The 922,746-nt window shown below is 44.5% G+C and carries 755 protein-coding genes, 17 tRNA genes, 6 rRNA genes, 15 pseudogenes and 1 riboswitch (2 of these 794 only partly in view); of the genes and pseudogenes, 425 read left to right on the top strand and 368 right to left on the bottom strand.

Going from position 1 to position 922,746, the window contains the following annotated elements; all coding sequences use genetic code 11:
* From DBK98_RS05640 to DBK98_RS05585, 12 genes are all read left to right on the top strand, one after another.
* Positions 1–199, top strand: the 3' portion of a protein-coding gene (locus DBK98_RS05640; RefSeq protein ID WP_005779267.1) for an FtsL-like putative cell division protein. It extends 143 nt beyond the left edge of the window; the window shows 199 of its 342 coding nt (coding positions 144–342); the start codon falls outside the window, past its left edge; the stop codon is at positions 197–199.
* A 27-nt stretch (positions 200–226) separates the two neighbouring features.
* The gene (locus DBK98_RS05635) at positions 227–2,326 is read left to right on the top strand and encodes a penicillin-binding protein (RefSeq protein WP_032531123.1); all 2,100 of its coding nucleotides are present in this window, start codon (positions 227–229) and stop codon (positions 2,324–2,326) included.
* A gap of 17 nt (positions 2,327–2,343) precedes the next feature.
* On the top strand, positions 2,344–3,801 hold the full coding sequence (locus DBK98_RS05630) for a UDP-N-acetylmuramoyl-L-alanyl-D-glutamate--2,6-diaminopimelate ligase (protein WP_005779273.1): 1,458 nt from the start codon (positions 2,344–2,346) through the stop codon (positions 3,799–3,801).
* Positions 3,802–3,885: 84 nt separating this feature from the next.
* Positions 3,886–5,154, top strand: a complete 1,269-nt coding sequence (gene mraY, locus DBK98_RS05625; protein WP_032536464.1) for a phospho-N-acetylmuramoyl-pentapeptide-transferase — start codon at positions 3,886–3,888, stop codon at positions 5,152–5,154.
* 140 nt (positions 5,155–5,294) lie between these two features.
* The gene (murD, locus tag DBK98_RS05620; RefSeq protein WP_032536465.1) at positions 5,295–6,629 is read left to right on the top strand and encodes a UDP-N-acetylmuramoyl-L-alanine--D-glutamate ligase; all 1,335 of its coding nucleotides are present in this window, start codon (positions 5,295–5,297) and stop codon (positions 6,627–6,629) included.
* A gap of 58 nt (positions 6,630–6,687) precedes the next feature.
* Complete coding sequence (locus DBK98_RS05615; RefSeq protein ID WP_005779278.1) at positions 6,688–7,983, top strand: FtsW/RodA/SpoVE family cell cycle protein; 1,296 nt, start codon at positions 6,688–6,690, stop codon at positions 7,981–7,983.
* Between the two features lies 1 nt (position 7,984).
* Positions 7,985–9,127 (top strand): undecaprenyldiphospho-muramoylpentapeptide beta-N-acetylglucosaminyltransferase, encoded by a 1,143-nt coding sequence (murG, locus tag DBK98_RS05610; RefSeq protein WP_032536502.1) that lies wholly within the window; start codon positions 7,985–7,987, stop codon positions 9,125–9,127.
* Positions 9,124–10,518 (top strand): UDP-N-acetylmuramate--L-alanine ligase, encoded by a 1,395-nt coding sequence (gene murC / locus DBK98_RS05605; protein ID WP_032536466.1) that lies wholly within the window; start codon positions 9,124–9,126, stop codon positions 10,516–10,518. Before murG ends, murC begins: the two co-directional genes overlap by 4 nt.
* Before the next feature lie 31 nt (positions 10,519–10,549).
* Positions 10,550–11,290 carry a cell division protein FtsQ/DivIB gene (locus DBK98_RS05600; protein ID WP_005779283.1) on the top strand — a complete coding sequence of 247 codons (741 nt, stop codon included), beginning with the start codon at positions 10,550–10,552 and terminating at the stop codon, positions 11,288–11,290.
* A gap of 76 nt (positions 11,291–11,366) precedes the next feature.
* Entirely contained in the window at positions 11,367–12,797 is a 1,431-nt protein-coding gene (ftsA, locus tag DBK98_RS05595) for a cell division protein FtsA (protein ID WP_005822778.1), read from the top strand.
* Positions 12,798–12,823: 26 nt separating this feature from the next.
* Entirely contained in the window at positions 12,824–14,134 is a 1,311-nt protein-coding gene (gene ftsZ / locus DBK98_RS05590; RefSeq protein WP_005779287.1) for a cell division protein FtsZ, read from the top strand.
* An 83-nt stretch (positions 14,135–14,217) separates the two neighbouring features.
* The gene (locus DBK98_RS05585; RefSeq protein WP_005779288.1) at positions 14,218–14,667 is read left to right on the top strand and encodes a GatB/YqeY domain-containing protein; all 450 of its coding nucleotides are present in this window, start codon (positions 14,218–14,220) and stop codon (positions 14,665–14,667) included.
* A gap of 165 nt (positions 14,668–14,832) precedes the next feature.
* On the opposite strand, the gene recO is transcribed toward DBK98_RS05585, so the two are convergent.
* Positions 14,833–15,561: a DNA repair protein RecO gene (recO, locus tag DBK98_RS05580; protein WP_005779289.1), complete on the bottom strand. Its 729-nt coding sequence runs from the start codon at positions 15,559–15,561 to the stop codon at positions 14,833–14,835.
* 298 nt (positions 15,562–15,859) lie between these two features.
* Here recO and DBK98_RS05575 point away from each other — a divergent pair.
* From DBK98_RS05575 to gyrB, 3 genes are all read left to right on the top strand, one after another.
* Positions 15,860–15,931 (top strand) — tRNA-Glu (locus DBK98_RS05575).
* A gap of 39 nt (positions 15,932–15,970) precedes the next feature.
* Positions 15,971–16,225, top strand: a complete 255-nt coding sequence (gene rpsT, locus DBK98_RS05570; protein WP_005779290.1) for a 30S ribosomal protein S20 — start codon at positions 15,971–15,973, stop codon at positions 16,223–16,225.
* Between the two features lie 180 nt (positions 16,226–16,405).
* Complete coding sequence (gene gyrB / locus DBK98_RS05565) at positions 16,406–18,364, top strand: DNA topoisomerase (ATP-hydrolyzing) subunit B (protein ID WP_005779291.1); 1,959 nt, start codon at positions 16,406–16,408, stop codon at positions 18,362–18,364.
* A gap of 95 nt (positions 18,365–18,459) precedes the next feature.
* Here the strand turns inward: gyrB and DBK98_RS05560 are convergent, their stop codons facing one another.
* From DBK98_RS05560 to gpmI, 3 genes are read right to left on the bottom strand one after another with little or no spacing between them, the layout of a single operon-like run.
* Positions 18,460–21,426: an AsmA family protein gene (locus tag DBK98_RS05560; RefSeq protein WP_033572514.1), complete on the bottom strand. Its 2,967-nt coding sequence runs from the start codon at positions 21,424–21,426 to the stop codon at positions 18,460–18,462.
* Positions 21,423–22,004, bottom strand: a complete 582-nt coding sequence (locus tag DBK98_RS05555; protein WP_005779295.1) for a DUF3109 family protein — start codon at positions 22,002–22,004, stop codon at positions 21,423–21,425. Before DBK98_RS05555 ends, DBK98_RS05560 begins: the two co-directional genes overlap by 4 nt.
* Positions 22,005–22,064: 60 nt before the next feature.
* Positions 22,065–23,579, bottom strand: coding sequence for a 2,3-bisphosphoglycerate-independent phosphoglycerate mutase (gene gpmI / locus DBK98_RS05550; RefSeq protein WP_005779296.1), 1,515 nt, complete (start codon positions 23,577–23,579; stop codon positions 22,065–22,067).
* A gap of 287 nt (positions 23,580–23,866) precedes the next feature.
* On the opposite strand from gpmI, the gene DBK98_RS05545 reads away from it, so the two are divergent.
* On the top strand, positions 23,867–24,793 hold the full coding sequence (locus DBK98_RS05545; protein WP_005779298.1) for a magnesium transporter CorA family protein: 927 nt from the start codon (positions 23,867–23,869) through the stop codon (positions 24,791–24,793).
* An 11-nt stretch (positions 24,794–24,804) separates the two neighbouring features.
* Here DBK98_RS05545 and DBK98_RS05540 read toward each other — a convergent pair whose 3' ends face one another.
* From DBK98_RS05540 to DBK98_RS05530, 3 genes are all read right to left on the bottom strand, one after another.
* Positions 24,805–25,410, bottom strand: a complete 606-nt coding sequence (locus DBK98_RS05540; RefSeq protein WP_005822775.1) for a ribonuclease HII — start codon at positions 25,408–25,410, stop codon at positions 24,805–24,807.
* A gap of 580 nt (positions 25,411–25,990) precedes the next feature.
* Positions 25,991–28,195, bottom strand: a complete 2,205-nt coding sequence (locus DBK98_RS05535) for a sodium-translocating pyrophosphatase (RefSeq protein WP_032536468.1) — start codon at positions 28,193–28,195, stop codon at positions 25,991–25,993.
* A 121-nt stretch (positions 28,196–28,316) separates the two neighbouring features.
* A complete protein-coding gene (locus tag DBK98_RS05530) occupies positions 28,317–28,871 on the bottom strand; it encodes a hypothetical protein (RefSeq protein ID WP_005779307.1) in 555 nt (184 codons plus the stop codon).
* Between the two features lie 241 nt (positions 28,872–29,112).
* Between DBK98_RS05530 and DBK98_RS05525 the strand changes: the two genes are divergently transcribed.
* The 8 genes and pseudogenes from DBK98_RS05525 (at position 29,113) to DBK98_RS05490 (ending at position 41,420) form a co-directional block, all read left to right on the top strand.
* Positions 29,113–31,272 carry an alpha-galactosidase gene (locus DBK98_RS05525; RefSeq protein ID WP_032536503.1) on the top strand — a complete coding sequence of 720 codons (2,160 nt, stop codon included), beginning with the start codon at positions 29,113–29,115 and terminating at the stop codon, positions 31,270–31,272.
* 234 nt (positions 31,273–31,506) lie between these two features.
* Entirely contained in the window at positions 31,507–32,049 is a 543-nt protein-coding gene (locus DBK98_RS05520) for an RNA polymerase sigma-70 factor (RefSeq protein ID WP_005779311.1), read from the top strand.
* A gap of 87 nt (positions 32,050–32,136) precedes the next feature.
* A complete protein-coding gene (locus tag DBK98_RS05515) occupies positions 32,137–33,285 on the top strand; it encodes a FecR family protein (RefSeq protein WP_022012914.1) in 1,149 nt (382 codons plus the stop codon).
* Positions 33,286–33,449: 164 nt separating this feature from the next.
* Positions 33,450–35,321, top strand: a pseudogene (locus DBK98_RS05510) (SusC/RagA family TonB-linked outer membrane protein); the annotation flags it as partial.
* Positions 35,322–35,353: 32 nt separating this feature from the next.
* Positions 35,354–36,334, top strand: coding sequence for an IS982-like element IS1187 family transposase (locus DBK98_RS05505; protein WP_032536584.1), 981 nt, complete (start codon positions 35,354–35,356; stop codon positions 36,332–36,334).
* Between the two features lie 14 nt (positions 36,335–36,348).
* Positions 36,349–37,884, top strand: a pseudogene (locus DBK98_RS05500) (SusC/RagA family TonB-linked outer membrane protein); the annotation flags it as partial.
* Between the two features lie 14 nt (positions 37,885–37,898).
* Positions 37,899–39,743 carry a RagB/SusD family nutrient uptake outer membrane protein gene (locus tag DBK98_RS05495; RefSeq protein WP_005779317.1) on the top strand — a complete coding sequence of 615 codons (1,845 nt, stop codon included), beginning with the start codon at positions 37,899–37,901 and terminating at the stop codon, positions 39,741–39,743.
* An 87-nt stretch (positions 39,744–39,830) separates the two neighbouring features.
* Positions 39,831–41,420: an alpha-galactosidase gene (locus DBK98_RS05490; RefSeq protein WP_032536469.1), complete on the top strand. Its 1,590-nt coding sequence runs from the start codon at positions 39,831–39,833 to the stop codon at positions 41,418–41,420.
* An 85-nt stretch (positions 41,421–41,505) separates the two neighbouring features.
* Here the strand turns inward: DBK98_RS05490 and DBK98_RS05485 are convergent, their stop codons facing one another.
* From DBK98_RS05485 to DBK98_RS05395, 19 genes are all read right to left on the bottom strand, one after another.
* Positions 41,506–41,826: a heavy metal-binding domain-containing protein gene (locus DBK98_RS05485; protein WP_005779329.1), complete on the bottom strand. Its 321-nt coding sequence runs from the start codon at positions 41,824–41,826 to the stop codon at positions 41,506–41,508.
* Positions 41,827–42,087: 261 nt separating this feature from the next.
* Entirely contained in the window at positions 42,088–43,299 is a 1,212-nt protein-coding gene (locus tag DBK98_RS05480; protein WP_022012912.1) for a cysteine desulfurase, read from the bottom strand.
* Positions 43,300–43,310: 11 nt separating this feature from the next.
* On the bottom strand, positions 43,311–44,654 hold the full coding sequence (gene sufD, locus DBK98_RS05475; RefSeq protein ID WP_032536504.1) for a Fe-S cluster assembly protein SufD: 1,344 nt from the start codon (positions 44,652–44,654) through the stop codon (positions 43,311–43,313).
* An 8-nt stretch (positions 44,655–44,662) separates the two neighbouring features.
* Positions 44,663–45,415 carry a Fe-S cluster assembly ATPase SufC gene (sufC, locus tag DBK98_RS05470; protein ID WP_005779335.1) on the bottom strand — a complete coding sequence of 251 codons (753 nt, stop codon included), beginning with the start codon at positions 45,413–45,415 and terminating at the stop codon, positions 44,663–44,665.
* Between the two features lie 23 nt (positions 45,416–45,438).
* The gene (locus DBK98_RS05465) at positions 45,439–46,185 is read right to left on the bottom strand and encodes a hypothetical protein (protein ID WP_005812177.1); all 747 of its coding nucleotides are present in this window, start codon (positions 46,183–46,185) and stop codon (positions 45,439–45,441) included.
* Positions 46,185–47,639: a Fe-S cluster assembly protein SufB gene (gene sufB, locus DBK98_RS05460; RefSeq protein WP_005779339.1), complete on the bottom strand. Its 1,455-nt coding sequence runs from the start codon at positions 47,637–47,639 to the stop codon at positions 46,185–46,187. Before sufB ends, DBK98_RS05465 begins: the two co-directional genes overlap by 1 nt.
* A gap of 5 nt (positions 47,640–47,644) precedes the next feature.
* The gene (locus tag DBK98_RS05455) at positions 47,645–48,148 is read right to left on the bottom strand and encodes a CvpA family protein (RefSeq protein ID WP_005812179.1); all 504 of its coding nucleotides are present in this window, start codon (positions 48,146–48,148) and stop codon (positions 47,645–47,647) included.
* 74 nt (positions 48,149–48,222) lie between these two features.
* Positions 48,223–51,273, bottom strand: a complete 3,051-nt coding sequence (gene infB, locus DBK98_RS05450) for a translation initiation factor IF-2 (protein WP_005779343.1) — start codon at positions 51,271–51,273, stop codon at positions 48,223–48,225.
* Positions 51,274–51,393: 120 nt separating this feature from the next.
* Complete coding sequence (gene nusA / locus DBK98_RS05445; RefSeq protein WP_005812181.1) at positions 51,394–52,656, bottom strand: transcription termination factor NusA; 1,263 nt, start codon at positions 52,654–52,656, stop codon at positions 51,394–51,396.
* A 2-nt stretch (positions 52,657–52,658) separates the two neighbouring features.
* A complete protein-coding gene (rimP, locus tag DBK98_RS05440; protein WP_005779347.1) occupies positions 52,659–53,126 on the bottom strand; it encodes a ribosome assembly cofactor RimP in 468 nt (155 codons plus the stop codon).
* A gap of 137 nt (positions 53,127–53,263) precedes the next feature.
* On the bottom strand, positions 53,264–54,478 hold the full coding sequence (locus tag DBK98_RS05435) for a 6-bladed beta-propeller (protein ID WP_032531119.1): 1,215 nt from the start codon (positions 54,476–54,478) through the stop codon (positions 53,264–53,266).
* Positions 54,478–55,629, bottom strand: coding sequence for a 6-bladed beta-propeller (locus tag DBK98_RS05430; protein ID WP_032536470.1), 1,152 nt, complete (start codon positions 55,627–55,629; stop codon positions 54,478–54,480). Before DBK98_RS05430 ends, DBK98_RS05435 begins: the two co-directional genes overlap by 1 nt.
* A gap of 170 nt (positions 55,630–55,799) precedes the next feature.
* Positions 55,800–56,903, bottom strand: coding sequence for a hypothetical protein (locus DBK98_RS05425; protein WP_005779353.1), 1,104 nt, complete (start codon positions 56,901–56,903; stop codon positions 55,800–55,802).
* 13 nt (positions 56,904–56,916) lie between these two features.
* Positions 56,917–58,248: an L-fucose:H+ symporter permease gene (gene fucP, locus DBK98_RS05420; protein ID WP_032536472.1), complete on the bottom strand. Its 1,332-nt coding sequence runs from the start codon at positions 58,246–58,248 to the stop codon at positions 56,917–56,919.
* A gap of 11 nt (positions 58,249–58,259) precedes the next feature.
* Positions 58,260–59,672: a rhamnulokinase family protein gene (locus tag DBK98_RS05415; protein WP_032536473.1), complete on the bottom strand. Its 1,413-nt coding sequence runs from the start codon at positions 59,670–59,672 to the stop codon at positions 58,260–58,262.
* Positions 59,673–59,691: 19 nt separating this feature from the next.
* Positions 59,692–60,330, bottom strand: a complete 639-nt coding sequence (locus DBK98_RS05410) for a class II aldolase/adducin family protein (protein ID WP_005812195.1) — start codon at positions 60,328–60,330, stop codon at positions 59,692–59,694.
* Positions 60,327–61,481, bottom strand: coding sequence for a lactaldehyde reductase (gene fucO, locus DBK98_RS05405; RefSeq protein ID WP_032536474.1), 1,155 nt, complete (start codon positions 61,479–61,481; stop codon positions 60,327–60,329). The genes DBK98_RS05410 and fucO overlap by 4 nt, the downstream gene beginning before the upstream one ends.
* Positions 61,482–61,499: 18 nt before the next feature.
* Positions 61,500–63,272 (bottom strand): L-fucose isomerase, encoded by a 1,773-nt coding sequence (fucI, locus tag DBK98_RS05400; RefSeq protein WP_032536475.1) that lies wholly within the window; start codon positions 63,270–63,272, stop codon positions 61,500–61,502.
* A 72-nt stretch (positions 63,273–63,344) separates the two neighbouring features.
* Positions 63,345–64,325 (bottom strand): GntR family transcriptional regulator, encoded by a 981-nt coding sequence (locus DBK98_RS05395; RefSeq protein ID WP_022011220.1) that lies wholly within the window; start codon positions 64,323–64,325, stop codon positions 63,345–63,347.
* A 227-nt stretch (positions 64,326–64,552) separates the two neighbouring features.
* On the opposite strand from DBK98_RS05395, the gene DBK98_RS05390 reads away from it, so the two are divergent.
* Positions 64,553–64,951, top strand: coding sequence for a hypothetical protein (locus DBK98_RS05390; protein ID WP_005779366.1), 399 nt, complete (start codon positions 64,553–64,555; stop codon positions 64,949–64,951).
* Positions 64,952–65,146: 195 nt separating this feature from the next.
* Here the strand turns inward: DBK98_RS05390 and DBK98_RS05385 are convergent, their stop codons facing one another.
* Complete coding sequence (locus DBK98_RS05385; protein ID WP_022011219.1) at positions 65,147–65,845, bottom strand: SprT family zinc-dependent metalloprotease; 699 nt, start codon at positions 65,843–65,845, stop codon at positions 65,147–65,149.
* 120 nt (positions 65,846–65,965) lie between these two features.
* On the opposite strand from DBK98_RS05385, the gene DBK98_RS05380 reads away from it, so the two are divergent.
* Positions 65,966–66,700, top strand: coding sequence for a head GIN domain-containing protein (locus DBK98_RS05380; protein ID WP_005812213.1), 735 nt, complete (start codon positions 65,966–65,968; stop codon positions 66,698–66,700).
* 18 nt (positions 66,701–66,718) lie between these two features.
* A complete protein-coding gene (locus DBK98_RS05375; protein WP_005812215.1) occupies positions 66,719–67,498 on the top strand; it encodes a head GIN domain-containing protein in 780 nt (259 codons plus the stop codon).
* 187 nt (positions 67,499–67,685) lie between these two features.
* On the opposite strand, the gene DBK98_RS05370 is transcribed toward DBK98_RS05375, so the two are convergent.
* From DBK98_RS05370 to DBK98_RS05325, 10 genes are all read right to left on the bottom strand, one after another.
* Positions 67,686–68,162, bottom strand: a complete 477-nt coding sequence (locus DBK98_RS05370; protein ID WP_005779373.1) for a DUF4252 domain-containing protein — start codon at positions 68,160–68,162, stop codon at positions 67,686–67,688.
* Positions 68,163–68,166: 4 nt separating this feature from the next.
* Positions 68,167–68,676: a hypothetical protein gene (locus tag DBK98_RS05365; protein WP_005779375.1), complete on the bottom strand. Its 510-nt coding sequence runs from the start codon at positions 68,674–68,676 to the stop codon at positions 68,167–68,169.
* A complete protein-coding gene (locus DBK98_RS05360; protein ID WP_005779377.1) occupies positions 68,666–69,175 on the bottom strand; it encodes an RNA polymerase sigma factor in 510 nt (169 codons plus the stop codon). The genes DBK98_RS05365 and DBK98_RS05360 overlap by 11 nt, the downstream gene beginning before the upstream one ends.
* 61 nt (positions 69,176–69,236) lie before the next feature.
* The gene (argB, locus tag DBK98_RS05355; RefSeq protein ID WP_032536476.1) at positions 69,237–70,010 is read right to left on the bottom strand and encodes an acetylglutamate kinase; all 774 of its coding nucleotides are present in this window, start codon (positions 70,008–70,010) and stop codon (positions 69,237–69,239) included.
* Positions 70,011–70,143: 133 nt separating this feature from the next.
* Positions 70,144–72,036, bottom strand: coding sequence for a biosynthetic arginine decarboxylase (gene speA / locus DBK98_RS05350; RefSeq protein ID WP_005779381.1), 1,893 nt, complete (start codon positions 72,034–72,036; stop codon positions 70,144–70,146).
* 57 nt (positions 72,037–72,093) lie between these two features.
* Complete coding sequence (locus DBK98_RS05345; protein WP_005812223.1) at positions 72,094–73,173, bottom strand: hypothetical protein; 1,080 nt, start codon at positions 73,171–73,173, stop codon at positions 72,094–72,096.
* Between the two features lie 8 nt (positions 73,174–73,181).
* The gene (locus tag DBK98_RS05340) at positions 73,182–74,948 is read right to left on the bottom strand and encodes an HSP90 family protein (RefSeq protein WP_032536477.1); all 1,767 of its coding nucleotides are present in this window, start codon (positions 74,946–74,948) and stop codon (positions 73,182–73,184) included.
* A gap of 6 nt (positions 74,949–74,954) precedes the next feature.
* Entirely contained in the window at positions 74,955–77,453 is a 2,499-nt protein-coding gene (locus DBK98_RS05335; protein ID WP_032536478.1) for a tetratricopeptide repeat protein, read from the bottom strand.
* Between the two features lie 147 nt (positions 77,454–77,600).
* Positions 77,601–78,140 (bottom strand): shikimate kinase, encoded by a 540-nt coding sequence (locus DBK98_RS05330; protein ID WP_005812227.1) that lies wholly within the window; start codon positions 78,138–78,140, stop codon positions 77,601–77,603.
* Between the two features lie 599 nt (positions 78,141–78,739).
* Positions 78,740–79,342 (bottom strand): nitroreductase family protein, encoded by a 603-nt coding sequence (locus DBK98_RS05325; RefSeq protein ID WP_005779392.1) that lies wholly within the window; start codon positions 79,340–79,342, stop codon positions 78,740–78,742.
* Positions 79,343–79,462: 120 nt separating this feature from the next.
* On the opposite strand from DBK98_RS05325, the gene DBK98_RS05320 reads away from it, so the two are divergent.
* Positions 79,463–80,098, top strand: coding sequence for a viroplasmin family protein (locus DBK98_RS05320; protein WP_032536479.1), 636 nt, complete (start codon positions 79,463–79,465; stop codon positions 80,096–80,098).
* A gap of 218 nt (positions 80,099–80,316) precedes the next feature.
* Here DBK98_RS05320 and DBK98_RS05315 read toward each other — a convergent pair whose 3' ends face one another.
* On the bottom strand, positions 80,317–82,152 hold the full coding sequence (locus DBK98_RS05315; protein WP_032536480.1) for an ABC transporter ATP-binding protein: 1,836 nt from the start codon (positions 82,150–82,152) through the stop codon (positions 80,317–80,319).
* Positions 82,153–82,378: 226 nt separating this feature from the next.
* On the opposite strand from DBK98_RS05315, the gene DBK98_RS05310 reads away from it, so the two are divergent.
* A complete protein-coding gene (locus tag DBK98_RS05310) occupies positions 82,379–83,377 on the top strand; it encodes a glycosyltransferase (protein ID WP_005779398.1) in 999 nt (332 codons plus the stop codon).
* 38 nt (positions 83,378–83,415) lie between these two features.
* Here the strand turns inward: DBK98_RS05310 and DBK98_RS05305 are convergent, their stop codons facing one another.
* On the bottom strand, positions 83,416–84,582 hold the full coding sequence (locus DBK98_RS05305; protein ID WP_032536481.1) for a glycosyltransferase: 1,167 nt from the start codon (positions 84,580–84,582) through the stop codon (positions 83,416–83,418).
* 143 nt (positions 84,583–84,725) lie between these two features.
* Between DBK98_RS05305 and DBK98_RS05300 the strand changes: the two genes are divergently transcribed.
* Positions 84,726–85,724 (top strand): glycosyltransferase, encoded by a 999-nt coding sequence (locus DBK98_RS05300; RefSeq protein ID WP_085960014.1) that lies wholly within the window; start codon positions 84,726–84,728, stop codon positions 85,722–85,724.
* 21 nt (positions 85,725–85,745) lie between these two features.
* On the opposite strand, the gene DBK98_RS05295 is transcribed toward DBK98_RS05300, so the two are convergent.
* On the bottom strand, positions 85,746–86,660 hold the full coding sequence (locus tag DBK98_RS05295) for a glycosyltransferase family 8 protein (protein WP_032536482.1): 915 nt from the start codon (positions 86,658–86,660) through the stop codon (positions 85,746–85,748).
* Between the two features lie 17 nt (positions 86,661–86,677).
* Complete coding sequence (locus DBK98_RS05290) at positions 86,678–87,697, bottom strand: glycosyl transferase family 90 (protein WP_005812245.1); 1,020 nt, start codon at positions 87,695–87,697, stop codon at positions 86,678–86,680.
* A gap of 226 nt (positions 87,698–87,923) precedes the next feature.
* Between DBK98_RS05290 and DBK98_RS05285 the strand changes: the two genes are divergently transcribed.
* Both DBK98_RS05285 and DBK98_RS05280 read left to right on the top strand, forming a co-directional pair.
* Entirely contained in the window at positions 87,924–88,823 is a 900-nt protein-coding gene (locus tag DBK98_RS05285; protein WP_080714554.1) for an alpha-1,2-fucosyltransferase, read from the top strand.
* A gap of 33 nt (positions 88,824–88,856) precedes the next feature.
* The gene (locus tag DBK98_RS05280) at positions 88,857–89,738 is read left to right on the top strand and encodes a glycosyltransferase family 2 protein (protein WP_032536483.1); all 882 of its coding nucleotides are present in this window, start codon (positions 88,857–88,859) and stop codon (positions 89,736–89,738) included.
* Here DBK98_RS05280 and DBK98_RS05275 read toward each other — a convergent pair.
* Together DBK98_RS05275 and DBK98_RS05270 are read right to left on the bottom strand one after the other, a co-directional pair.
* The gene (locus DBK98_RS05275) at positions 89,729–91,183 is read right to left on the bottom strand and encodes a glycosyltransferase (RefSeq protein ID WP_080714555.1); all 1,455 of its coding nucleotides are present in this window, start codon (positions 91,181–91,183) and stop codon (positions 89,729–89,731) included. The two genes, DBK98_RS05280 and DBK98_RS05275, sit on opposite strands and share 10 nt — an antisense overlap.
* A 4-nt stretch (positions 91,184–91,187) precedes the next feature.
* Positions 91,188–91,904, bottom strand: coding sequence for a glycosyltransferase family 2 protein (locus DBK98_RS05270; RefSeq protein ID WP_032536484.1), 717 nt, complete (start codon positions 91,902–91,904; stop codon positions 91,188–91,190).
* Positions 91,905–92,036: 132 nt separating this feature from the next.
* On the opposite strand from DBK98_RS05270, the gene pdxB reads away from it, so the two are divergent.
* Entirely contained in the window at positions 92,037–93,080 is a 1,044-nt protein-coding gene (pdxB, locus tag DBK98_RS05265; RefSeq protein WP_032536485.1) for a 4-phosphoerythronate dehydrogenase PdxB, read from the top strand.
* A gap of 128 nt (positions 93,081–93,208) precedes the next feature.
* Here pdxB and purN read toward each other — a convergent pair whose 3' ends face one another.
* Positions 93,209–93,835, bottom strand: a complete 627-nt coding sequence (gene purN / locus DBK98_RS05260) for a phosphoribosylglycinamide formyltransferase (RefSeq protein ID WP_032530640.1) — start codon at positions 93,833–93,835, stop codon at positions 93,209–93,211.
* A 98-nt stretch (positions 93,836–93,933) separates the two neighbouring features.
* On the opposite strand from purN, the gene DBK98_RS05255 reads away from it, so the two are divergent.
* Genes DBK98_RS05255 through rnc form a run of 3 tightly spaced genes read left to right on the top strand, consistent with a single transcriptional unit; the run spans position 93,934 to position 96,325 of the window.
* Positions 93,934–94,170 carry an acyl carrier protein gene (locus DBK98_RS05255; protein ID WP_005779510.1) on the top strand — a complete coding sequence of 79 codons (237 nt, stop codon included), beginning with the start codon at positions 93,934–93,936 and terminating at the stop codon, positions 94,168–94,170.
* 15 nt (positions 94,171–94,185) lie between these two features.
* The gene (gene fabF / locus DBK98_RS05250) at positions 94,186–95,448 is read left to right on the top strand and encodes a beta-ketoacyl-ACP synthase II (protein ID WP_005779512.1); all 1,263 of its coding nucleotides are present in this window, start codon (positions 94,186–94,188) and stop codon (positions 95,446–95,448) included.
* A 4-nt stretch (positions 95,449–95,452) separates the two neighbouring features.
* Positions 95,453–96,325 carry a ribonuclease III gene (gene rnc / locus DBK98_RS05245; RefSeq protein WP_005812257.1) on the top strand — a complete coding sequence of 291 codons (873 nt, stop codon included), beginning with the start codon at positions 95,453–95,455 and terminating at the stop codon, positions 96,323–96,325.
* Positions 96,326–96,343: 18 nt separating this feature from the next.
* Here rnc and DBK98_RS05240 read toward each other — a convergent pair whose 3' ends face one another.
* The gene (locus DBK98_RS05240; RefSeq protein WP_005779516.1) at positions 96,344–97,354 is read right to left on the bottom strand and encodes an ATP-dependent 6-phosphofructokinase; all 1,011 of its coding nucleotides are present in this window, start codon (positions 97,352–97,354) and stop codon (positions 96,344–96,346) included.
* Between the two features lie 169 nt (positions 97,355–97,523).
* On the opposite strand from DBK98_RS05240, the gene DBK98_RS05235 reads away from it, so the two are divergent.
* Positions 97,524–99,035, top strand: a complete 1,512-nt coding sequence (locus DBK98_RS05235; RefSeq protein ID WP_005779518.1) for a GH3 auxin-responsive promoter family protein — start codon at positions 97,524–97,526, stop codon at positions 99,033–99,035.
* Positions 99,036–99,090: 55 nt separating this feature from the next.
* Here DBK98_RS05235 and mnmA read toward each other — a convergent pair whose 3' ends face one another.
* On the bottom strand, positions 99,091–100,182 hold the full coding sequence (gene mnmA / locus DBK98_RS05230; RefSeq protein WP_032536507.1) for a tRNA 2-thiouridine(34) synthase MnmA: 1,092 nt from the start codon (positions 100,180–100,182) through the stop codon (positions 99,091–99,093).
* Positions 100,183–100,236: 54 nt separating this feature from the next.
* Between mnmA and DBK98_RS05225 the strand changes: the two genes are divergently transcribed.
* On the top strand, positions 100,237–103,278 hold the full coding sequence (locus DBK98_RS05225; protein WP_032536486.1) for a DEAD/DEAH box helicase: 3,042 nt from the start codon (positions 100,237–100,239) through the stop codon (positions 103,276–103,278).
* A 220-nt stretch (positions 103,279–103,498) separates the two neighbouring features.
* Here DBK98_RS05225 and DBK98_RS05220 read toward each other — a convergent pair whose 3' ends face one another.
* Positions 103,499–104,677: a 6-bladed beta-propeller gene (locus DBK98_RS05220; protein ID WP_032536487.1), complete on the bottom strand. Its 1,179-nt coding sequence runs from the start codon at positions 104,675–104,677 to the stop codon at positions 103,499–103,501.
* A 331-nt stretch (positions 104,678–105,008) separates the two neighbouring features.
* On the opposite strand from DBK98_RS05220, the gene DBK98_RS05215 reads away from it, so the two are divergent.
* On the top strand, positions 105,009–105,146 hold the full coding sequence (locus DBK98_RS05215) for a transposase (RefSeq protein WP_032542923.1): 138 nt from the start codon (positions 105,009–105,011) through the stop codon (positions 105,144–105,146).
* Between the two features lie 470 nt (positions 105,147–105,616).
* On the opposite strand, the gene DBK98_RS05210 is transcribed toward DBK98_RS05215, so the two are convergent.
* The 5 genes from DBK98_RS05210 to DBK98_RS05190 form a co-directional block, all read right to left on the bottom strand.
* The gene (locus DBK98_RS05210) at positions 105,617–106,897 is read right to left on the bottom strand and encodes a kelch repeat-containing protein (protein ID WP_005812272.1); all 1,281 of its coding nucleotides are present in this window, start codon (positions 106,895–106,897) and stop codon (positions 105,617–105,619) included.
* A 207-nt stretch (positions 106,898–107,104) separates the two neighbouring features.
* Entirely contained in the window at positions 107,105–107,404 is a 300-nt protein-coding gene (locus DBK98_RS23150) for a hypothetical protein (protein ID WP_005812274.1), read from the bottom strand.
* A 4-nt stretch (positions 107,405–107,408) separates the two neighbouring features.
* Entirely contained in the window at positions 107,409–108,080 is a 672-nt protein-coding gene (locus DBK98_RS05200; RefSeq protein WP_005812275.1) for a nucleotidyltransferase domain-containing protein, read from the bottom strand.
* Positions 108,077–108,421, bottom strand: a complete 345-nt coding sequence (locus DBK98_RS05195) for a hypothetical protein (RefSeq protein ID WP_005812276.1) — start codon at positions 108,419–108,421, stop codon at positions 108,077–108,079. The genes DBK98_RS05200 and DBK98_RS05195 overlap by 4 nt, the downstream gene beginning before the upstream one ends.
* Complete coding sequence (locus tag DBK98_RS05190) at positions 108,418–109,803, bottom strand: radical SAM/SPASM domain-containing protein (protein ID WP_005812277.1); 1,386 nt, start codon at positions 109,801–109,803, stop codon at positions 108,418–108,420. Before DBK98_RS05190 ends, DBK98_RS05195 begins: the two co-directional genes overlap by 4 nt.
* 358 nt (positions 109,804–110,161) lie before the next feature.
* Here DBK98_RS05190 and DBK98_RS05185 point away from each other — a divergent pair, with 358 nt between their 5' ends.
* The 5 genes from DBK98_RS05185 (at position 110,162) to DBK98_RS05165 (ending at position 115,646) form a co-directional block, all read left to right on the top strand.
* Complete coding sequence (locus DBK98_RS05185; RefSeq protein WP_005812280.1) at positions 110,162–111,514, top strand: sensor histidine kinase KdpD; 1,353 nt, start codon at positions 110,162–110,164, stop codon at positions 111,512–111,514.
* Between the two features lie 9 nt (positions 111,515–111,523).
* Positions 111,524–112,201 carry a response regulator transcription factor gene (locus DBK98_RS05180; RefSeq protein WP_005812282.1) on the top strand — a complete coding sequence of 226 codons (678 nt, stop codon included), beginning with the start codon at positions 111,524–111,526 and terminating at the stop codon, positions 112,199–112,201.
* A 63-nt stretch (positions 112,202–112,264) separates the two neighbouring features.
* Positions 112,265–113,101, top strand: coding sequence for a Cof-type HAD-IIB family hydrolase (locus DBK98_RS05175; protein ID WP_005812283.1), 837 nt, complete (start codon positions 112,265–112,267; stop codon positions 113,099–113,101).
* A gap of 554 nt (positions 113,102–113,655) precedes the next feature.
* Positions 113,656–115,131 (top strand): cysteine--tRNA ligase, encoded by a 1,476-nt coding sequence (cysS, locus tag DBK98_RS05170; RefSeq protein ID WP_005812284.1) that lies wholly within the window; start codon positions 113,656–113,658, stop codon positions 115,129–115,131.
* Between the two features lie 110 nt (positions 115,132–115,241).
* Positions 115,242–115,646: a PaaI family thioesterase gene (locus DBK98_RS05165; protein ID WP_005779558.1), complete on the top strand. Its 405-nt coding sequence runs from the start codon at positions 115,242–115,244 to the stop codon at positions 115,644–115,646.
* Here the strand turns inward: DBK98_RS05165 and DBK98_RS05160 are convergent.
* The gene (locus DBK98_RS05160) at positions 115,636–116,517 is read right to left on the bottom strand and encodes a DUF3108 domain-containing protein (protein WP_032530739.1); all 882 of its coding nucleotides are present in this window, start codon (positions 116,515–116,517) and stop codon (positions 115,636–115,638) included. The two genes, DBK98_RS05165 and DBK98_RS05160, sit on opposite strands and share 11 nt — an antisense overlap.
* Entirely contained in the window at positions 116,453–118,375 is a 1,923-nt protein-coding gene (locus DBK98_RS05155) for an Ig-like domain-containing protein (protein ID WP_050503204.1), read from the bottom strand. The genes DBK98_RS05160 and DBK98_RS05155 overlap by 65 nt, the downstream gene beginning before the upstream one ends.
* A 105-nt stretch (positions 118,376–118,480) precedes the next feature.
* Between DBK98_RS05155 and DBK98_RS05150 the strand changes: the two genes are divergently transcribed.
* The 5 genes from DBK98_RS05150 (at position 118,481) to lpxA (ending at position 128,512) form a co-directional block, all read left to right on the top strand.
* Positions 118,481–121,588: a glycoside hydrolase family 2 TIM barrel-domain containing protein gene (locus DBK98_RS05150; protein ID WP_005812290.1), complete on the top strand. Its 3,108-nt coding sequence runs from the start codon at positions 118,481–118,483 to the stop codon at positions 121,586–121,588.
* 340 nt (positions 121,589–121,928) lie between these two features.
* Positions 121,929–123,089 (top strand): efflux RND transporter periplasmic adaptor subunit, encoded by a 1,161-nt coding sequence (locus tag DBK98_RS05145; RefSeq protein ID WP_005812297.1) that lies wholly within the window; start codon positions 121,929–121,931, stop codon positions 123,087–123,089.
* A gap of 21 nt (positions 123,090–123,110) precedes the next feature.
* Entirely contained in the window at positions 123,111–126,314 is a 3,204-nt protein-coding gene (locus DBK98_RS05140) for an efflux RND transporter permease subunit (protein ID WP_005779563.1), read from the top strand.
* A 16-nt stretch (positions 126,315–126,330) separates the two neighbouring features.
* Positions 126,331–127,722 (top strand): efflux transporter outer membrane subunit, encoded by a 1,392-nt coding sequence (locus DBK98_RS05135; protein WP_005779564.1) that lies wholly within the window; start codon positions 126,331–126,333, stop codon positions 127,720–127,722.
* Between the two features lie 19 nt (positions 127,723–127,741).
* Positions 127,742–128,512 (top strand): acyl-ACP--UDP-N-acetylglucosamine O-acyltransferase, encoded by a 771-nt coding sequence (gene lpxA / locus DBK98_RS05130; RefSeq protein WP_032536488.1) that lies wholly within the window; start codon positions 127,742–127,744, stop codon positions 128,510–128,512.
* A 97-nt stretch (positions 128,513–128,609) separates the two neighbouring features.
* Here the strand turns inward: lpxA and DBK98_RS05125 are convergent, their stop codons facing one another.
* The gene (locus DBK98_RS05125; RefSeq protein ID WP_005779568.1) at positions 128,610–129,251 is read right to left on the bottom strand and encodes a carbohydrate-binding family 9-like protein; all 642 of its coding nucleotides are present in this window, start codon (positions 129,249–129,251) and stop codon (positions 128,610–128,612) included.
* 230 nt (positions 129,252–129,481) lie between these two features.
* Between DBK98_RS05125 and DBK98_RS05120 the strand changes: the two genes are divergently transcribed.
* Positions 129,482–130,702 (top strand): hypothetical protein, encoded by a 1,221-nt coding sequence (locus tag DBK98_RS05120; protein WP_005779570.1) that lies wholly within the window; start codon positions 129,482–129,484, stop codon positions 130,700–130,702.
* A gap of 6 nt (positions 130,703–130,708) precedes the next feature.
* Positions 130,709–131,644 (top strand): tRNA-dihydrouridine synthase family protein, encoded by a 936-nt coding sequence (locus DBK98_RS05115; protein ID WP_005812306.1) that lies wholly within the window; start codon positions 130,709–130,711, stop codon positions 131,642–131,644.
* A 299-nt stretch (positions 131,645–131,943) separates the two neighbouring features.
* On the opposite strand, the gene DBK98_RS05110 is transcribed toward DBK98_RS05115, so the two are convergent.
* Both DBK98_RS05110 and DBK98_RS05105 read right to left on the bottom strand, forming a co-directional pair.
* Positions 131,944–132,504, bottom strand: coding sequence for a DUF4348 domain-containing protein (locus DBK98_RS05110; protein ID WP_005812309.1), 561 nt, complete (start codon positions 132,502–132,504; stop codon positions 131,944–131,946).
* A 93-nt stretch (positions 132,505–132,597) separates the two neighbouring features.
* Positions 132,598–133,866 carry a DUF2851 family protein gene (locus DBK98_RS05105; protein ID WP_032536489.1) on the bottom strand — a complete coding sequence of 423 codons (1,269 nt, stop codon included), beginning with the start codon at positions 133,864–133,866 and terminating at the stop codon, positions 132,598–132,600.
* Between the two features lie 95 nt (positions 133,867–133,961).
* Between DBK98_RS05105 and dapB the strand changes: the two genes are divergently transcribed.
* The 6 genes from dapB to uxuA all read left to right on the top strand — a co-directional run bounded on the left by dapB (position 133,962) and on the right by uxuA (position 140,060).
* Positions 133,962–134,690, top strand: coding sequence for a 4-hydroxy-tetrahydrodipicolinate reductase (gene dapB, locus DBK98_RS05100; protein ID WP_032536490.1), 729 nt, complete (start codon positions 133,962–133,964; stop codon positions 134,688–134,690).
* A gap of 4 nt (positions 134,691–134,694) precedes the next feature.
* Positions 134,695–136,179 (top strand): S26 family signal peptidase, encoded by a 1,485-nt coding sequence (locus DBK98_RS05095; RefSeq protein WP_005779578.1) that lies wholly within the window; start codon positions 134,695–134,697, stop codon positions 136,177–136,179.
* A 6-nt stretch (positions 136,180–136,185) separates the two neighbouring features.
* On the top strand, positions 136,186–137,121 hold the full coding sequence (lepB, locus tag DBK98_RS05090) for a signal peptidase I (protein WP_005779579.1): 936 nt from the start codon (positions 136,186–136,188) through the stop codon (positions 137,119–137,121).
* Between the two features lie 62 nt (positions 137,122–137,183).
* The gene (locus DBK98_RS05085) at positions 137,184–137,828 is read left to right on the top strand and encodes a WbqC family protein (RefSeq protein ID WP_005779580.1); all 645 of its coding nucleotides are present in this window, start codon (positions 137,184–137,186) and stop codon (positions 137,826–137,828) included.
* 129 nt (positions 137,829–137,957) lie between these two features.
* Positions 137,958–138,770 (top strand): SDR family oxidoreductase, encoded by an 813-nt coding sequence (locus DBK98_RS05080; RefSeq protein ID WP_005779582.1) that lies wholly within the window; start codon positions 137,958–137,960, stop codon positions 138,768–138,770.
* An 84-nt stretch (positions 138,771–138,854) separates the two neighbouring features.
* Positions 138,855–140,060, top strand: coding sequence for a mannonate dehydratase (gene uxuA, locus DBK98_RS05075; RefSeq protein WP_005812313.1), 1,206 nt, complete (start codon positions 138,855–138,857; stop codon positions 140,058–140,060).
* A 134-nt stretch (positions 140,061–140,194) separates the two neighbouring features.
* On the opposite strand, the gene DBK98_RS05070 is transcribed toward uxuA, so the two are convergent.
* Entirely contained in the window at positions 140,195–140,725 is a 531-nt protein-coding gene (locus tag DBK98_RS05070; RefSeq protein WP_005779586.1) for a GNAT family N-acetyltransferase, read from the bottom strand.
* Between the two features lie 110 nt (positions 140,726–140,835).
* Here DBK98_RS05070 and DBK98_RS05065 point away from each other — a divergent pair, with 110 nt between their 5' ends.
* Entirely contained in the window at positions 140,836–141,993 is a 1,158-nt protein-coding gene (locus DBK98_RS05065) for a DUF5009 domain-containing protein (protein ID WP_022011656.1), read from the top strand.
* A 165-nt stretch (positions 141,994–142,158) separates the two neighbouring features.
* The gene (locus DBK98_RS05060; RefSeq protein ID WP_032536491.1) at positions 142,159–142,533 is read left to right on the top strand and encodes a hypothetical protein; all 375 of its coding nucleotides are present in this window, start codon (positions 142,159–142,161) and stop codon (positions 142,531–142,533) included.
* Positions 142,534–142,701: 168 nt separating this feature from the next.
* On the opposite strand, the gene DBK98_RS05055 is transcribed toward DBK98_RS05060, so the two are convergent.
* Complete coding sequence (locus DBK98_RS05055) at positions 142,702–143,922, bottom strand: pitrilysin family protein (protein WP_005779593.1); 1,221 nt, start codon at positions 143,920–143,922, stop codon at positions 142,702–142,704.
* Between the two features lie 128 nt (positions 143,923–144,050).
* Here DBK98_RS05055 and DBK98_RS05050 point away from each other — a divergent pair, with 128 nt between their 5' ends.
* The 6 genes from DBK98_RS05050 (at position 144,051) to DBK98_RS05025 (ending at position 150,841) form a co-directional block, all read left to right on the top strand.
* A complete protein-coding gene (locus DBK98_RS05050) occupies positions 144,051–144,581 on the top strand; it encodes a TIGR00730 family Rossman fold protein (RefSeq protein ID WP_005812321.1) in 531 nt (176 codons plus the stop codon).
* On the top strand, positions 144,581–145,186 hold the full coding sequence (locus DBK98_RS05045) for an SIS domain-containing protein (RefSeq protein WP_005779596.1): 606 nt from the start codon (positions 144,581–144,583) through the stop codon (positions 145,184–145,186). The genes DBK98_RS05050 and DBK98_RS05045 overlap by 1 nt, the downstream gene beginning before the upstream one ends.
* On the top strand, positions 145,174–146,094 hold the full coding sequence (locus DBK98_RS05040; protein ID WP_005779597.1) for a carbohydrate kinase: 921 nt from the start codon (positions 145,174–145,176) through the stop codon (positions 146,092–146,094). The genes DBK98_RS05045 and DBK98_RS05040 overlap by 13 nt, the downstream gene beginning before the upstream one ends.
* A 176-nt stretch (positions 146,095–146,270) precedes the next feature.
* On the top strand, positions 146,271–147,326 hold the full coding sequence (locus DBK98_RS05035) for a tyrosine-protein phosphatase (protein ID WP_005779599.1): 1,056 nt from the start codon (positions 146,271–146,273) through the stop codon (positions 147,324–147,326).
* Positions 147,327–147,420: 94 nt separating this feature from the next.
* A complete protein-coding gene (locus DBK98_RS05030; protein WP_032536492.1) occupies positions 147,421–149,331 on the top strand; it encodes a DEAD/DEAH box helicase in 1,911 nt (636 codons plus the stop codon).
* A gap of 646 nt (positions 149,332–149,977) precedes the next feature.
* Complete coding sequence (locus tag DBK98_RS05025; protein ID WP_005779605.1) at positions 149,978–150,841, top strand: DMT family transporter; 864 nt, start codon at positions 149,978–149,980, stop codon at positions 150,839–150,841.
* 9 nt (positions 150,842–150,850) lie between these two features.
* Here the strand turns inward: DBK98_RS05025 and DBK98_RS05020 are convergent, their stop codons facing one another.
* From DBK98_RS05020 to DBK98_RS05000, 5 genes are all read right to left on the bottom strand, one after another.
* Entirely contained in the window at positions 150,851–153,037 is a 2,187-nt protein-coding gene (locus tag DBK98_RS05020; RefSeq protein WP_005812328.1) for a S46 family peptidase, read from the bottom strand.
* 51 nt (positions 153,038–153,088) lie between these two features.
* Positions 153,089–154,456, bottom strand: a complete 1,368-nt coding sequence (locus tag DBK98_RS05015) for a TIGR00341 family protein (protein WP_005779608.1) — start codon at positions 154,454–154,456, stop codon at positions 153,089–153,091.
* A gap of 2 nt (positions 154,457–154,458) precedes the next feature.
* Positions 154,459–155,955: an oligosaccharide flippase family protein gene (locus tag DBK98_RS05010; RefSeq protein ID WP_005812331.1), complete on the bottom strand. Its 1,497-nt coding sequence runs from the start codon at positions 155,953–155,955 to the stop codon at positions 154,459–154,461.
* Between the two features lie 15 nt (positions 155,956–155,970).
* Positions 155,971–156,999 carry a Holliday junction branch migration DNA helicase RuvB gene (gene ruvB, locus DBK98_RS05005; protein WP_005779612.1) on the bottom strand — a complete coding sequence of 343 codons (1,029 nt, stop codon included), beginning with the start codon at positions 156,997–156,999 and terminating at the stop codon, positions 155,971–155,973.
* Positions 157,000–157,191: 192 nt separating this feature from the next.
* On the bottom strand, positions 157,192–157,890 hold the full coding sequence (locus tag DBK98_RS05000; protein ID WP_005812333.1) for a DNA alkylation repair protein: 699 nt from the start codon (positions 157,888–157,890) through the stop codon (positions 157,192–157,194).
* Positions 157,891–157,996: 106 nt separating this feature from the next.
* On the opposite strand from DBK98_RS05000, the gene DBK98_RS04995 reads away from it, so the two are divergent.
* Both DBK98_RS04995 and ybeY read left to right on the top strand, forming a co-directional pair.
* A complete protein-coding gene (locus DBK98_RS04995) occupies positions 157,997–159,229 on the top strand; it encodes a nucleoside recognition domain-containing protein (protein ID WP_005812336.1) in 1,233 nt (410 codons plus the stop codon).
* 13 nt (positions 159,230–159,242) lie between these two features.
* Positions 159,243–159,662 carry an rRNA maturation RNase YbeY gene (gene ybeY / locus DBK98_RS04990; protein ID WP_005779618.1) on the top strand — a complete coding sequence of 140 codons (420 nt, stop codon included), beginning with the start codon at positions 159,243–159,245 and terminating at the stop codon, positions 159,660–159,662.
* Between the two features lie 160 nt (positions 159,663–159,822).
* On the opposite strand, the gene DBK98_RS04985 is transcribed toward ybeY, so the two are convergent.
* The 4 genes from DBK98_RS04985 to DBK98_RS04970 all read right to left on the bottom strand — a co-directional run bounded on the left by DBK98_RS04985 (position 159,823) and on the right by DBK98_RS04970 (position 163,697).
* Complete coding sequence (locus DBK98_RS04985) at positions 159,823–160,203, bottom strand: hypothetical protein (protein WP_005779621.1); 381 nt, start codon at positions 160,201–160,203, stop codon at positions 159,823–159,825.
* Between the two features lie 17 nt (positions 160,204–160,220).
* Positions 160,221–161,444, bottom strand: a complete 1,224-nt coding sequence (locus DBK98_RS04980) for a C10 family peptidase (RefSeq protein ID WP_005779623.1) — start codon at positions 161,442–161,444, stop codon at positions 160,221–160,223.
* 29 nt (positions 161,445–161,473) lie between these two features.
* On the bottom strand, positions 161,474–161,836 hold the full coding sequence (locus tag DBK98_RS04975) for a hypothetical protein (protein WP_005779625.1): 363 nt from the start codon (positions 161,834–161,836) through the stop codon (positions 161,474–161,476).
* Between the two features lie 169 nt (positions 161,837–162,005).
* Positions 162,006–163,697, bottom strand: coding sequence for a hypothetical protein (locus tag DBK98_RS04970; RefSeq protein WP_005812341.1), 1,692 nt, complete (start codon positions 163,695–163,697; stop codon positions 162,006–162,008).
* 736 nt (positions 163,698–164,433) lie between these two features.
* Here DBK98_RS04970 and mnmG point away from each other — a divergent pair.
* From mnmG to DBK98_RS04935, 7 genes are all read left to right on the top strand, one after another.
* A complete protein-coding gene (gene mnmG, locus DBK98_RS04965; RefSeq protein WP_005812343.1) occupies positions 164,434–166,311 on the top strand; it encodes a tRNA uridine-5-carboxymethylaminomethyl(34) synthesis enzyme MnmG in 1,878 nt (625 codons plus the stop codon).
* Between the two features lie 51 nt (positions 166,312–166,362).
* Complete coding sequence (locus DBK98_RS04960) at positions 166,363–166,899, top strand: adenine phosphoribosyltransferase (RefSeq protein ID WP_022011645.1); 537 nt, start codon at positions 166,363–166,365, stop codon at positions 166,897–166,899.
* 51 nt (positions 166,900–166,950) lie between these two features.
* On the top strand, positions 166,951–168,777 hold the full coding sequence (gene uvrC / locus DBK98_RS04955; RefSeq protein ID WP_032536493.1) for an excinuclease ABC subunit UvrC: 1,827 nt from the start codon (positions 166,951–166,953) through the stop codon (positions 168,775–168,777).
* 45 nt (positions 168,778–168,822) lie between these two features.
* Positions 168,823–169,275: a D-aminoacyl-tRNA deacylase gene (gene dtd / locus DBK98_RS04950; protein ID WP_005779633.1), complete on the top strand. Its 453-nt coding sequence runs from the start codon at positions 168,823–168,825 to the stop codon at positions 169,273–169,275.
* The gene (locus DBK98_RS04945) at positions 169,275–169,613 is read left to right on the top strand and encodes a nucleotide pyrophosphohydrolase (protein ID WP_005779634.1); all 339 of its coding nucleotides are present in this window, start codon (positions 169,275–169,277) and stop codon (positions 169,611–169,613) included. The genes dtd and DBK98_RS04945 overlap by 1 nt, the downstream gene beginning before the upstream one ends.
* The gene (deoC, locus tag DBK98_RS04940; protein WP_005812349.1) at positions 169,600–170,502 is read left to right on the top strand and encodes a deoxyribose-phosphate aldolase; all 903 of its coding nucleotides are present in this window, start codon (positions 169,600–169,602) and stop codon (positions 170,500–170,502) included. The genes DBK98_RS04945 and deoC overlap by 14 nt, the downstream gene beginning before the upstream one ends.
* A 400-nt stretch (positions 170,503–170,902) precedes the next feature.
* Positions 170,903–171,610, top strand: a complete 708-nt coding sequence (locus DBK98_RS04935) for a DUF1266 domain-containing protein (RefSeq protein WP_005779637.1) — start codon at positions 170,903–170,905, stop codon at positions 171,608–171,610.
* A gap of 5 nt (positions 171,611–171,615) precedes the next feature.
* Here the strand turns inward: DBK98_RS04935 and DBK98_RS04930 are convergent, their stop codons facing one another.
* Positions 171,616–172,590: a polyprenyl synthetase family protein gene (locus DBK98_RS04930; RefSeq protein WP_022011643.1), complete on the bottom strand. Its 975-nt coding sequence runs from the start codon at positions 172,588–172,590 to the stop codon at positions 171,616–171,618.
* An 85-nt stretch (positions 172,591–172,675) separates the two neighbouring features.
* On the opposite strand from DBK98_RS04930, the gene polA reads away from it, so the two are divergent.
* Positions 172,676–175,483: a DNA polymerase I gene (polA, locus tag DBK98_RS04925; RefSeq protein WP_022011642.1), complete on the top strand. Its 2,808-nt coding sequence runs from the start codon at positions 172,676–172,678 to the stop codon at positions 175,481–175,483.
* A gap of 269 nt (positions 175,484–175,752) precedes the next feature.
* Positions 175,753–176,148: a DUF3836 domain-containing protein gene (locus tag DBK98_RS04920; RefSeq protein ID WP_005779642.1), complete on the top strand. Its 396-nt coding sequence runs from the start codon at positions 175,753–175,755 to the stop codon at positions 176,146–176,148.
* 373 nt (positions 176,149–176,521) lie between these two features.
* Here DBK98_RS04920 and DBK98_RS23145 read toward each other — a convergent pair.
* A pseudogene (locus tag DBK98_RS23145) lies at positions 176,522–176,641 on the bottom strand (DNA-binding response regulator); the annotation flags it as partial.
* Positions 176,642–176,859: 218 nt separating this feature from the next.
* Between DBK98_RS23145 and DBK98_RS04915 the strand changes: the two are divergent.
* The 30 genes and pseudogenes from DBK98_RS04915 to DBK98_RS23140 all read left to right on the top strand — a co-directional run.
* Positions 176,860–177,990: a site-specific integrase gene (locus DBK98_RS04915; protein WP_007569236.1), complete on the top strand. Its 1,131-nt coding sequence runs from the start codon at positions 176,860–176,862 to the stop codon at positions 177,988–177,990.
* A gap of 257 nt (positions 177,991–178,247) precedes the next feature.
* Positions 178,248–178,892 (top strand): hypothetical protein, encoded by a 645-nt coding sequence (locus DBK98_RS04910; protein ID WP_044301893.1) that lies wholly within the window; start codon positions 178,248–178,250, stop codon positions 178,890–178,892.
* 198 nt (positions 178,893–179,090) lie between these two features.
* Positions 179,091–179,465, top strand: a complete 375-nt coding sequence (locus tag DBK98_RS04905) for a helix-turn-helix domain-containing protein (protein WP_004294465.1) — start codon at positions 179,091–179,093, stop codon at positions 179,463–179,465.
* Positions 179,443–180,567: an AAA family ATPase gene (locus DBK98_RS04900; protein WP_007569240.1), complete on the top strand. Its 1,125-nt coding sequence runs from the start codon at positions 179,443–179,445 to the stop codon at positions 180,565–180,567. Before DBK98_RS04905 ends, DBK98_RS04900 begins: the two co-directional genes overlap by 23 nt.
* Before the next feature lie 81 nt (positions 180,568–180,648).
* Complete coding sequence (locus tag DBK98_RS04895) at positions 180,649–181,536, top strand: toprim domain-containing protein (RefSeq protein WP_007569241.1); 888 nt, start codon at positions 180,649–180,651, stop codon at positions 181,534–181,536.
* Positions 181,537–181,777: 241 nt separating this feature from the next.
* Entirely contained in the window at positions 181,778–182,227 is a 450-nt protein-coding gene (locus DBK98_RS04890; RefSeq protein WP_007569247.1) for a hypothetical protein, read from the top strand.
* 1 nt (position 182,228) lies between these two features.
* Complete coding sequence (locus DBK98_RS04885; protein ID WP_004289321.1) at positions 182,229–182,555, top strand: DUF4134 domain-containing protein; 327 nt, start codon at positions 182,229–182,231, stop codon at positions 182,553–182,555.
* Between the two features lie 74 nt (positions 182,556–182,629).
* Positions 182,630–182,995: a DUF4134 domain-containing protein gene (locus DBK98_RS04880; protein WP_007569248.1), complete on the top strand. Its 366-nt coding sequence runs from the start codon at positions 182,630–182,632 to the stop codon at positions 182,993–182,995.
* 12 nt (positions 182,996–183,007) lie between these two features.
* Positions 183,008–183,304: a DUF4133 domain-containing protein gene (locus tag DBK98_RS04875; protein WP_007569249.1), complete on the top strand. Its 297-nt coding sequence runs from the start codon at positions 183,008–183,010 to the stop codon at positions 183,302–183,304.
* A gap of 106 nt (positions 183,305–183,410) precedes the next feature.
* On the top strand, positions 183,411–186,116 hold the full coding sequence (locus DBK98_RS04870) for a helicase HerA domain-containing protein (RefSeq protein WP_080783882.1): 2,706 nt from the start codon (positions 183,411–183,413) through the stop codon (positions 186,114–186,116).
* A gap of 24 nt (positions 186,117–186,140) precedes the next feature.
* Positions 186,141–186,551 carry a DNA-directed RNA polymerase subunit alpha C-terminal domain-containing protein gene (locus DBK98_RS04865; RefSeq protein WP_007569251.1) on the top strand — a complete coding sequence of 137 codons (411 nt, stop codon included), beginning with the start codon at positions 186,141–186,143 and terminating at the stop codon, positions 186,549–186,551.
* Between the two features lie 33 nt (positions 186,552–186,584).
* Positions 186,585–189,140, top strand: a complete 2,556-nt coding sequence (locus DBK98_RS04860) for a hypothetical protein (RefSeq protein ID WP_032587840.1) — start codon at positions 186,585–186,587, stop codon at positions 189,138–189,140.
* Entirely contained in the window at positions 189,137–189,859 is a 723-nt protein-coding gene (locus tag DBK98_RS04855) for a hypothetical protein (protein WP_007569256.1), read from the top strand. The genes DBK98_RS04860 and DBK98_RS04855 overlap by 4 nt, the downstream gene beginning before the upstream one ends.
* Positions 189,860–190,014: 155 nt before the next feature.
* Entirely contained in the window at positions 190,015–190,773 is a 759-nt protein-coding gene (locus DBK98_RS04850; RefSeq protein ID WP_007569258.1) for a site-specific DNA-methyltransferase, read from the top strand.
* Positions 190,774–190,848: 75 nt separating this feature from the next.
* Positions 190,849–191,616, top strand: a complete 768-nt coding sequence (locus DBK98_RS04845) for a DUF5045 domain-containing protein (RefSeq protein WP_007569261.1) — start codon at positions 190,849–190,851, stop codon at positions 191,614–191,616.
* A gap of 13 nt (positions 191,617–191,629) precedes the next feature.
* Entirely contained in the window at positions 191,630–192,763 is a 1,134-nt protein-coding gene (locus tag DBK98_RS04840) for a membrane protein (protein ID WP_008655099.1), read from the top strand.
* A 27-nt stretch (positions 192,764–192,790) separates the two neighbouring features.
* A complete protein-coding gene (gene traK / locus DBK98_RS04835; RefSeq protein WP_007569263.1) occupies positions 192,791–193,405 on the top strand; it encodes a conjugative transposon protein TraK in 615 nt (204 codons plus the stop codon).
* Between the two features lie 13 nt (positions 193,406–193,418).
* Complete coding sequence (locus DBK98_RS04830) at positions 193,419–193,802, top strand: hypothetical protein (protein ID WP_007569264.1); 384 nt, start codon at positions 193,419–193,421, stop codon at positions 193,800–193,802.
* A 72-nt stretch (positions 193,803–193,874) separates the two neighbouring features.
* Entirely contained in the window at positions 193,875–195,026 is a 1,152-nt protein-coding gene (traM, locus tag DBK98_RS04825; RefSeq protein WP_007569265.1) for a conjugative transposon protein TraM, read from the top strand.
* Between the two features lie 13 nt (positions 195,027–195,039).
* Complete coding sequence (locus DBK98_RS04820; protein WP_007569266.1) at positions 195,040–195,393, top strand: hypothetical protein; 354 nt, start codon at positions 195,040–195,042, stop codon at positions 195,391–195,393.
* The gene (locus DBK98_RS04815) at positions 195,390–196,202 is read left to right on the top strand and encodes a site-specific DNA-methyltransferase (RefSeq protein ID WP_007569267.1); all 813 of its coding nucleotides are present in this window, start codon (positions 195,390–195,392) and stop codon (positions 196,200–196,202) included. The genes DBK98_RS04820 and DBK98_RS04815 overlap by 4 nt, the downstream gene beginning before the upstream one ends.
* Positions 196,203–196,211: 9 nt before the next feature.
* A complete protein-coding gene (traN, locus tag DBK98_RS04810) occupies positions 196,212–197,063 on the top strand; it encodes a conjugative transposon protein TraN (protein ID WP_007569269.1) in 852 nt (283 codons plus the stop codon).
* Positions 197,060–197,572: a hypothetical protein gene (locus DBK98_RS04805; protein ID WP_007569273.1), complete on the top strand. Its 513-nt coding sequence runs from the start codon at positions 197,060–197,062 to the stop codon at positions 197,570–197,572. Before traN ends, DBK98_RS04805 begins: the two co-directional genes overlap by 4 nt.
* A gap of 7 nt (positions 197,573–197,579) precedes the next feature.
* On the top strand, positions 197,580–198,251 hold the full coding sequence (locus DBK98_RS04800; protein ID WP_007569275.1) for a hypothetical protein: 672 nt from the start codon (positions 197,580–197,582) through the stop codon (positions 198,249–198,251).
* Between the two features lie 4 nt (positions 198,252–198,255).
* Entirely contained in the window at positions 198,256–198,738 is a 483-nt protein-coding gene (locus tag DBK98_RS04795; protein ID WP_007569279.1) for a hypothetical protein, read from the top strand.
* 7 nt (positions 198,739–198,745) lie between these two features.
* The gene (locus tag DBK98_RS04790; RefSeq protein ID WP_007569281.1) at positions 198,746–200,932 is read left to right on the top strand and encodes a type IV secretory system conjugative DNA transfer family protein; all 2,187 of its coding nucleotides are present in this window, start codon (positions 198,746–198,748) and stop codon (positions 200,930–200,932) included.
* Positions 200,933–201,160: 228 nt separating this feature from the next.
* Entirely contained in the window at positions 201,161–201,925 is a 765-nt protein-coding gene (locus DBK98_RS04785; protein ID WP_032571833.1) for a type IV toxin-antitoxin system AbiEi family antitoxin, read from the top strand.
* Positions 201,918–202,829, top strand: a complete 912-nt coding sequence (locus DBK98_RS04780) for a nucleotidyl transferase AbiEii/AbiGii toxin family protein (protein WP_007569286.1) — start codon at positions 201,918–201,920, stop codon at positions 202,827–202,829. The genes DBK98_RS04785 and DBK98_RS04780 overlap by 8 nt, the downstream gene beginning before the upstream one ends.
* A complete protein-coding gene (locus tag DBK98_RS04775; protein WP_225719309.1) occupies positions 202,727–203,338 on the top strand; it encodes a GNAT family N-acetyltransferase in 612 nt (203 codons plus the stop codon). The genes DBK98_RS04780 and DBK98_RS04775 overlap by 103 nt, the downstream gene beginning before the upstream one ends.
* Positions 203,335–204,129, top strand: a pseudogene (locus tag DBK98_RS23140) (AraC family transcriptional regulator); the annotation flags it as partial. The gene DBK98_RS04775 and the pseudogene DBK98_RS23140, both read left to right, overlap by 4 nt.
* Here the strand turns inward: DBK98_RS23140 and speD are convergent.
* The gene (speD, locus tag DBK98_RS04770; protein WP_007569294.1) at positions 204,057–205,724 is read right to left on the bottom strand and encodes an adenosylmethionine decarboxylase; all 1,668 of its coding nucleotides are present in this window, start codon (positions 205,722–205,724) and stop codon (positions 204,057–204,059) included. The pseudogene DBK98_RS23140 and the gene speD overlap by 73 nt on opposite strands.
* Positions 205,725–205,830: 106 nt before the next feature.
* Between speD and DBK98_RS04765 the strand changes: the two are divergent.
* A pseudogene (locus tag DBK98_RS04765) lies at positions 205,831–206,124 on the top strand (type IV secretory system conjugative DNA transfer family protein); the annotation flags it as partial.
* Positions 206,125–206,529: 405 nt separating this feature from the next.
* Positions 206,530–207,423 (top strand): DMT family transporter, encoded by an 894-nt coding sequence (locus DBK98_RS04760; RefSeq protein WP_007569300.1) that lies wholly within the window; start codon positions 206,530–206,532, stop codon positions 207,421–207,423.
* Positions 207,424–207,425: 2 nt separating this feature from the next.
* Here DBK98_RS04760 and DBK98_RS04755 read toward each other — a convergent pair whose 3' ends face one another.
* A complete protein-coding gene (locus tag DBK98_RS04755) occupies positions 207,426–208,325 on the bottom strand; it encodes an AraC family transcriptional regulator (protein ID WP_007569301.1) in 900 nt (299 codons plus the stop codon).
* Positions 208,326–208,590: 265 nt separating this feature from the next.
* On the opposite strand from DBK98_RS04755, the gene DBK98_RS04750 reads away from it, so the two are divergent.
* From DBK98_RS04750 to tatC, 5 genes are read left to right on the top strand one after another with little or no spacing between them, the layout of a single operon-like run.
* On the top strand, positions 208,591–209,778 hold the full coding sequence (locus DBK98_RS04750) for an aldo/keto reductase (RefSeq protein ID WP_007569302.1): 1,188 nt from the start codon (positions 208,591–208,593) through the stop codon (positions 209,776–209,778).
* A gap of 9 nt (positions 209,779–209,787) precedes the next feature.
* Complete coding sequence (locus tag DBK98_RS04745) at positions 209,788–210,816, top strand: alpha/beta fold hydrolase (RefSeq protein WP_007569304.1); 1,029 nt, start codon at positions 209,788–209,790, stop codon at positions 210,814–210,816.
* On the top strand, positions 210,813–210,896 hold the full coding sequence (locus tag DBK98_RS23555) for a twin-arginine translocation signal domain-containing protein (RefSeq protein ID WP_080783879.1): 84 nt from the start codon (positions 210,813–210,815) through the stop codon (positions 210,894–210,896). The genes DBK98_RS04745 and DBK98_RS23555 overlap by 4 nt, the downstream gene beginning before the upstream one ends.
* A gap of 30 nt (positions 210,897–210,926) precedes the next feature.
* Entirely contained in the window at positions 210,927–211,124 is a 198-nt protein-coding gene (tatA, locus tag DBK98_RS04735) for a twin-arginine translocase TatA/TatE family subunit (protein ID WP_007569305.1), read from the top strand.
* Between the two features lies 1 nt (position 211,125).
* Positions 211,126–211,929 carry a twin-arginine translocase subunit TatC gene (tatC, locus tag DBK98_RS04730; RefSeq protein WP_007569307.1) on the top strand — a complete coding sequence of 268 codons (804 nt, stop codon included), beginning with the start codon at positions 211,126–211,128 and terminating at the stop codon, positions 211,927–211,929.
* Positions 211,930–212,131: 202 nt separating this feature from the next.
* Here the strand turns inward: tatC and DBK98_RS04725 are convergent, their stop codons facing one another.
* From DBK98_RS04725 to DBK98_RS04710, 4 genes are read right to left on the bottom strand one after another with little or no spacing between them, the layout of a single operon-like run.
* The gene (locus DBK98_RS04725) at positions 212,132–212,509 is read right to left on the bottom strand and encodes a hypothetical protein (protein WP_007569310.1); all 378 of its coding nucleotides are present in this window, start codon (positions 212,507–212,509) and stop codon (positions 212,132–212,134) included.
* A gap of 32 nt (positions 212,510–212,541) precedes the next feature.
* Entirely contained in the window at positions 212,542–212,814 is a 273-nt protein-coding gene (locus DBK98_RS04720; RefSeq protein ID WP_007569311.1) for a hypothetical protein, read from the bottom strand.
* Positions 212,815–212,824: 10 nt separating this feature from the next.
* Positions 212,825–213,097, bottom strand: a complete 273-nt coding sequence (locus tag DBK98_RS04715; RefSeq protein WP_171059051.1) for a hypothetical protein — start codon at positions 213,095–213,097, stop codon at positions 212,825–212,827.
* 11 nt (positions 213,098–213,108) lie between these two features.
* Positions 213,109–213,306 (bottom strand): hypothetical protein, encoded by a 198-nt coding sequence (locus tag DBK98_RS04710; RefSeq protein ID WP_007569317.1) that lies wholly within the window; start codon positions 213,304–213,306, stop codon positions 213,109–213,111.
* A 369-nt stretch (positions 213,307–213,675) separates the two neighbouring features.
* On the opposite strand from DBK98_RS04710, the gene DBK98_RS04705 reads away from it, so the two are divergent.
* Together DBK98_RS04705 and DBK98_RS04700 are read left to right on the top strand one after the other, a co-directional pair.
* Entirely contained in the window at positions 213,676–213,990 is a 315-nt protein-coding gene (locus tag DBK98_RS04705) for a helix-turn-helix domain-containing protein (protein ID WP_007569322.1), read from the top strand.
* Positions 213,987–215,267: a type II toxin-antitoxin system HipA family toxin gene (locus DBK98_RS04700; protein WP_007569324.1), complete on the top strand. Its 1,281-nt coding sequence runs from the start codon at positions 213,987–213,989 to the stop codon at positions 215,265–215,267. Before DBK98_RS04705 ends, DBK98_RS04700 begins: the two co-directional genes overlap by 4 nt.
* Positions 215,268–215,336: 69 nt before the next feature.
* Here the strand turns inward: DBK98_RS04700 and DBK98_RS04695 are convergent, their stop codons facing one another.
* Positions 215,337–215,813, bottom strand: coding sequence for a hypothetical protein (locus DBK98_RS04695; RefSeq protein WP_007569325.1), 477 nt, complete (start codon positions 215,811–215,813; stop codon positions 215,337–215,339).
* Positions 215,814–215,950: 137 nt separating this feature from the next.
* Between DBK98_RS04695 and DBK98_RS04690 the strand changes: the two genes are divergently transcribed.
* On the top strand, positions 215,951–216,148 hold the full coding sequence (locus DBK98_RS04690) for a hypothetical protein (RefSeq protein WP_154396197.1): 198 nt from the start codon (positions 215,951–215,953) through the stop codon (positions 216,146–216,148).
* Between the two features lie 124 nt (positions 216,149–216,272).
* Here the strand turns inward: DBK98_RS04690 and DBK98_RS04685 are convergent, their stop codons facing one another.
* The 8 genes from DBK98_RS04685 to DBK98_RS04650 all read right to left on the bottom strand — a co-directional run bounded on the left by DBK98_RS04685 (position 216,273) and on the right by DBK98_RS04650 (position 222,547).
* A complete protein-coding gene (locus DBK98_RS04685) occupies positions 216,273–216,788 on the bottom strand; it encodes a DUF4313 domain-containing protein (protein WP_007569328.1) in 516 nt (171 codons plus the stop codon).
* 413 nt (positions 216,789–217,201) lie between these two features.
* The gene (locus tag DBK98_RS04680) at positions 217,202–217,369 is read right to left on the bottom strand and encodes a hypothetical protein (protein ID WP_007569330.1); all 168 of its coding nucleotides are present in this window, start codon (positions 217,367–217,369) and stop codon (positions 217,202–217,204) included.
* Between the two features lie 60 nt (positions 217,370–217,429).
* Positions 217,430–219,184, bottom strand: coding sequence for a ParB/RepB/Spo0J family partition protein (locus tag DBK98_RS04675; protein ID WP_007569332.1), 1,755 nt, complete (start codon positions 219,182–219,184; stop codon positions 217,430–217,432).
* Positions 219,185–219,237: 53 nt separating this feature from the next.
* Positions 219,238–219,489, bottom strand: coding sequence for a hypothetical protein (locus DBK98_RS04670; RefSeq protein ID WP_007569334.1), 252 nt, complete (start codon positions 219,487–219,489; stop codon positions 219,238–219,240).
* Positions 219,490–219,954: 465 nt separating this feature from the next.
* Positions 219,955–220,209: a plasmid partition protein ParG gene (locus DBK98_RS04665; protein ID WP_007569339.1), complete on the bottom strand. Its 255-nt coding sequence runs from the start codon at positions 220,207–220,209 to the stop codon at positions 219,955–219,957.
* A 7-nt stretch (positions 220,210–220,216) separates the two neighbouring features.
* On the bottom strand, positions 220,217–220,972 hold the full coding sequence (locus DBK98_RS04660) for a ParA family protein (RefSeq protein WP_007569340.1): 756 nt from the start codon (positions 220,970–220,972) through the stop codon (positions 220,217–220,219).
* A 246-nt stretch (positions 220,973–221,218) separates the two neighbouring features.
* Complete coding sequence (locus DBK98_RS04655; RefSeq protein WP_007569341.1) at positions 221,219–221,632, bottom strand: single-stranded DNA-binding protein; 414 nt, start codon at positions 221,630–221,632, stop codon at positions 221,219–221,221.
* A gap of 468 nt (positions 221,633–222,100) precedes the next feature.
* Positions 222,101–222,547 (bottom strand): hypothetical protein, encoded by a 447-nt coding sequence (locus tag DBK98_RS04650; protein WP_007569346.1) that lies wholly within the window; start codon positions 222,545–222,547, stop codon positions 222,101–222,103.
* 86 nt (positions 222,548–222,633) lie between these two features.
* On the opposite strand from DBK98_RS04650, the gene DBK98_RS04645 reads away from it, so the two are divergent.
* Positions 222,634–222,873: a hypothetical protein gene (locus DBK98_RS04645; protein ID WP_007569347.1), complete on the top strand. Its 240-nt coding sequence runs from the start codon at positions 222,634–222,636 to the stop codon at positions 222,871–222,873.
* Between the two features lie 491 nt (positions 222,874–223,364).
* Here the strand turns inward: DBK98_RS04645 and DBK98_RS04640 are convergent, their stop codons facing one another.
* The 3 genes from DBK98_RS04640 to DBK98_RS04630 form a co-directional block, all read right to left on the bottom strand.
* Complete coding sequence (locus DBK98_RS04640) at positions 223,365–223,775, bottom strand: hypothetical protein (protein ID WP_007569349.1); 411 nt, start codon at positions 223,773–223,775, stop codon at positions 223,365–223,367.
* A 29-nt stretch (positions 223,776–223,804) separates the two neighbouring features.
* Positions 223,805–224,329, bottom strand: a complete 525-nt coding sequence (locus DBK98_RS04635; RefSeq protein ID WP_007569350.1) for a hypothetical protein — start codon at positions 224,327–224,329, stop codon at positions 223,805–223,807.
* 452 nt (positions 224,330–224,781) lie between these two features.
* Positions 224,782–229,758 carry an N-6 DNA methylase gene (locus DBK98_RS04630; protein WP_007569351.1) on the bottom strand — a complete coding sequence of 1,659 codons (4,977 nt, stop codon included), beginning with the start codon at positions 229,756–229,758 and terminating at the stop codon, positions 224,782–224,784.
* Positions 229,759–230,194: 436 nt separating this feature from the next.
* On the opposite strand from DBK98_RS04630, the pseudogene DBK98_RS04625 reads away from it, so the two are divergent.
* Positions 230,195–230,833: pseudogene (locus DBK98_RS04625) on the top strand (DUF1016 N-terminal domain-containing protein); the annotation flags it as partial.
* A gap of 66 nt (positions 230,834–230,899) precedes the next feature.
* Here the strand turns inward: DBK98_RS04625 and DBK98_RS04620 are convergent.
* Both DBK98_RS04620 and DBK98_RS04615 read right to left on the bottom strand, forming a co-directional pair.
* Positions 230,900–231,655, bottom strand: a complete 756-nt coding sequence (locus DBK98_RS04620) for a LytTR family DNA-binding domain-containing protein (protein WP_007569354.1) — start codon at positions 231,653–231,655, stop codon at positions 230,900–230,902.
* The gene (locus DBK98_RS04615; RefSeq protein WP_226794729.1) at positions 231,652–232,701 is read right to left on the bottom strand and encodes a sensor histidine kinase; all 1,050 of its coding nucleotides are present in this window, start codon (positions 232,699–232,701) and stop codon (positions 231,652–231,654) included. The genes DBK98_RS04620 and DBK98_RS04615 overlap by 4 nt, the downstream gene beginning before the upstream one ends.
* 94 nt (positions 232,702–232,795) lie before the next feature.
* Here DBK98_RS04615 and DBK98_RS23135 point away from each other — a divergent pair, with 94 nt between their 5' ends.
* From DBK98_RS23135 to DBK98_RS04575, 9 genes and pseudogenes are all read left to right on the top strand, one after another.
* Positions 232,796–232,918, top strand: a complete 123-nt coding sequence (locus DBK98_RS23135) for a hypothetical protein (RefSeq protein ID WP_255504431.1) — start codon at positions 232,796–232,798, stop codon at positions 232,916–232,918.
* Between the two features lie 199 nt (positions 232,919–233,117).
* Positions 233,118–233,657 (top strand): GNAT family N-acetyltransferase, encoded by a 540-nt coding sequence (locus tag DBK98_RS04610; RefSeq protein ID WP_171059046.1) that lies wholly within the window; start codon positions 233,118–233,120, stop codon positions 233,655–233,657.
* On the top strand, positions 233,654–234,778 hold the full coding sequence (locus tag DBK98_RS04605) for an efflux RND transporter periplasmic adaptor subunit (RefSeq protein WP_007569358.1): 1,125 nt from the start codon (positions 233,654–233,656) through the stop codon (positions 234,776–234,778). The genes DBK98_RS04610 and DBK98_RS04605 overlap by 4 nt, the downstream gene beginning before the upstream one ends.
* Positions 234,775–237,888, top strand: coding sequence for an efflux RND transporter permease subunit (locus tag DBK98_RS04600; protein ID WP_007569360.1), 3,114 nt, complete (start codon positions 234,775–234,777; stop codon positions 237,886–237,888). Before DBK98_RS04605 ends, DBK98_RS04600 begins: the two co-directional genes overlap by 4 nt.
* Positions 237,889–239,244, top strand: a complete 1,356-nt coding sequence (locus tag DBK98_RS04595; RefSeq protein WP_007569361.1) for an efflux transporter outer membrane subunit — start codon at positions 237,889–237,891, stop codon at positions 239,242–239,244.
* Between the two features lie 56 nt (positions 239,245–239,300).
* Positions 239,301–239,612 (top strand): helix-turn-helix domain-containing protein, encoded by a 312-nt coding sequence (locus DBK98_RS04590; RefSeq protein WP_007569362.1) that lies wholly within the window; start codon positions 239,301–239,303, stop codon positions 239,610–239,612.
* Between the two features lie 165 nt (positions 239,613–239,777).
* A pseudogene (locus tag DBK98_RS04585) lies at positions 239,778–240,609 on the top strand (phosphoribosyltransferase family protein).
* A 131-nt stretch (positions 240,610–240,740) separates the two neighbouring features.
* On the top strand, positions 240,741–241,187 hold the full coding sequence (locus tag DBK98_RS04580) for an N-acetyltransferase (RefSeq protein ID WP_007569366.1): 447 nt from the start codon (positions 240,741–240,743) through the stop codon (positions 241,185–241,187).
* Between the two features lie 163 nt (positions 241,188–241,350).
* A complete protein-coding gene (locus tag DBK98_RS04575) occupies positions 241,351–241,635 on the top strand; it encodes a hypothetical protein (protein WP_164932424.1) in 285 nt (94 codons plus the stop codon).
* A gap of 286 nt (positions 241,636–241,921) precedes the next feature.
* Here the strand turns inward: DBK98_RS04575 and DBK98_RS04570 are convergent, their stop codons facing one another.
* The 13 genes from DBK98_RS04570 to DBK98_RS04510 form a co-directional block, all read right to left on the bottom strand.
* Complete coding sequence (locus DBK98_RS04570) at positions 241,922–243,400, bottom strand: PepSY domain-containing protein (protein ID WP_128900002.1); 1,479 nt, start codon at positions 243,398–243,400, stop codon at positions 241,922–241,924.
* A gap of 10 nt (positions 243,401–243,410) precedes the next feature.
* Positions 243,411–244,304 carry a hypothetical protein gene (locus DBK98_RS04565; protein WP_007569372.1) on the bottom strand — a complete coding sequence of 298 codons (894 nt, stop codon included), beginning with the start codon at positions 244,302–244,304 and terminating at the stop codon, positions 243,411–243,413.
* Positions 244,305–244,316: 12 nt separating this feature from the next.
* A complete protein-coding gene (locus DBK98_RS04560) occupies positions 244,317–245,246 on the bottom strand; it encodes a hypothetical protein (protein ID WP_007569373.1) in 930 nt (309 codons plus the stop codon).
* On the bottom strand, positions 245,233–245,487 hold the full coding sequence (locus DBK98_RS04555; RefSeq protein ID WP_225719307.1) for a hypothetical protein: 255 nt from the start codon (positions 245,485–245,487) through the stop codon (positions 245,233–245,235). Before DBK98_RS04555 ends, DBK98_RS04560 begins: the two co-directional genes overlap by 14 nt.
* 8 nt (positions 245,488–245,495) lie before the next feature.
* Positions 245,496–246,209 carry an HmuY family protein gene (locus DBK98_RS04550; RefSeq protein WP_008655044.1) on the bottom strand — a complete coding sequence of 238 codons (714 nt, stop codon included), beginning with the start codon at positions 246,207–246,209 and terminating at the stop codon, positions 245,496–245,498.
* Between the two features lie 14 nt (positions 246,210–246,223).
* Positions 246,224–248,581 (bottom strand): TonB-dependent receptor, encoded by a 2,358-nt coding sequence (locus tag DBK98_RS04545; protein ID WP_008655042.1) that lies wholly within the window; start codon positions 248,579–248,581, stop codon positions 246,224–246,226.
* Positions 248,582–248,670: 89 nt separating this feature from the next.
* Positions 248,671–249,303, bottom strand: coding sequence for a DUF4903 family protein (locus DBK98_RS04540; RefSeq protein ID WP_044301994.1), 633 nt, complete (start codon positions 249,301–249,303; stop codon positions 248,671–248,673).
* A gap of 412 nt (positions 249,304–249,715) precedes the next feature.
* Positions 249,716–250,207, bottom strand: a complete 492-nt coding sequence (locus DBK98_RS04535) for a hypothetical protein (protein WP_007569380.1) — start codon at positions 250,205–250,207, stop codon at positions 249,716–249,718.
* Positions 250,208–250,247: 40 nt separating this feature from the next.
* Positions 250,248–251,690 carry a hypothetical protein gene (locus DBK98_RS04530; protein ID WP_007569382.1) on the bottom strand — a complete coding sequence of 481 codons (1,443 nt, stop codon included), beginning with the start codon at positions 251,688–251,690 and terminating at the stop codon, positions 250,248–250,250.
* A gap of 147 nt (positions 251,691–251,837) precedes the next feature.
* On the bottom strand, positions 251,838–254,576 hold the full coding sequence (locus DBK98_RS04525) for an outer membrane beta-barrel protein (protein WP_007567535.1): 2,739 nt from the start codon (positions 254,574–254,576) through the stop codon (positions 251,838–251,840).
* A gap of 386 nt (positions 254,577–254,962) precedes the next feature.
* A complete protein-coding gene (locus DBK98_RS04520) occupies positions 254,963–255,502 on the bottom strand; it encodes a hypothetical protein (protein ID WP_007567538.1) in 540 nt (179 codons plus the stop codon).
* A gap of 120 nt (positions 255,503–255,622) precedes the next feature.
* Complete coding sequence (locus DBK98_RS04515; RefSeq protein ID WP_007567540.1) at positions 255,623–256,051, bottom strand: hypothetical protein; 429 nt, start codon at positions 256,049–256,051, stop codon at positions 255,623–255,625.
* Between the two features lie 81 nt (positions 256,052–256,132).
* Positions 256,133–256,927 (bottom strand): M23 family metallopeptidase, encoded by a 795-nt coding sequence (locus DBK98_RS04510; RefSeq protein ID WP_007567541.1) that lies wholly within the window; start codon positions 256,925–256,927, stop codon positions 256,133–256,135.
* Between the two features lie 140 nt (positions 256,928–257,067).
* Here DBK98_RS04510 and DBK98_RS04505 point away from each other — a divergent pair, with 140 nt between their 5' ends.
* The 17 genes from DBK98_RS04505 (at position 257,068) to DBK98_RS04425 (ending at position 274,599) form a co-directional block, all read left to right on the top strand.
* Entirely contained in the window at positions 257,068–257,826 is a 759-nt protein-coding gene (locus DBK98_RS04505) for a DUF4099 domain-containing protein (RefSeq protein WP_007567550.1), read from the top strand.
* A 20-nt stretch (positions 257,827–257,846) separates the two neighbouring features.
* Positions 257,847–258,071, top strand: a complete 225-nt coding sequence (locus DBK98_RS04500; protein WP_007567552.1) for a hypothetical protein — start codon at positions 257,847–257,849, stop codon at positions 258,069–258,071.
* 25 nt (positions 258,072–258,096) lie between these two features.
* On the top strand, positions 258,097–259,671 hold the full coding sequence (locus DBK98_RS04495; protein WP_007567553.1) for a hypothetical protein: 1,575 nt from the start codon (positions 258,097–258,099) through the stop codon (positions 259,669–259,671).
* Positions 259,672–259,679: 8 nt separating this feature from the next.
* Positions 259,680–261,128 carry a toprim domain-containing protein gene (locus tag DBK98_RS04490; protein WP_007567554.1) on the top strand — a complete coding sequence of 483 codons (1,449 nt, stop codon included), beginning with the start codon at positions 259,680–259,682 and terminating at the stop codon, positions 261,126–261,128.
* A 46-nt stretch (positions 261,129–261,174) separates the two neighbouring features.
* Complete coding sequence (locus DBK98_RS04485; RefSeq protein ID WP_007567560.1) at positions 261,175–262,566, top strand: toprim domain-containing protein; 1,392 nt, start codon at positions 261,175–261,177, stop codon at positions 262,564–262,566.
* Positions 262,563–263,060: a PH domain-containing protein gene (locus DBK98_RS04480; protein WP_007567564.1), complete on the top strand. Its 498-nt coding sequence runs from the start codon at positions 262,563–262,565 to the stop codon at positions 263,058–263,060. Before DBK98_RS04485 ends, DBK98_RS04480 begins: the two co-directional genes overlap by 4 nt.
* Positions 263,041–263,736, top strand: a complete 696-nt coding sequence (locus DBK98_RS04475; RefSeq protein WP_007567566.1) for a hypothetical protein — start codon at positions 263,041–263,043, stop codon at positions 263,734–263,736. Before DBK98_RS04480 ends, DBK98_RS04475 begins: the two co-directional genes overlap by 20 nt.
* A gap of 27 nt (positions 263,737–263,763) precedes the next feature.
* Positions 263,764–264,447, top strand: coding sequence for a hypothetical protein (locus tag DBK98_RS04470; RefSeq protein ID WP_008655035.1), 684 nt, complete (start codon positions 263,764–263,766; stop codon positions 264,445–264,447).
* A gap of 16 nt (positions 264,448–264,463) precedes the next feature.
* Positions 264,464–265,129 carry a hypothetical protein gene (locus tag DBK98_RS04465; protein ID WP_008655034.1) on the top strand — a complete coding sequence of 222 codons (666 nt, stop codon included), beginning with the start codon at positions 264,464–264,466 and terminating at the stop codon, positions 265,127–265,129.
* Positions 265,130–265,151: 22 nt separating this feature from the next.
* Entirely contained in the window at positions 265,152–265,982 is an 831-nt protein-coding gene (locus DBK98_RS04460) for a M23 family metallopeptidase (protein WP_008655033.1), read from the top strand.
* A gap of 23 nt (positions 265,983–266,005) precedes the next feature.
* Positions 266,006–266,290, top strand: a complete 285-nt coding sequence (locus DBK98_RS04455) for a hypothetical protein (protein ID WP_008655032.1) — start codon at positions 266,006–266,008, stop codon at positions 266,288–266,290.
* Between the two features lie 15 nt (positions 266,291–266,305).
* Complete coding sequence (locus tag DBK98_RS04450) at positions 266,306–268,114, top strand: hypothetical protein (RefSeq protein ID WP_008655031.1); 1,809 nt, start codon at positions 266,306–266,308, stop codon at positions 268,112–268,114.
* Between the two features lie 26 nt (positions 268,115–268,140).
* On the top strand, positions 268,141–270,480 hold the full coding sequence (locus DBK98_RS04445) for an ArdC-like ssDNA-binding domain-containing protein (protein WP_008655030.1): 2,340 nt from the start codon (positions 268,141–268,143) through the stop codon (positions 270,478–270,480).
* 4 nt (positions 270,481–270,484) lie between these two features.
* Positions 270,485–272,032 carry a glucosaminidase domain-containing protein gene (locus DBK98_RS04440; protein ID WP_008655029.1) on the top strand — a complete coding sequence of 516 codons (1,548 nt, stop codon included), beginning with the start codon at positions 270,485–270,487 and terminating at the stop codon, positions 272,030–272,032.
* Between the two features lie 12 nt (positions 272,033–272,044).
* Complete coding sequence (locus tag DBK98_RS04435; RefSeq protein ID WP_008655028.1) at positions 272,045–272,221, top strand: hypothetical protein; 177 nt, start codon at positions 272,045–272,047, stop codon at positions 272,219–272,221.
* 78 nt (positions 272,222–272,299) lie between these two features.
* A complete protein-coding gene (locus DBK98_RS04430) occupies positions 272,300–272,908 on the top strand; it encodes a hypothetical protein (RefSeq protein ID WP_008655026.1) in 609 nt (202 codons plus the stop codon).
* A 5-nt stretch (positions 272,909–272,913) separates the two neighbouring features.
* Positions 272,914–274,599, top strand: coding sequence for a zincin-like metallopeptidase domain-containing protein (locus DBK98_RS04425; protein ID WP_008655024.1), 1,686 nt, complete (start codon positions 272,914–272,916; stop codon positions 274,597–274,599).
* Positions 274,600–274,702: 103 nt separating this feature from the next.
* Here DBK98_RS04425 and DBK98_RS04420 read toward each other — a convergent pair whose 3' ends face one another.
* A complete protein-coding gene (locus DBK98_RS04420; RefSeq protein ID WP_008655022.1) occupies positions 274,703–275,071 on the bottom strand; it encodes a hypothetical protein in 369 nt (122 codons plus the stop codon).
* A 94-nt stretch (positions 275,072–275,165) separates the two neighbouring features.
* Between DBK98_RS04420 and DBK98_RS23550 the strand changes: the two are divergent.
* Positions 275,166–275,264 (top strand): annotated as a pseudogene (locus tag DBK98_RS23550) (IS982 family transposase); the annotation flags it as partial.
* Between the two features lie 147 nt (positions 275,265–275,411).
* On the opposite strand, the gene DBK98_RS04415 reads toward DBK98_RS23550, so the two are convergent.
* The 10 genes from DBK98_RS04415 to DBK98_RS04370 form a co-directional block, all read right to left on the bottom strand.
* Positions 275,412–275,696 carry a hypothetical protein gene (locus DBK98_RS04415; RefSeq protein WP_008655007.1) on the bottom strand — a complete coding sequence of 95 codons (285 nt, stop codon included), beginning with the start codon at positions 275,694–275,696 and terminating at the stop codon, positions 275,412–275,414.
* A 12-nt stretch (positions 275,697–275,708) separates the two neighbouring features.
* Positions 275,709–275,903, bottom strand: a complete 195-nt coding sequence (locus DBK98_RS04410) for a hypothetical protein (protein WP_008655004.1) — start codon at positions 275,901–275,903, stop codon at positions 275,709–275,711.
* Positions 275,900–276,253, bottom strand: a complete 354-nt coding sequence (locus DBK98_RS04405; protein ID WP_008655002.1) for a hypothetical protein — start codon at positions 276,251–276,253, stop codon at positions 275,900–275,902. The genes DBK98_RS04410 and DBK98_RS04405 overlap by 4 nt, the downstream gene beginning before the upstream one ends.
* A 516-nt stretch (positions 276,254–276,769) precedes the next feature.
* Positions 276,770–278,035, bottom strand: coding sequence for a PcfJ domain-containing protein (locus DBK98_RS04400; protein WP_008654999.1), 1,266 nt, complete (start codon positions 278,033–278,035; stop codon positions 276,770–276,772).
* 2 nt (positions 278,036–278,037) lie between these two features.
* On the bottom strand, positions 278,038–278,463 hold the full coding sequence (locus DBK98_RS04395; protein WP_008654998.1) for a PcfK-like family protein: 426 nt from the start codon (positions 278,461–278,463) through the stop codon (positions 278,038–278,040).
* Between the two features lie 17 nt (positions 278,464–278,480).
* A complete protein-coding gene (locus DBK98_RS04390) occupies positions 278,481–278,966 on the bottom strand; it encodes a hypothetical protein (RefSeq protein WP_008654997.1) in 486 nt (161 codons plus the stop codon).
* A 503-nt stretch (positions 278,967–279,469) separates the two neighbouring features.
* The gene (locus tag DBK98_RS04385; protein ID WP_008654991.1) at positions 279,470–279,958 is read right to left on the bottom strand and encodes a GNAT family N-acetyltransferase; all 489 of its coding nucleotides are present in this window, start codon (positions 279,956–279,958) and stop codon (positions 279,470–279,472) included.
* Between the two features lie 456 nt (positions 279,959–280,414).
* Complete coding sequence (locus tag DBK98_RS04380; protein WP_007572000.1) at positions 280,415–281,329, bottom strand: hypothetical protein; 915 nt, start codon at positions 281,327–281,329, stop codon at positions 280,415–280,417.
* Between the two features lie 765 nt (positions 281,330–282,094).
* A complete protein-coding gene (locus tag DBK98_RS04375) occupies positions 282,095–282,796 on the bottom strand; it encodes a hypothetical protein (RefSeq protein WP_225719306.1) in 702 nt (233 codons plus the stop codon).
* A gap of 15 nt (positions 282,797–282,811) precedes the next feature.
* Positions 282,812–283,393 carry a hypothetical protein gene (locus DBK98_RS04370; RefSeq protein ID WP_007571996.1) on the bottom strand — a complete coding sequence of 194 codons (582 nt, stop codon included), beginning with the start codon at positions 283,391–283,393 and terminating at the stop codon, positions 282,812–282,814.
* Positions 283,394–283,474: 81 nt separating this feature from the next.
* Here DBK98_RS04370 and DBK98_RS04365 point away from each other — a divergent pair, with 81 nt between their 5' ends.
* Complete coding sequence (locus tag DBK98_RS04365; RefSeq protein ID WP_007571995.1) at positions 283,475–283,723, top strand: hypothetical protein; 249 nt, start codon at positions 283,475–283,477, stop codon at positions 283,721–283,723.
* A 297-nt stretch (positions 283,724–284,020) separates the two neighbouring features.
* Here DBK98_RS04365 and DBK98_RS04360 read toward each other — a convergent pair whose 3' ends face one another.
* The 6 genes from DBK98_RS04360 to DBK98_RS04335 all read right to left on the bottom strand — a co-directional run bounded on the left by DBK98_RS04360 (position 284,021) and on the right by DBK98_RS04335 (position 290,521).
* On the bottom strand, positions 284,021–285,751 hold the full coding sequence (locus DBK98_RS04360) for an ABC transporter ATP-binding protein (protein ID WP_007571994.1): 1,731 nt from the start codon (positions 285,749–285,751) through the stop codon (positions 284,021–284,023).
* Between the two features lie 12 nt (positions 285,752–285,763).
* Complete coding sequence (locus tag DBK98_RS04355; RefSeq protein WP_007571993.1) at positions 285,764–286,384, bottom strand: class I SAM-dependent methyltransferase; 621 nt, start codon at positions 286,382–286,384, stop codon at positions 285,764–285,766.
* Positions 286,385–286,394: 10 nt separating this feature from the next.
* A complete protein-coding gene (locus DBK98_RS04350) occupies positions 286,395–288,200 on the bottom strand; it encodes an ABC transporter ATP-binding protein (protein ID WP_007571990.1) in 1,806 nt (601 codons plus the stop codon).
* Positions 288,201–288,224: 24 nt separating this feature from the next.
* Positions 288,225–288,926 (bottom strand): L-2-amino-thiazoline-4-carboxylic acid hydrolase, encoded by a 702-nt coding sequence (locus DBK98_RS04345; protein WP_007571988.1) that lies wholly within the window; start codon positions 288,924–288,926, stop codon positions 288,225–288,227.
* Positions 288,923–289,777, bottom strand: coding sequence for a class I SAM-dependent methyltransferase (locus DBK98_RS04340; RefSeq protein WP_007571986.1), 855 nt, complete (start codon positions 289,775–289,777; stop codon positions 288,923–288,925). Before DBK98_RS04340 ends, DBK98_RS04345 begins: the two co-directional genes overlap by 4 nt.
* Before the next feature lie 132 nt (positions 289,778–289,909).
* Positions 289,910–290,521: a TetR/AcrR family transcriptional regulator gene (locus tag DBK98_RS04335; RefSeq protein WP_007571984.1), complete on the bottom strand. Its 612-nt coding sequence runs from the start codon at positions 290,519–290,521 to the stop codon at positions 289,910–289,912.
* Between the two features lie 250 nt (positions 290,522–290,771).
* On the opposite strand from DBK98_RS04335, the gene DBK98_RS04330 reads away from it, so the two are divergent.
* The 3 genes from DBK98_RS04330 (at position 290,772) to DBK98_RS04320 (ending at position 292,691) form a co-directional block, all read left to right on the top strand.
* Entirely contained in the window at positions 290,772–291,581 is an 810-nt protein-coding gene (locus DBK98_RS04330; RefSeq protein WP_007571983.1) for a KilA-N domain-containing protein, read from the top strand.
* 56 nt (positions 291,582–291,637) lie between these two features.
* Positions 291,638–292,192, top strand: a complete 555-nt coding sequence (locus DBK98_RS04325; protein WP_007571982.1) for a Crp/Fnr family transcriptional regulator — start codon at positions 291,638–291,640, stop codon at positions 292,190–292,192.
* Between the two features lie 79 nt (positions 292,193–292,271).
* A complete protein-coding gene (locus tag DBK98_RS04320) occupies positions 292,272–292,691 on the top strand; it encodes a DUF4405 domain-containing protein (protein WP_007571980.1) in 420 nt (139 codons plus the stop codon).
* Between the two features lie 11 nt (positions 292,692–292,702).
* Here DBK98_RS04320 and DBK98_RS04315 read toward each other — a convergent pair whose 3' ends face one another.
* Complete coding sequence (locus tag DBK98_RS04315; protein WP_225719305.1) at positions 292,703–292,972, bottom strand: hypothetical protein; 270 nt, start codon at positions 292,970–292,972, stop codon at positions 292,703–292,705.
* Between the two features lie 189 nt (positions 292,973–293,161).
* Here DBK98_RS04315 and DBK98_RS04310 point away from each other — a divergent pair, with 189 nt between their 5' ends.
* The 7 genes from DBK98_RS04310 (at position 293,162) to DBK98_RS04280 (ending at position 302,189) form a co-directional block, all read left to right on the top strand.
* Positions 293,162–293,821, top strand: coding sequence for a recombinase family protein (locus tag DBK98_RS04310; protein ID WP_007571976.1), 660 nt, complete (start codon positions 293,162–293,164; stop codon positions 293,819–293,821).
* 322 nt (positions 293,822–294,143) lie between these two features.
* Complete coding sequence (locus DBK98_RS04305) at positions 294,144–295,394, top strand: DUF3575 domain-containing protein (RefSeq protein WP_007571972.1); 1,251 nt, start codon at positions 294,144–294,146, stop codon at positions 295,392–295,394.
* Positions 295,391–296,419 carry a DUF5119 domain-containing protein gene (locus DBK98_RS04300; protein ID WP_007571970.1) on the top strand — a complete coding sequence of 343 codons (1,029 nt, stop codon included), beginning with the start codon at positions 295,391–295,393 and terminating at the stop codon, positions 296,417–296,419. Before DBK98_RS04305 ends, DBK98_RS04300 begins: the two co-directional genes overlap by 4 nt.
* A gap of 58 nt (positions 296,420–296,477) precedes the next feature.
* Positions 296,478–297,506: a fimbrillin family protein gene (locus DBK98_RS04295; protein ID WP_007571968.1), complete on the top strand. Its 1,029-nt coding sequence runs from the start codon at positions 296,478–296,480 to the stop codon at positions 297,504–297,506.
* 145 nt (positions 297,507–297,651) lie between these two features.
* Positions 297,652–298,620: a fimbrillin family protein gene (locus DBK98_RS04290; RefSeq protein ID WP_225719302.1), complete on the top strand. Its 969-nt coding sequence runs from the start codon at positions 297,652–297,654 to the stop codon at positions 298,618–298,620.
* A 46-nt stretch (positions 298,621–298,666) separates the two neighbouring features.
* On the top strand, positions 298,667–299,809 hold the full coding sequence (locus tag DBK98_RS04285) for a fimbrillin family protein (RefSeq protein ID WP_225719301.1): 1,143 nt from the start codon (positions 298,667–298,669) through the stop codon (positions 299,807–299,809).
* A 25-nt stretch (positions 299,810–299,834) separates the two neighbouring features.
* A complete protein-coding gene (locus tag DBK98_RS04280; RefSeq protein WP_007571963.1) occupies positions 299,835–302,189 on the top strand; it encodes a DUF4906 domain-containing protein in 2,355 nt (784 codons plus the stop codon).
* 389 nt (positions 302,190–302,578) lie between these two features.
* Here DBK98_RS04280 and DBK98_RS04275 read toward each other — a convergent pair whose 3' ends face one another.
* The 8 genes from DBK98_RS04275 to DBK98_RS04240 form a co-directional block, all read right to left on the bottom strand.
* Positions 302,579–303,709 carry an acyltransferase gene (locus DBK98_RS04275; RefSeq protein ID WP_007571958.1) on the bottom strand — a complete coding sequence of 377 codons (1,131 nt, stop codon included), beginning with the start codon at positions 303,707–303,709 and terminating at the stop codon, positions 302,579–302,581.
* Positions 303,710–303,886: 177 nt separating this feature from the next.
* Complete coding sequence (locus tag DBK98_RS04270) at positions 303,887–305,293, bottom strand: OmpA family protein (RefSeq protein ID WP_007571956.1); 1,407 nt, start codon at positions 305,291–305,293, stop codon at positions 303,887–303,889.
* Between the two features lie 52 nt (positions 305,294–305,345).
* The gene (mobV, locus tag DBK98_RS04265; RefSeq protein WP_007571955.1) at positions 305,346–306,803 is read right to left on the bottom strand and encodes a MobV family relaxase; all 1,458 of its coding nucleotides are present in this window, start codon (positions 306,801–306,803) and stop codon (positions 305,346–305,348) included.
* Between the two features lie 222 nt (positions 306,804–307,025).
* Positions 307,026–307,868, bottom strand: a complete 843-nt coding sequence (locus DBK98_RS04260; protein ID WP_008654966.1) for a hypothetical protein — start codon at positions 307,866–307,868, stop codon at positions 307,026–307,028.
* Positions 307,858–308,448 (bottom strand): hypothetical protein, encoded by a 591-nt coding sequence (locus tag DBK98_RS04255; protein ID WP_007571950.1) that lies wholly within the window; start codon positions 308,446–308,448, stop codon positions 307,858–307,860. The genes DBK98_RS04260 and DBK98_RS04255 overlap by 11 nt, the downstream gene beginning before the upstream one ends.
* Positions 308,445–308,843: a hypothetical protein gene (locus tag DBK98_RS04250; RefSeq protein ID WP_171059043.1), complete on the bottom strand. Its 399-nt coding sequence runs from the start codon at positions 308,841–308,843 to the stop codon at positions 308,445–308,447. Before DBK98_RS04250 ends, DBK98_RS04255 begins: the two co-directional genes overlap by 4 nt.
* Before the next feature lie 10 nt (positions 308,844–308,853).
* Positions 308,854–309,306, bottom strand: a complete 453-nt coding sequence (locus DBK98_RS04245) for a hypothetical protein (RefSeq protein ID WP_007571948.1) — start codon at positions 309,304–309,306, stop codon at positions 308,854–308,856.
* 26 nt (positions 309,307–309,332) lie between these two features.
* A complete protein-coding gene (locus DBK98_RS04240) occupies positions 309,333–310,382 on the bottom strand; it encodes a hypothetical protein (protein WP_007571947.1) in 1,050 nt (349 codons plus the stop codon).
* Positions 310,383–310,616: 234 nt separating this feature from the next.
* Here DBK98_RS04240 and DBK98_RS04235 point away from each other — a divergent pair, with 234 nt between their 5' ends.
* Both DBK98_RS04235 and DBK98_RS04230 read left to right on the top strand, forming a co-directional pair.
* On the top strand, positions 310,617–311,264 hold the full coding sequence (locus tag DBK98_RS04235; RefSeq protein WP_007571946.1) for a recombinase family protein: 648 nt from the start codon (positions 310,617–310,619) through the stop codon (positions 311,262–311,264).
* Between the two features lie 335 nt (positions 311,265–311,599).
* Positions 311,600–311,932, top strand: coding sequence for a multidrug efflux SMR transporter (locus tag DBK98_RS04230; RefSeq protein WP_008654963.1), 333 nt, complete (start codon positions 311,600–311,602; stop codon positions 311,930–311,932).
* 100 nt (positions 311,933–312,032) lie between these two features.
* Here DBK98_RS04230 and DBK98_RS04225 read toward each other — a convergent pair whose 3' ends face one another.
* Positions 312,033–312,269 (bottom strand): winged helix-turn-helix domain-containing protein, encoded by a 237-nt coding sequence (locus DBK98_RS04225; RefSeq protein WP_007571944.1) that lies wholly within the window; start codon positions 312,267–312,269, stop codon positions 312,033–312,035.
* Between the two features lie 210 nt (positions 312,270–312,479).
* Positions 312,480–313,844 (bottom strand): MATE family efflux transporter, encoded by a 1,365-nt coding sequence (locus DBK98_RS04220; RefSeq protein ID WP_007571943.1) that lies wholly within the window; start codon positions 313,842–313,844, stop codon positions 312,480–312,482.
* Between the two features lie 217 nt (positions 313,845–314,061).
* Here DBK98_RS04220 and DBK98_RS04215 point away from each other — a divergent pair, with 217 nt between their 5' ends.
* Together DBK98_RS04215 and DBK98_RS04210 are read left to right on the top strand one after the other, a co-directional pair.
* Positions 314,062–314,343 (top strand): HU family DNA-binding protein, encoded by a 282-nt coding sequence (locus DBK98_RS04215; RefSeq protein WP_007571941.1) that lies wholly within the window; start codon positions 314,062–314,064, stop codon positions 314,341–314,343.
* A gap of 97 nt (positions 314,344–314,440) precedes the next feature.
* Positions 314,441–314,833, top strand: a complete 393-nt coding sequence (locus DBK98_RS04210) for a hypothetical protein (RefSeq protein ID WP_007571940.1) — start codon at positions 314,441–314,443, stop codon at positions 314,831–314,833.
* A 59-nt stretch (positions 314,834–314,892) separates the two neighbouring features.
* Here DBK98_RS04210 and DBK98_RS04205 read toward each other — a convergent pair whose 3' ends face one another.
* From DBK98_RS04205 to DBK98_RS04190, 4 genes are all read right to left on the bottom strand, one after another.
* Positions 314,893–315,207, bottom strand: coding sequence for a hypothetical protein (locus tag DBK98_RS04205; protein ID WP_007571936.1), 315 nt, complete (start codon positions 315,205–315,207; stop codon positions 314,893–314,895).
* A gap of 469 nt (positions 315,208–315,676) precedes the next feature.
* The gene (locus tag DBK98_RS04200; RefSeq protein ID WP_007571930.1) at positions 315,677–316,366 is read right to left on the bottom strand and encodes a hypothetical protein; all 690 of its coding nucleotides are present in this window, start codon (positions 316,364–316,366) and stop codon (positions 315,677–315,679) included.
* A gap of 426 nt (positions 316,367–316,792) precedes the next feature.
* Positions 316,793–317,320 carry a hypothetical protein gene (locus DBK98_RS04195; protein WP_007571928.1) on the bottom strand — a complete coding sequence of 176 codons (528 nt, stop codon included), beginning with the start codon at positions 317,318–317,320 and terminating at the stop codon, positions 316,793–316,795.
* Between the two features lie 380 nt (positions 317,321–317,700).
* The gene (locus DBK98_RS04190) at positions 317,701–318,084 is read right to left on the bottom strand and encodes a single-stranded DNA-binding protein (protein WP_007571923.1); all 384 of its coding nucleotides are present in this window, start codon (positions 318,082–318,084) and stop codon (positions 317,701–317,703) included.
* Positions 318,085–318,297: 213 nt separating this feature from the next.
* Here DBK98_RS04190 and DBK98_RS04185 point away from each other — a divergent pair, with 213 nt between their 5' ends.
* Positions 318,298–318,492 (top strand): hypothetical protein, encoded by a 195-nt coding sequence (locus DBK98_RS04185; RefSeq protein ID WP_080715528.1) that lies wholly within the window; start codon positions 318,298–318,300, stop codon positions 318,490–318,492.
* Between the two features lie 349 nt (positions 318,493–318,841).
* Here the strand turns inward: DBK98_RS04185 and DBK98_RS04180 are convergent, their stop codons facing one another.
* The 9 genes and pseudogenes from DBK98_RS04180 to DBK98_RS04140 all read right to left on the bottom strand — a co-directional run bounded on the left by DBK98_RS04180 (position 318,842) and on the right by DBK98_RS04140 (position 324,713).
* On the bottom strand, positions 318,842–319,057 hold the full coding sequence (locus DBK98_RS04180) for a hypothetical protein (RefSeq protein WP_007571920.1): 216 nt from the start codon (positions 319,055–319,057) through the stop codon (positions 318,842–318,844).
* Between the two features lie 36 nt (positions 319,058–319,093).
* On the bottom strand, positions 319,094–319,381 hold the full coding sequence (locus DBK98_RS04175) for an LPD11 domain-containing protein (RefSeq protein ID WP_007571918.1): 288 nt from the start codon (positions 319,379–319,381) through the stop codon (positions 319,094–319,096).
* Between the two features lie 472 nt (positions 319,382–319,853).
* A complete protein-coding gene (locus DBK98_RS04170) occupies positions 319,854–320,111 on the bottom strand; it encodes a hypothetical protein (RefSeq protein ID WP_007571911.1) in 258 nt (85 codons plus the stop codon).
* A 4-nt stretch (positions 320,112–320,115) separates the two neighbouring features.
* Positions 320,116–320,412, bottom strand: coding sequence for a hypothetical protein (locus DBK98_RS04165; RefSeq protein ID WP_007571910.1), 297 nt, complete (start codon positions 320,410–320,412; stop codon positions 320,116–320,118).
* Between the two features lie 12 nt (positions 320,413–320,424).
* Positions 320,425–320,757, bottom strand: a complete 333-nt coding sequence (locus DBK98_RS04160; RefSeq protein ID WP_007571909.1) for a hypothetical protein — start codon at positions 320,755–320,757, stop codon at positions 320,425–320,427.
* Positions 320,758–320,771: 14 nt separating this feature from the next.
* Complete coding sequence (locus DBK98_RS04155) at positions 320,772–320,948, bottom strand: hypothetical protein (protein WP_007571908.1); 177 nt, start codon at positions 320,946–320,948, stop codon at positions 320,772–320,774.
* Between the two features lie 18 nt (positions 320,949–320,966).
* A complete protein-coding gene (locus DBK98_RS04150) occupies positions 320,967–321,263 on the bottom strand; it encodes a hypothetical protein (RefSeq protein ID WP_007571905.1) in 297 nt (98 codons plus the stop codon).
* Positions 321,264–322,023: 760 nt separating this feature from the next.
* Positions 322,024–322,671 (bottom strand): annotated as a pseudogene (locus tag DBK98_RS04145) (LytR/AlgR family response regulator transcription factor); the annotation flags it as partial.
* An 11-nt stretch (positions 322,672–322,682) separates the two neighbouring features.
* Positions 322,683–324,713: a histidine kinase gene (locus tag DBK98_RS04140; protein ID WP_032536510.1), complete on the bottom strand. Its 2,031-nt coding sequence runs from the start codon at positions 324,711–324,713 to the stop codon at positions 322,683–322,685.
* A 126-nt stretch (positions 324,714–324,839) separates the two neighbouring features.
* On the opposite strand from DBK98_RS04140, the gene DBK98_RS04135 reads away from it, so the two are divergent.
* From DBK98_RS04135 to DBK98_RS04095, 9 genes are all read left to right on the top strand, one after another.
* Positions 324,840–325,739, top strand: a complete 900-nt coding sequence (locus DBK98_RS04135) for a serine O-acetyltransferase (RefSeq protein WP_005779645.1) — start codon at positions 324,840–324,842, stop codon at positions 325,737–325,739.
* Between the two features lie 76 nt (positions 325,740–325,815).
* On the top strand, positions 325,816–327,156 hold the full coding sequence (locus tag DBK98_RS04130; RefSeq protein WP_005779647.1) for a class I SAM-dependent RNA methyltransferase: 1,341 nt from the start codon (positions 325,816–325,818) through the stop codon (positions 327,154–327,156).
* Positions 327,157–327,318: 162 nt separating this feature from the next.
* The gene (locus DBK98_RS04125) at positions 327,319–329,463 is read left to right on the top strand and encodes a S9 family peptidase (RefSeq protein WP_032536511.1); all 2,145 of its coding nucleotides are present in this window, start codon (positions 327,319–327,321) and stop codon (positions 329,461–329,463) included.
* Positions 329,464–329,485: 22 nt separating this feature from the next.
* On the top strand, positions 329,486–330,760 hold the full coding sequence (purD, locus tag DBK98_RS04120) for a phosphoribosylamine--glycine ligase (protein WP_032536495.1): 1,275 nt from the start codon (positions 329,486–329,488) through the stop codon (positions 330,758–330,760).
* Positions 330,760–331,752: a hypothetical protein gene (locus DBK98_RS04115; protein ID WP_005822576.1), complete on the top strand. Its 993-nt coding sequence runs from the start codon at positions 330,760–330,762 to the stop codon at positions 331,750–331,752. The genes purD and DBK98_RS04115 overlap by 1 nt, the downstream gene beginning before the upstream one ends.
* A complete protein-coding gene (locus DBK98_RS04110) occupies positions 331,737–332,213 on the top strand; it encodes a YqaA family protein (protein ID WP_005779653.1) in 477 nt (158 codons plus the stop codon). The genes DBK98_RS04115 and DBK98_RS04110 overlap by 16 nt, the downstream gene beginning before the upstream one ends.
* 11 nt (positions 332,214–332,224) lie before the next feature.
* Positions 332,225–332,989: a tRNA (5-methylaminomethyl-2-thiouridine)(34)-methyltransferase MnmD gene (gene mnmD, locus DBK98_RS04105; RefSeq protein ID WP_032536496.1), complete on the top strand. Its 765-nt coding sequence runs from the start codon at positions 332,225–332,227 to the stop codon at positions 332,987–332,989.
* Between the two features lie 72 nt (positions 332,990–333,061).
* On the top strand, positions 333,062–333,997 hold the full coding sequence (locus tag DBK98_RS04100) for a metal ABC transporter solute-binding protein, Zn/Mn family (protein ID WP_005812367.1): 936 nt from the start codon (positions 333,062–333,064) through the stop codon (positions 333,995–333,997).
* A 134-nt stretch (positions 333,998–334,131) separates the two neighbouring features.
* Positions 334,132–334,944, top strand: a complete 813-nt coding sequence (locus DBK98_RS04095; RefSeq protein WP_032536497.1) for a metal ABC transporter ATP-binding protein — start codon at positions 334,132–334,134, stop codon at positions 334,942–334,944.
* 169 nt (positions 334,945–335,113) lie between these two features.
* On the opposite strand, the gene DBK98_RS04090 is transcribed toward DBK98_RS04095, so the two are convergent.
* The 3 genes from DBK98_RS04090 to DBK98_RS04080 form a co-directional block, all read right to left on the bottom strand.
* Positions 335,114–335,872: a DNA-binding domain-containing protein gene (locus tag DBK98_RS04090; protein ID WP_032530773.1), complete on the bottom strand. Its 759-nt coding sequence runs from the start codon at positions 335,870–335,872 to the stop codon at positions 335,114–335,116.
* 32 nt (positions 335,873–335,904) lie between these two features.
* Entirely contained in the window at positions 335,905–337,500 is a 1,596-nt protein-coding gene (locus DBK98_RS04085) for an FISUMP domain-containing protein (protein WP_032536498.1), read from the bottom strand.
* A gap of 634 nt (positions 337,501–338,134) precedes the next feature.
* Positions 338,135–339,742: a fimbrillin family protein gene (locus tag DBK98_RS04080; protein ID WP_032536499.1), complete on the bottom strand. Its 1,608-nt coding sequence runs from the start codon at positions 339,740–339,742 to the stop codon at positions 338,135–338,137.
* Between the two features lie 500 nt (positions 339,743–340,242).
* Here DBK98_RS04080 and DBK98_RS04075 point away from each other — a divergent pair, with 500 nt between their 5' ends.
* Genes DBK98_RS04075 through queG form a run of 3 tightly spaced genes read left to right on the top strand, consistent with a single transcriptional unit; the run spans position 340,243 to position 345,165 of the window.
* Positions 340,243–343,605 (top strand): protein O-mannosyl-transferase family, encoded by a 3,363-nt coding sequence (locus tag DBK98_RS04075; RefSeq protein ID WP_032535597.1) that lies wholly within the window; start codon positions 340,243–340,245, stop codon positions 343,603–343,605.
* A 16-nt stretch (positions 343,606–343,621) separates the two neighbouring features.
* Positions 343,622–344,236: a polysaccharide deacetylase family protein gene (locus tag DBK98_RS04070; RefSeq protein WP_032535596.1), complete on the top strand. Its 615-nt coding sequence runs from the start codon at positions 343,622–343,624 to the stop codon at positions 344,234–344,236.
* Entirely contained in the window at positions 344,236–345,165 is a 930-nt protein-coding gene (gene queG, locus DBK98_RS04065; RefSeq protein WP_032535593.1) for a tRNA epoxyqueuosine(34) reductase QueG, read from the top strand. The genes DBK98_RS04070 and queG overlap by 1 nt, the downstream gene beginning before the upstream one ends.
* Positions 345,166–345,353: 188 nt before the next feature.
* Here queG and DBK98_RS04060 read toward each other — a convergent pair whose 3' ends face one another.
* From DBK98_RS04060 to DBK98_RS04040, 5 genes are all read right to left on the bottom strand, one after another.
* Complete coding sequence (locus DBK98_RS04060; RefSeq protein ID WP_032535601.1) at positions 345,354–346,598, bottom strand: DUF4861 domain-containing protein; 1,245 nt, start codon at positions 346,596–346,598, stop codon at positions 345,354–345,356.
* Between the two features lie 23 nt (positions 346,599–346,621).
* On the bottom strand, positions 346,622–347,416 hold the full coding sequence (locus DBK98_RS04055) for a gluconate 5-dehydrogenase (RefSeq protein ID WP_005812384.1): 795 nt from the start codon (positions 347,414–347,416) through the stop codon (positions 346,622–346,624).
* A 68-nt stretch (positions 347,417–347,484) separates the two neighbouring features.
* On the bottom strand, positions 347,485–348,327 hold the full coding sequence (gene kduI / locus DBK98_RS04050) for a 5-dehydro-4-deoxy-D-glucuronate isomerase (RefSeq protein WP_005779680.1): 843 nt from the start codon (positions 348,325–348,327) through the stop codon (positions 347,485–347,487).
* A gap of 131 nt (positions 348,328–348,458) precedes the next feature.
* Complete coding sequence (locus tag DBK98_RS04045; protein WP_032531388.1) at positions 348,459–350,039, bottom strand: arylsulfatase; 1,581 nt, start codon at positions 350,037–350,039, stop codon at positions 348,459–348,461.
* A gap of 592 nt (positions 350,040–350,631) precedes the next feature.
* Positions 350,632–350,702: transfer RNA gene (locus DBK98_RS04040), tRNA-Gln, on the bottom strand.
* Positions 350,703–350,865: 163 nt separating this feature from the next.
* Between DBK98_RS04040 and DBK98_RS04035 the strand changes: the two genes are divergently transcribed.
* On the top strand, positions 350,866–354,138 hold the full coding sequence (locus DBK98_RS04035) for a S41 family peptidase (RefSeq protein WP_032535592.1): 3,273 nt from the start codon (positions 350,866–350,868) through the stop codon (positions 354,136–354,138).
* A 140-nt stretch (positions 354,139–354,278) separates the two neighbouring features.
* Here DBK98_RS04035 and tyrS read toward each other — a convergent pair whose 3' ends face one another.
* The 8 genes from tyrS to metK all read right to left on the bottom strand — a co-directional run bounded on the left by tyrS (position 354,279) and on the right by metK (position 360,571).
* Positions 354,279–355,571, bottom strand: coding sequence for a tyrosine--tRNA ligase (gene tyrS, locus DBK98_RS04030; RefSeq protein ID WP_005779687.1), 1,293 nt, complete (start codon positions 355,569–355,571; stop codon positions 354,279–354,281).
* A 67-nt stretch (positions 355,572–355,638) separates the two neighbouring features.
* Positions 355,639–356,274, bottom strand: a complete 636-nt coding sequence (locus DBK98_RS04025; RefSeq protein WP_022012692.1) for a TatD family hydrolase — start codon at positions 356,272–356,274, stop codon at positions 355,639–355,641.
* Positions 356,275–356,280: 6 nt separating this feature from the next.
* Positions 356,281–356,502, bottom strand: coding sequence for a membrane protein insertion efficiency factor YidD (gene yidD / locus DBK98_RS04020; RefSeq protein WP_005779696.1), 222 nt, complete (start codon positions 356,500–356,502; stop codon positions 356,281–356,283).
* Complete coding sequence (gene rnpA, locus DBK98_RS04015; RefSeq protein ID WP_005779698.1) at positions 356,499–356,879, bottom strand: ribonuclease P protein component; 381 nt, start codon at positions 356,877–356,879, stop codon at positions 356,499–356,501. Before rnpA ends, yidD begins: the two co-directional genes overlap by 4 nt.
* Positions 356,880–356,970: 91 nt before the next feature.
* Positions 356,971–357,723, bottom strand: a complete 753-nt coding sequence (locus DBK98_RS04010; RefSeq protein WP_005779700.1) for a uroporphyrinogen-III synthase — start codon at positions 357,721–357,723, stop codon at positions 356,971–356,973.
* A gap of 4 nt (positions 357,724–357,727) precedes the next feature.
* Positions 357,728–358,555: a DUF4271 domain-containing protein gene (locus tag DBK98_RS04005; RefSeq protein ID WP_032535591.1), complete on the bottom strand. Its 828-nt coding sequence runs from the start codon at positions 358,553–358,555 to the stop codon at positions 357,728–357,730.
* Positions 358,552–359,139 carry a TIGR00730 family Rossman fold protein gene (locus tag DBK98_RS04000; RefSeq protein ID WP_005812396.1) on the bottom strand — a complete coding sequence of 196 codons (588 nt, stop codon included), beginning with the start codon at positions 359,137–359,139 and terminating at the stop codon, positions 358,552–358,554. Before DBK98_RS04000 ends, DBK98_RS04005 begins: the two co-directional genes overlap by 4 nt.
* A 139-nt stretch (positions 359,140–359,278) precedes the next feature.
* Entirely contained in the window at positions 359,279–360,571 is a 1,293-nt protein-coding gene (metK, locus tag DBK98_RS03995) for a methionine adenosyltransferase (protein ID WP_005812398.1), read from the bottom strand.
* 206 nt (positions 360,572–360,777) lie between these two features.
* On the opposite strand from metK, the gene DBK98_RS03990 reads away from it, so the two are divergent.
* Positions 360,778–360,972, top strand: coding sequence for a hypothetical protein (locus DBK98_RS03990; RefSeq protein WP_032531385.1), 195 nt, complete (start codon positions 360,778–360,780; stop codon positions 360,970–360,972).
* Here DBK98_RS03990 and folK read toward each other — a convergent pair.
* The 20 genes from folK to DBK98_RS03890 all read right to left on the bottom strand — a co-directional run bounded on the left by folK (position 360,952) and on the right by DBK98_RS03890 (position 380,869).
* Positions 360,952–361,413 (bottom strand): 2-amino-4-hydroxy-6-hydroxymethyldihydropteridine diphosphokinase, encoded by a 462-nt coding sequence (gene folK / locus DBK98_RS03985; RefSeq protein ID WP_032535590.1) that lies wholly within the window; start codon positions 361,411–361,413, stop codon positions 360,952–360,954. The genes DBK98_RS03990 and folK overlap by 21 nt on opposite strands.
* Positions 361,413–362,471, bottom strand: coding sequence for a tRNA preQ1(34) S-adenosylmethionine ribosyltransferase-isomerase QueA (gene queA / locus DBK98_RS03980; protein ID WP_005779710.1), 1,059 nt, complete (start codon positions 362,469–362,471; stop codon positions 361,413–361,415). Before queA ends, folK begins: the two co-directional genes overlap by 1 nt.
* 47 nt (positions 362,472–362,518) lie before the next feature.
* Positions 362,519–363,220, bottom strand: coding sequence for a tRNA pseudouridine(55) synthase TruB (truB, locus tag DBK98_RS03975; protein ID WP_005812404.1), 702 nt, complete (start codon positions 363,218–363,220; stop codon positions 362,519–362,521).
* A gap of 7 nt (positions 363,221–363,227) precedes the next feature.
* Entirely contained in the window at positions 363,228–364,028 is an 801-nt protein-coding gene (locus DBK98_RS03970; RefSeq protein WP_005812416.1) for an undecaprenyl-diphosphate phosphatase, read from the bottom strand.
* A gap of 6 nt (positions 364,029–364,034) precedes the next feature.
* A complete protein-coding gene (locus DBK98_RS03965) occupies positions 364,035–364,268 on the bottom strand; it encodes a DUF3098 domain-containing protein (RefSeq protein WP_005812418.1) in 234 nt (77 codons plus the stop codon).
* A 41-nt stretch (positions 364,269–364,309) separates the two neighbouring features.
* Positions 364,310–365,191, bottom strand: a complete 882-nt coding sequence (locus DBK98_RS03960; RefSeq protein WP_005812419.1) for an ABC transporter permease — start codon at positions 365,189–365,191, stop codon at positions 364,310–364,312.
* On the bottom strand, positions 365,191–366,090 hold the full coding sequence (locus DBK98_RS03955) for a bifunctional 2-polyprenyl-6-hydroxyphenol methylase/3-demethylubiquinol 3-O-methyltransferase UbiG (RefSeq protein ID WP_032535589.1): 900 nt from the start codon (positions 366,088–366,090) through the stop codon (positions 365,191–365,193). Before DBK98_RS03955 ends, DBK98_RS03960 begins: the two co-directional genes overlap by 1 nt.
* Positions 366,091–366,239: 149 nt before the next feature.
* Entirely contained in the window at positions 366,240–368,222 is a 1,983-nt protein-coding gene (locus tag DBK98_RS03950; protein WP_032535588.1) for a hypothetical protein, read from the bottom strand.
* A gap of 164 nt (positions 368,223–368,386) precedes the next feature.
* The gene (locus DBK98_RS03945; protein WP_005779724.1) at positions 368,387–369,661 is read right to left on the bottom strand and encodes a 6-bladed beta-propeller; all 1,275 of its coding nucleotides are present in this window, start codon (positions 369,659–369,661) and stop codon (positions 368,387–368,389) included.
* A 274-nt stretch (positions 369,662–369,935) separates the two neighbouring features.
* Positions 369,936–370,790: a DUF1573 domain-containing protein gene (locus tag DBK98_RS03940; RefSeq protein WP_005779729.1), complete on the bottom strand. Its 855-nt coding sequence runs from the start codon at positions 370,788–370,790 to the stop codon at positions 369,936–369,938.
* A 5-nt stretch (positions 370,791–370,795) separates the two neighbouring features.
* Positions 370,796–371,839, bottom strand: a complete 1,044-nt coding sequence (locus DBK98_RS03935) for a BF3164 family lipoprotein (RefSeq protein WP_005779732.1) — start codon at positions 371,837–371,839, stop codon at positions 370,796–370,798.
* Between the two features lie 118 nt (positions 371,840–371,957).
* Positions 371,958–372,188, bottom strand: a complete 231-nt coding sequence (locus DBK98_RS03930; RefSeq protein WP_005779735.1) for an NVEALA domain-containing protein — start codon at positions 372,186–372,188, stop codon at positions 371,958–371,960.
* A gap of 273 nt (positions 372,189–372,461) precedes the next feature.
* Entirely contained in the window at positions 372,462–372,683 is a 222-nt protein-coding gene (locus DBK98_RS03925) for an NVEALA domain-containing protein (protein ID WP_005822536.1), read from the bottom strand.
* Positions 372,684–372,786: 103 nt separating this feature from the next.
* The gene (locus DBK98_RS03920; RefSeq protein WP_032535587.1) at positions 372,787–373,926 is read right to left on the bottom strand and encodes a membrane protein; all 1,140 of its coding nucleotides are present in this window, start codon (positions 373,924–373,926) and stop codon (positions 372,787–372,789) included.
* A gap of 330 nt (positions 373,927–374,256) precedes the next feature.
* A complete protein-coding gene (locus DBK98_RS03915; RefSeq protein WP_233481226.1) occupies positions 374,257–375,027 on the bottom strand; it encodes a BF3164 family lipoprotein in 771 nt (256 codons plus the stop codon).
* 241 nt (positions 375,028–375,268) lie between these two features.
* Complete coding sequence (locus tag DBK98_RS03910; protein WP_032535585.1) at positions 375,269–376,387, bottom strand: 6-bladed beta-propeller; 1,119 nt, start codon at positions 376,385–376,387, stop codon at positions 375,269–375,271.
* A gap of 130 nt (positions 376,388–376,517) precedes the next feature.
* Positions 376,518–377,486 carry a hypothetical protein gene (locus DBK98_RS03905; protein ID WP_233481225.1) on the bottom strand — a complete coding sequence of 323 codons (969 nt, stop codon included), beginning with the start codon at positions 377,484–377,486 and terminating at the stop codon, positions 376,518–376,520.
* Positions 377,487–378,064: 578 nt separating this feature from the next.
* Positions 378,065–379,132 carry a BF3164 family lipoprotein gene (locus tag DBK98_RS03900; RefSeq protein ID WP_032535600.1) on the bottom strand — a complete coding sequence of 356 codons (1,068 nt, stop codon included), beginning with the start codon at positions 379,130–379,132 and terminating at the stop codon, positions 378,065–378,067.
* A gap of 178 nt (positions 379,133–379,310) precedes the next feature.
* Positions 379,311–379,547 (bottom strand): NVEALA domain-containing protein, encoded by a 237-nt coding sequence (locus tag DBK98_RS03895; RefSeq protein ID WP_032530142.1) that lies wholly within the window; start codon positions 379,545–379,547, stop codon positions 379,311–379,313.
* A 104-nt stretch (positions 379,548–379,651) separates the two neighbouring features.
* Positions 379,652–380,869 carry a winged helix-turn-helix domain-containing protein gene (locus tag DBK98_RS03890; protein WP_032535584.1) on the bottom strand — a complete coding sequence of 406 codons (1,218 nt, stop codon included), beginning with the start codon at positions 380,867–380,869 and terminating at the stop codon, positions 379,652–379,654.
* Between the two features lie 962 nt (positions 380,870–381,831).
* Between DBK98_RS03890 and DBK98_RS03885 the strand changes: the two genes are divergently transcribed.
* Positions 381,832–383,556 carry a helix-turn-helix domain-containing protein gene (locus DBK98_RS03885; RefSeq protein WP_032535583.1) on the top strand — a complete coding sequence of 575 codons (1,725 nt, stop codon included), beginning with the start codon at positions 381,832–381,834 and terminating at the stop codon, positions 383,554–383,556.
* 84 nt (positions 383,557–383,640) lie between these two features.
* Here DBK98_RS03885 and DBK98_RS03880 read toward each other — a convergent pair whose 3' ends face one another.
* The 3 genes from DBK98_RS03880 to miaB form a co-directional block, all read right to left on the bottom strand.
* On the bottom strand, positions 383,641–385,755 hold the full coding sequence (locus DBK98_RS03880) for a glycoside hydrolase family 2 TIM barrel-domain containing protein (RefSeq protein ID WP_032535582.1): 2,115 nt from the start codon (positions 385,753–385,755) through the stop codon (positions 383,641–383,643).
* Positions 385,756–385,817: 62 nt separating this feature from the next.
* Complete coding sequence (locus DBK98_RS03875; RefSeq protein WP_032535581.1) at positions 385,818–387,236, bottom strand: alpha-L-fucosidase; 1,419 nt, start codon at positions 387,234–387,236, stop codon at positions 385,818–385,820.
* A gap of 116 nt (positions 387,237–387,352) precedes the next feature.
* Positions 387,353–388,726 carry a tRNA (N6-isopentenyl adenosine(37)-C2)-methylthiotransferase MiaB gene (gene miaB / locus DBK98_RS03870; protein WP_005812447.1) on the bottom strand — a complete coding sequence of 458 codons (1,374 nt, stop codon included), beginning with the start codon at positions 388,724–388,726 and terminating at the stop codon, positions 387,353–387,355.
* 330 nt (positions 388,727–389,056) lie between these two features.
* Between miaB and DBK98_RS03865 the strand changes: the two genes are divergently transcribed.
* Together DBK98_RS03865 and DBK98_RS03860 are read left to right on the top strand one after the other, a co-directional pair.
* A complete protein-coding gene (locus tag DBK98_RS03865) occupies positions 389,057–389,386 on the top strand; it encodes a hypothetical protein (RefSeq protein WP_032531548.1) in 330 nt (109 codons plus the stop codon).
* A 35-nt stretch (positions 389,387–389,421) separates the two neighbouring features.
* Positions 389,422–390,921 (top strand): acetyl-CoA hydrolase/transferase family protein, encoded by a 1,500-nt coding sequence (locus tag DBK98_RS03860; RefSeq protein WP_005782811.1) that lies wholly within the window; start codon positions 389,422–389,424, stop codon positions 390,919–390,921.
* Positions 390,922–390,977: 56 nt separating this feature from the next.
* Here the strand turns inward: DBK98_RS03860 and dacB are convergent, their stop codons facing one another.
* From dacB to DBK98_RS03845, 3 genes are all read right to left on the bottom strand, one after another.
* On the bottom strand, positions 390,978–392,387 hold the full coding sequence (gene dacB, locus DBK98_RS03855; protein ID WP_032535580.1) for a D-alanyl-D-alanine carboxypeptidase/D-alanyl-D-alanine-endopeptidase: 1,410 nt from the start codon (positions 392,385–392,387) through the stop codon (positions 390,978–390,980).
* Between the two features lie 103 nt (positions 392,388–392,490).
* A complete protein-coding gene (lpdA, locus tag DBK98_RS03850; RefSeq protein ID WP_032535579.1) occupies positions 392,491–393,834 on the bottom strand; it encodes a dihydrolipoyl dehydrogenase in 1,344 nt (447 codons plus the stop codon).
* Between the two features lie 6 nt (positions 393,835–393,840).
* Positions 393,841–394,239, bottom strand: coding sequence for a PH domain-containing protein (locus DBK98_RS03845; protein ID WP_032531545.1), 399 nt, complete (start codon positions 394,237–394,239; stop codon positions 393,841–393,843).
* A 107-nt stretch (positions 394,240–394,346) separates the two neighbouring features.
* On the opposite strand from DBK98_RS03845, the gene nadB reads away from it, so the two are divergent.
* Positions 394,347–395,918, top strand: a complete 1,572-nt coding sequence (gene nadB / locus DBK98_RS03840) for an L-aspartate oxidase (RefSeq protein WP_005782820.1) — start codon at positions 394,347–394,349, stop codon at positions 395,916–395,918.
* An 84-nt stretch (positions 395,919–396,002) separates the two neighbouring features.
* On the opposite strand, the gene rbr is transcribed toward nadB, so the two are convergent.
* A complete protein-coding gene (gene rbr, locus DBK98_RS03835; RefSeq protein ID WP_005782823.1) occupies positions 396,003–396,581 on the bottom strand; it encodes a rubrerythrin in 579 nt (192 codons plus the stop codon).
* 261 nt (positions 396,582–396,842) lie between these two features.
* On the opposite strand from rbr, the gene DBK98_RS03830 reads away from it, so the two are divergent.
* From DBK98_RS03830 to DBK98_RS03820, 3 genes are all read left to right on the top strand, one after another.
* The gene (locus DBK98_RS03830; RefSeq protein ID WP_005812459.1) at positions 396,843–398,525 is read left to right on the top strand and encodes a SulP family inorganic anion transporter; all 1,683 of its coding nucleotides are present in this window, start codon (positions 396,843–396,845) and stop codon (positions 398,523–398,525) included.
* Between the two features lie 197 nt (positions 398,526–398,722).
* Positions 398,723–401,137 carry a TonB-dependent receptor gene (locus DBK98_RS03825; RefSeq protein WP_032535578.1) on the top strand — a complete coding sequence of 805 codons (2,415 nt, stop codon included), beginning with the start codon at positions 398,723–398,725 and terminating at the stop codon, positions 401,135–401,137.
* Entirely contained in the window at positions 401,138–401,764 is a 627-nt protein-coding gene (locus DBK98_RS03820; RefSeq protein WP_005782830.1) for a PepSY domain-containing protein, read from the top strand.
* A 192-nt stretch (positions 401,765–401,956) separates the two neighbouring features.
* On the opposite strand, the gene DBK98_RS03815 is transcribed toward DBK98_RS03820, so the two are convergent.
* The 4 genes from DBK98_RS03815 to DBK98_RS03800 are packed head-to-tail and all read right to left on the bottom strand — an operon-like array spanning position 401,957 to position 406,995.
* Positions 401,957–403,567, bottom strand: a complete 1,611-nt coding sequence (locus tag DBK98_RS03815; protein ID WP_032535577.1) for an arylsulfatase — start codon at positions 403,565–403,567, stop codon at positions 401,957–401,959.
* 20 nt (positions 403,568–403,587) lie between these two features.
* Positions 403,588–404,094, bottom strand: coding sequence for a flavin reductase family protein (locus tag DBK98_RS03810; RefSeq protein WP_005782834.1), 507 nt, complete (start codon positions 404,092–404,094; stop codon positions 403,588–403,590).
* 42 nt (positions 404,095–404,136) lie between these two features.
* Positions 404,137–404,910, bottom strand: a complete 774-nt coding sequence (locus DBK98_RS03805) for a radical SAM protein (RefSeq protein WP_032535576.1) — start codon at positions 404,908–404,910, stop codon at positions 404,137–404,139.
* A gap of 57 nt (positions 404,911–404,967) precedes the next feature.
* Positions 404,968–406,995, bottom strand: a complete 2,028-nt coding sequence (locus DBK98_RS03800; protein WP_032535574.1) for a helix-hairpin-helix domain-containing protein — start codon at positions 406,993–406,995, stop codon at positions 404,968–404,970.
* A gap of 119 nt (positions 406,996–407,114) precedes the next feature.
* On the opposite strand from DBK98_RS03800, the gene DBK98_RS03795 reads away from it, so the two are divergent.
* On the top strand, positions 407,115–407,714 hold the full coding sequence (locus DBK98_RS03795) for a DUF4294 domain-containing protein (protein ID WP_022011333.1): 600 nt from the start codon (positions 407,115–407,117) through the stop codon (positions 407,712–407,714).
* A gap of 76 nt (positions 407,715–407,790) precedes the next feature.
* Here the strand turns inward: DBK98_RS03795 and DBK98_RS03790 are convergent, their stop codons facing one another.
* Entirely contained in the window at positions 407,791–408,318 is a 528-nt protein-coding gene (locus DBK98_RS03790) for an RNA methyltransferase (RefSeq protein ID WP_005782842.1), read from the bottom strand.
* Between the two features lie 456 nt (positions 408,319–408,774).
* Between DBK98_RS03790 and nadA the strand changes: the two genes are divergently transcribed.
* On the top strand, positions 408,775–409,767 hold the full coding sequence (gene nadA / locus DBK98_RS03785; RefSeq protein ID WP_022011334.1) for a quinolinate synthase NadA: 993 nt from the start codon (positions 408,775–408,777) through the stop codon (positions 409,765–409,767).
* A gap of 527 nt (positions 409,768–410,294) precedes the next feature.
* On the opposite strand, the gene DBK98_RS03780 is transcribed toward nadA, so the two are convergent.
* Entirely contained in the window at positions 410,295–410,879 is a 585-nt protein-coding gene (locus DBK98_RS03780; RefSeq protein WP_005782848.1) for a non-canonical purine NTP diphosphatase, read from the bottom strand.
* Positions 410,880–411,167: 288 nt separating this feature from the next.
* On the opposite strand from DBK98_RS03780, the gene DBK98_RS03775 reads away from it, so the two are divergent.
* Positions 411,168–411,635, top strand: a complete 468-nt coding sequence (locus DBK98_RS03775) for a GNAT family N-acetyltransferase (RefSeq protein WP_032531538.1) — start codon at positions 411,168–411,170, stop codon at positions 411,633–411,635.
* Positions 411,636–411,951: 316 nt separating this feature from the next.
* Here DBK98_RS03775 and DBK98_RS03770 read toward each other — a convergent pair whose 3' ends face one another.
* The 3 genes from DBK98_RS03770 to DBK98_RS23130 all read right to left on the bottom strand — a co-directional run bounded on the left by DBK98_RS03770 (position 411,952) and on the right by DBK98_RS23130 (position 416,264).
* Positions 411,952–412,851, bottom strand: coding sequence for a YitT family protein (locus tag DBK98_RS03770; RefSeq protein WP_005782852.1), 900 nt, complete (start codon positions 412,849–412,851; stop codon positions 411,952–411,954).
* 14 nt (positions 412,852–412,865) lie between these two features.
* A complete protein-coding gene (gene leuS, locus DBK98_RS03765) occupies positions 412,866–415,697 on the bottom strand; it encodes a leucine--tRNA ligase (RefSeq protein WP_032535570.1) in 2,832 nt (943 codons plus the stop codon).
* Positions 415,698–416,009: 312 nt separating this feature from the next.
* Positions 416,010–416,264, bottom strand: coding sequence for a hypothetical protein (locus DBK98_RS23130; RefSeq protein WP_234072666.1), 255 nt, complete (start codon positions 416,262–416,264; stop codon positions 416,010–416,012).
* A gap of 821 nt (positions 416,265–417,085) precedes the next feature.
* On the opposite strand from DBK98_RS23130, the gene mutS reads away from it, so the two are divergent.
* Positions 417,086–419,701 carry a DNA mismatch repair protein MutS gene (mutS, locus tag DBK98_RS03755; protein ID WP_204368786.1) on the top strand — a complete coding sequence of 872 codons (2,616 nt, stop codon included), beginning with the start codon at positions 417,086–417,088 and terminating at the stop codon, positions 419,699–419,701.
* Here the strand turns inward: mutS and DBK98_RS03750 are convergent, their stop codons facing one another.
* The 5 genes from DBK98_RS03750 to DBK98_RS03730 all read right to left on the bottom strand — a co-directional run bounded on the left by DBK98_RS03750 (position 419,702) and on the right by DBK98_RS03730 (position 424,991).
* A complete protein-coding gene (locus DBK98_RS03750) occupies positions 419,702–420,343 on the bottom strand; it encodes a chloramphenicol acetyltransferase (protein WP_032535566.1) in 642 nt (213 codons plus the stop codon). It lies immediately after the preceding gene.
* The gene (gene lgt / locus DBK98_RS03745) at positions 420,340–421,173 is read right to left on the bottom strand and encodes a prolipoprotein diacylglyceryl transferase (RefSeq protein WP_005782862.1); all 834 of its coding nucleotides are present in this window, start codon (positions 421,171–421,173) and stop codon (positions 420,340–420,342) included. Before lgt ends, DBK98_RS03750 begins: the two co-directional genes overlap by 4 nt.
* 10 nt (positions 421,174–421,183) lie before the next feature.
* Positions 421,184–422,113 (bottom strand): ketopantoate reductase family protein, encoded by a 930-nt coding sequence (locus DBK98_RS03740; RefSeq protein WP_032535599.1) that lies wholly within the window; start codon positions 422,111–422,113, stop codon positions 421,184–421,186.
* Between the two features lie 168 nt (positions 422,114–422,281).
* Entirely contained in the window at positions 422,282–423,385 is a 1,104-nt protein-coding gene (ychF, locus tag DBK98_RS03735; RefSeq protein ID WP_005782865.1) for a redox-regulated ATPase YchF, read from the bottom strand.
* Positions 423,386–423,605: 220 nt separating this feature from the next.
* On the bottom strand, positions 423,606–424,991 hold the full coding sequence (locus tag DBK98_RS03730) for a DUF4932 domain-containing protein (RefSeq protein WP_032535564.1): 1,386 nt from the start codon (positions 424,989–424,991) through the stop codon (positions 423,606–423,608).
* Between the two features lie 173 nt (positions 424,992–425,164).
* On the opposite strand from DBK98_RS03730, the gene DBK98_RS03725 reads away from it, so the two are divergent.
* Both DBK98_RS03725 and cysK read left to right on the top strand, forming a co-directional pair.
* On the top strand, positions 425,165–425,977 hold the full coding sequence (locus tag DBK98_RS03725; protein WP_005782868.1) for an alpha/beta hydrolase: 813 nt from the start codon (positions 425,165–425,167) through the stop codon (positions 425,975–425,977).
* A gap of 144 nt (positions 425,978–426,121) precedes the next feature.
* Positions 426,122–427,069, top strand: a complete 948-nt coding sequence (cysK, locus tag DBK98_RS03720; RefSeq protein ID WP_032535562.1) for a cysteine synthase A — start codon at positions 426,122–426,124, stop codon at positions 427,067–427,069.
* A gap of 103 nt (positions 427,070–427,172) precedes the next feature.
* Here the strand turns inward: cysK and DBK98_RS03715 are convergent, their stop codons facing one another.
* Positions 427,173–427,646, bottom strand: coding sequence for a pyridoxamine 5'-phosphate oxidase family protein (locus DBK98_RS03715; RefSeq protein WP_005782870.1), 474 nt, complete (start codon positions 427,644–427,646; stop codon positions 427,173–427,175).
* A 106-nt stretch (positions 427,647–427,752) separates the two neighbouring features.
* On the opposite strand from DBK98_RS03715, the gene DBK98_RS03710 reads away from it, so the two are divergent.
* Together DBK98_RS03710 and DBK98_RS23030 are read left to right on the top strand one after the other, a co-directional pair.
* On the top strand, positions 427,753–430,236 hold the full coding sequence (locus DBK98_RS03710) for a glycoside hydrolase N-terminal domain-containing protein (protein ID WP_032535561.1): 2,484 nt from the start codon (positions 427,753–427,755) through the stop codon (positions 430,234–430,236).
* Between the two features lie 60 nt (positions 430,237–430,296).
* Positions 430,297–430,479 carry a hypothetical protein gene (locus DBK98_RS23030; protein WP_032535560.1) on the top strand — a complete coding sequence of 61 codons (183 nt, stop codon included), beginning with the start codon at positions 430,297–430,299 and terminating at the stop codon, positions 430,477–430,479.
* 11 nt (positions 430,480–430,490) lie between these two features.
* Here DBK98_RS23030 and DBK98_RS03705 read toward each other — a convergent pair whose 3' ends face one another.
* From DBK98_RS03705 to rnr, 6 genes are all read right to left on the bottom strand, one after another.
* Complete coding sequence (locus DBK98_RS03705) at positions 430,491–431,087, bottom strand: hypothetical protein (protein WP_032535559.1); 597 nt, start codon at positions 431,085–431,087, stop codon at positions 430,491–430,493.
* Positions 431,088–431,093: 6 nt separating this feature from the next.
* Positions 431,094–431,579: an RNA polymerase sigma factor gene (locus tag DBK98_RS03700; RefSeq protein ID WP_005782877.1), complete on the bottom strand. Its 486-nt coding sequence runs from the start codon at positions 431,577–431,579 to the stop codon at positions 431,094–431,096.
* 188 nt (positions 431,580–431,767) lie between these two features.
* Entirely contained in the window at positions 431,768–432,913 is a 1,146-nt protein-coding gene (locus tag DBK98_RS03695; RefSeq protein ID WP_032535558.1) for a DUF5991 domain-containing protein, read from the bottom strand.
* A gap of 71 nt (positions 432,914–432,984) precedes the next feature.
* The gene (locus DBK98_RS03690; protein ID WP_032535556.1) at positions 432,985–433,947 is read right to left on the bottom strand and encodes a toxin-antitoxin system YwqK family antitoxin; all 963 of its coding nucleotides are present in this window, start codon (positions 433,945–433,947) and stop codon (positions 432,985–432,987) included.
* A 124-nt stretch (positions 433,948–434,071) separates the two neighbouring features.
* On the bottom strand, positions 434,072–434,584 hold the full coding sequence (locus DBK98_RS03685; RefSeq protein ID WP_234058948.1) for a hypothetical protein: 513 nt from the start codon (positions 434,582–434,584) through the stop codon (positions 434,072–434,074).
* Between the two features lie 797 nt (positions 434,585–435,381).
* The gene (gene rnr / locus DBK98_RS03680; protein WP_005812511.1) at positions 435,382–437,526 is read right to left on the bottom strand and encodes a ribonuclease R; all 2,145 of its coding nucleotides are present in this window, start codon (positions 437,524–437,526) and stop codon (positions 435,382–435,384) included.
* Positions 437,527–437,629: 103 nt separating this feature from the next.
* On the opposite strand from rnr, the gene DBK98_RS03675 reads away from it, so the two are divergent.
* Genes DBK98_RS03675 through DBK98_RS03665 form a run of 3 tightly spaced genes read left to right on the top strand, consistent with a single transcriptional unit; the run spans position 437,630 to position 440,514 of the window.
* Positions 437,630–438,529, top strand: a complete 900-nt coding sequence (locus DBK98_RS03675; protein ID WP_005782889.1) for a cation diffusion facilitator family transporter — start codon at positions 437,630–437,632, stop codon at positions 438,527–438,529.
* A gap of 21 nt (positions 438,530–438,550) precedes the next feature.
* A complete protein-coding gene (locus tag DBK98_RS03670; RefSeq protein WP_005812513.1) occupies positions 438,551–439,558 on the top strand; it encodes an NAD(P)-dependent oxidoreductase in 1,008 nt (335 codons plus the stop codon).
* The gene (locus tag DBK98_RS03665; RefSeq protein WP_005782893.1) at positions 439,549–440,514 is read left to right on the top strand and encodes a phosphatase PAP2 family protein; all 966 of its coding nucleotides are present in this window, start codon (positions 439,549–439,551) and stop codon (positions 440,512–440,514) included. Before DBK98_RS03670 ends, DBK98_RS03665 begins: the two co-directional genes overlap by 10 nt.
* Here DBK98_RS03665 and dusB read toward each other — a convergent pair.
* Positions 440,507–441,484 carry a tRNA dihydrouridine synthase DusB gene (dusB, locus tag DBK98_RS03660; RefSeq protein WP_005812515.1) on the bottom strand — a complete coding sequence of 326 codons (978 nt, stop codon included), beginning with the start codon at positions 441,482–441,484 and terminating at the stop codon, positions 440,507–440,509. The two genes, DBK98_RS03665 and dusB, sit on opposite strands and share 8 nt — an antisense overlap.
* Positions 441,485–441,578: 94 nt before the next feature.
* Between dusB and DBK98_RS03655 the strand changes: the two genes are divergently transcribed.
* From DBK98_RS03655 to DBK98_RS03620, 8 genes are all read left to right on the top strand, one after another.
* Positions 441,579–442,037, top strand: a complete 459-nt coding sequence (locus tag DBK98_RS03655; RefSeq protein ID WP_005822479.1) for a DUF2059 domain-containing protein — start codon at positions 441,579–441,581, stop codon at positions 442,035–442,037.
* 57 nt (positions 442,038–442,094) lie between these two features.
* Positions 442,095–443,336: a peptidase U32 family protein gene (locus DBK98_RS03650; protein ID WP_005812518.1), complete on the top strand. Its 1,242-nt coding sequence runs from the start codon at positions 442,095–442,097 to the stop codon at positions 443,334–443,336.
* A 2-nt stretch (positions 443,337–443,338) separates the two neighbouring features.
* The gene (locus DBK98_RS03645; protein ID WP_005782900.1) at positions 443,339–443,743 is read left to right on the top strand and encodes a thioesterase family protein; all 405 of its coding nucleotides are present in this window, start codon (positions 443,339–443,341) and stop codon (positions 443,741–443,743) included.
* A complete protein-coding gene (gene dprA, locus DBK98_RS03640) occupies positions 443,740–444,861 on the top strand; it encodes a DNA-processing protein DprA (protein WP_032535554.1) in 1,122 nt (373 codons plus the stop codon). Before DBK98_RS03645 ends, dprA begins: the two co-directional genes overlap by 4 nt.
* A 346-nt stretch (positions 444,862–445,207) precedes the next feature.
* Complete coding sequence (locus DBK98_RS03635; RefSeq protein ID WP_032535553.1) at positions 445,208–446,182, top strand: DUF3575 domain-containing protein; 975 nt, start codon at positions 445,208–445,210, stop codon at positions 446,180–446,182.
* A 6-nt stretch (positions 446,183–446,188) separates the two neighbouring features.
* On the top strand, positions 446,189–447,154 hold the full coding sequence (locus DBK98_RS03630) for a DUF5119 domain-containing protein (RefSeq protein WP_032535552.1): 966 nt from the start codon (positions 446,189–446,191) through the stop codon (positions 447,152–447,154).
* A gap of 55 nt (positions 447,155–447,209) precedes the next feature.
* The gene (locus DBK98_RS03625) at positions 447,210–448,217 is read left to right on the top strand and encodes a fimbrillin family protein (RefSeq protein WP_005782908.1); all 1,008 of its coding nucleotides are present in this window, start codon (positions 447,210–447,212) and stop codon (positions 448,215–448,217) included.
* 400 nt (positions 448,218–448,617) lie between these two features.
* Positions 448,618–449,463 carry an AraC family transcriptional regulator gene (locus DBK98_RS03620; RefSeq protein ID WP_005822475.1) on the top strand — a complete coding sequence of 282 codons (846 nt, stop codon included), beginning with the start codon at positions 448,618–448,620 and terminating at the stop codon, positions 449,461–449,463.
* Positions 449,464–449,613: 150 nt separating this feature from the next.
* On the opposite strand, the gene DBK98_RS03615 is transcribed toward DBK98_RS03620, so the two are convergent.
* From DBK98_RS03615 to DBK98_RS03605, 3 genes are read right to left on the bottom strand one after another with little or no spacing between them, the layout of a single operon-like run.
* The gene (locus DBK98_RS03615) at positions 449,614–450,369 is read right to left on the bottom strand and encodes a succinate dehydrogenase/fumarate reductase iron-sulfur subunit (RefSeq protein ID WP_005782917.1); all 756 of its coding nucleotides are present in this window, start codon (positions 450,367–450,369) and stop codon (positions 449,614–449,616) included.
* Between the two features lie 29 nt (positions 450,370–450,398).
* Positions 450,399–452,342 (bottom strand): fumarate reductase/succinate dehydrogenase flavoprotein subunit, encoded by a 1,944-nt coding sequence (locus tag DBK98_RS03610; RefSeq protein ID WP_005782919.1) that lies wholly within the window; start codon positions 452,340–452,342, stop codon positions 450,399–450,401.
* 37 nt (positions 452,343–452,379) lie between these two features.
* A complete protein-coding gene (locus DBK98_RS03605; protein ID WP_005782920.1) occupies positions 452,380–453,072 on the bottom strand; it encodes a succinate dehydrogenase/fumarate reductase cytochrome b subunit in 693 nt (230 codons plus the stop codon).
* 399 nt (positions 453,073–453,471) lie between these two features.
* Here DBK98_RS03605 and DBK98_RS03600 point away from each other — a divergent pair, with 399 nt between their 5' ends.
* A complete protein-coding gene (locus DBK98_RS03600) occupies positions 453,472–454,512 on the top strand; it encodes an acyltransferase (protein WP_032531523.1) in 1,041 nt (346 codons plus the stop codon).
* A gap of 338 nt (positions 454,513–454,850) precedes the next feature.
* Complete coding sequence (locus DBK98_RS03595; RefSeq protein ID WP_080714256.1) at positions 454,851–455,003, top strand: hypothetical protein; 153 nt, start codon at positions 454,851–454,853, stop codon at positions 455,001–455,003.
* 198 nt (positions 455,004–455,201) lie between these two features.
* On the opposite strand, the gene DBK98_RS03590 is transcribed toward DBK98_RS03595, so the two are convergent.
* Positions 455,202–456,077 (bottom strand): helix-turn-helix transcriptional regulator, encoded by an 876-nt coding sequence (locus tag DBK98_RS03590; protein ID WP_005782925.1) that lies wholly within the window; start codon positions 456,075–456,077, stop codon positions 455,202–455,204.
* A 115-nt stretch (positions 456,078–456,192) separates the two neighbouring features.
* On the opposite strand from DBK98_RS03590, the gene DBK98_RS03585 reads away from it, so the two are divergent.
* The gene (locus DBK98_RS03585) at positions 456,193–456,816 is read left to right on the top strand and encodes a phosphatase PAP2 family protein (protein ID WP_005782927.1); all 624 of its coding nucleotides are present in this window, start codon (positions 456,193–456,195) and stop codon (positions 456,814–456,816) included.
* A gap of 83 nt (positions 456,817–456,899) precedes the next feature.
* On the opposite strand, the gene DBK98_RS03580 is transcribed toward DBK98_RS03585, so the two are convergent.
* From DBK98_RS03580 to DBK98_RS03560, 5 genes are all read right to left on the bottom strand, one after another.
* A complete protein-coding gene (locus DBK98_RS03580; protein WP_005812541.1) occupies positions 456,900–458,522 on the bottom strand; it encodes a S41 family peptidase in 1,623 nt (540 codons plus the stop codon).
* A gap of 15 nt (positions 458,523–458,537) precedes the next feature.
* Positions 458,538–458,990, bottom strand: coding sequence for a pantetheine-phosphate adenylyltransferase (gene coaD, locus DBK98_RS03575; RefSeq protein ID WP_005812543.1), 453 nt, complete (start codon positions 458,988–458,990; stop codon positions 458,538–458,540).
* Between the two features lie 2 nt (positions 458,991–458,992).
* Positions 458,993–460,864, bottom strand: a complete 1,872-nt coding sequence (locus tag DBK98_RS03570; RefSeq protein WP_022012250.1) for a DNA topoisomerase IV subunit B — start codon at positions 460,862–460,864, stop codon at positions 458,993–458,995.
* A gap of 5 nt (positions 460,865–460,869) precedes the next feature.
* The gene (locus DBK98_RS03565; protein WP_005782935.1) at positions 460,870–462,006 is read right to left on the bottom strand and encodes a hypothetical protein; all 1,137 of its coding nucleotides are present in this window, start codon (positions 462,004–462,006) and stop codon (positions 460,870–460,872) included.
* 88 nt (positions 462,007–462,094) lie between these two features.
* A complete protein-coding gene (locus DBK98_RS03560) occupies positions 462,095–463,057 on the bottom strand; it encodes a calcium/sodium antiporter (RefSeq protein WP_005782936.1) in 963 nt (320 codons plus the stop codon).
* 125 nt (positions 463,058–463,182) lie between these two features.
* On the opposite strand from DBK98_RS03560, the gene DBK98_RS03555 reads away from it, so the two are divergent.
* Positions 463,183–464,994, top strand: coding sequence for a mechanosensitive ion channel family protein (locus DBK98_RS03555; protein ID WP_032536692.1), 1,812 nt, complete (start codon positions 463,183–463,185; stop codon positions 464,992–464,994).
* Between the two features lie 739 nt (positions 464,995–465,733).
* Here the strand turns inward: DBK98_RS03555 and DBK98_RS03550 are convergent.
* Positions 465,734–466,666 (bottom strand): metallophosphoesterase, encoded by a 933-nt coding sequence (locus DBK98_RS03550; protein WP_032531519.1) that lies wholly within the window; start codon positions 466,664–466,666, stop codon positions 465,734–465,736.
* A gap of 188 nt (positions 466,667–466,854) precedes the next feature.
* Positions 466,855–469,617: a TonB-dependent receptor gene (locus DBK98_RS03545; RefSeq protein ID WP_005812549.1), complete on the bottom strand. Its 2,763-nt coding sequence runs from the start codon at positions 469,615–469,617 to the stop codon at positions 466,855–466,857.
* 227 nt (positions 469,618–469,844) lie between these two features.
* Here DBK98_RS03545 and DBK98_RS03540 point away from each other — a divergent pair, with 227 nt between their 5' ends.
* Together DBK98_RS03540 and DBK98_RS03535 are read left to right on the top strand one after the other, a co-directional pair.
* Positions 469,845–471,491 carry a glycoside hydrolase family 32 protein gene (locus tag DBK98_RS03540; RefSeq protein WP_005782940.1) on the top strand — a complete coding sequence of 549 codons (1,647 nt, stop codon included), beginning with the start codon at positions 469,845–469,847 and terminating at the stop codon, positions 471,489–471,491.
* 79 nt (positions 471,492–471,570) lie between these two features.
* Positions 471,571–474,327, top strand: a complete 2,757-nt coding sequence (locus tag DBK98_RS03535; RefSeq protein WP_005812551.1) for a substrate-binding domain-containing protein — start codon at positions 471,571–471,573, stop codon at positions 474,325–474,327.
* A 169-nt stretch (positions 474,328–474,496) separates the two neighbouring features.
* On the opposite strand, the gene DBK98_RS03530 is transcribed toward DBK98_RS03535, so the two are convergent.
* Together DBK98_RS03530 and DBK98_RS03525 are read right to left on the bottom strand one after the other, a co-directional pair.
* Complete coding sequence (locus DBK98_RS03530) at positions 474,497–475,261, bottom strand: DNA-binding domain-containing protein (protein WP_032536693.1); 765 nt, start codon at positions 475,259–475,261, stop codon at positions 474,497–474,499.
* A 25-nt stretch (positions 475,262–475,286) separates the two neighbouring features.
* Positions 475,287–476,894, bottom strand: a complete 1,608-nt coding sequence (locus DBK98_RS03525; RefSeq protein WP_032536694.1) for an FISUMP domain-containing protein — start codon at positions 476,892–476,894, stop codon at positions 475,287–475,289.
* Positions 476,895–477,446: 552 nt separating this feature from the next.
* On the opposite strand from DBK98_RS03525, the gene DBK98_RS03520 reads away from it, so the two are divergent.
* Genes DBK98_RS03520 through DBK98_RS03500 form a run of 5 tightly spaced genes read left to right on the top strand, consistent with a single transcriptional unit; the run spans position 477,447 to position 485,920 of the window.
* Positions 477,447–478,820 (top strand): sugar porter family MFS transporter, encoded by a 1,374-nt coding sequence (locus DBK98_RS03520; protein WP_005812555.1) that lies wholly within the window; start codon positions 477,447–477,449, stop codon positions 478,818–478,820.
* Positions 478,821–478,843: 23 nt separating this feature from the next.
* The gene (locus DBK98_RS03515; RefSeq protein ID WP_032535377.1) at positions 478,844–480,496 is read left to right on the top strand and encodes a glycoside hydrolase family 172 protein; all 1,653 of its coding nucleotides are present in this window, start codon (positions 478,844–478,846) and stop codon (positions 480,494–480,496) included.
* Positions 480,497–480,547: 51 nt separating this feature from the next.
* Positions 480,548–483,739 carry a TonB-dependent receptor gene (locus DBK98_RS03510; protein ID WP_032535376.1) on the top strand — a complete coding sequence of 1,064 codons (3,192 nt, stop codon included), beginning with the start codon at positions 480,548–480,550 and terminating at the stop codon, positions 483,737–483,739.
* A gap of 11 nt (positions 483,740–483,750) precedes the next feature.
* On the top strand, positions 483,751–485,496 hold the full coding sequence (locus tag DBK98_RS03505; RefSeq protein ID WP_032535375.1) for a RagB/SusD family nutrient uptake outer membrane protein: 1,746 nt from the start codon (positions 483,751–483,753) through the stop codon (positions 485,494–485,496).
* Between the two features lie 16 nt (positions 485,497–485,512).
* On the top strand, positions 485,513–485,920 hold the full coding sequence (locus tag DBK98_RS03500) for a DUF4945 domain-containing protein (RefSeq protein WP_005783445.1): 408 nt from the start codon (positions 485,513–485,515) through the stop codon (positions 485,918–485,920).
* Positions 485,921–485,965: 45 nt separating this feature from the next.
* On the opposite strand, the gene DBK98_RS03495 is transcribed toward DBK98_RS03500, so the two are convergent.
* Both DBK98_RS03495 and DBK98_RS03490 read right to left on the bottom strand, forming a co-directional pair.
* Positions 485,966–487,165: a class I SAM-dependent methyltransferase gene (locus tag DBK98_RS03495; protein ID WP_032535374.1), complete on the bottom strand. Its 1,200-nt coding sequence runs from the start codon at positions 487,163–487,165 to the stop codon at positions 485,966–485,968.
* 8 nt (positions 487,166–487,173) lie between these two features.
* Positions 487,174–487,923, bottom strand: a complete 750-nt coding sequence (locus DBK98_RS03490) for a M15 family metallopeptidase (protein ID WP_005782985.1) — start codon at positions 487,921–487,923, stop codon at positions 487,174–487,176.
* Positions 487,924–488,314: 391 nt separating this feature from the next.
* Here DBK98_RS03490 and DBK98_RS03485 point away from each other — a divergent pair, with 391 nt between their 5' ends.
* From DBK98_RS03485 to DBK98_RS03435, 11 genes are all read left to right on the top strand, one after another.
* Positions 488,315–489,052 carry an acyltransferase gene (locus DBK98_RS03485; protein ID WP_032535372.1) on the top strand — a complete coding sequence of 246 codons (738 nt, stop codon included), beginning with the start codon at positions 488,315–488,317 and terminating at the stop codon, positions 489,050–489,052.
* A 1,555-nt stretch (positions 489,053–490,607) separates the two neighbouring features.
* Positions 490,608–492,138, top strand: a 16S ribosomal RNA gene (locus DBK98_RS03480).
* Positions 492,139–492,293: 155 nt separating this feature from the next.
* Positions 492,294–492,370 (top strand) — tRNA-Ile (locus DBK98_RS03475).
* A gap of 26 nt (positions 492,371–492,396) precedes the next feature.
* Positions 492,397–492,473: transfer RNA gene (locus tag DBK98_RS03470), tRNA-Ala, on the top strand.
* Positions 492,474–492,623: 150 nt separating this feature from the next.
* Positions 492,624–495,513 (top strand): 23S ribosomal RNA (locus DBK98_RS03465).
* A 90-nt stretch (positions 495,514–495,603) separates the two neighbouring features.
* Positions 495,604–495,714: ribosomal RNA gene (gene rrf / locus DBK98_RS03460) — 5S ribosomal RNA — on the top strand.
* The 16S, 23S and 5S rRNA genes sit together here with 2 tRNA genes alongside, the layout of an rRNA operon.
* 204 nt (positions 495,715–495,918) lie before the next feature.
* The gene (locus DBK98_RS03455) at positions 495,919–496,962 is read left to right on the top strand and encodes an efflux RND transporter periplasmic adaptor subunit (protein WP_005811836.1); all 1,044 of its coding nucleotides are present in this window, start codon (positions 495,919–495,921) and stop codon (positions 496,960–496,962) included.
* Positions 496,959–499,991 carry an efflux RND transporter permease subunit gene (locus tag DBK98_RS03450; protein ID WP_032536641.1) on the top strand — a complete coding sequence of 1,011 codons (3,033 nt, stop codon included), beginning with the start codon at positions 496,959–496,961 and terminating at the stop codon, positions 499,989–499,991. Before DBK98_RS03455 ends, DBK98_RS03450 begins: the two co-directional genes overlap by 4 nt.
* A 2-nt stretch (positions 499,992–499,993) precedes the next feature.
* On the top strand, positions 499,994–501,283 hold the full coding sequence (locus DBK98_RS03445; RefSeq protein WP_032536640.1) for a TolC family protein: 1,290 nt from the start codon (positions 499,994–499,996) through the stop codon (positions 501,281–501,283).
* Between the two features lie 42 nt (positions 501,284–501,325).
* Positions 501,326–502,351, top strand: a complete 1,026-nt coding sequence (locus DBK98_RS03440) for a sensor histidine kinase (protein WP_005781652.1) — start codon at positions 501,326–501,328, stop codon at positions 502,349–502,351.
* Positions 502,344–503,117, top strand: coding sequence for a LytTR family DNA-binding domain-containing protein (locus DBK98_RS03435; RefSeq protein WP_005822438.1), 774 nt, complete (start codon positions 502,344–502,346; stop codon positions 503,115–503,117). The genes DBK98_RS03440 and DBK98_RS03435 overlap by 8 nt, the downstream gene beginning before the upstream one ends.
* A gap of 69 nt (positions 503,118–503,186) precedes the next feature.
* Here DBK98_RS03435 and DBK98_RS03430 read toward each other — a convergent pair.
* The 6 genes from DBK98_RS03430 to DBK98_RS03405 all read right to left on the bottom strand — a co-directional run bounded on the left by DBK98_RS03430 (position 503,187) and on the right by DBK98_RS03405 (position 507,549).
* A tRNA-Ile gene (locus DBK98_RS03430) sits at positions 503,187–503,260 on the bottom strand.
* Positions 503,261–503,355: 95 nt separating this feature from the next.
* A complete protein-coding gene (locus tag DBK98_RS03425; protein ID WP_005791909.1) occupies positions 503,356–503,667 on the bottom strand; it encodes a DUF4491 family protein in 312 nt (103 codons plus the stop codon).
* Positions 503,668–503,670: 3 nt separating this feature from the next.
* Complete coding sequence (locus DBK98_RS03420; protein ID WP_032529828.1) at positions 503,671–504,135, bottom strand: Lrp/AsnC family transcriptional regulator; 465 nt, start codon at positions 504,133–504,135, stop codon at positions 503,671–503,673.
* 77 nt (positions 504,136–504,212) lie between these two features.
* Complete coding sequence (locus DBK98_RS03415) at positions 504,213–505,940, bottom strand: IS1182 family transposase (protein ID WP_033572508.1); 1,728 nt, start codon at positions 505,938–505,940, stop codon at positions 504,213–504,215.
* Positions 505,941–506,074: 134 nt separating this feature from the next.
* Positions 506,075–506,944 (bottom strand): FKBP-type peptidyl-prolyl cis-trans isomerase, encoded by an 870-nt coding sequence (locus DBK98_RS03410; RefSeq protein WP_005781660.1) that lies wholly within the window; start codon positions 506,942–506,944, stop codon positions 506,075–506,077.
* Between the two features lie 20 nt (positions 506,945–506,964).
* Positions 506,965–507,549 (bottom strand): FKBP-type peptidyl-prolyl cis-trans isomerase, encoded by a 585-nt coding sequence (locus tag DBK98_RS03405; protein WP_005781661.1) that lies wholly within the window; start codon positions 507,547–507,549, stop codon positions 506,965–506,967.
* Between the two features lie 344 nt (positions 507,550–507,893).
* Here DBK98_RS03405 and DBK98_RS03400 point away from each other — a divergent pair, with 344 nt between their 5' ends.
* Positions 507,894–508,604, top strand: coding sequence for an NAD-dependent deacylase (locus tag DBK98_RS03400; protein WP_032536911.1), 711 nt, complete (start codon positions 507,894–507,896; stop codon positions 508,602–508,604).
* On the opposite strand, the gene DBK98_RS03395 is transcribed toward DBK98_RS03400, so the two are convergent.
* Positions 508,538–509,311 carry a glycosyltransferase family 2 protein gene (locus DBK98_RS03395; protein ID WP_032536893.1) on the bottom strand — a complete coding sequence of 258 codons (774 nt, stop codon included), beginning with the start codon at positions 509,309–509,311 and terminating at the stop codon, positions 508,538–508,540. The genes DBK98_RS03400 and DBK98_RS03395 overlap by 67 nt on opposite strands.
* Complete coding sequence (locus DBK98_RS03390) at positions 509,304–510,569, bottom strand: glycosyltransferase family 4 protein (RefSeq protein WP_005781668.1); 1,266 nt, start codon at positions 510,567–510,569, stop codon at positions 509,304–509,306. Before DBK98_RS03390 ends, DBK98_RS03395 begins: the two co-directional genes overlap by 8 nt.
* Before the next feature lie 104 nt (positions 510,570–510,673).
* Here DBK98_RS03390 and wecC point away from each other — a divergent pair, with 104 nt between their 5' ends.
* Both wecC and wecB read left to right on the top strand, forming a co-directional pair.
* Positions 510,674–511,876: a UDP-N-acetyl-D-mannosamine dehydrogenase gene (gene wecC / locus DBK98_RS03385; protein ID WP_032536894.1), complete on the top strand. Its 1,203-nt coding sequence runs from the start codon at positions 510,674–510,676 to the stop codon at positions 511,874–511,876.
* A gap of 30 nt (positions 511,877–511,906) precedes the next feature.
* Positions 511,907–513,037, top strand: a complete 1,131-nt coding sequence (gene wecB, locus DBK98_RS03380) for a non-hydrolyzing UDP-N-acetylglucosamine 2-epimerase (RefSeq protein ID WP_005811822.1) — start codon at positions 511,907–511,909, stop codon at positions 513,035–513,037.
* A gap of 27 nt (positions 513,038–513,064) precedes the next feature.
* Here wecB and DBK98_RS03375 read toward each other — a convergent pair whose 3' ends face one another.
* The 10 genes from DBK98_RS03375 to DBK98_RS03330 form a co-directional block, all read right to left on the bottom strand.
* Complete coding sequence (locus DBK98_RS03375) at positions 513,065–513,712, bottom strand: hypothetical protein (RefSeq protein WP_005781676.1); 648 nt, start codon at positions 513,710–513,712, stop codon at positions 513,065–513,067.
* 68 nt (positions 513,713–513,780) lie between these two features.
* On the bottom strand, positions 513,781–514,980 hold the full coding sequence (locus tag DBK98_RS03370) for a glycosyltransferase family 4 protein (RefSeq protein ID WP_005811820.1): 1,200 nt from the start codon (positions 514,978–514,980) through the stop codon (positions 513,781–513,783).
* A gap of 2 nt (positions 514,981–514,982) precedes the next feature.
* Positions 514,983–515,990: a glycosyltransferase gene (locus DBK98_RS03365; RefSeq protein WP_005811818.1), complete on the bottom strand. Its 1,008-nt coding sequence runs from the start codon at positions 515,988–515,990 to the stop codon at positions 514,983–514,985.
* 12 nt (positions 515,991–516,002) lie between these two features.
* Positions 516,003–517,187 (bottom strand): glycosyltransferase, encoded by a 1,185-nt coding sequence (locus tag DBK98_RS03360; RefSeq protein WP_005811816.1) that lies wholly within the window; start codon positions 517,185–517,187, stop codon positions 516,003–516,005.
* A 3-nt stretch (positions 517,188–517,190) separates the two neighbouring features.
* Positions 517,191–518,636 (bottom strand): lipopolysaccharide biosynthesis protein, encoded by a 1,446-nt coding sequence (locus DBK98_RS03355; RefSeq protein ID WP_032536895.1) that lies wholly within the window; start codon positions 518,634–518,636, stop codon positions 517,191–517,193.
* A gap of 117 nt (positions 518,637–518,753) precedes the next feature.
* Positions 518,754–520,793, bottom strand: coding sequence for a methionine--tRNA ligase (gene metG, locus DBK98_RS03350; protein ID WP_032536896.1), 2,040 nt, complete (start codon positions 520,791–520,793; stop codon positions 518,754–518,756).
* Positions 520,794–520,956: 163 nt separating this feature from the next.
* Positions 520,957–522,039 (bottom strand): BF3164 family lipoprotein, encoded by a 1,083-nt coding sequence (locus DBK98_RS03345; protein ID WP_032536897.1) that lies wholly within the window; start codon positions 522,037–522,039, stop codon positions 520,957–520,959.
* A 12-nt stretch (positions 522,040–522,051) separates the two neighbouring features.
* Positions 522,052–522,366 (bottom strand): NVEALA domain-containing protein, encoded by a 315-nt coding sequence (locus DBK98_RS03340; RefSeq protein WP_005803867.1) that lies wholly within the window; start codon positions 522,364–522,366, stop codon positions 522,052–522,054.
* 683 nt (positions 522,367–523,049) lie between these two features.
* Positions 523,050–524,132 (bottom strand): hypothetical protein, encoded by a 1,083-nt coding sequence (locus DBK98_RS03335; RefSeq protein WP_032536898.1) that lies wholly within the window; start codon positions 524,130–524,132, stop codon positions 523,050–523,052.
* Between the two features lie 10 nt (positions 524,133–524,142).
* Positions 524,143–524,472: an NVEALA domain-containing protein gene (locus DBK98_RS03330; RefSeq protein ID WP_234072700.1), complete on the bottom strand. Its 330-nt coding sequence runs from the start codon at positions 524,470–524,472 to the stop codon at positions 524,143–524,145.
* A 104-nt stretch (positions 524,473–524,576) separates the two neighbouring features.
* Here DBK98_RS03330 and DBK98_RS03325 point away from each other — a divergent pair, with 104 nt between their 5' ends.
* The 10 genes from DBK98_RS03325 to DBK98_RS03280 all read left to right on the top strand — a co-directional run bounded on the left by DBK98_RS03325 (position 524,577) and on the right by DBK98_RS03280 (position 537,676).
* Positions 524,577–525,512 (top strand): DUF1573 domain-containing protein, encoded by a 936-nt coding sequence (locus tag DBK98_RS03325; RefSeq protein WP_032536900.1) that lies wholly within the window; start codon positions 524,577–524,579, stop codon positions 525,510–525,512.
* 562 nt (positions 525,513–526,074) lie between these two features.
* Positions 526,075–527,469, top strand: a complete 1,395-nt coding sequence (locus DBK98_RS03320; protein WP_005811802.1) for a hypothetical protein — start codon at positions 526,075–526,077, stop codon at positions 527,467–527,469.
* A 321-nt stretch (positions 527,470–527,790) separates the two neighbouring features.
* A complete protein-coding gene (locus DBK98_RS03315; protein ID WP_005822420.1) occupies positions 527,791–528,681 on the top strand; it encodes a formylglycine-generating enzyme family protein in 891 nt (296 codons plus the stop codon).
* Positions 528,682–528,697: 16 nt separating this feature from the next.
* Positions 528,698–529,861, top strand: coding sequence for a 6-bladed beta-propeller (locus tag DBK98_RS03310; RefSeq protein ID WP_005811797.1), 1,164 nt, complete (start codon positions 528,698–528,700; stop codon positions 529,859–529,861).
* 120 nt (positions 529,862–529,981) lie between these two features.
* Positions 529,982–531,217 carry a redoxin domain-containing protein gene (locus tag DBK98_RS03305; protein WP_032536902.1) on the top strand — a complete coding sequence of 412 codons (1,236 nt, stop codon included), beginning with the start codon at positions 529,982–529,984 and terminating at the stop codon, positions 531,215–531,217.
* Between the two features lie 271 nt (positions 531,218–531,488).
* Entirely contained in the window at positions 531,489–533,549 is a 2,061-nt protein-coding gene (locus DBK98_RS03300) for an acetate--CoA ligase family protein (RefSeq protein WP_005811793.1), read from the top strand.
* 98 nt (positions 533,550–533,647) lie between these two features.
* Positions 533,648–534,136 (top strand): radical SAM-associated putative lipoprotein, encoded by a 489-nt coding sequence (locus tag DBK98_RS03295; protein ID WP_032536903.1) that lies wholly within the window; start codon positions 533,648–533,650, stop codon positions 534,134–534,136.
* Positions 534,126–535,211 (top strand): TIGR04133 family radical SAM/SPASM protein, encoded by a 1,086-nt coding sequence (locus tag DBK98_RS03290; protein WP_005822416.1) that lies wholly within the window; start codon positions 534,126–534,128, stop codon positions 535,209–535,211. The genes DBK98_RS03295 and DBK98_RS03290 overlap by 11 nt, the downstream gene beginning before the upstream one ends.
* 173 nt (positions 535,212–535,384) lie before the next feature.
* Positions 535,385–537,052, top strand: coding sequence for a tetratricopeptide repeat protein (locus tag DBK98_RS03285; RefSeq protein ID WP_227560152.1), 1,668 nt, complete (start codon positions 535,385–535,387; stop codon positions 537,050–537,052).
* A gap of 240 nt (positions 537,053–537,292) precedes the next feature.
* Positions 537,293–537,676 carry a DUF3244 domain-containing protein gene (locus tag DBK98_RS03280; protein WP_234164947.1) on the top strand — a complete coding sequence of 128 codons (384 nt, stop codon included), beginning with the start codon at positions 537,293–537,295 and terminating at the stop codon, positions 537,674–537,676.
* 280 nt (positions 537,677–537,956) lie between these two features.
* Here the strand turns inward: DBK98_RS03280 and DBK98_RS03275 are convergent, their stop codons facing one another.
* From DBK98_RS03275 to xerD, 6 genes are all read right to left on the bottom strand, one after another.
* Positions 537,957–539,156, bottom strand: coding sequence for a 6-bladed beta-propeller (locus tag DBK98_RS03275; RefSeq protein WP_005811787.1), 1,200 nt, complete (start codon positions 539,154–539,156; stop codon positions 537,957–537,959).
* A gap of 176 nt (positions 539,157–539,332) precedes the next feature.
* The gene (locus tag DBK98_RS03270; protein ID WP_032536905.1) at positions 539,333–541,015 is read right to left on the bottom strand and encodes a hypothetical protein; all 1,683 of its coding nucleotides are present in this window, start codon (positions 541,013–541,015) and stop codon (positions 539,333–539,335) included.
* A gap of 22 nt (positions 541,016–541,037) precedes the next feature.
* Positions 541,038–542,576 carry a YifB family Mg chelatase-like AAA ATPase gene (locus tag DBK98_RS03265; protein ID WP_005811785.1) on the bottom strand — a complete coding sequence of 513 codons (1,539 nt, stop codon included), beginning with the start codon at positions 542,574–542,576 and terminating at the stop codon, positions 541,038–541,040.
* Between the two features lie 35 nt (positions 542,577–542,611).
* Positions 542,612–543,682 (bottom strand): TlpA disulfide reductase family protein, encoded by a 1,071-nt coding sequence (locus tag DBK98_RS03260; protein WP_032536906.1) that lies wholly within the window; start codon positions 543,680–543,682, stop codon positions 542,612–542,614.
* A gap of 110 nt (positions 543,683–543,792) precedes the next feature.
* Positions 543,793–545,484, bottom strand: a complete 1,692-nt coding sequence (locus DBK98_RS03255) for a tetratricopeptide repeat protein (protein WP_005811783.1) — start codon at positions 545,482–545,484, stop codon at positions 543,793–543,795.
* Between the two features lie 203 nt (positions 545,485–545,687).
* Positions 545,688–546,647, bottom strand: a complete 960-nt coding sequence (xerD, locus tag DBK98_RS03250; protein WP_005811782.1) for a site-specific tyrosine recombinase XerD — start codon at positions 546,645–546,647, stop codon at positions 545,688–545,690.
* Between the two features lie 73 nt (positions 546,648–546,720).
* Here xerD and aroQ point away from each other — a divergent pair, with 73 nt between their 5' ends.
* The 5 genes from aroQ (at position 546,721) to DBK98_RS03225 (ending at position 551,002) form a co-directional block, all read left to right on the top strand.
* Entirely contained in the window at positions 546,721–547,140 is a 420-nt protein-coding gene (gene aroQ / locus DBK98_RS03245) for a type II 3-dehydroquinate dehydratase (RefSeq protein WP_005781735.1), read from the top strand.
* A 27-nt stretch (positions 547,141–547,167) separates the two neighbouring features.
* Complete coding sequence (pyk, locus tag DBK98_RS03240; RefSeq protein ID WP_005781737.1) at positions 547,168–548,625, top strand: pyruvate kinase; 1,458 nt, start codon at positions 547,168–547,170, stop codon at positions 548,623–548,625.
* 6 nt (positions 548,626–548,631) lie between these two features.
* Entirely contained in the window at positions 548,632–549,270 is a 639-nt protein-coding gene (locus DBK98_RS03235; RefSeq protein WP_005811781.1) for an O-methyltransferase, read from the top strand.
* Positions 549,271–549,434: 164 nt separating this feature from the next.
* Positions 549,435–549,767, top strand: a complete 333-nt coding sequence (gene rbfA, locus DBK98_RS03230; protein WP_005781741.1) for a 30S ribosome-binding factor RbfA — start codon at positions 549,435–549,437, stop codon at positions 549,765–549,767.
* The gene (locus DBK98_RS03225; RefSeq protein WP_032536907.1) at positions 549,764–551,002 is read left to right on the top strand and encodes an FtsX-like permease family protein; all 1,239 of its coding nucleotides are present in this window, start codon (positions 549,764–549,766) and stop codon (positions 551,000–551,002) included. The genes rbfA and DBK98_RS03225 overlap by 4 nt, the downstream gene beginning before the upstream one ends.
* A gap of 242 nt (positions 551,003–551,244) precedes the next feature.
* Here DBK98_RS03225 and DBK98_RS03220 read toward each other — a convergent pair whose 3' ends face one another.
* Positions 551,245–551,796 carry an RNA polymerase sigma-70 factor gene (locus tag DBK98_RS03220; protein WP_005781745.1) on the bottom strand — a complete coding sequence of 184 codons (552 nt, stop codon included), beginning with the start codon at positions 551,794–551,796 and terminating at the stop codon, positions 551,245–551,247.
* Positions 551,797–551,925: 129 nt separating this feature from the next.
* On the opposite strand from DBK98_RS03220, the gene DBK98_RS03215 reads away from it, so the two are divergent.
* From DBK98_RS03215 to DBK98_RS03200, 4 genes are all read left to right on the top strand, one after another.
* Positions 551,926–552,906 carry a FecR family protein gene (locus DBK98_RS03215; protein WP_005811778.1) on the top strand — a complete coding sequence of 327 codons (981 nt, stop codon included), beginning with the start codon at positions 551,926–551,928 and terminating at the stop codon, positions 552,904–552,906.
* A 51-nt stretch (positions 552,907–552,957) separates the two neighbouring features.
* Positions 552,958–556,470, top strand: coding sequence for a TonB-dependent receptor (locus DBK98_RS03210; RefSeq protein ID WP_005811775.1), 3,513 nt, complete (start codon positions 552,958–552,960; stop codon positions 556,468–556,470).
* Between the two features lie 21 nt (positions 556,471–556,491).
* On the top strand, positions 556,492–558,441 hold the full coding sequence (locus DBK98_RS03205) for a RagB/SusD family nutrient uptake outer membrane protein (protein WP_005781752.1): 1,950 nt from the start codon (positions 556,492–556,494) through the stop codon (positions 558,439–558,441).
* 131 nt (positions 558,442–558,572) lie between these two features.
* Positions 558,573–560,114, top strand: coding sequence for an arylsulfatase (locus tag DBK98_RS03200; RefSeq protein WP_032536908.1), 1,542 nt, complete (start codon positions 558,573–558,575; stop codon positions 560,112–560,114).
* Positions 560,115–561,283: 1,169 nt separating this feature from the next.
* Here the strand turns inward: DBK98_RS03200 and DBK98_RS03195 are convergent.
* Together DBK98_RS03195 and ahcY are read right to left on the bottom strand one after the other, a co-directional pair.
* A complete protein-coding gene (locus tag DBK98_RS03195) occupies positions 561,284–563,785 on the bottom strand; it encodes a YfhO family protein (protein WP_032536909.1) in 2,502 nt (833 codons plus the stop codon).
* Positions 563,786–563,889: 104 nt separating this feature from the next.
* Positions 563,890–565,308: an adenosylhomocysteinase gene (gene ahcY, locus DBK98_RS03190; RefSeq protein ID WP_005781763.1), complete on the bottom strand. Its 1,419-nt coding sequence runs from the start codon at positions 565,306–565,308 to the stop codon at positions 563,890–563,892.
* A gap of 186 nt (positions 565,309–565,494) precedes the next feature.
* On the opposite strand from ahcY, the gene DBK98_RS03185 reads away from it, so the two are divergent.
* Positions 565,495–567,063 (top strand): PAS domain-containing protein, encoded by a 1,569-nt coding sequence (locus tag DBK98_RS03185; protein ID WP_033572482.1) that lies wholly within the window; start codon positions 565,495–565,497, stop codon positions 567,061–567,063.
* A 57-nt stretch (positions 567,064–567,120) separates the two neighbouring features.
* Here the strand turns inward: DBK98_RS03185 and DBK98_RS03180 are convergent, their stop codons facing one another.
* The 3 genes from DBK98_RS03180 to rpsO form a co-directional block, all read right to left on the bottom strand.
* Positions 567,121–568,770, bottom strand: coding sequence for an AMP-binding protein (locus tag DBK98_RS03180; RefSeq protein WP_032535413.1), 1,650 nt, complete (start codon positions 568,768–568,770; stop codon positions 567,121–567,123).
* A gap of 35 nt (positions 568,771–568,805) precedes the next feature.
* Positions 568,806–569,381, bottom strand: a complete 576-nt coding sequence (locus DBK98_RS03175) for a helix-turn-helix domain-containing protein (RefSeq protein WP_005781772.1) — start codon at positions 569,379–569,381, stop codon at positions 568,806–568,808.
* Positions 569,382–569,539: 158 nt separating this feature from the next.
* Entirely contained in the window at positions 569,540–569,809 is a 270-nt protein-coding gene (gene rpsO, locus DBK98_RS03170; protein WP_005781774.1) for a 30S ribosomal protein S15, read from the bottom strand.
* 155 nt (positions 569,810–569,964) lie between these two features.
* Between rpsO and typA the strand changes: the two genes are divergently transcribed.
* Positions 569,965–571,764, top strand: coding sequence for a translational GTPase TypA (gene typA / locus DBK98_RS03165; RefSeq protein WP_005811760.1), 1,800 nt, complete (start codon positions 569,965–569,967; stop codon positions 571,762–571,764).
* Positions 571,765–571,992: 228 nt separating this feature from the next.
* Here typA and DBK98_RS03160 read toward each other — a convergent pair whose 3' ends face one another.
* The 11 genes from DBK98_RS03160 to DBK98_RS03110 all read right to left on the bottom strand — a co-directional run bounded on the left by DBK98_RS03160 (position 571,993) and on the right by DBK98_RS03110 (position 599,090).
* The gene (locus DBK98_RS03160; RefSeq protein WP_032535414.1) at positions 571,993–574,020 is read right to left on the bottom strand and encodes a RagB/SusD family nutrient uptake outer membrane protein; all 2,028 of its coding nucleotides are present in this window, start codon (positions 574,018–574,020) and stop codon (positions 571,993–571,995) included.
* 14 nt (positions 574,021–574,034) lie between these two features.
* The gene (locus DBK98_RS03155; RefSeq protein ID WP_005811755.1) at positions 574,035–577,295 is read right to left on the bottom strand and encodes a TonB-dependent receptor; all 3,261 of its coding nucleotides are present in this window, start codon (positions 577,293–577,295) and stop codon (positions 574,035–574,037) included.
* Positions 577,296–578,331: 1,036 nt separating this feature from the next.
* Positions 578,332–580,821, bottom strand: a complete 2,490-nt coding sequence (locus tag DBK98_RS03150) for a glycoside hydrolase N-terminal domain-containing protein (protein ID WP_005811753.1) — start codon at positions 580,819–580,821, stop codon at positions 578,332–578,334.
* 94 nt (positions 580,822–580,915) lie between these two features.
* On the bottom strand, positions 580,916–583,963 hold the full coding sequence (locus DBK98_RS03145) for a glycoside hydrolase domain-containing protein (RefSeq protein WP_032535415.1): 3,048 nt from the start codon (positions 583,961–583,963) through the stop codon (positions 580,916–580,918).
* Between the two features lie 45 nt (positions 583,964–584,008).
* A complete protein-coding gene (locus DBK98_RS03140; protein ID WP_032535416.1) occupies positions 584,009–585,136 on the bottom strand; it encodes an acyltransferase family protein in 1,128 nt (375 codons plus the stop codon).
* Positions 585,137–585,148: 12 nt separating this feature from the next.
* The gene (locus tag DBK98_RS03135) at positions 585,149–586,966 is read right to left on the bottom strand and encodes a right-handed parallel beta-helix repeat-containing protein (protein ID WP_032535417.1); all 1,818 of its coding nucleotides are present in this window, start codon (positions 586,964–586,966) and stop codon (positions 585,149–585,151) included.
* A 223-nt stretch (positions 586,967–587,189) separates the two neighbouring features.
* A complete protein-coding gene (locus tag DBK98_RS03130; RefSeq protein WP_005781788.1) occupies positions 587,190–587,666 on the bottom strand; it encodes a hypothetical protein in 477 nt (158 codons plus the stop codon).
* A 36-nt stretch (positions 587,667–587,702) separates the two neighbouring features.
* Positions 587,703–589,556: a RagB/SusD family nutrient uptake outer membrane protein gene (locus DBK98_RS03125; protein WP_032535418.1), complete on the bottom strand. Its 1,854-nt coding sequence runs from the start codon at positions 589,554–589,556 to the stop codon at positions 587,703–587,705.
* Positions 589,557–589,584: 28 nt separating this feature from the next.
* Positions 589,585–592,740 carry a TonB-dependent receptor gene (locus DBK98_RS03120; protein WP_005811741.1) on the bottom strand — a complete coding sequence of 1,052 codons (3,156 nt, stop codon included), beginning with the start codon at positions 592,738–592,740 and terminating at the stop codon, positions 589,585–589,587.
* Between the two features lie 1,058 nt (positions 592,741–593,798).
* Positions 593,799–595,799 carry a RagB/SusD family nutrient uptake outer membrane protein gene (locus DBK98_RS03115; protein ID WP_005811739.1) on the bottom strand — a complete coding sequence of 667 codons (2,001 nt, stop codon included), beginning with the start codon at positions 595,797–595,799 and terminating at the stop codon, positions 593,799–593,801.
* Positions 595,800–595,811: 12 nt separating this feature from the next.
* Positions 595,812–599,090 carry a TonB-dependent receptor gene (locus tag DBK98_RS03110; RefSeq protein ID WP_032535419.1) on the bottom strand — a complete coding sequence of 1,093 codons (3,279 nt, stop codon included), beginning with the start codon at positions 599,088–599,090 and terminating at the stop codon, positions 595,812–595,814.
* 722 nt (positions 599,091–599,812) lie between these two features.
* On the opposite strand from DBK98_RS03110, the pseudogene DBK98_RS23545 reads away from it, so the two are divergent.
* Positions 599,813–601,537, top strand: a pseudogene (locus DBK98_RS23545) (IS1182 family transposase).
* A gap of 142 nt (positions 601,538–601,679) precedes the next feature.
* On the opposite strand, the gene pckA reads toward DBK98_RS23545, so the two are convergent.
* Positions 601,680–603,287, bottom strand: coding sequence for a phosphoenolpyruvate carboxykinase (ATP) (gene pckA / locus DBK98_RS03100; RefSeq protein WP_005811735.1), 1,608 nt, complete (start codon positions 603,285–603,287; stop codon positions 601,680–601,682).
* Positions 603,288–603,552: 265 nt separating this feature from the next.
* Here pckA and upp point away from each other — a divergent pair, with 265 nt between their 5' ends.
* The gene (upp, locus tag DBK98_RS03095) at positions 603,553–604,206 is read left to right on the top strand and encodes a uracil phosphoribosyltransferase (RefSeq protein WP_005811733.1); all 654 of its coding nucleotides are present in this window, start codon (positions 603,553–603,555) and stop codon (positions 604,204–604,206) included.
* A gap of 125 nt (positions 604,207–604,331) precedes the next feature.
* Complete coding sequence (locus DBK98_RS03090) at positions 604,332–605,201, top strand: glycerophosphodiester phosphodiesterase family protein (protein ID WP_005822372.1); 870 nt, start codon at positions 604,332–604,334, stop codon at positions 605,199–605,201.
* A gap of 93 nt (positions 605,202–605,294) precedes the next feature.
* Here DBK98_RS03090 and DBK98_RS03085 read toward each other — a convergent pair whose 3' ends face one another.
* On the bottom strand, positions 605,295–606,305 hold the full coding sequence (locus DBK98_RS03085) for a 2-oxoacid:ferredoxin oxidoreductase subunit beta (protein ID WP_005781799.1): 1,011 nt from the start codon (positions 606,303–606,305) through the stop codon (positions 605,295–605,297).
* A 3-nt stretch (positions 606,306–606,308) separates the two neighbouring features.
* A complete protein-coding gene (locus DBK98_RS03080) occupies positions 606,309–608,159 on the bottom strand; it encodes a 2-oxoacid:acceptor oxidoreductase subunit alpha (protein WP_005811730.1) in 1,851 nt (616 codons plus the stop codon).
* Between the two features lie 506 nt (positions 608,160–608,665).
* On the opposite strand from DBK98_RS03080, the gene DBK98_RS03075 reads away from it, so the two are divergent.
* A tRNA-Arg gene (locus DBK98_RS03075) sits at positions 608,666–608,740 on the top strand.
* Positions 608,741–608,808: 68 nt separating this feature from the next.
* Here DBK98_RS03075 and secDF read toward each other — a convergent pair.
* The 4 genes from secDF to DBK98_RS03055 form a co-directional block, all read right to left on the bottom strand.
* On the bottom strand, positions 608,809–611,832 hold the full coding sequence (gene secDF, locus DBK98_RS03070) for a protein translocase subunit SecDF (protein WP_005811728.1): 3,024 nt from the start codon (positions 611,830–611,832) through the stop codon (positions 608,809–608,811).
* Between the two features lie 813 nt (positions 611,833–612,645).
* The gene (locus DBK98_RS03065; RefSeq protein ID WP_005781809.1) at positions 612,646–613,743 is read right to left on the bottom strand and encodes an endonuclease/exonuclease/phosphatase family protein; all 1,098 of its coding nucleotides are present in this window, start codon (positions 613,741–613,743) and stop codon (positions 612,646–612,648) included.
* 3 nt (positions 613,744–613,746) lie between these two features.
* Positions 613,747–614,646 (bottom strand): rhomboid family intramembrane serine protease, encoded by a 900-nt coding sequence (locus tag DBK98_RS03060; RefSeq protein WP_005781812.1) that lies wholly within the window; start codon positions 614,644–614,646, stop codon positions 613,747–613,749.
* On the bottom strand, positions 614,627–615,301 hold the full coding sequence (locus DBK98_RS03055; RefSeq protein WP_005781814.1) for a rhomboid family intramembrane serine protease: 675 nt from the start codon (positions 615,299–615,301) through the stop codon (positions 614,627–614,629). Before DBK98_RS03055 ends, DBK98_RS03060 begins: the two co-directional genes overlap by 20 nt.
* 247 nt (positions 615,302–615,548) lie before the next feature.
* Here DBK98_RS03055 and DBK98_RS03050 point away from each other — a divergent pair, with 247 nt between their 5' ends.
* Positions 615,549–615,821 (top strand): HU family DNA-binding protein, encoded by a 273-nt coding sequence (locus tag DBK98_RS03050; RefSeq protein ID WP_005781816.1) that lies wholly within the window; start codon positions 615,549–615,551, stop codon positions 615,819–615,821.
* A gap of 87 nt (positions 615,822–615,908) precedes the next feature.
* A complete protein-coding gene (gene argS / locus DBK98_RS03045; protein WP_033572497.1) occupies positions 615,909–617,702 on the top strand; it encodes an arginine--tRNA ligase in 1,794 nt (597 codons plus the stop codon).
* Positions 617,703–617,802: 100 nt separating this feature from the next.
* Here the strand turns inward: argS and DBK98_RS03040 are convergent, their stop codons facing one another.
* From DBK98_RS03040 to DBK98_RS03020, 5 genes are all read right to left on the bottom strand, one after another.
* The gene (locus DBK98_RS03040; RefSeq protein ID WP_032536969.1) at positions 617,803–618,774 is read right to left on the bottom strand and encodes a DUF4842 domain-containing protein; all 972 of its coding nucleotides are present in this window, start codon (positions 618,772–618,774) and stop codon (positions 617,803–617,805) included.
* A 171-nt stretch (positions 618,775–618,945) separates the two neighbouring features.
* Entirely contained in the window at positions 618,946–621,291 is a 2,346-nt protein-coding gene (gene topA, locus DBK98_RS03035) for a type I DNA topoisomerase (protein ID WP_032536933.1), read from the bottom strand.
* A 120-nt stretch (positions 621,292–621,411) separates the two neighbouring features.
* Positions 621,412–623,115, bottom strand: coding sequence for a TonB-dependent receptor (locus DBK98_RS03030; RefSeq protein WP_032530942.1), 1,704 nt, complete (start codon positions 623,113–623,115; stop codon positions 621,412–621,414).
* Between the two features lie 6 nt (positions 623,116–623,121).
* Positions 623,122–626,130 carry a tetratricopeptide repeat protein gene (locus tag DBK98_RS03025; protein ID WP_032530941.1) on the bottom strand — a complete coding sequence of 1,003 codons (3,009 nt, stop codon included), beginning with the start codon at positions 626,128–626,130 and terminating at the stop codon, positions 623,122–623,124.
* A gap of 39 nt (positions 626,131–626,169) precedes the next feature.
* Complete coding sequence (locus DBK98_RS03020; protein ID WP_005822363.1) at positions 626,170–626,691, bottom strand: NUDIX domain-containing protein; 522 nt, start codon at positions 626,689–626,691, stop codon at positions 626,170–626,172.
* Positions 626,692–627,026: 335 nt separating this feature from the next.
* Between DBK98_RS03020 and DBK98_RS03015 the strand changes: the two genes are divergently transcribed.
* From DBK98_RS03015 to DBK98_RS02950, 15 genes and pseudogenes are all read left to right on the top strand, one after another.
* Positions 627,027–628,154: a 6-bladed beta-propeller gene (locus tag DBK98_RS03015; protein ID WP_032536934.1), complete on the top strand. Its 1,128-nt coding sequence runs from the start codon at positions 627,027–627,029 to the stop codon at positions 628,152–628,154.
* Between the two features lie 20 nt (positions 628,155–628,174).
* Positions 628,175–629,311 carry a DUF4221 family protein gene (locus DBK98_RS03010; RefSeq protein WP_032536935.1) on the top strand — a complete coding sequence of 379 codons (1,137 nt, stop codon included), beginning with the start codon at positions 628,175–628,177 and terminating at the stop codon, positions 629,309–629,311.
* 916 nt (positions 629,312–630,227) lie between these two features.
* The gene (locus DBK98_RS03005; RefSeq protein WP_032536937.1) at positions 630,228–631,475 is read left to right on the top strand and encodes a TIGR04157 family glycosyltransferase; all 1,248 of its coding nucleotides are present in this window, start codon (positions 630,228–630,230) and stop codon (positions 631,473–631,475) included.
* A 34-nt stretch (positions 631,476–631,509) separates the two neighbouring features.
* On the top strand, positions 631,510–631,761 hold the full coding sequence (locus DBK98_RS03000) for a TIGR04149 family rSAM-modified RiPP (RefSeq protein ID WP_032536938.1): 252 nt from the start codon (positions 631,510–631,512) through the stop codon (positions 631,759–631,761).
* A gap of 70 nt (positions 631,762–631,831) precedes the next feature.
* Positions 631,832–633,034, top strand: a complete 1,203-nt coding sequence (locus DBK98_RS02995; protein ID WP_122330442.1) for a 6-bladed beta-propeller — start codon at positions 631,832–631,834, stop codon at positions 633,032–633,034.
* A gap of 494 nt (positions 633,035–633,528) precedes the next feature.
* Positions 633,529–633,780 (top strand): TIGR04149 family rSAM-modified RiPP, encoded by a 252-nt coding sequence (locus tag DBK98_RS02990; RefSeq protein ID WP_032543073.1) that lies wholly within the window; start codon positions 633,529–633,531, stop codon positions 633,778–633,780.
* A gap of 70 nt (positions 633,781–633,850) precedes the next feature.
* Positions 633,851–635,047 carry a 6-bladed beta-propeller gene (locus DBK98_RS02985; protein ID WP_122200441.1) on the top strand — a complete coding sequence of 399 codons (1,197 nt, stop codon included), beginning with the start codon at positions 633,851–633,853 and terminating at the stop codon, positions 635,045–635,047.
* Complete coding sequence (locus tag DBK98_RS02980; protein ID WP_005811704.1) at positions 635,044–636,528, top strand: radical SAM peptide maturase; 1,485 nt, start codon at positions 635,044–635,046, stop codon at positions 636,526–636,528. The genes DBK98_RS02985 and DBK98_RS02980 overlap by 4 nt, the downstream gene beginning before the upstream one ends.
* An 11-nt stretch (positions 636,529–636,539) precedes the next feature.
* The gene (locus DBK98_RS02975; protein WP_032536942.1) at positions 636,540–637,760 is read left to right on the top strand and encodes a TIGR04150 pseudo-rSAM protein; all 1,221 of its coding nucleotides are present in this window, start codon (positions 636,540–636,542) and stop codon (positions 637,758–637,760) included.
* A gap of 400 nt (positions 637,761–638,160) precedes the next feature.
* Positions 638,161–638,526 (top strand): LytTR family DNA-binding domain-containing protein, encoded by a 366-nt coding sequence (locus tag DBK98_RS02970; RefSeq protein ID WP_005811700.1) that lies wholly within the window; start codon positions 638,161–638,163, stop codon positions 638,524–638,526.
* Positions 638,527–638,689: 163 nt separating this feature from the next.
* Positions 638,690–639,997, top strand: a complete 1,308-nt coding sequence (locus tag DBK98_RS02965; RefSeq protein ID WP_032536943.1) for a 6-bladed beta-propeller — start codon at positions 638,690–638,692, stop codon at positions 639,995–639,997.
* Positions 639,998–640,022: 25 nt separating this feature from the next.
* Positions 640,023–640,202 (top strand): annotated as a pseudogene (locus tag DBK98_RS23540) (hypothetical protein); the annotation flags it as partial.
* A complete protein-coding gene (locus tag DBK98_RS02960) occupies positions 640,181–641,431 on the top strand; it encodes a 6-bladed beta-propeller (protein WP_032536945.1) in 1,251 nt (416 codons plus the stop codon). The pseudogene DBK98_RS23540 and the gene DBK98_RS02960, both read left to right, overlap by 22 nt.
* Positions 641,432–641,488: 57 nt before the next feature.
* Positions 641,489–642,706, top strand: coding sequence for a hypothetical protein (locus tag DBK98_RS02955; RefSeq protein WP_008661573.1), 1,218 nt, complete (start codon positions 641,489–641,491; stop codon positions 642,704–642,706).
* 21 nt (positions 642,707–642,727) lie between these two features.
* Positions 642,728–643,843 (top strand): 6-bladed beta-propeller, encoded by a 1,116-nt coding sequence (locus DBK98_RS02950; protein ID WP_032536946.1) that lies wholly within the window; start codon positions 642,728–642,730, stop codon positions 643,841–643,843.
* Between the two features lie 60 nt (positions 643,844–643,903).
* On the opposite strand, the gene DBK98_RS02945 is transcribed toward DBK98_RS02950, so the two are convergent.
* A complete protein-coding gene (locus DBK98_RS02945) occupies positions 643,904–645,253 on the bottom strand; it encodes a glycosyltransferase family 8 protein (RefSeq protein ID WP_032536947.1) in 1,350 nt (449 codons plus the stop codon).
* Positions 645,254–645,486: 233 nt separating this feature from the next.
* Here DBK98_RS02945 and DBK98_RS02940 point away from each other — a divergent pair, with 233 nt between their 5' ends.
* From DBK98_RS02940 to DBK98_RS02885, 13 genes are all read left to right on the top strand, one after another.
* Entirely contained in the window at positions 645,487–646,719 is a 1,233-nt protein-coding gene (locus tag DBK98_RS02940; protein WP_025814616.1) for a TIGR04157 family glycosyltransferase, read from the top strand.
* Between the two features lie 48 nt (positions 646,720–646,767).
* Positions 646,768–647,010, top strand: coding sequence for a TIGR04149 family rSAM-modified RiPP (locus DBK98_RS02935; RefSeq protein ID WP_005811687.1), 243 nt, complete (start codon positions 646,768–646,770; stop codon positions 647,008–647,010).
* 131 nt (positions 647,011–647,141) lie between these two features.
* On the top strand, positions 647,142–648,422 hold the full coding sequence (locus DBK98_RS02930) for a 6-bladed beta-propeller (protein WP_032536948.1): 1,281 nt from the start codon (positions 647,142–647,144) through the stop codon (positions 648,420–648,422).
* Positions 648,423–648,428: 6 nt separating this feature from the next.
* Complete coding sequence (locus DBK98_RS23105; protein WP_032536949.1) at positions 648,429–648,674, top strand: hypothetical protein; 246 nt, start codon at positions 648,429–648,431, stop codon at positions 648,672–648,674.
* Positions 648,675–648,687: 13 nt separating this feature from the next.
* Positions 648,688–649,914, top strand: coding sequence for a radical SAM peptide maturase (locus tag DBK98_RS02925; protein WP_234072687.1), 1,227 nt, complete (start codon positions 648,688–648,690; stop codon positions 649,912–649,914).
* Positions 649,914–651,161: a TIGR04150 pseudo-rSAM protein gene (locus tag DBK98_RS02920; protein ID WP_005811682.1), complete on the top strand. Its 1,248-nt coding sequence runs from the start codon at positions 649,914–649,916 to the stop codon at positions 651,159–651,161. The genes DBK98_RS02925 and DBK98_RS02920 overlap by 1 nt, the downstream gene beginning before the upstream one ends.
* Positions 651,162–651,274: 113 nt before the next feature.
* Positions 651,275–653,080, top strand: a complete 1,806-nt coding sequence (locus DBK98_RS02915) for an aminotransferase class I/II-fold pyridoxal phosphate-dependent enzyme (protein ID WP_005811678.1) — start codon at positions 651,275–651,277, stop codon at positions 653,078–653,080.
* Positions 653,077–653,703: a phosphorylcholine transferase LicD gene (locus tag DBK98_RS02910; RefSeq protein ID WP_005811675.1), complete on the top strand. Its 627-nt coding sequence runs from the start codon at positions 653,077–653,079 to the stop codon at positions 653,701–653,703. The genes DBK98_RS02915 and DBK98_RS02910 overlap by 4 nt, the downstream gene beginning before the upstream one ends.
* Before the next feature lie 31 nt (positions 653,704–653,734).
* Positions 653,735–654,337, top strand: a complete 603-nt coding sequence (locus DBK98_RS02905; RefSeq protein WP_005811673.1) for a hypothetical protein — start codon at positions 653,735–653,737, stop codon at positions 654,335–654,337.
* The gene (locus tag DBK98_RS02900) at positions 654,328–655,089 is read left to right on the top strand and encodes a galactosyltransferase-related protein (protein WP_005811670.1); all 762 of its coding nucleotides are present in this window, start codon (positions 654,328–654,330) and stop codon (positions 655,087–655,089) included. Before DBK98_RS02905 ends, DBK98_RS02900 begins: the two co-directional genes overlap by 10 nt.
* A gap of 140 nt (positions 655,090–655,229) precedes the next feature.
* Positions 655,230–656,423: a 6-bladed beta-propeller gene (locus DBK98_RS02895; protein WP_005811668.1), complete on the top strand. Its 1,194-nt coding sequence runs from the start codon at positions 655,230–655,232 to the stop codon at positions 656,421–656,423.
* Positions 656,424–656,431: 8 nt separating this feature from the next.
* Positions 656,432–657,562, top strand: coding sequence for a 6-bladed beta-propeller (locus DBK98_RS02890; protein WP_005811666.1), 1,131 nt, complete (start codon positions 656,432–656,434; stop codon positions 657,560–657,562).
* A gap of 26 nt (positions 657,563–657,588) precedes the next feature.
* On the top strand, positions 657,589–659,079 hold the full coding sequence (locus tag DBK98_RS02885; RefSeq protein ID WP_005811664.1) for a putative Ig domain-containing protein: 1,491 nt from the start codon (positions 657,589–657,591) through the stop codon (positions 659,077–659,079).
* Between the two features lie 77 nt (positions 659,080–659,156).
* Here the strand turns inward: DBK98_RS02885 and DBK98_RS02880 are convergent, their stop codons facing one another.
* The gene (locus tag DBK98_RS02880) at positions 659,157–659,882 is read right to left on the bottom strand and encodes a hypothetical protein (protein ID WP_005811662.1); all 726 of its coding nucleotides are present in this window, start codon (positions 659,880–659,882) and stop codon (positions 659,157–659,159) included.
* Between the two features lie 102 nt (positions 659,883–659,984).
* Between DBK98_RS02880 and DBK98_RS02875 the strand changes: the two genes are divergently transcribed.
* Positions 659,985–660,791, top strand: a complete 807-nt coding sequence (locus tag DBK98_RS02875; protein ID WP_005811660.1) for an inositol monophosphatase family protein — start codon at positions 659,985–659,987, stop codon at positions 660,789–660,791.
* Between the two features lie 32 nt (positions 660,792–660,823).
* The gene (locus tag DBK98_RS02870) at positions 660,824–661,516 is read left to right on the top strand and encodes a ComF family protein (protein WP_005811659.1); all 693 of its coding nucleotides are present in this window, start codon (positions 660,824–660,826) and stop codon (positions 661,514–661,516) included.
* A gap of 49 nt (positions 661,517–661,565) precedes the next feature.
* Here the strand turns inward: DBK98_RS02870 and DBK98_RS02865 are convergent, their stop codons facing one another.
* The 7 genes and pseudogenes from DBK98_RS02865 to DBK98_RS02835 all read right to left on the bottom strand — a co-directional run bounded on the left by DBK98_RS02865 (position 661,566) and on the right by DBK98_RS02835 (position 673,579).
* On the bottom strand, positions 661,566–661,847 hold the full coding sequence (locus DBK98_RS02865; RefSeq protein WP_005781928.1) for a putative quinol monooxygenase: 282 nt from the start codon (positions 661,845–661,847) through the stop codon (positions 661,566–661,568).
* Positions 661,848–661,950: 103 nt separating this feature from the next.
* Complete coding sequence (locus DBK98_RS02860) at positions 661,951–664,026, bottom strand: glycoside hydrolase family 127 protein (protein ID WP_032536950.1); 2,076 nt, start codon at positions 664,024–664,026, stop codon at positions 661,951–661,953.
* Complete coding sequence (locus DBK98_RS02855; RefSeq protein WP_005811653.1) at positions 664,023–665,153, bottom strand: aldose epimerase family protein; 1,131 nt, start codon at positions 665,151–665,153, stop codon at positions 664,023–664,025. The genes DBK98_RS02860 and DBK98_RS02855 overlap by 4 nt, the downstream gene beginning before the upstream one ends.
* 35 nt (positions 665,154–665,188) lie before the next feature.
* The gene (locus DBK98_RS02850; protein ID WP_005811651.1) at positions 665,189–666,508 is read right to left on the bottom strand and encodes a sugar porter family MFS transporter; all 1,320 of its coding nucleotides are present in this window, start codon (positions 666,506–666,508) and stop codon (positions 665,189–665,191) included.
* Positions 666,509–666,520: 12 nt separating this feature from the next.
* Positions 666,521–668,570 (bottom strand): annotated as a pseudogene (locus DBK98_RS02845) (pyruvate formate lyase family protein).
* On the bottom strand, positions 668,567–669,352 hold the full coding sequence (locus DBK98_RS02840; protein ID WP_032530302.1) for a glycyl-radical enzyme activating protein: 786 nt from the start codon (positions 669,350–669,352) through the stop codon (positions 668,567–668,569). The pseudogene DBK98_RS02845 and the gene DBK98_RS02840 overlap by 4 nt, the downstream one beginning before the upstream one ends.
* Before the next feature lie 198 nt (positions 669,353–669,550).
* Positions 669,551–673,579, bottom strand: coding sequence for a two-component regulator propeller domain-containing protein (locus DBK98_RS02835; protein WP_005811645.1), 4,029 nt, complete (start codon positions 673,577–673,579; stop codon positions 669,551–669,553).
* 320 nt (positions 673,580–673,899) lie between these two features.
* On the opposite strand from DBK98_RS02835, the gene DBK98_RS02830 reads away from it, so the two are divergent.
* From DBK98_RS02830 to DBK98_RS02805, 6 genes are all read left to right on the top strand, one after another.
* Positions 673,900–677,070, top strand: coding sequence for a TonB-dependent receptor (locus DBK98_RS02830; RefSeq protein ID WP_005811643.1), 3,171 nt, complete (start codon positions 673,900–673,902; stop codon positions 677,068–677,070).
* An 11-nt stretch (positions 677,071–677,081) separates the two neighbouring features.
* A complete protein-coding gene (locus DBK98_RS02825; protein ID WP_005811641.1) occupies positions 677,082–679,061 on the top strand; it encodes a RagB/SusD family nutrient uptake outer membrane protein in 1,980 nt (659 codons plus the stop codon).
* Positions 679,062–679,079: 18 nt separating this feature from the next.
* A complete protein-coding gene (locus DBK98_RS02820; RefSeq protein ID WP_005811639.1) occupies positions 679,080–680,387 on the top strand; it encodes a hypothetical protein in 1,308 nt (435 codons plus the stop codon).
* Positions 680,362–680,592: a hypothetical protein gene (locus DBK98_RS02815; protein WP_128900021.1), complete on the top strand. Its 231-nt coding sequence runs from the start codon at positions 680,362–680,364 to the stop codon at positions 680,590–680,592. The genes DBK98_RS02820 and DBK98_RS02815 overlap by 26 nt, the downstream gene beginning before the upstream one ends.
* A gap of 62 nt (positions 680,593–680,654) precedes the next feature.
* Entirely contained in the window at positions 680,655–683,405 is a 2,751-nt protein-coding gene (locus tag DBK98_RS02810) for a DUF5695 domain-containing protein (protein ID WP_032536954.1), read from the top strand.
* A 1-nt stretch (position 683,406) separates the two neighbouring features.
* On the top strand, positions 683,407–685,869 hold the full coding sequence (locus DBK98_RS02805; RefSeq protein ID WP_032536955.1) for a beta-L-arabinofuranosidase domain-containing protein: 2,463 nt from the start codon (positions 683,407–683,409) through the stop codon (positions 685,867–685,869).
* A gap of 129 nt (positions 685,870–685,998) precedes the next feature.
* Here the strand turns inward: DBK98_RS02805 and DBK98_RS02800 are convergent.
* Together DBK98_RS02800 and DBK98_RS02795 are read right to left on the bottom strand one after the other, a co-directional pair.
* Positions 685,999–686,072, bottom strand: a tRNA-Asn gene (locus DBK98_RS02800).
* Positions 686,073–686,099: 27 nt separating this feature from the next.
* Positions 686,100–686,173 (bottom strand) — tRNA-Asn (locus tag DBK98_RS02795).
* Between the two features lie 82 nt (positions 686,174–686,255).
* Here DBK98_RS02795 and DBK98_RS02790 point away from each other — a divergent pair.
* From DBK98_RS02790 to DBK98_RS02775, 4 genes are read left to right on the top strand one after another with little or no spacing between them, the layout of a single operon-like run.
* Entirely contained in the window at positions 686,256–687,245 is a 990-nt protein-coding gene (locus tag DBK98_RS02790) for an adenosine kinase (protein WP_005781950.1), read from the top strand.
* Between the two features lie 44 nt (positions 687,246–687,289).
* Positions 687,290–688,975, top strand: coding sequence for a S41 family peptidase (locus DBK98_RS02785; RefSeq protein ID WP_005781951.1), 1,686 nt, complete (start codon positions 687,290–687,292; stop codon positions 688,973–688,975).
* A 3-nt stretch (positions 688,976–688,978) separates the two neighbouring features.
* Positions 688,979–689,164, top strand: coding sequence for a fibronectin type III domain-containing protein (locus tag DBK98_RS02780; RefSeq protein ID WP_005811633.1), 186 nt, complete (start codon positions 688,979–688,981; stop codon positions 689,162–689,164).
* A gap of 12 nt (positions 689,165–689,176) precedes the next feature.
* Positions 689,177–689,950: a prolyl oligopeptidase family serine peptidase gene (locus DBK98_RS02775; protein WP_005811631.1), complete on the top strand. Its 774-nt coding sequence runs from the start codon at positions 689,177–689,179 to the stop codon at positions 689,948–689,950.
* 100 nt (positions 689,951–690,050) lie between these two features.
* Here the strand turns inward: DBK98_RS02775 and DBK98_RS02770 are convergent, their stop codons facing one another.
* The 5 genes from DBK98_RS02770 to rpoN form a co-directional block, all read right to left on the bottom strand.
* Entirely contained in the window at positions 690,051–691,895 is a 1,845-nt protein-coding gene (locus tag DBK98_RS02770; RefSeq protein WP_032530788.1) for a 4-hydroxy-3-methylbut-2-en-1-yl diphosphate synthase, read from the bottom strand.
* Between the two features lie 217 nt (positions 691,896–692,112).
* A complete protein-coding gene (gene purE / locus DBK98_RS02765) occupies positions 692,113–692,619 on the bottom strand; it encodes a 5-(carboxyamino)imidazole ribonucleotide mutase (RefSeq protein WP_005781966.1) in 507 nt (168 codons plus the stop codon).
* A gap of 165 nt (positions 692,620–692,784) precedes the next feature.
* Positions 692,785–693,165 carry a glycine cleavage system protein GcvH gene (gene gcvH, locus DBK98_RS02760; RefSeq protein ID WP_005781967.1) on the bottom strand — a complete coding sequence of 127 codons (381 nt, stop codon included), beginning with the start codon at positions 693,163–693,165 and terminating at the stop codon, positions 692,785–692,787.
* Positions 693,166–693,195: 30 nt separating this feature from the next.
* Positions 693,196–693,876, bottom strand: a complete 681-nt coding sequence (locus tag DBK98_RS02755; protein WP_005781968.1) for a hypothetical protein — start codon at positions 693,874–693,876, stop codon at positions 693,196–693,198.
* A gap of 29 nt (positions 693,877–693,905) precedes the next feature.
* The gene (gene rpoN / locus DBK98_RS02750) at positions 693,906–695,384 is read right to left on the bottom strand and encodes an RNA polymerase factor sigma-54 (RefSeq protein WP_005781969.1); all 1,479 of its coding nucleotides are present in this window, start codon (positions 695,382–695,384) and stop codon (positions 693,906–693,908) included.
* A 197-nt stretch (positions 695,385–695,581) separates the two neighbouring features.
* On the opposite strand from rpoN, the gene DBK98_RS02745 reads away from it, so the two are divergent.
* The 5 genes from DBK98_RS02745 (at position 695,582) to DBK98_RS02725 (ending at position 704,014) form a co-directional block, all read left to right on the top strand.
* On the top strand, positions 695,582–696,955 hold the full coding sequence (locus tag DBK98_RS02745; protein ID WP_005811625.1) for an aminopeptidase P family protein: 1,374 nt from the start codon (positions 695,582–695,584) through the stop codon (positions 696,953–696,955).
* 807 nt (positions 696,956–697,762) lie between these two features.
* Entirely contained in the window at positions 697,763–698,224 is a 462-nt protein-coding gene (locus DBK98_RS02740; protein ID WP_005811623.1) for a hypothetical protein, read from the top strand.
* Positions 698,225–698,627: 403 nt separating this feature from the next.
* Entirely contained in the window at positions 698,628–700,565 is a 1,938-nt protein-coding gene (locus DBK98_RS02735; protein WP_032536956.1) for a DUF3857 and transglutaminase domain-containing protein, read from the top strand.
* Positions 700,566–700,580: 15 nt separating this feature from the next.
* On the top strand, positions 700,581–702,161 hold the full coding sequence (locus DBK98_RS02730) for a DUF3857 domain-containing protein (protein WP_032536957.1): 1,581 nt from the start codon (positions 700,581–700,583) through the stop codon (positions 702,159–702,161).
* A gap of 26 nt (positions 702,162–702,187) precedes the next feature.
* Entirely contained in the window at positions 702,188–704,014 is a 1,827-nt protein-coding gene (locus DBK98_RS02725; RefSeq protein WP_032536958.1) for an endonuclease/exonuclease/phosphatase family protein, read from the top strand.
* Between the two features lie 70 nt (positions 704,015–704,084).
* On the opposite strand, the gene DBK98_RS02720 is transcribed toward DBK98_RS02725, so the two are convergent.
* Together DBK98_RS02720 and DBK98_RS02715 are read right to left on the bottom strand one after the other, a co-directional pair.
* Positions 704,085–705,638, bottom strand: coding sequence for a HAMP domain-containing sensor histidine kinase (locus DBK98_RS02720; protein WP_032536959.1), 1,554 nt, complete (start codon positions 705,636–705,638; stop codon positions 704,085–704,087).
* A gap of 234 nt (positions 705,639–705,872) precedes the next feature.
* The gene (locus DBK98_RS02715) at positions 705,873–707,546 is read right to left on the bottom strand and encodes a nucleoside kinase (RefSeq protein ID WP_005822293.1); all 1,674 of its coding nucleotides are present in this window, start codon (positions 707,544–707,546) and stop codon (positions 705,873–705,875) included.
* An 83-nt stretch (positions 707,547–707,629) separates the two neighbouring features.
* Here DBK98_RS02715 and DBK98_RS02710 point away from each other — a divergent pair, with 83 nt between their 5' ends.
* On the top strand, positions 707,630–709,327 hold the full coding sequence (locus DBK98_RS02710) for a Na/Pi cotransporter family protein (protein WP_005822290.1): 1,698 nt from the start codon (positions 707,630–707,632) through the stop codon (positions 709,325–709,327).
* 111 nt (positions 709,328–709,438) lie between these two features.
* On the opposite strand, the gene rd is transcribed toward DBK98_RS02710, so the two are convergent.
* Positions 709,439–709,600 (bottom strand): rubredoxin, encoded by a 162-nt coding sequence (gene rd / locus DBK98_RS02705; RefSeq protein ID WP_005781988.1) that lies wholly within the window; start codon positions 709,598–709,600, stop codon positions 709,439–709,441.
* A gap of 133 nt (positions 709,601–709,733) precedes the next feature.
* Here rd and DBK98_RS02700 point away from each other — a divergent pair, with 133 nt between their 5' ends.
* The 8 genes from DBK98_RS02700 to DBK98_RS02670 all read left to right on the top strand — a co-directional run bounded on the left by DBK98_RS02700 (position 709,734) and on the right by DBK98_RS02670 (position 717,882).
* A complete protein-coding gene (locus DBK98_RS02700; protein ID WP_032530778.1) occupies positions 709,734–711,407 on the top strand; it encodes an ATP-binding protein in 1,674 nt (557 codons plus the stop codon).
* A 63-nt stretch (positions 711,408–711,470) separates the two neighbouring features.
* Entirely contained in the window at positions 711,471–714,155 is a 2,685-nt protein-coding gene (locus DBK98_RS02695) for a calcium-translocating P-type ATPase, PMCA-type (protein ID WP_032536960.1), read from the top strand.
* A 72-nt stretch (positions 714,156–714,227) separates the two neighbouring features.
* Entirely contained in the window at positions 714,228–714,854 is a 627-nt protein-coding gene (locus tag DBK98_RS02690) for an HAD family phosphatase (RefSeq protein WP_032536961.1), read from the top strand.
* Between the two features lie 15 nt (positions 714,855–714,869).
* Positions 714,870–715,799, top strand: coding sequence for a bifunctional riboflavin kinase/FAD synthetase (locus DBK98_RS02685; RefSeq protein ID WP_005811611.1), 930 nt, complete (start codon positions 714,870–714,872; stop codon positions 715,797–715,799).
* A gap of 206 nt (positions 715,800–716,005) precedes the next feature.
* Positions 716,006–716,134, top strand: coding sequence for a hypothetical protein (locus tag DBK98_RS23100; protein ID WP_255504414.1), 129 nt, complete (start codon positions 716,006–716,008; stop codon positions 716,132–716,134).
* Between the two features lie 38 nt (positions 716,135–716,172).
* On the top strand, positions 716,173–716,961 hold the full coding sequence (locus DBK98_RS02680; protein ID WP_032536962.1) for a CPBP family intramembrane glutamic endopeptidase: 789 nt from the start codon (positions 716,173–716,175) through the stop codon (positions 716,959–716,961).
* Positions 716,962–716,996: 35 nt separating this feature from the next.
* Entirely contained in the window at positions 716,997–717,635 is a 639-nt protein-coding gene (locus DBK98_RS02675) for a DUF2975 domain-containing protein (protein ID WP_005781999.1), read from the top strand.
* 28 nt (positions 717,636–717,663) lie between these two features.
* Positions 717,664–717,882 (top strand): helix-turn-helix transcriptional regulator, encoded by a 219-nt coding sequence (locus tag DBK98_RS02670; protein ID WP_005782001.1) that lies wholly within the window; start codon positions 717,664–717,666, stop codon positions 717,880–717,882.
* A 53-nt stretch (positions 717,883–717,935) separates the two neighbouring features.
* On the opposite strand, the gene DBK98_RS02665 is transcribed toward DBK98_RS02670, so the two are convergent.
* The 4 genes from DBK98_RS02665 to DBK98_RS02650 are packed head-to-tail and all read right to left on the bottom strand — an operon-like array spanning position 717,936 to position 721,159.
* Positions 717,936–718,364 carry a SufE family protein gene (locus DBK98_RS02665; RefSeq protein ID WP_005811607.1) on the bottom strand — a complete coding sequence of 143 codons (429 nt, stop codon included), beginning with the start codon at positions 718,362–718,364 and terminating at the stop codon, positions 717,936–717,938.
* A 9-nt stretch (positions 718,365–718,373) separates the two neighbouring features.
* A complete protein-coding gene (locus DBK98_RS02660; protein WP_032530776.1) occupies positions 718,374–719,378 on the bottom strand; it encodes a M28 family peptidase in 1,005 nt (334 codons plus the stop codon).
* A 55-nt stretch (positions 719,379–719,433) separates the two neighbouring features.
* The gene (locus DBK98_RS02655) at positions 719,434–720,348 is read right to left on the bottom strand and encodes an LD-carboxypeptidase (protein WP_032536964.1); all 915 of its coding nucleotides are present in this window, start codon (positions 720,346–720,348) and stop codon (positions 719,434–719,436) included.
* 19 nt (positions 720,349–720,367) lie between these two features.
* Positions 720,368–721,159: a glycoside hydrolase family 16 protein gene (locus DBK98_RS02650; protein ID WP_032536965.1), complete on the bottom strand. Its 792-nt coding sequence runs from the start codon at positions 721,157–721,159 to the stop codon at positions 720,368–720,370.
* A gap of 182 nt (positions 721,160–721,341) precedes the next feature.
* Here DBK98_RS02650 and DBK98_RS02645 point away from each other — a divergent pair, with 182 nt between their 5' ends.
* Together DBK98_RS02645 and buk are read left to right on the top strand one after the other, a co-directional pair.
* Positions 721,342–722,283 carry a phosphate acyltransferase gene (locus tag DBK98_RS02645; RefSeq protein WP_032536966.1) on the top strand — a complete coding sequence of 314 codons (942 nt, stop codon included), beginning with the start codon at positions 721,342–721,344 and terminating at the stop codon, positions 722,281–722,283.
* A 22-nt stretch (positions 722,284–722,305) separates the two neighbouring features.
* Positions 722,306–723,421, top strand: coding sequence for a butyrate kinase (buk, locus tag DBK98_RS02640; protein ID WP_032536967.1), 1,116 nt, complete (start codon positions 722,306–722,308; stop codon positions 723,419–723,421).
* A gap of 100 nt (positions 723,422–723,521) precedes the next feature.
* Here buk and DBK98_RS02635 read toward each other — a convergent pair whose 3' ends face one another.
* The 9 genes from DBK98_RS02635 to pnp form a co-directional block, all read right to left on the bottom strand.
* Positions 723,522–725,159, bottom strand: a complete 1,638-nt coding sequence (locus tag DBK98_RS02635) for a DUF1566 domain-containing protein (protein WP_032536968.1) — start codon at positions 725,157–725,159, stop codon at positions 723,522–723,524.
* 792 nt (positions 725,160–725,951) lie between these two features.
* Positions 725,952–726,104: a hypothetical protein gene (locus DBK98_RS02630; protein WP_080714256.1), complete on the bottom strand. Its 153-nt coding sequence runs from the start codon at positions 726,102–726,104 to the stop codon at positions 725,952–725,954.
* Between the two features lie 361 nt (positions 726,105–726,465).
* A complete protein-coding gene (locus DBK98_RS02625) occupies positions 726,466–728,085 on the bottom strand; it encodes a DUF1566 domain-containing protein (protein ID WP_033572520.1) in 1,620 nt (539 codons plus the stop codon).
* 787 nt (positions 728,086–728,872) lie between these two features.
* Positions 728,873–730,492 (bottom strand): hypothetical protein, encoded by a 1,620-nt coding sequence (locus DBK98_RS02620; protein ID WP_033572567.1) that lies wholly within the window; start codon positions 730,490–730,492, stop codon positions 728,873–728,875.
* 500 nt (positions 730,493–730,992) lie between these two features.
* Positions 730,993–732,609, bottom strand: a complete 1,617-nt coding sequence (locus tag DBK98_RS02615; RefSeq protein WP_005811586.1) for a SusD/RagB family nutrient-binding outer membrane lipoprotein — start codon at positions 732,607–732,609, stop codon at positions 730,993–730,995.
* 12 nt (positions 732,610–732,621) lie between these two features.
* A complete protein-coding gene (locus DBK98_RS02610) occupies positions 732,622–735,942 on the bottom strand; it encodes a TonB-dependent receptor (RefSeq protein ID WP_080714569.1) in 3,321 nt (1,106 codons plus the stop codon).
* A gap of 259 nt (positions 735,943–736,201) precedes the next feature.
* A complete protein-coding gene (locus tag DBK98_RS02605) occupies positions 736,202–737,134 on the bottom strand; it encodes a FecR family protein (protein WP_005811580.1) in 933 nt (310 codons plus the stop codon).
* A gap of 100 nt (positions 737,135–737,234) precedes the next feature.
* Positions 737,235–737,795 carry an RNA polymerase sigma-70 factor gene (locus DBK98_RS02600; protein WP_032530804.1) on the bottom strand — a complete coding sequence of 187 codons (561 nt, stop codon included), beginning with the start codon at positions 737,793–737,795 and terminating at the stop codon, positions 737,235–737,237.
* A 163-nt stretch (positions 737,796–737,958) separates the two neighbouring features.
* Entirely contained in the window at positions 737,959–740,085 is a 2,127-nt protein-coding gene (pnp, locus tag DBK98_RS02595; RefSeq protein WP_005811578.1) for a polyribonucleotide nucleotidyltransferase, read from the bottom strand.
* A 196-nt stretch (positions 740,086–740,281) separates the two neighbouring features.
* Between pnp and DBK98_RS02590 the strand changes: the two genes are divergently transcribed.
* The 3 genes from DBK98_RS02590 (at position 740,282) to DBK98_RS02580 (ending at position 742,535) form a co-directional block, all read left to right on the top strand.
* Entirely contained in the window at positions 740,282–741,433 is a 1,152-nt protein-coding gene (locus DBK98_RS02590; RefSeq protein ID WP_005782037.1) for a thioredoxin-like domain-containing protein, read from the top strand.
* Positions 741,434–741,614: 181 nt separating this feature from the next.
* Positions 741,615–742,079 (top strand): transcription elongation factor GreA, encoded by a 465-nt coding sequence (greA, locus tag DBK98_RS02585; protein WP_005782039.1) that lies wholly within the window; start codon positions 741,615–741,617, stop codon positions 742,077–742,079.
* A gap of 51 nt (positions 742,080–742,130) precedes the next feature.
* A complete protein-coding gene (locus DBK98_RS02580) occupies positions 742,131–742,535 on the top strand; it encodes an HIT family protein (protein ID WP_032530810.1) in 405 nt (134 codons plus the stop codon).
* Between the two features lie 72 nt (positions 742,536–742,607).
* Here the strand turns inward: DBK98_RS02580 and DBK98_RS02575 are convergent, their stop codons facing one another.
* Entirely contained in the window at positions 742,608–743,690 is a 1,083-nt protein-coding gene (locus tag DBK98_RS02575) for a mannose-1-phosphate guanylyltransferase (protein WP_005811573.1), read from the bottom strand.
* A gap of 156 nt (positions 743,691–743,846) precedes the next feature.
* Here DBK98_RS02575 and DBK98_RS02570 point away from each other — a divergent pair.
* Positions 743,847–743,930 (top strand) — tRNA-Leu (locus DBK98_RS02570).
* 106 nt (positions 743,931–744,036) lie between these two features.
* On the opposite strand, the gene DBK98_RS02565 is transcribed toward DBK98_RS02570, so the two are convergent.
* The 3 genes from DBK98_RS02565 to DBK98_RS02555 are packed head-to-tail and all read right to left on the bottom strand — an operon-like array spanning position 744,037 to position 745,885.
* Positions 744,037–744,990 carry a transposase gene (locus tag DBK98_RS02565; protein ID WP_005811090.1) on the bottom strand — a complete coding sequence of 318 codons (954 nt, stop codon included), beginning with the start codon at positions 744,988–744,990 and terminating at the stop codon, positions 744,037–744,039.
* Between the two features lie 25 nt (positions 744,991–745,015).
* Positions 745,016–745,357 carry a transposase family protein gene (locus DBK98_RS02560; protein ID WP_033572485.1) on the bottom strand — a complete coding sequence of 114 codons (342 nt, stop codon included), beginning with the start codon at positions 745,355–745,357 and terminating at the stop codon, positions 745,016–745,018.
* A gap of 39 nt (positions 745,358–745,396) precedes the next feature.
* Positions 745,397–745,885, bottom strand: coding sequence for a hypothetical protein (locus tag DBK98_RS02555; protein ID WP_032536163.1), 489 nt, complete (start codon positions 745,883–745,885; stop codon positions 745,397–745,399).
* A gap of 367 nt (positions 745,886–746,252) precedes the next feature.
* Between DBK98_RS02555 and DBK98_RS02550 the strand changes: the two genes are divergently transcribed.
* Entirely contained in the window at positions 746,253–746,774 is a 522-nt protein-coding gene (locus tag DBK98_RS02550; protein WP_032536164.1) for a methylated-DNA--[protein]-cysteine S-methyltransferase, read from the top strand.
* 6 nt (positions 746,775–746,780) lie between these two features.
* Positions 746,781–747,635, top strand: coding sequence for a methylated-DNA--[protein]-cysteine S-methyltransferase (locus DBK98_RS02545; protein WP_005811566.1), 855 nt, complete (start codon positions 746,781–746,783; stop codon positions 747,633–747,635).
* A gap of 24 nt (positions 747,636–747,659) precedes the next feature.
* Here DBK98_RS02545 and DBK98_RS02540 read toward each other — a convergent pair whose 3' ends face one another.
* The gene (locus DBK98_RS02540) at positions 747,660–748,496 is read right to left on the bottom strand and encodes a response regulator transcription factor (protein ID WP_005811564.1); all 837 of its coding nucleotides are present in this window, start codon (positions 748,494–748,496) and stop codon (positions 747,660–747,662) included.
* An 8-nt stretch (positions 748,497–748,504) separates the two neighbouring features.
* Between DBK98_RS02540 and DBK98_RS02535 the strand changes: the two genes are divergently transcribed.
* Together DBK98_RS02535 and DBK98_RS02530 are read left to right on the top strand one after the other, a co-directional pair.
* Entirely contained in the window at positions 748,505–749,092 is a 588-nt protein-coding gene (locus DBK98_RS02535) for a sugar O-acetyltransferase (protein WP_005811562.1), read from the top strand.
* Between the two features lie 23 nt (positions 749,093–749,115).
* The gene (locus DBK98_RS02530) at positions 749,116–749,766 is read left to right on the top strand and encodes a DUF1349 domain-containing protein (RefSeq protein WP_005811559.1); all 651 of its coding nucleotides are present in this window, start codon (positions 749,116–749,118) and stop codon (positions 749,764–749,766) included.
* An 87-nt stretch (positions 749,767–749,853) separates the two neighbouring features.
* Here DBK98_RS02530 and DBK98_RS02525 read toward each other — a convergent pair whose 3' ends face one another.
* The 7 genes from DBK98_RS02525 to DBK98_RS02495 all read right to left on the bottom strand — a co-directional run bounded on the left by DBK98_RS02525 (position 749,854) and on the right by DBK98_RS02495 (position 758,226).
* On the bottom strand, positions 749,854–750,366 hold the full coding sequence (locus DBK98_RS02525; protein WP_005811556.1) for an ECF transporter S component: 513 nt from the start codon (positions 750,364–750,366) through the stop codon (positions 749,854–749,856).
* Between the two features lie 15 nt (positions 750,367–750,381).
* Positions 750,382–752,679: a TonB-dependent receptor domain-containing protein gene (locus tag DBK98_RS02520; protein WP_080714532.1), complete on the bottom strand. Its 2,298-nt coding sequence runs from the start codon at positions 752,677–752,679 to the stop codon at positions 750,382–750,384.
* Positions 752,679–754,061, bottom strand: a complete 1,383-nt coding sequence (locus DBK98_RS02515; protein WP_032536165.1) for an aldo/keto reductase — start codon at positions 754,059–754,061, stop codon at positions 752,679–752,681. Before DBK98_RS02515 ends, DBK98_RS02520 begins: the two co-directional genes overlap by 1 nt.
* Positions 754,062–754,083: 22 nt before the next feature.
* Positions 754,084–755,589, bottom strand: a complete 1,506-nt coding sequence (locus DBK98_RS02510; RefSeq protein WP_032536166.1) for a 4Fe-4S binding protein — start codon at positions 755,587–755,589, stop codon at positions 754,084–754,086.
* A gap of 23 nt (positions 755,590–755,612) precedes the next feature.
* Entirely contained in the window at positions 755,613–756,368 is a 756-nt protein-coding gene (locus tag DBK98_RS02505) for a LytTR family DNA-binding domain-containing protein (protein WP_032536167.1), read from the bottom strand.
* Between the two features lie 8 nt (positions 756,369–756,376).
* A complete protein-coding gene (locus DBK98_RS02500; protein ID WP_032536168.1) occupies positions 756,377–757,399 on the bottom strand; it encodes a sensor histidine kinase in 1,023 nt (340 codons plus the stop codon).
* Positions 757,400–757,665: 266 nt separating this feature from the next.
* Complete coding sequence (locus tag DBK98_RS02495; RefSeq protein WP_005811532.1) at positions 757,666–758,226, bottom strand: NUDIX hydrolase; 561 nt, start codon at positions 758,224–758,226, stop codon at positions 757,666–757,668.
* A 126-nt stretch (positions 758,227–758,352) separates the two neighbouring features.
* On the opposite strand from DBK98_RS02495, the gene DBK98_RS02490 reads away from it, so the two are divergent.
* Both DBK98_RS02490 and DBK98_RS02485 read left to right on the top strand, forming a co-directional pair.
* Positions 758,353–760,878, top strand: a complete 2,526-nt coding sequence (locus DBK98_RS02490; protein ID WP_032536169.1) for an alpha/beta fold hydrolase — start codon at positions 758,353–758,355, stop codon at positions 760,876–760,878.
* A 398-nt stretch (positions 760,879–761,276) separates the two neighbouring features.
* Positions 761,277–761,768 (top strand): hypothetical protein, encoded by a 492-nt coding sequence (locus DBK98_RS02485; RefSeq protein WP_005811525.1) that lies wholly within the window; start codon positions 761,277–761,279, stop codon positions 761,766–761,768.
* Positions 761,769–761,854: 86 nt separating this feature from the next.
* Here DBK98_RS02485 and DBK98_RS02480 read toward each other — a convergent pair whose 3' ends face one another.
* Positions 761,855–762,475: an HU family DNA-binding protein gene (locus DBK98_RS02480; RefSeq protein ID WP_005811523.1), complete on the bottom strand. Its 621-nt coding sequence runs from the start codon at positions 762,473–762,475 to the stop codon at positions 761,855–761,857.
* Between the two features lie 329 nt (positions 762,476–762,804).
* Between DBK98_RS02480 and DBK98_RS02475 the strand changes: the two genes are divergently transcribed.
* Positions 762,805–764,886 carry a VapE domain-containing protein gene (locus DBK98_RS02475; RefSeq protein WP_005811521.1) on the top strand — a complete coding sequence of 694 codons (2,082 nt, stop codon included), beginning with the start codon at positions 762,805–762,807 and terminating at the stop codon, positions 764,884–764,886.
* A gap of 7 nt (positions 764,887–764,893) precedes the next feature.
* Here DBK98_RS02475 and DBK98_RS02470 read toward each other — a convergent pair whose 3' ends face one another.
* A complete protein-coding gene (locus DBK98_RS02470; RefSeq protein WP_050503194.1) occupies positions 764,894–767,032 on the bottom strand; it encodes a glycoside hydrolase family 172 protein in 2,139 nt (712 codons plus the stop codon).
* 151 nt (positions 767,033–767,183) lie between these two features.
* Complete coding sequence (locus tag DBK98_RS02465) at positions 767,184–768,143, bottom strand: FimB/Mfa2 family fimbrial subunit (RefSeq protein WP_032536171.1); 960 nt, start codon at positions 768,141–768,143, stop codon at positions 767,184–767,186.
* A 790-nt stretch (positions 768,144–768,933) separates the two neighbouring features.
* Here DBK98_RS02465 and DBK98_RS02460 point away from each other — a divergent pair.
* From DBK98_RS02460 to DBK98_RS02450, 3 genes are all read left to right on the top strand, one after another.
* A complete protein-coding gene (locus tag DBK98_RS02460) occupies positions 768,934–769,563 on the top strand; it encodes a hypothetical protein (RefSeq protein WP_032536190.1) in 630 nt (209 codons plus the stop codon).
* 48 nt (positions 769,564–769,611) lie between these two features.
* Positions 769,612–770,175 (top strand): cob(I)yrinic acid a,c-diamide adenosyltransferase, encoded by a 564-nt coding sequence (locus DBK98_RS02455; RefSeq protein ID WP_005782133.1) that lies wholly within the window; start codon positions 769,612–769,614, stop codon positions 770,173–770,175.
* 71 nt (positions 770,176–770,246) lie between these two features.
* A complete protein-coding gene (locus DBK98_RS02450) occupies positions 770,247–770,468 on the top strand; it encodes a DUF2795 domain-containing protein (RefSeq protein WP_002558131.1) in 222 nt (73 codons plus the stop codon).
* A gap of 73 nt (positions 770,469–770,541) precedes the next feature.
* On the opposite strand, the gene DBK98_RS02445 is transcribed toward DBK98_RS02450, so the two are convergent.
* From DBK98_RS02445 to DBK98_RS02435, 3 genes are read right to left on the bottom strand one after another with little or no spacing between them, the layout of a single operon-like run.
* Positions 770,542–771,729, bottom strand: coding sequence for a porin (locus DBK98_RS02445; RefSeq protein WP_022012297.1), 1,188 nt, complete (start codon positions 771,727–771,729; stop codon positions 770,542–770,544).
* 32 nt (positions 771,730–771,761) lie between these two features.
* Complete coding sequence (ansB, locus tag DBK98_RS02440; protein WP_032536172.1) at positions 771,762–772,820, bottom strand: L-asparaginase 2; 1,059 nt, start codon at positions 772,818–772,820, stop codon at positions 771,762–771,764.
* A gap of 43 nt (positions 772,821–772,863) precedes the next feature.
* Positions 772,864–774,174, bottom strand: coding sequence for an anaerobic C4-dicarboxylate transporter family protein (locus DBK98_RS02435; RefSeq protein WP_032536173.1), 1,311 nt, complete (start codon positions 774,172–774,174; stop codon positions 772,864–772,866).
* Between the two features lie 321 nt (positions 774,175–774,495).
* Here DBK98_RS02435 and aspA point away from each other — a divergent pair, with 321 nt between their 5' ends.
* Together aspA and DBK98_RS02425 are read left to right on the top strand one after the other, a co-directional pair.
* Complete coding sequence (gene aspA, locus DBK98_RS02430; RefSeq protein ID WP_032536174.1) at positions 774,496–775,929, top strand: aspartate ammonia-lyase; 1,434 nt, start codon at positions 774,496–774,498, stop codon at positions 775,927–775,929.
* Positions 775,930–776,115: 186 nt separating this feature from the next.
* The gene (locus tag DBK98_RS02425) at positions 776,116–777,276 is read left to right on the top strand and encodes a 6-bladed beta-propeller (RefSeq protein ID WP_032536175.1); all 1,161 of its coding nucleotides are present in this window, start codon (positions 776,116–776,118) and stop codon (positions 777,274–777,276) included.
* 97 nt (positions 777,277–777,373) lie between these two features.
* Here the strand turns inward: DBK98_RS02425 and DBK98_RS02420 are convergent.
* Positions 777,374–777,461: transfer RNA gene (locus tag DBK98_RS02420), tRNA-Ser, on the bottom strand.
* 340 nt (positions 777,462–777,801) lie between these two features.
* Between DBK98_RS02420 and DBK98_RS02415 the strand changes: the two genes are divergently transcribed.
* The 4 genes from DBK98_RS02415 (at position 777,802) to DBK98_RS02400 (ending at position 783,341) form a co-directional block, all read left to right on the top strand.
* Positions 777,802–778,380 carry a porin family protein gene (locus tag DBK98_RS02415; protein WP_005782143.1) on the top strand — a complete coding sequence of 193 codons (579 nt, stop codon included), beginning with the start codon at positions 777,802–777,804 and terminating at the stop codon, positions 778,378–778,380.
* 75 nt (positions 778,381–778,455) lie between these two features.
* Entirely contained in the window at positions 778,456–780,915 is a 2,460-nt protein-coding gene (priA, locus tag DBK98_RS02410; RefSeq protein ID WP_032536191.1) for a primosomal protein N', read from the top strand.
* Between the two features lie 40 nt (positions 780,916–780,955).
* Positions 780,956–782,755: a DUF4091 domain-containing protein gene (locus DBK98_RS02405; protein WP_032536176.1), complete on the top strand. Its 1,800-nt coding sequence runs from the start codon at positions 780,956–780,958 to the stop codon at positions 782,753–782,755.
* Positions 782,756–782,867: 112 nt separating this feature from the next.
* Positions 782,868–783,341 (top strand): low molecular weight protein-tyrosine-phosphatase, encoded by a 474-nt coding sequence (locus tag DBK98_RS02400; RefSeq protein ID WP_005782146.1) that lies wholly within the window; start codon positions 782,868–782,870, stop codon positions 783,339–783,341.
* On the opposite strand, the gene DBK98_RS02395 is transcribed toward DBK98_RS02400, so the two are convergent.
* Positions 783,316–785,373 (bottom strand): HD family phosphohydrolase, encoded by a 2,058-nt coding sequence (locus DBK98_RS02395; protein ID WP_005822149.1) that lies wholly within the window; start codon positions 785,371–785,373, stop codon positions 783,316–783,318. The two genes, DBK98_RS02400 and DBK98_RS02395, sit on opposite strands and share 26 nt — an antisense overlap.
* Positions 785,374–785,467: 94 nt before the next feature.
* On the opposite strand from DBK98_RS02395, the gene gltX reads away from it, so the two are divergent.
* Both gltX and DBK98_RS02385 read left to right on the top strand, forming a co-directional pair.
* Positions 785,468–786,985: a glutamate--tRNA ligase gene (gene gltX, locus DBK98_RS02390; RefSeq protein WP_005782148.1), complete on the top strand. Its 1,518-nt coding sequence runs from the start codon at positions 785,468–785,470 to the stop codon at positions 786,983–786,985.
* 12 nt (positions 786,986–786,997) lie between these two features.
* Positions 786,998–788,218 (top strand): 3-deoxy-D-manno-octulosonic acid transferase, encoded by a 1,221-nt coding sequence (locus DBK98_RS02385; RefSeq protein WP_005782149.1) that lies wholly within the window; start codon positions 786,998–787,000, stop codon positions 788,216–788,218.
* 80 nt (positions 788,219–788,298) lie between these two features.
* Here DBK98_RS02385 and DBK98_RS02380 read toward each other — a convergent pair whose 3' ends face one another.
* Complete coding sequence (locus tag DBK98_RS02380; RefSeq protein WP_032536177.1) at positions 788,299–788,811, bottom strand: gamma carbonic anhydrase family protein; 513 nt, start codon at positions 788,809–788,811, stop codon at positions 788,299–788,301.
* A gap of 114 nt (positions 788,812–788,925) precedes the next feature.
* Positions 788,926–790,704 (bottom strand): aminopeptidase P family protein, encoded by a 1,779-nt coding sequence (locus tag DBK98_RS02375; RefSeq protein ID WP_032536178.1) that lies wholly within the window; start codon positions 790,702–790,704, stop codon positions 788,926–788,928.
* A gap of 172 nt (positions 790,705–790,876) precedes the next feature.
* Here DBK98_RS02375 and rpsU point away from each other — a divergent pair, with 172 nt between their 5' ends.
* The 17 genes from rpsU (at position 790,877) to rpoC (ending at position 805,493) form a co-directional block, all read left to right on the top strand.
* Positions 790,877–791,068: a 30S ribosomal protein S21 gene (rpsU, locus tag DBK98_RS02370; protein ID WP_005782152.1), complete on the top strand. Its 192-nt coding sequence runs from the start codon at positions 790,877–790,879 to the stop codon at positions 791,066–791,068.
* 73 nt (positions 791,069–791,141) lie between these two features.
* Positions 791,142–792,023 carry a tyrosine recombinase XerC gene (gene xerC, locus DBK98_RS02365; protein WP_032536179.1) on the top strand — a complete coding sequence of 294 codons (882 nt, stop codon included), beginning with the start codon at positions 791,142–791,144 and terminating at the stop codon, positions 792,021–792,023.
* Positions 792,024–792,037: 14 nt separating this feature from the next.
* Positions 792,038–792,337, top strand: a complete 300-nt coding sequence (gene hpf / locus DBK98_RS02360; RefSeq protein ID WP_005782154.1) for a ribosome hibernation-promoting factor, HPF/YfiA family — start codon at positions 792,038–792,040, stop codon at positions 792,335–792,337.
* Positions 792,338–792,435: 98 nt separating this feature from the next.
* Positions 792,436–792,509: transfer RNA gene (locus DBK98_RS02355), tRNA-Thr, on the top strand.
* A gap of 71 nt (positions 792,510–792,580) precedes the next feature.
* Positions 792,581–792,663: transfer RNA gene (locus DBK98_RS02350), tRNA-Tyr, on the top strand.
* Positions 792,664–792,695: 32 nt separating this feature from the next.
* Positions 792,696–792,768, top strand: a tRNA-Gly gene (locus tag DBK98_RS02345).
* A gap of 11 nt (positions 792,769–792,779) precedes the next feature.
* Positions 792,780–792,851, top strand: a tRNA-Thr gene (locus DBK98_RS02340).
* Positions 792,852–792,901: 50 nt separating this feature from the next.
* A complete protein-coding gene (gene tuf / locus DBK98_RS02335; RefSeq protein WP_005782155.1) occupies positions 792,902–794,086 on the top strand; it encodes an elongation factor Tu in 1,185 nt (394 codons plus the stop codon).
* 53 nt (positions 794,087–794,139) lie between these two features.
* Positions 794,140–794,212 (top strand) — tRNA-Trp (locus DBK98_RS02330).
* Between the two features lie 14 nt (positions 794,213–794,226).
* The gene (gene secE / locus DBK98_RS02325) at positions 794,227–794,418 is read left to right on the top strand and encodes a preprotein translocase subunit SecE (protein WP_005782157.1); all 192 of its coding nucleotides are present in this window, start codon (positions 794,227–794,229) and stop codon (positions 794,416–794,418) included.
* 16 nt (positions 794,419–794,434) lie between these two features.
* A complete protein-coding gene (nusG, locus tag DBK98_RS02320) occupies positions 794,435–794,977 on the top strand; it encodes a transcription termination/antitermination protein NusG (RefSeq protein ID WP_005782159.1) in 543 nt (180 codons plus the stop codon).
* A 60-nt stretch (positions 794,978–795,037) separates the two neighbouring features.
* Positions 795,038–795,481: a 50S ribosomal protein L11 gene (rplK, locus tag DBK98_RS02315; RefSeq protein ID WP_004291286.1), complete on the top strand. Its 444-nt coding sequence runs from the start codon at positions 795,038–795,040 to the stop codon at positions 795,479–795,481.
* 15 nt (positions 795,482–795,496) lie between these two features.
* Complete coding sequence (rplA, locus tag DBK98_RS02310) at positions 795,497–796,195, top strand: 50S ribosomal protein L1 (RefSeq protein WP_005782161.1); 699 nt, start codon at positions 795,497–795,499, stop codon at positions 796,193–796,195.
* A 15-nt stretch (positions 796,196–796,210) separates the two neighbouring features.
* A complete protein-coding gene (rplJ, locus tag DBK98_RS02305; RefSeq protein WP_005782163.1) occupies positions 796,211–796,723 on the top strand; it encodes a 50S ribosomal protein L10 in 513 nt (170 codons plus the stop codon).
* 48 nt (positions 796,724–796,771) lie between these two features.
* Positions 796,772–797,146 carry a 50S ribosomal protein L7/L12 gene (gene rplL / locus DBK98_RS02300; protein WP_005782165.1) on the top strand — a complete coding sequence of 125 codons (375 nt, stop codon included), beginning with the start codon at positions 796,772–796,774 and terminating at the stop codon, positions 797,144–797,146.
* Positions 797,147–797,250: 104 nt separating this feature from the next.
* Positions 797,251–801,063, top strand: a complete 3,813-nt coding sequence (gene rpoB / locus DBK98_RS02295) for a DNA-directed RNA polymerase subunit beta (RefSeq protein WP_005811391.1) — start codon at positions 797,251–797,253, stop codon at positions 801,061–801,063.
* A 146-nt stretch (positions 801,064–801,209) separates the two neighbouring features.
* The gene (gene rpoC / locus DBK98_RS02290) at positions 801,210–805,493 is read left to right on the top strand and encodes a DNA-directed RNA polymerase subunit beta' (RefSeq protein WP_005811389.1); all 4,284 of its coding nucleotides are present in this window, start codon (positions 801,210–801,212) and stop codon (positions 805,491–805,493) included.
* A gap of 69 nt (positions 805,494–805,562) precedes the next feature.
* Here rpoC and DBK98_RS02285 read toward each other — a convergent pair whose 3' ends face one another.
* Positions 805,563–806,699 (bottom strand): acyltransferase, encoded by a 1,137-nt coding sequence (locus tag DBK98_RS02285; RefSeq protein ID WP_005782172.1) that lies wholly within the window; start codon positions 806,697–806,699, stop codon positions 805,563–805,565.
* 76 nt (positions 806,700–806,775) lie between these two features.
* Complete coding sequence (locus DBK98_RS02280) at positions 806,776–807,339, bottom strand: Crp/Fnr family transcriptional regulator (RefSeq protein ID WP_005782174.1); 564 nt, start codon at positions 807,337–807,339, stop codon at positions 806,776–806,778.
* Between the two features lie 191 nt (positions 807,340–807,530).
* On the opposite strand from DBK98_RS02280, the gene DBK98_RS02275 reads away from it, so the two are divergent.
* From DBK98_RS02275 to DBK98_RS02090, 38 genes are all read left to right on the top strand, one after another.
* Entirely contained in the window at positions 807,531–807,776 is a 246-nt protein-coding gene (locus tag DBK98_RS02275; protein WP_005791529.1) for a GlsB/YeaQ/YmgE family stress response membrane protein, read from the top strand.
* Between the two features lie 62 nt (positions 807,777–807,838).
* On the top strand, positions 807,839–808,099 hold the full coding sequence (locus DBK98_RS02270) for a YtxH domain-containing protein (RefSeq protein WP_005782178.1): 261 nt from the start codon (positions 807,839–807,841) through the stop codon (positions 808,097–808,099).
* Between the two features lie 338 nt (positions 808,100–808,437).
* Positions 808,438–808,743 (top strand): DUF3467 domain-containing protein, encoded by a 306-nt coding sequence (locus DBK98_RS02265; protein ID WP_005782180.1) that lies wholly within the window; start codon positions 808,438–808,440, stop codon positions 808,741–808,743.
* Between the two features lie 250 nt (positions 808,744–808,993).
* Positions 808,994–809,395 carry a 30S ribosomal protein S12 gene (gene rpsL / locus DBK98_RS02260; protein WP_005675419.1) on the top strand — a complete coding sequence of 134 codons (402 nt, stop codon included), beginning with the start codon at positions 808,994–808,996 and terminating at the stop codon, positions 809,393–809,395.
* 160 nt (positions 809,396–809,555) lie between these two features.
* A complete protein-coding gene (gene rpsG / locus DBK98_RS02255; RefSeq protein WP_005782183.1) occupies positions 809,556–810,032 on the top strand; it encodes a 30S ribosomal protein S7 in 477 nt (158 codons plus the stop codon).
* A gap of 54 nt (positions 810,033–810,086) precedes the next feature.
* Complete coding sequence (gene fusA, locus DBK98_RS02250; protein ID WP_032536180.1) at positions 810,087–812,204, top strand: elongation factor G; 2,118 nt, start codon at positions 810,087–810,089, stop codon at positions 812,202–812,204.
* A gap of 82 nt (positions 812,205–812,286) precedes the next feature.
* On the top strand, positions 812,287–812,592 hold the full coding sequence (gene rpsJ / locus DBK98_RS02245) for a 30S ribosomal protein S10 (protein WP_005782187.1): 306 nt from the start codon (positions 812,287–812,289) through the stop codon (positions 812,590–812,592).
* 18 nt (positions 812,593–812,610) lie between these two features.
* A complete protein-coding gene (gene rplC, locus DBK98_RS02240) occupies positions 812,611–813,228 on the top strand; it encodes a 50S ribosomal protein L3 (protein WP_005782189.1) in 618 nt (205 codons plus the stop codon).
* Positions 813,228–813,854 carry a 50S ribosomal protein L4 gene (gene rplD / locus DBK98_RS02235; protein WP_005782191.1) on the top strand — a complete coding sequence of 209 codons (627 nt, stop codon included), beginning with the start codon at positions 813,228–813,230 and terminating at the stop codon, positions 813,852–813,854. Before rplC ends, rplD begins: the two co-directional genes overlap by 1 nt.
* Before the next feature lie 16 nt (positions 813,855–813,870).
* Positions 813,871–814,161: a 50S ribosomal protein L23 gene (gene rplW / locus DBK98_RS02230; RefSeq protein ID WP_005782193.1), complete on the top strand. Its 291-nt coding sequence runs from the start codon at positions 813,871–813,873 to the stop codon at positions 814,159–814,161.
* A gap of 5 nt (positions 814,162–814,166) precedes the next feature.
* A complete protein-coding gene (gene rplB / locus DBK98_RS02225; protein ID WP_005782195.1) occupies positions 814,167–814,991 on the top strand; it encodes a 50S ribosomal protein L2 in 825 nt (274 codons plus the stop codon).
* A gap of 20 nt (positions 814,992–815,011) precedes the next feature.
* Positions 815,012–815,281 carry a 30S ribosomal protein S19 gene (rpsS, locus tag DBK98_RS02220; RefSeq protein WP_005782197.1) on the top strand — a complete coding sequence of 90 codons (270 nt, stop codon included), beginning with the start codon at positions 815,012–815,014 and terminating at the stop codon, positions 815,279–815,281.
* Positions 815,282–815,316: 35 nt separating this feature from the next.
* Entirely contained in the window at positions 815,317–815,727 is a 411-nt protein-coding gene (rplV, locus tag DBK98_RS02215; RefSeq protein WP_004291236.1) for a 50S ribosomal protein L22, read from the top strand.
* 5 nt (positions 815,728–815,732) lie between these two features.
* Positions 815,733–816,467: a 30S ribosomal protein S3 gene (gene rpsC, locus DBK98_RS02210; protein ID WP_005782201.1), complete on the top strand. Its 735-nt coding sequence runs from the start codon at positions 815,733–815,735 to the stop codon at positions 816,465–816,467.
* 23 nt (positions 816,468–816,490) lie between these two features.
* On the top strand, positions 816,491–816,925 hold the full coding sequence (gene rplP, locus DBK98_RS02205; protein WP_005791549.1) for a 50S ribosomal protein L16: 435 nt from the start codon (positions 816,491–816,493) through the stop codon (positions 816,923–816,925).
* A gap of 5 nt (positions 816,926–816,930) precedes the next feature.
* On the top strand, positions 816,931–817,128 hold the full coding sequence (gene rpmC / locus DBK98_RS02200) for a 50S ribosomal protein L29 (protein ID WP_005782204.1): 198 nt from the start codon (positions 816,931–816,933) through the stop codon (positions 817,126–817,128).
* A complete protein-coding gene (gene rpsQ / locus DBK98_RS02195) occupies positions 817,125–817,394 on the top strand; it encodes a 30S ribosomal protein S17 (protein WP_005782206.1) in 270 nt (89 codons plus the stop codon). Before rpmC ends, rpsQ begins: the two co-directional genes overlap by 4 nt.
* Positions 817,395–817,396: 2 nt before the next feature.
* Positions 817,397–817,762, top strand: a complete 366-nt coding sequence (gene rplN / locus DBK98_RS02190) for a 50S ribosomal protein L14 (protein WP_004296340.1) — start codon at positions 817,397–817,399, stop codon at positions 817,760–817,762.
* A 20-nt stretch (positions 817,763–817,782) separates the two neighbouring features.
* Positions 817,783–818,103: a 50S ribosomal protein L24 gene (gene rplX, locus DBK98_RS02185; protein WP_005782208.1), complete on the top strand. Its 321-nt coding sequence runs from the start codon at positions 817,783–817,785 to the stop codon at positions 818,101–818,103.
* Positions 818,103–818,660, top strand: a complete 558-nt coding sequence (rplE, locus tag DBK98_RS02180; RefSeq protein ID WP_005782210.1) for a 50S ribosomal protein L5 — start codon at positions 818,103–818,105, stop codon at positions 818,658–818,660. Before rplX ends, rplE begins: the two co-directional genes overlap by 1 nt.
* A gap of 6 nt (positions 818,661–818,666) precedes the next feature.
* Positions 818,667–818,966, top strand: coding sequence for a 30S ribosomal protein S14 (gene rpsN / locus DBK98_RS02175; protein WP_005782211.1), 300 nt, complete (start codon positions 818,667–818,669; stop codon positions 818,964–818,966).
* A gap of 54 nt (positions 818,967–819,020) precedes the next feature.
* Positions 819,021–819,416 carry a 30S ribosomal protein S8 gene (gene rpsH, locus DBK98_RS02170; protein ID WP_005782213.1) on the top strand — a complete coding sequence of 132 codons (396 nt, stop codon included), beginning with the start codon at positions 819,021–819,023 and terminating at the stop codon, positions 819,414–819,416.
* A 15-nt stretch (positions 819,417–819,431) separates the two neighbouring features.
* Positions 819,432–820,001 (top strand): 50S ribosomal protein L6, encoded by a 570-nt coding sequence (gene rplF, locus DBK98_RS02165; RefSeq protein WP_005782214.1) that lies wholly within the window; start codon positions 819,432–819,434, stop codon positions 819,999–820,001.
* 21 nt (positions 820,002–820,022) lie between these two features.
* Positions 820,023–820,367, top strand: a complete 345-nt coding sequence (rplR, locus tag DBK98_RS02160; protein ID WP_005782216.1) for a 50S ribosomal protein L18 — start codon at positions 820,023–820,025, stop codon at positions 820,365–820,367.
* Positions 820,368–820,372: 5 nt separating this feature from the next.
* A complete protein-coding gene (gene rpsE / locus DBK98_RS02155) occupies positions 820,373–820,891 on the top strand; it encodes a 30S ribosomal protein S5 (protein ID WP_005782218.1) in 519 nt (172 codons plus the stop codon).
* Between the two features lie 10 nt (positions 820,892–820,901).
* Entirely contained in the window at positions 820,902–821,078 is a 177-nt protein-coding gene (rpmD, locus tag DBK98_RS02150) for a 50S ribosomal protein L30 (protein WP_005782220.1), read from the top strand.
* Positions 821,079–821,108: 30 nt separating this feature from the next.
* Positions 821,109–821,555: a 50S ribosomal protein L15 gene (rplO, locus tag DBK98_RS02145; RefSeq protein ID WP_005782221.1), complete on the top strand. Its 447-nt coding sequence runs from the start codon at positions 821,109–821,111 to the stop codon at positions 821,553–821,555.
* Positions 821,556–821,559: 4 nt separating this feature from the next.
* Positions 821,560–822,906, top strand: coding sequence for a preprotein translocase subunit SecY (secY, locus tag DBK98_RS02140; RefSeq protein WP_005782223.1), 1,347 nt, complete (start codon positions 821,560–821,562; stop codon positions 822,904–822,906).
* 14 nt (positions 822,907–822,920) lie between these two features.
* The gene (gene map / locus DBK98_RS02135) at positions 822,921–823,718 is read left to right on the top strand and encodes a type I methionyl aminopeptidase (protein WP_005782225.1); all 798 of its coding nucleotides are present in this window, start codon (positions 822,921–822,923) and stop codon (positions 823,716–823,718) included.
* 3 nt (positions 823,719–823,721) lie between these two features.
* Entirely contained in the window at positions 823,722–823,940 is a 219-nt protein-coding gene (infA, locus tag DBK98_RS02130; RefSeq protein ID WP_002558052.1) for a translation initiation factor IF-1, read from the top strand.
* 8 nt (positions 823,941–823,948) lie between these two features.
* Positions 823,949–824,065, top strand: coding sequence for a type B 50S ribosomal protein L36 (ykgO, locus tag DBK98_RS02125; protein ID WP_002558051.1), 117 nt, complete (start codon positions 823,949–823,951; stop codon positions 824,063–824,065).
* Between the two features lie 33 nt (positions 824,066–824,098).
* A complete protein-coding gene (rpsM, locus tag DBK98_RS02120) occupies positions 824,099–824,479 on the top strand; it encodes a 30S ribosomal protein S13 (RefSeq protein WP_002558050.1) in 381 nt (126 codons plus the stop codon).
* An 11-nt stretch (positions 824,480–824,490) separates the two neighbouring features.
* Positions 824,491–824,880: a 30S ribosomal protein S11 gene (gene rpsK / locus DBK98_RS02115; protein WP_004296327.1), complete on the top strand. Its 390-nt coding sequence runs from the start codon at positions 824,491–824,493 to the stop codon at positions 824,878–824,880.
* A gap of 119 nt (positions 824,881–824,999) precedes the next feature.
* Positions 825,000–825,605, top strand: a complete 606-nt coding sequence (gene rpsD / locus DBK98_RS02110; RefSeq protein WP_005782227.1) for a 30S ribosomal protein S4 — start codon at positions 825,000–825,002, stop codon at positions 825,603–825,605.
* Positions 825,606–825,616: 11 nt separating this feature from the next.
* Positions 825,617–826,609, top strand: coding sequence for a DNA-directed RNA polymerase subunit alpha (locus tag DBK98_RS02105; protein WP_005782229.1), 993 nt, complete (start codon positions 825,617–825,619; stop codon positions 826,607–826,609).
* Between the two features lie 3 nt (positions 826,610–826,612).
* Positions 826,613–827,098 carry a 50S ribosomal protein L17 gene (rplQ, locus tag DBK98_RS02100; RefSeq protein WP_005811343.1) on the top strand — a complete coding sequence of 162 codons (486 nt, stop codon included), beginning with the start codon at positions 826,613–826,615 and terminating at the stop codon, positions 827,096–827,098.
* Positions 827,099–827,234: 136 nt separating this feature from the next.
* A complete protein-coding gene (locus DBK98_RS02095; RefSeq protein WP_032531568.1) occupies positions 827,235–827,642 on the top strand; it encodes a hypothetical protein in 408 nt (135 codons plus the stop codon).
* Between the two features lie 107 nt (positions 827,643–827,749).
* Positions 827,750–828,289, top strand: a complete 540-nt coding sequence (locus DBK98_RS02090; RefSeq protein ID WP_005782234.1) for a hypothetical protein — start codon at positions 827,750–827,752, stop codon at positions 828,287–828,289.
* Between the two features lie 33 nt (positions 828,290–828,322).
* Here DBK98_RS02090 and DBK98_RS02085 read toward each other — a convergent pair whose 3' ends face one another.
* Both DBK98_RS02085 and DBK98_RS02080 read right to left on the bottom strand, forming a co-directional pair.
* Positions 828,323–830,137 (bottom strand): MutS family DNA mismatch repair protein, encoded by a 1,815-nt coding sequence (locus tag DBK98_RS02085; RefSeq protein WP_032536181.1) that lies wholly within the window; start codon positions 830,135–830,137, stop codon positions 828,323–828,325.
* 168 nt (positions 830,138–830,305) lie between these two features.
* Positions 830,306–830,470, bottom strand: coding sequence for a hypothetical protein (locus DBK98_RS02080; RefSeq protein WP_157173565.1), 165 nt, complete (start codon positions 830,468–830,470; stop codon positions 830,306–830,308).
* A gap of 226 nt (positions 830,471–830,696) precedes the next feature.
* Between DBK98_RS02080 and DBK98_RS02075 the strand changes: the two genes are divergently transcribed.
* The 14 genes from DBK98_RS02075 (at position 830,697) to DBK98_RS02010 (ending at position 848,807) form a co-directional block, all read left to right on the top strand.
* Positions 830,697–831,329 (top strand): DUF6563 family protein, encoded by a 633-nt coding sequence (locus tag DBK98_RS02075; RefSeq protein WP_005782237.1) that lies wholly within the window; start codon positions 830,697–830,699, stop codon positions 831,327–831,329.
* Positions 831,330–831,477: 148 nt separating this feature from the next.
* Positions 831,478–833,460, top strand: coding sequence for a urocanate hydratase (locus DBK98_RS02070; RefSeq protein WP_032536183.1), 1,983 nt, complete (start codon positions 831,478–831,480; stop codon positions 833,458–833,460).
* 137 nt (positions 833,461–833,597) lie between these two features.
* A complete protein-coding gene (gene ftcD, locus DBK98_RS02065) occupies positions 833,598–834,500 on the top strand; it encodes a glutamate formimidoyltransferase (protein WP_032536184.1) in 903 nt (300 codons plus the stop codon).
* Between the two features lie 6 nt (positions 834,501–834,506).
* Positions 834,507–835,760, top strand: coding sequence for an imidazolonepropionase (gene hutI, locus DBK98_RS02060; protein ID WP_032536185.1), 1,254 nt, complete (start codon positions 834,507–834,509; stop codon positions 835,758–835,760).
* Positions 835,761–835,789: 29 nt separating this feature from the next.
* Positions 835,790–836,419: a cyclodeaminase/cyclohydrolase family protein gene (locus DBK98_RS02055; RefSeq protein WP_005782244.1), complete on the top strand. Its 630-nt coding sequence runs from the start codon at positions 835,790–835,792 to the stop codon at positions 836,417–836,419.
* On the top strand, positions 836,416–837,912 hold the full coding sequence (gene hutH / locus DBK98_RS02050) for a histidine ammonia-lyase (protein WP_032536186.1): 1,497 nt from the start codon (positions 836,416–836,418) through the stop codon (positions 837,910–837,912). Before DBK98_RS02055 ends, hutH begins: the two co-directional genes overlap by 4 nt.
* A 392-nt stretch (positions 837,913–838,304) precedes the next feature.
* The gene (locus DBK98_RS02045; RefSeq protein WP_005782249.1) at positions 838,305–838,949 is read left to right on the top strand and encodes a TetR/AcrR family transcriptional regulator; all 645 of its coding nucleotides are present in this window, start codon (positions 838,305–838,307) and stop codon (positions 838,947–838,949) included.
* Between the two features lie 49 nt (positions 838,950–838,998).
* Entirely contained in the window at positions 838,999–840,351 is a 1,353-nt protein-coding gene (locus DBK98_RS02040; RefSeq protein WP_005811322.1) for a TolC family protein, read from the top strand.
* 28 nt (positions 840,352–840,379) lie between these two features.
* Positions 840,380–841,396 carry an efflux RND transporter periplasmic adaptor subunit gene (locus DBK98_RS02035; RefSeq protein ID WP_005811320.1) on the top strand — a complete coding sequence of 339 codons (1,017 nt, stop codon included), beginning with the start codon at positions 840,380–840,382 and terminating at the stop codon, positions 841,394–841,396.
* 97 nt (positions 841,397–841,493) lie between these two features.
* Positions 841,494–844,652, top strand: coding sequence for an efflux RND transporter permease subunit (locus tag DBK98_RS02030; protein ID WP_032536187.1), 3,159 nt, complete (start codon positions 841,494–841,496; stop codon positions 844,650–844,652).
* 18 nt (positions 844,653–844,670) lie between these two features.
* Positions 844,671–844,964, top strand: a complete 294-nt coding sequence (locus tag DBK98_RS02025; RefSeq protein ID WP_005782259.1) for a PG0541 family transporter-associated protein — start codon at positions 844,671–844,673, stop codon at positions 844,962–844,964.
* Between the two features lie 112 nt (positions 844,965–845,076).
* The gene (locus DBK98_RS02020) at positions 845,077–846,450 is read left to right on the top strand and encodes an SGNH/GDSL hydrolase family protein (protein WP_022011078.1); all 1,374 of its coding nucleotides are present in this window, start codon (positions 845,077–845,079) and stop codon (positions 846,448–846,450) included.
* Positions 846,437–847,333 carry an SGNH/GDSL hydrolase family protein gene (locus tag DBK98_RS02015; protein ID WP_175414020.1) on the top strand — a complete coding sequence of 299 codons (897 nt, stop codon included), beginning with the start codon at positions 846,437–846,439 and terminating at the stop codon, positions 847,331–847,333. The genes DBK98_RS02020 and DBK98_RS02015 overlap by 14 nt, the downstream gene beginning before the upstream one ends.
* Positions 847,320–848,807, top strand: coding sequence for an MBOAT family protein (locus DBK98_RS02010; protein ID WP_005822100.1), 1,488 nt, complete (start codon positions 847,320–847,322; stop codon positions 848,805–848,807). The genes DBK98_RS02015 and DBK98_RS02010 overlap by 14 nt, the downstream gene beginning before the upstream one ends.
* Positions 848,808–848,947: 140 nt before the next feature.
* Here the strand turns inward: DBK98_RS02010 and DBK98_RS02005 are convergent, their stop codons facing one another.
* The 4 genes and pseudogenes from DBK98_RS02005 to DBK98_RS23095 all read right to left on the bottom strand — a co-directional run.
* Positions 848,948–849,523, bottom strand: a complete 576-nt coding sequence (locus tag DBK98_RS02005; RefSeq protein ID WP_005822098.1) for a DUF4369 domain-containing protein — start codon at positions 849,521–849,523, stop codon at positions 848,948–848,950.
* A 92-nt stretch (positions 849,524–849,615) separates the two neighbouring features.
* Entirely contained in the window at positions 849,616–850,578 is a 963-nt protein-coding gene (locus DBK98_RS02000; protein WP_005811308.1) for a BT1926 family outer membrane beta-barrel protein, read from the bottom strand.
* Between the two features lie 23 nt (positions 850,579–850,601).
* Positions 850,602–853,082: a hypothetical protein gene (locus tag DBK98_RS01995; RefSeq protein ID WP_032536188.1), complete on the bottom strand. Its 2,481-nt coding sequence runs from the start codon at positions 853,080–853,082 to the stop codon at positions 850,602–850,604.
* Between the two features lie 439 nt (positions 853,083–853,521).
* A pseudogene (locus tag DBK98_RS23095) lies at positions 853,522–853,722 on the bottom strand (integrase); the annotation flags it as partial.
* A gap of 284 nt (positions 853,723–854,006) precedes the next feature.
* Between DBK98_RS23095 and DBK98_RS01985 the strand changes: the two are divergent.
* Together DBK98_RS01985 and DBK98_RS01980 are read left to right on the top strand one after the other, a co-directional pair.
* Positions 854,007–855,236, top strand: coding sequence for a site-specific integrase (locus tag DBK98_RS01985; protein ID WP_004311259.1), 1,230 nt, complete (start codon positions 854,007–854,009; stop codon positions 855,234–855,236).
* Positions 855,237–855,255: 19 nt separating this feature from the next.
* On the top strand, positions 855,256–856,467 hold the full coding sequence (locus DBK98_RS01980; RefSeq protein ID WP_008768946.1) for a site-specific integrase: 1,212 nt from the start codon (positions 855,256–855,258) through the stop codon (positions 856,465–856,467).
* 64 nt (positions 856,468–856,531) lie between these two features.
* Here DBK98_RS01980 and DBK98_RS01975 read toward each other — a convergent pair whose 3' ends face one another.
* Both DBK98_RS01975 and DBK98_RS01970 read right to left on the bottom strand, forming a co-directional pair.
* Entirely contained in the window at positions 856,532–856,825 is a 294-nt protein-coding gene (locus tag DBK98_RS01975) for a helix-turn-helix domain-containing protein (RefSeq protein ID WP_004311261.1), read from the bottom strand.
* Between the two features lie 12 nt (positions 856,826–856,837).
* The gene (locus DBK98_RS01970; protein ID WP_032849094.1) at positions 856,838–857,041 is read right to left on the bottom strand and encodes a helix-turn-helix domain-containing protein; all 204 of its coding nucleotides are present in this window, start codon (positions 857,039–857,041) and stop codon (positions 856,838–856,840) included.
* A gap of 661 nt (positions 857,042–857,702) precedes the next feature.
* Between DBK98_RS01970 and DBK98_RS01965 the strand changes: the two genes are divergently transcribed.
* Positions 857,703–861,251 carry an Eco57I restriction-modification methylase domain-containing protein gene (locus DBK98_RS01965; RefSeq protein ID WP_004311263.1) on the top strand — a complete coding sequence of 1,183 codons (3,549 nt, stop codon included), beginning with the start codon at positions 857,703–857,705 and terminating at the stop codon, positions 861,249–861,251.
* Here DBK98_RS01965 and DBK98_RS01960 read toward each other — a convergent pair.
* Positions 861,223–861,909: pseudogene (locus tag DBK98_RS01960) on the bottom strand (transposase); the annotation flags it as partial. The gene DBK98_RS01965 and the pseudogene DBK98_RS01960 overlap by 29 nt on opposite strands.
* A gap of 232 nt (positions 861,910–862,141) precedes the next feature.
* Between DBK98_RS01960 and DBK98_RS01955 the strand changes: the two are divergent.
* Positions 862,142–862,315: pseudogene (locus DBK98_RS01955) on the top strand (transposase); the annotation flags it as partial.
* Between the two features lie 3 nt (positions 862,316–862,318).
* On the opposite strand, the gene DBK98_RS01950 reads toward DBK98_RS01955, so the two are convergent.
* The 10 genes from DBK98_RS01950 to DBK98_RS01900 all read right to left on the bottom strand — a co-directional run bounded on the left by DBK98_RS01950 (position 862,319) and on the right by DBK98_RS01900 (position 880,431).
* Positions 862,319–864,511 carry a hypothetical protein gene (locus DBK98_RS01950; protein WP_004311265.1) on the bottom strand — a complete coding sequence of 731 codons (2,193 nt, stop codon included), beginning with the start codon at positions 864,509–864,511 and terminating at the stop codon, positions 862,319–862,321.
* Positions 864,512–864,513: 2 nt separating this feature from the next.
* Positions 864,514–866,715: a HEAT repeat domain-containing protein gene (locus tag DBK98_RS01945; protein ID WP_004311266.1), complete on the bottom strand. Its 2,202-nt coding sequence runs from the start codon at positions 866,713–866,715 to the stop codon at positions 864,514–864,516.
* A 6-nt stretch (positions 866,716–866,721) separates the two neighbouring features.
* Positions 866,722–868,896, bottom strand: a complete 2,175-nt coding sequence (locus DBK98_RS01940; RefSeq protein WP_005651733.1) for a HEAT repeat domain-containing protein — start codon at positions 868,894–868,896, stop codon at positions 866,722–866,724.
* A 30-nt stretch (positions 868,897–868,926) separates the two neighbouring features.
* Positions 868,927–870,489 (bottom strand): DUF6850 family outer membrane beta-barrel protein, encoded by a 1,563-nt coding sequence (locus DBK98_RS01935; protein ID WP_008768947.1) that lies wholly within the window; start codon positions 870,487–870,489, stop codon positions 868,927–868,929.
* Between the two features lie 23 nt (positions 870,490–870,512).
* Positions 870,513–871,784 (bottom strand): DUF4876 domain-containing protein, encoded by a 1,272-nt coding sequence (locus tag DBK98_RS01930; protein WP_004312956.1) that lies wholly within the window; start codon positions 871,782–871,784, stop codon positions 870,513–870,515.
* Positions 871,785–871,797: 13 nt separating this feature from the next.
* Positions 871,798–874,668, bottom strand: a complete 2,871-nt coding sequence (locus DBK98_RS01925) for a TonB-dependent receptor (RefSeq protein WP_004311273.1) — start codon at positions 874,666–874,668, stop codon at positions 871,798–871,800.
* A 910-nt stretch (positions 874,669–875,578) separates the two neighbouring features.
* Positions 875,579–877,459: a carboxypeptidase-like regulatory domain-containing protein gene (locus DBK98_RS01920; protein WP_004327093.1), complete on the bottom strand. Its 1,881-nt coding sequence runs from the start codon at positions 877,457–877,459 to the stop codon at positions 875,579–875,581.
* 1,257 nt (positions 877,460–878,716) lie between these two features.
* Positions 878,717–879,505 (bottom strand): ParA family protein, encoded by a 789-nt coding sequence (locus tag DBK98_RS01910; protein ID WP_128900010.1) that lies wholly within the window; start codon positions 879,503–879,505, stop codon positions 878,717–878,719.
* Between the two features lie 75 nt (positions 879,506–879,580).
* Positions 879,581–879,985 (bottom strand): DUF3408 domain-containing protein, encoded by a 405-nt coding sequence (locus DBK98_RS01905; protein WP_004315818.1) that lies wholly within the window; start codon positions 879,983–879,985, stop codon positions 879,581–879,583.
* Between the two features lie 29 nt (positions 879,986–880,014).
* A complete protein-coding gene (locus DBK98_RS01900) occupies positions 880,015–880,431 on the bottom strand; it encodes a DUF3408 domain-containing protein (RefSeq protein WP_004327094.1) in 417 nt (138 codons plus the stop codon).
* 121 nt (positions 880,432–880,552) lie between these two features.
* Between DBK98_RS01900 and DBK98_RS01895 the strand changes: the two genes are divergently transcribed.
* Positions 880,553–880,762 carry a hypothetical protein gene (locus tag DBK98_RS01895; RefSeq protein WP_005829337.1) on the top strand — a complete coding sequence of 70 codons (210 nt, stop codon included), beginning with the start codon at positions 880,553–880,555 and terminating at the stop codon, positions 880,760–880,762.
* Between the two features lie 583 nt (positions 880,763–881,345).
* On the opposite strand, the gene DBK98_RS01890 is transcribed toward DBK98_RS01895, so the two are convergent.
* From DBK98_RS01890 to DBK98_RS01835, 13 genes are all read right to left on the bottom strand, one after another.
* Complete coding sequence (locus DBK98_RS01890; RefSeq protein ID WP_004289236.1) at positions 881,346–881,912, bottom strand: DUF2284 domain-containing protein; 567 nt, start codon at positions 881,910–881,912, stop codon at positions 881,346–881,348.
* Entirely contained in the window at positions 881,909–882,667 is a 759-nt protein-coding gene (locus DBK98_RS01885) for an ABC transporter ATP-binding protein (protein ID WP_007748724.1), read from the bottom strand. The genes DBK98_RS01890 and DBK98_RS01885 overlap by 4 nt, the downstream gene beginning before the upstream one ends.
* Positions 882,664–883,644, bottom strand: a complete 981-nt coding sequence (locus DBK98_RS01880; protein WP_004311292.1) for an iron ABC transporter permease — start codon at positions 883,642–883,644, stop codon at positions 882,664–882,666. Before DBK98_RS01880 ends, DBK98_RS01885 begins: the two co-directional genes overlap by 4 nt.
* Complete coding sequence (locus DBK98_RS01875; protein WP_004289233.1) at positions 883,645–884,784, bottom strand: ABC transporter substrate-binding protein; 1,140 nt, start codon at positions 884,782–884,784, stop codon at positions 883,645–883,647.
* Between the two features lie 11 nt (positions 884,785–884,795).
* The gene (locus tag DBK98_RS01870; protein ID WP_004311295.1) at positions 884,796–886,874 is read right to left on the bottom strand and encodes a TonB-dependent siderophore receptor; all 2,079 of its coding nucleotides are present in this window, start codon (positions 886,872–886,874) and stop codon (positions 884,796–884,798) included.
* An 18-nt stretch (positions 886,875–886,892) separates the two neighbouring features.
* Entirely contained in the window at positions 886,893–887,993 is a 1,101-nt protein-coding gene (locus tag DBK98_RS01865) for a YncE family protein (RefSeq protein WP_004293828.1), read from the bottom strand.
* A gap of 28 nt (positions 887,994–888,021) precedes the next feature.
* A complete protein-coding gene (locus DBK98_RS01860) occupies positions 888,022–890,112 on the bottom strand; it encodes a lipoprotein (RefSeq protein ID WP_004311297.1) in 2,091 nt (696 codons plus the stop codon).
* 14 nt (positions 890,113–890,126) lie between these two features.
* Positions 890,127–891,908: a PKD-like domain-containing protein gene (locus DBK98_RS01855; protein ID WP_004293827.1), complete on the bottom strand. Its 1,782-nt coding sequence runs from the start codon at positions 891,906–891,908 to the stop codon at positions 890,127–890,129.
* A 64-nt stretch (positions 891,909–891,972) separates the two neighbouring features.
* Positions 891,973–892,890 carry a DUF4465 domain-containing protein gene (locus DBK98_RS01850; RefSeq protein ID WP_004289228.1) on the bottom strand — a complete coding sequence of 306 codons (918 nt, stop codon included), beginning with the start codon at positions 892,888–892,890 and terminating at the stop codon, positions 891,973–891,975.
* A gap of 154 nt (positions 892,891–893,044) precedes the next feature.
* Positions 893,045–893,237, bottom strand: a riboswitch (cobalamin riboswitch).
* 386 nt (positions 893,238–893,623) lie between these two features.
* On the bottom strand, positions 893,624–893,953 hold the full coding sequence (locus DBK98_RS23090; RefSeq protein WP_004289226.1) for a hypothetical protein: 330 nt from the start codon (positions 893,951–893,953) through the stop codon (positions 893,624–893,626).
* Between the two features lie 46 nt (positions 893,954–893,999).
* The gene (locus DBK98_RS01845) at positions 894,000–894,893 is read right to left on the bottom strand and encodes a phage integrase SAM-like domain-containing protein (protein ID WP_004289225.1); all 894 of its coding nucleotides are present in this window, start codon (positions 894,891–894,893) and stop codon (positions 894,000–894,002) included.
* A 429-nt stretch (positions 894,894–895,322) separates the two neighbouring features.
* Positions 895,323–896,099: a site-specific integrase gene (locus DBK98_RS01840; RefSeq protein ID WP_032536193.1), complete on the bottom strand. Its 777-nt coding sequence runs from the start codon at positions 896,097–896,099 to the stop codon at positions 895,323–895,325.
* A 406-nt stretch (positions 896,100–896,505) separates the two neighbouring features.
* The gene (locus DBK98_RS01835) at positions 896,506–896,658 is read right to left on the bottom strand and encodes a hypothetical protein (protein WP_164932429.1); all 153 of its coding nucleotides are present in this window, start codon (positions 896,656–896,658) and stop codon (positions 896,506–896,508) included.
* Between the two features lie 886 nt (positions 896,659–897,544).
* Between DBK98_RS01835 and DBK98_RS01830 the strand changes: the two genes are divergently transcribed.
* The 11 genes from DBK98_RS01830 to DBK98_RS01780 all read left to right on the top strand — a co-directional run bounded on the left by DBK98_RS01830 (position 897,545) and on the right by DBK98_RS01780 (position 907,970).
* Positions 897,545–899,073 (top strand): 16S ribosomal RNA (locus tag DBK98_RS01830).
* A 155-nt stretch (positions 899,074–899,228) separates the two neighbouring features.
* Positions 899,229–899,305, top strand: a tRNA-Ile gene (locus tag DBK98_RS01825).
* 26 nt (positions 899,306–899,331) lie between these two features.
* Positions 899,332–899,408 (top strand) — tRNA-Ala (locus tag DBK98_RS01820).
* Between the two features lie 150 nt (positions 899,409–899,558).
* A 23S ribosomal RNA gene (locus tag DBK98_RS01815) occupies positions 899,559–902,446 on the top strand.
* 89 nt (positions 902,447–902,535) lie between these two features.
* Positions 902,536–902,646: ribosomal RNA gene (rrf, locus tag DBK98_RS01810) — 5S ribosomal RNA — on the top strand.
* A 287-nt stretch (positions 902,647–902,933) separates the two neighbouring features.
* Positions 902,934–903,509: a DUF177 domain-containing protein gene (locus DBK98_RS01805; protein WP_005822044.1), complete on the top strand. Its 576-nt coding sequence runs from the start codon at positions 902,934–902,936 to the stop codon at positions 903,507–903,509.
* Between the two features lie 13 nt (positions 903,510–903,522).
* On the top strand, positions 903,523–903,708 hold the full coding sequence (gene rpmF, locus DBK98_RS01800) for a 50S ribosomal protein L32 (protein ID WP_002562387.1): 186 nt from the start codon (positions 903,523–903,525) through the stop codon (positions 903,706–903,708).
* Between the two features lie 98 nt (positions 903,709–903,806).
* Positions 903,807–904,811 (top strand): beta-ketoacyl-ACP synthase III, encoded by a 1,005-nt coding sequence (locus tag DBK98_RS01795; RefSeq protein ID WP_005811282.1) that lies wholly within the window; start codon positions 903,807–903,809, stop codon positions 904,809–904,811.
* An 87-nt stretch (positions 904,812–904,898) separates the two neighbouring features.
* A complete protein-coding gene (gene era, locus DBK98_RS01790) occupies positions 904,899–905,780 on the top strand; it encodes a GTPase Era (protein ID WP_005782288.1) in 882 nt (293 codons plus the stop codon).
* A 52-nt stretch (positions 905,781–905,832) separates the two neighbouring features.
* A complete protein-coding gene (der, locus tag DBK98_RS01785; protein WP_005782289.1) occupies positions 905,833–907,146 on the top strand; it encodes a ribosome biogenesis GTPase Der in 1,314 nt (437 codons plus the stop codon).
* Between the two features lie 176 nt (positions 907,147–907,322).
* Complete coding sequence (locus DBK98_RS01780) at positions 907,323–907,970, top strand: response regulator transcription factor (RefSeq protein ID WP_005782290.1); 648 nt, start codon at positions 907,323–907,325, stop codon at positions 907,968–907,970.
* A gap of 232 nt (positions 907,971–908,202) precedes the next feature.
* Here the strand turns inward: DBK98_RS01780 and DBK98_RS01775 are convergent, their stop codons facing one another.
* Both DBK98_RS01775 and DBK98_RS01770 read right to left on the bottom strand, forming a co-directional pair.
* On the bottom strand, positions 908,203–908,973 hold the full coding sequence (locus DBK98_RS01775) for an ABC transporter ATP-binding protein (RefSeq protein WP_005782291.1): 771 nt from the start codon (positions 908,971–908,973) through the stop codon (positions 908,203–908,205).
* Complete coding sequence (locus tag DBK98_RS01770) at positions 908,970–909,713, bottom strand: ABC transporter permease (protein WP_005782292.1); 744 nt, start codon at positions 909,711–909,713, stop codon at positions 908,970–908,972. Before DBK98_RS01770 ends, DBK98_RS01775 begins: the two co-directional genes overlap by 4 nt.
* 75 nt (positions 909,714–909,788) lie before the next feature.
* On the opposite strand from DBK98_RS01770, the gene lptB reads away from it, so the two are divergent.
* The gene (gene lptB, locus DBK98_RS01765; protein WP_005782293.1) at positions 909,789–910,550 is read left to right on the top strand and encodes an LPS export ABC transporter ATP-binding protein; all 762 of its coding nucleotides are present in this window, start codon (positions 909,789–909,791) and stop codon (positions 910,548–910,550) included.
* 115 nt (positions 910,551–910,665) lie between these two features.
* Here lptB and DBK98_RS01760 read toward each other — a convergent pair whose 3' ends face one another.
* Positions 910,666–910,911 carry an RNA-binding protein gene (locus DBK98_RS01760; RefSeq protein WP_005811280.1) on the bottom strand — a complete coding sequence of 82 codons (246 nt, stop codon included), beginning with the start codon at positions 910,909–910,911 and terminating at the stop codon, positions 910,666–910,668.
* 1,239 nt (positions 910,912–912,150) lie between these two features.
* On the opposite strand from DBK98_RS01760, the gene tig reads away from it, so the two are divergent.
* The 8 genes from tig to DBK98_RS01720 all read left to right on the top strand — a co-directional run.
* Entirely contained in the window at positions 912,151–913,506 is a 1,356-nt protein-coding gene (tig, locus tag DBK98_RS01755) for a trigger factor (RefSeq protein WP_032529761.1), read from the top strand.
* 139 nt (positions 913,507–913,645) lie between these two features.
* Entirely contained in the window at positions 913,646–914,308 is a 663-nt protein-coding gene (gene clpP, locus DBK98_RS01750) for an ATP-dependent Clp endopeptidase proteolytic subunit ClpP (RefSeq protein ID WP_005782306.1), read from the top strand.
* 2 nt (positions 914,309–914,310) lie between these two features.
* Positions 914,311–915,558: an ATP-dependent Clp protease ATP-binding subunit ClpX gene (gene clpX, locus DBK98_RS01745; protein WP_005782309.1), complete on the top strand. Its 1,248-nt coding sequence runs from the start codon at positions 914,311–914,313 to the stop codon at positions 915,556–915,558.
* A 171-nt stretch (positions 915,559–915,729) separates the two neighbouring features.
* Positions 915,730–917,910 (top strand): DNA helicase RecQ, encoded by a 2,181-nt coding sequence (gene recQ / locus DBK98_RS01740; protein ID WP_005811277.1) that lies wholly within the window; start codon positions 915,730–915,732, stop codon positions 917,908–917,910.
* Between the two features lie 86 nt (positions 917,911–917,996).
* Positions 917,997–919,472, top strand: a complete 1,476-nt coding sequence (gene guaB / locus DBK98_RS01735) for an IMP dehydrogenase (RefSeq protein WP_032536229.1) — start codon at positions 917,997–917,999, stop codon at positions 919,470–919,472.
* Between the two features lie 187 nt (positions 919,473–919,659).
* Positions 919,660–921,213, top strand: coding sequence for a peptidylprolyl isomerase (locus DBK98_RS01730; RefSeq protein ID WP_032536228.1), 1,554 nt, complete (start codon positions 919,660–919,662; stop codon positions 921,211–921,213).
* Positions 921,214–921,269: 56 nt separating this feature from the next.
* Complete coding sequence (locus DBK98_RS01725) at positions 921,270–922,112, top strand: peptidylprolyl isomerase (protein ID WP_005811274.1); 843 nt, start codon at positions 921,270–921,272, stop codon at positions 922,110–922,112.
* Between the two features lie 9 nt (positions 922,113–922,121).
* Positions 922,122–922,746 carry the 5' portion of a peptidylprolyl isomerase gene (locus DBK98_RS01720; RefSeq protein WP_005811273.1) on the top strand. The gene runs 746 nt beyond the window's last position, so only the first 625 of its 1,371 coding nucleotides appear in the window; the start codon lies at positions 922,122–922,124; the stop codon falls past the right edge of the window.

The raw sequence follows: 922,746 nt of genomic DNA, 5'->3' as shown, positions 1-922,746 counted from the left end.
TCGTTACGCAAGCCAGCAACAGCAAATCGAAATAGACAAGTTGAAAAAAGAGCTGATTGACATCAAATACGATGCACTGACCCGAAGTTCGGAACTGATGGAAAAAAGCCGCCAGTCACGAATAGAGGACTATATATCCACCAAAGAAAGTGATTTGCAGACATCGACCAATCCACCTTATTTAATCAGAACGAAATAAAAGATGGCTGTAAACAAGAAAAATATAATGACCCGTTACTTCTTCGTCATCCTGCTGATGGGATTGATTGGAGTAGCCATTGTTGTCAAAGCAGGCATCACGATGTTTGCCGAACGTCAATATTGGCAGGATGTAGCCGACCGTTTCGTCAAAGAAAATGTAACAGTAAAGCCCAACCGCGGAAACATCATCTCTTCCGACGGCAAACTAATGGCCAGTTCGCTGCCGGAATATCGCATTTATATGGATTTCAAAGCCGGTGGAGTAAAGAAGGACACCATGCTGATGAATCATCTGGACGAAATATGTGCAGGACTCCATAAGATATTCCCTGATAAAAGTGCTTCGGAATTTAAAGCGCACCTTAAAAAAGGACGGAAACAGGGAAGTCGCAACTATCTGATTTATCCAAAACGTATTTCATACATCCAATATAAAGAAGCCAAACGCCTGCCGGTATTCAACCTGAATAAATACAAAGGCGGTTTCCACGAGTTAGCTTATAACCAAAGAAAAAAACCTTTTGGTTCACTTGCAGCCCGCACACTGGGGGACTTATATGCTGACACCGCCCAAGGTGCCAAGAATGGCATAGAGTTAGCTTTTGACTCCATACTGAAGGGGCATGACGGGATTACCCACCGGCAAAAAGTGATGAATAAATACCTGAATATTGTAGATATTCCTCCGGTAGATGGTTGTGACCTTCTTTCTACGATTGATGTAGGCATGCAGGATATTTGTGAAAAGGCCCTGACCGATAAACTGAAAGAGCTGAATGCCAAAGTAGGAGTAGCCGTATTGATGGAAGTAGCGACCGGAGAGGTTAAAGCCATCGTAAACATGATGAAAGCCGGAGACGGCAACTATTATGAAATGAGAAACAATGCCATCAGTGATATGCTCGAGCCGGGTTCTACCTTTAAGACAGCTTCTATCATGGTGGCACTTGAAGACGGTAAAATCACACCGGAAGATGTAATAGACACAGGCAATGGTGTCAAGATGATGTACGGTCGTCCCATGAAAGATTGGAATTGGCGCAAAGGCGGATATGGTCCATTGACAGTTACACAAATACTGGAAGTATCTTCAAATGTGGGTACATCCAGCATTATTGATAAATATTATGGTAGTAACCCGCAAAAGTTTGTCGACGGACTGAAACGAATGAGTATCGATCAGCCTCTCCAATTGCAAATAGCCGGAGAAGGTAAGCCTAATATCAAAGGTCCGAAAGAGCGTTACTTTGCAAAAACTACTCTGCCGTGGATGAGCATCGGCTATGAGACCCAGGTACCACCGATGAATATCCTTACTTTCTACAATGCCATTGCCAATAACGGTGTTATGGTGCGTCCCAAATTTGTGAAAGCAGCCATAAAAAATGGTGAAATAGTGAAAGAATATCCGACAGAAATTATCAATCCGAGAATCTGTTCGGAACGGACCCTGAAACAAATACAGGAGATTCTTTATAAGGTTGTGCATGAAGGTCTGGCAGCCCCGGCAGGCTCCAAACAATTTGCCGTTTCGGGTAAGACGGGTACGGCGCAGATCTCACAAGGTGCTGCCGGATATACATCGGGAGGAGTGAACTATCTGGTCAGTTTCTGCGGATACTTTCCCTCAGAAGCTCCAAAGTATAGCTGTATCGTTTCCATACAAAAGCCAAATCCTCCTGCCTCCGGGGGCTTGATGGCCGGTAGCGTTTTCAGCAAAATTGCCGAAAGAGTGTATGCCAAAGACCTACGTTTGGACATTCGGAACGCAATCGATACCAATACGGTAGTGATTCCCGATGTTAAAGCAGGCGAAATGACAGAGGCCAGACAAGTATTGGAAGGATTGAATATTCAGACTCAGGCAGAGTTTAAAACTAAAAAGAATAAAGAAGTTTGGGGACATGCACAGGCAGCTCCCAAAGCAGTGATCCTGCAGGGAAAGGAACAATTACGGAACTTTGTACCCAGCGTTATCGGCATGGGAGCCAAAGATGCTGTTTACCTGCTGGAAAGCAAAGGATTGAAAGTGGCTCTGTCGGGAGTTGGCAAAGTGAGAAGCCAATCGTTGCCCCAGGGTACTACAATAAAGAAAGGACAAACCATCAGTATCCATCTGAATTGATTATTATAGATTAAGGTATGAAATTAAAAGAGATTCTAACATCTATCCATCCGGTAAAAATAACCGGAAATCAGGATATCGAAATAACCGGAGTTGACATCGACTCCAGACAGGTAGGGTCCGGCCATTTGTTTATGGCCATGCGCGGTACACAAACCGACGGACATGCCTATATCCCGGCAGCAATTGAGAAAGGAGCCATAGCCATTCTCTGCGAAGAGTTACCTGCAGAACTAAACGAAGAAATTACCTACATTCAGGTAACCGACAGTGAAGATGCCGTTGGTAAAGTAGCTACGGCTTTCTATGGAGACCCGACTTCGAAAATGGAACTGGTGGGTGTCACCGGTACAAATGGAAAGACGACGATTGCCACCTTATTATATAATACATTCCGGTATTTCGGTTACAAAGTGGGGCTTATCTCTACGGTATGCAATTATATAGACGATGAAGCCATCCCTACCGAACACACTACTCCTGACCCGATTACGCTGAACCGTCTTTTGGGACGTATGGCAGACGAAGGCTGCAAATATGCTTTCATGGAAGTAAGTTCGCACTCCATCGCGCAAAAAAGAATCAGCGGACTGAAGTTTGCCGGCGGCATCTTTACGAACCTGACACGCGATCATCTGGACTACCATAAAACAGTAGAGAATTATCTGAAAGCAAAAAAGAAATTCTTCGATGAACTGCCTAAAAGTTCTTTCAGCCTCACCAATCTGGACGACAAAAACGGACTCGTGATGACGCAGAATACGAAGTCGAAAGTATACACGTATTCTCTCCGCAGCCTGAGTGACTTCAAAGGGAAAGTACTGGAGTCACATTTTGAGGGAATGCTTCTTGACTTCAACAATCATGAGCTCGCAGTGCAGTTTATCGGAAGATTCAATGCTTCGAATTTATTGGCCGTATTCGGCGCCGCCGTTTTACTGGGTAAGAAGGAAGAGGAGGTATTGGTTGCACTTAGTACGTTGCATCCTGTTGCCGGACGTTTCGATGCCATACGCTCCCCGCAAGGATATACAGCAATCGTAGACTATGCACACACACCGGATGCTTTGGTCAACGTCTTGAACGCCATACATGGAGTGCTTGAAGGAAAGGGCAAAGTGATTACTGTAGTCGGTGCCGGTGGCAACCGGGATAAAGGCAAACGTCCCATCATGGCAAAAGAAGCAGCCAAGGCAAGCGACCGGGTTATCATCACCTCAGACAATCCACGCTTCGAAGAGCCACAGGACATCATCAACGACATGTTGGCCGGACTGGACAACGAAGACAAGAAAAAAACACTGAGCATTGCAGACCGTAAGGAAGCTATACGCACGGCTTGCATGCTTGCTGAAAAAGGAGATGTGATTCTGGTTGCCGGAAAAGGACACGAGAATTATCAGGAAATCAAAGGAGTGAAACATCACTTTGATGATAAAGAGGTTTTAAAAGAGATTTTTTCATTGACTATTTAACGGACAATGATTGAAGTAATTCCGATGCCAAATGCCTGATTCCTTCAATCGTAAACCATAAATCGTCTCATTGTAAATAAAGTTATGTTATACTACTTGTTTGAATGGCTACATAAACTCAACTTTCCGGGTGCCGGAATGTTTGGGTACACCTCGTTCCGGGCATTGATGGCTGTCATCCTGGCGCTACTCATTTCCAGTATATGGGGAGACAAATTCATCAATCTGCTGAAACGGAAACAAATTACCGAAACGCAGCGTGACGCTAAGATCGATCCGTTTGGGATTAATAAAGTAGGCGTACCCAGTATGGGAGGTGTGATCATTATTGTAGCAATTCTGATTCCCTGTTTATTACTGGGAAAACTGCATAACATCTATATGATATTGATGTTGATAACTACTGTATGGCTGGGATCTTTGGGGTTTGCGGACGACTATATCAAGATATTCAAGAAAGATAAAGAAGGCCTCCATGGCAAATTCAAAATCATCGGACAAGTGGGACTCGGGCTGATTGTCGGACTGACTCTATATCTGAGCCCTAATGTAGTAATCCGCGAGAATATAGAGATTCAGAAATCAGAAAACGAAATCGAAGTGATACATGGTACCCACGACCTGAAATCAACCCAGACCACGATTCCATTTTTCAAAAGCAACAACCTGGACTATGCAGACCTTGTGGGCTTCATGGGAGAACATGCCCAAACGGCCGGATGGATTTTGTTTGTCATTATCACTATCTTCGTCGTAACAGCCGTATCCAACGGTGCCAATCTGAATGATGGTATGGATGGTATGGCAGCAGGCAATTCAGCCATCATCGGACTGACACTGGGTATACTGGCCTATGTATCGAGCCATATTGAATTCGCCGGTTACCTGAATATCATGTATATTCCGGGAAGTGAAGAATTGGTAATTTTTATATGTGCCTTTATCGGCGCATTAATCGGTTTCTTATGGTACAATGCTTATCCGGCACAGGTATTCATGGGTGATACAGGCAGCCTGACCATTGGAGGAATCATCGCAGTATTTGCTATTATTATTCACAAAGAATTGCTGATTCCGATTCTCTGTGGTATATTCCTGGTTGAGAACCTGTCAGTACTCCTGCAACGCTTCTATTATAAAGCAGGCAAAAGAAAGGGGGTAAAACAACGTCTTTTCAAACGGGCACCGATACATGACCATTTCCGTACTTCGATGAGCCTGGTGGAACCGGGATGCAGTGTGAAATTCACAAAACCGGATCAACTGTTTCACGAATCCAAGATTACAGTCCGCTTCTGGATTGTAACCATCGTGTTGGCAGCCATTACGATTATAACACTAAAGATAAGATAACCCAAAGTGACAGGTAACAGGCTACAAGCTACAAGTGCCTGCTGCCGATCACTGAGTATGAACCTCAAACTTGTAGCATAGAGACAAAGGATTTACCGACCGTACACAAAACTCCGGTTGATAAACCATAACTAAAAATCATGAAAAGAATTGTAGTATTAGGAGCCGGTGAAAGCGGTGCGGGAGCAGCCGTTCTGGCAAAAGTAAAAGGATTCGATACTTTCGTATCGGATATGTCTGCCATCAAGGATAAGTATAAAACTCTCCTTGACAGCCATGGCATTGCCTGGGAGGAAGGCCGGCACACAGAAGAACGGATTCTGAATGCAGATGAAGTGGTGAAGAGCCCCGGAATTCCTAATGACGCCCCCCTAATTCTGAAATTGAAAGAGCAGGGTACCCCCATTATCTCTGAAATAGAATTTGCCGGCAGATACACTGATGCAAAGATGATCTGTATCACCGGTTCGAACGGAAAAACAACTACGACCTCACTTATCTATCACATCTTTAAAAGTGCCGGATTAAATGTGGGACTTGCCGGCAACATTGGTAAGAGCCTGGCATTACAAGTAGCGGAAGAGGAGCATGACTATTATGTAATTGAACTGAGTTCATTCCAGCTGGATAATATGTATAAGTTCCGTGCGGATATTGCCGTGCTGATGAATATCACACCAGACCATCTGGACCGATACGATCACTGCATGCAGAACTATATCAACGCAAAATTCCGTATTACACAGAACCAGACATCAGAAGACGCTTTTATCTTCTGGAATGATGACCCTATCATCAAACGTGAACTGGATAAACACGGCATCTGTGCCCATCTGTATCCATTCTCGGCAATTAAAGAAGAAGGGTCTATCGCTTATGTAGAAGACCATGAAGTAGTGATTACCGCACCAATTGCCTTCAACATGGAGCAGGAACAATTGGCTTTGACGGGACAACATAACCTTTATAACTCTTTAGCTGCCGGGATTTCTGCAAATCTGGCCGGCATTACCAAAGAGAATATACGAAGGGCGCTCAGCGATTTTCAAGGAGTAGAGCACCGTTTGGAAAAAGTAGCACGTGTACGGGGGATTGATTTTATCAACGACTCCAAAGCAACCAACGTCAACTCTTGCTGGTACGCTCTGCAAAGTATGACCACCAAAACAGTGTTGATCCTCGGGGGTAAAGATAAAGGGAATGATTATACGGAAATAGAGGAGCTGGTTCGGGAAAAATGCTCGGCATTGGTTTACCTTGGATTGCACAACGAAAAACTCCATGAGTTCTTTGATCGCCTGGGACTTCCCGTAGCAGAAATACAAACCGGCATGAAGGATGCTGTAGAAGCAGCCTACAAACTGGCAAAAAAAGGTGAAACGGTATTGTTAAGCCCGTGCTGTGCTTCATTCGACCTTTTTAAGAGTTATGAGGACCGGGGTGACCAATTTAAGAAGTATGTAAGAGAATTATGAAATAAGAGTCTCTGAGCTTTAAAAAGGCAGGACTCCTAAGAGCTAAAAACTAAAAGCCGTGGATTTATTAAAGAACATATTCAAAGGTGATAAGGTAATCTGGATCATTTTCCTTTGCCTCTGCCTCATCTCTATTATAGAGGTGTTTAGTGCTGCCAGTACACTGACTTATAAAAGTGGTGATCACTGGGGACCCATCACACAGCATTCCATCATCCTGATGATCGGTGCAATCGTGGTGGTTTTGATGCACAACATCCCTTATAAATGGTTTCAGGTGTTCCCGGTCTTCCTGTACCCCATTTCGGTAGTGTTGTTAGCTTTCGTCACATTGATGGGAGTCATCACAGGCGACCGTGTAAATGGGGCTGCCCGCTGGATGAGTTTTATGGGATTACAGTTTCAACCTTCGGAACTGGCCAAGATGGCAGTAATCATTGCGGTTTCCTTTATTCTTTCCAAAAAACAGGATGATGAAGGAGCCAATCCAAAAGCCTTTAAATATATAATGATACTGACCGGACTGGTGTGCATGCTCATTGCTCCGGAAAATCTTTCGACAGCTATGCTGCTGTTCGGAGTCGTAGTACTGATGATGTTCATCGGGCGTGTCGCCTTCAAAAAGTTAGCTATGTTATTAGGCGGACTGGCACTGGCTGGGTGTCTGGGAGTAATCTTCCTGCTGGCCATACCTAAAGACACCGACATTCCATTCCTCCACCGCTTTGATACCTGGAAAAGCCGTATCACCAACTTCACTGAGAAAGAGGAAGTACCGGCTGCAAAGTTCGATATTGACAAAGATGCCCAGATAGCCCATGCACGTATAGCCATTGCTACCAGTAACGTGATAGGTAAAGCTCCGGGAAACTCGATTCAACGCGATTTCCTGAGTCAGGCATTCTCCGATTTCATTTTTGCCATTATCATTGAAGAGTTGGGGCTGGTAGGAGGAGCCTTTGTGGTTATTCTCTACATCTGGCTGTTGGTTCGAACAGGCCGAATCGCCCAGAAATGTGAACGTACATTTCCGGCATTCCTTGTCATGGGAATCGCCTTGATGCTGGTATCACAAGCCATATTGAACATGATGGTAGCTGTCGGTTTGTTTCCTGTCACAGGACAGCCCTTACCACTAATCAGTAAAGGAGGGACAAGTACCCTGATCAACTGCGCCTATATCGGAATGATATTGAGTGTCAGCCGTTATACCGCTTATCTGGAAGAGAAAAAAGATAATCCCGCTCCCCTCCTTACCGGAGAAGAAGGGAGTGAAACCGTTGCAAGCGAAGCCCAAACAGCAGCTGAGCCTACAGCGGAAGTCTTAAACAGTGATGCTAAATTTGAAGAGTGATATGAATAAGGAAAATAATAAAGAGGGACGGGATGACACTTTAAGGATCATCATCAGTGGCGGTGGTACCGGAGGACATATTTTTCCGGCTGTATCCATTGCAAACGCCATAAAAGAATTACGTCCCGATGCACAAATCCTGTTTGTAGGAGCCGAAGGAAGAATGGAGATGCAACGAGTACCGGATGCAGGCTATCAGATCATCGGATTACCCGTAGCAGGATTCGATCGCAAACATTTGTGGAAAAATGTTGCCGTATTACTGAAATTGGCACGCAGCCAATGGAAAGCGCGCAGCATTATCCGTCAGTTCTGTCCACAGGTAGCAGTAGGAGTAGGCGGATATGCAAGCGGTCCGACATTAAAAATGGCCGGAATGATGGGTGTACCCACCTTAATACAGGAGCAAAACTCATATGCCGGAGTAACCAACAAACTATTGGCAAAGAAAGCACGGAAAATCTGTGTAGCATATGATGGGATGGAAAAATTCTTTCCGGGCAGCAAAATCATTATGACAGGCAACCCGGTACGTCAGAATCTGTTAACGGAGAAGCCGGAACAAAAACAAGCTATTCGCTCTTTCGGACTGGATCCGGAGAAGAAAACCATTCTGATTCTGGGGGGAAGCCTGGGCGCCCGCACAATCAATAATACATTGATTGCCGGATTGCAGCTGATTCGTCAGACTAAAAATGTACAATTCATCTGGCAAACAGGAAAAATCTATCACCAGCAAGTAACGGAAGCCGTAAAAGTTGCCGGAAACATTCCTAATCTGTATGTGACAGACTTCATTAAAGATATGGCTGCCGCTTATGCTGCTGCCGACTTGGTTATTTCGCGTGCAGGTGCCGGCTCCATTTCCGAATTCTGCCTGTTGAATAAAGCAGTTATCCTGGTTCCGTCTCCCAACGTAGCAGAAGATCACCAAACCAAAAATGCATTGGCATTGGTGAACAAACGAGCTGCCATCTACGTAAAGGACGCAGAAGCGGAAGAGAAATTATTATCCGTAGCATTAGAAACCATAGCAGATTTCGGAAAACTAAAAGAACTTAGTGAAAACATCGCTCACCTGGCCCTACCGGATTCTGCCATCGTGATAGCAAAAGAAGTTATAAAATTAGCACAACAGCCATGAACATAGAAACTATTCAATCTGTATATTTTGTCGGTGCAGGAGGTATCGGAATGAGTGCCCTCGTACGCTATTTCCTTTCTAAAGGGAAGGTAGTGGCAGGCTATGACCGTACCCCCAGTGAACTGACTCAACACCTTATAGAAGAAGGAGCACAGATTCATTACGAAGAAAATATCAATCTTATCCCGGATGCCTGTAAAGACCCGGCCACGACACTGGTCGTTTTGACTCCTGCCGTACCTCAGGAACATGCCGAATTGACTTACTTCCGTGACAACGGATTCGAAATACAAAAACGTGCACAAGTATTAGGCACCATCACTCATTCCAGTAAAGGGCTTTGTGTAGCCGGTACACATGGTAAAACCACTACATCAACGATGACGGCCCATCTGCTTCATCACTCGCATATAGGCTGCACTGCCTTTTTGGGAGGTATTTCCAAAAATTATGGAACGAATCTGTTACTCTCTCCAAGCAGTCCGTATACCGTAATCGAAGCTGACGAATTCGACCGTTCATTCCACTGGCTGTCTCCATATATGTCTGTCATTACCGCAACCGATCCGGATCATCTGGATATTTATGGAACCGAACAGGCTTATCTGGAAAGCTTTGAGCACTATACCACATTAATCCAGCCGGGAGGGGCACTGATCATCCGCGAAGGCATTTCTCTTCAGCCTAAAGTGCAAGAGGGTGTCAAGATTTACACCTATTCACGCGATAAAGGAGACTTCCATGCTGAAAACATTCGCATTGGAAACGGAGAAATCTTCATCGATTTTATAGGACCGGATATTCGCATCGACAACATTCAGCTGGGAGTGCCCGTAAGTATCAATATAGAGAATGGAGTCGCTGCCATGGCACTTGCCTATCTCAATGGAGTGACCGCCGAAGAAATCAAACAAGGAATGGCAAGTTTCCGAGGTGTGGACCGTCGATTCGACTTCAAGATCAAAAACGACCAGATCGTGTTCCTGAGTGACTACGCTCATCATCCCTCCGAAATCAAACAGAGTGTGATGTCCATGCGTGAACTCTACCGGGATAAAAAGATCACCGCTGTTTTTCAGCCACACCTCTATACCCGTACACAGGACTTCTATAAAGAATTTGCCGATAGCTTGTCGCTACTCGACGAAGTAATACTGGTAGATATCTATCCGGCGCGCGAACAGCCTATTCCAGGGGTAACCAGTCAACTGATATATGATAACCTACGTCCGGGTATTGAAAAAAGCATGTGTAAGAAAGAGGAAATACTCGATGTGCTGAAAACGAAGCATATCGAGGTGTTGATCACGTTGGGAGCAGGAGACATAGATAGCTATGTCCCGGATATTTGTGAACTATTGACCCGAAGGATAACTCCATCGGACAATTAATTTGTAAATCGTCAAAACAATAAATTTCCTCATGATAAAAAGAATCCTTCTGACCATCGTCATGTTACTTCTCATAGCCTATCTCGTAGCGGCTGTGACAGTATTCAACAGCAAACCTGCCCATCAGGTCTGCCGCGACATGGAATTAGTAATAAAGGATACGCTCAATGCCGGTTTCGTCACTAAAAACGAGGTAGCTGCCATCCTGCAAAAGAAAGGCATTTATCCCGTTGGAAAGAAAATGGACCGCATTCACACCAAAACGCTGGAAAAAGAGTTGAACAAGCATCCGCTGATCAATGAAGCACAATGCTATAAAACTCCAAGCGGCAAACTTTGCGTGGAAGTGACACAACGTGTACCGATTCTCCGCATCATGAGCAACAATGGTGAAAACTACTATCTGGATAACAAAGGTAAAGTGATGCCTCCCGATGCAAAATGCGTAGCACACCGGGCAATTGTCACCGGAAATGTAGAAAAGTCGTTTGCAATGAAGGATTTATATAAGTTTGGTGTATTTTTGCAAAACAATCCGTTCTGGGAAGCCCAGATTGTGCAAATAAACGTGCTCCCCGGGAAAGAGATCGAATTGATTCCCCGTGTAGGTAATCATATTATCTATCTGGGCAAGTTAGAACATTTTGAGGATAAACTGGGACGATTGAAGACCTTTTACGAAAAAGGGCTGAACCAGGTGGGATGGAACAAATATTCACGCATCAGCCTGGAATTCGGTAATCAGATTATCTGCACAAAAAAGAAACAATAATTCGTAAACAGCTAAACGTACCTTTGTGTTAAAGAGATGAGTCTATAATACAAAAGGGAATAAAATAGAATTTTATATGGCAACAACAGATTTTATCGCCGCTATTGAACTGGGTTCATCGAAAATAGCCGGTATAGCCGGAAAGAAGAATAGTGATGGAAGCATACAGGTATTAGCTTATGCCAGGGAGGATTCGTCTTCATTCATCCGGAAAGGAGTGATTTACAATCTGGATAAAACGGCACAGAGCCTGACCTCCATCATCAATAAGCTGGAGGGTGCTCTCAACAACTCAATTGCCAAGATCTATGTGGGTATCGGGGGGCAATCGCTCCGTACGGTACGCAATGTAGTTAGTCGCGATCTTGAGGAGGAGACCATTATCTCTCAGGAATTAGTCGACTCCATCTGTGATGAAAATCTTGAGATACCACTGATCGATATGGATATACTGGACGTTGCTCCGCAAGAATACAAAATTGGAAACAATCTCCAGGCAGATCCCGTCGGTGTGGCAGGAAGCCATATTGAAGGACGCTTTCTGAACATTGTGGCACGTGCTTCGCTCAAAAAAAACCTGGAACGCTGTTTCGAACAAGCCAAAATTGAAATAGCAGATTTATTGATCTCCCCGCTGGTTACTGCAGATGCAGTGCTGACGGAAAGTGAGAGACGCTCCGGCTGTGCACTGATTGATTTCGGAGCCGACACATCGACTATTTCCATCTATAAGAATAACATTCTCCGATTCCTTACCGTACTGCCATTAGGAGGAAACAGTATTACTCATGATCTCGTTTCCCTTCAGATAGAAGAGGAAGAAGGCGAACGCCTGAAAATCAGATATGGTAACGCCTTTTACGAAGAGGAAGAAGGCGAAGAACCTGCTACCTGCCAACTGGAAGAAGGAGGTAGAACCGTAGAACTCGGCAAACTGAACAATATCATCGAGGCGCGTACTGAAGAAATTATCGCAAACGTATGGAATCAGATTCAACTTTCAGGGTATGATGATAAACTGTTGGCCGGACTTATCATTACAGGAGGAGCCTCCAATCTGAAAAACCTGGACGAAGCTCTCCGTAAACGAAGTAAGATAGAAAAGGTGAGAAGCGCACGATTCGTACGCAACACCATTCATGCAGACGAAGATGTTGTGAAGAAAGACGGTACACAGAACACCTTATTCGGACTGCTTGCTGCCGGCAATGAAAACTGTTGCCTACAAGAGACACCTGCTCCCCAGCCGCATGTACAACCTCAGCCTCAACCCGAACCGGTGAATATGTTTGAAGAAGATGAGAGTCTGAAAGAACAGGAAGCCGCTGCACGTGCTGCCAAAAAGAAAAAAGAGGAAGAGGAAAAAAGACGGAAAGAAGAAGAAAAGCAACGTAAACTGGAGGAGAAAAAAAGAAGAGAAGAAGAAAGAAGAAACAAACCGAATTGGTTTAAATCGACTTTCGACAAACTTTCTAATGAGATTTTCTCCGATGAAGATATGAAATAAAGTGATAATTCATAATACAATATAATATGGACGAGATAGTACAATTCGATTTCCCTACAGATTCGCCGAAAATCATTAAAGTGATTGGTGTAGGAGGTGGTGGAGGTAACGCCGTCAACCACATGTACCGGGAAGGCATACACGACGTGACATTCGTTCTCTGCAATACCGACAACCAGGCATTGGCTGAGTCTCCTGTACCGGTCAAACTGCAACTGGGACGTTCCATCACGCAAGGACTCGGTGCCGGAAACCGTCCGGAGCGTGCACGTGATGCTGCCGAAGAGAGCATCGAAGACATAAAAAACCTGCTGAATGATGGTACCAAGATGGTATTTATCACTGCCGGAATGGGCGGAGGTACCGGAACCGGAGCAGCCCCCGTCATCGCCCGTATCGCTAAAGAGATGGATATCCTGACTGTCGGAATCGTTACCATCCCTTTTATCTTTGAAGGCGAAAAGAAAATTATCCAGGCTCTGGATGGAGTAGAACGCATTGCCCAACATGTAGACGCTTTGTTGGTGATCAATAACGAACGCCTGCGTGAAATTTATTCCGACCTGACCTTTATGAACGCATTCGGCAAGGCAGATGACACACTGTCAATCGCAGCCAAAAGTATTGCCGAAATCATCACCATGCGGGGTACGGTAAACCTGGACTTCGCTGATGTAAAAACAATCCTCAAAGACGGTGGTGTAGCCATCATGAGTACCGGATTCGGTGAAGGAGAAAACCGCGTAACCAAAGCAATCGACGACGCACTCCATTCACCGTTACTCAATAACAATGACATCTTCAATGCGAAGAAAGTCATGCTGAATGTTTCGTTCTGTCCTGCTTCCGAACTGATGATGGAGGAAATGAATGAAGTGCACGAGTTTATGAGCAAATTCCGCGAAGGTGTAGAAGTGATCTGGGGTGTGGCTATGGATACCTCACTGGATACGAAAGTGAAGATCACTGTGCTTGCTACCGGTTTCGGTGTGGAAGACGTACCAGGTATGGACGACCTACACGAGAAACGCAGCCAGGAAGAAGAAGAACGTCAGTTGCAGCTGGAAGAAGAGAAGGAAAAGAACAAAGAGCGCATTCGTAAAGCATATGGTGAAAGTGCCAGTGGCATCGGAACACGCAACCTGCGGAAACGCCGTCATATCTATCTCTTCAATCCGGAAGATCTGGACAATGATGATATCATCGCTATGGTAGAAGACTCTCCTACTTACCTTCGCGACAAAACGACTTTGGGTAAGATCAAAGCAAAAGCCGCATTGGAAGAAGAGATAGCTACTGAAGAAGCTATAGATGACAGTGGAGTTATCACATTTTAATAAATAGCTAAATATATCGATCATTAACCCGGATTTACCAATTATAAACCGTAAATCGTTAAATCATAATATAACATAACATCATGGATTTATTCGAAAGAGTCAGTGAAGACATTAAAAACGCAATGAAAGCGAAAGATAAAGTAGCCCTTGAAACCCTTAGAAATGTAAAGAAGTTCTTTCTGGAAGCTAAAACTGCTCCGGGAGCCAATGACATCCTTACAGACGCAGATGCACTGAAAATCGTGCAAAAACTGGTAAAACAAGGTAAAGATGCTGCAGAAATATATATAGGACAGGGTCGTCAGGACTTAGCCGATGCAGAATTGGCACAAGTACAAGTCATGGAAACCTATTTACCGAAACAAATGACTGCCGAAGAACTGGAAACTGCACTGAAAGAGATTATTGCTGAAGTAGGTGCTACCAGTGGTAAAGATATGGGAAAGGTAATGGGAGTAGCCTCCAAGAAACTTGCCGGATTGGCCGAAGGACGCGCTATTTCAACTAAAGTAAAAGAGTTGTTGGGATAATCTCAACGTATAAATCCTGCTTATAAGAGAAGCTACACAATAGCTATACTCTCTTTTAAAAGAAATCTACCCCCGGATGTACATCAGAATTACATCCGGGGGTATCTTGTTTACAGACACGGATTACCAAAGCCAAATGAAGTACACAGAAATAGGCAAGAGATACTAATCAAATAATTCCTTCAATACATCCAATGATTTCAGTACAGGAAAATCAGGAAGATGTAACCGGTAATACTCATTAATAATAGCCAGGCATCGGGCCCTTTCCGTACGGTTCATTCCGAAAAGGTGCATTGTTTCATAGTTCATACGCATCAATTGCAGTAATCTCCCAGCTTCATCAGGCTGGATATAGCAAGAATGAAGTTGAGGACGAACCGAAGTAAAGTTAGCATTCAACATATCAAAATAGTCACCCGTATGATAATCATCCAGATTGGGGTACAATCCCAGAAAGCGGGAAAGACGCATCAGAAACACCAGATGAAAGTTGGCAAAGCTAATCTTACAAGCATCCAACCACAAGATAGAATGCTGTAAATAGGCAAACAATGGACGGTTCTCCGCCTCTTCGCGAATGGCACGATAAAGAAATTCCGCAAGGAAAAGAGCTATAGCCGATTTAAAAGGATCATAAGGAATGGAGGCGAACGGACTAAAGGATTTAGCTTCCTTAATTCTGAAAAGCGAAGTATTCGGCCGATAATCTGCCTCAAACTCAATCAGCGCCAACGGCTGGAATAGTACTGATTTGACAGCAGCCTTCTTAGAGCGTGGCACAGCAACCAGAAAAGATGCACGTCCTGAAAGCTCAGTATACATCTCAACGATATTTGAAGTATCGTTATACTTTAGTATATGAAGAACGATTCCAACTGTTTTTTGCAGCATATCTCTAACTTTTCTTTCGGGTAACAAAGCTACGAAAAAAGTGTGAATAGACAATCAAAGACTCCTATCTCAAAAAAAAGTTCATATCCCAAACAAAACGTAAAAAGAACATATATCACTGATTATCAACAAATAAACAAAGAAAAATAATATATCCATCAAAAATAATTGGAATTTTTTTCTGCAAATAGTTTGGTAGTTTCAAAAAAAGGCCTACCTTTGCACTCGCAATCGGGAAACAACGATACAGAACGAAAGCAAAGCGAAACAAAAAGAGCAGAAATGCTCAATACAGGATGGCCCGTTCGTCTATCGGTTAGGACGCAAGATTTTCATTCTTGAAAGGGGGGTTCGATTCCCCCACGGGCTACAATTAAAAAAATAAACGAATTAAAACAGATTAGTCGAGATGGCAAATCATAAATCATCAATCAAGAGAATCAGACAAGAAGAAAGCAGAAGACTTCGCAACAGATATTATGGTAAAACCATGAGAAATGCTGTTAGAAAACTTCGTTCAACTACTGACAAAGCAGAAGCAACTGCTATGTACCCAAGCATCACTAAGATGGTAGACAAGTTAGCTAAAACAAATGTTATTCATAAGAATAAAGCTAACAACTTGAAATCTAAGTTGGCTATTTACATCAATAAGCTTGCTTAAGAAATAAGACTTATAACAGACTCTATACAATATTGAGAGCCGAACTTTTTAGTTCGGCTTTTCATGTTTAAAGCCATCCCATCCGGTTTACTTTAAATTCTTCTTTTTTCACTCTTCATTCTTCTCTAACTCAGATATTTTCACTATATTTGCTCTGTTATTATAATTAGGAATCAAATTATGAGCGAAGAACAGAATCCCACCAATAACGGGTCTTATTCAGCAGATAGTATCCAAGTATTGGAAGGACTTGAAGCAGTTAGAAAACGCCCTGCGATGTACATTGGTGACATCAGCGTAAAGGGACTTCATCACTTGGTATATGAAATTGTCGACAACTCTATCGACGAAGCATTGGCTGGTTATTGCGACCATATCGAAGTAACTATCAACGAAGATAACTCCATCACCGTACAGGACAATGGCCGTGGTATCCCCGTAGATTTCCACGAAAAAGAGCAGAAATCTGCCCTTGAAGTTGCCATGACTGTGCTACATGCCGGAGGTAAATTCGATAAAGGCTCGTATAAAGTATCCGGAGGTTTGCACGGTGTCGGTATGTCTTGTGTAAATGCATTGTCTACACACATGACCACCCAGGTATTCCGTAACGGTAAAATCTACCAGCAGGAATACGAAATCGGCAAGCCCCTTTATGCAGTCAAAGAAGTAGGAACAGCCGACCATACAGGAACCAAACAACAATTCTGGCCTGACGACAGTATCTTTACCGAAACAGTCTATGACTACAAGATTCTGGCCTCACGCTTACGTGAGCTGGCTTACTTGAATGCGGGATTACGCATCTCACTGACAGACCGACGTGTAATAAACGAAGACGGTAGCTTCAAACACGAAACTTTCTACTCGGAAGAAGGTTTAAGAGAGTTCGTACGCTTCATAGAATCGTCACGCGAACACTTGATTAACGATGTGATCTATTTGAACACGGAGAAGCAGAACATCCCCATCGAGGTAGCTATCATGTATAATACCGGATTCTCTGAGAATATCCACTCGTATGTCAATAATATCAATACAATAGAAGGCGGTACGCATCTGGCAGGTTTCCGCCGTGCCTTGACCCGTACACTGAAAAAGTATGCAGAAGACAGCAAAATGCTGGAAAAGGTCAAAATAGAAATCTCCGGTGATGACTTCCGTGAAGGACTTACAGCCGTGATCTCTGTAAAAGTTGCTGAACCTCAATTTGAAGGACAGACTAAAACCAAGTTGGGAAACAACGAAGTGATGGGTGCTGTCGACCAGGCTGTAGGTGAAGTACTGAACTATTATCTGGAAGAACACCCGAAAGAAGCAAAAGCCATTGTAGACAAGGTGATTCTGGCTGCCACTGCCCGCCACGCTGCACGTAAAGCACGTGAAATGGTTCAACGCAAATCCCCCATGTCAGGAGGCGGGCTACCGGGAAAACTGGCTGACTGTTCGGATAAAGACCCGCAAAAGTGCGAATTGTTCCTCGTCGAGGGAGATTCAGCAGGCGGTACAGCCAAACAAGGCCGTAACCGTGCATTCCAAGCCATCCTTCCACTACGCGGTAAGATTCTGAACGTAGAGAAAGCAATGTATCACAAAGCTCTTGAGAGTGAAGAAATACGCAATATCTACACCGCCTTAGGCGTTACCATCGGCACTGAAGAAGACAGTAAGGCTGCCAATATCGATAAGTTGCGCTATCACAAGATCATCATCATGACCGATGCCGACGTCGATGGTTCACACATCGACACACTGATCATGACCTTCTTCTTCCGGTATATGCCGCAAATCATACAGAATGGGTATCTCTATATCGCAACTCCCCCACTCTATCTCTGCAAAAAAGGTAAAGTAGAAGAGTATTGCTGGACAGATGCACAACGCCAGAAGTTTATCGACACTTACGGTGGCGGTTCGGAAAATGCAATTCATACACAACGTTACAAAGGTTTGGGTGAAATGAACGCCCAGCAGTTGTGGGAAACAACCATGGACCCTGAAAACCGTATGCTGAAACAAGTTAATATTGACAACGCAGCAGAAGCCGATTATATCTTTTCCATGTTAATGGGTGAAGATGTAGGACCACGCCGCGAATTCATAGAAGAGAATGCAACGTATGCAAATATCGATGCATAATTCGTAATATAAACACCAACCTCACATCTTACAACGAAGAAGCGCCGGTACTGAAGGAAAATCCTTCGGACCGGCGCTTTTCTTTGATTATCTTTTTATCTGGGCCTTCGTCCGGTAATTACTCTCCGGAAGCGGTTAACAATCTCGTTACCCATATTCACACGAGTACTGTCCACCCGATGCACGGCAGCGGGGGTAACCGCATCTTTATACTTAGCCTTGCCAATGCGGAATTTCATTTTATCCAGATTACCCGTAATATTTACTCCGGCTTTAAACGGCAATGGCGATTTAAGAATGGAAATATGATAATTAAAATTCATATCCAGTCCTTGTTCACCGCCGATAGCCGCTTTATAACGGTCTATCTCTACGAGGAACGGATAAACGGTCACATTACCGTCATGTACCGTCACATTGACAGAAATACTGTCGAATACATTTTCCTTCTTATTCTTAAACATCAACATCTTCGAAATCTCAGCAAAGGTTTCTCCATCCATCAGAACCAGACTGTCCCCTTTGATATGAATAGCCGAGCGCAAAGTCGGGATACGGATATTCATAGCCGAATCCAAGCGGGCATCGGCTGCCACATCAAACATAACACGCCCTTTAAAAGAACGGAGCATGGGCACTATCGTGTCGAGTGAAGGCACGAAATCAACCAGCTTTGCAATATTGATATTCCGGATTTTGAAATCGAAACCGGCATATCCACCACGCGGGCTACTGGCCTTATAAACCATTACCGTTTTCATATCCGCATCGAGAGCGCGCATCGAAAGGTCTTCCAGATGTATGGCCTGATTTTTAATATCCACCGCACCATGCACATTTTCAAAAAGCATTTTTTCAAAAACTACCTTTTTCAAATCTGTCTGCAGTTCAAAATCTATGTTTCGGGGAATCACGAATAACTTCATCTCCGAAGGCACACTGTCGGTAAGCACTTCCGTAGTGTCCTGAGGGAAAGACAATGAATTAATTAATTGATTGCAATCTATCAGATTGGAAGTAAGGGATAAATGCGCTGTCAGCTTCTCGCCTTTCGTCATAGCCCTGTAAACGCCCTCCATATCACCGGTAGCCGTCATGTCAGAACGTCCGATACGGACAGAAGCATTCTTCAGCCTGATTTTCGGCCCATCGACTGTTACCGCTGTCTTTGCCATACGGATGGGCAATCCGAACTCCGGTGTACGGAAACGCAAACGGTCGAAACCAACGATTCCCTTAGGCACCCACAAAGAGTCATTCAATTTCTCAGCTTTCATCTTGATGCCGGCCACATTCATAGCCATACGAGTCTCCGCCGCACTGAAGAAAAGCGAATCGGCACGAAGCGAGAAATCAACCGCCGGCTTTGTTACATCCGCTTCCTGAGGTTCCAAAGCCGCTTGGGCCTTAGCACGGGCACTGTATAACTTTATCGAATCTCCCATCGAAGCATGAAGTTTACTTACTTCCATATCGCACTGCAAAGAAACGATACGGGTAGTATCCTGCGGATTAGTAGAAGTTACGTTGGCAACCAACCGTTCAATATCAGAAGAAAGCAAACGGCTTCTCAACACCAGCTTCCGGATATCCACCTGAGCCTGCAGAGTCTCGTTATCACGGAAACGGAAAGTCGCATTACCCAGGAAGTTGAAATCTTTAGCGGTATCTTTCAATTCGAAATCATTCAGTTCGAGCTTGCCTCCCAACTTCATACGTCCGATGTCCTGCTTCTTCAAAGTAGAAAGACGACACTTCATTCCCATATCCGCATCCAGTTTACCCCGAATCGTCACACTTTCCTGTAACGGAAAGGTTTTGGCAAGTGCATCCAGGTCAACGGTCGACTTGGTATGAAAAGTGATCAACGGATCATTCAACAAGTCGTCTACTTTCGCATCGGCCAGTACTTCGGTATGCGCCCCCTTAAAGTGGAAGATTTTCAGATTCAGATAAGAAGGCTGATGACGCATCAGATCGACATACGCATCAAAATCCGCCGTCACCTCATCAATGCCATACGGCAAACCCTTGTATTGTGCCGAAGCCTCTTTAATACCGATCTTCAATGACACAGCCGGTAACTTTTTGTCACCATACACACCTCTCACCCTGCCACTGACAGTAACCTCCCCTTTGGCCGATACTTTACTGTCTTTCACATATGCTTTCGGAATCATTCGAAGTACTGTCTCCATAGATGGAGCATGCAAGCCATATTCCAGATCCATACCGATCGTTTTTGCCACAGTATCCCGACGGAATGCCCCGTTCACATCCAATTGAATCCCATTTACATTAAGCTCCGTATCTTTCAGTTTCCAGACAGCAGTCTGACGATCCACCGTAATATCCGTCCGAAGAGAAGTAGCTATCTTATTGACCAGCAATTCCCCCTGTTGCCAGAAAAGTATATTCTTATTGTCGAACTTCAGTCCCAGGGTAGAAACACCTTTTGTCAATGAAAGTCTCAGCTTCAGATTAGCATCATCTATCCGCGAATAGATATCCGTATTCCGGTCATCGAAAATGAGATTGGCATGTTTAAGTTCGATATTCCGGATATCAATTTCGCTATTAAAGTCAGCAGACACAGTATCCTCCGGAATCGTATCTGCCGAAGCACGGGTCACTTCCCAGTTTGCCTGTCCGGCCTTGTCCCGGTAGGCATACACTGATACTTCGTCCAAAGAGAGATTATGAACGATAATACGATTCTCCGTCAAATATGCCACCGGGTTTACAGTCAGCACACACTCTTTGAAAGAAAGCAATGAATCGGTTTTACACCAATTACTATCATTCAAAGTTCTGGACACCAGAGAGCCGTTCTTTACTTTCAGTCCAAATTGTGGGAAAGTCGAAAAGAAAGTCAATTCTACGCTTTCCATATCCAAGTGTGCATTCAGAGTCTGATTGGCAGCATCCAACACGACCGGAGTCAGTTTCTTCGGAGTTACGATAAAATTAATCACGAAAGCAATGGCTACAAGCAGCACCAAGAGTACAGAGCCCAATGTGATGCCACTGATCTTGAGTATCTTCTTTACTTGTCTGTTCATATCATCCCTCTATCCTGTAACTCTTTTACCACAATTTCCAGTTCATCATACCATTCCTGACCAAACTTGCGAATCAACGGTTCTTTCAGGAAACGGTAGACAGGCACATTCTCTTTCCGGCCCAACAATACAGCAGCCTTACACACATCCCACCGATGGTAGTTTACCGCCTTATAAGGTCCATAATTACCTACCCGTATGGGATACAGATGGCAAGAGACCGGTTTATAGAAATTTACTTTTCCCTCCCGGTATGCTTTCTCGATGGCACAATAACAATATCCTTTCTCGTCATAACAGGTAAACACACAGTCCTTTCCGTTCACAATGGAAGTCACCAGATCGCCATCCGGATCAGTATACACCACTCCCTGCTTGTCTATCACGGCACGCGCCTCGGGTGACAATTCGTCCCAAACGACCGGAAGCACTTCCTCCAGTTTCTCCACTTCCTCCAGTTCTACCGGAGCCCCGGCATCTCCTTCAATGCAACATTCACCTTTGCAGGCATCCAGGTTGCATATAAACTTTTCGCGAAGCACATCCAGGCTTACAACAACGTCATCTATCTGAATCATAATTCTATCCTATAAAAAAGGCGGAGTAGAACTCCGCCCTCCTATCTGTTTATCAGGCTTTTACTTAATTAAAACTTGACCGTTCATTTCAGCAGGAGCTTCCAATCCCATAATCTTCAGGATAGTAGGAGCCACATCTGCCAAACGTCCGTCTGCTACCTTTGCATCTTTGTTTTCTGTCACATATACACAGGGTACAGGATTCAAAGAGTGAGCCGTATTGGGAGTACCGTCTTCATTCAGAGCGTGGTCAGCATTACCGTGGTCAGCAATGATGATAGCCTCGTAACCCTGGGCTTTGGCAGCTTCAATGGTATCTTTCACGCAAGCATCTACCGCAACTACCGCTTTCTCAATGGCTTCGTAGATACCGGTATGGCCTACCATGTCACCATTTGCATAATTCACAACGATAAAATCGTATTTATTCTCGTTGATGGCAGCCACCAATTTATCTTTTACTTCATAGGCACTCATCTCCGGTTTCAAGTCGTAAGTGGCAACTTTCGGAGACGGAACCAAGATACGGTCCTCGTTATCGTACGGAGTTTCGCGACCGCCGTTAAAGAAGAATGTTACGTGAGCATATTTCTCTGTTTCGGCAATGTGAAGCTGTTTCATTCCTTTAGCAGCCAGGTATTCTCCAAGTGTGTTAGCAACATTTTCCTTGTCAAAGAGAATGTGTACACCTTTGAACGAAGCGTCGTACGGAGTCATACAGTAATACTGCAACCCGGGAATAGTGTGCATACCCGCCTCCGGCATATCCTGTTGCGTCAAAACGACTGTCAGTTCCTTAGCACGGTCATTACGGTAATTGAAGAAAATAACGACATCGCCTTCCTTAATGGTACCGTCTACATTGGCATTCACAATCGGTTTGATGAACTCATCCGTTACACCTTCATCGTAAGACTCCTGCATAGCTTGCACCATGTCAGCAGCTTTCTTACCGATACCGTTTACCAACAGATCATATGCCTCTTTCACACGTTCCCAACGTTTATCACGGTCCATGGCATAGTAACGTCCGATAATAGAAGCTACTTTACCGGTAGACTTGGCACAGTGTGCTTCCAACTGTTCGATAAAGCCTTTACCGCTTTTCGGGTCTGTATCACGTCCGTCCATAAAGCAATGAACGAAAGTATTTTCAATATTATATTCTTTAGCAATATCACAAAGTTTGAACAGGTGATCCAGAGAACTGTGCACACCGCCATCTGAAGTCAATCCCATGAAATGGATATTCTTTCCATTTTCTTTTGCATAAGAGAAAGCTGAAACGATTTCCGGATTCTTCAGGATGCTGTTATCACGGCAAGAGAGGTTGATCTTTACCAAATCCTGATAAACTACACGTCCTGCACCGATATTGAGGTGACCCACTTCTGAGTTACCCATCTGTCCATCGGGCAAACCTACGTTTTCACCGCTGGCCTGTAACTGAGAGTGAGGATAGGTCTCCATCAGATAATCCCAGTACGGAGTAGCAGTGTTGAAGATTACGTCATCTTTCCCGTGGTCGCCTAATCCCCAACCATCAAGAATCATTAAAAGGGCTTTCTTACTCATAATATTCTAAAATTTAATTGTCGTTCTGATTTTCGGGTGCAAAGGTACAAAAAAGTTAATTACGAACACGTTTAATCTATGTTAAGCTATCTCCCTATCAGACAAAAAGGAAGAAAAAATGCGGTAGATTTGAAATGATTTCCTTACTTTTGCGCCGCTTTAAAAATAAAAAACAGAATATGGACGATTCAAACCCGCGAACGTGCAACAGTATTAACTAACACGAACAGAGTCATTCTGCGGTAATGCCTCTGCTCGGACATCAACAAACGAAAGGAGGCAATAAGATGAGAACATATCTTTATTGTGAAGCCGGCTTTGTGGAAAAAGCACAATGGCTTCCGAACAGCTGGGTCAACGTAGTGTGCCCGGACAGCAGTGATTTTAAATTCCTGACCGAAACGCTGAAAGTCCCTGAATCTTTTTTAAACGATATAGCCGATACCGATGAACGCCCGCGAACGGAAACCGAAGGTAACTGGCTGCTGACCATTCTGCGCATACCGGTACAGAACACTCAAAGCAGCCTCCCCTACATCACCGTCCCCATCGGCATCATCACCAACAATGAAATCATTGTTTCGGTATGTTACCATCAGACGGATATGATTCCGGATTTCATCGAGCATACCCGCCGGAAAGGAATCGAAGTGCGCAACAAACTCGATCTGATTTTCCGCCTGATTTATTCCTCGGCAGTCTGGTTCCTGAAGTACCTGAAACAGATAAATATTGACATCACCGCTGCCGAAAAGGAATTGGAACGCAGCATCCGTAACGAAGATTTGCTACGCTTGATGAAGTTGCAGAAGACACTGGTCTACTTCAACACCTCCATCCGCGGCAACGAAGTGATGATCGGTAAACTGAAAACCATCTTTCAGGATACCGACTTTCTGGATGAAGAGTTGGTGGAAGACGTTATCATTGAACTGAAGCAGGCGTTCAATACGGTCAACATTTACAGCGATATTCTCACAGGGACGATGGATGCCTTTGCGTCTATCATTTCAAACAATGTGAACGCCATCATGAAACGCATGACAAGCCTTTCCATCACATTGATGATCCCCACGTTAATAGCCAGTTTTTATGGCATGAATGTGGATATACACCTGGAAGAGATGCCTCATGCCTTCATGCTGATTATTCTGATATCCGTACTCCTGTCGGCTCTTTCTTTTGTTATCTTCAGGAAAATAAAGTGGTTCTGATAAAGAATCGTCTATTTAGGAAACAACTCCAACTGTGCATCGCCTAACAGGTTGAAGGTCATACGATGATAAGGAGTAACACCGTTTTCGGCAATAGCCGCACGGTGTTTTTTCGTCGGATACCCCTTGTTATGGTCCCAGCCGTAACATGGAAATTCCTGATGCAGCCCATTCATATAGTCGTCACGATACGTTTTTGCAAGAATAGAGGCGGCAGCTATCGAAAGATACTTGCCGTCTCCCTTTACGACGGTGGTGTGGGGAATATCGGGATATTTCCTGAAACGGTTTCCATCGATCAGCAGATGCTGAGGACGGGTTTTTAGCCCATCTACTGCCCGGTGCATGGCAAGAAACGAAGCATTCAGGATGTTTATCTTATCAATCTCTTCGGGTGAAACAATGCCGACTGCCCAAGCGATGGCTTCCCGTTCAATCACTTCGCGCAAAGCATAACGTTGTTTCTCGGACAACTGCTTGGAGTCATTCAACAACTCGTTCTCAAAATCTTTGGGCAGGATCACAGCAGCGGCATAAACCGCACCCGCCAGACAACCACGTCCGGCTTCATCACAACCGGCTTCTATCAGTTCTTCGTTTAACCAGGGTAAGAGCATCGTTTCTTTTATTTAACATGGCAAATGTAATCAATTAAACGGAAATGAACAACAGAACAAACCGAATCTCATCTTACTATCCGGAATAGGAACATCTACCTTTTCTGCAAAAAGATTAAGAAGAAAGCAAGCATCCGTCATAGCATCTATAACACATTAAGAATAAGAGAACAAGCATCTGTTACCGTAACCTTATCCCGGCCCGCATACCCGGGCTCATAAGCCCGGGTATGCGGGCCCATGGGCACAGGTATGCGGGCTCATCAGCCCGGGTACAAGGGCCGGGATAAACTTCAAACCATAATCGCTAAAGGTATGAAGGAAAGCAAAATGCTATTACTGACATTTATCCATAGAAAAGCTGTTTCATCTATCTAACTACCAGATATTTAACATTAAACCAACCTCCCTGAAAGAGGGTGGAAGATGGAAGATAGAGGTGGAAGATAAACGGCCTTAAAAACGCATCTTCCACCTTGTTAACACACAATGATACAAGCAATTGGTCATTAAAAGGTGGAAGATGGAAGATCGAAACACATTTTCTGTAGGAGAAGGATAAAACGATCTTTTTTAGAACTCAGAACAGGCTCCAGGCAACAGTCAATCCCGCCATGACGATAGCAACCATGCTCATCAGTTTAATCAGGATATTCAGGCTCGGACCGGACGTATCTTTAAACGGATCACCGACAGTATCACCCACCACTGTAGCTTTGTGTACCTCGCTGCCTTTACCGCCAAAGTTCCCTTCTTCCACATATTTCTTCGCATTATCCCATGCTCCGCCGGCATTGGCCATGAAAATGGCAAGTACAAACCCACTGCTCAATCCGCCAATCAGCAAGCCTAATACACCGGGGACACCAAATATCAGCCCGGTAAGAATCGGCGCAACGATGGCAATCAGAGAAGGAACCACCATTTCACGTTGTGCTCCTTTCGTAGAGATAGCGACGCAACGCTCGTAATCCGGTTCGGTCTCTCCGGTCAGGATACCTTTCATCTCGCGAAACTGACGTCGTACTTCATCTACCATGTGTCCGGCCGCACGACCGACTGCATTCATAGTCAGTCCACAAAACAGGAATGCCATCATCGAACCGAGGAACATACCGGAAAGTACTTTCGGATTCATCAGGTTTACTTCATAGTAATTCATGAAGTCTACAAAGGTGGCATTAGCCGTAGTAATGGTATCTCCATTCGGGAAGGTAAGTTCCAGATTACCCAAACGGGTCAGTCCGATACGGATCTCCTCGATATAAGATGCCAGCAATGCCAATCCTGTCAGAGCTGCCGAACCAATGGCAAACCCTTTTCCGGTAGCCGCCGTTGTATTTCCCAGCGAATCGAGCGCATCGGTACGTTTACGGACCTCTTTACCCAAAGCGGACATTTCTGCATTGCCACCGGCATTATCTGCTATCGGGCCATAAGCATCCGTAGCAAGCGTGATACCCAATGTAGAAAGCATACCGACAGCAGCGATACCGATGCCATAAAGCCCCATTCCTACATTGTTGAAGTCGAAACCGGAAGCCAGCAAATAGGAGGCAATGATGCCGATCACCACCGCAACCACCGGAATAGCCGTAGATAACATACCAAGCCCGATACCTGAAATAATAACTGTGGCGGGACCGGTTTTACCGCTTTCACTCAACTTCTGAGTAGGACGATAGGATTGAGAAGTATAATATTCCGTCGAACGACCGATGACAATACCCACAACCAACCCTACAACTACCGCACACGAAATCCACATCCAGTTGTCCAGTCGCAAGAGCCATAGGATGAAAAAAGTAGCCACTACAATCAAAGCCGAGCTCAGATTTGTTCCCCAAGCCAACGAACCAAGCAGATCCTTCATGGTGGCATTCTCCTTGGTGCGGACAGAGAAAATACCGATAATGGAAAGAATGATACCGATAGCAGCAATCAGCATCGGGGCAATCACAGCTTTAAACTGCATCACCGTATCACCCGTATGAATAAAGGCGGCAGCACCCAAAGCAGCCGTTGCCAGAATAGAACCACAATAAGATTCATACAAGTCGGCACCCATACCTGCCACATCGCCTACATTATCACCTACATTATCGGCAATGGTAGCAGGATTACGCGGGTCGTCTTCCGGAATGCCGGCCTCAACTTTACCTACAAGATCGGCTCCCACATCAGCGGCCTTTGTATAAATTCCCCCGCCTACACGGGCAAAGAGCGCCTGTGTACTGGCACCCATACCGAAAGTGAGCATCGTAGTGGTAATGATACAGAGTTTATGGGTAGGTGTCAGTGCATCAGCGGGAATCGCCCAGTTAAGCAACAAATACCAGAAAGAGATGTCGAGCAACCCCAACCCTACTACCACCAGTCCCATCACAGCCCCACTTCGGAAGGCAATCCTAAGTCCGGCATTCAGTGACGTACGCGCAGCGTTAGCAGTACGTGCCGAAGCATAAGTGGCAGTTTTCATTCCCAGAAAACCCGAAAGTCCGGAGAAAAAGCCCCCGGTCAGAAAAGCTATCGGTACCCAGGCATTCTGTACCTGAAAACCATAAGCCATTACAGAGAACAGAATCACGAGTCCCAGAAAGACCCAGCCAACAATCTTATACTGTTGCTTCAGATAAGACATAGCGCCCCGACGTACAGCAGCGGCAATCTTAATCATTTGCGGAGTACCTTCGCTCTCTTTCATCATTTGCTTATGAAAATAGAGCGCAAAACAGAGAGCCAGAACAGAGGCAAGCGGAACAAGCCAGAAAAGGATGCTATCCATAGACGTACAATATTTAAAGGTTTAACGAAAGCCTAAAAGTATTGAATCTAAACGAGATAACCAAATATTTTTGCCTTTTGCTGCTGCCAGCCCCGAAAAATGGGAGCAGATACAAAACGCTTCATCTCTCCTGCTTCTTTAAATAAAACGCCGGACAACGACTGTTCAGAAAAACAATTTTCCCTTCGCGGAAAGTCAATTTGCCATACTGTTTGTAAAGCCACTTCCGGTGTTGCTCGTCGGAAACGCCTTGCCGCTCTATCAATGAATCAGACATTACAAATCCGCCACTGCTCAGCCGAATAGTATACCACGTACGAGGATTCTTATCTCGTGTTACCCGTCTTTTATTTACCCGATAAGTTTCCGTACCGCTCGTGACGCGTTTCGTGGAAATATGCACAGTATCCCGGTAATGGAAACGTAATCCATCATAATATATCTGCTCCGGCTTTCTTGAGGAGCTCTTCTTCTCCCACAACTTAATATCATATACCGAATCATTGACCGGATTAATCGCTAAACGATAGTCCTGGGTCATGAAGCCGTCAGCACGGTGAATCCTATGCTCTCCTATCATCTCATCGGGAATCGGTCGCCTGTAGAGATTGCAGGCGGTAATCAGAAAAAGAAGCACAAGCATAGCTCCCGGAATTAGTTTCAGACTTGTTTTCATCCTCCTTTATTTTTAGCTCTCCAAAATTACACAATTTTGTGTTATGCAAAAACAAAGTAGCGGAACGATAATTCCCGCAATAAAGGAATCTGCCCTGAAAGTTGCACTACTTGCCGGAGAACCACTTAACAAACAGAAGTATGGATTCCCGTTTGTTTCCTTTCGTTTCATTTGTGAATATAGCGAAGTTTCCTTTACTTTGCATGCACAATGCATATTTTATAACATCAATAATAATACCATGAAAAAATTACTTGCAACACTATTGGTTCTTACAGCCTGCCTCCATGTAAGTGCACAAGAATCGAAGCAGATTCGCATCTCGACAGAACGGACAGACCTTATTTTAGAAGTCGCTCCGAACGGACGCCTATATCAGGCTTATCTGGGTGACAAACTATTAAACGACCGGGACCTGAGCCACCTTTCAGGGCGATCCCGCGGATGGGAAGTATATCCGGGATCCGGTGGGGAAGACTATTTCGAACCGGCTGTAGCCATTACAAACAACGACGGTAACCCCAGTACCATCCTGCGTTATGTGTCCTCGGAACAGAAAACAGTAGAAGGCGGGACAGAGACCATCATCCGGATGAAAGACGACCAGTATCCGGTAGATGTGACGTTGCACTATGTATCTTATCCTAAACAAAATGTAATCAAAACATGGAGTGAGATCACGCATCAACAGAAGAAACCGGTCACTCTATGGCGTTATGCTTCAACGATGCTTTATTTCGCAAACCAAAAATATTATCTCACCGAATTCAGCAGTGACTGGGCCAAAGAGGTACAGATGAGTACACAACAATTGCAACCGGGCAAAAAAATTCTCGATACAAAATTAGGAAGCCGCGCAGCCATGCACATGCAACCTTTCTTCGAACTCGGACTGGAACAGCCTGCACAAGAACATCAGGGACAAGTAATGTTGGGTACCATTGGCTGGACAGGCAACTTCCAGTTTACTTTTGAGGTAGACAACGAGGGGAACTTGCGGGTAATCCCTGCCATCAACCCGTATGCTTCGGATTATCAATTAAAAGCAAACGAAATATTCACTACCCCGGAATTTATCTTTACCCTGAGTAACAACGGTACGGGAGAAGCCAGCCGCAATTTACACAACTGGGCACGCAACTACCAACTGAAAGATGGCCAGGGAGACCGGATGACTCTCCTCAATAATTGGGAGAACACTTATTTCACTTTCGATGAAGAGTTATTGGGTAAATTGATGAAAGAAGCCAAACATCTGGGTGTAGATATGTTTCTGCTCGACGATGGCTGGTTTGGGAATAAACATCCACGCAACGACGATCATGCCGGCCTGGGCGATTGGGAAGCAATGAAAAGCAAACTTCCCGGAGGTATCCCTGCATTAGTAGAGAAAGCGAAAGAAGCCGGTGTCAAATTCGGTATCTGGATAGAACCGGAGATGGTGAATCCTCAAAGTGATCTGTTCGAAGCACATCCCGACTGGGCAATCCATTATCCGAACCGTGAAACTTATTATTACCGCAATCAATTGGTACTCGACCTGAGCAATCCCAAAGTACAGGATTTCGTATTCGGCGTAGTCGATAAGATTATGACGGAAAACCCTGATGTAGCTTTCTTTAAGTGGGATTGCAACAGCCCCATCACCAATATCTATTCTCCCTATCTGAAAGACAAACAAGGACAACTCTATATCGATCATGTACGCGGTATATATAATGTATTGAAACGGGTCAAAGAAAAATACCCCAATGTCCCGATGATGCTATGTTCCGGCGGTGGTGCACGTTGCGACTACGAAGCACTGAAATACTTCACAGAGTTTTGGTGTTCGGACAATACCGATCCGATAGAGCGTTTGTTCATCCAGTGGGGTTTTTCACAATTCTTCCCTTCCAAAGCCATGTGTGCCCATGTTACAAGTTGGAACAGCAGGACGAGTGTAAAGTTCCGTACCGATGTTGCCAGCATGTGTAAATTGGGATTCGACATCGGCCTGAAAGATATGAAAGCGGACGAACTGACTTATTGCCAGGAAGCCGTGGCAAATTATAAGCGCCTGAAGCCTGTCATACTGGATGGTGATCAATACCGCCTCATCTCTCCATATGAAAGCAATCACATGGCGATTATGTATGCCGCACCGGATGCTTCGAAAGCTGTTCTCTTCGCATATGATATCCATCCCCGCTTTGGCGAGAAACTGCTCCCGATTAAGCTCCAGGGACTTGATGCCGGAAAAATGTACCGGGTGAAAGAAATTAATCTAATGCCGGGCCGGAAATCGAATCTACCGGGTAATGAAAAAATCTTCTCCGGTGACTATCTGATGAAAATAGGATTGAATGCATTTACTACTTCACAGACCCATAGCCGGGTAATAGAACTGGTGGCAGAATAAACTTATTACTATCAACCCACAAAACACAGATGCAAAAGGCGGGGCACTTTGACAGTATCCCGCCTTTCATTTATGGTTAACACAAAACATGCAAATAAAAGCAGGAAAAGTTAATCTAACCTTTAAATACCACATATTATTAAATTGAAGAACGAAAGAATGTAATAAATATTAAGAAAAGAAGTTTATATTTTATATTTTTGCAGCACACATATAGCAACCATTACTCTATATATGAACAACGACATCGAATATATCAGCAAGATAAAGAAAGGAGAAGAAGCTTCTTTCCGTCATTTTGTGAATAGCTACTCGAAAGACTTGTTCTACTATGCACAGTGTTTCGTACGAACCAAAGAAACTGCCGAAGAAGTAGTCAGCGATGTCTTTCTGGATGTATGGAGGCACCGGGAAGAAATAGAAGAAATCAAGAATATAAAAGCCTGGTTGCTTACTTTAACTCACAACAAAGCCATCTCGTATCTGCGAAAAGCGGAAAATTCAAATGAAATAACTTCCTGGGAAGAAATAGACAGCTTCCAGATAATCGGAAATCTGCAAACTCCCGACGAACAGATGATCAGCAAGGAAGAGATAGCCCAAATCAACAGCCTCATTCAAACACTTCCTCCCAAATGCAAGGTAGTCTTCGCTCTTGCCAAGATAGAACGCCTACCCTATAAAGAAATAGCCGATATGCTGAATATATCTGTAAAGACCATTAATGCACACGTTGCCAAAGCATTAGAGATCATCTCGAGCGGCCTGAAAAAATAAATCAGAAAATAATTTAAAAAAAAATAGAATTGGAATAGGAGATTCTTAAAGAAGTTGCGTCTTTATTTATGTAACCCTATTAAAGTAATGAGAAAGAATAAGTTTAAATTATTTGCTTCCTTCCTGAATAAGGATGGTGATCATCCGGAAAAGAAATCATTCGCATCTCCGGAGGAACAAGCCGAATATGATAAACTCGACTTTCTTTGGAACCAATGTTTTCCCCCAGAAACAGAGGAAACGGATATATGGGAAAAGGTACAAAACAAAATAAATGCCGACAGTACATCTGTCAGCCACATCAAGAAAAGCGGCAAGTCCATACAATGGTTCAGCATCATGAGGTATTCATTGGCAGCTGCATCTGTAGCTATGTTAATAGGGATTACTTGCTTTCTTTTGATGAATGATGAAGAAAGGCACGACTTAAATAAGATAGCGCAAAGCCTGCAAACAGAAATACCTCAAGATATAAAAGAGGTTACACTGGTTGTTTCGGACCAGAAGAAAATAGAATTGGATAATAATGCCCAAGTCACTTATTCTGCTACCGGACAAGTACAAGTCAACTCCAATAAACTTACAGAGGATGACAGCAAAGAGGCATACAACCAGATTATCGTCCCTAAGGGCAAACGTTCACAAATTGTTTTGGCCGATAACAGCAAGATATGGATTAACTCCGGGAGTAAAGTCATTTACCCTCGTACATTTGAAGGAAAGTACAGAGAAATTTATGTGGAAGGAGAAGTATATCTGAAAGTAGCCCATGATGCTTCGAAACCTTTTATTGTGAATACCTCCGGATTTGAGGTAAGCGTATTGGGCACATCTTTCAACATATCAGCCTATAAAGGTCAAGAAAAGGCTACTGTTGTACTGGTAGAAGGTTCGGTAAATGTGAAAGATCAGCAGAACCGCCATATCAAGATGGCGCCTAATGAAAAGGTAGAACTCAGCCAGGCAGGCATAACAGGTAAAGCGAAAGTAGATGCCCGTGATTATATCAGCTGGATTGCCGGAATATGGACTCTACAAGGAGAAAGTCTAAAGCAAGTTTTGCAACGGTTACAAGATTATTATGGTCAGAATATCCGATGCGATGCTGCTGTAGAAAACGAGCAAATGTTTGGTAAGCTCTATTTAAATGATGATTTAAATCAGGTAATGAAGTCGATTCTGTCTATTTTACCTGCTGAATATACAATGAAAAACAGTGTAATCTATATAGAATAATACAAGTTTTAAGTAACCAATGTTTAACCTTAAAAAAACACACCATTATGTAGAAAGAAAACAGATAAAAAAAGAAAATCGGATAATACGCCCATATTATCCGACTCTAATGACTTTTTATTAAATCACAAACTTTAATGATTAACTAAAATCAATGTAAATGTATGAAAAAGAAAGCAATTCCTTGTCATAAGGCAGGGAGGATTACGTCCTTTTTTTTATTAATTAGTATTTTTTTACTTATACCGAGTATCACTACTCCGGTTCATGCAGCAAAGACTTATGCTCAACAAACTGTTTTCACACTCCACGCAGCCGATAAAACTGTAAAAGAAGTGCTGGAATACGTCGAAAAGAACAGTGAATTTGTCGTTTTGTACTCCAAAGACCTATTACCGATACTACAAAAGAAAGTATCGGTTTCGATAGATAAGCAGAACGTAGAATCTATTTTGAATATCCTGTCAAAGGAGGTCGGATTGAAGTATACCATCAACGATCGGCAGATTACAATCACAAAGGCACCGACCGAAACACCGCAACAGGAAAAAAAAACAAAAATCACTGGCCAGGTTCTTGATGAAAACGGTGAAGGAGTTCCGGGAGCCAATGTTACAATAAAAGGCAATAACTCGCTGGGAGCTGTAACCAACATTGAAGGAAACTTTACACTGATGGCTCCCGAAAACAGCACTTTGATTGCCTCTTTTATCGGATATACTCCCGTTGAAATTCAGCTAAAAGGAAAAAAAATAGTTGTTTTCAAACTAACTCCCGATGCACAGGCATTAGAAGAAGTAGTAGTGGTGGGCTTCGGTACACAGAAGAAAGCCAGTGTAGTAGGTGCCGTACAATCCATCAAACCAGCAGAGCTTCGAGTACCCTCCAGTAACCTTAGTACATCATTCGCCGGACGTATCGCAGGTGTCATTTCCATGCAGCGCACGGGTGAACCGGGTGCAGACGGAGCAAACTTCTGGATACGTGGTGCCGCAACTTTCAGTGGAACAACTGATCCGTTGATTTTTATCGACGGTGTAGAAGTTTCAGCAGGCGACATGAATGCTATTCCTTCTGAAGCTATCGAAAACTTCTCGATACTAAAAGATGCTTCGGCTACAGCCCTTTACGGTGCCCGTGGTGCCAATGGCGTAATTCTGATCACTACCCGATCCGGTAAAGACCTCGAAAGAGCACGTATCAATGTACGCATCGATAATACATTCACTGCACCGACACGTACACTCAAGTTAGCCGATGCTGTGACAGCTATGCAACTGAGAAATGAGGCCATCCTGACACGTAACCCGGATGGGACACCTGCTTTCTCCGCTGATAAGATACAAGGAACACTTGAAAACAGAAATCAATATGTATATCCCAACGTTGACTGGTTCGACTATATGTTCAAAGATTATTCTATGAACCAATCGGCCAATCTGAATGTAATGGGTGGTACAAAGAAAGTAGATTATTTCATCAGCGCTTCTATCAATAACGATAACGGTATGCTGAAAAAAGACCCTAATAACACATTCGACAATAACATACAGAATCTTCGCTACTCATTCCAAAGCAATGTAGGAGCATGGCTAACTTCAAGCACTAAAGTAAATGTGAGAATAAACTCACAGATTGTCAACTATAATGGTCCGTCAACAAGTATGGACGACCTGTATAAGTATGTAATGGAAGCACCTTCCATGTATTTTGCACCTGTATATCCTAATATTAACAATGAAGACCATACCATATTTGGAAATAAATCAGGCGGTCCTATCGGAGCCGGAGGATTCAGTATTTATCGTAACCCTTATGCAAGTATGGTTCAAGGAAGTTCTAAACAAAGCGCATACAGCATTAATACCGCTTTCGAACTGGAGCAAAAGCTTGATTTCATAACTAAAGGATTGAATTTCAAAGCACTGGTATCTTTTAAGAACTGGTCAAAGACCACTGTAAATCGCTCCTTCTCACCCTACTTCTACGAATTGCAGAATCCTCAGCAGCAAGAAGACGGAAGTTATATCTATGAACCCGTTGGCGGAATTAATTTAAGTTGATAAATATGAGTAAAAAGTTGTACATGTCGCTGATTTTTAGTAACTTAGTGGTGATTAAAACATTAAGTTCAAACCATCGTATGTACAACCTTTATGCAAAATTCGTCAAAATACTTGAGATATGCAAGCAATTCTCTGAAAATCTCGTCAATGATTCGGGTAATGTTCCACGTCGTGGTCCTGTTCCCAAGTTTTCGGATTTGGAAGTGGTGGCGCTATCCCTGACGGCAGAGACCGAGAGCATTGATAGTGAGAAGTGGTTGTTCGACTATAAATTGCAAGAATACAAGGACAGCATTCCCAATCTCATATCAAGGAGACAGTTCAATGACCGCAGGAAGAAAACGTCAGGCCTGTGTGAGGAACTGCGCAAGCGGATTGCCATGGAAATGGATGGCGGAGAGGAACAATTCTTTGTTGACTCCAAGCCGATAGAGGTCTGTAGGGTTGCAAGAGGAAAACGTTGCAAGATGGGGCGTGCCGGCAATTTCTCGCAAGCTCCCGACTTCGGCTTCTGTGCTTCGCAGAACACGTATTATTTTGGTTATAAGTTACACGCTCTCTGTGGGTTAAGTGGAGTTATCCATTCCTATGATCTGTCAAAGGCAAGTGTGGCTGACCTCCATTATATGAAGGATGTAAAACATACTTATCACGACTGTAGCATCTATGGTGACAAAGGGTATATTGGAGCTGACGTACAGCTTGACTTGTTCGAAACCGCACACATAAGACTGGAGTGTCCGTATCGGCTCAACCAAAAGGATTGGAAACCGACATTCATTCCGTTTGCAAAGGCAAGAAAGAGGATTGAGACAATATTCTCACAACTTACAGACCAGTTCTTGGTCATCAGGAACTACGCGAAAATAACGAATGGTTTGTTTGCCAGAATCATTGGCAAAATTAGTGCACTTACCATTCTGCAATACGTAAACTTCATTAACGACAAGCCCATTGGCAGAATTAAGTATGCACTAAATTAATTCCGCCAACAGGTATCTATGATTATAATTCTATCAGTAAAGGGCGTACAGCACTTGAAACATCTACATCAACCACAGGAGATCGTTTAATGAACCTACAGGCTACATTAAATTATCAACATACATTTGATGATAAACATGACGTCGGAGCAATGTTAGTGTATCTTCAACGTGAATACAACCTAAACAATCCAGACAACAACTATTACAATACATTGCCAAAACGCAATCAAGGTTTAGCGGGTCGCTTAACCTACGCTTACGACGGACGTTACCTGGCTGAGTTCAATTTCGGATACAACGGTAGTGAAAACTTCGAAAAAGGGAGCCGTTACGGATTCTTCCCCTCACTTGCTGTCGGATATCTTATTTCTAACGAACAATTCTTTGAACCATTGACTAAAGTCATTTCCAACTTAAAAATTCGTGCTTCTTATGGATTGGTAGGTAATGCAGATATTGGTTCCAACCGTTTCCCATACCTCACGAAAGTAGACTTGAGTGGAGCCGGATTCGTATTTGGTGACCAATGGCAAACGTCTTCGAATGGAGCTACTATTACTACTTACGGAGCAGAAAAAGTGACATGGGAAATCGGAAAGAAATATAATGTTGGATTCGATCTGGGGTTATTCAACAAATTAAGCCTCAACGTAGATTTTTTTAGAGAAGACCGCAAAGATATCTTCCTTAGACGTAATACAATCCCTGCGGAAAGTGGTATAACCGGAGATCTCCGTCCTTATGGTAATTTAGGAAAAGTACGTAACCAAGGTGTTGATATGTCATTGGACTACAATCACGCTGTCAACAAAGATTTCATGATCTCAGCCAAAGGTACCTTCACTTACGCAAAAAACCAATATGTAGAAATTGATGAACCAGATTATGAATTCTCATATATGTCCCAAGTAGGGCGTCCACTGAACCAGTATAAAGGTTACATTGCATTAGGGCTTTTCAAAGATCAAGAAGAAATTGACAACAGTCCCAAACAAATATTGACGGGAGTGGTACAACCCGGAGATATCAAATATGCGGATCTCAATAATGACGGAAAAATCGATGGAAATGACCAAACCTATATCGGAAACCCAGAATTACCTCAGATCAGCTATGGTCTCGGAGTCAGTATCCAATATAAGAAATGGGATGCTTCTATCTTCTTCCAAGGTGTAGGCAAAAGAAGTATCATGTTAAGCGACATCCATCCTTTTGGAGGAGAATCTTACGGAGTTATGCAGTTTGTGGCCGACAATCGTTGGACAGAAGCAAATCCGAACTCCGAAGCGATGTATCCAAGACTGACAAACGGAAAGAACAACAATAACAATCCCAACTCTACTTACTGGTTGAGAGACGGTTCGTATATTCGACTTAAAAATGTAGAATTAGGATACTCTTACAAATTCTTACGTGCTTATATCAGTGGTCAGAATCTACTGACATTCTCTAAATTTAAATTATGGGATCCGGAACTCTACACCTCAAACGGATTAAAATATCCGACTCAAATCATGGGTTCCATCGGTTTACAGTTCACTTTTTAAAAATCTGAATAATTATGAAACTAAAAAATATAATCGTAGCTTTACTAATCGGAACTAGTTTGCACTCTTGTGATTATCTGGATATTGTACCAGATGACACTCCTATCTTAGCCGATGCGTTTAAGAACGAACAGACTGCTGAAAATTTTGTTTTCGCATGCTACTCTTTCATACCCAATTATCTGAACTTCCGCCAAAATTTCAGTTGGTGTACAACTCCTGAAACTGTCGGATCAGCACACTGGACTACCACATGGTTCACCTTTATGAAGATGCAGCAAGGATTGTATAATTCGGCCGACCCAGTCATCGACGTTTGGCAAAGCTCATATAACGGTATCCGCCAATGCTATACATTCCTGGATAATATTGATGCTGTAAAGCCATCTCAAATTTCAGAAGCTGACCTTGCAGCCAAGAAAGTACTTTGGAAAGGAGAAGTGAAATTTCTAATAGCTTATTATCACTACCTGTTATTACAGAACTACGGACCTATCGTCATACTTGACGAGGCAATCCCACTTAATGCTCCCAAAGAAGAGCTATTTAAGCCACGTGTGCCCTATGATGAATGTGTAAATCGGATTGCACAAATGTTTGACAATGCTTCTGTCGATTTGCCCATGACAGTAAAAGCCTCTAATTACGGCCGCGCTACAAAAGTGATTGCCCAAGCGCTAAAAGCAAGAATGTACTTGTATGCCGCCAGTCCACAATTCAATGGAAATGCAGAAATGTATGACAATTTCAAGAACAAGGACGGACAGTTACTTATGAACCTGGCCTATGACAAAAATAAATGGAAAATAGCTATGGACGAATGCAAAAAGGCCATCGACATGGCACATCAAGCCGGAGCGGAACTTTATAAATACACCAAAAAAGGTAATTTACCAGCATTCAATCAAGCCATCGCCAATGCACGCAATCTTGTAGTCGACGCCTGGAATAAAGAACTGATTTGGGGGTATAGTGGTTGGAAAGAGACATGGGCTGACGGAAACTCCATTCAGACACATGTGATCCCCAAAGGTATCAGCACCTCTTCGGGAGCTCCTTACGGGGCTTTAGGAGCAACAGCTTTCAGCGCTGATATGTATCTGACTAAGAACGGACTCCCGATGGATGAAGATCCTGAATTTGATTATACACACCGTTTCAATGTAGCCGAAGGCGATTCTGTTGCTCAGATTCATCGCAATCGTGAACCTCGTTTCTATGGGTCTATTGGCTTTAACCGTGGCGACTATTTAATCAACGGTGATACAATCAATCTCAAAATGCGCTTCAAAGAACAGAATGGAACACGCGATGCAGGAAGTGACCAGTTATACGGATCATATGCTATTGCAAAACTGGCTCATCCTGAAACATTCGTAAGTGGTACCAGTAACTCTTTAGTAGCTTTTCCCTTTCCTATTATCCGTTTAGGAGAATTGTATTTGGATTATGCAGAAGCTTACTTTGAATACAATGGTACACTGGAAGGAGATGCATTGACGTACTTCAATCTGATTCGCCAGAGAGGTGGTATTCCTAACATAGAAGTTTCATACAAAGGGCTTCCAATCGGTGACAAACTCCGCAAAGCAATACACCGTGAAAGAACAGTAGAACTAATGTTCGAAGGACATATGTCATATGATTATCGTCGCTGGCTAATCGCCCAGAAAGAATGGAGCGGTATGGAGAATGGCATGATCGGCTTGAACTCTTACGGTACAACTAATGAAGAATACTATAAGAATGCACGTTTGGATGCTCAACCTTTTATCTTCAGAGACGAACAATATCTGAGTCCGATCAAACAGGACTATCTAAATGTAAATTCGAATTTGGTTCAAAACCCTGGGTGGTAATTCATCCATCCGAATGACACAAATTAGCCTGTATATACCTAATTAACAGGAATATACAGGCTATTTATCTTATAATAACAACGCCTTATGAGAAAAAAAAAAGTTACTTACTGTTGCCTTCTGTTATGGGCAAGTTTTTTCACGACTGTCACGGCACAAAACACAAATACTCCCATGATGGGATGGAGCTCATGGAACACATTCCGAGTTCATATCAACGAGAAACTGATTCAAGAAACAGCTGATGCTATGGTTACCCGCGGTCTGAAGGATGCCGGATACAAATATGTGAACATTGATGACGGATATTTCGGAGGACGGGACTCAAATGGTTACCTGTTTACCAATAAAAAGAAATTCCCGAATGGAATGAAAGCACTAGCTGACTATATCCATTCTAAGGGATTAAAAGCAGGTATATATTCGGACGCAGGTAGTAATACTTGCGGCTCTATCTATGATGCAGATACACTTGGCGTTGGAGTAGGACTCTGGCAACATGATGATATAGACTGTAAGACCTTTTTCCAAGATTGGGGATATGATTTTATTAAGATTGACTGGTGTGGTGGTGAAGCCACCGGACAAAGTGAGCAGCAACGCTATACAGACATCTACAAAGCGATCAACCGGACAGGACGAACTGATGTCCGATATAATATATGCCGATGGCAATTCCCTGGTACCTGGGCTACCCGATTAGCAAGTTCCTGGCGTATCCACACTGACATTAATCCTCGATTTAAGACGATTGACCAAATCATTGAAAAGAATCTCTACCTGTCACCTTACGTAAGTCTGGGACATTATAATGACATGGATATGCTTGAAGTCGGACGAGGTCTCAGTGAAGACAAGGAAAAAACCCATTTCGGAATATGGGCTATCATGTCCTCTCCATTAATGATAGGATGCGATCTTCGGACAATTCCAGAGAAAACATTATCGATCATTACCAATCAAGAGGTAATCGCATTAAATCAAGACTCCTTGGGGATGCAAGCTGAAGTTATAGAACGGGGAAAAGACTATTTAATCCTATCAAAAACTATTCAAAAACGCGAAGGCAAGCTACGCGCTGTCGCTTTATATAATAGAAGTAATGTAATAAAAAAAATAAGAGTTGACTTCGACAAACTATATTTATCAGGCAAGGTACAAGTCAGAGACTTGTGGAATCATCAAGAAACAGGAACATTCACCGAATATTATGAAACCTTAGTTCCTGCACACGGAACGGCCTTAATAAGACTTGAAGGTAGTAAACGCCACGACCGAATATGTTATGAGGCTGAATATGCTTTCATGCAAGAGTATTTACCAGACAACAAACAAATGGCTCATTTTGCATATAAAGCAGGAGCATCTGGAGATTATATAATGAAAAGACTTGGGAACTCACCATCTAACTGGGCTGAATTCAGAAAGGTATATGTGAGTAAAGGAGGAGAGTACCAACTTAAGATAACTTATTTTTCAGGAGACAAACGTGATATACAAATTGCTGTCAATGAATCAGAATATAAGCAATCCGGCCTTTGCTCCGGAGCATGGGACCAAGCAGCAATAACAACTGTCAAAGTAAAACTTCATAAGGGTTATAATACAATACGCCTATATAACTCTAACGGATGGGCACCCGATATTGATAAAATGGAAATTAGTAAGAGTCGTTAACAATAGGTAAAAGACATAATCAATGCAGATGTTCTGAAAGTTCGGAACATCTGCATTTCTAAACGTAGCTTTTATGATTTTTCTATCATTCCAAAAATACGGCTGTTCCACTTGCAGTCACCATCAGCATACTACCACTTCCTCCAACGGTTTCATAATCCAAATCAACACCAATTACAGCGTTAGCACCCATTTGGCGAGCCTGCTCAGACATTTCTTTCAGAGCAGTATCCTTTGCCTCACGAAGCACTTCCTCATACGAACCGGAACGTCCGCCTACTATATCACGAATACTGGCAAAAAAGTCACGAAAGACATTGGCACCTATAATTGTTTCTCCAGACACAATGCCGTAATAAGTGGTTATTCGTTTTCCTTCGATAATTGGAGTGGTTGCTAATAACATAATTCTTTTCTGTTTATAAGGTTTATATTATTATTAGACGCAAAAAGAGGCGAAAAGTTACAAGGAACCGGCTATTTATTATTTGTATATTCTCAAAAGCTACATTCGGAAATGAAACTTTATCCACTTAACATCTAATGATATACTCGAAGACTCGCCTTTTATCAATATAATTTCAACACTCGGATATTATAAAAAAAGTGTCGTGAAAACCCATTACTTTCACGACACTTTAATATTTGTCAGAATACACACACTGGCTTAGAACATCTTACTAACCCGCTCGATGCCGGCTACAAGGTCATCAATTTCTTCTTTTGTATTGTACATAGCAAAAGATGCACGAACTGTACCTTCAATACCCAAACGGTGCATTAATGGTTCTGCACAATGATGACCGGTACGAACGGCAATACCCAGCCGATCGAGCAGAGTCCCCATATCCAGATGATGTATGTCACCTACCAAGAAAGAAACTACGCTACTTTTATGTGCAGCCTCACCAAAGATACGCATACCCGGGATCTCTTTCAATCGCTGCATAGCATAGATGGTAAGCTCATGTTCGTGGTCAGCTATATGATCTAAACCAATGCCTGTGACATAATCCAAAGCCTTGGCAAGTCCGGTAGTAGCAATATAATCGGGAGTTCCAGCCTCAAACTTAAAAGGCAATTCACCAAAAACGGTTTTTTCAAAAGAAACGGACTGAATCATCTCTCCCCCACCCTGATAAGGCGGAAGACGCTCAAGCCAATCTTCCTTTCCGTACAGGACACCGATTCCGGTCGGTCCATATACCTTATGACCCGAAAAAACAAAAAAATCAGCATCCAGTTCCTGTACATCCACCTTCATATGAGGAATGGACTGAGCACCGTCTATCATAACAGGTACTCCATGGGCATGTGCTGTGGCAATCATCTCTTTTACCGGATTGATTGTTCCCAATACATTGGATACTTGAGTTACACTGACGATCTTAGTACGCTCAGAAAAAAGCTTTTCATATTCATCAAGTAACAGCTCACCTTTATCATTCATCGGAATGACTTTAATCGCAATCCCTTTACGGGCTACCAACAACTGCCAAGGTACGATGTTACTATGGTGTTCCATCACTGAAATAATCACTTCATCCCCCTCTTGCATGAACTCTTCACCAAAACTGGAAACAATTAAATTAATGCTCTCTGTAGTGCCGCGAGTGAAAATGACTTCACGAGTACTACGTGCATTAATGAACTGACGCACAGTCTCACGTGAGGCCTCATGCAGTTCTGTTGCCTGTTGAGACAGGAAATGAACCCCACGGTGTACATTCGCATTGACCGAGTAATATTCATCTACAATCGAGTCAATCACCAAGCGCGGCTTCTGAGTAGTCGCTCCGTTATCTAAATAAACCAAAGGCTTGCCATATACCGTACGGCCGAGTATGGGAAAGTCTTCACGTATCTTCTGAATATTCATTTTATCACTGATTATTTGCAAATAGAACATCCCTGGCACTTATTCAGTTCACCACGGAAACGTTTTTCAACCAACAAATGCAGGCGATCTTTCAATGCCTCCAAACGAATGGTATCAATCACCTCGTTGACAAAAGCAAACATCAACAGCAAACGGGCTTCCTTCTCTGCAATACCACGAGCACGCATGTAGAAGAGAGCATTTTCGTCCAATTGACCTACTGTGGCTCCATGGGAGCATTTTACATCGTCGGCATATATCTCCAATTGTGGCTGAGTATACATACGGGCATCACGAGTGGCACAGAGGTTACGGTTTGTCTGCTGAGAACTGGTATGTTGTGCATCCGGACGTACAAGTACCAATCCGGCAAAGGCACCCACTGACTGATCATCAAGTACATACTTGAATAACTCATTACTGGTACAATTCGGCACAGCATGATCTATCGAAGTATTATTGTCCACATGTTGGTTCTTATCGGCAATGGCCATGCCACAAAGATTAATCTCGGCACCTTCACCGGCAAGGGTAACCTCTGTCGTATTACGGGTTGTCCCGTTATGAAGTGTCATCCCATTGAGCAGTACATTGCTATTCGCTCCCTGCTTCACATACAGATTGCTGAAACGCACTGTGCTGGTATGGGTCTCTTCCAGTTCGTAAAGATCGAAAACAGAATTTTCTTCCGCAAACACTTCAATGACTTGCGTTGCCAGAAAGTTCACATTATCCATGGCATGATCACAAACCAGCAAACGAGCCTGAGCTCCCTCTTCAAGGATAATCAGCACACGTCGGTTTACCATGAAATTGACATCTGCACGAAGTATATTAACCAACTGGATGGGTTTATCAACAACCACATTCTTCGGGACATACATCAGTACTCCGTCTTGAGTAAAAGCTGTATTAAAGGCCGTTACTGCATCCTTCGAAGTATCTGCCAACTTACCATAATACTTTTTTACAAGTTCCGGATATTGTTCAGCCATTTCTCTCAGACCGCCGAAAATAACTCCCTCAGGTAATCCGGACTTAGGAAGTGCCTGATTGTAGAATGCATCGTTCACCACAAAAAATAATGAGGTACTCATATTCGGAACATCGCATTTAAACACCTCATAAGGATTCACCGGAATGGGTAGACGATTCAGGTTCAAGCCGTAATCCGGCTCGAAGAATTTACTGACATCCGTGTATTTATACTTTTCCTGCTTCCGCGTAGGAAATCCCTGACGCTCGAAATCAGCAAAAGCTGCCGCCCGGGGAGCATTCATGGGCTCGGCACTATGACGACAGATCATCGCTTCACACTGAGCAAAAAGATCTATGTATTGCTGTTCTACATTCATAATCACACTCATTCTCCTAATTCCTTCTTAATCCAATCGTATCCTTTTTCTTCCAGCTCAAGAGCGAGCTCCGGACCTGCTGTCTTCACAATACGTCCCTTATAGAGCACATGTACGATATCCGGCTTTATGTAATCCAACAAACGCTGGTAGTGAGTGATGACAATACAACTGGTATCGGGTGTCTTCAATTTGTTTACTCCTTCGGCTACAATACGAAGCGCATCGATATCGAGTCCGGAGTCCGTCTCGTCCAGAATGCTAAGACGGGGTTCGAGCATAGCCATCTGGAAAATCTCGTTACGTTTTTTCTCTCCACCCGAGAAGCCTTCATTTACCGAGCGGTTTGCCAATTTGTTATCCAACTCAACTACTGCACGCTTTTCACGCATCAGCTTCAGGAACTCACTGGCTGTCAGAGCAGGCAAACCTTTGTATTTACGCTGTTCATTGACAGCAGCACGCATAAAGTTAACCATGCTCACACCCGGAATCTCTACCGGATACTGAAAACTAAGGAAGATACCTTCGTGGCTACGGTCTTCAGGACTTAATTCCAAAAGGTTCTTACCGTAGAATGTAATACTCCCTTTCGTCACTTCAAAAGCAGGATTACCTACCAGAACAGAAGAAAGCGTACTCTTACCTGAACCATTGGGTCCCATAATGGCATGTACTTCGCCCGGATTCACCGTCAAGTTGATGCCTTTCAATATCTCTTTGCCGTTAATGCTGGCATGCAGGTCTTTTATCTCTAACATGATCTTATCAATTATTTCATTATCTATTCTTCTCCAAAAATAACTTCGTCCAACAATTGCAGTATGGAATTGCCGTCTGTCTGCGTAATAGTAAAAGGAAAATTCACTTTCACTCCTACGCTTAATGTCTGACGCATCCCGCTACTACGCACTATCCCGGTCCCCCGGGAATTAGTCTTCTCTACTTCTCCATTCATTCTTCCGGCAATGCCCATCCGGAAATTATACTCCAGGGTGAAAGCAAGACACGAAAGAAAATATATATCGGCCCCTATCACCGGAGAGATAGTGAATAGCGGTTCTTTTACCTGATATCGGCAATCGTAGTCTTTACGAAATTCCTGCCTTGAAGGATCGTAGTAACTGCCACTGGTTATGCCGTATTGTCGACGTGGAGACAGATTCCATGCTGTGGAGAGTCCCCCGTAAGGCTGAATCACAAAACGTTGTGGCAGGAAATAGTATCGCCCTCCCACTTCCAAATTGCTCAGTGAGGCAGAAATACCGGGATTCAGTTTTATCTCTTCACCTGTATAACCGCCCTTCAAAGAGAAACGGGTATAAGGGATATAATACTCCAGCAATAAAGTATGTATATGGCCTGTAGAAACAGCTTTTCCCGAAAGTGTGTTCTTTGTTACTATCGGCCAGTCTCCTCCCCAAGAGCCACTGATTGCCCATCTTCTCTCCTGATCATCCAGATTCTGTGCAAACGCTATACCTACATAAAGCAGGAATATCAATAACCAACCAATTCGTTTGCACCCCATTATCCTACACTACCTTCAAGAGAGATCGTAAGCAACTTCTGAGCTTCTACAGCAAATTCCATCGGAAGTTTATTAAGTACCTCCTTTGCATAGCCGTTTACAATCAGCCCAATGGCATCTTCAGTGGAAATGCCACGCTGATTACAATAGAATATCTGATCTTCACTAATCTTACTGGTAGTTGCTTCATGTTCAACAACTGCTGTTTCGTTATGGATATCCATGTAGGGGAAAGTATGTGCGCCACACTTATCACCCAGCAACAATGAATCACACTGGCTATAATTACGGGCATTATCCGCCTTTTCGGCTACACGAACCAGCCCACGGTAAGAGTTCTCACTTTTTCCGGCAGATATACCTTTACTGACAATCGTACTACGGGTATTCTTACCTAAATGAATCATTTTAGTTCCTGTATCTGCCTGTTGGTAATTGTTTGTCACTGCTACCGAATAAAATTCAGCGGTAGAATTATCACCTGAGAGAATGCAAGAAGGGTATTTCCAGGTAATGGCTGATCCCGTCTCAACCTGAGTCCACGAGAGTTTGCTATCTACTCCTTTACAATTACCACGTTTCGTCACAAAATTGTATACTCCACCTTTACCTTCGGCATCACCCGGATACCAATTCTGAACGGTACTGTATTTTACTTCTGCACGATCGTGTACCACAATCTCGACAATAGCGGCATGTAATTGATTCTCGTCCCGCATTGGTGCGGTACAACCTTCCAGATAGGAAACATAGCTATCGTCATCTGCTACGATTAATGTACGTTCGAACTGCCCGGTATTGGCTGCGTTGATACGGAAGTATGTGGAAAGTTCCATCGGACAACGTACCCCTTTAGGAATATAAACGAAAGAACCGTCTGAAAATACCGCGGAATTTAATGCTGCAAAAAAGTTATCCCGATAACCTACTACAGATCCAAGATACTTCTTCACCAGGTCGGGATGTTCACGCACTGCTTCACTGAACGAGCAAAAGATAATACCTTTCTCCATCAGTGTTTCCTTAAAGGTCGTTTTCACAGATACTGAATCCATCACTGCATCCACAGCCATACCGCTCAGTGCCATTTGCTCTTCCAAAGGAATACCCAGTTTATTGAATGTCTTTATTAGTTCCGGATCAACTTCATCCATACTCTTCGGACCTTCTTTCTTCTTTGTAGGGTCGGCATAATACGAAATGGCCTGATAGTCAATCTCAGGTATACGCAAGTGTGCCCAGGTAGGCATCTCCAGTGTCAGCCAATGACGATAGGCTTTCAGACGGAATTCCAACAACCAGTCCGGCTCGTTCTTTTTAGACGAGATAAGCCGCACTACGTCTTCATTGAGTCCCTTCTCTATGATATCTGTATGTACCTCCGTAGTGAAGCCATATTTGTACTTCTCCTGCGTGAGTTCTTTTACATATTTATTGGGTTCTTCTTGTTGCATCATTTTTATTTGAGTATATATTGTTGTGTAACCTCTTTTGCTGCGGGAAAGAACATTCCCGCAAACCTTTCCATAGGATAATATAACAAGGATTCCTCCTTCTTTGTTTGACTAATCAACTGGCTATCTGTATCTATGAATTGAATGACACAGACAACCAGACTCACCAGTAAAAGATATTTCAAGGCTCCAAGTCCGGCTCCAAGCAAACGATTCAGCCAGCCAAGCGAAACTGCCTCCATCGCCTTTGTCAACACTGAAGCCACTAACGTAAAGATTAATGGTACAGCTATCCAAATAATGACAAATGCTAATATCTGTGCCACAGTCATGGAATCTGTCACTGTAGGACATAGCTTTACAGCCAGTGAAGTATACAAAGCTTTTGCTGCCAGCAACCCCACAATCAATCCAAGTATGGAGGCAAGCTGCCGGATAAAGCCTTTCATAAATCCGATAATAACACCGGCTCCAAGGGCAATCAGTATGATAATATCTATGGTAGTCATTCTATGTAAAACGAAAACGGAGACACGGAGTTGTAATCACTCTGTGCCTCCGTATATTTTCAGTTTCGTGAGAATTATAAAGTTTGCTTCACTTCTACTTCTTCGTAAGTTTCAATCATATCCCCTACCTTCAAATCGTTGTAGTTGACAAGGCTGATACCACATTCAAAGTTTGTACCTACTTCCTTCACATCATCTTTAAAGCGCTTCAAGGCATTAATAGAACCTGAGAAGATTACGATACCATCACGGATCAGACGAGCCTTATCCGAACGTTTCACCTTGCCTTCTTTCACAACGGCACCGGCCACAGTACCCACCTTAGTAATGTGGAATACCTCACGCACTTCGATAGTAGCAGTCACCACCTCTTTCACTTCCGGAGCAAGCATACCTTCCATAGCAGCCTTCACCTCTTCGATAGCAGCGTAAATTACAGAATACAAACGTATATCTACTCCTTCCTGCTCGGCAAACTTGCGCGCTGAAGCTGACGGACGCACCTGGAATCCAATGATAATAGCATCTGAAGCAGCTGCCAATGTCACATCCGATTCTGAAATCTGACCTACAGCCTTGTGGATCACATTAACCTGAATCTGTTCGGTAGACAACTTGATCAACGAATCACTCAATGCTTCGATAGAGCCGTCCACATCACCTTTCACAATTACGTTCAGTTCCTGGAAGTTACCCAAAGCAATACGACGTCCCACTTCATCGAGAGTCAACAGCTTCTGAGTACGCAATCCCTGTTCACGCTGCAATTGTTCACGCTTATTGGCAATTTCACGGGCCTCTTGATCAGTCTCAATCACATGGAATGTGTCACCTGCGGCAGGAGCCCCATTTAAACCGAGAATCAATACCGGTTCCGAAGGTCCAGCTTGTGTTACGCGTTGATTACGTTCATTGAACATCGCCTTTACACGGCCGTAACTTGTTCCGGCAAGCACAATATCACCTACCTTCAGCGTACCATTGGAAACCAATACAGTAGCAACATATCCACGTCCCTTGTCCAGAGTTGATTCAATAATTGAACCCGTAGCATTGCGGTTCGGATTTGCCTTCAAATCGAGCATTTCTGCCTCCAAAAGGACTTTCTCCATCAGTTCGGGTACTCCAAGACCTTTCTTGGCCGAAATATCCTGCGACTGGTATTTACCCCCCCACTCTTCTACGAGATAATTCATCTGAGCCAGTGTCTCTTTAATTTTCTCCGGATTAGCATGGGGTTTATCAATCTTATTAATAGCAAATACTATAGGAACACCCGCAGCCGCAGCATGATTGATAGCTTCCTTAGTTTGAGGCATTACATCATCATCGGCAGCTACGATAATAATCGCGATATCCGTTACCTTCGCACCACGGGCACGCATTGCAGTAAACGCTTCGTGACCCGGAGTATCAAGGAATGTAATCTTACGTCCGTCCTCCAATGTAACGTGATATGCACCGATATGCTGTGTGATACCTCCGGCTTCACCCGCAATTACATTTGCCTTACGGATATAGTCAAGCAATGAAGTTTTACCGTGGTCTACGTGACCCATTACTGTAACAATCGGAGCACGGTGTTCCAGATCTTCCGGAGCATCTTCCTCTTCAACAATGGCCTGAGCTACCTCCGCACTGACATATTCGGTCTTAAATCCGAATTCTTCAGCAACAAGATTGATTGTTTCCGCATCCAGACGCTGGTTGATAGAAACCATCATACCTATACTCATACAAGTTCCGATAACCTGATTAACAGATACATTCATCATACTGGCCAATTCATTGGCAGTCACGAATTCTGTCAATTTCAGTACCTTGCTTTCTGCCATCTCCTGATCTTCCAGTTCCTGCATACGGTTCGATACCAAATCACGTTTCTCCTTGCGATATTTGGCTCCTTTGTTCTTACCTTTACTTGTCAGACGAGCCAAAGTTTCTTTTACCTGCTTTGCTACATCTTCTTCGCTCACTTCCTGCTTCACTACAGGCTTCTTAAAGCGATCTTTATTATTGTTGTTACGGTTTCTGTTTTGTCCGCCGCCACCTTGCTGATTTCCTCCACGGTTATTATTGGTACGCTCACTGTTTGGAGTGGGGTGCGCAAAGTTAGAAGCAACGTTGTTCACATCTACTTTTTCTTTATTGTTGTTGATGCGGTTACGTTTCTTCTTACCGTTGGGATCAAGATTTTCTTTACCGGCTACTTTAGCTTGTTTATTATCTTCTTTACGGATTTCCTTGATGATGGCTTCCTTCATCTGTTTCTTCTGATCCTGACGAAGTTTTTCCTTTTCTTCACGCTCTTTCCGTTTTTCTTCTTTCGATTTTTTCTTCGGACGAGTCGACTGATTCAATGCAGCCAGGTCAATCTGTCCGATAACATTAATCTTAGATACAAACTCAGTCGGACGAATCTTAAATACGCCCTCCTCTTCCTTCTCTACTGGAGTAGCCGGTGCTTCTGCTACCGGTTTCTCTTCTTTCTTCTCTGTTTTTTCTGGAGATACCACGACTTTGGGTTCTTCTTTCTTGACTTCCTCAACCACTTTCTTCTCTGTTTCTGCAGGCTTTTCAACCACCACCGGTTTCGGTTCTTCTTTCACCGGTTTCGATTCCGAAGCAACAGGAGCCGTAGCGACTTCTTCTTTTTTCACTTCGTTGACAACAGGCTTAACCTCTTCCGCCACCTTCTTTTCTTCAGTAGCTACTACAGGTTGTGGTTTCGGTTCTTCTTTCACCGGCTCTTTTTCAGTTCTCCGGTTCAGTTTATCTAAATCTATTTTTCCGACAGGTTTAAACTTCGGACGTACATCCTCCGGAATGACCGTCTTAATCACATCATCAGCAACAGTTTTCTCCGGCTCTTTTTTATCATAACCATCGATAGAAACAGATGCCTTGTTGCGATCTTTGTTTTGACGTTCCTGAATGAAACGTTCCGATTCAAGTCTAAGGTTCTTATCTGTGCTGAACTCTTTCACGAGCATTGCATACTGCTCCTCGGTAATTTTCGTATTCGGGTTTGCCTCAACGGTATACCCCTTCTTTTGCAAGAACTCAACTACCGTCGCGATTCCTACATTTAAATCTCTTGTAACTTTGTTTAACCTTATCGTCATACTTTAATTTAAAGAATAATGGAGAAAGAATAATTTGATAATCGTTCAATATGCCAATGTGCCAATTCCTATACGCCCTTTCTGTTTATTGGCATATCGGCACATCATCGCATTGATCTATTATTCATTATCTTCAAACTCCGATTTCAAAATGCGTAATACCTCGTCCACCGTCTCTTCTTCCAGATCCGTTTTTTCAATCAGCATTTCGCGAGGTGCAGTCAATACGGACTTAGCCGTATCAATGCCAATTGCTTTAATAGCATCAATCACCCATCCGTCGATTTCATCTCTGAATTCATCCAGATAAATGTCTTCATCCTGCGCGTTTTCATCCAACTCACGGAACACGTCGATAGTGTACTCAGTCAACATACTGGCCAGTTTGATATTCAAACCGCCTTTACCAATAGCCAACGATACCTCTTCCGGTTTCAGGAATACCTCAGCTTTACGTTCTTCTTCATTCAACCGAATAGAAGAGATTTTGGCCGGGCTTAAAGCACGCTGGATAAACAATGAAATATTTGATGTATAATTAATCACATCAATGTTTTCATTGCGAAGTTCACGTACGATGCCATGAATACGACTTCCCTTTACACCTACACAGGCTCCTACAGGATCAATTCTGTCATCATAAGATTCTACCGCAATCTTAGCACGTTCACCGGGAATACGGGCAATCTTTTTGATGGTAATCAAGCCATCGTTTATTTCAGGTACTTCCATCTCGAACAAGCGCTGCAGGAAAACCGGAGAAGTACGCGAGAGGATAATCTTCGGATTGTTGTTTTTGTTGTCCACGCGTGCCACCACTGCACGGGCAGTTTCTCCTTTACGATAAAAATCGCTTGGTATCTGCTCTGTTTTCGGCAACAATAACTCGTTTCCTTCATCGTCAAGCAGCAACATCTCTTTTTTCCAGATCTGGTATACTTCTGCGTTGATGATAGTACCTACTTTATCAATGTATTTATTATAAATACTGTCCTTTTCAAGCTCAAGAATTTTAGAAGCCAGGGTCTGACGAAGATTCAAAATAGCACGGCGACCGAACTTAGCGAAAATCACTTCATCGGTTACTTCTTCACCCACTTCGTAAGAAGCATCGATTTTTTGTGCTTCAGTCAACGAAATTTGCATATTCGGGTTAGTCAAATCCTCGTCTGCCACTACCTCACGGTTACGCCATATTTCAAAGTCACCCTTATCCGGGTTCACAATTACGTCGTAATTTTCATCAGTGCCAAACATTTTCGCGATCACACTACGGAACGACTCTTCAAGCACGCTTACCATCGTGGTTCTATCAATATTCTTCAGTTCCTTAAATTCCGAAAATGTATCAATCAAGCTGATTGTTTCTTCTTTCTTGGCCATAATTATTTAAAACTAATTAAGTATTTAGTATATTTTATATCATCATAGGTGAAGGTTTCATCCTCTTCTACCAACTGAGGACGTTTGGCTCCTTCGGGTTTTACTTTCTTTTGTACGGTCACAACAAACTTTTCTTCATCGGCATCTTTCAAGACCCCGCTCAGTTTGCGTCCGCCTTTAGTCAGTACTTCCACCTCCAGGCCGATGTGGTTATAGTACTGTTGCAATACTTTAAATGGCTGTCCGATTCCGGCAGAACCTACTTCCAGCTCATAATCTTCCTCTTCACGATTCAGTTTCGACTCAATGAAGCGACTCAGCTCCACACAGTCTTCAATCCAAACCCCTTCTGCATGGTCAATTTCGACCACAATTTTGTCATCAGGGCTGACGGTCACTTCTACCAGAAAATAGTCTTTTCCCTCCAGCCACTCTTCAACAATCTGACAAACAGTTCTTTTTTCTATCATTGATTAACTATTAAGAACAAAAAAAGGAGCTTAATCGCCCCTCCACCTTTCATCCGTTTCGGGTGCAAAGATATAAATAATCTGTTCGACTACAAAATATTAGAGAAAAAAAAGAAATGATAAGAAAAAAACAGGAACTATCTACATTTCAATCGACCATAGAAAATATAATTGTTATCGTTTTCTTTAATACTCCCAAGCAGTTCGGTCAGCTTTCTTCGATCCGAATCCGAGATAATCTCACCTGAAGACAAACGCTCCTCAACCATTTGCTTCAATCGTGCAGGTTCAACATTCCAAACATAATATCCGTCATGAGATGAAAAGAACCAGTCAGCAGGAATGCCACCTAAGAAATCATTGTATATTTCAACAAAAGCGCCTCGTAAAGTATGTTTATCAACCATATAATATTCCGGAGGAGTGGTAGTTGACGAATGTGGACTTAGCCTTACAGGATATGATATTTCTCCCCAGAAGTGATTCGGCAACTCTCCGAAGCTGTGTGGGGTCAACTCATGTCCTCCATAATCAAGCGTAAAACGTGGAACGAGCCTAAACTCGTGGTTATTATAGTGATATAATGAATCGTTACGATATTGCCCTCCAAACCAGAAACCGATGTCCATCACCGTCCCATTATTCAGAGATTTGATTTCATTTCCATAATCATTCACGGCCAAATACCCTGCCGGAAGTTCTTTTATAATCTTGCCATCCAAACTTTGCGTCCAAATCATAGGCGAATGCCTATCACCTACAAAGTCACGATTAAAAGAAAGAGCACAAACATGCACTCGTCCTCGTTCCGTTTCTACATGAAATATCCCTTTAGGTGACCAATGCGCCAATCGAATCGGTTGAAGTATATTTCCCTGTAAATCGAATACCAAGATATGGTCGGCCTGCCAACATAACACATAAAGCCGGTTATTCTCCTCATCCATCTGTGCATCGTAAACTAAGCCATATTCACCCGCACCTTGACCAAAGGAACCGATATCCCTCAAATAGGTCCCGCTTTTAGTAAAAAGTTTGAAAGGGACATGCCCCATTTTATATACTAAAATATACTGTTTGCCAATAATTGTTTTGGAAGGAGAGACCAATGCAGCATCCCGATTATCAAGTATGACCATTTCCAGTTCCTCGACAAAATGACTAAGAGGTACAGTAACCGTATCCTTCAACATAGACAAGTGGCAGACCCAAACGCTATCAGAACCTGCCATTTCAACCGTAGCCACTTGCTTATGCCCCCAAACATCATTTATCTCCCCGGAAGCTAATGGCGAACAAGCCATTAACTTCCCAAGAAGACAAATAATCAATATCTTGCGGAACAGCTTCATCATTTATTGAAGTTCATAATTTGTAATACAGGGTTACCTTCTTCAGGTATAGAGTCCATTATTGCCCGGAAACGAGGGTCAAACTGCTCTTTTTCAGCTTGCATCGACTCTCCTTTCATAGTAGAAGGCCAATAATAGCCAATGCCGATACCTGGAGTATTCGTCGTACGGGTTCTCTGTACATTGCAGACATCTTTTAAAACAGCCCATCCGGTTTCATTTTTCAAAGTATACATTTTCTGCTCCCTCTTATCGAAATAGTAATAGTTCATTGGCATATCCGGAGTCAACCATTTCGTACCGAGCGTAGTATACAAAGTATAGTCTTTAGCATCAATCGCCGGATGTAGCTTAACAAACTCTGCATTTTCAAATTTATATTCTGTCACTTCATCAATAACTTGTTTTACTTCATATGTTTCAGCATCAATAAAATACACGCCTTTCAATGATAAATCTGAAAATAAAATCCCACCATAAGCTGGCTTCAATGGTTCATAGCCAATACGCCCCTCGCTATCCCACACAAAATTATCTATCGTAATAGGACACACATGCAACTTTTTGCCATCTTTTTTAGAAACGATGCAAACTGCCTCTCCGTTATTACGATTCGTAAAAGGACAATATATCAGTACGGCCTCATCATTCAAGTTAGCAAACTTCCAAGAGCAACCGGGCGTCGGGAAGCTTCGTTTAAATTTCCCATTCAAATCATAAACTATAAACTTTTTAGCCCAGTCCAACACTATAATTTCTTTATTAGGACTGTCCACATAGAAAGAGTTCAGAGACGCCCATTCCTGAGGGCCGCCCCCTTTATGACGCATTTGCAATAATGGATTTCCCTGACGGTCAAAAATAAATATAGCCTGCTGCTCTTCATCCTGAATATAAATCCGGTCTTCAGTGACCTGCATACAGGGATTTGTCGGTAACCTACCCAACAATGAATTTTCATCGTCTTTTAATAACACATAATCACTAACTGCCAGATCGGACAGTTTCAACTCTTTTATCGGATACTCTTTTAATCCATCGTAAACAAAAGGAGTATTTGCCACCTCTACCTGTTTCCCGGAATTAGACGAACATGCTACTAAAACAAGTAGCCCTGCCGACATAATGAAATAGTTCAGTCGATTCAACATATCATGTACATTTTTAAAGTTTTGATATTGCAAAATTAACCATCGGGTACAGGAAAAACAAAAAGGGATATAGACAAAGCACTTCAAAAAGCAGCACACTATCACACTATATACCAACGCATTAGACAGGTCCTTTCTTAAAATAGCATGGACAAACAAGTTTCCGAGAACTAAAAACCACGCAAAAAGTCATCTAAAGAGTCCGAATCCTCTGCTCCAAGCTTCTCTCGCTTGATGCGAAATTTCTTTTTACTAACCGAGGTACGACTAATACAATAAATATCGGAAAGGTCCTTTATACTGACATTGATCTTCACCAGACAGCAGAAATAAATATCTTTTAAGGTCAACAAAGGAAAGCGTGCAAGCAACCGTTGTGAAAACCCATCATAAGCATTATCCACCGTCTGACGAATTTCCTCCCACTCTCTTTCCGACAAAGCTATGCGATGTTCACCACTCTCCTGCTCTTCTTCATTGAGGGAGGGTATTTTACGCAAAACATCGACCTTACGGAACAAAGACTCTCGCAAAACCGCCTCTTTTTCTCTCAAAGCACTTAACTCTTCAGTTTGTTTCAGTATTTGGTTCTCTTGCTCCAACTTGGCTTTCTCTTCAAGAAGCAGACGCTCTTTTTCACGCTTTATCTTATTTTGCCGGTAGAAAATAAACAAAGCAATCAGTATAATCAGACAAAGGCTCAAAGTTAACATAGCAATTTCCCGATTCTGTTTGGCAATCTTCAATTGGTTTAACTCGTTTTTCAACCTCTCTTCCTGATATAGAGCTTCACTGTTATCACTTTGCACATGGCCTATCTCCACCCGGAAAAGCGCATCTGCCTTCTGCGTAGAATAGAACACTTGCTTCTCATTTCCTTCCATAAGTTCCAGTTCTGCAAGTTTCCTCCAAGCTTCGATAGCAATATGCGGATGAATGGAATGGGCTGCCATACTAAAATAACGACGGGCAGAATCATATTGATGGATGGAATAATATACGTCCCCGCGTGCCAATATATAATAAGGACGTCCGTAATGTTCCACTTGGATACGAGCGGAATCCAGCCAAGATAAAGCTCCCTGATAATTATTCTCTGTCAGGCAACTGTCAGCCCGTTTCTGACAATACCACTCCCATTGACGAAGCCTCATGAATGCCGTATCCACCGGTATAGAAAACACTGCTTCTTCCGCTAATGGCACTTTCCCGCAAGAGGCTAATGACACAAGCAGAAGAAAACAGTTGCTCAGAAGAATCGTCAAACGCCGCATCCGATTCTCAATATTACTTTCGTGCTGCTTTTATCTTCTTCACACGTGCACAAGTACGATGTCCATAAATGATAATCACTACGAAACAGATAAAAGGAAGTATGAAAGACAAGTTTACAGCAGGCATACCCAACAATGTATGTTGGTCAATAATACAAGCCTGTAACGGTGGCAACACAGAGCCTCCCAAAATAGCCATAATCAAACCGGCAGCCCCAAACTTGGCATCATCACCTAAACCACGAAGAGCAATGCCATAAATCGTGGGAAACATTAGTGACATACAAGCCGAAACAGCTACTAAACAATACAATCCCCATATGTTTTGCAAAAAAATCACACCCAACGTAAAAGCACCACCCGCAATCGCAAGAATCTTGAGAAGCATCCCCGGATTCAGGTAGCGAAGAATAAATGTACACACGAAACGGCTTATACAAAAAATAATCATAGCAATTATATTATATTCCTGGGAAAGCACTTCAGCAGCCTTCTCCTCCATTCCCTGCGACATAAACAAGCGTGTTCCATATTGGATAACAAAAGTCCAACACATAATCTGTGCACCCACATAAAAGAATTGCGCTATGACTCCTTCTCTATAATGATGAACTTTAAAAATACGCTTTAGCGTTGGTATAAAATCAATATTATGATTCTTATCACCATTCTTAGGCATTTTAACGGCACGTATCAGAAAAAGCATGGCAAGAATCACTAATCCTATAATCAGGTAAGGGGCAATCAGCACGGACAAATCCGACTCTTTCAATACCTCAAACTCAGACGGAGACAATTGGCTGCGTTCTACCGTATCCATGGGATTCAGACGCGCCTGAATGAAGTTCATGGCTACATACATACCCAATAATGATCCCATTGGATTAAACGACTGCGCCAGATTCAATCGTCGGGTCGCCGTCTCCTCCGTACCCATCGATAATATATAAGGGTTAGCACTTGTTTCCAGAAACGAGAGTCCACACGTCAAAATAAAATAAGCGAGCAGGAAAGGGTAATAATCGCCTGTCATCTTTGCCGGGAAAAACAGCAAGGCACCCAAAGCATATAACCCCAGTCCCAGCAGAATACCGGCTTTATAAGAGTATTTACGAATAAACATTGCAGCAGGGAAAGCCATCGCAAAGTAGCCTCCGTAAAAAGCGACCTGTACCAATGCCCCGTCGGTGACACTCATACGAAATATTTTCGAGAAGGCCTTTACCATTGGATTGGTAATATCATTAGCGAACCCCCATAAGGCAAAACAAGAAGTCACTAAAATAAATGGCAGGATATAACTAACTCCATCTTTATGAAGAATGGAACGGTTGGTGTTTTTCATGGGTTGTCGGGTTATTCAGGATAATATACCTGAGGTTTTACACTGTTTATGATAATTTCTTTTAGCTCTTCCCAAGTATCTATTTCACCTTGAGCTTTCGCTTGTACTAAGATATTGCCGATAGCAGTCGCTTCCACCGGACCTGCATATACCGGAATGCCTAAAGCATTTGCAGTAAGTTGGTTTAGCAAACGATTCTGGCAGCCTCCTCCGATAATATGGAGTTGTTTAACCGGTGCCGGCAGACAGCGATTCATCTGTTCAACTCCTAATTTATAACGGTGTGCCAATGATTCAATGACACAACGAACAAACTCTCCTTGAGAAACCGGCACTCTCAAATGATGCTTATGACAATACTCAGCAATCGACTCTTCCATACAGTCTGGATTGCAAAAAGAGGAATCATCTACATCGATTACCGAACGGATATCTGATAACGTTGCTTCGGCTATCACACGATCATAACTGGTTTCTTCGCCCCGTTCTTTCCACTCAGCCATCAAACGTTGTAAAATCCAAAGCCCGGTTATATTCTGCAAGAAGCGTATCTTGCCTTGTATGCCACCCTCATTCGTGAATCCTCCCAAACGTGCTTCCTCCGTCAAAATCGGTTGGTCAATCTCTGTTCCAAGCAAGGACCAGGTTCCCGAACTAAGATAAGCCCGATCCGGTTCATTGGAAGGAACAGCAAATACAGCACTGGCTGTGTCATGTGAACCGACAGCAACGACATCAATACAGCCTAAACCGGTTTCATCCGCAATTTCTTGTTTCAGTTTACCGCGAATAGTCCCGGGAAGCACAATGTCACCAAAAAGATGGCGGGGTAATCCTAATTCACTAATCAAGTTATCCGACCAGTTGCGCTGACAAGCATCAAGTAACTCAGAAGTAGAAGCAATACAATATTCATTATTCGCTGTTCCTGTAAGGAAATAGCTGAACAAATCAGGCATAAATAATAGTTTATCAGCTACCCGGAGTTGTACATCGTTGTTCTGCTTCATACTATATAGTTGAAACAGAGTATTGATAGGCATCACTTGGATGCCTGTTTCTGCATAATGGGCAGCTTGATCAATCTGCTTAAACACCCGCTCAGGCATACCATTAGTACGAGAATCACGGTAACAAACCGGATTCCCCAACAGATTACCATCTTTGTCAATCAGCCCAAAATCGACTCCCCAAGTATCTATAGCGATACTTTTCACCAGATAGCCTTTTCGGGCAGCGACACGAAGTCCGTTTTTCATTTCTTCGAAGAGAGAAAGAAAATCCCAATAGACATGGTTTCCGAGTCTAATTTGCCGATTACCAAAACGATATACCTCTTCCAGTTTTAGCTTACCTTCAGTGAGGGTACCGGCCATAATACGGCCGCTACCTCCACCAAAGTCAGCTGCTAAGTAAGTACTCATAAGCTGGTCGTCATTATTTCTATTTTGTTTTCTTTCCTAACACATATATTTCCAGATCATCAATCTCTTCCGGAGTCAGGACCGAATAATCTCCTCCGGATTGAACGATAATCCGGCAAGCCATTTCAAAGAAAGTGGCCCGTTCGTACACCTGATCAAAATCTTTACCACACACCACCTGTCCATGATTGGTCAGCAATACAGAGTTATGCTCTTTCATCGCTTCCACAACAGCTTCAGCCAGTTCAGGCGAACCCGGACGATAGTAAGGAATGATAGGAATCTCTTTACCGACATGGCAAGGTACCTCAGCAGTTACATTGAAATTTGACGGTTTGTTTCTCATACAGGAAACAGCTGTAGCATATTCCGATTGAAAATGCAGAACTACATTTACATCCGGACGTTCACGAAGGATTCCCAAATGAAAAGTACTTTCCATAGAAGGTTTTACTCCATTCTGGGGTATACCCGTAGAAATATTGCAAACAGATACTTTTTCTTTCTGCAGGTTCGGTACCCAAGAACCCGTTCCGGAAACAAGTGCTTCTTCACCGATTCTCCATGAAAGGTTACCGCTGCTGCACAACATTAATTTAGCATCGCCATAGCGATGTGCCTGAGCAAGATACTGCTCGATATGTTCATTAGTTATCATAATGCTTTCTTATATAAATCAAGAATAATTTCTTTTGTTACTTCCCGTGGATTACCCGGCGTACAGACATCAGCAAACGCAGCTGTAGCAAGACGGTCAAGATCCCTTTCCTGAATGCCCAAATCGGACAAGTGTTGTGGAATATTGACCTTCAAAGATAATGCTTTTACAGCATCTACGGCTGCTTTAGCTGCCTCTTCTTTAGCCATACCTGCAGAATACACGTTCATAGCCTTAGCTATCTCTACATATTTGTCAAGAGCAGCCGGAGCATTGAACTCCATAACAATAGGTAATAACAACGCATTGGCTACGCCATGAGGAATATCAAAAATAGCCCCCAACGGATGTGCCATACCATGAACGACTCCTAAACCGACATTCGAAAAAGCCATACCGGCAATATACTGGGCTACTGCCATACCATTACGTGCCTCCGCATTTGACGGTTCTTCAACGGCAGTCACCAGATAACGGTTGATCATTTCAATAGCTTTAATTTCGAACATATCGCTCATCTCCCATGCACCTTTGGTTATCAACCCTTCAATGGCGTGTGTCAGTGCATCAAGTCCCGTAGCTGCAGTCAGGCTTTTAGGAAGTGTATACATCAGCTCGGCATCTACTATCGCTATAGCCGGAATATCATTCGGATCCACACAAACCATCTTTTTTTGGTTCTGTTCGTCTGTAATCACATAGTTGATAGTCACTTCTGCTGCCGTTCCGGCAGTAGTAGGCAATGCAATAATAGGTACGGATTTCTTCTTGGTATCCGCCACGCCTTCCAATGAAACGACATCACTGAATTCCGGATTATTAGTAATAATCCCAATTGCCTTTGCCGTATCCATAGAAGAGCCACCGCCAATCGCCAGGATAAAGTCCGCACCGGATGCCGCAAATGCTTCCACACCGGCTTTTACATTCGATACTGTAGGATTCGGCTTAATTTCACTGAATATCACATAAGGAATCTTAGCAGCATCCAGCACCTTAAGCACTTTGTCCGCCACTCCGAATTTTATCAAATCTTTATCGGTTGCGACAAATGCTTTGTGTAGTCCCAAACGTGAGATTTCCTTAGGGAGCACTTCACGTGCTCCCGGACCGAAGTAAGAAACTTCGTTTAATATAAATCGATTGATCATATTGCGTTCTTCTAAAGGTTACTTATAAATAGGACCATAAGTAGTACAAGCTCTGTAGTCGGCTCCCTCTTTATCCATACCGAAGGCATTCCAGGCCGCCGGACGGAAAATCTGATCATCCTCCACATTGTGCATGCAAACCGGAATACGAAGCATGGAAGCCAGTGTAATCACATCCTGACCAATATGCCCGTAACTGATTGCACCATGGTTAGCTCCCCAGTTATTCATCACGGAGTATACATCTTTAAAGGCAGGTTTATCACATAAACGAGGAACAAACCAAGTAGTAGGCCATGTACGGTCCGTACGTTCATCAAGTAATTTATGAATCTCCGGATCAATCTCTACTGTCCAACCTTCGGCTATCTGCAGTACCGGTCCAAGACCTTTAATCAGGTTCAGTCGCATCATAGTTACGGGCATACCTCCTTTCGAAAGGAAATTAGAAGAGAAACCTCCTCCACGGAAATAATCACGATTGGCGGGATACCAAGTAGTAGCTTCCAGACATTTCTCAACTTCTCCTTCCGTAACCTCCCAACAAGGTTTCATGGTAGGTTCTCCATTGACATCCGTTTGCTGCCCTGTTCCGTCAAGAGTAGTTGCTCCCGAATTAATCAAATGAATAATACCATTAGCAGCCATACCTGACAGTTCCTTACCCGTAACACGTTTCACAGCCTCCGGACTCCAATAAGTACGTACATCCGAGAAAATCTGTGCACGATTCGTCAACAGATGACCGAACAGCATAGCTACACCATTACAAGCATCATTCTCAGTGGCCACTACATATGCTTCACGAATACCATTCCAGTCGAATGAAGTATTGAGCAATGCTTCCGAGAAATCACCATTCGGATAGAAATCCGTCCATTGACGCTGTCCTTGGAAACCCGCTGCAATGGCATTGTGTCCTAAAGCCTCTTCCTTAAATCCAAGTTCTTTTAGCTTCGGATTACCCTGCATCAAATCGCGCATGATGATAGTCATCTTGACAATGAACTCCCAGTCTTCATCTTTCTGCACACGTGTCTTTGTTTTTTCAGGCACATTGAAATCATGTCCTTCATTCTTTTTGCAATATTTCTCAGTCCAAGCCATCGCTTTGGCATATTCTTCCTTATCATAAATGCCTTCGGCCATGCGGCGAATTATCTCTGTCAAATCGACCGACTCATTACGCATACCCAAATATTCCTGGAAGAAGTCCGGATTTACAATAGAACCGGCAATACCCATAGAAACACTACCCATAGAAAGGTAAGACTTCCCACGCATCGTAGCTACAGCCTGAGCAGCACGGGCAAAACGCAGAATTTTTTCTGCCACATCCGCAGGAATAGAGTTATCATTCAAGTCTTGTACATCGCGACCGTAAATACCAAATGCAGGCAACCCCTTCTGTGCATGTCCTGCCAGCACAGCAGCCAGATACACCGCTCCCGGGCGCTCCGTCCCATTGAATCCCCAAACAGCTTTCGGATAATATGGATTCATATCCATTGTCTCAGCCCCATAACACCAGCATGAGGTGACAGTAATAGTAGCTCCTACCCCTTCACGTTCAAACTTTTCTGCACAAGCAGCACTTTCGGCAACACGTCCGATAGTTCCATCTGCAATCACACACTCCACAGGAGTTCCATCGCCATTTCTGAGATTAGAAGTAATCAACTCGGCAACAGCTTTTGCCAGATTCATTGTTTTTTCTTCAAGGCTTTCGCGAACACCACCCTGGCGTCCATCGATGGTGGGACGAATCCCGATTTTCGGATACTTTTTCATACTATATTATTAAATTCATTAGACAATTCTTCCATGCTGACCTGTGCTGACACACAATTCTGAAAAACTCTTTTATAAAGAAGCTCTCAGCCTGACTTCCGTAGGCAGGTAATCTTGTATGGCTTTTCCCTGCAGAACAAATTCGGCAGCCTTATCACCCATTTTCTCCCAATCTACACTTAATGCAGTTATTCCCTGATCTATCACTTCATAAGCAGGTGTGTCATTATACCCTATTAAGCCAAAATCAACTCCACATTGTAAACCCTCAATACGACTTTTCTTAATAATACTCACCACATCTATTTGACGAATCGCTATATATACTTCTCCTTTGCGAACCTGAAGTCCTTCAATATCACTCACTACCTCACAACCAAGATGTTGATCGGCACAGAATTTCTCAAAAAAGTCACGGCTACTCCGGGGATGCATGCTATCATTCACTAACACGAAAACGAGTTTTTGATATTTCTTCAATCGATCTGCCAGTTGAAGTAGCGCATTATAGAATCCTTGGTCAAAGTCCTGACAAACATAAGAGAACTCCTCTTTCTCAAATTTACCGAAATCAAGAAGAAGAAGTTTAGATGGATTTATCTTATAAAGATTAGGAGACAGTTTTTCGTTATCGAAGTTCATCACAATATATTTATTGTACCGCCCCAACGATTCACGGATGATGGTATTGAACAAACGTTCATTGTACTGATGAAACAACAAGTCGACTTTATAACGGATAGACAAACGCTTTACAAAACTATTATAAAGCGCATATTTAAAAGGTGAATATTCATCAAGCAAAAGAAGTACATTTTTCAATCTTCCAACCACATAATACCCTTTCCCGGGAGTAGAATCGATAATTCCTCTCTCTTTTAAATCAAGAAAAGCTTTAAATACAGTATCTCGGGATACCTCATACGCATGGCTAAGTTGATTGATCGAAGGCAGTGAATCTCCCGATTTATATACTCCCATCGAGATATCAAAGCTAATCTTGTCAGCCAATTGCTTTACTTTGGTCGTTTGTTGTCCAAAAGTTATTTTCATACGTATCAATAAAGGTTTTTAATTGCAGATAGCTATGCTGAACTATCACGATGCAAAGAAAGATAATTTATTCTGCACGAACAATGTAAACTGATATGTTATATAACACAAAAGGATTAGAATTCAGAGATCTCGTTATTTTTTTGTAACTTTTATACTTACACAAAAACAAATGAGATACAAAAAGATTTGCTATCTTTACCCCGAATATTAAAGAATATAGTATTATGGCACATCGTCTTAACACTAACAAGCAATTTATGGTAGGAAACGGCATTTTAGCATTTGCCGTCATATTTGTCGTAGTCATCTTTGTATATATGAGTCTGAGATTGCAACGGGAAAAAGAAGCTGTCCGTCACTTTAGTGAAACGTACTCCATTCAGCTGACAAAAGGCTTCGTGGGTGATTCGATCTCACTGTTTGTCAATGACAGCTTGATCATGAATAAACAGATTAAAGAAGAGCCTACTGCTATCGAAGTCGGACGCTTCGCAGAGCAAAGTGCACTGATGATTGTAAATAATCAGACTGAAACAGTAGCCGCATTTGATCTGAGTGAAAAAGGTGGTACTTACCGTTTTGAAAAGGATATTGACGGTATCAAACAGCTACCACAAAAATAGAAAGACGTTTTTTTCCTAACCGCATAGGGTATAAAAGACTGTAAAGGGAGATATCAAAAGACACTACAGAATTATTCCGATTCGCACAGATGAAAAAGCCCAAAACCGATTATCAATGCCGGCAATCAATCTGTAACAATCAGTGTAATCTTTGGTGGAAAGGATTCTTGCAACATCTGTTTTGTGATTGCAATGTCAAATCTCAGTCTTATATTTTTTCAACTCTTCGCGCAGCTCTAAAGCTTTACCTCCGGTGAAACCATTAAGCAAATCCCAAAAACGATCACCATGATTCATCTCACAAGTATGGCAAAGTTCGTGCAAAAGAACATAATCTATCAAATGCTTTGGCAATAATACAAGAAAATAAGAGAGATTTATCTTTTTGTGAGAAGAGCAGCTTCCCCATCGTCCACGACTTGAATTTATCTGAACACTTTTGTAAGGCAACCCATACCGCTCCGAAAGCATATACAACCGGGGAGGCAAGATAATCTTTGCATTCCGTCGCAAAGCTTCTTCAATTACTTTACGGAGCCAGTCCTGTAAATTAGAATCTGTAAAATCGGCCGTCGGGGGACAAATAATCCGCATTTCTCCCAATTCGGAATGAGCCAAGAATTTCTCCCTCTTACCACTAACCAATGATAACTTGAAGTATTCTGTCTCGATCCGATAGTTCAGGTCAATCAGAGGACGTATCAACTTCTGCCTGGAATCCAACAATCTGGAACGTAATTTCTCTATCGCCTCCTTTACCTCCTTCATCGTAACTCCCGGAGGTATACTAACATAGATCGCATCAGCTTTTGTACGAAAAACGAGTCTCTTGGCACGCACATTATCACGTACGATCAGACGTCCTAACTCCTTATCTTCAATAATCTTATCCAATGTTGTTCTTAATTATAAATACAAATAAACGGATTCTTTTGCAGAAAAAAGAAAGATAGATGCAACTTTTCCTACTCAACCTACGTCTAAACTAATAGAAACCTCTAAAAACGAAATAAAATGAAAACAATCTTTAAAATGTTGTCAACATTACTGTTAACAGCAGGGTTATTGAGCAGTTGCGTATATATGGGTGAAGGTATTCAACCCAGTAAAAAACTCATCACGAGAGATTATAAAGTGAAGGAGTTCAACAAAATTGACGCGGGGACCGTAGGTGACATCTATTACACACAATCCGCAGATGGAAAAACAGACGTACAAATCTATGGGCCGGATAACATTGTGGCGTTAATACAGGTAGCTGTAAAAGATAGTACCTTATTGTTAAGCATCGATAAATCGAAAAAGGTACGCAACTTCAAAAAGATGAAGATAACAATTACATCTCCAACTTTAAACAGTATTTCCTTCAAAGGAGTAGGTGATGTACATATTGATAACGGTTTGACTACCGACAACCTCTATGTGGAAAGCAAAGGAGTAGGTGATATAAAAATTAAATCACTAATCTGCAGTAGCTTAAATGTGCAATCAATGGGTGTAGGAAATGTAAAACTTGAAGGAACAGTTCAGGCAGCTACTCTTCACTCTAAAGGGGTAGGCAATATAGAAGCCGGAAACCTGCAGGCCAATATAGTAGAAGCCAGTTCACAGGGTGTAGGAGATATTACCTGCAACGCAGTAGAATCTATCAATGCAGCTGTACGAGGAGTGGGAAGCATTAAGTATAAAGGTAATCCTACCATAAAATCACTCAATAAAAAAGGAGTGGGAACTATTAAGAATATCTGATACAATAATCACAAGACCATGAAAAAACAATTATTATCATGCCTTACAATTTCCATGCTGTTATTAATCATTGGGGCCTGTTCACAGACAAAGCAGGTAAGTGGAAGTTCAAACTATATCACTAAAGACATAAGAGTCGGTTCTTTCAGCAAAATTAAATCAATGAGCAGTTCGGATATTGTTTATACACAAAAGCAAGGAACTCCCACTGTACAGATTTATGGTCCCGACAACATCGTCCAGTTATTGGAAACCACTGTTGAAGGAAAAACACTGGTGGTTAAATTTAAAAAGAATAGCTCCATCCGCAATAGCGGAAAACTGGAAATCAGAGTATCTTCTCCATCATTAAACCATTTATCCATATATGGCTCAGGAAACACGACCTTTACAAATGGAATGGAGAGCAACGACGATTTAGAAATATGCATTTACGGATCGGGGAACATCAATGGAACCAATTTCTCTTGTACAAAACTGTCAACGCATATTTACGGTTCAGGAAACATCAATTTGAAAAAAATCGATGTACCATGCACAGAAGCAAATATTTCAGGTTCGGGAAATGTATTGCTGAACGGCAAATCGGGCAAAGCCGAGTATCGTATTGCAGGTTCAGGAGATATTAATGCCATAGATTTAAAGACAGAAGATGTCAATGCACATATCAGTGGTTCGGGCAGCATAAAATGTCATGCTACTGAAAACCTGACAGGAGGTGTCAGTGGAAGTGGAAGTGTGGCATACAAAGGTAATCCGCAAATAAACTTTTCAAAAAGAGGATTAAGAAAACTTTAAATATAGAAACTCTCTCTTAGTTTAACTTCGCTCTATGAAGACGACGTAGCATAAACATAAAAGGGCTACTGCATCACGCGGTAGCCCATTTATTTAGTTAGTTTTTTATTGAAATTGAGAGAATTGAAACTTCACAGCCTCAAATCAAAAAGTTGTTTTAATTAAGCACACTAACTATATTATATGTTTAAAGCAAATGAAAATGTCTCTTTATCTGTGCAATAAACTCCGGACTCATATTTCCGGTAAAGTTTATTACAGCAAAATGATTCTTTTCGTGCATTAGCATCACCAGTTCAACAATTGTATCCTTCTTTTTACGAACCATAATCTGACAATTCTCAGATTTATCCTTAAAAGAAAGAAACGATTCAAACCTTCCGGTATTCTTCTCAACCACCTTCAAAGCTGCATCAAAATACTTTTTTCCTTCCACATCGGAAGTAAGCACCTGCATACTCTTGAGATTAGAGATCATATCCAGCACCTCTTTATCTTTCTCAGCATCGCTCTTCATTATCTCCTCCATCATTTTCGGACTGATCGTAACACAAGTCAGATTAGAATCCGCCTTATGTTCAGCCATAAAACGTGAAGCAAAGTCCTGGGCCGAAACAGCCACAGACAGCAATGCCATCCAGCACATTAAAAGAACGCTCTTCATTATTTTATTCCTTCATCACTCGAATCGATTCAACCTTCACACTATCTCCGGCGATTTGATCCTGTGATTTATTTATACCTTCAGACACCATCATCAAAGCAGAAGAAACTTGTTTGTAAGCCACTTCGGGATCATCGTATGTGTCCTTATAAGCATCATAATTATAATCCAAAGCCTCATCGGCAAAGAATGTATGTTGCGCTACATTGCCCAATGACAAAATCAACGCAATCACGGCGGCAGCCTTAAACAAAGGCATAAACCTTCCAACCATCGTCAGACGTTTTGCTTTTACTACAGGTGCCTCTACCTGAGCCAGAATACGTTCATCAAAGTCTTCTCCCAGCCCTGCTTCCTGTTGAACTGCCTGATAAACAAACAAGTCCTTGTAACGGAGCAAATGAGCGGGTACCTCTTCCTCCGAAAAGAAAGACCGCAATTCCGATTCCTCTTCCAAAGAAGTCTCACATTGCCAGTATCGCTCTAAAAGCTGTTCTATATACTTATAATCCATATTCATCAATCTCTAAATACCTTTGTTTTACCTTTTGTCTTGCTCTGAAAAGATTCACTTTTACCTGTTCCTCTGTCAGATTCAAGATTTTCGCTATTTCTTTATAGCTTTCCCCTTCTATATCTCTCAACTGCATAATAAGCCGTTGCTTCTCAGGAAGTTCGTTAATCAGACGATGGATGATTGACATTCGTTCCTTATTAATCAACTGATCATAAGGACCGGATGCTTCGGATTCTTCCTCCATTTCCGGTGTGAGTTCCACATTTTGAGCTTCTTTCTTTTGGCTTCGGTCTATGGCCAGATTCTTCGCCACAGTCAGGCAATAAGCCTCAATAGATCCGAACTGTGTCCACTCTTCACGTTTATTCCACACTCTAATCATCGTATCCTGAACAACATCCTCTGCTTCGGCCCTGTCGAAGGTGATTCGGAGTGCCAAACGAAAGAGTTTATCTTTCAATGGCAATATGTCGTCTCGGAAGCTGATTTCTTGCATCTCTATTAAGTTGACGGGTGAGTTGGTGAAAAGTTACAGATGTATTCCTCTTTTTTTTGAATTATTTTTTTATCCGGGTTCCTCCACCTTTGTGAATGGCTGACGCTAAGGTTATTATCACCTCAGACACACCTGCATTTATTGCTTCAAAAGAATTCTCAAGTTTCGGTATCATGCCTCCCTGAATAACGCCTTCGGCAATATATCGTTCAAACTCGGCACGATTGATCTGAGAAATGACACTCTCATCATCGTTTTCATCACGAAGAACCCCCTTCTTCTCAAAGCAGTAAACCAAGGTCACATCAAAAATGGCAGAAAGAGCTTTAGCTGTCTCTCCGGCAATGGTATCTGCATTCGTATTCAACATATTCCCTTGTCCGTCATGTGTCAACGGTGCCATCACCGGAACCACTCCTTTATGAATCAAATCAGAAAGCAATGTGGCATCTACCTGCTCTACATCCCCGACAAATCCATAATCGACCTCTTTTACGGGGCGCTTCATCGAACGGATTACATTCATATCCGCTCCGGTCAGCCCCAGGGCATTGACCCCACGGGCTTGCAATCCGGCTACAATATTCTTGTTTACCAACCCACCATAGACCATTGTCACAACCTTCAGTATCTCCGCATCGGTTATACGGCGTCCATTGACCATTTTACTGTCAATCCCCAGTAAAGCAGCTATCTTTGTAGCCGAACGTCCCCCTCCATGAACAAGTACCTTATGCCCTTCAATGGCAACAAAATCATCCAGTAACTGCTTCAATGTAGCTTCTTCTTCTACGATTTTGCCACCAACTTTAATGACTGTCAGTTTTTCCTTCATATTCTTTCTATTTACAAATTACGATTTATACTCCATCAGGTTACAAGCCACGAGCTACAAGAAACGAGACTGATATCATGTGCAGTATTCGTAACTTGTAGCTCGTCATTTATAAAATGATAGTTCTTTTTATTTATTCAAGGTATGTGTATCCGTACAAGCCCGAACGATAATTGGAAAGGAACTCTTTTCCTTCTTCTACAGAAATCTTCCCTTCTTTTACAGATTTTGTTACCCATGTTTCAAGAGTACGAACCAGCTTTTTCGGGTTATATTGCACGTAATCGAGCACTTCTGCGACCGTTTCCCCGTCAATAATCTGTTCGATATTATACCCCTTCTCATTGACAGAAACATGCACCGCATTCGTGTCTCCAAACAGATTATGCATATCTCCCAGAATTTCCTGATAAGCCCCTACCAAAAAGACCGCTACATAGTAAGGCTCTTTCTGCTTCAGGCTATGTACCGGCATATAATGTGCTACATTCCGGGTAGAGATAAAATTGGCTATCTTTCCATCGGAATCACAGGTAATGTCCTGCAAGGTAGCCGAGCGGTCCGGTTTTTCATCCAAACGCTGAATGGGCATAATCGGAAATATCTGGTCGATCGCCCAAGAATCCGGAAGCGACTGAAAAAGTGAGAAGTTACAGAAATATTTATCAGCCAACAATTTAGACAATCCGCGGAATTCATCGGGAGCATGTTTCAGTCCACCGGCAATTTGATTGATTTCACGAGTAATAGACCAGTAAAGACGTTCTATCTGAGCACGTGTCTTCAGGTCTACGATACCATGGCTGAACAGATCGAGTGCCTCTTCACGTATCTGCTGGGCATCATGCCATGCTTCAAGCATCTTGTTCTGATTCAATGTATCCCAAATGCCATAAAGTTCCTGTACCAGTTCATGCGCATCCGGAGCAATCTCCTCTTCATCATCCCATTCCGGCAAAGTAGCCGTCTCAAGTACCTCAAAAATCAAGACAGAGTGGTGTGCAGTCAGAGCCCTGCCACTCTCAGTGATAATATTGGGATGGGGAATACCGTTTTTGTCACTGGCATCCACTAACGTGGAAATAGAGTCGTTGACATACTCCTGAATAGAGTAATTGACACTACTCTCACTACTTGACGAACGGGTGCCGTCATAATCAACTCCAAGACCACCGCCAATATCAACAAATTCCACTTTGAAACCCATCGCATGGAGCTGCACATAGAACTGAGAAGCTTCACGCAATGCTGTCTTGATACGGCGTATCTTTGTCACCTGACTTCCGATATGGAAGTGTATCAGTTTCAGACAATCCTTCATGCCTTTACTTTCCAGAAAGTCAAGTGCCTCAAGCAACTCACTGGAAGTCAGTCCGAACTTACTGGCATCTCCTCCTGACTCTTCCCACTTTCCGCTTCCTGAAGAAGCCAATTTGATACGGATACCAATATTAGGCTGTACATTCAGCTGCTTTGCCATGCGGGCAATCAGCTTCAACTCATTCATCTTTTCAACTACCAGAAAGATACGTTTACCCATCTTCTGTGCCAGCAAAGCAAGCTCAATATAGCTTTCGTCTTTATAGCCGTTGCAGATAATAAGAGAGTCAGAATCCGTATTAACAGCAATCACTGCATGCAGTTCGGGCTTGGAACCGGCTTCAAGGCCCAAATTAAATTTCTTGCCATGGCTGATAATTTCTTCAACAACCGGGCGCATCTGATTCACTTTAATCGGATAGATGATAAAATTCTGGGCTTTGTATCCATACTCTTCGGATGCCTGTTTAAAACAATAGGCAGTCTTTTCAATACGGTTATCCAGAATATCCGGAAAACGCACCAGCATAGGAGCCGCCACATCACGCAACTGCAACTCGTCGACCAATTCTTTCAAATCGACGGCTACGCCATCTTTTCGCGGTGTAACAACAACATGACCTTTGTCATTAATACCAAAGTATGAAGTCCCCCAACCTGTGATGTTGTAAAGTTCTTCAGAATCTTCAATACGCCACTTTCTCATTTTTCTGTTATTCAGTTGTTTTTAATAAATAATTGGACGGCAAAAATACGTATTAATCTACAGGTTGCCAATTAAATTGATATTAAATAATCGTTCCTGATATCCGCTATTTCCGTTACGCGCATCATACAAGCCTGCCAATTCATCCGCTTGTCTATAAAAATAATTACGTAGCGCAGCCACAGAATATACTCCGTCAACCCGGTAAAGTGGAAAATCCTCCGGTAAAGCCAGACTGACCTCTTCACGCTGCTCGTAGTTTAGAGCCTCCACCATATCACACGAGAAACGGTATCTTTTCTGCATATTAGTATTCAGACTCCATGGGATACAACGTTCTACATACTCCCAGCCTCTGTCCGGATCAGTCATAAAATAATAGGCAATGAATAGCCCAAGATAAAGAAGCAGATATTCATCTTTTTCTCTTCCCGCCAAAGCTTCTTCGGCCCGTGCACGCATATCCGCCGCTATCTCCGGCTTCCCGGCTTTATAAGCATAATATGCCAATTTCAGATAAGCTCTCAGATTGGCTTCGTAACAAGAAATTTGCTTGGAAATTAAAGGTTGCGCACGATTATAGGCCTCTTCAAACTGTCCAGTTTCAAGATAATAATCCAACATGAAGTTCAGCTCACAAGCTTCACAAGTCAGGTCATCCATCTTTTCCGCCAGCATCTTATCTATGTAATCTTTGGCTTTCGTATATTCCCTCATTTTAGTGTATTCCACAGACAACCGGTGATAATATGTACGCAATGAATAACCATTGCGCAAAATACGGGTTTTATAATCTTCACCTACCGCTTCCACCTGCTCCATCGGTATACTGGGAAGATCAAAGGTACAAGACCATATCCATTTGTATTTCCATAAGATATCATCCTCATTAATCAAATCCTTATGGTTTTCATAGTTGTCCAGGATTTTAGAGAACACCGCGATCTCTTCAGCATCTGCCGAGAGGAGATTCAATTCATAGATAAGGTCCAGCCTCATCTCTACAGCCCATTGTATATCTTCATTCTCATCTGCAATGCGAACAGCCTCTTTCAGTAGATTGGCTTTCTCACGGGGATGCAGGTTATCATTTTGTGCCTGCAACAGTAGCTTTTGTATCTCAAGTGTGTATTTCATACTTTTGTTTAATTGAGGAAGTTTATAAAATCATTCATTTTAGTAGTCATCAGTTCAGAAAGAGAGTGATTGAAAAGTTCCATTTCCTCACTGTTTACAGGATATTTGCCTTGTAACAGCGATTGTACATAAAGAATGCACACTACATGCTGAAACAGTTTATTGTCTCCTTGAATTTGCAGTAATGTCTGTACCATCTCGTTATCGGCATTGAAAGTCAATGTAGGCGGTAAGCGTTTTTTAGCATTTACCGAACCCAGTACTGCTGCCAACGGATTATTGGCGACTTTGCTGTTCTCTTCTTTCTCTTCGGCCACAAATATAACCGGAGTATCCACCGGTGTAAAATGTTTCATGCGGCAGATACAGCCAAAACGTTTCAACAGCTCACTGGCTTTTGCCTCAAAGGCCCGGTGTTCTTTGTTACCTTCCACTTCAGCAAACTGCTCCAACAGACGAGCGGGTGAGATCTCCTCCAAAGTCAGTTCCTGATTAAGACGGGCATACTTCTTTAACAGCGTTTCATCAAATGTATAGGCAGCATTGATCACCAACCGGCCTTGTGCACCGACTATTCTCCGTACTTGCCTGAAGTCTTCCAGATTACGTGTATAGCCAATGGTATTCCCCGCCGAACGGATGCTCCCGAAACTTCGTATTCCCCTGTTCGTTTCAAAGGGCAGGTAATCCATAAACAAACGTAGCAGTTCATTATCTTCCGAAGCTATGGCTTTAATATGGAAATGATGGACATCCAGTATTTTGTCAAACACCGATCGATTGTTCTGCACCAATCCTCGAAGATACTCCTTAATAGCAACCCCGATCTCTTTGCGGGCATCTTTCAATAAATCATTGCTGACAAACGACTCGCGCGACGCAGTAGAAAGAAGCCCGTCGGCATTTACCAAACATCGAATGAAGAATGCCCATGAGGGCAAAAGGTTACAATCATCTTCACTCAACAACATCCGCTTCAAATACACCTTATGCGAGTTACGTACAGAAAATTGTGTACGATAAGGCAATACGTAGAGTACGCCTTCTACCCGCCCGCTCTCTGTACGGATACGAAAGACATCAAGAGCAGACGACTGAAAAACTTTCGTCCCATAGTCCAATAACTCTTTTCGGGTAGCTTTCGGACTCAGCCAGACCGGTGACGGGGTATTAACCAGTTCTTCTTCCTCTCCACGATGCAGATAAATCGGGTAAGGCAACACCTCTCCATAACTGATCAGTATTTTCTTGAACACTTCATACTCAAACAAATGAGTCCACTCACTTTTGGGGCACAACACGACCCTTGAACCTATCGCCCACTCTTCTTCGGGAAAAGTGGTCTGATAAGTGCCATCCACCTTTCCACACCAGCAGACGGGGCTTCCTCCCATTGCCGACCGGCTCTCTACCCTAATTTCATTGGTCACCACGAAACAAGACAGCAAGCCTATGCCGAACCGACCGATAAAATCGTCTGCATAGGGGGTATCTCTCTTCGAGCTTTCACCAATAACCGTAAGAAAACGATGGACTTCCTCTTCTTTCAAGCCGATCCCATTGTCCTGAAAGACCACCGAACCGTCCTCTTTCAGAAAAACATCAATACGCCCGACATAACTTTCGTCGATATTATGAAGTGCGGTAATAGCATCTACACAATTCTGCAACAGCTCCCTGACAAAGGTATTCGGGTTACTATAAATATGTTCTGATAACAGGGCAATCATCCCTTTTAGATTGACCTGAAACAGATTATTACCTTCTTTTTCCATTTTACTTTAGCGTTGTCTTCTTCCTGTAATCTTCAAGGCTTTCTCATTTCCATTCTCAGCAGCCTTCTCAAACCACTCCATGGCAATCTCATCATTTTCCTCTACTCCGTTTCCCATCAGATAAGCATTACCCAATTCGAACTGTGCTTTATCACTGTTATGCTCTGCAGCCTTCATCAGCCATTGAATACCTGTTTCCGCATCGGGCACACAACCTTCACCGTACATCAGCATTTTGCCTAAATAATAGTAAGAAGCCACATTCTCATTTCCGGCAGCATCATTAAACCAACGGTAGGCTTCTGCATAATTCTGTTTTACACCGACTCCATTGTAATAACACAATCCGGTGCGGTACATACTCATGACATTTCCACTGTCCGCAGCTAACGTGTAATATTTAAACGCCTCGGTTTCATTGTCCTCCACCCCGATTCCCATCTCGTAGCAGATTCCCAGCCCTTCGTTATAACATTCTGACTCAGCAGCTTTTTTAAAGTAGTTGAAAGCCTTCTCCGATTCATTCAGTTTGTCATAGTCATAGAGATAATACTCACCCATGCGCAGCATAGCTAAGGGAATATCATTGGCGACCGCCTTCTCATACCACTCCACAGCCTGTTTATTATCTTCCGGACAAGCGCCATAACCAAAGAAATAGTAATCTCCCATCTTAAACTGAGCGTAGCCATAATCTTGTTCGGCCGCTTTGGTCATATATTCAACTGCCTGATGCGGGTTCTCTTCTACCCCACTGCCATATTCATAAGCCAGTCCTAACTCCGTAAGGCAACGCGGTTCGTTGTTATCTGCCCCTTTAGCAAACCATTCGAGAGCCTTATCCGGATTCTCTTCCGTACCAATCCCATTCTTATAGCAACGTCCGAGAGCAAAGATTGCATCTCCGTCTCCCCTTCCGGCCGCCTTTTCATACCAAGCGAATGCCTCTACGGGTTGTGGTTCACCGATGATTCCTCTGTCCAAATAAAGACCTACACGATACATCGCATAAGGGTACTCCTCCTCAGCGGCTTTCTGAAACAATTCGAAAGCTTTCCCATAATTCTGTTCTACCACATCTCCATTTTCATATAAGAATCCTAACTCTACCAATGCAAAGCATGAACCTAACCCGGCAGCCTTTTCATAATAGGCTTTTGACTTTTCAGGATCCGTAACACCGGCGTATCCGTTAGCCAGATAAAGAGCCGCCCGGGAGTATCCGTCAGCATTATTCATAGATGCCGCCTTCTCATAATACTCCATGGCTTTCAGGTAATCCGGATCTTCGGAAAGTAATCCGCGTTCATACATCCAACCGATACGGTAGGCCGCATTACCGGACCCCAATTCAATAGCTTTCTCCAGCAACTGCCGTGCACGTTGGATATCTTCTTCCACCAATTCACCGTTAAAGTAAATATTAGCAAGAGTCTCAAAAGCCTCTACATAATTATCGTCAATGCAACGCTGCAGGCACATCAAACCACGTTCTACATTTTTATACTCATCATTATAAAGGTAAATCAAAGCTAATTCATAGGCGCAATACGATTCGCAGTAAAGCATTCCCTTCTCCAACCATTCAATGGCTTTAGGCATGTCAAGCCACTCTTCTTCCTGATAATTATACCCCAGGAAATTGGCTGCAGACCATACACCGGCATGCCAGGCTTTCTCCCATAACTCAAACGCCAACTCTTTCTTTTTACCAAGTTCCGGATAACGGAAATAGAGCGTAGCCAGATTCTTGAGAGAATATAAATTAGGAACAAGTTCAAGAGACTTCTCATAGCATGCTGCCTCTTCGGCCACACTTCCTTCTTCTACGTCCAGTGCATCGCCCATAGCGGCATAAACATGAGCACGCAGACGGTGTCCTTCAGGGAGTTCACCAAGCAGTTCTTTCCGCATAAGCAAAGCTTTCTCTTTACTACCGGTGTGTTGTTCGGCATAGGCCCGGTAGTATTTTCCCCATAACACAGCCTCGGGTGAAGACAGAGCCTCAAAGCGGCGCTCTCCTTCCGCTTTATCCTGTTCACAATAGAAGCCCATATAACGCCAATAGGCAACGGTTGCCTCAGCTTCCGGACTTCCCATAGCTGCCGCCTTCTCATAATAAGGAAATAAGAGACTGAGATCACGTGTCCCATAACGGGCTTCTGAATATTGCGCACCTTTCTGCGACCAACCGGCACCGTTAAATACAGCTACACGATCGCATATACTTATCACCTTCTCCCACCAATAAGCATACTCTTCTTCATTAAGATCCACCTCTACATTACAATCGTATGCACTGAATATCAGCTCAAAAAAGTCAGCTGTAAGCGTTTCATCTTCCTGTGTATCCAATGCGTACTCACATACAGCAAGTGCTTCCCACCAGTTTTCGGCATTCAGCAATGTAGCAGGTGTAAACTGAGGGAACCATGCGGCGGCAGGTTTCCCGGATGCCCGGACTTGACGGGATAAGGCTTCGAATTTCTCTTTTAAAGTTTCCATAATTGTCTGATCGTTTTATTTGGGTTGTAAGATACCGGAAGGCACAAAACCTCACAGCGACTGCAAGATAGTAATATTGGTCGACTGAACAAAAAATAGAGAAGAAAAAGAATGATTGCCGAATCAGAAAATAAGTTTTCTTAGAGTTTAGCTTACTATGTGCAAATCCAGAAGTTTGCGCAATTGTTCCACGGAAGTTTCAATCTGCTTGCGATCCTCCAATTCGTCAGCACAGAAAATATATTTAGCCTGACGATAAAAAGATGAACGTTTTTCAAGCGCCTGTATTATAAAATCAAACAGTTCGTCATCTTCCTTTCCTTGCAGTATGGGGCGCTGCTGCTTGGCAACCCGTAACCGACGAAACAGCACTTTGGGGTCTACATCCAAAAAAACAGTAGTACCAACCCGGTTCATATACTCCATGTTGTCGAAAAAGCAAGGCGCTCCTCCCCCTGTAGAGATTACCACATCTTCAAATTCACCAACCTCATGTAACATGCTCTTTTCAAGTTCCCTAAAGCCGGACTCTCCCCGCTCGGTAAATAATTCTCCGACCGCCTTGTGAAAACGTTCTTCAATATACCAATCCAGATCGATAAATGGGACATGTAGTTCTCGTGCGAGAGCTTTTCCTAACGTAGTTTTCCCGGCCCCCATATAGCCGGTCAGAAATATACGAATCATAAGCAAACGGCATTTTGGTGCAAAGATAGATATTTATTAATAGAACAACCAATAACCCGGATGGTAACTTTTCGCATGCAAGCATGAAAATAAAGACAATCCTATACGTACCCCTCATACAAGAAATGCATTTCGATCTTCCATCTTCCACCTTTCGGAACATTAGCAGATGGTTATCAATAAATTAAAGAGGTGGAAGATCGCATTTTCAAAGCATTTATCTTCCACCTCTATCTTCCATCTTCCACCCTCTTTTTTTAGGTAAAACTCGGAATACACCACTGATTCCCAATAGCATACCATTAGTTCCTTATCTATGTTCGCCTATTATACCATTTTATTTTCCTTAATACCTTTTCTGTTTATGCTTCTTTCTTTATCCCAGCCCGGGTGCGCAGGCCCATGAGCCCGCATACCTGTGCCCATGAGCCCGGGTATGCGGGCCCATGGGCACAGCTACCCGGGCCGGAATAAGGACACTGATCTTCTTCATAACAAACTTAATCATAACACATTGCAGACAAAGCCATGTAACGCTACTCAGTAAGTTCTTACCAAAGATAAAACGATATTAATCCTTCCGGTTAAATGAATATACCTTATTTAAAGACCTTCACTCTGGAATCCAGATCTTTAAAATCCTTATCACCCGGTCCTTGCACAGGAAGTCCAAACGGCATTTCGGCAATCAAGTGCCACTCTTCCGGTAGGTGCCAGGTATGACGCACTTCTTCGTCAATTAGTGGATTATAATGTTGCAGGGAAGCTCCGAAACCGGCATCTTCCAACATTGTCCAAACCGCCAACTGATGCATCGCAGATGTTTGCAACGACCACCCCGGAAAATTATCTTTATAACTACTGAAAGCATTCTGGAGCCCCTTCACAACCGACTGGTCTTCAAAGAATAAAACAGTTCCATAACCACTGGCAAAAGAATTATCAATTTTAGCTTCAGTCGTTTTAAAAACTTCCGGTGGAACAATCTTTCGCAATGTTTCTTTTACAATATGCCATAGTTTCTTGTGATTCTCACCCAACAACAGCACTACACGAGTGGACTGAGAGTTAAATGCAGAGGGCACATGTGTTACAGCAAGATTGACAATCCGCTCTATCTCCTCATCAGAAACCGGAGACTGATTTGTTATCGAATAATAGGTCCTTCTATGTTTGAGGGCCTCTTCGAAGGATTTTTTCATAAAAATACTCCTTTCTTTTTTACATTGGTTCTTTGAAATTAAAACAACCTATAAACGAAAGTTGTTCGGTAATAGAATATATTCGTACCTTTACTGCCCAATAAGCTGAAAACACCAAGTATGGCCAAACAAAAATATTACGTTGTATGGAATGGAGTAACTCCCGGCATTTATACATCCTGGACCGAATGTCAGCTGCAGGTGAAAGGATATGATAGTGCCAAATATAAATCTTTCGATAACCGGGAGGAAGCAGAACGTGCTTTTGCTTCATCACCTTATGCTTATATCGGCAAGAATGCTAAGAAGAAAACAGCTGATTCCCCTACCCCCCCAGACACACTCCCGGCAGCGGTCATTGAAAACAGCCTTGCAGTAGACGCAGCATGCAGTGGCAATCCTGGACCTATGGAGTACCGTGGCGTTCACGTCGCAAGCCGACAAGAGATTTTTCATTTCGGCCCGATGAAGGGGACTAACAATATTGGCGAATTTCTGGCATTGGTACATGGACTCGCTTTACTGAAACAGAAAGGATTCGACATGCCTATCTATAGCGATAGCGCAAATGCAATCAGCTGGGTAAAACAAAAAAAATGCAAGACAAAACTTCCCCGGACCGCTGAAACAGAAAAATTGTTCGGATTGATAGAACGTGCAGAAAAATGGCTTAAAGAAAATAAATATTCCACCCCAATATTGAAGTGGGAAACCAAGCAATGGGGAGAAATCCCGGCAGACTTCGGAAGGAAATAAGGATTGTATCGTATCACCCCCAATAACAAATAAATCCCGAAAAGAATATACCGAAAAAATTTCTTTCAAACATGATAACGTTCAACCGCCTCAAAGATTCTTTCTTCTGATATCGAATTAGCCTATAACCCCGGTAGGGCAAATCCACCTTGCCCTACCCGCCTTAGCAAAAAAGTTATTATTAAAAAGTGAGGGAGTTCACTATCTCTCTGCCATGCCTACAGCGACTGCATGTCATTCAGGCGTTTATAATAACCGTTCTTAGCCAATAATTCTTCGTGTTTTCCACGTTCTACTATTTCTCCTTCATATAATACACATATTTCATCTGCGTTCTTGATGGTAGAGAGACGGTGGGCAATAGCAATGGTAGTACGTGTTTTCATTAAACGCTCCAATGCCTCCTGCACCAACCGTTCCGACTCAGTGTCTAAAGCAGAAGTAGCCTCGTCAAGAATCAAAATCGGAGGATTCTTCAAGATAGCCCGTGCTATACTGATACGCTGACGCTGGCCTCCGGAAAGTTTACTGCCCCGGTCACCTATATTCGTATGATAGCCATCTTCTTTCTCCATGATAAAATCGTGAGCATTGGCAATCTTAGCAGCCTCAATCACTTGCTCCATTGTAGCATTTTCTACACCAAAAGCTATATTATTAAAGAAAGTATCGTTAAACAAGATGGCTTCCTGATTGACATTCCCGATCAGGCTGCGCAAGTCGGAGATGCGAACGTCTTTAATGCTGACTCCGTCAATAGTAATCGCTCCTTCCTGTACATCGTGATAACGGGGCAACAAATCTACCAATGTAGATTTCCCTGAACCGGACTGTCCAACCAAAGCAACGGTCTTACCTTTAGGTACAGTGAGGTTAATATGTTGAAGCACTTCTTTCTTTCCATCATAGCTGAAAGAAATATCCCTAAATTCTACTTTCTCTTTTAACCCATCCAGCGGCTTCGGATCAGGAATCTCCACAATCTTATTTTCCGCTTTCAGAATCTTATCCACACGCTCCATCGAAGCCAAACCTTTAGGAATATTATACCCGGCTTTTGAAAATTCCTTCAAAGGATTGATTACGCTATAAAGGATGGTCAGATATACCATAAAAGTAGAAGCATCAATAGAAGAATGACTGCTCAAAATCAGTGAACCGCCAAACCAAAGCACAATTACAATCATGGTCGTACCTAAAAACTCACTCATCGGATGGGCTAATGCCTGACGGGTCGCCACTTTATTGGTTGCCTCCCGAAACTCGTTACTGCATTTCAGGAAACGATTCATCATCTTATTTTCAGCAATGAAAGCCTTAATGATACGAAGTCCTCCTAATGTTTCTTCCAGTTGCGACATCGTATCGCTCCACTTTGCCTGAGCTTCAAGGGATTGACGTTTCAGTTTTTTGCCTACCGTACCCATCACCCACCCCATCAATGGTACAACCAATAAAGTGAAAAGGGTTAGTTGCCAACTGATTACAAGCAGCGTAGTAAAATAAGCGATTATCAAGATCGGATTCTTTACCAACATATCCAATGAACTGGTAACCGAGTTCTCTATTTCTCCCACGTCCCCGCTCATACGGGCTATGATATCTCCTTTTCGCTCCTCCGAGAAGAATCCAAGTGGCAAACGAATCACTTTATCATAGACCATCACTCGAATATCCCGTACCACACCGGTACGCAAAGGAATCATCACGGCTGACGAAGCGAAATAGCAGAATGTTTTAAAGAAAGTCATTACCACTAAAAAGAGTCCTAACAACATCAGAGTAAAAGAAGCGCCGTTGATCTGGATCATATCTGAAACATAATAATAGAAATTATTTATCAGAAGGTCCTTTGTACTAATTGAAGCAGTATCCCATGGGATAAACTCATATACATCTTTATCAACCTTAAATAATATCTGTAGAATGGGGGCTATCAAAGAAAAAGAAAATATATTCAGAATGGCCGAGAATAAATTCAGTATCAACGCCCATATTACATACTTCTTGTAAGGCGGTACAAAACGCCGCATAAGTTGAAAAAATTCCTTCATTACTTACTATTAAATGATTAAGTTGCAAAGATAACAGAAAATATTCAGCAAGTTACTATTCAGAGAGTAGAAAGTCAGTGGCGAATTAAGCAGATGCTCTCTTTTTATACTGCAAAAACAACCACGCATCCCATAAAGCTATCAAATATATATTCAGAAAAACAAAAACAATATGTTATCTTTGCAACGTACAAAGACAATAGCATATTACTAAACCTAAATAAAAATGGAAAAATCGGGAACACTCCCCCTTATCAGCATTATTGTGCCTGTATACAATGTAGAGGCATATCTACATCAATGCCTGCAATCAATTTTGGATCAGACATATACTAACCTGGAGATTATTGTTGTAGATGATGGTTCCACAGACCATTCACCTGCTATTTGTGACCATTTTGCAGCCTTAGACGCTCGTGTGAAAGTGATACACAAAAAAAATGGTGGGTTAAGTGACGCCCGAAATATCGGTTTAGACACAGCATCCGGAGAATATATCGGTTTTGTGGATAGTGATGATTGGATTGATAACGATATGTATGAGACACTTTATAATCTAATCAGTCAATACGGAGCAGATATATCTGCCTGCACACATTATCTGGAATATGAGGATGGCAGACCAACTGTCTACAGATCGCAAGAGGAAATAATGACTTTCAACCATGCAGATGTTATGAAAACATTGTTTGAAGATAAGATTATAAAAAATTATGTCGTAGAAAAATTATATAAACGTGACCTATTTACCGGATTATATTTCCCTATTGGACAAGTTTTTGAGGACATATCCCTAAGTTATAAGATATTTGATAGATCCAACAAAACTGTATTAAAATACAAACCTAAATATCACTACAGAATTCGTTGGGGAAGCACTACTAATTCTTCGTTCAGCCCTCTCAAAGGAATACAATATGTGCAAGCCATACACGAACAATATCAATTCATGAAAAAACGTCAACTAATCAATGACAAACCTGTAATGATTATAAAGAAAAGCATCCACTTAATCAATCACACGATTATACTACCCTCCTCAACACTCAACAATGAGGTCATTGACAAAACATTAGAGATTATGCACCAATATGATTATTTAAAACCACAAGATATCGGAGTGTCAAGAACCATCAAACGATATTTCATTTATCATCATTTCAGAATATATAAAATAGGAATGACACTTTATCGCAAACTGATTCCCAAGAAGAGAAAAGTTTAAACTTATATTCTCCTAAAAAGGTATTCATACAAAAGAGATTATAACAATGATTCGAACAAACCGAGCCATTTTTGTCCGACAATTTCAGGAGAGTACTCTTTTGACTTCAAAATCACGTTATTCCGCATCTTTTGTAACTTTTCCGAATCCATCAACAGAGACAATAACATCTCAGCATATTTATGTAAACTAAAAGAAGGTACAAGGCACCCATTAACGCCTGAAGGCGACAAAATCTGGCGTATCCCGGCTACACAATCAAAAGCTACAGGTACGACACCATTCGCCTGAGCCTCCGTCAAACATAGTGGCCATCCCTCAAAAGCTGAAGTCAAACATAATACAGAAGCATCACGATAGAAATCATCGACATGATCGCTATGTCCCGCAAAACGTATTCGTTGAAGTTTCATCTTTTGACTTTTAGCTTGAAGTAGAGGAAGTTCTTTTCCACCTCCTACTAAAATCAATTCCCAATCCGGTACTTTTTTATATATCATTCCCCAAATATCCAACAAACGGTCAACCCGCTTATCATAATAACTCATACGCCCAACAAAGAGAATCTGCTTTTTCTTATTCAAATTAACATTCGGACATTGTCTCTCAGAATTATATATAACATGTACTTTCTGCTCATCAAGTGATACTCCCATTTTATTAAGCAGTATTTGTTTATATTCCTCACACAAAACAGTAAAAGCATCAACTTGATCATAAACAAACTTATATTGATTAATAAAAAAAGAGTCATATTTCTTTAACCATACTATCTTTGGATAAGTTAATAACCCCCATTCCAACATTTTAAAGAAAGAACCACGCGCTCTACCCCTTCTCCTATGTAGACGGGCTGTTATTTCCCAGAAAGGAGTGCTGTGACAAGCAAAGATCAATTTACTATCAACTTTACTTTTAATAAAATCCAATCTGCTTAAAAGACAAATAGGCAGAATGAAGATATCAATTTTCAACGAGTTGAGAGTATGTATGATAAAGTCAGCATTCTCCTGACTGTCAACATCGCCTCCACCTTGAAACTCAATAACCTTAATATTGGAATAACTTCCACTGTTAATCTGATGTGTAATAACATATGTTTCATAGCCATATTGAGCTACAAAATCGGCAATATCCATTGTAACTCTTTCAGCTCCTCCAGCAGGAAACTCACCATGAAAAAATAAAATTCTTCTCTTTATCATATACAAAAGTATGTATAGCCAAGACAACAAACGGATTGTATTTACATTTTTTAGGTTAAAAGAGCACATATATACTACTATTATACTATATTTGCATCCATATATGTAAAAATGATCCTAGACTTAACTAAATAAACTACTTAATGATGAAAAAAATCGATGAGTCTCCATTAATAAGTATTATTATTCCGGTATATAATGTAGCCCCCTTTTTAAGCCAATGCATTCAATCGGTCTTAGACCAGACATATACCCACTTAGAAGTGATCATCGTTGATGACGGCTCGACAGATGAATCCCCTGCTATTTGTGATAAATTTGCTAAATTGGATACAAGAATCAAAGTCATACACAAAAAAAACGGAGGACAAAGCGATGCTCGTAATGCAGGCCTTGATATTGCATCCGGTGATTTAATAGGTTTCGTGGATAGTGATGATTGGATTGAAAATGATATGTACGAAACACTTTATAATCTTCTAAGTAAGTACCAAGCAGACATATCTGCCTGTGCGCACTATATAGAATATGGAACAAAGATCAAAGCTGCATTTGAGTCTAAAGAGATAATTACATTTAATCACAAAGATGCCATGATGGCTCTTATTAAGGATAAGATTATACGAAACTATGTTTGGGAAAAGTTATATAAACGGGAATTATTCAACAATCTCCGCTTTCCCATGGGAAAATTTTTCGAAGATGCAGCCCTCAGTTACAAGATATTTCATAGAGCTAACAAAACGGTATTGATACAAGCGCCTAAGTATCACTATAGAATTCGCACCGACAGCCTCACAAACACAACTTTCAATCCAATTGAAGAATTCCAGTTAGTTAAGATCCTGCATGATCAATACCAATTTGTCAAACAGGAACAAACTGTATCGGAAAAGCCATTAAAACTACTAAAAAAAGCATTCCACTTAATCAATCATATTGTCATCATGAGGCCTTCCCCCCTTAATGACCAAATAATTGCGGCTACAATGGAGATTTGTCACCATTATGACTATCTCAGTCTGAAAGACATCGGATTATCAAAAGCGATCAGACGATACTGCATATATAATCATTTCAAACTATATACAATTGGAATGATTATATACCGGAAAATTGTACAAAAAAGACGCAACAGATAGCAAATGCTTTGATCAATGTATTTACAGCTTCATATACTTGGGCTTACGGAACCGCATTGCATAAGGAAGCAACTTCAACCACCAGAATAAACGAGCTTTAAAAGTAGATAAAGGTCGTTTGCCTTTCCAGGGAGTCATATCCAGATACTTAAAGTATTCTCCTTTCAAAGGATGCATGCTATCATAATTCCAGGGTTTTTTATTAGTATAATGCAGGATAACAGGATGGAGCAATTGTTGATGCAATTGCTTCTTATCTTTCACTCCTTTATCCGCCCCATAACGGTAGAAACCATCCTGCATATTCCATTTTAAGGGAACAAAAAGTTTAGATTCATGCAGAACAGCATTCAAAAGATCCTGGTCATTAAAGCGGATACGCTCGGGATATCGTAAAAAATACTGTTCACATTGTTCATCTATTTTATGCTCACGCCAATAGCGCAAATTGATAAGTAGTACTCCCGCATTAAAATAAGAGAATGACTTATCATATTTCAAGATATCATAACGTTCATCTTCATTACTGCCGATATCTTCGACACAAGCAACCGAATAATTACTCATATCTGTATTCCAATACTCTGATATATCTCCAAGAATAACAATATCACAATCCAGATAAAGCACTTTATCCACCTCTTCCGGTAAAATGGCCGAGAACATACAACGGTAATAAGTAGCCATAGAAATGCGCTTACCAAACTTCTTGATAGAAAAATTATGCAACAAGTCTTCCGGAGGAAAGTAAAAGCGTACTTCATTACCATAACGACCTGCAATTGTTTTTAGTACTTCCTTATCTTTAGAAGGCAGTGTAGAGGCCACAATATGGATACAAAACTCAGATTCACGGTTATTTTCGAACAGTGAAACCAAAGTTACTGCACAGTGTACCGTAAAATTAGAGTCAATATTACATGCTATATGTATCATAGGAGAATAGAGTTTTATCAATCTTCAATATTTTGACCTGTCATCCGAAAATATTTATCCAGAACCAACAGCGATATTAACTTTTCACGACGAGGATTTCTGAACTGAGCCACATATTCATGAGCATGCTCTATGATTTGTTGAGCCTCTTCCGGATGTTCGATGTAATACTTCAACCGTTCCTCCAAATCCGTAAAATCGGGTTTAATCTCAATATAATGATAGTTAGGAATCAATTTCCCTTCCATAAACCAAGTTTCGCAAGTGGGACGCGGCATCACTGCTATCGAGTTAGAAGACATTACCCATTTCAGATTTGATGCAACATCATTCCCCTCCAATGCCATTATGAACTTATAATCCAAATGCTGACGAATCGTTTTTTTAGGAGTCATCCATGCGTCCGGTACTCCCTCATCCTTACCAACGACTCCACAGTCACACATCGGATGGTCCATATACATCTCTAAAAATAATTTACGGGTACGGCTTCGTCGTATTTTCCCTCTGAAGATAACCATATCCTTTTTAGAAGAAAAAGGCATTGTATCATTTACAAACATAAAATGCCTGAACTTATCCAGTTTCATAACAACAGAGTTATCATTGGAATCGGTCAGTAAACGGCTTTTCACAATAGACGGGAATTCCGGAGTGAAATATACATCGCCCGGGCAATATCCCCACCGAAGAGATTGTTTAAACCAACGGGTATATTCCCTGGTATCAAAAAAATATGCGGTATGAAAAAGAGATTTTTTATTGTCCGCAAGAGTTCCTAAAAAGATCAAATACCGAAATTCATTCTTTATAAAAGACTTTTCCGGCAAAGAAGAAGGAGAAGACAGCTTATTATAATAATTCACCCTCTCTTCGATATAGTCTTTATCCGAACGATACTGTAATTGAGCCAATGTACTTTTCAACTTATACCGATAAAAAGCATTCGGAATAAGCATCTTCAAAGTATTACTTATAAAATAAATAAACTTAGGAGGCTTGCCACTGGAAAGTTTATATAAAAGACTATCATTCATATCATTAAGCAGTTAAGCTAAACGTCTTTCAGCTTCATTTTTGTTTCATTAAACGTACGTTTAATGAAACAAAAATAAGACTTATTTTCTACTTGAAAAAACTAATTACAGTTTTTTATTAAGAAAACCAGAGATAAAGATTAAACAAACCTTTAATAAGCCTTTTACACCTCATACAATATAATCCATATTTCACAACATATAAAAATAAATGGCAGGTTAAAATATGATGTTTTTTAAACGTACGTTTAAAAAAACATATCAAAATCAAAGAATGATGAAATTAGTACGAATGACAGGCGGATTAGGGAATCAAATGTTCATTTACGCCTTCTATATACAAATGAAAACAATATTTCCGGAGCTTCGGATAGATATGTCTGAAATGAAGAAATATAAATTACATAACGGATATGAATTGGAAGATGTATTTTCGATCCGTCCCCAAACAATATCTGCCCACAAATGGCTTAAAAGAGTAATTGTGTATGCATTCTTTTCGATTATACGAGAAAAACCCGAAGAAGAATTATCCATTCATAAATACACACAACACAAGAGATGGCCATTAGTATATTACAAAGGATTCTTTCAATCTGAACTCTTCTTCAAAGAATCTTCAGATACCATAAGAGATATTTTTTCTTTCAACACAGAAAATGCCAATTTCAGAACAAAAGAATGGGTAAAGATAATTAAAGAACAACGTTCGAGCGTATCAATTCATATCCGAAGAGGAGATTATACATCAGCCAAAAACAAAATAAAATATGGAAATATATGCACAGAAGAATACTATCAAAAGGCAATCTCAATCATACTAAAAAAAGAACCGAAAGCATTCTTCCATATCTTTTCTGATGATGTGGAATGGACGAAAGCACATTTGAAGGTACATCATTTACCCCATCAATATATATCCTGGAATAAGGGCCCTGACAGTTGGCAGGACATGATGTTGATGAGCCTGTGTCATCATAATATAATAGCCAACAGCAGTTTCAGTTGGTGGGGAGCATGGCTAAATGCCTATAAGGATAAAACTGTTATCGCACCTTCACGCTGGTCAAACGTCAAGAAGACACCCCACATACTTCCGGAAAGCTGGATTTCGATAGATATATAACCCCAATAATAATTAAATAAACCCCATACCACTATGAAAGTATCAATTATCATCCTGAATTATAATACCTCCCGATTAACCCTAAACTGCATTAACAGTATACACAAATACCTGCCTAATGGCACTTACGAAATAATAGTTGTCGACAATGCCAGCCAGGAAACAGACTATCAACACCTTACTGAAAATCTTTCCGGTCAGGAAATTACTATTATACGCAACAAAATAAACAGTGGTTTCGGGGCAGGGAATATGGTTGGCGCAAACATAGCCCAAGGGAAATACCTCTGTTTTCTAAACAATGACACTGAGCTATTAGAGGACTGCATTAGCCCATTATGCAACTACCTGAAAGAAAATCCTCAAACAGGATGCATTACACCACAGCAATACAACAAACACCTGAAGGCAGTACCCTCATTCAATCATCCAATCGGTATTCTATATGAGATTTTAGGAAACGACATCCCGGAAAGATTATGTCCCGCCCGCTACCCCAAACGAAAAAAGAAAGTATACCAGTTTCCTATACATGCTTCATGGATCAACGGAGCATTTATGATGTTTCCTTCAGAAGTCTTCTTCAAAATCAAAGGCTTTGATACTAATATATTCCTCTATTATGAAGAGTATGATATCTGTACAAGATTATCTTATCACAACTATCAGTCAACGGTTCTGCCAACCTATAGATTTTTACACCTCCAAGGTGAATCTACAAAAGTTTATGCGTTGGCTTACAAAGAAAGGTTTATTTCAAAATTATATGTATATAAAAAGCATTCCAATTTTTTATTCTATATCATATATAAATGGATCATTATAATCAAATTATGTTTCCACTTCAGACGTTGGTATATACTGCCCACCATAATCTTAGGCAAAGGGTTGTCTCAATCAATGCGTCATAAATGACTCTTCTCAATCAGTTCCAGACATCTATCGGCATCGAATCCCCTCACTTTGGCATATTCATCTGCCAAGATAACAAACATCTCGTGTGTTCCGGGCAAGCGCTCAAAGTTCTTACAACCGGTTTCTATGTCGACTTTACCAAAACGCATGCGGTTTAAATCAATGATTTCCACTTCAATGCCTTTATCCGTTTCCCTAAAAAGAATATTCCCTCCCGAGTAATCTTTATGTAGAAAACCGTTTTCGTGTAAAGCTGCTGTGGTACGTGCTATAGCACGTAATACCTTTTCTTTGTCACCGGTAAAAGTCTCCTCTAACAGATTACGATACGTATAAGGACATTCGGACTTTAGGCTCACAAAGTAGCTACGGCCAAACAACAACCATGTTCCCGTAGAATAAAATCCAACAGGAGCAGGAGAACCAATACCTGCTTTACGCAGCATCTGTGCGTATTGATAAGAACGGCGGGCTTTAGAGGCACGAAAAGAATTATAAACAATTCGATTAATCAGGTGAGGAAGCTGATATGACTTCACTATCAACTTTCTACCATGTATTTCAAACTCTTTCAATTTATTTCTTCCTTCATATATCAACGTTCCTCCATTCTCAAAATGCACAGGTAATACACGTACAAAAGAAGATAAGTCCTGAAAATCATCTCCAACGAAGACTCTCCGAGGGTGGATTATTCGGGAAATCCGATTGATTAACCTTGACCAGGAACGCTGATAACGTAACGGCCCTCCCAATTCCCGCTCAAAGAAATCAGGATGTCGTCTATTTAGAACGTCAATCACATGCTTTTTTAGCAAACGGTCAGTAACACGTTTAGACTGTTCGCGCACCCGATAAAACAAACCTATTTCCGGCAACTTTACAACCTTTCCTCCATCCTTTAACATTGAGATCCAAAATTCCCAATCTTCACGAGCCACGATCTCCGCACAGTATCCTCCAATTCTTTCCCATTCGGACTTACGGTAAACAGCACAAGTATCCATCATATTTTTACGAGCAAGCAATGATAGCGAGAAAGGTGGTAATACCCATTCGCCCGAACGGTCTCCGAAAAACTCGGCACGTGGACAGACCACTTTTACTTCCGGATCCGACTCCAGTATATCTACAGCAGAATGAATCAATTCTTTACTAATACGATTATCAGCATCGACCGGCAAGATATATACTCCGCCTGCTTTAGAAATAGCATGATTACGAGCCGTAGCAACGCCACTATTTACTTGTGTGTAAACCCTTACATTTTCATACCGGGACTTATAGCTTTCGGCAATTTCAAAAGAACGGTCTTTCGAACCATCATCCATCACAATCACCTCAAAGTTCGGATAATCAGAAGACAGGACAGAATCCAGTGTCTCCTCCAGAAACTCCTCCATATTATATACAGGAATAACTACAGATACTAACGGCTTTGCCATACCATCAAATTTTATCCAATCCTTTAGTGAACTTCAACCAGTAATATTTAAGCGGATTCGTATATTTCAACTGTTTCCATGGACGACTACTATGCGGGCGATGCCATACAGTCAAAGTAGTAAACAGATAATTGACAAAACCTTTTTCAAGTGCCTGATGGGAAATAGTTACATCAAACCAATTCTTTTCCGGATTCAAAGAATGAAAATCAAAAGCACGCAGAAAGTCGGTTGTCAGCAAAGAACAGCAGAAACTAAGATGTTTCTTTTCCGGAAACACCTGATTTTCTTTGCCTTTCGCATATAAATAGGGATAATTAATTACCTCGTTCTCATCTACTGTCACAGCAGCAGCTATTCCACAGTTTTGTCTGGACCGCGCACCATCAAAAAGAGCCTGTAAAGTGTGTTTTTTCACAATCACATCAGATTCAACGATCAGCAAGCCTGCTTCAGCGGCAACAGCCTTTTCTTGTGCCATCTGAAGCACCAGCAAATAATTGGGAGAAGGATGAGAAGTGATCTCGGACAGATTAATTAACTCAAATCCCATCGCCAGGGATGCTTCCTTCAGTCGTTTCGTGTTTTCATCGGTGCTGAAATCATTATAAATAGTATAATGAAAAGGAACGGTGAAATCTGATTTTAAAATAGCCTCAGCTGTTTGCAACGTCAACTCAATAGAATCTTTTACCGGAGTAATAATGTGGATACACTTCATTATTGATATAAATTGTCTAAGTTCAAACTTATCGTAATGCGCATTACCGGGCAAATCTATGCAATATTTTCCATATAGCCAATCTTTCCTGCTTTTTATTTCCTACCTTTGCATGCAAACCCCTGATCAATCATGAAAGTTATTGTAGACAACAAAATACCTTACATCAAAGAGGCTATTGAGCAAATAGCCGATGAAGTAGTATATGCTCCGGGAAAAGATTTCACCCCGGAACTGATACATGATGCCGATGCATTAATTATCCGCACACGTACGCATTGTAACCGTTCACTGCTTGCCGGAAGCAAAGTAAAATTTATCGCAACCGCTACAATAGGATTCGATCATATCGACACAGCCTATTGCCGGGAAGCAGGTATCACATGGACCAATGCCCCGGGATGTAATTCGGCATCCGTTGCACAATATATCCAATCTGCCCTGTTCATTTTACAACAAACCCATGCAATGAAGTTGCATCAAATGACCATTGGCATCGTAGGCGTAGGAAATGTAGGAAGCAAAGTAGCTGATGTAGCCCGAAAATTAGGAATGCGAGTAATGCTGAACGATCTTCCCAGAGCAGAAAAAGAAGAAAGCACAATGTTCACTACTTTAGAGAATATAGCCAAAGAGTGTGACATAATCACATTTCATGTACCTTTATATAAGGAGGGAAAATATAAAACTTATCATTTGGCAGACAAACACTTCTTCCGTTCACTGAAAAAGGGGGCGATAGTCATGAACACCTCACGCGGTGAAGTTATCGAAACAGAGGCACTGCTCGATGCTCTTCAGTCAGGTACCTTGTCCGATGCTGTCATTGATGTATGGGAACATGAACCGGATATCAATCTTAAATTATTAGAGAAAGTAATTATAGGCACTCCTCACATCGCCGGATATTCCGCAGACGGAAAAGCAAACGCAACCCGAATGTCACTTGAAGCCTTATGCCGGTTCTTCCGGATTGGAGCCGGCTATCAGATTGTTCCTCCGGAACCGGAAAACAAAATAATTTCCGCAACAACTTATGAAGCGGCCTCCCTGCAAATTTACGATCCCCGACGGGACAGCGATGCACTAAAGACCCATCCGAAGCTATTTGAACAACTCCGGGGAGATTACCCATTAAGGAGAGAAGAAGGAGCATATAAGATTAATATCGGTTGATTTACTATTTAACCCTGATAATGCCGATCCTCAATAAGAGGATATTAAATATCGCATGAGGCTGTGGTGAAAAGAGTTTCGACACAACCTCATACGATACTATAAAACATTTCCTCAGAAAACCAGCTCTATAAGAAGGTATTTACGGTTTGTTCTATGATCCTGGGAAACCATTCATATTCCAATGCATGAACTTTTTTAGCCACTTCCGCAGGGGTATCTCCGGGAAGTACTGAACATTTAGCTTGAAAAATGATACTTCCCTCATCATAATGCTCGTCTATATAATGTATAGTAATACCACTTTCGGACTCTCCTGCCATTACCACCGCCTCATGCACCCGATCGCCATACATCCCCTTTCCCCCAAACTTAGGTAAAAGAGCCGGATGAATATTTATAATTTTATTAGGATAAGCATGCAAAAGTGCATCCGGTATACGCAACAAGAAGCCGGCTAACACTATCAGGTCAATCTGATGTTCACGCAGCAAATCCAAGATGGATTCCGCTATTTCCCAATCAGACTTCGGAAAAGCCCTACAGGGCACTCCTAAACGATGTGCACGCTCCAAAACATACGCGTCCTTCCTGTTAGAAAGAACTAATTTTACCCTGACTGAATCATTTCCCTCGAAATACCGGATAATGTTTTCAGCATTTGTACCAGAGCCGGAAGCAAAAATAGCGATGTTTTTCTCCATAATCAGACCTTTTAGTGCACAAAACAGTGAAAAATGTGCAAAAGATTGCATTTATTTAATCAAAAATTTGCGCAGGACGATAAATATTTATTCCTTTGCACCGCAAATTTAAAGAAATAAAACTAATTATTAATTAAAAACTTAAAGTTATGTCTGAAATTGCATCAAGAGTGAAAGCGATTATCGTCGATAAATTGGGCGTAGAAGAATCAGAAGTTACAGAAACAGCAAGCTTCACTAACGACCTGGGAGCTGATTCTCTTGACACTGTAGAACTTATCATGGAATTCGAAAAAGAATTCGGTATCTCTATTCCTGATGACCAAGCTGAAAAGATTGGCACAGTACAGGATGCTGTAGCTTACATCGAAGAACACGCTAAGTAATTCGATTTCATCAGTATGGAATTAAAGAGAGTTGTAGTAACAGGTCTGGGCGCCATTACTCCTGTTGGCAATACTGTCCCGGAATTTTGGGAAAACCTCGTGAACGGGGTTAGTGGAGCAGGACCTATTACTCATTTCGATGCATCGCAATTCAAGACTCAATTTGCATGTGAAGTGAAAGGCTTCGATGTAACTCAATATATCGACCGCAAAGAGGCACGTAAAATGGACTTGTACACACAGTATGCCGTTGCCGTTGCCAAAGAAGCGGTTGCAGACTCGGGTCTTGATATCGAAAATGAGGATTTAAACAGAATCGGCGTTATTTTTGGTGCCGGTATCGGTGGTATACGTACATTTGAGGAGGAAACAAGCAATTATGCCCTTCACAAAGAAAACGGTCCCAAGTATAATCCGTTCTTCATCCCTAAGATGATTTCAGATATTGCTGCCGGACAGATTTCTATTATGTATGGTTTCCACGGCCCGAACTACGCAACTTGTTCTGCATGTGCAACTTCTACTAACGCCATCGCCGATGCATTCAACCTGATCCGTCTGGGTAAGGCAAACGTGATTGTATCCGGTGGTTCGGAAGCCGCTATCGCAGCAGCCGGTGTAGGAGGTTTCAACGCTATGCATGCATTGTCAACTCGTAACGACGAACCACAATCAGCATCTCGTCCGTTCAGCGCGAGCCGCGACGGTTTTGTAATGGGTGAAGGTGGAGGATGTTTGATTCTTGAAGAACTTGAACATGCAAAAGCCCGTGGCGCAAAAATATATGCAGAAGTAGCCGGTGTAGGTATGTCTGCTGACGCTCACCACCTGACAGCATCTCATCCGGAAGGACTTGGTGCAAAACTGGTGATGATGAATGCCCTGGAAGATGCAGAAATGGATCCTAAAGAAGTGGATTACATCAACGTTCACGGTACATCCACTCCGGTGGGTGATATATCGGAAGCCAAAGCAATCAAGGAAGTATTTGGCGAACATGCTTTTGAGTTGAATATCAGTTCAACCAAATCAATGACAGGTCACTTGTTGGGTGCTGCCGGTGCGGTAGAGTCTATTGCAAGTATCCTTGCCATCAAGAACGGCATCGTTCCTCCGACTATCAATCATGCCGAAGGTGATAACGACGAGAACATCGACTATAACCTTAATTTCACGTTCAACAAAGCACAGAAACGTGAAGTTAACGTTGCCCTTTCGAATACATTCGGATTTGGTGGTCACAATGCTTGTGTAATCTTCAAGAAATACGCTGAATAAAGTCGTGTTACGTAATAAAATAGATAAGATAAGGCTCCTGTTCTGTAAGGATAGAGAGTCTTATTTTTGTTTTTATCGCATACTTGGATTCTATCCACGCAACATCCGGCTATACGAGCAGGCTCTCCTGCATAAATCGACAGCTGTACGTTCGGAGAAAGGACGTCCGTTGAACAACGAACGCCTGGAATTCCTTGGTGACGCCATTCTTGACGCCATCGTAGGGGATATTGTCTATCAACATTTTGAAGGTAAAAGAGAGGGATTCCTGACAAACACCCGTTCTAAAATAGTTCAGCGTGAAACATTAAATAAACTGGCTGTCGAAATAGGCCTGGACAAACTTATCAAATATTCTACACGTTCTTCTTCCCACAACAGCTATATGTATGGGAATGCGTTCGAAGCTTTTATTGGAGCCATTTATCTTGACCGGGGATATGAATGTTGCAAACAGTTTATGCAGAAGAAAATCATCGAGCCCTATATAGATCTGGACAAACTCTCACGCAAAGAGGTGAACTTCAAGTCTAAACTGATTGAATGGAGCCAGAAAAACAAGATGGAAGTTTCTTTCGAATTAATAGAACAGTTCCTTGACAAAGAGAATAATCCCGTGTTTCAGACAGAAGTCCGGATTGAAGGCATACTCGGAGGAGCCGGTACAGGATACTCCAAAAAGGAATCACAACAGAATGCCGCACAGATGGCCCTCAAAAAAATCAAAGGAGATCCTGAGTTCATGGCAGGTGTACAAGAAGCCAAAGTACAGAATAATATCTCCACAGAAGATACACCCGACGATCCTGAAATAAACCAGACAGAGGAATCTCCGCAAGTTGATAAAATAACATCAACTGAAAATATCAGTATATAATCTAAACACCTCCGATTATTATCCGAAGCATATTCCCATCCTGCGCCCTTGTACCACAAGGTCATGTTCTTCAGTCACTAATTTCAACTTTCCGGCTACTTCTTCTAATGCAACGGAAGATATTTCATCACCTTTCAATGCAATCATACGTCCAAACTGCCCATTAGCAATCAGCTCCGTTGCATGCCCTCCCATTCGGGTAGATAAGTTACGGTCGAAAGGTGTAGGTGAGCCACCGCGCTGAATATAGCCAAGCACCGTTTCACGCGTCTCAATACCTGTCTCATATTCAATTTCCTGGGCGATGTATTCGGCAGCACGCTTACGCCCATCAGTCTGGATACCTTCGGCAACGACCACAATCGAATAAGGTTTCCCCTTTTTTAAACGATTTAAAATTGTATCCCCTATATTTTTTATATTATAAGGTATCTCCGGAACCAGGATTACATCTCCTCCTCCTGCCATACCCGAGTATAGAGCAATCCATCCTGCTTTATGCCCCATCACTTCGATTACCATCACCCGCTTGTGAGAGCTTGCCGTAGAGTGAAGCCGGTCGATAGCATCTGTAGCAATGCTCACTGCCGAATCGAATCCGAAAGAGATATCCGTACCCCAGATATCATTATCGATCGTCTTAGGAACAGAAACGATATTAATTCCCATCGCTGCAAATTTTGCGGCAGTCTTTTGCGTACCATTTCCACCGATACACACCACGCAATCAAGTCCCAATTCAGCAATATTACGTTGTATCAGCGCCGGTTTATCCACATCCGAAATAATACCTTGCTTACGGAACGGCTTCTCGCGTGAAGTTCCCAACATAGTACCACCCAGGTTTAGCAATCCGGACAAGGATTTTTCAGTAAACGATTCTACCTCTTTCGTCAGCAATCCCTGAAAACCACTGTGAATCCCCACAACTTCCATTCCATAATGATTAATGGCCGTTTTACACACCCCGCGAATCGTAGCGTTTATGCCGGGGCAATCTCCTCCGGATGTAAGAATTCCGATCTTCATTGCTGCTCTTTTTTTATTGAATATTACGTATTTAAAAGAAAAAAGTTACCCATCTGTCTGCAAAAGCATGACATATCTTCACTTTTAACTATTATTTCCGTCGTAAAGATAGAAAAAAAAGATAATTAAGGCTATTTTTGCACGACTAAACATTATATGTTAAAGAGCAATGAATATTACAAAGATTATAAGCAAAGTATTTGATTCCCGTTTAAAAGCCATAGATCTTTATGATACACAAGCCGGAGATATACAGCACCGGGTATTGACCCGTCTCGTAAAACAGGCAGAAAATACTGAATGGGGAAAGAAGTATGATTATAAATCTATCCGCAATTACGAAGACTTTAAAAACCGACTCCCCATACAAACCTACGAAGAAGTAAAGCCCTATGTGGAACGTCTCCGTGCAGGCGAACAAAACCTATTGTGGCCTTCAGAAATACGCTGGTTTGCAAAATCCTCGGGCACCACAAACGATAAAAGCAAGTTTCTTCCGGTTAGCAAAGAGGCCTTGCAGGATATTCATTACCGGGGAGGAAAAGACGCGGCCGCAATCTACTTCCGCATGAATCCCGACAGCCGTTTTTTTTCCGGTAAAGGACTGATTCTGGGAGGCAGCCATAGTCCGAACCTGAACTCCAACCATAGTCTGGTAGGTGACCTTTCAGCCATATTGATCCAGAATGTAAGTCCGCTGATCAACCTGATACGTGTGCCAAGCAAGCAAATAGCATTAATGGACGAATGGGAAACCAAAATTGAAGCTATCGCCAACAGCACCATACCGGTAGATGTAACCAATCTTTCGGGTGTTCCTTCCTGGATGTTGGTCTTAATCAAACGTATTCTTGAAAAAACAGGCAAGCAGACCTTGGAAGAAGTATGGCCCAATCTGGAAGTATTCTTCCATGGAGGCGTCGCTTTTACCCCTTACCGTGAACAATATAAGCAAGTCATTCATTCTTCTAAAATGCATTATGTCGAAACCTACAATGCATCGGAAGGCTATTTCGGGACACAAAACGATTTCTCCGACCCATCTATGTTATTGATGATTGACTATGGTATTTTCTACGAATTTATTCCTTTGGAGGATGTGGAAAAAGAGAATCCCCGCACCTATTGCCTTGAAGAAGTAGAGCTAAATAAAAATTATGCTATGGTGATCTCCACTTCCTGCGGATTATGGCGGTACATGATCGGGGATACTGTGAAATTCACCAGAAAGAATCCGTATAAGTTCGTCATTACAGGACGTACCAAGCACTTCATCAATGCTTTTGGTGAAGAGCTGATCGTAGATAATGCAGAAAAAGGGCTTGCCAAAGCATGTGCTGAAACTGGTGCTCAAGTCAGCGAATATTCCGCTGCCCCCGTATTTATGGATGAAAATGCCAAATGCCGTCATCAATGGCTTATTGAGTTTGCCAAAATGCCCGATTCCATCGAAAGATTTGCGGCGGTACTGGACACTACACTGAAAGAAGTAAACTCCGACTACGAAGCAAAACGATGGAAAGATATCGCTCTCCAACCATTGGAAGTGATTGTCGCACGCAAAGGACTTTTCCATGACTGGTTAGCTCAAAAAGGGAAATTAGGTGGTCAGCATAAAGTACCGAGACTCAGCAATACAAGAGACTACATTGAAGAAATGATTGCTTTGAATAAACAATGAACGATAATCGATAAACGATGAACGATGAATGGGCTGTGTGCTATCCGCATACGATTCATCGTTCATCATCCATCGTTATAATCCCTCCTCCCAACAACAAACCATCCTTATAGAAAGCGGCTGCTTGTCCTTCTGCAATGGCGGACAAAGGTTCGTGTAGTTGTATATGTAATAATCCCTCCGGAGTGATTGTGACAGAACAATGGTTTTCCTGTTTCCTATAACGTATTCTCACAATAATATCATCATAGCCCAGCAGGTGGGATTCATTGACTATATTCCAGTCTTTCAACCACATCTCTGACTTTTCAAGGGACTTTAAAGGAGCCAATATCACTTCATTGGTTTCAGGATGGATCTCCTTTACAAAAACAGCACGGTTCAGTTGGATGCCTAACCCCCTGCGTTGCCCTATGGTATAAAAAGGATATCCCTCATGCCAGGCAATAAAATTGCCGCTTTCATCGAGGAATCTGCCTTTGCCCACTTCCCGGATTATTTTATTGCTCCTGTCGCCTCCCGCATCGCAAAGATGCTTTTTCAGAAAACTACGGTAATCAAGTGGACAGAAACAAACCCCAATGCTATCTTTCTTTTTTGAAACTTTCTCAAAACCTCTTCCGGCAGCATAAGCACGTGCTTCAGGTTTAGTCATCTCACCCATCGGAAGCAACATACGTTGCAAAATATCCTGTTTTAATCCCCACAGAAAAAATGACTGGTCTTTATCCGGATCTGCGGCAAGCGTAATATAATAGCTTCCGTCCATCCATTTCTTTCTCACATAATGACCGGTAGCTAAATAGAAAATACCCATTTCATCGGCAATCTTGGCCAACAAAGGCCATTTTAACCAGTTGTTGCAAAGAGTACAGGGGACCGGAGTATGTCCGGCCATATATTCATCGATAAAGTAATCAACAATTTTCTTCCGGAAAATCTCACGCGCATCATAAGTGATGTGTTCGATACCTAAGCGAGTTGCTAATGCACGGGCATCTTCCAAGTATTCCGTAGAATCATTAAACTCATAGAAACGAAAGGTAACTCCCGTTACTTCATAACCGGCTTCAAGTAATAGCATGGCAGCCACAGAGCTATCCGTACCACCGCTCATTCCCAATAAGACTCGTTTGTTTTCCTCCATCATACCGCAAAATTACATAAAATCCCGTATCTTTGACCTTCCAAACCGGACAGAATGAAAAAAGCACTTTCCACCAACCAAGTTGTCATTGTACTCGTAGAGCACCCTGTTCTGGGGATATTACTCATCCCCTACACTGTCAGCCGAACCCCTGACAACACGTTGGAAGTGATCGAACAAGCTTTCCATGCCTCTCCCGATGCGATCAAAAAAATGAATGAAGCAGAACAAAAAGCCATTGACATTGCTTCTCATTATACTGAAAAATATCTGATGGGAGTCTATTCCCGTGAAAAAACAGTCCCTAAATTCCTCCGCAAACTGGCCGAGGACAATAACAAACTTAAAGAACAAATCCGTCCTTTCATAGAGAAGAAACTGTTGGAGATGTTAGAACTGATACGCACCAGGCAACTTCCGTTTTATCAGAAACCAAGTGGAAGCAAGCAACTCTATGAACACCATGCATACCGTGTCCATCCCCACGATTTAGAAGCCCATTTCTCTTTTAAAGTAACCGAGGAATATTTCAGCTATCAACTGCAATGCTACTATGACGACCTGCCGGTTTCACTGATGGAACAAAAACCTGTCACTGTCCTCACCTCCAATCCTGCCACCTTATTGCTGGGTATGGATTTATTTACTGTCCCCCATATTGAAGCTTCACGCTTACTGCCTTTCACCAAGAAAGAACGTATCAGTGTGGACGCTTCATTGACTGAAAAATACATAGACAATATCATGATTCCCCTTGCATATTACCATGAAATCAATATTCAAGGAGTCAAAGTGATCAGAGAAAGACGTCCGTGTGATGCTTATCTCTACCTTGAAGATACAATCTATAATAATACTTTGTTACGGCTTGATTTTCGTTATGGAGACCGGACTTTTTCACCTCATGGTTCCGATGGAATCAAGAAAATCATCTTCCGGGAGCAAGAGAATGGACAAACTGTCATCCACTATTTCCAACGTAACTCAGCTGCCGAGAAGCAGGCAATCCGTCTGCTTCAAAAAGCCGGATTACAATGTGTCAGTGATTCTCATTTCAAACTATCGCCTATCGCTCCCGAAAAAAACATTACCGAGTGGGTCAGCCGTCACCGGGAAATGCTACTGGAAAAGTTTATCTTATCAAGTGATACGCACAAGAAGCCATACTATCTTCCGGATATCCGGATAGAACAGGATTACGAAGATGGCCCCGACTGGTTCGAATTACATATCAATGTCGTCATAGACAATCAGAAAATTCCCTTTAGCCGATTCCGCAAAAATATACTGGACAACAACAGGGAATATCCCCTCTCTGACGGACGCATTATCCTCCTCCCCGAAGAATGGTTCACCAAATACGCCAATCTGCTTGAGATAGGTAAAGAATCAGGTAAGAACATCCGACTGAAGCGTCCTTTTGTGGGTGTAATAAAATCGATCCTGGAAAAAGGTCCAGGTATAGCAATCGACCTCCGATTGGAGAAACTAATCCCTGTACCTGCAGGACTCAAGGCCAATCTTCGCCCCTATCAGCAGAAAGGTTTCTCATGGATGGCAAACCTATACCTCGAAAGATTCGGAGGATGTCTGGCCGATGATATGGGCCTTGGAAAGACCTTGCAAACCCTTACACTTTTACAATACATCTACAAACCGGGAACAGCCGCCTCAACAAATCAGGAAACAAACAGCCTGGAAGAGAAAGAAAACATTCAAGGCTCTCCTGTACAAAAGGAAGCTTTCTTCGATGAAAAGGGGCAGTTATCACTTTTTCCGGTAAAAACCGAAGCCCCCAACGCCTCCCGAAGCGGACAAAACGACTTGCAATGTGCTGTACTAAATCAAAAGAAAAGCCAGACACCACGTCTGCATGCCACCCTTATTGTTGTGCCTACCTCGCTTTTGCATAACTGGAAACGGGAAGCATCCCGTTTTACCAGCCTGTCAATGACGGAATATAACGGAAACTCCGCCAATGAAATCAATCGCTTGTCAAAGCACTTCGACCAATATCATCTGGTCTTTACCACTTATGGCACGATGCGCAATAATATTGCGACTTTATCCCAATATAAGTTTGAGTACATAGTTCTCGATGAAAGTCAAAACATAAAAAACAGCGAATCACTTACATTCCGTTCAGCGATACAATTACAAAGTAAACACAGGCTAATTCTGACAGGAACTCCTATTGAGAATTCCCTGAAGGATCTTTGGGCACAGTTTCATTTTCTACAGCCTGAACTTTTAGGAAACGAGACAGCGTTCAGCAAACAGTTCGTCAACGCCATCCGTCAAGGTGACGAACGGATGAAGTTTCGTTTACGACAACTCATTTCCCCATTTATACTACGCAGAAGCAAGCAGGAAGTAGCTCCGGAACTACCGTCATTAACCGAAGAAGTGATTTATTGCGACATGGCAAAGAAACAGAACGAGCTCTACCAACATGAAAAGAACAGTCTCCGGAACATTCTGCTGGAACAGACCGTAGAGAAGGGTCAGCAACCGCTCATAGTACTCAACGGGATTCTCCGTTTAAGGCAACTCGCCTGCCATCCGCAGATGATTTTACCCGGTTTCATCGGTGAATCCGGTAAACTAAACCTGATTATAGAGACCTTCGAAACACTCCGGAGCGAAGGCCATAAGGTCCTGATCTTTTCTTCTTTCGTTAAACATCTGGAATTGGTGGCCGATGAGTTTCGTAAACGTCAATGGGATTATGCTCTTCTAACAGGCTCTTCTACCAATCGCCCGGAAGAGATTGCACGCTTTAGCCGTGACCCCAGGATACAAGCTTTCCTTATCTCACTAAAAGCCGGAGGAGTGGGCCTCAACCTGACACAAGCAGACTATGTGTTCATCATCGATCCCTGGTGGAACCCGGCAGCCGAAGCACAGGCCATTGCCCGCGCGCACCGTATCGGACAAGACAAACAAGTAATTGCTTACCGTTTCATCACGCAAGGGAGCATAGAAGAGAAAATCATACAGCTACAAGAGGAAAAACGAAAACTGGCGGAAACTTTCATCACAGAAACAGATCAGCTCCCCACACTAACCAACCAGGAGTGGGCGGGACTTTTGTAAACTTCCCCCTCTATTAAATATTTAATAATGAGCATTATCGCTGAGTGCGCTACGAGAAAAGTCATTGTTTTGTAGTTTGAAGACTTGTTGGCAATTACTAAAATATTGTATTGATCTTGGTACGACATGTAATATCATCTCTTCATGTAGTCCAGGCTTATCTGTAACTCTTTTTACAAATCACTCAATATTGAAAACAACCCCAGAAGGTGTGTTTTTATCAATAAAAATCCGCAAACACAAAAACATTATTACTTTCCTCATCTTCAAGAAGTGAAGCAACCTGTTCTTTGAGTTTACCGCTGAGCTTGTTTTTGTAATATGCTTCTTCGAGTTCAGCAAAATCCAGTTCAAAGTGGTATGCATGTTCATAATAATTTAAAAGCCGGGGATTGATATACAACTCTTTTCCTTCAAAATCGGAAAGAGTTATTTTTGGGCGAAACAGTTCTCCTGTTGCTTTGTTGCGCATATAATACTTTGGTGTCGGAGATTTCGCTGTTTCCCGATAAGGGTAAACCGCTATAAACTGATATTTTCCCGCATCCATGCAGATATCCATAACCGTCATTGAGGTTTGACTGCTCAATATTGGTTTTTTATGCATATATGGAGTTAAACGCTTTTCTTTGCTGTAATGAAAAACGGTGTCGGATTCAGGATTGTATAAAAGTAATCCGTCAGCCGACTTTCTCACACGTCCGTAACTCACCTGACCAGTAAATACACTGTTCAAATCTTTATAACTCAGATCTATATTTTTGTTTGGTAGTGAGATATAATCCAGCACTGTACCATCCAATTTGGAAATAAGAAAGAAAGCTGAATCAATGGTTTGTACTATATCTGGGGCATTGCTTTGCATGATAGATTTCCACAATTTCGTGTTATCATACACCAATATGGACACATCGTCAAATAAGGCCATTTGTCCGTTAACATTCGTCTGAGGTAAATTTATTTTCCTTTTGAATTCACCCAATGATGAATAGACCATAATATGATCGCTAAAGTCGGGCGAAACAAACACTTCATCATTTGCTTCGTCATACATTACCGAATATGCATCTCTGTATTCTTCCGATCCCTGTCCCCTACGGTTAAAATGTGATTTGGGATTTCCCTCTTTTGAGAAAAACAGCACGCTGTTCTGAGAGCGGTCTATAACAATAATATTGTTTTCGGTTACATAATCAATGCTGCCTTTATAGAGATAATCATCATTTTTCGAATTGAGGTACAGATAAGAGACATCCGCAATATCGGTGAGCTCAATTTTCTTTTCGGGATATTCTTTGGTGACATCAATAAATGCCAGTTTCTCTTGCAGTTCCTTATTAGAGGTGCAACCTGCAATTACAAGTGATAAGACTAAATAAAATACTTTTCTCATATTCATGATCTTCAATTTTAATTAATTAACAGAGCCTTATCATCCGCCAAAATAGATGATAAGCATTTAATAAAGAGTAAGTTGTCTATTATGGACAACAAACAGACTCTGAATTAACTTTGCAACAATGTAGATTGCCATTAGAACACCTGAATACATACGGATAACCATCTGGGCACAACGAAGACCCGCTTCCCCCGAAAATCACCTTCATTTCCAGACCTTCCAATACTACTGCATTTTGCAGTTTGCTTAGAGGCGGTAAAAAAAATTTCTAACAAAGTTTCCATATCAGTCTGATAGTTGCTTTCTTTGAAGTGACCAAACTTAAAAAAAGATGTATCAAACTGATTTAACGGAAACAGAGTGGCAATATATAACAAAAGTGTTGAACCCGCAAGCAAGAAAGCGAAAATATGATTTACGAATGATTTGGAATGCAATCTTTTATTTAGTGAAGACCGGTTGTCAATGACGTATGCTCCCTCTTGACTTGTTGTTAGAGAAACTACGTGGATATGTACTTGTAAAACGGGGTCAAAATATGGAACCAAGTGTAGAACGATATTTCTTGATAAAAAGAAAACCAAATAAATATTCTACCATATTAATTTAAAATACTTCAAGCACCCCAAACAAGATTAACAAATTTTGGAAAAGAATATTTGCTATCATCTATAAGACTTACCATATTTGTAAACAACACCATAATATTATGAAAAGAACAAGCTTGATTTTAGTAATTCTGAGTCTATGTTTTTCATCATATGCTCAATATACTGATCATGAAGAATGCTAATCGCAAATACAATGGCTATTTAGGAGTTGACTGTTTCAAAAATTGCAAAGAGATACTTTTAGATTTTAAAAATATGATAATAATGGTAGAATAAGAAAAAACAATAAAGTTCAGTTTCTATACAATAGACAGGATTCACCGAATGCTTACCTTTTATTGTTATAATAATAATCGATTTCTGTTTTATCAAATTCTTTCAGATCAATACTATATACATTGCGCGAGGGATCTCCCATATAAAATCCTCCCAAAATATATAATTTCCCATCAAAGTAATACAAAGCTGGAGATTTCAATTTCAGATCTATCATATACGAACGAACTTGCCTGCTTTTTATATTGAACGTCTGCACAACACCTTGTTCAAAAATATAAATTATATCATTATGATAAGCTAAACTGGGCCAGCCAAGCCGATATAACAAATGTCCGGCATTGGTCCATGCGCCTGTCAATAAGTTATAACATTCAAGACTCCGTCCGCCACCGTTACTATTTCCGATTAAATAAATACAATGATCAACCAGAATTGCATCAGGAGCTTGCCTAATCGGCATTTTTCCCAACTCATACCAGTAGCCGGATTTTAAATTCCATAAATGCATTTCATCCGAATAGACTCCTTCATTATTTTGCAAAACCTTTTTAACACCGCCTAAAACAATCATATTATCTTTATACACAACGGATCCCAATAAAGTCGCTTGATGCGGATTAGTATAATCTGTCCAGACGGTATCACGCTTAATATCATATATTTCTATTGCATTATCCAGATAATCAACAATTCTGGTTTCAGACAATCTCTTTCCCCCTAAAATAAAAATTTTTCCATCATAATAACCCGCCGTATGATATGCCCTTTCTCTAAACTTATGCCTGATCGTCTCCCACTTATCTTGCTTGATATCATATCTATACATCATGTTACTATATTTTTCCCAAAATAGAGTAGAACGTATATAATTCTGAAAGGGACCGCACGACGTACTCCCTCCTACAATATAAATCTGCCCATCTACCAAGACCGAAGCAAACGAATAGACTCCTCTTTTCAATGGAGACAATATTTCATAATGCAAAAAGCGATTTAAATGCCTATTGCTAAAAATAGATACTTCTTCCAAAACCCGATTATTCTCTATCAAAAAAACGGTACATCTATTTTTAATTAAATCACCATAAGACAATTTCTTGTGCAAATAATTAATATGAGAAAAATATAAAGTATCATTCAATGACAACGAATCATATTTCTCTAATGAGAACACACCCTTTTCATCACTGATAGCTATGACTTTCCTATCTTTCAAACAGATATATACATTTGAAAGAGGAATGCTATCCTTTTCACTCACGACACACGCTCTGTCCTGGGCTTTCCCAGTTACATAGCAAAAAAGGAATATTAAAAACAGATTTCTCATATAACAAATATTAAATAAAAATCAACCTTGAACCATAACATTAATAGGTTCCAATGCAATGATCCAAGGTTGACTACCTATATTTAGCAACATATATCCGAACTAAGGGGACATACATATATAAATAATATAAATGCCTGTCAGCAAGGATTCACAAGAGTAATATAGCAATTATTTTTTATACCCTTTAATAATATAGATACCCGATTATGTCATTGCCATACAATGATCATCATCAAAATCATCTCTCCAACAGGAAGAATCCGAATTGCACCCTTGATGTTCATCAATGCCACAACCAACAAAATAAGGATCACAACTTTCCGTTGGACAAATTGTCATACCTTGTAAAGCACACTTGCAAGAGTCCATTAAAGTACAATCTCCTCCGCCTCTCATGTTTTGCAGATCTTGCATACTCAATAACTCAAGTCTTTCTTCAAGACCCATCTCATCATTAAACTCAACTATTTGAGTATTTAATGAAAACATTTTATCTTTTTTCATGATTTCAATAATTAATTAATATATAATTTTCAAAATAATTGCGCATCAAAAACAATGAATTACCATGATAAGGTAGACACACTTTCAACAAATTATATAAATATGCATCCTTTTTTTTAATCAAAGTAAAAGGATCTCGTCCTTCTATCTTAGATGTAACCTTGTTAGAATACTCTTTCAGGACAAAGAGAGTAACCACCTTATTTACAACCAAATACAGCACCTCCTTTCTATGAATAATATCTAAATTGTTTCTGTTCAATAGATGTAAAATATGATCTTTTATTTCTCTGGATAATATACTCTTGAACAATTGCCTTTTCAAACAAGCATCATCTATTTCACAACATATAGCATTCAACATATTTCCACTATCATATACACACTGCGAAGAATAGACATATCTTAGAGGCATATTATGATAACTATATAAATATTTATCCATATTCCGTCGAATACAAGCCTTAGAAAACACAAATATACTGATACTCTTTCCTTTATATAAAAAGCTCACCGCATATGAGCATTTCAGTCTTTCTGACAATAATAGTAAGTCAATATCACTATTCTTTTTGAAAGTTCCATCTGCAACAGAACCTGCTATGGCTATGGAATCATTCGGAAAAACTAAATGCAAATAATCAATAATTTCATGTGCAATTTCTATGTGCTTCATCTTATTTTCTTCACAATTATTGGTCTCTTCCTATTTTTATAGTTCATATCTTCAAGAATATCTAATAATAAAATAACAGATGCTTCAGAAAAATCTTCTTGCAATAATCCCCGAAGGCGAATAGCACTAGATTGATCTATCAAATCCGATTCAATACAATTTAATAATTTCACAGTTTGCTTTTCCAATTGAAATAAAAAAAAGTCAGGATTAAATAAATCTCTATTCTCTATATACCTCAATACATTCTCTATACAAAACTCGAAATTAGAAATAGCACATTTTTCTAATAGATCCTCTTCCGTCAGCAACATAACAATAGTAGAAATATCCACCTTCATAAAACATCATAATTATTCTCTAGAATCTCCTTACAAACTGTTTTCATCAAATATTTGAAACTTTGTGGATACTCATTACAATTTCCAAAACTTATTTCACCAGATTTTCTTAAAGATCTGACCAAACACCCACCACCACAAAAAAGTACAAATTTACATTGTATACATTTTGTATCGCTAACTCTATGGCCAAACCATTTAATCGATTTAGTATCATCAATACAAAAATCAGGTATATATCTTCCAACCCTATGTTCTGGCAAACCAACTACATCCCAACAAGAATATAAATCTCCAAAAGGATCAAAAATAATATTATTTGTCTGAGCTCCACAGAAACTCCCCTTATATGAATGTTTTCTATTCAATAATAAATTTTTCAACAGAGCCAAAGTCCCACAGTCTTGACAAAAGATCTTTCGTTCAGTTATCTCTTTGTTCTTTATTTTATCATTATAGTATTTCAATAAATCCAACTGCCCCATTTGAGAATGTTGAATTTGTTGTTTAACATCAACCTCCTGACGTAAAAGGGCACAATAAGCTCTGAAATTTTTATATTTATACCACCCTTTATCTTCAAAAAAACTGAGTAAGTTATGAATCTTATTGATTGTATACAAATCAGAATTTATCCGCACATTAACAGGAATACCGCACTTTAATAAAAAATCAATATTATTAGTTATTTTCATAAAAGAATCGCTATTCTTAAAATGAGGTTTTCTCTGATTTTGAATTTCTTCAACTCCATCAACAGTTATCTGAAACGAAAATAAATTACTATTTTTTTGTAACATAAAAGCATAAGCATCTATATCATATCCATTAGAAGTAACCCTAAAAGTATGATCAATCCGCTTTCCTTTTTCCACTATATATGATATGACATCATAGTTTTCTCTTAAAAGGGGCTCCCCTCCGTACAACGCTATTGTTTTAGAACTTTGATTTACCTTATCCTTTTCAGTAATTATTTCAAAGGCTTTATCAACCTGTTCCAAAGTCATCGTCCTCTTAGATAAAGAATTACACCCATTTAATATATTATCTTCATAACAATATATACACCTCAAATTACATGCATATGAAACTATAAAATGAAAATTATATTTTTGAAATAAATGATTCTCACGAGCTCTATCGGACAGACCTTGAACCAATTTTATTTCTTCACTTTTTGTTAATGGTGTCACATATCCTCTTTTCTTCAATTTACTTAGAATAACATCAGGCAAGTCTTCCAGTTTTTGTCCAGTTTTCAGAGCCCAATAAACATCTTCATTTACTATGTCAAAAGCTTGAGTATATCCGTTTAAAATAGCGAATAAGTTTAGCTTACTATCTACATTCACTAATATATTATAAGATGATGTTCTCATATTATTTTATTATAAGATTATAGTATTGGAATTTCATCACTCACAAATTTCTGGATCTCGGCACTACTATTTTAAATTGTTCCTTCAATCCAAACCCATCCCGTATCAATCAAAACCCAAGTTCCACCTTTTATAGAATCTAATTCTTCTGGTGACAATTTTTCTAATATTTTTTCCATCTTATTATAATTTTGGTATGTTGCAAACATAGTGCAATATCCTTTAATTCTTTATAACAAACACCTAATACCTATATACTCAAAACTATATTTTTTAATTATATAAATTATTAGAAACCATTTCTTTCATCAATTAAATATCTATTTATATCTTTGTCACACTTCAAACAAAAAAAATCATGAAAAAAGAACTACTGCTTACCATCTTAGCTTCTATAGCCTTAATCCTTCTTCAAGTTTTCTGGATAAACAGTATGTATCAGAAATATGAGAATCAATATACGGAAAAAATAAATAAAGCATTTCTTAACGCCATCGAAAAGGAAGTAGGCCTTCGTTCCATGCATATAGAACAATCAAAGCACTCTACAATCTTTATAAAATCTGTTGAATATATGTCCGAAGAAGAACGAGCCGGATATAAAGGAGACACCATTGATTTAGTGCATTTAGAACAAAATGGAGTAGCACGAAACGTCTCTGAACTCCTTACACAAATTAAGCAAGATGGATTACTAGCGATTCAAAAACCTCCGATTCTATCAATCATTGATAGTCTTTTTCAAGATGAACTCTACGACCTAAACATTAATCACTATATTACTCTACGTAATAAAGAAAAACAAATAATAGATTCTGTTGGAAACGCTCATCTACAATCCCATTTTCAAATCATTATAAACCAAAAGCCAATTGGCACCAAAGGACTCCTCTACATACAAATAGAATCAGGACTTCCCAATGACACGATCTTATCTCAAATGCTCTATTCTCTAATAGCATCCATATTGATTGTCGCTATAGTATTAGGATGCCTTATTTTTCAGCTAACCGTCATTCGCAAAAAGAACGAAATATTAAAAAATCGCGAAGTAAGTGTAAATGGAATAGTCCACGATCTAAAATCACCATTAAATGCACTTATAACTCTAACTTGTTGGCTCACAAAAAATGAATCAGACCACAAAAAGAAACAACTAATGAACGAAGTTATCAAACGAGCCAAACACTTAACAACACAAATTGAGTCCATATTAATCTGTGCCAGAGGTACAACACAGCACATCATTTTACAAAGGACAAAAATAAACATAGAAGAAGTAATTAAAACAGCCATCGGCAATATCTGTATAGACTTAAGTTCAAAACCACATAGTATTGAAATAGTGAACGAGTCATCAAACATAGAGTGTTTAGCTGATCAACTCTACATAGAGAATGCCATAAAGAACCTAATAGAAAATGCTCTGAAGTACTCTAATGATGGAGTGAAAATACAAATAAAAATAGTTGAAATTAGTCAAGGCATACAAATAGAAGTAAAAGACAATGGCTGGGGAATCGCTCCTAAATACCAAAAGAAGATATTTAGTCAGTACTATCAGGTTCCCCGAGAAACATCGCAAATCCAGAAAGGATATGGCATAGGATTATCATACGTTAAATATATAATTCAAGCACACGGTGGAAAAATACGGTTAAGAAGTCGAGAAAATGAAGGAAGTACGTTTACTTTTTATATTTCAAAATAAGATAAAAAGATGGAAGAAAAACTCAAAATTTTTTTTATTGATGACGATATCGCACTTGGACATATATATACCATGATTCTGCAGGAAGAAGGTTATGAAGTCCTTTATCAAACTTCACTAAACGGAGCAAAGGCTTGTATCGTTGAAACACATCCAGACATGATCGTACTCGACGTAGAAATCGGAAATAAAAATGGCATTGAGGCTGTACCGGAATTGAAGGCAATAGCCCCTAATACTCCTATATTATTTATATCTTCACACACAAATAGCCAATTGATAGTCCAAGCACTAAGTGCAGGTGCAGTAGCTTATCTGAAAAAACCTTTTGAAATTGATGAATTAATTGCATATATCAAGAGATATGCAATTTCACATCCATATCAAATAAAGATAGGTTCTCTTTTATTAGACACAGACACCCAATTGCTATGCACTAAAGAATTGAAAGTTATTAAACAACTGAGCGAAGCAGAATACAAACTACTTAAACTTTTGGTTGCTTATAAAGAACAACTTGTTGAACGTCGGCAAATAGAAGAAGAACTATGGGGGAAAGCAAATGGAAATGAACAAGGAATAAATAATTTAATATCAAAACTACGCAAATACCTGTCTATTGACCCTACCATAGAACTCGTAACTATACCCAGAAATGGTTATAAGCTCTCAGTAAATCTAAGTTAATTCAATATTCATCTCAGAAAAACCACTACCTTTGCACCCTCAAAACCCAAACAAAAGTGACTGATGAAATACAAACTCCTCGTACTCGACTTGGACGGAACACTGACCAACGCTAAAAAAGAGATAACTCCACGCAACCGAGAAACACTGATACGTGTACAGCAACAGGGTGTGAAACTGATACTTGCATCGGGACGTCCCACCTTTGGTATTGCACCCTTGGCCGACGAACTGCGCATGAAGGAGTTCGGCGGATTTATCCTCTCCTATAACGGCGGAGAAATTATCGACTGGAGTACCGGAGAGATCGTTTATGCCAATGTATTGCCGGACGAAGTGATACCTCGGCTATACAAATGCGCCACACGCAACCAACTCCCTATCCTGACTTACGACCGGCAATATATCATCACTGAATATCCCGATGACGTGTATGTCCGGAAAGAGGCTTTCCTCAATAAAATGCAGATATATCCTTCCAAGGATTTTCTGAAAGATATCCGTCTACCGCTTCCTAAGTGCTTGATTGTAGGCGATCCACATCGTCTGATTCCCATTGAAGCCGAACTTTCGGTAGAACTGCAAGGTCAACTGAGTGTTTACCGCTCGGAGCCCTTCTTCCTCGAACTGGTGCCACAGGGAATAGACAAGGCACAATCTTTATCTGTCTTACTTAACAAGCTGAACATGAACCGGGAAGAGATGGTGGCTGTAGGCGACGGCTACAACGATCTTTCAATGATTCAATTTGCCGGATTGGGTGTAGCCATGGGCAATGCACAGGAACCGGTAAAGAAAGCCGCCGACTACATTACCCTTAGCAACGAGGAGGACGGTGTAGCTGCGGTCGTAAACAAGTTCTTTACAAAAGCATCCGAGAAGGGGGAGACAACAGTTTAAACACAGAAATTAAGAAGAAAGCAAGTTGATTTCTCCATGATATTAACGCGTTATATATAAGTATATTATCATTCATCATACTAAACTTATCTCAGCCCGCATACCCGGGCCGGTGGGCCCGGGTATGCGGGCTCATGGGCACAGGTATGCGGGCTTATGGGCCCGGGCATGCGGGACGAGATAAAGTCCGGACCATTTTCACTAAAGATACTAAGGAAAAGGAAATGCTTTAAACGGCATAAACAGATAGATAATACGCTATATACAATTACAGATCAATACCTTATCCATCAAAAACAGTGGGTGGAAGATGGAAGATAAAGGTGGAAGATAAACGGCTTGAAAACGCTATCTTCCACCCATTCATTTCGTTGATAATTAGATAAGTAAACAGAAAAAGGTGGAAGATGGAAGATCGGAATGCATTTTTCGTATGAGTGGCCCGATCTTACATCAGACACATATACTTACAGAGAATAATCCGGCAGAACACGTCCCAATTCAAATTATTTATTCTAACTTTGTGGTTTAAAACAGAATAAATCTCAAACGTTATGGAACATCAACTGACGATTTACAACACTTTAGATAGAAAAAAAGAGCTGTTTGTGCCTTTGCACGCTCCACATGTGGGCATGTATGTCTGCGGACCGACGGTATATGGCGATGCACATCTGGGACATGCCCGTCCGGCCATCACGTTCGACGTACTCTTCCGTTATCTCACCCGGTTAGGTTATAAAGTGCGATACGTGCGTAATATCACCGACGTAGGCCACCTGGAACATGACGCAGACGAAGGGGAAGATAAAATTGCCAAGAAAGCCCGTTTGGAACAACTGGAACCCATGGAAGTAGTGCAATACTACCTGAACCGGTACCATAAAGCCATGGAGGCACTGAACGTACTTCCCCCCAGCATTGAACCACATGCCTCGGGACATATCATCGAGCAGATCGAATTGGTAAAAAAGATTCTGGATGCCGGCTATGCATACGAAAGCCAGGGTTCGGTATACTTCGATGTAGCCAAATACAATAAAGACTACCACTATGGTAAACTCTCGGGACGCAATCTGGACGATGTACTGAATACAACCCGCGAACTGGACGGACAGGAAGAAAAACATAATCCTGCCGACTTTGCCCTTTGGAAACGGGCACAACCGGAACACATCATGCGCTGGCCTTCGCCATGGGGTGACGGTTTCCCCGGCTGGCATGCCGAGTGTACAGCCATGGGACGTAAGTATCTGGGCGAACACTTCGACATTCACGGAGGAGGCATGGACCTTATCTTCCCGCACCACGAATGCGAAATCGCACAGTCGGTAGCTTCACAGGGTGACGATATGGTTCACTACTGGATGCACAACAACATGATCACCATCAACGGCACCAAGATGGGCAAGAGTCTCGGAAACTTCATCACGCTGGATGAATTCTTCAGCGGCTCACACAAATTGCTGACTCAGGCTTACAGCCCGATGACCATACGATTCTTTATCTTGCAGGCACACTACCGCAGTCCGGTGGATTTCAGCAACGAAGCATTACAGGCAGCAGAAAAAGGACTGAGCCGACTGATGGAAGCAGTGGATGGTTTGGAGAAAATCACTCCTGCAGCTACTTCGAACGTCGACGTAAAAAGCTTGCGCACGAAATGCTTTGAAGCGATGAATGATGACTTGAACACTCCGATTGTGATTTCACATCTCTTTGACGGAGCCAAGATGATCAATAATATCATTGCCGGAAACAATACCATCTCTGCCGATGACCTGAAAGAACTGAAAGAAGTATTCCATACATTCTGCTTCGATATCCTGGGCCTGAAAGAAGAAATCGGCTCGTCGGACGGACGTGAAGCCGCTTATGGGAAAGTGGTCGATATGCTGCTGGAACAGCGGGTGAAAGCAAAAGCTAACAAAGACTGGGCTACGAGTGACCTGATCCGCAACGAACTGACTGCACTGGGATTCGAAATTAAAGATACTAAGGACGGATTTGAGTGGAAACTGAATAAATAAAATCTCAGAAAATTATTTAAAAGCACCACAAAGGACGCGGAGGGAACAGGACTGATAACTTTTTCTGTATACTCCGCGTCCTTTTGTAATAAATCGGAACAGATATTAAAATGACAGCACAAGAATTCTTTAAAAATGACCTTTTTGCCACCAACGCAGGTGTAGAGTTGATTGAAATAAGGGAAGGATACAGTAAAGCAAAACTGGAAATCAAGCCCGAACATCTGAATGCAGGACAACGGACACAGGGAGGTGCCATCTTTACTTTGGCTGACCTGGCACTGGCAGCGGCAGCCAATTCACACGGCACACTGGCCTTCTCCCTTTCTTCCAACATCACCTTCTTACGGGCCAGCGGACCGGGCGACACGCTTTATGCCGAAGCACGAGAACGCTATACAGGACGCAGTACGGGTTACTATCAGATAGATGTAACCGATCAGGAAGGCAGGCTGATAGCCACCTTTGAGTCAAGCGTATTCCGAAAAAAAGACGAAGTTCCGTTTACTTTGTAATGATAGAGGTCTGGGGATGACGGTAACCGCTGACACTCCGCAGGAATGCTTTGGCCGAACCAAAGTTAAGGTGCATATCCAACCGTACCGGAAGATGATTCCGGTCGTCTGTTACATAAAACGTTATAACCTCTTTCTCCTTTCCCTTTTTATTGTACTCTACCAGTGAGAATATCAGACAGCGATAGGTCGTATCGTTTTCGGCAGTAATCTTCTTGATACCCCTGTAAATGAGGGTCTGCTCCTCTACCTTACGCCCTGTCGCCATCGGAAACTGAATACGTTGGCCGACGGTGTAATCTTTCGGATCGAACGAACGGGCCTGCGCCAGAATACTCAACATATCATAAATACACCGGGTATCGCTTTGCTCTGTCTCTGTGACACTCCCATCTTTACGCACCCGTTTCTGGTTGACGTAGCACATCCCGTTCCGGAAAGAAAAACGGGCTTCATCAACGGTATAACGTTTTCCTTCTTCGGCACCTTTCCTGAAATAACGTGGCTCGAGTTTCTCCGTCATGACACTCGTTAAGGTGTCCCGCATCTTAAAAAAGAAATCGGCTTCCTTACTGCTGATGGCCAGCAGATTGACCCGATAGGCAGGTTCGGAATGATACGTTGTGGAATTGGTGGTCAGACTGGCCAAGCCTACTTTCTTCCAGATGAATTTCCAGTTGAAATAGAGTTCGTACATGACGTGCTCACCGGATTTAAACGCATCGTTTTTCGCTTCACATTGTGCGTTACCCGACAATGGGAAAGCAAAAAGCAGAGCAATAATAAGACATACCAACTCTTTCCGCCTAATTGTTACGGCGGTTACGGTTAGCATTTTGACTATCTCGGGTCTTTTTCTTCTTGTCTTCATCTGGTTTCTGTTTTTTAAGTTCGTCCGGCTTTTGCTTATCCAGAGACACAGCCGTCACATTCCAGTCCTGAGTGGCATCCCAGTTCGCTTTAAATTCAATGATATGCGGATAGTAGTATACCATCTCCGGCTGTATACCCTTTTCGTAGTCACCGGGATCCCATACTCCGTTACCGTTGGTGTCATTAATCAACCGGGCTCCATATTTGCCGGGATTCAGATAATAGAACTCCGCCCTCCCGTCAACCACCGGACGCCGTCGAAGCACTTTATCCTGATTATCCAACAGTTCGACAAAAGCAATAGAATCTGCTCCGGTTATATTGAGGAACACGTTACCATATTCTTCGATCTGGCGAACCTTGAAAGCTTGTTTTATTTTATTGGTAAACAAACCATAAATACCATGAAAAGCTGTAGAGTCAACGGCAAACTCATACTCTCCCCCGGGTTCCCAGTCATAATAGAGATTATAGCGGCGCACATCCAGTGAATCATGTTCGAACTCAAAAGAAACATCCGTCCATATCGTATCTACCTTCTGTCGAAGATGGATAGCGGCACTGTCAAAGCGCGCGACCGGTTCTTCGAAAGTCAGGGTAATATAATCGAATACGTCCATAGATGAAGGCGCGTGAGTATTTACCGACAAAAACTTGGTAGGTTCGGGCTCATCGTCTTTCTTCTTTTTCTTTTTAGGTTCTTCTTTCTTCACTTTCTTCGCAGCCAACCTCAGCGTATCTGTACGTGGGACCAACTGATTTAACGTATCTGTGTACAAATAGTTCAAACTCAACGTAAGCGTATCCTGCTTATAGAGCAACGAGTCGCGTATCCAATAATGGATAGTATCGTTACGGAATGTTTTTTCTACAATAAAAGCGTCCTTTTCATCGAAGTTCAGTCCTTTCAGTACAGGTAAAGAGTCCGCCGGAGCCGAAAAATACAAAGAAAACTTTTGGGGAGTAAGGCGTTCACTCTTAACCAGATATTGTGAAACAGAAGGTGTTTTGAACGAACGGAGCACAATATTATCGGGCAGGTAATAAGTATACTTCTGTTCAACAATAGTATCGATAGTCAGTGAGTCGACCCATGTGGTATCCTGACGTATTCTCTCTTCAAAGCGGGGAATAATCAATGAATCATTGAAAGCTACAGCTTCGGCTTTCTGATTATAGAAAAAGTTCTGATCGGCATCCATCAAACCGAAAATACGATATTTACCCGGTGCAACTCCACGAATCGTAAAATGCCCACGACTATCGGTGCGAGCCACACGATCAAAAGGTAATTTGGTAAAAGCCGAGTCATTCAGGTTGGAATGAAGCCCCACTAACATACCTTTTATAGGCTCCAGATCGGAAGCCTCAAGTAATGTGCCCGACACCTCCATCGTATCAATGGAAGCTCCCGTAGAGAACGTAAACGCAAAGTTACCAAGCGGGTTACCTTCATTGTTATCAACAATGGCATCGGAGAAATCGATAGTATAAGTTGTATTGGGTTTTAAAGAGTCGAGAAGATTTACGGTGATCCGCTTTCCTCCGGGTTTTATTTCGGGTTGTTGCAACTGGGGGGGCGAAACCACTACCTTTTCATTAGCCTTCTCGAGCTTAATGAACTCATCGAAATCAAGAACAATCTTTGACTTTTTATTATTTACAGCTCCTGCTGCCGGCACACTGCCGATGAAGCGGGGTGGCGTTTCATCAAAAGGTCCTCCATCCGGACGCCCCATACTGGCACAGGAATAAAGAGTAGCCATCAAAATAGCGACGCCCAACAGACTACGGATGAATCGTTTTTTTCTATGTATACTGTCTTTTAACATGCTGCAAAAATAAACCTTATCCATTAATTAATGCTATACTTTACACTAATTTATTCAAAAAGAGTCTGCTTGACAAGACAAAAAACGTATCTTTGACCAACAATTTACAAACCTAATAAGATTAACCCCATGAAAAGACAACTGCTGACTTGCTGCCTGGCGATATGTAGCCTCGCAACCATGGCTCAACATGACGAATGGAAAAACCCCGAAATTAATGCGGTAAACCGTGCACCGATGCACACCAATTACTTTGCTTACTCTTCAAGTGAAGAAGCAGCGAAAGCTGACAAAGAAAACTCAAGTAACTTTTTAACCCTGAACGGAATCTGGAACTTCAACTGGGTGAAAGATGCCGATGCACGTCCGACCGACTTCTACCGGACTGACTATAACGACAAAGGATGGGGACAAATGAAAGTTCCCGGTGTATGGGAAATGAACGGTTACGGTGATCCTATTTATGTGAATGTAGGTTATGCCTGGAGAAACCAATACAAAAACAATCCGCCTTTTGTACCCATAGAAAACAATCATGTAGGTTCATACCGGAAAGAGATCATCATCCCTGCCGAATGGTCAGGAAAAGAGATATTCGCTCACTTCGGCTCGGTAACCTCAAATATGTATTTATGGGTCAACGGTAAATATGTAGGCTATAGCGAGGACAGTAAGCTGGAAGCCGAATTTAACCTGACCAATTACCTGAAACCCGGTAAAAACCTGATCGCTTTCCAAGTATTCCGCTGGTGTGATGGAACATATCTGGAGGATCAGGACTTTTTCCGCTACTCCGGAGTAGGACGTGACTGCTACCTATACAGCCGCAATAAGAAATATATTCAGGACATTCGTGTAACGCCTGATTTGGACGCCAATTATACAAACGGTACACTGGATATAGCACTCAACCTAAACGGAAGCGGAACGGTAGAACTGAATCTGGCAGACCCGACAGGGAAAAACGTAGCCACAGCCCAAGTTAGCGGAAACGGTAAAAAGTCTGTTGGCATGAACGTAGACAATCCCGCAAAATGGACCGCAGAAACACCCAATTTATACACATTGACTGCAACATTGAAAAGTGGTAACAATACCACCTTGGAAGTGATCCCGGTCAAAATAGGTTTCCGCAAAATAGAACTGAAAGGCGGACAAATCCTGGTAAACGGTCAGCCGGTGCTTTTCAAAGGCGCCGACCGTCATGAAATAGATCCGGACGGCGGATATGTTGTTTCACGTGAGCGCATGCTGCAAGACATCTTACGAATGAAACAGCTGAACATCAATGCCGTGCGTACCTGTCACTATCCGGACGACAATCTGTGGTACGACCTTTGTGACCAATACGGCATTTACGTAGTGGCGGAAGCCAATGTAGAATCACACGGAATGGGATATGGCAAAGAGACACTTGCCAAAAATCCATCTTATAAAAAAGCACATCTGGAACGTAACCAACGCAACGTACAAAGAGGGTATAACCATCCTTCCATCATCTTCTGGTCTTTAGGGAACGAAGCCGGATACGGTCCGAACTTCGAACAATGCTACACATGGATCAAGAATGAAGACAAAACGCGTGCCGTACAATACGAACAGGCAGGCACCAATCAGTTCACAGACATTTTCTGCCCGATGTATTACGATTATGATGCCTGCAAGAAATATTGTGAAGGCAACATAGACAAACCCCTGATTCAGTGCGAATATGCCCACGCCATGGGTAACTCACAGGGTGGTTTCAAAGAATATTGGGATCTGATACGTAAATATCCGAAATACCAGGGCGGATTCATCTGGGACTTTGTTGACCAAGCCAACCACTGGAAGAATAAAGACGGTGTAGATATTTACGGATACGGCGGCGATTTCAATAAATATGACGCTTCGGACAATAACTTTAATAATAACGGTTTGATCAGTCCCGACCGCCGTCCGAATCCGCATGCCCATGAAGTAGGATATTTCTATCAGTCCATCTGGACCACTCCCGCAGACCTTGCCAAAGGAGAAATAAAAGTATATAATGAAAACTTCTTCCGCGACTTGTCTGCATACTATATGGAGTGGCAATTACTGGCAGACGGCGAAGTAATGCAAGCCGGAGTGATTCAGGACCTGAACGTGGCTCCACAACAAACAGCTACCCTTAAACTGAATCTGAATACGGAAAATATCTGCCCATGCAAAGAACTGCTACTCAACGTAGCTTACAAACTGAAATCCGCCGAAACATTGATGCCGGCAGGAAGTACAGTGGCATATGACCAGTTGACCATCCGTCCGTACAAAGCCCAAACTCCGGAATTAAAGAACCGGAAGGCATCTAACATTGCCGTTCATGTACCGGTTATCAAAGATAACGATCATAACTACCTGATTGTAGAAGGTGAAAACTTCATTATTGAATTCAATAAACACAATGGCTATCTTTCTCGCTACGAAGCAGACGGCATACAGTTATTGAATCAGGGAGCCCAACTGACTCCCAACTTCTGGCGTGCTCCTACCGACAACGACTATGGGGCAGGATTGCAGCACCGGTATGCCGTATGGAAAAATCCGGGACTGAAGTTAACTTCTCTGAAACAGAATATTGAAAACGAGCAGGCGGTTATTCAGGCAGAATATGACATGAAAGCCGTAAAGGGTAAATTGTTCCTGACTTACGTCATCAACAATGAAGGCGCCATCAAAGTAACTCAAAAGATGGAAGCCGGCAAAGAAGAGAAAGTTTCTGATATGTTCCGCTTTGGCATGCAAATGCAAATGCCCGAGAACTTTAATGAAGTAGAATATTATGGCCGCGGTCCGATAGAAAATTACGCCGACCGTAATCACTCTACCATGCTTGGCAAATATCGCCAGACAGTTGCCGAACAATTCTATCCATATATCCGACCGCAGGAAACCGGAACCAAGACCGATTTACGTTGGTGGAGAGTATTGAACGTCAGCGGAAACGGCTTGCAGTTCGTAGGCGATACTCCTTTCTCTGCTTCTGCCCTGAACTACAGCATCGAATCTTTGGATGACGGAGCACAGAAAGACCAACGTCACTCTCCTGAAGTGCCGAAAGCTCCTTTCACCAATCTGTGCATTGACAAGGTGCAGATGGGATTAGGATGTGTCAACAGTTGGGGAACACTTCCGCTTGAAAAGTACCGCGTACCTTATCAGGATTATGAATTCAGTTTCATCCTGACACCTGTACGTCATAAAGTCAACATGTAAGGAATTAAAAAGAAGCTCCTCAAAGCAACAATCAAACAGTGATCCGGAGTGTTCCGGATCACTGTTTTTATATATACCTTCTCCCGCTCCACTTATGCAGTCTTTCCAACGAGAATGACAGATACCTTTTGACAGCTTTTTACGCAACACCTATATTAATTAGAGAAAAACATAGTTAAAAAACAGCTATTCAAAGAACATCAAGATGGAAAAAAGAGTACTTTTGCGCAGAAAACTGATTAAGTACATTCGGTTTTCTCTCCCTTATCATTGAAGAGTTAGCACGATAAATCACATTACCACAAAATGGACATCATTATAAATTGAATATAAAGAAGGTATGAAAAGTAAAATTGTTTTATTTGCATTTTGTTTAGCCCTCCTGTCGAGTTGCGGCAAAAAGGGATTTGACCTGAGCGGGGGAACCCCGGAATGCGCAGTGCAGGTGCTGCAACCCACTACAGTAAATCTGAAGAGTTCCTATCCGGCCACTATCAAAGGTAAACAAGACGTAGAAATCCGTCCGCAAGTATCGGGATTCATCACAAAAGTTTGCGTAGACGAAGGTTCTATGGTACGCAAAGGACAGATATTGTTCATCATCGACCCGGTACAATATGAAGCCGCTGTCCGTTCGGCCAAAGCAGCTGTAGCTACTGCAAAAGCCGGAGTGAACACACAAGAAATCACAGTGAACAACAAACGTGAATTGAATAAAAAGAATATTATCAGTGATTACGACCTGGCGATGGCAGAAAACTCTCTGGCATCTGCCAAAGCACAACTGGCTTCCGCACAGGCACAACTGATAAGTGCAGAACAAAATTTAACCTTCACCAATGTAAAAAGCCCTTCAGATGGTATTGTCAACACAATTCCTTATCGTCTGGGAAGCCTTGTCAGCCCTTCTATCCAAACTCCGCTGACCATCGTTTCGGACATTAACGAAATGTATGTCTACTCTTCACTGACTGAAAAAGATCTATTGGCACTGGTACGTAAAGACGGTTCTCAGATTTCAGCTGTAGAGTCTTATCCGGAGGTAGGGCTTGAACTATCGGACGGAACCACCTACGCCGATAAAGGTAAAATGTCCACCATTAGTGGTGTCATCAACCAAAATACCGGAGCAGTAAGTATTCGGGCCACTTTCCCTAACAAAGAACATTTGCTGAGAAGCGGTGGTATGGCCAACCTGATCGTACCCTATCATCTGGAAAATGCAATTGTTATTCCGCAAAAAGCTACAACGGAAATACAAGACAAGAAATTTGCTTTCGTATTGCAGCCGGACAATACTGTAAAGATGACTGAAATAAATGTTTTCAATGTGGATAACGGACACGATTACGTAGTGACTTCCGGCTTGAAAGCTGGTGAAAAAGTGGTCTTGGATAATGCCAGCACCCTGAAAGACGGACAGGCAATCAAACCAGTTACTCCGGAACAGGCTAAAGCCAACTTCCAACAAGCACTTGAAGAGAAAAAACAAGGAAAATAAAATCAGCATAGCAAGTTAAATATGAAACTAGATAGATTTATTAATCGTCCGGTACTATCTACGGTGATCTCCATCGTTATAGTAATCTTGGGTATTCTGGGCTTGATTTCGCTGCCTATTTCCCAATATCCGGATATTGCCCCACCTACGGTAAGCGTTTCGACCACTTATCAGGGTGCTAATGCACAAACGGTATTAAACAGTGTAGTCGCCCCGCTGGAGGAGCAAATCAACGGTGTGGAAAACATGATGTACATGAGTTCCACAGCAACCAATACCGGTGAAGCCCGTATTGACGTATACTTTAAACAAGGCACCGATCCGGATATGGCCGCGGTAAACGTTCAAAACCGCGTAGCCAAAGCACAAGGCCTGCTACCCGCCGAAGTAACCAAAGTAGGCGTCATCACTTCAAAACGACAGACCAGTATGTTGCTGGTATTCTCTTTATATAGTTCCGATGACAAATACGATAACGAATTTCTGGAAAATTATGCCAAGATCAATCTGGTGCCGGAAGTGCAGCGCGTACCGGGTGTAGGTGACGCCATGGTACTTGGTGCAGACTATTCAATGCGTATCTGGCTGAAACCGGATATCATGGCCCAATATCACCTGATGCCTACCGATGTTTCCGCAGCGTTGGCCGAACAAAACATTGAGGCTGCTCCGGGAGCATTCGGTGAAGAGGGTAACCAGACTTTTCAATATACTCTGAGATACAAGGGGCGCCTGCAAAGTCAAGAAGAATTTGAGAATATTGTAATCCGTGCTACTGAAGACGGACAGGTACTTCGACTGAAAGACATCGCCAGTGTAGAATTGGGACGTCTGACTTACGGATTTACCAATAAAGTGAACGGGCATCCGGCAGTAACCATCATCGTATTCCAGACAGCCGGTTCGAATGCGACAGCTATTATCAACGACATCCTCGCCTTACTGGATAAGTCAGCTTCTACCTTCCCACCGGGCGTCAAAGTAAATGTATCACAGAATGCCAATGACTTCTTGTTCGCCTCTATTCATGAGGTAGTCAAGACATTGATCGAGGCATTTATTCTTGTATTCATTGTGGTATACATTTTCCTGCAGGATCTACGCTCTACATTGATTCCTGCTATCGCCATCCCGGTTGCATTGATCGGTACGTTCTTTGTCTTATATCTGATTGGGTTCAGTATCAACCTTCTGACACTATGTGCCATGGTACTTGCCATAGCGATTGTGGTCGATGATGCGATCGTCGTCGTGGAAGGCGTCCATGCAAAACTTGACCAAGGCTATAAATCAGCCCGTCTGGCTTCCATCGACGCCATGAATGAATTGGGAGGTGCCATCGTTTCTATCACATTGGTAATGATGTCTGTATTTATTCCGGTAAGTTTCATGTCCGGTACTTCCGGTACATTCTATCGCCAGTTCGGTCTGACAATGGCTATCGCTATTGCACTTTCGGCCTTGAATGCTTTGACATTGAGTCCTGCACTGTGTGCCATCCTACTGAAACCACACGATCCGAACAAAAAAGAAAAAGTGACGCTTGCCAAACGTTTCCATGCTTCATTCAATGCGGCATACGATACGATTTTGAAAAAATATAAGAAAAGGGTACTATTCTTCATCCAGAAACCTTGGCTTACAATCAGTGCGGTAGTAGCCGGCTTTGCCCTGATGATTTTCCTGATGAATATCACCCCGACCGGTTTGGTTCCGAATGAAGATACAGGTACCATCATGGCTGTTGTCGACATGCCCCCGGGTAGTTCTAAAGAACGTACCGAAGCGGTGATGCAACAGGTAGACAGCCTGATAGCTTCAGAGTCGGCAATCGACAGCCGTACGATGATTGTAGGCTATAGCTTCATAGCAGGACAGGGACCCAGCTACGGTTCATTTATTTGTAAACTGAAAAACTGGGATGAGCGATCCATCAAAGAACGTTCAGACTTTGTTTCGGGCATGTTATACCTCAAAGCTCGTGAAGTGATTAAAGACGCCCGTGTACTGTTGTTCGCTCCACCGATGATTCCGGGTTATAGTGTGTCCAACGGTTTTGAGATGAACCTACAGGATAAAACGGGAGGTAGCCTTGACAAATTCTATGAGGTGGCTCAGGATTTCATCTCTAAATTGCAGGCCCGTCCCGAAATTCAATCAGCGCAAACATCGTTCAATCCGAACTTCCCGCAATACATGATAGACATCGACGCAGCTGCCTGTAAGAAAGCCGGACTATCACCTAACGATATTCTGACCACTTTGCAAGGCTACTACGGTGGTTTGTATTCTTCAAACTTCAACCGCTTCGGTAAAATGTATCGCGTAATGATTCAAGCGGAACCGAACAGTCGCACCAACCTCGAGTCGCTGAAGTCAATCAAGATACGCAATGGTAACGAAATGGCGCCTATCACTCAGTTTATGAATATTAAGCGCATCTACGGACCGGATAATATCAAGCGATTCAACATGTTTACCGCTATGACCATCAACGGTTCTCCCGCTGACGGCTATAGTTCCGGTCAAGCCATCCAGGCAATGCAGGAAGTAGCCGAACAGACTTTACCTACAGGATATGGCTATGAATTCTCGGGTATGACCCGCGAAGAACAAAGCTCCAGTGGCAGCTCCACAGCTATGATCTTCGTCCTTTGCTTCGTATTCGTTTATTTGTTGCTGAGTGCCCAGTACGAAAGTTATATTTTACCATTGGCTGTATTGCTTTCTATTCCTTTCGGTCTAGCAGGCAGCTTCATCTTTGCCCACCTGATGGGATTGGCCAATAATATCATCCCTATTTTGGGAGCAGCTACCAACAACATTTATATGCAGATTGCATTGATTATGTTGATAGGTTTGTTAGCAAAGAATGCGATCCTGATTGTCGAATTTGCCCTCGACCGTCGTAAGATGGGTATGAGCATCACCTGGGCTGCCGTATTGGGAGCAGGTGCACGTCTCCGTCCTATTCTGATGACCTCTTTAGCAATGGTAGTAGGTTTGATTCCGTTGATGCTTGCCATGGGAGTAGGTGCCAATGGTAACCGTGCTTTGGGTACAGCTGCGGTAGGCGGTATGTTTATCGGTATGATATGCCAGATATTTGTGGTTCCTGCTTTGTTCGTTCTCTTCCAGTATTTACAGGAGAAGGTGAAACCTATCGAATGGGAAGACATCGATAATACAGATGCAGAAACAGAAATTGAACAATACGCTAAATAGGAATAAAGAAAAGAATATGAAGAAACAAATTATAGGTATGTTGTGTGCAACTGCTCTCCTGAGCAGCTGCCACATCTATAAATCATATGACAGACCTAAGGATATAGAAGCTTCCGGGCTTTACCGGGATACAGTATCTGTTGCCGATACTTTGGTATCCGATACTGCCAACTTCGGAAATCTGCCTTGGAGAGAGGTCTTCACAGATCCTCAGTTACAAGCGTTAATCGAACAGGGACTGACTCACAATACTGACCTGCTGACTGCCGCACTGAAAGTGAAAGAGGCACAGGCATCGCTGATGTCAGCCCGCTTGGCTTATGCTCCTTCACTCGGATTGTCACCACAAGGAACCATCAGCAGTTTCGACAAACATGCGGCAACGAAAACTTATTCACTGCCTGCAACTGCCAGTTGGGAGATCGATTTGTTCGGCAAACTGCTGAATGCCAAACGGGGTGCACAAGTAGCATTGTTACAAACGAAAGCATATCGCCAAGCTGTACAGACCCAGATCATCTCGGGAATTGCCAATACATACTACACGTTATTAATGCTCGACCGTCAGCTCGACATCACCGAACAGACCGCCGACATCATGAAACGTAATGTTGAAACTATGCAAGCTATGAAGGATGCCGCTATGTTCAACACGACCTCTGCCGGAGTGGAACAAAGCAAAGCTGCCTATGCACAAGTATTGGCCTCTATCCCAGCCATTCAGCAGAGTATCCGCGAAACCGAAAATGCCATGTCTATGCTGCTGGCACAGGCGCCGCAGACTATTCAACGGGGAGTCCTTGAAGAACAGCAATTGCCGGAAGAGTTTTCAGTAGGTGTTCCTTTGCAGCTACTTTCTAACCGTCCGGACGTAAAAGCAGCCGAAATGGCTCTGGCCAGCACTTATTACAATGCAAACTCAGCCCGTGCCGCCTTCTATCCGCAGATCACAATCAGTGGGTCAGCCGGATGGACCAACAGTGCCGGTAGCGCCATTGTCAACCCGGGTAAACTGCTGGCATCCGTACTTGGTTCACTTACTCAGCCGCTGTTCTACCGGGGTGCAAACATCGCCCGTCTGAAGATAGCCAAGGCACAACAGGAAGAAGCTAAACTGGCCTTCCAACAGAGTATACTGAATGCAGGAAGTGAAGTAAGCAATGCACTGTACCAGTATCAGAGTGCTTCCGAAAAAACAGCTTCCCGCAAAATGCAAGTGGAATCATCAGAGAAAGCATCTGAATATACAAAAGAATTGTTTAAATTAGGGACGTCTACTTATCTGGAAGTATTGTCGGCCGAACAATCTTTGCTCAGTGCCCGTTTATCTCAGGTAAACGATACTTTCGACCGGATGCAGGCTGTAGTAAGCCTTTATCAGGCATTAGGCGGCGGAAGAGAAGATTAACTTTAAATACAATACAATTATGATTAGTCCATTAGCATCGATAGCCCCCGGGGCAAAAATCGGTAAAAATGTCACCATTCAACCGTTCGCTTACATTGAAGATAATGTCGAAATAGGGGACGACTGCATCATTATGTCTTATGCCAGCATACTGAATGGTACGCAGCTGGGAAAAGGTAACAAAGTGCATCAACACGCCGTACTCGGAGCGGAGCCACAGGATTTCCATTACAAAGGAGAAGAAAGTTCACTGATCATCGGTGATAACAATCATATCCGCGAGAATGTAGTCATCAGCCGGGCCACTTTCGGCGGAAACGCCACAAAGATCGGCAACGGCAACTTCCTGATGGACAAGATTCATGTCTGTCATGACGTACAAATCGGTGACAATTGCGTAGCCGGTATCGGTACTACAATTGCCGGAGAATGTACCTTGGACGATTGCGTGATCCTGAGTGGAAACGTCACACTCCATCAATATTGTCATGTAGGACAATGGACGTTGATTCAGAGCGGTTGCCGCATATCAAAAGACGTACCTCCTTATGTTATTATGGCCGGAAATCCGGTAGAATATCACGGAGTAAACGCTGTAGTATTGCAACAACATAAAAATACGAGCGAAAGGGTCTTGCGACATATTGCCAATGCTTACCGTTTGATCTATCAGGGCAATTTCAGCCTGCAGGATGCAGTACAAAAAATTGTAGACCAGGTTCCCATGAGCGAAGAGATAGAAAATATCGTTGCATTCGTCAAGGAGTCAAAACGTGGAATCGTAAAATAGGCACAATCATCTGCCGATAAAGAAAAGGTGTAGTCATCCTGGGATGGCTACACCTTTCTTTTATTATTTTCCATGCTTTTACACGGGCAGGTTCATTCTATTCAAACTCCAAGGTACCGAAGAAATCGGGACGATGGAAATCCGGTTTCTCTATTTTAATCGGATTCCATGAAAGGAAATGCGGGGTCTGCAATTCGTCTCCACATTTGTAGAAGTTCGCAGTAATCGTTTTTCCGTCCAGAGAAGTAATATTGTGTTTAAAGAATGCTGTATATGGAATGATCAGCGCCACTTCCCAGTTACACTCTTCAATGCGTTCATTGAACGGCTGGCGTCCCAGGCTGGCCCAACGCTTTACCTGATCCATCACTTCCTGAGAGGCACGCTCCCGGTCGTTACGTTCTGCTCCGGCACCTATAAGAATCGTCCCGATACAGTTGCATTCGATGTTATAATAAATACCGTCACCGGCAGGCACAGAAAAGAACTCCACGCAAGAGTCCGTCCACACAGACCCGTTGTCCTCTCCGTACTTAGCCCTCACACTGGCCTCTTTCACATTAAAGTGCAACAAAACAGCATCATCGCTATGGGCTATACGGAACTCCACTTTCGGACGATAAGGATAAGCTTCCCAATTCACATTATCAATAGTCTGGAAACCGATCTTTTCTTTATCCAGTAATTCGGGAAGTGCATCGACCTCCACATTAGCAATACTGATCTTTTTTACTTTCATGGTCTATTCTATTTTTATCTTGCAAAAATATATACTTTATTCCAGTATTTCATTCTCCATCCGGTGCTATTTTACAACCTTTTCCGAAAACGTTTACTTTCGGGTATCCTTTTTCATGGTCAGTCAGATGATTTCCTTACCTTTGCAGCGTGAAACAACCATCTTACGTTGATTTAAGATAATAACTTCAACGGGTAAATCCCCATTGTATCTAACAAATAACACAAAAAATGAAGAAGCATCTAATTTTATCTGCCTGCCTGATGATGGCAGTAAGCAGTTTTGCTCAAAAGAAAGACTTTAGTTATAAGTTTTACGGACAGATTCGCACAGACCTTTATTACAACAGCCGTGCTAACGAAGAGACAGTAGACGGATTGTTTTACATGTATCCCAAAGACGAAGTACTCGATGAAAACGGCAAGGACCTGAACGCAACTGCCAACGGTAGCTTTTATACCTTATATACCCGCCTGGGAATAGACGTAGCCGGCCCTAAATTGGGACGTGCCATGACTTCTGCCAAAGTAGAAGTGGACTTCCGCGGCTCAGGAACTTCCTACTCCACCATCCGCTTACGCCATGCCTACCTGAACCTGGATTGGGGACGTTCAGCTCTCTTACTCGGCCAAACCTGGCATCCGCTGTTCGGTGATGTATCACCACAAATACTGAATCTTTCGGTGGGTGCACCTTTCCAGCCATTCAGCCGTGCCCCTCAAATTCGCTATCGCTATACACATAAGGGATTCCAACTGACAGGAGCCGCAGTCTGGCAATCGCAGTATTTATCGCAAGGCATTGCGGGCAAGAGCCAGGCTTATATAAAGAACAGCTGTGTCCCCGAATTCTATCTGGGACTCGATTATAAAGCCAACGGATGGATAGCCGGAGCAGGCATAGAACTTCTCTCCCTAAAACCCCGTACAGAGTCAAAAATAGATGATAAAGTTTATAAAGTGAACGAACGCATCACCACTTTATCTTATGAAGGACATGTAAAATACAGCAATAAAGACTGGTTTGTAGGGGCCAAAACCGTATTGGGCTCTAATCTGACACAAACTTCGATGCTCGGTGGATTCGGAATCAAATCGATCGATAAGCAGACCGGAGAACAGAAATATACACCGATCCGGGTATCCAGTTCATGGCTGAACGTTGTATACGGACAAAAATGGAAACCGGGTATCTTCCTGGGATATGTCAAGAATCTGGGGACAAGTGATGCTTTAGCATCCGGTCAACTGTACGGAACAGGAACCAATGTAGACCAGGTAGTAACTGCCGGAGCCGAACTGACATACAACGTCAATCACTGGAAGTTTGGAGTGGAATATACCTATACTTCCGCTGCTTACGGTTCACTGAATCTTAAAAACGGCAAAATCATCGATACACATTCCATCGGTAACAACCGTATCGTAGGTGTAGCCATGTTTATGTTTTAAAAACAGATGAATAATACATTACCTATCCACTTCGCTCCGCTTCAGGGATATACCGAGGCAGCCTATCGTAATGCCCATGCCGCCGTTTTCGGCGGCATAGATGTCTATCATACTCCTTTTGTACGAGTAGACCGGGGAGAGTTCCGCCACAAAGACGTTCGGGACATTCTACCCGAAAACAACCGGGTGGCCCGCCTTATCCCGCAACTCATAGCCTCCGAAGCGGATAAAACAGAGCGTATGATCGCCCTCTTCATCGAACAGGGCTATCGGGAGATAGACATCAATCTCGGCTGTCCTTTCCCGATGTTGGCAAAACGACAATGCGGGTCCGGCATGCTGCCTTATCCCGACAAGGTGGAGGCATTGCTAAAACAAACGGAACAATTTCCCGACATACGCTTTTCGGTAAAGATGCGTCTGGGATGGGAAAAACCGGATGAATGCCTGTCACTGATACCGTTGCTTAACGCTGCTCCCCTGACCGAAATCACCCTCCATCCCCGGTTGGGCATCCAGCAATACAAAGGTGAGGTAGACATGGAGGGATTTACCTCTTTCTACGAAGCATGCAGACATCCCGTAGTCTATAATGGGGATATCCTGACCATAGCGGACATCCACCGCATTACCGACAAGTTCCCAAGCCTTGCCGGAGTGATGATCGGACGCGGATTACTGACAAACCCTGCATTAGGCTGGGAGTACAAAGAAGGCAGAAAGCTTTCTCCCGAAGAGTGGCATGAAAAGCTTAAGGCACTGCACACAGCCGTTTTCCTTCATTATGAAGAGCAGATACAAGGTGGCGAAGCGCAACTGGTAACCAAGATGAAAACATTCTGGGAATATCTGGCTCCACAGATCGACCGGAAAAGTTGGAAAGCTATCCATAAAAGCACTACGCTCACCAAATACAACATTGCCGTCCGTTCGGCATTCTGACAGAAAGTTCATCCGGACAATGCGTAGTTTGGCATCCGTTTCATTATCGCTGATAGTCAGCAAATTATATTTACCTGTATTTTCCTTTCGATGTAAAAGCATTTACCCCGGCATGTAAAGGCTTTTACGTCGGCATGTAAAGCCATTTACCTCGGTACGTAAAACGATTTACTCCGGTACGTAAAATCTTGACCAGTACACGGCGATGTTAGTCGACTTGCATATCTTGGAGCAGTAACCTATCTTTTCTTTAAAAGAGAGGGAGCCCTTGAGTGATCCTCCCCCTGATATCAGATTCTCTATGGATGCAATTCTTTAAAAGTCTGATTCTCTTCTTTCACCTGCTTCACAGTTTCATTCAGGTCGTCAATCGGCAGATCGTATCCATACCACCCGGTATAGCAATCGGTTACATACCATTTACCATCAATCAAGTCGAATATCACACGTAAGTCAACTTCCGACTCCTCATACCCGGCTTCAAACTCTTTATGGGTAGGTTCGTTCACCGTAAATTTAGAAACATAGATTCCTCCTTCCTCCTGGGTAATGCGTTCCTCTTTTAGAGTCTCGCCATCCAGCAACGGCCATTTCTCTTGTGTAAAGGGGAAGGTTTTCTCGCTATTTCCATCGTCCGTCATCAGAGTGATGGGAGTTTTTAACGGAAACTTCACACGGGTATACTGGAAAGAAGCACTTGAGGTGAACTTCTTCAGAAACGTCTGGAAAGGTTCATCAGCCGTTTCCGCAGTAGCGGCACTCTCTGCCTTCGCTTTCGAAGTATTTCCACAGGAAATAAAGCAAATGCCTCCCATCAGGGTAAGCATAAACAGACAAAGCACAAATCTTTTCACTTTCATAATGAATGGGTTATTAAGACGGGGAATCCCACCCCGCATTTTCAGCGGGCAAAGATAATATATCTTCCTAATATCCAATCGGGAAGGACAGAATTATTTATGTTTCAGGTATTCATATCCGAAGCGGCAATAAAGACATTTCTTCTTGTCGCAATATTCCTTCTGTAACTGTAACAACGCCTGACTGTCCGCTGCTGTCCGGACAGGAATTCCGGCTTCGCTCCACATGCGGGTGACGTAGTTGTTTTCAGCTTTCAACTCTTCAAGCAATGAAGCTGCGCGTTCACACAACCTTTCGTCTGCCTTATGCAAACCGTAAGCATACAGAAAAGGTATGACCGTATTGATAATGATCAGTTCCCTTGCACCGGAACCGATGCTTTTCTCCTTCCGGGGAGAGGTCCTGCCAAACATGAAGTGCTCCTCCCAATAAGCAGAAGTATGGCCGGAAAAGATCGACTTTAACTCTTTCAGGGTTTGCGCTTCCATGACACGTGAAAACAGGGAACGCTCTTTGTAATATAGGGAAGCCAGTTGTGCCAGCCTCACATGTGGAAAATTGCCGGGACGAAGACGGAGAAAACGCCACAAAGAAGCATTCATCACCGGTGGAAGTTCAAACTTATGTTGCAGATAACGGAATTCCTTCTGCATCCAACTGAAATAATCGTCAACAGGTTCTCCCTCCAGCAAACCGGCCTGTCCAAAGAAGAAAGCTTCCACTTGTGTCAGGTCGTCACGATGCTTATCAATGGAGCGGAACGGAAGCAGATTCGCCCAGGATTCAAAAGCATCTCCATTCAGTCCGAAACCAAAATTACGTGCCAGCGTGATGAAAAAGGCGTCCTCCCAATGTTGGTTGCAGCGCTGAAGCCGCCGGGATATGGTCTGGTTCTTCTGATCGAAACGCTCGGTCTGTAAAGCTGTCAGCCAGGAATGAACCGTTAGTTTGGAAAGAGTTTCCAAGATCGAATAGCAAGGTGGATGTACGTCTGCCCGGCAAAGCTCGTCATAATGTTCCTTCACCCGGCGGGGACAAGCCAACCGGAGTTGCGGGACAGGTTCACCATTGGTGCGGTATATCTCACAATCTATTTCCGTGGCAATGTGTAAAATCACTGAGTCATAGGCTATATCATGATCATGCCCGTGACGGAACCAATCGGAAGAGACTGCATGTATTTCGACATTACCTACCCAAAGCGTACCGTCAATCTTTAGTTTGGCATTAAAAAAATCGGGGCCTGCATTAGGATTCGGCAGTCCCGTATCAATCACTTCAACAGGCAGCCCGGTGGTTGTTTGCAGTTCATGAAGAGGAAAGATTTTGTGTTTCCACACATAGTGTAGGAGGTGTTCCATTGTTAACAAGACGTTAATGTGCTCGACAAATGTAATAAAAATCCTATCTTTGCGACTAATATTTTGGATATAAAGTCTATAAAGTCAGTAAAACAATGAAAATAGCATTAATAGGTTACGGAAAAATGGGCAGGGAAATCGAAAAAGTAGCCCTCAGTCGCGGACACGAAATTGTCAGCATTATCGACATCAATAATCAGGATGATTTCGAATCCGAAGCGTTTAAATCGGCAGATGTGGCTATTGAGTTCACTAATCCCATGGTAGCCTACAGCAATTATATGAGAGCTTTCAAAGTAGGTGTAAAGTTAGTTTCGGGCAGTACCGGATGGATGGCAGAGCACGGCGATGAAGTAAAGGAACTATGCAGCAAAGGTGGAAAAACCCTGTTCTGGTCATCCAATTTCAGCCTGGGCGTAGCCATCTTCTCGGCAGTCAATAAGTATCTGGCTAAAATAATGAACCAGTTCCCGGCATATGACGTGACCATGAGTGAAACCCACCACGTGCACAAGCTCGATGCACCAAGCGGAACGGCCATCACGCTGGCAGAAGGTATTCTTGAAAACATGGAACGTAAAAACGTTTGGGTAAAAGAGGAAGCACACTCAGCGAACGAGTTGCCGATTCACTCCATCCGTGAAGGCGAAGTATTCGGTATCCACACCATCCGTTACGATTCGGAGGCGGACAGTATCTCCATCACCCACGATGCCAAAAACCGGGGAGGTTTTGCTTTGGGTGCGGTACTTGCCGCAGAATACACAGCAACCCATGAAGGCTATCTGGGTATGAGCGATTTATTCCCATTCTTAAAAGACTAACATCATGAGAAAAGCAACACGTACTCAATGGATAAAGTGTTCCATTGCCATTCTTCTTTATCTGATCTTCCTGATCTGGGTGAAAAGCTGGTGGGGACTGATTGTGGTTCCTTTCATTTTCGATGTTTACATTACCAAGAAAATCCCCTGGTCATTCTGGAAGAAGTCAAAGAACCCGACTGTCCGAAGCGTAATGAGTTGGGTAGATGCCATCGTTTTCGCTTTGGTGGCAGTATATTTCGTGAACATCTATATCTTTCAGAATTATCAGATCCCATCCTCCTCGCTGGAAAAATCATTGCTGGTGGGAGACTTCCTGTATGTAAGCAAGATGAGCTATGGTCCCCGTGTACCGAATACTCCGCTATCGATGCCATTGGCACAGCATACACTGCCGATACTGAACACCAAGTCGTACATTGAGTGGCCTCAGTGGAAATACAAACGTGTGCCCGGGTTCGGTAAAGTAAAACTGAACGATATTGTAGTGTTTAACTTCCCTGCAGGAGACACTGTTGCGCTGAACTTTCCGGATGCCGACTTTTATACACTGGCATACAACATCGGGAAGCAGATTTATCCGAATCCGATCAATATGGACAGTCTGACCCGGGAACAACAGAAAACAGTATACGATTTATATTACAATGCCGGACGAAAAGAAATAATGTCCAATCCCCAACGGTACGGCAAGGTTGTCACCCGTCCGGTGGACCGCCGGGAGAATTACGTAAAACGTTGTGTAGGGCTGCCGGGCGATACACTCCAAATTATCAACGGTCAGGTGATGATTGACGGGAAGGCAATAGAAAACCCTGAGAACCTGCAATTCAACTACTTTGTGCAAACTACGGGTCCGTATATCACAGAAGAGATGTTCCGCGAACTGGGGATCAGTAAAGCCGACCAGGGATTAACTCCCGAAGGAGCAGGTTATGAAGAAGGGTTGGTTGAGTTAGGAATGGATGGACGAAACGCCCAAGGCAGGCTGAATCCTGTATATCACCTTCCGCTCACAAAAAAAATGTATGATACTCTGTCCGCCAACAAAAAGTTGATCAGCAAAATCGTGATAGAGCCGGAAGATTATGCCGGAGACATGTATCCTCTGAATTTATATACTCACTGGAACCGCAGCAATTACGGCCCTATCTGGATTCCGGCAAAGGGAGCCACTATCACGCTGACTCCGGATAATCTGCCTATCTACGAACGTTGCATCACTGCCTACGAAGGCAATAAACTGGAACAGAAAGAAGACGGAATCTACATTAACGGTGTGAAGACAGACCAGTATACTTTCCAGCTGGATTATTACTGGATGATGGGTGATAACCGGCATAATTCGGCTGATTCCCGTTATTGGGGATTCGTACCCGAAGACCACGTAGTAGGTAAACCGATCGTCGTATGGCTGTCATTGGATAAAGACCGTGGCTGGTTTGACGGTAAAATCCGCTGGAACCGCATCTTTAAGTGGGTAGACTAAGTAGTAATGAGAAAGGGATTTAAATGGATTATAGCATTTGCCGGAGCAATAGTTATCGTATTATTGCTCCGCGGCTTTGCTTTTACCTCATGCCTGATACCTTCATCGGGCATGGAGAACTCCCTTTTCCAAGGCGAACGTATTCTGGTCAATAAGTGGAGCTACGGACTTCGGGTACCTTATATGTCACTGTTCTCCTACCACCGCTGGAATCCAAGGCGCATTGATAAAGACGACATCGTCGTATTCAATAATCCCGCGGCTATCAAAGAACCGGTCATCGACCGGAGAGAAATCTATATCAGCCGGTGTATCGGTGTACCGGGAGATACTTTGCTTATCGATTCACTATTCAATGTAGTAGACCGCAACACACAACTCGGACCGGACCGGAAACAACTCTACACTTATCCACAGACCAAGGAACAGCAGTTAGACTCACTACTTTCTATTCTTTCCATCGGCTCCAACGAACTGATGGGGCAGCATGAAGGCAAGAATGTACGAAGCTTCAGCCGTTACGAATATTATCTGCTTGAACAGGCGATGAACGGAAAAAGCTGGATACAACCTCTGAGCCAAAGCCGGCAGGAAGAAACTAAACCGCTCATCATCCCGGGCAAAGGAAAGGCCGTCAGAGTTTATCCGTGGAACAGGACCCTGTTGCGGAATACGCTGGTGTTGCATGAAGGCAAACAAGCGGAAATCCGGAACGATACGCTCTACATCGAAGGTCGCCCTTCACAGCATTGCTATTTTACTAAAGATTATTACTGGATGGCTTCCAATAACTCGGTAAATCTCTCCGATTCCCGCTTGTTCGGCTTTGTGCCGCAAGATCATGTCATTGGGAAAGCTTCGCGAATCTGGTTCTCAAAGAAAGACCATACGGGAATCTTCAACGGATACCGCTGGAACCGATTCTTCCAACCGGTGAAGTAGTCAGTCCCACAAACCACAAATTATATATCAGCAACCAAGTAATCATAAAGTATCAACCACCCATGAAAGTCGCTTATCTCTCTTCTGCCTACCTGGCACCCATAGAATATTATAGTAAACTGTTGAATTACGATAAAATATTCATCGAGCAGCACGATCATTACATGAAACAGACTTACCGGAACCGCTGTACTATTGCAGGTCCGGAGGGAGAACTGGCACTTTCTGTTCCTACCGTAAAACCGGAAAACCCGAAATGTCCGATGAAGGATATCCGGATTTCCGACCATGGCAACTGGAGGCACCTGCACTGGAATGCAATGGAGTCGGCCTATAACAGCACCCCTTTTTTTGAATATTATAAAGACGATTTTCGCCCTTTCTATGAAAAGAAATATGAATTCCTCACAGATTTCAATGAAGAATTGTGCCGGCTTGTATGCAAGCTGATAGATATACAACCTGATACGGAACGAACCACCGAATATAAAACGGACTTCGCCCCGAACGAAATAGACTTCCGGGAAGCCATCCATCCCAAAAAGAATTTCCGCCAAGCCGATCCGGAGTTTATTCCCCAACCTTATTATCAGGTTTTCGAAACCCGTCACGGGTTCCTGCCCAACCTGAGTATCATCGACCTCTTATTCAATATGGGACCGGAAAGTTTGTTAATACTGCAACAAACAATAGCCAATCCCCGATAAAAGGAGTCGAGCAGAAATTAATTTCCTTCCTTTTTTGAACCGTTCCATCAACTTTATAACTATATTTGCATGCTGCGTGTGCGATAACGGAGCTATAGAACAAGAAGTTTAAACTTAAAATATAATAGTATGGCAAACTTATTTAGTGTAAAGGATAAGGTAGTGGTCATTACCGGTGGAACAGGAGTATTGGGAAAAACAATTGCAGTCCATCTGGCAGAAGAAGGTGCCAAGGTCGTTATCCTCGGACGTAAAGCCGAAGTGGGCAACGAGATAGTAAAAACAATATGCGCCAAAGGGGGCGAAGCTCTGTTCCTGGCAACCAATGTACTCGACCGGAACATCCTTGAACAGAACCTGGCAGATATATTGAAAGCTTATGGGCGGGTAGACGCATTGCTCAATGCGGCAGGCGGCAATATGCCGGGAGCTACGATTGCACCGGCAAGTGACATCTTCGATCTGAAAATAGATGAATTTCAGAAGGTAGTGGATCTTAATCTGACCGGTACCGTATTGCCGACACAAGTATTTCTAAAACCGATGACAGAGCAGAAAAGCGGAGCTATTGTCAATTTCTCCTCAATGGCAGCTTTCCGTCCTTTGACACGTGTGGCCGGTTATTCGGCTTCCAAAGCAGGCATTTCCAACTTTACCGCATTTATGGCCACAGAAATTGCCAAAAAGTTTGGTGAAGGAATCCGTATAAATGCCATTGCCCCCGGTTTCTTCCTGACAGAGCAGAACCGCACTTTACTAACCAATCCGGACGGAACATATACTCAACGGGGACAGGATGTCATCCGCCAAACCCCATTCGGACGTATGGGACGCGCTGAAGAGTTATGCGGCACAATACAATACCTGATCAGCGACGCAGCAAGCTTCGTAACGGGCACTGTGGCCATAGTGGACGGCGGATTCAATGCTTTTGCAATGTAAAGAGGCCTCTCCCATGCATCTTCCCTCCCCAGAGATAAAACGAACAGAATGATTAAACCTACTTTCAAAAGTAAAAAATGACTTATGAATCAACCTTATATCACTTCATCAAAGAGTAAACTCTTTCTTTCCGAACAAACCTGGCGCTGGTATGGACCGGATGATCCTGTCAGCCTTTGGGACATTAAACAAGCCGGAGCTACGGGAATTGTCAACGCTCTCCACCACATCCCTAATGGCGAAGTATGGACTGTAGAAGAAATTATGAAACGAAAGGAACTGATCGAATCCGTCGGTCTGCGATGGTCGGTAGTAGAAAGTGTCCCGGTACACGAGCACATCAAAACCCAGACAGGCGATTACAGAAAATACATCGAAAACTACAAAGAGAGCTTACGTAACCTCGGTAAATGTGGCATTCATATCGTTACCTACAATTTTATGCCCGTACTCGACTGGACTCGCACCGATCTTGCCTATACCCTACCCGATGGCTCCAAAGCACTTCGTTTTGAACGTGCCGCTTTTATCGCTTTCGATCTTTTCTTACTGAAACGACCGGGTGCAGAGAACGACTATACCGATGAAGAAAAAGCCAAAGCAAAAATTCGTTTCGAACAGATGGACGCAACGGAAAAACAACTCCTTGTCCGTAATATGATTGCCGGACTTCCCGGTTCGGAAGAGAGTTTCACACTGGAGCAGTTTCAACAGGAACTGAATCGTTACAAAGGTATCGACGCGGATAAGCTACGTGCCCACTTAATCTACTTCCTGAAAGAAGTGACTGCGGTAGCAGACGAGGCCGGTGTAAAGCTGGTGATTCATCCGGATGACCCACCCTGCCCCATTCTGGGTTTACCGCGTATCATGAGTTGTGCGGCCGATTTTCAGGCACTGATCGATGCTGTGCCTAATGAATCGAACGGGCTTTGTCTCTGTACCGGATCACTTGGAGTAAGCAGTGCCAACGACTTGGAAGGTATGATGAAACAATTCGGCGATCGTATCAATTTTGTCCACTTCCGAAGCACTCAGCGAGATTCCGAAGGAAATTTCTACGAAGCCAACCACCTGGAAGGAGACGTAGATATGTACCGGGTCATGAAAGCTTTCCTTGAATTACAACAGAGAAGAAAAGTATCTATCCCCATGCGTCCGGATCATGGACACCAAATGGTGGACGATTTAAAGAAGAAAACAAATCCGGGATACTCCTGCATTGGACGCCTGCGCGGACTTGCCGAGCTAAGAGGACTGGAAATGGGAATTGCAAAATCAATCTTTTAAAAACACGAAAAGGCAGTAAAAGACCTTTTCACCCACCGCTGCCTCCACAGATTAACACAGAAATTAAGACCGAGACCTACTCGATCTCTGTTTTTCTGTGGAGCCAGCGATAGTTTTGACACATTTATAAGGCCTCATCCTATCTGCTGCCTATACACTTCCTCTTTAATTCTTTCCACCTGTTCAGACAGTCGGGGAGAATCTTCATTTCCCATAATCCAAAGTGGACAGGCGTTCTCCATAGCATGATAAGAAGGCTGTACATAGGTTTTATCGAGCACCTTGTATCCGTTACGCCGATAATAGTTCACGCGCCGGGTAGTCATTTCATCTTCCGTAGGCTCTACTTCCAGCAGGCGCAGTCCTTTCAGGTGTCCGGCCACATAATCAAGCACCTGCTGCCCTATCTTTTTATTCCGCATTTCCGGGAATACAGCCAGGTGTTCCAAATAGTAGAAGTCACCCATATCCCAGTATACAAACATTCCACTCAACTCTCCATCACATTCAATAGCATTGAAATACATGGGGGTATGGTTCTCAATCATTCGTTTCAACTGCCCGATTTTTCTTCTCTCACTTTCGGGAAAAGACTCCTCGTACAAAGGAATCAAACGGTTCAGACGTGAATCGTCAGCACTCGTAATACGGCTTAATGTCATCATAATTTTTTAGGTTTTCAGGCAAAGATAAGCGGAATAAGCCGGAAGACAGCAGACTTTAAACATTTTTACGCTATCTTTGTGAGCATAACCCCTGATTAATTTAACACATTATGAAAACCTCCTCCCCCCAACGAGTCGCTGCGGTCGATGTATTCCGTGCACTCACCATGTTCCTTATGCTTTTTGTGAATGATATTCCCGGACTCAGAAACATCCCCCATTGGCTTGGACACGCAGCAATGACAGAAGACATGTTGGGCTTCTCCGATACTATTTTCCCAGCTTTCCTGTTCTGCATGGGCATGTCTATTTCGTTTGCGGTACAAAACCGATACCAAAAGGGCGATTCACCGCTCCAAGTGATTATGCATATTTTCTGGCGAACCGTGGCACTGGTTGTTATGGGACTTTTCTCTGTAAACAGCGGAGGAGTGGCAGGACTCTCCCATCCCTGGTTCTCTATCATTATGGTGATTGGCTTCTTCCTGATCTGGGGAGTATACCCTAAACCGATAACCACCCGAAAAAAATATCTCTATACGGGAATGAAGACAGCAGGTATTTTACTGTTGACTTTCCTGATCCTCTACAAAGGATTTCATGGAGCACCTTTCCAGCAGAAATGGTGGGGAATTCTGGGCCTTATTGGCTGGACCTATGTAATCTGTGCCTCTGTATATTTATTTACCCGGGAAAGCCTGGTACGCAACCTTTTCGTCTGGGTACTGTTTATCGCCCTGGCATTGCTGAATCATGCAGACGTCCTGCCGCTTCCATTCATACCAAGTGATATGACATTACACGCATTCGGAATATCGGGCATGCTAACTTCACTATTGATGCAGAAATATGCCAGCCCCGAACGCCCCGGAAAGTTTATAGGGATATTATGCGGTCTGGGCCTCCTTATGCTGGCAGCCGGCTTTGCCTCACATCCTTTCTGGATTATCTCAAAGATACAAGCCACTCCAAGCTGGTTCTTCTTCTGTACGGCAGCTTTCTTCCCGTCATTCGGCTTCTTCTATTGGCTGACTGACATAAAAGGCAAAACCGGCTGGTTCGATATTATCAAACCGGCAGGAACCGCAACCCTTACCTGCTATATCATTCCATATATCTGGTATGCAATGCAACAACTACTTGGATTACACTACCCCACCGCATTGGGCAGCGGCATACCGGGATTAATGAAATCGGCCATATTCTCACTGATTATTGTCGGTATCACAGGATTACTGGTCAAAGCTAAGATTAAACTAAAAGTATAAATCAAACTCCGCAGACTGAACCATCCAAGGTGACTAATGGCCCCACTGTCGGTCAGCTCCTTTGGACGGTTCAATCTTCTATTATTAAAAATGATTAATAACCCGAGAAAAAGCAAAGCCACCCGAAGTAAAGATCCGTATTAATCCATACATTTGCCGCCAATTATGGCAGCATACATCAAACTATTAATGCTATGCCTGTTATTTTTGGTATTCGGTATCCAGAAAAGCAGTGCTCTACAACCCGCCAATAACGGGGTGACAGTCACTACTGCCGTAAAAAGCCATACTCACAACATACCTTCTTTTGATAACTCAGGACATGACCTATTCGACTTTAATCAAGGGATACTGGTCAAAAAGGCTGTTTCGGATTCGGCCAACCCGTATAAACAAAGCAATAACCTCCATCCGGCTGCCAAGACGGACTCTCAGAAATTAATAACATTCAAAGAATACACTTCTTTTTATACTCTTCATAACAGAGTTAAGCCTGCACCAAAATACTATGTATTTGCGCTCAGGCATATTCTTATTTAGCACTTTCTGTACTACGGGTGTCTATGCGATTCGGCATAGCCCTGATTATGATGTTTTTTTAGTTTATATATTCCAAGGTCAGAGAGTGCATCGTAAAGATTTATATAAGTATTAATTGTGTGTCTAATAGTAATGTCAATCCTCAGATGCACCCTCTTCCTTTTCTTCTTATCTGTAGATCAGTGTAGAAAGATATTCCTCTGCGAACATCTCATTGGCTACCTCCAGCAACCCTTCTGCAGTTAATGCTTCGATTCGCCGGAAAACAGATTCGGATGATTCATACTTGTGGTAATGCAAGAAGGTCTTTGCCATCCCCAACGCATTATTTTCATTATTATCCGAAGCAACTCCAATCTGCCCGATCAGTTGTTTTTTAGCAGCCATCAGCTGCGAAGAGGTCATTTTCACATCCCGCATCCTTTTCAGTTCTTTGTAAGTCAACCGCAGACAAGTATCCACATCCGCAGGGTCGGTTCCAAAATAGATGCAGAAAGCTCCCGTATCCGTATACGATGTCAGATTGGACTCCACAGTGTAGACCAATCCTCTTCGCTCGCGGAGAGAAACATTCAGGCGACTGTTCATCCCCGGACCACCCAGAATATTATTCAGCAGATACAAGCCGGTACGTTTATCATCATAAGCATTGTATCCCCTACTGCCAATCATCACATGCGCCTGATGGGTCTCCTTATGGACAACCAGATGCTCCGGTACGTAAAGGGGAGGCGGAGTACGGTGATTATCGACTCCAATCAACGGAAGGTCTGCCAACAGTTTCTCCACCTGGCGGACTATTTTCTGAAAGTTGAAGTTGCCCAAAACAAAGAATACCATATTGGAAGGTTGATAGAACCGGGAAGTAAAAGCAACCGCATCCCCGCTTCGGAATTGCTTCAGCAATTCCGGCCTGCCCAGAATGTTGCGTCCCAACGGATGATTCCGGAAAATCATATCTTCAAAGTCATCGAAAATAAGCTCCGAAGGAGTATCTTCGTATGACTGTATTTCGTCGATAATCACTTCCGTCTCCTTTTCTATCTCGTTCTGCGGAAAAGTGGAGTGAAAAACAATATCTGCCAGCAATTCCAGTGCCCGCCCAAAATGTTCGGTCAGGAATGCCGAATAGATCACCGTCTCTTCCTTATTGGTATATGCATTCAGGTCGCCTCCTACATTCTCCATACGATTCAGGATATGCCATGCCTTCCGTTTCCGGGTACCTTTAAAAATCAGGTGCTCCACAAAGTGGGCCATTCCTTGTTCGTTTTCAGCCTCATCACGGGTGCCGGCATCTACGGCAAATCCACAATAAGCCACCTTTGAAAGCGAAGGCTCATGGATGATGCGAAGACCGTTGGACAGGGTATGTATATTATATTGCATTTCTGCACGGGTACTTAACTGCTTCATTCTTACTATTAAGTTAGGTTGAGGATACAAAAATACAATAAAACTTATTGTCGTTTATAGAAAATTGCAGATATTTGTAAGCTATAACATCAATAACCCTTATGGAAAAGATAGGAATTTTCTGTTCCGCGTCCGACAGCATCGACCCGACATTCTTCGATGCAGCCCATCAGATTGGCGAATGGATGGGAAGAAACGGCAAGACACTTATCTACGGTGGTGCCAACCTCGGACTCATGGAATGTGTGGCAAAGGCAGTCAAAGAAAGCGGGGGACGTGTCATCGGTGTAGTACCCTCCAAACTTGAAGAGAACGGCAAAGTGAGTACATATCTCGATGAAATGATCCGCACACACAATCTGAGTGACCGCAAGGATATCATCCTGCAACAGTCGGATGTATTGGTGGCTCTCCCCGGCGGTATCGGCACGCTGGATGAAGTATTTCATGTCATGGCAGCCGCTTCCATCGGTTATCACCAGAAGAAAGTGATCTTCTACAACGCAAATGGTTTTTATAGCCCGTTGCTTGCCGTACTCAGCGAATTACAGGCAAGAGGATTTGCCCGCCATCCGCTGTCCTCCTATTATGAAGTAGCAAACACATTTAATGAATTAACAACTAAGATATAATGATTGAATCGATTCAAGAACTCCTGCAAAAGGAAGCACAAGCCGTGCTGAATATTCCCGTGACCAATGCCTACGAAAAGGCGGTTGAGTTGATTGTGGAACAAATACACAGAAAAAAAGGCAAACTTGTAACTTCCGGCATGGGTAAAGCCGGACAAATAGCGATGAACATCGCCACTACGTTTTGTTCGACCGGTATTCCCTCTGTCTTCCTGCATCCCAGCGAAGCGCAACATGGCGATCTGGGCATCCTGCAAGAGAACGACCTGTTGCTGTTGATTTCAAACTCGGGCAAAACCCGTGAAATCGTAGAGTTAACGCAGTTGGCCCACAACCTGAATCCGGGCCTTAAATTCATCGTTATCACCGGAAACCCCGACAGTCCGCTTGCCAGCGAATCAGATGTATGCCTGAGTACAGGGCACCCTGCCGAGGTTTGTACACTGGGTATGACCCCTACTACCTCGACTACGGTAATGACCGTCATCGGCGATATCCTCGTGGTACAAACAATGAAAAGGACTGAATTCACTATCGAAGAATACTCCAAACGCCATCACGGTGGTTATCTGGGTGAAAAATCAAGAAAACTATGCGTAAAGTAATCGGCATCGGAGAGACTATACTCGATATCATCTTCCGGAACGACCAGCCTTCGGCAGCCGTTCCCGGAGGCTCTGTTTTCAACGGCATCGTTTCTTTAGGACGCATGGGAGTCAATGTATGTTTCATCAGCGAAACGGGCAACGACCATGTTGGAAACATCATCTTGCAATTCATGCGTGACAATCATATCCCGACGGATCACGTCAATGTGTTCCCGGATGGCAAATCGCCCGTATCCCTGGCTTTCCTGAACGAACACAGCGACGCGGAATACATCTTCTATAAAGACTATCCCAAACAGCGGCTGGACGTTTTGTTCCCTCCCATCAACGAAGATGATATCATTGTCATCGGTTCATATTATGCCCTGAATCCGGTTTTACGCGACAAGATTCTGGAACTGCTGGACATAGCAAGAGAGAAAAAAGCGATTGTATATTATGATCCCAATTTCCGTTCTTCACATAAGAACGAGGCTATGAAGTTAGCTCCAACCATTATCGAGAATCTGGAATATGCCGACATCGTAAGGGGATCTCTGGAAGACTTCTATTACATGTACGGAATCAAAGACGCAGAGAAGATCTACAAGGATAAAATCAAGTTTTATTGTCCGCTATTCCTTTGTACAGCCGGAGCAGAGAAAATCTCGCTGCGTACCAACACAATATCGAAAGAGTATCCTGTCACCCCGTTGCAAGCAGTCAGTACCATCGGTGCAGGAGACAACTTCAATGCCGGCCTGATCTACGGCATGTTAAAATATGACGTCCGTTACCGCGACTTGCAAAACCTGAGTGAGGAGACCTGGGATAAGGTGATACAATGCGGTCAGGATTTCTCCGCAGAAGTCTGCAAGAGTTTCAGCAACTCCGTATCGGAGGAGTTTGCGGCAAACTACCGTTAATGCTTGTCAGTTACGAGCTACAAGCAACAAGTAAATGTGCATCATCCAGCATAATTACCCGTAGCGTGTAGCCCGTAGCTAATTACTATTAACGTTGTCTAATTATAGCAAAGTAATTATACCATGTAACAAGAATCCATATCTTTGCAAATAGTGCTCTCAGACAAATACGAACTATGTACAAAAACCTGTTCAATTTACTAACTATTTTACTTATTCTGCCTTCGTGCACAGATATGTCTCCTAACATTTCGGTGGTTTGCGAAGAGAATAATATAGGAAACTGTATTCTTAAATGGGAAACAACCCCTCTCATCAAGGGGCAGGTGAAAGTATATGCATCCGACAATCCGGAGTTCATACCCGAAGACAATCCCGTCGCCATGGCTAACATCTCCGACGCACGGATAACGATTGTGACCAACGATCCTTCCAAACGCTCCTATTATACAATGGTATTCAATGACAAATACCGTGTAAAAGTGGCTCCCCGCAATGTAAATATGCCCGGCATACAGAACTTCCGCGACTTGGGAGGATATAAATCCGCTACAGGAAAGCACGTACGCTGGGGCAAGCTCTACCGTTCGGCACAGATAGACAGCCTGAATTGCTTTGCCTTCAGAAAACTACAGAATCTGGGCATCAAAACCATTCTGGACCTGCGCTCCGAAAGCGAACTCCATAATACGCCTCCTTTGCAAAAAGGATTCAATGTGGTGCATATCCCTATCAGTACGGGTGATATGGAACATATCCTGCACGGCATACAACAAGAGAAGATCAAGACGGATACCATTTACCACATGGTGGAAGGGATGAACCGCGAACTGGTGGTAAAATACCAGAAGGAATACAAGGAAATATTCGATATCCTGCTCGACAAAAACAGCTATCCGGTAGTGATTCACTGCTCGTCGGGAAAAGGACGGACCGGCATCGTATCTGCCCTGATACTGGCTGCTTTAGATGTTAATGCGGATATCATTATGGAAGATTACCGTCTGAGCAACGATTACTTTAATATCCCCAAAGCGTCCAAGTACGCTTATAACCTGCCCGCCAACTCGCAGGAGGCCATTACCACTCTTTTCTCGGCAAAAGAAGATTTCCTTAATGCAGCCAAAGACGAGATAGAGCGCAAATACGGTGATGTATCCACTTATCTGCAGAAAGCAATCGGTCTGCAGCCCGAGGACACACACAGACTACGCAACATCTTGCTGGAATAACGCATTTTTTGTCCATCATTATTTATTGTTATCATTCGTAATTCACAATTAATCCGTATCTTTGCACCCGAATATAAAGATATACAGAGATTTAATGAAGACATTTGAAGAGCTTGGCGTTTCTCCGGAGATACGTAAAGCTATTGAAGAGATGGGATACGAGAATCCCATGCCGGTACAGGAGGAAGTGATTCCATACCTTTTAGGAGAGAACAATGATGTAGTAGCTCTTGCACAGACAGGAACGGGTAAGACCGCAGCGTTTGGCTTGCCCCTCATCCAAAAAATTAACGTAAAAAACAGAATCCCCCAATCACTCGTTCTATGCCCTACACGTGAGCTTTGCCTCCAGATAGCGGGCGATCTGAACGATTACTCCAAATACATTGACGGGCTGAAAGTATTGCCCGTATACGGTGGTTCGTCCATCGACAGCCAAATACGCAGCCTGAAACGGGGTGTGCACATCATTGTTGCCACACCGGGACGTCTGCTCGACCTGATGGAACGCAAAACAGTATCGCTTGCCACTGTCACCAACGTGGTAATGGACGAAGCGGACGAAATGCTTAACATGGGCTTTACGGAGAGTATAAACGCTATTCTGGCCGATGTTCCGCAGGAACGCAACACACTGCTTTTCTCGGCTACGATGAGCCCCGAAATAGCCCGTATTTCGAAGAACTACCTTCACGATGCAAAAGAGATTACCATCGGACGCAAAAACGAAAGTACAAGCAATGTGAAGCATGTGGTATATACCGTACACGCAAAAGATAAATATGCTGCACTGAAACGCATCGTAGACTATTATCCGCAGATTTACGGTATCGTCTTCTGCCGTACCCGTAAAGAGACCCAGGAGATTGCCGATAAACTGATGCAGGAAGGCTATAACGCCGATTCACTGCACGGAGAACTTTCGCAGGCACAGCGTGACACGGTGATGCAGAAGTTCCGTATTCGCAACCTCCAGATACTGGTAGCCACAGACGTTGCCGCACGCGGACTGGACGTAGACGACCTGACACACGTCATCAACTACGGGTTGCCGGATGATACGGAAAGCTACACACACCGCAGCGGACGTACCGGACGTGCCGGTAAGACAGGTACATCGATTGCGATTATCAACCTGCGTGAAAAGGGAAAAATGCGCGAAATAGAGCGTATCATCGGCAAGAAGTTCATTGCCGGCGAAATGCCTACCGGCAAACAGATTTGCGAGAAACAGCTTCTTAAAGTGATCGATGACCTTGAAAAAGTAAAGGTAAACGAGGAAGACATTAACGACTTCATGCCCGAAATTTATCGTAAACTGGAATGGCTGAGCAAGGAGGACCTTATCAAGCGCATGGTATCGCACGAGTTCAACCGGTTCGTGGATTATTATCGCAATCGTGAAGAAATAGAGGTGCCGACAGACAGCCGCAGCGAACGTGCCGTAAAAAGCCGTGACAGCAAGAGTGGCCGCCAGGCTGAACCGGGCTTCACCCGACTTTTCATCAACCTGGGTAAGATGGATAACTTCTTCCCCCATGAACTGATTACCCTGCTCAACAATAACACCCGTGGAAGAGTGGAACTGGGACGTATCGACCTGATGAAGAACTTCTCGTTCTTCGAAGTAGAAGAGAAACAAGCGCAGAACGTAGTAAAAGCATTGAACCGGACAAACTGGAACGGACGCAAGGTTACGGTAGAGGTTGCCGGAGAAGAAGCACCTACGGAACGCAGAGGACGCGGAAAACGGAATGAAGGCAGTGACAAGGGCGGCAAAGGAAGAAATACAGCCGCATCGGCCGACCGCAAGGATAAAGGCAGAGCCGGTAAAGACGGAAAACAGGCGGACACCCGGAAAGCCCAAAAGCCCAGCCGCGAGGAACGCGGATATTCCGCAGCACGTGGTCCCAAAGGTAAAGATGAATGGAAGCAGTTCTTTAAAGATGCCGAACCCGACTTCAGCGAAGAGGGATGGGCAAGAAGAAAACCCAAGAAGAGCTAAGGACAAAAAGATAGGAAGAACGGTCTGTCAACTTTCAAAAAGACCAGATTAGCCGTTCCCTGCTTACTTCCCTTTCTTATAAAATTTCTCTTTCGGAGAGAAGCCGGATGAAAGCCCGGCTCTTCACTTCACTTAGCAACGGTCTGAGCGGGGTGAAGAGCCGGGCTTTCTCACTCCGAAGAGCAGGCTTCCGGACGAAATGCAACCTGCATTTCCCCCGAAAGGTTACTCCATCCGGAGCAAATGCTTACTCCATCGGAGGAAGAGGCCTTCTTTATTCCCACTTTTTCCGAAAAAGCTTCTGTTCACAAGCTGGTTCATTTCAATAGAGCAGCAACCGGAAACTACCCAAAAGAGCTCAAACAAAGAGATTAAGCAACTATTTGTTTGCAATCACCCGATATACTCTAAAAATAGAAAGCAGATCAAGCGAATCAAAGACAGCACATTGCGAACCTAATGCAAATTCCGGACGTTTTTTTCACACCAACCGGAGAGAGGCCCGAAATAAACGATTCTGGAAGGGTCAGAAAAGCAAAAAGTCAAAATGATAAGAAAAGATTAAGTCAGGGTTCTCTTATTTATATTGTCCCCAAAAACACTACCTTTGCGTGAATTAAAAAAAAACAGGTAATAGTTTTCGGGTATGAACAAATTTAATGGTTTCCTTTACGGTCTGCTTTCATCGGCCTCCTTCGGGCTGATTCCTCTTTTCACCATCCCTGCCATGCGTGAGGGAATGCACTTCGAATCCATCCTGTTTTATCGGTTCCTGTTCGCCTGCTTAGCTTTGGGATGTATCCTGTTGCTCGACAAACAGTCTTTCCGTATCAGCCGCAAAGAAATCCCTTCGCTGTCGCTACTTGCCTTCCTCTATCTGATGTCCGCAGTCTTCTTGTTCTGGGGGTATAAATTCATGGCAAGCGGGGTAGCCACTACCATCCATTTCATGTATCCGGTACTGACCACGCTGATTATGATGATCTTTTTCCGCGAAAAGAAGTCAGCCTGGCGCTTCTTCGCCATCGCTCTTGCCGTAGTCGGTGTCTCCTGCCTTTCTTACGGCGACAGTTCCGGTGGAATTACTGCCATCGGATTGTTCATCGTTCTCCTGTCGGCTTTGGGATATGCGCTTTACCTGGTTACGGTGAGTCAACTCAAGATCGGACAGATGAAAGGGCTAAGGCTTACTTTCTATGTTTTTCTGTTCGGTACGCTTTTCCTGCTGGTGGGGATAGGCGCGACCACGGGTATTCAAGCCATTCCCGACTGGCATACGGGAGGAAATCTGCTGCTGCTGGCATTGATTCCAACCGTAATCTCTAACCTGGCATTAGTACAGGCCGTAAAAAGCATCGGCTCCACGCTCACTTCCGTACTTGGAGCCATGGAGCCGGTAACAGCTGTTTGTGTAGGTATCTTTATGTTCGGCGAACCCTTTACCCGGAGCATCGGAATCGGCATTCTGCTCATAATCTCAGCAGTAATCGTAATCATACTGAGACGTTAGGGTAAGGGCTTACTTCTTTCGGTCTTCTATTTTCAGTTCTTGTATCAGCTGGCTTGCTTTTCCGAACTTTTCGATAATGAAGAGCATATATCGTACATCGACCCCGATACAGCGTTGTACTTCGGGTTCGAAAACGATATCGCTACTCATCGCTTCCCAATTCCCGTCGAATGCCAACCCCAGCAATTCACCGTTGCCGTTGAACATGGCACTGCCGGAATTGCCACCCGTAATGTCATTGTTTGAGATGAAACATACATTCATATCTCCCTTTTCGTCGGCATAACGTCCGAAATCACCTGATGCCAGCAGGGACAGGACCTCCGGCTGTACAGCAAAGTCGGGGTCACCACTGTGCTCCTTTACCTTCTCGAAAATTCCCTTTACCGTGGTATAATAGTCATAGTCGGCACCGTCGTAAGGTGAATAGCTGCCTATGGTACCGAAACTCAGCCGCATTGTCGAGTTGGCATCCGGATAGAAATTGCGGTCGGCATACATCCTTCTCATGGCGGCATTAAACTCGCGTTCGTCCTTTTCTATATTATCAGAAGCCTCAGCCATCTGACTACGCATATCGAAAAATTTCACAATCAGATCAATGCCGAGCGAAACTGCAGGGTCATCGACCATATGGAAAGTAGTATCGCGTTCCAGGAAACGCTTCAAGCCGCGTGGAGAAGTGATCTCAGAATGAGCATACAATGAATCAACATACATCTGCTCATTGCCTCCGTAAAGCGTATCTATGGTTTGGTAAAGATCGGGCAGATATGCCCGGTCCACTTTGCTCCGATACTCCTTCAACATGGCTACAAACACTTCTTTATCAATGGTCACATCATAGTTTGCATATTTATCGAGCAACTTCTGGAGCTGAGCCACCACCTGCTTCTGTTCCGCTTCGAAGTCGAAGTTCAGGATGGTCAGCGCAAATTGCACCAATTCGGGACCGTTAATAAACGACTCTCCGAAATAGGCCATCGCCCGGTTCACCTCTTTACGATCCTTGTAGTTCAGTTCGAGCGACGACATCAGGTGCAGCAACTTCTCCCGTTCTGACGGAGTCTTCTGAATCCACTTTCGGAGCGCGTCTTCCGCCTGGCGCTTCTTATCCAGCACCTTTAGTTTGCGTATGGCTTTATTGGTCCCGATACTGTTTTTCCAGTAATTGGAGCTTTCGTCATATTTCGACGCATATTTGATACGGATAGAATCTCTCCGGTCCATCTCACGTTTCCAAATGGCCTGTTTCACTCCGCGGACGTCGATCATAGCCTGATTCATCCCGTTCATCATTTCCTCGATACCAAACGAAGAAAGATAACGTTCTGTACTGCCGGGATAGCCCAACGTCATGCAAAACGAACCTTCTTTATATCCATCCAACGTAATCGGAGCTACATATTCGGGGTGATAGGGCACGTTATCGGGCGAATAGTCCGCAGGGCGGTTCTCCTTATCGGCATAAATGCGAAAGACACAGAAATCGCCTGTATGACGGGGCCACATCCAGTTGTCCGTGTCCCATCCAAACTTACCGATAGAGGACGGTGGCGCAAACACCAGACGCACATCGTTGAAATCGCGGTAAACGGAAAGCCAAAACTCATTGCCTCCGTAATAAGCATCTACAATGCCAACCAATGTGGAGTCCTTTTTCGAGACTTCATCCCCTATTAATATCATCATCGAATCGATGGCTAAACCTCGTTCAGCTTCGGTCATACCGGGTGTTGTAGCTTTCAGGACCCGGCGGGTAACGTCTTCTGTACGTAGCAGGAAGCGGACATACAACTCGGGATTGGGCAACTCTTCTTCCCGGCTATGCGCCACGAACCCGTCTTTCAGATAATCGTGGTCAACCGAACTATGTTGTTGTATGCTGCTGAACCCGCAGTGATGATTGGTAAATACCAGGCCATCCTCGGAAACGACTACTCCCGAGCAGAATCCTCCGAAACTGACCACAGCGTCTTTCAGCGACGGACGCTTCGTACTGTAAAGCCGGTCGGCAGGCATCTGCAATCCCAGTTCTTTCATCGCTTTACGGGTTTCTTTATTCAGATTGCCCAGCATCCACATACCTTCATCGGCATGCAATGAAGCCGGGTAGAGAAAAAGCAAAACCAGACACAGAACTTCCCCCCATCTCTTTCTGCTACAGAAAGAGTTAATTACTTTGTTTCTATTCATTTATATTAATCATGTTTATTCATCTTCTTTTCTCCGGCCATATGCTTCCCGTCATTCTTCAACAATCAACCGGAGTTTCTTGGCTCCTACCCGCGCCTGAAGCCACGCACTGATTTTCTCCTTTTCATCGTTCTTCGGATGGCGGGTAAACTTCAGCACGGCAAGTGCAATTGTATCTGTTTTCATCGAATCGACCGTCGTCTCAATCGTATGCGAAATAGATAAAGCCGTCACCGAAGGATAAAGTACTTTCAGTTCCGGAATGATTTTCCGGCTCATTTCATCGTAAGACTTATATCGTTCAAGGCTCTTCTGGAGTGTGGTTATCTTGACTTGTTGTTCCTGCAAACGTTGCTCGCTATTCTTATAGAAATCTTCCATTACCATGGCACGAATTGACGAGAGGTCCATCGCATCGTTATTGTTCATTCCCTGCAAAACAATCAGCTTCGTATTTTCCAGTTTATAGTCTTTCATCTTGCTGCGGGCAATGGCGATGGAAGCTTCCGGCACTTCCGGACCGATCAGCACGACACGGATCTCGCATGAATCTCCTTCGTAATGGATCTTCTTATTCAGAACCTGGGTATTATCAAAGTTGAGTTGTTCGGAGACAAAACGATTGGCCGCCGTCTCGAAAAAGGTACTCCGGATAATTCCCATCGTAAGATAAATAGCCGGACACATAGTCAGAATCACGATGAATACGATATATTGACGTACCTTCTTTTCACGGTTCTTGTCTACAAACTCTTTCCGCTGGAAGTGCATCAGCCGTACACCGATAAACGTGGCAAGACTGATAAATACGGAATTGATGAAATAGAGGTAGAATGCTCCCAGAAAATAGATCAGATTGCCGGAAGCCAACCCATAACCTGCCGTACAGAGAGGCGGCATCAATGCAGTAGCAATGGCAACACCCGGAATTACATTTCCTTTCTCTTTGGTAGAAAGGGCAACCACTCCGGCAAGTCCACCGAAAAGTGCGATGAAAACGTCATAAATTGTCGGTGACGTGCGTGCCAGCAACTCCGACTGCGCTTCGGCAATGGGAGTAAACAGGAAAAAAATAGTAGCCGTCGTCACGCTGAACGCCGTAGTAATCAGGAAGCTTTTCAGAGAGCGTTTCATCAACTCAAAGTCATTCAGCCCTACCGATAGCCCCACTCCCATGATTGGTCCCATCAACGGTGAAATCAACATGGCACCAATAATGACGGCCGTCGAATTGACATTCAGTCCGAGTGAGGCCATGAAGATAGCAAAAATCAGAATCCAGAGGTTAGCCCCTTTGAACTCCACACCTTTCCGGATGGAATCAACCGTTGCCAGTTCGTTGTCTTTGTCCTTTCTCAGGTCCAGATATTCTCTGAGAAATGCCTTAACGGCAAAAATGTTTCGATTGTCTGCCTTCATAACTATTTCTTCTTAATAAATCGGTTAATCACAGGAATCTGGCTCAATGGCAAATCCGTCCGGATAACATAAGCCACAAATATCAGTAACAAAACGGTACGGAAAGCCAGGCGAAGTACCACATTTTGAATAGGTACCAGCTCTCCTGCCGCATAGAGCACTGCTGTAAGCAACACATACATACCGAGGTGCTTCAAGTCATAATGGATGGGGTATTTTTTCTGTCCGATCCAATAAGACAGAACCGTAATTACCCCATATCCGGCTACCGAAGCCCATGCCGAGGCCACGAATCCGTAAGTGGGAACCAGCAGTACATTCATTCCCACGATAATAGCACATCCGACCATGGAGAAATAAGCTCCCCAACGAGTTTCATCGATCAGCTTATACCAGAACGAGAGGTTAAAATAGATGCCTTTGAATATTTCCGCGCCAATCACGATGGCTACCACACTAAGTCCAGCCCAATAATCGGGTGCCACCATATAACGCAAAATATCGAGATAGAACATAACTGTCAGAAAGGCAAGCAAGGCAAAAATAAGGAAATACTTCATCGCCTGGGCATACATCCGGCGATTGTCTCCTTCACGTTCCCTGCCAAATACAAACGGCTCATAGGCATAACGAAAAGCTTGAGTGAACATAGCCATCACCATGGCAATCTTGGTGGCAGCACCGTAAATGCCGAGTTGCACCAGCCCTTCCTGACGATCGGTAAAGAGGAAAGGATAGATAATCTTATCCACCGTCTGGTTCAAAATGCCTACCAGGCCAAAAATCAATATCGGAAAAGAATAGACAAGCATCCGCTTCAACAGTGCCTTGTCCACCCGATAGGCAAAGCCACGAAGCTCGGGAATCAGGCAAAAAAGTTGCAAACAGGTTGTTATCAGATTGGTGACAAAGATGTACCCTACCAGATAGGTCGGATTATAGAACCAATCCACCGATGCGGGAAAATGCACATGCAACCACGGGCAAAGCAACAGGAAGAACAGGTTCAGAACGATATTGGCAATGATGGAAACGAACTTAATGGCAACAAATTTAATGGGACGCTTTTTATAACGCAGATAAGCGAACGGGATGCACAGGAAAGAATCGAGAGCCATGACCACTATCATCATCCCGATGAAGTCAGGATGATCGCCATAGTCCAGAAAATTAGAGACAGGCTGAAGGAATGTCAGACAAAGGACGGCAAAGATAAGTGAAATACCTCCTACCGAGATCAGTGAATTGGCATATACTTTTGCCGGATCTTCTTCCGACTTATTGGCAAAACGGAAAAAACCGGTCTCCATCCCGAACGTCAACAGTACCATAATCAACCCCGCCCAGGCATATACGTTGGTGACAACCCCATATCCGCCGGATGCGGCAGGTAAGACCGCTGTATATAACGGCACCAACAGATAGTTCAGAAACCTACCAACCATACTACTCAGCCCATACAGGGCTGTATCTTTTACCAATGACTTTAATCCGGCCATGTTGTTTTTGTGTATCTAATCATTAAACAGTGTCTTCTGACTATCGTAAAGGCTGCGCCCAAGATGTTTGTAAGCCAGCTCCGTCACCTCACGTCCCCGGGGAGTACGCTTCAGGAACCCCTCCTTGATAAGGAATGGCTCGTATACTTCCTCAATCGTTCCGGCATCCTCACCCAGGGCAGTGGCAATCGTTGTCAATCCCACCGGACCACCCTTAAACTTGTCAATAATGGTGCAGAGAATCTTATTATCAATTTCATCCAGTCCGTATTTATCGATGTTCAGTGCTTCAAGCGCATAGTTGGCAATCTCCGTGTCGATAGATCCCGAACCTTTCACCTGTGCAAAGTCGCGCACCCTGCGCAGCAGCGCATTGGCTATACGAGGGGTTCCACGACTCCTTGAAGCTATTTCACCGGCTGCCTGAGACGAACAAGGCACGTCAAGTATACCTGCCGAACGGCGGATAATGCCACTTAATATATCGTCGTCATAATACTCCAAATGCAGGTTGATACCGAAACGGGCACGCAAAGGAGCCGTCAGCAAACCGCTGCGGGTTGTCGCCCCCACCAGTGTAAACGGGCTCAGATCAATCTGGATACTACGGGCCGAGGGCCCCTTATCGATCATGATATCGATACGATAGTCCTCCATGGCCGAATAGAGATATTCTTCCACTACCGGTGAAAGACGGTGAATCTCGTCGATAAACAACACGTCATTCGGTTCAAGACTGGTCAGCACCCCGGCCAGATCACCCGGTTTGTCGAGTACTGGTCCGGAAGTTATCTTAAATCCCACACCCAACTCGTTAGCGATAATATTCGATAAAGTAGTCTTTCCCAATCCGGGAGGTCCATGCAGCAATACATGATCCAGTGCTTCACCCCTCAGGCGAGCCGCCTTGACAAAAATGCGGAGATTATCGACCACCTTGTCCTGCCCGTTGAAGTCTTCAAAGCTCAATGGACGGAGGGCGTTCTCGAAATCCCGTTCTCTGCTGGTCAGTTGATGATCCCGTATATTAAAATCTTCTTCCATTTCTTTTTTATAAATAGGTAGCAAAGATATAGATTTCATCACAGAGTAGCACAGCGTTTCACAGAGTTTTTCCTTTGAAACGAGAAGTTCACCACAGAGGACACAGAGTTCACAGAGGATGACATCCCTATAAGCAAGAGATTAAATCTCTCGGTTCCCCGGATCCCTGTAGCCAATCCTGCAATGCCCCAATTAACGCTTCATGTAATATTTTCGTTCGGCTTCCGTCAGTTTTTCTATCGAATAACGCAACATAGTTCGTGGCATCACCATCCTGTATTTATCCAAGAATTGCAACAGCAAGTCCCGGTCCTTCTTTCCCATCTCACGGAGCATCCAGCCTATAGCCTTCTGCATCAGGTCGTGCTTATGCTGCAACAACAACTCTGCCAGACGAAGAATATCGGTGAAATCGTTATTTCTGATCAAAGTAACAGTAGCCACTACCGCGATGCGCTGCTCCCACAGCAGATTACTCTCAGCCAGCCGATAAAGATCGTCACGTGATTTATCTCTCAGATATTCGCCTACAATATAAGGAGCCGACAGGTCTACCAAATCCCAGTTGTTAATACGTTCCGTTTGAGACAGATAGAAACGATAGATAGCCTCCCGCTCTTTCTCGTCGGACTTTTTAAACCGTTCCACCATCATCAGCAATGCACACAACCGGCATTCGTGCCACTCCGACTGAAGCAATTCGGCCATTACCTCAAAAGGGATGTCCTTATGCCTTTTAGCCACAATACGAGTATTGGGCACTACTACCCCAAGAAACTTGTCACCTTCGCCATACTGCCCTTTTCCGGTTTTAAAGAATCCGGGAAGATATTCCCGCTTCACCGGATCAACATAAGTCTCCAGTTCTTTTTGAATTTCTATCGATTTCATCGAGACAATTGAGTTTATAAAGTTACATCCTGACAAAAATAGGCAAAAAAGCCACAATGAATAGAAACATATTCTTAATTTTGTAGGAAAATTAACGGGCATATTTATGGTTCTAAATTATATCTGGATTGCGTTCTTTGTGATTGCTTTCGTAGTTGCCGTCTGCAAACTCCTGTTCTTCGGCGATACCCAAATATTCACGGAGATTATCAATTCTACTTTCGACTCTTCTAAAACAGCATTCGAGATTTCCCTCGGACTCACCGGTGTCTTGTCCCTTTGGCTCGGAATAATGAAAATCGGTGAAAACAGCGGACTGATCAATGCCCTTTCACGCTGGCTGAGTCCGGTCTTCTGCCGCTTGTTTCCGGACATTCCGAAAGGACATCCGGTCATGGGTTCTATTTTTATGAATATGTCTGCCAATATGCTGGGACTCGACAATGCCGCTACCCCCATGGGACTGAAAGCCATGAAAGAGTTACAGGAACTGAACCCTAAGAAAGACACCGCCAGTAACCCCATGATTATGTTCCTGGTGATTAATACTTCCGGATTGATCATCATCCCTATCAGCATTATGGTCTACCGGGCACAGATGGGAGCTGCACAGCCAACGGATATTTTCATCCCCATCTTGCTAAGTACCTTTATCTCCACACTGGTAGGAGTCATCGCTGTCAGTATTTCCCAGCGCATCAATCTGATAAACAAAGCGATATTGACACTTATGGGTTGCCTGAGCCTTTTTTTTGGCGGAATCATTTACCTGACGGCTACGCTTTCACGCGAAGATATGGGAATTTATTCCACCTTGACAGCCAATGTGATCCTGTTTTCTGTCATCATATTATTTATCGGCACAGGCATTCGAAAAAAAATCAACGTATACGATTCTTTTGTAGAAGGTGCCAAAGAAGGCTTCACCACAGCAGTCCGCATCATTCCTTACCTGGTGGCATTCCTCGTTGGAATCGCGGTTTTCCGTACTTCGGGGGCTATGGATATACTCGTTGGAGGTATCGGCTCCATTGTGGCATTCTGTGGACTTGACACCGGTTTTGTAGGTGCACTGCCGACTGCCTTAATGAAATCACTCAGTGGAAGCGGTGCCAATGGCTTGATGATCGATACCATGAAGCAATTCGGACCCGATTCATTTGTCGGACGTGTGAGCTGTGTGGTTCGCGGAGCTTCCGATACCACTTTCTATATTCTGGCTGTTTACTTCGGCAGCGTAGGCATCACGAAAACACGTAATGCGGTGACGTGCGGACTGATTGCCGATTTTGCCGGAATCATTGCAGCAATTCTAATCAGTTATTTATTCTTCTTTTAAAATAAAAACAATTATGGCCGTAACTTATCAAACAGAGGGTGTCAAAATGCCCGATATCAAGAAACGCGAGACTACCGAATGGATCAAAGCCGTAGCTGCCACTTATGGGAAAAGAATCGGTGAAATCGCCTATATATTCTGTTCGGATGAAAAAATACTGGAAGTAAACCGCCAGTACTTGCAACATGATTACTATACAGACATCATCACCTTCGACTATTGTCAGGGTGACCGTCTTTCTGGAGATTTATTTATTAGCCTGGAAACGGTAAAGACTAACTCAGAGCAATTCAATACGACTTATGACGAGGAATTACACCGTACCATCATTCATGGAATCCTCCACCTTTGCGGCATTAATGACAAGGGACCCGGAGAGCGGGAAATCATGGAAGCGGCAGAAAACAGGGCATTGGCTATAAGGAAACAATAAAAGATAAAAGGAGATAGAATAAGTTTTTACACGCTGACTCTATCTCCTAAATTAAAATCCAGCTTTAGGTTAATCTTTTATTTTTCAATATATAACTGTAATCCCAAATATCTAAAATATCCGATTGTAACATACATTCAGCTATGATATATAAACCGAATCATTCTGATTGGGTCAGAGAAAACCAATCAAACGAATTACCTGATCCCTGGAAAAGTAAAGAAACTACTCTCTTATTCCCTGTCTCATTCTTATCACAATCTATAGTCATCCGTTTTTCATCGACTTTTACGTGATACCATCTTCCCTGATAATCAGTGCCATTTATTTCATCTACCGTATAAATCGTATCTTGATTTACTATTTCCTTTGCCTGCACCAGCTTAAACTTCTCCCATCCTTCTACCGTAATGGTCCCCCTCTCCGAACCAAGAGTCGCCTCTTTACTCTTCAAAAAATTAGAAAAATATTTATCAGAATCATCATTGCATCCGTAAATGCACACCAAAGATATACAACATAAAAAAAATAATTTTTTCATAATTATGAATTTATATTTTACCATAAGATTTCAGTCCCCATAGCTTCATGAAAATAAATATAATCATTATCTGTGTAATAATTACCATTCGGTGAATTTTTATCATTAGTCGGATTATTACCATCTTGAGAAGCATTATCAGCTGGTCTATTATAAGCTCCGTCTTTAATAGCATACCAACCATTATTAGACGTGTTCCATCCAAAATTACAATGAATCGCTTGTACCTGTATATTAGTACAACCAATCATGGCATTTCCTGAATATTCAAAAACTCCACCATCAACCAACCAAGCATGTCCCGTACCCTTTTTTTTCTTTCCTACAAAGACAACAACGTTTTTAGTTATAAGACATTGATACAATAAATTCTTATCAACATCATTCGTCTTATGTCTTTCGACATTATATCCCCATCCTTTCAAAAAATCATTAGTCGAGCCTAAGTTTTTGGTTCCTGTCCCATCACATCTATAGCTTACCTTAATTCCATCCGCTACCTTTCTCACAAATTGAGATACAGGAGCTATCAGATTAGTATCGTATACCCCAGTATTTACAGTAAATGCATCCCAATCATAAGCTATCGGACATTTTCTATAATAAGTAATTGCCTGAGCGACTGCAATAGGAATACAACCTGCATAATAATAGCTCATAGAGCACTTCCCATTCGTAGGCATCTGAGCATTATAAGGATAATGCTGGTTCCATTCGGTCTTTACCAATGGTATAGAGACATGTGTTGTTCTCTGTTCACCGCTTCTTGTCAGACTAGAATTCAGTTGATCCTGTTTTATAATATCCGGAATCTGACCAACAAGATAAGCCATACCTTCATTTTCTATAGTATCTGACAGCATTCCATTTTCCACATAAGCATAGACTCTTCCTACTTCAGCTTTTCCGGTGGCTATTGCAAACCCCAATTTCCCATCCTTTTCTGTATCAAATACGAACATATTCACACTATCTGTACTAACCTCCCCAGCTCTTGTAATCATTTTCGGAATGACAATAGCTTTCTTACCTGCTAAAGATAATGTAATTTGCAAGGTATTACTTCTCGTACCACCTTTCTCTTTATCTATCCTCTCACTGAATTGGCATATCAAGTCTTTAGCTCTTTTATACTCAGACATATCTTCTGTATTTGTGTTATCCACAATGGTTTCTTCATCATTCTTATTACATCCACAAAATATAGATAACAACAATATTAATTTGAATATTCTTTTCATTTCGTGTTATTTTAAGTTTTTAATTAAAATCAATTTTCACTTCCAATATAAACGTCAAAACTATTAGAATCTCTGTCCAAAAGAATTGAGACAGCAGTACCAGTCACCGTATCATCAAAAACTTGCTGTCCGGTTTCAGAGTCAACAACCCGTATCTTTCTATTCTCCAAAGAAAAACTAAAACTTAAGACAAATTGGTTCTCTTCGATATAGCCACAAGCTACAGGTAAAGTACTTCTTTGCAGATTTTCCTTCTTATGTGTTATCACATGCACGCTATGTCTACTTTTCATAATAGTTACAATCATAGAATTCTCTCCATAAACATTGTTAGACAGAAATACTATTTGCGCAGATAGTAATCCTCCCAATACAATCATCTTTGTTTTCATTGTTATATAAGTTTATTGTTCTGACGACAAAGTTACTCTATTCCCCTTTAGTAAAATGAGAAAAGAGATAACACTTATATTATTATAAACAGCTAATTTACAGAGATAAAGCGATCACATCTGATAACATTTTTCTCTTTTGATGTTCTATAAATCTCAAAAAAAGGATTTATTCATTTGATTCTTTCATTTTTTTCTTTAAACGTAAACGCCGCTGCACCACAATTTGCTTACTTGTATTGCCAAAACAATAGGCAATAGTCTGATCATCCATTTCACAAAGTTTCAGGCAGCAGTAGATACAATCGTCATCAGTTATTTTAGGATAAGTAGCACGAAGGTATTGAATATGATCGTCGTAAAGTTCAAACAACACTTCTTTCAATTGCACTTGTTCTTTCGCAAGAAGTACTTTGGGATTCTTTATCGTTTCATCACACTCTCGCTTCACTTGTTTGCTTAGTTCTTGAATACGCTTAAAAATAGATGTCTCCTTAAATAGACTATTACGTAAATGCGCTTTCTCGTCAACAATACGACGCAACTCTGATTGCTTCAATACAATTTCTTGCTCGCGTTCCACACCTATTTGTTTTAAAGAACTGATTTCAGCTTCCAAACGTTCTATGTGGAACTGTGACGAAGCAACGCGCTCTTTTAAATAAGCAACGCGCTGCTCATACAACACTTGAGCTATTTTTCGACATCGATGGATTCGTTGAAAAACGATAGCAATGATCAGCACGAACAAAATTACTCCATAACAGATTCGGTGAATTAAAACCTTCCGGCTTTCCTTCTCTTTTGTAATCTTCGCTTCCGAATCATATTTATAGGCCAACCGCTCGATATCAGATGCATGATTTAAAGAGAAAATAGAGTCTATATTATCGCCATAATAAGACTGATATTCAAAAGCACGTTGATAATTTCCTCTGATCTGTTCAACCTCTGCCAAAGAATATGAAGCTAATATCTTCCGTTCGAAATCAGAAGTATTTAGAATACGTTTTAAATAATATTCTGCGGAATCCAGCTTCTGTTTATCCAAATATAACTCACCAAATGTTAGCCACAAACTAATGGAGTCGTTCTTCTTAGTCAAATAGTTTTCTGCCAAACAGGCATATATAAAAGCAGAGTCCACATTCTCACAATTTAAACTCATGCGTTCATATAGATCACTTATAAAAATGGAATCATTCAAAGCCGAAGCCAACCGTAAAGCTTGATCCAAATAAAAAGAGGCTTCTTCTTCTTTTTTTTCAACTACACGCACCCAGCCCATATTCGACAGAGAATACATTAAGATCCTTTCATCATTCAGCAAAGAATCGCACTGATAAGAATGATAGAACTCTTCAAACGCTTTCTGATAAAGGAGCTGATCCAAATAGATCCCTCCCATATCTTCATAAATCATTCCTTTCAACTTCAATTCCTCTTTCGTATTCCCTTCTACCCCTTGCAAAGCGGTAAAACAACTCTTCAGGGCCTCTTCCGTCATTTTCATTTGTCGTTGAATCCTCCCCTTATAAAACCAAGCACGAGCCCAATGAATACCATCCTTTTTCACATAATAATCCAGTGCCGCATCAATCAGTGAATCACAGGGAAGAAGTGGCAAAAAGTTTTTATCAGTAGCCTGTGTCAAAAGTAAACCAAAATAGATCCGATCATCTTTTGAATATGCAGATACATTAAGCTCACCGAGATAATTCAAAATATGATCAGGAGAAATTTCCATTAGAGAATCGGCATACCTTAAAGAAGAGGGATACGCAGAAGAAGAATGTTGACAAGAGATCAATACTCCTACTAAAGACAATAGAAGAATGAGAGTAGGAAATGCCTTATTCATAATTATAATACTTTCTATCCAACAAACTTACGACTCTTTTCTGTAACTTCCTAATTTTTCAAAAGAAGACAATTGATAATCTATCATTCTGTATTTTCAGACTCCCCTACATCCCCATATTTCCGTCCAACCGGAAACAATACTCAAAAAAACGCTGGCATTTTGAATTAGATAAATTCAATAAGATAAGAATTTATACCCTTCCCAAGCAAAAAGACCAAACAGGAAACCAGAACATGGATATTAGAAAGCAAAAAATAGATGGATTCAACAAAAAGACATTTAATAGCATAAACACTTCTGATGAATTTCAGAAAAAGAAAAGGTGTTTTTTACACTATTAAATAGCTTATTGAGTGTAAAGTTCATCCTCTTTTAACAAAAACCTAACTTCATGTTAATACGATGTTAACTTCGTACTTGGAAAGAATTAGTATCTTATCAACAAAAAGTTAACTTCCCGAAGGTATGAAGTTAACTTCATTTGACCGCCTGCGCTCCAAAAGAACCCCAATTGCTCATATTTTTAGCTATCAAGAGTATTTCGTCCCAAATAGCGTTTTTTAAAACGTTCAAATCACAAACGTTTTGACAGTAAAAAGGCAAAATTAAGATCTTATCGATAAATTAAATCATTGGTTTGTGATACCTATAAACACTTAAAACTTATTGCATAAAACCCGCAACTGGCAACTTTTTCGTAACTTTGCGCGGTTAAGAAATAAACATTGATTCAATGGATTTTAAGTACGACGTTATTGTAATTGGTGCTGGACATGCAGGCTGTGAGGCTGCTGCAGCGGCAGCAAATTTAGGCTCAAAAACCTGTCTTATCACTATGGATATGAACAAGGTGGCGCAAATGAGCTGTAACCCTGCTGTAGGGGGGATTGCTAAAGGACAGATTGTACGTGAGATAGATGCTTTGGGTGGCTACATGGGATTGGTAACAGATCAGACAGCTATCCAGTTCCGTATACTAAATCGTTCGAAAGGACCGGCTATGTGGAGCCCGCGTGCACAGTGCGACCGGAATAAATTTATCTGGGCCTGGCGTGAAATATTAGAAAATATACCTAATTTACATATCTGGCAGGATACCGTAAAGGAAATTATCGTTGAAAACGGAGAGGTTGTGGGACTGAAGACTTTCTGGGATGTGACGTTTCACGCCAAATGTATCGTATTGACCGCAGGAACTTTCCTGAACGGACTGATGCATGTCGGAAAAACAAAACTTCCGGGTGGACGTATGGCAGAACCGGCCTCTTACGAATTAACCGAATCCATCGCGAAACATGGCGTTGAATACGGACGAATGAAGACCGGCACTCCTGTACGTATTGACGGAAGAAGCGTACATTACGAACTGATGGACACTCAGGATGGCGAATGCGACTTCCACAAATTCTCATTCATGAATACCAGTGTGCGACATCTTAAGCAATTGCAATGCTGGACATGCTTTACAAATGAAGAAGTACATGACATTCTGCGCAACGGCCTATCCGATTCTCCCCTTTTCAACGGGCAAATACAAAGTATCGGACCACGCTATTGCCCGAGTATCGAAACAAAGATCGTAACCTTTCCCGATAAAGAACAGCACCAGTTATTCCTTGAACCGGAAGGAGAAACTACGCAGGAATTATATCTGAATGGATTCTCTTCATCTTTGCCGATGGATATACAGATAAAAGCACTGAAGAAGGTTCCCGCTTTCAAAGACCTCGTTATTTATCGACCGGGATACGCAATCGAATACGACTACTTCGATCCGACACAACTAAAACACACGTTGGAATCGAAGAAAATCAGAAATCTCTTCTTCGCCGGACAAGTAAATGGTACTACCGGATATGAAGAAGCCGGCGGACAAGGTATCATTGCAGGTATTAATGCACACATCAATTGCCATGGCGGGGAGCCTTTCACCTTAGCAAGAGATGAAGCATATATTGGCGTATTAATCGATGACCTCGTGACTAAAGGAGTTGACGAACCTTATCGCATGTTTACTTCACGAGCCGAATATCGCATTCTTCTTCGCATGGACGATGCAGATATGCGACTCACAGAAAGAGCATACAAATTGGGGTTAGTAAAAGAGGACCGCTATGCTTTATTAAAGAGCAAGCGTGAAGCAATAGAAAGCATCGTAAACTTTGCCCGTAACTATTCAATTAAAGCTGCATTAATAAACGATGCACTTGAAAAATTAGGGACTACTCCCCTACGCCACGGATGCAAGTTGATTGATTTGATTAATCGTCCGCAGATTACAATAGAGAACATCTCCGAACACATACCGGCATTTAAACGCGAATTAGAAAAAATCACAGATGAAAGGAAAGACGAAATTCTGGAAGCTGCAGAAATTCTAATCAAATATGAAGGCTACATTGGACGGGAACGCATCATCGCTGACAAGTTGGCGAGACTTGAAAGTATTAAGATAAAAGGCAAGTTCGATTATGACAATCTTCAATCACTTTCGACTGAAGCCCGGCAGAAGCTTAAGAAAATCGATCCCGAAACAATAGCGCAAGCAAGCCGGATTCCCGGTGTTTCGCCAAGCGACATCAACGTATTACTGGTCCTTTCCGGACGATAGGGCACTTGCGTTTCACGTGAAACAAAACATTTAAAGAAACGATATAAAACAATGATTATGAGCAAAGAGAAGCTTAAAAAAAGCATCCGGGAAATACCGGATTTCCCAATACCCGGAATTTTATTCTATGATGTCACTACACTGTTCAAAGACCCGGAGCGCCTCCAGGAACTCTCGGATATTATGTACGAAATGTACAAAGATAAAGGGATCACCAAGGTAGTAGGTATCGAATCACGGGGCTTTATTATGGGCCCGATTCTCGCAACCCGCCTTGGAGCAGGATTCATACCCATCCGTAAACCCGGGAAACTCCCTGCCGAGACAATGGAAGAAAGCTATGACAAAGAATACGGCAAAGATACAGTGCAGATACATAAAGACGCCTTGAACGAAAATGATGTAGTATTATTGCACGATGACCTGCTGGCAACCGGAGGTACAATGAAAGCTGCCTGTAATCTCGTGAAGAAACTCCATCCGAAGAAAGTATATATCAACTTCATTATTGAATTAAAAGAGTTGAATGGGGAAAAAGTATTCGAAAACGACAAAGACGTAGAGGTACAATCCGTATTGTCGTTATAAATAAAATGAATATATTTGCAGGGCATAGTGATAATCACTATGCCCTTTTTTATGGATACAGATCAAGAACTTAAAACCAGCGAATACTTAAAAGGGATTGTTTCAAACCTTCCTGAAAAGCCCGGCATTTATCAATATCTGAATGCCGAAGGCACCATTATCTATGTAGGAAAAGCAAAAAACCTGAAACGAAGAGTTAATTCCTATTTCAGCAAAGAACATCAACCCGGAAAAACCCGTGTATTAGTAAGCAAGATCGCAGACATACGCTACATCGTGGTAAATTCAGAGGAAGACGCGTTACTGCTTGAAAATAACCTGATCAAGAAGTATAAGCCGCGTTACAATGTCCTGCTGAAAGACGATAAAACATATCCGTCCATCTGTGTACAGAACGAATACTTTCCAAGAGTATTCAAAACCAGGCGTATCATCCGAAACGGTTCATCCTATTACGGCCCATATAGTCACGCTCCGTCCATGCATGCCGTACTCGATTTGATAAAGCATTTATACCCTTTACGCACATGTAACCTAAACCTTTCACCTGAGAATATTCGCGCAGGGAAGTTCAATGTATGCCTTGAATATCACATCAAGAACTGTGCCGGACCATGCATCGGACTGCAATCACAAGAAGAATACCTGAAAAACATCTCTGAAATAAAAGAGATCCTTAAAGGGAATACTCAGGAAATAAGCAAAATGCTGTACCAACAGATGCAGGAATTAGCCGCTGAAATGAAATTCGAGGAAGCACAAAAGGTGAAAGAAAAATACGCATTAATAGAAAATTACCGTTCGAAATCCGAGGTTGTCAGTTCGGTACTGCATAACATAGATGTATTCTCGATCGAAGAAGACGGTGAGAAATCAGCTTTCATCAACTATCTCCATATCACCAACGGAGCTATCAATCAGGCTTTCACTTTTGAGTACAAGAAGAAACTGAATGAAACAAAAGAAGAACTGCTCACATTGGGCATTATCGAAATGAGAGAACGTTACAAAAGCGCTTCGCGTGAGATTATCGTTCCTTTCGATATAGAAATGGAGTTGAACAACGTCACATTCACCATACCTCAGCGAGGCGATAAAAAGAAGCTGCTGGAACTATCTCTACTCAACGTAAAACAATATAAGGCTGACAGGATGAAGCAAGCTGAAAAACTGAATCCCGAACAACGCAGTATGCGTCTGATGAAGGAGATTCAGCAGGAGCTACATCTGGACAGATTGCCGATGCAAATAGAATGTTTTGATAACTCAAATATCCAGGGGACAGATGCAGTGGCAGCCTGCGTAGTCTTTAAAAAAGCAAAGCCATCAAAGAACGATTACAGAAAATACAATATCAAAACAGTTGTAGGTGCCGATGATTATGCCTCAATGAAAGAGGTTGTCAGAAGACGATACCAACGCGTCTTAGAGGAAGAATCTCCCCTGCCCGACCTGATTATCACTGACGGTGGAAAGGGGCAAATGGAGGTAGTCAGACAAGTAATGGAAGAGTTGCAACTGGACATCCCTATTGCCGGGCTTGCCAAAGACCGCAAACACCGAACTTCTGAAGTGCTTTTCGGTTTCCCACCTCAAACAATCGGCATCAAACAGCATAGCCCTTTATTCCGGCTATTGGAACAGATCCAGGATGAAGTACACCGCTTCGCCATTACTTTCCATAGAGACAAACGTAGCAAACGACAGGTATCATCCGCTCTGGACAGCATCAAGGGAATCGGGGAGAAAACGAAAACCCTCCTGCTGAAAGAGTTCAAAAGCGTAAAACGTATCAAAGAAGCTTCTATGGAAGAAGTGGCCACGGTAATAGGTGAATCGAAGGCAAAAATCGTAAAAGAGGGTCTCAATAATCGCTAAAAATAGCTATCTTTGCAATAGTAAAGATTAAGCAATATAATTTGAATGAGAGTAGTTATACAACGCGTCAGCCACGCTTCAGTCACAATTGACGGACACTGTAAATCCGCAATTCGGGAAGGAATGATGATTCTGACAGGTATTGAAGATACGGACGGACAGGAGGATATTGACTGGCTGTGCAAGAAAATCGTAAATCTCCGCATCTTTGATGACGAAAACGGAGTTATGAATAAATCAATCTTAGATGCAGGAGGTGATATATTGGTAATCAGTCAGTTTACACTACACGCATCTACAAAAAAAGGAAATCGTCCATCCTATATTAAGGCCGCCAAACCGGAAATATCAATCCCGCTTTATGAACAATTCTGCAAAGATTTGAGTTGTGCATTAGGGAAGGAAGTGGGAACAGGAGAATTCGGAGCCGATATGAAAGTAGAATTATTGAACGATGGGCCTGTAACTATTTGTATTGATACCAAAAACAAGGAATAATGACATTAGAAGAAGCACAGAAAGCCGTCGATTCGTGGATACACGAATACGGTGTACGTTATTTCAGCGAACTGACCAATATGGCTGTTCTCACGGAAGAAGTAGGCGAATTGGCCCGCATTATGGCTCGCAAATATGGCGATCAATCTTTTAAGGAAGGCGAAAAAGACAACATCAGTGATGAAATAACAGACGTACTCTGGGTGCTCCTGTGTATCGCGAACCAAACCGGCGTAAACCTCACAGAGGCATTTGCACGAAATCTGGAAAAGAAAACTCAAAGAGATAATAAAAGACATATCAACAATCCAAAACTGAGAGAACATGGAAATGAATGATACTCCTCAAGACAAGTACCTGACCGCTTTGGCTAAGTACAACACGCAACTGAACGATGCTGACGTACAGGCTCAAGTTGCAGCATTAATTGATAAAAAAGTACCGGAGAACAATACGGAGGAGGTAAAAAAATTCCTTTTCAACTGTATTGATCTGACCACACTCAATACGACAGACAGCGATGAAAGTGTCATGAGATTCACTGAAAAAGTGAATCAGTTCGATAATGAATTTCCTGATCTGAAGAACGTTGCGGCAATCTGTGTATATCCTAATTTTGCACAGGTGGTAAAAGATACACTCGAGGTGGAAGGTGTAAATATCGCTTGCGTATCAGGAGGATTCCCCTCTTCGCAAACATTTACTGAAATAAAGATAGCAGAAACCGCAATGGCAGTAGCTGACGGAGCCGACGAAATAGATATCGTGATTCCTGTAGGGGCATTTCTAAACGGTGACTACGAAACGATGTGTGAAGAAATTATGGAGCTAAAGGAAACTTGCAAAGAACATCATCTGAAAGTAATCCTTGAAACAGGTGCTCTAAAGACTGCCTCTAACATTAAAAAAGCTTCTATCCTATCGATGTATTCCGGAGCCGATTTCATCAAAACATCCACCGGAAAACAGCAACCGGCAGCAACTCCGGAAGCAGCTTATGTAATGTGCCAGGCCATCAAAGAATACCACGAACAAACCGGAAATAAAATAGGTTTTAAGCCGGCCGGCGGCATTAACAGCGTAAATGATGCCTTGATTTATTATACCATTGTAAAAGAGATATTAGGTGAAGAATGGCTTAGTAACAAACTGTTCCGTTTGGGAACCAGTCGTTTGGCAAATCTGCTCCTGTCTGAAATCAAAGGCGAAGAACTAAAATTCTTCTAAAGGCTACATTAGCAATCAAATATGTCATGCCGTGTCGTCCCCTTTATTAATGTGGGGTGACACGGTATTTTTATTTAAGAAAAACTAAAGTTACCTATAGAGAAGTCAGAAGATTTTTCTATCTTTGCGTTGATATTAGCCCACAGAGAATAGGCTAAATCATTGTATTAGAGAACGTTTCAATTATTATCTTTTTCCTGGAATTCGGCAAAATTCATGTTATGAAAGGTAATAAGCAAACGGGTCTCACGCACCTTCACGTATATACTCTTGTTATATATCGAACGGAGCGTGAGACTGTTGCTTGTATCATCATAACGGCTTGCCGAAGCCCCAGGAAAGATACAGAGCAACAGTTCTCACGCTTTTCGGTTAACAAAGAATTAAAATAAACAAGAGTATGACAGAACAGGCATTATTTCAACAATTCAACCGGAACCAACAAAGGGAGAGTTTAGACAAGGCAAAGGAAACCGGATTATTTATCAGTCTGATTCCAAGTCTGCAAGAGCATTTCTATGTAGATAGTCTGACAACAGGAGCAAACCAAGAAACCCTCTCTAAACTTCTTCAGAGAAGTCCAAGAATCAAAAACGAAACGGCTGTTATTGAAATGATTCACTTCCTGCATGATGAAGGCGACCGTACTTCATTCAGTATTCTCCTACCCTTTCTACTGTCAGAATATGCTCCCAAAGAACTGGAGGAAAAACTACGGGAGCGTTTTTTCGGCATTGAACTTTTCATACGAAAATGCAACAACCTACACAATTTTATCACTTGTACAAAAGCTGGTCAGGCTGTTGAAATCAAAGAAGAAGACTTAAAAAAAGGGGTATTAGCATGGGATATGGGAAGAATGGTATGCCTGGTACGGATAGCCTACGATACCGGATATATTAATGAAGACCTTGCGTGGAATTATATTTGTTCGGCGGGCCAACAATGTATGCAAGCTTTTAGCAATTGGACTGAAGTAGGAAAAAGTTTCCTTTTGGGACAAGCAATGGAGGCTTCTGAAAAAGAAAAACAGGAAAGAAATATTAGCCTCTACCGAAAAGCGACAGAAGATGAAGAAAGCCCATGGAAAAAAAGAACACTGAAATAAAAAAGTTATTTATCTCGATCAACGACATAATCCACATATGTAATCAGGGCAGTCTTTACTGCCGAATCCGGGAGTATACGCAATAAATCAAGAGCGCGTTCTTTATATTCGTACATTACTTTTATGGCATACTCTATCCCTCCGTTTTGTTTGATAAACTCAATCAAACGGGCTATTTCGTCTACTGTAGCCGTACCATCCTTCACTTTGAGAGCCATTTCCTGCGCCCATGCATCATTAGTAGTATTAAGTACATACAATGCTGGTAAAGTCAACTTACCCTCCAGCATATCGTTTCCGGTAGGTTTACCAATCTCTTTACTCTCAAAATAATCGAAAATATCATCTTTTATCTGGAAGCAGATTCCAATATTTTCGCCAAAAAGACGCGCAAATTCAGCCTTTTCATCGGTTATTTCTACCGAAAGCGCTGCAGCCTTGGTACATGCTGCAAAAAGAGCAGCTGTCTTCTTGCGGATAACATCAAAATAAATCGTTTCGGAATATTCCCGGTTACTGACATTGGAAAGTTGCAGTATTTCTCCTTCTGCCAGATCTTGTCCTAAACATGCTACCACACCGATAATATCATGGTTGCGAGTGCGCTCGGCATGTACCAGACTCGTTGCCAAAAGAAAATCCCCCACCAATACCGCTACTTTATTATTAAAAATGGCATTTACTGACAGTTGACCACGACGTTCCGTGCTTTCGTCCACTACATCATCATGCACCAGACTTGCCGTATGAAGAAGTTCAAGGGATACAGCTGCATGTAAAGTAGCAGGCTTTATTTCTCCATAAAGCTTTGCTACAAGCAACACAAGAATAGGGCGCATCATCTTACCATTCCTCTGCCGGATGTGAGCAATCACATTATTAAGCAAAAGATTTGAACTGGACAGAGAACTATCAAACAGATTTTTGAAATCTTCCAGCTCCGTAGTAATCGGGGACTTTATTAAAGATAAGCTATCCATGCACACACTATTTGAGCACAAAAGTAATAATAAAACGGTTAATACGGTATTTTTTTGTACTTTTACCATGAAAAAACTGAAAAATATGAATCAAAACAGCAAACTGTTCCTCTTAGATGCTTATGCTCTTATATATCGGGCGTACTATGCGTTCATAAAAAATCCCCGCATTAATTCCAAGGGATTTAATACATCGGCCATACTGGGATTCGTTAACACTCTGGAAGAAGTATTGAAGAAAGAGAACCCCACTCACATCGGAGTTGCATTCGACCCATCAGGCCCCACGTTCCGCCACGAAGCTTTTGAGCAATACAAAGCCCAACGCGAAGAAACTCCGGAAGCAATCCGCCTTTCCGTACCTATTATAAAAGATATCATCAGAGCTTACCGAATTCCCATCCTCGAAGTGTCGGGATACGAAGCAGATGACGTAATCGGGACTTTGGCAACAGAAGCCGGGAAACAGGGTATCACCACTTACATGATGACTCCCGACAAAGATTATGGTCAACTGGTAACAGATCATGTATTCATGTATCGCCCCAAATATGGAGATAAGGAATTTGAGGTAATGGGGATAGAACAAGTAAAAGCTAAATTCGATATCCAATCTCCGGCACAGGTTATCGATATGCTCGGACTGATGGGTGACTCCTCCGATAATATTCCGGGATGCCCGGGAGTAGGAGAAAAAACAGCTCAGAAATTAATTGCTGAGTTTGGCAGCATTGAAAATCTCCTTGAACATACCGATCAGTTGAAGGGAGCATTGAAGACAAAAGTTGAAACGAACCGGGAAATGATCATTTTCTCAAAGTTCCTGGCAACAATTAAAATAGATGTACCGATCCAACTCGACATGAATTCACTTGTCCGCGAACAAGCAGACGAAGAAGCACTCCGCAAAATCTTTGAGGAGCTGGAATTTCGTACATTGATGGAACGGATATTCAAAAAAGAATCATCACCGTCCCCCTCTCCTGCCGGACCACTGTTTAGTCAAGAAAATAGTCCCATTCAAGGTAATCTATTCGAAGAATTTACGCCCGACACTCCAACTGAAGAGAAAAAATCAAATCTGGAAAGCTTAAATTCATTAACCTACGACTATCAACTCATTGATACTGAATCAAAAAGACAGGAAATAATTAAAAAATTGCTGACATCAGAAATTCTTGCGTTAGATACGGAAACAACCGGAACAGATCCGATGGATGCAGAGTTGGTCGGAATGAGCTTTAGTATCGCCGAAAATCAGGCATTTTATATTCCGGTACCAGCGGGACGAGAAGAAGCGACTAAAATCGTTCAGGAATTTGAATCTGTTTTCAAAAACGATAAGTCACTCAAGGTTGGACAAAACATAAAGTATGATATGCTCGTTCTTCAGAACTATGGCATTGAAATCCGAGGCAGACTCTTTGATACCATGGTGGCACATTATGTACTCCAACCGGAGCTTCGGCATAACATGGACTATCTGGCAGAAATTTACCTGCATTATCAGACGATCCATATTGAAGAGTTAATTGGGCCGAGAGGAAAAGGACAAAAAAACATGCGCGACCTCTCTCCCAAAGATGTTTATCTGTATGCCTGTGAAGATGCAGATGTCACGCTTAAGCTAAAAAATATCCTGGAACAGGAATTAAAGAAGAATGATGCTGAGAAATTATTTTATGAAATAGAAATGCCTCTTGTTCCCGTTCTTGTCAATATCGAAAGCAACGGAGTCCGTTTAGATACGGAAGCATTGAAACAATCGTCAGAGCACTTCACCACAAGATTACAGAGTATCGAAAAAGAGATCTATAACCTCGCCGGAGAAGAATTCAACATTGCATCCCCCAAACAGGTAGGAGAAATACTGTTCGATAAATTGAAAATAGTAGAAAAAGCTAAAAAAACAAAGACCGGACAGTACGTCACCTCAGAAGAGGTCTTAGAAAGCTTACGCAACAAACATGATGTTATCGGTAAAATACTGGAATACCGAGGGCTAAAGAAACTATTAAGCACTTACATCGATGCTCTTCCACAACTGATCAATCCAAGAACAGGCCGCATACATACCTCATTCAATCAAACTGTTACTGCAACAGGAAGACTAAGTTCCAGTAACCCTAATCTGCAAAACATTCCGATCCGGGACGAAGATGGCAAAGAAATCCGTAAAGCCTTTATTCCCGATGACGGTTGCAGCTTCTTTTCCGCCGACTATTCACAGATTGAATTACGTATAATGGCGCACTTGAGCGAAGATAAAAACATGATTGATGCTTTTCTCAGCGGCTATGATATTCATGCTGCTACAGCGGCTAAGATCTATAAAGTAGATATAAAGGAGGTAACTGCAGACATGCGGCGTAAAGCCAAGACTGCCAACTTCGGCATCATTTATGGTATTTCCGTTTTCGGTTTGGCCGAACGTATGAATGTAGACCGCAAAGAAGCCAAAGAACTGATAGACGGTTATTTTGAAACTTATCCGCAAGTAAAAGCCTACATGGACAAAAGTATTCAAGTGGCGCGTGAACACGGCTATGTTGAAACCATTTTCCATCGCAAACGCTTCCTGCCGGATATCAACTCACGCAATGCGGTAGTGCGGGGATATGCAGAACGCAATGCAATCAATGCTCCGATACAGGGAAGTGCAGCGGACATAATCAAAGTTGCTATGGCCCGTATTTATGAACGTTTTAAAGCTGAAGGCTTGAAAGCTAAAATGATTTTGCAAGTACACGATGAACTGAACTTCAGTGTACCGGTAAAAGAAAAAGAGATAGTAGAGCAAGTGGTTATTGAAGAAATGGAGAAAGCCTATCGTATGCATGTCCCTTTAAAAGCAGATTGCGGATGGGGTACAAACTGGCTGCAAGCACATTGATAACAATCATTAACCATTCATTCAGAAAGCTACTTAAAAAGCATCTAAAAATACTTACTGTTTATATAAATATCCGGCAAACTACCTGCCGGATATCTTTTTTCTATTAAATGAATCAAAAAGTAATCTCAACCGGAAGCCAACAATTGACAATATGATAAAAAACTTCGGGTTTTATGCATTTATATCCGTTTTATATGTAACTTTGTCGCCGTTAAAACCAACTAACATTGGAAATTTGACAATTCAAAGACTTAAAAACAGATATCATGAAAACAACAGGATTTTTAAAAACAGCAGTATTATCAGCAGTTCTTTTAGTAAGCAGCATTACAGTTTGTGCACGGAACTATGATAACAATCTTATTTATAACTCTGAAGAAGAAAACGGCATGCTTGTAGGACAAACCGTTTATAAAATGGAAGGTTCTTCTTTGGCCAATTACATGAAATACAACTATAAATACGATACCAATAAACGTATGATTGAAAGTCAGACCATGAAATGGAACAGCTATAAAAATAACTGGGAAAATGATCTGCTCGTTCGCTATACATACGAAGGCAAAACTGTTACTACAAACTATTATAAATGGAATAACCGGAAACAAGAATTTATACTGGCTCCGGAAATGACTGTTACAATGGATAACCCTAATCTATAATTCTCCAATACTTTACTCTCTTAAAGATCTAACACAATACATACTCTGAAAAGACCGTTGCAGTAGCTTCGGTCTTTTTTTTGTGTCACGTGAAACATAAAAGAGTAAATCAAAGAAATGACCTTTAAAAGTACCCCGACAAAATAGCCGGAGTTTTTTCACAAAAAGCTCCGGCTTTACCCAACCAGTTAACTATCAAGAGAATTGTTTAATTGTTTAATACTGTTCATCTCAGTATTTTTTAAGAGTAATCGTACCTCACAAAGATACAAGCAAAGAGAGAGTACAACAACTCCTCTTTATCTAAAAATAGGATATATGGTTGCAGACAAGGTATAAATGGCAAAATAAAAGCTTATCTGACAGAAAAACCTTAAATTATACAGAAGCGTTCTTGCAACTCCTTCAAAAATCCCCGTGAAATAACTAAGTCCTCTTTATCACCAAAAGGAGGATAAAGCAGGCACTGCTTACTTTTAATCATTGCCAATAAACAAACAGACATATTAAAGATGAAAATAAAATCCAAATAAGTACAAGTAAATAGGCTTTATATCAGACATTTATAAAGAAATCGTTTCTTTCAGTTGTTTTCGCTATTTTCTGTTAATTAGTTCTTTTTGGGTACATTTTTGTTCCTTGTTTGTTTCTTGATTTCGGTTTTAATTCGTACATTTGCATACGAAAAAGAACGAATGAAAGAATACGATTATGCCACGAATAAAGAAGCCTAAAAAAGTAAAAGAGCCCATCCGTCTTCGGATGAAGGATTTGTCCGATGGCAGCAAAAGTCTGTATCTGGATATATACCGCAATGGCAAGCGGACATATGAGTACCTGAAGCTGTATCTTATCCCGGGAACGGACAACAATACCCGTCGGCAGAATGAAATAACAATGGCCGCTGCGAATGCCATCAAGTCGAAACGCATTATCGAACTGACCAGCGGCGAAGCCGGTATCGTGAACCATACAGATAAGGTTTATCTGCTGGACTGGATGCAAACCTATTTGGAGTACCAAGAGAAACGCGACAAGAAAGGCATCGGTCAAATCAAGGCCGTTACCCATATCCTGAAAGAATATGCAGGGGAAAGGTTTTTGTTGGATCGGGTTGACCTCGCTTTTTGCCAAGGCTATATCGACTACATGCTGACGACCTTCCGCCCTAAAGGAAAGCCGATAGCAGCATCTACACGCAATACCTATTATCAGATATTCAACGGTGCCCTGAACGCTGCCGTCCGGGCTAAACGGTTGTTGAGAAATCCGTTTAATGAAATGGAAAAATCGGAGAAGCCCAAAATGCCGGAGAGCGTGCGGTCCTATATGACCATCGAAGAGGTACGGGCGTTGATTGCCACTCCGGTACAGGATGGGAGGGTTAAAAACGCCTATCTGTTTTCCTGCTTCTGCGGACTGCGTATCAGCGATATTGTCGGCCTGAAATGGAAGAATGTCTTTGTCGATAACGGCCAATACCGTCTGGCGGTGGCTATGCAGAAGACCAAAGAACCGATTTACCTGCCACTCTCCAACGAGGCGTTGAAGTGGATGCCGGAGCGTGAGGACAAGGCGGCGGATGACCATGTGTTCAGCTTGCCTTCAAACATCAACCAGTATCTCAAGCCGTGGGCCGAAGCGGCCGGAATCACCAAGCGTTTTACTTTTCACACGGCCCGGCACACATTCGCGACCATGATGCTGACGCTCGGTGCGGATCTCTATACCGTATCGAAGCTGCTTGGTCATACCTCCGTGAGAATGACACAGGTGTACGCCAAAATCATCAACCAGAAAAAAGACGAAGCAGTCAATTTGGTCAACGGGCTATTCGACTGATGTAGTTATACATGTCAAATTCAATTTACAGGTAAATATTTCCGGCTTTTCTCCGACTTTTCAAATAGTCGAAGTAATGCCACTATTATAATAAGTATAAACCCATAAAAACAATTCGACATGAAAGGACAAAACAACAGGTCCTCTCTTTTTTTGAAGGGAGACCACATCTGCACCACTTCGCTACGGAACAGGATGTAGCGGAAGAATTTTACGAATTGCTCTCCGAAGCGAGGGAGCTTTATCTTCAAGACGTCATGGCAGGCGGCAAACGGTATGGCCGCTATGTGGATGACTTTATAAACAGTCACCGGTACATCGACTGCAACAGTGCGGTTTGCAGGAATTGCCATGAAATGAACATCCATATCATCAGAGGGCTGTTGATCGATTGCACAAGTCTCGTCAAAAGCCTCTTTACCGCAGAAACATTTTCTTTCGAGGAGTGCATGGCCTTGAAACGAAAGTACGACATTGCCGGAGTATGGTTCGGCTCTTCACGTATAGAAGATTCCAGAAACGATCCACCTCTCTCCTTCGGTTGTAATTTTTCCCGTGAACAGATGACAGGTATTGTGGCTTGCGCCAACGCTTATCATCTGTTTTGCGTTTCCACACTCCGCATCGAGGACATGGAAGCGCTTTTTGCCTGCAAGAAGGGCTTCTGCATACGTGTGAACAATATCCGCCATGTGGCGGTCCTGTTCGACGCGTTGCTCGAAAACACCTTCATCCTGCCTCACTGGCAGTCGGTTCTCGACAAGGGGCGGTTCCTGTTGTCCAAAGACGGCACAAGATACGTTACCGCTTCAAGCCTCTCGTCCGCCCTGTCTGCGGCGAGGAACAACATTACATCGGCAAACCTCGGCATACGAAAAGCCGTCAGCCGACTGAAAATATAACACGAAGTGCCAAAAAGCCAAGTATGTGAAAGATAAAACAGTGACAATTGCCGTGATACGTGCATAGTATCACGCCGGTATTTCCGGCTGTCCGGTTCACATCACATAACTTTGACCTCCGTTAGCGCGCTGCATAACGGAGGTAACTCTCCATTGTCTAATTTTAACATGTATTTTATGCAAAACAGAACAACATTCATGGAGCGGTTGAGCGAACGGCTGACCGCCATAGAAGCGGTTCTCAAGAAGTTGGAACCGGTGGAAGGTCTGTTGGAGCGTGTGGCTTTGCTGGAAAATACCATTTACACGACCAAGAAGGTCTTCACTTTTCAAGAGGCGTGCATGTATATCGGCGTGTCCGAAAGTATGTTGTACAAACTCACATCGAACAAGGAAATCCCGCACTACAAGCCTCGCGGCAAGATGCTCTACTTTGCGAAGGAAGAGCTGGACGCGTGGCTCTTGCAAAACTACGAACCTACGGTGGACGATGCCATGCGTATGGCGACGGAAGTGTCCGCAACCCAACCGTTCTTTAACCAGAAGCGCTATGGAAAACGAAAAAAGAACTGACCGTAACTCGTGGGCGGAGCTGGACGAGAACCGCCTGTCGGATATCCTCACGGCATCGCAAATAAAGGCCACGGACACCTACGAGACTCCGCCCCAGATTATATGGATTGACAACTCCACCATAGCGACGCTCGGTAATTTCAGCGCTTCGACGGGTAAGGCGAAGGCGAAAAAGACGTTCAACGTCTCGGCCATCGTCGCCGCGTCGCTGGCGGGCCGGCAGGTCTTGAACTATCGGGCGCACCTGCCCGAAGGCAAACGCAGGATTCTGTACGTGGACACTGAACAGAGCCGTTTCCATTGCCACAACGTGTTGGAACGCATTCTCCGCCTGGCGGGGCTGCCCACCACGACGGACAACGAGAATCTCGATTTCATTTGCCTGCGGGAATACACTCCTGCCGTCCGTATCGGGGTTATCGACTATGCCCTGCGTCAGAACAAGGGGTATGGGCTGGTCATCATAGACGGCATCCGCGACCTGATGCTCGACATCAACAGCACCAGCGAATCGGTGGAGGTCATCAACAAGATGATGGAGTGGTCGTCGAAATACGACCTGCACATCCATTGTGTGCTACACCTGAACAAGGGCGACAACAATGTGCGCGGGCATATCGGTACGGAAATGAGCAATAAGGCGGAAACGGTGCTGGTCATCACCAAAAGTGCGGAGAATCCCGTTATCAGTGAAGTTCATGCGCTGCATATCCGCGAGAAGGAGTTCAAACCGTTCGCCTTTTCCGTTGATGACGAAGGGTTGCCGGTCATGGTGGATAACTATTCGTTTGACGGCAGTGTAAGACCGAAAGCCCGGAGCAGCTTCATGGATTTGTCCATCGAACAGCACCGGGAGGCACTTTCCGCCGCTTTCGGGGACAGGCCCATCAAAGGTTTCGAGAACGTGCTGCAGGCCCTCATGGCTTCCTATGAGGCTATCGGGTTCAAACGGGGACGCAGCGTCATGATAAAACTGCTGCAATACCTGACGGAAAACCTGAAGCTGATCGTCAAACGGGACAAGCTCTTTTATTACGATGTGACCCCGACCGAAGCCCTGCTTTTCGACGAAGAATGCGAGGAAGCGGAAGGTGAAAAATAATTTAGTTTACTTTGGTCCGGGTATATATAGGAGAAAAACCAAAGTAAACTGTTTTTTGAAAACAAGTGAAAAGAAAATGACATGACCATAGCGGAAGCAAAACAACTGCGTATCGTGGACTATCTCGCCAGTCTCGGCTACCATCCCCAGAGTGTGATATCAAAACAATACTGGTATCTGTCACCGCTGCGCGATGAACGCACTCCGTCGTTCAAGGTCAACGACCGGCTCAACGAATGGTATGACTTTGGCGCAGCGACGGGCGGCGACCTTGTGGAACTGGGCAAATACCTGTACCGGACGAACAGCGTGAGCGAAGTGCTTGCCTGTATCGGGAGACATGAAAATGCTGCCCCGATACAAAGAGTGCGGATTCCGGGGACAACACCCCGTCCCGTCGAAGCTGACATGAAGGACGTGCTCGTCGTGCCGTTGCAGCACCATGCGCTACTCTCGTACCTTCATTCCCGTGGAATCGACGGGGACATCGGCCGCATGTTCTGCCGGGAGGTCCATTATGAATTACGTAAACGGCGCTACTTCGCTCTTGCCTTCGGCAACGCGGCGGGCGGGTACGAGGTGCGCAATCCTTATTATAAGGGCTGTATCCGGTGTAAGGACATCTCTGTCATCAGGCAATCTCATGGTGAAACACAGAACCGTGTTTGCGTGTTCGAGGGCTTCATGGATTTTCTCTCTTACCTGACGCTGAAACAGGCGGGTGATGATACGGTCTGCATCGACGCACCTTGTGATTACCTCGTGATGAACTCGGTGAACAACCTGAAAAAAGCATTGGAACACTTGCAGGTGTACGAGGAAATCCACTGTTATCTCGACAATGATCTCGCAGGGCAGAAAACGGAAGAGACCATCGCCGGCATGTATGGCGGGCGTGTACGCAACGAAGCACCCCGTTATCGCGAATACAAGGACCTGAACGATTACCTACGCGGAAAGAAACGGTAAGGCATCATCGTTACCCTTTCCCTTGAAAGCTCTCCTCCCGGAGGGCTTTTTTTATGCCCGATTTTTCTGCTTCGATACCTCAAAGTATGAAATTAAAGTTCAATTTTAGTGTTTCAAACTTATTTCTATGTAATAAAATACTGTTTGATATAAAGAGTTTTTGTTACATCAAATATAATATTTTTCTTTGCAACCGTACTTTCAAAGTTCAATTAAAGTTTAATTTCATACTTAAAAACAGATGGGTTCATACTTTATATTCGCCCTTGTACTGACGGTGCTGTACATCGTCTATTTCGCGGTCAATATCATCCGTGACCTGTATGGAAAGAAGGGAACGGAGAAGACTGACGAGGAAGTTTTCGACCTCGGTCCGATGGATTCCACGGAAGAGAGTGTCGAGGTTTCGGAGAACGAGACCGGGTTCAAAATCGGAAATGAAACATACGGCACGGAGACTGTACCTGCCGCTTCGCCTGCCGCCCAAAACGGCGACACCGGGAAAAAAGATGGAACAGCCAAGGATCGGCTCGAACGGCTGAAAGCCAAGGCAGAGGCACAGATGGAAAAGGTCGCACCCTACCTGTCCGACGGCTTTACCGACGAAGAGATGTATAAGGCAATGATTTCCAAAGGACGCTTGGACAACCGTCCCAGCCTGAAATGGAGACCGGTCAAAGATAAGCTGTAAGATGTCGAAAACGAAGAAGATACTATGTGCGCTTTGTTCCATCATCCCCTGTTCGGCTCTGGCGAAAAGTGGCAGCGTGAATTACAGTTGGGGGGCGGATGCGCTGGCGACGATGCACGACTACGTGGTAACGATGATGTTCTACGTCCAAGCTCTCTGTTGTGCCATCGCCGGGATTTGTGTGATTGTGTCCGGATTCCAGATTTACGTAAAGATGAACACGGGCGAGGACGGTATTACCAAGTCCGTCGTAACGCTTGTGGGCGCGTGCCTGTTCCTGATCGGTGCCTTCCTTGTCTTTCCTGCCTTTTTCGGCTATCGCATATAGAAACGGGATGCAGGAATGAGGTGCCGCCATAACGATTCGAAAGAACTGCAATACTTACCCTAAAATAAATAATCATGTTTCAAAAAACAAAAAGACAAATGAAAAGAATGTTTTCTGCTAAAAAGGTACAGATGCTCACACTGATGTTGCTGTGTGGCACGACGGCCGTCATGGCCCAAAACTCCGCAGGCGATTACTCCGCCGGTACGACCGCACTGGCGACCGTGACGGAGGAAATCGCCAAGTACGTCCCCGTCATGGTCAAACTGTGTTACGCCATTGCCGGTGTAGTGGCTATCGTAGGCGCTATCTCGGTGTACATCGCCATGAACAACGAGGAACAGGACGTGAAGAAAAAGATTATGATGATCGTTGGCGCATGTATTTTCTTAATCGCTGCCGCACAAGCACTTCCGATGTTCTTCGGTATCGGCGCATAACCCTCCCGCACGATGAAAGGCAAGGACGAACGCTATCCCGACTACCCGCTGTTCAAGGGCCTGCAACGGCCTTTGGAGTTCATGGGTATTCAGGGACGCTACATCTACTGGGCGGCGGGCGTTGCCGGCGGAGCCATCGTCGGATTTATCATCGCCTACTGCCTCGTGGGTTTCGTGGCCGGACTGGTCGTGCTGGTTGCGGTCGTCTCGACGGGTATTGCGCTTATCATGCTCAAACAGCGGAAAGGGCTGCATACCAAGAAAGACGGTCGCGGAGTGTATATCTACGCCCACTCGAAGAAACTGTGAGAAGAAAAGAAAAACCATCACGGGCAACGTGTGGTCTTGTTGAATGTTGAACGCGGGCCGGCCGCCTGAAATCCGGGTGGACCGGCCTTTTTTATTGTATTTTGAAATGACCTTGTACATCATTCTACTTTTTATCGCCTTGTGTGCCGGCATGGCCCTGTCGGTCTATGCGTTCGGTACCGGAGGCAAGCGTAAGCGTATCTTTCAGGACATCTATTTTTCTGTGGAAGATACGAACGGCGTGGGCGTGCTGTACACCAAGACGGGCGAATATTCAGCCATCCTGAAAATAGAGAATCCCGTGCAGAAATACTGTGCGAACATCGACAGCTACTACGAGTTCACGCACCTTTTCACCGCCCTCGCGCAGACGCTCGGCGAAGGATATGCCCTGCACAAACAGGACATCTTCATCCGGAAACAGTTCGAGAACGAGACGGGGGACAAACACGAGTTCCTCTCATCGGCCTACTTCCGTTACTTCAAGGGGCGTAACTATACGGACAGCGTGTGTTACCTGACCATCACGCAGGAGGCGAAGAAGAGCCGCCTGTTCTCGTTCGACAACAAGAAGTGGCGCGACTTTCTGGTCAAGATACGCAAAGTGCATGACCAGCTGCACGATGCCGGGGTACAGGCCAGGTTCCTGAACAAAGCCGAAGCGAGCGAATACGTGGACCGCTATTTCGCCATGAACTTCAAGGAGCGGATCGTGTCGATGACCAACTTCAAGGCGGACGACGAAACGGTCTCGATGGGCGACAAACGCTGCAAGGTATATAGCCTTGTCGATGTGGACTGTGCCGCACTGCCCTCACTGATACGGCCTTACACCAATATAGAGGTCAATAACACGGATATGCCCGTGGACCTGCTGGCTGCCATCGACAACATTCCGAATGCGGAGACGGTCGTCTATAACCAGATTGTCTTCCTGCCCAACCAGAAAAGGGAACTGGCCCTGCTGGACAAAAAGAAGAACCGGCACGCCAGTATTCCCAATCCGAGCAACCAGATGGCCGTGGAGGACATCAAGCGGGTGCAGGAGGTCATCGCGCGGGAAAGCAAGCAGCTCGTGTACACCCATTTCAACCTGATCGTCGCCGTACCGGCCGATACGGACCTGCAAAAATGCACGAACCACTTGGAGAATGCTTTCGGACGTATGGGTATCCATATTTCCAAAAGGGCGTACAACCAACTGGAACTGTTCGTGAACTCGTTTCCGGGTAACTGTTACGGCATGAACGAGGACTATGACCGCTTCCTGACGCTGGGTGACGCGGCGATGTGTCTGATGTATAAGGAGCACATACAGCACAGCGAGGAGACACCGCTGAAAATCTACTACACAGACCGCCAAGGCGTGCCGGTGGCTATCGACATCACGGGAAAGGAGGGGAAAAACAAGCTGACGGACAACTCGAACTTTTTCTGTCTCGGTCCTTCGGGCAGCGGCAAGAGCTTCCACATGAACTCTGTCGTGCGCCAGTTGTACGAGCAAGGAACGGACGTGGTGATGGTCGATACGGGTAACAGCTACGAGGGACTTTGCGAATACCTCGGCGGCAAGTACATTTCCTATACCGAGGAAAGACCGATTACGATGAACCCATTCCGCATCAATCGGGCGGAAATGAATGTGGAGAAGACGGGCTTCCTGAAAAACCTCGTGCTGCTCATCTGGAAAGGCTCGCAGGGTACGGTCACAAAGACAGAGGACCGCCTGATAGAACAGGTCATCACGGAGTATTACGACACTTATTTCAATGGGTTCGACGGCTTCACACCCCTGCAACGGGAGGATTTGCGTAAGGGGCTGCTCATCGACGACCGTAACCATGCCGAGAAGCAGGACGAGGACGAAGGAGAGCGGACCGGGCGTATCGAGCGCATGATCGACGAGATGGAACGCCGCCGTAAGGAGTTGAAAGTGGAAGAGCTGTCGTTCAACTCGTTCTATGAATTTTCCGTGCAGCGCATCCCCGACATCTGTGCCGAAAACCATATTTCGGGCATCGACATATCGACGTACCGTTACATGATGAAGGACTTCTATCGGGGCGGCAATCATGAAAAGACGCTGAACGAGAACATGGACAGTTCATTGTTCGATGAGACGTTCATCGTCTTCGAAATTGACAGTATAAAGGATGATCCTCTCCTGTTCCCTCTTGTCACACTGATTATCATGGATGTATTCTTACAGAAGATGCGTATCAAGAAGAACCGCAAAGTCCTGGTCATAGAGGAAGCGTGGAAGGCCATTGCCAGCCCGCTCATGGCCGAATACATCAAGTTTATGTACAAGACGGCCCGTAAGTTCTGGGCCTCGGTCGGCGTGGTGACGCAGGAGATACAGGACATCATCGGCAGCCCTATCGTCAAGGAAGCCATCATCAACAACTCCGACGTGGTGATGCTGCTTGACCAGAGCAAGTTCCGCGAGCGGTTCGATGAAATCAAGGCTATTCTCGGACTTACCGACGTGGACTGCAAAAAGATATTCACCATCAACCGGCTGGAAAACAAGGAAGGGCGCAGCTTCTTCCGAGAGGTGTTCATCCGCCGGGGGACGACCAGCGGCGTGTACGGCGTGGAAGAACCAAGAGAGTGTTACATGACCTACACCACCGAGCGGGCGGAGAAAGAAGCCCTGAAACTCTACAAGCGGGAATTGCGGTGCAGCCATCAGGAAGCTATCGAGGCGTACTGTCGGGATTGGAACGCCAGCGGTATCGGAAAATCCCTGCCGTTCGCCCAAAAGGTCAACGAGGCCGGGCGGATATTGAACCTTCATGTAAAACAATAACAATCAAATCATCAATTACAGAAAATGGAAAAGATAGACATCAGCCAAAGTGTGAAGACACTTGAGTTCGGGAGCAAATATGAAGCCCGTATCCAACGGATATTCCGTGAGTTCGACATCAAAACCATCCGGGATTTGTGCCAATGGCCCGGAAAGGACTTGGTAAGGGTACGCGACATGGGAAGAAAAAGCATCGAGGAAATAGAGGATGTTCTGGAAAGGTACAATCTCCGGTTGGGAATGCCCGGTAAGGAACTGGACGAATACGCCGGTATCGGAAATTCCGTGCAGGACGAGGAAGAAGAGGCGAAGTGGGAACAACGCAGGTACGAGATAGCCAAGGAGGTATTCATACACCACCGTCTGGTGGCAAATTCCGCCGTATATGAGGCCGACGAACTGATACGTGCACTAAGAGGCATGACGCGCCGTTGACGGGGGCTGTTTTTAACCGGGGAGGAATCCATGATGAAACGGCTGTCACTTATCCTTATGCTCCTGTCGCTCGTTGTCGTACAGCACATCCACGCGCAGTATTACAGCGTGAACTACGATGCGCGTACCGTGGCGGCAATGGCTACCGCTTTCGGTACGGAAGCCGTGGCGGAAAGCTATTACCGGGAGCAGGTCGATGACATACTCAAGCACTACAATGCGGCGGAAGTGGCCACGGCGGGGATTTTTGCCTCCAAGTTCTTGGAGCATAAAGCCTTTTCCGACCTCGGTATCTGGAACAGCAGTACGGAGAACTACTACTACCGCCGCATTTACCGCATGGTCTCGGAGAAGATCATACCCAAGATATGGGTGGTGGCGAAACTGATGCTCCGCTCACCGCAAACGGCTATCTACTGGGGCAGCTACCTGATGAAAATCTGCGACGAAACGAAAAGCCTGTGTATGCAGTTCGAGAGTGTAGTGACGAACAGCACGTTGGGCTTTTCGGACATCGTGTTTCTGGAAATCAACCGGAACATCGCCCCTCTGTTGAAACTCTCGGAGATAGGCGACATCGACTGGCAGCACATGCTGGACGACATCGCCAGCGTGCCGGGCAATTTCACCAAGGAGAACCTGCAACACGACATCGACAACCTCTACAACATGGGTGTCGGTCTCGCCTCGGCAGGTATCGGGAACATTGGTGACGCCCTGTTGCAAACCAGTTCGTTCCATGAGCTGATGGGCGGCAGGGTCAGCAAGGTCATCGACCTGTATGACCATTACGGTGCGCTCTTCGAGCAGGCGGAGCATGACCTCGGCGGCCTGCTGATTGACATGGTGGGCGGTGAGGACAACGTGGCGGGACTGTTCGATTTCAGCAACTACGACCTTACCTCCTGGATGACGGACTATCTGGACGAGACGGCGGGAAACTACTACACGCAACGGTGGTATATCGCCCGGCGTGAGCAAGGGAGTATCGCCTTGTGCGACTACTACCCGCCGACGGACGATAACAGCATACTGAACGGCGGCGAATGGACGCGTTTCGAGACAACCGATCCCGACTTTTATCCCAATGCCTCGCAACGGGAGCAGGCGCTCGCCAATTCGGAACGGTACGCCGGTTGGTCGAGAAGCCGGGTACAGCAGCTCAACAACCAGAATGACGGCTATACCTATAGTATCAACTACTGGCAGAACGGCTATATCATCAGCCGGGGCGGCAAACAGACGAAGAAGGCATACGCCTACGAAATCCATGTGAAGAAAAGCTGGAACCGGGAAGAGGTCGTCTATGAAGAGGTGTTCGATTCCTACTCGATGGACCTGAACACGTTCAAAGCCGGGCTTAACGCCCGACTCTCGGAGTTCAACGACAACGAGGAAGGTTATACCTATTATATAGCTTCTGACGCGCGGAACTATTATCAGGCGACGGACGCCGCGAAATTGCAAGGCTGCGAGAGCGTGACCATCAGTGTAACCTGTTCGGACGGGGCTACGCTCGGTCAGGGCACGACGCAGTACAAGTGCCGAACGTGCGGCAAATCCCTGAACGCCCATTCAAAGGAGTGTGCCATGCAGACCACGGTTACGGAGAACGAACTGGACTTGTCCGAGCTGGACGCCATGCTGCAGGAGGCAGAGAATCAGGTAGCCGCCATCCAGTCGCAAATCAACGCGTTGGAGAGCGAGAATGCCGACCTGCTGAAAAAAATCGCCGAGGCAAGCGTGGAAGATGCGGCGGTGTACCGGCAGCAGTACAACGCGAACAAGACACAGATAGACCGCCTGAAAAGCGAGCTGTCCGAATGGCAGAAGAAACAACGGGAATACACCGACGCGAAAACCGAGGCGGCGGGCGATAACGATGTGGCAACAGACGACTATTACCGCATACCGGCCATCATGCAGGACTGCAAGACGGCTTACAGCCTGTCGTGGCAGGACGGCGGGGCGTGGAACGGCTACACCTATGTCCGTAAGGCGACCATGCCGAACATCAACGGGGTCATCACGTTCAAGGCGACGGTCTCGATAGCCCGCAAACCGAAATATTTCCTCGGTATCAAGATACACCGTGCCATCGTGCAGATCAGTTGGGAACTGACCACGGAATACACCGACACGTATGTGGCCGACGTGCTGACGCTCGACCCTAACCTGTCGGACGCGGAGAAAACGAAACTGGTGAACGACCGTATTGCGGAGATTGCACGAGAGCATCCTTCGTGCAAGATCACGACGGAATATGCCCGTACCCCACCATTGGAAGAGACTCCGACCGGGGAGGTGTACCATCTGCTGTGGTCAAGCGACCGGCTCGAAATCGCACGGGAAGTGGATTCCCGGATTACGATGATATATGCCGACCTCGTGTCACTGGAGAAGATGATGCACTACAAACGGAGCATCATCGACGTGCTGAAGGACGTGCTGCCCGAATTGGATATGGACGAGGGACGCAGGCTGACGCTCGTGGAGGAATGCCACGAACGCTGGGTGGAGAATGCGCGGAACCTGCGGAGCGGAAACGGCAGGAACGGCAAAGGCAGCGGAAAGGAGGTGCGGCCATGAAACGTGCCCTGCTGATGGCAGTCGTGCTGCTGGCTCTCCTGCCCGGCATTGCCAAGGCGCAATGGACGTTCGACATCGTGTCGGTAGAAGCCTACATCAACGACCACAAGAAGCAACGCAGCCTGCTGCTGGCCCGCAGTACGCTGGAATACAGCAACAAGCTGCTGCACGAGTACAGCCGCAAAGAGGTCGGCGAGTACAAGGAACTGAATGTGGACTTGGACCGCTACACCCGTGCCTTCGACGTCATCGACGTGATGTACCAGTCCTTGCGGACGGTGCTGAACGTGAAAAGCACCTATACGGCGGTCAGCGACCGTATCGGCGATTACAAGAGACTGCTGGAGGACTTCAACGATAGAATCGTGAAACGGGGGCGCATCGACCCCGGCGATGCCGTGATACTGGCCATCAACGAAAAGGCAATACGGGACATCGCCGATGACGGGAAACAGCTTTACAAATCGGTCAGTGACCTCGTGCTGTATGCCACAGGGGCGGCAGAATGTTCGACCTCCGACCTGCTGATGGTGCTGGAAGCGGTGAACACGTCGCTGGACGACATCGAGCGGCACCTGAACCGGGCGTATATCGAGACGTGGCGGTACATACAGGTGCGCATCGGTTACTGGAAAGCGAAGATTTACCGTCCCAAGGTCAAGGAGATTATCGACGGGGCTTTCGGACGATGGCGCAAAGCGGGACGGCTGGATTATTAACGAACGATAAAAGGGAAAGAAGGCAAACTATCTACAGGTTAGAGTTTGACTTCCATGCCATCGACATCGGGAAATAAAAACAGAGAAAGAATTTTTAGTACAAACAAGCCTATTGGGATTATACCAAGGGATAAAAAGACATTCAGATTGATGCAATGGAAAAGATTGTTTTTGCAAAAGACATTACGTTATATAAGGCCGATTGTCTTGAAGTGATGCCTTTTCTTCCGGAATCAAGCATTGATTTGGTTTTATGCGATCCCCCTTTTGGAATTACAGCTTCACAGTGGGATAAAATAATACCATTCCCGGAAATGTGGAAAGAGATCAGGAGAGTCAGGAAAGAAAATGCACCTACGGTCTTATTTGGCAGCGAACCGTTCAGCAGCTTTCTACGCTGCGGCAATTTAGATGAATTTAAATATGACTGGGTTTGGGAAAAGTCAAAAGCAAGCAATTTTCTTCTCGCTAAAAAACAACCTCTAAAAGCACATGAGCTAATAAGTGTCTTTGGCAAAGGCAGAACCCCTTATTATCCAATCATGGAGGAAGGCGAGCCTTACGGGAACCGCACGAAGAGAGGAAGCAATTGGACAGGGATAAACAATGTACCCAATCCTACATTCAGGCATGAAAACAAAGGGACAAGATATCCACGAAGTGTGATATACTTCAAAACAGCGGAATCGGAAGGCAAAACGATTCATGTCAACCAAAAGCCGATTGCATTATTGGAGTATCTGATAAAAACATACACAAAGGAAGGAGATACTGTCCTTGATTTTGCTTCGGGGAGCATGAGCACCGCAATTGCCTGTATCTATACGAATAGAAAATGTATTTGCATTGAAAAAGACGAGACATATTTCTCGCAAGGAGAGAAACGAGTCAGGAATGAATACCAATATTTATGACAGTAAAGGAAGCTCAAAAAAAGTATGACTATACGATATAAATAACTGTAAAATAATGAATAACCGGAAATTAATATGAACAGAACTCTCTTACTCATGGCGGTTGCAGCAGTTGCAACGAGCGGTGTCAAGGCGCAGTCGGTTACTTACAACCATGACTCGCCGAAACAGAACCAGATTACGGTTATGGAAACCGGTACGGGCGCTCTGTCGCCCGAACTTTATTACACGCTGCTGCACAACAAGTACAAGAAGTCGGCGGCAAGCAAGAACAAACTGTCGTTCCGCACGCTGGCGGGTGTGAACCTGTACAACCAGACAGACGAGGCGGAAGCCATCGACTCGGCACTGGTCAAGCGGGCCGAAATCGAGGCACTGAATGTAGCCGACCGGCAGATTGACCTCGCGTGGCTGGCCGAGGGCGATAAGATAAACGCTCAAATGGAACGGCTTCAGCGCAACATCGACCGCATCCCCCTTGCCGGGGGCACAACGGACGACAGGGAGCGGTGGACGGAATACTACCACGTCTACCAGTGCGCCATTGACGCTACGAAGGACGCCTACATGCCCAACGCACAACGGAAGAAAGAGTACCTGCGAATCTACGAGGACGTGGTACGGCAGAACGAGATTCTGGTCGGCTACCTTGCCCGAAGACAGAACGCCACGGTTGCGAACGGGCTGCTGAATGCAACCGCCGACCGGAGACTGGACAAGGGCGGTATCGTCCGCGAGGCGATGGGCCGGTGGAACGAATCGCGTTCCGCCGTGCGAGGGGCGCAATCGGGCGGCGAAACTGATACGGGAGACGGAGACGAGACGGTAAACAGAAAGAACTAAAAACACACAACGTATGGCAGACGGAAATATTCTTTCGGATTTCGGTATCGACCTCTTGGAAGAGGAAATCGACGACGTGATTTTTCAGACCAACGAGTTTCTGACCGATGCGACCTTTACCGGCTCGCAAGGTCCCTTCTGGTGGATTCTTCAAATGTGCATGGCACTGGCCGCCCTATTCGCCATCATCATGGCGGCAGGCATGGCGTACAAAATGATGGTCAAGCACGAGCCTTTGGACGTGATGAAGCTCTTCAGACCGCTGGCCGTGTCGCTTATCCTCTGCTGGTGGTATCCTCCGGCAGACACGGGCATGGCAAACAGCGGGAGCAACTGGTGCTTTTTAGATTTCCTCTCCTATATCCCGAACTGCGTCGGTTCGTACACACATGACCTGTACGAGGCCGAAGCCTCGCAAATCTCGGACAAGTTCGAGGAAGTGCAGGAGTTGATTTACGTGCGCGACACGATGTACACTGCCCTGCAGGCACAGGCCGATGTCGCCCATACGGGTACGTCGGACCCAAACCTTATCGAGGCAACGATGGAACAGACAGGTGTGGACGAGGTAACGAACATGGAGAAGGATGCGGCGAAGCTGTGGTTCACCTCGCTGACTTCGGGGGTAATCGTGGGGATTGACAAAATCATCATGCTGATAGCCCTTGTAGTATTCAGAATCGGTTGGTGGGCTACCATCTATTGTCAGCAAATTCTTTTGGGAATGCTCACCATCTTCGGCCCTATACAGTGGGCGTTCTCGCTCCTGCCCAAATGGGAAGGTGCGTGGGCGAAGTGGCTCACGAGGTATCTGACGGTGCATTTCTACGGGGCGATGCTCTACTTCGTGGGCTTCTACGTGCTGCTGCTGTTCGACATCGTGCTGTGCATACAGGTGGAGAACCTGACGGCAATCACGGCGAGCGAGCAGACGATGGCGGCTTACCTGCAAAACAGCTTCTTCTCCGCCGGCTACCTGATGGCGGCAAGCATCGTGGCCCTGAAATGCCTGAACCTCGTTCCCGACCTTGCGGCATGGATGATACCGGAGGGCGATACGGCGTTCTCGACCCGAAACTTCGGTGAGGGCGTGGCGCAGCAGGCCAAAATGACGGCGACGGGCGCAATGGGTACGGTAATGAGATAACAAAGTAACGATAAATATTCAAACAAAATGGTCATCAAGAATTTAGAGAACAAAATCAAACTGGTCGGAATTATCTGCACCGCCTTTCTCGTGGGGTGCGTCATCATCAGCATGTCGAGTATCTGGACGGCCCGCATGATGGTTACGGACGCTCAAAAGAAGGTGTATGTGCTGGACGGCAACGTGCCCATACTGGTACGCCGCACGACGATGGAGGAAACGCTCGACGTGGAAGCCAAGAGCCATGTAGAGATGTTCCACCACTACTTTTTCACGCTTGCCCCTGACGACAAGTACATCCGCTACACGATGGAGAAAGCGATGTACTTAGTGGACGAAACGGGCTTGGCACAGTACAACACGCTCAAGGAAAAAGGTTTCTACTCGAACATCTTGGGAACGAGCGCCGTCTTTTCGATTTTCTGCGACAGTATCGCCTTCAACAAGGAGAAGATGGAGTTTACCTACTACGGACGGCAGCGTATCGAACGGCGCAGCAATATCCTGATGCGCGAACTGGTTACGGCGGGACAGCTCAAGCGTGTACCCCGGACGGAGAACAACCCGCACGGGCTGCTCATCGTGAACTGGCGCACACTGCTGAACAAGGACATCGAGCAAAAGACGAAAAGCAACTATTAACACCATCAGCCCTATGAATATCAAAGGATTCAGACGTATGCTGTTCGGTGAAAAAATGCCGGACAGGAACGACCCGAAATACAAGGAACGCTACGAGCGTGACATAGATGCCGGACGGCGTTTCGCCAAGGCAACACGCATCGACAAGGCTGCGGCCAAGGTGCAGGGCTTCGCCAACATGCACCGGACGCTGTTTCTCGTCATCGTATTTGGCTTCGCCATCTGCGGGCTGACATGGAATATTTACCGCCTGACGGTGGTGTACCGCCATCATCCGACCCGCCGGACGGCCACGGAGATGCAGGATTCCGTGCTCCGGGAACGGCATAAGATGCTTTCCGTACCGCATGTACGAAGATTCGATACGAAGGAAAGTGGTACGGAAAGGCCGGAATAGAACGGCAGGCTTATGAATATGCCGTTTGAGAGAACTATAAGCAAGTATGTGCAACTCAATTAAAGGGAAACAATGAACAATATCTTCAAGAGAATTAATTTCAGGCAGCCAAAGTATATGCTTCCGGCTATCCTCTATATTCCCCTTCTCGGCACGTCGTACTTCTTTTTCGACCTGTTCCATACCGAGAAGGTCGAGGTACAGGATAAGACACTCCAGACGACCGAGTTCCTGAATCCCGAATTGCCGGACGCCCAAATCAAGGGTGGCGACGGTATCGGCAGCAAGTATGAGAACATGGCCAAATCATGGGGCAAGATACAAGATTATTCCGCTGTGGACAACATCGAGCGGGACGAACCGGACAATAACCAAGAGGAATATGAATCGCAGTACACCGAAGAGGACATCGCCCTGCTTGACCGGCAGGAAAAGGAAAATGATCTGGCAGCGGAAGCGGCCGATGCCAAGAGGCGGGAACAGGAGGCTCTCGCAGAACTGGAAAAAGCACTCGCCGAAGCGAGGTTGAGAGGACAACGGGAGGTCATGCCGTCCGAAACGGACAGCACCGCAACGGCGGCTCCGCCGGACACGATGACGCAGGCCAAGGGAACCATCGACGAGGAAAGCCGTTCGGTCAAAGCTCCTGCGGAGACGGACAAGGCAAGCGAGGTGGTGAAGAAGGTAAAGACGGCTTCGGACTACTTCAACACACTGGCGAAAGACGCTCGGGAACCGAAACTCATCAAGGCGATCATCGACGAGAACATCAAGGCCGTGGACGGCTCGCGTGTGCGGCTGCGCCTGCTGGACGACATCGAAATCAACGAGAGCGTGGTCAGGCGTGGTACTTACCTGTATGCCACAGTCAGCGGTTTCTCTTCCGGACGTGTAAAAGGAAGCATCAACAGCATATTGGTGGAGGACGAACTGGTCAAGGTCAGCTTGTCAATCTACGATACGGACGGGCTGGAAGGACTTTACGTACCCATCAGCCAGTTCCGCGAGACAAGCAAGGATGTGGCGAGCAGTGCCATGTCGGGCAGCATGAACATGAATACCAGCGGATACGGTAACAGCCTCGCCCAATGGGGTATGCAGGCGGTGAACAATGCCTACCAGAAAACGAGTAACGCCATCAGCAAGGCTATCAAGAAAAACAAGGTGAAGCTGAAATACGGGACGTTTGTGTATCTGGTGAACGGACGGGAAAACAGGAACTAAAAGGGCAGTGACAATGGAATCAGACATATCAAAACTTCATAAGGGAACGGACGGCTTCTATTACGAGGACTACATCGCTCCCGATAAGCCCGAAACATTCGTTGGGAAGCTCGTAAGTACCGAATGGTGGCACAAAGGGGTACGATTCGCCCTGATATGCAACTTTCAGGCAGAAGACGGGCGGAGGATTGCCTTATTCGCCTTCCAGAAGCATACCGGTTTTTACGGGCCGAGAGACGGTGCGGTCAATTTCAAACATGTGGAGAAGAATACCCTCTGGGAGTGTGAAATCCGGAAAACCCGGACGGAACGCTGTACCTGGATGAGCGCCCGACAAATTGTAGAACTGAAAACAGACGCAATATGATAGAGACGGATCGCATTTACCTTATGGACTGCATGGAGGGCATGAAACAGATAGCGGATAGTAGCGTGGACGCCATAATCGCCGACCTGCCTTACGGGGTGTTAAATCGCAGCAATCCGTCGGTGAACTGGGACCGCCAGATACCGTTCGCAGCCTTGTGGGAGCAATACCGGCGGATTACCAAGCCGGACAGCCCCATTATCCTGTTCGGACAGGGGCTTTTCTCCGCATGGCTCATGCTGTCGCAACCCCGGCTATGGCGGTACAACCTCGTGTGGCAGAAAGATCGGGTGACGGGACATCTCAATGCCAAACGTATGCCGCTCCGGCAGCACGAGGATATTCTGGTATTCTATAAAAAACAGCCGGTCTATCATCCGCAGATGACACCGTGTCCTCCGGAACGGAGAAATCACGGGAGGCGTAAAACGGAGGGATTTACCAACCGTTGTTACGGAACGATGAAACTCTCACCGGTACGCATAGCCGATGACAAATATCCGACCTCGGTCATCTTCATGCCGAAGGAACACAAGAAAGGCGCGTTCTACCACCCGACACAAAAGCCCGTGGCGTTGATGGAGTACCTGATACGGACCTACACCGACGAAGGCGATGTTGTACTGGACAACTGTATCGGGTCAGGCACAACCGCCGTGGCCGCTATCCGCACGGGACGACACTACATCGGATTTGAAATCGAACAGGTGTACTGCGAGATTGCCGAACGGCGGATTCAGGAGGAACTGGAATGCAGGAACAAAGCACAAGAGGAAAAAGAGATAAGGGAAGAAAAACAAAATCAATAAATCAATGACATGGACAAAAAAGGAATCGTAACGGCATTTCTTCTGGCGGCAGGACTGCTGGGAACGCCGAATGTACAGGCACAACGAACCTACGAGGAGATGGAACAACTTACGGTAAATGAACAGGTAACGACGGTCATCACGGCCTCGGAACCGGTACGCTTCGTGGACATCTCCACCGATAAGGTTGTCGGTGACCAGCCGATAGATAACATCGTCCGCCTGAAACCGAAAGAGGGCGGACACGAGGACGGCGAGGTGCTGGCCATAGTGACCATCGTAACGGAACGCTACCGCACGCAGTATGCACTGCTCTACACCACACGGGTGCGGGAGGCGGTAACTGACAAGGAAATCCAGTTGCAGGAACGAAACGCCTACCACAACCCGGCGGTCTCGATGTCCACCGTGGAGATGACACGCTTCGCCCGGCGTATCTGGAACTCGCCCGCGAAGATCCGCAACGTCGCCACCAAGGCACACCGCATGACCATGCGGTTGAACAACATCTACACCGTGGGAGAGTATTTCTTCATCGACTTCTCAATAGAGAACCGGACGAACATACGTTTCGACATTGACGAGATACGGGTGAAGCTGGCGGACAAGAAACTGACCAAAGCGACTAATGCGCAAGTCATCGAACTGGTCCCGGAACTGGTGCTGGAGACGGGCAAGACGTTCCGGCACGGCTACCGGAATGTGGTCGTGGTCAGGAAAATGACGTTCCCGAACGACAAGGTACTGACCATCGAGATGACGGAGAAACAAATCAGCGGGCGTGCTATCAGCCTGAATATCGACTATGAGGACGTGCTGTCGGCCGATTCGTTCAGCACGGCATTGCTGGAGGAGGAATGACAATGAGAAAGACGATTATCCTGACGATTGCCTGCATGTGCCTCGCCGTCGGCGCGAATGCACAACGGGGCAGCGGCCGCCTTTCGCTCGGAGCGGGGCTGCTGTACAAGAACGGGCTGGACGTGACGCTGGCCTACGAACACGAGATGAACTACCGCCATGCGTGGGAGTTCTTTGCCAACGGCTACCTGCAATGGGCAGAGTGCGAATCCTGCAAGCATGTATGCCCGAAATCTTTCTGGCAGAATTACCGTACCTACGGCTTCGGCGTGGCTTACAAACCCTGCGTCACGAGGGGACGCAACCATTACGGAAGCCTCCGTATCGGGGCTTCGGGCGGAAGCGATACGAGGAAGTTCCTTGTCGGGCTGCATTTCGGCTACGAGCACAACTATGTGTTGCGGGCGGGCTGGACGCTATACTGGCAAGTCAAGGGAGACGTGATGATAAAGGGGGCCGATGTGCTGCGTACAGGAGTTGCCCTCGGTATTAAACTACCTATAAAATAAGGGAAAGATGAAACAGAACACTATCAGAAAAACGTGCCAGGTAGTGCCGGTTCTCCTCATAACCGGGGCATTGGCTGCCTGCGACGCACATATAGAAGAACCCGACAAGACGGTACGTCCCGGACATGTCCTCTGCGTGGACGGCAAGGCCGTGCCGTACAGCGAGTATGAAAATTCCGGGAAACAGGCGATTGCCGTCGTCTTCCATACCTATTCGGACGGGGAAACGGAAGGAAACGGCTATGCCGTCTATCTGTGGGACATGACGCCGAAGGCTTTTGCCGACAGCCTCGGTGTCGAGCAGGGTACGTCGGCGGACATTGCTGCATACGACGGGAATGAGAACACGTTCGCCCTGTACGATACGGAAGAAACGGCCTCGCCGATGGCTGAAGCCGTTTTTGCCTTGTGGAAATACGGACAGAGCGCCTATATCCCCTCGGTGGCACAGATGCGTCTGCTGTATTCGGCACAGACCGTCATCAATCCGATTATCGAGAAATGCGGCGGCGACCCGCTGCCGACCGAGGCCGACGAGTGCTGGTATTGGACATCGACGGAGGTGGAAGGACAGCAGACAGTCAAAGCATGGCTCTACTCGACAGCCAGCGGAACCATGCAGGAAACGCCCAAGACACAGGCGCATAAAGTGCGTCCCATTATAACCATCAACAACTGAATTTATGATTATGAACGGAATTAAAGATTTTCAAGCACCACAGTATGTGGATATAGTACATCCGGACAAAGGATTCTTCGGGTATCTGTTAAGATGCAAATGTCCTAAACAAGAGGACGTTTCCGGTAATTTCATATTCCTCGACGATGGAATAGACTGCTACAAGAGGTTTCCCTCCGTAAAGAATCGCAGGGAAGAAATCCGGGCAGAATGGAACGGCCGTATCAGCCGTTACCATGATATTTTCCAAGGTCAGCTCTGCTATGTCAATGAAGAATTGATTGAAGATTTCATTGATTTCATGACTTATGGCTCTGACAATGCCGTCCGGATTTTCCTTGAGAAGTTTACAGCGGAAGTACGGGCTTCTGCAATATATGACGGGCTTAAACCTCTATATGCAGTTTCCCATGTCTGCCAGCTTTCCGCTGATAACCGTATGCAATGGCCTCACATCCACGTCCTCTGGGGTATTAAAAAGAATTGACATAGCAATGGAAGAGAGCAAGGAATTACAGGGATTTTACCGGATATTCCGTGCGGTGGTGTATGTCTCCGTACTGATGGAGTTTTTCGAGTATGCCATCGACCCGGCCATGCTGGACCACTGGGGCGGCATACTCTGCGACATTCACGGACGTATCAAACGGTGGGCCATCTATAACGACGGCAACCTCGTGTACAGCAAGGTCGCCACGGTGCTGCTGATCTGCATTACCTGTATCGGCACCAGAGCCAAGAAACATTTGGAATTCAACGCCCGGCGGCAGGTCTTGTACCCGCTCGTGAGCGGCTTTGCCCTGTTAGTGCTGTCCGTATGGCTGTTCGGTCATCCGATGGAGACGCGGTTCTACACGCTGCCGCTGAACATTATTCTCTATATGGCGGTATCGCTCACGGGGGTTATCCTCGTGCATGTCGCACTGGATAACATCTCCAAGTTCCTCAAAGAGGGACTGATGAAGGATCGTTTCAATTTCGAGAATGAAAGTTTCGAGCAATGCGAGGAACTGATAGAGACTCCGTACAGCGTGAATATCCCCATGCGATATTACTACAAGGGCAAGTTCCGTAAAGGCTGGACCAATATAACCAACTGTTTTCGTGGAACATGGGTAGTCGGAACACCGGGGTCGGGCAAGACATTCAGTATCATCGAGCCGTTTATCCGACAGCACTCGGCCAAGGGGTTCGCGATGGTGGTCTATGACTACAAGTTCCCGACGCTGGCCACGAAACTGTACTACCACTACAAGAAAAACCAGAAGCTCGGAAAGTTGCCCCAAGGCTGCCAATTCAATATGATTAACTTCGTGGACGTGGAGTACAGCCGCCGGGTAAATCCAATTCAGGCAAAATACATCAACAACCTCGCTGCGGCGAGCGAAACGGCGGAAACGCTGCTGGAATCCCTGCAAAAAGGCAAGAAAGAGGGAGGCGGCGGCAGCGACCAGTTTTTCCAGACTTCGGCTGTGAACTTCCTCGCCGCCTGCATCTACTTTTTCGTGAACTATGAACGCGAGCCTTACGATGCCAAAGGAAACAAATTGTACGCTGAAAAACGGCAGGACCCGGAGACGAAATTCTGGAAACCGACGGGTGTGGTACGCGCCAAAGAGGGCGGGGAAATCGTTGAACCTGCCTACTGGTTAGGCAAGTATTCGGATATGCCGCATATCCTGTCGTTCCTGAACGAGAGTTACCAGACCATCTTCGAGGTACTGGAGACCGACAACGAGGTTGCCCCGCTGCTCGGTCCGTTCCAGACCGCTTTGAAAAATCGCGCGATGGAACAGTTGGAAGGTATGATCGGTACATTGCGCGTCTATACCTCTCGTCTGGCGACCAAAGAGAGTTACTGGATATTCCACCGTGACGGTGATGACTTCGACCTGAAAGTGAGCGACCCGAAGAATCCGAGCTACCTGCTGATAGCGAACGATCCGGAAATGGAAAGCATTATCGGAGCGTTGAACGCCCTTATCCTGAACCGCCTCGTTACCCGTGTGAATACGGGACAGGGCAAAAATGTCCCCGTGAGCATTATCGTGGACGAGCTGCCGACGCTGTACTTCCACAAGATAGACCGCCTGATCGGCACGGCACGAAGCAACAAGGTGAGCGTGACGCTCGGCTTCCAAGAACTGCCGCAGCTCGAAGCGGATTACGGGAAAGTGGGTATGCAGAAAATCATCACGACGGTGGGTAACGTGGTGAGCGGTTCGGCCCGTGCCAAGGAAACGCTGGAATGGTTGTCGAGCGACATCTTCGGCAAGGTGGTGCAAATCAAGAAGGGTGTCACGATAGACCGGGACAAGACTTCCATCAATCTGAACGAAAATATGGACAGCCTCGTACCCGCCTCGAAAATCTCGGATATGCCGACGGGCTGGATCTGCGGCCAGACGGCACGGGACTTCATCCAAACAAAAACCGGCATAGGCGGCTCGATGAACGTGCAGGAAGCGGAGGAGTTCAAGACCTCGAAGTTCTTCTGCAAGACGGATTTCGACATGAAGGAAATCAAGAAGGAGGAAGCGGCGTATGTACCGCTGCCGAAGTTCTACACGTTCAAGTCGAGAGAGGAACGGGAACGCATTCTTTACCGGAATTTTGTGAATGTGGGAATGGAGGTGAAAGAAATGATAAAGGACGTGCAGAACAAACGAGGGGCGAAATAAGAAACCTGTTTCCGATATGAGGGAAAGTAAAAAAAATGCCTGCAATGATTCCGCGATTATTGCAGGCGTTTTGGCGTTTCCGGTATCTTGGAAAATCCTGTGGAGTTGGTTTTGGTATTCAATACTACACAAAAAGTATATTATACCGAAACAAAATCAACTTTCAAGACCTTTGGAACGGAAAATAATGCTACCTTTGCAGTTGAAAAAGAAAACAAATCATATACTGTGGATATAGAACAAAAAAGCAAAATAAACCAACTGCTGCTTTCCGCCACTCCCAAAGGATTGTTATTCTCCGAATGGCTGAAAAGGAACGGTTATTCCGACCAGTTGATAAAAAGATACCGGGAATCCGGCTGGCTTGAGATGCTGTCAAAGGGAGTCATGTACCGAACGGGAGACAGCCTGTCGGCATACGCCGCATTGTCCTGCTACAACAGGCAATTGGGCAAGACGTTCCGTGTCGCAGCTCATTCTGCATTGGAACTGTTCGGCTTCAACCACTATGTGCCTATGGGGAAACCGTTGCTGATGGTGGCACACGGCAAACAGCGTGTTCCGGAATGGATACGCCACGATGTTTTCGACAGGGTGATAAAACCGTTTTCCACCGATACCTTTTCAGAACCGCAGACCGCAACGATTGTGAAATACGAAGTGGATCTGCTGGTTTCTACACCTGAACAGGCATTCTTGGAATGTCTGTTGCTTGCACCGCAACAATATTCCTATATGGACTTGTTCTATATGATGGAACAACTGACAACGCTGCGTCCCGAAATGCTACAGCAACTGCTCGAAACGACCAAGAACCTTAAAGTAAAGCGTATGTTCCTTTATATGGCAGAAAAAGCGGGACACTATTGGTTCGAGGCACTTGATACATCCAAAATAGGACTGGGAACCTCCAAATTGCAACTGTCAAAAAACGGGATTTATATCTCCAAATACAAAATAACCGTACCTAAAGAACTGAACGAATATGAATGACATCTATAAAAAACAGGTGGCATTGTTGATACGCATTATGCCGTCCGTGTACCGCATCAAAGATTTTGCTGTGCATGGAGGTACGGCTATCAACCTGTTTCATAAAAACATGCCTCGCTATTCAGTCGATATAGACCTCACCTATATTCCCGTAAAGGAAAGGGCCGAGAGTCTGGACGCAATCAACAACCATCTGCGAACTTTGAAAAGCTACATAGAAAAATCCATACCGGGCATAAAAGTGATCCACAAGCATGATGTCTGGAAATTACAATGTACTTTGGACGGTGCGACCGTCAAAATCGAAGTGAACGGGACAAAGCGGGGTATCATCGGAGAGACAGAGGACAGGAAACTGTGCGAACGGGCTGAAACGGAGTTCAATATGACCTGTAAAGCACGTACAGTTTCTTATTCGCAGCTTTACGGGGGCAAAATTGCAGCGGCATTAAGCCGCCAACACCCACGGGACCTGTTCGATTGCAAGTATATGGAAATGGCGTCGTTTCATGATGTCAAGAACGGCTTCATGCTTTGCCTGTTGGGGAGCGACAAGCCTGTCATCGAATCTTTGCAGCCGAACGCCATCGACCAGACGGAAGCACTGGAAAAGCAGTTTGAGGGAATGTCCGATACTCCATTCACTTATTCGGATTATGAAGAGGCAAGGCATAACCTCATTCAGCAGGTAAACGACAGCCTGACCGAAACAGACCGGGAATTTCTTCTGTCATTTGAAAACGGCGAACCCGATTGGGAAAAATGCTGTGCCGGAGATTTAAGCCGCTATCCGTCCGTAAAATGGAAATTACAGAACATTGCCAAGCTGAAAAAGAGCAATCCTCAAAAGCACAAGGCGGGATTGGAAAAGCTACAGACCTTCTTATTTCCGAAGAAGGGATAAGTTTTTATGGGCATCATGCCGGACAGATTGGTGTTAACGGAAAAACAATATTTGGAATCATGTACAATATGCGAGAAATAAAAGAGGAAGACTTTGAAGCGGTGGCAAAATTTGAAATTGAAATTTCTGAAATCTCATTCGGAGAAAAGGCTATTACTGACCTCGAGTTCCACTGCAAGAAATTAGCCAAAGCAAAAGACCGACGCGGAATGATCGTGATAGAAGACACGGAATCCGGTAAAATTGTGGGCTGGGTATGGATGGAGAAAAAGCAGAACAGCCTGACCGGAGAGGTTTATGCCAACTTCAAGTCCATTTATGCGGATGAGTGCATTCGAGGAATGCAAATTGTAGACGACCTGTTTGAAAAAAGCATAGAATATGCGAGAGAGTGCAAGGCGGCTTATATTGTCGGCAAGGTTCATGCCGGGAACGTACCGATGCGCTCTTTGTATAAAAAGCATTGCTTCGAGCCAACCCATGTAACGATGGAAAGGAAATTGTTATGATAACGTCCGGCATACAAAGTTTTGCTCTCTCGCATGGCGAACAATACAAACACGGAAGAACAAGCCTGCGTGACTTGTCAGGTAAACTGCCTTTCGTGGCAAACGGGTGTACCATGCTGTTATGCGTTGAAGGCCGGGCTGTCGTAACCACCAATACACGAAAACGGACATTCCGCAAAGGTGATTTGCTTGTGTTGTTTTCGGACACCTTATTTGCACCGCTGTGTGTTTCTCCTTCATTCACGGCAGAATATATATCCTTGTCATTGGAACTGACAGGGGAGATTTTCTACAAAATGACTTCCCCCGCATTTTGGGACGGACTGTATGAATATCCGGTCTGCCGACTTTCGGAAGCACAATACTCATTGGCAGACGGAGTGTTCAAGCAGATGATATGGGCGATGGAGAACGGTGATGAAGAAAGCCGGAAAAACATCCTGCAAAATTGCATTTACAATGTTTTTCTGGCTTTAGATATTGTGTTCAAGCCGATGTTTCCCGACTTGGGCAAGTGTTATCAAAAGGATCAGTCAAGGGTGCTGTTCGGCAAGTTCATGTCACTGCTGGCTAAGAATTTCCATGTAAAAAGAGATGTACGATATTATGCGGACAGGCTTTGCATCACGACCGATTACCTTTATAAGATAACCTGCAAAATAGAACAGCGGACTCCGAAGGAAATCATTGACCTGTTTGTCGTAACGGAACTCAAACGCTATTTGGACAACACAGAACAGTCCGTCAAAGACCTGGCCCGTCTGTTCCATTTCGAAGACGCGTCGTACCTTTGCCGCTTTTTCCGCCGCACGGCAGGCTGTTCCGTTTCCGAATACCGCAACAGGCTTAGCCGCTCATAGGCTCCCCGTATCAAATCGCTGTATTCCACTTTCGCACATCCGAGCCGCTCCTGCAAATAGTCGAAAGCAGTCCACGGACGGACATTGGTGCCGCATGTGAACAAATCGACAGCGGCATAACCACACTCCGGCCACGTGTGTATGGTCAAGTGGGATTCTTGGATGACCACCACACCGCTCACACCCACTGGGGCGTATTTGTGAAAGTTTTCCTGTACTATGGTCGCTCCGGCACTTACTGCCGCTTCGTGCATGAATGTGCGAATCTGTTCCACATCGTCCAGTTTTTCCGGGTCGCAGTTGTAGAAGTCTGCAAGGATGTGATGCCCTAAGGGAAGGTATTGCTTTTTATCCGTATTCCCGTTTTTGTGCAGTCTGTCGAAAACCGTAGCTCCGCATACATTGCAGCCTTGTTTTTTCAACTCCCTGATGGTCTGATATTCCGCCTCTTTCCCCACGGCATAGACTTTGCCGCATTGCCGGCAGCGGTAACGGTTTTGCCGGAGATTGCGGTCTGCGGTGTAGATGTCATCGCGCCCTCGTTTTTCGAGAGGAAACAAGGCGCGTGTACGTTCTGTCGTTTCCAGGACAAAGAGCTGTCCTTTGTTGCCCAAAAGAGATGCGCCCATGTATTCATTGAACCGGGTGAACATCTCTTTGATGGCCAGTCCGTGCAGTTGGAAACATTTTTGCAGAAAGTAAACCTCCGTTGCCGACTTGTTCCCGAACGAGAAAAAGATTCTCAATCCGGACTCTTCTTTCAGTACGCTAATGGCACGTGACAGGAACAAGGAAGCTCCCTCTTGCGTATAAGGCGGATCGGTGAACAGGCAGTCGAAACGCCCGCACAAATGCGGAGGCAGAGGCATCCTCAAATCCACCCGTTCACAACTTATCGGCAGGGCGAACCGTCCGGCCAGCCGCTCCAGACACTCGATATAACGACCGTCCATCTCAAGTACATGGATGTGTGTCGGGCAGATGCTTGGACCGGGATAAAGTTCTTTCAGCAGAAACCCGATGGCAAGGCTGACAAAATCATCATCGCCCATGCATACGATTTGTCTGCCTGTCAATGTGCCGTTTGCCAAGCAGAGCAAAGCCCTGCGGAATGCTGTCTGTACGGTACATTGGGCTTGGTCCAGTGCTACATCCGCTACGGGGCGTTCGTCGAATGCCGCACGGTATTTTTTACTCAGCGCGTCAGCGTATGCGTCCCTTGCCTGTTCGCTTTCCGCCAGTCGGCGATACAGGCAGAGGTCAATCCCCTTGAATCCAAGAGCTTGTTCCACATACTCCTTTCCGTTATGAGTAAGCCCTACGCCTCCGCTGCATTGTTCCAATATGCCCAGCCTGATACCTTCGTTCTTTATGGCGGTCACGATAGGTACCGGCAAGAGTAATTTTTGAGAGAGGGCTTTGTTGGAAAGTGGCGCAAAACAATACAGCTCCTGAAAATAAAGTTCAATAATCCGTCGGCTATCCTTAATTGATACTGTCTTAAATATTTTGTCGATATAATCCATTTATTACATATCGTTGATTTACAGGCTGCAAAAATAGAACAACATCATTAAGTAATAGAGAGCAAAATCCTGCTGATATGGGTACTTTTCAATACAAAGGCAGATAGGTTGGATATATGGCCAGACGGCTCAGGACTTCATCCAAACAAAAACCGGTATAGGCGGCTCAATGAACGTACAGGAAGCGGAGGAGTTTAAGACCTCGAAGTTCTTCTGCAAAACGGATTTCGACATGAAGGAAATCAAGAAGGGGGAAGCGGCGTATGTACCGTTACTGAAGTTCCACACGTTCAAGTCGAGGGAGGAACAGGAACGCATTCTTTATCGGAATTTCGTGAATGTGGGAATGGAGGTAAAAGAAATGATAAAGGACGTGCTGAACAAACGGGAAACTAAATAGAAAGCCAGATTCCGATATGAGGGAACTAAAAAACGCCTGCAATGATTCCGTGATTATTGCGGACGTTTCGGCGTTTCCTATCTATTGTGAAAATCTTATAGTTCAAAATCAGCTTCTTGCGGCCCTACATAAAAGAAGGGAAATCAGGTGTTTTTTATATAACGGGTACATTTACCAGTCCCCCTTTTTTTGTATAATACCTGCATCTTCCGTTTTGGAGATAAACTCCCGAACCTGTTTTTCGGACAGTATATCTGCGAATATTTCCTTGAGGACAGCCCGGTTGATACAACCATTTTTACGGAAACAACAATAAAATCCTTTCAGTCTTTTACCGCAGTTTCGACGGGAGTTTATGAAAATAAAGTCGTATCTTTGCACTCTCTATCAAACAGATAAATCCATGTGAACAAAGGGTTGAACGGACATATCGCCATGCTTTCGACACAAATTATTTGTGGTTTGAATGTACCTGTCGGTAAATCGCTCCTGGCAGAGTGGATGACACCGATTGGGCTTGCCTCCTCTCGTGTTTTATTCGCCACGCTGATATTTTGGACGATCGGGCTTGTTTTCAGGAGAGAAAAGGTCAATGCCAAAGACTTGATGGTGATTGCTTTGGGCGGTATTTCCGGTGTTGCTTGTACTTATCTTTCCTTTGCGTGGGGACTTAATTATACGACACCAGTTCACTTCGCACTTATTGTCGCCTTAAATCCAATCGTAGTTATGCTCTTTTCCGTATTGTTTTTAAAAGAAGCTATCAACCGGCGGAAGTTGACAGGTGTTCTGTTGGGAATTGCAGGAGCATGGGTCTTGATTTCACAAATGGATATTGCCGCATCCGTTGAAAATCATATACTTGGCATTGTTTTCGCCATCGTCAATACAGTTATGCTCGGATTTTATCTGATTATCATCCGAAGAGTGGCGATAAAATACTCTCCTGTCACACTTCAAAAATGGATGTTCCTATTTGCAGCATTGTCCATGCTGCCGTTCAGTATAAATGAATTGTACGTGCAACCGCTTTATCAGTCCGCGTTCTGTTGGCAACCATTACTCCAGCTTGTATTCGTATTGTTGCTGGCAACTGTTCTCAACAATCTGCTATATCCCGTCGCTCTCAAGGGGATACAGCCCACCACTGCCAGCATTTACATCAACCTACAGCCTATTATAGCTTCTGTCGTTGCCATTTTAATCGGGCAGGACATTTTTAGCTGGGATGAACCGGTTTCGGCCATACTTGTCATATCCGGTGTTTTACTGGTCAGTCATTCACAAAATAAAAAATAAAGCTAATTTGCGGTTCTGTATTCATTGGGCGTACACCCGGCCATTTTCTTGAACCAACGGCTGAAGTGTTGCGGATATGGAAATCCAAGTTCATAGGATATTTCACTTATGGACTTCGCCGTATTGAATACCCGCTCTTTAGCGACATCGAGCATTTTCTGCTGGATGTGTTTCAGGGCAGGCATTCCCGTTTCTTTTTTCATCAGGTCACTGAAATAATTCGGGGAAAGACAAAGTTTGTATGCACAATATTGCACAGTCGGCATCCCTCCATGCCTTGCAGGGGCATCAGAGGCGAAATACTCATCCAGAAGGTCCTCGAAACGCGCTAACAGGTCGTGATTGGCATTGTCGCGGGTGATGAACTGACGGTCGTAGAAGCGGATGCAATAATCAAGCAGCAGCTTGATGTTATCCACGATGAGCGAACGGCTGTGCTTGTCGATAGGATACTGCAGCTCAATGCGAATTTTTTCCATACATTCTATAACCGTCCGTCTTTCTTGTTTGGAAAGGTGCAGGGCTTCGTTGGCATTGTAAGAAAAATATGAATAATCTTTCATTATATGCGCCAATGGTGTACCTCGCAGAAATTCGGGATGAAATGCAACAACCCATCCTTCGGGCTGGTGCAGCTGCCCGTCATCTTCAGATCCCATTACCTGACCGGGGGCGAGGAAAAGCATCGTCCCCTGCTGATAATCGTATATACTTTTTCCATATTTAAGATTTCCACAGTTCGCATCTTTCAATAGAATAGCATAGATGTTATACAGTTTTTTCCCGAACCGGAGAGGCTTCCCTTTACTGCCTTCAATAACGCTGACCAACGGGTGCAGGGTCTCCACGCCAAAATAGTCGTTGTACTGCTGGACTGTATCAACCTTCATTATTTCACTCATAATTTCCTCTTTTTTAAGTCATTGCAAATATAGCTATTTTTCTGTGATAGCTTTTCATTCTGCTTTTAATTAAAAGCAAAGATACGGATTCCCGATGGTACGGCATATACCGAAATCATCGTTTTGGATACCAATTTTACTGGTATACCGGCATCGTTCTTACCGGCCCGTTGAAATTGGTAATTCTATCCGTGAAATTGATACACAGGCTCTTAATTCCCCTATCTAATTTTGCAATCAGAAAGATAATCAAACAGATAACGACATGAAAAAAGAACAGATTCAAGAGAACGGCATCAGTCGTCGCGGGTTCCTGAAACGAACCGCATTGGCAGGCGCGGCCATCTGCATCGCGCCGGCATTGGAGAAAGTAACGGCCGCGGAAAAAGCCATTACAGGTAAATCGTCAGTATCGGCAGCAACCATTCCAGCAGGAATGGCAGCAGTCCGCGCACAGCGTACCTTGAGCAGCGGCAAGGCAGCCTTTACCATTTCGGCGATGGGCTTCGGCTGCATGGGGCTGAACCATCACCGCAGCCAGTCTCCCGATGAAAAGACCTGCATCCGGTTGATTCACGAAGCGATAGAACGGGGTGTAACCTTATTCGATACGGCTGAAAGCTATGGCTACCACAAGAATGAAAAACTGGTAGGCGAAGCCCTGAAAGGCTATACCGACCGCGTGTTCGTCTCTTCCAAATTCGGGCACAAGTTCGTGAACGGCGTGCAGGTGAAGACCGAAGAGGACAGCACCCCGACAAACATCCGGCGCGTATGCGAGAACTCCCTGCGCAATCTCGGCGTGGAGACGCTCGGCATATTCTACCAGCATCGCGTCGACCCTGCGACGCCCATCGAGGTCGTAGCCGAAACATGCGGCGAGCTTATCCGGGAGGGAAAGATACTGCACTGGGGCATGTGCGAGGTCAATGCTGAAACCATCCGCCGGGCGCACAAGGTATGTCCGGTTACGGCCATACAGAGCGAGTATCACTTCATGCACCGCGCGGTGGAAGAAAACGGCGTGCTGGCGCTTTGCGAGGAACTGGGTATCGGTTTCGTGCCGTACAGCCCGCTGAACCGTGGTTTCCTCGGCGGCATGATAAACGAGTACACCCGGTTCGACACCGCCAACGACAACCGCCAGACGCTTCCGCGTTTCCAGCCCGAAGCCATCCGTGCCAACACGCGTATCGTGGAGGTACTGAACGCTTTCGGACGGACGAGAGGCATTACCACGGCGCAGGTGGCATTGGCATGGCTGCTGAACAGGAGGCCTTTTATCGTTCCTATTCCCGGCACGACCAAGCTCTCGCACCTCGAAGAGAACCTGCGGGCCTGCGACATAGTGTTCACGTCGGAAGAAGTGACCGAGCTGGAAAAGGCCGTGGCCGCAATTCCGGTCGTGGGAAGCCGCTATGACGCTTTGCAGGAATCGAAAATCCAGAAATAGGAAGGGCGTATGAGAAAGGTTGTCTTTTATATGATGGCCGCCGCCTTGCTGTCGGGTTGCAACGCACGCAACGGGAATATCATGCAAATCGAGGAACAGGGCAGTTTCGCCGTGGGCGGCACGGTGCTCACCGATTCACTGGGGCGCACCTATCACGGCGACCACGCCTACGTGTTCTATCAGAAACCCGTCGATGCCCGGAAATACCCGCTTGTCTTCGCCCACGGCGTGGGGCAGTTTTCCAAGACATGGGAAACTACGCCGGACGGCCGCGAGGGGTTCCAGAATATTTTCCTGCGCCGCGGTTTCCAGACTTATCTCGTCGACCAGCCCCGCCGGGGAAACGCGGGGCGGAGCACGACACCCGCAACCGTTACCCCCGTCTTCGACGAGGAGACGTGGTTCAACCGTTTCCGCGTGGGCATCTGGCCCGATTATTTCGAGGGCGTGCAGTTCAGCCGCGACAAGGAGGCTCTGAACCAGTATTTCCGTCAGATGACGCCAACTCTCGGCCCTCCCGATCTGGATGTCTACGCCAAGGCGTATGCCGCACTGTTCGACAGGATAGGTCCGGCTGTCTTCGTCACCCATTCGCAGGGCGGAGGTGTCGGATGGCTTACACTGCCGCAGACAAGGAACATCCGTGCCATCGTCGCCTACGAGCCGGGAACAAACGTGCCTTTTCCCGAAGGGCAGATGCCGGAGGAAGGGAAAGTACTAACCCTGTCGAAGAAGACCGAAGGCGTGGAAGTGCCGATGGAAGAATTTCTGCAGTTCACGAAAATCCCTATCATCATCTACTATGGCGACAATCTGCCGGAAACCGACGAACGGCCGGAACTGTACGAATGGACACGACGCCTGCATCTGATGCGCAAATGGGCTGCCTTGCTCAACGAACACGGCGGCGATGTCACGGTCATTCATCTGCCGGAGATAGGTTTGAAGGGCAACACCCATTTTCCCTTCTCCGATTTGAACAACGTGGAGGTGGCCGATCACCTGTCGAGATGGTTACATGAGAAAGGACTGGATTGAGAAGGCGGAGTCATGGACGAAGGAACTTTCTGAAAATGGCGGGAATAGCCGGCGGAACGATGACTGAAAACGACTATTGAGTTAATCGAACAACCTTTAACAATTTTCATATGATACCATTATTTATCGGAGGCATCGGTATGCAGGAAGTGCTGCTGATTGCATTAGTCGTCCTGCTGTTCTTCGGAGGACGCAAAATTCCCGAACTGATGAAAGGCATCGGCAAAGGTGTCCGTTCATTCAAGGAAGGTATGAACGGCATGGAGAAAGAAATCAGTCCCGAAAATACCGACAAGAAAGAGGAGTGACATGGCAAAGGAAGACAAAACGGACGGCTTGAGCTTTTGGGAGCACTTGGACGTGCTGCGGACGGCGATTGTTAAAATCGTCGCCGTGGCCGTCGTGTTCGGTATCGCCGCCTTTTGTTTTAAGGAAAAACTTTTTGCCGTTATCCTTGCCCCGAAAAACGACGGCTTCATCACGTACCGTCTTTTCAACCGGATTGCAGCATGGGCCGGCGGCGAGACCGGGAGTTTTGCCGTGCAGCTCATCAACACGGGACTGGCCGGGCAGTTCGTCATCCACATGAAGACGGCATTATGCGCGGGTGTCCTGTGCGCGTCGCCCTATATCCTTTACCAGTTGTTCCGGTTCGTGTCGCCTGCCCTGTATGCCTGCGAGCGGAAATATGCCGTGCGGATAGTCGGAGGCGGCTATGCAATGTTCCTGATGGGTGTGGCGGTCAGCTACTTTCTTATTTTCCCGCTGACATTCCGTTTCCTTGGAACCTATCAGGTCAGCGGTGAAGTGGAGAACATGATCGTCTTGCAATCCTACATTTCGACCCTCGTGCTGATGTGCCTGACAATGGGTATCGTGTTCGAGATTCCGATTTTATCATGGCTGTTTGCCAAATTGGGGTTTCTCACCGCCGATTTCATGCGACGTTACCGGAAGCACGCTATAGTGATTATCCTTATCGTTGCGGCTGTCATCACGCCGACTTCGGACGTGTTCACGTTGTCATTGGTCACATTGCCGATGTGGGTTTTATATGAAGCGAGCATTCTGGTCGTAAATAGAGCTGCAAGTAAAAAGGCAGTAGACAGATAAAGAAACGACATCTTGAAGTGAAAAACAATCTGCCGGCCAAAAGATAAAACAAACCTTTTTACAATAAGAGGTAAGGTACTGTAACACGTAGGTAATCCGTTTTATAAACGGCAGGTTTTTATTCGTTTCTGCATTATACATAGAAAAGCCGTACCCTGCTCGTTTTCCGAAAGGCACGGCTTTCATCCCCTAAAAAGAGGAATCAGACAGTGACAACAGTTACATATAAATTCTGTCGCTCCTGTTCGCAGAATTTATCGTACTCGGCTTTGTCCGTGCCGCTCTCGATAGCCCGGTCGATAACGTCTCCCAACTCGTCGAAACAAACCTCTTCGTTCACACATTCCACCTCCATTCCTTTCACAAGATAGACCTCGTAATAATCCGATCCGTTGAGTGCGACGATGACGTACCCTGCGTGCAGCCGTCCGTTCACCTTAATGCGGAGTGCCGGCAAATCCCTGTATAGGGTGGCGGCAAACTCTTTGATACCCCACGACATGAGGACGGTCATGGGGGTTAACGCTACTAACTGTTCCTTAATGGTCTGTGCGACCTGCATTACATATTCTTTTTCCATAATTCTAAGTTTATAAATTATTATTCCATGATTTACTCGAACCAATCGGGGTTATCCTTTTTGAGTTCGGCTATCAACTCGTTTTCGGGAAGCTGAAGCGTTCTCTCGTCGGTAAAGAAGAAAATCTCGTCATAAATCCTTTCGGCTTCTTTACTGGCAAAACCTTCGTTCTCGTCATTGAAACTGCCGGGCTGCAAGGCATCGAGCAGGATTGTCGAACCGATAAGCAATTCTTCGCCATCGACAGATTCCACGATGCGGGAGTAATAAGACCTGCCGTTGAATTGAATCTTAGTTGTTTTCATATCGTCGTTTTTATATTAATGGTACATTTTTTCCGTGTTCATTGAGGTATTCCATGATATGCTTCGCTTCCTCGTGCGATGCCCGGTTCCGGTCATCGTAACGGCGTGTTTCGTCCGCCATGACCTTGATACACGCCTTAATCAGGCGGTACAGGCTTTGCTGAAGCGTCGGGTGCATGTCCGGGATTGCCGCCGCGAACCGTTCGGGGTTGAAACTGAAACTGTTTACCGCCATTTCCCAGTCTTTGGCGAGGCGGTATTCTTTGCTTTCTTTAATGTCCATATTCTTGAATTTTAATAGTTCTCGTTGCATATTCTGTCAAGTTCCTCAATTATGGGTGTCACCTTTTTGCCTGTAAGACTTTCTATGTCATACAGCAAGTGCTCCAAGCGTTCATACGCCTTTTCTCCCGCTTTTGTAAATTCTCCGGTACTGTCGAATGCGCTACCTTCGCAGCCCAGTTCTTGCAATAATTCTTCTAATGTCTTCATTTGTTAAATTTTAATAATTGTTTTTCTTTCCCTCTGTTCGGCTTCCTTGTTGCCGGAGCCGCTTCGGGTTTTATGGTGCTTTCCGGGGCTGGCGAAAAAGCCCTTTCCGACGTTTTTTCTTGCCAATTACGCTTCGCAGAAGGAAGAATTTGCAAGAAATGCACTTCAAAACGACGGAATCAGGCGCGACAGCCCATATTTGCACCGATAAAAACCGGTGCGGTGACGGACGGGAAAGCCAGACGGGAGAGAATACGGAGACCTGAAAGCGGTAGAAAAGGACGGCTGGAAGCTAAAAAAGAGAATTTATATATCTATATATGGATAATTGTTGTTATATTTGCATATAAATAGTGATATATTGACATTATGGAAACAACGAACTATACCACAAACAGCGATATGCTGACGCTTTTGGCGAAGCGGGTCAAGGAGTACCGTCTGGCCGCCCGCATGAGCCAGAAGGAGCTGGCCGAACAGTCGGGTGTAAGCCAGACGACTATCAGCCATTTCGAGCAGGGGGTCAGCCGTAACCTGACCTTGGCCAATTTCATCTCCCTGCTGCGTGCGCTCGGTCAGGCAGAGCGGCTCGCGGAGATTCTGCCGGAACTTCCCATGCCGCCGATGGCGCTTCGGGAAATCGAGAAACTGATACCTAAACGAGTTAGGAGGGGCAAGAAATGATAGAAAGTCTCGATGTAATCCTATGGGATAAAAAGGTCGGCACGCTTGTCGCCAATCGGGAAGGACACCGCAGCAAAGCCTGTTTCTACTTCGACAGCGATTATGTCCGCGACGGCTACGACATCGCCCCGCTCCGTGCGCCGGTAAAAGGGGTTGCCGCACAGCGCGGCCTGCCGGTCTATCCCGATGAAGAGCGGCTTTTCGGCGGCCTGCCCTCGTTCATAGCCGATTCGCTGCCCGACCATTGGGGAAACACCGTGTTCAACGAATGGGCCAAAGTGCATCATATCCGTATGAGGGACTTGTCCGCCCTCGACCGTCTCGCCTATATCGGACGGCGCGGCATGGGGGCATTGGAGTTCGTCCCGCCCACTGCCGAGGAACTGGAGACACCGTTCAAGGTGGAGATCGCTGACCTCTACCAACTGGCCCGGCAGGCTTTCGAGGAAGCCGGACGGTTCAACGTCCCGGTATCGGGCAACCTGATGGTCGAAAGCCTGTTCAAGGTAGGAACGTCCGCAGGAGGACGACGGCCCAAAGCGGTGGTCAACGTCAATTTCGGGGAAGGACAATGTTACTCCGGACAGGTGGCGACCCCTTATCCGGGCTACACGCCGATGATCGTCAAGTTCGACGAACACCAGAAGATGCCGACGACACGGATAGAATACAGTTATTACCTGATGGCCGTAGACGCCGGGCTTCAGATGATGCCGAGCCGCCTGTTGGAAGGTGAGCAGACAGCGCACTTCCTGACCGAGCGTTTCGACCGCCGGAACGGCAAGAAGGTGCATATCCAGACATTGGCTGCCATGAACCCCCCGGCAGATTCTTACGAAGCACTATTCGAGGCGGCCTGCCGTATCGGCGTGCCGCCGGGGGAACTCCGGCAACTGTTTCGCTTGATGGTGCTGAACGTGCTGGGCGGGAACGTCGATGACCATAACAAGAATTTCAGCTTCCTGATGGGCGATGACGGGCGTTGGCACGTTGCTCCGGCCTACGACTACACGTTCTCGGTCGATCCGGACGCACCGTATTACGTCAACCGCCACAGCATGACTATCAACAACCGGACAGAGGGTATTACTGCGGCAGACCTGCTGGAAGTAGCCCGCCGGTACGGTATAAAGGCCGCAGAGCCGTTCATAGAAAAGACCATAGGCATCGTTTCGCGTTACCCGGAATACGGCCGGGAGGCCGGTGTCGGAGAGGAATGGATAGGAACGATAGAAAAGGAAATCGCTGCACGAGTGGAGTGCGTGCGAGCCGATTAAAATAGAGCATGGGATTTCATGCAGGGGAAATGAACCCACCCGTTTTTGTGGCGGGTGGGTTTGTCGTTGTCATTCCGCCCCTTTCTTGCTTAGGAGGGTCAACTGGTCGGGACGGTCGGGAAACCAATAGGCGTCGCTGTCAAGATACACGCATCTGTCACCATTCCAAGGCTTCCTGAAAGCTAATACCTCTTGAGGGCCGAATACTACTCCATAATCGTTTGTAAATGCTACCATGTCGCCTACGGCCAAATCGTCCTCCGTTTCCATGACTTCGGAAAGGCGATTATAAAACTCCATGCCTTCGGCTTCACGTTCCGCTTTCCAGCGCAAAAAATCCTCTTTATGACTTCTGCCCGTGTTTATCGGCGATAATTCCGAAGGCAAAACCTCCGCTTCCGAAGTACCGGACGAAATCAGAATAATGCTGTCGTCTTCCATGTTTTCCGGTGCAGAAATCACTCGGTAAGCCCCATCGGACAAACCGTTGTCCGGGTCATGCCAATAAAGCAGATTCCCTGTCTTGATAAAATCGTATTTTCCCATTGTCTTGTGAATTATTGATTATTTATTTCCCTTTTTTCGATCCCTTTCCTTTGGAACCGCTTCGGGGTTTTACTGATGCAGTACACGGTCGTCGGCACAGCTTCATACGACGGCTCTTCTTGCCAATTACGCTTCGCTTGGGAAGGAAGAATTTGCAAGAAGTGCACTTCAAGCCGGAGAATCAAGCGCGACGACCGACTTTCGCATCGGATAAAACCCGTGCGGTGAGGGACGGGAAAGCCGGACGGGAGAAACAGGCGGCTCGTGCCGCTACAAAAGGGAAAGAATGCAATTATAAGAGGAAACGGGCGGTGGCGGGGTATCCGGGAGGCTGACTATAAAAGGACGAAGGCGGGCGATAAAGACAAAGGAGATAGCGCACTGACTGTGTTATCAGTACGCCATCTTGTACATTCAATCTTCGGAACCCGACACTTTCATTTTTGGGAACAATCCTTTTCAAAAGCATTCTTCTCCGAATGGCTCGATGTTCGCTTTTTGGAAAATTTGCGGGTTATGCTGATAAAGAAGCGGCAGGTTCAACATAGCCATAGGGTATTCCACGAAGCCGCTCCTGCGTTTGTAGCCGGAATCGGTCGCCAATCTGTTTTCTACCAAAAAGTCCAACGCATCCGGGTAATTGTTCACGTCGATAAAGGTACGGTCCGGCAAACCGAGCGCATCCATTTCCTCCAAATTGACGGAAAGTACGATATATTCGTCTTCATCTTCCACCATTACCAAGATAAGAGCCAACCAGCCATTGCGATAAAACCGTGGTACGAGGTAATACCGTTCGCCTCTGAACTCGTATTCTTTCTGTCTGAAAGAGCTGTCCGGCTCTACGATTTCAAATTCATCTTCACCTGCGGTAAAAGCAATCATAGGGTTGCTGGCATCTACATACGCTTCACCTGCTTTGTAGCACAAATACTCTCTGTTTTCGGAACGCACGATAGCAAATTGAATTTCCATAAAATCTTAACATTAATCAGTTGAACAATCTGTTTATTTTTTCCCTCCTTTCGGAAGCCTTCAGGCTTCTCCTGTCGGGATTTGATTTTTACGTGCATTAAAGATTGCCTTTCAGGGAGAAACAGGCAAGGAATTTGGGCAGAATTTTATAGTTGCGGTATTGAGCGTCCGCGAAATATGGACGATTGAAAATCGGGAAAGCTGCTGAAAAATTGTGTTCAAATAGCGTAGCGGTACTTGAATGTTCCTCCAAGGCAATACCTTTGCACCGGAAAAAGCATGTCCCGACGGGCAGAGCCGTTGGCGAAGGGATTTCCGTACAAAAGGAAAACGAAGGGATAAAAAGGGAGATCTGCCAACGGCAGTGCTAAAAAAGACAGCCGCTCCTGCGGCTCTCTCTCTGTAGCGTTGCGCTATTTCTTCCCGGTCTTGCTATCCGGTTCGTCTTGCCGTTTTTTCGGGGTGAACAGTCCATTGAAACAGACCGTCGTGGCAAAAGTACGTGCCTGCGTGGCATTGCACAATCCCGCTCCGGGCATTGTCGCACCGTTGTAATGTTTGCAGTCCTTACATTTCATCATTACCTCTTTTGATTGGTTAGACAGTAGGACGGATTTCTCCGTCCTACTATTGAATTATGGTCAAGCTGCGACCTCTTCGGGTTGCGTATGTTCTTCGGGTTGTACCTCTGCCGTGGGTTGTGTATTTTCTGCCTCGGCGGCTTCTTCGGGCTTTGTCTGCCGTTCCTTTGCCAACAAGGCGGCTTTGCGTTCCTCGATACGTTTATGGCGTTTCTCATACACCTCATTATATCCACTTTCAATTTCGGCGAGCGTGTCGGGCATGTGCTTACGGGCAAAATCGAGCAAGAGGGTCGCAGCAGCGTTATTGCCGTATGCGCCTTTGAAGTTGTCTATCAAGAAATCCCTGCGGATAACGGCTTTCTGCTTGGCCGTGAGGTTGGCGATGATGTTCATTTTTTCTTCGTCCTCAAGGTGTTGGTAGGCTTTTTTCTCCCCGATACCGAATACCCCGAAGTGTTCCCTGCGGAGAGACGACAGCAGGAAGAAATATATCATCTTTTCCTCGTCCTGCGTGAATTTGCTTTCAGACGTATCAACGTCCAAAATCTGTTTCTTAGCGTCTGCAACGGTTTTCTCGACGGCTATTTCCTTGTTACGTTTGTCCTGCTGTTCCAATTTTTCCACCGGGGAAAGTTGTTTTTCGGTAGCCATGTCCGCATTGGCGGCAGCACTTGCCATGTAACACAGCGTAATTTCTTTCTGCCCGATGCAGATATAAAACGTGAGTTCGCCCGTATCGATTCGTTCATGAATTGACTTGCATTTTTCCATATAGTTGCTGAAATCCTGCTCGTACTCCTTGTATGCCGCCTCGTATTCCTCGGTAGTGTCGTATTCTTCCTTTTCGGGTGCTACCGGCGTTTCGGGGTATGCCGTGGCATAGGTATTGAGGTGCTCGACCTCGTACCCCATAGCGGTAAGGCGTTCCACCGCAAGCATGTTATTGTTGAAATCTTGGTAGCCCAATGATACGGAGGGGTATTGTTCCACAAACTGCAAGGCTTTCTCCACGAGATAGGAAGCGTTCATTTCGGCCAGACAACTCCGATTGGCGCAATTTCCGCAACCACCCTCGCAGAACAACATCATGTTGTTGGTATTGTGGGGGCATGAGGCGCATAGGGTCTTGTCGAATGCGTAACGGCTAAGGTCTGTCGTGAAATCCCGTTCGATAAACTTTGCCACCTCGGCGGCTTTCAGTCCTCGCCAACAGTCGTACAACATGCTGTCGCTGTCTTTCAAGTGTTTATAGTACACCTCTTTCTGAATATCCGTACCGTATCGGCAAATCTCACTCGCTACACTGATTGTGATTTCGTCCTTTTCCAGAAGTTCGGCGATTTCGGGTATCAATGATACGAATTTCAGACGGGTACGGATATAGTTCTCGTTTTTGCCGAACTGCACGGCCAATGACTGCACATCGTAGCGACCGCTTTCCATGAGCTTTTGGTAGGCGTTGGCTTCCTCTATGGGGGTAACGTCCTTGCGCTGCAGGTTCTCCGTCACGGCCATTTCGGCGGCGGTCTCGTCCGAAACATGCAAGATGACAGCCGGAATTTCGGTCAGTTCTGCCATAAGGGCGGCACGATACCTGCGCTCTCCGAAAATAATCTCGAAGCGGTCGGTGTCCACAATGGGGCGCACGCCGATAGGTTGCAATACTCCCTGCTGACGAATACTCTCGGCCAGTTCGGCAAGGCTCGCCTCGTCAAAGTGCTTGCGTGGGTTATAGTTGCTCGGTTGAATATTCATCAATGCAACTGATACGATGTTGTTCTCTACTACTGATTGAATGTTCGCTGTTTCCATAATTCATAAATTTTAATTTGTTATTACATTAGATTGTTTGATTACTATTGTCTTTATTGTGCGGTGTCATACTCGTATATTTCCGGATTGTCGTACCCGTCGAACACTATCCGAAACGTGTCAAAGTCCTTTCTGCCCGCCAGTCTGACGGTATCTCTTTTCCCGATGAAATAGGGTTCATTCATTGTCCGAAACGGTGCGCCGAGCGTTATCCTATCCACCAACGTACAAACTTTGCCGGGTTGTTCGGGCATGATATAACCCAGTGCGTACTCGTTGTAAACTACCAATTTGATTTTATCCATATCGCTGTCAATTTTACGTTGTTTTTTTCTTTCCCTCCTTTCGGTTCCTTTCTCTGCCTGAACCGCTTTGAGGTTTTACGGATGCGGTACACGGCTGTCGGTACAGCTTCATACGACGGCTTTTCCTGCCAATTACTCTTTCGCAGAAAGGAAGAATTTGCAGGAAATACACTTCAAGCCGCCGTATCAAGCGCGACAGCGGACCTTTGCATCTGATAAAACACAACGGTGACGGCAGAGAATGAAGCCGGGAAAGCGGTAAGGGAATCGGTAGAAAAGGGATATGCCCGTCAGGGTTAGAATAGGGATAAAACGGGCCATGTGCCTGTACTTGCGGGCAGGTAAAAAAGAGAAAGATGGTAAGACTATAAAGGAGGAATGCGCCCTATGGAAACAGCGGGCGGATAAAAAAGGACGCATGGCTGCCGTCTCCGGGGTGGGCAGACGCGGTAGCCATGCCTGTGTTTATTGTTCGTTCTTCTCCAGATACTCTTTCATTGCCTCGTTCACGATGTCTTTCAGCGACATGTTCTTCTTGATGGCGAGGAATTTCATACGGGTATGAATGCTTTTGTTGATGACGAAGTTGCAATGAACCGCCGTTTCTTTTTCCGTGGGGGCTGCTACCGGCTGTTTTCCGCCGGTAGTCTTTTTCGTAGGTGACAGCAACCCGTCCAGTCCGCCTTTCATGCTGTCTTTCAGTAAATCGCTCTTGCTCATATCGGGATTATTTTAATTTCAGTACCTCTTGCGCCAGTGCCATGTAGTCCTTGGCTCCGTTGCTGTTCCTGCTATACTCGAAGATGTTCTTGCCCTTTATGGGAGCTTCGGCCAAAGATACGTTATCCCGTATAACGGTCTTGAACACCTTTTCGCAGAATGAATCCTTGACGAGTTCGGCCACACTTTTGTTCAGTGTCTTGCGTTTGTCGAACTGGGTAATTACAATGCCACCAATAGCGAGTTTCGGATTCAGGCGTTCCTGGACGGTGGCAATCACATTCATGATCTTGGCCATGCCGCGCATGGCGAGGAATTGTGCCTGTACCGGGATAATCAGGTAGTCTGCGGCGGTAAGGGCGTTCAGCGTCAGCAACCCCAACGAGGGCGGACAGTCGATAAGGATATAATCGAATTTCCGGTTTTCGAGCAACTTGCCAATCAGGCCGTTCAATATCAGTTCCCGTCCCGGCTCGTTGATGAGTTCTGCCTCGGCAGCCGAGAGGTCGAGGCAGGACGGTACGACGGTTACACCTCCTGCCGTTTCAACTAATGGCAAGGGGTATTTGCCTTTCATCGCCCCGTACACCGTCTGTTCTTCCTCAATGGAGAGGCCGAAGGATTCCGTAAGGTTCGCCTGACCGTCCATGTCGATAGCCAGCACGCGCTTTTTCTTTTGCTGCAGGGCCGCAGCCAGATTGATGGTGGTGGTCGTCTTTCCGACCCCTCCCTTATGGTTCAAGACCGCAATTATTTTTGTCATCGTTTCACTCTTTTATTCCACTTGCAAAGTTAATACTATTTTTCGTAAATACTAAAATTAGTATATACTAATTCACTAAAAACTATTGTTTTAGCAGTGTAGTATTTTAGTATTTACTACTATACTAAAATAAAGTTTGACTAAGAGTAGTATATCCTACATTCGCAGACGAGTGGCTTACTAATCTACTACATATAGGATATACTACATTTAGTATTCGCTTATTTTCAAAGGTTTACTCTCTTATCAGAAAGGCAAATCCTCCTTTTCGTCCTGCGGGAAATCTGCAGGAGGAACGGGTGCGCCGTCTGCTCCGCTTACTGCATTGTCCTCTCCGGCTGCCGCGCCTTCCCGCCTTCCGGTATTGATAAAGGCAATACTCTCTGCCGTGATGGAGAGCTGTATCTGGCTCTCGCCGTTCTTGTCTTTCCACAGGGAAGATGACAGCGTGCCGTCAACAAGTATGAGTCTCCCTTTCGTCAGATATTCGGACAAGCGGATATGGTTGTCCTTGTTGCTGCGTACCCTTATCCAAGTGGTGATGTTTTGCCCCTTTGAATAATCGTCAACGGCTATGTCCATAGCCATGAATGAGCCGTGTGCTCCTGAAATTACTTGGCAATCTTTGCCGATGCGTCCGATAGTGTGAACATGTAACATAATAGAAAATTGTTTGTGGCAAGGTGGTTGGTCCTGCCGTTACCTAACTGTTTATTTTTTCCCTCTTTTCGGTTCCTTTCTCTGCCTGAACCGTTCCGGGATTTTATAGATGCGGTACCCGGCTGCCGGTACAGCTTCATACGACGGCTTTTCTTGCCAATTACTCTTCGTAGAAGGAAGAATTTGCAAGAAATACACTTCAAGCCGCCGGATCAAGCGCGGCAGCCTACCTTTGCATCTGAAAAATCGGACGGTGACGGCAGAGAGGAGACCGTAGAGGTTATACATATAATTGATATAAAGGGAAGAGGGCTTCGCCCAAGTATAAGAGCAGAGGAAAAGAGAGAGGTATAAAAGGAAACCGCCAACGGAGTTGCGGTAATTTACAAACGGGTATCGTGCCCTTCACCGACGATGTTGTCATAGGCACGATACCTTATCATAGCTTATTTTGTCAGAACCGGTATCTCAAAGGGAGGAATGCAGCAAATCGCCCATCCTTTGTTCTGGCAAAGTACAAAACCCTCTGACGATAGTATCTCCGTTTACGCCTTCAAGTCCGGCGAACATTTGTAATGCGTCAAACCCTCTGTCGAACTGTTCCATGATGACGGCGGGGGCAAAATGGATAATCCCGTGAGGGTAGCTTTTCGATGTGCCAATCCACCCGCGCAAATAATCATCGAAACAGCCTTCTGCTCTTGACGCATGGAACTCTTGTGAATGGGAACTGCAAATGGTTTTACCGTAGATTTCGTCTCCTAAAATTAAAGTTCCCGTTTGCGGATTGTACATAAAACGCCGATTGGTTATTTGAAGAATATCTATGATTTCCCATTTGACATTGATAACCATCAGGATTTTTTCAACCTGCCTTTTCATGCGTTTGCCTGTTTTACAATTTTTCTTGTCCATCACTTGTCTTTTATGCCGTGAAACATCTGCTTTTTTACCCTTTTTTCGATTCTTCTCTCTGTCTGAACCGTTCCGGGATTTTACAGATGCGGAACACGGCTGCCGACAGGGCTTCATACGGTGGGTTTCCCGGCCAATTACGCTTTCATGGAAAGGAAGAATTTGCGGGGAATGCACTTCAAGCCGCCGGATCAAGCATGGCAGCCGACCTTTGCATCTGGCAAACCGGACGATACCGGCAGAGAGGAGACCGGAACAGACCGGTAAATATGATGGTAAAAAGGGAGTACGGCTTTGCCTGTATAAATGCAGGGGAAGCGAAGTAGAAAAGGGTCCGGCTTGGGCGGGTCAGGCAAGGGTCTGCCGGGGCAAACATGAAAGGGATTCTCCTTATCCGCTCCACGCCTGAATTTCGACCGGGCGGAATGAAAGCGCGGAGCGAATAAGAAGTATCACCGTTTGCCCTTGACGTGGCAGGTCACAAGGGAAAGATACGGAACAGAGGCGGAAAGTCCGAAACCAGCGGCATAAAGACCGGTCGGGCTGTGGAATACCGTGTTGTTTCGACAGGTCGAAGCTCCGGCATGGAACGGCACGATCCGGGCTGCCGCCGGTTTTGAACGGCCTCCCGTACCTTTCCCTGACGACTTGTTACGGCACAGACTTTCCACTGGTTCACGGGGTTGGGAAAGCCGGCGTATAATAGGGAAACAGCCTGAAGGTAAAAAAGGAGTAATCGTACTATAAAAGGTATCGGTTGCCCCGCAATCCGTCCGGAGGGCTTTCGCCCATCGGACAGACCACAGAGGTTATCGGCTTATAGTTTGGGCTTGTTCTTCGGGAGAATGGGGCAAGAAAGTATTATTCTGTAAAATGGCCCCAGCTCGGTCTTTACCGGGTCTTTCGATACCAAGAATGTTGCGCTCTCCTTGACCTTCGCTATATCCAAAATGGTCTTACAGATGTACTTATTCCTCAAACGTGTTCCTCCCCTGTTGAACTGCAGCGGAAAACCTCGCTTGTCAGTGGTTTTGTGCAGAAACCACTCTTTCGGGTTGTTTTCATCACAGCCAAACTCCAGTCGGTCGTTCATTGTGATATTCATTTCTTTTGCCAATTTGGTGGATAGATACATGTTGCCGGTAACGCTGTTGAACCTTATGCTTCTTTTACCTACACGGTTTTCTCTTGTCCGGCAATTCTCGACGTTGTAAATTACAAATTTCATTTTCTTGAATTATTTACGGGTTATACAAATTACATGCTTACGTGGGCGTACCTTTTGGAAAATCCTTCGTGATTGCGGATAGTGTCGGTTATATCGCTTATTCTCCGGTGTATCGCACTTGCGGAAATGCCTGCATAGGCGGAAAGGTGTCTGTATGAACATTTCGCCTCGTACTCTTTCAGTCTGAAAAGCTCGTAGTCCGTTTGGGGATATTTCTTCTTCACAAACAGCAGTATGTCATACACCAGCTTGTCGGAAGCTGCCAGCACCTCGACGGACGGTGTTTCTTCTTCCTGCATGAGCAAAAAGAAATGTTCGTTGTCGGGGAAACAGTAACAACTATCCTTGTGAATACATTTCAGTCTGCACTTTTTGTACACGCCGAAAAAATAAGGCTCGAAGCTCTCGACAGGTATTTCCGAAATCACGACTTCCCGTTTCATCGCCAAATAGGCGTCGTGAAAGGCGTCCTCGTGCAGGTAACGTCCGAATATGTTACGCAATCTCTGATAGTTGTAAACGAACCAGTTGTCAAAAAGCGAATTTTTTTTCATGTTTCAATTTGTTTTTAAGTTTTTTTTATTTCCCTCCGGTTCGAGCGATTACCGGAAAGTTCGATTCTTTTTTCTGCCTCGTCTTTGCATCACGGGGTTTGCAGCAAGGATTCCATGAAAAATACTCTTGGAATGGAATGAGAAGGAAGATTTTTCATCAGGAAAATCGAAGATGGGCCTTGAGGCAAAGTTTTGAGATGCAATCAACTTTGCGGAAAAAAGTGTCGGGCTTTACGGTCGTCGGTTCGTGATAGCATCTCAATCTACAAAGGGGGGGGAAGCGAAAGCCTGCCTATAAAAGACAAGGTGTGTGGTATAAAAGGAGTGGCTGGAGGTACAAGGGGAAGATTCCGTTACAACCGGGTATGGCCGTGGCAGACCGGAAGGTGAAAAAATCCCCTGTCCGGTGTTGTAACCGAACAGAGGGAAAAGGTTAAATCTATGAATTATGGTCATGCCGCTTTGTCGGTGGCCTCGTGTTCGGAAAGGGCGGACTGCGTGCGTTCCGCCTCTTTCATGCTTTCGTCGATCCGATGCTGTAAAGCGTTGCACTCCTGTTTGAGCCTTGCCAACTCGTCCGCCTTGCTCCACTTGCGGGCGATGATTCCCTGCAAAGCGGGTATCTCGCTCTCCAGCTTGGCTATCTTCTGCCGTTGTTCCTCAATCATGCCGGGCAGCTTGGCGAGGGCGGCTTGCGGGTATCGGGAGGATTCCACGAAGCCCAGAGGCAATGCTCCCGATATGCCACAACGGTATTTCAGTCCGCTTACGCCCTCGACGAGGAACGTGTTGCGGTAGAATGTACCGCCCATGTCATACTCGCTGTACACCGACAGGTTCAATCCGGCATACGTGCCTATCGTACCGATTGCCCCGTTGCGGTAGGTCTTGGAAATGCGGTGCAGCTCCCGTCCGGTCTCTTCCGCCGTGGCTTGTGCGAGGTTCAACAGCCGGGTCGTCCGGTCTCCGGTGTAAGAGGTGATATATTCCCAGTCCTGCGTCATGCGTGCCGCCGCACTCTCGGCCTTTGTCATGTCTTCCCGGTTGGCCGCAATCTTACGCTCGGCCCTGATACGGTCTTTCTTGAAAATGGCCTGTTCCTTTTCGAGCTGCATAATCTTGTTGTCGAGCTTCGTTTTCTCCAACAGGTCGGTATTTCCCGACAGGAGAGCCACGAACTCGGCGAAATTCATGCCGTTATCCTCGTCCATAGCGTCCTCGTCGATACGGCGCACAGCAATCGTACCGTTGTTAATTTGGTTGATGAACATTTGCTTGGTTTTCAACAGGTTAAATTTGTAAGCGTCGAGCGTCTTTTCCGTTCCGTAAATCACCACGTCCACGGTATTGTTTCCCCAGAGCTTAACGGTGTTGCCTTTGCGTACCGCACGACCGTTGCGCTGCTCCATGTCGGCGGGGCGCCAAGGTATCTCCAGATGATGCACCGCAACGGCCCTTTCTTGGGCGTTTACTCCCGTTCCCAACATCGAGGTAGAGCCGAACAACACCCGTACCCTGCCACTGTTCATGTCCGCAAAAAGTTTCTTTCTCGCCCGTTCGGTCTTGGCGTACTGGATAAACTGGATTTCATCGGCAGGAATCCCCATTGCCACCAGCTTGTCCTTGATGTCGCTATAGATGTTCCACTCGTTCGGCTTGTAAGTGGCAAGGTCGCTGAAGACGAACTGTGTACCACGATTGGCATTTGAACTTACATAATAATCATAAATAGTTCTTGCGCAAATCGAAGCCTTGTTGTTCGGGTCATCAGTAAACTTATCGCCCAACAGACGCATATCAAGAGACATCTTACGGGCCACGTTGGTAGCAACAAGCATTTTTGCCTTGTCGAGATTGTCCGGCTGCGGAATATCCAACCCCAAATCTTCCCATTGTCCGCTGTGCGCAAAGGCGACGAGCCGCCCGATCATTTCCTCCTGTTGGATAGTGGGTGCATGGGAAAGGAAACGCACGTTTTTGTCCGGCACATCGAGGTTTATCATATCGGCTGTACGATAGTCGGTAATCTCCCGCAGGAACATCGCCAGTTCCGGCACTTTGATGTAAGTGCGGAAACGCTCTTTGCGCTTTATCGTACCCGTTACGTTCAGCTCGTAGTCGGCGGCCTTTTTCGTGAAGATAGCCGCCCAAGCGTCGAAACAGCTTACTTGTTGCCGTTTGAGTTCCCTTGGACGCAGATATTTGAACATCACGTACAGTTCGGTCAGCGCATTGACGACCACCGTACCCGACAGGAACGTAGCCCCCAAGTCCTTTCCCGTGCGGCGTTGAATGTCCCGAATGGCAAACAAAAGGTTCATCGCCCTTTGCGAGCCTTGCGCATTGCCGATGCCCGCTACTCTCGTGTGGCGTGTCTGGAACATCAAATTTTTATAGCAGTGGCATTCGTCTACAAAAATGTGGTCTATGCCCATCGAACGGAAATCGATGGTATCGTCTTTCCGGAGGTCTATCTTCATCTGCAGTTCGGCGAGCTTGGCTTCAAGGTTCTGTTTCCGGGTTTCCAGTCCTTTCTGCATCCTGCCGCTCCGGTAACGCATAGTGGATTGCTCCAGCACTTCGAGGCTGCGCTCCACATCGGCCAGTTCTTCCGAGAATATGTCGTACATGGTTTCTTCGGATTGCGGAATCTTGCTAAACTGGTCGTGTGTCAGGATAATGCAATCCCAGTTGTTGTTCTTGATTTTTGAAAACACTTCCTTGCGGTTGGCGGGGGTGAAATCTTCCTTGCCCGGATAGAGCACCTTGGCCGTGGGGTATGCCTTTCGGAATGTATCGGCAATCTCGTGTACATTGGCTTTCAGCCCGATAATGAGGGGTTTCTGCACCAGTCCGAGACGTTTCATTTCGTATGCGGCCACGCACATAATCATCGTCTTGCCCGTGCCGACCTCGTGCCAGCAGATACCGCCGCCGTTCTGCTTAATCATCCAGATAGCGTCTTTCTGTGAGGGATAAAGTTCTTTGTACGGGAACAGCTCGAAAGAGAGGCCGGGGAACGTCTGCGCCGAGCCGTCGTAGTGCGGACGCACGTAACAATTGAAGCGCTCGTTGTATGTCCTTACCAGTTCGTCCCGGACTTCCAAAGGCTCATCGTCAAGCCACCGGTTGAAACGGTCTCTAATTTCCTGTATCTTGGCGGCGGCCTCCTGCATGGCTTCCTCGTCCGGCACACGTATTTTGCTGCCGTTCCGGTATTCCTCTTTCGTTATCTCAGGTACGGTATCGTGCAGGGCGTGTACAAACAAGTCCTCGCCGTTGTAATTGCGCACGGAATAGGTATTGTATGCCACGGGCGAATATCCCTGCAGCCGAATCAAGTAGGTATCGTTCACGTCGAAATACATCACGTCCGCACCCACTCCGAATAGGTCGGAGGCGAAATCGGCGTACAGCTTCGTATCTATCCACCGCTCGCCCATGTTGATGTCGAGTTCTTCATAGGGTATCGGTTCGGGTATGGTGTTCTCCAGTGCCTTTGCGGACGCTTCGGCCCATTCTTTCTCCTTGCCTGCGAGATTCGGGAGAAAGGAAAGCGTCTCTTCCTGCTTGGCGATGATGTTTCCGGAGAGGAACTTTCCTTTGTGCTCCCATTCCCCATTGGCCGGATTGTAGAAAATTTCCCCTTGCAGGGCTTCGATGATTTCTTCTTCCTCCTTGTTCGTGGCTTGTGCCATGTAGCCCATATCGACCTTGCCGTAAAAGTTCAGGCTGCTTGCCAAGGCTTCCACGGGGGACAGCGTTACGGCGGTGTCTATCTTCTTGAAAGCTACAGGTTCACGCATAACGTCGGCTTTGAAGATGTCCCTGCCGACCTGCATTTCTATCGTGAACACCTCCGTACCGAGGCTGTCGAGCAAGATAAACTCCTTGTTGTCGTTGTCGTGGAAAAATCCCCATTTGGCAATAAAAGCGTCGTATAGGGTGTTGAGTTGTTTACGCAGTTCCGAGCACTCCTTTTGTTCTTCCCGTTCCCTGCCGGACAGCTCGAAATACACCTTGCGTATGGGGAAATAGTCGGCGGCCCTGTCCGTATTTACCTTGCCCTCGTCCACGGGTACGAAATCAACGGCTGTCTCCGTGTAACGGCTCGACTTACGAAACCGAAGCGTACCTACCTGCCCCTCGAAAACGACCATTGCGCCGTTCTTCATCCATGTTTCCATGTCCTCCGTGTAGGCACGTATGCCTTTGACCGTCTGCGGCTCGCCGAAAAGAGACATCTGCACGGGGGTGTTGTCCTGGCCGTGATTGGCAAAAAGAGCCTTGCGAAAATAGCGGTCGAAATCGTATTTGAGCAGTGCGGAAAGGTATTGGGACATGGCGTTTCCATCGCCTAACCACTGGTATTTGCGGACGTACTTACCGAACTGGTTCAGCGCAATGCGACTGTCCGTGGCAAGGGCGGTCTTGGGGAGGGTAAAGATTTTGTTCGCATAGTCGGTCATCGTTCCTGCCGTGTCGACCTTTTCCTTGGAGACCTGCAAAAACATCTTCTCCCGTAACGAGAGCGTCGCCTTGCGGCTGTGCTTTTGGAATATCAAAAGGTCGCTCCCTACCTCTATGCCGCTCGTCTGCATGAAAAGGGTATCGGGTAGCCGTAAGGCCGTTATGAGGTCGGCATGATTGACGAGGTACTCGCGCACGAACTTGTTGCCCGGCGTGTCGGCAATTCCTCTCGGCGCAACGAACGCCAGCAGTCCGCCCTCGTTCAACAGTTCCATTGCCTTGACAAAAAAGTAGTTGTGTATGGTCTTGGCTGACTGTTCGTACATGCCGCCTTTCTTCCACATTTCCGCATCGAACACCCGGAAATTGCCGAACGGGATATTCGAGGCGATAACATCGAAGCTCTCATGCTCCAGATGCTGGTCGGCTATCGTCTCGAAGCCTGCCGTTACCGTGGTCGCCTCGTCATACAGAAGCGACAGGATAAGCCCCGTAAGACAATCTTTTTCAAAAGCGTAGCTGCGAGTGCCGGGCATGGAGACGGGCAGAAAGCCGCCAATTCCCGCACTGGGTTCAAGAAAGGTACTCATTTGCAGGCAGTTATCCTTGAATGTAGCGTGTATCTGCCGGGTTACTGCGTCCACGAGGAATTTCGGTGTGTAAAAAGCAGTCAGGACGGAGGATTTTATACTGTTGATGACGGCTTGCCGCATGGCGTCGTCATAATAGGGATATGCGCCTATCAAGTCCTGCAGCTTGCGGATAGGCTCGGCCACATCATCGCTGACGGTATGCTCCGTTCCTATATTCAATACATCTTTAATCCCCCCGAAACCGGAATATCGGGATAATACCTCTTTCTCTTCGTCAGTGGCTTGTCGGTCGTCGATACGGACTTTCATTGCCGTTGCAATGGCTTCCACGTTTGCCACCAGTGATTTTAATTTGCTGTAACTCATAATTTAACCTTGTTTGTTTCCCTTTATTCGGCCTGTTTGCGGCCTCCGGGATTATTTTTCTGCCTCTTGAAGGTGGCAGGGACAATCGGACAAGGCTGAAGCGAAAAAATACGCTCGACAACGGAGAGGAAGATTTTTGCGCCTCACTCGCGGCGCAGCCGGCATTGGCAAGATTGGAACGGCCCGTTACCTTCGCGGAAAAATAATACCCCGCAGGTCGCTGCAAGGCTGGGCACGGAAACCGACAGCTAAAAGAGGGAGGAAAATGCGTACAAGGGAGAAAGGACGGAACGGGTATAGAAAAGGGAGAAAGCGTCGTACAACGGGGAATGCTGCCGACAGACCGGAAATCCGGAGAAGATGGGATAAGACAAGGGAATCCTGTGCATAATCAAAAGAAAAACTTACCCCTGTAACCGATTATAATGAATAACCTATGACTGAAAAGAATACTCCCATCTTATCTCCCGAATATCTCGATTTCAGAAACGAGATAACCTCCCGCATCCGGTCGCCCCAATACGAGGCATTGAAGGCCGTAAACAAAGAGATGATCGCCCTGTATTGGGAAATCGGCAGGCGGATTACCGAACAACAAGCGGCCTTGGGCTGGGGAAAATCCGTCATGGAGAACCTTTCGCGGTACATACAAAAGGAGTTTCTGGGTATAAAGGGATTCGGTGTTTCCAACATGTGGGACATGGCCCGTTTTTATACCGAATACCGGTCGAATGAAATTCTCCAACCGTTAGTTGGAGAAATTAGCTGGTCGAAGCACATCGTCATTCTGACCAAGTGCAAAGAGATGCAACAACGGCAATTCTACATCTTGTCAACCAAGAAATACGGCTGGACGAAAGATGTACTTATCAACAAGATAGAAGCAAAGACCTACGAAAATTATCTGCTCGGTCAGAGCAACTTCGACATGACCTTGCCGGAGAAGATAAAGAACCAGGCCATACTTGCCCTGAAAGACGAATATACATTCGACCTTGTGGGCCTTTCGAAAGAACATTCCGAATACGAACTGGAACAAGCGATTATAAAGAATATCCGCGCGTTCCTCATGGAGTAGCGAGATATTCAGTTTTTTCTAACTGAAAGTGAGTACAGAAATGTTATCATAGCATGGCAGAGACTATTTGTCAATCCACTCTTTTAGCCGTTGAGCCTTCTCTTTACTAACGGTTATTTTTGTGTTCGGATACCCTTTTAAGCGGACAATAAGTTTCCCTCCGAAATAATTAGAAAGAAACAATACGTATTCTATGTTAATTATGTATTGGCGGTTGGCACGGAAGAAGCAATCAGGATTGAGTTGCTGTTCGAGTTCGTCCATTGACATATTGACAACTTCTGAAGTTCCATTATTAAGACGAAGGTATACCGTCTTGTTTTCGGTTTCGATATGGTTGATGTCCGAAACACGTACGGTCTTATACCCGTCACGATAGGGCAACAGGAAACGTTCCCGATAGCGGAACTGGTTCTTCTGCAACGAATCGAAAAGCTGCCGGAGATTTTCGTCAGCATAATTCTTGCCAGCTTTGGTAGCTTTATCTATGGCAGCTTCAAGTTCATCGGCATCCAAAGGCTTCAGAAGATAGTCAAAGCTATTGAACTTGAAAGCCTGTACCGCATATTCATCGTATGCGGTGGTGAATATGATTGGAACGGTTGCCGGAGCATATTTAAGCGCTTCAAAACTCAGGCCGTCAGTAAGGCGGATATCCGCAAGGATGAGGTCTGTTGTTTTGCCTGATTGGAAAAAATCGACCGCCTCTTTGATATTTGTAAGTGGTCCTTCAATTATAAACGTCGTATCAATGTCGTTCAGCAATCTAATGAGACGCATGGCATTGCGCTGTTCGTCTTCAAGAATCAGTATCTTCATAGGGACTGTTTTTTTATGATGGGCAAACTCACCGAATAGAAGTTCTCGGCATTTTCTATCTTGACTTTTTTATCGCAGAGCAACGAATAACGCTCTATTATGTTTTTATGACCCAAGCCGGTCGATTCCATTTTTGAGAGCAAGGAAGATTTAAGGTTGCGCACTGTGATATAGTCGTCAGACAACGTGATGTCAATAAACAACGGATTTTCCATCGAAAAACCGTTATGCTTTATTGCATTCTCCACAAGAAGTTGCAACACGGCCGGGGGAAGGTATCCTTTGCATTCTTTCAGTTCGAGGCTGATGTTCGTGACGACCCCTCCGACGTGGCGCACCTGCATCAGATACAAGTATGATTCAAGGAACTTTATCTCATCTCTGACGGGAATCAGATTCCGGTCCAGATTGGTGATGATGTACCGGTACACTTTCGACAGGTTACTCAGGAACTTGCCGGCAAGTTTGGTATCTTCCTCTATCAATTCCAGCAGGTTGTTGAAGTTGTTGAACATGAAGTGCGGATTAATTTGCAGCTTCAGCGAGTTGAGTTGCGACTGTAAGGCAATCTCCTTCTCCTTCATCAGTGCCATTTCAAGAGCCTGCTTCTCATCGCGCGCCCTGATGTATGACTGGAGGAAGAATGTGTTGGCATAAACGCTTGATATGAAAGTGGCTATCATGGCAAAAGTGTAAGCCCCCTTCATGTTGATCAGTTCGTCAAGAAGCCCGTTGCCGGTTTCATCCCACAAAAGATTGAACAGAGATGTCATGCCGAACGCAACGAGGTTATTCAGCGTCAAAAGACAGGAAGCATAGACAATCACCCACACATAAGATGTTCTGAACGGCAAAATCTTAAAAACAAGGTAAGAGAACCCCAAGGATATGTAGGTAAAGAGCATACACAACAAAAAATCGACGACATAATCGACTGTCGCCATTCCCGGTAATTGGTTGGCGGTTTCGTCATCAAGAATTAACCATATAATAAGGTAGAGGATATAGGAAACGAGCGATAGCAGGAAGCCGTTCCGCCAGTTCATTATTTTTACATTTTCTTTGATCATATTTGGTTGCAAAGTTACTTCATGTTGCAAAGGTACGACTTTGCTTTTTCATTTGATAGGTCGAAACCGGATGAAACAGACAAAACAGCAGTTGAAACAGATAAAAGGAGTGTCGGTCGAGACAGATGGTTCTATCATTTATACTGTATTCGATGCTTGCATAATGAACGTAGATTGCCAAAACAGGGTATGATTTTGGTAATCTGTAGGAAGGTGACGCATCAAGAAGCATGGCTTAACTGCCCAAAGATGTGCATCTTTGAAAAGAGCATTTACAATGACATTTCAGAAGCCATTTTAGCTGTTTTATAAATGTTTTTTTCCGTTTCGACTGCATGCCGGTTGTCGGCAAATTGGGTATGGAATATCTTTGCAGCCAAAATTGGCGACTTATGATTATTGAAACAGAACACCTTATCATCAGAGATTTTCAGGAGAAGGATGCCGTTGGTTTGCTGGAATACCTCTCCCATCCGCGTGTCAACTGCTTCGTGAGCGAACGCTTGTGCTCTGAAGAGTCTGCACTGGCTTATATATCCAATACTCCAAAGGAGTTGCTGCGCTATGCCGTGTGCCTGAAGGAAGACGATTTCATAATCGGTGATGTTTTTGCATTGCGTGAAGAAGCCGACACATTCAACGTGGGCTGGCATTTCAACCAACGCTTCGAGGGCAAGGGATTGGCGCATGAAGCGGCAACGGAATTTCTGGATTACCTTTTCCGTGAAGCAGGCGCACGTCGCATCTACGGCTTTGTGGAGGATGACAACCTGCGGTCGAAAAGATTGTGCGAACGTCTCGGAATGAGATATGAAGGATGCATGAAGGAATTCATATCGTTTGTGTGCCATCCCGATGGAACACCACGGTATGAGGACACCTGCATTTATGCGGTATTGAATAAGGAATGGAAAAACAATAAGAACAGATGATGAATAGAAGAACATGGATAGCCGGCATCACGGTAACAAGCCTGCTGGCTGCATTATTGACAGCCTGCAAACAAGAACAGAGGGAACAGGAAATGAGACAGACATTGCCCGTCATGGTGGTTTCTTCCCGGGCAGTTGAATTTCAAGAAAGTTATTCCGCCTCCATCCGTGGGCGGCAGGATGTGGACATAGTACCCCAAGTGTCGGGCCGTATCACCCGCCTGTGTGTGAAAGAAGGGGAGCAGGTTAAGACGGGACAAGTGCTTGCCGTCATCGACCAAGTGCCCTATCAGGCAGCCTTGCGCACCGCACAGGCAAACGTCAGCGCAGCACAGGCAAAAGTGGAAACGGCACGGATCGAGCTGCAAGGCAAGCAAGCCTTGTTTGATGAGAAAGTCATATCCGATTACGAACTCTCTCTTGCCCGCAACGGGCTGGCGGTAGCACTTGCCGAACTCGAACAGGCAAAGGCTCAGGAAACGGATGCCCGCAACAATCTCTCCTATACCGAGATAAAAAGTCCCAGCAACGGAGTGGTAGGCACGCTTCCTTTCCGCATCGGCGCACTTGTCAGTCCCGGCATGACGCAGCCCTTCACGGTAGTTTCCGACAATGCGGAAATGTACGCCTATTTCTCCGTCTCCGAAAACAAGCTGCGTCAGTTCAGGACACAATACGGTTCCATAGACAAGATGATTTCCCAAATGCCGGAAGTCGGCCTGCAACTGAATGACGGCACGTTCTACGGACGGAAGGGACGCATAGAGACTGTCAGTGGCGTGGTCAATGCCACCACCGGGGCGGTGCAAATCAAAGCCCGCTTCCCCAACCCCGACCGTGAGCTGCTGAGCGGCACCATCGGCAATATCGTCCTGCAAGGAGTGGATGCGGATGCCATCCTGCTGCCCAAGACCGCCACCGTGGAATTGCAGGACAAGATTATCGCCTACCGCCTCAGAAACGGAAAGGCCGAAGCAGCCTACCTGACCGTGGACCGTCTGAACGATGGTAACCACTTCGTGGTGAAGCAAGGTGTGTCCGTGGGCGACACCATCATCACCGAAGGGGTAGGACTTGTAAAGGAAGGAATGATTGTTACACCTAAAAACGTAACCCCATGAATCTACGATTTTTCATAGACCGCCCGGTATTCTCGGGCGTTATTTCCGTGGTGATTGTCTTGATGGGACTCATCGCCATCAAAGTGCTCCCGGTGGAGCAATATCCCGACATTGCACCGCCTACTGTCAACGTGTTCTGTACCTATCCCGGTGCGAATGCCGAAACCGTGCAGAAAGCGGTAATCGTCCCGCTTGAGGAAGCCATTAACGGAGTGGAGGACATGATCTACATGACCTCTACCGCATCCAACACGGGCGATGCTTCCATCAACATCTATTTCAAGCAGGGTGCCAACGCGGACATGGCGGCGGTGAACGTGCAGAACCGTGTGAATGGCGCGTTAAGCCAGCTTCCGGCGGAAGCCACCAAAAGCGGCGTCACGACAGAGAAACAGCAGAATGCCGAGCTGATGACTTTCGCGCTTTACTCACCCGACGACCGTTTCGACCAGACTTTCCTGAACAATTACATGAAAATCAATGTCGAGCCACGGGTGAAACGTATAGGCGGTGTCGGAAAGGCACAGCTGTTCGGCTCGAACTACAGTATGCGTTTGTGGCTCAAACCGGACAAGATGGCGGGGTACGGGCTTATCCCGGATGATATTTCGGCGGTATTGGCACGGCAGAACATTGAGGCCGCCACCGGTTCTTTCGGACAGAACTCCGACGGGGCAAACGAGTACACGATGAAATACCGGGGCAGGCTCTCGACTGCGGAAGAGTTCGGCGAACTGGTGGTCAAGTCCCTGCCCGGCGGCGATGTATTGCGATTGAAAGAGGTCGCGGATATAGAGCTGGGCGATGAGTATTACAATTATTCATCCGAAGTGAACGGACATCCGGCAGCCATGATGATGATAAACCAGAAATCCGGTTCGAACGCATCAAGCACCATCAATGAGATACACGAGGTACTCGATGACCTCAGCCGCGATTTGCCCGAAGGGGCAGAGTTTGTGGTGCTTACCGACACCAACAAGTTCCTGAATGCCTCCATCCATTCTGTCATCAGGACGCTTATCGAGGCGATACTTTTAGTCATCGTGGTGGTGTATGTGTTCTTACAGGACATCAAGTCCACGCTGATTCCCACGATTTCTATCTTCGTGTCCATCATCGGAACGTTTGCCGTAATGTCACTGATAGGCTTTTCCATCAACCTGCTTACGCTTTTCGCCCTTGTGCTTGCCATAGGCACGGTGGTGGACGATGCCATCGTGGTGGTGGAAGCCGTGCAGGCGAAGTTCGACGAGGGGTATCAGTCTCCGGTGCTTGCCGCCGATGATGCCATGAAGGGCGTGTCGTCGGCCATTCTGACCTCCACCCTTATTTTCATGGCGGTGTTCTTCCCTGTGGGCATGATGGGCGGTACTTCAGGGGCGTTCTATACGCAGTTCGGTATCACGATGGCGGTTGCCGTGGGCATTTCGGCCATCAATGCCTTCACCCTTTCTCCGGCATTGTGCGCCCTGCTGCTGAAGCCTTACATTGACGAGCACGGGAACACGAAGAACAACTTCGCGGCACGCTTCCGCAAGGCATTCAATGCGGTTTTTGACCGTTTGAGCCGTCGTTATGTGCGCGGTGTGCTATATGTCATTCATCGCAGGTGGCTGCTGTGGGGCACTATCGCGGTATCGTTCGGGCTGTTGGTGCTTTTTGTCAATACGACCAAGACCGGACTTATTCCTGAAGAAGATACAGGCACGGTCATGGTCAGCATGAACACGAAACCCGGTACATCCATGGCGCAGACCGGCAAAACCCTAAAACGTATAAACAGCCGTCTTGACAGTATCGCAGAGATTGAATACAACGGTACTGTGGCAGGCTTTTCTTTCAGTGGCTCGGGACCTTCGCAGGCCATGTCTTTTCTCACTCTCACGGATTGGGACGAGCGCAAAGGGGAAGGGCAGTCGGTGAACGATGTAATAGGCCGTATTTATGCCGCCACCGCCGATATTCCCGATGCCACCGTATTCGCCATGTCGCCCCCGATGATTGCCGGATATGGGATGGGCAACGGTTTTGAACTGTACTTGCAGGACAAAAACGCCGGAGACATAACCGCCTTCAGCCAAGTGACCGACCGGTTTGTGGAAGCGTTGTCGGGCAGACCGGAGATCGGTGAGGTCTATTCATCGTTCGCGGCTGATTATCCGCAATACTGGGTGGATATAGATGCTGCCAAATGCGAACAGTCCGGTGTGTCTCCTTCCGATGTCCTGTCAACACTCTCGGGATATTTTTCGGGAGAATATGTATCGAATTTCAACCGCTTCTCAAAACTGTACCATGTCACCATGCAGGCTCCTGCCGAATATCGCATGGACACCGAATCGTTGGACGGCATGTATGTCCGTACTTCCGACGGCTCCATGTCGCCGTTGAGCCATTTTGTCCGTCTTACCAAGACCAACGGTCCGTCGGACCTGACCCGCTTCAATATGTTCAATGCCATTTCCATCAGCGGGTCGCCGGCAACAGGATACAGTTCGGGACAGGTATTGAAGGCCATAAGGGAAACTGCCGACCACGTTCTCCCGTCAGGTTACACCTACGAGTTGGGAGGGTTGTCGCGCGAAGAAAGCAATACGACGAACAATGCCGTGTGGATATTCGTGCTGTGCATGGTCTTGATATACCTCATACTGTGTGCCCTCTATGAAAGCGTGTTCATCCCGTTTGCCGTGTTGCTGTCCGTGCCTTGCGGTTTGATGGGCAGCTTCCTGTTCGCGGGACTGTTCGGGCTGGAGAACAACATCTACATGCAGACCGGACTGATTATGATTATCGGGCTGCTTGCCAAGACAGCCATTCTGCTGACCGAATATGCCGGCAAGCGGCGGTCGGAAGGCATGACCCTCGCGCAGGCGGCATACAGTGCGGCAAAGGTTCGCCTGCGCCCCATCCTGATGACCGTATTGTCTATGGTGTTCGGACTCGTTCCGCTGATGATGGCTCATGGTGTGGGTGCCAACGGCAGCCGCTCGCTCGCCACGGGCGTAATCGGAGGTATGATAGTAGGTACGCTGGCACTGCTGTTCCTCGTACCGTCACTGTTCATCACATTTCAATATATTCAAGAACGGATTAAACGTAATTAAATGAAGAAGATCATCTTATTTACCATATCAACCTTGATGCTTACCGGCTGTGGCACATACAGCCGGTATCATCGGGCTGACATTCCGACAGAGAAGCTGTACCGGAATATCCCGGCTGGCATTGATACAACAACGCTTGCATCCATGTCATGGCGGGAGATGTTTACCGACCGTAAACTTCAGTTTTTGATTGAGACAGGACTCCGGCAGAATACCGACCTCAATGTGGCACGCCTGCGAGTGGAAGCGGCAGAAGCCGCCCTGATGACAGCCAGACTGTCGTACCTCCCTTCATTGGGAATCAGTGCGGAAGGCAGCGGAAACAAATATGACGGAGCTACGGCAAAGGCGTACAATGTGGGAGCGTCCGCAAGTTGGGAGCTTGAATTATTCGGCAAACTTACGGCAGCAAAGCGTGGTGCGGTTGCCGCATTGCAAGGAAGTCGTGACTACCGGCAGGCCGTACAGACACAGCTTGTCGCTACGATAGCGGACAGTTACTATACCCTCGCCCTGCTTGATGCGCAAAAGGTGATAAATCATCGGACTTTGGAAAACTGGCAGGCTACCGTGCGCACACTTGAAGCGTTGAAAAAGGTGGGCAAGGCGAATGATGCCGGTGTGTTGCAGGCAAGGGCAAACGTGATGCAGCTGGAATCATCGCAACTGGCTATATGCAAAAGTATCTCTGAGACAGAAAACGCCTTGTCGGCGATACTTGCCATGCCGTCGCACTCGATTGAGCGGAGCGATTTGGCAGAAGCGTCTTTCCCCGATACAATCTCTGTCGGAGTTCCTTTGCTGTTATTATCCAATCGTCCTGATGTTCGTCGGGCTGAAATGGAACTGGCTCAAGCGTTCTACGCCACCAATGTAGCCCGCTCGGCCTTCTACCCCAATATCACTCTTTCGGGTACATTGGGCTGGACCAACAATGGAGGCGGGGTAATCACCAATCCCGGACAGTGGCTGTTCAATGCAATCGCTTCGCTGACACAGCCGTTATTCAACCGTGGAACAAATATCGCTAATTTGAAAATTGCTCAAACCCGTCAGGAAGAAGCCAGATTGTTATACCAACAGTCATTACTGAACGCGGGGAAAGAGGTGAATGATGCCTTAACCGCATGGCAGACGGCAAAATCGCAATTTGAAATAAACACCCATCAGGTTGAAACCTTGCGTGAAGCTGTGCGAAAGACGGAACTGTTGATGCGCCATTCCGGTACCACCTATCTGGAAATATTAACTACCCAACAGTCACTCCTTGAAGCAGAGACAAACCGGTTGCAAACCAGCTTTGACCGCATACAGAGTATTATCAAACTTTATCATGCACTGGGAGGTGGAATATAAATTAGAATCGGGTATCGAAAATACCTTTTGACATTGATTACGGAATCAGAATTGCAATGGAAGTTATTAGTGGGACATGGAAAAGTTGTATCATTTTTGAGCTAAGCGATGGGGCTAAATGTCCGAGCAAATTACACAAATTGTTTCCTGAAGCCAATGCTCGTGTTATAAATCAGCAATTAAAGAAATTGGAAATGTATGGAATCATAGAGAAGAAAATATTTGCGGAACTTCCCCCACATTCCGAATACTCGATTACTCCGATAGGTGAAACCCTTTTGCCTATCATTGAGAAACTGGAAGAGTGGGGCAATTTCTTTCGTCCCAATATGGAAAAAATATTAGGAATGTCAGCAGACAAAATGTAATTCATTCCTTTGCTTATATATTACACAGTAATAAATTGCATAAATACATGAAAACAAGATATTTCGAGAAGACATTGAAACAGGTGAACGGCAGGTGCAAAGCTCCCGTGGCAGAGAAAACTGCCGGTTGTACAGGTATGTCGGAATAACCTTATCCCAATGAATATGGAAGCAAAGCTCTGGTTCATGGTTTTGTGCGGCCTTGCAGTCCTGCTGTCGTATCTTGCCGGTTTCTGGCGACGGAAGACTGCAGCTGCTGCGTTCGCAGCAGCACGCCGCTACCGCCAAAGAGCGCGACCGTTATTGCCGTCTGGCGGTACTGGCGGGCCATCGGGAAGCCTGCCTCATGTTCTGTTTCGCCCGTTCGGACTTTTTCGAGGACCATCAGCCGCTCAAGCCGTTCAAATCGCACGGAATAAAAGTCGCTTTCTATGGGTATTACTATCCTTCACGGTACGCCGACCTGATCGACGATGAACAGCGGGCGTTCTGCTGTTCCCTCTACCAGTTCAAAGAGGGCGAAAATCACGGTATCGAGTTTTTTAAGGCGTGCATGTCCGTCTTGAATTTGGCCGATGCCCCTTACCACATCCTGTTTATGCCGTGCAGCGACGAGTTCAAGTATGCCCGGCGATTCAAACGGCTCGACTGGTACATCACAACCCACCGGCCGGACCTAAGTTCGGGCTTATATGATGTCGATGTGTTCGAGTCACGCGACAGCTTGCACGAGGCGAAAGGCGGCGAAAACCGTATCCTCGAAAGGAACTACCGTATCACGGGGAATATCGAAGGGAAACAGATTATCATCGTGGACGACGTGCTGACAAGCGGACAGAGTATGGCCGACTACAAGGAGGAGATAGAAAGGTGCGGCGGCAAGGTGGTGGCGGCCATCTTCTATGGAAAAACCGTTACCCGGCCGCCTCTGCTTCTGATAAAGGCGCACGTGTGGGGTGGCTGCATCGTGAACAAAATCAAGGAACTGACGAAATGAAAGAATGACTATTGTTGAAATTCGTTTGAACATCATCGGGAAAAAGCCTTATCCTTTTTATCAAGGGGTGGTAGAAAGGGGACTTGAACACTTGGAAACGGTTTTGGAACATTGGAAAAAGAATATATGACATGGAAATAAAACTTATTACTTCTAACAAGAAACAATTCTTGGATTTGCTGTTGTTGGCAGATGAACAAGAAAGCATGATAGACAAATATCTGGAACGAGGTGAGATGTTTGCCCTCTATGATGACGGTCTGAAGGCTATCTCTGTAGTGACGTGTGAAGGAGAGGGTATTTACGAAATAAAAAACATAGCCGTTTGTCCCTCCTCCCAACGCAAAGGATACGGAAAACGGCTGGTTGATTATCTCTTTGGATACTATCAGGGCAGATGTTCCGTCATGCTTGTCGGTACGGGAGATACGCCATCTACACTCTCTTTCTACGAACATTGCGGCTTTCGTATCTCACACCGACTGAAAAATTTCTTCACGGATAATTACGATCATCCGATTTATGAGGATGGAAAGCTGCTTACCGACATGGTGTACTTGCGGAAAGATTTCTCTTAATTCATATTTTGAATGGAATCTCATTTTTCACATCATTTATTATAAGTGATTTGTGATTATTGAATTATATCTCTATTTTTGGAAACGTAATTTTAATTTTCCCGAAAAACCAAGAATAATAGGGACAAGTATTTTTAGTCATTACATTAAAACATTATAATTTATGAAGAAAATCGTATTGACTTGTGTCCTCGTTTTTTCAGCCTGCTGTGTGACCCTGTTTGCACAAAAGGACAAAAAAGAAAAGGAAACAGTGAAAATAGAATGTTGTTGCGAGGACTGTACCTGCCGCAAGTGTAAATGCGATACGGACTGCTCGGAATGCAGAGGTTGTCGCAAGAATGAAGAATGCAGAAGTTGCGTAGATTGTGATCATGAAGGTCGTTGCTGCGATTATCATCGTCATCACAAGAAACACAGAAGAGGCGGATGTTGCGGAGGATGTTAAACAATCGCTGCCCCAAATTATAAAAAGTGAGGTTGTTCACTTCAAACCGGCACAACCTCACTTTTTATGCGCAAAGAGGCGATGTCTCCGTATGCGGTCATTCCAACCAATGGAATCTTGAACAAAGCCTCCCAAATTTTCAACTGGCAATCCGTTTCTTTCAAATGCCGTTTTATCTCTCCGGTCCTGCATGAAAATAAACAGGGCGTTCTGCCGTATGCCATCGCATTTTGTGTAGAATCGGGTGTGCTCAATCTCCAAGAGACTTTCTTAAAAACAAGTTTTATTACTTGTTTCCTTTTCTCACCCTATATCCTGTCCACAGACACCATACGCATCCTCCTCCCACGAGGAAGACAAACACGTAAGTAGCCACGCTGCCTATGAACACCCGTCCGCTGTGTACTTCCAAAGCGAAGTTCCAAAGCGACATGGGTTGTGTGGAGAGTTCGCCGGGCTGGACAAGTGCATCCGTTCCCTCGTAATATTCCACCACGCATTCCTTTCCCTTGAAATCCGCACTGTAACCCGAAACGGCAAACTTGCCGAAAGGAGGACCGGCTGTATCTTCGGCTTCTTCTCCCGTGAAGTAGTCCGTTACCCAGCCCTGCTGTCTGTCCCAAACGAACAGGCCGCTGAACGAACCGGCCAGCCAGTTCCCCTGCTTATCCTTTTGCCAGACATTCAGCCCCATGACACTGACCGGGGGAGCTTCCTCCACCTTCACGGGAACGGCATCCGGTGAAGCCAGCGAATAAAAACCTTCGGAAGTGGAGAGCAGCCAGTCACCGCACATATCGTCATAGCGCACCATGCGCAGCTTGTCGTGCCAAGGATTAGGGCTGTCTAAGGAAGTGCCGGGCAGAGCGGGTGTCTTAGTCAGAGCCAACGGTATCATGACGGGTGGACGGAGACACCAGCCCGTAACGGCCACCAAGAGGGTCAGTATGATAGTGGTGCGTCCCAGCTTGTCGTGCCACAGCAGGGAGAGGCGTGTCCATCGGGCTTCGCCTTCCGTGTGCCGCCCGTGGCGGTGGCGGCGGCGCATGTCCTTGGGCAGCAGCCAGTAGGCAAGCCCCGTGAGGCACAGGAGAACCAGCACAACAGCCACCGCATCCACAACCAGCTTGCCTGCCGTGCCGAACAACTCCCCGCTATGCAACATCCACACCGTGCGGAAAAGCGTCACCTTCGGCTCGTAACCGTCGGGAACTTTCACCTGTATTTTCCGAAATCCGGCGTGAGAAGACGTGGAGAGATAGAGGTACGAACGTCCGGCAACTACCAGCGTGTCGCCCCGGACGGTGATGTCCGAAAGACGTTCTCCCTCGTCCAAAGGCAGGGGGATTTCTATCCAAGCCGTTCCGTCGTGGCGGTACAGGCCGAACTGGCCGGCGGCATACAGCGTACCGTCGGGTGTTTGCACTATGCCTTTCATGCTACGGTAGTCCGCCCCTTGGGAAAGTCCTTCGTTGAAGTCCGCAAAAGCCGAGGCGGCAGTGTCCGTGCGCCATACCCCGGCTGCACCATAGGCCAGTATATGAGCCACGGAATCCTTGTCCGTATAGCGCAGCGTTCCCCTCAGCAGCCCGCCGTTCCATGCTTCGAAACGATAACCCGCAGGCAGCCACTTCCGGCTGACGTTGATGTCGGCCACCGCTTCACGATGATTCAGCACAATACCGCTCCAACAGAACATGAGCATGAAGAAGCAGAACAGCACCCCGAACCATTTATGATGTTTCCTCCAAGTTATCCGTTTCATGATTTATCTTTTATTGTCGTTTTACATCCGCAGTTTTCTTTCGTCTGTCACAAGCGAGATAAAGCCCGGTTACTGCAAACGAAACCAGAATCAACGCGATTTCCTGCACATGTCCTTGTGGATTTGCCCATAGCCCGTTCAGCAGGTGAATCCGGTCGAAGACCTCTACCGCGATCCAGAAGATAATTACGGTGGCGAAACCGAAACGCAGGCTCATGCCCCACGAAGCATAACGCAACAGCTTGGCGAACATGAACAGCGAACCGATGAAGCCCAGCATCCCGACAAGCAATGTCACCGGATGATGGTCACCAAAAAAACGCTCATCGTAGCAGAACATCAGCACCAAGTAGCACGTCCACAGCATGGTAATGACTTCCATAAAAGCGACAATGCTGGTATGGCGTGTCATGGGGCGTGCGGCGATTTCCTTCTTGTGCTTGCCGAAGAACAAGCGCTGCCACCAGTTCAGGAAATTGCAGCCGTTGGCAGTGCAGAACAGGTACAGCATCATCGTCATGGCCCAGAACCCGAATGTGGACGGAAGTATCAGGTATTCCGGCCGGCTGACAATCTCGCCCGTTACCGGGTCGAGCTGCGCCTGCGTGCCGAAACGGTTGGCATAGTACATAAACAGGAAGTCGATGGCGCCCATCCAGTAAAACATACCGCCGAACAAACCCAACAGCGTTTGTTTGACGTCGCCTTTTATGAATACACCGATAATGACCATCAGCAAACCGAACAGCCCCATTCCCATACCGGCATAGAACTGTTCCACCCCCGCCGTACCGTCTTTCAGCGCACGTGCCAGGATGTGTGTCAGCGGCATGGCAACCAATGTCACAGCGATGGAGACAAACGCTTTAAGCCAGTGCCTTTTTCTCTCTTTTGTTGCTGCCATATCCGGTTTTCTTTATTGGGAAACGGCATTCTTTTTCTTCGCACCCATATACCACAGGTAAACAGCCAGTACAAGGAACGCTGCCAGTATGATAATCATTTCCGTCTTATGCCCCATAGGGTCTACCCATATCTCGCTCAACAAATCCATACGGCCAAGGATCTCAATCGGTGTCCAGAACACGATAACGGTAGCGATTGCCATACGGATGTTGGCCCCCCACGCAGAAAGGCGCAACTGTTTGGCGAAGATAAAGAACGAGCCGATAAAGCATCCGACCCCCACCAACAGTGTCACCGGATGATTCTCGCCCAGGAATACATCATCGTAGCAGAACATCAGCAACAGGTAGGAAGTCCACAGCAACATCATCAGTTCCATGAATGTGACGATACTCGTGTGGCGCGTCATGGGGCGGGCGGCGATGTCGTTCTTCTTACCACGGAAGAGCAACCGTTGCCACCAGTTGATGAAGTTGCATCCGTTCTTTGTACTGAACAGGTACATTACCATAATCATCATCCAAAAACCGAACGAGGCGGGCAGTATGAGATATTCGGGACGGGTTACGATTTCACCCGTCACAGGGTCGAGTTCCGGCTGCGTGCCGAAACGGTTGGCAAAATACATGAAGAGAAATTCCACCCAGCCTGTCCAGAAGAGCAGACCGCCGAAGAATCCCCAGAGTGTTTGGCGCGTATCTCCTTTGGCGAATACGCCGACAATCACCATCGCCATACCTACCGCGCCCATGACAAAGGCCGAATAGTGCAGAACGGTCTCGCTCATCAGATGCTCCATGATAATCATCAGCCCGTGCCCCAAAGGCATGGTAAACAATACCATGAGGAAAGAAGCGATGGCTTTCCACCAATAGCGCCGTTTGGCGGCAGGAGGTGTTACATTTGTTGTTTCAGTGGTCGTTACGTTAGTCTTTTCCATATTCCATTAATTTACGTTTGATACGTTTCTTGTAGAATACTATAATAATTGCCGCAGCAACCAGCATGGCGGCGTGCAGCGTAATTGTAAACTCCCAAGTGGGAGCATTGGGGCTGTCCCCGTACTTGTCTGCCATGACGAAGTGGGCGACCGTTATCGCCGTCAGGAAGACGATAACTGTCGGCCATTTCACCCACCGCCGGTTGCAGAAGCGCATAAAGCGCACGAATTGTCCCATCATACTTTCCGTCATTTCAATTCGTCGCAATAGTAACTGATTCTCCCGCCTTCATCACCGATTTCCACGTTGGCATCGTACCAACTGATAATCTGTATCTTGAAGTACCTCTCTCCGTCGGCGGTACGCACCACATACGTGTGGAACGAAGGGGTGTATGTGGGGGGAGGCCCGGAGAAGCTCATGGCCTGCGACAGCAGCGGGTTGGCATTGGTCTCGGTCGTGGCAGGACCGTTGTTGGGGTCGAACCACGGGTTGGCATCGAAGTCCAGATTGTTTTCCACAAGGTAATGGTTCCAGTCGTTCTGCGACATGGTGACGCGCACGTCGTCCGTGTCAACGACCCATTCCAAGTCGGAAGGCAGTTGTGAAACGCTCGTCCAGTCATCGTAACCGCCATAGCCCAAGTCGGCGGCACCGCCCTGACCGATGCCGCTCGTACCCGAATTGGTACGCATGGTATAGCCGCAGAAAGCCAGATCCCAGTCCGTGCGGTTGATTTGTTCGCCTTCCTTGATGTCCTTGTTCACGGTGTAAGTGTTGAATGACTCTCCCGTGCGGAGGTTGAAGTATATCCAGTCGTTCGTCACCCCTGTGGAATAGCCCGACTTGCGGGGCAGCGTCTTGCCCGTAAAGGGCTGTATGTCGTCATAGTCCACGCAGGAGAACATCGTGAGACAGCCCAGCAGGAGGCTTACCGTTTTGAATAATCCCATACGTTTCATTGTCGTATATTTAATCATTTCTTTTTCCTTAAAGAGTTAATCACATCGTCCAGCATAAATTCCAACTGCACCCATCCGCGTGTTCCCGGCGTGGCGGGCACGTTGAACATCGTGATGCCCGAACCGAGGGTTTTCGGCACGTAGTTGAAGATGTTGTCCACACCGAGCGTCAGTTTTACCTTATTGTAGAAGGTCTGCGACACCGACAGGTTGCACAGCACGTATTGCGGCAGGTCGCAACGGAAGTAGGCGTCATAGCTCTTGTTGTCCTCTTCCACGAACACGCGGTCCTGCACGTCGAACTTCTTGCGTCCCATGTACGAGGCGCTGAACACGGCGTTCAACCGGTAGTTCTTCTTCGTGAACTTGTAGTCCAGACTGGCCGTGGCGGCATGGGGAGAGGTGGTGTTCACCTGTATGCCCTCGTTCTTGCTCACGTTCACGAAGCTGTACGTCCCGTTCAGCGTCAGGCAGTCCAGCACGTGCCAGCGCAGCAAGGCTTCCAGCCCCAGAAGGCGTTGCTTGCTCAAATTGGTGTACTCGAAGTTGTACTGCATGTCGTAGATGCGCCATACGCCCTCGATTTTATCACGGAAATAGTTGCCGTAGGCCGTACCGGACAGGAACAGGCGGTCGTTGCTGTACTCGGCTCCCAGCGAGAAATAATTGTTCTTTTCCGGTTGCATGTTCTCGTTTCCGCGGATCATGAACATGCCCAAATGGTCCCAGTTGAAGAAGAGTTCCTTGATACTCGGAGAACGGTATCCCATCGAATAGTTGGCGCGGATGCTCCACCGTTCGTTGGGCGAATACTTGGCGGCAATCTTGGGCATCCCCATGAAACCGAACGCCTTCGAGAAGTTGGTACGCAGTCCGGCAGATACCATCCACTTGGGGTTGATGGTCCACTCGTCCTGCAAGAAATACTCCGTTTCTTTCAAGGCGCGGGTTTTCAGATCGTGGTTGGCATTGCCGGAGAAACGGTCGGAGGTCAGTTCGTCCGACGTATGTTCCACACCGAAGATCAGGCTGTGCCCGTCGAAGTAGTTGCTCGTGATGGTCAGGCGCGGCTGCCAGATGCTACTCTCGTAGTCCTTGTTGCGCGTGTCGATGCGCTCGTGCCGCTTGAAGCGGTCGTAAAAGTCGGCATGAAGGCTACCCGTAACGCTGAACCAGTCCTTCACGTGGTAGGTCAGCTTGGCTCCCGCCGTCCAGTCACGCGCCTGGCTGAAAGTCATGTCCTGTATCAGGTCATACGTGTTCATGAAGAAGGTGCTCCCGTAAACCAAGACCGAGAGGTCATCGGTCGGGTCGTAATACAGTTTTTGGGAAACCGTGATATGCTCCTTGCCCTCGATGCCCATCGGCGGACGTGAGGACGAGTTGACCACGGTGATGTCGTGCGGAAGGAAGGGATTGGCCTCCTGCGTGTAGACCTTCTTGTCATTCTCCGCCTGATACATGTAGAACGCATCCGAGGAACTGTACCATGCGTCGGTCTGCGAGGTTACTTTCCCCGCCTTGAATCCGGCAGATACCCAGCCTTGCAGGTTGGGGCGGTCGGCATTCTTCTCGAACATATACAAAAAATCCTTCGGTTGCGGATTCTTGTAATTGCGCTCGTTCATCTGTCCGTAGCGCACACCTGCGTCGATGGAAAGCGGTTTGGTCGTTTTCTTCGTGATAAGGTTGATTACCGCACCGGCGGCACGCGAGCCGTACAGCGTACTGCTGGCTCCTTTTACAATCTCGATACGGTCGATGGCGTGCAGGTTGAAACGCTCGTAGTCGAGATTCCCGGCCATGTCGCCCGTCATGCGCTCGCCGTCCATCAGGAACAGCACGTGGCGGGCGTCGAGCCCCTGCATGGAGATTTCGTTTCCGAAGCCCACCTTCTGGATATTCAGACCGGGAGTTTCCTGCTGCAATGCCTGTTGCAGGTTGCTGTATCCGGCTTCGACCAACTGCTTGCCGCCCAAGACTTGCGTCGTAACGGGCGACATCTTGATGGGTCGCGCTGTACGCGAACCGGTGACGACTACCTCGTTCAGTCCCAAATGATCCTCTTCCAGATAGACGGTCTTCTCGGTTTCGGTCGCTTCTATCTTTCCTGTTGCCGGAACAAAACCGACATAGGATATTTTGTAATAATACGTTTTCTTGGAGGGGATTTTCAGTTCCGCCAGCCCGTCCACATTCGTGACGCTCCCCTGCAGGTTTTGCAACGCTTCGTTATCGGCATAGACCACAGTGGCCGCGATGACCGGCTGTTCCGTCCCTTTCTCCAGAACTTTGAGCTTTACTTTACGTTGTGCCTGGGCATTCATACATGCCAGTAAGACACAAAATAAGATGGCTGTTATTCTTTTCATCTGTCTATCATCAAAACATGTTATTCTACACAAAAAAGAGGGAAAGCCGTGTGTCTTACGGTCTTTCCTTCTTTCCTGCAATCGAAAGGTCAAGCCTTGCCCTGTTCTTTCTTGGCTTCTTCCAAGTCTTTTTCGTACTGGGCAAATTCTTCTTCAAAGCGGTCGATACGGCTCTTGTCGATTTCTTGCAGGAAGGTTTCGGTGCGCACGTTCATCATGTTGTAGTCCACGATGAACTCCACTTGCTTGGTGTCCACGTTCAGGAAACCATCTACACGGGCGCCGCTCCCTTCCTGGTTGTCCGCAGCGTCATCGCCGCTCGTGGTGACATTTCCGTCCGTTCCCACGAACTTCACCCAACCGCTGCCGGGGTATTCATCCTTTTCCCAACTGTTGAGTTGCATAAACTTCGTTGCACAGCGGAAGGTGATGGCGAAGGGCATGGCGCCCACGGTGAAGTCGCTCAGGTCGAGCACCATCGTGCCGTCTTCCCGCCAAGAAAAGTTGAATTTGGTGGGGCAACCGCTTTCCAACAGCGTCTTGTCCACACCGCTCATTGTAGCACGGGTTGAGAGCACGAGGTCTCCTACAAGGATTTCCTTCGCCTTATCAATATATTCCTGTGCAGGTGGCTCATTGGTAAGTGAATCGTCACTTTCACACGAACTTAATCCGATTACTGTTGCCATAAGAAGGCTGAATAAAAAGTATAACTTTTTCATTTTGCTTATATAATTTACTTGTTTTGTAATCCATAATTGTTTCCTGTTCATTACCCTTGCCTGCGTGTATTCCGCAAAGGGTATGTAAAGTCATGGTTTTTACATGATTAAAGGCAGGCTTTTTCCGATGGCAAAGTCTGTCTTTGATGTGTACCGCATGTAGGCTTCAGAAGCGGTTCAGGCGGTTTGGATAATTTTGTTTCCTCGCCGTCGGTTGCATACCGGAAGTGTTTTTAGCGGCATAGCAGCCTTGCTGACAGGATAATGGTGTCTTCCCCATTGGGTGAGGTGAATATATTGTGATAATTTTTTCTTAGTAACACACAAAAAAAGAGCTAAGAGAAAGCCGTTTGACAGCTTTCTCCTTACTCTTTCTGAATTTAATTTCGTTGCTTGACAAAATAATGACGAATTATTTTGTTCCAACAAAGTGTACGGATGCAGGGAAATCTGCACCTAAGAACTTACCGGATACTGCCAGAGTAAACTCGATAGTGTTGCCTGTAACTTTGGCATCAGTCAAAGAATCTAACTTCAATGTTACTAAATCCATGCCTAAAATGGTCAAAGTTCCTGCTTTATCACCTTTGAAAGCTGTAATTTCACCGGTTTCTTCATCTACTTCTACTTCCAACTCGATAGTGATATTCCCCGGCATACTTCCGATCTGCGGAAAATCGCAACTCAAAATACCATTTTCAAGAGTATAAGATGCAGCACGTGGCTCATAATCTTCTCCTCTCATTTTGATTTGATCCATTGTACCGTTATAAGTACCTTCGTAATCGCTGATTGCCAATACGGTACTTACACCATCTACATCCATCACTGTGGCAGCGTCAGCAGACTGTGCCATTCCGAAACTTGCTGCAACAAGGGCAGCTCCTAAGAAAAATTTTCGCATCGTTTTTATAATTAAAGTTTAATAAAAAAATAATTACACTTTATTTTTGTTTGTTCAATAAAGTCCTCCAACGGCATCCTTTGTTTTTATCATACGATAAAGAAGAAGTATAACCTAACCTTCTGACCGTATCGTCTGGGTCAATGTCTGTATAATTTGCTTTCAGGAATGCTTGGGTTGATTCTCTATAGAAAGTGTTCTCTGAACAAGCGAAATAAGTACCGGCATATCCATCTTCACTATAGAAAATGGTCAGTTCCGGATAAACCAGATTAAAGTCTTTATTCAAATCACCTATACTGAGTTCTGCTACCATCTTGACATTCGACATGTCAAATGTTTCCAATGCGTCCAAGCATTCAATATCAATTCTGTAGGCTTTCAATTCATTTTTTTCGGGCAATTTGATTTCTTTCAGTATAGGACATCCCAGAACCATCAGACTACTGCCATACGTACCATTGCCTTCCGTTTCTTTATCTCCTTGACCCCAAATAGTGGAATAACTCAAATCTAACTTCTGCAATGCCGGGTTATTTTGGACCCAAGCACTTCGCAAATCTGTAGCATTGGATAAGTCGATATCTTCCACTTCTATATTTTGCAGGATGACTTGGGTTATGAATTTCCCTACTTTTATATTGGGCATAGAAGCTATACTTTCTTCTCCGGCAGAATAAAGGCTGATTTTAGCACCTTCCCAATAAGGATTCTCCACCAGAAACTGAATACCCTCAAAGTTGGTAACATTATCAGCAGGAGCAACAAGCAGTTCCTTTGTTTTCTGGTCGAGTCCCAAATGTTTGCTAAGGTCTATTTGGTCGCCGTTAAACAGATCGGCAAAATTTGTCTGCAAATAAGTGAGCAGGTTTGCGTCGGGCACGTCGCGCAGGGTGGTATAAGTTTGCAGATTGCCGTCGACATCAGTCATCTTCATATCAATGGTGCCGGCGGTGATGGCTTCCTTGTTTTGGCGGTAGAAACGCACGAGATCTTCGATATTCTCTTTAGCGGTTTCCGGAAGGTAAAGTTTGGTAATTTCGTGCAGGTTAGTCACAGTTTCATCACCGTTTTCTTCCACTACGACACTCACAAGATTATCATAGTCGTAGATTTCATTACCCGTCAGGTCTATTCCGGTGATTTGTTCCGGCAATTTGGCAAAGTCGAACGCCGGGCCGTAACCATTGTCCGACAGATCCACATCAGTCAAGTTAGGGAACATGGAAAGTTCTGCCAGTGCGTCTGTGGAAATCTGCGTTCCGGAGAGGTCAAGCGTCGTCGTATTGTTAGCCAAATCATCAAGCAACAGATTGCCGTCCTCGTTGAATGTGTAGCCTCTTTGAACAAGAATGGTTTTCAATTCGGTATTCTGCACGGCACCCGTGCTGTATGAGAGGGTGTTGTCGTCATCGCTGCACGATGCCCCTATCAGCAGCATTGCGAATGCCATCAAACCGACATGCAAATTGTTTCTTTTCATCTTTCTGTGATTTTATTATTTCGTTATTATTATTTCGGGGTGCAAAATTATAACGAGTTTACTCAGAGCACAATACCTAAAAATTGGTATATAATTAGAAGCAAATCACCACTCATTAACTAAAAAAATATAAACTTCGCTCCTGCTTTATAATTGTTTGTTAAAACGGTACTTGAAGGAGAGCATGAACCAACTACCTATCTGCTGCGTGTGTCTCTCCGACAATCCGGAGGAAGAGACGCTGCGGGTAAAGTTCTTTTTCTGGCTAAGGATGTCCGCCCAGTAGAATGACAGTTCCGCCTTCTTCTGTTTGAGGAAACGCCAAGAAAGGGAGGCGTTCCACACTACCTGGTCATCTTCGCCGGGGGTGATGTTCGTCCCGTTGCGGAAAGAATAATCGACATCGCTCCGCAACTGAATGCCGCCGGGCAGGTCGGCGTAGGCGTTCACCCCCAAGCGGTAGTCGCGGGTGTAATCGCCGGTTTCGCGCAAAAGGTTGGTGGAGTGGCGGAAACGCCAGTCACCCGTCAGGTCGAAACCTCCCCATTGGGGCTGGTAGCCAAAACGCAGGTTGGCATTCAGTGTCGTGTTGTGGGTCGTACTGCGCTCCGGCATCTCCTGCTGTCCCTCGTTGATAAGGCTTACGTTCTGGCTGAACGAAGCGCCGGTACGTGCGGTAACGGAAAATCGGCGTTTGATGCGCTTCTGGTATCGCACGGTGGCTCTTGCGTTCCAATTCCCGTTCACATTCACGGGATAGCTTTCTATACCGCCTGTTTGGGTATTGTACGTCACAGCCCGTGTCACACTGTTCACCGTGTTCGCCCAAGTCATGTCTCCGTTCAAACCTATCTTCGTGTCTCGTGCTTCTAAGCGCACCCTTTGGTTGTACGAAGGGCGCAGGCTGGGATTTCCCCGTGTAATGTTCAGCGGATCGCTGTTGTCGGTCAGTGTCAGCAGTTCGGTCAGTCCCGGCTGTTTCGTGTCTCCCTCGTAACTTAGTTGCACCCGTGTTTTCTTTTTGTGCCACAAGACGGTAACAGCCGGGTAGTAGTTCACGGAGGTTCTCAGCGTGTCGGCTTGCATCCGCCCGGTCTTCTGGTCGAGACTCTGCCGTTCGGGAACGACGGACAGGCCAGCGTTGATTTCCCAAGTTCTGTCCGTATAGTTAAGGTGGAGGGCCACTTCATGCGCTGTCGTGTGGCTTCGGCTTCTGTTGCTCAGGCTGTCGGTATAGGCTGCCTCGTAGCCTTCCGGCAGGGTGTACAAGGGTTCATCGTCCGTACCGTCGAAAAAGCGGGACAGGTCGTAGGTATTGCGGTCGTTGTTTTGGTTTTCCCGTCTGAATTTATACGAAAGTTGTGCCCGCAGGCTCTTGTGTAGTGGCTGTGTCAGTATCAGTCCCAAGCTGAATTTGCGGTTTCTGTTTGGGCTGTCATAATATTGATTACGGTAGAGGACGGAATCGTTACCCCACTCATCCTGCAATTGGTAATAGGTGGTGGAGGACACGGAAAACGCCTCGTTCTTTCCTCTCCCCTCCGAGTATTGCATGGTTAGCCCCAAACTGCTGCCTTTCTCGTTCAGCCGTCGGGTGAGGTCGGCGTTCAGGAAATACTGCCGGTTGGCGCTTGTTGAACGGGAGTTCATGCGGATGCCATTCACCCGGATATCGTTTTCCGTTTGGCCGTTTTCTTCCCCATTGAACGGTGCTGTGATATCCAATTCTGGATTTTCATTGTAGGTCGCCTGCCGGCTGTCACTCCCGTTTGTCCCTTTCATCGCACTAAAGCTGCCTGAAAGGTTCAGCAAGGTCATCTTATCGATATTCCATTTCATGCTTAGCATGGTGCTTGCCATGCGGTTGGTGTTGTGGCGGTCGCTGGTCGCATAGCGGTAGCGGTTCCCCGTTTTCAGGTATTGCTCGTAGTAAGATGTCCCCTCGTTCCCATTGATAGCATTGCTGTACATGACATTCCCGTTAAGGTGTATCTTCTTTCCGAACTTTTTCAGGAAGTTCACCGCTACATTGTCTTGGCGGTTGTCTTTGTTTGCGGATGTCATGTTGCGGTTGCCGCTTTTGGCGATTACCGACAGGTTTTCCCCGCCGGTTTTGAAGAAATTGCTGATTAGTTCCGCTTCTTTTTTCTTGTTGTTACCCTTGCCTGCGGCTACGGAAGTCATCAGTGTACCGTTGAACTCCTTCTTGGTTTGCAGGTCGAGCACATAGTTTTCTTCCCCTGTTTTTATCCCCATGAATTTCTCCATTTCGCTACGCTTGTCATACACTTTTATCCTGCTTACCAAATCGGCGGGCAGATTTTCCAAAGCCAGCGCATGGTTTCCTGCAAAGAACGCTTCCCCGTTAACATTGATTTCCGCAATGGGAAGCCCATTATAAACCAAGGTTTTGTTTTGCCTGTCATATTCCAAGCCCGGTATCTTTTTTACCAGCTCTTCCAAGTTCGAGCCTTCGGGAATCCGGTAGGCATCGGCATTGATGACGGTAGTGTCGCCCACCAGTTCCACCTCCTTTATGGGAGCCGTGACCACCACTTCGGACAGTTCAAGACCTTCTGTCAAGACAATGTTTCCGACATGGATTTTCGTCTTGCCTGTATTTAATGCACGAAACTCCGGCTTCATACCTATATAAGAAACTTTCAGCAGGTAAGGCGATTCTTTCTTTGCATGGAAGCTAAGACGGAAATTCCCGCCGGCATCACTCATCACCCCTTTTACAAGGGTGGAATCCCCGGCTTCGAGTACCAAGATATTGGTATAGGGCAACACCTCTTGTCCTTCTCCATTGTTGGAAACGACAAGGGTCTTTCCGGTCACATCCACCCTCTGTTGGGCAAATAGAGTTATCGGAAACAGGAACATAAGTATCAGTCCGAGAACAGATATACGCACAATTACCCGTTATTTTTTTATAGTTTTTAAAAGAAATGAAAAACGGGTACAAAATTACAAGCTTTTACCAGCCGTGCCAATACCAAACAATCGGTATATATAATAACTCATTACTTTAACCTTCAACATATAAAAAATGGTCGGAACGATACAGAGTACAAGAAAACCTGCCGTACAACCGGGTCTTTTCCAGAGCATGGCGTCATGTATGAACCGGACATTTGTCGTGCAAATGAAAGCCTTCCAAAGAAACAAACCCCAGTCCACAATAAAAACAAATCCGGCAACCGTTCTTTTATAGAACCGGCTGCCGGACGAGCCAAATTGCGGAAACTGTTACCGTTTCCCTTCCAGAATCAGAATCGGCCGACCCGCAAAGCATTCACGAAAGCGCTGGCCTCTTCTCCCGTATAATGGAGTACGGAAGATGCCGGTTCGTAAGCGTAAGGAACATACTTCAGCAACTGGACGGCAGCGAAGTTACCGTCCTGCGAAACCATGTAGTCCATCCGCACACCGCCGTCCTTCTTCGGCAGTACCTCTGCCTTGCCGTCAAAAGTCTTCTCCTCCAGCAACCGCCCCAATACAGAGAGGTCGCCCGCATCGAAGAAACAAGAACCTTTTTTCACCAAACTGCCGGTCGGAACGTATATCAGACTCCTTTTTCTTATCATCAGGCGAATACCTCCGGCCACCAGAAAGGCGATTCCGCCGACCAGCAGGACAGGACCTGACGCGGAAGAGGAATCTTCCACTTTCGACGAGAAAAACAGAAGGCACAGTCCCACCGCACAAAAAAGGAGGGAAAGAATAAGAGCCGAAATATTGGTAATCTTCTTTATATCGGGATGCGCTGCGGAAAACAGGGTTTCGGCAGCAGAAATGTTTTGATTCATACGGATTGAAAATTTTATTTTTGCTGATTGTTCAATAATAAGATATACTCACGACGAACAGCCACACCCCGCTTTTCAGCCAAGTGTAACCGTCAGTATAAACGATAAAAAAACAAACCGCTAAATCAGAATCCGTCTCATCCCGAAGATATAATGCTCGCAGGCATTATCCCAGTTCGGGCTACGGGAAGAGTCATGCACGAGGGTACAACAATAGGTCAGGTTGTTCATGCGGCAAATGAGATACCGCTGTAAAATTCGGAGAAAATGGGCCGTTTCCACAGATATGTACCGAAGATGCATCCCCTTTACCGATGCGCCGGCACGGCAAGCCACATCGGGGATTTCCCCGATTATGCCTGTTATGTCGCTGTCCTTTTTTTGCCGGATAGAGTCTCTGTCATGGAATTGCTGAAAAGAGGCGTTGTCCGTATTTCGGACACAACATTCCTGCGCAGCCGCCACACCGGCCGCCGGAACATGCAGCGCCCCGGAATTGCATACCAAGGCCAGCAGCACCAACGATAGAACAGCAACGAATCCTTTCATACCTTAATTTTGCCTTGCAAAGGTAAGCATAAAGGCATTTTTTTACCATTCCCGTGAAATGATTAACAAAAATAAACGGAATCATCTGTGTTTTCCACCCGCAGGACTTAATGCGGGGGCCTCTCTGGATTCGGCCAGTGCCGCCACGCACTCTTCGCGTATGGACTTGATGTAATCCAGTACCATTAACGGATCGACACTTTTTCCATCGAGCTTGCAGGAAATATGCAGGTGTTCGCTGGTGCTGCGTCCTGTAGAACCGGTAATACCGACGACATCCCTCGGCCCGATAGCAGCCCCTTTCCGGGTAAGGATACGCGACAGGTGGCAATAGCTGACCGTGTAGTCTCCATGCCGTAAGGTCACATACTTGCCGGAGGATTTGTCCTGCCCGACTTTCACTACCACTCCCGCCATCATGGCCATCACCTCGTCGCCCCGTGCGTGGAGGTCGATTCCGTTGTGAAACTTCTTTTTTCCGGTAAAAGGATCTTTCCGATACCCATAAAGCGAGTTGATTTTCATCCGGTGCAGCGGATAGCTTACGCTAAGGTAACGCTCTATCCATACGTGTTTGCAGGTGTCGGCGGGCAATGCCGGGGCGGCGTCTCCTGCCGACGGTAAGGAGTCTTGGACGGAAAGCATGTTTCCGGGCAAGGTCGCCACATTATCCCTACCGGCAGAAACGACTTCAACCCTGTATCGGGACGGCACGGTCGAGACCGTATTGAATTGTGCTTGAACGGGGCCTGCGATACTTGCAGCACCCGCCATCAAAACCAGTAGTTTCTTTCTCATGCGGCAAATATAACCAGCCCTGCCCAAGATGTCCCGTTTCCACGGCCTTTTTCGACCAAAGTACAACAAAAAAAGCATTCAGAGTATGAATTTATGCGCAAAATCATACTCTGAACATAAAAATAAACTCTCTTAATACACTAATATTATTCTATTATATACAAGGGAATGAAAAGAATCTATCTTTGCAAAGTGTAATTCAAAATACAAAATTAAATATGAATGTAGTACGATTTGAACTAATTGAATTGCCCTATCCGACACTGGCCCGATTCGGGCTTACACAGGAGATGATCGAGGACTTGCCGATGCGTGTCCTCGATGAGATTTGCGACGGCAGACACTCTCCCGTGCTTCCGGTCCGTGTCCGTGACGAGAAGGGAGAACTAATCGAAAGCCGCAGCCGCTTCGCCCTTGTCCGTAGAGATGACGGTCTGTCGGACGTGGTATTTTATCCCGTCCTGGAATCCTCGCCACTGGAACGCTACGACGAGGCGCAACAGAAACAACTGCTCGCAGGCAAGGCGATTCTTGCCGATGTGGAGACGGCAGACGGACGGCACAGCAAGGCATTCGTGCAGATAGACGAGGAAACGAAGCAGGTGATGTATATCCCCACGCCGATTATCGGGCGCAACCTGCAAGTGCTGGCCGACATAATGCACCTCGGTACAATGGAGGTAAACAGTATGCAGAACGGCGAACCGCTGACACTGGTCGTGGACGATGAACCCGTCACGGTGGGCATCGACCTGCATGACAAGACCGGCATCCGCTTCTGTTCGGGCGACAGCCAGAAATGGAAAGAACAGCCCAAACGCGAGTGGGACAAGTACACTTTCGGCGTGTACGGCTGCTGGGTGATGGACGATGACGGCAACCTCGACTATGTTCCCGAAGAGGAATATACCGAAGAACTGTGGAACGAACAGAAGAAAAGCGCCGAGCGTAACCGTGCGGCGGGAGTTCACAAATAATATCTTAACATCCAGCGAATATGGCAGAACACCAATATTATTCCGAAGAGGTACTTATCGAGAAGATGGAGCGCGGCGAATACGGCTGGCTCGACTATGTGAATCATTTCTCGCCCGAATGGCAGGAGGAATATGCCCGCTATTGCAAGGAGCACAGCCTTATGGCGGGCAACGAATCCGCCGCCGAGTTCGTCCACTACAAGGACGAGCAACTGGAGGCGGCGATGGAGAACGGAGATGCATAACGGAAACCCTTTTTAACAACGGATTATGGCGATACGAAAGAATACCAACCCCCGAATGATGGACCTGCAACCCGAAATGCAGGACATATTGAGGCGTAACGGTATGCAGGCCCACGTGGTCAGCGACGGCACGGGCTACCGGCTCGTGGTGCAGGGCCACGATTCGCCGCTGCTGACCTACGACCTTACCGAGCGTCAGATGTTGGCCCTGACGGACTGGGGAACAAACTCGGCCAACAAGAAAGCCTACAACGTGTTCACGAGCATTGTAGGGAAAGACTTTTATATGCCCAAGAACTTCGTCCATGCCCGCAATGCCAACGGTCGTGTCGCTATGGGGCTGCACGGCTACCGTATCGGTATCGGCGAATACGGGCATGTGGGACGGTTGGGTATGCCGCCCCCGTTTCTCGGCTGGACGCCACGCCACCAGTGGGGCTTCCATCTGCGGCGGGTCGGCGGCCAACTGTTCTATCCGGGACCGCCCGTTGTCCCTGAACGGTGGGACGGACGCATGAAGCCGGGCGAATTGCAGTCGGGCGGCTACGGCTTCTATTACAAATACAAGGCCGGACAACCGGTGCAACCGGCACAACAGGCCGACGTCCTGCAAAACCTGCAGACGGTCATCACGCCGCTGGTCAGCCGTCCGCGCAGCACGGAACCGGCCCGTACCTACAAGGAACTGATAAGCTCTCCTGTCTATTTTTCCAACGAGAAATGGCAGGAATGTCTTGCCTCCCACGGCCTTATCGTCGATAAGGAGGCACGGACACTGACCGTACAGTCCGAAAAGGTGACCGCCGATCTGGTCTATGACCTGACGGAAGAAGAAACGGCCGTCCTGACCTCCAACTCCATCGAGGAACAACCGGTCGAGAAGCGGCTGGAAGTCCTGAACGGGGTTATCGGGGCGGATTTTGCCGACAAGGTAACGATGGCGGACCTCGACAGCAAACAACGTATCGCCCTTGGTCTGCACCCCGAAGTACAGGAGGAACTGACGCAGCGTCAGCAACAGGAGCAGGAAATCCTCTCCCCACTGGAAAACCAGCTCCGGCAGGAGATGCCGTATGGTGCGGCTGCTTCCGTCGATGGACGGGATATTTCCGTCCTTGACGAGCGCAAGGGCTGGTACCGAGAAGAACGGCACGGCAGGGAGGTCGAGGTCGGCGAGATAGCCGTACACCCGTCCCCCATAGAGGGCAAGTACAAGATGACGGCCGTCATCGACGGGCAGGTCATCAGCCACGAGATCAGCCAGAAGGATTACGACAAATTCCTTGCGGTCGATGACTACCACCGCATGAAAATCTTTTCGAAAATATTCAGCGAGGTGGACATGAAGATGCGGCCGGAAGCACAGCGCGGTCTCGGCGTGAAGATTTTCGCCGCCCTTGCGGCAGGAACGGTCGTCACGGCGGGTGTCGTCCACGGCCTGCGGCATCATCATCACGGTCCGGAGTTCTACGGTGAGCGTTTCGGAGGCGAGCCGCGTCCGTATTTCAAGCCCGGTGTCGATACGCCGAGGGACGTGGCTATACGCAATTTCGAGGCACAGATGAATCAGGATATTAACGATATGAGAAGAGGGAGATAAAGACAATTATGAGAGAAGGAGACCTTACCTACGACGACTTCCTGCAAAGGCTGAACATTCAGGACGTGCTGATTGACGCGGGCTACCACCTGAACCGGCGCGACGGCCTGCGCTATCCCTCGTATGTCCGTCTGGACAGCGAGGGACGGCGTATCCGTGGCGACAAGTTCATCGTGACGCAACAGGGAAAGTGCTGCTTCCAAGCACAGCAGCAGAAAGTCTATAACATCATCTCGTTCATCAAGGCGCACCCGCAGTTTTTCGCTGAATACCGTGCGGGCATGTCTCCCGACCGACTGGTGAACCTCGTGTGCAACCGGCTGCTGAACCATCCCATCGAGGACCGGACAACGCGGATTATACAGCCCAAGCGGGACATCCGCCCGTTCGACATCGCGAACTACGACCTGTACAAGTTCAACCCGCAGGACCGGGAGACACAGAAGAAGTTCTATCCTTATTTCAAGAGCCGGGGTATCGACCTCTACACCCAGTACGCCTTCCACCGCCACTTCTGTCTGGCGACGAAACACCGTGAGGACGGTGCGGCATACACCAATCTCGCTTTTCCGCTGACCTTGCCCAAAGGCGACGGCACGGTCGTGGGCTTCGAGGAACGGGGACGTGCAAGAATGGACGGAAGCGGCAGCTACAAAGGCAAGGCCGAGGGCAGCAATTCGAGCGAGGGGCTGTGGATTGCCAGCCCTGCCCAAACCCCACTTGCGGAAGCTAAGCGTATCTATTGGTTCGAGAGTGCCTACGACGCGATGGCTTATTACCAGCTTAACCAGAAATGGGACAAGGAACTGCGAAAGGGAGTGTTCGTTTCTACCGGCGGGGCACCGAGCCAACAGCAGTTCAAAGCCATGATAAAGGCCACTCCACGCGCTTACCACCATCTCTGCTTCGACCAGGACCGTGCCGGACAGATCTTCGCCATCAACTTCGCGCTCACCCAGGCGGGCAAGACATTCACCAGCAACGTGACGAAAGACGACAAACTGCTGGTCCGTATCAGTGGCGAGGAGAACCAGAACTACGAAATAAAACTCGAACCCTTCGACTTTCACAGGATAATCGGCACGCTTTTACGTCCCAAAGAAATCTATCGGGAAGATGGTACGCTCGACTATCGGACAATCGGCGACGGATATTTGCAGGAGATGAGCATGGTGTGCCAAGACGAGTACGAGATAGCCCTTGCCGAGGGTTCGGCCAGTGAGGAAACACTGGAGGGCATGAGACAAAATATCATGGCCATAGAGGATGCGATCCGTAATCTTCCCGCTCCCGGCGAGGACAGCACCGACCTTATTGTGTACGAGCCCGCTGAAAAAGGCTATAAGGACTGGAACGAACAGCTCTTGGCAAAGATCAGGCTGCAAGAATCAGTTCACGAAGAGCCGGCCAGAAGAGAAGAACCCGAACAGGAACGGCAAGCACGTTTCCACCGATGACAACGCAGTACCCCCTACATGAAACAACAAAAGAAAAGAGAAGACAATGAATGACAAGAAATTGACACATAATGATTTTTTGCAAAGACTCGATATCCGGGATGTACTGCTTGATGCCGGGTATCGCCAGAACCGACGCTTCGGACTACGCCTCTCCTCGTTTATCCGCACGGACAGTGAGGAAAAGCGTATCCGGGGTGACAAGTTCGTCATAACGCAACAGGGAAAATGCTGTTGCCAACCACCCCGGCAGAAGGAATACAACGTCGTTTCGTTCATCAAGGAGCACCCGGCGTTATTCGCGGAATATTATGAGGGAATAGACCTGAACCGGCTGGTAAACCTCGTGTGCAGCCGCCTGCTGAACATCCCCTTCGAAGAATACGAGGTGCAAACCGTACCGGTCAAGCAAGACCTACGACCATTCGATATAACAGACTACGACCTGCACAGATTCAACCCTCAAGACCATGAGATGCAGGAGATATTCTATCCCTATTTCAAGAACCGGGGTATCGACCTCAGCACGCAGAATGCTTTCCACCGTCATTTCTGCCTGGCAACAAAACACGGCGCAGACGGTGCGGCATACACCTGTCTCGCTTTTCCACTGACCTTGCCCAAAGAGGGCGGTACGGTCGTGGGTTTCGAGGAACGGGAACGTATGAGAATGGACGGATGCGATAGCTATAAAGGCAAGAGCGAGGAAAGCAATGAGAGCGAAGGGTTGTGGATTGCAAGTCCTGCCGGAACACCTCTTGCCGAGGCCAAACATATCTACTGGTTCGGGAGTACCTATGACGCGATGGCCTATTACCAACTCCATCAGGCGAAGAACAAGGATTTGAGAAAGGCGGTCTTTATCTCAACGGGCGGCAAGCCTATCGGGAAACAGATGAGAGAGATACTTGATCTTACCATCCCTGCCCGGCAACATATCTGTTTCGATAATACCCGGAAAGGGTCGAATCTCACATGGGATTTGCAAAAGGAGATATGCCGCTCAGTACGTTTTGCCATAGAGGAAACGCCGGAGAGGAAACCCTATCTCGATTCCATACCGGACGGCGGGGATTTGACAGACGGAGAATTTTACCTATTGCCCAAGGGTGGTTTGCAAGAAATCTGCATACGGTTCGACGCCGAATCGGAAGAAGCGGAGTCGATGCGTTCGAGCGGGTTGTGTGCCCCGGAAGACGTGCAGGACCAGATAGATACCACGAACAAGTGCTACCGGGAATATCGAGAGAAACTACGGGAGTTCCTTGGTATTGACAGGGAGCATGATGTCTCCATTACCTGGGAAAGTCCGGATTATCGCCATACGAGCTGGAACGAACAGCTTTTGGCTGAACAGAAACGTGAAGAGACTGTCGGGCAGGAGTCGGAAAAAGAAGAAAACGCCGGGCAGGAACGACAGATACACTTTCGCCGATGACCATGCCATATACCATACAAGATGTCCGGAACATTATCCTGCGCCCGCACGCCGGGCAATTCGTCATCGACGAACTGCCATTGATATTCATGTGCATGGCGGGACTGGTGTACGGCGGCATGGAAGGTATGCCGCTTGGCGGTATGGCGACGGTCATTGCCTTGTTTCTGTTCCTCGTGCTGCTGTATCGTTTCATTTGCCTGCGCCGGATATGTTACCGGGTCGGCAACGAACAGCTTGTCTGCGAGCGGGGACTTTTCTGCCGCAGGGTGGACTACATGGAACTGTACCGTATCGTGGACTTTCAGGAACACCAGAGCCTCCTGCAACAGCTTTGCGGTCTGAAAACGGTCGTTATCCTTTCGACGGACCGGAACAGCCCGAAGCTCGACCTTATCGGTATCCGGCGCGGAAACGACATCGTGGCGATTATCCGTGAACGTGTGGAAATCAATAAACGAAAAAAGGGAATCTATGAGATTACGAATCATTAGCATATGGGTGGTCTTTGTGCTTGCCGGTCTGCTTCCGCAATTGGCCAAGGCGCAGGTTGCCGCTTCGAACCCGTTGGAATGGGCAGCCTTGGCCGAGGGAAACGAACTGATAAACGGCCAGATAGACAAACAAATCAAAGGGCAGACACAGACCGCCCTGATGCAGAACAGTATCGCAGCGGAGTTCAACCGCATACATGAGTGGGAAAAGCAGTACAACAGTTACCTCAAGACGGCGAACGGTTATGCTTCGTCGCTGAAAGCCTGTACCCACCTCTATAACGACGGCGTGCGGATTTTCCTCACGCTGGGAAAACTGGGCAAAGCCATCGGGGACAACCCGCAGGGCATCGTCGCCAGCATGAACATGAACAACCTCTATATCGAGACGGCGACGGAGCTGGTTTCCGTGTTCACGTTGCTGAACGACGCCGTGGCCAAAGGCGGCACGGAAAACATGCTCACGGGGGCGGAACGGAGCAAAACCCTGTGGGCTTTGAACGACCAGCTCGCGGCATTCAGCCGGAAACTGCATCTGCTCTATTTGAGCCTGCGCTATTATACCCTGAACGACGTGTGGAACAACATAACGGCGGGTATGATAGACCGCAGCAACGGCGAGGTGGCCCGTCTGGCCATGTCCCGCTGGCGCAGGGCGGCAGCCATCGCCCGTTGAAAAAAGGATAATAAAAAACGAAGAACGATGAAGCGGATAATCTCGATATGGATTCTGTTGCTGTGCGCCGGTATCTCGAAGGTACAGGCGCAGAACGATGCGACCCTTGCGGGAATGATTCTGGTTTATACCAACAAGGCCGAGAAGGAACTGAAAAACCAAGAGAAGGTCATGCTGATGCAAACTACAGGGCATGTGTGGACGAAGGAAGAAGTGGAAGGCACGACGGACTTGCAACGGGAGTTCAACAATTACCTGAACTCGTTCCGCTCGATTGTCTGCTATGCGGCTCAGATTTACGGTTTTTACCATGAAATATCGCAGCTTACAGACAACATGGGCGACTTCACCAAACAATTGAGCAGACATTCGACGGGTGCATTGGCCGTCGCCCTCTCCACGCGGCGCAACCAGATTTACCGGGAGATGATATTGAACAGCGTGGAAATCGTGAACGATATACGCACGGCCTGCCTCTCGGACAACAAGATGACGGAAAGGGAACGTATGGAGATCGTGTTCGGCATACGTCCGAAACTCCGGTCGATGAACCGGACGCTGCAGCGACTGACCAAGGCAGTGAAATACACCACGATGGGCGACATCTGGCGGGAAATCGACGAGGGCGCACGCCCTGTCGCGGACAAGTACGACATCGTGAAAGCCGCCCAAAGACGCTGGCGGCAAATTGGAAGAAATGTAAGACCCTAAAAAAAAGAATAAAAATATGGGAGCTTGGGATACGATATTGAAATACGGCGGAAAGGCCATGAAAGGCATGGGCAAGGCCGCCAATGCGACGGGGAAAAGTGCCGGTCATGCGGTACTGCATCCCTCGCAGACCCTTCGGGGAGCCGGGCAGGCGGTCAAAACGGCTACCGCCGGAGCTGCCGTCGGTTATGTGGGTTGGGAAAAACTGACCACCGACAAAAGTGTCGCACGGATCGTCAGTGAGGCCGTAGTCGGCAAATCCGCCACGGATGCCCTTGCAGGTACGACCGAAGACATGAAGGAACTGAAAGACAAAGCCGGAGAGACGGTCTCTGCCATAGGTGAGGCTGTGGGAGGCGCGGACTCGAAACTGAACGGGGTATCGAACTTCCTGCGGGAAGCCTCCGGCGGTGGGTTGTTCAACATGCTCAGCGGCTTTTTGCGAAACCTCGGAGGGGGCAATGTGTCGGGATTGAACATTGCAGGACTTATCGCAGCAGCGTACCTCGTGTTCGGACGTTTCGGCTGGCTGGGTAAAATCGCCGGTCTGTTTCTGGGCATGATGCTTATCGGCAACAATGCGGGCGTTGTCCGCACGGTTCCCTCGGAAACGGTATCGAGGACACAGACGCCGACACTCTCTCCGGAGGAACAAACGCAAAGCGGAGGAATGAGAAGATAGAAACACGAAAATATATATCACAATGAAATATACGGAAGAAATGATTCTGCACTCCGACAGCGGCTATTGTATGCCGTTCGAGGAGCCGCAGGGGAAAGATGTGGAGATGTCGCTCGGCTACGGCGAACAGGTACACCCGGCAACGGGAGAAAAGTTCTTTCATCACGGAATAGACTTCAACGTGAGGTGTTACATGCTGTCAGCCGTGGCCAGCGGCATCGTGTCAGGTGTGGGCAACGACCCGGTACATGGCATTTGCCAGACGGTCCGTTACGGCGGGTACGAGGTGACATACGGTCATCTGTCGAATGTATTCGCCCAATTCGGACAGCGGGTGAAAGCCGGACAAACGGTGGCTTTGAGCGGCGAACTGCTGCATATAGAAGTCAAATTCAAGGGCGAGGAACTGAACCCAATAGAGTTCCTGACCATGTTGTACGGCAACATCAAGGCTTTGCAGGAAGCCGACGGCAATGGTGCGGCGTCTTTTTACGATGCGGAAACAAGAGTAAAAAACGACTACGAGAAGGATCAAAGGGAAATAGAAGAGCTGATGCTCCGCTTTCTGCCACTTTACATGGAGGATTTACAGCGGGGAGCGTACACGGTGCCCGCACATACGGAGCAGTCGCTGCGCCACATCTTTACAATGGGAGCTGCGAAGGAGTATTTCTATGAGAAGATGCCGAGCATGTACAACCCGCTGGGACTGGGGCGCAAAGCCATGCCGCTGGCCTGCAAGGTACAGAACCTGCTGATAGCGGATTTCCTGAACTACCTTGCCCTGCGGCATGATGTGTACCTTTCCGCAACAGGCGGCGAGGTAAAAAAAAACTTCATGACGAAGCCGTAGCGGGCAGCGGACTCATTGATCTGTTGGCGGAACTGGACATCGACATCCAGAGCTTCGACATACCGAGAATCGTCTCCGTCTATCCCGACCGTGCCGGAGTCCGCTGGTGGACGAAGGCATGGTTCAACAACCGGGAGGAAGGGGAAGCCTCGGTAGAAATCGAGCGGGAACAGGCGATACGTTTCATTCACGACAATATCGAAAAGGACACGTGGCTCGAAGAGTTTTTCCCCAAGCAAATGGAGGTGTACCATAACGCTATCGAGCAGACGAAGGAACAACTGTTGAAACAAATAAACATGATATAGAAAGACATTGATTATATGGACGGAATCAAACATAGCAGAAGGTTTGCGGAGTTGGAGGCCCTGATGGGCAGTTATTTCCGCCATCATCTTGTCCCCGTCATGACGCAGACGCAATCCTACCTGACCGAAAAACAGGGCGAGGAAATGAAAGCGTATTCGACCTCCCTGGGCGGCATACTCGGCATGATGGCGTCAGCGGGGCAACCGCTCGCCGACCCGTACCAGACTCTCAAGGTTACGGGAGAGTGGAACTCCAAGACGACCGAGGACTACATCGGGATGTGCAAGGACAGGATTCTCTCGTCGGAGGAGATGCAGCACGACCTCGCCTACATGGCCGGACAGTGGCGCGATGTCGTTGTGAAGGAAGTCGGACGCGAGCGTTACGATAAACTGTCGCAGGAATTGGGCTGCGACCTCGCCTATGCCTTCGTGGACTATCGTGTAGAGCAACTGATGATAGACCAACTGGTCAAGGAACGTATGCCCAAATCCTCGGCGGACTACATCATCCGTAAGGCGGCAGAATCGAGCCTGCTGGGATTGCCACAGGCTTTGGGGCGCTCGCCGCTGGCCGAAGAGATAGAAAAACGCGGAGAGGTTGCCTACCGGCCGAGCAAGTTGGAGAAAGGTGCGGGCTGGGTGTTGGGGGCTTCGGCCGATACGGTCATGTTGGGCGGTACGGGTTCGTGGACGGCCGTTGCACGGTTCATCGGTGCGGATACGGCAATCTCAGCCGTTGCCGACCATTTCGGGAAGGAGGAAACGCAGCCGCTCTCTGCAGAGGAGTGTATCAGCAAGGGCGTGTTCGGCAGCGACAGCAACGTGTTCGACAGCTTCCGCAAAGAGGCGGCAAGCATACCGGGCAAAGAAAACACGGCTCTTGCCGCAGCCAACGGAAAGTTGCAAAAGAAGATACCGATTGTAACATTCGATTTTATGGACTGGTGGAAAACAGACAATAGAAATATGCCGTGGCGGGAAGAAACCGCCGAGGAGGAACGGAAACGGGTGGAACGGTATAAAGACGTGCCGATGGTTGTCGCTCCCGGACAAGAGGAAGCCTACCTGCAAGATATGGAAAGACGGAAAGCCGAAACGGAGGAACAGACGGAATCGAAACCCAAACAAAGGGAAAAAGAGGAAAAGGAAGTGTCGACTTCCGCCGTCTCTGCGGGGGAAGGGATGCGGCAGGAACAGGCAGGTCAGGGAACACAGACCATACAGACCAACGAGAACGGCTGGGACGAGCTGGTCCGCTCGCTCGGACTGGACGGCATAGGCGATGTCGCGGGTAATCTGGGCTATATACTGGCCATGCTGCCCGACATCCTGCTGGGCGTGTTTACAGGTAGGACACAATCGCTGGGCCTGAAAGACAACCTGCTGCCGATAGCGAGTATAGTGGCAGGTATGTTCGTCAAGAATCCGATGTTGAAGATGCTGCTTATCGGCTTGGGTGGCGCGAACCTGCTGAACAAGGCGGGACACGAGGTGCTGGGAAAAGAACGGACGGAGGGAAACAGAAATGCAGCCACGACCGGTAGAGAGGTACAGTACAGACGCTATCCCGACGAGCCGCTGAATCCGCGTATCGTGAACCCGGCACTACAAGGCTGCACGCTGGTTGCCACGATAGACCGTGTGCCCTGTACGGTGCAGCTCACCCCCGCTATGGCCGACGCTTACCGTGCAGGAGCCTTGCCGCTGAACACGCTGGCCAATGCCGTGCTCGCCCAAAGCGACAAGCTCCGCCAGATGGCTTCGCAGAACTATGACAACGGACAGCAGGAAACCATCGTGCGGACACGGGGCATTCAATAATCCTGTAACCGAAAAAATATGGGAATATGAAAGAAAAATCGCAAATAGAAAAGAATGCCGAGGAGCGTCAGATAGAGCTGCTCTCCACGGCTTTGAACGAAGCGTCGAATGCCGGGGGACACTGGCTCAACGCTACGGGCAAGGGCTTTCCGAAATTTTATCCGAAAGGTGTTGCCGTCAGCCCGTTCAACGGCCTGTTCATGGCCTTGCATTCGGACCGGAACGGGTGCAAGACCAACCTGTTCACCCTTTACAGCGATGCCAAGGCACGCGGCACATCGGTACGCGAGCACGAGCAAGGCGTTCCGTTCCTGTTCTACAACTGGAACAAGTACGTCCACCGCAACAATCCGGAGGACATCATCAGCCGGGACGCTTATCTGAAACTGGACGAGGAGGTGCAGAAACAGTACAAGGGCATACATAACAGGGAGATCCGCACACTTTTCAACATCGACCAGACGACACTGCCCTACGTGGATAAGGAGACTTACGATGCGGTATTGCAGAAAGACGGTAGTGCCGTGGAGCGTGGCTACTCCGAAACCGATGAACGGAGACTGCATATCCGCTTCAACGACTTCCTGCTGAAAATGCGGGACAATCTCGTGCCCGTGCGTTCGGACGGCAGCGGAATGCCCCATTACGAGACGGACCGCGATGCGGTCTATATGCCGCGCCAACGGAACTTCGAGCATTATAACGACTACGTTCAGGAAGCCTTGCGGCAAATCGTGAGCGCCACGGGGCACCAACAACGGCTGGCCCGTGAAGGCATGGTGATGAAAAACGGCATGGGTCCTTCGGAAGATGCCCTCAAACAGGAACGGCTGATCGTGGAGGTGGCTTCGGGCATCAAAATGCTGGAACTGGGACTGCCTGCCCGTCTGTCCGACAAAAGCCTTGAATTGGTAGACTACTGGAACCGGGAACTTAAAGAGAACCCCAACCTGATGGATGCCCTCGAAAGCGACGTGAACAACGCCCTCGAAGTAATCCACAAGGCGGAACGGGGCGAGAAAATCGAATATGCCACGATGCGTAACCGCCGGCAGACTTCGGATATGCAGGAGCAGTTACCCAAGCATTTCTACGTGGCCGATGAAATCCGGAAACACCCGAACAAGGAGGACAAGACCATTGTCATCGTCATCGATCCGTCCTCGAAATCGGCGGATGTGATACTCCCTGCCGGTGCGTCGCCGGAGGTGGACAACGAAGTGCCGGGCATGAACAAGGCCCGTATCGGCAGGGCTTTGCGAAGGGAAGGTATTGAAAACGTGCGTTTCTTCAATCCCGACGGCGCATGGGGGTACAGGCCCGATGATGCCTATTTCGCCAAGAAACAGGTATCACTGGCCCGACTGAAGAACTGGGCACTGGAGATGCTTTCCACACTGGACGTGACGCCTGCGGTCAAACGGGCGGACGAAATCGGTTTCGACCAGATACAGATGATCCAGGACGACAAGAACCGCTGGGCGCTGTATCTGAAGCCCGAACATCAGAACGGGTACAGTATCTATCCAGACAAGGAGGACGTGAACCGTTTTTTCTCCACGCTCAAACAGGCGATGGACAACATCGACAAGGTACGCATGGAACTGGCGCACAAGTATTATGTACTGGCGGAAACACAGCCAGACCTGAAAGTGGACCTGTTCAGCAGCGGGGCGCAGGACATCGACCTGAACCGGATTCAGCGTGTGTCCGTATTCAAGACCAAACAAGAAGGAACTCTGTGCGTGGCGACCATCGACGGGAAGAAACTGCAGCCCCGGAGCGTCACGCGGCAACAGTGGCAGCGCATGTGGCTGGCTGAGGACCGTGCAGAATATAAACGCCATCTGGCGGCCACGCTTTTTGCCGATGTGCTGCGTAAAGGACAGACGCAGGAAGAGACTGCCGGAAAGAAACAAGGAGAAGAGGATACCCTACAGCAGGATAAGGACAAGCACCCCAAGCAAGCCAATGAGGAATCCCCCAAAACTGCTTCATCCTTGAAAGAGTTGCCCATAAAAGATATACCGGAACAACTGTATGACAAATACAAGAAAATCAAAGAGGAACAACCGGAAGCGGTCGTCCTTTTCAAACATGAGAACAAGTATTACGCTTCCATGTATGATGCGGAGACCATAGCGAACGAGCTGGACATGCCTCCGGCCAAAGAACGCATTCCGTATGATGCGGACAAAATCATATTGGTATTTGAACACAGCAATGAGGAAACAAGGCAGCAAATCCATGCGCTGCGGGCATACGTGATGGATTGTGACGGTATGTCCAAGGCGCAGCAAAACGAGCCTGCAGAGGCAACTGACGAACAGAACGAGAACGAACAACGTCCAACCATGAGGAGGTAAAGATATGGCAAACAAGAATCAAGAATATACGGAACAATACGCAGATTATGCGATGGCACAGATGCGGAGGTACGGCATTCCGGCCTCCGTGACGCTGGCACAGGGCATACTGGAAAGTTCCAACGGGCAGAGCCGTTTGGCCGTGAATGAGAACAACCATTTCGGCATCAAGGCCACGCCCGAATGGATTGCCGAAGGTGGCCGGTACGGTCTGTATTCCGATGACAAGCCGAACGAGAAGTTTTGCAGCTACGACAGCGTGGGCGATTCGTATGAGCACCACTCACGCTTCCTGAAAGAGAACAGCCGCTATGCCCGCTGTTTCTCGCTCTCGCCCGATGACTACAAGGGCTGGACACAGGGCCTCGAAAAGGCGGGCTATGCCACGGGCGGGCATTATGCCGACAGCCTGCAACGTATCATCGAACAGAACGGGCTGCAAAAGTACGACCGGCAGGTCATGCAGGAAATGGAGACGCAGGGAAAGCGGTTCGGCGTGGAAGAGAACCCGCTCCGTGAGGTCGGAAATACAGTGGACTATTCGTTTCCGGTGGAGCGGAAAGAGTTTCTTTTCGTCACCTCGCCATTCGGTATGCGGCAAGATCCGGCAGACGGCAAGGAACGTATGCACACGGGTATCGACATCCGGTGCGACGGCGATACGGTCCTGGCCACGGAAAAAGACGGCAAGGTCGTCGCTGTCAAAGACAAAGGCCATGCACCCGGTAACAAATCGCTGACCGTGGAATACACCCGTCCGGACGGCAGCAAGGTACAGTGTACCTACATGCACCTCGGCGAAGTTTCCGTAAAGGCAGGCGATACGGTACAGGCAGGCCAGAAGCTCGGCCGTTCCGGTAACACGGGGACACGGACGACCGGGAAGCACCTGCACTTCGGTGTCCGGCAGATTTATGCGGACGGCACGCAGCGGGACGTCGATCCGGCAGCGTATCTGGCTGAAATCGCACAAAAGGGCCACATCAAACAGCAGGTACTACATAACGGCAACGACCTGCTCGCCCGATATAAGGGAACAGAAGAGAATGCCACCGGCAAAAGCCTTTCGCCCGATGCGTGGATGAAAAAACTGCTCTCCTCGGAGGATAGCGGCGTGGGATTGTCGGGGTGCAGTGATCCTGTCGTGGAAATGGCCATGACCGCCTTTACCTCCCTGATGTTACTGGCGACGCAAATCGACAGCAAGAACAAGGAGGAACAAAAGGCAGCCATTTCCGAGGCGATGGACAGCCGGCGTATCGACCTCAAAGCGTTGCTGCCGGGCATGAAAAACTGTGACCTCACAGTCGGGGAAAACGGGCGAGCTGTCCTGCAGGCGGACAACGGCAGCGTTCAGGTATCACGGGAACTGGCCTCTGCCGAGTTAAGCCGCCTGTCGGTGACGCTGAACGACAGTTCTCTTTCGGAGGAAGCCAAACGGCTGCGTGTGACCGGCGTGCTGAACACGGTCATCCTCTCGGAGGCGGCGTCGCAGAACTTTGAACGGGGAATGTCCGAACAACGGGCACAATCGGAAAACCTGAAAAGATAATCCCAAAAAGTCATGATAAAACGCGTGATGATACGACTTTGCGGGTACTTGTCCGGGGTGTCCGTCTGCGCCCTGCATATCCTGTTCTGTTCCCGGCTATTCGGTTGGGTAGCAACACTCGTTATCGTGGGCGTCCAACTGGGTATTGCCGGCTGGATTGTCTACATGAGAATACGTGCTCCCGATTAGGAAACGCTTTCAACCTGTTCAACTTCAAGACACCCCGCTTTGTCCGGTGGACTATGTATCACTAAAAGACAAAATAAAATGATTAAATGCAATATTACGGCGTGCGGCACCATCGGCCGCGACGCTTCGATGCGCACGACCAAAGAAGAGAAAACATTCCTGACCTTTCCGCTCCGCGTCGTGCTCCAAGGCAAGGACGGTCGGAACGAAACGGTCGAGATCAGTGTCAGCAAGGAGGGCGGTCAGAAGAAGGTATCCGGCTATCGAAACGGATTGCGTGTCGAGGTTGCGGGGACGCTGTTCCTGAAACGCCGGGGCGAAAAGCTCTATTTCAACCTCTTTGCCGACCGTATCGGCCCGGCGGCGGACATCGCGGATTCCATCAAGGGCGAACTGTCGTTCCGGGGCAAGGTGGGCAAGAACATCGAGGAACGGAAGGACAAAAAGGATAAGTCCTACACGATGTTCTCTGCATTCAGCACCGAAAAGGTCGATGAGAATTTCGAGTACCAGTGGGTGCGTTTCTTCTGCTTCGACAGGCAACGTGAAGAGTGGCTGCAACCGGGCGTCAAGGTAGAAGCCAAGGGCGAAATGACGGTCTCGGTACATAACGGGAAGCCGGACATCTCCTGCCGGGTGGAAGAACTGGCGCAATATATTCCCGAATCGGATAACTTCAATCAGTAGCAGTCATGGCCGGTTATAGAAAGCGAAATACGGAGGGGCCGAGCAGCGAGGACAAGGCGCTGGACCTCTTTGCCGAGATGATGATCGAGAAAATCGAAAGCATCCACAAGGACTGGCATAAGCCGTGGTTTACCGAGGGGGCACTGCAATGGCCGCGTAACCTTTCCGGGCGGGAGTACAACGGTATGAACGCCCTTATGTTACTGTTGCATTGTGAGAATGAGGGGTACAAGATTCCGCGCTTCTGCACCTTTGACTGCGTGCAGCGGCTCAACAAGCCCGGCAAGGACGGGCAGGAATTACCCCGTGTATCTGTACTGCGCGGCGAGAAATCGTTTCCCGTCATGCTGACCACATTCACCTGCATACATAAGGAAACAAAGGAGAAAATCAAGTACGACGACTACAAGAAACTCTCCGACGAAGAGAAGGCGCAATACAATGTCTATCCGAAAATGCAGGTGTTCCGGGTGTTCAATGTCGCCCAGACCAACCTGCAGGAGGCTCGACCGGAGTTATGGGAGCAGTTGGAAAGAGAGAACGGGAAAAGGGTCGAAAACGGCGAACATTTCAGTTTTGGGCCTGTCGATGCGATGATAAAGGACAACCTTTGGATTTGTCCCATCAAACCGACGCACCAAAACGAAGCATACTACTCAATCACAAAGAACGAGATTGTCGTACCCGAAAAGGAGCAGTTCAGAGACGGGGAATCTTTCTACGGAACGCTGTTCCATGAGATGGTCCATTCCACGGGTGCCGAAGGTGTGCTTGACCGACTCCAACCTACCTCTTTCGGTTCGAAAGAGTATGCCCGCGAGGAACTGGTGGCCGAACTGGGCAGCGCGTTGGTCGCACAACGCTACGGCATGACCAAGCATATAAAGGAAGACAGTTGCGCATACCTCAAAGGGTGGCTCGATGAGTTGAAAGAATCCCCACAGTTTATCAAGACAACGCTTCTGGACGTGAAAAGAGCTTCGTCAATCGTTACTCAAAAGGTGGATAAGATTGCGCAGGAGTTGGAACAAAATGTTACCGAAGAGCAAGAGGACAAACGCTCTGCCAAGGAACGTATTTTTTATGCTTCGGTGGCCTATCTCCAAACCGCTGACGACACGAAGCAACTGGACGAATTGAAGGACAAAGGCGACTACAAGGGTCTGCTTGCGCTCGCCAAGGAGTATTACGACGGCAACGGCATGGACGAGCAGCATACATACGCTTCTCCCCTCCAGAACCGGGGCGATGACCTGCTGATTGAAGATAAGGACTTTGCCGTGGTGTACAACGGAAGTGTCGGAGGCACATACGACATCATGCTGAAATACACGGAACAGGAGGTGCGGGACCATATCACACGTTACGGCACAGACCGTGCCAGCGATGATGTGAAAGAGGTGGCCAAAGATATGGCGGCGGAACAGTTTGCTGAACTGACACATCAGAGAATGCCGGTATTCGAAATGCCAAACGGAGATATTCTGTATGCAAGGTACAACAGGGACAAGGATACGCTGGACGTGGGTACGGCCACCAATGCAGGGATGGCCGTACAACATCATTACCCTTATGACCACAACATGACGCTGGAGGCCAACCTGCAAGCCGTGAACGAGAAGCTGAACGAGCTTGAAGAATACAGGGAGGAGCTACAAGAGGCGGAATATGGCGGCGGTCTGCGTCGGTAACGGCAGCGTAATATGAAGAATGTGGAGCGATTTCATACTGAAGGCGCTCCACATCCTTATAGTCCCTACCGGTTTTCATTCCGCTACAGACTATATGTTATCATTACGACAGCAGTTTGTCAATCATTGACTGTAACTGCAGCATATCGCAATATTGATTGTTTCCGCCGGTATAATCCTTTGCGTGCCGGGCAGTCCGTATCATGAACGAACCGAGTTCTATCTTTATCCCATCATCCATCCGCACATCCGCAGAATGGTTTATATATACAAACTTACCATTACGTTCAATAAAGCAACTTGTATAATAATGCCCCTTATTCTCGGATACGACCGCCGCATCCACGGCTTCTGCATATTTGGATATTTCACGTAGCAATGCCGTTTGGAAATTACTGTATTCCTTTGAAACATAAGTTTCTGCGTCTGCAAGGACAGAAGATTGCCATTGGGTATAAAAAGTCTGTGTCATATTCTTTCAATTCTAATTCTGTAAATAAATTAGGCACATAGCAATAAAAGTATTGAATTTATAGTATTCAATTAACATTTAAGCAATTACCATGATGTTTTCAGAGACCAAAATTACGGAGATTTATTGTATGACAGATGATTTTTGCAAAGAAATTGCTCAATTTCAGGAAAAATATATGGTTGAAGATAAAGATATTGAATATTCCATGCCCCACTTCCTTTAATATAACTTTATTTCCAACTCCCTTTCTACCATAACAGCATACTGTTTTTGAAAGAAGCCCGCCATTGATGTATGTTTTTCAAAGACGGGCAACTGGCTATATTTTGAATTATACTCACGTTAAATAGCTTTCCCAATTCTCTTTGTCGATAGTTAATTTGTTCATTTCCCAATCGTATTCCACTTCCGGTATATCGGAATAAGGGAAGTGCACGGTATAGCCTATCTGTCCGTAGGAGCAATGCAGCGGTACAACGCAAATTTCCTGACCGCAATAAGACTGTGGCGTACAGTATTTCTTCCAATCAAAACGGCCTGCAACTATATTGCAGCAGAGCAGTTTTAGAGCCATTATGCCTTTCCAACTCTGAAAATCTTTCTTGTAACTTGCTCTTTTCATAATGAATACCATTTAATGAGCCATGTTGTAGTAAATTTCGGGTTCGCTCGATACGTTGTAAATCTGACTCCCGCAACGTACCAATAGGGCGTTTTTTCCGTAGTAAAGCTGCTTCATGCCGGTTATGTTCCCCGTGCGGTGAAAGTTTGGGAAACGGCTTATTCCTGCCTTTTCGGCGTCTCGTGTGTAGAGGGTTTTCGTTCTCATTGCATGGTTGTTTTTAATGTTTCATAAAGTTTTTCTATCATGGCTTCCGCCTGCTCCATATCGCTCACGATGTCTTTGATTCGGTAAGGTGCGCCGTTCTTGCCATGCCCGTCCGTACCAATCCACAGGTAGGCTTCATAGTCGGGGTCGAAGTCTTCGTAATATGTTTCAACTTCCTGTAACAAGCTGTCGGTGTCATTGCCTTTCATCTCAACCGAGAAACTGAAATCCTGCCCGTGAGGTGTGTATTGCTGAAAATCGAACACCACGAGGTTCGGTTTGTCGGTATCGGTTTTAACTTGCCAGCCTAATTGTTCAGCTATGGCGATAATCTGTTCTATTGCTGTCATTGTTCTGTTTTTTTATTTCCCTTTTCTTGAAGCCTTCCGACTTCGCCCAAAGGGTTGATTTTTACGTGCAATTCCCAACGGCGAAAGCAAGAACAGCAGGCAAGGAACGGAGGTTAAAATTTTATGAAATGCCGCAATCTGCGATTGCGGAAAGTTTGCGTCAAATTTTATCCGGAGTAGCGAAGCGGTACTTGACACGCTGTTCGTTCGCCGTACCTTTGCTGCGTAAAAACAGGCCGTGGCGATAGTGGAGATTCCATGAAATGATACGCCCAAGCATACAAAGGGAATGGAGGCAAAGATCTCCGGCCGTTACAACAGGAAACGACGGCAGTATGTGTCTGGGGTATAAAGGGCAAAAAAAACGTCGAACGATTGTCCATCGGACAAAATGTAAGGGAATGGAAAAAGAATTGTCTGTATAACAGAATGTTCGACATGGCCTTTATCGGGAATATGAACAACCACCTGTCCCGATTGGCAGGTGGTTGCCCGATATAACTTCCGCAGCCGGTATCAGGCGGCCATGCGCTTTCGGATAAGGGCGATGTTCTTATGCACGAGGTTCATAATCCGCTTGTGATATTTCGTATTTTTATTACACAGTCCTCTCGACTGCAGCACCTTGAATGTTTCGAGGCTCAATTCTACGGTCTCGACCCTCTTGTCCTCTATCCGTGCGGAGAATACCAGCGTATCCGGTTTGAGGTAATATTCGCACTGTCCCACGCAGTGGTGCAACGCATTACCCTCGTCGTAGTAGGCTTCCACGCTATCCAGTACACGGACGACTATCGTTCCGTCCGTGAACTCCAGACCGAAGAACTTGCCTTTCAACTCCCTAAAACGTGCCTCGTTTTCCCTCGCCCGTTTCATCTGCTCCTTGCGTTTTTCCTGCTCTTGGAGAATACGCACCTTGTTCTGATACTTGTCATGCTCGGCTTTCAAATCGGCGGGGCAAACATAGTGGGCGTTGTGCAAGTCCTTGCCGCATCTGTCGAGCATACGGAGATAATCCACCCATATTCCAATGTCCGTTATCCGATACTTCTGGCGTAACACGATTTTGTAGGACGGCCAACAGAAATCCAAATCCTGCGGGTGGTCGATGAAGTGCTTGAGGTCTCGTTTGCGTCCACTTTTAAGTATTGTCTCCACTCGGCTGTCCGATAGCAGGGCTTTCATCAGCTTTTGCGGGGCGATGTCGGCAAACGACCCTTTCAGCCCGTTGCGCCGTAACTTCGGGATAACCGTGTAGCCCGGACAGACATAACAGTCGGCTATGCGTTGGTACACGTAATTGTCGTTCCGCAGTTCCAATCCCGACCCGTACAGAAAGCTGTCCAAATAACACCCCATTGTCCGTTGCAAGGCTGTCAAAGCGGTTTTCCCGTTCTCGTCCAACCAGTATCTCGCCACTTCGCACACGTCTGTCCATGCGTTCTTGCCTTTGCGGTAACAGACATTCATTCTGAAAATCCGCTGCACCTGAAATCCGTCCTGCGTGGTGATGACAGAAAAATAGCTTTTCTCATCTGTCTTGCGGCAAAGCGTGTCTTTGAGCGTCAGTTTGGCGTGGCAGTTCGGGCAATGGCAACGCTTCGCCTTTGTCTCGTTCCACCTATGACCGCAATCGAGGCAGGTCGTTTGTCCGCTCGGTGTACGAAAAGCGTAATGTCCGACGGTATGCCGGAACGCCCATTCTGCCTGTTTCTCCGTGATAGGCAGCAACCGCCCGTTGGCGGCTACTACCTGATGCTGAAATTTTGTCCGTGCTTTCATGGTCAGAAATCGAAGAGTGAGAGTTCCGTTTGGGTATTCTGTACAGCTTTGGCGGTCGGCTTCGGCCTGCTGTGGCGTTGCTGTATCTTGCGCATTTCTTCCTCCTGATAGGCTTTCAGCGCGTCTTTTCGGGCTTGCGCCTTTTCTTCTTCGGTCAGCTCCACCTTGTGATTGACCACGACGCCACAACTGATAGGTTTGCCCACGTCGATGTTGTCCTCATCATAGTAATGAATGGCGAGCGACCACACCTCGTCGTCGGTCATTCCGCAACAGCCGCTTGCCTTGACTTGATTGAGAATGAATGTGATACAATCGTCCAAGTTTTTGTTTTCTTTGGCATAGGAGACGGCGAAAAGTTCGTCCGTCCGTGCCTTGCCGTCCAAGTATTCCTTGATAGTCCGTTTGAAATGTTCCGTACCTTTCATCGTTCAGCGTTTTGAGGTTAAAAATGATAGTCGATGACACCGCCGATGTAAAGCAGCGTACCGGGTTTAAATTCACATGCCTGCCGCAGGAACTCGTAGGATTGCTCGGCGTTGGATTGCAGCCCCTCCTCGTCCATGTAGAACCAGTAAGCGGTATCGAGCGGGTTTTTCAGGAACTTTTCGAGTTGATAGACCGGGCCAATCCAGTCCTGCACGCTTTCGGGGGTAAGGGCTTCCGCCCTGCTTCGAATGTCTGCGATGAAATCTTCTCTCCATCGTTCCGCACCGCCTTTGTAGCGTATGGTATCGTCGGAAACAAGCTCGAACATGCCTTTGGGCAGAATGTTGTTTACCAAGTTGTCGATATGGAACTGGCGTTCCTCATCGTCAATCTCCGCACAATAGTCGAAGAAACTATCGTCGCCCTGCGTGAGGGTGTCCTCGTTCAGGTAGTTGTCCTTGCTCACCCGTGTTTCGGTAATTTGAAAAATCTTGCTGTGCATAACTTTAAATTTTTAATTTGTTGAACTTGCTTTTTTCTTCTCCCTGCTTTCGGAGCCTTTCGGCTTCCTTGGCGGGAGAGATTTTACATGCAAGCCAGACAGCGGGGAAAGGACGGAAAGGCAAGCAAACGGCCGGAGAATTTCACGGAATACCCAACCCGTCGAGGTACGAGGCGGGGGCTGAAAGGCCATCTTCGATTTGCGGAAGGCTGCCGGGCAAATCCGCGAGCCGTTAGCATAGTGGTGCTTGACGCCGGACGACCGCTGTACCTTTGCATGAGAAAATCCAACCGGCGAGGAGGCAACGGGGGCGAGATCAGGGAAAGAATGGGATAACCGGAATAAAAGAGGAAGAAGCCCGATTGTATATAGAAGTGGGAATAACGGCTAAAAAAGAAAATCTGCCTGTGAGGGCGATTGACAAAAAAAGCCCCCTGAACCTTTTGACCGTCCAAGGGACTTCACGTGCCCGGCAAAGCGGAATTTTCGGAACGCGAGCCGGATTATAAGGTGGCTTTTAATCGTAATGCATAATTCAACAGATATTTTCCTGAATCGGAAAACTCTTTTTTATTTCCTGTATAGACATACCCGTGGCTCTCATAAAATTTTCTTGCTGCAAAATTTTCTTCCAACACCCACAGGTAAACCTCTTTTACATCGTGACTTTTTGCTGTTGTAAGGAAATGGCGCATAAGTTTTGTCCCAACACCTTCTCCTTGAAAGAACGGATCTACATACAACTCTTTCAATTCCCATATACTGTTTTTACAATCCAGTTTCATCATCCCCTTTACAATCCCGTCATCAAAAACATATATATCGTCCAAAGCTCCTATAACATCCTGATAATATAATGCAAGACGCAATACCGACATTTCATTAAAGGAAACATCATCGTTTTGAAAAATAGGGCGAAAGGCTTTTCTTTTAGAGAAAATCTGTATTTCCGCAAGTCTTGAAGCATCCTTTATCGTGGCAACTCTAATCATTTTTTTGTTTTTATAATTTTGTATTTACATATTATTTTCCCAAAAGTTTCTGTTCTTCACATACTATCCGGCACTGTTTCCAGTATGTTTTTTTCAGAAGCAAATATATAAAAATCAATTCCACAAGGTGCCATGAACGACTTTTTTTATTAAGATTCACAGGAATGTGATATAAAAGAGTTTAACTCCTCCGACGTTCCTTTGCAGCTGCATAGGGTGTCGTGTGTCTTGCCTTGATTTGTCGGGTAACGTCAGGAGCAAAAACGGGAAACGCTATCGGGAGGTAGAAAGGAATGGAAATGGGGTATAAGGGTTATAACAGGTGGACGTCCGCTTAAAAAGGAATTTCTTGTGACATGCCGGGTATGGCATATAACTGGAGAGACGACCTTGCGGAATAAAGCCCCCGAAACCGGCTTTGCAGGTTCGGAGGCTTGTGCCGCATGAGGCTATTTATCAGCGTTTGCCGTGCGCCTGTCCCAGAAGATAGTCTTGCAGGGATTGGTAGCGGTTTTGAATATTAGCGTTTTCATTGAAACCGTTCAGGCAATGAAGCAATGCTTTTTCGAGCGTGATGTATCGGCGGCTGAAAGTCTGTACGTTATCCAAGCAACAGGCTTCCAAAGCGTATTTGAACGGTGCAAAATTTTCAGGTTCTTTCCGAATCCGCACATGCCACAGGAAGAACAACTGAATCGTGAAACTGTCGGATTCACCTGCTTTCATCAAATGTTCTTCATCGAGCAACCGTCGGACAAGCTCCGGGGTAAGCTGGCAATCATTTTTCCGGTAATACATGCGTTTTGCCGTATTATAGGCTGCAAACTGTTCGATGTCCTGTGCCGTCAGCCTGTATACTTCCGAGTAAAATGCACGTACTTCTTTACCTGTAACAACGATTTTCTCGTCTCCGAACTCGTATTCATACGCTTTTTCATCGGAGATTTCCTCTTCTGTTAAGGTCTTGAACCCGTAACATTCCGTTACGATGAACGGTTCTTTTCCGAACTCCGCCAGAGATTCGAGGGCATGGAGGCTGTTGCAGGAGAAGAACATGTCGTTTCCAATACTTTCACCGCTTTCCAGCAGCCGGATTTTTACGTCTTCGGAATCGTTGGTGTACTTCCATACTATCCGACAACTTGCATAATGGGGCTTCCTGCCGTTCGCCTCGACAAATCCGGCAAATCCGCTCTTGATGGCGGCCTTTGTCTTCTCTACATCCGTCAGGACGCTTCGTGCCTTACAGGTTTCGCACCGGCCGAATTGCAAAGAATCGTCGGAAATTTCCGTTATCACTTTGGTGTTGGGGTTTACTGTGGCTTCGCATACTACCTGCGTACCGCCACATCGTGTACATATTATACTCATATCTTGTCAAGATTAAAAATTAATATATCTTTCTATCCGCTATATTGAACTTGTCGATAAGGTTCAGCCAATGGCTGCAATTCCTTTTCAACAAAACAATTTATCCAGATTCTGCTTAAAGCGTAGCATTAGGCGACACTTCCCATCGCATTTACGAACCGACCCCATATAGGCGCATTGACCGCTTGTTTCATCAAACAAAAAACATGACTGCCGGAATGCCTCAAAAATTCTTATCTTAACCTGTTCGTCCAGAACTTTCCCTTCCATAATTTGATTACCATTTGCGTGCATAATACATAAAAGTTAAATTAAACTCCGAGTTATTTATTTCCCTCCTCTCGGAAGCTTTTCAGCTTTCCTTGCCGGGAGAGATTTTACATGCAGATCAGACAGCGGGGAAAGGACGGGAAGGCAAGCAAACAGCCGGGGATTTCACGGAATACCCAACCCGACAGGCGCAGCAAGGAGGGAACTGAAAGGACATCTTCGATTTGGGAAGGCTGCCGGGCAAATCCACGAGCGGTTAGCATGGCGGTACTTGACACCGGACGACCGCTGTACCTTTGCATGGGAAAATCCAACCGGCGAGAAAGTGGCGGAAACGAGATAAGGGAAAGAAGGAGATACGATAGTGGAGTAAAAGGGGAAGAAGCCGGACTGTATAAAAAAGCCGGAACATTGGCTAAAAAAGGAGGTCGTTCCGTGGAAACGGCGTACAGAGAAAGTCCTCTCGAACTTTTACTGTCCGAGAGGGCTTATCGTCTACTCTATAAAATGGTAATGGGCATTTTGGCATTCTCCGTTCGATTGTGTCTTTTGCAAAACGTCATCGACGCTGGAATATCGGCTAAAACAGCCGTTATATATCTGCTTGCCGTCGAGCGTTATCCGTTGCAGGTAACAGCCGCATACTCCGTCACGGCTACGGTCAGCGACAAAATAGAACACGATACCGTTGCTGTACGACAATCGCAATTCCGTATAGTTTATCTCGGTTTTGGGCTGTTCGGTCGGCAGACGGGTATTGAAATAACCCGTAGCCAGCATGACCTGTCCGGCGAAACGCATGGCTTCTGCCCGATATTTTTTCATGGCCGAAGCCACGGGGCTTTCGTCCCGACCGTTTCCGACAAACGATGCGGGCAGGCTTCTGTTCCTGTAAGACAGTTTGAACATGCCGACCTCTTCCTGCACCACGGGCAGGCCGACAGCTTCGTACTCCTCTTTCGTCATTTCGATGAAACGTGTGCGTTCCTCGTCCAGATAGAGGCGGTAAGCGGGTTTCACCCGCTCCCGCTTCTCTTCATATTCCGCCTGTTCCCGTGCGTTCATGCAGTTATAAACGTGTCGGGACACTCTCCGCACCGCATTGACGAAAGTCGGGCTTTTGCATATCCCGAAATGCCGGGCGAAGTCGGGTACAGTCCCGATAAAGCCGTACTCTTTCCAATGATAGGTTCTCATGGCTGTCTGTCCGATTTAATCCACGACCACATATTCATTGATACTGCAGCAAGAATCGGGGTTTTCCTGCGCCCATTCTTCAAACAGAGCCTTGGCATCCTGTTCCGAGCGGACGGTTTTTCCTGCGACCTCGCCAAGCCACGCAAACAGGCTCTCCCTGTCGGCAAAATATTCGCAGAAGTATTTGCCTTTGGCAGTACATAAATCGACTATGTATTTGTCGGTAAAATACTTGCCTTCGCTGTCGTTGGTCTCGTAGAAGCCCATTCCCGGCTCTTCGGTCTGGTAATAATAACGGAGCGATGGGAATTTCTCGCACACGAGGTCGAATGTCTCGTTGCATGGCCCCCATGCCGTCTCCGTCGTAAAGCGGAGGGTTTCGCCCACCATTTCGAGGTTTGCCCAATCTCCCCGACAACTCACCTTGTCCCAGTCCTTGCCCAAGGCATCCACAAGACACCCCAGCCATGATGTCCCGAAGCCGTTTTTCACGGCAGGCGTTTTTCTGTCCTGCAAATCTTTCATCAACTCATAGAGGCTTTTGATTTCCTGCGCGTCGCCCTCTATCACATACGCTGTTGAACACCAGTTTGGCATAATCGTTAATTTTTATTCGTTAAACTTTTTCTTCCCTTTTTTCGGAAGCTGTTCCGGCTTCCTTATCGGGATAGATTTTACATGCAGGCCAGACAGCGGGAAAATGAGGAAAAGGCAAGGAAACCGCCGGGGATTGAACGGAATACCCAACCCGACAGCGCAGCACGGCGGGGACCGAAAGGTCATCTTCGATTTGGGAAGGCTGCCGGGCAAATCCGCGAGCCGGTTAGCGGAGCGGTACTTGACGACCGAATGACGCTGTACCTTCGCATGGGAAAATCACACCGACAAGGGAGTGCGGCAGGGAGCGATAAGAACGAGAATAAATAAAAAGGAGAGGTGAACGGGATATAACGGGTATAGAATATGGACTTGAAAAGGAAATTTTTCGGTATAATTATAATAAGGTGTTTCCGGACACGAGGCCGGGTAGCCGTCTTGTCTCTGCCATAACCGAAAGGTCCAGCGAACAATGAATAACGCAGCATCGTTCAGCAGTCAGAAACAGTAACTATGCCGTCGTACTGATTTACGACAATGCCGATAAAATAAGGAAAAGCCGAAAAGAGGGGCTTGCCTTCTTTCCGGCTTTTCGTGAAAGTCCTATTATCCGGGCTTCCCGTTATTCTATACGGTCCAGCCTGCGGACTTCTCTTGAATCGTCCACAGACGGGCATAAAGCCCCTCGTGCCGCATCAGTTCGTCGTGCGTGCCTTGTTCTTTTACCCGTCCGTCTTCCAGAACGACGATCCGGTCCGCATTCATGATCGTCTTAAGCTTGTGGGCGATGACGATGACGGTGCGTCCCTTGATAAGCGTGTCGATGGCTTTCTGCACCTCCACCTCGTTTTCCGGGTCGAGCGATGCGGTCGCCTCGTCCAGCAGGATAATCGGCGCATCCTTCAAGATGGCGCGGGCGATGGATATGCGCTGTTTCTCGCCGCCGGACAGCGTGCAACCGCCCTCACCCACCATCGTGTCGTATCCCTGCGGCAGGCGCATGATGAAATCGTGGCAGCAGGCTTTCTCGGCTGCCGCGATGATCTCCTCGTCCGTCGCACCGGGCTTTCCGAAACGGATATTGTCGCGTATCGTGTCCTGAAACAGATAGACGTCCTGGAACACCATCGAGATGCGGCTCATCAGACTTTCAGGTTCTATATCTTTCATCGGAACGCCATCGAAAAGGACACGCCCCTGCTGCGGGTCGTAGAATCGGGCGCAAAGTTTCATCACCGTACTTTTCCCGCTCCCCGAAGGACCGACGAGAGCCGTCAGCGTGTTTCTCGGAAACGCGATGGAAACGTCCTGAAGCACCTTCTTGTCCTGATAGGCGAACGACACATGCTCGAACCGGATGTCGCCGGTGGCCGGCGCCTGCCGTTCGCCTTCCATCTCCGGCTCGTTCATCAGCGTGAGAATACGCCCTCCGGCAATGGAGAAGTAGCGGAACTCCGCAAAGTTGGTCAGCGCCGAAGTCAGCGGGTCGAACACGCGCGAGCCGACCACGAGGAACAGCACGAAGACGAGCAGCGAGAGTTCGCCTCCCAACAGCAGGTAGGTTCCGCACAGCACCATCAGGGTCAGTCCGGCCCGCACCAATGTAATGCTCAGCAGCACGAAAGGCCCCAGCATGGCTTCCTGACGGATACAGGCACGGCGCAGTTCCGCAAAAGCATCGCGCAGGCGGACAAAGCGGTCGCCCAGCAGGTTGTAGGCTTTCATCACGCGAATGCCCTGCAAGTATTCCTCCAAGCGGTTCCCGGCATTGATTTTGGCTTGTATCTGCCTGCCGCTCAACTTTTTCTGCACACTCGTGCTCATCCATAGGACAAGCAAGGCGACCGGCAGTGCGGCGAACATGGCAACGGCCATCCGCCAGTCGATCCATACCAGCGAGAGGAATGCCAGCACGGGCATGACGACGGCTCCCATCAGTTGGGGCAAATGGTGGGAAATGCCCGTCTCGGCCATCGTGAAATCGGTAACGAGCATGGACGAAAGATCGCCGGGGTCGCGCCGGGAAAGAAATCCGAGAGAGAGTTTCCGCAGATGTTCCGCCAGTGCAATGCGCCCCGACGCACTCATTTCGTAGGCTCCTCTGAAATTGGCCCGGTAGGAGGCCCGTTCGGCCAAAGCCATCACCAGCATATAGACAGCCAATATGCCGAAAATGCACCACAGTCTTGCCGTGTCGAGCGGTCGTCCGCTGCCGTCGAACGCGGCGAAGATGATGCGCACCGCCTCGATGGAGAGGCAGAAAGGTATGATGTTGACCAGATTGGCGAGCATGGTATAGCCCACGGGCTTGTAAAGACGTTCCGTATGGCCTATCGTAATGTTTTTAATCGCATTCATGTTCCACTCCTTTCATTTATGTGCGACGATATGCAGTTCTTCTTTTTTCTGAATTACCCGGATGTCGGAAAAGCCGGCTTGGGACAGCAACTGTTTCAGTTCTTCGGCTCCGTACACCGTCATTCCCTTTATCCGCTCCGTCCACGCCTTTCCGAGTTCGGGGTCGCTCGCTTCCAGACTGATGAGAAAGCAGCCCCCTTTCCGGATCACGCGGAAGACTTCGGCCAGCGCCTTGCTGACGGAAGACCAGAAATAGACGGTCTCGAAGGCCGTAACGGCATCGAAGGCCCCGTCCCCGTAAGGCAGGGAGCAGACATCGCCCTGCTGTATGAAACATCGGCGGTCCAGTTCTCCCGCATTGTGCCTGCGGGCGAAGGCGACGCTCTCCTCCGACAGGTCCATGCCGTAAACTTTTCCCTGCGGACACAGCTTCAGCAGACGCTTCACGTTGGCGCCGCCCCCGCATCCGATGTCCAGCACATTCCATTCCGGCCGCCAGTCCACCTGTTTCATGCCGCGATGGGCCAGCGAAGCGTGGAAACAGTTCATTCCCCGCAAAATCATCCGTCCCCAGAATCCCTGCGGACAACTCGTATTCTGTAAAATATCGTTCAAGAAACTATTCTTTTTCATATCTCCGTATTCAATTTTTGTTCAACTTCCAATGATAAGCGCTCGTATAGGCATCCCACATGTTCTTGTAGAGCCCCTCGGCGACGGATAAGTCGTCGTGCTGGCCCTGCTGTACGATCCGTCCCTGCTGCAAGACCACGATGTTGTCCGCCGAGACGATGGACGACAGCCGGTGGGCGATAATAATCACGGTCTTGCCTTTTATCAGGGATTGAAGGGCCTGCTGCATCTTGTATTCGTTCTCCGGATCGGCGAAGGCCGTGGCTTCGTCCAGTACCAGTATCGGCGCATTCTTCAGAATGGCGCGGGCCACGCATACCCGCTGCGCCTCGCCGCCCGACAGATACACGCCCTCGTCGCCTATTCTCGTCTCGTAGCCTTGCGGCAGCCGCTCGATGAACTCGTGGCACTGGGCGGCTTTGGCCGCCGCCACGACCGTTTCTTTCGTTGCGGCGGGGGAACCGACGGCGATGTTCTCGTACAGCGTGTCGTAGAACAGGAACGTATCCTGAAAGACGAATGAAACGGTATCCATCAACTGCGTCGTAGCGATGTTCTTGATGTTCACGCCACCGATGAGAATCTCGCCCTGCTCCACGTCCCAGAAACGGGGAATCAGGTTCGCGACGGTGGACTTGCCGCTTCCCGAAGGCCCCACGAGCGCCGTAATCCGGCCTTGCGGCGCCGTGAAGCAAACATCGCGCAGCGCCTCGGTACGTGTGCCCTGTTCCGTATTTTCGTAGGAGAATGACACGTGGCGGAACTCCACCTCATACGACTGCGGCACTTCGGGGTGTTCCGGTTCGGGAACGGGCTTTTTCTCCAGAATGCGGTCGATACGCGCCACGCCTTCGTCGATCTCCTTGGTGTTTCCGCCCAGGAACGTCAGTTTGTAGATGGGCGAAGCCACACCCGGTCCCATGATGATGAAAAACAGCCATACGGCGGCCAATGCGAGCGACTGCGGATTCCCTTGTATCAGCAGGATACCCACGGGAAGAATGAACGTCACCATCGAACCCAGCAGGACGGTGAACGCGATCATCCCGTTCTGGTAGGTGTCGCAGCATTTCAGGGCGAACGTCTTGTAAGCCTGTATCTCGGCGTTGAACTGCCGGAACGAGCGGACGCTCTGTCCGAATATCTTCACCACGGGCATTCCCCTGACGTACTGCACGGCGGAGGCGCTCATCTTTTCCTGCGCATCATAGTAAATACTCATGAACTCCCGTGCCTTCTTCCCCATGAAATTGGAGAATTGCAGGGCGAAGCTCAACAGCACCACGGCCAGACAGACCGCCGTCAGCCATGTATCCAGCGAGAAAAAGATGACGAGCATCACCACGACCGTCGCCACTACGTTCACCAAATCGGGAATCGTGTGGGCGATGAATCCCTCGATTTTCTCGATGTTCTGCTCCATCGTCTTCTTGATGGCTCCGGTAGAGGTGTTGTTGAGATAACCCAGCGACAGCTTGCCGATATGCTCGGACAGCCGGACACGCAATCCGTACAGAATGCGGAATGCAGCCACGTGCGAGGACATCAGGGCGGCGTACAGCAGCACCAGTCCGCCGATAAGCCCGCAGAAGGCGATCCAGCCCCAACGAATCATGCCGGCTTCGTCCACCGAAGCCGGGCTTGTACCGTGCGTCAGCAGCTCTTTCAACACCTCGTACACCGCCCAATAGGGTACGAGCATACACACGGCGCTGCCTGCCGACAGCAGACCCGCCAGAAAAAGCAGCCCTTTCTTCTGCCCCGCGATCTCGAACAGGCGGGACAGACCTTCTTTCTTCTTTTCTTTTGTTTCCATATATTGAATTTTATCCGATTCTCTCTATCCGTTGTTGGTAAATTCCTGTAAATCTTCCGGCCGGATTACAACAGCCCCGTCAGCCGCTCCCCGCTCTTTTGTCAGCCGGAAATCGCAGCACGAAGCACCGTGTGCCAATGTGCGGGTCCGTGTCAGCCGGATACCGAGTACATCGTGTGTGATATAATCATTCACGCAGAAATAGGGAAAAAAGCACTCGACGCCAATACGGGAACAGAGTTCGGCGACCGGGCACCGGGCAATGTCCATACCGACATCGAACGTATCGTCCGCATTCGGCAACACGCAATCGAACAGCCAATCGTCCTCTGTGGAAACATGCGAAGCGGAAGCGATGCGACGCACATAGTCGGGCGAACACAACATTTCGCGTATTTCCGAAATTTTTTCAGAAGGGATACTCGACAACGTGAGCTTTTTCAATGCTTTCTGCGTAACAATGGAAAGTTCTGCCGGACTCCATCCTCTGGCCGACAGTTCTTGCCACAGACCGATCTCATAGGCTATACCGATAATGTTTTTCACCCATGGTGATGTCGGCGGGACATCCGGAATGATTGCGGAGATACGATGAAAATTCTCGACAGCCGCTTCCATCACGGAATCAACGGATTCGACCGACAAACGGGATGCCAGTTCTTCCCTGAAAAATTCTTCGAACCGTTCCAACATTGGGAGATAAGGTTCAATCGTCGTCTCTTTCATCTTTCATGGAGAATTGCCGCCGTGTCACGGGAATTCGATACGATTTCATATCCCAACATCGAACTGAACTTGTAGCACAGCCGCGTCATCCGTCCCAATATTTGCCCGAAGAAGAAGCCCCAGCGCGGACGGAAAAACTTCATGTAATTGGCCTGTTCCAAAAGGCGTAGGCGGGGTTCCCATTGTTCTACCAGACGCCCGTCGCTCAGACCGGAGCGGATTTGCGCCTCGTGTTCACGGAGCGAATCGGGTTTCACTCCGTGACGGCTCATCATCGTACCGCAGACGTCGAACCACAGTTCGCCGCCCCCGAAACGCTCGGCCACATGGTGCAGAAATGTTTTTACCTGCTTTTCATAGAAATACATCAGCACGCCTTCGACCACGAAGATGAAATGCGCATCGGGATGCCGGCGACGCAGGTCGTCCAGCCAGCCGGCATCCAGCAGGGAGGCCGCAATGTAGGGGTTGCCCGGCTGCTCCGGAATCAGCTCGCGGCGCAGCGCGATGACTTCCGGCAGGTCCATGTCGTAGAATACGGCCTTCCCGTCGCCGATACGCTGGAAACGGGTGTCCAGACCACAGCCCACATTCACCACCACCGCATCGGCGTGCTTCCCTATGAAGCGGCGCACGGCACGGTCGAAAAACCACCCGCGCACGACGCAGCCGACCTCGCTCAACTTCGCCCCGTCGAAACGGGAGTAGTCGTATTCCAGACTGTCCACCAGCCCCTCCGCAACCTTGTCGTTCAGAATCGGGTTCTTTCGGCGGCTCTCTTTCGCCCTGTAATAGAGCGGAATGAGCAATGTCTCGGCGACAATGCTCTCGAATTTATGTCTCTGTTTCATTTGTTATGATATTTATTAATGAACGATATTCAGATTTGTTCACGAATAAAAAAAGAGGAAACCTTTGTGAAGATTTCCTCTTTTCCCGCTGCCCCGTTACGGCAGCTTGTCCGTATGTGTCTTTTCTATCTGTCATACCTTGATAATGGCCCTCCAACCTTGAATTTCAAACAGAATATAGTCATGCAGAATGGATTCCATTTCCTGTTTGGGCACCGCGTGCATCAACAGCTCCTCGAACAGCGTGAACATCCACACCGTATGCAGGTGAATGATAAAATCGGACACAGCCGTATTTATATTCGGGTACTTCTTCTTCATGGCGGCGAACCATGCCTTGACCAGCCCGGTCGAACGGTCGGTGTAGCTTTCGCGAAAATGTTCCAGCGAAGAGCCTTGGGCACGGAACAACAGGATCTCCAGCAGGCTGCGATGCGTTTCGATGAGCGAAACGTATTCGTCGATACAGGCTTTCAGGTATTTTTCGGAACGCATCGTCATCACGTCCTCGCCGCGTATGCCGTGATGCTCCTGCAACATGGCTTCCATAGCGTGCAGGACGGGACGGACCACTTCACAGAACAATTCGTCCTTGTTCCGGAAATAATTATATATGTTCCCCACACCGACACCGACGGCTCCGGCAATCTCGCGCATGGAGGTCTTGGAATACCCCTGCTGCCCGAATCGCTGTTCGGCGACTGCCAATATGCGGCCGCGTATGTCTTCTTTGAGTACCTGCATAAATAATGAACGATGTTTCCGTTTATATTTTTGCAAAAGTACGGGGTTTGAATTTACTGGACAATACCTATTTATGGTGATTTTACATGATTGAAATAAGGGAAAAGCAGGTATTACCGGAGGTAGCGAAATACCTTGTCTATATCCTTGTCTATATCCGAAAGGAAAAGTCATATTGTTCATTGAAAAGGAGAAAGTCTCATAGATTATAATTACTTTTGTACATAAAACCCAAAGAATCAAATATAAAATGGCAAAGATTACAGTAAAAGACACAAGTGTCACAATTATATCAGTCAACGAGAATGATTATATCAGCCTGACAGACATAGCAAGATACAAAAGCGATGACCCGACTGCGGTTATCGGGAACTGGCTGCGTAACCGGAATACAATAGAATATCTGGGTATTTGGGAGAGTTTGTACAACCCGAGTTTTAAACCCCTCGAATTCGAGGGGTTTAAAAAGGAAGCCGGGCTGAACGCCTTTACCTTATCACCGACAAAATGGATAAGTACGACAAACGCAATAGGCATACTCTCCAAATCGGGACGCTACGGCGGCACTTACGCTCACAAGGATATAGCATTTAAGTTTGCAAGCTGGATTTCCGTTGAATTTGAACTGTATATTATAAAGGAGTTCCAACGATTAAAGACCGAGGAACAACAGCAACTCGGTTGGTCAGCCAAACGGGAACTGTCGAAAATCAACTACCGCATACATACCGATGCCATAAAACAGAACCTTATCCCGGCAGAGGTAACCGCCAAACAAGCCAGTATTATCTATGCCGATGAAGCCGATATGCTGAATGTGGCGATGTTCGGTATGACCGCCAAGATGTGGCGTGAGCAACACCCCGAACTGAAAGGGAATATCCGGGACTATGCCACAATCAATGAGCTTATTTGCCTCTCAAATATGGAAAACCTCAATGCAGTATTTATAGACCAAGGTATTCCGCAGGGTGAGCGGTTGATTAAACTCAATCAGATAGCCATTCAACAGATGAGAATATTGGGAACTGGCGGCAGCGAACGCAAGTTATTAAAGTAGATGAGTCTCTATCAGAATTTGTGCCGAGTACGTGATGAACAATACACTATCAAACCATGACGAATAAAGATGAAATGACAATGAACTCTGATAAAAACGCCTATTTTCTATCGCTTCCGGAGATAACCGAATTATCCGTTCCTCCTAAAACGATATTGTTGGAAGAAGGCAAGGTAGCCGACAGAATGTACCTGATCCGGAAAGGTTGCCTGCGCCTGTTTTTCAACAACGAAGGACGGGACATCACTTTCCAGTTCTTTTTCGAAGGGGATTTCGTCGCGTCATTCGACAGCCTGTATCAACGGACACCGAGCCTTTTTTCCCTGGAAAGCATAGAGCCGGCAGAACTGTCGGTTATGAAGCGGGAAGATTTTTTCAGAAACCTCGGACAGAAGCCCGCGCTACGGCAGATATATGAGGAAAAAATCATCGAACGCTTCCATGTTTATCAGCGGCTCTTCCTTTCCCGCATAAAGAACACCCCCCAACAACGGTATGAAGAACTGCTGAAAGAACACCCCTCTATCATACAGCGGATTCCCCAGCATTATATTGCCTCCTATTTGGGGATTACTTCTGTTTCCCTGTCGAGGATCAGAAACAGGCGATAGTTCATTTCTTTACATTTGTTATCGTCCGGTTCCAGTCGAAGATGCGAACTTTGCCGCATCTATTAAAACCGAAAGACAGATGAAAAAGATTTTTATAATAGACTGGAGCCTGATTCCCGTGTTTGTCCTGTCCGCATACTCCGGAATCGAATTGCATGTGGCCGACTATGAAGGCAATCACGAGGTATGGCATAATTGGGCAGTTTTCCATGTCCTGACGAGCCTGCTGTTCCTCATGGCCTCCATATTTCATATAGCGACGCATTGGGGCTGGTACAAGGGAACTGCCAAGAACGGAATAGGCCGGAAAAGCAAGGTCACGGCGGTACTGTCGGTCCTGTTCCTGTCCGTGGTTCTGACCGGATTTGCCCTGTTAGGCATAGAAGGAGCAGGTTCCCCGGTCGGGCAATGTCATTTTTGGGCAGGAATCGTTACAACTGTCCTTTCTATCGGCCATATACTGAAACGCCTTCCGTTGCTACGCAAATCATTGAAATAAGCACAACCTATTCAACGGACAACTTCCGGACAAAGCGTTCTTACAGAAATCGGGGTACTTATTACAAATGCGGCTTCTTGCTTACTGTCGAGAAGACCGCATTTTTCTTTATTTTTCGGCATATCATTCGATTTCAGCATTGCTCGTCCAACCATTTGGGGCATCCGGTCCATTCGTTGCCCCTTCAAATCCGGCATCAGAGAATGGCTGTTGTCATAGGCACCGACTTCATGCAGTTCCACGAATGAGGCATTTCCTCCGTAACGGTTTATGTTTTTCACGAGCTTACGGCCTGTCCGGAGAAAACATACGTGCCAGTTTTTCCCGACGAGATTCCGAAAAGACATTAAAATAGTTGAAGAATAAAATGTTACGCATACAATTATGTACAGAATCCTTTCATTTCGAACCATCATGCCTTATTTATACCGGACGGGGGCAATGTCGCTCCCGTAAAATAATTAAGGATTATGATAATAGGTTATTTAAGGGTCAGCACGGGCAAACAGAACCCGGCTAACCAACAAGACGAGATCCGGCGTTTCGCCGACAGTAGAAATCTTTCCGTCAGCCAGTGGGTGACGGAGGTCGCCAGCGGCAAGAAGAAGGGGTGCGACCGCAAATTAGGGGGACTGATACGGCGCATGAAACGGGGCGACACGCTGATTGTCACGGAAGTTTCGCGGCTAAGCCGCACGCTGACGGACCTCATGGCCATCATGGGCAAGTGTCTGGAGAAGGGAATCAACCTTTACACAACCAAGGAGGGGTATTCGTTCGACAACTCCATCAACAGCAAGGTACTTTGTTTCGCGTTCGGTCTGGTAGCGGAAATTGAACGCAACCTGATTTCGATGCGCACGAAGGAGGCTCTCGCCCTCCGGAAAGCCGAGGGTGTCGTCCTTGGTCGGAAAAAAGGCAGCTACACGAAAATGAACGTGCTGATCGAAAACCGAAAGGTCATCGTTGGCATGTTGAAGCGGAACTGTACGATTGCCGATATATGCAGGCGTTTCGACATTTCGCGGGATACATTCATGAAATTCCGTAGCCGCTATAAGGAAATAGATAAGGCCATGAAAGAGAAAGAGATAAGACGGAAAGGGGAGTTGCAAAAACGGAGGGTATGATTTTACGTTGGTTTAATCGTTGGTTAAATCGTTCGTTTTCAGCCACAAAATTACAAAAACACGAATTATCCACAAAAAAAATCTGCAAAAAATTGCGTTTCAGTTCTTTGAGTAGGACAAATTTTCCCGGAGTGTCCGAATAATACGACCTTTTTTCCGATAGTCTTTTTAACGAACAAATAAATCGGCATAACTGACAGTTATCCGGCTGATTATTTGTTGGTTCGGTGCTTTTTTACCTCTAAAGAAAGAAGCACGGCACGGACAAACGTACAGAGATTGAATAAATAGCTGATATAAATAAATTGGCATAGACAGAATTATGACAATGAAACGAATACTGTTATTATTTCTTTTATTCTGCGGCGGGTATGTTCATGCGCAAGAGTTGGACTCGGCCCGTATCCATTACCGGCAGGGCCACAGGGAAGTGGACATGCTCTTCCGGGACAACCGCGCGGAACTGGAGCGTTTTATCCGCACCCTGCGTGAAGAACACGGTGCGGACCGCCTTGAAAGCGTCGTGATACGCTCGTGGGCATCGCCCGAAGGTGTGAACCGTCTCAACGGGGTGCTGTCAGAGCGCAGGGCCGACTCCCTGAAATCCTATCTCGTGCGCCACGCCGGAATCCCCGACAGTTTGATCTGCATACATGGAGAAGGTATTGCGTGGGACATGCTGCGCCAAATGGTCGCCGCCTCGGACATATTATACAAGGAAGAGGTGCTGCATATCCTTGACCATACGCCCGTATGGGTGTTCGACAAGGCAGGTCGCGTAGTGGACGGACGCAAGAAACAGCTCATGGACCTGCGGGGCGGTATGCCGTACACCTACATGCTGGAGAATTTCTTTCCCGAACTGCGCTCCAGCCTCTCGGTGGCCTGCTACCGGAAACCCGAACCGCCCGTAAAAGTCATTTCCCAAAAAGAGACGAAAGTGAAAGAGCCGGAACCGGCCCTGCAACCCGATAGCGTGGCGGAACCGGCCTCCGAGCCGGCAACGGTGCGGAAGGAAGCGACCGTGCAACCGCATAGACCGACAGTACAGCGGTTGGCCGTTAAGACCAACCTGCTCTACGATGCGATACTGATGCCTTCGCTCGAAGTGGAGTACCGTATCGCCGACCGTTGGACGGTGAACCTCGAAGGCGACATGGCATGGTGGAATAATGACGGCAAGCACAAATGTTACCAAGTAGCTACAATCAGCCCGGAGGGACGCTGGTGGTTCGGACAGAAGCAAGGCAGCCCGTGGCACGGCCACTACCTCGGCGTGTTCGGCGGCTTCACGTGGTACGACCTTGAAAACGGCAAAGAGGGCTATCAGGGCGAGGCCGAAATGGTGGGTGTCAGCTACGGCTACATGTTCCCCATCGGACGGCGGCTCTCGCTGGAAGCCGGTATCGGTCTGGGGTACATGCACAGCAAGTACGAAGAATATCTTCCCATCGACGGGCACTACGTGTACCAGCAGACAAACCGAATGAATTACTTCGGTCCGTTGAAACTGAAGTTTGCCCTTGTGTGGCGGTTGTGGGATACCGATAAAAAGAAAGGAGGCGCACGATGAAAGCAACGCTACGATATACCCTCATGGGGCTTACGTTTGCAGGATTGACATTCCTTTCCACGAGCTGCCGGAAAGACCTGTGTTACGACCACGACGAGCATGGTCTTTCCGTGAAGGTGAATCTCTCTTCCGACTGGGAACAGGAATGGGAACGTACTTACGCCTATGACTGGGAAAAATTGTGGGAAGAGGACTGGAAGTACGACTATGAAGATTTGTGTCCTGCTCCGGCCGACGGAATACGTGTCCAAGTCTATACCAGCGACGGACAGCGTATAGAGAGCAATCTGCCCGATGAAGGAGGACGGATCGCCATGCCGGAAGGCACGCACGAACTGTTGTTCTACAACAATGATACGGAATATATCGTGTTCGATGGCGTGGCCGCTTCGGAATCCGCCACAGCCACCACACGCGGCGTGACCCGGAGTTCTTTCCATGAATTGCACGCGGGGGAACGTACCGTGAACCAGCCCGACATGCTTTACGGGGCATACATGGAAGAATACACGGCAGAAAAAACACTTGCCCCGACGGAGCTGCCGGTTACCTTGCGTCCATTGGTTTACACCTATATGATACGTTACGAGTTCGAAAGCGGACAACAATACGTGGCCTTGGCACGCGGAGCCTTGGCAGGCATGGCCGAAACGGTCTATCTGAACGATGGGCATACCGGAGAAACCGCAGCCACGGTAATGTTCGACTGTACGCTGGAAGATTACGGAGCGGAAGCGCTGGTACAGTCGTTCGGCGTACCCGACTATCCGGGTGAACATTACGGACGAAACGGTACGGACGGGCGAAGGTACAGCCTGAACTTGGAGGTGAGAATGGTGAACGGCAAGTTCAAGACCTTCGAGTTCGATGTCACAGACCAAGTGAAAGGACAACCACGGGGTGGCGTTATCGTCGTGAGCGGGCTGTCGATTTCCAACGACGAGGGGCTGGAAGGCGGAGGCAGCTTTGACGTAGATGTGGACGGCTGGGGAGAATGGGTGGACATACCGCTGCCCATTGACTGAAACGAATAAAACAACAGGTACTAAATAACCAAATTTTTAATTTAATTTTTTACATCTTATGAAGAAAAGTTTTTTTGTGCTTGGAGTGGCTGTAGCAGCACTGGCAAGCTGTACGAACGAAGAAGTTGTGGATATGCCGCAGAGCCGGGCGATCCAGTTCGGAACTTTCGTGAACCATTCAACGAGAAGTAGTGTGACTGAAACAACGGAGCAGAATCTTCAGAAGTTCTTCGTATTCGGAAACTATGATGATTCATGGACTTCCGTATATACCAATGTTCAGGTAGACGGAGGCACTGTAGGAGCGGAGGGGACGGTTTGGAATCCCACACAGACTGCTTATTGGATAAATGGCAAGAAGTACCGTTTTGGCGCTTACTCCAATGGTGGTAATAAAATTGAGAATGCAGAGTTTAATGCAACCTCTCGAGTGTTGACATTCCCAAATTACTCGGTAGACAATACGAAAGATTTGATTGTGGCTATACCCCAAGAGGTGACTGCAAAAGAAGCTAATAATGGTCCGGTAAACTTATCTTTCTACCATATGTTGTCGCAGGTGAAGTTCACGTTCAAGAACACGGACGCTTATGACTACACCATGAAAATCTCCGACATCAAGGTGAATGCAGTAAAAACAACTAATGTTACAGCGACTTATGCCGAAAGCGGGAAACCAGATATCAATTGGACTACTCAAAGTGTTTCAACAGAGGACTATGATTTCGGAGCATTAGGGGATATTGCCGAAGAATTTAAGGACGCTACCCACACTACGACCTGCTTTGTCATTCCACAAAGCAACGAAAATCTGGAAGTAACCTTTACCGCAACTTTCTATGATGCAGCAAATAAACAATTAAGTGAAAATCAGTTCAAAGGAAAATTGGCATATAAAGGCGATGTTAGCGGCACAGTACAGAACCAATGGACTGAAGGTTTCAAATATAACTATACAGTAGAAATCAACGGTAGCACGATTGATCCGGAGTTGAAGGAGCAGGTAATTGAGTTCAAAGTTATTGATGTAGATGAATGGGCTGACGCATCAAATAGTGATGTAACCCCGGAAAACGCCGGAGAGTAATCGCTTGCATCAATAGCCGAAAAGACATCACATCAGGCTATGAGGGGTTGAATGTCCCCTCATAGCCACTAACGGGAGTGTTGCTCCTTATTTACGCTACCGGTAGCGTCAGAAATAACCGGATATAAAGAAACAATGTATGATTATGAATAACAACCTATTCAAAACCTTGTTCATACCGGCTGTCGCCTGCCTGCTGGGAGCCTGTACGGAAAGCACGGGCCCGGACATGGAAACAAGCGGCAACAGCGGGGCGATCCGTTTTGCCGGTCCCGCCGTGACACGGGCCGCCATCGACGACGCGGACGGAATGTTGACCGATGGAAACTCGTTCAGCGTATGGGGGAACTACACCGACGGAACGGGCGGTACGGCCACGAGCGTGTTTAACGCCGAAAAAGTGACATACGTTTCCGGCATGTGGGGTTACGAGGGCACGAGATACTGGCTCCCCGGTAATACCTACGACTTCTACGCCCTTTATCCGTCTGTGGAAACGCTGGGCGATGCCGTGTCCTCCGCCACCTGCACGGACGGCACATTTACCGTCAAGGGCTTCGACGCCACGAAAGGACACGACCTGATGACGGCGAAAAAGACGGGTATCTCCGTCATGGCAGGCCAGACAGAGCCTCCCGGTCCGGTAGCCCTCAAATTCCAACATTTGCTGGCACGCATCACCTTTGCGGCACGCAGTGAGGGTGGCAACGCCACGGTACATTCCATCTCCCTTGAGGGGCTGGATGTCAAGGGAGATTACGACAGCGGCAAGGAACCCCTGTGGAGCAACACGGCAGAGGGAACCGTCAGCGTGGAGAAAGAGACTTCCGTAACTCCAGCCGGAAATGCGGACGTGTCGGGCGACCTGCTACTCATTCCGCAATCGCTCACGGACGGGGTGAAACTGACTGTCACCTACGATACCGATGCCGAGAGGGGAAAGACCGCTTCCTACACCTTGCCTGCCACCACCGTGAGCATGTGGGAGGCGGCGAACCATTACCGTTACTCGTTCACCCTCACCGGCGGAGGCTATATCGTGTTCGACCCGCCCACGGTCAACGCATGGAGCGACGCCATAGGCGGGAACGTAACCATCGACGTGACCCAATAACCCAATTATAAGCTATCTGTAACTTGACGATAAAATGAACATCCAAATGAAGCAACGATACATACTTCCGGCTCTCCTGCTTCTCTGCTCCGCCTGCCAGCAGGAGGAATGGGCGCAGCCCGAAGCCGACAGTCCCGACGCCATCCACTTTGCCGCCCCGGTCATTACCGTGGAGAAACTCACCCGGAGCACGTTCCACGACGCATTCCCCACCGGCGGCACGTTCGGCGTACTGGGCTACTGCGTGCCTTATCAGCGTGGCAGTAACACCGAAAAGGACTGGGCATCGGGCAGCGCGAACTGGGGTAACAAGAGCGGCAACGCCTTCCCCGACGTGTTCTTCAATCAAGCCGTCACCTACAACGGCTCGGCCTGCACTTATGACTATAATAACAGTGGCGGCCCGCGAAAATGGTACAACACGACGGAAAATCCGGCGGCGACCTCCCCCGACAGCTATCGGTACACCTTTTTCGCCTATTACCCGAAGGACGGTTTTACAGTGGAAAGTCCCGCCAGCGCCACCACACGGGGCGTGCCGAAACTGACGTTCACCATGCCGTTCGGCGAGACGGGCGATGTAGCGACTACCACGTTGAACGACATGCAGACACCCGACGCGATGGTTTCCGTCGTCTATAACCACCTGCGTACCACGGGGAACGTGGGCTTCAATTTCAGCCACATCATGACGGGCTTGGGCTTCGCCGTGAACAACTACAATTACGGAGATGAAAAGAAGGAAACTGTTACCGTCAAGCGTGTTACCTTGTCGGGCCACTTCACCCGCTCGATTACCATCGATTTCAGCAAGAATACCAACGAAGAGGGATTCTACACCTACAGCGGCACCTATCCCGGCACATACGAGATATATAACAACGAGACAGGGCTTGCAGTAGCTCCCAACAGTTCCGTCAGCCCGATAGGCGACAAGCACCTGCTTCTGTTGAGCAACGCCACGGACGGCACTTATTTCGGCAAGGACGTGGAGGTTTCCGTCGAATATACCTACAAAGGGGCGGATAAGACCGCTACAGCCGAACGTCCGACACAGTTCCAGCCCCGTGCGGGTGTCCGCTATACGGCGCAGCTCAACTTCGTGGGCGAAACCTTCGCGCTGAACTTTATTGCCGCCGATAACGAGTTCTGGGAAGACGGGGGCGACAGCGACGTCTCTATCCAATAAAACAACAACCGAAAACAGCATAAAGATGAAAAAGATACTTTATTATTTCCTGCCGGTGGCCTCCATGCTCTTGCCGGCAGCCTGCACCACGGAGGAGGACTTTGGCGGCGGTACCGTTCCGCCCGGCGACGGATTCACCATCGAGGCCGTCTGCCAGAACATGCTGCCGCAGCAAGTCGTCACCCGCTCGGCCATCGCCAAGGACGACAAGGAGAAGCGCATCAACCAGCTCTACCTGTTCTTCTTCGACGAAAACGGCGACTATCTGGAATCGAGCAACACGAAAGTATTCTCGCCGTATATGGCTCCGTCGGCGAATACGACCAATGTCAGCATTCCTACGGACGTGTTTAAAGATCCGGCACTCGCAAAAAAAACTACCATCTACGCTTTGGCCAACGTGACTCCGGAGGTGGTAACTGATGCCAACGGCGACGGTTATCCCGATAATTTCCCCCAATATAGCAAAGACGGGAAAAAGCCCAAGGAGCTGCTCGAAGCGTTCGTGTACGATCCTGCCAATTATACTCCTAACACCCGCGATGACATCACGACCCTGCCCAGCACGGGAATGCCGATGGCGGGCAAGAGCGCGACCGTGAACCTCACCGAGAAGGGAAGCCTCACGATGCAGCTCAAGGCACTGATGGCCCGCATCGACATCAACATCAGTATCGATTCCGACCACTCGGACGAGAGCGGACAACTGCCCCGCCTTTCCATTGCGGAATGGGGCGTGTACAACATGCCTACCGCCGTACCCCTGACCGAGCCTGCCGATGGCCAGACCAGCCTGACTACCGATGAGCCATACCGCAATGTAGAAAACATACAGAGCGATGCCGTCGTTTACAACCACGGCGGGGCCGCCTCCCTGACCTTCTACATGTTCGAGAACATGATTGAACCGGACGAAGATCCGGAAAACTATCAGTATCCGGCTGGAGTAGAGGACGATGTTGACAAGCAGCGGTGGAAGCCGAGACTTGTAGGCGAAAACAGTAAGGCTACCTATTTCAAGATGAGAGCCTACTACACTACCTATAACGGCGACCCCTCCCTGCCCGCAAATCAGGATAACACCACCATCGAGGCCGAATATACCTTCTATCTCGGAGGCAACCCGGTGAATGACTTCAAGGTGATACGCAACAGGCACTACGCCAACAACATCGTCATCAGCGGACTGACCCATGTGGGCAACAACCCGGACCACATCACCTTCGATGCCCGCGTCAACATCACCGAGCAGAACAACCCGTTCTACCTGTCCATGCTGCGCGAGCGTGACCACGACGCCCACTTCTGTATCACACCTTTGGACGTGTACCTCTTCGAGGAAGATGAGAATCCAAAGATGAAAGTCAGCATAGCCGACCCGGAAAGTCACACTTGGATACGCATGGAACGTGTGCCAGCCGAAAATATGGAGAATGGAACACTCTCTGCCGACATGAGTACAGATACCCATTTGGCGACCGGACAGAAATGGACTGCGGGAAACGGCAAACGCAAATACTTCACCACGGACTTGGTGACCAACACCCTTGCCCAAAACACCGAATACACCATCAGCAGGAGCCGTGACCGCATCTATTTCTACTTGGACGAAAACCTAAGCACGAAAGACCGCACCGCCACCGTCAACATCTCGTACACCGACAACAACACGCAGACGCCACGTACCCGTACCATTGAAATCGTACAGCACGGTCTGTTGCCGGTACAGTGGTATTATGAAGGCAGACTTCAAGGCACTATCTACGTGGAAGCCTATGAGGAATATATATCCCATTACGACCCCCTGAACGAGTTTGAAGGGGATTATATCTATGACGGTTTGGAATGGGGTTGTAATGGTGAATACATCGGAGGTCCGCTAAATAACGAATGGACGGAAGGAAACAAACATGGGGCGGCAGCTACCCGGCGCATTATTACCCAAGCTGGACAATCAGAAATGAACCTGAACGAAAAACCCCGCTCAGCGGCGGAATATTGCTATAACAAGAACAAGCGCAATGCCAATGGAGCCGTACAGGGCATGAGCAATTCTTCCGGTTGGTTCCTGCCCGGTATCTCCCAACTGGAAAGTATTCTTACCTCTTATTACAATACATACACGGAGTTCCAGAACAATTTCTACTGGTCATCGGCGGCAGCAAAAGATAGAACAGGAATATGGCCTGCGTATATCTATCCAGAGAGCACCAGCTATGCCCGTGCCACCAAGGCCCTGCCAGACGGTGGTTATGCAGAAAGTGATTGGGACGATATATACACGAATGATAACGGCACTACCGGTAAAGCACCCCGCATCAATAGACCTCTCCGCATCCGTGCAGCCTACGTACCGCCCAGTGGCGTAACTATCCAGTGACAACCGCCAAACTTTAATTCCGTGTCTTACTCACTGCCCGTCTGTAGGAAACCCCTCTACAGGCGGGCAGTGCTGTTTTTATTCTCCCGGTATGTCTTTGGCCTGTACAACCGACATGCACACGCACGTTTTATACGTCGGTCGGGATAGAAAAAGGTGTGACAATATCAAAAGAACCTATTCAACAAAAAGAGGTTTGTAGCCTCCCCAAAAGCCCCTCAAACCTATGGCAAAGGCATCAAGGGGCTTTTCTTCTATCAGCGAAACAGTAATAGACATTTGGGTTCGCGTTATCTGATTGTGTCGTCCGCAAAACACCTTCGGCGTCGGAACTTTATCTGTCATCCGACAGAAATACGATAATAAATATAGGATTTCTTTACCGCTTTTTATTTCTTCTTCAAGAAACGTTCCGTGAGCCATTTGCGCACCGGGAGATCATAGCACTTCAGGCAGGCATAGGCAAGCGCGAACGCCCCGACGAACGTGAGCAGCATGTAAGGAAGGCCTTCGGCAAGTGTCGCCTGACGGTTGAACGCCCATGCCGTATAAATATAGACCAGCGGATAGTGGGTGATATAGACGGGATAGGATATGTCGCCCAGAAACTTGCATACGGCAGCGGAGCGTTTGCCCGTTATCCTGCCTCCCGCTCCCATCGAGACGATAACCGGGAAAATGCAGATGATGCAGAAAGCCTCGTAAAGCCCGTTCATCCAATACCCGTCCTCCCCACCGATACGGGGCGCGGAAAGCACGGCGATTATCATCAGGCTGCACCACCCAAAAGCATTCTTGCGGGTGCGTATCAGCCAGCCAAGCCGGGACAGGAGCAGTCCGCCAAAGAAGGGGTACATCAGCCGGACCAGTCCCACGTACTGCTGTTCCCAGTTCAAAGCCCATCCGCCCACGATGTCGCCGGCAGGTGCGGTAAGGCAGCGGTGTACCGTGAAGCACGCCGCTATCGCCACGAGGACAGTCAATGCCGTCTTGCTGAACTTGCGGATGAACAAGGCGTACAATATGTTGCCGATGTATTCGTAGTAAAGCGACCATGCCGGCCCGTTCAGCGGGTGCATTTCCATCCATCCCCGGACGTCCCACTTCAGCGGCAGAGGCAGTAACGTACAACCCAGCAGCATGACCAGCAGCACCGCACCGGCGGACACGCCCTCCATTGCCGGATAACAGGGGGCATCCTGAAACCAAAAGAGCGCGGCTCCCACGATACTCCCCATGATCACCATAGGCTGTAGCCGGATAAGACGACGCTTGAAGAAGGTTCCCGTGCTCATCCGGTTCCAACGGTCATCGTATGCGTAGCCGATGACGAAACCCGAAAGCATGAAGAAGAAATCGACTGCCAGATAGCCATGATTGATAATCTGGTTCAGATGGTTGCCGCCGGAATGCGCTTCCAGCAGATGAAAGGCCACTACCATAGCAGCCGCCACACCGCGCAGTCCGTCCAGAATCTCGTAGTGCGGCTTCGAGGTCAGATAAGAGTTTTGCATGTTCATGAATTATACCGGTAAAAGACTGAATGCAAAGATAGTATATAATAAATAATTACGATGTTCGTTACCGATTAGAAAATATCAAACAGTCAGATTTCCGTTTAAAAAGAGAGCCGATCTTCACAGACAGGCTCTCCATAAACGAAAAAAAATGTTTTTATATCGTATGAACAAAAAGTATTATTTGAGATGCAGCATAACCTTTGTATGGCGGTTGGCCTCATTGGGCGCATAATCGGAAATGCCGCCTTGGTGAGTTTTGGTTATCTTGTCGCCCGACACCCCACGTTTGATTAATTCTTCAGCGATATAATCGGCTCTTGATGCACTCAAGACATTGTTTACGGATGCTGTTCCGGTCATACTGTCAGCTGCACCAATGACGCTTACCGATAACCCGTACTTCTTCGCTACTCTTGCCAACTCGTCGAGATTAAGCGTCTGGGAGGTATCCGTGAGACGCGCCGTATTGAGTTGGAAGAAGAAATACACGGGTGAGCCGATACACTCTTTTCCGTTCTGCATACGAGCCAAATATTGCATACAGAGTGTGTCTTGACCCGCACAAAGGGGAATTGTGTCGGCAGATTGTGTACCCTTCCCATCCAAGGGAGATTTCCCGTCCCACTTCCGGTTCTTAAGTCTCGCTTGAAGCGAGTTCAGACCGCTGTAATTGTTTTTGGGATAACGGTTGCCGTCGAATGCATCGTCGTCATCAAAAAGATGGCTGTACTTGTCGAGCAATCCTTCGATTTCCAGAATCTTTTTCAGCTCAGCGAGTGTCCGTCGGTCTCTGTCATGCTGCCCTGCATAAAGACGGTTCTCTTCCGACAAAGCATTTACGCGCTCGACAAGCCACTGATCGCGGCGGATATAAGGACTTGGGTCTATGGCGCGTTTCCAACCGACCCTGCCGATATGAAAAGAAAATCCGGCGGTAAGCGATAACATGTGGTCACCAAAACGGTTCTCCTTACCATACCCGTCGAAATCTTGGAAAGTGGTTGCGCCGGAGAGTTCCACGAGGGCGCTTACCCTTTTGGAAATCCGGTACTGCCCCTGTATACCATAAGAGACTGCAAACGGGTTATGCCCGTTGGTCGCATGATGCAGCAGCCCGATACCGGCAAAGGGAGCCAGATGCCAGCGTACCTGTTCCTGACGGGAATAACTGCCGCCGAGCACATTCCATAGCAGATCCGCATGGAGGTGGTGGTATTCCTGCACGGCCAGCGTACCGTCCTTGAACTGCAAGCCGCTATAATTTATGCGTGCGCCTACCCACGGGGTGAACCACTTGCCAATGGCAAGGCTATACGAGGGTTTCAACCTCCCGAACAGGTCTTCGCAGCCAAGCGGGGTGCCGAGAAAGGCCGTCGTGCCTCCGGCGATACTGACGAACCAGTTGCCGTTTCCCCGTGCCGGGACGACCACTCCGTCAAGATATGAGGGCTGTAACGGCTGCAGCAGTTCAGTGTCATCGTAACGGAACATGCAGCGTACAGTATCCTTCTCCGTGGGTTGTACATCCGCACGGGCTTGCAGCGTACAGAACGCCGCAAAGATAAAGATGATATTCTTTGTCATAATTCCAATTTTTTAATTGTAATCTATTCAGTTTTCAGGCAATCTTTGCCATTTATCGTTTGGGCTTTTTGCCGATGGCCGGACGCATCATGCGGCTCGCCATTCTCATGCAGCGGAGCGCCCATGCCCGGTTGTCCTCGTCGTCATCGCGTCCCCATTTGAGGTCACTGCCGCCACCACCTCCGCCACGTGTTTCGGCAAATGTAGTGGCATCATCGACCATGCCGAGGAACAACAGTGTGGCGCAGTGCATGACTTCCGTGCCTTGTTCTGCCACGGAGCGCACGAGGGTGCCATCGAACAGTTGCCGTTCGGAGGGCTTCATACGTGCCGACAGTTCCCGCCACTCATCGACCATGTTTTCCAGCATGGCATCCTTGAGCAGGCTGTCCACTTTGGAATGTACATCACGGGTGTATTCGTAGGCTTCTTCCTTAAGCTGTTCCGTGCGTTCCTGAATGGCATCCATATTCTCTTTGAGGTCGGAAAGCTGTCGGTCGGCAGTCTGTAACTTCTCCTGTTTGTCTGCCAGTTTCCCTTGGATAGCGACCAGTTCTTTTTCGAGTTTCTCTTTCTCGGCGGATATGGCCAAGGCATCGTCTTTTCGGGAGTTCATGTCATTTTCGAGTGCTGCCAGTTGGGCCTCCTTTTCGGATTTCTCTCGTCGCAGGTTTTCCACCATTGAAGTGAGACCCTTTACCCTGCGCTCTGCCAGCCGTATATCCGAATGAAGATCGGAAAGCACTTTTTGGTGGCGGTCAATATTCTCCTCGATAGTTGTACACTCTTCCGAGAGCATACGGCGGTATTCTTCCGTCGTCCTGTGCCGTGCGCCGGTCTCGGCGACGCTCCGGCCTCTCGCCATTCCCCATTTCGTGTTGACCTCGGCGAAAAAGTCCGTATGGAGCTGTTTCATTCTCGCACTATATTCGAACTTGTCCTTTCCGGCGAATATCTCCTTGTACGCAAACTTCCCGTCTTTGATTGGCAGAAGCGTGCAATGCACGTGCGGATTCAACTCGTCGAGGTGTACAATGAAGGCGGCAACATTCTGCTCTCCGTATCTGCCACAAACGAATGAATAGACATCCTTTGCCCAACGTTCGATGTCGCTCTTCCTTTTGATGCTGGTATTGTCCGCACCTTTTTCAAAATCCACCTTCTGCGTACCGAATGCGAGTTCGTGCATCCGCTCCCGCGAACCTCCAAAGATGATGTTTACCACCGTGCGGTATTTCGGTTCGATCAGTCCCTCGTTGGGGTCCTTTATTCCGCGACGGCCCAATATGTCCGCCATCCGTTCCGGGATATTACGGCTCGTGTCAATAGGGCGTATCTTGCCTCCGGACGCAATCTCGAAGTTCAGATGTTTGCGAGTGGGATCGTAGTTGCCCTTACTCATGGCGTACTTCTCTGCCTCTTTGCTGCGATTGCGCAGATGTTCGTTGCCTTGGGCGGCGGTGATTCCTTTCGACACTTGAACGTCAAGAACCTGTTTTGCATTTGCCATACTGCTTCCGTGTTATTTCGGACAATCCCCCGTGTCCCCAGCTTGCTGCTTGTACGGACACCCTTCCCACCGACGAATGTCGGTCGGGGTATTAGGCTACCCCTTCCCTTTGTTCAGTGGCAGACGGGCAAGCCCGGATGCCTGCTATAACTGGAAGGATATTTGAACCTGAACCGGGGAGAATTGCCCGTGGTTATACAATCTTTGTCTGCGAATCCCTGTTCAACTTTCTTCCTGCGCCTTCGCTAAAAGCGATAGAAAGGGTTTACGAAGCGATTCGAGGCGTTCCGTCTCTTCGTCCATACCGAAATCCGTTCCATCCGGCTTTCCGTCGATAACAAGCTCTGCAAGCTCTTTCGAGGCTTCGATGAACGCCGCCCATTCCCCACCGAGATCGGACCGGAAGAACTGCACGAGCGGTGAGCCGTCGTCGAATCTCGACTTGCGCAGAACCCGCCATAGGGCGGCATGGGCGATACACTCCAAAACGGTCTCACGCAATTGTTCTTCTGATCGGAGGGTATGCACGGATGTCGTGCCGGAATGGTTGTCCGGATAGGCCCGGCTGTCCTGTCCGGTTATCTCCGCCAAGGTCTGACGCATGATTTGTCCGCATGATTTGCCGACATCGAAAGAAGTTGCTTTGCCAATCACCCAATCGTACAATATTCCTTGTATTCTTGTGGCAAAGTCCGTTTCTTTCTGCCCACTGTCCGGCATGTCAGGCGTGCCGATTCGCAGGTGCATGGTAATGATGACGCTTTTCGCCAGCCGGATACGTTCCAACTGCCCGAATGCTTCGAGCGTGTCCAGAAACGAGCGGACGGTGGCGCGGTGCCAATGCCACTCGGATGCAAGGTCGGAAACGGTCACATGGCACTGGCAGGGACCGAGGTCGTAGTCTTGTTTCCTTAAAAACGGGGAGACGAAACCTGCCAGCGATTTATCCAACAGGTCGCAGTAGGCTTCTGTTCTTGTTTTCCGCTCGCCGACTTTTTCTTTCAGATAGTCGAACACTTCCGTGTTGGCCAGTATGGTGGCGGGTGCTTCATTTCTATTTCTCATTTTCGTTCTGTTTTTGATGATTCATATCGTGCGGATTGTATGGACTGCCATTATCCGCATTATCATGGCAGTCTTGCGTGATGATACTATGATAACTGTCGGCTAATGCTCCGGGATATTCCAGCCATTCGAGGAATTTGCGCATGTCTGTCCTTTCGGACATGACCCTTGCCGACGGGTAGAACAGGGCAGCCAAAAGAATAAAGGCGATGGTTACGGACATCGTGTACAGATGCGGCACGAAGCCGATGACCAATGCCAAGAGCGCAAACCAGACGAAACGTTTCGGCCGGTCGAGCAAACAGCGCATCCATCGGTCCGCCCGCCGGAAAGAGGCCCATGCGGCACACACAATGGTGGATGGCACAACACCGAACTCGCCGGGGTGTCCGCTCGTATAGACATAATGGAAGAGGAGCAATACGATAAGCAGCACATGGGTGTACAACCTGCGGGCCTTTTCGCTCCATATCATTTTATCGTAGAATTTTGCCATGAAGTAACGTCTGCTCCTGTACAACAGTGCCGGAAGGACGACAGGCATTGCAAGAAACACAAACTGTAATATAATCCAAGTCATAACAGGTAATAGGGTTTTGAAGGTATGTGAACGGGCCGTACCACGAGTTCCAAGCGGACAATCCCGTGGGTGGCCAAGCGGATAATGTTCTCGGTGTCTTCAGCTGTCAGGGACGATGCGCCTTTCTTCATCCGGGACTTGAATATGCCGTTCTGCTTGCGGTATGTAGCCAGTGCCGCGTCCAGATCATGCTCCGGAATCGTCCACGTCATGCCCCGGTCGTATGTGCCATGCGGTTTGCAAGCACGCAGTACCAGCGTGCGGGAAACCAGGAAATCGGTCCGGTTGTTCCTCGGAATGACGTGCTCCTTGTAGAGGTTGTCATCGGCCACCTCTATCCATGTGCGGTATGTGTCGATGCAGAAAATCATCTGGCGATATATCGTGTTTCGCATAGGAACTGTTTTACATGAAATCCAACAGCACGTCTTCCAGCTCCTTCTTGTACTTGAAGCTGCCGTTTCCGGTGTGGAGTTTCAAGTCGAGAGACAGGTCGCCGTACATCAGTTCCAACGAATCGTAAACGGTCGCGATGACGCGGTTTACCTTACCGTCCGCGTCTGTCCGGGCGTTCATCTTGAACATTTGTCCGAAAGCGGGATTGGAGTAGGCACAGGTGCTATGACCGGATTTTTCCAATCCGACCGGCACATGGTGGTAGAGCGTGATCAGCTCCATGTCGTCCTCGAATATGTCCATGACCTCCTCCAAATCATAGGGGTCCCGCAACGGGAACGTGAGCAGAACGTAGTCGCCGTAAAACTGCGGCTCCTCCATTGTCGCCACATTGAGAAGCTGCGGCATTTGCAGGGGTACGAACGACATGAAGTCATCCAGAAAGTGTCGTAACATAATCATATATCGTTTATTTTATGAATAGGCTTTTACAAAGAGGCGATGAATATCTCCATGAGCATACCGGGCAGCTCGTCCAACCGGTTGTTCTCTGACGACAGGATTTTACGCAGTGTCTCGAAAGCGCCGGGTGTTTCGGTCGCAATCCGGTCGAGGGCTTTCTTATCCTCTGGGGAAAGAAGCGTCATACAGAGGCCGTCCAAGGAAGCGTAGGGCTGGAGTATCATCCAGATGTAGGCGTGCGCCTGTTCGGGTGTCGCGATTTCGCCCCGATGTATGTCGTCGAGACAGGTACGCACGTTCTGTATCAGTCGGCGGTCGGCACGCAGGGCCATGTATATCAGGGCCTCCTTGTAGGTAATCTCTTTGCGTCCGGCAGCGAGAAACACCTCGGAACAGCACTTCTCCGTGTCGCGGGTAATGTCGGCCATGTTTGCACTGCCGGAATCGTGCAGACCGGACAGAAAAGCGCGAAAAACGGCGTCTTCTTTCTCGATGAATCTCTTGAGGTCACGACTGTCGTGTATGCCGTTGTTCAGGGTTCCGGCAAGCAACTTACGATATGCCGACAGCGTTTGCTCCTTGTTGCCACGGTAGGCAGGCCGTTTATCCAGCGCTGCGAAAAACGGGCGGATCTCCTCGGCGGAACGGTGTAGTTCCACGTCTCCGGCATAGGGAGAGAACCGCTCTTTTAAGCTCAACACTTCCTTGTAGGTGCGCGGTTTCGACAGGGCCAACCGGGAAAGTTCCGAGCAAATGGAGTCGTGTAACAGACGACATTCTTCCCGTGTGCCGGAATGGGCCTGACGGGCCGTGTCCTGCCGAATGGCTGCAGCCACGGAATCTTTCAAGGTTTGCCATTCCCCGATACATACAGTCAGCTCTTCAAAGGAAAGTTCTTGGGACTTGCGTATCTCGGAGAGGTACTCTCTGTACAGACCGGCAGGCGTGTCTTGGGGTTCCGCCAGTGATTTGCCGTTCGGACTGTCGCATGACGGGAATGTGAAAACGGCAATCGAAGCGGCAGAAAGTCCAGCAATGGGAAGTATGATTTTTAAGTATGATTTTCTACTATTCATTGTTCAATTTTGAATTTTACAGCGCAAATCTAAGTATTATTTTCAAGATGGCAAGTGTTGAAATTTGTTTTATAAGCTATTTTTAACATTACACTTAATAGTTTGATTTTCAATGAAAACAAGTGAAAAAAACGGGAGATTTAAGTGCTTTATTCGATTTTCCGTTCAAAGTATGGTTTAGTTTAAAATAAAACTGTTATATTTGTACTTGTTATCATAGAAGTGTACAATGAGATGGCAAAAGTAGGTTACATATTTAAGGCGGATCGTTACGACGGGTTCGAGGCTGACAAAGAATGGATGCAGAAGTACGGCTGTGTACAAGTGATAGAGGAACCGGTCGAAAGCGAGGCGCTACGGCCTAAATGGAAACAGCTTGTGGCGAGCCTCGAAAGGGGTGACGAGGTAGTGGTGGCCAAATTCAGCAATGCCCTCCGAGGGTCGCGCGAACTGTCGGCTTTCATTGAGTTGTGCCGTATCAAGGTGGTACGCATCATATCCATCCATGACCGGATCGACTCACGGGGTAAACTGTTTCCCGAAACGACGGTTGCCGATGTGCTGGAGATGTTCGGGGCGCTTCCCGAAGAGGTGGCGATACTGCGATATTCGTCCGCACGTGTCTTGAACCTGCAACAGAACGCGAAGATTCCGAAGAAAACGATGAAGGCTATGGATAAGGCCGACAAGGAAAATACTATTGTTGACATGTATGTCAACGGCCATTCATTCGAGGACATCATGGCGGTAAGCGGGTACAGCAGTCGGAGTTCGGTATTCAGCGTGCTCCACAGGCATGGGGTAAAACTCAACAGGGGGAAATTCAGCGGCCCCTTGGGAACCCGGAAAAAGAAAAAGGACGACAGTCCGGCGGAAGAATAACCCGTAAAACGAAAAGGGCGGCGGCAACTACCGCTTATAAACGGTTTAACTGTCGGAAAACAAGATTGAAAGGGATTCGCACTCTTGGTAACAAACAGCAGATGTTTAATTTATTAATACAGGTTAAATAAAAACGTAGTATGGAAGTAATATTGATAATCGTTGTGTTCTGGGTAGTGGGTAAACTTCTGAAAGCGGTGTTCGGCGGTTTTAGCAAGAGCGACTACCGGCGTGACCAGTAACACGTATGAGGCAACGGCGGCATTGTCTTGCCGGTTCTTTCGTGTCAGGAGTCGGAATATGATTCGTATAAATCAAAAGATGAATGTAGATAAATGAAAACTTACCTTATCTTGTTTTTGGCTATCGTTTTTGAAACTGTAGCCACTTCTTTCTTGAAACAGAGCGAACAGTTTACCAAACTCGTTCCGTCCGTATTGACCGTTCTGGGGTACGCGGCGGCTTTCTATTGCTTGAGTGTCGTACTGAAGAGCATTCCGGTAGGCATAGCTTACGCCATTTGGTCGGGAGTGGGTATCATTCTTATCGCGCTTATCGGCTTTTTCGTTTTCAAACAGCACCTCGACCTGGCTGCCATCATCGGGCTGGTCCTGATTATTGCCGGAGTGGTCGTCATCAATGTCTTCTCCAACTCGGTCTCTCATTGATGGAAGTGTCCCGTCATTGTGTTCTATACCAAACGAAAAGAAAGAAATCATGTTTTTCATCAGCATGGTTTCTTTCTTTTTTCAGCATTATAGGAAGGAGTCAAATATATACATTCAACATAAGATACAAGTATGCCTTTTCGTCCTTACTGTTATGATGTTCAAGTTCGAATTGTACCTTATCTTCACGGGCCAACCAGCCAATAGCACTACCCAACTCGGCATCATCCATCCCTGTAATTTTCTTTATCTCTGAAAATTCCCATTTACGGAGATGGTCACTATTCAATAAACGCCAAACTTTACCAGCGTTCTCGCCAATGATGTATTTATCCATAAATTATAATATATTTATTGTTATATGTATATAATATGCTATGCAAATGTACAGTTTTGATAACGAATTATTGCTTACGACCCATTAATGTTTATTAATACATCATGCATTTGGCGGAATTTTTATTCCGGATAACTGCTCAGAATGCCGCTACCAATCTTTAAACTTTTTTGATAGCGGCATTTTACATGGAACCTAAATCCGAAAAAATTACCTGCAAATTATGGCACGTTGCCGGGAATATATCCAAAATGTAACGACAATCACTAAAGTCGTCAGAATTTCAGACAACGGTAAGGCGAGCCAAATTCCTTTTACTCCCATTATGGCAGGTAATGCCATGAAGCACGGAACCAGAAAAACAAGTCCGCGCAAGACAGCAAATGTGATGGCCGGCTTTACTTGTTCCATGCTCTGATAATATCCGATAATGGAGAGGTTCAAAATAAAGAAGATGAACCCCGTGCCATAATAAGGGAATCCTTCTATCGCTATGCGTGCGGCAGTATTGTCAATGCGCAAGAATAGTCCGACAAGCAATTCAGGAAACAGGATAAAGGCGGCAGTAGAAATGACTCCGCAAACTAATGCCGCAAACACGGAAACGCGTAAGGCGGAACGAACTCTTTCCGTGCTTCCTGTGCCGAAATTGTAACTGATAATAGGCTGGGCAGATTGGGCAATGGCGTTACCTATCATGAAGACGAACGGGAGATAATAACAGCTTACTCCGAAAGCACCTACTCCGTCATCTCCCAAATGGCGCATGAATACCTGGTTGCCGATGAACAGCAATATCGCCATTGTCAATTCGCCTAACAAGGCGGATGATCCTATCTTACACTGCATTCCTATATCATGGAAGAAGAATAAAATCTTTTTTCTACCCGGACGAAGAGAATGCAAACGAGTGTCACGGGCATAGAACAACAAGTAACCCATCGCCACCGCTGCCCCGGCCAAACAACTCAGGGAGGTAGCAAATGCCGCCCCCATCACTCCCCAGCCCAGCGGGAAGATGAACAGCCAGTCGAGAACGACATTCACCGCTGCGGCTATGATGCTGCACCACATGGCGAGTTTCGGAGCGCCGTCCAGGCGCATGGCAAACAAGGCGACGGCAATCCACAACTCGAACAGCAGAGACGGGGAAAACCAGACCAGATAATCGACAACCAGCGGCAGCAAATGCTCCGACGAGCCAAGCATACGGGCGGTTTCTTCGGGAAACGCCAGAATGAATCCTCCGACGGTTACGGATATGAGCGTCACGAAAAGCATGGCTTGGGTGATGGTCGCACGTGCCAAAACGGTTTTTCCTTTCGACAAGTAAATGGAAGCGATTACGGAACAACCTGCCCCCATCATCAGTCCAACACCCATGAGTGACATCAGTAGAGGGACGCAGATATTTACAGCTGCAATCCCGTCGCTGCCCACGCCGTGTCCCACGAAAATCCCGTCGATAGTCGTTACCGCCGACATACTCAACATTCCCAACAGAGTGGGGAAAAACAGTTTCTTAAACAGAACGGAAACTCTCTCATTCCCAAAATCAATCACTTTTTCTTTCATACGTCTTTGTATTTTATATTATATGGTTTACTTCCGGCAGAAAACGACGGAAGCCGGATAAGACGATGGTTTTACCCAGTCATCTTATCCGGCTTCCATAGCCCTCCGATGAGGATTATAAAATGTCCTTTGCGTTATTTCGCCGCAAAGGTGGGCCAAAGATTTGACTTATCCAAAAAAAGTTGCATTTTTGTACATTGCTATTTAATTCTTATATATGACAAAAGCAGAAATTGTTAGCCGGATTGCACAGCAGACCGGAATAGAGAAAGAGGTCGTAATGACCGTGGTCGAGGCATTCATGGAGAATGTAAAAGATGCGATGATTGCCGGGAACGAAGTGTTCCTGCGGGGTTTCGGTAGCTTCATTATCAAGCAAAGGGCAGAGAAGGTGGCCCGTAACATATCAAAGAACACAACTATTGTGATTCCGGCTCATTCCATCCCCGCCTTCAAACCGGCAAAAGTATTCCTGAATGCCGTAAAAGAGGGAAAATAAAGGACGTGTAAAAGTTTCATTTTATTTTGTAGATTTGTATCTATTAGCGATTTAAGAGGGATTAAGTTTTTAGTCTAAAAGATAATACAGAATTGTTATGATTAAAGAATTGAGAGTTGGCAATTACGTTGCTTATAAAGGTAAACCATCTTTGGTTTGTGCATTGGATTATGATCCTAAGTTGAGAAAAGAGAATATATCCGTTGTTTATAAATGGGGAGAACCTCCGTATAAAACAAATGGAGACATTCAGCCAATATTACTTACTGAAAAATTGGTTTTGCAATGCGGTTTTAATCAGCTTGACGATTATACATTTGACAATGATGAAATGGAGATTACACAAGACTGGGATGATCAAACTGTATATTACATTACCACTCATGCTAATGAATATACGGTAAGCGGACACCGCATAGAATACTTACACCAGCTCCAGAATGCGTATTTTTGTTTATCTGGTGGAAAAGAATTAGAAGTTAACCTATAAAGAAAAGAGGCTTTTAGAACTGCCTCTTTTTCTTTATATCATGCGAGGGTATTATATATTTAATCCGTCACCTCCCAGTAATAGCTTAACTCGTTCCCTTTCAGATTCTCTTTGGCGTATTGGTCGGCTTGTTCCCAAAGAGTATTGTAAAGTACCGCCATATCCGGTCTGTTTTCATAGTATTGCCATATCTTATGGTTAAGTACCAATGTCAGTTCCGTCAAGAACTTATAGTCCCCTTTCCACTCCCTGAAAGCCCGGTTGAAAGTGTCCAAAACAGCCGCCAACCCAAATCTGTCCGCTATTGAGAAGTCTTCCCAAAAGGTTGTTTGTAACTCATAACCGTTCTCTTGCATAAATTCTTTAAATGTCATACGCTCTAAATTTTAAGTTTGAACTATTTTTTGTTTTTCCCTTTGGTACAATCCTGTACCGAAAGGTTGATTATTTTTCTGCCTATAGGATTGACGGTCGGTCCAGGCAAGAAGGCTGCGAAAAATACACTCTCCAACAAAGTCGGGGAGGAAGATTTTTCGACAGCAAGCGTAAGCGGTTCTTGACAGGACAGACAAGCGGCAATCGAACTTTGCAGAAAAAATAAGCGGGCTTTCGGCATGGAGTGTTGGGAAACGGCTGTAAGGAGGATAAAACGGGGGAAGCTAAAATGTTATAAAAGGATTACTTTCCGGCTGGATAGTCACGGTACAAAGGGGAACGGACCGCGTTTCGATAAAAGGGAAAGAGCCATGAAGATATAAAGGGGGAATTCCGGCAAAAGGATTCAGGACACATCCATTGTCAATGTATCCCGAACCTGCACCGGTCATTATCTGTACCGAATGTTTAGGAAACCCATTTGTAACCTTCGTCCGTCAGTTCAAAATATTCGTCCATTCCCGGTTTCACAAAAAACATGATTTCAAAGGCTTCGTTGCTTCTACCTTCGGGTATCGTCATGTTGATTTCTCCATTGCGGGCTGTTCCTCTTCCCGTATTGAAACCTAAGTCTTCGTCCGCATAGGCGTAATGGAATTCCACATCCGGAAATATCTCGGAAAGTTTTTGGATAAGCAGTGGCACTCCATTCCATGCCGTATCGAACCAAAGTATGTTCGGCTCTTCAAAGTCTTGGTGATAGGCATTCCATTTTGTACCCCATGTGGCGGTAGACCACTCGTACCAAGTGGGATAACCGTACTTTTTCCGATTTTCCAAATACGATGCTCCAAGTTGCAGCGCTTCTTTTCTGTCCTTTTCCGCCAATCCTTCTATCCATTGAATGGTTCTCAAAGCATCATCGTCCAATAAAAAATAGAATGGCTTCAACTGCATTGCTTCAAGGTATTTCATACCCAAATCTCCACTGCTGCTTTTTTCTATCAACAGTTCTTCAGGCATAGGAATGATGTTGTTGAAGTCGATGTAACAAGGCGTATTGTCATCATCGGTTTTACCTTTTAAGAAATTCATTACTTTTTGTACTGTTTCCCGGTCTGCGTTTATTTCTAAACGGTTTGTCACATGATTAGGCATAATCTTAGTTTTTTGAAATTGTTAATACTTATTTTCCCTTTTGTCGGTTCTTTCTTCCTGAACCGCTTTGGGGTTTTACGGATGCGGTACACGGCTGTCGGGAAAACTTCATACGGTGGCTTTCCTTGGAAAATTACTCTTACCCCGGTAAGGAAGAATTTTGCAAGAAATGCACTTCAAGCCACCGGATCAAGTGCGACGGCCTACCTTTGCATCTGGTAAAACCAAACCGGTGATGGAAAGAAGAAAAGACGGGAGATATACGAAAGACCGGGGTCGGTATAAAAGGCGGATATTGCTCCGTGAGTAGTGATAAAAAGGAATGGAGCTGATTATAAAAGGAGACGGTTCTGTGTTTCGCCCATTCGATAAAGGATACCGCAACCATCTCTGGCGGATGCGTTGCGGTATTTTGTGGACAGCATTTTATGCGGCCTTGTCCGGCTTGCGCTGCCTTGTTTTCCAGCCGTACACGGCGGCTACATACGGATAGAGGGAACGTGTTCTCCGGCGGAAACCTTCTTCGTCGATTTCACGGTTGTAAATCTTATCGGCGATACGCTCCGCTTCATCACGGTCTTTGGCGATACGATACAAGGTGTAGTTCGTACCGTCATGATGGCCCATCCGTCCGCGAATGTTATAGCCGTCGCCGTACCATTCTGCATCGTCGCACTGGGATTTCAAAATATCGGCAATGGTGCTGCCCAATATTTGATAGCCTTGTCTCCGGCCGTTCCATAATCCCAAGTTGCCGAACACGACAATAATGCCGTCCACTTCTTTATTCAGGTTGCTCCGTTCGTCGTCCAGCCAGCGATATACTTCTTCTGCCCATTCTTCATCGCTGACCTCGTAACAGTCATCGTCCAATATTTCCCGTTGTGAATTTTGATAGTATTCTTTTGCCGTTTCGTCCAACAGGTCATAGCTTGACCAAATCATCTGTTTCATACGTCTTGAATTTTAAGTTTGACTTTTGTTTTTTTATCCCTGCCTTCGGAGGGTTTCCCTCGTCCGGCGGGATTTGATTTTACGTGCGGACCACAAGGCGGACAGAAGGGAAACAAGGCAAGGAGGAAGCGGATAGTCCTATGGACGATTTCATTTGTGTTGAACAAGTATTGACGAGCTTGCGAGTTGATGGTTGTTAACCTCAAATGAAGCCGCGCCTTGCCGGTTCCCGACCGCCTTAACTTTGCACGGGAAAATCAATGGACGACGGCGGACTCTTCGTGTGGAGTATGAAGGAGTATAAAAGTATAGACGTTCCGGAACGGTAACGAGCAAAACAAAAGCGGCCTTCGGGCCGCTTTGTCTCAAAAAGGCAGGAATTACTTCTTGCCCTTCTTCGGTTTCTTTGCCGGTTCCGCAGGAACTTCCTCCTCTTTATCGACAGCCGGATAAAATTTGACTGCAACCGTCACGATGCGGTTGTGCAGCACGCCGTCTTTGTCGGTCCATTCTTCGGGTTTAAAATAGCCCTCCACGGTAAGCAGCGTGCCCTTGGTGAGCTGGTCGAACGACCCGGTATTCTCGTTCTTGCGCCACGCTTCAATGTTCATGAAAGCGGATATACGCTTGGTATCTTCGCCGTTCTTCTCCTGACGGGCCACTGCCAGCGGGAAACGTGCGACACTTGTGGTGGTGAACTGACGGACTTCGGCATCTTTTGCCACGAATCCGGTTACTGCGAAATTGTTCTCGATCTTTTTCATTGCGATTGCTTTTTGAAGTTAATAAATCAGTTTTACGGTGCATAAAAGTAGGTGCAGTAAAGGGCTGCACCAAGGATAGCGCATAAATACTCTTTATTTTGGAGGCGAAGCCCCAAACCGCAAGCCCGATAAAGGAAGATTTGTGCGATACGCCATTGGTCAAGACCATCGGGTCGCGCCCGTCTGCATACTAACTTTGCAACGAAAAACGATATGGCGACTTCAAATAGAAAGCGGTCGCGAAAAAGTCGAGGCGAAACAATCCGCAGCGGACTCGGAAACATGAAAGACCTGTCCGTCCACCGACACAAGACCGCTCCCGTTCCGGCAGGTGGGCGGGAAGAACATCAGGCGAGAAAGTGTATCGGCTGTTTGGGGTTGAAGCGGCAAGAACGATATACCGTTTAACAACCATATACGCTGCATCGTGGAAAATACTATCGGACGAAGATCCGGCAAAAGGCGTGTGCGACGTATCGATATCGCTGTCTCTATCCGGCAAGAGAAATGAGGGAAAGAAGAGGTAAAGGAAAAATGGCCGAAGTCTGCCTTGAAACAAAGCGGAGAAGCCGCCTTTGCATGAGTGGCCGTTCGATATAAAAGGATATGGCGCAGCCGAAATGTATAAAGGGGTATTTCCGAAGGAAACGGTATGAGTGTCTGTTCGGAAATAAAAGAGGGTATCGCACCCGCGTATCTGTTTTAGATTTTAGCCGGTGTAACCGGGCTGAAACTGGTACTCCAGCCCGTACTACATTTACCTTTTTTCTGTTTTGGTCTGTAATTCTACCGGCTCGTCATCCCATGTCAGTTCTTTGCCGAGAAGTTTGTAAACAGTCCCTTTGGGGAGTTCTATCTCGATTGGTACATTGTACACTTCTTCCAAATACTCCCAATGCCCACACCGGCCCCGAACGGGCTTTTCGGGCATAATCCATTCTGTTCCGTCTTTATTTACTGCCAACCATGCCATAATATCACATTTTTAGTCTGTTCCTTAGTAGTAATTTTATTCTTCTTGAGCTATCATTCTCTTACTGTATTCCAAAATTTTATCCATCGTAAGCCACTCCGGTTTTTCTCCCTCCTTGAAGCTATCATGCAGTTTTATCATAAACTCAATTTGCAATTTTTCGTCGCCAGCCCATAAGGTTTTGGGGTGTCTGTTACCGTAATTGAGGTAATACTCGCAGTCTGACCGTAAGCGGTCTAACAGTTGGTATCTGAAAACCGAATCCCTGTGTATTACTTCGTCTACCGTTACTCTTCCATTTGAATTTGTTACATCGTTTGTCATAACCTATAAAATTTTGAGTTTTCTTTTTCCCTCTTGTAGCACCTGCTACTTTCGGGCCTGATTTAATTATGTCGCCTCGAAAGGTGTCATAGCTCTTTATGCAAGGTTTCACGATTAAATACTACCCGTGCGAAGCGGAGGGTGGAGATTTTGTCGTGAACCGTCAGGCTTTGACCTTGCATACAAGAACGGCATGACAAGTACCTTTGCGACACAATTTATATCAGGCAGCCCGAAAGCGATGTGCGAACACAGGGAAGAGAAGGTCTCGTGTAAAAGGTTGATGGGCGATAAAAAGGGTTTGCAGCGAAAAGAGAAATATAAACGGGTATTCCGGGGCAGTATAAAAATTGATCGTGAGGATAAAAGGGGGATTGTGCCAGCATGTCTATTGCGAGAAAGAGGAACGGGCTGAAGCTGGTAGTTCCGGTTCAGCCCGCAAAGCGCATTGGAGGTCTTTTGCCTGTTCCTGTCAGAAATGGGCTACCATAATCCGATGTTTGAAAATCCTGTTTTTATCGCTCGGTCGCCGTTGCTTTATCCAGATATGGTGTGCTCCGTATCCGAATATGAAATAGTCGTCGAGCGTGGTTTCGTTCTTCAAGCGTTCCATACTTGCCCGAAGTTCGGTTTCGTCAGTTGCAAAAAGAATCGTGTTCATGATTCGGAAATAGATTTCTTCCGCTTCATCGCTATAGCGGCAAAAGACGTGTTCGATTGTTACGTTCATGGTTCTATTGGTTTGATTGAGGTGTTTCGGGTACATTAGTCATTATTGATTCTCCGTCTTGATTGAAAATTTCTATTGTCGGGTTGCCGTCGTTTTCTTCGGGGAGCATAGATTCCGATGTATCGGTCAATGCTTGCCACTCTTCATAGCAAAGACGGTTGTCAATGATGTTCGACACGTCCTCACAGTTCCATGAGCGGACGATTGCCTCGGCTTCTTCATAACTGTCCGCTTTCACACTGAAATAATCCCGTTCCCAACTTGTAACCTTACGGTCTTGATAAAATTTGTATTCTCCCATATCCTTGTTGTTTTAACCGCTTACTTCTACAATATCCTCTATTCTGCCGTACAGTATCGAGCGTAACGCTGTTTTGTCAATCGCATAATACTCGTGAATACTTCCGTGCTGTTTGACGAAATACCGTTTGAGGATGTCGGAAAAGTCAAAGTGATAACCGCTCAAGGCAATTCCACGTTTGAAATAGATACTTTCCCATACGTTACGGGTAATCCAGTTCTTTTCTTCCCGGTTTAACTTGCCTCCGTTGTTCAGGTGTACCCGCAATTTGTAAACCTTGCTGTCCTGCAATGTCGCCAGTTCGGGAATGTCCCATTTGACGAATTTTGTTGCTATCTGTGTCATACGTTTGCTATCGTTTAATCATGGATAATCACTTCATCACGGTATTCTGAAATTTCCTTGCCGCTTTCAAGGCGGACAACTATGGTATTGCCATAGTCGCCCACGATTGTGCCTTCCATGTAACCTTTATATGGATTGAGCAACGTGCAGGACAAACCGATAATATCGCTATCTTCTTCGTATTCGTACATAGTGAATTGTGTTTAGGTTTAGGATAACTTAATGTTCCATTTACCTTGCGAGAATATCCGAAAGCTCACGTATTCGTCCTCTAACTCGTATGTCAGTATGCGGATATAGATTTTGTCTTTGGCTGCCAATAAGGCTATTAATTCGTTGATTGCTTTTTCCGGGTATTCCCAGCGGGAATCAAATTCGGCATCTACCGTGTCGCCATACCGGTTGACAAAGCCGTTGAAATTATCGTCCAGAAATGCCTCTATCTTATTGAGGTCTTGTTTGTTTTCCGTACTTGCGTGGAAAATGTTTGTTGCGTAGTTTGCCATAACTTTGAATTTTAAGTTTTCTTTTTTCCCTCTTGTAGCATCCAGCTACTTTCGGGCTTGATTTAATTATGTCGCTTCAAAAGGTGTCATGGCTCTTTATGCAAGGTTTCACGATTAAATACTACCCGTGCGGAACGGAGGGTGGAGATTTTGTCGTGAACCGTTAGGCTTTGACCTTGCATACAAGAAAGACATGACAAGTACCTTTGCGACACAATTCATATCAGGCAGCCCGAAAGCGGATGTGCGAACACAGGGAAGAGAAGATCTCGTGTAAAAGGTTGATGGTTTATAAAAAGGGGGTTGCAGCGAAAAGAAAAATATGACGTGGAATGTTTTTTTCTTTTGGCTGTACAATGGGACCGGAGTGTTTTACGAAGTTCGGGAAAAGGTTTAGTTTAGTCCATTAGCCTATATATATGCTAAATCAAAGTAAACTATATTTAGGCAGCCAAATTTGCCTGCCTATAAGTTTTTCCTTATCTTTGTATGAACTAAAGAATACTTGCTTTTTTCTTTTGGCTGCAGTGGTTCTTGGAAGCTCACATGCAACCATCGGACGAAAAAAATCTGGTGGGAAGCTGTTCAAGAAGTCCCGATTATAAGCAAGTGCAAAGAAAGAAACAGAGTGAAAACAAAAAATTGGGAAATACCTTTAATTAACGATTTTGTTTCTTGTTTGTTCCTTAATTAAAATCGTGAAATTTTCAACAATCTGATTTTCAAATCATTATATAAACTATTTTTGAGAGATTGAATTTATTGCCAAATAATTGATGTTGATTATAGCCGACTGGCTGATCTGTACGAATGCATCGGAGTAACCGGTTATATCCCCAGCCGTTGTATTTTTCTTCAAACAAAGCTTTGTTTGATTAAAAAGCTCCACTTGCCACAAGCGCTTATCTTTCAAATATTCAAAATATCCTATTTCTTCAAGACGGAGAAATCTGAAACCTGTCACTGTACTGATCATAAATAGATCCCTACCGGGAATTAAAGTGCCGACAGCAGAAGAGAAAGAGGGAATGGGTTGGGCAGCAGCCATTGTTTTACGGTAACGCTCAATAATCAAGTTCAGTTCTTCAGTATCATAAGGTTTCAGCAAATAATCGAAGGCTGACTCACGCAGAGCCTGCAGCAAATATTTATCATAAGCAGTATAGAAAACGACTTTCATGTCCCACAAGACCTGCTCACGAATCTCACTAAGCAAACGGATTCCTTGAATATCAGGCAATTCTATATCCAGGAACAAAAGGTCAGGATGTATATCCATGATAAGCTTCTTCCCTTTTGCCCCATTGCCGGCTGTCCCTTTTATCTCCAGATCAGCCTGCATTTCCAGATCCCGACGCAAAGCCTCAATAGCAGCCTTCTCATCATCTATAATAATCACCTTATACATATTTCCTATCTTTATAAATTGTAAGAATAGCCAAATGGTATATAGACTAAAACCTGTGTTCCGGTCTGCCCATTATTCGCCAGATTTTTTATCTCGAAACATATCTTCTCTCGATTTTTATCATTCAATAGCTGAATGGTCTGATAAAGTACCTTCAACCCTGTTCCTGTCCCACGCGCAGATGACATAGTTTGTGGTGAATATCCACGCCCATTATCACAAATATCAACCAATATACCATTGCCTCTCCGGCAGACTGATATGCGGAGCGACTTTAAACCTTCGATTCCGGCCAGCCCATGTTTTAACGCATTCTCTACCGGTATCTGTATAATCATTGAGGGGATGATCACTTGTTGAATATCCAAGCCCCCTTCGATCTTTATATCCATTGAAAAATCATCTCCGAGACGTCCCTGCTCCAGACGAATATAGGTTTTCACAAATTCCAGTTCATCATAAAGAGAAACGCTAAGTTTCTCCGTAAACTCCAAACTCTTACGAAGCAGCCTGACCAGCTCCGTAAGATCATCACACAAAGCCCCGTCACCCTTAAACTGACTAATCTCACGATTCAGCACATTAAATGTAAAATGGGGTGAAATCCGGTTCCGAATATTCTCCATGCGAAGACGCCCGATCTGATTGATATGCCGTTCCTGAAGAAACATACGCTTCTTCTTCATATACCAATAAATACATCCTGCCACGACAACAGATACAATACAAACCAAAGCCCATAGATATGCTGTCAGTTTCAGTTCCTTCATCTCCCCTCTTTGTTTCTCAATCACCAACTCTCTACGCATCACAATCGTATCCTGCCGATAACGCATATCCAATTCTGCAACGCGAGTACGAACCCGTTCATTGCGAATAGAATCATTAAGTTGAAGATCGTATTTCTGATATTCATAAGCCTTTTTATAATCCCCTACCCGTTCGTAATAATGCTGAAGGTAGTGATTACGTATGTTTATCATATTGGCATCTATATGTCCATAATTGGCCGAGCGTTTGATAATTTGTCCGGCAAGAGCCACATTCCCCTTTTTAAGTGCAAGCTCAATCATTTGTGTCTCTATGTAATAGAGTGCCGATTGATTCCCGATTTCGGAGAAGAACCTATAACTTTCGTCCAGATATAGTTGCGCTGAGTCCAGTTTATTGGTTATCACATAAAGCTCACCGAGATTTGCCTTACAAAGATTCTGCTCAAAAACCATTTGCGGATAAGACTCTACCACATCCAATGCACGACTGATGTAACAGACAGCCTGGGGGTAATCTTTCTTATAATAAAAATGATTTCCCCGGTTATTCAGATAAGTCCATTTCTCAGAAACGCTCATACGGTCAAAAAAAGCCCCGGCCAACTCATAATAATGATTGGAAAGTTCAAAGTCGCGCAATTCCATGTATGTCTGTCCGAGACCATAGTAAACCGGAAACTTATTACGATCCGGTAATCCGAGGGAATCGCAAAGAAACAAGGCCCGGCGATAGTAATACGCAGCATACGTATAATCTCCTTTATGAACATTGGCATCAGCCAGATTTATGCATAAGTCCGGCAGATAGTCCGGCTCCTTTCCCTGTAACCTTTCTTTGTATGCTTTTTCATAGGAGATGATTGCAGAGTCGGGCTGAGTACGCTGCATCAGAACGTTACCCTCTATATTATAAACGGTAGAAAGCAAATCATGTACCTCCGGTGAAGGTGTAACCCTGTCGCAAAAACGCTTAATAAACTGATTATAATACAGGATTGAATCAAAATCCGCCGTAACAAAATAAGATTTGGAATAGAATGATAAAAGCCGGTAATAGGATAGGCTGTCAGAGGTGCCCGACAAGGCTTGTCGCAACAGATGACGTGAATATTGAGTATTGGTAAACAATGAATCCTGGGCGCACCGTTCCACAGAGTCCGAACTCATGCCCGGAAAAGCTAAATCAGAATGGCTTGTGTTTTGTTTACAGCCCGTTAACAGTAATAACAAACAAAAAAATACAATTGCCCGGTTTGTTTTATGCCTCATTGTTTTGATTTCACGTGTAATACCCAACAAAAATACATCCTTTTTTTAAATTCGATAACAAACGAACTACTTTTTATGCGCAATTATTCATATCTTTGTAGCCAATATAATTAGAATAGCCTCATAATGAGTCCACTGAACTTCACTCACATCCTGACACAAACAGTCGATGAGCTATCGGAAAGCGAATCATACAAAGGACTGTTTCACCAACATAAAGACGGTGAGCCATTGCCCTCGCCACGGGTATTGTGCGATGTTATCGAATTAGCGCGCTCCATTCTCTTCCCGGGATATTACGGAAACTCAACAGTCAACAGCCGCACTATCAACTACCATATCGGTGTCAATGTAGAAAAACTGTTCAATCTGCTCACAGAGCAAATTCTTGCCGGATTGTGTTTTGGCAATGGTGACCAATGCAATGAATGCACCGAGTCGAAACGTGAAGAAGCGGCTCGTCTGGCGGCTAAGTTCATCAGTAAACTCCCCCATCTGCGTCGTGTTTTGGCCACAGATGTGGAAGCAGCCTACAATGGTGACCCTGCCGCACAAAGTTTCGGTGAAGTGATCTTCTGCTATCCCGCCATTAAAGCGATCAGCAACTATCGCATCGCACACGAACTCCTGGAATTAGGAGTACCGCTAATTCCGCGTATCATTACCGAAATGGCACACAGTGAAACCGGAATCGATATACATCCGGGTGCAAGAATCGGCACACATTTCACCATTGACCACGGTACCGGTGTGGTGATCGGAGCCACAAGTATCATTGGCAATAACGTGAAACTCTATCAGGGAGTGACACTGGGTGCAAGAAGTTTCCCCCTGGATGCTGACGGCAAACCGATTAAAGGTATTCCACGCCACCCCATTCTGGAAGACAATGTGATCGTCTACTCCAACGCTACCATTCTGGGGCGGATTACCATCGGACGTGACGCCACCGTAGGCGGTAATATTTGGGTAACCGAAAACATACCGGCAGGAGCCAGAATTGTACAGACAAAAGCAAAAAAATAATATAATTAACAACATTAAAACGCCGGTCGCACGGTCCATAACCGGAGCATTAACACACTGGCATGTTATCCATTTTATGAGCGAACAATTTGAAATGATTGCCAAAACCTTTCAGGGACTGGAAGAGATACTGGCAGGGGAATTGACAACACTTGGAGCAAACGACGTACAAATAGGACGCCGTATGGTTTCTTTTACCGGTGACAAAGAGATGATGTACAAAGCAAATTTCTGCCTGCGTACTGCAATCCGTATTCTAAAACCCATCAAGCACTTCACCGCAAAAGATGCTGACGCTGTTTACGAACAGATCAAAGCCATTCGCTGGGAAGAGATCTTGGATGTAGACAAGACTTTTGCCGTTGACGCAGTAGTATTCAGCGATGAATTCCGTCATTCCAAGTTCGTCTCTTACAAAGTAAAAGATGCCATTGTCGACTATTTCCGCGAATTGAACGGAAAGCGTCCTTCTGTACGCATCAGCAAGCCGGATGTACTACTGAACATCCACATTGCACAGACCACCTGTACCCTCTCACTCGACTCTTCGGGTGAATCACTTCACCGGAGAGGTTATCGCCAGGAAGCTGTAGAAGCTCCATTGAACGAGGTTCTGGCAGCCGGGATGGTTTTAATGACAGGATGGAAAGGCGAGTGCGACCTGATTGACCCAATGTGTGGTTCGGGTACTATTCCCATCGAGGCGGCTTTAATTGCGCGTAATATTGCCCCGGGAGTGTTCCGAAAAGAATTTGCTTTTGAAAAATGGGGAGACTTCAATCAGGATCTGTTCGACCGGATATACAACGATGACAGCCAGGAACGTGAGTTCACTCATAAGATATATGGTTACGACAATAACCCGAAAGCCAATGAGATAGCAACCCATAATGTAAAGGCAGCGGGAGTATCGAAAGACATTATCCTGAAATTGCAACCATTCCAGCAATTTGAACAACCGGCTGAAAAGTCGATTATCATAACCAATCCCCCTTACGGAGAACGTATCTCGACCAACGACCTTCTGGGACTGTATAATATGATCGGCGAACGCCTCAAACATGCTTTTGTCGGAAACGATGCATGGATACTGTCTTACCGTGAAGAATGCTTCGACCAGATCGGACTGAAACCGAGTATAAAAACCCCGTTATTCAATGGTCCCCTGGAGTGTGAGTTCCGCAAATACCAGATCTTCGACGGTAAATATAAGGAATTCAAGGGTCAGGAAGGCAGTGATGAAAACAGCGAACGTGCTCCAAGAGAAAGAAGAGAATTCAAGCCACGCCGGGAAGAAGGCGGATTCAGAGGGGAAAGAAGACCGCGTGAAGAACGTAGTTCGGGATACGGAGACAGAAAACCGAGAGAATTCAAAGGGAATCGTGAGCCAAGAATCGAGAAACCTCAGGAAGACTAAGCTATTTCCCGACAGAAGCCTGTAAATGGATGAATCGGCTGCCATCCGGCTCTTCGTACCTGAGCACATCGTTCTTGCCCGGATAAGCGCTGTCATCCAGTCAAGAACGACGAACTTGGGCAGAGTACAAATCAAAGGATCTAAATAATGATAAAGCAAATCATGAAAACCAACAGTAAACAAAAGAATGCTTTATTAGTAATGCTCTTATCTTTACTAATACCAAACGTTATGGCACAAGAACCCAAAACGCCGACCTTGGAAGACCTGATCCCAGGCGGAGCCACCTACCGTTCTGCTGAGAATCTGTTCGGCCTGCAATGGTGGGGCGATGAGTGTATCAAACCGGAAATAGAGGTAGTGTTCATGATAAATCCCAAAAACGGGAAGGAAACACCACTGACCACCCGTAATATAGTAAACAAGGCGTTAGAAGCCGGCAACCACGGTAAATTGCAACACTTCCACAATGTCAGCTTCCCATGGCCGAAGAAAAGCCTGATGCTGATCAGTCTGCCGGACAAATACATCGTTTACGATTTCGACTACCGCGAGATTATCAGTACGCGCCCAGTTCCCAAAGAAGGCGTCAACAGAGATTATCAGCCCGAAACGGGGCATGTGGCCTATACCATCGGCAATAATCTTTATGTAGACGACAAAGCCGTAACCAACGAACCGCAAGGCATCGTATGCGGCCAGGCTGTCCACCGCAGAGAATTCGGAATCAAAAAAGGGACCTTCTGGAGTCCTTCGGGCAACCTGCTCGCTTTCTACCGCATGGACGAAAGCATGGTGGCCCAATATCCTTTGGTTGACATCACCGCTCCCATTGCCGAAGTCAACAACATCCGTTACCCGATGGCGGGAATGACCAGCCACCAGGTGAAAGTGGGCATCTATAACCCTGCTACCGGAAAAAGCATCTATCTCAATGCCGGAGACCCGACCGACCGCTATTTTACCAATATCAGCTGGGCACCGGATGAAAAGAGCCTCTACCTGATAGAACTGAACCGCGACCAGAATCATGCCAAGCTCTGCCAGTATAACGCAGAGACAGGCGAGCTGATGGCTACTCTTTTTGAAGAGGAAAACGACAAGTATGTAGAACCTCAGGAACCGATTATTTTCCTGCCCTGGGACAGCAGCAAGTTTATCTACCAGAGCCAGAAAGACGGCTTCAGCCACCTCTACCTATACGACACAAGCGGCAAGCAACTCCGCCAGTTGACCGAAGGCGAATGGCTGGTTAAAGAGGTGCTGGGTTTCGATGCCAAGAAGAAGGAGATTATCATAGCAAGCACGGAGTTCTCGCCCTTGCAGAGCAACCTGTTCCGCGTGGATATCAAAACCGGGGTACGTACTCCTCTGGGCAGTGGCGAAGGCGTGCACAGCGGCAAACTAAACCCTTCGGGCCGCTACCTGATTGACCAGTACAGTTCTCCAAGCGTTCCGCGCAGCATCAATATCCTTGACGTACAGAGCGGTAAAAGTGTCAACCTGCTCACGGCAGCCGATCCCTTTGCAGGCTATAAGATGCCAAGCATCGAAACCGGTACCATCAAAGCGGCAGACGGCAAAACAGACCTGTATTACCGCCTGGTCAAGCCGGCAGACTTCGATCCGAACAAGAAATATCCCGCCATCATCTATGTATACGGCGGCCCCCATGCACAAATGGTCACCAACGGTTGGCAGAATGGGGCACGCGGCTGGGACATTTACATGGCGAACAAAGGTTACATCCTGTTTACCGTGGACGGACGCGGAAGCGACAACCGCGGACTCGACTTTGAGAACGTCACTTTCCGCCAGCTGGGCATTGAAGAGGGAAGAGACCAGGTGAAAGGAGCCGAATTCCTGAAAAGCCTCCCTTACGTCGACGGAAACCGCATCGGAGTACACGGCTGGAGTTTTGGCGGACACATGACCACTGCCCTCCTCCTCCGCTATCCCGAGATCTTTAAAGTAGGTGTAGCCGGCGGTCCGGTCATCGACTGGGGATATTACGAAGTGATGTACGGCGAACGCTACATGGACACTCCGCAAAGCAACCCGAAAGGGTACAAGGAGTGCAACCTGAAAAACCTGGCGGGTAACCTGAAGGGACATCTGATGATTATCCATGACGACCACGACGATACTTGCGTGCCGCAACACACCCTTTCGTTCATGAAAGCCTGCATCGACGCCCGCACGTATCCGGACCTATTCATCTATCCGTGCCACAAGCACAATGTGTCGGGACGCGACCGTGTGCATCTGCATGAAAAGATAACCCGTTATTTCGAAGACTATTTATAAAGATATAAATCCTCAAAAAGACATGAAGATATTACTGTTAGGTTCGGGCGGCCGTGAACACGCCCTGGCATGGAAGATCGCCCAAAGCCCGAAAGTAGAAAAGCTGTTCATCGCGCCCGGCAATGCCGGAACCGCTGAAGTAGGCGAAAACGTAAACATCAAAGCAACCGATTTCGACTCTTTAGGAGCATTCGCTCTTGAAGAGAACATCGACATGATTGTAGTAGGGCCGGAAGACCCATTGGTAGAAGGTATCTACGACCGTTTCCAGAACAATCCCTGCCTGAAAGAGATTGCCGTCATCGGCCCGTCGAAGGAAGGAGCCAAGCTGGAAGGCAGCAAAGAGTTCGCCAAGGAATTCATGCAGCGCCACCACATACCGACAGCCCGCTACCGGAGCGTAACGGCCGATACACTGGACGAGGGACTGGCATTCCTCGAAACGCTCGAAGCCCCCTACGTGCTGAAAGCAGACGGACTTTGCGCCGGTAAAGGTGTACTGATCCTGCCTACCTTGGAAGAGGCTCAAAAAGAGCTGAAAGAGATGCTCGGCGGTATGTTCGGCAATGCCTCGGCAACGGTGGTCATCGAAGAGTTCCTGAGCGGCATCGAGTGCTCCGTATTTGTGCTGACGGACGGCGACCATTATAAGGTGTTGCCTGTGGCCAAAGACTACAAACGCATCGGTGAAGGAGACAAAGGGCTCAATACCGGCGGCATGGGCAGCGTGACTCCCGTCCCGTTTGCCGACGAGGTGTTTATGGAGAAGGTGCGCACCCGCATCATCGAACCGACCGTCAACGGACTGAAAGCCGAAGGCATCGTCTACAAAGGCTTCATCTTCCTGGGACTGATCAACGTAAAAGGCGAACCGATGGTGATTGAATACAACGTCCGCATGGGTGATCCCGAAACGGAAAGCGTGATGCTGCGCATACAAAGCGACCTGGTAGAATTGCTGGAAGGCGTGGCCGAAGGCAACCTCGACACCCGGTCACTCGTCATCGACCCGCGCACGGCCACTTGCGTGATAATGGTCAGCGGAGGATACCCCGAAGCCTACCGGAAAGGGTACGCCATCAGCGGACTGGAAGCAGCCCGGGCAACGGACAGCATCCTGTTCCACGCCGGAACAGCCATGAAGGACGGCCAGGTGGTGACCAGTGGCGGACGCGTGCTCGCCATCTGCTCTTACGGCAACGACAAGGCCGGGGCACTGGCACAATGCTACAAGGTGGCCGACATGATTGACTTTAAGGACAAGAACTATCGCCGCGACATCGGCTTCGATTTATAATGAGAAACCAAAGACTACAAGGCCGGATAACGGCGGGCAGATTCACACTGCCTGTCGTTATCTTTACGTGTATCGCCTGTTGGGTGCTGACCTCCTTTCTACTGCCCGGACTGGAGACGAAAGAGTCGGCCTACTCTCTATGGGATATCGTAAACATACCCGCATGGGCCAACCGCATTGTCAGCTTCCTGCTCTTTGCCGCCATCGGTTATTTCCTGATAGAGCTGAATAATACGTTTGCCATCATCCGCATGAGGGCATCCGTGCAGACATCGCTTTACTTTCTGCTCATCACGGCCTGTCCCGGCATGCACCTGCTCTATGCGGGCGACATTGCCGCCGTAGCCTTTCTCATCTCGCTTTATTTCCTGTTCAAGAGCTATCAGGACCCCCGGCCCGCCGGATACCTGTTCCACTCGTTCGCCTTTCTGAGCGCGGGCAGCATCGTGTTTCCGCAACTGACGTACTTCATCCCCATCTGGCTGTTGGGGGCATCCAACTTCCAGGCGCTCACGTTCCGCAGCTTCTGTGGGGCAATGACCGGCTGGAGCGTCCCTTACTGGTTCTTACTGGGACATGCGTTCTTCCACAACGAAATGGCGCTTTTCTATCAGCCGTTCGTCAACCTGATCAGCTTCCGGCCCATCGACTTCGGGCACGATTTCCGTTTGTGGGAAGTCGTCACGTTAGGCTATCTGTTCATCCTGTATGTGGTCAGCTCGGTGCATTGCATCGTGGCAGGATACGAGGATAAGATACGGACGCGCGCTTATCTGCATTTCCTTATTTTCCTCAACTTCTGCATCTTCCTGTTCATCGTGCTGCAACCCACCCTGAGCATGAATCTGCTTTCGCTGCTGCTGATTGGCGTCAGTATCCTGGTGGGACACCTGTTCGTACTGACCAACAGCCGGACGTCCAACCTCTTTTTCATCGGTTCGATGGTTGCCCTCATCGCCTTATTCTGCTTTAACATATGGACGCTTTTATAGAAACCGTTTCACAGATACTCATTGACTGGGGTTATCCCGGCCTGTTCATTTCGGCGCTGCTGGCCGGAAGCATCGTCCCATTCAGTTCGGAGATCGTACTGTTAGGGCTGGTGAAATTAGGGCTCGACCCTGCTCTCTGCCTCATTTCCGCTTCGTTAGGGAACACAGCCGGAGGGATGACGTGCTATTACATGGGGCGCCTGGGCAGAGTAGACTGGATTGAGAAATACTTCAAGGTCAAGAAGGAGAAGATAGACAAGATGCAGCGTTTCCTCCGGGGGAAAGGCGCCCTGATGGCTTTCTTTGCCTTCCTGCCGGCCATCGGTGAGGTGATATCGATGGCCTTAGGATTCATGCGGAGCAACGTGTGGCTGACCACCGCTTCGATGTTTGCCGGGAAACTGATACGTTACATCATCCTGCTGAAAGCGATGCAGGAAGCCCTGAACCTGGTTATGTAAAGAACTGAAAGATGGAAAGAATCATTGAATATACTGCCGACGGAAGTGCCACTCTCTTCGTTCCCGAACTGGACGAGCACTATCATTCCGTCAAAGGGGCCCTGACGGAGTCCTCGCATATCTTCATCGACATGGGGCTGAAGACTTCCGCCGCCCCCTCGCCCCGCATCCTCGAGATAGGGTTCGGAACGGGGCTGAACGCACTGCTCACACTGATCGAAGCGGAAAAGTCGGGCAGGCAGGTACACTATACAGGTATCGAGCTCTATCCCCTGCCGTGGGAAACGGTGGAGAAGCTCGGGTATACTAACGAGGAACGGCAGGCGACCGGCGACGAACAGGCTGCGCAATGGATGAAAGCTCTCCATACATCGCCCTGGGGAGAAGACGTGCGGATCACTCCACATTTCACCCTGAGGAAGATACAGGGAGACTTCACAAGCATGGAGCGTCCGTCGCCGATCGCTGATCATTCACCGTCCATCGCTGATCATTCACCGCTATTCTCCCTTATCTACTTCGACGCTTTCGCACCGGAGAAGCAGCCGGAGATGTGGACGCAAGAACTATTCGACCGCCTGTACGTTATGATGGAAAAGGACGGAATACTGACTACGTATTGCGCCAAAGGAGTGGTACGGAGGATGCTGCAGGCGGCCGGATTCACCGTGGAACGGCTTCCGGGCCCTCCGGGTGGCAAAAGGGAAATATTGAGGGCGAAGAAGATACCTCTCACCACGGAGGACACAGAGAGCATTTTCTCTTCCATATCTTAAAAGCAAGAGATTAAAACTCTGTGCCCTCTGCGTCCTCTGTGGTGAACTAAAACGATAACAAGGATAACCATTATGAAAACCAACCGAATACAACAGCCGACAGTCGCCCCCGCCTTCCCCTTCCCGGGGAGAGGAACCGGAGGTGCGGCCGTCTTCGCTTTTCTTTTTCTGCTCCTCCTTTCCGCCTGTTCCGGGCGTGGAAAGGACAGTACCGGCGAACGGATCATCACCGTCACCATGGAGCCGCAACGGTATTTCACCGAAGCCATCGCCGGAGACAAGTTTACCGTACGCAGCATGGTGCCCAAAGGCAGCAGCCCCGAAACATACGACCCCACCCCGCAGCAACTGGTGTCGCTGGGCGAGAGCGAGGCGTACCTGCGCATCGGATACATCGGCTTCGAACGTTCGTGGATGGACCGGCTGATGAACAATACGCCCCACATCCAGGTGTTCGACACTTCGAAAGGGGTAGACCTGATCTTTGAATCCGCCTTCGATCACGGCGACCACCGCCACGAGGGAGGCGTGGAGCCGCACATCTGGAACTCGGCAGCGAACGCACTGATCATAGCCGGAAACACGTTCAAGGCGCTCACCGTGCTCGACAAGGAGAACGAGGCATACTACAAAGCCCGCTACGACTCGCTCTGCCAACGCATCGAGCAGACGGACAGCCTGATCCGCCGGACGTTGTCGGCACCCGGAGCCGACCGTGCCTTCATCATCTACCACCCGGCCCTCTCTTACTTTGCACGCGACTACGGGTTACACCAGATCAGCATCGAGGAAGGGGGCAAGGAACCCTCACCCGCCCACTTGAAAGGGCTGATGGATCTCTGCCGCAAAGAAGGGGTACGGATCATCTTCGTGCAGCCGGAATTCGACCGCCGCAACGCTGAAATCATTGCCCGGCAGACCGGAACACGGGTGGTACCCATCAATCCGCTTTCGTACGACTGGGAGGAGGAGATGCTGAACGTAGCGAAGAGCCTCAGCGCAGAATAGGATTCACCACAGAGAACACAGAGGGCACAGAGTTTTAATCTCTTGCTTCTAAGATATGAAAGAGAAAATATTCTCTGTGTCCTCTGCGTCCTCTGTGGTGAACCCAGACAATAATAACTAACCCCAACCAACCTATGGATAAAGAAAGAAACAGCCACAAGCATACGGAAGGAACAGCCTCTGCCTCCCTCCTCTCCATCCGGGGCCTTTCGGCCGCCTACGACGGACGCACTGTGCTCCACGATGTCAACCTGGAAGTCTACGAGCGTGACTTTCTCGGCATCATCGGTCCCAACGGAGGGGGGAAGACCACCCTCATCAAGTGCATCCTGGGACTGCTCCGCCCCACGGGAGGAGAGATCGTCAAGCATCACGAACCGCTCACGACAGGTTATCTGCCGCAGTACAGCTCGATCGACCGCTCCTTCCCCATCTCGGTTCTGGAAGTGATCCTGTCGGGACTGAGCTCAAAGAAATCGCTGATCAGCCGCTTCAACGACCCTCAACGTGAGAAAGCCCGCCAAGTCATCCTCCGCATGGGACTCGAGGGACTGGAACACCGTGCTATCGGGCAGCTGAGCGGCGGACAACTGCAACGCGCCCTGCTGGGACGCGCCATCATCAGCGACCCGCAACTGCTCATTCTCGACGAACCGAGCACCTATATCGACAAGCGCTTCGAAGCCCGCCTCTACCAGTTGCTGGCCGAGATCAACCGCGACTGCGCCATCATCCTTGTCAGCCACGACATCGGGACGGTGCTGCAACAGGTGAAGAACATCGCCTGTGTGAACGAAACACTGGACTACCATCCGGCCGCAAGCGTCAACACCGAATGGCTGGAACGGAATTTCAACTGCCCCATCGAGCTGTTAGGACACGGCACGCTCCCCCACCGGGTGCTGGGCCCGCATTGCCATTGCCACGAGAGCGGCGAGGAGCGGTGAACGCCGCCGCCCCCTATACAAAAACTCCGCTCTGCACTACCTCACATAAAATCTGAAGTAATGCAAAACGGAGCCCTTACACAATCCTCCTTCCCCAGCCGAAGAACGGCGCCCTCCCTACATTTGGAAGAAAGCCTTCCTTGAACTGGGAAATCCTCTTTCCCCGAAATCAGGCTGTAGGATCATCTACGATACCACCATCTCCTCCTGAAGGAAGACCGATAACCAGATTACGGATCACCGTACGAGGCACTTTCAGTAGCTTATTACCGGTTGAAAACTGTGTAGTCAATCTCAGTTCATAGGTTCCGTCTTTCAAGTCGGCAGGAAGTAGCACCAATACTTCCGAGGGGTTGTTTATGGCGATCATATCCATCGGTAACTTCGTTTCTGTGCCTTTTTCGTCAATCAATACGATACCTACGGCAGAGTCTGTGCCTGCTACTTTGATATTCTTGCCCTGCAGGCGATAGTTACGTCCGGCAGTTGCACTGCCATCTGTGGCACGGGTGGCAGCGTCTTCACCACCGATGAAGTAGGCCGGGTCACCTTTGGCTCCCAGAATTTTCACATTGGTCCGTGCGATAGCTTCACGTAAATCCTTATCCTGATTGAAGGAAACATAGATAGAATTTCTCTCGGGATTCCATATCCCACCGTCTATCACGCCGCGAAACTGTGGGACGGCACGAAAAAGCCCCGTATTGACAGAGTATCCGTTCAGTACCAATTCTGATACTGTGCGCTGAAAAAGATCGACGGCATGCTTTAAAGTCTCTGCCCGCAAGCCGGTATCTTCTTTCTTCATTTCATCCAGTACATCGGTTAGTGTCAGGTTTCCGGCGCTTTCCAATACCAGGATTTTGTCTTCTTTGTTGTCGGTGGTCACGGTATTGTCCGCAAGCCAGCCTTTGAGTTCGGTTTTCATGATCATTACGATTTTAATAATTTATAAATCTATTATTTTACACAGCGGACACTAAATCCGTCTCCTTTAGTACTTGAATTAACTTCCGCTTTATTATTCTCAAAATTAAGTGAATATGCAATACTACTACTATTGTTAGTACTGGTCCAATAACGTGCGTATCCACTTTCTGTAGCGGTAGTGCCACTTCCCCCACTCCAAGTTCGCGCACCTGCCAAGGGTAAAAATAAACCTTTGGAATTATTCATAAACCACATTCCCTTATTACCTCCGCTAGTTACAGCAGCTTTATCCGTACATCTGGATAGCGATAAGCATTCATTCCTTGATGGAGTACGCCAGCCCGTTCCGTAATCACTTTTAAGTCTTGTACATGGGTCTATATTATTTCCACTATAATCTTTATACCATGGATAATAATATCCGTATTCTGAATAAGTTCCCCACACATAATTAGCAGATCCTGTGCTTTTCAGATTCCCATCTGCCCAGGTCAGTTTGGCTAAATTTGTTTTATCAGTTGCAGAACAACCATTTGCAGTTAAATTGATACTTCCGGAAGGTACATTAATTCCGATGGCTTTCTTAAATTGTATTTTCATCGTATAGCTTTTTCCCTCTTTCAGTTGTACGCTCCCGGTGGAGGTGATTTCCGTATTGTTGGGCACGGTCCGTCCGCTTATTGTCAGCGTATTGAAATGCACTGTAATGGTCCTGGCCCCTGCAAACGGAACCATGCGTATGGTTGTACTCAGGGTCGTGTTCGGACTGAATGCCGCGGTATTATTCGTGTTGGCGGCTACCACATTGGTCGAAGGACCGATCTTCCACGATGTGGAATTTCCCCCTTGCTTTACGTATACACCCGTGCAATTGCTGATCGTATTGCTTGGAAACCCGGTAGGACTGATGGTAATCGTCAATTTACATAGCTTCTGGCCGAAGCTCACCGGAAGAAGATTGTGGCTGAGGCTGTTTACATTCGCTATATCTCCGGAATCGAAGGTCATGAAGTCCTTGCTCATGTTAGGGATAGACACTGTACTGCTGTTGTAGGCATACGTGGAAGGTATAGTTCCCAAGTCGGCAGCGGCAGTGGTATTAAAGGAGTAGCCCACCACGCGTATCGTTCCCGAGCGTGTCAGCAATTTCCCCTGTTTGAGTACAGGAGTGCCCGTACCATTTGAGGTGTAATCGGCGGCCGACTGGAAGACATAGTTATTTCCGGACTTCCGGAAAACAATCAGCCGGAAATAAACTCCCGCAGGCACTGTTGCACGGGTATTTGCACAGGGTAGAGTATCTTCCGTCAGTTCCATCGAGGCTATCCGGGGACCTTCATAGTCCGGTTGCTCTCCCGTGCGTGTAGGGGAGAAAGCTTTTACCCCCACCCATTCGGCGATCAGGGGAGAGTGGTTACGGGGCGAAGCGTCATTAAAAGAAGATGAATGATAGTTGTTGTCACCCGTCAGGCTGATATGGATGGGGATTAATTCGTCGGCAGTATCCCCGCTGTCAGCAGACAGGGGAGTCATTCTGTCATCTTCCGCACATCCTGCTATCGAAAGGCAAAAACACAGCCATAAGGCTTTACCGAGACACTCTCGCATAATAAAAGTTCTATTCATATACTAAGATATTAAAGTGAATAATCGTATCAAAGACGCATTGCGGACCTATACATCCTCGTATAAGTCCGGAAAGGCTGTTTGATACCACTTTTATTATGCGTAAGTTTGTGTATTACAATCAGATATAACGGTCTTGGATACACAATGGTGTTTCAAAAAACGTACGTTTTTTGAAACACCATTGTTACTCTCCGCACTAAATGCAAGGAGGATAGATAAATGACTGATAATTAAAACGATGTAGAAAGATTTGCACAGATGAAAAAAGCAACCTATCTTTGTTGCATCAGACGTACGTCTTTTGAAACACCATTTGAAAAACTAAATCTGTATTTTATAAGTCTAATTTCCAGTTTATCTCCACTACATTACAGAACTTATCTATAGCACGAAACAAACTGGCACTAGTCAAATATTCATTCAATGTCAGATTCTTTGCTATAGACAAAACGCTTTCTGTCCATAGCAAAGAATCTTGTTTCTCATTTCGTTCAACATGTATGGAGGTGCCAAGTTATCAGCACTTTTATAATCTCGTTATCATGCCTTTTATAATTGCATGTGACACAACATTGTCCTCATGCTAACCTTTGAATCAAGTTTGTTTAATAGGTTAGTTCAAAAGTGAATATTATTGTTTGGTGCCTTTTACACAACGGACAAAATAACCATTAGTTAGGAGAGACCACCAAGCACCAGTATTACTGACCACTACAGTTGTTGTTGTAAATTCCATAACATAACAATTACTTCCACTGCTCCCTAGTGTTGAAGTCACGTAACACCCATGATCTGTATATCCCGCTCCACCTGTACCCGCTCCACTTTCCTGTCGCATTCCTCCAGCTTTTAAAAATAACCCCAGACTTTTATTCATAAACCACATACCTCCATTAGTATAAACTTTATCTGTACATCGTGCCAGTTTTTCCAGTTCATTTTTAGTTGGTGTTCGCCAGCTTGTGCCATAATATGCAGTATTCAATTTAGAACACGGATCTCCGGTACTGCCATCATAAAGTTTATTGAAGGCATAGTAATATCCGGTTTCTGTCTGCGAAGGTGCCCACACGTAATTGGCGTTTCCCATACTTTTTAAATTTCCCGTGCCCCATCTCAGCTTTGCCAAATCATTCTTATCATTTGTGGTACATCCGTTTTGTGTCAGGTTAATGTTACTTGCCGCCAATTGTACTCCCAATTCAAACTTTAGCGTAATGGTATAACTCTTTCCTGGTAGCAACTGTACATTCTGGCTCGAGGTGATATTCCGGTTATCCGCGTTAAAGTAATTACTAAGTTTCAACGTACCGATATGTACCGTGATTGCCCGTGAACCCGAAAAAGGAACTAACCGCACAGTGGCAGTAGAATTATTGCCAATATTGAATGTAGGTGTATTTCCGGTATTGGCACTTACATTATTTGTAGAGGGACCTATCGTCCAGGCGGACGCATTACCGCCCTGAGAAACATATACGCCCGTACAGTTGGTAAACGTGTTGCTTACAAACTGCGACAAGGAGAGTTTAACCGTCAGCTTGCAGAGTTTTTGCGTGAAAATAACCGACAGGTTGTGGTTGATTGTACTCACATTCGCTATGTCCCCCGAGTCATAAACCATAAAGTCATTACTCATATTCGGGATAGTGACGGAAGTACCGTTATAGGCATAGGATGAAGGGATTGTTCCCATCGCTGTCGTACTATTGAACGAGTATCCGATCACACGGACAGTTCCCGCTCTGGTGAGTAACTTTCCTTGCCTGAGTGTGGGAGCGGAAGCCCCGTTCGTCGTAAAATCCGCTGCCGACTGGAACACGTAATTGCCACCCTCATTACGGAAAACGATCAACCGGAAATAAATGCCGTTGCCCAATGTAGCGGCACGGGTAGTGACTTGCGGCTCTTCGCGGAGTGTCATCCGGACCACTGAAGGACCCTCGTAAGGTACGGCAGCAGGTATGGCCCTGCTGGCGGGTGATTCCTTAACCGGTACCCATTCGTCTACAAGCGTTCTTCCCCCGGTTGTGGCGGGAGTATCAACATGACTTTCCATATAGCTGCCATCCTCAACCCGGCTGACCGTAATAGGGATCACATCCCCTCCGTCCGGTTCGGGACTGTCGGGGTTCACAACATTGTCTCCACACGATGTTATCATTAAAAAAGCCGCGCACACACAGCATGTGCTTAACGCACGAAAGCCTACATACAGAAGTTTTGCCTTTGTATTCATAATTCAAATGTTTAAAAGTGAATAAAATAGATCGTACTCAGCATGGCCTTCCCATTAAGAATGGACAGGCCGGCTATAGCAGGCTGTGAATACAGCTTTTATTTTGCGGTAAGTTTGTGTAAGTTAGATAGATAGAACGGCTCTTGTGTTTCAAAAGACGTTCGTTTTTTGAAACACGGTCTTTGCTCTGTGCGCTGAATACAAAAAGAAGAGATAAATGACTGATAATTAAAATGATGTAAAAAGATTTGCACAGATGAAAAAAGCGGCTTATCTTTGTTGCATCAGACGAACGTCTTTTGAAACTTCTGTTTTGATTCTCCCATATGATAATTCTTCATCTTCAATTATTCTTATTCTTAAATTTAAGAACAACCGTTACCGTTTCTTAATTCTCCCCTCCAAACTCCTAAAACTCTACACTTTCTACGGCTATCTTCACGTAAATCATTATCTTTGCGCCCGTCTATCATGTTAACAAATAACTAACTATAGTCTGAATGAAACAGTACAAAACCGTAAACAACCTCGTGGGTTGGATCACCTTCCTGATCGCCGCTACCGTCTATTGCATGACGATAGAGCCCACAGCCAGTTTCTGGGACTGCCCGGAATTTATCACTACCGCCTATAAACTGGAAGTAGGACACCCCCCCGGAGCACCCTTCTTCATGCTCACGGCCAACCTTTTCACGCAATTCGTCAACGACCCGGCACTGGTAGCCAAAATGGTCAACTACATGAGTGCGCTGATGAGCGGCGCCTGCATCCTGTTCCTCTTCTGGAGCATCACGCACCTGGTCCGCAAACTCGTCATCACGGACGAGAACGCCATCACACGCGGACAACTGATCACCGTCATGGGTTCCGGACTGGTAGGCGCACTGGCCTATACATTCAGCGACACATTCTGGTTCTCGGCCGTCGAAGGAGAAGTATACGCCTACTCCTCGATGTTCACCGCCATCGTATTCTGGCTGATACTGAAGTGGGAAGACGTTGCCGACCAACCGCACAGCGACCGCTGGATCATCCTCATCGCTTATCTCACAGGCCTCAGCATCGGTGTGCACCTGCTCAACCTGCTCTGCCTGCCGGCCATCGTACTGGTATACTACTACAAGAAAGTGCCGGGCGCCAACGCTAAAGGCTCCCTGCTGGCACTCGCCGGATCGATGGTACTGGTGGCAGCGGTGCTCTACGGCATCGTACCCGGCGTCGTAAAAGTGGGCGGCTGGTTCGAACTGCTGTTCGTCAACTCCCTCGGAATGCCGTTCAACACCGGCGTGATCGTCTACATCGCCCTGCTGGCAGCCGCCATCATCTGGGGCATCTACGAAAGCTACAACGAGAAGAGCCGCACCCGCATGAACCTCTCCTTCCTGCTGACCATCGCCATGCTCGGCATCCCGTTCTACGGACACGGAGCAGGCGCCGTCATCATCGGCATCCTCGTACTGGGCGCACTGGCCCTCTACCTCTTCTACGCATCGAAGCTCAACGCCAAGATACGCATGTCCGCCCGCACCATGAACACGGCGCTGCTCTGCACCATGATGATCATGGTAGGATACTCCTCGTATGCCCTCATCGTGATCCGCTCGGTAGCCAACACGCCGATGGACCAGAACTCACCGGAAGACATCTTCACGCTGGGCGAATACTTAGGACGCGAGCAATACGGCACACGCCCGTTGTTCTACGGCCCGGCCTACTCCTCGAAAGTAGCACTCGACGTGGAAGACGGCTATTGTGTTCCCCGCCAGAAAAGTGCGGACACCAAATACGTCCGGAAAGAGAAAACCTCACCGGACGAGAAAGACTCGTACGTCGAACTTCCGGGACGCGTGGAATATGAATACGCGCAGAACATGCTCTTCCCCCGCATGTACAGTTCGGCACACGCCGCTTATTATAAATCCTGGCAAAACATCACCGGATATGACGTCCCCTACGACCAATGCGGAGAGATGCTGATGGTAAACATGCCCACACAGTGGGACAATATCAGGTTCTTCTTCTCCTACCAGCTCAACTTCATGTACTGGCGCTACTTCATGTGGAACTTTGCCGGAAGACAAAACGACATCCAGAGCAGTGGCGAAATAGAGCACGGCAACTGGATCACCGGCATCCCGTTCATCGACAACCTCATGTACGGCGACCAAAGCCTCCTGCCACAGGAACTGAAGGACAACAAGGGACACAACGTCTTCTACTGCCTCCCGCTTCTGCTGGGAGTCATCGGACTCTTCTGGCAGGCATGGCGCGGACAGAAAGGCATCCAGCAATTCTGGGTGGTATTCTTCCTGTTCTTCATGACCGGTATAGCCATCGTGCTCTACCTCAACCAGACACCGGGACAACCCCGCGAACGTGACTACGCTTACGCAGGCTCCTTCTACGCCTTCGCCATCTGGATCGGCATGGGTGTAGCGGGCATCGTCCACCTCCTGCGCAGATACATGAAAGAAGTTCCCGCAGCAGCCCTTACGTCGGCAGTCTGCCTGCTCGTACCCATACAGATGGCCAGCCAGACATGGGACGACCACGACCGCAGCGGACGCTACGTGGCACGCGACTTCGGACAGAACTACCTGATGTCACTTCAGGAAAGCGGCAACCCCATCATCTATACCAACGGCGACAACGACACCTTCCCGCTGTGGTACAACCAAGAGACAGAAGGTTTCCGCACCGACGCACGCACCTGTAACCTGAGCTACCTGCAGACCGACTGGTACATCGACCAGATGAAACGCCCGGCTTATGACTCCCCCGCACTGCCCATCACCTGGAACAGAACCGAATACGTGGAGGGACAGAACGAATACGTACCCATCCGCCCGGACTTCAAGAAGCAGATAGACAAAGCCTACAAAGCCGCCGAAGAAGAAGTCCTGAACGGCAAGAACCCGGAAGCCCTGAACAACATCCGGGCACAATTCGGAGACAATCCTTACGAACTGAAGAATATCCTGAAATACTGGGTACGCACCAAAGACGGACAAGCGGTGATACCGACCGACAGCATCGTTGTCAAGATCGACAAAGAAGCCGTACGCCGCTCGGGTATGATGATCCCAGCAGCGTTGGGCGACTCCATCCCCGACTATATGCACATCTCGCTCAAAGACGAAAAGGGCAACCCCAAACGCGCCCTCTACAAGAGCGAGCTGATGATGCTCGAGATGCTGGCCAACGCCAACTGGGAACGCCCCATCTACATGGCCATCACCGTAGGCACGGACAACCAACTGAATATGCGCGGGCATTTCATCCAGGAAGGCCTCACGTACCGCTTCACCCCGTTCGATACGGAAGCACTCGAAGCAACCATCGACAGCGAGAAGATGTACGACAACCTGATGAACAAATTCAAGTTCGGAGGCATCGACAAGCCGGGCATCTACATCGACGAGAACACAATGCGCATGTGCTACACCCATCGCCGCATCTTCGCCCAACTCATCACACAGCTGATGAAAGAAGGCAAGAAAGACAAGGCGCTGGCCGCATTGGAATATGCCGAAAAGATGATTCCCGCCTTCAACGTACCCTACGACTTCCAGAACGGGGCACTCGAGATGGCAGAAGCCTACTACCAGTTGGGAGATACCGCGAAAGCCGATCAGATCATCGACGAACTGGCAAACAAGTCTGTGGAATACCTCACCTGGTATCTCAGCCTGGACGACAATCATCTGTTGATGTCGCAGCGTGAATTCATCATGCACCTCAGCGCACTGGATATGGAAGCCAAAATGATGGAGAAATACAAGTCGAAACTGGCCGGCAACTATACTCCGAAAGTGAACGAACTATATAACATTTACGTAGGACGCATGAAAGTCCATCAGTAATCTGTAACCGAAGAAGATGTTTATAGAGCAACCGCCTTGGTTTTTCCGTGCAATCTATCCCGACGCTATCTTCCGGATGGACCCTGACGAGAAGGCAGTTTACCTGACCTTCGACGACGGCCCCATTCCGGAAGTGACGCCCTGGGTACTGGAGTTGCTGGACAAACACAACATCAAGGCTACTTTTTTCATGGTAGGCGACAACATCCGCAAGCATCCGGATGTGTTCCATATGGTAGTGGAACGCGGACACCGCATCGGCAACCATACGTTCAACCACATCCGCGGCTTCGAATATCTGTCGGTAAATTATCTGGCCAATACAGACAAGGCCAACGAGCTGATGAAAACGGACCTGTTCCGTCCGCCTCACGGACACATGCGCTGGATGCAGTACATGACGCTGAAGCGCCACTATAAGATCGTCATGTGGGACCTCGTCACCCGAGACTACAGTAAGAAGCTCCGCCCGCCGCAAGTGCTGGCCAATGTGATGAGATATGCCCGCAACGGGTCTATCATTACCTTCCACGATTCGCTGAAGTCCTGGAACAACGGAAACCTGCAATACGCACTTCCCCGTGCCATCGACTTCCTGAAAGAGGAAGGATACGAATTTAAGATCCTATAATGGAAACGAAGATAAACAGTAAAGCCCTGAAAGCCGAAGCCTTGCGCCTCGGCTTTTCTGCTTGCGGCATAGCACCGGCCGGGCCGGTCGATCCCGTACACCGGGACTTTTTGAAGGAATGGCTGGACTCGGGCAGGCACGCCGAAATGGCTTATATGGCCAACCATTTCGACAAGCGCTGTGATCCGGCTCTGCTGGTCGAAGGCACCCGTTGCGTAGTCTCCGTCGCCCTGAACTACTACCCCGCTACCCGGTTACCCGAGGACGAGTACCAATTCGCATGGTATGCCTATGGGATGGATTATCACGACCTCATGCGTGAGAAGCTGACCGCCCTGTTCCGCTTCATACAGGAATCAGACGTACCGGAACTGGACGGACGTGTGTTCTGTGACACCGCCCCCGTACCCGAACGCTATTGGGCCTGGCGTGCCGGCCTCGGATGGATCGGGAAGAATACCCAGCTGATCATCCCCCGTGCCGGATCTGCCTTCTTCTTGGGAGAACTCTTCCTGAACACGGAAGCCGACACATACGACCGCCCCCGGCCGAATCGCTGCGGGACGTGTAACCGCTGCCTGCAAGCCTGCCCCACGCAGGCTTTAGAAGCCCCGTACGGCCTGGATGCACGCCGTTGCCTTTCATACCTCACTATAGAGAATAAAGGCGAAATTCCGGCCTCTATTTCCCCTCTGATGGGAAACCGTGTTTATGGATGTGACGAATGCCAGAAAGCTTGTCCCTGGAACCGGTTTGCCACTCCTTGCCGGACACCGGAGCTGCAACCCTCGCCGGAGTTTATGAATATGAAGAAAGAAGACTGGCAACAACTAAGCGAGGAGAAATACAGAACCCTCTTCAAAGGCAGTGCCGTGAAGAGGGCTAAGTATAGCGGACTAATAAGGAATATAAAGCAGATGGAAGACTAAAAGTCGGGCTATGACCGGTTCTTCAAAGCCTTTCGCTCTTCACTGGTCAGTCTTCTTCCCACCTTCTTCACGTAGCCCAATTATTATCCGCATGTTCTCGCTATATCATCTACCTGCAGCCCCCTCCCGACATAGCGATCGTTTTGCTGACGCCAGCAAAATGATCGATTATTTGTCAGGTAACTCTTTTATTTCACCGTTACCGTCAGCGGATTACGTATCTTCCGGGCAAAATCGGCCATATAGGCATTCCAGGCAGCAGCGTCTTTTATATCGGCTTTATCCCAGGCAGCTCCCCAGTAATAAGTAAAGTCAGCTCCCGGTTCATACTCGCTGATAGCCAGCACATGCCCGTCGGCACCTCCGCGCAGCTCTTTCTTCTCTTTCTCCGGGAACAGAACAGGTTTCGCCTCCTTCACCAAAGTAGGGAACGCAGCACCCACAAAGATTTTACCGTTGTCATTACCGGCATTATCCGTCGGGTCCACATAAGTGATGTATCCCTCTGCCGCATTCGCCACCACAGCTCCATCGGGTTCATGCAATACGATGCCGACGGCCAGAGGCATTGTCTCTTTCAGATTGGTATAAGAAACAATCGTTTTGTTCAGATGCGAACCCGCATCCAACGTAATCACACGTGTTTCGATCACGCCGGAGTCTCCCCTTACCACCAACGGATGATACACCAGTCTCACAGTGAAACGCAACGGACCATTATCCAGTATCTCCTGGGTAGCGTAACAATACGGATAAATAATTGTATCACCTGCCATTAACGCAGCTGTGCCCCCTCCCAGAGTAGGACCGACCTTATAACAGTCCAGTCCGTTGCCATGGTCCACATGATAAGAAACCGACCGGTAAAGCTCCTGCGCGGCTTTAGGATCCGTCTTCCCGAGTTCTGCTATTTTAGCTTTTGTATCCGGGTTCAGTTCGCCTTCATAGCGAGCTTCCACCACCGGATCAGTGGTGTTGTACTTCGTCCAGATATCATATCCGAAAGCACGCTCTCCGGTTTCCTGTAAAGCAGGTCCGTAGGTACGGAAAGCCACCAAATCGTTCTCCCAGGCCACGTCATCCACCCGTTCGGGATAATATCTTCCGCAAGCCTTCACCGGACACTCCTGGGGAATACCCGCCTTTATCGTGTAAACAGTCGAACCATTCGCCTGTACACTGACCGGAAATATCACTTTCTCGTCGGAAGTTATCTGATAGGGTACTTGCTGCCCTTCGGCATCCACCACGACTATCTGCGCGGTATCGGGTAACTGCAATTTAGAGGAAACCTCGCTCATGGATACTTCTGCCATCTCACCGTCACGTTCCAGCGAAGTGGCATTGGATACCGTAACAGAAACCGACTTACCCGCTTCATTACAAGCCAGACACAACAAAGCGAGTGCGGCAAAAAGAAAAACTTTCTTCATTGATTCAATTGTATTGATCAGATTCATTTAGGTTGTTTACCGATATAAGCCAAAATACCGCCATCTACATAAAGCACATGACCGTTCACGAAATTCGAAGCATCCGAAGCCAGGAATACGGCCGGTCCCATCAGGTCTTCCGGTGTTCCCCAACGGGCAGCAGGAGTCTTGGCTATAATGAATGAGTCGAACGGATGGCGCGAACCGTCCGACTGCACTTCACGCAAAGGCGCCGTCTGAGGTGTGGCGATATACCCCGGGCCAATGCCATTACACTGGATATTGAACTCACCATACTCGGACGCAATGTTGCGGGTGAGCATCTTCAGCCCGCCCTTGGCAGCGGCATAAGCAGATACTGTCTCACGCCCCAGCTCACTCATCATCGAACAGATATTGATGATTTTTCCATGCCCCTTCTTAATCATTGAAGGAATCACGGCTTTCGACACAATAAACGGGGCATTCAGGTCCACGTCAATCACCTGCCGGAACTGCTCCGCTGTCATCTCACACATCGGGATGCGCTTAATGATACCGGCATTATTTACCAGAATATCAACCACTCCGACCTCTTTCTCGATCCGTGCAACCAAAGCATTTACCTGCTCCTCACTCGTGACGTCGCACACATATCCACTGGCCTCAATCCCCAGTTCCTTATATGCAGCCAGCCCCTTGTCGACCAGCTCCTGACTGATGTCATTAAAAACGATCTTCGCGCCTGCCTCTGAGAAAGCAGTAGCCAACGCAAAACCGATACCGTAAGATGCACCCGTGACCCATGCCACTTTGCCCTTTAATGAAAAGTTTACCATACTTATAATGTTTTAAAAAAACTCATCTCACTTCCATTCTCTAAAAAGAAATATTCATATCAAACACCTTATTTCAAGTCCGTGATTAACGAAAAATCCTGGTCACCATAATCAAGGTTCTCACCCCCCATGCCCCAGATAAAAGTGTAACTGTGAGTTGCCGCTGCCGAATGAATGGACCATTCCGGTGACAATACTGCCTGATCGCCCTTCATCCATACATGACGGGTTTCGTCAACCTCACCCATGAAATGGCATACGGCATGCTCCTCCGGTACCTCAAAATAGAAATAAGCCTCCATACGGCGGCTGTGAACATGTGCGGGCATCGTATTCCACACACTCCCCGGAGCCAGTTCGGTCATTCCCATCTGCAACTGGCAGGTAGGTAGCACCTGGTTTACAAGCATCTTATTAATATTGCGGTGATTCGAGCCTTCCAACGTACCCATTTCAGCAACCACCGCATCGGCTTTCGTTACTTTCTTATCTGGATAATTGCGGTGAGCGGTCAGCGAATTAAAATAAAATTTAGCAGGATGTGCGGCATCTACACTCTCAAAAGTTACTTCCCGATCGCCCGAACCCAAATAAAGCGCCTCTTTATAAGCTAACTGAAATATCGCATTCCCCGCTCTCACAACGCCGGGACCTCCGACATTGAAAATACCCATTTCACGACGGGTCAGGAAATAAGGAGCTTTCAAAGGATCGATAGCTTCCAACTTCAACACTTCATTTACCGGCATGGCTCCGCCCACTACCATACGATCATACATGGAGTATACCATATTCACTTCATCGGCCGAAAAAACCTTCTCTATCAGGAAATCTCTCCGGATTCTCTTGGTGTCATAGCTTCTTGCGTCTTCCGGATGGGCAGCATAGCGAATCTCATAGTTTGTTTTCATATTTCTTATTTATAAGTTTACATTAGGTGCCGCTCAGACAAACATCGTTTGCGTACACGACACAAAAATAAGAAAAGAAAACGGGATTTGAGAATAAATTGCGCCCAATTATCCTGCACAGATAAATAACATTAATCTTTTGGATAATTAGGGCTATAAAGTAAAGTCTGATCTCTTACTACCAGCTTTCCATCTTTTACAAAATCTGTTCCCCTCTCTTGCAAGTGACAAACCATTGCTTTACGCATCTCAGCCAACCGGTCTGCATAACGACTGTCTCCAAAAAGATTCTTCCGTTCTCCGGGATCTGCACTTAAATCGAACAATTGCTCTTCGCCCGTATGAATAAACCAGATATACTTCATTTTACCGTCAGTAAGCGCACACCAATAATTATCGGCACTATAGCAGGTGGCATGTTCCAGATCAATATATTTCCGCCAGCCATCATTATTTCCTGAAACCAGTGCAACCAAAGACTTGCCGTCCATATCATCCGGTACCGTTCCCCCTGCAAGTTCGATGAAGGTAGGCAAAAAATCACGTAACTCTACCGGCTGTTCTATTCGTTTTCCTTTAATAGCCTGTGTAGTCATGGCAGAAGGCCATTTTATAATATAAGGAATCTTCGCCGAACCTTCATAGGCATAGGTTTTCCGCCAATGATAATGGTCACCCAACATATCACCGTGGTCGGCCGTATAACAAATAATTGCGTTCTCGTACATTCCTTTCTCTTTCAGGGCCTGAATAATCTGCCCAATCTGATCATCAATAAACGTCACATTCGCATAATAATGGCGTCGGGAATTGACAGCGTATTCTTCTCCTAAATTCGCGAAAGGGGCGTCTTTCGCAACCTTTTCCGGATCTTTACGTTCAGCATACTTTCCACACCAATCCCCAACAAACGGTACAGGGATATCTGCCTTTTCATACATATCCAAATATCGCTTCGGAGGATCATACGGACTATGAGGGCGGGCAAAAGAGACTTTCAGGAACAGCGGCTGATCACTTTCATAATTCCGTATTAATTCACAGGCTGTTTGCCCCGTCCAGGCCGTAGGATGTAATCTTTCCTCAAGTTTATAAGTTCCGGCATTATGATTGTTCCACCCGATTCCCGTTAAATCCGGGTTCTTCCCGGGCGCCTGCAACTGAAACCATTCCCGATAGTCACTAATAAAATCACGGGTTTCACTACGCCCGCTCTCGTCTACCAATGTAGCATGAAAGCCATGCAAGGCTTTCTGTGGAAACCAGTGCATCTTCCCTATTCCAAAAGTATAGTAGCCCAAATCGCGCAACATCCGGGGCATTTCATATTTATATTTGGAAGCGACCTTTCCATACCCCAACATCCCATGGTGCCATGGAGACATCCCCGTAAGCAAGCCGGCACGCGCGGGCGTACTACTGGGGGCAGAACTATAACCACATACAAACAAGCTGCCTTCCTGAGCCAACTTATCTATGTTAGGAGAAATGACGGCTTTATTCCCCATGCAATGTAAAGCATCTCCACGATGCTGGTCACTCATAATAAAAATGATATGTGGTTTCCCTCCTTTTGTGGCAGGAGCCTTAGAGGAGCCGGACGAATCATTGTTTGACTCTTGGTTTTCACCATTAAATGCATAAGTCAACGGAGAGGTTGCCAAGCCTGCTCCTACAGCAAGTGAACACTTCAGAAAATCGCGACGTTTCATTGATTATTAGATTTTAGTATTAACGAATAGGCAAAAATAGGCAAAAAGAAAGAGAAAGAAGAAAATTTTTTCCCCAATTTACCCACTCATACGGAAAAAGTATTTCCATCTTCCATCTTCCACCTTTTTGTAGTTTACCATCTGATATTCCGCAATTTATCATGGTGGAAGATCGTCTTTTTAGGCTATCAATCTTCCACCCTTATCTTCCATCTTCCACCCTCCATTTTTGGCAGAAAGCATATAGTAAACTGCTGTTATATAGACATATAAAGTTAATTCCCTATCTATTTATACCTTGAAAAGTATTTCATTTTCCTTGCTATCTTTTATATAAATGGTCAAGGCTCTATCTCGTCCCGCATACCCGTGCCAATGGGCACGCATACCAAGGCTAATGGGCACAGGTACACGGGCTAATAAGCCTGCGTACACAGGACGAGATAAAGAACGTACCATCTCAATTAATTATTAAGGTAAATAGCATAACATGAATAGGAGATGATGGATAATACAAGCTGACCTAAAGGAAACTCGGCCATACAAAAAGAAAAATGCCTTGGAAGTAATTTACTTCCAAGGCATTTGGGGGTTGTCCTACCAAGATTCGAACTTAGACAAACAGAACCAAAAACTGTTGTGCTACCATTACACCATAGGACAAGCTCATGCGCTTTCTGTTAAAAAGCGATGCAAAGATAATGCCATGCAAGTTATTTTCCAAATCTTTTTAGACTTTTTTGTATAATAAGTCTCGTTAGCCGCAGCTAATTGCTACCTTTGTACTTACAGAAATCAATAAAGTAAACGAATAAATTCAGTAAGTATGAGAAAACTTTTTGTATGCATTGCATTGGGTCTCACCACGCTTACCGGCAATGCCGCATCACCGCTATGGATGCGTGACGTACAGATTTCGCCGGACGGAACAGAAATAGCATTCTGTTACAAAGGAGATATTTACAAGGTACCTGCCGGAGGAGGGGTAGCCACCCAGCTTACAACACAACCATCGTATGAATGCACACCGATTTGGTCACCGGACAGTAAGCAAATCGCTTTTGCCAGTGACCGTAATGGCAATTTTGACATTTTTATAATGCCGGCGACAGGAGGTACGGCACAAAGACTGACTACCAATTCTGCATCCGAACTCCCTTCAACTTTTACACCGGACGGAAAATATATTCTATTTTCAGCATCCATCCAGGATCCCGCACAAAGCGCCATGTTCCCGACAACAGCCATGACAGAGCTCTACAAGGTCCCTGCAAACGGAGGACGTACGGAACAGGTGCTGGGCACCCCGGCCGAAGCAGTTTGTTATGCAACATCGGGGGAATTCTTCCTTTATCAGGACCGTAAAGGTTTTGAAGATGAATGGCGGAAACATCACACTTCGTCCATCACCCGTGACATCTGGATGTACAACACTCAAACAGGAAAACATACCAACCTGACCAATCACGCCGGAGAAGACCGCAACCCCATCCTTTCACCGGACGGAAAAAGTGTATATATATTAAGTGAACGCGAAGGCTCGTTCAATGTCTACAACTTCCCATTGGACAACACACAGTCTCTTAAAACGGTGACATCTTTCAAAACACATCCTGTGCGTTTCTTGTCAATGAGTCATGACGGAACATTATGCTATGCGTATGACGGGGAAATATATACTCAAAAAGGTAATGCCACTCCACAAAAAACGGACATAGACATTGTCCGCGATGATCAGGATAAAATAGCAGACCTGACTTTTACAAACGGAGCGACATCGGGAACCGTATCGCCGGATGGAAAACAGATTGCGTTTATCGTACGGGGAGAAGTATTTGTGACCTCGACAGATTATGCCACCACAAAACAAATCACCCAAACACCTGCACGCGAAGCCGGACTCACTTTCGCCCCGGACAACCGTACCTTGGCCTACGCAAGCGAACGTAACGGCAACTGGCAACTTTTCCTGGCTAAAATAGCCCGTAAAGAGGAGGCCAACTTCCCGAATGCCACTATCATCGAAGAAAAAGTGTTACTGCCCTCCACAACCGTGGAACGGGCTTATCCGCAATTCTCACCGGACGGTAAAGAACTGGCGTTTATAGAGGACCGCAACCGCTTGATGGTAGTTAATTTAGACACGAAAAAGGTTCGCCAGATCACCGATGGATCCACTTGGTTCAGCACCGACGGAAATTTCGACTACCAATGGTCACCTGACGGAAAATGGTTCACACTCGAGTTTATCGGTAACCGGCATGATCCATATTCAGACATAGGATTAGTGAGTGCACAGGGTGGCAGCCCGATCATCAACCTGACTAACAGTGGTTACATGAGCGGATCTCCCCGTTGGGCACTGGACGGCAATGCCATCTTGTTCACGACCGAACGATATGGGATGCGTGCACATGCTTCCTGGGGTTCACAAAACGATGCCATGCTGGTATTCCTCAATCAGGATGCTTTCGATAAGTTCCGTCTGAGTAAAGAGGATTATGAATTGCAGAAAGAACTGGAAAAGGAGCAACAGAAGGATAAAGAAAAAGCTTCTGCTAACCTGAAAAAAGACAAAAAGAAAGATCCCAAAGCAGAGACTGAAAAGAAAGACGAGGTAAAAAACATCGTAGTGGAGCTGAATGGGCTCGAAGACCGTATCATCCGCCTCACTCCCAATTCTTCGAATCTGGGCAGTACCATCATCTCAAAAGACGGTGAAACCCTCTACTATCTGTCAGCATTCGAAGGTGGATTTGACCTATGGAAAATGGATCTCCGCAAAAAAGAGACCAAGCTGCTTCATAAAATGAATGCCGGATGGGCTTCTATGAATATGGACAAAGAAGGAAAAACCCTGTTTGTCCTGGGAGGCAACACCATGCAGAAAATGGACCTCAGCGGAGAGACTCTGAAGCCGATCAGCTATAAAGCAGAGATGAAAATGGATTTAGCCGCAGAACGAGAATATATGTTCGACCATGTATATAAGCAGCAGCAGAAACGTTTCTACAACACCAACATGCACGGAGTAGACTGGGATGCCATGTCTGCTGCTTACCGCAAATTCCTGCCGCACATCAATAACAACTACGACTTTGCCGAATTGCTGAGCGAATGGCTGGGTGAACTGAATGTATCGCATACCGGCGGCCGCTTCTCTCCATCCATTCCGGGAGATGCCACAGCCAGTTTGGGAGTGCTTACAGACTGGAATCACAAAGGAAAAGGTGCATTGATCATGGAAGTGATTGAAAAAGGGCCGTTCGATCACGCCCGCTCGAAGGTGAAAGCCGGAACTGTCATTGAAAAGATCAACGGGCAGGCAATAACTCCCGAAACAGATTATCTGACGTTACTGAATGACAAAGCCAATAAGAAGACGCTTGTTTCGCTATACAATCCGCAAAACGGTGAACGGTGGGAAGAAGTAGTAATCCCGGTCGGCAACGGAACCCTCAACAATCTGCTTTACAAACGCTGGGTGAAACAACGGGCGGCCAATGTAGACAAATGGTCCAACGGACGTTTGGGATATGTACACATACAGTCGATGGGTGATGGCAGTTTCCGTTCCGTCTACTCGGATATTTTAGGAAAATACAATAACCGCGAAGGTATCGTTATAGACACCCGTTTCAATGGTGGTGGCCGCCTTCACGAAGATATCGAAGTATTGTTCAGCGGCAAGAAGTATTTCACTCAGGTTGTTCGCGGACGCGAAGCATGCGATATGCCCAGCCGCCGATGGAACAAACCATCTATCATGCTGACATGTGAAGCCAATTACTCGAATGCGCACGGTACACCATGGGTATACAGCCACCAGAAATTGGGTAAATTGGTAGGTATGCCCGTACCGGGAACTATGACCAGTGTTTCATGGGAACGCCTGCAAGACCCATCTCTGGTATTCGGTATTCCTGTCATAGGCTATCGACTCCCGGATGGAAGCTATCTGGAAAACACACAGTTGGAGCCGGACATTAAAGTTGCCAACTCACCGGAAACAATCGTCAAAGGTGAAGATACGCAATTGAAGACGGCAGTAGAAGAATTACTGAAAGAACTCCCGGCAGATAAAGCAGGCAAGCATTAATCTGCCACTCCACAAAGAAAAAGGATGTCTCACAGGGTCAATTTGCCTATTACATGGCACCCCCTTTTGAGACATCCTCTTTTTTATATTAAAGTTTCACTCAACCCGCCCCCTGAATGAAAGGCGGAAAAGAAAACTCCTTATTTAGCGATAATCAAATAATAGTTTTTCTTACCACGCTGAACCAACAGATACTTTTCATCAAGCAGATCAGCAGTAGTAATCACCTGATCAAAAGCAGCCAACTTCTCTTTATTCAAAGAAACACCGCCACCCTGAACCAGTTTACGCATTTCACCTTTTGAAGCAAATACAGCAGCATTGTCAACGAACAGGTCAACTGCTTTCACTCCCTCTGTCAATGCATCACGTGAAATCTCAAATTGAGGAACACCTTCGAACACAGCCAGAAGTGTGTCTTCGTCCAGCTTTCTCAACGCATCGGATGTAGCATTGCCAAACAAGATATTAGATGCATCTACCGCAGCATTATAATCCTCTTCAGAATGAACCATCACAGTTACTTCCTTTGCCAAACGTTTCTGAAGTGCTCTCAAATGCGGAGCTTCATTATGTTCAGCAACCAACCCGTCGATTTCTGCCTTATCAAGCGAAGTAAATATCTTGATATAACGTTCTGCGTCAGAGTCACTCACATTGAGCCAGAACTGATAGAATTTATAAGGAGATGTATAACGAGGATCCAACCAGATATTACCGGATTCTGTCTTACCAAACTTTCCACCGTCAGCTTTGGTAATCAACGGACATGTCAGTGCATAAGCCTCACCACCATTGGTACGGCGAATCAACTCAGTACCGGTAGTGATATTTCCCCACTGATCGGAACCACCCATCTGCAATTTACATCCTTTGGTTTCATAGAGGTGAAGGAAGTCATAACCCTGCAACAACTGATAAGTAAACTCTGTAAACGACAATCCGTCACGGGCTTCACCGTTCAGGCGCTTCTTTACTGATTCCTTAGCCATCATGTAGTTTACAGTGATGTGTTTACCCACTTCACGAACAAAATCCAAGAAACTGAACTCCTTCATCCAATCATAGTTGTTCACTAATTCGGCTCTATTAGGAACATCAGATTCGAAGTCCAAAAACTTAGCCAGCTGCTTCTTGATACAAGCCTGATTGTGGCGTAAAGTCTCTTCATCGAGCAGATTACGTTCTGCCGACTTACCCGAAGGATCGCCAATCATACCTGTTGCACCACCAATCAAAGCCAATGGTTTATGGCCGCAACGCTGGAAGTGTCGCAAGATCATCACACCGCATAAGTGTCCGATATGCAACGAATCGGCTGTCGGATCAATACCCAAATAAGCAGTAACCTGTTCTTTCGCCAATAACTCTTCTGTGCCGGGCATCATGTCATGCACCATTCCACGCCATCTTAGTTCTTCTACAAAATTCATCGAATGATAATAAGTTTTAAAGTTTAATTAGGGCAAAAGTACGACTCTTTATCGGAACAAGCAACTCTTATTGCCTAAAAAAGACGTTATTAATGTTTTGCTGTACTTGTTGCATGAGTTTGCAAACAGGCATCTCCAGAAGTAAAGCAGCTCGCTCATAAAGGCTATGGATATCTATCAGACTTTCATCTGTCTCCAGAAACAAGTATTCCGAAGGTATCTGTCGAAGCGCTTCCTCCTGATACTTCTCTCCCAGTGAAAGATAAATTCCCTCCCGGATATATTGCAGAGCCAATTCTTTTTTCCCGCGGAAACCATGTATAATCCAGGGGTTAGAAGGCTGCATTTTCCTTTTAAAGCGGATAATTTCATCTGCTGACCGCACTGCATGAATTACTAACGGATATCCCATTTCGTGTGCAAGTATAGCCTGCTTCTCAAATGCTTCTTGCTGCAACACATAGTCCGTCTGTGCCAACTTGTCGAGACCTACTTCGCCAATTGCAAGAACCTGAGGAGAATGGATAGCTGACAACAACAGTTCCCACTGGCGGACGAAACTCTCACGGGTCAGGTACCAGGGATGAATCCCCACAGAATAGTAAGCACCGGCCAGCGGAATAAATTCTGCCGGCTGACAATTTTGTATTGCCTGCCCCGGTTCTGCAGGCAGCCGATGTGTATGTATATCCAGAATATTCATAAATCACTAAGGAACGGGATCATACCCAGATCCACCCCACGGATGACAACGAAGTATCCGCCTGACGGCAAGATAAAGCCCCTTAAAAGGACCATGTTTCTTAATCGCTTCAATAGCGTACTGCGAACAAGTAGGCGTAAAACGACATGAAGGAGGGGTCATAGGCGAAATACAAGCCCTGTAAAAGTATATGGGAAGCAATAATATATATGAAAGCAGACGTTTCATACCAATCTCTCGCTGATACGGGCCAGCAGAGTCTTCATTTTCTCCTCTATTTCGGCCGAGGACGTTAATTCGTCCGAAAGATAGATGAAAGCAATAGCCAACTGTTGCTGTTTATCGGTTAAAGTCTGCAATAGTAGATGCTTATGCAACCGGTACGCCTCACGCAATTGGCGTTTCACCCTGTTCCGCTTTACCGCGCGTTTAAATCGTTTCTTCGAAACGCTCAATAAAACAGATGCCTGAGCATCCTGATTTTCCACAGGCATATACACCACACGCAACGGAAAGATGGAAAACGACTTAGAGCCGCCTGCAAACATCTTCTCAATCAGAATCTTACTATTCAGCCTTTCGGCCTTGCACAGGGTATTTGCCATAATAATTATAAACGGCAAACAACAAACAGTAAACAATGCTACAGATAAATATGCCTGTTCATTGTTTACCGTTTGCTGTTCACCGTTTCATTTATTTTCCTTTATTGTTTTCCTTAATAAACAAATCGAGAGCAGCCGTCATTGAAGGAGACTTCACATTAGGTGCTTCCAAATCCAGACGAAGTCCTGCATCACGAACAGCCTGTGCTGTTGTCGATCCAAATGTTCCGATCTTGATATCCTTCTGATCGAAATCAGGGAAGTTCTTTTTTAATGAAGAAACTCCCGCAGGGCTAAAGAATACCAGCATGTCATAATCAAACTCCTCTCCTTCCATAAAGTCGTTACTAACAGTACGATACATTACGCATTCGGTATGCTGAATATTATTCTTATCCAACAGATTCTTCACGTCATCGTTATGTACATCCGACATCGGAACGAGATATTTCTCTGTTTTATGCTTCACAATCGAAGGAATCAAATCTTCAATCTTACCCGTAGCTCCGAAGAAAATCTTACGCTTACGATACTGCACATATTTCTGAATGTAAAGAGCAACAGCTTCTGTTACACAAAAATACTTCATCGTCTCAGGGATCGTCACACGTAACTCCGTACATAAATGGAAGAAATGATCAATCGCATGGCGTGAGGTAAATATAACAGCCGTATGATCAAGAATCGATACTTTCTGTTGTCTGAATTCTTTCGCAGAGACGCTCTCAACCTTGATGAAGGGGCGGAAATCTATTTTTACACCATACTTTTCAGCAATGTCGTAATAAGGAGATTTCTCTGAAGCAGGCTTAGGCTGCGACACTAATACTTTCTTAATTTTCAACGTCCTAAAAATTTATTATCAAAACATTATTTAGCTGAATCAGACCCTGATAGACTATTAAACAAGGTATGATTTCAAGGGCACAAAAGTATAAAATTAAAAGGAAAACCCCATAAATATTACAGGAAAAAAGCTTTAGCCACTTGTAAAACATCAATATTTTAGTAAAAATTACCAAAATGCAACCAATTGAAACTAAAAAGGTAACATTCAGATCAAAATAAACCAGAAACAAAACAAACGGAAATAAAGCAAATCCAAGGTAGTAAATCAGCGTAGAATAAGACTCCAGCCATATATCTGTTTTACTTTTGTCAAAAAACACCCATCCCAAAAACGAATATATAATCCACTTGAATAAAAAATAGAATATGCACACAGCAACATAAACTCCCAAGAGCACATGAGGCGAAACGCGCTCCATCAGTGAGGGCCGGACATCATTAAAATAGTTAAAGATACATACACCTCCAAGAACACAAGTCTGCACAGTCAACAATAACAGATAACGCATATCAGCTGCTGTAGAGGAAGCGAAAATACTTGTTCTTTCACGATGCAACATAAAATCTTTAACTTGTTGCAACAGGAATTTCTTACTGCGCACCAATACATACGAAGAAATAAAGAAACATCCCAGCAGTATCATTGCCAACCCGTCATCCGTCCTTGGAGAGTAAGGGATCGATATGCCATCCACTCCCGTAACTGTCTCGCTCACCGTCTGTAAATCAACCGCCGCCAATGTATCTTTCGGAACACAAGCTTCATGGAAGGTCTGCGGCAAAGTATCTGCCACCTGCACACCGACAGAGTCCTGAGGAGAAATCATATAGCAGCAAACTTACGGATGGAACTGTCCCATACGGGTATTGAATAAACCAGATCCACAGCCTCTTCCGGAGTATGGGCTACATGCCAGATATCTCCATGCTGTTTCCTCATGAAATTACCGTCTATGGCTTTGTCGAGCATTGTCAACAAAGGATCGAAAAAGCCATTGGTATTCAATATCACGATCGGTTGAAGATAAAGCCCCAACTGTTTCCAGGTGATAATTTCAAGTAACTCTTCCAGGGTCCCGCATCCTCCGGGCAATGCAATCACAGCATCACTCTTTTCAGCCATCAGTCGTTTACGTTCGTGCATACTGTCCACCTCGATAAGCTCCGTCAGGCCGGTATGATGCCATCCTTGTTCTACCATAAAGTGAGGGATCACTCCGGTCACTTCGCCTCCGTTCTGTAATACGGCATCAGCCACCGACCGCATCAGCCCTATATTTCCCGCTCCATTTATCAAACGGATATGCCGGGTTGCCAACAACTGTCCTAATCGCACAGCTGCATCAAAATAAATCTGATCTATTTTCGTACTTGAAGCACAATATACACATACGGAAGTTATTTGGTTCATTTCTTGCATGGGTTTGGTTAAACACGATGCAAAAGTACCAAATTTCAAGGAGAAAAGAAGAAGGCCGCCTTGTTTTCTCCCCATATGGGATAAAAACAAGTACGGCCCCCTATAATAAATAGCTGTAAAGCTACGCTGATTACAAACCGAAAGCTTCTTTTACTTTGTCCACATAGTCAAGTTTTTCCCATGTAAACAACTCTACCTCCATAGTCCGGTCACCTTCATAACGAGAGTGGAAATGCTTAGTCACTACCTGAGGTTCACGCCCCATGTGTCCGTAAGCAGCCGTTTCACTGTAAATCGGATAACGGAGTTTCAAGCGATCTTCAATAGCCTTTGGCCGGAGGTCAAACAACTCATCAATCTTTTCGGCGATTTCACCATCACTCATTTTCACATTACTGCGGCCGTATGTATTTACATAAATATTAATCGGACGCGCCACCCCGATAGCGTAAGAAACCTGTACCAACATTTCGTCGGCAACACCGGCAGCTACAAGGTTTTTAGCAATATGACGAGCAGCATAAGCAGCACTGCGGTCTACTTTACTGGGATCTTTACCAGAAAAAGCACCACCACCGTGAGCCCCTTTACCACCATAGGTATCAACAATAATCTTACGTCCGGTTAACCCTGTATCTCCGTGCGGACCGCCAATAACGAATTTACCGGTCGGATTTACGTGATAAACAATATTATCATTGAACAAGGCAAGAACCTTCGGGTGATTGATAGACGCAATGACACGCGGCATCAATACCTCAATCACATCTTTCCGGATTACCGCCAGCATCTCTTCATCCGCCTTCAGTTGGGCAGCAGCAGAACCATCAGCCGGCAATACAAATTCATCATGCTGTGTTGAAACAACAATTGTATCAATACGCACGGGAGTACCGTTATCGTCATATTCAATAGTTACCTGGCTCTTTGCATCCGGACGAAGATAAGTCATTTCTTTACCTTCCCGGCGGATATCGGCCAATACAAGAAGTATTCTATGTGCCAGGTCAAGCGACAACGGCATATAGTTCTCAGTTTCGTTGGTTGCATAACCAAACATCATTCCCTGGTCGCCTGCCCCCTGATTCATAGGGTCCTCACGTTCTACACCACGGTTGATGTCGGCACTCTGTTCATGAATGGCAGAAAATACACCGCACGAATTACTTTCGAACATGTATTCGCCTTTCGTGTAACCAATCTTTTGGATCACTTCACGTGCTATCAGTTGTAAATCAACATAAGCACCTGTTTTCACTTCTCCCGCAAGTACCACCTGTCCGGTAGTCACTAAGGTTTCGCAAGCTACTTTCGAACTGGGATCGTAAGCCAACAGTTTGTCAAGCACAGCGTCCGATATTTGATCGGCCACTTTATCGGGGTGTCCTTCAGACACCGATTCGGATGTGAATAAATATCCCATAATAAAATTATGAATTATGAATTATAAATTATGAATGCGGACAGAAATCAAAAAGAGTAGAAAACGCATACAGAAGGGAATGTTGTTTTAGCATTTTTTTCTGTGGTTGCAAGCTACTCAAATCTTTCCACACTTCATTTCGTTGGCAAAGGTAGATAATATTTTGGATTTATTGCTACTTTTGCTTCGTATTAACAGACTATCTTATGAAAAATAAACTAAAAACCGCTATTACACTATTGGTGTATATTGCTGTCACAGTGGGTATTTATGCCTTTATTTGTTATCTGAGCCATCAACCGTTTGACGACCTGCGCATATTGTATGCCGTATTGATCGGCTGTGTGGCTTACCTTCCACGGCATTTGATGATCCGTAAATTACGAAAGAACCAGAAATAGCTCTCTGATTGTTTTATGAAGTACCGGATGGACAACGTCCGGTGCGATTTCGGCAAGCGGCTCTAAAACAAATTTTCGTTCGTCCATCAATGGATGAGGCAATGAAAGCCTTTCGTCCTGTAATATCTTATCACCATAAAGCAAGAGGTCAATATCAATCAGACGGTCGCTATATACCCCATCATGTGATTTATGTAAACGCCCTATTTCCTGCTCTATCCGTTGGGTCCTTTCAAGTATATCGAAAGGAGACAGAGATGTCTCCACTCCCGCCGCAGCATTCAGAAAGTTATTATCAGATTGAAATCCCCAGGGGGCAGTAGCATAAAAAGCGGACAGGGAAATCACTTTCCCTATCCGCTCTTCTATTTTCTGTACAGCGACACGAAGATTCAACTCCTTATCACCCAAATTAGTACCTAATCCCAGATATATTCTCATCACTTATCCAAAATCAGCATCGCATCTCCATAAGTACCAAAACGGTAGCCTTCTTTCAATGCTATGTGATATGCATCCATTACCTGCTCGTAACCACCAAAGGCAGCCACAATCATCAACAGAGTAGAAAGTGGCATGTGGAAGTTGGATACCATAGCATTAGCCACTGTAAAATCATACGGCGGGAAAATAAACTTATTCGTCCATCCTTCATATTCCTTCAAATGCCCGTCTGTGCTCACCGTGCTTTCAATGGCGCGCATCACAGTTGTTCCCACAGCACATACATTCCTACCAAGATCCTTGGCACGGTTCACAATCTTAACAGCTTCTCCGGTTACGAACATCTGCTCAGAGTCCATCTTATGCTTTGTCAGATCCTCCACGTCGATGTCACGGAAGTTACCGAGCCCTGCATGCAATGTGATATACGCAAAGTCTATGCCCTTTATCTCCATACGCTTCATCAATTCGCGGCTGAAGTGCAGACTCGCAGTAGGTGCTGTCACGGCTCCTTCGTTTTTAGCGAAAATAGACTGGAAACGTTCTGCATCTTCTTCTTCCACCGGACGGTTAAGAATTGTATGCGGCAGCGGAGTTTCACCTAACGCATACAATGCTTTTTTAAATTCGTCATGAGGACCGTCATATAGAAAACGGAGCGTACGTCCGCGTGAAGTAGTATTATCAATTACCTCAGCCACCATTGAATCGTCATCACCGAAATAAAGCTTATTGCCTATACGGATTTTACGTGCCGGATCCACCAATACGTCCCACAAACGCAGCTCTTCATTCAGCTCACGCAGTAAGAACACTTCGATACGTGCACCGGTTTTTTCCTTATTTCCGTACAAACGGGCAGGGAATACCTTGGTATCGTTGAATACAAACACGTCTTTATCATCAAAATAGTTCAGGATGTCCTTAAACATCTTGTGCTCAATCTCTCCCGTACGCTTGTGGAGTACCATCAAGCGCGATTCATCCCTATACTTTGTAGGGTGCAAAGCAATCTTTTCTTCGGGTAACTTAAATTTAAATTGCGACAGTTTCATGATAATAATGTGCGTTTATTAATTATTTTATTTCTTACTTTTCTATTTCAATCAGATATCTCAACTTCCTGCTGATCTATCCATTCTGCAAATTTTGCAGGATCCAGGCATTGCTCCAACTTTATCTCCCCCACACGGGTACGTATCAATCCGGTCAGATGTGCACCGCTTTGCAAGGCTTCCCCGATGTCGCGTGCCAATGCACGGATATAAGTTCCCTTGCTGCATACCACCCTGATCTTAATTTCCGGTAAGTTACATTCCAGCAGTTCTATCTCGTCAATCACCAGCAATTTGGGCTTCAACTCCACTTCCTGACCTTTACGGGCCAAATCATAAGCACGCGCACCATCTACTTTGCAAGCCGAGAATGCCGGAGGCACTTGCTGTATTTCACCAACAAATGTTTTCAACGTCTCTTCCACCAACTCCCGGGTGATATGCTCCGTAGGATAGGTAGCATCAATCTCATGTTCCAGATCGTACGATGGAGTAGTGGCACCCAACTGAATGGTAGCAATATATTCCTTTGTATGATACTGAAATTCCTCTATTCTCTTGGTAGCTTTACCTGTACAAACAATCATTACCCCTGTTGCCAGCGGATCGAGTGTACCTGCATGCCCCACCTTCAATTTCTTCACTTTCATCCGTCGGCAAATATGGTACCGGGCATGCCCTACGACCTTAAAAGACGTCCACCCCAACGGTTTATCAAAATAAAGTACTTCTCCTTCTTTAAAATTCATCCGTTACTTATTGCAATTGTGAAACAACGATGGTGACCACTCCTGCTATTGCACAATAAATAGCGAAATAAATCAGTTTTCCTTTTTTGACAATATTAATCATCCACTTGCAAGCCAGGCACCCTGAGACAAAAGCGGCAATAAAACCCACTATCAGTGACAAAGCCGGAATATCTCCCGCAATAGCCTCACCTTTTATCATCTTCATAGCATCCAGCAAAGCTTCTCCCAATATAGGCGGTATCACCATCAGGAAGGAGAATTGCGCCAGTTTTGCTTTATTATCACCTAATAATAAACCTGTAGCAATTGTACTGCCCGAACGAGACAGTCCCGGCAATACGGCACAAGCCTGCGCCAGCCCAATGATAAACGCGTCTTTCATCGAGATGTTCTCTTTCTGACGTGGTTTTGCATAATAAGAGAACGACAGCAAAGCAGCCGTAAGCAACAGCATGCAGCCAACAATCAGCAATCCCGAACCGAAAACAGCCTCAACTTCATCCTTGAAAAACACACCGACGATACCAATAGGAATCATCGAAATTAAAATATTGATCACATAACGTGTTTCGCTGTTCATCTTAAACTTAAACAGGCCACGGAATATCCAATCTATTTCTTTCCAGAGAATGACCAATGTACTGAACACGGTTGCAACATGTACTACAATGGTAAATGCCAGATTCTCTTCTCCCTCTATACCAAACAAAGCCGAGCCAATAGCCAAATGCCCGCTACTGCTCACCGGTAAATATTCAGTCAGTCCCTGAATCAATCCAAGGATCAGTGCTTCAAACCATTCCATCCTGTTTTATTCTTTTGTTTTAGGTTTGCGCATTACGCCATATATCATAAAGATAAAACCCAGGAAGCAAACCACCGGAGCCACTTTAATTCTTCTCACACTGAAAATATCCGCCTGAAACACCGCTTCCGACGATGAAGGTCCTGTCATCAGGATAAAACCCAAGATAACCACTGCCATGCCGATGGCAAGCAAAATGAAGTTCGTTTTATCGAAGGCAAATTTCTGTTTATCACCCATTGTTATTTACAATTAATTTATTTACATCTATAAATCCGGAACTACACGTAGTACAGCGTGCTTGCTTTCATTCTCAGATATTTATTAATAGAAAGATAAGCACACAAGAAAGTGATGACCACTCCGAATACCAGTACTGCACCCGATACCAACAACATGACTTCAGGTGTAATCACCCGAATTAATTCCGGCTCGTACGACACAAGCCAATAAGCGGCTCCCATCAGGATTGTATCTGCAATAAAAGCAGCTAAAACCCCACTCCATATATTTCTTTTCAAAAATGGCCGACGGATAAATCCCCAGCTTGCTCCCACCAGTTTCATAGTATGAATCAGGAAGCGTTTTGAATAAATAGCCAGCCGGATCGTATTATTAATCAGCGCGAAAGAGATAAATGTCAGCATAATGGCCAATCCCAGCAGCACCAAGCTGATGTTACGTATGTTTTCATTGACCGCGTCAATCAGATCTTTCTGATATAACACATCTTGTATGTTGGTATTCCTTTTAATCAATTTCTCAATCTTCGCGATACTGTCAGAGTTCGCATAATCAGAATGCAATTTAATCTCTATTGAGGCCGTAAACGGATTATACCCTAAAAACTCTTGTGGATCGGTGCCCATAGCCTCGGTCTGCTCTTTCAATGCTTGTTTCTTTGAAATATATTCCGTCTCTTTCACGAAAGGTTCATTATTCAGCCGTTTCTGAAGCTTCAGAATATCCGTTTCTTTCATATCATCGCTGATCAATACAGAGAAATTTATATTTTCGCGTACATAAACAGACAAGTTATTGGCTGCCAACACGAAGAACACCACAAGCCCCAGTAACAGCAATACCAACGTGGTACTGATGCTGGAAGTTATGAACTGCATATCAAAATATGACACAGCGTTATTTCTGCTTTTACTCTTCATCAGCGTTTCTTTCTGAATACATAAATCATTGAACTGCTTCGTTCCTTTTTGGCCTGGGCACTCAACCAAGCCGCCGATCCGGTCCACATACCTTTTGCAAAAGAGTAAGCACTCCCTTTATGTTTCTCAGTCAGCATCGACACATAAAAAGCATCGAATGGCATCGGATGACGGGCTGCCAGGATAAATCCATGTTTCGACCCAAACTGCTGAATCGTGGCAGGCGTAAAATGCCATAAATGACGGGGTACATCATAAGCAGCCCAATATTTCCCATATTTCATTGCATCGTATGACGAACAATTGGGCACAGCCACTATCAAGACACCTTTCTCGGTCAATAATTCGCGCAACAACTCCCACGTTTCATCCAGATGCTCCAAATGTTCCATAACGTGCCACAGCGTAATCACATCAAAAGAACCGGGAACGAACCCTTTCAATGCAGACTCCGGCTTTACATCCAATCCGAAATGTTCGCGGGCAAACCCACGGGCCTGCACACTCTTTTCCACGGACTCCACTTCCCATCCCCTATTCTGCATCGTATGGGCAAAATAACCTGTTCCCGTACCAATATCCAATATTCTACCGGTTTTACGATGCGACTCTTTCATGACCAAACGTGCCTTACGACCAAGCATATACTGACGTACATGGTGGTAAATAGCATTCATGGCACCTTTCTTCGTGTCCGAATGGGAAATATAATCAGGTGTTTCGTAATATCTGCCTATCTCCGCCTCTACCGGGACTCCTTGTGTAAAAGTAAATCCGCAATCTTCGCAGGTGTACAAGTCAAACTGTTCACCGGAGGCATAAAAATCAGTACAGGTCATAGCACATTTCAAATGTGTGCTCCCACATAGCGGACAGGCATTTATAGTGAGTTTATTCATTGGTTTTATCTGCATATTTAAGCGTACCCCGAAACGTCAGGACACACTCCACCCGAATTTGGTGCAAAATAACAAATAAAAAGTGACGGATAGGCATTTCCTTAAGGAGGTTTAACAATAATGGCAAGGCAACTGTTCGTTCATAGCAATCATTCCCACTTCACATCTCCTTTTTCATAAGTAAATATACGCTCCGCCGTCTTTCCTTTCCAGCGGCAGTTCTTCAACATCAACAATGCTCCCCGGGGTACTTTCTCAAATACAAGATACCCTTTATGATCGGCTTGCTTACGCTCCACAGTTTTCCAACCATTGTTCCAATATCTTAACTCAAATTCATCCGGACAGAACAATTGTGTTTTCAGGTAAGAAGTCATTCCAATATGACTGACCATATACTCTTTTCCCAGATCTATATCTACCAGCCTTTCTGCCACCCTACCTCGATAGCCCGTCGCCCCCAAACCATCGGTTATCATCCCGGGCACTTCATTCCTTCCGGTAGCCCTCATCGGAGTAATTATCCTCACATTCCCGATCCGTCCTTCCTCCGTATAAAAAGAAAGCTCCCCCAAAGCAATGCTATCCGACGGTAATAATAACCTTACAAAGCGGTAAGGTAATCGTGCGGACACCTTCCGTACAACCGGCTCCAGAGCCAGCGAGTCCGTCCATCTGCACAGTTCCTCTTCTGATTTTCCATCAAGTAATCCTACTATCCGGCTTCCTTTCATACACCCCAGATATTCCCTATTCTGATCATAAGCCGGCGCTCCCGTCACCATCCTCACGGCAACCTCCTCTGTTTCTTCATTTCCGCTCAGCTTCTCCATCGTTCCGTCATTCCGCAATCTGAAAGGTTCTGCTGCGGGCAATAATCCCCCCCGCTTGTAATAAACGGGTAGATAAACCATGTCCTTACCCATTTCCCGAAAGACAGCCCTCCCGTTTTCTATCTTTGCCCACTGCACAGGGTGCCAGTCCTGATATCCGAACACAGCCAAATACGCATATTTCACCCCTTGAGGCGCCTCACCTGTCAACTCCACCGTTACGTCGGCCGTTTCAAAATACTCCGAAGAAACATCCACCTTTTTCACACTACGAAATAGCTCCGGAATATCAGCTTTATCCACCTCTACATCTGCCAACGGTCCTTCAATATGATTTGAGTAGGTATATCTGTATACCTTCGGAAGGCGGAATCTTCCCCAAAGCTCATCATCATCCCGGTTATTATAAATCCGCTTATATTTCCAGCGATCATTATCCCAAAACGCCTCAAAAGCATGCGATTCCCCGTCTATTAGCACCACATTCCAGGTATGCGAATTATTTCGGTTTCCCCATGCCGGAACAAAGTCAATGGCAACCGGAATCCCCAACGATGATAATAACAAAGAGTTATACCAACAGCGCTGTGCACATAACCCATGACGCATCTTCTCAAAAGTCGCCGCATTCCATATCGGAATCTTCGTCCCCCAAAAACCGGAATGAGTCAGATACTTATATTCGTATAACAACGAATCGATCTCTTGTTGCCAATCCTTTCCCTCTTTCACAAAATACTTTCCCTGATGCCGTTTGTTGAACTCCCGGCGTGCATTGTCAATCGATAAGCCATTCTGTCGCCTATAAGGCAGTATATACTCACAAAAGTCTTCAAACGAACAGTTTCTTGAATGCACATTCTCCACCCATGCCCGAAATGCCAGATCAATTTCCCGGATTAAATCTTCCGCCTTCATGCGGGTAATATCATAGTTAAGTTCCTGCCTCACCCGATGTCGATTACTAAAATCTTTCCAAAGACTATCTACCTGTTTCCCCCATTCCGTTCCTACCCGATAGCCATACTTTTGTCCCAATGAATCATAAGCCTCGTAAAAAGCAGAACAATCCTGCTCTACTATCGGATTAGCTCCATAACTTCCGGGCATATTGCCAATCAAGAAGCGTGCCGCCTCCAGCTTCCGGCCATCTCCTTCATAATGCTTCAGCACCGCTTCAAGTTCATTACGGTTATTGCCCGAAAGGGATAAGGCCTCCTCCACTTGCCTGTCCCGATCCCCACATGAGGAAACAAGGCAAAACAAACCGATCGCTATAAATATTCCACTCCTTTTCATTCTATTTTTTTAGCAATAAACTCTAAATAGCATTGTGTCAACTCAAGGTGGTCCTTAAGAGGATAAAAAGAAAACAATATACTAATTGTACCTTTTTTCAAAGTATCGCTACAACAATCCATATAAGAAAAAAGTTACTGACAGCCAGTCCTATTAATACTATCTTAATCTTTATATTCATAATACAATAACACCGGATTTGCATCACCATCCAAAGAATCCAAATCATTTTTCCCAATCACTTCATCCTTCACAAGGCCTTGAGAGATAAAATACTTCATCTCAGGCAAATGACAGGGTTTAAGAGAATAGAAAACACCTCTATCACTCGCATACAAAAAAGTAGGTATCTGCCTGTGTGATGGTTGCTCTCCGAACAACACATCATCTTTAGAGCGATCAAACACCATAGTTTCACCCGTACTCTTATCATACAACGCATCCGTCCCCATCATTCCTTGCATATACGAAAACCCAATAACAGAGTCGTTCACAAACACATCAGATAGATTATAGGCCCTTCTTTGTGCCCCTAAATGCTGAATCAGCTTCATCATAGCCAATCCTTTGGTCGAAGGATTATCAGTAGTCCCAAGTATTTCTAAATCTGTTTTACACACCCAATCCTGACTCTTCACTACCATATAAGGAATAACCTGATCCCCATTCACATAGATAATCGTATCCATAAAGTCCTGAACAAAAAGAGCAGACTCAGTTCCTAAATTAAAAAACATATTCCCTTGAAGAGCTATCCCGTCCCAACCCTTTTTGTAATCAGCTACTTTAAAAAACATTTCTACATTACCTTCATTATCAAAGTCGATTCTTTGTAATAGGTAATGCTCTTGTCCAGGTTCATCTTCCAATTGATAATCAATATTTGCGTACAAGTACCCCTTTGAGAAAAACATCCGATTCAATCGATGTTCAACATTGCAAACTCCTAAATACTTTCCCGAAGCAATATCATACTTAAATATCTTTTTTTGATTATAATCGAATATATATATTTCCCCTTTTTTTGTATCAATCGTAAAATCTGCCGGCTTAGAATATTCTCCCGGTCCACTGCCCACATCACCTATCTTACGGATAAACCGCCCTTTAGAATCGAAAAGATATACTCCGCATGCTATCTCTTCATCAAGTACAATATAATGACCTTTATAAACCTGCATTTTATTAACGTCTCCCATCAACACAGATTTATCCATTGCCAAAGGAATCACTCTTACAGATTTAAACACATCAGAATACAAATACCAATCTTTCTGAATGGCACTATCCAGATCAGCTATATATATTTCGTTCTTTGAAGAAGCATTCTGTTTCTCCCCCAAAGAACAAGAAGAAAAAGCACTAAGAAACAATAAAACCGATACTATACGGTACCAAGCAATCTTTTTATTGACAAGGTATTGATCTCGTAAAATCATTTTCTGCAATTTGTGCTCCATAACAATCATAAAAATAAACCGCAGTTCCACATCCACCCGGACTGCCCCCTATTTCATCTTCAGCCAAAGCTTCTAAAGCTTCAATAGAAGCCAACCAGTCTTCTATCAGAAGACTTCTCCGCTCTTGTAAACATTACATTTGTAACAGTACCTAAAATCAATAGAACACCCATCACACTTAAAACAAGTTTTTTCCTCATAATAATCAAATTTAAAGTTCAACAAATATATTCAATTAACTCTTCATTTCAAACTATTTAGCATTCCCCATTATCTTTAATCGCAATGGAGACGCGGAAGAGTTACAGTATACCGTAATAGTTTTATTAAAGTGCTCCGGATGATCCGCTTTATAAGTTACAATGATATCCAAAGACTTCCCTGGTGAAACCGGTTCTTTTGAATACTCCACGGAAGTACACCCACAAGAGGTAACCACATCATCAATAACAAGCATATTCTCACCGGTATTATATAAAGTAAAAATACAATGCTGAGCCTTCTCCCAAGAAAACTCTCCAATGTCGATAAAGGAGTTAGAAACAGAGACTTCCGTCATTTTTTTTTGCAATTTTCCCCATTCTACATTTTTCCCTGAAATAATGTTAACATATAATTCTGAAATTTTAGAACTATAAACTGGATTCCCCATCGCCAACACTTTATTGTTCTCATTTAACAAAAATGTTTGAAGCATTATTTCATGTGGAAAATGATTCAATTTATTAAGAGAGTCGTTCTCATCAATATAGACAAACTGATTAAACTTATTCCTCTGCAAAATTGAACGCAATTCTTCCACATCAGAAGGATATGCATAAAAGAGAAACCTAACAGAAAAATCTCCTAAAGAATCTATTAAAGCCATAAATAACTTCCATTCAGACAATTTCATTTTACAATTTAAGCATCCAGCAGAATCTACATACGTTAATATCGTATAATTTACACTATCATTTAAACCCATTCCCAAATGAGAGAAAGCTTCATTATCAGGGAATACAATTTCTCGACCAACCCAATCATTTACAATTTTTTCAGCCCGAAAATCAGAACATCCCATAAACAAACAAATGCCCCAAAGCATGACTGCGGCTCTATATCCCATTACTCTTAAATATTTATTTGGCCTAAATCAATATAATATAAAGCAGGATTTAAATAGGTATCCAAACCAAGGCATATAATCATATTCTTATTTCTCCAATAGGACAAACTTCTTATTTTTTTATCCAAATTTAAAACCTTATATGGCATTCCTTCCCAATCGAAAATTAAAATTTTATTAGAATAAAACACTTCATCTTTTAATTTTATCGCATCTTCTAAAGTGTTTTCGTTATAAAGGGCAAAAAGAAATTGATCATTAGTCGCTACGGAAGAAACTCCCAGTTTTGTTTCTTTTTCTAAAGCAGCACTATTCATTCCTCCTACAGTAGAAAAGACAGGAAGTGTACCAACAACAGACCTGATCAATCTGATATTTTCAAAATCCGTAAAGTCATAGACTTCAAAGACATCTCCATATACTGAAAACCACGCCATCCTCTTTTTAGCAGGAGAAACTACAGAAGGTCCTTGCAAAATTTGGGTAACAGCTTCAGGAGTTTTATTCTCAAGGTAAATGTCATTACCAAAGTCTATGAACTTATTCAAGTTAGTTCTTACAGCAAAGTGCTTAACCGTACCTGCTTTAGTAAAAAAAGCCAAACTATCATCATAGGAGATCGAACAAATTCTTTCTTCAGGCAAAATGGCATCTTTCGTTAGAATAGAAAAAGTATCCTTCAAAAGAAATGTTGAAACAGATTGCCCCATAACATCATGAACATAAAACCCTTTCTCATTATTACAATATCCCATTGTTTGCACATTAATAACTTCATTTGCACCTTGTCCTTTAGATAAGAAACGTTTAAAATAGGCTGTTTTATAATTATAACACGATAATAGAGAATTCAATTTGGGTTCAGATAAAATTATATAATCTCCAACTCCTAGAATCATGTCTGGAGCTTGTAGCGAATCCATTGGATATCCTTTTATTTCAAACAATTGTACCTCTTGATTTTCAGCAAACAAATCTAAAAATAATTGACTTTTCTCTTGCTTACAAGAAATTAGTAACAACAGCAATAATACACTCACATATTTCATAAAATTCAAATTATTAGAAATTAAAAACAAGAGGTATCCGAAAAGTTAATATTAGCCTCTCTCTTTCAGAAAAATCGGAAGCACGATTGACCTTAGGGATACCCCACTTTCTCACTTATTAATTCGATGTAATGGTACACGTTACTTCAGGAGCTTTTACCTCATCGTGACAAGTTCCCCACAAAGCAAGACAACATGTATATGTTGTTTCAGTACCGGCTAATGCTTCAGCATTAGCTAGCACTATATTCGACATTGTCATTTCTGCTCTCTGTGACTGATATATATTGTAGCCTGCAAAAGTTGCGACTACAGCGACTATCAGGGCCGCAAAAACCTTTTTACTCATAATCTACTTTTTTATGATGTTAATTATTCTGTTGTTTGTCGTGTCTCTCTTTCGGGGAGCCACCTCCTCCGTAGAAAAAGTAAATGCTACATTTACTCATTCCAATTAATTTTTTGCTATCTTCGTACCGGGCAACCTCCTTTTTTAAAGGTTATCCGGGAGTGGACAATTCTAAGACTTTTCCCAGGACGTAGATCGTTCCACTCCCTTTCTAACCCAAGTTAATAATGCAATGAATGATTATAATGTGATAAGATTTATATAAAAGAGTCCTCACTCCCCAAGACTAAATCCTTGAACCACATATTCTACTTTGATATGGTTAATAGGACAATCTACAGATCCGTCACCTAAGCAACCTAAATTGGTAACGTGTTCACCACCGGCAAGCGCCTCTACATTTTGCAAGAATAGGGAATTCACTCTCTTAGGAGTTTTCGCGGCAGGCCAATACCCGATCAAGGCTATTAAACCAAGCCCAAAGATCAATTTCATATAGTTTTTCATGACTTCAAAGTATAAGTGTTAATAACTGGCAACAAAGGTAAAAAGAGATTTTGGATAAACCGCTATCAATTTTATTGCCATTTATTGCCATTTATGTCAAATCATTGTCAACAAGGTCGTCTATGAACAACATACGATAACGATCGCTTCCAAAACGCCTGAAACAAACACCACAACCAGTTTGCTCTAACCTCTTCCCTAATTTGTTTCCGGCAGAACAAAACATATTTATCTGAACGTTCGATTGACCTTTCCAAATAAACTTAATGATATCCTCATCAGTCACAGTATAATCGGGAGCATCTAAAAAAAGCTTTAGAATCTGACACTGTTGGGGGGACAAAGACATTTTCTTGCCATTACAATTAAGAACTCTATTCTGGGCATCAAAAACAACTCCATGACGTAAACTATATAGTTGTCCTTCTACTTTACAAATCTGCTTTATTAGAGGTACCTTTTCTTCCGGAGATGTTTCTTTTTCAACTATTATTTCACGAATCACCTCTTTCTCAACAATAACTTCCTTTTCAACGACAACCTCATAAGGAACCTCCTTTAATTCCGGAGGCCGATTTACCATTTTATAATAAAAGCAGATAAATAAAAGCATCAATAACAAACAAATTACAATCCATCCAAAAGGTTGCCAATGATACCATAATATTGTTTTACAACTAAAATCTAAAAGACCGATGACCTCTATCTCACAACGATTACCTATATATGAAGTCACAACCTCCAAAGAAGTATCCCACACACCATCGTGACTGGATGAACTAATAATCTTTCCTTGAAGATTTTCCATCCGCACATGTATAGTGGACTCTGTATCAATGTGATCTTTCTTAAGCATACTCTGCCAATGTTCATTTAAAGAATCCGGCAATAAATGGGATTTCTCACATAGGATAGAGTGTATTGACCGGTTTCTCAGATTCCGAGAAATGTTCTTTTTACTTTTCAAAGAATCAACCTCGTACGCTTTTTTCCCTTCTGCTGTTGTAATGCAAATTTTCAAAGGTAGAGTATCGGATGAACTCTCAGCAAACAAGTGAAATAGATTTAAATCTCTTTCTTTTCTTTCCATCTCTTCTTGAAGCATCTGTACGAATAGTCTCTCCGCCTGTTTATGTATGCCCATCTTATTTCGTTGATAGAAATAGGCTCCAACCAATAGTGATAGGATTATCACTCCAATAACACACGAAAGCAATTCATTTTTTGTCATTTCGATTTATTTTACTGACAAAAATAATATTATTTCCTAACAAGAAGCTAAAAGACAGAAAAAAATTAAATAACAAATTTAGAGATATACAAAACAGTTTGTAAGCATTCTGTTCATTTCACACGCAAACAAAAACTCTTGTACGAGTCAACTAATTCCAATATTCCTCCAAGATAGATTGTATTCAGTACCGTTCCAAATTCATCACGGTTATTGCCCGAAAATAACAAAGTCTCCTCCCGCTTGTCTGTTCCACCCCTGCATAAAGAAAGATTTGAAAAACAAAAAAATATACATATCAAGCAAACTCGTAACATCCTAACAAAAAAGTCAGTTTAACTGATAACAATAATAATGATAGCGCTCTTCTCCACCATCCGTTTCTTTTGTCATCAGGCAGAGTCGTTCATCATTACTATCCACCGAGATGCATATACCCCATCTATCCAATATCACTTTCTTTACAGCACGTCCTTCCCAATCAAATACATAAACTTCATTTGCTATTGCCTTATTTTTCCCAATTTGCCCACTGTAAAGTGCATAAACATAGTTTTCAGTGGCTACCCCACGAAGAAATCCTTTAGGAGAATCGGCAGAGACATTAACAGAAGACACTTCGTTAGTAGATTGATTCTCAAATAACGGCGTATACGTATTCAAATGTACTACACTTTCCAGGCACGTGTCATTTACCACTTTCTGAATAGATAATAAATCGCACTCATACGCCAAGTAAGCAAAACGTTTTTTATCCGGCTTCATAATAAGATCCCCCTGGAACAACAAATAGTTTACATCCCGATTTACCGCTTGCTCTGTTTGTGGAAAAGGGAGATATTGATTTAAAATCTCTTTCTGATTGCATTTTGCTATCAGGCCACTTTCAAAAGTCCCACTCCCGTAAAATATGGAATCCGAATATGCATATACCCTATTCATTCCTAACTTAGGAGCTGAAACACAATCTATCTTTGAAAGACTGCCTTGAGCTAAACTATCAATTCGAAAAGAACTTATAGTTTGCAAAGACTGATCATACAGTATCAAGGTATTTGATAGCCTACTATAGAATCCGCATATTTCATAAAATCCTTCCATTTAGGCAATTGCAATTTACAACTGGAACAACCCAACGAATCGACATAGGTCACGATCTTATAATCCGAAGCAGGGATTTTAAAATCGACAGGAGTTTTTCCATATAACGTAAAACTAAGATTTGTCGGAAATTGTACCTCCTTCCCATTCCAATTTTTAACAAGTTCTTCAAGTTTTTCCTTCTCGGTCTGCTGACATGAGATTAGAAAGAGAAAGCAACCCAGTATAAATATAAGATTTTTCATTTAAAATAAAATTTGATTAAACAGGGGTTATCATCTTCTAAACGCTCTTCCAGCTTCTTATATTCCTCTGGAGGAAGCACTTTTTCATAGTTTGGAAAGTCTTCATTGAAAACAATACAAGTCAGGAAATCTTCATTAAAGGCTAAAGGTTCAAAATGAATGTCTTCTGTTGTTTTTTCAAAAAAGAAACTTTTGCCGTCTTCCTTCCGGTAAAATAGATTTTTCGAATGCTTAAGCCCAAACACCAACATGATATAATAGAATTTATCATTCTGATATTGATCGCATAAAAAATAAGGCACAGTAGAATCACGTAAATACTGCAACATTAATTTATATTCTTCAACCTTTTTATCCTCTAATAAAGTGAATCCATACTCCTTCAAATCAAGATTATCTTTTCCAAAATCCCAACGGTATGCAACCCGTAAGCTATCTGTCCTTACTTCATATACTTCATTTTGATAAGGATTGGAAAAATATACTTTATGTTCATAATTATAAAAAGGTTTAGAATTCAGAATAGTGAAAACGGGAGGCACATGCCAAAATTCTTTCACATTCTTGAAAGACTCTTTAGAAATGACGCTGATACAATTATCACTCTCAGAGGCAGGTAATGTCCATGTAACGAAATACTTACTCTCCAGCTCCTCTATCAATTGATAATTTGCCCTCGTTGGCAGTTCTATTTCTTTTATGAATTTTCCATCCAGAGAATGCACATAAAGAGAGCCAAATGGAGATAGCATATACACTGCATTTTCTTTTTCTTTAATAACGGCATCGTATATTTCACGATACTCTCCGGGACCTTGTCCCTTTTTACCTATTTTATGCAAAAGATGCCCTTCTTCATCAAAAGAAAACACAGCCGGAACCCCTTCATCGACAATATAATATCTGTTATCTTTAATAATAACTTTCACAGGCCTTACAAGAAAGGAGCTATCATTGGTTTCCAATGGAATGACAGATATTTTAGAAAATAATTCTTCCGTTGCAACAGGGCGTTCAACCAAATCGACATGTAATACTTCACAGTCGGTTTTATCTCCAGTACTTTTACATGAAAAAAGTATAAACAAGAGAAGTGTTAACAAGATATTCTTCATAACTTTATTAGATTAGATTAACAATGCAGGAAGTTATACCAAAGTGTTTTTCATGTCTATATACGTTTTAAATACGTGCAAATATAAGCCATATTTTTCTTATACTCACCATATAGTGCGTTACAAAGCGCTACAAGACCTCAATTTCCGGCAGTTGCAACTGAAAAAGATCCCTATTGTGCTGAACAATAGAAATAGAAGGATCGATTTGAAGTACCTTAACTAAGCGGTGCTTAGCTGTCCGGAAACACTCCCGACTCCCTCCGGATAAACACTTCTCGATTTCCTTACGTGTCAATTGACAATCAGTAGCATTTAAGAAAACCAGCAAGAGAGTATAGGACTGGAGATTAAGTGAAATTATTTCCTCATTGCACTCCAGTGTCTTTTTATATACATCAAAGGTCAGTATAGGACTCAATTTATAGATCAAGGATTTTGTTCCCAACAGTTCTTTTGCCTTTTTTAGTTCCGCTATTTGCCCTTCGTACGCCTTTGACTTTTGCTCCAGATCCTTCAACAGCATGTCCTTTTCCCGAGCATCAGATTGCTCCATTTCAACCTGTTGCGCATATTGATCCCATATACTCTCTAACTCTTCTAATTTTTCTTCTTCTTTGTTTAGCTTCTCCACCAATAGTCCACACTCAGACTGTGTTTTAAACAAGTGCTTTCTCACCCTAAACAAATAGATCAAAAAAACAATCAAACACAAAGCTATACCAACAATCATTCCGAATGGAAAGAAATGATATCTACAAACCGACCACCAAGTATAAAATAAAAAACCGGAAACCTCTATTTCACATCTCTCCCCCAAATAAACAACAAACTTCAACTCTGGAGACAGATTGACAGTTTGGCTTTTTCTATATAAGATCCTATTTTCCAAGTCTGTAGTTACTATTTCTATCGCAACTCTTGCCAGAATATGTCGTGTTTGCAGGCTATCCGCCCAGGTCTGACTCAAAGTCATGAGAGATAACTGCTTCTCGGAACAAATAACAGAGTGTAATGAACGTTCTCTCGATATCTGAGAAAGATTTTTCCGGCTCTTCGCAACATCCACTTTATACTGTCTGGATCCGGTTTCGGTCATAATCGAAATACGTGTCACTTGATATCCCTGAAAAAGAATAAAATAAATCCAATGCTTCCCCTTTCTTTTTCATTTCATCTTTCAACACTTGTATAAATAGGTTTTCTGCCTTTATATGCATCAACTTCTTATTCCTTTGAAAGAAATAATAACTAACATACTGCTTATTCATGACAATATATGTATTGTACGGATTTAGAAGAAGCACAATGGCAAGTTATTGAAGTTAACACTCAAATTCCACAAGATGCAGATTAAAGTATCTTATGATTCTTAGAAAAATATTTTCTTCATACAGTCTAAGTTCATCTTGACAGCCAAGATACGCATCTTAAGGCGCAAGATGTGTATCTTGGTGCGTAAGATGTACATCTTGCGTGCTAAGATGAACTTTAATTACTGACCTGAGCAAGTTTACCTCTCGCGTTTTAGAACTTTTAGTAAAGTGATTTGCCGTTTTAAGATTGGTTTCTTAACTTCTTTCTGTTTTTTAGTAGCATCACCCCGTAGTGAATCTATTTAAGCGGAAAACCGTTTATAGACAGCTTGCTTTATTCTTGAAAATTGTAGAATACACATCAATTTAAAGATAAGCAAGACAGTTCATAAGCATTCTGTTCATTTTCCGCAATTACATAGATTAGATTGTTTTTCTCATCCACAGCTATATTTACAAGACCGTGGTTAGCCTTAATTTTACTTGTTGGAAGTCCTTGCCAACTAAATACAGTAATCTCTGAAGGTAAAGCTTCGCTTCCTCTATTATGCAATAATGCATAAATACTATTATTTGTTGCATATACATCTTCGAAACCAATCTGAGTCGTTTCATTGGAAACTACATACGCCGGAATTGCTCCTTCAGCAATACCATATTTAGGTTCGTAAATATAAAGCGTTTTATTCAATGACAAACGACAATTTTCGTCCAAGTCAAATAGCTCCAGGATCCCTCCCAGATAGGTCGCATTCAACATCTTCGTCCTGTCCGGTTTTAACTTGGTTTTGGTATTACTACAGAAAACCGACCATACTTCTTCTTCATTATTTGTATTTAAACAATCAGAGAAAGAATTGTATAATTGAGTAATCTTTCCATCTTTTAATAATCCAAACCGAAGATCCTTATGGTTCGCTTTTACAAGAAAATCCGAATCTTTAAGAGAAAGCATATCATAGATTATTGTGGGTACCTCAGAGTGTGGCAAGCTACCATAATTCACTTGCATAACTTCAGATTTCAATGAATCTTTTAAAAAAGAAGAGACATCATATTTCACTATTTTACGCATTGAAGAATCGTATGCATACATGTTTTTTCCATCTTCAGATAAATTGAATGCCCCCACATTTATAAAATCAGCAGGCCCCTGACCTTTTTCTCCAAATGATTTTACAGGTACTCCCTTTAGAGTAAACAGATGAAAGAAGTTATTATTAACATTATCCAACACCAGTAGCATTGAGTCTATAAGCTCTATTTGCAAAGGATACGAAAATAAAAACGTATCATTTAAAACAACCAGTTCCCGTGATATGCTATCGCTACAAATAACTTCGTTTGAAAACTCAACCTTCTCTTTTGCCGGATGACATCCCCAAAGAATAATCCCTATTAAGATTAATACACTAACATTTTTATTCATAAGCATTCGATTTTAGGCGGACTAAAAGCTTTACTTAGCTTTCAGACCTAAAGGTTTCTACTTTAAAGTCCTTTAGGAAGTGACTGATTTGCCTGTTTTAAAGGGAATAGAAATACTTCCACTCCCTTTGATAAACACGCAGCTATCTTTCTTTAGAGATAAGATACTGAATACAACTTTAATCTCCTAAACTGTATCCCTCATATACAACCTCTACCTTGTCATGGTTTACAGGACAATCTACAGAGCCCGGCCCATAACACAGAGTGTGCGTAAAATCTTCCCCACTTGCCAGAGCTTCTACATTTTGCAATAAAAGAGGATCTACATTCTCAGATTTTTCCACCGGTTTTAGATACCAAACCGAAACGATGGCAACCAAAAGAGAAGCCACCTTCAAATACTTAATTTTCATCAGATATATGTTTTAATTATTCACTGCAAAGTTAAAGGCTATTAACCAATAAAGCATCATTTATTGCATTACAAATTATTACATAGTATAAAAAGCTTCATAAATTACCCCTTTTCAGGAAGTACTAATTGATATTTATCAATATCCCTTTGAAAAATAGTAATATCAGGATCCACACTCAACAAAATACGTAGACGAGAAATAGCCACTCGCAAACGAACCATACCTCCACCACCATTTTTCCACAGGCATTCTAATAATTCGTCGTAAGTTAAAATATACTCGGGAGCATTCAAAAAAGCATTCAAGAGTCGACAAGCCTGCGAAGTAAGAGGAATAGCTCGATCTGCACATATTAATACTTTTGCATAAGAATCAAAAGTAACTTTTGGACTCAATACATAAAGCAATGGTTCTTTACCAGATTCCCTTAATTCTTTAAGCTTTTGAATCTGTTCCTCATACTCTTTCAGCATCTTCTCCATTCTTTTTCGTTCTTCTTCACGCTCTTTACCTCTTGCTGAAAGATCTTTAACTCGATTCTCATATTCTTTTTGCTTTTCCTCTAACCTTTTCTGATCCTTTTCTAATTTCATCCGAACCTTTCTTTCACGATCACAATCAGTGGCCAAACGTATCTTGTCAATTCGAATTTTGGATATATATCTCTTTATCAGAAGCCAACAACAGAAAATAACAATAAGAACAGCTACCACACCACCTATCACTTTAAATGGAGTGGAATGATACTGATATACAGCCCACCATGGATAAGAGTAAAAACCAATAATCTCAAGTTCACATCTATTACCCACATAAAAAGTAAATCTGTGTGTCCCGGAACAAAAGTCATTGCAATCCTTACATTTAAAAAGAGAGATAGTATTATCCAAGTTAGTTACTGATATGTGTATATCAGATTGGACAAAAATTTCCCGCCTTTTGAGCTCCTCGTCCCAAAGTTGGCGTAAAGTGTCTACTGACAAACAAGTCTTCATACAAACAATAGAATGCCAAGATCGTTCTGCCATATTTTGCGAAATATTCTTTTCACTTTTCTTAGCATCTACAGTATAAACCTTAATTCCATCACTGGTTGTAATGCGTACCGTTAGAGGAATAGTATCGGTCGTTACCTTAAAAACATAAAACAGATTCAACTCTTGTTGCTTTCTGTGCAACTCTTTCTTGAGCACTTCTACTAAAAGGTCTTCTGATTCGGTACGCATTGCCTCCACATTTTTCTGATAGAAATGAATGCTGACCAAAAATGCTTGCATTATTATACCCAAAATCCATAAAAATAATCTAGAGCGTTTCATCGTAGTTTGTTTTTGCAAACAAATGTAATACTTTACAATATTATCTCAAAATCTCACTACCAATTTCACTGATTAACAGAGGATAAACATACAATCGCCCGGTTATTGATATAAAAAATAGAACCCTAAATGTTTACCTCAAACAACAATAATCAAAAGATTATTTATTTCACCGCATTTCCCATATTAAATTCTAAAATAATTTAACGATTAGGCTAAAAAAGAAATTTTGACATAATACGTCCATTTCAACGCATTACAATTTATTACATACCATCACATTATTAAAAACCAACCCATTAACAGGTAATAAAAAGTAATACATTCTTTTTAATTAAAAGAAGCACATACAATTAACAGATAAGAAATCGAGGCTGGGTGTCAGGGTAATATTGTTTTAACAGCCTCACTCTCCCCCAACTCAATGTATAAAACAAAAAAATTGTCTAAGGAAAAGATCTCGACATTAAGCAACCGTCTAAATATCAAATATTTAGAAAATGATAAAACATTCATAAAAGCATCTGCAAACATAAAGGGAGCTATTCTGACATTACGATTATTCCACTATCAGAAGGTACCATAAAGTATGTAACCAGGAGTTATTTTTATCCCTGGGAGTTATTTCTACCATTTTTTATGTAATCAATCAGTATCTAAATATAAATAATAAGCGGGCAAAATCTGATAAGTGAAGCATAGATCATGAAAATAAACCTGATTACCTCACAACTATAAAATCCCCTCCATACGGCAAAGTCTAAAACAATCGTAAATATATACATTAAAATCCGTTACCAGATATTACCCATATCTTTTAAAAGATTATACCCAATCAAGCTGTACAAAAAGCCCTATAATTGCAGCACCAACGACTAATTGGGAATTCCCCCCAAAAAAGAAGTTTGAAAAAATGATGGTTTAACTATGAAAACAAAATTAATAATTATCTAAATACAGTTATGGAACCAGTTATTCTATTTTTACAGTTGATCTTATTGGACACACAATTTAATGATGTATGTCCTTGTATGCAAACCGATGTACAACTCGACCTTACAAGTCAGTACCAAACAGCTACTTTTATACCTGCTTTCTTATGGCAGATGTCATGGGTATACCCGATTGAGGGTTTGGTAATAGGGTTGTTTATTGTTCTCATGATACGTTATAGAATCATGTATAACACGAAACTCTTTTCCCACGAAAAACTGGGCATTGTTCAAAACATAGCTCATAAAACTCAAACCCCACTGACTCTGATGCATCACTTACTGGAAGAAATCGCCTCTGACAACCTTCCTGAACCTACATCTCAAAAGTTAAAGCGAGTGCTTGGCTACACCAGCCACATCATGAACAGCTACCAGAATATTGGAATATTCAGCAATATAGAGAATGAAATATATCCTGGTTCTCCCATTGAGTTTGAACTTTACACTTTCATTACCTCAATCACCAATCAATGCCAGAGTTATGCCAATACTCGCCAGATACAATTAAACGTCAGCAAAGATTTCGGCTATATCAGTTGCCGGGTAGACGAAATTACCATGACTGCAGCCTTACAATGCCTATTGAGTAAAATAATCGATGCCACACCTTGCAAAGGTTGCATTAATATGAACGTGTCGCACCTGAACAACCATTGGAGCCTCCGGATTACCAATGGACCAGAATGCAAACAGGACAATAAAAAGTTACTTTCTCTACTCTCTGCCCTTATGTTGATATACCACTGTGGGAATCTTCAAATCATAAAGAAGATAATCCGCTTACATGGTGGAAAATTAATCGGGGATTGCCATAGGCGAATTATTACTTTTCAAGTTATCGTTCCCATAAACGGTTGCTGCAATACAATCCAATGTCCGGAAGTGGAAATTCCTACCATAAAAGATGGCAAGATGGGCCGTTCTGATAAAAATAGGTCACACGTACTGTTAGTCATGTCAGACAATGAGTTGAGTAGCTACTTAAATGAAGCCCTCTCAACCCTCTTCCGGATAACTATTCTTAATAATCCGGAACGTTTATCCAATTTCTCCGGTCAGCGAACACCAGATATTATCATTATTGATGAAATAGTGAACGGTATAGGCGGAAAAGAAATTTATTCCCGGATAAAATCAAATGCCAGCATGGTTCAAACTCCCGCCATTCTCCTGATGAACTTCAATGATAATAGGAGTTATCTCACCCATATCCATTGTGGAGTAGATAAATTGGCACCACGTGCAATCAGTATTTGCAGGCTTAAAGCGGATATACAAGTACTTATAAATAAGCATAAACGTATCAAACAGCTTCTGGAAACCAATTTGCCTGCCGACCTCCCTGAGACAACTTCGAAGAGTGAAGAGAACACCCTATTTATGGATAAAGTAAATAAGCTTCTGGAAAAGAATCTCTCATCAGACAATTATACGGTCGACATGTTAAGCGCCGATATGGGAATGTGCCGTACTACATTCTATACTAAATTAAAAGAGATTACAGATAAAGCACCTGCAGAGTACATGTATTATTTTAAAATGAATAAAGCCAAAATTTTACTGGTTACACAAAAATACACCGTTACAGAAATAGCAACCTATTTAGGCTTTTGCGATGCTAAATATTTCGGAGCAAGATTCAAGAAGTTCTATAAAGTGCCGCCTACGCGCTATATCAAAGAGATTTTATAATGCCCGTAAGGGTTTATAACCTTTTCATGATCTCGTCACACATACCTGGGCTCATAAGCCCGGGTACGTGGGACAAATCTATTATCAAAAACCTGAATGTTCATTCTTATTCTCATAAGAATCTACTTCCCGGTTTTTCTCACCGGAATAGTTCCATACGATTTCATCGGTATACTCCTTTCCTTTGATTGCGGCTACAGCTTTCAGAACATTTTTCCCATCAGCAAGTACCACATTATCGAAGATGTAATGCACATCGGTATATCCTTTGCGAATACCGCCCAGTTCTTTTCCATTCAGATATACTTTAGGAGTCCCGATATTAGAATAGACAGTAACGGTAGTCATTCGTTTTTCACGATCGACATTACGACGTTGCGTGAGATAAAGAACCGGATTCTCACTCCAGTTGGCCTTGTACCAGAAATAAGAGTCTTTCTTTATTTTACGGTCAAAGGTAACCAGGCCTTTCATATTACGTGCGGGAACACCGCCACGTGTCCACATCGGTACGGCAAAATCAAACATATTCCAAAGATAAGAAGCGATGATATATGGATGGTCTTTGATGACACTCCACTGATATTCGTGTGTCTTAGTCTGGAATGTTTCCGGATAGAACGGCTTGCCCCAATTGAGGGCGTCACCCAAATATTCGGTTTGATGGGCCAAGTTGGCATCGGCACCATATTCAGTCAACATCAGCTTCTGATAAGGATATTCTTTTTCAAGTTGTTCTACCCAAGGCTTGATATCCTGTATCTTCTTCTCGTACCAACCGAAATAACGGTTCATACCCTGTATATCCGCATTCAAATTGACCGGATGTTCCATATGTCCGTATCCATTGACCGAAACGGTATAACGATCCGGATCTTCCGTCTTAGCAAGATCATGAAGAGATTGGGTCAAGGCAGCTGTATATTCATGAGGCTGATATACTTCGTTATGAAGCCCCCATACGTAAATAGAAGGGTGATTGAAGCTTTGACGGATTAGTTCACGAAGCTGGCTTTGGGCATTTTCCGCTTCGTATCCGGTCACCCGGTTTACACAAGGTATTTCGGCCCAGATAATCAGTCCCAGTGTATCACAACGGGAGTAGAGATAATCTGACTGTTGGTAGTGGGCAAAACGGACAGTAGTAGCCCCCACATCCATTATTGTAGCCAGATCGAAGTCATGATGTTCATTCTTAAGCGCACTGCCCAGTCCCCACCAGTCCTGATGGCGGGTTACGCCATACATCGGATACTTTTCTCCATTCAGAAAAAAACCTTTCCCGGCCACAATCTCATATTTACGCACACCAAGAGGTTGCACCACCTCGTCAATTACTTTTCCATCTGCCATCAGCTTGCAGACAACCTTATAGAGATAGGGATCTTTGCGTCCGTGCCAGAGGTGCGGATCTTTCATCTTAAAAGTAGATGTATAGGTCTGTGTTCCTTGCGGAGTCAGGTCGAACGACTGGCTGTGTACACTTACTTTACGCCCATCCTGCGTATAAATAGCATTTTCAAGAGTCAAAGCAGCAGGTTGGAGCCTGGCATTATCCAATTTTACCTTCACAGTTATATCGGCTGACTTTTTTGAAACATTCTTTTGGGTAATATAAACACCCGGAGAGGCACAATCGGTAACCGTAATGTTATTCTGCTCAGTTACAATCAGCCATACGGGACGGTAAATACCACCATATACTCCGAAAAGATTCTGATTGACCGGAATTACGTCGGGACGGGCCTTATTGTCGGCTTTAACAACGATCTCGTTCTCTGTTCCGAACTGAAGGACCGTACCTATTTCACAGGCAAAAGCAGAGTAGCCCCCCTTGTGAGTGCCGACCAATTTTCCATTGACGTATACTTCCGAACAAGCCCCTACTCCTTCGAAACGCAGAAATATACGTTTATCTTTCAAATCTTGAGGAAAAAACTGTGTTTTCCGATAGTAACCCACCCCTTCATAGAAAGAGCCCGATTGAACTTGCATATCCTTGGCATTCCAGGTATGTGGAATCTCAACAGTCTCCCACTTTCCGTCCCATTGTGAAGCAGCCCGCATCGGATCGGCTGCAAAAGGACCTTTCTTAAATTGCCAGCCGGTATTGAATGCGGTAACCTGTCGTGCCATCAATGGAAAAACACTACTGCACAGGCATAAGCATGCAATAATTAAATAAGATAGTTTTCTCATAATATTTTATTTTAATGATTGGTCACCTTTTTGCGGGTGAACACACAGATAAGGAAATTCTACTATGTCAATGCATCCCGGTACTTGTCTGTCGTAGCGGAAGTTTCTTTAATTTGCAATTTGATTATAAAGGGTTCTCCCGAATTTTGCGAAGGCATAGCTACATTATATTCATTCCGGGTGGTCTCGACAACCTTCAGTTCCTGTCCGTCCGGTAAAGCGGCTTTCTCTATTTTTGTGCCTTTCGGAACCTTTACATCAAGGAAACCCGAATAGGGACAATTGAATACAACCATATAAATCTCTTGACCTTTACAGGTATAGTATCCCCAGTCTCGTTTATCCCATCCGGCATAGCCACAGCCATAAATACACTCACCATACTTCTTCATCCATTTACCCAAAGCTACAGCCAACTCCTTCTCTTCCGAACGGAAATCACCATCGGCCTGAGGACCGAAATTGACTACCATATTCCCTCCCATCGATACAGCATGCACAATACGGTCGATTACTTCTACCGGAGTCTTGACATAACTCAGTGACCAATCCTTATGATATCCCCACTGATTTTCGGGAAGGGTCATACAAGCTTCCCAATCCCATTTAGTCACCTGCAAGTCCTCCAACGGATCAGGAAGACGACGTTCGTACCCCGATTCATAATCTCCCATAAGACAGCCATTGCTATCGAAGTGTCTCTTGCCATAATCATCGGCACGAAGCCGGCTATTGACAGTGACTCCCGGCACAAGATTCTTCAACATCTGCTCTACATGAGCCGTCCACCAACCATTCTTCTTAATACTTGCATCCCAAGTGCCGTCGAACCAAAAGTCCTTAACCGTCGGATAGCGGGTAGCCAATTCCTTCAACTGATTATCGGTGAAAGTGAGAAAACGGCTGAAAGCAACGCTATCTTCTTTCGATGAAATCTCATAACGATAATCCGGATGGCTCCAATCCATTACCGAAAAGTAGAAATGCACGTCGATACCTTCATCATTGTAGGCTTTTACCAACTCGCCTAAGATATCTTTCTTAAATGGAGTCTGCGCTACGGTATATTCACTATACCGGCTCGGCCAGAGACAGAATCCTTCGTGATGTTTCGTTGTTATCTTGACGTATTTTACTCCCATCTCTTTGGCCATTCTCGCCCATTGGCGTGCATCAAATTTTACCGGATTCCATTGTTTCATCAGCCCCAGCCATTCAGAAGCAGGAACTTTAGCCCACGACTTGAGCCATTCGGCAGCTCCATTATATACTTTACCTTTCCACTCGCCACCGGGAATGGCATACAGTCCCCAGTGAATGAATTCTCCCAAACGATTGTCGCGAAACCGCTTCATAGCTTCGTCCTGACGCTTGCCGATGTTAGTGGCACCATATTTTAAAGGAATTTCCTTTTTAGGTTCTTGGGCTAAAACATGGATTGAAATGCAGAGTGCAATTAAAATAAATAGTTTGTTCTTCATGGTGTTCTATTTTCTAAGGTACGCACAAAGATAAAACATTGTAGCCATATAACAAACAAGGTGTAGCCATACGTTCTCAATGACTACACCTTTTATTTTATATGCAAAACTACGGATTATCCGAAAACTTCTTCACCTTTCAGCGTGGCAGAACTGGCTTCCGTAATTCTTACGTTCACAAAATCGCCTATCCGGTGAGTACCACGATCGAATACAACCACCCTGTTCTGCTCGGTACGGCCGAACAACTGATCGCGCGAACGTTTCGAAACACCTTCTACCAATACTTCATAGGTCTTTCCGATACAGCGGGTATTGGATTCAGCAGACAAACGATTCTGTAAAGCAATTATTTCATTCAGACGACGAACTTTTACCTCCTCGGGAACATTGTCTTCCAGATGTTTAGATGCATAAGTACCGGGACGCTCGGAATATTTAAACATAAATGCTGCATCATAGCCACAAGCCTCCATCAGCGAAAGTGACTCCTGATGATCTTCCTCTGTCTCGGAGTGGAAACCGGAGAATATATCCGTAGTAAGCCCGCAATCGGGGACAATACGCTTAATAGCCGATACACGATCCAGATACCATTCACGCGTATATTTACGATTCATCAACTTAAGAATGCGCGAGCTACCGCTTTGCACGGGAAGGTGAATGTGTTTACATACATTAGGCACTTGTGCAATCACCTCCAAAGTTTCATCACTCATATCTTTGGGATGCGAAGTTGTGAAACGGACACGTACATCCGGCGCCGCCTCAGCTACCGCACGAAGCAACATTGGGAAGGTAACCACTTCTCCTCCCTCCTTCTCAAAACGATAAGAGTTTACATTCTGCCCCAACAAAGTAATCTCTTTGTAACCTTTTGATACCAGATCGGCCACTTCGTTCAGAATACTTTCCACATCCCGGCTGCGTTCACGACCACGGGTGTAAGGCACTATACAATAGGTGCAGAAGTTATTGCAACCACGCATGATGGATACAAATCCGGAGATATGGTTACCGCAGATACGTGAAGGAATCACATCCCGATAGGTTTCCGTAGTCGAAAGCTCTACATTCATTGCCTTCTCACCCGCTTCCACAGAAGCGATCAGTTCCGGAAGAGTCAAATAAGCATCCGGCCCCACTACAAGATCTACATGATGATGTTCAATCAAATCATCTTTCACTCGCTCGGCCATACATCCCAACACGCCTACAATCAGATGCTTCTTCTTTTTCTTCATCGAATGAAAAAACTCCAGACGATTCAGAATCTTCTGCTCGGCATTGTCACGGATAGAGCAAGTATTCATAAATACCGCATCAGCCTCTTCCAGCGTTTCGGCAACCGAATAACCGGCCATTTGCATCACAGAGGCAATTACTTCACTATCGGCCACATTCATCTGGCAGCCATAAGTCTCGATAAACAACTTCTTGTTGTCATCAGCAGTTGCGGATTTAAAGTCCGCTCCCGTCAATTCGTTCATAAATTCAGAATTTAAATTTGTACCTGCAAAGATACAGCTTCATCCTCAAAAAGTTGTGAAATGAAACCAAAATAACACTTTTGCTTATCGATTCAGAGGCAAAAGGATAATTTATGTTAATAGAACAAACATTTATGGCGTAAGGATTTGGCACTATTAATTTTATTTCACACATTTGTGCAATGAAAGAAACATTAGATTTTTTCATAGTTAAGGTTTAGGTTAAAAAAATTAAGGGGAGCTGTGAAGCTGCCCTTTTTTCATGCCAAAATATTGGTATCAATCAGATTAAATGTATAACTTTGGCGGACTGTAGAAAATAAAAGTACTATGGATGATATTTTAAAAGTCCTCGTCATTATGGCTGTTTTCGCATTACCTCTTATCAGACAGATCAAAAAGAGCAAAACGGAAAGATCTGCCCAAAAACCTTTCGTACCCATTCCGGATACGGAAGAGGCCGAAGTCCTTCAAACACCGCGAAAACATCAAACATTCCGTTCCCAACCGCTCCCTCCGAAAGCGGAAGTGAAGAAAAATAAAACAATTCCTCCGAAAATGGAAACATCCCCGACAGATGATCCGGAATTTACCATTCGCTCGGCTGAAGAAGCCCGAAAAGCCATTATCTGGTCCGAAATTCTGAATAGAAAATATTGAAAAATTATTCCTAACACGAAAATAATACTATAATTATGGCATTCAAATCCATTTCTGCAGCAGAAGCTGCCAGCCTTGTAAAACATGGCTATAACATCGGCCTCAGCGGTTTTACCCCCGCAGGAACGGCCAAAGCTGTCACTTCCGAAATAGCGAAAATAGCGGAAGCGGAACATGCAAAAGGAAACCCTTTCCAGATCGGCATCTTTACCGGAGCTTCTACCGGCGACTCATGTGATGGTATATTATCACGTGTAAAGGCTATCCGTTATCGTGCCCCTTACACAACCAATCCCGATTTCCGTAAAGCAGTGAATAACGGTGAGATTGCCTATAATGACATTCACCTTTCACAAATGGCACAAGAAGTGCGCTACGGATTCATGGGAAAAGTGAATGTGGCTATCATCGAAGCTTGTGAAGTGACTCCGGATGGAAAAATCTATCTGACAGCTGCCGGTGGAATTGCACCAACCGTCTGCCGACTGGCCGATCAGATCATCATTGAGTTGAACAGTGCACATAGCAAAAATATGATGGGAATGCATGACGTGTACGAACCGCTCGACCCGCCTTACCGTCGTGAAATTCCAATCTACAAACCGAGTGACCGCGTCGGACTACCTTATATACAAGTCGACCCGAAAAAGATTGTAGGTATCGTAGAAACAAACTGGCCGGATGAAGCCCGTTCATTTGCGGCTGCCGATCCTATTACTGATAAGATTGGTCAGAATGTGGCCGACTTCCTGGCTGCCGACATGAAACGTGGCATTATTCCTTCCACCTTCCTTCCGTTACAATCGGGAGTAGGTAACATCGCCAACGCAGTTTTAGGAGCATTGGGACGCGATAAAACAATCCCTGCTTTCGAAATGTATACCGAAGTTATCCAAAACTCTGTGATCGGATTAATCCGTGAAGGTCGTGTAAAATTCGGAAGTGCCTGCTCACTGACCGTAACCAATGACTGTCTGCAAGGCATTTATGACGACATGGACTTCTTCCGTGATAAACTGATTCTCCGTCCGTCTGAAATCTCTAACAGTCCGGAAGTAGTCCGCCGTTTAGGAATCATCTCTATCAATACCGCCATTGAAGCAGATATTTATGGTAACGTAAACTCTACCCATATCGGTGGAACCAAGATGATGAACGGTATCGGCGGCTCGGGCGATTTTACACGCAATGCTTATATTTCCATCTTTACTTGTCCGTCAGTGGCTAAAGAAGGCAAAATCAGTTCCATCGTTCCGATGGTTTCTCATCTGGATCACAGTGAGCACTCCGTTAATATCGTTATTACCGAACAGGGAGTAGCCGATTTGCGTGGCAAAAGTCCGAAGGAAAGAGCACAGGCAATCATCGAAAACTGTGCACACCCGGATTACAAACAAATCTTATGGGATTATCTGAAACTGGCCGGTAATAAGTCACAGACTCCTCACGCCATTCAAGCCGCTTTGGGAATGCATGCCGAACTGGCTAAAAGCGGAGATATGAAAAACGTGAACTGGGCAGAATACGAAAAATAAACGATAAACGATGAACGATGAACCGACTGTGACTTCTACAAAGTGTTCATCGTTCATCATTTACAATTTACCAGTATTTCGCATACTTTATTTTGAAAATTCCTTGCTTTGGCTGCCGACAATACATTTTGGTTCATAATGGCAAAGGCCACCTGATGACCGTTAGCCATCTTTAGGTAACCGGCTAATGTGTTAATGGCAGTATAAGATCCCGTTTTGGCATGTACATTCTTAAATGCCGACCCTTTTTTCATACGATTCTTAAGTGTTCCATCAATACCTGCAACCGGAAGAGCTTTATAGAGCTTCCGAAAAATATCTGTTCTCGAATAAGCAAACTTCAAAAAATCAACCAACAGGGCAGGAGAGAGGTAATCGTAATTTGACAATCCACAACCATCAGCTATTTTATAATTGTCCGGATCATGCCCCAAATCTTTAATCAGCCGATGGATCTCATCGATCCCGTCTTTAGCCGAAACTTGCTTTTTGCCTGTAGCTTGTGCTCCTAAACGGCAAAGTAATGCTTCCGCACTCAAGTTATCACTTTCTTTCATAATCTGGTCTACTACTTTCTGAACGGGACATTCCCAACGTGCCATGCGGGTAGAAAGACTGTCGGGCTGAAAGCTGTCGAAAGCATACTGCTCCGAAATCTCTATCCCTCTATTACGTAAACGTTCGACAAAGGTATGCAGAAAGAAGTCCTGCGAAGAATACACATTCACATCACCAATTCTTCTATTCTCTACATTTCCACTGACAATAAGATTATTTTTATTCTCTAACCATCCTCTCGAAACAGAAAACTTACCGGCAGAAGGAGTACGTGTCTCAGTTTCATTGATCACAGTATAATAAGAGGACGATGGTTCAAAACTCAGGCGCGCCGAGTCACCACGTATCGTTCCCGGTACAGCCGTTACTTTCACTACACCTTTATGATACATCAATGGCGACAAATAAGGCTGAAAAGAATAGGGAGTATCATCCCATGCCCAACCGCTTCCCCAATAAAGAGAATCTTTCATCGATATATCTCCATAGATTCTCCCTTTCAATACTGAAAAAGGAAAAGTTATCACTTCCTCCACCAATGCATTCATACCTTCATCGTCAAACTCCGGGTCGAATCCGCCAATCACATAAATGTCTCCGCGGAGCGTATCATGTTCTATAGTACCTTTATACCACACTTCGGTCCGGAAAGGTTCATCTGCATCCGGCCGGGCAAGCGCGGTTATAGTAGTTAAGAGTTTCATGGTAGATGCCGGACGCGAAAGCTTGGCATCACGGTATGTATAGAGTGATTTCTTTGCAGTCAGATCATACACGGAAATACCAACTTCGGAACCTTGGGGCAATTCCTTCTTAATAAGTGAATCAATTGCGGCGAAATCTACCTGCCCCCGGATAATAATTGAAAAACAAAAAGAGAATAAAATAAATAAATTCAGTTTCTTCATAATGCTTATAAACAACGAATGACAAGTCATAAATTACGGGTTACGAGTAATTGCGCCATTATACGCATGATACTTATAACCCGTAACTTACAACTTGTAACTCTTACAATGCTTCACGGAATATTTCGGCAACAGTAGGATGGGGAAAAACAATCTTCTTCCATTCGGCCGCTTTTAGTTTCATTTCTATGGCCATACCTGCTAATGTGATAATTTCAGAAGCCGGATTGCCTAAAACATGTGCTCCCAAAATCGTATCATCATCTCCAAGCAACACTTTACATACACCGTTTACCCCTTCATTTTCGGCAACAAAACGTCCAGAATATGCCATAGGAAGCTTTACAGCACGATAAGCAATACCTTTCGCAATAAGGGACTCTTCTGTTTGCCCGACTCCGGCTATTTCAGGATTGGTATACACTACACCGGGAATAGCACAATAACTCATTGTATCTGTTTTACCGAGAATTGCATGTACGGCTACTTCCGCTTCACGAACTGCCGTATGTGCCAATAAAGAAAATCCGGTTAAATCCCCACATACATATACTCCGGGCAATGAACTTTCCATCTGCCCGTTTACTAAAATACTTCCGCGCTCTGTCCGTTGAAGATTCAGGTTCTCAAGTCCGAAACCTTTTGTTACCGGACGGCGACCTACACTCATTAGCAATTTCTCCGCAGTCACATTTCCGGCACCATCTGCATTCTCATAAGAAACTAAGACTCCCTCCTCTGATTGTGCCAACGAAACAACTTTAGTACTCAACAGAAATGTAATGCCCCGTTTAGCATAGTCAGCACGCAACAGAGCAGAAAGCTCTTTATCCATGCCTCCCAAGATCTCGTCCATCATTTCAATGACGGTCACTTTCACACCCAGACTGTTGAAGAATGATGCAAACTCCATACCAATCACTCCACCACCTACGATAGCAAGCGAAGCGGGCAATTCCTTATTGTCTAATGCTTCCCGATGTGTCCAATAATTTACCGTATCGATTCCGGAAATAGGAGGAATGAAAGTCTCGGATCCTGTGCAAAGAATTAAGTTATCACATTCATAGATTTCTTCGCCACAGCAGATTTTGTTTTTGTCCAAGATTGTTGCTTCTCCATTTATGATAGTAACATTATTAGACGTTAATTTTGATTTAACCCCCAAAACCAACTTGCGTACTACCTTCGACTTACGAGCAATGATCTTCGAAAGATCAAACGAAGCCTCAGAAACTGTTACAGCATACTTTGAAGCATGTTTAGCCCCATCATATGTCTTTGCCGAATAGAGCAATGTTTTTGTAGGTATACACCCTTCGTTCAAACAAACTCCTCCTAAATTCTGTTTCTCAAAAAGTAACACGCTTAAACCTGCTTTGCCAGCAGCTTCGGCAGCAGTGTAACCGGCAGGTCCCCCGCCGATAATAATAACCTGGTATTTCATAGCTTACTAAATTAAGTTTCTTGTTTTTTCAATCAGTTCTATAAATTCCTTTTCTTTCACCGGAAGTACAGAAGCATATTTTCCATTTCCATATTCTATCAATAAATAGTTTGTCACTGCAAAATTTCCGAATTTCATAGAATGGACTTTGCGGACTGAAGTAATTTCTGCTATGGGAATAGTTTTCTTACGGATAAACCGCCCATAGTTAAGTATCAGCAAACCGTCAGTAGTAACGGTATAAACTGTATGTATGATCTGTTCGATGATAACAATCAGAAACAACATCATCAAAGTAGCCAATATAATATTCTTACACCATAAGAAACCAAAAGCATTAATGCCCAATACAACCAGCAGAAAATACTGGTACCAGACAATGCGAGCATGAAAAATACGGTTCATTTTGTCAGATTTTTGGCGGAAAGTTAGTAAAATTATGAATTAATGGCAACGAAAAGCACAACGAAAAAACTTATTTTGTAGCTTTGCGGTGATAAACACTAAAACTTATGGTTAAAAAGTTCGATTTCCTCGTAATCGGTTCCGGTATCGCCGGAATGAGTTTTGCCCTAAAAGTGGCACATAAAGGAAAAGTTGCCCTTGTTTGCAAAAGTGGGCTGGAAGAAGCAAACACTTATTTTGCCCAAGGAGGAGTGGCCTCAGTGACCAATCTGCTGGTAGACAATTTCGAGAAACATATTGAAGACACAATGATTGCTGGTGACTGGATCAGCGACCGTACTGCTGTAGAGAAAGTCGTGCGTGAGGCTCCTGCGCAAATACAAGAACTGATCAGCTGGGGTGTAAACTTCGACAAAAATGAAAAAGGGGAGTTCGATCTACACCGGGAAGGCGGTCATTCGGAATTTCGTATTTTACACCATAAAGATAATACTGGCGCTGAAATTCAAGACAGTTTGATTCAAGCTGTACAACAACATCCCAATATTACGGTAATTGAAAATCATTTTGCCATAGAAATCCTGACACAACACCATTTAGGAGTAACTGTCACCCGCCAGACACCGGACATAAAATGCTACGGAGCTTATATACTCGATCCCCGAACAGGTAAAGTGGATACATATCTGGCCAAAGTGACACTAATGGCAACAGGTGGAGTGGGAGCTGTTTACCAGACCACTACTAATCCGCTTGTAGCGACCGGAGACGGTATCGCCATGGTATACCGGGCTAAAGGAACCGTAAAAGACATGGAGTTCGTACAATTCCATCCGACAGCTCTTTACCATCCGGGCGACCGTCCTTCTTTCCTTATTACGGAAGCAATGCGTGGATATGGCGGTGTGCTCCGCACAATGGACGGAAAAGAATTCATGCAAAAATATGATCCACGTTTATCTTTGGCACCCCGTGATATCGTGGCACGTGCCATTGACAATGAAATGAAAAATCGTGGGGACGACCATGTTTATCTGGACGTAACACACAAAGATCCTGAAGAAACCAAAAAACATTTTCCTAACATATACGAAAAATGCCTCAGCTTAGGAATCGACATTACCAAAGAATATATTCCCGTGGCACCATCCGCACACTACCTGTGTGGAGGTATTAAGGTAGACTTGAACGCCCAATCCTCTATTGAACGTTTGTACGCTGCCGGCGAATGTTCGTGTACAGGTTTACATGGAGGCAACCGGTTAGCCTCAAACTCGTTGATAGAAGCAGTGGTTTACGCAGATGCTGCCGCCAAACATTGTTTATCGGTGATTGACCAATATTCTTATAACGAAGAGATTCCGGAATGGAATGATGAAGGTACCCGCTCACCGGAAGAAATGGTACTTATTACTCAAAGTATGAAAGAAGTAAATCAAATTATGAGCACTTATGTTGGTATTGTCCGTAGCGATCTCCGGTTGAAACGCGCTTGGGACCGCCTGGATATCCTATACGAAGAGACCGAAAGCCTGTTCAAACGCAGCGTGGCATCTAAAGAAATATGTGAACTGCGCAATATGATTAATGTAGGTTATCTGATTATGCGCATGGCTATGGAACGTAAAGAAAGCCGTGGTCTGCACTACACGGTTGACTATCCACACGCCGGTAAATAAAGAAACAGTATTATTAATGCATAGAAAAAAGGTGGGGCCATAATTAAACAGCTCCACCTTTCTCCAAAATACAGTCTGATTCTATTAATAATTTTCTTTCTTAATTTCGAAATATGCTTGTGGGTGCAGACATGCAGGACATACCTCAGGAGCTTCCTTACCTGCTTCGATATAACCACAGTTACGGCACTGCCATATAACTTCTCCTTCTTTGGCAAATACAGATGCAACTTCAATGTTCTTCACGAAAGCAAGGTATCTTTCTTCATGACCTTTTTCCGCAATAGAGATATTACGATACATAGCGGCAATCATCGGGAAACCTTCCTGCTCTGCAACATCTGCAAAATGAGGATAATCCATAGACCATTCTTCGTGTTCGCCTGCTGCGGCAGCCTGCAGATTCTGAAGAGTGTTGCCGATAACACCAGCAGGATAACTTGCAGTGATTTCAACCATACCCCCTTCAAGGAACTTAAACATACGTTTTGCATGTTCTTTTTCCTGATCGGCAGTCTCTGTAAAGATAGCTGCAATCTGTTCGTAACCTTCTTTTTTAGCCACGCTTGCAAAATAAGTGTAACGCATTCTTGCCTGTGATTCACCTGCAAATGATGTCAGCAAATTCTTTTCTGTCTGAGTGCCTTTAATACTTTTAGTCATAATCTGATATATTTTAGATTGGTAATTACGTTTGTCGGTTACTTGCCTTTATTAACAACGCAAATATAAGGATTTAGTTCACAAAACCCGGAATTTTATTCATTAATAATATCTATTGCAATATAGACAAAACTGATCAAAAATAAATAAGATGTTCAAAAACATCTTATTACCATTTATTTTATGTAATTTTGCAACCTCGACTTTGCAAAACAAGGATTATAACGACATTTATCACATTATATATAAGTAAAGAAAAAAATGAAAGTGTTTGATTTCAAACCAAGGTTATTCTCAGCCTTGAAGAACTACTCTAAAGAAACGTTTATGGCCGATTTGATGGCAGGTATCATTGTAGGTATCGTAGCCTTGCCTCTGGCCATCGCATTTGGTATCGCATCAGGCGTATCACCCGAAAAGGGAATTATCACGGCTATTATTGCGGGGTTCATCATCTCGCTGCTCGGAGGAAGCAAAGTACAGATCGGAGGACCTACCGGAGCATTCATTGTCATCATTTATGGCATCATCCAGCAATACGGAGAAGCAGGATTGATTGTAGCTACCCTGATGGCCGGCATACTCCTTATCTTATTGGGAGTTTTTAAATTGGGCGCAATTATTAAATTTATTCCTTACCCGATTATTGTAGGTTTTACCAGCGGTATAGCCGTCACCATTTTCACAACACAGATTGCTGATATTTTCGGATTAAACTTTGGTGGAGAGAAAGTACCGGGAGACTTTATCGGGAAATGGATGATTTATTTCCGCCATTTCGATACAATCAATTGGTGGAACACTATTGTGAGTATTGCCAGTATCATCATTATTGCCATTACCCCCCGGTTCTCAAAGAAAATTCCGGGTTCCCTTATTGCCATCATTGTAGTAACGGCAGTAGTATATTTATTGAAAACATACGCCGGTATTGACACCATCGATACCATTGGCGACCGTTTTACAATCAAATCCGAATTACCTGACGCGACCATGCCTGCACTCAATTGGGAGGCCATCAAGGACTTGTTTCCGGTAGCTATTACCATTGCCGTTTTGGGAGCAATCGAATCGTTATTGTCAGCAACCGTAGCCGATGGTGTAACGGGCGATAAGCACGATTCAAACACCGAACTGATTGCCCAGGGAACAGCCAACCTTATCACACCGTTATTTGGTGGTATTCCTGCTACCGGAGCCATCGCCCGTACAATGACAAACATCAATAATGGCGGTAAAACACCGGTAGCCGGTATAATCCATGCTGTAGTTTTATTGCTGATCCTCCTTTTCCTGATGCCTTTGGCACAGTACATCCCAATGGCATGTCTGGCAGGAGTATTGGTTATCGTATCTTATAACATGAGCGAATGGCGCACTTTCAAGGCATTACTGAAAAATCCCAAATCGGATGTAACAGTACTGCTTATCACTTTTTTCCTCACCATCATCTTCGACTTGACTATCGCCATCGAAGTAGGCCTGGTGATTGCATGCATCTTGTTCATGCGCCGTGTAATGGAAACTACCGAAATATCTGTCATCAAAGACGAAATAGATCCGAATGACGAACTGGACATCGCGGTGTGCGAAGAACATCTGATAATACCTGCCGGAGTGGAGGTATATGAGATTAATGGTCCGTACTTTTTCGGCATCGCAACCAAATTTGAAGAGACAATGGCACAACTGGGCGACCGTCCCAAAGTACGTGTCATACGTATGCGTAAAGTTCCATTTATCGATTCAACCGGTATTCATAACCTGACCAGTCTCTGCAAAATGTCTCAAAAAGAAAAGATCACCATTGTGCTCTCGGGAGTAAATGAAAAAGTGCACAACACGCTCGAGAAATCCGGCTTCTATGAATTACTGGGAAAACAAAACATCTGTCCGAACATTAATGTAGCATTGGACAGAGCCAAAGAAATTATGAATTTATAATCTGATACTATCTGCACACAACAGGCGGGTGGAAGTGGACGGAGGTCGCTTTCATCCGCTTTCCTTATTTTTAATAATCACCAATTCTATGGATTTTGTGTTGCATTATACCTTTTTATAGGTATTGTAGACTCTTTCATGTACACATACCTTTGCGGCTCGCTAAATTTTAATATTAATTTAATGCCGTTAAATGTATGAAGCAAATGTATAGTGCCCTGCTTGTATTAGTTTTACTAATATCCCCATCGTTACTTTTTGCCACAGAATCAGAGTCCGCCGATAGAGTACCCACCATCCGTGGAGTAGTCTACGATGAAACAGATACACCATTGGCTTCGGCCACTGTCCAAATAGAAGGAACCACCATCGGAACAACAACCAATAGTGAAGGCCGTTTTATTTTGCGCAATCTGGCTCATAAGGTTTACAAGATAAATATCAGTTTTGTGGGATATGTCACTCAGACGCGTACTGTTGATCTCACTTCAAGAAGTGTAGCACAACTCTCTTTTACACTTTTACCGGACGAGAATTTGCTATCGACTGTAGAAGTATTCGGAGAACGATATAAACAACCGAAAAAACTGGATGCCATCACCCGCATGCCATTACGCCCCAGTGAACAGATACAGAGTATTTCTGTAATCTCAGAAAAATCGATTGCCGAACAGGGAGCACTCACCGTAATCGATGTTACAAAAAATGTACCCGGAGTTACTCTTTTCGGATCGTATGGCGGAGTAAGAGAAAGTATGTCCATCCGCGGATACCGGGGAGTACCTATTTTAAAGAATGGAGTCCGGATAGATTCCGATTTCCGTACCGGATCTGCTTTATCCGAAATGCAGGGAGTAGAAAGTGTACAGGTTATCAAGGGTTCTGCAGCCGTCACACAAGGTATCGGAAACGATCTCGGAAGTGCAGGCGGAGTAATCAACGTAGTAACCAAAACACCCAAGTTCACCAATGAAGGAGAAATATCTTTGCGGGCAGGCAGCTGGGGATTGTTCCGTCCCACATTCGACGTACAGTCCGTTCTGGATAAAAATCAGACGATCGCTTTCCGTATGAACGGTGCCTTCGAACGTTCGGATAATTATCGCCCGGTCATCCATTCCAATCGCGTATATATCAACCCTTCATTAGAATGGCGTCCGGACGACAAAACAAGCATTACCATAGAAATGGATTATCTGAATGATAACCGTACTCCTTATACCAGTTCAGTCAATCTATCGAAAGATACGGAAGAGAATCTCTACGACATGCCACACAACAAATTCCTGGGATTCAAAAACGATAATGTAAACAACAAGACGCTGACTTATGCCGCACGCATCACCCGCCAGCTGACAGATAATATCAGTGTGCGGGCAGCATACTTCGGCTCTTCATATAAAGTGGATAATACAAGTACTTCCGTAAAAACCGTGGTCAATAAAGAATATAACATGCGTAGAAGAACGATTTCACGTTCATTACGCGATGACCGCAACTCAACTTTCCAGCTTGACTTTATCGGCAGAGACATTTTCACCGGTCCTGTTAAACATACATTCCAATTGGGATTCGACTACAAAAACACCGATCTGTCGATCACCAATTATACCCCTGTCAATATAGACACTATCAACGTACTTGCCCCGAGCATCTCGAATGTGCTACCTGTCGCGGTTAAATTTGTTCCCGAGACTCCGGTAGAATCCAATTCTTCAAGTTATGGAATAATGGCACAGGAGGTAATGACTTTTAATAAGTATATAAAAGCTATTCTGGGACTGAGGTACAGTTATATCAGCAGCCAGGACGATACAAGTGCAGGTCCCACTACCGGAGATGCCTGGAATCCAATGTTGGGCATCATGTTGACTCCTATAAAGAACATTAATTTGTTCGGTTCATATACAACCACTACCAGCCTCCTTCATGCGGCCAGACGAATGGAGAACGGAGACGAAATAGGTCCGTCGAATACCCGCCAATTTGAGGTAGGCATCAAGTCTGACTGGCTGAATAACCGCCTGCGCTTTAATCTGACATATTTCGATATCCTTACTAAAAACCTCTCTTATAGTACTTATCATCCGGGAACTACACAACCTACCGGTTATTTTGATAAAGCGGGAAGCCTGAAAAGAAAAGGTATCGAAACCGAATTAAGCGGAAGTATACTTGAAAACCTCCAAGTAATGATGGGTTACGCTTATCTGGATGCAAAATACGAAAACAGCCCGGCCTTTAAAAATGGTTCAGCCCCGATGAATACCCCTAAACATACTGCTAACGGATGGATTCAATACCGATTTGACAAAGGAGTATTAAAAAGACTATCAGCCGGTATAGGAGTCTATTTCGTAGGTAAACGTCCTGTGAATGATTTTGCAATCAAACCGGACGGACACGGTTCCATGACCAACGAAAAGCCTTTTGACATGCCCGGTTATACTACAATAAACGCCCAGTTGGCCTATAGTATCCACAAGTTTACTGCCCGTGTATACCTGAACAATTTGTTCGACGCATTAGGATATAATTCTTACTATCGTGGAGGATACATCAACCAGATCGATCCACGTAATTTCTCAGCAATAATCTCTTACCGTTTTTAAATGAAGATAAAAAGATATTGCCGTTATATTCATCTTTGGCTCTCCCTTCCGGCAGGGATTCTGATCAGTATTATTTGCTTTACAGGTGCCATCCTCGTATTCAAAGAGGAACTCCTGGCAATGATGGGATATGAATCTATCCGCGAAAGTCCGTTAATGATAGTGATGAAGCTGCATCGGTGGCTTATGGATGATACCCGGACGACAGGCAAAATGATAGTAGGCATCTCCACTCTTTTTTTCATCTTTATATTGATCAGCGGGCTTACAGTTTACTGGCCACGCAAATGGAAAAAAAGCCGACTGACAATAGAACACCAAAGAGGAAAACGGAGATTCATGTTCGATCTACACTCCGTACTGGGATTCTATGGAGCACTTATCTTGCTGGTATGTGCACTGACCGGATTAATGTGGTCCTTTCAATGGTACAGAGATGTAGTAAGTTTTATCTTTGATGTGGAAGTAAAACGGGGGGCTCCCGTCTGGAAAGTAGTACGTGCCTTACATTTCGGAACCTATGCAGGAATGTTTTCAAAAATCATCACCTTTATTGCTGCTTTGATAGGAACTTCATTACCTATCACAGGATATTGGATGTATTTGAAAAGAAAAAATCTGGTTTAACTTCCTTCCTTCAATAAAGGAAAGGTACTTTTCCGGATAAGAAAATATAAGAGGATGTATCGAAACTCACCACAGAGGACACAGAGTAACTTTAGAGTAAATCTAAAGTAATATTCTTAGTCTATGATAATCTGTGTAATCTATGATGAAAGAGTTTTGATACAACTCCTCTTACTTACTTTACTCAAGTATTTAATCTTTCCCGGACTGATCGGGATACAGCGATTTATAATAATTGATACGTTCTGTCCATGGCCTGTATTCAAATGGAAATACGTGTTGCTTCTCTGCCCATTCATCCCATTTTTTCTCCAGTGTTTTTACTTTTTCCGGATAATTGGCAGACAAATCGTTTTGCTCAAACGGATCCTGCAATAAATGGAACAACTCCCAGGGTTGCTTACCATTGGCCCTGACTAACTTCCAGTCCCCGGATATGATTCCACAAGATGTCTGATGTTCGAAAAACAAATCTCTTTTCGGTAGCTTCTTTCCTTTTAATGCCGGAAAAATGGTTCTACCTTCCGGAGCATTAATCGAATGATTCCTAAACTCCCGGGGATATTTCACAGAAGCTATATCCAGACAAGTGGGAAAAAGATCGATAATGTGAGTGAATTCATGACAAACCACTCCTTTCTTCCCATCAGGTTGCCCGCCTCCATACATTACAATCAAAGGTGAACTGGTACCTCCCTGAAAACACCATTGTTTGTAACTGCGGAAAGGAGTATTGCTCAAATCAGCCCGCAGCTGTGTGATCAGATCACCTTCATTGGTGGCTCCATTATCACTTAAGAATAAAAATACGGTATTATCAAATATACCTTTTTCTTTAGTGGTCTTTATTACTTCTCCAATACCATCATCCATAATTTCAATCATAGCGGCATAAGTAGCCATCTCCGTAATCCAACGTTCCTGTTGCTGCGGAGTAAGACTATCCCAGGCCGGCCGTTTTCCTCTGAATTCCCTCTCAAATACCGGCAGCTGTTTTTCGGAATCCGTTAAACCATTTTTCCGGATGCGCTCGAAACGCTGTTTACGCAACACATCATATCCCACTTTATATCTTTCACGGCAAGCGTCCACTCTTTCTTTAGGAGCCTGCAAAGGTAAATGAGGGGCATAGTGGGCCAAATACATAAACATAGGCTCATCAACCGGATGCTGACGGATAAAACTAACGGCAGAGTCGGTAATGGCTGTGGTATAATAATAGTCTTCTGAAAACTCTGCAATATGCTGTAACCCGGAATATACGGGTTTCGGAGTATAATAACTTCCACCTCCAGAAAGACAACCATAGTATTTTTCGAATCCCCGCTCAACCGGATAGCTTCCATTCGGCTTGGAGAATGCACCGTCAACGGTAACATGCCATTTACCACTCATATAAGTATGATATCCGTTTTCCCGAAACACTTCTGCGATAGTAGGATATTGCTCTGATATTTGACCTCTATATCCGGGACGATGTTCATCTACAGCAGTCATCCAACCCATACCTACTTCATGTTGGTATCTGCCTGTCAACAAAGCAGCTCTGCTGGGACAACTGCGCCCTGTGTTCTTAAACTGGCTGAAACGTATTCCGTTTTCCGCCAAGAAATCAATATTGGGCGTATGCACTTCTCCCCCATAACACGATAAATCAGAAAATCCCATATCATCACACAAAATCAGAATAATATTGGGTTTCGTTTTATCCGGATTTGTTTTATGGTTTGTCGCTTGGGCTCCCCAAGCATTCTGCATACCCGTGGTAAACAGCAGGGAACATATCAGATAATTGTTTTTCATAGGTTCAAATGATTTAAAATTTACTCTTTTATCCACACTCCTGTAATCTCTGCCACATAGACATGATGCAGACCTCCATGGGTAGTATACCACTGTTCATAGACAGACGGATCCAGAAAATTTTCTTTCTTCAGCACATCTGTGTACATTTTCCGACATTCCATATTAAGTCTTCCCTGTTCAAACAGAATATTACCTTTATCCGTAATAATTGGCTTTAATCCGGTTTCTTTTATCTTATCTACTTCACGTCCCGACTTAGAACCGCATATTTTATGTATGGCCTTATTCTCCTGTCCTAAAAAAGAAAGAGTAAAATAATCGTTATTTTGTATAAAATCGAACGTATATCTTTCCGGACGAATAAAAACATAAACCACTGGTTTATTCCACAAAAAACCAATACCTCCCCAATTGGCGGTCATGGTATTAAACGCATCTTTATTACCGGCAGTTACCAGCATCCATTCTTTACTGATGGACTCAAAGAAATTATCAGTAAGTTCGTTGATATCAATTGATTTCATCCTATTAAAATCTGTTTATAAATGACATATTAAGAATAATTCTCAATAAGAAGCAGATGCCGAAAGCCCCTCTTTCGTGAGAAGGGTCACAATACGATCCAACTCTTCATGAGTAGCTTTTTGCAAGTCCTGATCGGGAGTTTCCCGATCGATCGTATAAATCATCACCTGTCTCGGGGCGATATCCTTCACGACTTTCAGCCAGGGAAGTACATACTTGTCAGAAGTATTATCCACATCTTTCCCCTTATATTTTCCTTTCATAAACATAGTCTGCACGATACAATTGCCTTTAAAAGCTTTTAAAAGTCCGACTGTTCCATTCAGATCGTATCGTCCGTTCGGACGATCTACAGTCCGAATATACTCTTCATCCACCGTGTCCAACTTCAAAATATTATTATCCACCCTATTCAATGCATCGAATACAGCCGGACGGTTGATAAAAGTAGCATTACTGAGCACACTCACCTTTGCATCCGGAAAGTAAGCATCACGCAAAGCAAGTGTATCCTTGATAATCTCCGGAAAGTGAGGATGAGCAGTCGGCTCACCGTTTCCGGCGAAAGTCAGTACATCGGGAGCAGGTCCGTTACTTTTCATTTCTTTCAATTTATCTTCCAGAGCCATACGGACTTCTTCGCGGGTCGGTAATGAAGATTTAGGACGATGTTCGCCATTGTAACCACATTCACAATAAATGCAATCGAAAGAACATACTTTTCCGTCGGAAGGAAGTAAATTTATTCCAAGTGAGACCCCTAAGCGACGTGAATGAACCGGTCCGAATATGGGAGAAGGAAAAATAATAGTCATACTTAATTCTGTTTAATCGTTCAATCTTAGAAACTGTTTTGAATTTCTACAAAATTACTAAAACTTTAGACGCAGCTGCATTTGTATATCCATTTTTTTATTTCCCCTGATCAGGTCGTTGCCGGAACCTATTTCATCACGATCAAAATATGTGGTTTGTCCGAGCTTGGCAATTGCTGTCCAATGCTTGTTCATATCATAGCGAAAATGAATAGCCAGTCGAATACCTTCTCCCTGAAAAGATGGAGTATAAAAAGAATACAGCAACCCTTTCTCGTAGATATAAATACGTGAATCATAATCGTCTGTATGAAAATAACTACCTTGCAATTCTGTTGTCAGAGGCAACCGGGAAAGTTTCCATCCGGCCTTTTGCGTCAGTTGATAACCTTTCCCCGCCGTTTTCCCGGATGAATGAAAATGGTTATAATCTACCGTTGTCCGGAAAGATAACGAAGAACAGGGTAAATAGTTCAAACGATAACGCAGCCGGTGATGATAGGTAGACAGAATCACCTTTCCCTTCGTACCGGTCACATCACGCTCTTTCTGTTTATAACGGTAATTCACATACATATCAACTGTTTTTGACGGAACGTAATCTGCCTGAAAGAACAGATCCACTCCTTTCGAAGCCTTACTTATCCGGTACCTCCACCAGGGAAAAGAAAACAGATCGGCAGAAATGAAAAACGTCCAGCGATTGAAAGGATTTACAGAAGCAGCTAAATACCATCCGTTTTCATTCTGAACACTACTTCCTTCACTAAATGAATGAGCAAACATAGCCCAATAATCATGTGAATAATAACGGTGAACCAACATCAACCGTATATCTTGTAAAGGAGAATAAAGTACCTGATTCATAAAAGCCATGCCACTGATCCCCAAAGCTGCTTCTCCTTGTATAGAAAAACGATGAAAACGATATTTATAATCCATACCCAGATTATAAAAAGAACGACCATGCAGATTGTATTTTGAATAGCCTTTAAGTTCCGGTTCATAAGACCTGTTAAAACAGTAGTAAACACCGGTTATACCCAGTTGATAACTATTCCCGGTATAGCTGATATTTCCTCCGCCCATCTGCATAACCAATTGATTCATTTTATCAGCTTCCTTTTTGCTTCGGTGTAAACCTGTTTTATAAATCGAGGTAATTTCACCGTCTTTTATCACTCCATCCAACGAACGATGTGAATAAAACATAGAAAGTGTCCATTGTTTCCATTTTAAAGCTATGGCACTCCCACGGAAATAATTATATTCATCGGTAGAAGCATGTCTGCGTATCCCTGTATTTCTGAAAGTGAAAGACGAAGAATAAGCTGTTTTTCCAAACATAGAACCTTGTCCGAGTACCAGTCCCTGACCGAAATTCAACCGATAGTTTCCTACAATTCCCGTTTTCAGTATTCCTATATCATGAAGGAGTAGATAGAAAGAGTAATAATCGTATCCCTGCTTATTATGTAAAGCTCCGAAAGGTTCGCCGCTATCTTTCTCGGCAACTATGCCTGCATAAACCTTTTCCCGATAGTGAAATCCGTATTTCACCGAGTTATAAACAGCAGGACCCAGGTAATTTTTCTCGTATCCCTTACGCCTATACAAAGGCACATCCATACGAGTCACCACTTCATGTTTTCCATATTTTAAAATCTGCTTTAACGTAACAGACTCTTTCTTATCAACAGGCTCTACACAAACAAAAGGAACCAGATATCGGATAGTTTGTCGATCCATCCCCTCTACAAATTGAAGTTCATAGATAGTCTGCATCGATCCGTGAATATAAATGTACGCAAGCAGATTCTCAATCTGAATGTTGCTGAGAAAAGGAAAACGTTGAAGTTGATCTTTAGTGACAGAGTTTATATTAACAGGGTTGTTAACAAGATCGGTTAATTCCTCCAATTCATTCTCCCAATTGCGCGTATCCCCTTCTTCATCGGCTATTGACAGGTTTTCCATTATGTCCTCCCAAGGATAATCCGAATTATTCTGAGCATGGCAAGTAGAAGTTATCAACGCTATATTAACAAGTAGAAATACACAGAATATAGATATATATCTATTCATTTCATGTGTGATTATTGTGTTTTAAATAGCAAACGAGTTGTCGAAGATAATTTAAATAGGTTAATGCTGCAAGGAAAATCATAAATATAAATTTATTCCCTTATTTTTGCAAAATGAATATGAGGCTTATCATAGGACTACTGATGTTATCCATCGCCTTATTGTTTTCTTCTGCATCACAGGCACAGGAAAAAACAAATCTCGGTGGATATCTGGTACCTATGTGTGTTTATAACGGTGATACAATACCTGCCTTTCAGATTCCGACCATCCACATATTCAAGCCTTTAAAATTCAGGAATAAGAAGGAGCAGATGGAATATTACAAATTAGTGAGAAACGTAAAAAAGGTATATCCCATTGCCAGAGAAATTAACCAGACTATCATTGAAACTTACGAATACTTACAAACTTTACCTAATGAAAAAGCCCGGCAACGCCATATTAAACGAGTAGAAAAAGGGTTGAAGGAACAATATACTCCACGAATGAAAAAACTCTCTTTTGCACAAGGCAAGCTGTTGATAAAGTTGGTAGACCGCCAAAGTCATCAGAGTTCTTATGAACTGGTAAAAGCATTCATGGGGCCTTTTAAAGCAGGCTTCTATCAGACATTTGCCGCTCTTTTCGGAGCCAGTTTAAAAAAACAATATGACCCCGAAGGAGAAGATAAGCTGACTGAACGCGTGATAGTATTAGTGGAAAGCGGACAATTGTAAATCCGCTGCTTAATAACCAAGCAATTAATAGCTTCGAAACCAACTATAAATTGTTTATCAACAGCCTACCAATATCCTATTTCAACTTCTTAAATAAGTCCCAGATAACAATTCCCGCTGTTACCGACACGTTCAAAGAATGCTTTGTGCCATATTGGGGAATCTCAATGCAACCATCCGAATGGTCAATAACCTCCTGCTGCACTCCTTTTACTTCATTTCCCATAACTACAGCATATTTCTTCGAACGGTCCAGTGTTAACTCATCCAACATGATACTCCCTTCCGCCTGTTCGACAGAGTATACCACATATCCTTCACTCCGGAGGTTATCAACCGTTTCAACTGCGTTATTAACATACTTCCAATCCACTGTAAACTCGGCTCCCAAAGCTGTCTTATGCATCTCGGGATGGGGAGGAGTAGCCGTAATTCCACACAGATAAATACATTCAATCCGGAAAGCATCTGCCGTACGAAACACAGAACCGATATTATGCAAGCTCCGTATATCATCCAACACTACAACTAAAGGCAATTTATCAGCTTCTTTAAACTCTTCTATACTTATCCGGTTCAGCTCGGTTATTTTCAATTTTCGCATGATGATGTCGTTTCTGTTAGTATGTTGCAAAAGTAATTCTTTTCTTGTTAACATAGGTGTTGATAACGGTTTAAAACCTGTCAAAAGAATCAGCATATATTTTGAAAACTAATTCTTGCATTATTCAAATGAAGGTATAAGAGCAACGGGATATGAACAATACAAAAAAGTTAGCTTCAACTTTCCAAGCATACTTCAACAGATTTTTCAGTACTAATTAGCCTGTTTATATCCATAAAGTTTTTAACTTTGCACTTTATCAACAAGGTGTTAATGAAGTTAGCAATATAGCTTATTATCAATAAATAGACACGTTCATAAACTGATTATAAACTTAGATAAGTAACTAATAACTTATCTGGCAAGAAAAAGCCGGTTTATTTGCTAACACTATTAACAGGCTATAATCACTAACAAAGGATTTCTTTTTAAAAGAAGAGAAAAAATAAGAATATAATGAATCGAGAAGAATGGGTGAATAAGGGATTCGTTGACGAGCCCGTAGACAAAAGCATTGATCTGAAAGCAGCCATCAATGAACTGAAAAAAGAAAAGAATGCAGTAATCTTGGGACACTATTACCAGAAAGGCGAAATACAGGATATTGCCGACTACATTGGCGACAGTCTGGCTCTGGCTCAAATCGCGGCTAAAACCGATGCGGATATTCTTGTGATGTGTGGAGTTCATTTCATGGGTGAAACTGCAAAAGTGCTTTGTCCGGAAAAGAAGGTATTAGTACCCGATTTGAATGCGGGATGTTCATTGGCAGACAGTTGTCCCGCAGATAAGTTTGCTGCCTTTGTGAAGGAACATCCGGGATATACGGTGATTTCGTACGTAAATACAACGGCAGCAGTCAAAGCAGTGACGGATGTGGTGGTTACTTCGACTAACGCAAAACAGATTGTGGAAAGTTTCCCGAAAGATGAAAAAATTATTTTCGGACCGGACCGTAATCTGGGGAATTATATAAACTCGATCACAGGACGTGAAATGCTGTTATGGGACGGAGCTTGTCATGTGCATGAACAATTCTCGGTGGAGAAAATAGTGGAGTTAAAAGCTCAATATCCCGATGCCGTAGTACTGGCACATCCTGAGTGTAAAAGTGTAGTATTGAAACTGGCCGATGTAGTGGGGTCTACGGCTGCCTTATTAAAATATGCAGTGAACAGTGACAAGCAACGGTTTATTGTAGCTACCGAAGCAGGCATCATACATGAAATGCAAAAGAAGTGCCCGCAAAAAACATTCATTCCTGCCCCTCCTAACGATAGTACCTGCGGATGCAATGAATGTAACTTCATGCGGCTGAACACGCTGGAAAAGCTCTATAATTGCCTTAAATATGAATTCCCTGAAGTAACTGTTGACCCGGAAGTTGCTAAAGAAGCAGTGAAACCGATTAAACGAATGTTGGAAATTTCAGAGAAACTGGGTTTATAAACAGGCTGTGAATAAATAGTTAACTTTACGGTTAATAATTGATAGATCTATGATATGAAAGAGTTGTATTATACTTATATATAAAGGTATAATACGGCTCTTTGTTATTAACAGAGATAGTTGAAATCTCTGTTAATAATAGAATATAGATAATTTGATAGAGCAGGTTCATTCAATCGGAAGCTATTCTTTAAAGAAGGGATGAAAAAGTTGGTAAAGAATGATAGAGAAGTAATGGTATTAAAAGAACTAAAGTTAGAATTATAACGCAAAAACATGGGGATGTTTTATATGAAAAGATCCCCATGTTATATATCAAAACATCCGGATGTTATACCTAATAACATCCGGATGTTTTGATAATGGAGATTTAAAGTTTTGGACTGGATAAAGTGCAAAAAGAGTTCGTTATATACACTCTGTTGTGTTATACTATAATCTCTCTTAGCAGGAGATATAAAAATAGAATCCTCCGGAGGAAAATTACATTCCTCCGGAGGATTCATTTATCTATCCGTTTTTATCAATCAGATGGAGCGGAGAAATTCGCATAATTTGTTTACGGCTAAAGCACGATGACTGATTTTATTTTTTATTTCATTTCCCAGTTCTGCAAAAGTCCGGTCATATCCTTCGGGGATGAATACAGGATCATATCCAAAGCCTGAATTACCTCTTTTTTCCTTGATTATTTCGCCTTTTATCACTCCTTCAAAAAGATACTCTTTTCCGTCCAGAATAAGCGAAATGGCAGTACGAAACTGTGCTCTGCGGTTTTCTTTTCCTTCCAGCTCCTGCATGAGTTTCAATATGTTGGCTTCTGCATTATGTCCTTCTCCTCCGGCAAAGCGAGCCGAATATACACCGGGAGCCCCTCCCAATGCTTCAACTTCCAATCCGGTGTCATCACCAAAACAGTCCAATCCATAGTTTTGGTAAATAAAGGATGATTTCAGATACGCATTACCTTCCAGAGTGTCCGCTGTTTCGGGAATATCTGTATGGCAGTTTATATCATCAAGGCTGAGCAGTTCAACTTTATCTGCTAATATGGATGATACTTCTTCCAGTTTATGTGCATTATTAGTGGCAAAAACAAGTTTACGTTTCATTGTCTGTTATTTATTTTAGATTTTAATCGATTTGACTTAACCGATTGAGAATAATTAGTGAGGTTCTTGAGAAACAGAGATAACAAGTTAGCAATGGTTCGATTTTCAGCGATTTGCGGTGCTATACTGTCAAATAACTCTTTCTGGATACAAAAGTATAACAATTCTCTGAATGTACAAATATTGACTTCTTAATTTAGGTTATTCAATTCTTCATAGATATCTGCTGATGTGTAAGCCTAACAATAAATGTGATACCTTTGTGTTGGAATTTTAGATGTATATTTTATGAAATTAGCAGAATTAATTATAATTAGAGAGTACTTGCCGGCAGATAAGGATGCAGTGATGAATTTAATCAGACTGAATATTCCTGATTTTTTTGCAGCGGAGGAAGAATCTGATTTAAGTAAGTATTTGGAGAAAGAAATAGAATTTTATTACGTTTTACTTGTAGATGGACAGATAGTAGGTTGTGGTGGGATAAATTTTGCTGAAAACAGAACTATTGGGAAAATAAGTTGGGATATTATACACCCTACATTTCAAGGAAAAAAGTTAGGGACGAAACTGCTAAAACATAGAATTTCGGTATTGAAAACTATTGATAGTGTTCAAAAAATAACCGTCAGAACTTCGCAATTGACCTATAGATTTTATGAAAAACATGGATTTGTTTTGAATGAAATCAAAAAAGATTATTGGTCTGAAGGATTCGATATGTACAGTATGGAATTTAAAGGGAGGTTTAAATAATGGACTTTTGGTCTGTTTTCTATTTAAAGATTTTCGTAAAATGCGAATTCATTTGAGTATGTGCCTCTTGTGATAAGGTTTCGTGTTTATTCATTTTGCAACTCCTTTTAGGTTACAAAATAGTGTATAATGACTTATTGATAGCTATAAAAAATGTGTAATATATTGATTACAACATATTTGGCAGGAAATACTGTGCTGTTTGGCTTTAATGTGGCTTTTCTTTGGCCCTCAATCAAATAAAAATAGAGCGTAACGAATATAGTTTCAAACTTCTTCGCTACGCTCTATTTTCATCTGTTTTTTCGCTCTGGATTTATTTTATTTTCAGGCGGTCGAATCCTTCGCCGTATACACCGATTACTGAGCTTTGTGAAATGAAAGCATTCGGATCGATATCCTTCACCAGGCGGAAGATGTCGAGAGACTGGCGTTTATAGGCAAGCACGACTAATACTTTTACATTGTTTTGGCTATACCAGCCTAATCCGTCAAGCACGGTTACCCCCCGATGGGTTTCTTTCGTTATGCGGTCGGCAATCTTTGCATAATCTTTCGAAAAGATAAAGAATTGTACAGACTGTCGGGCGCTGTTAACCACGTAGTCCAGCACAAAACCAATGATGAACAAGGTAACAAAACCGAATATCACTCTGCGCCAGTCATTGAAGATGAAGTAGCATGAACTGATAATGATGATATCACAAAACATAATCATTCGTCCAAGAGTGACATCCTTGTATTTATTAACAATGGCTGCAATGATATCAGTACCGCCTGTGCTGCCGTTATTATTGAATACCACCCCTAATCCGAGTCCACACATGATGGCACCGATAATACAGGCCATGAAGTCTTGACCTTCTCCTACCAACTGAAGCGGAGCTCCTTTATCGTCCACAATAACCAGTTGGAAGAACCATAAGAAGAAAGTGAGCATAAAGATGGCATATGTCGTCTTTATACTGAACTTCGGACCAAGTATCTTAATGGCAAATGTCATCAGCACAGCATTGATGATGAAATAAGACCATTGGATAGGAAAGCCTGTTGCATAATAGATGATGGCACCGATACCGGTTGTTCCACCTGTAGTAATCTGATAAGGAATAAGAAAGGCTGTCCAGCCTAACGCATAACTTATCAGTCCGAGAGTGATAAAGATATAATCTCTCAACTCTCGCATTACATCGGATTTTGTGGGTTTGCTTATCATTTTGTGTGTAGGTATTAAATAACAACGTTAACAATCTTCTTCGGAACTACAATAACTTTTTTCGGTGTTTTACCTTCTGTCCATTTCAACGAGCGTTCGTCAGCAAGTACGGTGGCTTGAATTACATCGCTGGCGGCATCTGCAGGAAACTCCATATTGAAACGGGCTTTGCCATTGAAAGAAATCGTGTAATTAACCGTATCTTCTACCAGGTATTGTTCATTAAATGCCGGCCATTGTGCATCACATACGGAAGTGGTGTTTCCTAATGTATTCCATAATTCTTCGCAAACATGGGGAGCGAAGGGAGCGAGGACCACAACGAGCTGCTCCAATATTTCTTTTTTGCTGCATTTCAAACTTGAGAGTTCGTTGACACAGATCATGAAAGCACTTACCGAAGTATTGTAGGAGAACTGTTCAATATCACCGGTTACTTTCTTAATGAGCTTATGAAGTGCCTTTAGTTCGTCTTTGGTAGCCGGTTCGTCTTTTACCAGATACTCGCCGTTTCTGTCATAGAATAGCGACCAGAATTTTTTAATGAAACGATGTACGCCATCTATTCCGTTCGTGTCCCAGGGTTTGGATTGTTCAACCGGTCCGAGGAACATTTCGTACATACGAAGTGTATCGGCGCCATATTTCTCGACAATCATATCCGGATTAACTACATTGAACATAGATTTACTCATCTTTTCAACAGCCCATCCACAGATATATTTACCGTCTTCCAGGATGAATTCGGCAGTTTCGTATTCGGGTCTCCATGCTTTGAAAGCTTCCAGATCGAGAATATCGTTAGATACAATATTTACGTCGACATGAATAGGAGTTACCTCATATTGATCCTTCAGGTTCAGAGATACGAAAGTATTGGTATCTTTGATACGATAAACAAAGTTGCTTCGTCCCTGTATCATTCCTTGATTGACCAGTTTCTGGAAAGGTTCTTCAGCTACAGATATGCCTAAATCATGCAGGAATTTATTCCAGAAACGTGAGTAAATCAAGTGTCCGGTAGCATGTTCCGTACCGCCCACATACAGGTCTACATTTCTCCAGTATTGATCTACGGCAGGAGCAACGAGTGCTTCGTGATTACGTGGATCCATATAACGCAAATAATAGGCAGAAGAACCTGCAAAGCCTGGCATTGTATTCAGTTCCAATGGGAAAATGGTTACATTGTCGATTTTGTCATTGTCTGTCACACACTTGTTGACAGTATCCCATGCCCATTTGGTAGCATGTCCCAATGGGGGCTCACCTGTTTCTGTAGGAAGGAATTTAGCTACTTCCGGCAACTCTAACGGGAGACAACTTTCATCGATCATGTAAGGCATTCCGTCTTTATAGTAAACCGGAAATGGTTCGCCCCAATAACGCTGACGCGAGAAAATGGCGTCACGTAAACGGAAATTTACTTTTACACGTCCCAATCCGGTTTCTTTGATATATTCTTTAGTTTTAGCAATGGCTTCTTTTACAGTTAAGCCATTCAGTACGAGGCCCCCTTCAGGAGTTCCCGGACGGGGAGAATTCATCATGATGCCTTCTTTGGCATCGAAGCTTTCTTCACTGACATCGCAACCTTCAATCAACGGGCGAATTTCCAGATTGAAATGTTTGGCAAAAGCATAGTCACGGCTGTCGTGTGCAGGTACAGCCATGATGGCACCAGTACCGTAACCTGCCAGTACATAATCACTGATCCATACCGGTATAGGTTCATTGGTTAATGGATTAATGGCATAACTTCCGGAGAATACGCCACTAACACTACGATCGGCGATGCGTTCGCGTTCGGTACGTTTTTTGGTACGTTCCAGATAAGCGTCTACTTCTGCCTTTTGTGCAGGGGTCGTTAATTGGGATACCAATTCACTTTCCGGGGCAAGCACCATGAAAGTAACTCCGAATACAGTGTCGGCACGAGTCGTAAAGATGGTAAATTCAAGATCGGAATCTTTCACTTTGAAATTCATTTCAGCACCTTCACTACGTCCAATCCAGTTACGTTGGGTTTCTTTCAGTGAGTCAGTCCATTCTACGGTTTCAAGTCCGTCAAGTAAACGCTGCGCATAAGCAGATACACGCAGACACCACTGGCGCATCACTTTTTGAATGACCGGATAACCGCCTCTTTCAGAAACACCGTCAACCACTTCGTCATTGGCAAGTACGGTACCCAAAGCCGGACACCAGTTTACCATCGTATTGCCTAAATAGGCTATACGGTAGTTCATTAAAATTTCCTGTTGTTCTTTTTCACTCTTAGCTTTCCATTCGTCGGCTGTGAAATTCATTTCTTCACCACAGGCTATATTCATGTTTTTCGTTCCATTGGCTTCGAAGGCTTCGATCAACTTTTCGATGGGACGTGCCTGTTTTTCATCATTACAGTAATAGCTGTTGAACATTTTTATAAATGCCCATTGAGTCCAGTGATAATATTCGGGATCACAAGTACGTATTTCACGGTTCCAGTCGAATGAAAATCCTATCTTATCCAACTGTTCACGATAACGGTTGATGTTATTGATGGTAGTAATTGCAGGGTGTTGTCCGGTCTGGATAGCATATTGTTCGGCTGGCAGTCCGTAAGCATCATAACCCATCGGATTCAGGACATTAAATCCTTGCAGGCGTTTATAACGTGCATAGATGTCCGAAGCAATATATCCGAGCGGATGACCTACGTGTAATCCGGCTCCCGAAGGGTAAGGGAACATATTGAGTACATAGAATTTTTGTTTGGATGCATCTTCATTTACTTGGTAGGTATGGTGGTCTACCCATATTTTCTGCCATTTCTTTTCGATCTCCCTGAAATTATATTCCATAGCGATAACCTTTTGTTTATAGTGATTTATAATATATACTTTAATATGAGGGAGCAAATTTACATGATTATTTTCAGATAACCACGAAGATAGCTAAAAAACAAAATAGGTATGAAAGGGAAGGATCAGAAAATAAAAATCTTATATTTGTTGATAATTTAAATTTTAGTGTTTATATTTGTAATCATTGATTAGACATATGATTACTCAAAAGATAAAAATGATGACATTCATTCAATAGGTTTGAGCACGAAGATGTGCTGAAAGGATAACGATCGGGATATAATCTTTATGGAATATATCCCGATTTTTTTATTTTTCGGCCAATATGATCACCGGATTCTCATCATTTTCTTGTATTTCATACGAGATCAGATATTTTCCGTTATCAGACATGGATTTAGGTATGAATGAGTGTTTTTCCGGTATGGCGAATGAATATTGCGGATAGGGGAGTCGGATATTACCGGATTTCTTTTCTTTTAGATCATAGTAGAGCAGATAATTTTGTTTATTGGCTGTTGCCGAAAAGAAGAGTTTATTATCCCATTTTCCGATAAGAGTCAATATCGCCGCATTATCAAAAACACTTTTTCTGGGATCTGTCAGTGTGTATCGTGCATCTTCCGCTACTTTATATTTTCCTAATTCAATATGCCATTGCGAGACGGGTTGATATTGATTATCAATGGAAAAAATAATCTCTCTTTGAAGAAAGTGTGACCATCTGTGTGGAATGAATTACATTCATTTGGAAGGGAAATTATTGGAATTTGTGGAGTAAGGACATAAAAAAAGGAGCAACGCCTTGCTCCAACCTTTGTTAACCTTAAATCTAATACTATGAAAAACACATTGCAAATGTACGGCTTTTCATGGGAATAGCAAATAATCCAAGAATAAAAGCATGTTTTATAACACGTTTTAAGAAAAAAGTGCGGTTTATTAAATGTTTTAGGATCTTTAATTACTATTTTTTGTGGTGAATCGGATTGAAACGATGTTTATCGTGATTCCCGATGAGACATGGAGTAGGGACATAAAAAAAGGAGCAACGCCTTGCTCCAACCTTTGTTAACCTTAAATCTAATACTATGAAAAACACATTGCAAATGTACGGCTTTCCACGAAAACTGCAAATAATTCTGGTGAAAAACGGTATATTATAATATATTTTAATGGAATTAATAAAGTTATTAATAAATATACCTCCTTTTGAAAGGTTTATTTAGAAATTGGTGTAACCGATTTTATTGGCGGGATAATTGGTAAGGTTAGTAAATATACATCTTTTTAGGTATGGTAAAACTATCTGTTAAGGTAGGTAGATTAGTAGGAAACCCTTATCTTTGCCTTGTTATTTATGAACTTAAAAAAGAAGACTATCCGTGAGCAATGATATTGAATTAACCCCGATGATGAAACAATTCCTTGACCTGAAGGCTAAGCATCCGGATGCAGTGATGCTGTTCCGGTGTGGGGACTTCTATGAAACTTATTCTACCGATGCGATTATTGCGGCTGAAATATTAGGAATTACTCTCACGAAACGCGCCAATGGGAAAGGAAAAACCATTGAAATGGCAGGTTTTCCTCATCATGCATTAGATACTTATTTGCCGAAGCTGATCCGTGCCGGTAAGCGGGTGGCTATATGTGATCAGCTTGAAGATCCCAAAACAACGAAAAAGTTGGTGAAGCGTGGCATTACGGAGTTGGTCACTCCCGGTGTTTCTATCAATGATAACGTTTTAAATTATAAAGAAAACAACTTTCTGGCTGCTGTTCATTTCGGAAAATCCGCTTGTGGAATAGCATTTCTGGATATTTCTACCGGAGAGTTTTTGACAGCAGAAGGACCTTTTGACTATGTAGATAAGCTGCTGAATAATTTTGCCCCAAAAGAGGTTCTTTTTGAACGTGGAAAACGTGGAATGTTCGAAGGAAACTTTGGAAGTAAATTTTTTACTTTTGAACTGGATGACTGGGTATTTACCGAATCCAGTTCCCGGGAGAAGTTACTGAAACATTTTGAGACGAAAAATCTGAAAGGATTTGGAGTCGAGCATCTTAAAAACGGTATTGTTGCTTCCGGAGCTATTCTGCAATATCTGGACATGACGGAGCATACTCAGGTGGGGCATATCACTTCATTAGCCCGTATTGAAGAGGACAAGTATGTACGTCTTGATAAATTTACAGTGCGCAGCCTGGAGTTGATCGGTAGCATGAATGATGGTGGAAGTAGCCTTCTCAATGTAATCGATAAAACTATCAGCCCTATGGGAGCGCGTCTGCTGAAGCGTTGGATGGTATTTCCGTTAAAAGACGAGAAGCCTATTAACGATCGATTAAATGTAGTAGAATACTTTTTTCGTAAACCGGATTTCAGGGAGTTGATCGAAGACGAGTTGCATCGGATCGGAGATTTGGAACGTATCATTTCGAAAGTGGCCGTCGGGCGGGTTTCTCCACGTGAGGTAGTACAGTTAAAAGTTGCTTTACAAGCAATTGAACCTATTAAAGAGGCTTGCCGGCAAGCTGATAACCCCAGTTTGAATCGTATTGGAGAGCAGTTAAATCTTTGTATTTCTATTCGCGACCGCATTGAGAAGGAAATTAATAATGATCCTCCTTTGTTGATAAATAAGGGAGGAGTCATTAAAGACGGAGTGAATCCGGAACTGGATGAATTACGTCAGATAGCTTATTCGGGTAAAGATTATTTGCTTCAGATACAGCAGCGTGAAAGCGAACTGACAGGAATACCAAGTTTGAAGATTGCCTATAACAGTGTTTTCGGATACTATATTGAAGTGCGGAATGTACATAAAGATAAAGTGCCGCAAGAGTGGATACGCAAGCAGACATTGGTAAATGCAGAGCGCTACATTACTCAGGAATTGAAAGAATATGAAGAAAAGATCCTGGGTGCAGAAGATAAGATATTGGTATTGGAGACCCGCTTGTATACAGAATTGGTGCAAGCGCTGAGTGAGTTTATTCCTGCCATTCAGATCAATGCTAACCAAATAGCACGCATTGACTGTTTGCTGTCATTTGCCAATGTAGCTAAAGAGAATAATTATATCCGTCCGGTTATTGAAGACAGTGATGTGCTGGATATTCGTCAAGGGCGTCATCCGGTAATTGAAAAGCAATTGCCGATTGGAGAGAAATACATAGCTAATGATGTGATGCTGGATAATGCAACGCAGCAGATTATCATTATTACGGGTCCGAATATGGCCGGTAAGTCGGCTTTATTAAGACAAACTGCATTGATCACCCTGCTTGCACAGATTGGTTCATTCGTTCCGGCCGAGAGTGCTCATATCGGATTGGTGGATAAGATATTCACACGTGTCGGTGCCAGTGACAATATCTCTGTAGGAGAATCTACTTTTATGGTCGAGATGAATGAAGCATCTGATATTTTGAATAATGTATCTTCCCGGAGTCTCATTTTGTTTGATGAATTGGGACGTGGTACTTCTACTTATGACGGAATATCTATAGCTTGGGCCATTGTGGAGTATATTCATGAGCACCCGAAGGCAAAAGCACGTACACTTTTTGCTACCCACTACCATGAACTGAACGAGATGGAGAAATCCTTTAAGCGCATAAAGAATTATAATGTATCGGTTAAGGAAGTGGATAACAAAGTTATTTTCCTCCGGAAACTTGAAAGGGGGGGAAGTGAGCACTCTTTCGGTATCCATGTGGCCAAGATGGCCGGTATGCCTAAAAGTATTGTGAAACGTGCCAATGAAATTCTGAAGCAGCTCGAATCTGACAACCGCCAGCAGGGAATTTCAGGTAAACCGCTGGCAGAAGTCAGTGAGAATCGTGGAGGTATGCAGTTGAGTTTCTTTCAGCTTGATGACCCGGTCTTATGTCAGATCCGGGATGAGATACTTAATCTGGATGTGAATAATCTGACTCCGATTGAAGCATTAAACAAACTGAACGATATCAAAAAAATAGTCAGGGGCAAATAATTATTTAAGAAATTCTTCCACCTTTTTATAAAATAGAGATAAGTGGTGTCCGTCAATAAACCCATGATGAATGGTCATAGCGATGGGCATCACTAATACACCACCTCTTATGACGGCTTTACCTGCATTCATCAACGGGTAATTACTACCGTGACGATGTTCCTGCGTACAGGTCAGTGAGGTAAAATATAAATCGGGAGTGGCGCTGAGCAGCACTACATCCAGTAGATCATTACCTCCTGTCTTTTCTGCTTCATAAGGGTCTTTATCCGGATCTATTCTGTTAATGATGGCTTTGGCTTCTGTATGGAAAGTTTTAAAATCAGGATGCCAGGGAAGTCGTACAGTAAAAAAACGCCCGTTATCTGCCACTTTAATGGGAGTCAGCATATCCACTGTATCGAAATAGACTACCTGTCCTTCAGAATCGATGCGGAACCGGAATTCTTTAATTTCATTGACAGCACGCAACACGGCATAAAGATAGTGCAGGAAGAAGGATTCTCCGGCAGCTTTGGCATGGGTTTTGGCACCCGAACATTCTACTTCTGAAGTAATAGAAATAGTAGGATTCTGGAAACCAAGGAAAAACTCGTAATTTTCTTTTCTCTCCCAGGTTTTAATATCAATAATATGTTTCATTTTGCACTCTTTTTCTTTCCATAGAAAAACATAAAGTAAACACCGATGATTACGAACGGAATACTTAACCATTGTCCCATATTCAGTGCCATACCATTTTCAAAGTCCACCTGATTTTCTTTCAGGAATTCAACGAAGAAACGGAAGGTAAAGATGGCTGTCAGGCAAAGTCCAAAGAAGAATCCCCGGTGTAGTTTCTTGCTGTAGTTCTTATAAAGGAACATCATAATCAGGAATAAGATAAAATAGGCTATTGCTTCGTAAAGCTGTGCCGGATGGCGGGGTTGCATGTCTACCCGTTCGAAAACGAATGCCCAGGATACATCTGTTACCTTACCGATAATTTCAGAGTTCATTAAGTTGGCAAGGCGAATGAAACAAGCTGTGATAGGAGTGGCTACTGCAATCATGTCTACCACATCCATATAATTCATCTTTGTTTTACGGCAGTAAAGCCAAAGGGCAATAATCAGTCCGAGCGTACCTCCGTGGCTGGCCAGTCCTTCATATCCCGTGAACTTCCATCCGCCTCCGGGAAGAAATTTGACCGGAAGTATCATTTCCCAGAAATGATTCAGGTAATATGCCGGATCGTAGAACAGGCAATGTCCTAATCGTGCTCCGATGAGGATGCCGAAGAAACAATAAAAGAAAAGCGGTTCGAACTTCTTTTCGTCTATCTTCTTATCACGGTACTGATAGTGGACTACCACATAAGCAAAGAATATTCCGATAGCCCACAGTAGTCCGTAATAACGGATTGAGATGCCGAAAAGATTGAATAATTCCGGATTCGGATTCCAATTGATAGATAAAAGAAGGTTGTTCATAATTATTTCTTTATAGTTTGATGAATTTTTTAGCAACTTCCCGATAGGTAGGTACATCAATGTCCTGTTCTTCAGCTGCTGTTATCATATCGAAAAGCAGACCCTGTACCTCTGATTCGTGTCCGCGTGCTATGTCTTTTTGCATGGATGCCGTGCTCTCAGGAGCCAGCTTATCGATAACTTTCAGATTGTATGTGACTATATCTTCTTTAAATTCGATTCCAAGTTTCTTTCCCAGGGCTGCACTTTCGGTAGAGAGTCCAATGAAAGTGTCGCGTACCTTACCCGGTTTCTGCACTTCTCCCATCGGAACATTATAATAGGCTCCGGTGACTGCCATAGCCGAGATGAAAGACCATTTAATGAAGGTATCACGATTAATATCAGGAGAGATTTCAACTTTAATGCCGCTCTCCTGTAAGTCTCTCTGTACGGCTTCCATCATTCCCACAGGAACGACGGTTCCGCGGTGTGCACCATATACCAGACGGAAAATAGTTCCCATCTGAGTGATTTCGCCCGGTCCGGAAACAAACCCTACGATGTAGATACATCCGTCCAGTACAGTGATTCCCGGTACCAGACGTTGTATGCGCGGCCCGGTACCGTATACGTTTAATATAGGAATTACAATTGTATTTTCATGGGAAGCCTGTTTGATAAGTTCTGTGATGGAGTCTACGGAATATCCTTTAACACATACAAATATCACGTCAGCTTTTCCGTTATATTCTTCTGCCGTGCAAGCGTCTATCCGTAATGTATGTTCACCTTTTAAGTCCGATTTCAGTTTAAGTCCGTCCTGTTGTATCGCTTGCAGATGTGCTCCGCGAGCAATGCAGGTAACGTTTTTACCGGCAAGTGACAGAAAGCCGGCGATACTCCCGCCTACGCCTCCGGTTCCTGCGATAAGATAACGAAGTCTGTTAGTACTTTCCATGTTCATGATATTTTCTTGTGTTGCTTGTTAGGCATAATATACGGGCGCAAAGATAATGATTTGCTTGAAGATAGTGTTAGAAAGCGGGGAGTTTTCGTTTTGAGGGGAGGAGAAAAAAAGAGCTGACCATTTGATCAGCTCCTCAGTCTATAATTGAAAATAGATGTCTTATACATTGAAACGGAAGTGCATGATGTCTCCATCCTGTACTACGTATTCTTTTCCTTCTACGCCCAACTTTCCGGCTTCTTTAACAGCAGCCTCCGAGCCATATTGCAAGAAGTCTTCATATTTGATTACTTCTGCGCGGATAAATCCTTTCTCAAAATCGGTATGGATTACTCCGGCGCACTGTGGGGCTTTCCAACCTTTTTCGTAAGTCCAGGCACGTACTTCCTGTACGCCGGCAGTGAAATAAGTTTCAAGGTTCAGCAGTTTGTAGGCCGATTTAATAAGGCGTGCTACGCCCGATTCTTCCAAACCGATCTCGGCGAGGAACATTTGGCGGTCTTCGTAAGTTTCCAGTTCGGCGATGTCAGCCTCTGTTTTTCCGGCTACCACGAGGATTTCGGCATCTTCGTCCTTAACGGCTTCACGTACCATGTCCACATATTTGTTTCCGTTGACTGCACTCGCTTCGTCTACATTGCAAACATACATTACAGGTTTGCTGGTGAGCAGAAACAATTCTTTTGCTATTTTTTGTTCGTCTTTCGTTTCAAAAGTTACTGTACGTGCCGATTTGCCCTGTTCCAGCGCATCCTTGAATTGCACAAGTACGTCATAAGCTTGCTTGGCAGCTTTATCACCTCCCGTTTGGGCTTGTTTCTGCACTTTCTGTATGCGGCTCTCGATGGTTTCCAGGTCTTTTAGCTGCAACTCGTAATCGATGATTTCTTTATCCCGTACCGGATTCACACTTCCGTCCACATGAGTTACATTATCGTCGTCAAAGCAACGGAGTACATGGATGATGGCATCGGTTTCACGAATGTTAGCCAAAAATTTGTTTCCCAGTCCTTCGCCCTTACTGGCACCTTTCACAAGTCCGGCGATATCTACGATTTCTACCGTTGTAGGAACAATACGGTTGGGATGTACCAATTCGGCCAGTTTATTTAAACGCTCGTCAGGTACAGTAATTACACCCACGTTCGGTTCGATCGTACAAAAAGGGAAGTTTGCCGCCTGTGCTTTCGCGTTGGACAAACAATTGAAAAGTGTTGACTTACCTACGTTGGGTAGTCCGACAATACCACATTGCAATGCCATAATATTATAATCTTTTTTATATTATCAATCAGTTGTGTATTTCTATCAAATGGAAGAGTAACCCTATAAAGTTGAAAAAGAGTAATTACTCTAATAATATTCCGTTTTGGGGTGCAAAGATAATCAATTTTAGGCTAATGCAGTCATCTGCTTTCCCTTTTTGTCCAAAATGGGATTGCCTTTTACTACCTGGATCACAGACAATGAGAGAGAATTTATGTCACTGTGCCGTTCTGAAAGAAATTTCATAGGGTTTTATGCCATCTCCTTCCGGAGTGCGGAAAGAAAGCCCTAAAAGAGTGATTCCATACTCTTTTCCGGGTAACAATTCTACTCCGATAATCACAGTACGGTTGTCATTGGCGTAGTTGACGTTTAAAATCTTGGGCATTGCATCCATTCCGAGGTGACCATAATTGATAGAGTATCCGCGGCCCACCAAAGGACGGTCGAAGTGGATAGTAATAGTTTTGATGTCGCTCCGAACGGTTGTATCGCCGTTGGTAAATTCGTCGATCGAAACTACTTTGGGACGGATAGAATCATAGTTTGCGGTATATTGGGCAAAGCCTGTGTAAGCTTCTGCCAGCCGTGGCATATAGCTGTTGAGAGTCGGGTATGTCGTGCGGTCAGAGGCATACTTCTCGAGTTCATCGACCAGCTTGCTTATCCAGACAAAGCCACGTGTTTTTTGTATGACGGTTTCTTTGGTGATTTCGACAGCCGGGAAGTTATGGTCTTTCATGTATTTTATGACTGCCGCACGTACCATTGCTTCAGTGAGGACAATAGACCATTGTCCATAGGCTTGGCGCGCCATTTGTTCGCCAACCGCAGCATAAATCTGTTCGCCGCTTGTGCGGAACATTTCCGGATCGAAGCTTACGAACGAATGGTTGAATTCGTGGATTAAAATTGGTAAGATTAATTCAGATGGATAAACAACCATTCCTACGGAATCGGTAACCCATGCTCCCATGATTGAAAAGACATTATGTACGTTTTCCTTGTCAGTGACACTCGGTCCATAATTTCCCGAACCGTTGCCCATTGAAAGTATAATGTGAAACCGGTCGTTGGACTTCTGCCCATAGAAGTCATTATACCATTGGATATCTATGTTTTTGTAAATAGGCATAAAACGATTTACAGCCTCTTTATATAAGTTTTCGTTTGAGTGATAAAAGGCATCGAAACGACTGTCTTTGACAAACTTCTTTAGCAGTTTGATGAATGGCCCTACTTGATTCCTATTCCAACGAGAGTCCAGTGAACCATAATCTTCGGGCAGATTGAACTGGTCGTCGAGATTGACAGCCATACTCATCACTGCATCGTATGAAACACCGTCAGTCTTGACCAACGAGCGTACGAATAGTATAAGTTCGTGGTTTTTATATGGAGAAAAATGCGATTCGATGCGGTCTGTGTAGAGTTTGAAATCGTTTTTGCTATACTCCGGATTACCCGTTAAACGGAAAACAATGCTAAGTAGTTCGACTCTCTTATCTACTGTCGGCCGGATGAGCATACTGTCAGTTTGTGCCTTTACCTGTTGTGCTGCACAGATTAGCAGCGTAAACATAATGAGGGTGATCTTTCTCATATTGAAATAAGTGTTTGGAGGTTATGATATTGACAAAGGTAATTAAATAGGAATTAATACAACCACTTATCTATGCTTTTTTGATATTGAGTGTATAAAGGAAGCTATTATTTTTTCAAACAGTGTCGTTATTGTATTATATTTGCCCAAGTAATTCACAAACACTTAATAGCATGAAAAAGTATTTATCATTTATTCTCCTGTTCGTTGCCTTCACCTTACAGGCACAGGAGACGTACAAAACAGTAAAAGACATTTCGTATATTCCTGCGGGGGAAACGGATGGTTACCGTAAGGAACGCTGTAAACTTGATGTCTATTATCCGGTTGGGAAAAAAGACTTTCCGACGATTGTCTGGTTTCATGGCGGAGGATTGGAAGGGGGAGGAAAACACATTCCTGAGATGTTTATGAATCAAGGATTTGCAGTAGTCGCTGTCAATTACAGGCTTAGTCCTAAAGCTAAAAACCCTGCTTATACCGATGATGCAGCCGCTGCCGTTGCCTGGACCTGTAAACATATAGAAGAATATGGAGGTAGTCCCAAACGTGTTTTTGTTACCGGACATTCGGCCGGAGGTTATTTGACTTTAATGGTCGGATTAGATAAATCATATCTTCGGAAATATGGAGTAGATGCTGACAGCATAGCTGCGTATCTTCCTATCAGCGGGCAGACTGTTACACATTTCACCATACGTAAAGAACGCGCGCTGCCCGAAGGTATTCCGGTGATAGACCGGTATGCGCCTTGCAACAAAGCCCGTAAGAATACACCTCCTTTTATATTGATTACCGGTGACCGGAATTTGGAAATGGCAGACCGTTACGAAGAAAATGCTTTGCTGGCTTCAGTACTGAAGAATATTGGTAATCAGAAAGTATCACTTTACGAATTGCAGGGCTTTGATCACGGGCAGGTATATACTCCGGGTTGTTGTCTGGTGGCGAATTATATTCGTCGTTTTACTGTGTCCGGAATGTAACCGGCGGTTCGTTTGGATTCTTTAGAAAGATATTTCTCCCTCATTCGTAGTACGAATTTACCATACTTATGGTATTGAGAATGAACCAAATCTACACTACTTTTGTCCTATTACTAATAAACAGATATTTAATAATAGATAGATATGGGAAAGATAGCAAAGAAGCTGACAGATTTAGTCGGTAACACTCCGTTACTGGAGTTGAGTAATTATAACGCAAGTAAAGGGCTCAAAGCACGTGTAGTGGCAAAGCTGGAATATTTCAATCCGGCCGGAAGTGTGAAAGACCGTATTTCTCTGGCTATGATTGAAGATGCCGAAGTGAAGGGGACGTTGAGGCCAGGATCTGTTATTATAGAGCCAACCAGTGGAAATACCGGAGTCGGTTTGGCATTTGTGGCTGCTTCCAAAGGCTATAAGCTGATCTTGACCATGCCCGACACGATGAGTATGGAACGCAGGAACCTGCTGAAGGCGTTGGGAGCGGAGCTTGTACTTACTCCGGGAGCAAACGGGATGAAAGGAGCCATTGCCAAGGCTGAGGAACTGCAAGCGGCTACTCCCGGATCTGTCATTCTGCAACAGTTCGAAAATCCGGCTAACCCTGCGGTTCATGTACGTACTACCGGACAGGAGATCTGGAGAGATACCGATGGAAAGGTGGACATCTTTGTGGGCGGAGTAGGAACGGGAGGTACCGTAAGTGGAGTAGGGGCTGCTTTGAAGGAGCATAATCCTACTGTACGAATTGTGGCTGTAGAGCCTACCGATTCACCGGTATTATCGGGTGGTGCTCCCGGTCCGCACAAGATACAGGGTATTGGAGCAGGATTTATACCCAAAACCTATAATGCTGCTGTGGTAGACGAGATTAAACAGGTAGGAAACGATGATGCTATCCGTACCAGTCGTGAACTGGCGGCTAAAGAGGGGCTTTTGGTCGGAATCTCTTCCGGGGCGGCAGTATATGCAGCTACCGAGTTAGCCAGACTTCCGGAGAATGAAGGAAAATTGATTGTTGTATTATTGCCGGATACAGGCGAACGCTATCTGTCGACAATCTTGTATGCGTTCGAGGAGTATCCGCTCTGATGCATTGTTCACCACAGATTACACAGATTTGCACAGATTAATGATTCGTCTTACTAACTATCGGATCAAAATTCTGAGCGAATCCGTGTAATCTGTGGTGAATTTATTTCGTATGCGGCACCGCATACTCTTTTGCCGTAACGTTTTCAATCGGTATCTCCCAGATTTTTACATTTCTCACTGCCGGATCTGAGTATACAAATTCCCGGCTGCTATAATGGCGCATCAATATATTGAGCGCTTCACGTTTTTCTTCCAGGTCTTCGATAAAGTTTACGCGTCCTCTGCAAATCACACTTTTGGCCCGCATCCGATAACTGCATGCCACCTTGGGGTGCTGGAATACCAATTCGTGGTCTACACTGAAAGTGATGCAGACACGGTTGTTTTTTGCCAGCATATCGATGCTGCTGCCTGTGGGGCCGGAATGCAGATAGATCACTCCATCCTGATAGCCGAAGTTCATGGGGATCACATAAGGGTTGCCTTCCAGGTCGGTGATACCGACAAAGCAAATATCGCAACGGGAGATAATTTCTTCTACCTGCTCTTTGTTTTCAATGATTACTGTCTTCATAACTATATTCTCTTGATAGGAATACAAAGATGGAAATTTATTTTAATAACTTTGCCTTCCGGGAATATAGAAATACAGTTTTTGAAATGAATTAACCCTGATAGTTATGAAGAAACACATTTTTACCACTCTTTTTTGTTTACTGGAAGCCTGCCTGTTGTTCGGCGGAAATAATCTTTCGCTTTGGTACCGGCAGCCTGCTGCCAACTGGAATGAAGCTCTTCCTTTGGGAAATGGATATTTGGGTGCGATGGTATTCGGAGATGCCGGGAGAGAACATTTGCAACTGAATGAAAGCACACTATATAGCGGTGAACCTTTTTCCGGTGTTGGCGTACCTTCTATCGGAAGTGTATACAATGAAGTGCTTGCCTTGTTGAACCATGGCGATTATGCAGGTGCCCACCGATTGATAACCCGGAACTGGCAAGGCAGGCTTTCGCAGAGCTATCAACCTCTGGCCGACCTTTTTCTAAGCTTTGATGTTCAGGGAAAGGTGGAAAACTATGTGCGTGAACTGAATCTGCAAGATGCCGTACATACTATTCGCTATCAGGCAGGAGGCATCCGCTATACCCGTGAATACTTTATATCCAATCCGGACCGGGTAATGGTGATTCGTATCTCTGCTTCACGTCGGTCGCCCGTAAATGTAGCGGTGAGCTATACATCGGAGCATCCGACAGCGAAAGTGGATGGTACGGGTGAAGAGTTGATTCTTTCGGGACAGGCTCCGGGTTGTGTAGAGCGGCGGACGCTGGACTTCCTCGAAAAGAACGGATTGACAGATCGCCATCCGGAACTTTTCGATAGTCACGGACGCCGAAAGACCGACAAACAAGTGCTGTATGCCGATGAGGTTGGCGGCAAAGGGATGTTTTTCCAAAGCCGGGTGAAGGTACTGAAAGGAAATGCCACCTTGCAAGACAATCAGTTGAAAGTGAGCGGAGAGGGTGAAATAATTCTTTTGGTTGCTGCTGCCACCAGCTATAATGGCTTTGATAGAAGTCCTTCACAGGACGGCAGTGATTATCAGGCCAAGTTGGATACGATTCTTTCCGTTGCCGGGCAGCTGCCTTATGAAGATCTGAAGAAACGTCACTTGGCGGACTATCAACGGCTGTTCGGTCGTGTGGCGTTGACTTTGAAATCGGAGAAAGACTATTCTGGTCTGCCTACCGACCGCCGTATTATCGGATTCAGGGACAATCCGGACAATGCTCTGGCAGCACTTTTGTTTCAGTATGGGCGTTATCTGCTGATAGCATCTTCACGTGAAGGCGGACAACCCGCCAATCTGCAAGGTATATGGAATAAGGATGTGGTTCCGGCATGGAGCAGCAGTTATACCATTAATATCAATACTGAGATGAATTACTGGCCGGCCGAAACCACCGGACTGCCTGAGTGCAGTGAACCGCTTTTCCGACTGATTCGGGAACTTGCGGTCAATGGTTCCGCTACAGCTACAAAGATGTATAACCTTCCCGGCTGGACTTCCCATCATATCACCTCTATCTGGCGTGAGTCGGGACCGGCAGACGGTGAACCTACCTGGTTTATGTGGAATATGAGTGCCGGCTGGCTTTGCCGGCATTTGTGGGATCATTACCTGTTTTCGGGGGATAAGAAGTTTCTCCGTGAGACCGCCTATCCGCTGATGCGCGATGCCGCACGGTTTTATAACGCCTGGCTGGTGGAAAAAGACGGGATGTGGCAAACTCCGTTGGGAGTTTCACCCGAGAATCAGTTTCTGACTCCGGAAAAGAAAACTTCGGCCGTAGCTCCGGCTCCGGCGATGGATATGGCCATTATTCGTGAACTCTTCAGCAATACGGCCGAAGCAGCCGCGATTTTAGCTGCCGATTCTATTCTTCCTCCTGCCGATACTCTCTTGCTGCACGTAATGGGAGCAAAGCAACTGGTGCCTTACCGTATCGGAAAGCGGGGGCAGATTATGGAGTGGAGTGAAGACTTTGATGAAGTAGAACCGCACCACCGCCATTTGTCACACTTGTATGGATTCCATCCGGGATGTGAAATAACACCGGGCAAGACACCCGAACTTGTCAGTGCAGTCCGCCGTACGCTCGAATTGCGTGGAGATGAAGCTACGGGCTGGAGTATGGGATGGAAGATCAACATGTGGGCCCGTATGCACGATGGAAATCACGCTTACCGTATTATACGGAATTTATTCACCCCCACCGACTTTGGGCCGGAAGTAAATCGGCATGGGGGATTATATAAGAATTTGTTCGATGCACATCCCCCTTTCCAGATCGACGGTAACTTTGGGTATACTGCCGGTGTGGCGGAAATGTTGTTGCAGAGCCATGACGGTGTGATAGACGTTCTGCCGGCATTACCCGATGTATGGGCAGAAGGAAAGGTTACGGGGCTGCGTGCCCGCGGCGGTTTCATTATAGATATTACATGGAGTAAATCAGGTAAAACTGTGGTAAAGGTATTTTCCGAACAGGGAAATGCCTGCCGTTTGAAGATCGGGCGGAAGGTGAAGGAAGTTGTAATTCCGGCAGGTCAGAGTCAGGTCTTTACGGTTAAGCGGTGGTCCGGCATGGGGCAATGACCGGCTGTCTCTGAAGCGGCGTCATTTCTCTTTTTCACCTTTCAGCAAGAACGTTGATGGATGCTTGGGATAATAATCTTTCCTCTTTTCCGGGACCGGTCGGAAGATAAAAGTCCGTCTTTCCGACTTTCATCTTCCGACCGGGTCTACTTGTTTTTTTACTTTCTGATTTCCGGTTGGATGGGATGTACCGGTGCTTGCAGTAAGTACCTGCGCCTGCCCGATGATGATTCGTTTCCTTGATATAGCTGTTTTCAATCCTCCACTTCAAACTGTTTATATAAATCTTTCAGTTCACGGAGGGTTTTCCGGTAATTCCGTCCTAAAGAACGGTCTATGATCAGCAGGTAAATGGCTATGCCGAGTGGGACAACTACGACGTTCAGTATGCCGGGAGTTATATTCATTGCCATCAGATAGAACACATAGAAGCCTATTGCCGAGAGAAAGGAACACGTATATACGATCCAACCATATTTGGTATTGAATTTGACGTCTTTCTCAACTTCTTTTATCCGGTATTCCAACCATTCCTTTACAGCCATGCCGTTGGTGTATTTCCGCATTCTGTAAGCGGAACGTTCCCAAAGGAAATAGGAAACGGACAATACGGCCAAAGCGGCTATATCCACGTACGCTCTTTCCATGCTTTGCTCTCTTATAAACAGCATTACAATAAGGTAAACAACCACGGCGACCACAACGAGTCGGAAGACGGTTCCGGGATACACTGTCTTGATTGATTTTCTCGCGGATTTGACTACCATCTCGTTCAGTTTGTCTTCGGGATACGGTTTGATATTCTTTTCCACTCCCGCTTTCCAGGTTTCTTTAATGTCATGTGCTTCCATGATGCTTTACTTTTTAAATTGTTTTTGTAATCGGCTTTTCAGCCTGTGAATCTTTACGCCGACGGCGGAGCTGCTCATCCCCACTATTTCTGCTATTTCTTCATAACTATAGTCTTCCATATAAAGCAGCATGATGGACTTGTCTATTTCATTCAGCTTTTGAAGGGCATTGACAAGTCTTTGCCAGTTTTCGTCCTGTTCCTGCTGTTCCCAAGGGTCAACGGTCTCTCCCTCCGGCGGCGAGTCATGAAACTCGATGCGACTATCCTTTCTTATTTTCGAAATAGAGGTATTGATTGCTACCCTATAGATCCACGATGCGGGTTTCTCCTTGTTCTGCAATGCCGGGAAAGATCGCCAGAGCTGATAGACGGTTTCCTGAAAGTTGTCCTCTCTGTCCGCTTCCGATCTGAAATATACCCGGTTTACCTTGTGGATAATCCCCTGATAGGCAGTCAACATCTTCAGAAATTCATTTTTGTTCGACTTCATTTGTTTTAATCTTTACTTTATAGTCGGGCGAACGATGTTATTATTACAAGATTGCTTTATTATAAAAGAATAAGAGGGAAAAGAGTATAAAAAGATTAGGTAAGAAAAGCAATAGACAATAAAACAAGAAGCTGAACTCAAAAAAAAATTTGAGACAGCCTCTTTATCGGTCATTTACCAAAAGCGAATCATTGTACCTGATCCAAAGGTATCTTATAGTAATAAGTTTGATCTGCGCCATTTTCCTCCCGGAGGGCTTTCACATAAAGAGTGGTGTTATCCTTCCAGCAAACGGTTTGCGGGAATATCTTGTCCGACCATAAGCCGAACATGAATTTGAATTCGCCGCCTGAGACCTGAAATACCTTTATAATTCCGGCTCTTTCGCCTTCAAGCTCGGTGCATGCATCCACACAATAACAATTCTGATTCAAAGAGAACAAAGCTTGGGTGCGGAGACCGTATTCTTCCCCGTTCGCTTTAGAGACGTATGAAATTCCTTCCCACTCAAGGCCTTCGTATTCGAATACATAACAATTCATTTCTGCAAGATATCCTTTGTATAGGTATTTGCGATACGCATCGGATTGTTCATAGCAATCGGATAACACTTTTGTGTGCCCATTTTCCAGTGAAACAGAATAGCTCCCTTGATCAGTGGGTAACTGAACCGTGCTGTCCGGCTGTATGTTCTTATAGTTAGCCGATGCAGCTAAAAATTCAGCTTCGTCAATGGGAATGACCCAACGGTCTAAATGATCTTCTTCAGTGCCATATTCAAAGTCCTCGTGCCAATAGGTTATTTCCGGGATCGAGCCATGATCCGATTCCTCTGATGTATTAACCGGCTCCTTCTCCAGCAATATCTTTTGATTGTAAACCCATCCGGCAACTGGAATGACCGGGCTTTGCACATAATATTTTCCCTGTTCGCAGGTAATCAGGGCAACCGTATCGCCCTCGTTTCTAAAAGGTACGGTAGTAGTCTCTTCACTCTTTCTTTTGTAGAGTAACAACAACTGATCTTTGCTTTCCCGGACCGAGCATTCACACACGAAAAACGTCTGAAAGCCCTCTGCTGTAAAAGAAACCATCGAATCCTGAATTTCAAAATCATAACCGACTCCGATGTTGCTGGCATCTTCTTGAATGGTTTCTCCTGAGAGGATATATAAAGAATAGCTCCCAATCCAATGCTGACTGATGGCGTGTTCTGATTGTTCGGTTTCGTTGCCGGGTGATTGAGTCTTCGGAGTGGACGAACGTTTCTCAAAATTTATACAACCGGATAGTAGTATAATGCACAATGTTATTAAGATCCACTTTCTATTCATAAAAACAAATGTGTTTATTCATATTCCTATCTATAAATGTAAAACCGCCTTCCATACTGGTTCCGGCAGAATTACTCTTTCCGCATATCGTTTTCGTAACGGCCTGCTTCGCGCACGGTTCCGTCCTCGTTCAGATATTTAAAAGGGCCATGCTGTTTGTTGGCTTTGTAGGTGAATTCCGACTTTAGCTGGCCGTTGCTATAATAATATTCGCGGCTAATGCCTTCCAACTTGCCATTCAGGTAATTTTTGGAGCTTTCGGGCTTTCCATCAGTGAAATAGCGAATCTCTTCTCCTGTCTTTTCCCCTGCCCGGTAGGTAGTCGAACGTTCGGGGATGCCCGTATCACGGCGATATTCGATCCAGATTCCGTCTTTTTTGCCTTCCTTGTAAGTACCTTTTTTACGGAGATTTCCATTCTTTAGCGTTTCAGAATATTCGCCCGTCAGCAATCCGTTTTTATAGCTGCTGCGACGGGTGAAATCAATACTACCGGACAGATGCTCCACCCAATTTCCATCGGGCTTGCTATCTTTATAATAAGTATCGCGCACGAGGCTTCCTTCCTCATTGTATTTGCGGTCGCATCCGTCCTGGTCTCCCATTTTATAGCAGACCTCCGTTTCGACTTTTCCATTTTGATAGTATGACTTACAGACACCGTGCAACTTTCCTTCCACGAACGTTCCTTCGCCCTGCAGGGTTTTGCCGTCGCCATAATATGTTTTACGATAGCCTTCTCTCCATCCATCCTTGTATGTGCTTTCCTCCGCAAGAACATTCCTCTTGAAATGGCGATACAGCCCGTCGTACATGCCATTCTTGAAAGAAGCCAGGATATATTCCGAATGATAGCCGTCGATGATGCGGTATTCGCCCTGTAACGGTGTTTTTTCCTCGTTCAGTTCCCGGAACAGCAACCGTCCGTCACCATAGTTAATGACGGACACTTCGTTTACTTGAAATACCTTTTCCTGAGCAACACTTGTGAATACCCATGCTCCGAGTAAGAGTAAAAGAATAACTTTTTTCATTGATTTCTTAGTTTATTTTGTGATAATAAATAATTGGAATATCTGCATTCTGCCTTTATCTGCCGTAGCGGATGAAAGTACGTTCGATACAGGGTTGCCCGATCGGTCTTTGTACTGTCAATCTTTACAAAGATTTTTTATTGGGAATAAATGCGCTTAGTATCTCTATGTCTTTGGGACGGACCAGTACGTCTAATTTTAATATTTCTGCGGATTCCTTGTTCCTGAACTCAAGTTCCATAAATCTTTTCTCTAATCTTTTCATTGAAGTATCCATTCTTCTTGAAAGATAAATATGTCCATTACCGCTATCGGCAATATAGCTCTTATTGATAAAAGCTGTGTAGTCAGATGTAAATGCTATCCATAGTAAAAACCCCTTGCCGTTGGAGAAGTCAGTTGAATCGCTGGCGTTTAACGTCATTGTATGTATAATTTCTTGCCCGGTGGACTCTTGAACTTTCTTTATAAGTTCAGGTTCTATTATTTTCCAGTTCTTATTATTCTTGATTGCTCTGATAATTACAAAGAAGATGCTGAGTAATGCGATGATTACAAATAGTATTGCTATAATCAGTTTTATTCCAAGCATGTTTGTGATGTTCTTTTTATTGAGTTGTTTTACTCCGTATTCCAACTTTGTTTAGTTGGCGGCAAATATACTGTTTTAATTCCGATGACCGAATGAAAATTGGTTTTATTGTTGAAATGCTAAATGATGAAGCGGCGATGAGCAGAGTTGATAAGCGGGTACGAATGTATATGGTAAAAAGAAGAACTGTCGCATTTACACTTAAATCAAAGAATTGCACGGCATCTTGGATACATTGTCGGAATGGATTTTATATATTAGAACTTGTCGGATGATCCGATTGCTGCGTTTTGTCTGTGTTTCATTTCAAAAAGTGAGTAAATGGCTGTTTCCGCTTACATGTACTTTCTCTTTTATCGGGCTGATAGGGAGCACAGGAACACAAAAACAGATTTTTGGACTCCAACAGCCGGGCTTTGGAGATCGGAAACCCGGGCTTTTCGGGTTGAAGCCCCTTGCTTTTCTCAAAAAGAAGTAAGCATTTTCCGAAAATGCTTACTTCTTTCGGGTGAAATGCTTACTTCTTTTTCAGAAAAACAAAGGTCTTTTGTTTCACATCTTCTTTTACCGGTGTTTCGGAGCGGCGTGAATCCATATATTTCTCTGGTTGCTTCCGAATGGCGAACGCTTAGGAAAAGATAAAATGATTCCTTATATCCTTTATTTCTTTTTCTTTGTCCGGCTTCTGTGTACTTATGCTTTCGCTTTTGTGCCAACTTTCCCTATCTGGATAATAAAAAGAAAATCGCCGATCCGTGTGGAAGGCGATTTTTCTTTGCGGACGTACTCTTGCCGGAAATAAGGCAATCTGAGCGGGTCCCGATTATCATTTTGACAAAGTGTTACTCTATCAGTGCGAAGTCCAGTTGTTTCTTCTCCAGATTGGCCCGTGCCACTTTGATGGTGATCGCGTCTCCCAGGCTGTAGATACGGTTCTTGCGACGACCGCGCAGGCAGTAGTTCTTTTCGTCGAACTCGTAATAATCATCGTCCAGATCGCGGATAGGTATCATGCCCTCACATTTGTTTTCGTTCAGTTCTACGTAAAGTCCCCATTCCGTTACGCCGGAGATCACTCCGTCATAAGTCTGTCCCAGATGTTCACTCATGAACTCCACCTGTTTGTATTTGATGGAAGCACGTTCGGCGTTGGCTGCAATCTGTTCCATGTTCGAACTGTGGTCGCACAGATCCTCGTACTTCGTTTCCGATACGCTGCGTCCGCCATCCATATATTTGGTTACCAACCGGTGCACCATCATGTCCGGAAAACGCCGGATAGGAGAGGTGAAGTGGGTGTAATAGTCGAAAGCCAGTCCATAATGACCGATGTTGTGCGTAGAGTAGCGCGCTTTCTGCATGGCACGGATAGATACGGTTTCAATCAGGTTCTCTTCCTTCTTTCCTTGTATGTCGTCCAACAGGTGATTGATCGATTTAGAGACATCCGTCTTGGTTCCGCTTGTGCGAAGTCTGTAACCGAAACGGGCGATGAACTGTGCGAGGTTGTCCAGCTTTTCCGGATCAGGAAGGTCGTGGATACGGTAAGGCAGCACTTTGGCCTTCTTTCCTTTGGGTGCCTTGCCTATTTTCTCTGCTACGGTGCGGTTGGCAAGCAGCATAAACTCTTCTACCAGCTTATTGGCATCTTTTGACTCCTTAAAGTAAACGCTGATGGGTTTTCCTTTTTCATCGATTTCGAATTTCACTTCGTAACGGTCGAAGTTGATGGCTCCTGCTGCAAAACGCTTTTCACGCAAGGCCTTGGCTATGGTGTCGAGCATCAGTATCTCGTCCTTGAAGTCACCCTCTTTGGTTTCGATGATCTGTTGCGCCTCTTCGTAAGTAAAGCGGCGGTCCGATTCGATGACCGTGTGTACAATGCGCGAGTCTCTCACTTCTCCTTTTTCCGTAATGTCGAATATGGCAGAGAAAGCAAGTTTCTCTTCGTTGGGACGAAGCGAGCAGATGAAGTTGCAGAGACGTTCGGGCAACATCGGTATGGTGCGGTCTACCAGATAAACGGAGGTTGCACGCTTTTCGGCTTCTTTGTCGATAATGCTTCCCTCTTTGACATAGTGCGTCACGTCGGCAATGTGTACGCCGACTTCCCAAAGTCCGTCCTTCAATGGGCGGATGGAAAGAGCGTCGTCAAAGTCTTTGGCGTCTTTCGGGTCGATGGTGAAAGTGGTTACTTTTCGGAAGTCTTCGCGGCGGGCTATCTCTTCGGCGGAAATCTCTGCGGGAATCTTATCTGCGGCTTTTTCTACCGACTGCGGATAGACGTATGGCAATCCGAATTCGGCCAGGATAGCGTGCATCTCAGTCGTATTGTCACCGGCTTTGCCAAGAATGTCGAGCACTTGTCCGATCGGGTTTTTAGCTTTGTCCGGCCACTCTGTGACCTTTACCACTGCCTTGTCGCCGGTCTTTCCGCCCTTCAGTTTATCTTTAGGGATAAAGATGTCGTTGGCAAGCGTACGGTTTTCCGTGACGAGGAAGGCATATGATTTCTCCACTTCCAGTGTGCCGACGAATGTATCGTTGGCGCGTTCCAGTATCTCGATCACTTCTCCCTCGGCCTCGCGTCCGCGACGTTTGGCATAAAAGGCGATGCGCACCTTATCGTTATTCATCGCATGAGCGGAGTTACGCTCGGCGACAAAAATCGGGTCTCCGCCTCCTTCGGGGATAAACGAGTTCTTTCCGTTGCTTTTACGCTGGAAAGTTCCGGTCATCTCAACACCGTGATTGTTTAGTTTATATTTGTTTTTATCTACTTCGGTAATGTAGTCATCGGCCAGGAGATCGGACAGGATATCCATGCAGAGCATTTTTAGCGGATGAGTGGTTAACTTCAGTTCCGAGAAAATATATTTCAGGCTGATAACCTCGTCTTGTTTGGCATGGAAGAAATCGAGAACCACCTTTGACAGTTCTTTCTTCTTCATTCTTTTGCCGGCTTTTTTTTCTTTCTTTTTAGCCATAATCGGTTCGTTTTATATCAATCAGTACAAAGTAAGCGATTAAATATTAATAATTCAAGATTTTCATGTACATTTGCCCCTCACATTATGAATAATCTAACAAATGGAAAGTGAAAAGTCTTCCAGGGAGAAGGGAATTTATAAAGTAACGATCGTGGGAAGTATCGTGAACTTCCTTTTGCTCGTTTTTAAATTCTTTGCCGGAATTGCCGGGCATAGTGCGGCTATGCTGGCCGATGCTGTCCATTCACTATCCGACTTCATCACCGATATTGTTGTCATTGTCTTTGTCCGTATCGCCGGGAAGCCCGAAGATAAGGGGCACGATTATGGGCACGGCAAATATGAAACATTGGCTACGGCCATCATCGGGTTGTTACTTTTGTGTGTCGGCTTCGGTATCTTCTGGAATGGTGCCTCTTCCATTTATACTTTTTTGCAGGGCGGACAGTTGGAGTCTCCCGGTGTAGTGGCATTGGTGGCGGCATTGGTGTCGATTGTGTCAAAAGAGATACTGTATCAGTATACCGTGATTCAGGGCAAGAAGTTAAATTCTCAGGCCGTGGTAGCCAATGCCTGGCATCACCGGAGTGATGCGTTATCATCCATCGGAACGGCTATCGGTATTGGAGGGGCCATTTTGCTGGGAGATCATTGGCGGGTACTCGATCCGATTGCCGCAGTGGTAGTCAGTTTCTTTATTATGAAGGTATCTGTGCAGTTGCTGATTCCTTGTGTGGACGAACTGCTTGAAAAGTCCTTGCCGGACGATGTCGAGAAAGAGATTGAGCAGACCGTACTCTCTTTTCCGGGAGTGAGTCAGCCCCACCATTTGCGTACCCGCAGGATCGGCAGTTATTATGCCATCGAAATTCATGTCCGCATGGATGGGAAGATAACTCTGGAAGAGGCGCATGGCACGGCTACTGCTATCGAAAATAAACTAAAAGAGATGTTTGGGAAAGGAACCCATGTAGGCATTCATGTGGAACCAACGAAATAATTATCATTTGATCTGAATTTTATGGAGAGTATTCTAATTACCGGAGCAAGCGGATTTATCGGCAGTTTCATTGTTCAGGAAGCTTTGAAACGCAGGTTTGGTGTCTGGGCGGGGATCCGTGCATCCAGCAGTAAGAAATACCTGAAAGAACGCAAGATTCACTTCCTTGAGTTGGACTTTGCACACCCCAATGAGTTGCGGGCACAACTGTCCGGCCATAAAGGTACGTACAATAAATTCGATTATATCGTCCATTGTGCCGGCGTGACCAAGTGTGCGGACAAGAACGACTTCGACCGTGTCAACTATCTGCAGACCAAATATTTTGTCGATACGTTGCGCGAGCTTAATATGATTCCCAAGCAGTTTATCTATATCAGTACTCTGAGTGTATTCGGTCCGATACGTGAAAAGGATTATACTCCCATCCGTGAAGAAGATACTCCGGCTCCGAATACGGCTTACGGATTAAGTAAGCTGAAAGCGGAACTTTATATCCAGAGCCTGCCCGGTTTTCCGTATGTCATTTACCGTCCGACGGGAGTGTACGGACCTCGTGAGGCAGACTATTTCCTGATGGCGAAGTCCATCCGGCAACATACGGATTTCTCCGTGGGATATAAACGGCAGGATCTGACATTTGTGTATGTGAAAGATATTGTACAGGCTATTTTTCTGGGAATCGAGAAGGAAGTATCCCGGCGTGCTTACTTTCTGGCTGACGGGAAGGTATATAAAAGCCGTGCTTTCTCTGATCTGATTCAAAAAGAATTGGGGAGTCCGTTTGTTATTCACATCAAATGTCCGTTAATTGTGCTAAAAGTCGTATCTTTGCTCGCCGAATTTATAGCGACCCGTTCGGGAAAGAGCAGCACACTGAATTCGGACAAATATAAAATAATGAAACAAAGAAATTGGCAATGCGACATAACTCCGGCTGTGAAAGAACTGGGATATGCTCCTGAATACGATTTGGAAAAGGGAGTGAAGGAAACGATTGCCTGGTATAAGAACGAAGGATGGCTTTAGATTTATTTAAACGTGTAGAAAGCCGTAAGGGCTTGTTTGCTGTTGAGAAGATAACATTGATATATAATCTGTTAACTTCTATCTTGATTTTATTCATGTTTCAACGGATGGACCATCCGCTCCACATGTTGTGGGACAGGGCAGTGATTGCGGCAATGACTTTTTTGCTGATGTATCTCTACCGGTTGGCTCCATGTAAGTTTTCCGCTTTTGTGCGTATCGCTATCCAGATGAGTCTTTTGTCATACTGGTATCCGGATACTTTTGAGTTCAACCGTGTCTTCCCCAACCTGGATCATCTTTTTGCTACGGCCGAACAGTGGATGTTCGGAGGGCAACCTGCCGTATGGTTTTGCCACGCGTTTCCGCAAATGTGGGTGAGTGAACCCTTCAATATGGGGTACTTCGCATATTATCCGATGATTCTCGTGGTGACGTTGTTCTATTTCATCTATCGGTTCGATCTGTTTGAGAAGATGTCGTTTGTACTGGTCACCTGCTTTTTCATCTACTACCTTATTTATATATTCGTTCCGGTTGCCGGTCCTCAGTTCTATTTCCCTGCCATTGGCATGGATTCTGTCTCACAAGGTGTCTTTCCTGCCATTGGCGATTATTTCAATCACAATCAGGAGTTGCTTCCGGGTCCCGGCTATCAGCATGGATTCTTTTATAGCCTGGTAGAGGGTTCGCAACAAGTGGGAGAACGTCCTACGGCGGCTTTTCCCAGTTCGCATGTCGGTGTTTCGACTATTCTGATGATTATGGCTTGGCGTGGCAGCAAGAAACTTTTTGCCTGCCTGTTGCCGCTCTATCTGTTGCTTTGCGGAGCTACTGTCTATATTCAGGCACATTATCTGATTGATGCGATTGCGGGCTTTATCTCTGCTTTCGTGCTGTATGTGCTGGTGACAAAGATGTTCAAGAAATGGTTTGCAGTGCCGATGTTTAAGTGATGGGGTGAAGTCCATCGAATATCCGGAAAAGCTCTTCTACCGACTCTGTTCGCAGCATGGCGATGCGTGTTTCCCGGAAGTTGGGTATTCCTTTGAATAAAGGAGTTGCTGCCAGATGGCGGCGGATATGGATAATCCCTCTGCGCTCGTCCAGGCGGGCTACACTGTTCAGCACCTCTTCACGCAATACATTCAGATACCACTCAAAGGATTCCTGCGGCAATTCTTCTCCGGTTTCAAGATAATGCTTCACTTCGCGGAATATCCATGGGCGGCCGATGCTGCCACGTCCTATCATGATAGCGTCTACTCCATACCGCTCAAAACACTCCTTGGCACCGGTAGCCGAAGTTACGTCGCCATTTCCTATGATCGGTATATGCATACGCGGGTTGTTCTTTACTTCCCCTATCAGGGTCCAGTCCGCTTCGCCCGTATACATCTGTGCCCGGGTACGTCCGTGAATGGCCAATGCCGCAATACCGCAATCCTGTAATTGTTCGGCCAGGTCGACAATGATTTTATGGTCCGCATCCCATCCCAGACGGGTCTTTACAGTAACGGGTATTTTGACTGCATCTACTACGGCACGGGTTATTTCAAGCATCTTCGGGATATTCTGCAACATACCGGCGCCTGCTCCTTTTCCGGCAACTTTCTTTACCGGACAGCCGAAGTTGATGTCTAATATATCCGGTTGTGCTTCTTCTACAATCCGTGCTGCGCCAACCATGGCTTCCGTATCTTTACCGTATATCTGAATGGCGACGGGACGTTCTTCGTCGCAGATGGTCAGTTTTTGAGTTGTTTTGTTGACGGAACGTATCAAAGCATCACTCGAGACGAACTCTGTGTATACCATATCGGCTCCGAACTTTTTGCACATCAGGCGGAAAGCGGGATCGGTGACATCCTCCATCGGAGCCAAAAATACAGGGCGTTCACCCAGGTCTATGTGGCCTATTTTCATCTTTTTACGATTTTCTATTCATTATTTGGCTGCAAAAGTACGGAAAAAACCCCTACCTTTGCACTCCATTCATTTATTTAACTGGATAGAAATTATGAAGAAAAGACTATTTTCCATTGCTCTGTGCCTGACTTTTATCTTGTCTGCCACTTCCGTTTCGGCTCAGGATGCTGCTTATAAAGAGGCGTTAAGCAAGATGCTCGAGGCCTCGGGCGCTATGACTACTGTGAAATCGATGGTTCCGCAGATGATCGGGATGATGAAACATACTTATTCGAACGTTCCGGATGAATTCTGGAAAACTTTTGAAGAGCAGTTGTCCGAAAAGGCAAACACACAGTTTATGGATATATATGTATCTATTTATTACAGGTATCTGACGATAAACGACCTGAAGAAGATTACCCAGTTCTATGAATCTCCTGTGGGAAAGAAGCTGGCCGAGTCCACTCCGGTGATGACTGCCGAGGCCATGGAAGCGGGTCAGCAGATCGGAATGGGGATTGCCCAGGAGATAGTGGCAAACCTGAAAGAAAAAGGATATATTCAGTAGTTGCGGACTCGTAACTTATAATTGGTAACTATGTATAAGATAAGTGACTTTGAAATAATGGCTCCGGTTGGCTCACGCGAATCGCTCGCGGCAGCCATCCAGGCGGGAGCTGATTCTATTTATTTTGGTATTGAGAATCTGAACATGCGTGCACGTTCGGCCAATACATTCACCATTGAGGACTTGCGCGAGATAGCCCGGACCTGTGACGAACATGGAATGAAGAGTTATCTGACGGTGAATACCATCATATATGACAAGGATGTTGAACTGATGCGTACCATTGTCGACGCGGCCAAGGAAGCGGGTATTTCGGCTGTGATTGCCGCCGATGTGGCGGTGATGAGCTATGCCAACAAGATTGGTCAGGAAGTGCATCTGTCTACGCAATTGAATATCTCGAATGCAGAAGCCTTGAAGTTTTACGCGCAATTTGCCGATGTAGTGGTGTTGGCGCGCGAACTGAATCTGGAACAGGTAGCGGAGATCTATCGTCAGATTCAGGAAGAACATATCTGTGGACCGGGCGGAGAGCTGATCCGTATCGAAATGTTTTGCCACGGAGCGCTTTGTATGGCTGTTTCGGGCAAGTGCTATCTGTCTTTGCATGAAATGAATCATTCTGCCAACCGGGGAGCCTGCATGCAGATCTGCCGTCGTTCTTACACTGTCCGTGATAAGGATACCGATGTGGAACTTGAGGTTGACAACCAGTACATCATGTCGCCCAAAGATTTAAAGACCATTCATTTCATGAATAAAATGATGGATGCCGGGGTGCGTGTATTCAAAATCGAAGGCCGTGCCCGCGGGCCCGAATATGTACGTACTGTTGTCGAGTGTTATAAGCAGGCTATTCAGGCCTGTCTGGATGGTACGTTTACCGACGAGAAGATTGCGGCGTGGGATGAACGCTTGAAAACGGTATTCAACCGGGGCTTTTGGGACGGTTACTATCTGGGACAGCGTCTGGGAGAATGGACTAAGAATTACGGATCGGCGGCAACCGAACGTAAGATCTATGTGGGGAAAGGTATTAAATACTTCTCCAACATTGGTGTAGCCGAATTCCTGGTGGAAGCGGCTGAAGTGAGTGTAGGCGATAAACTGTTGATTACCGGCCCTACTACCGGAGCTGTGTTTGCTACGCTCGATGAGGCCCGTGTGGACCTGAAACCGGTAGAAACCGTGAAGAAGGGAGAGCACTTCTCTATGAAGCTGGATAAGATACGTCCGAGTGACAAACTGTATAAATTGGTTTCGACCGAAGAACTGAAAAAATTTAAGGGACTGGAATAAAGATGGAAAAGTATATCTATGAACTTACTTTAAAGGTACGTGACTACGAGTGCGACCTGCAAGGCATTGTGAATAACGCTAATTATCAACATTATCTGGAACATACCCGTCATGAGTTTCTTTCATCGGTAGGCGTAAGTTTTGCAAAACTGCACGAAGAGGGCGTGGATCCGGTGGTAGCCCGCATTAATATGGCCTTCAAAACCCCATTAAAGAGTGGTGATGAATTCGTTTCCAAATTGTATATGAAGAAAGAAGGTATCAAATATGTGTTCTATCAGGACATCTTCCGGAAAAGCGATAATAAGGTTGTCGTTAAATCGACGGTGGAAACGGTATGTGTGGTAAACGGACGTTTGAGCGATAGTGAATTATTCGACCGGATTTTTGCGCCTTACCTGCAATGAGCACCGATGAAGAACGGATATGCAGTATTGCACTGACGCAAATACCGGGCGTTGGACATATAGGTGCCAAACGTCTGGTAGACGGTATGGGGAGTGCTGCCGATGTATTCCGTTACCGGACTGAATTGCCCGATCGCTTACCCGGAGTGAATCAGGCAGTTGTCGCAGCATTGGATTCTCCACAGGCATTGAAGCGTGCCGAACGGGAATATGAGTTTGTACGGGATAACCGTATCTCTTGCCTTACGATGGCAGATGAAGGCTATCCCTCCAGACTGCGTGAATGCGATGATGCTCCCGTCGTATTATTCTTTAAAGGAAAAGCCGATCTCAATGCTTTCCACATTATTAATGTGGTCGGGACCCGTAATGCAACGGATTACGGGAAACAAATTTGCGTCAGTTTCCTGCAGGATTTGCAGGCGTTATGTCCGGATGTACTTGTTGTCAGCGGATTGGCTTATGGGATCGATATCAATGCCCACCGGGCAGCACTGGCTGTCGAACTTCCTACTGTGGGAGTATTGGCTCATGGGCTGGACCGTATTTACCCTTCGTTACATCGTAAAACAGCCATTGATATGCTCCGGCAGGGTGGACTGTTAACTGAATTTCTTTCCGGAACAAATCCGGATAAACATAACTTCATCAGCCGGAACCGTATTGTTGCCGGTATCAGCGATGCCACTATTGTGGTGGAGTCTGCCGCTAAAGGCGGTTCTCTGATTACGGCGGATATTGCCGGAAGTTATCATCGCGACTGTTTTGCTTTCCCGGGGCGGGTCACTGATGAATATTCGAAAGGGTGCAATCAGTTGATACGGGACAATAAGGCTGTTTTGTTGGAGTCTGCGGCGGATTTTGTGAAGGCAATGGGGTGGGATACCGGTTCACATACTATTAAACCGACAACCGTACAGCGGAATCTTTTCCCTGATTTATCTGCCGAAGAACTGAAGATTGTAGATATTCTCGGACGGCTGGGAGATTTGCAGATCAATGCGTTGATGGTGCAGGCTGATATTCCTGTCAATAAGATCAGTGTCATTCTGTTTGAGCTGGAAATGAAAGGAGTAATCCGGGCCTTGGCGGGAGGAGTCTATCAGTTACTTAAATAAAGGGGCAAAAAAAGGAGTCACGCCTGACTCCAACCTTTTGTTAACCTTAAATCTAATACTATGAAAAAAATCACAATACAAATGTAATTCTCTTCGGATGATTCTCCAAATATTTCCTTGAATATTGTCTCTCTTTTGAATTCCTTCACGGTTTTTCACGGATATGCCTTTATAATGTCTCTTCTTCCTGTTTATTTAGCAGTCTTTAGGGAAGGATAAATCCCGTCAAACTTGCAAAATCGTTCCAATCGTTTCACACAACAAACCAGGCCTTTTATTTAGTTAGATTAAGTGTATTTCGTTTAATTTCAAAGCTCTATATTTGCTTTATACAAATAGAGCAACTATGGAGAATCGCATCTATATATTCATCTTTTGGGGGATCCTTTTCTTTTTGCCGGGTGAAGGTTTTGCGATGATGACGATGACGGATGCCATAAGGAAAGAAGGGTTCGATTTTCAAAAAATAGACTGGTCTGTTTTGTACGAGAAGATTGCTGCAGATTCACAGGTGCCCGATCAGAAAGATGTACTGATGTTGTTGGATTACCATCGTGATGATCCTGTAAGATGTGAGTCTTTATTGCGTCGGCTTAACGGAGGAAAAGCTTACCATTACATTGCGAACCGGATATTACCGGAACTGTCGGTACCGCAAAGAAAACGGCTTCCGGCAATGACGGTAAAAGAAGCAAAGCCGGTATATGGAGTGGAAACAGCTAAACCGCTTCCCGGTAAACTTGCCGGAGGAGAGCCTGTCATGGTAAATAGGGAAAAATCAGTAATGGAATCGGAGAAGGTGGGGCGGCAAACGGTATTGGCCGTCAAGAACAATCTGCTTTATGACTTGGCGTTGGCACCCAATATAGAAGTGGAAATACCATTAGGTAAGCGTTGGTCTTTGAATACTGAATACAAATGTCCCTGGTGGCTGAATAGCAGAGAAGAGTTCTGCTATCAGCTGCTTTCGGGAGGGGTGGAAGGACGTTGCTGGTTAGGAAATCGCCGGAAACACGGCAGGCTGACAGGACATTTTCTGGGATGTTATGCAGAAGGAGGTATTTACGACTTCCAGTTTAAGGGAGATGGTTATCAGGGAAAGTATTATGCAGCCTCGGGGGTTACGTATGGATATGCGAAACAGGTAGCCCGCCATCTTTCGTTTGAGTTTAGTGTGGGAGTGGGATACTTGACAACAGAATACCGTAAGTATACTCCTTACGAAGGCTCGTTAGTCTGGACAAATAGCGGACGTTACAATTTTATCGGGCCTACCAAAGCCAAGGTATCATTGGTCTGGCTTATAACGGCAAGGAGATAGAGATGGATGAAAGATATAGGACAGTTGCTTTTTGTGCTTTTCTGCCCGTTGTTGCTGATGACGGGATGCAGCCGGCGGGAACTGCTGGATGATTATCCGGTTAGTGGAGTACGGATCGCGCTAAACTGGGAAGGAGTGACAGAGAAACTACCGGAGGGAATGCAGGTTATCTTTTATCCGAAAGATGGAAGAGGTAAAAAGAAGAGTGCATATTTGTCGGTAACCGGTGGAGAGGTACCGGTACCTCCCGGACATTACTCGGTTGTGGTTTACAATTACGATACAGAAACGGTCTTGATTCGTGGAGAAGAATCTTATGAAACCATTCAGGCTTGCACCAATTTCTGTAAGTTTGAGGTTGCCGGAACAGAAAAGATGGTTTGGGGGCCGGATCCGCTTTATGTGATAAACATAGATGATCTGGATGTACGAAATAGTGAGGAGACATTGACGCTGGAGCTGAAACCAAGGCTGGTAGTCAGAACTTACTCTTTTAGCATCAAAGCACAGGGGTTGAGTAATGTTTCTACTGTGATAGGGAGTGTCGGTGGGATGGCAGACCATTATTTTTTAGGAAAAGGTTATGCCATGTGTGATGCCTGTCCGATTAATATTGATCTGAACGTGAAAGCCGGAAAGATAGAAGGGGTATTTACCACTTTTGGGCTACCCGAAGTTGTTATTAGCCGTGCCGAGATCGAACTTCCGGTGATGATGAACCTGATGATTATTAAGGTGGACAAGTCGGTGCAGGAAGTGAAGATTAATATAACGGAAGCCGTACAAGAACCTACCAGTGGTGGTGAAGGAGGAGAAGGAGATGAAACGAAACCGCCGACATTGGTTGAAGTTGAAATAGAAGACGAAATAAAAGTAGACGATGTGGAGGTACCTCCAGGTGGAGGTGGCGGCATTGGCGGTGATGTAGGAGACTGGGACGACGAAACGAATGTGGAGTTGCCCGTTGGATAAGAAAAAAAGAAATACATACAGATAAAACATTAATAACTTAAAAAAACATACTATTATGAAGAAGATTTTATTCGCAGCAGTTGCTGCAATGGCAATTACGGGTTGCTCACAGAATGAAGAGATTGAAAAGGCTGCACAGCCGGTGGAAATCGGATTCAATACGGCGGTAAGTAAAACAACAAGAGCTACGACTTTAGTGAACGCAGATTTTACAAAGTTTACGACGTATGCCTATTCTACTACTGGGGCATTTGCTGATGCTACAGCTGTCAATGCGCTGATACCTGGAGCTGATTTTGAATTAAAAGAAAGCACATGGAGCAGTGGTGGCTCTGTATTCTATTGGCCGGCAACAGATCAAGTAAGTTTCTTTGCTTTTTCACCTAACACTACGGCACAGCTTTCTTGGGGGGCAGCTTCTGCTAACAAAGCGCCTACACTGACCTATACAGTGAAAGATGCCGTGAAAGACCAGGAAGATTTGGTGGTAGCAGAAGCGATGAATAAGCAAAAAGCTATAAGCGGTACCACAGAAGCGGTTGCTTTAAATTTTAAACACGCGTTGACGAAGATTGGCTTTAAAATAAAAGGAGAGGGAAGTGGTATTACTTACACTTTAAATAAAGTGGTTATTAAAGCTAAAAACAAAGGTGTGTATACTTATGGAGCTACTTCTACTACTGAGACAACATTAGGTACATGGGCTATTCCTGACGATGTTACTACTACCACAAGCTATACCATTGAACCTGCTACTGCACTTTCTATTGTAGGAGCAGATGGCGGTGGCACTGCGAACGAGACTTTGGTTGGAGCAGATTACACTGCCATGCTTATTCCTCAAGCTTTAACTGACGTTACATTCGAAATCTACTACAAAGCTGAAGCTGGTGGCGCAATGTTGCTCGATAAAACAACTACTCCGGAGGAAATTACATTTACCGAAGGAAACTGGACTGCTGGACAAAGTATTGCTTACATATTGACGTTAAAAGGCGCTGAGAAGATGGCTATTACCGGTTCAGTTGCTGATAGCTGGGATTTCACCGATACTCCTAAGTAGTATTCGTAAGCCGTTATTTATAAAAATAGCTCTGAGAGAAACCTCAGGGCTATTTTTAGGTTCATCCGAAGGATGCGTCTTGCCGACGCTTATCCTACGGGAGGGGATCCGTTACTTTGCATGCCGGCTTCATTTACGTACCGAGGTAAACGCTTTTACGCACCGAGGTAAATGCCTTTACATGCCGAGGTAAATGCTTTTACATGCCGGGGTAAATACCTTTACATTGAAAAGAAAACTATGGTAAATATAATCTTCTGATTATCAATCCTATTGGGAAAGATATCCAGTTACGTATTTGTCGGATGAACCTATTTTTATGCCATTTTCTTCTTTCTTAATTGTTTTTTCAAAAAAATCTCCTACATTTGTCGGCAACATAAACAAAACACAACGCGCTATGTCCGACTCCTTCTGTGGAGATAAGATGAACTGTCAGATATGTCCCAAGGCTGTTGATAATGCCATTATGCACGCTTCTCATCCGAGAGGTTTTCATCGTCCTGCCCAGAAGTGTGAAGAGAACCTGATGATTTTCCTCTTAAAAGGGGAAATATTAGTCAATAGTCAGGAATATGCCGGAACGATGTTACGTGCCGGAGAGTTTATTCTTCAAGCCATCGGATCAAAGTTGGAAGTATTGGCTATGACAGATGTAGAGTGTGTGTGTTACAGTTTTAACCAGCCGGAGCTTTTTTGTGAACAACGCTATAACTACATTATGAATGAAATTCCGGCACCGTTGATTTACTCACCTCTCAAAATTATCCCGGAGTTGCAATATTTCCTTGAAGGATCGAAAAACTATTTGAGTGAAAATAAAATTTGTCGGGAGCTGTTATCACTCAAACGGAAAGAACTTGCTTTTATTCTGGGGTATTATTATTCGGACTATGACCTGTCTTCATTGGTTCATCCGCTCTCACAATATACCAATAGCTTTCAGTATTTTGTTCTGCAAAACTATATGAGGGTGAAAACCGTAGAGGAACTGGCCCACATGGGAGGATATAGCGTAACTACATTCCGTCGTATTTTTAATACCATCTTCCACGAACCGGTCTACGAATGGATGCTGAAACGCCGTAAGGAGGGGATTATGTATGATCTTAAGTATACCGATGCCACCATTTCGGAGATTTGTTACAAATATGGTTTTGAGTCTTTGCCTCATTTCTCCAATTTTTGTAAGAAGTCGTTCGGTGCTTCGCCCCGGGCTATTCGAAAATCCAGCGGTAAGGAGTAGCTTTTAATGTTCGGGTGCTTCACTTCCCCTGATCGGCTTCATTATCTGGTATCGTAGACATCGTAAGAAATAATACTTTTCATATAAAAAAATTCCCCGCCGATACCGGCGGGGAATTTTCCTACTTATTAATCAAATGCTAAGTTTTGCTTAGTCTTTCAGTTTTGCGATGATGAAATCGCGGTTCAAGCGGGCAATGTTGCTGATGGAGATGTTCTTCGGGCATTCTGCTTCACAAGCACGTGTGTTTGTACAGTTACCGAATCCCAGTTCATCCATTTTAGAAAGCATTGCTTTTGCACGGCGGGCAGCTTCTACTTTACCTTGTGGAAGCAGGTTCAGCTGGCTAACCTTGGCTGATACGAATAACATGGCAGAACCATTTTTACAAGCAGCTACACAAGCACCACAACCGATACATGCGGCAGCGTCCATGGCTTCGTCAGCGATGTCCTTAGAGATAAGAATGGCATTGGCATCCTGAGGAGCACCTGTGTTTACGCTTACGTAACCACCGGCCTGCATGATCTTGTCATAGGCCGTACGGTCAACCATCAAGTCGCGGATTACCGGGAAACCGGCAGAACGCCACGGCTCAACAGTGATAGTATCTCCGTCTTTGAAACGACGCATATACATCTGGCAGGTAGTAGCACCTGTTGCAGGTCCGTGTGGGTGTCCGTTGATGTAAAGAGAACACATACCGCAGATGCCTTCGCGGCAGTCGTGGTCAAATACGATAGGTTCGCCACCATCATTGATGATCTGTTCGTTCAGAATATCCAGCATCTCGAGGAATGAAGTATCGCCCGGGATATCTTTCATTTGGTATGTTTCAAAAGCACCTTTCGCTTTAGGGCTTTTCTGACGCCATACTTTCAGCGTGAATGATATATTTTTATCCATTTTTGTTTTCCTTTAATTGATTAACCGAATTATGACTTGTAGTTACGAGTCTGAACTTTCACGAATTGATAGTTCAAGTCTTCTTTGATCAATTCCGGTTCTGAATCTTCACCGGTGTATTTCCAGCATGCTACGTAAGAGAAGTTCTTATCGTCGCGCAATGCTTCGCCTTCCGGAGTCTGATATTCTGTACGGAAGTGTCCACCGCAAGATTCTTCACGGTTCAGACCGTCACGAGCCATCAACATACCTACTTCAATGAAGTCGATCAGGCGGAGGGCTTTTTCAAGTTCTACGTTCAGTTCGTTTACTTCACCCGGGATGCGAACGTTGGTCCAGAAGTCTTTTTTCACTTCCTGAATACCTGTCAGAGCTTTCTGCAGAGATTCTTTAGTACGAGCCATACCTACGAAGTCCCACATAATGTGACCCAGTTTCTTGTGGATTGAGTCAACAGAATGTTTTCCGTTTACAGCTTTAATCTTCTGGATTTTATCTTTCACTTCTTTCTCTGCTGCCGCAAATTCGGGCAGGTCTGTAGAGAAACGTGGTACCTGAATCTGGTCGGCCAGATAGTTCTGGATAGTATAAGGCAATACGAAATATCCGTCAGCCAGACCTTGCATCAATGCAGATGCACCCAGACGGTTGGCACCGTGGTCAGAGAAGTTAGCTTCACCAATAGCGAACAGACCCGGGATAGAGGTCATCAATTCATAGTCAACCCAGATACCACCCATTGTATAGTGGATAGCAGGGAATATCATCATCGGAGTCTTGTACGGGTTCTCGTCAGTGATCTCTTCGTACATGTCGAAGAGGTTACCATAACGGGCGCGAACTACATCTTCACCCAGACGATCGATGGCATATTTGAAATCAAGGAATACGGCCAAACCGGTGTTGTTGACACCAAAACCTGCGTCACAACGTTCTTTGGCAGCACGTGAAGCTACGTCACGGGGAACAAGGTTACCAAATGCGGGGTAACGGCGTTCCAGATAGAAGTCACGGTCTTCATCAGGAATTTCAGTCGGCTTTTTAGTTCCTGCCTGCAATGCTTTGGCATCTTCAATCTTCTTCGGAACCCAGATACGACCGTCGTTACGAAGTGACTCTGACATCAATGTCAGCTTAGACTGCTTGTCACCGTGTACCGGGATACAAGTCGGGTGAATTTGGGCAAAACAAGGATTAGCAAAGTAAGCACCTTTTTTGTAGCATTGGATGGCAACAGAACCGTTGGAACCCATAGCGTTTGTAGAAAGGAAGAAAGCGTTTCCGTAACCACCTGTGCCGATTACTACAGCATGAGCGGCGAAACGTTCGATTTCACCGGTTACGAGGTTGCGGGCAATGATACCGCGTGCACGTCCTTCGATAACGACGAGGTCGAGCATTTCGTAACGAGTGTAAAGTTTAACAGTACCTTTTTGTACCTGACGGCTCAATGCTGAATAAGCGCCCAGCAATAGCTGCTGTCCGGTCTGGCCACGGGCATAGAACGTACGGGATACCTGTGCACCACCGAATGAACGGTTATCGAGTGTGCCACCGTAATCGCGTGCGAAAGGTACACCTTGAGCTACACATTGGTCGATGATAGCGTTTGATACCTCGGCCAGACGGTAAACGTTGGCTTCACGTGCGCGGTAGTCACCACCTTTGATTGTATCGTAGAAAAGACGGTAAACCGAGTCACCATCATTCTGGTAATTTTTAGCTGCGTTGATACCACCCTGTGCTGCGATGGAGTGAGCACGACGGGGTGAATCCTGAATGCAGAAATTGAATACTCTGAAACCCATTTCGCCCAGAGAAGCGGCGGCAGATGCCCCGGCAAGTCCGGTACCTACAACGATGATGTCAAGGCGACGTTTGTTGGCAGGGTTAACAAGTTTTTGATGAGCTTTATAGTTACTCCATTTTTCGGCGAGCTGGCCTTCAGGAATTTTTGAATCTATCTTAGTCATAATGCTATTTACAATTTAATCATTTACAATTTACAATTTAGCAAGCACCGCATGCCAACGATTTAACGAAGAATACGACTACTACCAGAGCAAAGCATACAACAACGATGGTTGAATAGATGTTGGAGATGCATTTCCAGCGGTTGATCCAAATCTTGTTGTTCCAGCCCAGAGATTGCATAGAGCTCCAGAAACCATGAGTCAGGTGGAACCAAAGGGCGCCCAGCCAAACGAGGTACAGCACTACGTATACGGGGTTAGAAAAAGTGTTCATGATGTGATAAACACCATCGGCAGCATAAGTTGTGTCTGCTACTCCTCCCATGTTGTGTATCAATTCCGGTAACTGCATTTTAGCCCAGAAATTAAAGAGGTGAAGGCCCAAACCTAAGATAACGATGATACCCAGCACCAGCATGTTCTGTGATGCCCATTCTACGGTTTTGGGTTTGTCAACTACGGCGTAACGTTCGCTACCACGTGCTGCGCGATTCTGGATTGTCAGCCAGAAAGCGTAGATAATGTGAATCACGAAGAGGGCAGCCAGGCCCAGCGTAGCTACCAACGCATACCAGTTTGCTCCCAGGAACTCACAAACCAGGTTGTAACCCTCAGCCGAGATGATCGCAACAAGGTTCATCGCCATGTGAAACGTTAGAAACAGGACAAGGGCGATACCGGTAACGCTCATCACCACTTTCCTTCCTACAGATGAATTACTTAACCACATAAATGATTGATTTTAAATTATTTAATTGTTAGAACTATAATTTCTGTTTTACGAGCCTTCTTTCTCATTGTGCAAAAGTACACGAAATACATTGATTAACCAAAGAATTAAAGAAATAATTCTTTAATCTGAAGTGCCCGGAGAGAACAGGATAAATAGGGCCGGTAAAATAGTAACTGATTGACTGAAAGCACTCCATGAGGAAACCTGGCAAAGGATTGCCAGTTGTGTTTATAAGTGATTTATTGTGAATCTGTTAGAAGAGTAAATTATTTGTTCTTAAGAAGTTAACCTTGATCTGTATAAAAAGAAGTTGTTTAGTGCATATTCGAACTGTTCTTTTCTTAATTTTGCATCCCAGAGAAGGAATGATCAAAAGAAACAGGCAATACCGGATTTATGATAAACACACTCACCTCTTTGCGACTTATATTTGCTTTAATGGTTTTTGGAGCACATTGTTATGTAATAGACGACTTTTTCGATCTTCATTTTTTTAAAGAAGGTTTTGTCGGTGTTAGTTTCTTTTTCGTACTAAGCGGTTTTATTATAGCATACAATTATCAAAAGAAACTAAGTGAAAGCAAAATGACCAAACGATCTTTCTGGGTAGCGCGCATAGCCCGTATTTATCCTTTGCATGTCCTGACTTTATTGATTGCTGCCGCTTTAGGAGGCTATGTAATTGCATCGGGATTTACGGATTGGAGCAAGCATTTTTTGGCTTCACTCACATTAACAAATGCCTATATACCTAAAGCTGATTACTTTTTTTCATTTAACAGTCCTTCGTGGAGCTTATGTTGCGAGCAGCTTTTTTACTTCTGTTTTCCATTTCTGGTGCCGATAGCAAGAAACTATAAGGGTTTGTTCTGTGTATTTTTAATTTCCGCTATATTGGTTATTGTCGGTATGTATTTTACTCCGGAAAGTGATATAAAAGGATATTGGTACGTTAATCCGATTGCTCGATTTCCGGATTTTATAGTCGGCATGTTGTTGTTTCAACTGTACGACCGTTTGAAAAATAAAAACATCACATCTTTCCAAGGAAGTATTATTGAAATAATATCGATCGTCTTATTTTGGGTATTCTATCTATATGCTGCTGAAGTTCCAAAAGTATATCGGTATTCCTGTTACTATTGGCTGCCGATCGCGTTCATCCTGATCAGTTTCTCTCTGCAAAAGGGTTGGGTCTCACGTCTTTTGTCCAATCGTATTTTAGTGATTGGGGGAGAGATTAGCTTTAGCTTTTACCTGATTCATCTTTTTGTTTTGTTATCTTATGCGGAGTGGCAGAAAGAAAATAACTTTCATATAGTCTGGTACGTTTCCATTCCGATTCTATTTTGTGTCATCGTCTCGTTAAGCCTGCTCTCTTACTATTATTTTGAGAAGCCGATGAATAGGCGAATTAGAGCACTGTTAAATAAATAATTCGTGGAATAAGGGTTCTTCTCCAAATTTGGTGGTAAGTTTTCTTTTACTCATGGAATCTAATTCCGTTTTCGGAAGTGTAAGCTCTCGTTTATAGTTGACAAAAAAGCAAGTATCCCGGCTTTCCCCCGAAGAGTCCATCCATGAGGTGAAGAAGCGAATTTTAGAATAAACCATCTGAAAATCAATATCTTTAAAAAGTAAGATTTCTATCCTCAAAAGCTTTGTTTTAACACAGAGTTAAAGCTTGTTCTTTGGATGTGAATAACAAGTTCTTTAAATGCAAAAGCCTTATTATTTGCGCATAAGAACCTGACGAACTGCAAAAGGCGTTAACAATGTTAATTGAAGAAAGGTATAAGGATGAAGATACCGGTCCGGACGGCGCAAATTCACTTCCGAAACTTGAGTTATCTTATTCAGCCGGTGTCTGGTTTTTCTTATTAAAGCAAGCAAAAAGGACAATTATCAACTTGAAAATAAAGAAATAAAGAATTTACCACCAAATTTGAAGAAGAACCGGAATAACTCACCAATAAAAGCTTCATCAAGGAGAAGTGGATGTTTATAAAGTTTTGTGGTAATGGTTATCGTCCTGGTATATAATGGAGGGTATTGGAACAGAAGGTCTGCTTACTATGGATGCCAAATAGCGGGCCGTTTCTCTTTTGCCAGGCAAAGGGCGGTTTCTATTCTGTTTTTAGAGTAGTAATTTTTTCACCTTTGGCTGCACGTGTACGAAGGGCACGCGGGGAGTCTCCAAAAGAAGCTTTGCAGAAATGTGCAAAATGTGATAAGGAATCGAAACCATAACGATTGCTGATTTCAGTGATGCGTTGTTTGGTGTGCTGGAGATCTTCCAGGATACCTTCTCTTTTCTTGCTCAGAATCCATTCGTATACCGGCACTCCATACATATTCTTAAATAAGCGGCGGAAGGTAGTAGTTGTATAGCCTCCCAAGTGTGCGAACTCTTCCACGTTTTTCACTTTTTCGTAATTTTGCATGACGAAATATTGGAAGCTTTCTGTATAACTGCTGATGGGATAAAAGAATCTACTTAATTGGGGTGACGGGTAATAGCAGGTAATCAGATACATAAGTTCCTGACATTTGAGATCGATAAACGCACCGCAAGGAATCTGTTCACTCAGGTAATCACAAATATCTTTCATGAAATTGGTAATACGTTGGGTCATTACCAAAGGCGTATAAGTTAAGGGTGATTCTGATTGTTGCAGGATTTCCTGATAATGTTGCTCACAGATCAAAGGTGGTTCGTTGAACCAATACACTACATAACTTACGTCTGTCAGCGCCAATAATTCTAATTTTGAACCGATGGACTGGAGGATAAACTGTCCTTCGCGTAACGTTGTGCCGGGATACTCTTCGCTGTTGATCAATAACTCTCCTTGTAGCATAAACAGAATACAGTTTTGTGTGCATTTGTCAGCCGGGAAATGTTGTCCTTTTGGAAACGTCCGATGAACAAGTATGCCTTCTGTAGCTTTGGGACATTGCGCACAATCTGTCTGTCTATTACAAAGAGTTTCTCTGGCCATGAATTAAAGTTAGGTGTCAGGGTAAATAATACTTGGGGAACAAAGATAGGTTTTTTTTGCGAAAACTCTGTCTTTTTAATCTATCTTTGCTGCAAAATAGTAAATTAGTAGAAAAATGAAGAAATTTGTGCTTATTTGTTTTTGTGTGCTTTCTTCGATGGGAGGGTATGCTCAGAACTGGGATATCAATACGTTACATAAAATAAACAGTCTTGATGGTAAGTTTGCGAGGAATTATAGCAAGGCTTTTTCTAAATCGGCACCTTATATCGCAGTAGGTGTTCCGGTGGCGATGGCTGTATATGCAGGGATTGATAAAGATAAAGAGTTATTGAAGGATGCTATTTATATTGGGACGAGTGTAGCCGAGGCAGTTGTAATTACATATGGTATGAAATATGCTTTTGACCGTGAGCGGCCATATGACCGTTATCCGGATCGGGTGAATGCGCGCAGCCATGAATCGAGTCCTTCGTTTCCCTCCGGGCATACGGCAGCCGCCTTTTCGTTGGCTACTTCTTTGAGTATCCGTTATCCTAAGTGGTATGTGATAGCTCCATCAGCCTTTTGGGCATGTTCTGTGGGCTTTTCAAGAATGAACGAAGGTGTGCATTACCCGTCGGATGTAGCGGCAGGAGCTGTGATAGGTGCCGGTTGCGCAGTAGCCAATATTTATGTGAATCGCTGGCTCAATAAATGGTTGTTCGGTGAGAAAAAGCAGGTTACCATAAATTATTAACAATAAACGGTGAGTGATGGACACTCTGCCAAAAGCGTAGACTGATCATCATTCACCGTTCATAACTCTCCGTTAGAGAATCATTATTTCAATATCTTCTCGTATTCTTTGTCATTTAAGATTTCCAGTGCCCGCTCCACGCTCTTATTGGTAGCATTCATTACTTGAAAGTATTCATTCATATCCCATAAGTCACGGGCTATCAGAGCTTTTAATTGGGCCTTAATCAGTGGTAAAGCCTTGTTGTACTGCTCTTCGTTGAACTCTATCTTTTCTTTGTCGGCAGCCTCTCTCAGGAAATTCAATATCCGGTCGTCTATTTCAAACTTCTCATTGAATTTCTCAAAGGTCTTATATTTATCCAATAAAGCCTTGCGGTTATTTTCAATAAAGTTCATAGTCGTTTTGATTACTACCCCTTTGGCTACCAGGTTACGATGGTAATCAGTATACAGAGTTGTGTCAACCGGAACAAAATAATCAGGCATGATACCTCCGCCGCCATAGACGGTGCGTCCCAGCTTTTTAGTCTGGCATTTTAGTGAGTCCGGGAAATGGATACTGTCTGCACTTACCATTTCGCCATGATTGTAACGGTCGATAAGGTCCTGATTGTATTTATCGATACTGCTTTCGCTGCTCTTTCCTTTTCCCGGCTTCTCGTTGATGTTGCTATCATAAGGTTTCTGTATGCAACGCCCTGCAGGAGTATAATAGCGGGCTATGGTCAGGCGGATCATGGAGCCGTCGGGCAGGTCGATCGGGCGTTGAACCAATCCTTTTCCGAAAGAACGGCGTCCTACCACTACTCCTCTGTCCCAATCCTGAATGGCACCTGTCACAATCTCACTTGCCGAAGCCGAATATTCGTCTACCAATACCACCAAGCGTCCGTTACGAAAGCTTCCGTTACCTTTGGCAAAGAACTCACTGCGTTGCGCAGAACGTCCTTCCGTGTAAACAATCAGTTCTTTTTGTCCCAGAAACTCATTTGCCAGGTCGATGGCAGCGTTCAGGTAACCTCCTCCATTGCCTTGCAGGTCTAAAATCAAGTCTTTCATTCCTTTCTTCTGTAACTCTTTCAGGGCTTTCAGAAACTCTTCTGCAGTGGTTGCTCCGAAACGGTTGATACGGATGTATCCTGTTTTGGGTTGAATCATATAAGCAGCGTCCAGACTGAGGATGGGGATTTTATCCCTTTTTACGTTGAATAAAAGTGGTTCTTTCACACCTCTCCGGATAATGGTCAGATTTACTTTCGAGTCTTTTGGGCCCCGCAGACGTCCCATGATTTCCTCTGTGCTCATTTTGACTCCTGCGATGGCAGTATCGTTAACTGCGATGATGCGGTCTCCTGCCAGAATACCCACTTTTTCGGAAGGGCCATTGCTCACCGGTTGTACAATGAGTAGCGTATCTTCAATCATCTGGAATTGTACCCCTATTCCTTCAAAGTTACCTTGGAGAGGTTCGTTCATTTTCTTAACCTCTTCGGCATCCGAATAGGTGGAATGGGGGTCGAGCTGTGCCAGCATTTCGATAATGGCCGATTCAACGAGTTTGTTTTCATTGACCGTATCTACATATAAATTAGAGATGGCAAACTCTGCCAGTTGCAATTTTCGCATGGCAGGTGAGCCGAAGTTTTGTGCCTGTAATCCTAAAACGGAACACAAGCCGATAAGCAGGTATATTATTTTTTTCATGATCACATGGATTTATTACATTTCCATCCCTTCGGGAATAAACATACTGATATCTTTATTATAGCCCAGCAGTTCGCGTACAATGGTAGAACTGACACAAGTGAGTTCCGGTTCGGTAAACAGCAGAATGGTTTCGATTCCTGCCAGTTTCCGATTGATATCGGCAATGGTTTCTTCGTATTCGAAATCTTTCACGGTACGGATGCCACGGACGATAAATCGGGCATCTACCTGACGGGCAAAATCAATAGTCAGGCAATCGTAAGATTCAACCCTGATCCGGGGTTCGTCTTTATAAAACTTACGAATCATTTCCACACGTTTCTCTATCGGGAAGTACGTATTTTTATTTTCGTTGATACCGATACCGATGACAACTTCATCCATAAATGTCAGGGTTCGTTGTACAACAGAATAGTGTCCGATAGTAAACGGGTCGAACGTTCCCGGAAAGATGGCTCTTCTCATGTCTATGCGATGTCTTCTTCTATAACCAGATTGTCAATAATAAAGTTTTGCCGTTCCATTGTATTCTTACCCATATAGAATTCAAGTAGTTCTTTGACCGTGTCTGTTTTGCGCAACGACACTTGTTCAAGACGCATGTCTTTACCGATAAAGTGTTTGAATTCGTCGGGTGAGATTTCTCCCAGACCTTTAAACCGGGTGATTTCCGGATTCGGGCTAAGTTCTTTGATGGCATTCACCCGCTCTTCTTCGGTATAGCAATAGAGTGTTTTCTTTTTGTTGCGTACGCGGAAAAGAGGGGTCTGAAGGATGTATACATGTCCTTTCTTGATCAGATCGGGGAAGAACTGGAGGAAGAAAGTGATCAGCAGCAAGCGGATGTGCATACCGTCCACATCGGCATCGGTCGCTACAATCACTTTATTATAACGCAATCCCTCTATGCCGTCTTCTATGTTCAATGCGGCCTGCAGCAGATTGAATTCTTCGTTTTCGTAAACCACTTTTTTGGTCAGGCCGAAAGAATTGAGTGGTTTACCACGGAGGCTGAATACAGCTTGTGTGTTTACATCCCGGCTTTTGGTGATGGAACCGCTTGCCGAGTCACCCTCGGTGATGAAGATGCACGATTCCTCTTCCAGCCCTTTGCCTTTCACATCGTTCAGGTGGATACGGCAATCACGCAGTTTCCGGTTGTGCAGATTGGCTTTCTTTGCACGTTCACGTGCCAGTTTCGTAACTCCGGCAATGGCCTTGCGTTCTTTTTCCGAATCCTGTATCTTCTGTAACATGATTTCGGCTACATCCGCATGCTTGTGGAGGAAATTGTCTACCTCTTGTTTTACAAAGTCGCCAACGAACTTGTTCACAGTAACGCCACCCGGCGACATGTTGGTAGAGCCGAGTTTAATTTTAGTCTGGCTCTCGAACATGGGTTCTTCCACATTGACAGCAATGGCGGCTACCAATCCGTTACGGATGTCGGTATAGTCCTGATTCTTATTATAGAATTCCTTGATAGTGCGGGCAATGTGTTCTTTGAACGCACTTTGATGGGTGCCTCCCTGAGTGGTGTGCTGTCCATTGACGAATGAATAGTACTCTTCGCCATATTGTCCTGTATGGGTAAAAGCGATTTCGATATCCTCTCCCTTGAGGTGGACGATGGGGTAGAGTCCGGTAGCTGTCATATTATCATTCAGCAAATCGACCAGACCGTTACGCGAAAGAATCCGCTGCCCGTTATAGATAATGGCCAACCCGGTGTTCAGGTAGGTATAATTGCGGAGCATCGTCTCGATAAATTCGGGACGGAAAGTATAATTCAGAAATAAAGTATTATCGGGTTCGAAGAAGATGTAAGTACCGTTTTCTTCCTCGGTATCCTCGGTGTGATCTGCTATCAACTCACCTTTGGTAAAGGTGGCGCAGCGCACTTTACCATCCCGGTAACTACGTACTTCGAAGTTTGAGCTCAAGGCATTGACAGCTTTCACGCCGACACCGTTCAGTCCGACACTCTTCTTGAATGCTTTGCTGTCATACTTACCACCGGTGTTCAGCACACTGACTGCTTCTACCAGTTTTCCCTGTGGGATACCACGGCCGTAGTCGCGTACGCTGACACGAAGATTCTCTTCAATTCTGATTTCAATCTTCTTGCCGGATTGCATTTTGAACTCGTCGATACTGTTGTCAATAACTTCTTTCAGAAGGACATAAATTCCGTCTTCGGGATGCGAACCGTCGCCCAGCTTACCGATGTACATACCCGGACGGGTGCGCACATGTTCCATGTCGCTCAGGTGGCGGATGTTGTCGTCTGTATATTCTACAGGGTTGTTGTCTACAGGTATCAGTTCGTTCTCTTCCATTGTTTTTAGTCTATCTTCTTAGTAAACGCACGACGTCGTTTATGTTGTTCGGTTTTAAAGTATTCCCATTGTGCCTGAACTTTTCCGTTCATTTCCAGTTCGGGGTTGCTTTCTGCAAAGATAAAACCTAATTTTTGATAAACCGGAATTAAATCGGAAAATAACAAAGCATTAACACCTTTGTTCTGGTACTCCGGTTTTACGGCTACAAGCAGCAAGTCAAGCATTTTGGCTCGTCGTTTCATAAATAATGCCTTCAGCAGATAATACCATCCGAGGGGGAGTAATCGTCCGTGTGATTTCTGCAATGCTTCTGAAAGTGAAGGCATTGAAATTCCTACGGCGATCAGTTTGTCTTCCGCATCGGTAATCAGGGTCACCATCCGCAGGTCGACAATCGGGAGATACATTTTTACGTATTGGTCAATCTGGCGTTGGGAGAGGGGAGAGTAGCCATACAGCGGGCTGTAAGCTTCGTTCATCAATTCGAAGATGGCTTGTCCGTAATCGGCTGCGATCTTTCTGGATGAAGTGTATTTCTTTACCTTGAGGTTATATTTACGTTGGATAAGATCGGATATGCGCTGATGTTTTTCGGGAATGGCATCGGGAATGAAGATTTTATATTCCACCCAATCGGCGTCTTTGCCGAATCCCAGTTTCTCCATATGTTGCGGATAGTAGGGATAGTTATAGATAGTGGCCATGGTGCTGAGTTGGTCGAACCCTTCGATCAGCATGCCTTCTGCATCAAAGTCGGTAAATCCGAGGGGACCCTGAATATTTTCCATTCCTTTGGACTTGCCCCATTCTTCTACGGTTTGCAAGAGTTTCGAAGATACTTCGAGGTCGTCGATGAAATCGATCCAGCCGAAACGGACATCTTTCTTGTTCCAGGTGGCATTGGCACGGTGGTTGATGATACCTGCGATGCGCCCTACGATTTTCCCGTCTTTATAAGCCAGAAAGTATTCGGCTTCACAAAATTCGAAAGCCGCGTTTTTCTTCTTATTGAATGTGTTCAGCATGTCGTCGTAGAGGTCAGGTACGGAATAGGGATTCTCTTTGTATAATTCGTAATTAAAACGAATGAATTTCTTAAGTTCTCTTTTCGTCGATACCTTTTTAATTGTAATGGCCATAACTTGTATTTATGATGAGGCAGCAAAGATACGTGATAATCTTTAAATTACCACGTACAGAAACTAAAAACTGTGTGCCTCAATGTTTTCAGATCTGATAGATAAGATAGGTTGTATAGGCTATATAGCACAAGACCAGAATGCTTCCTTCGATCCGTGTGATGGTGCGTTTGGCGAAGAATAATCCGAAAAACCAGAGCAGGATGCCTGATCCGACCAACGTGAAAAGATCGAAATTATTGATGCCTGCCAACTGTAAGGGGGTGATGGAGGCACTGCACCCCAACACAAAGAAGATATTGAACAGATTACTGCCTATGACGTTGCCGATGGCTATTTCGGGATTCTTTTTCAAGGCAGCCACAATGGAGGTAGCCAGTTCGGGCAGGGAGGTGCCTCCGGCTACGAGTGTGAGTCCGATAACGGATTCGCTGACACCCAGATTACGGGCGATGTTACTTGCTCCTTCTACAAACCACTGTCCTCCGAAGATAAGTCCGCCTAATCCGCCCAGAATAAAAAGTACGGATTTCCACATCGGAAGGCTTTTGATTTCTTCTTCCGGTGGCTGGGCGTCGTTCGTATTACGAGAAGCTATGGCAAATGTGTAGCCCAGAAAGATAGTGAAGAAGCAGAGCAGAATCAGTCCGTCTGAAATACTTAATGTATTACGGGGAGCTTTGTCCAGAAAGACATCGTTGGCACATATCAGCAGAACAATGGAAGAAAGAATACACAAGGGAATTTCTTTTCTCAAGGTGTTCCGGGTGATTACAATGGGAGCGAAGAGGGCTGTGCAACCCACGATCATCAGGGTATTGAAAATGTTGCTTCCCACAACGTTGCCGACAGCGATGTCCGCACTGCCTTTCAAGGCGGATGATACACTTACCGTCAGTTCCGGTGCCGATGTCCCGAAAGCTACAATGGTCAGTCCGATCACAATGGAAGGAATATGGAAACGTTTGGCTACGGACGCAGCTCCATCCGTCAGGCAGTTGGCGCCCACTAAAATAAGGAGTAATCCTCCGATAAGTAGTAATATATCCATGTTGATACCTTAAATTACTGATTCGGGTGCAAATATAGTGATTTCACTCTATGCTATGTCAAAAACAATCTGTATGTTTGGCACGTTTATCCATTTTAGTGACAATGACTATATGAGTTTTTGATATGAAGAAGAACAGATTATTCAGCCTTTTGTTGTTTCTGTTAGTGGCCAACAGTATGTTTGCCCAGTTAGGGAAAGCGGTCCGGGAGATACTGACCGGCGACAGTACCGTTACCCATACCACGGTCCGGAATGATTCGGATTCCATACGGATGGCAAATATGAAAAGGGAGTTGGAAGAGGCACGTCTGAATGAAGCCAATATGCGTATGGAAATGGAGCAGTTGAGGTTGAAGGCCTTTGCTGCCGATTCTGTGAAGCTGGCACAGCAGAAAGCACGCATCGACTCGCTCCGTCAGTTCACTCCGGGCGTACCGGTGGTGGTTGAGGGTGATACGTTGTTTTATCTCTACACCAAGCGTGGAGGATACACTCCGTTGCAGAGGGCTGAAATGATTGACGCGGCCATTACCCAATTGGGTAAACGGTTTACGCTGCATCCCGATTCGGTATATATAGAGAGCAGTGATATAGTGTCCGATTTGATGTATGGCAATAAGGTCATTGCTTCGTTTACCGACCAGGACGGGTTGTGGGAAGGACGTTCCCGTGAGCAACTGGCGGCAGATAAGCGTATCGTGGTAGTGAAGAAGCTGAAGGAACTGAAAGAGGAACACAGCTTCTGGCAATTGGGTAAACGGATTCTCTATTTCGTTTTAGTATTGGTGGGGCAATATCTCTTGTTCCGGCTTACTACCTGGCTTTTCCGTAAGCTGAAAGTACGTATCCAGAAGCTGAAGGACACAAAGTTGAAACCCATTTCCATTCAGGACTATGAACTGCTGGACACACAACGGCAGGTTAATTTGCTGATCTTCCTTTCCAACCTGTTGCGTTACGTGCTGGTGTTTCTCCAGTTGTTGATTACTGTTCCGCTTCTATTTGTTATTTTTCCGCAGACCAAGGGGTTGGCCGACACGATCTTTTCGTATATCTGGAATCCGGTGAAGGATATTTTGGTAGGCATCGTCGATTATATTCCCAATCTGTTCACCATCTTTATTATCTGGTATGCTATTAAATATCTGGTGCGTTTTGTCCACTATCTGTCCCGTGAGATTGAAGCCGGGCGGCTTAAGTTCGGCGGTTTTTATCCCGACTGGGCAATGCCTACTTTCCATATTATCCGCTTTTTGCTTTATGCATTTATGATTGCGATGATCTATCCTTATTTGCCGGGATCCAGAAGCGGGGTGTTTCAGGGAATATCGGTCTTCGTTGGATTGATCGTTTCGTTGGGGTCCAGTACGGTGATCGGTAATATCATTGCGGGACTCGTCATTACCTATATGCGTCCTTTCAAGTTAGGGGACCGCATCCAGCTGAATGATACTACCGGGAACGTGATAGAGAAAACACCTTTGGTGACCAGGATCAGGACACCGAAGAATGAAGTGGTGACAATCCCCAACTCGTTTATCATGTCGTCCCATACGGTGAACTATAGCTCTTCGGCGCGCGAATACGGATTGATTATTCACTCAGAGGTGACCATCGGTTACGATGCTCCCTGGCGTCAGGTGCACCAGTTGCTGATAGAAGCCGCCTTGAATACTCCCGGAGTGATTGATGATCCTCGTCCGTTTGTACTTGAAACGTCATTAAGCGACTGGTACCCGGTTTATCAGATCAATGCTTATATTCGCGAGGCGGATAAGTTGGCGCAAATTTATTCGGATCTGCATCAGAACATTCAGGATCGTTTTAATGAAGCGAGCGTCGAAATCATGTCACCTCACTATATGGCTATGCGTGACGGCAACGAGTCTACCATTCCGAAAGATGATCTGAGACCTAAAACCGATAAACAGTAGTAAGCGGATGAGTCAAAAACTCACACCACGGAGGATCTTAAACGGTTAAGTTTCCGGTTAATTAAGAATAAATACTTTATGGCACACTCTATGTCTTTTATCGTAAGAAATAAGTTTTCGCCCTGTTTTTTTGCTTTCTCAAACGATTGTTCCTATCTTTACGGAGATTAAAAAGAAGAATCCCGCCTGCTTGGTCAGTATCTGGATAGATCCTCTAAAAAAAAGCAGAAATCAAGATAAGTAAAAATCAAGACATAATACCATTAGAAACCGCTATCAGTAGCGGTTTTCTTTTTATACAAAATCAGGAAAATTGAAAATCGTCGTCCAGAGGGCGATATAGCGTCGTCACGATCTCAACAAAACATCGTCTCGATGACAAAAAATCGTCGTCGTGATCTCAATTTTTCGGAGGGTAAACGCCCTTAAATCGATTTTGGTAATTATAGAATACATTTTATCGGTTGTTGATTTGTTTTTGAATATTAACAAGTAGAGCCTCTCAGAGAGTCGGTTCTCCGATTCATTGCAGAGTGAAGAAGCAGGAGTACCACAGAGCTTTCAGGTTCTGATTTACTATAGAGGATATAGAGACTGATTCTATCTTATATATTCCTAAAGATTAAAACTCAGTGTCAGTTTGCGTAATTGGCTCCTGTGTCCCATAAAACAGAGCCGGCTCTTTCGTCGCGAAGAAGCCGGCTCTTTGAAAGTTGTGTATTTTTCAAGAGAGAGTGATTTATTTCTTTCGGGTCACTGTATAGAGTATATTCCCTTTTTTATCGATCATACGTAAGTTCAATTCCTTTTTATCGGCAGAACATACAGAAAATCCCGGTTCGGGACTACAGAATTGAGTACCTTCAACCGGTTTCACCTTACGCGCCAGCGATCCGGCAGAGTTTACGATATAGTCGGTATCACTGCCCGGTACACGGATATGCTGGAAGTTGTGAATGTGTCCGCAGATGTACATATCTACCTTATGCTTCCTCAGGATAGGGTCGAGCCGTTTTTGCAAATCACCGCGTTCACTCTGGTCTTTCGGTGTTTCGGCATAGATAGGATGATGGCCGGCAACGATTACCCAGTCCTCTTTGGCAGCAGTCAGCACAGAATCCAGCCAAGCCAGTTGTCCGTTCATATCCTGCCGGCAGGCATCGGGATAAGTTTCGGTTTCGTTGCGGTATTTGTCGATCAGGGGAGCGGTATCTATCCAGACAATGCGGATGGTGGCACCTTTTTCTTCAAACGTTTTGGTGTAATAACGTGCAGGCATGGTCCAGCGGCGGCTCACCCGGCTGTAGTCCAGTACAGCCTGTGTATTACCCCGGTATTCGTGGTTTCCCAACACGGGATACCAGTCGATCATCAGCTCCGGATGACTGTAGATCAGCTCAAAGTTGGTCATCCAAAGCGGGTCGTCCACGCTGCGTACTCCTTCGAAGTGATGGACGTCTCCGGGAGCCAGTACAAATTCAGGGCCTATTTCCTCGCCCATAGTTCCCATTAATTCGGCGATTGGTTTCTGGTCGTAGTAGCCGTTACGTCCCAGATCGTTGGCAATATAGAAGTTAAACTTCTTGTCGAATATAGAGTAGTCCCTGATCTGGGCTGAGGCTATCGCCCCGATGAAGATAAATAGAAGTGTCAGTAAGTTCTTTAATTTCATAAATATGGTTTTTTATATTGATTATTGATGAATTGAATACGTTTTTTCATCAGTGATGCGAGAAGACGGTTTTAATCTCAGACCTACGGTGCACCGTTTCTAAAGGAGCGATGCACCGTTTCCTAATCAGCGGTGCACCGTTTTTCAATAGCCGGTGCACCGTTGATTCAACCTCCTCTGATAGCCGGTTAGAAGTTGATCTTAAACCCGGCATTAATCTTTACGCCATAATATTCCGCCTGCATCGTACGGTCTTTTGTCCCCTGATAATAGCGGAGCGGCTGATTCAGCAGGTTGTTTGCTTCGGCATAGAGGGTGTAGTGTTTTGCAAAAGTGTAACTGGCGTTTACGTCCAGATAGCTCACACGGTCATAATAGCGGTCGTGAAAGGCGTCTTCACCCATCTCGTCAATAAAGGCGGAGGCAAAGTTATAACTCAGGCGGAGATTCAGCCCGCTTTTCTCAAAATAAAGTGATGCGTTGGCGGTATGCTTCGGAGAGCCCGGCAGGCTCAGGTCCTTTTCGTTCTCGCGTCCTTCGAAGTTGAAGTCTTCTACACGGGAGTGGGTGAAAGTATACGTGCCATAGAAGCCGACACATTTCAGGGCAGGAGCGATAAATCCGAAATCACGCTGGTAAGAGAGTTCCATACCTATCAGATTGGCATTGCCTGCATTCTTGGGTTGGATAAAGCGGTTGTATAGGTTGCCGTTGTATTCGTAGTTCGTAGCCACCTGGTTGACAATGAAGTCGTCTATCTTCTTGTAGAATACTCCTGCGCTGACCAGCCCGATACTCTTGAAGTAATAATCCGCGCTCAGGTCGAAGTTATAAGAAAGAGTCGGTTTCAGGCCGGGATTACCCACTGTCACTTCGTTATCCGAACGTTTAATGTTGACGCTGGGCACCAGGGCGGAATACTTCGGGCGCGACAGCGTCTGGGTAAACGAACCGCGTACCTTGAATTCTTCATTTATGCTCCACTTCATAAGGAGTGACGGAAGGAAGTTGATGTAGCTGTTTGTTTCTCGGGCAGTCTTTGAGGTTTGGTCTGTTTCGTCGTCATACGTCCGTCCGGTATAGCTGAGGCTGGTATTCTCAATGCGTAGTCCTGTCATCAGCTCCACGTTGTCGGTGAGTTTCTGGTCGAAGCGGATGTATCCCGAGCTTACAGTCTCGCGTGCTTCGAAGTTGCCCGCCAGTTCTTCCTGTACCTGTTCTTTGTCAAATAAGGAAGGATTGTTCAGATCCAGTGAGCCTGCATATTCTTTGCTGGCATAAACACCTGCCTTGTATTTGTTACTCGGCATGAAGTTTTTGTTAGTCTGATCTACCGTATTTTGCAGGCTGTGGGTCATAAATGCATCTTCATCTTTCGGGGTATATTCATAGAAATCCACCTCCTTGTCTTTGGTTTTGCGCACTACTTTGGCTCCAAACTTCAGTTTGTTTCCGTTTTGGAACGGAAGCTTGAAGTTCATAGAGAATTTCAGATCTTCTTCTTTGATGTCTTGTTGTTGTTCGGTAAGTTCTTTCAGGCCGAAATCCTTGTTCAGCGTCATCGTAGAGCCGGGCTTCGGAGTAGCCAATGGTTCGCGTTCGTTACTCAGATCCATATCGAATTGCTGCTTTTTGAGCTGAAAGTCGATGTAACGCTCGTTTGGACGCTCCTCGGTTGCTTGGGCATAACTGGCGTTCCAGTCCATAGATAGCGGTCCGAACAGATGCTCCCCGCCCAATGTGAAGTCCATTGTGCGCTGGCGTTCCAGACGGGCATTCCGATTGTCGGGTGTGCCGGCTTTAGTCTGTACGCGTACGGTTGCTTTGCCTTCTTCGTCCAGATCTTTAAGAGTAGTGCGGTACCGGTTTTCCCAGTCGTTCCGGTTATTGAAAATACCTTTGAACATCAGTTTATGGTTTTCGTTGATGTCCCAATCCAGGGCTGCCGAATAGCTCTGGCGTTCGCGGGTCACATAATACTGGCGTATCTGATAGTCATTGATGTATACATTGCCTTTATCGTCTTTCTTCCAGAGGAATTCCGTATCGTACGAACCCGAAGGGGCATTTTGATACGAAGCCGATAGCATGACCCCCAGTTTATCATTAAAGAAGCGGTCGCCATAAGTCAATCCCAGGTTCAGCTGTGCCTTTTCGCTGATCCAGTTGTAGCCGGAACCGGCTGTGGCTGTCAGCGTACGTTTATAAGGAGAGTTCTTGGTGACCAGATTGATTGATCCTCCGATGGCGTCGCCGTCCATGTCCGAGGTTACCACTTTGCTCACTTCGATGGTCTGAATCATATCCGCCGGAATCAGGTCAAGCTGCACGTTACGTGTATCACCTTCTGCCGATGGGATGCGGTTACCGTTGATCGTGACAGAACTGAGGTCTGCCGATGTACCGCGCACCTGTCCGAAACGGGCTTCACCCTGGTCATATTGAACGTTGATACCCGAGATGCGCTTCAGCGCATCTCCGATGTTTGAGTCCGGAAACTTACCTACCTGATCGGCAGAAACCACATTCTTGATGCCCAGACTGTTCTTTTGTGAGTTGATGGCGCGGCGCTGGCCTTGAAAAGCACCGCCTATTACAATTTCCTGCAATTCGACCCCTTCATTCAGTATGACATCTCTTTCGAGCGTCTTGCCTTCGGGAATCGTTATTTTCATTTCTACGGGAGCATATCCCACATAGCTTACTTTTACGGTGTAAGTTCCCGGATTGAGATTGGCGAAGGTATAAAAACCGTTTACGTCGCTCGTTACTCCTGTTTTCAGGTTCTCGATGTAGATCGATGCCCCCGGTAATGTCTGTTTGGATGTGTCGATGATACGTCCCCGGATCGTACCTTGTTTTACTACGTTTGCTTTTTCATCGGCGTAGAGATGACCGCCCATGTTCGATAATAAAAGAACGAATGATACCAGTTTCAGAATTCGTTTCATATTTGTTAGTATGCGTTAATAATTTGTTGCAAAAGTAGAGGGAGGAAGTTTCGTCACTTTTACAGTTGTTTGAACGCTGGGTGACAAAGATGTTACATCTGTATGACCGTAAAGCTTCTTTCGGGTAACTTGAGTGATACGTTTTGTACGCTGAGTGATAGCTTATCCCTGAAAAAATGCGTAAAATTGCACTCAGGTTTTCCATTATTAACTAACAAAATAAAACTATGCATTTGACTACAAAATTATTTCTTGCCGCAACGCTGCTTGCCGGTAACCTGTTTGCTTCATTTGCCGGCGATGTTACGCTGAAGATTACGAAGAAGTATATCAACCTGCCCGTGTCCCACCAAATGGACCGGAAGAAAATGACATTCGAGGTGAAAGGGGCTCCGGAACGTAATTTCGTGATTCGCCTGGCCGACGGGAAACCCGATTATTGGGTATTTTGCGATGTTTCTTCCTGGAAAGGCAAGACACTCCGAATCAGCTATGAAGGAGAGTCTGCCGGATTGGAGAAGATCTATCAGGACGATGTGATTGCGGGGCAAGACAGCCTGTATAAAGAGAAGAACCGTCCGCAATTTCACTTCACTACCCGTCGCGGATGGATTAACGATCCTAACGGATTGGTTTACTATGAAGGTGAATACCATCTTTTCTATCAGCATAATCCTTACGAACGGGAATGGGAGAACATGACCTGGGGACATGCCGTGAGCCGTGACCTGGTACATTGGGAGGAACTGCCGGATGCTTTGCACCCCGATGAACTGGGAACCATCTTCTCCGGTTCGGCCGTGATCGATTATGATAATACCGCCGGATTTAATAAAAAAGGAGAGCCGGCACTGGTAGCCGCCTATACAGTGGATAATCCGGAGAAACAGCGACAGTGCATTGCCTACAGTCTCGACCGGGGACGTACGTTTACCAAATACGAAGGCAATCCGGTGATAGACTCAAAGGCAAAATGGAATAGTAAAGACACACGTGATCCGAAAGTTTTCTGGTACGCACCCGGCAAACATTGGGTGATGGTGCTCAACGAGCGGGACGGACATTCCATCTACAACTCTTCCGACCTGAAGAACTGGGAGTACAAGAGCCATGTTACCGGTTTCTGGGAATGTCCCGAACTGTTTGAGCTGCCGGTTGACGGAGATAAGAATCACACGAAATGGGTGATGTACGGAGCCTCGGGTACTTATATGCTGGGATCGTTTGATGGCCAGACATTTACTCCGGAGGCGGGTAAGTACTACTATTATACAGGAAGTATGTATGCTGCCCAAACCTATAGCAACCTGCCTGCCAGTGACGGACGTCGCATCCAGATAGGCTGGGGACGAATTTCACACGATGGCATGCCGTTCAACGGAATGATGCTGCTGCCCAATGAACTGACCCTTCGTACTACTTCAAAGGGAGTCCGTTTGTTTAGTGTTCCTGTCAGGGAGGCAGAGCAACTGTTCCGGCCGGTAGGAAACTGGACATCACTTACTTCTGATGCAGCCAACGGGCGGTTACAATCATTTTCCGATAAGGACTGTTTGCGGATACGGACTACCATCAAGTTATCACATGCAACCAGTGCCGGACTGAATCTTTACGGACAGCCTCTGGTGGATTATGACATGAACTCCAATCTGATAAACGGTGTGTTCTATTCACCCGACGACCGCACCAGTATGGAACTGACAGCCGACATATACATCGACCGTACCTCTATCGAAGTCTTCATCGACGGAGGAGCTTATTCGTATTCGATGAAACGGAGCCCGCGTGAAGGAAATCGCGAAGGACTTCACTTCTGGGGCAACAACATAGAAGTCAAGAACTTGGAAGTGTTCTCGGTAAAATCCATCTGGTAACGAACATTTTCTTTTGATAAGGCGTCCTGTTTCTTTGCTTCAGGACGTCTTATATACGTATTACTAAGGAGAACACAGCATGAAAAACACAAATCTATTTCGGTTCGGCATTTTGCTTTTTGCAGGCCTGTTCGTATTCCTGTCTTCTTGCCAACGGAAGGAAGAGGCGGACAGAAAATATGTTATCGGTTTTTCTCAGTGCACTTCCGATTCCTGGCGCGAAGCCGTATTGCTCGAAATGCAGATTGAAGCCTCCAATTACCGCAACGTGGAGTTGGTAGTATATAATGCAATGGATAACAGCAGTCGGCAGGTAGCCCAGATCCGTAAACTGATTTCGCAGAATGTGGATGTACTTATCATTTCACCCAACGAAGCTGTTCCCATTACCGACGTGGCAGTGGAAGCCTACCGGAAAGGCATTCCTACCATTATCCACGACCGTAAGATACAGTCGGATGAATATACGGTTTCTATCGGCGCCAATAATTACAACATCGGTTCTGCCATCGGCGAATATATCAACGGACAACTTTCTCCCAATTCCCAAATACTTGAAATATGGGGACTGGAAGGTTCTTCGCCCGCCATGGAACGCCATGACGGGTTTATTGACCATCTCCGCAGCGACAAAAACTTCCGGGTGACCCAGGTTTTTGGTAAGTGGCACTATAACAGTGCTTACGATGCTGTCAGCAAGCTGCCTGCTTTTACAGATATCGACTTGGTGTATGCCCATAATGATGTGATGGCTCTTGCTGCACGTGATGTCATTATGAAGCGTGACTCCGTGTCCGGCAGACGTATCCGGTTTATAGGTATCGACGGAGTATATGGTGATGGAGCCGGATTGCAGGCTGTAGCCGACGAGAAATTGGAAGCCTCTTTTCAGTATCCTACCGGAGGAGCTATCTCCATTCAGGTGGCTATGGCCATTATTAATGGCGAGAAGGTGAAGAAAAACTACGTATTGAATACCGCTATCATTAACCGGGGAAACGCAAAAACCATTCTGGCACAGTCCGAACAACTGAATCATTACCAGAAGCGGATCAACCGCCAGAAGCAGGAAGAAGACAATCTGCTGTCTCGTTTCAAGTTCCTGCGCAACTCCACCATACTGATCCTGGCGTTGATGTTACTCATTATCCCTTTGTTGGGATATGTCATGTACATGAATCTCCGTATCAAGAACAAAAACAAAGAACTGTATGATAAAAACCAGCTTGTAGAGGCGCAGAAGGAGGAACTGGCGGTCAAGAATAACCAGATAGAAAACATCTCGAACCAGAAATTGCAGTTCTTTACCAATATCTCCCACGAAATCCGTACTCCCCTTACGTTAATACTGGGGCCGGTAAACAAACTGATTAAAAACTCCAGGCTCGATCCTTCTATTCAGGAAGATGTGGCTTTGATGAAGCGGAACGTAGACCGGCTCTACCGGATTGTCAACCAGATACTCGATTTTCGCAGGATTGACAACGACAAGATGAAACTGATTCTGCGTCAGGTAGATCTGATAGGAATGGTCAGAGAAGTCTTCGACTACTTTACCGGTATTGCTCAGGAGAAGCAGATTCATTATCAGTTCCGCACCAACATCGACGAGCTGAATATCCATATCGATGTCAATAAGATAGAGCAGGTATTGGTGAATATCATTTCGAATGCTTTTAAATATTCGGATGGCGGCGGGGATATTTCCGTCAGGGTTATCGGTGAGGCAGAAACTGTTCTGGTGGAAGTGGAGGACCACGGGCGGGGGATTTCAAAAGAGAGCATGGAGCATCTCTTCGAGCGGTTTTATACCGGTAATAAAACATTCGGTACGGCAGGTTTCGGCATCGGACTTAATCTTTCGAAAGAATACGTCGATTTGCATGACGGTGAAATTCGTGTAGAGAGCCAGCCCGGAGAATATACCTTGTTCAGCGTCCGGCTTTACAAAGACATGGCTCACTATACCCACGAATATATATTGGAAGAGACCGACCGTTTCAATCTGAGTTATCATGACATGGAAGTGGATACGACGATAGTGAATGAAATGCTGTCCACGACCTACGATTATCATATTCTGGTGGTGGAAGACGACCCCGATGTGCGATACAGCCTGCGGAAGGAGCTGTCCGACAATTTCCGAGTCGAAGTGGCGGGTAATGGCAATGAAGCGTTGGACCAGTTGGGGAAGGATGTCGCTTTCCACCTGATTCTGAGTGACGTGCTGATGCCCGGTATGAATGGTTTCCAGTTGGTTAACCGGGTGAAGAACGATCTTGCTTTCAGCCATATCCCTATCATACTTCTGACTGCTTTGTCCGAAGACAGCCAGCGCATTTACGGCATTGCCGAAGGGGCGGACGAGTATATTCCCAAACCTTTCAATATCGACTTCCTGAAAATACGTATCATCAACATGATTTCGGAACGGCAAAAGATGAAGGAAGCCTATATGAAGAATCTCCGGGCCGGTACGATGGACAATGTGGAGGTATGCAAACTGATGAAGGTAGACGAGTTGTTCAGGGACAAGCTGCTGAGCATTGTCGACACGCAATATGAAAACTCCGATTTCAGCATCGAAGACCTGAGTGAACATCTGGGATTGTCGAGGGTGCACCTTTACCGGAAGATGAAAACTCTGTTCGGGGTTTCACCCACTGATTACCTGAGGAATTACCGGCTCAATAAAGCAATGCTTTTGCTTAAAGCCCGGCAGTATAATATCAGTGAGATAGCTTATATGACCGGTTTTACTTCGCCCGCCTATTTCACTAAATGTTTCCGTACACTTTATGGGGTCACTCCGACAGAGGCAATGGTGGCTAACTGAATATGGGAAACAGATCGTTCTGTCTACGCACCGTATGCAACTCTGTATACAGTACGTATATAGAGTAGTATACGAGCCGTAGATAATGCTGTATACGCATTATACAAAATTGTCCCGCATTGAGTTTTCTCAATGCGGGACGATATGAAATGTGCCGGTATGTTTACTGTTAGGCCGTTGGATCATCTACAATATCACCATCGCCATCTCCTTGAGATGCGCCGAAATTGATAAATCGACTGACAGTTCTCGGCGTTTTTAGCATTGTCTGCGAACTGTGGCAGTATTGTGTGGTCAGTCGCAGCTCATAGGTTCCGTCTTTCAAGTCGGCAGGAAGTAGCACCAATACTTCCGAGGGGTTGTTTATGGCAATCATATCCATCGGTAACTTCGTTTCTGTGCCTTTTTCGTCAATCAATACGATACCTACGGCAGAGTCTGTGCCTGTTACTTTAATATTCTTTCCTTGCAGGCGATAGTTACGTCCGGCAGTTGCACTACCGTCCGTAGCACGGGTGGCGGCGTCTTCACCGCCGATGAAGTAGGCCGAGTCACCTTTGGCTCCCAGAATTTTCACGCCGGTCCGTGCGATAGCTTCACGTAAATCCTTATCCTGATTGAAGGAAACATAGATAGAATTTTTCTCGGGATTCCATACTCCACCGTCTATTACCCCGCTAAACTGTGGTACGGCACGAAAAAGCCCCGTATTGACAGAGTATCCGTTCAGTACCAATTCCGATACTGTGCGCTGGAAAAGATCGACGGCATGCTTTAAAGTCTCTGCCCGCAAACCGGTATCTTCTTTCTTCATTTCACCCAGTACATCGGATAGCGTCAGGTTTCCGGCGCTTTCCAATACCAGGATTTTGTCTTCTTTGTTGTCGGTGGTCACGGTATTGTCCGCAAGCCAGCCTTTGAGTTCGGTTTTCATGATTTGTTAAGTTTAAAAGTGAATATTATTGTTTGGTGCCTTTTACGCAACGGACAGAGTATCCATCTGTTTTTACTCTTGGTGTAGTACTTATAGTAGTTTGGTAAATAAGTATACTGTGCGCAGAAGTATTATTGCTGGCATCACTAGTCCAATAACGAGCAGCTGTATTTACACCATCGTTAGATGTCATGCCACTACCTAAATTATTGTAGCGGCCACCTCCGCATTTCAGAAAGAGACCTTTAGTATTGTTCATAAACCACACGCCGCCATTAGTTATTGTTTTGTTTGTGCATCGAATCAATTTGATGAACTCATTATTGCTAGGTGTACGCCATCCCGTTCCATAATATGCAGTATTTAATCTTGAACATGGATCTGTGTTATTGGTACTTGTGTTTCCGGTGTAAGTACTATACCATGTGTAATAATATCCGGTTTCTGTCTGCGAAGGTGCCCATACATAATTCGTACTTCCGGTACTTTTTAAATTTCCTGTGGCCCATCTCAGCTTCGCCAAATCATTCTTATCATTTGTGGTACATCCGTTTTGTGTCAGGTTAATGTCACTTGCCGCCAATTGTATCCCCAATTCAAACTTCAGTGTAATGGCATAACTCCGTCCTGGTAGCAACTGTACATTCTGGCTCGAGGTGATATTCCGATTATTCGCATTGAAGTAATTACTAAGTTTCAACGTACCGATATGTACCGTGATTGCCCGTGAACCCGAAAAAGGAACTAACCGTACAGTGGCAGTAGAATTATTGCCAATATTGAATGTAGGTGTATTTCCGGTATTGGCACTTACATTATTTGTAGAGGGACCTATCGTCCAGGCGGACGCATTACCGCCCTGAGAAACATATACGCCCGTACAGTTGGTAAACGTGTTGCTTCCAAACTGTGACAAGGAGAGCTTAACCGTCAGCTTGCAGAGTTTTTGCGTGAAACTAACCGACAGGTTGTGGTTGATTGTACTCACATTCGCTATGTCCCCCGAGTCATAAACCATAAAGTCATTACTCATATTCGGGATAGTGACGGAAGTACCGTTATAAGCATAGGATGAAGGGATTGTTCCCATCGCTGTCGTACTATTGAACGAGTATCCGATCACACGGACAGTTCCCGTTCTGGTGAGTAACTTTCCTTGCCTGAGTGTGGGAGCGGAAGCCCCGTTCGTCGTAAAATCCGCTGTCGACTGGAACACGTAATTGCTGCCCACCTTACGGAAAGCGATCAACCGGAAATAAATGCCATTACCCAATGTAGCGGCACGGGTAGTGACTTGCGGCTCTTCGCGGAGTGTCATCCGGACCGCTGAAGGACCCTCGTAAGGTACGGCAGCGGGTATGGCCCTGCTGGCGGGTGATTCCTTAACCGGTACCCATTCGTCTACAAGAGTTCTTCCCCCGGTTGTGGCGGGAGTATCAACATGACTTTCCATATAGCTGCCATCCTCAACCCGGCTGACCGTAATAGGGATCACATCCCCTCCGTCCGGTTCGGGGCTGTCAGGGTTTACAACATTGTCTCCACACGATGTTATCATTAAAAAAGCCGCGCACACACAGCATGTGCTTAACGCACGAAAGCCTACATACAGAAGTTTTGCCTTTGTATTCATAATTCAAATGTTTAAAAGTGAATAAAATAGATCATGCTCAGCATGGCCTTCCCATTAAGAATGGACAGGCCGGCTATAGCAGGCTGTGAATACAGCTTTTATTTTGCGGTAAGTTTGTGTAAGTTAGATAGATAGAACGGCTCTTGTGTTTCAAAAGACGTTCGTTTTTTGAAACACGGTCTTTGCTCTGTGCGCTGAATACAAAAAGAAGAGATAAATGGCTGATAATTAAAACGATGTAAAAAGATTTGCACAGATGAAAAAAGCGACTTATCTTTGTTGCATCAGACGAACGTCTTTTGAAACGTTACCTTCCTTTTGATAAAAGACAACCCACTTATTACAAGAATCATTTTTTTCCAAATGCTTCATTATTAGCTTTATCCTTTCGTTACATCAGTGGGTAACCGGATTGATAGTCTGGCAGTATTTTTGCCGGATGTTACCATTCTTATATTATTTGTTTCCTGCGTTATATCGCTTCTGTACTATTCTGGCTAACCTTGCATCAACAATCACACATCGTATAACTACTATAAATTTAAAATCAAAATGAACAGAGAGAACAAACCTTTATTCCTATATACCTTTATCACCGTCTTTGGTGGATTGATTGTGGGATTAAATATGGCAGGTATTTCCGGAGCCGTTCCTTTTTTACAGGAACAATTCATGTTGGATGATATGGCTTTGGGATTGGTGGTAAGTATTCTGACCGTAGGTTGCCTTTGCGGTGCTTTGCTGGGAGGAGGTTTCAGTGACCGTTATGGCAGGCAGAAAGTAATGTTCTCGTCAGCTATCTTTTTTATTGTTTCTTCTTTAGGTTGCGCATTGTCTGTCAATCTGGTTTCACTGCTGGTTTTTCGCCTGATATGTGGGCTGGGGATCGGCGTGATTTCTGCCGTAGCACCTATCTATATATCCGAGATTTCTCCTGCCCGGTTGAGGGGAACACTGGTCTCTTACAATCAACTGGCCATTGTGATAGGAATTCTGATTGCTTATATTGTAGATTATATATTGCTGGACTACGAGCGGAACTGGCGCCTGATGCTGGGATTCCCGTTTTTCTTTAGTGTAGCCTACCTGCTACTATTGGTTATATTGCCCGAGAGTCCGCGATGGCTTTCGGCCCGCGGAAAAGCAGGCAGAGCCAGACAGGTGGCCAGTAAGCTGAACCTGGAAGCCGGTGAGATGACCGTGTCCGACACAAACACACAAGAAGGTAGAGATAGGATAAAGGTAACAGAATTGTTTAAGGGTAACTTGGCTAAAGTGGTTTTCATAGGTTCTATACTGGCCGCCTTACAGCAAATTACGGGTATTAACGTCATTATTAATTACGCTCCTTCTATTTTTGAGATGACAGGTGTTGCCGGGGATATTGCCCTTGTGCAATCCATCCTGGTGGGCGTGGTGAATCTGTTGTTTACCCTGATTGCTGTATGGCTGGTCGATAAAGTGGGACGCAAAATCCTGCTTCTCGCCGGAAGCTTGGGAATGAGTCTTTCGTTGCTTTATTTGGTCTATACCTTCGTTGTACCTGCTGCCAATGGCATCGGCGCATTGATAGCCGTGCTGTGTTACATCGGGTTCTTTGCAGCTTCGCTGGCACCGCTGATGTGGGTGGTAACTTCCGAAATCTATCCTTCCCGTATCCGTGGAACGGCCATGTCACTCTCTACCGGAGTAAGTTGGTTATGTACGTTCCTCACCGTTCAGTTTTTTCCTTGGATACTGAATAACCTGGGCGGATCGGTCGCATTCGGAATCTTTGCTGTTTTCAGCATTGCTGCATTCGCATTCATTTTATTTTGTGTGCCCGAGACTAAAGGAAAGTCGCTGGAGGCAATAGAAAAAGAATTGGGAGTGGATAAAGAAGCTGAAAAGACCGCAAAAGAAGAACATGCTTTCTCGAAAATATAATAAACACAAAATTAGATATAAGTATGAAACAAAGTAAAAGAAATGTATGGTTGTCCGTTTGCGCAGGACTCTTGTTTTGTTCGTGGGGATGCGGCTCTCAAGTGTCGGATAAGCCGGTAACACTGGAAACGCTGTTGGACGAAATGGTATCGGTGGAGGAGCAGGCGCTATATCCGGTTCCCTCTTATACTTGTCGTCAGGAAAGTAGTTATGACCGTGCATCGGTATCACCCGATTCTGCCGGTTGGTTTGCCAACAGCGATGGGTTTGGAATCAAGCGGGTAGATACGATAGCAGGCCGTATCGAGAAAGTAATGTTCGACGAAGTCGGACCGGGGGCTATCACCCGTATCTGGATTACTACTATTGACAAACGCGGTACATGGAGGTTTTATTTCGATGGTTCCGACCAGCCGGGCTGGATCATTCCTGCTTACGACCTGATGCGGATCAATGTGCCCGGACTGGGAAGAGGAATGTTGCAGGCACACACCAGCTATACGCCCGAAGGTAAGGGAGGAAATACCCTGTTCCTGCCTATCCCGTATGCCCGTGGATGTAAAGTGACGTTCGAAGACGAACCGGGAGTGAATCCTACTCCAAAATATTACCACATCAACTTCCGTAAATATCCGGAGGGTACACAGGTGGAGACTTTCTCTAAAGAAGTGGTAGAGAGAGCAGCACAGAAAATAGCTGAAGTAGACGATCGTCTTCTCCATCCGACGGCCGGACGTAAAGGTGAAATGATCCGGGAGAATAAGAACCTTCTTTCTTCCGATTCACTGACCATTCCGCTGCCGACAGGTGAAAATGCGGTGTATGAAGTGAAGTTCAATATCCGTGTTGATAATCCGGAGCAATATGCGCAATTGATGCGGGAATTGGTGTTCAGTGCCACATTCGACGGGAAACAGACCGTATGGGTGCCCTTGAGTGATTTCTCCGGAGGTGGCATGGGTGCTCCCAAAGTGGATAGTTGGTATCTGACGTCCGACGGGAAAGGGAACATCTCCAGTCGCTGGTTGATGCCTTACCGCAAAGCGGGAGTCTTGAAAGTACTGAACCTTTCTTCCCAGCCGGTTGATGCTGAACTGGAGGTAAACGTGGCCCCGTTGAAGTGGAATAAAGACCGGTCATTGTATTTCTATGCTTCATGGAGGCAGGAGAACGGTATCTACATCCATGATAAACCCGAAGAGGCCGATCAGTGTGTAGAATGGAACTTCGCTACACTAAAAGGAAAGGGCGTCTATAAAGGTGATTTACTTTCACTGTACAATCATGCTCCGTTGTGGTATGGCGAAGGTGACGAGAAGATTTGGGTAGACGATGATACTTTCCCTTCACATTTCGGCACAGGTACGGAAGACTACTATAATAGCTCTTGGGCACCGGTAGTGCCTTTCTATACTCCATTCGGAGGAGCTCCGAGAGCCGATTTGGAGAGCTCTCACGGTTATAATGCTTTCTATCGCACCCGCCATCTGGATGGCATCCCTTTCAATAAGAGCTTTAAGTTCGATATTGAAATGCTGGGATGGAAACGGGGTGAGGTTGATTATGCCACTACCATTTACTGGTATGGTGATCCGGAGGCACAGGTATTTGGAACTTCAGGTATTGAAGGAGCCCGCCGGCAGCTGCTGCCTGCTGTCGAAGCTTCGGCAAACTGAAAAACATATGATAGTATTATTTAAATTTTTAATTAAATCTAATTGGTGAATATGAAACATGAAAGACCTTACCTTGTGGCCTCCGGAAGTGACTGGCTGCAAGAAGTGTTGAGAAGGCTTTTGGTCTGGGTGGTTGTCTTGTTCTCGGGGACAATGATGGCATACGCAGGCAATCTGGATATCAGCCAGGTGAAAGTCATTACGGGTACGGTGACCGAAAAGGAAACAGGTGACCCGCTGATCGGAGTAAACGTGTCGGTAAAGGGCACTTCGAAAGGTACGATTACGAATCTGAATGGTGAGTATTCGGTTGATGTGAATTCGGATAAAGATATTCTGGTATTCTCATTTATTGGAAAGGCTACACAGGAGAAAGCTGTGAAGGGATTAAGCAAGATTGACGTGGTAATGGCCGATGATGCCACGATGTTGGGCGAGGTGGTTATCCAGACCGGATATATGACGCAGCGCAAAGCCGATCTGACCGGTTCGGTTGCCATTGCTAATACCTCGGATTTGGCTCAGAATCCTTCGACTAACGCACTGAAGTCTTTGCAGGGAAAATTGCCGGGTGTATTTATTACTGCCGATGGTAGCCCCGGTGGAAATGCTTCGATACAGATTCGCGGACTTACGTCATTGAATGCACAACCCAACCCGCTGATCGTACTCGACGGATTGGCAGGCGATTACAACTTGAGGGACATCAACCCGGCGAACATTGAATCTATTCAGGTGTTGAAGGATGCTGCTTCGGCCAGTATTTATGGTTCGAGAGCTGCCGGTGGTGTGATCATTATCGAAACAAAGAAGGGTAAAAAGGGTGAATCGAAAATCAGCTACGAAGGTCGTGTACAGTTTTCCAAGTGGGTTAATAAACCCGACTTGCTGAATACTGAAGAATATGGACGTGCCATCTGGCAGGCGTATGCCAACGATGACAAATTGGGTGAGATCAAACAAAGTGTTCGTTTCTTCGATTACGACTGGAGTTATGACGGTAACGGTTATCCGGTGCTTAACTCCGTGAAACCGGTGGAATGGCTGAATACAGCCAAGACTATGCGCTCGGCCGATACTAACTGGATCGACGAAATATCCCGTACCGGAGTATCGCAGAATCATCAGATCTCAGTATCGAGTGGTACTGAAAAATCACGTACTTTCTTCAACCTGGGTTATGAAAATACGGAAGGTATCCAGATTGAAACCTTCTGGAAGAAATATTCGGCCCGCTTGAATTCGGAATACGATTTATTGAATGGTCGTCTGAAAGTAGGTGAGAATTTGGAGTTGAACTACATGAACTATCGCGAAGCCAATCATACTCAGCTTGCAGCGAATGAACCCCCTATCATTCCTGTATATACCGAAACCGTTGGTTGGGGTGGTGCCTCTCTCGACGTGGGTATGGACGATTATCGTAATCCGGTGAAAGACCTTATCCTGGGGAAAGACAATGTCAATAAGTTCCTGAAGGTAATTGGTAATACGTATGCCGATTTGATGATTATCAAAGGTTTGAACCTGAGAACATCGTTCGGTGTAGACTATCGCGGTTCATACTATCGGGCAGTCGATAAAAAATGGGGTGAAGCAGATGGTTCGGGCCGTGATGAAAAATTTAATTATGTCCGCAATGATCAGACCCATTTCCTTGAATACCAATGGACCAACCAGATCAACTATAACGGGCAATTCGGAAAACATTCGATAGGAGCTGTAGTCGGAATGGAATTCACGAAAGCTGAAAGCGAAGCATTCTATGCACGGAAAGACGGTTTGACCCTGGAAGACAGAGACTATGCTTTTTTGAGTTCGGCTACCGGCGACAAGATTACAGAGGCTACCGGTTCGGGTGATGCTTATGCTCTGTTGTCATACTTCGGTAAGTTTAACTATTCGTATGCTTCCAAATATCTGGCATCGGCAACGTTACGTTATGACGGTTCTTCCAAGTTCGGTGCTGATAACCGTTGGGCAGTTTTCCCAGCATTTTCGCTGGGATGGAGAATCAAGAACGAACCGTTCCTTGAGAATGTAGATTTTCTTTCGGATCTGAAATTGAGATTCAGTTGGGGGCGTAACGGTAACTCGGCTATCCCGAGTGGATACTTGCAAAGCAGCTATGTAGCCGATTATAACGGAACTTCTTATGCTATGAACGGACAGGAAAGCGGTTCTTTACAGTCTGGTTTCCGCAAATATCTCACCGGTAATTCGACACTGAAATGGGAAACGGTGACACAGACCAATTACGGTATCGATTTCGGTTTCTTCAATCAGAGCCTGGTCGGAACTATCGACTATTTTTATAAGAAAACAACCGATATGCTTTATTTACCCCCTTATATCGGTGCGTTTGGTGAAGGTGGAGATACTTATGTGAATGGTCCGAGCATGGAAAACCGAGGAGTTGAAATCTTGTTGACATACCGGAATAACCTTCCGTCCGGATTTAGTTACAGCATTACGGGAAACCTTGCTACCTTCAAGAATAAGATTACCGAATTGCCGGACAACGTGAGAAGTGTATATGGTGGAAACGGTATGTTGGACGATATTATCGGACGTCCTCGTAACTCTGTCTACGGATATGTGGCAGACGGAATCTTCAAAACTCAGGAAGAGGTGGACAACTCACCGCAACAGGCTGGAAAAGGCTTGGGACGTATCCGTTACAAGGACCTTGATGGCGACGGACGCATTACTCAGGATTATGACCGTACGTGGATTGGTGTCAGCGATCCGGACTTTACTTATGGTTTGAACCTTCAGGCTTCATATAAGAATGTAGACTTGGCTCTCTTCTTCCAGGGTGTACATGGCGGAGATGTTTGGGATTCATGGATTGAATACAGTGACTTCTGGAACATTCAGAATGTGAATAATACCAATCACCTGAAAGGCGTATTTAATGCCTGGTCTCCCCAGAATCCGGATTCTAACATTCCGGCTCTGTCTACCCGTAACACCAATGATGAAAAGCGTACATCTACGTATTTCCTCAAAGATGGTTCGTACCTGAAACTGAGAACAGTGGAATTGGGATACACTTTCCCGGAAAGTCTGGTGAAGAAAGCCATGATCAGCCGCTTGCGTGCCTATGTTTCGGCTAACAATGTATTCACTATCAAGAAATGGTGGGATAGCAACCGCTTCTCGGGTCCCGATCCTGAAATCCGTGACTTTGGCTATGTCATTCCATTTACCGCTACAGTTGGAGTTAATATAACCTTTTAAATAGAAATAGTATGAAAACCTTTTATAGTTTATTTCTGTCATCTGCCCTTTTGCTTTCCTTGTTGGTGACGAGCTGTGCCGACCAATTGAATATTAACCCTAAAGGGGTGCTGGCTGATGATTTATTATTAGGAAAGCCTGAACATATTGATGATTTTGTGACTCCGTGCTATTCGCTGATCCCTTATCTGCCCTGGTCGGAAGCTCATGCATGGTGGATGCATGGTTCCATCCGGTCAGACGATGCTTACAAAGGCGGATCGGGTGTAAGTGATCAGTCTGCCTGGCACGATATGGAAGTTTTCTCTTCTGTGACCGCTAATGTAGGCAATAATGACGGACCTTGGTTCAAGGGATATGTAGCGATATCCAGATACAATCTGGCACTCTATGCCCTGTCTAAAGTTACCGATGAAAACTATCCGTTGAAGGGCGTACGTACCGGTGAAGTGAAATTCCTGCGCGGAGCTACCTATTTCTTTATGAAGACGCTGTGGAGATATATTCCTTGGGTAGATGAAGAGAATGGCAGAACGGTGGAAGATGTGACCAATATCTCGAACCGTCCTAATGGTACTGATGATACATATTTGTGGGAACACATTGTGGCCGATCTGGAAGAAGCTGTCAGACTGTTGCCTGAAAAGCAGGAAGAGATAGGCCGTATCAATAAGAATGCCGCACGGGCTATGGCTGCCAAAGCGTTGTTGTTCATGGCATACAAGCAAGATGAAAGACATCAGGTGGTTGAGGTAGATAAGGCGATTCTGGAACGCGCTCTGGTTTATATTAACCAGATCACCGATCAGGAAGGTGGAAATGTAGGTTTATGTGAAGACTTTGCCGAAAATTTCTTGCCGGAATATGATAATGCTACCAAAGAAGCAATTTGGGAAATCCAGTATTCTATCAATGACGGAACATCAAGTGGAGGAAATACAAACAACGGTGCAGAATTGAATGCTCCTTCCTGGGAACCTTATTTCCCATGTTGTGACTTCCATAAGATGAGCTTTAATATGGCAAATGCTTTCAGAACTGATAAAGACGGTTTGCCTTTGTTCGATACGTTTAATGATGCGGAACTGAAAGGAAGATTCAAAGAGTATTTCAGTGAAAATACTTTCGATCCTCGTCTGAGTCATACAGCAGCCATTCCGGGATATCCTTATAAATATAATCCGGACTTGTTGTATGAAGAGAAGGCTTCCAGAAGCCCCGGTGATTATGGTTATCTGAAATCTGTTAAGGAATTGGTACCTGCCGGTTGCGATTGTATCATTGTAAACCGCAACTCAATGAACGTGAAACAAATACGTTATGCTGAAGTTTTATTGTGGAAAGCTGAAATTCTGATTCAGTTGGATCGCCATAAAGAAGCTCGTCCTATCATTAATAAGCTGCGCGAACGTGCTAATAACAGTAGAATTCGCTTGTTGATGGTAGATGGTACTCCTTACATGAATTATAAGGTCAGCTTGTATACCGATGAGGCTGCTTGGACCAAAGACTATGCATGGAAAGCATTGATGTTTGAGAATCGTCTTGAAACAGCATGTGAGGGAAGACGCTTCTTCGATCTGCAAAGATGGGGAATCCTGGAGCCTACGATGAATGCTTACTTCAAAAAAGAGAAAACCCGTTTCTCTTGGATGAATAATGCGGTCTTTGTTGCGGGAAGAGATGAATATAAACCTATTCCTCAGCAACAGATGAACTGGGCGAAAGGAAATTATATACAGAATCCGGGTTACTAATAAAAAACAGACGATTATGAAAAGAATATTATACTTTTTTTCTGTGATGCTTTGTATACTTGCCGTCACAGGTTGCCAGGATCGCGATATCATTGATTTTAAAGATGGAGTTTCCTTACCTCCGGTGACCGATTTGAAATCGTCACTGACACCTGATAATGATGCGGTGTTGGAGTGGAAACTACCTTCAGCGATTCCGGAAGAGATACAACGTCCTTTATCCGTTTATGTTCAGGTTTACAAAGGGGCGGTGCTGGAGCATCAGATTTCTTTGGAAGGTGAACCTACTTCGTGGGAATATACACTGAAAGAGCCTGAATCGAAATATAGGATTGTGGTTAAAGTCCAGGGGATGTTGAAAGAAAAGCCTTATGGGCAGTCAGACGAGATTTATTCGTTGGGACAAACAGTTTCTATAAATTGATTGAGAGAAAGAGGCAGCGTCGGGACGACGTTGCCTCTCTTCATTTTATGCTTTCTCACATCGGATGATGATTTTTCTTTCATCGTTCAGGGTAGTAGCAAACAGATAGATATCACCTCCGTCAGCTATTTTTAGCCGTTTTCGTAGTTCTGCCACAGATTGTGGGAAGTTGCGGACAGTGAGGTTGGCTTTATCCACTTCATTTAAGAGATTCTTCAGTTCTTTTTTGTTGAGGCATGAGTAGCCGGTCACCCGGAAGATTCGGCCTGGAAATTCTTCTATCCGTTCATCCGAGGTGTAGAGATGGCTGTTGGGATGGAGCTTGCTTAAATGAAACGCAGAAGCGATGCTGCGGAAAGCACCGGCTTTGAGAATAGAGGCGTTGGGTTCATACAAGTAAGTACCTATTTTATGGGTGTAAGAGCAATCGGTGCTCTGCTCTGCTTCGCGCGTAAAGACGAAACGCTGTATTTTTCGGTTTGCAAAGTTGATGCAGACGATAGGCTGCGATAGGGTAGGCAGGATCATCGGAGATGTCTTTTCAGACCGCAACATTAACAACAGTTCCTTACATTCGTTGTTGACGGAGATAATGTGGACCTCAGAAACATGCTTCATGTCCCGTATAGCCAGAGAAAGGTCGAGCATTGGGGAAAGTTTGATTATAACCTGTTGCCCTTTTTCGAGCAATAATTCCTCCAGTGCGGCTGCATTAGGTTCACAGTCGGATATGGCTACTGTTTTTCCGCCATGTTCATTGCGGCGTGCCGGGTCCAGGAAGATACAGTCTGTGGGCGACATTGTTTGCAAGTACTCTACTCCGTCGGCATTTTGTATCCGGATCTGCTTTAATCCCAATAGTGGAAAATTGTGAGCGGCAATCTCGCAAAGTTCTTTTTGGCGTTCGATGTAGGTGACTGTTTTAAACCGGGCTGCGAGAAAAGCACAATCAATACCGAATCCGCCCGTAAGATCGACCAGCGTTTCTCCCTGTGCCAGTGAGGCTTTGTAGAGTGCGGTGATTTCCGATGAACATTGTTCCAATGATAAATGACGTGGATAAAGAAGATTTTCCGTAGCATGCCAACTTGGTATTTTTGAAGCGGCGGCTTGCCATCCGGCTATCTGGACGATAGCAGAGGACATGTCAACCTGGGGATATTTCTTTGCCTGTAATGCGAGGGAGCGTATATCGTCATTGCGATGCTCCCGGATAAACAGGACTGTTTCCGGAGAAAGGTACATATCTTATTTTAGTTTATAAGTTTATACTTTTGTTTTGCTTCGTCTCGGCTGCACAGGTTAAAGTGCCACCATTCGCTGGGGAGTGCACGGAATCCTGCACCTTTCATGACTCTTCTTAGTAGAATTCGGTTTTCGCGTTCTTGTTGCGTTATTTTTCCTTTTTTCACGAGTTCTGCTTCGTTTGTGATATGCGATGTTGCACCCATATAATCAACTTCGGTTCCCATAGAAAGTGGGTGCCCGAGAGAGTCTACTATGCCGATGTCTACTGCCAGGCCATAATTATGCAGTCCTCCTCCTCGTGCCGGATTAGATACATAGAAATATTTAGAGGTTCCTTTTACAACATCCCACATCTTTTTCTGAACGGACATCGGACGTGCTGCATCATAAATCACCAGGCGATAGCCAGGATGCTCTGCTTTGAGTAACAGGTGTGCCTGCAAAAGGGCTTTAGCTGCGTCCGGATGGAGATATGCCTCTTTCAAATCACCATAAAGAAGTTGACCGGTGAAATTATCCGGGGTGGCATACATCAGGTTGATTATGAATGTAGAGTCGAGTTCGGAGATATTTACCAGTCCGATTGAGTCCAGATAAAGAGCTGTTTGACTTTTGGCTGCAATCGGTTGTGGCTTTTCTGGGGCTACAAGATTTATGGAGTCCATAGGTACGGGATAGAACTGCGTTTCCTTATTCCGGCAAGAGGTTGTGATAAACAGTAATAGGATGAAAGTTGCTAAAGATCCGGGCTGCATATGATTTTTTTAGTTGAATTATTAAATGCAAAAGTATAAAAACATATGCGCATATTTTAGAAGTGAGGAAGTTTTTCGTTTTTAAGGCTTGTCCTATATGTACCTCATCGGATTTACAATGCATTATAAATTAGATTCTCCCGATAGCTTTTTTGAGCAAAAAGCATTAGTCTTTTCATCGTGCCTGTCTTTCCTGCCATACTTGTTTTCCTCTGATATTTGCTTTGAGAGGATCATTTGCTTTCGGTTTATTGTTGTAATCGTTAATTCACTTAAAATGAAGAAGATCAGGAGTAGGCTAATGAATGTGAAGCTATTCCTTTTCGTACATTTGGCAGAAAGGAGTAAAAGCTGTATTGCTACGAATGTAAACTATAGGATTTAGAATGATATGGAACATGTTAATGGTCAAAATAATGAAATTACATTGATTTTCCCACATAATCGGATTGACTGTATGGCTTCTCAGAACGAACGGTTTAATCGGATTATAAATCAAGCTAACATAACGATCATTGGGAATAACAATCACATTTCAATGTATTGCGATTCTGAAGATAGTGCGGAAGAATTGTTGCTAAGTGATGGATTTCTTCTGATTGTAAAAGGAGATAATAATATAGTAAATATAGGGACGATTATTTTACGCTATTCTACCATATTGGGTATGACGGGATTGAAGCTTATCATTGGGCAACTTCCGGGACTGGGAGCCGGTGTTTCAAGAATGGCTAATAATTGTCGGGTAGATATTGGAAATCGTGTAGTAATTAATGGCGTTACGTTATATTTGCAAGAAGATGATTCGTGCATCAGTATTGGAGACGATAGTCAGTTGAGCTGGGGCGTTGATATATGGTGTACCGACGCACATACGATAACGAATTTAGAGGGTGAGCCGATAAATTTTGCTAAGAGTATCGTAATAGGTAAGCATGTATGGATCGGAAAAGATGTGAAGGTTTGTAAAAATGTGAAAGTCTCTGATAATAGTATTATTGGTTGGGGGAGTATCGTAACGAGGGTATTTAATGAACCCAATGTAATTATTGCGGGTGTTCCGGCTAAAGTTGTAAAACAGGGAATTAACTGGGACCGTAGATGTATCAATAAGTATTTAAAAGGATGACTACTGTTAGTTGCAAAAGAAAAGTGAGGGTATGGGTAGAGGTAATTGTAAATAGGGGCGCTGCTCTCTATGGAGAGTCCTCTCTATTTACACAAAATCGTGGATAGTGCCTTTTCCGTCCTCTCATTCGCAAAATGCATTTCTATCTTCCATCTTCCACCTTTTTCCATCTTTTTATCTGATTATCATTTAGTTAATACGGTGGAAGATCGCGTTTTCAGCCCGTTTATCTTCCACCCTCATCTTCCATCTTCCACCCTCTGCCATCGCTTGAAAATCTTTCTTAATTCCCTCGTATTCAGAAGTATATTCTTCGTTTCTTGTCTGCTTTCCCTTTAAAAAGCATTTTCATTCCCTCGCTTGTTTGTTTGAAAATGCTCTGCTTTTTTCCGGAAGTCCTTTGTTATTTGCCGCTTGGGATATTCTTTGCCCCCCGTCCGCCCCATTCCTTGTCCGCTATTCCCTTTCTCCTGCCTTCCTGAATAGACGGCGCTTACCCTTTACCTTGTCCTCCCGGCTTTCCTTCCGCCGGCGCTTTCCCTCAAGCATGGTCTGTCCGAAGCATACGTTGCCTTGACGCTGCCTTTACGTGCGTCCCCCCGTAACCTCGAATGCGGGTTCCATTTACCAACCGGGGTAAACGCTTTTACATGCCGAGGTAAATGGCTTTACATGCTGAGGTAAATGCTTTTACATGCCCGGGTAAATGGCTTTACATCAAGAATAAAATTCAGGTAAATATACTCTTCTGATTATCAATGACATTTAACTGCTGACCCAGCTACGCATTTGTCCGGGTGCCCCCTGAGAATCCCTTTCCCATATCCCCCCCTGAGAAATTTGCAACCGCCTGGCGGTTCGTTCCCAACACAGAGATTCCCCTCCCTCCCCAATGAATCCCCCTCCTTGTTTTCCAAGTATTCCCCCCTCTATATATTATAATAATGTGTCCCCTTGGCCCTCCCTTTTCCCTTCTTTTTAAAGTATGCTTTAAAACCTACCTCTCCCTCAGCCCTTTACATATAAATTTATATTTTTATGAAAAAAACTTCCTTATATATTTGCCTTGTATTGGTAAATCGCGTACTTTTGCACCCGCTTTCCAAGAGAGGGAGAGCCGATTGAAATTGACATGTTGCAGGCGCGTATTGATTGCCTTAACGAACAACCAAAATAATCTCCTTTTTCTTTGGAGTTTAATATTAAAATTCGTTATCTTTGCAGTCCGATTCGCGATAAAAAAGGCGTTTATTCCGGTGCCTTTCCCTTTCGCTAAGAGAGCCAGAGAACAGACCGGGAAAACATTTTTAAAAAAACTTCCAGAAACATTTGGTGTTTTAAAATAAACCTTTTACCTTTGCACCCGCTTTTTAAAACGAAGCGCAATCGAAAAGAAGCGTTCTTTGAAAAATTGATAAACAATACAAGTAGTACAAGTAAATTTAGAACCGTCAATACTTATTATATAGGTATATGAAAAATGACCGTCAATAAATTTTCGACATCCTGAACAGAGCTAATATTGTCCCTTATTGGGATATATAACAATACTTTTACAATGAAGAGTTTGATCCTGGCTCAGGATGAACGCTAGCTACAGGCTTAACACATGCAAGTCGAGGGGCATCAGGAAGAAAGCTTGCTTTCTTTGCTGGCGACCGGCGCACGGGTGAGTAACACGTATCCAACCTGCCCTTTACTCGGGGATAGCCTTTCGAAAGAAAGATTAATACCCGATGGGATAATCATTCCGCATGGTTTGATTATTAAAGGATTCCGGTAAAGGATGGGGATGCGTTCCATTAGGTTGTTGGTGAGGTAACGGCCCACCAAGCCTTCGATGGATAGGGGTTCTGAGAGGAAGGTCCCCCACATTGGAACTGAGACACGGTCCAAACTCCTACGGGAGGCAGCAGTGAGGAATATTGGTCAATGGGCGCGAGCCTGAACCAGCCAAGTAGCGTGAAGGATGACTGCCCTATGGGTTGTAAACTTCTTTTATATTAGAATAAAGTGCAGTATGTATACTGTTTTGTATGTATAATATGAATAAGGATCGGCTAACTCCGTGCCAGCAGCCGCGGTAATACGGAGGATCCGAGCGTTATCCGGATTTATTGGGTTTAAAGGGAGCGTAGGTGGACTGGTAAGTCAGTTGTGAAAGTTTGCGGCTCAACCGTAAAATTGCAGTTGATACTGTCAGTCTTGAGTACAGTAGAGGTGGGCGGAATTCGTGGTGTAGCGGTGAAATGCTTAGATATCACGAAGAACTCCGATTGCGAAGGCAGCTCACTGGACTGCAACTGACACTGATGCTCGAAAGTGTGGGTATCAAACAGGATTAGATACCCTGGTAGTCCACACAGTAAACGATGAATACTCGCTGTTTGCGATATACAGTAAGCGGCCAAGCGAAAGCATTAAGTATTCCACCTGGGGAGTACGCCGGCAACGGTGAAACTCAAAGGAATTGACGGGGGCCCGCACAAGCGGAGGAACATGTGGTTTAATTCGATGATACGCGAGGAACCTTACCCGGGCTTAAATTGCAGTGGAATGATGTGGAAACATGTCAGTGAGCAATCACCACTGTGAAGGTGCTGCATGGTTGTCGTCAGCTCGTGCCGTGAGGTGTCGGCTTAAGTGCCATAACGAGCGCAACCCTTATCTTCAGTTACTAACAGGTCATGCTGAGGACTCTGGAGAGACTGCCGTCGTAAGATGTGAGGAAGGTGGGGATGACGTCAAATCAGCACGGCCCCCTTACGTCCGGGGCTACACACGTGTTACAATGGGGGTACAGAAGGCAGCTACCTGGTGACAGGATGCTAATCCCAAAAGCCTCTCTCAGTTCGGATCGAAGTCTGCAACCCGACTTCGTGAAGCTGGATTCGCTAGTAATCGCGCATCAGCCACGGCGCGGTGAATACGTTCCCGGGCCTTGTACACACCGCCCGTCAAGCCATGGGAGCCGGGGGTACCTGAAGTACGTAACCGCAAGGAGCGTCCTAGGGGTAAAACTGGTGACTGGGGCTAAGTCGTAACAAGGTAGCCGTACCGGAAGGTGCGGCTGGAACACCTCCTTTCTGGAGCGATGTTGAAAACGACGTTCATCGGTTCTAAAATTGTACTACTGGTACTTGTTTATTTATAGAATATAGATCGACCATCTATAGCAATATAGATAGAGATAAACAAGAGAAAAACAGAAGCCGAGTCTAAGACAGGACACGGTTGAACTAGTCCTATAGCTCAGTTGGTTAGAGCGCTACACTGATAATGTAGAGGTCGGCAGTTCAACTCTGCCTGGGACTACCAAGACGAGATTGATATCTTGTATGATTGGGGGATTAGCTCAGCTGGCTAGAGCATCTGCCTTGCACGCAGAGGGTCAACGGTTCGAATCCGTTATTCTCCACCATTGATACTCTGGCAACACAAGTTGCCGAATGTTATCATACGATCTTTGACATGATGTACAAAAAAAAAGTAAATTTAGTAAGAGCTAAAAGTATATATCGAACCATTTGGTTCAGATCCTTTTAAGAAAAGGAGATGAACCTGGCGATAAAAGAAAGTAAATAAGGGCGCATGGCGGATGCCTTGGCTCTCGGAGGCGATGAAGGACGTGATAAGCTGCGATAAGCTTCGGGTAGGTGCAAATAACCTTTGATCCGAAGATTTCCGAATGGGACAACCCGGCATTCTGAAGGAATGTCATCCAACCAAGTTGGAGGCTAACGCAGGGAACTGAAACATCTTAGTACCTGCAGGAAAAGAAAATAAATAATGATTCCCCTAGTAGTGGCGAGCGAACGGGGAATAGCCCAAACCACCCATGTTACGGCATGTGTGGGGTTGTAGGACCACGCTCTCGCAAGAAAGTTATTGAGAAGAAGCGGCTGGAAAGTCGCGCCATAGACGGTGATAGCCCGGTATTCTAAGGTAACTGAAGCGTAGTGGTATCCTGAGTAGCGCGGAGCACGAGGAATTCTGCGTGAACCAGCCGGGACCATCCGGTAAGGCTAAATACTCCCGAGAGACCGATAGCGAACCAGTACTGTGAAGGAAAGGTGAAAAGCACTTCGAATAGAAGAGTGAAATAGTCCCTGAAACCATGCGCCTACAAGCGGTCGGAGCAGCGTAAGTTGTGACGGCGTGCCTTTTGCATAATGAACCTACGAGTTACTTTTTCCGGCAAGGTTAAGCATCTTGAGATGTGGATCCGAAGCGAAAGCGAGTCTGAACAGGGCGGATAGTCGGAAGGAGTAGACGCGAAACCAAGTGATCTACCCTTGGGCAGGTTGAAGGTTAGGTAACACTAACTGGAGGACCGAACCGATAAGCGTTGAAAAGCTTCCGGATGACCTGAGGGTGGGGGTGAAAGGCTAATCAAACTTGGAGATAGCTCGTACTCCCCCCGAAATGCATTTAGGTGCAGCCTTGAGAATTACTAATGTGAGGTAGAGCGACTGATAAGATGCGAGGGCTTCACCGCCTATCAAGTCTTGATAAACTCCGAATGCGCATTAGTTCGATCTCAGGAGTGAGGGCATGGGTGCTAAGGTCCATGTCCTAAAGGAGAAGAATCCAGACCATCAGCTAAGGTCCCCAAATAAACACTAAGTTGAACTAACGAAGTCAGATTGCTAAGACAGCTAGGATGTTGGCTTGGAAGCAGCCATTCATTTAAAGAGTGCGTAACAGCTCACTAGTCGAGGAGTTTGGCGTGGATAATAATCGGGCATTAAGTGTTTTACCGAAGCTATGGGATACGTAAGTATCGGTAGGGGAGCATTCCACTCTGCGTTGAAGGCTAAGCGTGAGCTTTACTGGAGCGTGTGGAAAAGCAAATGTAGGTATAAGTAACGATAAGGGGGGGTGAGAAACCCCTCGCCGCAAGACTAAGGTTTCCTGATCAACGCTAATCGGATCAGGGTTAGTCGGGTCCTAAGGCTCAGCCGAACGGTGATGCCGATGGCAGAACAGGTTAATATTCCTGTACTAGCATTAAGAGTGACGTGGAGACGGAGGAGTGACAACGCCGCGGACTGACGGAATAGTCCGTTAAAGGGTGTAGATGTTGATTATCCCAGGCAAATCCGGGATAAGAGTCGAACCTGACAGTATACCAATTTCCTCGGAAAACGGTAATAGTGCGTGTAAACATACTCCCAAGAAAATCCGCTAAACTTAATCTTAATGGTACCCGTACCGCAAACGGACACACGTAGTCGGGTTGAATATACTCAGGCGCTTGAGTGAATCACGGTTAAGGAACTAGGCAAATTGACCCTGTAACTTCGGGATAAAGGGTCCCTACCCGGTGACGGGAGGGCGCAGAGAATAGGTCCAGGCAACTGTTTAACAAAAACACAGGGCTGTGCAAAATTGAAAGATCACGTATACAGCCTGACACCTGCCCGGTGCTGGAAGGTTAAGAGGAGATGTCATCGCAAGAGAAGCATTGAATTGAAGCCCCAGTAAACGGCGGCCGTAACTATAACGGTCCTAAGGTAGCGAAATTCCTTGTCGGGTAAGTTCCGACCTGCACGAATGGTGTAATGATCTGGACACTGTCTCAACCGTGAGCTCAGTGAAATTGTAGTATCGGTGAAGATGCCGATTACCCGCGATGGGACGAAAAGACCCCGTGAACCTTTACTATAGCTTAACATTGAATTTGGGTAATTGATGTGTAGGATAGGCCGGAGACTTTGAAGCAGGTACGCCAGTATTTGTGGAGTCGCTGTTGAAATACGGCCCTTTGATTATTTGAGTTCTAACTCGCAGTTGCGAGGACACTGTTTGGTGGGTAGTTTGACTGGGGTGGTCGCCTCCAAAAGTGTAACGGAGGCTTCTAAAGGTGCCCTCACGCCGATTGGTAACCGGCGGCAGAGTGTAATGGCATAAGGGCGCTTGACTGGGAGACTTACAAGTCGATCAGGTAGGAAACTAGAGCATAGTGATCCGGTGTTTCCGTATGGAAGGGACATCGCTCAAAGGATAAAAGGTACTCCGGGGATAACAGGCTGATCCCTCCCAAGAGCTCATATCGACGGAGGGGTTTGGCACCTCGATGTCGGCTCGTCACATCCTGGGGCTGGAGAAGGTCCCAAGGGTTGGGCTGTTCGCCCATTAAAGTGGCACGCGAGCTGGGTTCAGAACGTCGTGAGACAGTTCGGTCTCTATCTATCGTGGGCGCATGAAATTTGCGTGGCTCTGACACTAGTACGAGAGGACCGTGTTGGACTGACCTCTGGTTTACCGGTTGTGCCGCCAGGTGCATTGCCGGGTATCTAAGTCGGGATTGGATAAGTGCTGAAAGCATCTAAGTACGAAGCCAGCCACAAGATTAGATTTCTTTTAGGGTCGTTGTAGACTACAACGTTGATAGGACGCAGGTGTACAGGTGGTAACATCACAGCCGAGCGTTACTAATTGCCCGATGACTTTCTTTTTATTGTCTTTTATGGTTTATATATCCGTTTAGCTTTACTATTTAGATAATAGACAGCTAAGTTTACTTTTGTACATTATGTCTACCTTATTTAGGTGACTATAGCATCAGGGTTCCACCTCTTCCCATTCCGAACAGAGAAGTTAAGCCTGATCACGCCGATGGTACTGCGTAACAGTGGGAGAGTAGGTAGTCGCCGTTTTTTTCAGAGAGTTCATCCCCTCGGGTCAGAAGACACGAGGGGATGACTTGTTTTTGGGTATAAGCAATATCTCCTGATAATCTTTTTATCGGCTTCATCCCATATACTCCTGACTCAATCTTCATTTTTCCGGTCTCAGAATCTTTACTTCCTTATTACATCGTCTGATTATCTATTTTTGTCGGGAAATTAAAAAAATAAGATATGAAGATAGGTGCATTATTAGTTACTCTCTTACTGCTATTTTCTTGCACAGATAAAGACAGTAAGCAAAGTCAGGACTTTATTGTCAGGACAACACAAGCTATTCCGGGCTTTGGACAGAACACAACGGAGTTTCCGTTCATTGCGCAACCTTTCCGTACATCGGAATTGTCGTTTCGCGTAGGAGGCCCCATCGATCGTTTTGAAGTATATGCCGGTAACTCTTACAAACAGGGGAGTATTATTGCTGAAATAGATCCGCGTGACTTTCATATTCGTAAAGAACGGGCCGAAGCGATCTATTGCCAGGCTAAAGCTGAGTTTGAACGAATAGAGAAGTTGTACGAGAAGAATAATGTTTCGGCCAGTACATACGAAAAGGCCAAGGCTGATTATACCACTGCTAAAGCAGCTTTTGATACCGCCTCTTACGAATTGGAGGATACTCGCTTGATAGCTCCATTTAATGGATATGTGGGAGAAGTGTATATAGAGAAGTTTCAGGATGTGAAGGCTACTCAGCCGGTCATTTCATTTATTGATATAGACCGGCTGAGAATGGAGATTTATGTTACTCAAGATATTGCATTTGCTTCACATCCCGGAGATACTGTTCAGATACGTTTTGATGCCCGGCCGGATAAGATTTATAAGGCAGGGATTATGGAAATATCGAAGGGGACAACCCGCAACAACCTTTCTTATTTACTAACGGCCATTTTACCAAATGAAAAAGGGGAATTACTGGCTGGTATGTCGGGTAAGGCAATATTTGATGTTTCCCGGGTAACAAATCCGGTTGGTGTTTCCATTCCGCAGACAGCTCTATGCCATCGTCCGTCGGAAGGTGATTATGTGTGGGTTGTAAACACTGACACTCATCAGGTGAACCGTAGACAGGTGAAAAAGGGAAATCTGCTTCCTAACGGTTATATTATCATAATTGAGGGATTACAGGATAACGAGACTGTGGCTACAAGCGGACTACGCTTTTTATCAGACGGCATGAAAGTAACAATCTCTTCTAAGGCGAATTCATTATGAAAATGGTAAAGTACTTTCTACAGAAAAGAGCTGTTACAATCTTATTGTTGGTGCTGATATTGGCAGGAGGCCTGTTTTCTTATTTTAAAATGGGAAAATTGGAGGATGCCCCTTTTACTATTAAGCAAGCATTGGTTCTGACTTCTTATCCCGGAGCTTCACCGTCAGAAGTACAGTCGCAGGTTACCGACATTTTGGAAGAAGCCATACAATCTTTGGGTGAGCTTTATTATCTGAAAACAGAAAATCGTGCCGGACTATCGAAGATTACAGTTTATGTGAAGAAAGAAATCCGTGCTGACGAGATGCAGCAGCTATGGGATAAGTTGCGCCGGAAAGTGAATGATGTGCAGGATAAATTGCCGGTCGGTGCGGGAACTTCTATCGTGAACGATGACTTTGGTGATGTGCTCGGCGTGTTTTATGGACTGACGGGGGATAGCCATACGTATAGAGAACTGGAAGACCAGGCTAAACTGATAAAGAATGAATTGCTAAAAGTCAAGGATGTGGCGAAGATTGAGATCTATGGTGTGCAAACACCGACGATTGATATTCTAATCAGTCCTGCTGTGATGGCACAAAGTGGAGTTACGACTTCCGACATTGCACGAGCTTTTGAGGCTCAGAATAAAGTTGTGGATGCCGGTGGTATGGATGCCGGTACCAATCGTATCCGTATTGAGTCTACCGGTAACTTTTATTCGCTGAATGATATCCGGAATCTTACTATTGTTTCACGTAACGGTGAGCATTTTCGTTTGGCTGATATTGCGAAGATCGAGGAGAGTTATCAGACTCCTCCTGCAAACCAAATGCGTATAAATGGTAGTCCGGCAATTGGAATTGCCATTTCTACTGTACCGACAGGAAATGTCGTGGATATGGCAGAGGCTGTTAAAGCACATATTGGTGAGTTGTCTCAAACCATGCCCGATGGTTATGAGTTGACCCCCATCTACGATCAAGGCTATGAATCGGCAGTGGCAAATCAAGGGTTTATCTTGAATCTGATTATTTCGGTTATTACTGTTGTTGCTATTCTGTTGTTCTTTATCGGATTCAGGAATGGGGTTCTGATAGGTAGCGGATTGGTTTTCTCTATCTTTGCCACCCTTATTGTTATGATGGCATGTGATATTGCTCTTCAGCGAATGTCGCTTGCCGCGATTATCATTGCTATGGGAATGCTGGTTGATAATGCCATCGTCGTATCCGATTCTGCACTGATTAACATGGAACGGGGAATGCGCAAGCGGGTTGCTATCATGCGTGCATGTTCGTCAACCGCTATGCCTTTATTGGCAGCGACAGTTATTGCTATCCTTACTTTCCTGCCGATTTACTATTCACCCCATATTACCGGAGAGCTATTATCATCATTGGTCGTGGTGATCGGCGTTTCGTTGATGTTCAGTTGGGTATTTGCCCTGACACAGACTCCTTTTTTCATTCAGGAGTTTGTACGACGTCCGCGTCCCGAAGAGTTGAAAGCATCCCTGTTTGACGGGAAGTATTATAATCTTTTCCGTAAAGCATTGCGTTGGGTACTTCGGCATCGCACGGTGACGGTTGCTTCGTTGATTGTTTTGTTGTTCTTTTCGGCCTGGAGTTTCAAGTATATTCCCAAGGTTTTTGTACCCGCTCTGGATAAGCAATACTTCACTGTCGATATGTGGTTGCCTGAAGGGACAGCGATTGAGGAGACTGACCGTATGGCGGGCGATATAGCCGATTATATTCGTGGGCATGAAGAAACGGAGATGGTTTCATCTTATATAGGTCGTACTCCGCCCCGTTATTATTTATCGAATATATCTTTTGGTCCACAATCCAACTATGCCCAATTGTTAGTGAAGTGTAAGAGCTCCAAAGAATCAAGGACGCTGAATGCTCTGTTGCAGGATTCTATCCGGCTGAAATACCCGGAACCTCTGATCAAGGTGAATAAGTTTGAATTAAGTCCACTAACGGAGGCCATGATAGAAGCTCGCTTTCTGGGGCCTGATCCTGCCGTTTTGGACTCGTTGACAGGCGTAGCGATAGAAATTATGCGTCGTAATCCTAAAGTGGCAGATACACGCAATGAATGGGGAAATATGACGATGGTGATACGGCCGGTTTACGATCCGGTGAAGGCCGGTGTCCTTGGCATAACCAAAGCACAGATGATGGAGTCTGTAAAATCGATTAGCGACGGAACCAGAGTGGGAGTTTATCGCGACGGTGAAAAGAAAGTTCCTGTGTTATTGAAGTCAGAGGGAGTTGACATTACAGATGTCCGTTCTTTGGGTAATTTCTCGGTGTGGAACGGAGAACATTCGGCGCCTCTGTCGCAGGTGACGGAACGTATCGAGTCAGTATGGGAATGGCCGCAGATCCGTACTTACAACCGGCAGCTGTCTATGGCTGCTATGTGTGGAGTGAAACCTGGTCATACAATGGCCGAAGTGCATGGAGAGATTCGTGAAGAGATAGAAGCGATGGAGCTGCCCGAGGGTTATACTTTCTTTTGGGACTCGCAGTACAAAGATCAGGGGGAAGCGATGCAGGCAATCGGTAAATTCTTTCCGTTGGCTTTTCTTGTGTTGGTAGTTATTCTGGTCGCTTTGTTCGGTAACTTCCGTGATCCGGTTATTATCCTGTGTGTACTTCCGTTATCCATCATTGGAGTAGCCATAGGTATGCTTCTGACTGGATTTGATTTCGGTTTCTTTCCGATTGCCGGATGGCTGGGATTATTGGGTATGGTTATCAAGAATGTGATTGTATTGCTTGATGAAATAGATGTGCAGCGCCGGGAGGGGGGTGTTCCTTATACGGCTGTGATTGAATCTACGGTTTCGAGAACTCGTCCGGTGTTAATGGCCGCCACGACAACAATTCTGGGTATGGTTCCCCTGTTGTTTGATATAGCATTTGGAGGAATGGCAGCTACTATCATTTTCGGGCTGACATTTGCCACATTGCTGACCCTTTTTGTGACTCCGGCACTTTATGCTATGTTTTATAAGATAAAAGAGAAATGACGATGAAGAAAATAAACAGATGGCTTATCCTTTTGTTGTGTGTTCCGACAGCTTCTTTTGCTCAGCAAAATAATCTGCTGCAGAAGTACAGGTCGATGGCTGTAGATTATAACCACGACCTGAAAGCTGCGGATAAGAATATCGCTGCAAGTATCGAATTGGAGAAAGCGGCACAGAAGGACCTGAGACCCAAATTGTCGGGGGATGCGAATTTTCAGTATACCGGTAATCCCCTTCAGTTGAATCTTGACTTACCCTCGATGCAAAATCCGATGACTTTTGAAGGGAGAAATATGAAGTACGGGGCTTCACTCTCTTTATTGCAACCTGTTTATACAGGTGGACGATTGTTGGAGAATATCCGGTTAGCTAAGCATCAGCAAAGTCTGGCCACATATCAAGCCGATTATTTCCGTTCGGCTGTGTGTTATCAGACAGATATGCAATACTGGAATACTGTTGCGCGTTCGGAAATAGTCCGCATAACTACCGAATACCGTAATTCGGTCGCTACTCTCTCTCAGACCATTCGGGAACGGGTGGAAGCTGGATTGGTCGATCCTCAGGATTTGCTCATGGCGGAAGTGAAACTGAATGAAGCGGAGTATCAGCTGTTGCAGGCTAAGAGAAATCTTGAAACAGGGCGTATGGCACTAAACTCTCTGATTGGTGTAGAACTTCATGCCCCGACTGAAATAGAAGATACGATTTCTGCAGTTGTATTAGATGGGGAGTTATGGGAGACTGGTGGAACCGACCGTCCGGAGTTGAAAATGGCTTATGCTCGGATTAAAATGGCAGAAAGCTCAAAGAAATTGACAGATGCTAAATATAAGCCTCAATTTTATGTAGGTGTGGATGGAAGTTATTCTTCACCCGGTTATGATTTCCATTCTGATCTCGATCCTAATTATGCGGTTTACGCCAAGCTGTCCGTTCCATTATTCGAATGGGGGAAAAGACGTGATGAAAAGCGGGCTGCGTCTTTGAAAATAGGTATGGCAACCGACAACTTGAACCAGGTAACCGATCAGGTAAAACTGGAAGTTGAAACAGCCCGCGTTTCACTTTCCCAAGCCTTAGAGCAGGTACGGCTTACCGAAAGCTCACTGGGCAAGGCTCTTGAAAACGAACGTATGGCATTGGAACGGTATACTGAAGGGAAGGCCTCTGTCATAGAAGTGATTGAGGCACAAACGTATCGGCAGGCCTCCCAAATCAACCATGTACAAGCGAAAGTCTCGGCACAAGGATCTTATTCCGAATTGATCAGAGCTTTGAATAAATATTAAATAGTTTATGATAATTACCCGAAATATAATAGCTTTGTTCGCATGAAATGGAATACTCTGTTATATGGTCTGCTATTCTCGGGATTAGGTATCTTTTCCTACCTCCTGCTTGTCAACTATACGGAGCTTACTCCTAAAGTAGCGGATGTTCTCTATTCAAAGGGAGCATTCGTCTTCTTTATTGCAGCTCTCAATGTGCTGGGATATTCTACACTTCGGATCAGTTCGTGGATAAACAATCAGTATGCACTCAATATCCGCCATCGTTGGAAAATAACAGCTACTTATCTCGTCGTAACCCTGTTGTTCCTTCTGCTGAACTATGGTCTGCTGATTACTGCCAAATTATTGGCAGGCCTGCCCAATCTGTTCACTTTCTCGAATGGCGGTTGGCGTATCCTGATTGTAGTCTGGTTGGTAGAACTTGTGATTGTAGGCTTACTATTGGCAAATCGTTCCATCCAGAACAACCTGAAACTGCAACAAGAAGCTGCAAAATTGCAAACGGAGAACGATACTGCCCGTTATGCGGCTTTGCAAAGTCAGTTGAATCCTCATTTCCTGTTCAACAGTCTCAATACATTGATTGCTGAGATAGAATACAATCCGGGCAATGCGGTACGTTTCACCAAGCATTTGTCCAGTGTATACCGTTATGTATTACAATGCCAGGATAAAACATTGGTTACGTTGGCAGAAGAATTGGAGTTTTTACAATCTTACTTGTTCCTGCACGAAGTTCGTTTAGGGGACTGTATTAGCTATAACTGTTGTATTCCTTCCGGATATACCGGTTGCATGCTGCCCCCGCTGACTTTGCAGTTGTTGGCAGAGAATGTTATTAATCACAATTCCATCACATTGAGTAAACCCATGAAAATAGAGATCTGCTTAGAGGAAGAGTATCTTGTGGTGAGTAATCCCATACAACCGAAGAAGAGCCATGAATCCCCGGGCGTAGGGTTGAAAAATTTATCCAACCGTTGCCTGTTAATGCTTGGCAAAGAGATAATCATTCAAAGGGAAGAGAAAGTATTTACCGTAAAAGTTCCTTTACTGTATGAATAAGTTAAATGTAGTTATTATAGAAGATGAAATTCCGGCAGCACGTCTGCTGCATTCAATGGTGTCCGGACTTCGTCCACAATGGACTCTGACTATGATTCCGGGCAATGTAGACGAGGCTGTAGCTTGGTTTCATGAGCATCCCCATCCTGATCTTATCTTCCTCGACATACATCTGGCAGACGGGAATGCCTTTGATTTTCTTTCTGCGGTACATCCTTCCTCTGTCATTATCTTTACTACAGCGTATGACCAGTATGCCATCCGTGCATTTACGGTCAACAGTATCGACTACATACTTAAGCCGATAGACGAGAAGCGCTTGTCGGAAGCTATTGTGAAATATGAAAGCTTACTGAATAATGCAGTTCCCCGGCCGGAAGATTATCTGGGTGTCCTGCTTGAAACACTTCAACACAAAGAGAAACGTTACCGTACCCGTTTCCTTATTTCCGGGGTAGACCGTTTCTGGTCTTTACAAGTTGCGGATATTGCCTACTTTTATTCCGAGAATAAAGTGACGTTTGCTGTTACCCGGAAAGGTCAGGAACATATCATCGATCTGTCTTTGAATAAACTGATGGAACAGTTGGATCCGGAACGTTTTTTCCGTGCCAACCGTCAGGTCCTTGTCAGTATCGATGCAATCGACCATGCCGAGCCTTTTTTTAACGGAAAAATAGTAGTAACCGTCCGTCCGCCTTATAAATCGAAAATTACGATCAGCGAAGAGAAGCTTTCTGCTTTTAAACTATGGCTGAATCATTGAGAAAATAATTGTTAAGGTATGTATAAAACGAAATCGACCATAGATTATATAATCTATAGTCGATTTCAGTGGGCCAACTAGGGCTTGAACCTAGGACCTCCAGATTATGAGTCTGTTGCTCTAACCAACTGAGCTATAAGCCCGATGTATCCTTTGTATCGGATGCGGGGACAAAATTAATGCTTTTGGGTGAATTATGCAAATATTTCAGCCAAAAACTGACTCTTTTACGTATGTCTCAAAACTTGTATGTCCGTTTGGGATTCTTAGGGAACCAACCTTTTTTCACTCGTTCTTCTTGTTCAAAGACTTCTTTGATAGTCCAGAAAGAAGAAAAAGCAAATACACCCAGAAGAGACGAAACAAGTATGTTGTCGGTGCTCAACGAGGCAGCTACTCCTGCGATACCCAATATCAGGAAGATCCACCAGCATTTCGTTCCCCAATAATATTCCGCTTTTACCACAACAGGGTGAAATAAGCCTATAATCAGAAACGTGCAGATCCCAATAAGTAACCCTGACAGGTGATATTCATTCAACCACTCCATCGGTTATTTATCTGCGTGGATAGGGATTTCTTTCTTGATGCTTTGCTCCAGCGAGATCAGGGTTTCGGTGGCAGTCACTCCCGGTATCTCCTGCATTTTGTTGTTTAGCAAGTCCATCAGGTGTTCGTTGTCGCGTGCATATACTTTGGTCAGCATGGTATATGGGCCGGTCGTGAAGTGACATTCTACGATTTCCGGAATATTTTGTAACTCGGCTACTACAGCTTTATACATAGAGCCTTTTTCCAGTTTGATACCAACATAAGTACAGGTACGATAGCCCAGAGATTTCGGGTTTACATGATAACCTGAGCCTACAATGACTCCCAGGTCAATCAGTCTCTGCACGCGTTGATGGATAGCCGCACGTGAAACGCCGCATTCTGCTGCCACATCTTTAAAAGGGATACGGGCGTTCTGAGAAATAATCTCCAGAATCTGCCTGTCAAGGTTGTCTATTTTTTCCATAATAATAAATGTAAATTCCAATTGTTATCAAATAGTAAGCAAATATAGAGATTTATTTTAATTTCTCTATATAAAAGTCAGAAAAAACAGAAAAATCGTATACTTTCTATTGTAATTATCCGGATGCAAAAAAAGAGAGGGTGTCCGAAAAGGGTACCCTCTAACTTTTTTCTTTTTTTGTGATTTATCCAACAACTTATAAAAATGCCCCTCATGAAACTCAATTTTCTCCCTTTATCAGTCTTATAATCCTTTCCATCCCTCCCTTTCTTAGCCTTTTTCTGCTTGCAGATCATTTTTCCGATGTTAAATGCAATAGCCAATATTCCAAAGTCCATGACAATCTTCTCCAAGCCTTTATGCCTGAACCTCTTGTACTCTTTATTCCATTTTATTTGCCCGAAGACCGCTTCCACCTCCACCGGTCTTTTGCTCCTATGTTCAAGCCCTTTTGATGAAGTGAGTTTCTCACGTGCCAGTTGCTTGTACCGCCTTAATTTATGATTCACCTTGATCTCCCTGTTTCCTCTCCCTTTGTGACATTTATTTTGTAGGGGACATCCCTGACAGTTCTTAGCACGGTAAACACTTATTTCACTTTCATATCCATTATCATTGACAGCCTTTATCGTGTAGGCAAATTTCATATACTGTCCCATCGGACATACAAAGTAATCTTCCGGTTCGTTATAATACAAATTATCTTGTTTGGAGATGTCACATTTCCATTTTTTTGTTTGTTCCATATGAAAATAATTATATTTCACATAAGCGCTTATACCGAAGCGTTCCATAAACTCATAATTTTCCTCACTTCCATATCCGGCATCCGCACAAACCTCTTTCATGAACCGGCAGTATCTCATCCGGCCATACAATAGAAATGAAATCAACGTCAACGTATCACCCGGATTGTGATAGAAAGCATAGTTTGTTATGAACTGGTTTTCCGTGGATATCTGTAGATTATATCCCGGTTTAAGCTGACCGTTCCTCATGTGGTCTTCTTTCATGCGCATAAAAGTCGCATCAGGATCTGTTTTGGAATAGCTGTTTCTTTCCCCCATTATTTCCAAGTGTTTCTCATATTCCTGCAGCTTAGGTAAGTACTCCTCATTAAGCTTTTTAATCTGACGAAGTTCACGTTTATTGCGGTTCTCCAGATTAATGGCATCTATTTTTTCTTTCAGAGCATGGCTGTCAATAGGAAGAGTTGATTCTCCAGGAGCGGTGTTGTCACCGAGAATACCCTCATCAATTTGAGAAAGTATACATTGAATCTTATTTTCCAGACGATCCTTATACTTTTCCACACTTTTGCGCCAGACGAAAGTATAACGGTTGGCTGCCGACTCCATCTTGGTCCCGTCGATATATTGTTTTTCCAGGCTGATATATCCCAACTCAACAAGCATGAGCACAATCTGAGTGAACAAACTGTGGATACAACTCTTCAAACGCTTGCTGCGGAAATCATTGATGGTACGGAAGTCGGGAGTGGACTTGCCCGAAAGCCACATGTAAAGGATGTTCTCCTGAAGTAGACGTGCTATCTTACGACAAGAGTACACATTGTTCAGGTAGGCGAAGAACAACACTTTCAAAAGCATGCGGGGATAATAAGCAGGACAACCACCACCCTTATAAGTAGATAACAACGGACTGATGTCAAGCTTATCAACAATCTGGTTGACAAGCCGGACCGGAGCATCCGAAGAAATATTTTCATCAAGACGGCAAGGAAATAAGGAATCCATACCTTGAGAATACTCCTTAAATTGTATATTTGCACTATCGATTAACATGCTCTAAGATAAACATTTTAGAGCAAATTAAAAAGTCCGAGCTTGGGAAAGTTCGGACTTTTACATAAAAAAAGAGGGTACCCTTTTCGGACACCCTCTCTCCTGTTTGTTTTTCAGCAAAGCCTGACTGCTTCTTATTTTTCTATACCCAGCAATTCGATTTCGAATACCAATGCTGAGAACGGTTTAATCTGTCCCATGTCTCTTGAGCCGTAAGCCAGTTCTTGCGGGATGTAAAGTTCCCATTTAGAACCTACAGGCATCATTTTCAGAGCTTCTGTCCAACCTTTGATAACTCCGCCTACGTTAGTCACGAACGGTTCGTTACGTGTGTAAGTGCTTTCGAACTCTGTTCCGTCAATCAGTTTGCCTCTGTAGTTTACTTTCACTTTACATGTATCGTTAGGAATTTCACCCTTACCTTCAGTGATCACTTTGTACTGTAATCCGCTTGCAGTGGTTTTTACTCCTTCTTTTGTTTTGTTTTCAGCAAGGAATTTCTCACCTGCAGCTTTGTTATCGGCATATTTTTTCTCGGCAGCTTTTCCTTTGATGCTTTCCATCATCTTTTGAATCAGCACCTGAGCTTCTTCCGGAGTGATTTTCATATCTTTGTTAAGTACACCTGCGAACACACCTGCAAGGATATCGCTCTTGTTGACAGTCATAGTCGAGTCGTCAGCGAACAGCTGATGATTCATACCTTTGATAGCCTGAGGACCAGCCATCTGTGATCCGATCTGCAGACCGAGCAGATAAGCCTGGTCTTTTTTGCTTGTTTTATTGGCAGCATCGTTTACGCCTTTCAGGAAGTCTGCAATGTATGCTGTATCCATCTCCATGCGCTGTGACAGATAGTCTTTCAGACCGTTAGTCTGGCTGATGCCGATAGCGTATGACAGTGAATCTACATCGGTTTTGAGAGTGGCTTTAGGAGCCTGAGCCGTACATGAAGCTAAGCCTGTTGCTATGGCTACAGCAGCTAAAATACTTACTTTTTTCATTTTGCTTTACGATTTTATTTTTATAATACTTCGATTAATTCTACTTCGAATACGAGTGTGCTGTGAGGAGGGATCATTTCTCCTGCTCCCTGTGCGCCGTAAGCCAATTCAGAAGGGATATAAAGTTTCCATTTTGAACCTTCCGGCATCAACTGCAAAGCCTCTACCCATCCCGGGATTACCTGATTTACACCAAAAACGGCAGGTTGTCCGCGTTTGATAGAACTGTCGAACAAAGTTCCGTCAATCAGTGTACCTTCATAGTGGCATTTCACCTGATCGGTAGCCTGGGCTTTCTTTCCTTTACCTTCAGTGATTACTTCGTATTGTAGTCCACTGGGCAGGGTAACAATATTCGGTCTTTTTTTGTTTTCTTCCAGGAATGCTTTTCCTTGTTCGATGTTAGCTGCATTCATTTTGGTTTCCAGCTCTTCGAAATATTTATTCACGATTTCGCGGGCTTCCTGATGGCTGATGGCTGTCTGGTTTCCTTCGAGCACATCTTTTATAGCTTGAGCAAAGTCATCTACTGCGATGCCTTTAGCACCCATTCCTAATAAATTCTGGCCGATTCCGAGGCCAATTGCATAACTAAATTTATCCATATATTTTTTTGTTGGAGACCGAATGTTCTATTTCACTTTCAGTCAGTTGCAAATTAACAAGCGGCAAAAGTAAGTGTTTTATTTGAATGATTTTACTTTTTGGTTTTAAAATTTCTTATTATCGGCTAACTTCGTAACCGGGATGGAAGATGTTTCTTGAAAGGATTGTTTGTATTATCCAATGCGATCCGGGTCAGGCGGTCATGGGAAAGGCATTGGGAAGAAGTGGAATGTTTGGTGGTTTCTTCGTTTATTCGGAGATTTTAGTTAAATTTGTGAGGCTCCATCTCCTGGCTTTTCTTGAAAACGGGCAGAGGGGGCTTTTCTTTAAAATAATAGTTGGTATGAAGAATCTGGTTGTATTGTCAGGCGCCGGTATGAGCGCCGAAAGTGGTATCAGTACCTTTCGTGACGCAGGAGGGTTGTGGGATCGTTATCCGGTGGAGCAGGTAGCTACCCCCGAGGGGTATGCGCGTAATCCCGAATTGGTGGTCCGTTTCTATAATGAACGACGTAAGCAGTTGCTGGAAGTAGTACCCAATCGGGGGCACGAATTGCTGACCGAACTGGAGAAAGATTTCCGTGTAACGATTGTAACGCAGAACATAGACAACCTACACGAACGGGCAGGCAGCAGCCACATCATCCATTTGCATGGTGAACTGACTAAGGTATGTTCAAGCCGGGATCCGAATAACCCCCACTACATTAAAGAGCTGAGGCCGGAGGAGTTTGAAGTAAAGATGGGTGATCTTGCCGGAGACGGTTCGCAGCTTCGTCCGTTTATAGTTTGGTTTGGTGAGTCGGTCCCGGAGATAGAGACAGCTATCAATTGGGTAGAAAAAGCCGATATCTTTGTGATTATCGGTACATCGATGAATGTATATCCTGCAGCGGGGTTGCTTAATTACGTACCTCGGAATGCAGAAGTATACCTTATCGATCCCAAACCGGTGGATGTGCATAGCTTCCGCCCGATACATGTCATTCAGAAAGGAGCGTCGGAAGGAGTGGCTGATTTGATGAAGAGACTTCTTACCACAAACCAGGCATGATATGCAAGGGTACTCAGTAAACCATAATATCGGGTCATGATGCGGAACCGTTCGAGAAGTGATTTCTTGCGGTTCTGCGTTGTCATCCCCTCTTCCAGATAATCAACCAGAGTGAGATGTGTGTTGTGTAAGGTGCGTGCCTTCTTCATGATACGTATGCACCAGTCAAAGTCTGCCGAGAAGCGATACTGTAAGTCATATGGTTCGACGAGTGTGTGGCGGGCAAAGAAAGCCTGATGGCATACGAGCATTCCCTGTTTGAAACTTTTCCAGGACAGGGTCTCCGGTGCCGATAACCTGCGCATGCGGAGGAAGTGTCTTTCTGTGTCTACCAAGGCGGTTTGCCCATACAGCACGTCGGGCAGTTCATTGGCATTAATGGAGTGAACCATCTTTTGCAGTGTATCGTCTTCATGGAAACTGTCCCCGGCATTCAGAAAACAAAGATAGTCTCCTGTTGCCAGGGCAATCCCTTTGTTCATTGCGTCATAAAGTCCTTTGTCCGGTTCACTCACCACTTGGCTGATCCGGTCCCGGTATCGGTTTACAATCGCCATAGTGCCGTCTTTCGATGCACCGTCGACGATGATATATTCCACATGATGATAGGTCTGTGAAATCACGCTCTGTATGGTATCCTCCAATACCTTTTCGGCATTGTAAGTCACCGTGATGACCGAGAATCTGGGGTTGAGGTGGCTATGCATATCTTCCTGTAATTTTGTTGTAGACATCGATGTATCTCTTGGCGATGATACTTTCCGAATAGTTGGCAATCGCTTTCCGGTTAGCTTGTTCCGAAAGGGAGGGATAGTCCGGATCGGTCAGTGCCCAGTAGATACCGTTGGCAAAATCTTCGGATGATTTGTATTGTGCTACATATCCGTTATGCAGATGATCTATCATTTCCGGGATGCCGCCTACGTTAAAGCCAATGCAAGGTACACCGCATGCCATAGCTTCCATGATGGTATTAGGCAGATTCTCTTCCAGTGAGGGGGTGACAAAGAGGTCGACTGCATTGTAGACATCCACCAGCTCGTGTTCGTTGCTTACATAGTTAAGCGGGTATACTTTGAAGGGAAGAAGTGATTTCAGTTGTTCCGATTGCTTGCCAAAGACAACGACACCAAGCGATTCTTTCAATTCTGGATGCCTATCTGCCAGTAACTTGCACGATTCAATCAGATAATCGATGCCTTTCCGCTTATCGGTAATTTTTGCCGAACCGAAAAGGATCAGTTTTCCATTTTGGGGTAGATGACATTTGCGGCGCGCTTCTTTTTTGTCTCTGGGTTTGAAAAGATTGGTATTTATGGGGTTAGGAATACTGATTACTGTCTCTCCTGCCAGCAAGGCACTCTTTTCGGCCTGTCCTTTCAGCCATTGGCTGCAAGTGATGAAAGTGATCGGGGCTTCTTTATAGAGTTGTTGCTTCTTATGAAAGATACGGTTTGACAAATCTTTCTTACTTCCTCCCCCGTATAGGTACGGGCAGTGATGGCATTCCTGATGATAGTTGGTACATTCGCGGGCGTGATGGCAAATGCCCGTGCAGGGCCACATGTCATGCATGGTCCATACGACCGGTTTACCGGATTTCAGTATCTTCCGGATATCGTTTAATGACAACATTCCCTGATTCACCCAATGCAGATGGATGACGTCTGCCTGCTGGAACTCGGGCAAGCTTGTAATATCCGTACCCGTATTGGCTATATCGACTGCGAAAAGATTATTTTTCTTGAAGCGGTTGGCTTTCCAGATGACGATACGTTCCCAAACGAACCTCCATACTTGCCACCAGTTGCGTTGCAGACCTACTACACTGATCTGGTCGGTTTGCTTGTCGCGCACCAGCATTTTGGCTTTGATACCGTTGTTTTTCAACGATTCCATCAGGCGGCTTGCCGCGACGGCTGCTCCACCCATACGTTCGGAAGTATTGATAATTAAAACTCTCATTCGATCGAAATGTTTTGGCAAAAGTAGTGGTTTTCGGTGAGAAACCGTACAAAGTCACATATTATTTGTACTTTTGCGGCACTTATAGATAAGGAGATATACGTATGAAAAAGGTTGTTTTTTTAGGATTAGGCTATATTGGACTTCCTACGGCTGCCGTGGCTGCCGGTCATGGTTATGAGGTTGTAGGTGTGGACGTTAATCCTTCGGTTGTAGAAACCATCAATCAGGGTAAGATACATATTGTGGAGCCGGAACTGGACCAAATTGTCAAAAAGGTAGTGCGGATAGGAAACCTTCGTGCGGTTTCAAAGCCCGAGCAGGCAGACGCCTTCTTTGTGGTAGTGCCTACTCCTTTCAAGCAAAACCACCGTGCAGACATCACCTATGTGGAATCGGCTACCCGTTCCGTAATTCCTTATCTGCGGGAAGGCAATTTGTTCGTGATAGAATCCACCTCACCGGTATTTACTACCGAACGCATGGCCGAAGTCATTTATAAGGAGCGTCCCGAACTCAAAGATAAGATATACATAGCTTATTGTCCCGAACGTGTGTTGCCCGGCAATACACTTTATGAACTGGTTCATAACGACCGGGTTATCGGTGGTATCAATCCCGAATCGACAGCAAAGGCCATTGAGTTTTATTCTGCCTTTGTACAGGGTAAACTGCATCCTACCAATGCCCGGACAGCAGAAATGTGTAAACTCACCGAGAATTCCTCGCGCGACTCACAGATTGCTTTTGCCAACGAATTGTCTATGATTTGCGACAAGGCAGGTATCAACGTATGGGAACTGATTGATTTAGCGAATAAGCATCCGCGTGTAAATATCCTCCAACCCGGTTGCGGAGTTGGCGGGCATTGTATAGCGGTTGACCCCTGGTTTATTGTTTCGGACTATCCCGAACAGGCACAGATCATCAAACGTGCCCGTGAAACGAATGATTATAAAGCCGATTGGTGTGCCAACAAAGTAATGGAAGCCTGCCAGCAGTTTGTGGAGAAGAATGACCGGGAACCGGTAGTAGCCTGCATGGGGCTTGCCTTCAAACCCAATATCGATGATTTGCGTGAGTCCCCTGCCAAATATATCGCTTCCCGTATCGTATCCGAGTCGCGTGCTGAAGTATTGATTGTTGAACCTAATGTCGCTTCACACGCCAGCTTTCATTTGACAGATTATCGGGAGGCTTACAAAAAAGCCGATATTGTTGTATGGCTCGTGCGCCACACTCCGTTTGTAGAATTACCCCGCGAAGAGGGAAAACTGGAACTGGATTTTTGCGGAGTCAGAAAATAGAAATTGTCTAATCTCAATCGTAATCGTTCAATGAAAAAGATATTACTTGTTTTCGGTACCCGTCCCGAAGCCATTAAAATGGCTCCGTTGGTAAAGGCTTTGCAAAAAGATACGGAACACTTTGATACGAAAGTGTGTGTGACGGCGCAACATCGCCAAATGTTAGACCAGGTGCTCGAGGTATTCGACATCATTCCTGATTACGATTTGAACATCATGGCACCCAATCAGGATTTATATGATATTACGACTAAAGTGTTGTTGGGGTTGCGTGATGTACTGAAAGACTTCTGTCCCGACACGGTATTGGTGCATGGAGATACCACAACATCCATGGCTGCTTCGTTGGCTGCGTTCTATCAACAGATTGCCGTGGGACATGTTGAAGCCGGTTTGCGTACCTACGATATGCTCTCTCCCTGGCCGGAGGAGATGAACCGTCAGGTGACGGATCGTATTTGCACTTACTATTTCGCTCCTACCGGGAAGTCGAAACAGAATTTGTTGCAGGAAAATATTGATGAAAAAAAAATCTTTGTTACGGGCAATACGGTGATCGATGCTTTGCTGATGGCGGTCGATATCATTTCGGAGAAACCGGGAGTCAAAGAAAGACTGCATGAAGAACTTCGCGACAAAGGTTACGAAGTAGGTAGACGCGAATATATTCTGGTTACCGGGCACCGCCGCGAGAACTTCGGAGAGGGATTCTTGCATATCTGTAAAGCAATTAAAGAACTGGCTGCACTGCATCCCGATATGGATATTGTATATCCGGTACACCTGAATCCGAATGTTCAAAAACCTGTATACGAGCTTCTGTCCGGGGTGGATAATGTGTATCTTATTTCACCGCTCGATTATCTGCCGTTTATTTTCGCAATGCAACATTCTACTTTGTTGCTGACTGACAGTGGCGGGGTACAGGAAGAAGCTCCTTCGCTCGGCAAGCCGGTGTTGGTAATGCGGAATACTACCGAACGGCCGGAAGCAGTAGAAGCCGGGACGGTGAAACTGGTGGGAACGAATGCTGAGGCCATTGTCGGTAATGTGACCGAATTGCTTCACAATAAAGAATTATACAGGCGTATGTCCGAAACACATAACCCTTATGGTGACGGGCATGCGTGCGAACGTATCATAGCGGCACTGATCCGTTAGATTCTTTTGCCGGAGTGAGATGGGGAGCTATTCCCCTTTCAGTTCGGTACTGTTATCCTTATAAGCGGCAAACCCTTTGATTCTGACCCGTTCTTTCTTTTCCATATCGGGCATTCCGTTGCCCAATTGTTTCAGGTTTTCCTTAATGGTATTGTGAGTTGTGAAGAAACTGTCCAGCAAATCGGTGAAACTTTTCTCCGGTTCCTCTTCTTCCGGTGCAAAAAGCATGTGGCATTTGCTGTGGATACCCAGTGTTTTCTCATCTTCGTCCAGTGCATAGACAGTGGTCACTAATGAATTCATATTGACCGCATTGATAATCTCTTTGAGATAAGGCAACGCTTGATTATCGATGCTGATAGAGGCCCACCAGGGGTTCCATACAATGATCAGCCGAAGTCCGTCCTCGGCTGCAACAAGAAAGTCGTCTCCCTGATACTTAAAGCTGATGTGGTTTTCTTCGTTCACTTCCGGTTGGCAACCAAGCTGTTGAAGGATACTCATAACCAGTGCGGAGGTGGTCATTTCCTCTGTTTCCTCTTCTGTTTCGGAAGAGGCTGTGTCCCCCGAGGGTTTTGCAAGCTTGTTCCTCTCGTGCAGGATACGTGATATAAGGAATACAATCGGCCATAGAGCCAATGCGATGACTGCGATAAGGATGGTAAGATCGGTCATAGTAGTAGAGCTATTAAATGATTATTGTTTGCCTAAAGATAATCATTCTTTTTTATCGTACTCCATTTTTACTGCATAAAAGTTCGGAAAGCTTGCAAATAACGTTCGCTTACCGTTTCAATGTTGATTTTCTCGCGGATGATTCGTTCCGATTCACGTCCCATCTCGGTACAACGTCCGGGAGAGGCGAACAGTTCGTTAAGTTTGTCGCTCAGACTGCCGGCATCACCTTCCCTGAAGAAGAGTCCGTTCACTCCGTCCGTTACCAGATCACGTTCAGTGCTGTCGCATACCGAGCAGACTACAGGTAATCCGTAAGTCATAGCATCATTGATGGATAGACCTCCCATGCCTGCCAGTACATAGACTGTTGATTCGTTCATATAAGCTCCCAATTCTTTGGGGTTATATACTGCACCGATGAAACGAATCCGATCCGTCAGGTTCCGTTCGGCTGCTTGCTTCTTCAAGTTATCCAGTTCCGGTCCGTCACCTACTATGACCAGTTCTGCGTCCGGATGATTAGCGATAACCTTGGGAAATGCGTCGATCAGCAGATCTACTCTTTTCCATTTCACCAACCGGCCGATGTGCAAGGCACGTTTGGCGGAGTGGGGAAGAAGCGGAGCCGAGGCGAGAACAGCTTCTTTTTCCTTCAGCAACGATTCTGTGTCTGTAGAGTTGTAAGTAACATGTATCTGTTCCCGCTTCACACCATACGAAGGGAGGATATCGTATGCGGCCGTTGAGTAATTCAGTGTTCCAGTGGCACGTGCGTAGCAATATTTGCGTATTTTGGCCGTGAGCCATTGTTTAAGGTAAAAGCCGGTTCCGGTACTCACCAGCCTCATATTTTCGTCGTACATCGGGTTTTTCCGGAAATACTCTTTAATTTTTCCATAGGGAGGGGTTTGGAAAGGAATCTCGCGAATCACCAACCGTGTCCGGCACTCCTTCATAGCTTTTCTCAATCCGGGTTGGAAGAATACTTGCAGGAAGTAGGGCCATCCCATTACTAAAATGTCCGGTCGTTCTTCACGCACTATTTCCGGTAAGGCAGGGTAAGCGCTTTTTCCGTAAAATGCTTTCTTTTCGGTACTGGTGAGATGCCTGTATGTACCTCCTTCTACCATTTTTACCCCTTTGCCGATGGTGGCATTTCCTTTTTGTGGAGTAACGACTGTGACTTCCACTCCCTTTTCGTGGAGCTTGTTGAGCATGGCGTTCAGGTAATGGGGCATTCCGCCGAATGTATAGAGAACTTTCATAACTATATTATTTTCAGAAGTAAATTTTGGAATTCTTTGCCGAATTCGTTCCAACTGTGTGTGTCGAGGAAGCGATTGTAATCGGCTATGTTTACCGCCTTGTTTGCTTTGTTGACAAGGTTCGGTATGTCTTCAAACGTATGAAAAGTATATACGTTCAGTAAAGGATCGGCTGCATAGTCCTTGAAAGAGCCTACATCCGGCCCGATTACTTGAGCTCCGAATGAAAGAGAATCCATCAGTATTCCCGAACTCAGGATTGATTCGGCAGCATAGGGTATCAGTACGAAGCGTGATTTGCGTATCTCTTGTTTTAATTCGTCAAAAGGGATACTCCGGTCCTCAATACTGATCCTGTCGTTACCTTCTGTCCGCAACTCTTCCAGCAGTTCCGTAGAGCTGCATTTGCCGATAATTTTAGTCTTGAGCTTTAGTGAATGTCGCGTGGCGAAGCGCACGAATTCCGGCACTCCTTTGTATCGGGAGATATTACCCCAGATCAACAGGTCGGTTTCTGCCGGTTGAGGCATATATTCTTCTATCCGGTTCTTTGTGGGGTGATGTAAGAATATCGTTCTGGGAACAGCTTTCGGGTATTGATCCTGAACAACTTTTATACCTTCTGTGGCGTGGGTCACTATCAAATCCGCTTTGCGGAGAAGGAGGCGTATCAATAGCTTTTTCGACCATCGGTGCTTCATTATGTGAGGCTGCTTGTTGTGCAGGAACCATATCACTTTTTTGTTGTGCAGTTTGATTTTGAAAAGGAGCCAGATCGCAGCGAGGGTTTGTAATACTCCATATTTATAATCCGGCACATTCTCCAGCCAGTGAAAAATATAAGCGTCACTGTCCGTTTTCTGCGGGATAAGGCTGAACAGTGGATTCTTATGCGGAGGATTGGCTATTATCATTCCGTTTTGTTCCAATGTTTGGATAAAGTCGCTGATATACGGGTTAACCCGTATATCGCCCTTACTGGTAGAATGAGGATAGATCGTTACTTTCATGGTGTTCTTCTGTTAAATTAATCCGTGTCTGCGGAAAGTGTCCATCCATAGCGGGCCTACATGCTCGATGTCGTACCTGCTTTTACGGGTTTGTGCTTTATGGGCTATCCGGCAGCGAAGTGTGTCATCTCCGGCTAAACGAAGAATAGTTGCCGCATATTGCTCATAATTGTTGTCAGGGATAATAAATCCGTCTACTCCGTCATCTATCATATCGTAGATTGCATTGAAAGAGTCGAATCCGATGGGAATTACCCCTAATGACATCGCTTCCGTAAATACGGTGGGCAATCCTTCTATGACAGAAGTCAGACAGATGATCCGTGCACGGTCGATATAGGGAATAGACATTTGATGACCTGTCAGTCGGACACGTTTCAATTCTTTTTCCCTGATGATCTGCCGGCATGTGTCGAATCGCGGTCCGTCTCCTACGAGTGTAAGTTTCCAGTCCGGCAGTTTATCCTGAATCATTTCCCATATTTTCAATAATCTGGGTAATGCCTTTTCGGTTGCCATTCTGCCCACAAAGATAATTTCTTTATCCTTCTGTTCTATTGGGATGACGCTATGTACAGGTTGTATGGCATTGGGAATGGCAGATAGCCTCCGGGCATCTTTTTTACCGATAAGTTTTCTGAACTCGGGGATATAGGCAGGCGAAAGTAGCACTACTTCATCAAGCGTGTCGTAGGCTGAACGGTTCTGGTGGCTGACCACTCTTTTTAACAAGTTGATATAAAGTTGTGGCAACATCCATTGAAAGAATTGTTTTGCCCCGCGTACATCCTTAAAACGGAGTGTAGACAATTCGTATTGTTTCAACTGCGTCGTGTGGCTGGGGCAGTTGTGAATCATCGTGAATATTTTTATACCGGGATTTCTTTTCCTGATTTCAAGGTAATATCTGCGTGTGTCTCCGGTGATGACATGTGAGTAGTCAAGAATTACATTTATTTTCTTATCGGCAATAAATTCACAGATTGCCTCGATGTTCCGGGGAGTGTAGAACTGAGGATAATGATCGGGTAGCAAGAGCCCGTTCTCAAATTCACTGTCAGCCAGTTCCAGGTACGAAAAGTAAAGTTTGCTATCTACCCCGTGTGCAGTCAGCCATTCGGTCAGTTGCGCATAGAACCAATAAAAACTATTGGCACGGTGAGGAAATGCTTTGGTTTGTTGAATCAGGATATTCATAGCTTATTTCTGAAGTTTTTTCCGGATAAACTGTACACTTTCAAAGAAAATCACCGATTTGCCGATCCACATGATGAATACATAAAGGCTCACGGCTATTGTTATCTTGAGTATCAGCAACACATAAAGGTTGTGGAAGCCGAGTGTTAAGAAATGGCTGGCGCCTATGACTGCTATGGAAATCAGTAGGTACGGGGTGATATCTTTCAGGGCCTCCCACAGGGTAATGTGTATCTGCTTGTTTACGAAGTAATGCCATATCAACAGCCAGCCGATGTTGATAACCGTATAAATCGCGACCATGACGAGTATGCCTTGTGAGATCGTACAAAGAAGTATTGTGAGTTGAACCAGGCTCTGTGCAATGGTATTCCACATAAACAGATTCGATTTTCCTTTACTGATCAGCAGATTGGAGTACATATAAGTAATGGGGACAAATGCTCCCCAGATGCAAAGAATCTGCATGATGGGTACACATGCCTGCCATTTGGCGGTGACGGCAATTACGATGAACTCGTTGGCTATCAATGCCAGTCCGAACATGGAGGGAAACGATACGAAGGCTGTAAAACGCAGCATCTTCCGAAATATATTTTTCTGTCGCATGGCGTTGGAAGCGGTTTCGACCAGGACAGGCTGAGACACCCCGTTGATCATGTTGCTGATCAGTGAGAATCCCATATTGGTCCATTTGTTGGCTTGCGTATAATATCCTACATCTTGACTAGTATAAAAACGTCCCAGAAGAACAGAGAATATATTATCATTGATGTAATGGAATACATTGGTGATAAGTAGCTTACTACTGAACGGAAGCATCTCTCTGATGGGTTTGAAATTAAATGAAAAAGTGGGACGCCATTGAGAGAAGTGCCACAGCAACGCATTGGCGATGGAAATATAAGTGATCTGCTGTACGGCCAGGCCCCAGAAAGCCATTCCGTTGTATGCCATTACGATTCCTATGGTCCCCGAACAAAGTAGTGCGATAATCGTAGCTTTCGCTTTCTCTTTTACCATTAGTTTTTTAAACAACACCGCATTGTGGGCGGTCCCGCAACTGGAGATCAGAAAGCCTAAGAAGAGGAAACGGGATAAGGGAACGAGCTGCGGAGTCTTATAAAAATCCGCTATAAGAGGGGCACAGAAAAAGAGCAGCAGATAAAGCGATGCCCCCATCAGAAAACTGAACCAGAACACCGCATTGTAATCTTCATGACGGAACACTTGCTTATTGGCGAGAGCGGCAGTAAAACCACTTTCCTGTATGGAATTGGCTATAGCGGTAAATATGGCCAGCATGCCTATCATACCGTAGTCCGTTGCATCCAGCATACGAAGGAGGATGATTCCGAACAGAAGGTTCAGTAATTGCTGGATGCCATTGCTGAATCCTCCCCAGAATAATCCTTTGGCTGTTTTCTCTTTTAGCGATTGCTCTGTCATATTAAAGCAGATTCCTCCTTTTCGTTCTTAAAACGTTAGTACGGTTGAATAAAAAAACAGAGGGTGCACCCGGAGCCCCATTCAATAGAGCCCTGAGTACACCCTTTATTTTATTACTTATTTCACTTCACTTCCGGGTTTCACTTCCCGTCCGGGCATTACGACAGCCAGGCTGCCGTCATTGTTTTCGGCACTCAGGATCATACCTTCGCTGACGATGCCTTTCAGTTTACGTGGAGCCAGATTGGCGATGAAGCAGACCTGCTTGCCTACCAGCTCTTCCGGTTTGTAGTGTTGTGCGATACCGCTGACGATGGTACGTGTCTCCAGTCCGTCGTCTATCTTGAACTGTAACAGTTTGTCGGCCTTAGGCACTTTCTGACATTCGAGAACGGTGCCTACACGGATATCGAGTTTCATGAAGTCGTCAAACTCGATATTGGCGCGGATCGGTTTGGCTTTGTAGTTTGCCTCTTCGTTTGCCTTCTTCGTATCGAGCAGCTTCTGTACTTGTGCCTCAATAGTGGCATCTTCTATCTTTTCGAACAGCAGTTCCGGCTTGTTCAGTTGATGTCCGGCAGGAAGCAGGTCGTTCCGTCCCAATTCTGCCCAGTCGAAGCTATCCATATTCAGCATCCGGCGTAAGCGTTCCGAACTGAACGGAAGGAACGGTTCGAAAGCAATGGCCAGGTTGGCTACCAGTTGCAGAGAGATATTCAGGATAGTGCCTACACGTTCCATGTCAGTTTTTGCCAGCTTCCAGGGTTCTGTGTCAGCCAGATATTTATTACCGATACGGGCCAGGTTCATCGCCTCTTTCTGCGCGTCGCGGAATTTGAATACATCGAGTAGTTTTTCAACTTCAGCTTTAACGTCGGAGAACTCTTTCAGCGTCTCTTTATCATAATCAGTAAGTTCACCCGCAGCAGGTACTTTACCTTCGAAGTATTTCTGTGTCAATACCATCGCACGGTTCACGAAGTTCCCGTAAACGGCTACCAATTCGTTATTATTGCGTGCCTGGAAGTCTTTCCAGGTGAAATCGTTATCCTTGGTTTCGGGTGCATTGGCTGTCAATACATAACGCAATACATCCTGTTTTCCGGGGAAGTCTTCCAGGTATTCGTGCAGCCACACTGCCCAGTTACGCGAGGTCGATATCTTGTCTCCTTCCAGGTTCAGGAATTCGTTGCTCGGTACGTTATCCGGTAGAATATAGCTGCCTTCAGCCTTCAGCATGGCAGGGAATACGATGCAGTGGAATACGATGTTATCTTTTCCGATAAAATGAACCAGGCGGGTTTCAGGATCTTTCCACCAGGTCTCCCATGAATCGGGAAGCAGCTCTTTCGTATTTGAGATGTAACCGATCGGGGCATCGAACCATACATAGAGGACTTTACCTTCGGCTCCCTCTACCGGCACAGGAATACCCCAGTCCAGATCACGGCTGACTGCACGTGGCTGCAAACCCATGTCGAGCCAGCTTTTGCACTGTCCGTATACATTCGGACGCCATTCTTTGTGATCTTCCAATATCCACTGGCGCAGCCATGTTTCATGTTTGTCAAGTGGCAGATACCAGTGTTTGGTTTCTTTCATGATCGGCTTGCTTCCGCTGATGGCACTTTTCGGGTTAATCAAATCGGTAGGTGAAAGTGAAGTTCCACACTTTTCACATTGGTCGCCATAAGCACCTTCCGAGTGGCAATGCGGACATTCTCCGGTGATATAACGGTCGGCCAGGAACTGGTGTGCCTCTTCGTCATAATATTGTTCTGAAGTTTTTTCGATGAACTCACCCTTTTCATACAAGGTCTTGAAAAAGTCGGAAGCCAGTTCGTGGTGTGTTTTGGACGATGTACGGCTGTATACGTCAAACGAGATACCGAATTCTTCGAATGATTTCTTAATCAGGAAGTGATAGCGGTCTACCACATCCTGCGGAGTGATACCTTCCTTTTTGGCACGGATGGTGATGGGTACCCCATGTTCGTCGGAACCTCCGATGAAAAGTACATCTTCTTTTTTCAGTCGCAGATAGCGGACATAGATGTCTGCCGGTACATATACACCGGCCAAATGGCCGATATGGACGGGACCGTTCGCATACGGCAGTGCCGATGTGACGGTAGTTCTTTTAAAGTTCTTTTCCATTGATATATTGCGTGTATTTATTGTTATCTACTTGGGAACGTGCAAAGATAACGACTTTCTGATGAATTCTTTATAAATAAGGTGGATGATTTGAATAATACCCCCACACTCTTCGTTGAATTCAATGCAGAGTATGGGGCTGTTATATGAAGAGGAAAAGCTCTTAGGGAAGCTGATCCAGTAGTTCTTTGATGTTGTATCGTATTAATCTATCTTCTGTCGTTTTGGCATAGATGAATCCGAACTTTTTGTCGATGGAAAATATAGAGATAAGTTGATCTAATTCTATTTTATATAAATAATTCCCTTCCCAATCAAATATATCGATCCTCGATTTCAGGTTGTCTGGGTCGTTGTTATCTCTGGCAAGCAGCCATATATCTTGATTGTCGCATTGAATGTCTGTATAATGTTCCCGGGGTTCGTTTATTGTTTTTTTCCAGTTAGGTTCTGCGCCTTCCGTATATATTTGTTTGGTTTTTCCGGTTGGAATATCGACAATGGATAACATACCAAAAGCTCTGTAGATCGTTGCCAGTTTTTGGCAGTCGTTCCTTAAAACCGGATATTTATCAAAAAGTATATGGTCTATTGCAGGATCTTTCATGATTTCAGGGAAATTGGTCGTGTAAAAACTGTGTAATATGCTGTCCTGCCGGTAATCATATACTTCGAAGAAGTCATTGACCGTATCTTTCGGATGCATGATGAAGCTTCTGTTAATCAGAAAGACGGAATCTCCTAACAGGTAAGATGTACCTGCTTTGATAAAACTCTTTCTGCCCTTCGGAGCGTCGTACTTGAATTTCTCGTCATAGATGGTTTCATTCGCCGCCAACGATTTGTTGATATTCAGGCGGGCAGTGAATGTTTGGTAAGAATGCATGGTAATCTGTACCTGCCCGTCTTTTTTTCTCCATTGTGATATGCCACTGGGGCCGGCTATTTCGTTCGGTCCTCCTCCTATTTTTTGGCATGATCCTAAAAATCGCAATTGGGGCAGGCTGTATGCATGAATAATGTTTTCTTCTCCATTTTTACCCAGAATCAAGAAGGTATCTGCCACAAGAATATCCGCAATGCCCATTGGGTCAATAATGGCGGGCTCGTGGGTTAAAGTGAGTGTTGGAGGGGTGTTTTGTGGAATAAGTTTTGTAATTGGAGGCTCTGTCGCTACATTCGATCGACATGCTCCTAAACAGAGGGCTAAACTAATGCATCCGGTGGATAATTGTTTGATTTTCATTTCTTTTAAGTATTAGTGTAGGCATTGTAAGCATTTACCTTTAATATATCCGAAGATCGGCTTGTAATACACTATTTTGCCGCATTCTCTGATACCTCCGCTTTGGCTCTCTAAGCATTCATGATGTGGGACGTTATCCCACTCCCAAGTAAATTTGCGGTAACACTCCACTTCAAGCCATTCATTGCAAGGAATTTCTGCTTGAGCAAGAGCTTCGATATTCTGTAATTTGATGTCTGAATCAATTGGTTTACTTTGATTCCATCCATAATAGGATAGTCCAATAAAAGCTATCACAATGATAGTTCCTACGATTTTCTTTTTCATAATGTTTGTTGATTTTAAAAGGTTATTGTTTACAAATATAGTTTATATTTGTTACTTATTGAAGAAAGCAGTGTTAATATATCACAATCGTTCATTGGAAATTCACTGTATTGGCTATGCTCTTTCATACTCCGCCTTCCTCTCATACAAAAAACGCGTTTCGATCTTCCATCTTCCACCTGCTGTTTTAAGGGATGTTTCAGAAGTAACAATTTGGAAAACAAACAGATATATCCAATCTCTTATCCGTTTATCTCTCTAAAAGCATTTCATTTCCCTTACTATCTTTAGCACAAATGGTCGGATCTTTATTTCAGCCCGGCCATGCGGGCTGGGATAAAGAGCTGTATTATAAATAGCACACTGTTCTTTTCAAAACGTTAAAGAACCGGAAGTAAACTTGTTTTTGTCGGTAGTCGGAGTTTATCTTAGCTGCCGAGATGTGCATCTTGCGTGCTAAGATGTAGATCTTGCGTGCCAAGATGTGTATCTTCAACGCTAAGATGAAGAAAAACGTGTGGAGGAATCTACATCACATCCGGTAATCACACAATTATCGGAATGATAAAGGACACAGAGTAATATAGAGTAGATTTTATGTTGTTGATTATTAACGAAAAAGCTCTGTGCTACTCTGTGTTACTCTGTGGTGAAAAGTGGCTTATGGTGTGGATGGAATCAATTTATTGTGGTAATCGGCTTAAGAGTTCTTGGGTATTGTATCGGATCAATTCATCATCTGTCGTTACGGCATACATGTATCCGTGCTTGTTGTCGAGCGCAAACATCAGAATGGGTTGATCCAGATTTATTTTGTGTAAATAGTTTCCATCCCAATCATATACTTCGAGCTTGGAATAAAGATGTGATGGATCTGTATGATCCGTTGTCATCGCCCAAATATATTTTTCGTCGCATTGAAGCTTTGAATAGTGTTCTTTTGGAGTTCCTATCGCTTTTTCCCAATTGGGCTTTTCACCACCTGTGTACAAAATCTTCACTTTTCCCGTTGGGATGTCAACGATATTTATAATGTTAAATAGTCGATATGCTATGGCAAGTTTCCGACAATCGCTTCTGATGGCTTGTCTTGTACTCCAGAATGCGGAACCACCATTGATGTTTTTTACGATATCCGGAAAATCGGAGGCATAAAAACTCCGCACTATTTTATCTTGTCGGTAATCATAAACTTCGAACAGGTCATTGGCTTCTTCTTCTGCGGAGCGCATGCCTGGATTTTCGTTCAGTAACAAGATAGAGTCTCCCAATAAATAGGTGATAGATGAGCGCCGGAAACTTTCCTGTCCTACCGGTTTCTGGTAAGTATATTTTTCATCGTACACAGTTTGGCGCTCTGCCAGTGATTGGGTCAGGTTCAGTAGGGCTGTAAACTTTTGATAGGAACGCATGACTGTGCAGATCTCACCTTTCTTTTTAAAAGATTGTGTGAAAGGAGCAGGATATACAATTTCGTTGGGGCCTCCTCCCATTTTCTGGCATGCACCTGCAAATCGGAGTGTAGGGAGGCTATATACATTGAGTATATCTTCTTTGTCCGGTTGAAGAATCATTAAAAAAGTATCTGCAACAGCTATATCTCCTATTCCTATTTCATTGATTGCCGTTAGTGAATCGTGGGTTAGAGATAATTCCGGGACAGAATTGGTGATGACGATTTCTGTCACGTCCTTTTTTGAGGATGACTGACTGCAAGATAAAAAGATGAAGCATATAATGCCCCAATATATAATGCTTGTTTTCATAAGAATCACTTTAATTGCGTTTGATGCATCTTAAACATTCTCCTTCAACGGCTACGATGTAAGGCTCGTAATTGGAGATATTTCCGCATTCTCTGACTCCTCCCATTGTGCTTTCTTCGCAGGTGTTATATGGTCTTGCAGATAGTTGATGTGAGAATGCGGACTCTGGATAGCAATGTTGTTTCGCCCACTCTACGCAATTGCCTTCTTCACCGGCAGCTATTGCTTCCAGGTTTTGTAACTGCACATTGGTTAAAACCGGTTGCTTATGATTCCATGCGTACAATGCTGTGCATGCTATAATTATAGTTACTACAGCTTTGGATGAAGTTTGTTTCATACTATTTTTATTAAAGGTTATTATTTGCAAATATAGTTTATATTTGCTTCTTTTTTATGAAAAAACTGTGTTAATATGCGTGTTTATTAAAAATTTTATATGTTTTGGACTTGTGTCGCTGTTTTTTTGTATATTTAGCCTCAGACTTCGTGGTTTGTGTAAAATGTTTGTTGCTTATGAGGACTATATTTATTTTTGTATATATCCTGCTTTTTGCATCTTGCCAGAATTCTGATAAATCTCGGATTGCTCATATGATTGATGAGTGGGATGGAAAGGAAATTATTTATCCTGATGATCTGGTATTTACTACTATGGGAGAAGATACGGCAAAATGGTTTCTTAAAGATAGCCGGTATACGATAGTGACTTATGCTGATTCTATTGGTTGTATGGGGTGTAAACTTAAGTTGCCCGCTTGGAAAGACTTTATTTCTTACCTTGATTCTGTGTCGGATCATGCGGTAAAAGTTATATTTATTCTCCATCCTCGAGATGAAAAAGAGATGGCGCATCTTATAAAATATAATAATTTTTTGTATCCGGTGTGTCTTGATACAAATGACTCTTTTAATAAAATAAATAAAATCCCATCCAATTTGGCTTTTCAAACTTTTCTACTTGATAATAAAAATAAAGTGATTGCTATCGGAAACCCGATTCATAATCCTAATGTGAGGACCCTGTATTTAAACTTGATTTTATCTGCTGGTATATGCGAAAGTCGAAACTTGATTCAGACGAAAATAAGCCTGCCCGAAACGATTGATATGGGGGCATTTGATTGGAGTGAAGAAAAAGAAGCAACGTTGATTATAAGAAATATTGGTGCGGTCTCCTTAGCCGTTGAAAATATCGTTACTTCTTGTGGCTGTACTTCGGTAGAATATAGCCGGAAGCCTGTTTCTGTGAAAGATAGCTTGGTGATTAAAGTAAAGTATAAAGCTGAATCTCCGGGGTATTTTAATAAAGATATTGCTATTTATTGTAATGTTCCGTCATCTCCTGTCCATGTGAAATTATCGGGGAAAGCCCAATAACTCTAAAGGAAAATCCTGGCTATGTAATGTGTTTAGTATAAGAATAGTAGTTGGTATTATATGTTCTTTACCTCGTCCCGCGTACCCGGGCCCATCAGCCCGCGTACCTGGGCCGGTGAGCCCGCATATCCGGGCCCATGAGCCCGGGTATGCGGGACGAGATAGAGAACAGACCATTTCCGCTAAAGATAGCAAAGAAGATGAAATGCTTTCAAAGACATAAATGGATAAGAAAACAATCTTATCTTGTTGCCTTTCAGACTCCTATTCCCGATATTCCTTTTAAAACGGAGGGTGGAAGATGGAAGATAGGGGTGGAAGATAAATGGCTCTAAAAACAGCATCTTCCATCAGATATGTTTCTGCAAATCAGTTGTTTGTGTCTTCTAAGGTGGAAGATGGAAGATCGAAATGCGTTTTTTGTAGGAGAGCACAAAAACGATGATGCCAGTTTTTCTGCCAGGATAAAAAAGGCTGTATTTTCTCCGGATAATTGCAAAAAACGATATATCTTTGGAAGAGATCATTTTATTAACCTTAAAAGACTAAAAGCTGACTCCTGATGAAGCATTTTACCGGCATATTATTTTTACTTTTTCTCTGTTTCTCTTGCACTGCGGTACATGATGCGCCATTGGAGCAGGCTCTCACATTGGCGGGAGACAATCGGAAGGAACTTCAACAAGTATTAGGGCATTACGAAGACGATTCGTTGAAACATAAAGCTGCCTGCTTTTTGATCGAAAATATGATTGGTAAAGGGACCATCCGTTATTTGCTTCAAGAAAGTGATAGCTGTTATATACGGCAAGAGCCTGAACCGGACTTAACGTGTATTACTGCCGACTATTTGATAGAAAACATTGATTTAGCTTTTGAGGTCTGGCAAAAATATTCTTGGTGCAAACAATTGTCTTTTGGAGAGTTTTGCCGGAATATATTGCCTTATCGGTTAAAACAGGAGCCTTTGGACCGGTGGCGTTCTTACTACTATATGCGTTATAAGACGACGGCCGACTCGTTGGCACGGGCAGGAGCTACCATGCAGGAGGTCGTTTTCTTCTTTAACTCACAACATGGAAAGAAATATCTTCATGATGCTGCCAAAATACCGGGGGACTTCTCTATCGAGTTGATAGAGAAGCTGGGCGGAGGTACCTGTGATCATCTGGCATTGAATGCGGTTCAATTGATGCGCGCTGTCGGTATCCCGCTGAATCTGGATATTCTTCCATACCACGGTAAGGTAAACGGAGGACATGCTTACAACAGTTTTACCGATGAAGACGGAAAATTTTTCTACTTTTCTCCTTATGAGCGTGAACCGGAGCGGAATCGATGGATTGCTCCTTTGGTGCAGCGTGTTTGTTATGAACGCCAACCAGAGCCGGAAATAGAGCGCAACCGTTGGAATGCGCAATTGGTCAATCGCTTACTGAAGGGGGTGACTGCCCAGTATTATTTGTCCGACAGTGTCCGGTTACCTGTGCATACATCGGATACGGTGGCTTATATCGCTACTTTTAATCGTGGAACTTTCAAGGTAGTGTCGCAGGGAAGAGTGAAAGATAACAGTGTATTGCACCGCGTGTTGCCTTACGGATTACTTTATTTTCAGGTGGCGGATAAGGAGGGAAAGTTGTTTCCGATAGGTGATCCGTTTGTGATGACCCCGGATAGCATTCACTTCATTACTCCGACTCGGCAGCCTACTTTGTTGGATGGTATTCTTACTTATGATGTAAAGCGGGTTTTGAAGTTGGGTGACGAACCTTATACGCTGCTTTATTGGAAAGATGGCTGGCAACCACTAAAAGAAGTAACCTCTAAAGATTCTCGTACACTGGATTTTGGAGAGGTACCTGTCCGCTCACTGTTTCTGGTATACGGCGATACATATATGGGACATATGCAGCGTCCTTTCTTATTGGAGGGTGGCAAGCCGGTGTACTATTGACAGATGAGACCGGATAATCAACGATAAAATAGGTGGAAATACCACGTCTTGTCATCTTTTCCTTTTGCCAGGTTGTGTTTTTTAGGAAGTGAAATTATGTTGTTGAACACTTCCGGGAAATAAAAAAACAATTTTATTCAAAAGCTTGAATTAATTATCTACATTTACGACCACATGAAATAAATAATACGTTGTATCTATAAAAACCATAGGCAAAAGGTATTTGAAGAGATATACGTAAATACACAACGGCAAATCGGTAAATATCCTATCTTGTAGTATACAGATGTGCCTTATTTAGAATTTTAAATGAATTAAAGAATGGGAGATTTTGTTTTTAGTATAAAACATCTGTGTACTTGTACCGGAATGTCAAAAGTCAGAACCCTGACAATTATGGGGGCACTGTTTCTCACCTTTTCTTGTACGCAAAACAAATCTGTACAAGACCCTATACAAAGTGTTACGTTTACCGTGAATGGAGAAGATTTTGAGATGATCCAAATACAAGGCGGTACATTTATGATGGGATGTACAGATGAACAAGGGTGTGATTGTGAGGACAATGAAAAGCCTGCGCATAAAGAAACTGTATCTACTTTTTACATGGGTAAATATGAGGTCACACAAAAATTGTGGAAAGCCGTGATGGGAAGTGATTCTAATCCGTCTGCAAATACCGGCTGTGATGATTGCCCGGTAGAAAATGTAAGCTGGAATGAAGCCCACGAGTTTTTAAGTAAGCTAAATGCTCTTACTGGTAAAACTTTCCGCCTTCCAACAGAAACAGAATGGGAGTATGCAGCACGTGGCGGGAAGCGAAGTGAAGGATATAAGTACAGTGGAAGTAATAACATAGATGAGGTGGCGTGGTATGTTAAGAATTATCAAGAGGGTGGAACTGGAGAAATGAAAACCACACATCCGGTAGGGCTCAAAAAGCCCAATGAGTTGGGATTGTATGACATGAGTGGAAATGTGTGGGAATGGTGCGAGGATACGTACACTAAAGAATATTATCACGATGGCAAATCAGTCAGTCCGGAATGGCCGTTAAAAGGAGCTACTCTTTTCTTTAGGCGTGTATTGCGGGGAGGTAGTTGGGGAGGTACTTCCCTGGGATGTCGAGTGTCATATATTGATTATGATATAGGAAACTATAATGATGAATATGGAGGCTTCCGGTACGCTTTAGATTCAAACCAAGAGTAAACTTAAAACATATATTATGAGAAGAGTAGAGATTATTATGTCGTTATTCCTGATGATGGGATTGTTGGGATGCGTGGAAAAAGAGGAAAAGACAAATGTAATCACAGTGGATGTTACTACAACTTATCCTAAGAAAGAATTGGTTCTTCAAGATCTTATGGATGTAGAATATATCCCGTTGGAAACGAACGATGAATTTATAACTCAGGGTAGTGTGATGGCTATAGGTGAAAAATATATATTAGTAAAAAACTGGAGCCATGATGGTAATATTTTTGTTTTTGACAGAAAAACCGGTAAAGGGATAAGAAAAATAAACCGGAAAGGACAGGGGGATGGAGAATATAGTTTTATCAACGGAATTATTTTAGATGAAGATAACAACGAAATGTTTGTCAACTGTGCTTCGACAAAGAAAATATATGTATATGATTTATCGGGAAACTTTAAACGGGACTTTAAGCATGTAGAAGGTGGTGAATATTTAGAAGTATTTAATTACGATAAGAACAATCTGATTTGTTATGATATGTCTTTGTATTATAAGGAGGGACAACCGAGAGAAGAAAACAGATCCTATCACCTGATAATATCGAAGCAAGACGGAAGTGTCACCCAAAAAATTTATATACCTTTTGATGTCATTAAAACTCCGGTTGTACAGAAGGGTGGGGCGGTTGCAATGACTTCTATACGTTCTATAATTCCATATCGGAAAGAATGGTTACTTGTTGAAACTTCCTCCGATACGGTATATAACTATGTACCGGAAAAGAATCAATTAAATCCTTTTCTTATAAAATCTCCTACCAGGGATCTGGAGATACTTCTCACAATGGGAGTTGTTACAGACCGCTATTGTTTTATGCATACTGTAAAGAAGGATTTTGATTTTACTACCGGAAGAGGATTTCTTATTACCGATTTAATGTACGACAAGCAGGAGAATGCAGTTTTTGAAGCGAATGTGCTCAATGGTGATTTTGTAGAAAAACAAAACGTAGATATGCTTTCAGATCCTATGAATGGCGATGAAATAGTAGCCATCCAACCATTGGCAGCCAACAAAATTGTTGATGCGTATAAAAATGACGGATTGAAAGGAAAGTTGAAAGAAATAGCTGCCGGACTGGATGAAGAGTCAAATCCGGTGATTATGCTGGTGAAGAATAGAGAATAATATTTAAGGTTTCCGGTGAGAATTTCGCAGGGGGATTTTTAATATTTATACCTAAATACCAGGTTTATAAGAATTAATCGGTTACCGTTTTATTTGCAATAAAACATAAATTCGAAATATATGAAGCAGCTAATTTTTTCGTGTATACTTGTCTTGGGATTTTTCTTTCTTCCGATTTTTGTGAGTGGTACGGATGCCCAAGAAAGTCATCAGTTTAGCATTTCCGGTGAGATAGACGGATTAATGCCCAATGATACTCTTTCCTTCCGGAAAACCACTCTTCCTTATAAAGGAGAGGAGGGGGAAGTCGCTTTTAACGTAATTGTAAGTGATCCCAATAAATTCTTTTACTCAGGTGAACAGCCACATACTCAATATTATAGTATGATATATAAACCCGTTTCAGGTGGATATCAAGCGAGTTCACGACAAGCCCTGATGATTATTGTGGAAGAAGGGGACTATCACCTAAAGGGAGAAACTGATTTTATATACTATAGTACCATTAGCGGTGGACTGTATAACGATCCTTCGTTGAAAGAAATAGTACACCTGGAAGACTCTTTGGAAATCATACGAGCAAAATATGGAAAGATTATCGATGAGGCAAGAAAGAAAGGTGATATGGAGAAGGCTAAGGAATACGTTGATAAGTTCAATCGTTTTCGTAGCAATCATCAAGAATCTTACACTCTCTTACGGCAAAAGATAAAAGAATTGATAGCAAACAATCCATCATCTACTTGGGTGACAGTGGAATATCTTCAAAAGGTTTCGTATGCTGCCCCGGAGGAAATGAAATCTGTGCTGTCGAACATGAACCAAGAGGCTCTGAATAGTTATTATGGGCAGATATTTAGACGGGAGGTGGAGGCAATAGAAAGACTTGCTCCCGGTAATGAGGCTCCTTTATTCTCTGTCACTACTACTGACGGGAAAAGGATCACTTCTGACGATGCCAGAGGTAAATATCTTCTTCTTTATCATTGGGGGCTGTGTCCCGGTTCTATTTCCGTCGATAAGCGGGTCACTGCCTTCTATGAAAAATATAAGGATCATCTTTCCGTTATTGGAATAACGGATGATATGGAAACTATTTGTGAACTGAATAAAAATGTGGGAGAAGATGACGAGGTATTGGGAATGAAACTGAAACCTGTTCTCGAAAATATGGTGGCACATCCATGGCCTGAAGTAGAAAGTAAGGGAGATAATCATAAGATTATAGAAGATTTTGCTTTTGCAGGTCTACCTTATTTTGTTTTTATTTCACCGGATGGGAAAATTATCTCTCGTGACTTTCATAAGGCTTTTGACAAAGCACAGGAGGTGATGAAATCGGAGTTTGGTGATTGAATTTATATTTTGAACTGATAATATATGGAATGAGTTTTATTTGGCGATGCGACTGGTGTCATTTTTACCGGAAGGACAACTTAAAACCGCATTGCAACAAATGACTCCTGAGGATAATCCCATTATTATCCGTTATAGTATTAATTTCCCTGAAACATGAGTGAGTCCGGTTCGGAGATCTTCTTGCTTTGTATCTTTTAGGTAAGATTTGTTTGTCGGTTGTTTCTAAAACGATATATTTGTGAATGAATAATCGTATAATATACAATCTATGATTACAACCCAGTTACTTCATCCCCAAAGCATTGTTGTGGTAGGGGCGTCGAACAATACACATAAGCCGGGCGGTGCTATCTTGAAGAATCTGATAAACGGTGGTTATCAGGGAGAGCTCCGGGCTGTCAACCCCAAAGAAACAGAAGTGCAGGGAGTGCCTTCTTTTGCCGATGCAAAGGAGTTACCCGATACAGATCTCGCTATTCTTGCTATTCCTGCGGCTCTTTGTCCGGAGGTGGTGGAAACACTGGCCGGAGAGAAGCAGACGCGGGCTTTCATAATTCTTTCGGCCGGATTTGGAGAAGAAACGCGGGAAGGCGCTTTATTGGAAGAGCGCATTCTTGAGACTGTTAATAAATACGGTGCTTCACTGATTGGTCCGAATTGTATCGGATTGCTCAATACGTGGCATCACAGTGTGTTTACTCAGCCCATTCCGAACCTGAACCCCCAAGGAGCAGACCTGATCTCCAGTTCCGGGGCTACCGCTGTTTTTATTTTGGAGTCCGCAGTAGCCAAAGGGCTTCAGTTCAATTCTGTTTGGTCAGTAGGAAACGCCAAACAAATTGGAGTAGAGGATGTCCTGCAATACATGGATGAAACTTTCGATCCACAAAAAGACTCAAAAATTAAACTTATCTATATTGAAAGCATTAAGAATCCCGACCGACTGTTGTTCCATGCTTCTTCGTTAATTCGGAAAGGATGTAAAATTGCAGCTATTAAAGCAGGCAGTTCGGAAAGCGGTAGTCGTGCGGCATCTTCACATACCGGAGCTATTGCCAGTTCCGATTCGGCAGTTGAGGCTTTATTTCGTAAAGCCGGCATTGTGCGATGTTATTCACGCGGAGAGTTGACAACGGTTGGTTGTATTTTTACCTTGCCTGAATTGAAGGGACGGAATTTTGCTATTGTTACTCATGCCGGGGGCCCCGGTGTGATGTTGACTGATGCTTTGTCGAAAGGAGGTCTGAACGTTCCGAAATTGGAGGGTCCCCTTGCCGATGAGTTGAAGAGTAAGCTGTTTCCCGGTGCTTCAGTAGGCAATCCAATTGATATTTTGGCAACGGGAACTCCTGAACATTTGGGGATCGCCATTGATTATTGTGAGGAAAAGTTTGAGAATATAGATGCAATTCTTGCTATATTCGGTACGCCGGGACTGGTGACAATGTTTGAGACCTATGAGGTGCTGCACCAGAAAATGCTGACTTGTAAGAAACCTCTTTTTCCGGTTCTTCCTTCAGTACGAACTGCCGGTGAGGAAGTAGCCTTTTTTTTGGAGAAAGGACATGTTAACTTTGCCGATGAGGTGATGTTGGGCACGGCTTTGTCGCGTATCATCAATGCTCCTAAACCGGCTGTGCCGGAGATTGAATTGTTTGGAGTAGATGTACCTCGCATTCGCCGGATTATTGATTCTATTCCGCAGAACGGTTATATTGAACCTCATTATGTTCAGGCCTTGCTTCATTCTGCCGGTATTCCGGTAGTTGAGGAGTTTGTGTCCGGCAATAAAGATGAAGTTCTTGCTTTTGCCCGACGTTGTGGCTTTCCGGTGGTAGCTAAGGTTGTGGGACCTGTACACAAGTCGGATGTAGGAGGGGTGGTACTTAATATAAAAAGTGAGCAACATTTGGCACTTGAGTTCGACCGTATGATGCAGATATCTGAGGCGCGGGCCATCATGGTGCAACCTATGCTGAAAGGGACTGAGTTGTTTATCGGAGCTAAATACGAGGAGAAGTTCGGGCATGTAGTGCTTTGCGGTTTGGGTGGTATCTTTGTGGAAGTCTTGAAAGATGTCTCTTCCGGCTTGGCACCTTTGTCTTATGAGGAGGCCTATTCGATGATTCATTCGCTTCGGGCTTATAAGATTATCCAGGGAACTCGCGGACAGAAAGGGGTGAACGAAGATAAATTCGCGGAAATTATTGTACGTCTGTCCACGTTACTTCGCTTTGCTACAGAAATAAAAGAAATGGATATGAACCCTCTGCTGGCCACTGATAAGGAGGTTATTGCCGTAGATGCCCGTATCCGGATAGAAAAATAAATGCTGTTTTCAGAATAAAAAAGAAGGAAAGCAGATGCAGTATTACACTTATTCCTGCGTTTACTAAAAAGAGATGGACTTAAACGCGAATTCTATATATGAAAAAGAAAAACGAACAATGGCTGCGATATAGTAATCGGGCACTTTCTGGACTACTTGTGTTGCTTGGATTTATGTCTTGTGACAATGGAGGGGGCGATACGCCCCTCGAATATGGTATGCCTTCTGCCAAATATCGGGTGAAAGGTAAAGTTATCGACGCTGATACACAGGAACCTGTTCCGGGTATTGAAGTTGTTTCCGGAGCCGTACATGAAGGTGACGGCAGAGAATGGCTGAGTTATCCGGATACGTTGATCACTGATAAGGATGGGGCTTTTGCCACTGAAAGGGTAGAGTTTCCGTCTAAGAAATATCGTTTTATCGTCTGTGATGTGGATGGTGATTCCAATGGCAGTTACTCTAAAGATAGCGTAGATGTAGACGCTGGTGGGTTTACAGGTGGAAGCCATTGGTATCGGGGAGAAACAGTTATAGAGAAAACAATTCAAATCAAGAAGGAAACGGCAAAAGACGATGAAAAATAATCCGGGACGATTGTCACTTCGCAAACGCCTGGGATTGGAGATAGCCCTTAAAATGAGAAACAATCTCCGGGAATTGCATCCGTTGCGTCAACTTTTCTGGGAATGTACATTACGGTGTAACTTGGCATGTAAACATTGTGGAAGTGATTGCCGGAAAATGTCGGAACAGAAGGATATGCCTGCAGAGGATTTTCTTCGGGTTATAGATTCGATTACACCGCACGTCAATCCTAATGAGGTTAACATTATTATAACCGGAGGTGAACCGTTGATGCGGAATGACCTTGAGAAAGTGGGGTTAGCTCTTTATCGTAGGGGATATCCATGGGGAATTGTATCCAATGGGCTATATTTAACCCGTGAACGGCTCGATAGTCTGATGGCTGCCGGCTTGCATGCTGTTACAATTAGTCTGGATGGCTTTGCAGAGGAACATAACTGGTTGCGTGGTAATCCGGATAGTTATGAAAAGGCGTTGGAGGCCATTAAGATGTTGGTGCACGAACCCGAACTGACTTGGGATGTTGTTACCTGTGTCAATCGGAAGAATTACTCTCATTTGGGAGAGTTAAAGAGCTATTTGTATACTATAGGAGTGCGTAACTGGCGTATTTTTACTATTTTTCCGGTGGGGCGTGCGGCCAGTCATCCGGAATTTCAGTTGACAAATGAAGAATTTACCGGAGTCCTGGAATTTATCAAGCAGGTACGGAAGGAAGGGCGTGTCCATCTGAGCTATGGTTGTGAGGGCTTTCTTGGTAATTATGAGAGTGAAGTACGTGATCATTTCTATTCGTGTAATGCGGGTATCAGTGTGGCTTCTGTCTTAGCCGACGGCTCTATTTCAGCCTGTCCCAGCATACGCAGTAATTTTCATCAAGGCAATATTTATAAAGATAACTTTATGGAAGTATGGGAGAAGCGCTTTCAGATGTTCCGTGATCGTGAGTGGGCACGTAAGGGTGAATGTGCGGATTGTAGCTTCTTCCGTTATTGTGAAGGTAACGGTATGCATTTGCACAATGACGAAGGGGAGCTCCTCTTTTGTCATCAGAAGAGGATTGTAAAACTTTAGGAGATTATTTGGAGCTATTTTTATAGATTGGGATAATTAGGGACTGATTCATGCTTTATTTAGAGGCTATTATAGTATTTTGATCATATACATGAAGGACTTACCTTTGCAGATACCAAAATCAGACAATGATGAGTGAACACACAAAAAATATTCTATTACTATTATTCACTATGATACTTATAGGATGTGAAAAGCAACACCCATCATTGCCTTTATTACTTAATGCCGAAAGGTTAATCGAAACTTACCCTGACAGTGCCAATATAATTTTAGCTGGAATACCTTCTCCTGACGCTCTAAGTATAGCCGAATTCTCTTTGTGGTGTATGCTGAAAGGAAAAGTTGCTGATAAACTGAACAATAACAATCTGCCTTCTCCCTGTGATCTGGATCGTGCACTGGCATGGTACATGAAACATGGAAGCACCGAAGATCAAGCGAAGATGCAGCTTTATTTGGGACGTTCTTATTATGCCGACGGTGAATATGATAAGGCTATGAGTAACTATGTGGAAGCCTTGCATTCTGCCAAAAATAATGGGTTGTTTAATACTTCAGGCTATATCTGTACGTATATAGCTGATTTATATAACTTGAACGATATGCCACAAATGGCAATGAATCAATATGAAGACTCTAAGGTATTGTTTGAGAAAGCGGGAAATAGAAAAAGCCACATCTATGCAATAAGGAATATTGCCCGACAATGGTGTGCTTTGGACTCTTTTGATCGAGCATTGTGTTGTATAAAAGAAGCTGATTCTCTTGCACAAGGTTTAAGTGATAAAAGGATTCAATCAATTATAGAAAATGCTTTTGGGAATATATATCGTGATTTGAAACGGTACGAAGAAGCAGAAGACTATTATATAAAATCGGTTTCCTACGATTCTATTAATACAACTTACAGCTATTTGGGGCTAATCAATCTATATTTAGAAACGGGATTCCCCCAAAAAGCACGAATGGCATTGAACAAGGTTTCTTCGAAATTCCCTCCGGGAGAATTTTCAATTAGAAAGGCTTACTATAGGATTAATAAAGCAGAGGGTAATTACCAGTCTGCATTAGAGAATCTGGAAGAGTATCAATGCGCTGTTGATTCTATTACTATGGCTCAACATGCATCAAGAGTGTTGGAAATAGAGAAAAAGTATAGTAACTTTAAATTAAGAGAAAAAGTTAATGAGCTGACAATCCAGCAACAACGTTACATCATAATCCTCTGTATGTGCGTCTTCTTTCTGAGTGTTATAATTTTCATGTACTTTCTTTATAAACAAAAGATAAAAAACAAACTGGACAAACAAACGATAGAATTAGCTGCAAAGAAAATCGAATTATTGAATTCAACTATTGAATTGGAAGAAAAGAGGCAGCAGCTGTCCCAGTTAGTTGACCTGAAAGATAAAAATGAAGGTGCAATTAATGAATTGCAAGAAGAAATTGACAATTTAACACAAAAATATCATCAGTTGCAAAGAGTGAAAATTAATAGTTCCCCCATTTATAAAAAACTGTTGGAATTAACCAATCATAAAGCTCCCCGGGAAGAGGGTTTATTGACAGAAAAGCTATGGAACTCCATAGTGGAAGAGAGTACGGATACATTCCCAAATCTCAAATCTCATGTATATAGCCTGTGTCTGGAACTTACGGAACAGGAGTGGAAGTACTGTTGTCTGGTTATGTTTAATTTCGATTCTAATATTGAAGCTGACTTGTTGGGTATTTCTCCAAACTCTGTCTCTAAAAAAAGAGTAAGATTACGCCAGCGTCTTGGATTAAACTCTTTACCTAAAACAACTCTTTACGAGCATTTACTTACTAATCTATAACTTAGGTACAGCATAAAATCGGTGTCGGATTTTACTTTTTTTCAATATACTTCCAATTATTCGGTATAAATACAATATTTGCTTGAGAAACAGATAGGCATTATTCCCTTTGTCCATCAAAAATCATATAAATTACTGATATTCAATATGTGATTGTCCATGCCTAATTGCAGCAAAATGGATGTATTTATTAAATTTGCTATTAATTTTGCTGTGTCTAATCAAAAAAAACAGCAAGTTATGAAAAAAGTAAAATTACTATTTATTCTATCGTTATTATTTTGTTTGGTTCCAAGAGCCATAACAAAAAATACATCTTTGAACGCAGTGCAGGAGCGGAACATAAGTCTTTCAGAAAGCTGGGAAGTTGTAAGAGGCTTACCGTCTGTTGAAGCATCGATAAATTATGAAGAGGAGTTATTGTATGTAAAATTTAATACAACTTTTGATAATGTAAATATTGAGATTAAGGATGCACATAACACTGTCCTTGTCCATGATCTCGTCCATCCAATCGAGAATATGACTTATACTATCTCGATGAAAGGTTTGCCGCTAAATAAAGGATATAAGTTACATATACATAATCAATACGGAGAAGCAACCGGACTATTTTTCTTATAATTAAGCATATAGAGAGATAATGTATTTATAAAAGGTCCTGCAAATCCAACTGTTTTATTTGTTATTTCGGGTTGTTGGGGCATAGCAGGGGTGATTGATAGATTATTACGTACATTTGGTAAATACAGTCTCGGGAAGAAACAGATTCTATATAGCGGGAATTTATTATAAGATTTTAGAAAATTATTCGCAATGGCTTGACAATAAGGGAGGTGCCGAAGGTTAATTCACCGGGGCACTTCCCTTAAGTTATCAATGGCTACTATTTACAATCACTCTTTTACTTTCTCAATTTGGCGAATAATACGATATTATTGTCGTTTTCATTGAGAGACTTAATTAAGTCTTGTACCTTTTTCTTTCTGTCAGCTGCCAGTCCTTTCTTATTGACTTCTTTCTCAAGTATTTCTTTCAATGCCAGTGGTTCCATATTAGTGACATAATACCCATTACTGAATGAAGGGTAGATTGTCGAACTGGGAGTAGTAAGGAAGTCGTTGTAAAGACGGACATAATTGCCGTGCAAAGTTTTCTTGTTAACTATGTAATAAGCCGGTTTAGAACTGGAGAATGTGTTCTCGTCTACTTGTACTGGGAAAGATACATCGCCTATGAAATGATTGGGTATCTCATAATAACCGTGCCAAGGCAGATTATCGTTTGATGGATATTTTACAGTAAAACGCCCTTCCAGTTTGTTTTTTGCGGCATTATAGTGGTATAGAGTATCTATACTTGGTTTGGGTATAATTTTGAGTAGCATGACATCATAAGCAGAGGTATTATTTCCCATCAATACTTCGTTGCTGAAATCCTGTGGCATAGAAAGACTGCCCGGTGCTACAAAGTTTTTACGCTTACCCTTTAAATCTTGAGTCCATACTACTGCAGGCCAGTTGGGGAATGGCAAAACGGTGACTGTGACTTCTGATTTAGCAGTATTTACCCGGAATTTTCCTTTGGGAACTCGCAAACATAGGGGAATAGGGTCTAATGCATTGCCTTTTAAGTCAAATACCAATATCTTGTTGCTTTGCCAGGGTAAAATGTAGATGCGGTTATTTGCTTCGTCCAGTTGTTCGGCATATGTATTAAGGTATTCGTTTGGTCCCTGTCCATACGATCCGATAGTGGCAATAAACTTACCCGAACGATCGAATAGTTTGTAAGGGGTCTGTTTGTTATTGCTTACTAAAATATATTTCTCTCCGATGGTCGTTCGTACCCAGTCACCAATAAGCGCTTCATCCCGATTGTCGAGTTTTACAATTTGTAATTCTTCTGTCAACTGGCTCAATGGGAAATTTACGGTATCTTTCAGTGCTTTTAAGTCGCAACTGATCAACGGGCCATTGGGAGTATTCGTAAGTTTGGCAACTGTGGGTGATTTTGCGAGTGGATCGTTGTCCCCCGTTGTAAAAGCAAAAGTTGGCAATAAACAGCAGATTGCCAAACTGTGATAAATCATTCTGGTTTTCATAAGCATAAATAATTAGATGAATAATCAAACGCGTTTTGTAATAGCAAAATTAGCTATTAGTGGGAGGGAGGACAAAAAAACAGGCGGACAAAAATAGACGCTTGACTGTTGCTTAGTTTGTTGCTGCTCAGTGTATTAGTTGTGGACTTTCCTTTTCGTCTGGCGGACAACTATTATCAGAAGCTTTGGAGAATGGCGTCTAAACTGAGAGTTTCATCAGAAATATGCATCTTTTCTGTTTTAATTCGGTACTTGCGTTTAGTGATGGCTGCTTTACTGACACAATAGATATCCGATAGGTCTTGTATGTTCACATTGATCTTTACCAGACAGCAAAAACAAATATCTTTCTCACTGAGTTGTGGATAATTTTCTTGCAGCCGGTCAACGAAATTATTAAATGCATCATTTACCGCTTGTTTTACTTCGCTCCATTCTGCATCATTTACAGTGATTTTCCGGCTGTTTGGACTATCTTCCGGAGAGTTTTCTGTATGGAGGGAAGGAAGCTTCTGGAAGAAAGAGATGTGACGGAATAGGGCTTCACGCATTTCACTTTCTTTATTACGCATGAAAATCTCTTTTTCGCGTAGCGCACTTAGTTCAGCTTCTTTATGCAATAATTCATTCTCGTGTTGCAATCGGCGAGCCTCTTCTTCTGCCTGTTCTGCTTGCAGTTTTCGCTCCGATAGCAATCTTTTCTTCTTTTCCTGATGATAGAAAAATGATATCAGTAGGGCTATGAATAATAGAATAACTGTGATTCCCATCATCCATAATTCTTTCTCTTGCTGAGTGAGACGCAGTTGATACAGCTCATTCTGAAGCTTGGCTTCGTTGTATTTTCTGGTAGTCTCTTCTGTCTTAACGTTTAATGTAAGATTGCCATACAGTATATCTTCATTTTTTGCCAGATAATATGCCTGCTCAGGATATTGTGTCGCATTTATTAACCGGAACAGGCGGGAGGTTGCTTCTGCCGCGATATATGGTGAGGTTGAGATAGCTGCTTGTTTATAATAGTATTGGGCCGAATCCAGTTGGTGCAAGGATTGGAATATTTGTCCGCGGATCAATTGATAGTAGGGTACGTCATAACGATTACGGCGATACGAGCGGAGCTCCAGCATGGATTCCAGTGCTTTGTTGAAATCTTGCTGCTGTAGATGATAATTCACAATATCTTCGGCTATGGAATAGTTTAGATAACGGTATTCTTTTGAGGGGGCAAGCCATTCAAGCATCTTATAATATCCTTCTATTGCTTCGTCTGTCTTTCCCATTTTTTTTAATATTTCCAATCGGCTCCGATGGTCGTAAAATAAAGATAGAGTATCATTAGATGGATTATTCAGTGTCAGTACGCTATTTGCCAGATCAAGGGCTTGCGAATATTTTTTTAGATTAAAGTAGGCAAATTTTTGCATGTTGTAATAATACCTCTGTTGGCTATATGTCATATACTTTTTCTTGTTTTGAAGGGATGAAGCGACATGTAAAACAGAATCCGGCTGGTGCTTGTAAAAGTAACTGTTAGCTTGTTCCAGTTGGGCCTGTAACCATTGGGCTGTATCTCCATATTGTAAAAAAAGTGGGATGCATACTTTAAGTAGAGAATCTTTGGGCTTTTGAGTTTTCCACAATGTGGCTTTGTACAATTGGAAGCAGTATTCAGCCCGCTGTTTATTGGTTAGATGGTTTGGTTCTTGTATTTGTTGAAGATAAAACAGCATACTGTCTGTAGAGATTTTTTCCATTTCTACAGACTTACTAAGCAAAGTTCGTGTAGAGTCTTTGCATCCGGTCATTCCATATGATAACAAGATAAGACAGAGTGTGATAAGGAGGTTTTCTTTCATTATAACTTTGCTCTTCATAACATTATCCAGCCCAATTCTCTCGATCTAAGTTCCGGTAGCTGATGGCTTCTGCCAAATGCTCTGGTTTTATTTGTCCGCTTCCTTCCAGATCGGCTATCGTACGAGATACTTTCAAGATACGATCATAAGCGCGGGCTGAAAGATTGAGGCGTTCCATGGCACTTTTCAACAGTGACAAACCTTTTGTTTCAGGCTGTGCAAAAGCCGATAGTTGCTTGCTTGTCATTTGAGCATTGCAATAAGTTCCCGGATAACAAGCAAATCTTTCTTCCTGTATCTGTCGGGCCTTAATCACTCTTTGCCTGATGGCTGCACTGGATTCTCCTTGTCGTTGTTCTGAGATCTTTTCAAATGGTACAGGAACTATTTCAATTTGAATATCAATCCGGTCCAGCAGAGGACCGGATATCTTATTCAGGTATTTTTGTACTTGTCCCGGATTACAGACACATGGTTTGGTCGGATGGTTGTAATAGCCACACGGACACGGGTTCATAGACGCTACCAGCATGAAACTGGCAGGATAGTCGATCGTGCTTTTTACGCGTGAAATGGTGATACGACGGTCTTCAAGAGGCTGACGCAATACTTCGAGCACACTGCGGTTAAACTCCGGTAGCTCGTCCAGAAAGAGGACTCCATTATGTGCCAGGCTGATTTCTCCCGGTTGCGGAAAACTGCCTCCGCCTACCATAGCTACTTGTGAGATGGTGTGGTGTGGATCCCGAAAGGGACGTTGGGATATCAGAGAAGAGTTGCGCCCTAACTTGCCGGCTACTGAATGTATTTTGGTTGTTTCAAGGCTTTCACCTAAGGATAGAGGGGGCAAAATGGAAGGCAGCCTTTTTGCCATCATCGATTTACCGCTGCCCGGCGCTCCTACCATAATGAGGTTGTGGCCTCCTGCAGCCGCCACCTCAAGTGCACGTTTCACATTTTCTTGTCCTTTCACATCTGCAAAATCGTATTCAAAGTCACTTTGGCAGGCATAAAATTCTTCACGGGTCTGGACTGTAGTCGGTGTCAGTTCGTGTTTATCATTGATGAATTCAATAACTTCCTGTATATTACTCACTCCGTATACCGACAAGTGATTGACTACTGCCGCTTCCCGTGCGTTTTGCAAAGGAACGATTAACCCGGTAAATCCTTCTTCCCGTGCTTTGATAGCTATGGGCAAAGCTCCTTTGATGGGTTGGATTGTTCCATCGAGGCTGAGTTCTCCCATTATCATATAGCGAGATAGTTTCTGGGATGAAATAGTCTCGCTGGCAGCCAACATTCCGATAGCCAATGGCAGATCGTAAGATGAGCCCTCCTTGCGGATATCTGCCGGGGCCATGTTGATAACAATATTGCTGGTAGGCATCTTGTACCCGGTTACTTGCAGGGCAGACAGAATACGCTGGTGGCTTTCTTTGACTGCTGAGTCGGGAAGGCCTACCATGTAGAACATGCATCCTCGTGAACTGTTGACTTCTATAGTGATGAGGGTTGCTTCAATGCCTTGTACAGCCGCTCCGAATACTTTTATAAGCACGTGTTTCTAATGATTTTGAGGTTAGTGACTCGATTTTAGCGTTTAGTTCTTCCGGATTTCTTTTCTTCGGTTTTCAGTAATTCTTTTAGTTTATTGGTAAGTGCTTCTCCTTTGATGTCTCTTGCCAGAATTCTGCCGGTTGGCGAGATCAGGATATTGGTTGGTAGCGTCAGTATTGCATACTGCTTGGCTGTTTCTGAGCTTAAACCGGTAAAATCGCATACTTGCTCCCAATTCAGGCTATCTTTACTGATGGCTGTTTCCCATGCTTTCTTATCTATATCAAGCGATATGCCTAATATGGCAAAGTTCTTGTTTCTCTTATATTCCTTATTTAGTCTTTTCAGCTCTGTATTGGTTTCGGATCGTTGGTCACACCACGAAGCCCAGAAATTAAGTAGAAGATATTTGTCTCTGAACTTTTCAGCTGAACGTGATAACTTCTCACCTTTTTTATTGGGTAAACTAAAATAAGGAGCAGATTTACCAACAGTCACTTTTTCCAGTTGATCAATATAGTCGCTGATATTTTCAATATAAGGACGATCAAGGAGTGCTCCCGTCATGCTTTCGGTTATTTCTTTTATTTTGGTATAATCCGGCTGTGGCGTCTGCACAAAATATTTGTCGAGGAGATAAATGCTGGCCAGTGAGGAGTTGTGTTGGCGGATAAATGTTTCGGCTTTTTCCTGCATCATTTTATTGGATGCCTGACCCAAACTTTTCTGTTCTTTCATAAAAAGACTCAAGCTTGTGTTCGGTTCATTGCCATCTATGTCCAAATGGCTGAGATCATTGGCATTTCCCTTTATCTTAATTTGGTTTCCTTTGTCCAGGAAGAGCGGATACTCTACATTCCCGTTTATCAGGAGTACAGTTGCTGTGAGCGTATCGATTACTGTCGAATCTACGTTGAGATTGTAGCTAAACTTACCTTCTTGTGCATAAATAGTATCTATGCGATCATATAGAGCGTCTGTTCCATATAAGTAGAGTGTGTCGTTAGTCAGTCCCTTAAGTTCACCTTCCAGACTGATTTGGGTGCTGTTGCTTTTACAGGCAAACAGGCAAAACACGGTAATAAATAGAATCCCTATCTTTCTCATTCTTATTTCTTTTCTGCGAAAGTAAGGGTTTTGTAGATAAAAAAAAAGAATTGCCCGCCATTTATGTGGCGGACAACTCCTTTTTTATATTTTTCTCAATTAAGTCTCGCTTATTTTACGATGTTCATGAAATCAGAATTCGTATAATATTTAGCGAACTCAAGGTCTGTAGCAGCTTTCTTAGCCAAAGCCGGGTTCTTAGCTACAGCGCTCTTCAAGCTGCTTGTCAGCATAGAAGTGTTGTTAGTTCTTGCACCCAGAACAGCCATCAGATAGTCTGTGTAAGCATCCGGAGTTGAGATACCAGCCAAAGTGTTTTTAGCTTTGTTGTAGTCCTTAGCCAGGATCTGTGCCAAAGCAGCACTGTTTGTTTTAGTGTCTCCAAATGCGTTTACTGCTCTTTCGTATTGTCCCTGAGCTACGTACAGGTTACCCAATGTTTCGTTCAGTTCTTTAGCACCGGCAGCTTTACCTAAGTATGACTCAGCAGCAGCTTTGTCACCCTTAGCCAGAGCGATCAAACCTAAGTTCATGTTTACTTCAGGAGCAGCTTTAATGCTTTCTGCCTTTTTCACGTATGATTGAGCCTTGTCCAAATCACCTGCTTGATAAGCCAGTTTACCCAAGTTGTTGAATGCACGGTAGTCATTCGGGAACTGCTGAGAAGCTTTTGTATAGATGTCAGCCTTCTTTGCTGGGTCGTTAGTCAGTGTAGCAGCATACAGGATTTCTTCCAGATTCAACTGTTTCGGATCTGTTGCAGCCAGATTAGCGATTTCTTCATCAGACTTACCGATGATTTCATAGTTCAAAGTCAAACGAGAACGACGCAACTGCGGCAGGATTTCGTCAGCCAAAGTTTTGTATACAGAAGAGATGTTTTTGATTTCTGTCTCTCTTTGTTCCGGATCCTGATACATAGACAGAACACGAAGAATCAGTTCTTTATCCTGAATGTTTGATTTAGAAACCAGTTCCTGGAAACCTTCCCAGTCCTGAGCAGTATATTTAGCATCAACCGGAACTTCGATTTTAGCTTTCTTCAGGTCTTTATTGATCAGTTTAGTTGTGTTACCTTCACGATTCTCAGCCAAACCTGTGTTCAGTTTTACACCACCATCAGGAGAAGCATAAGCCGAAATTTCGATATTGCTGATCTTTTTGTTTTCTGCATCGTTTACGTTAGCAACTTCCTTGTTGAATTCCTTAGCGGTTTTCAATTCGCTTGAACGGATGTTAGCCTGTTGGATAAGGAACATGATGTTAGCGTTGTGTGCTTCTTTGATGATACGTTGGAAAGCGTCGTCACCCAAAGCCGGATTAGCGCTGCTCAAAGTATTGTTAATCAATTCAGAAGTAGAGATCACACCGTCTGCGATCTTCACTGCAGGGATAGCGATTGTTTTTTTTCCAACTTTTGCGTTGAATTCAAGGTACAGTTCAGACTTAGCCATTTCAGGAACATAGTCGAATGTAGTTTTCATCGTGTAATTACCACCCATCTTGTAAGAGATAGTCTGGTCGTTACCTTCTACCTTTTCACCCTGGAATACAGCAGGCTGTCCTTTCACTTGTCCACCTTCCCATTTCAGGACCGGAGTTACTTCAACAACTGCGTTCTTTTTGAAATACTTTTCAGGGAACTTTCCGTTGATAGTCACAGGAACTTTACCACCTACAGCTTCCAGTACCTGAGGAGTCGTAGTGAAGTAATCAGATGACAGTGCACCCATTTTGTTGCTACATGATGACAATGCAACAACCAATGCCATAAGTAAAGGCAAATACAACTTCTTGATCATTTTAGGTATAAATTAAATGTTTGTAATTGAAATTTTGTCTATTCAATACGCATCTGTGGATTGCCCATAAATGCCACGCAAAGATATTAATTCTTATACATTTAGGCAAATACACCCTTAATTTTATTATAATTTAATGAAAACTGTCGCATTCCTGAGCTGTTCAGCACTATTTCTCTCTCTAAATAACGCCAAACCAGACTTTATTGTTTATTGAAATGCCTTTTTTCTTGCCGATATTTGATGTTGCGCGGATGGTGTTCTATGATTTCACTTCGCAGCATATTACGGTCGATATGTGTGTAAATCTCGGTGGTCGAAATTGATTCATGTCCGAGCATACATTGAATAGCTCTCAGGTTGGCGCCTCCTTCAAGAAGGTGTGTTGCGAAAGAATGCCGGAATGTGTGTGGACTGATGTTTTTGGTGATACCTGCCATATCGGCCAGTTCTTTGATAAGATGAAAGATCATGATACGTGATAGGTGTGTTCCCCGTCTGCTTAAAAACAGATAATCCTCATAATCTTTTTTTATGTTAATCCGGTTTCGATCCATGAAATAGTATTTTATTTCCTGAATGGCTCTGGGGGAGATGGGCACCAATCGTTGTTTACTACCTTTTCCTTCTACTTTAATGAATCCTTCATTAAAATAAAGATCTGATAGTTTTAAGTTGGTTAATTCCGAAACCCGTAAACCACAGCTATAGAGTGTTTCCAATATTGCCCGATTTCGCTGTCCCTCATTTTTGCTCAGATCTACAGTTGAGATAATACGGTCTATTTCCTCTACAGTCAATACTTCTGGTAGTTTAAAACCAATCTTGGGACCTTCCAGTAATTCACTCGGATCAGCTTCTATATAATCGGCCATTATCAGAAAATGGAAGAAAGACTTGATGCCGGAAATGATGCGTGCCTGTGACCGGGCATGGATACCGATATCATGCAGTCCGGCTGCAAAACGCTGAAGGTCTTTCAGGCTGATTTCCAGTATATCCACACCTTCGTCCGATAAAAAGTTCAATAGCTTGTCCAAATCCGTCAAATAAGCATCCAATGTGTTTTTGGATAATGACTTTTCCAGTTTCAGATACTGTTGGTACTTTTTGATAATCAACCCTTGCACATCCTTCTTTTTTGTTTTTTCGTCTAATTTCATTTCTTTTTTCTACCTTTGCATCTTGAAATATTGTTCTCGAAGACAAAGGTATTAAAAATAGCAGGATTGTGTTATGAGGATACAAATTATTAATGGTCCCAATATTAATCTTTTGGGCAAGCGTGAACCTTCTATATATGGAAGCGTTACATTTGAAGAGTATTTAGGTGAGCTTCGTAAAAAATATCCCGATGTGGAGTTGGGTTATTTCCAGTCGAACGTTGAAGGAGAAATGATAGATAAAATTCAGCAGACCGGTTTCGATGTGGATGGAATCATTTTGAATGCAGGAGCTTATACGCACACTTCCATTGCTTTGCAGGATGCCATCCGTTCCGTTCCCTCTCCTGTGATTGAGGTTCATATTTCCAATGTTCATGCCCGCGAGTCGTTCCGCCATGTTTCTATGATTGCTTGTGCCTGTAAAGGTGTGATTTGTGGATTTGGATTGAACTCATATCGTCTGGCACTTGAGGCTTTATTAGATAAATAGGTATAAATATAAATAGGTAGATAGATTATGTTGCTGAAACAGACTAAAATCGTAGCTTCCATCTCAGACAGACGTTGCGATGTAGATTTTATAAAAGAGTTGTTTGATGCAGGGATGAATGTGGTTCGTATGAACACAGCTCACGCCAGTCGTGAAGGGTTTGAAGCGTTGATTGCCAATGTTCGTACCGTGTCCAATCGCATCGCTATCCTTATGGATACTAAAGGCCCGGAGGTACGTACCACTGCCAATGCGGAACCAATACTTTATCAGATTGGCGAGAAGGTTAAAATTGTGGGGGATCCCGAACGTGAGACTACCCGTGAATGTATTGCCGTTTCTTATCCGAACTTCGTACACGATTTGAATATAGGTGGGACTATTTTGATTGACGATGGTGATCTTGAGTTGCGGGTTATTGATAAAACGTCCGAATATTTGCTTTGTGAGGTACAGAATGAAGCAACTTTGGGGAGCCGTAAGAGTGTAAATGTTCCCGGGGTCCGCATCAACCTGCCTTCTCTGACTGAAAAAGATCGTAATAACATTCTTTATGCGATAGAAAAAGATATCGATTTCATAGCACATTCTTTTGTACGTAACCGTCAGGATGTGCTTGATATTCGTGAAATTCTGGATGCACACAACAGCGATATCCGTATTATTGCTAAGATAGAGAATCAAGAAGGTGTAGATAATATAGATGAGATTCTGGAAGTCGCTGATGGAGTGATGGTAGCTCGCGGTGACTTGGGTATTGAAGTTCCACAGGAACGCATTCCGGGAATTCAGCGTACATTGATACGTAAATGTATTCTTGCCAAGAAGCCGGTAATCGTAGCTACACAGATGTTACATACGATGATAAATAATCCGCGTCCGACTCGTGCTGAAGTAACCGATATTGCGAATGCTATCTATTATCGTACGGATGCTCTGATGTTGAGTGGTGAAACCGCGTATGGTAAATATCCGGTGGAGGCTGTGAAAACCATGACTAAGATTGCTGCGCAGGCTGAAAAAGACAAATTGGAAGAAAATGATATCCGTATTCCTCTGGATGAGAATAGTAATGACGTGACTGCTTTCCTTGCCAAACAGGCTGTGAAAGCAACTACTAAACTAAAAATACGCGCTATCATTACTGATAGCTATCAAGGGCGCACTGCACGTAATCTGGCTGCTTTCCGTGGTAAATATCCGGTGCTTGCCATTTGTTATAAGGAGAAAACTATGCGTCACCTGGCACTCTCTTATGGAGTGGAGGCGATCTACATGCCTGAGTTGGCCAACGGACAGGAGTATTATTTTGCCGCTCTGCGTCGTTTATTGAAAGAAGGACGTTTACATCCTACTGATATGGTGGGTTATCTGAGTAGCGGTAAAGCCGGGACACAAACCTCTTTCCTTGAGATCAATGTCGTGGAAGATGCTTTGAAGCATGCCGGTGACAGTGTATTGCCTAATAGCAACCGTTATCTGTAGGATGAGATGAAAGAGACCGATCTTTTAGACGAATATATCCTAAAGCATATCGATGAAGAAGGTGAATACCTGAAAGCTCTTTATCGGGATACGCATGTCAAGCTTCTGCGTCCCCGTATGGCTTCCGGTCATCTGCAGGGGCGTATGTTGAAGATGTTTGTTCGTATGATACGGCCTCGTCAGATATTAGAAATAGGAACTTATAGTGGCTATTCCGCCCTTTGCTTGGCCGAAGGACTTGAGGAGGGTGGAATGCTCCACACATTTGAGATAAATGACGAACAGGAAGACTTTACCCGTCCCTGGCTCGAAAATTCAGCTTATGCTGATAAAATTAAATTCTACATTGGAGATGCTCTCCAATTGATACCTGCATTGGGAGTTACGTTTGACCTTGCTTTTGTGGATGGCGATAAACGTAAGTATATTGAATATTATGAGATGACTCTTGCGCATCTTTCTCCCGGAGGATATATCATAGCCGATAACACTTTATGGGATGGTCATGTGCTGGAAGAGCCACATAACAACGACTATCAAACCATCGGTATTAAGGCTTTCAACGAATTGGTGGCACATGATGAACGAGTGGAGAAAGTAATCCTCCCTTTGCGTGATGGACTGACCATTATTCGTAAAAAGTGAGATGTGTATTAGTTGATTACTCTTTAGCATTGGAAGAATAATTCAATAATGAAGATTAAAAATAGTACATATTTTATCTGTCAAACGATATATTTCTCTAATTTTGTGTTCTATTGTAACAAGTGCTAATTGCTTGTTTGATAAAATAATTACGTAGAAAGTTTATGGAAACAACGAGACAGAATAAGATAGCCCGTTTGTTACAGAAAGAACTCAGTGAGATTTTTCTGTTGCAGACCAAGGCCATGCCCGGTGTGTTGGTATCTGTCAGTGCTGTACGTATCAGCCCTGATATGAGCATTGCCCGCGTATATTTAAGTGTCTTCCCTTCTGATAAAAGCGAAGAAATGGTAAAGAATATCAATAATAATATGAAGTCCATCCGTTTCGAACTCGGTACCCGTGTTCGTCATCAGTTGCGCATTATCCCCGAATTGAAATTTTTTGTGGACGATTCGCTGGACTACATTGAAAAGATAGATGCCTTGTTGAAGTGAATCTTCCCTTCTACATAGCCCGGCGATATCTTTTCTCAAAGAAGAAACACAATGCCATTAATATCATTTCGGCTATTTCCGTGTGTGGAGTAGCATTGGCTACGATGGCAATGGTGTGTACACTTTCCGTATTCAATGGTTTTCAGGATACAGTAGCCGATCTGTTCACTGTGTTTGATCCGGAACTGAAAGTGACGATTGCCGAAGGGAAAGTTTTCGATGCACAGGATCCGCGTATTCAGGCTATCCGGCAGATGCCGGAAGTAGATGTGTTGACTGAAACACTTGAAGAGAATGCGATGGTGCAATACAAGGATCGTCAAACAATGGCTGTTATAAAGGGGGTACAAGATAATTTTGAGCAGTTGACTGCGATAGATAGTATCCTTTATGGAGCAGGCGAGTTTTTGTTGAACGATTCTGTTGTGGATTATGGAGTGATGGGGATTGAGCTTGTCTCTACATTGGGGACCGGAATCAGGTTTGTCGATCCTTTGCAGGTATATATTCCTAAAAGGAATGGAAAGGTTAATCTTGCAAATCCGGCTGCTTCCTTTAATATGGATTATTTGTATTCGCCCGGTGTAGTGTTTGTAGTCAATCAGCAGAAGTATGACGGACAGTATATTCTCACTTCGTTGGATTTTGCCCGGCGTTTGCTTGATTATACTACCGAAGTGTCTGCAATAGAACTGAAACTAAAGCCGGGATCTAATATTTCTGTAGTGAAAGAAAAGATCGGGAAGGCGTTAGGAGATGGTTTTGTTATTCGTAACCGTTACGAGCAGCAGGAGGATGTGTTTCGCATCATGGAGATAGAGAAATTGGTTTCGTATTTGTTTCTTACCTTTATTCTCGTGATCGCCTGTTTCAATGTGATAGGTTCGCTGTCGATGCTTATTCTGGATAAAAAGGAAGATGTGAATACACTTCGTAAATTGGGAGCTGACGATCAGCTTGTTTCGCGTATTTTCCTTTTCGAAGGGTGTATGATTTCCTTTTATGGGGCTATAATCGGGATTATACTCGGCTTGGTTCTATGTTGGGTTCAGATGGCCTACGGGATAGTTTCATTGGGTGGAGGTAATGCTGCAGGTAATTTTGTAGTTGATTCCTATCCGGTCAGTGTTCATTTGGGGGATGTCATCGTGATATTTATTACCGTATTTACTGTCGGATTTTTATCTGTCTGGTATCCGGTAAGGTATTTGAGTAAACGTTTACTGAAAATGTAGAGAACATTTTGATCGATTAAATTGTTCTATTAGTCGATTTCCATTTCTTATTTTTATAGAAATGTTTATTTTTGATTTATTAATGAAAATCATCATGTTTATATATAGTGTTAATAGTATCTCTGTGAAGAGAGAATTGTTATGTAAGTGTAATACCTCTCTATGAAAGAAAGTTTCGTTTTTCATAAAAACTGATGATCGGCGCTGTTCTGTCCCAACGGGGAAGAGCAGCGCTACTTCATTTATAATGAAAGGAATAATGTGTAAAGCTTGATGTTTTTTCTTAGAAACTTCAAAGCATCGGATATGTGGTGTTCCACTGTTCTTTCCGATATTTGCAGTTTCTCTGCAATTTCACGATAAGAAAGTTCTTCGTCCCTGCTCAGACGGAATACTTCCTGTTGCCGGGGTGGTAACATTGAAATAAGTGATTCGATATGTGTCCGTAGATTGGCTGCATCCAGTTCTTCTTCTATATCATATGACTCTTCTACTGCTTCTATCACTGACAGTTGGTAGAAAGCCTCGTTCAGATTCTTGCGGGAGCGGTTAAAAACAAGGTTACGCATGGTGATGAACAGATATCCTGCAAAGTTTTGCTCTTCATCCAAAGACTCTCTGCTCTCCCAGATTTTAATAAAAACCTCTTGAACGATTTCCTCCACATCAACCAAAGAAGTGACATAAAGTCGCGTAAAGTTGTAAACCTTAGCCCAATAAGAGTGGTACAGGAATGCAAAGGCAGCTTTATCATTGCGGGTCTTCAGTTTAATAATTGCTTCTTTTTCGTTCATTAAGAGTTACGTTTGGATTACAAATATAGCATACTCAATTTATAAAACAGAAAAAAAGCGGAAAACATATAGGGGGGAATTTTATAAATTGTGTATTTATGGATAGATTTATAAATATAGCTTGGGCTTTTGGAAAGAAATATAAAGAATATGAAGATTTCTAATAAATACGATCGGCTTGTCCGCAAATTGATTGCCGGTAAGTCTTCTCCGGGAGAAGTAGAAGAGCTGGCGCACTGGGATGTTGTGGAGACAAAGATGAAAAAACAATTTGATGCTGCAAGGAATATAGTGGATGATGCTGCTGTTGAAAGTAGGATTTGGAATAAGATTGATTCCAAATGTCAGACTCCTTTTGAACGTAAGCAACGGCTCCAGCTCAGGTACTTGAAGATTGCTCTCGCTGCATGTATTACAGTGTTATTGGTTGTTGGGGGAAGTATCTTCTTTTTTAATGAGGAGCCTGTCACTTCGCAACATATCATTGAGTATACTGAGATTGTTTCTTCAAATAGCCGGTTGTACGTGCTCCCCGACAGTTCAAGGGTTTGGATGCAAGCCGGAAGTCGAATCCGTTTTTCACAGGACTTTATGGATAAACGGGAAGTCTGGTTGGAGGGAGAGTCTACTTTTGAGGTAACCAAACGTAAGGGACGTAATTTTAAGGTATATATTGATCAGGCATTTGTAGAAGTCAAAGGGACGGTTTTTCGTGTTCAGTCCACCCGGCAGTATGGTGCGGAAGTGACTCTTTTCAGTGGAAAGGTTGATTTCAACGCTAAGGCTTCGCAGAGGAAGATTGAAATGAAACCTTTGCAACAGGTTATTTTTCATCCCGAAAAGGATGAAGTGATATTAAAGAATATAGGTAATATCAGTTGGGATGAGGGACGTTACAAATTTGTCGACATGCGTATGGATGATTTGATAGAAGCCATTCATGATATTTACCATATTCCGGTAGAGCTCGACGAGAAAGTATCCCGAAATGACTTGTTCACAGGCTATATGCGTTATGATGACCCCGCATCTAAAGTTATCGAAAAGATTTGTATCAATATGAATTTGAAATTTAGAAAAGAAACACAGAGAATCATTATTTATAAATAATCGCTTTTTTATCAATCACTAATTAATCGTATAATCAAAAAAATGAAAGACATGAGACAATGTTTTAGCGTCTGTAACAGGCGTTTTCTGGCAGGCGTAATTATGTTTATGCTCCTGTATCCTATGTCCGTTTTTGCCGTGCAGGGACAGATAGCCGTGCAGGGAAAGGCAATGAGCATTAAACAGGCCATCCAGGTTATTGAAAAGAACAGTAAATATACGTTCTTTTACAAGGCAGCCGATTTGGGTAATGCAAAGATCCGTGACATCAATTGTGAAGGCTCCATAGAGGAGGTACTGAATGTGCTGTTTAAAGACAGTGGTATCAGCTATGTCATCAAGGGCAATGAAGTTATTCTGAAGAGTGCTCCGGAGGTAGTTTCCACACCACAGCAGAGTAATAAGATCGTTGTAAAAGGTAATATCAGGGATAACCTGGGAGAATCGATTATTGGTGCTACCATTATGGAAAAAAACAATGCCCAGAATGGTACGATCAGTAATGTAGAGGGAAATTTCTCTTTGTCGGTAAATCCGGGTGCTGTTATCGTTATCTCTTATATCGGTTATGTAACACAAGAAGTGAAAGCCGTGGCCGGTGTTCCTTTGAAGATAGTGCTGAAAGATGACTCTCGTACCTTAGACGAAGTAGTGGTAGTCGGTTTCGGTTCACAAAAGAAAGCAAACCTGACAGGTGCTGTTTCATCTATCAAAATGGATGAGATTATCGGGGACCGTCCTATTATGACAGCTTCCGATGCATTGCAAGGTACGGTTCCGGGACTGCTGGTATCTAATAGCGGGAATGCACCGGGTAGCGGAAAGTCATTCCAACTGCGTGGTGCCTATTCAGTAGGTATCAAGAATAGCGACGGAAGCTATGGTGCCAATGTCGCGCCTCTTATCTTGATTGATAATGTAGAGGGTAGCCTCGACATGTTGAATCCGGAAGATATCGAAACGGTGACGGTACTGAAAGATGCTGCTTCGGCAGCTATTTATGGTGCGCGTGCGGCCGGTGGTGTGGTTCTGGTGACTACTAAGCGCCCGAAAGAAGCTACGGCTTTCCGCCTGAACTATAACAATAATTTCGGTTTTGCTACTGCAATGAATCTGCCGAAGCAAGCATCGTTAATGGATTACCTGCAGGCTTATCAGGATGGAGGATATTCTGATGCTTATTGGTCTTATGGTTCACCCAGTGTTTCAAAATGGAAGGAATACCTGACACAGTACAGGCAGGATCCTTCATCTATCAAAACTGTAGGTGATGGTATTTTTGCCGATACGGACGGAGCCTTATATTATCTGAACGAACATGATCCATATAAGAATTTTATGGAGACCAGTTTCCAGATGAATCATAATCTTTCTGTATCCGGCGGTACAGATAAGTTGCGTTACCGTATGTCAGCCGGATATGTATCTACGGACGGTGTTTTGATTACCGATAAAGATACGTATGAACGTCTGAATATCAATTCTTATATTTCTGCTGATATTACCAAATGGTTTACTCAGGAACTGACAATGAGCTATGCGCGTACCAATCAGTCACAACCGAGTTCCGGTCTGGGAAGCATGTTCGGTAGTAATCAGGTTTCTTATCAACCGGAAGGTAATATGCCTGCGGACGTTTGTTCTACAATCTCTCAGGATTTGCCTTTCAATACACCGCGCAATCAGGTGTTGTTGGCGAATAAATGGAAAAAGTCGTATGACAATCCGCGTGTTTTCGTGAAATCTATTTTGAAGCCATTCAAAGGCTTTGAAGGGGTATTTGAATACACGTTTGACAAAAACATGTATGACTATAATTTCTATACCGGAAAAACTCAGTATACAGACATACAGGGAGGTAACAACATCTGGAATGCTGCAAAAGACTATTTGCAGAAAGAAAAACAGTTCACCGATTACAATGCCTTCAATATTTATGGTACATATAAGTTTGATATTAAGAAAGACCACCATTTTAGCGTAATGGCCGGTTTCAACCAGGAGTCTAAATATACGGAAGGAGTAAATGTGCTGTCTTACAATCAAGCTGTTATCGAAGTGCCGGCCTTAGGCTCAGGTACTGGTGACCTGAAAGCGACAGACAGCTATAATGAATATTCTGTTCGTGGCGGATTCTTCCGGGTTAATTATAACTACATGGATAAATATTTGCTGGAGGTGAACGGGCGTTATGACGGATCATCCAAATTCCCGAAAGATTCCCGTTTCGGTTTCTTCCCGTCTGTATCTTTGGGATGGAACGTGGCTCAGGAAAAGTTTATGGAGGTTACACGCAATTATATTGATGGTCTGAAGATTCGTGCATCTTATGGTGTGATCGGCAACCAGAATGTAGTGAACTATGCATATTTCCCGACTATGAGTGTCAGTAACAAGTACAACGGCTGGTTGTCAGGCGGTGATTATGTAACTGCCATTAACTCTTTGCCGAATCTGGTAAGTACAAGTTTTACCTGGGAGAAAGTAGCGACTACTGATATCGGTTTGGATCTGAATATGTTTGGCAATCGTCTGAATGCCGTGTTCGATTGGTATCAGCGTGACACAAAAGGAATGTTGGCACCGGGTATGCAGCTTCCTGCTGTTGTGGGTGCAAGTTCTCCTTTCCAGAATACAGCTGATATGCGTACCCGTGGTTGGGAACTGGCTGTGAACTGGAGAGACCGCATCGGTAAATTCAACTACCGTGTCGGATTCAATCTTTCTGACAGCTACTCTGAAATCACTAAGTACGATGACAATGCTGCTTCTAAATTGCTGAGTAATTTCTATCCGGGACAAAGACTGGGTGAGATCTGGGGATATGAAGTAGACGGATTCTATACAGTAGATGATTTTGTAGATACCAACAGCTGGAAACTTAAAGACGGGGTAGCCTCTATTAAAGGTGTCAGCCCGCGTCCCGGTGACTTGAAATTCAAGAATCTCCGTGATGACGATAAGAGTACGAACCAGATCGACAGCGGAGACGGTACATTGGATAACCCCGGTGACCAGAAAGTAATAGGTAATAGCCTGCCTAAATACCTGTATGGTATTACTCTCGGTGCCAATTATAAAGGTTTCGACCTGAATATTATGATGCAGGGTACCGGTCAACGTGATGCATGGATTGCCAACAACCTGGTATTCCCGATGTACATTTACTCAGTGAATGATATCAAGTACCAACCGTTATTTGACGGTCTGACCGACTACTGGAAACCGGTAGATGCCGCCAATGGAGATTATACTGCTGTAAATCCGAATGCAAAATATCCACGTATGTACGGACAGAATCCGACAGTCGGCTCCAACTATGGACGTAAGACAGACAGATACTTATCTAACGCCGCTTACTTCCGCATCAAGAACGTTACTTTGTCGTATACTGTTCCTAAAACATGGATATCCCGAATCGGCTTGAATCAGTTGAAGGGTTTTGTCAGTGTAGAGAATCTGGCAACTTTCTCTTCATTGCCTTCAGGTATCGATCCTGAAACCTTGAGCTGGAACTATCCGGCATTCCGTACTGTTTCGTTCGGTATCAACTTTACATTATAAACGCATAACCAAGAATTAAAAATGAAAAAGATATATCTATCATTGGCTATTTTAGCCGGAATCGGACTGGCCGGATGTAATGACAGCTTTTTGGAGCATGCGCCTGTCACCAGTCTGACAGAGAATAATGCTTTTAAATCTTACGATAACTTTAAGTCGTTTGCATGGCCCTGCTATGAGATATTCAAAGACAATAATATAGCCAATACAATCAACGGAACCGGGCAAGGATCTTGTTACGCAGGTGATATGAATGCCGGATACTTGGAGAGTCGTGCCAATGAGTCAGGTAATGACTATGCTTTCGGAAGGGTGCAGAGTGTGGCTTCGGGCAATGGCTGGGGATTTTCCGGCACATTCCGTCGTGCTAACATCTTGCTTGCCAATATCGATAAGTCAGAAATGACTGATGCTGAAAAAGACCATTGGCGTGCGGTGGGATATTTCTTCCACTCATATTGGTACATGGAGCTTATCAACCGTTTCGGGGCAGTGCCTTGGGTCAATACGGTTCTTAACGAAAGTTCTCCCGAAGCTTACGGCCCCCGTGTTGACCGTGAGATTGTAGCAGACTCCGTATTGAATCGTTTGAAATGGGCTGAAGCGAATATCGGGGATTTTGAGAAACAAGACGGTGCGAATACCATCAATCGTGATTGTATTCGTGCAGCTATCTCACGATTTACGTTGCGTGAAGCCACTTGGCGCAAATATCACGGAATGGAGGGTGCCCAGAAGTTCTTTGACGAATGTATCCGGGTGTCTCGCCTGTTGATGAATGATTATCCTACTCTTTACTACGGAACAGACGGTCAGCCTGCAGCCGGATATGGGGAGATGTGGACTACAGAAGATTTGGGCAAAGTGCCGGGAGTCATTCTGTACATGGAGTTTGTTCAGGACATCAAGATGGCCAACTTCAGTGCATTGGAACACATGGATAGCCATAATGTGGAGATGAACCAGCACACAGTTGATCTCTATCTGTGTAAGGACGGTAAGCCGATTGCTACTTCTGAGAACTATCATGGAGACAAAACGCCATACGCTACTTTCCGCGACCGTGACCCGCGTTTATATCATGTGGTGATGCCTCCGTATAAAGTAAAAGCAAAGGCCAAGACGAAAGATGATCCCAGAACATGGGATTATACCGATGATCCTGCCGACCGTGAATACATTGACATAATGGGACCTAACGAATCGTGTGATAACCCCGGTATCGGCATGAAACGTCTGCCCGGACAGAACTGGGCAGCCTCACTGGTTCCTTCTTCACCCAACTTTATGGGAGGTATCGGAGCTACAGGTTTCGTGAGAAGCCGTTCGGGATATTACTTCTGGAAGAACTGGAGCAACTGGGAAACGAACCGAAATGGAGGTATCACTCTGAACACATCGGATAAACCTATCTTCAAAATCGAAGAGGTATTGCTGAATTATGCTGAGGCCATGTGCGAGACAGGGCAGTTCACTCAGGCAGTGGCCGACGAGTCTATCAATAAACTACGTAAACGTGCCGGTGTGGCAGATATGAAGGTTGCCGAGATCAACGATAGCTTTGACCCGAATCGTGGCCGCTATTACCCGAAAGGTAATGAACAAGGTGTTCTGGTAGATCCTGTTTTGTGGGAAGTCCGTCGTGAACGTATTATCGAGTTAATGGGTGAAGGCTTCGGATTCTATGATATCCGTCGTTGGAGAATGGCTCCCTGGTTCCTTAATCGTCAGCTCAAAGGAATGTGGATGACGAAAGATAAGTTCAGACATGGTGCCCAGTTCTTGCTGGATGAAACGACCGGCGGACCGGATCCTGCCGACGGAGCCATGACAGAAGGATATATCTATCTGCAACCCGATCCTATCAAAGCAGGCGAAGGCTGGCAGGAGAGATATTATCTTTATGAAGTTCCCAGCCAGGAGATTATTCTGAATCCTGCACTTGCACCTAACAATCCGGGATGGGAATAACTGAAGCGGAATATAAATGAACCAAACTCACCACAGATTACATAGATTATTTAACTTAGCTCTCAGTGAAATAAATTATTAATCTGTGAAAATCCGTGTAATCTGTGGTGAAATCGAAATAAACCCAACGAATGAACCAGAAAATCATTTATAGCAGTGCATTGCTTGTCGGGCTGGGTAGCTCGCAAGCATTTGCCCATCAAGAGAAGGCACATGACCCTCAAAAACCGAATATCATCTTTATCATGTGCGATGACATGGGGTATGGAGATTTGGGTTGTTACGGACAGCCATACATCAGTACGCCTAACATCGACAACATGGCCCGTGAAGGTATGCGCTTTACGCAAGCCTATGCCGGAAGTCCGGTGAGCGCACCTTCGCGTGCGTCGTTGATGACCGGACAGCATACCGGGCATTGTGAAGTACGTGGCAATAAAGAGTATTGGACTCAAGCATCTACGGTGATGTATGGCGATAATAAAGAATTCTCGGTTGTCGGACAACACCCTTATGATCCGGAACATATCATTTTGCCTGAGATCATGAAAGGTAACGGATATACTACCGGTATGTTTGGCAAATGGGCAGGGGGGTACGAAGGTTCTGTGTCCACTCCGGATAAAAGGGGAATCGATGAATATTACGGATATATCTGTCAGTTTCAGGCTCACCTCTATTATCCCAATTTCCTGAACCGTTATAGCCAGTCGTTGGGCGATACGGGTGTCGTACGTGTTGTGATGGAAGAGAATATCAAATATCCGATGTACGGTCCCGATTATCATAAACGTACTCAATACTCAGCCGACTTGATTCATCAGAAAGCGATGGAATGGATCGATAAACAGAATGAAGATCAACCTTTTTTCGGTGTTTTCACCTATACTTTGCCTCACGCAGAACTGGTGCAGCCGGAAGACTCTATTCTGAACCATTACAAGACACAGTTTACTGATGATAAAGCTTTTGGTGGTCAGAAGGGGTCCCGATATAACGCTATCACCCATGTACATGCGCAGTTTGCAGGTATGATCACCCGTTTGGACCATTATGTGGGTGAGGTCCTGAAGAAGTTAGAAGAGAAAGGATTGGATAAAAATACGATTGTCATCTTTACCAGTGATAATGGTCCCCACGAGGAAGGCGGGGCCGATCCCACTTTCTTCGGGCGTGACGGGAAGTTGCGTGGCTTGAAACGCCAGTGTTACGAGGGTGGTATCCGTGTTCCGTTTATTGTTCGTTGGCCCGGTCAGGTTGCTGCCGGAACAGTGAATGATCACCAATGTGCTTTCTACGACGTCATGCCTACCTTGTGTGATTTGACGGGTGTGAAGAATTTCCCGAAAAAATATGTGAATAAGAAGAAAGAATCCGATTATTTTGATGGTATCTCTTTTGCCCGGACTCTGTTGGGTAAGAAGAACCAGAAGAAACATGATTTTCTCTATTGGGAATTTAATGAAACGAACCAGATAGGCGTACGCATGGGAGATTGGAAAATGGTTGTTAAGAAAGGTATTCCTTTCCTTTATAATTTGGCAACAGATATCCATGAAGACCATAATGTAGCTGCCGAGAATCCGGATATTGTGAAGAAAATGGTTGGAATTATCCACCGGCAACATACGGAAAATCCAAATTTCAAGGTAACGTTACCTGCTGCTATGTAAGAAGGTGCTTAGTAAGAAGTTATATCAAGCGCCATCCTTTATCCTCTATTCAGAGGAAGGATGGCGCTTTTAATTTGATGGTTTAAAATGTGGTTTGGTATCAAAATGTTTGATATTCTACTTATTTGCTGACATCCACTTTGGCGAAATGTAGCGAAATAGAGGAGGAATCATCGGATATTTCTTTTTAGATCACTTGTTACCGGGAAATAATGTGAGAGGTGCCGGCACGAAGTTAACTTCCTGCCGGCAAATAACTAACTTCCTGTCGGCAGAGAATTAATTTCCTGAGAGTAGGAAGTTAACTTCTTATTAATAATAAGTTTGTTTTCTGATGAAAAACGCACTTTTTTTCTTGGAAAAGCCTTTAATTCAGGGGAAGAAAGTGGCTTTTTTTTCTATAATAAAGTTTTAGAGGCCTCTTTTTTTAATATCATTCTGAACGTTCGTTTGTTATCTGGCTTTCTTGTGAATAGTAAATGGGGTCGGCTAATTATCTTTCTTATAGTATTTCACTGTATTTGGTGGCTATGTGATTTTTAGAACAACGCTATTTCTGAGTTTTTTATTCTTTCTTTGTTATGGTGTGCAAAAAAACGACTCTAAAGGGTGTTTAGAATACATTTAGACAAAATGACAAAAAGCTATCGCGGATTTATTTACTTGAATATATTTTTATTGCAACCTTTTTGTATTGGTTGATGTTTAATCTCTAAGATAGAACAAGATGTCAGAATGTTTTTTCTATAACCTTGTGTCGTCCATTGAATAGTTCTGTAGCTGATTCTACGATTTATTCAAAGAATTTAGGGACAATGAATCGGTTGAATATAGATGAATGGCATAAGAGGTATGGCACATTTGATACAGGCTGTTCTTATAATCGCATTGCTGAATTTACAGAATAGCTTCCTAAGCGATATTGAAGGTCTTGATTTAAGTGTTGGGTAAAAATAATGTGTTTTAATAACTCAAGCGGTGTATATGAATCCGGAATTTATCACTTTCGATGAGGCTACTCTTTTTTAGATGTCATCAATGAAAAAGAGGTTATAGAGAGTCTGAAAGAATTAATAATAAATTACGTATAGAATAAAACACAAACTCCTCAGACTACTTCTGTCTGAGGAGTTCGTGTTTGTAAATGATGAACCGGTCTCTGTAGACGGTTATTTTTTTATGCTTTCTCCATATTTTTTCCGGTTGATCCATACCAGAATAATTACTCCTATCAGCAATAATGCCATCGCTCCATATGCAATACCTTCTGTGACGTGCAGGCTTTGCGGATCAAAACGCATTTCGATGGTATGCTTACCCGCCGGTACGTTCATAGCACGTAAGATGTAATCTGCACGGGCAATATCGGCAGGTTTGCCATCAATGGTTGCCGTCCATCCCGGATAATATATTTCCGAGAATACAACTACACCGTCTTTGGGCGAGGAAGTCTCGTATACTAATTGGTTGGGTTCATAGCCGGTCAACCGGATGGTGGACAGTGAGTCTTTGTAGCCCTCGTTCACCCCTTTCAAGGCCTCTTTAAACTTAGAGTCTACTATAGCGGTTTGTTGGAGGTCGACTTGCCCGATGGCATCGATTTCTTCGTTCGCATTGTTCACGTACTGTACTTTATCTACGAACCACGCATTGCCGAAAGCATATGGATTTTCAATGGGGACTGTTTGCCCTTGTTGCCCGGCAGGGAATATAAAGTACTTTGTATTCAGCATATTCAGTACAGGGAATTTAGCTGCGTTCACACTGTCCATTTGACCGCCTGCTGTTGCTACTTCCTGATAGGCTGCCTGCATTTCTTTGGCAATATGATGGTCTATCATTTCCTGATAACGGCGGAGTTTGGCAGCATGGTAGCCACCTACGCTCTTGTGCCAATAAGAAGTATTGTTTTCTTCGAATGTATTGCCTGCGAAGTTCAGTACACGGTAATCCGGTGATTGATCTTGCAGGATCAGTTCATCTGTCTGACTCTTCCGGAACGTTGCAGCCTGTTCGGATTTCGGGACGAACTGTTCGTCGTACAAGTAGCGTTTGTTTACGCTCCACATGTCTCCCAGGCATAGCAGGGCAATAGCGGCAACAGTCCAGGTCGCTTTCAGTTTTTTTGCGTTGTAAGCCAGTAAGAGCAGGGTACCGATAGTAACGATAAAGAAACTGCGCCAAGCGTCAGAAGTGAAAAGGTGCACACGCATCTCTTCAAGATTAGCCACTATAGGTGATAACTGATCGGCGGGCAGAGCATTCTGCAGGGCTGCCATCTCGTTAGCAGGAATATAAGTCGGGAAGAATAGGCGGGGAGCAATGGCAAAAAGTAGCGCAAGTCCCCCGGTCAGTCCGAAACTGATATAGATATATTTCAGTTTCTCTTTCAGCAGCTCCGGCTTGCTAAGTATCTCTTTCAGGGTGAGAATCGCGAGCAGGGGAATGGTAAACTCGGCAATTACCAGAATGGAAGATACGGCGCGGAACTTATTATACATCGGGATGTAATCGATAAAGAAGTCTGTCAGCCCCATAAAATTTTTACCCCACGAAAGCAGGATAGAGAAAATGGTGGCTCCTAACAGTGCCCATTTCATGGGACCTTTTACAATGAAACAGCCCAGAATGAAAAGCATTAGTACAAAAGCACCTACGTAGACAGGACCGCTTGTCATGGGTTGGTCGCCGAAGTACTGGGTCAGTTGTGAGTAGAGGCTGCTGTACATCGGATTGGCTTTTTCCATTGCCTTTTCACTTCGTGACAATGGCACCGAGGCGCCTCCCTTGACATTGGGGACCAGTAATGAGAATGTTTCGCCGATGCCATAGCTCCATTGGGTGATATAATCACGATTGAGCCCGCTGCTTGTCTGCTTTGCGGCAGCTCCTTCATATTTCAACTCACTTTTGCCACGCATCGTTTCTTTGCTATACTCGTAAGTGTGGTATAGGCTCGAAAGATTGATGGATACACCGATTAATCCGGCGATAATCAGCACACCGGTAGCTTTGAAGAACTGGGGAAGTTCTTTTTTGCGCCAGGCATCTTCGAAGAATGCACCTACCATGAAGAGAATGACAAACAGGAAATAGTAGGTCATTTGCACATGGTTGGACAGAATCTGCATGGCCATGAACAAAGCAGTGACAATCCCTCCTAACAAATATTTTTTCCGGTAAGCAAGTACAATACCTGCTATTGTAGGTGGTATATAGGCAAGGGTGATGAATTTCCAGATATGTCCGGCAGCAATCAAAATGAAGAAGTAGGACGAAAAGGCCCAGATAATTCCTCCCAACCCCGAGAGCCATGCCGGTATGCCGAATGCCCTTAGCAGGATATAGAATCCGAGCATCATGATAAATGTGAGCCATACGTAGTTTGGGAGAAAAAGATGATATACTTTTTGTACGAATGTCAGTGGCTCGGTGGAGTCGTAACTTGGGGACATCTGGTAGGTGGGCATTCCTCCGAAAAGGGCATTTGTCCAACGTGTGCGTTCACCTGTTTTTTCATAGTACTCTTTAGCTTCCTGTCCGGCTCCGGCTCCGGCTACGGTGTCGTGCTGGAAGAGAATCCGGTCTTCAGTGATCGCCGGGAAGAAATAGATGAAAGAGATGACTATGAATGCCAGAATGGCAATAAGGTCTGGAAGAAACTTTTTCATTTACGATTAGACGATTTACAATTTATGATTGAGGTTTGACTGTAGGATTAGACGATTTACAATCCGGCTTAACCGTTATTCGTAAATCGTCCAATCGTAACTTTTTAATATCTGTAGTGATCGGCTTTATATGGACCGTCAACCGAAACTCCGATATAGGCAGCCTGCTCAGGAGTCAGTTTGGTCAGCTTTACGCCGATCTTTTCAAGATGCAGTCGGGCTACTTCTTCATCCAGGTGTTTCGGCAAGCGATATACGTTGATGTCGTATTTCTTGTTGAACAGCTCGATCTGTGCCAGTGTCTGGTTAGTGAAAGAGTTGCTCATCACGAAAGAGGGATGTCCTGTGGCGCAGCCCAGGTTTACCAAACGGCCGTCTGCCAGCAGAATGATGCTGTGTCCGTCAGGGAAATAATAACGGTCTACCTGTGGTTTGATATTGACACGTTTGATACCCGGGTAATGTTTCAGGGCATCTACCTGAATTTCATTGTCAAAGTGACCGATGTTGCAAACAATGGCCTGATCTTTCATCTGTTCCATGTGATCGATACGGATGATGTCGATGTTACCGGTTGTGGTAACAAAGATGTTACCTTCTTTGCAGGCGTCCTCCATGGTCACTACCTCAAAACCTTCCATAGCGGCCTGAAGTGCACAGATGGGATCGACTTCTGTCACTAACACGCGGGCCCCATAAGAGCGCATGGAGTGTGAGCAGCCTTTACCTACATCTCCATAACCGCATACTACAACTACTTTACCGGCAATCATTACGTCTGTGGCACGTTTAATGCCGTCTGCCAGTGATTCGCGGCAACCATACAGGTTGTCGAATTTAGATTTGGTAACCGAGTCGTTTACGTTGAAGGCAGGGAACAACAACTTGCCTTCTTCCTGCATCTGGTATAGGCGATGCACACCGGTCGTTGTCTCTTCCGAAACTCCGCGCACTTCAGCCGCTACCCGGTGCCAGCGTTCTTTGTCTTCTGCCAGCACTTTTTTCAGTATGGCGTTCAGTTCTATTTCATCTTCGGCATGTACCTCTTTGTCCAATACGGCAGCATTATTTTCTGCTTCATAGCCCACATGGATCATCATTGTGGCATCCCCGCCATCGTCGACAATCACTGTCGGCCCTTTGCCTCCTTCGAAATTCAGAGCCTGCAAGGTACACCACCAATAGTCTGCCAAAGTTTCACCTTTCCAGGCAAATACGGCAACACCTGAAGCTGCAATGGCTGCTGCTGCATGATCTTGTGTCGAATATATGTTGCAAGAGCACCAACGGACTTCAGCTCCCAAAGCCACCAGCGTTTCAATCAGGACGGCAGTCTGGATTGTCATGTGCAGCGAACCCATGATACGGGCACCTTTCAACGGTTTGGATTCTCCATATTTTTCGCGAAGAGCCATAAGGCCGGGCATTTCTTTTTCTGCCAAGTCGATTTCCTTGCGACCAAAGTCGGCAAGTGTGATGTCTGCCACTTTGTAGGGCAGGGTAGAGAATAATTCTGTGGACATAAATGTAAATTGTTTAAAATATAAAGTGGTGCAAAGATAGAACATTCTGAATAGTAGGACAAAAGCTATCGGATTTTTTAATCAATAATAACTTCGATTTGTAGGATATTTTTCAGATTTATGTATTATATTTGCAAGTAATGAAATGCTATATACAACAATATAGATTTAAACAGACTGAAATCCATGGGATACTACGAGCATAAAACAAAAGAAGAACTACTGGAGATTGTAGAGAAATTGGAGAAAAAAGTAGAGGGGCTCTCTTCTGAACTCGACTCTCTTAAAAAAGGACGGTTTCGCGAGCGGTACAGTACCCGGATTTTGGATGCTTTGCCCGATATGCTTACTGTTTTTGACCATAATGCCAATATAGTAGAGTTAGCTTCATCACCTACTACGAATCATGTTGAAGGTACGACAGCCGAGAGTATTATAAATTCAAATGTAAGAGATATTGTTCCTGAGGAAGCTTATGAAAGTGTTCGTCAGAACATGGATAAGGTGATTCGTACCGGAAAGAGTTCGATAGCCGAACATTCGTTAACGTTGGACGGTGTTCTTCACCATTATGAAAATCGTATTTTTCCGTTGGATGATCAATATTTGTTGTGTATGTGCCGTGATGTATCACAAGAGACTGAAATGGCAAGAACCAACGAGGCTCAGCGAAGTGAGATCGTACGTCTCAATTCGTTGATGAATGATATTCTGAATAATATTCCTGTCTATTTGTTTGTGAAAGATACAGGGAACGACTTTCGTTATCTTTATTGGAATAAAGCTTTTGCCGAATATTCGGGTATCTCTGTCGAGAGGGCCGTGGGGAGTACAGATGCGGAGATATTTCCGGATAAAAAGGATGCGGAGCGTCTCCGGCAAGATGATTTGAAAGCGATGGAGCTGGGGCGCATTGAGTATCTGGAAACTTATACCACTATGAGTGGCGAAGTCCGTACAGTGACCACCATGAAAACAGTGGTTCCTTCAGGAGGACGGTATCCTTATATCATTGGAGTGTCATGGGATGTGACCGAAACAAAGAAGACGGAAAAAGAGTTGATAGCGGCCCGGATCAAGGCAGAAGAGGCCGACCGGATGAAATCTTCGTTTCTGGCAAATATGAGCCACGAAATACGCACTCCGCTAAATGCGATTGTAGGTTTCTCCAAACTGATTATCGAGGCGGACGATGAATACGAAAAGCGGCAATATGCCGATATCGTAGAGCACAATTCGTCTGTCCTGTTGAATCTCTTCAATGATATTCTCGATCTTTCTGCCCTTGAAGCCGGTTCCTTGGAACTTTCTTATCATCCTGTGAAGTTGAAAGATATCTGTCTGCAATTGCATGAATTGTATGTGAAATCGGTTAAACCGGAAGTTCGGCTTATGTTGGACGAAGTAGATCCGCAGCTATGCATACAAGGAGATTGGGAGCGCATTTCGCAGATTTTGGTCAATCTGATCACCAATGCCATTAAGTTTACTTCTGCCGGAGAAATTCATTTCGGATTTCAGGAAAAGGCCGATATGGTGCAGTTTTATGTATCGGATACAGGGAAAGGAATCCCTGCAGAAAGGGTGGCTACGATCTTCCAACGTTTCGGAAAGATAGATGATTTTGTGCAAGGCACAGGGTTGGGACTGACTATTTGCCGTATGCTTGTCGAAAAGATGGGCGGACGAATCTGGGTACGTTCCAAACAGGGCAAAGGAACTGTCTTTTATTTTACTTTACCTGTGAAGCGATAATGATAAGTGATTAACGTTTGGAATTTCTCTCCGGTTAATCACTTATCATGTCTGTTTTTATATAATCTGGATACCTTGTTCTTCGCAGAGTTTCAATCCTAAATCCTTCAGTTTGAATTTTTGTATCTTTCCGCTTCCGGTCATAGGGAACTCATCAATAAAGAAAATATATTTGGGTATTTTGTAGCGGGAGATTTTATTACGGCAGAAGTCCTGCACGTCTGATGCCTGCATGGTTACCCCTTCGTGCAGAATGATGAAGGCGCCTACTGCTTCTCCATACTTTTTAGACGGAATGCCTGATACCTGCACGTCTTTTACTCCTTCAAGCTTATAGAGGAATTCTTCGATTTCACGCGGATAGATATTCTCCCCTCCACGTATGATCATATCTTTGATGCGCCCCGTGATGCGATAGTTTCCATTTTCGTCCTTGATTCCCAAGTCTCCTGAGTGCAGGAAGTTGTTTTTATCTATCACTTCAGCTGTAGCTTGTGGGTTCTTATAATATCCTTTCATGGTGTTATATCCGCGATTGCACATTTCTCCCTGTACGCCGATCGGGCATTCTTCACCTGTTTCCGGATCAAGCACTTTTACTTCTGTGAACTCAAAGTCACGTCCTACAGTGTTGCAGCGTACGTCAAATGGATCGTCAATGCGGGTGGCAGTCATACCCGGAGCTGCTTCAGTCAGCCCGTATACGCTGGTCACCTTCATATACATTTTTTCTTCCACCTGTTTCATCAACTCTACCGGGCAGAGTGAGCCGGCCATGATGCCTGTACGAAGACTCGACATGTCGAACATATCGAACATCGGATGATTTAGTTCGGCGATAAACATGGTAGGTACTCCATAGAGTGCGGTACATCTTTCTTTATGGATGGATGCCAGTACGATGAGTGGGTCAAAGCGTTCAACCATCACCTGGGTACAGCCGTGAGTCAGGCAGTTCATGGTGGCTAACACTACGCCGAAGCAATGGAACAGAGGTACGCAGCAACATAGTTTATCGTCGGCTGTGAATTTCATATGCTCGCCGGTCAGGAAACCATTATTGCTTATATTGTAATGTGTCAGCATGACCCCTTTGGGAAAACCGGTTGTTCCGGAGGTATATTGCATATTTACCACGTCGTGACAGTCGACGCCGGCTTTGAGTTCATTGAGTCTGGTGTCTTCTATATTATCGCCTAATAACAGGATTTCCTGTGTATTGTACATCCCGCGGTGCTTCTCTTGTCCTACATAGATCACATTTTTCATATAGGGGAAACGTTCGCTCTTCAGATGTCCGCGTTCACAGGTTTTCAGTTCCGGAAGCATATTGTAGGTCATCTGAACAAAGTCGCTGTCCTTCTCTCCATTAACAATGCAGAGTGTATGCATGTCCGAGTTCTCGCACAAGTATTCCAGTTCAGCTTGTTTATAGTTGGTGTTTACTGTCACGTAGACTGCACCGATTTTTGCACAGGCATATAGCAGAGTCAGCCAGTCCGGTACGTTTGCCGCCCAGATGCCTACATGGGTACCTCTTTCCACTCCGATGGCAATCAATCCTTTCGCCATGTCATCCACCCGTTTGTTGAATTGCTTCCAGGTGAAACGCAGGTTACGGTCGGAGTATACAATGTATTCTTTGTCGGGTGTTGTTTCGGCCCAATGTTCAAGCCACTGACCGAGTGTTTTTTCGTATAGTTGCATGTTTTTAGTATGTGTGGAGCGATAATCGTTGATCATTAAATCGGTGTATAGATCACTGCCAGAATTTTGGCAGCCTGTCCTTCGTAGGCATGAACGTGATGAGGTACGATGGAGTCATAATAGATACTATCGCCTTCCTCAAGCAAGTAGGTGCTCTTTCCGTAACTGATTTCCATGACTCCTTCCATGACCATGATGAATTCCTCTCCTTCATGGGAAGATAGCACGAAATCACTGTCTTGTGTAGGGGCTACATCGATAATGAACGGTTCCATGTGGCGGTCGGCTTTTGACTTGGACAGTGAATGGTACTGCATGTGTTTGCGCGAATGGATGGCGTTGTTTGAAAAGCTGATCGTGTCTGTTGCTTCCATTTTGCGCGAAACAACCGGACCTGTTTCATCCTGGTCGTCGAGGAAAGTGCCCAGACGTACGCCCAATACACGGGCTATTTTGATAAGCGGTGCCAATGACGGCAGGTCAATATTGTTTTCGATACGTTCTATCTGTTCGATAGCCAGTCCCGAGCGTTCGGCAAGTTCTTCTATTGAGATTCCTTTATTCTCACGGAGTGATTTTATCTTTTCTCCTACGATTTTACTTGTATCCATAATGTTTGAATGTATTTTCCTGGTAAAAGGTTATAATTTAATTCGTTTTGCTGCAAAATTAATGAAATTTTATATCCAAGCAAGGGGAAGGGTAAAAAATAAAAGCCGTTTCTTCCATCGGGAAGAAACGGCTTTTAAATTTTGTTTGCGGTAAGTGATTACTTACGCAAGCCAAGCTCTTTGATGATATCACGATATCTGGTGATATCTTTTGCTTTCAGGTAGTCGAGCAAAGCACGACGTTTACCTACTAACATAGTCAAAGCTCTTTCTGTACTATAATCTTTTCTGTTGAGCTTCATGTGCTCAGTCAGGTGAGTAATACGGTATGAAAACAAAGCTATCTGGGCCTCAGCTGAGCCAGTATCAGTGTTAGACTTTCCGTACTTACCGAAGATTTCTTGCTTTTTAGCAGCGTCTAAATACATAATTAATAAAATTATTGATCTATAAAATGTTTCTTTGAGCGTGCAAAGATAGGCATTATCTTTTATCCCACAATGAATTGCAGGAAATATTTTCTATACTATCCCTTTTTTCTAATCCAATTTTTGTACCTTTGTCGCCAAATAATAGGTATTCTATGCAAAATATTCGAAACATTGCAATTATTGCCCATGTTGACCATGGGAAAACGACTCTCGTCGATAAAATGCTTTTAGCCGGAAACTTGTTTCGCGGCAACCAAACAAGCGGTGAATTAATTCTGGATAACAACGACTTGGAGCGTGAACGAGGGATAACGATTCTCTCTAAAAACGTTTCTATCAATTACAACGGAACTAAGATTAATATTATTGATACTCCGGGACACAGCGACTTCGGTGGTGAAGTAGAGCGTGTGCTCAACATGGCCGATGGATGTATTCTGTTGGTTGATGCTTTTGAAGGTCCGATGCCGCAAACGCGCTTCGTATTACAGAAAGCTTTGGAAATCGGATTGAAACCGATTGTTGTTATTAATAAGGTGGATAAGCCGAACTGCCGTCCGGACGAAGTACACGAGATGGTGTTCGATCTGATGTTCAGCCTCGATGCTACTGAAGAGCAGCTTGACTTCCCGACAATCTATGGTTCGGCTAAGAACAACTGGATGAGTACGGACTGGAAAGAGCAGACAGACAGCATTGTGCCTTTGCTGGATTGTATTGTAGAGAACATTCCTGCTCCGGAACAATTGGAAGGTACTCCGCAGATGCTGATCACTTCACTCGATTATTCTTCATATACAGGCCGTATCGCTGTAGGACGTGTTCACCGCGGTACGCTCAAGGAGGGTATGAATGTATCCTTGGCTAAGCGCGACGGTAGTATTGTAAAATCTAAAATAAAGGAAGTTCATGTTTTTGAAGGGCTGGGTCGCGTGAAAACGACTGAGGTTTCTTCAGGAGATATTTGTGCTTTGGTGGGTATTGACGGATTTGAGATTGGAGATACGATCTGCGATTATGAAAATCCGGAAGCATTGCCGCCTATCGCTATTGATGAACCGACTATGAGCATGCTATTTGCCATCAACGATTCTCCGTTCTATGGTAAGGATGGTAAATTTGTAACTTCACGTCATATCCATGATCGTTTGACCAAGGAGTTGGATAAGAACCTCGCATTGCGCGTGCGTAAGAGTGAAGAAGACGGTAAATGGGTAGTATCGGGTCGTGGTGTGCTTCACCTTTCTGTTTTAATCGAAACGATGCGTCGTGAAGGTTACGAGTTACAGGTTGGACAGCCGCAAGTAATTTATAAAGAAATAGATGGAGTGAAGTGTGAACCGATCGAGGAACTTACAATCAACGTACCGGAAGAGTATTCAAGTAAAATCATCGATATGGTGACTCGCCGTAAGGGTGAGATGACCATGATGGAGAATACCGGTGAGCGTATTAACCTTGAGTTTGACATGCCTTCACGCGGTATCATCGGTCTTCGTACGAACGTTCTGACTGCTTCGGCAGGTGAAGCCATTATGGCTCACCGTTTTAAAGAATATCAACCGTTCAAAGGTGATATCGAACGTCGTACCAATGGTTCGATTATCGCTATGGAAAGTGGTACTGCATTTGCTTATGCAATCGATAAACTGCAGGATCGTGGTAAATTCTTTATTTTCCCTCAGGAAGAGGTATACGCTGGCCAGGTAGTGGGTGAACATGCTCACGAAAAAGACCTGGTTGTAAATGTGACTAAGTCGAAGAAACTGACTAACATGCGTGCTTCCGGTTCTGATGAGAAAGCCCGTTTGATTCCTCCTGTACAGTTCTCTCTTGAAGAGGCATTAGAGTACATCAAGGAAGACGAATATGTAGAGGTTACTCCGAAGGCTATGCGTATGCGTAAAGTGCTTTTGGATGAAAACGAACGTAAACGCGCTAACAAGAGCTGATATTTCCGGATATTTATATAATGAAAGGCTGTGCAATTTGCGCGGCCTTTTTGTTTATATATACCGTTCTTCTAATATGTAATATAAAAAAGGACATCCTCACGGACGCCCTTTTTCCAATTTTCCTTTTTTAAATTTGTGTAGTTGCTATAAATCTCTTACCACAACAACTTTATTATATACTAAAAATCAATACTTTTTTATATTTTGATTCCTATTGGAAAACTATTATTCGATAGCAGGCTCGCTTGTTTTGTTTGGCCAGTATGGGTTCTGGTAAAGTACAGAACTGTTGACTGAACGGTCCGGAGACAGTAGCTCCATCTGCCGTATCGGCACCGGATACAAGTAGTATGCCTTAGCGAATGTGTAACCGTCGAATACAGCGTTATTTGCTTTTACGATTGAGTATGGACGTACATATTTACCTAATTCTTTTGCTGACATATTGGCTGTTGAACTACCGTCTGATACAATCTTATATTTAGGCTCGCCTTTGTCGTTTTTCATTGCCACATAGTCATCATAAGCTTCATCCCAGAAGTTGAATCCTTCCGGAACATATTTGGTTGTGAGCAATTGGTCCATAGCTCTCCAACGCATCAGGTCATCCCAACGCATACCTTCACCGATGAATTCGCAACGACGTTCACGGCGGATATTGAATAAAGTTGCGTCTACCAATGTAGAACCGGAGTATTTAGCCCAGTCTACTTCTTTGCTCATATCTGTATTGCGGATGGTTTTTTCGTAATCTGTGTCCACCCCACCACGTTTGCGGATGGCGGTCCAGTATTGGGCTGCTTTTCCATCTACCTTGCCATTTCTCAGATAATATGCTTCCAGATAGTTGAGGTAAGCTTCCACACCACGATAGATGATGCATCCTGTGGTCGACTGGTCGGAACCGGAGATAATCTGATCCTTTTTATAAGTCAGGCATTTACGGATGCGATATCCTGTCAAATCTCTTACTTCTTGCAGCTCAAAGAGAGCAGGTTCGCCGAACTCGGGCATAGTGCCGTCACCATCGGCTCTCGGAGCCTGCTTGTCTTTCTCACCGAATAAGAAAAGTTGCAAGCGCTGGTCACGTCCTTCTTTTTCTTCCTGAACCCTGCTGTCGCCTTTAAATCCGCTGTTGCTGGCATACCAAGGCAATCCGTTCTCCATCAGGAAGGTCTGTACATAGCTTCTCAACATTCCATTGTTTCCACCTGAATAAATATAGTTGGGAGCACCGTGGCTGATGTTGATACTTCCCGAACGAAGATAGTCTTTCCAGAAGAGAACTTCGGAATAACCGCTCATATCTTCGGCAGAGAACATCTCAAAGTAGGGATTCCAACCGGAATATTCGCTGTCGCTAAGCGGATTGAATACCCCTGTGTTTTCAGTCAGTGTAATAGCGTCTGCTACTTGTGAAGCTGCATCCATACACTGGTCGAGGAAGAAGTTGATTTCGGCTGCTACATCAAGTGAGAAATTCGGATGTACGCTCTTTCCCGGCCATGTTTCGTCACCCGGCACGCGGCCTGTTCCCTGATGATATTTCTCAAATGTAGCTTCGTATAATGCCACACGTGATTTGATCAGCAAAGCACACTGTTTGTTCAGGCGATTGTTGTTCATGAAGCCTTGGTTTTTCATTAACCCGATGGCTTTGTCGAGATCTTCGAGAATGAAGCGGGCCACTTTATTACGTGGCTGACGTACACTCTTTTCAATCAGTATCGCTTCATCATCCGGAAGCACCTCAGTGATGATAGGGTAATCTCCGTATTTGCGTAGCTGGTTGTAATATACCAATGCACGCATGAAATACATTTCACCGATGTAGTGTTTGAGGTCATCTTCTGATCCCGAGATCTTTCCGGCTTCGTATTTAGGCAATACCTGTTCGAAGAAGTAGTTGCAATAACGGGCCAGTGACAATCCGTTGGACCAGTTGTTATTGTTTGAAGGTACTTTCCAGATCCCTTTTTCATAGTAGGTAGAGTTATAACCACCCACTACCATGTTGTCTGTACCGCCATCATTGTTTACCGTACCGGCATTCCATCCGCTATGTGTTGAAAACATAGAGTTGTATTTTGAAATAGTATATGCTGCCAGGTGGTCTGCAGTTTGGAAATACTCTTGCGGAGTGACTTGATCCAGCGGCTCTCTGTCCAGAAAGTCGTTGCACGAAGTCAGAGCCATGGATGCTCCCGCTACGAGGCAAGCCTGCGCCACGATATATTTCATTTTAATTTTCATATTCTTGGTGTTTTTTAGAAGTTAACATTTAAACCGACTGAAATGACTCTCTGCAACGGATACAGTTTACCGTTGTTCGCATCATATGTACTTCCGATTGCTTCCGGGTCGAAGATGCCTGTGATATCGGAGAAAGTAAGCAAGTTGTCTCCGGATACATAGACACGTACAGACGACATGCCTGCCTTTTCTGTCCATGTTTTGGGCAAAGTATAACCTATCTGGATATTTTTCAGACGGCAATAAGCTGCGTTTTGCAAATAACGGCTTTGTACATTCGTATTCTTACCGCCGTTTCTTGCTACACGTGGGTAGTAAGCGTTGGTGTTTGCTCCCAGAGGGTCACCTTCCGGACGCCAGAAATCCCAATGTTCCTTGAAGCCGGCAGCCTGCCATTGTCCAAGGCCGGTTGATCCCCAGAAGTACGGGCCCTGCAGCCAATAGTCACGTTTGCCGATGCCCTGGAAGAACGCGCGGAAGTCAATTCCTTTCCAGCTTGCATCGATAGTCAGACCGTAGTTAAAGCGTGGAGTACTGTTACCCAAGATTACGCGGTCGCCTGTATCTCCCAGTTTATTGCTTCCTGTGCTGATCTTGCCATCACCGTCGAGGTCGGCATACATGATGTCGCCTGCTCCCCATTTACTACCCAAGGCCGATTGGTCTACTTTTGCCAGATGGGCGTCCATTTCTTCCTGGCTTTGTGCGATACCGATTGTCTTGTATCCCCAGATATTATTGAGTTTCTGGCCTTTGTAATAAGTACCGATGTTGTAGTCTTCATTCGGATATTTCAGGATTTTCTGCTGAGAATCAGACAGAACGAATTTCACGCCATAAGAGAAATCCCGGATACGGTCTCTCCAACCCAGTTCAAGTTCAAAACCGTAGGACTTCATATCCGCATTATTGATCTTTGGCACTCCTGTACCTAAAGATGCAGCCAATTCGGGAGCCGGACCGATCATATCGTAAGTATAACGAACGAAGTAGTCGAACGAACCGGTCAAACGGTTGTTAAACAATCCCCAATCTAAACCGACATCCCATGTTTCGATGGTTTCCCATGTTTTCTTCATGCTGACAATGCCCGGATTGTTGGCGTAGTTAGGTAATGCACCGTTCAGTAACCAGCCATAGTTGGAGCCTGTCGGCATAGTCTGATAGAAAGGATACCATGCGTCTTTGGTATCTGTATTACCTAATTGTCCCCAAGAAGCGCGGAGTTTCAATGTACCGATGCTGCATTTTTCGGCGATTCTTTCAAAGAATGGTTCTTGTGCAACGTTCCATCCGGCAGAGAATGAAGGGAAGAATCCCCAACGTTTGTCACCTATGAAACGTGACGAACCGTCGTAACGTCCGTTAGCTTCCACCATGTATCGGTCTTTATAATTGTAGTTGATACGTCCAAAGAAACCGGCTACGGCATTGTGGGCATATCCTCCCCATGCTTTCGGGTCTTCAGTGGCTGTATTGATGGTAGGCACTGAACTTGAAATCAGTGTACTCTTTTGAGCCTGGACATAACGGGTTTTATAAAGCTCACTGTTGAAACCGGCCATAACTTTGAAGTAGTGTCCGCTGTCAAACTGTTTAAAGTAGTCCGAATAGATGTTGGTCGTGTAGTAGTTTTCTTTATATGAATACTCGTTTACCTGAGAGAGGCCGAGTGCACCGCCGTTCCATGAAATCAGGTACGGTTCGTTATCTGCGTTGTATGCATACACCGGCAATACATCCCAGTGTTCATTCGTGTTCGTTGTGCGTAAACTACCTTCCACGTTGATTCTCCAGTTTTTGATGGGTTCGAAAATGAACTGTAGCTGTTGGGTGTTCAGGTCTTTTTGGTTGATCTGTTTTCCACCGTTTTCCAACTGTTCGATTTCCATGCCGTCTACCGGATGTCCGTTCGGGTCGTAAGCCGGGTTACTCGGCCAGCGGCGGGCGATGTTGTGGAAGAAGAGCCCTGTCAGATATGACGGGCGGTCAAAGTCTTCGCGTGTCCATTTGGTTGAGTAAGTGACAGTGAACCAGTCAGCAATCTGGCTTGTGATTTTACCGTTCATCGTATAGCGTTGGAAATTATCGCTACCATGACGAAGCAGACCATTTTGGTCGAGGAAGCTTCCGCTGATAGTATATTGTGTCTTTTCTGTACCTCCGCTGATACTCAGGCTGTGTTCTTGTGACGGAACCCAGTCATTATAGAATTCCTTGAACCAGTCGGTATTGGCATTAGCACCGCCATAAGCCTGCCATTTACGGGTTTGTTCGTTCATGGTCATTGTCTCTTTCAGGGTTCCGGCTTGGTAGGCAAGGATACGGTCGAGTGCTTCTTGGCTGAATGGACCTGAGTCACCGGCATTTTCGGCTGCACGGTTGAAGTATTGTGCAAATTGATAAGAGTCCATCATTTCCGGTACACAGAGTGCGTCAGAGAAACGTACGTTACCGTTATAGCTGACCCTTGCTTTGCCGCTTTTACCACTCTTGGTTGTAACGAGGATTACACCGAATGCAGCGCGGGCACCATAGATAGAGGCAGAAGCTGCATCTTTCAGTACAGATACATTTTCGATGTCGTTCGGGTTAACTGAGTTCAGGTCGCCTTCAATGCCATCGATCAAAATAAGAGGAGAAGAACCTGAACCATCACCAATAGTACCGGCACCACGGATATTGATACTCATCGAGCTGTCCAGTGCACCTCCGGAGTTGCCAACCGAGAGGTTCAGACCTGGGACTACACCTTGCAAAGCCTGCGATACGTTTTGTACCGGTCGGGCTTCAAGTACGTCGGAGCTGACCATGCCGACGGCACCGGTCACGTTCACTTTCTTTTGTGAACCATAGCCCACAATAACGACTTCATCCAATACCTCTGCATCTTCTTTCATCGTAATGTTGAGGACTGTACCTTCTGCCTTGACAGTTACGGTTTTGTAGCCGATGTAAGAAATTTCAAGTGTAGCGCCTTTAGGTACGTCAAAAGAGAATTTACCATTCAGGTCGGTGATAGTTCCCATGGTGGCATTGTCTCTCACTTTGACGGATACACCAATCATAGCTTCCCCATTTTGATCTACCACGGTACCGGTAGCTTTTACTTTTTGCTGTTGTACAGTGGTGATTTCGTGTTTTTCGTAAGTATCGGCTGCCGCTTGCTGAGGTGTTGCACACCATAGCATGATAGAAGCAGCGATTGCCATTTTCAGGCGATTTGTTTCTCGAAACCGGATTAGGTTCGGAAACAGGTTAGTTTTTTCTGTCATACACTAAATTGTTCGGTTAAACATTAATTTGATAGTTTGTTTTAGGATTCCGGATTCGATTGTATTTCCGGAATAGGTTTGTAAAGGATTCGTTTTTTCTACTTCATAAGCGCAATTATTAGAGGTTAATGTATGTATGTCATTTCTTTCCTATTCCTTTCTGAACGATGTTGCCCTATTGATTTAACTGTTTGTTTTTTGTGTTAAGTTCTCACGGAACTTGGAAAAAGGTAATAAGTTTGCCATCAGCTATCTTTTGTGTTTGTCTTTCGTTATTTTTCTTTATTGTTGGGGCCTGTATTAGTGGTTACAGAGGGTTCAGATAGTTGATTATGTTAAATGGTTACATAATTATGCTATTCTGATGATGAATATTGCGCAAATAAAAAGTAGTTTCTTTTCTACCGTCTTCTTATAGGATGATATATTTTATTTATTGCTAATCTGTTTTTAATAGATTGGCAGTACTATAAAAAGAGATAATGAAAAATATTATTATGTTTTCTTGCGTATTATTAAAACTTATCGCATCTTTGCCAAAAGATACTGTGGGTTTATAAACACATGATAACCTGTGTTAACGAAAAATATTAAATGGGAATAGGGCGAAGATTAAAGCATACTTGAAGAAAAGATCTAAATGTGATAAGTTCCGTGAGAACTAAATTTCTTCTCTTTTTTATTTTAGCAATGAGATTCTCTTAATTATAGAAACTTTCTTTTGTTTACTTGATTCTTTTTATTGAGATTTTATTTTTCTTCCGATTTTCTGTCTTGTTTGGCATTGTTCGTTTCTATATTGGAATGATACCCCTCCCTAAAATGGAAATGTTAAATTTGATACTTTGTAGATCTTATAAAAATATGGTAGAACAACAGTAATAGTTGGATACAGCCTGAATGGCATGTGTGTATGGGGGACTGTATGAAGATTTTCTTTTATAAATAGGAATAACGATATGACGAAATAAAAATATCCCCGAAGGAAAAATATCTTTCCTCCGGGGATATTATTTTATCATCCTACTATGAAGTATTATTTGACGATCAGGCGATCGGCTTCTACTGCCAATTTATAAACTTTGCCTTTGCTTGTTTTGAAAGAAAGAGTTTTATCGCCATATCTTACTGTACATGGTTCACCGGCTTTCGAGAAAACGGTGGCTTCTGCAAGTTGTCCGTTTTTCCATGACATATCCACCTCAAAGTTCCCTTTTGCACAAATTCCGCTTATACTTCCGTCCTTCCAAGCGTCCGGTAATGCAGGGAGTAATTGGATGAATCCCATGTGACTCTGCAACAGCATTTCTGTGATACCTGCGGTACCTCCGAAGTTCCCGTCGATCTGGAAAGGCGGGTGAGTATCCCACAGATTATCCAGTGTACCGTTTTTCAGCAGGTTACCGAAAAGCTTGTAAGCATGGTTGCCATCTTGCAGACGTGCCCATTGATTGAGTTTCCATCCCATGCTCCATCCGGTTGCTCCGTCACCGCGATGTTCAAGTACCACTCTTGCGGCTTTAGCCAAGTCGGGAGTGGTGATAGGCGAGAGGGTATGTCCCGGATGCAGTCCGAAGAGATGGTTTACATGACGATGCTCGTTTTTGGGATCATCGATGTCTTTCGACCATTCCATCAGCTGCCCGTAACGTCCTATCTTGTATGGAGCCAGATGTGCCAGTACCTCTTGCCACTGTTTGCGTTCTTTGCTGTCTACTCCGAGTACTTTGCTTGCCTCGATGGCGTCCAGCAAAATTTCGCGGATCACGGCATGCACAAAGGTAGTCCCTTCGTCAATCGGTCCGTGTTCGGGCGAAGTGGAAGGAGCTGCCGTATAGGTTCCGTCCGGTTTACGCCATAAGAAATCAGTAGCAAACTGAGCACTGCTCTTAATCAAATCGTATCCGGTTTCTTTTAAGAATTTCTTGTCACGGGTATAATCATAATATTCCCAGATGTGTGTTGCCAGCCAGGGACCGGCCATCGGATTAAAGTTCCATGACATATCTTCGCTTTCGAGCGGAGCGGTAAATCCGAAAATATTGGCTGAAATGGATGCAGTCCATCCTCTTGTTCCGAAGTAAGCCTGTGCTGTTTTCTGTCCCGGTTTTACCAGTGTACGGATAAAGTCCACCAACGGAAGTGTACATTCATTGAGGTTAGTCGGGCAAGCCGGCCAGTAGTTCATCTGTATATTGATGTTGTTGTGGTAGTCCACTCTCCATGGTCCATCTACGTTATTGTGCCAGATGCCTTGCAGGTTGGCAGGCATGTTACCCGGTCTCGAACTGGCGATAAGCAGGTAGCGTCCGAACTGATAATAGAGTTCTTCCAGATAAAAGTCCGGTTGTCCTTTCCGGTAGTTTTGCAAACGCTTGGCTGTAGGCAGATTGGCACTTTGCTGATCCGGATTCAACTGCAACTTCACCCGGTTGAACAAGGCGGCGTAGTCATCATAATGTTGCTTGAACAATACATCATATCCCATGCTTACGGCATTGTCCATCCATTGGCGGGTGGTTTCGGCAGGGTTTACTCCTACATATGTTTTGGGATCCTTGAAGTCCGGATCAAAGTTTATTTTATAGTCCGTATCCGCAGTGATGAGGAATACTGCTTCGTCCGCGTCCTTTACGGTTATTTTTCCGTCTGCGTTTGACAATGTTCCGCCTTTAGTGGTGGCATGGATGCGTACAACATACTGCATACCGTTGTTGTCCAGGTGGGCGGTGTATGTGAGTCCGTTACTGCCATCGGTTGTCATACTTCCCGTTGACACCGGATTGGGAGCATAGCTGAAAGTCAGGTTTTGCTTGCCCGGGCGGTCTGCCTTGAAACGGATTGCCATCACATTGGCCGGATAGGAAATGAAGTAACTGCGCTCGTAGGCTACGTCATCTTTCTTGAATTGCACTACGGCCAGTGCCGAGTCCAGTGATAGAATACGTTTGTAACCACTCATGTTCACAGCACTCAGCCCGGTTTCTACGTAAAATTCTCCCATAGTGGTAAAGTTGCCAAAGCGGAAAGGCTTTTCACGATTCGATTCGTAAGGCACTTCGCTATTGAAATTTTTACGTGTCAGCATTGCAGCCTTCTTCTGGTCTCCTTCACTGAAGGCCTGGCGTATTTCGTCCAGTACGTGTGCCGATTGCTTGTTCACATTCCAGTAGGCTTCTGCTCCTTTTGAGGTGTTAGGCCCCCCTCTCCAGAGGGTTTTCTCATTGAAAGTGATGCGTTCTGCCTCTATCGAGCCCATGATGTTGGCACCGATGCTTCCGTTTCCTATCGGTAAAGATTGTGACTCCCAGTTGGCATCCGGGTTTCTGGCTGTGTCTCCTGCACTTTCCGGTTTGTTCTCGCCTTTCCAAAGGTCGGGACGGCTTCCGTACCAGATAGCTCTTCCTTGCAGTGTGTTCGGTGTGTCGAACCAGATGGTGAGTCCTTGTGTGTAATCGGTAGCATGAACATGTGCAGCCGGCAGGGCAAACAAGGCAGTGAAGAGAAGTGAGTAAAGTTTCTTCATGTTTTTGGTGTTATTAGGATTAGTTAGTATTGGTTGATCATAGTCTGCACAAAGATAAAGAAAAACCTTGAATCTTGTGCAGACTATAAAATGTTTACTTTGGGATTATATAGATCAGCCAACCTTTTCGGGGAGCTGTCACAATCGGAGCGTTGATATCCCATTCAGTGGCTTGTTGCATGTCCGGAATCCCGGGTGCCATGAGTTTCACCTGTTGTGGATCCAGCCCAGTCTGTTCCCAGTCTATGTTCAGCTTTACGGTCTTCACTTCATCCGAATAATTACCTAAGGATAACAGGACTTTTCCCGGCTTGCGGTAGGCAGTGACTTTGACAGCTTCGTCGGATGTGGAGACGGCCGGGTGTTCTTCCCAGAATCCGAGCATGGCGGCATCTGCAATGCCGAATGAATCCCATACCTTCCATACCTGTCGCGGATCGCAGTTGACTCCTTCCGTATACCATGGATAACGAACGGTCATTCCATATTGCATTCCCAACCATGCGTTACCTCCTCTGTACAGCATGTCGCCTGTTAGTCCGAACGGAATACCTGATGACTCTACGAGCCAGTTGGCCGGAGTCATTTTATCATAAAGGAAGCTCTCGCCGAACCATAGTTTGTCTACATACGGGAAGAACTCCGTATATTGATTGGCAGGTCCCCTGGAAAATCCAGTATTCGAATGCAAGTCGATCAGGCATCCCTGTTTTACGCTTTCCATTGCCCGGCGCATTCGTTTCAGGATACGGCGGTCGAAGGAAACGTCATCCAGATAGATACCGTCGATATCCAGGTTCTGTACCATCCAACGTAGTCCTTCTATATAATAGTTATACCATCGGGAGTCTCCTTCCGCTGTTAGTATGGATGCATCGGCCGTAATACCCTGTTCGTTGGTATAGTCAAAGTGTTCGTACCACTGCGGTGTATAATCCGTTACGAAGTGTTCGCGGCACCAAGGGAATCCTCCGCCGTCTCCGCCTCTCAGTATTTCATGTCCCAAGCTGCGGATGGCCCATATCTCGGCGGTAGCGTTGCTTAGTTCGCGCAGCGTATAGTATATCTTTACTTTGCATCCCCGGGCATGCCACTCTTTGGTGAATTCTTTTATCTTATCGACTGTCAGGAAGGGATAGTTGATAAACGGGTTGTAGCCGTTTCCCTGATGGACGTTGATGATGCGTACTCCTGCGTCGATGTCCGCCTGTGTCGGTGTGGGTTTGGGACCATTGTGATAATAGCGGTCCGTGAACTGACTTTTCATATTCAGTGGTTTTACCGGGGTGACAATCATGGCAAAGTCGAAGGTAATGGATTGGTCGGTTTCCAGCGTACGTGCTCCGCTATATGCCACGGCTTTCACTCCATCAGCCTCTTTCCGTATAGAGAAGCCGCCCTTACCGCCGTTAAACCAGCTTTCCGGATAGGCCGGACGATACAGATTCAACAGCGGACCGCTGTAGGTGCTGCCTCTGAATTCACAGTGGATACCTGCATGTTCGTTTCCGATCCAGAAACTGTCGAATGGCCATAGCCATTGTTGTTCTTTGGATGTGGGGATAGACACTCCGAAATTATTCACCGTTTTCTCGGGGGCATCCCATTTTCCGTCATACTGTTGAGGAGTGGCTTGTCCCGGAAGACCCATGCCCAGGAAGTAAGTTCCTATTTCATTTCTGACCGGCAATACCAAACGGATATCTTTCACCTCTATTCGCTTTTTTGGGGTAATGGTATATATATAATTCATCCATCCGTCGAACTCCATGATTGCTTTGCAGTCTACGGCTACATCTTCATCTTCGGCTCTCCAACTTCCTGCGACATGGCCTGCTGTCTGTTCCGTCAGTTGGGGGCCTGCTTTCAGTTCTTTCACTCCGCTGTCCGTTTGTATCACAAACTGTACGGGACTACTCAGCACATCGTTATTCCACGAACGTATTTGTGCCGGTAATCCTGTGGTTTCGTCCACCGTTATGGTGCGTCCCAGACATCCGATACGGTTTTCTTCCATCGTCATAGCTGTGTAAGGAGCAGTGGGGGTGTCGGCAATGCCCAAGGTTGAATTCAACCATCTCAGGCGGCTGTATCTCCACAATTCACTGTCCCCTCTGTCGGGCAGTGGATTCCCCGTGATCCGTATGCTTACGGGGATTGTACCTTGCGCCCCGTCGGCATTGCTGATAGTGATAGTGCCCGTGTAAACGCCTTCTTTCTGTCCTCTGGGAATATCTATTCCAAACCAAAGGGCCTGCACTTTTCCTTCGGCTACGTTTACTTCTTTCTTGAAGGTCTTTCCGTAAGGGTCTGTACCTTCCACATTAAAACAAGTGATGGCGGTTGCCGGAATTATTTCTTCGTCACACCGGAGGGAAGAAGCCTGATAACCGATCCGGTCGGTCTTGTTTCCGGCAGCCCATACTCCGATTTGGAAAGTATAGTATTCATTGGGAGCTGCTTCTCCTTGAAACAGCTCCCCCTGTTTATGTGTCAACCATTTAGTGGGGAGGTCGTTGCGCATCCGGATGGGATATCTGCGGTCCTCTGCAAACAGATAGAGTGCAGCTTTGTTCCGATTGATGTAGTTCTCTTTCTCTTTTGCCGTGGAGGCTATTTCCATCGGGTAAAAACTGTCGAAAGCCTGTCGTGCCTCAACTTTTACCACTGTGGCTTGCGGGTTTCTCCGGGTCGTTTGGGCTTGGATCAGCCAGGTTGTGTCCGGTGTACTCTCTTTCGGAAGATATCCGCCGCCATAGAACCCATATCCTGTTTGTACCCGGTAGGGCAAGTAATAGAAGTAGTAAGTACCTTCTTTCTCTACCGGACCGAATTGCAGACGGCAGTGTTCATTGTTCACTTCCATCCGGCGGATGTTGCGGACGGTATCTCCGGTTGTTGCATGGATAATCAGGAACCGCTTGTTGTCCACATCCTTATCCGGACGCCGCCATTCAAAATCGAGAGTCACGACTTGTGCCGGTTTTTCTATTTGCAGTACGGCCCGGTGATTTCCGAAGGACTCTTCCCACGGGCGGGAAGGAACTTCGTACAGATAGTTCTGCGATTTTTGGGCTTTTATCAGCCCTGTGCCTCCTGCTATAAATAACAAGAGTGCGAGTGATAGTACATGTCTTTTCATACTTATAAAGATTGTTTGTTAAACGCTCTGTCTGTTTGTATGTGATTAGATCTTCAGGAATATTTTCTGTTTATACATGATCCTCAGAATAAGAAATACAATCAGATAATTGGCAAAGCTGAGCCATACCGGATAATAACCGCCCAGGTATTGCTCTAATCCGTAACTGACAGATGCTGCTATGCAGCGGAAGTTGACCACCTCCCCTAAAATATAGGCTGTAATTGAGTTCATTCCATATATTTTCAGCCAGTTCAGTCCGCGGCTGTGTCCTTTATAGTCTATCCAGTAATAGAAGGCACCCATCAGCAGAAAGCAAAGTCCTCCTGAGAAAAGTGTCATGCTGCTTGTCCACAGCCGTTTGATGATCGGCATTTGCAGACTCCATACCAGCGAGAAAGCCACCAGGGCTATGCCGATCACCAGCAATGTCCGTACTACTTTCCGGCGGTTATCTTTACCGGCTTTCATTATCTTTCCGGCAAAAGTACCCAGCATTACGGTAGCTCCGAAGGTGAGGCTGCTCCATATCCAGGTGTAGTTATAATGCGGAGAGAAGTTCCAGGTACCGTCTTCATTCCAATATACCCCGTCACGGAAACGTCCCAATACCAGCTTGTCTATCTTTTCGGCAAAGTTTCCTTCCGGTGTAAAGTCCCCCAGAAAGGTCATTGGGGCCCAGTAGATTAATAATAGCAGGGCAGTAACGATCAGTTGCCGGCGGAAGCTGCAATGCAACAGGATGATGGCTGCAATCAGATAGCCTGTGGCAATGGCTTGCAGGGTATTGGAATATAGATACAAGTATTTGGGGTTGAGGCCCAACAGATTGCCTTGTACAATCATTCCGAAAATAAACAATAGGATGAAACGCCTGATGATTTTACGGTAGATGGGACCCTTATCCGGATCGTCTTTAAACTTCGAGAAAGAGAAGGGCATGGAAGCTCCTGTCATGAAGAGGAAAAGGGGCATCACCAGATCCCAGAAGCGGAACCCTTCCCACACTTCATGATCGAACTGAGAAAGGATACTGTTCAGCCAGGGAGCGTTGAGTTGGTGTGCCAATGCCCATAACACCGGTTGGAAAAAGACGAGTAGAAAGAGGTCGAATCCTCGCAGAATGTCCAGTGACGCCAAGCGGGGCGGGGTGGTCGATAAAGGTTTGTTCATAAGTTGGGTGGGTTATTTAAGCGTTGTTTTCAGATGGTTTCTTTTCATGTTTTCTGTTTTTATGTTCCGCCCCAACACTTCTCCTTCGAACACGGTGCTTTCTATCACTGCATTTTTGCAGCCGTTCAGATAGAAGGTATACGGATTGCCGGATGTGGCGGGGGAGGTTCGTGTACGGGTAATGGTGTTATTCCTGAATAAGAGTCCTGCCGTACTTTTGGCATAGAGTACCGGACAATCGAATGTCTTGAAAGTATTGTTCTCGATACGGATGTTCTGATGAACCGGATGCGAGGCATCAACGATTTTGTTGGAAGGATGTATGGCGATGACGGCATGCCCCGGACCTCCGTTGTAGGCACAGTCTATGAAAGTATTCCCTTTGATCCATACATCTTTTACCGGTCCCGATTCATACCATCCTTCGGCATCAGCTTCGATCAGGATAGCACTCATTCCTGTTTTGTAGTACGTATTGTTTTCTATCACTACTTTTCTTGGAGTAGTAACCAAAGTACCTCTTGTGCTGGTTCGTGTAAAGTAACTGTTACGTATTTCCACTTCCGGCGTGCAAGTCATGTTTTCTACACAATCATGGTTGAGTTCCATACCTGTCGGTATATCCCGGTCAAAGCGAACTTCCAATATCCTGTCCGATATTCGTGCTACATTCCGGATTGTTGCCCGGGCAAAGCGTTCCATGGTAGCCGCCCTGACAAAAGCCACTGTGTCTCCCTTGAAATAAGCGTTGAACCCATAGCTTTGTCCGTGCATAAATCGTAATCTGAGTGTTTGCGCATCTACTTTTTCAATGGCTCTCAGATTGGTTCCGTGCACATTTACCGGATCGTCTTGCGCTCCGGCAAAATAACAGCTATCGATAAGGATTTTTCCCTTGCATCCTGAAAAGTGCATCATGTCTGCTGAGGCTGCCAGTAGTCTGCCGCTTCCCGGGCGGGGGGCACACCTGACTCTGTCCATCGTTACATTCTCGGTATACTGGCTGACGATACCTAACCCATGCATATAGTGCATTTGCACCCTGCTTAGTGTAATGTCTTTGCTTTCGAGTATGAAAAGCCCTACCTGGTCACGGATTATATCACGAATGGTCAGCGTATTTCCCACTTTAGGCGTGAATCCTGCCGGGGTTGTAAAACGAATGATTCCGGGAGAAATCTCTTGGGCGGCAGAGTTTGCCAGTATTTTCCATCCTTGGCTGTATGTGAAAGATTCCGTATCCGGGTTGTATTCGATGCAATGATTCTTGTTTGAACGCCATCCTTCGCCATACAGGTTGATTTTTCCATTTACGATTTCATAGCGTGTGTCGGGGTGTACGGATACTTCTGTTTCTCCTTCGGTTACTTTCTTATATTGAACCTCAGAACCTGCCGGCCGTTCAAAGTCGATATGCAGGTTGTTGATTCTTATGTGGCTACAATGCTCCAGAGCAAGGGTTGTCATCTTTCCATGATACATCAGTGTGGCTCCGTTTCCTTCGATGGTCAGGTCATTGATTTTGTCCAGCATCAGTCCCACAGTCTTTACTTTCGAAGGGCATTCCTGTTCTGTCGATGTATTTGAAATGAAGTATTCTTTGCGGGTAGCCCCTTCGGGCCAGATGTCATAGCGTCCGTTGGGGAGTGAAAGCACCTTGGCTCCTGTACGTTTACATTCATCAATAGCCGCCTGTATTTGCGTAACGCAGTTTTCGTACGAGTACGGGGTTGCTCCGAAATCGGTGATGTAGATGGTATCTTTCTGTTGCGCATAGGCGGTAGCGCAAAGCAAAGAAAATGCGGATAAGATGTGCAGATACTTTTTCATGGTATTTAATCTCTCGTTTTATGTATTATTTAATAAGATCAGTGACGGAAACTATTGAGGGATCTAAAGGTATATAATTTTTCTGAATTAGAGATCGGTGAGGAGTTAGATAAAAGCCGTTGGATCACGATTTATTCTCATAAACGCGTTCACCAACGGCTTTAAAATTAAGCAATACTTACCTATTGAAATCTGTGACTTTTATAAGCCATAATCATGCGGGCTATTTATTAAGACTAACTTTTATAGTCCAGATTTTCTTTGTACCGTCAGCAGCCATTACGCTATATTTATGCTCTTGGGTCCAATCGGCAGGTACACCGAACTTAGGTGAACCGTCCAATGGGGTGACACGTGCAGCAGTAGATATATTGACGTAAACCACGAGGTTATTCAATGATACCTTGGCGCGTTCAGCCTCTGTAAATTTGCCTCCTGCGGCAGGAATTGTAAATACGGCTGTAGCAATTCCGTTGTCGGAGTCAATGTCGTTTGTACGGTCCAATTCCTTTTCAGCCACAATGTTTTCTCCGGTGAGGGCATCCTTATCACCGGAGTAGAAGCGGTGGTAAGCGCCTACTTTGGTTATTTCCGCCTCTTCGTAGGCGGGCAGGTCTTCTTTACTGCATGAAGCGATGAGTGGCATACACATCAATAGCAACATGAGCCATTTCGTATCTGATAATTTGATTCTCTTCATATTACTTTTCTTTAGTTTATTAATGAAATACTACGTTTACCATCCCGGGTTCTGGTCACTGTCATTGATGGCAGAGTTGGCATTGATAATGCTTTGTGTAATCGGGAACAGGTAACGTTTCTTAGAGAATGTACGGTCGGCGTTGGTGTAACCTACGGTACCTACAAACATGCGGTGTCTGTCCTGGCTGATTTCAATAAACGTTGCCGGTGAACTCAGTTCAGGAATAATGTCTCCCGCAGGCTTTCCGTGGTTGGCTTCTCCTCCGTACATGCCCCAACGCAACAAGCTCCAGTAATAATCACCCTCCAAAGCTAAGTCTACATGACGTTCAATCTTGTAATCGTTCCATGCGTCAGCCAGTGAAGTGGCAATAGAAGGAGGAAGATTGCCATGAGTGGTACGCGTCTGGTTGAATGTAGCTACCGCACTGCTCACTTTCGATGCATCGTATTTGGCCAGTCCGAGCAACGCTTCGGCTTTATTCAGCAACGCGCGGCCATAGCGGAAGATGACATAATGGTAATCCGTTGGATTGTTCCAAACAATACGCTCGGCATTGATATAGATATATTTGCGCCAGATGTAGTTTGTTATAGGGATATATCCGTTGCCCGGTGTTTTACCGTCTACAGCTGTTCTGTGTAGGTTTCCTCCCTTGTGGAGGGTAATCAGTTCATTGTAGAACATACATGAATCATACTGGATGGAGTGGTAGAAGCGCTGGTCGCGGTTTTTGTAGATAAAATCGTTGATCTGTACATTGGGATCACTGCTGTTTGTCCTGTATGCCAGACTGCTGGCGTCCAGTTCTTTGGCATCTACGGCCATGTCGGCTACATCGGCATTGGATAACGCGGTTGTATTGTTCAGAAACTGTGTCGACTTGTTCCATTTCACACCTTGGTTGGTGGTCTGGTCAATTACTAAATAATCGTCTACCAGGTTTTGAGAAGGCGAGTGTTCCAGCCAGCATTCAAACACCAGATCCTGATTAAAGAACGGACGTCCTCCGTAGTCCTCCAAGCGCTTGTTGCTTTGGTTAGGCAGCATCTCCTGCATAAGTGTTCCTGCACCATTTGTGTTATCTTTGCTATAATATCGTGCCAGGATGATTTCGGGAGAAGTTTTGGCGCCATCCTGATTGAACATGCTGCCATAATTGCTGTCCAGTGTGTATCCTTGTATACCGTCTACAGCAGCTACAGTTTGCTCAAAGAGTGACTTTTTACGTGTGTCGTCTGTGCTGTAGGCAGCTGCCGTTAAACAGACTTCTGATTTCAACGCACGCGCGGCATTGGCATTGATACGTCCCTGCAAGGATGATTCGGGCAATCCTGCGATGGCATCGTCTATATCTTTCAGAATCAAATCGTATGTTTTGTCGATAGATTCTGTAAGAGGCAGATTGAATTCATCGGTTTCTGCCAGTACATGGTCAACCCAGATTACGCGTCCGCAATGTTTGGCAATGTAATAATAGGTCATGGCACGCAGCATTTTTCCTTCGGCTACCAGTGCTTTTTTATCAGCATCGGACAGGCCTGTAGACGCTTGCGATTTTTCGATGATCAGATTGCATCGGCGGATGGTACCGAACTGGTTGAATCCCCATCCCCAGTCGCGGTTCATAAGGTCTCTGGCTTCATTCGGGCAATTTTGCCGCATGACCGAGTTTAGAGTCCATTGCTCTTCGGTACGGATATCGTGGTAGAATGGCAGGACGTTGTTGTAAGTTTGCAATACAAAGGCGTCCGCTGTTGATTTCAGACTCCAGACAAGGTCTTCCGAATAAGATTCCATGGGCTTCGTATCCAGGAAGTGTTCACAGCTCTGGAGTGTCAGTGCTGCGCAAAAGAGCGCGGGAGTGATATATTTTATGAATTTCATATATTGTCTTCTTTTTAAGTTCATATTATTAGAATCCTACATTGACACTGATGGAGTATACTCTTGAAACCGGATAGGTATAAAGGTTTCCGTCACCGATTTCCGGGTCGATATCGAACTTATTCGCTTTACTGAAAGTCAATAAGTTATAACCATTCAGAGAAACGTTGCATTTATTCATCCATGCTACTCTTTTCAGTAATTTATGTTTGAAATCGTAACCGATGGATAGTGTCTTCAGACGAAGATAACCTGTGTTGATCAGCCAGAAGTCCGAACTGCCGTAGTTGTTACTGCCATTGTAGCTTGCCGTACTTCTCAAACGTGGATAGCGGGCTCCCGTATTATTCGGAGTCCATACATCGGTCTGGAAGTCATAGATAACAGGGGGATAGCCGCTGCCGCTTTGACTTCCCTGAATCATACCACCCATGTAGAGATCGGCGGGAGTGGCTCCCTGCCACAGCATGTTCATGAACCAACCCTTATAGTTCAAGTCGGCACTGAAACCATATTGACCGCGAGGCATACTATTTTTACCGATACGGTGTTGGTCGGAACCATCAATGATACCGTCACCGTTGAAGTCATTGTATTTCAGGTCTCCTGCACCCAGGTTGGTGGAACTCTGCCTTTTAGGTGAGTTCATTATATCTTCCTGATTCTGGTAATAGCCCAGACAGTCGTATCCGATACCCCAATATCCTTTGGCTTGAGTCGTGCGTTTGTATGGGTTCTTGGTATCTGTCTCCGCTTCATTCGGGTTGATATTCCAGTATTGGTCAAAGTAAGTAAAATTGCCCGAAAGTGTATATTCGAAATCACCTCTCTTCTCTTTCCATTGCAGAATAAACTCAGCACCTTGGCGGATGAATTCACCGTTTGACTTTACTTTGGGTAATGCGATACCCAACGGGTCAGTATAAGCTACTGCTGACGGAGAGGTCAGATAACCTTTGGTACTTTTGCGGAAATAGTCTACAGAACCAGAAAGACGATTGTTGAGTGATCCGAAGTCGAAGCCGATATTGAAGTCACGGGTGGTGTACCACGTAATATCTTTGCTTACCAGAGCGCCTTCGGAAAATCCCGGATACCAGCTTCCGTTCAGCAGGTAACCACGATCATTTAGTCCGTATGATTGGAGGTAGGCATAGCGTCCGATGGCATCTGAACCGATCTCTCCATAAGAAGCTCTCACTTTGAACTGATCGAAAATATGACGGTCCTTTAATGTCTTCCAGAAACTTTCTTCCGAGATGACCCATGCAAGAGATCCGGCATAGAATGTTCCCCAGCGTTTGCCTCGGGGGAAGTTGTCGCTACCGTCGTAACGGAGACTAACTTCGGCCACATATTTGCTGGCATAGTCGTATTTCAGTCGGGCTACTACACCGGCACGTGCTTGTTCCCCTTCCGAAGAACTGTTTTTGGCTGTAGATACAGGACCTGCACCGATTTGGTCTACATCCAGCAAATACTCTTCGCGGGATAATGATGAGTCGTCAGTGAAGAGCTTGTAAGCTTCGATACCGGCTGTGGCGCTGATCGTGTGTACCTGATTGAAAGTGCGGTCGTAATTGGCAAAACCTTGCACGGTGTACGATGACCAGTTTGAGTAAGACTTACTCAGTGAAGGTTTGCCCGGATCGTTGGGATTGCCGTCCCAGTCATATGCTAAAGGTGATTTTTTCCAGCTCTTTGACTTGTCGTTGTTGATGCGGTAGTTACCCAGTGCTTTTAATCGCAGGCCCGGTACATAAGGTACACTCCATTCCAGTGCGAGGTTGGCTATGGCACTGAGGTTTTCGTTCTTAGTGTATCCGGCTTCGGGGGAGATTTCCAGCAATGGGTTGTCCGGCGTGTTGAATATCTGTCCGTTCGGATTATAAGCTATTTCCCAGGGAGCTTTATTCTGGATATGTCCCCAGGTGTGATAATAGCTGTCTCCTGATTTGGCATTGGGCGATCTTAAGTCCGTCTTATAAGCTTCGATGCTGGAAGTAACTTTCAAGCCTATTTCTTTGAAGTCCGCTACAATGTTTGTACGGAAGTTATAGCGTTTGAAGCTGTTTACGTCGAACTTATAGAGTGACTTCTGATCGTAGAATCCCAGTGAAGTGTATGCTTTTATCTTTTCACTACCACCGGTAACGGTCAGGGTATGCTGCATTTCCGGTGCGAAGTTCTTCAAACAGAGTTTTTGCCAGTCTGTATTGGGGTACTTACGTGGATCTGACCCGTTACGGAACAATTCCAGCTCGGCATCCGTATAAGCCGGTGCCAATCCGTCATTGGTCATACTCATGTTCTTGTAGAAGGCTGCATCGTGAGCATCCAGTTTATTGGGCATATTGGCAGGCTGGCTCCAGTTATAGTTAAAGTTATAGTTGACGCTCATTTTTCCTGCTTTACCTTGCTTGGTGACTATCATTACAATACCATTGGCGGCACGTGCTCCGTAAACGGCAGTAGAAGCGGCGTCTTTCAAAATCGTGATCTGTTCGATATCCTCAGCATTCAGGTTGCGGAAATCGCGTTCTTCCGAGATAACATCGTCGATTACATATAGAGGAGTACCGCCACCGCGGATAGAAATACTGGAGAAATTGTTCAGACCTCCACCGCTGGTTGTAACCAATAGACCCGGCGCACGTCCCGCCAGGCTTTGGGTGATGTTTGCCGTTGGTGCTTTGATGATGTCTTCGGTGTTGACACTGGCAATGGCAGCAGTGGTTTTACGTTTGGAAGTCGTGCCATAACCTACCACGATGACTTCATCTAATGTCTTGGTGTCTTCTTCCATGGTGATACGCAAATCTCTGGACTTTCCAATAGCGATTTCCAACGGTTTGTATCCGATGTAGCTGATTTCAAGTACGGCCTTGCGAGGGGCATTGGACAGAGTGAATTCTCCTTCCAGGTTGGTAATGGTGCCGATAGTGCTTCCTTGTACTTTTACAGAGGCACCGATAATGGCTTCTCCGTTTTCATCGACTATTTTACCTGTGAGTTTCTCCGTTTTACTCTGCTGTGTGGCTGTGACAGCATATGTTTCATAAGTGTCTGCTACGGCAACTTGTGATGTCGTGCAGAATAACAGGAGACTGATGCCTGCTATTTTCAAAAAGTGCATTTCTCGAGGGCATGTGAGCTTCGGAAACAGGTTAGTTCTTTTTGTCATACATTAAATTATTCGGTTAAACATAAAAATGTGATTTGGAGGATATAGATCAGACTGTCTAATCTACATCGATTTGGGAGGATTCTTTCAGGTTCTCATAGGCATTAGCTTTTGGTTTATAATATTAAGTCTGTTCAATAACCTTGCTGAACTATGCTGATTGTTATCTGGAAAAAATAGAGCTAAATGAGATAGGTTCTTTCAGTACTTTTACCATCTGTATTAGATTGATTATTAATGGTGTACTAAGTGGAGTGTAAAACGGTGAAGATGCTTGGCCGAATATTTTAATGCTTTTGAGTGGGAGGTATAATACCTATTTTCTACCTTTTACTTATATATGTATCTGGAATATAGTTGATTATCGTTTATGGGAAGAGTTGTGAACGCTATCCGCATGTTTCTTCTGCCATTTCAGTGCTAACCGAATGAATGAAAATCTTAATGATATTAAATCCTTATTATATAAATTATGTTGGCATAAAAAAATATAGTAAAAAGTTGCAGGGGTATTAACTTATTGTTATCTTTGGCCCCATAATAAATGCTAATAATTGCAAATGCAATGGTTAACTGGTTCTAAGAGCTATCTGTTGTCTTTTCGTATAATTCCTAAGTACTGAAAGAACTTGGGAAAAAATCACAAGCTATTTTGATAATAATTTGAAAAGGCACGGAAAAACAATCGGATTCCCCCATACCCTCTGCAAGGAAGAAATATAAAATAGAAATATTAGATTGATGGAGTCATCGGTCATGCACTTGAATGTAACTGAAAGTGGAGATGAACGGTGTGACTTTATAGTGTTTCCGGTGCACCATATTTTACCATCTCACTCTTGTCTCTGATAAAAGCTATAATAAGGAATAACAAAAATGGCACTTAATACCATTTAAAAACAACTTACCCAAGAATACGCTGAACTGCGTAAACTTGGGTAAGATTTTTTAGGTTAGTGAGGCCTTAGGATTCGATTTCCTTTTACAGCCCTCACATAGTAGCGATAAATTGCTTATTGAAAATAACCTATTGAAAAATGTCAGGTCTTTCTTTATCTTTAATTCGGTAATTCCAATGCTGAAGCGCCATCTTCAATAGGCCATCCCGGATTTTGATAAATAGGTGAGTTTTTCACATCACCATCAGGGGATGAAAGCATGAAATCGCTGAATACGATTGGGTACAAGTAACAAGCCGGTGTCCATGTATATCCATTATACATCGTATTGTTTTTTTCTGTCATTCTGTAAGGACACAAGTTATTGCCGCTTGCAGTCTGATTTGAAACATTTGCTTGATCACCGGTTGTAATCAACCGACTTTCACCTTTATCGTCTTTATAAAGTTCAGCAGCACCGCCTCCCCACAAGTTAAATCCTTCGATAACATAATTCTTCACTTGGTCGAGCGCACGCCAACGTTTCAAATCCCACATTCGCATGCCATCTGCAATGAACTCACATCTGCGTTCACGACGGATATTATACAGCGTTTTATCTATCGGCTGACCAGCTGAATAAACTGCCCAGTCATCTTCTTTAGAGTAATCAGTAGCAGCAATTGTTTTGTTGAAATCCGGATCTACACCTGCACGTGTACGAATTGCTTTCCAATAATTTTCTGCGGTAGCATCTAAGTTGCTGTTCTTTTCGTAACAAGCCTCCATATAATTTAACATAGCTTCTACACCACGGAATACAATACAGCCGTAATCAGACAAGAAGTGAGTATCGCCACCACTTCCTTGTGCTGTTTCGTACGACATGGCTTTACGTATATGATAACCGGTTACGTTTCTTCCTTCCGGTAACTCCAGGATCTTTGGTACATTCCATGTCGTCGGATCACTCTCTACCGGCTCTTGTTTCATTTGTAGTCTATCCAGCTCTGAGGCCGAGAACAGTCTCAAACGGTAGTCCCTGTTCTGAAATTCTTTATAGATATGGTCATCCCCTTGATATTGGCTGTTCGAAGCATACCATGGTAAACCGTTCTCCATCAAGAATGTCTTGACGTATCCTTTTGTAAAACCATAATTACCACCTCCACGAGATGTGTAATAAGTAGCATTGTGATTTACGCTGAGTGCTTTATCATAAGCCTTCCAGAATACAACCTCTGACAGATCTTCCAAGTTTTTAGAATTATACATTTCAAAGAACGGATTCCATCCCGAAGCAGAAGCGGTAGGATTCACCTCTTTGCTATTCGCGGTCAATGTTACCTGATCTCCTACTTCTTTCGCAGCAGCCATAGCTTCTGTTAAGAAGAAGTTAATTTCCTGATTGACGTCAATGGTAAAGTCCTTCAAATAATCTTTTTGTTTTCCCGGCCACGTATCGTCACCCGGTACGCGTCCGGTACCTCTATGATATTTCAGCCAAGTAGCTTCAGATAAAGCGACTCTTGACTTCACCAGTAACGCCGCATTACGTGTCAGACGATTTTTTCCACCTACGGGGCTGTTAGTCATCAGTTCGGCAGCCTTATCCAGGTCGCTAAGGATGAAACGTGCCACTTCGTTACGCGGACGACGCTTACTTGCTTCGATAAGATCTTCTTTCTTATCAGATAATACCTTAGTGAGGATAGGGAAGTCTCCAAGATTCTGTAGCTTGCTGAAATACTCCCATGCTCTGAGGAAATATATCTCGCCGATATATTGTTTAATATTCTTTTCAACACCTTCGATTTCTCCTGCTTCCCAACGCGGGATAACCGTTTCCAGGAAATAGTTCAGGTTACGGATAGTGCCGAATCCCCATGCGTCATAAGTACCTACACGCCACTGTCCCGGTTCCCAATAAGTTGTGTTGGGTGATGCAGTAGCTTGATTATCAGTGCCATTGTCTGATACGATCGGCCCCCCATTATATCCACTATGAACATTGAAACTGTATGCATTGATAGCATAAGCTGCCAATTGACTTTCATTCTTAAGATATGTATCCGGAGTAACTGAATCCAACGGCTCTCTGTCCAAAAAATCTTCGCAAGAGGTCAATAAAGACGCTCCGGCCAACAGAGATAGAGTTATATATTTGAATGTTATTTTCATAAAAAGTATCAATTAAAAGTTTACGTTAAGACCAACAGACCACACTCTTGCCAAAGGATATGCTTTTCCTGCATCACTAGTGCTACCTAATACTTCCGGATCGAATACCCTCATCTTTGTACCTGTCCACAAATTATCTCCTGAGACATATACACGAAGTGAATTTACAGCAAATTTCTTAGTAATAATGCTCGGTAAAGTATAGCCAAGCTGCAAATTCTTCAAACGAATATAAGCACCGTTTTGTACGTAACGTGACTGTGTCAGAGTATTCTTTCCACCTTCACTGCTGCCACCGCCAAAGATGACTCTCGGATAGTAGGCATTTACATTCGGTCCAAATACACTTTCTGTATCTTCCGGACGGAAATAATCTATGTGATCTTTGAAAGCGGCAGCCTGCCACATTCCCTGTCCGTTGGCTCCCCAGAAATATGGTCCTCCGACAACAACATCACGTTTGCCTACTCCTTGGAAGAAAGCACTGAAATCGAAACCTTTCCATGATGCATCTACTGTCAAACCATACTTAAATCGTAATTGAGTATTGGCTACCACCTTCAAGTCGCCGAGATCATTTAAAGTACCGTCTCCTGAGGAAATTTTACCATCTCCGTTCAGGTCTTTGTACATGATGTCACCGGCGGCCCACTTACTACCTAACTGGCTCTGTCCTCCATTGGGTAATGAAGCCAAATGTGCTTCCATTTCCGCATCTGTTTTGGCAATACCTACTGTCTCATATCCCCAAACCAGACCATCCATTCTTCCTGCATACCACTGGTTTCTATTCAGTTCCTCGTTCGGATAGCGTGTTACCTTTCTCTGGTCATCAGAAAGGACAAACTTCACTCCGTAATTAAAATCTTTAATGCGGTCCCTCCAAGAAACTTCCACCTCAAAGCCCCATGCTTTCATATCCGCATTGTTTATTTTAGGAACCGTAGCACCCAATGTTGCCGGTAATTGTGGAGCCGGACCAATCATATCAAGTGTATTACGAACGAAATAATCAAATGAACCCGTCAAGCGATTGTTGAGTAAGCCGAAGTCGAAACCAATATTCCATGAACGAACGGTTTCCCATGTCATCTCAGCACTCACAATACCCGGTGCAGAAGCTGTATTTGGTTTCTTTCCATTAATCAGCCAACCACTGTTTTCAACACCTGTAGGCATCGTCTGATAGAAAGGATAGAAGGCTTTCGTGTTACAGTTGCCCAATTCACCCCATGAGCCTCTGATCTTGAAGTTATTCACAATGTGTTCCAGATCTCTCCAGAATGATTCGCGAGAAACATTCCAACCGGCAGAGAATGATGGGAAGAAGCCCCAACGTTTATCTCCGATGAAACGAGAAGATCCGTCATAGCGGCCATTGATTTCCAGCAAATAACGTTCTTTATAGTTATAATTAATACGACCAAAGAAACCGGCGTTTGCCCAGTGGGAATAACCGCCATTCGCTTTTTGTTCAGTAGTAGCAGTATTCAATGTCGGAACATCCGGAGTTATTAGCTCATCACGCTGTCCTGATAAGTTTGTCTTTTTATACAACTCGGCATTAAAACCTCCCATCACTTTGAAGTAATGATCACCAATCTGCTTGAAATAGTCAGTATACAAGTTGAGAGAATAATTGTTTTCTTTCCAATAACTCTGGCTGACGCGTGACATCCCCGGAGTATATCCGTCAAACCATGACATGGCAACAGGGCTCCCCTCGTCATCATGATAATATACAGGCAATATTTCCCACTGATTTTGATTATTGACAATCTTCATGTTACCTTCAGCATGGATCAACCAGTCCTTCAAAGGTTCAATAACCAACTGAAGCTGTTGGTAGAACTGATCTTTCTGAGTCACATCACGTCCACCATCTTCCATCTGAATAATTTCACTATGATCCAAGTAATATCCATTGGCATCTTTTACCGGATTGGTCGGCCAGCGGCGAGCGATATTATGGTAGAAATTACCCGTCAGATAAGAAGGGCGGTCATAATCCTCACGAATAAACTTGGTATTGTACATTAACTTCACATATTTAGAAAGTGTTGCGTTAATTTTGCCCGAAAGGTTATAACGAGTCAGACGGTCATCTCCATGGCGGGTCAGTCCCTTATCACCCATGTATCCGGCCGAAACCATGTAGGTCACTTTATCTGTACCTCCATTCACTGATATATTATGCTCATTAGATACGATACTGTGATACTGCTCTTTAAACCAGTCAGTATTGGCCCATGCACCGGCATATTTCTTCCACTGACCGTTTTCCCAGGAAATTCCGGATGCATCCGGCCCTGTTAATGTTCCCTGTTGGAATGCCAGAATCTTATCCATCACATCTTGAGTGAACTTAATATTACCGTTCTGATTAATACCGGCCTCGTTCCAATAATTGGCAAAACTCCATGAATCCATCATCTCCGGCATTGACATAGGAGATTTAAAACGGACATTAGTGCTATAATTAACACTTGTGCGACCTGCTTTACCACTCTTGGTAGTGATCAGGATAACACCAAACGGCGCACGTGAACCATAGATAGAAGATGCGGCAGCATCTTTCAATACAGAAATAGTCTCTATATCATTAGGGTTAATGCTGTTCATATCTCCTTCCATACCATCGATAAGGATTAAAGGAGAAGAATTAGATCCGTCACCAATCGTACCCGCACCGCGAATACTAATATTCATTCCTGCATCCAATGCGCCACCCGCAGCAGGCACTGTTAAGTTCAAGCCCGGAACGACTCCCTGTAAAGCCTGTGATACGTTAGAGACCGGACGTGATTCGATCACCTTAGCGTCTACCATGCTTACGGCACCGGTTACGTTTACTTTTTTCTGTGAACCATAGCCCACGATAACAACCTCATCCAGTACCTCGGTATCCTCTTTCATTGTAATCTGGAGGGCTGTACCTTCTGCTTTAACTGTAACTGTTTTATAACCAATGTAGGAGATCTCAAGTGTAGCGCCTTTGGGGGTATCGATAGAGAATCTTCCATTTAGGTCAGTGATGGCACCCATGGTAGCATTGTCTTTTACTTTGATGGATACGCCAATCATGGCTTCTCCGTCTTGGTCCACTACCGTACCTGTTGTTTTCACTTTCTGCTGCTGTACAGTGGTGATTTCGTGCTTTTCGTTAGTATCGGCTGCCGCTTGCTGAGGTGTTGCACACCATAGCATGATAGAAGCAGCGATTGCCATTTTCAGGCGATTTGTTTCTCGAAGCCGGATTAGGCTCGGAAACAGGTTAGTTTTTTCTGTCATACACTAAATTGTTCGGTTAAACATTCATTTGTTAATTCTTTTAAAGTTTGATTATACAGATGGAACTTTATTCCTCTGTATCATTTAGTTTTTTGTGTCTTTACTTTATCATAGGTATTTCTTAAAAATTATATTTTAGTTATTTAAAGGGGCATTTATCTTATCTTGTCTTGTCATGTTTTATAGTCGTGTATATATATTATTATAGTATCAGTATGACCACTATCTCAGTTCTAACTGAACTTAGATGGAGAGAATATATAAGATTGATTATCACACAAAATGTGATATAAAAGATAGATATATGTAAATGTATAATAGACAAATGACCAATTTGATAAAAAAATATCACAAAAAAAACAATAATATGAACGAAGAATCAATTTAAATTTTCTACCCGGAAAAATTTATTCTTTCATTTTTTACAAAAGCTACTTTAGCTATCAAAAATAAAATGGCAAATGCAGACCTATATTTTTCAATCTTTTATTAATATCTCTTGTTTCTTATTAATATTTGTTTTACTTTTGCCCAAAGTAAGGGCTTAAAGGCATAGTAGCATTCTATCGACAGTTGATGGGATTTTGAAAAAATGAATTTAGGACTAACAATATATAGGACAAAGAGGGTGTCCGAAAAGGGTACCCTCTTTTTTTATGTAAAAGTCCGAACTTTCCCAAGCTCGGACTTTTTAATTTGCTCTAAAATGTTTATCTTAGAGCATGTTAATCGATAGTGCAAATATACAATTTAAGGAGTATTCTCAAGGTATGGATTCCTTATTTCCTTGCCGTCTTGATGAAAATATTTCTTCGGATGCTCCGGTCCGGCTTGTCAACCAGATTGTTGATAAGCTTGACATCAGTCCGTTGTTATCTACTTATAAGGGTGGTGGTTGTCCTGCTTATTATCCCCGCATGCTTTTGAAAGTGTTGTTCTTCGCCTACCTGAACAATGTGTACTCTTGTCGTAAGATAGCACGTCTACTTCAGGAGAACATCCTTTACATGTGGCTTTCGGGCAAGTCCACTCCCCGACTTCCGTACCATCAATGATTTCCGCAGCAAGCGTTTGAAGAGTTGTATCCACAGTTTGTTCACTCAGATTGTGCTCATGCTTGTTGAGTTGGGATATATCAGCCTGGAAAAACAATATATCGACGGGACCAAGATGGAGTCGGCAGCCAACCGTTATACTTTCGTCTGGCGCAAAAAGTGTGGAAAAGTATAAGGATCGTCTGGAAAATAAGATTCAATGTATACTTTCTCAAATTGATGAGGGTATTCTCGGTGACAACACCGCTCCTGGAGAATCAACTCTTCCTATTGACAGCCATGCTCTGAAAGAAAAATAGATGCCATTAATCTGGAGAACCGCAATAAACGTGAACTTCGTCAGATTAAAAAGCTTAATGAGGAGTACTTACCTAAGCTGCAGGAATATGAGAAACACTTGGAAATAATGGGGAAAGAAACAGCTATTCCAAAACAGATCCTGATGCGACTTTTATGCGCATGAAAGAAGACCACATGAGGAACGGTCAGCTTAAACCGGGATATAATCTACAGATATCCACGGAAAACCAGTTCATAACAAACTATGCTTTCTATCACAATCCGGGTGATACGTTGACGTTGATTTCATTTCTATTGTATGGCCGGATGAGATACTGCCGGTTCATGAAAGAGGTTTGTGCGGATGCCGGATATGGAAGTGAGGAAAATTATGAGTTTATGGAACGCTTCGGTATAAGCGCTTATGTGAAATATAATTATTTTCATATGGAACAAACAAAAAATGGAAATGTGACATCTCCAAACAAGATAATTTGTATTATAACGAACCGGAAGATTACTTTGTATGTCCGATGGGACAGTATATGAAATTTGCCTACACGATAAAGGCTGTCAATGATAATGGATATGAAAGTGAAATAAGTGTTTACCGTGCTAAGAACTGTCAGGGATGTCCCCTACAAAATAAATGTCACAAAGGGAGAGGAAACAGGGAGATCAAGGTGAATCATAAATTAAGGCGGTACAAGCAACTGGCACGTGAGAAACTCACTTCATCAAAAAGGGCTTGAACATAGGAGCAAAAGACCGGTGGAGGTGGAAGCGGTCTTCGGGCAAATAAAATGGAATAAAGAGTACAAGAGGTTCAGGCATAAAGGCTTGGAGAAGATTGTCATGGACTTTGGAATATTGGCTATTGCATTTAACATCGGAAAAATGATCTGCAAGCAGAAAAAGGCTAAGAAAGGGAGGGATGGAAAGGATTATAAGACTGATAAAGGGAGAAAATTGAGTTTCATGAGGGGCATTTTTATAAGTTGTTGGATAAATCACAAAAAAAGAAAAAAGTTAGAGGGTACCCTTTTCGGACACCCTCTTCTGCTAACAAATAACAAGTCTTTTACAAGCAGAAGGCTTGTTGTTTGCATATAGGAAAAAAGTAGTATGAAAACGGTATTAACAATGTTAATTGAGAAAAGATGCTAATCGGTGGGTTTTGTAGTATAGGATAAAAAGAAAGGCGACTCCGCAAGGAGCCGCCTTTCGATTATTTAAAGTTGTTAACTTTGTCTGATTAGAGTTTCGGACCAGCAGCAACCAACTTCTTACCAGCTTCGTTTCCAGTGAACTTAGCGAAGTTCTTGATGAAGCGACCGGCAAGGTCTTTTGCTTTTTCGTCCCACTGTGCAGGATCAGCGTAAGTATCGCGAGGATCAAGGATCTTCGGATCAACACCCGGAAGTTCTGTAGGAACAACAAAGTCGAAGAAAGGAATAACCTTAGTAGGAGCTTTGTCGATAGAACCGTCAAGGATAGCGTCGATGATACCACGAGTATCTTTGATAGAGATACGTTTGCCGCTTCCGTTCCATCCTGTGTTAACCAAGTATGCTTTAGCACCGGTCATTTCCATCTTCTTAACCAATTCTTCTGCATATTTAGTCGGGTGCAATGACAAGAATGCAGCACCGAAGCAAGCAGAGAATGTCGGAGTCGGTTCAGTGATACCACGTTCTGTACCAGCCAATTTAGCTGTAAATCCAGACAGGAAGTAGTACTGAGCTTGTTCCGGGTTCAGGATAGATACCGGAGGCAATACACCGAAGGCATCAGCTGACAAGAAGATAACTTGTTTAGCGTGAGGACCTTTAGACACCGGTTTAACGATGTTTTCGATGTGGTAGATAGGATAAGAAACACGAGTGTTTTCTGTTACTGATTTATCAGCGAAATTGATTTTGCCATCAGCAGCTACTGTTACGTTCTCCAACAGAGCGTCACGTTTGATAGCGTTGAAGATATCCGGTTCACTTTCTTTATCCAAGTTGATAACTTTAGCGTAGCAACCACCTTCGTAGTTGAATACACCTTCGTTGTCCCATCCGTGTTCATCGTCACCGATCAATTTACGTTTCGGGTCAGTAGACAAAGTAGTTTTACCTGTACCGGACAAACCGAAGAAGATAGCAGAGCTGGTTCCTTCCATATCTGTGTTAGCAGAGCAGTGCATAGAAGCGATACCACGAAGCGGGTTCATGTAGTTCATGATTGAGAACATACCTTTCTTCATTTCACCACCGTACCAAGTATTCAGGATAACTTGTTCTTTAGTCTTCAGGTTGAAAACTGTAGCAGTTTCTGAGTTCAGACCCAGTTCTTTGTAGTTGTCAACTTTTGCTTTAGAAGCGTTGAAGCATACGAAATCAGGTTCTCCGTAGTTAGCAAGTTCTTCAGCTGTCGGGCGGATGAACATGTTAGTTACGAAGTGTGCCTGCCAAGCTACTTCCATGATGAAACGTACTTTCATGCGAGTACCTTCGTTAGCACCACAGAAAGTATCAACAACGAACAGGCGTTTGTTAGAAAGTTCTTTAACGGCTTTAGCTTTCAGGTCAGCCCAAGCTTCTTCTGAACAAGGTTTGTTGTCGTTCTTGTATTCTTCAGAAGTCCACCATACTGAATTTTCAGAAGCTTCATTCTTAACGAAGAATTTATCTTTAGGAGAACGGCCTGTGTAAACGCCAGTCATTACGTTTACAGCACCCAATTCTGTTACTTGACCTTTTTCAAAGCCTTCCAGACCTGGTTTTGTTTCTTCAGCGAACAAAACATCGTAAGACGGGTTGTGCAGGATTTCAGTTACACCTGTAATACCGTACTTGCTTAAATCTAAATTTGCCATTTTCTTTTGAATTAATTAAAATTGGTATATTGTTTATTATCTCTTTCTGGCATTTTGGAGAGGAATGTTTTTAAACATACCCTTGTAAATCGACTACAAAAGTAATGCTTTCTTTGGAAACAAAGAATATATTAGAGAAATTTTTCTTTAATAGAAACCGTTTTATGTTTACGTAACAATATCTGCAAACTGAACGTTGCAAATTGAAAGATTATCACTTACTTTGCACCGTATAAAACCTGAATATTAAAACGCAGTTGAAAAGATGAAGATTATTAATTTAAGTGAGACAAACTCAATATTGAATCAGTATGTATCAGAGATAAGGAACGTTGAGGTTCAAAACGACCGCTTGCGTTTTCGCCGTAATATTGAACGTATCGGCGAGGTAATGGCTTATGAAATGAGCAAGACGTTCGCTTATTCGGTAAAGGAGATACAGACCCCGTTGGGAATAGCACCTGTCAGTACACCGGACAATCAGTTAGTTATCAGTACGATACTTCGTGCCGGCCTGCCTTTCCACCAGGGTTTCCTGAGTTACTTCGATTATGCTGAGAATGCGTTCGTTTCAGCTTATCGCAAGTACAAAGATACGCTGAAATTTGACATACATATTGAATATATCGCTTCACCGCGTATTGACGGAAAAACTCTTATCATTACAGACCCGATGCTTGCCACAGGTGGCAGTATGGAGCTGAGTTATCAGGCTATGCTGACCAAGGGGCATCCTTCTGAGATTCATGTCGCTTCGATTATTGCCAGCCAGAGGGCTGTAGACCATATAGCCTCTATTCTGCCAGAAGATAAAACTACGATCTGGTGTGCCGCTATCGATCCTGAGATTAATGAGCATTCGTATATTGTTCCCGGTTTGGGCGATGCGGGCGATCTTGCTTTCGGTGAGAAAGAGTAAAAAAGATAGAAAAGGTGATGACCGGACAGCCTGCCTTCTTGCTCTCTGATTATGGATCGGGGAGAAGAAGGCAGGCTGTTTTTTTATAAAATGGTTTCTGATGGCAAGCAAGAAAGAAGAGATTTATGTATCTTTGTCACCACTATAATGAAACGTGGAAAGATATAATTAAAGTGAAAAATAAATTTTCTAAAATATTCTCAATAGCTGTTTATACGTCTTTTGCTTTATCGGTCGGGGCTTGTAAGAGTGATCCCGTCCGGCTGCCGGAACTGAGCGGGCACCGGGGAGCCGATTGCATCGCGCCGGAAAATACGTTGGCTTCAGCGGATTCTTGTATAAAGTATAAGATTGACTTTATGGAGTGTGATGTCTGTATCAGCAAGGACAGTGTGTTTTATTTGTTACACGACTCTACTTTAGACCGTACGACGAATGGAACAGGACCGATTGCCGGATGGCTTTCGGCGGATATTGATACGCTGGACGCAGGTTCGTGGTTCGGAGAAGAGTTCAAGGGGCAGCGCGTACCCCGGTTGGAGGTTTTGTTGCGCAAGGCCAAACAGAACGGATTAAAACTGACCCTCGATTATCGTTCGGGGGACTTCGGGCAATTGCTCAGTCTGGTGCGCAGAGAAGGAATGCTGGAAAATTGTACATTCACTTTTTGGTCGGACAAACAAGCAAAAGCATTTCGTGAGGCGGCTCCTGAAGTACGGACTTTGCAAGCGTATGTGGGAGGTGGTGCCGAACTTGATAAGGTTATAGCGGAAATAAACCCTAATATTGCAGTTATCCGGATCGATTCATTGGATGAGCATTTGGTGGAGCGTTGCCATAAAAAAGGGTTGAGAGTGCTTGCGTTAGCATTGGGCACCGACAATGTGGAAGAGTCCGACCGGAAAGCTATTGAACTTGGAGTGGATGTGTTGGCTACGGACAGACCGGAATTGTTTGTGAAGAAATACAGACCAGAGCATACATGGAAGGAGTGAAACGATGCGGGGACAGATATGATCTAAAAATAAGGGGTATCGTTCAACGATACCCCTTATTTTTAGATCATATGAATTAACGGGAAGGGTGTTTTATTTTACTTCCCATGTTTCATTGGTCATCAGTAACTCCTTGAAGTTGTGATACTTCTTTTTGCCTTTCACTTCGTCGATCTGTTCAACGATTGCATCGTTATAGGTTGGAGCTTCCACGTCACGAATCACACCGAGTGCAATCGGGAAATCCGGTCCTTCCATCAGTGCTAACTTCAGTTGCAAAGTGTTGTCTTGGCTGTGGGCATCGTGAACCAGGATGTCTTTTTCCGTAATGCCGTTTTCGCCTACTTTCACCACTTTCAGTCCGAAACCTTCCTGCATCAGTCCGAATTCTTTGTTCTCACCGAAGAGCATCGGTTTGCCATGCTCCAGATAGATTGCATTCTTAGAACGTCCCTCTTTGGTTGCTACCGATTCGTGTGTGCCGTCGTTGAAGATGACACAGTTTTGCAAAACTTCTACGACTGATGCCCCTTTATGGTTGGCGGCAGCTTTCAGGACTTCGACAGATGCCGGTCCGTCTACTGCTACACAACGCGCAAAGAAACGTCCGCGCGCTCCGAAGCAGAGCTCTGCCGGATGGAACGGGTCTTCTACGGTTCCGTAAGGAGACGATTTGCTGACGAAACCACGGTCGGAAGTCGGAGAATATTGACCTTTAGTCAGACCGTAGATACGGTTGTTCAACAAAATCATATTCAGGTCGATATTGCGACGTACCGCATGGATGAAGTGATTGCCGCCAATGGCCAGCCCGTCACCGTCACCGGAAATCTGCCAGATGGTTAAATTCGGATTAGCTACTTTGGCGCCTGTTGCGACAGCAGCTGCACGTCCATGAATGGTATGGAAACCGTAAGTGTTGACGTAATAAGGCAAACGGGAAGAACAACCGATACCGGAGATTACGGCAATGTTGTGTGGAGCTACTCCCAGTTCGGCCATGGCCTTGTGCAGAGAGTTCAGGAAAGCGTGGTCACCACATCCCGGGCACCAACGAGGCTGGCCTGATTTATAATCTTTTGCTGTATATACTGTTTCGCTCATCTCTTATTCCTCCAATAATTTAGTAAATGCTTCTACAAGTTCTCTCGTTACGAACGGCTGGCCCTTTACTTGGTTGAACTGGCTGATATTCAATCCGGGCACTTTCATGCGCAGATATCCTGCAAACTGTCCCAGGTTCTGTTCGGCCACCACGATCTTTTTGTATTTCTTCAGTACTTCAGCGGTGTTCTTAGGCAGCGGATTGATATATTGGAAATGGGCAAGTCCCACTTTCTTTCCGTTTTTGCGCATATGTTCCACAGCTGAATAGAGATGTCCATAAGTACCGCCCCAGCCAACTACCAACAGGTCGGCATCAGTATCGCCCTGTACTTCAAGTTCGGGGATGCTGTCGGCTATCTTTTCTATTTTAGCCTGGCGTAGAAGCGTCATTTTCTGGTGGTTCTCAGGTTCTGTAGAGATCACACCTGTTTCATTACTCTTTTCAAGTCCGCCGATGCGGTGCATGAATCCTTCTGTTCCGGGAACGGCCCAATAGCGTGCGCCGCTCTTTTCGTTACGTTGGAACGGAGTCCATGTTTCGGCCATCTCCGGTGTCACATACGGCGGTTTGATAGCCGGATATTCGTCCAGGTCAGGAAGTTTCCAGGCCGCAGAACCGTTGGCGATGAAGGCATCGGTCAGCAGTACTACTGGAGTCATGTGCTCAAGAGCTATTTTGGCAGCCATATAGGCGGCATCAAAGCAGTTAGTGGGCGAAGTGGCTGCAATGACGGGCATCGGGCTTTCGCCATTGCGTCCGTAAAGGGCTTGCAACAGGTCGGTTTGTTCCGATTTGGTTGGCATACCGGTAGAAGGTCCCCCGCGCTGTACATTAATTACGACCAATGGCAGTTCGGCAATAACAGCCAGGTTCATGGCTTCGCTTTTCAGGCAGACACCCGGTCCCGAAGTCGTTGTTACAGCCAGATCGCCTGCAAAAGCCGCACCAACGGCCGAAGCACATCCGGCAATTTCGTCTTCACACTGAACGGTTTTCACCCCCATTGATTTATGTTTTGCAAGCTCGTGCAGGATGTCGGTAGCGGGAGTAATAGGATATGATCCTAAATAGAGTTCCAACCCGGCTTTTTCCGCAGCGGCGATCAGGCCGTACGATGTAGCTTTGTTACCATTGATATCGGTATAGAGTCCTGCGGCTTTCGGAGTTTTACTTTCAATTTTGTAAGTGGAAGTAGAAGCGTGCGTATTGGCTCCATAATTGTAACCGTCGTTCAGCACTTTGATGTTGGCAGCGGCAATTTCCGGTTTCTTGGCGAACTTCTCGTTCAGCATTTTCTCTGCGGCGGACAGGTTACGGTTGAACAACCAGCATACTAATCCGAGGGCGAACATATTTTTGCAACGCAGCATGGCTTTGTTGTCCAGTCCGGAGTCTTTGAGGCTCTCCTTGCACATCGATGAGATGGGCACTTCGAGCACTTGTTGTTTGATTCCCAGCTCTTCAAAAGGGTTGCCTGTTTTAAACTGTGCTTTTTCCAGATCTTTTTCTCCGAAGGAGTCGGAGTCAGTGAGGACCAGTCCCTGCGGTTTACAGAATTTAATTTGAGTTTTCAGTGCGGCGGGATTCATGGCTACCAATACGTGGCAATGATCACCGGGGGTGAATATTTTACTTGCGCCAACGTGTACCTGAAAACCTGACACACCTGTCAGCGACCCTTGCGGAGCACGGATATCTGCCGGATAATCGGGAAATGTACAGATGTCATTTCCAACCGTAGCCGACACGTTCGAGAAGATGTTGCCGGCCAACTGCATACCGTCGCCGGAATCGCCGGAGAAGCGAACAACCACTTCCTCCAATTCTTTAACCATCATTTCGTCTGCCATAATTCTATTTATATATTTAAATTTAGGATTAACATTAACCGGTGTTAGTGTGTTCTTAGAATATTAACCACCAGCGTGTCTTTTTTGTTTGTCACTTCCTTGTATATGTGGCAGGCAAAGTTCGCAAAGTTAAGTGACTTAACAAAATCTTTTCTGATTTATCTGTAGGGCTTTATTAAAAGATACCCGTTTTGCTGCTATTTTGTTCTCCGGAGTAAGCAAAATGTCTGCATTTTGTCCGAATATAGGCATTCTGACAAGCAGATTGATATTGCTTCTTCACCCTTCTTCTGACGAATTGCTCTTCAATCGGCTTGATAGGTAGATATATGATTGTATTTTAATTGAATTTTCTTTCGTTTTTTGTGTTTTGAGTTCATTCTTGTGATCGCTCGTCTATTCTTTATTGATATAGGAGGTATTTGCATATTCTTCTTGTATAAATCTATTCTTCGGGGTTTGCCAAATCGGGAGAATGCGTTATCTTTGCAGTCGATATCTATCATGGCCCTGTAGTTCAACGGATAGAATAGAAGTTTCCTAAACTTTAGATAGGGGTTCGATTCTCCTCGGGGCTACCATAAAACAAAAAGCCTCCTTCGCATAATCGCGAAGGAGGCTTTTTTATTACCTTATAATATATCAGGCTTTATTCTTCTGTAGTAGTTGCCGGTGCCGAACCTTTTTTGTTTTTCAGCATCATATAAGCAATCGGAGAAGCTACGAACAGTGATGACAGTGTACCGATAACAACACCCAGAATCATTGCGAAGGCAAAGCTGCGGATAGAATCACCACCCAGGATGAAGATACACAGCAATACGATCAACGTACTCAATGAGGTATTGATGGTACGTGCCAGAGTTGTGTTCAGAGAGTCGTCGAACAACTGTTTCACATTGCGTTTCGGATACAGACCGAAGAACTCACGAACACGGTCGAAGATTACCACTTTATCGTTGATTGAGTAACCGATAGCGGTCAAGATGGCACCGATGAAGGTCTGGTCAATTTCCAGAGAGAACGGCATCCAGCCCCAGCACAGGGAGTATGCACCTAAGATCATCAGTGTATCACTGGTCAGAGCTACAACGGAACCCGCACTATAAGCGATGTTACGGAAGCGGATCAGGATGTACAGACCAATGGCGATCAGGGCGAATACAACCGACCAGATAGCTGAAGTCTTGATATCGTCGGCGATACTCGGACCTACTTTCTGTGAACTGATAATACTGCCGCCTGTGTGGTTGTCACGGTCGATGAATGTAGCCAGGGTGATGTTCTGAGTCAGCATGGGTTTCAATGCTTCGTACAGGTAAGATTCGATTTCCGAGTCCACGTTGTTACCTTCGTCCTGAATGCGGTAGTTGGTACTGATACGTACAGTCTTCTTGTCGGTACCGATAGAGATGACACTTACGTTGGCATCACCGAACTTGTTAGAAATCAGCTCACGTACCTGTTCCGGTTCAATCGGATTTTCGAACTGAACCTTGAAGTTACGTCCACCGGTGAAGTCGATACTCTGGCTTAAACCGCGGGTTACCAATGAACCGATGCAGATCAGCAGGATCACGCCTGTGATAGTCAACCATTTCTTGTTGCCACCCATAAAGTCGAAGTGGGTATTTACCAGCATCTTCTTTGAGATAGGTGAAGTAAATGTCAGATTCAGCAGTTTGTCTTTGTTCATGAAGTGTTCGTAAACCAGACGGGTCATGAACACGGCTGTGAAGAATGAACAGAGGATACCGATGATCAGGGTTGTGGCGAAACCACGGATCGGACCTGTACCGAAGTAGAACAGGATGATACCGGTGATGATAGAAGTCAAGTTGGAGTCGAAGATAGCAGAGAAGGCATTTGAATAACCGTCCGCCAATGCTTTCTTCACGCCCTTACCGCTACGAAGCTCTTCTTTGGTACGTTCGTAGATCAACACGTTCGCATCCACCGCCATACCGAGTGACAGCACCATACCGGCAATACCTGACATAGTCAGTGCGGCCTGGAAAGATGAAAGGATACCCAGCGTGAAGAAGAAGTTCAGCACCAAAGCGCCGTTGGCAATCATACCCGGGATGAATCCGTACATAGAGCACATATAGATCATCAACAGGATCAGAGCGACAACGAATGAGAAGATACCTGCGTTAATGGATTCCTGACCTAATGACGGACCAACGATGTCTTCCTGAACGATGTGTGCAGGAGCCGGCATCTTACCGGACTTCAATACGTTAGCCAAGTCCTTTGCCTGTTCCGGAGTAAAGTGGCCGGTGATCTGTGAGTTACCGCCTGTGATTTCGTTACTTACGTTCGGTGCGGAATATACATAGTTATCCAATACGATGGCGATGGACTTATTGATGTTCTGTTTGGTCAGCAATGCCCAACGGCGTGCACCGTCAGAGTTCATCGACATGCTTACAGACGGTTTGCCATATTGGTCGTAGTCGTCTTTGGCATCGGTTACAACGTCACCTTCCAGCGGTGCTTTGCCATTACGTTCGGTCGATTTGATAGCATACAATTCGAAAGTCTGGCCTTTCGGATCGTATTCGAACGGAGAAACACCCCATTTTAAACGGAGATCTTTCGGCAATTCGGCAGCTATTTCCTTCATAGCGAGGTATGAATTGACAGTAGCTGTATCTTTGTAGTTGGCGTAACCTACTACGGGACCTCCGTTGGGGTTTACACTCAGGATGGCCAGTAGCGGATGTTCTTTTTTCAATTGTTCCAGATCGGCAGAAGAAGCCTGCTGTTTCTTTTCTCCACCTTTCAGTGCGGCAGCAAGGCTGTCGGCGGCGCTGATTGCTTTATCGGGAGTAGCTTCTGTTGCAGCCAAGGCTGTCGAATCTACTGCGGCAACAGTATCGTTGGCGGTAGTTTCGTGTGCCAGGACTGCGCGGAGTTTAGAGTCGGCAGCCTGCAAGTAAGGAGCTACTTCTTTGGCGTTGTATGTTTCCCAGAATTCAAGGTTAGCCGATCCCTGGAGCAACTTTCTTACACGTTCGGGTTCTTTGATACCCGGAAGTTCCACCATGATACGTCCCATTTTGTCCTCGAGGCTCTGGATGTTGGGCTGAACCACACCAAAGCGGTCGATACGTGTACGAAGCACGTTGTAGGAGTTGGTTACGGCAGCTTTTACTTCTTCTCTCAACACCTTTTCAACTTCGGCGTCAGATGATTTCTGGTTTACTTTGTCTTTGAGCTGTTGTGTTGCGAAGAGTTCAGAAAGCTTGGCACCCGGGGCAGTCTTGTGATACTCTTTAATAAACAGCGTGATCACGTCGTCCTGGCTGGTAGTAGCTTGTTTGGCAGCTTCGGACAGTGCTTTGTTGAAAGCTTCGTCGGGCTTGTTGTCAGCCAATGCTTTGATAACATCGGGTACAGACACTTCGAGGATAACGTTCATACCTCCCTTAAGGTCCAGACCTAAACTGATTTCCATTTCACGACACTGTTTCAGCGTATAGTTACCCAACCATACTTTCTCGTTGGAGAGAGAGTCGAGGTAGTCCTGCTCTACTTTCACATCGCCTTTCGCAAACTCTTTTGCCTTATTGGTATAATGGCGAGTCACGAAGGAGAAAGAGAGGTAGAACACGCATACCAGCGTGAGTAATACCGCAAAAACCTTTACAAATCCTTTGTTTTGCATTTTACTTTTAATTTATTATGATTACATTTTAATTGATTTCTGTCGCATACAAGGCTGCAAATATAGTTTTTTTTTCACATTCAGAAGTAATTAGGAGGCAAATATTTGAATGTGAAGGGGATTTTTGAGACGCTTTGGCGGATATTGGTGGAAGTATCGTTTGTCATTTTGGCAATATGTCAAATGAAGGCTCTCAGATTTCATTTTTTCGGCTCTTGGCACAGGTTCCCCCGGAAAAACGGCTCTATTTCGTTCCGGAGTTTATCGCATTTTCGGTTTTATCTTTCATTTTCTTTCAGAAAGAAAGCTGTGTGGACGTAAATGTTCCCGATACGTCTTCCGGGGAGGATCATCTGTCTTTTTGATGTTCCGATAAGGACTGTTGAGAGAAGGCTGTTAGAAGATTATAAGGTCCGGATAAGTGTTATTTTTCGGGACAATAGATGTAATTTGGATAACATATAGAGATATGGGGGAAAAGAAGTAAGCATTTTCCGAAAATGCTTACTTCTTTTGGGGTAAATGCTTACTTCTTTTCCCGAAAAGAAAGGGTCTTTTTGCCCTAAACCCCGGCTCATGTCGATGTAAACCCCGGCTTTCCGGTTCCAATTCACCGTTTTTTCTTCTGTCCGGCTCCTGGTTTGAGACTTTTTTCACCGGGTATGGTTAGCGAATAGCGCTTTTTACTGTCTTTTTGTTACTGAATCGGATCGGTGGGAAACAAAAGCGCACATTCCGCTTGTTGTGTCCCAAAGGCAGTACCGACGCGTACGGGGCTGTGTGGATGCTGTAGGAACGAACTGTTTCCTACGATTAATCGGGGAGCGTGATGTAGCACCAGATGGGGTAATGGTCTGAGTCTTTGATCGAATTGTCTACCGTACATCCCGATGCTTTCAGATTCTTGCTGATCAGGATATTGTCGATCCGGAAGTAGAATTTATTCTGGTTGTACGAGATACCCAGTCCCCGTCCCGATTCGGTGAATGCGTCATCCAGATCTTGCGAAATAACCCGGTGGGCATACGATATGGGAGAGTCGTTAAAGTCGCCGCAAACGATGACCGAGGGGTAGGGAGAACGGGCTATTTCCTGAGCAATGGCGCGTGCCTGTGCCGAGCGGATAGCCGAAGCTTCAGCCAGTTTATTGACGAGTTGCCGGATACCGCTTTTCACTTTTCCTGCTTTCGGGTCTTTCAGCATGTCTTCGTATACTACTTTATCTTCGCGGGTAAGCTTGTTCGATTCAAGATGATTGTTTATCAGCAAGACGGTGTCTTTTCCTATTTTTATATCGTAAACCATGCTGCCGTTGTAGTTGCTCTGATAGTCGAGCATACGGGCGGAAAGAATGGGGAACTTGGAGTAACAGGCTATCTGGCTGCCGGCTCCCGTCTTTCCCACCTGTTTGATGTGACGATACGGGTAGTCTTTTAAGGCTTGCCTGATCTCCTTATTGTTGAGGTGTATCTTGGCTGTTTCGGAACCCGCATACTCCTGCATGCAGACAATGTCGGCTTTGCTGTTCTTTATATAGTTCAGAATAGGGTTCTGTCCATTCTCTTTCTTCATGTTGCCAAAGGACATGATGTTGTACGAAAGGAGTTTAATGCTGTTCTCCGGCTGTCCGGACGGCCCCATGTTGAAGGGCATATACGTCCTGATCTGCGGATAACAAAGCAGGAATCCTAAAAGAGGTACCAACGCGAGACGGTAGCGCACGATAAGCCAAAAGACCAGAAAGCAGAAATTGATGACGAGAAAGATGGGGAATGTCAGTCCCAGACACGACTGCACCGGGTGTACTTCAGGGTTGATGTACGGACTGTAAGCCGTCAGCAGCAACATTCCGATGAAGAATGCGTTGACGGCCAGGAACAGGAATAGGGCTAATCTGCCTATATGCTTCATGCGTTATCTTTTGCTTGCGTCGAACAAGCTCTTTTTTTCTTCCGTAGTCAGGCTCTCGTAACCCGATTTCTTCAGTTTGTCGAGAATGCGGTCTATCTCGTCCGACTGTGCCTTTTTACGGGCATTGTAGTCGTAATCGTTCTGACGGGTATTGTTTCCGTAATGCACCTTCATTTTGGGTTTCCGTTTCCAGGTTTTGGCGCTGAACAGGGCGGCGATTGCGTCGAGCGCTTTGTTAACCCATGAAGTGATGTCTTTCCCTTTGTTCAGGCTGGCCGCAAACCAAAGTCCTGCCAGTGCCCCGCCCAGGTGGGCGATGTGCCCGCCTGCATTGCTTGAGGTGATAAAAAACAAATCGGTCAGCACAACGATCAGGGCCAGATACTTCAGACGCACATTGCCGAAAAAGAGAAGGCGTACAGGATAATTGGGCTCCCGATAGGCGGTTGCCACTACGATGGCCAGCACCGAAGCCGATGCGCCTACCATGGTGGAGTAGGCGGTCATTGGGCGAAAATACGGAAAGACATTATAAGAGATCATATACAGCAGCCCGCCACAGATTCCGCCTACAATATAAAGACCTCTCAGGTGTTTGCCCGAGAAGAAATACAGGAACAGCGAACCGAACCAATAAAGCCAGAGCATGTTGAACAGGATGTGCAGGAATCCTGCATGCATAAACATATAGGTAAAGATGGACCATGGTTGCCACACAAACCGTGTGAAGGATGCCGGCAAAGCTAATAATTCAAAGATCCCTGCCGCGCTCCGGTTGAACAACTGCAACAGGATACCGATCAGCGTCGTAACAACGAATACACCGACGTTGATGAATATCAGTTGGATATAGACGTTTCCCCTGCGAAACGCTTCTTTCAGGTCAGTTATAATATGTCCCATTGTTTCTGTTCTTTTTTCTCCAGTACATGATCAGGATAAATCCGAATATCATTCCTCCGAGGTGTGCAAAGTGTGCCACGTTATCACCCGGATTGTTGGCAAAGCCTGCGTACAACTCTATCAGGGCATATCCGATGACGAAGAACTTTGCCTTGATGGGGAAGGGCAGCGGGAAGATGAACAACTGCTGGTTGGGGAACAACATTCCGAAAGCCAGCAAGATGGCATATACGGATCCCGAAGCTCCCACTGTGGTCATCATGTTCAGGTATTCACTCATGGGGATAATACCCGTACCGATGTTTACACTGGTATATTGCGACAGTTCGGTCACGTATTGTATGTATTGCACCACCTCCTGAAGTAGGCCTGCGCCCACGCCGCAGAGGATATAATAGAATAAAAAACGTTTCGGTCCCCATACTTGTTCAAGAATCCGGCCGAACATCCATACTGCGAACATATTGAAAAAGATGTGGCTGAATCCTCCGTGCATAAACATATAAGTGAATAGCTGTGCCGGATTGAAGTTGTCGGCGAGGAAAAAGTGGAGACCCAGATAATCGGATAAGTTAATCCCGTAGCTTTGCGCTACAAGTTGACCGAGGAATAGGAGAACATTGATAATTATCAGGTTTTTTGTTACAGTTGGCATTCTTCTAATTTGTTAATGTAATTAATGTGATAATGTGTGCATTAGCTCCTTTACACATGATAATAGACGCAAAAATACGAATAAATTCTGTTCTACAGCAGAAAAATAATCTACTATTAGTTCTTTTTCAACAATTTGATGTGTTTTTTTGATGTTTTTATTTGATATGTTGTTTTGTTACTCTATATTTGTGAGGATTTTAAGGATATCTTTTGTGTAACATATATTAATTAATCATTTACGTATTATGAATAAGGCTGAACTTATTAATGCAATGGCAGCAGAATCCGGTTTAAGTAAAGTGGATTCTAAGAAAGCACTTGAAGCTTTCTTTTCTTCGGTTACAAAAGCTTTGTCAGCTGGTGACAAAATCTCTTTGGTTGGTTTCGGTACATTTTCTGTAGCTGAAAGAGCCGAAAGATCAGGTATCAATCCTTCTACAAAGAAAGCGATTATTATTCCCGCAAAGAAAGTTGCTAAATTCAAGCCAGGTGCTGAGCTGGCAGATGCTATAAAATAAGCATTTATAGTTGAAAAGAAATTAAGAGAGGAGACGCTGATGCGTCTCCTTTTTTTGTATCTTTGCGCGCAGAATAATAACTTGGATATGAAGATAGAAGATAAACTTGTGGCGTCCGTAATCAGCGGACTCAAAGCGCTTTACGGACAGGATGTGCCTGCCGCGCAAGTGCAGTTGCAAAAGACAAAGAAAGAGTTTGAAGGACACCTCACCCTTGTGGTATTCCCTTTCCTGAGAATGTCGAAGAAGGGCCCGGAGCAAACCGCACAGGAAATCGGTGAGTATCTGAAAGCCAATGAACCGGCTGTAGCAGCTTTCAATGTGATCAAGGGCTTCCTGAATCTGACCATCGCGTCGGCTGCCTGGATCGAACTGTTGAATGAGATTCATGCCGATGCACAATACGGCATTGTCTCAGCGGATGAAAATGCTCCGCTGGTAATGATTGAATATTCGTCACCCAATACCAATAAACCTCTTCATCTGGGCCATGTGCGCAATAACCTGTTGGGTAATGCACTGGCCAATATCGTCATGGCGAACGGAAATAAGGTAGTCAAAACCAATATCGTCAACGACCGTGGTATCCATATCTGCAAGTCGATGCTGGCATGGCAGAAGTATGGCAATGGTGAAACACCCGAGTCGTCGGGTAAAAAAGGCGACCATCTGGTAGGCGATTATTACGTCGCTTTCGACAAGCACTATAAAGCTGAGGTAGCGGAGTTGATGGAGAAAGGTATGACCAAGGAAGAAGCCGAGGCAGCCTCTCCGCTGATGAATGAAGCGCGTGAGATGTTGGTGAAATGGGAGGCGGGTGATCCAGAAGTGCGTGCACTCTGGCAGATGATGAATAACTGGGTATACGAAGGCTTTGGTGAAACCTACCGTAAGATGGGAGTGGGCTTCGATAAAATCTATTATGAATCCAATACATACCTGGAAGGCAAAGAGAAAGTGATGGAAGGTCTTGAAAAGGGTTTCTTCTTTAAGAAAGAAGATGGCTCGGTCTGGGCTGACCTGACGGCGGAAGGATTGGATCATAAACTGCTGCTTCGTGGAGACGGAACCTCAGTATACATGACTCAGGACATTGGTACGGCCAAATTGCGTTTTGCCGACTATCCTATTAATAAGATGATCTATGTGGTAGGAAACGAACAGAACTACCACTTCCAGGTATTGTCCATCTTGCTTGATAAGCTCGGATTTGAGTGGGGCAAGAGCCTGGTACATTTCTCTTATGGTATGGTGGAACTGCCTGAAGGCAAGATGAAGTCGCGTGAGGGTACGGTGGTAGATGCTGACGACCTGATGGCGGAAATGATTGCGACAGCCAAGGAAACTTCTCAGGAATTGGGCAAGTTGGACGGGCTGACACAGGAAGAGGCAGACGACATTGCACGTATCGTCGGACTGGGAGCACTGAAATACTTTATCCTTAAAGTGGATGCCCGTAAGAACATGACCTTCAACCCGAAGGAATCTATTGACTTTAACGGTAATACAGGTCCTTTTATCCAGTATACTTATGCACGTATCCAGTCCGTTCTGCGTAAAGCAGCCGAAGCAGGCATTGTGATTCCGCAAGTGCTTCCGGCCAATATCGAGCTGAGTGAGAAAGAGGAGGGATTGATTCAGATGGTTGCCGACTTTGCCGCAGTAGTGCGTCAGGCCGGTGAAGACTATAGCCCGTCAGGTATCGCCAACTACGTTTACGATTTGGTGAAAGAATACAATCAGTTCTATCATGACTTCAGTATCCTGCGTGAAGAGAATGAAGACGTGAAACTGTTCCGTGTCGCTCTGTCTGCCAATATTGCCAAGGTTGTCCGTTTGGGAATGGGATTGCTGGGCATTGAAGTACCGGACAGAATGTAAGATATTCTTTGAATAAAAATAGAAACTACGGGATTTCTTTAGTCAGAACAACTGCTAAAGGAATCCCGTAGTCGTATTTGCCTCATAAGTTCCGGAGAAATTATTGCAGATCCTGATAGTCCCAGATTTTATGTGACTTGCCATCTTCACTTATGATGCCACCGGAACAATATTTGTAAACGAGTTCCTTTTGGAAGCTGCCGATGGAACTTGCTTTTCCGTTTATCCAGTCGCTAAAACCGGGGTAAGTCTCAAAAAGACTGTTCTTTTCCTGCGGATAACTGAACGTACCGTTACCACTCGCTACGGCAAGGCCGTAAGGCATATTCTCCTTATTTACCATATCGTATACTTTGTAATCGATATCTGAACTGGCAGCGTACATCCGTTTTCCGTCTACTTCGATAAACCAGGCTACCCATGCTGCTTTTTTCTCAGTTCTGGGGATGGCATAGTTCTTTATGTTGGTTGGGGAGAGTTTGTAACGTATGGGAGTATTGTCGTTAACCGTATTGATGAATCCCTGTTTGCCTGCAAACAAATCTGTTCGTACGTCATTGCTGATAATATGTACTGAACCATCGGATAAAATACAACCTAACTTAATTGTTTTGATACTTCCCAATGCAATAGGTTGTATCTCTATTGTTTCAAGACTTTCCTCTTTAGCCCAAGGGAGATCTGTCTGATGTTTCACGTGAATGATTAAGTCATTGTAATCATAATCACCGTTTTGCGTATCTTCAAACATGACTGCCTGCCAGGTCTTGGCGTAAGTGGTCTCGGCACCTTCTTTTAGAACATCATAACTAATGTTGATACCATCTCCCGCACGGGTCGAAACTGCCGTATTTTTAGGTATACGGATGGTGATGGGTTCATTGGCTACGGCTATGGTGTCTTCTCCGTAAGTCACAAAGGTCGTATACCCTTCTTTGATAGGCACGTCGAAATCCTGAGAGGTTTCGCAGTTTGCCACACGTGTTTCAATAATCTGAGAATAATCTTTCTCGTCTTCGATGCAGGAAGTCCACAATGCAATAGAGGCAACTGCTAAAATGACTTTCTTCATAGATTGTTTGTTTTGTTTGTCCGGCAAAGATATGCAATAAAAGTGATAACTTGCTGAATAATAGTTGGGAAAATAAAAAAAACACAAATGATACAGATGCTGCACACTTCTCGGGAAAGTTGGCAGATTCTGTATCATCCGTGCTTTTTAATCGGGGAGCCTTGAGTATGGCTATTTCTTCTTGGCATAGCGTCCGCGTTTCGGAGCGCTTTCTGCCTTTTCGCTTTGCAGTTTAATGATTTCCAGACAAGTCTTGTAATTCAGGTCGGTCGGTACTACATCTTTCGGGATTTTATAGTTACTTCCTTTATAGGTAATGTATGGGCCATACCTGCCGTTAAGGATTTCCATTTCCGGATCTTCATCGAATTTTTTGATGTGCTTTTTCGCTTCTGCTTCGCGCTTGGCCAGAATCAGTTCGATAGCTTCGTCCAGTGTAACTTCCAGCGGATCGTAGGTTTTGGGCAAAGACACATATTTAGAGTCATGGTATACATAAGGTCCGAAACGTCCTGTACCGATGGTTACGGTTTTTTCTTCAAATTCTCCTACTTTGCGCGGCAATTTGAATAAATCCAGTGCTTCTTCCAGTGTGATGGTCTCCATGGACTGCCCTTTCTTCATCTGTGCGAAGCGGGGTTTGTCCGTATCGTCGGCTGTGCCGATCTGTACAACGGGACCGAAGCGTCCGATTTTTACCGATACGGTTTTTCCGGTTTTAGGTTCTTCTCCCAAGATACGTTCGCCTACCTTATGTTCGGTTTTAGTAGCCAGTGTCGTTTCCACTGACGGATGGAACTCCTTGTAGAAGTCCTTCATGATGCTTGTCCATTTTTTATCACCTTCGGCTATTTCGTCGAATTGCTTTTCTACGTTAGCTGTGAAGTTATAATCCAGGATGTTGGGGAAATATTCGGTAAGAAAGTCATTTACTACAGTACCGATGTCGGTCGGCAACAGTTTCGATTTCTCCGCCCCGACAACTTCCGTGTGTTTGACATCTGTAATTTGATCATCCTTCAGAGTCAGTATGTCGAATGAACGTTCTTCTCCGGTTTTATCGCCCTTCTCTACATATTCGCGTTGTTGGATGGTGGAGATAGTCGGTGCGTAAGTTGACGGACGTCCGATTCCCAATTCTTCCAGTTTGCGCACCAGGCTGGCTTCAGTGTAACGCGAGGGGCGTTGTGTGAAGCGTTCGGTAGCTACAATGCCCTGATGTTCCAGTATCTGTCCTTTTTTCAGGGGAGGCAGCAGGTGGCTCTCGTCTTCCTGTTCGTTATCATCGTCATACGACTCTTTGTATACGCGCAGAAAACCATCGAATTTAATAACTTCTCCGGTAGCGGTGAATTTGTCGCTTCCGCTACTGATACCAATGGTTGCCGTTGTTTTCTCCAATTCGGCGTCTGCCATTTGTGAGGCTATGGTACGCTTCCAGATCAGGTCGTATAGCTTTCTTTCCTGCGCCGATCCTTCGACAGTCTGGTTTTCCATATAAGTCGGACGAATGGCTTCGTGCGCTTCCTGGGCACCCTTGGTTTTTGTAGCAAAGTGGCGGGGATGCACATACTGTTCACCCATCATCTGTGCGATGGCAGCCTTGCTGCCTTCTGTGGCGTATTCCGACAGGTTGACCGAGTCGGTACGCATATAAGTGATCAATCCCGATTCATAAAGTTTCTGGGCAACCATCATGGTCTGTGCTACAGTGAACCCGAGTTTGCGGGCTGCTTCCTGTTGCAAGGTAGAAGTCGTGAAGGGAGCCGCCGGACTTTTCTTTACCGGGCGGGTTACGATATCTTCAATGGAGAATGTGGCAGCTTTGCATGACTCGAGGAACTTTTGGGCTTCCTTTTTCGTCTTCAGGCGACGAGCCAGTTCCGCTTTCATCTCTACCTGTTTACCATCGGCATCCGGTACCAGGAAAACCGCAGTGACACGGTATGAGGCTTCACTTTTGAAAGCCTGTATCTCGCGTTCGCGTTCTACAATCAGTCGTACTGCTACCGATTGTACCCGGCCTGCAGAGAGCGCCGGTTTCACTTTCTTCCACAGCACAGGTGAAAGTTCGAAACCTACGATGCGGTCTAAGATGCGGCGGGCCTGCTGAGCATTCACCAGGTTTATGTCAATGTCGCGCGGCTGTTCGATAGCCTTCAGTATGGCTGTTTTGGTGATTTCGTGAAAAACGATACGCTTCGTATTTTCAGGTTTTAGTTTCAGTACCTCGTAAAGGTGCCATGAAATAGCTTCTCCCTCACGGTCCTCATCGGATGCGAGCCATACGGTTTCCGCTTTGCTTGCTTCCTCTTTCAGTTTATCGACCAGCTCTTGTTTCTCTTCCGGTATTTCATATTTGGGTTTGAAATTCTTTTCTATATCGATAGAAAATTCTTTTTTCTTCAGGTCGCGAATATGTCCGTAACTTGAGAGAACTTTAAAATCTTTCCCAAGAAACTTTTCAATCGTTTTTGCTTTTGCTGGAGATTCGACAATGACAAGGTTTTTCTGCATATCTGTGATATTAAAACATATAAATTGCCCGCAAAAGTAGAAAAAAACGTTTTCTTTACCTTATAATATAGAGAGAATCTGATATTTTTTGCAAAAAAAGACCTTTTTTATAAGAATCTTTTAAAACTGGAAGCTAAGTCCTCCTACAAAATTGATTCCCTCAACCGGATAATACAAGTAGTACTGATATTTCTTATTCAGCAAATTGTCAGCCTTTACATATGCCGAGATTCCCTTGAAAATTTTATATGTAGCTCCCAAGCTTAGATTGCTGACGGCAGGAATACTTTTCCCGTAAGCTACGCTGTATCGTTCGGCTCTGCGGGTATATTGGTAGCCTGCGTTTAGCCAGAGTGCGGGTATCGGATGAACTTCTGCATGAATACCGAAATCAAACTCCGGTTTCATCAACAATGCTTCATCGTAGCTGAGCGCTTTCGAATCGGTTCCTTTGTTGTCCGTATTCCAGTGATAATAGGTTCCTCCTGCCGATAGGGCGAATAGGTCCTTGTATTCGTAGCTGGCTTTGATGCCTGCGTAAAAGTTATCCGTATTGGTTTGTCCCAAAGCGATATAATTTGCTCCGCTTCCACCAATCCATTGGTCTGCCGATTGGTACAAATCATCTTTCAGATTCTGGTATCCGCCGAATATATCGAACCAGAGGCCCGGTGTCGGACTGGCTTTGAATCCTAATCCGGCATTCAGTTGCTCATAAGTGTCTCTGACTTCCTGTCCCGGATCGAGGTATGGATTGTAGGTCTCCAATCGGCGGAAATCATTCAACTGTCTGCCTCCGGTTGCTTTGGCGTATAGTACGTAACTGTCGGAGAACACATATTGAGCTTTTACGTCCGGAGAGACACGTACTGCTTTTCCATTTCCGAAAGAGAGGTCTACGTTGGCTCCGACATGTACTCTCCAACTGTCATCATTCAATTCGTAGTAGGGATTCAGATCAAGCGTTGTACGGCTCTTGAAAATATTCTTTATCCGGTCTTTATTTTCTTTCAGTTCGTTCCCGTAGATCAGATTGTTCATGGCAAATCCGATAGCTACTGTCTGCTCGTCGCTGATTGAACCGCTTACGGTTGCCAAGGTGCGTATCAGCGTTTCGTTTACTCCTCCGAAGAGCTGACATTGTTGGCGTCCGTATAACATCAGGTTGGTTTCCGCCCGGTATTGCAGCGGTAGGGTTTCGTCAGTCGATTTCACTCCGAAGTGCACATCACCGGAAGTAAACTTCTGCTTCTTGAATCCGTAAGGTTCGTAATTGAAATTGCTCAGGCCGAAATTACCGGCTACGTTCAAATCCAGTTTGGCAAATTGGTGAACATAATCTACGTTTGCCCTTGTGCGGTAATAGAAGGCATTCCATTTTCGGGTATCACCGAAAGGCATATCTAACTTTCCGTCCATTCCGTCCATCTTGAAGTTTACGTTTAGTTTGTCCTGATCCGAGAGCCGGAACAGATAATTGGCCAAAATATCCAGATTGCCATAATTACCGTATCCCAGACGGACGTATCCCGGAATGAAGCCCGGTTGTATTTCCTTGCCGGTGTAAGCTCCTATTGTCCCCATCGGAATTGAAGTGGCAGGCGTAGTGAATGTGGCATATTCCACTTCTTTTTTACTGACAGTAGGCTCTTCTACTTTAGGGAGGACATTTACTTTGGAAGCATCCATTATGTCCGGGTTATATTGCTGCTCTACCACTACGGTGCGGTTTACAGTCGTATCTTTGGGTTGCGTCTGAGCCAGTATCGAAACAGGCAGCGCGGTAAAAGCAATTCCTAAAAGGATATAATTGTTATATTTCATACTCTGTTACTTATTAAGGTTGTTCAGTCTGCTTTCAATCATATTCTCGATATCATCGTCAGCATGGTAATTCTGCTGCAGGCTCAGCAAGTACTGACGGGCATCCAGTTTTTTATCCATAGCTACGTATACATCCGACAGGAGGATGAACCCGCGTGCCAGCCAGTAGGCATGTGGTGTGCTTTGGTCGATGAAGTTCAGCAACTCTTTCTCTGCGGCTGCATAATTCTGCGTGTTGTACAGCTCTTGTGCAACCAGGAATTTTGCTTCCGCGCCATACAGGTTGCGTGTATCTTTTGCCAACTCTTTTAAATCTGCCATGGCTGCCTTATCTCCTTTCTGGTTCAGGTAAGCCTTTGCCCGATAATACAAAGCTTCATTCTTGAGTTCAGGACTCAGTTTGGCTTCGGATAGCAAGGCCGTTGCCGCATGGATGGTTTCCGTATCGTCTTTCAGCAAATAAGCTGCACGGAGCATGCCCGTTTCAGCAAGCAATCTTCGTTCGGCAGTGGTTGCTTTCTCTTTCAGCATTTTGTAACTTGCCAATGCATCGGCAAACTGCACTTTGTTGAACTGAACTTCCGCACGCATAATCAGTGCTTCTTCCGAGAACGGATTGTCCGGATATTCAAGCAACTTGCCCGAGTGTTCCAGAATCATATCATAATTTTTCTGTTCTTTACCTATCAAGCAGAGATAATAGTGGGCATTCAGTCCGAATGCTCCGTCCGGGAAAGTTTGCAGATACTTTCCGAAGCTTTCTTTAGCCTGTTCCACCCGTCCGCGCATATAAATCTTCTCAGCTGCCATGTAGGTCAGTGAATCCTGTTCGCTGGCATCGAAGCGGATGTTGCCCGGCATGGCCGAAGCCAGTGCGGCAAATTCGTCGATGCGGTTCATGTCTACATAGATCGACTTCAGGTCGCGCATGGCCAGGCGGGCTTCGTCGCTTCCCGGATATTTCTGTACTACCTGTTTATAAGCGTCAATGGCCTGGTTATAATCTTCATTCTGGTAGTAGAGCAAACCGATTTCCGCTGCTGCCTTGCGGCTGACGGGGCTTTCGGGATATTTGGCCAATAACTCCTTGAAAGAGGTGATGGCCTGTTGGTTATTATCCATCAGGACATAAGAGCGTCCTTTTTCGTACAGAGCACTGATGGCATAGGGTGAAGCGGGATATTTACCTGCCAGGCGGTTCAGCCAGGTGATTTTGCCTGAATAGTCTTTTTGCAGTCCCGATACCAGTGCGAGTTGGTAGAATGAATAATCTCCCGAGGGAGTATTCATTGCTTCTGCCTGTGAATAATAGTGTTTGGCTTCATCGAAGTTACGTACATCCAGGTAGCAGTCACCGATGCGGTTGTAGGCATCGGCCAGTGCCGTTTTATTTTCTCCTTTCTCCAGGCTGATGTATTTTCGGAACCAGTTTTGTGCTTGTACATAATCTTTTTGATGAAATGCGATATAGCCTAAGTTATAATGTGCCAGGGCATACATTTCGTTATTGGTCTGTTGAGTCAGTTGCAGATAATCGGTGAAGTTACGTTTGGCTTCTTCCATCCGGTTCAGTCGATAGTATGCTTCGCCCCTCCAGTAGAGGGCGTCTGCTTTGGTCTGCCGGTTGTATTGTCCGAGTCCGAGTGAGCGGTCGAAGTAGCCGATGGACTGTTCGAATTGCGTGTTGGCAAACGCTTGTGTACCCAGTTGGAATAAGATACGCTGTTTGGCTTCCAGAATACGTTTGCCGGGGTGGGCGATACGGTCGATTGACTTCAGTGCCGCTTCATAGCTCCGCGTATTCATATATACCTCTACCAGATAGCTGCTTACCATCTCGGCATATTCGGAGGTGGGGAATTCATTGAGGAATTTTTCAAAGACAGTCACCGATTCTCCGAAAGCCGAATAAGATGTTTCGTGGATACATAACGCATAATTGTAGGCAGCTTGTTCTTTAATCTTCGGATTTGCGTTCGAAGCGGCAGCCTGTTCGAATGCCATGCGTGCTTTGTTCTTTTCAGCCAGATGCAGATAGGCAAGTCCCATGTGCAAGTAAGCATTCTGTGTCAACGCGTCGTTTTCGGTAGTGACTTCTCCAAGTGTTTCGGCAGCTTTAGAGAAAACACCGGTCTGGAAATAAGACAGCCCCAGCATATAGAGTGCATCTCTTCGGGGTGCATTTTCTTTTTCCAGATAATTTCGGAAAGAAGTGACCGCCTTGTGATAATCTCCGAAATGATAATATGCATCTCCCAGAATCCGGTACATTTCAGCGGCGTGTTCGTTTTGCGGATAGGCAGACAGGTAATTCTGGGCCACGATCTGAGCCTTGTCATAGTTCTTCTTGATGGCATAGATTTCAGCAATGTAATAGGGTACCAGGGCTTTGTATTTAGCGTCATCCTGTAATGGGAGAAAGCCTTTCAGTGCTTCATCGTACCGTTTCTGCGTGTATCGGATGTATGAGATATAGTATGAGCAGTCATTCGCATACTTGGGACTGCTTGCTTTCAGGGTTTCGAACCAGATGGCCGCTTCTTTGACATTGCCTACTTTCAGGTAGCAGGTAGCCAACTGGTAGGTCATGTCGTCCCGTTCTTCATTGCCCAGCAGGTCGAGACGTGAAGAGTTGAACAGGGCAAGTGCTTCGTCATAGTTCCCTTGGTAAAAATAAGCGGAAGCTATCAGTGCATAAATCCGGTTGGCGTGAGGAGTGTCCGGATAGGTATCCAGATAGCTGCGCAGTTGTGCGATGGCATTGCGGTCTTTCAATTCATATGCCGAGCATACCAACATGTATTCAGCCTCTTCTTTCAGGTTCACATCCGCTTTCTGGCGGACGAATGTGCGTAGGGGAGGCATAGCGGCTGCATAGTTCTTTTGCAGAAACAGCTCTTTCCCTTCTTTATACAGATTTACGGGAGACGTTATTTTCTCGCTGGTTTGTGCCTGCAGAGCGACAGGCACACAACATGCCACGGCACATATCAATCGTGATATCTTTTTTTTCATAATTCAGAGTTTTGACAAAAGTACTTGTTTTTATGTATTTTACCTCTCTTTCAGGAATCTTTTTAACCCTTTTTTGATAGAGCCGAGTCCGAACTCTTCGGGATTAATTTGGTTCAATGGGACGAAAAACGAGTCTGCTACATCATCCATTGCCTCAAAGTGACTTGTGTTTTCCACTTGGCAAAGGAAAAACATGTCGAGCGTATGTACAGGAAACCCGGAATAGATATAAATGTTCGGAAGTGAAAACAGGTAGGTTGCCTTTTTCACTTTCAGTCCGGTTTCCTCTTCTACTTCCCGAGCCACTCCTTCTTCACCCGTTTCGTTCATGTCGATGAAACCGCCCGGAAGGTCCAGTGTGTCTTTAGCCGGTTCTTTGGCACGACGACATACCAACAGTTCGTCTTGCTCATTCAGAATCAGTGCCACTGTAGCCGATGACGGGTTGAAATAATAAACGAACCCGCAATCGGTACATTGTTTAGACTTCTCGTTATGAATCTCAAAATGGGCTGAACCACATTTCGGACAGTATTTGAATTGGTTAAGTGGGTGTTCCATCCTTCTCATTGTTTTTGTACGGGCAAAAATAATGAAAAAGAAGCAGTTTCAGGTGATATGTCCGTCAGTATTGTATGTTTTAATATAAAGCGTATAAATCCGTATGGAAATTAATGCAGCGCATTTTTGCACATTGCACTGCATTTGGCTTTTATATTGTCTATATTATGGCATTTGTCTGATTATTAGCTAATTTGCTACGATTATTTCGTATATTCCTGATAAACAAATATATATGCATGTGTTTTTTAGTACGAAAGTTTGTCCCTTTCAAATATATTCCCTATTTTTGAAGAACCGATTCCGAACCTTATATTTAATAAACAGGCAGGATTATGAAAAAGTATATATGTCTTTTCTTGATGCTTTGGGGATTATTGCCGGGCTTTGCCCAGCAGACCGACACTGTAGTACTGAATCTTTCGGAAGCCATTACCCATGAACCCAAGGTAATAATGCTTAGCGAAATAGCTTCCGATATTCACTTTATTTCTTTGGAAACAACGGATGACTTTTTCTTGTGCGATGAATATCGCATCATCTATACCGGAGATGATATTCTGGTATATGACCGGCAGATGAGAAATTATTTTCGTTTCGATAAGAACGGGAAGTTACTCAACCGGATTGGTGAGTATGGTCAAAAGACGGAGAATTATCTTGTGGGACTGTCGTTCTCTTATGATTATTCGGAGAAAAGAGTATATGTACATGATATAAGAACACTGGTCTGCTATGATCTGGATGGAAAATTTATAAAACGTATACCGGTTCCGCATCTCAATGGCGATGCCTGTGCGGTATTTGATAAAGGGCATATCCTTTATAGTGATAGCCGGTTTTACATAGATCGGGATAATCCGTTACAACTCTTTCTGACAGACGAAACCGGTAAGGAGTTAAAAGTGTGGCAAGGCTATGTTGAGAAATATAAGTCTTATAAAGCTCTGATGTCTACTCGCGATTTGATGTACAATTATCAGGGAGCTGTTTATTTTAAACCTGCATTTGAAAATCTTATTTATAGGATAGATGGACAGGGAGAAAAGACGGTTGCCTGGCAGTTTGATTGTTCAGGTTATGAGATCAATGTTTCTGTCAATGAAGCTGATCCAAAGAATCGTTATCAGGCTATTTCTGTTCAGCAAGTGTTTGAATCGGATCACTACTTATTCGTTTCCTATATTTTAAGGAATAACAATTTCACAGGTTTGTATGATAAAGATCAAAGGACGTTTTCGAATGTAATTGTAAAGGATGACTTATCCGGAGGTTTTGATTTTATCTTCTCCGGTATAGGTTTTGGTAATCAGTTGATAAACGCTCATGCTGTTTCCTATGCAAAAAAGGCAGAACGCTATCCGGAAGCTTTATTACCATCCCGCAGGCAAGAATTGGATTCATTGGTCAATCAATTACGTATGGGAGATAATCCGGTGATATCCATAACGACTTTAAAATAATAACGACTAAAACGAACGATATGATACAGAAAGACTTTTTTATCAGTGTGTTAACTTTAGGGCTGATCCTTTGCTTTATTGCTTGTGGAGAGAAAAAAATAGCCGTAAAGTCCGCGCTTGAGAGGGTGGAAGCTTTTGCTTTTGATGTAAATGACGATTATCTACAGAGCTACGCCGGTAGTTTTTGTTATTCCACATCAGCCCGTATTGATGGTAAACAGTGTTTAGTAGTCTATAATGGTAAACTTCACTCTGTTGATATTTTGAATCTGACCGATTGTCAGCCTTTGCGGCAAGTAATTTTGGCCAAGGAGGGGCCGGACCAGATCCTTACTCCCAAAGGGATTGGCTATTATAAGGATTCATTTATTATATTTACTACCAATGGTTTGTATCGCGTTGGTCAGGACGGGAAAGTATTGTCTAAGAAACTGCTGAATGATTTGCCTCAGGTTAAGGAAGATGGATATGGCATAGCCGTACCCGGTCTTTCTATTTATTTTAGTGTGTATAGTTTCTTTGGATTTGATGCCAGTAAGGGGGTAGTGGCATTACCTCTTTATTCTTATGAGGAAGATGCTACAGGAGAATATGCTAAGAAAGTATTGGTCATTTCGTGTGATGATTGGAGTATACGGAATGAAGTGGAAATAGATTGTCCTGATATCATAAAGAAGGAGGGAGACATGCAATTATTGAGTTGCATCAATGTACTTCCTCACGGAGACTGGCTGATTTATAATTTTCCGGCATCTTCCAAAGTTTATGTTTACGATTTGTCGGCAAAGAAGAGTAAAGAATATGATTTCCCTTCTACCTTTACAGATTCTTTTTTCCGTTTACCGGATATGAACGAAGAGGAACCCGGTTTCGGATGTCTGAAAACCGGTTATTATTTCCCATTGTGCTATGATGCGTACCATGACGTATTCTGGCGAGTTCAGCAGGGACCATTGGATGGGCATGGAGTAGCAGGCAAGCCTTTTTCTGTCATGTGTATATCTACTGACCTGATGAATAGTGCAGAGTACGTGATTCCTGCCGGTTCAAAAATTTATCCGGATCTGGCTTTTACGGATTCATTGGTTTTATTGCCTTATACGGGAGGAGATAAGATAGGTGAAAACAATATGTGCTTCTATGGATTGGAGTATTAAGGCTTTCCATCTTCTCCTCTCATACGAAAAGTGCATTTCGATCTTCCATCTTCCACCTTTTTTGAGATTACCGATTGATTATCTGTAGTTTAATAGGGTGGAAGATAGCGTTTTAAGGCCATTTATCTTCCACCTCTATCTTCCATCTTCCACCCTCTTTTTTAGGAGGAATATTCGTTTTAATGACTTGATATATAGATAGATAATGTTTGTTTTTTAACTGTTTAAGTCTTTAAAAGCATTTCGTATTCCTTGCTATCTTTAGTGGAAATGGTTGTTTCTTTATCTGAGTCCGGGTGTGGGGGCTAATGGGCCCGGGTATGCGGGCTGATGAGCCCGGGCATGTAGGCTGATGAGCCCGGGTATGCGGGCTTAGGTAAAGATACCGTTTGTAATGTAAATGTTCTTATTAATGATGGTTTATGAAACGAATAAAATAGGTTTGCTTCCTTGTAAATGATTCGTCTGATATTTATATTATTCTGACATTCTTTCTAATTATTTGCATCGGATGTTCTCCCGTACGTGAAGACATGGGTGAAGGCCAACTGTATACCTTGGATGTTAGTAGCGTTGATAAAACTGTTTGTGAGATTCCTCTGTCCGATCTTTTAGAATCGTTTGGTATAAAAATGGCTACGTTCGGTACATTTATTTGTGAAATATTTGGAGATATGATATGTTTCCCTTATTTTCCAGAAAAATCTAATTGGACAATGGAAGGCATAGTCTTACAATTACGACAAATCATCCGGTATTATATACTTCATGGGAGTTACTTTGCTGATTGTGGACCTCTGAATGATAAGATGGGATTTGTCTTGTTTTTCTTTCATTATATTCGTTATGCGAGTGACTCCAAGAGGGATGAACCGAAAAAACTTTCTTGTAAATACGGATTGAAAACATTGGTATTATGAAACATATTTATTTAATAATGAATAGTAGCCGTGGCGCACAATATGGAATAGGCACCTATATCCGGCAAATGACGAAATGTCTGGAAGAGGTTGAGGCTATTGCTTTGACGATAGTAGAGTTGGAGTCTGCCGGGAAAGAGGTAACGGTTACATTCGATGCCACAGGAAAGGTTCGGTATTTAAGAATACCGGAGATTCCGTCTTTAAAATATAAGTGGGAGTTTGAGAGGTATTATCGGAATGCTGCTTATTTGATTTCTTTATATGTGGATGTCGAACAATCTAATATTTTTCATTTGAATCATTTGCAACATCTTTCTCTCGGTGAGTATCTGAAGCATAGACATCCAACTTGTCATACAGTGATAACTATTCACTATTTGGACTGGTGCTTCCAGTTGAATGGTAATGTCCGAAGGTTTCATTCTGTTTTGAAGAAAACGGTTGGGGAGGAACTTAGTAAAATGGAACAATATGTGTTATCTGATTATATACACGATAAAAGATATTTGACAGGGATTGACCGTTTGATTTGTTTGACCATGTTTACAAGAGAATTGCTTCATAAAGACTATGACGTACCTTATGGTAAAATGACAGTAATTTATAATGGTTTGAAGGATGAGGCAGTGTTTCTTTCTATAGATGCACGGCGTAAATTGAAAACTTCATTGTGGTTTGCGGAAGAAAGTAAAATCATTCTTTTTGTGGGACGGTTGGATTCGGGGAAAGGTGTCGATATTCTGATACATGCTTTTAGGAGAGTACTTGAGGAGGTACCGGAGGCTCATTTAATAGTAGTGGGAGATGGCTCCTATAACAGGTATATGAAAGCATGTTCCGGTATTCGGAATAAAGTTACTTTTACGGGAAAAGTGGACAAAGATGAGTTGTATGCTTTTTATCGGATAGCAGATGTGGGGGTGATGCCCTCTTTCCATGAGCAATGCAGCTATGTGGGCATTGAAATGTTGATGCACGGGTTACCCGTCATCGGGACGGATACTACAGGGTTAAAAGAAATGGTAGAGGACCTTTATTGTTTGCCTTTGGTAGAAACGGAAGACGACATTTCTATTCCTATGGGATTGTTGGTTAGGTGGTTGGTTGAATTATTGAGGAAAGGAGAAAGGGACCATAGAAGTCGAGAGAAGTATGAAAAGAATTATTCGTTGGACCAAATGAAGAATAGGGTTTTAAACCTCTATAATGATTTTGATATGGATCGGGATCATTTGAGTTAATTAATTTATTGTTTTACCTTTAATTCTTAGTAACATGAAAAAGTTATCGAAGATTAATTTAGGCCAGTTGCATAAAAACGACATGGCGGACCGCGAAATGAATCAGTTACGCGGGGGAAACAATTGCGGATGCGATTGTACATTTGACAATAATAAGACAGACTCGGTGCCTAAGAGTACAATTTATGAGTTCTCTTGGACTCAAGGTGTTGTAGATGAAGGTAGTGATATTTGTTCTTGGGAAGGAAGTAGCTGCGTTTACGGTGGTAGTAAAGTGCCTCAGTAAGGGAGCGTAATAGGTGCAGGGAGGATTCAATCCTTCCTGCATACTTATTGTCCATTTAATTTATGTAGATATGAAACTGTTTATTTCGTCATTGTTTTTGATCTTTTGTGTTTCTTGTTCTTCCAGGCAGGAAGACAGGAGTGAAGAAGAGCCATTGTATACTTTGGATGTTAGTAGCGTCGATAAAACTGTCTGTGAAATACCTTTGTCTGATCTTTTAGAATCGTTTGAGATCGTAAAATTGGAGAACCGCCCGGAAGCCTTTTCTAAAATTTGGAGTTGGTTTATTGATAAAGACTTTATCGGTTTGTTTTCACGTCCGGATCCTTTAAAATTATTCACCCGGGAAGGCAAATTTATATGTAGTATAGGCGGTGTGGGAGAAGGTCCCGGTGAATATTTCTCTGTCATACATGCATCGTTTGATAAAAGCTATAATCGTGCTTATCTGTCGGACTTTCGGGGGAATAAGATCAAGGTTTATGAACTATCTTCCGGTACATTTCTACCGAAAGAAACGATTCTTTTGCCAGAACCTTGCAATTTCCCCATATTTTATATGGATCCCGAAGAAAAAGAACTAATGGTGTTTCATATTCCATTTCAGGCGAGTAAAACAAATACGCATTATAAAAAAACGAATGTGAATTTTGGCTGGGTGCAGGATTTCAAAGGAAATGTCCTTCAAGCCATACCCGCCGAACAGTATGCGATCCCTCTTAATATGGGTAGTTCGGTGCATTTTGACATGTTTCAAGGTGATCCTCCCGTTTTTGCAGTTCATCTTGCTGATATCAGAGCTACCAGAAATGATACGTTGTACCATTATGATAAAGCTCGAAATGAACTTATCCCACGCTTTACAACCAACCTTCCCTCTGATCCTTTGTATTTGATAAAGGTCATGGAAACTCCTTTGTATTATTATGCTTATGGACAGAAATATACAGTTGAACTTAATCCTGAGTATTTAGAGAAACTTTGGACGATACAGGTCAATAAATCAACAAAGGAAGCTAAGTATGTAAAGGTTATTAATGATTACTTAGGCGGTACTGAATTTGAATTTTCATTTTTTCTGGGGTGTATTGGGGGAAATTATTTTTTTAAGTCTTATGAACCCCTTGAGCTAAAGGATTTGTTGGAGGGTGTTCTTCAAAATAATACTTTCCTTTCTGACAAAAAACGGCGTGAGTTAACTAAACTGAAAGATAGCTTACATGAAAATGATAATAATGTCCTCTTAATAGGTAAACTAAAAACACGGTATTAAGATTAGTGGTAATTAAAAAATGAATGTATGAAATCCGATGCTTCTTCCATCCGGAGATGGATCATAAGATGATTATTTGGAAATAGCAGGGCGAAATAAGAACGACTGTTGCGTTTGGTATAAAAAATGGCTACGTTCGGTACATTTATTTGTGAAATATTTGGAGATATGATATGTTTCCCTTATTTTCCAGAAAAATCTAATTGGACAATGGAAGGCATAGTCTTACAATTACGACAAATCATCCGGCATTATATACTTCATGGGAGTTACTTTGCTGATTGTGGACCTCTGAATGATAAGATGGGATTTGTCTTGTTTTTCTTTCATTATATCCGTTATGCGAGTGACTCCAAGAGGGATGAACCGAAAAACTTTCTTGTAAATACGGATTGAAAACATTGGTGTCATGAAACATATCTATTCTTTTTATCGGATTCCATGGGATCATTTGAGTTAATTAATTTATTGTTTTACCTTTAATTCTTAGTAACATGAAAAAGTTATCGAAGATTAATTTAGGCCAGTTGCATAAAAACGACATGGCGGACCGCGAAATGAATCAGTTACGCGGGGGAAACAATTGCGGATGCAATTGTAGATTTGATGACCTTACTGAGCAATCGGTACCTAAGAGTACAATTTATGAATTCTCTTGGGCTGAAGGCTATTATGATGATGACAGTACAGTTTGTTCTTGGGAAGGAAGTAACTGCGTTTACGGCGGTAGTAAAGTGCCTCAGTAAGGGAGCGTAATAGGTGCAGGGAGGATTCAATCCTTCCTGCATACTTATTGTCCATTTAATTTATGTAGATATGAAACTGTTTATCTTATCGTTTTTCTTGATCGCTTTCTTTTCGTGCTCTTCCATGCAAAAGGATATGGAGGAAGATCAATTGTATACCTTGGATGTTGGTAGTGTCGACAAAACTGTCTGTAAAATACCTTTGTCCGATCTATTAGAATCGTTTGAGATCGTAAAATTGGAGAATCGTCCGGAAGCTTTCTCTAAAATTTGGAAATATTTTATTGATGAAGATTTCATCGGTTTGTTTGCGCGCCCGAATCCTTTGAAATTATTCACCCGGGAAGGCAAATTTATATGTAGTATAGGCGGTGTGGGAGAAGGTCCCGGTGAATATTTCTCTGTCATACATGCATCGTTTGATAAAAGCCATAATCGTGCTTATCTGTCGGACTTTCGGGGGAATAAGATCAAGGTTTATGAACTATCTTCCGGTACATTTCTACCGGAAGAAACGATTCTTTTGCCAGAGCAGTGTCGTTTCCCCATATTTTATATAGACTCTAAAGAAAAAGAACTGGCGGTATTTCATGTTCCATTTCATGCAAGTAAAATAAATACGCGTTATAAAGAGCCTAATGTTAATTTTGGTTGGGTGCAGGATTTCAAAGGAAATGTTCTTCAAGCCATACCTGCCGAACAGTATGCAGTCCCCGTTGACTTTGGGAGTTCGGTGCATTTTGACATGTTTCAAGGTGATCCTCCCGTTTTTGCAGTTCATCTTGCTGATATCAGAGCTACCAGAAATGATACGTTGTACCATTATGATAAAGCTCGAAATGAACTTATCCCACGCTTTACAACCAACCTTCCCTCTGATCCTTTGTATTTGATAAATGTAGTGGAAAGTACTTTATATTATTATGCTTATGGACAGAAGTACACGGTTGAAGTTAATCCTGAGTATTTAGAGAAACTTTGGACGATACAGGTCAATAAATCAACAAAGGAAGCCAGATATATAGAAGTTGTTAATGATTATTTGGGCGGTATTGAATTTGAATTTTCATTTTTCCTGAATCATATTAACCGTGAATATTTTTTTAAGTCTTATGAACCCCTTGAGCTAAAGGATTTGTTGGAGGGTGTTCTTCAAAATAATACTTCCCTTTCTGATAAAAAACGGCGTGAGTTAACTAAACTGAAAGATAGCTTACATGAAAATGATAATAATGTCCTCTTAATAGGTAAACTGAAGACGAAATGAAAAATAATGTGACTTTCTCAACAGCGAATTATGATTATTTGTATTCGTGTAATCATAAAGAATGTATACCGTTACATCCAATTCTGAGAAGAATCATCAAGCTGGATGAAGATGGTTGTTTGGGCAGTGTGCCGAATGATCCTGAATTGAATGGATATTCTCCTGAGATGATTGCTTATTATTTGCGTAAGTACGATTATCTGAAAGCACGTGGGATTATTGCCTCCAAAGACAACGTGGAATTTGCTTCGCTTACTGCTTCTTCTATTCAGGAAGAGTTGGAAAATTTATCTGTGCTTACATTTGAGGTTACTGACCGTTGTAATTTGCGTTGTCGCTATTGTGCGTATGGAGATCTGTATGAAGGATATGACGAAAGGAAAGGGCAAGATATGGATTTCGGAGTAGCGCAAAAGATGCTGGAATATTTGTATTCGATTTGGGAGAATGCCAATCCTTTGTCTTCCGTACGTACTGTTGCAATCGGGTTTTATGGAGGAGAACCTTTGATGAATTTTGAACTGATACGTCAGGTAGTGGAGTATACTTCAAAGCATCCACTTTCCGGCATAGTATTTAAGTACAATATGACTACCAATGCTATGTTGCTGAATAAATATCAGGATTTTCTCCAAAAGCATGACTTTAAACTACTGATTAGTTTGGATGGTACGAAAGAGGATGATTGCCATAGGATTACTACTAATGGAAAGCCTTCGTTTGAGCATGTGTATCGTCAAGTTAAGGTTTTGAAACAGACTTATCCGGATTATTTTCAACATAGCGTTGTGTTCAACAGCGTGATTCACTCTAAGAGCAATATAGAACGTATTCTGGATTTCTTCGAAAAAGAATTCGGACGGCAAACGATGTTCAGCGAGTTGAGTAATAAAAGTGTTGTAAATAAAGAAGTATATGATTCTATGTATCGTAGTGTGATTGGAAGTATTGCTCTGTCTGCCAGGCAAAGGGAGTTGGATGAGAAGCTAATGTATGGTTCACCTACGATTTCTTCGTTAACTTATTATCTGCATCATTTGTCTAATGAAGTTTTTAAAGATTATCGAACCATGTTTTATGGGGTGAAGAAGCTATCCTTGTTGCCTACGGGGAGTTGTATTCCATTTAGTCGTAAACTTTTTGTAACAGTTACCGGAAAAATATTGGCTTGCGAGCATATTAGCCATGAATTTGCTTTAGGACGGGTATCGGAACAGGGAGTGAAGCTGAATTTAGAGGAGATAGCACAAAAATATAATGAACAGTATTATTCAAAAATAACTCCTGTCTGCAAAAAATGCTACATGCAAAAGTGCTGTGCACAATGCATGTTCTATACGGGGATTCAAGAACAGAAAGTCGTTTGTCGTAACTATAAGAATTATGACTCTTTTGCTAAGTACCTGGCAACCAATTTAAACTATATGGAGCAGAATCCTTGGGCGTATGATAGAGTGATGAAAGAGATTTCTTTATATTAAAAAAGATCAGTATGAATAAACAGTATTTGTATATTGAACCGTATACGCTTTTTTTTGAGAAAGACAAAAAGGTGTTATTGTATAATACCATGGACCAGAAATTTACTTTAATAGAGGTTGATGGTTCGTTGAGTCCTATTGTAGAAAAACTTAAAGAACAAAAGTGCATAGAGATACTACCCAGCCAGTTGGAAAATAAGTCAATAAACCGGTTTGTAGAGGAATTGCGTGCCGGCTTTAATGGTGATATTTTGCCCGGTTCGGCAAATGAGGTGGCTCCTGCCGTTTTTCATCCGGTTATTAACAATCAACGAGATTTTGAACGTTTGAAGAAAGTTAATGCTTTTGAGATAGATGGACAGATTATGAATTACTTGGAAGAAATTTATATTTATCTGAATGGTATGGATAATAATAATGATGATTTTCCTGTCTATCAACAGATTCCCTCTTATTATAATAAGAAGTTAGAGATTGATACGGAACGTCTGATTTATTGGTTGAAAACTATTAATGATTTTCAGGTCAGCCAAATAAACTTATTAGGCGGAGATGTACTTGCACATTCCGGGTTTCATCGGGTAATTAATGTACTTCTTAGTAAAGCTTTAGCGGTGAATTTATATTATAAATACGACCTATTTAAAGAGGAATATATCTCTTTGGTAAATGACTCGTTCAAATCTTTCTTTTGGGTGATTCCGGTAAGGGAACTAAAGAGAGATTTCCTTGAAAAGACGCTTGTTTGGTCACGACAATTGCCATTAGTTCATTGGCTGTTTTTAATAACTTCAGAGGAAGAATATTATATTGCTGAAACATTTATTGAGGAGAATGGTCTGGCGCTTGCTGAGATGAAGCCTGTGTTTACCGGAGATAATCTTTCGTTTTTTCAAGATGTGGTTTTCATGGATGAAGCGGATATACAAGGTATGGGATTAATTAAACGGGAAGTATATGTGAACCAAAAAGTGAATCGAAACGATTTTGGACGTTTGACCGTATTGCCTACAGGGGATATATATGCAAATCCAAATTTCCCTTATATAGGGAAAATTGGTGATGAAAGAGTTCACTCTATGATATATCGTGAAATGATAGAGGGGCATTCCTGGCTTCGTATTCGTAACCAAGAACCTTGTTGTAGTTGTATTTATCAATGGTTCTGTCCTTCACCCTCTAATTATGAACTGGCTATTGGTAGGCCGAATCTTTGTCATATAAAATCTTGATTCTCTATTTAGACTTGTGAAATATGTTATTTACATACATTGGTGATGTAGTACATCATTAAGACCCTTTATTAGGTTTGAGAAATGTACACGTATCAATTAGATATTGTTTGTTGGGGGCAGTAATTTGAATGGAAAATTGGTAATTCTTTGTGAGATTTCTTAGTGGATAGAGACTGATATTGCACTGAGAAATGGATTTTAGTCAATACAAACGATTTGCCGCTGTCTGGGTACTTGGGGTTAATGGTACGCTTATTATGCTTATACATAGTGGCTTATGTGACATTTCCCCCGTTTATTTGTCCGGGTAGATAATTTGCGAATTGGCTCAACATGATTTAACTTTGAACCAAGGAGGGAGGTCTCTTTTGAGTTATATAATTTAAAACGGTTAGTCATGGATAAAATCGAGTTTGGAGAAGGTAAGATAACGTTTTCATATAAGAAATCGTATGGGGATTGTTTGTATCAGGATTTGATTGCCGTGGAATATGGCAAGCCTTATTGTATGATACAAATAGAAGGAAGAGGTAGTATTCTGTTTTTAATAAGTTTGCATGATGTTCTGGAAAAATTGCCTGCAAATTTTCTTCTGATAAATAGGGGAATAATAGTAAATATAGAACATGTTACGGATCTTGTATGTCTGGATGGAGTATATCATGTAAAGATGGATAATAATAAAATATATAGGATTAGCACTCGTAAAGTGGCTATACTCAAAAGGACCCTTATGGCAAAAAGTGACACGATCCAAGTTTAGTCTTTAGAAGAATATATAGAAGAAAAATACCAAAAAGTTTTATATACTACGAAAATGCAGTATATTGTAGCCGTGAAAGTATCATGCAGGGAGATACTCGTTTCTGATATGGGGCAAGTGGGATCCTTATGCACAAACAATAAATCTTAATTCGATTGTGGCTATGAAACACATGTTCTTATTATTGATCGGTGTATTTGTATTATTGGGATGCAGTTCCAATAAGAAGCAAGAACCTATATCCAAGTCAGGAATACCTGTCATTAATCTTTCTGAGGATGTATCGACTGTACCTTCACTTCTTTTGAGTGAGGCTGCCTCAAAGGTCGATATAGTACCGTTAGAAGTGACGGATGAATCTCTATTGGGGGAAATCTATCATCTTCAAATAACCGAGAACGATATATGGGTACACCATTATAAAGATAAATGTATTTGCCGTTTTTCCCGTTCCGGGAAATTTCTGAATAAAGTCGGAAAAATAGGTCAAGGGCCTGGCGAATTTATTCAATTATCTGATTTTTTTATAGATGAGAAACATAGAGAAATCTATATTGTATCTGCATCAAGAGGCATTTTCGTATATGATTTTGATGGTAATTTCAAGAGGCAGCCTACCAGAACAATAGTAGAAACTATGTTCGGTTCTATTTTTAATCAATTTATGATATACAATAATCACTTTTTTATTCTTCAAAATTTACCTTTATACCGAGAAATACCTAAAGATTCGTTATGGTCTCTTGCCTTGGTTGATAGTTCTTACAAGAAAAAAAAGATATTTAAAAACCCAGTACATATAGGTAAAGAAGATCAAATTATAGAGAATCGTATCCAGATGAATTATATGTTTAATTATTGGCTGGAATCTTCTACTAACGTCGATACATATAATAATCAACTAACTCTTAAGTTTCCTGACACTGATACAATTTATAGCTATGACAGTATTAAAGAGGAATTAGTGCCTCAGTATGCCATTTTTGTAGACGAAGAAAAAGGAGATTACGAATATACACATTTATGGTTTCGTGACAGGAAAGCTTTCGATTATTTTTCGATACACTCATACTACTCTACTAAAGAAAATATTTATTTGGTAGGCAGTAAAGGAGAGGAAGTGTATATATATTGTTACAATAAACAAGAAAAGAATGTAAGGTTGCAAAAACAACAAGGAGAGATAACCGAGCGTGATGTGCCTTGGTTTAGTATTCCTTTTCGTCGAATGGAATGTCCGTTTGTCCTAAGCAATGATCTATGTGGCGGCGATTTTATTATAGATTTTCGCTCTTCTGGTAAATACTGGGTAGATGTATTATATCTTGGCAATGATGGAAATAGGGTTGATTTGAATCAAATAAAATCATCTACTGTAATAGATGAATCCAAGAAAAAGGAGCTAATCCGAGTTTTGGAAAGTGCGACTGAGGATAGCAATCCGATTTTGATGATTGCAACTTTAAAATAGAAGAATTATTATTTTGAATCTAAAGTTTTTTTCTTCGGTTTGGCCGTTTGAGTTGAAGGAATATATTCAAGAGAAGAAAGAAAAGGGAGGAATTGTGAGTGAGCGTTTGGTTATGCTTACCGATTCACTGGATGAGGAGCAAAATCCGGTTCTTGTAATTGCTAATTTAAAGAATAGGTGGATATGGAATTTTTTATGCGAATGATATTGATACTGGGTGTTATGGTATTGGGTTTCACGGCTTGTAGTAACAAAAAAACAGTGGATCCTAATCCTGTTGTTCGGGATAATATTATTCATTTGTCAACTGCGATAAAGAATGTTCGGGAAGAAATGATGCTTTCGGAGCTGGTGGATAGTGTCAGTTATATTCCTTTGGAAACGAATCTTAATTGTATGTTAGGTAATTATCAGCGTTTGACCTTTTCTCCCCAATACATATTTTACTCAAACTATTGTTTTGATTGGAATGGGCAGTTCTTGTTCCGTATTGGGAGCCAGGGTCAAGGGGCTTGTGAAGATATCTATGTGCATGTGGCTGATATAGTGTATTTGAATAATCATTTCTATGGGAATGCCTCTAAAATAATAGAATATGATGACCGGGGGAAGTGTACGGGGAAAGAGCTAAGCTGGTATGCCCAGAAAACAATGGACACTGCGCCGGTTGGGCGTATGGTCAATAAGGTCTGCTTTGCTCCGGCAGGAGAAAACCTGATGTTTTATAATTCTCCGGATACGGTTTATTTCATAAATACGGATTACGAGTTTGTAGCCAAACGCAGTATGATGCCGTGGAACAGGAAAGGGATCGCTCCGTCCATGGGGAGTGTGAAGTATACGAGCTACTATAAAGATACGACCTTATTTTATAATTTTTATACGGATACAGTTTTTACTGTTACCCCCACTTCCCTGGTACCTCGCTGGGTGGTGGAGTTGGATGAAGAATTACGGTTTTCTACCCAGTATCTATATGAAGATGGATTATTTTCTGATGCTTTTAAATGTTGGGAATCGGGCAACTTGGAAAATGCAAAAATGATTAAAATGCTGGATCACAAATATATAGTATCCGGTGTTTTTGAAACAGAGCATTTTGTTTTTTTATCTGTCTATGAATATATGGCATACTGGGAGCTGCGTAAACTGCCTAAGCCTCCTCTATTAACAGCCATTTACAATAAACGTACGGGTGAGACATTTGCGGTGAAACAGATTATAGATGATCTGGGTGGTATGAAGACCTTCTTTCCTTCTTGGGGGGCGTATAATGAAAAGCTTTTAGCTACCATCTGGCCTTATAAGTTGAAAGAATTTATAGAAGAGGAACAGTCTGCCGGACGGACTGTGGCTCCGCAAATAGTGAACTTGATGCAGCACGTGCGAGAAGATGATAATCCGGTTCTTATAATAGCTCATTTGAAAAAATAGATTTGTCTGTTTATCGAAATCTAGAATATTGGATTGTTGTTTTAAATATAAATTGGTATGAATAAAGTTCGATTGGCCTTGTATTTGGGTATATTGGTGCATCTGATCGGTTGCTCTTCTTTTCATTCAGAGAAGATTGATTTGTTAGCTCAGGTGCCATCTGATTGTCCGATTGTTGAGATGACCAGTGTTTTAGATAGAGAGGACCCCATCTCAGTGAAGGAATTGGTAGATAGCATTTCGTATGTCCAGTTGGATAATTTTGTGAAATTGCCGGTTCGTGCCAGTATACTCAGTATGGCGGTAACTAAAGATTATATTTTCGTATTGGCCGGTAGTGATGCGGGAGTTTTTAAATACGATAGGAAAGGAAAGCTTATAAAGAAGATTATATCCAACGATTATTCGTCTTTAAAATTATGGATTGGAGCTGATGAATTCAAGGAATTACTTTATCTGAATCAGGAAGGCGGTTCAGAGGGCACTACAGAAGTCTATGATTATGATGGTAACTATCAAGGAAATATTGCTGAATTGTATAATATGCCATATCATTCTCAATATGTACATCGACTGAATGAAAAATTCCTGGCTGCTTTTTCACCATGGTGTATGCCATTGACTGATAAGAATTATTTTGGCGGAGCCGTATTTTCAGAAAAGGGGGAAATGGTACATCAGTTGAACTATTTTGTTCCGTCTGACACTTTGGCTTTGTGTAAGGTTAGCTATTATAGTTTCACTTATCAATCAGATGGAAGCATGTTGGTTTGGAATAATGGGGGAAGTGGCAGCCCAATTGTTCAGCCTTATACCACTTTGTATAAGGTAACTGTTGATTCTATTTTTCCGGTGTATCGTTTGTTTAGTGGTAATACACGCGATAAAATAGATCATGTTCAAGGAATTGGAGTCAGCGGCAACTCTTTGGCCATAGAAACAAACTCCAGCCTCTATTTATGTTGTTATCATCCAAAAGCTCCACATCCGTGTCCGACTTTATGCTTTATGCGATATGATATAAAAAATAAGGTTCTTCAGGGAGTCAATTATCCTCCTAATGGTATTTCCGGAGGATATATAAACCATTTGAATGGTGATATTCCAATCCGTTTCCAGTATTCGTTTCCTCTTCAAAAGATTTATGTATCGAGTATTAATTCTGGCGAAATAGAGCAATTGCGAAAGTCGGGGTATATCAATGCAAATAGTGATGAAACACTGAGAAGCAACAAACCTGGAGATAATCCCATTTTGATATATTATCATTATTAATCATTTAAAGTTACCGATATTATGAAATCACTTTTATTTTTTTGTTTAAGTACATTTCTCTTTTACTCGTGTAGTAAGAAAGAAAATAGTCTTTATCCTGTAATAGACTTAGCCGATGCTATCGAGAATCCGGTGGAGAAATCTGTATATGATATTGCGGAAAGTGTAGAGGTCGTGCAATTAGAGACGAATGATTCGTTACTGATTCCATACGTGAGCCAGTTAATAATGACCGATCAGTATTTTATCATAGGATATGGTAAGAAGTGCTCTCTTTTTTCTCATTCCGGAAAATTTGTTTGTGATATAGCTCAGAAAGGGAGTGGTCCGGAGGAATATACAATGTTGATGAATTTGCTTTATATAAACAATCGTGTTTTGATTACAGACTTAAATAATAAAGTTAATGTTTACTCCTTAAATGGGAAGTTTATTGAATCCTATCAGGCACTTCCGGACATGTTTTCTGCCATTTATCCAATGTCGGACAAGAACTTTATAGGTTTTAAAGCTCAGAGTGGAGGAGATGAAAAAGAACGTCTTGTGTTCTATCGACGGGATGAAAAGAGAGGGGCTATTCCATATCAACAAAACTATCAGGCAAAAAGAGTTTGTTTTTTCCCTCGTGAAGCCCAATTTTCATCTTTACATGATAAGTTGTACTTTAAGCAGTTGCTTAATGACACTATTTTCCCTGTGGATACGGTAAAGCACTCTCTTTCTCCTGAATATATAATCGACTGGGGAAAGCTGAGATCTAACGATAGATTGCGCTACTCTTTGGAAAATCCGGACGAAGAATTGTTTTTGCACATGCCATACGTTCCTTTGTTCAGTATGACTGCTAATGGATTAGTCTTAGGGGCTATTACAGTAGACATAGATCAGAAGAAGCAATATTACTTAACTGCATTCTATGATAAGGCAAATCATCAGGCGGATCTTTTCGAACTAAAATTATCAAAAAAAGAGATGGATTATTTTGGTGAACCTACAGGTGAGCTTCCTCCTTATCTGGAGGGTGATACTTTTTTCCCGGAGTATATTTCCCAAGATGGCAATTATTTGATTTCTGTCAGAACTCAACCTTTAAAAGAAGAATTGAATCCTGCGTTGATTGTAGTGAAGCTGAAATAATGAATATGGCCTGACACTGATAGATTTCTGATTTTTATATAAGTATTAGTAGCTGTGGAACTAATAGCCTGTTATTTGGGACAGGCTATTGCGCATTAATGTCTCTATTGGTGCTTGAGGGATGTTTAGCTCGTGTAACAGGCTAAGAACCAGGTAAACTTCGCATAATACAAGCCGATTATTTGTATCCGGAAGCAACTCTGCTATCCAATTTATCAGGTGAAAGAGATATTCTTTTATTTTTAAAGCTGTGGGAGTGTTGAAGTTTTCTCTTGCACATAGACGTAAATAGAAATAGTAAGCTAAGCCCGAAACTCCCTTTCTTAATCCGAGGTCAGTCAAAGACTTTTGTTCAATGACTGAATATACAGCGGAGTCTATTTGATGTAGTATTTCATCACTATTGCCTTCGACCAGTTTCTTTTGCAGTAAATATTCGATTCCCGCTCCAATGCCACATAACCCATTCTCGTAAGTGATAGGAACAGCCAGAGAGCAGTGGTCTATTATCTTGTTTAGTAAATGATCTGCTGCCTTCTCTAATTCTGTATCGTTCGTTTTTTGGCTTAATTGAAAAAGCTCAATCGTTCGTTCCATCCACCTTGATAAAAGTCGATCTTTGATTTTGTTCATAGAACTATTGTATTTGCAATATAGCTCTTTTAATACTTGCCAAGTGTACTCTTGATGCCATGGCTTTATACTTCCGGTATAATGAATGATGATGATGTCGGATAACATTTCAGGGGTATGCAAAGTTTCACTGGTAGTGAAATTATAGATATTGGGAATTAGCTTTATTTTGCCTTTACATATACAATTAATTGCATCTTGATCCTGATATCGATCCCGGTTTATATAAATTGATGTGTGTTGCAATAGCTTTTCCTGTATTTTATCTTTTCTAAGGTCTTTCAGATTCAACAGCAGTACGCCTGCATTGATGTATACATCCTTTTCTGTTAGTTCCAGTATCTTTCTATAATTGATTCGTCTTATAAAGATATCATCCACTCCTGCACAATAATAACCTTCCAAATCCAGTTCCCACAATGGCTCTATGCTGCCATTGATTACTAAATCTGCATCCAGGTATAGGGCTTTATCCAGATTGGGAAAAAGATCTGCGATGGCATAACGATAAAGAGCGTGTTCGGTGATGTATCCTTCTTTTTTCTTGAGTTGCTTGAATGATTCTGAATCTATTATCTCCCATTGGATCGTTACACAGGTAAATACATTTTCTATTTCCTGAAGGAGCTCTTTGCTTTCTAACGAAATACAATCTGTCAGAATGTGTATGCTTATATTCAAAGATCTATTATTCTCAAGAATAGATACTATAGAGGTACAGCAATGGTCAATGTATTCTTCATTGATTGCAAAGAAGATTGGTATTGTGGTTTTCATGCTTGTGTGGTTAAAAAGGATTATTTGTCAGAGGCAAAGGTATCAGTTTTTTAGATATATTTCTGTTTATAAGGATTATTTCTATAGGTATATGACGTTCGGTATAAAAAAAGGCTACGTTCGGTACATTTTTTCTGATAATATTTGGATATGAAGTAAAGTGGACATACCTTGCAAACAAATCTAATAGAATAATATTGTAGCCGGTTAATAAGAAGTTGAAAATCTATATTATGAAACACTTATATATAATTGATCAATGTAGTTCTGCATCCCTTTATGGTATAGGCACATATATTCAACAAATTATTAATATTTGGAGAATGGATGTTTGTAGTGCGTTGACAATTGTAAAGTTGGAATCTGGCACTAATGTAATAGAAGAAGGGTGGTCAGATGGAGTTCGATATTTATGGTTTCCTTCTGAAACAGAGGAAGAAGAGATGCGACATGAAAGTTACTGTTTGGATTTAGCAGAGTCGCTGAGATTTTGTATGAATGAAGAAGAAGATAATATATTTCTGGTAAATTATTTGAGTCATTCAGAACTCATTCTGAACCTAAAGAAGATTATTTCTAGTTGTCGTATTATAATTGTAATACATTACGTTGGATGGTACACCATGAAAAGGAGAAACGGAAGCTATTTGGAATGTCTTCTGGGTAAAGTATCCACTGACAGGGATGCTACAGAGAAAATTGTCTATAAAGAATTTGTTGCAAATAAGGACTTTTTTCTGAAAGCAGACAGAGTGGTCTGTTTATCGGAGCATACTTATAATTTGCTTCGAAATGTTTATGGGATTGTGGAACAAAAAATAAGATTATTATATAATGGTCTGGTGGACGAAGCACGGATTTTAGATATAGAACAGCGTAAAATTCAAAAAGGTAATTTGTCATTTAAAGTGGAAGATCAAATAATTCTTTACGTGGGACGACTAAATCAGATCAAAGGTGTGTACTATCTAATTAATGCATTTCGAAAGCTTTTAGATTGTTTGCCTAATGTTCATTTGTTAGTGGTAGGTGATGGGGATTATTCTGCTTATTTGTCTGAGTGTGAGGGTATTTGGAGCCATGTTACTTTTACTGGTCGAATCAGAAAGGAGAAATTATATCAGTTATATCAAATATCAGATATAGGTGTTCTTCCTTCTCTTCAAGAACAATGCAGTTATGTTGCTATAGAAATGATGATGCATGGAATACCTCTCATTGGCACAGCTTCTACAGGTTTAGAAGATATGATTCAGGAAGGGCTAAATGGATATGCTATATCTATAGAGGATGTGGATGCTTACCCGGAAGTATTTATTGAGAAATTGAAATCCAGTATGGTTCGAATTTTATCTTTATCAATTGACGAAAAGAATGCTATGCGGCAGCAAAGTAGAAATGTCTATTTGAAACACTATACTTTGAATGTCATGCAAGAGGGAATGAAAGAGCTAGAGTGGATTTGAAAGGCCACTCTGCTGAATTTATAGTATTAACTTATAAAAATTATTATTATGAAAAAAATTTCAGTATTGAAACTTGGTAATCTAGACAAAAAATGTCTGGAGGAGAAAGAAATGGATCGATTGGTTGGAGGTAATGAATGTGCATTTGGAACAGCTAATCAATGGGCTAATTATTATTCAGGCAAGTGTTCTTGTATTTGTGGTGGAAGTGGGGAAGATGCTTACTACAATGTTATTTCTGATGTCGCTAAATTTACCAAGTCAAATGGTACGGTTTTGCCAAATAAGTGATTTCTTATAGGTTGCTTATAGTGTGATAAGAATTTTTTGATATTGAAATTTATCTGGCTATTAGGTAAAATGGGTGTGAAGTGGGACTTTTTATATTTTCCACTTCATACTAATTTAATTGGCAATATTAGATGAAAAATACATTTTTGTTATTATCCATTTTCCTATTCTTGGCTTGTTCATCTGACAATACGAAGAAGAAGCAAACCAAGGTTATAGATCGTACTATTCGAATAGGCAATGCAATGGAGTATCCTGTTTCAATGAAGCTTTCAGCTTTTGTTGATAGTATTACTTATGTTCCTTTAGAAACAACAAAAAGTTATGTAAAAGATAAAATGCTTATTTCTTACATGAAGCCATATTGGGTTGTTTATCCAGGAAGCTTATTTGATAAAAAAGGACAGTTTGTAGCAAATATTGGTGCGCTGGGGCAAGGGCCAGGTGAGGAAAGTGGTTTTGGATATAGTATCTTCTATGATCGTGATCGCGACCTTTTCTATACCCAAGGAGATAAGATTATCCAGTTTGATGCAAAAGGAAAATTTACAGGGAAGGAAATTAGAATAGCATATCGTGATAAAAGTATAGAAGGTAAAGTCGCTTCTGGATTAAAAAATGTATATGCTATGGTAAAATCTGGGGAAAATTATTTGATAGTAAATTATCCTGATTCTGTATTTTGGATGGATGAAGAGTTGAATATTCGACATAGTGCTAGAATTATTCCGGATAGTCTCTTTCTTAATCCTCCGGGAATTGGTGGGGGAATGCCTTATACTTTTTCTGATTATCAGGATACGACACTTTTTTATAACTGTTTTACAGATGCTATTTATGCAGTATCGGATACGGGACTCCAAAAACGCTGGACTCTTGATTTTAAGGGTCTAAAAGCGGATAATCGGTGCTTTTTAAATGATTATAAGAAATTATATTTAAAAGAGTATACTAAAATAGTTTCCTCATCAAAAGGAAATGTAGAAACAATGAAAGAGAAAGCAAAAAATAGTGAACTAGCTCAGCTAATTGATAATAAAAAGTGGGTATATCAAGTCAGTGAGGGAAAGCGGTATTTATTTTTATGGTGGTTGAATCTGAAAGCTTTTTCTTCAGCTTGGAGAGGGTATAATGAGTCACATATGGCTCTTTATGACAAGCAAACAGGTGAGACTGTAGCAATAGCAGGAGACGGTCTGATAGATGATATTGATAATGGAATGACATTTTTTCCACAATATGGCATTTGTAATAATGCGATGGTTTCTTCGGTTTGGCCGTTTGAACTGAAAGAATATATTCAAAAAAAGGCGGAAAAGGGAGAGAGCGTGAGCAATCGTTTGATTGCACTTGCCGATTCATTGGATGATGAAGAAAATCCGATTCTTATAATAGCTCATTTAAAACAATAATTGAATATGGAATCAACGGTTTATTTTGAAAGTAATAATGGAAATGGATATTTATATGATATGCAGAATTCTTGTATAGTTAATTGTCATCCAGTATTTAAGGATTTCATGAAGTTGTCAGCAGACAATCTTGAGAGTGATCTATATGCTGTTATTCAAACTAAATATCCTTCAATGACAATAGAAGAATTGAAACATTATTATCAAAAATATTTGCATTTGAGAGGGGGGGGGACTATTTGGATCTATTGACTCCAAAAAGCATTTGGCTGGGCGAATATCAGCTCAAGTAGTGGCACAACAATTAGCTAATATAGACAATGTGGTTTTTCAGGTTACACATCAATGTAATTTAAATTGTGTTTATTGTTGTTATGGGGATCTATATAATCATGCAGATATTGCACCCCGCCATGATTCCATGAATTTTGAGCAGGCTAAAGTTCTGATAGACCATTTAGTAGTTCTTTGGGATTCTGATTTGAATTTGTCACAAGGTGGGAATATTATGTTAGGCTTTTATGGTGGAGAACCTTTGATTAATTTCAGGTTGATAGAACAGATTGTGGAATATGTCCAAACACTTCATTTAAAAAATCATTCGACTTTTTTATTTAGTATGACTACTAATGGCATACTACTTGATCGTTATATGGATTTTCTAGTGAAGCATGAGGTTTCTCTATTAATTAGTTTAGATGGAAATAGCGTACATAATCAATTGCGAGTAGATAAAAAAGGAACCCCTTCATTCGATCGAGTTTATGCTAATATCAACTTATTGAGGGAGAGATATCCTGGCTATTTTAAACGTAAGGTTCATTTTAATTCTGTATTAAACTGTTACTCTAATGCGGAGTCGGTACATCAGTTTATTTATGGCGAATTTAATAAAGTTCCTGGGATAGAGACAATTACTTATACGGGAGTGAAAAAGGGCAAAATGGAGCATTTTCGTAAGATTTATCGTCCTTATGTTGAGTCTACTGATCTTTTAAGAGCTCGTGAAAGAAACTCTGCTCAAATAAGAAATGCTGGCTATTTTTTTTATTATCATATAGGTAATTCGTATAGGCATTATATAGAGTTGCTTTTAAAAGAGAGAAAGGGATACCCACGAATACCCACAGGTACTTGTTTGCCTTTTTGGAAAAAGCTTTTTGTGACTCCGAGTGGTGATTTGTTGGCTTGCGAAAGAATAGGGTTTCAGCATGTGTTGGGGAGGATAGAAGAGGCCGTGAAAGTCGATTGTGTAGAGATTGCAGATAAGTACAATCGCTATTATGAGGCGATAAGTAAGCAATGTGAGCATTGCTATCAAGCGGATTTTTGCCCTCACTGTCTATTTCAATTCGATTTTAAAGGTGGTCTTCCTGTCTGTGAAGTTGCTATGGATGAGAACGAATATAAAGAATATTTAAGCGATAAGATTTCTATGTTAGAGATCGCTCCAGATTTATATAATAGTGTTAATACAATGATTTTTGCGTGATGAAGAGATTTTGGCTTTTTTTAGAATCGTATGTTTTCGTATGGACAAACCATGAAGCCGTATTGCTATACGATTCTCTGTCTGGGAAAGGATTGACATGGAATCTTACAGATCCTGTCCGTACGATTGTTATGGAATTGATAAAAAAAGAGAATTTGTATTGTATGGAACTAACAGAGAATGATTTGAATGTTCCTGAAGTAGCGGATTTTGTGTCCGAAATTCGGCGAAATTTTATCGGTGACTTATATTCGCAGGAAGAGTTTAGGCAGAAACCATTAGTTATTGTGCCTGAAGTTAGTGTGAATGAGAATTTGGAAAATGATGTCGAAACAATGAATAATTTGGAGCTTTTTGGACAAAAGATTGTAAATAATCTACGTGTTGTAACGATGCGTCTGACCGGTGAATGTTCCATAAATTGTCGTTATTGTCAAACTGTTGATAAACAAATTGTATGGTGCCGTAAACAAGATAATCGGCTTTCCTACAATGGGATATGTCGTTTGTTAGAACAGCTTAAACACACTCCAGTCACTTTAATTAATTTTGTAGGTGGAAATGTACTGTCATATCCTTTCTTAGATGAGTTGTTGAATGAACTTAAAAAATATTCTTTTGGAAAGTGTTTTTATCTTTATTATAAACAATCTGTTGATTATGAGCAGATTAGAATTAAGCTATTGAATGACCCATCTGTGTCTATAAAATTTTTGATTGATTATCCTGTAAATGAATATGCAATAAGTGCCTGTGTTGCTTTACCTAATGAACGTGTAGAATACTGTTTTGCAGTGACTTCTGAAGAAGAATTTCAAGAAGTGAGCCGAATTATTGATGTTTATAAATTGAAAGCTAATATTTATCCATTTTATACAATTGATAACTTGGATTTCTTTGAAAAATATGTTTTCCAGACCCTTGAGGATGTGATGGCTTTGTGTCGAACGAAAAAAGATATTTTTGCTCACCAGTTAGTGAATACGCACTTTTTTGGTACATTATACATTGATTGTGACGGAAAGGTATACCCAAATTTTAATTCAAAGTCAATAGGAACAATTGATGGTTATGTAAAGGACTGGGTATTTCAAGAGATGAAACAAGGGAAGATGTGGCATTGGACTCGTGATTCATTGCCTGCTTGTAAAGAATGTTTGTACAAATATCTTTGTCCTTCACCCTCTAATTACGAATTAGTAATTGGAAAACCTAATTTGTGTCATGTTAAACCGTGGAAATGCTAGCTTATCTTCATAATACTCGGTTGGATGTCGTGGCAGTACTTCCTGTTTGAGATAGGAAAAGAGGAATTGTATGAAGAGTCAGCCGGAGTTAGGAACTTAATAAGGGGTCAGATATGCAGGCTATTATATTGGCAGCAGGAATGGGTAGGCGTCTGGGAGAATTGACCCGGTACGACACTAAGTGTATGATTGAGGTGAACGGTATCCGGATCATAGATCGGTTACTGGCAAACCTGGCAGTCGCAAGACTATCGAGGATTGTGCTTGTGATTGGTTTTCAAGGTGACAAACTACGGGCGTATCTGGGAAATGAATATTGCGGAATTCCTATTTATTATCTGGAAAACCCTTACTATGCACATACCAATAATATTTATTCTCTGTTTCTGGCACGGCACCACTTAGCGTCTGATGATACTTTATTGTTAGAATCGGATATTGTTTTTGAGAAGAGAATACTTGAAAGAGTGCTCGAAGAACCGTATCCAGATGTAGCAGTAGTAGACCGTTATAAGAGTTGGATGGACGGGACTATGGTGACTGTGGATGAAAAGCAGTTTATTGTGGACTTTGTATCTAAACATACTTTTTCGTACGAAAAAACTCCTACTTATTTTAAGACGGTGAATATCTATCGTTTTAGTAAGGAGTTTTCTGTAGGTAAGTACGTACCTTTTCTGGAAGCCTATTGCAAATGTTTTGATAATAGTGCATATTACGAACAAATACTGGCGGTTTTGTCTTTGTTGGATAAAGCCGGGCTGAAGGCTTTGCCGCTTGAGGGTGAAAAGTGGTATGAGATAGACGACATGCAGGATTTAGATATTGCTGAAACGCTATTTGGTAAGAAAGAAGGGCTTTTGCCCGGTTACCAGAAACGTTATGGAGGGTATTGGCGCTTCCCTTTTTTGTTTGATTTTGCTTATCTGGTGAATCCGCATTTCCCGACAGAAAGGATGCTGGAAGAACTGAAAGCTAATTTTGATAAACTGCTTAGGCAATACCCTTCGGGGAGTTATGTAAACAGGCGATTGGTGGCGAAGCACTGGAGCATTCCTGCGGAGGTTGTCGCGGTGGGGAATGGCGCGGCAGAGTTGATAAGAAAGCTGATGGAGTTGCTTTCCGGTAGAATGGGGGTGATTCTTCCTACATTTGAAGAATATCTGGTAGGTGATGACCGGATAGAGACTTTCTTGCCGTTGGGGCCAGGTTATCGCTATACCGTAAGCGACCTGAAAACATTCTTTGAGGATAAGGGAGTGGCTTCATTACTGTTGCTGAATCCGGATAACCCTTCCGGAAATAGTATTCCTTACGAGGATTTGATTTCATTAGCGGGATGGACTCAGGAGCGTTCGATACGGCTGATTGTGGATGAGTCTTTTATCGACTTCTCGGAGGGAGGAGAAGAAACTTCTCTGATTGATGACAAGATACTGAAGGAGTATAATCACTTGGTGGTGATAAAGAGCCTGTCTAAGTCACATGGAATTCCCGGATTACGATTGGGAATTGCTGTTTCCGGTGACCATAAATTAATGGATGAATTACAGCAGAAACTTCCGGTCTGGAATATAAACTCTTTGGCGGAGTACTATTTACAGATTCTGGACAAATACACAATCGACTACCGCCAGGCATGTGCCCGCTTTAGAGAGGAAAGAACGCTCTTTTTTGAAGAACTTCAGGAGGTAGGCTATTTAGCGGTATTTCCTTCACAAGCAAACTTCTTTTTATGTGAAGTGACCCATAAGTACAGCGCCCGAGAGCTTGCGGAAGTTTTGCTGAGAGAGCATGATATTCTGGTAAAAGACTGTAGCTTGAAGAGGGGAATGTATGGAAAGCAGTATATTCGTATTGCTATCAGGAGTAAAGAGGAAAACCGGTATTTGGCCGGAATATTAAAATATAAATTATGAATATAGATATAAAGGAGGCACATCGGAGGATGCTTTATTTATTGCAGTCTTTCGATACTGTCTGCAAGAAGCACGATATTGATTATTGGCTCGATTATGGTACACTGCTGGGAGCTATCCGGCATCAGGGGTTTATTCCTTGGGATACAGATACGGATGTGGGGATGTTAAGGAGTGATTATGCACTCTTTCTGGAAAAAGGTGTGCCGGAACTGCCTCAGGATATTTTCTTTCAGACTCCGGAAACAGAACCGGCCATGGCTCCATGGAGCTGGTTGGTTGAGGCGCGGTTGAGAGATCGGCACAGTCGGTATGTTCCGGATAAAAAGACTCCGGCCGAGCCGATGCAGTTCGGTGGATTACAGTTGGATCTTTTCATTTATGATTGGGATGGTAAGTATGAGAATGCTTTGTCGAACAGTTTTGAGCGGAATTTGAGTGAGAGCCGTATTCATTTGCGGTTGGATGAGGTGGAATATCTGGATACTGCACGATTTGAAGGAGCGGAGTTTCCGGTTCCGTCAGGATACGATGCTTATCTGACCCGTTGTTATGGAGATTATAGAACGTTTCCCCCGGAAGAGGAAAGGCAAATTCCGGAAGTGGTTGCCTGGTCGGTGTAATAAAATGATTGATTACGTCAATAAAGAAAATATGGAAAGCGTAAGAGGGATAGAAAATCCGGGGATGATGGGAGAAATGGGGAAAATCATCGGATTCTATCGTCTTTATCGGCAGACGGCTGAAGAAGAGTGGGAAGAGAAAGCAGAAGTGTTGCTGGATGAGGTGATGGAGAATTGTTCTTTGGAACTTCCGGTGACTTATGGTGACGGTTTGTGCGGAATAGGTGTCGGAATTGAGTATCTGTTGCAGGAGGGCTTTGTGGAAGGGGATGCCGACGAGATTCTGTGGCAGATCGATTGCAGGGTATTTAACACGATTAATAGTAGGGCGATCGGAACTTTAGGCATCGGGAAAGGTATTTGTGGTCTCGCTTATTATCTGTATTACCGGTTGTCCCGGAGGAAAGGTGAGGAAGACATCAAGGTGCTGCGAATGAAAGAGCATTTAATTTACCTGATTGACTGGATAGCAGACTCGCTGCCCGGAGTCAGGGAAAGTTCACTTTTCGAAGAGGTGTTTTTTATTCTTTGCCTGTTGCATCGGTTGGATGTATTCAATGCAAAAGTCGAGAAACTGATGGAGTACTGTGAGAAGGGCATGATTACATCTGGAAGGGAGGCGGTATGGATCTGACAAGAGAGGTTAGCATTGTCATCCCCTTGCGGGTAGATAATCCGGAGAGGGCGGAGAATCTTCGGTTTATCCTTTCTTTGCTGCTACAGCAGACAGAGGTGTCTGTGGATATTCTTGAGGCGGATACGGAGCAACGTTTTTATTTGTCTGAGACGTGTGAGAGGGTACGCTATCGGTTTGTGAAAGATGATGATCCGGTGTTCTACCGGACACGTTATTTAAATATATTGTTGCGATCGGCTAAGTACCCCATTGTAGGCATCTGGGATACGGATGTGATTATTCCGCCGGCTCAGTTGAGAGAGGCGGTCGGTAGGATTTATTCGGGATGTGTGATGTGTTTCCCGTATGACGGGCGTTTTATCTTTCTGAATGAAGCTATGAGTGACAGAATCCGCAAGGACGTATCAGTGTTGGAAAAGGTGGATGCTACTTCAATAGGGATGAGACCTTCGGTGGGAGGAGCTTTTCTTGTGAACAGGGTTGCCTATCTGCGGGCAGGCGGAGAGAATGAAGCGTTTTATGGTTGGGGTCCCGAAGATGCCGAAAGAGTAAAACGCCTGGAAATATTAGAGTTGCCCATTGCGCGTGTAAAAGGACCGTTATATCATCTTCATCATCCGAGGGGCATCAATTCGGGGTTTGATATGGGGGAGCGGGATAAACGTAATTTAGAAGCATTGTTAGCTACTTGCAGAAGGAGTAAAGCCGAGATGTTGAGGTGGCTTGAAAAACCAACCTTTCCGGACTGATCACACTAAATTTATATGGTATTTGATTGTCGGATTTATAATGGGGAATAAAAATAGATTGATTTTAAGTGATTTTTCAAATTGAAGAAGTATCTTTGTATATACACTTCCCTAAAAACAATATTAAAGAGACAATCATTATGAAAAACACAATATTATTGTTGAACAGCTTGTGGCTGTTCGGGCTGGTAGCTTGCCAGCCGAAACCTGTCGCTCCTTTATCCGAATGTCCGGTTGTCAATATCCGCTCTGCTTTGCAAGAAGAGGCTCCGATCTCCATGAAGGAAGATGTGGAGAGTATAGAATACGTTCCTTTGGAAACGACTGATTCATGTCTGATAAGTAATCTGATGAATCTACAGGTGACGGCAGATTACATGTTTATGTATAATGGAAAGACTGAAGAGGTGCTGCAATTCAATCGGGAAGGTAAATTTATACGCAAGATCGGCTGTCAGGGAAACGGTCCGGGAGAGTATGGCATGATAAGTGATCTGGCGGTTGATGACAGGAATAAGGAACTGTCTTTATTTCAGTATGGAGGAGATGCTTTGGTTTATTCGTATGACGGAACTTTTCTACGAAATGATACAACTGTGAAACAAGCAGGCGGGATGTATGTTTTTCCGGATGGAAAAAGGGCATTGAAAGGATTGGTTATAAAACCTTTTCAGCAGGCGCCATGGGCAGGAGCATTACAACAACCGAATGGTTCGTTACAAGAGTGTAAGGCCCTTTTCCCATCGGGGCTTTCCCGGGATGTTTGCTTTATGAAAGAAATCTGTTTCTCTCCTTCGGACGAAAGGGTATTGGTATTTACTGCCTGCAATGATACGGTATCTGCGATTTCTAATAATGGAATAGAACCGGCTTATGTGCTGAAGAGAGAAAATCCGGTTGAATATTATATGGACATTGCCAATATTAATAAGTTTGGAGATAAGACAGTCGAAACGGATCAGGTCATTGGGCTTTACGATCTGTTTGAATCTTCTCATTATCTTTATTTACGCTTGTATAAAGGAGATGTGTTGTTTATACAACGATTTGATAAAAAGACCGGTGAATTGAAATCACAACGCATTCCGAAAGATTATTTGGAATGCAGCAATAGTATTCCGGGTAGTAATATAATTGGCATTGATAATGATATAGATGGGGGAATACCTTTTTGGCCGGAGTATGCACTGGCTGACGGGGAACGTGCACAGGTGGTCAATGCGGATATACTTTCTTCTTTACGGGAGAAAGGATACCTGAAAGAGGCTCCTGCTGCGCTGAATGTAGGGGATGATGCCAATCCGGTAGTGATTCTTTATAAATTTAAAAAATAGGAGGTCCCATGAAATCGTTTACATTTTGTATTTTATTGGCCCATGTATTGGCATTTCCGCTTTTTGCCCAGAAAAATGCAGCCATAACACTGAATCTGGCGAAAGCCATTACGCAGAGCCCTAAAACGGTAATGCTGAGTGAACTGGCATCTGATGTGCGTTATTTCCCTTTAGAGACAACTGATAATTGTCTGTTGGGTAATGAGTGCAGTATTGTTTATGCCGGAAATTCTATTATTGCAGGTGATGCACAGACCAGAAGTTTTTATCGATTTGATAAAAATGGTAAGTTTATGAATAAGATAGGTCAGCATGGACAAGGGCCTGAAGAATATGCGGTAGGATTGTTGTTTTTTACTGATCCTGATAACCAAAAGCTGTATGTTCAGGATTTTCAGGATTTAATCTGTTATGACTTCAATGGCAAATTTATCCGTCGTATACCGGCTCCTCATTTGAATATGGGTACCGGAGCTGTAAGTAGCGGAGAATCCATCTTATATTGTGATAATAACTATTTCATAAGGAAGGATAATCCTCAACAACTGTTTCTTATTGACGGGAATGGTAAGAAACTGAAAAGCTGGAAAGGGTATATTGAACCGGGCAAGAAGTATGGTATTAACTTGTCCACCCGTGACGTAATGTATCTTCATGGTGGCAGTGTTTATTTTAAACCGGCACTGGAGAATCTGGTTTACAAGATTGATGCCGATCGAAAGAAGACTTTGGCTTGGAAGCTTGATTGTTCGGGTAAAGATGTGGATGTCTCGGCCAATGAGATAGATCCCGCAAAACGTTTTAAGTCTATCGCAGTACAACAGGTTTTTGAGTCAGACCGTTATTTCTTTGTGCTTTATGTTCTGAAGAATGAAAGTTTTGTGGGATTGTATGATAAACAGAAGAAGAGTTTTTCAAATGTGATTATAAAAGATGATTTGGCGGCAGGATTTGATTTTACTCCTCCCGGAACAGGGTTGGGAAATCAGTTGGCAAATGCCCGGATGGTAGGTTATCTGAGTAAAGGTAAACGCTATTCGAAAGCTTTACTGCCGGAAAGAAAAAAAGAACTGGATGAATTGATAAACCGATTGGATGAAGAGGATAATCCGGTAATGATTGTTGTAACATTAAAATAAAATCTATATAAATTCTTTTTAAACGTATGAAAATTACAAGTTATGTTTCTTTTTTATATTGCTTATGTGTGATGCTGGCGAGTCCGACAGTACAGGCGAGCGAAGTGCGAACCGCTATTTTTGAGGGGAAACCGTGTATTAATCCCCCTTATGTGGTGGGAAACTATCCTGCTACCCCTTTTTTGTTTTATATTCCCACCTCCGGAGAACGACCGATAAAGTGGCATGCTGAAAATCTTCCCGAAGGATTGAAGCTGGATAAAAAAACAGGGATTATCAAAGGGGAAGTAGCTGAGAAAGGAACATATAAAGTGGTGCTGAAAGCAGAAAATGCTCTCGGATCTGATACACGGGAGTTATTGATTAAGATAGGTGATGAGTTACTGTTGACTCCCCCAATGGGATGGAACAGCTGGAATACATTCGGACGTCATCTGACGGAGGAATTGGTGTTGCAAACTGCGGATGCAATGGTAGAGAATGGAATGCGTGACTTGGGATATGCCTATATAAACATTGATGACTTTTGGCAATTGCCTGAAAGAGGGGCAGACGGACATATCCAGGTTGATAAAACAAAGTTTCCAAGGGGCATCAGATATGTAGCTGACTATTTGCATGAACGGGGATTCAAGCTTGGAATTTATTCGGATGCCGCGGACAAAACCTGTGGTGGGGTTTGTGGCAGTTACGGGTATGAAGAAACGGATGCACGGGATTTTGCTTCCTGGGGTGTCGATCTTTTGAAATATGACTACTGCAATGCGCCTGCCGGACGGGTAGAGGCGATGGAAAGATATGAAAAGATGGGGAAGGCACTCCGGGCGACCGGACGTTCTATGGTATTCTCTGTTTGTGAATGGGGACAGCGTGAACCCTGGAAATGGGCAAAGAAAGTGGGCGGACATCTTTGGCGTGTATCCGGTGATATCGGTGATTTATGGAATCGGTCTACAGATCAGAAAGGCGGCCTTCGTGGAGTTCTGAATATTTTAGAGATAAATGCTCCGCTTAATGAATATGCGGGGCCTGCCGGATGGAATGATCCGGATATGCTTGTTGTGGGGATTGACGGAAAGAGTAAGAGCATCGGTTATGAATCGGGAGGTTGTACGAACGAGCAGTATCAGTCACATTTTGCTTTGTGGTGCATGATGGCTTCTCCGCTACTCTGTGGCAATGATGTACGGCAGATGAATGACAGTACGCTGCAGATTCTTCTGAATAAAGATTTGATTGCTATCAACCAGGATCCGTTGGGTATTCAGGCGGAACGTGCCATTCGTGCCGATCATTATGATATCTGGGTAAAGCCGTTGAGTGACGGAAGTAAAGCGATAGCCTGCCTGAACCGGATATCCGGTCCGGTGGATGTGGAGCTGAATGAAAAGACGGTGGAAGGATTGTCGTTGGACAAGGTTTATAATGTCATGGAAGGTGGAATTGTTCCTGATACTTCTACCGGATGGATAGTAAAGCTTGGTCCTGGTGAATGTAAGGTGTTTATATGCAGATAGGTAATAAAATGGGCTATCCGGTAAAATTGGCGGTACCGGACAGCCCTCTCTTCATAGCCAGGTCTATATTGGATCGATTATTTTAACCGTATGGCAGGGCCTACTCTGTAAGTATTTTCCCATTGTCGGGTGGCAGCATTGTAGCTTCTGTCGGTGCCGAGATTAAGGTCGATGCCATACTCTTTCTTTTCCAGAAGGTTTATACGGAACAAAGCGCCGTAATGAGATTGTGGAGATAATGGGAAACCTTGTACGCCGGAGTTGGGAGTGCAGTTTAGCCGGTATTGTCCGTAAACATAAGCGGTCAGCCAATTATTGAGGCGGTAGGTAAGGTCCGCATTCAGTGTGAAGTCATTGAACATGCGCCCGTTGGAACGGTATTGATAAGCATTACCGCCTATCCGAATAGTCAGTTGTTTGTTGAGGTGATATACTAATCTGCCACCTGCCATATTTTGAGTTCCTACTCCCCGGAGTGAATAACTGGAGCCGTATAATTCATATCCGAAATAATGGGAATTGAGCAGCCGGTGTTGCTTTTGATTGAAATAACTGGTGAAGACAGGATCCAGATAGGAGAATCTTTTTCTTAGTTCATATTGTTCGGCTAATGGCAAGCTGTTGCTGAAAACCGGATTCGTTTCTGGCAGAGTACTCTTTATGTCGGGAAGTCCGGAGATTTTGGGGAACTTCATTTCTTTTTGTGGCATAAAGGGGAGTATAGGCGTTTCATTGAACGTTTGTGCGTAAGCAAGTCCGTTACTACAAATAATCAATAGTATTGTCAATCTGAATTTCTGCATAGTTAAGTTTTTTATGTTTTTTAGACGCAGAGATATGCTGAATGCTGCAATGTTTTTTCAAAAGAATCATTTATCTTTGCCGAAATACGTTAAAAGTCGAATATGGAACTGGAACTTCAACAACTTACTACTGAGGTGCGCCGGATAGCAACCGAAGCGGGGAATTTTCTGAGAAAAGAACGGCAGAGCTTTAGCCGGGAAAGCGTAGTAGAGAAGCATGCGCATGATTATGTATCATATGTCGATAAGGAATCTGAGAGGCTGTTAGTGGGGCAACTGTCTGCTCTGTTGTCCGAGGCCGGGTTTATTGCCGAGGAAGGTTCTGGTGTTTATAAAGATGAGGCATATTGCTGGGTAATTGATCCGCTGGACGGAACAACTAATTATATTCATGACAATGCTCCATATTGTGTCAGTATTGCCCTCCGGAGTCGTACGGAGCTACTTTTAGGTGTAGTATACGAAGTTTGCAGGGATGAGTGTTTTTATGCCTGGAAGGGTGGAAAGGCTTGGATGAACGGAGAAGAGTTGCATGTCTCGAAAGTGGGGAACATTGAAGAGGCGTTTGTAATAACCGAACTTCCCTATAATCATCAACAGTATAAACGGACGGCAGAATATCTGCTGAAGCAATTGTATGGGGTGGTAGGGGGCATTCGGATGAATGGTTCGGCCGCATCGGCTCTTTGTTATGTGGCTGCCGGACGTTTTGATGCCTGGGCAGAAGCATTTATCGGGAAATGGGATTATTCGGCTGCGGCGTTGATTGTATTGGAAGCAGGTGGAAAAGTAACTGACTTTTATGGAAGTGAACATTTCATAGAAGGGCATCATATAATTGCTACTAACGGTCCTTTGCATCCTGTCTTTCAGCAATTGCTGAAAGAGGTTCCTCCGTTGGATATGTAGTTTCGGACATTGATCAAATAGAAAAACACATCATGAATACCTGGTTCCATTCTTTCTGGTCTCTTTTGTTTCCGCGTTGTTGCGTAGTCTGTGGTTCGCCATTGTCAAGAGGGGAGGAGTGTTTGTGTACCTGTTGTAATATGAATTTACCCCGTACCGGATTTCATTTGCGGAAAGATAATCCGGTAGAGTGTCTTTTCTGGGGACGTATTCCTGGCCTAAAAAGAGCTTCTTCTTTTCTTTTTTATCGTAAGGGTAGTGATTTCAGACGCATCCTGCATCTGCTGAAATATGGCGGATATAAAGAATTGGGAGAGGTGATGGGACGCTATATGGCAGCAGAACTATCTTCGGGAGAATTTTTTGATGGCGTGGATATGATAATTCCTGTACCTTTGCACAGAAAGAAACAGAAACTTAGAGGATACAATCAAAGTGAATGGATTGCCCGTGGGATAGCTTCTGTAACGGGTATTCCATTATGTGCAGAGTGTATGATACGTGAAAAAAATACGGAAACTCAGACCCGTAAGTCTACTTTTGAACGTTGGGAGAATGTAGAAGGAATCTTCAGGCTATGTGATACTGTTCATTTTGAGGGGAAGCATGTTTTGCTTGTTGATGACGTGTTAACTACCGGAGCCACGACTGTGGCTTGTGCATCTGCGTTCGCAAGGGTGAGCGGAATACGTATCAGTGTGTTGACGCTGGCAGTAGCTGAGTAAATGGAGTGATGAGTTAATAGAGGGTACATTAAAGCACCCTCATATTCATTTAGAAAGTTTCAATTATCAGGTCGGATGCCAACATTCCTTTGATCGCTTCTCCAAAAGTCTGGAAATGGGGTGATGCTGCATGTACATCCATAGCATGCTGGTCTTTGTACTCTTCGTAAAAGATGAAAGCTACAGGTTGAGAGGGGTTTTGATACAGGTTATAGCTAATGTTGCCTTCTTCTGCCCTTGTACCTTTAATCAAAGCATCGGCTGCCTGTAAAAATGCTTGTTCTTTGCCGGGGAGCACTTCTACGCGTGCCACGATTGTTTTCTTTTCCATATGATATTTTATAATTAAGATGATTCTTGTTCCGCAAATTTACGTATAAATGGCGATACATTATTTTTCATTTGAGATAAATTTGTAGTAATCATCTGTTTCTTTACTCCTGGGGAATCCATACTTTGTAACTATGACTCTCTTTTCTGTTGGCTACAGCATAATATGGGATGGCTTTTGCCGGAATTTTACTCTGGCATTTGATGATATTGACTCCATGAAGCAGATCGTTGTCGTGAGAAAGCTCCAGTGGCGTTTGTGGCTGAAGTGTCAGTGTAGGCAATTCCGGATTATCCGCATCCTCAAAGCAGTAAATAACGGGGCCTGATGCCAGCGCAACTTGTCCACGTAAGTCTTTGACTGCTTCGTTCGCAGTGATCAGGCGAGGTTGCATCGGTAATTCAAGTTCGATGTGATCGCCTTTTTTCCATTCCCGGCTGATTTCCGCATATCCATCGACAATTCTCAGGAGAATATCCTTTTGGTTGACTTTCAATTTAACGGGGGCTTTCAGGTTCGACTGGTAAAGCCCATATGGGTTTTCTGTACCTTGTGCCCATCCGGGAATACGCACTTTTATAGAAAAGGTACCGGCTTTATCGGGATTGACTTGAATGGAAACGGCACCGTGCCACGGATAAGAGGTTAACTGTTTCAGGCGGACACTGTTATTTTTATCGATCGGTATGCGTACTTCACTTCCTATGAATAAGTTGACATAGATATTATCTCCCTGATATGCATAGATGTAACTGGGCATGGCGGACATGATTTTCAGAAACATCGGTGGGCAACAGGGGCATACATGCCATTCCCATCTGTCAGGTTTGTCAGTATTCAGGGGATTCTGATAAGTGTATTTATCACCAGACAAAGAAACGCCTGTCAGTACATTGTTATAGAGTACTCTTTCCACTTCGTCCATGTAGCGGGCATTACAGGTCAATTGATTCATGCGTTGATTAAAGAAACCTGCTCCTACGGCTGCACAGGTTTCCAAATAGGCGTCGGTAGGCAGGAAGTAGTCCGGACCGAACTTTTCATCTTCGTGGATGGCACCGACTCCACCTGTGATGAACATCCGTTTGCCTGCCATGTTTTCCCAAAGACGTTTAGCCGTTTCAATGTATTGAGGAGATTGGTTTTCAAGTGCGGCTGCGGCTAAACCGGTTGCCATCAAGGTAGCTCGTACAGCATGTCCTTCGATTGTTTTTTGTTCAAGTACCGGGATGGAATCTTGTGAATATTCCCCCCAACAGGGACGGGAATGGGGACCGAATTCCGTTTGGTGATAGCAAGCGTCTTTAATCCATTTTTCAGATTTTCGATATCCCCATGTTCCCCATAGCGGATAACCGCAGTGATGTCCTCTGTTCTCAATCCAGAAAGTGACCAGGTCGTAGTAATCTGACTCACGGACAGGTATGGAGAGTTTATCTTTCAATTCCGGTTCATTTTTATACAACCAGTAGAGGGTCATTACGGCTTCTTCGGGACCGGAATGCGCAGGAACGACATTTTTACGTGGTTCCGGTCCCATATAATCTGCCATATAGTTGGCAAATCGGGTTGCTATTTCAAGTAAGCGTGTTTTTCCGGTTGCCTGATAATAGTGTACTCCGGCTTCGATCAGCATTCCGGCGTTATATACGTCGTGTTGTCCGCGCAGGAGCCCCCCATTATCTCCCCATCTATGGTCATTTTCCATGAGTTGGGTGTGAGTGTTGATATAGCCGGTAGGTTCTGTTTGCTGAGCGGCATAAATACGGTCGATATATCCGTCGATTCGTTTTTCCATTTCTTTATTGGGATGTCCGGCAAGGAAGTCTGCAATGCCCCGGATACTTTCGTAAACGAGTCCGTCATACCATTCTGGCCCATCGTGTTGTTTGATATCTCTCTGTCCTTCGGCAACACGGTCGAAATTCCGGAAGGCATCTCGTGTATCGTCCCATCCGGGGAAAGGAGTATACTTTCCTTCGAATTTGTCTAATACATCATTAGCTGTTACTTTTCTCCAGGTTTCAAGTTTCGGACTCCAGAAAGCATCTTCTATCCGGACCTGGTCTAACTCCGGTAGGTGGAGTATTTGCCGGGTGTCAGTTGCAGGAGACTGGCACCCCATCTGCATCAGTACTGTGAGTACCGCTGCAACGGATAAATGTGTTGTGGTTTTCATTGTACATTGATTTTATAGATGCATATATGTTTATAAGTATCGCCGGGGTGAAGGTTTGTTGACGGGAAGGCAGGTTGATTCGGACTGTCAGGATAGTGTTGCGTTTCGAGTGCCAAAGAAGCCCGGTAGTTGTATCTTTTACCATGCTTTCCGGTCATTGTGCCGTCGAAAAAGTTACCACCGTAAAATTGTAGTCCGGGTTCAGTAGTCCATACCTCAAGAAAGCGTCCTGATGTTGGTTCATAAACGGTTGCTGCCAGTTCGGGCTTATCGGAGGTCTTGCGGTTCAGTACCCAATTATGATCGTAGCCATGGCCGAAACTTAATTGCTCAAATAAGTCGTTGACACGTTTTCCAATGGCTGTAGGATGGCGAAAATCCATTGGAGTTCCTCCTACTTCCTGAAGAATACCGGTAGGGATTAGGGTATGATCGACAGGAGTAAACTTATCTGCATTGATCATGAGTATGTGATCGTTGATATCTTTGTTGCCTGCTCCGTGTAGATTGAAAAAGGAGTGGTGGGTGAGGTTGATAATCGTTTCTTTGTCTGTGCGAGCTTGGTGAATGATGATAAATTCGTTTTTATCCGTCAGTTGGTAACTCATGGATACTTGTAAATTTCCCGGGTATCCCTCTTCTCCGTCTTTAGACAGATAGGTAAGTTGTAAAGTTTGACTATCCGGCTGTTCAACATCCCATACTACCATGTCGAATCCTTTGAATCCACCATGAAGACTGTTGGGAATATCATTGATTGGCAGTTGGTAGGCTTTTCCGTTCAGAGTGAATTTTCCTTTCCTGATTCGGTTACCATATCGTCCGATAGTGGCTCCCAGAAACCTTTCACCTTTGTAGTGGAGGTATTTGTCCACATGGTCGTGTCCGAGGACAATATCCTCAAAATGACCGTTTTTATCCGGGGCCCAGAACTCAACGACTCGTCCTCCGAAATTGGTAATGGCAATCTCGATTCCGTTTTTGTTTCTCAGAAAGTAGAGATCGGTTTGTTTCCCGTCGATTACTTGCTGAAAGTCGGCTTTTTTCAATTGTGAATGTTGAGCTTGTACTGTGTTTGTGTGTATCATGGCAGTGAGTATTAATAAAATGATGAGTTTAGTTTTCATACGATTCATGTTTTTAGTTTATTATTCGCAAATGGTTAATTGGTCAGTTCTTTTTGTATTTGTTCCAGGGATTTGTTCTTTGTTTCTGGAAGTCTGAGGGCAAAGAAAAAGCTTAAGAACATCATAATGGCAAAGAAACTGAAAATGAAAGTACCTCCTGTACGGATGAAGACAGGAAACATCCAAGAAAGCAGGGCGGACCATACCCAGTGTGTCATGCTACCCAGCACTTGCCCCTTAGACCGGATACTATTGGGGAAAACTTCAGAGATTAAAACCCAAATAACCGCACCCAGTGAAATAGCAAAGAATGCGATAAATCCCATCAGACAGGCAAGCATATAGTAACCTGAGAAAGTATCCTGACAGAATCCTTTAGCTACTAATGCCAAAGAAATAGCCATACCGATAGAACCGATGTAGAGTAGCTTTTTTCGTCCTACCTGATCTATCAGAATCATTCCGATCATGGTAAATGTGAGGTTTGTCAGCCCGATTACTATAGATTGCATCATGGCAGAGTCAGTAAATACACCTGACATCTCAAAAATTCTGGGAGCGTAGTAAAGGATAGCGTTGATTCCAGATAACTGGTTAAAGGTAGCAATAAGGAAAGCATAGAGGATTGGTTTACGGTATTTGCGTTGGAAGAGCTTTTCGCCACAGTTTCCTGTCGCTACCAGAGATTCTCTGATTTCATGTACTTCTTGTTCAATATCCGCATTACTGACTTCTTTTATGATGCGACGGGCTTCGGTTTCCTTGTTTTGCTTTACCAGCCAACGAGGGCTCTCCGGTACGGTGTATAGTAGGAGTGCAAACACAATGGCGGGAATGGCTTCGACTCCCAACATCCATTGCCAGTCGTGTGCAATGCCATGTATCCAATAGTTGGAGAAGTAGGCAAGTACAATACCCAGGACAATATTGAACTGGAAGAATGCGACAAAACGTCCACGCCAGCGTGAAGGAGATATTTCGGCAATGTACATGGGACCGACTACGGATGAGGCTCCTACGGCCAGTCCACCGGCAAAGCGGAAAAATAAAAAGGAATACCAGTCGATGATGGCAGCACTGCCCACGGCAGAAACAAAATAGAGGAAAGCAATTATTTTTAGTGCTTTCAGGCGTCCGTATTTCTCTACGGGTTTACTACAGATGAAAGCTCCGATGATAGTACCGATTAAAGCGATGGCAATGGTAAAACCATGGCTGAAATCGGATAGGCCATATACTGTTTGGATGGATTTTTCGGCTCCGGATATTACTGCGGTATCGAATCCAAAAAGTAATCCTCCCAGGGATGCCACGAAGGCAATGTAAAACATGAAATTCTTTACTGTATTTTTCATAATGCAGATGTTTTATAGACCGAATTCGATCCGGTTAATAACATGATTCTGGTAACATTCGTCTAACTCTACAAAGTATCCACTCCATCCCCATACCCGGACAATCAGGTTCTTGTGTTGTTCGGGGTGTTTACGGGCATGTAGCAGTTTCTCCCGGCTGACTGTATTTAACTGTAGCTGGTGACCACCAAGGACAACATAGGTTTTCACAAGCATACCCAATTTTTCAATGGTTTCGTCGTTGCTGAATACAGACTGGTCGAATTCCAGGGTGAGGGGGCCGCCATTGACAACACGATCCAGGTGCTGCTTGGTAAATGATTTAATAACAGATATCGGTCCTTTTTGCTTGAGAAACAGGCTGGGGGAATAATTTGCCGGGATCATTTCACCATCGTTACGTCCATCGGGAGTAGCACGCAATTGATTGGAATGAAAAATGTAGTACATGGCTGTTCCGGTACCTGCCCGATAAACTCCTCCGCGTTCATTTCGTTTATCGGCTAACGACTGATCGAAAGAGTCGAGTAGAGCTCCGGCTATCAGGTCGGCATAATCATTATCCTGTCCCATTTTGGGAGCTTCTTCTCTTAGCTTTTTCTGTAACTCTTCATAGCCTTGGAAGTTGTTTCTTATAGCAGTAAGCAGAGTGATATAATCTATGTTCTGTTCTTCAAAATAGTATTTTTTCAGAGCAGCAAGGGCGTCGGTGGCAGTTGCAATGCCGGTCCCGTGAATGCCATAGTTATTATAGTAAGATCCTTCTGAAATATCTTTGGCTCTTTCGATGGTGCCATCCATAAGCAAAGACATCATAGGAGAAGGGATAATGTAGAGATTCCGGTGTTTTTCGCAGATTGTATCGACTTCTTTTTGTATTTCCTGTTCAACCAGTGTATAAAAAGATGGATAATCCGGGCAAGTGTTGAGCTTTTCAATGCATCGGTCTACACATCCTATTAAAGAAACAGCGTCTATATTGGGAATATCCATGGCTTTACCGGGGATGATGAACTCCCAGCAGGCAGCCACGACATAGTTGTATGCGTCCTCTTTCGAATATCCTTTGCGGATAAGTCCCGGAATGATGACGTCGTCATTGCTGTATTGTGGAAAGCCCAGCCCTATTTTTGTCAGGCGGGAACCTAAAGTGAATATCTCGTTGGGAGTACCTTGGTCTACACGAATGTTGATTTTGGGATCAATCAGCTTCAATTCGTAACTTGCTTGCAAACACATGCGTGACAGGTCGTTGAACAAGTATTCACCGTTTGCGTTGCGTCCTCCCAATACTAAGCTCTGACCGTTGTCGCCTTGCTGCATACCCGGATACAGGTCACTGTCTTTGTTGCATACCAGGAAAAATTCTTCAAGTAAGTCAAATGCTTCCTCTTTGGTAAGTGTTCCATTTTCCAGGTCTTTTTGATAGAAAGGATACATATATTGGTCGAAACGACCGAGTGTGTTGTGATAGTTACCTGCTTCCCAAATGGAGAAATGGAGAATCCTCAAAAGTTGTAGGGCCTGTCTGAAGTTTTGGGCCCCTTCTGTTTTGACGGTGTGCAAAGTATATGCTGTTTCTGTCTCGTTAATGGATAATGCATATTGCTCGTATTTCTCAATTAAATTTTGTATGGATATGATGCTTTGATACATTGCTTGCAGGAATGTTTTTTCTCTTTCATTTAATGAGGGTGTTTCCTGACGTTTCCGAATCTCTTGTTTCCGTGCTTCCAACCCATGTCGGATTGTGTAAGCATAATTAGGAGAGATGTTACATACCGTACCTTTTTCATGGATATAATGTTTGCTTTTGATTTCATTCCATTCTTCCGGGGTATAGGGATCCGGTAAAAACGATTCTTTCACCCGGAAGTATAACCGGAGTTTCGGCATCCATTGAGGCAGCAAAGCAAGCTGTGGCGCGTTCTACAGGAGATAAACCTTGTAGAGCATAGGACGTACTCAATTTATCAAGTCCTACGCTCTGTAGTGTTCTTCTTTGTGAGTGGTGGTGTTTATCTAAAATATACGTTTTTAGATAGTTAATTCTTTCGTTCATACAATTAGATTTTTGATATTATTTTCTTCGAATACATTATAGATTTGTGGTGTTTTTCCGGTATCGAACGGAGGGTGATACTTTTCTCCGATCATTGCGTATTTGGCACCTGCTGTCCGGTGATATCTGAGGATCTCGACGCGTATCAGGTTTTGGGCATTTTTGATTCTTTCGAAAATGGCTGTCATATTTTCCCGGGTATCGTTGACTCCTGGAATCAGTGGTATCCGAAGGATGAAATCCTGCCCTGAATCGCAAAGTACGGTAAGGTTTTTTAGTATGATCGTATTATCTACACCTGTATATTTTCGATGCATCTCCGGATCTGTGTGTTTGATGTCGAATAGGATCAGATTTGCCAAGGAAATAACTTTGCTGAAAGTATGAGTGTTTGCATATCCGCTTGTTTCAATAGCAGTGTGTATATCCGGAAGTTGTTCGAGCAATTCGGTGATGAAATCCGGTTGGAACAAAGGCTCTCCTCCTGTTAGTGTTATTCCTCCCCGGTTAAGCCTATAGATATCCCGGTTCTTTTCAATTATGGCAATCAGTTCTTCTACAGTTATCTGATATCCACAAATGCTTTTGACTCCTTTCTTAATCATGTATTGTGGTTGTGGTGAGATGCCTTCGGGGTTATGGCACCATGCACAGTGTAAAGGACATCCTTTTAAGAATATCGTTGTTCGGATTCCCGGTCCGTCGTGGATGGCAAACTCCTCTATACTGAATATTGTTCCTGTTTTCATTGTGTTTGGATTAACAATGGCAAATATATACATAATATTTTGAACAGGTACGAACTGGTATGTATGTTGTTGAGCATGTATTCGTGTTAAAATACAGAATATTAATAGCTCTTATTATTCATATGGGTAATGTTTATGGGAGTAGAGGCTATTATCCGGCATTTACAAAAAACGAATGTATCCGACCACTTTTAGAATGTATTTTTCCGAATGGGTGATGAACCGGTCTGTTTACTGACCTTTGCCGTTCTTGAATTCATTGGGTGTCACTCCACAGAAACGCTTAAATGTTTTGCTGAAGTAGCTGGGATTATTGAATCCAAGCTGCCATGAGATTTCGGCGATAGTCAGATTGGTTTTTATAATCTTTACTTTGGCAACATCGATCTTGATTTTATTTATAAATTCGGTGGCACTCAGATTTAACAGTTTCTTCAGCTTATTGTATAGTTGGGTTCGGCTGATGTTCATGTGTGTAGTCAATTGATCGACACTCAATTCCGGTTCTTCGATATGTTCGATGACGAATTGGGTCAACGATTTGATAAACTCTTCGTCTTTGTTGTTAAGTTCTTCGTTGAGTTCGAATATTTTCATATCGTGATAATGTTCGCGGATATTACTTTTAGCTTTGAGTAAATTGGTGATTCTGAGGTTCAGTTCATCAAAAGTGAAAGGCTTTTCAATATAGGCATCTGCTCCTGCCGATAATCCCTGCAGCTCGTTCTCTTTCGAAGGTTGAGAAGTGATAAGAATGACCGGAATGTGAGAATACTCCCGAGAGGTTTTAATATACCTGCTCAATTCATATCCGTCCATATAAGGCATCATGATGTCACTGATAATGATGTCGATAATGTGTGTTTTCAGCAATTCGACTGCTTCCTGCCCGTTATAAGCTGTTTTCACTTTATATAAACGCAGTAATTTACTTTTTAATATGTTGTTGATATCCGGATTATCTTCTACCAGAAGTACAGTCATTTTCTTTTCTGTATTTGCGGCATTCATATCTTCTTTTAACCCGGAGTTATTGAGTAGGTATACAGTGTCTGCTACTACGTCGGGGGAATTGACGATATCCAGCGTTTCATCGGGAACGATCATATCTTTGGAGTCTTCTACCAGAGGCAATCTTACTTTGAAGGTCGTGCCACTATTTTGATGGCTTTCTATCTCAACCGTGCCTGAAAGTAGTTGAACTAATCCATTCACCAAAGCCAGACCGATACCTGTATTAGAATATTTCTGATCAGACGAATCGGTTTTGTGGAAAGGTTGCATGACAGCCTCCCGTTGTTCCGGATGAATATAAGAGCTGCTGTTGTGGCAAGAAAGAATCAGTTGTCCGGCATTCTTATCCACATCAATCCTAAAGTTTATTTCACTCTGAGGATCAGAATGTTTGAAGGCATTGCTGAGCAGATTGCTGATGATTTTTTCAATCTTGTCTCTGTCGAAGACCGTATAGTAGGAATCTGTTGAGGTTGTATATTGAAAGACAACCTGTTTTTGTCTGAAGACAGGGATGAACAATTCGAAGATACTACGTCCGTATGTCATGATGTCTCCTTTCACATATTCTATACGGGCGTGATCGGTTTCTACGGAACGAAACTCCAGAAGCTGATTGATAAGAAACTGAAGGCGTTGGATGTTCCGATTGATTATTTTCATTTCTTCTCCGGTGATTGTGTTGTTCCGGCTGATTGATATATCTTCGAATACGGCCATCAGTATAGACAAAGGAGTCTTAAATTCGTGGGTGATATAAGTGAAGAAATTTAGCTTATGCTTGTTTAGTTCGCGCAGGTTGTTCTTTTCCATGCGTTCGATGCGTATATCCATTTTATCACGCATGCGAATGCGGTAGAAACGGACAATTATAAAGCCGATCAGGAGCCCGATTAAAGAGTAAATGGTGATCATGAAGCCACTCAATAGAAAGTGAGGAAAGATGTTTACAGTGATTTCACGGCGGTCGAATACAACTCCGTTTTTCCCGATAACCCGTACATGGAATTTATAAGTTCCGGGATCGAGGTTGGTATAAGTGACTGATTGTGGGATTTGTTGTGTTGTGTTCCACTCGGTCTCCATACCCTCCAGATAATACTCACAAGAAAGTTGTGACTGACAGTTTTCATTGTAGTTGATTACCAGGAAGTCAAAAGTCAGGGTATTCATACCGTGAGGTAAGCGGATAAGGGACGTACTGTCGATATTGCTTTGCAGGATACCATCCGGTGACGGCTGCACATGCTTATTGAAAACCTTGAAGTCTGAGAAAGTCAGGTGGATATCGTTTGTAGGGTTGTTATGGTTCAGTCCTTCCGGTCGGAAAAAGCATACACCATTGATACTTCCGAAGTAGAGAGTACCGTTTGGATCTTTATAACCCGGACAGGTATTAAACTGATTCGAAATCAGATTGTCGGATACCTTGTAGTGGGCAAAACTCTGACTTTCCGGATTAAATGAGAAAATACCGTTGTCCGTACTCATCCATAGATAGCCGAAACTGTCTTCCTGTATGGAATAGATGTCTCTCTGCCGGAGTTCGTTCTTTTTCCCGAAAACCTGTATACTGTCTGCATTTGCATCATATTTCATCAGTCCTCCATTACTGGTGCCAAACCAGACATCTCCTTTCGAATCGATAAAGCTGCAATAGATGTTATCGCTGGTCATAGTTTTACAACCTGTCGCTCCTTTCTGGTATCGGTGGATGCTATGGGTAGGAATATGATACCGGAAGATGCCGTTGAAGTGTGCAGAAAACCAGATATTATCCTTTTTATCACGTATGATGTCGTCAATGCGTATAAGTCGGAATACATCCGGAAGAAAGGGGGTGAATGAATCTGTCTGAAAATGATAGATATTGACTCCCTGGCTTGTGCCTATGAACATAGTATCGGGGTTGTGAACATAGAGCTTATAGATTGAATTATTGGATAACCCCGTATCTCTTCCTGCCAAATTTTTATATGAGCGGATATATCCCCTTTCCAAATCCACCTTTTGTAGGCCGTCGACAAAATTGCCAATCCATATATTGCCGGAGTAATCTTCGGCTAATGCGTGTACGTTGTCTCCGTTTAGCGATGGATGGGTCGATTTGTTTAGGTACCTGATGTGACCGTCCGGATAAAGAATGGAGATTCCGTGATCTTCGGAAGCAAACCACAACGCTCCCTTTTTATCTTTGATGATGTTACTGATCGCTTTTCCTTTTAGGTATTGTTTCCCATTATCTGCTATCAGGTAGTGGAAGTTGTTTTCAGTCAGGCTGGTATAGTTGATACCTCCAAAGAATGTACCGATCCACATAATATCTCCACGACTTTTATAAATGGTGTAGATTGCATTATCGGTCAGTCCGGACTGGACATCTTTCGCATGCTGGCGGTATTGTACGTAACTGTTGTCCGTGTAGTCGTAGATGAAAAGTCCGTTTTCGGTTCCGATCCATAGATTTCCCCGCATATCTTCCTGAATGCAGCGGATATAGCGCATGTCTTTTCTGTCTTGTGAAGAGAACTCCACTGAAACGAACTGGTTATAATTCTTATTATATCGGTACAACCCGTTTTCGGTAGTTCCCAGCCATAGAGTGCCCTGAGAATCTTTGTAGATGGAAGTGAATTCGACAGGATAGTCGGAAGAGACTTCTGCCGCTGTGATTTTCCGGGTCATTTGTCCGTTGGGGCGGAAACAATAAATCGTATTCGGACCGACAGCCCATACATTTCCGTTAATATCCAGTGTTACTTTTATAATCAATCCTTTGTAGAGCAGTGCCATGCTTTGCTCTACTTTATTATACGTATAGAGTCCGGAATCTGATGCGATGAAGACTGAACGTCCGTCGTAGACCATGTCCAGCACATATAGTGGGGTCTTGGTTTGCGGAACAATAGTGGTGAACTTCTCTTTCATCATATCGTATAAGCACAACCCTTCATTAGTTCCCATCAATAGGGTATCTTTCCCAAGCAGAAGCAGTTTCTCGATGCAGTTTGAAGAAAGTCCGTCATCCGACTTGTAGTATTGTTTAATGTTGTATCCGTCATACCTGTTCAGTCCTTTGAGGGTTGCAATCCAAATATATCCTTTCGAATCCTGCACAATATCGCGTACGGCACTATATGTAAGTCCGTGTTGACTGCCCAGAGAGTGGAACATAAGTTCATTCTGTTGTGCATTTAGTATAACAGAAGAAATAAATAAAATCAGGGTAAAAAAGCTCTTCTTCATTCGTCTCTTAATTACGTACAACACAAAAGTCTGAAATAAAAACGAATCAGAAAGGCACTTATGGTCACAAACTGATATTTATATTCACTATGGTAATGTTTGGTGTAAATATGAATATGAGTATCAGTGAATAATTTATTGTTCTATGGTTCGGGTCTCTTTTCGCCTACTTTTGCTGAAACAACAAAACAGTAAAATACGAATGCAAAAACAACTGAGTATGGAACCACACAAAATGGACTCGTCCTGATCCGGCTTCGGGACTTGACAAAGAAACTAAAAATGTATAAATCCTTTTTAATGACTAAATTACTAATATTATGAATCTAAAAGATCTGAACAACCTTAGAGCAGATACCGAAGGCAGGATAAAAGCCGTCTTCTTAATATGCATGTTTGTGCTGGTGTCTGCAGGTGGATTTGCTCAAAACACAAAGAGCATTTCGGGTACAGTGAGAGAGAAAGGCAGTAATGAAACTGTTATTGGAGCCACTGTACAAGTGAAAGGGACACACAACGGGGTGATTACTAATGAAAACGGAGAGTATACGATTAAAAACGTATCTCCGGGACAAGTACTTGTTTTTTCGATGATCGGCATGAATACGGTTGAGAAAACCGTAGGCAGTCAGAATCGGATAGATGTACTGATGGATTCGGGAGTGCTGATTGATGAAGTGGTGGTGACTGGTTATCAGACTCAGCGTAAAGTAGACTTAACCGGATCTGTATCCAGTTTGAGCTCCGACCAGTTTATGCAAACCAATCCGTTAAGCCTGGAACAAGCCTTGAAAGGCAAAATATCCGGTGTACAGGTAATGAACAATGATGGTGCGCCGGGTGGCGGAATCACGATTAAGATTCGTGGAGCCAGTTCTATTACGGCAGGCAGCTCGCCTTTGTATGTCATCGACGGTTTCCCGCTTCCTATCTCGGACGATCCGCTGGAAAGTCCTTTAGCAACTATCTCTCCCGATGCCATCGAGAGTATCTCTATCTTGAAAGACGTATCGTCTACTGCCATTTATGGGGCGCAGGGTGCCAATGGTGTTGTGCTGATTACTACCAAGAAAGGTGCGGCCGGTATGAGTGAGATTTCCGTAAAAGCTACTTATGGTATCAGTAAACTGGCAAATTCAATCCCGATGCTGGGTGCCGAAGATTACATGCGTGCATATATGCGTGATATGATTATGAGCGGACGCTGGCAGAATGCCGATTTCTACCAGGAGTATAAAGATCAGGTATGGAATACCAATCCTTCCCGTTTCCAGTTCTATCCGGATCTCTGTTTGCAGAATGGTACCAAGCAGAATTATGAAGTGTCTTACAGAGGCGGAACCGAACGGATACAGAACTCTACCATTTTCTCGTTGATGAACGAAGACGGTATCGCAATCAATACCGGGTTTAAGCGATTCTATTTCCAGACGAATAACAGCATCAAACTGCTTCCGCAACTGACTTTGAACACGAATATCTCGTATGAGCACAATATTCGTAGTGGTGCTTTCTGGACAGAAGGAAACATTTTCAATGAAATACAGACTTTCTCTCCGCTTGTTCCCAAAGAGTGGACTTTCCAGGAGATAGATGACAACCTGTACTATACAGGTAAAATGGATAATCCTTATCGGAAGCTGAAAGACATTGATTACAATAATAAAAATAATACTTTCTTCGGTCAGGCGGAATTGGTATACAACATTAATGATAACTGGTTTGTAAAAGGCGGTATTGGCGTTCGTATCCCTAAAGGGGAAGTCAAGGAATTTGTTCCGAAGACCATCCAGCGCGGTTATGATAATAATGGCTTGGCTACGTATGCTACACAAAGCGGATTAAATATGCGTGGAGTGATACAGGCCGGATTCAATAAAGTATTCAACAAGGTACACAGTCTTTCGGTGAATGCCGTGTATGAGGCCAATACCAATAAGTATGAAACCTTTAATCAGGAATATTCCCAGTTCAATACCGATTTGGGGTGGGAAGGTATTTATGATGCAAAAAGTGGTAACCATGTGAAGTCTCCCGGTGTATCTTACGAAAAGATAGCCATGCTCTCGGGAGTGTTTATGGCCAACTATTCTTATAAAGGCCGTTACTTGCTGAAAGCTTCCATGCGTGCTGACGGTTCTTCTAAATTCAGTCCCGATAACCGTTGGGGATTCTTCCCATCCGGTGCGCTGGGTTGGAGAGTTTCAGAAGAAGAATTCTTTAAGAATGTGCCTTGGCTGGAGAAGAACGTAAGCAACCTGAAGCTACGTTTCAGCTATGGCCAGGTGGGTAACGACCAGATTGCTCCTTATGCTTATGCACAGACATTGTCTTCCAGCCAGCGTCAGGCCATCTTTGGCGATGGAGCCATCCCGGCTTTGTATACCAGCCGTATGGCGAACCCGGAGATCAGTTGGGAGGTGACGGAAGAGTTTAACGGTGGTCTCGACCTGGATATGTTCAATAACCGCCTGAATGTGTCATTGGACCTCTATACAAAGACTACCCGTGATATGCTGCTCGAACAGAATCTGCCACGTACTTCTGGTTTCGGGAAGGTGACCCGTAACATTGGTTCGGTGCGTAACCGCGGATTTGAGATCAGTGTAGGCGGTGTGCTTATTGATAAAAAGGACTTTACCTGGAATGCTACGGTGAACTTTAGCTCCAATCAGTCCAAGGTGCTTAGCTTAGGTACTGAAACACAGATGCTCGAAGGACGCCCCGTAGGTTCAGCTTCCGGTTCGGAGAATGTTCTGATTAAAAAAGGATATCCTCTCGGACTCTTCTATGGCTTGCAGATGGAAGGCATCCGCAGCAACTGGCATTCGGATTATAACGGTATAGGCAGTGCCGATTCTCCTTGGTGGTATGCTACCGAGAGAGAGATGCCTTACGGTTTCCCATCCTTTGCCGATACCAATGGAGACGGAAAAGTGGATATGAGTGACCGTGTTGTGATCGGAGACGTGAATCCGGTGTTTATCGGTGGTTTGAACACTCGTCTGCGCTGGAAGTTCATCGAACTGGCTATGGACTTCAGTTGGTCATACGGAAATGATATTATCAATGGTAATGTATACAACCTGATGAACAACGGGGATATCCGCAATAAATCGGCTGTGTATTATAAAGATGCCTGGTTTGCGAACAATCCTACCGGTACTTTTACAGGTCCCGGTGCCATTGACTGGTCAGGATATATGTGGGCTGCTTCCAACTCGGAGATGGTGGAAGACGGTTCGTTCCTGAAGATGAACAACCTGGCTGTTACCTTCCGTTTACCGAAGAACGTATTGAAGGCTTGGAAGATTAAAGACCTGGCTCTGACGTATACGATTAACAACGTTTTCTGTCTTACGAACTATTCGGGATATGACCCCGAGGTACGTAGCGGTAGCTCTGTGAACAACCGTATTCTTCCGGGAGTCGACATTTCGGCCTATCCATACGCCCGCTCTCATATATTCTCACTTAATTTCAAATATTAACAGGTACTGCCATGAAGAAAATATTATTAGCCCTTTTAACCTCTTGCGCCTTAGTGTCGTGTGAGGGGTATTTCGACCAGTTACCGAAAACAGAACTTCCGTCTGAGACTTTCTATACCTCATATGACGCTGCTTTGCGTAATGTTGCTATACTCTATGCCAATGCCGGGCATGTGAACGATGGAATTATGACCAGTGACCGGTTTATGATGCCTTCGCTGATGAATGAAGGTCCGTTCGACCTGACATCTACCTCGGGTAGTGTGCTGAACTTATGGTCAAAGCATTATTCATATATCGCGCAGGCGAACCTGATACTTGAAAGACTGGAAGCTAACAAAGGAGTGATTGACGAGAACGCCGGACATTCTGCATTGGACAAGGCCACCATCACCGGATCGGCAACCGAGATGCTGATGGGCGAGGTGCGTTTCCTCCGGGCTTATGCTTACTTTACTTTGTACCGCTATTACGGTGGTGTGCCCCTGGTCACAGAGCCTACCGGACCGAAACCGGCTTATGTGCCACGGGCAACCCGGCAGGAGATGTTCAAGTTTCTTTATGACGAGATGGCTTATGCACTGGATAAGTGTCTGGATAACCGTTCGGGCATTGCTTACGGCCGTGTGACGAAGGGAGCCGTGGCAGGTATGCTGGCAAAGATGAAGATATTCCATGCTTCTTATATCCGCCGTGCGGAAATGTATGGGGATAAGATCAATGAAACGACGGCTGGCGATGTGGATAAAACGACGTTATATGCCGATGCCGTGAAGTTGTGTGACGATATTATTGCCGGTATATACGGAACTTATGAGCTGGAAGAGTACTTCCCCGCTGTATTTACCAAACGCAACAACGAGATTATGTTCAGCGTGCTGGCAGAAGAAGGGGTGGGCACCGGAAACAAGATACCGATGGGCTTTGCCGGTGAAGGCAAGTACGGTGCTACCGGCGGAAGAAACCTGACCTCGTGGCTGACGCTGCTATATGACATACCGATGTGGGAACATAACTACAGTTTCAAGGACGTGTGTATGGATTACGGACAGGTGGACCGCTTCAATGCCGAGAGTCCGAAACCGGGAACAACTCCTTATGATTTGCAGAATCTTTATGACCGTACCGGGAAATACTCCATAACGGGAGATGTTACCCGTCGCATGTGGAGTTCGGTGAAAGGCTGGGTGACCGGTCCTAACAGTGGCGGTGCTCCGGTCGGCTTGTGGGTATTCGAACCTGCCGGACGCGAACTGGGCCCTGAGTTCTACATCGAACCGGGTAAAGTAAACGATTATACCGAAGAGCAGCTTAAAGTCATGGATGTGGCTCTTGAGAGTCACGAACGGGCTTGGTGGAAGAACGAGACGAACGGGCAGAACAAGCCCAACCTCTGGAACTGTAACTGGTGGCAGTTGGGTAAGTTCCGTAACCTGAATCCGAGTGAGCTGAGCTCTACTTTTGATATCAATTACGGTGGTGTGGACTATCCTGTTTTACGTCTGGCTGAGGTTTACTTACTGAAAGCAGAAGCCCAGATTATGCAGGGTCATGCTTCGGAAGGAGTGAAAACGATGAACATCATCCGTGACCGTGCTTGCCATCAGGGTTCCATCAAAGATATGTTTGTCTCTCAGGGAGATGCTCCTTATACTTACCAGCCGGGTTCGGTTATGATGATTCCTACGAATATCAGTCCGGCCAATGCATTGAAGGAGCTGATGTATGAACGCCTGCGCGAACTGGCAGCCGAGGATGATTGCGGGTGGCTCGATGTAGCCCGTTTCCCGGATGTGTCGATGGTCGACTTGGCAGATATCTGCCGTTATCGTGATCCTCTGCAGTTCTTTGATCCGTTTGGTGATCCGGCGCGTGGAGAGTACCTCTGGCATCTTTTCAACGAAGAGAAGGTATACCGGGTGCTGATGCCGATACCGTTTACCGAGTTATCGTTCTTCCCAGAGATGAAACAGAATCCGGGATATTTCTAATACTAAATACGAATGGATATGAAAACAAATAAACTGATTATAGGGCTGCTTGCTGTGGCAGCCACTTCGCTGGTTTCCTGCGAGAAATTTGGTGCAGACGTAGAGACACCGTCTGTCAGCATCTCCGTATCACCCCAGAATCCGAAAGTAGGCGAAGAGGTGACGGTGACCATCAATACCGATGCCCAGTACCTGACGCTTTTTACAGGTGATGAAGGCAAGAAGTTCGAACGTTCGCGCGTTAAAGCCATTATGGAGCACGATTGGGACAGCTTCTATGAAGAGTGTTACCGGGTTTCTTATGCCAAAAATGGGGAAAAGACCCTGTTTTATAAATACTTTAAAGACTATCAGTCCATCGAAGAGGTGAAGAAGGATTTTGAGTTCTTCGGTGCCATTGACAATATCCAGTTGGTCCCCTACAAGAAAGGGGACTTTCCGGAGGCTTTGATGGAGATGAGCTACATAGGGACCAATCAGCTGAAGTTTACGGTGACCGACCGGCGTATCCCTTCGGGCATACGGATGAAACCGGATATCCACATCTTTGGCGGACTGGCCAACCAGCCGGGTAATACGATTATCGAAAGCCGCTTTGTGGCGTGTGATGCCGACCGTGCGATTCGTAAGTATTCTAATGATGCGTGGGTGGCTGCTTACTTCGGCCTGCACACCGAGCAGTTGGAGGACTTTGGCGGATATAGTGCCGGATACAAGTACTATACGATGCAGGATGAGCGTTCGTACGGCGCATTCCAAACCAACGATCCGCTTTCACGTCGTCCTACCGAAGGATTTTATAAACTGGGTGATATGTACAATCGGGATACGTACCTGCAACCCTTCCTGGATCATGGTGAAAAGATCATTCTCCGCCAGGTGGACATGTACGTCAACGGCCGTTCCACCTTTGCGGCAGCGGACGATTCGCCTTATAAGTACGATCTGGATGGGGATGGAGTATTGGAATCGTATGAATGTGAACTCGATCCTGCTACCGGACTTCCGGTTCATGAAGCCGACTATACGAAGTATAAGGGTTTCCAGGGCGATGTCTATCTCTCTTTCATAGAGATGGGGACCGACGAGTACGAACCTTGGAACACGGGCGTTTCGCTGGGTTCTGTATACACTACCGGAGGAATTCAGAAAACTTATAAGTACATTTACACCGGAGCCGGCGATTTTACCATTACGGCCGTTGCCACCAATGTGGGTGACAAAGACTATAAGGGGATCGATTATAGTGAAGAGCGGAGTAATTCGCTGGATGACTACAGTCATAAGAGAGCACTTAGCAGTGTTAAAATTTCAGTGCAGCCGTGATGCTTCTCTGCCGAATGTAAAACAGTGGTTGAGTATCTGCATGGCAGCGTTTATCCATCAGGGCCCCGGACGAAGTACCGCCGTATACCCGGACGAAGTACTGCCGTATACTCGGACGAAGTACCGTCGTATACTCGGACGAAGTACTGCCGTATACTCGGACGAAGTACCTGCGGGTAAAAAGTGCCACACAGCCCTCCTGTGACGGATGAGGCACAGCAATGCTCAACTACTGTAGATTACTTTATTAATTAAAGAATGGTGCCTATGAAACTTAAGTATTATATTTCATCCTTACTCTTTCTCTGTCTGAATATTTCTTCTCTCCGGGGTATAACTCCCCAAATGAAAATCAGTCCGGACGAAAGGGGAGTAAGCTCGCTTGTCTTTCAGGGGGCGGACAATGTCCGCAACTATATAGACCACGGGAAGTATCTGGGCGATTTGAATCTGGCTTACGAAGTCGGGGGGAAAAGCTATGCAGTCTCTCTGGCCGATATTTCCCCACAGATTCTATCCGCCACCTCCGATAAGATACAGATAGTCTGGCAGCTTCCTTCGGATGTGCGCCTCTATCAGACTTTCACCATCAAGGGTGAAGAGGTGGACTGGGAGATTGAGTTTTTCAACCGCAGTCGCCATCCGGCGACGGTGACGGACCTGTGGTTCTCTTTGCCTGTCGGTGCTTTGGACGAATCGATCCAGGCACATCAGAATCTGAACCGGCACTTCTCTCTGAACGGGAATGCTTCTTTTTTCTACTGGACTCCGCTGACAGGGCAGGGTGACATCCTGCTGATGACCATGCAGAAGGGAACCTCGATTGAATATGCCACAGCGGACGGCAAATATTATCTGCATTCCACCCATGCTGTGGACCGTACCGATGATACCTGGAGATTGCCGTCTACCTCAAAGACTGTACAGCCTTACGGACACTACGTTGCCGGTTTCAACTTCACGCTTGCCGGAAATCACGAGGAGATACAGACGAAAATTTATGATAAGCAAGGAGTGGTTGTAAAGGTTGCCCCCGGCATGGTCGTTACTCCGGAGATGGAGGTCTGTTGCGCTTTGCGGTCCAAGCTGCCCGTTACCGGATTGACAGCGGAATATCCTGCGGAGATGCAGATCACCAGCCTTGGACAGAAGGCAGGAGATACATATCTGTATAAGTTTCGTTTCTCCCGTTTGGGAGAGAACCTGATAACGGTACGTTACGGAGAAGATCGGGTCTGTTTCCTCGACTTCTTTGTGACGGAACCCCTGGAGACCCTGATTAAAAAGCGGGCACGTTTCATTGTCGGACGGCAGCAGCATCGCGACCCTTCCAAGTGGTACAATGGGCTTTATAGCCTTTGGGATATGGAGAAAGCCGAGTTGCTTTCGCCCGACCACCTGGGAGACTTGCGGGAAGAGTTCATGGTGGGTGGTTCGGACGACCCGTCCAACAGCAAGCCGGTCTATGTGAGTGAAAAGAATGTCATCTATCCCGACCGGGAAGAAATCGCCTCTCTGGAATACTACGAAGAAAACTTCGTATGGGGCAAGCTGCAACGCACAGACCGGGAATATCCTTATCCGTACGGCATTTACGGCAGCGAAAACTGGTATCAGAACCGTAGCGGGAAATATGGTGGATACGAAGATGGCGGTTCGGGCAAGGGACGCATGTGGCGGACCTTCGACTATACCACTCACTTTGCCATTTATTATAACCTTTACCGGATAGCGGAGGATAATCCCGAGATGGTTTCCTACCTTGATGCCGATGGTTATCTGGAACGCGCCTACCGGACGGCAATGGCCTATTTTGAAGTGCCCTATAACATTTTGATGGGCAAGCAATGGACATTTCATGGCTGGACGGACTGGGCTTATAAACAAGGCAACTTTCACGAGCGCTATCTGCTCGACATCATCCGTGCCCTTGAGCAGAAAGGGAGAGAGAAGGATGCGGCCAAGCTGCGTCGTGAATGGGAGAAAAAAGTGACTTATATGGTTTACGAAGATCCCTGGCCCTTTGGCTCCGAGATGTTTGTCGACCGTACAGCCTTTGAGTCTTCCTATTACGTGGCAGAGTATGCGAAGTTGAATCCTATCGAGCCGGAAGAGCAGTTCTGGTACGACAAGAACCTCAAGAAGTGGTATTCGTATACTTCGTTCGATACTGCGATGATCGACCGTTTCATGCAGAACCAGCTGGATGGGAACCTTGCGCTGCGCGGATTGTTTGAGCCGGGATATGCCAATCTGGGCACAGCGTGGAGCGGACAATACGTAAACCTCGACTATATGACCCAAATGGGAGGTGTGGCATTGCTCGATTATGCCTATCGGTTCTCCGACCGGCCGGACAGATACATCAATTACGGATATAACTCTTTACTGGCTTCATGGGCACTGATGAACACCGGTACGAAGGAGACCGGCTTTGGCTATTGGTATAAGGGAGAGCGGAACGATGGTGCTGTCGGCTGGGCCTTCTCACCCTACCAGAACTCACGCACTTACATGAACTATATCAAAGTGGGGCGTTCTCCCTGGCGGTTTGATGGTGAAATAGACCACGGGCTTACCGGAGGCATCCACGGTTCGGGAGTCTATCTGGTGGATGATCCCGACTTCGGGCTGATCGGCTACGGAGCGAATGTCCGGACGGATAAGAACGGAACCGTGAGTATCACTCCCCTTGACGGAGTACGCCGACAGATACGTATCATGACTCCTGTCCGTTTCTCCATCGAATTGATGCAGGACGGATTCCGGAAAGATCATCCCGTCACCCTCAAAGGGGCAGCCGAAGAACTGAGCTTCTTCATCGAAAACCGTTCCGGCAAACGTCACAACACAACCATCCGGACCGAAGGAATGCCGGAAGGTAAATATACTGTCATGACCGATCACAAAATGATAACGACATTCCACATTGAGGCGGGTAATACACATCATCCTTATTATATAGAGGTGCCCGTTACGGACAAACATACCCAAGTGAAACTTTTAAAAACAAATTAGAATGAAACATGTACTAACAGGGCTATTTCTGTTTCTCCTTACGACAGCCTGTTCGGAAGAGGGACAGCAGACAATAACACCCGTTCCCTTTAATCAGGTGACTTTGACCGATGGGTTCTGGAAAGAAAGGATGCAGACGGAAATCAACGTAACGGTACCTTTCTCCGTTGAGCAGAGCGCACCGGCGGTAGAGCGTTTCCGGCGTTGCGCCGCCTTTCTGGCAGGAGACTCCACAGCCCTTCCCGAGACTCACCGCTTTATAAGCTCCGATCTTTATAAAGTGATGGAAGGAGTGGCTTATTCACTGATGATTCGTCCGGACAAGGAGCTGGAAGAGTTTATGGATGAAGTGACCGATCTGATTGCTGCTTCACAGAAAGAGGACGGATATTTATATATTTCGCATATTTGTGGTAATCCCGATCCCCGAGAGATGGGAGAGAAGCCCTATTCGTGGGTCGTTCATAGCCATGAGCTTTATAATGTGGGGCATCTGTACGAAGCAGCGGTAGCCTATTATCAGGCTACGGGTAAGGATAAACTGCTGAATGTCGCCATAAAGAGTGCCAAGCATGTGAATAAGGTGTTCTTTGAAGGAGGTGATCCCAATTATAACGGCGGCAAACCGGTCAATCAGGCTCCGGGGCACGAAGAGATCGAGCTGGCACTCTGCAAGCTATACCGGGTGACAAATGATACACTGTACCTCAACATGGCAAAGAAGTTCCTTGAGATCAGAGGAGTCACTTACCGTCCGGAAGGTGAGGGAGTAATGGCGCCGACTTACGCACAGCAGCATGCGCCGGTGAAAGAGCAGACCGAAGCTGTTGGGCATGCCGTTCGTGCGGCATATCTATACACAGCCATGGCACAGGTCGATGCCCTGACCGGACTGAATGACTATACCCGTGCGCTCAATTCTATTTGGACGAATCTGGTCACTACCCGTATGCATATCACCGGCGGCCTTGGAGCCATAGAGGGGATGGAAGGCTTCGGGGCTCCTTATGAACTCCCCAATCTGACAGCCTATAATGAAACCTGCGCGGCGGTAGCCAACGTGTTCTTCAATTATGGTATGTACCTGGACAGCGGAGACGCTAAATTCCTCGATATAGCCGAGCTTTCACTCTTTAACAACTCGTTGGCGGGCATCAACCTGCATGGCGACCGTTTTTTCTATGTCAATCCTCTTGAGGCAGACGGAGTGAGACGCTTTAATCATGGGAATGGCGGACGTGCCAAGTGGTTCGGGTGTGCCTGCTGTCCTCCCAATATTTCACGTCTGATCCTGCAAGTGCCGGGCTATATGTACGCCTATAGCAAAGACAGGGTTTACCTGACCTTGTATGGCGGCAGCCAAACGGAAATTCCCCTGGAAGAAACCCGTGTGAAACTGGAGCAGTCCTCTGCCTATCCGTTCGATGGAAAAGTGCGCGTGACGGTGCAGCCCGAAAAGGCAAGTAAATTCTCGGTTTGCATGCGTATCCCTACGTGGGCACGCTCCGGAGAATTTGTTCCGGGGGGACTTTACCCCTATAAACAACCGGGGCACACGGAAATTGAACTGAGCGTTAATGGACAGAAAACCGATTTCAGGATGGAGAAAGGATTTGCCGTTGTCAAGCGTAACTGGGAGCCGGGTGACGTGGTCGAACTCAACATCCCCATGCCGGTGCGTTTTGTAGATTGCATCCCCGAAGTCAGTGAGAATATAGGTAAGACCGCCGTAACCCGCGGCCCATTAGTCTACTGTGCCGAAGAAGTGGATAATGCCGGCCCCGTCCAACGCCTCTATCTGGGCGATGTTGACGAATCACAGGCAAAGGTGGCCAATATATCCTCCGGTGTGCTGCAAGGATTGGAGAGTATCACCCTGCCGGGTATGGAGAAAAAAGTGGAAGGCATCACCACCCGTGAGATCACGATGGTTCCTTACTACGCCTGGTGCAACCGGGGAGACAACCGTACGATGCTGGTTTGGTTGAACGATGAGGCCTCCACCGCCAGCATCGGCCAGCAAGCCATGGCTTATCTCCGTAATATCAAAGCGGTGAACGTATCCTCCCTGGCTGCCGGAAAGAATATTTCCACACGTGCGCTTTGCGACGGAAAAGTATCCGATTCTTCCGCAGACAAGCTGACTGAAAGGTGGATGTCCGACGGCTCGGGCAGACAATGGGTGCAGGTAGACTTCAAAGAACCCTTTCTGCTGAATTCCCTTTCCATGTATTGGCTGGACGATCAGGAAAAAATAGCCGTTCCGTCCGGTTGGTCGGTAGAGTATAAGTCGGATGCCGGATGGAATCCCCTTGAACTTTATGTGACGGACTCATATCAGGTGGGTACCGATCGGTTCAACGTAGTACATCCTTCAGGCAGTGTTGAAGTGGAATCCGTTCGTATTCTTATAGAACCTCAGAAAGGAAAATCAATAGGTGTTTCAGAGATAAGGTTTGAGTAGGTTCTTTTTTTTCAGCAGGAAAGAGGGTGTTGTACAGCAGAGGCAACATCCTCTTTCTCTATCAGTACATGCCGTATTCTCACAATGTAAAAACAAAAAAGGTCCGCCGTAATGACGAACCTTTGTTTGCTCTTCCTCTTGGACTTGAACCAAGGACCCTCTGATTAACAGTCAGATGCTCTAACCGACTGAGCTAAGGAAGAATTTAGCAACTGAGAATTTGAACTTTGCTCTTCCTCTTGGACTTGAACCAAGGACCCTCTGATTAACAGTCAGATGCTCTAACCGACTGAGCTAAGGAAGAATGATTTGTTTTTCTCAATTGCGATGCAAAAGTAATAGGATATTTTGAAATATGCAATATCTTTGCAAAAAAAAATAGTGAAATGGATAAAATAATTGGATTGGGCAACGCCCTGGTAGACGTACTTGCAACCCTGAAAGATGATACACTCCTTGATGAAATGGGATTACCCAAGGGAAGCATGCAACTTATTGATGATGCTAAGTTACAGCAGATTAACGAACAATTCAGTCAGATGAAAACCCACTTGGCGACTGGTGGAGCAGCGGCAAATTCCATACTTGGACTCGCCTGTCTGGGTGCCGGAACCGGTTTCATCGGAAAAGTCGGAAATGACGCTTACGGAAACTTTTTTCGGGAGAATCTGCAAAAAAATGGCATCGAAGATAAATTATTAACGTCTGATCTGCCGTCGGGAGTCGCTTCTACTTTTATTTCTCCGGACGGAGAACGTACTTTTGGTACTTATCTCGGTGCTGCTTCTACGCTGAGAGCCGAAGATCTGACACTGGATATGTTCAAAGGTTATGCTTATCTGCTTATAGAGGGATATCTGGTACAGGATCACGATATGATTCTTCATGCCATTGAGTTGGCAAAGGAAGCCGGTTTGCAGGTTTGCCTCGATATGGCAAGTTATAATATTGTGGCAGGCGATCTTGAGTTCTTCTCTTTATTAATAAATAAGTATGTAGATATTGTTTTCGCCAATGAAGAAGAGGCAAAGGCGTTTACGGGTAAAGAAGACCCGAAGGAAGCCCTTGAACTGATCAGTAAGAAATGCAGTATCGCCATTGTAAAGGTAGGTGGAAATGGTTCTTACATCCGTAAGGGTACGGAGGAGATCAAAGTAGAGGCCATTCCTGTAGAGAGAGTGATCGATACGACGGGAGCAGGTGATTATTTCGCTGCCGGATTTCTGTATGGGCTGACTTGCGGCTATTCTTTAGAGAAATGTGCAAAGATTGGTTCAATTCTCTCCGGAAATGTTATACAGATAGTTGGAACCACGATTCCTTGCGAGCGTTGGGATGAAATAAAGTTAAATATTAACGAAGTTCTGTCAGAGTAAGCAGGCAATGAGTTACTTTTACGTCTCATTTTAACGAAAAGTGTATGAAAAAGTTTCTGAATAGACGAAATGGTGTCCTGTTGGCAGCCGCATTGGTTGTCGTAGCATTCTTTAGTTTCAAGAGCGGTGACGACCGCAATTTCCAGATTGCTAAGAATCTGGATACCTTTAATTCTATCGTCAAAGAACTCGATATGTTTTACGTAGATACGCTCGATCCGAATAAGACGGTTCGTGAGGGGATCGACTATATGCTCTCGTCACTCGATCCGTATACGGAATATTATCCGGAGGACGACCAGGCTGAACTGCAACAGATGTTGAACGCTTCGTTCGGAGGTATCGGATCTTTGATCACGTACAACCAGAAACTGAAACGTTCGATGATAGCCGAGCCTTTTGAAGGAACCCCTGCTGCTAAAATCGGACTGAAGGCAGGCGATATCCTGATGGAGATAGACGGAAAAGATCTGGCGGGAAAAAACAACCAAGAGGTGAGCCAGATGCTCCGGGGTGCAGTAGGTACGAGCTTTAAGCTGAAGGTAGAGCGTCCGGACGAAAAGGGTGGCACCCGGCCGTTGGAGTTTAATATTGTACGTCAAACCATCCAGACTCCGATGATTCCTTACGATACTATCTTTAATAAGAATGTAGGTTATATCAATCTGAGCACCTTCTCCGGTACTCCTTCCAAAGATTTTAAGAAGACATTCCTGAGACTGAAGAAAGAGGGCATCACCTCATTGGTGATTGACCTGCGCGGAAACGGTGGCGGACGTCTGGAAGAAGCGGTAGAGATTGCCAATTTCTTTTTGCCCCGCGGCAAAGTGATCGTGACTACCAAGGGAAAGACCAAACAGGCCAGCAATACGTATAAGACATTGCGTGAACCGCTGGATCTCGATATTCCTATTACCGTATTGGTAAACGGAGGCACTGCTTCCGCGTCCGAAATCCTTTCGGGAGCTTTCCAAGATTTCGACCGTGCCGTGATTGTGGGAAGCCGTACGTTTGGAAAGGGATTGGTGCAGACCACCCGTCCGTTGCCTTACGGAGGTGTGATGAAACTCACGACTTCTAAGTATTATATCCCCAGCGGACGTTGCGTACAGGCCATCGACTATAAACACCGCAATGAGGACGGCAGTGTAGGTATCATCCCCGACAGCCTGACTACCGTGTTCCATACGGCAGCCGGACGTGAAGTTCGCGATGGTGGAGGTGTGATGCCGGATATCGAAGTGAAACAGGAAAAGTTGCCTAATATCCTCTTCTATCTGGTGCGTGATAACCTGATTTTTGATTATGCGACGCAGTACTGCCTGAAGCATCCGTCCATCCCTTCTCCGCAGGAGTTCAAGGTGACCGATGCCGACTATAACGACTTCAAGGCAATGGTGAAGAAAGCCGACTTCAAGTATGACCAGCAGAGTGAGAAGATCATGAAGACGCTGAAAGAAGCTGCCAAGTTCGAAGGGTATCTGGATGAAGCATCGGAGGAGATCAAGGCACTGGAGAAGAAACTGACTCATAATCTGGACCGCGATCTCGATTACTTCTCAAAAGACATCAAGTCGATGATTGCCGATGAGATCATCAAGCGTTACTACTATACACGTGGAGGGATCATCCAGCAATTGAAGGATGACGATGGGCTGCAAGCCGCTCTCAAGATATTGGCCGATCCGGTCAAATACAAAGAAACTTTGAGTGCTCCGGTAAAGAAATAATAAATGGGGCTGTTATATCACATGAAGTGCACCCCAAAAGTCAGACAAAAAACTTTTGGGGTGCACTTCAACGACGGTAGCGAGTTGCTGATGAAATCTCTGACCACCGACCAGGATTATTATTTCGCCGTGGAGGCCTTTAATGAAAATGGTGTATCTTTACCCTCCGAAACCCAATATGTAGAATAATCCCGAATAGCCATGAAACAGTTTGTTCTTTTCTTCCTCAGTCTCTTCCTGCTGACCGTGGGTGCCCGTTCGCAAGAGGCGTATCAGAAAAAAGTATTCATCTCCTCCCGGGGAGATTCGCTGAACTACCGTTTGCTTCGTCCGGAGTCGGAAAAGCCGGGGCAGCGATATCCTTTGGTGCTCTTTCTGCACGGTGCCGGCGAGCGGGGGAGCGACAACGAGAAACAATTGACACACGGTGGACAGATGTTTCTCAACCCCGTGAACCGTGAGAAGTATCCGGCATTTGTCCTCGTGCCTCAATGTCCGGAGAAGGATTACTGGGCATACGCCTCCCGCCCTTCTTCGTTCGTTCCTTCGGAGATGCCTGTGGGACAGGAGATCACTCCCATCTTGCGTGCGGTAAAAGAATTGTTGGACACTTACCTCGATTTGCCTTCGGTGGATCGTGACCGCGTCTACGTAGTGGGTCTTTCTATGGGAGGCATGGCGACGTACGACCTTGCCATCCGCTTTCCGGATACATTCGCCGCCGCCGTCCCCATTTGCGGCACGGTGAATCCCGGACGCCTGGCCGATGCCGTGAGTGTCCGTTTCCGCATTTTCCATGGGGATGCCGATAACGTAGTGCCGGTAGAAGGCTCTCGCGAGGCTTATAAAGCGTTGAAGAAACTTGGAGCAGAGGTGGAATACGTCGAGTTTCCCGGTTGCAATCACGGCAGCTGGAATCCGGCTTTCAACTATCCCGGATTCATGGAGTGGCTCTTTGCCAGCCGAAAGAAGTAAGGTGCCAGGAGTTCACCCTTTCTTAATCCGTGGTGCTTTCTTTCTGTTGATTACTTATTCGTCGGCGGGACTAACTGTCTTCTTTGGGAGACGATCGGGATTAAGCCTTCTCTTCGTAGTCACCGTTTGCCTTAATCAGTTCGATCAGTTTTTCCACGGCTTCTTCTTCGGGAATATTCTTCTCGATGCACTCCTTCCGTTTGTAAAGGCTTACCTTGCCACGGCCGGCACCCACGTAGCCATAGTCGGCATCCGCCATCTCGCCGGGTCCGTTGACGATACATCCCATGATGCCTATTTTCAGTCCCTTCAGGTGTGAGGTGGCTGCTTTGACACGGGCAATCGTACTTTGCAGGTTGAACAGTGTCCGTCCGCATCCCGGGCAAGAGATATACTCCGTCTTGCTGGTGCGGATGCGTCCCGCTTGCAGGATGCCGAAGGCGGTAGCGTCGATCACCGCATGGCTCAGTTCCCCTTGGTTAAAGAGATAAATGCCGTCACACAGACCGTCGAATATCAGTGCTCCCATGTCCGCACCGGCCTTGATTTGCAGATCTTCGGCTGCATTTTCGGAGTAGTGCTGGAAGAAGATGACTGGGTTCTGCAACCCTTCCACCGTCAGTTGATGGGCCAGCGCACGATGTTCGCCTACGCGGTTCGGGTGGTTGCTTTGCGAGATCACCACTACTTCGGGATGTCGTTTCAGGCAGGCCACTACCTCGTCCGTAAGTGCCATATAAGGAATGAAGAAGAACTTCAGTCCGGCGGCGCACGTTTCCATCAGCTCCAGTTGGGCATAATTGAAAGCGGGCCACGTGTCCGGTTCTCCTTTCCACACGTCGGCGTCGAGGATGTATTGCATACCTTTTTCCGGCTGTTCGGGCAGTTCACGTCCGGCGTAGATATAATCCGGCGTGAATTGCGGGTTGGTCTCCGTCCGTCCGTCCATGCGGTCGGCAAGCACTACCGGCAGATGGTCGCCGCCAATGTTCCGCACCGGTTGCGTTTTGCGCCTCGTCGGAGAGAGGTAGTCGAAGTCCGGTGCCTCCATGCCGGGGATGTATGGGTGATCCTGTCTCCCAACGATGTAGTCGACCAGTTTGCGTGCCACGGGAATTTCGGCTTCCGGCTCCTCACTCAGTGAGACGCGGATGGTGTCGCCCATTCCGTCGGACAATAAAGCACCGATGCCCAAGGCCGATTTGATGCGTCCGTCTTCTCCGTCGCCAGCTTCCGTCACACCCAGGTGAAGCGGGAATGCCATGCCTTCCTGTTCCATCACGGCCACCAGCAGGCGTACGGTTTTCACCATTACCACTGTGTTGGAGGCCTTGATCGAGATTACGACATCCGTGAACTTCTCGTCCACGCAGATGCGCAGGAATTCCATGCACGACTCTACCATACCTTCGGGTGTGTCGCCATAGCGGGACATGATGCGGTCGGACAGTGAACCGTGGTTCACGCCGATGCGTATGGCCGTATGATTTTCTTTGCAGATATTGAGGAAGGGAACGAAGCGGTCGCGTATCTTCTGCAGTTCGGCGGCATACTCCTCGTCGGTGTATTCCAGTTGCTTGAACGTGCGTCCCGGGTCTACGTAGTTGCCCGGATTGATGCGTACTTTCTCCGCATATCGGGCTGCCACGTCGGCTACCTTCGGGCTGAAGTGTACATCGGCCACAAGCGGAACCATGTATCCGTCACTGCGCAGTCCGATGTTGATGTTCATCAGGTTTTCGGCTTCTTTCACCCCTTGTGTGGTGAGGCGGACGTACTCTCCGCCGGCATCTACGATGCGCTTTGCCTGAGCCACACAAGCTTCGGTGTCCTGCGTGGCGGTATTGGTCATCGACTGGATTCGGATAGGGTTGGAGCCTCCCAACGGAGCAGCCCCGATGTTCACTTCCGAAGTTTCCCGCCGGGAGTAGTTGAATAAATCCATTTTGTTGTATGTAATTGGAGTCGCTTTACGACCGGACGATTTATTGCTTACGAGAGGAGTGTCGAAACTCACCACAGAGGACACAGAGTAACACTGAGTGAATTTAAACCATTGATTATCCATATTGATAATTTGTGAAAATCTGTGTAATCTGTGGTGAAAAGAGTTCCGCCTTCTCCCGTAACCGTAAACGGTAAATCGTCCGTCATAAATCTTCTCAGTTTGTTTTAAACTCGTATTTGATCTCTTTCAGTTCTTCATTAGCTTTTACGATCTTCTTTTTCAGCCCCTCCTTATAGGCAATGAATTTCGTTTCGAGTTCTTTGTTTTCCAATGAAAGCATTTGTACGGCAAGGATGGCAGCGTTCAATGCTCCGTTGATGCCTACGGTTGCCACAGGGATTCCCGGAGGCATCTGTACGATGGCCAGAAGCGCATCCATTCCGTCGAGAGACGACTTGATAGGTACACCGATTACCGGCAGCGAGGTGGAGGCGGCAATCACGCCCGGCAGGTGGGCGGCCATGCCGGCAGCGGCGATTATTACTTTAATGCCGCGTGAGCGGGCATTCTTGGCAAACTCTTCCACAGCTTCGGGAGTGCGGTGAGCCGAAAGCGCGTTCATTTCGAACGGCACGTGAAGGTCATTGAGCAACTGAGCGGCCTTCTCCATAACTGGAAGGTCGGAAGTGCTACCCATGATGATGCTTACAATTGGGGTCATATTGTTTTAATTATACGCTAAATGTTTTCTTTCTTTAGACTTGCATGGCTTAGAAGTTCACCACAGAGGACACAGAGGGCACAGAGAATATTTTTCTCTTTAATATCTTAATGAAGGAAGAGATTAAAACTCTGTGTTCTCTGTGTCCTCTGTGGTGAGGTCTCTTTATTCGTTCACCAATGCCTTGTAACTTTCTGCATTCAGCAGGTTGTCAAGGTCGGCAGCATTGGCCGGTTTCATTTTGATGAGCCAGCCTTCGCCGTATGGGTCTTTATTCACCAGCTCGGGGTTTTCTTCCAGTGCGGGGTTTTGTTCCAGCACTTCGCCTGCAACGGGCAGGAAGAGGTCGGAGATGGTCTTTACTACTTCGATGGTACCGAACACTTCGTTGGCTTCCAGGGTTTCACCTTCGGTAGGAATGTCGACAAATACGATGTCGCCCAGTTGTTCCTGTGCATAGTCGGTGATACCTACATAAGCTGTGTCGCCCTCAAGGCGGATCCATTCATGTTCGTTGGTGTACTTTACATTCTGTGGGAAGTTCATAATGATTAGTTTTTAGGATTGATACTATGTTTAAAATAAAAATATACGGAACAATACGTTGCTGAGCGGGTGGAGCACCAGCAGCGAGCAGACGAAACCGACGGTAAAGCCGGCAAGGACTTCGCCCAGCGTGTGATGTTGCAGGATGATGCGTGCCGAGCCTAATATCCCTGCTATGAGGATGAAGAGGCAGAGCCACCACACCGGGTTGTAGCTGAAGAGCGCACTGAACGAGACCAGTCCGCCTACGATACCGCCCATGCCTGCCATGTGTTCGCTCAGCTTCCACTTCAGGTTGACAAAGATGCAGATGACCAGCACGACCAGCGAGGCCAGTATGATGCCTGTCATATACCAGGGGATGTTCAGTTTATGCATCATCATCAGGCAGAAGACGTAGGAGATGATGGTGAGCAGGATCGGCACATAGCGTTTCTTGCGGTCGCTCAGGTCCTGGCGGGCAAAGCCGTTCACTTTGCGGAACAGGAAGATGGTCATGGTGGGCATCAGGATGGTGAAGCAGTAGACAATGCCCAATACGATGAGTTTGTACTGCAACGGCATGATGCGCAGGTAAGAGAACAGGAACAATACGAGGAAGGCCAGAAAGGGGATAGAGAATGGAGTCAGTATTCCCGAAATGATTCTGGCCGTACGGATCAGTGTCCTGTCAGCTATGATATGTTGCTCTATCTTCTCTTCTTCAGCCATTGGGTTTTGTTCTTTTTGATTATGCTTTTTTATTTTCTCAGTCTCGCCACCGGGATGTTGAGTTGCTGGCGGTACTTGGCCACCGTCCGGCGTGCGATGGGGTATCCTTTTTCTTTCAGTATTTCGGCCAGTTCATCGTCGGTCAGCGGTTTCTTTTTGTCCTCGCCGTCGATGCATTCTTTGAGGATTTTCCGTATCTCACGTACTGACATCTCTTCGCCGTCTCCGGTGGTATATCCGTCGCTGAAGAAGAACTTCAGGGGATAAATGCCGTAGTTGGTCTGTACATATTTGCTGTTGCTCACGCGCGAGATGGTCGATATGTCGAGTCCCGTACGTTCGGCCACGTCTTTGAGGATCATCGGGCGGAGCAGCGACTCGTCGCCTTCGAGGAAAAAGGGGCGTTGCAGGTCGATGATGGCCTGCATGGTGGTCATCAGCGTATTCTGGCGTTGCTTCACCGCGTCGATGAAGCCTTGCGCGGCATCCATCTTCTGTTTGAGGAACATCATGGCCTCTTTCGATTCTTTGGACTGGTTGGCCTTGTTCTTCGTATGTTCCTCCACCATCTCGGTGAAGTCGCGGCTCATGCGCAGTTCCGGCAGGTTTCGGTTGTTGAGGCTGATGTTGATGGTTCCGTCGTCGTAGGTATCGACGATGAAGTCGGGGACGATCTGTTGCAGGTTCCGTCCGATGGCTTCACCCAATGACGCACCCGGGCGCGGGTTGAGCTTGGTGATCTCTTCGAGTGCCTTGTAGAAGTACTCTTCGTCCAGTCCGAGCTTCCTGATGATCTTCTCCCAATGCTTCCGAGTGAATTCTTCGTAGCACTCGCTGATGATCTCCTCTTCCGTTGCTAACAGAGGGTCCGCGGTATGCGGTTGTTTTTTCCGGCGGATCTGGATCAGCAGGCATTCTTGCAGGCTGCGCGCGCCGAGGCCGGGAGGATCGAAGTCCTGTACGATTTTCAGGGCTTGTTCCAGTTCTTCTTCCGTCGCGTTGATGCCGGCATAGATGGCCAGTTCGTCGCCGATGCTTTCGAGCGACTTGCGGAGCAGGCCGTCATCGTCCAGCGAACCGATCAGGTATTCTGCCAGTTCGCGCTGATGTTCGGTCAGGTCGCGTTCGCCCAGTTGCTCTCTCAGGATTTCGTAGAATGACGTGGCGTCCGAGAATGGGATCTCTTCCGCCTGCTCGCCTTTGGAGCGGTTGTTTTCCTGGAGTTTATAGTCGGGGATGTCATCTTCGGTCAGATAGTCGCTCAGAGAATCATAGTCCGTATCGCCTTCTGCTTCCCCTTCGGCGGTTTCGGCAGGGGTGGTTTCGTCGGAGGCGTTTTCTTCTTTGCCTTCTTCAAGGGCGGGATTCTCCAGCAGTTCGGCATGTACACGGTCTTCCAGTTCCACAGCCGGTAGCTCCAGTAGCTTCACTACCAGAATTTGCTGCGGTGAGAGCGTTTGTATCTGCTGCTGCGCCTGCGATTGTATCTGACGGGAACCTTGTGCCATACGTTGAATGCTTTACGTTTTTTTTGTTTCTCGCTACAAAAGTAATGAATTGTTCGATATAGCGAAATGATTTATCCGATAAAAGGAGTTAAAGGAGGAAACGGGCGGAGAAGGCGGCGGAATTAAAGCTTTCCATCTTCTTTGCCAATTCATCCTTTGTTTATATCTTTGCCTTCATAACTTAAATACATACCATTATGTTCAGCAAAGAGACATATATGCAGCGCAGAGCCCTGCTGAAAAAAACATTAGGCTCCGGAGTATTGTTGTTTTTGGGTAACGACGAGTGCGGGTTGAACTACGAGGACAATACGTTCCGCTATCGTCAGGATTCCACCTTTCTTTATTACTTCGGCCTTTCGTTTGCCGGACTTTCTGCTATAATCGACATTGATGAAGATAAGGAAATTATATTTGGCGACGAGCTTACCATCGATCACATCGTGTGGATGGGTACACAGCCGACGCTGAAGGAGAAGAGCCAGCGGGTGGGAGTCAGCATCACCATGCCTTCGGCGGACATCATCGGCTATCTGCACAAGGCGGTGCAAAAGGGCCAGGCCATCCATTACCTGCCTCCTTACCGTGCCGAGCATAAGCTGAAACTGATGGACTGGCTGGGAGTGCCTCCCGCACGCCAGGAAGGGTCAGTGCCCTTTATCCGTGCGGTGATCGCGCAGCGGAGTTACAAGTCGGCCGAGGAGGTTGTCGAAATCGAGAAGGCTTGTGACATCACGGCAGATATGCACCTTATTGCCATGCAGATGCTGCGCCCCGGGATGGTGGAGTGTGAAATAGCAGCTGCCATGCAAGCCGTGGCGCAGGCCAATGAAGCCGAACTTTCGTTCGCTACCATCGCTACGGTGAACGGACAGACACTTCACAACCACTATCATGGCAACACGGTGAAGCCGGGCGATCTGTTCCTGATCGATGCCGGTGCCGAGACGGAGATGGGATATGCCGGCGACATGTCGTCCACCATCCCTGCCGATAAGAAGTTCACACAGCGGCAGCGCGAGGTTTACGAGATACAGAACGCCATGCATCTGGAGTCGGTGAAAGCACTCCGTCCGGGCATTCCTTATATGGACGTGTACGATTTGTCGGCACGCGTGATGGTCGAAGGCCTGAAAGGACTCGGACTGATGAAGGGAAATGCCGAAGACGCCGTACGTGAAGGCGCGCATGCCCTGTTCTATCCTCACGGATTAGGGCACATGATGGGGCTCGACGTGCACGATATGGAGAACCTGGGCGAACTTTGGGTGGGCTACAACGGACAGCCCAAGAGCACGCAGTTCGGCCGTAAGTCGCAGCGTCTTGCCATACCGTTGGAACCGGGCTTTGTACATACCGTTGAGCCGGGCATTTATTTCATCCCCGAGCTGATAGACCTGTGGAAGGGACAGAAGAAGTTTACCGACTTTATCAATTACGATAAAGTGGAGACGTACAAGGACTTCGGGGGCATTCGTAACGAAGAGGATTATCTGATTACGGAAACGGGGGCCCGCCGTTTAGGAAAGAAGATTCCGCTGACACCGGACGAGGTGGAAGCGCTAAGATAATTTTTTTTTTTCATTGTAGCATTGCTAAGATGTGAATCCAGGTGATGCACGTTTTATTTTATTTACTCGGATGAAAATCCGATTGTGATTTTAATTTGTGTTAATGTTGGGATTGTCCGGATGTGAATCCGGGCAATCTTTTTTTTGCCGGTTTTAAAAAAAAAGAAAGAAAAGAGTTGCTTTTCCGGCTCGAACAGGATACCTTTGTACGTGCTTAAATAACACATTTTTCATAGCCAGTAATATTGCTAAGATGTGAATCCAAGTAATTTACTTTTTATAGACTGGTTCAGATAGCGATCTGAGCATGACAATAGATTTAAATTAATATTGCAGATTGCCCGGATGCGAATCCGGGCAATCTTTTTTTGCCCGGTTCTTAAAAAAAGAAAGAAAAGAGTTGCTTTTCCGGTTTGAATAAAATACCTTTGTTAGAGATTTAAGGAATCTGTTTACTACAAATAAAAACGATTGTTGAAACAGCGATTCGTCGTTTGAGAAAAAGAAACAGATAACAGTTTTACATATTAATAGCAGATATAGTTTAATTTTTTTTTTTTCATAATATTACCGCTACTAAGATGTGAATCCAAGTGACGGATTTTAAGTTTTAAGATTTAATTTGAACCTTCTTCAAATTAATGATTTTGTTATTTGTCGATTGCCTGGATGTGAATCCGGGCAATCCTCTTTTTTAGCCGGTTCTTAAAAAAAACAAAGAAAAGAATTGCTTTTTTAAATTTAACTAAATACCTTTGGAGGACATTAACAATTTTCTATTAACAACCTTTCTAAAATCTTAAAATCATGGGTGGACTATACTATAACTTGGCGTTACGAAATAGTGATGTAAGAGATAAAGATTCTGAAAAACTATATTATTGTGTCTTGAAGAACAGGGGTATGGTAGAGCAGGAAACATTCGTCAATTATCTGAGTCAGATTTCCGGGGTTCAAGACGCCTTATGCCTGGCGATCATTTCTAAGTTGGGAGCGGCGATTACTTATTTCCTGCAAGACGGGCAGAGCGTGGATATCCCTCATTTGGGAATTTTCAATCTGACGGCAAACAGTTCGGGGGTAAAAACACTTGAAGAGGCAAAAGCGTCGCAGATAAAGTCTATCAATCTGCGTTTTTCTTCTAAGGAAGAAGCTGACTTAGCATTAAGTCGCTGTACGCTGACCCGGAGTGTCTCGATGACCAATACAAATGATGTAATTAAAGAAAAGGATCCAAGTGGTGAAATCGTGGACGATCCCACTGCGTAATCAGTATAAAATATTTCACATGTAACTTTAGATAAGCCGCTGGAAACAGCGGCTTTTTTATTACAAATAAGTTTTTCTGCAAAATTCTCTTCCAAGAGCCAATATGTCGTCTCCTAGGCGACGACGAAACATCGTCTTAGATGACAATTTTTGTCGTCTAAGACGACAATTTTAAGGAGTCTGATCGAGCCTTTTTATGAAATGGTAATATAACTTTATAACCTTCTTTTCTCAGTTTCAGTATTAAAAACTAACAGATGTAAAGCGCTCCTTCTTCCGTCCGATACTTTATTTTCAAATACTTCTCCTGATACCTTTTGTTTTTATCCATCGATGTACTACTTTTGTCTGTTGCAGACAGAAAATAATGAAAACCATTCACAAATTATTCAATTCATAAACTATGCGTAAAATAAGCAATGTCCTCCGGGTAGCTTCATGTTGTACCTTCTCGCTGCTGATGTGCCTCCCGGCTGCCGGGCAGGATGCATGGAGCCAGGCAGACTGTGTGACCCTGCTGGACAGTACTGCGGTGACTGTACAGCCCAATGGCTCAGGTAGTTTCGCCGTGTACCGGTCCTTTAGAGTGCAGACCCCCAAAGGGGCAGTAAACAATCATGTGATCAAGTATGATTACGATCCGCTGACGGCGTTTGCCCGTTTCAAGCAGGTCACCTTGCAACGTGCCAATGGCGAAACAGTGCAGGTGGATGTAACGAAAACCTGCGATTATGCCGCTCCCGCACGGGCCATCTACTGGGGAGCCCGCCAGATTATGATCGAACTCGGAAGCCTGGAACCGGGCGATACCGTCTCTTACGAAATCAGTAAAAAAGGATTCACTTATGCCCTGCTGGCCGGGGGAGAGGACGATGATGTGCGATTCATCCCGCCCATGCGGGGACAGTTCTATGACATCGTTCCCTTCTGGGTGGACCAGCCTACGCGGCGCAAAGTGTACACCGTCAGTATGCCGATGGAGAAGGAACTCCAGTTCCAGTTCTATAACGGGGCCTGCGCCTCGTCGATGCGTTACGAAGACGGACGCAAGGTGTATACCTTTGCCAAGAACGAGGTGCTCCCTTTCGGGCGTGAACCGAACATGGTCGATCTTTTTGATGAAGCTCCGAAGCTGATGATGTCTTCCACGCCGAGATGGGAAGATAAATCGCTCTGGTTTCATGACCTGAACGAGGCATACGGCAGTTTCGACGCCCTGCCCGAAGCGCAGCAGAAGGTGAACGAACTCATAAAAGGTAAAAAGACGGAGATGGAAAAGATCGCCGTGCTGACGCATTGGGTGGCCGACAATATCCGCTACGCCGGTATCAGCATGGGCGAGGGGGAAGGCTTTACGCTTCACAACACGAAGATGAACTACACTGACCGTTGCGGCGTATGCAAGGATATTGCCGGCACGCTGATCTCCTTCCTGCGTATGGCAGGTTTCGAGGCTTATCCGGCGATGACGATGGCAGGAAGCCGCATCGAGAGCATTCCGGCCGATCATTTCAACCATTGCGTGGCAGTGGTGAAGTTGGCGAATGGGATGTATATCCCTCTCGATCCTACCTGGGTGCCGTTCTGCCGTGAGCTGTGGAGTAGCGCCGAACAGCAACAGAACTATCTGCCGGGCATTCCGGGAGGTTCCGATTTGTGCCTGACTCCCGTATCGGCTCCCGAAAACCATTACGTGCGCATCGTCGCCGAAAATAAACTGGACGCGAAGGGAACGCTGCGGGGCACGTTCTCGATCACTGCCGAGGGACAGTCGGACAGCAGCATCCGCCGCATCTTCACCCAAGGATGGCAGACCGAATGGCAAAGCACGATGGAAAGCCAGTTGCTCAGTGTTTCTCCCCGGGCCCGCATGTTGAAAGTAGATTACGGAAGTGCGCCGAAAGATTATCAGGCGGGACCTATCCGCATCACGTTCCGTTACGAGATCCCCGATTATGCGCTTGCGGGCGACGGCGAACTGTTGCTGAAACCGATGGTGATGAACAATCTCTATACCAGTGTTCTCTCGTTCCTGCGCATCGACACCGATTTGGAAACCCGCCGGTATGGCTTCCGTGACGCTTGTTCACGTCTGGTGGAGCTGGACGAGGTGATTACTTTACCCCGGGGATACCGCTTGGCGGGACAGTCGCGGAGCGAACAGAGGACCAGTCCGGCAGCCGACTTTGAGGGGGCGTTGCGGCAGGATGGCAACAAGCTGGTGCTGAAGCAGAAACTTGCCCTGAAGAAGCGCATATACCGGGCTGCCGACTGGGAAGGATTCCGTTCGGCGGTGAATGCCTACAAGAGCTTCGCGGATTATTTGATTGTTAAACCTTAAAAAGATTGCCGTCACATGACAAAAATACATACCCTTCTGCTCCTTTGCCTGTTTGCGCTGGTTCTTCCGGTCGCCGGTCAGGAAGCGGAATTCAAGAAAATAAAAGAAAGCTGGACGCTGCGGGCCGACGGTTCGCAGGTCTATCGTCACATGAAAGCCCTGACACTGTATACCCATACAGCCATGAACCGCACCTATGGTGAGTCGTTCATTACGTACGATCCCCGTTATCAGACCTTGGAGATCCACGAATCGTATACCCGGCAGAAAGACGGGAACATCGTGAAGACACCCGATAATGCTTTTGTCGAAGTTCTTCCTGCGGCGGCAGCCAATGCCCCGGCATTCAACGCTCTGCGGGAGATGGTAGTGGTGCACACCGGGCTGGAATTAGGTGCTACCGTTTATCTGGATTACTCCATCACGAGCAAGCCCGGATATCTGCCGGAAATCAACGTCTGCCGCCAGTTGGAACAGTCTTCTCCGGTGAAAGAGTACGAAATCAGCATTACCGTTCCCCAAGGACAACGGCTGGAATATGCACTCGACAACCTGAAGTCGAAACCTCTCGTCACCGAGAAAGAAGGCATGAAGCAGGTCAGCTGGGTACTGAAAAACCTCCCTGCCCTCAGCCGCGAACCGCAAGTGTCGGTGATCGGCGGTGAGCTGCCTTTGCTGACCGCTACGACGGAACAGAAACCGATGGCGTTCCTCTCCGCACAGTGGGAGCGGGAGGCGGATGCCCGGCTTCGCACCCTTGCCGGAAAACTGACTGCCGGCGCGAAGAGCGATGAAGAGAAAGTGAAAGCCTTACACAGCTACGTGATCGACAATCTTTATTACTCACCTCTCCCGTTGAGCGAAACCGCTTATCGCATCCGTCCCACTGCCGAGGTGCTCCGTTCGGCCTATGCCACCGAGGCCGAGAAAGCGAATCTGCTGGCTGCGCTCCTGAGGGCTGCCGGCCTGAAAGCCGAGATCGGGGCGGTCTGCGTTCCGTCCGCGAACACCGCATCTTTGGGGATGGGCAGCATTCGCGAACTGTTTGTGTGGACCGAAGCCGGAGGCAGGCAGCAAGCCCTGTCCCTGAAAGGCAAAACCCCCTCCGCCGTCTCCTGGCAGAAAGATCATGCCTACGTGGCCATGCTGACACAGCCGTTTGAACTGAATCTTCCGTCCGCGGCTCTCAATAAGGAATATACCTTGCAGCCCGATAAGGCGAAAGCCAAAGACGGATATCTGGTCTTCACACTCCCGGCAGAGCGGGGAAGCCTCGCCAATTCTCAGTATGTCCGCTATAACAGCAAGCGCACCTCCAACCTTTTGTTGCCCGGAGCGGCGGACGAGACTTTCACCTATCTGGCAGAGACTCCCGAGGGCATGCGGCTGGCTACTCCGGCGATGGAGAAGAAGATAGACAACGCCGTAGGCACGCTAATCATTTCCATCCTCCCCGAAGGCGGACAGACGCGGGTGGTCCGGAGCCTGAAACTGAAAAAACAAATGATCCGTCCGGCCGATTATGCTGCTTTCCGTCAGCTGATGATAGAGTATGGGGCGGTGGACGGACGGACACTCGTGTATAAAAGCAAATAAATAAAACCCGATAAACAAACAGACCCATGAAAAAACTTGTATTACTCTTATTCTCTGCACTCTTTGTGCTGTCGGCCCAGGCCGGGGATGTCCTGCGGCTGATGACCTACAACGTCCGCAATGCCAGAGGCATGGACAATAGCTGCAACTACCAGCGCGTAGCCAATGTGATCAACAATGCCCGTCCGGATGTCGTTGCTGTTCAGGAACTGGACAGCATGACCGCCCGGAGCAATGGGACGGATGTCCTCCGGGAACTGGCGGAACGCACTCAGCTGCATCCCTACTTCGCTCCTGCCATCGATTATGACGGGGGAAAATACGGAATCGGCCTGCTCGCAAAAGAAGCTCCGTTGCGCCTGCAAACCTTTGCTTTGCCGGGACGTGAAGAGGCGCGGACGCTGATTGTTGCCGAGTTTCCCGAATACATCTTTGGCTGCACACATCTCTCGCTGACGGAAGAAGACCGGATGAAGTCGCTCGAGATCCTGAAATCGGTTGCTGCTTCTGCCGAAAAGCCCTTCTTCCTTGCCGGCGACTTCAATTCCGATGCCGGTTCCGGTTTCATCAAAGAACTGAAGAATACCTTCCAGGTACTTTCCAACCCCAAGCAACCTACTTATCCCGCTTCCGAACCGAAGGAGACGTTGGATTACCTGATTGCGCTTAAACAGGAAAAACCTACTTTCGTTGTTAATTCCGCCCGGGTTATCGACGAACCGTTGGCATCCGATCACCGACCGTTGTTGGTGGAAGTGCGGATGGCAGTGCCCGAAGACCGCATCTGCCGCACCAAACCCTATCTGCAAAACCCGGTCGGGGGCGGAATCACCGTAATGTGGCAAACCAACGTGCCGGCTTATTGCTGGGTGGAATATGGCACAGACCCCTCAAACCTGAAGCGGGCACGTACTCTTCTCGACGGGCAAGTCGTTTGCGGCAACACTCTCCATAAGATTCGCCTCGACAGTTTGCAACCCGGACAGAAGTATTACTATCGGGCTTGTTCGCAGGAGATTCTGCTTTACCAGGCTTACAAAAAAGTATTTGGTAATACTGCCCGTACAGAGCTTAAAGAATTTACCTTGCCGGCCGATGGTGGAGACAGCTTCACGGCCGTCGTCTTCAATGACCTGCACAAGCAGTCAAAAACCTTTCAGGCGTTGTGCAGCCAGATCAAGGGGGTGGACTATGATTTCGTAGTCTTCAACGGTGATTGCGTGGACGATCCCGCCAACCACGATCAGGCAACAGCCTTCATCAGCGAACTGACCGAAGGAGTGGAGGGTGACCGCGTTCCTGTTTTCTTCATGCGGGGCAACCATGAAATCCGGAATGCGTATTCGGTCGGGCTGCACAGCCTGTTCGACTATGTGGGCGATAAGACTTACGGAGCCTTCAACTGGGGAGACACGCGCATCGTAATGCTCGACTGCGGTGAAGATAAACCCGACGACCATTGGGTCTATTACGGATTGAACGACTTTACGAAGTTGCGTAATGACCAGGTGGGATTCCTCAAGAAAGAACTCGCTTCCAAAGAGTTCAGGAAGGCCGGCAAGCGGATTCTGATTCATCACATCCCGCTTTATGGCAATGATTACGAGAACCTGTGTTCGGGACTTTGGGGGAAACTCCTGGAGAAAGCTCCCTTCAATGTCTGTCTGAATGCGCATACACATGAGTACGCTTATCACCCCAAAGGCAGTCTTGGCAATAACTTCCCGGTCATTATCGGTGGTGGTTATAGTATGAAAAGCGCAACGGTGATGGTGATCGAGAAAAAGAAAGATGTGCTTAAAGTGAAGGTACTCAACACCCAAGGAGAAGTGTTGCTGGAACTTACAGTTTAATGACAGGCTCCGGTTCGATAGGCGTAAAAACAACAGAGGGCTTTCGATGCAGCCCTCTGTTGTTTTTTTATTATGTGTGCAGCTCGAGTACGAACCGGCTTCCTTTGGTGTAGCTTGTGTCCAATGTCAGGCTTCCGTTCATCTTGGTAGCTATCAGGGCACAGATAGGCAGTCCCAGTCCGTCTCCTTCCGTCAGGTCTTTAATCTCCGTGAAAGGTTTGAACAGGTTCTCTTGTTTTTCGGCAGGAATGCCCGCACCGGTATCCGAGATGATGAACTGATGCGTATGCGCGCCTCTCTTCTTGAAGTCGAGGAAGATCTTTCCGCTTTCGGTATATTCCGCCGCGTTCTTCAGCAGGTGAATCAGTATCCGTTCCAGTTGTTCCGGGTTGGTCTTGATCTGTAGTTTGGCGGCATTCACTACAGTCGACACTTCAGGCTGTACCAGCTCTTTCACCTTATCCATGGTAGCTTCGCAGAAAGTATTTACGTTGATCTCCTTCATCTCGTAAGGCTCGGTCAGGGAGTTCTCCAGTGTAGAAAGTTCCTGTATGTCGTTACTGAACTTCTTCAGGGCAGCTACCTGTCCCTGCATCTGTTGTGCCTGTTGGGGCGCCTTGCCCGATAGTTCGGCAGCAGAAGCGGCCAGTGTATCCAGCGTTGGTTCCATTTGTGCGGAGATGTTCTGGATGAACTTTGTTTTCAGTTCGTTGTGTTCATTGGCTATCTGTACGCTCTTCTTCAGTTTGCGGTTTCCGGCAATGAAGCGGAGCAGCACGATGGCAACGAAGATTAGTCCGGCTATCAGGATGACGACAAGCGTACATAGCCCGACAATCATATACTGTTTTCCGGACAGCGTATCGTCTTTTTCCTGAATGATCTGCTGGCTTTCGTCATATTTGCGTTTCAACACGTTCAGTTCATCTTGTGCTGTCAGCGCTTTCACCGAGTCGGTCCAGACAATGAAGTTCTCGTACGTACGGGCCACCAATGAAGCATTGTTTGACTTACGGCCGATGGCAATCAGGTTCTTATAGCATTCGTTTACCTTTTCGTAGTTCTTCTGGGCTTTGTATTGATTGATCAATTTCCGGAAGCAGGCATCTCCTTGTGCGTTTTGGCCGAAAGTGTAGTGATAGTTTGCCTGCGTGTACAAGAGGTTCTCACTTAACGAATCGTTCTTTGCCTGGCCGGCGGTTTCCGCCAGTTTGTCCAACTGTGCTTTGGCTTGTGCGGCATTCTTCAGCCCGATATACATTTGTAATCTCTCTTTAGTGATTTGAAAGCGCAACGGATAGAATTGCTTCTGTTCCTTTTGTTCGCCCGCCCAGACTAACTGTTCCATTCCCCTGCAGAGGTCGAATGCTTCTTTATAATAATTCTCACGATGGTAAAGAGCAGCTCCCTGAATTCCACATTCCACGGCTTTCGGATAGTTTTCTTGTGCCGCGAAGGCGCCATAGGCTTGGATGAAAAGATAACGCGCTTTGGTATATTCTTTTTGTTCCAGACTGCTTTGCGCTTGTTTCATCAGTTCATTTGCTCTGTTTTGTGTGCCTTGTGCATCGACGATTGTGCTAAAACAAACGAGGATGGTCAGGATTAAAGTCGATATTTTCATACGATATGGTTTTAAACAGTGACAAAGTTAAAAAATCTTTGTAAGAACCTCTCATTTACCCCTTTTATTTTTCATTTCTTCCTCAATTCTTCCTTTGAGAGTTATGACAGGCATTGCCGGCTGATGGGGTAGTGGATAGTATTTGATAATTCAAGCATAGATTTTACAAATAATGCTCTCTTTCGGAGTTTTATTTGTAAAGTCTATGTCTGAAAAACATAAGGATGTGTCTTTTTAATATTTGAAGCTGCTTCCTCCCAGGAACTCTCTAAGAAGTGAGGTCGGAGGAATCTCCTTATCCTGTACCGGAGTGAAATATTTGATAAACTTCAGTAGCCGGTATGCTTCGGCATATTCCGGGCAGTTACGTGGCACGCTGGTCAAGATGGGTTCGGCATGGCAGCGGAGCACGGCAAATTCAAATAACAGGGCGGAGTTGAACATCACGTCGGCATTCTCCTGATAAGGGAAAATCCACTTGTCTTCTCCGGCACGCACGCTGGGCCAGCGCGAAATGGTTTCCTGCGCAGAATAGCCACGATAGTTGAAGTCACGGATAATGCGGCGCAAAAGCCGGTTGTCCGTGGTCGGAATCCAGTTATGGTCGTCCAGGGAGATGGTTGTCAGAGCAGATACATAGATTTTATATTTATTCTCTGCCGGGATTTGCGGAGTGAGTTCCGGGTTCAGGGCATGAATCCCTTCAAGAATCAATACCGTATGTTCGTCAATCCGCAGTTTGTCGCCTTTATATTCTTTCTTTCCCAGCATGAAGTTGTAGCGGGGCAGTTCTACTTCCTCACCACGCAGCAGAGCTTGCAGTTGCGCATTGAATAATTCCAGGTCGAGGGCATAGAGCGATTCATAATCATAATTGCCGTTTTCATCCAATGGAGTTTCTTCCCGGTCTACAAAGTAGTTGTCCAGTGAGATGGGATAAGGCTTTAACCCGTTTGTCATCAGCTGGATGGAGAGCCGCTTGCTGAAGGTGGTTTTGCCGGATGATGACGGTCCGGAGATCAATACCAGTTTTACACGGTTCCCGTTTTCTCCCCGGTGGAAGATGCTGTCGGCTATTTGTGCTATTTTCTTTTCCTGCAGTGCTTCTGCCACATTTATCAGGTCGGTGGCATGTCCTTCTTCACAGGCTATGTTGAAATCTCCCACATTGTTCAGCCCCATAATGTAGTTCCAGCGCAAATGCTCTTTGAAGACATCGAGCATCTTCTCTTGTTTCACTACCTCTTCCAGTACGGTCGGGTTTTCTTTGTTGGGAATACGCAGTAACAGCCCGTCGTAGTACTTAACGAGGTCGAACAGATGAATAAATCCCGTACTTGGGAGTAAATTACCATAATAATAGTCCGCAGTGCCACCCAAAGTATAATAATAGGTATAGATGGAGCCGGAAGACTCAAGCAGTTTCACTTTGTCATTCATGCCCCGCTCGCTGAATACACGTACGGCTTCAGTGGTGTGGCATTCGATACGGTGGTAAGTGATATTCTCCGTAATGATTTCCTGCATGCGTTTCTTTATTTGCGACACATCCTCCAGAGTGATGGCCCGGCCGATGCGCAAATTGCAGAAGTATCCCTTGGATACGGGGTGCTCTACAAAAAGTTTGCCATTCGGAAAGAGTTCGCTGACTGCCTTGTAGAGTACAAAACAAAGAGAACGTACATATGTACGCATCCCCGAAGAATCTCTTACATCCAGAAACTCTACATCCTTATTGTTATATACACGAAAGTTGAGTCCTTCAGAACGATTATTTACTTTGGCACTGACTACCTGATAAGGAAAATTAAGATTGAAACCGTAATAAATATCCAAAAGTGAGCTTCCAATAGGGAATTCTTTAGAAATATTATTATTTTTGCAATATATTTGTAACATCTGTTTCATTTCACGTCGTTTAGGGGTGAATAGTACGGATAAATATATCACATAATTGCTAAGAAGACAAACAACCACTAAAATAATTATAGATGGAATATTCTTTTTATGATTTTTTAAAGCTCATTGGCTCATTAGGACTTTTTCTTTATGGAATGAAAATCATGAGCGAGGGCTTACAGAAAGTCGCAGGTGACAGATTGCGAGGAATCCTGACAGCAATGACCACGAACCGGGTAACGGGAGTTTTAACAGGAGTGTTGATCACCGCCCTTATCCAGTCTTCTTCGGCAACGACGGTGATGGTGGTCAGTTTTGTAAATGCCGGTTTGCTGACTTTGGCCGAGTCCATTAGTGTGATAATGGGTGCCAATATCGGTACGACAGTCACCGCCTGGATCATTTCCATTTTTGGGTTTAAAGTTGATATGGCTGCTTTTGCCCTCCCTCTGTTAGCCATTGCCCTTCCCCTTATCTTTTCCGGTAAAAGTAACCGTAAGTCTGTCGGTGAATTCATTTTTGGTTTTTCTTTCCTCTTTATGGGGCTTTCGTATCTTAAAGCAAACGCGCCCGACCTGAATGCTAATCCGGAAATGCTTGCTTTCGTGCAGAACTATACCGATATGGGATTCTTCTCCGTTCTGCTCTTTCTATTTATCGGTACTATTCTCACAATGATCGTTCAGGCGTCTGCCGCAACGATGGCTATTACTTTAATTATGTGCGCCAACGGATGGATTAGCCTGGAGCTTGGTGCTGCATTGGTGCTGGGTGAGAATATCGGAACCACGATTACAGCAAACCTGGCTGCCCTGACAGCCAATTCGCAAGCGAAACGAGCTGCTTTGGCCCATTTCGTTTTCAACGTTTTCGGTGTGATCTGGGTATTGATTATTTTTCATCCCTTTATGGTATTTGTCAATTGGGTGGTGGATAGTTTCTTCCATCCGGGAAGTGCCGAAGTAGCCATTTCTTATAAGTTGTCTGCTTTCCACTCTATCTTTAATATATGTAACGTCTGCCTGCTGATTTGGGGAGTGAAACTGATTGAACGTACCGTGTGTGCCATTATTCGTCCGAAAGAAGAAGACGAAGAGCCACGTTTGCGTTTCATTACCGGTGGCATGCTTTCCACGGCCGAACTTTCAATACTTCAGGCCCGCAAGGAAATCCATTTGTTCTCCGAACGTATTCACCGTATGTTCGGCATGGTGCAGGATCTGCTGCATACGGAAAAAGATGACGACTTCAATAAATTATTCAGCCGGATTGAAAAGTATGAGAATATCAGCGATAATATGGAGTTGGAGATAGCCAATTACTTGAATCAAGTGTCCGAGGGACGATTAAGTTCGGAAAGTAAGCTTCAGATACGTGCCATGCTTCGTGAGGTGACTGAGATTGAAAGCATTGGCGACAGTTGTTATAACCTGGCACGTACCATCAGCCGAAAGCGTCAGACCAATCAGGATTTTACAGAGAAACAGTATGAACACATTCACTTCATGATGAAGCTGACGAACGATGCCCTGTCACAAATGATTGTCGTGGTTGAGAAACCCGAGCATCAGAGTATCGATGTCAATAAGTCGTTCAATATTGAAAATGAAATAAATAACTATCGTAATCAACTGAAGAATCAGAACATTCTGGATGTGAACAATAAAGAATATGATTATCAGATGGGTGTTTATTATATGGATATTATTGCCGAATGCGAGAAGCTTGGTGACTATGTGGTAAATGTAGTGGAAGCAAGCAGTGACGTAAAGGAAAAGAAAGCATCTTAACAGGTCGATGAACCGTGAACGATGAACGATAAATGATGAATAAAGTGTGATTGGTACACTTACGGTTCATCGTTTATTGTTCATCGTTCAAAAACGTCCGTTGTTTATAAGTTATCCATTATACGGTTCGAAATCTTCTTTCCCAACTCCACAAAGGGGGCATACCCAATCATCAGGGATATCTTCAAACTGTGTTCCTGGTTCGATTCCGCTTTCCGGATCACCTGTCTCCGGATCGTAAATATAATCACAAACGGTGCAAATGTACTTCATGTCGTCTCTTTTTTTTAAGTTTATGCAAATATAACAAAAGGATTGGATATATTGTTCACTTATTTTTTCTTTTTGGTTAATAAAACACTACCTTTGCCATAACAACAAAGCATTAATCAAGCAGTTATAAATTATGATGTGGCAGATTGTATTAATAGGGGTATGTGTCTCTTTTCTGGGAGCATTTCTGTGGGAAAGAAGAAAACGTAAGTTTATGCAATCTGCATCAGACCGGAAACTGGAGAATGTAAATCGCTTGTTTGATGCTATCCTAACGCATATTCATGCTTATGTCCTTGTTATCGATTCTGATTTTAAAGTCCTGAAAACAAATTATTATGATTTGACTCACCTCAATCCTGATGGTAAAGAAAAGCGCGTCGGTGATTTATTGCAATGTCAGAATGCATTGTCTGCCAAGGGAGGATGCGGAACCCATGCTTTTTGTCAGGAATGTCCTGTAAGAGGGGCTATCGGGGCTGCTTTTCGTCAGAAGAGCGAGTTTACCGATCTGCAGTCTTCACTGAATATTGCCATAGGCGAAGATGAATTTATAAAATGCAACGTAATGATTTCGGGAGTTTTTATGACTCTGGATGGTGAAGACCGTATGGTACTGACGGTGCATGACATCACTTCCATCAAACATACGGAAGAGGCGCTGGCCGAGGCTAAGGAGAAAGCCGAAAACGCCGATCGTTCCAAGTCAGCCTTCCTTGCCAACATGAGCCATGAGATCCGTACTCCATTGAATGCCATCGTCGGTTTCTCCGAACTGCTGGCTGCTGCCACCGAGGAAAAGGAAAAGCAGAAATATCTGGAAATACTCCATACGAATAGTGAACTCCTATTGCAATTGGTGAATGACATTCTCGATTTATCGAAGATTGAGGCTGGTACATTAGAGTTTGTGTATTCCGACGTAGACATCAACCTGCTGCTGGCCGATCTGGAACAGTTGTTCCACATGAAGATCGGTTATGATTCGCCTGTACAGATAATTACCGAGGCCGGATTACCCTCATGCATGGTTCATTCCGACCGGAACCGTATCGCCCAGGTTGTATCCAATTTTGTTTCTAATGCAATCAAGTTTACCACAGAAGGCAGCATTCGTATCGGATATAAGCCTTGCGAGAATGGACTTCGGTTTTATGTCACCGATACCGGTTCGGGCATTTCAGCAGATAAGCTGGGAGGTGTATTCGACCGTTTCGTACGTCTGCAGAGTGATAAAAACGGCACCGGGCTGGGACTTTCCATCTGTAAGACGATTGTGAATAAACTGGGTGGGGAAATCGGAGCTGAATCGGTGGTAGGCCAGGGGAGTACTTTCTGGTTTACCTTGCCCGAACATTCGGATATCAAACCTAAGGTAATTATTGAAAAAGAACAGGAGAGACCGTCTTCTGTTGTGTCGGTTCCTGCCGCGGGGGTAAACGGTGATAAGAAACTGACAGTATTGGTGGCAGAAGATATGGAAGATAATTATCGCCTTTGTGAAGCTATCCTTGCTTCCCGTTACGAACTCTATTGGGCACATAATGGTGAAGAAGCCATTTCCCTTTTCCTGAAAAACCAGCCCGATATCATCTTGATGGATATTCGTATGCCCGAGGTGAACGGTTATGAAGCTACGGAGGCTATCCGGCAAATGTCGGCTACTGTGCCTATCATTGCTCTCACAGCTTTTGCTTACGAAGAAGACCGCCAAAAGATTATGCAGAGTGGCTTTACCGATTTCCTGACGAAGCCTATTTCATCGAGAATCTTGTTGGGAAAACTGGAATCCTTAAAAAAGATTTAAGAAACATTCTATACCGGATTTATGTTGTATTTTTGCAACCTCTAATTTAATGTATGTATCTGCATGACTGCAAAGAACGACGATTATTTTCATTTGGGCCTTACTGATCAAGAAGTCCTCCAAAGCCGGGAGAAACATGGTGTTAACCTGCTGACGCCACCCAAGCGTCCTTCTCTCCTCAAACTCTATCTGGAAAAATTTGAAGATCCTGTTGTACGGGTATTACTCGTTGCGGCTGTGTTCTCCCTTATCATCTCGATTATTGAGAATGAATATGCTGAAACCATCGGTATCATAGCTGCTATCCTGCTGGCAACCGGCATTGGTTTCTATTTTGAATATGATGCGAACAAAAAGTTTGATTTGCTGAATGCTGTCAATGAAGAGACTTTGGTAAAGGTGATTCGTAATGGGCGCATTCAGGAGATTCCCCGTAAGGATGTGGTAGTCGGTGATATTGTGGTACTGGAAACCGGTGAGGAGATCCCTGCCGATGGAGAACTGATAGAAGCCATCTCCTTACAGGTGAATGAATCGAACCTGACCGGAGAGCCGGTAATTAATAAAACAACGGTAGAGGCGGATTTTGATGAAGAAGCTACGTATGCCTCCAATCTGGTGATGCGTGGCACGACTGTGGTCGACGGTCACGGATCGATGAAAGTACTTCGTGTGGGAGATGCCACGGAGATTGGGAAAGTGGCACGTCAGAGTACGGAGCAGAGCACGGAACCTACGCCCCTTAATATCCAGTTGACTAAGCTGGCTAACCTGATAGGTAAAATCGGTTTTACCGTAGCGGGGCTTGCTTTCCTTATTTTCTTTATAAAAGATGTAGTACTCTATTTTGATTTTGGAGCTTTGAATGGCTGGTATGACTGGTTGCCGGTGTTGGAGCGTACCCTGAAATACTTCATGATGGCAGTCACCTTGATTGTGGTCGCCGTCCCCGAAGGGTTACCTATGAGCGTAACGCTCAGTCTGGCCCTGAATATGCGCCGTATGCTTGCCACCAATAATCTGGTTCGTAAGATGCACGCTTGCGAAACGATGGGAGCCATTACCGTGATTTGTACAGATAAGACCGGTACGTTGACGCAGAACCTGATGCAGGTGCACGAGCCTAACTTCTATGGTTTGAAGGATGGCGGGAAGCTGGCAGATGACAATATCAGCAAATTGATAGCAGAGGGAATCAGTGCTAACTCGACTGCTTTTCTTGAAGAGACGGGAGAGGGAGAAAAGCCAAAAGGGGTGGGCAATCCTACTGAGGTTGCTTTGTTGTTGTGGCTGAACGGTCAGAACCGTAACTATCTTGAACTCAGAGAAAGGGCGCAGGTACTCGACCAATTGACGTTCTCTACCGAGCGTAAGTTTATGGCTACTTTGGTGAAGTCTCCGCTGATAGGCAAGAAAGTGCTATATATAAAAGGTGCGCCTGAGATTGTGCTTGGCAAATGCAAAGAGGTGATTCTTGACGGTCGTCGTGTGGATAGTGTGGAATACCGTTCCACTGTCGAAGCGCAGTTGCTGAGTTATCAGAATATGGCTATGCGTACACTTGGTTTTGCATTCCGCATAGTAGAGGACAACGAACCGGACGATTGTGTGGCCCTTGTGTCGGAAAACAACTTGAACTTCCTTGGTGTGGTTGCTATTTCCGATCCTATACGCCCCGATGTACCCGTAGCGGTGGCTAAGTGCCAGTCGGCAGGTATCGGTATTAAGATTGTTACCGGAGATACTCCGGGCACAGCAACTGAGATTGCACGCCAGATCGGATTGTGGAAACCGGAAGATACGGAGCGTAACCGTATAACGGGAGTTGCTTTCGCCGAACTGAGCGATGAAGAAGCCCTGAATAGAGTGATGGATCTGAAAATCATGTCTCGCGCCCGTCCTACCGACAAGCAGCGCCTGGTGCAGTTGCTCCAGCAGAAAGGAGCCGTAGTAGCTGTGACCGGTGACGGAACCAATGATGCCCCGGCACTTAATCATGCACAGGTGGGACTTTCAATGGGTACCGGAACTTCCGTAGCCAAAGAGGCCAGTGATATCACCTTACTCGATGATTCTTTCAACAGTATCGGAACCGCCGTGATGTGGGGGCGTTCGCTGTACAAGAACATCCAGCGTTTCATTGTATTCCAGTTGACCATTAACTTTGTGGCACTTCTCATCGTATTGCTCGGTTCTATTGTAGGAACGGAGTTGCCGCTGACTGTTACTCAAATGTTATGGGTAAACCTCATTATGGATACGTTTGCCGCATTAGCTCTGGCCTCTATTCCGCCAAGCGAAAGCGTTATGAATGATAAACCACGCCGTAGTACTGATTTTATTATCAGCAAAGCGATGCGGCAAAATATATTCGGTGTCGGTACAGTCTTTCTGGTGGTGCTGATGGCAATGATATATTACTTCACAAATGCCGATGGAGGAATGACGGTACAGCGGTTGACCGTTTTCTTCACCTTCTTTGTGATGCTCCAGTTCTGGAACCTGTTCAACGCCCGTGTGTTTGGCACTACCGACTCAGCATTCAAAGGTCTTGCGAAATCATATGGTATGGAGCTGATAGTACTGGCTATTCTGGGCGGACAGTTCCTCATTGTACAGTTCGGTGGGGCTGTATTCCGTACAGAGCCGCTTGACTGGCAAACATGGCTTATCATCATCGGTTCTTCCTCTCTCGTCTTATGGATTGGTGAACTGATCCGCTTTGTCAAACGTTTAACTCAGAAATGAAATAAGAGGGGTCTCACCCCATCCTTTCTCAAAGGAAGAGGGGATGGGGTGAGACCTTAAAACAATATAGAGATGAAAAGAAAAGGAATTAAAAACCTTATTTTTGATTTTGGTGGTGTATTGATCAATCTCGACCGTCAGCGTTGTGTGGAGAACTTCCGGAAGTTGGGATTAGAGAAAGTAGACGAATTGTTAGGTATGTATTCTCAGCAAGGGATCTTTATGCAGCATGAAAAAGGATTGATCTCGTCGGCTGAATTTCGTGAGAATATCCGTGGGCTGCTCACAAAAAAAGTGACTGACGAGCAAATCGATGCTGCCTGGAATAGTTTTCTGGTAGATATCCCTCGCTTTAAACTCGACATGTTGCTGAAGCTCCGCGAAAAATATGTGGTCTATCTGCTGAGCAATACCAACGAGATACATTGGAAGTGGGCATGCGAGCACGCATTTCCGTATCGGGGCTTCCGTGTGGAAGACTATTTTGAGAAGATGTACCTTTCGTATGAAATGAAAATGGTGAAGCCTGCTGAAGAGATTTTCCGGGGGGTACTTGAAGACGCAAACCTTGATCCGCACGAAACTTTTTTCATTGATGACTCCGAGGCCAACTGCCAGGGAGCCCAGGCATTGGGTATCTCTACTTATACGGTAAAACCCGGTGAAGACTGGAGGCCACTTTTTGCCGGAAATAAATAATTTAGAAGACATAGCATGCAGATAATCCATAATATACCGGCATTTACACCCGAACCTTGTGTAGCTACCATCGGCTTTTTCGACGGAGTACATACAGGGCATCGTTTCCTGATCAAGCAAGTCAGAGAGCTGGCTGCCGCTCGTGGATTGCGCTCTGCATTAATTACCTTCCCTGTTCATCCCCGTAAGGTGATGAAAGCGGATTATCGTCCGGAACTGCTGACTACTCCGGAAGAAAAGCGGACACTGCTCGAGGAAACAGGGGTGGACTATTGTTTCATGCTTGACTTTACGCAGGAAGTATCGCGCCTGACTGCCCGTGAGTTTATGTTTGATCTTTTAAGAGACCGTTATCGGGTGCAGACACTCGTCATCGGCTATGACCATCGTTTTGGGCACAACCGTAGTGAAGGTTTCGAAGACTATTGCCGTTATGGTTCCGAAATGGGCATAGAGGTAATCCGCGCTCGTGCCTGTGTGTGTGATGATCTTCATGTAAGCTCTTCCGTCATTCGCAAGATGCTGCATCAGGGTGAAGTCGATATGGCGTCCCGTTGTCTGGGTTACGACTATTTTCTGGATGGTACGGTGGTGAGTGGCTATCAAGTGGGACGTAAGATCGGATTTCCTACAGCCAACCTCAGTGTGGACGATCCTGATAAGTTGATTCCTGCCGATGGTGTTTATGCGGTTCATGTCACATTCGATGGGCGTACCTATAACGGTATGTTGAATATCGGTACCCGCCCCACGATAGGAAATGGTCCCGAGCGTTCGATAGAAGTGAACATCCTTCATTTTCATTCAAATATTTACGATAAGTTTATCCGTATTTCTTTTGTGAAGTATCTCCGTCCGGAACTGAAGTTCGATGGGATTGACGGGCTGATAGCTCAACTTCATCGGGATGCGGCCGAAGTAGAAGCTCTTTTGGGGAATAAATAAAATGTCAATTGACATTTTGTATTTCCTGTTTGCCTTTGAGCCGGCTATATGCGCCCCTCTTAATATCGAAAAACATACTATATTTATTGTTTATCGATAAATAATTGTCGGATTTCTTGTTTAAGTGGAAATTAATATCAATCTTTGCATATCGAAAAACGATAAATTATTATTGAATAACATAACGAATCTCCAAAGTCAATCTTATGAGAAAGTCATTGATGAGCATTACGATGTTGGTAGTATCCATCTCTATGTTAGCTTTGTTTGTGTGTAGCTCTGTTTTGCACGGACATGGTACAAATCACCCTGCTACTGAAACGGTAGTCAATTAAAACCGTTATCTTTGTACATATTTAAAACAGAGAACCGAATGAAAACAGCGATCAAATTAATTCTTATTTATCTGGGGATCCAGCTTGTCTGTGGTGGGCTGATAGGTATTCCTTTTACTGTTGTTGCCCGTATGAATGGTGGGAATATGGATGCCACCCGGATTTCGGAGTTGACACTGGCTCCTTCGATGTTACTTTCCATGGCAGTGATGTTTTTTTATTTATGGAAAGCCCGGTACATACCTAAGAATAAAATGAGCTGGTCATTCGTTTCGTTACCGTTTCTTACGGTCACTTTTCTGATAGGCTTGTCGATGACTGTTCTGATGGACTTGCTAACTGCTGTTTTATCTTGGGTGCCTGATGTTCTGGAACAACAGTTTAATGCTTTACAGTCCGGTTGGTTGGGAATTGTGGCCATCACGTTGTTGGGACCGGTTCTTGAGGAACTTTTATTCCGTGGTGGTGTTACTAAGGCGTTGCTTGAACGATATTCTCCCCGGAAAGCGATTTTTCTTTCCGCACTTCTTTTCGGAATATTCCATTTGAATCCGGCTCAGGTAGTTGCCGCCTTCTTCGGAGGACTGCTGTTGGCGTGGGTTTATTACCGGACGCGGAGCCTGATCCCCTGTATCCTGATACACATTGTGAATAACAGCCTTTCTGTGATATTGAGCCTGACCTATCCCGATGCGGATACGATTAGCGATGTGACCGATACTACATCTTATTACATACTGATAGCTGTGGCCGCTATGCTGTTCGTTGGTTGCTTCCTACGGATAAAGCAGGTTACGATTCCGGGAGTGTGGAGAAAGAGTGAGTGAAACTGAACTATGAAGATTGAAAAACAAGTCATAATATGAAAAGAAGATTGAACATACTATGTTTACTGGTATTTCTGGTATTCTGTTATTCGGTATTCAACATGGGGCGTGATTTCGGTCATGGCTTTTCCGAGGGCATGAAGATAAGCCATTCCGGCAATGAAAGTGTGGAACAGGCTATTAACCTTCGCATTGCTACGTTGATGCCCGAAGATTTTTCGTCGTTTAAAGATTCTGTTTACAATGAACGGACCCAATCTTATGTGCCTGTTGCTTACACACAGTTGATCACGAATGTAAAAGTGGACAGGAGCACCTGGCTGATGGTTGCGCAAGTGCTCTCCGGGCTTCTTGCCATTTTGGCCGTAATAGCATCTACGGTGCTGTTTGTGCAGTTGATTGTATCTATCAATAAATCGGATATTTTTAATTGGAAGAATGTTCGTAGGTTACGTTGGTTGGGAGTCACCCTGTTGCTGAGTTTTATTAGTGAAGCGGTGCCGGCTTTGATGAATGATTATGAACTGTCCTCAGTCTTTTCATTATCCGGCTACTCTATGGAGACAAGTATTGACTCTGTGATGCTGGTCATTTTAGGACTGGTTTCGCTGATTGTAGGCGAAGTATTCGCCATCGGGTTAAAGATGAAAGAGGAGCAAGACCTTACTATCTGAATCCGGACACTGAAAAATTAATGGAATTATGGCTATAATAGTAAACCTTGACATTATGATGGCCCGAAGAAAGATATCTTTGGGGGAGTTGGCGGAGAAGATAGACATTACACCTGCCAACCTTTCTATCCTGAAAACGGGAAAGGCCAAAGCAATTCGTTTTTCTACCCTTGAGGCAATCTGCAAAGTACTCGATTGCCAACCGGGGGATATTCTGGAATATCAAGTGGATGAAAAAGATCCTTGATTTGCCACAGCGGACCTTCTGTGTGTCCACTGTGGCGATATAGAATGAGGAGATTAACCTTTTGTCCCTTTGGCTTTGAATGCCAATGCGTACATTCGCATTTGTTTTACCATTGATAGCAGACCGTTGCTGCGGGTGGGCGATAAATGATCTTTCAGCCCGATGCGGTCGATGAAGTAAAGTTCCGAATTCAGAATCTCGTCCGGTGTATGTCCCGAAACAACTTTTATCAGCAGGGCGATAATACCTTTTACGATCAGTGCATCACTTTCTGCTTTGAAGATTACCTTTCCATCTACCTCGTCTGCCTGAAGCCACACACGGCTCTGGCAACCTTCAATCAAATTCTGTTCCGTTTTATATTTCTCGTCAAGCGGTTCTTGTTCGTTTCCTAAATCGATAAGTAACTGGTAGCGGTCCATCCAGTCGTCAAAGTCACTGAACTCGGCAATGACTTCGTCTTGTAATTCGTTGATTGTCATATTGAATAATTATTTCTCGTTATAGATAACTTCCAGTACGGTCTGTCCCACGGCTTTGAGTGTCGATTTGTCGATAACATCCATGTTGTCGTTTACGGTATGCCAAGTCGGTCCGAAGCTGGACAGTTCACAATTTTCGTCGTTCGGAATGATGTCGATAGTCGGGATACCGGCCAGCCGATTGATAAACAGATGGTCGTCAGTGATCTGCCCACCTGTTTCGTTAATAAAGTAACGTCCGTAACCGGCGTCGTTAGCCTTCTTCCATACCTTTTTGTTGATTCCACGGGCAAACTTCTCCGAGTACACCTCCTTAAAGAAAGTGGCATCTTTGCCGCCTACCATATCGAGCAAGATACCGAAACGGGCATTATAGCCTTCCACATGCGGATTGCGTGCCCAATATTGTGCACCGAGACACCATTGCTCCTCTAAATGCTCTCCTTTATAGAATTGGGGAGCGCCATAATCTTCTGCGTCCAAAAAGATAATATCGATTCCCAGTTCCGGTTGCTGCTGATTGATCAGTCGGGCTATTTCAAGCAACACGCCCACACCGCTCGCTCCGTCGTTGGCACCCAATATTGGTGTGTGGTGATTCTTCTCGTTGGGATCATTGTCTGCCCACGGACGTGTATCCCAGTGTGCAAAAAGGGCAATGCGTTTTTTGCTTTCGGGCTTGAATGAACCGATGATATTGCGTGCTTTCAGCAGCGTGCCGTCATAGGCGGGCAGTTCCACATTCTGGTTAGTCACTTTGGCCCCATGTTCTGCCAGCTTAGTAGCCAGATATTCTCCACATGCTGCATGTCCTTTACTGTTCGGATTGCGAGGGCCGAAGTCCACTTGTGCCTGTATGTATTTATAGGCGCTGTCTGCATCGAATTGTGGTGCTTTCACGGTTATATTCTTTTCAGGCTCCTGAACTGAATTGGTTTTGTTGTTGTTCGTTCCGCAAGAAAAGGCGGATAACAAAATAAAAGCTGTCAGTAATAGCATAGAATTTCTTTTCATAATTATGCTTTTGGGGTTAAGGCCTCAAAATTAGTCATTTTCGCAGTAGGGTAGGTCAGATAGGAGGGTTTATTAACAATTCTACTCCTTTCTTTCCGGATATAAGTTCTACTTCCGCCCCATTGATCAGTGGCAGATTTTCCGTTACATGCCCTACGGGGAAATCAAAGCAGATCGGATAATTATACTCTTCTACCAGATCGAAGAGTGCACCATAAAGGTCTTTCTTTATGGCACGATCTTCTTCGTATTCGGTAAACTGTCCGATGATAAGGCCTGACAACTTCTCAAGTACGCCCCCTAATTTCAGGTTATACATCATGCGCTCGATGGCATAAGGACGTTCGCCCACGTCCTCGATAAACAGGATTGTCCCTTCGGGAGGTATGTCGTATGGAGTTCCCCGAAGGCCGTGGAATACTGCCATATTGCCACCACGCAGAATACCCTTGGCTGTGCCGAGTCGGTTCAACTTGTGACGCTTACATTTATATGCAGGCAGTTTACCGAAAAGTATATCCCTCAGGTACAGTGAACACGGATTGTCGGCCGCTTCTACTGCGAGATGGCGTGCCATAGGAGCATGTAACGAAGCAAACCCGTTGTACTGAAATAGATTATGGAGCGCTGTGATATCACTGAATCCGATCATCCACTTCGGGTGTTCACGGAAACGGGTGAAGTCGAGCCGTTCAATAAGATGAACCGCTCCGTAGCCGCCACGGCTACATAAAATCGCCTTAATTTCTTTGTCATCCATTGCTGTCTGAAAGTCCGAAGCGCGCTGCCGGATGGTGCCGGCATAGCATCCCCAGGAGCTACGGACGTGTTTCCCCATTTCAGGGACCAGTCCCCAAGACGCCAGTTGCGCCTTGGCACCTCTCAGAAACATATTGTCTATCTTGCCCGAAGGCGATACGATGGCAACTTTATCGCCTTCGTGCAGGAATGGGGGGAATTGTATCTTCATTCAGTGAATTTGTTTTAGTTTATTTCTTCTGGTAGAATTTTACCCAGTCTACATGCATTTCCACAGGAAGTTCTTTCGGGTCTACAGCTCCTACCCACGAGCCACCCAGTTGCATGTCGATCAGCAGATAGAAAGGCTGATCGAAAGGAAATTGCCCTTCTTTGTCTGTTTCGATGCGGGGATAGGTGAAAGTATGCGTATCATTGATATAGAATGCAATGCTGTCCGGATACATTTCTACCGAATATACATTGTAGTCATCGGGATTGATCGTACCTACGGAGTGTGACAACGGATTGTCTTTGATGCCCAGATTGTATGTATAGTTGGTATGTATAGTCTGGTAAGCGATTGTGTCGTGATTCAGACGTTCCATAATATCGATTTCTCCACCCATCGGCCAGGGAGCATCTACCGGAAGCATCCAGATAGCCGGCCATTCGCCGCGTGCACCGTTCAACTTGGCACGTATCTCCAGACGCCCGTTGCTGAATGCCTTTTTCCCTTTGGTATAAATCCCTCCGGTCAGATAGGGTGCTGTGTCATTGGGCTGGCTGTAATTGATGATACCCCGCAGCACCATATTGCCGTCACGCATATCGAAACAAGAGTCGAAGTCTGTCATATAGTTATTCCAGTCCGATTTGCCACGTGGTATTTTGCTCCATACCTGTGGGTCAAAGCCTGTTTTTTGGTCGAAATTATCTTCCCAAACCAATGTCCACTGGTCAGGCGAATGACGTTGGCACGATGAAAAGCCTGAACTGATACACAGCAGGCAGAAAAGAGCGAAAAAAGTTTTTGTTTTCATGGTTCTGTTTGATTATAGGTGTTTAACAGGATACAAATTTACATTAAAAAACGAAATTACCTGCATCCGTAGAAATGAAAGCGTTGTATAATATCAAAATGTTATCCGGTTTACCCATTTTTTCAGTATACCATGATGTACTTCTCGATCCTTTTTCTGATATTTGCTAAAAATCTAACGTTATGGAACCTATTAGAAACTTCGACCAACTGACAGAACACCTAAAAACCTTAAACCGACGGAAACGGATTGCCGTTGTCTGTGCCAATGATCCGAATACAGAATATGCCATTGCCCGTGCACTTGACGAGGGTATTGCAGAATTTCTGATGATTGGTGACTCAGCCATCCTTCAAAAGTATCCTACCTTGCAAAGGTATCCGGATTATGTGAAGACCATCCATATTGAAGATCCCGATGAGGCAGCGCGTGAAGCGGTCCGCATTGTCCGGGAAGGGGGGGCCGACATTTTGATGAAAGGGATTATTAATACTGACAACCTGCTTCATGCTATTCTTGACAAGGAGAAAGGGCTACTACCCAAAGGAAAGATCCTGACTCACCTGGCTGTAATGCAGATTCCGACGTATGATAAATTATTGTTCTTTTCGGATGCGGCTGTTATTCCCCGGCCCACTTTACAACAACGTATTGAGATGGTTTGGTACGCCATCTGTACCTGCCGGAGGTTTGGGATAGAGCAGCCGCGCATCTCTTTGATTCATTGTACGGAGAAGGTAAGTGCCAAGTTCCCCCATTCTCTTGATTATGTTAATATCGTGGAGTTGGCCGAAGCCGGAGAGTTTGGCAATGTTATTATTGATGGCCCGTTGGATGTCCGTACTTCCTGCGAGCAGGCCAGCGGGGATATTAAAGGAATTGTATCGCCTATCAACGGGCAGGCAGATGTATTGATATTCCCTAATATCGAGTCGGCCAATGCTTTTTATAAGTCTGTTTCATTATTTGCCAAGGCCGATATGGCAGGATTGCTGCAAGGCCCCATTTGTCCGGTGGTGCTACCGTCACGTAGTGATTCCGGACTTTCCAAGTATTATAGCATTGCGATGGCATGCCTGACGGCTTCTACCCGGTCGGCAGAGGGAGGAAGATGCTCCGAATGATGATCATAATTAAACTAAGAATATGGATAAACTGAATGCAATCCCCACTTCCCCTTCTGCAAGGAATGGACGGAGTGAAAGGGTCCTTGTTATCAATCCCGGTTCCACTTCAACAAAGATTGCCGTTTATGAAGACGAAACTCCTTTGTTGGTACGCAACATCCGCCATACAGTAGAAGAGTTGTCTGCCTTCCCCCAGGTGATCGACCAGTTTGAGTTTCGTAAATCACTTGTCCTCCGGGAGTTGGAGGCAAATGATATTCCTTTCCAGTTCGATGCTGTCATTGGACGCGGAGGTTTGGTGAAGCCTATTCCCGGTGGAGTTTATGAGGTTAACGAAGCTATGAAGCGGGATACCCTCCATGCCATGCGTACGCATGCCTGCAATCTGGGAGGTTTGATAGCCGATGAATTGGCCGCAGCTTTACCCGGGTGCCGGGCGTTTATTGCAGATCCGGGTGTGGTGGACGAACTGGAAGAGGTTGCCCGCATTACCGGTTCGCCCTTGATGCCGCGTATCACTATCTGGCATGCACTGAATCAGAAAGCTATTGCCCGTCGTTATGCTGCCGAACATGGCACTCATTATGAAGATCTTGATTTGATTGTCTGCCATTTGGGAGGAGGCATTTCCGTTGCGGTCCATCGTCACGGGCGTGCAGTCGATGCCAATAATGCACTGGATGGAGAAGGTTCTTTCTCACCCGAAAGAGCCGGAACTCTTCCCGCCGGACAACTGATAGACCTCTGTTTCAGCGGGAAATTCACCAAAGATGAATTGAAGAAACGAATTTCGGGCCGTGCCGGGCTTACCGCCCATTTGGGAACTACTGATATTCCTGCCGTTATTCAGTCCATTGAGGCAGGTGATGATCATGCCCGGTTGGTGCTCGATGCCATGATCTATAATGTGGCCAAAAGTATCGGTGCTGCCTCTACTGTTTTGTATGGAAAGGTAGACGCTATCCTGCTGACCGGAGGCATTGCCTATTCTGATTACGTAATTTCCCGTTTAAGGGAACGTATCTCTTTCCTTGCTCCCGTCTTCGTGTATCCGGGAGAAGATGAGATGGAGGCTTTGGCATTGAATGCTTTGGGTGCTTTAAGGGGAGAACTTCCGGTACAGGTTTATCAGTGATGGGCGGAGCTTGATGTAGTATAGGTGTTTGTGCAGAGCCAGAAAGCCCGTTCTTTAAAGTGTCAGGCTCACTGGCTTCTGGTCCCATTTGGTAAACTCACTAAAGATTGCGAACACATCGGACAGAAACGCCGGACTGCCTATCACCGTTACCGTCTACGAAAACGTCATTATTGCGGATGTAAAGACCGTAGCCTGAATTGCCGTTGAGGTCACTACTCCAGTAGTAGCTGCCTGTGCCATCGGTATAAGTGGTAGCAGCAGTACCACTACCTTTGTTGCCGTCTCGCCAGCCTGCAGCAGGCAAAAATAGACCGATCGAGCTATTCATAAACCACATACCTTGGGTACCGTTATACTTTACCAATTGCTTGTTACTACAGCGGGAGAGACTTGTGAATTCATTTCTTGTTGGAGTACGCCAACCGCTACCGTATTTACTTTCGTCAAGACGTGTACAAGGATCGACAGCACCATAACCTGTATAACCGGATGATACGTATACATTCTTCCATATATAATAGTAACCGTAATCGGTAGTAGAAGAAGCCCATGTCAGATTGTAGTTGCTTTGGGAATTGAGATTACCTTCAGCCCATCGGAGTTTTGATAAGATGGTCTTATCGTTTGCTGTACACCCATTTTGTGTGAGATTAATATCACCGTAGGGTACATTAATTCCGATGGCTTTCTTAAACTGTATTTTCATCGTATAGCTTTTTCCCTCTTTCAGTTGCACGCTTTGGGTGGAGGTGATTTCCGTATTGTTGGGCACGGTCCGTCCGTTTATTGTCAACGTATTGAAATGCACTGTAATGGTCCTGGCCCCTGCAAACGGAACCATGCGTATGGTTGTACTCAGGGTCGTGTTCGGACTGAATGCCGCCGTATTATTCGTGTTGGCGGCTACCACATTGGTCGAAGGACCGATCTTCCACGATGTGGAATTTCCCCCTTGCTTTACGTATACACCCGTGCAATTGCTGATCGTATTGCTTGGAAATCCGGTAGGACTGATGGTAATCGTCAATTTACATAGCTTCTGGCCGAAGCTCACCGGAAGAAGATTGTGGCTGAGGCTGTTTACATTCGTTATATCTCCGGAATCGAAGGTCATGAAGTCCTTGTTCATGTTAGGGATAGATACTGTGCTGCTGTTGTAGGCATACGTGGAAGGTATAGTTCCCAAGTCGGCAGCGGCAGTGGTATTAAAAGAGTAGCCCACCACGCGTATCGTTCCCGAGCGTGTTAGCAATTTCCCCTGTTTGAGTACAGGAGTGCCCGTACCATTTGAGGTGTAATCGGCCGCCGACTGGAAGACATAGTTGTTTCCGGACTTCCGGAAAACAATCAGCCGGAAATAAACTCCCACAGGCACTGTTGCCGCACGGGTATTTACTTGGGGGAGGATATCTTCCGTCAGTTCCATCGAGGCTATCCGGGGACCTTCATAGTCCGGTTGCTCTCCCGTGCGTGTAGGGGAGAAAGCTTTTATCCCCACCCATTCGGCGATCAAGGGAGGATGGCTACGGGGCGAAGCGTCGTTAAAAGAGGAAGAATGATAGTCGTTGTTACCTGCCAGACTGATATGGATGGGGATTAGCTCGTCGGCAGTATCCCCGCTGTCAGGAGATAAGGGAGTTATTCTGTTATCTTCCGCACATCCTGTTATCGAAAGGCACAAACACAGCCATAAGGCTTTACCGAGACACTCTCGCGTAATAAAAGTTCTATTCATATACTAAGATATTAAAGTGAATAATCGTATCAAAGACACATTGCGGACTTATACATTCTCGTATAGGTCCGGAAAGGCTGTTTGATACCACTTTTATTATGCGTAAGTTTGTGTATTACAATCAGATATAACGGTCTTGGATACACAATGGTGTTTCAAAAAACGTTCGTTTTTTGAAACACCATTTTTACCCTCTGCACTGGATGCAAGGGGGGGTAGATAAATCGCTGATAATTAAAACAATGTAAAAAGATTTGCATGAATAAAAAAAGAGATTTATCTTTGTTGCATCAGACGAACGTCCTTTGAAACATGATATTACATATAAGGTGTTTATTATCAGAGGAATGATGTTTCCTTTAGTTCAATTTTTGTGCTTGCTTTTTAGGGACTGTTGTCACTGGAGTATTTTAGATTTCCCTTCAAGCGGTGCGCTTGGAATTTTGTTGGAGGAATGATTAAAGTTATAATGAGGCAACTGATTCATTCCGAATCGGTTGCCTCGCACCTTTTGATTTATGCAATATCTTTGAAAATATTAGACTGTGGATTGTCAATAATATCTCTGTTGTTAGTCGTAAGAGTTTCGATAGTGGTGTTTTGCTTGGTGCTATGAAGAGCCGTTTTTGGTACATATTTGGCTTGTTTCTTCATTTCATTCATCGCATCAACCAAAGTTAGATTTCCGGCACTTTTCAGGATTAAGATTTTGCTTTTTTATTTTCAGTAGTGTTATTGATCAGCCAACCTTAAAGTTCTGTTGGTTCTTCTTCAAATTTGGTGGTGAATTCTTTATTTCTTTATTTTCAAGTTGATAATTGTCCTTTTTGCTTGCTTTAATAAGAAAAACCAGACACCGGCTGAATAAGATAACTCAAGTTTCGGAAGTGAATTTGCGCCGTCCGGACCGGTATCTTCATCCTTATACCTTTCTTCAATTAACATTGTTAACGCCTTTTGTAGTTCGTCAGGTTCTTATGCGCAAATAATAAGGCTTTTGCATTTAAAGAACTTGTTATTTACATCCAAAGAACAAGCTTTAACTCTGTGTTAAAACAAAGCTTTTGAGGATAGAAATCTTACTCTTTAAAGATATTGATTTTCAGATGGTTTATTCTAAAATTCGCTTCTTCACCTCATGGATGGACTCTTCGGGGGAAAGCCGGGATACCTGCTTTTTTGTCAACTATAAACGAGGGCTTACACTTCCGAGAACTGAATTAGATTCCATGAGTAAAAGAAAACTTACCACCAAATTTGATGAAGAACCGTTCTGTTTTCATTCTTTTTTGTTTAAAGGTAAATATTATAGTTTGGGCCCTTTGACACAACGAACTGTGTATGCCATTCTCTTTAGTGTGCTATTGACATCGGTCTTACCTTCTCCGGGAGATATATCCAATCTGTAACAATCAGTAGTATTAATTGATTCATCCGTAAAATATTGTCCAAAAGTTCCTGGCCAGTCGTCTGCGGTTGTTCCTGGGGTATAATTACGCCAACCACCTAATGGCAGGAAAATACCGGTTGTAGCATTAAGGAACCATATACCATTCACTCCATTGGAGACTTTCTGTACATTATTGCATCTTCCCAACCTTTCGAACTCATTGCGTGTAGGTAATCGCCAATCACTTCCATAAGTTGTGGGATTCAGTCTGGCACACGGATCGATATTGTTTCCATTATAGTCTTTTTTCCATTGATAATAGTAACCGTATTCTTTGTTGGTTGTCCATACATAGTTATTGCTCGCCCCGGTGCTTTTTAAATTGCCGTCAGCAAATACCAATTTTGATAACTTTTGCTTATCATCATTGGTACATGCTTTTTTCGGATTGCTTAGATTGATGCTACCTGCCGGAACGTTTATTCCGGGGCTTCTCTTAAACTGTATTTTCATTGTATAGCTCATACCCTCTTTCAATTGGACACTTTGGTTTGAGGTAATGTCTATATTATCCGCATTATTGGAAATTATATTTCCTACTGTCAGTTTGTCGAAGTGTACTGTTATTGTCCTGGCACTTGCGAAGGGAACCATTCGTATAGTGGTAGCCAGGTTGGTGTTTGGGTTGAATGAAGCTGTGTTGTTGGTATTAGCAGCCACTGCCGAACTTCCAATCACCCACGAGGTTGAATTACCTCCCTGCTTTACGTATACTCCTGTACACCCGCTTATGGTATTACTTGTGAAGCCTGTAACACTAATGCTTATTGTCAGTTTGCACAGTTTCTGTTTGAATGTTACCGGAAGGTTATAGTTAAGACTGTTTACATTGGCTATGTCTCCTGAATCATAAGTCATAAAGTCATTATTCATGTTTGAAATGTCTATTTTGGTGGTATTATAGGTATATGATGCCGGGATATCGCCCAATGCCGCAGTTGTATTGAATGAGTAGCCGATTACCCGTATCGTTCCTGACCGTGTGAGTAGTTTACCCTGCTTCAGTACAGGCGAGGAAGTACCATTTGAGGTATAGTCTGCGGCTGATTGGAACACGTAATTGCTCCCTGATTTCCGGAAAACGATCAGACGAAAGTAAACACCTGTAGATAGATTGTTTGCACGGGTAGTTAGGGTGGAAAGGGTATCTTCCGTCAGTTCCATGGATGCGATTCTGGGACCACTATATTCCGGGGATTCTTTTGTACGGGTATGGCTTAGAGTTTTTACCCCTGTCCATTCGGCAATCAGAGGAGCATTATGACGGGGGGGCATAGTATTGTCCGGAGAGTAAGCATTGTACTCACCATTTTCAGCGATACTGATGTTAATAGGTATTACAATGCCGGAATCCTTATCTTTTTCCTGAAGAAATGGATACTTCTCTTCTTGGGTGCATCCACTGACCCAGAAGCTGGATGCTGTCATTACCGCGATCCATAAGAGGTGTGCTCGCATAATAAAAAGTTTGTTCATTCTAAATTTGTTTAGTGAATAATCAGATCAAAAATCTCTCGCCCGGCTTATACATGTGTGTATAAGTCGGTAAAGACTGTCTGATACAACTTTTATTATGCGTAAGTTTGTGTATTGCAATCAGATATATGCATTTTAGATACACTCGGTGTTTCAAAAAACGTACGTTTTTTGAAACATGATTTTTGTTCTCTGTACTGAAGACAAAGGAAATAGATAAACAATTGATAATTAAATTGATAGAAAATATTTGCACAAATGAAAAAAGAGGTTTATCTTTGTTGCATCAGACGTACGTCCTTTGAAACATGATGTTACATATAAGGTGTTTATTATCAGAGGAATGATGTTTCCTTTAGTTGAATTTTTGTGCTTGCTTTTTAGGGACTGTTGTCACTGGAGTATTTTAGATTTCCCTTCAAGCGGTGCGCTTGGAATTTTGTTGGAGGAATGATTAAAGTTATAATGAGGCAACTGATTCATTCCGAATCGGTTGCCTCGCACCTTTTGATTTATGCAATATCTTTGAGAATATTAGACTGTGGATTGTCAATAATATCTCTGTTTTTAGTCGTAAGAGTTTCGATAGTGGTGTTTTGCCTGGTGCTATGAAGAGCCGTTTTTTGGTACATATTTGGCTTGTTTCTTCATTTCATTCATCGCATCAACCAGATTTAGATTTCCGGTACTTTTCAGGATTAAGATTTTGCTTTTTTATTTTCAGTAGTGTTATTGATCAGCCAACCTTAAAGTTCTGTTTTCATTCTTTTTTGTTTAAAGGTAAATATTATAGTTTGGGCCCTTTGACACAACGAGTTGTGTATGCCATTCTCTTCGGTGTGCTATTGACATCGGCTTTACCTTCCCCTGGAGATATATCTATTCTATAACAATCATTAGTATTAATTGATTCATCCGTAAAATAGTTACCGTATGTTCCTGGCCATTCGTCTGCTGCCGTTCCTGAACTATTATTACGCCAACCACCTAACGGTAGGAAAATACCGGTTGTAGCATTAAGGAACCATATCCCATTCACTCCATTAGAGACTTTTTTCACATTTGTACATCTCCCTAACCTTTCCATTTCATTGCGTGTAGGTAGCCGCCAATCATTTCCATAAGTTGTGGGATTCAGTCTGGCACACGGATCAATGTTGTTTCCATTATAGTCTTTTTTCCATTGATAATAATAGCCATATTCTCTATTGGTTGCCCACACATAATTGTTGCTTGCACCGGTACTTTTTAAATTGCCGTCAGCAAATACCAATTTTGATAACTTTTGCTTATCGTCATTGGTACATGCTTTTTTCGGATTGCTCAGATTGATGCTACCTGCCGGAACGTTTATTCCGGGGCTTCTCTTAAACTGTATTTTCATTGTATAGCTCATACCCTCTTTCAATTGGACACTTTGGTTTGAGGTAATGTCTATATTATCCGCATTATTGGAAATTATATTTCCTACTGTCAGTTTGTCGAAGTGTACTGTTATTGTCCTGGCACTTGCGAAGGGAACCATTCGTATAGTGGTAGCCAGGTTGGTGTTTGGGTTGAATGAAGCTGTGTTGTTGGTATTAGCAGCCACTGCCGAACTTCCAATCACCCACGAGGTTGAATTACCTCCCTGCTTTACGTATACTCCTGTACACCCGCTTATGGTATTACTTGTGAAGCCTGTAACACTAATGCTTATTGTCAGTTTGCACAGTTTCTGTTTGAATGTTACCGGAAGGTTATAGTTAAGACTGTTTACATTGGCTATGTCTCCTGAATCATAAGTCATAAAGTCATTATTCATGTTTGAAATGTCTATTTTGGTGGTATTATAGGTATATGATGCCGGGATATCGCCCAATGCCGCAGTTGTATTGAATGAGTAGCCGATTACCCGTATCGTTCCTGACCGTGTGAGTAGTTTACCCTGCTTCAGTACAGGCGAGGAAGTACCATTTGAGGTATAGTCTGCGGCTGATTGGAACACGTAATTGCTCCCTGATTTCCGGAAAACGATCAGACGAAAGTAAACACCTGTAGATAGATTGTTTGCACGGGTAGTTAGGGTGGAAAGGGTATCTTCCGTCAGTTCCATGGATGCGATTCTGGGACCACTATATTCCGGGGATTCTTTTGTACGGGTATGGCTTAGAGTTTTTACCCCTGTCCATTCGGCAATCAGAGGAGCATTATGACGGGGGGGCATAGTATTGTCCGGAGAGTAAGCATTGTACTCACCATTTTCAGCGATACTGATGTTAATAGGTATTACAATGCCGGAATCCTTATCTTTTTCCTGAAGAAATGGATACTTCTCTTCTTGGGTGCATCCACTGACCCAGAAGCTGGATGCTGTCATTACCGCGATCCATAAGAGGTGTGCTCGCATAATAAAAAGTTTGTTCATTCTAAATTTGTTTAGTGAATAATCAGATCAAAAATCTCTCGCCCGGCTTATACATGTGTGTATAAGTCGGTAAAGACTGTCTGATACAACTTTTATTATGCGTAAGTTTGTGTATTACAATTAGATATAACGTCTTGGAAAATACAATCGTGTTTCAAAAGACGTTCGTTTTATGGAACACGATTTTTGCTTCCTACACAGAATGTAAGAGAGAGAGATAAAAGATTGATAATTAAAACAATGTGGAAATATTTGCACAGATGAAAAACACACCTTATCTTTGTTCCATAAAACGAACGTCTTTTGAAACACTCTATGATGGGTAATATGTTTGTTATTAATCTATTATAGACTTATTGTTTAGGTTTTCGGGGATTTTTTCTATTGATTTTATTTTTAATAGAAAAGGGACAAAGCCCCCCGACTTTGCCCCTTCCAATCTTTTTTCCCGTAACTAATACGAAGAAAACACCACTAATTAAAATTTATACCTTTGTGTGTCAGAAATTTCTTCCGGTGTCCCACCACAGGCGAGTGCCGCAATTATCGGCTCCACCCAAAGCATTTACCAGTTGAGTATATTGTTCCGGGTTTGTTGTTTTGATACCTACGAAGAAGTTCAGTCGGCGTGGCCCGATGCCGGTGTCTACTGTACCCTCACTCTGATTGACCAAAACAGGGAATAATTTCGGATAACCTGTACGACGTTGTTCTGCCCAAGCTTCTCCTCCTTCCGGATACATGGCCAGCCATTTTTGTGTAATGATACGTCCCAGTTTATCTTCATTGCTGGCAGCATCGTCCCATTTTGGGGTCAGCGTATTGACAGCTTTCACATTATTCTCCGCTTTGAAAGCATCTATGTAGTCTGCAGGTTTCTTCTCGCTTTCCAGGTAAGCTTCTGCTCCTGCAGCACCCCATTGGGTAAATGATGCTTTTACACCTTTTTCATAACAATCCTTGACGGACTCACTACTCCACCCCCTCAGAGCTGCTTCGGCACGCAGGAACCATATTTCGGCAGGAGTCATTAGTATGGCGTCGGTTTGCTGGGTGATAGTGCTTTTGGAATGTCCGTTGTAGTTCTGGTGATTGAAACCCGTTCCCTGGCGGATCCCTTTGTAAGTACCCTTGTAGTTAATAATACTTGTTGCGTCGGAGCCGGCTGCTTTATTAAAGTATTTTTCCAGACGGGGATCTTCATAGCCTACTAACAAGGACTCCATATTGGCGTTCATAAACACCTCGCCCCATCCAATATTGATTTCTCCGAAAGGGTTGGTATAGCCCGACGCTGTCGATACGGCTATCACCTCATCATTTCCTTCCAGCAATCCTTCTTTGTCTGTAAGGGATTTCTGCGCCTCTGCAACAGCCAGTTTAGAGTCCGCCATGGCGATGCGGACAGCCAGGCGCAAACGGAGAGAGTTCGCGAATCGGATCCACTCGCTGAAAGTGCGTTTTCCCTGGGGCATCAGGATATCGAACTTAGCAAAGCTCTCTATCTCCGGATTGGCTTTTTGATATTCACGTATCTTTGCGATACCTTCGTCCAGATCGTTGAAGAAAGCTTTGTAGGCTTCCGGTTGTGTATCGGGAGTAGAACCAGTTTTCGATCCGAATTGGGTGTAAACGATCGGACCATATAAGTCGGACAAACGGTGCATTAGCTCCACCTTCAATATCTTGGTGATGCCATAGAATCCTATATTGTCTTTTTCGTTGATTGTCTCAGATTTCTGGACTTCCGGCATGATGTATCCGTAGGTGTTATCCCATGTGGAACCGTTCCATCCGTCCATCATATAATAAGTGCTGTTGTTCTTCCCCTCGTTGAAGGGTTTGAAGTCATGCACGTATCCCGAGAATAAATCCGCTCCCAGATTTTGCATGGTCTGGAAAGGCCAGTTCTTACCGCTTCCCCAATCGTAATTGAAGTAGATTCCTTGCTGGATAATGCCCAGTGGAATACCATAATAGTTGAAATCCTGTTTCTTGCTATCGTTATCGAATCCCGCTTCGTTGGTATTGAATGATTCGAAAGAATCGGTACAGGCTGAAAATCCGATCAGTCCTCCTAAGAGTATACTTGCTATATATTTGATATTGTTTTTCATGATGAATCTCTTTTAGAATGTGAACTTAATATTGAAACCTAAGCTGCGGGTAGTCGGCATGCCGAATACGTCAATACCCTGATTATCGTTACCTGTTGAAAGAACAGCATCCGGATCGAACGGAGCTTTCTTGGAGATGAAGAACAGGTTGCGTGCTACGAATGACAACTGGACATCTTTGAAAGCACCGCCGGCTTTGGCCAACCAGCTTTGAGGAAGTGAGTAGCCTAATGAAAGTTCGCGGAGGCGGATGTTGGTAGCATCGTACATATAGTATTCCGTACATCCGTCACGTCCGCTGACTGCGGTATAAAACTTTTGCGGTTTCACTTGGGTTCCATCGACATTGACATAACCTGCATCACGGGCTTTTCCACTGTTCAGGCTGACACCTCTTTGGTCAAGTTCGGCCTGAGTCTGTGAAAGTACATCGCCACCGAAACGTCCGTCAATCAGGAAGTAGAGTGAGAGACCTTTGTAAGTGAAAGTATTGCTCCATCCCAACATAAAGTCCGGATTACAGTTTCCTACTTTTTCTGTATTGCCGCCACCGATAACGTTTGGAATCTTATCACCGTCTGCGTCTGCAGTGAACACCACTTTGCCATTCTTGTCACGCTCGAATGCCTTGCCATAAATATCACCGAATGAACCACCTTCTACCAGGCGCATGGAGTAGGAGGAAGAGAAACTTTCGTCACCATAAACAAATGTTTTCAGGTCCGGATGAAGCTTGATAATCTTGTTTTTGTTGGTAGAGAAGTTAAATTGAATCTTCCAACGGAAAGCGTCATTCATCACCGGAGTGGCTCCTAAAGTGATTTCTATACCTTCGTTCTGAATGTTACCGGCATTTACCATGTAGTATTTATACTCGGCACCTGCCGATGAAGGCAATGTAAATAACTGATTCTTGGTGTTGGTACGATAATAGGTGAAGTCAAAATCCAGTCGGTAGTTGAAGAATTTCCATTCGGTACCGATTTCATAGGAAGTACTCATCTCGGGTTTCAGATCATTGAAAGGAGCTTTAGAGTAAGTAACGATGGCACCACCTGCACCGATGATATCATTACTGCCCGGAATCGTGTTGCTGATGAACAACGGGAGATCGTTACCAACTTTGGACCATGAACCTCTGATCTTTCCGAAAGAAATCCATTCGGGGAGTTTCACTGTATTGTTCAGCACCCATGACAGACCTACCGAGGGATAGAAGAAACTGCTATGTTTGGTATAGGCCAATGTAGACGACCAGTCGTTGCGTGCGGTGACATCCAGATACAGGCTTTCTTTCCAACCTAACTGGGCAGTGCCGAACAGAGACTGTAATACTCTTTTTTGATTGATTTGTTCGTCGATATAAGCAGCCTGTGTCATTTTGATATTGGCTACGGTGAAGACGTTGGGGTAGTACAGTGAAGCTGTTTTGGAGTCCAGTCTCAAAGAATTGACATTCGTACTGTTAATGCTGCCGCCGATCGCGCCATTCAATGAGAAGTCATTCCATTTTTTGTTTATCATAGCCATGACATCACCGTAATACAATGTTTCAGTATGGTTCAAGTCAATATAACGTCCGTTTTGTCCTGATAGGGCAGGAGCAGTAGAAGCGTACATACGTTGTTGATACTGATCGTGTGTGTAATCGGCAGTACCACGAGCCTGGATATTCAGCCAGTCAGTGATTTTCACGTTGGCGGTCAGTGAAGCGATGGCGCGTGTACGTTTATCGTTGCTGTTGATGCGGTTGGTGATCCAGTAAGGATTCTGTTCCATATCCTGATAAGAAGTATACCAGTTCTGTACATTCATATTACGTGCCGGGTCAAACACTTCGAAGTTGTTTTTATATTCGGATAAGTCTTCACCTCTCGGGAAACCGTAGAGCCCCACCAGCGGATTCATATAATAACCACCGGAAGTCGGACGATTTTTGATTGTTTGTGTCATCAGGTTGACATTGGCGTCCAGCTTTAGATAGTCGTTAAAGAAATTGGCTGTTTCGCGGAAATTCAGATTGTGCTTCTGCATTTTGTTTTTCTCGACTATACCTTTGGCAGTGGTATTAGCATAAGAGAAGTAAGTTTGCATCTTTTCACTGCCGTTCATAAAGGATACGGAATTGATGGCTGTTACACCATTCTGGAAGAAATTATCTGCATTGTCATAATCTTTTAGAGTTGCCTTTTTCCCCCAACCGTTTTTTGCTTCGGGATCCATGGCATAACTGTTTTGGAATTCGGGCAGGCAGATGGCATGGTCTACAGTCAAGTTAGAAGAGAATGTGATTTTCTGGATACCGGCTTTACCCTTCTTGGTAGTAATCAGGATGACACCATTGGCAGCTTGTGAGCCGTAGAGGGCTGCTGCGGAAGCTCCTTTCAGGATACTCATGCTTTCGATATCATCCGGGTTCAGGTTGGAGATACCGTCACCGCCATCACGGTTACCTGCATCGGCAGTACCACCGATGGCTGTGGAAGCCTGTTCGTTGCTGCTATTCAGCATCGGTACACCGTCAATCACATAAAGGGGCTGGTTGTTTCCGCTGATAGAGCGGCTGCCACGAATAGACACTTTGGCTGAGCCGCCCAGTCCGGATGAACTTTTGGTGATTTGTACACCTGCTGTTTTACCGGCAAGGGCATTAATCATATTCGGATCTTTGGCGCGGGTCAGTTCGTCGCCACCTACTTGTTGGGTTGAGTAGGTCAAGGAGGCTTCTTTTTTCTTGATACCCATGGCGGTTACGACTACCTGTTCCAGTGCCATGGCTTCTTCCTGCATCTTTATGTTGAGATTTTGTTGTCCGTTTACCTGTATGTTTTGTGGATGATAACCGATATAGGTAATCGTAAGAATAGAGTTGCTGGGTACATTAAGGCTGAAGTTGCCTTCCATATTGGTGATGCAACCGTTTGTAGTACCTTTCTCCAATACATTGGCACCGATGATGGGATCGCCATTCTGGTCAGTAACTACTCCTTTTACGGTTACTCTGTCCTGCTGGGCTGTTGAGGCGTTATCGTTGTTTTTGGTCAGAACAATGTTGTGCCCTTCCATTACATATTTAATGTTGGTACCTTTAAATGCCTCGTCGAGAACTTCGGATACGGCTTTGTTGTCAGCCTGTACGTTTACTGTACGTCTGGTATCTACATTCTTTTTGTTATAGACAAACAGATATTCCGTCTGAGATTCAATCTTTGATAGTAATTCGCTTACTTTCAGACTTGAACGTGGTATGCTTATTTTAGCATTTTGAGAGTATCCATTCTCACTGTAAGCTTGGAATGCTACGAAAAAGAGAAGGAATAATGTGATCTTCATGGTTAATAATATTTGTTTTGAAACAAAATTTTTTGGGCATAAATGCCTTGGCAAAGAAATTTTTCTCATATCTTTGTAACGTGTTAAGTTAATAAATTGATTAAGGTCGATTTTTGACTGTTTCGAATCGGAAAGTATGGGGGTACTTTCCGATTCTCTTTTTTGAGAATAATGGACTTTCTTTTCTACTTTTTCATGCGTATCTGGTTTTTAATGGTTCGTACTAATTTAAGGTCTATATTGAGCTCTTTCCTTATTTCTATTCAATGATGATACTGTCTTTTTCTTCATTGATGCGGTATGTGAACTTATGATCCTTCTGAATGACTTTCAGAATATGCTCTATGCCATCCTGCTCTTTAAACTTACCTGTACAACGGTAGTTCAGTATTTTCAGATTTCTTACGCTTATGTTCACATTATAATATTTTTCCAGTTTGTTGAGCAGGCTGTTAAGCGGCGCATCATCAAAACAGTATAATCCTTCTTTCCATCTCAGATAATCGTACGAAGGTAAAGTAGTTTTCTTGTACTTTCCGTTGTATGATCCGAAGAACTCGTCTTTGGTCAGTCGGGTGATCACTTGATCACTTCCTACCGGATAGATGTCGACAATACCTTCAATCAAGGTCGTTTCAAATTCGTTACTGCCTTTGTAGGCGCAGACGTTGAAATGGGTTCCTACCACTTTTACCCGGTTTATTTCCGTGTTGACAAAAAATGGTATCTTTTTGTTTTTGGCTACTTCAAAATAAGCTTCTCCGTCCAGCTCTACGTTTCTTTCCTGGCGTCCGAAGTTGGATGCATAAGTCAAAGTAGACTTTGAGTTCAACCATACTTTTGTTCCATCTGCCAGTGTGATTTGTGCACGTTGTCCTGCTGGAACAGTTATGGTTTGCCGGTGAGCTGATTTTTCATATTGGTAATTCTTAAACAAGAACCCACAACTGACAGCTACGATGAGTACGGCAGCAACACGTGCACTCCACTTCAACATCGGGAGAATCCGGTTTTTTTTGTCTCTCCGGTTTATTTGTTTTTCATCCGTGAACAGAGCGATGTCATATAGCATCCGTTCTTTTTGAAATGCTTTCCGGTTTTCGGGAGATGCATCCACCCAGTTTAGAATTAGTTTTTCTTCTTCTTCGGAGGCAGTTCCTTTAAAATACTTGTATAGTAGTTCCTCTTCCATAAAATGTTTTTAGTTTATATATTGTCGGAGGCCTTATTTCCTCTTTCTGTATATATAACAGGATACTCCCGGACAACCCTAAAGGAAAATGAAGTTTTTTTTAGAAAAGTAGGGAAATAAGATAATCTTTGAGCTCAAGCCGCAATAATTTCAGTGCTTTAGTGATATGGAACTCTACACTCTTGATGGAAATACCGAGTTGTTCGGCTATCTTTTTATTGGGAGCATTGTGATAGCGGCTTAATATAAAGATGTGACGGCTTTGTTCCGGTAGCTGTTCAAGTGTTTTATATACAATGCGTTGTATTTCGGTGTTGAAGATCGATTCGGGTTCACAAGCTTCCAAAGTAGCAATGCGGAGGTCGAGTTCCCGCTGTTTGTGTGTGTTGATGGCTTCTTCGGCCCGCATACGTACCTGTTCGTGCTCAAGGTAGTTAAGAGATTTATTCTTGATGATAGTGAGCAATAATGCGTGGAGATTAGAATCTTTTTCCCATTTTTCACGGTTTTCCCACAGGCTGATCATTGCTTCCATCAGGATGTCTTCAGCTGCGGCTTTATTTCGGGTATATGAGTAAGCAAACGACAGAAACCTCTCCTGGTTTTCTTGGAAGAACCGACTGAATAGGTCCATGGTATGAAGACTGTTGTTGCTTGACATGAATAGATTTTAAAGGTTCGTTGGATTTTGTTATGACAAAGCAACATAAACTTTTTGGAATATCAAAATAAAAGAATGACTTTTATGCTGATTGCCGGTTAAAAAATAACCTGGCTATAAATAATAGCCAGGTTATCAATCTGTCAGTAAGGACAGGAATTATTTATTTTTTTTCCGGACGGGGTAACAAAACTTTTCTTGAAAGTTTGAACTTACCTGTCTTCGGGTCAATGTCGATCAATTTCACTTCGATCTCGTCACCTTCTTTGATGCCGGCTTCTTCTACAGTTTCAAGGCGTTTCCAGTCAATTTCTGAGATATGGAGTAGACCGTCTTTTCCCGGAAGGAATTCAACGAATGCACCATAAGGCATGATTGAGCGTACCTTACCTTTGTATACTTCACCTATTTCGGGAACGGCAACAATACCTTTGATCAGGCGGATTGCATCATCGATTGATTTCTTGTTGGTTCCGGAAATCTCGATGCGGCCCACGTTGTCGATCTCCTCGATAGTGATTGTAGCACCTGTTTCTTCCTGCATACCTTGAATGATTTTTCCACCCGGGCCGATTACAGCACCGATAAATTCTTTAGGAATAGTCATTGTTTCGATACGGGGAGCATGATCTTTCAGTTCGGTACGTGGTTCGGCAATTGTCTCCTGGATTTTACCAAGAATATGCATACGTCCTTCTTTTGCCTGGTTCAAAGCACGTTCCAGAATTTCATAAGACAGACCGTCTACTTTAATGTCCATCTGGGTAGCTGTAATACCGTCTTTGGTACCTGTTACTTTGAAGTCCATATCACCCAGGTGGTCTTCATCACCGAGGATGTCAGACAATACTGCATATTTTTCTTCGCCGGCGTTCTTAATCAATCCCATAGCGATGCCCGATACCGGTTTCTTAATCTTCACACCGGCATCCATCAGGGCCAGAGTTCCGGCGCATACAGTAGCCATGGATGAAGAACCGTTTGATTCAAGGATATCTGAAACAACACGTACTACATATGGGTAATCTTCCGGAATCATTCTCTTCAGTGCTCTGTGTGCCAGATTACCGTGCCCAATTTCACGACGGCCTACGCCACGTTGAGCTTTTGCTTCACCTGTTGAGAAAGGAGGGAAGTTATAGTGCAATAAGAAGCGTTCTTTTCCGTGAGCCAGAACGTCGTCAATGATTTTTTCATCCAGTTTGGTACCCAAAGTGACTGAAGTCAATGACTGAGTCTCACCACGGGTAAAGATGGCTGATCCGTGAGGTCCGGGTAGGTAGCCGACTTCACACCAGATAGGGCGAATTTCAGTAGTCTTACGTCCATCCAAACGTTTTCCTTCATCAAGGATACAACGACGCATGGCCTCTTTTTCTACGTCATGGTAATAACGATCAATCAGTGCACCTTTTTCTTCCAACTCTTCTTCGGAGAACTGAGCTTTGAATTCGTCACGGATAGCGTCGAAAGCATCCTGACGTTCATGTTTGTTTCTGTTTCCGGAAGCTGCGATGGCATACGATTTATCGTAGCAGGCATCGTGAACGGCTTTGCGGAGTTCTTCGTCGTTTTCTTCGTGACAATATTCACGTTTTACGGTTTTACCAACCATTTCAGTCAGTTCCATCTGTGCTTTGCAATGTACTTTGATAGCTTCGTGAGCTACTTTCATTGCTTCCAGCAATTCGGCTTCTGATACTTCGCTCATTTCACCTTCTACCATCATGATGTTTTCATAAGTAGCGGCAACCATGATGTCCATATCAGCTTTTTCAAGCTGGTCGAAAGTCGGGTTGATAACGAACTTGCCATCAATACGCGCAACACGTACTTCCGAAATAGGTCCGTTGAAAGGAATATCTGAAACAGCAAGTGCTGCTGAAGCTGCAAGTCCGGCCAATGCATCGGGCATATCAACACCGTCTGCTGAGAAAAGGATAATGTTTACGTAAACTTCTGCGTGGAAATTATCGGGGAATAAAGGACGGAGAGCACGGTCTACTAAGCGGCAGGTAAGAATCTCATAATCAGATGCTCTTCCTTCTCTTTTTGTAAAGCCACCGGGGAAGCGGCCGAATGCTGCAAATTTTTCTTTGTACTCTACCTGAAGCGGCATGAAATCTGTTCCGGGAACTGCATCTTTAGCGGCACAAACAGTAGCTAACAACATGGTGTTACCCATGCGAAGCATCACAGAGCCATCTGCCTGTTTTGCCAGCTTTCCCGTTTCGAGTGTGATGGTTCTGCCATCTCCCAACTCGATCGTCTTAACAATTGGGTTAATCATAAAAATTGTTTTATCTAATATCTTTCTTTCAAAATTCCCGCAAAGATATACATTTATTGCACTAATCTCGTGAAAATGAGATAAAAAGTTAGTGGGAATTTGATTTTTTTCAATTTTGGAGTGAAGAACATGGCAAAATGCTTTGACTAATCTTGAAAAGAAGTATATTTGCAGCTTGAAAAATAACACGCATATTATGAAAAAAGTAACGTTAGTAGCTCTTGTGGCTCTTGCTTTAAGTTCTTGTAATTCTGACCCTAAATTTAATGTGAAAGGAGATGTTTCGGGAGCAGATGGAAAAATGCTTTATCTGGAAGCTTCCGGACTTGAAGGAATTGTGCCTTTGGATTCTGTAAAATTGAAAGGAGACGGTTCATTCAGTTTTAAACAATTACGCCCTGAATCTCCTGAGTTTTATCGTTTACGGGTGGAAGATAAAGTGATTAATTTCTCGGTTGACTCTACAGAAACTGTCAGCATCAAAGCGCCTTATACAGACTTTTCGACTGCTTATACAGTAGAAGGCTCGGACAATTCTGCGAAAATTAAAGAACTGACTCTAAAACAGATCCGTTTACAGAAGAATGTGGATGCGTTGGTAAAAGCTGCGCAAGCCAATCAATTAGGTAACGATGTGTTTGAAGACAGCCTGGCTGTATTGTTGAAGAATTATAAGGATGATGTGAAAATCAATTATATTTTTGCTGCTCCCAATACAGCTTCTGCTTATTTTGCTTTGTTCCAGAAGCTAAATAATTATATGATTTTTGATCCTTTGAACAATAAAGACGATATTAAATGTTTTGGTGCCGTAGCCACAAGTCTGAACAATACTTATCCGCATGCGGTACGTTCGAAGAATCTCTATAATATAGTTATAAAAGGTATGAAGAATACTCGTACCCCCCAGCAAAAGACAATCGAGATACCGGAAGAAAAGATTGCTGAAACAGGTGTGATTGATATTGCTTTGAGAGATATGAAAGGTAATATCCGTAAACTCACTGATTTGAAGGGTAAAGTCGTTCTTCTTGACTTTACGGTCTACCAAAGTGCAGTTTCGGCTCCACATAACCTGATGCTGCGTGACTTGTATAATAAGTATGCGGGCCAGGGGCTGGAAATTTATCAGGTTTCATTGGACGCTGATGAACATTTCTGGAAAACTTCAGCCGATAATTTGCCTTGGGTATGTGTTCGCGATGAAAATGGAATTTACTCAACGAATGCAGCTTTATATGGCGTAAAGAATCTGCCGGCTCTATTCCTTATCAATCGTAACAATGAACTGAGAGCCCGTGGAGAGACGATAAAAGACTTGGAAGGAACTATCAAGTCTATGCTTTAAGTTGTTATAAATTAGAAGTTTTCGTTTAAATATGTTACATAGCATTACTTTTTGCTTGACGCATATCGTTTAAAAGGTTATCTTTGCGAAGAAATAATTGAAAAGAGGGTTCCAGCATGACTCATGTTGGAATTCTTTTTTGTTTTATATGACCGTTAAAAAATAAAAGGAGGAAAACATCATGGCTTATATGTCAGAAGAAGGTTACAAGAAATTGATGGCGGAACTTAAAGAACTGGAAACAGTGGAACGTCCCAAAATCTCTGCGGCAATAGCTGAGGCACGCGATAAAGGAGACTTATCGGAGAATGCCGAATACGATGCAGCAAAAGAGGCTCAGGGTATGCTTGAGATGAGAATCAACAAACTCAAAGCTGTAATAGCGGATGCTAAGATTATCGATGAATCGAAACTGAAAACAGATTCAGTGCAGATTCTGAATAAAGTAGAACTGAAGAATACCAAGAATGGTATGAAGATGACTTATACCATCGTTTCAGAAAGCGAGGCTAATCTGAAAGAAGGAAAGATTTCTGTTAGCACGCCGATTGCTCAGGGATTACTCGGCAAGAAGGTAGGTGATGTTGCTGAGATCCAGGTTCCACAAGGTAAAATCAGTCTTGAAGTAGTAAACATTTCGTTTTAACAAGAGGGCAGGTCCATGCTGGGGCTTGCCCTATTTTATATATATGGGATTATGGCAACAATATTCAGTAGAATCATAGCAGGTGAAATTCCATGCTATAAGGTAGCCGAAAACGAAAAGTTTTTTGCTTTCCTTGATATCAATCCGTTGGTGAAGGGACATACTTTGGTTGTGCCTAAACAGGAAGTTGATTATATCTTTGATTTGAGTGATGAGGATCTGGCTGCAATGCATGTCTTTGCCAAAAAAATAGCCCGTGCTATTGAGAAAGCCTTTCCTTGTAAAAAAGTGGGTGAAGCAGTGATCGGACTTGAGGTTCCACATGCTCATATTCATTTGATTCCTATTCAGAATGAATCGGATATGCTTTTTTCTAATCCGAAACTGAAGCTGGCAGATGAAGAGTTCGTCGCTATTGCTAAGACTATTAATTCTGCTTACGAAGCAGCCCAATAAAATTCTTCCTTCATAATATAGTAAAGGGACTGAACCTGGCGTTCAGTCCCTTTTTTTAGTTTTACGCAGAAATCAAATATAGTCTTCTCCTAATTTCATTTGTGCATCGTTTACATACTTGCGTATGGCATGTTCTTCGTCTTTTTTGCATATCAGCAATACATTGTCTGACTCGGCAACCAGAAATCCCTCTAATCCTTCTATTACAGCAAGCTTGCCTTTTGGCAATACAACGATATTGTCGTTACTGTTATAGATCATAGAATCGCATTTCAGAGTTACATTTCCTTGTTCATCTTTAGGCGATAAGTCGTACAATGATCCCCATGTTCCAAGGTCCGACCATCCGAAATCTCCTAAAGAAACATATACATTGTCGGCTTTTTCCATGATGCCAAAGTCTATTGAAACATTTGGGCATGCCGGGAAGTTTTCTTCGATGAAGGCTTTCTCTTCCGGTGTGCCGTATACATCTTTTCCCGGAGCCAGTTTTGATGCTAATTCTGGAAGAAGAGCTTCTCCTGCTTTGATGATTGTATTGACGTTCCACATGAAAAGTCCGGAGTTCCAATAAAATTCTCCACTCTCGACAAAAACTTTAGCAAGCTCCAACTCGGGCTTTTCCGTGAATGTTTTTACTTTGTAGAAATTATCTCCTTCCTGTTCTGCTATCTGAATATATCCGTATCCTGTTTCCGGGCGATTAGGTTTTATCCCTAAGGTGAGGAGCTTGTCGTATTTTGAAACAAAGTCCAGACCTTTCTCTATGGCGGCTAAGAATTCTCCCTCTTTCAGAATCAGATGATCAGAAGGAGCAACTACGATATTGGCGTTCGGATTTAAAGAGCGTATATGGTAAGAGGCCCATGCGATGCAAGGAGCTGTATTTCTCCTTGCCGGCTCTAACAGAATCTGTTTGGGGTCTAATTCCGGAAGTTGTTCTTTTACCAAATCTGCATATATCGCATTTGTCACAATAAGTATGTTCTCCGTAGGAATAATTTTATTGAATCGATCGAAGGTTTGCTGCAGCAACGAACGACCTGTACCAAAGAAATCCAGAAACTGTTTAGGCATTGTCTTGCGGCTAAACGGCCAGAAACGACTGCCGATACCTCCGCCCATAATTACGCAATAATTATCTTTACTTGTCATGATATTGACTGTTTTAAATGTTTCTGCTAAAATACAGTTTATTCTCTGAAAACCGAAGCGTTTATGAGATGTTTTATTCTTTTTTTCTCCTTTTTTTTATAAAACTCTTGCAGGTTCAAAAAAAAGCCGTATCTTTGCACCGCATTTGAAACCAATGCCCAGATGGCGGAATCGGTAGACGCGCTGGTCTCAAACACCAGTGGATTCACTTCCATCCCGGTTCGACCCCGGGTCTGGGTACGAAAGATGAAGATAAACCCTTGTAAATACAAAGTTTACAAGGGTTTTCTATTTTTCTACTGAAACATTTAATCGGATCAATGTAAAAATCTGAGGGCTTTTCTTTTTATGCATATAATTTGGCGAGTCTGTACAAGAAAAATGCTTTATCTCTTACTCCTCTGAACTGTGCCCTAAACGCTTTGATTTTAGCATTAAATGATTCTGCTGCTGCATTGGTAGCCCTTCTTTCAAAGAAGTTTATTATATTCAGATAGTGCGTTTGTATAGAGCGCGCTACCCTTCCAAAGGTGAGGAACTCCGATTTGTCTACTTCATCATACCACCTTGCAAGCCTTGTCAAAGCAATATCTTTAAACTTACACTGATGATAGATTGAGCCTAACCGCATGGCCAGATAATATCCCTTCTTTATATCGGGATATTCTTTAAATAGAATCTCGGCCCGTATCCTTTGTGACTGAGTCCATAGCGATTCTTTTTTGTAAAGCAGATAAATACTCCTTGCCAGCAACTGTTTTCTTGTATCTCCATTAGCGAAAACGGGCGCATGATACATCTTTCCGCAGGCCTTTGCGTAAGCAATCTGTATGGACTCTTCGTCCAAAGCCTCCCAGCGAGCTTTCACGCGCATCTCCTGAACAGCTTCATAGGCTAATTTCTGTACATGGAAACGATCTGTAACGCGTTTGGCGGCAGGGAAGCAAGTCCGGGCAATCTGTGCCATATTGGGGGCCATATCCAATGTTATCTCACGTACCTGGTAGCGACGACGACGGGAAAGTTTAAGCAGGACAGAGGTGACTGTACAAACAGCCGTACCTTTAATGATAGCGATAATACTGCCTTTACCACCGTGAGCCTCTTTATTAATCAACACAGTATAGAGTTCTCCACGAGAGAGAGCCACTTCATCAATGCAGACGTAGGCACCAATGTTCTTTTCAAACAAAAGCCAGTTCTCTGCGTGGGCAAGCTGCTCCCAGTGGAGGTAGCCACTTAAATGGTTACGGTATTGACGTTCAAATAAATCCCCGTCAACGCCATATAAAGTACCCAATAACTTGCAGCTGATCGGATAATTATCAATATAGTTCTTTTAAAAAAAACGCAAAATCCTGCGTCATACGAGTACCCTCAGCTAACATGCGCCAGTTACGGCAGATATACTCATTGCTCTTCTTTAATATCCAGCGACGACGGCGAATGTTCAGATACACTTTCTTGCCACGAAGGGGAAAGTCCTGGACAACCACTGGATCATAAAAGCCTTTGCTCTCAGTGCCCTCACCGGCATACTGCTCAGGAACCAGATTCTTCTCTTCAAGGTAAATCACAATCTCATTCACGCTTTCCTTCACATCAACAAGAGCAAAGTAATCCAAGGTGCCTTCAGGAAGAAGAAGGCGATAACCATTTAACTCCATTTTCTATAAATTTGAAGGCAAAGATAAGAATTTATAATTTCACCCCTCAGAGTTATTCATTGATCCTATAAAACAACTTGTGCTGAAGAAATCTCTTACATATGGAATCATAGAGATTCCTTTGCTTAGTTTTCTTGGCGGAAAGCCAAATTTGACTTCATAGTGAGGATTGAAAAGATATAGTTGTTCATTCATAATCTGATATCCGGCTTGTTTTGCGATGTTTCTGAATATTTCAACGCTACATTTTGTCTGTTTAATATTTAGTAGTTCTTTTATAGTATCATCTTTTTCACCGCATAGTTTTAGTAGCCATCTACACAAGAAACGAGGAAGGAGATGTATAAAAGGCAGATGTGAGATAATTTTTCCTTTTGCAATCTGTTGATGTTCTTCGCCACATCCTACTTCCAACACTTTATCGGGGAGATATTCTATCTTGCTTTTTATATATGGAATGTAATAGTTTCTGCAGGTTTGCGCTTGTTCATTAAAATAGCGTTTACGGTCAATATGTCGTTCTTGCATTTCTATTATTGCTTTATCTTTTTAGAAAGAGCTATATTCTATTAAACAATTAGTTTTTAAACACCCTTTTTAGTATTTGTAGCCTCTGTACATTCCATGAAGAGCCGGTGAAGAATTATTAAACAGGTTCTTTTAATGGTTCGGTTGAAGCGTTCGTGCAATTAATTCCGCTCTAATTGGTTTTATTATATAAATAACTCATTCGGGAACTGATTTTAGCAAGTTTCGGATTATTTTTCATTTGGAAACTTCGTACATTTGCTACGTACTCGAACAGAGTGAATGTGTCTGTGTTCCTTGTGCTTCGGATAATGACAGATAAATCAAAGAAACAAAAAGCTATTAATTTTCCAACGAAGAGAGAAATATGAAAAACGTTATTCAGATACAATACTACCAATCACCATGCGGGGAGCTGATATTAGGCTCTTACCAAGGAAAACTTTGCATGTGCGATTGGAACAGGGAAGGAAGGCGGGCATTAATTGACCGGAGAATGCAGAAACTGTTACATGCCGATTATGAAAAGAGTTCATCTGAAGTAATTGTACGAACAATAATTCAGTTGGATGAATATTTTGGCAGGAAAAGAACGGCTTTTGATATTCCGTTGTTCTTTGTCGGTACCGATTTTCAGAAGACTGTTTGGAAAGAGTTGTTGAATATCCCGTATGGGATGACATTATCTTATGGCGATTTATCGCGGAAATTAGGCAATCCCAAAGCTATTCGCGCTGTGGCTGCCGCCAATGGGGCGAATCCCATTTCAATACTTGTTCCTTGTCATCGCGTGATTGGCAGTGACCGTAAATTAGTAGGGTATGGTGGTGGAATTCCTGCAAAGAAGATATTACTTGAACTTGAACTTTCTGACAAAGTGTTTTTTTGAATATAGATGAAGTCACAGCAGGAACTGAATTATAATCGGATTGCAGATGCTATCCGCTTTATTAAAAAGAACTATCGTACGCAGCCTAAATTGGAGGAGATCGCAGAACATATCAATATGAGCCCCTTCCATTTCCAAAGGATGTTTAGCGAGTGGGCGGGAACAACTCCGAAGCGTTTCTTGCAATATCTGAATATTGAGTATGCAAAAAAGATATTGAAAGAAACCCATGCGACACTTTTTGATACAGCCTGCGAGCTTGGACTTTCGGGAACAGGGCGACTTCATGACTTGTTTATAAACATAGAGGGAATGACTCCCGGTGAATATAAAAACGGCGGACTGGCATTGAATATTAATTATTCGTTTGCCGATACACCGTTTGGTAAAATAATAGCAGCATCTACCGATAAAGGTGTTTGTCACATGGCCTTTGTCGATGAAGGAGAGAGGAGAGCTTTTGATCATTTGCGAAGTATATTTCCTAACGCTAAATATGTGCTATCACCGGACACGAAGCAGCAACATGCATTGTCTGTCTTTGATCGGGATTGGAACAGGCTGGAAGAAATCAAACTGCATTTGAAAGGAACGGAATTCCAGTTAAAAGTATGGGAAACTTTATTGAAGATTCCGGCAGGAGGGCTGGCGACTTATGCCGATTTGGCGACCAAATCCGGATACAATGGTGCTTGTAGGGCTGTCGGAACTGCTGTGGGGAAGAATCCGGTTGCTTTTCTGATACCTTGCCATCGTGTGATAAAGGCTACCGGCGAACCGGGAAATTATCATTGGGGAGAGATGCGCAAGAATGCTATTATTGCTTGGGAAGCTGCCCATAAGGATTTCCCGGACCGGTGATCTGTCACCCTTCTGAAAGCCCGGTCAGGAAAGTAGTTTTAGCTCTTTCGCTATTCTGCAAGCTTCTATGGAATTCTTTACCTGGAGTTTCTCCAGTATATTTTGCCGGTGTCGGCTGACGGTATTTTTACTTATGAATAGGGTCCGGGCAATCTCCTGACTTGTTTTCCCCGTATCGATCAGCTTCAATATCACCTTTTCCCTGTCGGATAAAAGGCTGCTGTAGTCCTGTTTTTCCAGTTCTATGGCCTGTCCGTTTGCCGAGTTGATGACCATGCAATTCATGGTAGGATCAGTCGATAAATTGTAAAGGCACAGGGCCAGCCACATGCTATTGCTTGAGTGGGTAGATACATAAAACATTCTGTGCAGGACAGGAACATATTTTCCGGAAGTATTACGCATGCGGAGTTTGCTCATAAGAAAATAATCTGCACGCTTTTTCGCAGGAATCTGTTTCAGGAAGTGATAGAAGCGGAGTTCCTGTACATACTTTTCTGACAGATCATCGGGATGAATCTGTTTAAAGATTTCCTTTTCCCATATTGATTCAAAATTCCGGCTTTCTCCACGTTTGGCTATACCCAACGTTTCGGCTGTTCCCCCATAATAAATGTAGCTGATGTTGGTATGCATATCGCTAAGCACAGCAATTGCATTTTCTATCCGTGCATAGTTGTATGCTATTTGTTTATACTCTTTTAGTTCTTCAGGCAGTTGTTCATCTTTGCAGAAAGGCTGTGCCAGAAACTCTTTGTTCAGTTTGTCAACAATGTCCATATCGGGAAGGGAAATGGTTATTAATAAGCATTGCAGGCTTAGATACAAGCTCTTACCTTTGCAAAGATAATCATAAAACATAGTTGTTGATGGAAAGTGAAAAAGAAAAAATGGGAACAGGCAGGCTGTATGATGCTAATTATGATACAGAGCTGATAGCCGAACGGCAGGCCTGCAAAGAATTATGTTATGAACTGAATCGTTTACGTCCTTCGCAAATAACTGAACGGGAAGCCATTATTCGTCGATTGTTTCACAAGACGAAAGAGCATTTTCTGTTGGAACAACCCTTTTATTGCGATTATGGCTATAATATTGAGATAGGAGAGAATTTTTATGCCAATATAAACTGTGTCATTCTGGATGAAGCGAAAGTAACGTTCGGTGATAATGTTTTTATAGCTCCTTCTTGTGGATTCTATACTGCGGGGCATCCTCTGGATGCAGAACAAAGAAACCGGGGATTAGAGTATGCCCGTCCCATTCATGTGGGTAATAATGTCTGGATAGGAGCACAAGTTTGTGTGCTGCCGGGTGTGACAATCGGTGACAATACAGTGATAGGTGCGGGGAGTGTGGTGAATAGAGATATCCCGGGCAATGTGATTGCAGCAGGTAATCCTTGCCGTGTGATTAGGCAAATCACGGAAAAAGATAAAGTAAAATATACATTATAAGATAAGCATAATTAAAAAGTAAAATGAAAAAAGTATGTTTGGCCCTATTTATGGGCTTGATGGCGCAAGTGACATTTGCGCAGACGCTGGGAAAAATGCAATGGTTCAATGAACCGGACCAATGGGAGATAAAAGATAATGTACTATCGATGTCTGTCACTCCGCAAAGTGATTATTGGCGGATTTCTCACTATGGTTTTACGGTGGATGATGCACCATTCTATTATGCTACCTATGGTGGTGAGTTTGAGGCGAAAGTAAAAGTGACAGGTGACTATAAAGTACGCTTCGACCAAGCCGGACTGATGCTTCGTATTGACCATGAAAACTATATTAAAGCAGGTATTGAGTTTGTAGACGGGAAGTTTAATTTGAGTACAGTCGTTACTCATAAAACGAGTGACTGGAGCGTGATAACTTTGGATAAAACCGTGCCTTATATCTGGATAAAAGCTGTCAGACGACTGGATGCGGTAGAAATTTTCTATTCATTTGATGACAAAACTTACACACTAATGCGTAATGCCTGGTTACAGGATAATATACCCGTGAAGGTGGGACTGATGGCTGCTTGTCCTGATGGAAATGGATTTGAAGTGAGATTTGAGCACTTCAAGGTAAGGCACCTGCCTGACCAACGCAGAGTAGAATGGTTGAAGAAGAATGCCGAATAAATCAGAAAAATGGAAGATGGACGGTTTGGAAAGCCGTATCTTCCATTTTTCATTTTAGGAGTATGGGCAGGGTAGCTGTAGCCAGGTTTATTTATAAATCAAACGGCTTATAAACAGGTATCCTCCGAATATTTGCAGAGCCATTCCCGGCAGGCCGATACGGAAATCCTGTGCGGCACTGAGGAAATCTTTGACCATGATCCACTCACCCAGAGTACCGGCCACCTGGTAGGCCAACACGACAACCAGCAGAATGGGAATGGAGATACGCTTATAATGATGGGCGGCATAACCGGCCGCTACAGCCAGAAGCACTGATTTTAAAAGGATAGCAGGTAAAACTGCCGGATGGGGCATACCGAATAACAATGAATTCAGGACAGGTGAAAAGAGTGCTGCCAACAATCCGACTTTCCACCCATATTTATAGGCTCCGATCAGAGTAAAGAAATAGATCGGTAACCAGGTGATACCCCCTTGGGGGATGAGATGAAAAAGTTGGGGCAATGCCATATTTCCCACGACAAACAGCATCGCTGCCAGATATGTTTTGGCATCGTTGTAATTTAATGAATAAAGCTTGATAGATGTTGTTTCCATATTATGATATGATAATTAAAAGTTAATGTTGATTCCTCCCATAAATGTAGCTTTCGGCATAGGGTAACCGGCATTTATTTCATAACGTTGCGCCAGCAGATTCTCTCCTTTTACAAACAGGCCGGCGATGGAGCAGATACGATAATTACCTCGAAGATTCCATAGAAGAAAGTTTTCTTTCTTTTCTTCAGGGCTCACTACAGTATAAAGTCCTGCCACATATTGTATTCCGGTGGAGAAATTCCATTTGCCTTTTGTGTAATCAATTCCTGCATATAATTTATGTTCCGGTGCGGCAACCAGAGGGTGTTCCATATGAAGCCAGCTGTAGTTAGCAGTCAGGTTCCATGTAGGATGGATGTGGTACGCTATACTGGCTTCTGCTCCCCAGTTCTCTATTTTACCGGTGTTTACGTTCAGCGGACGTCCGTCTGTGCGGATAGTCTGGATCATATTGTCACCATTGATATAAAAGAGGTTAACCCCATAATAAAACGTTTGATCGAACAGTCGTTGAGAATAAGACAATTCGTAATTCCATAACCGTTCCGGCAATAAATCGGGATTGGCAGGGCGGAACATATATAGTTCGCGGATTGTAGGGTTGCGGAATCCTTTACTGGCCATAGCTTTCAAGCTTGCGTTGTGTGGCAACTGTACCGACAAGCCGACTTGTGGTATCCATTCTGTTCCGGAGACAGTGTGATGATCTGCACGGATCCCTGCGTCTATTGTCAGATGACTACCGATTGCCTGACGGAAATCAACGTATCCCGCAATTTCATTTTCCGATTTATCCGAGATATTTTCTTTATGGCGGTCTGTAATGAAGCGATTCCATGCTTCACCGCCAAACCGCATATAGTCTAATCCTACAGTCAGCCGGTTACCCGTAAATAAAGAAGTACTCTGGTACCAGGAAATTCCCGTCATCCGGTCTTTAGAGTTGAAACGGTAGTCCAGTGGTTCTTCGCCTGTACCGTATCCGTCATTAATGTGATGTTTACCCCAATTATAAAAAAACTTGAGTGCCCCCGATGTATGTTCATACTTATTCTCCAAAGCAAATGAAGTCATGCCACGTGTAATGCGTGAATCGTTATCGAAAACCGGAGTGCTGACTGTTCTCGGATTAGAGGCATTGAAATGCGTCAGGTTCAGATCTGCGGATATGTTCCATGTGCGGTTCAATTCATAGCCCAGCCTTGTATATCCGCCGTATTGCTCAAACTCCATATCGGGGCGATGTCCGTCTGTCCGGTTGTAAGAACCGGTGATAACACTGCTGAAACGTCCTTTTTTTACTTGGTTGGTAACTTCGGTCGTCCATGTATTATATGAGCCATATCCCAGCCGGGCTCCCGTTTTCACTCCGTTTTCCCGCTGCTGACGGGTCACGATGTTGATTACTCCGCCCATTGCATTCGAACCATAAAGTACGGATGCAGGGCCACGTACTACTTCCACTTTTTCAGCCAGCATCGATTGATAAGCGTCGGCAATAGGATGCCCCATTAGCCCCATGTACTGTGGATGTCCGTCAATCAATACTAATAATCCTGTAGTGGGGCTGCCTCCGATGCCACGCAGGCTGATACCACCTGCCGCACCGCTCGACACGCCATACCCCATGATGCCACGGCTGGTTGTGAATAACCCCGGGATCTGTTCTGTCAACATGGGGAGTAAAGAAGGCTCTAAACGTTTCTCTATGGTTTCGTGGTTCAGGACTGAAACAGTCATAGGCAGATGGCGGATGTCAGTTTCATTTCGTGTGCCGGTGACTACTACCCCGTCTATCTCGTAATTCTGTGTCGTGTGGGTCGTGTCTCTCCGGACTTGTGCCTCTAAAGAGGTACTTAGAAAAGTACAGGCAAACAGGATGCCAAGCAGATTTTTCTTCATCCTCATTTTGGAGAGGAAATTCTCAATGATCCGGAATATTTCTTCTAAAGAACTGATTTCATGGCAAGCTGTTTCCAGCGGACACCATCCGCTTTTGTCCCGATTCTCAATGAAAGGCACCAATCGGATATAAGTAACCTCAACATTGGCATCATGCAGGAGTGTAAGTGCGGGTTGGCTGATGACATCTGCATATACCCGCCGGATTCCTCCCAGAACCATTAGTCCTGCGGCAGCTTTCCCAATCACCTTGTCGGCAATGCAGGCTCCTTTCATGAAAGAGGGTTCTTGCCGGAACAGATCGTATAAATCGGCTACGCCCCGTTGAGTGAAGGTGCGTATTTCCGCTCCGTTCCCGATCACACAGGAATAGCCTCCGGAGTGGAGTAGATCGATTATCTTTTCCATTATAGCGTTTCCTGTTTGAGTTGTTCTACAAAATGATCGATACGGTGCAGTTCGTCCGGAATCCGGATAGACTGCGGACAATGTGAGGTGCATTGGTTGCAGCCAATACAATGGCTGGCTTGCCGTAGTTTGGGTACACTGCGGTCATAGCCTATCAGGAAAGCGCGCCGTGCTTCTTTATAGTTTTCGCTTGTCCGGCTTTGCGGAATATTCCCTTCGTTTACGCACTTGTTGTAATGAACGAGGATGGCAGGAATATTGATGCCGTATGGGCAGGGCATGCAATATTTGCAGTCATTGCATGGGATGGTAGGATATTGCATCATAAGTTGTGCAGTCTCTTCCAGATATTCCTTGTCGTCATCGGTCAGAGGAACCAGTGGTGAATAAGTACGGATGTTATCTTGCAAGTGCTCCATGTAGGTCATACCGCTCAATACAGTCAGTACCAGTTCCGGTGAACCGGCAAAGCGGAAAGCCCACGATGCTATGCTGTCTTCAGGACGTCGCTGTTTCAGTCGTCCCACGATGTGTTCAGGGACATTTGACAGGCGTCCGCCCAACAGTGGTTCCATGATGACAGCGGCAATGTTTCGTTTGGCCAGTTCTCCGTAAAGATATTCCGCATTGACATTGTTTCCTGTAGCGTGGCGCCAGTCCATATAGTTGAGTTGAATTTGTACAAAATCCCATTTCACCGTATCATGCATGGCGAGTACCTGGTCGAAAACCTCGACATCACCATGAAATGACCAGCCGAGGTGCCGGATACGCCCGGCTTCACGTTCTTTGAGAAGGAAGTCAAGCATGCCGTTATCGATATATCGTTCGTTGAACACTTTCATTCCGCCGCCACCGATGGCGTGCAGCAGATAATAATCAAAGTACTCTACCTGCATATCCTCAAACGACTGGTGATACATAGCCAGTGAGTTTTCACGTGAGAAGTTTGAAAAATTCGATAGTTTGGTTGCTATGTACAGTTTTTCACGCGGATGCCTTTTGAGGGCAATTCCTGTTGCTTTTTCCGACCAGCCCTGTACATATACGGGCGATGTATCGAAATAGTTTACTCCGTGGGCGATAGCATAATCTACCAGTTCATTGACGGCTTCCTGGTTGATAAGGTCTCCTTTCCCTTCCGGTGAAGGGATTGTAGGCCAGCGCATGCAGCCATACCCCAGGAGAGAAACTTTATCTTTGATTCCGCCTACTGAGCGATAGGTCATTTTATCTGTGGGGACAGGAGAAGAGGCACTCCGTCCCTGACCGGCTTTATCTCCGGAGCCGCAACCATAAAGAGCGGCAGTTGTTGTAGCGGCGCTGATACCCACAATTTTGAGGAATCCTCTTCGGTCTATATGCTTATTCTGTTTTTCCATATGTTTCTACTTTTGGGATGTGTTATATGATACGGTGTCTTTCGTGACCTTCTACATAGATGGCACTGAACGGGCGTGCCGGGCAAAGATTTTCACATGCTCCGCAACCGATGCAACGTTCGGTATTGATTGCCGGTATTTTGGGGGAGTCTGTTTGGTTCGGTATGGATAGAATCATCTGAATGGCTCCTGTCGGACAATGACGGGCACAATTGCCACATTCCACCCCGTCAGTCAGTGGTACGCAGTTCGCTTTTACCCAGACCGCATGCCCGATTTGAGTCGAAGACTTGTCGGCCACCGTGATAGGGCGGATTGCTCCTGCCGGACATACCTGGGAACAATCGTTACACTCCGGACGACAATAGCCGCGTTCGTACGACATTTCGGGCTGCATCAGGTTCATCAGTTTCGTGGAAGGACGCAATACCTGATTGGGGCAGGCTGATACACACAGTTGGCAGGCCGTGCAATGTGCAGACATATTACGCACACTCAACGAACCGGGAGGTGTGATGGGTGTCTGCCGATTGGGTATTTTCTTATCTTCTATGGTGGCGAGTCCGCCATCTACTTTTTTCTCCTGTGCTTTGAGTGCCGATGTTGCGGCTACCATTGTCGTTACGGTCAGGAAGTTGCGGCGTGCTTCATTTACTTGGCCGGATGAGGCCAGAGGAGCATTCTGCTTCACTTGTGGTGATCCTGTTTTGTTTGTTCGTAATTGGTAACTGAGCGCTTTCTGCTTGCATTTGCCAAGGCAGTCCATGCAAGCCACACAACGGCTGTAGTCTATCGTATGTTCTTTGGAGTTGATGCATGCCGCTTTGCAATGGCGTGCACACAGTCCGCACCCGTTACATTTATCCGTATCAATCGTGACGCGGAATAAAGAATAGCGTGAAAGAAATCCCAGTACTGTCCCCACAGGGCAGATGGTATTACAGTAGGTACGCCCGTTTCGCCATGCCAGCAGAATCAGGATAACGAAAGTCGCTGCAGCGATGATAAATGTCGGCAGACTTTTCATCCAGACTTCGACGTCATAAAATGCATAACTGTCGATTCGTTCCGCCAGATGAGCAAACAGGTTGTTTCCCCATAACCAGATGGGTTGGAACAGGTTGTTTGCAATACGTCCGTAAGCACTATACGGAGCAAACAAAGTTGCGATGAAACTAACTCCTGCTATCAGGGTAATGATGAATATAGCCAATGCCCCGTAGCGTAGTGAAGAGAGTGCCGGAGAATAGGAGTAAGGCAACTTTTTCCGTCTTTTCCCAACCCAGGCTGCCACATCCTGGAATACTCCGAGCGGACAAATCACCGAACAGTAGATTCGTCCGAATACGGCTGTCAGAATTATTAAAAAGGCTACTACCCCTATGTTCAATGCCAGTATCGCAGGAAGGAACTGGATTTTTGCCAGCCAGCCGAACCAACCGTGCAGTGTTCCGGTGAAATCAAGGAACAGCAGGGTGATCAGTGTCAGGCAGATGATGCCACATGTTAGTCTGATTTTTCGTATCATTGCGTTTGTTTTTATTGAGTTTGTTATTTATCGTTTACAAGCCACGTCTTAAATTCCGATGCTTTGTTTTTGCTGACATAAACACGTTCCGGCACTTCGGTATCGAGTGTGATAAGCAGTCGGCTGTCAAACCAGATAGTTATATCCGTTACGCTGTCTCTGGCTATGACAAACTGTTTGTTAGCCCGGATAAAGTCTGTCGGATTGAGTGAGGAGACGATCTGTTCCAAGGTCTTGGAATAAGGATAACAGTTGCCGTCCTTCAGGCGTACATATGTGTTTTTACCGGTTGCGTAGAAATAAGAAATCTCTTTTATGCTCACCGGGAGCAGTTTGTCTTTATGTGCAATCAATAGTTTGTCTTTGTACTTGGGTGCGGGTTTCAGCTGCGTCAGTTGTGCCAAATATTGCAAAAGGTCCTGTCGGGTCAGTTTGCTGTATTTTTCCAGTGCGTGTTCTACATCCTCCACCTTGACAGGTTTCAGTAAATAGTCTATGCTGTTCACTTTAAAAGCTTCGATGGCATATCGGTCATAAGCCGTTGTAAATATAATAGGAGTCTCCAGCTTTATTCTGTCGAAAATGGCAAAGGCCGATCCGTCTGATAAATGAATATCCATGAATATCAGATCCGGAGCCGGATTTGACTGCAACCATCCGACAGTCTGCGTGACACTTTCTGTATTGGCCATGCCCCGGATATCGGGGGCTACCTCCGCGAGGATATCCGTCAGGTTTTCATAGGCAGCGGTTTCGTCTTCTACAATCAGTACTTTCATAACAACTACTATATTAGAGGTAGATATACCCGGAATGTCTCTTCGTCAGATTCCACCCGGATTTGCTTATTCATTAACAGATTGAATCGATTTTCCAAGTTACTTAGTCCGGTTCCGTTTGTGTCGGGCGGGGATAGTTTAGGGTAAATGGGATTGGACACCACCAGTTCAGATTGTTCGTTCATCCGGATGGAGATCTCCATCTTGTGTTCGCTGTCTATCCGGTTGTGTACGGTGACGTTATCGACTAACGGAAGTAGTGAGAGTACAGGCAGTGTCAGCAAATCTTTTTGCCTTTCGGCTACGTCGATGGCAAAAACCAGTTTATTGGCAAAACGTACCTCCATTACGTATTGGAAAGATTGGATGAACTCCAGTTCTTCTCTCAGCGTGACGAGCCCTTTCCGGTCGCTTTGCAAGATGTACCGGAAGATATCAGATAGCTGATTGACGTACATCAGCGTGTTTTCATCATTCTTTTTTCGTATTAATGAAGATATTCCGTTCAGTGAGTTAAAGAAGAAATGCGGGTTTACCTGATTGGCCAGTGCGTCACAACGACTTTGTAAGTTCTCAAAACGAAGACGTTCTATTTCCTGCTCTTTTTCTCTCTGCCGGGTATAAAGCATGGAGATGTATCCTACCAATGTGCATAAAAAGCAGAGCGTGAAGAACTGGGAGATTAAAGTGCTTCCCAGAAAATCCGTATGGAAACCATGCGAAGAGATGGTGTACGAAACGGATGCGAAGAACAGATAACCGGTCAGTGCAAACAGGAAGTTGTGAGTCAGGCGTTTCCGGAATAGCGCTGTCGGGATCTGCCGCAGATTGTAGTTTATCAGGAAACCGATCATCCCCCAAAAGAAAAGGAAGCGATATATAAAATAAGAAAAGAAACCAAGGTAGTCCGATGGCTTCAAAGAGTTTAGCTCCCACGGAGTGCAGGCTATATTGGGGTATATGATAAAAACCGCACTGATCAGGCTGACCAGCGGAAGGTTTCGGGATATATATTTATCAAAGGAATCCATGATGCTCTTCTTTCTCACTGCAAAGAAAAGCAAAATAATGATTCCTTATTTGTTATGTCATGTCAAAACGAAAAAAGAGGCATAAAAGCGAAACTTTTTCATTTTTTCAGCATAAATACGATATAGTCTCTACACAAAATAAGAATGCAGAATGACAAAACCAGAGAAGCGATCAGCATAAATTCTTTCATAATGTTTGTTGGTTTTATAGGTTCTTTCCTATAAAGACAACACCCAATGAAAAATTCCCTACCCGGATAACTGTTTTATTTCATTTGTTTTTGTTCTGCTACGTATTTCCAGAGCGGTGCCGCATGTAATGCCTGTATGATTTGGTTGCTTTTCAGGAGTTCTTGTACCTCTTCAAAGGTGAGCAGATGCACTGTAAGTGACTCCGTATCTTCCAGATGTTGTATGTCTACTCGTTCTACATCCGTTGCCAGAAAGCAGTGAGTCAGATTGGTATGTGTGCTTGGATTGGCCGAAATCACCATATATTCCTGCCAGTTACCATTGCCGTATCCGGTTTCTTCCAGCAGTTCACGTTGTGCCGAAACAAGCGGTGATGCATCCTCTTTCTCGCATACACCCGCACAAAGTTCATATAGCTGTTTGCCGATTCCCGGTCGGAACTGGCGGACAAATACAAACTTTCCTTCTCTGGTGATGGCGATGGTGTTCACCCAGTCGGGATACTCAAGGATGTAGTACTCCGGGATATGGTTGCCGTTAGGCAAAAGCATGTCGTCGCACCGTACGGTCAACCACGGGCGGCGAAATAGATATTTGCTGCTGACTACTTGCCAGGCTTCGTCTTTTGTTTCCATTGTTTTATTGATAGAGGTTGCTGGCAAAGGTAATTAGAATAATTGTCAGGAACAATTGTTTTCATACGTATCTTTTTTGGTTTAAAAACCGTTGTGTATCTTTGGGGCGGATAAACAAACAGAATAATGAAAAACGCAATCATCTCTTTATTCCTGCTTTTTATTGCCGTGCAATATGTAGCAGCACAAAAAAAGGTTATCAAAATAGCCTGTATCGGTAATAGTATCACATATGGTGTAGGTACACGTAATCCTGCTAAAGACAGCTATCCCGCTGTGCTGGGGCAGATGTTGGGCGACGGTTATGAGGTCCGGAACTTTGGAGTCAGTGCCCGCACCATGCTGATGAAAGGGGACAATCCCTATATGAAGGAAGAGCGCTATCGGCAAGCATTGGACTATAATCCCGATATTGTGACTATTAAATTGGGGACCAATGATACGAAACCTCAGAACTGGCGATATAAATCCGATTTTAAGAAAGATATGGAGACGATGATCCGAACGCTTCGGGCATTACCGTCGAAGCCGGAAATTTATTTATGTTATCCTATTCCCGCATACGCTGTCCAGTGGGGCATCAATGATAGTATCATTGTTCATGGAGTGATGCCGGTTATCAACCGGTTGGCTGCCAAATACGGATTGAAAGTAATCGATCTGCATACTCCGTTAACGGGGATGAAAGAGTGTTTTGCCGACAACGTACATCCCAACGAAAAAGCTGCTGTCCGTATTGCACAGGCCATTTACCGGCAACTGACCGGCGAGGAACCACCGGCACATGTTTCTCAACCCTTCCCGGGACTTAAAGGTAAATGGAAAGGGTTCGATCAATATACTTTTGCTTATCAGGATCGGGAGGCTATTGTTGTCTGCCCGAAACATGCGGCAACCGGTAACCCCTGGATCTGGCGTCCTGCTTTTTTCGGTGCTTTTGCTTCAGTTGATGAAGAATTGTTGAGGCGTGGTTTTCATGTGGCATATTATGATCTGACTCATCTTTATGGAAGTCCCCGTGCCCGGAAGTCCGGTACTGATTTTTATTGGAATATGGTACGTATGTATGGACTATCTCCCAAAGTAACGCTTGAGGGTTTCAGTCGTGGAGGTCTGTTTGCTTATAATTGGGCGGCCGATCATCCGGATAAAGTGGCCTGTATCTATGTGGACGCTCCGGTTTGTAACGTATTCAGTTGGCCGGGACGTTCGCCTGAGAATGCCGGACTATGGAAAGGTCTGTTAGAGGAATGGGGGCTGACGGATGATCAGATGAATTCATTTTCCGGTAATCCGATTGACCGGCTGAAACCTTTGGCGGATGCGGGGATTCCGGTGATCTGTGTATGTGGAGACAGTGACAAGGTAGTGCCGTTTTCAGAGAACTCGGCTATTGTCCGCCAACGATATACAGCCATGGGGGCTCCATTCGAACTTATCTTGAAACCGGGAGTGGATCATCATCCGCATAGTTTGTCAGATCCTGCTCCGGTGGTCGACTTTATTATCCGCCATCAGCCGGGTTATGAAGCCAAACAATGCTATACATTAAGAGGGGACTATCGTAACTCGTATCAGATGTTTGAGAAAGAACGTGTTGGTACGGTTGCTTTTCTGGGAGGTTCCATCACAGAAATGAAGGGATGGAGGGATATGATTTGTGAAGATTTGAAGCAGCGTTTCCCTTATACAAAGTTTACCTTTATCGATGCCGGGATTCCTTCTATGGGCAGTACGCCCGGAGCATTCCGCTTGGCGGACGATGTGTTGTCCAAGGCCAAAGTCGATCTGCTTTTTGTGGAAGCGGCGGTGAACGATGATACCAACGGCTTTAATGCCATTGAGCAGGTAAGAGGAATGGAAGGTATCGTACGCCATGCTTTGCTTTCCAATCCGTCTATGGATATCATGATGCTGCATTTTATCTACGATCCTTTCATCCCGAAACTGGACGGAGGTCAGATGCCCGATGTGATTCTGAATCACGAACGGGTGGCGAACCATTATCTGATCCCTTCCGTCAACCTCGCTACAGAAATCGCCGCCCGTATGCGGGAAGGTGAATTCAATTGGGAACAGTTTGGCGGTACGCATCCCAAACCTTTGGGGCATGCTTATTATGCGGCTACGATAAATAAGGTGCTCGATGAAATCTATGCTTCTTGTGTTGCTGCCGGACCTGCCGTCAAGCCTCATGTGCTTCCTGCCGTGCCGCTGGACGGATATAGTTACACAAATGGCAAGTTGGTCGACATCCGGCAAGCTCATATAAATAAAGGCTGGCAGTTAGTCCCTTCGTGGACTCCGCGCCTTATTGCCGAAACGCGTCCGGGCTTTGTCGATGTGCCCATGCTTGAAACCGATCGTCCCGGAGCGAAACTGACACTCGACTTTGAAGGGACGGCTGTCGGTATCTTCTGTGTAAGTGGTCCGGCTGCCGGGATTCTGGAATATAGTATTGACGGTGCTCCGTTTAAAAAGTTGGATACGTTTACGGCTTGGAGCGGCGGACTGTATATTCCTTGGGTATATATGTTCGATACGGAGTTGCCGAAAGGCAAACATCGTCTGATGTTCAGGATGTCAAAAGATCATCATCCGCAAAGTAAGGGTACGGCCTGCCAGATCAGACAGTTTGTGGTAAATGAATAGAATGAATGGTAAAGTTGGATTGCGTTTGATTGAACATATACTGCCATCCGCATAATCTTCTTGCAGATAGATAAATGCTTTTCTGAAAAACATTCATTATTGTTTGTTGTTTTGTTCAGAAAAAACGTATCTTTGCAGTAGAACTATGGTTGGCATAAACATTTTTATGCCCATAAATACGCAGTTCTCTCCGGTCAAACGAAAAATGTAGCGATTTTTAAAGATGCACCGGATGAGTACAGCCTGTATCTGTATTGGTACGGGCTTACTTATCCATGCATCAAGGGTGCCGCTACATACCTCGTTTGTTGGATGAGTAATGCCCCGTACCTTTTCATATAATCACATTCAAGAAACCGTGCAGGGTAGATTATTTTAACTTTAATCTTTTTCCCTGTATGGCTAATTGGATTACTCTACGGCAAGCTGCCGAAAAATACGAGACTACGGTAAAAGATGTTCTCTCTTGGTCGGAACTTCCTGAAATTACTTTCACTTACGTAAACTACACTTTGTTATTGAATGATGACAGCGTGTGTGATTTTATTAAATTGCATAGTCTTCCGGCTGAAGCAGGAAAAGACTACGGTTGTGCCATCACCTTTGAAAATGTCGAGATAATCGCGAAATTATATGCTAATGCATTAGAAAAGATCCGTTTGCTGGAAAAGCAAACCGAACTGCTGAATGAATGTGTTTCCAAACAGTCAAAACTCTTTGAATCGATAGAGGAGAGGCTTGCGGCAATGCTGGTCTCCATGGGAGATACTGAAATTCAGGATACAGACCCAATAAACGAGGAATCGAAGTTTGCCGCTTTCATGAAGAAAATCCTCCTCTCATACAAAAAATGCATTTCGATCTTCCATCTTCCACCTTTTAAAAGATAACTGTCTGATTCGTAGTAAACTAATAGGGTGGAAGATGCGGTTTTTTAGCCGTTTATCTTCCACCCTCATCTTCCATCTTCCACCCGCTAAATTTCCTCTTTGGAAGGCGATTTTTTGATAAATACCAGTAGGCTTCCTCGCCCTTTTGGTTCGATAATTCCCTGATCTACAAATCGGTGTAGATCTTCCAACGCTTTATTTTTCAGTCGTCCGGTCAGTCGGGTGTAGTCCGAACGGGTGATAAAAGCATTTTCATTTAGATACCTTTCCAGTCGAAAAAGCTTTTCTTCTTCGCTGAGCTGTGACGAGCTTCGTGAACCGTATTTGCCGGCACGTTCCACATAGCCCTTGGTATGTCTGCGAAACCACATCGAAGCCCTGAAATTAATGTTGTCGAAGTAAATGGATTGTGCGCGGATCTCTTTTTTATCTTTCACCGGATGCGTTGCCTTCAGGCTTGCCGAGAAATAGCCGATCTTGCCCAACTCCACATGGTATCCGTCCACCAGATATTTGGAGATTTTCTCTGTCAGGGCACAGAGCACTCCTTCCAGGTCGCCTACTGTGAAGGTGGAGGCTTCCGAAATTTCTTCAAGAATGGTGCGTGTCCGGATGGTTCCACTCGAAATGATGTGGGGATAAAGCTTGGGTTCCTCTCCGTTCTCTTTTTTAGAAGGAACTTCTCTGAAATCATAACGTGCTGCCATAATTTGTTTGGTTTTTAATTGTTGATAGTTATTTGTTTATTGGTTTTTCTTTCTTTGTTTTTGCCTTTTTCCTTTGTTCTTTACCTGAGCCCGCATCCCCGGGCTCATTAGCCTCGGTATGCAGGCCGGTCAGCCCGGGTATGCGGGCCCATGAGTCCCGCTGTCCGGGCTTGGATAATGCTCCTATAAAGATACATAATATTTATCGTGAAAACAAGTAATACTCCTCTTGTTTGTTATTAAATATAATTGATTTATTTGCGATGATCCGCTTGCTTTATCCGGTAAGAAAGAGTACCTTTACCACATTATAAAAAACCGGAAAAACCATGAAAATAACCCTGATCCGAAAGGAAGAAACTGTCGTAGCACAACGTACGGTGAAACTCGAAACTGTGTTGGAGAATATGAAAACCGAAACCAAAACCTGCCCCGTGAGTGCTTTACGTCGGACACTGAAGTTTTCGGGTGGAAGTGGACATGTCACGGCGGTGGACAAACTGCCCCGTATCCTTTTTTCGGTGGAACTGGGCAAGAGTAAAGAAATATCGGTGATGAAGGCTTATCATGGATTGGTACTTCTGAGTGTGAAGGGATTCACCGGAGTAGAAGAGGCTGCACGCTTGCGTGACAAGCTGTCCGGACTGCCTCAGACGATGATTGCTTTTGTCGGTTCAAGCGGGCGGAGTGTAAAGATACTCGTGCCTTTCCTACGTCCCGACGGTTCATTGCCCGTAACCGTAGAGGAAGCCGGATTTTTTCATGCTCATGCCTACCAGTGGGCGGTGAACTTTTACAGAGGGCAGCTTTTGGCGGAACACCGGGATGTTACGCTTGAGAATCCGGTGCCGGAACAGAGTTGCCGGTATTCATTCGATCCGGGGCTCTATTTCAATCCGGATGCCTACCCCATTCGCCTGGAGCAACCTTTGTCGATGCCCGGTGAAGTTACCTACCGCGAAACAGTGGAGGCGGAAACTGATCCTTTGCAGCGTATGATGCCCGGTTACGAACGGAGCGAAATTATCTCGACATTGTTTGAAACTTCACTGTATGAAGCTCTTAATACGGTAGGCTGCGACCGGGAGGAGGATTCTAAATCTTTGATCGTGGAACTGACCCGGAACTGTTTTCGTTCGGGAATCCCCGAAGAAGAGGTAGTGGGTTGGACGCTGATGCATTTCCGGGGTAAAGTGTCCGAAATACTGATACGTGAGACGGTTCACAATGTGTATGCCGTTGAGAAGCGATTCGGAAGTAATCCTTGCATTTCTCTCAAGCAGACCATGGCCGTACGTACCGACGAGTTTATGGGCAGACGTTATGAGTTTCGCTATAACATACTGGCCGGAGTGGTGGAATATCGTGAACGAAAGACGTTCTGTTTCGATTTTCGTCCGGTGACGGACCGGGTGCTCAATACAATTGCGGTAAATGCTATCAGCGAAGGGCTTGAACTTTGGGACAGGGATGTGAAACGCTGGATTAACTCCGAACGTGTGCCGGTCTATTCACCTGTTACCGACTTTTTGTATGGCTTGCCCCGTTGGGATGGAAAAGACCGCATTCGGGCGTTAGCCCGCTACGTGCCTTGCGACAATTCGCATTGGCCCGACTTCTTCCATCGCTGGTTTCTCGCAATGGTGGCCCACTGGAAAGGAAATGACAAGCAGTATGCCAACTCCGTTTCACCCCTGTTGATCGGTTCGCAGGGATGCGGCAAATCCACTTATTGCCGCAATATCCTGCCGCCTGATTTGAGAGCCTATTATACCGACAGCATTGACTTCAGCCGGAAACGCGATGCCGAGCTTTATCTCAACCGCTTCATGCTGATCAATATTGACGAGTTCGATCAGGTAAGTGTCAATCATCAAGGCTTCTTGAAACATATACTCCAGAAACCGGTGCTTAATGTGCGTAAGCCCAACGAGGCGGCTGTCCGCGAGTTGAAGCGTTATGCTTCGTTCATAGCGACCAGCAATCATAGCGATTTGCTTTCCGATCCTTCGGGAAGCCGCCGTTTTATCTGTATCAATATCACCGGCAGAATCCGTAATGATGCTGTCATCAACTATCCGCAACTCTATGCGCAGGCAGTGCGGGAGCTCCGTGACGGTGAGCGCTTTTATTTCTCTCCCGAGGAAGAGGCCATTTTGATGGAGAGCAATCAGGAATTTGAACTGCAAACTCCGGTTGAACAGCTCTTTCAACAGTATTTCCGCTCTGCCGGCGAGGGAGAAAAGTGTGAAACCCTGCTCGCAGTCGATATTTTAGGACGCATACAAAAGAAAAGCGGCTTTAAACTGTCGGCTACGAAGATAGTGCATTTTGGCAGAATACTTCGTAAACTGGGAGTGCCTTGCAGGAAAATGAAAAACGGGAATTTCTATTGTGTGGTGGAGTTGTAGATGTATTTTATTCAATCTGTATACAATCCAGTCCGAACAAAGTTCCTGTCGATAGCGGATTCCGTCCGATCAATTCTATCCGCAGGATAAATTTACCGTTTATGGGCTTGTGCATTCCCAGGCTTATGGCACCTGTCGGCTCGACTTTCTCGCTGTAACAGTCCAACTGCTTTCCGTTTTTTGGGTGATTTACATATAACCTTATATTGCCGTAGTCGGTTGCTTTGGTACAAAATAGACTCAAGCTGTATTCACGATCCTCAAAACCGGAGAATTCGAACTCGATGTAATCGCCTTCCTTACCGCCATGGCATACCAGGTGGTCTTTTAAGTTCCATTTGCCCGGATGCCCGCCGAGTCTTTGTCTGTCATAACGCAGTCTTTCTGATTTGGAAGTTGGCTGGATTTGGCAAAAATCAATGGCATTTGGTATGCTGCAGACAGGAGATTGAGTAGGGGTAGGCAATAACCCTGCTTCTATTTCTTCTAAGCCGGAAGAGCCTGTGGCTTCGGAACCTAAGTCTCCGTACCAGAATACAGTCGAAGAGTAATCTACCGTCCCGTTTTCCCAACCTAACAATTCGAAATCGAACTTCAATTGCCGGTTGAAGGGAATGGCATCTAAGCATCTGACTCTGAAGAAGCTGTTGTAGCCATAAAAATCTCGCATATCCTGGCGGGGTTGCCCGGCAAATGGTGTCTGACTTTTAAAATAACCATCGAAACTGTAGTAGTCTTCAGTGCCTGTTCCGAAATGGGAAGGAAATGGTTCGTGATCTACGGTTATTTTTTCATCTCCTTCTCCATACCACTCTGCCGTATGGTTGAAAAGTGATAGCAGGTCTCCCCGATAAACTCCTCTGCCGGATATAGTGGCGAAATTCCAATCCATACATTTTTCGTGTTCCATCCAGGTGACGACGGGCAGACCACGTTCCTGCTTCCAGGCTGTATGGAAATAGAGAGACCGGTTGTCCCACTGATAGGGCTGTGAAACAATATCTGTTTGTATATCGGCTTTGTATGGAGAGAGGTTCAAGATCGTGATTTCACAATCTTGCTTATAGGGCATCAACCATTTGCTGCAGACAATCCCTTTGCCGTCGGAATAGAAGAAAAAACTCCTGGACGCAAAAGATCCCATGCCGGAGCCTGCAAAATCGGATAGTGGAGCCCATACGGTTTGTTTTCCGTCAAAGCTTATGGTTACGATCAGGCTACGCATCAATAGGGCAAAATCGTCTGTTCCGGGTTTCAAGTTTTTATCTGTTTTCACATTGAACTGAAGAAGGCTGATCGCTCTTTTTCCTGTGCGAAGGTTCAGCTTTTGTTTTTCACCTTTATTTAATGAAAAACTCTGTTGATGGTTAAGTGAACCTTTGCCATAATCAGACTGGGGATCAAATCCCTTATCCATCTTTTTATAGAGTGCGTCGGATGTTTTTTCTGCTAAAGCGGGTATGCGGTCTGCCACTTCCTGTGAGAAAGTTTCTACCGGAGTACCTGTGGGGTATTTGCGGTAATTGAACAAAAAGTGTCGGTTAGTCCGTTCGGGGGTAAGTTCCTCCATGGTCACTTTGCAGCCGTTGTTATAGGGGACAGGTAGATAAATCAGGCTGCCTCTGTTCCATTTATTGTCTGGTTCGATTAACCCTTTCTTCAATCCTCGCACACCGAACTTCTGGAGATCATAAGAGGGCACCTCCCAGCCCGGTTCGTCTTTTCCGTCAAAATAGAAACGTAAGATTGTATGTATGCTGCCAAAGGTCGTGAGCCATATACGGGTAATGGCACCGGGACCTTTGTCCTCAAAAAGAACCTTTTCTTTCCGTCCGTTGCGTTCTTCGAGGCGGATGAATCCTTCGCCGTCATCATTGGCAAACCAATTGGGCCGGTCAGGAGAAACGGACCTGCGATCGTAGCTGCTTTGCTGCATACTGCGATAGGGCAGGGCCGGATAGCGGCTCATTTCATCCCGTGAGGTCATCTCTTTCAGGAGAGTTTCTACTGTGATCTGATATTTTGTCTGTGCAAATGAACAGGTGCACAGAGCGGAGAAAAGTAAGGTGATCCCCCATCTCATTATTCCTGTTGTAAACTCAGGCTTCGGAGAAGATAATAAGAGTTGTTTCCATTTTGTGTCCATAATACGATTTTATTGATGGTAAGTAGCCGCAATATTAAGAAAGTATATCGGATGAGGCTATAATGAATCGTACCAAATCGTAGTACAGACGTTACATGAAGCATTCTTTTGGGGTTTTGCCGACTCATGGTGGGGTGAGCCGGCGTATTTATTATTCCAGTGTCGGTATGTCTATCGTTTCGTTTTCTTCTTGCCAGTTGTCGATGGTGAATCCTCCGGAAGTTTCTTCCGAGAAGATGTCACCTAAAGTCAGTGTGAGAGTCAACTTGTTATTAGCTTTTAACGGAGCGTTCAGCGGTTGCTGATAGGTTTTGGTATTTCCGTTCTTCAGTTTGATGATCAGTTTGAACATTGGTTTCGCAGATGAAGGAAAAAGCATGACCGTAGCATTGCTCATCTGCGTGCCGTCAGCTGACAGTACGAGTAGGAAGGCCACTGTCTTGGTTTGGTTTACCGGAGCGGCAGTATACACATTCAGTTTTTCGGCAATGCCTCCTATATGAACTTCCATGCTGGCAATGCTGGAACTGAGGATTCCATTGTTCTTGTTTTTTACGATTACTTTCAGACCTGCAACCACACGCTGCATGGCTGCGCTCAACTCTTCCGTACCAATATGTGCCGGTTTTACGGTATATACCAAATCGAATACCGGATAATAGGTGGTATCCGTCGAGATTCTCCGGAGCCCGAAGTATTGCTGGGAAAGATCGCCTCCGATAGTGATTTGGGGATCAATGACAACCGGATTGCTGTAAATGGGCTCTTCATATTTCGGGGTACCCCAATAAATCATGTTATAAGTACCTACCGGAAGTGAGAGTTCCCTATTCTTATTTCCGTAAATTGCCCCATCTTGAAGATAGTACATTCCCGGGAATGGGGTCAGCTTGCCTTCTATGTAATTTCCATAATAAATGGCACTGCCAGCCTGGCAAGGATAGGCTTCTAATACACCGGTCATCGGACTTTGGGTATCGGATAAGGTGACACTCAGGTCGGGGGTGACCAGTCCTCCGTTATCTTCCTTACATGGCGCACACGAATTGTCATCCGAACAACTGTAGAATATTGCAGCCGTCAAGAGGGTCAGGAATATTAATTTCTTCATACTTAATGCTGTTTAGGTTTTTAGTCTTTGAATAACACACTATGAAGTATTTGGTTCTAAAAAGTTTAGGAAGAGTATCAATGGTAGGGAGAGTGGTAGGCAAAAAATATAGGGCTACTTTGTTGAGTAACCCTATCAATTGGATTGAAAAAATAGCATGACGTTGATCATGTCTTTATGTTTTGGTTATTATAAGCTGTCTATGGATACACAAAGGCTTTTGGGACTGTGTCAAAACTCTTTTTTACCACAGATTGCACAGATTATCACAGAATAAGAATGATGATAATTAATAACTTAAAAATCACTCTATGTTACTCTGTCTCCTCTGTGGTGAGTTTCGATACACCCTCATCACGAATGGAATGCGGTCTTTCTTCTAATGTACTGTAGTATCACGTCATTCTCTCTTTCTATCATAATAAATTAATGTTCAATTCATATTTAATAAGTTAGTTCCTAAAGAAAGTTTCGCTATCTAAATGGAATGGGTGGTCTATGACGCCGATTAATAGCCCCTGATTTGCAAAATATATGTTTTCCATGTTTATCTTTTCATTAGTAATGCAAATATATTAAATAAAAGTCAACTTGTAATAAATGTGCTGATTAAATATTAATCGGTTTTTAGATCAGGATATTGTGCTAAGATATATAGTATATTCTTAGAACTGTGCTGAATAGATAGTTTGGATATGAGTTGAATCTATCAGAAGGTTTGGGTTGAAATTGTTCTGTTTTGATAAAAAGTATATCTTTGTGCGTTGAACGCGATATATTTCAATTTATTATGAACGGATTTCTACTGTTGAAACGCCCTTTTATCTGGCTGGCCCGCTTTCGTCACCGTTGTGGATATGGGGTTCATTCACCATTTGCTTTCGACTTGATAACCAACGTCATTTATGAGCGTACCCCTTACTATGCTTACAGTTTGCTGGAGACTGAACAAAAGAAAATGTCGGTAAATCCCGGCAGGAAGTGGAAGCATGAATCAAAGAAGGTGAACCGGTTATTGTTCCGGTTGGTCAACCGAATGCAACCTGCTACGATTGTAGATGCCGGAACGTTGTCGGTATCGTCTCTATATTTGCAGGCCGGACATGCTAAGGCGGGTTATCTGGGTGCTTCTGATTTGTCCGAACTCTTTTTAGAGAAAGGTACACCTGTCGATTTTCTTTATTTGCACCATTACCGTAACCCGGAATTTGTAGAGAAAGTATTCGATATCTGTGCGTCGAGAACAACGGAGCAAGGAGTTTTTGTGATTGCCGGTATCTGCTATACGAAAAAGATGAAAGCACTCTGGAAAAAGATACAGCAGGATGACCGGACGGGTGTTACATTCGACTTATATGATCTTGGAATCGTCTTTTTCGACCGTACGAAGATAAAACAGCACTATATCGTCAACTTCTGAATCCTTTTGTGTGTTAACCTTTACAGAAATAATAAACTTACTATCATTATGAAAAAGAGTCTTGTATATACAAAAACGGGTGATAAAGGAACAACGGGTCTGATAGGAGGAACCCGTGTGCCGAAAACCCACATCCGCCTTGAAGCGTATGGAACGGTCGATGAACTGAACTCGAATCTGGGATTACTGGCAACTTACCTGATGGACGAGCATGATTTGGATTTCGTACAGTCAGTGCAGGATAAACTGTTTGCCATTGGTTCGCATCTGGCCACTGACCAGGAGAAGATCCAACTGCACGATGTCAGTATTATTACCCCTGCCGATGTAGAAGCTATTGAACGTGAAATTGATGCTGCCGACGAAATTCTTCCGCCTTTACATTCCTTCATCATTCCGGGAGGAAGTCGTGGCTCGGCACTTTGCCACGTTTGCCGTACCGTTTGCCGGAGGGCGGAGCGGCGTATTCTTGCATTATCCGAAAGCTATACAATCTCTGCTGATTTGCTGGCTTATGTCAACCGGCTGTCTGATTATTTATTTGTCTTGTCTCGTAAAATGAATTTTAATGAGGGAAAAGACGAAATATTTTGGAATAATAGTTGCAAGTGAAATTTTTTATTATACTTTTGCCGAAAAATAGAGAGTAGGTATTAATATTCACATTTTAAATACGAAAGCTTATGTATTGGACGTTGGAATTAGCATCTAAACTGGAAGATGCTCCTTGGCCGGCAACTAAGGATGAACTGATTGATTATGCCATGCGGTCGGGTGCTCCTCTTGAAGTGATTGAAAACCTTCAGGAAATGGAAGATGAAGGCGAAATCTATGAAAGTATAGAAGATATTTGGCCGGATTACCCCAGTAAAGAAGATTTCTTCTTCAATGAAGAGGAGTATTGATACGAACGAATGAATTGAAAATAATAAATAGTCCCGATAAACGATCCGGTTTATCGGGACTGTTTTATTGGTATTAGAACATCGGTAACTGATAGATGAAACCTAAAGACAAACGATTGGTACTGTAGTTCTCCTGTCCCAGTACTTTGGCACGATGTGTGAAGTCGTATGAACGTCCCACGTAAGTCAGGAAGAAATGCAGGTTGGTCTTCATCGGGTAGAACTCTACTCCGGCCAGGTATCCCCAGGAAGTACGGTAGTTACCTTTTTCAATGCCGTCAGCTGCTTTAGTAACCGAAGCGGTTTCGTACATACCTTTTACAAAAGCATTCCATTTCGGGAGGAAACGGTAGTTGAGCTTGGTCACCACAGATAAGTAACCGGCGTTGAAAGCATTGTGTCCGCTGGCATTACCCACGATTCCGGTGATAGTACCGTTGCGGTCGATGCCTTCCTGCGAATACATGAAGTCGACAAACATATTGAACTTATCCAGATTCAGCTCGTTGCCCACTGCATAATAGTAGAGGTTCTTGCCTTTGGCTTCACTCATGACGGAGGCTGACCAGCGGGTTTTGAATACCTCATTGAAGTTGCCGTTCCAGTTCAGGGTATAGACCAGTGGCATCTTCCCCGATTTGAGATCCGGCAATTTGCCTTCCGAATCTTCGGTGATTCCGTATGTTTTGTCAAACGAACTGTTACGACTATTCAGAATCTGCAGGTTGAGTTGCTGGGTGGGGGTAATATTATAACCGATGTTCAGTCCGGTCATAAAATTACTCATATTGTCGATCATGTCACTGTATTCGTAAATGTCGATCGGATTCAGGTCGAACTCAAATCCCCCGTATGCGGCACATTGCTTACCGGCAAAGAAAGAGAACTGATCATTCAGTTTCACACCGATTCCGGCATAGTCTATCGAGGTAGGGATGTTATCGATCATTCCTCCTCCTTCGTTCGAACGGTTCAGGCGTTGACGATAGCGGTAAGAGAGCCAGCTGTTGAGATTGCCTTTTGCTTCGATGCGGAGTTGACGCATTTTGAATACTCCTTCGTCGAAACCATCGCGGAAGTTAGCGTCAAAACTACCTTGCATATTGAGGTACAGATTGAACTTATCCGTCTTTTTTTGCACGTTGGCCAGTTCTTCGTACAACGATTTGTTTTCCAGAAACATTTCCTTCTTTTCTGCCTTTTGTGCATATACTCCTTGAATGCTGCCCGCAAGGAGCAGCATTGCCATTAATTTCTTCATAAGTGTTCAGGTTTTATCGGTCCGATGCCCGGTTAGTACTCATTAAAATATTGCTGAATCTGCTTCCAGTCGTTGGTTTTGGTCAGTGCAAGCATCAGCAGTACACGTGACTTTTGCGGGTTCAATTCCTGCGAAGCGATAAATTGATATTGAGCATCATCCACCTCGGCATCCAGTGTCGTAGGTCCGGTCGGTACACGGGATGAACGGACAACGAGTATTCCTTTCTTACGGGCTTCTGTCAGTACCGGGAAAATGTTCTTGTGAATGTTTCCGTTACCTACGCCGGCATGGATAATACCCTTATAATCGTGGTGTAGAAGTGGGGTTACCATATCTGCCTCAATGTTTGAGTAGCTATAAACGATACCTACTTTAGGCAGAGAGTTCAGGTTGGTTACGTCGAACACAGACTGAGTGGTATGCTTTTTCAGTGGGGCTTGGTTGTAAAATACCTTTCCGTTGAAGATATAGCCCAACGCTCCGGAGTTGGGTGCCTGGAAGGTTTGTACATCGATTGTATTCATCTTTAATACGCTTTCTGCCCCGAGAATCAATCCGTTCATGGCTACCAGTACGCCTTTGCCTACAGATTCTTTGGCCCCTGCGGTGACTACGGCGTTATAAAGGTTCAGCGGACCATCGGCACTAAGTGCGGTGGAAGGACGCATGGCTCCTACCAGCACCACCGGCTTGTCGCTTTTGACGGTCAGGTTCAGGAAGTAAGCCGTTTCTTCCATTGTATCTGTTCCGTGAGTGATAACGATGCCGTCGATATCCGGACGTTTCAACAACTGGTTGATCTTTTTGGCAAGTATCAGCCATACTTCGTCGTTCATGTCCTGCGAACCGATGCGCACAATTTGTTCACCGGTCACATTGGCAATGTGTTTTAGTTCGGGTACTGCATCCAGCAGTGTACCGATTGCTACTTGTCCGGCTGTGTAATTGGTAGAGGTTGCCGAGCCGCCTGTCCCGGCAATCGTTCCTCCGGTAGCAAGGATGTGAATGTTTGGCTTCTGTGAGAAGGCCATCATTGTGGAAAGCAGTAGTGTAACCACTACAAGGCTTAGTCTTTTTAGTTCTTTCATGACTCAACTGTTATTTAGGTTAAAAAATAGATAGTTCGTATTTTTAAAATACCTGGATGAAGAGCAATCCGAGTACGATAGCTACAACGGTTGATACCAATCCGGGCATCATGAACGAATGATTCAACACATATTTACCGATTTTGGTTGTTCCTGTACGGTCGAAATTGATGGCAGCAACCACCGTCGGATAATTCGGAATGAAGAAGTATCCGTTTACGGCCGGGAACATGGCGATCAGCATATACGGCGAAATGCCGAGGGCGATACCCAGTGGCATCAGTGCACGTACTGTGGCCGCCTGACTGTAAAGCAGGATAGACATTACGAACAAAGCTATTCCGAATAACCACGGCATCTGCCGAACCAATCCTTCGATAGATTCTGTCAGTTGCCCCATATTGCCTTGCAGGAATGTGTCACCCATCCAGGCTATACCGAAGATGGCGATTACCGCCTGCATTCCTGCCGGGAAAACAGAACCTTGTGTTGCTTTGATTCCATCCGTCTTGGTAATCATCAGGATAAGCGCAGCTGCCGAAAGCATTACGATTTCAATAATGGCAGACATCCCTAATGTAACGGTTTCTCCGTCTATCAGGAAGGTGGGGCGCATACCGTCGAAAGAACCGAAGAATACGATGAAGGCCGTTGCTAAAATGAAAATCAGAACCGAGATCATTGCATTGCGCTTGTTGTGTACGTCCTTAATCTCTACTTTCTTAGAGTCGAAATACCCTTCTGCCAATCGCTTCTGATATTCCGGGTCGTCTACCAGTTCTTTACCCACTTTCATTGAGAACAGTGCACCTACCAGCACACCGATAATGGTAGCGGGGATCGTTATTTTTAAAATGTCAAATAAAGTAATGTCAAAACCTGCCAGAAGTCCGAGCAAGGCAACTGTGGCTGCCGAAATGGGACTGGCCGTGATGGCTTGCTGGGAAGCGATAACGGCGATGCCAAGAGGGCGTTCCGGACGGATTTTTGTTTCGGTGGCCACTTCGGCAATCACCGGCAGTACGGAATAGGCAACATGTCCCGTACCGGCGACGAAGGTGAACAGATAAGTCACAATAGGACTCAAAAGAGTGACGTGTGACGGGTTTTTACGCAATAACTTTTCTGCCAGCTTCACCATATAGTCCAGTCCGCCGGCTGCCTGCATGCATGATGCGGCCGAAATAACCGCGGCAATCATCAACATTACATCGATCGGAGGGGCTGTGGGTTGCAGTCCGAAGACAAAAGTCAGTATCCCTAAACCTACGCCACCCATTACTCCGAGTCCGATACCTCCCAAACGGGCACCGATAATAATAGCTGTCAGTACAAAAGCCAATTGTAAAATCATATCTTTCTTTTTTAATTTTTTGGCAAAGATAATTTAATAAATTGTCTCTGAATTGGTAAATGATATGGTAATCAACAAAAAAGAAGTTAATTGGTTTTTGCTGATTTGCATATTTTTTCATTATGAAGGAGATTTTATAAAATATCTCTCAATCGGATGCTATTTACAATATGATACATGTATTTGCTTTATTATACGTAAATCACTCCTTGTTTAAAGTATGTTAACTAAATAGTGAATATGATTGCTTTCAAAACAATATTGCTTAAGTTTGGTTATTATAAACACAGTTAAGATTATAATTGTTAATAAAGATATATTATGAAAGAAGAATTATCGAAAGCAACTCGTACAGAGAGTGATTTAATAGGTGAACGTGAAGTACCCGAAACCGCTTTGTATGGCGTACAAACCCTTCGGGGCATAGAGAACTTCCGCATTAGTAAATATCACCTTTGTGAGTATCCGTTGTTTATCAATGCACTTGCCATAACCAAGATGGGAGCCGCTATGGCTAACTTTGAGCTTGGATTGCTGACTGAAGAACAGGCAAATGCCATTCTCCATGCATGTAAAGAAATTCTGGAAGGCAAACATCACGACCAATTCCCGGTAGACATGATTCAGGGTGGAGCCGGAACTACCACCAACATGAATGCCAACGAGGTGATAGCCAATCGTGCCCTCGAACTGATGGGACATAAACGCGGAGAGTATCAATATTGTTCGCCCAATGACCACGTCAACCGTTCGCAGTCCACCAACGATGCCTATCCCACTGCCATCCATATAGGTATGTATTATACGCATCTGAAACTGGTGAAGCATTTCAAAGAAGTGATCGGTGCTTTCCGGAGAAAAGCAGAAGAGTTTGCACATGTGATCAAGATGGGGCGTACACAGTTGGAAGATGCGGTGCCGATGACGCTTGGGCAGACATTCAATGGTTTTGCCAGCATCCTTCAAGATGAAATTAAGAATCTGGACTTTGCTGCACAGGACTTCCTGGCAGTCAATATGGGAGCTACTGCCATCGGAACCGGAATTACCGCCGAACCGGAATATGCTACCAAATGCATCGCGGCCCTTCGGAAGATTACCGGGCTGGATATCCGTTTGGCCGACGATCTGATAGGAGCTACTTCCGATACTTCCTGTCTGGTGGGGTATTCTTCAGCCATGCGTCGTATAGCTGTAAAAATGAATAAGATTTGCAATGACTTGCGTCTTCTGGCATCCGGTCCGCGTTGCGGGTTGGGTGAGATCAATCTGCCTGCCATGCAACCCGGGTCGTCTATCATGCCCGGTAAGGTAAATCCGGTTATCCCCGAAGTGATGAACCAGATCGACTATAAAGTGATAGGCAACGACCTTTGCGTGGCTATGAGTGGCGAAGCGGCTCAGATGGAGCTGAATGCGATGGAACCGGTTATGGCACAGTGTTGCTTTGAATCTGCCGATTTGCTGATGAATGGCTTCGATACACTGCGTACTTTGTGCATAGACGGCATTACGGCCAATGAGGAGAAATGCCGGAAAGATGTTCACAACAGTATCGGTGTTGTGACGGCCCTCAACCCTGTCATCGGGTATAAGAATTCTACCAAAATTGCCAAAGAGGCACAGGAGACCGGTAAGGGAGTTTACGAACTGGTGTTGGAACATAACATTCTTTCGAAAGAAGACCTTGATACGATCCTGAAGCCGGAAAACATGATTCATCCGGTTAAACTCGATATTAAGCCTAACAACTGATCCGGGGAATCCGGTCAGCATATTTAAGAAGTTGTATCCCAATCCGGTTACAGTTCTTTCTTCCGTTTAGGGAGGATAGGAGAATTGCAGCGGTTTGGGGTACAACTTCTTTTTTTATTTTCTGAAGTTTGAGAGCTGAATCCGGTATTTTTTTTCTATCTTGCCGGTGTGATTAATGATGATACTATGAAAAAATTCCCTTTTTACTTTCTGGTGCTGTACCTGTTGGCTTCATGCCAGGGGACGAAGCAGGCGGAGACTCAGGCTTTATCCGTTGTCGACATGACAAAAAGTTACCCTGAAAAAGAGATTGTTCTGCAAGACATTGCCGATGTGGAATATATTCCTTTGGAAACTACCGATGACTTTCTGTTCAATGGTGTTGCCGCGATAGTGTCCGATAAATATATCGTGACGATAGGTCACCAGAGTGAAGATGTCTGTCTGTTCAGCCGGGAGGGAAAAGCCCTTACCCGTATCCACCGGGTGGGAAATGGTCCGGGAGAATACAAAGATATTGCGACGGTAGACGTAAACTGGGAGAATGGCGAACTTTATCTGAAAGAGATGAACCGGCAAAAAATTCACGTCTATTCGCTGGATGGCACGTTCAAGCGTTCGCTTCCTTATCCCGAAAATATATGGTTGAACCAGATGTATCTTTTCTCTCCCGAATATCTGATTGCCTCCCGGGACCTCACTCCTTCCGCAGGTTCGGATGCCGGGTTCCATCCCTACCTCCTTGTCTCTACCGAGAGCGGACAGCTGGATTCTTTGAGCTATGTGCAGAAAAAATGTGTGCAAGTTAAATTAATCATCAACGAGCAAGCGCATCTGTATGGCTATATGCATGAGCCATCGATTATTTGCAATGGTTCCCGGTTCTACATAGGCAATGCGGACTCGGATACTTTGTTTACGATGGAGCCGGATTTTGCTTTAAAACCTTTGCTGGTCCGGACCCCTTCACATAATGAAGAAGGGAACCAGTATGGTTTGTTTTTGAAAGGAGTGGCGGGACCCTATCTTTTTTTAACCAAGCAACCGATGGAGATACCTATGAACAGCATTGATCATCTGGATTTGCAAAATGAAGAATGGCTTTATGATCGCCGTACCCAGGAGGTTTTCCGCTATATTTTCAAGAATCGTGAAGATACTTCGAAACCGGTCTCAGGCATCATGTTTTATCGTTATCCCGAAGATTGCGCTTTAGTCATTCTGAAGTCGGAAGATTTGGTGGAGGCTTACGAAGCCGGTGAGTTGAGTGGTGAACTGAAAAAGATTGTTTCGGGAATGAAAGTAGATGATAATCCTGTCCTGATGCTGATACAGTTTAAGGGATAGGGAAACGGTCTTTATAGAGAAGGGGGAGGTGTCACAGTCTGTGGTGAAACGGGCTTTTGCAAGGCTCTTTTTCTTAATCGGAACCTGCAAGCCTGTGCGGAAAGAGTGGGATTCAAACCCACGGAACAGACAAGCCGTTCACCGGATTTCGAGTCCGGCCCATTCGATCACTCTGGCATCTTTCCTTAAATGTACTACAAAGGTAAATCGTTTTATGATTTGTTGTTCCGGTAAGGGTGTTTTTTTCTTCTTGCCGGGATTTTGCTGCTACTTTATGAGGTTGCGGGTCTATTATTAAAAGATCCGATATACCAGTTGTACATCTCGTATATAGTTCCCTTAGATGATAAAGATGGATCTTTTTATTGAGAAAACGGCAAGTCCTTTATATTGGGGATTGAAACAACAAAATGCTGTTGAGTAATGTTATAGAATAGAGCGCTTTGCTGAAAATATGCAAACGAATTTAATGTTTTTTTAATTTAAAACTATATCTTTGTCCCGAATTTTAAACACAACTTAGTTATGAAAAAGATTATTAGTGCTTTAATGATAGCTGTATGTATCGGTATGGCTATGCCTGCTCAGGCACAACTTATCAAGTTTGGTGTGAAAGGTGGTGTAAACCTGGCAAAAGCTGATTTTAATAAGTCTGATTTAAAAACAGACAACTTTACCGGTTTCTTTATCGGCCCGATGGCTGAGGTTACTATCCCACTGGTAGGTTTGGGGGTTGACGGTGCTCTTTTGTTCTCTCAGAGAGGTGTCAAAGTAGGTGATGAGTCTATCAGACAGAATGGTCTCGATATTCCAATTAACTTGAAGTATACTATTGGCTTGGGTAGTGCATTGGGTATCTACGTGGCAGCCGGTCCGGATTTTTATTTTAACTTCTCAGGCGATAAGAATTACGAGGACCTTGGTCGGTTGAATAAAAAGAACGCACAGATAGGTATTAATGTAGGTGCCGGTGTGAAATTACTGAGGCATTTGCAGATAGGAGCCAATTATAATATCCCGTTGAATAAAACAGCGGAATGGAAAGAGGCTGATTTTTCTTATAAGACTAAAATGTGGCAGATATCTGCTGCTTATATTTTCTAAGAAATCAGAATCATCTGATGATATACAAATCCCCGGCGTTTGCGTCGGGGATTTTTTTGTATCTTTGTCCTCACGATGAAAAAGTATGTAGATGTCATATTACCTTTGCCTCTTCCCCGTTACTTCACTTATTCCCTTCCGGACGAAGGAGCAGAAGAGGTACAAATCGGTTGCCGGGTAGTCGTATCTTTCGGGCGGAAAAAGTATTATACAGCCATTGTTTGCAATGTTCACTATTATGCGCCGACTGAATATGAAGTCAAAGAGATTTCCGCCGTACTTGATACCTCTCCGATACTGCTCCCTGTACAATTCCGGTTTTGGGAATGGTTATCCGATTATTATCTCTGTACACAGGGCGATGTCTACAAAGCGGCGTTACCTTCCGGTTTAAAACTGGAAAGCGAGACAATTGTTGAATACAACCCTGACTTTGAAGCCGATGCTCCCCTTCCCGAACGGGAACAACGGATACTTGACTTGCTTGCAAAAGATCCTGAGCAGTGCGTCACCAAACTTGAAAAGGAGAGTGGTCTGAAAAACATACTTACTGTTATTAAATCCTTGCTCGATAAGGAAGCCCTTTTTGTAAAAGAGGAACTTCGCCGTACCTATAAACCTAAAACAGAAGTCCGGGTCCGGCTGACGGCCGACGCTTCGGGCGAGGAGAATCTCCGGCGACATTTTGATAAATTAGAACGCGTCCCGAAGCAACTGGCACTGTTGATGAAGTACGTCGAGCTTTCCGGGGTATTGGGAGACGGCACGTTGAAGGAAGTATCGAAAAAGGAATTGTTGCAGCGTGCTTCCGCTTCTCCTGCCGTTTTTAACGGATTGGTAGAAAAGCGGGTCTTTGAAGTCTATCAACGGGAAATCGGCCGGTTGAACCGTATCTCGGGACAAACGGTGGAACTGAACGTTCTGAACGAACATCAGCAGCGGGCTTATGATGAAATTGTGCGGAGCTTTCAAGAGAAGAATGTCTGCTTGCTCCACGGTGTGACTTCCAGCGGAAAGACTGAAGTGTATATCCATCTGATAGAAGATGCTTTACGTCAGCGGAAACAGGTGCTTTACCTGTTACCCGAAATTGCGTTGACCACTCAGATTACCGAACGTCTGAAACGGGTGTTCGGCTCCCGGTTGGGGATCTATCACTCCAAGTTTCCCGATGCCGAACGGGTTGAGATCTGGCAGAAGCAATTGACGGAAGAAGGATATGACATTATTCTGGGGGTGCGCTCTTCGGTATTCCTCCCGTTCCGGAATCTCGGACTGGTCATTGTGGACGAAGAGCACGAGAACACTTATAAACAGCAGGACCCCGCGCCACGCTATCATGCCCGCAATGCCGCTATCGTACTGGCTTCGATGTATGGGGCAAAGACGTTGTTAGGCACTGCCACTCCTTCGGTGGAGACCTGGCAGAATGCCACTACCGGTAAATTCGGATGGGTGGAGTTGAAAGAACGATATAAAGAAATTCAACTTCCGGAAATTATTCCGGTAGATATCAAGGAATTACACCGCAAAAAGCGGATGACGGGGCAATTCTCCCCCTTGTTATTGCAATACGTCCGTGAGGCGCTTGATAATAAACAGCAGGTGATTCTATTTCAGAACCGGCGCGGTTTTGCCCCGATGATAGAGTGCCGCACTTGCGGATGGGTGCCTAAATGCAAAAACTGTGATGTCAGCCTGACTTATCATAAAGGCATCAATCAGCTGACTTGCCATTATTGCGGGTATACCTACCAGTTGCCCCGTTCGTGTCCGGCTTGCGAGGGAGTCGAACTTATGCACAGGGGCTTTGGTACGGAGAAGATAGAAGATGACGTAAAACTGATTTTTCCGGAAGCTTCTGTGGCACGTATGGACTTGGATACTACCCGTACCCGGTCGGCCTATGAAAAGATTATTGCAGATTTTGAGCAAGGGAAGACTGATATACTGATCGGTACCCAGATGGTATCAAAAGGACTCGACTTCGATCATGTCAGTGTAGTGGGCATCCTCAATGCGGATACGATGTTGAATTATCCCGATTTCCGTTCGTACGAACGTGCCTTCCAGTTGATGGCACAGGTTGCCGGACGTGCCGGGCGAAAAAATAAACGGGGCAGGGTTGTGCTGCAAACCAAAAGTATAGATCACCCCATCATCCGTCAGGTGATGACGAACGATTACGAGGATATGGTAGCGGGACAATTGGCCGAACGGCAGATGTTCCATTATCCTCCCTACTACCGGATGGTGTATGTTTATCTGAAGAACCGGAACGAGACATTGCTGGATGTGATGGCACATACCATGGCCGAAAAGTTGCGCGCATTGTTCGGAAACCGTATACTGGGGCCGGATAAGCCTCCCGTTGCCCGTATCCAGACTTTGTTTATACGGAAAATAGTTGTTAAAATAGAACAAAATGCGCCAATGAGTCGCGCCCGTGAATTACTTTTGCGTGTACAACGGGAAATGATAGAAGACGAACGGTTTAAATCGTTGATTGTCTATTATGATGTAGATCCTATGTAATGAAAACCAATCTTAATATATACCTTTAAAAAATGAAACCATGAAGCGAATCACGACACTTTTGCTTTCTTGCCTGGTTAGTACAGGCCCGCTTCTTGCACAGCAAGGAGTGACACAATGTGGAACACCGACCGGACAGGCTCCGTTCCCACTTCAATCTTACAAAGAGTTACCCGATCCGGTTACTCCTTCCGGGAAGGAGTGGGCGGCAGTCAAAACTCCTCAGGTGCAATGGGGAAATACCGATACCCGGTATGCAAAACATGTTGTCCCCATGATTCAATCACAGAAAAGCGTCACACTGGAAGGCTGGCGTGGCGAGAAACTCCATGCTCAGGCTGTTGTCTGGACAGGTACCGATCTGGAAGGGTTGAATTATTCTCTTTCCGAATTTAAAAACTCCAAGGGCGACGTGCTTCCGGCAAGTGCCTTCAGCGGAGGTTTTGTCCGCTATGTGATGACGGATGAACTGAATAAGGATGGACGCGGTGCCTGTGGCTATCGTCCGGATCATTCTATTTATGACTCTCTGTTGGTGCCCGATCCGATTGACCACTTGCTGACTTCCATGCCTATGGAGGCTAAGAGTACCCAAGCTATCTGGATCAATTGCCAGATACCCCAGACCGTGTCTCCGGGAGTTTATCGCGGCACCGTTGAGGTGAAAGACGGAGACCAGAGGCTGTCTACCCTCAAGATGGACATTAAAGTCTCTTCCCGCGTATTGCCCGCTCCGTCCGAATGGGCTTATCATCTGGATTTGTGGCAGAGTCCGTTTGCCGTGGCACGCTATTATCAGGTTCCGCTTTGGAGTCAGGAACATATGGATGCTATGCGTCCGTTGATGAAGATGCTGGCGGATGCCGGACAGAAGATTATTACGGCTACCATCATGCACAAACCTTGGAACGGACAGACTTATGACTATTTTGAATCGATGGTTACCTGGACGAAAAAGGTTGATGGCACATGGGCTTTCGACTATGGTGTGTTCGACAAGTGGGTGGAGATGATGATGAGCGTAGGTATTGACAAGCAAATCAACTGCTATTCAATGGTTCCGTGGAAATTGTCATTCCAGTACTTCGATCAGGCTACAAACAGTATGCAATACGCCAAGACTGCTCCGGGCGAGAAAGCTTACGAAGAGATGTGGGTGGCTATGCTGAAGTCATTCTCTAAACATTTGCGTGAAAAAGGCTGGTTCGACATTTGTGCCATCGCCATGGACGAACGCCCGATGGAGGTAATGCAGAAAACATTGCAGGTGATCCGTAAAGCTGATCCGGAATTTAAAGTTTCGCTGGCCGGAAATTTCCATAAAGAATTGGAGGCTGATATTTACGATTACTGTATTCCTATCGGCGCTTCTTATCCGAAAGAGGTATTGGCACGCCGTGCACAAAAGCAGTTGCCTACAACTTATTACACCTGTTGTACAGAAGCTTTCCCGAATACCTTTACTTTCTCCGATCCTGCCGAGGCTGCCTGGATGAGCTATTATTCTGCTAAAGATCACCTCGACGGTTACCTGCGTTGGGCATATAACAGTTGGCCGAAAGAGCCGTTGCTCGACTCACGTTTTGAGGCTTGGGCCGGTGGTGATACTTATCTGGTTTATCCGGGAGCACGTTCTTCCATCCGTTTCGAGAAACTTATCGAGGGCGTTCAGGCTCATGAGAAGATAACAATCTTACGTAAAGAGTTTACGGATAAGAAAAACAAGAACGGATTTAAGAAGCTGGAAAAAATGCTATCCACCTTTAAACTGAAGGACTTCCCGGAAGTGCCGGCTGCTGAAACGGTGAATAAGGCGAACAAAATATTGAATTCGTTGTAGAGTTATCGACAATACCTTTTTATACCGCATGCAGAAACGTGTAGCAGGGGAGATCCATGTAGCGTGTTCCTGCATGCGGATTTTTATACCTTCTTAATTAAAATAAGAAAGAATGAAAAAGAAAATACTTTTTGTTTGTTTAGGCAACATTTGCCGCTCTTCTACGGCAGAAGGCGTGATGCTTCATCTGATCAGAGAGGCCGGATTGGAAGATCAGTTCATGATTGATTCGGCCGGTATCTTGGCCTATCATCAGGGAGAGCTGCCCGACAGCCGCATGCGTGCTCATGCAGCTCGCAGAGGATATGAACTGGTTCATCGTTCGCGTCCGGTCCGTACAGAGGACTTTTATGACTTTGACCTTATAATCGGCATGGATGATCGGAATATCGATGACCTGAGGGAGAAAGCTCCCTCTCCGGCAGAATGGGAAAAGATTCACCGGATGACGGAATACTGCACCCGCATCCCCGCCGATCACGTGCCCGACCCCTATTATGGAGGTGCGGAAGGCTTTGAATACGTGCTCGATATACTCGAGGATGCTTGTGCCGGACTCCTTACTTCTTTAACTCAGGATAGCTGATACGCGTGTGGTAAATCGTTTTCAGCTTTTCTTTAAATACCGCTTTGATCGTCGCAATGTCTTTGAAGGTAATCGGACATTCTTTGAAATATCCTTCCTGCACTTGTGAGTCGATAATTTTATCTACCAGGTTGCTGATGCTCTCTTCGGTATACTCAGGTAAACTGCGTGAAGCGGCTTCTACGGAGTCTGCCATCATCAGTATGGCTGTTTCTTTTGAGAACGGGTTAGGTCCCGGATATGTGAATACTTCTTCATCCGGTTCCTCACCCGGATGTTCGTTCTTCCAGGATATGTAGAAGAATTTGGTCTTTCCGCGCCCGTGGTGGGTGCTGATGAAATCCTTGATCACTTTGGGTAAGTTATGCTTGTCGGCCAGTTTTAATCCGTCTGTTACGTGACTAATAACTACCTGGGCACTCTGTTCATAACTCAGGTTCTTATGGGGGTTCACCCCCGACTGGTTTTCGGTAAAGAAAGCCGGATTCTCCATTTTTCCGATATCATGATACAGTGCTCCGGTACGTACCAACTGGCTTTTGGCACCGATACGTATTGCAGCTTCGGCGGCCAGATTAGCCACCTGCATCGAGTGCTGGAAAGTACCAGGAACGGTTTCGGACATTCTTCGCAGCAGATCGTTGTTGATGTTCGACAACTCTACAAGCGTTACATTCGATGTAAAACCAAAAGTCTTTTCGAGCAGGAATAATAAAGGATAAGCAAACAGTAATAGCACTCCATTGATGATGAAGTATATGTACATACTGACATTCAGCTTTGAAAGATCGTTTTCGCTGATCAGTTCAAAAGCGAAATATATGGCTGCATACGTCAGTATCACCAGGAGGGCGGTGCGGAACAGTTGTGAGCGTTGCGACAATTCTCTCAGGCTGAAGATAGCCACGAGTCCGGCTGCTAATTGTGTCAGGATGAACTCGTGGGGGTATCGCAGGGTGATGGAACAGATCAGTATGGTGATGACATGTGTCAGGAATGCCGTGCGTGAATCGAGAAAAACCCGGATGATAATCGGAAGCATGGCATAAGGCAGGATGTACACATTAAATATATTGTTTGTCACCATCAATGCCGTGATGACGCAATAGAATACAATTAAGGCGAAAAGTAGCGACAGACTGCCTTTACGCTCATAATAGTCTTTGCGGAAGAGTTCCAGATATAGCATAAAGCAAAGTACCAGAATACCGACAAATAAGATTTGTCCGGCGAGTATCAGCCGCTTTTGTCCAAGAGATTCACTCCGCTTAATAGACTCTTTACGTAAAGATTCCAGAATGTTGTATGTCTGTTTGCTGACAATTTCTCCACGGTCGATGATCTTTTGTCCGCTTTGTACGACTCCATTTGCCCAGGAATAGTTGTCGAGCAGCTCTTTCCGGGCAGTCTCTGTACGTACGGAGTCATAAATCAGATTGGGAGTTATATACTCGTTGAGTGCGCATTGACGCAGGATGTCTTTGTTATAATGGGCGGTGTCACTCGATATAAGATACTCGTAGGCTCTCTTTACGGTATATATTCCGTCAGTCATTCGCTGGTTGGCTAATTTGTCGTCAATCACCATGATAGAAGAGAGACTGTCATGGAGGAGGGTTCGCATCTCCTCTGTCGATACGACTCCCGATTGATAAATGGTCTTCAGCCCTTTCTCAATATAACGGATGTAATCTGTTGAGGGGAGTATCCCTTTCAGATGTGTATGGTAGTTCTCCTTAAGCTTGGCGAGCGCGTTCTTTTCCACCTCTTTATTCAATTCAAAGTAGGGTTGAAAAGAGGCCAGAAGACTGTCTTGCTCCCTTTTTACCACTGCTTCGTCTTTGTAAATCGGGAAGTCGAAAGTAGCCATTAACTGACCGTACTTCCACGGCTTGTTTATGTCAAACTGATAGTTAAACTTCCCATCCCGTGGTAGGAAATAAACAATGAAGGCCACAGTACCGACGAAAATCAGTGCTTTATATAACAAATCTTTGTATGAGAAACTATTTTTCTTCTTCCAGTGTTCCATAACCCTTGAATTTTTTGCGAAAAGTACAAAAAAAAACAATAGTGTGGAAAAAAAGGTTTAATTTTGCCACGATTTACCTATACTAACGCAAATTATGGCAGAAAGAAAAGTAAGAGTTCGTTTTGCTCCGAGCCCAACAGGAGCATTGCATATAGGTGGTGTGCGTACCGCTTTGTATAATTATCTGTTTGCCCGCCAGCATGGGGGAGATTTGATTTTCCGTATCGAGGATACTGACTCAAACCGTTTTGTCCCGGGTGCGGAAGAATATATCCTGGAATCATTTAAGTGGTTAGGGATTCAGTTTGACGAGGGTGTCAGCTTTGGAGGTGAATATGGACCGTACCGCCAGTCAGAACGTCGCGAAATATACAAGAAGTATGTACAAGTGTTGCTTGACAACGGAAAAGCCTATATTGCTTTCGATACTCCGGAGGAGCTGGATGCCAAACGTGCTGAAATAGCCAACTTCCAATATGACGCATCTACCCGTGTGGGAATGCGCAATTCGCTGACCCTTTCACAGGAAGAGGTGAAGGCGTTGATTGCTGACGGAAAGCAATATGTGGTACGTTTTAAAATTGAGCCGAACGAAGACATTCATGTGAATGACCTGATTCGTGGAGAAGTGATTATTAACTCATCTATCCTTGACGACAAGGTTCTATATAAATCGGCCGATGAACTGCCTACTTACCACTTGGCTAATATTGTTGATGACCATCTGATGGAGGTATCACACGTGATCCGTGGTGAGGAGTGGTTGCCTTCCGCTCCGTTGCACGTATTGTTGTATCGCGCATTTGGTTGGGAAGACACAATGCCTGCTTTTGCTCATTTACCTCTGTTGTTGAAACCCGAGGGCAATGGTAAGCTGAGTAAACGTGATGGTGACCGTCTGGGATTTCCTGTATTTCCGCTTGAATGGCATGATCCGAAGAGTGGAGAAGTTTCTTCAGGTTATCGTGAATCGGGTTATCTGCCTGAGGCTGTCATTAACTTCCTCGCCTTGTTGGGATGGAATCCGGGTAACGATCAGGAGGTAATGTCCATGGATGAGTTGATTCGTCTGTTCGACTTGCACCGTTGCAGTAAATCGGGTGCTAAATTTGACTATAAGAAAGGGATTTGGTTTAATCATACTTACATTCAACAGAAGTCTGACGAAGAAATAGCCGAACTGTTTGTGCCTGTTCTGAAAGAACATGGTGTGGAAGCTCCTTTCGAAAAAGTAGTAACAGTGGTTGGGATGATGAAGGACCGTGTCAGCTTTGTCAAAGAACTGTGGGATGTATGCAGTTTCTTCTTTGTAGCCCCGGCAGAATATGATGAAAAGACGGTTAAAAAACGCTGGAAAGAAGATTCGGCTAAATGTATGGCCGAACTGGCTGAAGTATTGGCCGGAATAGAAGATTTCAGTATTGAAGGTCAAGAGAAAATTGTAATGGATTGGATTGCTGAGAAAGGTTATCATACAGGTAATATTATGAATGCTTTCCGCTTGACGCTGGTAGGCGAGGGCAAAGGTCCCCATATGTTTGACATTTCCTGGGTATTGGGAAAAGAAGAAACACTGGCTCGTATGAAACGTGCCGTAGAGGTTTTGAAATAAGAATCCGGAGGTATGTTTTACGATCTGGCAATAGGAATTTACGACCTTCTGGTGCATCTGGCTGCACCATTCAGCCGTAAGCCCCGAAAGATGATGAAGGGGCATTGGGTAGTGTACGACCTTCTTCGTCAACAGGTAGAGAAGGACGCGCGCTATATCTGGTTTCATGCTGCTTCTTTGGGAGAGTTTGAGCAGGGGCGTCCCTTGATTGAGAAAATACGGGAGAGGTATCCGGATTATAAAATACTGCAAACGTTTTTTTCTCCTTCGGGATATGAGGTCCGGAAGAACTACCGTGGAGCCGACATTGTCTGCTATTTGCCGTTTGATAAACCTCGTAATGTGAAGAAGTTTCTGGATATTGTGAATCCTTGTATGGCTTTCTTCATCAAATACGAATTTTGGAAGAACTATCTGGATGAATTACACAAGCGTCGTATCCCCGTGTATAGTGTTTCGTCCATTTTCCGTAAAGATCAGATATTCTTTAAGTGGTATGGAGGTACTTACAGAAATGTGCTGAAGGATTTTGATCACTTGTTTGTGCAGAACGAAGCATCGAAGCGTTTCCTTGCCAAGATTGGAATTACAAGGGTTACGGTAGTGGGAGATACGCGTTTTGACCGTGTTTTGCAGATTCGTGAGCAGGCCAAGGAGTTGCCGCTGGTGGAACAGTTCAAGGATGGCGCATTTACTTTTGTGGCCGGAAGTTCATGGGGACCGGATGAGGATCTTTTCATTGAGTATTTTAATAATCATCCTGAGATGAAGTTGATTATAGCACCACATGTAATCGATGAGAATCATTTGGTAGAGATTATTGGTAAGTTGAAACGTCCTTCTGTGCGTTATACCCGTGCCGATGAAAAGAATGTCCGGAAGGCGGACTGCCTGATAATCGATTGTTTCGGTTTACTGTCTTCTATTTATCGTTATGGAGAGATTGCTTATATCGGAGGTGGTTTCGGAGTAGGAATTCATAATACTCTTGAAGCGGCAGTTTATGGTATTCCGGTAATTTTCGGACCCAAATATCAGAAGTTTATGGAGGCGGTACAATTGATTGAAGCCAAAGGGGCTTATTCGATTAAGGATTACGAGGAGCTGAAGACGTTGCTTGACAGGCTTCTGTCCGATGAAAAGTTCCTGAAAGAAACGGGAACTAACGCCGGTAATTATGTGATTGGCAACTCCGGAGCGACGGACAAGGTACTACACATGATAAATTTTTAAGGCTTTGAACCTGATAAACAAAAATATCCTTCGGGGAACCCAGTCCCTCCGGAGGATATTTTTGTTTATCAGGTCGGGTCTTATTTATACCAATCAGAGTACATCAGGTAATTATGAGCTATTTTTTGGTTTAACTCTTTGGCTTGTTCCGGATCAACCTTTTTTATAAATTTTGCCGGTACTCCTCCCCAAATACTTCCCGGTTCGATGATGGTGTTGCTGAGTACAAGTGAGCCTGCTGCTACAATCGCTCCCTCACCGATAACAGCATGATCGAGTAGGGTCGCTCCCATACCGATCAATGCGTAAACTTTAATTGTCGCACCATGAATGGTTACATTATGTCCTACCGATACATGATTACCTATTTCAATCGTCGATTTTTGATAGAGAGTGTGTAATACACTCCCGTCTTGTATATTCACTCCGTCGCCAATGCGGATGGAGTTTACATCCCCTCTCAGCACGGTGCTGAACCAAATGCTACAATCGCGCCCCATCTTTACATCGCCGATGATGGTGGCATTGTCGGCCAGAAAACAGTTTTCTCCGAATTCAGGAGTAAAACCTCTTACTGATTTTATTAAAGCCATAGGTTATTGATTAAAACATGTTTGAGAAATAGATGGAATCAGCATCCTATAAGATGCTGATTCACACTAATAATGATTTTGGTGACCTATAAAGGCGGTCCTTCCTTTGGTTTGTCAGATTGCGGCTGTTGCCTCTTTCAACCATATTTTTTCTTCTTCATTCAGACCGGGGGATAACTTTTCATATACTTGCCGGTGATAATCATTCAGCCAGTCTGTTTCTTCTGCGGTTAGCAACTCCTTGATTATACCCTTTTTACAAATAGGACAAAGCGTGATGGTTTCGAACCTCAGGTATTCGCCAAACAAGCCTTCACCAGCCTTGCATACCAGTGTCAGATTCTCGATTCGTATGCCGTGGCTGCCACCTTTATATACTCCGGGTTCGTTTGAGGTGACCATGCCGGGTTGTAATACAACCGGATTCTCGTTCATACGAATGCTTTGTGGACCTTCGTGCACGCTGAGGAAATGACCTACGCCATGACCGGTGCCATGCAGGAAATTCATTTTGTGGCTCCATAATGGCATACGTGCCAGTACATCCAGTTGTGCTCCTCTGGTTCCTGCCGGAAAAACGGCCATCGCCAATGCGATGTGTCCTTTGAGGACCAGTGTATAGTCTGTCTTTTCTTCCTCTGTTAGCTCACCTAATGCAATGGTACGTGTGATGTCAGTGGTGCCATCTATGTATTGAGCTCCTGAGTCGAGTAAAAGAAAGCCTTTGGGTTGCAATGTCGCGTTGCTTTCTTCGGTTGCTGAATAATGTACAATAGCCCCGTGTTCTTTGTAACCCGCAATGGTATCAAAACTTTCGCCTACGTACAAATTCTGTGCAGCACGAAACTCGTGCAGTTTGTGATCGATGCTTAATTCTGTTTCTATTCCGGAAGGGACGGCAGACTCCAGCCATTTAAGGAATTTGACTAAGGCGACACCGTCACGCTGCATGGCTGCATGGACTCCTGCTATTTCTTGATTGTTACGGACAGCTTTCAGTAAGGCTACCGGTGCTTCTCCTCGTATGATCCGGCATTTGGGGTTTACGGAGGAAAAAATAGCATAATTGGTTTTTGCCGGATTCATCAGGATGCTGGTGCTCTTGAGATCTGATAAGTAAATTTCTGTTTCTGCGTAGTTCCGTATCTCTACTTGCTGCTCTTTTAAGTAGTTCCGTACCTCTTCAGTTACTTTCTCCGGAGCAATGAATAATATCGTGCTGTCTTCTGTAATAAGTAAATAGCTTATTACTACGGGGTTGCAATGTACATCGTTTCCACGTAGGTTTAGGGTCCAGGCTATTTCATCTAAAGCTGATAACATAACACTTTCTGCGCCCTTTTTCTTTAGCTCCGTACGAATGGATGCGATTTTTTCTGTGCAACTTTTTCCCGCATATTCAATGTCGTATACAAAGGCAGGTGATTCCGGCATAGGCGGTCGATTTGTCCATATCTCCTGCATAGGATCAGGGCAGAATATGATTTGAAGATTACTTGATGAAAGTTCGGCTTGCATATACTCCACTTGTTCCACTGAGAACATTTTTCCATCGATACCTACTGCCTCTCCCGGTTTTAATTGGGTAGACAAGAATTCTGTGATACTTGGAGTGTCCGGCAGCATCTCTTTATATAAGTCTATGCCACTTCCTTGTAACTGTTCTGCTGCTTGTAAAAAATATCTTGAGTCGGTCCAGAGTCCTGCTTTCTTTTCTGTAATCACTACCGTACCGGCTGATCCGGTAAATCCGGAAATCCATTCTCGTGATTTCCAGTGTGGTGCAACGTATTCACTGAGATGAGGGTCTGTGCTGGGGATGATGAATGCTTGAATGTTTGGTTTAAACCACATGCGTAATGCATGTATTCGTTCACTGATAGACTGTTTCATACATTATATATATTATATGTTATACTCTCCAAAGATAACTACTTTCTGTTCCTTTTGCATTGATTTTGAGAAATAATTGCCGAAAGTTTTGTGAATAAAGAAAGTATGTGTAATTTTGCGGCGCAATTTGACTGCGGAAATTTTAAACCATAACATATTTAATAGTAACAAAATGATTGTAGTACCTGTAAAAGAAGGCGAAAACATTGAAAAAGCGCTGAAGAAGTTTAAGAGAAAATTTGAAAAAACTGGCATCGTTAAAGAGTTGAGAAGCAGACAACAGTTCGACAAACCGTCTGTAACTAAAAGACTTAAGAAAGAACGTGCAGTTTACGTACAAAAACTTCAGCAAGTAGAAGATTAATAATTCGTAATTTCCTTTGAATTATTGAATTCTTTTCATACATTCGTTGCAGAATTATAGATGTAGCGATATTATGTTAGCAGATTCTTTTCTTGATTACCTCCGGTACGAACGGAATTATTCTGAGAAGACCGTACTGGCTTACGGCGAGGATATTTCGCAGTTGCAGGAGTTTGCTCAAGAGGAGATTGGGGAGTTTAATCCGTTGGAAGTGAAGCCCGAACTGATTCGTGGGTGGATTGTTTCACTGATGGATCGGGGGTATACTTCAACTTCTGTGAATCGTAAGCTGAGTTCGCTCCGGTCGTTTTATAAATATCTCCTCAGACAAGGAGAGGTGAGTGTTGATCCGTTACGTAAAATAACGGGGCCAAAAAATAAAAAGCCACTTCCTTCTTTCTTGAAAGAGAGTGAAATGAATAAATTGCTGGATGACACGGATTTTGGTGAAGGGTTTAAGGGGTGTCGGGATCGTTTGATTATTGAGGTGTTTTATGCCACAGGCATGCGTCTCTCTGAATTGATAGGTTTGGATGATAAGGATGTAGATTTCTCAGCCTCTCTTCTGAAAGTAACGGGAAAGAGAAATAAGCAGCGCTTGATCCCTTTTGGGGATGAATTGAAAGAAGCGATGTTTGAGTATGTTGATGTAAGGAACAAAGTGATTTCAGTGAAGTCTGATGCTTTTTTTGTTAGAGAGAATGGCGAACGACTTTATAAGAATCTGGTCTATAATTTGGTGAAACGGAACCTTTCGAAGGTGGTAACGCTTAAGAAGCGCAGTCCTCACGTGTTGAGGCATACCTTTGCCACGACAATGCTGAATAATGATGCGGAGTTGGGTGCGGTGAAAGAGCTTTTAGGTCATAGTAGTCTGGCGACTACGGAGATTTATACGCATACCACTTTTGAAGAACTTAAAAAAGTGTATAAACAAGCTCATCCACGAGCCTAAAAAAGGAGGTAAGTATGGAAATTAGAATTCAATCGATTCACTTTGATGCAACAGAACAATTGCAGGCTTTCATTCAGAAGAAAGTGTCTAAGTTGGAAAAATATTACGAAGATATAAAGAAAGTAGAGGTGTCATTAAAGGTGGTTAAACCAGAAACTGCGGAGAATAAGGAGGCCGGAATTACGGTGTTGGTTCCAAACAATGATTTTCATGCAAGCAAAATCTGTGATACGTTTGAAGAAGCGGTTGATTTGTGTGTGGAAGCATTGGAGAAGCAGCTGGTTAAGTACAAGGAAAAACAACGAAATAAATAAAAATACCGCAAATATTTTGCGGGAAAGAAATAAATAACTAAATTTGCAGCCGTTTCGCTCGCGTTAGGACGTGACGGTTGCATTTTTTAAGTAAAAACGCCTCTTTAGCTCAGTTGGCCAGAGCACGTGATTTGTAATCTCGGGGTCGTTGGTTCGAATCCGACAAGAGGCTCAAGAATAAATCAGAATAGAAAAAGTTTGGGCGTTCTTACGCTTACTTCGAAATTCGATTTCTGTAATGAAGGGCAAATACCAGAGTGGCCAAATGGGGCAGACTGTAAATCTGCTGGCTTACGCCTTCGGTGGTTCGAATCCATCTTTGCCCACGGAGAAGACAGAGTGAAAACTTTGGCAAATTGCGGAAGTAGCTCAGTTGATAGAGCATTAGCCTTCCAAGCTGAGGGTCGCGGGTTTGAGCCCCGTCTTCCGCTCTCTCTATTTCGCTGTTATAGCTCAGTGGTAGAGCACTTCCTTGGTAAGGAAGAGGTCCCGGGTTCAAATCCCGGTAACAGCTCTGTAAGATGTAAATGCTGATTATTAATCAAATAAATAACAAGTAAAGCTATGGCTAAAGAGAAATTTGAACGTACCAAACCGCACGTAAACATTGGTACAATCGGTCACGTTGACCACGGTAAAACCACTTTGACTGCTGCTATCACTACAGTGTTGGCAAAAAAAGGTCTTTCTGAACTCCGCTCTTTCGATTCTATCGACAACGCTCCTGAAGAAAAGGAAAGAGGTATTACTATCAATACTTCACACGTTGAGTACGAAACAGCTAACCGTCACTACGCACACGTTGACTGTCCGGGTCACGCTGACTACGTAAAGAACATGGTTACTGGTGCTGCTCAGATGGACGGTGCTATCATCGTAGTTGCTGCTACTGATGGTCCGATGCCTCAGACTCGTGAGCACATCCTTTTGGCTCGTCAGGTAAACGTTCCGAAGCTGGTTGTATTCATGAACAAGTGCGATATGGTTGAAGATGCTGAAATGTTGGAACTGGTTGAAATGGAAATGAGAGAACTTCTTTCTTTCTATGATTTCGACGGTGACAATACTCCGATCATTCAGGGTTCTGCTCTTGGTGCATTGAACGGTGTAGAAAAATGGGAAGACAAAGTAATGGAGTTGATGGAAGCTGTTGATACTTGGATTCCGTTGCCTCCGCGCGATGTTGATAAACCTTTCTTGATGCCGGTAGAAGACGTGTTCTCTATCACAGGTCGTGGTACTGTAGCTACAGGTCGTATCGAAACTGGTGTTATCCACGTAGGTGATGAAATCGAAATCCTTGGTTTGGGTGAAGATAAGAAATCAGTTGTAACAGGTGTTGAAATGTTCCGCAAACTTCTGGATCAGGGTGAGGCTGGTGACAACGTAGGTCTGTTGCTTCGTGGTGTTGACAAGAACGAAATCAAACGTGGTATGGTTCTTTGTAAACCAGGTCAGATCAAACCTCACTCTAAGTTTAAAGCTGAGGTCTATATCCTGAAGAAAGAAGAAGGTGGTCGTCACACTCCATTCCACAACAAATACCGTCCTCAGTTCTATCTGCGTACTATGGACTGTACAGGTGAAATCACTCTTCCGGAAGGAACTGAAATGGTGATGCCGGGTGATAATGTAACTATCACTGTAGAGTTGATCTACCCGGTTGCATTGAACATCGGTCTTCGTTTCGCTATCCGCGAGGGTGGTCGTACAGTAGGTGCTGGTCAGATTACTGAAATTATCGACTAAAATTAAATATTAATCAGTTCCCGGTAGTATTATCGGGAACTGATTATGTACAAACGGGAGTAGCTCAGTTGGTAGAGCACCGGTCTCCAAAACCGGGTGTCGGGAGTTCGAGCCTCTCCTCCCGTGCTAATATTTATGAAATGAAAAAAGTAGTAGCTTATATTAAAGAATCTTACGACGAACTTGTTCATAAAGTGTCGTGGCCTACGTATTCAGAACTAACTAACAGTGCGGTAGTTGTTTTATATGCTTCCCTGCTTATTGCATTGGTAGTGTTCGCGATGGACTTCTGTTTCCAGAATTTTATGGAAAAAATAATTTATCCACATTAAAAAAAGAGGAATTACGATGTCTGAGATTGAAAAGAAATGGTACGTTTTGCGTGCTATTAGCGGAAAAGAAGCTAAGGTAAAAGAGTATCTTGAAGCTGATATTAAAAACAGCGACCTTGGCGAATATGTGTCTCAGGTATTGATTCCTACCGAAAAGGTATACCAGGTTCGCAATGGTAAAAAAATTGTGAAAGAAAGAAGTTATCTTCCTGGTTACGTTTTGGTGGAGGCTGCTTTGGTTGGTGAGGTTTCTCACCATCTGAGAAATACTCCTAATGTGATAGGTTTCTTGGGAGGTTCCGATAAACCGGTTCCCCTCAGACAGTCGGAAGTGAATCGTATACTTGGTACAGTGGACGAATTGCAAGAAACGGGTGAAGACTTAAATGTTCCGTATATTGTAGGTGAAACTGTAAAGGTTACTTTTGGTCCTTTTAGCGGATTCAGTGGTATCATTGAAGAAGTGAATAGTGAAAAGAAGAAACTAAAGGTCATGGTAAAGATATTCGGGCGTAAAACACCGCTTGAATTAGGCTTTATGCAAGTGGAAAAGGAATAACGCAGAATTGTTACGCTGTAGTTGTCCTTCGTTTAATGTTATATATAAATCAATAAAAAAATGGCTAAAGAAGTTGCTGGACTAATCAAATTACAGATTAAAGGAGGCGCGGCAAACCCATCACCTCCCGTTGGACCTGCATTAGGTTCTAAGGGAATCAACATCATGGAGTTTTGCAAGCAATTCAACGCCAGAACCCAAGACAAGGCAGGTAAGATTTTGCCTGTTATCATTACTTACTACGCAGATAAGTCTTTCGATTTTGTAATCAAGACTCCTCCCGTTGCCATTCAGTTGCTTGAAGTGGCTAAGGTAAAGAGTGGTTCTGCTGAGCCTAACCGTAAGAAAGTTGCCGAGATCACTTGGGAACAGGTTCGTACGATTGCTCAGGACAAAATGGTTGACTTGAACTGTTTTACTGTGGAAGCTGCCATGAAAATGGTTGCAGGTACAGCTAGAAGTATGGGTATCGCTGTAAAAGGGGAGTTCCCGGTTAATAATTAATAAACTTCAATTGTAATGGGTAAACTGACAAAAAATCAAAAGTTAGCTGCAGGAAAAATTGAAGCAGGGAAAGCATACTCACTGAAAGAAGCTGCATCTTTGGTAAAGGAAATCACTTTTACTAAGTTTGATGCTTCATTAGATATTGATGTACGTTTAGGTGTTGATCCACGTAAAGCAAACCAAATGGTGAGAGGTGTTGTTTCACTTCCTCATGGAACTGGAAAGCAAGTACGTGTGTTGGTACTTTGTACACCGGATGCTGAAGCTGCTGCAAAAGAAGCTGGTGCTGACTATGTTGGTCTTGACGAATATATTGAAAAGATCAAAGGTGGATGGACTGATATTGATGTGATTATCACTATGCCATCTATCATGGGTAAAATTGGTGCACTCGGTCGTGTGCTTGGTCCTCGTGGATTGATGCCTAACCCGAAGAGTGGTACCGTAACTATGGATGTTGCTAAAGCTGTAAGAGAAGTAAAACAAGGTAAGATCGACTTCAAAGTTGATAAGAGCGGTATTGTTCATACTTCAATTGGTAAGGTTTCATTCACTGCAGAGCAGATTCGCGATAATGCAAAAGAATTTATCTCTACATTGAACAAGTTGAAACCGACTGCAGCCAAGGGTACATATATTAAGAGTATTTATCTTTCTAGTACAATGAGTGCGGGTATCAAAATTGACCCGAAATCAGTAGAGGAAATCTAATAAAACAGAGTAACAATGAGAAAGGAAGATAAAAATACGATTATTGAGCAGATTGCTGCTACAGTACAGGAATATGGTCACTTCTATTTGGTAGATACAACAGCTATGAACGCTGCTGCAACAAGTGAATTGAGAAGAGCTTGTTTCAAGGCTGACATCAAATTGATGGTAGTTAAGAACACACTCCTCCACAAAGCGCTTGAAAGCATTGAAGGTGATTTCTCTCCTCTTTATGGTTCTTTGAAAGGTACGACAGCTGTGATGTTCTGCAACGTTGCAAACGCACCTGCAAAACTGATCAAAGATAAATCTAAAGATGGCATTCCGGGACTGAAAGCTGCATATGCAGAAGAAAGCTTCTATGTTGGTGCTGACCAGTTGGATGCTCTCGTAGCTATTAAGAGTAAAAATGAAGTTATTGCCGATATCGTTGCCCTGTTGCAATCACCGGCCAAGAATGTTATTTCTGCTCTTCAATCAGGTGGCAACACCCTTCACGGAGTTCTCAAAACTCTTGGTGAAAGATAATTATAACACATTTTATTTAGTAAATTAAACATTAAAATCATACAAAAAATGGCAGATTTGAAAGCTTTTGCAGAACAATTAGTTAACTTGACAGTAAAAGAAGTTAATGAACTTGCAACTATCCTTAAAGAAGAATATGGTATTGAACCTGCTGCTGCAGCTGTAGCTGTTGCTGCTGGTCCTGCAGCTGGTGCTGCTGCCGCAGAAGAAAAGTCTTCTTTCGATGTAGTATTGAAGAGCGCTGGTGCAGCTAAACTTCAGGTTGTTAAAGCCGTTAAAGAAGCTTGTGGTCTTGGCTTGAAAGAAGCTAAGGACATGGTAGACGGTGCTCCTAGTGTAGTAAAAGAAGGTTTGGCTAAAGACGAAGCAGAATCATTGAAGAAAACATTGGAAGAAGCTGGAGCTGAAGTTGAACTTAAATAACATTAGCCTGGTAATCAGGTAATTCGGTTAAGAATCCTTCACAAGAGGATTCTTAACCTTTTTGTGTATATATTTAAAATTAAGTTCTCCAAATTCATTGACAGATGTCTTCAAATACTGTAAATCAAAGAGTTAATTTTGCTTCGACTAAGAATCCGCTTGAATATCCGGATTTCCTGGAAGTACAATTGAAGTCATTCCAAGACTTTCTACAACTAGATACCCCACCTGAGAAGCGTAAAAAAGAGGGATTGTATAAAGTATTTGCCGAAAACTTCCCAATTGCCGACACAAGAAACAATTTTGTTCTTGAGTTTCTGGACTATTATATTGATCCGCCGCGCTATACCATTGATGATTGTATAGAGCGTGGGCTTACATATAGTGTCCCATTGAAAGCGAAACTCAAGCTTTACTGTACAGACCCCGATCATGAGGATTTCGATACAGTGATTCAGGATGTGTTCCTTGGTCCTATCCCTTACATGACTGATAAGGCAACTTTCGTCATCAATGGTGCTGAGCGTGTAGTTGTGTCGCAGCTTCACCGTTCTCCGGGCGTATTCTTCGGTCAGAGTGTACATGCCAATGGTACAAAATTGTACTCGGCCCGTATCATCCCGTTCAAGGGATCATGGATTGAGTTTGCTACCGACATCAACAATGTGATGTATGCTTATATCGATCGTAAGAAGAAGTTACCTGTTACTACGCTGTTAAGAGCTATTGGCTTTGAGAATGATAAAGACATTCTTGAGATTTTTAACTTGGCTGAAGATGTAAAGGTTAACAAAACAAATCTCAAGAAGGTAGTAGGTCGTAAATTGGCTGCACGTGTCTTGAAAACCTGGATTGAAGATTTCGTTGATGAAGATACCGGTGAAGTTGTTTCTATCGAGCGTAATGAAGTCATTATCGACCGTGAAACAGTGATCGAACCGGAACATATAGATGAAATAATTGACTCGGGCGTTCAAAACATCCTTATTCATAAGGAAGAGCCGAATCAGTCCGACTACTCTATTATATATAATACCCTTCAGAAAGATCCGAGTAACTCGGAAAAGGAAGCTGTGCTGTATATCTATCGCCAATTGCGTAATGCAGATCCGGCTGATGATGCCAGTGCCCGTGAGGTTATCAATAACCTGTTCTTTTCTGAAAAGCGGTATGATCTTGGTGATGTAGGTCGTTACAGAATCAACAAAAAGTTGAATTTGACGACAGACATGGATGTGCGTGTCCTCACCAAAGAAGATATTATTGAGATCATTAAATATCTGATTGAGTTGATTAACTCTAAAGCAGATGTGGATGATATTGACCACTTAAGTAACCGTCGTGTACGTACTGTAGGCGAGCAGCTGTCTAACCAGTTTGCTGTCGGTTTGGCACGTATGTCGCGTACTATTCGTGAACGTATGAACGTTCGTGATAACGAGGTGTTTACTCCGATTGATTTGATCAACGCAAAGACTATTTCTTCAGTGATCAATTCGTTCTTCGGAACTAATGCATTGTCTCAGTTTATGGACCAGACAAACCCGTTGGCTGAGATTACTCACAAGCGCCGTATGTCTGCCCTTGGTCCTGGTGGTCTGTCTCGTGAACGTGCCGGATTTGAGGTTCGTGACGTTCACTATACGCACTATGGACGTCTTTGTCCGATTGAGACACCGGAAGGTCCGAACATCGGTTTGATTTCATCACTTTGCGTGTTTGCTAAGATCAATGACCTTGGTTTCATTGAAACTCCTTACCGTAAAGTAGATAATGGTAAAGTAGACCTTTCTGAAAACGGACTTGTCTACCTGACAGCTGAAGAAGAAGAAGCCAAGATCATTGCACAGGGTAATGCTCCGCTGAATGATGATGGAACATTTATTCGCAATAAGGTTAAGTCTCGTCAGGATGCCGATTATCCGGTTGTAGAACCTTCAGAAGTAGAGTTGATGGACGTTGCTCCTCAGCAGATTGCTTCTATTGCTGCATCTTTGATCCCATTTCTTGAACATGATGACGCTAACCGTGCTTTGATGGGATCGAACATGATGCGCCAGGCAGTTCCGTTGTTGAGAAGCGAAGCCCCGATCGTAGGTACAGGTATCGAGCGCCAGTTGGTGCGTGATTCACGTACTCAGATTGCTGCTGAAGGTGATGGTGTAATTGATTTTGTTGATGCTACTACTATTCGTATTCTGTACGATCGTACTGAAGATGAAGAGTTTGTAAGCTTCGAACCTGCATTGAAAGAATACAGGATTCCGAAGTTCCGCAAAACGAACCAAAATATGACTATTGACCTTCGTCCGATCTGCAATAAAGGTGATCGTGTGACAAAAGGTCAGATTTTGACAGAAGGTTATTCTACCGAGAATGGTGAGCTTGCTTTGGGGAAGAACCTGCTTGTAGCCTACATGCCTTGGAAAGGTTATAACTATGAGGATGCTATCGTGTTGAACGAACGTGTAGTTCGCGAGGACTTGCTGACTTCAGTTCACGTAGAAGAGTATTCACTCGAAGTTCGTGAAACCAAGCGTGGTATGGAAGAGTTGACTTCCGATATCCCTAATGTTAGTGAAGAAGCCACTAAGGATCTTGATGAGAACGGTATTGTACGTGTTGGTGCACGCATTCAGCCGGGTGATATCCTAATTGGCAAGATCACTCCGAAAGGTGAATCTGATCCTTCTCCGGAAGAAAAATTGCTTCGTGCCATTTTTGGAGATAAAGCGGGTGATGTGAAAGACGCTTCTTTGAAAGCATCCCCTTCATTGAAGGGTGTGATCATTGACAAGAAGTTATTCTCTCGTGTCATTAAAAACCGTAGTTCTAAGTTGGCCGATAAGGCATTGCTTCCAAAGATTGATGATGAATTTGAATCTAAGGTAGCAGACTTGAAACGCATTCTGGTGAAGAAACTGATGGCATTGACTGAAGGTAAAGTATCTCAAGGCGTGAAAGACTATCTGGGCGCCGAAGTTATTGCCAAAGGTTCTAAGTTCAGTGCATCAGATTTCGATTCACTTGATTTCACCGCAATACAGTTGAGCGACTGGACTAATGATGATCATGCGAACGGTATGATTCGTGATTTGATCCTGAACTTCATCAAGAAGTACAAAGAGCTCGATGCAGAACTGAAACGTAAGAAGTTTGCTATTACAATTGGTGATGAACTGCCTGCAGGAATCATCCAGATGGCGAAAGTATATATTGCTAAGAAACGTAAGATTGGTGTAGGTGATAAGATGGCAGGTCGTCACGGTAATAAAGGTATCGTGTCACGTGTTGTTCGCCAGGAAGATATGCCATTCCTGGAAGATGGTACTCCGGTGGATATTGTATTGAACCCGTTGGGTGTGCCTTCACGTATGAACATTGGTCAGATTTTTGAGGCTGTCCTCGGACGTGCCGGAAAGAATTTGGGTGTGAAGTTCGCTACACCGATTTTTGATGGTGCAACTCTTGACGACTTGAACGAATGGACAGATAAAGCTGGCTTGCCTCGCTATTGCAAGACTTATCTTTGCGACGGTGGTACAGGAGAACGCTTTGACCAACCAGCAACTGTAGGTGTTACTTATATGTTGAAACTCGGTCACATGGTTGAAGACAAGATGCACGCACGTTCTATCGGTCCATACTCATTGATTACTCAGCAACCTCTTGGTGGTAAAGCTCAATTTGGTGGTCAGCGTTTCGGAGAGATGGAGGTTTGGGCACTCGAAGGCTTCGGTGCATCACATATTCTCCAGGAAATCTTGACAATTAAGTCGGATGATGTTGTAGGACGTTCTAAAGCTTATGAAGCGATTGTGAAGGGCGAACCTATGCCGCAGCCGGGTATCCCTGAATCTTTGAACGTGTTGTTGCACGAGTTAAGAGGATTGGGGCTGAGCATCAATTTGGAATAATGAACTAATGTGCCAATATGCCAATGTACCGATCAAGGTACATTGGCTGTGGCATTTCATAATTAGTATGTTTTCTTATTGGCACATTGGCATTAGCCAATCGGCACATTATTTAGTTAATTAGCATATTATATAATTATAAAAGTATGGCTTTTAGAAAAGAAAATAAGATCAAGAGCAATTTCTCGAAAATCTCTATCGGTTTGGCTTCTCCGGAAGAAATCCTTGAGAATTCGAGTGGTGAAGTATTAAAGCCTGAAACCATCAACTATCGTACGTACAAACCCGAGCGTGACGGTTTGTTCTGCGAACGTATCTTCGGCCCGATCAAAGACTACGAATGCCATTGCGGTAAATACAAACGTATCCGTTATAAAGGTATTGTCTGCGACCGTTGTGGTGTAGAAGTTACTGAAAAGAAAGTACGTCGCGAACGTATGGGACATATTCAGCTTGTTGTGCCTGTGGCTCACATCTGGTATTTCCGTTCGCTGCCCAATAAGATCGGTTACTTACTGGGTCTTCCCACTAAGAAACTTGATTCTATCATTTACTACGAACGTTATGTTGTCATTCAGCCAGGTGTGAAAGCTGAAGACGGCATTGCCGAATTCGATTTGCTATCGGAAGAAGAATATCTCGATATTCTTGATACTCTTCCCAAAGACAACCAGTATCTGGAAGATACGGATCCTAACAAGTTCATCGCTAAGATGGGTGCCGAAGCGATCTATGATTTGCTTGCACGTCTTGATCTTGATGCGTTGTCATACGAACTGCGCCACCGCGCCGGCAATGATGCTTCGCAACAACGTAAGAACGAGGCTCTGAAACGTCTTCAGGTGGTAGAGTCGTTCCGTGCATCACGCGGACGCAACAAGCCGGAATGGATGATCGTACGAATTGTACCGGTGATCCCGCCTGAACTTCGTCCATTGGTTCCGTTGGATGGTGGTCGTTTTGCTACATCCGATTTGAATGACCTTTATCGTCGTGTGATTATCCGTAACAACCGTTTGAAACGTTTGATTGAAATTAAAGCTCCTGAAGTGATTCTCCGCAACGAGAAACGTATGCTCCAGGAATCTGTCGATTCATTGTTTGATAACTCACGTAAGTCAAGTGCAGTTAAGACTGATGCCAACCGTCCGTTGAAATCATTGTCAGACAGTTTGAAAGGTAAGCAAGGACGTTTCCGTCAGAACTTGCTGGGTAAACGTGTTGACTATTCAGCTCGTTCGGTAATTGTTGTTGGTCCGGAATTGAGAATGCACGAGTGTGGTATTCCTAAGCTGATGGCTGCCGAGTTGTACAAACCGTTCATTATTCGTAAACTGATTGAGCGCGGTATCGTAAAGACTGTGAAGTCTGCTAAGAAAATTGTAGACCGTAAGGAGCCGGTGATTTGGGATATCCTTGAACACGTAATGAAAGGTCATCCGGTATTGCTGAACCGTGCTCCGACACTTCACCGTTTGGGTATCCAGGCTTTCCAACCCAAGATGATCGAGGGTAAAGCTATCCAGTTACACCCATTGGCATGTACAGCGTTTAATGCCGACTTTGACGGTGACCAAATGGCGGTTCACTTGCCTTTGAGTAACGAAGCAGTGCTTGAAGCCCAAATGTTGATGTTGGCTTCTCACAATATTCTGAATCCTGCTAATGGTGCTCCTATTACTGTTCCTTCACAGGATATGGTGCTTGGTCTGTATTATATTACTAAGCTCCGTAAAGGCGCGAAAGGTGAAGGGCTTACATTCTATGGTCCGGAAGAAGCATTGATCGCTTATAATGAAGGCAAGGTAGATATCCATGCTCCGGTGAAGGTTATTGTGAAAGACCTTGACGAAAATGGAAACATTGTTGATGTAATGCGTGAAACTTCAGTAGGTCGTGTAATCGTGAACGAGATCGTTCCGCCTGAAGTAGGATATATCAATACTATTATCTCTAAGAAGTCGCTGCGTGACATTATTAGTGCCGTAATCAAGGCTTGCGGTGTTGCTAAAACTGCTGATTTCCTTGACGGAATCAAGAATTTGGGTTACAAGATGGCCTTCCAAGGCGGTCTGTCATTCAACTTGGGTGATATTATCATTCCAGAAGAGAAAGAGACACTTGTTCAGAGAGGTTACGATGAAGTTGAGCAAGTGATCAATAACTATAACATGGGTTTCATTACCAATAACGAACGTTACAATCAGGTGATTGATATCTGGACACATGTTAACTCTGAGTTGTCTAACATTTTGATGAAGACTATTTCTTCTGATGATCAGGGTTTCAATTCTGTGTACATGATGCTTGATTCCGGTGCCCGTGGTTCTAAAGAGCAGATTCGTCAGCTTTCCGGTATGCGTGGTTTGATGGCTAAGCCGCAGAAAGCAGGTGCCGAAGGTGGCCAGATCATCGAAAACCCGATTTTGTCGAACTTTAAAGAAGGACTTTCCGTATTGGAGTATTTTATCTCTACCCACGGTGCCCGTAAAGGTTTGGCCGATACCGCATTGAAGACTGCCGATGCCGGATATCTGACTCGTCGTCTGGTAGACGTTTCGCATGATGTTATTATTAATGAAGAGGATTGCGGTACGCTCCGCGGATTGGTTTGTACAGACCTTAAGAACAACGATGAAGTTATCGCTACCTTGTACGAACGCATCCTTGGTCGTGTATCCGTACATGATATCATACATCCCCAGACCGGAGAACTGTTGGTTGCTGGTGGTGAAGAAATTACAGAAGATATCGCTAAGAAGATACAGGAGTCTCCGATCGAAAGTGTTGAAATCCGTTCGGTATTGACTTGCGAATCGAAGAAGGGAGTTTGCGCGAAATGTTACGGCCGTAACCTGGCCACGAACCATATGGTTCAGAAAGGTGAGGCTGTCGGTGTAATTGCTGCCCAGTCTATTGGTGAACCGGGTACACAGTTGACACTGCGTACATTCCATGCCGGTGGTACGGCTGCCAATATCGCAGCTAATGCAAGTATCGTTGCCAAGAACAATGCTCGTTTGGAATTCGAAGAACTTCGTACGGTAGATATTGTCGACGAAACAGGTGAAGCTGCCAAAGTGGTAGTAGGCCGTTTGGCTGAAGTTCGTTTCATCGACGTCAATACGGGTATTGTACTTTCTACACACAACGTTCCTTACGGTTCTACACTTTATGTAGCCGATGGTGAAATAGTAGAAAAAGGTAAACTGATTGCGAAGTGGGACCCGTTCAACGCTGTTATCATTACGGAGGCTACTGGTAAGATCGAATTCGAGGGCGTTATTGAAAACGTTACTTATAAGATTGAGTCGGATGAAGCAACCGGACTTCGTGAAATTATCATTATCGAATCTAAGGATAAAACTAAAGTTCCTTCTGCCCATATTTTGACGGAAGATGGTGACTTGATTCGTACATACAACTTACCTGTGGGTGGACACGTTGTGATCGAAAATGGTCAGAAGGTGAAAGCTGGTGAGGTAATCGTTAAGATTCCGCGTGCCGTAGGTAAGGCTGGTGATATTACCGGTGGTCTTCCTCGTGTTACAGAGTTGTTTGAAGCACGTAACCCGTCGAACCCTGCTGTTGTATCTGAAATAGATGGTGAGGTAACTATGGGTAAGGTGAAACGTGGTAATCGTGAGATCATCGTTACTTCTAAGACTGGTGAAGTGAAGAAATATCTTGTTCCGCTGTCTAAACAGATTCTTGTACAGGAGAACGATTATGTTCGTGCCGGTACTCCGCTGTCTGATGGTGCTACCACTCCGGCTGATATTTTGGCGATCAAAGGTCCTACGGCTGTACAGGAATATATCGTGAATGAAGTTCAGGACGTATACCGTTTGCAGGGTGTGAAGATTAATGATAAGCATTTTGAAATTATCGTTCGTCAGATGATGCGTAAAGTAACTATTGACGAGCCGGGCGATACTCGTTTCCTTGAACAACAGGTTGTCGATAAACTGGAATTCATGGAAGAAAATGATCGTATCTGGGGTAAGAAGGTAGTTGTAGATGCTGGTGATTCTGAAAACTTGAAAGCAGGTCAGATTGTTACTGCCCGTAAGTTGCGTGATGAAAACAGTATGTTGAAACGCCGTGACCTTAAACCGGTTGAAGTGCGTGATGCTGTTGCCGCTACTTCTACTCAGATTCTTCAGGGTATCACTCGTGCTGCATTGCAGACTTCAAGCTTTATGTCAGCTGCTTCCTTCCAGGAAACAACTAAAGTCTTGAACGAAGCTGCCATCAACGGTAAGATAGATAAATTGGAAGGTATGAAGGAGAACGTAATTTGCGGTCACCTCATTCCGGCAGGTACAGGACTGCGCGAATTTGATAAGATCATTGTAGGTTCTAAAGAAGAGTACGATCGTATTTTGGCTAACAAAAAGACTGTGCTTGACTATAATGAAGTAGAATAATACAATTCAATTGACTATAACTGAAAAAGAGCAATTGCCGTAAAGGTGATTGCTCTTTTTTATAGGATGTTATCGTATGAAACGATCGGTTAGTTTACTTTTCGACATTAACCAGACGATAGCGTAGCATGTCAGGAATACGAGACAGGCCATACTGATGATACGTACGATATATGGTAACTGTTCCTTATCCAACAAGTCGTAGGCGACAAATACAAATACGTAGTGGCTCAGGTAAATGCCGAATGTGAGTGATGCCATATGGGATAACCATCGGTTTGAAGGAACCTTTATTTTCTGCACGATTACAAATACTGGGAAGGTCATCATAAACACGTTGATGCCCGCAAAGTACCATACAATTTCCAAATAGGCATAATTGCCCGGGAAGTGGTTCTGTGTGATGACATATCCGTATGAAGTAATCAGATAGCCTACCAGAAACATCGGAATGGTGACGCCCAAGAGTTTCTTCCAACTCCACTTTAGTGGATACCTCGTAAGATAATAGGCCAGTAAAAGATAGCCGATAAATCCTGAGAAATAATAGAAAGTTCCGTAGTCATTCCAATCACATATTCCCCATAAACCCATATTGCCATAGTTGCCTTGATAGCCCAGCATCGGAGCGAACATTTTAACGTAAGGTGCTATTAGACTCACGCCCCAAATGCTTAGGAATAGCTTCAGTTCCTTTTTCGACGCTTTTTCCAACCAACCACTGACAATAGGCATCACCAAATACAGGCCAATCAGCATATAGAGATACCATAATGGAACTGTATCGAAATTGAAGTTAAAGATAAATGTATACAGTTTGATCCACAAAGCCTCCAAACTATGATCCGGCATGGAAATCAATGGATTTTGAGTATTAGGGTTGATGTAGTTCAGATATACGAAATACAGTACAGGTAAGACCAGTGACCAAAAGATTATCGGAGGAATCAGTCTCCCGATCCTCTTCTTGTAAAATGTCCCCATGTCGGTTCGTACGGGAAATAGCAATACACCGGTCATCATAACAAAAATGGGTACACATGGGCGCATCAAGCTACCTAAAAATGTTCCTGTCAGAAACGACTCCCGATTGGCGTCAAATTGCCCGATGAACGCATCGCAGCAGTGCGAAAAAACAACGAAGAAACAGGCGAGCACCCTCAGCAGGTCAATCCAACCTATATTCTCTCTTTTCTTTAATTCCATGATATAATTGATTTAAATGTGTTAAGCGACAAATGTACAACCTATTTTGCTGTCAGCATTTGCTCTACATTAAAAATCACTCTTCCGCCCTTATTTTACTCAGGGTAGGCAAAGTAATGCCCAGATAGGCGGCAATATAACCCAGATTGACCCGGCTGCAGACATCGGGAAGTCTTTCTTTAAGTTTTGCATACCTCTCTCGGGCCGACAATGTCAGCCGTTCTTTATGTTTGCGATGGAGTTCTCGGTATCTATTCTGATGAATGACTCTTCCCCAATTAGCCAATTCTATATTTGTTTCGTACAGTTCGATCAGTGTCTTGATGGGGATGGCATAGAGCAGTACATCTTCCAGTGTTTCCACAAACTCTTCACTGGGTTTACCGTAGTATAACTCATCCATGCTGAACACGATATCTCCTTCACACGAAAAAGAAGTCGTAACCTCTTTTCCGTCTACCAGCCAGTACGACCGTGTGATTCCTTTTTCTATGAAATAAGCGTATTTGTGATAGACTCCCTCCCGTATCAGCAGATACCTTTTAGGGAATCGGCACGGAGTCAGCTGTTTCGTCAGTAAATCTATTGTTTCATCAGACATCTCAGACTGCTTTTTTATGTTGTAAATTATATTTTTCATAGAACCTAAGATTATCTTTTCGGCAAAGATAACCCCTTTTTAGTAAGCGCCACAATTTGTTACCCGAAAATCCGATCTGTCTGTACTGCTTGCTTAGGCAGGTTTCTCAATAGTCGTTAATTCCTTCTTTGACTCCCGAACATTTCAGTGCCTATAGCGTTCCTATAACAAAACAATATAAATCAAGCATTATGAATTTTATCTGGTACATTTTGATAGGTATCCTTGCCGGTTATTTTGCCGGTAAGATAATGCGCGGAGGAGGTTTCGGCCTCTTAGTCAATCTCCTGTTAGGGATTATAGGTGGTGTGTTGGGTGGCTGGGTATTTGCCCTTCTCGGGCTGGCAGCAACCGGAATCATCGGTAGTTTGATTACTTCCGTTGTCGGTGCCATTTTATTTCTTTGGATAGCCTCTTTTTTCAGTCGTTCCCGATAGGGAAAACGAGCTTTATTATAGAATGATATTGTTTATTGTGGTTATATAAAAATTAATAGTTTATGGGAAGTGGAAATGCAAAATTCCTGGTGGGACTTGGAATCGGTTCTGCCATCGGTGCGCTGGTTTATCATTTTTCGCGCACAGCGAAAGCTAAGAAATTGAAAAATGATGTGTTCAATGCTCTTCATGAAATAGAGGCAGATGCCGAATTGGCAGTCGTTGAAGCAAAAGAGAAGGCCGTGAAGACAGGTGCTAAAGTGGCCGAAAAGGTGGCTGATAAAGCGACTGAGGTGAAAGATAAGTTGACATCTAACTCTTAATAATGGGTGGTGGTTTATGAACGGTGAACAATGAATAAGATAGCACTGTCAAAGTGTACGGAGGTTATTGTTCGCCGTTTATGATTTATAACTGTTCCAGAAATTATTCAGATATCGTTTGAGAACTATATAAGTCTGTTCTTCCTTTCTTTACAATCCGGATGTTCCTGATCTGGCTTCAGGTATTGGATAAAGAAAGAGGGGGAGTTGTTAATAATGGTCTGTTATTGCATGCCTTGCATTCTGTTGAAAAGAGTGTAAGGCATTTGTCTTTACTATAAAACATTATCTGTATATTTGTGCCAGAAGAATTTAGAATAATCAATAATAATTAAAGTATGGAAAATCAGAATCCCGATAATCAGTTGCAAATAGAATTGAAAGAAGAAGTGGCACAGGGCACATATGCTAATTTAGCCATTATCACTCATTCAAGTTCAGAATTTGTGCTCGATTTTGTACGGGTATTACCCGGATTGCCCAAAGCGGGAGTGCAGTCGCGTGTTATTCTTGCTCCCGAACATGCTAAACGTTTACAACGGGCGCTTGAAGAAAATATAGCCAAATACGAGCGTGCGTTTGGTCCGATCCGGTTGCAGGAAGAAGATACTCCACCTATATTGGATATAAAGGGAGAAGCTTGAAGAAAGCAGAAAGGGTGTAGCCATCCGAGGCAATGGGTGTAGCTATCCGGTGGAAAAGGTGTAGCCTTGGCGAGCGGATGGCTACACCCAAATTTCTTTCCATTGAAATGATTTCCGGGAAATAAGCTCTTAAAAATTAAAAAAAAGATGTAGTGCATTGATTATTCAAATATTATTCGTATTTTTGCAGCCCAAAATGTATAGTTACGAAATTAATATAACAATAATATAAATTAAAAAACAATTTAAAATGCCTACAATTCAGCAATTAGTAAGAAAAGGACGCGAAGTGCTGGTGGAGAAAAGTAAATCTCCAGCCTTGGATTCTTGTCCTCAAAGACGTGGCGTTTGCGTGAGAGTATATACAACTACTCCGAAGAAGCCGAACTCTGCAATGCGTAAAGTAGCTCGTGTACGTTTGACTAACCAGAAAGAGGTGAACTCTTACATTCCGGGAGAAGGACACAACTTGCAGGAACACTCAATCGTACTGGTTCGCGGTGGTCGTGTAAAAGACCTTCCGGGTGTACGTTACCACATCGTTCGCGGTACACTCGATACAGCAGGTGTAGCTGGACGTACTCAGAGACGTTCTAAATATGGAGCTAAACGTCCGAAACCGGGACAAGCAGCACCGGCTAAGAAGAAATAATCCGGAGTGATTCCGAATTTGATTTTTTAAATTAAAAGTAATAACTTTCGTTTTAGTTTGTTGGAATAAGCTATAAAAAGGTTGAGTAAATTCCCCGGAGGGGGAGTTGAAGACGTCAAGAAATAGACAACCAAAAACAAAAACATTATTTTTCAAACAAATGAGAAAAGCAAAACCAAAAAAACGCGTAATCCTTCCGGATCCCGTGTTCAATGACCAGAAGGTTTCTAAATTTGTAAACCATCTGATGTATGACGGAAAGAAGAATACTTCTTATGAAATCTTTTACGCCGCACTGGAAACAGTAAAAACAAAACTTCCTAACGAAGAAAAATCAGCTCTTGAAATCTGGAAAAAAGCGTTGGATAACGTAACTCCTCAAGTAGAAGTAAAATCACGCCGTGTGGGTGGTGCAACTTTCCAGGTTCCTACTGAAATCCGTCCGGATCGTAAAGAATCAATCTCAATGAAGAACTTGATTCTGTTCGCTCGTAAGAGAGGTGGTAAATCTATGGCTGATAAATTGGCTGCTGAAATCATGGATGCATTCAATGAACAAGGCGGTGCTTTCAAACGTAAAGAAGATATGCACAGAATGGCTGAAGCTAACCGTGCATTTGCTCATTTCAGATTCTAATTACTATAAGAAATACCTATTTGATTAAAAAACTTAAAGTAAAGGAAAAAGAAAATGGCAAAGAATGATTTACATTTGACTCGTAATATCGGTATCATGGCTCACATTGATGCCGGAAAGACAACAACTTCTGAACGTATCCTGTTCTACACCGGTTTAACTCACAAAATCGGTGAGGTACACGACGGTGCCGCAACAATGGACTGGATGGAGCAGGAGCAGGAACGTGGTATCACTATCACTTCTGCTGCTACAACTACTCGTTGGAAGTATGCTGGTGATACTTATAAAATCAACTTGATTGACACTCCGGGACACGTTGACTTCACTGCTGAAGTAGAACGTTCACTTCGTATTCTTGATGGTGCTGTCGCTGCTTACTGTGCAGTAGGTGGTGTAGAACCTCAGTCAGAGACTGTGTGGCGTCAGGCTGACAAATATAACGTACCGCGTATCGCTTACGTTAACAAAATGGACCGTTCGGGTGCCGACTTCTTTGAAGTAGTTCGCCAGATGAAGGCTGTTTTGGGTGCAAATCCGTGTCCGGTTGTTATTCCTATCGGTGCAGAAGAAAGCTTCAAAGGATTGGTTGACCTGATCAAGATGAAAGCTATCTATTGGCGTGATGAAACAATGGGTGCTGACTACACTGTGGAAGAGATCCCGGCTAACCTCGTTGACGAAGCTAACGAATGGAGAGATAAGATGCTTGAAAAAGTTGCTGAATTTGACGATGCTTTGATGGAGAAATATTTCGACGATCCTTCTACTATCACAGAAGAAGAAGTGTTGAGAGCTCTTCGCAATGCAACTGTTCAGATGGCAGTAGTTCCGATGTTGTGCGGTTCTTCATTCAAGAATAAAGGTGTACAGACTTTGCTTGACTATGTTTGTGCTTTCTTGCCTTCTCCGTTGGATACTGAAAATGTAGTTGGTACAAACCCTGATACCGGTGCTGAGGAAGATCGTAAACCGAGCGAAGACGATAAAACTTCAGCTTTGGCATTTAAGATCGCTACTGACCCGTATGTAGGACGTCTGACTTTCTTCCGTGTATACTCTGGTAAGATTGAAGCAGGTTCTTATATCTACAACTCTCGTTCAGGTAAGAAGGAACGTGTTTCTCGTCTGTTCCAGATGCATTCAAACAAGCAGAACCCGGTAGAAGTTATCGGTGCAGGTGATATTGGTGCCGGTGTAGGTTTCAAAGATATTCACACTGGTGATACGCTGTGCGATGAAACAGCTCCGATCGTTCTTGAATCAATGGACTTCCCGGAACCGGTAATCGGTATCGCAGTTGAGCCTAAGACTCAGAAAGATATGGATAAGCTGTCTAACGGTTTGGCTAAATTGGCTGAAGAAGACCCGACATTTACAGTGAAAACTGACGAACAAACAGGTCAGACAGTTATTTCCGGTATGGGTGAGCTTCACTTGGATATCATCATCGACCGTCTGAAACGTGAGTTTAAAGTGGAATGTAACCAGGGTAAACCTCAGGTTAACTACAAAGAAGCTATCACGAAGACAGTTAATTTGCGTGAGGTCTATAAGAAACAGTCTGGTGGTCGTGGTAAGTTCGCTGATATTATTGTGAACATCGGCCCGGTTGATGAAGACTTTACTCAAGGTGGCCTGCAATTCGTTGATGAAGTGAAGGGTGGTAACATTCCTAAGGAATTCATTCCTTCAGTTCAGAAAGGTTTCCAGACTGCGATGAAGAATGGTGTATTGGCCGGCTATCCGCTGGATTCATTGAAAGTGACTTTGGTTGATGGTTCATTCCACCCGGTTGACTCTGACCAGTTGTCTTTCGAAATCTGTGCTATCCAGGCATATAAGAATGCTTGTGCTAAGGCAGGTCCTGTATTGATGGAACCTATCATGAAACTGGAAGTCGTTACTCCGGAAGAAAACATGGGTGATGTTATCGGTGACTTGAACAAACGCCGTGGCCAAGTTGAAGGTATGGAGTCAAGCCGTTCAGGAGCCCGTATCGTGAAAGCAATGGTTCCGTTGGCTGAAATGTTCGGTTATGTAACTGCGTTGCGTACCATCACTTCTGGTCGTGCAACTTCATCAATGGTTTACTCTCACCACGCTCAGGTTTCTAACTCTATTGCTAAGGCAGTATTGGAAGAAGTAAAAGGACGTGCTGATTTACTCTAAAAATATCTTGAGCAGCAGGCTAGCGAATGACTCTTAGCCTGCCGCTTTATCTTATTTATAAATTTATTAATTAAAAGAACTAATGAGTCAGAAAATTAGAATTAAACTGAAATCTTACGATCACAACTTGGTTGACAAATCAGCTGAGAAGATCGTTAGAACAGTGAAGGCTACCGGTGCTATTGTTAGCGGACCGATTCCCCTTCCGACGCACAAGCGTATCTTTACAGTGAACCGCTCTACTTTCGTTAACAAGAAATCAAGAGAGCAGTTTGAACTTTCTTCATTCAAGAGACTGATCGATATCTATAGCTCAACAGCTAAGACTGTAGATGCTCTGATGAAGTTGGAGTTACCGAGTGGTGTAGAAGTAGAAATTAAAGTGTAGTATTTAAAAATTAGTGAAATGCCAGGATTATTAGGAAAAAAAATCGGAATGACATCCGTTTTCAGTGCCGATGGTAAGAATGTACCATGCACTGTTATCGAAGCAGGTCCTTGTGTTGTTACTCAGGTAAAGACCGTAGAAAAAGATGGCTATGCAGCCGTTCAGTTGGGTTTCCAGGACAAAAAGGAAAAACATACAACTAAACCGTTGATGGGTCACTTTAAAAAGGCTGGAGTAACACCGAAGAGACACTTGGCCGAGTTCAAGGAATTTGAAAACGAGTTAAATCTGGGTGATACTGTTACAGTAGAACTGTTCGACGGCGCAGACTATGTAGACGTTGTTGGTACTTCTAAAGGTAAAGGCTTCCAGGGTGTAGTTAAAAGACATGGCTTTGGTGGTGTAGGTCAATCTACTCACGGTCAGCACAACCGTGCCCGTAAACCGGGTTCTATCGGTGCATGTTCGTATCCTGCAAAAGTATTCAAAGGAATGCGCATGGGCGGACAAATGGGTGGCGACAGAGTTACTGTTCAAAACTTACAGGTATTAAAAGTAATCGCGGAACACAATCTTCTTTTGATCAAGGGTTCTGTACCGGGTTGCAAAGGTTCAATCGTATTAATTGAAAAATAATGGAAGTTAACGTATATAACATTAAAGGTGAAGACACTGGAAGAAAGGTTACGTTAAACGAATCTATCTTCGGAATTGAGCCCAATGACCACGCTATCTATCTGGACGTAAAGCAATTTATGGCTAACCAGCGTCAGGGTACTCACAAGTCAAAAGAGAGAAGCGAAATCAGCGGATCTACTCGTAAAATCGGTCGTCAGAAAGGTGGTGGCGGTGCTCGTCGTGGTGACATGAATTCACCGGTGCTCGTAGGTGGTGGACGTGTATTTGGTCCGAAACCGAGAGACTACTACTTCAAACTGAATAAAAAAGTTAAGACATTGGCTCGTAAGTCAGCTTTGTCGTATAAAGCTCAAGACAACGCAATCGTAGTGGTGGAAGACTTCAACTTTGAAGCTCCAAAGACTAAGGTTTTCGTTGAAATGACAAAAAATCTTAAAGTTTCTGACAAAAAACTGCTTGTAGTTTTACCAGAAGCAAATAAAAATGTATATTTGTCAGCTCGTAACATCGAAGGTGCTAACGTTCAGACTATCTCAGGATTAAATACTTACAGAGTATTGAATGCTGGGGTTGTTGTGCTTACCGAAAGCTCTTTGAAGGCTATTGACAATATCTTAATCTAAAAAGGAGGCTTAAATAATGGGAATTATTATTAAACCGTTGGTGACAGAGAAAATGACTGCGATAACTGATAAGCTGAATCGTTTCGGCTTTATCGTGCGTCCTGAAGCTAATAAATTGGAAATTAAGAGTGAAGTTGAAGCCCTTTATAATGTTACGGTAGTTGATGTAAATACTGTGAAGTATGCTGGCAAAAATAAGAGCCGTTATACAAAAGCAGGTATCATCAATGGTCGTACGAATGCTTACAAAAAAGCAATCGTGACATTGAAAGAAGGAGATACTATTGATTTTTATAGCAATATTTAATAAAAATGGCAGTACGTAAATTTAAGCCCACTACACCGGGGCAAAGACATAAGATTATTGGTACTTTCGAGGAAATTACTGCATCAGTACCAGAAAAGTCGCTTGTATATGGTAAAAAATCATCTGGTGGTCGTAACAGCGAAGGTAAGATGACAATGCGCTACATGGGTGGTGGCCATAGAAAAGTGATCAGAATTGTCGATTTCAAAAGAAATAAAGACGGTGTCCCGGCAGTTGTAAAAACGATCGAATACGATCCGAACCGTTCGGCTCGTATCGCTTTGTTGTTTTATGCTGATGGTGAAAAAAGATATATTATTGCTCCCAATGGATTGCAAGTTGGTGCGACTTTGATGTCCGGAGAGAATGCGGCGCCTGAGATTGGTAATGCACTTCCGCTTCAGAATATCCCGGTCGGTACAGTAATTCATAATATTGAATTGCGTCCGGGTCAGGGTGCTGCTCTGGTTAGATCAGCAGGAAACTTCGCTCAGCTGACTTCAAGAGAAGGCAAATACTGTGTAATTAAATTGCCTTCAGGTGAAGTAAGACAAATACTTAGCACTTGTAAAGCTACTATCGGTAGCGTTGGTAACTCAGATCATGGATTGGAAAGCTCAGGTAAGGCTGGACGCTCTCGTTGGCAAGGCCGTCGTCCTCGTAACCGTGGTGTTGTTATGAACCCGGTTGATCACCCGATGGGTGGTGGTGAAGGACGTGCTTCCGGAGGTCACCCAAGATCTCGTAAGGGATTGTATGCTAAGGGACTTAAGACTAGAGCTCCGAAGAAACAATCGTCTAAGTACATTATTGAGAGAAGAAAAAAGTAATCTGATTAATTGAGTAAACTATGAGTCGTTCATTAAAAAAAGGTCCATATATTAACGTAAAACTCGAAAAGAAAGTGCTTGCTATGAATGAATCAGGCAAGAAAGTTGTCGTTAAGACTTGGTCCAGAGCTTCAATGATTTCGCCTGATTTTGTAGGCCATACAGTTGCAGTTCACAACGGAAATAAATTTATTCCTGTATATGTTACCGAAAATATGGTAGGTCACAAGTTGGGTGAATTCGCTCCAACTCGTACATTCAGAGGACACGCTGGTAACAAGAAAAAATAACAGGATTTATCTGAAATAATAAAGTAATAAATATAATGGGAGCAAGAAAAAAAATATCGGCTGAAAAGAGAAAAGAAGCCCTTAAAACCATGTATTTTGCTAAATTGCAAAATGTTCCTACTTCTCCTCGCAAAATGCGTCTCGTGGCTGACATGATTCGTGGGATGGAAGTGAACAGAGCACTTGGCGTTTTGAAGTTTTCTTCAAAAGAAGCAGCTGCAAGAGTGGAAAAATTATTGCGCTCTGCAATTGCTAACTGGGAGCAGAAAAACGAACGTAAAGCTGAAAGTGGCGAATTATTCGTAACGAAGATTTTTGTTGATGGTGGTGCTACACTCAAAAGAATGAGACCGGCTCCGCAGGGAAGAGGATACAGAATTCGCAAACGTTCAAATCACGTAACATTGTTCGTTGGTTCTAAAAGTAATAACGAAGATCAAAATTAAGGTAGATGGGACAAAAAGTTAATCCAATAAGCAACCGTTTAGGAATTATCAGAGGATGGGATTCTAACTGGTATGGTGGAAATGATTACGGTGACTCTTTGCTGGAAGATAGCAAGATCCGTAAATATCTTAATGCAAGACTTGCGAAAGCAAGTGTATCAAGAATCGTAATTGAACGTACGCTGAAGCTCGTTACTATTACTGTTTGCACTGCTCGTCCGGGTATTATTATCGGTAAAGGTGGCCAGGAAGTTGATAAGTTAAAAGAAGAGTTGAAGAAGGTTACCGACAAAGATATTCAAATCAATATCTTTGAAGTGAAAAGACCGGAACTGGATGCTGTGATTGTTGCTAATAACATCGCTCGTCAGGTAGAAGGTAAAATTGCCTATCGCCGCGCCATTAAGATGGCTATCGCAAATACTATGCGTATGGGTGCTGAAGGTATCAAAATTCAGATTTCAGGACGTTTGAATGGAGCTGAAATGGCCCGTTCTGAAATGTATAAGGAAGGAAGAACTCCGTTACACACTTTCAGAGCAGATATCGACTATTGCCATGCTGAAGCATTGACAAAAGTAGGTCTTCTCGGTATTAAAGTTTGGATTTGTAGAGGTGAAGTTTTTGGTAAGAGAGAATTGGCTCCGAACTTTACACAAAGCAAAGAAAGTGGTCGTGGAAACAATGGTGGAAACAACGGCGGCGGAAAGAACTTCAAAAGAAAGAAAAATAATCGCTAAACGAATTTGAATTTTAGGAAACTATGTTACAACCGAAAAAGACAAAATTCAGAAGACAACAAAAAGGTCGCGCTAAAGGTAATGCACAAAGAGGCAACCAGCTCGCTTTTGGTTCTTTTGGTATTAAGGCTTTAGAAACTAAATGGATCACAGGCCGACAGATTGAAGCTGCTCGTATTGCAGTGACAAGATATATGCAACGTCAGGGACAGATTTGGATTCGTATTTTCCCGGATAAACCGATTACTAGAAAACCTGCTGATGTACGTATGGGTAAAGGTAAGGGTAGCCCCGAAGGATTCGTGGCTCCGGTTACACCAGGTAGAATTATTATTGAAGCTGAAGGAGTATCTTACGAGATCGCGAAAGAAGCATTGCGTTTGGCAGCTCAGAAACTTCCGATTACTACGAAGTTTGTCGTGAGACGTGATTATGATATTCAAAATCAAAATGCGTAAGGTTTATGAAAATTGCAGAAATTAAAGAAATGTCTACCAATGATTTGGTAGAAAGAGTAGAAGCAGAAGTGGTTAATTACAACCAAATGGTTATCAATCATTCTATTTCTCCTTTGGAAAATCCTGCGCAGATCAAACAATTACGCAGGACGATTGCGCGTATGAGAACAGAGTTACGCCAAAGAGAACTTAACAATAAATGATCAGCTTGATGGAAGCAAGAAATTTAAGAAAAGAAAGAACAGGGGTTGTGCTGAGCAATAAAATGGATAAAACCGTTACAGTTGCTGCTAAGTTCAAGGAAAAACACCCTATATATGGTAAGTTCGTTAGCAAAACGAAGAAGTACCATGCTCACGATGAAAAGAATGAATGCAATGTAGGTGATACTGTACGCATCATGGAAACTCGTCCTTTGAGCAAGACTAAAAGATGGAGATTAGTAGAAATAATTGAAAGAGCTAAGTAATTATGATACAAGTAGAATCCAGACTTACAGTATGTGACAACAGTGGAGCTAAAGAAGCCCTGTGTATCCGTGTATTGGGCGGAACAGGTCGTCGCTACGCTTCAGTGGGGGATGTTATTGTCGTTTCTGTAAAGAGCGTCATCCCTTCAAGTGATGTTAAAAAGGGTGCAGTGTCAAAAGCTTTGATCGTACGTACTAAGAAAGAAATCCGTCGTCCCGATGGTTCTTATATACGTTTTGATGATAATGCTTGCGTGTTGTTGAATAATGCAGGTGAAATTAGAGGTAGTCGTATTTTCGGTCCTGTAGCAAGAGAACTTCGTGCTACAAACATGAAAGTTGTGTCACTTGCGCCTGAGGTACTTTAATTTTGTAAAAGATTTAAGTAATGAGTAAATTACATATTAAAAAAGGCGATACAGTTTACGTAAATGCTGGTGAAGACAAAGGTAAAACTGGTCGTGTATTGAAGGTTCTTGTTAAAGAAGGACGTGCAATAGTTGAAGGTATCAACATGGTATCTAAAAGCACAAAACCGAATGCAAAGAACCCGCAGGGTGGTATAGTTAAGCAGGAAGCTCCTATCCACATTTCAAACTTGAATCCGGTTGATCCAAAAACTGGTAAAGCAACGCGTGTTGGTAGAAAAATAAGTTCTGAAGGAACTTTAGTGCGTTATTCTAAAAAATCAGGAGAGGAGATTAAGTAATGAGTAATACTGCAAGCCTTAAGAAAGAATATGCAGAGCGCATTGCTCCTGCATTAAAGTCACAATTCCAGTATTCTTCTACAATGCAGGTACCCGTACTTAAGAAGATTGTTATCAATCAGGGTTTGGGTATGGCTGTTGCTGACAAGAAGATTATCGAAGTGGCAATCAACGAAATGACAGCTATCACCGGTCAGAAGGCCGTAGCTACTATTTCGCGTAAAGATATCGCTAACTTTAAGTTGCGTAAGAAAATGCCGATCGGAGTTATGGTAACTCTGCGTCGTGAAAGAATGTACGAATTCCTGGAAAAATTGGTTCGCGTGGCTCTGCCGCGTATCCGTGACTTCAAAGGTATTGAAACTAAGTTCGATGGTAAGGGCAACTATACCCTTGGTATTCAGGAGCAAATCATTTTCCCTGAAATTAATATCGATAGTATTACCAGAATTCTCGGAATGAATATTACCTTTGTAACCTCTGCGCAAACAGATGAAGAAGGTTATGCCTTATTGAAAGAATTCGGTTTACCGTTTAAAAACGCTAAAAAAGACTGATAAATTATGGCAAAGGAATCAATGAAAGCACGCGAAGTAAAGCGTGCTAAATTAGTAGCCAAATATGCCGAAAAGAGAGCTGCCTTGAAGCAGATTGTGAGAACCGGAGATCCTGCTGAAGCTTTCGAAGCTGCACAGAAATTACAGGAGCTTCCTAAGAATTCTAATCCGATTCGTATGCACAATCGCTGTAAATTGACTGGTCGTCCTAAAGGATATATCCGTCAGTTCGGTGTTTCAAGAATCCAGTTCCGTGAAATGGCATCTAATGGGCTGATCCCAGGTGTAAAGAAAGCAAGCTGGTAAATATATTGTTTAAATATTGTCAGGGTAGTCCTGATTAATTTAATTATTTTTTATATGACTGATCCAATAGCAGATTATTTGACGAGGTTAAGGAACGCAATTAATGCAAAGCACAGAGTTGTAGAAGTTCCTGCTTCAAATTTGAAAAAAGAAATCACTAAGATTCTTTTTGAAAAAGGCTACATTCTTAATTATAAGTTTGTAGAAGACGGTCCTCAAGGAACGATTAAAGTTGCCTTGAAGTATGATTCGGTTAACAAAGTTAACGCAATCAAAAAACTTGAAAGAATATCTTCTCCGGGTATGCGTCAGTATACTGGTTACAAAGATATGCCGCGTGTTATTAATGGTTTGGGTATTGCTATAATATCTACTTCCAAAGGTGTAATGACAAACAAAGAAGCTGCTGAACTCAAGATCGGTGGTGAAGTATTGTGTTATGTATATTAATAGGAGGAAAAAGCAATGTCAAGAATAGGAAAATTACCCATTAGTATTCCCGCTGGAGTAACAGTTACTCTGAACGGTGAAGTGGTTACTGTTAAAGGACCTAAAGGTGAACTTAGCCAGTATGTGAACCCGGCTATCAATATTGCTATTGAAGATGGACACATCACTTTAACTGAAAACGAAAATGCAATGCTGGATAATCCCAAGCAGAAACATGCATTTCACGGTTTGTATCGTTCATTAGTACACAACATGGTTGTTGGTGTCTCTGAAGGATATAAGAAAGAATTGGAGCTTGTTGGTGTTGGTTACCGTGCTTCTAATCAAGGAAATATCATTGAATTAGCATTAGGATATACACACAATATCTTTATACAGTTGCCTCCTGAAGTCAAAGTAGAGACAAAGTCAGAAAGAAATAAGAATCCTCTTATTCTTTTAGAGTCTTGTGACAAACAATTGCTTGGTCAAGTTTGCTCTAAGATACGTTCTTTCCGTAAGCCCGAACCGTATAAAGGTAAAGGTATTAAGTTTGTTGGCGAGGTAATTCGCAGAAAGTCTGGTAAATCAGCCGGTGCTAAGTAATTTACGTAAATTTGTATTATTATGACAACAAAAATAGAAAGACGAATTAAGATCAAATATAGAGTACGCAATAAAGTGTCAGGTACTGCTGCACGTCCGCGTATGAGTGTATTTAGAAGTAACAAGCAAATCTATGTCCAGATTATCGACGATTTGTCAGGTAAGACATTGGCTGCTGCCTCTTCACTGGGTATGACTGAGAAGTTGCCTAAGAAAGAAGTTGCTGCTAAAGTAGGTGAGATGATTGCAAAAAAGGCTCAGGAAGCAGGTATTACGACTGTTGTTTTCGACCGTAATGGTTACTTGTATCATGGGAGAGTAAAAGAAGTAGCTGATGCTGCTCGTAACGGTGGACTTAAATTTTAATCATTATGGCAGGAGTTAATAATAGAGTTAAGATTACTAACGATATAGAACTGAAAGACAGATTAGTTGCTATTAATCGTGTTACTAAAGTAACCAAAGGTGGTAGAACTTTTAGTTTCTCTGCAATTGTAGTTGTAGGTAACGAAGAAGGTATTATCGGTTGGGGACTTGGTAAAGCTGGTGAAGTAACAGCAGCTATCGCTAAAGGTGTTGAGTCGGCTAAGAAAAACCTGACAAGAGTACCTGTACTGAAAGGTACTGTTCCTCACGAACAGACAGCTAAGTTTGGTGGTGCCGAGGTATTCATCAAACCTGCTTCTCATGGTACTGGCGTTGTAGCCGGTGGTGCTATGCGTGCCGTATTGGAAAGTGTTGGTGTAACTGACGTTTTGGCTAAATCAAAAGGTTCTTCAAATCCGCATAACCTCGTGAAGGCTACTATCATGGCTTTGGGCGAAATGCGTGATGCAAGAATGATTGCTCAAAACAGAGGAATTAGTGTTGAAAAAGTATTTAGAGGATAAGGAGGGAGATATGTCAATTATAAAGATCAAACAAGTTAAAAGTAGAATTGGTGCTCCGGCTGATCAGAAAAGAACTCTTGATGCACTGGGACTTCGCAAATTGAACCGTGTGGTTGAACACGAAAGCACTCCTTCAATTCTTGGAATGGTAGATAAGGTTAAACACTTGGTTGCCATTGTTAAGTAATTATTTGTTGAATATAAAACGAATTACAATATGAACTTAAGTAATTTAAAACCTGCAGAAGGCTCTACTAAAACAAGAAAAAGAATCGGACGTGGTCCGGGTTCTGGCTTAGGAGGTACTTCTACAAGAGGTCATAAAGGTGCTAAATCAAGATCTGGATACTCTAAAAAAATCGGTTTTGAAGGTGGTCAGATGCCTCTTCAACGTCGAGTACCTAAATTTGGTTTTAAGAACATTAATAGAGTGGAATATAAAGCTATTAACTTAGAAACAATCCAGAAATTGGCTGAAGCTAAGAAGTTGGAAAAAATAGGAGTTAATGACTTTATTGAAGCTGGATTCATTTCTTCAAGCCAGTTGGTAAAAGTATTGGGTAACGGAACTTTGACTGCTAAGCTGAGTGTAGAAGCTCATGCATTCTCTAAGAGTGCTGTTGCTGCTATTGAGGCTGCTGGTGGAAATGTAGTAAAACTCTGATTCAATGAGAAAAGCTATTGAAACATTAAAGAATATATGGAAAATTGAGGATCTGAGACAACGGATCCTCATTACCATATTGTTTGTGGCGATTTACCGTTTCGGTTCGTACGTTGTGCTGCCTGGAATCAACCCGGGTATGCTGACACAATTGCACCAACAAACAAGCGAGGGCCTTTTAGCCTTATTAAACATGTTCTCAGGAGGAGCATTTTCTAATGCGTCTATTTTCGCATTAGGAATTATGCCTTATATCTCTGCATCAATCGTTATTCAGTTGTTGGGAATCGCTGTGCCGTATTTCCAGAAACTTCAGCGAGAAGGAGAAAGTGGCAGAAGAAAGATGAATCAATATACTCGTTATTTGACGATTGCCATTTTATTGGTTCAGGCCCCTTCTTATTTGCTCAATCTTAAAATGCAGGCTGGACCTTCCTTAAATGCTTCATTAGATTGGACTCTTTTCATGGTTACTTCTACCATTATTTTGGCAGCTGGAAGTATGTTTATCCTGTGGCTTGGTGAAAGAATCACGGATAAAGGTATTGGTAATGGTATTTCATTTATCATCTTGATTGGTATTATTGCTCGTCTTCCGCAGTCATTGTTCCAGGAGTTGATTTCCCGTATGACGGATAAGACTGGTGGTTTAATCATGTTCTTATTTGAAATAGTATTCCTGCTGATAGTAATTGCAGGAGCAATTCTTTTGGTACAAGGCACAAGAAAAATTCCTGTACAGTATGCAAAAAGAATTGTCGGTAATAAACAGTACGGTGGTGCAAGACAGTACATTCCTTTAAAAGTGAATGCTGCTGGTGTGATGCCTATCATTTTTGCTCAGGCAATCATGTTTATTCCGATCACTTTCATTGGCTTTTCTAACACGAACAATGTAAGTGGTTTCGTACATGCATTTACTGACCATACGAGTTTCTGGTATAATTTTGTTTTTGCAGTAATGATTATCTTATTTACGTATTTCTATACTGCGATAACCATTAACCCGACTCAAATGGCCGAGGATATGAAGAGAAATAATGGTTTCATTCCGGGAATTAAGCCAGGTAAGAAAACTGCTGAGTATATCGATGACATCATGTCACGTATTACTTTGCCGGGTTCTTTCTTTTTGGCTTTCATTGCTATTATGCCCGCATTTGCCGGTATCTTTGGTGTGAAGGCTGAGTTTGCTCAATTCTTCGGTGGTACGTCTCTGTTAATTCTTGTAGGTGTTGTTTTAGATACGCTGCAACAGGTTGAAAGTCATTTGTTGATGAGACATTATGATGGCTTGTTGAAGTCAGGTCGTATCAAAGGACGCACTGGTAGTAGTGTAGCTGCATATTAATTCTTTGAGTAGAAATGATATTTCTTAAAACAGAAGATGAAATAGAGCTGCTCCGTCAGAGTAACTTGCTTGTTGGGAGAACGTTGGCTGAAGTTGCCAAATTAGTGAAACCGGGAGTTACCACAAAAGAATTGGATAAGGTAGCGGAAGAGTTTATCAGAGATCATGGTGCTGTCCCTACTTTTAAAGGCTTTCCTAATCAATATGGAGATCCGTTTCCAGCTTCATTATGCACATCGGTTAATGAAGAGGTTGTGCATGGAATTCCGGGAGATATCGTGTTGAAAGACGGTGATATTGTTTCGGTGGATTGTGGGACATACATGAATGGTTTCTGTGGTGATTCGGCTTATACCTTTTGTGTTGGTGAGGTGGACGAAGAAGTCCGTCAATTGTTGAAGGTGACTAAAGAGGCGTTGTATATTGGTATTCAGAATGCTGTACAAGGGAAGAGAATCGGTGATATCGGATATGCTATCCAGCACTATTGTGAATCCCATTCTTATGGTGTAGTGCGTGAGTTTGTCGGTCACGGGATTGGTAAAGACATGCACGAAGATCCTCAAGTTCCGAATTATGGTAAAAGAGGATACGGAACACTTTTGAAAAAAGGTCTTTGTATTGCAATTGAGCCGATGATTACGCAAGGTGACCGACAAGTGATTATGGAACGTGACGGATGGACAGTGAGAACAAGAGATCGGAAATGTGCCGCACACTTTGAGCATACCATTGCGGTAGGTGCAGGCGAGGCTGATATTCTGTCATCATTTAAATTCATAGAAGAAGTTTTAGGAGATAAAGCGATATAATATATGGCAAAGCAATCTGCAATAGAACAAGATGGAGTTATAGTTGAAGCATTGTCTAATGCAATGTTTCGTGTTGAATTAGAAAACGGACATGAGATTACTGCTCATATTTCTGGTAAGATGAGAATGCATTACATTAAGATCTTGCCGGGTGATAAAGTAAGAGTCGAAATGTCTCCTTACGACTTATCGAAAGGAAGAATTGTATTTAGATATAAATAAAATAAGATATGAAAGTAAGAGCATCATTAAAGAAACGTACGCCAGAATGTAAGATCGTTAGACGTAATGGCCGTTTGTATGTTATTAACAAGAAAAATCCTAAGTATAAACAACGTCAAGGATAATTTATTATTTTTGCAAAAAAAATAATTTAGTATATGGCTATAAGAATAGTTGGTGTAGATTTACCTCAAAATAAGAGAGGTGAGATTGCGTTGACCTATGTATATGGAATAGGTCGTAGTAGTTCAGCAAAAATTTTAGATAAAGCTGGTGTAGACAAAGATCTGAAGGTGAAAGACTGGACAGATGATCAGGCTGCAAAGATTCGTGAGATCATCGGTGCAGAGTATAAAGTTGAAGGCGATCTTCGTTCTGAAGTACAATTGAACATTAAGCGATTAATGGATATTGGTTGCTACCGTGGTGTACGTCACCGTATTGGTCTGCCTGTAAGAGGTCAGAGCACTAAAAACAATGCACGTACTCGTAAGGGTAGAAAGAAAACCGTTGCAAATAAGAAAAAAGCTACTAAATAATAATTGTTGATATGGCAAAAAAAACAGTCGCAGCTAAGAAGAGAAATGTTAAGGTAGATGCTAATGGACAATTGCATGTTCATTCATCTTTCAACAATATTATTGTTTCTCTTGCAAATAGTGAAGGGCAGATTATCTCTTGGTCGTCTGCAGGAAAGATGGGATTTAGAGGTTCTAAAAAGAATACTCCTTATGCAGCTCAGATGGCTGCCCAGGATTGTGCTAAAATTGCATTTGATCTTGGCCTGAGAAAGGTAAAAGCATATGTTAAAGGTCCGGGTAACGGACGCGAGTCTGCTATCAGAACGATTCATGGTGCAGGTATTGAGGTTACAGAAATTATTGACGTAACTCCGCTTCCGCATAACGGCTGTCGTCCTCCGAAAAGACGTAGAGTTTAAGATTTACCTTTAATAAAAATGATACTTGATTTTGTTTTTGGATTGCATTAATTTCTTCTCTGTAATCGCGGCTGCAACAAATTGAGTTCATGAATAAACAATTAAATATTTAAAAAGAAATGGCTAGATATACTGGACCAAAATCAAGAATAGCCCGTAAATTCGGTGAAGGTATCTTTGGAGCTGATAAAGTTTTGTCGAAGAAAAACTATCCTCCCGGACAGCACGGAAATTCAAGAAAAAGAAAAACTTCTGAATATGGTATTCAGCTTCGTGAGAAACAGAAAGCTAAATATACTTATGGAGTATTAGAAAAACAATTCCGCAATTTGTTCGAAAAGGCAGCTACAGCTAAAGGTATTACCGGTGAGGTACTTCTCCAGATGCTTGAAGGTCGTCTTGACAACCTTGTGTTCCGTTTGGGTATTGCTCCTACACGTGCAGCTGCTCGTCAGTTGGTAAGCCACAGACACATTACGGTTGACGGACAGGTAGTGAACATTCCTTCATACGCAGTTAAACCGGGTCAGTTGATTGGCGTTCGTGAAAGATCTAAATCTTTGGAAGTAATTGCTAATTCTCTCGCTGGTTTCAATCACAGCAAATATGCTTGGTTGGAATGGGATGAAGCTTCAAAGGTAGGCAAATTGTTGCACATTCCTGAAAGAGCAGACATTCCTGAAAACATTAAAGAGCATTTGATTGTTGAATTGTATTCTAAATAATAATTAATTTCATGGCGATATTAGCATTTCAAAAACCTGATAAAGTATTAATGTTGGAAGCGGATGCCAAATTCGGTAAATTCGAATTTCGTCCCTTGGAACCCGGTTTTGGTATTACCGTTGGTAATGCTTTGCGCCGTATCCTCCTTTCTTCATTAGAAGGTTTTGCTATCACCACTATCCGCATAGAAGGTGTTGAGCACGAATTTTCTAGTGTTCCTGGAGTAAAAGAGGATGTTACCAACATTATCTTGAATCTGAAACAAGTGAGATTCAAGCAAGTAGTTGAAGAATTCGAGAGCGAAAAAGTGAGCATCACTATCGAGAATTCTAGTGAATTTAAAGCAGGTGACATAGGTAAGTATTTGACTGGATTTGAAGTGTTAAATCCGGAATTAGTTATTTGTCATTTAGATTCTAAAGCAACTATGCAGATTGACATTACGATTAACAAAGGTCGTGGTTACGTCCCCGCTGATGAAAACCGCGAATATTGTACCGATGTTAATGTAATTCCAATCGATTCAATCTATACGCCGATACGTAACGTTAAGTACGCTGTAGAAAACTTCCGCGTTGAGCAGAAGACTGACTACGAGAAGTTGGTACTTGAAATTACTACCGACGGTTCCATTCACCCGAAAGAAGCTCTGAAAGAAGCTGCTAAAATTCTGATTTATCACTTCATGTTATTCTCTGACGAAAAGATTACTCTTGAAAGTAATGACGTTGATGGTAACGAAGAGTTTGATGAAGAAGTATTGCATATGCGTCAGTTGTTGAAGACTAAGCTTGTCGATATGGATCTGTCAGTACGTGCCCTCAATTGTTTGAAGGCAGCTGATGTTGAAACATTGGGCGACTTGGTACAGTTCAACAAAACTGACTTGCTGAAATTCAGAAATTTCGGAAAGAAATCGCTTACCGAGCTTGATGATTTGCTGGAAAGTCTGAATCTGTCGTTTGGAACCGATATTTCTAAATATAAATTAGATAAAGAATAAAAAATGAGACATAATAAAAAATTCAATCATTTAGGTCGTACTGCTTCTCACAGAAGTGCTATGTTATCTAACATGGCTTGTTCTTTGATCAAGCACAAAAGAATCACTACGACTGTAGCAAAGGCAAAAGCTTTGAAGAAATTCGTTGAGCCTTTGATCACAAAGTCTAAAGAAGACACAACAAACTCTCGTCGTGTTGTATTTAGCAACTTGCAGGATAAATTTGCTGTAACAGAATTGTTCAAAGAAATCTCTGTGAAGATTGCTGACCGTCCGGGCGGTTACACTCGCATCATCAAGACAGGAAACCGTTTGGGTGACAATGCTGAAATGTGCTTCATCGAACTCGTTGACTACAACGAAAACATGGCTAAAGAGAAAGTTGCTAAGAAAGCTACTCGTACTCGTCGTTCAAAGAAAGCTACTGAAGCTGCTCCTGCTGCTGAAGCTCCCGCTACTGAAGAACCGAAAGCTGAATCAGCAGAATAATTCAACAATTATTCTTATAGATATAAAAAAGGCTACTCGAAAGAGTGGCCTTTTTTGTTGATTTTACTAAAGATACTTTAAAATGATTTGAAGATGAACAGTTTGACTGAATAATCTGTTATATTTGCAGGTAGATATGGCAAAGTTCATTAAAATTATATTGTTCATGTTGTTCGCTGTAGCGCTTCATTGTGTAGCCAACAACTATTTCGCAGGAGAACAGGCGGAACAAGATACCTATATGGCTATGTCAGTGCTTAAAGGAGATACGCACGAAACTGTTAGCAGTCCCCAGGCTCCTTACTTTCCTGATGCCGAATTGGCCGGAGCAGGTATTCAGGTTCATCAAATTGCGATGTCACGTATACAGCGCATTCAAGCAGCCGAATATGTTTTCTCTTTAAAAGGTCTTGCCCAAAGGTTGGCAGACCGGGATGCTGCCTTGTCTCAGCATTGGGGAAAACTCTATGATACCACTACTTCTTATTGTTGTCATCCAGTAAGCGAATACTATGTTTTCGCTCTAAGGCGCATTATCGTATAGGAGTTTAATTTATTAGTTCTATTATTATTTTGATTTACTGTACCTGCTAAAAATAGGTATGGTACTATTTTCAGCTATTATCCACTAATAATTTAAACTTAGATATTATGACAACCCAAGCTATTGATGCAACTATTTTTGCATCTTCACACCCAGATATTGCAAAACGTACAAGTATTTCAGGACTTATCTTCTCTTGCGTCATGTTATTGGCGGGAGTGATCGCGTTTGTGTCTACCTTTGAAATGGAAGACCGTTCGTCTACTGTCAGTATGGGGCTTATGGTGCTCGGCACTGCCTTATTCCTGGTTGGAGTCTTCCGGCTGTTCTGGAAATCCAAAGAGATTGTTTATTTACCGACAGGTAGTGTCGCCAAAGAGCAGAGCATCTTTTTTGATCTGAAGCATCTGGATGAATTGACAGATATGGTGAAGTCGGGTGATTTCTCTTTGCAGTCCACAGCTAAAGGAGGTACCAGTGGAAATTTGCGTTTAGACGTAATGCTTTCTGAAGATAAGAAGTTTGCTGCCGTACAACTGTTCCAGTTTGTGCCCTATACTTATAACCCGATAACTTCCGTGCGTTATTTCACTAATGGTGAAGCAGCTTCCATCGCAGCTTTTTTGACTAAGATCAAAGGGCATTGATCCTTTAATTCAAGTTTCAATATATCATGGGGATCAGTCGTTGATGACGGCTATCCCCATTTTCTTCATCAGGAAACAAGCATTCATATTCTGTGCTACGCCGTCTCTGAGTTTGTATGAGAAAGTAAGTTCGTTGTTAGTGATGTCCGCTTCAAAACAATAGTTGTGGATGTCTTCAGGAAATAAATCGATAAGTGAACCGAGCAAGAGGTCGTGAGTGGCTATGATTCCATTTGCTTGCAGAGTCATAAACTGTTTGATCAATGCGAAAGACCCTTTTTGTTTGTCCATGGAATTCGTTCCCTTCAGAATCTCGTCGAGTATAATGAAAAGTTCTTCTCCCGAGTTTAGTTTATCGATAATAAGTTTCAGTCGTTTCAACTCTGCAAAGAAGTATGATTCATTTTCTGTCAAAGAGTCGGTTGTGCGTAGACTTGTGATAAGCTGTGCCGGATATAGCTTCATCTTTTCCGCCCAGACAGGGGCCCCTATACACGCCAGCAGATAGCTTACCCCTATGGTTCTCAGATAGGTGCTTTTTCCTGCCATATTTGCTCCTGTGATAATAACAAAGAAAGGTCGTTTTGCAATCTGAATATCATTGCGTACACATTTATCTCGATCCATCAACGGATGTCCCAGTGCTTCGGCCTCCATACAGAATGGTTTGGACGCGATTTCTGGAAATACATATCCGGGGTGATTGTAGGCGAAAGTGGCCAATGAGCAATAGGCGTCCATTTCTCCGATTGCTTCAAGCCAATGCGGGAGGTTGGCTGCGAAACTTTCTTTCCAGGTTTCTATCTTCATTACCTGACGCAATTCCCAGAAGAAGAGTCCGTTCAGGACAAATTGCATTAGCATATTATTCCGTTGGTCCAGGGCGTTCATCAAGGCAGTGAGGCGTTTCACTGCTTGCGAAGCTGTTTGCTTTTCACCTCCCACCAGTCCTTTCACCCGCTTCAGTGCGCTGCTTTCCATCTCTTTTTCCTCGATTATATGAATCAGGTGTGCATAAGTTGTCAGTATCTGCATCTTTTTGCCGTATACGGACTGCATCTGGCTGACACCTTTTGAGAAAGAGGAGCTGAGGAGACCTATACCTGCGAAGACAATTCCCCATGTGGTGAACGAGATGACACCGGCTATAGCCAGTCCGAGGCAGACGGCATTGGCCAACGGAACAAGGATGGCTAAGGTCCGGAAATACCATTTTTTTCGGTAATATTCCGGGCTTGTTGCCCAGTTCCTGATCTCTTCTTCATCGGCCGTTTTGCCTTTATGCAGCAACCCGAGTATACGGAAGTGCTGACGCATTTCCAATTCCGGAGCCAGTTCCTTTACAGCCTCCTGCCGTTTCTCTATTTCTGCTTTATTTTTCAAGTGTGTGTTCATCCATTCGGCCAGTCTCTTTTTGCCCGGTTGCGTAGCGGTACGGTTTATATACTGAAAGAGTGAATGCTCACCAAAAACATCCAGGTCATAGGTATAAAGATGTGCCGGATCGATAAACTCCTTTCCGTTGTCGAAAGCAGACGTATCGTATGCAATGGCCTGCAGTTCTTGGCGGTTGATTTCTATCTTCTTTTCAAGATAATCTTTCTGGCGGAACAAACGGTTATGCAGTTTCACCAGCAGCAGGAAAGGGATAAAGGTGATTGCCGCGATGCCGCTGATCACCAGTCTGCCTTCACTCCAGAAGTAGATAATACCCGCAACTCCGGCTGCAAAAAGTATCAACCGTAGTGTACCGATACGATAGATGTGTCGTTTAACTTTTGCCAGTTGTGATTCCGATTCAAGGATGATTCGTTGATAAGTGTCTATGATGAGATTCAATTGTTCCATGTTCTCCTGTTGTTTGAATGCAAAAATAATATATTTAGTGTGAGTACGCCATTCTCTTGCCCGGAGCTTGTTTTTGTCAAGAGCAGATTTACTGATTATTAACGTAAGAGTCGGTTTCCGGTCTAATCTTCAGTGTTTTTCCTGTTCCTTCCGGAGAAGTTCACTTATCTACCCACGTTCTCTCCGGATGCTACCGGCATTGCGGTCCGTTGCTACCGGGAAGAGAGGGCGGAGAGCCTTGCTTTGAATGGAACAGAGCCGGTGTTTCACTTCTGAAGAGCCTTGCTTCAAGATAGATAGAGCCTCCGTCCATGTTTCATATAAGTTTTTCAAGTCGGGTTTTACAAGGCGAATCATAAAAAAAGGGAAGCAACGGCCTCCCTTTTTCATCCCTAATATAAATTGAACGTACTTTATGATTCTGTCAGTAAAGATACGACATTACTAAGCAAAAGTCAAGTGTTTCTCTCCTTTTTCTTAAACTTTTCTTCTGAAAACTTGCTCCGGTTCGTTAAAAGGTGTACCTTTCCGCCGTGAAAATCTTTAATAGGGTGCGTTTATGAAGAAATTGTGTTTCCTGCTGTTGATGAGTTGGCTGGTGATGGAAGTTACTGCGCAGAATGTCGTATATTCCAATCTGAAAGGGCTGCTCGCTTGTGAAGGAGATACGGTTACTTCGCTGAAAGTGGAAAAACGTACAAAGAATCATATTCTGATGACCGGTGGCGCTGACTATAAGATCAGTGTCGGGTCAGACGACTCCATGTGCAAATATCTGAAGTCCCGTTGTTATGCCGTACAGGCAGATACCTCCCTTTACATCAATTGTAAACGGTTGCGTTATAAAAAGTTTCGTTTCGGAGGTTGGTATGCTCCCGCCCTGCGTATAGGAGATCATATCTATTTTAGTGCCATTCCCCTTGGTTCTGTGGCCGCAGGTAGCGATGCTACAATGGATGTAATGCTCGGCGGTAAGTTTGGTGATGCCATTGCCGCTTCCGCTTTAATATCCAAACGGGTATATTATGAGATAGATCCTGAAACCAATAAAGTGGGATTTGTCGGGAAAGAGAGGATGGAGGAGTTGCTCGAAGGCCATCCGGACTGGAAGACTGCCTATCTGAATGAAAATAGCGAATCGGCCAAAGTCACCGATAAATATCTACGTCTGTTGAAGGCAGAAGAGAAATAGCGGCCGTTAGCTATCCGGTTTCTTTTATTCTTCTAACCTTTTGTTAATAAACCTACCGAAATCTTTGTAGATTCTTTCCTTTTTTCTATATTGCGAAGAGTTATCAAATTGTAACGCTGACAGTTTGCAATCCTTAATTCCATTTATTATGAAAATGACTCTCAGCAATCAGTTGCCCGAATATCCGGCATTCGTAGAAGGTATTCGCCGGGCACCCGACCGTGGATATACCCTTTCTCCGGCGCAGACCGCTACGGCCTTGAAGAATGCATTACGTTATATCCCTGTAGACTTGCACGAAAAACTGGCTCCTGAGTTTCTGGAGGAGTTACGAACACGCGGACGTATTTATGGATACCGTTTTCGTCCGGCCGGTGATCTCAAGGCTAAACCCATTGACGAATACCGGGGGAACTGTATTGAGGGCAAAGCTTTTCAGGTGATGATTGACAATAATCTCTGTTTTGATATTGCTCTTTATCCCTACGAACTTGTTACTTATGGTGAGACCGGGCAGGTGTGTCAGAACTGGATGCAATATCGGTTGATAAAGCAATACCTTGAAGTGATGACCCGTGAACAGACCCTTGTCATTGAGTCCGGACATCCGTTAGGGCTTTTCCATTCCCGTCCGGATGCACCCCGCGTTATCATTACCAACTCGATGATGGTAGGCATGTTCGACAATCAGCATGATTGGCACGAAGCAGCCCAGATGGGAGTTGCCAATTATGGGCAGATGACGGCCGGTGGATGGATGTATATCGGTCCGCAGGGCATCGTGCATGGTACATTCAATACATTGCTGAATGCCGGTCGGCTCAAGTTGGGTATTCCTCAAGATAAGGATCTGAGCGGACATTTGTTTGTCTCTTCCGGTTTGGGAGGTATGAGCGGTGCACAACCCAAGGCAGCCGAAATAGCCGGTGCTGTTTCAATTATAGCCGAAGTGGATCGTTCCCGCATCGAGACCCGCTACAATCAAGGATGGGTGGGGCATTTCACTACTGATCTTCATGCAGCTTTCCGGATGGCATTGAGTGCTGCCGAACGGCACGAACCTTGTTCTGTGGCCTATCATGGTAATGTAGTTGACCTGCTTGAATATGCCGCCCAGGAAGATATTCCGATCGATCTTTTGTCCGATCAGACTTCTTGTCATGCCGTCTACGAAGGAGGGTATTGCCCCGCCGGAGTCACATTTGAAGATCGTACCCGGTTGTTGCACGAATCTCCTGAAACGTTCCGCCGATTGGTCAACGAATCCCTGCACCGTCATTTTGCGGTGATAAAGAAACTTGTTTCCCGTGGTACTTACTTTTTCGATTACGGTAACTCTTTTATGAAAGCCATCTATGATGCCGGGGTCAAAGAGATTTCACGGAATGGAGTGGATGAAAAAGACGGCTTCATCTGGCCGAGTTATGTGGAAGACATTATGGGGCCGGAACTTTTTGACTATGGATATGGTCCGTTTCGTTGGGTATGCCTGAGTGGTAAGCCCGAAGATCTTGCCAAGACTGACCGTGCTGCAATGGAGTGCATTGATGTGAAGCGCCGCGGACAAGATCTCGATAATTATAACTGGATAAAGGATGCCGGTAAGAATCAACTGGTGGTGGGCACACAAGCCCGTATTCTGTATCAGGATGCTGCCGGACGTTTAAAGATCGCCCTCCGGTTTAACGAAATGGTGCGTAACGGTGAAGTCGGTCCCATCATGCTGGGACGCGACCATCATGACGTGAGCGGGACAGATTCACCCTTCCGTGAAACTTCCAATATAAAAGACGGCAGCAACGTGATGGCCGATATGGCTGTGCAATGCTTTGCCGGAAATTGTGCCCGGGGCATGAGTCTGGTGGCACTGCATAATGGTGGAGGTGTGGGTATCGGCAAAGCTGTCAACGGTGGTTTCGGCATGGTATGTGACGGAAGTTCGAGGGTAGACGAGATTCTCCGTTCTTCTATGCTTTGGGATGTGATGGGAGGAGTAGCCCGCCGTTCGTGGGCACGCAATGAACATGCGATGGAAACCAGTGAGGCCTTCAACCTGTCGCATGGAGATACTTATCACATTACGATGCCCTATCTGGTGGATGAAGAGCTGATAAAGAGAATACTGGAATAGAAACGAATCAGGTTCACCACAGAGGACACAGTGGACGCAGAGAATATCTTTCTCTTAAACATCCATATAAACAAGGGATTAAAACTCTGTGCCCTCTGTGTCTTCTGTGGTGAATAATACTCAAAACCATTACAATTATGAATTGGAATAAAATCGTGGAATGCGTTCCCAACTTCAGTGAAGGGCGTGATCTTAAAAAAATAGATCGTATTGTTGCTCCGTTTCGTGCCCGTGCAGGAGTAAAGTTGCTCGACTATAGCAATGATGAAGATCATAACCGGCTGGTGGTGACTCTTGTCGGTGAACCGGAAGCCTTGCGGGATGCCGTTATCGAAGCTATCGGTGTTGCGGTGGAACTGATAGATCTCAATCATCACCAGGGACAGCACCCCCGTATGGGAGCAGTCGATGTAGTGCCTTTCATCCCTATTAAAAACGTGACGATGGATGAAGCCGTCTCTCTTTCCCGCGAGGTGGGGGAGAAAGTAGCCGGACTCTATCATCTTCCCGTTTTTCTATATGAAAAGTCGGCGACCGCTCCCCATCGTGAAAATCTCGCTGCCGTGCGTAAAGGTGAGTTCGAAGGAATGGCCGAGAAAATCAAACTTCCCGAGTGGCAGCCGGATTTTGGTCCGGCAGACCGGCATCCTACGGCCGGTACAGTTGCTATTGGTGCCCGTATGCCTCTGGTAGCCTATAATATCAACCTAAGTACCGATAATCTTGGGATAGCGACCAAGATTGCCAGGAACATCCGTCACATCAACGGTGGTCTGCGTTATGTCAAGGCGATGGGAGTGGAACTGAAAGAGCGGAACATTACCCAAGTGTCCATCAATATGACCGATTACACCCGTACGGCCCTCTATCGTGCCTTTGAGCTGGTGCGTATCGAGGCTCGCCGTTATGGGGTGACTATTATTGGAAGCGAGATTGTGGGGCTTGTCCCGATGGAAGCACTGATCGATACCGCCTCTTATTATCTCGGTTTGGAGAATTTTTCTATGCAGCAGGTGCTCGAATCACGTATAATGGAATAAAGGACCATGAGCGAAAACTTAATCATATTTAATGCCAAAGTAGTAACTCCTCTCGGCTTTTCAGCCCGGAAAGGAAAGGAGATGGCGGAACTCCAAATCTTGGAGAATGCGACAGTCGAAGTTGTGGATGGCACCATCACTTACGTCGGTCCCAACCGGGGAGAAATACGTGACGGGTATTATCATCACTTCTGGCACTACAATGCCCGCGGAAAATGTCTGCTGCCCGGTTTTGTCGATTCACATACCCATTTTGTCTTTGGGGGTGAGCGTGCCGAAGAGTTTTCTTGGCGTCTTAAAGGAGAGAGCTATATGTCTATCATGCAGCGGGGCGGTGGCATTGCCAGTACAGTGGAAGCTACCCGGAAACTCTCTTTCATCTACCTGCGTTCCAGGGCAGAGGGACTTTTGAGGAAGATGACCTCCATGGGGATCACCACCGTTGAAGGTAAAAGCGGGTACGGACTGAACCGTGAAACGGAATTGCTGCAACTCAAAGTGATGCGTAGCCTGAATAATGATGAATGTACGCGCGTGGATATTGTGCCTACCTTCCTGGGAGCACATGCGCTGCCTTCCGAATACAAAGATCGTCCCGATGACTATATCGACTTCCTGATCCGTGAACTGCTTCCCGTCATTCAGCGGGATTCATTGGCCGAGTTTTGCGATGTGTTTTGTGAAGAGGGTGTCTTTTCCGTTGAACAGTCACGTCGTTTGCTGACAGCCGCCAGAGATTACGGGCTTTTACCGAAACTTCATGCCGACGAGATCGTTTCTTTGGGAGGGGCCGAACTGGCTGCTGAGTTAGGTGCCGTCTCTGCCGACCATCTGTTGCATGCTTCCGATGCAGGTATCGAAGCTATGGCCCGTAAGGGAGTGGTTGCCACGCTCCTTCCGCTCACTGCCTTCGCATTGAAGGAACCCTATGCCCGCGGACGGGATATGATCGATGCCGGATGTGCCGTGGCATTGGCTACAGATCTGAATCCGGGAAGTTGTTTCTCCGGCTCCATACCTCTGACGTTTGCCTTGGCTTGCATCCATATGCGGTTCACTGTAGAAGAGGCCATTACGGCTCTTACTCTGAATGGTGCGGCTGCCCTTAACCGTGCCGATTCCATTGGCAGCATCGAAGTGGGTAAAAAGGGCGATTTCGTAGTGCTCGATTCCGACGATTATAATATTCTACCTTATTATGTAGGGATGAATTGCGTAAATACGACTATCAAAAGCGGAGTGCTTTATCCGTCTGTCTGAAATATAAACCCGATAATATCAGAAGAACTATGTTAGCAGAATTAACCGTAAAAGAGTTTTTAGATAAAGTAGCCGGTAGCGATCCTGTACCCGGAGGTGGTAGTATAGCGGCTCTCAATGGTGCTGTGGCTTCGGCGCTGACTGCTATGGTAGCCGGACTGACCGTTGGAAAGAAAGGGTATGAGGAACATGAGGAGCTGATGAAGCATATATCCCGCCTGAGCATTGGACAGCAGGAGCTTTTTGTCGAATACATCGATCGTGATTCCGAGGCGTATGATCGTGTTTTCGGTTGTTTTAAATTGCCTAAGACCACGGATGAAGAGAAAGCTGCCCGGAGCGCTGCTATTCAGGAAGCCACACGTTTTGCGGCACTCATCCCGATGCAGGTGGCACGCAATGCCTGCGAGTTGATGGAGATTATAGCCGATGTAGCCCGTCTGGGTAACCGGAATGCCATTACCGATGCCTGCGTAGCCATGATGGCTGCCCGTTCGGCGGTACTGGGGGCTTTGCTGAATGTCCGCATCAATCTGGCTTCGCTCAAAGACACAGCCTTTGTCGACGAATTGAAGCGGGAAGCCTGTCGTCTGGAGCAATTGGCCTGTACGCGGGAGAAAGAATTACTTGAAGTTGTCAACCAAGAACTGAATCAATGAATAATGTCTATTACGTAGGCTCCGGTGAACTGACTTTCGGAATCATCGAACGCATTATTAACGAAAATCTGAAACTGGAACTGGCTCCGGAAGCCCAAAAGCGCATTCGGAAATGCCGTGACTATCTCGACCGGAAAATAGCTGCTTCCACTGAACCGTTGTATGGTATCACTACCGGATTCGGTTCGTTGTGCAGTAAAAGCATATCACCCGATGAACTCAGCACCTTGCAGGAGAACCTTGTGAAAAGCCATGCTTGCAGTGTAGGCGAGGAGATTCGTCCGGTTATAGTCAAGTTGATGCTGTTGCTCAAGGCACATGCCCTGTCTTTGGGGCATAGCGGAGTGCAAGTCATCACTGTGCAGCGCATTCTCGATTTCTTCAATAATGACGTGATGCCCATTGTCTATGACCGTGGCTCCTTAGGGGCTTCGGGCGATTTGGCACCGCTGGCCAATCTTTTCTTGCCTTTGATCGGGGTGGGCGATGTATATTATAAAGGTAAGAAGCGTGAAGCCATCAGTGTGCTCGACGAGTTTGGCTGGGAGCCTGTAAGGCTGATGAGCAAAGAGGGGCTTGCCTTGCTGAATGGTACTCAGTTTATGAGTGCCAACGGAGTTTTTGCCTTGCTCAAAGCACAGCGGCTTTCAAAGAAAGCAGATATGATTGCCGCCCTTTCGCTTGAAGCTTTCGATGGGCGTATTGATCCCTTTATGGAATGTATTCAGCAGATCCGGCCCCATCCGGGACAGATTGAGACAGGAAAAATATTCCGCCGTTTGTTGCAGGGAAGCGAGTTGATAGCCCGTCCCAAAAAGCATGTGCAGGATCCGTACTCTTTTCGTTGTATCCCCCAGGTACACGGGGCAACGAAAGATGCCATCCGGTATGTCTCCTCTGTGTTGCTGACCGAAATTAATTCGGTGACGGACAACCCCACTATTTTTCCGGACGAAGATCAGATTATATCCGGTGGAAATTTCCACGGACAGCCATTGGCCATCTCTTTCGATTTCCTTGCCATTGCGATGGCCGAATTGGGCAATATCTCTGAGCGGCGTGTGGCACAATTAATCATGGGGCTGCGTGGGCTGCCGGAATTTTTGGTTGCCAATCCCGGACTTAATTCCGGCTTTATGATTCCCCAATATGCCGCCGCATCCATGGTCAGCCAGAACAAGATGTACTGCTATGCGGCTTCGAGCGATTCTATCGTTTCTTCCAACGGTCAGGAAGATCATGTCAGTATGGGAGCCAATGCCGCCACTAAACTTTTTCGGGTGATGGATAATCTGGAACACATTCTCGCCATCGAGTTGATGAATGCCGCACAAGGAATAGAGTTTCGACGTCCGGCAAAAACCTCACCTATACTTGAGCGATATCTGGCTGCATATCGTAAAGAAGTCCCGTTTGTGAAAGACGATATCGTGATGTACAAAGAAATTCATAAAACGGTCGCTTTCCTCAACCGGACAAGGTCTGAGTATTAAGTCCGTTTTCTACAAGCTGTCTATATTCCGCAGGCGATATAGATAGAGCACCCCTCTGAATGTCTGCCCTTCTCCCTCCATGGAAGAGGGGCGGGAGAGGGGTTTTCTTCTTCCCTATTCATCGGAATATATCCGTCGTTTATCGATTTTTCTCTTTCGGTGGGCGGGAATACCTTTCTGAAAGTATCTCTTAGCCTTATCTTTGCATCATTGTTTTCTGTTAACACTTGTTTCGATTTTCGTTTGGAAAGTTATAATATTTATCAAATATGTATGCATAATTAGGAAACTGATTTATCCCGTCGAGTTTTCTGCTTATCTTTGTTCAGTTTTTCGTTTCTATTAGGCGAAAACGCTGATAATCGATAGTCTAACAACAAAAGAACGGGTTAATGATTGAGAATGTGAAAGAGAACTCACAAAGAGGGGAACTAAGAGACAGAATTATTGAGACAGCTTCGGAAGCTTTTACTGCACATGGTATCAAAAGTATTACGATGGACGACATTGCTGCGTCCTTAAGTATATCGAAACGTACACTTTATGAGGTCTTTCAAGATAAAGAGAGCTTGCTGACCGAGTGTATTTTAAAGCGTCAGGAGGAGATGAATACCTTCTTGGCGGAAACTTTGGCTAACTCAAAAAATGTTCTTGAAGTTATACTTGTATGCTATCAGCGGAGCATTGAGACATTCCATCGAACGAACAAACGTTTTTTTGAGGACATAAAGAAATATCCGAAAGTTCACAGCTTGCTGAAGAATTACCGGGAAAGGGACTCGGACAGTACGATCGAGTTTTTCAAGATGGGCATTAAACAGGGGATATTCAGAGATGATGTAAACTTTGCCATTGTCAACCTGTTGGTTCACGAGCAGCTCGACCTGTTGATGAATACGGATATTTGCAATAAATATTCTTTCCTCGAGGTTTACGAGGCGATTATGTTTACCTATATCCGTGGCATTTCCACAGAGAAAGGAGCACGGGTATTGGAAGATTTCATAACGGAATATAGAAAACAAAGAATACACTAAGATAGGGAAGCACAAAGAAGTTCCCAGGATAAACAACTAAAATTATTGTATGAACAAAATGAAATGTTTCTTAAGCAAAAAGATGCTTTTAGCGGTGGCTGTACTGCTCTCGGTGGGTTATGTACAGGCACAGGAGGTTAAAGACACCTTGCAACTGACGCTTGACAAAGCACTGGAAATTGCGTTGAGTGAAAACCCCACAATGAAAGTGGCCGGCCAAGAGATTCAGCTGAAAAAAGAGGCTAAGAAGGAGGCATACGGAGGATTATTTCCGGAGATTTCGTTGACAGGTTCTTATTCGCGGACACTGAAAAAACAGACAATGGTGATGGACTTTGGCGGAGAATCGCAGACCATCCAGGTAGGTTCGGACAACTCGTATAACGGAGGACTGAATGTGAGTCTGCCCGTTTTTGCTCCGGCACTTTACAAGAGTATTAATCTGACTAAATCGGATGTAGAACTGGCTGTTGAGAAGGCACGCTCGTCAAAACTCGATCTGGTGAATCAAGTGACCAAGGCGTATTATCAACTGCTATTGGCACAGGACAGCTACGAGGTGCTTCTGCAGAGCTATGCACAGGCAGAGGCTAACTATGAAGTGGTGAAAGCCAAATACGAGCAAGGTACGGTTAGCGAGTACGATAAGATTCGCGCCGATGTACAGGTGCGCAGCCTGAAACCCTCGGTTGTTTCCGCCCGTAACGGGGTGAATCTTGCCCGTTTGCAGTTGCAGGTGCTGATGGGGATGGATACCGATGTAGCTATTGCCGCTGACGGTAACCTGAAGGATTATGAAATGGTGATGTTCCGTCGCCAGATGGAAAGCAACCAGCTGAACCTGAATAATAACAGCGATTTGAAGCAATTGGATTTAAATGCCGATTTGTTGAAGAAGACGCTGGCTGTTCAGCGGACTAACTTTATGCCGACGCTGGCTGCATCTTTCAACTATTCGTATACATCACTGAATAATGACTTTAAGATGTCACACTATAAGTGGTTTCCATATTCTACTGTCGGTTTGAGTCTGAGTATTCCTTTATTTAAGGCAAGTAACTTTACGAAGGTGAAGCAGACCAAGATTCAGATGCAGCAATTGGCCGAGAACCGTACCAACGTACAGCGTCAGTTGACTATGCAGGCCACCAGCTATCTGGACAATATGGCCGCAAGCACTGAACAGGTGGTCAGCAATAAAGAAGGAATCGTACAAGCAGAAAAGGGACGTCTCATTGCCCAGAAACGTTATGAAGTGGGAAAAGGGACTATCCTTGAACTGAACGATTCGGAAGTGGCGCTCACACAGGCCCAGTTGACCTACAATCAGTCTATTTACGACTATCTGGTTGCAAAGGCTGATCTTGATCAGGTATTGGGAAGAGAAGAGGTAACAGAGTAACTAAACACACAACAATTAAAATTTGAATATGAAAAGATGTTTCCAATTAGTAGCCCTGCTCGCCGTTGTGCTATTGGGCTCGTGCACTGGAGGAAAAGACAAAGGTGCCGCTGAAAAAACAGAAGAAAAGCCAAAAGTAAAATTGGCTGATGTAACAGCGCGCCCGGTAGAACAGATACAGGAATACACGGCAACTGTAGAAGCTGAAGTGAAGAATAACATTGCGCCTTCATCACCGGTGCGTATTGATAAAATCTTTGTAGAGGTAGGCGATCATGTATCCAAAGGACAGAGACTGGTACAGATGGATGCTGCCAACCTGAAACAGACTAAACTGCAACTGGACAACCAGGAAGTGGAGTTCAAGCGTATTGACGAACTTTATAAAGTGGGTGGTGCTTCCAAATCGGAATGGGATGCTGCGAAGATGGCCTATGACGTAAAGAAAACGGCTTACCAGAATTTGCTGGAGAATACTTCTTTGCTGAGTCCTATCAGCGGTGTGGTGACTGCCCGCAATTATGATAGCGGTGATATGTACAGCGGAGGCAATCCGGTGCTGACCGTCGAGAAGATCACTCCGGTTAAGCTGCTGATCAACGTATCCGAGGTTTACTTTACCAAAGTGAAAAAAGGTGCTCCTGTCGATGTGAAACTGGATGTTTATGGCGATGAGGCTTTCGAAGGCAAAATCAGCCTGATTTATCCGACAATCGATCCGACTACCCGTACATTCCAGGTAGAGATTCAGTTGCCTAATCAGAATCAGAAAGTACGTCCGGGAATGTTTGCCCGTGCCAGTCTGAACTTCGGTACGGAAGAGAATGTGGTTGTTCCCGATCTGGCGATTGTGAAACAGGCAGGTGCCGGTGACCGCTATGTGTATGTATACAAAGATGGAAAGGTGACATACAATAAGGTCGAACTGGGACGCCGCATGGGTGCTGAGTATGAGTTGAAGTCCGGTGTACCCAACAATTCTCAGGTAGTCATTGCCGGTCAAACCCGATTGATCAACGGCACTGAGGTAGAAGTAGAAAAATAATGAATCAATGTAACCGTATGCCGTGTGTTTCCTTATAACGTATGGGGCACCATTTACGGCATACCGGTACATTATCCACTTTTAATAATTAGGAAAAATGAGTTTATACGAAGGAGCGGTAAAAAAACCGATTATGACCTCCCTCTGCTTTCTTGCAGTGGTGATTTTTGGTCTCTTCTCTTTGTCCAAATTGCCTATCGACTTGTATCCGGATATCGATACGAATACGATCATGGTAATGACCGCCTATCCCGGAGCAAGTGCTTCGGATATAGAAAACAACGTGACTCGTCCGTTGGAGAATACGCTGAATGCTGTCAGCAACCTGAAGCATATCACTTCCCGTTCGTCCGAAAATATGTCTCTGATTACATTAGAATTTGAATATGGTAACGATATCGATGTACTGACAAATGATGTACGCGACAAACTGGATATGGTCAGCTCTCAGCTGCCGGATGATGTGGAGAACCCCATCATCTTCAAGTTCAGTACCGACATGATTCCGATTGTGCTGCTGTCGGTACAGGCTAATGAAAGCCAGTCGGCATTATATAAGATTCTGGACGACCGTGTTGTTAACCCGTTGGCACGTATCCCCGGTGTGGGTACGGTATCCATCAGTGGTGCGCCCCAACGTGAGATTCAGGTCTATTGTGACCCTAACAAACTGGAAGCCTATAACCTGACCATTGAAACAATCAGTTCGATTATTGGTGCCGAGAACAAAAATATCCCCGGTGGTAACTTCGATATCGGTAACGAGACTTATTCGCTGCGTGTTGAAGGAGAGTTTGACGATTCGCGCCAACTGGAAGATGTTGTAGTAGGTAGTTACAATGGGGCAAATATTTATTTGCGTGATGTGGCCCGGGTAGTCGATACGGTAGAAGAGCGCGCTCAGGAAACATATAATAATGGAGTGAAAGGTGCCATGATTGTCGTACAGAAGCAATCGGGAGCCAATTCCGTAGATATCTCCAAGAAAGTGGCCGAGGCCCTGCCTAAGTTGCAGAAGAATTTGCCGAGTGATGTGAAGCTGGGAGTGATTGTCGATACATCGGACAACATCCTCAACACCATCGACAGTTTGGCCGAGACCGTATTGTATGCCCTTTTATTCGTTGTCATCGTAGTGTTCCTTTTCCTGGGACGTTGGCGTGCGACATTGATTATATGTATCACTATTCCGCTTTCGCTGATTGCCTCGTTTATTTACCTGGCCGTCACCGGAAATACGATTAACATCATCTCACTTTCGTCCCTTTCTATTGCCATCGGTATGGTGGTGGACGATGCGATTGTGGTACTTGAAAATGTGACGACCCACATCGAACGTGGTTCCGATCCGAAACAGGCTGCGGTGTACGGAACCAATGAGGTGGCTATCTCCGTTATTGCTTCCACACTGACCATGATTGCGGTGTTCTTCCCGTTGACGATGGTAAGTGGTATGTCCGGAGTGATGTTTAAGCAGTTGGGATGGATGATGTGTGCCATCATGTTTATCTCTACTGTGGCTGCTTTGTCATTGACCCCGATGCTCTGTTCGCAGTTGTTGCGTTTACAGAAGAAGCAATCGAAGACCTTCAAGCTTCTTTTCGGCCCTATTGAGAAAGGACTGGATGCTTTGGATACAGGTTATGCCCATATGTTGAACTGGGCAGTTCGGCATCGTCCGATTGTTATCTTCGGTTGTATCGTGTTCTTTGTCGTCAGCCTGTTCTGTGCCAAGAGCATCGGTACTGAATTCTTCCCGGCGCAGGATAATGCCCGTATCGCAGTTCAGCTGGAGTTACCTATCGGAACACGCAAAGAGCTGGCACAAGAGATTTCGGAGAAACTGACTAACCAATGGCTGAACAAATATAAAGGTGTAATGACTGTATGTAACTATACGGTAGGACAGGCCGACTCAGACAATACCTGGGCCTCTATGCAGGATAACGGTTCGCACATTATATCGTTCAACATCAGTCTGGTCGATCCGGGTGATCGTGATATCAGCCTTGAACAAGTCTGTGACGAAATGCGTGAAGATCTGAAGAAATATCCGGAGTTCAGCAAAGCGCAGGTCATCCTGGGTGGTAGTAACACAGGTATGTCTGCTCAGGCAAGTGCCGATTTTGAGGTATATGGTTATAGTATGGAGGAAACCGATAGCGTAGCTGCACGTCTGAAACGTGAGTTGCTCAATGTGAAAGGTGTGTCGGAAGTCAACATCAGCCGTAGTGACTATCAGCCCGAGTATCAGGTAGACTTCGATCGTGAGAAACTGGCTTTGCACGGATTGAATCTGGCAACCGCCGGTAATTATCTGCGTAACCGTATTAATGGTGCCATTGCCTCTAAATACCGTGAGGATGGAGACGAATATGACATTAAAGTGCGTTATGCGCCGGAACACCGTACAAGTATTGAAAGCATCGAGAATATCCTTATTTATAACAGTCGTGGAGAAGCCGTACGCGTAAAAGAGCTTGGAAAGGTTGTCGAACGTTTTGCGCCACCTACCATCGAGCGTAAAGACCGTGAACGTATTGTGACCGTATCGGCGGTTATCTCCGGCGAAGCATTGGGTAACGTGGTGAATGCGGGTAACGCCATTATCGATAAGATGGATATTCCGTCGGATGTAACAATTCAGGTAGCCGGTTCATACGAAGACCAGCAAGATTCGTTCCGCGACTTGGGTACACTTGCTATCCTTATTGTCGTACTGGTATTTATTGTAATGGCAGCGCAGTTCGAATCATTGACTTATCCGTTTATCATTATGTTCTCATTGCCATTTGCTTTCAGTGGGGTATTGATGGCCCTTTTCTTCACAAAGAGCACACTGAGTGTGATGAGTTTGTTGGGGGCCATCATGTTGATCGGTATCGTTGTAAAGAATGGTATTGTGCTTATCGACTACATCACCCTTTGCCGTGAGCGTGGATTGGCAGTGCTTAACTCCGTTGTAACAGCCGGCAAGAGCCGTCTTCGCCCGGTATTGATGACCACTGCTACTACTGTCCTCGGTATGATTCCGATGGCAATCGGTGGTGGACAGGGTTCGGAGATGTGGAGTCCGATGGCGATTGCCGTAATTGGCGGTTTGACGGTTTCTACCATTCTGACCTTGATTCTCATCCCTACTTTATACTGTGTGTTTGCCGGTACAGGTATCAAGCATCAGCGTAAAGTGTTGAGACGCAAACGTGAGCTGGAAGCTTACTTTGAAGAGCATAAAGATGAAATGATTAAGAAATAATAAAGAAGAAATCAAGATATGAAATCAGTATTAATCACATTCGATCAGGCTTATTTCGAACGTATCATTGCTTTGCTGGACCGTTTGAGTTGCCGTGGTTTCACCTATTTGGAACGGGTACAGGGACGTGGCTCGAAGACAGGCGATCCCCACTTCGGCAGTCATGCCTGGCCCAGTATGTGTTCGGCCATCATCACGGTGGTGGACGACAAGAAGGTTGACCCGTTGCTGGATGCATTGCATAAGATGGACATGCAGACAGAGCAGCTTGGCCTGAGAGCTTTTGTCACCAACGTGGAGCGGAGCATTTAACGCCTGCCGACAGATAACATCAGAGGAGAATCTCATTAATTTAATGTAGATTCTCCTCTCTTTTTATGGGTTTTATCTATCTTTGCAACTTCTTATTAAATTAAGAGCGTGCATGAAAAATTATTTGAAATATTCGTTGTGGCTGACATTGATTGTCTTGTTTGCATTGATCGGAATGCACTGGCTGCCGGCTATAACGATCGACGGACATACAATGAGACGGGTAGATTTGCTGAGTGATGTCCGTATGCCTGAACCTGATAAAGATGAAGCGGAAGCAGACAGCCTGCCTCCGGTCCCGGTAGTGAAACCTGCATTTGTAGATACGTGTCGCAGTGGGATGACCTGTATCGAAGATTATAGTGACTCTACGATGCGGGGAATGACTCCTTTTTATCGTGCCTTGGACGAGATTCAATCGAAAGGCCGGTTGGTGCGGATAGCGGTATTTGGCGATTCTTTTATTGAGGCAGATATTTTCACTGCCGATCTTCGTGAGATGTTGCAGAAACGTTTCGGTGGGTGTGGTGTCGGTTTTGTTACCATTACTTCGATGACCAGTGGATACCGTCCGACAGTACGTCATTCTTTTGGCGGATGGTCCAGTCATGCGGTGACCGATAGCGTTTATTTCGACAAAAAGAAGCAAGGAGTTTCCGGACACTACTTCGTTCCTCGTGAAGGGGCCTATGTCGAACTCCGGGGACAGAATAAATATGCTTCCCTGCTCGATACTTGCCAGACAGCTTCCATCTTTTTCTATAACAAAGGTGAAGTCAGCCTTTCCGTTCGTGTCAACCGTGGTGAGATTGATACACGGGAATTCCCTTCTACCGGCAGTTTGCAGCAGATGAAGGTAAACGGTCGCATCGGCTCGGTGCGCTGGGATATCAATCAGGCAGATTCTACTTTATTTTATGGATTGGCAATGGATGGTACGCAAGGGATTATTGTCGACAATTTCTCCTTGCGCGGCAGTTCGGGACTCTCGCTTCGCAGCATTCCGTCAAAGATGCTGCAAGAGTTTAATGCCCAGCGTCCCTACGACTTGATTATTTTGGAATATGGTCTGAATGTTGCGACCGAGCGGGGACGGAACTACGATCCTTATAAGAAAGGCCTTCTTACGGCCATAAACCACTTGAAAGAGTGTTTTCCACAATCCGGTTTTTTGTTGCTGAGTGTGGGTGACCGCGATTATAAGACCGATACCGGCGAATTACGCACGATGCCCGGTGTGAAAAACCTGATTCGCTATCAGCAAAGCATAGCAGCGGAAAGCGGAATTGCTTTCTGGAACATGTTTGAGGCTATGGGAGGTGACGGAAGTATGGCAGGGTTGGTACATGCCAAGCCTTCTTTGGCTAATTATGATTATACACACATCAACTTCCGGGGTGGACGTCACCTGGCAGGACTACTATACGAAACATTGATTTATGGAAAAGAACAGTATGAAAGGAGAAAGGCCTATGAGGCTGAATAAACGGTTGGGGGGGGTACTCCTTTTGTTTTCCGGAATTTTTTCGGTTCAGGCACAAGATCTTTTGCCTGCCTGCCCGCGGATGGACAAGGGTACGAAAGCCTGCAAGCCGATGCGTGAACCGGGGTCGCTGGGAGATACTGTTTCTGTGAAAGTTACTTTTCCCGTAGTCTTCAGAGGAGTGGGGAGAAATGAAATCATAGACAGCCTGGGAGTGCTGACTCCCATACTTGAGCGTTTACGGCTGGTGCAAAACGGAAGTTCGGAGGATACCGTACGTATTGTTCATATCGGTGACAGCCACATACGCGGACACATCTTTCCCCGTACTACCGGTGCCCGGCTGACAGAAACATTTGGAGCGGTGTCCTATACGGATATGGGAGTCAATGGAGCTACTTGCCTGACGTTTACTCATCCTGACCGTATTGCGGCTATTGCAGCCTTGAAACCCGAGCTGTTGGTTCTTTCGTTTGGAACGAATGAAAGTCATAACCGGAAGTACAATTCGAATGTGCATTACCGGCAGATGGAGGAACTGCTCGGATTGTTGCGCGACAGTTTGCCAAATGTACCTATCTTGCTGACTACTCCTCCGGGATCGTACGAGAGTTTCCGTCAACGTCGCCGGCGTCGTACTTATGCTGTCAATCCCCGTACGGTAACAGCAGTGAATACAATCCATGATTTTGCCCGCCGCCATAAGTTGGTGGTGTGGGATATGTACAATATCGTAGGCGGAAGCCTGCGTGCCTGCAAAAACTGGATGGATGCGGGACTGATGCGTCCGGATCATGTGCACTATCTTCCCGAAGGTTATACACTTCAGGGAGAATTATTATATGAAGCCATTATTAAAGCCTATAATGAGTATGTTTCCCATTGATATCGATTTTAGCCGCCTGTTGGAGGCCTTTAAATACAATCCGGATGCTCCGATGATATTCAGCAGTGGAATTTTCCTCTGGCTCTTCGCTGCGTTCATGGTAATCTATACACTGTTGCAGCACCGCAACACAGCGCGTATTTTATTTGTCGCTCTTTTCTCTTATTATTTTTATTATAAGAGTAGTGGTACTTATTTCTTCCTGCTCGCCATTGTCACCGTTACCGATTTTGTGATAGCTTGGCTGATGGATCGGACCGATGTCCGCTGGAAGCGTAAACTATGGGTAATACTTAGTGTATCGGTCAATTTAGGATTGCTCTGCTACTTCAAATACACTAATTTTCTTGGTGGTGTCATTGCTTCGCTGATGGGGGGAGAGTTCACCGCACTCGATATCTTTTTGCCTGTCGGCATCTCTTTCTTCACCTTCCAGTCGTTAAGTTATACTATCGATGTTTACCGGAGAGAGATCAAGCCCCTTACCAGTTTACTGGACTATGCCTTTTATGTTTCTTTCTTTCCTCAGTTGGTGGCAGGCCCTATCGTGCGGGCACGCGATTTTATTCCGCAAATTCGTAAACCGCTGTATGTGTCACAAGAGATGTTCGGTAGAGGCATTTTCCTGATTGTCGCCGGATTGTTCAAAAAAGCGGTTATTTCCGATTATATCAGTGTCAACTTTGTGGAGCGCATTTTTGACAATCCTACGCTTTATTCGGGAGTTGAGAATCTGATGGGACTTTATGGCTATGCCTTGCAGATTTATTGTGATTTTTCAGGATACAGTGATATGGCAATCGGTATCGCCCTTTTGCTTGGTTTTCATTTCAATCTGAATTTTAATTCTCCGTATAAGTCAGCCTCGATCACCGAGTTCTGGAGGCGTTGGCACATTTCGTTGTCGAGTTGGTTGCGCGATTATCTTTATATCTCCTTGGGGGGTAACCGACATGGAAAGTTCCGTCAGTATCTCAATCTGATTATTACCATGTTTCTCGGTGGATTGTGGCACGGGGCTTCCTGGAATTTTGTATTGTGGGGCACTTTTCATGGTGTGGCACTTGCTCTGCACAAAGCGTGGATGTCTATTGCCGGAAGAAAGAAAGGGGAGACCAGTCACGGCATTCGGCGGGTATTGGGTGTCATTATTACCTTCCACTTTGTTTGTTTCTGCTGGATTTTCTTCCGTAACGCCGATTTTCATAATTCAATGGATATGTTGAACCAGATTTTTACGGCTTTTCGTCCCCAGCTTTTTCCGCAACTGATTGAGGGATATTGGCGGGTATTTGCACTGATGGTAGTCGGGTTTCTGCTTCATTTTGCTCCGGATAGTTGGGAAAATGCTGTTTGTCGTGGAGTTATCAAACTCCCTTTCCTTGGCAAGGCCCTTGTGATGGTGGCTATGATCTATCTGGTTATCCAAATGAAGAGTAGTGAAATTCAGCCGTTCATCTACTTCCAGTTCTGATACATTCTGTACCGGTTGGGGCAAGGGAGAGAAAAAGAAACCGGAAACCTCCTCACGGAGCTTTCCGGTGCAACACTAAAAGTACCGGACAGGCAGAGAACTAGGTAAAACTCCTGCCTGTGTGTTCCGGTATGTTTTCCCTAACCGATGCCGAGTGTTTTTCGTACTTCGGCCTGTTGCTTTTCGTTTAGTTTGTTTTGATAGGCTTTATATAAATACTTTCCTACAGGGCTGCTGGCGTGTTTCACAATCTGTTCCAACACAAATCCCGCAAAAGCTTCTTTAATTTCTTTTATCTCTTTCCCGGTGAAATCCCGGTCTTTGAACCGGTCGATGGCTACCAAGGTCTGCATCATCTCCTCGTTCAGTCCGGTGCCTTCCACCAGTACGATGTCTCCTACTTTTGTGTTGATCTCTCCCGGTTCCAGAACTATGGGTAGAGTGATGGGGAACCGGTCGCTGTCAGTTTCCTGAATAAAGAGTTCCCTCACTTCAGGAGCATTTATTTTTCCACTGAACACAAAGCGTCCTTCACTGACCGTAGCGCTGTCATATCTCACTGTGCCTTTGACAGCATCTTGCAGATAGATGGTTCTGCCTTCCAGTTTCTCGTTGGTCACTATTCCTCTGAGGTGGTAAGTCCCTTCTTGGGGTGCATGGTTGCAGGCTCCCATTATGAGGACTATCAACAAAATTCCTGTGAGTTCTCTTTTCATCTTCTTCTTATCTATCCTATGGTTTAGAAAAAATCACCCCATACATACCCGAAGGTAGAACGGGGTGATCTTTCGTAGTATTCTGGACTTATTTAAAATCTAAATCCTATTTTCAGGTTGGGCAGAGCAAACAAGTTGATGTTGTGATGTCCTACCTTATAGACGGGTGTTCCTTTCGGGATAATCTGAATCATGTCGTAGCGATAAGCTACCGGTTGAACTTCAAATCCCAGGATCAGTCCTTTGCTGAGGCTGTATTCGATACCCGCAACGGCTGCTGCGCGTAAACCGAATATCTGTCCGGCTTTGCTGTTGGGGATATAAACCTCCAGGGGAGTACCTGTGACGTCTCCATCGTCTACGACCGGACTATTGTCCTGTCCGCTCGGATCTTGACTCGGTTGTAAATTGGTATCATCTCCATCTGTGTCCATATCTTTATCATTTACCATGACTCCGGTATACGGAAGTGTGGTTTCTATTCTTCCCATTTGCCAGCCCAGCAGGCCACCTACATACAGATTGATGCGTTCGTTTTTTGTGTTGAAGTAATAGTTTGAGCCAATATTAACCGACCAGTTGTTTTTGATTCTGCCTTCCATATATTGAAGAGCCGGAATCTGCATATCGGTAACCGTCTTGTCTCCCTCGATATAATCCTTTTTGGGGGTTACACCGATGTTCATGCTGAACATCAGGTTGACATCCCAACGGTCTGTCAGGAAGTATTTTCCCTGTATACCGATGATATTGACCAAATTATTAGAATTCAAATCTCCCAGTTGAAGGTAAGTAGCCGGATCGGATGACTGGTGTCCGGATGTATTGCCTAATCCTACATTCGGAAAGCTATAGTTTTGTCCGTTCCAGTAGGTAGGCAACAGATAGTTCTCCGTATTGTTGTTGAACATCTGCGAACTACCCAGTATCATGGATACTTGCCACTGGCCTTTTTTAGGAGCAAACGACGCATCATCGCTGCTGCTGTATTGCTGCGCCATCACAGGCGCAACAGTACATACAGACAGAAGGATTATGCATAGTTTCTTTATCATATATATTCTTCTTTAATTTTTTATTATTCAGCTGCGTAAGCGTCCAAGAGTTTCTTCAGGGTTGCGTTCAAGCCGTCAACTGCTGCTTGCTTTTCGTCTACTGTTCTTTGAGCCTTTTCGATATCTTGTTTAAGCAGGTCAAGATACTGTTCATTGCCTTCGTTACTGGTATATCCGAATTTCTCAAACAAAGCAATTTTGTTGTCAATAGCTTCTACAGCGTTCTTGGCTTTGGTAATAATTCCTTCTTGATATTCAAGTAAAGCTGCCAAAGTCTTAGCCTCTTCGCTTACCTTATAGGTGTGGCTGTCGGCATCATAATACGTATAGTAGAAGTATCCATCTTCCATAGCTCTTTCAACAAGGGCGATTTCAGCTTTAATCTTGGAATACTCAGTTACGACATTACCCAAAAGTGGTTTTTGTTCGTTAGAAGTATAGTAGTCTTTGTAAGGGTTACCTTCAGAGAAAATATTGTTTTGACGTTCCGACTTATTGCCTTTAATCAGGTAGCAAGCCAATTCTGCCTGCCACAATGCGGCGTTTTCATCTTTGACCTGTGCTTCCAGTTTTTCTATGTTTTCGTTGATAGCTTCCACTTCCGCAAGTACAGGATCTGCTTCTGCCTTGATCTTGGCATACAAAGCCTGCCATTTGTCGAGGTTAGTCAGATAGTTAGATTCCTGGGCTAAATTGGAGTATTTAATGAATGAACCTGAATTTTCGTCGGGATCTTCAATCAACTGAGAAACATTTTTGGGCATATCATATTTATTTGCTGATACTTCTTTAGGTTCGATGCTTTTTTCAAGATTAAGCGTTGAACCACCGAACAGTGCTTGATTAGCCTCCAAGAAGGCAGAGAGTGTGCTACCTTCAGCTTTAGCATTGAATGATGTTGCAAGAATTTCATTGCCGATTAATGAACTTATATCGTCACTTACTGCAGTTGCAATTGCTTCATTGAAAGTAGCCAGATTAGCGTCCGTTAAAGCGTCTTTATAAGTAGTAGCGAATTCTACGTTAAAACCGTCTACCGCTTTTCTCTTTCCAAGGTATCCCAATATGGAGGTACGCAGTGTGTTGGCTGTTTCCAACTTCTTGTCTTCAGCTTTTAAGCTGTTATAAGTTGTGATCTCTTTCTTAATCGCTTGATAAGTGTTGGCTCCTTTATAGTTATTATAAGCCTTCAGTGCTCCTACATAAGCAACGTATGCGTCGATCCATGTGATAGAATCAGCTTTGAACTGGGCGTAAGCCGGTTTCTTATCAATTTCTAAACGCTTAAGTTCATTCTCAAATTTAGCTTTGTATGCATCCAGTAATTTTCCGCTGGCATCGAATGCTTCGCTATTCTCTCCTTGATAATATGCCTTTATAGCATTGGCGATGGCTCCTATTTTAGTTGCTTTTTCATTGAGGCTAAGATCTTTAACTACTACATCTTTCTTCATGGTGTATTGGTATTTCAGCAGTTCTGCATCCCAAGCATCCTCAACAAAGATTTTATCAAGATCTTCAACGAGTGCGTTTTCACCCTCTTCGCTTGACAATGCGCTGTATAATCCGCTCACCAAAGCAGGATCTACATCTGCCTTAGCCAAAGTATAAGCAGAGGATTGGGCGTCCAGCTTTATCTTTTCTTCAATAATTTGTTGATTAATAGGGAAGATCGGTTTTCTCATTTCTTCGATTTTGGTATAGGCTTCATCTTCTTTAGCGTCAAGAGCCTGCAGGTCTTCTTTATACCCTTTCAGCTTTTCTGCGAGAGCTTTGCTGTCTGTACCTGTTGCGTCCAGCGCTTTGTATTCTTCCAATAAATTTTGCTGGATTTCCAGTGTTTTAGTGGCGTGTGTTTTATCCAATTGCAATTCTTCCAGATAATATTTGTTTTGAGATAAGTAGTTAATCTCGGCAACTTCTGCTTTCATCAACTCTGATTTTGCATTCGCTAAATCAGCTAATGCACCATAGCTGGAATTTGTTGTAGTAGTTGTTTCTCCATTGGTGGTAGACTCGGATTTATATGTAAATCCAACTAATAAGTTCCGATACTTCCGGATTTCTTTGGTATACACATCATCCTTCATTGTCAGCAAAGCCACTTCGATATCCATCAAGGCTTTTTTGTTGTTATACTCAGCTTGTGCAGTAAGTGTCTGTAGATTGAACATCTTTGCTTTGAACTCTTCAGTTCTCTTTTGAGCTTCAGCTTCCCAATAAGCTTTTTGTTCTGCTGTTTTAGCTTGTTCTACTTCTAAACTGCATTTTTTCAGTTCCAAGTCAACTTGATCTTTCTCAAGCTTAACTTTTTCCCGTTCTACCTTGACCAGTTGGATTTCGGTCAATGCACTTTCATAGGCGGCTTTTGCCTTAATGAATTCCGCTTTCGCTCCGCGAAGTTGTTCGATTCCTGCCGGTTCATCATTATCGATACATCCGGTGAATGTTGTAGTTGCCCCTCCCACTAAGAGCGCAGCTACGAGATAAGTCCATTTTCTCATACCTCTGTTTTTAAGTGTTAATAAAAAATGTTATGTAAGTAAATCAATGTTTTTCTCTTGCCAATTCCGGCTTTGCCTCTATCTGTATAATACCTCTATCTACCGTTACTTTATAGGTAACAGTAAATGAATCGTTTGGGACGTAAGAAGCGTCTTGTAGGGGAATCCAGGAGTTGGAAAGTGAATCTTATATGTAATAAGGTATAATAAAAGAGTGACTCTTTGCTTCCACAATAAGCAAAGAGGGGAAGAAGCATGCAATTCTTTGAGACAACTTCACAACAAACCGGAGCCTGTGGGAATCATTTTCTATCTATGAAGGAATTATTTTCTCTTTGTCTTGAAAAAAAATGTTTCTTAATTTGCTTTTTTGTGAAAAAAGGTATATGTTTGCCAAACACTTACAAAAGAGTTACCTATAAAGTAACAGAGCTGTTAATCAGTAATTTAATTTGGTATATGCCTCTCTCGCATATTTAATTATGCTCTTATTTGTTTCATCTAATTTCTTAATATTGAAAGGCTTCAAATAAGTCTCCGTCACTTTAATGGAGGAGTGTCCCATTGCTTCACTGATAATCCCCGGATGCACTTCCAGATAGTAGGCAAGTGTTGCCCATGTATGGCGTGCGGTGTAAGTAATATTTAGAAATGCAATAAAAAACAGAATGACGATAATTAAACGTAAAACGTTTATAATTAAGCATTTTGCGAGAATTGCAGAACAGACAGACCTGCAAAAGAAAACAAAATATTGCGACGTTTCAGTTACCAGACTGTTAGCCGCCTGTTTCGGAAACGACGGCAGGTAACCGAATTTTTACCGATAAGAACAAAGCGGATTTGTATTCACTGTTTCTCAATGTTTTGCATGCCAAAGGACGCTTTTCAAAGGAGTATTTTTACAACCTAAAAAAGAGCGTTATGAAAGTGGAAAAATTCAAGGTGCTGCTCTACCTGAAAAAGAGCGAGCCGGACAAGACCGGCAAAGCCCCGATCATGGGACGGATCACCCTCAACCGCACGATGGCGCAGTTCAGCTGCAAGCTCTCCTGCACCCCCGGGCTGTGGAACGCGCGTGAGAGCCGGCTGAACGGCAAGAGCCGGGAAGCGGTGGAGACCAATGAAAAAATAGAAAGACTGCTGCTTGCCGTACACTCGGCCTTCAATTCCCTCATGGAAAGAAAAAGGGATTTCGATGCCGCCGCGGTCAGGGACATGTTCCAGGGCAATGCGGGCATGCAGATGACCCTGCTCAAACTTCTCGACCGGCATAACGGGGAAATGAAGGCCCGTGTCGGTGTGGACCGTGCGCCCACCACACTCTCGACCTACCTCTTCACCTACCGCACGCTTTCCGAATTCATCAAGGCGAAATTCAAGGTTCCGGACCTTGTCTTCGGGCAGCTCAACGAGCAGTTCATCCGCGACTATCAGGATTTCATCCTTCTGGAAAAGGGATATGCCGTGGACACGCTTCGCGGCTACCTGGCCATCTTGAAAAAGATCTGCCGCATCGCCTACAAGGAGGGCCACTCGGAGAAATACCATTTCTGCCACTTCAAGCTGCCCAAGCAGAAGGAGACAACACCGAAAGCACTCAGCCGTGAGAATTTCGAGAAGCTGCGTGATCTGGAGATACCGGAAAAACGCAGGTCACATGTCATCACCCGGGACCTCTTCCTCTTCGCCTGTTACACCGGCACCGCCTATGCCGATGCGGTAAGCATCACCCGGAAGAACCTCTTCCGGGATGACGAGGGCAGCCTCTGGCTGAAATACCAGCGAAAGAAAACCGACTACCTCGGACGTGTCAAGCTGCTTCCGGAAGCCGTCGCGTTGATTGAGAAATACCGGGACGATACCCGCGAGACTCTTTTCCCGCCGCAGGACTACCACACGCTCAGGGCCAATATGAAATCCCTGCGCCTGATGGCAGGGCTGAGCCAGGACCTTGTCTACCACATGGGACGGCATTCTTTCGCCTCGCTGGTCACGCTCGAGGAGGGAGTGCCGATAGAGACCATCTGCAAAATGCTGGGACACTCCAACATAAAGACCACCCAGATATACGCGCGCGTAACCCCGAAGAAGCTGTTCGAGGACATGGACAGGTTCGTCGAGGCAACCCGCGATTTGAAACTTATCCTTTAATCCCTAAACAATCATTATCATGCGCAGTACATTCAAGCTCTTATTCTACATCAACCGTAACAAGGTGAAATCGGACGGCACGACCGCCGTCCTCTGCCGGATCAGCATCGACGGAAAGAAATCGGCAGTCACGACAGGCGTCTATTGCAAACCCGGGGACTGGGACAGCAAGAAGTGTGAAATCAAAACAGCCAGGGAGAACAACCGCCTTGCCGCCTTCCGCAGCCGGTTGGAAGAGGCGTACGGGAACCTGCTGAGGAACCAGGGAGTGGTCACGGCCGAACTGCTCAAGACCACCGTGTCAGGCGCCAATTCCGTACCGGAATACCTCCTGCAGGCCGGAGAGGTGGAACGCGAACGGCTCAGGGTCCGCTCCAAGGAGATCAACTCCACTTCCACCTACCGCCAGTCGAAGACCACCCAGCTCAACCTCAGGCAGTTCATCGAATCCCGCGGGATGAAGGACATCGCCTTTTCGGACATCACCGAGGAGTTCGCCGAATCGTTCAAGGTCTTTCTCAAGAAGGAGCTGGGACACAGGAACGGACACGTGAACCACTGCCTGTGCTGGCTCAACCGGCTCATCTACATCGCCGTGGACCGGGAAATACTAAGAGGCAATCCGATAGAGGACGTGGCATACGAGAGGAAAGAAACACCTAAACTAAGGCATATCAGCCGCAGTGAACTGAAGCGGATGATGGAAACCCCGCTGCCCGACCCGATGATGGAGCTGGCACGCAGGACGTTCATCTTCTCCTCGCTGACCGGTCTGGCCTACGCGGATACGAGGGCTCTCCATCCCCGTCACATCGGAACGACTTCGGAAGGAAGAAGGTATATCCGCATCCGCCGCGCCAAAACGGACGTGGAGGCGTTCATCCCGCTGCATCCCATAGCCGGACAGATACTGGAGCTTTACAACACCACGGATGACGACAGGCCGGTATTCCCGCTGCCGGTCCGCGACGTCCTCTGGTATGAGGCACATGGAATGGGCGTGGCATTAGGCATGAAAGAGAACCTGTCCTACCACATGGCCCGGCATTCGTTCGGGACCCTGACACTGACCGCAGGTATTCCGATAGAGAGCATCGCCAGGATGATGGGCCACACGAACATCGACAGCACGCAGGTCTACGCCCAGGTCACCGACCGGAAGATATCCTCGGACATGAACCGGCTGATGGAAAGAAGAAAGCCCGCGGCCGGCAAGGAAGCCGCAGGCTAAATAAAAACTGCCGCCGGAATCGTAAATGCAATTCCGGCGACAATCCTTAAACTTAAATACGATATTATACCAATGCAGGGTGATAGTTCTCCTCCAGCAGCCTCTCGATGTCCGACTGCCTGTACAGGATCTTCCCGCCAAGCTGGATATAGGGAATCCGTCCTTGGTCCCTGTAATCCTGCAGGCACCTGCGGCTGATCTTCAACATCCCGGAAAGCTCCCTGTCGGTCAGGAACCGTTCCCCGTTGAAGGGAGGACGGTTGTCACGGGCAAGACGTTCCACTTTTTTCTCCATGTCGTCCAGCAGGGCAAAGAACCTGCGGACACGTTCGTTCTCCTTGTCGATAATGCCTTCCATCTCTTCCGCTCTTTAAAGGTTTCCGTTCTTCCTTCTTTCTCTCACCTCCTTCTCCTTGCGTCTGATGCCGACGTAGACCATCAACTTCTCCACATCCCCGGGCTTGTAATAGAACTTGCGCTGGAGGCGGGTGAACGCCAGCCGTCCGGTATCGCGGAGAGTCTGCAGGGTACGCGGCGAGATGTCAAGGCGCAGGCAGACATCCTGGCCGTCCAGTCACTCTCCGGGTTCCTTACAGCGGTTTCTCTCATACAATCTGTCCACACGTGCGGACAGGTTCTCGGCGCGCGCCAGCATCCTCTCAAGGACACCGGCCTCGATGTAGCATATTTCCATATTTTCAACTCGTTTAAATATCAGTGCGAATATAAGGGAAGAAACCATGAGAGGCAAGCACGACCGGCACACTGGCAGGAATAGTCATGGATAGTCGGTTTTTGTCATATGGGAAGGAAAAAGAAAGCCGAAGCAGGTCTGGATCCACTACCCCCTTTGGGTATGTGAAAGGAACGTTGTGGTGAAAGAAAAAACTCCTTTTCACACATGGATGAGGCAATGCCGGAAGTCCGGCAATAAAAAATGTGGCTTCTCTATCCGGGTAAATGCCATGATTACAGACTTCTTCCTGTTCCTATACCATCAGGTCGGTTACCTTCAGGTTAACAACTTATCCAACCTGTGATAGATCCGGATGTGAAAAGATTACTTTGGCTGGCTATTACAATATAATAAGTAGAATCATGTCAAATCTACTGCTGCTATTGTTTGTTGATAATGGCTGGCAGTAGAACAAACTTTCGTTAAACCAATACGTTCATTCTTTATTATCAAGTTTTTAGACTACCTTTGTATTTTATTAACTCATTTACCAAACATTATGGGACTACTCAAACCGAATCAAGTTTTGAACAAAGCATATAGACAGGTTGCGATTGAAACAACAGATTTTGACTTATTCAAAAATGCCCTTCGCACATTGAGAGACAATATTGTGGATGGGCAAAGAGAACACACGCAAAAAGAACATTTACGTAATTTTCTGAGTGAAACGTTCTACAAGCCATACTACATGGCTCCCGAAGAAGATATTGATTTGGCTATCCGATTGGATAAAACTATCAAGTCCAATATAGGGTTATTGATTGAAGTAAAGAGTACCACCAACAAAGGTGAGATGATTTCTAATGACAATCTTAATCGTAAGGCTTTGCAGGAATTATTGCTATACTATCTTAAAGAACGTGTCAATAAGAAGAACAATGATATTAAATATCTCATCGCTACTAATATTCATGAATTCTTTATTTTTGATGCCCATGAGTTTGAACGCAAATTCTATCAGAACAAACAATTACGTCGTGAGTTTCAAGACTTTGTGGATGGACGCAAAACCAGTAACAAAACCGATTTCTTCTATACTGAAATTGCAACAACCTATATTGAGGAGGTGAAAGATAGCCTTGAATACACTTACTTCAACTTACAAGACTATCAACACCTGCTTGATAGAACAGACAGTAGCGCTTCACGCAAACTTATCGAACTTTATAAGATATTCAGCGATACACATCTTTTGAAGCTATCGTTCCAAAATGACAGCAATTCGCTCAACCGTGGATTCTACACTGAGCTGCTACACATTATTGGTATTGAGGAACGCAAAGAGAATAATAAAACCGTGATTGTACGCAAAGCTGTGGAACGGCGTGACGAGGCTTCATTACTAGAGAATACTATTAACCAACTGGATGCAGAAGATTGTTTGCGTCACATAAATGGTCGTTTGTATGGGAATGATTATGAGGAACGGTTATTCAATGTTGCAATGGAATTGTGTATTACTTGGATGAATCGTATCCTTTTCTTGAAACTGTTGGAGGCTCAGATGTTGAAATACCACAATGGAGATGCAATCTATAAATTTCTTTCAATAACTAAGATTCATGACTATGATGATCTCAACACACTCTTTTTCCAAGTGCTTGCACGTGACATGGGCAGCCGCACACACTCCATTATGCGTGATTTTGCTTACGTTCCCTATCTTAACAGTTCTCTTTTCGAGGTGACAGATTTGGAAAGTAAAACAATTAAGATAAACAGCCTTTCACAACGTACGGTACTTCCTGTCTTGGCGAGTAGCGTATTACGAAATAAAAAACGCAATCTACAAGTCAACGCATTACCCACCCTGCAATATTTGTTTGCTTTTCTCGACGCTTATAACTTTGCGAGCGAAGGCAGTGAAGAAGTGCAAGAAGAGGCTAAAACACTCATCAATGCTTCTGTTTTAGGGCTTATATTCGAGAAAATAAATGGTCACAAGGATGGTTCAGTATTCACTCCAGGCTTTATCACTATGTTCATGTGCCGTGAAGCAATCACCAAGACCGTGTTGCAAAAGTTTAATGGTTATTATGGCTGGAATTGTACCACCCGTATAGAACTATACAACCATATTGACAATATAGTCGAAGCTAATGAACTAATTAACAGTTTGCGACTGTGTGATCCAGCTGTTGGTTCGGGTCACTTTCTTGTGTCTGCTCTCAATGAACTGATACTCTTGAAATACGAATTAGGTATTTTGGTAGATGCTACCGGTAAGCGTATCCGCAAAGCGGACTATCAACTTGCCATTGAAAATGACGAGCTGATTGTTACCGATACCGAAGGTAATTTATTTGCTTACAACCCACTCAATGCGGAAAGTCGCCGCATGCAGGAAACTCTTTTCAAGGAGAAGCGTCAAATCATTGAGAACTGTTTATTTGGCGTTGATATTAACCCCAACTCTGTGAAGATTTGCCGCCTACGACTGTGGATTGAATTGTTGAAGAATGCTTACTATACGGCTGAAAGTAATTACACTTATTTAGAAACCTTACCAAATATCGACATTAACATCAAATGTGGAAATTCTTTGCTTCACCGATTCGCTTTGACAGACAGTATTCAGACCGTACTGCGAGAGTCTAGTATCAGCATCAGCCAATATAAGGAGGCTGTAGCTAAATATAAAAATGCCCAAAGTAAAAGCGAAAAGCAGGATTTGGAAACGTTTATAACAGAAATCAAGTCGAAACTGAAAACAGAGATCAACCGCCGGGATGCACGATTGGTTAGATTGAACAAACGCCGCTCTGAGTTGGCAAACTTACAAGCGCCTCAACTGTTTGAACCGACAAAAAAGGAAAAGAAAGCGTCGGACAAGCGCATTGCCGATTTAAAGAAAGAAATTGCGACTTTAGAAAATATATTTGAGGAAATACGCTCCAACAAAATTTATCTTGGTGCATTCGAATGGCGTATAGAGTTTCCAGAAGTACTCGATGCCGAAGGCAACTTCTTGGGATTTGACTGTATCATTGGCAATCCACCTTACATTCAGTTACAATCTATGGGTAAGAGTGCCGATGTATTAGAATGCATGGGTTACATAACTTATGCACGCACTGGTGATATTTACTGCCTCTTCTATGAGTTGGGTATGAACCTGCTTACTCCCAATGGTTTTCTTTGCTATATCACGTCTAATAAATGGATGCGTGCAGGGTATGGTGAAGCCTTGCGAGGTTATTTCGCAAGCAAGACCAATCCTATTATGTTGGTAGATTTTGCAGGTATAAAAATATTCGATGCAATAACGGTAGAAGCAAATATTCTTTTATCTCAAAAAGCAGCAAATATTTTTAACACACAAGCTTGTTTGGTACAAGATTCGAATGGCTTGAATAATTTGAGCGATTTCGTGCAGCAACAAGGCGTGAAGTGTAACTTTGCAGATTCTATCCCATGGGTGATATTGTCTCCCATTGAACAGAGCATCAAGCAGAAGATTGAGTCTGTGGGAATACCCTTGAAGGATTGGAACATCCAAATCAACTATGGGATAAAAACTGGTTTCAATGATGCTTTTATCATTTCTACCGAAAAGCGTGATGAGATACTAGCGAATTGTCAAACAGAAGATGAACGTGTTCGGACGGCTGAACTTATACGACCGATTCTTCGTGGCAGGGATATCAAGAGATATGAATATGAATGGGCGGACTTGTGGATTATAGCCACATTTCCTTCGCGGCATTATGATATAGAAAGTTATCCTGCGGTGAAAAATTATCTTCTGTCAATTGGCATAGAGCGTTTAGAACAAACAGGAGAAACTCATATTGTTAATGGCAAAAAAATAAAAGCCCGAAAGAAAACTAGTAACGAGTGGTTTGAAACACAAGATAGCATCAGTTATTGGGAGGATTTTTCTAAGCCAAAAATTGTATGGAAAATAATCGGAAACCAAATGGCTTTTGCATATGATGCCAACAATTATGTAATGAACAATGCCTGTTATATTATGACAGGCGATCATTTGGATTATCTGTTGGCAGTATTGAATTTTCCAATAACTGAAGTAACCTTCGTGTAATCATACGAGTCTGTGATTTCCTGCGTTTACGCAGTTTGCTATAAGCAAGATAGGCACGGCGTACATCAAGATACTTGTTACGGGGACGTTGTATGTGCAAGGTCTGGCAATGTTTGCACAGATGACGATGAAGCCATACAATACCTTCCCATAAGAGTTTGGTATCAGTAGGAAAACGCAGATGACTTTCATAACAGGTGGCATCGGTCATACAGACATGAAGGTTCTCAAGATAAGGTTTCCAATGCTCGGCAAGAATGAGCTGGAGGGGCTCAACGTCAAGGCGATGCGCTAGTTCCTGACGAATTGCACTAACGATTTTAGGATTGGTTAGTGGATGAAGCGGATCAATCTGAACACCACAAAACAACTGGTAATGAATATTACCGTTTAAATGCTCAATCAGTTGTGCATCGGAAAAGTTGGTATAGGACTTCAAGACCATCAAGGCTATTTTACCTTCGGGAGAAAAATAACTTTTACGACCCAAAGCAGAGGACTTCAAATGCATTTGTCGGGCCAGTTCCGAGAAAGGAAACAGAGCATGGAGGCGACCTAATTCACTCGTTGCAAAACTTTGACGATATTTTTTTAGCATATCGAACTCGGTAAAACCTAAACGAGGTTCGATTTCTGAGATTTTTTGTATCTTTACCATGTGTTTTTATTTTAGATTACCCCCGTTTTGGCCGTCAAACCGTTTTTTGGGGGGAATGCTTAAAGATACAAAAAAGGCAACTAACTCGCAATGAATTAGTTGCCTTAAATTTTATTATTTTAGGAATATCCCTGTTTTAATGATTGGTGTCTGGAACTGGTTGAGGAGTTATACTATAGACATTTACTGAATGTCCCTGTATAGTGTCGATAATATTAAAGAAAAACTTGTTATCTCCCTATATGCCAAAGGAATGAGCGTGTCAGACATAGAAGAGGAGATGCGTGAAATCTATGAGATAGAACTGTCCACATCAGCTATTTCCATCATCACGAACAAAGTCAACCAGGCTGCTCAGGAATGGCAGAACCGCCCTTTGGATCCGGTCTATCTCATCGTTTGGATGATTCTACCTATTTTGACTTTTCAGCCTATTAATTGTTTTGGTAACTTCGTTCATTAGCTTTTGATTGGAAGTTCTAAATGTGTTAAGTTCTTTGATTATATCTGCTTTATTATAGTATAAATTATACCAGCCTAATGTTTCAGCAGCCAATATGCGAAGTTCTTCTTCTTGGCTTTCATTTTTTATAATGTTCAGTAATGGCTCAATAGCTTTAGCAATAGGTTTATTTCGGAACCTACTTATTTCGCTTTGTATCTGTTTGGTAGTACTTTCCGGACTGTCAATAAGTGCAAAATCTCTTTCAAGTCCTTTCTTTTGGCGAGGAAGGTATTCTAACAATTCATTCACATAGGAAGAATCGTAGAAAGACCAATCGGCAGCCTGTTTCTTCAATTCATTCAAAGCCATATCATGGTCGAACGTGTTGATAGCACTAAAAATTCTGAAACGATGGCGGTTTTCATGTCCGCGTAATAAATAGCTTTCTATCCATGCCGGCAACAATTCCGGATTGCAATTCTTTTCAACGTATTCCACCGCATAACGACGGATCAGTTCATAACTGTCGTTCATGGCTGTCTGCAATACATCGGCAACCTCTGTCGGATAGTTCAAAGCTAATAGGCGTAATGCTTCCAACCGCACAACGAAATAGTTCGATTCGTGGTAACTTTTCTTCAGCAACTCAACGAGACCACTATAATTTGCCATTGACAATTGACGGAGCGCCATTGCCTGCATGTCAGCCATAGGGGAATTCAGCTGTTTTTTCCAGAATGTAACATTTCCTTCCTGCGCAACTAAAGCTTGGTTGATGTCCATATCCAGCCCGGCATTATTGGTGAAGTGAAAAGTCGGGTCACCGATCAGATGATTTTCCAAGAAGCAGGTAAAACGAGTGAACTGCCCGATGCGCATACCGGCAGCTAACAAGCCGAGAAATTCATCCGGCCATTTATCTTGAATGGTGTTAACCGTACATCCCATAGTAGCAATGGTCTTACCCTTATTGAATATATAAGAGCCTACAATGTTGTCATCCAAATGGAAAGAACCGTTGAAACAAGCATCGAACAATATAAAACGCGCATTAGGAGTCAAAAGACGAATATCTTCAGTATAGATATCCATATTACGGTTTACAATGGAATCCGATTTTATTTTCTCCTCATCGAAAGCTTCCGCACACCAACTTTCAGGCACCCCATACTGCTTGGCATATTCTTTGATAGCAGCTTCACGCCCATGTTTCTTGGCGTATGAAGGCACTTTGCTTCGCAAGAATATTTTGGCATTCTCAATACTCAAATTAATACCGGAACCATTTTCATAGCCATTGATATACTGCATGGTGGGGCCACCGTGGTGATGGAATAGCATGACATCTAATCCTTCGCGCTGAATCTCGTTCAAGTATAATGGTTTCATCGGATAGCGCATGTTAAAATCATAGAACTTCACTGTATTACCCGATTTGAATATTTGCGGCAATTGCTCACGTAAGGCTATTTGCTCACCGCTCCATGCCAAAGGATCTTCAGAATTGTAACCATGGCCACGGGCCATAGTCAGTTGGTCAAATGCATTTTGCTTTGCTTTTTCGGCAACTGCCTTTTTTAAGTAATCGCGTAGCATCTGATAACGGTTCTCACCTTCTAAATGTAATGGACGGATACGGGCCGAATAAATATCCGGTGAAATATACTGTTTAGAATCAGCACGCAATGTCATATAATGATAGTCAGGTATCAAACTGTCTTGTTTAATATAATCAAATTTTAATCCGAAGTCATCATAATAACGGTCGGAAGGAACGCTTGATTTCTGCCAATTGGCTTTGGGAGACCTTTTGAAAGCCGAAGATAGATGATGTGCATCACGAATCATTGGAATAGGGATGTCACCTATAAATACGCAACCCTCCAAAGGCGTTTTCTCATTCTCATGCAATTTGACAAGTTGCTCACGAATAGGTTCGGGCCTTTTCCAATCATCAATTAGCAAGTAAGTACCTAAACCTTCTTTTTCTATACTGGTACGATAAGCATCAATTTCACTTTTCGCTTCATCATAACTTTTCTGATCGACTACAATTGCAAAAGTAGTCTTTGTTTTTATACTAGGATGTACAACTGTTTGCGCCTGCATATCCTGTAAGCACAAAGCGGTAATTGCCAAAAGGATGTATTTATTCATATTTATAAACTTAATCTTTTGATTGTCTGTTCAAGCTCTGCTTTTAAATCTTCCGGAAGATTGGCTGTTTGTTGCATCTTCTTTATTTCTTCAAGAATGTGTGGCCGTTGTACAGAATTAGTAAACCAACCTAATGCTTCGGCCATTACTACACGTACTTCCTGTGGATTACCGGCATCACGAATTACATTCAAATAATCATCCACGTGGAAATGGAATGTATAGTTACGCACATTGCGGATTGCACTGATACGTTTTGCTTCCGGTGCAGCTACATCCATCAAGGTCTGATGGACTTTTGCCTCTTGTACAAACATTCTTTCCAGGCTTCTTAGTAATCGTTTTTTCTCTTCGTTTTCATTCAAACGGTCAACTTTTGCATAAAAGTCTTCTATTGTCTTTTCTACTTTCTCTTTCGGATAAAGGCTTAAAGCCTTGTTGGCACTCATTTGTACGCGTAAGCGTTCATTATGTTCGACCAATGCTTCCACAATAGCGGGCAATAAGGAATCGTCACCTACAAATCCAGCATAAATGGCACTTTGGCGAGCTACCATTTCATAAGTATCGTTCAAACCTTCGCGTAATGCTTCGATGAAGTTGTCGTCCTGATAACGGCTCAACAACTTGATAGCTTCCATACGAACCGTATTGAAGCCACTTTCCCGGTACTTCTTCAGGAGCAACGGAGATAATTCCTTTTGGGTATCGGCGTCAGCCAGCATACGCATGGCCAAACTTTGTACATCAGCGTATGGGCTGTTTAACAAATTCTTCCAATAGGCTTTGTCATCTTTGTGTATTGTTATATCGGTACTTAAAGTATTGGCTTCGATAGGAGCAAAACGGAAAGTGGGATCACCAAACAAATGACCTTCAAGTGATACGATTAGCTTATTGTATTGCCCGGCTCGTACACCATGGGACAACAAACCAATCATTTCAATAGTCCAGCGGTCTTGCAATACGTTACGGGTATTTCCTTGTGCTACTAATGTCTGACCGTCATTAAAGATATATTGTCCTGCTATATAGTCGTTTTCGTGAAAAGAACCGTTGTAGCACGCATCAAACATTATCATCTTCGGATTAGTGGAAAGATTTCTCTTCATTAAATCTTCCGTTACGATACGTTCATCAGCGTAGTGAAGAGAGTCTGCTTCCCAGAACTTAGGATTGTCCAGGTCTTTAAAAAACACCTCATTCACTTGTCGTTTTTCCTGCATCTGAATACGTAAGGTGTCTTTGTCACGTTTTCCAACATGGGACATGACTGCATTATAAAGTGTACTCTTCAACATTTTATAACGATTATTGAAATCAGTGCATGCCAATTCATCATTAATAAGCTGCCCTGTTGGCATTCCATGTTCATGAAACATAAATAAGTCAAGGTCCTTTCGTTGCAATTCGCTGAATAACTTATATTTCATAGGGTGTTTCATTCGGAAGTTCCAATGTTTGAATCCCATTTGACGACCAAAAGCTAATGGAAAGTTCTCCATATAAGCTTTTTCGTCATCCATCCATACAATCAGGCAATCGGAATTGTAAGAAGCACCATTGAATGAGAATACCCGATCTAATTGATTATGCTTATCTGCCTTGGCAGCAGCAGCTTTCTTCAGATATGAGGCAATGGCCGCATATTTATCCCCTTCCTTTTTTTCCGGATACTTGATACGAGCTGAATAGAAAGTAGGATTTAGCCGCTGGGGACTGTCTTCTGTCAATTTGTAGTAGAAATGCTGATGATTTACTGAGTCTTGCCTGATGAACTCAAACTTTAAGTTCAGATCATCATAAAAGCGGTCGGTAGGTACGGAAGACTGATCCCAAGGAAAGGCTTTCTCATTCATTTTGAATGCAGTAGTCATGTGTTGCGCATTACGTACCAATGCGACAGGCACATCGCCGATTAAAACCAGACCTTCCAATGAAGGGCATTCTTGATATGTTTTGATGATTATCTGTTTGACTTGATCTGGATTTTGCCAGTCACCGCTGATCAGATAAGTTGCCAAACCATCATCTTCAACCGCAGTTTTGTACTGATGCATGGCATCTTTGGTATTTGCATAAGTTTGGTTATCTGTTATGATAGCAAAAGCGGTAGGTTGTTTGACCAATGGCTTTATGACTGTTGTTTGTGCATTTCCTGCCAATGGCAAAAGAAATGCCAGATATATTATTTTTTTAATCATGGCCAATTAATTTTTAAGTCTGTAATATGTACGGTCGGCTTCTTCACGAAGGTTCTCGGATAAGCTCTTATCTTTTCTCAGTTGATCGCATACCCGAAGGATGTCAGGCTTCCGATAAGAATGAGTGAACCAAGCAAAAGCCTCCAATAAACAGGTTTTTAGCTTTTCACTTTCACTGGAGTCGGTAAGTAAAGCCAAGAGGCCGTCTACACAGGCATGTGCCATATGATTTTTCAGAGAATTGCAATAAAGGATGCGCCAACGTTCGGAAGTTTCTTTGCTTAATAACTCTTTTTGCATGCTACGACTATTATTGGCATTCTCCAAAACCTTACGCATCTCCTCCTTGTCTTGCAACACATAGGTCTCAGCCATTACTTTATCAATTGCCGCCTGTACGGCTGCCTGATCAAAGACTTGAAGCCCCAAACTCACATTAAATGCCACACGCTCGGATAGGTTGTCTTCTACATAGGCTTTGATTTGCGGATAAACATACTCGTTCAGTCCCACATGTTGCATCATACGAACAGAGGTGCGACGAATAAATTCATAGGAATCCGTAATGGCCAAGTGTAAGACTTCCCGGAAGTTTTTGTCACTAATCTTCTCAAGCAATGCCAAGCAGGTGAAACGTACCATCATGAACGAGGAAGTTTCAAAAGTTTTTCTTAATAAATCAGAAATACCCGGATAGTCATTGCGATAAAGGTTGTGCAAAGCAAAATTCTGTATGTCGGCATAGGGCGACTGTAATAACTCCAACATGCGGGACTCGCTATATGGTTCTTTGAACAAAGCATTGGCATCTACCTCATTGATAGATTGAAAACGTAGAGTAGGGTCACCGGTAATGTGCGATTCGAGAATATTCGTCAATTTAGCCCATTGCCCCACTCGTGCTCCCATACCTAACAGGCCGAGCATCTCGTTTGCCATTTTATCTTGCAGTACATTGACTGAATTGGCAAAAGTAGTTACGCATTTTCCTTCCGACATGATATAACGTCCGGCAATGTAATCTTTTTCTCGGAAATCACCATTATAGCATGCATCGAAAATTACCATACGGCTATTAGGCTTAAACTCTGTAACTTCCGACAGGATAATACCGGTGCGCAGGTCTAGTAAAGAATCTTCTGCAATTACTTTGGGATCATCATAGCCTGCAATCCAAGTAGTGTCCAAACCGTATGTGTTTTTCATCATATCCAGCATTTCGTCGAAAGACTTTTTGTTGTTTTGCTTTCTACGCGCTAAACCACGATAATAGTACTTCATTGCATCTACATGAGCATTCCACCTATTAGTAGCGGGACTACCGGAAAGATATTGACGTTCGGGCATACCATGCTCATGAAAAATAGACAAGTCCAGATCTGTGCGTTTCAGCATATTAATGACATCGTCCTTGGGATAATCGCTGAAATTATAACGGATGAAACGGGCCCGTCCCTCTTTATCGAATACGCCCGGCATTTGTTCGCGAATAGTAAAGGTTTCCGGTGTCCATGCAGTCAATGAGTTAGAGTAAGAGCCATCACCTGTATAGGAGAAGAATTGGTCTAATTTATTGTTTATCTGGTGCTCAGCCACCACTTTTTTAAAATAGCGGCTGATTTGCGCATGCGGTTCTTCGCCGTTATCAACAGCTTTGACACGTGCAGAATATATGTCACACCGAATTTGCTGTGGAGATTTTATAGCCAAATTATAATAGAAGAAATTATTTTCGACACTGTCCTGTTTCAAAAAATCGAATTGTAGGTCGAAATCATCGTAGAAACGGTCGCTGGGCACTGAAGAATCTCTCCAGTCATTGTTTTTCTCATCCATTTTAAAAGCGGAAGTCATATGCTGGGCTTTGCGGAGCATTGGAATAGGGATATCACCGACAAATACCACTCCTTCCAATTTATCCTTTTTGTAGAGCTTAACAATAACTTTCTTTACATCTTCCGGTTTATTCCATTCATTGTATACGATGAACGTAGGCAACCCTTCCATTCCTAGAATCTCCTGATAGGCTTTAAGCTCGGCTTCACAAGCCTGAAATGTCCCTTTATCTGTAATTACAGCAAAAGAGGTGTCCTTTACTTTCACAGCCGGTTTAACAAATGTCTGTGCCCGCAGAGATAATATGCTGCAGAGCATCAAACTTCCAGTTATTAATTTACGCATGTTTTGTAATATAGATTTCGTTATGTAGCATTAAAAATTACATCCTAAACTTATCGATAAATGAGTACGCCCATCATAATCATAGTCAGAGGTATTTACACGATCGAATACAACTTTTGCAAATAAGTTCATACGTCTGTTTTCTCTGACTTGTTGCGAATACGTTATCGACCCGCCAATACGATAGTAATCACAGGTATAATAATTAGTCAGCCCTTGTTGTAATTCGGTTACAGTTGGATAGTCTGCATGGCTGCCACCATATACATATTCACCTCCCAGATTATTGTTATACGCAACATGAACATCTATTAAAAGCCTGCGATTCAAACTATTGCCTAAAACAAAATTTTTTTTGCCACCTAAGCCTAAAGATAAATTTTCTGCATTCTGTACAGAATTAGGCATTAAATATTCATCGTCTTGCTTGGTATAATTCACATTTAATTCTGCTTTCCAACTATATTCATTCCCGCGGTTTCTGCTTAATGCATAATTAAGAGAAGCGGTTTGTGCCTTGTACGTAGAACGGATGTTATTATATAATTCCACCCAGCCACTTTGTGATTCAGAGTTATCGCGTTGAGAAATATACTGAATACCATCGATGTTACGATTTGTATATGTGGTTCTCATATAATTGGTATAGTCCTTTCCTTCCTGAATCATCGTTAAAGAAACATGAGCAGTTTTATCTTTTACACCGGCTATTTTTTTAGGAGTCGTATAGCTCTGCTGAACAGTTTCCGCTTTTACATCGTAACTGCCCTCAAGCAGTAAATTGAAAGAGGGCATACTGAAGTTGTACTGGAGAGCTCCACCGAAATGGTCTCCAATATAATTGCTGGTTACACCGCTGCCTATTCCTTTTATGGCTGTTCCCAAACCGTATAATATATAATAGTCCTGATCCACATAAGAGTTGACATTACTCATTCTTGAGTCTTCCTTGATAGAACTATACTTGAAACTTGCACCAAACTTGTGTGAATTATTCAACTTGTAAGTAATCCCCGGCGTCAGTCCCAGCGTATAAAAACGGGTATCCACACGCGGGTCGCGCTGTTTGGCAGCTAATGTAGCTACATAATTACCTTCCAACCCCAATGCCCAATGATTACCAAGTAAAGGAGTAGCTGCACGAAACTTCAGATCGTAATATTGATTTCTCCATTTGCTTAAGTGCTGGTCTGCGACATAGTAAGGCATTCCCCTGAATGGATCGGCAATGGAGGCGTTATATCCGGCATCTGTCAGATTTTTTTGTGCAAAATTAAATGCTCCCCACACATATGCATTTTTCAGATTGATAAAGCCTTCACTGGATACACCTACGATAGCCTCTTTCTGCCCCTCTTGCGGACGGCAATAGTTTCCGTCCTGTAAGTCATATCCCAATATAACATTCGAATAATTCTGAATATCATCGAATGGCATACCGGCAGCATTCTGTGAATGAGACCATAGTCGTCTTGTTTTCAATTGTTCCATAGCGGCGGGAGAGAAGCCCTGTGCCGCTCCCACCATACTTACAAGGCAGGCTATCATTACCAGCAGGCAGCTTTTCATATAGTTCATATATTGTTTTTTCATTGTTCTGTCTTTTTAGTTAATTATTACAATGTGTGATTCCATGAAGGCATTTTTGCTCCATTACGACGCATTACAGGAACAACGCCACGTTCAAAGTCATCCGTACTGTTGTTTGTATCCTGATATATATATGTACCTGTTTCTTCGCGAATAATAGGATTACCTTCTTCGTCTGTGGACAATTTGCGAGCAATACCTAAACCGCAATAAGTAGCTCCTACCCAAGTAATACCTGCATCAAGTACACCGGGGACACGTTTTGCATTCATCTTTGACTCATTGTTTACTGCTTCAACAGCATCCAATACATATTTAATAGGTATTTTTGCATAATAAACATTGCTGTTCGGTTTGCTAAGATCTGTTGTCTTCATATTTTCATCGTTGACCGGATCCCAAGCTTCTCCTTCAGGAACACGAAAAATCACATAAGCACCTCCGAATACGGATGTCAAATATTGTGGTATACTTCCCATCTCTGCTTTTCCTTGGTAGAAAACATGTTGCATATCATAAGCTGCCTGGTCAGGGAAGTTTGGATTATTCATATTAAACTCAAACTCAGAACTACTGCCGTCTATAGGACTTTGAGGGTTATAGATGTCCAACTGATGGTTAGCGGCAAATTGAGAAATGATGCAAGATTCACCTGGCGCTAACGGATATTCGGTTCCATTTCCTGGAAATTTCCACACACGTTCTCCATATGCATAATTATTACCGTCCGCTTCCGGCCAAATAGGTAATTTAGTGGTAGCTGTACCCGGAGTTAAATTTGCGAAATAAATACCGTCCAAATACAAAATGTCAGCAGAGTTATTGTATATCTCATAGAACTGGTCTCGGAAATAGACTCCTCCTTTTTCCGGACGGCTACCGCAATAATAAATCTCCTTGAATATTAATGGGCTCACTTTAAGCCCTTGTACTTCAATATTCAATGCGCTACCATGCTTAAATAATGCCGCATTTACAGAATTGCCATTGATGTAGTATTCATTGTTTTCTGTATCGATCGCTGTACCGGATACTGTTACCGAATAAATTCCGGGGATAATTCCGTCAACTTTCACACTATTATCAGTTACTTCTTTTACATAATGTAAATCTTCATCGTAATTGTCGAACTTTACAGTCAGATCTTTCAGTGTGGATATATTTTCAACGGTAATATCCAAATATACATCCACTGTGATAGGATTCACTTCTGCTGTGCCAGACATGTCCCTGAACGAATCGCATCCTATCAAAAGGGTACTTGCCAATGTAAACAAATATATTAAATATTTTTTCATAACTTCCTAAACATTATAAAGTGAGTGATAATTCCAGCCCAAAGAAAAATCGGTTATTCAATTGAATATATGAACCCGGATTACGTTTGGATTCTCTGCGCGGATAACTTCTGAACATATTGTTGGCAAAGAAAGAAACACGTAGCATATTGCTAATTTCTTTAGTTACATTCAAGTTAAAACAAAAATAAGGACTGTATGATTCTTTTATAGCATTATTATGACTTACATTATTCAACATATATCCATATCCTGCATCCTTTACTTGCTGGGTAGTGGTATATTTCCCCTTGGGAAACATATTTACAGACGCATCTTCCAATGCTAAATAGCCCACAGGTATAGAATCGTTTCCAAATGTATTCCAATTAGACTGCTGCCAAATAGCTTGTGCTGTCATCGTAACAACAAAACCGATACGCGGGATATTGTGAGTGGCACGTAAAGTCGTTACAAATTGTTGTTTGTAACTTGCATTGCCTTCTTGAGAATAAATGGCCACCGGTTTACGGGCTGAAGCAGCATCTTCGCTATTGTCATAGAAGCTATAACCCTGACGCCAACTCTTAGTACGCATCCATGAGCCATTTATTTGGAAGGCCGTACGGATAGCATCAATACGTCCGATATTCAAATCAAATTCTAAACCTTTAGTTTCTATATTTAAATTATTAGTTGGTTTTGCATAAGTAGACAATACCGGTAGGCTACTACTAAGCTCTATCCCGTTTTCTGTGCGCTGGTATTCATTGTAGATAAATGTATTGAAGGTGTTGAAGGTTTGGCTCATTACATAACCATCCTTCAGACGCTCCTTATAAGCTATTACATTCAGATTGGTTTTACCCACTCGTAAATTAAAACCGACTTCTGCTTTATGATTTTGGGCAATCTTCAAATCTGAGTTATCTACTTGCCGAACTTCTGTGGTAGTCATAAACAAGCGCTGGCTTTCCGGAATATTTTCATTGGTAAGCTCATTTATATTGATATATTCAAAATATGCATTTTCTGGATATAAATAGAGAAGAGAAGGCATCTTTGCAGCAATACCGTAACCTCCCTGAAGACTTAATAGATTCGGAATCAAATCAATGGATGCATTTACACGTGGCGAGAAAATGCCTCCTACTACTGAGGTATGATCATAACGCACACCAGCCTGAATGTTCAAATCATGCGTACCGCTTATGGACCATTTGAAATTATCTTCCACATATGCACCAAATTGGTTAATGAAAGGAATATCCTTATAGTTACGTGGACGGAAAGATGAATTATGACCGTATTGACTACGATAAGGAGGAGTACTTGGGTCATAAGTTTTTCCTTTACCAACGTTACCGTCACTCCGGAAATCCGCACCAATCAAGATGCGGTTGTTTACATGACCGCTCGCCTTGAATAGAGAACTCGTCACTTTAGCAAACAAATTAACTTCACGACTATCGATCTCATAGTGTCCCAAATAGCTGCTTGGTAGATAAACAGCATAATGATTTATGTCTTCCGGTCCAAAATTAGTAATTTGATTACCATTGGCATCATAGATATGCTGACCTGCAAAGTTACTAAGTACCGCACCGTTTGTAGTGGTCATGGAATAAGGAGATGTAGCAGAACTGTATACGGTTTCATAATAACTGTCTTTATCCATATACGTACCTGACAATACATAGCGTAGTGTTTTTAACCAGCCCTTATTTATATTCCATGTACCATTGGTATTCAAAGTAAAACCTATATCGCGGCCTTCCGAAGCTGTTTTAGTTTGTTCATCATCAGGATTACGTTCACGTTGATCCTTACCATAAATAAAATCAAAGCTGGAATTGGTACGTAACTTATTATTAAAGAAAGTATTTGAATAGAGCAACTTTGTTGTGGCACGCTGATAGTGCTGGTAACTGGATATTGGATTATTCGTATTATAAGCATAATCTGCACTTACATTTAAAGCGCCTTTCTTTTTTCCAAGTTCAAAACCGGTTCCCATAGACACCTGATAGATATTGGGATTGGCTTTTGCTTTGACACGTAGCGGCTCACGACCAGCTTTTGTATTAATAATTACTGCTCCTGAGGTCAGATCACCATATTCAACAGAAGGGATACCACGAACGATTTGTATAGACTCTATATTTTCAGTAGAAATACTACGAACATCGGTTCCACCAGCCGGCGAGGCACCTCCGGCCAATGAAGCGGGTGTTTCCGTACCACTTAATACCGTAGGGCTCATCGCAGATAGATTAGCATTATTTGAGATGGGGGCACCATCACGAATTATTGCGGTGCCCATAGCATTCATCGGAGCTTCCGGACCACTGGAACTGGAAACTTGACGGATGTTAATCTGTTGTGCCGAACTCATATCTTGATTCTGTGAAATTCCACCTGGCATCAATGACATTACATCATATAAACTGGTCGCTTGCATATGGTCCATAGCAGAGCGGGAAATGTGAGAAGATGTGGATTTGCCTGAACGGCTGTTGGTTGCAGTTACTGTAACTTCTTTCAACTTAAAATCCTCATTCCTCATTGTAAAATTAAGAACCAAATCCTTATTTACATTTATTAAGGTGTCAATGGAGACTTTGCCCAAATATTGAATTTGCATACGAATTTTACCAGTAGGTACGTTTTCCAGTATGTATCTACCATTTTCATCAGAGGTTGTCCCTAGTGCAATTTCAGGAATAGACACAGCTGCAAATTCTAAAGGCAAACGCTTGTTGTTGTGGTCGTACTCATAAACAGTGCCTGTAAGTTTTACTTTGTAATTGTTTTGCGATTTGATAGGGAGGGCAATTCCTATGCAAATAAGTATAAACAAGTATATAATATTACACCCCAAAATACCTTTTTTCATAAGTAACATCATATTTATTAATAATGCAAAATTATATGTAAATTTTAAATTAAAACAAACCATTGTGTGTAACAAAACTAAAATTATTAAAAATACATGTTGTTTTTGTTGGTGCCGTTGCATAATCTCACAGACCTCAACCGTCTGTTGTCTAACAATATAGCAACTGCATTATATTTAGGAAAATCCAATATATATTAGTACTTTATTTAAGTTCCATACATAGTAATACGGATCTTGAGTGATTAAAAGCAAACTGCAAATCTAAATAAAAAACGGGATGGTTGTAGTTCTGATATGCTATATCTTAATACAACGCAGATAAATACTTATATTTTCATTGATAGATCTAACTAAGTTAAAAAACGGATTTTCTCCAAAATTCTTCTGATAGCTCCGTTCCAGCCTCATATTTATCGCACTTTACAGAAGCCCCAGTTCAAATATAAGGAAACTGTATCTCTCTTCGATAAAAGATCTATTTTAGGATGCAAAATTAGATATTACAAAAGATTATAAAAATACCATTTTTTGGGTATAAAAACGCATCTAATACCTATATATAGGTATTAAATATCATTGGCAATGTATGTTCCATTTCATTAAGCAAACAATTTTTTGTATAAAATACAAATAGTACTTTTTTACCCACTTAAAAAGTGCAAGAATGTATAAAAGTCCATGTGTCAGCTATAATAGGGGCATGAATAGGCATCCGTTCCATACCTGTCCCTATTTGAATCGGTCACCCCACAGTGACCGGACATTACTCACCCAATTCGGATTCTCATTACAGTAGGCAACGAAAATCTGTATCAAGTTCCAAAGCCCGAGAATCATTCCATTAAACCTGGCAGGAATTGTGACAACATGTCTGCTTGAAACAGCTACTATTATGGTATCATGCTGTATTGTTATGCTATATACCATGTTCTAAGTCAAAACTCTTTTTTTTTAGAATTGAAGGTTTAAGGCTCCATCCGAAAGTCAATATCACTTTCTCAAAATTCTTTTCTACAGCACCCTTTGTATAAGTTAGGATGTCTTTCTCTAGAAAATTTTTGAAATCAGATGAACTCATGTCTCTAAAAATGTTTATATATTCTTTTTTAAGAAATTCATTTATGGCATGTGCCGATATCTTTTTTTGCGTGCACTTTTCTATAACATATAAGTTGCTTGGTACCGGTACCATCGTGTCCAGCCCCATGAAGATATTACAGTCTACCATAAGAGTATAAGCGCCGCTCTCGGCAAGAGGTGCGGAAATGCAGTAATTGGCTTGCTCAAGCAGAGAATCCACCAGTTCTTTTGTGGAAGAACTGATACTATTGGCCAATTGTTCATATCCTCTTAGATTCAGTTGGGATATGGTCTTTTCGATAGCCGGGATGAATTTCATTCCTGGACCCAGGTTCAAATCAAATCTTTTGTAATAGACAAGAAGCTCATTCCAATCTTTGTACCGTGAAGGTTTGATGATATTTACATTGTCTATACCATGTTGTTTAAGATACTCGCCGGAGGAAAATGCATCTTCTTTGAAGGTCTGTGTGTTTCCATCCGGGAAACTTAAATAGATGGTCTTATATGTGTCTCCAGTGTTGGTCCTTGCAAAAGCTTTACATTCCTCACCTTTGAGATAATATGCTGTGGTGATGTCAAAACCATTACCGCTGGCATCATTGTCATAGCAACAATTCCACTTTACCTTATCAGATGGGAATATACGGCTTATATTCTCTATTTGGGATTTGGTGACATATCCCCCCGTGCTTATGAATGCGCATGTGGTTTCTTTAGTATAATGGTTTATTTCGTAGAAACTCATTGCGTCAATAGCGGATTCAAAGAGATATATGTCTGTAACCTTGTCAAAAGGAACAAAATTGGCCATCCAACAGCTTTGTGCCTTGTCACCACCCGTGGCAAAGGCTTTATAATTGGTATTGGTCTCTGCAAAATAGTTCCTCATTTCAAAGTTAAGGATTTCCATCTGGGAGGGTTTGCGGAATGGAAAGCCGATATGATTGTTTTTTCCTACCTGGTAGATGAACAGTCTATTGGCGAAATCCTCCACAGTCTGTGGAGAGAGCTTCCTTTGGACGGTCAAATATGGATTATCCTTTTTGATAGGACGAGGATTCCAATAATTCAAATTGGATTCAATATCATTTGGATTCAGTCCCAGCAGAGGATTGTTTACCGTTTCGGTATCTTCATTGGTGATCTGTTGAGTAGGCATTGGTACACCATCAATGACGAAGAGAGGCTGGGTTCCTCCTGTGACGGAGTTGACACCTCTGATTCTGAAAGTCATTCCGCTTGACAATGAACCGTCTGTGGGGATAATCTGTACTCCGCTGATTTTGCCTTGTAGTGCTTGCAACGTCTGCGTAGAACTACTGTTTACAATATCTTTTATATTCACAGAAGCAACGGCGGTTGCAATATCACTTTTTCGCTGGCTACCATAGCCTACAACAACCACCTCATCCATCTCTGTGACTGAAGGGTCTAGAATGATATCAAATCTTCGGTTCTTTCCGATAGTGATAGTTTTGGGCTTATATCCCAGATAACTGATGACCAGTTTTTCAGAAGGAAGTACTTTTATCGTGAACTTTCCTTCTAAATCGGTGATTACTGCATTGGTGGTACCTTCGATATTTATCGTGGCACCGATAAGAGGTTCACTCTTCTCATCCAACACTTGCCCTGAAATAGTTACTTGCTGTGCTAATGCTACAGTGAAATGTAGTATTAGAAACAATGTGCTTAATAGTACTTTTCTCTTCATAGTGCAGATATTAAAGTTTATAATAAGGATTAATACAATTAGATTTAAAATGGTAGTGCAAATAAAGCGAATTATAATATCCATGTTTTGACCTATTGTACTTTTCTCTTGACCAAATTACAGACTTTTTCTTCAAAGGTAATCGCTTTCTATTAATTTCATTTATCACCGCGTAAAATTATTCGATTGGACTTTTTATAGTGAGTATTATCATGGGGAGTATTAAAAAAGATTGGATATGAAAAATAGTATGTTAAATCATTCTGTTTTCTCAAATATGCAGTGGGGTGTGAGCGCAAGGAAAAATATCTGTAGAAATTGATAATAATGTATTTTATTCAAACTTTCCATTTATCCAAACTCTATCAGTTATCTGCACTTAAATCAGGCTTTGATATTTCAAGAGTTTGGATAAATGATTAAGGATTCAGTCTGCATTAATACCGAACATAGCAGTCAGTGAACGATTGATACCTTACGTTCGCATCGTGCGAAGTCTATTCCTTTCCACACGGTTTTGCGTCCGGCTGAAGATGCACACTCGGCTTGCGCCTTGTTCCTTTGCTGTTTCTTTATACTTGAAGTTCTACAATTCGTTTCACAAAGAATTACCCTGTGGAAGTCTGCCCGCTTTCGCGTAGGGTGACGTTGAAACCTTTATCCAGGGCATTACACCATGGCATTCGCTTTCTCCACAATCCTTTACCCGCACCTCATTCGGCCGCTCTTACAATTGGCCACCCATCGGTTATTGGCTGACGGGAGAGATACGGGCTTACCAAGTTTCGCACAAATAACTGACGACCGACTTAGACTCCGCCTATCCACCAGCAGTGCGACATCCGTGTAGCACGATGTAACAGCGTACTATCCTGACTGCTTGCCTTTTGGAATGGCCCATAAATATCCGTGAGCTAATTCATAGTCACGATGGTACGGCGATTCACTTAGGTTACTCATATCAGTCAGCTTTGACATTCTTCGCCTATGATGCTTAGGTTGGAACGTCGTTGTCAAGAGGGCTTCGCACCCGACCGTTGCCAGTCACGTACGCCTCTTCAGGCTACTATTGATGGAACAATAGGTTCAGACACGATGCTGAACAATTACTTGTGTGACCTCTTGGCGCACATTACACTACTAAGGTAATGCTTTTATAGGAGAAGTCACATCTGTAAAAAACTTATTATCATGCAATTATCTTACTTTATCTTAGGCTAAAAGCCCTTATTCAAGGTGTCTGTATCCTATCATCCGCTACCGCTCGGTATCGGATTCCTCCAGACCGATGGCATGGCATATCTCCTCCACCAGTTCAGGAAGGCCGGAGTCTTTCTCCTGACGGGGATCGGGTGGAAACAGCGTGGAACGAAAGACACCCTTACAGACAGGGTCCGCCTCCTTGTTGTAGCGGAGGGTGTTCGGAATGTGTGAGGACAGCAGCCGCAGCCCCATCCTGTGGATGACCCGGTTCCAGGCATCATACAAATTCTTCCGTCCCCTTCTATCCACCATGTTCCAGAACAGCCGGATTCCTTTCAAGTTGCAGTTCCCCTTGGCGATCAGCTCCTCTTCCAGCACCTTGGTAAACTGCAGGGAACTCTGCATGACGATATTGTCCGCCTTGAGCGGGACAAAGATATAGTCCATCGCGGCAACGGTATGAACCACCCCCTCGCTGCGGAGCGTTCCGGGAAAGTCGAAGAGCACGATATCGAAAGTCTCCCCTTTTTCGTCCATATAACGCCGCAGGTCTTCCACCCCCTTTTCCGGGTCGCTTTTGATGACCGGATAGGCAGGCTTACGGATTCTTTCGTACTGCCGGTACAGGTTCACCTTCAGGTCGTCATTTTTCATGACATTCTCCATGTCCCTCTCACGCATCAGGGCGATGCTGTGCTGCGGGGAGTCACAGTCCACAACCGCCACACGCACGTCTTTGCGGTAATGCAGGACACTGGCCAGCAGTACCGTAAAGACGGATTTTCCCACGCCACCCTTCTGGCTGGCGATGGCAACCAACAACTCTTTTTCTTTTTTCATCATACTTCTTTTTCATTAAAAGTTAAACACTATTGTTTCAGAAACAAAAATAATGCTCCCATCGGGGGAGATCCCCTGTCATGGGGGACGAGCCTTTATGACCGGGCCGGGCAGGGACTCCTCCAGAATCATGTCCGTCGTTTCCCTGTATTCTTCCAGATGCCGCGAGACAAGGTGGTTGATGAACCCCTCCAGAGTGACCTTTCCGTTTCTCGAGGCTCCCGCCAGGATGGACAGTTTCCGGTGCAGGGCGGCGGGAATATGCAGCGACCGACGCTGCACGCCCGCAATGCCATGCAGGTATTCCTCCCCGTAGACGGACGGTTGCATGGGGCCATTTTTCCTTGCGGGACGTATAATGTCGTTACCGGACGTTCCACGTCTCTTCCGGGGACAGGCAGGCGCTTCCCCCATGATCTCACGGATGCGGTCCGCGTCCATCCCGCCAAGACCAATCCGCTCTTTTACGTTCTTTCCTGTCATGATATGCCTTCTTGGACAATGACAACGTTTTATCGGCGAGGTGTTCCTCCCGGCTGTCCGTCCTCATCCCAGGGACGGTAGACCTCACCGAGCAGGGAGGCGATGTCCTCCCTGTGTTCCTCCATATGGAGTTCCAACAACCGGATGATAAAACCGGAGATGCTGCCGCAGCCGGCGGCCCTGACCAGCATGGCGATCCGGCGGTGCAGTCTCCCATCAATGTAGGCGGTCTTCCACTCAGCGGCTCTGGGAGCGGGAACCAGAAACCTCCTCTTGTATTCCTCCGGACCTGTCACTTTCCCTGCCCGGACCTGACTTCCATGACTTGGTATCTCCACCACTGGTTCCAGGGATGGGGAAACGGGAGCTGACAGAAGGTTCCCCGTGAGTCCGACCCTCTCGAGAACGATATCGGAAAGCCGGTTCTTTTCCTTTTCTGAATCCATATTTTAAAATCTTAAATTATTAAATTACACAACTGGTATTGTCTCGGAATACAAAATAAAGGAAGAAGAGAACAGGATGAAACCACCTGTCACTTATAGTCATCCAAAGTCAGTTATTGTCATGATACACATGACGGGGGGGACGGAGATGCCGTTCCGTTCGGACGGTTCTTCCTATGCGGAGGCGACATCAGAGGCCCGTAGTGGTGTGGAAAAGCGAGCGGGATTCCGTTTCCTTGTCCACCGTTCCTTTTTAATCCTTATGGGCAGGCGTGAGAGCGCGCATCCGTCCGGATACGGATTCTTAAATTATCGGTCTATGGGAGTGTAAAAGTATTAATCCGTTAATGGAGAATTATGAAGGAAGACCATAAGGTGTACACGGCTACATTCTCCATTTGCAGAAGTGTAGAAGTAGTAATCCATTAATGAAGATAATGCAGAAAAACCATAAACCATATACGGCTCACTGCCGCTCTCCATTTGTAGATGTGTAGAAGTAACAATCCATTAATGGACAATAGGGCATGTAAAGGGCAGATTTCCCGTATATTCGCCTCCTTATTCCCGAATTATGGACGTAAGTCATATGATTATGGAGAGATATCCACCCTTTTATGGGGAGAGCAGCCGGCAAACACCTGATGGAAATGCCTCGTAAATCACAGGAGAATAGCCATACAATGGGCTAATACACAATAATTATTGGATAAATGTGGTCCGCTCCTGCGGACAGCAAGTTGTGTTTTCGTTTAACGAAAACAGGACGGTTTAACGGAGAATACACCGATAAACCGTTACTTATTTCAAGCTCCAGCGTCGCTTTTTACATATCTAACTATAATTCATTTGAAATCACAAAACAGATTGAACCGAATGTGGTTAGTTTGTCTGTTTATTTCATGTCCGAATCATTAGTATGCTATGTTGCAAAGTTCGTATTCATTATGAAAAAATCCGCTTACGAGAACAAGATATTCAGGTAATTTGCCATCCTTTCCCCAAAGAAGTTCGATGTTAAAAAGTTCAGAAAGCGTTTTGGCTATGTCAAATCCGAAGGCTTCGAGTGACGGACGCACTTTTTCCGGGTGTCGGCATGGTGTGCCGCAGTTACGCGTACACTCGTTATCTGAGCAGTGAAGACATTTACCTATATAGGCAAATGAACGCCCTCCATATTTCCGTTCCATATCCAATAATTCGCTCTCGATTCGTATCCGTTCCGGTAAAATGAGTTTTTGTGTATATTCAATCGGAATATCTTTGTCTTCAGGGATTATCTTCGTTGCCATAAGATGTGCATACTTGTATTGTCGGAGAAACGATTCCGTATCAAAATCAAATGGAGGACACCCCCAACTTTTACCGTAATTGGTACATTGTTTGCAAAGTTCAAGAAAATGTGGTTCGTCACGGAATTCGGCGATGTATCCTTCAACAGTGATGTCTGAAGTAAAATTTTCTACAGTGTATATACTCATTGTTTCAAAATCATTGTACCGCATAAGGAGTCGAAACGGATGTTTTCATTTTGGAAAAGTCTGTCAATGTATCCGCTTTTCTGCATTTCAGACGCGGTCAAGCAACTTAAATTCGGGGTATCTAACAATGCTATCGAATCGCACATGGACAACGCGATGTCAAGTTCATGTGTCGAGAACATGATACATTTTTTCTCGTCGTGGACAAGCCTACGAAGCAACGCCACAAGTTCGTAGCGATTAGGCATGTCAAGAAAGGAAGTCGGTTCATCAAGGAGAATGATAGGAGTATCCTGTGCCAATGCACGAGCAATCATCACACGCTGGCATTCGCCATCCGACATTTTATCCATCGTGCGGTTTGCATAAGCCTCCATTCCCACCGAAATGAGCGATTGCATGACTATCTCCTTATCTGTTTCTTGCATCCTACCTATCCAGTTGGTATAAGGAGCACGGCCTATGGCTACGACATCCTTGCACCGCAGGTTGGCGATGCGCGTGCGCTCGGTCGTGACGATAGCCAGCGTTTTTGCCATATCTTCGGTTTTCATGCAGGCGATGTCGTGCCCGTCGAGAATGATTTTTCCGGAATAACACCGGTTCAGACCGGCTATGGCGCGGAGCAACGTCGATTTTCCTGTCCCGTTTCTTCCGATAAGGGCTGTCAGTTGACCTTTTTTTATCGTGGCATTTACCTCGTGGAGCAACGAGTTTTCTTTGTAACCTATGGAAAAATGCTGTAATTCTATCATGCGGTGATGGATTTGTTGCGTAAAACCACCCATACGACGATTGGGATTCCCAATAGAGCTGTAATGGCGTTGATCGGCAAGGTGAATATTTTAGAAATGATGTCGCAAAGAAGCAATATCGATGCTCCCGAAAGAATTGTTCCAGGCAGAAGGACATGATGATCGCTATTTTGGAAAAGCATTCTTGTGACATGAGGCATAGCGAGACCTATGAAACCTATCGGACCGCAAAAAGCGGTTATCGTTCCGGCGAGCAGCGTTGTCGAGAGAAACAACAGGCTGCGTGAACGCCGAATATTCAGTCCCATTGTTACGGCATATTCCTCTCCGAACAGCAGGAGGTTAAGCGGTTTGATGGTCAGTACAGCCAACAGCAGTCCGGCAAACACCGATGGAACAAGAATCAGAAGTTGTCCGGAGGTGACGTCACCCAAAGCCCCCATCGTCCAAATGACAAAGGCTTTCAGCGATTCCTCTTTGCTGAGGTACTGCAATATCTGCACGACAGCACCTACGCCCGATGAGAACATCATGCCCAGAATCAGGATTACCATGATGTCTTTTATTCGCTGTCCGACGGCAGTTATCACGAGCAACACGACAGCCGCACCCACCCACGCTGCTCCGGCAATGCCTATTGATGAACCGATCCCGGCAAGTACCACAAGTGCCACACCGAGACTTGCACCGGAACTGATGCCAAGGACATAGGGACCGGCAAGAGGATTACGGAAGAGGGTCTGCATCTGAAGACCGCTGACCGATAAGGCAGCCCCGGCCAACAGTGCCACTATAGCTTTTATGAGGCGTATGTTGAGTACGATTTTTTCCGTGGCACGGGAACAATTTCCCCCGGTCAGTGCTGCCCATACATCGCGGATCGGAATGTTGACAGCTCCCACGGCCAAGTCCAGTAAAAAAAGACCGACCGTGAGCGTAATCAATATGGAGAATAATATAGTCGAACGGGAACGCATCTATTTCAGTTGCTTGTAATACACACACTCTTCCTGCACCAGTTCAGGATGGAATATCTTCACGAGGTCGCGGAGCACGATGTCAGGATTCACGACGGCAGACTCGTAATAGTCGTTACCCCCGGCTGTGTTGGTACGGGCGTTGTTGTTATACACCTCTCCATTTTTGAAACATCGGGTATCGGTGAATTTCGGACATGATGCCTTCAAGTCGTCAAGGGAGTTCGCCATTCCCACGTTCAACCACATGTCCGCATCCGACGCGAGCAGATATGCTTCTTCTAAGTCAATGGGGATAGAAGCGTTTCCCGTGTTCTTCTGGTAGATATAGCGGCCTCCCGCATCAGTAATCAAGCGGGCTACATAACTTTGGGTTGAAGGCATGAACCACGAGTCGCCATAGGGAACATTAAGCATAACCGAAGGAGTGCCGAGGGTACTGTCGGCCACTTTCTTTTTCAAGGCGTTGTATCTGACCGGGATTGCGGCAAAGGCTTTTTCACCCTTCTCACGTTTTCCTGTGACTTCTGAAAGCACTACCATCCATTCGGCCTTGCCGAGAGGCGACTCTTCAAGATAATCGCCGACATACATGAACGGTATGTCGAGTTCTTCGAGTTTGCTTTCCATTGCGCTTGCGCCGTTCACCCCATAGAGCAGAACGAGGTCGGGATCGAGCGAGAGCAGCAACTCGTAGTTGATGTTCCCTTCATAGCCGACATCGCCAATACTGTCGCGGCGGGCTTGGATGTCTGGGTTGGAAATGTAGTCGATTCCCGAAACGCCGGTTATACACCGGACTTCACCGATTGCGTCAAGCATGGCGATATGAGTGGAAGACATCGCCACGATACGTTTGGCGTCTCCTTTGAGTACCTGTCCTGCAAACCCTTCGGGAACCTCTTCACCGTTGCGGACGATAAACAGCCATGTGGTTACACTGTCCGCTCCCTGCCAGGGATTCCTGACGGTTATCAGTACGCTTTCCTTCCCGCCCGCCCCTTTGATGTCGAAGCCGGAGGCATATTCGGGAGCATAAAGCAGCAGGTTGAAATCATTGATTTTTGAGCTTTTGTTGTGGCAGCCTGTAAATGCCAGAGAAAGCAACAAAATCAGGCTTAAATTCTTTAATGCGTTCATATTGATGCAGATTATCGTTTACTATTTTTGTTTTTTCCGAACTTGGGTGTTATGCCGATGAATATCTCGAAATTGATGCCCGGCATGGGACGGGACAATACGGAAAGGTATTCTTCATCGAACAGGTTGTTGATGCTGCCCTTTAGCGACAGATCGGCCCATCGGAAAGAGAGCTGTTTTTCCAGTGTCACGTTATTCATGAAGTAAGGGGGCAGATAGCCCGTCAGGGTATAGTCATTACTCGACATGGTATAACGCTGGCTGTAATAACACCATTTGTAAAGCAGGCTCCATGTCCGCCATGACAGACGTCCGGTCACCGTTGCGGAAAACTCCGGCACGTATGGCAACTGTTTGCCGACGGATTGGTCTGCCGGACTCATCGGTTCGCTCTCGTTGATCGAGGGAGTCCACGAGAAAGTTCCGTTCATATCCAGTTTCCAGTCCTTTCCGAGCATTATATCAAGGTGGGCGTTGGTCTCTGCCCCGTAAGCATGTACCTTTTTGAGGTTTCTGGGGGAGAAGAATCCCTTGGTTGTGGGTAGCCAGATGATCCAGTCGTCGATGTGCGAATCGAACCAGTTGATACCACCGCTCAAAGCATATACATTTTCTTTCCCCACCGAGAACGACAACCCCACGTCGTATGTGAAGCCGTGCTCGCTTTTCAGGTCGGGATTACCGCCCGGCAGAAAATAGAGGTCGTTCAGCGTGGGAAAACGGTAGTTCCGGGAGATGGATGCTTTCGCCACGATATTGCCTTTTTTCGACAGTACCCCGTCGATGAAGAAAGCCGGGATAACCGGGGCCCATTCCGTACCGAACATATCCTCGCGAAGGACAAGCGAGGCGGCAAAACGATCGACAGGCCGCCATTTCGCAGAAACGGAACCGGAAAACTCGACACGTCCCTTGTCATACCCGACAACAGCCTTGTTACCTTCCTGCGAGATGATATTTTTGTCCGCGCTTTCCACCAAATGCTGGTGTACGGAAACACCGGCCGTGAACAGCCATTTCTCTGAAGGAGCATAATCCCCGTCCGCACTTCCGTAGAACGTGTTAATCTTACTGCGTGAGCGGGTCATCGAAGCCATTTCGCCGTTTCCCTTGTCCCGCTTGTAATCATAGGCCATCCATGTGTGTATATAGCCGCCTTTTACACCGACCTTCCATTTCTCCCGCACGCGATCCCACGAGAGGACGCCGCGAAACGTCTGCTCCCTTTGGCGGTTCTCGAAGTCCATGTCGTTCCCGTAATCCGTGCTGAGCATCGCCAGTTCCCGGTTGGAATTGATATACCAGGCGTTTAGCCCGAACTTGTCGCCTTCGCCCGTGTTATAATAAATTTCCTGCAAGACGTGCAGATCCTTATAAGCCCCGCTGCGGTTGCGTTCCGTCGGGTAATAGGAACCGATGATGTTCTTGTCCTCGTCATAGATGTTTTCCTTCTTGTCCCGGTTTCGGTATTTGTAGTCGTTGGGGGAAGAGGAATACACCACACGGGTGGAGGACTGCCAGTGTTTGTCACCGTAGGTCAGGCGGAGAAACTCGTCGAACGTGCTGAACGACCCCACTCCCTGCACGTACTGCAACCCGAACCCTTCATGGTTGGCCGGAGAAGTGGAGAGCCTGACCAGACCACCCAAGCCGCCGCCCGTTTCGTTTACCGATGACGTTCCGTGCAGCAGCGAGGCATCATCGATAAAGTAAGAAGGGATGGTGGAAAAATCCGTCATGCCCAGCATCGGGTTGTTAATGCGCATACCATTCCACGTCACTTGGGTATGCGAGGGAGAGGTACCCCGGAAAGCCACGGTGGATAACGTGGCGCGTCCGTAGTTCTTGACAAAAACGGATGAGTTGAATGTCAGCACATCGGCCATAGACAAGGCGATGTTCTCTTTCATGGCGATGGAATCGAAACGGGTTCGTTGCACGCCTATATCCTTCATAGGTCGTTTGCCCACCACCGTAACCTCCGGAATACGTAGTACCCTTTTGGTAATGCTGACGGAATTTTTCTGCTGGGCGGCAAGCAGAAAGGGCAGGCTTACCCCCACGAACAATAGAATAAGATGTCTTTTCATTTTTGTCCTCCTTCCTCGTTATTTCCAGCAGAAAGCTCCCGGAATGATTCCCACGTAAAATTCATCGATCAGCTTGCCTTGCGGCGAATAGCGATACACGATACCTTGTTGCTGGTAATCAATAGCGTCGGCCACATATACCTCCCCGTTGTTGGGATTGACCGTAAGGCCGTAGTATTTGGTGTCCCGAAACTCCAGAAAAGGCCGGACGGGAACACGGTCGGCTTCCACCGGCATTCGCCAAATATCGTTGTTGATCCAGTAAAGTGTATCCCGTGTACCGTTGAGCTGGACTTCCGAAGGCCAGTCGCCCAGCTTAAACTTGAACTGTTTCTCTACGGTGAAAGTCTCGGCGTCTATACGATAGAGAGACGGTGCCTCGTAACCGTATGGGCTGCCCTCGTAACCGCCATCCGTGATGGTCCACATCTTGTTGTATTTGTCCATGACCAGCGAAGTAGGTTGTATGCCGATGGTCAGTTCGTCCACGACCTTGTCCGTCTCCGTGTCGATTTTCAGGATGCGGTTCTGGTACGACCAGCAGTTCACATAGACGTACTTGCCGTATTGTACCATTTGTTCGGTGGAACCCGATTCCATGTCCATGTCTGGACATTCGATATAGCCGGTAATCTCGTATGTCTTGGGGTTGATGATGAAGATACGGTAGTCCCATATCTGCGTCACATAGGCTTTCTCATCCGACAGAAAATGGATATACCGGGGTGAGGTGAAACCTGTGATACGGCCCACTTCCTTGAAAGTATTGATGTCGATGGCGAAAATCACATGCGAGTTGTTCACCACGATCCAGCCTATACCGTCCCGGATAACCATAGACTGGGCCACATCGCCCAACTTGAACCCGTTGGCACGGTAAAACACTTCATTCTCCACTTCGCACGTGGCGGGATCGTAGTAGGAAAGCGTGGCATTGCTGTACTGGAAATTCCCCTCGTTGGTAATGAAAAGACCAGAGGCCGATACAGAGAAATCTTCCATCTCTCCGTAATCCCATTTCATGCAACTGCCGAAAACTGGCAGGCAGAAAAGAAAAAGGCAAATCCGTTGTATTGTTCTGCTCATTGTCATTCGGATAAAAAAGAGTACCCGAATCATTACGGGTACTCTGGTTAAGGTATAAGGTTTAATCCTGCTGCGTATATTGTTTGTCCTTCATATTTTGGAAGGTTGGGTTATACCCACATTTCGTCACGCTCCAACTTTCCCCCGTAATCATTCCGTTTTCTATAAACTTGCCGAAGAAAGTGTAGTCGGTAAATTTCGTCAAACCGTCAAAAACAACCCCATGCAAGGTCTCCAACTTCTCCATGGAAAGTGTTTCCTGAGAAAGAGAAGTCGCACTTTTTATCTGTAGCGTACCATCTATAGTCTGTAATTTATCACAAGTAATGCCTGTTGCTTTATTAACGAACAACCCTTCACCTCCTACGTGAAGCAATTCCGGAATATCCAGCGATTTACTTTGTAAAGATATTGCTAACGAACCCTCTCCCTCTTTATAATATACAGGAGAAGCTGAACAACAAACTTTGGATAGTAAGGGCAAGTTACAACTGGTAAAATTTCCAGATAAATAGAACTGTCCTCCCACTTCTTTCAAGACTGGCATTGTGATTGAAGCAAACATGGGTATTTGGATATATCCATATCCATCTATGATTTCCAAGTCGGGAAATTTGGCATTGCTTCGCATTTGGCCTGTCACATTTAGATTTCCATATACATGTTGAATTGTCGATATGGTATAATCGGTATTGTTGGTGGTTGGCTTACAAGTGAAGTCTTTGATATTCTTGAACGTGATTTCAGGGAACTTATTATTCGTGAGACTGGTGATGACAAAATTTACATTTGACAAATCTTCGGCTGTTTCAATTTTGGAGAGCTGCACCTTGTTTATAATTTCAATCTGGGGCGCTGTTTCTCCGAAGGTTTCAAATCGGGCGTTCGGCAACAGCAGTGTTCCGCTCACATCTTCAAGATAATCCAGCGTGATGCTTCCAAGTGTGGTGATCTTGCTCCAGTCGGGAAGTTGTTTGAGTGCCGTGAAATTCTTTATCTTTATCTGTCCCTTTATCGTTGTCAGTTTGTCCATTCCACCGAAAGCCTGAAGCACGTCATTTCGTTGGGGAACAAAACTACCGGTAGGAGGAGCTTCCATATTGGCTTCCATAATAATACTTCCGTTTACTGTTTCGATTTCCGGAAGGTTGATGGTTTCCAACATCACGGGGACGGTATGGAAATCAAGGCCACCGGTCTCTTTCAGCTTAAGGAAGCTCATGGAAGTCAGCTTGGCAAGATTGTTTACGGACAAGACCCCTCCGACACTTGTCAGTTCCGGTATTTCCAAAGACGCAATCGAACCGGCTGCTGTGTTCTCTTCATTGAGTCCTTGAAGATTCAGATCCTGACCTACAGTAGTCAGAACCGGAAACTCAAAACTCTGTAACGACGACGCATTGAACATCACGCTTCCTTCAATAGTTGCCAGTTTCTCGAATAGGACATACGTCACTTGGTCGTTATATACCGATATGTCTCCGGAGAGCGTTTCCAATGCTTTCATGGAAATCATGTGAAGTTCCGTAGCTTTCGAGGCGACATCGGTCGAACCTACCTGTAAACCTCCGGCAGAAACGATATTATCCAACCCTGTCAAGTCTGCACCGTTGTAACTGTTACGAATGACAATGTTGCCAGTAACCTCTTTCAAAGATGCCAATGCAGATATGTCAGTGATTTTTTCTGCCTCTTCCGCATCAGAGCCGATAATCAGGTTCCCTTTGACAACGGTTGTTTTGGTTGCGGCAAAAGAAGCTACCTCCTCGGTGGTCTTCAACTCCACATCTCCGTCAGATTCTATCTCGCTTTTCACGACCTTATAGGTATATTCGCGGGCATCTCCGTTATAGGATGTCACCCGGAAGGTTCGTTCGTTATCCCAGTCCGTTACCGTTTCAGGATCAGGTATGATTGTTGCAGAAGTTGTGTACTTGAATTCCACTTCGGCGTTGTTCAGCGATACCGTATAGGGAACGGTTATTGTTACTGTATTGTCCGTAATGTCGGCCGTGTACGATTTCCCGTCCACGGTCATCACGACCGATGTGATGAAATTTTCATCTGCATCTTCAGGTATAATTTCATCGTTTTTGTCACACGCTCCCAAAAAGAACAAGGATAGGAGCATGGGAAGAAAATAAATTTTCATACTTGTAATTTTTATTATTTGGTTAGATCCTCAAAAGAAAATACCTCCGTAGAAACTTCGCCCAGCCAGCCGCTTTTGGCCAGAACACCGCATTGTATTTTGATAAAGTCAATATATTGCAGATTGGCTTCCGTTCCATCGGCATGGATGGCATTGGAAATTTTGAAACCGTTCCTTTGTCCGCTTCCATCCACCGTACTGCCGCCTTCTATCTGGTCGTTTCCGAAATTATCCACGTACCCCCAGTCATAACTCTGATTATCCCAATAACCGGTTTGAGAATCTTGGGTGTTGCGGGCGGCCAGACAAGTGCCTGTCAGGGTATAACTGTTTTCCGAAATCCAAGCCGGATAATAATAGTCTTGTGTATGATAAGCGGACAGATAGTCTACCCAGCCGTTTCTACCGTCGGAACTGATCCATTGGACATCCATTTTTTTGCCTTCCGGACGGTAATAGGTCACTTCAAAATTCTGTATTGTTTCTTCCTTGCCTGCTTCAGATCCTTTCAGTTCGTACCACTCGTCATCCGGCAATCCGTTTCCGTTTATATCTTGCATGACCCATACGATACCCGGTTCGGAACTGCCGTCAAAGGCGTTCCCCTGAACACAGAAATCATATTGGTTACCCGAATTGGGAATACTGTGGTCGAAGCCGACGATGATATAACCCCCGAAAGAACCTAAAGAGACGTGCAGTTTGTCTTTCAAACGCTGTGTTGCCCATGCGACAGCCGCTTCAGGGGATGTTTCGTTGCCGGTCATACCGCCTATCGTGCTCGTCTCGTTGATAAATTGGCCGGGAGCTGGGGTATATTCATAGACTTTATTCCAGAGCTTGGAACTTCCCGAAGCCCGGAAGCCGTCTTGTTCCTTTTTGTCCACACAAACGACTTTTACGGTGGCAGTGACAGCCGTTTTCCCTTTGTCGATATTCCTGCTTATTTTTTCCGTCGGTGTGTCTTCCGACACAGTACAGGAGACGGTGTATTCTCCGGGTGCGGACGGCGTGAACTTGAACATGCGTTCCACTTCTCCTTCCATGACCTGACCGTCCACACTCCACTCAAAACGGGGATTGTCGAAATACTCCAACAACGGACGCAGGAAAACAGGACGGTCGGCAAAAGTGTACCTGTCCGTGGATGTTTGCAGGTAAGACGGGGTCGGGAATTTGACAACGTAGGGCATCGTTTCCACGACCTCTACGCTTACGTCTTTCGTTGTTGTCCCATCTATATTGGAAGCGTTGATTGTCACCGTATAAACACCGAGTTCTTTTTCATTGAAAGTATAAGTATTCTCGGTGGAAACGATTTTTCCTTCCCGTACCCATTCGATTTTGAACCCTTCGACATCCGAATGCTGAATATCGGGAGTAAATGTGTAATCGGTATTCCGGACGACTTTTAGCCCCTGCGAAGGTAGTGCCAGTGAGATGACCGGAGGGGTGAGTTCTTTCACTTCTACTTTCAGTTCCTCTTCGGCATAGCCTTCCGCATTGTCTACTCTTAGTTTGACATAAAAATCCCCGCATTCATTCCATGTACGTTGAAGAGACGGACCCGAAGAAACCAGCGTACCGTCTATCGTCCAAGCAAAAAGAGCATCTTCAACATTCTGGTATGTCGGGGCGATAGTCAATTCGTGATCGACCTTGACCGTGTAAATACCGGTCTCGCTGTCAAGTTCTATTATAGGTTGTCCTCCTACTTCTTCGGTAATGACTTCATCCTTGTTGCAGGAGGTGAACAGCATACAGGCAGAAATAATAAAATAGTGAAAACGATGCATGATGTGTGGATTTTAGAAAAATAACAGGGATACCCCCGACAGAAGGGATATCCTTGTATTCTTTTTATTGTATGGTGATATCATCAATACAGATATAAGCCGGAGTATTCAAACCGTATGCTCCCGAATCCGAACCCTCGAAGTTGAATTTCACACTTTGCACCCCTTCGGCATTGATTTCCCAATAATCCCATGTCGTGATAGGATCAACCTGTTGTTGGCCGTTACGATAATCGGCTAAAAGACGTTTGTAAGTGCGGATCAGACCGCCATTCGCATCATAACATTCCAGATTCACTTGGAAATACCCTTTCATCTCTTTCAGAGGAGTCGCTACCCCCGTAGAACCGAACTGATTACCATAAGTAATGACACCATAAGTGTATGAGGTGTTGCAGATCCACAGGCCGACCAATTTCCGGGGAACATTGAAATAAAATTCTGGTTTAGCCATCCATGCCTGATTGTAAGCATCCACATATCCGTAAACGACACCGAAATTGGAACCGCTGTGCCCGGCTTCCTTATTCTGTCCTTCCGCTTCCACCGCAGTGTTATAGACAGAACATTGGTTTAGATAAGAATACCACCAGTCTCCGGTATTTCCCGACTGATTGGAGCGGATGTTCCAGTTGGAAAGTGCGATGCCGCCGCTGGAATACTCTGTGCTTCCACCTACAGTATTAAACATTGAAAGGAAGAGATATTCTTCCGGAGTATTGTCGTAAATGGTGGTTACTTGAGGATACCCTTGGTACGAATAAAGATTTTCTCCGGCCGAGGTAGGTCCTGCTAACATGCCGGGATCGAAATCATCGAAAGTGATAGTTAAAGTACCGTCCGAATTTGTCACAGCACGGGTTTGCGAAGTTCCGGAATCAACCGGGTCCATCAAAAAGTCATCGTCCGAGCTACAGCCAGAGAACAAGGCGGTTGCGGTAAATAGACAGGCACCTGCCAGAAAGCGTAATTTTCTTTTCATAGGTCACTCATTTTAATGTAAAACATATTATTAACAAACACAAAAAATTCCCGTTCGTGCGGACTTACACGAACGGGAATATGTCTGTCTTCAAATATTGAATGGCCGATGAGCTATTCCCTATTTGATTACGACCCGTATATCCCGCAGGTGTAAATCTCATTCCGGTCATGGCAGGTCTTCTGACTCGTCCCGGTCATCGTGCCTTCCCGGTATTACACCAGTGGCAAAAGTTCGATGTCCGTTTTTGTGGACTCACAGCAGCGGGTACTGTCCCGGATTTTCACCGGGTTCCCTTTTCATTCGGAAGGCGTAAACCTCCCGAAACCATTTCCCGACTGCAAAATTATCTATATTACATATCAATTCCAAATAATTCATAATATTTATAATAAAACACACAAAGCATGACAACCGTACTGTTTTAATTAGAGCATTCAAGTTTACGACAAACGAAGACGGTAATTATCATACACAATATCCATAAACCAACAAAACAGCTTGCCATTTTCCATAACAATGCGTTCTGGAATAGATAACTGTTAGCTGCAATTATGCAAGCAAAAAAAGCAGACAGAATAATGACTATTAATATCATGCACCAGAAATTAATCCTATAAATTTATGGAAAACAAGTAAGGGAATGGAAGTTCCGTTGCCGCATGGATGCAGGTGAAGGACCTTCTCTTTTAACGTTGGATACGCCAATGCACGCCAACGGAAGACTCTGATATTATCTGTTTGGAAAGGATATAGGATGTGCGTTACTTTGTCGCATATTCAGAATCTTAAAAAGAATTTTAGTATGGAACTGACAATTATTGAAACAAGCGCGTATTAGGAGTTGAGAAAGCTGGTCAGCACGCTGGTCGTACAGATGGGCGACTTCCAGAAAAAGATTGCCCCGCCTGCGCCGGACAAGTGAATGGATGCGCAGGACGTATGTGATGGACTTATGCCCAAACACTTTCTGAAGAGTTTCCAGCAGCATCCCCTTGAGTATGGCCAGAACGGCAAATGCGTGGCGTCCGATGTGCGGGGTGACCTCGCCCCGGAGTTGCATTTCCTGCCTATGATTCCAAGACTGAGCCGCATGGCATTGTATTCACCTACCGGAAAGACACATTCGGGGAGTCTTTCTTTTCATCCGTACCCCTATATTTTTCAATCAGTTCGATAGCAATGGGCAATAATTTTACGACATACGCCACTCCCGTTTTTATACGGTTGCCCATCAGCCATGTACCGCCGTCGGAGTCGGTATGGATATTATCGTATGTTATGGCTTTCAAGTCCACATAGGAAAGACCGGTGAAGCACATGAACAGGAACATGTCGCGCATGGCACGCTGGCGTTTGTATCTCGGTTCTATATGGATTATCCTTTGCAGTTCCTCTTCGGAAAGGAAAGAACGCCTCTTGTATTCGGGCATACACTCGAATGATGCGAACGGATGAACCCGTATCCAGCCTTTTTCCTGCGCGATATACATCAGCCACTTCAAGGTATTGACACGCCCGAAGACAGTGGAGTTTGCCAAAGCGCATGTACCGAGCATCCAGTTGTAGTAATCCTCGATGAATGATTTCTCAAGTTCTTCGATGACAATATCCTCTGCATTCTTCTTGCTTTTCATGAAAAGCAGGAGACTCTTGTAATCGGCAACCAGACCGCAGTAGGTGCTTTCGGCTTTCTCTATGCCGATTTTCTTTTTATACGGTTCCAGCTGTTCCCTGAAAAGGTTCATAAGGGTGTGGCATTCCTCTGAGAAGCCGACATAGCGGTTATAGACTTTCTTGGCTGTAACAAAACTGTCGTGGTCGCAGATGTACTGGTAGTGCCTGGTGATTTGCGCCTTGATATTGTCAAGCTCCTGATTGAGTGTACGGGCCTCCTCGGACTTGCCTTTGGCCCGGTTGGTTTTGACGTCCCACAAAGCGAGGGACACTTCTTTCTTACAACTGAAACCGGCTTGGGTTCCATTGATGGTGATACGGCCCATAATCGGTGTCTTTCCGTTTTTTACAGACTGTTTATTCTCAAAACACTTAGCTATACATGGTCTGCGATAAGCTAAGAGAGATTCCCCTTACACAAAAGCATGGCATCTCCTTGTCGTATCTCGCCTTTATACTTTTATGTATAGTAGTCTACCGGATCGAATGAACAAGACCTATCCCATACATAAACCAATTTAGACTGCTATGTTATTTTTGAGGAAGAAGATGGAATGAGACCAGATACCCTCTTTAAGGCTGACTGTAAGTCGATTAAATGTAGAAAAAGATTGCTTTTGTCACAAGTAAAGTGTATATTTGCATTGAAAGAATCGTTCTTTGACAGAGGCAAAAGAAAACAGAATATTGTAATTCGCTCGTTTCTAAATCGTTACCTGATATTAATTAAACAGAAATAACTGTTTAATTTTCAATTAGATAGAGATTGTATGATGTTTCGCCACATACGAACTGATATTGCTGTTGAATCCAAGTAGATTCGCCAACTTTGCCAATTGATAATTGAATGTCCGTAATGCTTGCTGATATACTCTATAATTATCTTGACTTTTCTCGTTTTCTTCCAATATTGGAAATAGGTAAGTAGCGTCCGGATCTGTATTCTTCCATTCGTCGATGATATCCATGGCTTCTTTCGGCACAGTGACGGTGAGTGGACTGCCTGTTTTGTGGCGGTGATATGTGAGCGTATTTCCATCTAAGTCAGTCTTTTGCAGATAAGCCAGATCTACAAACGGAAGACCTCGTAATAAGAACATCAATACGAACAATTGATGGGTACGTCGCAAGGTTTCAGTCTGTTTCCGGGTAGACTGTGTATTGAGCAATCGCCCCATGTCTTCCGGTCTCAGTGCTCGTTTGATGTCTGTTCGAGTGCCGGTGTATACCTTTTTGAAGAGTCTGGGCATGTATGGTGCCAACTTTCGGTCTACAGCCCGATTATAAACTGCCCGCAGGACTCGCATATAGGTCGATACTGTATTCCAGCTATTCCCTCGACTTCTCAAGAAGTACTCAAAGCGCTTCAGTAGTTCCGGTTTTATCTGTCGGAAATGGATTTCTTCTTTTCCCAGAAAAGTAATGAATGCATTTTTACTTGCTTGATAAATGTGGGCTGTTCCCAGTGCATTGCCCGTTTTTAGATTTTCGATCATGGTATCCATGAATCGGGTAAAGTTCTTCTCTTTCATACGTAAGTGTTGCTTGGTTCCTAGTTTTTTCTTTGGAACAAGATAGAAATTTTTGTCGGAGGAAGAAAATGGAGTAGGGGATATGTGGCAAATCTGTATATCTTTTTTTGATGTTTTTCTTCTGAACCGTTTCCTTGTCTCGCAAAAATCGGCTCCACAGCCCCCTGTACGTTCACTTTATTTGGTTTAAAACCAGCTCACCTTTTGTTTTAAGGGTACCGCCCCTTCTGGTTTCCATTTCCCGCAGCATTTTTGAAAATCCCTTGCAACCATACTTACCCGAATCGCAACTATCCCTTTCCGTCCGCCTTGTATCCCTCTTTTCGATAAACAATCCTTCTTCTCTCCATCTTCTTCATTTCCAATACTTTCCTGCCTTTATCCTCTTCCTTCTCCGTCGTTTGATTTAACGCTGTGTTAAATCAAGTCTTTTGTCTTCAAATAACAAAGCTTTTACATTTAAAAGGTTTGTTATTTCCGCTCTTAAAACAAATGTTCCCTCAATCGCATTAACAATGTTAACGCCAAAAGCCGCTGGATTTCCGATTTCTCTACTCAATCTTGTCGCAACCGGAGAGTACTGAAAAGACTGTATCCCGTGAAATCCTCCTCTTTTTTACAGATACTTCTGACAAGGATACAACCCTGCCAGCAACTTTTTATGTTTTCGCCTGATTCCTTACAGGTGTTTCTGAGAATAATAAAATCCCTTGACTAAGTTTTGTTTTTCCCCTTTTCCGTCTGTCCGTATCCCGCTCTTTCCCTTTTTGTCCTCCTGGTCTTCTTTCCTTCTTTCCTTCTTTCTTCTTTTCCCTCTATATTATAATAATGTGTCCCCCTTTTCCCTTTCCCTCCCTTTTCAAAAAACATGTTTAACAACAGCTCTATTCCTCAGTCACTTACAATAAAATTCACTTTTTATTCAAAAAAAGACCTTTAATAATTTGTCTTGTATTGGTAAATCCCGTACTTTTGCACCCGCTTTCCAAGAGAAGGAAAGTTTATTGAAATTGACATGTTGCAAAAGCGCTCGGATCCGCTTAAGAGATCTACCCGAAAAATATTTCCGAATTTATTTGGTTATATACTTAAAAAGTAGTTATCTTTGCCGTCCGATTCGCAAAGAAAAGGCAGTTTCTTTTCTTGGTTCTTTTCCTATCTATAGATAGTTTAAGATTTCCCTTCGAAAGAAATATTTTAAAAAAAAAACTTCCAAAACATTTGGTGTTTTAAAATAAACCTTTTACCTTTGCACCCGCTTTTAAAACGAAGCGCAATCGAAAGAAGAGTTCTTTGAAAAATTGATAAACAATACAAGTAGTACAAGTAAATTTAGAACCGTCAATACTTATTATATAGGTATATGAAAAATGACCGTCAATAAATTTTCGACATCCTGAACAGAGCTAATATTGTCCCTTATTGGGATATATAACAATACTTTTACAATGAAGAGTTTGATCCTGGCTCAGGATGAACGCTAGCTACAGGCTTAACACATGCAAGTCGAGGGGCATCAGGAAGAAAGCTTGCTTTCTTTGCTGGCGACCGGCGCACGGGTGAGTAACACGTATCCAACCTGCCCTTTACTCGGGGATAGCCTTTCGAAAGAAAGATTAATACCCGATGGGATAATCATTCCGCATGGTTTGATTATTAAAGGATTCCGGTAAAGGATGGGGATGCGTTCCATTAGGTTGTTGGTGAGGTAACGGCCCACCAAGCCTTCGATGGATAGGGGTTCTGAGAGGAAGGTCCCCCACATTGGAACTGAGACACGGTCCAAACTCCTACGGGAGGCAGCAGTGAGGAATATTGGTCAATGGGCGCGAGCCTGAACCAGCCAAGTAGCGTGAAGGATGACTGCCCTATGGGTTGTAAACTTCTTTTATATTAGAATAAAGTGCAGTATGTATACTGTTTTGTATGTATAATATGAATAAGGATCGGCTAACTCCGTGCCAGCAGCCGCGGTAATACGGAGGATCCGAGCGTTATCCGGATTTATTGGGTTTAAAGGGAGCGTAGGTGGACTGGTAAGTCAGTTGTGAAAGTTTGCGGCTCAACCGTAAAATTGCAGTTGATACTGTCAGTCTTGAGTACAGTAGAGGTGGGCGGAATTCGTGGTGTAGCGGTGAAATGCTTAGATATCACGAAGAACTCCGATTGCGAAGGCAGCTCACTGGACTGCAACTGACACTGATGCTCGAAAGTGTGGGTATCAAACAGGATTAGATACCCTGGTAGTCCACACAGTAAACGATGAATACTCGCTGTTTGCGATATACAGTAAGCGGCCAAGCGAAAGCATTAAGTATTCCACCTGGGGAGTACGCCGGCAACGGTGAAACTCAAAGGAATTGACGGGGGCCCGCACAAGCGGAGGAACATGTGGTTTAATTCGATGATACGCGAGGAACCTTACCCGGGCTTAAATTGCAGTGGAATGATGTGGAAACATGTCAGTGAGCAATCACCACTGTGAAGGTGCTGCATGGTTGTCGTCAGCTCGTGCCGTGAGGTGTCGGCTTAAGTGCCATAACGAGCGCAACCCTTATCTTCAGTTACTAACAGGTCATGCTGAGGACTCTGGAGAGACTGCCGTCGTAAGATGTGAGGAAGGTGGGGATGACGTCAAATCAGCACGGCCCTTACGTCCGGGGCTACACACGTGTTACAATGGGGGGTACAGAAGGCAGCTACCTGGTGACAGGATGCTAATCCCAAAAGCCTCTCTCAGTTCGGATCGAAGTCTGCAACCCGACTTCGTGAAGCTGGATTCGCTAGTAATCGCGCATCAGCCACGGCGCGGTGAATACGTTCCCGGGCCTTGTACACACCGCCCGTCAAGCCATGGGAGCCGGGGGTACCTGAAGTACGTAACCGCAAGGAGCGTCCTAGGGTAAAACTGGTGACTGGGGCTAAGTCGTAACAAGGTAGCCGTACCGGAAGGTGCGGCTGGAACACCTCCTTTCTGGAGCGATGTTGAAAACGACGTTCATCGGTTCTAAAATTGTACTACTGGTACTTGTTTATTTATAGAATATAGATCGACCGTCTATAGCAATATAGATAGAGATAAACAAGAGAAAAACAGAAGCCGAGTCTAAGACAGGACACGGTTGAACTAGTCCTATAGCTCAGTTGGTTAGAGCGCTACACTGATAATGTAGAGGTCGGCAGTTCAACTCTGCCTGGGACTACCAAGACGAGATTGATATCTTGTATGATTGGGGGATTAGCTCAGCTGGCTAGAGCATCTGCCTTGCACGCAGAGGGTCAACGGTTCGAATCCGTTATTCTCCACCATTGATACGCTGGCAACACAAGTTGCCGAATGTTATCATACGATCTTTGACATGATGTACAAAAAAAAGTAAATTTAGTAAGAGCTAAAAGTATATATCGAACCATTTGGTTCAGATCCTTTTTAAGAAAAGGAGATGAACCTGGCGATAAAAGAAAGTAAATAAGGGCGCATGGCGGATGCCTTGGCTCTCGGAGGCGATGAAGGACGTGATAAGCTGCGATAAGCTTCGGGTAGGTGCAAATAACCTTTGATCCGAAGATTTCCGAATGGGACAACCCGGCATTCTGAAGGAATGTCATCCAACCAAGTTGGAGGCTAACGCAGGGAACTGAAACATCTTAGTACCTGCAGGAAAAGAAAATAAATAATGATTCCCCTAGTAGTGGCGAGCGAACGGGGAATAGCCCAAACCACCCGTGTTACGGCATGTGTGGGGTTGTAGGACCACGCTCTCGCAAGAAAGTTATTGAGAAGAAGCGGCTGGAAAGCCGCGCCATAGACGGTGATAGCCCGGTATTCTAAGGTAACTGAAGCGTAGTGGTATCCTGAGTAGCGCGGAGCACGAGGAATTCTGCGTGAACCAGCCGGGACCATCCGGTAAGGCTAAATACTCCCGAGAGACCGATAGCGAACCAGTACTGTGAAGGAAAGGTGAAAAGCACTTCGAATAGAAGAGTGAAATAGTCCCTGAAACCATGCGCCTACAAGCGGTCGGAGCAGCGTAAGTTGTGACGGCGTGCCTTTTGCATAATGAACCTACGAGTTACTTTTTCCGGCAAGGTTAAGCATCTTGAGATGTGGATCCGAAGCGAAAGCGAGTCTGAACAGGGCGGATAGTCGGAAGGAGTAGACGCGAAACCAAGTGATCTACCCTTGGGCAGGTTGAAGGTTAGGTAACACTAACTGGAGGACCGAACCGATAAGCGTTGAAAAGCTTCCGGATGACCTGAGGGTGGGGGTGAAAGGCTAATCAAACTTGGAGATAGCTCGTACTCCCCGAAATGCATTTAGGTGCAGCCTTGAGAATTACTAATGTGAGGTAGAGCGACTGATAAGATGCGAGGGCTTCACCGCCTATCAAGTCTTGATAAACTCCGAATGCGCATTAGTTCGATCTCAGGAGTGAGGGCATGGGTGCTAAGGTCCATGTCCTAAAGGAGAAGAATCCAGACCATCAGCTAAGGTCCCCAAATAAACACTAAGTTGAACTAACGAAGTCAGATTGCTAAGACAGCTAGGATGTTGGCTTGGAAGCAGCCATTCATTTAAAGAGTGCGTAACAGCTCACTAGTCGAGGAGTTTGGCGTGGATAATAATCGGGCATTAAGTGTTTTACCGAAGCTATGGGATACGTAAGTATCGGTAGGGGAGCATTCCACTCTGCGTTGAAGGCTAAGCGTGAGCTTTACTGGAGCGTGTGGAAAAGCAAATGTAGGTATAAGTAACGATAAAGGGGGTGAGAAACCCCCTCGCCGCAAGACTAAGGTTTCCTGATCAACGCTAATCGGATCAGGGTTAGTCGGGTCCTAAGGCTCAGCCGAACGGTGATGCCGATGGCAGAACAGGTTAATATTCCTGTACTAGCATTAAGAGTGACGTGGAGACGGAGGAGTGACAACGCCGCGGACTGACGGAATAGTCCGTTAAAGGGTGTAGATGTTGATTATCCCAGGCAAATCCGGGATAAGAGTCGAACCTGACAGTATACCAATTTCCTCGGAAAACGGTAATAGTGCGTGTAAACATACTCCCAAGAAAATCCGCTAAACTTAATCTTAATGGTACCCGTACCGCAAACGGACACACGTAGTCGGGTTGAATATACTCAGGCGCTTGAGTGAATCACGGTTAAGGAACTAGGCAAATTGACCCTGTAACTTCGGGATAAAGGGTCCCTACCCGGTGACGGGAGGGCGCAGAGAATAGGTCCAGGCAACTGTTTAACAAAAACACAGGGCTGTGCAAAATTGAAAGATCACGTATACAGCCTGACACCTGCCCGGTGCTGGAAGGTTAAGAGGAGATGTCATCGCAAGAGAAGCATTGAATTGAAGCCCCAGTAAACGGCGGCCGTAACTATAACGGTCCTAAGGTAGCGAAATTCCTTGTCGGGTAAGTTCCGACCTGCACGAATGGTGTAATGATCTGGACACTGTCTCAACCGTGAGCTCAGTGAAATTGTAGTATCGGTGAAGATGCCGATTACCCGCGATGGGACGAAAAGACCCCGTGAACCTTTACTATAGCTTAACATTGAATTTGGGTAATTGATGTGTAGGATAGGCCGGAGACTTTGAAGCAGGTACGCCAGTATTTGTGGAGTCGCTGTTGAAATACGGCCCTTTGATTATTTGAGTTCTAACTCGCATTTGCGAGGACACTGTTTGGTGGGTAGTTTGACTGGGGTGGTCGCCTCCAAAAGTGTAACGGAGGCTTCTAAAGGTGCCCTCACGCCGATTGGTAACCGGCGGCAGAGTGTAATGGCATAAGGGCGCTTGACTGGGAGACTTACAAGTCGATCAGGTAGGAAACTAGAGCATAGTGATCCGGTGTTTCCGTATGGAAGGGACATCGCTCAAAGGATAAAAGGTACTCCGGGGATAACAGGCTGATCCCTCCCAAGAGCTCATATCGACGGAGGGGTTTGGCACCTCGATGTCGGCTCGTCACATCCTGGGGCTGGAGAAGGTCCCAAGGGTTGGGCTGTTCGCCCATTAAAGTGGCACGCGAGCTGGGTTCAGAACGTCGTGAGACAGTTCGGTCTCTATCTATCGTGGGCGCATGAAATTTGCGTGGCTCTGACACTAGTACGAGAGGACCGTGTTGGACTGACCTCTGGTTTACCGGTTGTGCCGCCAGGTGCATTGCCGGGTATCTAAGTCGGGATTGGATAAGTGCTGAAAGCATCTAAGTACGAAGCCAGCCACAAGATTAGATTTCTTTTAGGGTCGTTGTAGACTACAACGTTGATAGGACGCAGGTGTACAGGTGGTAACATCACAGCCGAGCGTTACTAATTGCCCGATGACTTTCTTTTATTGTCCTTTATGGTTTATATATCCGTTTAGCTTTACTATCCGGGTGATAGACGGCTAAGTTTACTTTTGTACATTATGTCTGCCTTATTCAGGTGACTATAGCATCAGGGTTCCACCTCTTCCCATTCCGAACAGAGAAGTTAAGCCTGATCACGCCGATGGTACTGCGTAACAGTGGGAGAGTAGGTAGTCGCCGTTTTCAGAGAGTTCATCCCCTCGGGTCAGAAGACACGAGGGGATGACTTGTTTATAGACGTAGGAAAAGAAGGAGGGAGGATAACAACCGAACTGATGCACTCGTTTATAAATAAAATACTACTTAAAATACGAATATTTACTGATAATTTGTATGTTATGAGGATTATTATTCGTATCTTTGTCGCCCGAATTATGTCTACCTACTTAAGATTCAGATGAAAATTAGTTAAGTAGTACATAACGTTTGGGCTTTTTTTGTACCTTTGCAACGATTAAAAAAAAGAAGCTTTGGGAAAGTTTGATAAATACAAAATTGATTTGAAAGGAATGCAAGCAGACTCATGTAAGTATGAGTTTCTACTTGACAATCTTTTTTTCGCTCATATTGATGGCCCTGAAGTTCAGAAAGGTAAAGTCAACGTAGAGTTGACGGTTAAAAAGACCTCTCGTGCTTTTGAATTGAGCTTCCAGACAGAAGGTATCGTATGGGTACCATGTGACCGTTGTTTGGATGAGATGGAGCAGCCGGTTACTTCCTCAGATAAGTTGATGGTGAAATTTGGCCGTGAATATGCTGAAGAGGGAGATAATCTGATTGTGATCCCTGAGGAAGAAGGGGAGATCAATGTAGCTTGGTTTATGTACGAGTTTATAGCTTTGGCTATCCCGATGAAGCATGTGCATGCTCCCGGTAAATGCAATAAAGCTGTGACCAGTAAGCTGAACAAGCATCTTAGAACAAGTAGTGATGACGATGCAGAAGAATCTTTTGGCGCTGGTGAGGATATCGTTGTGGAAGATGAAGCGGAGGAACAGATTGATCCGCGCTGGAATGAATTAAAAAAAATATTAGATAATAATTAAAGTTTAAAAGAAAATGGCACATCCTAAGAGAAGACAATCAAAAACAAGAACTGCAAAGAGAAGAACTCATGATAAAGCAGTAGCTCCTACATTGGCTATTTGCCCGAACTGCGGTGAATGGCATGTTTACCACACAGTATGCGGCGCTTGCGGATACTACAGAGGTAAGCTGGCAATTGAAAAAGAAGCTGCTGTATAATTGCAGTCTGAATAAGCTTATACTTATCAAACAGCCAGAGAGCATTGCTCTCCGGCTGCTTTAAGTATTAGATGTATTGCTAAATTAAAACAGAATTGATGGAAAAAATAAATGCAGTAATCACAGGAGTCGGAGGATATGTACCTGATTATGTCTTGACAAACGACGAGATATCTAAGATGGTGGATACCAATGACGAGTGGATTATGACTCGTATCGGAGTAAAAGAAAGACGAATACTGAACGAAGAGGGATTAGGTACTTCGTATATGGCCCGTAAGGCAGCTAAACAGTTGATGAAAAAAACGGGTTCAAATCCTGATGACATTGATTTAGTTATCGTTGCAACTACTACTCCTGACTATCATTTCCCCTCAACAGCTTCTATTCTTTGTGATAAACTCGGACTAAAAAATGCTTTTGCTTTCGATCTACAGGCTGCTTGTAGCGGATTCTTGTATCTGATGGAAACAGCTGCCAATTTTATTCGTTCGGGACGATATAAAAAAGTAATCATTGTTGGTGCCGATAAAATGTCATCAATGGTGGATTACACAGAACGTGCAACATGCCCTATCTTCGGTGATGGAGCGGCAGCTTTTATGCTTGAACCGACCACGGAAGACTTGGGAATTATGGATGCTATATTGAGAACTGATGGTAAGGGATTGCCTTTCCTCCACATGAAAGCGGGTGGTTCGGTTTGTCCTCCTTCTTATTTCACGGTTGACAATAAAATGCATTATATTCATCAGGAAGGTAGAACTGTGTTCAAGTACGCTGTCTCTAATATGTCTGATGTCAGTGCAGCTATAGCAGAAAAGAACGGGCTGACAAAAGATAACATTGACTGGATTGTTCCCCATCAAGCCAATATGCGCATCATCGAAGCGGTAGCTCATCGCATGGAAGTTCCGATGGAGAAAGTTCTGGTGGATATTCAGCATTACGGTAATACGAGTGCGGGTACGTTGCCATTGTGTATCTGGGATTTTGAAGAGAAACTTAAGAAAGGCGATAACATTATTTTCACTGCGTTTGGTGCCGGATTTACTTGGGGTGCCGTGTATGTGAAATGGGGTTACGACGGGAAAAAAGAATAGTAACGAAAGTTGCTAATATAAATCACATAAAACGCATCTTATTTCGATTCGATGCGTTTTTTTGTCTAAATCAATAAATGGAAGGCGATGCATAAAGCTGGTTTTGTGAATATAGTAGGAAATCCCAATGTGGGTAAGTCGACACTGATGAATGTGTTGGTAGGCGAACGTATTTCAATTGCTACGTTTAAGGCGCAGACTACTCGTCACCGGATTATGGGTATCTATAATACGGATGATATGCAGATTGTTTTTTCGGATACTCCGGGGGTGTTGAAACCTAATTATAAGTTGCAGGAATCTATGCTGAACTTTTCTACTTCAGCATTAGCGGATGCAGATGTCTTGCTTTATGTGACAGACGTGATTGAAACTCCTGATAAGAATAATGAATTTATTCAGAAAGTGCGTCAGCAGACTGCTCCGGTTTTGTTATTGATTAACAAGATTGACTTGACTGACCAGGAAAAGCTGGTGAAGCTGGTGGAAGACTGGAAAGAGTTGCTTCCACAAGCTGAGATTATTCCGATTTCGGCAGCTACAAAGTTCAATGTGGACTATGTGATGAAGCGGATCAAAGAACTTTTGCCTGACTCACCTCCTTATTTTGATAAGGACCAGTGGACTGATAAGCCGGCCCGTTTCTTTGTCAACGAGATTATCCGTGAGAAGATCCTGTTGTACTATGATAAAGAGATTCCGTACTCGGTAGAGGTGGTGGTGGAGCAATTCAAAGAAGATGCGAAGAAGATACATATTCATGCCGTGATTTATGTAGAGCGTGATTCTCAGAAAGGGATTATTATAGGAAAACAGGGTAAAGCCCTAAAGAAAGTTGCTACAGAGGCACGGCGGGATTTGGAACGTTTTTTCGGAAAAACTGTTTTTCTGGAAACCTATGTGAAAGTAGACAAAGATTGGCGCAGCTCTGACAAGGAATTGCGGAATTTTGGTTATCAGTTAGATTAAAAAAAGAAAATTCATACGACTGTGATAGTCGCAAAAATAAAGTGTGTAAACTATGGGAAATTTAGTTGCAATCGTAGGACGACCCAATGTGGGCAAGTCTACCTTATTTAATCGTTTGACGAAAACCCGTCAGGCAATTGTGAACGATGAAGCGGGTACTACCCGTGATAGGCAGTATGGTAAATCCGAATGGTTAGGGCGAGAGTTTTCTGTTGTTGATACCGGTGGATGGGTAGTAAACTCTGACGATATATTCGAAGAGGAAATCCGCAAGCAGGTATTGATGGCAGTGGATGAAGCGGATGTGATTCTGTTTGTGGTGGATGTGACAAATGGAGTGACAGATTTGGATATGCAGGTAGCTGCCATATTACGCCGTGCCAAAAGTCCGGTCATCATGGTGGCCAATAAGACGGATAATCATGAGCTGCGATACAATGCTCCTGAGTTTTATCGGTTGGGATTGGGCGATCCTTATTGTATCTCTGCGATTAGTGGTAGTGGTACAGGAGATCTGATGGACTTGATTGTTAGTAAATTCAAGAAAGAATCCGATGAGATTCTGGATGAAGACATCCCTCGTTTCGCTGTGGTGGGACGTCCTAATGCCGGTAAATCGTCTATTGTGAATGCTTTTATCGGGGAAGAACGTAATATTGTTACGGAAATAGCCGGAACAACCCGCGATTCTATTTACACTCGTTACAATAAGTTTGGCTTCGATTTCTATCTGGTAGATACAGCCGGCATTCGTAAAAAGAATAAGGTAAACGAGGATCTCGAATATTATTCGGTTGTCCGTTCTATTCGTGCCATAGAGGGGGCCGATGTATGTATTCTGATGGTGGATGCGACCCGTGGTATAGAAAGCCAGGATTTGAATATATTCTCGTTGATTCAGAAAAACTCAAAAGGGTTAGTGGTAGTCGTGAATAAGTGGGATCTTGTAGAAAACAAGACTGATAAAGTAATGAAGACTTTTGAAGAAGCCATTCGTTCACGTTTTGCTCCTTTTGTTGATTTCCCTATTGTGTTTGCATCGGCATTGACAAAACAGAGAATTCTCAAGGTGCTTGAAGAGGCACGTAAAGTTTACGAGAACCGTATGATTAAAATTCCGACAGCTCGCCTGAACGAAGAGATGCTTCCGTTGATCGAAGCTTATCCGCCTCCTGCGACTAAGGGAAAATATATCAAGATTAAGTACGTTACTCAGCTGCCTAATACGCAGGTACCCTCGTTTGTCTTCTTTGCTAATCTTCCACAGTACGTGAAAGAGCCTTATAGAAGATTCCTGGAGAACAAGATGCGTGAAAAGTGGGATCTGAGTGGAACGCCTATCAATATTTATATCAGACAGAAGTGATTTTTGTGTCGAATAGTATTGATATATAAATGTAAAAGCCGGATTATCATAATTCCGGCTTTCTTTTTGCCCATCATTTTTGAAATAATTGATTCTTTTTGTTTCTTATATAACTCTTTTTATTTATATTTGTACAGAGCAAAAAGAAACAAACCATAAATACAGACAGAGGCTACATGGAAACGAAGGCAGAAATACTATTGGTTGACGATCATGCACTGATTCTTGAAGGGATGCAACGCATGCTTGAGTTAGTGCCGGGGGTTAAAGTTGCCGATGCGGTGACTTCGGGAACGAGAGCTGCCGAATTGATTGGGGAGAGAGACTACGACATCTATGTTTTGGATGTAAGCCTCCCCGATATATCAGGATTCGATTTGGTTGATATGATTCGTGAGATTAATGAGAGTGCACGTATTATTATTAGTACTATGCATGAAGAAATCTGGATTATCAACCGTTTGATTCGTCAGAAAGTGAATGCTGTGATCCTTAAATCATCCGAAGCTATGGAAATAGGAAATGCCGTGAAGAGCGTGCTTGCAGGTGATTCTTATGCATGTCCGCGGTTTAAGTCCATTCGTCAGAGGTTAAGCCTCAGTCCTGTACAAATTCATCCTAAAGATATACCCACAAAGCGTGAGCTTGATGTACTGAAAGCTGTCGCGAGGGGATGTAATACGCATGAAGTTGCGGCTGAATTGAAGATATCAGAAAATACTGTCGAAACATTTCGCAAAAGGCTAATACAAAAGTTTTGTGCAAAGAACGCTATCGATATGGTAGTGAAAGCTATGGCAAAAGGATGGATAGAGATTGGATGATTCTATTTATTTCAATTTGTCACGGTTTTCGGTGATGTTTTGCTGCATTTTTTTTGTTATCTTTGATGTGTAATTGGAATTATTCTCTTTTTAAGTTTTATTGAGAACTTTGGGACAGTCAATATGTCGTGATGATATATGTCGATTCTATTAACTGGTTTTTTTATAACAAAAAGTGGGCTCATGAGTTGCGATGATTCATGAGCCCTTCTATTTCAATCTGTTGAGAAGATCAGCCTTCGAGGTTTTGTATTTCTACATCCTTTACTTTACGCAGCAGGTCGGAAGCGAAAATGAAATTGTTCAACTGTTCGTTAGTCGAAGTGAAGATGTCGTCTTTCGTGCCTTCCCACTCTTTGGTTCCCTGATAAATATAGATAATCTTTTCGCCAATACCCATTACCGAGTTCATGTCGTGAGTATTGATGATGGTGGTCATGTTGTACTCCCGGGTAATATCGTGAATCAGGTCGTCTATTACCAAAGAGGTTTTCGGGTCGAGTCCTGAGTTCGGTTCATCGCAGAAGAGATACTGCGGGTTCAGCGCAATGGCCCGTGCGATAGCTACACGTTTCTGCATACCGCCACTGATTTCGCCGGGAAATTTATCTTTAGCTTCTGTCAGGTTGACCCGATCGAGGCAGAACATGGCCCGTTTGGTTTGTTCGCGCAATGTATCGGTACCGAACATGTTGAGAGGGAACATTACGTTATCTAAAACGGACATGGAGTCGAACAAAGCCGCGCTTTGGAAAATCATTCCCATTTCGCGTCGCAAATGTTTCTTTTCTTTTTTACCCATTGCCAGAAAGTTGCGTCCGTCATAGAGTACTTCACCCTTTTCCGGTGTCAGCAATCCGACGATGCACTTCATCAATACCGTCTTACCCGAACCGCTCTGACCGATAATCAGGCTGGTTTTTCCGTTTTCGAAAGAGGCATCTATATTATGCAATACCGTTTTACCTTCGAATGATTTATAGAGTCCTTTTACTTCGATCATCCCATTAAAAGTTTAGTTAATACCAGATCGGCAAACAAAATCAGTACGCTGCTGGAAACCACCGAATCGGTAGATGCCTTTCCCACTTCTATCGAGCCGCCCTCTACGGTATAGCCGAAAAAAGAGGATACACTGGCAATGATAAAGGCAAAAAACAGTGACTTGATGATGCCGCACCACACAAACCATTCTACAAACATATACTGGAGTCCGTATTCAAGGTCGGTGGCCGTCATAATACCGCCGAACCAGCAGGTGGCGAATGCTCCGATGATACCTGCAAAGATGCTGAAGGTCACCAGAATAGGAATCATGGTAACCATTGCCGTGATTTTGGGTAATATCAGATAGTTGGCGGAATTCACTCCCATGATTTCGAGTGCATCAATCTGCTGTGTCACACGCATTGTACCCAGTTCGGAAGCGATGTTCGATCCCACTTTACCGGCCAGGATCAGACACATGATGGAGGAGGAGAACTCAAGCAAAAGAATCTCACGAGTGACGTATCCCACCGTCCAGCGGGGCATCCATGGGCTTTCGATGTTTAGTTTAATCTGGATGGTAATCACCGCGCCGATGAAGAATGAAATCAACAGCACGATGCCGATAGAGTTTACCCCCAGTTGCTCTATCTCTTTGATATATTGCCGGAAGAACATACGCATGCGCTCGGGACGTGAAAAAGTCCGTCCCATAAGCATCATGTATCTGCCGACGGTTCTTAATGCTTTAATCATAACTCGTATATTTGTTTGCAAATGTACGTTTTTTCGGCTTATTTTTGCTACATTTGCCGCAAAATAACAAAGGATATGGAAGAAAGCAAGATGGTGCTTCGTACCGAAGACTTGGTGAAAAAGTACGGTAAGCGTACGGTAGTGAGCCATGTTTCCATCAATGTGAAGCAGGGTGAGATTGTAGGTTTGCTGGGACCGAATGGTGCCGGTAAGACCACTTCGTTCTACATGACCGTAGGATTGATTACCCCGAATGAAGGCCGTATTTTCCTGGACGATCTTGAAATAACGAAATATCCTGTTTATAAACGTGCTCAGACCGGTATCGGATATCTGGCTCAGGAGGCTTCGGTCTTCCGCCAGATGACGGTGGAGGACAACATTGCTTCCGTGCTTGAGATGACTAATAAACCTCTCGATTATCAGAAAGATAAGCTCGAAAGTTTGATTGCCGAGTTTCGTTTGCAGAAAGTGCGGAAGAATAAAGGTACCCAGTTGTCGGGTGGTGAGCGCCGCCGTACGGAGATCGCGCGTTGTCTGGCTATCGACCCCAAATTCATCATGCTTGATGAACCCTTTGCCGGGGTAGACCCGATTGCCGTAGAAGATATCCAGCAGATTGTATGGAAGTTGAAAGATAAAAACATCGGTATCCTGATTACCGACCATAACGTACAGGAAACATTGAGTATTACCGATCGTGCCTATCTGCTGTTCGAAGGAAAAATCCTGTTTCAGGGTACCCCTGAGGAGTTGGCTGAGAATAAGATTGTGCGTGAGAAATATCTGAGTAACAGTTTCGTTTTGCGGCGCAAAGACTTCCAGTTGAAAGATTAGTCTGCTGTTTCCGTTCTCCTGTGTATCGGGGGAGCCGTTTGAACATAGAATACATAAAAAAACCTTTTACCGGTTCTTCTGGTAAAAGGTTTCTTTTTAATTCTTTCTCCTATCGTCAATCTCTCGGTCTGGCTTCTTTGAGTACCATAGTACGGCCTTCGTATTCCGCTCCGTTTAATTCTGCGATAGCTTTTGTTGCAGCTGCATCGTCATCCATTTCTACGAAACCAAAACCTTTTGATCTGCCTGTTTCGCGATCGATGATTACTTTACAAGAAGTTACTTTTCCGTAGTCTTCCATAACTTGTTGCAGATCTGCTTCCTTAACACGGTAGTTAAGGTTTCCAACATAAATGTTCATAGTGAAAATGATAAAAATAAAATAAATGAAATAAAAAACTCTCCGGAAGATGATTTAATAATAAAAAGATTAAAGAAACAGAGAGTTTACAAAAGCGTCTTGTCGACGGGAGTAAAAACCTTGTAATCGAAATCGAGAAACTAATCGATCATCTTTCCGCAACAAAGAAACACATAAAATCCGGAATTGCAATAACTTTTTCTCTTTTTTTGTGTGCGAAACCTATGAAATTTAACGGGTTGGAGAGATCTTAGGATGAAGTTGGAAAACATAAGTTGTAAAGAAGATACTGACTTCCCGGTGTTACGGTGAAGGTGGTGGAAGTTTGATAGCATTTTGTCAAAATGACAATCGTATTCTCTCATATTTGTTTATTTCGGAGGACCATTCGTCTAAGTCAGAAAAAACGTCTTCCAGCCAGTTTGCCCATTATCTTTTTGTTTACCCGATGATCGGTTTCTGGACAGACTGAAAGAGAAACATATCCTCTTGATGCATCATGTACTTTTTTATGTCAAATACTTGTTCTTCCGATAGTCCGGTCGCGTCGTTTCGCGGAGAGCAACCAGAGTGAAAAAAGAGTTCGGAAGCTTCTTTTTCCGGAACAATATATGCAATTGGGGAAAACATTTAAAGAAATCCGGAAAAGACGTAAGCGTTTTCCGGAAATGCTAACGTCTTTCGGGGCAAATGTACCCGTCTTTTCCGCAAAAAGAAGCTTGCTTTTCAGTAAAACACAGGTTTTGTTTCCGGAAGAGTCAGGCTTTGGGAGGCAAAAAGCCACCTTCCGGAGCTCTATTTCCTCCGGATGGAGCGGAGAAACGAAAAGCCGAGTCAGCGGAAAGAAGGATTTTTGATCCTTTTGACAGTATAATCTCCGATTGTTACTATAATTGATATTTGTGGTGGCACTCCGTTAGCAATGAACCGGTTTCCGACCTCCTTATCCACATCCGGTTGTGTTGAACTTCGCTGCTTTGCCGGCCTCTGTTCCGGACTTTTCCGTCCGGACCTGTCTTTTTGTTTTCTTCTTTTTTGGTTAATAAAAAGTAAAACGGGTTCTTTTGAAAACGGATTAATGTCTTTTCTGCCGTATGTCCGGCTGCTTTCGTCTGAAATGGCGATTCTCTGCAAATGAAATAATTCTGCAATGTTTTTTGAAATTTGAAAGATTAGCACTAATTTTGCACCCTCGTTTGAGTATAGAATAAAGTATAAATCAAATAAATAATTGTCAGAATGAACGTTTCATTACAAAACATTGACAAAGTAAGCGCATTGCTTACCGTGAAGCTTGAAAAAGCTGACTACCAGCCTCAGGTAGACAAATCGTTGAAGAACATCCGTCAGAAAGCTCAGGTTCCGGGATTCCGTCCGGGCATGGTTCCTATGAGCTTGGTGAAGAAGATGTATGGTAAGTCAGTCATTGCCGACGAGGTGAACAAATTGCTTTCTGAGAAAGTATACGAATACATTAAGGAGAATAACGTAAACATCCTTGGCGAACCGATGCCTAACGAAGAAAAGCAGCCGGATATCGATTTCGATACAATGGAAGAATTCGAATTTGTATTCGATATCGCTTTGGCTCCGGAGTTCAAAGCTGAGGTTAACAGCCAGGACAAGGTAGACTACTATACAATCGAGGTAACTGACGAAATGGTAGAAAACCAGATTAAAGCTTATACTCAACGTAACGGAAAATACGAACAGGTAGAGGCATACGAAGAAAACGATATGCTGAAAGGTCTGTTGGCCGAACTTGATGAAGAAGGCAACACGAAAGAAGGCGGTATTCAGGTAGAAGGTGCTGTAATGATGCCTTCGTACATGAAGAACGACGAGCAGAAGGCTATCTTCGCAAACGCTAAAGTAAACGACGTACTGGTATTCAATCCGGATGCTGCTTACGAAGGCAATGCTGTTGAAATCGCATCACTGCTGAAGATTGACAAAGAAGCTGCTGCCGAAGTAAAATCCAACTTCAGCTTCCAGGTAGAAGAAGTGACCCGTTTCGTAAACGGTGAACTGAATCAGGAACTCTTCGATCAGGTATTCGGCAAAGACGCAGTGAAGACAGAAGAAGAATTCCGTGCTAAAGTAAAAGAAAGCATCGCAGCCCAGTTCGTTGCCGATAGCGATTATAAATTTCTGATCGATGTCCGCAAGGTATTGGCAGACAAAGTAGGTAAGCTGGAATTCCCGGATGCACTGCTGAAACGCGTTATGTTGATGAACAACAAAGACAAAGGCGAAGAATTCGTAAACGAAAACTACGATAAGAGCATCGAAGAACTGACATGGCACCTGATTAAGGAGCAGTTGGTGAAAGAAAATGATATCAAGGTAGAGCAGGACGACGTTATCAACATGGCGAAAGAAGCTACAAAAGCTCAGTTTGCTCAATACGGTATGCTGACTATACCCGATGATATCCTCGAAAACTACGCAAAAGAGATGCTGAAAAAGAAAGAAAGCATCGACGGTTTGGTGAACCGCGTAGTAGAAACCAAATTGGCCGCTGCACTGAAAGGCAAGGTTACATTGGAGAACAAAACCGTTTCAATGGAAGAATTCAATAAGATGTTTGAATAAGCTCTTCTTTTGAACAGGACATAAAGTCACAGAAACACAGAGTTTTTATAGAATTATAACTCTGTGTTTTTTTGTGTCTCTGTGTTCTTTTTTGTTTCTTTGCAGTTACATTATTAATAATAGAAAGGAACGTAAAACAATGGATGATTTTAGAAAATACGCAACCAAGCATTTAGGTATGAATGCAATGGTGCTGGACGATGTGATTAAATCGCAAGCCGGGTATTTGAATCCCTATATTCTGGAAGAAAGACAACTGAATGTCACTCAGCTCGACGTGTTCTCACGTCTGATGATGGACCGCATTATCTTCCTCGGTACACAGATTGATGACTATACGGCCAATACGCTGCAAGCACAGTTGCTGTATCTTGATTCGGTAGATCCGGGTAAAGATATCTCAATCTATATCAACTCTCCGGGCGGATCGGTTTATGCCGGGCTGGGTATTTATGATACGATGCAGTTCATCTCGAGTGATGTGGCTACAATCTGTACCGGTATGGCAGCTTCTATGGCTTCTGTACTGTTGGTGGCCGGTGCCAAAGGCAAACGTTCGGCGCTGCCTCACTCACGTGTGATGATTCATCAGCCGATGGGTGGCGCGCAGGGACAAGCCTCGGATATTGAAATCACTGCCCGCGAAATACAAAAATTAAAGAAAGAACTTTATACCATTATTGCCGATCATTCGGGTACTTCTTTTGACAAGGTATGGGCCGATTCGGACCGTGATTACTGGATGACCGCCCAGGAAGCAAAAGAATATGGTATGATTGACGAAGTGTTGATTAAGAAATAAACATGGCTGAATCAAAGAATAATAAAAAAAGGTGTAGCTTTTGCGGCCGTTCGGAGAATGAAGTCGGATTCCTGATTACAGGGATGAACGGCTACATTTGCGACAGCTGTGCGACCCAGGCTTATGAGATTACTCAGGAAGCCATGGGAGCCGGCAAACAGAGCGCGGGAGCTACCCGACTCAATTTAAAGGAACTACCCAAACCGGTAGAAATAAAGAATTTCCTCGACCAGTACGTGATTGGCCAGGACGATGCCAAACGTTTTCTTGCCGTATCGGTATATAACCACTACAAACGTCTGTTGCAGAAAGACAGCGGTGATGATGTGGAGATTGAAAAGTCGAACATCATTATGGTGGGCAGCACCGGAACCGGTAAAACCCTTTTGGCGCGTACCATAGCCAAACTGTTGCATGTACCCTTTACGATAGTGGATGCGACCGTGCTGACCGAAGCCGGTTATGTAGGCGAAGATATCGAGAGTATCCTCACCCGTCTGCTTCAGGTGGCCGATTACAATGTGCCCGAGGCAGAACAAGGCATTGTCTTCATCGACGAGATAGACAAGATTGCCCGTAAGGGAGACAACCCCTCCATCACGCGTGATGTCAGCGGTGAAGGCGTACAGCAGGGATTGCTTAAACTGCTCGAAGGCTCTGTGGTCAACGTCCCGCCTCAGGGAGGACGTAAGCATCCCGACCAGAAGATGATTCCCGTAAACACGAAAAACATCCTTTTCATCTGTGGAGGAGCGTTTGACGGCATCGAGAAAAAGATTGCCCAGCGTCTCAACACCCATGTCGTGGGATACAATGCTTCCCGTAAGACGGCTACTATCGACAAAAACAACATGATGCAATACATCGCACCGCAGGATTTGAAGTCATTCGGACTGATTCCGGAGATTATCGGCCGTTTGCCGGTGCTGACCTATCTGAACCCGCTCGACCGGAATGCACTTCGTGCCATTCTGACCGAACCCAAGAATTCCATTATCAAACAATACATCAAGTTGTTCGAAATGGATGGTGTGCAGTTGACCTTCCAGCCCGAAGTCTTCGAATATATCGTCGACAAGGCAGTGGAGTATAAACTGGGTGCCCGCGGATTGCGCTCTATCGTGGAGACAATTATGATGGATGTCATGTTCGAGATTCCTTCTGAAAACCAGAAAGAATATGAAGTGACACTGGATTATGCGAAGCATCAGCTCGAAAAAGCAAATCTTGCGAGATTGCAAACTGCTTAAAATCAAAAGGTAAGGGCAATAATGGAGGTGAGTTCCGTTTTTTCTTGAAAAATATTAGTCTGATTATGCTTGATATTTAAGAAGTTGTTTATAACTTTGTTAGAGCGCTTTCCAAGCAAAGCGAGTGTTTTTAAGTTAAACCATGAACTGAATAAAACAACCTATATTAAGATGGCAGGGAAGATTAATTTGACAGACCAACTGAAAAAGTATTTCGGATTTGATAATTTCAAGGGGAACCAGGAGCCGATCATCCAGAATTTGCTTGATGGTAATGATACCTTTGTGCTGATGCCTACCGGCGGTGGAAAATCTCTGTGCTATCAGTTGCCTTCTTTATTAATGGAAGGTACGGCCATTGTGATTTCTCCGCTGATCGCGCTGATGAAGAATCAGGTAGATGCGATGCGCAACTTCAGTGAAGAAGACGGTGTGGCTCATTTCATTAATTCTTCTTTGAACAAGGGTGCGATTGATCAGGTGAGGTCTGACATTCTTGCCGGAAAAACAAAACTGTTATACGTTGCTCCCGAGTCGTTGACGAAAGAAGAGAATGTGGAGTTTCTGCGGTCAGTAAAGATTTCATTCTATGCTGTCGACGAAGCACATTGTATTTCCGAATGGGGACACGACTTCCGCCCGGAATATCGCAGGATACGTCCGATTATTAATGAAATAGGAAAAGCACCTCTTATTGCGCTGACCGCAACGGCCACGCCGAAGGTGCAGCACGATATTCAGAAGAACTTGGGAATGGTGGATGCACACGTCTTCAAGTCTTCGTTCAACCGTCCGAATCTGTATTACGAGGTACGTCCTAAAACTCAGAATGTAGATAAGGACATCATAAAGTTCATCAAGAACAATCCGGAAAAATCGGGCATCATTTATTGCCTGAGCCGGAAGAAGGTAGAAGAGCTTGCTGAGATACTTCAAGCCAACGGGATCAATGCCCGTGCTTATCATGCAGGTATGGATTCGGCAACGCGAACGCAGAATCAGGACAATTTCCTGATGGAAAAGATCGACGTAATTGTAGCTACTATCGCATTTGGAATGGGAATTGATAAGCCCGATGTGCGATACGTCATCCACTATGATATACCAAAGAGCCTGGAGGGGTATTACCAGGAAACAGGCCGCGCCGGAAGAGATGGCGGAGAAGGCCAGTGCATTACCTTTTATACAAACAAAGACTTGCAGAAACTCGAGAAGTTCATGCAAGGCAAACCTGTGGCAGAACAAGAAATTGGCAAGCAGCTTCTGTTGGAAACTGCTGCGTATGCTGAATCTTCCGTTTGCCGCCGTAAGACATTACTACATTATTTCGGCGAAGAGTACACGGAAGAAAATTGTGGAAATTGTGACAACTGTTTAAACCCTAAAAAACAAGTGGAGGCTCAAGAATTATTGTGTGCTGTGATCGAAACAATCATAGCGGTAAAAGAAAATTTTAAGGCAGATTATATTATTGATGTCCTGCAGGGACGCGAAACGTCTGAAGTTCAGGCACACTTACATGAAGATCTGGAAGTGTTCGGATCAGGAATGGGAGAAGAAGACAAAACCTGGAATGCCGTGATTCGTCAGGCGTTGATAGCCGGTTATCTGAGTAAGGATGTAGAAAACTACGGTTTGCTGAAAGTGACCGATGCAGGAAAGAAATTCCTTAAACATCCCAAGTCATTCAAGATTACCGAGGACAATGACTTTGAAGAAGTGGAAGAAGAAACACCGGCAAGAGGTGGAGGTTCGTGTGCAGTCGATCCGGTTCTTTATTCTATGCTGAAAGATCTCCGGAAAAAGTTATCGAAGAAACTGGAAGTGCCTCCTTACGTGATTTTCCAGGATCCCTCTCTTGAAGCGATGGCTACTATCTATCCTGTGACGCTCGAAGAACTTCAGAATATCCCGGGCGTAGGTGCCGGAAAAGCCAAACGTTACGGCGAAGAATTCTGCAAGCTGATTAAGAGACACTGCGAAGAGAATGAGATTGAACGTCCGGAGGACTTACGGGTACGCACTGTCGCCAACAAGTCGAAGATGAAAGTGGCCATTATTCAAGCCATCGACCGTAAAGTGGCTCTGGATGATATCGCGCTTTCCAAGGGCATTGAGTTCAGCGAATTGCTGGATGAAGTGGAAGCGATCGTTTATTCGGGTACTAAGTTGAATATCGACTACTTCCTGGATGAGATCATGGACGAAGATCACATGCTCGACATCTACGATTACTTCAAAGAGTCGACAACAGATAAGATTGACGACGCTCTTGATGAACTCGGGGACGAATTTACCGAAGAAGAAGTCCGTCTGGTTCGTATCAAGTTTATCTCCGAAATGGCTAATTAAAAAAGCGAAAAAAACTTGCGTGCACTTATGCAGTCTTGAATAAAAACTGTATATTTGCACGCAATAATTTTTAAACGCATAGCCCTATGTCATTTATTGCCGATAAGATTGTAATGGATGGATTAACTTATGACGACGTATTGTTGATCCCCGCTTATTCTGAAGTTTTACCACGCACTGTCGATCTCTCGACAAAGTTTTCAAAAAACATTGAGTTAAAGATTCCGTTTGTAACTGCCGCCATGGACACGGTTACCGAAGCCAAGATGGCCATTGCCATTGCGCGCGAAGGGGGAATTGGCGTGATCCATAAGAATATGTCCATTAAGGAACAGGCTAAGCAGGTGGCTACTGTGAAGCGTGCCGAGAACGGTATGATTTACGATCCTGTCACTATTAAGCAAGGGTCTACCGTACGTGATGCTCTCGCCCTGATGTCCGAATACAAGATCGGCGGCATTCCGGTAGTGGATGACAATAGATATTTGGTTGGTATTGTAACGAATCGTGACCTTCGTTTCGAACGTAACATGGATAAACGTATCGACGAGGTGATGACAAAAGAAAATCTGGTTACCACCAATCAGTCTACCGATCTGGAAGCAGCTGCGCAAATTCTGCAACACCATAAGATTGAGAAGCTGCCGGTAGTCGATAAAGAAGGAAAACTGATCGGGCTGGTTACTTACAAAGATATTACAAAAGCCAAAGATAAACCTATGGCTTGCAAAGATTCGAAAGGCCGTCTGCGTGTAGCTGCCGGTGTAGGTGTGACTGCCGACACTTTCGACCGTATGCAGGCGTTGGTGGATGCCGGTGCGGATGCCATCGTGATCGATACGGCTCACGGACACTCAAAGGGAGTGATCGACACCTTGCGCGAAGCGAAAAAACGTTATCCCAATATTGATATTGTGGTTGGTAACATTGCTACGGGCGATGCAGCCAAGGCCTTGGTGGAAGCCGGGGCTGACGGTGTAAAAGTAGGTATCGGCCCGGGTTCCATTTGTACGACACGTGTGGTTGCCGGTGTAGGCGTACCGCAACTTTCGGCTGTTTATGATGTAGCCAAAGCCTTGAAAGGTACAGGTATCCCTTTGATTGCCGATGGCGGACTCCGCTATTCGGGTGATGTGGTGAAAGCTCTGGCTGCCGGAGGATACTGTGTGATGATCGGTTCATTGGTTGCCGGTACAGAAGAAAGTCCGGGCGAGACGATTATCTTCAATGGACGTAAGTTTAAGTCATACCGTGGTATGGGTTCTCTCGAAGCGATGGAAAATGGTTCGAAAGACCGCTATTTCCAAAGTGGCGAGATGGATGTGAAGAAGTTGGTTCCGGAAGGCATTGCTGCCCGTGTGCCTTATAAAGGAACTTTATATGAAGTGATTTATCTGCTGACCGGTGGTTTGCGTGCCGGTATGGGATATTGCGGTGCTCCTGATATCGAGAAACTGCATGATGCCAAGTTTACTCGCATCACCAATGCCGGAGTAATGGAAAGCCATCCGCACGATGTGACGATTACAAGCGAATCGCCTAATTACAGTCGTCCGGAATAACAGCCTGTTTATCGGTCGTTTGGCCGTTGCCGTCTGGTTGCTGTTCCACCACAGATTACACGGATTAACACAGAACTTTTTAATCTTCAATATCAATGAGATAAATTATCAATCTGTGTTAATCCGTGTCCTTTGTAGTGAACTCGATTTATTTTATTCCGATATGAATATCTCAACGTAGAATGGTATGAAGAAGATTCTGGTTGGTGCACTGACCTGTTTGTTTGGGTTTATTGCCGGCTATGCCCGGCAAGATCCTGTGTTGATGCGGATCAATGGACAAGACATTTCCCGCTCGGAGTTTGAGTCTTTCTATCATCGGAATAAGCCTTCGGGAGTATCCGGGAAAGAAGCCTTGAAGGTTTGTGTTGATCTCTTTGTCGATAAGAAGTTGAAACTGCATGCGGCACAGAGAGCCGGGTTGGATACTCTCTCTGCCTTTCGTGCGGAGATGGACAACTACCATCGTTCATTATCTAAATCCTATCTTACAGATTCGTCTGCAGAGGAAGCCTGTGCCAGAAAGCTTTACGATCAGATGAAGAGCCGCTCCATAGCCGGCGAGGTCCGGGTTATGCATATTTTCCGTTATCTTCCCCAGACGGCCCTGCCCCATCATTTGCGGGAGGCGCAGGCTTTAATGGACTCTCTTTACAATGTATTGAAGACAAATCCCGATGCCGATTTCAAGACTCTGGTAGACCAATATTCTGATGATAAGGCAGAATCCTGGATCAGTTGGTTGCAGACACCACAGGAATTTGAGGAGGTCGCTTTCTCTTTGAAGGATGGCGAATATTCCCAGCCGTTTTTTACTCCTAAAGGACTTCATATCGTTAAAGTGACGGGCAGACGCGAACTCCCTCCATTTGAACAGATACGGGACAGGCTAATCCGTAAACTGTCCCATCGTCCGGGTGCGGATAAAGGAACCGAAATTCGGGTAAACAAACTGAAGGAGAGCTATCGGTATACTCCGGACAAAGCGGCGATGGAAGAGTTGCTTTCTCAAGGCAAGACCTCTCGTACTCTTTTTACGCTGGACGGTAAAAACTTTACAGGGAAGGACTTTGAACGGTTTGCCGCTGCCCATCCCATGGGGACAAAGAGGCAGTTGGATGCTTTTGTGGTAAAATCAATTCTCGATTATGAGAACAGTCGCCTTGAGCAGAAACATCCTGAGTTCCGCAGGACACTGCAAGAACATCGTGATCATTTGCTGTTGGCCGCTATTACCCGCCGGGAAACCCATCAGGTCAGCCTGGCAGATTCTGTTGCACTGAAGAACTTCTTCAAGGAGCACCGGACCGATTACAACTGGGATTCACCCCGCTACAGAGGTGCGGTGTTGCACGGAACCCATAAGAAAACGCTGAAGAGCGCCCGTAAATTTCTGAAAAAACTTCCGGAAGAAGAGTGGAAAGATGCCATTCGCCTGACATTTAATACCTCTGCTTCACCGGCTGTCATCCGGATAGAACAAGGGACCTTTGCCGAAGGTGACAATGTTTTTGTCGATAAGTTAGTGTTTAAAAAAGGAGACTTCGAACCATTAAAGTCCTATCCTTTTACCGTTGTTTTGGGTGAGAAAAAGAAAGGTCCGGAGTCCTACAAAGAGATTGTTTCCCGTTTGATCGAAGATTATCAGAATCATCTGGATGCACTTTGGGCAGAGCGTCTCAGGGCTTCTGCTAAGGTTGAAATTAACCAAGAGGTTTTAAAAACGGTTAATAATCACTGAAGCAACGAATTATTGTATTATCTTCGTACCTTAAATTAAGTATAATTCAGTTGACAATGCGAAAAACGGGCCTTCTGCTAATCTCTCTCCTTTTCTGTGTGTCGTGTACTGACAAGCATGATCACAAAGGACAGACTCCTTTGGTAGAGGTCGATGGAAACTTTTTGTACAAAGAGGACCTTCAGGCCGTGTTCCCCGCCGGTTTGTCGAAAGATGACAGTCTTCTTTTCGCCGAGCACTACATTCGTAGCTGGGTTGAAGATGTTTTGTTGTTTAACCAGGCGCAAAGCAATATCCCCGACAACGGCGAAATCGATAAGTTGGTCGCAAATTACCGGAAAGCATTGATCATGCATACTTATCAACAAGAACTAATCAGCCAGAAATTGTCGGGCGAGATCCCCGAACAGGAAATAGCAGACTATTACGAAAAGAATAAAGAACTGTTTAAACTGGACCGTCCGTTGATGAAAGGTCTGTTTATCAAGGTTCCCCTTACCGCTCCCCAACTGGGAAATGTCCGTAAGTGGTATAAGACGGAGACTCAGGATGCCGTTGAGCATTTGGAGAAGTATAGTTTGCAGAATGCTGTGAAGTATGAGTATTTTTATGATAAATGGGTGCGGGTAGCCGATGTACTTGATATGATCCCGTTGAAAGCGGAATCCCCGGAAGCCTATATGGATAAGAACCGTCATATCGAACTGAAAGATACGGCATTCTACTATTTTCTGAATATCAGCGATTTTCGTGTGGCAGGCGAACAGGAACCTTACGAGTTTGCCCAACCGAAAGTTAAAGATATGCTTGTCAATATCAAGCGGGTTGATTTTATGAAACAAGTAAAGGACGACTTGTACGAACGTGCAGTAAAAAGAAAGAAGATTATAAATTATTAAATACACAGAATGAAGAAGTTTGTGAACTTTAAATTTGTTGTTATGTTTGCCCTGGCACTGGTTGCTAACGTGGCATCCTATGCGCAGGACAATGTGATTGACGAAGTGGTTTGGGTCGTTGGTGACGAAGCTATCCTGAAGTCCGATGTGGAAGAAGCACGACTGGCCGCTTTGTATGAGGGGCGTAAGTTTGATGGTGATCCTTATTGTGTGATTCCCGAAGAGTTGGCGGTACAGAAACTTTATATGCACCAGGCTGTGCTCGATAGTATCGAAGTTCCTGAATCAGAAGTGATACAGCGTGTCGATTATCAGATCAATAACTATATTCAGGCTTTGGGTAGCAGAGAAAGGATGGAAGCTGAGTTTAACAAGACTTCTACGCAGATCCGCGAAGCCATGCGCGAGAATGCCCGTGACGGATTGATTGTACAGAGAATGCAGCAGAAGCTGGTAGGTGATATCAAAGTGACTCCGGCCGAAGTGCGCCGCTACTTTAAGGATCTTCCTCAGGACAGTATCCCTTATGTCCCTACTCAGGTAGAGGTGCAGATCATCACACAGCAACCTAAAGTGCCCATCTCTGAAATAGAGGATGTGAAAAGACGCTTGCGTGAATATACCGACCGTATCA

The organism is Bacteroides sp. PHL 2737 (assembly GCF_004115325.2).
In the GTDB taxonomy this organism is placed as follows: Bacteria; Bacteroidota; Bacteroidia; order Bacteroidales; family Bacteroidaceae; genus Bacteroides; species Bacteroides hominis.
Note: the sequence above shows the minus strand (reverse complement) of the source record. Positions and strands in the feature narration are given on the sequence as shown.

Coding starts and splice junctions, on each gene's coding strand:
- DBK98_RS05635 (WP_032531123.1), top strand. CDS start 227: ATGACCCGTTACTTCTTCGTCATCCTGCTGATGGGATTGATTGGAGTA.
- DBK98_RS05630 (WP_005779273.1), top strand. CDS start 2,344: ATGAAATTAAAAGAGATTCTAACATCTATCCATCCGGTAAAAATAACC.
- mraY (WP_032536464.1), top strand. CDS start 3,886: ATGTTATACTACTTGTTTGAATGGCTACATAAACTCAACTTTCCGGGT.
- murD (WP_032536465.1), top strand. CDS start 5,295: ATGAAAAGAATTGTAGTATTAGGAGCCGGTGAAAGCGGTGCGGGAGCA.
- murG (WP_032536502.1), top strand. CDS start 7,985: ATGAATAAGGAAAATAATAAAGAGGGACGGGATGACACTTTAAGGATC.
- murC (WP_032536466.1), top strand. CDS start 9,124: ATGAACATAGAAACTATTCAATCTGTATATTTTGTCGGTGCAGGAGGT.
- DBK98_RS05600 (WP_005779283.1), top strand. CDS start 10,550: ATGATAAAAAGAATCCTTCTGACCATCGTCATGTTACTTCTCATAGCC.
- ftsA (WP_005822778.1), top strand. CDS start 11,367: ATGGCAACAACAGATTTTATCGCCGCTATTGAACTGGGTTCATCGAAA.
- ftsZ (WP_005779287.1), top strand. CDS start 12,824: ATGGACGAGATAGTACAATTCGATTTCCCTACAGATTCGCCGAAAATC.
- DBK98_RS05585 (WP_005779288.1), top strand. CDS start 14,218: ATGGATTTATTCGAAAGAGTCAGTGAAGACATTAAAAACGCAATGAAA.
- recO (WP_005779289.1), bottom strand. CDS start 15,561: ATGCTGCAAAAAACAGTTGGAATCGTTCTTCATATACTAAAGTATAAC.
- rpsT (WP_005779290.1), top strand. CDS start 15,971: ATGGCAAATCATAAATCATCAATCAAGAGAATCAGACAAGAAGAAAGC.
- gyrB (WP_005779291.1), top strand. CDS start 16,406: ATGAGCGAAGAACAGAATCCCACCAATAACGGGTCTTATTCAGCAGAT.
- DBK98_RS05560 (WP_033572514.1), bottom strand. CDS start 21,426: ATGAACAGACAAGTAAAGAAGATACTCAAGATCAGTGGCATCACATTG.
- DBK98_RS05555 (WP_005779295.1), bottom strand. CDS start 22,004: ATGATTCAGATAGATGACGTTGTTGTAAGCCTGGATGTGCTTCGCGAA.
- gpmI (WP_005779296.1), bottom strand. CDS start 23,579: ATGAGTAAGAAAGCCCTTTTAATGATTCTTGATGGTTGGGGATTAGGC.
- DBK98_RS05545 (WP_005779298.1), top strand. CDS start 23,867: ATGAGAACATATCTTTATTGTGAAGCCGGCTTTGTGGAAAAAGCACAA.
- DBK98_RS05540 (WP_005822775.1), bottom strand. CDS start 25,410: ATGCTCTTACCCTGGTTAAACGAAGAACTGATAGAAGCCGGTTGTGAT.
- DBK98_RS05535 (WP_032536468.1), bottom strand. CDS start 28,195: ATGGATAGCATCCTTTTCTGGCTTGTTCCGCTTGCCTCTGTTCTGGCT.
- DBK98_RS05530 (WP_005779307.1), bottom strand. CDS start 28,871: ATGAAAACAAGTCTGAAACTAATTCCGGGAGCTATGCTTGTGCTTCTT.
- DBK98_RS05525 (WP_032536503.1), top strand. CDS start 29,113: ATGAAAAAATTACTTGCAACACTATTGGTTCTTACAGCCTGCCTCCAT.
- DBK98_RS05520 (WP_005779311.1), top strand. CDS start 31,507: ATGAACAACGACATCGAATATATCAGCAAGATAAAGAAAGGAGAAGAA.
- DBK98_RS05515 (WP_022012914.1), top strand. CDS start 32,137: ATGAGAAAGAATAAGTTTAAATTATTTGCTTCCTTCCTGAATAAGGAT.
- DBK98_RS05505 (WP_032536584.1), top strand. CDS start 35,354: ATGAGTAAAAAGTTGTACATGTCGCTGATTTTTAGTAACTTAGTGGTG.
- DBK98_RS05495 (WP_005779317.1), top strand. CDS start 37,899: ATGAAACTAAAAAATATAATCGTAGCTTTACTAATCGGAACTAGTTTG.
- DBK98_RS05490 (WP_032536469.1), top strand. CDS start 39,831: ATGAGAAAAAAAAAAGTTACTTACTGTTGCCTTCTGTTATGGGCAAGT.
- DBK98_RS05485 (WP_005779329.1), bottom strand. CDS start 41,826: ATGTTATTAGCAACCACTCCAATTATCGAAGGAAAACGAATAACCACT.
- DBK98_RS05480 (WP_022012912.1), bottom strand. CDS start 43,299: ATGAATATTCAGAAGATACGTGAAGACTTTCCCATACTCGGCCGTACG.
- sufD (WP_032536504.1), bottom strand. CDS start 44,654: ATGAATGTAGAACAGCAATACATAGATCTTTTTGCTCAGTGTGAAGCG.
- sufC (WP_005779335.1), bottom strand. CDS start 45,415: ATGTTAGAGATAAAAGACCTGCATGCCAGCATTAACGGCAAAGAGATA.
- DBK98_RS05465 (WP_005812177.1), bottom strand. CDS start 46,185: ATGGGGTGCAAACGAATTGGTTGGTTATTGATATTCCTGCTTTATGTA.
- sufB (WP_005779339.1), bottom strand. CDS start 47,639: ATGCAACAAGAAGAACCCAATAAATATGTAAAAGAACTCACGCAGGAG.
- DBK98_RS05455 (WP_005812179.1), bottom strand. CDS start 48,148: ATGACTACCATAGATATTATCATACTGATTGCCCTTGGAGCCGGTGTT.
- infB (WP_005779343.1), bottom strand. CDS start 51,273: ATGACGATAAGGTTAAACAAAGTTACAAGAGATTTAAATGTAGGAATC.
- nusA (WP_005812181.1), bottom strand. CDS start 52,656: ATGGCCAAGAAAGAAGAAACAATCAGCTTGATTGATACATTTTCGGAA.
- rimP (WP_005779347.1), bottom strand. CDS start 53,126: ATGATAGAAAAAAGAACTGTTTGTCAGATTGTTGAAGAGTGGCTGGAG.
- DBK98_RS05435 (WP_032531119.1), bottom strand. CDS start 54,478: ATGAAGCTGTTCCGCAAGATATTGATTATTTGTCTTCTTGGGAAGTTA.
- DBK98_RS05430 (WP_032536470.1), bottom strand. CDS start 55,629: ATGTTGAATCGACTGAACTATTTCATTATGTCGGCAGGGCTACTTGTT.
- DBK98_RS05425 (WP_005779353.1), bottom strand. CDS start 56,903: ATGCGGCGTTTGACGATTCTTCTGAGCAACTGTTTTCTTCTGCTTGTG.
- fucP (WP_032536472.1), bottom strand. CDS start 58,248: ATGAAAAACACCAACCGTTCCATTCTTCATAAAGATGGAGTTAGTTAT.
- DBK98_RS05415 (WP_032536473.1), bottom strand. CDS start 59,672: ATGAGTACTTACTTAGCAGCTGACTTTGGTGGAGGTAGCGGCCGTATT.
- DBK98_RS05410 (WP_005812195.1), bottom strand. CDS start 60,330: ATGATAACTAATGAACATATCGAGCAGTATCTTGCTCAGGCACATCGC.
- fucO (WP_032536474.1), bottom strand. CDS start 61,481: ATGATCAATCGATTTATATTAAACGAAGTTTCTTACTTCGGTCCGGGA.
- fucI (WP_032536475.1), bottom strand. CDS start 63,272: ATGAAAAAGTATCCGAAAATCGGGATTCGTCCCACCATCGATGGACGC.
- DBK98_RS05395 (WP_022011220.1), bottom strand. CDS start 64,325: ATGAAAATAACTTTTGGACAACAAACGACCAAAGTAAAGCAATTGGCT.
- DBK98_RS05390 (WP_005779366.1), top strand. CDS start 64,553: ATGGCACATCGTCTTAACACTAACAAGCAATTTATGGTAGGAAACGGC.
- DBK98_RS05380 (WP_005812213.1), top strand. CDS start 65,966: ATGAAAACAATCTTTAAAATGTTGTCAACATTACTGTTAACAGCAGGG.
- DBK98_RS05375 (WP_005812215.1), top strand. CDS start 66,719: ATGAAAAAACAATTATTATCATGCCTTACAATTTCCATGCTGTTATTA.
- DBK98_RS05370 (WP_005779373.1), bottom strand. CDS start 68,162: ATGAAGAGCGTTCTTTTAATGTGCTGGATGGCATTGCTGTCTGTGGCT.
- DBK98_RS05365 (WP_005779375.1), bottom strand. CDS start 68,676: ATGGATTATAAGTATATAGAACAGCTTTTAGAGCGATACTGGCAATGT.
- DBK98_RS05360 (WP_005779377.1), bottom strand. CDS start 69,175: ATGCAAGAAATCAGCTTCCGAGACGACATATTGCCATTGAAAGATAAA.
- argB (WP_032536476.1), bottom strand. CDS start 70,010: ATGAAGGAAAAACTGACAGTCATTAAAGTTGGTGGCAAAATCGTAGAA.
- speA (WP_005779381.1), bottom strand. CDS start 72,036: ATGAGAAAGTGGCGTATTGAAGATTCTGAAGAACTTTACAACATCACA.
- DBK98_RS05345 (WP_005812223.1), bottom strand. CDS start 73,173: ATGAAATACACACTTGAGATACAAAAGCTACTGTTGCAGGCACAAAAT.
- DBK98_RS05340 (WP_032536477.1), bottom strand. CDS start 74,948: ATGGAAAAAGAAGGTAATAATCTGTTTCAGGTCAATCTAAAAGGGATG.
- DBK98_RS05335 (WP_032536478.1), bottom strand. CDS start 77,453: ATGGAAACTTTAAAAGAGAAATTCGAAGCCTTATCCCGTCAAGTCCGG.
- DBK98_RS05330 (WP_005812227.1), bottom strand. CDS start 78,140: ATGATTCGTATATTTCTGACCGGCTATATGGGGGCCGGGAAAACTACG.
- DBK98_RS05325 (WP_005779392.1), bottom strand. CDS start 79,342: ATGAAAAAATCCTTCGAAGAGGCCCTCAAACATAGAAGGACCTATTAT.
- DBK98_RS05320 (WP_032536479.1), top strand. CDS start 79,463: ATGGCCAAACAAAAATATTACGTTGTATGGAATGGAGTAACTCCCGGC.
- DBK98_RS05315 (WP_032536480.1), bottom strand. CDS start 82,152: ATGAAGGAATTTTTTCAACTTATGCGGCGTTTTGTACCGCCTTACAAG.
- DBK98_RS05310 (WP_005779398.1), top strand. CDS start 82,379: ATGGAAAAATCGGGAACACTCCCCCTTATCAGCATTATTGTGCCTGTA.
- DBK98_RS05305 (WP_032536481.1), bottom strand. CDS start 84,582: ATGATAAAGAGAAGAATTTTATTTTTTCATGGTGAGTTTCCTGCTGGA.
- DBK98_RS05300 (WP_085960014.1), top strand. CDS start 84,726: ATGATGAAAAAAATCGATGAGTCTCCATTAATAAGTATTATTATTCCG.
- DBK98_RS05295 (WP_032536482.1), bottom strand. CDS start 86,660: ATGATACATATAGCATGTAATATTGACTCTAATTTTACGGTACACTGT.
- DBK98_RS05290 (WP_005812245.1), bottom strand. CDS start 87,697: ATGAATGATAGTCTTTTATATAAACTTTCCAGTGGCAAGCCTCCTAAG.
- DBK98_RS05285 (WP_080714554.1), top strand. CDS start 87,924: ATGATGTTTTTTAAACGTACGTTTAAAAAAACATATCAAAATCAAAGA.
- DBK98_RS05280 (WP_032536483.1), top strand. CDS start 88,857: ATGAAAGTATCAATTATCATCCTGAATTATAATACCTCCCGATTAACC.
- DBK98_RS05275 (WP_080714555.1), bottom strand. CDS start 91,183: ATGGCAAAGCCGTTAGTATCTGTAGTTATTCCTGTATATAATATGGAG.
- DBK98_RS05270 (WP_032536484.1), bottom strand. CDS start 91,904: ATGAAGTGTATCCACATTATTACTCCGGTAAAAGATTCTATTGAGTTG.
- pdxB (WP_032536485.1), top strand. CDS start 92,037: ATGAAAGTTATTGTAGACAACAAAATACCTTACATCAAAGAGGCTATT.
- purN (WP_032530640.1), bottom strand. CDS start 93,835: ATGCAATCTTTTGCACATTTTTCACTGTTTTGTGCACTAAAAGGTCTG.
- DBK98_RS05255 (WP_005779510.1), top strand. CDS start 93,934: ATGTCTGAAATTGCATCAAGAGTGAAAGCGATTATCGTCGATAAATTG.
- fabF (WP_005779512.1), top strand. CDS start 94,186: ATGGAATTAAAGAGAGTTGTAGTAACAGGTCTGGGCGCCATTACTCCT.
- DBK98_RS05240 (WP_005779516.1), bottom strand. CDS start 97,354: ATGAAGATCGGAATTCTTACATCCGGAGGAGATTGCCCCGGCATAAAC.
- DBK98_RS05235 (WP_005779518.1), top strand. CDS start 97,524: ATGAATATTACAAAGATTATAAGCAAAGTATTTGATTCCCGTTTAAAA.
- mnmA (WP_032536507.1), bottom strand. CDS start 100,182: ATGGAGGAAAACAAACGAGTCTTATTGGGAATGAGCGGTGGTACGGAT.
- DBK98_RS05225 (WP_032536486.1), top strand. CDS start 100,237: ATGAAAAAAGCACTTTCCACCAACCAAGTTGTCATTGTACTCGTAGAG.
- DBK98_RS05220 (WP_032536487.1), bottom strand. CDS start 104,677: ATGAATATGAGAAAAGTATTTTATTTAGTCTTATCACTTGTAATTGCA.
- DBK98_RS05215 (WP_032542923.1), top strand. CDS start 105,009: ATGTATCAAACTGATTTAACGGAAACAGAGTGGCAATATATAACAAAA.
- DBK98_RS05210 (WP_005812272.1), bottom strand. CDS start 106,897: ATGAGAAATCTGTTTTTAATATTCCTTTTTTGCTATGTAACTGGGAAA.
- DBK98_RS23150 (WP_005812274.1), bottom strand. CDS start 107,404: ATGAAAAAAGATAAAATGTTTTCATTAAATACTCAAATAGTTGAGTTT.
- DBK98_RS05200 (WP_005812275.1), bottom strand. CDS start 108,080: ATGAAGCACATAGAAATTGCACATGAAATTATTGATTATTTGCATTTA.
- DBK98_RS05195 (WP_005812276.1), bottom strand. CDS start 108,421: ATGAAGGTGGATATTTCTACTATTGTTATGTTGCTGACGGAAGAGGAT.
- DBK98_RS05190 (WP_005812277.1), bottom strand. CDS start 109,803: ATGAGAACATCATCTTATAATATATTAGTGAATGTAGATAGTAAGCTA.
- DBK98_RS05185 (WP_005812280.1), top strand. CDS start 110,162: ATGAAAAAAGAACTACTGCTTACCATCTTAGCTTCTATAGCCTTAATC.
- DBK98_RS05180 (WP_005812282.1), top strand. CDS start 111,524: ATGGAAGAAAAACTCAAAATTTTTTTTATTGATGACGATATCGCACTT.
- DBK98_RS05175 (WP_005812283.1), top strand. CDS start 112,265: ATGAAATACAAACTCCTCGTACTCGACTTGGACGGAACACTGACCAAC.
- cysS (WP_005812284.1), top strand. CDS start 113,656: ATGGAACATCAACTGACGATTTACAACACTTTAGATAGAAAAAAAGAG.
- DBK98_RS05165 (WP_005779558.1), top strand. CDS start 115,242: ATGACAGCACAAGAATTCTTTAAAAATGACCTTTTTGCCACCAACGCA.
- DBK98_RS05160 (WP_032530739.1), bottom strand. CDS start 116,517: ATGAAGACAAGAAGAAAAAGACCCGAGATAGTCAAAATGCTAACCGTA.
- DBK98_RS05155 (WP_050503204.1), bottom strand. CDS start 118,375: ATGGATAAGGTTTATTTTTGCAGCATGTTAAAAGACAGTATACATAGA.
- DBK98_RS05150 (WP_005812290.1), top strand. CDS start 118,481: ATGAAAAGACAACTGCTGACTTGCTGCCTGGCGATATGTAGCCTCGCA.
- DBK98_RS05145 (WP_005812297.1), top strand. CDS start 121,929: ATGAAAAGTAAAATTGTTTTATTTGCATTTTGTTTAGCCCTCCTGTCG.
- DBK98_RS05140 (WP_005779563.1), top strand. CDS start 123,111: ATGAAACTAGATAGATTTATTAATCGTCCGGTACTATCTACGGTGATC.
- DBK98_RS05135 (WP_005779564.1), top strand. CDS start 126,331: ATGAAGAAACAAATTATAGGTATGTTGTGTGCAACTGCTCTCCTGAGC.
- lpxA (WP_032536488.1), top strand. CDS start 127,742: ATGATTAGTCCATTAGCATCGATAGCCCCCGGGGCAAAAATCGGTAAA.
- DBK98_RS05125 (WP_005779568.1), bottom strand. CDS start 129,251: ATGAAAGTAAAAAAGATCAGTATTGCTAATGTGGAGGTCGATGCACTT.
- DBK98_RS05120 (WP_005779570.1), top strand. CDS start 129,482: ATGAAGAAGCATCTAATTTTATCTGCCTGCCTGATGATGGCAGTAAGC.
- DBK98_RS05115 (WP_005812306.1), top strand. CDS start 130,709: ATGAATAATACATTACCTATCCACTTCGCTCCGCTTCAGGGATATACC.
- DBK98_RS05110 (WP_005812309.1), bottom strand. CDS start 132,504: ATGAAAGTGAAAAGATTTGTGCTTTGTCTGTTTATGCTTACCCTGATG.
- DBK98_RS05105 (WP_032536489.1), bottom strand. CDS start 133,866: ATGGAACACCTCCTACACTATGTGTGGAAACACAAAATCTTTCCTCTT.
- dapB (WP_032536490.1), top strand. CDS start 133,962: ATGAAAATAGCATTAATAGGTTACGGAAAAATGGGCAGGGAAATCGAA.
- DBK98_RS05095 (WP_005779578.1), top strand. CDS start 134,695: ATGAGAAAAGCAACACGTACTCAATGGATAAAGTGTTCCATTGCCATT.
- lepB (WP_005779579.1), top strand. CDS start 136,186: ATGAGAAAGGGATTTAAATGGATTATAGCATTTGCCGGAGCAATAGTT.
- DBK98_RS05085 (WP_005779580.1), top strand. CDS start 137,184: ATGAAAGTCGCTTATCTCTCTTCTGCCTACCTGGCACCCATAGAATAT.
- DBK98_RS05080 (WP_005779582.1), top strand. CDS start 137,958: ATGGCAAACTTATTTAGTGTAAAGGATAAGGTAGTGGTCATTACCGGT.
- uxuA (WP_005812313.1), top strand. CDS start 138,855: ATGAATCAACCTTATATCACTTCATCAAAGAGTAAACTCTTTCTTTCC.
- DBK98_RS05070 (WP_005779586.1), bottom strand. CDS start 140,725: ATGATGACATTAAGCCGTATTACGAGTGCTGACGATTCACGTCTGAAC.
- DBK98_RS05065 (WP_022011656.1), top strand. CDS start 140,836: ATGAAAACCTCCTCCCCCCAACGAGTCGCTGCGGTCGATGTATTCCGT.
- DBK98_RS05060 (WP_032536491.1), top strand. CDS start 142,159: ATGGCAGCATACATCAAACTATTAATGCTATGCCTGTTATTTTTGGTA.
- DBK98_RS05055 (WP_005779593.1), bottom strand. CDS start 143,922: ATGCAATATAATATACATACCCTGTCCAACGGTCTTCGCATCATCCAT.
- DBK98_RS05050 (WP_005812321.1), top strand. CDS start 144,051: ATGGAAAAGATAGGAATTTTCTGTTCCGCGTCCGACAGCATCGACCCG.
- DBK98_RS05045 (WP_005779596.1), top strand. CDS start 144,581: ATGATTGAATCGATTCAAGAACTCCTGCAAAAGGAAGCACAAGCCGTG.
- DBK98_RS05040 (WP_005779597.1), top strand. CDS start 145,174: ATGCGTAAAGTAATCGGCATCGGAGAGACTATACTCGATATCATCTTC.
- DBK98_RS05035 (WP_005779599.1), top strand. CDS start 146,271: ATGTACAAAAACCTGTTCAATTTACTAACTATTTTACTTATTCTGCCT.
- DBK98_RS05030 (WP_032536492.1), top strand. CDS start 147,421: ATGAAGACATTTGAAGAGCTTGGCGTTTCTCCGGAGATACGTAAAGCT.
- DBK98_RS05025 (WP_005779605.1), top strand. CDS start 149,978: ATGAACAAATTTAATGGTTTCCTTTACGGTCTGCTTTCATCGGCCTCC.
- DBK98_RS05020 (WP_005812328.1), bottom strand. CDS start 153,037: ATGAATAGAAACAAAGTAATTAACTCTTTCTGTAGCAGAAAGAGATGG.
- DBK98_RS05015 (WP_005779608.1), bottom strand. CDS start 154,456: ATGAAGGCAGACAATCGAAACATTTTTGCCGTTAAGGCATTTCTCAGA.
- DBK98_RS05010 (WP_005812331.1), bottom strand. CDS start 155,955: ATGGCCGGATTAAAGTCATTGGTAAAAGATACAGCCCTGTATGGGCTG.
- ruvB (WP_005779612.1), bottom strand. CDS start 156,999: ATGGAAGAAGATTTTAATATACGGGATCATCAACTGACCAGCAGAGAA.
- DBK98_RS05000 (WP_005812333.1), bottom strand. CDS start 157,890: ATGAAATCGATAGAAATTCAAAAAGAACTGGAGACTTATGTTGATCCG.
- DBK98_RS04995 (WP_005812336.1), top strand. CDS start 157,997: ATGGTTCTAAATTATATCTGGATTGCGTTCTTTGTGATTGCTTTCGTA.
- ybeY (WP_005779618.1), top strand. CDS start 159,243: ATGGCCGTAACTTATCAAACAGAGGGTGTCAAAATGCCCGATATCAAG.
- DBK98_RS04985 (WP_005779621.1), bottom strand. CDS start 160,203: ATGAAAAAATTATTTTTTTTATGTTGTATATCTTTGGTGTGCATTTAC.
- DBK98_RS04980 (WP_005779623.1), bottom strand. CDS start 161,444: ATGAAAAGAATATTCAAATTAATATTGTTGTTATCTATATTTTGTGGA.
- DBK98_RS04975 (WP_005779625.1), bottom strand. CDS start 161,836: ATGAAAACAAAGATGATTGTATTGGGAGGATTACTATCTGCGCAAATA.
- DBK98_RS04970 (WP_005812341.1), bottom strand. CDS start 163,697: ATGAATAAGGCATTTCCTACTCTCATTCTTCTATTGTCTTTAGTAGGA.
- mnmG (WP_005812343.1), top strand. CDS start 164,434: ATGGATTTTAAGTACGACGTTATTGTAATTGGTGCTGGACATGCAGGC.
- DBK98_RS04960 (WP_022011645.1), top strand. CDS start 166,363: ATGATTATGAGCAAAGAGAAGCTTAAAAAAAGCATCCGGGAAATACCG.
- uvrC (WP_032536493.1), top strand. CDS start 166,951: ATGGATACAGATCAAGAACTTAAAACCAGCGAATACTTAAAAGGGATT.
- dtd (WP_005779633.1), top strand. CDS start 168,823: ATGAGAGTAGTTATACAACGCGTCAGCCACGCTTCAGTCACAATTGAC.
- DBK98_RS04945 (WP_005779634.1), top strand. CDS start 169,275: ATGACATTAGAAGAAGCACAGAAAGCCGTCGATTCGTGGATACACGAA.
- deoC (WP_005812349.1), top strand. CDS start 169,600: ATGGAAATGAATGATACTCCTCAAGACAAGTACCTGACCGCTTTGGCT.
- DBK98_RS04935 (WP_005779637.1), top strand. CDS start 170,903: ATGACAGAACAGGCATTATTTCAACAATTCAACCGGAACCAACAAAGG.
- DBK98_RS04930 (WP_022011643.1), bottom strand. CDS start 172,590: ATGGATAGCTTATCTTTAATAAAGTCCCCGATTACTACGGAGCTGGAA.
- polA (WP_022011642.1), top strand. CDS start 172,676: ATGAATCAAAACAGCAAACTGTTCCTCTTAGATGCTTATGCTCTTATA.
- DBK98_RS04920 (WP_005779642.1), top strand. CDS start 175,753: ATGAAAACAACAGGATTTTTAAAAACAGCAGTATTATCAGCAGTTCTT.
- DBK98_RS04915 (WP_007569236.1), top strand. CDS start 176,860: ATGCCACGAATAAAGAAGCCTAAAAAAGTAAAAGAGCCCATCCGTCTT.
- DBK98_RS04910 (WP_044301893.1), top strand. CDS start 178,248: ATGGCAGGCGGCAAACGGTATGGCCGCTATGTGGATGACTTTATAAAC.
- DBK98_RS04905 (WP_004294465.1), top strand. CDS start 179,091: ATGGAGCGGTTGAGCGAACGGCTGACCGCCATAGAAGCGGTTCTCAAG.
- DBK98_RS04900 (WP_007569240.1), top strand. CDS start 179,443: ATGGAAAACGAAAAAAGAACTGACCGTAACTCGTGGGCGGAGCTGGAC.
- DBK98_RS04895 (WP_007569241.1), top strand. CDS start 180,649: ATGACCATAGCGGAAGCAAAACAACTGCGTATCGTGGACTATCTCGCC.
- DBK98_RS04890 (WP_007569247.1), top strand. CDS start 181,778: ATGGGTTCATACTTTATATTCGCCCTTGTACTGACGGTGCTGTACATC.
- DBK98_RS04885 (WP_004289321.1), top strand. CDS start 182,229: ATGTCGAAAACGAAGAAGATACTATGTGCGCTTTGTTCCATCATCCCC.
- DBK98_RS04880 (WP_007569248.1), top strand. CDS start 182,630: ATGTTTCAAAAAACAAAAAGACAAATGAAAAGAATGTTTTCTGCTAAA.
- DBK98_RS04875 (WP_007569249.1), top strand. CDS start 183,008: ATGAAAGGCAAGGACGAACGCTATCCCGACTACCCGCTGTTCAAGGGC.
- DBK98_RS04870 (WP_080783882.1), top strand. CDS start 183,411: ATGACCTTGTACATCATTCTACTTTTTATCGCCTTGTGTGCCGGCATG.
- DBK98_RS04865 (WP_007569251.1), top strand. CDS start 186,141: ATGGAAAAGATAGACATCAGCCAAAGTGTGAAGACACTTGAGTTCGGG.
- DBK98_RS04860 (WP_032587840.1), top strand. CDS start 186,585: ATGAAACGGCTGTCACTTATCCTTATGCTCCTGTCGCTCGTTGTCGTA.
- DBK98_RS04855 (WP_007569256.1), top strand. CDS start 189,137: ATGAAACGTGCCCTGCTGATGGCAGTCGTGCTGCTGGCTCTCCTGCCC.
- DBK98_RS04850 (WP_007569258.1), top strand. CDS start 190,015: ATGGAAAAGATTGTTTTTGCAAAAGACATTACGTTATATAAGGCCGAT.
- DBK98_RS04845 (WP_007569261.1), top strand. CDS start 190,849: ATGAACAGAACTCTCTTACTCATGGCGGTTGCAGCAGTTGCAACGAGC.
- DBK98_RS04840 (WP_008655099.1), top strand. CDS start 191,630: ATGGCAGACGGAAATATTCTTTCGGATTTCGGTATCGACCTCTTGGAA.
- traK (WP_007569263.1), top strand. CDS start 192,791: ATGGTCATCAAGAATTTAGAGAACAAAATCAAACTGGTCGGAATTATC.
- DBK98_RS04830 (WP_007569264.1), top strand. CDS start 193,419: ATGAATATCAAAGGATTCAGACGTATGCTGTTCGGTGAAAAAATGCCG.
- traM (WP_007569265.1), top strand. CDS start 193,875: ATGAACAATATCTTCAAGAGAATTAATTTCAGGCAGCCAAAGTATATG.
- DBK98_RS04820 (WP_007569266.1), top strand. CDS start 195,040: ATGGAATCAGACATATCAAAACTTCATAAGGGAACGGACGGCTTCTAT.
- DBK98_RS04815 (WP_007569267.1), top strand. CDS start 195,390: ATGATAGAGACGGATCGCATTTACCTTATGGACTGCATGGAGGGCATG.
- traN (WP_007569269.1), top strand. CDS start 196,212: ATGGACAAAAAAGGAATCGTAACGGCATTTCTTCTGGCGGCAGGACTG.
- DBK98_RS04805 (WP_007569273.1), top strand. CDS start 197,060: ATGACAATGAGAAAGACGATTATCCTGACGATTGCCTGCATGTGCCTC.
- DBK98_RS04800 (WP_007569275.1), top strand. CDS start 197,580: ATGAAACAGAACACTATCAGAAAAACGTGCCAGGTAGTGCCGGTTCTC.
- DBK98_RS04795 (WP_007569279.1), top strand. CDS start 198,256: ATGATTATGAACGGAATTAAAGATTTTCAAGCACCACAGTATGTGGAT.
- DBK98_RS04790 (WP_007569281.1), top strand. CDS start 198,746: ATGGAAGAGAGCAAGGAATTACAGGGATTTTACCGGATATTCCGTGCG.
- DBK98_RS04780 (WP_007569286.1), top strand. CDS start 201,918: ATGAATGACATCTATAAAAAACAGGTGGCATTGTTGATACGCATTATG.
- DBK98_RS04775 (WP_225719309.1), top strand. CDS start 202,727: ATGGAAATTACAGAACATTGCCAAGCTGAAAAAGAGCAATCCTCAAAA.
- speD (WP_007569294.1), bottom strand. CDS start 205,724: ATGGATTATATCGACAAAATATTTAAGACAGTATCAATTAAGGATAGC.
- DBK98_RS04755 (WP_007569301.1), bottom strand. CDS start 208,325: ATGAGTGAAATAATGAAGGTTGATACAGTCCAGCAGTACAACGACTAT.
- DBK98_RS04750 (WP_007569302.1), top strand. CDS start 208,591: ATGAAAAAAGAACAGATTCAAGAGAACGGCATCAGTCGTCGCGGGTTC.
- DBK98_RS04745 (WP_007569304.1), top strand. CDS start 209,788: ATGAGAAAGGTTGTCTTTTATATGATGGCCGCCGCCTTGCTGTCGGGT.
- tatA (WP_007569305.1), top strand. CDS start 210,927: ATGATACCATTATTTATCGGAGGCATCGGTATGCAGGAAGTGCTGCTG.
- tatC (WP_007569307.1), top strand. CDS start 211,126: ATGGCAAAGGAAGACAAAACGGACGGCTTGAGCTTTTGGGAGCACTTG.
- DBK98_RS04725 (WP_007569310.1), bottom strand. CDS start 212,509: ATGGAAAAAGAATATGTAATGCAGGTCGCACAGACCATTAAGGAACAG.
- DBK98_RS04720 (WP_007569311.1), bottom strand. CDS start 212,814: ATGAAAACAACTAAGATTCAATTCAACGGCAGGTCTTATTACTCCCGC.
- DBK98_RS04715 (WP_171059051.1), bottom strand. CDS start 213,097: ATGGACATTAAAGAAAGCAAAGAATACCGCCTCGCCAAAGACTGGGAA.
- DBK98_RS04710 (WP_007569317.1), bottom strand. CDS start 213,306: ATGAAGACATTAGAAGAATTATTGCAAGAACTGGGCTGCGAAGGTAGC.
- DBK98_RS04705 (WP_007569322.1), top strand. CDS start 213,676: ATGGAAACAACGAACTATACCACAAACAGCGATATGCTGACGCTTTTG.
- DBK98_RS04700 (WP_007569324.1), top strand. CDS start 213,987: ATGATAGAAAGTCTCGATGTAATCCTATGGGATAAAAAGGTCGGCACG.
- DBK98_RS04695 (WP_007569325.1), bottom strand. CDS start 215,813: ATGGGAAAATACGATTTTATCAAGACAGGGAATCTGCTTTATTGGCAT.
- DBK98_RS04685 (WP_007569328.1), bottom strand. CDS start 216,788: ATGGAAATTCAATTTGCTATCGTGCGTTCCGAAAACAGAGAGTATTTG.
- DBK98_RS04680 (WP_007569330.1), bottom strand. CDS start 217,369: ATGATGAAATGTAAGGACTGCAAACATTACAACGGTGCGACAATGCCC.
- DBK98_RS04675 (WP_007569332.1), bottom strand. CDS start 219,184: ATGGAAACAGCGAACATTCAATCAGTAGTAGAGAACAACATCGTATCA.
- DBK98_RS04670 (WP_007569334.1), bottom strand. CDS start 219,489: ATGGATAAAATCAAATTGGTAGTTTACAACGAGTACGCACTGGGTTAT.
- DBK98_RS04665 (WP_007569339.1), bottom strand. CDS start 220,209: ATGAGCAAGAGCGATTTACTGAAAGACAGCATGAAAGGCGGACTGGAC.
- DBK98_RS04660 (WP_007569340.1), bottom strand. CDS start 220,972: ATGACAAAAATAATTGCGGTCTTGAACCATAAGGGAGGGGTCGGAAAG.
- DBK98_RS04655 (WP_007569341.1), bottom strand. CDS start 221,632: ATGTTACATGTTCACACTATCGGACGCATCGGCAAAGATTGCCAAGTA.
- DBK98_RS04650 (WP_007569346.1), bottom strand. CDS start 222,547: ATGGACAAGAAAAATTGTAAAACAGGCAAACGCATGAAAAGGCAGGTT.
- DBK98_RS04645 (WP_007569347.1), top strand. CDS start 222,634: ATGCGGAACACGGCTGCCGACAGGGCTTCATACGGTGGGTTTCCCGGC.
- DBK98_RS04640 (WP_007569349.1), bottom strand. CDS start 223,775: ATGAAATTTGTAATTTACAACGTCGAGAATTGCCGGACAAGAGAAAAC.
- DBK98_RS04635 (WP_007569350.1), bottom strand. CDS start 224,329: ATGAAAAAAAATTCGCTTTTTGACAACTGGTTCGTTTACAACTATCAG.
- DBK98_RS04630 (WP_007569351.1), bottom strand. CDS start 229,758: ATGAGTTACAGCAAATTAAAATCACTGGTGGCAAACGTGGAAGCCATT.
- DBK98_RS04620 (WP_007569354.1), bottom strand. CDS start 231,655: ATGAAGATACTGATTCTTGAAGACGAACAGCGCAATGCCATGCGTCTC.
- DBK98_RS04615 (WP_226794729.1), bottom strand. CDS start 232,701: ATGAACTGGCGGAACGGCTTCCTGCTATCGCTCGTTTCCTATATCCTC.
- DBK98_RS23135 (WP_255504431.1), top strand. CDS start 232,796: ATGAAACAGACAAAACAGCAGTTGAAACAGATAAAAGGAGTGTCGGTC.
- DBK98_RS04610 (WP_171059046.1), top strand. CDS start 233,118: ATGATTATTGAAACAGAACACCTTATCATCAGAGATTTTCAGGAGAAG.
- DBK98_RS04605 (WP_007569358.1), top strand. CDS start 233,654: ATGATGAATAGAAGAACATGGATAGCCGGCATCACGGTAACAAGCCTG.
- DBK98_RS04600 (WP_007569360.1), top strand. CDS start 234,775: ATGAATCTACGATTTTTCATAGACCGCCCGGTATTCTCGGGCGTTATT.
- DBK98_RS04595 (WP_007569361.1), top strand. CDS start 237,889: ATGAAGAAGATCATCTTATTTACCATATCAACCTTGATGCTTACCGGC.
- DBK98_RS04590 (WP_007569362.1), top strand. CDS start 239,301: ATGGAAGTTATTAGTGGGACATGGAAAAGTTGTATCATTTTTGAGCTA.
- DBK98_RS04580 (WP_007569366.1), top strand. CDS start 240,741: ATGGAAATAAAACTTATTACTTCTAACAAGAAACAATTCTTGGATTTG.
- DBK98_RS04575 (WP_164932424.1), top strand. CDS start 241,351: ATGAAGAAAATCGTATTGACTTGTGTCCTCGTTTTTTCAGCCTGCTGT.
- DBK98_RS04570 (WP_128900002.1), bottom strand. CDS start 243,400: ATGAAACGGATAACTTGGAGGAAACATCATAAATGGTTCGGGGTGCTG.
- DBK98_RS04565 (WP_007569372.1), bottom strand. CDS start 244,304: ATGGCAGCAACAAAAGAGAGAAAAAGGCACTGGCTTAAAGCGTTTGTC.
- DBK98_RS04560 (WP_007569373.1), bottom strand. CDS start 245,246: ATGGAAAAGACTAACGTAACGACCACTGAAACAACAAATGTAACACCT.
- DBK98_RS04555 (WP_225719307.1), bottom strand. CDS start 245,487: ATGATGGGACAATTCGTGCGCTTTATGCGCTTCTGCAACCGGCGGTGG.
- DBK98_RS04550 (WP_008655044.1), bottom strand. CDS start 246,209: ATGAAACGTATGGGATTATTCAAAACGGTAAGCCTCCTGCTGGGCTGT.
- DBK98_RS04545 (WP_008655042.1), bottom strand. CDS start 248,581: ATGAAAAGAATAACAGCCATCTTATTTTGTGTCTTACTGGCATGTATG.
- DBK98_RS04540 (WP_044301994.1), bottom strand. CDS start 249,303: ATGAAAAAGTTATACTTTTTATTCAGCCTTCTTATGGCAACAGTAATC.
- DBK98_RS04535 (WP_007569380.1), bottom strand. CDS start 250,207: ATGCGAAAATTTTTCTTAGGAGCTGCCCTTGTTGCAGCAAGTTTCGGA.
- DBK98_RS04530 (WP_007569382.1), bottom strand. CDS start 251,690: ATGAAAAGAAACAATTTGCATGTCGGTTTGATGGCATTCGCAATGCTG.
- DBK98_RS04525 (WP_007567535.1), bottom strand. CDS start 254,576: ATGTTCCTGTTTCCGATAACTCTATTTGCCCAACAGAGGGTGGATGTG.
- DBK98_RS04520 (WP_007567538.1), bottom strand. CDS start 255,502: ATGAATCAAAACATTTCTGCTGCCGAAACCCTGTTTTCCGCAGCGCAT.
- DBK98_RS04515 (WP_007567540.1), bottom strand. CDS start 256,051: ATGAAAGGATTCGTTGCTGTTCTATCGTTGGTGCTGCTGGCCTTGGTA.
- DBK98_RS04510 (WP_007567541.1), bottom strand. CDS start 256,927: ATGCTTTTTTTGTTGTACTTTGGTCGAAAAAGGCCGTGGAAACGGGAC.
- DBK98_RS04505 (WP_007567550.1), top strand. CDS start 257,068: ATGAATGTAGTACGATTTGAACTAATTGAATTGCCCTATCCGACACTG.
- DBK98_RS04500 (WP_007567552.1), top strand. CDS start 257,847: ATGGCAGAACACCAATATTATTCCGAAGAGGTACTTATCGAGAAGATG.
- DBK98_RS04495 (WP_007567553.1), top strand. CDS start 258,097: ATGGCGATACGAAAGAATACCAACCCCCGAATGATGGACCTGCAACCC.
- DBK98_RS04490 (WP_007567554.1), top strand. CDS start 259,680: ATGAGAGAAGGAGACCTTACCTACGACGACTTCCTGCAAAGGCTGAAC.
- DBK98_RS04485 (WP_007567560.1), top strand. CDS start 261,175: ATGAATGACAAGAAATTGACACATAATGATTTTTTGCAAAGACTCGAT.
- DBK98_RS04480 (WP_007567564.1), top strand. CDS start 262,563: ATGACCATGCCATATACCATACAAGATGTCCGGAACATTATCCTGCGC.
- DBK98_RS04475 (WP_007567566.1), top strand. CDS start 263,041: ATGAGATTACGAATCATTAGCATATGGGTGGTCTTTGTGCTTGCCGGT.
- DBK98_RS04470 (WP_008655035.1), top strand. CDS start 263,764: ATGAAGCGGATAATCTCGATATGGATTCTGTTGCTGTGCGCCGGTATC.
- DBK98_RS04465 (WP_008655034.1), top strand. CDS start 264,464: ATGGGAGCTTGGGATACGATATTGAAATACGGCGGAAAGGCCATGAAA.
- DBK98_RS04460 (WP_008655033.1), top strand. CDS start 265,152: ATGAAATATACGGAAGAAATGATTCTGCACTCCGACAGCGGCTATTGT.
- DBK98_RS04450 (WP_008655031.1), top strand. CDS start 266,306: ATGGACGGAATCAAACATAGCAGAAGGTTTGCGGAGTTGGAGGCCCTG.
- DBK98_RS04445 (WP_008655030.1), top strand. CDS start 268,141: ATGAAAGAAAAATCGCAAATAGAAAAGAATGCCGAGGAGCGTCAGATA.
- DBK98_RS04440 (WP_008655029.1), top strand. CDS start 270,485: ATGGCAAACAAGAATCAAGAATATACGGAACAATACGCAGATTATGCG.
- DBK98_RS04435 (WP_008655028.1), top strand. CDS start 272,045: ATGATAAAACGCGTGATGATACGACTTTGCGGGTACTTGTCCGGGGTG.
- DBK98_RS04430 (WP_008655026.1), top strand. CDS start 272,300: ATGATTAAATGCAATATTACGGCGTGCGGCACCATCGGCCGCGACGCT.
- DBK98_RS04425 (WP_008655024.1), top strand. CDS start 272,914: ATGGCCGGTTATAGAAAGCGAAATACGGAGGGGCCGAGCAGCGAGGAC.
- DBK98_RS04420 (WP_008655022.1), bottom strand. CDS start 275,071: ATGACACAGACTTTTTATACCCAATGGCAATCTTCTGTCCTTGCAGAC.
- DBK98_RS04415 (WP_008655007.1), bottom strand. CDS start 275,696: ATGAAAAGAGCAAGTTACAAGAAAGATTTTCAGAGTTGGAAAGGCATA.
- DBK98_RS04410 (WP_008655004.1), bottom strand. CDS start 275,903: ATGAGAACGAAAACCCTCTACACACGAGACGCCGAAAAGGCAGGAATA.
- DBK98_RS04405 (WP_008655002.1), bottom strand. CDS start 276,253: ATGACAGCAATAGAACAGATTATCGCCATAGCTGAACAATTAGGCTGG.
- DBK98_RS04400 (WP_008654999.1), bottom strand. CDS start 278,035: ATGAAAGCACGGACAAAATTTCAGCATCAGGTAGTAGCCGCCAACGGG.
- DBK98_RS04395 (WP_008654998.1), bottom strand. CDS start 278,463: ATGAAAGGTACGGAACATTTCAAACGGACTATCAAGGAATACTTGGAC.
- DBK98_RS04390 (WP_008654997.1), bottom strand. CDS start 278,966: ATGCACAGCAAGATTTTTCAAATTACCGAAACACGGGTGAGCAAGGAC.
- DBK98_RS04385 (WP_008654991.1), bottom strand. CDS start 279,958: ATGATTAGAGTTGCCACGATAAAGGATGCTTCAAGACTTGCGGAAATA.
- DBK98_RS04380 (WP_007572000.1), bottom strand. CDS start 281,329: ATGAGTATAATATGTACACGATGTGGCGGTACGCAGGTAGTATGCGAA.
- DBK98_RS04375 (WP_225719306.1), bottom strand. CDS start 282,796: ATGAGAACCTATCATTGGAAAGAGTACGGCTTTATCGGGACTGTACCC.
- DBK98_RS04370 (WP_007571996.1), bottom strand. CDS start 283,393: ATGCCAAACTGGTGTTCAACAGCGTATGTGATAGAGGGCGACGCGCAG.
- DBK98_RS04365 (WP_007571995.1), top strand. CDS start 283,475: ATGCAGGCCAGACAGCGGGAAAATGAGGAAAAGGCAAGGAAACCGCCG.
- DBK98_RS04360 (WP_007571994.1), bottom strand. CDS start 285,751: ATGAATGCGATTAAAAACATTACGATAGGCCATACGGAACGTCTTTAC.
- DBK98_RS04355 (WP_007571993.1), bottom strand. CDS start 286,384: ATGAAAAAGAATAGTTTCTTGAACGATATTTTACAGAATACGAGTTGT.
- DBK98_RS04350 (WP_007571990.1), bottom strand. CDS start 288,200: ATGGAAACAAAAGAAAAGAAGAAAGAAGGTCTGTCCCGCCTGTTCGAG.
- DBK98_RS04345 (WP_007571988.1), bottom strand. CDS start 288,926: ATGAAAGAGACGACGATTGAACCTTATCTCCCAATGTTGGAACGGTTC.
- DBK98_RS04340 (WP_007571986.1), bottom strand. CDS start 289,777: ATGAAACAGAGACATAAATTCGAGAGCATTGTCGCCGAGACATTGCTC.
- DBK98_RS04335 (WP_007571984.1), bottom strand. CDS start 290,521: ATGCAGGTACTCAAAGAAGACATACGCGGCCGCATATTGGCAGTCGCC.
- DBK98_RS04330 (WP_007571983.1), top strand. CDS start 290,772: ATGGCAAAGATTACAGTAAAAGACACAAGTGTCACAATTATATCAGTC.
- DBK98_RS04325 (WP_007571982.1), top strand. CDS start 291,638: ATGACGAATAAAGATGAAATGACAATGAACTCTGATAAAAACGCCTAT.
- DBK98_RS04320 (WP_007571980.1), top strand. CDS start 292,272: ATGAAAAAGATTTTTATAATAGACTGGAGCCTGATTCCCGTGTTTGTC.
- DBK98_RS04310 (WP_007571976.1), top strand. CDS start 293,162: ATGATAATAGGTTATTTAAGGGTCAGCACGGGCAAACAGAACCCGGCT.
- DBK98_RS04305 (WP_007571972.1), top strand. CDS start 294,144: ATGACAATGAAACGAATACTGTTATTATTTCTTTTATTCTGCGGCGGG.
- DBK98_RS04300 (WP_007571970.1), top strand. CDS start 295,391: ATGAAAGCAACGCTACGATATACCCTCATGGGGCTTACGTTTGCAGGA.
- DBK98_RS04295 (WP_007571968.1), top strand. CDS start 296,478: ATGAAGAAAAGTTTTTTTGTGCTTGGAGTGGCTGTAGCAGCACTGGCA.
- DBK98_RS04290 (WP_225719302.1), top strand. CDS start 297,652: ATGAATAACAACCTATTCAAAACCTTGTTCATACCGGCTGTCGCCTGC.
- DBK98_RS04285 (WP_225719301.1), top strand. CDS start 298,667: ATGAAGCAACGATACATACTTCCGGCTCTCCTGCTTCTCTGCTCCGCC.
- DBK98_RS04280 (WP_007571963.1), top strand. CDS start 299,835: ATGAAAAAGATACTTTATTATTTCCTGCCGGTGGCCTCCATGCTCTTG.
- DBK98_RS04275 (WP_007571958.1), bottom strand. CDS start 303,709: ATGAACATGCAAAACTCTTATCTGACCTCGAAGCCGCACTACGAGATT.
- DBK98_RS04270 (WP_007571956.1), bottom strand. CDS start 305,293: ATGACAAAGAATATCATCTTTATCTTTGCGGCGTTCTGTACGCTGCAA.
- mobV (WP_007571955.1), bottom strand. CDS start 306,803: ATGGCAAATGCAAAACAGGTTCTTGACGTTCAAGTGTCGAAAGGAATC.
- DBK98_RS04260 (WP_008654966.1), bottom strand. CDS start 307,868: ATGAGAAATAGAAATGAAGCACCCGCCACCATACTGGCCAACACGGAA.
- DBK98_RS04255 (WP_007571950.1), bottom strand. CDS start 308,448: ATGACTTGGATTATATTACAGTTTGTGTTTCTTGCAATGCCTGTCGTC.
- DBK98_RS04250 (WP_171059043.1), bottom strand. CDS start 308,843: ATGCGAAACACGATATATCGCCAGATGATTTTCTGCATCGACACATAC.
- DBK98_RS04245 (WP_007571948.1), bottom strand. CDS start 309,306: ATGATTATGTTACGACACTTTCTGGATGACTTCATGTCGTTCGTACCC.
- DBK98_RS04240 (WP_007571947.1), bottom strand. CDS start 310,382: ATGAATAGTAGAAAATCATACTTAAAAATCATACTTCCCATTGCTGGA.
- DBK98_RS04235 (WP_007571946.1), top strand. CDS start 310,617: ATGGCAAAAGTAGGTTACATATTTAAGGCGGATCGTTACGACGGGTTC.
- DBK98_RS04230 (WP_008654963.1), top strand. CDS start 311,600: ATGAAAACTTACCTTATCTTGTTTTTGGCTATCGTTTTTGAAACTGTA.
- DBK98_RS04225 (WP_007571944.1), bottom strand. CDS start 312,269: ATGGATAAATACATCATTGGCGAGAACGCTGGTAAAGTTTGGCGTTTA.
- DBK98_RS04220 (WP_007571943.1), bottom strand. CDS start 313,844: ATGAAAGAAAAAGTGATTGATTTTGGGAATGAGAGAGTTTCCGTTCTG.
- DBK98_RS04215 (WP_007571941.1), top strand. CDS start 314,062: ATGACAAAAGCAGAAATTGTTAGCCGGATTGCACAGCAGACCGGAATA.
- DBK98_RS04210 (WP_007571940.1), top strand. CDS start 314,441: ATGATTAAAGAATTGAGAGTTGGCAATTACGTTGCTTATAAAGGTAAA.
- DBK98_RS04205 (WP_007571936.1), bottom strand. CDS start 315,207: ATGACATTTAAAGAATTTATGCAAGAGAACGGTTATGAGTTACAAACA.
- DBK98_RS04200 (WP_007571930.1), bottom strand. CDS start 316,366: ATGCCTAATCATGTGACAAACCGTTTAGAAATAAACGCAGACCGGGAA.
- DBK98_RS04195 (WP_007571928.1), bottom strand. CDS start 317,320: ATGAAACAGATGATTTGGTCAAGCTATGACCTGTTGGACGAAACGGCA.
- DBK98_RS04190 (WP_007571923.1), bottom strand. CDS start 318,084: ATGAAAAAGATCGAGAACAATTTCGCAGTAACCGGATTCGTGGCAAAA.
- DBK98_RS04185 (WP_080715528.1), top strand. CDS start 318,298: ATGGCGACTTCAAATAGAAAGCGGTCGCGAAAAAGTCGAGGCGAAACA.
- DBK98_RS04180 (WP_007571920.1), bottom strand. CDS start 319,057: ATGGCATGGTTGGCAGTAAATAAAGACGGAACAGAATGGATTATGCCC.
- DBK98_RS04175 (WP_007571918.1), bottom strand. CDS start 319,381: ATGACAAACGATGTAACAAATTCAAATGGAAGAGTAACGGTAGACGAA.
- DBK98_RS04170 (WP_007571911.1), bottom strand. CDS start 320,111: ATGAACGTAACAATCGAACACGTCTTTTGCCGCTATAGCGATGAAGCG.
- DBK98_RS04165 (WP_007571910.1), bottom strand. CDS start 320,412: ATGGGAGAATACAAATTTTATCAAGACCGTAAGGTTACAAGTTGGGAA.
- DBK98_RS04160 (WP_007571909.1), bottom strand. CDS start 320,757: ATGACACAGATAGCAACAAAATTCGTCAAATGGGACATTCCCGAACTG.
- DBK98_RS04155 (WP_007571908.1), bottom strand. CDS start 320,948: ATGTACGAATACGAAGAAGATAGCGATATTATCGGTTTGTCCTGCACG.
- DBK98_RS04150 (WP_007571905.1), bottom strand. CDS start 321,263: ATGGCAAACTACGCAACAAACATTTTCCACGCAAGTACGGAAAACAAA.
- DBK98_RS04140 (WP_032536510.1), bottom strand. CDS start 324,713: ATGAGGCATAAAACAAACCGGGCAATTGTATTTTTTTGTTTGTTATTA.
- DBK98_RS04135 (WP_005779645.1), top strand. CDS start 324,840: ATGAGTCCACTGAACTTCACTCACATCCTGACACAAACAGTCGATGAG.
- DBK98_RS04130 (WP_005779647.1), top strand. CDS start 325,816: ATGAGCGAACAATTTGAAATGATTGCCAAAACCTTTCAGGGACTGGAA.
- DBK98_RS04125 (WP_032536511.1), top strand. CDS start 327,319: ATGAAAACCAACAGTAAACAAAAGAATGCTTTATTAGTAATGCTCTTA.
- purD (WP_032536495.1), top strand. CDS start 329,486: ATGAAGATATTACTGTTAGGTTCGGGCGGCCGTGAACACGCCCTGGCA.
- DBK98_RS04115 (WP_005822576.1), top strand. CDS start 330,760: ATGAGAAACCAAAGACTACAAGGCCGGATAACGGCGGGCAGATTCACA.
- DBK98_RS04110 (WP_005779653.1), top strand. CDS start 331,737: ATGGACGCTTTTATAGAAACCGTTTCACAGATACTCATTGACTGGGGT.
- mnmD (WP_032536496.1), top strand. CDS start 332,225: ATGGAAAGAATCATTGAATATACTGCCGACGGAAGTGCCACTCTCTTC.
- DBK98_RS04100 (WP_005812367.1), top strand. CDS start 333,062: ATGAAAACCAACCGAATACAACAGCCGACAGTCGCCCCCGCCTTCCCC.
- DBK98_RS04095 (WP_032536497.1), top strand. CDS start 334,132: ATGGATAAAGAAAGAAACAGCCACAAGCATACGGAAGGAACAGCCTCT.
- DBK98_RS04090 (WP_032530773.1), bottom strand. CDS start 335,872: ATGAAAACCGAACTCAAAGGCTGGCTTGCGGACAATACCGTGACCACC.
- DBK98_RS04085 (WP_032536498.1), bottom strand. CDS start 337,500: ATGAATAGAACTTTTATTATGCGAGAGTGTCTCGGTAAAGCCTTATGG.
- DBK98_RS04080 (WP_032536499.1), bottom strand. CDS start 339,742: ATGAATACAAAGGCAAAACTTCTGTATGTAGGCTTTCGTGCGTTAAGC.
- DBK98_RS04075 (WP_032535597.1), top strand. CDS start 340,243: ATGAAACAGTACAAAACCGTAAACAACCTCGTGGGTTGGATCACCTTC.
- DBK98_RS04070 (WP_032535596.1), top strand. CDS start 343,622: ATGTTTATAGAGCAACCGCCTTGGTTTTTCCGTGCAATCTATCCCGAC.
- queG (WP_032535593.1), top strand. CDS start 344,236: ATGGAAACGAAGATAAACAGTAAAGCCCTGAAAGCCGAAGCCTTGCGC.
- DBK98_RS04060 (WP_032535601.1), bottom strand. CDS start 346,598: ATGAAGAAAGTTTTTCTTTTTGCCGCACTCGCTTTGTTGTGTCTGGCT.
- DBK98_RS04055 (WP_005812384.1), bottom strand. CDS start 347,416: ATGGTAAACTTTTCATTAAAGGGCAAAGTGGCATGGGTCACGGGTGCA.
- kduI (WP_005779680.1), bottom strand. CDS start 348,327: ATGAAAACAAACTATGAGATTCGCTATGCTGCCCATCCGGAAGACGCA.
- DBK98_RS04045 (WP_032531388.1), bottom strand. CDS start 350,039: ATGAAACGTCGCGATTTTCTGAAGTGTTCACTTGCTGTAGGAGCAGGC.
- DBK98_RS04035 (WP_032535592.1), top strand. CDS start 350,866: ATGAGAAAACTTTTTGTATGCATTGCATTGGGTCTCACCACGCTTACC.
- tyrS (WP_005779687.1), bottom strand. CDS start 355,571: ATGAATTTTGTAGAAGAACTAAGATGGCGTGGAATGGTGCATGACATG.
- DBK98_RS04025 (WP_022012692.1), bottom strand. CDS start 356,274: ATGAATATTCTGGATATACATACACATCGGCTGCCTGCAGAACCGGGG.
- yidD (WP_005779696.1), bottom strand. CDS start 356,502: ATGAAACGTCTGCTTTCATATATATTATTGCTTCCCATATACTTTTAC.
- rnpA (WP_005779698.1), bottom strand. CDS start 356,879: ATGGCAAATACCCTGTGCAAGGCCGAAAGGCTGAATAGTAAGATTCTG.
- DBK98_RS04005 (WP_032535591.1), bottom strand. CDS start 358,555: ATGATTTCTCCTCAGGACTCTGTCGGTGTGCAGGTGGCAGATACTTTG.
- DBK98_RS04000 (WP_005812396.1), bottom strand. CDS start 359,139: ATGAACCAAATAACTTCCGTATGTGTATATTGTGCTTCAAGTACGAAA.
- metK (WP_005812398.1), bottom strand. CDS start 360,571: ATGGGATATTTATTCACATCCGAATCGGTGTCTGAAGGACACCCCGAT.
- DBK98_RS03990 (WP_032531385.1), top strand. CDS start 360,778: ATGAAAAATAAACTAAAAACCGCTATTACACTATTGGTGTATATTGCT.
- folK (WP_032535590.1), bottom strand. CDS start 361,413: ATGAGAATATATCTGGGATTAGGTACTAATTTGGGTGATAAGGAGTTG.
- queA (WP_005779710.1), bottom strand. CDS start 362,471: ATGAAACTGTCGCAATTTAAATTTAAGTTACCCGAAGAAAAGATTGCT.
- truB (WP_005812404.1), bottom strand. CDS start 363,220: ATGAATTTTAAAGAAGGAGAAGTACTTTATTTTGATAAACCGTTGGGG.
- DBK98_RS03970 (WP_005812416.1), bottom strand. CDS start 364,028: ATGGAATGGTTTGAAGCACTGATCCTTGGATTGATTCAGGGACTGACT.
- DBK98_RS03965 (WP_005812418.1), bottom strand. CDS start 364,268: ATGGGTGATAAACAGAAATTTGCCTTCGATAAAACGAACTTCATTTTG.
- DBK98_RS03960 (WP_005812419.1), bottom strand. CDS start 365,191: ATGAAGAGTAAAAGCAGAAATAACGCTGTGTCATATTTTGATATGCAG.
- DBK98_RS03955 (WP_032535589.1), bottom strand. CDS start 366,090: ATGAATAAACTCACTATAAATGCCTGTCCGCTATGTGGGAGCACACAT.
- DBK98_RS03950 (WP_032535588.1), bottom strand. CDS start 368,222: ATGAAAAGGAGTGGAATATTTATAGCGATCGGTTTGTTTTGCCTTGTT.
- DBK98_RS03945 (WP_005779724.1), bottom strand. CDS start 369,661: ATGATTTTACGAGATCAATACCTTGTCAATAAAAAGATTGCTTGGTAC.
- DBK98_RS03940 (WP_005779729.1), bottom strand. CDS start 370,790: ATGGGATATAGAGCCGCAGTCATGCTTTGGGGCATTTGTTTGTTTATG.
- DBK98_RS03935 (WP_005779732.1), bottom strand. CDS start 371,839: ATGAAATATGTGAGTGTATTATTGCTGTTGTTACTAATTTCTTGTAAG.
- DBK98_RS03930 (WP_005779735.1), bottom strand. CDS start 372,188: ATGAGTAAAAAGGTTTTTGCGGCCCTGATAGTCGCTGTAGTCGCAACT.
- DBK98_RS03925 (WP_005822536.1), bottom strand. CDS start 372,683: ATGAAATTGATCTTTGGGCTTGGTTTAATAGCCTTGATCGGGTATTGG.
- DBK98_RS03920 (WP_032535587.1), bottom strand. CDS start 373,926: ATGACAAAAAATGAATTGCTTTCGTGTGTTATTGGAGTGATAATCCTA.
- DBK98_RS03915 (WP_233481226.1), bottom strand. CDS start 375,027: ATGGAAGGATTTTATGAAATATGCGGATTCTATAGTAGGCTATCAAAT.
- DBK98_RS03910 (WP_032535585.1), bottom strand. CDS start 376,387: ATGAAGAATATCTTGTTAACACTTCTCTTGTTTATACTTTTTTCATGT.
- DBK98_RS03905 (WP_233481225.1), bottom strand. CDS start 377,486: ATGACCGAAACCGGATCCAGACAGTATAAAGTGGATGTTGCGAAGAGC.
- DBK98_RS03900 (WP_032535600.1), bottom strand. CDS start 379,132: ATGAATAAAAATGTTAGTGTATTAATCTTAATAGGGATTATTCTTTGG.
- DBK98_RS03895 (WP_032530142.1), bottom strand. CDS start 379,547: ATGAAAATTAAGTATTTGAAGGTGGCTTCTCTTTTGGTTGCCATCGTT.
- DBK98_RS03890 (WP_032535584.1), bottom strand. CDS start 380,869: ATGAAACGCTCTAGATTATTTTTATGGATTTTGGGTATAATAATGCAA.
- DBK98_RS03885 (WP_032535583.1), top strand. CDS start 381,832: ATGGAACCAGTTATTCTATTTTTACAGTTGATCTTATTGGACACACAA.
- DBK98_RS03880 (WP_032535582.1), bottom strand. CDS start 385,755: ATGAGAAAACTATCTTATTTAATTATTGCATGCTTATGCCTGTGCAGT.
- DBK98_RS03875 (WP_032535581.1), bottom strand. CDS start 387,236: ATGAAGAACAAACTATTTATTTTAATTGCACTCTGCATTTCAATCCAT.
- miaB (WP_005812447.1), bottom strand. CDS start 388,726: ATGAACGAATTGACGGGAGCGGACTTTAAATCCGCAACTGCTGATGAC.
- DBK98_RS03865 (WP_032531548.1), top strand. CDS start 389,057: ATGGATGATATTTTAAAAGTCCTCGTCATTATGGCTGTTTTCGCATTA.
- DBK98_RS03860 (WP_005782811.1), top strand. CDS start 389,422: ATGGCATTCAAATCCATTTCTGCAGCAGAAGCTGCCAGCCTTGTAAAA.
- dacB (WP_032535580.1), bottom strand. CDS start 392,387: ATGAAGAAACTGAATTTATTTATTTTATTCTCTTTTTGTTTTTCAATT.
- lpdA (WP_032535579.1), bottom strand. CDS start 393,834: ATGAAATACCAGGTTATTATTATCGGCGGGGGACCTGCCGGTTACACT.
- DBK98_RS03845 (WP_032531545.1), bottom strand. CDS start 394,239: ATGAACCGTATTTTTCATGCTCGCATTGTCTGGTACCAGTATTTTCTG.
- nadB (WP_005782820.1), top strand. CDS start 394,347: ATGGTTAAAAAGTTCGATTTCCTCGTAATCGGTTCCGGTATCGCCGGA.
- rbr (WP_005782823.1), bottom strand. CDS start 396,581: ATGACTAAAAGTATTAAAGGCACTCAGACAGAAAAGAATTTGCTGACA.
- DBK98_RS03830 (WP_005812459.1), top strand. CDS start 396,843: ATGAAAGTGTTTGATTTCAAACCAAGGTTATTCTCAGCCTTGAAGAAC.
- DBK98_RS03825 (WP_032535578.1), top strand. CDS start 398,723: ATGAAGCAAATGTATAGTGCCCTGCTTGTATTAGTTTTACTAATATCC.
- DBK98_RS03820 (WP_005782830.1), top strand. CDS start 401,138: ATGAAGATAAAAAGATATTGCCGTTATATTCATCTTTGGCTCTCCCTT.
- DBK98_RS03815 (WP_032535577.1), bottom strand. CDS start 403,567: ATGAAAAACAATTATCTGATATGTTCCCTGCTGTTTACCACGGGTATG.
- DBK98_RS03810 (WP_005782834.1), bottom strand. CDS start 404,094: ATGAAATCAATTGATATCAACGAACTTACTGATAATTTCTTTGAGTCC.
- DBK98_RS03805 (WP_032535576.1), bottom strand. CDS start 404,910: ATGACTATTATTTTTCCTTCTCCCATATTCGGACCGGTTCATTCACGT.
- DBK98_RS03800 (WP_032535574.1), bottom strand. CDS start 406,995: ATGAATAGATATATATCTATATTCTGTGTATTTCTACTTGTTAATATA.
- DBK98_RS03795 (WP_022011333.1), top strand. CDS start 407,115: ATGAGGCTTATCATAGGACTACTGATGTTATCCATCGCCTTATTGTTT.
- DBK98_RS03790 (WP_005782842.1), bottom strand. CDS start 408,318: ATGCGAAAATTGAAAATAACCGAGCTGAACCGGATAAGTATAGAAGAG.
- nadA (WP_022011334.1), top strand. CDS start 408,775: ATGAATCGAGAAGAATGGGTGAATAAGGGATTCGTTGACGAGCCCGTA.
- DBK98_RS03780 (WP_005782848.1), bottom strand. CDS start 410,879: ATGAAACGTAAACTTGTTTTTGCCACTAATAATGCACATAAACTGGAA.
- DBK98_RS03775 (WP_032531538.1), top strand. CDS start 411,168: ATGAAATTAGCAGAATTAATTATAATTAGAGAGTACTTGCCGGCAGAT.
- DBK98_RS03770 (WP_005782852.1), bottom strand. CDS start 412,851: ATGATAAGCAAACCCACAAAATCCGATGTAATGCGAGAGTTGAGAGAT.
- leuS (WP_032535570.1), bottom strand. CDS start 415,697: ATGGAATATAATTTCAGGGAGATCGAAAAGAAATGGCAGAAAATATGG.
- DBK98_RS03750 (WP_032535566.1), bottom strand. CDS start 420,343: ATGAAACATATTATTGATATTAAAACCTGGGAGAGAAAAGAAAATTAC.
- lgt (WP_005782862.1), bottom strand. CDS start 421,173: ATGAACAACCTTCTTTTATCTATCAATTGGAATCCGAATCCGGAATTA.
- DBK98_RS03740 (WP_032535599.1), bottom strand. CDS start 422,113: ATGGAAAGTACTAACAGACTTCGTTATCTTATCGCAGGAACCGGAGGC.
- ychF (WP_005782865.1), bottom strand. CDS start 423,385: ATGGCATTGCAATGTGGTATTGTCGGACTACCCAACGTAGGTAAGTCA.
- DBK98_RS03730 (WP_032535564.1), bottom strand. CDS start 424,991: ATGAGAAAGATCACCCTCATTATGTTTACGCTGCTAATCTGTGCAGCA.
- DBK98_RS03725 (WP_005782868.1), top strand. CDS start 425,165: ATGAAAAAGTATTTATCATTTATTCTCCTGTTCGTTGCCTTCACCTTA.
- cysK (WP_032535562.1), top strand. CDS start 426,122: ATGGGAAAGATAGCAAAGAAGCTGACAGATTTAGTCGGTAACACTCCG.
- DBK98_RS03715 (WP_005782870.1), bottom strand. CDS start 427,646: ATGAAGACAGTAATCATTGAAAACAAAGAGCAGGTAGAAGAAATTATC.
- DBK98_RS03710 (WP_032535561.1), top strand. CDS start 427,753: ATGAAGAAACACATTTTTACCACTCTTTTTTGTTTACTGGAAGCCTGC.
- DBK98_RS23030 (WP_032535560.1), top strand. CDS start 430,297: ATGCTTGGGATAATAATCTTTCCTCTTTTCCGGGACCGGTCGGAAGAT.
- DBK98_RS03705 (WP_032535559.1), bottom strand. CDS start 431,087: ATGGAAGCACATGACATTAAAGAAACCTGGAAAGCGGGAGTGGAAAAG.
- DBK98_RS03700 (WP_005782877.1), bottom strand. CDS start 431,579: ATGAAGTCGAACAAAAATGAATTTCTGAAGATGTTGACTGCCTATCAG.
- DBK98_RS03695 (WP_032535558.1), bottom strand. CDS start 432,913: ATGAATAGAAAGTGGATCTTAATAACATTGTGCATTATACTACTATCC.
- DBK98_RS03690 (WP_032535556.1), bottom strand. CDS start 433,947: ATGAAAAAAGTTATTCTTTTACTCTTACTCGGAGCATGGGTATTCACA.
- rnr (WP_005812511.1), bottom strand. CDS start 437,526: ATGGCTAAAAAGAAAGAAAAAAAAGCCGGCAAAAGAATGAAGAAGAAA.
- DBK98_RS03675 (WP_005782889.1), top strand. CDS start 437,630: ATGGAAAGTGAAAAGTCTTCCAGGGAGAAGGGAATTTATAAAGTAACG.
- DBK98_RS03670 (WP_005812513.1), top strand. CDS start 438,551: ATGGAGAGTATTCTAATTACCGGAGCAAGCGGATTTATCGGCAGTTTC.
- DBK98_RS03665 (WP_005782893.1), top strand. CDS start 439,549: ATGGCTTTAGATTTATTTAAACGTGTAGAAAGCCGTAAGGGCTTGTTT.
- dusB (WP_005812515.1), bottom strand. CDS start 441,484: ATGAAAATAGGCCACATAGACCTGGGTGAACGCCCTGTATTTTTGGCT.
- DBK98_RS03655 (WP_005822479.1), top strand. CDS start 441,579: ATGAAGAAAAGACTATTTTCCATTGCTCTGTGCCTGACTTTTATCTTG.
- DBK98_RS03650 (WP_005812518.1), top strand. CDS start 442,095: ATGGCTCCGGTTGGCTCACGCGAATCGCTCGCGGCAGCCATCCAGGCG.
- DBK98_RS03645 (WP_005782900.1), top strand. CDS start 443,339: ATGGAAAAGTATATCTATGAACTTACTTTAAAGGTACGTGACTACGAG.
- dprA (WP_032535554.1), top strand. CDS start 443,740: ATGAGCACCGATGAAGAACGGATATGCAGTATTGCACTGACGCAAATA.
- DBK98_RS03635 (WP_032535553.1), top strand. CDS start 445,208: ATGGAGAATCGCATCTATATATTCATCTTTTGGGGGATCCTTTTCTTT.
- DBK98_RS03630 (WP_032535552.1), top strand. CDS start 446,189: ATGAAAGATATAGGACAGTTGCTTTTTGTGCTTTTCTGCCCGTTGTTG.
- DBK98_RS03625 (WP_005782908.1), top strand. CDS start 447,210: ATGAAGAAGATTTTATTCGCAGCAGTTGCTGCAATGGCAATTACGGGT.
- DBK98_RS03620 (WP_005822475.1), top strand. CDS start 448,618: ATGTCCGACTCCTTCTGTGGAGATAAGATGAACTGTCAGATATGTCCC.
- DBK98_RS03615 (WP_005782917.1), bottom strand. CDS start 450,369: ATGGATAAAAATATATCATTCACGCTGAAAGTATGGCGTCAGAAAAGC.
- DBK98_RS03610 (WP_005782919.1), bottom strand. CDS start 452,342: ATGACTAAGATAGATTCAAAAATTCCTGAAGGCCAGCTCGCCGAAAAA.
- DBK98_RS03605 (WP_005782920.1), bottom strand. CDS start 453,072: ATGTGGTTAAGTAATTCATCTGTAGGAAGGAAAGTGGTGATGAGCGTT.
- DBK98_RS03600 (WP_032531523.1), top strand. CDS start 453,472: ATGATAAACACACTCACCTCTTTGCGACTTATATTTGCTTTAATGGTT.
- DBK98_RS03595 (WP_080714256.1), top strand. CDS start 454,851: ATGTTAATTGAAGAAAGGTATAAGGATGAAGATACCGGTCCGGACGGC.
- DBK98_RS03590 (WP_005782925.1), bottom strand. CDS start 456,077: ATGGCCAGAGAAACTCTTTGTAATAGACAGACAGATTGTGCGCAATGT.
- DBK98_RS03585 (WP_005782927.1), top strand. CDS start 456,193: ATGAAGAAATTTGTGCTTATTTGTTTTTGTGTGCTTTCTTCGATGGGA.
- DBK98_RS03580 (WP_005812541.1), bottom strand. CDS start 458,522: ATGAAAAAAATAATATACCTGCTTATCGGCTTGTGTTCCGTTTTAGGA.
- coaD (WP_005812543.1), bottom strand. CDS start 458,990: ATGAGAAGAGCCATCTTTCCGGGAACGTTCGACCCGTTTACTATCGGA.
- DBK98_RS03570 (WP_022012250.1), bottom strand. CDS start 460,864: ATGGAAGAGAACGAACTGATACCTGTAGACAACAACCCTGTAGAATAT.
- DBK98_RS03565 (WP_005782935.1), bottom strand. CDS start 462,006: ATGGCCATTACAATTAAAAAGGTATCGACGAAAAGAGAACTTAAGAAA.
- DBK98_RS03560 (WP_005782936.1), bottom strand. CDS start 463,057: ATGGATATATTACTACTTATCGGAGGATTACTCCTTATTTTAGTGGGC.
- DBK98_RS03555 (WP_032536692.1), top strand. CDS start 463,183: ATGAAGAAGAACAGATTATTCAGCCTTTTGTTGTTTCTGTTAGTGGCC.
- DBK98_RS03550 (WP_032531519.1), bottom strand. CDS start 466,666: ATGAAATTAAAGAACTTACTGACACTTCTATTTATCTTCATCGGGGCG.
- DBK98_RS03545 (WP_005812549.1), bottom strand. CDS start 469,617: ATGAAACGAATTCTGAAACTGGTATCATTCGTTCTTTTATTATCGAAC.
- DBK98_RS03540 (WP_005782940.1), top strand. CDS start 469,845: ATGCATTTGACTACAAAATTATTTCTTGCCGCAACGCTGCTTGCCGGT.
- DBK98_RS03535 (WP_005812551.1), top strand. CDS start 471,571: ATGAAAAACACAAATCTATTTCGGTTCGGCATTTTGCTTTTTGCAGGC.
- DBK98_RS03530 (WP_032536693.1), bottom strand. CDS start 475,261: ATGAAAACCGAACTCAAAGGCTGGCTTGCGGACAATACCGTGACCACC.
- DBK98_RS03525 (WP_032536694.1), bottom strand. CDS start 476,894: ATGAATACAAAGGCAAAACTTCTGTATGTAGGCTTTCGTGCGTTAAGC.
- DBK98_RS03520 (WP_005812555.1), top strand. CDS start 477,447: ATGAACAGAGAGAACAAACCTTTATTCCTATATACCTTTATCACCGTC.
- DBK98_RS03515 (WP_032535377.1), top strand. CDS start 478,844: ATGAAACAAAGTAAAAGAAATGTATGGTTGTCCGTTTGCGCAGGACTC.
- DBK98_RS03510 (WP_032535376.1), top strand. CDS start 480,548: ATGAAACATGAAAGACCTTACCTTGTGGCCTCCGGAAGTGACTGGCTG.
- DBK98_RS03505 (WP_032535375.1), top strand. CDS start 483,751: ATGAAAACCTTTTATAGTTTATTTCTGTCATCTGCCCTTTTGCTTTCC.
- DBK98_RS03500 (WP_005783445.1), top strand. CDS start 485,513: ATGAAAAGAATATTATACTTTTTTTCTGTGATGCTTTGTATACTTGCC.
- DBK98_RS03495 (WP_032535374.1), bottom strand. CDS start 487,165: ATGTACCTTTCTCCGGAAACAGTCCTGTTTATCCGGGAGCATCGCAAT.
- DBK98_RS03490 (WP_005782985.1), bottom strand. CDS start 487,923: ATGCAGCCCGGATCTTTAGCAACTTTCATCCTATTACTGTTTATCACA.
- DBK98_RS03485 (WP_032535372.1), top strand. CDS start 488,315: ATGGAACATGTTAATGGTCAAAATAATGAAATTACATTGATTTTCCCA.
- DBK98_RS03455 (WP_005811836.1), top strand. CDS start 495,919: ATGAAGATAGGTGCATTATTAGTTACTCTCTTACTGCTATTTTCTTGC.
- DBK98_RS03450 (WP_032536641.1), top strand. CDS start 496,959: ATGAAAATGGTAAAGTACTTTCTACAGAAAAGAGCTGTTACAATCTTA.
- DBK98_RS03445 (WP_032536640.1), top strand. CDS start 499,994: ATGAAGAAAATAAACAGATGGCTTATCCTTTTGTTGTGTGTTCCGACA.
- DBK98_RS03440 (WP_005781652.1), top strand. CDS start 501,326: ATGAAATGGAATACTCTGTTATATGGTCTGCTATTCTCGGGATTAGGT.
- DBK98_RS03435 (WP_005822438.1), top strand. CDS start 502,344: ATGAATAAGTTAAATGTAGTTATTATAGAAGATGAAATTCCGGCAGCA.
- DBK98_RS03425 (WP_005791909.1), bottom strand. CDS start 503,667: ATGGAGTGGTTGAATGAATATCACCTGTCAGGGTTACTTATTGGGATC.
- DBK98_RS03420 (WP_032529828.1), bottom strand. CDS start 504,135: ATGGAAAAAATAGACAACCTTGACAGGCAGATTCTGGAGATTATTTCT.
- DBK98_RS03415 (WP_033572508.1), bottom strand. CDS start 505,940: ATGTTAATCGATAGTGCAAATATACAATTTAAGGAGTATTCTCAAGGT.
- DBK98_RS03410 (WP_005781660.1), bottom strand. CDS start 506,944: ATGAAAAAAGTAAGTATTTTAGCTGCTGTAGCCATAGCAACAGGCTTA.
- DBK98_RS03405 (WP_005781661.1), bottom strand. CDS start 507,549: ATGGATAAATTTAGTTATGCAATTGGCCTCGGAATCGGCCAGAATTTA.
- DBK98_RS03400 (WP_032536911.1), top strand. CDS start 507,894: ATGAAGAATCTGGTTGTATTGTCAGGCGCCGGTATGAGCGCCGAAAGT.
- DBK98_RS03395 (WP_032536893.1), bottom strand. CDS start 509,311: ATGCATAGCCACCTCAACCCCAGATTCTCGGTCATCACGGTGACTTAC.
- DBK98_RS03390 (WP_005781668.1), bottom strand. CDS start 510,569: ATGAGAGTTTTAATTATCAATACTTCCGAACGTATGGGTGGAGCAGCC.
- wecC (WP_032536894.1), top strand. CDS start 510,674: ATGAAAAAGGTTGTTTTTTTAGGATTAGGCTATATTGGACTTCCTACG.
- wecB (WP_005811822.1), top strand. CDS start 511,907: ATGAAAAAGATATTACTTGTTTTCGGTACCCGTCCCGAAGCCATTAAA.
- DBK98_RS03375 (WP_005781676.1), bottom strand. CDS start 513,712: ATGACCGATCTTACCATCCTTATCGCAGTCATCGCATTGGCTCTATGG.
- DBK98_RS03370 (WP_005811820.1), bottom strand. CDS start 514,980: ATGAAAGTTCTCTATACATTCGGCGGAATGCCCCATTACCTGAACGCC.
- DBK98_RS03365 (WP_005811818.1), bottom strand. CDS start 515,990: ATGAAAGTAACGATCTATCCTCATTCTACCAGTAAGGGCGATATACGG.
- DBK98_RS03360 (WP_005811816.1), bottom strand. CDS start 517,187: ATGAATATCCTGATTCAACAAACCAAAGCATTTCCTCACCGTGCCAAT.
- DBK98_RS03355 (WP_032536895.1), bottom strand. CDS start 518,636: ATGACAGAGCAATCGCTAAAAGAGAAAACAGCCAAAGGATTATTCTGG.
- metG (WP_032536896.1), bottom strand. CDS start 520,793: ATGGAAAAGAACTTTAAAAGAACTACCGTCACATCGGCACTGCCGTAT.
- DBK98_RS03345 (WP_032536897.1), bottom strand. CDS start 522,039: ATGAAAATCAAACAATTATCCACCGGATGCATTAGTTTAGCCCTCTGT.
- DBK98_RS03340 (WP_005803867.1), bottom strand. CDS start 522,366: ATGAAAAAGAAAATCGTAGGAACTATCATTGTGATAGCTTTTATTGGA.
- DBK98_RS03335 (WP_032536898.1), bottom strand. CDS start 524,132: ATGAAAACAAGCATTATATATTGGGGCATTATATGCTTCATCTTTTTA.
- DBK98_RS03330 (WP_234072700.1), bottom strand. CDS start 524,472: ATGAAACAAACTTCATCCAAAGCTGTAGTAACTATAATTATAGCATGC.
- DBK98_RS03320 (WP_005811802.1), top strand. CDS start 526,075: ATGAAGCATTTTACCGGCATATTATTTTTACTTTTTCTCTGTTTCTCT.
- DBK98_RS03315 (WP_005822420.1), top strand. CDS start 527,791: ATGGGAGATTTTGTTTTTAGTATAAAACATCTGTGTACTTGTACCGGA.
- DBK98_RS03310 (WP_005811797.1), top strand. CDS start 528,698: ATGAGAAGAGTAGAGATTATTATGTCGTTATTCCTGATGATGGGATTG.
- DBK98_RS03305 (WP_032536902.1), top strand. CDS start 529,982: ATGAAGCAGCTAATTTTTTCGTGTATACTTGTCTTGGGATTTTTCTTT.
- DBK98_RS03300 (WP_005811793.1), top strand. CDS start 531,489: ATGATTACAACCCAGTTACTTCATCCCCAAAGCATTGTTGTGGTAGGG.
- DBK98_RS03295 (WP_032536903.1), top strand. CDS start 533,648: ATGAAAAAGAAAAACGAACAATGGCTGCGATATAGTAATCGGGCACTT.
- DBK98_RS03290 (WP_005822416.1), top strand. CDS start 534,126: ATGAAAAATAATCCGGGACGATTGTCACTTCGCAAACGCCTGGGATTG.
- DBK98_RS03285 (WP_227560152.1), top strand. CDS start 535,385: ATGATACTTATAGGATGTGAAAAGCAACACCCATCATTGCCTTTATTA.
- DBK98_RS03280 (WP_234164947.1), top strand. CDS start 537,293: ATGAAAAAAGTAAAATTACTATTTATTCTATCGTTATTATTTTGTTTG.
- DBK98_RS03275 (WP_005811787.1), bottom strand. CDS start 539,156: ATGAAAACCAGAATGATTTATCACAGTTTGGCAATCTGCTGTTTATTG.
- DBK98_RS03270 (WP_032536905.1), bottom strand. CDS start 541,015: ATGAAAGAAAACCTCCTTATCACACTCTGTCTTATCTTGTTATCATAT.
- DBK98_RS03260 (WP_032536906.1), bottom strand. CDS start 543,682: ATGAGAAAGATAGGGATTCTATTTATTACCGTGTTTTGCCTGTTTGCC.
- DBK98_RS03255 (WP_005811783.1), bottom strand. CDS start 545,484: ATGATCAAGAAGTTGTATTTGCCTTTACTTATGGCATTGGTTGTTGCA.
- xerD (WP_005811782.1), bottom strand. CDS start 546,647: ATGAAATTAGACGAAAAAACAAAAAAGAAGGATGTGCAAGGGTTGATT.
- aroQ (WP_005781735.1), top strand. CDS start 546,721: ATGAGGATACAAATTATTAATGGTCCCAATATTAATCTTTTGGGCAAG.
- pyk (WP_005781737.1), top strand. CDS start 547,168: ATGTTGCTGAAACAGACTAAAATCGTAGCTTCCATCTCAGACAGACGT.
- DBK98_RS03235 (WP_005811781.1), top strand. CDS start 548,632: ATGAAAGAGACCGATCTTTTAGACGAATATATCCTAAAGCATATCGAT.
- rbfA (WP_005781741.1), top strand. CDS start 549,435: ATGGAAACAACGAGACAGAATAAGATAGCCCGTTTGTTACAGAAAGAA.
- DBK98_RS03220 (WP_005781745.1), bottom strand. CDS start 551,796: ATGAACGAAAAAGAAGCAATTATTAAACTGAAGACCCGCAATGATAAA.
- DBK98_RS03210 (WP_005811775.1), top strand. CDS start 552,958: ATGAGACAATGTTTTAGCGTCTGTAACAGGCGTTTTCTGGCAGGCGTA.
- DBK98_RS03205 (WP_005781752.1), top strand. CDS start 556,492: ATGAAAAAGATATATCTATCATTGGCTATTTTAGCCGGAATCGGACTG.
- DBK98_RS03200 (WP_032536908.1), top strand. CDS start 558,573: ATGAACCAGAAAATCATTTATAGCAGTGCATTGCTTGTCGGGCTGGGT.
- DBK98_RS03195 (WP_032536909.1), bottom strand. CDS start 563,785: ATGAAAAAGTTTCTTCCAGACCTTATTGCCATTCTGGCATTCATAGTC.
- ahcY (WP_005781763.1), bottom strand. CDS start 565,308: ATGTCCACAGAATTATTCTCTACCCTGCCCTACAAAGTGGCAGACATC.
- DBK98_RS03185 (WP_033572482.1), top strand. CDS start 565,495: ATGGGATACTACGAGCATAAAACAAAAGAAGAACTACTGGAGATTGTA.
- DBK98_RS03180 (WP_032535413.1), bottom strand. CDS start 568,770: ATGCAACTATACGAAAAAACACTCGGTCAGTGGCTTGAACATTGGGCC.
- DBK98_RS03175 (WP_005781772.1), bottom strand. CDS start 569,381: ATGGATACAAGTAAAATCGTAGGAGAAAAGATAAAATCACTCCGTGAG.
- rpsO (WP_005781774.1), bottom strand. CDS start 569,809: ATGTATTTAGACGCTGCTAAAAAGCAAGAAATCTTCGGTAAGTACGGA.
- typA (WP_005811760.1), top strand. CDS start 569,965: ATGCAAAATATTCGAAACATTGCAATTATTGCCCATGTTGACCATGGG.
- DBK98_RS03160 (WP_032535414.1), bottom strand. CDS start 574,020: ATGAAAATTAAAATGAAATATATCGTGGCGCAGGCTTGCCTCGTAGCG.
- DBK98_RS03155 (WP_005811755.1), bottom strand. CDS start 577,295: ATGACAGAAAAAACTAACCTGTTTCCGAACCTAATCCGGTTTCGAGAA.
- DBK98_RS03150 (WP_005811753.1), bottom strand. CDS start 580,821: ATGAAGAAACTTTACTCACTTCTCTTCACTGCCTTGTTTGCCCTGCCG.
- DBK98_RS03145 (WP_032535415.1), bottom strand. CDS start 583,963: ATGAAAAGACATGTACTATCACTCGCACTCTTGTTATTTATAGCAGGA.
- DBK98_RS03140 (WP_032535416.1), bottom strand. CDS start 585,136: ATGAACAAACCTTTATCGACCACCCCGCCCCGCTTGGCGTCACTGGAC.
- DBK98_RS03135 (WP_032535417.1), bottom strand. CDS start 586,966: ATGAAAAAGTATCTGCACATCTTATCCGCATTTTCTTTGCTTTGCGCT.
- DBK98_RS03130 (WP_005781788.1), bottom strand. CDS start 587,666: ATGAAGAGAATCAAATTATCAGATACGAAATGGCTCATGTTGCTATTG.
- DBK98_RS03125 (WP_032535418.1), bottom strand. CDS start 589,556: ATGAAATTCATAAAATATATCACTCCCGCGCTCTTTTGCGCAGCACTG.
- DBK98_RS03120 (WP_005811741.1), bottom strand. CDS start 592,740: ATGACAAAAAGAACTAACCTGTTTCCGAAGCTCACATGCCCTCGAGAA.
- DBK98_RS03115 (WP_005811739.1), bottom strand. CDS start 595,799: ATGAAAATAACATTCAAATATATAACTCTATCTCTGTTGGCCGGAGCG.
- DBK98_RS03110 (WP_032535419.1), bottom strand. CDS start 599,090: ATGACAGAAAAAACTAACCTGTTTCCGAGCCTAATCCGGCTTCGAGAA.
- pckA (WP_005811735.1), bottom strand. CDS start 603,287: ATGGCAAATTTAGATTTAAGCAAGTACGGTATTACAGGTGTAACTGAA.
- upp (WP_005811733.1), top strand. CDS start 603,553: ATGAAGATTATTAATTTAAGTGAGACAAACTCAATATTGAATCAGTAT.
- DBK98_RS03090 (WP_005822372.1), top strand. CDS start 604,332: ATGTATCTTTGTCACCACTATAATGAAACGTGGAAAGATATAATTAAA.
- DBK98_RS03085 (WP_005781799.1), bottom strand. CDS start 606,305: ATGAGCGAAACAGTATATACAGCAAAAGATTATAAATCAGGCCAGCCT.
- DBK98_RS03080 (WP_005811730.1), bottom strand. CDS start 608,159: ATGGCAGACGAAATGATGGTTAAAGAATTGGAGGAAGTGGTTGTTCGC.
- secDF (WP_005811728.1), bottom strand. CDS start 611,832: ATGCAAAACAAAGGATTTGTAAAGGTTTTTGCGGTATTACTCACGCTG.
- DBK98_RS03065 (WP_005781809.1), bottom strand. CDS start 613,743: ATGAAGCATATAGGCAGATTAGCCCTATTCCTGTTCCTGGCCGTCAAC.
- DBK98_RS03060 (WP_005781812.1), bottom strand. CDS start 614,646: ATGGGACATATTATAACTGACCTGAAAGAAGCGTTTCGCAGGGGAAAC.
- DBK98_RS03055 (WP_005781814.1), bottom strand. CDS start 615,301: ATGCCAACTGTAACAAAAAACCTGATAATTATCAATGTTCTCCTATTC.
- DBK98_RS03050 (WP_005781816.1), top strand. CDS start 615,549: ATGAATAAGGCTGAACTTATTAATGCAATGGCAGCAGAATCCGGTTTA.
- argS (WP_033572497.1), top strand. CDS start 615,909: ATGAAGATAGAAGATAAACTTGTGGCGTCCGTAATCAGCGGACTCAAA.
- DBK98_RS03040 (WP_032536969.1), bottom strand. CDS start 618,774: ATGAAGAAAGTCATTTTAGCAGTTGCCTCTATTGCATTGTGGACTTCC.
- topA (WP_032536933.1), bottom strand. CDS start 621,291: ATGCAGAAAAACCTTGTCATTGTCGAATCTCCAGCAAAAGCAAAAACG.
- DBK98_RS03030 (WP_032530942.1), bottom strand. CDS start 623,115: ATGAAATATAACAATTATATCCTTTTAGGAATTGCTTTTACCGCGCTG.
- DBK98_RS03025 (WP_032530941.1), bottom strand. CDS start 626,130: ATGAAAAAAAAGATATCACGATTGATATGTGCCGTGGCATGTTGTGTG.
- DBK98_RS03020 (WP_005822363.1), bottom strand. CDS start 626,691: ATGGAACACCCACTTAACCAATTCAAATACTGTCCGAAATGTGGTTCA.
- DBK98_RS03015 (WP_032536934.1), top strand. CDS start 627,027: ATGAAAAAGTATATATGTCTTTTCTTGATGCTTTGGGGATTATTGCCG.
- DBK98_RS03010 (WP_032536935.1), top strand. CDS start 628,175: ATGATACAGAAAGACTTTTTTATCAGTGTGTTAACTTTAGGGCTGATC.
- DBK98_RS03005 (WP_032536937.1), top strand. CDS start 630,228: ATGAAACATATTTATTTAATAATGAATAGTAGCCGTGGCGCACAATAT.
- DBK98_RS03000 (WP_032536938.1), top strand. CDS start 631,510: ATGAAAAAGTTATCGAAGATTAATTTAGGCCAGTTGCATAAAAACGAC.
- DBK98_RS02995 (WP_122330442.1), top strand. CDS start 631,832: ATGAAACTGTTTATTTCGTCATTGTTTTTGATCTTTTGTGTTTCTTGT.
- DBK98_RS02990 (WP_032543073.1), top strand. CDS start 633,529: ATGAAAAAGTTATCGAAGATTAATTTAGGCCAGTTGCATAAAAACGAC.
- DBK98_RS02985 (WP_122200441.1), top strand. CDS start 633,851: ATGAAACTGTTTATCTTATCGTTTTTCTTGATCGCTTTCTTTTCGTGC.
- DBK98_RS02980 (WP_005811704.1), top strand. CDS start 635,044: ATGAAAAATAATGTGACTTTCTCAACAGCGAATTATGATTATTTGTAT.
- DBK98_RS02975 (WP_032536942.1), top strand. CDS start 636,540: ATGAATAAACAGTATTTGTATATTGAACCGTATACGCTTTTTTTTGAG.
- DBK98_RS02970 (WP_005811700.1), top strand. CDS start 638,161: ATGGATAAAATCGAGTTTGGAGAAGGTAAGATAACGTTTTCATATAAG.
- DBK98_RS02965 (WP_032536943.1), top strand. CDS start 638,690: ATGAAACACATGTTCTTATTATTGATCGGTGTATTTGTATTATTGGGA.
- DBK98_RS02960 (WP_032536945.1), top strand. CDS start 640,181: ATGGAATTTTTTATGCGAATGATATTGATACTGGGTGTTATGGTATTG.
- DBK98_RS02955 (WP_008661573.1), top strand. CDS start 641,489: ATGAATAAAGTTCGATTGGCCTTGTATTTGGGTATATTGGTGCATCTG.
- DBK98_RS02950 (WP_032536946.1), top strand. CDS start 642,728: ATGAAATCACTTTTATTTTTTTGTTTAAGTACATTTCTCTTTTACTCG.
- DBK98_RS02945 (WP_032536947.1), bottom strand. CDS start 645,253: ATGAAAACCACAATACCAATCTTCTTTGCAATCAATGAAGAATACATT.
- DBK98_RS02940 (WP_025814616.1), top strand. CDS start 645,487: ATGAAACACTTATATATAATTGATCAATGTAGTTCTGCATCCCTTTAT.
- DBK98_RS02935 (WP_005811687.1), top strand. CDS start 646,768: ATGAAAAAAATTTCAGTATTGAAACTTGGTAATCTAGACAAAAAATGT.
- DBK98_RS02930 (WP_032536948.1), top strand. CDS start 647,142: ATGAAAAATACATTTTTGTTATTATCCATTTTCCTATTCTTGGCTTGT.
- DBK98_RS23105 (WP_032536949.1), top strand. CDS start 648,429: ATGGAATCAACGGTTTATTTTGAAAGTAATAATGGAAATGGATATTTA.
- DBK98_RS02920 (WP_005811682.1), top strand. CDS start 649,914: ATGAAGAGATTTTGGCTTTTTTTAGAATCGTATGTTTTCGTATGGACA.
- DBK98_RS02915 (WP_005811678.1), top strand. CDS start 651,275: ATGCAGGCTATTATATTGGCAGCAGGAATGGGTAGGCGTCTGGGAGAA.
- DBK98_RS02910 (WP_005811675.1), top strand. CDS start 653,077: ATGAATATAGATATAAAGGAGGCACATCGGAGGATGCTTTATTTATTG.
- DBK98_RS02905 (WP_005811673.1), top strand. CDS start 653,735: ATGGAAAGCGTAAGAGGGATAGAAAATCCGGGGATGATGGGAGAAATG.
- DBK98_RS02900 (WP_005811670.1), top strand. CDS start 654,328: ATGGATCTGACAAGAGAGGTTAGCATTGTCATCCCCTTGCGGGTAGAT.
- DBK98_RS02895 (WP_005811668.1), top strand. CDS start 655,230: ATGAAAAACACAATATTATTGTTGAACAGCTTGTGGCTGTTCGGGCTG.
- DBK98_RS02890 (WP_005811666.1), top strand. CDS start 656,432: ATGAAATCGTTTACATTTTGTATTTTATTGGCCCATGTATTGGCATTT.
- DBK98_RS02885 (WP_005811664.1), top strand. CDS start 657,589: ATGAAAATTACAAGTTATGTTTCTTTTTTATATTGCTTATGTGTGATG.
- DBK98_RS02880 (WP_005811662.1), bottom strand. CDS start 659,882: ATGCAGAAATTCAGATTGACAATACTATTGATTATTTGTAGTAACGGA.
- DBK98_RS02875 (WP_005811660.1), top strand. CDS start 659,985: ATGGAACTGGAACTTCAACAACTTACTACTGAGGTGCGCCGGATAGCA.
- DBK98_RS02870 (WP_005811659.1), top strand. CDS start 660,824: ATGAATACCTGGTTCCATTCTTTCTGGTCTCTTTTGTTTCCGCGTTGT.
- DBK98_RS02865 (WP_005781928.1), bottom strand. CDS start 661,847: ATGGAAAAGAAAACAATCGTGGCACGCGTAGAAGTGCTCCCCGGCAAA.
- DBK98_RS02860 (WP_032536950.1), bottom strand. CDS start 664,026: ATGAAAACCACAACACATTTATCCGTTGCAGCGGTACTCACAGTACTG.
- DBK98_RS02855 (WP_005811653.1), bottom strand. CDS start 665,153: ATGAAAACTAAACTCATCATTTTATTAATACTCACTGCCATGATACAC.
- DBK98_RS02850 (WP_005811651.1), bottom strand. CDS start 666,508: ATGAAAAATACAGTAAAGAATTTCATGTTTTACATTGCCTTCGTGGCA.
- DBK98_RS02840 (WP_032530302.1), bottom strand. CDS start 669,352: ATGTATATATTTGCCATTGTTAATCCAAACACAATGAAAACAGGAACA.
- DBK98_RS02835 (WP_005811645.1), bottom strand. CDS start 673,579: ATGAAGAAGAGCTTTTTTACCCTGATTTTATTTATTTCTTCTGTTATA.
- DBK98_RS02830 (WP_005811643.1), top strand. CDS start 673,900: ATGAATCTAAAAGATCTGAACAACCTTAGAGCAGATACCGAAGGCAGG.
- DBK98_RS02825 (WP_005811641.1), top strand. CDS start 677,082: ATGAAGAAAATATTATTAGCCCTTTTAACCTCTTGCGCCTTAGTGTCG.
- DBK98_RS02820 (WP_005811639.1), top strand. CDS start 679,080: ATGAAAACAAATAAACTGATTATAGGGCTGCTTGCTGTGGCAGCCACT.
- DBK98_RS02810 (WP_032536954.1), top strand. CDS start 680,655: ATGAAACTTAAGTATTATATTTCATCCTTACTCTTTCTCTGTCTGAAT.
- DBK98_RS02805 (WP_032536955.1), top strand. CDS start 683,407: ATGAAACATGTACTAACAGGGCTATTTCTGTTTCTCCTTACGACAGCC.
- DBK98_RS02790 (WP_005781950.1), top strand. CDS start 686,256: ATGGATAAAATAATTGGATTGGGCAACGCCCTGGTAGACGTACTTGCA.
- DBK98_RS02785 (WP_005781951.1), top strand. CDS start 687,290: ATGAAAAAGTTTCTGAATAGACGAAATGGTGTCCTGTTGGCAGCCGCA.
- DBK98_RS02780 (WP_005811633.1), top strand. CDS start 688,979: ATGGGGCTGTTATATCACATGAAGTGCACCCCAAAAGTCAGACAAAAA.
- DBK98_RS02775 (WP_005811631.1), top strand. CDS start 689,177: ATGAAACAGTTTGTTCTTTTCTTCCTCAGTCTCTTCCTGCTGACCGTG.
- DBK98_RS02770 (WP_032530788.1), bottom strand. CDS start 691,895: ATGGATTTATTCAACTACTCCCGGCGGGAAACTTCGGAAGTGAACATC.
- purE (WP_005781966.1), bottom strand. CDS start 692,619: ATGACCCCAATTGTAAGCATCATCATGGGTAGCACTTCCGACCTTCCA.
- gcvH (WP_005781967.1), bottom strand. CDS start 693,165: ATGAACTTCCCACAGAATGTAAAGTACACCAACGAACATGAATGGATC.
- DBK98_RS02755 (WP_005781968.1), bottom strand. CDS start 693,876: ATGGCTGAAGAAGAGAAGATAGAGCAACATATCATAGCTGACAGGACA.
- rpoN (WP_005781969.1), bottom strand. CDS start 695,384: ATGGCACAAGGTTCCCGTCAGATACAATCGCAGGCGCAGCAGCAGATA.
- DBK98_RS02745 (WP_005811625.1), top strand. CDS start 695,582: ATGTTCAGCAAAGAGACATATATGCAGCGCAGAGCCCTGCTGAAAAAA.
- DBK98_RS02740 (WP_005811623.1), top strand. CDS start 697,763: ATGGGTGGACTATACTATAACTTGGCGTTACGAAATAGTGATGTAAGA.
- DBK98_RS02735 (WP_032536956.1), top strand. CDS start 698,628: ATGCGTAAAATAAGCAATGTCCTCCGGGTAGCTTCATGTTGTACCTTC.
- DBK98_RS02730 (WP_032536957.1), top strand. CDS start 700,581: ATGACAAAAATACATACCCTTCTGCTCCTTTGCCTGTTTGCGCTGGTT.
- DBK98_RS02725 (WP_032536958.1), top strand. CDS start 702,188: ATGAAAAAACTTGTATTACTCTTATTCTCTGCACTCTTTGTGCTGTCG.
- DBK98_RS02720 (WP_032536959.1), bottom strand. CDS start 705,638: ATGAAAATATCGACTTTAATCCTGACCATCCTCGTTTGTTTTAGCACA.
- DBK98_RS02715 (WP_005822293.1), bottom strand. CDS start 707,546: ATGAAACAGATGTTACAAATATATTGCAAAAATAATAATATTTCTAAA.
- DBK98_RS02710 (WP_005822290.1), top strand. CDS start 707,630: ATGGAATATTCTTTTTATGATTTTTTAAAGCTCATTGGCTCATTAGGA.
- rd (WP_005781988.1), bottom strand. CDS start 709,600: ATGAAGTACATTTGCACCGTTTGTGATTATATTTACGATCCGGAGACA.
- DBK98_RS02700 (WP_032530778.1), top strand. CDS start 709,734: ATGATGTGGCAGATTGTATTAATAGGGGTATGTGTCTCTTTTCTGGGA.
- DBK98_RS02695 (WP_032536960.1), top strand. CDS start 711,471: ATGACTGCAAAGAACGACGATTATTTTCATTTGGGCCTTACTGATCAA.
- DBK98_RS02690 (WP_032536961.1), top strand. CDS start 714,228: ATGAAAAGAAAAGGAATTAAAAACCTTATTTTTGATTTTGGTGGTGTA.
- DBK98_RS02685 (WP_005811611.1), top strand. CDS start 714,870: ATGCAGATAATCCATAATATACCGGCATTTACACCCGAACCTTGTGTA.
- DBK98_RS23100 (WP_255504414.1), top strand. CDS start 716,006: ATGAGAAAGTCATTGATGAGCATTACGATGTTGGTAGTATCCATCTCT.
- DBK98_RS02680 (WP_032536962.1), top strand. CDS start 716,173: ATGAAAACAGCGATCAAATTAATTCTTATTTATCTGGGGATCCAGCTT.
- DBK98_RS02675 (WP_005781999.1), top strand. CDS start 716,997: ATGAAAAGAAGATTGAACATACTATGTTTACTGGTATTTCTGGTATTC.
- DBK98_RS02670 (WP_005782001.1), top strand. CDS start 717,664: ATGGCTATAATAGTAAACCTTGACATTATGATGGCCCGAAGAAAGATA.
- DBK98_RS02665 (WP_005811607.1), bottom strand. CDS start 718,364: ATGACAATCAACGAATTACAAGACGAAGTCATTGCCGAGTTCAGTGAC.
- DBK98_RS02660 (WP_032530776.1), bottom strand. CDS start 719,378: ATGAAAAGAAATTCTATGCTATTACTGACAGCTTTTATTTTGTTATCC.
- DBK98_RS02655 (WP_032536964.1), bottom strand. CDS start 720,348: ATGAAGATACAATTCCCCCCATTCCTGCACGAAGGCGATAAAGTTGCC.
- DBK98_RS02650 (WP_032536965.1), bottom strand. CDS start 721,159: ATGAAAACAAAAACTTTTTTCGCTCTTTTCTGCCTGCTGTGTATCAGT.
- DBK98_RS02645 (WP_032536966.1), top strand. CDS start 721,342: ATGGAACCTATTAGAAACTTCGACCAACTGACAGAACACCTAAAAACC.
- buk (WP_032536967.1), top strand. CDS start 722,306: ATGGATAAACTGAATGCAATCCCCACTTCCCCTTCTGCAAGGAATGGA.
- DBK98_RS02635 (WP_032536968.1), bottom strand. CDS start 725,159: ATGAATAGAACTTTTATTACGCGAGAGTGTCTCGGTAAAGCCTTATGG.
- DBK98_RS02630 (WP_080714256.1), bottom strand. CDS start 726,104: ATGTTAATTGAAGAAAGGTATAAGGATGAAGATACCGGTCCGGACGGC.
- DBK98_RS02625 (WP_033572520.1), bottom strand. CDS start 728,085: ATGAACAAACTTTTTATTATGCGAGCACACCTCTTATGGATCGCGGTA.
- DBK98_RS02620 (WP_033572567.1), bottom strand. CDS start 730,492: ATGAACAAACTTTTTATTATGCGAGCACACCTCTTATGGATCGCGGTA.
- DBK98_RS02615 (WP_005811586.1), bottom strand. CDS start 732,609: ATGAAAAACAATATCAAATATATAGCAAGTATACTCTTAGGAGGACTG.
- DBK98_RS02610 (WP_080714569.1), bottom strand. CDS start 735,942: ATGAAGATCACATTATTCCTTCTCTTTTTCGTAGCATTCCAAGCTTAC.
- DBK98_RS02605 (WP_005811580.1), bottom strand. CDS start 737,134: ATGGAAGAGGAACTACTATACAAGTATTTTAAAGGAACTGCCTCCGAA.
- DBK98_RS02600 (WP_032530804.1), bottom strand. CDS start 737,795: ATGTCAAGCAACAACAGTCTTCATACCATGGACCTATTCAGTCGGTTC.
- pnp (WP_005811578.1), bottom strand. CDS start 740,085: ATGATTAACCCAATTGTTAAGACGATCGAGTTGGGAGATGGCAGAACC.
- DBK98_RS02590 (WP_005782037.1), top strand. CDS start 740,282: ATGAAAAAAGTAACGTTAGTAGCTCTTGTGGCTCTTGCTTTAAGTTCT.
- greA (WP_005782039.1), top strand. CDS start 741,615: ATGGCTTATATGTCAGAAGAAGGTTACAAGAAATTGATGGCGGAACTT.
- DBK98_RS02580 (WP_032530810.1), top strand. CDS start 742,131: ATGGCAACAATATTCAGTAGAATCATAGCAGGTGAAATTCCATGCTAT.
- DBK98_RS02575 (WP_005811573.1), bottom strand. CDS start 743,690: ATGACAAGTAAAGATAATTATTGCGTAATTATGGGCGGAGGTATCGGC.
- DBK98_RS02560 (WP_033572485.1), bottom strand. CDS start 745,357: ATGGAGTTAAATGGTTATCGCCTTCTTCTTCCTGAAGGCACCTTGGAT.
- DBK98_RS02555 (WP_032536163.1), bottom strand. CDS start 745,885: ATGCAAGAACGACATATTGACCGTAAACGCTATTTTAATGAACAAGCG.
- DBK98_RS02550 (WP_032536164.1), top strand. CDS start 746,253: ATGAAAAACGTTATTCAGATACAATACTACCAATCACCATGCGGGGAG.
- DBK98_RS02545 (WP_005811566.1), top strand. CDS start 746,781: ATGAAGTCACAGCAGGAACTGAATTATAATCGGATTGCAGATGCTATC.
- DBK98_RS02540 (WP_005811564.1), bottom strand. CDS start 748,496: ATGTTTTATGATTATCTTTGCAAAGGTAAGAGCTTGTATCTAAGCCTG.
- DBK98_RS02535 (WP_005811562.1), top strand. CDS start 748,505: ATGGAAAGTGAAAAAGAAAAAATGGGAACAGGCAGGCTGTATGATGCT.
- DBK98_RS02530 (WP_005811559.1), top strand. CDS start 749,116: ATGAAAAAAGTATGTTTGGCCCTATTTATGGGCTTGATGGCGCAAGTG.
- DBK98_RS02525 (WP_005811556.1), bottom strand. CDS start 750,366: ATGGAAACAACATCTATCAAGCTTTATTCATTAAATTACAACGATGCC.
- DBK98_RS02520 (WP_080714532.1), bottom strand. CDS start 752,679: ATGGAAAAGATAATCGATCTACTCCACTCCGGAGGCTATTCCTGTGTG.
- DBK98_RS02515 (WP_032536165.1), bottom strand. CDS start 754,061: ATGGAAAAACAGAATAAGCATATAGACCGAAGAGGATTCCTCAAAATT.
- DBK98_RS02510 (WP_032536166.1), bottom strand. CDS start 755,589: ATGATACGAAAAATCAGACTAACATGTGGCATCATCTGCCTGACACTG.
- DBK98_RS02505 (WP_032536167.1), bottom strand. CDS start 756,368: ATGAAAGTACTGATTGTAGAAGACGAAACCGCTGCCTATGAAAACCTG.
- DBK98_RS02500 (WP_032536168.1), bottom strand. CDS start 757,399: ATGGATTCCTTTGATAAATATATATCCCGAAACCTTCCGCTGGTCAGC.
- DBK98_RS02495 (WP_005811532.1), bottom strand. CDS start 758,226: ATGGAAACAAAAGACGAAGCCTGGCAAGTAGTCAGCAGCAAATATCTA.
- DBK98_RS02490 (WP_032536169.1), top strand. CDS start 758,353: ATGAAAAACGCAATCATCTCTTTATTCCTGCTTTTTATTGCCGTGCAA.
- DBK98_RS02485 (WP_005811525.1), top strand. CDS start 761,277: ATGGCTAATTGGATTACTCTACGGCAAGCTGCCGAAAAATACGAGACT.
- DBK98_RS02480 (WP_005811523.1), bottom strand. CDS start 762,475: ATGGCAGCACGTTATGATTTCAGAGAAGTTCCTTCTAAAAAAGAGAAC.
- DBK98_RS02475 (WP_005811521.1), top strand. CDS start 762,805: ATGAAAATAACCCTGATCCGAAAGGAAGAAACTGTCGTAGCACAACGT.
- DBK98_RS02470 (WP_050503194.1), bottom strand. CDS start 767,032: ATGGACACAAAATGGAAACAACTCTTATTATCTTCTCCGAAGCCTGAG.
- DBK98_RS02465 (WP_032536171.1), bottom strand. CDS start 768,143: ATGAAGAAATTAATATTCCTGACCCTCTTGACGGCTGCAATATTCTAC.
- DBK98_RS02460 (WP_032536190.1), top strand. CDS start 768,934: ATGAACGGATTTCTACTGTTGAAACGCCCTTTTATCTGGCTGGCCCGC.
- DBK98_RS02455 (WP_005782133.1), top strand. CDS start 769,612: ATGAAAAAGAGTCTTGTATATACAAAAACGGGTGATAAAGGAACAACG.
- DBK98_RS02450 (WP_002558131.1), top strand. CDS start 770,247: ATGTATTGGACGTTGGAATTAGCATCTAAACTGGAAGATGCTCCTTGG.
- DBK98_RS02445 (WP_022012297.1), bottom strand. CDS start 771,729: ATGAAGAAATTAATGGCAATGCTGCTCCTTGCGGGCAGCATTCAAGGA.
- ansB (WP_032536172.1), bottom strand. CDS start 772,820: ATGAAAGAACTAAAAAGACTAAGCCTTGTAGTGGTTACACTACTGCTT.
- DBK98_RS02435 (WP_032536173.1), bottom strand. CDS start 774,174: ATGATTTTACAATTGGCTTTTGTACTGACAGCTATTATTATCGGTGCC.
- aspA (WP_032536174.1), top strand. CDS start 774,496: ATGAAAGAAGAATTATCGAAAGCAACTCGTACAGAGAGTGATTTAATA.
- DBK98_RS02425 (WP_032536175.1), top strand. CDS start 776,116: ATGAAAAAATTCCCTTTTTACTTTCTGGTGCTGTACCTGTTGGCTTCA.
- DBK98_RS02415 (WP_005782143.1), top strand. CDS start 777,802: ATGAAAAAGATTATTAGTGCTTTAATGATAGCTGTATGTATCGGTATG.
- priA (WP_032536191.1), top strand. CDS start 778,456: ATGAAAAAGTATGTAGATGTCATATTACCTTTGCCTCTTCCCCGTTAC.
- DBK98_RS02405 (WP_032536176.1), top strand. CDS start 780,956: ATGAAGCGAATCACGACACTTTTGCTTTCTTGCCTGGTTAGTACAGGC.
- DBK98_RS02400 (WP_005782146.1), top strand. CDS start 782,868: ATGAAAAAGAAAATACTTTTTGTTTGTTTAGGCAACATTTGCCGCTCT.
- DBK98_RS02395 (WP_005822149.1), bottom strand. CDS start 785,373: ATGGAACACTGGAAGAAGAAAAATAGTTTCTCATACAAAGATTTGTTA.
- gltX (WP_005782148.1), top strand. CDS start 785,468: ATGGCAGAAAGAAAAGTAAGAGTTCGTTTTGCTCCGAGCCCAACAGGA.
- DBK98_RS02385 (WP_005782149.1), top strand. CDS start 786,998: ATGTTTTACGATCTGGCAATAGGAATTTACGACCTTCTGGTGCATCTG.
- DBK98_RS02380 (WP_032536177.1), bottom strand. CDS start 788,811: ATGGCTTTAATAAAATCAGTAAGAGGTTTTACTCCTGAATTCGGAGAA.
- DBK98_RS02375 (WP_032536178.1), bottom strand. CDS start 790,704: ATGAAACAGTCTATCAGTGAACGAATACATGCATTACGCATGTGGTTT.
- rpsU (WP_005782152.1), top strand. CDS start 790,877: ATGATTGTAGTACCTGTAAAAGAAGGCGAAAACATTGAAAAAGCGCTG.
- xerC (WP_032536179.1), top strand. CDS start 791,142: ATGTTAGCAGATTCTTTTCTTGATTACCTCCGGTACGAACGGAATTAT.
- hpf (WP_005782154.1), top strand. CDS start 792,038: ATGGAAATTAGAATTCAATCGATTCACTTTGATGCAACAGAACAATTG.
- tuf (WP_005782155.1), top strand. CDS start 792,902: ATGGCTAAAGAGAAATTTGAACGTACCAAACCGCACGTAAACATTGGT.
- secE (WP_005782157.1), top strand. CDS start 794,227: ATGAAAAAAGTAGTAGCTTATATTAAAGAATCTTACGACGAACTTGTT.
- nusG (WP_005782159.1), top strand. CDS start 794,435: ATGTCTGAGATTGAAAAGAAATGGTACGTTTTGCGTGCTATTAGCGGA.
- rplK (WP_004291286.1), top strand. CDS start 795,038: ATGGCTAAAGAAGTTGCTGGACTAATCAAATTACAGATTAAAGGAGGC.
- rplA (WP_005782161.1), top strand. CDS start 795,497: ATGGGTAAACTGACAAAAAATCAAAAGTTAGCTGCAGGAAAAATTGAA.
- rplJ (WP_005782163.1), top strand. CDS start 796,211: ATGAGAAAGGAAGATAAAAATACGATTATTGAGCAGATTGCTGCTACA.
- rplL (WP_005782165.1), top strand. CDS start 796,772: ATGGCAGATTTGAAAGCTTTTGCAGAACAATTAGTTAACTTGACAGTA.
- rpoB (WP_005811391.1), top strand. CDS start 797,251: ATGTCTTCAAATACTGTAAATCAAAGAGTTAATTTTGCTTCGACTAAG.
- rpoC (WP_005811389.1), top strand. CDS start 801,210: ATGGCTTTTAGAAAAGAAAATAAGATCAAGAGCAATTTCTCGAAAATC.
- DBK98_RS02285 (WP_005782172.1), bottom strand. CDS start 806,699: ATGGAATTAAAGAAAAGAGAGAATATAGGTTGGATTGACCTGCTGAGG.
- DBK98_RS02280 (WP_005782174.1), bottom strand. CDS start 807,339: ATGAAAAATATAATTTACAACATAAAAAAGCAGTCTGAGATGTCTGAT.
- DBK98_RS02275 (WP_005791529.1), top strand. CDS start 807,531: ATGAATTTTATCTGGTACATTTTGATAGGTATCCTTGCCGGTTATTTT.
- DBK98_RS02270 (WP_005782178.1), top strand. CDS start 807,839: ATGGGAAGTGGAAATGCAAAATTCCTGGTGGGACTTGGAATCGGTTCT.
- DBK98_RS02265 (WP_005782180.1), top strand. CDS start 808,438: ATGGAAAATCAGAATCCCGATAATCAGTTGCAAATAGAATTGAAAGAA.
- rpsL (WP_005675419.1), top strand. CDS start 808,994: ATGCCTACAATTCAGCAATTAGTAAGAAAAGGACGCGAAGTGCTGGTG.
- rpsG (WP_005782183.1), top strand. CDS start 809,556: ATGAGAAAAGCAAAACCAAAAAAACGCGTAATCCTTCCGGATCCCGTG.
- fusA (WP_032536180.1), top strand. CDS start 810,087: ATGGCAAAGAATGATTTACATTTGACTCGTAATATCGGTATCATGGCT.
- rpsJ (WP_005782187.1), top strand. CDS start 812,287: ATGAGTCAGAAAATTAGAATTAAACTGAAATCTTACGATCACAACTTG.
- rplC (WP_005782189.1), top strand. CDS start 812,611: ATGCCAGGATTATTAGGAAAAAAAATCGGAATGACATCCGTTTTCAGT.
- rplD (WP_005782191.1), top strand. CDS start 813,228: ATGGAAGTTAACGTATATAACATTAAAGGTGAAGACACTGGAAGAAAG.
- rplW (WP_005782193.1), top strand. CDS start 813,871: ATGGGAATTATTATTAAACCGTTGGTGACAGAGAAAATGACTGCGATA.
- rplB (WP_005782195.1), top strand. CDS start 814,167: ATGGCAGTACGTAAATTTAAGCCCACTACACCGGGGCAAAGACATAAG.
- rpsS (WP_005782197.1), top strand. CDS start 815,012: ATGAGTCGTTCATTAAAAAAAGGTCCATATATTAACGTAAAACTCGAA.
- rplV (WP_004291236.1), top strand. CDS start 815,317: ATGGGAGCAAGAAAAAAAATATCGGCTGAAAAGAGAAAAGAAGCCCTT.
- rpsC (WP_005782201.1), top strand. CDS start 815,733: ATGGGACAAAAAGTTAATCCAATAAGCAACCGTTTAGGAATTATCAGA.
- rplP (WP_005791549.1), top strand. CDS start 816,491: ATGTTACAACCGAAAAAGACAAAATTCAGAAGACAACAAAAAGGTCGC.
- rpmC (WP_005782204.1), top strand. CDS start 816,931: ATGAAAATTGCAGAAATTAAAGAAATGTCTACCAATGATTTGGTAGAA.
- rpsQ (WP_005782206.1), top strand. CDS start 817,125: ATGATCAGCTTGATGGAAGCAAGAAATTTAAGAAAAGAAAGAACAGGG.
- rplN (WP_004296340.1), top strand. CDS start 817,397: ATGATACAAGTAGAATCCAGACTTACAGTATGTGACAACAGTGGAGCT.
- rplX (WP_005782208.1), top strand. CDS start 817,783: ATGAGTAAATTACATATTAAAAAAGGCGATACAGTTTACGTAAATGCT.
- rplE (WP_005782210.1), top strand. CDS start 818,103: ATGAGTAATACTGCAAGCCTTAAGAAAGAATATGCAGAGCGCATTGCT.
- rpsN (WP_005782211.1), top strand. CDS start 818,667: ATGGCAAAGGAATCAATGAAAGCACGCGAAGTAAAGCGTGCTAAATTA.
- rpsH (WP_005782213.1), top strand. CDS start 819,021: ATGACTGATCCAATAGCAGATTATTTGACGAGGTTAAGGAACGCAATT.
- rplF (WP_005782214.1), top strand. CDS start 819,432: ATGTCAAGAATAGGAAAATTACCCATTAGTATTCCCGCTGGAGTAACA.
- rplR (WP_005782216.1), top strand. CDS start 820,023: ATGACAACAAAAATAGAAAGACGAATTAAGATCAAATATAGAGTACGC.
- rpsE (WP_005782218.1), top strand. CDS start 820,373: ATGGCAGGAGTTAATAATAGAGTTAAGATTACTAACGATATAGAACTG.
- rpmD (WP_005782220.1), top strand. CDS start 820,902: ATGTCAATTATAAAGATCAAACAAGTTAAAAGTAGAATTGGTGCTCCG.
- rplO (WP_005782221.1), top strand. CDS start 821,109: ATGAACTTAAGTAATTTAAAACCTGCAGAAGGCTCTACTAAAACAAGA.
- secY (WP_005782223.1), top strand. CDS start 821,560: ATGAGAAAAGCTATTGAAACATTAAAGAATATATGGAAAATTGAGGAT.
- map (WP_005782225.1), top strand. CDS start 822,921: ATGATATTTCTTAAAACAGAAGATGAAATAGAGCTGCTCCGTCAGAGT.
- infA (WP_002558052.1), top strand. CDS start 823,722: ATGGCAAAGCAATCTGCAATAGAACAAGATGGAGTTATAGTTGAAGCA.
- ykgO (WP_002558051.1), top strand. CDS start 823,949: ATGAAAGTAAGAGCATCATTAAAGAAACGTACGCCAGAATGTAAGATC.
- rpsM (WP_002558050.1), top strand. CDS start 824,099: ATGGCTATAAGAATAGTTGGTGTAGATTTACCTCAAAATAAGAGAGGT.
- rpsK (WP_004296327.1), top strand. CDS start 824,491: ATGGCAAAAAAAACAGTCGCAGCTAAGAAGAGAAATGTTAAGGTAGAT.
- rpsD (WP_005782227.1), top strand. CDS start 825,000: ATGGCTAGATATACTGGACCAAAATCAAGAATAGCCCGTAAATTCGGT.
- DBK98_RS02105 (WP_005782229.1), top strand. CDS start 825,617: ATGGCGATATTAGCATTTCAAAAACCTGATAAAGTATTAATGTTGGAA.
- rplQ (WP_005811343.1), top strand. CDS start 826,613: ATGAGACATAATAAAAAATTCAATCATTTAGGTCGTACTGCTTCTCAC.
- DBK98_RS02095 (WP_032531568.1), top strand. CDS start 827,235: ATGGCAAAGTTCATTAAAATTATATTGTTCATGTTGTTCGCTGTAGCG.
- DBK98_RS02090 (WP_005782234.1), top strand. CDS start 827,750: ATGACAACCCAAGCTATTGATGCAACTATTTTTGCATCTTCACACCCA.
- DBK98_RS02085 (WP_032536181.1), bottom strand. CDS start 830,137: ATGGAACAATTGAATCTCATCATAGACACTTATCAACGAATCATCCTT.
- DBK98_RS02075 (WP_005782237.1), top strand. CDS start 830,697: ATGAAGAAATTGTGTTTCCTGCTGTTGATGAGTTGGCTGGTGATGGAA.
- DBK98_RS02070 (WP_032536183.1), top strand. CDS start 831,478: ATGAAAATGACTCTCAGCAATCAGTTGCCCGAATATCCGGCATTCGTA.
- ftcD (WP_032536184.1), top strand. CDS start 833,598: ATGAATTGGAATAAAATCGTGGAATGCGTTCCCAACTTCAGTGAAGGG.
- hutI (WP_032536185.1), top strand. CDS start 834,507: ATGAGCGAAAACTTAATCATATTTAATGCCAAAGTAGTAACTCCTCTC.
- DBK98_RS02055 (WP_005782244.1), top strand. CDS start 835,790: ATGTTAGCAGAATTAACCGTAAAAGAGTTTTTAGATAAAGTAGCCGGT.
- hutH (WP_032536186.1), top strand. CDS start 836,416: ATGAATAATGTCTATTACGTAGGCTCCGGTGAACTGACTTTCGGAATC.
- DBK98_RS02045 (WP_005782249.1), top strand. CDS start 838,305: ATGATTGAGAATGTGAAAGAGAACTCACAAAGAGGGGAACTAAGAGAC.
- DBK98_RS02040 (WP_005811322.1), top strand. CDS start 838,999: ATGAACAAAATGAAATGTTTCTTAAGCAAAAAGATGCTTTTAGCGGTG.
- DBK98_RS02035 (WP_005811320.1), top strand. CDS start 840,380: ATGAAAAGATGTTTCCAATTAGTAGCCCTGCTCGCCGTTGTGCTATTG.
- DBK98_RS02030 (WP_032536187.1), top strand. CDS start 841,494: ATGAGTTTATACGAAGGAGCGGTAAAAAAACCGATTATGACCTCCCTC.
- DBK98_RS02025 (WP_005782259.1), top strand. CDS start 844,671: ATGAAATCAGTATTAATCACATTCGATCAGGCTTATTTCGAACGTATC.
- DBK98_RS02020 (WP_022011078.1), top strand. CDS start 845,077: ATGAAAAATTATTTGAAATATTCGTTGTGGCTGACATTGATTGTCTTG.
- DBK98_RS02015 (WP_175414020.1), top strand. CDS start 846,437: ATGAGGCTGAATAAACGGTTGGGGGGGGTACTCCTTTTGTTTTCCGGA.
- DBK98_RS02010 (WP_005822100.1), top strand. CDS start 847,320: ATGTTTCCCATTGATATCGATTTTAGCCGCCTGTTGGAGGCCTTTAAA.
- DBK98_RS02005 (WP_005822098.1), bottom strand. CDS start 849,523: ATGAAAAGAGAACTCACAGGAATTTTGTTGATAGTCCTCATAATGGGA.
- DBK98_RS02000 (WP_005811308.1), bottom strand. CDS start 850,578: ATGATAAAGAAACTATGCATAATCCTTCTGTCTGTATGTACTGTTGCG.
- DBK98_RS01995 (WP_032536188.1), bottom strand. CDS start 853,082: ATGAGAAAATGGACTTATCTCGTAGCTGCGCTCTTAGTGGGAGGGGCA.
- DBK98_RS01985 (WP_004311259.1), top strand. CDS start 854,007: ATGAAAGTGGAAAAATTCAAGGTGCTGCTCTACCTGAAAAAGAGCGAG.
- DBK98_RS01980 (WP_008768946.1), top strand. CDS start 855,256: ATGCGCAGTACATTCAAGCTCTTATTCTACATCAACCGTAACAAGGTG.
- DBK98_RS01975 (WP_004311261.1), bottom strand. CDS start 856,825: ATGGAAGGCATTATCGACAAGGAGAACGAACGTGTCCGCAGGTTCTTT.
- DBK98_RS01965 (WP_004311263.1), top strand. CDS start 857,703: ATGGGACTACTCAAACCGAATCAAGTTTTGAACAAAGCATATAGACAG.
- DBK98_RS01950 (WP_004311265.1), bottom strand. CDS start 864,511: ATGAATAAATACATCCTTTTGGCAATTACCGCTTTGTGCTTACAGGAT.
- DBK98_RS01945 (WP_004311266.1), bottom strand. CDS start 866,715: ATGATTAAAAAAATAATATATCTGGCATTTCTTTTGCCATTGGCAGGA.
- DBK98_RS01940 (WP_005651733.1), bottom strand. CDS start 868,896: ATGCGTAAATTAATAACTGGAAGTTTGATGCTCTGCAGCATATTATCT.
- DBK98_RS01935 (WP_008768947.1), bottom strand. CDS start 870,489: ATGAAAAAACAATATATGAACTATATGAAAAGCTGCCTGCTGGTAATG.
- DBK98_RS01930 (WP_004312956.1), bottom strand. CDS start 871,784: ATGAAAAAATATTTAATATATTTGTTTACATTGGCAAGTACCCTTTTG.
- DBK98_RS01925 (WP_004311273.1), bottom strand. CDS start 874,668: ATGTTACTTATGAAAAAAGGTATTTTGGGGTGTAATATTATATACTTG.
- DBK98_RS01920 (WP_004327093.1), bottom strand. CDS start 877,459: ATGAAGAGAAAAGTACTATTAAGCACATTGTTTCTAATACTACATTTC.
- DBK98_RS01910 (WP_128900010.1), bottom strand. CDS start 879,505: ATGATGAAAAAAGAAAAAGAGTTGTTGGTTGCCATCGCCAGCCAGAAG.
- DBK98_RS01905 (WP_004315818.1), bottom strand. CDS start 879,985: ATGACAGGAAAGAACGTAAAAGAGCGGATTGGTCTTGGCGGGATGGAC.
- DBK98_RS01900 (WP_004327094.1), bottom strand. CDS start 880,431: ATGGATTCAGAAAAGGAAAAGAACCGGCTTTCCGATATCGTTCTCGAG.
- DBK98_RS01895 (WP_005829337.1), top strand. CDS start 880,553: ATGATACACATGACGGGGGGGACGGAGATGCCGTTCCGTTCGGACGGT.
- DBK98_RS01890 (WP_004289236.1), bottom strand. CDS start 881,912: ATGAGTATATACACTGTAGAAAATTTTACTTCAGACATCACTGTTGAA.
- DBK98_RS01885 (WP_007748724.1), bottom strand. CDS start 882,667: ATGATAGAATTACAGCATTTTTCCATAGGTTACAAAGAAAACTCGTTG.
- DBK98_RS01880 (WP_004311292.1), bottom strand. CDS start 883,644: ATGCGTTCCCGTTCGACTATATTATTCTCCATATTGATTACGCTCACG.
- DBK98_RS01875 (WP_004289233.1), bottom strand. CDS start 884,784: ATGAACGCATTAAAGAATTTAAGCCTGATTTTGTTGCTTTCTCTGGCA.
- DBK98_RS01870 (WP_004311295.1), bottom strand. CDS start 886,874: ATGAAAAGACATCTTATTCTATTGTTCGTGGGGGTAAGCCTGCCCTTT.
- DBK98_RS01865 (WP_004293828.1), bottom strand. CDS start 887,993: ATGATTCGGGTACTCTTTTTTATCCGAATGACAATGAGCAGAACAATA.
- DBK98_RS01860 (WP_004311297.1), bottom strand. CDS start 890,112: ATGAAAATTTATTTTCTTCCCATGCTCCTATCCTTGTTCTTTTTGGGA.
- DBK98_RS01855 (WP_004293827.1), bottom strand. CDS start 891,908: ATGCATCGTTTTCACTATTTTATTATTTCTGCCTGTATGCTGTTCACC.
- DBK98_RS01850 (WP_004289228.1), bottom strand. CDS start 892,890: ATGAAAAGAAAATTACGCTTTCTGGCAGGTGCCTGTCTATTTACCGCA.
- DBK98_RS23090 (WP_004289226.1), bottom strand. CDS start 893,953: ATGCAACTCCGGGGCGAGGTCACCCCGCACATCGGACGCCACGCATTT.
- DBK98_RS01845 (WP_004289225.1), bottom strand. CDS start 894,893: ATGGGCCGTATCACCATCAATGGAACCCAAGCCGGTTTCAGTTGTAAG.
- DBK98_RS01840 (WP_032536193.1), bottom strand. CDS start 896,099: ATGAAAGAGAAGAACTTTACCCGATTCATGGATACCATGATCGAAAAT.
- rpmF (WP_002562387.1), top strand. CDS start 903,523: ATGGCACATCCTAAGAGAAGACAATCAAAAACAAGAACTGCAAAGAGA.
- DBK98_RS01795 (WP_005811282.1), top strand. CDS start 903,807: ATGGAAAAAATAAATGCAGTAATCACAGGAGTCGGAGGATATGTACCT.
- era (WP_005782288.1), top strand. CDS start 904,899: ATGCATAAAGCTGGTTTTGTGAATATAGTAGGAAATCCCAATGTGGGT.
- der (WP_005782289.1), top strand. CDS start 905,833: ATGGGAAATTTAGTTGCAATCGTAGGACGACCCAATGTGGGCAAGTCT.
- DBK98_RS01780 (WP_005782290.1), top strand. CDS start 907,323: ATGGAAACGAAGGCAGAAATACTATTGGTTGACGATCATGCACTGATT.
- DBK98_RS01775 (WP_005782291.1), bottom strand. CDS start 908,973: ATGATCGAAGTAAAAGGACTCTATAAATCATTCGAAGGTAAAACGGTA.
- DBK98_RS01770 (WP_005782292.1), bottom strand. CDS start 909,713: ATGATTAAAGCATTAAGAACCGTCGGCAGATACATGATGCTTATGGGA.
- lptB (WP_005782293.1), top strand. CDS start 909,789: ATGGAAGAAAGCAAGATGGTGCTTCGTACCGAAGACTTGGTGAAAAAG.
- DBK98_RS01760 (WP_005811280.1), bottom strand. CDS start 910,911: ATGAACATTTATGTTGGAAACCTTAACTACCGTGTTAAGGAAGCAGAT.
- tig (WP_032529761.1), top strand. CDS start 912,151: ATGAACGTTTCATTACAAAACATTGACAAAGTAAGCGCATTGCTTACC.
- clpP (WP_005782306.1), top strand. CDS start 913,646: ATGGATGATTTTAGAAAATACGCAACCAAGCATTTAGGTATGAATGCA.
- clpX (WP_005782309.1), top strand. CDS start 914,311: ATGGCTGAATCAAAGAATAATAAAAAAAGGTGTAGCTTTTGCGGCCGT.
- recQ (WP_005811277.1), top strand. CDS start 915,730: ATGGCAGGGAAGATTAATTTGACAGACCAACTGAAAAAGTATTTCGGA.
- guaB (WP_032536229.1), top strand. CDS start 917,997: ATGTCATTTATTGCCGATAAGATTGTAATGGATGGATTAACTTATGAC.
- DBK98_RS01730 (WP_032536228.1), top strand. CDS start 919,660: ATGAAGAAGATTCTGGTTGGTGCACTGACCTGTTTGTTTGGGTTTATT.
- DBK98_RS01725 (WP_005811274.1), top strand. CDS start 921,270: ATGCGAAAAACGGGCCTTCTGCTAATCTCTCTCCTTTTCTGTGTGTCG.